Annotated in this window: 786 protein-coding genes, 7 tRNA genes, 3 rRNA genes, 12 pseudogenes and 4 riboswitches (2 of these 812 only partly in view); of the genes and pseudogenes, 437 read left to right on the forward strand and 371 right to left on the reverse strand. The window is 71.5% G+C overall.

Going from position 1 to position 922,746, the window contains the following annotated elements:
* From OHT01_RS31630 to OHT01_RS31650, 5 genes are all read left to right on the forward strand, one after another.
* A protein-coding gene (locus tag OHT01_RS31630) for a sensor histidine kinase (protein ID WP_328556515.1) crosses the window boundary here: on the forward strand, positions 1-248 show its 3' portion. 1,339 nt of this gene lie to the left of the window's left edge; 248 of the gene's 1,587 nt are visible here — the last part of the coding sequence; its start codon lies beyond the left edge, outside the window; the stop codon is at positions 246-248.
* Positions 245-652, forward strand: coding sequence for a roadblock/LC7 domain-containing protein (locus OHT01_RS31635; protein WP_328556516.1), 408 nt, complete (start codon positions 245-247; stop codon positions 650-652). Before OHT01_RS31630 ends, OHT01_RS31635 begins: the two co-directional genes overlap by 4 nt.
* Positions 649-1,098 carry a DUF742 domain-containing protein gene (locus OHT01_RS31640; protein ID WP_328556517.1) on the forward strand — a complete coding sequence of 150 codons (450 nt, stop codon included), beginning with the start codon at positions 649-651 and terminating at the stop codon, positions 1,096-1,098. The genes OHT01_RS31635 and OHT01_RS31640 overlap by 4 nt, the downstream gene beginning before the upstream one ends.
* Complete coding sequence (locus OHT01_RS31645; RefSeq protein WP_328556518.1) at positions 1,079-1,699, forward strand: GTP-binding protein; 621 nt, start codon at positions 1,079-1,081, stop codon at positions 1,697-1,699. The genes OHT01_RS31640 and OHT01_RS31645 overlap by 20 nt, the downstream gene beginning before the upstream one ends.
* A gap of 75 nt (positions 1,700-1,774) precedes the next feature.
* On the forward strand, positions 1,775-3,268 hold the full coding sequence (locus tag OHT01_RS31650) for a cytochrome P450 (protein WP_328556519.1): 1,494 nt from the start codon (positions 1,775-1,777) through the stop codon (positions 3,266-3,268).
* Here OHT01_RS31650 and OHT01_RS31655 read toward each other — a convergent pair.
* From OHT01_RS31655 to OHT01_RS31670, 4 genes are all read right to left on the reverse strand, one after another.
* A complete protein-coding gene (locus OHT01_RS31655) occupies positions 3,262-4,221 on the reverse strand; it encodes an RluA family pseudouridine synthase (protein ID WP_328556520.1) in 960 nt (319 codons plus the stop codon). The two genes, OHT01_RS31650 and OHT01_RS31655, sit on opposite strands and share 7 nt — an antisense overlap.
* A gap of 4 nt (positions 4,222-4,225) precedes the next feature.
* Positions 4,226-5,779, reverse strand: coding sequence for an amino acid permease (locus OHT01_RS31660; RefSeq protein WP_328556521.1), 1,554 nt, complete (start codon positions 5,777-5,779; stop codon positions 4,226-4,228).
* A 325-nt stretch (positions 5,780-6,104) separates the two neighbouring features.
* On the reverse strand, positions 6,105-6,941 hold the full coding sequence (locus OHT01_RS31665; RefSeq protein ID WP_328556522.1) for a siderophore-interacting protein: 837 nt from the start codon (positions 6,939-6,941) through the stop codon (positions 6,105-6,107).
* 101 nt (positions 6,942-7,042) lie between these two features.
* A complete protein-coding gene (locus OHT01_RS31670) occupies positions 7,043-7,981 on the reverse strand; it encodes a 5'-3' exonuclease (protein ID WP_328558340.1) in 939 nt (312 codons plus the stop codon).
* Positions 7,982-8,152: 171 nt separating this feature from the next.
* On the opposite strand from OHT01_RS31670, the gene OHT01_RS31675 reads away from it, so the two are divergent.
* The 4 genes from OHT01_RS31675 (at position 8,153) to OHT01_RS31690 (ending at position 14,053) form a co-directional block, all read left to right on the forward strand.
* Positions 8,153-9,232: a quaternary amine ABC transporter ATP-binding protein gene (locus OHT01_RS31675; protein ID WP_328556523.1), complete on the forward strand. Its 1,080-nt coding sequence runs from the start codon at positions 8,153-8,155 to the stop codon at positions 9,230-9,232.
* On the forward strand, positions 9,225-11,840 hold the full coding sequence (locus tag OHT01_RS31680) for an ABC transporter permease/substrate binding protein (RefSeq protein ID WP_328556524.1): 2,616 nt from the start codon (positions 9,225-9,227) through the stop codon (positions 11,838-11,840). The genes OHT01_RS31675 and OHT01_RS31680 overlap by 8 nt, the downstream gene beginning before the upstream one ends.
* A gap of 716 nt (positions 11,841-12,556) precedes the next feature.
* Positions 12,557-13,138: a helix-turn-helix domain-containing protein gene (locus OHT01_RS31685; protein ID WP_328556525.1), complete on the forward strand. Its 582-nt coding sequence runs from the start codon at positions 12,557-12,559 to the stop codon at positions 13,136-13,138.
* Between the two features lie 189 nt (positions 13,139-13,327).
* Positions 13,328-14,053: a helical backbone metal receptor gene (locus OHT01_RS31690; RefSeq protein ID WP_328556526.1), complete on the forward strand. Its 726-nt coding sequence runs from the start codon at positions 13,328-13,330 to the stop codon at positions 14,051-14,053.
* Positions 14,054-14,149: 96 nt separating this feature from the next.
* Here the strand turns inward: OHT01_RS31690 and OHT01_RS31695 are convergent, their stop codons facing one another.
* The 5 genes from OHT01_RS31695 to OHT01_RS31715 all read right to left on the reverse strand — a co-directional run bounded on the left by OHT01_RS31695 (position 14,150) and on the right by OHT01_RS31715 (position 19,889).
* Positions 14,150-14,623: a hypothetical protein gene (locus OHT01_RS31695; RefSeq protein WP_328556527.1), complete on the reverse strand. Its 474-nt coding sequence runs from the start codon at positions 14,621-14,623 to the stop codon at positions 14,150-14,152.
* A gap of 123 nt (positions 14,624-14,746) precedes the next feature.
* The gene (locus OHT01_RS31700) at positions 14,747-16,570 is read right to left on the reverse strand and encodes a choline/carnitine O-acyltransferase (RefSeq protein WP_328556528.1); all 1,824 of its coding nucleotides are present in this window, start codon (positions 16,568-16,570) and stop codon (positions 14,747-14,749) included.
* Entirely contained in the window at positions 16,567-17,427 is an 861-nt protein-coding gene (locus OHT01_RS31705) for a class I SAM-dependent methyltransferase (RefSeq protein ID WP_328556529.1), read from the reverse strand. Before OHT01_RS31705 ends, OHT01_RS31700 begins: the two co-directional genes overlap by 4 nt.
* Positions 17,428-17,496: 69 nt before the next feature.
* Complete coding sequence (locus tag OHT01_RS31710) at positions 17,497-18,366, reverse strand: HalD/BesD family halogenase (protein ID WP_328556530.1); 870 nt, start codon at positions 18,364-18,366, stop codon at positions 17,497-17,499.
* Between the two features lie 371 nt (positions 18,367-18,737).
* Positions 18,738-19,889: a TDT family transporter gene (locus OHT01_RS31715; RefSeq protein ID WP_328556531.1), complete on the reverse strand. Its 1,152-nt coding sequence runs from the start codon at positions 19,887-19,889 to the stop codon at positions 18,738-18,740.
* Positions 19,890-19,984: 95 nt separating this feature from the next.
* Between OHT01_RS31715 and OHT01_RS31720 the strand changes: the two genes are divergently transcribed.
* Entirely contained in the window at positions 19,985-20,911 is a 927-nt protein-coding gene (locus tag OHT01_RS31720) for a LysR family transcriptional regulator (protein ID WP_328556532.1), read from the forward strand.
* Between the two features lie 206 nt (positions 20,912-21,117).
* On the opposite strand, the gene OHT01_RS31725 is transcribed toward OHT01_RS31720, so the two are convergent.
* Positions 21,118-21,819, reverse strand: coding sequence for a gamma-glutamyl-gamma-aminobutyrate hydrolase family protein (locus OHT01_RS31725; RefSeq protein ID WP_328556533.1), 702 nt, complete (start codon positions 21,817-21,819; stop codon positions 21,118-21,120).
* A gap of 115 nt (positions 21,820-21,934) precedes the next feature.
* Complete coding sequence (locus tag OHT01_RS31730; protein WP_328556534.1) at positions 21,935-22,672, reverse strand: FadR/GntR family transcriptional regulator; 738 nt, start codon at positions 22,670-22,672, stop codon at positions 21,935-21,937.
* A 77-nt stretch (positions 22,673-22,749) separates the two neighbouring features.
* On the opposite strand from OHT01_RS31730, the gene OHT01_RS31735 reads away from it, so the two are divergent.
* From OHT01_RS31735 to OHT01_RS31750, 4 genes are all read left to right on the forward strand, one after another.
* A complete protein-coding gene (locus OHT01_RS31735; RefSeq protein WP_328556535.1) occupies positions 22,750-24,120 on the forward strand; it encodes a glutamine synthetase family protein in 1,371 nt (456 codons plus the stop codon).
* An 83-nt stretch (positions 24,121-24,203) separates the two neighbouring features.
* A complete protein-coding gene (locus OHT01_RS31740; RefSeq protein ID WP_405918545.1) occupies positions 24,204-25,559 on the forward strand; it encodes an aldehyde dehydrogenase family protein in 1,356 nt (451 codons plus the stop codon).
* Positions 25,556-26,347, forward strand: a complete 792-nt coding sequence (locus OHT01_RS31745; protein ID WP_328556537.1) for a 3-oxoacyl-ACP reductase — start codon at positions 25,556-25,558, stop codon at positions 26,345-26,347. Before OHT01_RS31740 ends, OHT01_RS31745 begins: the two co-directional genes overlap by 4 nt.
* A 99-nt stretch (positions 26,348-26,446) precedes the next feature.
* A complete protein-coding gene (locus OHT01_RS31750) occupies positions 26,447-27,361 on the forward strand; it encodes a DUF2510 domain-containing protein (RefSeq protein ID WP_328556538.1) in 915 nt (304 codons plus the stop codon).
* 69 nt (positions 27,362-27,430) lie between these two features.
* Here OHT01_RS31750 and OHT01_RS31755 read toward each other — a convergent pair whose 3' ends face one another.
* Positions 27,431-28,633: an amino acid deaminase/aldolase gene (locus OHT01_RS31755; protein ID WP_328556539.1), complete on the reverse strand. Its 1,203-nt coding sequence runs from the start codon at positions 28,631-28,633 to the stop codon at positions 27,431-27,433.
* 2,472 nt (positions 28,634-31,105) lie between these two features.
* Here OHT01_RS31755 and OHT01_RS31760 point away from each other — a divergent pair.
* Positions 31,106-32,038, forward strand: a complete 933-nt coding sequence (locus tag OHT01_RS31760) for a hypothetical protein (protein WP_328556540.1) — start codon at positions 31,106-31,108, stop codon at positions 32,036-32,038.
* A 389-nt stretch (positions 32,039-32,427) separates the two neighbouring features.
* Complete coding sequence (gene mycP / locus OHT01_RS31765; protein ID WP_328558341.1) at positions 32,428-33,621, forward strand: type VII secretion-associated serine protease mycosin; 1,194 nt, start codon at positions 32,428-32,430, stop codon at positions 33,619-33,621.
* Positions 33,622-33,696: 75 nt separating this feature from the next.
* Here the strand turns inward: mycP and OHT01_RS31770 are convergent, their stop codons facing one another.
* Complete coding sequence (locus OHT01_RS31770) at positions 33,697-34,659, reverse strand: serine hydrolase (protein ID WP_328556541.1); 963 nt, start codon at positions 34,657-34,659, stop codon at positions 33,697-33,699.
* A gap of 149 nt (positions 34,660-34,808) precedes the next feature.
* Between OHT01_RS31770 and OHT01_RS31775 the strand changes: the two genes are divergently transcribed.
* Positions 34,809-35,540 (forward strand): SseB family protein, encoded by a 732-nt coding sequence (locus OHT01_RS31775; protein ID WP_328556542.1) that lies wholly within the window; start codon positions 34,809-34,811, stop codon positions 35,538-35,540.
* Positions 35,541-35,594: 54 nt separating this feature from the next.
* On the opposite strand, the gene OHT01_RS31780 is transcribed toward OHT01_RS31775, so the two are convergent.
* Positions 35,595-35,951, reverse strand: a complete 357-nt coding sequence (locus OHT01_RS31780) for a DUF1844 domain-containing protein (protein ID WP_328556543.1) — start codon at positions 35,949-35,951, stop codon at positions 35,595-35,597.
* A 447-nt stretch (positions 35,952-36,398) separates the two neighbouring features.
* Between OHT01_RS31780 and infC the strand changes: the two genes are divergently transcribed.
* The 10 genes from infC to OHT01_RS31830 all read left to right on the forward strand — a co-directional run bounded on the left by infC (position 36,399) and on the right by OHT01_RS31830 (position 48,168).
* On the forward strand, positions 36,399-37,160 hold the full coding sequence (infC, locus tag OHT01_RS31785; RefSeq protein WP_328558342.1) for a translation initiation factor IF-3: 762 nt from the start codon (positions 36,399-36,401) through the stop codon (positions 37,158-37,160).
* 106 nt (positions 37,161-37,266) lie between these two features.
* Entirely contained in the window at positions 37,267-37,461 is a 195-nt protein-coding gene (rpmI, locus tag OHT01_RS31790; RefSeq protein WP_006374321.1) for a 50S ribosomal protein L35, read from the forward strand.
* 94 nt (positions 37,462-37,555) lie between these two features.
* Complete coding sequence (gene rplT / locus OHT01_RS31795; protein ID WP_007457565.1) at positions 37,556-37,939, forward strand: 50S ribosomal protein L20; 384 nt, start codon at positions 37,556-37,558, stop codon at positions 37,937-37,939.
* A 242-nt stretch (positions 37,940-38,181) separates the two neighbouring features.
* Entirely contained in the window at positions 38,182-39,042 is an 861-nt protein-coding gene (locus OHT01_RS31800; protein WP_328556544.1) for a TrmH family RNA methyltransferase, read from the forward strand.
* 53 nt (positions 39,043-39,095) lie between these two features.
* Positions 39,096-40,271 (forward strand): sensor histidine kinase, encoded by a 1,176-nt coding sequence (locus OHT01_RS31805; protein ID WP_328556545.1) that lies wholly within the window; start codon positions 39,096-39,098, stop codon positions 40,269-40,271.
* A 182-nt stretch (positions 40,272-40,453) separates the two neighbouring features.
* Complete coding sequence (gene pheS, locus OHT01_RS31810) at positions 40,454-41,581, forward strand: phenylalanine--tRNA ligase subunit alpha (RefSeq protein WP_328556546.1); 1,128 nt, start codon at positions 40,454-40,456, stop codon at positions 41,579-41,581.
* A complete protein-coding gene (pheT, locus tag OHT01_RS31815; protein WP_328556547.1) occupies positions 41,581-44,085 on the forward strand; it encodes a phenylalanine--tRNA ligase subunit beta in 2,505 nt (834 codons plus the stop codon). Before pheS ends, pheT begins: the two co-directional genes overlap by 1 nt.
* Positions 44,086-44,574: 489 nt before the next feature.
* Positions 44,575-45,696 carry a PP2C family protein-serine/threonine phosphatase gene (locus OHT01_RS31820; protein WP_443043473.1) on the forward strand — a complete coding sequence of 374 codons (1,122 nt, stop codon included), beginning with the start codon at positions 44,575-44,577 and terminating at the stop codon, positions 45,694-45,696.
* 396 nt (positions 45,697-46,092) lie between these two features.
* A complete protein-coding gene (locus OHT01_RS31825) occupies positions 46,093-47,433 on the forward strand; it encodes a transcriptional regulator (protein ID WP_328556548.1) in 1,341 nt (446 codons plus the stop codon).
* Between the two features lie 189 nt (positions 47,434-47,622).
* Positions 47,623-48,168, forward strand: coding sequence for an NUDIX hydrolase (locus tag OHT01_RS31830; protein WP_328556549.1), 546 nt, complete (start codon positions 47,623-47,625; stop codon positions 48,166-48,168).
* Between the two features lie 38 nt (positions 48,169-48,206).
* Here the strand turns inward: OHT01_RS31830 and OHT01_RS31835 are convergent, their stop codons facing one another.
* The gene (locus OHT01_RS31835; protein ID WP_261702869.1) at positions 48,207-48,464 is read right to left on the reverse strand and encodes a hypothetical protein; all 258 of its coding nucleotides are present in this window, start codon (positions 48,462-48,464) and stop codon (positions 48,207-48,209) included.
* Between the two features lie 203 nt (positions 48,465-48,667).
* A complete protein-coding gene (locus tag OHT01_RS31840; protein WP_328556550.1) occupies positions 48,668-49,531 on the reverse strand; it encodes a 3-hydroxybutyryl-CoA dehydrogenase in 864 nt (287 codons plus the stop codon).
* Between the two features lie 168 nt (positions 49,532-49,699).
* Between OHT01_RS31840 and OHT01_RS31845 the strand changes: the two genes are divergently transcribed.
* Positions 49,700-50,947: a glycoside hydrolase family 10 protein gene (locus OHT01_RS31845; protein ID WP_328556551.1), complete on the forward strand. Its 1,248-nt coding sequence runs from the start codon at positions 49,700-49,702 to the stop codon at positions 50,945-50,947.
* An 83-nt stretch (positions 50,948-51,030) separates the two neighbouring features.
* Here OHT01_RS31845 and OHT01_RS31850 read toward each other — a convergent pair whose 3' ends face one another.
* Together OHT01_RS31850 and OHT01_RS31855 are read right to left on the reverse strand one after the other, a co-directional pair.
* Entirely contained in the window at positions 51,031-51,225 is a 195-nt protein-coding gene (locus OHT01_RS31850) for a DUF1918 domain-containing protein (RefSeq protein WP_328556552.1), read from the reverse strand.
* 92 nt (positions 51,226-51,317) lie between these two features.
* The gene (locus OHT01_RS31855) at positions 51,318-52,274 is read right to left on the reverse strand and encodes a DMT family transporter (RefSeq protein ID WP_328556553.1); all 957 of its coding nucleotides are present in this window, start codon (positions 52,272-52,274) and stop codon (positions 51,318-51,320) included.
* Here OHT01_RS31855 and OHT01_RS31860 point away from each other — a divergent pair.
* Positions 52,273-53,709, forward strand: a complete 1,437-nt coding sequence (locus tag OHT01_RS31860; RefSeq protein ID WP_328556554.1) for an aminotransferase-like domain-containing protein — start codon at positions 52,273-52,275, stop codon at positions 53,707-53,709. The genes OHT01_RS31855 and OHT01_RS31860 overlap by 2 nt on opposite strands.
* 498 nt (positions 53,710-54,207) lie before the next feature.
* Positions 54,208-54,801 (forward strand): histidine phosphatase family protein, encoded by a 594-nt coding sequence (locus tag OHT01_RS31865; RefSeq protein ID WP_328556555.1) that lies wholly within the window; start codon positions 54,208-54,210, stop codon positions 54,799-54,801.
* Here OHT01_RS31865 and OHT01_RS31870 read toward each other — a convergent pair.
* The 4 genes from OHT01_RS31870 to OHT01_RS31885 all read right to left on the reverse strand — a co-directional run bounded on the left by OHT01_RS31870 (position 54,783) and on the right by OHT01_RS31885 (position 57,297).
* A complete protein-coding gene (locus tag OHT01_RS31870; RefSeq protein WP_328558344.1) occupies positions 54,783-55,226 on the reverse strand; it encodes a DUF6314 family protein in 444 nt (147 codons plus the stop codon). The two genes, OHT01_RS31865 and OHT01_RS31870, sit on opposite strands and share 19 nt — an antisense overlap.
* 145 nt (positions 55,227-55,371) lie before the next feature.
* Positions 55,372-55,812 (reverse strand): carboxymuconolactone decarboxylase family protein, encoded by a 441-nt coding sequence (locus OHT01_RS31875; protein WP_328556556.1) that lies wholly within the window; start codon positions 55,810-55,812, stop codon positions 55,372-55,374.
* Positions 55,813-55,820: 8 nt separating this feature from the next.
* A complete protein-coding gene (locus OHT01_RS31880; protein ID WP_328556557.1) occupies positions 55,821-56,240 on the reverse strand; it encodes a MerR family transcriptional regulator in 420 nt (139 codons plus the stop codon).
* A 232-nt stretch (positions 56,241-56,472) separates the two neighbouring features.
* Positions 56,473-57,297 (reverse strand): LysR substrate-binding domain-containing protein, encoded by an 825-nt coding sequence (locus OHT01_RS31885; RefSeq protein WP_328556558.1) that lies wholly within the window; start codon positions 57,295-57,297, stop codon positions 56,473-56,475.
* Positions 57,298-57,378: 81 nt separating this feature from the next.
* Between OHT01_RS31885 and OHT01_RS31890 the strand changes: the two genes are divergently transcribed.
* Positions 57,379-57,771, forward strand: a complete 393-nt coding sequence (locus OHT01_RS31890; protein WP_328556559.1) for a DUF5997 family protein — start codon at positions 57,379-57,381, stop codon at positions 57,769-57,771.
* Positions 57,772-57,870: 99 nt separating this feature from the next.
* On the opposite strand, the gene OHT01_RS31895 is transcribed toward OHT01_RS31890, so the two are convergent.
* A complete protein-coding gene (locus tag OHT01_RS31895; RefSeq protein ID WP_328556560.1) occupies positions 57,871-58,917 on the reverse strand; it encodes a SecDF P1 head subdomain-containing protein in 1,047 nt (348 codons plus the stop codon).
* Between the two features lie 110 nt (positions 58,918-59,027).
* On the opposite strand from OHT01_RS31895, the gene OHT01_RS31900 reads away from it, so the two are divergent.
* Positions 59,028-59,339, forward strand: coding sequence for a hypothetical protein (locus OHT01_RS31900; RefSeq protein WP_328556561.1), 312 nt, complete (start codon positions 59,028-59,030; stop codon positions 59,337-59,339).
* Between the two features lie 127 nt (positions 59,340-59,466).
* Here the strand turns inward: OHT01_RS31900 and OHT01_RS31905 are convergent, their stop codons facing one another.
* Entirely contained in the window at positions 59,467-59,847 is a 381-nt protein-coding gene (locus tag OHT01_RS31905; protein WP_328556562.1) for a VOC family protein, read from the reverse strand.
* 345 nt (positions 59,848-60,192) lie between these two features.
* On the opposite strand from OHT01_RS31905, the gene argC reads away from it, so the two are divergent.
* Genes argC through OHT01_RS31930 form a run of 5 tightly spaced genes read left to right on the forward strand, consistent with a single transcriptional unit; the run spans position 60,193 to position 65,048 of the window.
* Positions 60,193-61,221, forward strand: a complete 1,029-nt coding sequence (gene argC / locus OHT01_RS31910; RefSeq protein ID WP_328556563.1) for an N-acetyl-gamma-glutamyl-phosphate reductase — start codon at positions 60,193-60,195, stop codon at positions 61,219-61,221.
* The gene (gene argJ / locus OHT01_RS31915) at positions 61,218-62,372 is read left to right on the forward strand and encodes a bifunctional glutamate N-acetyltransferase/amino-acid acetyltransferase ArgJ (protein ID WP_328556564.1); all 1,155 of its coding nucleotides are present in this window, start codon (positions 61,218-61,220) and stop codon (positions 62,370-62,372) included. Before argC ends, argJ begins: the two co-directional genes overlap by 4 nt.
* Positions 62,369-63,283, forward strand: coding sequence for an acetylglutamate kinase (argB, locus tag OHT01_RS31920; protein ID WP_328556565.1), 915 nt, complete (start codon positions 62,369-62,371; stop codon positions 63,281-63,283). Before argJ ends, argB begins: the two co-directional genes overlap by 4 nt.
* A complete protein-coding gene (locus tag OHT01_RS31925; protein ID WP_328556566.1) occupies positions 63,280-64,488 on the forward strand; it encodes an acetylornithine transaminase in 1,209 nt (402 codons plus the stop codon). The genes argB and OHT01_RS31925 overlap by 4 nt, the downstream gene beginning before the upstream one ends.
* 23 nt (positions 64,489-64,511) lie before the next feature.
* Positions 64,512-65,048, forward strand: coding sequence for an arginine repressor (locus tag OHT01_RS31930; protein WP_261702846.1), 537 nt, complete (start codon positions 64,512-64,514; stop codon positions 65,046-65,048).
* Positions 65,049-65,188: 140 nt separating this feature from the next.
* Here the strand turns inward: OHT01_RS31930 and OHT01_RS31935 are convergent, their stop codons facing one another.
* The 5 genes from OHT01_RS31935 to OHT01_RS31955 all read right to left on the reverse strand — a co-directional run bounded on the left by OHT01_RS31935 (position 65,189) and on the right by OHT01_RS31955 (position 70,140).
* Positions 65,189-65,926, reverse strand: a complete 738-nt coding sequence (locus tag OHT01_RS31935) for an FAD:protein FMN transferase (RefSeq protein WP_405918549.1) — start codon at positions 65,924-65,926, stop codon at positions 65,189-65,191.
* Positions 65,927-65,972: 46 nt separating this feature from the next.
* On the reverse strand, positions 65,973-66,800 hold the full coding sequence (locus OHT01_RS31940; protein WP_328556568.1) for an FMN-binding protein: 828 nt from the start codon (positions 66,798-66,800) through the stop codon (positions 65,973-65,975).
* Between the two features lie 19 nt (positions 66,801-66,819).
* A complete protein-coding gene (locus OHT01_RS31945) occupies positions 66,820-68,157 on the reverse strand; it encodes a ferredoxin reductase family protein (RefSeq protein ID WP_328558345.1) in 1,338 nt (445 codons plus the stop codon).
* Between the two features lie 125 nt (positions 68,158-68,282).
* On the reverse strand, positions 68,283-68,771 hold the full coding sequence (locus OHT01_RS31950) for an FMN-binding protein (RefSeq protein WP_328556569.1): 489 nt from the start codon (positions 68,769-68,771) through the stop codon (positions 68,283-68,285).
* Between the two features lie 7 nt (positions 68,772-68,778).
* Positions 68,779-70,140: a ferredoxin reductase family protein gene (locus OHT01_RS31955; RefSeq protein WP_328556570.1), complete on the reverse strand. Its 1,362-nt coding sequence runs from the start codon at positions 70,138-70,140 to the stop codon at positions 68,779-68,781.
* A 259-nt stretch (positions 70,141-70,399) separates the two neighbouring features.
* On the opposite strand from OHT01_RS31955, the gene OHT01_RS31960 reads away from it, so the two are divergent.
* Together OHT01_RS31960 and OHT01_RS31965 are read left to right on the forward strand one after the other, a co-directional pair.
* On the forward strand, positions 70,400-71,236 hold the full coding sequence (locus OHT01_RS31960) for a response regulator transcription factor (protein ID WP_443043474.1): 837 nt from the start codon (positions 70,400-70,402) through the stop codon (positions 71,234-71,236).
* Between the two features lie 80 nt (positions 71,237-71,316).
* Positions 71,317-72,744 (forward strand): sensor histidine kinase, encoded by a 1,428-nt coding sequence (locus OHT01_RS31965; RefSeq protein ID WP_328558346.1) that lies wholly within the window; start codon positions 71,317-71,319, stop codon positions 72,742-72,744.
* Between the two features lie 67 nt (positions 72,745-72,811).
* Here OHT01_RS31965 and OHT01_RS31970 read toward each other — a convergent pair whose 3' ends face one another.
* From OHT01_RS31970 to OHT01_RS31980, 3 genes are all read right to left on the reverse strand, one after another.
* A complete protein-coding gene (locus OHT01_RS31970) occupies positions 72,812-73,510 on the reverse strand; it encodes a L,D-transpeptidase family protein (RefSeq protein WP_328556572.1) in 699 nt (232 codons plus the stop codon).
* Positions 73,511-73,513: 3 nt separating this feature from the next.
* Complete coding sequence (locus OHT01_RS31975) at positions 73,514-74,101, reverse strand: pyridoxamine 5'-phosphate oxidase family protein (protein ID WP_328556573.1); 588 nt, start codon at positions 74,099-74,101, stop codon at positions 73,514-73,516.
* Positions 74,102-74,233: 132 nt separating this feature from the next.
* Complete coding sequence (locus OHT01_RS31980) at positions 74,234-75,076, reverse strand: hypothetical protein (RefSeq protein ID WP_328556574.1); 843 nt, start codon at positions 75,074-75,076, stop codon at positions 74,234-74,236.
* A 246-nt stretch (positions 75,077-75,322) separates the two neighbouring features.
* Between OHT01_RS31980 and OHT01_RS31985 the strand changes: the two genes are divergently transcribed.
* The 5 genes from OHT01_RS31985 to OHT01_RS32005 all read left to right on the forward strand — a co-directional run bounded on the left by OHT01_RS31985 (position 75,323) and on the right by OHT01_RS32005 (position 81,422).
* Positions 75,323-76,516 (forward strand): argininosuccinate synthase, encoded by a 1,194-nt coding sequence (locus OHT01_RS31985; RefSeq protein ID WP_328556575.1) that lies wholly within the window; start codon positions 75,323-75,325, stop codon positions 76,514-76,516.
* A gap of 133 nt (positions 76,517-76,649) precedes the next feature.
* Positions 76,650-78,083 carry an argininosuccinate lyase gene (gene argH, locus OHT01_RS31990; RefSeq protein WP_328556576.1) on the forward strand — a complete coding sequence of 478 codons (1,434 nt, stop codon included), beginning with the start codon at positions 76,650-76,652 and terminating at the stop codon, positions 78,081-78,083.
* 111 nt (positions 78,084-78,194) lie between these two features.
* Positions 78,195-79,166 (forward strand): aldo/keto reductase, encoded by a 972-nt coding sequence (locus tag OHT01_RS31995; protein ID WP_328556577.1) that lies wholly within the window; start codon positions 78,195-78,197, stop codon positions 79,164-79,166.
* A 190-nt stretch (positions 79,167-79,356) separates the two neighbouring features.
* On the forward strand, positions 79,357-79,908 hold the full coding sequence (locus OHT01_RS32000) for a TetR/AcrR family transcriptional regulator (protein ID WP_328556578.1): 552 nt from the start codon (positions 79,357-79,359) through the stop codon (positions 79,906-79,908).
* Positions 79,905-81,422 (forward strand): MFS transporter, encoded by a 1,518-nt coding sequence (locus tag OHT01_RS32005; protein ID WP_328556579.1) that lies wholly within the window; start codon positions 79,905-79,907, stop codon positions 81,420-81,422. The genes OHT01_RS32000 and OHT01_RS32005 overlap by 4 nt, the downstream gene beginning before the upstream one ends.
* A gap of 289 nt (positions 81,423-81,711) precedes the next feature.
* On the opposite strand, the gene OHT01_RS32010 is transcribed toward OHT01_RS32005, so the two are convergent.
* Positions 81,712-82,383 (reverse strand): lysophospholipid acyltransferase family protein, encoded by a 672-nt coding sequence (locus OHT01_RS32010; RefSeq protein WP_261702964.1) that lies wholly within the window; start codon positions 82,381-82,383, stop codon positions 81,712-81,714.
* 407 nt (positions 82,384-82,790) lie between these two features.
* Between OHT01_RS32010 and OHT01_RS32015 the strand changes: the two genes are divergently transcribed.
* The 3 genes from OHT01_RS32015 to OHT01_RS32025 all read left to right on the forward strand — a co-directional run bounded on the left by OHT01_RS32015 (position 82,791) and on the right by OHT01_RS32025 (position 85,157).
* Positions 82,791-83,954: a glycerophosphodiester phosphodiesterase gene (locus OHT01_RS32015; protein ID WP_328556580.1), complete on the forward strand. Its 1,164-nt coding sequence runs from the start codon at positions 82,791-82,793 to the stop codon at positions 83,952-83,954.
* A gap of 146 nt (positions 83,955-84,100) precedes the next feature.
* Positions 84,101-84,595 carry an RNA polymerase sigma factor gene (locus OHT01_RS32020; protein WP_328556581.1) on the forward strand — a complete coding sequence of 165 codons (495 nt, stop codon included), beginning with the start codon at positions 84,101-84,103 and terminating at the stop codon, positions 84,593-84,595.
* A 58-nt stretch (positions 84,596-84,653) separates the two neighbouring features.
* On the forward strand, positions 84,654-85,157 hold the full coding sequence (locus OHT01_RS32025; RefSeq protein WP_328556582.1) for a GNAT family N-acetyltransferase: 504 nt from the start codon (positions 84,654-84,656) through the stop codon (positions 85,155-85,157).
* A gap of 61 nt (positions 85,158-85,218) precedes the next feature.
* Here OHT01_RS32025 and OHT01_RS32030 read toward each other — a convergent pair whose 3' ends face one another.
* Both OHT01_RS32030 and OHT01_RS32035 read right to left on the reverse strand, forming a co-directional pair.
* Positions 85,219-85,722, reverse strand: a complete 504-nt coding sequence (locus OHT01_RS32030) for a hypothetical protein (protein WP_328556583.1) — start codon at positions 85,720-85,722, stop codon at positions 85,219-85,221.
* 1 nt (position 85,723) lies between these two features.
* Positions 85,724-86,083 carry a hypothetical protein gene (locus OHT01_RS32035; protein ID WP_328556584.1) on the reverse strand — a complete coding sequence of 120 codons (360 nt, stop codon included), beginning with the start codon at positions 86,081-86,083 and terminating at the stop codon, positions 85,724-85,726.
* Positions 86,084-86,152: 69 nt separating this feature from the next.
* Here OHT01_RS32035 and OHT01_RS32040 point away from each other — a divergent pair, with 69 nt between their 5' ends.
* The 9 genes from OHT01_RS32040 to OHT01_RS32080 all read left to right on the forward strand — a co-directional run bounded on the left by OHT01_RS32040 (position 86,153) and on the right by OHT01_RS32080 (position 98,514).
* Positions 86,153-86,800: an HAD family hydrolase gene (locus tag OHT01_RS32040; RefSeq protein WP_328556585.1), complete on the forward strand. Its 648-nt coding sequence runs from the start codon at positions 86,153-86,155 to the stop codon at positions 86,798-86,800.
* A gap of 310 nt (positions 86,801-87,110) precedes the next feature.
* Complete coding sequence (locus OHT01_RS32045; protein ID WP_328556586.1) at positions 87,111-88,202, forward strand: methionine ABC transporter ATP-binding protein; 1,092 nt, start codon at positions 87,111-87,113, stop codon at positions 88,200-88,202.
* Entirely contained in the window at positions 88,199-88,936 is a 738-nt protein-coding gene (locus OHT01_RS32050) for a methionine ABC transporter permease (protein WP_328556587.1), read from the forward strand. Before OHT01_RS32045 ends, OHT01_RS32050 begins: the two co-directional genes overlap by 4 nt.
* A 99-nt stretch (positions 88,937-89,035) precedes the next feature.
* The gene (locus OHT01_RS32055) at positions 89,036-89,866 is read left to right on the forward strand and encodes a MetQ/NlpA family ABC transporter substrate-binding protein (protein WP_328556588.1); all 831 of its coding nucleotides are present in this window, start codon (positions 89,036-89,038) and stop codon (positions 89,864-89,866) included.
* A 175-nt stretch (positions 89,867-90,041) separates the two neighbouring features.
* Positions 90,042-90,680 carry a GNAT family N-acetyltransferase gene (locus OHT01_RS32060; protein ID WP_328556589.1) on the forward strand — a complete coding sequence of 213 codons (639 nt, stop codon included), beginning with the start codon at positions 90,042-90,044 and terminating at the stop codon, positions 90,678-90,680.
* A 274-nt stretch (positions 90,681-90,954) separates the two neighbouring features.
* A complete protein-coding gene (gene cbiE / locus OHT01_RS32065; RefSeq protein WP_328556590.1) occupies positions 90,955-92,166 on the forward strand; it encodes a precorrin-6y C5,15-methyltransferase (decarboxylating) subunit CbiE in 1,212 nt (403 codons plus the stop codon).
* A gap of 345 nt (positions 92,167-92,511) precedes the next feature.
* Positions 92,512-96,231: a nicotinate-nucleotide--dimethylbenzimidazole phosphoribosyltransferase gene (gene cobT, locus OHT01_RS32070; RefSeq protein WP_328556591.1), complete on the forward strand. Its 3,720-nt coding sequence runs from the start codon at positions 92,512-92,514 to the stop codon at positions 96,229-96,231.
* A gap of 167 nt (positions 96,232-96,398) precedes the next feature.
* Positions 96,399-97,631 (forward strand): uroporphyrinogen-III C-methyltransferase, encoded by a 1,233-nt coding sequence (gene cobA / locus OHT01_RS32075; RefSeq protein ID WP_328556592.1) that lies wholly within the window; start codon positions 96,399-96,401, stop codon positions 97,629-97,631.
* Between the two features lie 64 nt (positions 97,632-97,695).
* Positions 97,696-98,514, forward strand: coding sequence for a TrmH family RNA methyltransferase (locus OHT01_RS32080; protein WP_261702820.1), 819 nt, complete (start codon positions 97,696-97,698; stop codon positions 98,512-98,514).
* 131 nt (positions 98,515-98,645) lie between these two features.
* Here OHT01_RS32080 and OHT01_RS32085 read toward each other — a convergent pair whose 3' ends face one another.
* Positions 98,646-99,944 carry a serine/threonine-protein kinase gene (locus OHT01_RS32085; protein ID WP_328556593.1) on the reverse strand — a complete coding sequence of 433 codons (1,299 nt, stop codon included), beginning with the start codon at positions 99,942-99,944 and terminating at the stop codon, positions 98,646-98,648.
* A 196-nt stretch (positions 99,945-100,140) separates the two neighbouring features.
* Here OHT01_RS32085 and OHT01_RS32090 point away from each other — a divergent pair, with 196 nt between their 5' ends.
* The 4 genes from OHT01_RS32090 (at position 100,141) to OHT01_RS32105 (ending at position 102,506) form a co-directional block, all read left to right on the forward strand.
* Positions 100,141-100,374, forward strand: coding sequence for a hypothetical protein (locus OHT01_RS32090; RefSeq protein WP_328556594.1), 234 nt, complete (start codon positions 100,141-100,143; stop codon positions 100,372-100,374).
* Positions 100,375-100,615: 241 nt separating this feature from the next.
* Entirely contained in the window at positions 100,616-100,822 is a 207-nt protein-coding gene (locus OHT01_RS32095; RefSeq protein ID WP_328556595.1) for a hypothetical protein, read from the forward strand.
* Between the two features lie 317 nt (positions 100,823-101,139).
* Entirely contained in the window at positions 101,140-102,114 is a 975-nt protein-coding gene (locus OHT01_RS32100) for a phosphotransferase family protein (RefSeq protein ID WP_328556596.1), read from the forward strand.
* Positions 102,115-102,188: 74 nt separating this feature from the next.
* Positions 102,189-102,506, forward strand: a complete 318-nt coding sequence (locus OHT01_RS32105) for a TFIIB-type zinc ribbon-containing protein (RefSeq protein WP_328556597.1) — start codon at positions 102,189-102,191, stop codon at positions 102,504-102,506.
* A 122-nt stretch (positions 102,507-102,628) separates the two neighbouring features.
* On the opposite strand, the gene OHT01_RS32110 is transcribed toward OHT01_RS32105, so the two are convergent.
* The 5 genes from OHT01_RS32110 to OHT01_RS32130 all read right to left on the reverse strand — a co-directional run bounded on the left by OHT01_RS32110 (position 102,629) and on the right by OHT01_RS32130 (position 103,106).
* Positions 102,629-102,703, reverse strand: a tRNA-Val gene (locus OHT01_RS32110).
* 40 nt (positions 102,704-102,743) lie between these two features.
* Positions 102,744-102,815: transfer RNA gene (locus tag OHT01_RS32115), tRNA-Val, on the reverse strand.
* Between the two features lie 34 nt (positions 102,816-102,849).
* Positions 102,850-102,921 (reverse strand) — tRNA-Val (locus OHT01_RS32120).
* Position 102,922: 1 nt separating this feature from the next.
* Positions 102,923-102,996 (reverse strand) — tRNA-Cys (locus OHT01_RS32125).
* A 37-nt stretch (positions 102,997-103,033) separates the two neighbouring features.
* Positions 103,034-103,106: transfer RNA gene (locus OHT01_RS32130), tRNA-Gly, on the reverse strand.
* 156 nt (positions 103,107-103,262) lie between these two features.
* Between OHT01_RS32130 and OHT01_RS32135 the strand changes: the two genes are divergently transcribed.
* The 3 genes from OHT01_RS32135 to OHT01_RS32145 all read left to right on the forward strand — a co-directional run bounded on the left by OHT01_RS32135 (position 103,263) and on the right by OHT01_RS32145 (position 106,167).
* Entirely contained in the window at positions 103,263-104,309 is a 1,047-nt protein-coding gene (locus OHT01_RS32135) for a chorismate-binding protein (RefSeq protein ID WP_328556598.1), read from the forward strand.
* Between the two features lie 123 nt (positions 104,310-104,432).
* Positions 104,433-105,254, forward strand: coding sequence for an aminotransferase class IV (locus OHT01_RS32140; protein WP_328556599.1), 822 nt, complete (start codon positions 104,433-104,435; stop codon positions 105,252-105,254).
* A 79-nt stretch (positions 105,255-105,333) separates the two neighbouring features.
* Entirely contained in the window at positions 105,334-106,167 is an 834-nt protein-coding gene (locus OHT01_RS32145; RefSeq protein ID WP_328556600.1) for a GNAT family N-acetyltransferase, read from the forward strand.
* A 59-nt stretch (positions 106,168-106,226) separates the two neighbouring features.
* On the opposite strand, the gene OHT01_RS32150 is transcribed toward OHT01_RS32145, so the two are convergent.
* Complete coding sequence (locus tag OHT01_RS32150) at positions 106,227-106,757, reverse strand: DsbA family protein (protein WP_328556601.1); 531 nt, start codon at positions 106,755-106,757, stop codon at positions 106,227-106,229.
* Between the two features lie 172 nt (positions 106,758-106,929).
* Between OHT01_RS32150 and OHT01_RS32155 the strand changes: the two genes are divergently transcribed.
* Together OHT01_RS32155 and OHT01_RS32160 are read left to right on the forward strand one after the other, a co-directional pair.
* Positions 106,930-107,376, forward strand: a complete 447-nt coding sequence (locus OHT01_RS32155) for a hypothetical protein (RefSeq protein WP_328556602.1) — start codon at positions 106,930-106,932, stop codon at positions 107,374-107,376.
* A 155-nt stretch (positions 107,377-107,531) separates the two neighbouring features.
* Positions 107,532-107,684 (forward strand): hypothetical protein, encoded by a 153-nt coding sequence (locus OHT01_RS32160; protein WP_328556603.1) that lies wholly within the window; start codon positions 107,532-107,534, stop codon positions 107,682-107,684.
* A 118-nt stretch (positions 107,685-107,802) separates the two neighbouring features.
* Here the strand turns inward: OHT01_RS32160 and OHT01_RS32165 are convergent, their stop codons facing one another.
* Both OHT01_RS32165 and OHT01_RS32170 read right to left on the reverse strand, forming a co-directional pair.
* Positions 107,803-108,360, reverse strand: a complete 558-nt coding sequence (locus tag OHT01_RS32165; RefSeq protein WP_328556604.1) for a CGNR zinc finger domain-containing protein — start codon at positions 108,358-108,360, stop codon at positions 107,803-107,805.
* Positions 108,361-108,823: 463 nt separating this feature from the next.
* Entirely contained in the window at positions 108,824-109,237 is a 414-nt protein-coding gene (locus OHT01_RS32170; protein WP_003959770.1) for an SsgA family sporulation/cell division regulator, read from the reverse strand.
* Positions 109,238-109,428: 191 nt separating this feature from the next.
* Between OHT01_RS32170 and OHT01_RS32175 the strand changes: the two genes are divergently transcribed.
* The 7 genes from OHT01_RS32175 to OHT01_RS32205 all read left to right on the forward strand — a co-directional run bounded on the left by OHT01_RS32175 (position 109,429) and on the right by OHT01_RS32205 (position 119,678).
* Entirely contained in the window at positions 109,429-109,863 is a 435-nt protein-coding gene (locus OHT01_RS32175) for a TIGR02611 family protein (RefSeq protein ID WP_328556605.1), read from the forward strand.
* A gap of 82 nt (positions 109,864-109,945) precedes the next feature.
* Positions 109,946-110,017, forward strand: a tRNA-Val gene (locus OHT01_RS32180).
* 2,976 nt (positions 110,018-112,993) lie between these two features.
* Entirely contained in the window at positions 112,994-114,283 is a 1,290-nt protein-coding gene (locus OHT01_RS32185; protein ID WP_328556606.1) for an ABC transporter substrate-binding protein, read from the forward strand.
* 11 nt (positions 114,284-114,294) lie between these two features.
* Positions 114,295-115,251: a carbohydrate ABC transporter permease gene (locus OHT01_RS32190; protein ID WP_328556607.1), complete on the forward strand. Its 957-nt coding sequence runs from the start codon at positions 114,295-114,297 to the stop codon at positions 115,249-115,251.
* On the forward strand, positions 115,248-116,180 hold the full coding sequence (locus OHT01_RS32195; RefSeq protein ID WP_328556608.1) for a carbohydrate ABC transporter permease: 933 nt from the start codon (positions 115,248-115,250) through the stop codon (positions 116,178-116,180). The genes OHT01_RS32190 and OHT01_RS32195 overlap by 4 nt, the downstream gene beginning before the upstream one ends.
* A 1-nt stretch (position 116,181) precedes the next feature.
* A complete protein-coding gene (locus OHT01_RS32200; RefSeq protein ID WP_328556609.1) occupies positions 116,182-116,838 on the forward strand; it encodes a hypothetical protein in 657 nt (218 codons plus the stop codon).
* Positions 116,839-116,939: 101 nt separating this feature from the next.
* Positions 116,940-119,678: an exo-rhamnogalacturonan lyase family protein gene (locus OHT01_RS32205; RefSeq protein WP_328556610.1), complete on the forward strand. Its 2,739-nt coding sequence runs from the start codon at positions 116,940-116,942 to the stop codon at positions 119,676-119,678.
* A 19-nt stretch (positions 119,679-119,697) separates the two neighbouring features.
* On the opposite strand, the gene OHT01_RS32210 is transcribed toward OHT01_RS32205, so the two are convergent.
* Positions 119,698-122,361 (reverse strand): SCO7613 C-terminal domain-containing membrane protein, encoded by a 2,664-nt coding sequence (locus OHT01_RS32210; RefSeq protein WP_328556611.1) that lies wholly within the window; start codon positions 122,359-122,361, stop codon positions 119,698-119,700.
* 116 nt (positions 122,362-122,477) lie between these two features.
* On the opposite strand from OHT01_RS32210, the gene OHT01_RS32215 reads away from it, so the two are divergent.
* Positions 122,478-122,924: an SRPBCC family protein gene (locus OHT01_RS32215; RefSeq protein ID WP_328556612.1), complete on the forward strand. Its 447-nt coding sequence runs from the start codon at positions 122,478-122,480 to the stop codon at positions 122,922-122,924.
* A 39-nt stretch (positions 122,925-122,963) separates the two neighbouring features.
* Positions 122,964-123,035: transfer RNA gene (locus OHT01_RS32220), tRNA-Val, on the forward strand.
* A gap of 66 nt (positions 123,036-123,101) precedes the next feature.
* Here the strand turns inward: OHT01_RS32220 and OHT01_RS32225 are convergent.
* Positions 123,102-123,827 carry a 3'-5' exonuclease gene (locus OHT01_RS32225; protein ID WP_328556613.1) on the reverse strand — a complete coding sequence of 242 codons (726 nt, stop codon included), beginning with the start codon at positions 123,825-123,827 and terminating at the stop codon, positions 123,102-123,104.
* A 170-nt stretch (positions 123,828-123,997) separates the two neighbouring features.
* On the opposite strand from OHT01_RS32225, the gene OHT01_RS32230 reads away from it, so the two are divergent.
* From OHT01_RS32230 to thrS, 3 genes are all read left to right on the forward strand, one after another.
* Positions 123,998-124,564 (forward strand): DUF4365 domain-containing protein, encoded by a 567-nt coding sequence (locus OHT01_RS32230; RefSeq protein WP_328556614.1) that lies wholly within the window; start codon positions 123,998-124,000, stop codon positions 124,562-124,564.
* Positions 124,561-125,778: a hypothetical protein gene (locus OHT01_RS32235; protein WP_328556615.1), complete on the forward strand. Its 1,218-nt coding sequence runs from the start codon at positions 124,561-124,563 to the stop codon at positions 125,776-125,778. Before OHT01_RS32230 ends, OHT01_RS32235 begins: the two co-directional genes overlap by 4 nt.
* Positions 125,779-125,913: 135 nt before the next feature.
* A complete protein-coding gene (thrS, locus tag OHT01_RS32240; RefSeq protein ID WP_328556616.1) occupies positions 125,914-127,890 on the forward strand; it encodes a threonine--tRNA ligase in 1,977 nt (658 codons plus the stop codon).
* A 43-nt stretch (positions 127,891-127,933) separates the two neighbouring features.
* Here the strand turns inward: thrS and OHT01_RS32245 are convergent, their stop codons facing one another.
* Positions 127,934-128,590: a potassium channel family protein gene (locus tag OHT01_RS32245; RefSeq protein ID WP_328556617.1), complete on the reverse strand. Its 657-nt coding sequence runs from the start codon at positions 128,588-128,590 to the stop codon at positions 127,934-127,936.
* A gap of 67 nt (positions 128,591-128,657) precedes the next feature.
* Between OHT01_RS32245 and OHT01_RS32250 the strand changes: the two genes are divergently transcribed.
* A complete protein-coding gene (locus tag OHT01_RS32250) occupies positions 128,658-129,218 on the forward strand; it encodes an HIT family protein (RefSeq protein WP_328556618.1) in 561 nt (186 codons plus the stop codon).
* 48 nt (positions 129,219-129,266) lie between these two features.
* Here the strand turns inward: OHT01_RS32250 and OHT01_RS32255 are convergent, their stop codons facing one another.
* Complete coding sequence (locus tag OHT01_RS32255; protein WP_328556619.1) at positions 129,267-130,934, reverse strand: hypothetical protein; 1,668 nt, start codon at positions 130,932-130,934, stop codon at positions 129,267-129,269.
* Positions 130,935-131,103: 169 nt separating this feature from the next.
* Complete coding sequence (locus OHT01_RS32260; RefSeq protein ID WP_328556620.1) at positions 131,104-133,299, reverse strand: elongation factor G-like protein EF-G2; 2,196 nt, start codon at positions 133,297-133,299, stop codon at positions 131,104-131,106.
* Positions 133,300-133,547: 248 nt separating this feature from the next.
* Between OHT01_RS32260 and pgsA the strand changes: the two genes are divergently transcribed.
* The 15 genes from pgsA to OHT01_RS32335 all read left to right on the forward strand — a co-directional run bounded on the left by pgsA (position 133,548) and on the right by OHT01_RS32335 (position 149,410).
* The gene (gene pgsA / locus OHT01_RS32265; RefSeq protein ID WP_328558347.1) at positions 133,548-134,270 is read left to right on the forward strand and encodes a phosphatidylinositol phosphate synthase; all 723 of its coding nucleotides are present in this window, start codon (positions 133,548-133,550) and stop codon (positions 134,268-134,270) included.
* A complete protein-coding gene (locus tag OHT01_RS32270; protein WP_328556621.1) occupies positions 134,267-135,217 on the forward strand; it encodes a phosphatidylinositol mannoside acyltransferase in 951 nt (316 codons plus the stop codon). Before pgsA ends, OHT01_RS32270 begins: the two co-directional genes overlap by 4 nt.
* Entirely contained in the window at positions 135,214-136,374 is a 1,161-nt protein-coding gene (locus OHT01_RS32275) for a glycosyltransferase family 4 protein (protein ID WP_328556622.1), read from the forward strand. Before OHT01_RS32270 ends, OHT01_RS32275 begins: the two co-directional genes overlap by 4 nt.
* A 443-nt stretch (positions 136,375-136,817) precedes the next feature.
* A complete protein-coding gene (locus tag OHT01_RS32280) occupies positions 136,818-137,363 on the forward strand; it encodes a hypothetical protein (RefSeq protein WP_328556623.1) in 546 nt (181 codons plus the stop codon).
* Between the two features lie 121 nt (positions 137,364-137,484).
* A complete protein-coding gene (pdxS, locus tag OHT01_RS32285) occupies positions 137,485-138,408 on the forward strand; it encodes a pyridoxal 5'-phosphate synthase lyase subunit PdxS (protein ID WP_328556624.1) in 924 nt (307 codons plus the stop codon).
* 4 nt (positions 138,409-138,412) lie between these two features.
* On the forward strand, positions 138,413-139,018 hold the full coding sequence (gene pdxT / locus OHT01_RS32290; protein WP_328556625.1) for a pyridoxal 5'-phosphate synthase glutaminase subunit PdxT: 606 nt from the start codon (positions 138,413-138,415) through the stop codon (positions 139,016-139,018).
* A 76-nt stretch (positions 139,019-139,094) separates the two neighbouring features.
* Positions 139,095-139,847 (forward strand): YebC/PmpR family DNA-binding transcriptional regulator, encoded by a 753-nt coding sequence (locus OHT01_RS32295; protein ID WP_328556626.1) that lies wholly within the window; start codon positions 139,095-139,097, stop codon positions 139,845-139,847.
* A 132-nt stretch (positions 139,848-139,979) separates the two neighbouring features.
* Positions 139,980-140,576: a crossover junction endodeoxyribonuclease RuvC gene (gene ruvC, locus OHT01_RS32300; RefSeq protein ID WP_328556627.1), complete on the forward strand. Its 597-nt coding sequence runs from the start codon at positions 139,980-139,982 to the stop codon at positions 140,574-140,576.
* Complete coding sequence (ruvA, locus tag OHT01_RS32305; protein ID WP_328556628.1) at positions 140,573-141,184, forward strand: Holliday junction branch migration protein RuvA; 612 nt, start codon at positions 140,573-140,575, stop codon at positions 141,182-141,184. Before ruvC ends, ruvA begins: the two co-directional genes overlap by 4 nt.
* Before the next feature lie 97 nt (positions 141,185-141,281).
* Positions 141,282-142,376 (forward strand): Holliday junction branch migration DNA helicase RuvB, encoded by a 1,095-nt coding sequence (gene ruvB / locus OHT01_RS32310; RefSeq protein WP_328556629.1) that lies wholly within the window; start codon positions 141,282-141,284, stop codon positions 142,374-142,376.
* A 163-nt stretch (positions 142,377-142,539) separates the two neighbouring features.
* Positions 142,540-143,061: a preprotein translocase subunit YajC gene (yajC, locus tag OHT01_RS32315; protein ID WP_328556630.1), complete on the forward strand. Its 522-nt coding sequence runs from the start codon at positions 142,540-142,542 to the stop codon at positions 143,059-143,061.
* Positions 143,062-143,201: 140 nt separating this feature from the next.
* Positions 143,202-144,962, forward strand: a complete 1,761-nt coding sequence (gene secD, locus OHT01_RS32320) for a protein translocase subunit SecD (RefSeq protein WP_328556631.1) — start codon at positions 143,202-143,204, stop codon at positions 144,960-144,962.
* A 1-nt stretch (position 144,963) separates the two neighbouring features.
* The gene (secF, locus tag OHT01_RS32325) at positions 144,964-146,079 is read left to right on the forward strand and encodes a protein translocase subunit SecF (protein ID WP_328556632.1); all 1,116 of its coding nucleotides are present in this window, start codon (positions 144,964-144,966) and stop codon (positions 146,077-146,079) included.
* Positions 146,076-146,615, forward strand: a complete 540-nt coding sequence (locus OHT01_RS32330) for an adenine phosphoribosyltransferase (RefSeq protein ID WP_328556633.1) — start codon at positions 146,076-146,078, stop codon at positions 146,613-146,615. The genes secF and OHT01_RS32330 overlap by 4 nt, the downstream gene beginning before the upstream one ends.
* Before the next feature lie 230 nt (positions 146,616-146,845).
* Complete coding sequence (locus tag OHT01_RS32335) at positions 146,846-149,410, forward strand: RelA/SpoT family protein (RefSeq protein WP_328556634.1); 2,565 nt, start codon at positions 146,846-146,848, stop codon at positions 149,408-149,410.
* Between the two features lie 119 nt (positions 149,411-149,529).
* On the opposite strand, the gene OHT01_RS32340 is transcribed toward OHT01_RS32335, so the two are convergent.
* On the reverse strand, positions 149,530-150,759 hold the full coding sequence (locus OHT01_RS32340) for a DUF349 domain-containing protein (RefSeq protein WP_328556635.1): 1,230 nt from the start codon (positions 150,757-150,759) through the stop codon (positions 149,530-149,532).
* Between the two features lie 135 nt (positions 150,760-150,894).
* Positions 150,895-151,725 carry a peptidylprolyl isomerase gene (locus OHT01_RS32345; protein WP_328556636.1) on the reverse strand — a complete coding sequence of 277 codons (831 nt, stop codon included), beginning with the start codon at positions 151,723-151,725 and terminating at the stop codon, positions 150,895-150,897.
* Positions 151,726-151,904: 179 nt separating this feature from the next.
* Here OHT01_RS32345 and OHT01_RS32350 point away from each other — a divergent pair, with 179 nt between their 5' ends.
* On the forward strand, positions 151,905-152,612 hold the full coding sequence (locus tag OHT01_RS32350) for an MBL fold metallo-hydrolase (protein WP_328556637.1): 708 nt from the start codon (positions 151,905-151,907) through the stop codon (positions 152,610-152,612).
* Positions 152,613-152,624: 12 nt separating this feature from the next.
* On the forward strand, positions 152,625-153,887 hold the full coding sequence (gene hisS, locus OHT01_RS32355; RefSeq protein ID WP_328556638.1) for a histidine--tRNA ligase: 1,263 nt from the start codon (positions 152,625-152,627) through the stop codon (positions 153,885-153,887).
* A gap of 117 nt (positions 153,888-154,004) precedes the next feature.
* Here hisS and OHT01_RS32360 read toward each other — a convergent pair whose 3' ends face one another.
* Positions 154,005-154,850: an ABC transporter permease gene (locus tag OHT01_RS32360; protein ID WP_328556639.1), complete on the reverse strand. Its 846-nt coding sequence runs from the start codon at positions 154,848-154,850 to the stop codon at positions 154,005-154,007.
* Positions 154,847-155,713 carry an ABC transporter ATP-binding protein gene (locus tag OHT01_RS32365; RefSeq protein ID WP_328556640.1) on the reverse strand — a complete coding sequence of 289 codons (867 nt, stop codon included), beginning with the start codon at positions 155,711-155,713 and terminating at the stop codon, positions 154,847-154,849. The genes OHT01_RS32360 and OHT01_RS32365 overlap by 4 nt, the downstream gene beginning before the upstream one ends.
* A 139-nt stretch (positions 155,714-155,852) precedes the next feature.
* Between OHT01_RS32365 and OHT01_RS32370 the strand changes: the two genes are divergently transcribed.
* The 3 genes from OHT01_RS32370 (at position 155,853) to rpsD (ending at position 158,858) form a co-directional block, all read left to right on the forward strand.
* Complete coding sequence (locus OHT01_RS32370) at positions 155,853-156,488, forward strand: vitamin K epoxide reductase family protein (RefSeq protein WP_328556641.1); 636 nt, start codon at positions 155,853-155,855, stop codon at positions 156,486-156,488.
* 76 nt (positions 156,489-156,564) lie between these two features.
* A complete protein-coding gene (locus OHT01_RS32375; protein WP_328556642.1) occupies positions 156,565-157,917 on the forward strand; it encodes a replication-associated recombination protein A in 1,353 nt (450 codons plus the stop codon).
* A 326-nt stretch (positions 157,918-158,243) separates the two neighbouring features.
* Entirely contained in the window at positions 158,244-158,858 is a 615-nt protein-coding gene (gene rpsD / locus OHT01_RS32380) for a 30S ribosomal protein S4 (RefSeq protein ID WP_328556643.1), read from the forward strand.
* Positions 158,859-158,897: 39 nt separating this feature from the next.
* On the opposite strand, the gene OHT01_RS32385 is transcribed toward rpsD, so the two are convergent.
* On the reverse strand, positions 158,898-161,066 hold the full coding sequence (locus tag OHT01_RS32385) for an ATP-binding protein (RefSeq protein ID WP_328556644.1): 2,169 nt from the start codon (positions 161,064-161,066) through the stop codon (positions 158,898-158,900).
* Positions 161,067-161,227: 161 nt separating this feature from the next.
* Here OHT01_RS32385 and OHT01_RS32390 point away from each other — a divergent pair, with 161 nt between their 5' ends.
* From OHT01_RS32390 to nusB, 13 genes are all read left to right on the forward strand, one after another.
* Positions 161,228-161,662, forward strand: coding sequence for a DUF948 domain-containing protein (locus OHT01_RS32390; RefSeq protein ID WP_328556645.1), 435 nt, complete (start codon positions 161,228-161,230; stop codon positions 161,660-161,662).
* Positions 161,663-161,669: 7 nt separating this feature from the next.
* Positions 161,670-162,026, forward strand: a complete 357-nt coding sequence (locus tag OHT01_RS32395) for a DUF6167 family protein (RefSeq protein ID WP_328556646.1) — start codon at positions 161,670-161,672, stop codon at positions 162,024-162,026.
* Positions 162,026-164,698 carry an alanine--tRNA ligase gene (alaS, locus tag OHT01_RS32400; protein ID WP_328556647.1) on the forward strand — a complete coding sequence of 891 codons (2,673 nt, stop codon included), beginning with the start codon at positions 162,026-162,028 and terminating at the stop codon, positions 164,696-164,698. The genes OHT01_RS32395 and alaS overlap by 1 nt, the downstream gene beginning before the upstream one ends.
* Before the next feature lie 15 nt (positions 164,699-164,713).
* On the forward strand, positions 164,714-165,178 hold the full coding sequence (gene ruvX / locus OHT01_RS32405) for a Holliday junction resolvase RuvX (RefSeq protein ID WP_328556648.1): 465 nt from the start codon (positions 164,714-164,716) through the stop codon (positions 165,176-165,178).
* 123 nt (positions 165,179-165,301) lie between these two features.
* Positions 165,302-167,215, forward strand: coding sequence for an endolytic transglycosylase MltG (gene mltG / locus OHT01_RS32410; protein ID WP_328556649.1), 1,914 nt, complete (start codon positions 165,302-165,304; stop codon positions 167,213-167,215).
* On the forward strand, positions 167,196-168,035 hold the full coding sequence (locus OHT01_RS32415) for a shikimate dehydrogenase (protein WP_328556650.1): 840 nt from the start codon (positions 167,196-167,198) through the stop codon (positions 168,033-168,035). The genes mltG (OHT01_RS32410) and OHT01_RS32415 overlap by 20 nt, the downstream gene beginning before the upstream one ends.
* A 325-nt stretch (positions 168,036-168,360) precedes the next feature.
* Entirely contained in the window at positions 168,361-169,545 is a 1,185-nt protein-coding gene (gene aroC / locus OHT01_RS32420) for a chorismate synthase (RefSeq protein ID WP_328556651.1), read from the forward strand.
* Positions 169,546-169,574: 29 nt separating this feature from the next.
* The gene (locus tag OHT01_RS32425) at positions 169,575-170,057 is read left to right on the forward strand and encodes a shikimate kinase (RefSeq protein WP_328558348.1); all 483 of its coding nucleotides are present in this window, start codon (positions 169,575-169,577) and stop codon (positions 170,055-170,057) included.
* Positions 170,054-171,145 carry a 3-dehydroquinate synthase gene (gene aroB / locus OHT01_RS32430; protein ID WP_328556652.1) on the forward strand — a complete coding sequence of 364 codons (1,092 nt, stop codon included), beginning with the start codon at positions 170,054-170,056 and terminating at the stop codon, positions 171,143-171,145. The genes OHT01_RS32425 and aroB overlap by 4 nt, the downstream gene beginning before the upstream one ends.
* A gap of 192 nt (positions 171,146-171,337) precedes the next feature.
* Positions 171,338-172,243: a Pro-rich N-terminal domain-containing protein gene (locus OHT01_RS32435; RefSeq protein ID WP_328556653.1), complete on the forward strand. Its 906-nt coding sequence runs from the start codon at positions 171,338-171,340 to the stop codon at positions 172,241-172,243.
* Positions 172,244-172,384: 141 nt separating this feature from the next.
* Entirely contained in the window at positions 172,385-173,491 is a 1,107-nt protein-coding gene (locus tag OHT01_RS32440) for an aminopeptidase P family protein (protein WP_328556654.1), read from the forward strand.
* Between the two features lie 60 nt (positions 173,492-173,551).
* Positions 173,552-174,118, forward strand: coding sequence for an elongation factor P (gene efp, locus OHT01_RS32445; RefSeq protein ID WP_328556655.1), 567 nt, complete (start codon positions 173,552-173,554; stop codon positions 174,116-174,118).
* A gap of 2 nt (positions 174,119-174,120) precedes the next feature.
* The gene (nusB, locus tag OHT01_RS32450) at positions 174,121-174,555 is read left to right on the forward strand and encodes a transcription antitermination factor NusB (protein ID WP_328556656.1); all 435 of its coding nucleotides are present in this window, start codon (positions 174,121-174,123) and stop codon (positions 174,553-174,555) included.
* A gap of 214 nt (positions 174,556-174,769) precedes the next feature.
* Here the strand turns inward: nusB and bldD are convergent, their stop codons facing one another.
* Positions 174,770-175,270, reverse strand: a complete 501-nt coding sequence (gene bldD / locus OHT01_RS32455) for a transcriptional regulator BldD (RefSeq protein ID WP_037621142.1) — start codon at positions 175,268-175,270, stop codon at positions 174,770-174,772.
* A 245-nt stretch (positions 175,271-175,515) separates the two neighbouring features.
* On the opposite strand from bldD, the gene pyrR reads away from it, so the two are divergent.
* The 14 genes from pyrR (at position 175,516) to OHT01_RS32525 (ending at position 192,342) form a co-directional block, all read left to right on the forward strand.
* A complete protein-coding gene (pyrR, locus tag OHT01_RS32460; protein WP_328556657.1) occupies positions 175,516-176,106 on the forward strand; it encodes a bifunctional pyr operon transcriptional regulator/uracil phosphoribosyltransferase PyrR in 591 nt (196 codons plus the stop codon).
* Between the two features lie 82 nt (positions 176,107-176,188).
* Complete coding sequence (locus OHT01_RS32465) at positions 176,189-177,166, forward strand: aspartate carbamoyltransferase catalytic subunit (RefSeq protein WP_328556658.1); 978 nt, start codon at positions 176,189-176,191, stop codon at positions 177,164-177,166.
* Between the two features lie 4 nt (positions 177,167-177,170).
* A complete protein-coding gene (locus OHT01_RS32470) occupies positions 177,171-178,457 on the forward strand; it encodes a dihydroorotase (protein ID WP_328556659.1) in 1,287 nt (428 codons plus the stop codon).
* Positions 178,454-179,023: a PH-like domain-containing protein gene (locus OHT01_RS32475; RefSeq protein WP_328556660.1), complete on the forward strand. Its 570-nt coding sequence runs from the start codon at positions 178,454-178,456 to the stop codon at positions 179,021-179,023. Before OHT01_RS32470 ends, OHT01_RS32475 begins: the two co-directional genes overlap by 4 nt.
* Positions 179,020-180,192 carry a glutamine-hydrolyzing carbamoyl-phosphate synthase small subunit gene (gene carA, locus OHT01_RS32480; protein WP_328556661.1) on the forward strand — a complete coding sequence of 391 codons (1,173 nt, stop codon included), beginning with the start codon at positions 179,020-179,022 and terminating at the stop codon, positions 180,190-180,192. Before OHT01_RS32475 ends, carA begins: the two co-directional genes overlap by 4 nt.
* On the forward strand, positions 180,185-183,493 hold the full coding sequence (gene carB, locus OHT01_RS32485) for a carbamoyl-phosphate synthase large subunit (protein WP_328556662.1): 3,309 nt from the start codon (positions 180,185-180,187) through the stop codon (positions 183,491-183,493). Before carA ends, carB begins: the two co-directional genes overlap by 8 nt.
* A 100-nt stretch (positions 183,494-183,593) precedes the next feature.
* Positions 183,594-184,700, forward strand: coding sequence for a quinone-dependent dihydroorotate dehydrogenase (locus OHT01_RS32490; protein WP_328556663.1), 1,107 nt, complete (start codon positions 183,594-183,596; stop codon positions 184,698-184,700).
* The gene (pyrF, locus tag OHT01_RS32495; protein ID WP_328556664.1) at positions 184,697-185,539 is read left to right on the forward strand and encodes an orotidine-5'-phosphate decarboxylase; all 843 of its coding nucleotides are present in this window, start codon (positions 184,697-184,699) and stop codon (positions 185,537-185,539) included. Before OHT01_RS32490 ends, pyrF begins: the two co-directional genes overlap by 4 nt.
* Before the next feature lie 311 nt (positions 185,540-185,850).
* The gene (locus OHT01_RS32500) at positions 185,851-186,174 is read left to right on the forward strand and encodes an integration host factor (RefSeq protein ID WP_081223334.1); all 324 of its coding nucleotides are present in this window, start codon (positions 185,851-185,853) and stop codon (positions 186,172-186,174) included.
* A 37-nt stretch (positions 186,175-186,211) separates the two neighbouring features.
* On the forward strand, positions 186,212-186,805 hold the full coding sequence (gene gmk, locus OHT01_RS32505) for a guanylate kinase (RefSeq protein ID WP_328556665.1): 594 nt from the start codon (positions 186,212-186,214) through the stop codon (positions 186,803-186,805).
* A gap of 37 nt (positions 186,806-186,842) precedes the next feature.
* Positions 186,843-187,115 (forward strand): DNA-directed RNA polymerase subunit omega, encoded by a 273-nt coding sequence (gene rpoZ, locus OHT01_RS32510; RefSeq protein WP_003982715.1) that lies wholly within the window; start codon positions 186,843-186,845, stop codon positions 187,113-187,115.
* A 90-nt stretch (positions 187,116-187,205) separates the two neighbouring features.
* Positions 187,206-188,408, forward strand: coding sequence for a bifunctional phosphopantothenoylcysteine decarboxylase/phosphopantothenate--cysteine ligase CoaBC (gene coaBC / locus OHT01_RS32515; RefSeq protein ID WP_328556666.1), 1,203 nt, complete (start codon positions 187,206-187,208; stop codon positions 188,406-188,408).
* Positions 188,409-188,646: 238 nt separating this feature from the next.
* The gene (gene metK, locus OHT01_RS32520; protein WP_328556667.1) at positions 188,647-189,855 is read left to right on the forward strand and encodes a methionine adenosyltransferase; all 1,209 of its coding nucleotides are present in this window, start codon (positions 188,647-188,649) and stop codon (positions 189,853-189,855) included.
* Positions 189,856-190,176: 321 nt separating this feature from the next.
* Complete coding sequence (locus OHT01_RS32525; RefSeq protein ID WP_328556668.1) at positions 190,177-192,342, forward strand: primosomal protein N'; 2,166 nt, start codon at positions 190,177-190,179, stop codon at positions 192,340-192,342.
* Positions 192,343-192,502: 160 nt separating this feature from the next.
* Here OHT01_RS32525 and OHT01_RS32530 read toward each other — a convergent pair whose 3' ends face one another.
* Positions 192,503-193,045 carry a hypothetical protein gene (locus OHT01_RS32530; RefSeq protein WP_328556669.1) on the reverse strand — a complete coding sequence of 181 codons (543 nt, stop codon included), beginning with the start codon at positions 193,043-193,045 and terminating at the stop codon, positions 192,503-192,505.
* Between the two features lie 445 nt (positions 193,046-193,490).
* Here OHT01_RS32530 and fmt point away from each other — a divergent pair, with 445 nt between their 5' ends.
* Positions 193,491-194,423, forward strand: a complete 933-nt coding sequence (gene fmt / locus OHT01_RS32535) for a methionyl-tRNA formyltransferase (protein ID WP_328556670.1) — start codon at positions 193,491-193,493, stop codon at positions 194,421-194,423.
* 62 nt (positions 194,424-194,485) lie between these two features.
* Complete coding sequence (locus tag OHT01_RS32540; RefSeq protein WP_328556671.1) at positions 194,486-195,919, forward strand: RsmB/NOP family class I SAM-dependent RNA methyltransferase; 1,434 nt, start codon at positions 194,486-194,488, stop codon at positions 195,917-195,919.
* Positions 195,920-196,027: 108 nt separating this feature from the next.
* On the opposite strand, the gene OHT01_RS32545 is transcribed toward OHT01_RS32540, so the two are convergent.
* Complete coding sequence (locus OHT01_RS32545; RefSeq protein ID WP_328556672.1) at positions 196,028-198,244, reverse strand: MMPL family transporter; 2,217 nt, start codon at positions 198,242-198,244, stop codon at positions 196,028-196,030.
* 134 nt (positions 198,245-198,378) lie between these two features.
* On the opposite strand from OHT01_RS32545, the gene rpe reads away from it, so the two are divergent.
* The 7 genes from rpe (at position 198,379) to OHT01_RS32580 (ending at position 204,978) form a co-directional block, all read left to right on the forward strand.
* Positions 198,379-199,065, forward strand: coding sequence for a ribulose-phosphate 3-epimerase (gene rpe, locus OHT01_RS32550; RefSeq protein WP_328556673.1), 687 nt, complete (start codon positions 198,379-198,381; stop codon positions 199,063-199,065).
* Between the two features lie 78 nt (positions 199,066-199,143).
* Positions 199,144-200,187, forward strand: a complete 1,044-nt coding sequence (locus tag OHT01_RS32555; RefSeq protein WP_261702744.1) for a sugar-binding transcriptional regulator — start codon at positions 199,144-199,146, stop codon at positions 200,185-200,187.
* Between the two features lie 52 nt (positions 200,188-200,239).
* Complete coding sequence (locus OHT01_RS32560; RefSeq protein ID WP_328556674.1) at positions 200,240-200,686, forward strand: ribonuclease domain-containing protein; 447 nt, start codon at positions 200,240-200,242, stop codon at positions 200,684-200,686.
* The gene (locus OHT01_RS32565) at positions 200,683-201,060 is read left to right on the forward strand and encodes a barstar family protein (protein WP_328556675.1); all 378 of its coding nucleotides are present in this window, start codon (positions 200,683-200,685) and stop codon (positions 201,058-201,060) included. Before OHT01_RS32560 ends, OHT01_RS32565 begins: the two co-directional genes overlap by 4 nt.
* A 96-nt stretch (positions 201,061-201,156) precedes the next feature.
* Positions 201,157-202,611, forward strand: a complete 1,455-nt coding sequence (locus OHT01_RS32570; RefSeq protein WP_328556676.1) for a GuaB1 family IMP dehydrogenase-related protein — start codon at positions 201,157-201,159, stop codon at positions 202,609-202,611.
* 402 nt (positions 202,612-203,013) lie between these two features.
* Entirely contained in the window at positions 203,014-204,495 is a 1,482-nt protein-coding gene (locus OHT01_RS32575) for an amino acid permease (RefSeq protein ID WP_328556677.1), read from the forward strand.
* 30 nt (positions 204,496-204,525) lie between these two features.
* A complete protein-coding gene (locus OHT01_RS32580; RefSeq protein ID WP_015661832.1) occupies positions 204,526-204,978 on the forward strand; it encodes an Lrp/AsnC family transcriptional regulator in 453 nt (150 codons plus the stop codon).
* A gap of 132 nt (positions 204,979-205,110) precedes the next feature.
* Here the strand turns inward: OHT01_RS32580 and OHT01_RS32585 are convergent, their stop codons facing one another.
* The gene (locus OHT01_RS32585) at positions 205,111-205,851 is read right to left on the reverse strand and encodes a GntR family transcriptional regulator (protein ID WP_328556678.1); all 741 of its coding nucleotides are present in this window, start codon (positions 205,849-205,851) and stop codon (positions 205,111-205,113) included.
* 211 nt (positions 205,852-206,062) lie between these two features.
* Here OHT01_RS32585 and OHT01_RS32590 point away from each other — a divergent pair, with 211 nt between their 5' ends.
* The 10 genes from OHT01_RS32590 (at position 206,063) to OHT01_RS32635 (ending at position 218,703) form a co-directional block, all read left to right on the forward strand.
* A complete protein-coding gene (locus OHT01_RS32590) occupies positions 206,063-207,220 on the forward strand; it encodes an ABC transporter substrate-binding protein (protein ID WP_328556679.1) in 1,158 nt (385 codons plus the stop codon).
* Positions 207,217-208,125 (forward strand): ABC transporter permease, encoded by a 909-nt coding sequence (locus tag OHT01_RS32595; protein ID WP_328556680.1) that lies wholly within the window; start codon positions 207,217-207,219, stop codon positions 208,123-208,125. The genes OHT01_RS32590 and OHT01_RS32595 overlap by 4 nt, the downstream gene beginning before the upstream one ends.
* Positions 208,113-208,937 carry an ABC transporter permease gene (locus OHT01_RS32600; protein WP_328556681.1) on the forward strand — a complete coding sequence of 275 codons (825 nt, stop codon included), beginning with the start codon at positions 208,113-208,115 and terminating at the stop codon, positions 208,935-208,937. Before OHT01_RS32595 ends, OHT01_RS32600 begins: the two co-directional genes overlap by 13 nt.
* Positions 208,934-209,995, forward strand: a complete 1,062-nt coding sequence (locus tag OHT01_RS32605; protein WP_328556682.1) for an ABC transporter ATP-binding protein — start codon at positions 208,934-208,936, stop codon at positions 209,993-209,995. The genes OHT01_RS32600 and OHT01_RS32605 overlap by 4 nt, the downstream gene beginning before the upstream one ends.
* Before the next feature lie 686 nt (positions 209,996-210,681).
* On the forward strand, positions 210,682-212,232 hold the full coding sequence (locus OHT01_RS32610) for an HAD-IA family hydrolase (RefSeq protein ID WP_443043475.1): 1,551 nt from the start codon (positions 210,682-210,684) through the stop codon (positions 212,230-212,232).
* Positions 212,233-212,406: 174 nt separating this feature from the next.
* Complete coding sequence (locus tag OHT01_RS32615; protein WP_328556684.1) at positions 212,407-214,719, forward strand: sensor histidine kinase; 2,313 nt, start codon at positions 212,407-212,409, stop codon at positions 214,717-214,719.
* Positions 214,709-215,212, forward strand: a complete 504-nt coding sequence (locus OHT01_RS32620; protein WP_328556685.1) for a roadblock/LC7 domain-containing protein — start codon at positions 214,709-214,711, stop codon at positions 215,210-215,212. The genes OHT01_RS32615 and OHT01_RS32620 overlap by 11 nt, the downstream gene beginning before the upstream one ends.
* A gap of 7 nt (positions 215,213-215,219) precedes the next feature.
* Positions 215,220-215,600: a DUF742 domain-containing protein gene (locus OHT01_RS32625; RefSeq protein WP_328556686.1), complete on the forward strand. Its 381-nt coding sequence runs from the start codon at positions 215,220-215,222 to the stop codon at positions 215,598-215,600.
* 501 nt (positions 215,601-216,101) lie between these two features.
* Positions 216,102-216,929 carry a carbon-nitrogen hydrolase family protein gene (locus OHT01_RS32630; RefSeq protein ID WP_328556687.1) on the forward strand — a complete coding sequence of 276 codons (828 nt, stop codon included), beginning with the start codon at positions 216,102-216,104 and terminating at the stop codon, positions 216,927-216,929.
* 79 nt (positions 216,930-217,008) lie between these two features.
* Positions 217,009-218,703: a flavin monoamine oxidase family protein gene (locus OHT01_RS32635; RefSeq protein ID WP_328556688.1), complete on the forward strand. Its 1,695-nt coding sequence runs from the start codon at positions 217,009-217,011 to the stop codon at positions 218,701-218,703.
* 44 nt (positions 218,704-218,747) lie between these two features.
* Here OHT01_RS32635 and OHT01_RS32640 read toward each other — a convergent pair whose 3' ends face one another.
* Positions 218,748-219,677, reverse strand: a complete 930-nt coding sequence (locus tag OHT01_RS32640) for an LLM class F420-dependent oxidoreductase (RefSeq protein ID WP_328556689.1) — start codon at positions 219,675-219,677, stop codon at positions 218,748-218,750.
* 92 nt (positions 219,678-219,769) lie between these two features.
* Positions 219,770-220,444, reverse strand: coding sequence for a DUF5995 family protein (locus OHT01_RS32645; RefSeq protein WP_328556690.1), 675 nt, complete (start codon positions 220,442-220,444; stop codon positions 219,770-219,772).
* A 172-nt stretch (positions 220,445-220,616) separates the two neighbouring features.
* On the opposite strand from OHT01_RS32645, the gene OHT01_RS32650 reads away from it, so the two are divergent.
* Positions 220,617-221,720, forward strand: a complete 1,104-nt coding sequence (locus OHT01_RS32650; RefSeq protein ID WP_328558349.1) for a glycoside hydrolase family 6 protein — start codon at positions 220,617-220,619, stop codon at positions 221,718-221,720.
* On the opposite strand, the gene OHT01_RS32655 is transcribed toward OHT01_RS32650, so the two are convergent.
* Complete coding sequence (locus OHT01_RS32655) at positions 221,702-223,093, reverse strand: uracil-xanthine permease family protein (protein ID WP_328556691.1); 1,392 nt, start codon at positions 223,091-223,093, stop codon at positions 221,702-221,704. The two genes, OHT01_RS32650 and OHT01_RS32655, sit on opposite strands and share 19 nt — an antisense overlap.
* A gap of 120 nt (positions 223,094-223,213) precedes the next feature.
* Between OHT01_RS32655 and OHT01_RS32660 the strand changes: the two genes are divergently transcribed.
* On the forward strand, positions 223,214-224,554 hold the full coding sequence (locus OHT01_RS32660) for an alginate lyase family protein (protein WP_328556692.1): 1,341 nt from the start codon (positions 223,214-223,216) through the stop codon (positions 224,552-224,554).
* 100 nt (positions 224,555-224,654) lie between these two features.
* A complete protein-coding gene (locus OHT01_RS32665) occupies positions 224,655-225,113 on the forward strand; it encodes an acyl-CoA thioesterase (RefSeq protein ID WP_328556693.1) in 459 nt (152 codons plus the stop codon).
* On the opposite strand, the gene OHT01_RS32670 is transcribed toward OHT01_RS32665, so the two are convergent.
* Positions 225,073-226,284 (reverse strand): MFS transporter, encoded by a 1,212-nt coding sequence (locus tag OHT01_RS32670; RefSeq protein ID WP_328556694.1) that lies wholly within the window; start codon positions 226,282-226,284, stop codon positions 225,073-225,075. The genes OHT01_RS32665 and OHT01_RS32670 overlap by 41 nt on opposite strands.
* Positions 226,285-226,415: 131 nt before the next feature.
* Between OHT01_RS32670 and OHT01_RS32675 the strand changes: the two genes are divergently transcribed.
* Positions 226,416-227,648 (forward strand): ROK family transcriptional regulator, encoded by a 1,233-nt coding sequence (locus tag OHT01_RS32675; RefSeq protein WP_328556695.1) that lies wholly within the window; start codon positions 226,416-226,418, stop codon positions 227,646-227,648.
* A gap of 78 nt (positions 227,649-227,726) precedes the next feature.
* Here the strand turns inward: OHT01_RS32675 and OHT01_RS32680 are convergent, their stop codons facing one another.
* A complete protein-coding gene (locus OHT01_RS32680; protein ID WP_328556696.1) occupies positions 227,727-228,476 on the reverse strand; it encodes an SDR family oxidoreductase in 750 nt (249 codons plus the stop codon).
* A 606-nt stretch (positions 228,477-229,082) separates the two neighbouring features.
* A riboswitch (FMN riboswitch) is annotated at positions 229,083-229,213 on the forward strand.
* A gap of 152 nt (positions 229,214-229,365) precedes the next feature.
* Here OHT01_RS32680 and OHT01_RS32685 point away from each other — a divergent pair.
* The 9 genes from OHT01_RS32685 to OHT01_RS32725 all read left to right on the forward strand — a co-directional run bounded on the left by OHT01_RS32685 (position 229,366) and on the right by OHT01_RS32725 (position 236,942).
* Entirely contained in the window at positions 229,366-230,001 is a 636-nt protein-coding gene (locus OHT01_RS32685) for a riboflavin synthase (RefSeq protein ID WP_328556697.1), read from the forward strand.
* Complete coding sequence (locus OHT01_RS32690; RefSeq protein ID WP_328556698.1) at positions 229,998-230,633, forward strand: nicotinamide mononucleotide transporter family protein; 636 nt, start codon at positions 229,998-230,000, stop codon at positions 230,631-230,633. Before OHT01_RS32685 ends, OHT01_RS32690 begins: the two co-directional genes overlap by 4 nt.
* A complete protein-coding gene (locus OHT01_RS32695; RefSeq protein ID WP_328556699.1) occupies positions 230,630-231,967 on the forward strand; it encodes a bifunctional 3,4-dihydroxy-2-butanone-4-phosphate synthase/GTP cyclohydrolase II in 1,338 nt (445 codons plus the stop codon). Before OHT01_RS32690 ends, OHT01_RS32695 begins: the two co-directional genes overlap by 4 nt.
* 142 nt (positions 231,968-232,109) lie before the next feature.
* Positions 232,110-232,595, forward strand: coding sequence for a 6,7-dimethyl-8-ribityllumazine synthase (gene ribH, locus OHT01_RS32700; protein ID WP_328556700.1), 486 nt, complete (start codon positions 232,110-232,112; stop codon positions 232,593-232,595).
* A gap of 34 nt (positions 232,596-232,629) precedes the next feature.
* Positions 232,630-232,902 (forward strand): phosphoribosyl-ATP diphosphatase, encoded by a 273-nt coding sequence (locus tag OHT01_RS32705; protein ID WP_030038616.1) that lies wholly within the window; start codon positions 232,630-232,632, stop codon positions 232,900-232,902.
* Between the two features lie 86 nt (positions 232,903-232,988).
* A complete protein-coding gene (gene hisG, locus OHT01_RS32710; protein ID WP_328556701.1) occupies positions 232,989-233,846 on the forward strand; it encodes an ATP phosphoribosyltransferase in 858 nt (285 codons plus the stop codon).
* A 14-nt stretch (positions 233,847-233,860) separates the two neighbouring features.
* Positions 233,861-234,328 carry a PH domain-containing protein gene (locus OHT01_RS32715; RefSeq protein WP_328556702.1) on the forward strand — a complete coding sequence of 156 codons (468 nt, stop codon included), beginning with the start codon at positions 233,861-233,863 and terminating at the stop codon, positions 234,326-234,328.
* A gap of 197 nt (positions 234,329-234,525) precedes the next feature.
* Complete coding sequence (locus OHT01_RS32720; RefSeq protein ID WP_328556703.1) at positions 234,526-235,857, forward strand: hemolysin family protein; 1,332 nt, start codon at positions 234,526-234,528, stop codon at positions 235,855-235,857.
* A complete protein-coding gene (locus OHT01_RS32725) occupies positions 235,854-236,942 on the forward strand; it encodes a hemolysin family protein (protein WP_328556704.1) in 1,089 nt (362 codons plus the stop codon). Before OHT01_RS32720 ends, OHT01_RS32725 begins: the two co-directional genes overlap by 4 nt.
* A 78-nt stretch (positions 236,943-237,020) precedes the next feature.
* Here the strand turns inward: OHT01_RS32725 and OHT01_RS32730 are convergent, their stop codons facing one another.
* A complete protein-coding gene (locus tag OHT01_RS32730) occupies positions 237,021-238,886 on the reverse strand; it encodes an AAA family ATPase (protein ID WP_328556705.1) in 1,866 nt (621 codons plus the stop codon).
* Between the two features lie 467 nt (positions 238,887-239,353).
* On the reverse strand, positions 239,354-240,007 hold the full coding sequence (locus OHT01_RS32735; RefSeq protein WP_328556706.1) for a uridine kinase family protein: 654 nt from the start codon (positions 240,005-240,007) through the stop codon (positions 239,354-239,356).
* A 232-nt stretch (positions 240,008-240,239) separates the two neighbouring features.
* On the opposite strand from OHT01_RS32735, the gene OHT01_RS32740 reads away from it, so the two are divergent.
* From OHT01_RS32740 to OHT01_RS32765, 6 genes are all read left to right on the forward strand, one after another.
* Positions 240,240-241,196 carry a hypothetical protein gene (locus tag OHT01_RS32740; protein WP_328556707.1) on the forward strand — a complete coding sequence of 319 codons (957 nt, stop codon included), beginning with the start codon at positions 240,240-240,242 and terminating at the stop codon, positions 241,194-241,196.
* A 53-nt stretch (positions 241,197-241,249) separates the two neighbouring features.
* Complete coding sequence (locus OHT01_RS32745) at positions 241,250-242,791, forward strand: amino acid permease (protein ID WP_328556708.1); 1,542 nt, start codon at positions 241,250-241,252, stop codon at positions 242,789-242,791.
* A gap of 396 nt (positions 242,792-243,187) precedes the next feature.
* On the forward strand, positions 243,188-244,540 hold the full coding sequence (locus OHT01_RS32750; protein WP_328556709.1) for a peptidase C39 family protein: 1,353 nt from the start codon (positions 243,188-243,190) through the stop codon (positions 244,538-244,540).
* Between the two features lie 357 nt (positions 244,541-244,897).
* Positions 244,898-245,044, forward strand: a complete 147-nt coding sequence (locus OHT01_RS32755; protein ID WP_328556710.1) for an SCO1431 family membrane protein — start codon at positions 244,898-244,900, stop codon at positions 245,042-245,044.
* 102 nt (positions 245,045-245,146) lie between these two features.
* Positions 245,147-245,806: a TetR/AcrR family transcriptional regulator gene (locus OHT01_RS32760; RefSeq protein WP_328556711.1), complete on the forward strand. Its 660-nt coding sequence runs from the start codon at positions 245,147-245,149 to the stop codon at positions 245,804-245,806.
* Positions 245,807-246,072: 266 nt separating this feature from the next.
* Positions 246,073-247,245, forward strand: a complete 1,173-nt coding sequence (locus tag OHT01_RS32765; RefSeq protein ID WP_328556712.1) for an acyl-CoA dehydrogenase family protein — start codon at positions 246,073-246,075, stop codon at positions 247,243-247,245.
* 25 nt (positions 247,246-247,270) lie between these two features.
* Here OHT01_RS32765 and OHT01_RS32770 read toward each other — a convergent pair whose 3' ends face one another.
* Positions 247,271-247,663, reverse strand: coding sequence for a hypothetical protein (locus tag OHT01_RS32770; protein WP_328556713.1), 393 nt, complete (start codon positions 247,661-247,663; stop codon positions 247,271-247,273).
* Between the two features lie 188 nt (positions 247,664-247,851).
* Here OHT01_RS32770 and OHT01_RS32775 point away from each other — a divergent pair, with 188 nt between their 5' ends.
* Both OHT01_RS32775 and OHT01_RS32780 read left to right on the forward strand, forming a co-directional pair.
* Positions 247,852-248,964: a hypothetical protein gene (locus tag OHT01_RS32775; RefSeq protein WP_328556714.1), complete on the forward strand. Its 1,113-nt coding sequence runs from the start codon at positions 247,852-247,854 to the stop codon at positions 248,962-248,964.
* A gap of 13 nt (positions 248,965-248,977) precedes the next feature.
* A complete protein-coding gene (locus OHT01_RS32780; protein ID WP_328556715.1) occupies positions 248,978-250,090 on the forward strand; it encodes a phosphotransferase family protein in 1,113 nt (370 codons plus the stop codon).
* A 13-nt stretch (positions 250,091-250,103) separates the two neighbouring features.
* Here OHT01_RS32780 and OHT01_RS32785 read toward each other — a convergent pair whose 3' ends face one another.
* On the reverse strand, positions 250,104-250,538 hold the full coding sequence (locus OHT01_RS32785) for a hypothetical protein (protein ID WP_328556716.1): 435 nt from the start codon (positions 250,536-250,538) through the stop codon (positions 250,104-250,106).
* Positions 250,539-250,806: 268 nt separating this feature from the next.
* Here OHT01_RS32785 and OHT01_RS32790 point away from each other — a divergent pair, with 268 nt between their 5' ends.
* The 4 genes from OHT01_RS32790 to fxsA all read left to right on the forward strand — a co-directional run bounded on the left by OHT01_RS32790 (position 250,807) and on the right by fxsA (position 255,271).
* Positions 250,807-251,247: an Lrp/AsnC family transcriptional regulator gene (locus OHT01_RS32790; RefSeq protein ID WP_328556717.1), complete on the forward strand. Its 441-nt coding sequence runs from the start codon at positions 250,807-250,809 to the stop codon at positions 251,245-251,247.
* Positions 251,248-251,356: 109 nt separating this feature from the next.
* Positions 251,357-252,973 (forward strand): amidohydrolase, encoded by a 1,617-nt coding sequence (locus OHT01_RS32795; protein WP_328556718.1) that lies wholly within the window; start codon positions 251,357-251,359, stop codon positions 252,971-252,973.
* Between the two features lie 539 nt (positions 252,974-253,512).
* Positions 253,513-254,307 (forward strand): polyprenol monophosphomannose synthase, encoded by a 795-nt coding sequence (locus OHT01_RS32800; protein WP_328556719.1) that lies wholly within the window; start codon positions 253,513-253,515, stop codon positions 254,305-254,307.
* Positions 254,308-254,701: 394 nt separating this feature from the next.
* A complete protein-coding gene (gene fxsA / locus OHT01_RS32805; protein ID WP_328556720.1) occupies positions 254,702-255,271 on the forward strand; it encodes an FxsA family membrane protein in 570 nt (189 codons plus the stop codon).
* Positions 255,272-255,585: 314 nt separating this feature from the next.
* Here fxsA and OHT01_RS32810 read toward each other — a convergent pair whose 3' ends face one another.
* The 4 genes from OHT01_RS32810 to yczE all read right to left on the reverse strand — a co-directional run bounded on the left by OHT01_RS32810 (position 255,586) and on the right by yczE (position 259,051).
* Positions 255,586-255,960 carry an RNA polymerase-binding protein RbpA gene (locus OHT01_RS32810; protein ID WP_081223278.1) on the reverse strand — a complete coding sequence of 125 codons (375 nt, stop codon included), beginning with the start codon at positions 255,958-255,960 and terminating at the stop codon, positions 255,586-255,588.
* 255 nt (positions 255,961-256,215) lie between these two features.
* Entirely contained in the window at positions 256,216-257,565 is a 1,350-nt protein-coding gene (locus tag OHT01_RS32815) for an MFS transporter (RefSeq protein ID WP_328556721.1), read from the reverse strand.
* A gap of 41 nt (positions 257,566-257,606) precedes the next feature.
* Entirely contained in the window at positions 257,607-258,374 is a 768-nt protein-coding gene (locus OHT01_RS32820) for a glycerophosphodiester phosphodiesterase (RefSeq protein WP_328556722.1), read from the reverse strand.
* Positions 258,371-259,051 carry a membrane protein YczE gene (gene yczE / locus OHT01_RS32825; RefSeq protein WP_328556723.1) on the reverse strand — a complete coding sequence of 227 codons (681 nt, stop codon included), beginning with the start codon at positions 259,049-259,051 and terminating at the stop codon, positions 258,371-258,373. Before yczE ends, OHT01_RS32820 begins: the two co-directional genes overlap by 4 nt.
* A gap of 98 nt (positions 259,052-259,149) precedes the next feature.
* Here yczE and OHT01_RS32830 point away from each other — a divergent pair, with 98 nt between their 5' ends.
* Positions 259,150-260,649: an SCO1417 family MocR-like transcription factor gene (locus OHT01_RS32830; protein ID WP_328556724.1), complete on the forward strand. Its 1,500-nt coding sequence runs from the start codon at positions 259,150-259,152 to the stop codon at positions 260,647-260,649.
* Positions 260,650-260,811: 162 nt separating this feature from the next.
* Here the strand turns inward: OHT01_RS32830 and OHT01_RS32835 are convergent, their stop codons facing one another.
* Together OHT01_RS32835 and OHT01_RS32840 are read right to left on the reverse strand one after the other, a co-directional pair.
* Positions 260,812-262,389, reverse strand: coding sequence for a hypothetical protein (locus tag OHT01_RS32835; RefSeq protein ID WP_328556725.1), 1,578 nt, complete (start codon positions 262,387-262,389; stop codon positions 260,812-260,814).
* Positions 262,390-262,428: 39 nt separating this feature from the next.
* The gene (locus OHT01_RS32840) at positions 262,429-262,623 is read right to left on the reverse strand and encodes a hypothetical protein (protein ID WP_037621052.1); all 195 of its coding nucleotides are present in this window, start codon (positions 262,621-262,623) and stop codon (positions 262,429-262,431) included.
* Between the two features lie 259 nt (positions 262,624-262,882).
* Here OHT01_RS32840 and OHT01_RS32845 point away from each other — a divergent pair, with 259 nt between their 5' ends.
* From OHT01_RS32845 to OHT01_RS32865, 5 genes are all read left to right on the forward strand, one after another.
* Positions 262,883-263,275 (forward strand): ankyrin repeat domain-containing protein, encoded by a 393-nt coding sequence (locus OHT01_RS32845; protein ID WP_328556726.1) that lies wholly within the window; start codon positions 262,883-262,885, stop codon positions 263,273-263,275.
* Between the two features lie 300 nt (positions 263,276-263,575).
* Complete coding sequence (locus OHT01_RS32850) at positions 263,576-264,994, forward strand: HEAT repeat domain-containing protein (protein ID WP_328556727.1); 1,419 nt, start codon at positions 263,576-263,578, stop codon at positions 264,992-264,994.
* A gap of 139 nt (positions 264,995-265,133) precedes the next feature.
* A complete protein-coding gene (locus tag OHT01_RS32855) occupies positions 265,134-266,297 on the forward strand; it encodes a glycosyltransferase family 4 protein (RefSeq protein ID WP_328556728.1) in 1,164 nt (387 codons plus the stop codon).
* The gene (locus OHT01_RS32860; protein ID WP_328556729.1) at positions 266,294-267,448 is read left to right on the forward strand and encodes a glycosyltransferase; all 1,155 of its coding nucleotides are present in this window, start codon (positions 266,294-266,296) and stop codon (positions 267,446-267,448) included. The genes OHT01_RS32855 and OHT01_RS32860 overlap by 4 nt, the downstream gene beginning before the upstream one ends.
* Entirely contained in the window at positions 267,445-268,299 is an 855-nt protein-coding gene (locus OHT01_RS32865) for an SGNH/GDSL hydrolase family protein (RefSeq protein WP_328556730.1), read from the forward strand. Before OHT01_RS32860 ends, OHT01_RS32865 begins: the two co-directional genes overlap by 4 nt.
* A gap of 130 nt (positions 268,300-268,429) precedes the next feature.
* On the opposite strand, the gene OHT01_RS32870 is transcribed toward OHT01_RS32865, so the two are convergent.
* The 5 genes from OHT01_RS32870 to OHT01_RS32890 form a co-directional block, all read right to left on the reverse strand.
* A complete protein-coding gene (locus OHT01_RS32870) occupies positions 268,430-269,299 on the reverse strand; it encodes a biotin-dependent carboxyltransferase family protein (protein WP_328556731.1) in 870 nt (289 codons plus the stop codon).
* The gene (locus OHT01_RS32875) at positions 269,296-269,913 is read right to left on the reverse strand and encodes a 5-oxoprolinase subunit B family protein (protein WP_328558350.1); all 618 of its coding nucleotides are present in this window, start codon (positions 269,911-269,913) and stop codon (positions 269,296-269,298) included. The genes OHT01_RS32870 and OHT01_RS32875 overlap by 4 nt, the downstream gene beginning before the upstream one ends.
* 101 nt (positions 269,914-270,014) lie before the next feature.
* On the reverse strand, positions 270,015-270,794 hold the full coding sequence (locus tag OHT01_RS32880; RefSeq protein ID WP_328556732.1) for a LamB/YcsF family protein: 780 nt from the start codon (positions 270,792-270,794) through the stop codon (positions 270,015-270,017).
* 29 nt (positions 270,795-270,823) lie between these two features.
* Positions 270,824-271,618, reverse strand: coding sequence for a putative hydro-lyase (locus OHT01_RS32885; protein WP_328558351.1), 795 nt, complete (start codon positions 271,616-271,618; stop codon positions 270,824-270,826).
* Positions 271,619-271,674: 56 nt separating this feature from the next.
* Positions 271,675-272,994 carry an MFS transporter gene (locus OHT01_RS32890; RefSeq protein WP_328556733.1) on the reverse strand — a complete coding sequence of 440 codons (1,320 nt, stop codon included), beginning with the start codon at positions 272,992-272,994 and terminating at the stop codon, positions 271,675-271,677.
* Positions 272,995-273,168: 174 nt separating this feature from the next.
* Between OHT01_RS32890 and OHT01_RS32895 the strand changes: the two genes are divergently transcribed.
* From OHT01_RS32895 to OHT01_RS32910, 4 genes are all read left to right on the forward strand, one after another.
* The gene (locus tag OHT01_RS32895; protein WP_328556734.1) at positions 273,169-273,873 is read left to right on the forward strand and encodes a GntR family transcriptional regulator; all 705 of its coding nucleotides are present in this window, start codon (positions 273,169-273,171) and stop codon (positions 273,871-273,873) included.
* A gap of 362 nt (positions 273,874-274,235) precedes the next feature.
* Complete coding sequence (locus tag OHT01_RS32900) at positions 274,236-275,753, forward strand: hypothetical protein (RefSeq protein ID WP_328556735.1); 1,518 nt, start codon at positions 274,236-274,238, stop codon at positions 275,751-275,753.
* A 205-nt stretch (positions 275,754-275,958) separates the two neighbouring features.
* Positions 275,959-276,837: a hypothetical protein gene (locus OHT01_RS32905; RefSeq protein ID WP_328556736.1), complete on the forward strand. Its 879-nt coding sequence runs from the start codon at positions 275,959-275,961 to the stop codon at positions 276,835-276,837.
* Between the two features lie 72 nt (positions 276,838-276,909).
* Positions 276,910-281,544, forward strand: coding sequence for a hypothetical protein (locus OHT01_RS32910; RefSeq protein ID WP_328556737.1), 4,635 nt, complete (start codon positions 276,910-276,912; stop codon positions 281,542-281,544).
* Between the two features lie 180 nt (positions 281,545-281,724).
* Here the strand turns inward: OHT01_RS32910 and OHT01_RS32915 are convergent, their stop codons facing one another.
* The 8 genes from OHT01_RS32915 to OHT01_RS32950 all read right to left on the reverse strand — a co-directional run bounded on the left by OHT01_RS32915 (position 281,725) and on the right by OHT01_RS32950 (position 293,582).
* On the reverse strand, positions 281,725-283,275 hold the full coding sequence (locus OHT01_RS32915) for a GMC family oxidoreductase (protein ID WP_328556738.1): 1,551 nt from the start codon (positions 283,273-283,275) through the stop codon (positions 281,725-281,727).
* A 16-nt stretch (positions 283,276-283,291) separates the two neighbouring features.
* The gene (locus OHT01_RS32920; protein WP_328556739.1) at positions 283,292-284,854 is read right to left on the reverse strand and encodes an APC family permease; all 1,563 of its coding nucleotides are present in this window, start codon (positions 284,852-284,854) and stop codon (positions 283,292-283,294) included.
* Positions 284,855-284,996: 142 nt separating this feature from the next.
* Positions 284,997-286,463, reverse strand: coding sequence for an aldehyde dehydrogenase family protein (locus tag OHT01_RS32925; RefSeq protein ID WP_328556740.1), 1,467 nt, complete (start codon positions 286,461-286,463; stop codon positions 284,997-284,999).
* Positions 286,456-287,601 carry an aromatic ring-hydroxylating oxygenase subunit alpha gene (locus OHT01_RS32930; RefSeq protein WP_328556741.1) on the reverse strand — a complete coding sequence of 382 codons (1,146 nt, stop codon included), beginning with the start codon at positions 287,599-287,601 and terminating at the stop codon, positions 286,456-286,458. Before OHT01_RS32930 ends, OHT01_RS32925 begins: the two co-directional genes overlap by 8 nt.
* Positions 287,602-287,612: 11 nt before the next feature.
* Positions 287,613-288,767 (reverse strand): N-methyl-L-tryptophan oxidase, encoded by a 1,155-nt coding sequence (gene solA, locus OHT01_RS32935; protein ID WP_328556742.1) that lies wholly within the window; start codon positions 288,765-288,767, stop codon positions 287,613-287,615.
* A 47-nt stretch (positions 288,768-288,814) separates the two neighbouring features.
* Positions 288,815-291,271, reverse strand: a complete 2,457-nt coding sequence (locus OHT01_RS32940) for a GcvT family protein (RefSeq protein ID WP_328556743.1) — start codon at positions 291,269-291,271, stop codon at positions 288,815-288,817.
* A gap of 69 nt (positions 291,272-291,340) precedes the next feature.
* Positions 291,341-292,426, reverse strand: a complete 1,086-nt coding sequence (locus tag OHT01_RS32945) for an S-(hydroxymethyl)mycothiol dehydrogenase (protein WP_328556744.1) — start codon at positions 292,424-292,426, stop codon at positions 291,341-291,343.
* A 334-nt stretch (positions 292,427-292,760) separates the two neighbouring features.
* Positions 292,761-293,582: an IclR family transcriptional regulator gene (locus OHT01_RS32950; RefSeq protein WP_328556745.1), complete on the reverse strand. Its 822-nt coding sequence runs from the start codon at positions 293,580-293,582 to the stop codon at positions 292,761-292,763.
* Between the two features lie 214 nt (positions 293,583-293,796).
* Between OHT01_RS32950 and OHT01_RS32955 the strand changes: the two genes are divergently transcribed.
* Together OHT01_RS32955 and OHT01_RS32960 are read left to right on the forward strand one after the other, a co-directional pair.
* A complete protein-coding gene (locus OHT01_RS32955) occupies positions 293,797-294,117 on the forward strand; it encodes a bifunctional 3-phenylpropionate/cinnamic acid dioxygenase ferredoxin subunit (protein WP_328556746.1) in 321 nt (106 codons plus the stop codon).
* A 295-nt stretch (positions 294,118-294,412) separates the two neighbouring features.
* Positions 294,413-295,609 carry an NAD(P)/FAD-dependent oxidoreductase gene (locus tag OHT01_RS32960; RefSeq protein ID WP_328556747.1) on the forward strand — a complete coding sequence of 399 codons (1,197 nt, stop codon included), beginning with the start codon at positions 294,413-294,415 and terminating at the stop codon, positions 295,607-295,609.
* A gap of 106 nt (positions 295,610-295,715) precedes the next feature.
* Here the strand turns inward: OHT01_RS32960 and OHT01_RS32965 are convergent, their stop codons facing one another.
* A complete protein-coding gene (locus OHT01_RS32965) occupies positions 295,716-296,372 on the reverse strand; it encodes a hypothetical protein (protein WP_443043476.1) in 657 nt (218 codons plus the stop codon).
* A 405-nt stretch (positions 296,373-296,777) separates the two neighbouring features.
* Here OHT01_RS32965 and OHT01_RS32970 point away from each other — a divergent pair, with 405 nt between their 5' ends.
* From OHT01_RS32970 to OHT01_RS32990, 5 genes are read left to right on the forward strand one after another with little or no spacing between them, the layout of a single operon-like run.
* Positions 296,778-299,744, forward strand: coding sequence for a nitrate- and nitrite sensing domain-containing protein (locus tag OHT01_RS32970; RefSeq protein ID WP_328556748.1), 2,967 nt, complete (start codon positions 296,778-296,780; stop codon positions 299,742-299,744).
* A complete protein-coding gene (locus tag OHT01_RS32975) occupies positions 299,741-300,181 on the forward strand; it encodes a roadblock/LC7 domain-containing protein (RefSeq protein WP_328556749.1) in 441 nt (146 codons plus the stop codon). The genes OHT01_RS32970 and OHT01_RS32975 overlap by 4 nt, the downstream gene beginning before the upstream one ends.
* 9 nt (positions 300,182-300,190) lie before the next feature.
* Entirely contained in the window at positions 300,191-300,586 is a 396-nt protein-coding gene (locus OHT01_RS32980; protein ID WP_328556750.1) for a DUF742 domain-containing protein, read from the forward strand.
* A 24-nt stretch (positions 300,587-300,610) separates the two neighbouring features.
* On the forward strand, positions 300,611-304,252 hold the full coding sequence (locus OHT01_RS32985; protein ID WP_328556751.1) for a hydantoinase B/oxoprolinase family protein: 3,642 nt from the start codon (positions 300,611-300,613) through the stop codon (positions 304,250-304,252).
* Positions 304,233-304,838 (forward strand): GTP-binding protein, encoded by a 606-nt coding sequence (locus tag OHT01_RS32990; protein ID WP_328556752.1) that lies wholly within the window; start codon positions 304,233-304,235, stop codon positions 304,836-304,838. Before OHT01_RS32985 ends, OHT01_RS32990 begins: the two co-directional genes overlap by 20 nt.
* Positions 304,839-305,030: 192 nt before the next feature.
* On the opposite strand, the gene glpK is transcribed toward OHT01_RS32990, so the two are convergent.
* The 6 genes from glpK to OHT01_RS33020 form a co-directional block, all read right to left on the reverse strand.
* Positions 305,031-306,551, reverse strand: a complete 1,521-nt coding sequence (glpK, locus tag OHT01_RS32995) for a glycerol kinase GlpK (RefSeq protein ID WP_328556753.1) — start codon at positions 306,549-306,551, stop codon at positions 305,031-305,033.
* 107 nt (positions 306,552-306,658) lie between these two features.
* A complete protein-coding gene (locus OHT01_RS33000) occupies positions 306,659-307,399 on the reverse strand; it encodes an MIP/aquaporin family protein (RefSeq protein WP_328556754.1) in 741 nt (246 codons plus the stop codon).
* A gap of 425 nt (positions 307,400-307,824) precedes the next feature.
* A complete protein-coding gene (locus OHT01_RS33005) occupies positions 307,825-309,468 on the reverse strand; it encodes a GGDEF domain-containing protein (RefSeq protein WP_328556755.1) in 1,644 nt (547 codons plus the stop codon).
* A gap of 138 nt (positions 309,469-309,606) precedes the next feature.
* Positions 309,607-310,797, reverse strand: a complete 1,191-nt coding sequence (locus tag OHT01_RS33010; protein ID WP_328556756.1) for a lipid-transfer protein — start codon at positions 310,795-310,797, stop codon at positions 309,607-309,609.
* Between the two features lie 4 nt (positions 310,798-310,801).
* A complete protein-coding gene (locus tag OHT01_RS33015) occupies positions 310,802-311,272 on the reverse strand; it encodes a Zn-ribbon domain-containing OB-fold protein (RefSeq protein ID WP_328556757.1) in 471 nt (156 codons plus the stop codon).
* Between the two features lie 32 nt (positions 311,273-311,304).
* On the reverse strand, positions 311,305-311,475 hold the full coding sequence (locus OHT01_RS33020) for a hypothetical protein (RefSeq protein ID WP_328556758.1): 171 nt from the start codon (positions 311,473-311,475) through the stop codon (positions 311,305-311,307).
* Between the two features lie 112 nt (positions 311,476-311,587).
* Between OHT01_RS33020 and OHT01_RS33025 the strand changes: the two genes are divergently transcribed.
* Positions 311,588-312,124, forward strand: coding sequence for an NUDIX domain-containing protein (locus OHT01_RS33025; RefSeq protein ID WP_328556759.1), 537 nt, complete (start codon positions 311,588-311,590; stop codon positions 312,122-312,124).
* Positions 312,125-312,142: 18 nt separating this feature from the next.
* Here the strand turns inward: OHT01_RS33025 and OHT01_RS33030 are convergent, their stop codons facing one another.
* Entirely contained in the window at positions 312,143-314,503 is a 2,361-nt protein-coding gene (locus tag OHT01_RS33030; RefSeq protein WP_328556760.1) for a glycoside hydrolase family 31 protein, read from the reverse strand.
* Between the two features lie 213 nt (positions 314,504-314,716).
* Here OHT01_RS33030 and OHT01_RS33035 point away from each other — a divergent pair, with 213 nt between their 5' ends.
* Positions 314,717-316,684: an acetoacetate--CoA ligase gene (locus OHT01_RS33035; protein WP_328556761.1), complete on the forward strand. Its 1,968-nt coding sequence runs from the start codon at positions 314,717-314,719 to the stop codon at positions 316,682-316,684.
* Here the strand turns inward: OHT01_RS33035 and OHT01_RS33040 are convergent, their stop codons facing one another.
* Positions 316,685-318,004 carry an aminotransferase class I/II-fold pyridoxal phosphate-dependent enzyme gene (locus tag OHT01_RS33040; protein WP_328556762.1) on the reverse strand — a complete coding sequence of 440 codons (1,320 nt, stop codon included), beginning with the start codon at positions 318,002-318,004 and terminating at the stop codon, positions 316,685-316,687.
* 111 nt (positions 318,005-318,115) lie between these two features.
* Here OHT01_RS33040 and OHT01_RS33045 point away from each other — a divergent pair, with 111 nt between their 5' ends.
* Positions 318,116-319,324, forward strand: coding sequence for an MFS transporter (locus OHT01_RS33045; protein WP_328556763.1), 1,209 nt, complete (start codon positions 318,116-318,118; stop codon positions 319,322-319,324).
* Between the two features lie 22 nt (positions 319,325-319,346).
* Positions 319,347-320,240, forward strand: coding sequence for a hypothetical protein (locus OHT01_RS33050; protein ID WP_328556764.1), 894 nt, complete (start codon positions 319,347-319,349; stop codon positions 320,238-320,240).
* Between the two features lie 79 nt (positions 320,241-320,319).
* Here the strand turns inward: OHT01_RS33050 and ptsP are convergent, their stop codons facing one another.
* The gene (gene ptsP, locus OHT01_RS33055; RefSeq protein WP_328556765.1) at positions 320,320-321,990 is read right to left on the reverse strand and encodes a phosphoenolpyruvate--protein phosphotransferase; all 1,671 of its coding nucleotides are present in this window, start codon (positions 321,988-321,990) and stop codon (positions 320,320-320,322) included.
* 77 nt (positions 321,991-322,067) lie between these two features.
* The gene (locus tag OHT01_RS33060; protein WP_328556766.1) at positions 322,068-322,517 is read right to left on the reverse strand and encodes a PTS sugar transporter subunit IIA; all 450 of its coding nucleotides are present in this window, start codon (positions 322,515-322,517) and stop codon (positions 322,068-322,070) included.
* 674 nt (positions 322,518-323,191) lie between these two features.
* Here OHT01_RS33060 and OHT01_RS33065 point away from each other — a divergent pair.
* From OHT01_RS33065 to OHT01_RS33125, 13 genes are all read left to right on the forward strand, one after another.
* Positions 323,192-324,717: ribosomal RNA gene (locus OHT01_RS33065) — 16S ribosomal RNA — on the forward strand.
* A 310-nt stretch (positions 324,718-325,027) separates the two neighbouring features.
* Positions 325,028-328,151 (forward strand): 23S ribosomal RNA (locus OHT01_RS33070).
* An 86-nt stretch (positions 328,152-328,237) separates the two neighbouring features.
* Positions 328,238-328,354: ribosomal RNA gene (gene rrf, locus OHT01_RS33075) — 5S ribosomal RNA — on the forward strand.
* The 16S, 23S and 5S rRNA genes sit together here, the layout of an rRNA operon.
* Positions 328,355-328,546: 192 nt before the next feature.
* Complete coding sequence (locus tag OHT01_RS33080) at positions 328,547-329,155, forward strand: CDP-alcohol phosphatidyltransferase family protein (protein ID WP_328556767.1); 609 nt, start codon at positions 328,547-328,549, stop codon at positions 329,153-329,155.
* 116 nt (positions 329,156-329,271) lie between these two features.
* Positions 329,272-331,767, forward strand: a complete 2,496-nt coding sequence (locus OHT01_RS33085; RefSeq protein WP_328556768.1) for a mannose-1-phosphate guanyltransferase — start codon at positions 329,272-329,274, stop codon at positions 331,765-331,767.
* Positions 331,768-331,865: 98 nt separating this feature from the next.
* Positions 331,866-332,771: a DUF881 domain-containing protein gene (locus OHT01_RS33090; RefSeq protein ID WP_328556769.1), complete on the forward strand. Its 906-nt coding sequence runs from the start codon at positions 331,866-331,868 to the stop codon at positions 332,769-332,771.
* Complete coding sequence (locus OHT01_RS33095) at positions 332,768-333,100, forward strand: small basic family protein (RefSeq protein ID WP_003988855.1); 333 nt, start codon at positions 332,768-332,770, stop codon at positions 333,098-333,100. Before OHT01_RS33090 ends, OHT01_RS33095 begins: the two co-directional genes overlap by 4 nt.
* A gap of 5 nt (positions 333,101-333,105) precedes the next feature.
* Complete coding sequence (locus OHT01_RS33100) at positions 333,106-333,987, forward strand: DUF881 domain-containing protein (protein ID WP_328556770.1); 882 nt, start codon at positions 333,106-333,108, stop codon at positions 333,985-333,987.
* Positions 333,988-334,048: 61 nt separating this feature from the next.
* Positions 334,049-335,005, forward strand: coding sequence for an FHA domain-containing protein (locus OHT01_RS33105; RefSeq protein ID WP_328556771.1), 957 nt, complete (start codon positions 334,049-334,051; stop codon positions 335,003-335,005).
* A gap of 42 nt (positions 335,006-335,047) precedes the next feature.
* Complete coding sequence (gene ftsR / locus OHT01_RS33110; RefSeq protein ID WP_328556772.1) at positions 335,048-335,803, forward strand: transcriptional regulator FtsR; 756 nt, start codon at positions 335,048-335,050, stop codon at positions 335,801-335,803.
* A gap of 86 nt (positions 335,804-335,889) precedes the next feature.
* On the forward strand, positions 335,890-336,363 hold the full coding sequence (locus OHT01_RS33115) for a bifunctional nuclease family protein (protein ID WP_006123076.1): 474 nt from the start codon (positions 335,890-335,892) through the stop codon (positions 336,361-336,363).
* Between the two features lie 218 nt (positions 336,364-336,581).
* Positions 336,582-337,256, forward strand: coding sequence for a MerR family transcriptional regulator (locus OHT01_RS33120; RefSeq protein ID WP_328556773.1), 675 nt, complete (start codon positions 336,582-336,584; stop codon positions 337,254-337,256).
* A gap of 72 nt (positions 337,257-337,328) precedes the next feature.
* Positions 337,329-339,008, forward strand: a complete 1,680-nt coding sequence (locus tag OHT01_RS33125; RefSeq protein ID WP_328556774.1) for a DNA polymerase IV — start codon at positions 337,329-337,331, stop codon at positions 339,006-339,008.
* Here the strand turns inward: OHT01_RS33125 and OHT01_RS33130 are convergent.
* Positions 338,933-339,301 (reverse strand): PRC-barrel domain-containing protein, encoded by a 369-nt coding sequence (locus OHT01_RS33130; protein ID WP_328556775.1) that lies wholly within the window; start codon positions 339,299-339,301, stop codon positions 338,933-338,935. The genes OHT01_RS33125 and OHT01_RS33130 overlap by 76 nt on opposite strands.
* Before the next feature lie 114 nt (positions 339,302-339,415).
* Positions 339,416-339,511, forward strand: a riboswitch (glycine riboswitch).
* A 174-nt stretch (positions 339,512-339,685) separates the two neighbouring features.
* On the opposite strand from OHT01_RS33130, the gene gcvP reads away from it, so the two are divergent.
* The gene (gene gcvP / locus OHT01_RS33135; protein ID WP_328556776.1) at positions 339,686-342,571 is read left to right on the forward strand and encodes an aminomethyl-transferring glycine dehydrogenase; all 2,886 of its coding nucleotides are present in this window, start codon (positions 339,686-339,688) and stop codon (positions 342,569-342,571) included.
* A 135-nt stretch (positions 342,572-342,706) separates the two neighbouring features.
* Here the strand turns inward: gcvP and OHT01_RS33140 are convergent, their stop codons facing one another.
* Positions 342,707-342,913 carry a DUF5999 family protein gene (locus tag OHT01_RS33140; RefSeq protein ID WP_328556777.1) on the reverse strand — a complete coding sequence of 69 codons (207 nt, stop codon included), beginning with the start codon at positions 342,911-342,913 and terminating at the stop codon, positions 342,707-342,709.
* A gap of 438 nt (positions 342,914-343,351) precedes the next feature.
* The gene (locus OHT01_RS33145; protein ID WP_328556778.1) at positions 343,352-343,936 is read right to left on the reverse strand and encodes a hypothetical protein; all 585 of its coding nucleotides are present in this window, start codon (positions 343,934-343,936) and stop codon (positions 343,352-343,354) included.
* 540 nt (positions 343,937-344,476) lie between these two features.
* On the opposite strand from OHT01_RS33145, the gene OHT01_RS33150 reads away from it, so the two are divergent.
* Entirely contained in the window at positions 344,477-345,994 is a 1,518-nt protein-coding gene (locus OHT01_RS33150) for a glutamate--cysteine ligase (RefSeq protein WP_328556779.1), read from the forward strand.
* A 227-nt stretch (positions 345,995-346,221) separates the two neighbouring features.
* On the opposite strand, the gene OHT01_RS33155 is transcribed toward OHT01_RS33150, so the two are convergent.
* A complete protein-coding gene (locus OHT01_RS33155; RefSeq protein WP_328556780.1) occupies positions 346,222-347,991 on the reverse strand; it encodes a substrate-binding domain-containing protein in 1,770 nt (589 codons plus the stop codon).
* A 183-nt stretch (positions 347,992-348,174) separates the two neighbouring features.
* Between OHT01_RS33155 and OHT01_RS33160 the strand changes: the two genes are divergently transcribed.
* Entirely contained in the window at positions 348,175-348,975 is an 801-nt protein-coding gene (locus OHT01_RS33160; RefSeq protein ID WP_328556781.1) for a CPBP family intramembrane glutamic endopeptidase, read from the forward strand.
* Between the two features lie 102 nt (positions 348,976-349,077).
* Here the strand turns inward: OHT01_RS33160 and OHT01_RS33165 are convergent, their stop codons facing one another.
* Entirely contained in the window at positions 349,078-349,887 is an 810-nt protein-coding gene (locus OHT01_RS33165) for a PhzF family phenazine biosynthesis protein (protein ID WP_328556782.1), read from the reverse strand.
* A gap of 598 nt (positions 349,888-350,485) precedes the next feature.
* Here OHT01_RS33165 and OHT01_RS33170 point away from each other — a divergent pair.
* The gene (locus OHT01_RS33170) at positions 350,486-350,962 is read left to right on the forward strand and encodes a DUF4265 domain-containing protein (protein WP_328556783.1); all 477 of its coding nucleotides are present in this window, start codon (positions 350,486-350,488) and stop codon (positions 350,960-350,962) included.
* Positions 350,963-351,166: 204 nt separating this feature from the next.
* Here the strand turns inward: OHT01_RS33170 and OHT01_RS33175 are convergent, their stop codons facing one another.
* On the reverse strand, positions 351,167-351,667 hold the full coding sequence (locus tag OHT01_RS33175; RefSeq protein WP_328556784.1) for a hypothetical protein: 501 nt from the start codon (positions 351,665-351,667) through the stop codon (positions 351,167-351,169).
* 299 nt (positions 351,668-351,966) lie between these two features.
* On the opposite strand from OHT01_RS33175, the gene OHT01_RS33180 reads away from it, so the two are divergent.
* Positions 351,967-352,629, forward strand: a complete 663-nt coding sequence (locus OHT01_RS33180; RefSeq protein ID WP_328556785.1) for a PadR family transcriptional regulator — start codon at positions 351,967-351,969, stop codon at positions 352,627-352,629.
* 108 nt (positions 352,630-352,737) lie between these two features.
* On the opposite strand, the gene OHT01_RS33185 is transcribed toward OHT01_RS33180, so the two are convergent.
* Complete coding sequence (locus OHT01_RS33185; protein WP_328556786.1) at positions 352,738-353,166, reverse strand: type II toxin-antitoxin system Rv0910 family toxin; 429 nt, start codon at positions 353,164-353,166, stop codon at positions 352,738-352,740.
* Positions 353,167-353,570: 404 nt separating this feature from the next.
* Here OHT01_RS33185 and OHT01_RS33190 point away from each other — a divergent pair, with 404 nt between their 5' ends.
* The 3 genes from OHT01_RS33190 (at position 353,571) to OHT01_RS33200 (ending at position 356,634) form a co-directional block, all read left to right on the forward strand.
* On the forward strand, positions 353,571-354,164 hold the full coding sequence (locus OHT01_RS33190) for a Clp protease N-terminal domain-containing protein (protein ID WP_443043477.1): 594 nt from the start codon (positions 353,571-353,573) through the stop codon (positions 354,162-354,164).
* Positions 354,165-354,431: 267 nt separating this feature from the next.
* Positions 354,432-355,442, forward strand: coding sequence for an EamA family transporter (locus tag OHT01_RS33195; protein WP_328556788.1), 1,011 nt, complete (start codon positions 354,432-354,434; stop codon positions 355,440-355,442).
* A gap of 211 nt (positions 355,443-355,653) precedes the next feature.
* Positions 355,654-356,634 (forward strand): DMT family transporter, encoded by a 981-nt coding sequence (locus tag OHT01_RS33200; protein WP_328556789.1) that lies wholly within the window; start codon positions 355,654-355,656, stop codon positions 356,632-356,634.
* 169 nt (positions 356,635-356,803) lie between these two features.
* Here the strand turns inward: OHT01_RS33200 and OHT01_RS33205 are convergent, their stop codons facing one another.
* Positions 356,804-357,505, reverse strand: a complete 702-nt coding sequence (locus tag OHT01_RS33205; RefSeq protein ID WP_405917669.1) for a pyridoxamine 5'-phosphate oxidase family protein — start codon at positions 357,503-357,505, stop codon at positions 356,804-356,806.
* A gap of 23 nt (positions 357,506-357,528) precedes the next feature.
* On the opposite strand from OHT01_RS33205, the gene OHT01_RS33210 reads away from it, so the two are divergent.
* Positions 357,529-358,860 (forward strand): aminotransferase class I/II-fold pyridoxal phosphate-dependent enzyme, encoded by a 1,332-nt coding sequence (locus OHT01_RS33210; protein ID WP_328556791.1) that lies wholly within the window; start codon positions 357,529-357,531, stop codon positions 358,858-358,860.
* Positions 358,861-359,098: 238 nt separating this feature from the next.
* On the opposite strand, the gene OHT01_RS33215 is transcribed toward OHT01_RS33210, so the two are convergent.
* Complete coding sequence (locus OHT01_RS33215) at positions 359,099-360,034, reverse strand: DMT family transporter (RefSeq protein WP_328556792.1); 936 nt, start codon at positions 360,032-360,034, stop codon at positions 359,099-359,101.
* 75 nt (positions 360,035-360,109) lie between these two features.
* Here OHT01_RS33215 and OHT01_RS33220 point away from each other — a divergent pair, with 75 nt between their 5' ends.
* Positions 360,110-361,012 (forward strand): LysR family transcriptional regulator, encoded by a 903-nt coding sequence (locus OHT01_RS33220; RefSeq protein WP_328556793.1) that lies wholly within the window; start codon positions 360,110-360,112, stop codon positions 361,010-361,012.
* A gap of 23 nt (positions 361,013-361,035) precedes the next feature.
* Here OHT01_RS33220 and OHT01_RS33225 read toward each other — a convergent pair whose 3' ends face one another.
* Complete coding sequence (locus OHT01_RS33225; protein WP_328556794.1) at positions 361,036-361,503, reverse strand: pyridoxamine 5'-phosphate oxidase family protein; 468 nt, start codon at positions 361,501-361,503, stop codon at positions 361,036-361,038.
* Between the two features lie 240 nt (positions 361,504-361,743).
* Here OHT01_RS33225 and OHT01_RS33230 point away from each other — a divergent pair, with 240 nt between their 5' ends.
* Positions 361,744-362,379, forward strand: a complete 636-nt coding sequence (locus tag OHT01_RS33230) for a cysteine hydrolase (protein WP_328556795.1) — start codon at positions 361,744-361,746, stop codon at positions 362,377-362,379.
* Positions 362,380-362,403: 24 nt separating this feature from the next.
* On the opposite strand, the gene OHT01_RS33235 is transcribed toward OHT01_RS33230, so the two are convergent.
* Positions 362,404-362,889 (reverse strand): Rieske (2Fe-2S) protein, encoded by a 486-nt coding sequence (locus tag OHT01_RS33235; protein WP_328556796.1) that lies wholly within the window; start codon positions 362,887-362,889, stop codon positions 362,404-362,406.
* A 220-nt stretch (positions 362,890-363,109) separates the two neighbouring features.
* Here OHT01_RS33235 and OHT01_RS33240 point away from each other — a divergent pair, with 220 nt between their 5' ends.
* The 7 genes from OHT01_RS33240 (at position 363,110) to OHT01_RS33270 (ending at position 369,356) form a co-directional block, all read left to right on the forward strand.
* On the forward strand, positions 363,110-363,883 hold the full coding sequence (locus OHT01_RS33240) for a HipA family kinase (protein WP_328556797.1): 774 nt from the start codon (positions 363,110-363,112) through the stop codon (positions 363,881-363,883).
* Complete coding sequence (locus OHT01_RS33245) at positions 363,880-364,263, forward strand: DUF3037 domain-containing protein (RefSeq protein WP_328556798.1); 384 nt, start codon at positions 363,880-363,882, stop codon at positions 364,261-364,263. Before OHT01_RS33240 ends, OHT01_RS33245 begins: the two co-directional genes overlap by 4 nt.
* 203 nt (positions 364,264-364,466) lie before the next feature.
* Positions 364,467-365,228 (forward strand): 3-oxoacyl-ACP reductase FabG, encoded by a 762-nt coding sequence (fabG, locus tag OHT01_RS33250; RefSeq protein ID WP_328556799.1) that lies wholly within the window; start codon positions 364,467-364,469, stop codon positions 365,226-365,228.
* Between the two features lie 17 nt (positions 365,229-365,245).
* On the forward strand, positions 365,246-366,007 hold the full coding sequence (locus OHT01_RS33255; protein ID WP_328556800.1) for an SDR family oxidoreductase: 762 nt from the start codon (positions 365,246-365,248) through the stop codon (positions 366,005-366,007).
* Between the two features lie 247 nt (positions 366,008-366,254).
* Positions 366,255-367,835: an ABC transporter substrate-binding protein gene (locus OHT01_RS33260; RefSeq protein ID WP_328556801.1), complete on the forward strand. Its 1,581-nt coding sequence runs from the start codon at positions 366,255-366,257 to the stop codon at positions 367,833-367,835.
* A gap of 166 nt (positions 367,836-368,001) precedes the next feature.
* Positions 368,002-368,685: a uracil-DNA glycosylase gene (ung, locus tag OHT01_RS33265; protein ID WP_328556802.1), complete on the forward strand. Its 684-nt coding sequence runs from the start codon at positions 368,002-368,004 to the stop codon at positions 368,683-368,685.
* Positions 368,686-368,807: 122 nt separating this feature from the next.
* A complete protein-coding gene (locus tag OHT01_RS33270; protein WP_328558353.1) occupies positions 368,808-369,356 on the forward strand; it encodes a hypothetical protein in 549 nt (182 codons plus the stop codon).
* 26 nt (positions 369,357-369,382) lie between these two features.
* On the opposite strand, the gene OHT01_RS33275 is transcribed toward OHT01_RS33270, so the two are convergent.
* Positions 369,383-369,844, reverse strand: a complete 462-nt coding sequence (locus OHT01_RS33275; protein ID WP_328556803.1) for a hypothetical protein — start codon at positions 369,842-369,844, stop codon at positions 369,383-369,385.
* Positions 369,845-370,260: 416 nt separating this feature from the next.
* Here OHT01_RS33275 and OHT01_RS33280 point away from each other — a divergent pair, with 416 nt between their 5' ends.
* Positions 370,261-371,172 carry a Gfo/Idh/MocA family protein gene (locus OHT01_RS33280; protein WP_328558354.1) on the forward strand — a complete coding sequence of 304 codons (912 nt, stop codon included), beginning with the start codon at positions 370,261-370,263 and terminating at the stop codon, positions 371,170-371,172.
* On the opposite strand, the gene lnt (OHT01_RS33285) is transcribed toward OHT01_RS33280, so the two are convergent.
* The 5 genes from lnt (OHT01_RS33285) to OHT01_RS33305 all read right to left on the reverse strand — a co-directional run bounded on the left by lnt (OHT01_RS33285) (position 371,090) and on the right by OHT01_RS33305 (position 375,238).
* The gene (lnt, locus tag OHT01_RS33285) at positions 371,090-372,676 is read right to left on the reverse strand and encodes an apolipoprotein N-acyltransferase (RefSeq protein WP_328556804.1); all 1,587 of its coding nucleotides are present in this window, start codon (positions 372,674-372,676) and stop codon (positions 371,090-371,092) included. The genes OHT01_RS33280 and lnt (OHT01_RS33285) overlap by 83 nt on opposite strands.
* A 228-nt stretch (positions 372,677-372,904) precedes the next feature.
* Positions 372,905-373,390, reverse strand: a complete 486-nt coding sequence (locus OHT01_RS33290; RefSeq protein WP_328556805.1) for a nuclear transport factor 2 family protein — start codon at positions 373,388-373,390, stop codon at positions 372,905-372,907.
* A gap of 209 nt (positions 373,391-373,599) precedes the next feature.
* Positions 373,600-373,779, reverse strand: a complete 180-nt coding sequence (locus OHT01_RS33295) for a hypothetical protein (protein WP_328556806.1) — start codon at positions 373,777-373,779, stop codon at positions 373,600-373,602.
* A 299-nt stretch (positions 373,780-374,078) separates the two neighbouring features.
* On the reverse strand, positions 374,079-374,252 hold the full coding sequence (locus tag OHT01_RS33300; RefSeq protein ID WP_328556807.1) for a hypothetical protein: 174 nt from the start codon (positions 374,250-374,252) through the stop codon (positions 374,079-374,081).
* 110 nt (positions 374,253-374,362) lie between these two features.
* Positions 374,363-375,238: an undecaprenyl-diphosphate phosphatase gene (locus OHT01_RS33305; protein WP_328556808.1), complete on the reverse strand. Its 876-nt coding sequence runs from the start codon at positions 375,236-375,238 to the stop codon at positions 374,363-374,365.
* A 364-nt stretch (positions 375,239-375,602) separates the two neighbouring features.
* On the opposite strand from OHT01_RS33305, the gene OHT01_RS33310 reads away from it, so the two are divergent.
* Genes OHT01_RS33310 through OHT01_RS33320 form a run of 3 tightly spaced genes read left to right on the forward strand, consistent with a single transcriptional unit; the run spans position 375,603 to position 378,471 of the window.
* Positions 375,603-376,811, forward strand: coding sequence for a Gfo/Idh/MocA family protein (locus OHT01_RS33310; protein ID WP_328556809.1), 1,209 nt, complete (start codon positions 375,603-375,605; stop codon positions 376,809-376,811).
* Positions 376,808-377,749 carry a PmoA family protein gene (locus OHT01_RS33315; RefSeq protein ID WP_328556810.1) on the forward strand — a complete coding sequence of 314 codons (942 nt, stop codon included), beginning with the start codon at positions 376,808-376,810 and terminating at the stop codon, positions 377,747-377,749. The genes OHT01_RS33310 and OHT01_RS33315 overlap by 4 nt, the downstream gene beginning before the upstream one ends.
* A complete protein-coding gene (locus OHT01_RS33320; RefSeq protein WP_328558355.1) occupies positions 377,743-378,471 on the forward strand; it encodes a cupin domain-containing protein in 729 nt (242 codons plus the stop codon). Before OHT01_RS33315 ends, OHT01_RS33320 begins: the two co-directional genes overlap by 7 nt.
* Positions 378,472-378,621: 150 nt before the next feature.
* On the opposite strand, the gene OHT01_RS33325 is transcribed toward OHT01_RS33320, so the two are convergent.
* Entirely contained in the window at positions 378,622-379,083 is a 462-nt protein-coding gene (locus OHT01_RS33325) for a winged helix-turn-helix transcriptional regulator (RefSeq protein ID WP_328556811.1), read from the reverse strand.
* Between the two features lie 150 nt (positions 379,084-379,233).
* On the opposite strand from OHT01_RS33325, the gene OHT01_RS33330 reads away from it, so the two are divergent.
* Positions 379,234-380,409: a thiolase family protein gene (locus OHT01_RS33330; RefSeq protein WP_328556812.1), complete on the forward strand. Its 1,176-nt coding sequence runs from the start codon at positions 379,234-379,236 to the stop codon at positions 380,407-380,409.
* 112 nt (positions 380,410-380,521) lie between these two features.
* On the opposite strand, the gene OHT01_RS33335 is transcribed toward OHT01_RS33330, so the two are convergent.
* On the reverse strand, positions 380,522-381,337 hold the full coding sequence (locus OHT01_RS33335; RefSeq protein ID WP_328556813.1) for a TVP38/TMEM64 family protein: 816 nt from the start codon (positions 381,335-381,337) through the stop codon (positions 380,522-380,524).
* A gap of 50 nt (positions 381,338-381,387) precedes the next feature.
* Here OHT01_RS33335 and OHT01_RS33340 point away from each other — a divergent pair, with 50 nt between their 5' ends.
* From OHT01_RS33340 to OHT01_RS33350, 3 genes are all read left to right on the forward strand, one after another.
* On the forward strand, positions 381,388-382,122 hold the full coding sequence (locus tag OHT01_RS33340) for a DNA alkylation repair protein (RefSeq protein WP_328556814.1): 735 nt from the start codon (positions 381,388-381,390) through the stop codon (positions 382,120-382,122).
* A gap of 373 nt (positions 382,123-382,495) precedes the next feature.
* On the forward strand, positions 382,496-383,665 hold the full coding sequence (gene tuf, locus OHT01_RS33345) for an elongation factor Tu (protein WP_328556815.1): 1,170 nt from the start codon (positions 382,496-382,498) through the stop codon (positions 383,663-383,665).
* A 309-nt stretch (positions 383,666-383,974) separates the two neighbouring features.
* The gene (locus OHT01_RS33350; RefSeq protein ID WP_328556816.1) at positions 383,975-384,820 is read left to right on the forward strand and encodes a spermidine synthase; all 846 of its coding nucleotides are present in this window, start codon (positions 383,975-383,977) and stop codon (positions 384,818-384,820) included.
* On the opposite strand, the gene OHT01_RS33355 is transcribed toward OHT01_RS33350, so the two are convergent.
* From OHT01_RS33355 to OHT01_RS33365, 3 genes are all read right to left on the reverse strand, one after another.
* On the reverse strand, positions 384,782-386,125 hold the full coding sequence (locus tag OHT01_RS33355; protein ID WP_328556817.1) for an MFS transporter: 1,344 nt from the start codon (positions 386,123-386,125) through the stop codon (positions 384,782-384,784). The two genes, OHT01_RS33350 and OHT01_RS33355, sit on opposite strands and share 39 nt — an antisense overlap.
* Before the next feature lie 192 nt (positions 386,126-386,317).
* Complete coding sequence (locus OHT01_RS33360; RefSeq protein ID WP_328556818.1) at positions 386,318-386,764, reverse strand: hypothetical protein; 447 nt, start codon at positions 386,762-386,764, stop codon at positions 386,318-386,320.
* 274 nt (positions 386,765-387,038) lie between these two features.
* Positions 387,039-388,094, reverse strand: coding sequence for a hypothetical protein (locus OHT01_RS33365; protein ID WP_328556819.1), 1,056 nt, complete (start codon positions 388,092-388,094; stop codon positions 387,039-387,041).
* Between the two features lie 327 nt (positions 388,095-388,421).
* Between OHT01_RS33365 and OHT01_RS33370 the strand changes: the two genes are divergently transcribed.
* On the forward strand, positions 388,422-388,859 hold the full coding sequence (locus OHT01_RS33370; RefSeq protein ID WP_328558356.1) for a DUF4442 domain-containing protein: 438 nt from the start codon (positions 388,422-388,424) through the stop codon (positions 388,857-388,859).
* Between the two features lie 154 nt (positions 388,860-389,013).
* On the opposite strand, the gene OHT01_RS33375 is transcribed toward OHT01_RS33370, so the two are convergent.
* Positions 389,014-389,418 (reverse strand): PaaI family thioesterase, encoded by a 405-nt coding sequence (locus OHT01_RS33375; protein WP_328556820.1) that lies wholly within the window; start codon positions 389,416-389,418, stop codon positions 389,014-389,016.
* A 259-nt stretch (positions 389,419-389,677) separates the two neighbouring features.
* Between OHT01_RS33375 and OHT01_RS33380 the strand changes: the two genes are divergently transcribed.
* The gene (locus OHT01_RS33380) at positions 389,678-390,727 is read left to right on the forward strand and encodes an NAD-dependent epimerase/dehydratase family protein (protein WP_328556821.1); all 1,050 of its coding nucleotides are present in this window, start codon (positions 389,678-389,680) and stop codon (positions 390,725-390,727) included.
* 134 nt (positions 390,728-390,861) lie between these two features.
* Positions 390,862-391,512: a DedA family protein gene (locus OHT01_RS33385; protein ID WP_328556822.1), complete on the forward strand. Its 651-nt coding sequence runs from the start codon at positions 390,862-390,864 to the stop codon at positions 391,510-391,512.
* A 33-nt stretch (positions 391,513-391,545) separates the two neighbouring features.
* On the opposite strand, the gene OHT01_RS33390 is transcribed toward OHT01_RS33385, so the two are convergent.
* Complete coding sequence (locus OHT01_RS33390) at positions 391,546-392,076, reverse strand: gamma carbonic anhydrase family protein (protein ID WP_328556823.1); 531 nt, start codon at positions 392,074-392,076, stop codon at positions 391,546-391,548.
* A 141-nt stretch (positions 392,077-392,217) separates the two neighbouring features.
* Here OHT01_RS33390 and OHT01_RS33395 point away from each other — a divergent pair, with 141 nt between their 5' ends.
* The gene (locus OHT01_RS33395; protein WP_328556824.1) at positions 392,218-393,036 is read left to right on the forward strand and encodes an acyltransferase; all 819 of its coding nucleotides are present in this window, start codon (positions 392,218-392,220) and stop codon (positions 393,034-393,036) included.
* Positions 393,037-393,344: 308 nt separating this feature from the next.
* On the opposite strand, the gene OHT01_RS33400 is transcribed toward OHT01_RS33395, so the two are convergent.
* Entirely contained in the window at positions 393,345-394,202 is an 858-nt protein-coding gene (locus tag OHT01_RS33400) for a DMT family transporter (RefSeq protein ID WP_328556825.1), read from the reverse strand.
* 93 nt (positions 394,203-394,295) lie between these two features.
* Here OHT01_RS33400 and OHT01_RS33405 point away from each other — a divergent pair, with 93 nt between their 5' ends.
* Both OHT01_RS33405 and OHT01_RS33410 read left to right on the forward strand, forming a co-directional pair.
* Entirely contained in the window at positions 394,296-394,868 is a 573-nt protein-coding gene (locus tag OHT01_RS33405; protein ID WP_328556826.1) for a helix-turn-helix domain-containing protein, read from the forward strand.
* A gap of 113 nt (positions 394,869-394,981) precedes the next feature.
* A complete protein-coding gene (locus OHT01_RS33410) occupies positions 394,982-395,539 on the forward strand; it encodes a YbaK/EbsC family protein (protein WP_328556827.1) in 558 nt (185 codons plus the stop codon).
* 283 nt (positions 395,540-395,822) lie between these two features.
* Here the strand turns inward: OHT01_RS33410 and OHT01_RS33415 are convergent, their stop codons facing one another.
* Positions 395,823-397,040 carry a cation diffusion facilitator family transporter gene (locus OHT01_RS33415; protein ID WP_328556828.1) on the reverse strand — a complete coding sequence of 406 codons (1,218 nt, stop codon included), beginning with the start codon at positions 397,038-397,040 and terminating at the stop codon, positions 395,823-395,825.
* Between the two features lie 62 nt (positions 397,041-397,102).
* Between OHT01_RS33415 and OHT01_RS33420 the strand changes: the two genes are divergently transcribed.
* Positions 397,103-397,462: an ArsR/SmtB family transcription factor gene (locus tag OHT01_RS33420; protein ID WP_328556829.1), complete on the forward strand. Its 360-nt coding sequence runs from the start codon at positions 397,103-397,105 to the stop codon at positions 397,460-397,462.
* Positions 397,463-397,620: 158 nt separating this feature from the next.
* On the opposite strand, the gene ppk2 is transcribed toward OHT01_RS33420, so the two are convergent.
* On the reverse strand, positions 397,621-398,535 hold the full coding sequence (gene ppk2 / locus OHT01_RS33425; protein WP_328556830.1) for a polyphosphate kinase 2: 915 nt from the start codon (positions 398,533-398,535) through the stop codon (positions 397,621-397,623).
* Positions 398,536-398,893: 358 nt separating this feature from the next.
* Here ppk2 and OHT01_RS33430 point away from each other — a divergent pair, with 358 nt between their 5' ends.
* Complete coding sequence (locus tag OHT01_RS33430; protein ID WP_328556831.1) at positions 398,894-399,790, forward strand: alpha/beta fold hydrolase; 897 nt, start codon at positions 398,894-398,896, stop codon at positions 399,788-399,790.
* 66 nt (positions 399,791-399,856) lie between these two features.
* On the opposite strand, the gene OHT01_RS33435 is transcribed toward OHT01_RS33430, so the two are convergent.
* From OHT01_RS33435 to OHT01_RS33445, 3 genes are all read right to left on the reverse strand, one after another.
* Positions 399,857-400,297: a GNAT family N-acetyltransferase gene (locus tag OHT01_RS33435; protein WP_328556832.1), complete on the reverse strand. Its 441-nt coding sequence runs from the start codon at positions 400,295-400,297 to the stop codon at positions 399,857-399,859.
* A 165-nt stretch (positions 400,298-400,462) separates the two neighbouring features.
* Positions 400,463-400,870, reverse strand: a complete 408-nt coding sequence (locus OHT01_RS33440; RefSeq protein WP_328558357.1) for a CoA-binding protein — start codon at positions 400,868-400,870, stop codon at positions 400,463-400,465.
* Positions 400,871-400,971: 101 nt separating this feature from the next.
* The gene (locus tag OHT01_RS33445; protein ID WP_443043558.1) at positions 400,972-401,856 is read right to left on the reverse strand and encodes an alpha/beta fold hydrolase; all 885 of its coding nucleotides are present in this window, start codon (positions 401,854-401,856) and stop codon (positions 400,972-400,974) included.
* Between the two features lie 616 nt (positions 401,857-402,472).
* Between OHT01_RS33445 and OHT01_RS33450 the strand changes: the two genes are divergently transcribed.
* The 5 genes from OHT01_RS33450 to OHT01_RS33470 all read left to right on the forward strand — a co-directional run bounded on the left by OHT01_RS33450 (position 402,473) and on the right by OHT01_RS33470 (position 408,997).
* Positions 402,473-403,276, forward strand: a complete 804-nt coding sequence (locus OHT01_RS33450; RefSeq protein WP_328556834.1) for a hypothetical protein — start codon at positions 402,473-402,475, stop codon at positions 403,274-403,276.
* The gene (locus OHT01_RS33455; protein WP_328556835.1) at positions 403,273-403,815 is read left to right on the forward strand and encodes a SixA phosphatase family protein; all 543 of its coding nucleotides are present in this window, start codon (positions 403,273-403,275) and stop codon (positions 403,813-403,815) included. Before OHT01_RS33450 ends, OHT01_RS33455 begins: the two co-directional genes overlap by 4 nt.
* 225 nt (positions 403,816-404,040) lie before the next feature.
* Complete coding sequence (locus OHT01_RS33460) at positions 404,041-404,667, forward strand: YigZ family protein (RefSeq protein WP_328556836.1); 627 nt, start codon at positions 404,041-404,043, stop codon at positions 404,665-404,667.
* A 108-nt stretch (positions 404,668-404,775) separates the two neighbouring features.
* Positions 404,776-405,939 carry an exonuclease SbcCD subunit D gene (locus OHT01_RS33465; RefSeq protein ID WP_328556837.1) on the forward strand — a complete coding sequence of 388 codons (1,164 nt, stop codon included), beginning with the start codon at positions 404,776-404,778 and terminating at the stop codon, positions 405,937-405,939.
* 55 nt (positions 405,940-405,994) lie between these two features.
* Positions 405,995-408,997 carry an SMC family ATPase gene (locus OHT01_RS33470; protein ID WP_328556838.1) on the forward strand — a complete coding sequence of 1,001 codons (3,003 nt, stop codon included), beginning with the start codon at positions 405,995-405,997 and terminating at the stop codon, positions 408,995-408,997.
* Between the two features lie 85 nt (positions 408,998-409,082).
* On the opposite strand, the gene OHT01_RS33475 is transcribed toward OHT01_RS33470, so the two are convergent.
* On the reverse strand, positions 409,083-409,529 hold the full coding sequence (locus OHT01_RS33475; protein WP_328556839.1) for an Lrp/AsnC family transcriptional regulator: 447 nt from the start codon (positions 409,527-409,529) through the stop codon (positions 409,083-409,085).
* Between the two features lie 450 nt (positions 409,530-409,979).
* Here OHT01_RS33475 and OHT01_RS33480 point away from each other — a divergent pair, with 450 nt between their 5' ends.
* Positions 409,980-410,462, forward strand: a complete 483-nt coding sequence (locus OHT01_RS33480; RefSeq protein WP_328558358.1) for a rhodanese-like domain-containing protein — start codon at positions 409,980-409,982, stop codon at positions 410,460-410,462.
* Between the two features lie 121 nt (positions 410,463-410,583).
* Entirely contained in the window at positions 410,584-411,099 is a 516-nt protein-coding gene (locus OHT01_RS33485; protein WP_328556840.1) for an immunity 21 family protein, read from the forward strand.
* A gap of 42 nt (positions 411,100-411,141) precedes the next feature.
* On the opposite strand, the gene OHT01_RS33490 is transcribed toward OHT01_RS33485, so the two are convergent.
* Both OHT01_RS33490 and OHT01_RS33495 read right to left on the reverse strand, forming a co-directional pair.
* Positions 411,142-412,833 (reverse strand): DUF885 domain-containing protein, encoded by a 1,692-nt coding sequence (locus OHT01_RS33490; protein ID WP_328556841.1) that lies wholly within the window; start codon positions 412,831-412,833, stop codon positions 411,142-411,144.
* A 62-nt stretch (positions 412,834-412,895) separates the two neighbouring features.
* Positions 412,896-413,402, reverse strand: coding sequence for an Lrp/AsnC family transcriptional regulator (locus tag OHT01_RS33495; protein WP_328556842.1), 507 nt, complete (start codon positions 413,400-413,402; stop codon positions 412,896-412,898).
* Here OHT01_RS33495 and OHT01_RS33500 point away from each other — a divergent pair.
* Positions 413,364-414,677, forward strand: a complete 1,314-nt coding sequence (locus tag OHT01_RS33500; protein WP_328556843.1) for a trans-sulfuration enzyme family protein — start codon at positions 413,364-413,366, stop codon at positions 414,675-414,677. The genes OHT01_RS33495 and OHT01_RS33500 overlap by 39 nt on opposite strands.
* A 186-nt stretch (positions 414,678-414,863) precedes the next feature.
* Here OHT01_RS33500 and OHT01_RS33505 read toward each other — a convergent pair whose 3' ends face one another.
* From OHT01_RS33505 to pdxR, 5 genes are all read right to left on the reverse strand, one after another.
* A complete protein-coding gene (locus tag OHT01_RS33505; protein WP_405917689.1) occupies positions 414,864-416,318 on the reverse strand; it encodes a GNAT family N-acetyltransferase in 1,455 nt (484 codons plus the stop codon).
* A 199-nt stretch (positions 416,319-416,517) separates the two neighbouring features.
* The gene (locus tag OHT01_RS33510) at positions 416,518-419,169 is read right to left on the reverse strand and encodes a DUF7824 domain-containing protein (RefSeq protein WP_328556845.1); all 2,652 of its coding nucleotides are present in this window, start codon (positions 419,167-419,169) and stop codon (positions 416,518-416,520) included.
* Positions 419,166-420,614, reverse strand: coding sequence for an SWIM zinc finger family protein (locus tag OHT01_RS33515; protein ID WP_328556846.1), 1,449 nt, complete (start codon positions 420,612-420,614; stop codon positions 419,166-419,168). Before OHT01_RS33515 ends, OHT01_RS33510 begins: the two co-directional genes overlap by 4 nt.
* 133 nt (positions 420,615-420,747) lie before the next feature.
* A complete protein-coding gene (locus tag OHT01_RS33520) occupies positions 420,748-422,343 on the reverse strand; it encodes an alkaline phosphatase D family protein (protein WP_328556847.1) in 1,596 nt (531 codons plus the stop codon).
* Between the two features lie 284 nt (positions 422,344-422,627).
* Positions 422,628-424,115: a MocR-like pyridoxine biosynthesis transcription factor PdxR gene (gene pdxR, locus OHT01_RS33525; protein WP_328556848.1), complete on the reverse strand. Its 1,488-nt coding sequence runs from the start codon at positions 424,113-424,115 to the stop codon at positions 422,628-422,630.
* Between the two features lie 47 nt (positions 424,116-424,162).
* Here pdxR and OHT01_RS40220 point away from each other — a divergent pair.
* Positions 424,163-424,519: pseudogene (locus OHT01_RS40220) on the forward strand (EamA family transporter); the annotation flags it as partial.
* Positions 424,520-425,119: 600 nt separating this feature from the next.
* On the opposite strand, the gene OHT01_RS33535 reads toward OHT01_RS40220, so the two are convergent.
* Positions 425,120-425,950, reverse strand: a complete 831-nt coding sequence (locus OHT01_RS33535) for an alpha/beta fold hydrolase (protein WP_328556849.1) — start codon at positions 425,948-425,950, stop codon at positions 425,120-425,122.
* Positions 425,951-426,066: 116 nt separating this feature from the next.
* Complete coding sequence (locus OHT01_RS33540) at positions 426,067-426,720, reverse strand: NADPH-dependent F420 reductase (protein WP_328556850.1); 654 nt, start codon at positions 426,718-426,720, stop codon at positions 426,067-426,069.
* 110 nt (positions 426,721-426,830) lie between these two features.
* Between OHT01_RS33540 and OHT01_RS33545 the strand changes: the two genes are divergently transcribed.
* Positions 426,831-427,715: an RNA polymerase sigma-70 factor gene (locus OHT01_RS33545; RefSeq protein WP_328556851.1), complete on the forward strand. Its 885-nt coding sequence runs from the start codon at positions 426,831-426,833 to the stop codon at positions 427,713-427,715.
* 269 nt (positions 427,716-427,984) lie between these two features.
* Entirely contained in the window at positions 427,985-428,746 is a 762-nt protein-coding gene (locus OHT01_RS33550; RefSeq protein ID WP_328556852.1) for a GntR family transcriptional regulator, read from the forward strand.
* Between the two features lie 186 nt (positions 428,747-428,932).
* Here OHT01_RS33550 and OHT01_RS33555 read toward each other — a convergent pair whose 3' ends face one another.
* From OHT01_RS33555 to OHT01_RS33565, 3 genes are all read right to left on the reverse strand, one after another.
* Positions 428,933-430,090, reverse strand: a complete 1,158-nt coding sequence (locus tag OHT01_RS33555) for an ROK family transcriptional regulator (protein ID WP_328556853.1) — start codon at positions 430,088-430,090, stop codon at positions 428,933-428,935.
* Between the two features lie 121 nt (positions 430,091-430,211).
* The gene (locus tag OHT01_RS33560; protein ID WP_328556854.1) at positions 430,212-430,874 is read right to left on the reverse strand and encodes a response regulator transcription factor; all 663 of its coding nucleotides are present in this window, start codon (positions 430,872-430,874) and stop codon (positions 430,212-430,214) included.
* A 14-nt stretch (positions 430,875-430,888) separates the two neighbouring features.
* The gene (locus OHT01_RS33565) at positions 430,889-432,052 is read right to left on the reverse strand and encodes a sensor histidine kinase (protein WP_328556855.1); all 1,164 of its coding nucleotides are present in this window, start codon (positions 432,050-432,052) and stop codon (positions 430,889-430,891) included.
* Positions 432,053-432,160: 108 nt separating this feature from the next.
* Between OHT01_RS33565 and OHT01_RS33570 the strand changes: the two genes are divergently transcribed.
* From OHT01_RS33570 to OHT01_RS33580, 3 genes are read left to right on the forward strand one after another with little or no spacing between them, the layout of a single operon-like run.
* A complete protein-coding gene (locus tag OHT01_RS33570) occupies positions 432,161-433,090 on the forward strand; it encodes an ATP-binding cassette domain-containing protein (protein WP_328556856.1) in 930 nt (309 codons plus the stop codon).
* Positions 433,091-433,092: 2 nt separating this feature from the next.
* Positions 433,093-433,818, forward strand: coding sequence for an ABC transporter permease subunit (locus tag OHT01_RS33575; RefSeq protein WP_328556857.1), 726 nt, complete (start codon positions 433,093-433,095; stop codon positions 433,816-433,818).
* Positions 433,819-433,876: 58 nt separating this feature from the next.
* Positions 433,877-434,416, forward strand: coding sequence for a hypothetical protein (locus tag OHT01_RS33580; RefSeq protein WP_328556858.1), 540 nt, complete (start codon positions 433,877-433,879; stop codon positions 434,414-434,416).
* A gap of 1 nt (position 434,417) precedes the next feature.
* On the opposite strand, the gene mug is transcribed toward OHT01_RS33580, so the two are convergent.
* The 4 genes from mug to OHT01_RS33600 form a co-directional block, all read right to left on the reverse strand.
* Positions 434,418-434,966 (reverse strand): G/U mismatch-specific DNA glycosylase, encoded by a 549-nt coding sequence (gene mug, locus OHT01_RS33585; protein ID WP_328558359.1) that lies wholly within the window; start codon positions 434,964-434,966, stop codon positions 434,418-434,420.
* Entirely contained in the window at positions 434,963-436,405 is a 1,443-nt protein-coding gene (gene purB / locus OHT01_RS33590; RefSeq protein WP_328556859.1) for an adenylosuccinate lyase, read from the reverse strand. Before purB ends, mug begins: the two co-directional genes overlap by 4 nt.
* 286 nt (positions 436,406-436,691) lie before the next feature.
* Positions 436,692-437,177: a hypothetical protein gene (locus OHT01_RS33595; protein ID WP_328556860.1), complete on the reverse strand. Its 486-nt coding sequence runs from the start codon at positions 437,175-437,177 to the stop codon at positions 436,692-436,694.
* 96 nt (positions 437,178-437,273) lie between these two features.
* Complete coding sequence (locus OHT01_RS33600; protein WP_328556861.1) at positions 437,274-437,750, reverse strand: transcriptional regulator; 477 nt, start codon at positions 437,748-437,750, stop codon at positions 437,274-437,276.
* Between the two features lie 417 nt (positions 437,751-438,167).
* Here OHT01_RS33600 and OHT01_RS33605 point away from each other — a divergent pair, with 417 nt between their 5' ends.
* Both OHT01_RS33605 and OHT01_RS33610 read left to right on the forward strand, forming a co-directional pair.
* Positions 438,168-438,749 carry an RNA polymerase sigma factor gene (locus tag OHT01_RS33605; RefSeq protein ID WP_328556862.1) on the forward strand — a complete coding sequence of 194 codons (582 nt, stop codon included), beginning with the start codon at positions 438,168-438,170 and terminating at the stop codon, positions 438,747-438,749.
* A complete protein-coding gene (locus OHT01_RS33610) occupies positions 438,746-439,972 on the forward strand; it encodes a BN159_2729 family protein (protein ID WP_328556863.1) in 1,227 nt (408 codons plus the stop codon). The genes OHT01_RS33605 and OHT01_RS33610 overlap by 4 nt, the downstream gene beginning before the upstream one ends.
* Before the next feature lie 770 nt (positions 439,973-440,742).
* On the opposite strand, the gene OHT01_RS33615 is transcribed toward OHT01_RS33610, so the two are convergent.
* From OHT01_RS33615 to OHT01_RS33645, 7 genes are all read right to left on the reverse strand, one after another.
* Positions 440,743-441,540: an SGNH/GDSL hydrolase family protein gene (locus OHT01_RS33615; protein WP_328556864.1), complete on the reverse strand. Its 798-nt coding sequence runs from the start codon at positions 441,538-441,540 to the stop codon at positions 440,743-440,745.
* A 583-nt stretch (positions 441,541-442,123) separates the two neighbouring features.
* Positions 442,124-443,137 (reverse strand): hemolysin family protein, encoded by a 1,014-nt coding sequence (locus OHT01_RS33620; RefSeq protein WP_328556865.1) that lies wholly within the window; start codon positions 443,135-443,137, stop codon positions 442,124-442,126.
* Positions 443,134-444,459, reverse strand: a complete 1,326-nt coding sequence (locus OHT01_RS33625) for a hemolysin family protein (RefSeq protein ID WP_328556866.1) — start codon at positions 444,457-444,459, stop codon at positions 443,134-443,136. Before OHT01_RS33625 ends, OHT01_RS33620 begins: the two co-directional genes overlap by 4 nt.
* A 226-nt stretch (positions 444,460-444,685) precedes the next feature.
* Entirely contained in the window at positions 444,686-445,111 is a 426-nt protein-coding gene (locus OHT01_RS33630) for a GNAT family N-acetyltransferase (protein ID WP_328556867.1), read from the reverse strand.
* A 57-nt stretch (positions 445,112-445,168) separates the two neighbouring features.
* The gene (locus tag OHT01_RS33635; protein ID WP_328556868.1) at positions 445,169-446,086 is read right to left on the reverse strand and encodes an LLM class F420-dependent oxidoreductase; all 918 of its coding nucleotides are present in this window, start codon (positions 446,084-446,086) and stop codon (positions 445,169-445,171) included.
* Positions 446,087-446,188: 102 nt separating this feature from the next.
* Entirely contained in the window at positions 446,189-448,753 is a 2,565-nt protein-coding gene (locus OHT01_RS33640; RefSeq protein ID WP_328556869.1) for an ABC transporter permease, read from the reverse strand.
* 7 nt (positions 448,754-448,760) lie between these two features.
* The gene (locus OHT01_RS33645) at positions 448,761-449,753 is read right to left on the reverse strand and encodes an ABC transporter ATP-binding protein (protein WP_328556870.1); all 993 of its coding nucleotides are present in this window, start codon (positions 449,751-449,753) and stop codon (positions 448,761-448,763) included.
* Between the two features lie 215 nt (positions 449,754-449,968).
* Between OHT01_RS33645 and OHT01_RS33650 the strand changes: the two genes are divergently transcribed.
* Positions 449,969-450,208, forward strand: coding sequence for a toxin-antitoxin system HicB family antitoxin (locus OHT01_RS33650; RefSeq protein WP_328556871.1), 240 nt, complete (start codon positions 449,969-449,971; stop codon positions 450,206-450,208).
* A 4-nt stretch (positions 450,209-450,212) separates the two neighbouring features.
* Positions 450,213-450,587 (forward strand): fic family toxin-antitoxin system, toxin component, encoded by a 375-nt coding sequence (locus OHT01_RS33655; RefSeq protein WP_328556872.1) that lies wholly within the window; start codon positions 450,213-450,215, stop codon positions 450,585-450,587.
* Between the two features lie 36 nt (positions 450,588-450,623).
* Here OHT01_RS33655 and OHT01_RS33660 read toward each other — a convergent pair whose 3' ends face one another.
* The 4 genes from OHT01_RS33660 to bioB form a co-directional block, all read right to left on the reverse strand.
* The gene (locus OHT01_RS33660; protein ID WP_328556873.1) at positions 450,624-451,313 is read right to left on the reverse strand and encodes a class I SAM-dependent methyltransferase; all 690 of its coding nucleotides are present in this window, start codon (positions 451,311-451,313) and stop codon (positions 450,624-450,626) included.
* A 155-nt stretch (positions 451,314-451,468) separates the two neighbouring features.
* Positions 451,469-452,185, reverse strand: coding sequence for a dethiobiotin synthase (gene bioD / locus OHT01_RS33665; RefSeq protein WP_328556874.1), 717 nt, complete (start codon positions 452,183-452,185; stop codon positions 451,469-451,471).
* 1 nt (position 452,186) lies between these two features.
* Complete coding sequence (locus OHT01_RS33670) at positions 452,187-453,467, reverse strand: adenosylmethionine--8-amino-7-oxononanoate transaminase (RefSeq protein ID WP_328556875.1); 1,281 nt, start codon at positions 453,465-453,467, stop codon at positions 452,187-452,189.
* Positions 453,460-454,707: a biotin synthase BioB gene (bioB, locus tag OHT01_RS33675; RefSeq protein WP_328556876.1), complete on the reverse strand. Its 1,248-nt coding sequence runs from the start codon at positions 454,705-454,707 to the stop codon at positions 453,460-453,462. The genes OHT01_RS33670 and bioB overlap by 8 nt, the downstream gene beginning before the upstream one ends.
* Positions 454,708-455,048: 341 nt before the next feature.
* On the opposite strand from bioB, the gene OHT01_RS33680 reads away from it, so the two are divergent.
* Positions 455,049-455,516: a hypothetical protein gene (locus OHT01_RS33680; protein ID WP_328556877.1), complete on the forward strand. Its 468-nt coding sequence runs from the start codon at positions 455,049-455,051 to the stop codon at positions 455,514-455,516.
* 19 nt (positions 455,517-455,535) lie between these two features.
* Here the strand turns inward: OHT01_RS33680 and OHT01_RS33685 are convergent.
* A pseudogene (locus OHT01_RS33685) lies at positions 455,536-456,746 on the reverse strand (IS3 family transposase).
* A 275-nt stretch (positions 456,747-457,021) separates the two neighbouring features.
* Here OHT01_RS33685 and OHT01_RS33690 point away from each other — a divergent pair.
* From OHT01_RS33690 to OHT01_RS33735, 10 genes and pseudogenes are all read left to right on the forward strand, one after another.
* Positions 457,022-457,240, forward strand: a pseudogene (locus OHT01_RS33690) (hypothetical protein); the annotation flags it as partial.
* A gap of 608 nt (positions 457,241-457,848) precedes the next feature.
* Positions 457,849-461,643 carry a type I polyketide synthase gene (locus OHT01_RS33695; RefSeq protein WP_328556878.1) on the forward strand — a complete coding sequence of 1,265 codons (3,795 nt, stop codon included), beginning with the start codon at positions 457,849-457,851 and terminating at the stop codon, positions 461,641-461,643.
* An 85-nt stretch (positions 461,644-461,728) separates the two neighbouring features.
* Positions 461,729-463,000: a cytochrome P450 family protein gene (locus OHT01_RS33700; protein ID WP_328556879.1), complete on the forward strand. Its 1,272-nt coding sequence runs from the start codon at positions 461,729-461,731 to the stop codon at positions 462,998-463,000.
* A gap of 53 nt (positions 463,001-463,053) precedes the next feature.
* The gene (asnB, locus tag OHT01_RS33705; RefSeq protein WP_328556880.1) at positions 463,054-464,865 is read left to right on the forward strand and encodes an asparagine synthase (glutamine-hydrolyzing); all 1,812 of its coding nucleotides are present in this window, start codon (positions 463,054-463,056) and stop codon (positions 464,863-464,865) included.
* 86 nt (positions 464,866-464,951) lie between these two features.
* The gene (locus OHT01_RS33710; protein WP_328556881.1) at positions 464,952-466,520 is read left to right on the forward strand and encodes an amino acid adenylation domain-containing protein; all 1,569 of its coding nucleotides are present in this window, start codon (positions 464,952-464,954) and stop codon (positions 466,518-466,520) included.
* Positions 466,521-466,563: 43 nt separating this feature from the next.
* Positions 466,564-468,333: an acyl-CoA dehydrogenase family protein gene (locus OHT01_RS33715; RefSeq protein ID WP_328556882.1), complete on the forward strand. Its 1,770-nt coding sequence runs from the start codon at positions 466,564-466,566 to the stop codon at positions 468,331-468,333.
* 14 nt (positions 468,334-468,347) lie between these two features.
* Entirely contained in the window at positions 468,348-478,121 is a 9,774-nt protein-coding gene (locus OHT01_RS33720) for a non-ribosomal peptide synthetase (protein WP_328556883.1), read from the forward strand.
* Between the two features lie 126 nt (positions 478,122-478,247).
* Positions 478,248-479,552: an MFS transporter gene (locus OHT01_RS33725; RefSeq protein WP_328556884.1), complete on the forward strand. Its 1,305-nt coding sequence runs from the start codon at positions 478,248-478,250 to the stop codon at positions 479,550-479,552.
* A 186-nt stretch (positions 479,553-479,738) separates the two neighbouring features.
* Positions 479,739-480,419, forward strand: coding sequence for a hypothetical protein (locus OHT01_RS33730; protein ID WP_328556885.1), 681 nt, complete (start codon positions 479,739-479,741; stop codon positions 480,417-480,419).
* A 4-nt stretch (positions 480,420-480,423) separates the two neighbouring features.
* On the forward strand, positions 480,424-480,573 hold the full coding sequence (locus OHT01_RS33735; RefSeq protein WP_328556886.1) for a hypothetical protein: 150 nt from the start codon (positions 480,424-480,426) through the stop codon (positions 480,571-480,573).
* Positions 480,574-480,702: 129 nt separating this feature from the next.
* On the opposite strand, the gene OHT01_RS33740 is transcribed toward OHT01_RS33735, so the two are convergent.
* Positions 480,703-482,862: a BTAD domain-containing putative transcriptional regulator gene (locus OHT01_RS33740; protein WP_328556887.1), complete on the reverse strand. Its 2,160-nt coding sequence runs from the start codon at positions 482,860-482,862 to the stop codon at positions 480,703-480,705.
* A gap of 1,037 nt (positions 482,863-483,899) precedes the next feature.
* Between OHT01_RS33740 and OHT01_RS33745 the strand changes: the two genes are divergently transcribed.
* Together OHT01_RS33745 and OHT01_RS33750 are read left to right on the forward strand one after the other, a co-directional pair.
* Positions 483,900-486,224: a helix-turn-helix domain-containing protein gene (locus tag OHT01_RS33745; RefSeq protein WP_328556888.1), complete on the forward strand. Its 2,325-nt coding sequence runs from the start codon at positions 483,900-483,902 to the stop codon at positions 486,222-486,224.
* A gap of 347 nt (positions 486,225-486,571) precedes the next feature.
* Entirely contained in the window at positions 486,572-487,696 is a 1,125-nt protein-coding gene (locus tag OHT01_RS33750) for an 8-amino-7-oxononanoate synthase (RefSeq protein WP_328556889.1), read from the forward strand.
* A gap of 109 nt (positions 487,697-487,805) precedes the next feature.
* On the opposite strand, the gene OHT01_RS33755 is transcribed toward OHT01_RS33750, so the two are convergent.
* Together OHT01_RS33755 and OHT01_RS33760 are read right to left on the reverse strand one after the other, a co-directional pair.
* Positions 487,806-488,030: a DUF397 domain-containing protein gene (locus OHT01_RS33755; protein WP_328556890.1), complete on the reverse strand. Its 225-nt coding sequence runs from the start codon at positions 488,028-488,030 to the stop codon at positions 487,806-487,808.
* 13 nt (positions 488,031-488,043) lie between these two features.
* Positions 488,044-488,901, reverse strand: a complete 858-nt coding sequence (locus OHT01_RS33760; RefSeq protein WP_328556891.1) for a helix-turn-helix domain-containing protein — start codon at positions 488,899-488,901, stop codon at positions 488,044-488,046.
* Positions 488,902-489,112: 211 nt separating this feature from the next.
* Here OHT01_RS33760 and OHT01_RS33765 point away from each other — a divergent pair, with 211 nt between their 5' ends.
* Positions 489,113-489,571, forward strand: coding sequence for an ATP-binding protein (locus tag OHT01_RS33765; protein WP_328556892.1), 459 nt, complete (start codon positions 489,113-489,115; stop codon positions 489,569-489,571).
* Positions 489,572-489,690: 119 nt separating this feature from the next.
* Here OHT01_RS33765 and OHT01_RS33770 read toward each other — a convergent pair whose 3' ends face one another.
* Positions 489,691-490,629, reverse strand: coding sequence for a LysR family transcriptional regulator (locus tag OHT01_RS33770; protein WP_328556893.1), 939 nt, complete (start codon positions 490,627-490,629; stop codon positions 489,691-489,693).
* A 109-nt stretch (positions 490,630-490,738) separates the two neighbouring features.
* Between OHT01_RS33770 and OHT01_RS33775 the strand changes: the two genes are divergently transcribed.
* Positions 490,739-491,362, forward strand: coding sequence for a LysE family translocator (locus tag OHT01_RS33775; protein ID WP_328556894.1), 624 nt, complete (start codon positions 490,739-490,741; stop codon positions 491,360-491,362).
* On the opposite strand, the gene OHT01_RS33780 is transcribed toward OHT01_RS33775, so the two are convergent.
* The 4 genes from OHT01_RS33780 to OHT01_RS33795 form a co-directional block, all read right to left on the reverse strand.
* Positions 491,316-491,888 carry a DUF6328 family protein gene (locus tag OHT01_RS33780; RefSeq protein ID WP_328556895.1) on the reverse strand — a complete coding sequence of 191 codons (573 nt, stop codon included), beginning with the start codon at positions 491,886-491,888 and terminating at the stop codon, positions 491,316-491,318. The genes OHT01_RS33775 and OHT01_RS33780 overlap by 47 nt on opposite strands.
* A gap of 101 nt (positions 491,889-491,989) precedes the next feature.
* Positions 491,990-492,463, reverse strand: coding sequence for a C40 family peptidase (locus tag OHT01_RS33785; protein ID WP_328454958.1), 474 nt, complete (start codon positions 492,461-492,463; stop codon positions 491,990-491,992).
* Between the two features lie 3 nt (positions 492,464-492,466).
* Positions 492,467-492,631: riboswitch (cyclic di-AMP (ydaO/yuaA leader) on the reverse strand.
* 369 nt (positions 492,632-493,000) lie between these two features.
* Positions 493,001-493,306: a hypothetical protein gene (locus OHT01_RS33790; protein WP_328556896.1), complete on the reverse strand. Its 306-nt coding sequence runs from the start codon at positions 493,304-493,306 to the stop codon at positions 493,001-493,003.
* Positions 493,307-493,313: 7 nt separating this feature from the next.
* The gene (locus OHT01_RS33795; protein WP_328556897.1) at positions 493,314-493,949 is read right to left on the reverse strand and encodes an ATP-dependent Clp protease proteolytic subunit; all 636 of its coding nucleotides are present in this window, start codon (positions 493,947-493,949) and stop codon (positions 493,314-493,316) included.
* A 205-nt stretch (positions 493,950-494,154) separates the two neighbouring features.
* Between OHT01_RS33795 and OHT01_RS33800 the strand changes: the two genes are divergently transcribed.
* The 8 genes from OHT01_RS33800 (at position 494,155) to OHT01_RS33835 (ending at position 501,270) form a co-directional block, all read left to right on the forward strand.
* Positions 494,155-494,433 carry a type II toxin-antitoxin system Phd/YefM family antitoxin gene (locus OHT01_RS33800; RefSeq protein ID WP_266756051.1) on the forward strand — a complete coding sequence of 93 codons (279 nt, stop codon included), beginning with the start codon at positions 494,155-494,157 and terminating at the stop codon, positions 494,431-494,433.
* Positions 494,434-494,772: 339 nt separating this feature from the next.
* Positions 494,773-495,075, forward strand: coding sequence for an urease subunit gamma (locus tag OHT01_RS33805; protein WP_103550668.1), 303 nt, complete (start codon positions 494,773-494,775; stop codon positions 495,073-495,075).
* A gap of 14 nt (positions 495,076-495,089) precedes the next feature.
* Positions 495,090-495,401, forward strand: a complete 312-nt coding sequence (locus tag OHT01_RS33810; protein WP_328556898.1) for an urease subunit beta — start codon at positions 495,090-495,092, stop codon at positions 495,399-495,401.
* Entirely contained in the window at positions 495,394-497,115 is a 1,722-nt protein-coding gene (locus OHT01_RS33815; protein ID WP_328556899.1) for an urease subunit alpha, read from the forward strand. Before OHT01_RS33810 ends, OHT01_RS33815 begins: the two co-directional genes overlap by 8 nt.
* Positions 497,115-497,789 carry an urease accessory protein UreF gene (locus tag OHT01_RS33820; RefSeq protein WP_328556900.1) on the forward strand — a complete coding sequence of 225 codons (675 nt, stop codon included), beginning with the start codon at positions 497,115-497,117 and terminating at the stop codon, positions 497,787-497,789. The genes OHT01_RS33815 and OHT01_RS33820 overlap by 1 nt, the downstream gene beginning before the upstream one ends.
* 269 nt (positions 497,790-498,058) lie before the next feature.
* The gene (gene ureG, locus OHT01_RS33825) at positions 498,059-498,736 is read left to right on the forward strand and encodes an urease accessory protein UreG (protein WP_328556901.1); all 678 of its coding nucleotides are present in this window, start codon (positions 498,059-498,061) and stop codon (positions 498,734-498,736) included.
* Positions 498,733-499,491: an urease accessory protein UreD gene (locus tag OHT01_RS33830; RefSeq protein WP_328556902.1), complete on the forward strand. Its 759-nt coding sequence runs from the start codon at positions 498,733-498,735 to the stop codon at positions 499,489-499,491. Before ureG ends, OHT01_RS33830 begins: the two co-directional genes overlap by 4 nt.
* A 168-nt stretch (positions 499,492-499,659) precedes the next feature.
* Positions 499,660-501,270 carry an alpha/beta hydrolase gene (locus OHT01_RS33835; RefSeq protein ID WP_328556903.1) on the forward strand — a complete coding sequence of 537 codons (1,611 nt, stop codon included), beginning with the start codon at positions 499,660-499,662 and terminating at the stop codon, positions 501,268-501,270.
* Between the two features lie 76 nt (positions 501,271-501,346).
* Here OHT01_RS33835 and OHT01_RS33840 read toward each other — a convergent pair whose 3' ends face one another.
* On the reverse strand, positions 501,347-502,072 hold the full coding sequence (locus OHT01_RS33840) for a lysophospholipid acyltransferase family protein (protein WP_328556904.1): 726 nt from the start codon (positions 502,070-502,072) through the stop codon (positions 501,347-501,349).
* Positions 502,073-502,275: 203 nt separating this feature from the next.
* Here OHT01_RS33840 and OHT01_RS33845 point away from each other — a divergent pair, with 203 nt between their 5' ends.
* Complete coding sequence (locus OHT01_RS33845) at positions 502,276-502,788, forward strand: hypothetical protein (protein ID WP_328556905.1); 513 nt, start codon at positions 502,276-502,278, stop codon at positions 502,786-502,788.
* 232 nt (positions 502,789-503,020) lie between these two features.
* On the opposite strand, the gene rocD is transcribed toward OHT01_RS33845, so the two are convergent.
* The 3 genes from rocD to OHT01_RS33860 all read right to left on the reverse strand — a co-directional run bounded on the left by rocD (position 503,021) and on the right by OHT01_RS33860 (position 505,709).
* A complete protein-coding gene (gene rocD, locus OHT01_RS33850) occupies positions 503,021-504,271 on the reverse strand; it encodes an ornithine--oxo-acid transaminase (RefSeq protein ID WP_328556906.1) in 1,251 nt (416 codons plus the stop codon).
* Positions 504,268-505,080, reverse strand: coding sequence for a dimethylargininase (gene ddaH, locus OHT01_RS33855; RefSeq protein WP_328556907.1), 813 nt, complete (start codon positions 505,078-505,080; stop codon positions 504,268-504,270). The genes rocD and ddaH overlap by 4 nt, the downstream gene beginning before the upstream one ends.
* Positions 505,081-505,205: 125 nt before the next feature.
* A complete protein-coding gene (locus OHT01_RS33860; RefSeq protein ID WP_328556908.1) occupies positions 505,206-505,709 on the reverse strand; it encodes an Lrp/AsnC family transcriptional regulator in 504 nt (167 codons plus the stop codon).
* 98 nt (positions 505,710-505,807) lie between these two features.
* Between OHT01_RS33860 and OHT01_RS33865 the strand changes: the two genes are divergently transcribed.
* The 4 genes from OHT01_RS33865 to OHT01_RS33880 all read left to right on the forward strand — a co-directional run bounded on the left by OHT01_RS33865 (position 505,808) and on the right by OHT01_RS33880 (position 510,147).
* Entirely contained in the window at positions 505,808-506,563 is a 756-nt protein-coding gene (locus OHT01_RS33865) for a LytR/AlgR family response regulator transcription factor (RefSeq protein ID WP_328556909.1), read from the forward strand.
* A gap of 10 nt (positions 506,564-506,573) precedes the next feature.
* Positions 506,574-506,933, forward strand: coding sequence for a hypothetical protein (locus tag OHT01_RS33870; protein WP_328556910.1), 360 nt, complete (start codon positions 506,574-506,576; stop codon positions 506,931-506,933).
* A gap of 3 nt (positions 506,934-506,936) precedes the next feature.
* Entirely contained in the window at positions 506,937-508,706 is a 1,770-nt protein-coding gene (locus tag OHT01_RS33875; RefSeq protein ID WP_328556911.1) for a sodium/solute symporter, read from the forward strand.
* A gap of 235 nt (positions 508,707-508,941) precedes the next feature.
* On the forward strand, positions 508,942-510,147 hold the full coding sequence (locus tag OHT01_RS33880; protein WP_328556912.1) for a sensor histidine kinase: 1,206 nt from the start codon (positions 508,942-508,944) through the stop codon (positions 510,145-510,147).
* 127 nt (positions 510,148-510,274) lie between these two features.
* Here the strand turns inward: OHT01_RS33880 and OHT01_RS33885 are convergent, their stop codons facing one another.
* The 7 genes from OHT01_RS33885 to OHT01_RS33915 form a co-directional block, all read right to left on the reverse strand.
* Positions 510,275-510,433 (reverse strand): hypothetical protein, encoded by a 159-nt coding sequence (locus tag OHT01_RS33885; protein ID WP_328556913.1) that lies wholly within the window; start codon positions 510,431-510,433, stop codon positions 510,275-510,277.
* Positions 510,434-510,527: 94 nt separating this feature from the next.
* A complete protein-coding gene (locus OHT01_RS33890) occupies positions 510,528-512,675 on the reverse strand; it encodes a protein kinase domain-containing protein (protein WP_328556914.1) in 2,148 nt (715 codons plus the stop codon).
* On the reverse strand, positions 512,675-514,534 hold the full coding sequence (locus tag OHT01_RS33895; protein ID WP_328556915.1) for a PASTA domain-containing protein: 1,860 nt from the start codon (positions 514,532-514,534) through the stop codon (positions 512,675-512,677). Before OHT01_RS33895 ends, OHT01_RS33890 begins: the two co-directional genes overlap by 1 nt.
* A 228-nt stretch (positions 514,535-514,762) precedes the next feature.
* A complete protein-coding gene (locus OHT01_RS33900) occupies positions 514,763-515,716 on the reverse strand; it encodes a cytochrome c oxidase assembly protein (protein WP_328556916.1) in 954 nt (317 codons plus the stop codon).
* 104 nt (positions 515,717-515,820) lie between these two features.
* Positions 515,821-516,846 (reverse strand): 6-phosphofructokinase, encoded by a 1,026-nt coding sequence (locus OHT01_RS33905; protein WP_328556917.1) that lies wholly within the window; start codon positions 516,844-516,846, stop codon positions 515,821-515,823.
* A gap of 269 nt (positions 516,847-517,115) precedes the next feature.
* A complete protein-coding gene (locus OHT01_RS33910) occupies positions 517,116-517,844 on the reverse strand; it encodes a type 1 glutamine amidotransferase (RefSeq protein WP_328556918.1) in 729 nt (242 codons plus the stop codon).
* A 19-nt stretch (positions 517,845-517,863) separates the two neighbouring features.
* Positions 517,864-519,102: a MurT ligase domain-containing protein gene (locus tag OHT01_RS33915; RefSeq protein ID WP_328556919.1), complete on the reverse strand. Its 1,239-nt coding sequence runs from the start codon at positions 519,100-519,102 to the stop codon at positions 517,864-517,866.
* A gap of 154 nt (positions 519,103-519,256) precedes the next feature.
* Here OHT01_RS33915 and def point away from each other — a divergent pair, with 154 nt between their 5' ends.
* A complete protein-coding gene (gene def / locus OHT01_RS33920; RefSeq protein WP_328556920.1) occupies positions 519,257-519,796 on the forward strand; it encodes a peptide deformylase in 540 nt (179 codons plus the stop codon).
* Between the two features lie 73 nt (positions 519,797-519,869).
* Here the strand turns inward: def and OHT01_RS33925 are convergent, their stop codons facing one another.
* On the reverse strand, positions 519,870-520,514 hold the full coding sequence (locus tag OHT01_RS33925; RefSeq protein ID WP_328556921.1) for a TetR family transcriptional regulator: 645 nt from the start codon (positions 520,512-520,514) through the stop codon (positions 519,870-519,872).
* 169 nt (positions 520,515-520,683) lie between these two features.
* Between OHT01_RS33925 and OHT01_RS33930 the strand changes: the two genes are divergently transcribed.
* On the forward strand, positions 520,684-521,913 hold the full coding sequence (locus OHT01_RS33930; RefSeq protein WP_328556922.1) for an acyl-CoA dehydrogenase family protein: 1,230 nt from the start codon (positions 520,684-520,686) through the stop codon (positions 521,911-521,913).
* Between the two features lie 150 nt (positions 521,914-522,063).
* The gene (locus tag OHT01_RS33935) at positions 522,064-522,759 is read left to right on the forward strand and encodes a transcriptional regulator (RefSeq protein ID WP_328556923.1); all 696 of its coding nucleotides are present in this window, start codon (positions 522,064-522,066) and stop codon (positions 522,757-522,759) included.
* Positions 522,760-522,963: 204 nt separating this feature from the next.
* On the opposite strand, the gene OHT01_RS33940 is transcribed toward OHT01_RS33935, so the two are convergent.
* The 5 genes from OHT01_RS33940 to OHT01_RS33960 form a co-directional block, all read right to left on the reverse strand.
* A complete protein-coding gene (locus tag OHT01_RS33940) occupies positions 522,964-523,203 on the reverse strand; it encodes a DUF6213 family protein (protein WP_328556924.1) in 240 nt (79 codons plus the stop codon).
* Positions 523,204-523,228: 25 nt separating this feature from the next.
* The gene (locus tag OHT01_RS33945; protein ID WP_328556925.1) at positions 523,229-524,620 is read right to left on the reverse strand and encodes an NADP-dependent succinic semialdehyde dehydrogenase; all 1,392 of its coding nucleotides are present in this window, start codon (positions 524,618-524,620) and stop codon (positions 523,229-523,231) included.
* An 87-nt stretch (positions 524,621-524,707) separates the two neighbouring features.
* A complete protein-coding gene (locus OHT01_RS33950; protein ID WP_328556926.1) occupies positions 524,708-525,205 on the reverse strand; it encodes an NUDIX domain-containing protein in 498 nt (165 codons plus the stop codon).
* Positions 525,202-526,740 (reverse strand): ATP-dependent DNA ligase, encoded by a 1,539-nt coding sequence (locus OHT01_RS33955; RefSeq protein ID WP_328556927.1) that lies wholly within the window; start codon positions 526,738-526,740, stop codon positions 525,202-525,204. The genes OHT01_RS33950 and OHT01_RS33955 overlap by 4 nt, the downstream gene beginning before the upstream one ends.
* A gap of 308 nt (positions 526,741-527,048) precedes the next feature.
* Positions 527,049-527,987 (reverse strand): NAD(P)/FAD-dependent oxidoreductase, encoded by a 939-nt coding sequence (locus tag OHT01_RS33960; RefSeq protein WP_328556928.1) that lies wholly within the window; start codon positions 527,985-527,987, stop codon positions 527,049-527,051.
* A 101-nt stretch (positions 527,988-528,088) separates the two neighbouring features.
* Between OHT01_RS33960 and OHT01_RS33965 the strand changes: the two genes are divergently transcribed.
* From OHT01_RS33965 to OHT01_RS33985, 5 genes are all read left to right on the forward strand, one after another.
* Positions 528,089-528,730 carry a helix-turn-helix domain-containing protein gene (locus OHT01_RS33965; RefSeq protein WP_328558360.1) on the forward strand — a complete coding sequence of 214 codons (642 nt, stop codon included), beginning with the start codon at positions 528,089-528,091 and terminating at the stop codon, positions 528,728-528,730.
* A 131-nt stretch (positions 528,731-528,861) separates the two neighbouring features.
* Positions 528,862-529,839 (forward strand): NADPH:quinone oxidoreductase family protein, encoded by a 978-nt coding sequence (locus OHT01_RS33970; protein WP_328556929.1) that lies wholly within the window; start codon positions 528,862-528,864, stop codon positions 529,837-529,839.
* The gene (locus tag OHT01_RS33975; RefSeq protein ID WP_328556930.1) at positions 529,836-531,038 is read left to right on the forward strand and encodes an acyl-CoA dehydrogenase family protein; all 1,203 of its coding nucleotides are present in this window, start codon (positions 529,836-529,838) and stop codon (positions 531,036-531,038) included. Before OHT01_RS33970 ends, OHT01_RS33975 begins: the two co-directional genes overlap by 4 nt.
* The gene (locus OHT01_RS33980; RefSeq protein WP_328556931.1) at positions 531,017-532,129 is read left to right on the forward strand and encodes an acyl-CoA dehydrogenase family protein; all 1,113 of its coding nucleotides are present in this window, start codon (positions 531,017-531,019) and stop codon (positions 532,127-532,129) included. Before OHT01_RS33975 ends, OHT01_RS33980 begins: the two co-directional genes overlap by 22 nt.
* 238 nt (positions 532,130-532,367) lie before the next feature.
* Positions 532,368-532,562 (forward strand): hypothetical protein, encoded by a 195-nt coding sequence (locus OHT01_RS33985; RefSeq protein WP_261704269.1) that lies wholly within the window; start codon positions 532,368-532,370, stop codon positions 532,560-532,562.
* Between the two features lie 12 nt (positions 532,563-532,574).
* Here the strand turns inward: OHT01_RS33985 and OHT01_RS33990 are convergent, their stop codons facing one another.
* The 8 genes from OHT01_RS33990 to OHT01_RS34025 all read right to left on the reverse strand — a co-directional run bounded on the left by OHT01_RS33990 (position 532,575) and on the right by OHT01_RS34025 (position 540,648).
* A complete protein-coding gene (locus tag OHT01_RS33990; RefSeq protein ID WP_328556932.1) occupies positions 532,575-533,804 on the reverse strand; it encodes a phosphodiester glycosidase family protein in 1,230 nt (409 codons plus the stop codon).
* Between the two features lie 75 nt (positions 533,805-533,879).
* The gene (locus OHT01_RS33995; RefSeq protein ID WP_328556933.1) at positions 533,880-534,236 is read right to left on the reverse strand and encodes a DUF779 domain-containing protein; all 357 of its coding nucleotides are present in this window, start codon (positions 534,234-534,236) and stop codon (positions 533,880-533,882) included.
* A 187-nt stretch (positions 534,237-534,423) separates the two neighbouring features.
* Entirely contained in the window at positions 534,424-535,413 is a 990-nt protein-coding gene (gene hypE, locus OHT01_RS34000; RefSeq protein WP_443043559.1) for a hydrogenase expression/formation protein HypE, read from the reverse strand.
* Between the two features lie 73 nt (positions 535,414-535,486).
* Positions 535,487-536,605 carry a hydrogenase formation protein HypD gene (gene hypD, locus OHT01_RS34005; protein ID WP_328556935.1) on the reverse strand — a complete coding sequence of 373 codons (1,119 nt, stop codon included), beginning with the start codon at positions 536,603-536,605 and terminating at the stop codon, positions 535,487-535,489.
* Positions 536,602-536,940, reverse strand: a complete 339-nt coding sequence (locus OHT01_RS34010; RefSeq protein ID WP_328455029.1) for a HypC/HybG/HupF family hydrogenase formation chaperone — start codon at positions 536,938-536,940, stop codon at positions 536,602-536,604. Before OHT01_RS34010 ends, hypD begins: the two co-directional genes overlap by 4 nt.
* Before the next feature lie 36 nt (positions 536,941-536,976).
* The gene (gene hypF, locus OHT01_RS34015; RefSeq protein ID WP_328556936.1) at positions 536,977-539,337 is read right to left on the reverse strand and encodes a carbamoyltransferase HypF; all 2,361 of its coding nucleotides are present in this window, start codon (positions 539,335-539,337) and stop codon (positions 536,977-536,979) included.
* Positions 539,334-540,227 carry a hydrogenase nickel incorporation protein HypB gene (hypB, locus tag OHT01_RS34020; RefSeq protein ID WP_328556937.1) on the reverse strand — a complete coding sequence of 298 codons (894 nt, stop codon included), beginning with the start codon at positions 540,225-540,227 and terminating at the stop codon, positions 539,334-539,336. Before hypB ends, hypF begins: the two co-directional genes overlap by 4 nt.
* A complete protein-coding gene (locus OHT01_RS34025) occupies positions 540,211-540,648 on the reverse strand; it encodes a hydrogenase maturation nickel metallochaperone HypA/HybF (protein ID WP_328556938.1) in 438 nt (145 codons plus the stop codon). The genes hypB and OHT01_RS34025 overlap by 17 nt, the downstream gene beginning before the upstream one ends.
* An 88-nt stretch (positions 540,649-540,736) precedes the next feature.
* On the opposite strand from OHT01_RS34025, the gene OHT01_RS34030 reads away from it, so the two are divergent.
* Positions 540,737-541,177: a helix-turn-helix transcriptional regulator gene (locus tag OHT01_RS34030; protein WP_328556939.1), complete on the forward strand. Its 441-nt coding sequence runs from the start codon at positions 540,737-540,739 to the stop codon at positions 541,175-541,177.
* On the opposite strand, the gene OHT01_RS40225 is transcribed toward OHT01_RS34030, so the two are convergent.
* The 8 genes from OHT01_RS40225 to OHT01_RS34065 form a co-directional block, all read right to left on the reverse strand.
* Positions 541,153-541,269, reverse strand: a complete 117-nt coding sequence (locus OHT01_RS40225) for a DUF6893 family small protein (RefSeq protein ID WP_392180883.1) — start codon at positions 541,267-541,269, stop codon at positions 541,153-541,155. The genes OHT01_RS34030 and OHT01_RS40225 overlap by 25 nt on opposite strands.
* Before the next feature lie 29 nt (positions 541,270-541,298).
* Complete coding sequence (locus OHT01_RS34035) at positions 541,299-541,859, reverse strand: hydrogenase maturation protease (RefSeq protein WP_328556940.1); 561 nt, start codon at positions 541,857-541,859, stop codon at positions 541,299-541,301.
* Positions 541,856-543,286 (reverse strand): hypothetical protein, encoded by a 1,431-nt coding sequence (locus tag OHT01_RS34040; RefSeq protein ID WP_328556941.1) that lies wholly within the window; start codon positions 543,284-543,286, stop codon positions 541,856-541,858. The genes OHT01_RS34035 and OHT01_RS34040 overlap by 4 nt, the downstream gene beginning before the upstream one ends.
* A 1-nt stretch (position 543,287) precedes the next feature.
* A complete protein-coding gene (locus tag OHT01_RS34045; protein WP_328556942.1) occupies positions 543,288-543,932 on the reverse strand; it encodes a DUF6084 family protein in 645 nt (214 codons plus the stop codon).
* On the reverse strand, positions 543,929-544,576 hold the full coding sequence (locus tag OHT01_RS34050; protein ID WP_328556943.1) for a DUF5947 family protein: 648 nt from the start codon (positions 544,574-544,576) through the stop codon (positions 543,929-543,931). The genes OHT01_RS34045 and OHT01_RS34050 overlap by 4 nt, the downstream gene beginning before the upstream one ends.
* Positions 544,573-545,484 (reverse strand): NifU family protein, encoded by a 912-nt coding sequence (locus tag OHT01_RS34055; RefSeq protein WP_328556944.1) that lies wholly within the window; start codon positions 545,482-545,484, stop codon positions 544,573-544,575. Before OHT01_RS34055 ends, OHT01_RS34050 begins: the two co-directional genes overlap by 4 nt.
* A 94-nt stretch (positions 545,485-545,578) precedes the next feature.
* Positions 545,579-547,360 carry a nickel-dependent hydrogenase large subunit gene (locus OHT01_RS34060; protein ID WP_328556945.1) on the reverse strand — a complete coding sequence of 594 codons (1,782 nt, stop codon included), beginning with the start codon at positions 547,358-547,360 and terminating at the stop codon, positions 545,579-545,581.
* A 50-nt stretch (positions 547,361-547,410) separates the two neighbouring features.
* Positions 547,411-548,493, reverse strand: a complete 1,083-nt coding sequence (locus tag OHT01_RS34065; RefSeq protein ID WP_328556946.1) for a hydrogenase expression protein HypE — start codon at positions 548,491-548,493, stop codon at positions 547,411-547,413.
* A 538-nt stretch (positions 548,494-549,031) separates the two neighbouring features.
* Here OHT01_RS34065 and OHT01_RS34070 point away from each other — a divergent pair.
* Positions 549,032-549,760 (forward strand): phosphatase PAP2 family protein, encoded by a 729-nt coding sequence (locus OHT01_RS34070; RefSeq protein WP_328556947.1) that lies wholly within the window; start codon positions 549,032-549,034, stop codon positions 549,758-549,760.
* A gap of 7 nt (positions 549,761-549,767) precedes the next feature.
* On the opposite strand, the gene OHT01_RS34075 is transcribed toward OHT01_RS34070, so the two are convergent.
* The 21 genes from OHT01_RS34075 to OHT01_RS34175 all read right to left on the reverse strand — a co-directional run bounded on the left by OHT01_RS34075 (position 549,768) and on the right by OHT01_RS34175 (position 577,429).
* On the reverse strand, positions 549,768-551,102 hold the full coding sequence (locus OHT01_RS34075) for a glutamate-1-semialdehyde 2,1-aminomutase (protein WP_328556948.1): 1,335 nt from the start codon (positions 551,100-551,102) through the stop codon (positions 549,768-549,770).
* Positions 551,103-551,109: 7 nt separating this feature from the next.
* On the reverse strand, positions 551,110-551,661 hold the full coding sequence (locus tag OHT01_RS34080) for a dTDP-4-dehydrorhamnose 3,5-epimerase family protein (RefSeq protein ID WP_328556949.1): 552 nt from the start codon (positions 551,659-551,661) through the stop codon (positions 551,110-551,112).
* Positions 551,658-552,899 carry a polysaccharide pyruvyl transferase family protein gene (locus OHT01_RS34085; RefSeq protein ID WP_328556950.1) on the reverse strand — a complete coding sequence of 414 codons (1,242 nt, stop codon included), beginning with the start codon at positions 552,897-552,899 and terminating at the stop codon, positions 551,658-551,660. Before OHT01_RS34085 ends, OHT01_RS34080 begins: the two co-directional genes overlap by 4 nt.
* The gene (locus OHT01_RS34090) at positions 552,896-553,843 is read right to left on the reverse strand and encodes a glycosyltransferase family 2 protein (protein ID WP_328556951.1); all 948 of its coding nucleotides are present in this window, start codon (positions 553,841-553,843) and stop codon (positions 552,896-552,898) included. The genes OHT01_RS34085 and OHT01_RS34090 overlap by 4 nt, the downstream gene beginning before the upstream one ends.
* A complete protein-coding gene (locus OHT01_RS34095) occupies positions 553,840-555,150 on the reverse strand; it encodes a hypothetical protein (RefSeq protein WP_328556952.1) in 1,311 nt (436 codons plus the stop codon). Before OHT01_RS34095 ends, OHT01_RS34090 begins: the two co-directional genes overlap by 4 nt.
* Positions 555,151-555,155: 5 nt before the next feature.
* Entirely contained in the window at positions 555,156-556,430 is a 1,275-nt protein-coding gene (locus OHT01_RS34100; RefSeq protein WP_443043478.1) for a DUF4910 domain-containing protein, read from the reverse strand.
* Entirely contained in the window at positions 556,427-557,452 is a 1,026-nt protein-coding gene (locus tag OHT01_RS34105) for an NAD-dependent epimerase/dehydratase family protein (protein ID WP_328556954.1), read from the reverse strand. The genes OHT01_RS34100 and OHT01_RS34105 overlap by 4 nt, the downstream gene beginning before the upstream one ends.
* Before the next feature lie 3 nt (positions 557,453-557,455).
* Positions 557,456-558,103, reverse strand: coding sequence for a PIG-L deacetylase family protein (locus tag OHT01_RS34110; protein WP_328556955.1), 648 nt, complete (start codon positions 558,101-558,103; stop codon positions 557,456-557,458).
* Complete coding sequence (locus tag OHT01_RS34115; protein ID WP_328556956.1) at positions 558,100-558,927, reverse strand: glucose-1-phosphate cytidylyltransferase; 828 nt, start codon at positions 558,925-558,927, stop codon at positions 558,100-558,102. Before OHT01_RS34115 ends, OHT01_RS34110 begins: the two co-directional genes overlap by 4 nt.
* Positions 558,924-560,159 (reverse strand): class I SAM-dependent methyltransferase, encoded by a 1,236-nt coding sequence (locus OHT01_RS34120; protein WP_328556957.1) that lies wholly within the window; start codon positions 560,157-560,159, stop codon positions 558,924-558,926. Before OHT01_RS34120 ends, OHT01_RS34115 begins: the two co-directional genes overlap by 4 nt.
* Positions 560,160-561,431, reverse strand: coding sequence for a glycosyltransferase (locus OHT01_RS34125; RefSeq protein ID WP_328556958.1), 1,272 nt, complete (start codon positions 561,429-561,431; stop codon positions 560,160-560,162).
* Positions 561,432-561,433: 2 nt separating this feature from the next.
* Positions 561,434-562,738 carry an O-antigen ligase domain-containing protein gene (locus OHT01_RS34130; protein ID WP_328556959.1) on the reverse strand — a complete coding sequence of 435 codons (1,305 nt, stop codon included), beginning with the start codon at positions 562,736-562,738 and terminating at the stop codon, positions 561,434-561,436.
* Position 562,739: 1 nt separating this feature from the next.
* On the reverse strand, positions 562,740-564,272 hold the full coding sequence (locus OHT01_RS34135; protein WP_328556960.1) for a right-handed parallel beta-helix repeat-containing protein: 1,533 nt from the start codon (positions 564,270-564,272) through the stop codon (positions 562,740-562,742).
* 9 nt (positions 564,273-564,281) lie between these two features.
* Entirely contained in the window at positions 564,282-566,249 is a 1,968-nt protein-coding gene (locus OHT01_RS34140; RefSeq protein ID WP_328556961.1) for an alginate lyase family protein, read from the reverse strand.
* The gene (locus tag OHT01_RS34145) at positions 566,246-568,459 is read right to left on the reverse strand and encodes a bi-domain-containing oxidoreductase (RefSeq protein WP_328556962.1); all 2,214 of its coding nucleotides are present in this window, start codon (positions 568,457-568,459) and stop codon (positions 566,246-566,248) included. Before OHT01_RS34145 ends, OHT01_RS34140 begins: the two co-directional genes overlap by 4 nt.
* Before the next feature lie 28 nt (positions 568,460-568,487).
* Positions 568,488-570,422: an asparagine synthase (glutamine-hydrolyzing) gene (gene asnB, locus OHT01_RS34150; RefSeq protein WP_328556963.1), complete on the reverse strand. Its 1,935-nt coding sequence runs from the start codon at positions 570,420-570,422 to the stop codon at positions 568,488-568,490.
* A gap of 2 nt (positions 570,423-570,424) precedes the next feature.
* Positions 570,425-571,942: a Wzz/FepE/Etk N-terminal domain-containing protein gene (locus OHT01_RS34155; protein ID WP_328556964.1), complete on the reverse strand. Its 1,518-nt coding sequence runs from the start codon at positions 571,940-571,942 to the stop codon at positions 570,425-570,427.
* Positions 571,939-573,306, reverse strand: coding sequence for a Wzz/FepE/Etk N-terminal domain-containing protein (locus OHT01_RS34160; RefSeq protein ID WP_328556965.1), 1,368 nt, complete (start codon positions 573,304-573,306; stop codon positions 571,939-571,941). Before OHT01_RS34160 ends, OHT01_RS34155 begins: the two co-directional genes overlap by 4 nt.
* Positions 573,303-574,568, reverse strand: a complete 1,266-nt coding sequence (locus tag OHT01_RS34165; protein WP_328556966.1) for a glycosyltransferase family 4 protein — start codon at positions 574,566-574,568, stop codon at positions 573,303-573,305. Before OHT01_RS34165 ends, OHT01_RS34160 begins: the two co-directional genes overlap by 4 nt.
* Entirely contained in the window at positions 574,558-575,877 is a 1,320-nt protein-coding gene (locus OHT01_RS34170; protein ID WP_328556967.1) for a nucleotide sugar dehydrogenase, read from the reverse strand. The genes OHT01_RS34165 and OHT01_RS34170 overlap by 11 nt, the downstream gene beginning before the upstream one ends.
* Positions 575,878-575,950: 73 nt before the next feature.
* A complete protein-coding gene (locus tag OHT01_RS34175; protein WP_328558361.1) occupies positions 575,951-577,429 on the reverse strand; it encodes a sugar transferase in 1,479 nt (492 codons plus the stop codon).
* A 1,065-nt stretch (positions 577,430-578,494) separates the two neighbouring features.
* Between OHT01_RS34175 and OHT01_RS34180 the strand changes: the two genes are divergently transcribed.
* Positions 578,495-580,402, forward strand: coding sequence for an FHA domain-containing protein (locus OHT01_RS34180; RefSeq protein WP_328556968.1), 1,908 nt, complete (start codon positions 578,495-578,497; stop codon positions 580,400-580,402).
* Positions 580,403-580,475: 73 nt separating this feature from the next.
* Positions 580,476-581,102 (forward strand): DUF2461 family protein, encoded by a 627-nt coding sequence (locus tag OHT01_RS34185; protein ID WP_328556969.1) that lies wholly within the window; start codon positions 580,476-580,478, stop codon positions 581,100-581,102.
* A 21-nt stretch (positions 581,103-581,123) separates the two neighbouring features.
* On the opposite strand, the gene OHT01_RS34190 is transcribed toward OHT01_RS34185, so the two are convergent.
* Positions 581,124-582,344, reverse strand: a complete 1,221-nt coding sequence (locus tag OHT01_RS34190; RefSeq protein WP_328556970.1) for a metallophosphoesterase — start codon at positions 582,342-582,344, stop codon at positions 581,124-581,126.
* Positions 582,345-582,639: 295 nt separating this feature from the next.
* On the reverse strand, positions 582,640-583,212 hold the full coding sequence (locus OHT01_RS34195; RefSeq protein ID WP_328556971.1) for an NADPH-dependent FMN reductase: 573 nt from the start codon (positions 583,210-583,212) through the stop codon (positions 582,640-582,642).
* A 192-nt stretch (positions 583,213-583,404) separates the two neighbouring features.
* On the opposite strand from OHT01_RS34195, the gene OHT01_RS34200 reads away from it, so the two are divergent.
* Positions 583,405-583,878 (forward strand): MarR family winged helix-turn-helix transcriptional regulator, encoded by a 474-nt coding sequence (locus OHT01_RS34200; RefSeq protein WP_328556972.1) that lies wholly within the window; start codon positions 583,405-583,407, stop codon positions 583,876-583,878.
* Positions 583,879-583,989: 111 nt separating this feature from the next.
* The gene (locus tag OHT01_RS34205; RefSeq protein ID WP_328556973.1) at positions 583,990-584,190 is read left to right on the forward strand and encodes a type II toxin-antitoxin system VapB family antitoxin; all 201 of its coding nucleotides are present in this window, start codon (positions 583,990-583,992) and stop codon (positions 584,188-584,190) included.
* Between the two features lie 117 nt (positions 584,191-584,307).
* Here OHT01_RS34205 and OHT01_RS34210 read toward each other — a convergent pair.
* From OHT01_RS34210 to OHT01_RS34295, 18 genes and pseudogenes are all read right to left on the reverse strand, one after another.
* A pseudogene (locus OHT01_RS34210) lies at positions 584,308-584,578 on the reverse strand (hypothetical protein); the annotation flags it as partial.
* A 118-nt stretch (positions 584,579-584,696) separates the two neighbouring features.
* Positions 584,697-585,317 carry a LysE family translocator gene (locus OHT01_RS34215; protein ID WP_328556974.1) on the reverse strand — a complete coding sequence of 207 codons (621 nt, stop codon included), beginning with the start codon at positions 585,315-585,317 and terminating at the stop codon, positions 584,697-584,699.
* Positions 585,311-586,081, reverse strand: coding sequence for a thioesterase II family protein (locus tag OHT01_RS34220; protein WP_328556975.1), 771 nt, complete (start codon positions 586,079-586,081; stop codon positions 585,311-585,313). The genes OHT01_RS34215 and OHT01_RS34220 overlap by 7 nt, the downstream gene beginning before the upstream one ends.
* Positions 586,078-586,365, reverse strand: coding sequence for an acyl carrier protein (locus tag OHT01_RS34225; protein WP_328556976.1), 288 nt, complete (start codon positions 586,363-586,365; stop codon positions 586,078-586,080). Before OHT01_RS34225 ends, OHT01_RS34220 begins: the two co-directional genes overlap by 4 nt.
* Positions 586,365-590,765, reverse strand: coding sequence for a non-ribosomal peptide synthetase (locus OHT01_RS34230; protein WP_328556977.1), 4,401 nt, complete (start codon positions 590,763-590,765; stop codon positions 586,365-586,367). The genes OHT01_RS34225 and OHT01_RS34230 overlap by 1 nt, the downstream gene beginning before the upstream one ends.
* Before the next feature lie 19 nt (positions 590,766-590,784).
* Complete coding sequence (locus OHT01_RS34235) at positions 590,785-592,026, reverse strand: MFS transporter (protein ID WP_328556978.1); 1,242 nt, start codon at positions 592,024-592,026, stop codon at positions 590,785-590,787.
* Positions 592,013-593,260 carry an ATP-grasp domain-containing protein gene (locus tag OHT01_RS34240; protein ID WP_328556979.1) on the reverse strand — a complete coding sequence of 416 codons (1,248 nt, stop codon included), beginning with the start codon at positions 593,258-593,260 and terminating at the stop codon, positions 592,013-592,015. The genes OHT01_RS34235 and OHT01_RS34240 overlap by 14 nt, the downstream gene beginning before the upstream one ends.
* A 53-nt stretch (positions 593,261-593,313) precedes the next feature.
* Positions 593,314-593,751, reverse strand: a complete 438-nt coding sequence (locus tag OHT01_RS34245) for a PPOX class F420-dependent oxidoreductase (RefSeq protein ID WP_328556980.1) — start codon at positions 593,749-593,751, stop codon at positions 593,314-593,316.
* A 39-nt stretch (positions 593,752-593,790) separates the two neighbouring features.
* Positions 593,791-594,498, reverse strand: a complete 708-nt coding sequence (locus OHT01_RS34250) for a methyltransferase (RefSeq protein WP_328556981.1) — start codon at positions 594,496-594,498, stop codon at positions 593,791-593,793.
* A 4-nt stretch (positions 594,499-594,502) separates the two neighbouring features.
* Complete coding sequence (locus tag OHT01_RS34255; protein ID WP_328556982.1) at positions 594,503-595,276, reverse strand: cyclase family protein; 774 nt, start codon at positions 595,274-595,276, stop codon at positions 594,503-594,505.
* A complete protein-coding gene (gene ilvE, locus OHT01_RS34260; RefSeq protein ID WP_328556983.1) occupies positions 595,273-596,220 on the reverse strand; it encodes a branched-chain-amino-acid transaminase in 948 nt (315 codons plus the stop codon). The genes OHT01_RS34255 and ilvE overlap by 4 nt, the downstream gene beginning before the upstream one ends.
* A complete protein-coding gene (locus tag OHT01_RS34265; protein WP_328556984.1) occupies positions 596,220-597,842 on the reverse strand; it encodes an FAD-dependent monooxygenase in 1,623 nt (540 codons plus the stop codon). The genes ilvE and OHT01_RS34265 overlap by 1 nt, the downstream gene beginning before the upstream one ends.
* Positions 597,839-599,095 carry a tryptophan 2,3-dioxygenase gene (locus OHT01_RS34270; protein ID WP_328556985.1) on the reverse strand — a complete coding sequence of 419 codons (1,257 nt, stop codon included), beginning with the start codon at positions 599,093-599,095 and terminating at the stop codon, positions 597,839-597,841. The genes OHT01_RS34265 and OHT01_RS34270 overlap by 4 nt, the downstream gene beginning before the upstream one ends.
* Before the next feature lie 38 nt (positions 599,096-599,133).
* Complete coding sequence (locus OHT01_RS34275) at positions 599,134-600,258, reverse strand: aminotransferase class V-fold PLP-dependent enzyme (protein WP_328556986.1); 1,125 nt, start codon at positions 600,256-600,258, stop codon at positions 599,134-599,136.
* Entirely contained in the window at positions 600,255-600,974 is a 720-nt protein-coding gene (locus OHT01_RS34280) for a tryptophan 2,3-dioxygenase family protein (protein ID WP_328556987.1), read from the reverse strand. Before OHT01_RS34280 ends, OHT01_RS34275 begins: the two co-directional genes overlap by 4 nt.
* Positions 600,971-602,251 (reverse strand): ATP-grasp domain-containing protein, encoded by a 1,281-nt coding sequence (locus OHT01_RS34285; protein WP_328556988.1) that lies wholly within the window; start codon positions 602,249-602,251, stop codon positions 600,971-600,973. The genes OHT01_RS34280 and OHT01_RS34285 overlap by 4 nt, the downstream gene beginning before the upstream one ends.
* Positions 602,252-602,402: 151 nt before the next feature.
* Entirely contained in the window at positions 602,403-603,746 is a 1,344-nt protein-coding gene (locus OHT01_RS34290; RefSeq protein ID WP_328556989.1) for a hypothetical protein, read from the reverse strand.
* Positions 603,747-604,568: 822 nt separating this feature from the next.
* A complete protein-coding gene (locus OHT01_RS34295) occupies positions 604,569-605,225 on the reverse strand; it encodes a DUF4232 domain-containing protein (protein WP_328556990.1) in 657 nt (218 codons plus the stop codon).
* 269 nt (positions 605,226-605,494) lie between these two features.
* Here OHT01_RS34295 and OHT01_RS34300 point away from each other — a divergent pair, with 269 nt between their 5' ends.
* Together OHT01_RS34300 and OHT01_RS34305 are read left to right on the forward strand one after the other, a co-directional pair.
* Complete coding sequence (locus OHT01_RS34300; protein WP_328556991.1) at positions 605,495-605,650, forward strand: hypothetical protein; 156 nt, start codon at positions 605,495-605,497, stop codon at positions 605,648-605,650.
* 132 nt (positions 605,651-605,782) lie between these two features.
* On the forward strand, positions 605,783-606,577 hold the full coding sequence (locus OHT01_RS34305; protein WP_443043479.1) for a hypothetical protein: 795 nt from the start codon (positions 605,783-605,785) through the stop codon (positions 606,575-606,577).
* A 301-nt stretch (positions 606,578-606,878) separates the two neighbouring features.
* On the opposite strand, the gene OHT01_RS34310 is transcribed toward OHT01_RS34305, so the two are convergent.
* The 3 genes from OHT01_RS34310 to OHT01_RS34320 form a co-directional block, all read right to left on the reverse strand.
* The gene (locus OHT01_RS34310) at positions 606,879-607,094 is read right to left on the reverse strand and encodes a DUF6243 family protein (protein ID WP_328556992.1); all 216 of its coding nucleotides are present in this window, start codon (positions 607,092-607,094) and stop codon (positions 606,879-606,881) included.
* 931 nt (positions 607,095-608,025) lie between these two features.
* Positions 608,026-609,036 carry a helix-turn-helix domain-containing protein gene (locus OHT01_RS34315; protein ID WP_328556993.1) on the reverse strand — a complete coding sequence of 337 codons (1,011 nt, stop codon included), beginning with the start codon at positions 609,034-609,036 and terminating at the stop codon, positions 608,026-608,028.
* A complete protein-coding gene (locus tag OHT01_RS34320; RefSeq protein ID WP_328556994.1) occupies positions 609,033-609,860 on the reverse strand; it encodes a peptidoglycan-binding protein in 828 nt (275 codons plus the stop codon). The genes OHT01_RS34315 and OHT01_RS34320 overlap by 4 nt, the downstream gene beginning before the upstream one ends.
* 241 nt (positions 609,861-610,101) lie before the next feature.
* On the opposite strand from OHT01_RS34320, the gene OHT01_RS34325 reads away from it, so the two are divergent.
* The 5 genes and pseudogenes from OHT01_RS34325 to OHT01_RS40240 form a co-directional block, all read left to right on the forward strand.
* On the forward strand, positions 610,102-610,551 hold the full coding sequence (locus OHT01_RS34325; protein ID WP_328556995.1) for a peptidoglycan-binding domain-containing protein: 450 nt from the start codon (positions 610,102-610,104) through the stop codon (positions 610,549-610,551).
* Positions 610,552-610,648: 97 nt separating this feature from the next.
* Positions 610,649-610,873 (forward strand): annotated as a pseudogene (locus tag OHT01_RS40230) (transposase); the annotation flags it as partial.
* Between the two features lie 864 nt (positions 610,874-611,737).
* On the forward strand, positions 611,738-613,231 hold the full coding sequence (locus OHT01_RS34335; protein ID WP_328556996.1) for a peptidoglycan-binding protein: 1,494 nt from the start codon (positions 611,738-611,740) through the stop codon (positions 613,229-613,231).
* A 200-nt stretch (positions 613,232-613,431) separates the two neighbouring features.
* Positions 613,432-613,848 carry a transposase gene (locus OHT01_RS40235; protein WP_443043480.1) on the forward strand — a complete coding sequence of 139 codons (417 nt, stop codon included), beginning with the start codon at positions 613,432-613,434 and terminating at the stop codon, positions 613,846-613,848.
* A gap of 32 nt (positions 613,849-613,880) precedes the next feature.
* Positions 613,881-614,300: pseudogene (locus OHT01_RS40240) on the forward strand (transposase); the annotation flags it as partial.
* Between the two features lie 212 nt (positions 614,301-614,512).
* On the opposite strand, the gene exaC reads toward OHT01_RS40240, so the two are convergent.
* The 7 genes from exaC to xylB form a co-directional block, all read right to left on the reverse strand.
* Positions 614,513-616,036: an acetaldehyde dehydrogenase ExaC gene (exaC, locus tag OHT01_RS34345; RefSeq protein ID WP_328556997.1), complete on the reverse strand. Its 1,524-nt coding sequence runs from the start codon at positions 616,034-616,036 to the stop codon at positions 614,513-614,515.
* Between the two features lie 715 nt (positions 616,037-616,751).
* Entirely contained in the window at positions 616,752-618,053 is a 1,302-nt protein-coding gene (locus OHT01_RS34350) for a GAF domain-containing protein (protein ID WP_328556998.1), read from the reverse strand.
* 134 nt (positions 618,054-618,187) lie between these two features.
* Entirely contained in the window at positions 618,188-618,787 is a 600-nt protein-coding gene (locus OHT01_RS34355) for an N-acetylmuramoyl-L-alanine amidase (protein ID WP_328556999.1), read from the reverse strand.
* A gap of 137 nt (positions 618,788-618,924) precedes the next feature.
* Positions 618,925-619,938 carry an acetamidase/formamidase family protein gene (locus OHT01_RS34360; RefSeq protein WP_328557000.1) on the reverse strand — a complete coding sequence of 338 codons (1,014 nt, stop codon included), beginning with the start codon at positions 619,936-619,938 and terminating at the stop codon, positions 618,925-618,927.
* Positions 619,935-621,419 (reverse strand): APC family permease, encoded by a 1,485-nt coding sequence (locus tag OHT01_RS34365; protein ID WP_328557001.1) that lies wholly within the window; start codon positions 621,417-621,419, stop codon positions 619,935-619,937. Before OHT01_RS34365 ends, OHT01_RS34360 begins: the two co-directional genes overlap by 4 nt.
* Before the next feature lie 374 nt (positions 621,420-621,793).
* Complete coding sequence (locus OHT01_RS34370) at positions 621,794-623,002, reverse strand: ROK family transcriptional regulator (RefSeq protein WP_328557002.1); 1,209 nt, start codon at positions 623,000-623,002, stop codon at positions 621,794-621,796.
* Between the two features lie 165 nt (positions 623,003-623,167).
* Entirely contained in the window at positions 623,168-624,613 is a 1,446-nt protein-coding gene (xylB, locus tag OHT01_RS34375; RefSeq protein WP_328557003.1) for a xylulokinase, read from the reverse strand.
* Between the two features lie 182 nt (positions 624,614-624,795).
* Here xylB and xylA point away from each other — a divergent pair, with 182 nt between their 5' ends.
* Both xylA and OHT01_RS34385 read left to right on the forward strand, forming a co-directional pair.
* Positions 624,796-625,962 (forward strand): xylose isomerase, encoded by a 1,167-nt coding sequence (gene xylA / locus OHT01_RS34380; RefSeq protein ID WP_328557004.1) that lies wholly within the window; start codon positions 624,796-624,798, stop codon positions 625,960-625,962.
* Positions 625,963-626,734: 772 nt separating this feature from the next.
* Positions 626,735-627,109, forward strand: a complete 375-nt coding sequence (locus tag OHT01_RS34385) for a hypothetical protein (RefSeq protein WP_328557005.1) — start codon at positions 626,735-626,737, stop codon at positions 627,107-627,109.
* Between the two features lie 66 nt (positions 627,110-627,175).
* Here the strand turns inward: OHT01_RS34385 and OHT01_RS34390 are convergent, their stop codons facing one another.
* Positions 627,176-628,519, reverse strand: coding sequence for an esterase-like activity of phytase family protein (locus OHT01_RS34390; protein WP_328557006.1), 1,344 nt, complete (start codon positions 628,517-628,519; stop codon positions 627,176-627,178).
* Between the two features lie 217 nt (positions 628,520-628,736).
* Positions 628,737-629,591: a GNAT family N-acetyltransferase gene (locus OHT01_RS34395; RefSeq protein ID WP_328557007.1), complete on the reverse strand. Its 855-nt coding sequence runs from the start codon at positions 629,589-629,591 to the stop codon at positions 628,737-628,739.
* Between the two features lie 345 nt (positions 629,592-629,936).
* On the opposite strand from OHT01_RS34395, the gene OHT01_RS34400 reads away from it, so the two are divergent.
* Entirely contained in the window at positions 629,937-630,119 is a 183-nt protein-coding gene (locus tag OHT01_RS34400) for a hypothetical protein (protein WP_261703155.1), read from the forward strand.
* 146 nt (positions 630,120-630,265) lie between these two features.
* Here the strand turns inward: OHT01_RS34400 and OHT01_RS34405 are convergent, their stop codons facing one another.
* Positions 630,266-631,141, reverse strand: a complete 876-nt coding sequence (locus OHT01_RS34405; RefSeq protein WP_328557008.1) for a hypothetical protein — start codon at positions 631,139-631,141, stop codon at positions 630,266-630,268.
* Positions 631,142-631,275: 134 nt separating this feature from the next.
* Entirely contained in the window at positions 631,276-631,593 is a 318-nt protein-coding gene (locus OHT01_RS34410) for a hypothetical protein (RefSeq protein ID WP_328557009.1), read from the reverse strand.
* Between the two features lie 347 nt (positions 631,594-631,940).
* Here OHT01_RS34410 and OHT01_RS34415 point away from each other — a divergent pair, with 347 nt between their 5' ends.
* Positions 631,941-632,129: a hypothetical protein gene (locus OHT01_RS34415; RefSeq protein WP_328557010.1), complete on the forward strand. Its 189-nt coding sequence runs from the start codon at positions 631,941-631,943 to the stop codon at positions 632,127-632,129.
* A gap of 27 nt (positions 632,130-632,156) precedes the next feature.
* On the opposite strand, the gene OHT01_RS34420 is transcribed toward OHT01_RS34415, so the two are convergent.
* Complete coding sequence (locus OHT01_RS34420) at positions 632,157-632,756, reverse strand: class I SAM-dependent methyltransferase (RefSeq protein WP_328557011.1); 600 nt, start codon at positions 632,754-632,756, stop codon at positions 632,157-632,159.
* Positions 632,757-632,908: 152 nt separating this feature from the next.
* Between OHT01_RS34420 and OHT01_RS34425 the strand changes: the two genes are divergently transcribed.
* The 7 genes from OHT01_RS34425 (at position 632,909) to OHT01_RS34455 (ending at position 639,837) form a co-directional block, all read left to right on the forward strand.
* A complete protein-coding gene (locus OHT01_RS34425) occupies positions 632,909-633,682 on the forward strand; it encodes an MHYT domain-containing protein (protein ID WP_328557012.1) in 774 nt (257 codons plus the stop codon).
* A gap of 64 nt (positions 633,683-633,746) precedes the next feature.
* A complete protein-coding gene (locus OHT01_RS34430; RefSeq protein WP_328557013.1) occupies positions 633,747-636,392 on the forward strand; it encodes a sensor histidine kinase in 2,646 nt (881 codons plus the stop codon).
* Positions 636,389-636,826: a roadblock/LC7 domain-containing protein gene (locus OHT01_RS34435; protein WP_328557014.1), complete on the forward strand. Its 438-nt coding sequence runs from the start codon at positions 636,389-636,391 to the stop codon at positions 636,824-636,826. The genes OHT01_RS34430 and OHT01_RS34435 overlap by 4 nt, the downstream gene beginning before the upstream one ends.
* A gap of 18 nt (positions 636,827-636,844) precedes the next feature.
* Positions 636,845-637,258, forward strand: a complete 414-nt coding sequence (locus OHT01_RS34440) for a DUF742 domain-containing protein (RefSeq protein WP_328557015.1) — start codon at positions 636,845-636,847, stop codon at positions 637,256-637,258.
* Positions 637,259-637,451: 193 nt separating this feature from the next.
* Positions 637,452-638,057 carry a GTP-binding protein gene (locus OHT01_RS34445; protein ID WP_328557016.1) on the forward strand — a complete coding sequence of 202 codons (606 nt, stop codon included), beginning with the start codon at positions 637,452-637,454 and terminating at the stop codon, positions 638,055-638,057.
* A 202-nt stretch (positions 638,058-638,259) separates the two neighbouring features.
* Positions 638,260-638,673 (forward strand): roadblock/LC7 domain-containing protein, encoded by a 414-nt coding sequence (locus OHT01_RS34450; RefSeq protein ID WP_328557017.1) that lies wholly within the window; start codon positions 638,260-638,262, stop codon positions 638,671-638,673.
* A 129-nt stretch (positions 638,674-638,802) separates the two neighbouring features.
* Positions 638,803-639,837 (forward strand): DUF6397 family protein, encoded by a 1,035-nt coding sequence (locus tag OHT01_RS34455; RefSeq protein WP_328557018.1) that lies wholly within the window; start codon positions 638,803-638,805, stop codon positions 639,835-639,837.
* On the opposite strand, the gene OHT01_RS34460 is transcribed toward OHT01_RS34455, so the two are convergent.
* Together OHT01_RS34460 and OHT01_RS34465 are read right to left on the reverse strand one after the other, a co-directional pair.
* Positions 639,824-640,690 carry an acyl-CoA thioesterase gene (locus OHT01_RS34460; RefSeq protein WP_328557019.1) on the reverse strand — a complete coding sequence of 289 codons (867 nt, stop codon included), beginning with the start codon at positions 640,688-640,690 and terminating at the stop codon, positions 639,824-639,826. The two genes, OHT01_RS34455 and OHT01_RS34460, sit on opposite strands and share 14 nt — an antisense overlap.
* A gap of 19 nt (positions 640,691-640,709) precedes the next feature.
* Positions 640,710-643,223: a DEAD/DEAH box helicase gene (locus OHT01_RS34465; protein ID WP_328557020.1), complete on the reverse strand. Its 2,514-nt coding sequence runs from the start codon at positions 643,221-643,223 to the stop codon at positions 640,710-640,712.
* A 145-nt stretch (positions 643,224-643,368) separates the two neighbouring features.
* On the opposite strand from OHT01_RS34465, the gene OHT01_RS34470 reads away from it, so the two are divergent.
* A complete protein-coding gene (locus tag OHT01_RS34470) occupies positions 643,369-644,163 on the forward strand; it encodes a metal-dependent hydrolase (RefSeq protein ID WP_328557021.1) in 795 nt (264 codons plus the stop codon).
* Between the two features lie 290 nt (positions 644,164-644,453).
* On the opposite strand, the gene OHT01_RS34475 is transcribed toward OHT01_RS34470, so the two are convergent.
* The 4 genes from OHT01_RS34475 to OHT01_RS34490 form a co-directional block, all read right to left on the reverse strand.
* Positions 644,454-644,729 (reverse strand): type B 50S ribosomal protein L31, encoded by a 276-nt coding sequence (locus OHT01_RS34475; RefSeq protein ID WP_328557022.1) that lies wholly within the window; start codon positions 644,727-644,729, stop codon positions 644,454-644,456.
* A gap of 36 nt (positions 644,730-644,765) precedes the next feature.
* On the reverse strand, positions 644,766-645,236 hold the full coding sequence (locus OHT01_RS34480; RefSeq protein ID WP_328557023.1) for a DUF5709 domain-containing protein: 471 nt from the start codon (positions 645,234-645,236) through the stop codon (positions 644,766-644,768).
* Between the two features lie 762 nt (positions 645,237-645,998).
* Entirely contained in the window at positions 645,999-647,837 is a 1,839-nt protein-coding gene (locus OHT01_RS34485) for an ABC transporter ATP-binding protein (RefSeq protein ID WP_328557024.1), read from the reverse strand.
* A complete protein-coding gene (locus OHT01_RS34490; protein WP_328557025.1) occupies positions 647,834-649,747 on the reverse strand; it encodes an ABC transporter ATP-binding protein in 1,914 nt (637 codons plus the stop codon). Before OHT01_RS34490 ends, OHT01_RS34485 begins: the two co-directional genes overlap by 4 nt.
* Before the next feature lie 221 nt (positions 649,748-649,968).
* On the opposite strand from OHT01_RS34490, the gene OHT01_RS34495 reads away from it, so the two are divergent.
* The gene (locus OHT01_RS34495; protein ID WP_328557026.1) at positions 649,969-650,718 is read left to right on the forward strand and encodes a L,D-transpeptidase family protein; all 750 of its coding nucleotides are present in this window, start codon (positions 649,969-649,971) and stop codon (positions 650,716-650,718) included.
* Between the two features lie 87 nt (positions 650,719-650,805).
* The gene (locus tag OHT01_RS34500; protein WP_328557027.1) at positions 650,806-652,455 is read left to right on the forward strand and encodes a peptide-N4-asparagine amidase; all 1,650 of its coding nucleotides are present in this window, start codon (positions 650,806-650,808) and stop codon (positions 652,453-652,455) included.
* A 72-nt stretch (positions 652,456-652,527) separates the two neighbouring features.
* On the opposite strand, the gene OHT01_RS34505 is transcribed toward OHT01_RS34500, so the two are convergent.
* Positions 652,528-655,482: an FAD-binding and (Fe-S)-binding domain-containing protein gene (locus tag OHT01_RS34505; protein WP_328557028.1), complete on the reverse strand. Its 2,955-nt coding sequence runs from the start codon at positions 655,480-655,482 to the stop codon at positions 652,528-652,530.
* Positions 655,483-655,674: 192 nt separating this feature from the next.
* Positions 655,675-656,130, reverse strand: coding sequence for a MarR family winged helix-turn-helix transcriptional regulator (locus OHT01_RS34510; protein WP_328557029.1), 456 nt, complete (start codon positions 656,128-656,130; stop codon positions 655,675-655,677).
* Between the two features lie 114 nt (positions 656,131-656,244).
* Here OHT01_RS34510 and OHT01_RS34515 point away from each other — a divergent pair, with 114 nt between their 5' ends.
* On the forward strand, positions 656,245-658,044 hold the full coding sequence (locus OHT01_RS34515; protein WP_328557030.1) for an ABC transporter ATP-binding protein: 1,800 nt from the start codon (positions 656,245-656,247) through the stop codon (positions 658,042-658,044).
* A gap of 44 nt (positions 658,045-658,088) precedes the next feature.
* A pseudogene (mltG, locus tag OHT01_RS34520) lies at positions 658,089-658,925 on the forward strand (endolytic transglycosylase MltG); the annotation flags it as partial.
* A 154-nt stretch (positions 658,926-659,079) separates the two neighbouring features.
* Here mltG (OHT01_RS34520) and OHT01_RS34525 read toward each other — a convergent pair.
* Positions 659,080-660,168 carry an NAD(P)-binding domain-containing protein gene (locus OHT01_RS34525; RefSeq protein WP_328557032.1) on the reverse strand — a complete coding sequence of 363 codons (1,089 nt, stop codon included), beginning with the start codon at positions 660,166-660,168 and terminating at the stop codon, positions 659,080-659,082.
* A gap of 251 nt (positions 660,169-660,419) precedes the next feature.
* On the opposite strand from OHT01_RS34525, the gene OHT01_RS34530 reads away from it, so the two are divergent.
* Positions 660,420-660,842 (forward strand): secondary thiamine-phosphate synthase enzyme YjbQ, encoded by a 423-nt coding sequence (locus OHT01_RS34530; RefSeq protein WP_328557033.1) that lies wholly within the window; start codon positions 660,420-660,422, stop codon positions 660,840-660,842.
* 80 nt (positions 660,843-660,922) lie between these two features.
* Here the strand turns inward: OHT01_RS34530 and OHT01_RS34535 are convergent, their stop codons facing one another.
* The 3 genes from OHT01_RS34535 to OHT01_RS34545 form a co-directional block, all read right to left on the reverse strand.
* A complete protein-coding gene (locus tag OHT01_RS34535; RefSeq protein ID WP_328557034.1) occupies positions 660,923-662,482 on the reverse strand; it encodes a multicopper oxidase family protein in 1,560 nt (519 codons plus the stop codon).
* Between the two features lie 460 nt (positions 662,483-662,942).
* A complete protein-coding gene (locus OHT01_RS34540; RefSeq protein ID WP_328558363.1) occupies positions 662,943-664,559 on the reverse strand; it encodes a SpoIIE family protein phosphatase in 1,617 nt (538 codons plus the stop codon).
* A gap of 194 nt (positions 664,560-664,753) precedes the next feature.
* Positions 664,754-665,434, reverse strand: coding sequence for a class I SAM-dependent DNA methyltransferase (locus tag OHT01_RS34545; RefSeq protein ID WP_328557035.1), 681 nt, complete (start codon positions 665,432-665,434; stop codon positions 664,754-664,756).
* A gap of 738 nt (positions 665,435-666,172) precedes the next feature.
* Between OHT01_RS34545 and OHT01_RS34550 the strand changes: the two genes are divergently transcribed.
* Together OHT01_RS34550 and OHT01_RS34555 are read left to right on the forward strand one after the other, a co-directional pair.
* Entirely contained in the window at positions 666,173-667,237 is a 1,065-nt protein-coding gene (locus OHT01_RS34550) for an NAD(+)/NADH kinase (RefSeq protein ID WP_328557036.1), read from the forward strand.
* A gap of 209 nt (positions 667,238-667,446) precedes the next feature.
* Positions 667,447-668,076 (forward strand): dihydrofolate reductase family protein, encoded by a 630-nt coding sequence (locus tag OHT01_RS34555; protein ID WP_328557037.1) that lies wholly within the window; start codon positions 667,447-667,449, stop codon positions 668,074-668,076.
* A 109-nt stretch (positions 668,077-668,185) separates the two neighbouring features.
* On the opposite strand, the gene OHT01_RS34560 is transcribed toward OHT01_RS34555, so the two are convergent.
* Entirely contained in the window at positions 668,186-668,818 is a 633-nt protein-coding gene (locus OHT01_RS34560) for a TetR/AcrR family transcriptional regulator (protein ID WP_328557038.1), read from the reverse strand.
* Positions 668,819-669,195: 377 nt separating this feature from the next.
* Positions 669,196-669,672: an Lrp/AsnC family transcriptional regulator gene (locus OHT01_RS34565; RefSeq protein ID WP_328557039.1), complete on the reverse strand. Its 477-nt coding sequence runs from the start codon at positions 669,670-669,672 to the stop codon at positions 669,196-669,198.
* A 239-nt stretch (positions 669,673-669,911) separates the two neighbouring features.
* Between OHT01_RS34565 and OHT01_RS34570 the strand changes: the two genes are divergently transcribed.
* The 3 genes from OHT01_RS34570 (at position 669,912) to OHT01_RS34580 (ending at position 674,694) form a co-directional block, all read left to right on the forward strand.
* A complete protein-coding gene (locus OHT01_RS34570) occupies positions 669,912-671,399 on the forward strand; it encodes an FUSC family protein (RefSeq protein ID WP_328557040.1) in 1,488 nt (495 codons plus the stop codon).
* 724 nt (positions 671,400-672,123) lie between these two features.
* Positions 672,124-673,590 (forward strand): nitric oxide synthase oxygenase, encoded by a 1,467-nt coding sequence (locus tag OHT01_RS34575; protein ID WP_328557041.1) that lies wholly within the window; start codon positions 672,124-672,126, stop codon positions 673,588-673,590.
* Between the two features lie 60 nt (positions 673,591-673,650).
* The gene (locus OHT01_RS34580) at positions 673,651-674,694 is read left to right on the forward strand and encodes a lactonase family protein (protein ID WP_328558364.1); all 1,044 of its coding nucleotides are present in this window, start codon (positions 673,651-673,653) and stop codon (positions 674,692-674,694) included.
* A gap of 160 nt (positions 674,695-674,854) precedes the next feature.
* On the opposite strand, the gene OHT01_RS34585 is transcribed toward OHT01_RS34580, so the two are convergent.
* The 4 genes from OHT01_RS34585 to OHT01_RS34600 all read right to left on the reverse strand — a co-directional run bounded on the left by OHT01_RS34585 (position 674,855) and on the right by OHT01_RS34600 (position 678,979).
* A complete protein-coding gene (locus OHT01_RS34585) occupies positions 674,855-675,775 on the reverse strand; it encodes a sirohydrochlorin chelatase (RefSeq protein WP_328557042.1) in 921 nt (306 codons plus the stop codon).
* 105 nt (positions 675,776-675,880) lie between these two features.
* A complete protein-coding gene (locus OHT01_RS34590) occupies positions 675,881-676,942 on the reverse strand; it encodes an N-acetylglucosamine kinase (RefSeq protein ID WP_328558365.1) in 1,062 nt (353 codons plus the stop codon).
* Between the two features lie 50 nt (positions 676,943-676,992).
* Positions 676,993-677,670: a uracil-DNA glycosylase gene (locus OHT01_RS34595; protein WP_328557043.1), complete on the reverse strand. Its 678-nt coding sequence runs from the start codon at positions 677,668-677,670 to the stop codon at positions 676,993-676,995.
* A gap of 223 nt (positions 677,671-677,893) precedes the next feature.
* Positions 677,894-678,979: a WD40/YVTN/BNR-like repeat-containing protein gene (locus OHT01_RS34600; RefSeq protein WP_328557044.1), complete on the reverse strand. Its 1,086-nt coding sequence runs from the start codon at positions 678,977-678,979 to the stop codon at positions 677,894-677,896.
* A 284-nt stretch (positions 678,980-679,263) separates the two neighbouring features.
* Here OHT01_RS34600 and OHT01_RS34605 point away from each other — a divergent pair, with 284 nt between their 5' ends.
* On the forward strand, positions 679,264-679,842 hold the full coding sequence (locus OHT01_RS34605) for an Rv1733c family protein (RefSeq protein ID WP_328557045.1): 579 nt from the start codon (positions 679,264-679,266) through the stop codon (positions 679,840-679,842).
* 619 nt (positions 679,843-680,461) lie between these two features.
* Here OHT01_RS34605 and OHT01_RS34610 read toward each other — a convergent pair.
* The 4 genes from OHT01_RS34610 to OHT01_RS34625 all read right to left on the reverse strand — a co-directional run bounded on the left by OHT01_RS34610 (position 680,462) and on the right by OHT01_RS34625 (position 686,700).
* Positions 680,462-682,528, reverse strand: coding sequence for a HEAT repeat domain-containing protein (locus OHT01_RS34610; protein WP_328557046.1), 2,067 nt, complete (start codon positions 682,526-682,528; stop codon positions 680,462-680,464).
* Positions 682,529-682,832: 304 nt separating this feature from the next.
* The gene (locus OHT01_RS34615) at positions 682,833-684,701 is read right to left on the reverse strand and encodes a phosphatidylglycerol lysyltransferase domain-containing protein (protein WP_443043481.1); all 1,869 of its coding nucleotides are present in this window, start codon (positions 684,699-684,701) and stop codon (positions 682,833-682,835) included.
* A 417-nt stretch (positions 684,702-685,118) separates the two neighbouring features.
* Positions 685,119-685,469 (reverse strand): hypothetical protein, encoded by a 351-nt coding sequence (locus OHT01_RS34620; RefSeq protein ID WP_328557047.1) that lies wholly within the window; start codon positions 685,467-685,469, stop codon positions 685,119-685,121.
* 151 nt (positions 685,470-685,620) lie between these two features.
* Positions 685,621-686,700, reverse strand: coding sequence for an NADH:flavin oxidoreductase/NADH oxidase (locus OHT01_RS34625; protein ID WP_328557048.1), 1,080 nt, complete (start codon positions 686,698-686,700; stop codon positions 685,621-685,623).
* Between the two features lie 173 nt (positions 686,701-686,873).
* Here OHT01_RS34625 and OHT01_RS34630 point away from each other — a divergent pair, with 173 nt between their 5' ends.
* Together OHT01_RS34630 and helR are read left to right on the forward strand one after the other, a co-directional pair.
* Positions 686,874-687,230 (forward strand): ArsR/SmtB family transcription factor, encoded by a 357-nt coding sequence (locus OHT01_RS34630; protein WP_328557049.1) that lies wholly within the window; start codon positions 686,874-686,876, stop codon positions 687,228-687,230.
* 335 nt (positions 687,231-687,565) lie between these two features.
* Complete coding sequence (helR, locus tag OHT01_RS34635) at positions 687,566-689,737, forward strand: RNA polymerase recycling motor ATPase HelR (protein ID WP_328557050.1); 2,172 nt, start codon at positions 687,566-687,568, stop codon at positions 689,735-689,737.
* A 65-nt stretch (positions 689,738-689,802) separates the two neighbouring features.
* Here helR and OHT01_RS34640 read toward each other — a convergent pair whose 3' ends face one another.
* Positions 689,803-691,158 (reverse strand): nucleobase:cation symporter-2 family protein, encoded by a 1,356-nt coding sequence (locus tag OHT01_RS34640; RefSeq protein ID WP_328557051.1) that lies wholly within the window; start codon positions 691,156-691,158, stop codon positions 689,803-689,805.
* Between the two features lie 272 nt (positions 691,159-691,430).
* The gene (locus OHT01_RS34645; RefSeq protein ID WP_328557052.1) at positions 691,431-692,780 is read right to left on the reverse strand and encodes an FAD-dependent oxidoreductase; all 1,350 of its coding nucleotides are present in this window, start codon (positions 692,778-692,780) and stop codon (positions 691,431-691,433) included.
* A gap of 213 nt (positions 692,781-692,993) precedes the next feature.
* On the opposite strand from OHT01_RS34645, the gene OHT01_RS34650 reads away from it, so the two are divergent.
* The gene (locus OHT01_RS34650) at positions 692,994-693,464 is read left to right on the forward strand and encodes a DUF6214 family protein (RefSeq protein WP_328558367.1); all 471 of its coding nucleotides are present in this window, start codon (positions 692,994-692,996) and stop codon (positions 693,462-693,464) included.
* Between the two features lie 221 nt (positions 693,465-693,685).
* Here the strand turns inward: OHT01_RS34650 and OHT01_RS34655 are convergent, their stop codons facing one another.
* The 4 genes from OHT01_RS34655 to OHT01_RS34670 form a co-directional block, all read right to left on the reverse strand.
* A complete protein-coding gene (locus OHT01_RS34655) occupies positions 693,686-694,363 on the reverse strand; it encodes a TetR/AcrR family transcriptional regulator (RefSeq protein ID WP_328557053.1) in 678 nt (225 codons plus the stop codon).
* A 372-nt stretch (positions 694,364-694,735) separates the two neighbouring features.
* Positions 694,736-695,434 (reverse strand): HAD family hydrolase, encoded by a 699-nt coding sequence (locus tag OHT01_RS34660; protein ID WP_328557054.1) that lies wholly within the window; start codon positions 695,432-695,434, stop codon positions 694,736-694,738.
* Positions 695,435-695,537: 103 nt separating this feature from the next.
* Positions 695,538-696,473, reverse strand: coding sequence for a M56 family metallopeptidase (locus tag OHT01_RS34665; RefSeq protein ID WP_328557055.1), 936 nt, complete (start codon positions 696,471-696,473; stop codon positions 695,538-695,540).
* Positions 696,474-696,656: 183 nt separating this feature from the next.
* Positions 696,657-697,205, reverse strand: a complete 549-nt coding sequence (locus tag OHT01_RS34670) for a DUF5134 domain-containing protein (RefSeq protein WP_328557056.1) — start codon at positions 697,203-697,205, stop codon at positions 696,657-696,659.
* 232 nt (positions 697,206-697,437) lie between these two features.
* Between OHT01_RS34670 and OHT01_RS34675 the strand changes: the two genes are divergently transcribed.
* Both OHT01_RS34675 and OHT01_RS34680 read left to right on the forward strand, forming a co-directional pair.
* A complete protein-coding gene (locus tag OHT01_RS34675) occupies positions 697,438-699,081 on the forward strand; it encodes an FUSC family protein (protein ID WP_328557057.1) in 1,644 nt (547 codons plus the stop codon).
* Positions 699,078-699,734 carry a MarR family winged helix-turn-helix transcriptional regulator gene (locus OHT01_RS34680; protein ID WP_328557058.1) on the forward strand — a complete coding sequence of 219 codons (657 nt, stop codon included), beginning with the start codon at positions 699,078-699,080 and terminating at the stop codon, positions 699,732-699,734. The genes OHT01_RS34675 and OHT01_RS34680 overlap by 4 nt, the downstream gene beginning before the upstream one ends.
* Positions 699,735-699,773: 39 nt before the next feature.
* Here the strand turns inward: OHT01_RS34680 and OHT01_RS34685 are convergent, their stop codons facing one another.
* On the reverse strand, positions 699,774-700,538 hold the full coding sequence (locus tag OHT01_RS34685) for a VOC family protein (RefSeq protein WP_328557059.1): 765 nt from the start codon (positions 700,536-700,538) through the stop codon (positions 699,774-699,776).
* A gap of 79 nt (positions 700,539-700,617) precedes the next feature.
* Positions 700,618-701,004: a VOC family protein gene (locus tag OHT01_RS34690; protein WP_328557060.1), complete on the reverse strand. Its 387-nt coding sequence runs from the start codon at positions 701,002-701,004 to the stop codon at positions 700,618-700,620.
* 70 nt (positions 701,005-701,074) lie between these two features.
* Here OHT01_RS34690 and OHT01_RS34695 point away from each other — a divergent pair, with 70 nt between their 5' ends.
* Positions 701,075-701,617 carry a GNAT family N-acetyltransferase gene (locus OHT01_RS34695; protein ID WP_328557061.1) on the forward strand — a complete coding sequence of 181 codons (543 nt, stop codon included), beginning with the start codon at positions 701,075-701,077 and terminating at the stop codon, positions 701,615-701,617.
* 185 nt (positions 701,618-701,802) lie between these two features.
* On the opposite strand, the gene OHT01_RS34700 is transcribed toward OHT01_RS34695, so the two are convergent.
* The gene (locus tag OHT01_RS34700; protein WP_328557062.1) at positions 701,803-702,486 is read right to left on the reverse strand and encodes a glycerophosphodiester phosphodiesterase; all 684 of its coding nucleotides are present in this window, start codon (positions 702,484-702,486) and stop codon (positions 701,803-701,805) included.
* A gap of 296 nt (positions 702,487-702,782) precedes the next feature.
* On the opposite strand from OHT01_RS34700, the gene OHT01_RS34705 reads away from it, so the two are divergent.
* From OHT01_RS34705 to OHT01_RS34730, 6 genes are all read left to right on the forward strand, one after another.
* The gene (locus OHT01_RS34705; RefSeq protein WP_328557063.1) at positions 702,783-703,814 is read left to right on the forward strand and encodes an alpha/beta hydrolase; all 1,032 of its coding nucleotides are present in this window, start codon (positions 702,783-702,785) and stop codon (positions 703,812-703,814) included.
* Positions 703,815-703,895: 81 nt separating this feature from the next.
* Positions 703,896-705,293, forward strand: coding sequence for a DUF6421 family protein (locus OHT01_RS34710; protein WP_328557064.1), 1,398 nt, complete (start codon positions 703,896-703,898; stop codon positions 705,291-705,293).
* Positions 705,294-705,334: 41 nt separating this feature from the next.
* Positions 705,335-706,090 (forward strand): SDR family NAD(P)-dependent oxidoreductase, encoded by a 756-nt coding sequence (locus OHT01_RS34715; RefSeq protein WP_328557065.1) that lies wholly within the window; start codon positions 705,335-705,337, stop codon positions 706,088-706,090.
* The gene (locus OHT01_RS34720) at positions 706,087-707,160 is read left to right on the forward strand and encodes a threonine aldolase family protein (RefSeq protein ID WP_328557066.1); all 1,074 of its coding nucleotides are present in this window, start codon (positions 706,087-706,089) and stop codon (positions 707,158-707,160) included. The genes OHT01_RS34715 and OHT01_RS34720 overlap by 4 nt, the downstream gene beginning before the upstream one ends.
* Positions 707,161-707,289: 129 nt before the next feature.
* On the forward strand, positions 707,290-707,862 hold the full coding sequence (locus tag OHT01_RS34725; protein WP_328557067.1) for a transglutaminase domain-containing protein: 573 nt from the start codon (positions 707,290-707,292) through the stop codon (positions 707,860-707,862).
* 13 nt (positions 707,863-707,875) lie between these two features.
* Entirely contained in the window at positions 707,876-708,568 is a 693-nt protein-coding gene (locus OHT01_RS34730) for a B3/B4 domain-containing protein (protein ID WP_328557068.1), read from the forward strand.
* Between the two features lie 34 nt (positions 708,569-708,602).
* Here the strand turns inward: OHT01_RS34730 and OHT01_RS34735 are convergent, their stop codons facing one another.
* Together OHT01_RS34735 and OHT01_RS34740 are read right to left on the reverse strand one after the other, a co-directional pair.
* Positions 708,603-709,331 carry a lysophospholipid acyltransferase family protein gene (locus OHT01_RS34735; protein ID WP_328557069.1) on the reverse strand — a complete coding sequence of 243 codons (729 nt, stop codon included), beginning with the start codon at positions 709,329-709,331 and terminating at the stop codon, positions 708,603-708,605.
* Between the two features lie 186 nt (positions 709,332-709,517).
* Positions 709,518-709,934, reverse strand: a complete 417-nt coding sequence (locus OHT01_RS34740; RefSeq protein WP_328557070.1) for a DUF4395 domain-containing protein — start codon at positions 709,932-709,934, stop codon at positions 709,518-709,520.
* Positions 709,935-710,009: 75 nt separating this feature from the next.
* Here OHT01_RS34740 and OHT01_RS34745 point away from each other — a divergent pair, with 75 nt between their 5' ends.
* The 4 genes from OHT01_RS34745 (at position 710,010) to OHT01_RS34760 (ending at position 713,244) form a co-directional block, all read left to right on the forward strand.
* Entirely contained in the window at positions 710,010-710,423 is a 414-nt protein-coding gene (locus tag OHT01_RS34745; RefSeq protein WP_328558368.1) for a TlpA family protein disulfide reductase, read from the forward strand.
* 245 nt (positions 710,424-710,668) lie between these two features.
* A complete protein-coding gene (locus OHT01_RS34750; RefSeq protein ID WP_328557071.1) occupies positions 710,669-711,178 on the forward strand; it encodes a flavin reductase family protein in 510 nt (169 codons plus the stop codon).
* 218 nt (positions 711,179-711,396) lie between these two features.
* Entirely contained in the window at positions 711,397-712,182 is a 786-nt protein-coding gene (locus OHT01_RS34755; RefSeq protein WP_328557072.1) for an electron transfer flavoprotein subunit beta/FixA family protein, read from the forward strand.
* 99 nt (positions 712,183-712,281) lie between these two features.
* Positions 712,282-713,244, forward strand: a complete 963-nt coding sequence (locus OHT01_RS34760) for an electron transfer flavoprotein subunit alpha/FixB family protein (RefSeq protein WP_328557073.1) — start codon at positions 712,282-712,284, stop codon at positions 713,242-713,244.
* Positions 713,245-713,302: 58 nt separating this feature from the next.
* On the opposite strand, the gene OHT01_RS34765 is transcribed toward OHT01_RS34760, so the two are convergent.
* Positions 713,303-714,196 (reverse strand): endonuclease/exonuclease/phosphatase family protein, encoded by an 894-nt coding sequence (locus tag OHT01_RS34765; protein WP_328557074.1) that lies wholly within the window; start codon positions 714,194-714,196, stop codon positions 713,303-713,305.
* 218 nt (positions 714,197-714,414) lie between these two features.
* Between OHT01_RS34765 and OHT01_RS34770 the strand changes: the two genes are divergently transcribed.
* Positions 714,415-715,719 (forward strand): DUF6986 family protein, encoded by a 1,305-nt coding sequence (locus OHT01_RS34770; protein ID WP_328557075.1) that lies wholly within the window; start codon positions 714,415-714,417, stop codon positions 715,717-715,719.
* A gap of 160 nt (positions 715,720-715,879) precedes the next feature.
* Here OHT01_RS34770 and OHT01_RS34775 read toward each other — a convergent pair whose 3' ends face one another.
* Positions 715,880-716,962: a LacI family DNA-binding transcriptional regulator gene (locus OHT01_RS34775; protein ID WP_328557076.1), complete on the reverse strand. Its 1,083-nt coding sequence runs from the start codon at positions 716,960-716,962 to the stop codon at positions 715,880-715,882.
* A gap of 239 nt (positions 716,963-717,201) precedes the next feature.
* Between OHT01_RS34775 and OHT01_RS34780 the strand changes: the two genes are divergently transcribed.
* From OHT01_RS34780 to OHT01_RS34795, 5 genes and pseudogenes are all read left to right on the forward strand, one after another.
* Entirely contained in the window at positions 717,202-718,155 is a 954-nt protein-coding gene (locus OHT01_RS34780) for an ROK family protein (RefSeq protein WP_328558369.1), read from the forward strand.
* Between the two features lie 472 nt (positions 718,156-718,627).
* A complete protein-coding gene (locus OHT01_RS34785; protein WP_328557077.1) occupies positions 718,628-718,825 on the forward strand; it encodes a hypothetical protein in 198 nt (65 codons plus the stop codon).
* A 372-nt stretch (positions 718,826-719,197) separates the two neighbouring features.
* Positions 719,198-719,436: pseudogene (locus tag OHT01_RS40245) on the forward strand (helix-turn-helix domain-containing protein); the annotation flags it as partial.
* 119 nt (positions 719,437-719,555) lie between these two features.
* Positions 719,556-719,728: pseudogene (locus tag OHT01_RS40250) on the forward strand (IS481 family transposase); the annotation flags it as partial.
* Between the two features lie 329 nt (positions 719,729-720,057).
* Positions 720,058-721,623: a restriction endonuclease gene (locus tag OHT01_RS34795; protein ID WP_328557078.1), complete on the forward strand. Its 1,566-nt coding sequence runs from the start codon at positions 720,058-720,060 to the stop codon at positions 721,621-721,623.
* Here OHT01_RS34795 and OHT01_RS34800 read toward each other — a convergent pair.
* Positions 721,602-722,267: a hypothetical protein gene (locus OHT01_RS34800; RefSeq protein WP_328557079.1), complete on the reverse strand. Its 666-nt coding sequence runs from the start codon at positions 722,265-722,267 to the stop codon at positions 721,602-721,604. The two genes, OHT01_RS34795 and OHT01_RS34800, sit on opposite strands and share 22 nt — an antisense overlap.
* A complete protein-coding gene (locus OHT01_RS34805) occupies positions 722,267-722,740 on the reverse strand; it encodes a hypothetical protein (RefSeq protein WP_328557080.1) in 474 nt (157 codons plus the stop codon). The genes OHT01_RS34800 and OHT01_RS34805 overlap by 1 nt, the downstream gene beginning before the upstream one ends.
* A 124-nt stretch (positions 722,741-722,864) precedes the next feature.
* On the opposite strand from OHT01_RS34805, the gene OHT01_RS34810 reads away from it, so the two are divergent.
* Together OHT01_RS34810 and OHT01_RS34815 are read left to right on the forward strand one after the other, a co-directional pair.
* The gene (locus OHT01_RS34810) at positions 722,865-723,074 is read left to right on the forward strand and encodes a hypothetical protein (RefSeq protein ID WP_328557081.1); all 210 of its coding nucleotides are present in this window, start codon (positions 722,865-722,867) and stop codon (positions 723,072-723,074) included.
* 49 nt (positions 723,075-723,123) lie between these two features.
* A complete protein-coding gene (locus OHT01_RS34815) occupies positions 723,124-724,131 on the forward strand; it encodes a zinc-dependent alcohol dehydrogenase (protein ID WP_328557082.1) in 1,008 nt (335 codons plus the stop codon).
* 186 nt (positions 724,132-724,317) lie between these two features.
* On the opposite strand, the gene OHT01_RS34820 is transcribed toward OHT01_RS34815, so the two are convergent.
* Positions 724,318-724,749, reverse strand: a complete 432-nt coding sequence (locus tag OHT01_RS34820) for a transposase family protein (RefSeq protein ID WP_328558370.1) — start codon at positions 724,747-724,749, stop codon at positions 724,318-724,320.
* Positions 724,750-724,874: 125 nt separating this feature from the next.
* A complete protein-coding gene (locus OHT01_RS34825; protein ID WP_328557083.1) occupies positions 724,875-725,210 on the reverse strand; it encodes a helix-turn-helix domain-containing protein in 336 nt (111 codons plus the stop codon).
* Positions 725,211-725,843: 633 nt separating this feature from the next.
* Here OHT01_RS34825 and OHT01_RS34830 point away from each other — a divergent pair.
* Positions 725,844-726,998: a sensor histidine kinase gene (locus tag OHT01_RS34830; RefSeq protein WP_328557084.1), complete on the forward strand. Its 1,155-nt coding sequence runs from the start codon at positions 725,844-725,846 to the stop codon at positions 726,996-726,998.
* Positions 726,986-727,636: a response regulator transcription factor gene (locus OHT01_RS34835; RefSeq protein ID WP_328557085.1), complete on the forward strand. Its 651-nt coding sequence runs from the start codon at positions 726,986-726,988 to the stop codon at positions 727,634-727,636. The genes OHT01_RS34830 and OHT01_RS34835 overlap by 13 nt, the downstream gene beginning before the upstream one ends.
* Before the next feature lie 710 nt (positions 727,637-728,346).
* Here OHT01_RS34835 and OHT01_RS34840 read toward each other — a convergent pair.
* The 3 genes from OHT01_RS34840 to OHT01_RS34850 form a co-directional block, all read right to left on the reverse strand.
* On the reverse strand, positions 728,347-730,569 hold the full coding sequence (locus OHT01_RS34840; protein WP_328557086.1) for an MMPL family transporter: 2,223 nt from the start codon (positions 730,567-730,569) through the stop codon (positions 728,347-728,349).
* A gap of 283 nt (positions 730,570-730,852) precedes the next feature.
* Entirely contained in the window at positions 730,853-731,935 is a 1,083-nt protein-coding gene (locus OHT01_RS34845; RefSeq protein WP_328557087.1) for a PP2C family protein-serine/threonine phosphatase, read from the reverse strand.
* A 982-nt stretch (positions 731,936-732,917) separates the two neighbouring features.
* Entirely contained in the window at positions 732,918-734,141 is a 1,224-nt protein-coding gene (locus OHT01_RS34850; RefSeq protein WP_443043340.1) for an IS701 family transposase, read from the reverse strand.
* 237 nt (positions 734,142-734,378) lie between these two features.
* On the opposite strand from OHT01_RS34850, the gene OHT01_RS34855 reads away from it, so the two are divergent.
* Positions 734,379-734,897 carry a hypothetical protein gene (locus OHT01_RS34855; RefSeq protein ID WP_328557088.1) on the forward strand — a complete coding sequence of 173 codons (519 nt, stop codon included), beginning with the start codon at positions 734,379-734,381 and terminating at the stop codon, positions 734,895-734,897.
* Positions 734,898-735,211: 314 nt separating this feature from the next.
* Here OHT01_RS34855 and OHT01_RS34860 read toward each other — a convergent pair whose 3' ends face one another.
* Together OHT01_RS34860 and OHT01_RS34865 are read right to left on the reverse strand one after the other, a co-directional pair.
* Positions 735,212-736,057, reverse strand: coding sequence for an IS5 family transposase (locus OHT01_RS34860; RefSeq protein WP_328557089.1), 846 nt, complete (start codon positions 736,055-736,057; stop codon positions 735,212-735,214).
* Positions 736,058-736,130: 73 nt separating this feature from the next.
* Positions 736,131-737,273 carry a Fic family protein gene (locus tag OHT01_RS34865; RefSeq protein WP_328557090.1) on the reverse strand — a complete coding sequence of 381 codons (1,143 nt, stop codon included), beginning with the start codon at positions 737,271-737,273 and terminating at the stop codon, positions 736,131-736,133.
* Positions 737,274-737,400: 127 nt separating this feature from the next.
* Between OHT01_RS34865 and OHT01_RS34870 the strand changes: the two genes are divergently transcribed.
* Positions 737,401-737,814, forward strand: coding sequence for a hypothetical protein (locus OHT01_RS34870; RefSeq protein ID WP_328557091.1), 414 nt, complete (start codon positions 737,401-737,403; stop codon positions 737,812-737,814).
* A 5-nt stretch (positions 737,815-737,819) separates the two neighbouring features.
* Here OHT01_RS34870 and OHT01_RS40255 read toward each other — a convergent pair.
* Together OHT01_RS40255 and OHT01_RS34875 are read right to left on the reverse strand one after the other, a co-directional pair.
* Positions 737,820-738,080, reverse strand: a pseudogene (locus OHT01_RS40255) (IS30 family transposase); the annotation flags it as partial.
* Positions 738,081-738,089: 9 nt separating this feature from the next.
* Positions 738,090-738,698: a helix-turn-helix domain-containing protein gene (locus OHT01_RS34875; protein WP_328557092.1), complete on the reverse strand. Its 609-nt coding sequence runs from the start codon at positions 738,696-738,698 to the stop codon at positions 738,090-738,092.
* Positions 738,699-739,079: 381 nt separating this feature from the next.
* On the opposite strand from OHT01_RS34875, the gene OHT01_RS34880 reads away from it, so the two are divergent.
* Positions 739,080-740,117, forward strand: a complete 1,038-nt coding sequence (locus tag OHT01_RS34880) for an NUDIX hydrolase (RefSeq protein WP_328557093.1) — start codon at positions 739,080-739,082, stop codon at positions 740,115-740,117.
* Between the two features lie 573 nt (positions 740,118-740,690).
* On the opposite strand, the gene OHT01_RS34885 is transcribed toward OHT01_RS34880, so the two are convergent.
* Positions 740,691-742,046: a dipeptidase gene (locus OHT01_RS34885; protein ID WP_328557094.1), complete on the reverse strand. Its 1,356-nt coding sequence runs from the start codon at positions 742,044-742,046 to the stop codon at positions 740,691-740,693.
* Between the two features lie 176 nt (positions 742,047-742,222).
* On the opposite strand from OHT01_RS34885, the gene OHT01_RS34890 reads away from it, so the two are divergent.
* The gene (locus tag OHT01_RS34890) at positions 742,223-743,539 is read left to right on the forward strand and encodes a geranylgeranyl reductase family protein (protein WP_328557095.1); all 1,317 of its coding nucleotides are present in this window, start codon (positions 742,223-742,225) and stop codon (positions 743,537-743,539) included.
* Between the two features lie 243 nt (positions 743,540-743,782).
* Here OHT01_RS34890 and OHT01_RS34895 read toward each other — a convergent pair whose 3' ends face one another.
* On the reverse strand, positions 743,783-744,232 hold the full coding sequence (locus OHT01_RS34895) for a nitroreductase family deazaflavin-dependent oxidoreductase (RefSeq protein WP_328557096.1): 450 nt from the start codon (positions 744,230-744,232) through the stop codon (positions 743,783-743,785).
* 227 nt (positions 744,233-744,459) lie between these two features.
* Here OHT01_RS34895 and OHT01_RS34900 point away from each other — a divergent pair, with 227 nt between their 5' ends.
* The 3 genes from OHT01_RS34900 to OHT01_RS34910 all read left to right on the forward strand — a co-directional run bounded on the left by OHT01_RS34900 (position 744,460) and on the right by OHT01_RS34910 (position 747,341).
* Positions 744,460-745,254 (forward strand): TetR/AcrR family transcriptional regulator, encoded by a 795-nt coding sequence (locus OHT01_RS34900; protein WP_328557097.1) that lies wholly within the window; start codon positions 744,460-744,462, stop codon positions 745,252-745,254.
* A 189-nt stretch (positions 745,255-745,443) separates the two neighbouring features.
* Positions 745,444-746,679 carry a sensor histidine kinase gene (locus OHT01_RS34905; protein ID WP_328557098.1) on the forward strand — a complete coding sequence of 412 codons (1,236 nt, stop codon included), beginning with the start codon at positions 745,444-745,446 and terminating at the stop codon, positions 746,677-746,679.
* Positions 746,676-747,341, forward strand: a complete 666-nt coding sequence (locus OHT01_RS34910; RefSeq protein WP_328557099.1) for a response regulator transcription factor — start codon at positions 746,676-746,678, stop codon at positions 747,339-747,341. The genes OHT01_RS34905 and OHT01_RS34910 overlap by 4 nt, the downstream gene beginning before the upstream one ends.
* Here OHT01_RS34910 and OHT01_RS34915 read toward each other — a convergent pair.
* The 4 genes from OHT01_RS34915 to OHT01_RS34930 all read right to left on the reverse strand — a co-directional run bounded on the left by OHT01_RS34915 (position 747,302) and on the right by OHT01_RS34930 (position 751,690).
* Positions 747,302-747,616, reverse strand: a complete 315-nt coding sequence (locus tag OHT01_RS34915; RefSeq protein ID WP_328557100.1) for a DUF6332 family protein — start codon at positions 747,614-747,616, stop codon at positions 747,302-747,304. The genes OHT01_RS34910 and OHT01_RS34915 overlap by 40 nt on opposite strands.
* Positions 747,617-747,822: 206 nt before the next feature.
* Positions 747,823-748,608, reverse strand: a complete 786-nt coding sequence (locus OHT01_RS34920; protein WP_328557101.1) for a maleylpyruvate isomerase family mycothiol-dependent enzyme — start codon at positions 748,606-748,608, stop codon at positions 747,823-747,825.
* Between the two features lie 38 nt (positions 748,609-748,646).
* Positions 748,647-749,849 (reverse strand): MFS transporter, encoded by a 1,203-nt coding sequence (locus OHT01_RS34925; RefSeq protein WP_443043482.1) that lies wholly within the window; start codon positions 749,847-749,849, stop codon positions 748,647-748,649.
* 395 nt (positions 749,850-750,244) lie between these two features.
* Positions 750,245-751,690 carry a glyceraldehyde-3-phosphate dehydrogenase gene (locus OHT01_RS34930; protein WP_328557102.1) on the reverse strand — a complete coding sequence of 482 codons (1,446 nt, stop codon included), beginning with the start codon at positions 751,688-751,690 and terminating at the stop codon, positions 750,245-750,247.
* 494 nt (positions 751,691-752,184) lie between these two features.
* On the opposite strand from OHT01_RS34930, the gene OHT01_RS34935 reads away from it, so the two are divergent.
* Positions 752,185-753,300 (forward strand): GNAT family N-acetyltransferase, encoded by a 1,116-nt coding sequence (locus OHT01_RS34935; protein ID WP_328557103.1) that lies wholly within the window; start codon positions 752,185-752,187, stop codon positions 753,298-753,300.
* Between the two features lie 174 nt (positions 753,301-753,474).
* Here the strand turns inward: OHT01_RS34935 and OHT01_RS34940 are convergent, their stop codons facing one another.
* Positions 753,475-754,254, reverse strand: coding sequence for a DeoR/GlpR family DNA-binding transcription regulator (locus OHT01_RS34940; protein ID WP_328557104.1), 780 nt, complete (start codon positions 754,252-754,254; stop codon positions 753,475-753,477).
* Between the two features lie 122 nt (positions 754,255-754,376).
* Here OHT01_RS34940 and OHT01_RS34945 point away from each other — a divergent pair, with 122 nt between their 5' ends.
* The 3 genes from OHT01_RS34945 to OHT01_RS34955 all read left to right on the forward strand — a co-directional run bounded on the left by OHT01_RS34945 (position 754,377) and on the right by OHT01_RS34955 (position 757,827).
* A complete protein-coding gene (locus OHT01_RS34945; protein ID WP_328557105.1) occupies positions 754,377-755,261 on the forward strand; it encodes an SIS domain-containing protein in 885 nt (294 codons plus the stop codon).
* Positions 755,262-755,294: 33 nt separating this feature from the next.
* Positions 755,295-756,146: a class II fructose-bisphosphate aldolase gene (locus OHT01_RS34950; RefSeq protein ID WP_328557106.1), complete on the forward strand. Its 852-nt coding sequence runs from the start codon at positions 755,295-755,297 to the stop codon at positions 756,144-756,146.
* A 448-nt stretch (positions 756,147-756,594) separates the two neighbouring features.
* Positions 756,595-757,827 carry a hypothetical protein gene (locus tag OHT01_RS34955; protein ID WP_328557107.1) on the forward strand — a complete coding sequence of 411 codons (1,233 nt, stop codon included), beginning with the start codon at positions 756,595-756,597 and terminating at the stop codon, positions 757,825-757,827.
* Between the two features lie 12 nt (positions 757,828-757,839).
* Here OHT01_RS34955 and OHT01_RS34960 read toward each other — a convergent pair whose 3' ends face one another.
* Together OHT01_RS34960 and OHT01_RS34965 are read right to left on the reverse strand one after the other, a co-directional pair.
* Positions 757,840-759,237: an FAD-dependent oxidoreductase gene (locus OHT01_RS34960; RefSeq protein ID WP_328557108.1), complete on the reverse strand. Its 1,398-nt coding sequence runs from the start codon at positions 759,235-759,237 to the stop codon at positions 757,840-757,842.
* A 154-nt stretch (positions 759,238-759,391) separates the two neighbouring features.
* Positions 759,392-760,534 carry a methyltransferase gene (locus tag OHT01_RS34965; RefSeq protein ID WP_443043483.1) on the reverse strand — a complete coding sequence of 381 codons (1,143 nt, stop codon included), beginning with the start codon at positions 760,532-760,534 and terminating at the stop codon, positions 759,392-759,394.
* 71 nt (positions 760,535-760,605) lie between these two features.
* Here OHT01_RS34965 and OHT01_RS34970 point away from each other — a divergent pair, with 71 nt between their 5' ends.
* Positions 760,606-761,283 (forward strand): alpha-ketoglutarate-dependent dioxygenase AlkB family protein, encoded by a 678-nt coding sequence (locus OHT01_RS34970; RefSeq protein ID WP_328558372.1) that lies wholly within the window; start codon positions 760,606-760,608, stop codon positions 761,281-761,283.
* Between the two features lie 214 nt (positions 761,284-761,497).
* Complete coding sequence (locus OHT01_RS34975) at positions 761,498-762,736, forward strand: ROK family protein (RefSeq protein ID WP_328557110.1); 1,239 nt, start codon at positions 761,498-761,500, stop codon at positions 762,734-762,736.
* A gap of 26 nt (positions 762,737-762,762) precedes the next feature.
* On the opposite strand, the gene OHT01_RS34980 is transcribed toward OHT01_RS34975, so the two are convergent.
* The 3 genes from OHT01_RS34980 to OHT01_RS34990 all read right to left on the reverse strand — a co-directional run bounded on the left by OHT01_RS34980 (position 762,763) and on the right by OHT01_RS34990 (position 764,892).
* Complete coding sequence (locus tag OHT01_RS34980; protein ID WP_328557111.1) at positions 762,763-763,674, reverse strand: phosphotriesterase family protein; 912 nt, start codon at positions 763,672-763,674, stop codon at positions 762,763-762,765.
* Positions 763,675-763,679: 5 nt separating this feature from the next.
* Positions 763,680-764,264 carry a DUF4865 family protein gene (locus OHT01_RS34985; RefSeq protein WP_328557112.1) on the reverse strand — a complete coding sequence of 195 codons (585 nt, stop codon included), beginning with the start codon at positions 764,262-764,264 and terminating at the stop codon, positions 763,680-763,682.
* Positions 764,265-764,331: 67 nt separating this feature from the next.
* On the reverse strand, positions 764,332-764,892 hold the full coding sequence (locus OHT01_RS34990) for a TetR/AcrR family transcriptional regulator (protein WP_328557113.1): 561 nt from the start codon (positions 764,890-764,892) through the stop codon (positions 764,332-764,334).
* A gap of 218 nt (positions 764,893-765,110) precedes the next feature.
* Here OHT01_RS34990 and OHT01_RS34995 point away from each other — a divergent pair, with 218 nt between their 5' ends.
* Genes OHT01_RS34995 through OHT01_RS35005 form a run of 3 tightly spaced genes read left to right on the forward strand, consistent with a single transcriptional unit; the run spans position 765,111 to position 768,756 of the window.
* Positions 765,111-765,419, forward strand: a complete 309-nt coding sequence (locus tag OHT01_RS34995; RefSeq protein WP_328557114.1) for an SHOCT domain-containing protein — start codon at positions 765,111-765,113, stop codon at positions 765,417-765,419.
* Positions 765,416-766,198, forward strand: coding sequence for an ABC transporter ATP-binding protein (locus OHT01_RS35000; protein WP_328557115.1), 783 nt, complete (start codon positions 765,416-765,418; stop codon positions 766,196-766,198). The genes OHT01_RS34995 and OHT01_RS35000 overlap by 4 nt, the downstream gene beginning before the upstream one ends.
* Positions 766,195-768,756 (forward strand): ABC transporter permease, encoded by a 2,562-nt coding sequence (locus OHT01_RS35005; protein WP_328557116.1) that lies wholly within the window; start codon positions 766,195-766,197, stop codon positions 768,754-768,756. Before OHT01_RS35000 ends, OHT01_RS35005 begins: the two co-directional genes overlap by 4 nt.
* Positions 768,757-768,816: 60 nt before the next feature.
* On the opposite strand, the gene OHT01_RS35010 is transcribed toward OHT01_RS35005, so the two are convergent.
* A complete protein-coding gene (locus OHT01_RS35010; RefSeq protein WP_328557117.1) occupies positions 768,817-769,332 on the reverse strand; it encodes an ATP-binding protein in 516 nt (171 codons plus the stop codon).
* A 216-nt stretch (positions 769,333-769,548) separates the two neighbouring features.
* Complete coding sequence (locus OHT01_RS35015; protein WP_328557118.1) at positions 769,549-769,872, reverse strand: hypothetical protein; 324 nt, start codon at positions 769,870-769,872, stop codon at positions 769,549-769,551.
* A 317-nt stretch (positions 769,873-770,189) separates the two neighbouring features.
* Here OHT01_RS35015 and OHT01_RS35020 point away from each other — a divergent pair, with 317 nt between their 5' ends.
* Positions 770,190-771,314: a PLP-dependent cysteine synthase family protein gene (locus OHT01_RS35020; protein WP_328557119.1), complete on the forward strand. Its 1,125-nt coding sequence runs from the start codon at positions 770,190-770,192 to the stop codon at positions 771,312-771,314.
* Between the two features lie 104 nt (positions 771,315-771,418).
* On the opposite strand, the gene OHT01_RS35025 is transcribed toward OHT01_RS35020, so the two are convergent.
* A complete protein-coding gene (locus OHT01_RS35025) occupies positions 771,419-771,898 on the reverse strand; it encodes an SRPBCC family protein (RefSeq protein ID WP_328557120.1) in 480 nt (159 codons plus the stop codon).
* A 215-nt stretch (positions 771,899-772,113) separates the two neighbouring features.
* Entirely contained in the window at positions 772,114-772,944 is an 831-nt protein-coding gene (locus OHT01_RS35030; protein WP_328557121.1) for a DeoR/GlpR family DNA-binding transcription regulator, read from the reverse strand.
* A 281-nt stretch (positions 772,945-773,225) separates the two neighbouring features.
* Between OHT01_RS35030 and OHT01_RS35035 the strand changes: the two genes are divergently transcribed.
* Positions 773,226-775,625 carry a hypothetical protein gene (locus tag OHT01_RS35035; RefSeq protein ID WP_328557122.1) on the forward strand — a complete coding sequence of 800 codons (2,400 nt, stop codon included), beginning with the start codon at positions 773,226-773,228 and terminating at the stop codon, positions 775,623-775,625.
* On the opposite strand, the gene OHT01_RS35040 is transcribed toward OHT01_RS35035, so the two are convergent.
* From OHT01_RS35040 to OHT01_RS35055, 4 genes are all read right to left on the reverse strand, one after another.
* Positions 775,595-778,024: a right-handed parallel beta-helix repeat-containing protein gene (locus tag OHT01_RS35040; RefSeq protein WP_328557123.1), complete on the reverse strand. Its 2,430-nt coding sequence runs from the start codon at positions 778,022-778,024 to the stop codon at positions 775,595-775,597. The two genes, OHT01_RS35035 and OHT01_RS35040, sit on opposite strands and share 31 nt — an antisense overlap.
* A 170-nt stretch (positions 778,025-778,194) precedes the next feature.
* Positions 778,195-778,800 (reverse strand): Rv1733c family protein, encoded by a 606-nt coding sequence (locus tag OHT01_RS35045; RefSeq protein WP_328557124.1) that lies wholly within the window; start codon positions 778,798-778,800, stop codon positions 778,195-778,197.
* Between the two features lie 184 nt (positions 778,801-778,984).
* Complete coding sequence (locus OHT01_RS35050) at positions 778,985-779,809, reverse strand: MOSC domain-containing protein (protein WP_328557125.1); 825 nt, start codon at positions 779,807-779,809, stop codon at positions 778,985-778,987.
* 45 nt (positions 779,810-779,854) lie between these two features.
* A complete protein-coding gene (locus OHT01_RS35055; RefSeq protein ID WP_328557126.1) occupies positions 779,855-780,271 on the reverse strand; it encodes a DUF6643 family protein in 417 nt (138 codons plus the stop codon).
* Between the two features lie 278 nt (positions 780,272-780,549).
* Here OHT01_RS35055 and OHT01_RS35060 point away from each other — a divergent pair, with 278 nt between their 5' ends.
* Complete coding sequence (locus OHT01_RS35060) at positions 780,550-781,911, forward strand: TerD family protein (RefSeq protein ID WP_328557127.1); 1,362 nt, start codon at positions 780,550-780,552, stop codon at positions 781,909-781,911.
* Positions 781,912-781,940: 29 nt separating this feature from the next.
* On the opposite strand, the gene OHT01_RS35065 is transcribed toward OHT01_RS35060, so the two are convergent.
* Complete coding sequence (locus OHT01_RS35065) at positions 781,941-783,116, reverse strand: glycosyltransferase (protein WP_328557128.1); 1,176 nt, start codon at positions 783,114-783,116, stop codon at positions 781,941-781,943.
* 58 nt (positions 783,117-783,174) lie between these two features.
* Between OHT01_RS35065 and OHT01_RS35070 the strand changes: the two genes are divergently transcribed.
* Together OHT01_RS35070 and OHT01_RS35075 are read left to right on the forward strand one after the other, a co-directional pair.
* Complete coding sequence (locus OHT01_RS35070; RefSeq protein WP_328557129.1) at positions 783,175-783,960, forward strand: glutamate racemase; 786 nt, start codon at positions 783,175-783,177, stop codon at positions 783,958-783,960.
* Between the two features lie 200 nt (positions 783,961-784,160).
* On the forward strand, positions 784,161-784,706 hold the full coding sequence (locus tag OHT01_RS35075) for a hypothetical protein (RefSeq protein WP_328557130.1): 546 nt from the start codon (positions 784,161-784,163) through the stop codon (positions 784,704-784,706).
* Positions 784,707-784,760: 54 nt separating this feature from the next.
* On the opposite strand, the gene OHT01_RS35080 is transcribed toward OHT01_RS35075, so the two are convergent.
* On the reverse strand, positions 784,761-785,819 hold the full coding sequence (locus OHT01_RS35080) for an O-antigen ligase family protein (RefSeq protein WP_443043484.1): 1,059 nt from the start codon (positions 785,817-785,819) through the stop codon (positions 784,761-784,763).
* 238 nt (positions 785,820-786,057) lie between these two features.
* Here OHT01_RS35080 and lnt (OHT01_RS35085) point away from each other — a divergent pair, with 238 nt between their 5' ends.
* From lnt (OHT01_RS35085) to OHT01_RS35100, 4 genes are all read left to right on the forward strand, one after another.
* The gene (gene lnt / locus OHT01_RS35085; protein ID WP_328557132.1) at positions 786,058-787,671 is read left to right on the forward strand and encodes an apolipoprotein N-acyltransferase; all 1,614 of its coding nucleotides are present in this window, start codon (positions 786,058-786,060) and stop codon (positions 787,669-787,671) included.
* 78 nt (positions 787,672-787,749) lie between these two features.
* Positions 787,750-788,223, forward strand: a complete 474-nt coding sequence (locus tag OHT01_RS35090; protein WP_328557133.1) for an NUDIX hydrolase — start codon at positions 787,750-787,752, stop codon at positions 788,221-788,223.
* A 60-nt stretch (positions 788,224-788,283) separates the two neighbouring features.
* Positions 788,284-789,084, forward strand: a complete 801-nt coding sequence (locus OHT01_RS35095; RefSeq protein ID WP_328557134.1) for a 3-hydroxybutyrate dehydrogenase — start codon at positions 788,284-788,286, stop codon at positions 789,082-789,084.
* Positions 789,085-789,435: 351 nt separating this feature from the next.
* Positions 789,436-791,376 carry a helix-turn-helix domain-containing protein gene (locus tag OHT01_RS35100; protein WP_328557135.1) on the forward strand — a complete coding sequence of 647 codons (1,941 nt, stop codon included), beginning with the start codon at positions 789,436-789,438 and terminating at the stop codon, positions 791,374-791,376.
* A gap of 90 nt (positions 791,377-791,466) precedes the next feature.
* On the opposite strand, the gene OHT01_RS35105 is transcribed toward OHT01_RS35100, so the two are convergent.
* Positions 791,467-792,855, reverse strand: a complete 1,389-nt coding sequence (locus tag OHT01_RS35105; protein ID WP_328557136.1) for an MFS transporter — start codon at positions 792,853-792,855, stop codon at positions 791,467-791,469.
* A gap of 720 nt (positions 792,856-793,575) precedes the next feature.
* Here OHT01_RS35105 and OHT01_RS35110 point away from each other — a divergent pair.
* Positions 793,576-794,760 (forward strand): type III polyketide synthase, encoded by a 1,185-nt coding sequence (locus tag OHT01_RS35110; RefSeq protein WP_328557137.1) that lies wholly within the window; start codon positions 793,576-793,578, stop codon positions 794,758-794,760.
* A 170-nt stretch (positions 794,761-794,930) separates the two neighbouring features.
* Here the strand turns inward: OHT01_RS35110 and OHT01_RS35115 are convergent, their stop codons facing one another.
* The gene (locus tag OHT01_RS35115) at positions 794,931-797,096 is read right to left on the reverse strand and encodes an ATP-binding SpoIIE family protein phosphatase (protein ID WP_328557138.1); all 2,166 of its coding nucleotides are present in this window, start codon (positions 797,094-797,096) and stop codon (positions 794,931-794,933) included.
* A gap of 470 nt (positions 797,097-797,566) precedes the next feature.
* Here OHT01_RS35115 and OHT01_RS35120 point away from each other — a divergent pair.
* Positions 797,567-797,861 (forward strand): annotated as a pseudogene (locus OHT01_RS35120) (acyl-CoA dehydrogenase); the annotation flags it as partial.
* Between the two features lie 124 nt (positions 797,862-797,985).
* Here OHT01_RS35120 and OHT01_RS35125 read toward each other — a convergent pair.
* On the reverse strand, positions 797,986-798,276 hold the full coding sequence (locus tag OHT01_RS35125; protein WP_328557139.1) for a hypothetical protein: 291 nt from the start codon (positions 798,274-798,276) through the stop codon (positions 797,986-797,988).
* A gap of 353 nt (positions 798,277-798,629) precedes the next feature.
* On the opposite strand from OHT01_RS35125, the gene OHT01_RS35130 reads away from it, so the two are divergent.
* A complete protein-coding gene (locus OHT01_RS35130) occupies positions 798,630-800,648 on the forward strand; it encodes a hypothetical protein (RefSeq protein ID WP_328557140.1) in 2,019 nt (672 codons plus the stop codon).
* Positions 800,649-800,964: 316 nt separating this feature from the next.
* On the opposite strand, the gene OHT01_RS35135 is transcribed toward OHT01_RS35130, so the two are convergent.
* On the reverse strand, positions 800,965-802,077 hold the full coding sequence (locus tag OHT01_RS35135; RefSeq protein ID WP_328557141.1) for an aminotransferase class V-fold PLP-dependent enzyme: 1,113 nt from the start codon (positions 802,075-802,077) through the stop codon (positions 800,965-800,967).
* Positions 802,078-802,445: 368 nt separating this feature from the next.
* Positions 802,446-804,158: an MFS transporter gene (locus tag OHT01_RS35140; protein ID WP_328557142.1), complete on the reverse strand. Its 1,713-nt coding sequence runs from the start codon at positions 804,156-804,158 to the stop codon at positions 802,446-802,448.
* A 272-nt stretch (positions 804,159-804,430) separates the two neighbouring features.
* Between OHT01_RS35140 and OHT01_RS35145 the strand changes: the two genes are divergently transcribed.
* Positions 804,431-805,204 carry a TetR/AcrR family transcriptional regulator gene (locus OHT01_RS35145; RefSeq protein WP_328557143.1) on the forward strand — a complete coding sequence of 258 codons (774 nt, stop codon included), beginning with the start codon at positions 804,431-804,433 and terminating at the stop codon, positions 805,202-805,204.
* A 224-nt stretch (positions 805,205-805,428) separates the two neighbouring features.
* Here the strand turns inward: OHT01_RS35145 and OHT01_RS35150 are convergent, their stop codons facing one another.
* Together OHT01_RS35150 and OHT01_RS35155 are read right to left on the reverse strand one after the other, a co-directional pair.
* Positions 805,429-806,343 carry a TIGR03943 family putative permease subunit gene (locus tag OHT01_RS35150; RefSeq protein ID WP_328557144.1) on the reverse strand — a complete coding sequence of 305 codons (915 nt, stop codon included), beginning with the start codon at positions 806,341-806,343 and terminating at the stop codon, positions 805,429-805,431.
* Positions 806,340-807,359: a permease gene (locus tag OHT01_RS35155; protein ID WP_328557145.1), complete on the reverse strand. Its 1,020-nt coding sequence runs from the start codon at positions 807,357-807,359 to the stop codon at positions 806,340-806,342. The genes OHT01_RS35150 and OHT01_RS35155 overlap by 4 nt, the downstream gene beginning before the upstream one ends.
* Before the next feature lie 426 nt (positions 807,360-807,785).
* Between OHT01_RS35155 and OHT01_RS35160 the strand changes: the two genes are divergently transcribed.
* Both OHT01_RS35160 and OHT01_RS35165 read left to right on the forward strand, forming a co-directional pair.
* Positions 807,786-810,755 carry a carbohydrate binding domain-containing protein gene (locus OHT01_RS35160; RefSeq protein WP_443043485.1) on the forward strand — a complete coding sequence of 990 codons (2,970 nt, stop codon included), beginning with the start codon at positions 807,786-807,788 and terminating at the stop codon, positions 810,753-810,755.
* A 239-nt stretch (positions 810,756-810,994) separates the two neighbouring features.
* Complete coding sequence (locus OHT01_RS35165) at positions 810,995-811,417, forward strand: SseB family protein (RefSeq protein ID WP_328557146.1); 423 nt, start codon at positions 810,995-810,997, stop codon at positions 811,415-811,417.
* 117 nt (positions 811,418-811,534) lie between these two features.
* On the opposite strand, the gene OHT01_RS35170 is transcribed toward OHT01_RS35165, so the two are convergent.
* From OHT01_RS35170 to OHT01_RS35195, 6 genes are all read right to left on the reverse strand, one after another.
* Positions 811,535-811,927 carry a MarR family winged helix-turn-helix transcriptional regulator gene (locus OHT01_RS35170; protein ID WP_328557147.1) on the reverse strand — a complete coding sequence of 131 codons (393 nt, stop codon included), beginning with the start codon at positions 811,925-811,927 and terminating at the stop codon, positions 811,535-811,537.
* A gap of 84 nt (positions 811,928-812,011) precedes the next feature.
* Positions 812,012-812,362, reverse strand: a complete 351-nt coding sequence (locus OHT01_RS35175; RefSeq protein WP_328557148.1) for a VOC family protein — start codon at positions 812,360-812,362, stop codon at positions 812,012-812,014.
* 135 nt (positions 812,363-812,497) lie between these two features.
* On the reverse strand, positions 812,498-813,529 hold the full coding sequence (locus tag OHT01_RS35180) for a LacI family DNA-binding transcriptional regulator (protein ID WP_328557149.1): 1,032 nt from the start codon (positions 813,527-813,529) through the stop codon (positions 812,498-812,500).
* On the reverse strand, positions 813,526-814,431 hold the full coding sequence (locus OHT01_RS35185) for a carbohydrate ABC transporter permease (protein ID WP_328557150.1): 906 nt from the start codon (positions 814,429-814,431) through the stop codon (positions 813,526-813,528). The genes OHT01_RS35180 and OHT01_RS35185 overlap by 4 nt, the downstream gene beginning before the upstream one ends.
* Positions 814,428-815,351 (reverse strand): carbohydrate ABC transporter permease, encoded by a 924-nt coding sequence (locus OHT01_RS35190; protein ID WP_328557151.1) that lies wholly within the window; start codon positions 815,349-815,351, stop codon positions 814,428-814,430. The genes OHT01_RS35185 and OHT01_RS35190 overlap by 4 nt, the downstream gene beginning before the upstream one ends.
* Positions 815,348-816,670, reverse strand: a complete 1,323-nt coding sequence (locus OHT01_RS35195; RefSeq protein ID WP_328557152.1) for an ABC transporter substrate-binding protein — start codon at positions 816,668-816,670, stop codon at positions 815,348-815,350. The genes OHT01_RS35190 and OHT01_RS35195 overlap by 4 nt, the downstream gene beginning before the upstream one ends.
* 309 nt (positions 816,671-816,979) lie before the next feature.
* Here OHT01_RS35195 and OHT01_RS35200 point away from each other — a divergent pair, with 309 nt between their 5' ends.
* The 11 genes and pseudogenes from OHT01_RS35200 to OHT01_RS35250 form a co-directional block, all read left to right on the forward strand.
* Positions 816,980-819,001, forward strand: coding sequence for a beta-galactosidase (locus tag OHT01_RS35200; RefSeq protein ID WP_328557153.1), 2,022 nt, complete (start codon positions 816,980-816,982; stop codon positions 818,999-819,001).
* 917 nt (positions 819,002-819,918) lie between these two features.
* Positions 819,919-821,478, forward strand: a complete 1,560-nt coding sequence (locus OHT01_RS35205) for a glycoside hydrolase family 53 protein (protein WP_328558374.1) — start codon at positions 819,919-819,921, stop codon at positions 821,476-821,478.
* A 145-nt stretch (positions 821,479-821,623) separates the two neighbouring features.
* Entirely contained in the window at positions 821,624-821,911 is a 288-nt protein-coding gene (locus tag OHT01_RS35210) for an ArsR/SmtB family transcription factor (protein ID WP_328557154.1), read from the forward strand.
* 4 nt (positions 821,912-821,915) lie between these two features.
* Positions 821,916-822,899, forward strand: a complete 984-nt coding sequence (locus OHT01_RS35215; RefSeq protein WP_328557155.1) for an SMP-30/gluconolactonase/LRE family protein — start codon at positions 821,916-821,918, stop codon at positions 822,897-822,899.
* Between the two features lie 203 nt (positions 822,900-823,102).
* Positions 823,103-823,579, forward strand: a complete 477-nt coding sequence (gene crcB, locus OHT01_RS35220) for a fluoride efflux transporter CrcB (RefSeq protein WP_328557156.1) — start codon at positions 823,103-823,105, stop codon at positions 823,577-823,579.
* Positions 823,576-823,989, forward strand: a complete 414-nt coding sequence (locus tag OHT01_RS35225; RefSeq protein ID WP_328557157.1) for a DUF190 domain-containing protein — start codon at positions 823,576-823,578, stop codon at positions 823,987-823,989. The genes crcB (OHT01_RS35220) and OHT01_RS35225 overlap by 4 nt, the downstream gene beginning before the upstream one ends.
* Positions 823,986-824,360: a fluoride efflux transporter CrcB gene (crcB, locus tag OHT01_RS35230; RefSeq protein ID WP_328557158.1), complete on the forward strand. Its 375-nt coding sequence runs from the start codon at positions 823,986-823,988 to the stop codon at positions 824,358-824,360. The genes OHT01_RS35225 and crcB (OHT01_RS35230) overlap by 4 nt, the downstream gene beginning before the upstream one ends.
* 83 nt (positions 824,361-824,443) lie before the next feature.
* Positions 824,444-825,280: an undecaprenyl-diphosphate phosphatase gene (locus OHT01_RS35235; protein ID WP_328557159.1), complete on the forward strand. Its 837-nt coding sequence runs from the start codon at positions 824,444-824,446 to the stop codon at positions 825,278-825,280.
* 249 nt (positions 825,281-825,529) lie between these two features.
* Positions 825,530-826,480, forward strand: a complete 951-nt coding sequence (locus OHT01_RS35240) for a glutaminase (protein WP_328557160.1) — start codon at positions 825,530-825,532, stop codon at positions 826,478-826,480.
* A 242-nt stretch (positions 826,481-826,722) separates the two neighbouring features.
* Entirely contained in the window at positions 826,723-828,129 is a 1,407-nt protein-coding gene (mptB, locus tag OHT01_RS35245) for a polyprenol phosphomannose-dependent alpha 1,6 mannosyltransferase MptB (RefSeq protein ID WP_328557161.1), read from the forward strand.
* Positions 828,126-829,007: pseudogene (locus OHT01_RS35250) on the forward strand (glycosyltransferase family 87 protein); the annotation flags it as partial. The gene mptB and the pseudogene OHT01_RS35250, both read left to right, overlap by 4 nt.
* A 224-nt stretch (positions 829,008-829,231) precedes the next feature.
* Here OHT01_RS35250 and OHT01_RS35255 read toward each other — a convergent pair.
* Positions 829,232-830,518, reverse strand: a complete 1,287-nt coding sequence (locus tag OHT01_RS35255) for a D-alanyl-D-alanine carboxypeptidase family protein (RefSeq protein ID WP_328557162.1) — start codon at positions 830,516-830,518, stop codon at positions 829,232-829,234.
* A gap of 88 nt (positions 830,519-830,606) precedes the next feature.
* On the reverse strand, positions 830,607-831,746 hold the full coding sequence (rho, locus tag OHT01_RS35260; protein WP_328557163.1) for a transcription termination factor Rho: 1,140 nt from the start codon (positions 831,744-831,746) through the stop codon (positions 830,607-830,609).
* Between the two features lie 560 nt (positions 831,747-832,306).
* On the opposite strand from rho, the gene OHT01_RS35265 reads away from it, so the two are divergent.
* From OHT01_RS35265 to OHT01_RS35290, 6 genes are all read left to right on the forward strand, one after another.
* Complete coding sequence (locus OHT01_RS35265; RefSeq protein ID WP_328557164.1) at positions 832,307-832,972, forward strand: SDR family NAD(P)-dependent oxidoreductase; 666 nt, start codon at positions 832,307-832,309, stop codon at positions 832,970-832,972.
* Positions 832,973-833,069: 97 nt separating this feature from the next.
* Positions 833,070-834,323 carry a cytochrome P450 family protein gene (locus OHT01_RS35270; protein WP_328557165.1) on the forward strand — a complete coding sequence of 418 codons (1,254 nt, stop codon included), beginning with the start codon at positions 833,070-833,072 and terminating at the stop codon, positions 834,321-834,323.
* A 137-nt stretch (positions 834,324-834,460) separates the two neighbouring features.
* Positions 834,461-835,201, forward strand: coding sequence for a nuclear transport factor 2 family protein (locus OHT01_RS35275; RefSeq protein ID WP_328557166.1), 741 nt, complete (start codon positions 834,461-834,463; stop codon positions 835,199-835,201).
* A 2-nt stretch (positions 835,202-835,203) separates the two neighbouring features.
* Positions 835,204-835,545 carry a YciI family protein gene (locus tag OHT01_RS35280; protein ID WP_328557167.1) on the forward strand — a complete coding sequence of 114 codons (342 nt, stop codon included), beginning with the start codon at positions 835,204-835,206 and terminating at the stop codon, positions 835,543-835,545.
* Positions 835,536-836,828, forward strand: coding sequence for an RNA polymerase sigma factor (locus OHT01_RS35285; RefSeq protein WP_405918569.1), 1,293 nt, complete (start codon positions 835,536-835,538; stop codon positions 836,826-836,828). Before OHT01_RS35280 ends, OHT01_RS35285 begins: the two co-directional genes overlap by 10 nt.
* A gap of 86 nt (positions 836,829-836,914) precedes the next feature.
* Positions 836,915-837,079: a hypothetical protein gene (locus OHT01_RS35290; RefSeq protein WP_328557169.1), complete on the forward strand. Its 165-nt coding sequence runs from the start codon at positions 836,915-836,917 to the stop codon at positions 837,077-837,079.
* 12 nt (positions 837,080-837,091) lie between these two features.
* Here the strand turns inward: OHT01_RS35290 and OHT01_RS35295 are convergent, their stop codons facing one another.
* Positions 837,092-838,696, reverse strand: coding sequence for an alpha-amylase family glycosyl hydrolase (locus OHT01_RS35295; RefSeq protein WP_328557170.1), 1,605 nt, complete (start codon positions 838,694-838,696; stop codon positions 837,092-837,094).
* Between the two features lie 146 nt (positions 838,697-838,842).
* Between OHT01_RS35295 and OHT01_RS35300 the strand changes: the two genes are divergently transcribed.
* Positions 838,843-839,739 carry a class I SAM-dependent methyltransferase gene (locus tag OHT01_RS35300; RefSeq protein WP_328557171.1) on the forward strand — a complete coding sequence of 299 codons (897 nt, stop codon included), beginning with the start codon at positions 838,843-838,845 and terminating at the stop codon, positions 839,737-839,739.
* Positions 839,740-839,778: 39 nt separating this feature from the next.
* Here OHT01_RS35300 and OHT01_RS35305 read toward each other — a convergent pair whose 3' ends face one another.
* The 3 genes from OHT01_RS35305 to OHT01_RS35315 all read right to left on the reverse strand — a co-directional run bounded on the left by OHT01_RS35305 (position 839,779) and on the right by OHT01_RS35315 (position 842,618).
* Positions 839,779-840,504, reverse strand: a complete 726-nt coding sequence (locus OHT01_RS35305; protein WP_328557172.1) for a GntR family transcriptional regulator — start codon at positions 840,502-840,504, stop codon at positions 839,779-839,781.
* 455 nt (positions 840,505-840,959) lie between these two features.
* Entirely contained in the window at positions 840,960-841,925 is a 966-nt protein-coding gene (locus OHT01_RS35310) for an acetylxylan esterase (protein WP_328557173.1), read from the reverse strand.
* A gap of 108 nt (positions 841,926-842,033) precedes the next feature.
* Positions 842,034-842,618: an Rv1733c family protein gene (locus tag OHT01_RS35315; protein ID WP_328557174.1), complete on the reverse strand. Its 585-nt coding sequence runs from the start codon at positions 842,616-842,618 to the stop codon at positions 842,034-842,036.
* Between the two features lie 426 nt (positions 842,619-843,044).
* Between OHT01_RS35315 and OHT01_RS35320 the strand changes: the two genes are divergently transcribed.
* Entirely contained in the window at positions 843,045-843,989 is a 945-nt protein-coding gene (locus OHT01_RS35320) for a universal stress protein (protein WP_328557175.1), read from the forward strand.
* 185 nt (positions 843,990-844,174) lie between these two features.
* Here the strand turns inward: OHT01_RS35320 and OHT01_RS35325 are convergent, their stop codons facing one another.
* Positions 844,175-844,966 carry a ferredoxin reductase gene (locus OHT01_RS35325; protein WP_443043561.1) on the reverse strand — a complete coding sequence of 264 codons (792 nt, stop codon included), beginning with the start codon at positions 844,964-844,966 and terminating at the stop codon, positions 844,175-844,177.
* 16 nt (positions 844,967-844,982) lie between these two features.
* On the reverse strand, positions 844,983-845,588 hold the full coding sequence (locus OHT01_RS35330; RefSeq protein WP_328557177.1) for a sulfite oxidase-like oxidoreductase: 606 nt from the start codon (positions 845,586-845,588) through the stop codon (positions 844,983-844,985).
* A gap of 318 nt (positions 845,589-845,906) precedes the next feature.
* Between OHT01_RS35330 and OHT01_RS35335 the strand changes: the two genes are divergently transcribed.
* Complete coding sequence (locus OHT01_RS35335) at positions 845,907-846,677, forward strand: GNAT family N-acetyltransferase (protein ID WP_328558375.1); 771 nt, start codon at positions 845,907-845,909, stop codon at positions 846,675-846,677.
* Positions 846,678-846,800: 123 nt separating this feature from the next.
* Here the strand turns inward: OHT01_RS35335 and OHT01_RS35340 are convergent, their stop codons facing one another.
* A complete protein-coding gene (locus tag OHT01_RS35340) occupies positions 846,801-847,232 on the reverse strand; it encodes a MarR family winged helix-turn-helix transcriptional regulator (RefSeq protein WP_328558376.1) in 432 nt (143 codons plus the stop codon).
* 550 nt (positions 847,233-847,782) lie between these two features.
* Between OHT01_RS35340 and OHT01_RS35345 the strand changes: the two genes are divergently transcribed.
* The 5 genes from OHT01_RS35345 (at position 847,783) to OHT01_RS35365 (ending at position 854,286) form a co-directional block, all read left to right on the forward strand.
* The gene (locus OHT01_RS35345) at positions 847,783-848,730 is read left to right on the forward strand and encodes a hypothetical protein (protein ID WP_328557178.1); all 948 of its coding nucleotides are present in this window, start codon (positions 847,783-847,785) and stop codon (positions 848,728-848,730) included.
* Between the two features lie 654 nt (positions 848,731-849,384).
* Positions 849,385-850,179 (forward strand): putative protein N(5)-glutamine methyltransferase, encoded by a 795-nt coding sequence (locus tag OHT01_RS35350; protein ID WP_328557179.1) that lies wholly within the window; start codon positions 849,385-849,387, stop codon positions 850,177-850,179.
* Positions 850,180-850,289: 110 nt separating this feature from the next.
* Positions 850,290-851,093: an alpha/beta fold hydrolase gene (locus tag OHT01_RS35355; RefSeq protein ID WP_328557180.1), complete on the forward strand. Its 804-nt coding sequence runs from the start codon at positions 850,290-850,292 to the stop codon at positions 851,091-851,093.
* Positions 851,094-851,616: 523 nt separating this feature from the next.
* Positions 851,617-853,632, forward strand: a complete 2,016-nt coding sequence (locus tag OHT01_RS35360; protein WP_328557181.1) for an NADPH-dependent 2,4-dienoyl-CoA reductase — start codon at positions 851,617-851,619, stop codon at positions 853,630-853,632.
* Between the two features lie 105 nt (positions 853,633-853,737).
* Positions 853,738-854,286, forward strand: coding sequence for a PadR family transcriptional regulator (locus OHT01_RS35365; protein ID WP_328557182.1), 549 nt, complete (start codon positions 853,738-853,740; stop codon positions 854,284-854,286).
* Between the two features lie 89 nt (positions 854,287-854,375).
* On the opposite strand, the gene OHT01_RS35370 is transcribed toward OHT01_RS35365, so the two are convergent.
* Together OHT01_RS35370 and OHT01_RS35375 are read right to left on the reverse strand one after the other, a co-directional pair.
* Positions 854,376-854,930, reverse strand: a complete 555-nt coding sequence (locus tag OHT01_RS35370; RefSeq protein ID WP_328557183.1) for a hypothetical protein — start codon at positions 854,928-854,930, stop codon at positions 854,376-854,378.
* Between the two features lie 343 nt (positions 854,931-855,273).
* On the reverse strand, positions 855,274-856,254 hold the full coding sequence (locus tag OHT01_RS35375) for a fibronectin type III domain-containing protein (protein WP_328557184.1): 981 nt from the start codon (positions 856,252-856,254) through the stop codon (positions 855,274-855,276).
* A gap of 364 nt (positions 856,255-856,618) precedes the next feature.
* Here OHT01_RS35375 and OHT01_RS35380 point away from each other — a divergent pair, with 364 nt between their 5' ends.
* Positions 856,619-857,329 carry a glycoside hydrolase family 75 protein gene (locus OHT01_RS35380; RefSeq protein WP_328557185.1) on the forward strand — a complete coding sequence of 237 codons (711 nt, stop codon included), beginning with the start codon at positions 856,619-856,621 and terminating at the stop codon, positions 857,327-857,329.
* Positions 857,330-857,563: 234 nt separating this feature from the next.
* Here OHT01_RS35380 and OHT01_RS35385 read toward each other — a convergent pair whose 3' ends face one another.
* A complete protein-coding gene (locus OHT01_RS35385; RefSeq protein ID WP_328557186.1) occupies positions 857,564-858,328 on the reverse strand; it encodes an SDR family NAD(P)-dependent oxidoreductase in 765 nt (254 codons plus the stop codon).
* Between the two features lie 161 nt (positions 858,329-858,489).
* Here OHT01_RS35385 and OHT01_RS35390 point away from each other — a divergent pair, with 161 nt between their 5' ends.
* Complete coding sequence (locus tag OHT01_RS35390) at positions 858,490-859,155, forward strand: TetR/AcrR family transcriptional regulator (protein ID WP_328557187.1); 666 nt, start codon at positions 858,490-858,492, stop codon at positions 859,153-859,155.
* Positions 859,156-859,244: 89 nt separating this feature from the next.
* Here OHT01_RS35390 and OHT01_RS35395 read toward each other — a convergent pair whose 3' ends face one another.
* The 15 genes from OHT01_RS35395 to OHT01_RS35470 form a co-directional block, all read right to left on the reverse strand.
* The gene (locus tag OHT01_RS35395; protein ID WP_328557188.1) at positions 859,245-859,661 is read right to left on the reverse strand and encodes a PTS fructose transporter subunit IIA; all 417 of its coding nucleotides are present in this window, start codon (positions 859,659-859,661) and stop codon (positions 859,245-859,247) included.
* Complete coding sequence (gene dhaL / locus OHT01_RS35400; RefSeq protein ID WP_328557189.1) at positions 859,654-860,253, reverse strand: dihydroxyacetone kinase subunit DhaL; 600 nt, start codon at positions 860,251-860,253, stop codon at positions 859,654-859,656. Before dhaL ends, OHT01_RS35395 begins: the two co-directional genes overlap by 8 nt.
* Positions 860,254-860,354: 101 nt before the next feature.
* Entirely contained in the window at positions 860,355-861,347 is a 993-nt protein-coding gene (gene dhaK, locus OHT01_RS35405) for a dihydroxyacetone kinase subunit DhaK (RefSeq protein WP_328557190.1), read from the reverse strand.
* Positions 861,348-862,861: 1,514 nt separating this feature from the next.
* Positions 862,862-863,575, reverse strand: a complete 714-nt coding sequence (locus OHT01_RS35415) for a hypothetical protein (protein ID WP_328557191.1) — start codon at positions 863,573-863,575, stop codon at positions 862,862-862,864.
* Positions 863,572-868,587, reverse strand: coding sequence for an RICIN domain-containing protein (locus tag OHT01_RS35420; protein ID WP_443043486.1), 5,016 nt, complete (start codon positions 868,585-868,587; stop codon positions 863,572-863,574). Before OHT01_RS35420 ends, OHT01_RS35415 begins: the two co-directional genes overlap by 4 nt.
* Before the next feature lie 505 nt (positions 868,588-869,092).
* A complete protein-coding gene (locus OHT01_RS35425; RefSeq protein WP_328557192.1) occupies positions 869,093-869,293 on the reverse strand; it encodes a hypothetical protein in 201 nt (66 codons plus the stop codon).
* A 31-nt stretch (positions 869,294-869,324) separates the two neighbouring features.
* Positions 869,325-869,993: a hypothetical protein gene (locus OHT01_RS35430; RefSeq protein ID WP_328557193.1), complete on the reverse strand. Its 669-nt coding sequence runs from the start codon at positions 869,991-869,993 to the stop codon at positions 869,325-869,327.
* Positions 869,994-870,259: 266 nt separating this feature from the next.
* Positions 870,260-871,438: an acyl-CoA dehydrogenase family protein gene (locus OHT01_RS35435; RefSeq protein ID WP_328557194.1), complete on the reverse strand. Its 1,179-nt coding sequence runs from the start codon at positions 871,436-871,438 to the stop codon at positions 870,260-870,262.
* A gap of 482 nt (positions 871,439-871,920) precedes the next feature.
* A complete protein-coding gene (locus tag OHT01_RS35440; protein ID WP_328557195.1) occupies positions 871,921-872,493 on the reverse strand; it encodes a TetR/AcrR family transcriptional regulator in 573 nt (190 codons plus the stop codon).
* Positions 872,494-872,717: 224 nt separating this feature from the next.
* On the reverse strand, positions 872,718-873,632 hold the full coding sequence (locus tag OHT01_RS35445; RefSeq protein WP_328557196.1) for an ATP-binding cassette domain-containing protein: 915 nt from the start codon (positions 873,630-873,632) through the stop codon (positions 872,718-872,720).
* Positions 873,633-873,640: 8 nt separating this feature from the next.
* Positions 873,641-874,717 carry an ABC transporter permease gene (locus tag OHT01_RS35450; RefSeq protein WP_328557197.1) on the reverse strand — a complete coding sequence of 359 codons (1,077 nt, stop codon included), beginning with the start codon at positions 874,715-874,717 and terminating at the stop codon, positions 873,641-873,643.
* Entirely contained in the window at positions 874,717-875,736 is a 1,020-nt protein-coding gene (locus tag OHT01_RS35455) for a sugar ABC transporter substrate-binding protein (protein ID WP_328557198.1), read from the reverse strand. The genes OHT01_RS35450 and OHT01_RS35455 overlap by 1 nt, the downstream gene beginning before the upstream one ends.
* Before the next feature lie 472 nt (positions 875,737-876,208).
* Positions 876,209-877,369 (reverse strand): Gfo/Idh/MocA family protein, encoded by a 1,161-nt coding sequence (locus OHT01_RS35460; protein ID WP_328557199.1) that lies wholly within the window; start codon positions 877,367-877,369, stop codon positions 876,209-876,211.
* A 142-nt stretch (positions 877,370-877,511) separates the two neighbouring features.
* Positions 877,512-878,207 carry a type 1 glutamine amidotransferase domain-containing protein gene (locus OHT01_RS35465; RefSeq protein ID WP_328557200.1) on the reverse strand — a complete coding sequence of 232 codons (696 nt, stop codon included), beginning with the start codon at positions 878,205-878,207 and terminating at the stop codon, positions 877,512-877,514.
* 214 nt (positions 878,208-878,421) lie between these two features.
* The gene (locus OHT01_RS35470; protein WP_328557201.1) at positions 878,422-878,997 is read right to left on the reverse strand and encodes a PadR family transcriptional regulator; all 576 of its coding nucleotides are present in this window, start codon (positions 878,995-878,997) and stop codon (positions 878,422-878,424) included.
* 82 nt (positions 878,998-879,079) lie between these two features.
* On the opposite strand from OHT01_RS35470, the gene OHT01_RS35475 reads away from it, so the two are divergent.
* Both OHT01_RS35475 and OHT01_RS35480 read left to right on the forward strand, forming a co-directional pair.
* Complete coding sequence (locus OHT01_RS35475) at positions 879,080-879,472, forward strand: nuclear transport factor 2 family protein (protein WP_328557202.1); 393 nt, start codon at positions 879,080-879,082, stop codon at positions 879,470-879,472.
* 65 nt (positions 879,473-879,537) lie between these two features.
* Positions 879,538-879,912: a ferredoxin gene (locus tag OHT01_RS35480; RefSeq protein WP_328557203.1), complete on the forward strand. Its 375-nt coding sequence runs from the start codon at positions 879,538-879,540 to the stop codon at positions 879,910-879,912.
* A 274-nt stretch (positions 879,913-880,186) separates the two neighbouring features.
* On the opposite strand, the gene OHT01_RS35485 is transcribed toward OHT01_RS35480, so the two are convergent.
* Positions 880,187-880,771: a histidine phosphatase family protein gene (locus tag OHT01_RS35485; protein ID WP_328557204.1), complete on the reverse strand. Its 585-nt coding sequence runs from the start codon at positions 880,769-880,771 to the stop codon at positions 880,187-880,189.
* 211 nt (positions 880,772-880,982) lie between these two features.
* Positions 880,983-881,123, forward strand: a riboswitch (cobalamin riboswitch).
* Between the two features lie 38 nt (positions 881,124-881,161).
* Between OHT01_RS35485 and OHT01_RS35490 the strand changes: the two genes are divergently transcribed.
* Both OHT01_RS35490 and OHT01_RS35495 read left to right on the forward strand, forming a co-directional pair.
* Positions 881,162-881,383 carry a CbtB domain-containing protein gene (locus OHT01_RS35490; protein WP_328557205.1) on the forward strand — a complete coding sequence of 74 codons (222 nt, stop codon included), beginning with the start codon at positions 881,162-881,164 and terminating at the stop codon, positions 881,381-881,383.
* Between the two features lie 218 nt (positions 881,384-881,601).
* Positions 881,602-882,792: an acyl-CoA dehydrogenase family protein gene (locus OHT01_RS35495; protein ID WP_328557206.1), complete on the forward strand. Its 1,191-nt coding sequence runs from the start codon at positions 881,602-881,604 to the stop codon at positions 882,790-882,792.
* Between the two features lie 302 nt (positions 882,793-883,094).
* Here the strand turns inward: OHT01_RS35495 and OHT01_RS35500 are convergent, their stop codons facing one another.
* The 4 genes from OHT01_RS35500 to OHT01_RS35515 all read right to left on the reverse strand — a co-directional run bounded on the left by OHT01_RS35500 (position 883,095) and on the right by OHT01_RS35515 (position 887,378).
* The gene (locus OHT01_RS35500; RefSeq protein ID WP_328557207.1) at positions 883,095-883,268 is read right to left on the reverse strand and encodes a hypothetical protein; all 174 of its coding nucleotides are present in this window, start codon (positions 883,266-883,268) and stop codon (positions 883,095-883,097) included.
* Between the two features lie 320 nt (positions 883,269-883,588).
* Positions 883,589-886,147 carry a pullulanase X25 domain-containing protein gene (locus OHT01_RS35505; protein WP_328557208.1) on the reverse strand — a complete coding sequence of 853 codons (2,559 nt, stop codon included), beginning with the start codon at positions 886,145-886,147 and terminating at the stop codon, positions 883,589-883,591.
* A 276-nt stretch (positions 886,148-886,423) separates the two neighbouring features.
* Complete coding sequence (locus OHT01_RS35510; RefSeq protein ID WP_328557209.1) at positions 886,424-886,618, reverse strand: carbohydrate-binding module family 20 domain-containing protein; 195 nt, start codon at positions 886,616-886,618, stop codon at positions 886,424-886,426.
* Positions 886,619-887,231: 613 nt separating this feature from the next.
* Positions 887,232-887,378 carry a hypothetical protein gene (locus OHT01_RS35515; protein ID WP_328557210.1) on the reverse strand — a complete coding sequence of 49 codons (147 nt, stop codon included), beginning with the start codon at positions 887,376-887,378 and terminating at the stop codon, positions 887,232-887,234.
* Between the two features lie 458 nt (positions 887,379-887,836).
* Here OHT01_RS35515 and OHT01_RS35520 point away from each other — a divergent pair, with 458 nt between their 5' ends.
* Complete coding sequence (locus OHT01_RS35520) at positions 887,837-888,973, forward strand: FAD-dependent oxidoreductase (RefSeq protein ID WP_328557211.1); 1,137 nt, start codon at positions 887,837-887,839, stop codon at positions 888,971-888,973.
* 275 nt (positions 888,974-889,248) lie between these two features.
* On the opposite strand, the gene leuA is transcribed toward OHT01_RS35520, so the two are convergent.
* Positions 889,249-891,048, reverse strand: a complete 1,800-nt coding sequence (gene leuA, locus OHT01_RS35525) for a 2-isopropylmalate synthase (RefSeq protein ID WP_328557212.1) — start codon at positions 891,046-891,048, stop codon at positions 889,249-889,251.
* A gap of 190 nt (positions 891,049-891,238) precedes the next feature.
* On the opposite strand from leuA, the gene OHT01_RS35530 reads away from it, so the two are divergent.
* Together OHT01_RS35530 and OHT01_RS40260 are read left to right on the forward strand one after the other, a co-directional pair.
* Positions 891,239-891,928: a FadR/GntR family transcriptional regulator gene (locus tag OHT01_RS35530; protein ID WP_328557213.1), complete on the forward strand. Its 690-nt coding sequence runs from the start codon at positions 891,239-891,241 to the stop codon at positions 891,926-891,928.
* Positions 891,925-892,338 carry an alpha/beta fold hydrolase gene (locus OHT01_RS40260; protein ID WP_443043487.1) on the forward strand — a complete coding sequence of 138 codons (414 nt, stop codon included), beginning with the start codon at positions 891,925-891,927 and terminating at the stop codon, positions 892,336-892,338. The genes OHT01_RS35530 and OHT01_RS40260 overlap by 4 nt, the downstream gene beginning before the upstream one ends.
* Here the strand turns inward: OHT01_RS40260 and OHT01_RS35535 are convergent.
* Genes OHT01_RS35535 through OHT01_RS35545 form a run of 3 tightly spaced genes read right to left on the reverse strand, consistent with a single transcriptional unit; the run spans position 892,292 to position 894,589 of the window.
* Complete coding sequence (locus OHT01_RS35535) at positions 892,292-893,125, reverse strand: fumarylacetoacetate hydrolase family protein (protein WP_328557214.1); 834 nt, start codon at positions 893,123-893,125, stop codon at positions 892,292-892,294. The two genes, OHT01_RS40260 and OHT01_RS35535, sit on opposite strands and share 47 nt — an antisense overlap.
* A 10-nt stretch (positions 893,126-893,135) precedes the next feature.
* Complete coding sequence (locus tag OHT01_RS35540; protein ID WP_328557215.1) at positions 893,136-894,017, reverse strand: fumarylacetoacetate hydrolase family protein; 882 nt, start codon at positions 894,015-894,017, stop codon at positions 893,136-893,138.
* A complete protein-coding gene (locus OHT01_RS35545; RefSeq protein WP_328557216.1) occupies positions 894,014-894,589 on the reverse strand; it encodes a carboxymuconolactone decarboxylase family protein in 576 nt (191 codons plus the stop codon). The genes OHT01_RS35540 and OHT01_RS35545 overlap by 4 nt, the downstream gene beginning before the upstream one ends.
* 130 nt (positions 894,590-894,719) lie before the next feature.
* Here OHT01_RS35545 and OHT01_RS35550 point away from each other — a divergent pair, with 130 nt between their 5' ends.
* The 7 genes from OHT01_RS35550 (at position 894,720) to OHT01_RS35580 (ending at position 903,446) form a co-directional block, all read left to right on the forward strand.
* Entirely contained in the window at positions 894,720-895,478 is a 759-nt protein-coding gene (locus tag OHT01_RS35550) for an SDR family NAD(P)-dependent oxidoreductase (protein ID WP_328557217.1), read from the forward strand.
* A 10-nt stretch (positions 895,479-895,488) separates the two neighbouring features.
* Positions 895,489-896,268, forward strand: a complete 780-nt coding sequence (locus OHT01_RS35555) for an SDR family NAD(P)-dependent oxidoreductase (RefSeq protein WP_328557218.1) — start codon at positions 895,489-895,491, stop codon at positions 896,266-896,268.
* Position 896,269: 1 nt separating this feature from the next.
* The gene (locus OHT01_RS35560; protein WP_328557219.1) at positions 896,270-897,553 is read left to right on the forward strand and encodes an amidohydrolase family protein; all 1,284 of its coding nucleotides are present in this window, start codon (positions 896,270-896,272) and stop codon (positions 897,551-897,553) included.
* Positions 897,550-898,326 (forward strand): alpha/beta hydrolase, encoded by a 777-nt coding sequence (locus OHT01_RS35565; protein WP_328557220.1) that lies wholly within the window; start codon positions 897,550-897,552, stop codon positions 898,324-898,326. Before OHT01_RS35560 ends, OHT01_RS35565 begins: the two co-directional genes overlap by 4 nt.
* The gene (locus OHT01_RS35570) at positions 898,323-899,795 is read left to right on the forward strand and encodes a glycoside hydrolase family 43 protein (protein WP_328557221.1); all 1,473 of its coding nucleotides are present in this window, start codon (positions 898,323-898,325) and stop codon (positions 899,793-899,795) included. The genes OHT01_RS35565 and OHT01_RS35570 overlap by 4 nt, the downstream gene beginning before the upstream one ends.
* A gap of 82 nt (positions 899,796-899,877) precedes the next feature.
* Positions 899,878-900,840: an alpha/beta hydrolase gene (locus OHT01_RS35575; RefSeq protein WP_328557222.1), complete on the forward strand. Its 963-nt coding sequence runs from the start codon at positions 899,878-899,880 to the stop codon at positions 900,838-900,840.
* Complete coding sequence (locus OHT01_RS35580) at positions 900,837-903,446, forward strand: family 78 glycoside hydrolase catalytic domain (protein WP_328557223.1); 2,610 nt, start codon at positions 900,837-900,839, stop codon at positions 903,444-903,446. The genes OHT01_RS35575 and OHT01_RS35580 overlap by 4 nt, the downstream gene beginning before the upstream one ends.
* Here OHT01_RS35580 and OHT01_RS35585 read toward each other — a convergent pair.
* Positions 903,436-904,257 (reverse strand): IclR family transcriptional regulator, encoded by an 822-nt coding sequence (locus OHT01_RS35585; RefSeq protein WP_328557224.1) that lies wholly within the window; start codon positions 904,255-904,257, stop codon positions 903,436-903,438. The two genes, OHT01_RS35580 and OHT01_RS35585, sit on opposite strands and share 11 nt — an antisense overlap.
* 129 nt (positions 904,258-904,386) lie before the next feature.
* Between OHT01_RS35585 and OHT01_RS35590 the strand changes: the two genes are divergently transcribed.
* From OHT01_RS35590 to OHT01_RS35645, 12 genes are all read left to right on the forward strand, one after another.
* Positions 904,387-905,928, forward strand: coding sequence for an ABC transporter substrate-binding protein (locus tag OHT01_RS35590; RefSeq protein WP_328557225.1), 1,542 nt, complete (start codon positions 904,387-904,389; stop codon positions 905,926-905,928).
* A gap of 94 nt (positions 905,929-906,022) precedes the next feature.
* Positions 906,023-906,964, forward strand: a complete 942-nt coding sequence (locus tag OHT01_RS35595; RefSeq protein ID WP_328557226.1) for an ABC transporter permease — start codon at positions 906,023-906,025, stop codon at positions 906,962-906,964.
* Positions 906,961-908,922: a dipeptide/oligopeptide/nickel ABC transporter permease/ATP-binding protein gene (locus OHT01_RS35600; protein WP_328557227.1), complete on the forward strand. Its 1,962-nt coding sequence runs from the start codon at positions 906,961-906,963 to the stop codon at positions 908,920-908,922. The genes OHT01_RS35595 and OHT01_RS35600 overlap by 4 nt, the downstream gene beginning before the upstream one ends.
* 68 nt (positions 908,923-908,990) lie before the next feature.
* Positions 908,991-909,902, forward strand: coding sequence for an ABC transporter ATP-binding protein (locus OHT01_RS35605; RefSeq protein WP_328557228.1), 912 nt, complete (start codon positions 908,991-908,993; stop codon positions 909,900-909,902).
* A 35-nt stretch (positions 909,903-909,937) separates the two neighbouring features.
* The gene (locus OHT01_RS35610) at positions 909,938-911,173 is read left to right on the forward strand and encodes a family 1 glycosylhydrolase (RefSeq protein ID WP_328557229.1); all 1,236 of its coding nucleotides are present in this window, start codon (positions 909,938-909,940) and stop codon (positions 911,171-911,173) included.
* Entirely contained in the window at positions 911,166-913,781 is a 2,616-nt protein-coding gene (locus OHT01_RS35615; protein WP_328557230.1) for a glycoside hydrolase family 78 protein, read from the forward strand. The genes OHT01_RS35610 and OHT01_RS35615 overlap by 8 nt, the downstream gene beginning before the upstream one ends.
* Before the next feature lie 392 nt (positions 913,782-914,173).
* On the forward strand, positions 914,174-916,450 hold the full coding sequence (locus OHT01_RS35620) for a serine/threonine-protein kinase (RefSeq protein ID WP_328557231.1): 2,277 nt from the start codon (positions 914,174-914,176) through the stop codon (positions 916,448-916,450).
* Positions 916,451-916,588: 138 nt separating this feature from the next.
* Complete coding sequence (locus OHT01_RS35625) at positions 916,589-916,996, forward strand: YciI family protein (protein WP_328557232.1); 408 nt, start codon at positions 916,589-916,591, stop codon at positions 916,994-916,996.
* Between the two features lie 8 nt (positions 916,997-917,004).
* A complete protein-coding gene (locus OHT01_RS35630; protein WP_328558378.1) occupies positions 917,005-918,150 on the forward strand; it encodes an RNA polymerase sigma factor in 1,146 nt (381 codons plus the stop codon).
* 343 nt (positions 918,151-918,493) lie between these two features.
* On the forward strand, positions 918,494-920,059 hold the full coding sequence (locus OHT01_RS35635) for a phytoene desaturase family protein (RefSeq protein ID WP_328557233.1): 1,566 nt from the start codon (positions 918,494-918,496) through the stop codon (positions 920,057-920,059).
* A 122-nt stretch (positions 920,060-920,181) separates the two neighbouring features.
* Positions 920,182-921,294: an NAD(P)H-dependent flavin oxidoreductase gene (locus OHT01_RS35640; protein WP_328557234.1), complete on the forward strand. Its 1,113-nt coding sequence runs from the start codon at positions 920,182-920,184 to the stop codon at positions 921,292-921,294.
* Positions 921,291-922,746, forward strand: the 5' portion of a protein-coding gene (locus tag OHT01_RS35645) for an acyl-CoA synthetase (protein ID WP_328557235.1). 95 nt of this gene lie beyond the right edge of the window; only the first 1,456 of its 1,551 coding nucleotides appear in the window; the start codon lies at positions 921,291-921,293; its stop codon lies off the right edge, out of view. Before OHT01_RS35640 ends, OHT01_RS35645 begins: the two co-directional genes overlap by 4 nt.

Here is a 922,746-nt window from a genome sequence, read left to right on the forward strand (position 1 = left end):
GCAGCCGGGTCAAGGTCCCGCTCAGCCAGCGCTACGCCGAGGCGGCCCGCGCGGAGCGGGAGGCAGCCGGCGGCGCCGACCCGTGGGAGCCGGAACCCGAGCCCGAACCGGACGAGAAGGAGCCCGAACCCGGCCTGTGGGTCGAGGCGTTCATGAACGGACTCAAGGGTGACCCTGACCCGACCGCATTCAGCACGGACAACCAGCCGGCCCCTGCCGAGGCCGACGACGAGGGGGACCTCAAGTGATCCAGCAGCGAGCCAACTTCGACTGGATGCTCAAGGAACTCGCCGACGGAGTGCCGGGCATCCAGCAGATCGTGGTGCTCTCCGCCGACGGACTGCGCATCGCCCGCTACGGCGGCGACCCGGACGCGGCCGACCGGGTCGCCGCGGCCTGCGCGGGCCTGCAGAGCCTGGCCGGGGCCGTCGCCGGCGAGATCCCGAGAAGCGACGGCCGGATGCGGATGGTCATCATCGAGATCAACGGCGGCTACTTCTACCTGATGTCGGCGGGCCCCAACGCCTATCTCGCGGTACTCGCCAACCAGACCGCGGAACCCGGGCTGATGAGCAACCGCATGCGCGACCTCGTCGTACGGATCGGCGCCCATCTGACGAGTCCGCCGCGGCGCAACGGGCAGACCGTATGACTCCTCCGCAACGCCGGCGGCGCCAACCCAAGGAGCGGCCCCCGGAACCTCCCGCAGCGGTCCTCCCCCTCGCCGGCTCGGAAGGCCGCGAGGGGGAGGACGACCAGGGCAAACCGAAGAACCCCGAGCGGCTGTACGTGCTCACCGGCGGCGGTGACGCCGGCGACCGGGCCGAGCTCGACCTGGTCACGCTGGTCGTGACACGTGCCGCCCCACCGCAGCCCGCCACCCAGCCGGAGCAGTCGGCGCTGCTGCGGCTGTGCAGGGCCCCTTTGTCCGTGGCCGAGATCTCGGCCTATCTCAATCTGCCGTTCAGCGTGGTGACCGTCCTGCTCACCGAGCTGCTGGCGGCCGAACTGGTACAGGCGCGCGCCCCGATCGTCCGTCAGGCGCTCCCCGACCGTTCCCTCCTCGAAGCGGTGATGCATGGACTTCAAAAGCTCTGACACCGTCACGGGTCCTCGCGCCGAGGACCACCTGCCGCACACCGCGCAGGCGGCGGTGAAGATCGTGATCGTGGGCGGCTTCGGAGTCGGCAAGACGACCATGGTGGGCTCCGTCAGCGAGATCAAGCCGCTGACGACCGAGGAGACCATGACGCAGGCCGGCATCGGAGTCGACGACAACTACGGGTCCGAGACCAAGACGGCCACCACCGTGGCCATGGACTTCGGCCGGATCTCCATCACCGACCAACTGGTCCTCTACCTGTTCGGTACTCCGGGCCAGGAGCGCTTCTGGTTCCTGTGGAACGGCCTCTTCGAGGGAGCGCTCGGCGCGGTCGTGCTGATCGACACCCGCCGGCTGGAGGTCAGCTTCGACGTGATCGGCCGGCTGGAGGAACGCGGTGTTCCGTTCGTCGTCGCGATAAACGACTTCCCCGACGCGCCCCGGTACCCGGTCGAGGACCTGCGGGCCGCGCTCGACCTCTCCGAAGAGATCCCGATCGTGAAATGTGACGCGCGTCGCAGGGCGTCGAGCCGCGACACGCTGATGACCCTGATGCGGTTCCTGCATTCCCTGGCGATGACTTCGGCGCGCGTCTGAACGCCGTACGGTGAAACGGCATCCGTTCGCCAACTCCCCATTCACAGAACGCAATTGAGCTTCGGAGCGATCATTGTGACGACCGAATCCCATTCTCCGGCCGGTACCGAAGAACCCCCGCTCGGCGCCCCGCCCCCCGGCTGCCCCGCCCATGGCATCCGCGCCGGCGGCGGACCCGGTGTCGGTCCGGGCGGACTGCGCCGCCTGTACGGGCCCGAGGCGGAGGACCTGGACGCGCTGTACGAGAAGCTGCGGGCCGAACACGGCCCCGTCGCGCCCGTGCTGCTCCACAACGACGTACCGATCTGGGTGGTCCTCGGGCACGCCGAGAACCTGCACATGGTCAGCACGCCCGCGCACTACGCGCGCGACAGCCGGCTGTGGACCGCCGTCCAGGACGGCACGGCGGGCGACGACCATCCGCTCGCCCCCCATATCGCCTGGCAGCCCATCTGCTCGCACGCCGAGGGCGACGAGCACCTGCGGCTGCGCGGAGCCGTCACCGGCGCCATGTCGACCATCGACTTCCGCAGCCTGCGGCGCTACATCAACCGCGCCACGCAGCGCCTGGTCAACGTGTTCTGCGAGCTCGGCGAGGCCGATCTGGTCGGACAGTTCGCCGAGCACCTGCCGATGTCCGTGCTCTGCGAGATCATCGGCATGCCCGAGGACTACAACGACCGCATGGTGCAGGCGACCCGTGACCTGCTCAAGGGCACCGACACCGCGATCGCCAGCAACGAGTACGTCATGGGCGTGCTGACCCAGCACACACTGCGCCGCCGTGCCGAGCCCGAGGACGACTTCACCAGCCATCTCATCAACCACCCGGCCCGGCTCACCGACGACGAGGTGGCCCAGCACCTGCGGCTCGTCCTGCTCGCGGCGTACGAGGCCACCGCCAACCTCATCGCCAACGTGCTGCGCATGGTGCTCACCGACCCGCGATTCCGCGCCCAGTTGAACGGCGGGCAGATGACCGTGCCCGAGGCGGTCGAGCAGTCCCTGTGGAACGAGCCGCCGTTCAGCGCCGTCCTCGGCTACTTCGCCAAGCAGGACACGGAGCTCGGCGGTCGGCGCATCCGCAAGGGCGACGGACTGCTCTTCGGGATCGCGCCGGGCAACGTCGACCCCCGCATCCGCCCCGACCTGGCCGCCAGCATGCAGGGCAACCGCTCCCACCTCGCCTTCGGCGGCGGTCCGCACGAGTGCCCCGGACAGGACATCGGCCGCGCCATCGCCGACGTCGGCGTCGACGCCCTGCTGCTGCGGCTGCCCGACGTCGAACTCGACTGTGACGAGGGCGACCTGCGCTGGCGGGCGTCCATGTCCTCGCGCCACCTGGTCGATCTGCCCGTGCGGTTCCAGCCCAAGCCGACGCAGGACGTCATGCAGCGGCCCTCCGTCCGCGCGCTGCCCCCGCAGCGGTCCCACTGGCAGGTCACGACGGACGGTTCGGCGCCGGCCTCGCCCATGTCGCAGCCGGTGACCCCGCCGCCCGTCCCGGCCCCCGAGCCCGCCCGGCTCGGCGCCTGGCAGCGGCTCCTGCGCTGGTGGCGCGGCTACTGATCCCCGGTGGTCCGGTCCGACCAGGCGTCGTACGAGGCCCACGCCTCCAGTACCCGCCCGCTCACGAACCGGTGGGCCCGCCCGGTGACCGGATCGGTGAACTCCAGTGCCCGAGCCAGCAGTTGGAGCGGGCGCCGGAAGTCGCCGGCCGGCACCGGACCGGTCACCACCGGGTACAGCGGATCGCCGAGGATGGGCACACCCGACGCGCTCATGTGCACCCGGAGCTGATGGGTCTGACCGGTACGCGGGGTGAGCCGGTAGCGGCCCAGCCCGTCCCGGTGTTCCACCAGTTCGATCCCGGTGACCGCGTTCGGCTCGCCCGTCACCTCCCGCGCGGCCATCACCCCGCGCTCCTTGAGGATGCGGCTGGTGACCGTGCGCGGCAGGGCGAGAGCGGAGTCGTACGGCGCCACGGCCTCGTACTCCTTGCCGACCAGCCGGTCGCGGAACAGCGACTGGTACGCGCCGCGTTCCTCCGGCCGTACGGTGAACAGCACGAGTCCGGCGGTCAGCCGGTCGAGGCGGTGCGCGGCGCCCAGCTCGGGCAGCCCCAGTTCCCGGCGCAGCCGGGCGAGGGCTGTTTCCGCCACATGGCTGCCGCGAGGTGTGGTGGCGAGGAAGTGCGGCTTGTCGGCGACGACGATGTGCTCGTCCCGGTACACCACGTCGAGCGGGAACGGCACCGGTTCCTCGTCGGGCAGCTCCCGGTGGAACCACAGGAACATCCCCGGCGCGTAGGCCGCTTCGGCGGTGAGCGGCCGTCCGTCCTCGCCGACGATCTGACCTTCGTCGATCATCGTGTCGATGACCCCGTCGCCCGCCGCGAGCCGCTCCACCAGGTACTCCCGCACGGTGGGCCGGCTCCCCTCCCGCGGCAGTCTGATCCGCACGGGGTCGACCCCGTGGCGCTGCGGGAGGGGAGAGGGCGGGATCCGGGGCTTGCGTCTCACCCGGTCAAGCGTACGAGGCCGGGACCACCTCGGGAGCCCCGGCCGCCGTCGCCCGAGCCCTGAAGGCCCGATACCCGGCGCCCGCGGCCAGCGTCAGACCGAGGAAGAGCAGGGTGAACCAGCGGAAGTACCAGTGCCCGCCCGCCGGGTCGTACACCGCGGCGCGCGGCCACGCCAGGTTGACCGTCATGAAGAGGCCGTAGACGAGGGCGAGCGCGTTGACGGGGACGCCCCAGCGGCCCAGGGAGAAGAGCGGGGCGCCGGTCTCGTCGGTGCCGTCCGCGGTGAACCGCCCGCGCAGCCGGCGCACCAGGAGCGGGCCGGTGACCATCGCGTACGCCAGGTACAGCATCACGATGCAGGTGGTGCCGATCGCCAGGAACGCGTCCGGGGAGGCGAAGTTCAGGAGCAGCAGGGCCGCCGCGAGGACGCCGACGACCAGGGCGGGGGCGCTCGGCATGCCGGTGCGCGGGTCCACCTTCGCGAGACGGCCCGAGAAGGGGAGCCGGCCGTCGCGGGCCATCGAGAAGAGCATGCGGCAGGCGGCGGTCTGGATCGCCAGGGTGGCCACCGCGATGGCCACCACCACGTCGGCGAGCAGTGCCCGGCCGACGCCGTCGCCGAGGCTGCTGGTCAGGACGTAGCTGAGTCCGTCGACGCCCAGGCGGCCGTCGGTGAGGCTCGGGGCGGCGAGCAGTCCGCCGAGCACGATCAGTCCGCCGAGCAGGCCCGCCGCGCCGAGGGCGGTGAGGATCGTGCGCGGTGCGGTGCGCCTCGGGTGGTGGGTCTCCTCGCTCATCTCACCGGCGCTGTCGAAGCCGATCATCACGTACGCGGCCATGAACGAGCCGACCATCAGCGCCCCCAACAGGCCCGTGCCGCCGGCGGCACCGGTGTGGAAGGTGATGCCGGGGGAGCGCTCGGAGTGGGTGAGCAGCAGCACGATGATCAGGACGGCGCCGATGATCTCGGCGGTGACGCCGACTCGGTTGATCGCGGACATCACCCGGTTGTCGAGGACGTTCACCAGCGTGGTCAGGACGAGCAGGACGACGCCGAGGACGGCCGCGTTGGCCGCGCCGTCGGGACTGGTCGGGGCCGGATCGCTGCCGACGAGCTGGAAGCCGGACCAGATCGCGGGCAGCACCATCTGCAGGGCGAGCGCCGCCGCGGCGACCACCACGATCTGCCCGATCACCATGATCCAGCCGGCGAACCAGCCGAAGGAGGGGTTCGAGAGACGAGAGGACCACTGGTAGATCGCGCCGGAGATCGGGTAGCGCGCGGCCAGTTCCGCGAAGCAGGCGGCGACCGCCAACTGGCCGATCAGCACGGCCGGCCAGGTCCAGAAGAAGACCGGGCCGCCGAACGCGTACCCGAAGGCGAAGAACTGGAAGACCGTCGTGAGGACGGAGATGAAGGAGAAGCCGGCGGCGAACGAGGCGTACCGGCCGAGGCTGCGGTGCAGCTCCTGGCGGTAGCCGAACTCGGTCAGGGAGCGGTCGTCGGTGGACTCCGGCGGATCGGGTCGTACGTCGGAGGGGGCGGTGGTGGTCACGGCGGCACCTGCCTTCGGCGCGGAAGGGAGAGGGATTCCCAGGAATTCCTGTCGGGTGACAGAAATTAGGGAGGCCCTGTTTCGCCCGCGTGACGCGGCCGTGTCGCCGACGGGCCGAAGTCCTCACGTGTCCGCAGCCCTGGCTCCGACGCGATACATCGTGTCTGTTGACGCGGGCGTCCGGTCGCGCGGGCGGTGGCCGGTCGAGCTCGTGGGTGGGGTGCGGCCCGCGGTGGTCGCCCCGCCCGGCTGCCCGTACGTACGTCAGGAGGCGGCCCGCGTCACGCGGGCCGCCTCCTGGTGGCGTACGGGGGACGCGCCGGCGTCAGGCCGACGCCTCCTGCTCCGCCTCGACCTGGGCGTTCCACTCGCGCTTGCCCGCCTGCCAGCCGTCCTCGTTGTGACCGAGGCGCCAGTAGCCGGAGATGGACAGGTCGTCGCGCGAGATCCCGCGCTCGACCCGCAGCAGCCCCCGCAGTTCCTTCACGAAGCCCGCCTCGCCGTGCACGAACGCGTGCACCCGGCCCTCCGGGAACTCCAGCGCTCGTACGGCCTCCACCAGCGCCGCGCCCACGGGCCGGTCACCGCGGTGCAGCCAGACGACCTCCGCGGCGGAGTCGATCTTCTGCTCCTCCTCGGGTCCGGAGACCTCGACGAACGCGCGGACGACGGCGGCGTCGGGCAGCGACTCCAGCGCGGCGGCGATCGCGGGCAGCGCGCTCTCGTCACCCGCGAGCAGATGCCAGTCGGCGCTCGTGTCGGGCGCGTACGCGCCACCGGGTCCCATGAACCGGACGACCTCGCCGGGCTGCACCCGAAGCGCCCACGGCCCGGCGAGTCCCTCGTCGCCGTGCACCACGAAGTCCAGTGTCAGCTCGCGCACTTCGGGGTCCCAGGCGCGCACGGTGTACGTCCGCGTCACCGGCCACTGCTCGCGCGGGAACTCCTCGCGAATGCGCTCCATGTCGAAGGGCTCGGGATACGTGACACCCGCGGGACCGAAGAGCAGCTTCACATAGTGGTCGGTGCTGGTGCCCGCGGCGAAGTCCGCGAGAGTGTCGCCCCCGAGGACCACCCGTTGCATGTGGGGGGTCAGCCGCTCGGTCCGCACGACCTTCGCGGAGTGGGGCTTCCGGGGCTTGCGTTCCGGGCGCTCTGCCATGACTGCCTCCTGATTCACATGCTTAGGCTTACCTAAGTTAGCATCCCTTCCTCTGTGACACCTATGCATGAGGCGGTGCCCGTCGTGCCAGAAGTGTTCGGCTAGGTCTGCAGGGTCGTGAGCAGGCGGTGCAACGAGCCGCCCAGGCCCCAGCGCTCGGCCAGTTCGTCGAGTGCGGCGGGATGCGCGGGCGCGTGCGGCAGCGCCGTGTCCACCTCGGGCAGCGGTACGTCCCCGGCCACCTTGACGACCGTCGGCGCCACGGCGAGGTACGGCCGCGACTCGTCCAGACGCTTGCGCTGAGAGGGCGTCAGCTTGGCCTTGGGGTCGTCGACCGCGGCCATGATCCCGGCCAGGTCGCCGAACTCGGCGAGCAGTTTGGCGGCCGTCTTCTCCCCGATGCCGGGCACCCCGGGCAGTCCGTCGCTCGGGTCGCCGCGCAGCAGGGCCAGATCCGCGTACCCCGGGCCGTCCACGCCGTACTTCTCGCGCAGCCAGGCCTCGTCGGTGAGCTGGAGCGTGCCGACGCCCTTGAGGGGGTACAGCACGCGCACTTCCCGCTTGTCATCGACGAGTTGATACAGGTCACGGTCGCCGGTGACGATGTCGACCGGGCCCGTGGCGCGGCCGGTGAACGTGCCGATCACGTCGTCCGCCTCGTACCGGGCGACCCCCACGCGCGCGATGCCCACCGCGTCCAGGACGGCCTCGATGACGGGAACCTGCGGGGAGAGCGTGTCCGGCACCTCCTCCTCGTCCGGGCCTGTCTCCGTCTCCACCGCGACCCGGTGCGCCTTGTACGACGGGATCAGGTCGACCCGCCACTGCGGGCGCCAGTCCGCGTCCATGCAGGCCACCAGGTCGTCCGGGCGGTGGTCCTTCACCAGGCGGTCGATGAACTCCAGCAGCCCGCGCACGGCGTTCACCGGAGTGCCGTCCGGGGCCTTCACGGATTCCGGCACACCGAAGTAGGCGCGGAAATACAGCGAGGCGGTGTCGAGAAGCATGAGTCGTCGAGTCTGCGTCGTCACGTTCCGCATCATGCCGTACGCCACTGACAGTGACCTGGACCACTCCCGTGTTTGCTCCGTGTAAGCGTGGGCAGGCGCCGCCTCTGAACGGACTCGGTTGTGCATTCAACCGTCACCAGCCGTCGGGAACGTCGAAACCGTTGGTCCAACCCGTTCCCCGCGTTCGAACGAGAGGCACACGTGTCATCCAGGCTTGAGGCCGATCATCTGTACAAGGTGTTCGGAAGACGATCGAAAGCGTCCGTGGAGCGGCTCCGCCAGGGGGCCGACCGTGAGGAACTGCGCGCCGACGGCATCACCGCCGCGGTGATCGACGCGTCCTTCACGGTGGAACCGGGGCAGATCTTCGTCGTCATGGGCCTGTCCGGATCCGGGAAGTCCACGCTGCTGCGCATGCTCAACGGACTGCTGGAACCGACCGCGGGGCAGGTGCGCTTCGACGGCCAGGACCTCACCGCGCTCAGTGCGCGCGAACTGCGCGAGGTCCGCTCCCGGAAGATCAGCATGGTCTTCCAGCACTTCGCGCTGTTCCCGCACCGCAGCGTGCTGGAGAACGCCGGTTACGGTCTGGAGGTCCAGGGTGTACCGGCCGCCGAACGCAGGGAACGGGCGGCCACGGCCCTCGAACTCGCCGGACTGGCCGGCTGGGAGAAGTCCTGGCCCGACGAACTGTCCGGCGGAATGCAGCAGCGCGTGGGGCTCGCCCGCGCGCTCGCCACCGACGCCGACCTGCTGCTCATGGACGAGTCGTTCAGCGCGCTGGACCCGTTGATCCGACGGGACATGCAGGACCAGCTCATCGAGCTCCAGAAGAAGCTCAAGAAGACCATCGTCTTCATCACGCACGACCTCAACGAGGCGATGCGCCTCGGCGACCGGATCGCCGTCATGCGGGACGGCCGCATCGTGCAGATCGGCACCGCCGAGGACATCCTCGTCCGGCCCGCCGACGACTACGTCGCCTCCTTCACCCAGGACGTCGACCGCTCACGGGTGCTGACCGCGGGCGCCGTCATGGACACGCACGTGCGCGGCGACGAGGCCGGCTGCACCTGCGAGACCGCCGCACCGGACACCTCGTTCGTGGACCTCTGCGCGATCAGCGCCCGGCTGTCCCACCCGGTCGCGGTCCTCGACAAGGAGCACACTCTCGTCGGTGTCGTCCCCCGGCAGCGGCTCGTCGGCTTCCTCGGCGACGAGCAGGGCACGCCCGAGCCATGTCCCGGCTCGCGCGGCGCGGAGGTGAAGGCCGGTGCCTAGGATCCCCTTCGGCGACTGGGTCAACAGCGCGGTCGACTGGCTGCTGAACCACATGGCGTGGCTCTTCGACTTCCTCAAGACCGTGTTCTCGGGCACCTACGACGGCATCGACGCCGTCCTCCAGGCGCCCCAGCCCCTCCTCCTCGCAGGCATCTTCGCCGTCGTCGCCTTCTGGCTGCGCGGCACCTCGGCCGGTGTCCTCACCTTCGTGGGCTTCGCCTTCATCGACTCCCTCGAACTGTGGGAGGACGCGATGGTGACCCTCTCGCTGGTCCTCGTCGCGACGCTCATCGCGCTCGTCGTGTCGGTACCCGTGGGCATCTGGGCGGCCCGCTCCGACCGGGTCAGCGGCATCGTCCGGCCGGTCCTCGACTTCATGCAGACGCTGCCCGCGATGATCTACCTCATCCCGGCGATCCTGTTCTTCGGCACCGGTGCCCCCGCCGGCATCGTCGCCACCCTGATCTTCGCGCTGGCCCCCGGTGTCCGCATGACCGAGCTGGGTATCCGGCAGGTCGACAAGGAACTGGTCGAGGCCGCCGACGCGTTCGGCACCACCCCGCGCGACACGCTGCTGCGTATCCAGCTCCCGCTGGCGCTGCCCACCGTCATGGCGGGCGTCAACCAGGTCATCATGCTGGGCCTGTCCATGGCCGCCATCGCGGGCATGGTCGGCACCGGCGGTCTCGGCGGTGACGTCAACGAGGCCATCGGGCAGCTGAACGTCGGCCTCGGTTCCGAGGCGGGCGTCGCCATCGTCATCCTCGCGATCTACCTGGACCGCATGACCGGCGCGCTGGGCACCCAGGTCTCCCCGCTCGGCCGCCGTGCCGCCGCCAAGGCGCGCGCCGCGCAGGGTCCGAGGATCTGGTCGTACCGCCCCCGGCCCGTCGTGGCCATGGCGGGTGTCGTCGTACTCGCCCTGGTCGCGGGCGGCATGGGCGTCCTCGGCGGTGCGGGTTCGACCTCCACCGCGGCCGACGGCGAGAACGTCGGCCAGGGCAAGAAGGTCACCATCGGCTACATCCCCTGGGACGAGGGCGTCGCCTCCACCTTCCTCTGGAAGGAGATCCTGGAGGAGCGCGGCTACCAGGTCGACGTCAAGCAGTTCGACGCCGGCCCCCTCTACACCTCGCTCGCCCAGGGCGACGTCGACTTCGAGACCGACTCCTGGCTGCCGACCACGCACGCCCAGTACTGGAAGAAGTACGGCAGGCAGCTCGACGACCTGGGCTCCTGGTACGGCCGCACCTCGCTCGAACTGTCCGTGCCCGCCTACATGAAGGACATCGACTCCCTGGAGGACCTCAAGGGCAGGGCCGGCACCTTCGGCGGCAGGATCACCGGCATCGAGTCCAGCGCCGGGATGATGGGCCTGCTCAAGAGCAAGGTGCTCAAGGAGTACGGGCTCGACAAGGAGTACAAGGTCGTCGACAGCTCCACGCCCGCGATGCTGGCCGAGCTGAAGCGCGCGTACGCCGCGAAGAAGCCGATCGTCGCCACGCTCTGGTCGCCGCACTGGGCCTACAGCGACTACAGGCTGAAGAAGCTCAAGGACCCGAAGGGCGCCTGGGGCAAGGGCGACGGGGTGCACACGCTGTCCCGCAAGGGCTTCGCGCAGGACAACCCGGTCGTCGGCACGTGGCTGAAGAACTTCAGGATGACCGAGAAGCAGCTCACCGGCCTCGAAGCCGAGATCAACAAGGTCGGCAAGGGCAAGCAGCAGGACGCGGTGCGCGCCTGGCTGAAGAAGAACCCCGGAGTCGTGGACAAGCTGGCCCCGGTCAAGAGCGCTTCCGCCGCCACCCCGGCCGAGGCGAAGCGCCCGCTGGACGTCGCCTGGTTCCCCTGGGACGAGGACGTCGCCGTCACCTACCTCTGGAAGAACGTGCTGGCCCGGCGCGGCTACACGATCGACCTCAAGCAGATGGACGTCGGCCCGGTCTACACCGGCCTGGCCTCCGGCGATCTCGACCTCAACTTCGACGCCTGGCTGCCGTACGCCCAGTCCAACTACTGGGACCAGCACAAGAAGGACCTGAACGACCTCGGCACCTGGTACAAGCCGACCTCCCTGGAGGTCGCGGTCCCCTCGTACGTGAAGGACGTCAAGTCGCTCGCCGACCTCAAGGGCAAGTCGAAGACCTTCGGCGGGAAGATCATCGGTATCGAGCCGGGCACCGGTGAGATGAACCTCCTGAAGAAGAAGGTCCTTCCGGGCTACGCACTGGACAAGGAGTACAAGGTCGTCGACGGCTCGACGCCGGCGATGCTGGCCGAACTGAAGCGCGCGTACGCCAAGAAGGAGCCGGTCGCGGTCGTGCTGTGGTCGCCGCACTGGGCCTACAGCGCGTACAGGCTCACCAAACTCGCCGACGACAGGAAGCTGTTCGGCGAGGGCAACACGATCCGTACGATCTCCAGCAAGAAGTTCCCGGGCCAGTACCCGAAGCTCACGGAGTGGATCAGGAACTTCAGGATGAGCGAGGCCGAACTCGGCGGCCTGGAGAGCGAGATCAAGCAGCGCGGGCAGGGGCACGAGGAGGACGCCGTGGCCGCGTGGCTCAAGGAGCACCCGTACATGGTGCGGAGGATGACACCGCAGTAGGAGGCGAGCGGTCCACCGCGAGACGCGGCGAACGGTTCGCGCCGAGGCGCGGTGAGCGGTTCACTCCGAGGGGTGGTCCTTGTCGTACGGGTTCCCTTGACCCGTACGACAAGGACCACCCCTCTCGGCGTTCCCGGGGACCGCGGACGCCGTCCGCATCCTGGCGGAGCCCGGTCCGCACGTCTGGGCGACGACACCGGCGGTCACGCACTGGCGTACGAGAGAGATCCGGACAACCGTGACGCGGTACGCGACCGTCCCGTCCCGGCAGGCTTCCGGCCCCCGGCGTCGGCCCCGCGGCCGGCGTGCCGCCCCGCCCCGCGCACGGCCGTGAAGGCCCGCCGCACGTCGACTCCGTGCCCGGCGGCACGGCCGGCCATCGGCCGCCGAGGGCCGCGAAGCGAAGCGGAAACGCCAACTGCGCACCGGGAGAACGGACTTCACGCCCGGAGCGAGCCATCGGCGGGCCCGCACGCACATCCCGCCCTGGTGATCGGCCCTTTCGTCCCGTCCGGGAGGAGCGCGGCCGCGGGCGTGCGACGGCTTGCGCGGTGGCGCGAACTGTAACCCTCACACTCCCTCGATGTGACAGCGATGTGACGGGTGCATGAAACGGTTTGCCGAACATGCGTAGGGTGCAAACAACTCATCAGAAGCGGCGGACCGGAAATCCGGACGGTTCGCGGACCGACGACGCGAGGGAGGGAGCCGGAGCCATGGGCGACCACAAAGAACAGCCCCTTCGGGTGGGTGCGGCCGTACGGCGACGACGTCGGGCACTGCGGCTCACCCTCGCCGTCGTGGCCGAGCGCAGCGGCCTGTCGGTGCCCTTTCTCAGCCAGGTGGAGAACGAGCGGGCGCGGCCCAGCAGAAGTTCCCTGGAACGAGTCGCCGACGCTCTCGGCACCACCGCCGTCGAACTGCTCGCCGCCGCCGACCCGGCGTGCAGTGTCGATGTCGTACGCGCGGACGCGGGCGCCGAGTTCACCCCCGAGGCCCACGCGCGCCCGCTGGTGCGCGGCCACCACCAGTTGCACGCCGTCGAGTTCACCGGCGACCACGAAGAGGGACGCGAACTCCAGCACCGCAACGACAAGTTGATGTACGTCGCCGACGGTGCCGTCGAGGTCGAGGCGGAGGGGCGGGCCCATCGGCTCGGGCGCGGCGACACGCTCTATCTGACGGGCGGGGTCCGGCACCGCTGGCGCGCCACCGTGCCGGACACCCGGGTGATCGTCGTCGAGGTCGCCGATCACATCGACGCGGTGGAGGACCGGCACAACTCCGGCAGGCGCTGAGCGGCGCGGCCGGGGACGGTCCGCCCGAGGACGCCGCGGGAGAGGCGCCCGTGGTCGTACGGCGGGCGGGAGCGGCCGGGTACCGCCCGGCCTCCGCGGGAGCGGACGGGGCGGGAGCGGACGGGGCGGGAGCGGACGGTTCGCGAGAGGACGGCGGGGGAGTGAACGGCGCGGGAGAGGCGGACGGCTGTGCGGGTGGTGTCCCTCGTGCCCTCGCTCACGGAGGCGGTGGCCGAGTCCGTACCCGCCGTCCTGGTCGGTGCGACCGACTGGTGCAGCCGTCCCGCGGACCTCGACGTCGTCCGGATCGGGGGCACCAAGAACCCCGACGTCGACGCCGTCGTACGGCTCGCGCCGGACCTCGTCGTCGCCAACGAGGAGGAGAACCGGGAGCCCGATCTGGCCGCTCTGCGGGAGGCGGGGATCGAGGTACTGGTCACCGAGGTGCGGGACGTGCCCGGGGCCTTCCGTGAACTGGACCGGGTGCTCGGCGCGTGCGGCGTGCGCGGCCGGCCGCGCTGGCTGGACGCGGCGGAGGCCGCCTGGGCGGAGCCGCCCGCACCCACCCGCCGGATGACCGCGATCGTCCCCGTCTGGCGGCGGCCCTGGATGGTGCTGGGCCGGGACACCTTCGCCGGAGACGTCCTCGCCAGACTCGGCGTCGACAACGTCCACGCCCGCCACGAGGACCGCTACCCCCGCATCGCGCTCGCCGAGCTGACCGCGGCGGCCCCGGACCTCGTGGTGCTGCCCGACGAGCCGTACCGCTTCACCGCCGACGACGGTCCCGAGGCCTTCCCCGGAGTGCCGTGCGCCCTCGTCGACGGACGCCTGCTGACCTGGTACGGACCGTCACTGGCCGAGGCCCCGGCACGGCTCGGCGAGGCGCTGCGAGCGGCTCGTCCACGGAGGTAGCTTCGCGGCACGGCGGGCGGGAACGACGAGCCGACATCCGCGAGGCCTTCCGCTGTCCCGCCCGCGCCCGGTCACCTTGCGACGGGTCGACCGGTGTCAGCCGGTGGAGGCACGAGAGCGAACCGCGGGGGGCCGGTCGTCGCGGCGGTCGTACCGCAGCGACGGCCGGTGCAGGATCTCGCCGAGCCAGTCGGTGGTGAAGGCCGCCAGGACCTCGGGCGGACCGGTCAGCTCACGGGGCACGATGTCCGGGTGCTCCTGCGTGAATGCGAAGTTGCAGATGTGCAGTTCGGTGCAGCGTACGGTGTCCGCCTCAAGGGACGCGCCGAGCACGAGGAAGCGTGACCGCTGGTGGCTGAGGTCCACGACGAGGCGCATCTCGTCGTGCTCCCTGGTGTCGCCGTCGTCGTCGGGTTCGTCGTGGGGAAAGAACAGGACGTATGTGTCGTCCGGCGGACAGGGCCATTCCGCGGCGCCCCGGCGAACCAGGCGCAGGAACTCGCGCTGGGACGGATCGCAGTTCTCAGGGATTTTGTCGCGTTCGTCGAACTCGAACCAGAGGGGGTCCATGGGAGGCATCGTAGGGTCCGGCCGGCCCGCCGTTCGAACGGGTTTCGGCGCGGTCCCCCAAGCCGGTCCCCGCCGCCGGACCATGGTCCCCGACCGGGAGTTCCGGTCCGGCGGCGGGTTCGTTCAGGCCGCAGGCCGGTCGGGCGCCAGCAGCTCCCGGAGTTCGTCCATCGCCTCGCGAAGCCGGTCGGCGAACGTCCGCATCTGCCCGGCGACGGCCGACGGCGTACTCAGGTAGAGGTTGAACCGCTCGGGAAGCAGCACGTAGGCGACACCGATGCACTGGCTGCTGGTCGACCCGAAGCCGAAGTACTGGATGTTGACGGACGGTGCGGAGCTCGTGCTCAGGTAGTCGTCCCGCATGGTCAGCCAGCCCGGGGACCGGTACAGCGCGGGCTGCTCGGTCACCCCGAGCTCGGCTCCGCGCCGCCGCTGGATCAGCTCCAGCTCCCACAGGTGCTGCTCCGGCACCTGACCGGCCTGGCACGCCTTCGCGCGCGCCACATGGGCCTGGGTGGCCGCCCGGAACGCGGCGCGCCGGGCGTCCGCGTCCGCCGCCGGGTCCTCCATCGCCGCCACGAAAGCCACCATCTCGGGGGTGACGACGCGCATGGCCTCGGTCCGCCCGTGCCGGTACTGCCGGGTGGCGATCGACTCGTACGTGGCGCCCAGGAGCCCCTTGGCGCGCTGGTGGGCGAGCTGGTAGGCGGCCTGGACGAACGCGTCGGGCGAGACGCCCAGCGCCTTGGCCGCGCTGCTGCCGAAGTCCGCGAACGACAACGTGCTGGTCGCGGTGTTCTCCCCGTACTCCGCGAACGACTCGGCCGCGGAGCGCGCCCGCTCCCGCAGCGCGTCGTCCAGTTCGAACACGATCGGCTCCAGCACCGGGATCCCCTGGGAGCGGGCTCCGGACTGCCGGGACTGCTCCTCGGCGGGGGTGTCGAGCAGGGCGTCGGTGAAGCTGAGGATCGTGGTCCCGTCCAACTCGCAGTGCTCGACGTTGATGCCCGCCCGTCCGTCGGCGAAGACGACGAAGGACACGGCCTTGTCGAACCAGCGGTTGCCTCGGTCGCCGTACAGCAACTGGTCGCAGGCGTCCTGGACGTCCGCGGGGGCGAAGTCCTCCAGAGCGACGCAGAACAGGGCGGTCTCGACCGTGTCGAGGGCGTCGGCGTTGCGGGGGTGGCAGGCGAGAAGGGACTCCCGGGCCGTTGCCCACTCGGCGCGGGCCATGGTGGTGAGGTGGCCCACCGAGGTGTCCGCGCCGGCCGGGTCGGCCTTCATCACGGCGCGCAGCCCCGCCTCGATGTCGTCCAGGCTGTGCGGGACACCGTCCGGCCCCAGCACGTCCAGCCGGAACATGCCGCCCCGGAAGAACACCACCACGTGCCGGGCCTCGGACGGGCCGGGCCACTCCTCGGTGTAGGGGGCGCGGACGGTGTCCTGCCGCGCACCGGGGATACGCGTGCTGGAGAACAGGAACTTGTTCTGCACCATCGACTGGGGTGCTCCGCGCTGCACCACCGGTGGGATCAGCCCCTGATCGAGCTGCCGCTTGTGGTTGAGGGCCCCGGCGACGAGCCCGGCCGTCCGCTCCACCTGTGCCTGGCCGGAGTCCTTGAACAGGAAGAAGAAGTTGGCGTTGAGGGCGATCCGGTCCCGGCGGCCCAGGTACCGGTACGGCCAGAAGGTGTCGAGCCAGCTGTGCACGCCCTCCGTGGAGTCGTACTCCTCCAGCGCGGCGTGCAGCACCCGGCCGGGGCCACCGGGCCGGAGGAAGGCGGCGACCTCCGCCTCGGTCGCCGACCGCTCGTCGGCGGTCAGCAGCGGTGTACACCAGGCGAGAAACCGCTCGCAGCTCGCGTCCAGCGTGGGCAGCGGCACGCGCGGGAGGCTGTCCTCCTGGGCGAAGGTCGCGTTGCCTGACGCATCCTGACTGGTCTTCAACTCTGTTCTCGATTCGGATCGTTGTTGCCTGTGCGCTGACCTGTGATGTCGTCGTGCGGCCGGGAGAGGTAGAGCTGTGCGTACAGCCAGCCTTCCGTCTCCAGGCCCTCTGGATCCACCCCCGCGGCCGACATGCCGTCGAGCACGAGCGCCTGCTCCTGCGGGGACGCGAACCGCCGCTGCCTGAACACCTCGTCGACGCGGACGGTCCGGTAGCCCAGATCCGCCAACGCGCGCTCGACGGGGTCGAACGGGAACATCCGCAGCACGAAGTGCGCCATCCAGGGCCGGCGGACGCCCTGTGCCCGGACGACTCGTGTGAGGGTCCGCTCGGTGACGTAGCCGACGCAGCCCGTCGAGATCACCAGGTCCGCGCCCGAGAGCTGGGCGCGCTGTCGCCGGGTGGGCTCGTGCTCCTCCAGGTCGGCGTGCACCGCGCCGTCGAGGAACCCGGCGTCGAGAGCGTAGGACAGCGCGCTGCCGGAGGTGTCGAGGCCGACGAAGCGGATCGCTCGCGGCGGTCGGCGCGAGCGGGCCAGCTCCCGGTCGCGGGCCAGCAGCGTCTCGCGGCTCTCCTCCGCGCGCTCCTCGTCGCCGTAGCGCTCGTACAGCTCGTCCATGGTCGCGTCGTACTTCAGCAGGGCGGCGTTGATCCCGTACGAGCAGCCGATGTCCAGCACCTTGGGCACCGGGACGTGCCGGGACTCGCGGTACTCCGTGATGATCTTGGCGAAGTAGGGCTTGGCCTGCTGTGGAACGCCGTAGTCGAGTGGGCGCAGCGCCCTGAAATAGGTTCGCGGATCGGGCTGGTCGTAGATGTGGTCGAGGGTGACTTTTCCGGTCGCGTCGAAACGCACAGGGCTTACTCCTCCGTGGGATCGCACAGGGGGAAACGGCCTACGGCGACTGCGGGTTCTCTTCGCCCGCTAGTCGAGGAGCCGGTCGCCGCGGACCGCACGGCCCTCGGCCGCCAGGTGCTCGGGCAGCACCCGGCCGAAGAGCTGCCGGGTCCGTTCCACGCTCCCGATGACTCCGGGGCGCTCGCTGTAGGCGAATATCGCGGAGTGGCGCGCGACCTCGCCGCGCACCGGGCTCACTCGGTGCAGCGAGTAGCGCCCTTTGAACAACTGCAGGTCACCCGGTTGGAGGGGGAGGCGGTGGGTCAACAGCTCGCCTCGGCCGTCCAGTACGTCCCGGACGTCGTCGAAATTCTCCTGCCGCGCGGTCCGGATGTTCGGGCAGTACTCGAAGACGCCGCCGTCCTGCGCCTGTTGGGTGAGCATGCTGACGGTGAACTCGTTGGTGTCGAAGTGCCAGGGGTGCTCCAGGCCCGGTGCCACGACGTTGAGAACGAGCCCGGAGAGCGGGTCCGCCAGCTCGTGCAGCTCCGGCAGTTCGAAGCAGCGGGCGATGAAGTGCCGGAACACCGTGTCGGAGTAGAGCCGGCTGATGAGGGAGTCCGCGGGGATGCGGTCCCGGGCGACGAACGCGTTGCCCCGCTCGAAGGTCTTCCGGCCCGGATGGTCCGCCGGCAGCGCCGAGTCCACCGCGATGTTGTAGACGTTCACGGTCTCGACATCGTGGTGCGCCCGGGGCGCGATGGCCGAGCACTCCTGCCGCAGCACATCGCGCAGCGACGGGCGGACGAAGTCCGGCAGCACGGTGCAGCCGTGGGCCGACAGGTCGCGGCGGGCACGGGAAACCACGGCCCGTCCCCGGGCGCTCGCGAGTTCCGACAAGGGATAGCGGGCCGTGTCGACGACCTGGTCGAGCGTCAGGGCTTCCAAAGAGCGCATTCGATCCTCTCCGCATGGGCCGCCCCTCACGTCGGTTCCCTCGTCGGCCCGCCACCTCGTTACCCACACCCGGGACGAGTGATGCAGCCCGTGCGGTCGACCGGTCCTCACTCTCGGTCCTTCGGTAACTCGGCTGGCAGCAAGGGCACTTGAAGTTCCCACAGCGGCGCCGTGTTGTCTGTGACGCGTCACACTGCCCAACTGTGCGCTCCGACATGCCTCCGAGGGTTCGGCACTGGCCGACCGTCGCGTGGCGGGCGGCCCGGAGACCGGAGTCTGCCGGAGCGGGCGGAACGGCAGCGATCCCGAGCGGATGTCCCGCCCGGGATCGGGTGAAGGCCGGAAGCGAGCCGCGAGGGGCTACCGAGGGGTTACCGAGGTGCTGCGAGCAGCTTGCCGTCGACCAGGCCGTGCACGGTGCGTACGGCGGCCACCGACCAGGCCGCGACCAGCAACGCGTACAGGGCGACGGCGAGCGTGTCGAAGGCGGCCAGGCCGGTGTGCCGGGCCAGGCTCTCCGAGCCGGTCACACAGGTCCCCACCGGGAAGGTGAACGCCCACCAGGTCATCGCGAACCCCATGCCCTGGCGGCGGGCCCGGACGGTCATCGCGACGGCCAGCGCGAGCCACAGCAGCGCGAAGCCCAGCACGGGGACGCCGTAGAGGACGGCGAGGAGGGCGAAGCCCTGGTCGTACGGCGCGGGCACCACGCCGGGCGCGGCGTCCGCGAACTTGCCCACCGCGGTCGTCGACTGGCCCAGCGGACCGAGCACCAGGAACAGCGTCGGGGTGAGCGCGAGCGGCAGCGGACCCGCGGTGACGAGCCGGGCGAAGATCATCGGCAGCATCACGAGGGTCGCCAGCAGGCTGATCCCGAACATCGCCACACAGGCGAGGAGCAGCGTCTCCCGGGGCTGTCCGGCGGGCAGATGGGGGACCAGCAGGGGGCCGAGCGCGGCCGACACCATGGGGGCGACGATCGGCAGCAGCCACACGGGGGACGCCTGTCCGGGCTCGATGCGATGCCGTACGACCATGAGGTAGGGGACGGTCACCGCGGCGGCGAGACCGATCAGCGTCCCGGCGACGAACAGGACACTGTCCACGGCGACCGCCGCCTGCGTCCCGATCCAGTCCCGGCCGACGAGCAGCGTGCCGCCGCCCACGGCGAGCAGCGCCATCGAGAGGCAGCCGTAGAACGGGGCCATGGCCGGGTCGAGGAGGTGGGCGCGGGCCTGGTCGCGGTGGTACGTCCAGTGCAGGGCGCGGGCGGCGAGCAGTGACACCAGCAGGGTGAGCGACAGGGCCCAGACGACCGTGCAGGCGGTGCGCAGACCCGGCACGTCGCCGGGCAGTCCGGCTCCGGCCGTGGCCACGATCGCGGTGCCCATCACGGAGGCGTACCAGTTCGGGCCGAGATGCCGGACCGCGGCGATGCCGCGGTTCCCCGGGACACGGGTGGTGTTCGTGCCGGGGACGATTCCCGCCTGATGGGCGGACAGGGGCTGGGCTGCGGTGACCATGGCTCCACGGTGGCGCTCCCGCCGGCTCCCCACCAGGGAGCGCGAGCCTATGAGGGCATAAGCTGGCTTTATGAGCAGCAGTGCTGAGGACCGCCGTGAATAGCGGCGCCGACAACCGGCCCGGCACCCAGATCGCGCACCGGGTGCCCGATCTGGGCGCGCTGGAACTGCTGCTGGCGGTGGCGCGCCTCGGGAGCCTCGGGCGGGCCGCGCGCGAACTGGGGATCACCCAGCCCGCGGCGAGCAGCCGGATCCGTTCAATGGAGCGACTGCTCGGGGTGGCGCTCGTCGACCGTTCGCCGCGCGGCTCCCGGCTCACCCGGGAGGGGGCGCTCGTCACGGACTGGGCGCGCCGGGTGGTGGACGCGGCCGAGGCCTTCGACGCCGGGGCGCAGGCGCTGCGGGACCGGCGCGACTCGCGGCTGCGGGTGGCCGCGAGTATGACCATCGCCGAGTATCTGCTGCCCGGCTGGCTGATCGCGCTGCGCGCGCAGCGCCCCGACACGGCCGTGTCACTGCTCGCCGGGAACTCGGCGACCGTGGCCGAGCGGCTCCTGTCCGGTGAGGCGGACCTCGGCTTCGTCGAGGGGCTCTCGGTGCCGTCCGGTCTCGACGCGACCGTCATCGCGCACGACCGGCTGATCGTGGTGACGGCGCCCGGACATCCCTGGGCGCGTCGCCGGGCGCCGCTCGCCGCGGAGGAGCTCGCCGCGACGCCGCTCATCCTGCGGGAGGAGGGGTCGGGGACGCGTCAGGTCCTCGACTCCGCGCTCGGCGGGCTGGCCCGTCCGCTGATCGAGCTGTCCTCGACGACGGCGGTCAAGGCCTCCGCCGTCAGTGGTGCCGGGCCCGCCGTCCTCAGCGAACTCGCCCTGGGTGAGGAGCTCTCCGCCCACCGGCTGGTGAGCATTCCGCTCGCCGGCGTGCGGCTCGCCCGCGCCCTGCGAGCCGTCTGGCCCACGGGGCACCGTCCCACGGGCCCGGCCCGCGATCTGCTCTCCCTGACGCGGGGCGCGGCCTGAACCCAGGTGAACCCGGGGGCGCCCGACCGCAGAGGCGGCACGGGGTGCCGCCTGACCGGACAGGCCCTTTCTCGCCCCCTCCGCCCCTACCCGTCCCAGCACTCGGGGGCGCTGCCCCCGGACCCCCGCTCCTCAAACGCCGGAGGGGCTGGAAGTGGACGCCTGCTCCTCAAGTGCCGGAGGGGCTGGTTTTGGACGCCCGTTTCTCAATCGTTGGAGGGGCTGGACTTCGACGCTGCCGCGACCAGGCCCCGCATCACCCGCAGGTCGTCGCCCATCTCCGGGTGCCACTGGACTCCCAATACCCAGGCCGGGCCGGGGAGTTCGATCGCCTCCACGGTGCCGTCCGCCGCGTGGGCGGAGACCAGGAGATCGGCTCCGAGGCGGTCCACCGCTTGGTGGTGGTACGTCGGCACATCGCACGGCTCCGGTACGAGACCGGCGTACCGCGTCCCGGGTGCGGGCGTCACCTCGTGGTGTCCGACGACGCCGGTGTCCTTCACATGCCCGTCGAGGTGCTGGACGAGGGTGCCCCCGAGGGCCACGTTCAGGAGCTGGTGGCCCCGGCAGATGCCTAGGAGCGGGGTGCCGGAGTCCAACGCGGCCCGGATCAGGGCGAGTTCCCAGGCGTCGCGCTCGGGAGCGGGCGGGCCCGTACGCGGGGAGCGCTCGGCTCCGTAGCGGACGGGGTCGACATCGGGGCCGCCCGCGACGACCACCGCGTCGAGCCGGGCGACGGTCTCGGGCGCCAGGGCCGAATCGTCCGGCGGCAGCATGACGGCGAGTCCGCCCGCCCGCTGCACGAGCCGCGGATAGCCCGCCGGCAGCAGCGCGGCCTCCAGTTCCCACACGCCCCAGCGCGCCCCGACCTCCAGGTACGTACTCACACCGATCAGCGGCCTGCTCACGCGCTTCTCCCTCGGATCCGGGTCGCCACGACTCCCATGGAACGTCAATGGAAAGGTCTCATACCTTTGGGGGATGAGGGGCGGAAACACCATGGGCCCCGCACGTCCCGTCCGCTCAGGCCAGGAACCCGCGCAGCAACGCCGCCGTGCCCGCGCAGTGCTCCCGCATCATCTCCCGGGCCCCGTCCGCGTCCCCGTCGAGGACCGCCTCGACGAGGGCGGTGTGCTGGCGCTGCGAGTGCTCCAGATTGCGGACCAGGAGCGGGATGCAGTCGAGCAGGTCGTTGACCGAGGCGCGCACGGCCGCGTACCGCGCGGTGAGCGAGGGGGAGCCGCACAGCTCCGCGAGCGTGAGGTGGAGCATGGTGTCCAGGCGCCGGTAGTCGGCCAGCGGGGCGTCGTTCGTCCGGGTCAGCGCCTCGCGCAGCCGGCCGGCCTGCTCCGCGTCGAGCCCGTGCGACGCGCAGAGCCCGGCCGCGCCGACCTCCAGGACCTCACGGAAACGCAGTACGTCCTCGATGTCGACCGCCGCGACCCGGCGGCGCAGCTCGTGCTCACCGGGGGTGTCGGTGCGTGCCAGTACGAAGGTGCCGCCGTAGCGGCCGCGCCGCGACTCGACCAGACCCTGGTCCTGGAGCACCTTGAGGACCTCGCGCAGCGTCACCCGGCTGACCCCGAGCCGCTCCGCCAACTCCCGCTCGGCGGGCAGTCGTTCACCGCCCGGCACCAGGCCCAGCCGGACGATCTGGAGGATCTGCTCCAGCGCCTCCTCGAAGCCGTTGCCCGCCCGCACCGGCCGCAGCACCGGCGTCAGCCGGTCGTCCGTCCCGCGGTCGGGTTCCTCCCTCGTCATCCGGTCGCGCCCCCTTCCCAAGCAATGGTTCTCCGCAATACCTTATGGCTCTCGGCTGACCCAAGGAGGCTTTTCCGGTGGCAGACCGCACACCCCCGCTCGCCGTCGAAGAACTGCGCCGTCTCGTCGAGGCCGGGGACATAGACACGGTCGTCCTGGCCTTTCCCGACATGCAGGGGCGGCTCCAGGGCAAGCGGTTCGCCGCGCGCTTCTTCCTCGACGAGGTGCTGGAGCACGGCACGGAGGGCTGCAACTACCTCCTCGCCGTCGACACCGACATGAACACCGTCGACGGATACGCCATGTCCTCCTGGGACCGGGGCTACGGCGACTTCGCCATGCACCCCGACCTCGCCACCCTGCGGCGCGTCCCGTGGAACGAGGGCACCGCCCTGCTCATCGCCGACCTCGCCTGGAACGACGGCTCCCCGGTGGTGGCCGCGCCCCGCCAGATCCTGCGCCGCCAGCTCGAACGCCTCGCCCGGCTCGGCTACACCGCCCAGGTCGGCACGGAGCTGGAGTTCATCGTCTTCAAGGACACCTACGAGCAGGCCTGGGACACCGGCTACCGCGGACTCACCCCGGCCAACCAGTACAACATCGACTACTCGGTCCTCGGGACCGGCCGCATCGAGCCCCTGCTGCGCCGCATCCGCAACGAGATGCAGACCGCGGGCCTCACCGTCGAGTCCGCCAAGGGCGAGTGCAACCCCGGCCAGCACGAGATCGCCTTCAAGTACGACGAGGCCCTGGTCACCTGCGACCAGCACGCCGTCTACAAGACCGGAGCCAAGGAGATCGCCTCCCAGGAGGGCGTCTCGCTCACCTTCATGGCGAAGTACAACGAGCGCGAGGGCAACTCCTGCCACATCCACCTCTCGCTCGCCGACGCCGACGGCACCAACGTGATGGCCGGCTCCGCCACCGACCCGGGCGGCATGTCGGAGGTCATGCGTCACTTCCTCGCCGGGCAACTGGCCGCCCTGCGCGAGTTCTCGCTCCTCTACGCGCCCAACATCAACTCGTACAAGCGCTTCCAGCCCGGCTCCTTCGCGCCGACCGCCGTGGCCTGGGGGTACGACAACCGCACCTGCTCGCTCCGCGTCGTCGGCCACGGCCGCTCGATGCGCTTCGAGAACCGGCTGCCCGGCGGTGACGTCAACCCGCACCTGGCCGTCGCCGGACTCGTCGCGGCCGGTCTCCACGGCATCGAGCAGAAGCTGGAGCTGCCCGAGGCCTGCGCCGGCAACGCCTACACCGCCGAGTACGCGCACGTCCCCACCACCCTGCGCGAGGCAGCCGAGCTCTGGGAGAACAGTGCCGTGGCCCGCGCCGCCTTCGGCGACGAAGTGGTCGAGCACTACCGCAACATGGCCCGCGTCGAACTGGAGGCCTTCGACGCCGCGGTGACCGACTGGGAGCTGCGCCGCTCCTTCGAACGCATGTGAGGACCCCCTTGTCGCACCCGCCCACGTCCCCCTCGTCCACATCACCCTCGTACACCTCGCCGCCGTACGACCACGAGCTCCAGGTGCTCGACCCCGCCACCGAGGAGGTCGTCGCCACCGTGCCGGCCGCCTCCGCCAGGGACGTGGGCGACGCCGTCGTACGGGCCGGCCGGGCACAGGCGGGCTGGGCCGCGCTCGCGCCGGCCGACCGCGCCCGGCTGCTGCGCCGCTTCGCGGCCGTCGTCGACGACCACGTCGAGGAACTGGCCCGCCTGGAGGTCCGCGAGGCGGGCCACACCCTCGGCAACGCCCGCTGGGAGGCGGGCAACGTCCGCGATCTGCTCGACTACGCGGCCGGGGGAGTGGAACGGCTGACCGGACGTCAGATCCCCGTCGCGGGCGGCCTCGACATCACCCTCCTCGAACCCCTCGGCGTCGTCGCGGTCATCGCGCCCTGGAACTTCCCCCTGCCCATCGCCGCCTGGGGCACCGCGCCGGCGCTCGCCGCCGGCAACGCCGTCATCCTCAAACCCGCCGAGACGACCCCGCTGACGGCACTGCGGCTGGCCGAACTCGCCCTGGAGGCAGGCCTGCCCGAGCACCTCTTCCAGGTGCTCCCGGGCGCGGGTCCGGTCACGGGCGACGCGCTCGTCGAACACCCCGGCGTCGCGAAGATCGTCTTCACCGGGTCGACGGCCGTGGGCAAGCGGGTGAGGGCGAAGGGGTCCGCCCTCCTCAAGCGGGTCACCCTCGAACTCGGCGGCAAGAGCCCCAACATCGTCTTCGCCGACGCCGACATCGAGGCCGCCGCGGCGGCCGCCCCCATGTCGTTCCTCGACAACTCCGGCCAGGACTGCTGCGCCCGCACCCGCATCCTCGTCCAGCGGTCCGTCCACGACCGCTTCCTCGAACTCCTCGCCCCGGCGGTCGAGTCGGTCGTCGTCGGCGACCCCTCCGACGAGCGGACCCAGATGGGACCGTTGATCTCCAGGGTCCAACTGGAGCGCGTACGGTCCTACGTCGACGCCGACGCGCCGGGTATCCGCGGCAAGGCCCCCGAGGGCCCCGGCTTCTGGTTCCCGCCCACCGTCCTGACCGGCGTCGACCCCGGCGCGCGCGTGGCCGTCGAGGAGGTCTTCGGCCCCGTCGCCGTCGTGCTGCCCTTCGACGACGAGGCCGACGCGATCCGGCTCGCCAACGCCACCGACTACGGCCTGTCCGGCTCCATCTGGACCCGCGACATCGGCCGCGCCCTGCGCGTCTCGCAGGCCGTCCGCGCCGGCAACCTGTCCGTCAACTCCCACTCCAGCGTCCGCTACTCGACCCCCTTCGGCGGCTTCAAGCAGTCGGGAATCGGCCGCGAACTCGGCCCGGACGCCCTCACCGCCTTCACCGAGACCAAGAACGTCTTCATCAGTACGGAGGGTCCCGCCCAGTGACTTCAGACACCCCAGAGACCATCTGCCGCCGCCTGGTCGGCCGCACCGCCGTCATCACCGGCGCCGCCAGCGGCATCGGCCTCGCCACCGCGCGCCGGCTCGCCTCGGAGGGCGCCCACGTGGTCTGCGGCGACATCGACGAGCAGCACGGCAAGGCCGTGGCCGAGGAGGTCGGCGGGACCTTCGTCAAGGTGGACGTGACCGACCCCGAGCAGGTCGAGACCCTCTTCAGGACGGCGTACGAAACCTACGGCTCGGTCGACATCGCCTTCAACAACGCGGGCATCTCGCCGCCGGACGACGACTCCATCCTGGACACCGGCCTGGAGGCATGGAAGCGCGTCCAGGAGGTCAACCTCACCTCCGTGTACCTGTGCTGCAAGGCCGCCATCCCCTACATGCGCCGCCAGGGCAGGGGCTCCATCATCAACACGGCGTCCTTCGTGGCCCGGATGGGCGCGGCGACCTCCCAGATCTCGTACACGGCCTCCAAGGGCGGGGTGCTCGCCATGTCCCGTGAACTGGGCGTCCAGTTCGCCCGCGAGGGCATCCGGGTCAACGCCCTGTGTCCCGGCCCGGTCAACACCCCGCTGCTCCAGGAGCTGTTCGCCAGCGACCCCGAGCGGGCCGCGCGCCGGCTGGTGCACATCCCGGTCGGGCGGTTCGCCGAGGCGGACGAGATCGCGGCGGCCGTCGCGTTCCTCGCCAGCGACGACTCCTCCTTCGTGAACGCCACCGACTTCCTGGTGGACGGAGGCATCTCGGGCGCGTACGTGACGCCCCTGTAGGCCGGCCACGGGTACGGCCGGCGGGCGGGACGGCCCGGTCGAACCCCGACCCCGCGGACACCGTGTACCGCTCGTCCCGGCACGTCCTAGAGTGCCGGGATGAGCATGACGCCTCCGCCCGGCTGGTACCGGGACCCGTCGTACCCGCTCGTCGAGCGCTGGTGGGACGGGACCGCGTGGACCGACCACCGGCGTCAGCCCGAGACACCCCCGGAGCCCCTCGTCCGGCCCCCGTCACCCGGCGGCTCCGGCCGGGCCAAGGCCGTCGCTCTCGGGACCGCCGGCGTCGTCCTCGTCGCCGCGATCGTCACGGGCGCCGTGCTGCTGCGCGGCCACGACAGCGGTGACGGGTCCGCGGCACGGACCACCCCAGCCGTCGCGTCCCCGACGGCGGCCGACGGCCCGGCACCGTCATCGGCCGGGCCCTCGCCGTCGGCCGGCGATCCCTCCGTCGTCGTCGACGAGCTCGACGGCGTCACCTTTCCGGTCCTCGACGGCTGGGCACGGCCGCAGTACGTCGTCGACCACGACACGGTGCTGACGACCCCGGGCACCTACGACTGTCCGGGCGACCCCGGTCTGTGCCGGCACGGCCGGGTCACCTCGCGCACGGCGACGGCCACCGACGAGACGTCCCCCAAGGCCCTGGCCGAGGGGGACATCAAGGACGCCTCCGACAGCTCGTACGGCCACGACCTCGTCGGCAGCCGCCCCTACCGGGGTGTCACCTCCCACCGGCTGGTGAAGGCCGGCTCGGTCGCCGTCGCCGGGCGCGCCGGATACCTCGTGCGCTGGAAGGTCACGACGGGCGTGGGGCCCGGGGGATACGTCGAGTCGCTGGCCTTCCCGTCCAGCGTGGGCTCGCAGTCCCCGGTCATCGTGCGTTTCGCCTTCGACGCCGGTGGCGACGGACCGCCGCTGTCCGACATGGACCGGATCACCCGGGGGATCCGGTCGGTCGGCGAGAAGGCCGGCGGTGGCGGTGTGGGCAGCAGCATCGGACCGTCGAAGTGAACGGTCCCGTGGCGGCCGGGTGTCCGGTGACCCGGCCGCACGCGTAGGGGCGCGGGAAGCCCCGGCGGATCAGAGGAAGGTGTGACCCTCGCCGCGATAGGTCGGGACGGCGGCGGTGACCGTGTCGCCCTCGACCAGGTGAAGGGTGTCGAACCGCTCGCACAGCTCACCGGCCTTCGCGTGCCGGAACCACACCTTGTCGCCGATGAGCAGATCGTCCGCCGGGGAGCCCAGCAGCGGGGTCTGCACCTCGCCGGGACCCTCCTGGGGGTCGTACGACAGCCCCTCCGGCAGATACGGGACGGGCAGCCGGTCGGCGCCCGCGGCTCCGGACGCGGGATATCCGCCGCCCAGCACGGTCACCACACCCACGCCCGGCCGGCGCACGACCGGCTGGGCGAACAGCGCGGCGGGGCGTCCGCTGAAGGACGTGTAGTTGTCGAAGAGCCTCGGCACATAGAGCCCCGACCCGGCCGCGATCTCGGTGACCGCGTCCTCGGCGGCCGTGTGCTGGACGCTTCCGGTGCCGCCGCCGTTGACGAACTCGAGGTCCGGCTCGATGGCCCTGACCGCCCGGACCACGTCCGCGCGCCGCTGGGCCAGCTCCTTGCGGGCGGTGGCCTGCATCAGCCGTACGGCACGCGAGCGCAGGGGCCGACCCGATATGGCGTCGCCGACGCCCGCGATGTGGCCCTCGTACGCCATGATCCCCACCAGCTTGAAGCCCGGCGCGCGCTTGACGGCACGGGCCATCTCCGCGACCTGGGCGGCGGAGTGCAGCGGCGAACGCAGCGCGCCGACCCGGACCCGGCCGCCGAACAGCTTGAGCGAGGTGTCCAGTTCCAGGCAGACCCGCACGACCTCGGTGCCGCCCTGGCGTGCCTCGTCGATGAGACGGAGCTGCGCCGGGTCGTCGACCATCACGGTCACCGCGGCGGCCAGCTTGGGGTCGCCGGTCAGCTCGGCGTAGGCCTTGCGGTCGGCGGACGGGTAGGCGAGCAGGATGTCGTCGAATCCGGACCTGGCCAGCCACAGCGACTCGGCGAGGGTGAAGGACATGATCCCCGCGAAGCCGTCCCGGGCGAGGACGCGTTCGAGGAGGGTGCGGCAGCGGACGGACTTGCTGGCGACACGGATCGGCTTGCCGCCGGCCCGGCGGACGAGGTCGTCCGCGTTCGCGTCGAAGGCCTCCAGATCCACGATCGCGACGGGGGCGTCGAGGTGAGCGGTGGCCCGGTCATAGCGGGCCCTGTCGGCGGCACGGGCAGTCATGGCCGAAGCCTGCCAGACTCCATTACCGCAGGGTAGGGGGACGTTCCGGGCAGATGCCCCGGCGGCTCGTACTGGTTCCCGCCGGACGCGCGTCAACCCGTAGAGTGACGCGGACGCAGGGAGGAACGACCTTGCCCCGGCGGGCCCTGCCCGGGGTGACGGTCCACCGGCGCGGGTATGCGTGCCCGTGGCGGGCCCCTTCCGCGCACGAGAGACGGTTCGCCGAGTTCCGGGGCGGCCGACAGCCCGGTACGAGGAAACGGGGGGTGCATGAGTACGGAAGCGCGGCGTGCCTCGAACACCCCGGGCCCCACCCCGTCGCCTGCCGAGGCCCCGTCGGCGCAGCCGACCCCACCGGCTCCGGCCGGACGTCCGACCCCGCCGCCTCCGGCGGTCCCGTCGCACCCTGCGACCCCTCCCATGACTTCGGCCGCTCCGGGCCGGTCCGCTCGGACGGCTCCGCCCGGCGGGCCGACCCCGGCGAAGCCGGTTCGTTCGCCCGCGCCGACCCTGGCGGGCGGGGAGGACTGGTCCGCCGAGGATCCTCCGCCGAACCCACCGGTTTCCCCGTCCGGGTCCGGACACCCCGCGTCCGACCGTGCCCCGGCGTTCCCGCCGCGCCCCGGGAACCCGCCCCGTGGCGCGGCTCCGTCCGTGCCGCCGCAGCCCGTCGGGCCGCCGTCGGCGCGGGAGTGGTCCGGTTCACCGACCGGGCGGCCCGCCGCTGAAGGAGGGTCCCGCCCCTTCGGCGACGGTTCCGCCCCCGCTTCCGCCCCGAAAACCCCGCCCGCGCCCGGCTCGGCGCCGGACTTCCCGCGGTTTTCCCCACCGGCTTCGCCACCGACCTCCGGGCTGATTTCCGCGCCGGGACCCGTACACGCCTCGCGGGTGCCTTCGCCGCCGCGTTCCTTCGACTTCTTCGACACCTCGGCAGAAACAGCCGAAACAGCCGAAACAGCCGGCACGCCAGGCGCACCTAGGTCCGCCTCGCCCTCCGGACCCGGGCCGACGTCGCTCCGCACGCCGGGGCCCGCGTCGGCGGGCGCCCCGGAGTCGGGCCCGTCCGGCACACGGGGGCCCGCCTCGTCCGGCAGGCCGACGTCAGCATCGCGCGGTGTGCCGGGTGCAGCAGTGCCGGGCGGGTCGACGTCCGCCCCGTCCGGTACGCAGAGGTCGGCCGCGCTCGGTGCGCAGAGGCTCGACTCGCCCGCCGCGCGGGGGGCTGCCTCAGGCACGACGTCAGGGTCCGTAGCGACCGGTGGGCCCGGCTCGGTCTCGGGTGGTGGGCGGGGGTCTGCCCCGGGCGGGCTGCCGACGTCCGCGTCGCGCGGTGTGCCGGGGGGTGCCTCGACGAGTACGTCGGGGTCTGCCCCGACCGGTGCGCCCGGGATCGGTTCGACCGATGGGCCCGGGACCGGTTCCACCGACGGGCCCGGGATCGGCTCGGATGGCGGGCCGGGGATCGGCTCGACCGGCGGGTCGGGGGCAGTCGTGTCCGGCAGGCCGGGGGCGGTCTCGCCCGCCGCGCCGGCGTCCGTCTCGCCCGGCAGGCCCTGGTCCGCCTCGTCCGCCGCGGCGGGTTCGGTCCCGTCCGGTACGCCGGGCTCCGACAGGCCGCGGTCCGGCTCGGCCGGCACGTCACCGGCCGCCGCGCAGCGTCCGGCGGTACCGTCCGCCGAGTCGCGCCCGCCCTCGGAAGCCGTCCCGCACGGTCCCTCGGCATCCCCCGCGGAGCGCCCGGCCCGGCCGTCGGAGGCCTCGGAGCGCTCCGCGCCGGACCCCGCTCCGCAGGGTCCAGCATTGGCGTCCCGGCCGGACGGCCGACGCTTCCCCCACCTGCGCCCCGAGGCGCGGCCGGGCTCGTCGGCCCCGCCGCCCCCCGCCGCCTCCGCCCGCTTCCCGGACGCGCCGCCCGCCACCGCCGAGCCGGCTCGCCCCGATGGGGAGCAGCCCACCGCCGCACCGTCGCGACCCGTCGGGACACAGCGCCCGGCCCGACCGCCGTACCCCGCCCGGCCGGAGGGCACCACCCCGCCGCGACGCCCGTCCGAGCCCCCGCGGCCCGTTGAGCCTCCGCGAACTCCCGGTTCCCCGCGGCCTGTTGAGTCCCCGCGAACTTCCGTACCCCCGCGGCCCGTTGATTCTCCGCAGCCCACCGAGCCTCCGCGAACTCCCGAGTCCCTGCGGCCCGTTGAGTCCCCGCGAACTTCCGAGTCCTTCCGGCCCGTTGAGCCTCCGCGGGCCACCGAGCCTCCGCGAACTTCCCAGCCCTCGCGGTCCTTTGAGGGGTCGTGGTCCTCCGAGTTCTTGGAGCCGTCCGCTCCCTCGCGCGACTTCGGGAACTCGCGGTCGTCCGAGCCCTCTCAGCCCGTTGTGCCCCCGCGTTCCTCCGAGGCCGCGGCCCAGGGGCGGCCCGGAGCGGCAGGGCCTGCCCCCGTTTCCGGGGACGGGCTCGCGGAGGCGGCCCGGCTGATGCGGTCCGCCCAGGGGGAGCAGGCCGCCGGCGTCTCCCCGGCAGCAGCTCCGCTCACGCCGTCCCCGTCGGCCGTGCCCGCCGAGAGGGCCCCCGGCGCGCAGCGCCCGTTCGTGTCGTTCGCCGAGCCCGAGACATACGGCGGCGACACCGGGCGCACGCGCCCGTTCCGTGGACGGGCCCGGCCCCGTACCGTCACCGCGGCGGCCTGCGTGGTGCTCGGACTCGGACTCATCGGCGGTGCGGTGACCGGAAGTTGGCTCACCGGCGGCAACGCGGACGGGCCCGGTTCGTCCGGCGCCTTCACGGCGGCCGGAGAGCTCTGGCACAGCGTCCCCGTGAACCAGTTGTTCCCGCCGACCGTGCGCGGCGACGGGGCGGGCCCCGGCGGTTCCGACCGCACCTGGACCCGGATCGCGGTCGCCCCGGACACCGGCTGCAAGGACGCCTTCGATCCGCTGCTGCGCCAGGCCCTCGCCCCCGTCGGCTGCCTGCGGCTGCTGCGTGCCACCTACGTGGACGCCACCCGGAGTCATGTCACCACCGTCGGCCTGCTGTTCACGAAGGCGGACGCCGCGGGCATGACCTCCCTGAAGGCACGCTTCCGCAAGGAGGGCCTGGACCGGCGTGCCGACCTCATGCCGCGCCCCTACGCGGCGAAGGGCACCGACTCCGCGGGCTTCGGCAAGGCGCAGCGCGCCTCCTGGACCGAGTCGGTCCTGACGGACGCTCCCGTCGTCGTCTACGCCGTCTCCGGCTTCGCCGACGGGCGCGCGGTCGCCACTCCGGAGCCCGCCGCCGAAGCGATGAAGCCGGACTCGACCACGGCCCCGGCCCAGGCGGGCCTCGGCCATGAGGCACAGGGCCTCGCAGACCGGGTCGAGCGAGGGCTCCGCAAGACCGTCACCTCGGCCACGGAGAAGCCGTCATGACCCGCAAGGCCGCCCCCGTCAGCCGTACGCAGCGGACCCGTCCGCCCCGCCCGCCCGAAGCGACCGCCGGGGCCGGGCACCCCGCCGTGCCCGGGAACACCGGCGCAGCCGTGGCGAGCGTCCCGGCCGAGCGGAGCCGGCCGGCCGGACCGATCGGCGTGAGCCGGCTGTTCCGCAGGCCCGGACCGATCGGCACGGCCTTGTCGTTCCGCACCGCCGAGACCGCCGAGACCGCCGAGACCGCCGAGACCGCCGAGACCGCCGAGACCGCCGAGACCGCCGAGACCGCCGAGACCGCGACCGCCACTGCCACCGTCACCGCGACCGTCGGCGCCACCGCCGGGTCCGCTGACGGCGGTGATCGCGTCGGCCGCCTGGGCGCGGCCCCGGTGTTCCGCGGGCCCCGGCTCTCGCGCAGGTCCGGCGCCCTCGCCGCCGTTCTCGCCGCCTCCCTCGCCCTGGTGCCCTCGACCGCCGCGCACGCCGACGGCATACGGGCCCAGCAGTGGGGCCTCGACGCGATGCACACGCAGCAGGCGTGGCGTACGACCAAGGGCAGGGGCATCACCGTCGCCGTCCTCGACACCGGCGTCGACTCCCGGCACCCGGACCTCGCGGGCAACGTGCTCGCCGAAAAGGACATGGTCGGTTTCGGCGCGAGCCGCGGTGACCGGGCCTGGGCCCGGCACGGCACCGCCATGGCGGGCATCATCGCCGGACACGGCCACGGGGCGGGGCACGCCGACGGTGTCATGGGGATCGCCCCGCAGGCGAAGATCCTGCCCGTCCGCGTGATCCTCGAAGACGGCGACCCGGCCCGCGCCAAGGCCCGTAACACCCGGGGCAACGCCCTCGCGGACGGCATCCGCTGGGCCACCGACCACGGGGCCGACGTCATCAACCTCTCCCTCGGCGACGACTCCAAGTCCGCCCACCCGGAGCCCGCCGAGGACGAAGCCGTCCAGTACGCGCTGAAGAAGGGCGTCGTCGTCGTCGCCTCGGCCGGCAACGGCGGTGAGAAGGGCGACCACATCTCGTACCCCGCCGCCTACCCCGGCGTCATCGCCGCGACCGCCGTCGACCGCTACGGAACCCACGCCTCCTTCTCCACCCGCCGCTGGTACGCCACCGTCAGCGCCCCGGGCGTCGATGTGGTCATCGCGGACCCGGACGACCGCTACTACGAGGGCTGGGGCACCAGCGCCGCGTCCGCGTTCGTCTCCGGCGCGGTCGCGCTCATCGAGGCCGCCCACCCGGGTCTGTCCCCGGCCCAGATCAAGCAGTTGCTGGAGGACACCGCCCGCAACGTTCCCTCCGGGGGCCGCGACGACTCCCGCGGCTTCGGCTTCATCGACCCGGCCGCCGCCATCACGGCGGCCGGAAAGCTCAAGGCCGAGGGCCTCAAGCCGGCGGCATACGGCCAGAAGTACTTCGGCACCGGCCCCGACACCCACGGCGACGACAGCGGTCCGGCCGACTGGGCCGGACCCCTCGCGGGCGTCCTGGGCCTGGCCCTGCTCGGGGCGGCCGTGTTCCTCTGGCGCGGCCGCAGAAGCCCGCACCCGTTCGACCGGCGGCCCTGACCAGGACCGGAGTTCGGAGCGCCCACCGGGTACCCGCCCTCGCCTCTCAGACCTCGGCGTTTCCGCCCTCGCCTCTCAGTCCTCGGCCGAGTCCTGGAACGCGGACAGTGCGGCCTTCGACACCGCTTCCACCAGTGAAATGCCCTTCGCCTGCGTGGAGTTCCCGTTCGACAGGGCCGCCACCAGGTAGTCGTGGCCGTCGGCCGAGATCCGTCCGATGCTGTTGATGTCCCACAGTCCGGTCGTGCTGCGCGCCAACCAGCCGTTCTTCAGGGCCCATCGGGAACCGTCGGCCGCGGCCGACACCCCCCACCGCTGGTCGGTCTCGATCTCGCCCATGAGGCCCTGGAGGTAGGACCGGGAGGTTCCGCTCAGCTTCGAGTCCTCCCCGAACACCTGGCGCAGCAAGGTCAGTTGATCGCTCGCCGTGGTCTGGGTCAGCCCCCACAGCTCGCCGTCGCCGCCCTGCGTGTGCGTCAGGCCGAAGCGCTTGTTCGCGGCGTCCAGGCCGTCGGCCCGGCCGATCGCGGCCCACAGCGCGGTCGCCGACGCGTTGTCGCTGTGCTCGATCATCGCGGTGGCGTACGTCTTCTCCCGCGCGGTGAGATGCCGGTCCGCGTCCTGCGCCTGGAGCAGCAGCGCGGCCAGGATGTTCACCTTGACGATGCTCGCGGTGTCGAAGGCGGCGTCACCATAGGCGGCGCTCTCGCCGGAGTCGACGTCGAGGACGGCGACCGAGGTCTTCGCGTCGGCCGCCACCTTCACCGACCTCAGCGCCTTCGCGAGCAGCGCGGCCCGGTCCACCGAGGGCTCCGCCACGGGTTCCACCGACGCCTCCTCGCTCACGGCCGGCGACGAAGAGGGAGATGCCGGCGCCGCCGACGATACGACGGCCGTGCCGTCGTGCGCCTGTGCCTTCATGTACACCGTGCCGGCCGCCGTGACTCCGACGAGGACGGCGGAGGCCACCGCGATATAGAGGAGTGGCTTGCGTCGGGAGGGCCGGGCGCGACGCCCGCGTGCTCTGTGACGGTCCATCCGGTGATGCTCGACGGCTGGGCTGTGCCCGCGGTTAGACGCGTGTTAGAGGTGTGTCAGGGAAGACTGAGAAACTCATGAGTTCCGTCAACTCCGGGTTTCGAGGGCCGCACAAGCGCAGCAGCATCCCCCCGATAGGGTCGGGGACCGTGGCGAACAAGAACATTCCCGACTCCGGCTTCTCCGACGACGACGGCTCCGCCGACCCCCGGCTGAGCGCTGCCCTCGCGGCGTGGTCCGCGGACCGCACCTCCGTGCCGCCCGTCCTGGAGGCACTCACGGGTGCCCGGCTGCTCGTGCCCGTCGTGGCGATCCTCGGAGAGGTCGAGGAGGACGCGAACGGGCTGCGCCGCGAGAAGACCAGTGACATGGCGGTGCCCACGCTCAAGGCCGGCGACCGTACGGCCCTGCCCGCCTTCACGTCCACGGACTCGCTGGCCCGCTGGGACCCCGAGGCCCGCCCCGTCGCCGTACGTCTGCCGCAGGTCCTGGAGGCCGCGGCGCACGAGAAGGCCGACACGATCGTGCTGGACCTGGCCGGGCCCGTGTCCTTCCAGCTCACCGGATCCGCGCTGCTCGCGCTCGCCGAGGGACGTACCACCGCCGACCCGCTCGCCGACCCGGCCGTGGTCGGGGCCGTACGGGCCGCGGTCGCCGCCGAGCCGCTGGTGGTCCGCGCCCATCTCGGCCCGGGGCCGGCGGACGGCACCCTCGCCCTGGTGCTCGACCCGTCGGCCGTCCCCGCCGAGACCGCCCGCGCGGTGGCCCGGCGTCTCGCCGCCGACGAAACACTGAGGGCCCGCCTGGTGCGCGGCCTCGACCTGGCACTTCTGCCGGCCGAGGCGACGCCTCCGGGCGAGCCCCTGTACGTACGCGGGTAGCTGCGCCGGTACGGACACGGGCGGGGCCGCGTCCGTACGACGTGAGGTCGCGGGTCAGCCGTAGACGGGGCCCGTGTACTTCTCGCCGGGGCCGTGGCCCGGCTCGTCCGGGACGAGCGAGGCCTCGCGGAACGCGAGCTGGAGCGACTTCAGACCGTCACGCAGCGGCGCCGCGTGGAAGGAGCTGATCTCGGTGGTGCTCGCGTCGAGCAGCCCGGCGAGCGCGGTGACCAGCTTGCGCGCCTCGTCCAGGTCCTTGTAGGCGTCGCCCTCCTCGGTGAGACCGAGCTTCACGGCGGCTGCGCTCATCAGGTTGACGGCGACCGTCACGATGACCTCGACCGCGGGGACCTCGGCGATGTCGCGGGTCATGGTGTCGTAGTCGGGGTTCTGGGGAGGGGTGTCACTCATGCCCCACACGATAGGCCCCGGCGCGCGCACCCCCGCCCGCGGGAGCCTCGCCGCGGGTCCGCGGCTGGTCCGCGGCGGTTCTGTGCCGGACCGGTCGCCCGGGCCGTCCGCCGCGTGGGCGGCGGTGAGGAGTCCGCCGGTTAGCGCGTACCCGGCGGAACTGCTAACCTTGTGTAACGACCGGTCGGACACGTATGTGCTCGGCCCACAAGTGGAGGCTCCGATCTCCCACCCGACTGTCCTCCGGGACGGCGGGTCACCCGGTCAGGCGGCCCCCACCGTTCCGTACGGACGGTGGAGTCGCCCGAATTCGCGCCCCGCGGTTGACGCGGCGGTGCTCCGGTTGCCATGGAGCCCCGCCTGTGTCCCGTCCGGGGCATTTTTCATGTGCCACGGTGGTTGGTCCCATTGTCATCAGAGACATACGCGGCTGTCCGCCAGACCGCCGTGTGGTGCTACCGAGGAGGATCCATCAGCACCGAGCCCCGCATCAACGACCGGATTCGCGTTCCCGAAGTGCGACTTGTCGGTCCCAGCGGCGAGCAGGTCGGGATTGTTCCGCTTGCCAAGGCCCTTGAGCTTGCTCAGGAGTACGACCTCGACCTGGTCGAGGTGGCGGCGAGTGCTCGCCCGCCCGTCTGCAAGCTCATGGACTACGGGAAGTTCAAGTACGAGTCGGCCATGAAGGCCCGTGAGGCGCGCAAGAACCAGGCGCACACGGTCATCAAGGAAATGAAGCTCCGGCCGAAGATCGACCCGCACGACTACGACACCAAAAAGGGTCACGTCGTCCGGTTCCTCAAGCAGGGCGACAAGGTCAAGATCACGATCATGTTCCGTGGTCGCGAGCAGTCCAGGCCGGAGCTCGGCTACCGACTGCTGCAGCGTCTCGCCACGGATGTCGAGGATCTCGGGTTCATCGAGTCGAACCCGAAGCAGGACGGCCGAAACATGATCATGGTTCTCGGTCCGCACAAGAAGAAGACCGAGGCGATGGCCGAAGCCCGTGAGGCTCAGGCGGCTCGCAAGGCGGAAGCGAAGGCCAACCCGGGTCGTTCGCAGAACGCCGCAGACGATGACATCGCCGACGGTGAGCTCACCGAGGACGAGATCACCGAGGACGAGATCACCGAGGACGAGTCCGTCCAGGGTGAGTCCACCGAGGCCGAGTCCGTCGAGGCCCCGGCCGAGGCATCCGCCGAGGCCTGATCCCAGGGCGCATGCCCCGGGATGGCAATCCATACATATGACGTTCCACCGTGCCCGGTCCAGCGACCGGGCACCGGAACGCCACTGACGAGGAGAGAACGGCGCTATGCCGAAGAACAAGTCGCACAGCGGTGCCAGCAAGCGCTTCAAGATCACCGGCTCCGGCAAGGTGCTCCGTGAGCGCGCCGGCAAGCGCCACCTGCTCGAGCACAAGTCGTCCCGCGTGACGCGTCGTCTCACCGGCACCGCCGAGATGGCCCCGGGCGACGCCGCGAAGATCAAGAAGCTTCTCGGCAAGTGACGTACCGGCGCCCAGCGCCGCACGTCTGAATCCGGGACCCCATCGATTTCGGGTCGTGTGAGTCCAACCACGGCCCCGCTACAAGGAGTTAAAAGTGGCACGCGTCAAGCGGGCAGTAAACGCACACAAGAAGCGCCGGGCGATCCTCGAGGCGGCCAAGGGCTACCGCGGCCAGCGTTCGCGCCTGTACCGCAAGGCCAAGGAGCAGGTCACCCACTCGCTGGTCTACAACTACAACGACCGCAAGAAGCGCAAGGGCGACTTCCGTCAGCTGTGGATCCAGCGCATCAACGCTGCGGCCCGCCAGAACGGCATGACGTACAACCGCCTCATCCAGGGTCTGAAGGCCGCCAACATCGAGGTGGACCGCAAGATCCTCGCGGAGCTGGCCGTCAACGACGCCAACGCGTTCGCCGCGCTCGTCGAGGTCGCGCAGAAGGCCCTGCCGTCGGACGTCAACGCGCCGAAGGCCGCGTGACGCTGCGCCGGCTTCAGCCGATGTGACGAAAGGACCCGCAGGTTTCGGCCTGCGGGTCCTTTGCTGCTGAGGCCCGCTGAGGCTGTCCGTTCGGGTGCCGGCCGTCGGGGGCTGATCGCTCCCCCGAAGTCTCGGCTCCGCTCGAACAGGGGGACCCCCGTCGCGGCGCAGCCGCAGATCGACACGGGCCCGCGTCCCCAGGGGGTCGCAGGCGCCCCCGGATATCGAAGGTGAACCAGAACATGCCCCCCGCCGCCCCCGAGCTGATCTCCCCGCGCTCGCCGCGTGTCCTGGCCGCCCGGCGGCTCGCCAGGCGGAACTTCCGGGGCAAGGACCGGCTGTTCCTCGCCGAGGGGCCGCAGGCCGTCCGCGAGGCCGCCGCCCATCGCGCCCACGGCACCGCCACCCTCGTGGAGCTCTTCTCCACCGTCGAAGCCGCGGAGCGCTACGCCGACATCATCGGCGAAGCCCGCCGGGCCGGCGCCCGCGTGCACCTCGCCGACGAGCAGGTCATCGCCGACATCTCCACCACGGTCACCCCGCAGGGCGTCGTCGGGATCTGCCGCTTCCTCGACACCCCCTTCGAGGAGATCCTCAGGGCCGGGCCCCAGCTCGTCGCCGTCCTCGCGCACGTCCGCGACCCCGGCAACGCCGGGACCGTGCTGCGTTGCGCGGACGCCGCGGGCGCCGACGCCGTCGTCCTCACCGACGCGTCCGTCGACCTCTACAACCCCAAGGCCGTACGGGCCTCCGTCGGGTCCCTGTTCCATCTGCCCGTCGCCGTCGGTGTGCCCGTCGAGCAGGCCGTGGCCGGACTCAAGGAAGCGGGCGTCCGCATCCTCGCCGCCGACGGCGCGGGCCAGGACGACCTCGACGACGAGCTCGACAAGGGGACCATGGGCGGCCCCACCGCCTGGGTGTTCGGCAACGAGGCCTGGGGGCTCCCGGAGGAGACCCGCGCGCTGGCCGACGCGGTCGTGCGCGTTCCGATCCACGGAAAGGCCGAGAGCCTGAACCTGGCCACGGCCGCGGCCGTATGTCTCTACGCGTCAGCCCGTGCACAGCGCGCCTCCACAGGGTGCCGTTCCGTGACCGACAGCTAGTAGGGTGACGGGCTCGGGGGCCCTCTGCGTCGGACGAGAGGTGGGGTACGGGGATGAGCGTCGGCACGGGCGGTGCCCAGAGCGCGGTGCGAGCACGGGACGTGCGCGGCACATCCGCGTCCCCGCACGATGACACCGCCGGAGCCGGTCCCGGTCTGGGGATAGACCCCGACGACCTGCCCGACGGGATCGTCGTCGCCGACGAGGACGGCCGGGTCATCTGCTTCAACGCCGCCGCCGCCCGGATCACCGCCGTCCCCGCCGCCGACGCCCTCGGCCGGCGGCTCGAATCGGCGCTCCCCCTCGAAGACCTGGAAGGCCGCCGCTGGTGGCAGATGACCGACCCCTACGGCGGACTCGCCATCCGCAACAGCCAGCCCGAGCGCAATCTGCTGCTCCCCGGCGGCCATGAGGTCCTCGTCTCCGCCCGCTATGTGCGCACCAGGCCCACCGGACCCGTCCGCCGGGTCGTCGTCTGCCTGCGCGACACCGAGGCCCGCCGCCGCACCGAGCGCAGCCACGCCGAGCTGATCGCCACGGTCGCCCACGAACTGCGCTCGCCGCTCACCTCCGTCAAGGGCTTCACGGCGACCCTGCTCGCCAAGTGGGAACGCTTCACCGACGACCAGAAGAAACTGATGCTGGAGACCGTCGACGCCGACGCGAACCGCGTCACCCGGCTCATCGCCGAGCTCCTCGACATCTCCCGCATCGACTCCGGGCGCCTCGAACTGCGCCGCCAGCCCGTCGACATCGGCGCCGCGGTCGGCCGGCACATCCAGGCGTACGTCGCCTCGGGCCAGCCCGCCGACCGATTCCTGCTGCGCATCGAGCAGCCGCTGCCCGCCCTCTGGGCCGACCCCGACAAGGTCGACCAGGTGCTCAGCAACCTGATCGAAAATGCGGTGCGGCACGGCGAGGGAACCGTCACCATTGACGTGGCACCCTCGGTCTCCCCGCGTGAGCGGGCGGAGGACGAGGGCGCGGCGAGTGCCACCACGTCGGTCACCGTGAGCGACGAGGGCACCGGAATCCCGGAGGAGTCCATGAACCGCGTCTTCACCCGCTTCTGGCGGGGCAGCAAGCGCGGCGGCACCGGTCTCGGGCTCTACATCGTCAAGGGCATCGTCGAAGCCCACGGCGGCACCATCACGGTCGGCCGCGCCCCCGGCGGGGGAGCGGAGTTCCGATTTACGTTGCCCGTGGGCACCCCGGCGTATCTCCTGTAACGCCGCAGCGGCCCCCACGGGCTCATCCGCACGGGAGCACCGCGAGGACGCCCAGTCCTGGGCAGGCCCCCACCCCCGTTAGACTCGGCCTTTGGCACCTTTGCGTCCACTCATCTGCGGACGATGCGTCTCCGAGTCGATGACGGGGACCCTCAGCCAGCCAACCGGAAGCACGGGAAGAGATGTCGGCACCTAATAAGTCGTACGACCCTGTAGAGGTCGAGGCCTTGAAACCGGAAGAGATCGAGCGCATGCGGGACGAGGCGCTCGGCGCCTTCGCGGCCGCCGGTGACCTCGACGCGCTCCAGGAGGCCAAGGTCGCCCACACCGGCGGCACCTCTCCGCTGGCCCTCGCCAACCGCGAGATCGGCGCGCTGCCCCCGCAGGCCAAGGCCGCGGCCGGCAAGCTCGTCGGGCAGGCCCGCGGCGCCGTGAACAAGGCCCTCGCCGCGCGCCAGAGCGAGCTGGAGGCCGACCGTGACGCCCGCGTCCTGGTCGAGGAGGCGGTGGACGTCACGCTGCCGTACGACCGCGTACCGGCCGGCGCCCGGCATCCGCTCACCACCATGATGGAGCGGGTCGCGGACGTCTTCGTGTCCATGGGATACGAGGTCGCCGAGGGCCCCGAGGTCGAGGCGGAGTGGTTCAACTTCGACGCCCTGAACTTCACGCCCGACCACCCGGCCCGGCAGATGCAGGACACCTTCTTCGTCCAGGGCCCCCAGGGCACGGAAGGCGACGAGTCCGGTGTCGTGCTGCGCACCCACACCTCGCCGGTGCAGGCCCGCGCCCTGCTCGACCGGGAGCCGCCCGTCTACGTCGTGTGCCCCGGCCGCGTGTACCGCACGGACGAGCTCGACGCCACGCACACCCCGGTCTTCCACCAGATCGAGCTGCTGGCCGTGGACGAGGGCCTGACCATGGCCGACCTCAAGGGCACCCTGGACCACATGGTCCAGTCGCTCTTCGGCTCGGACATGAAGACCCGGCTGCGCCCGAACTACTTCCCCTTCACCGAGCCGTCCGCCGAGATGGACATGCTCTGCTACGTCTGCAAGGGCGAGTCCGTCGGCAACCCCGACCGCCCCTGCCGGACCTGCTCCTCCGAGGGCTGGATCGAGCTCGGCGGCTGCGGCATGGTCAACCCGCGGGTGCTCGTCGCCTGTGGCGTCGACCCGGAGAAGTACAGCGGATTCGCCTTCGGGTTCGGCATCGAACGGATGCTGATGTTCCGCCACAACGTAGAAGACATGCGAGACATGGTCGAGGGTGACGTCCGGTTCACCCGGCCGTTCGGGATGGAGATCTGATGCGGGTCCCGCTTTCTTGGCTGCGGGAGTACGTCGACCTGCCGGCGACGGAGACCGGGCGCGACGTCCAGGCCAAGCTCATTTCGGCAGGCCTCGAGGTCGAGACCGTCGAGCCGCTCGGCGCCGACCTCAAGGGCCCCCTGGTCGTCGGCCAGGTGCTCACCATCGAGGAACTGACGGAGTTCAAGAAGCCCATCCGCTTCTGCACCGTCGACGTCGGCACCGCCAACGGCACCGGTGAGCCCCAGGAGATCGTCTGCGGCGCCCGCAACTTCGCCGTCGGCGACAAGGTCGTCGTGGTGCTGCCCGGCGCCGTCCTGCCCGGCAACTTCGCGATCGCCGCGCGCAAGACGTACGGCAAGACCTCGCACGGCATGATCTGCTCCGGCGACGAGCTCGGCATGGGCGACGACGGCAGCGGCGGCATCATCGTGCTGCCGCCGGAGATGGAACCCGGCACCGACGCGATCGAGCTGCTCCAGCTCGTCGACGAGGTTCTCGACATCGCCGTCACGCCCGACCGCGGCTACGCCCTGTCCCTGCGCGGTGTGGCCCGCGAGGCCGCCATCGCGTACGGCCTGCCGCTGCGCGACCCCGCGCTGCTCGACGTACCGGCCCCGAACGCGTTCGGCTACCCGGTGCGGGTCTCGGACCCGATGGGCTGCGACCGCTTCACCGCCCGTACGGTGACCGGCCTCGACCCCGACGCCCAGTCCCCGATCTGGCTGCGGCGCCGACTGCAGAAGGCCGGCATGCGCCCGGTCTCGCTCGCCGTCGACATCACCAACTACGTGATGCTGGAGCTCGGCCAGCCGCTGCACGCCTACGACCGCAGCCGGGTCCAGGGCACGATCGGCGTGCGCCGGGCCGAGCAGGGCGAGAAGCTCACCACCCTCGACGGCGTCAAGCGCACGCTGGACGCCGGGGACCTGGTGATCACCGACGACCGCGGCCCCATCGGCCTCGCGGGCGTCATGGGCGGCGCCAACACGGAGATCGACGACACCGAGGGCACCACGACCGAGGTCGTCATCGAGGCCGCGCACTTCGACGCGATCTCGATCGCCCGCACGGCCCGCCGTCACAAGCTGGCCTCCGAGGCGTCCAAGCGCTTCGAGCGCGGTGTCGACCCGCAGGCCGCCTCCGCGGCGGCCCAGCGGACCGTCGACCTGCTCGTGCTCCTCGCGGGCGGCACCGCCGACGCCGGGGTCACCGACGTGATCACGCCGTCCGCGCCGCACACCATCACCATCCCGGCGAACCACCCGGACAAGGTGGCCGGTGTCGACTACGGCCGCGAGACCGTCGTGCGCCGCCTCCAGCAGGTCGGCTGCGACGTCTACGGCCAGGACGAGCTGCTCGTCACCGTGCCTTCGTGGCGGCCCGACCTGACGGACCCGAACGACCTCGCCGAAGAGGTCATCCGGCTGGAGGGCTACGAGAACCTGCCCTCCACGCTGCCCAAGCCCCCGGCGGGCCTCGGCCTGACCGGCCGGCAGCGGCTGCACCGCCGGATCGGCCGCGCGCTGGCCGGCGCGGGATACGTCGAGGCGCTGAACTACCCGTTCATGGGCGAGCAGGTCCTCGACCAGCTCGGCCTGGCCGACGACGACCCGAAGCGCAGGCTCGTCAAACTGGTCAACCCGCTCTCCGACGAGGAGCCCGCGCTCCGTACGACGCTGCTGCCGGGCCTGCTGCACGCCCTGCGCCGCAACGACGGACGCGGCAGCCACGACCTGGCGCTCTTCGAGACGGGCCTGGTCTTCCACCCGCAGGAGGAACTGCGGGTCGCCGGGCGGCTGCCCGTCGACCGCCGTCCCACCGACGAGGAGATCGCGTCCCTGACCGCCGCGCTGCCCCTCCAGCCCCGGCACGCCGCCGTCGTCCTCGCGGGCGCCCGCGAGCAGGCCGGCTGGTGGGGCAAGGGCCGTCCGGCCGACTGGGCCGACGCGGTCGAGGCCGCGCGCACCCTGGCCCGCGAGTCGGGGACCGAACTCCTCGTCCGCTCCGGCCAGTACGGGCCGTGGCACCCGGGCCGCTGCGCCGAGCTCGCCGTCGTCGTGGAGGGCGCGGAGCAGGTCATCGGGTACGCCGGTGAGCTGCACCCCGGTGTGCTGAAGACGCTGGGCCTGCCCGCGCGCACCTGCGCGATGGAGCTCGACCTGGACGTGCTGGAGCGCGCGAGCTCGGGCCACCCCAAGGGGCCCAAGATCTCGACGTTCCCGGTCGCCACGCAGGATGTCGCGCTGGTCGTCGACAAGTCCGTCCCGCACACGGACGTCGAGGCCGCGCTGCACAAGGGCGCGGGTGAACTCCTCGAATCCATCCGGCTGTTCGACGAGTACGAGAGCGAGCAGCTCGGCGAGGACAAGAAGTCCCTCGCCTACGCGCTGCGGTTCCGTGCCGCCGACCGCACACTGACCGTCGACGAGGCCTCCGCGGCCCGCGACGCGGCGGTGGCGCTGGCGGCCGAGCGCACGGGAGCGGTGTTGCGCGGAGCCTAGAGGCTCCACCGGGTGTGCCGGGGGACCGTGCGCCGTCGGGTGGCCGTGGATCGTCCACGGCCGGACGGCGCACGGTCCCCCGCCGCCTTTTCCGGTCGGTTCCCGCCGGTCTCGGCCTGCCCGGTCCGGTCGGTTCCCCCTGACTTCCGGACTGCCCGCAGCGGGCGGTTCCCGGGCTCTGCCTGCGGAGAACGGGCGGTACCACCGCTCCGGCCTGCATAAATGCGCGCGCCGGAAGACACCTCACTCATTCGGGTGACATGTCCGGGCGATCCGGCCCGGCCGGGCCGGGCGGTCGACAGAATCGGACCGGTCTCTCCGAGGCCGTCTGCGCTGTCCGTGCCTATTGGGGGGCCAATCGGCATGATCCGTATCAAGGCTGGGGTTCCCCGCAGGGCGACGCTCCGGACGCATTCGCGGAACCCGGCCAGGGCGGTCCTCGGGCCGCGGCGCCGCGGCGGTCGGCTGAGGGCCGGCTTCGACCGGGCGGTGCGCGGTCGCAGACCCCGCATCGGGTTCACCCGTGGGGACTGCGGACCGGGCACGCACGGCCGTCTCGGTCACCGGGCCCGCCGCACGGCCGACCGGGCGCCGCTGCGCCGGGCGGTGAACCTGGGGCTGCCCGCGGTCTGGGGCGCGCTGGCGATCTCGTACAAGATGGCCTGTCCGCTCGCCCAGCAGAACGGACTCGGTGCCCGCATCGTCACCAGCGCCGTCTTCTTCGCGGTCGGCGCCGGTCTGATACTCCATGTCAGAAGAGCGCTGCTGCGCGAGCTCCGGCAGGTCCGCAGGGTCGCGGGCGCCGCGCAGAGCGTGCTGCTGCGCCCGCTGCCACCGCGTATCGACGGGCTGAACATCGCCGCCGCCCAGCTCTCCGCGGACCACGGCGCGAGCATCGGCGGCGATCTGTACGAGGCGATCGCCACCGAGCACGGGGTACGGGTCGTGATGGGGGACGTGCGCGGGCACGGGCTGGGCGCCATCGGGACCGTGGCCGCCGTCCTCGGCAGCTTCCGCGAGGCCGCGCACGACGAACCCGAACTCGGCGGCGTCCTGCGAAGACTGGAGCGGGCGCTGGGGCGGCATCTGTGCGAGCGGGACCGGGCCGAGCATCTTTCGGCAGGCCTCGACCCCGACAGCCCGGCCGCCGAGGAGTTCGTGACCGTTCTGCTGCTGGAGATCCGCGGCGACGGCGAGGTGCACGCCCTCAACTGCGGCCATCCCTGGCCGTATCTGCTCGGCAGGGGCCGCGTCCGGCCGCTCGTGCGTGCCGAACCGCTGCCCCCGCTCGGGCCGTTCCCGCTGCCGCCCGGTCTCCCGGCCGAGCCCTGCGGCCGACTCCGGCCCGGCGAGGGTCTCTTCCTGCACACCGACGGTGTCGAGGACGCGCGGGACACCCGGGGGCGGTTCTTCCCGCTGCTCCCGGCGCTCACGGCGGCCGTCCGCGACGGGCCCGTCGTACCGCAGGCCGTGCTGGGCGCGGTGTTCACCGGCCTGCTGCGCCACACCGGCGGCCGGCCCGACGACGATGTGGCGCTCCTGGTGCTCCACAACGACCGTCGGCCGGTCGCCCTGAATCAGGGCCGTGTGTCCCATCACCTGCCCCGCTAGGGCGAGTTGTGGGAGCGGCGGCATGCGGTTCCGCGCTCCCGGCGGCGACCGGCCACGGGACCCGCGCCCGGACGACCGGAGTCCCGCGGTCGCCCCGGCCGGGCCGGCTCTGCCGTCCGCCCGGCCACGGAGTGTCGGGCAGGCGGCCGGGCGGACGGCGCGGAGCGGGCCGCCGTACTGTACGAGGGGGAGCCGGCGGCCCGGCCGGCCTCTTGCGAGGCATTTCAGTCAACCGGTACGAAACCCTCTGCGACAGCGCGCGTACCGCGCGAATGCGGGCATTCCCTTCACACCCCGTGTGAAGGGGGAGTACTACTCTCTCTGGTGCGGTCCGGCACGGTTCGCGCGGTCGGTCACGATCTGCGCCGTCGGCAACGAGCCCTCGGGGGGCCTTCCATGCAGCCCAACACTCTGCTCGACGCGATCCTCGACGAGGCAGGCATCTCGCACGCGGGACTCGCCGCCCACGTCAACCAGGCGGGGCGGGCCCGCGGTCTCGCGCTGCGCTACGAACACACCGCCGTGGCGCGGTGGTTGAAGGGCCAGCGGCCGCGCGGCCAGGTGCCCGACCTGATCTGCGAGGTGCTCGCGGGGCGGCTGCACCGGCCCGTCACGCTCGACGACATCGGCCTCGGGGTCCCCGGCGAACCCTCCGCCCCGCACGCCGGCACGCTCTCCGGATTCGTCGAACGCGCCACAGCCCTGTGGCGGTCCGACGAGCAGCAGCGCCCGCACATCCTCGGTGCCCCGGCCGTCACCGGTACCCCCGCGGTGATGCCCGTGTGGGAGTGGGAGAACCCGCCCGAGGACGTGGACGTCTCACGCGGCGGCCGCCATCACGTCAGCATGGCCGACATCGAGATGCTGCGCGCGGCGCGGGCCCACTACGAGCAGATGTACCGAAAGGCCGGAGGCATCGCGACCCGCACCCGGATCGTCGGCTTCCTCAACTCCGAGACCGCCCCCTTGCTGCGCGGCGGCTACACCGACGCCACGGGTCGTCAACTCCACCGTGCCACCGGCGGGTTGGTGGCCATCGCGGGCATCTGCGCCTATGACTCCGACGCGCACGGACTCGCCCAGCGCTACTTCCACCAGGCACTGCGGCTGGCGAAGGCCAGCGGGGACAGGGGACTTGGCGCCTACGTCATAGCTCTGCTCGTCAACCAGTCGCTGTTCATGCGCGAATACCGGCAGGCGGTCGCCTTCGCCGAGGCCGCGCTGCGTGCCGCGGGGCGCCACATCACCCCGGCGCTCGCCTCCGACCTGTACGCGATGCAGGCAAAGGCGTACGCACACCTCGGCGACGGCAGCAGCGCGCTGTCCTGCATACGTCGTGCCGAGCAGGCCGCCGAGCGCATCCGGCGCGGTTACGAGCCCGACGAGACCGGCTATGTCCAGCCGGGACTGGTCAACGTACAGGTGGCGGAGGCGTTGCTCAGCCTCGGCGACCTGGTGGCCGCGGCGGAGCACGCCGTGGCCGCCGTGGACACTCCGGCGCACGACCGGGGGCGCGTGCACCGGCTGGCCATGCTCAGCCAGATCGAACTGCGCCAGGGCAATGCCGACAAGGCGGTGGCGACGGCCGTCCAGATGGCGGAGCAGGCGCGGGGGATGGAGTCCCAGCGGCTGCGTGACAGACTCCGCGCGGTACGCGAGCACCTGGTGCGCAGCGGTTGTGCGGGCACGACCGAGGCGGCCGAACTGATCGACGGCGCACTGCGCGTACCGCTGTAGGGAGCACCCCGGACAGCCGCTTCACGGGCCGCTTCGGGCGGTCCCTTCACGAGCCCTGCCGGAACGGCGGCCGCCGTTCCGCCGGTCACTGTTCACCGCCACCGCGCTGCGCTCCGACCCCTGTGAGCCCTGCTGCCAGGACGCTGCTGCTGCGATATTGCCATCTACTCGGCGGAAGGTGGCAGAACCGTGCAGTGGACGAAACAGAACGAACAAACTGTCTATGAAAACCGCTGGTTCAGCGTCAATCTCGCAGATGTGGAGCTGCCGGACGGGCGGCACCTCGATCACTTCCTGATCCGGCTGAGGCCCGTCGCCGTCGCCACGGTGGTGAACGAGGCCAACGAGGTGCTGCTCCTTTGGCGGCACCGCTTCATCACCGACAGCTGGGGATGGGAACTCGCGGCGGGTGTGGTGGAGGACGGCGAGGACATCGCCGTGGCGGCGGCCCGCGAACTGGAGGAGGAGACCGGGTGGCGGCCGGGACCCCTGCGGCATCTGATGAGTGTCGAGCCCTCCAACGGGCTCACCGACGCCCGGCACCACATCTACTGGGCCGACGAGGGTGCCTACACCGGACACCCCGTGGACGACTTCGAGTCCGACCGCCGGGAATGGGTTCCCCTGAAACTCGTTCCCGACATGGTCGCCCGCGGTGAGGTCCCGGCCGCCAACATGGCGGCCGCGCTGCTCCTCCTGCACCATCTCAGGCTCGGGCAGGACGCGTTGCCCTGAACCGTTCCCCCCTCACAACTCCCTGGGCCGGGCGGTTCCTAGCGGCCCAGGGCCTGCCAGACCGCGACGGCCAGTGCGCCCACGGCCGCGACGACGGCGACGGTGGGCAGTGGCCAGCGCGTGTGTTCCAGCGCGACGATCCGTGTGCTGAGGTCATCGAGATCCTTGGCCGTCTGGTCGTCGCGCTGAGTGAGCAGTGCCAGCCCTCCCTCGATGCGGGTGAACCCCACTTCGAGGGACCGGCGTAACTCCGCGAGTTCCTTGGGTGCCACGGGATGCTCGGGGTCGGCGGTCACGGGTCCGCTCCTTTCCGTAGTCGGCACATCCCTTGTCCGTGCACGGAAAGTCAACTCGCCTGGTGGACGCGTGGGGAGCGTGTGCGCGGGGCATATGCGGGCCCGGTGCGCACACGGCGTGTGAACGGCGCGGGCCCGGCACCGCGAAGGGTGCCGGGCCCGCGCCCGCCCTGCCTCCGAGAACGGAGGTCAGCGCTCCGTTGTCACTGGCCGTACGTGTAGAACCCCGAGCCCGACTTCCGGCCGAGGCGTCCCGCGTCCACCATGCGCTGGAGCAGCGGGGGAGCGGCGTACAGCGGCTCCTTGTACTCCTCGTACATCGAGTACGCGACCGAGGCCACCGTGTCGAGACCGATCAGGTCGGACAGCTTGAGCGGGCCCATCGGGTGGGCGCAGCCCATCTCCATGCCGTTGTCGATGTCCTCGCGGCTCGCGATACCCGACTCGAACATCCGGATCGCGGACAGGAGATAGGGGATCAGCAGCGCGTTGACGACGAAGCCCGAACGGTCCTGGGCGCGGATCGCGTGCTTGCCGAGAGCCTTCTCGGCGAACAGCTGGGCGCGCCCGATGGTGCCCTCGGAGGTGGTCAGCGCCGGGATCAGCTCCACGAGCTGCTGCACCGGCGCCGGGTTGAAGAAGTGGATGCCGATGACCTGGTCGGGACGCGAGGTCGCGACGGCCAGCTTCACCAGCGGGATCGAGGAGGTGTTGGAGGCCAGGATGGCGTCCGGTCGGGTCACCACCTGGTCGAGCACCTGGAAGATCTCGGTCTTGACCTGCTCGTTCTCGACGACGGCCTCGATCACCAGGTCGCGGTCGGCGAACTCGCCGAGGTCCGTGGTGAAACTGAGCCGGTCCTGAGTGGCCTTGAGCTCGTCCTCGGAGATCTTTCCGCGCCCGGCCGCCTTGGAGAGCGAGGTGAACAGCCGGGTCCGGCCGATCTCCAGGGCTTCGCCGGTGGTCTCGGCGACCTTGACGTCCAGGCCGGCGCGGGCGCACACCTCGGCAATGCCGGCCCCCATCTGGCCGCAGCCCACCACTCCGACGCGTTCGATGTCGGTCACATCGTCCCCTTCGCTGATCCGCACGGCCTGGCAGGTCTGCCGTTGTTCGGTCCCTGCTCCGAACGTGCACGTTACTCCCAAGTATCGATGATCGATCGTCGGGGTGGGGCATGCTGGGCGACGGGACGTTCCGTGACCGGACGGATGCGCTGCGCAGGGGGTACGGAGATGGGACGACTGCCACGCCGGGCGTTCGCGACGGCCGCGCTCGCGGCGCTGTCGGGACTCGGCACGGCGGGGGACGTCGCGGCGTCCCCGGACCCGGCGGCGCGGCGCGGGCGGGCGGCCCCGCGCGCCGTACGGGGCATGTGGCTCGCGACCGCCTCGCACCGCGACTGGCCCTCCCGCACGGGCCTGAGCCCCGCCCGGCAGCGCGCCGAACTGCTCGCGCATCTCGACACGGCGGTACGCCTGCGCCTGAACACCGTGTTCTTCCAGGTCCGTCCCGCCGCCGACGCGCTGTGGCCCTCGCCGTACGAGCCGTGGTCCGAGTACCTGACCGGCGTCCAGGGCCGGAATCCAGGCTGGGACCCACTGGGCACCGCGGTGCGCGAGGCCCACGTACGCGGCCTGGAACTGCACGCCTGGTTCAACCCGTACCGCGTCTCGGGGCAGCCCGACCCCGGCAGGCTCGCCGCCTCGCATCCCGCCCGTGTCCACCCGGACTGGACCGTCCGCTACGGCGGGAAGCTCTACTACGACCCCGGGCTGCCCGCGGTGCGGACGTTCGTCCGGACCGCGATGCTCGACGCGGTCCGCCGCTACCCGGTCGACGGCGTGCACTGGGACGACTACTTCTATCCGTACCCGGTACCCGGCGAGGTCTTCGACGACGACGCGGCGTACGCCGAACACGGCACGGGCTTCTCGAGCAGAGCGGCCTGGCGGCGCGCCAACATCGACAAACTGGTACGGGAGACGGCCGCCGCCATCAAGAAGATCCGTCCCGGGGTCCGCTTCGGGATCAGCCCCTTCGGCGTCTGGCGCAACGCGTCGACCGACCCGCTCGGCTCACCGACCCGGGCCGGCGTCGAGACGTACGACGATCTGTACGCCGACACCAGGAAGTGGGTCAAGGAGGGCTGGATCGACTACATCTGCCCTCAGCTGTACTGGAACATCGGCTTCGCCGCCGCCGACTACGCGAAGCTGCTGCCCTGGTGGGCGCGGGTCGTCAGGGGCACGGGCGTTCAGCTCTACGCGGGTGAGGCGCTCTACAAGGCGGGTGAACCGGCGCAGCCCGCGGCCTGGCAGGACCCGGCCGAACTGTCCCGGCATCTCACGCTGGCCGCGAAGTACCCCGAGGTGAAGGGACACGTCTTCTTCGCCGCCAGGGAGGCCGCCGCCGACCGCACCGGGGCGATGGCGCGGATCGTCGCCGACCACTACCGGCAGCCTGCGAGGCCCCCGCGCTGAGGGTCCGCCGGGGGCCCGCGGGCCCTCGGCGCGGACGCTGCGCCGTTGGTCCGGCGTCCGTCCGGCTCTTCCTCTTCCTCCTGCTACTGCGGCATGTCCATGTGGCGGATCTCGGAATCCGGGCCCGGCGAGCACACGGCCTCGTGACCGTCCTCGAACCGCACGCGGTAGGGGGGAGCGCCTTCCGCTCCCATGACCTCGGTGATCTCCGCGACCTTGTCGTGCCGGCCGACGGTCCTGCCGTGCTGCACCAGCTGGTCGCCTTTGGTTGCGTGCATCTGAACGGTCTCCTCGTCCTGTACGGGAGTTACGGTTCGCGGCCTCAAGTCTACGGCCGGGGGCCCGGGTTGGCCCGGCCCGTGCGGGCCGGTCAGTCCCGCGCCCGCTGGGTGAGAGCGATGCAGACGAGGACGGCGGCCGCCGTGAGGGGCGCCGCCGGGGTGAGCCTCTCGCCCAGGAGCAGTACCGACCACACCAGTGTGAGCAGCGGCTGAGCGAGCTGCAACTGGCTGGCCTTCGGAATCCCGATCGACGCCATCCCCCGGTACCAGACGACCAGTCCGAGGAACTGCGAACCGGCCGCGACCCACAGCAGCCCGGTCACGCTGTGCGCCGTCAACCGCACCGGCTCGTACGACAGGGCCACCAGCGCGCCCGGCACGCTGAGCGGCAGACACAGGACCAGGGCCCAGCCGATCACCTGCCAGCCCGGCATCACGCGGGCGAGCCGGCCGCCCTCGGTGTATCCGGCCGCGCAGATCAGCAGGGCGCCGAACAGATAGGCGTCCGCGCCGGTCAGGGCGCCACCGCTCTGCTGCACGGTGAACGCGATCACGGCGGCCGCGCCCGCGCAGGCCGCCAGCCAGAACATCCGCGACGGCCGCGCGCCGGTCCGCAGCGACGAGAACAGTGCCGTCGTGAGCGGCAGCAGCCCGACGACGACGGCGGCGTGGGCGGTGGTCGACGTCCGCAGGGCGAGGGTCGTCAGCAGCGGGAACCCGAGGACGACACCCGCCGCGACGACGGCCAGGCCCGCCAGATGCCGCCGGGCCGGCAGGCGGACCCGCAGAGCCAGCAGGCAGCCGCCCGCGACGACCGCCGCGAGGACGCAGCGCACGGCCACCAGCGACCAGGGGCCGAAGCCCTCCAGCCCCCAGGCGGTCGCGGGGAAGGTGAGGGAGAACGCCGTGACGCCGAGGGCCGCCTGGAGGGTGCCGGCGCGGCGGTCCGTCGGCGCCGGGCTCCGGCGCGGGCCGTCGGCCGCGGGCTCGGTGTGTGTGCTGACCGCTATCCCGGTCCGGTCGATAGCGCTACTCTCTGTTCTCATGCAAGAGCGTAGCAGTGTGAGTGATCTGGCCAATCAGCTACGGCAGGAACTGAACCGCTACTCTCCTGGTGGAAAGCTGCCGTCGAGCCGCGCGCTGGTCGAGCGGTTCCGTGTGAGTCCGGTGACCGTGTCGCGGGCGCTGGCCCAACTGGCGGCCGAGGGGCTCGTGGTCACCCGGCCCGGTGCGGGCGCCTTCCGGGCACGGCCCCGGGCCGCCACCGCGCCCACCGGGGACACGTCCTGGCAGGAGGTCGCGCTCAGCGCGGACGCCGCGGCCGAGGTCGTCCCCCGCACCGTGGACGCGTCCGGAGTCCTCGCCTCGCTCGCCGCGCCACCGCCCGGTGTCGTCGAGTTCAACGGCGGCTATCTGCACCCCTCGCTCCAGCCGGAGCGGGCGATGGGCGCGGCCCTCTCCCGGGCGGGCCGCCGCCCCGGCGCCTGGTCCCGGCCGCCCATGGAGGGTCTGCCCGAACTGCGCGAGTGGTTCGCGCGCGGGATCGGCGGGGCGATCGGCGCCGCCGAGGTGCTGGTCGCGGCGGGCGGCCAGGCCGCCCTGACGACCGCGCTGCGCGCGCTCGCGCCGCCCGGCGCCCCGGTTCTGGTCGAGTCACCCACGTACCCGGGCATGCTGGCCATCGCCCGGGCCGCGGGCCTTCGCCCCGTTCCGGTCCCGGTGGACCCCGACGGGGTGAGGCCCGCGCTCCTCGCCGACGCCTTCAGGGCGACCGGAGCCCGGGTCTTCGTCTGCCAGCCGCTGTTCCAGAATCCGACCGGTGCCGTGCTCGCGCCCGAGCGTCGTGGCGAGGTGCTGCGCATCGCGCGGGACGCCGGAGCCTTCGTCGTCGAGGACGACTTCGTGCGCCGCCTGGTGCACGAGGACGCGGGTCCGCTGCCGCGCCCACTGGCCGCCGAGGACCCGGACGGAGTCGTGGTGCACGTCGGGTCCCTGACCAAGGCGACCTCGCCGAGCTTCCGGGTGAGCGCACTCGCCGCGCGAGGTCCGGTGCTCGAACGGCTGCGCGCCATCCAGGTCGTCGACACCTTCTTCGTGCCGCGCCCGCTCCAGGAGGCCGCGCTCGAACTCGTCGGCTCGCCGGCCTGGCCGCGTCATCTGCGCACCGTCTCGGCCGAGTTGAAGGCCCGGCGCGACACCATGACCGCCGCACTGCGGCTGCGGCTCCCCGAACTCGCCCTGCCTCACATCCCGTTCGGCGGCTACCACCTGTGGGCGCGGCTGCCCGACGGCACCGACGAGTCCGCGCTCGTCGCCGCCGCCCTGCGCGCGGGGGTGGCCGTCGCTCCCGGCCGCCCCTACTTCAGCGCCGAACCCCCGTCGGCCCAGATCCGGTTGAGCTTCGCGGCGGTGGCCGGAACGGAGGAGATCACGGAGGGCGTACGGCGGCTGACAGCGGCCTACAACGAGACGCGCACCTGAGCGACAGCCGACCGAGCCCCGCGCCGAGCCCGAAGCCGGGCTCGGCCCCCGCCGGGTCCTGGTCCCCGCTCGGCCCCCGTCCCGGTCCTGGTCCCCGCCCGGTCCCGGTCCCGGTCCCCGCCCGGTCCCGGTCCCAGACCCGGTCCCGGTCCCGGACCCGGACCCGGTCCCGGACCCGGACCCGGACCCGGTCCCGGACCCGGACCCCGTCCCGGACCCGGACCCGGTCCCGGGCGGAGTCGGACTCGGGCTTCGTGTCGGGTGGAGTCGGGTCCTGGCTCCGGCGGGGCTGCGACCTCGTGATTCTCGGGCCGCGTCGCCTCGCGCGGGTCGCGCTCGCCGTGCCCGGCCCGTGCTTCCCGGCCGCGGCGGCGGGACGATCGAATCCGGGGTCCCCGGACAGCCGGGGCACGGGTCGGAAGCCGATGGGTCGGTGAAGATTCGAATACTCTGCGTAACACCCTTGACCTGCGGAGTCCCGCGTTCCACGATCTGCGCATGCAACTTCGGGTCACGTTCGTCGCCGCCGCGCGCAGCTCCTCGCTGCTCGCGGAGCGCTTCGAGGACGACCGGCCGCTGGACCAGGCGGGATGGGAAGAAGTGCAGCGCGCCGCCGCGGGGCTGCTGCCGCTGGCGGCGGCCGAGCTGCGCTACTGCGCGCCGACGCCCCGCAGCCGCGCCACCGGCGACGTCCTCGGCTACGCCCCCCTCGTCCAGCTCGCCCTGCGCGACTGCGACATGGGCCGCTGGCGCGGGTTCACCCTGGGCGAGGCCATGGCCCGCGAGCCCGAGGCCGTGGACGCCTGGCTGGCCGACCCGCGCTCGACGCCCCATGGCGGCGAGGCTCTGCTGTCCTTCATCGCCCGTGTAGGCGCCTGGCTCGACACCCGGCCGGGGGACGACGGAGGCAGCATCGTCGCGGTGGCCGAGCCGTCGGTCGTACGGGCCGCACTGGTCTACGCGCTGAAGGCGCCGCCGTCGACGTTCTGGAACATCGACGTCCGCCCGTTGTCGGCGATCACCGTGACGGGCCGGGCGGGCCGCTGGAATCTGCGTTTCGACGGGGTGGTCCCTCAGCCCAGGCGTGTGTAACGGGTGGTGAGCACCAGATCCTTCACGGGCCCCCGCACCCGCCAGACGGACCGCCAGTGGTCCTCGTCCGGGACGGTGAACTCGCCCCGGTAGAGATCCGCCGCGCACGGATGGTCGGCCACGTACCGCCCGCTCGTCAGGTCCAGGTCGTGGAACGGACGGCCGTCGGAGAACCGTACGAGAGCGGTCCCTGGGCCGGAACCGGGCAGGAACCGCAGGGTCCGCTCGGCAGGCCGTGCGACGCCCTGCCAGACGAACGTGCCCGACTCCTGGTGCAGCAGCCCCGTGTCCTCCAGCGGCGCGAACACCGTCGTACCGCTGAAGCGCCCCTCCGCCTCGCTCGCGAGGTCCCGCACGGTGCGCTCCACCCGCCAGCTCCCGGCCAGGTACGCCAGCACGTCCCGCACCGGCCAGAACTCGCCCATACCGCCTCTTTCTCCGTCCCGCCCGGTGCCGCGCGACCCGTCGACGCGCTCCTGCCCCTGCACCTGTCCTGTGCCCATCCTGCCGTGCGACTCCCTGAACGGGATCCGGCACCTCGAACGGCGGGCCGTCGGTGCCTCCCGGGAGTCAGGCGGCGCCGGGGCCGGCCGCGGGCCGCTGCCCGACCGGCAGCAGCCCACGCTCCCCGAACACCTTCTTCGCGACCAGGGTGGCGTTCATCGCCTTCGGAATGCCGCAGTAGACGGCGGAGTGCAGCAGTGCCTCGACGATCTGCTCCGGGGAAAGTCCCACGTTCAGGGACGCGTTGACGTGCACCTCCAGCTGGGTCTCGCAGCCGCCGAGCGCGGTCAGCATGCCGAGGGTCACCAACTGGCGGTCGCGCGGGGCGAGTCCGGGCCGGTCGTAGATGTCGCCGAAGGCCCAGGCGACGATCTGGTGCCCCAGTTCGGGGTTGATGTCGTCGAGCGCGGCGACCACGCGCTGACCGGCCCCGCCGTCCACCCGCTCAAGGATCTTCAGACCGTGCTCGAAACGCTCCTCGCGGGTGGTGGACTCGGTGCTGTTCACGGCGTCGCTCATCTCGGGTCGTCCGATCCCGGCCGCTCCAGCAGCCGTTCGTAGTGGTCGATCTTGTCGTCGAGCGCGGAGGCGTTCCTGCGCAGCACGCGGATCCTGTCCCTCAGCTCGGCACTGTGTTCACGGAGCATCGCCAGCCGGGCGGGGACCGTCGCGTCACCCTGGGAACGCAGCTCCGCGAACCGCCGCATGTCCGCGATCGACATGCCGGTCTCCCGCAGCCGGATCAGGAACTCCAGCCAGGCCAGGTCGGCCGCCAGGTAGCGCCGCTGGTTCCCGGTGGTCCGGCCGACCCGTTCGATCAGTCCGGCCTTCTCGTAGTACCGAAGCGTGTCGTGCGAGAGGCCGGTGCGTTCGACGACCTGGGCGATCGTGAGGGTCGGCTCCGCGGGGCGCGGGAGGGGCTGTCCGCTGGTCATGGGGAAACCGTAGAACCTGGAGCACGCTCCAGGTCAAGCACCGCCGAGGAGCACGCTTGGACCGCTGGAGCTGGAGCTGGAGCCGGGGTCGTGGACTGGAGCTGGAGATGGAAATGGAGCTAGGGCTGGAGCCGCAGCCCGCAGCCCGCAGCGCGCAGCCCGAAGCCCGTAGCCGGGGCTGTGGCGGCGGCGTCGTGGGTCGGGTCCCGCGGGGCTGGGCCGGGACGCCGGATCAGGAGCTGCGGCGGGGCTTGCCGCGCTTCGCGCCGCCCTTCGGGCCACCGGTACCGCTGCTCCGCGGGTTCCGGCCCGTGGCCTTGCCGCCGCCCTTGCCGCCCGTCCTGCCGGGCGCGGGCTTGCGTCGCGCGCCCCCGCCGGAGTCCGACTTCCGGGGCGTGGCCTTGGCCGCGCCCCGGTCCTTCTGCTGCTCCGCGGCCGGGGTCTGGGCGCGCCCGCGCGTGCTGTTGACCGTGCGGCCGCGCACGATGCCGATGAAGTCCTCCACCAGCCCGGTGGTCCGGTCCTCGGGCCAGGCCAGCGCGACGCGTGACTCGGGGGCGTCCGTGACCGTCCGGTACGTGAGGTCCTTGCGGTGGTGGAGTCGGGCGAGGGACTGCGGAACCACCACGACCCCGATGCCCGCCGCGACGAGCTCGACGGCGTCCTCCGTGCCGGCCGGCCGCTCCAGCGCGGGCTTGCCCGGCAGGCGCTCCCAGTCCAGCGGGTCGTCGAGCGGATGCAGCACGATGTCGTCCTGGAGGTCCTCCGCGCAGACCTGCTCGACCGCCGCCACGATGTGATCCTTGGGGACCACGACGACCGTCGTCTCGGTGTAGAGGGGGATCGCGCTGAGATCGTCCCGGTCGACCGGCAGCCGGACGAAGCCCGCGTCGGCGTCGCCGCGCCGCAGGACGTCGTACACCTCGGCGGCGGACACCGGGACGAGGGTCAGGGGTACGTCGGGCAGTCGCTCGCTCCAGACCCGCACCCATTTCGAGGGCGTCACCCCCGGAACGTAGGCGAGCCTGAACGAGGGGGACGCTTCGGAGCCGGTCACCACGTCAGATTACCCGGCGTGCCAGGGGTGCCGTACCGGCGATGGTCGGCGGGGGCCCGCGCGCTCGATACCCTTGACCCCATGAGTTCGCACCAGACCGCCCAGACGATGAAGCCCGCCACAGCGGCGAAGAAGCTGGGTGTGTACCTCGAGGCCACACCCGCCGAGTTCCAGGAGGGTGCCGTCTCCCGTGCCGAGCTGAACGCGTTGCAGACCGAGCCGCCCGAGTGGCTCCAGGAGCTCCGCCGCAACGGGCCGCACCCGCGGCCGGTCGTCGCGGCCAAGCTCGGTGTCTCCATCGCCGGGCTCGCCCGCGGCGGCGTCAGCGAGGCGCTCACCACCGAGCAGATCGAGGCGCTGAAGACCGAGGAGCCCTCGTGGCTGCGTCGTGAGCGCGCCACTCAGGCCGAGGCCCGCAAGGAAGCGGTCCGCATCAAGGAGAAGAACGCGGAGCGGGACGCCAAGCGTTCCTGACCCGGGCGCCCGCCGGGGATCCCAGCCGTCGGTCCCCGGGGTGCCGCCGCGCCCGTCGGAGCCGGTAGGGCCGGGCGGCTAGGCCCGCGGTCCACGGGCCTAGCCGTGCGGGAGCCGGGTCACGCCGGTGAGGGTCAAGGCGGCCGGGAGCGCCCCCGAGCCGAGGGTGGCGGCGAGCTGTTCGGCCGAGTCCCGGGTGAAGCTTCCGGAGATGTCGGCGGTGCCGCCGTCGAGTCGTCGGCCGACGGACGGGGCGGAGATCACGGTGCCGTCCAGGACGATGGCCAACTCGTTTCGCGGCACGGTGTTCACGTACAGGCTTCCCGTCAGGGCGGAGAACTGCCGGGTGCCGACGGAGTCGAAGTCAAGCCGCACGATCCAGTTCCCGGTCTGCGGGTCGCGCACCGCCTTGGCCGACGAGACATGCGAGCCGTCGACGGCCGTCGGACCCAGCGCGTACTTGGCGCGCGGGGAGGCCGCGTCGCCGTCGGACGCGCACGCGACGACGGAGTCCTGGGCCGGGGCGTCCCTTTCCGAGGCGGGCCTGTTCCGCTGTGAGCAGTCCAGCGCCGCGAAACGCCGCTGGAGCGCTGCGTCCTGCGCGCTCCCTTCGGCCGGGGCCGACGCGGTGCCGGCACTGGCGCTCGCCGACCCGGCGGCACGCGGGCGCAGGCCCTCGGTGACGGCGCGCCCCTGAGCGGGGTCGGCGCTGGGGGTCGGCTGCGGCGGCTGCGTCGCGCCGGGCGTCTCCTCGGCCAGCACGGGGCGGAAACCGAGCCGGCCGGGCACGCCCAGTTCCATCAGGCGCTTCTCGTCGGCGCTGGGACCGGTGACGGTGACGGTGCCTTCCTGAGCCTCGATCCGTACGTCCGTGAGTCCCAGCGCCTTGGCGCGCGCCCGCATCCGGTCCGTGGTCCGGCGTACGTCCGAGGCCCCCGTCGACGAGGTCCCGGCGAAGGTCAACGCGGACAGCCGGGAGTCCGCCGCGCCGGAGGGCGCGGCGGTGCCGCTGCCGCGGACGCCCCCGGCGTCGCCCGTCGAGCGGTCCACGGAGCCGGGGCCGGATTCCGCTCCGGAGCAGCCCGCGAGCGTCACCGCGGCGACGCAGAGGAGGAGAGCCGTGTGCGAGGCCTGGGGGAGACGCATACGGGGATGCTTCCAAGCAGGTGACGCCCGACGAGGCGGATGCCAGGCTTTGATCGGAATTCATCCGGCGGGCTTGCTCTTTTGCTTCAGGTCCGATCATGCGGCGCGGTGTGCGCGACACAGACTGGTCGCAGGTCGTCGCCCTCTACGACCAGCTCGTCCGCATCGACCCCTCGCCGTTCGTCGCCCCCGACCGAGCCGTCGCGATCGCCGAGCTCGACGGCCCGGAGGTGGCGCCGGCGGCCGTCGACCGACTCGTGACGAGCCGGCCGGCTGTCACGCCTACCACGCGACCCGCGCCGACCTGCCGCGTCGGCCGGGCCGCGGTCAGGAGTCGCGCGGCCTACGACAGGGCCATCGAGCCGGCGGGCAACACCGCCGAGACCGCCGAGCTGACGCGCCGCCGCGACCGGCTGCGGTAGCGCCCTTCCGTCCCGAACCGGCGACCGGTCGCCGGGGACACCCCACCGCCGACCGGATGCGGGAGCCGCCCCCCTGCCCCGGACACGGGGTGGCGGCTGCGCCGGTCGCTTGGGCGGGGCCAGGCTGTCAGAGTGGGTCGAGGCGGGGCTTGAGCAGGCAGAACTCGTTGCCCTCCGGATCGGCGAGCACGTGCCAGGAGGCATCCGCGGGCTGACCGATGTCGACGCGTTCGGCACCGGCGGCCAGGAGGCGCTCCAGCTCGGCGTCCTGGTCGCGGTCGGTGGGGTTGACGTCGATGTGCAGCCGGGCGTGCCCGTTGTCCGGCGCGTCGTCGTGGATGAGGAAGAGCGTCGGCTGCGCGCCGCCGAACCCTTCGCGCGGACCTATCTCGACGTAGACCTTGTCCTCGCGGTCGAGCACGGTGAAGTCCAGGACCTCGCACCAGAACCGTGCCAGCGCCTCGGGGTCGTGACACTTGAGCACGATCTCACTGATACGGCATGCCATTGACGCGACCTACTCTCGGCGGGGGGAACTGCCAGGGTGGCCGCACGCGGATGTCATGGGCCCCCTGCAGTGAGAACAGGATCGCGACCGTACCGGGCGAGGCCTGCCGGGTCGAACGGATTTCAGCCAGTTGTCAGGCCAAGTCGCGGGCCGAGGCCCGCGGATCGCGCGGCACGGCGACGGGCCGGCCGCCACGCGGGCCGACTCCGCCGACCGGACCGGCCGACCCGACCGCGAAGGGGCCCGATCGGCTTCCCGGTCACGACCGCCCCGCCGCCGCCCCGAGAGGCGATTGCATAAACGTGCAGCGAAACGTATAGTCATGCCATCCAAGAGGAGGGTTCCATGGCGATGCGTGCGGCGGTGGCGGGAGCGAGTGGGTACGCGGGCGGGGAACTGCTGCGGCTGCTCCTGGCGCACCCCGGGATCGAGATCGGCGCCCTGACCGGCAACTCCAACGCGGGCCAGCGGCTCGGGGCGCTCCAGCCCCATCTGCTGCCCCTCGCGGACCGCGTCCTCGCGGAGACCACCCCCGAGGTGCTGCGCGGTCACGACGTGGTGTTCCTCGCGCTGCCCCACGGGCAGTCCGCCGCGGTCGCCGAGCGGCTCGGCCCCGAGGTCCTCGTCGTCGACATGGGCGCCGACTTCCGGCTGAAGGACCCGGCCGACTGGGAGCGCTTCTACGCCTCCGCGCACGCCGGGACCTGGCCGTACGGCCTCCCCGAACTGCCGGGCGCGCGCGCCGCGCTGGAGGGGTCCAAGCGCATCGCGGTGCCCGGCTGCTACCCGACGGCCGCTTCCCTGGCCCTCTTCCCGGCGTACGCCGCCGGGCTGGCGGAGCCCGAGGCGGTGATCGTCGCGGCCTCCGGCACCTCCGGGGCCGGCAAGGCGCCCAAGGCGCACCTGCTCGGCAGCGAGGTCATGGGCTCGATGACCCCGTACGGCGTCGGCGGCGTGCACCGGCACACCCCCGAGATGATCCAGAACCTCAGCACGGCCGCCGGGGAGCCCGTCACCGTCTCCTTCACCCCGACCCTCGCGCCGATGCCCCGCGGCATCCTCGCCACCTGCAGCGCCAAGGCCAGGCCGGCGGTCACCGCCGAGTCCGTACGGGCCGCCTACGAGAAGGCCTTCGCCGACGAGCCCTTCGTCCATCTCCTTCCCGAGGGTCAGTGGCCCGCCACGGCGTCCGTCTACGGTTCCAACGCCGTTCAGGTCCAGGTCGCGTACGACGCCGCCGCGCACCGCATCATCGCGATCAGCGCCATCGACAACCTGACCAAGGGCACCGCGGGCGGTGCCGTCCAGAGCATGAACCTCGCCCTCGGCCTCCCCGAGGAGCTGGGGCTTTCCACGATCGGAGTCGCACCGTGAGCGTCACGGCAGCACAGGGATTCACCGCGGCCGGGATCGCCGCCGGAATCAAGGCGAACGGCAACCCGGACCTGGCCCTCGTGGTCAACAACGGGCCCCGCCGCGCAGCCGCGGGCGTCTTCACCTCCAACCGCGTGAAGGCCGCGCCGGTCCTGTGGTCCGAGCAGGTCCTCAGGAGCGGCGAGCTGACCGCCGTCGTCCTCAACTCCGGTGGCGCCAACGCCTGTACGGGCCCCAAGGGCTTCCAGGACACCCACGCCACCGCCGAGAAGGTCGCCGAGGCGCTCGGTGACACGGGTGCGGGCAGCGTCGCCGTGTGTTCGACGGGCCTCATCGGCGTGCTGCTGCCGATGGACAAGCTGCTCCCCGGCATCGACCTGGCCGTCGCCGAACTCGGCCCGCACGGCGGCGAGAAGGCCGCCATCGCCATCAAGACCACCGACACCGTGCACAAGACCTCCGTCGTGACGCGCGACGGCTGGACCGTCGGCGGCATGGCCAAGGGCGCCGGCATGCTGGCCCCGGGACTCGCCACCATGCTCGTCGTGCTCACCACCGACGCGGACGTGGACGGCGCGGTCCTCGACCGGGCGTTGCGCGAGGCCACCCGCACCACCTTCGACCGCGTCGACTCCGACGGCTGCATGTCGACCAACGACACCGTGCTGCTGCTCGCCTCCGGGGCCAGTGAAGTCACCCCGGAACAGGGCGAGTTCGCCGAAGCCGTCCGTGCGGTCTGCGACGACCTCGGCCAGCAGTTGATCCGTGACGCCGAGGGCGCCAGCAAGGACATCAAGGTCGAGGTGATCAACGCCGCGACCGAGGACGACGCCGTCGAGGTGGGCCGCTCCATCGCCCGCAACAACCTCCTCAAGTGCGCGATCCACGGCGAGGACCCCAACTGGGGGCGGGTGTTGTCCGCGATCGGCACCACCGCGGCCGCCTTCGAGCCGGACCGGCTCAACGTGGCCATCAACGGCGTCTGGGTCTGCAAGAACGGTGGGGTCGGCGAGGACCGCGAACTCGTCGACATGCGCTACCGCGAGGTCCACATCGTCGCCGACCTCGCCGCGGGCGACGCGACCGCCACGATCTGGACCAACGACCTCACCGCCGACTACGTCCACGAGAACAGCGCGTACTCCTCATGAGCAATGTGACCCGCAAGCACACCGCTCTGCCCAAGGCGCAGATCCTCATCGAGGCGCTGCCCTGGCTGACCCGGCACCGGGGCAAGACCGTCGTCGTCAAGTTCGGCGGCAACGCCATGATCGACAGCGAGTTGAAGGCCGCCTTCGCCCAGGACATCGTGTTCCTGCACCATGCGGGCCTCAAGCCCGTCGTGGTGCACGGCGGCGGTCCGCAGATCAGCGCCGCCCTCGACCGGCACGGCATCGTCAGCGAGTTCAAGGCGGGGCTGCGCGTCACCACCGAGGACGCGATGGACGTCGTCCGCATGGTGCTGGCCGGACAGGTCCAGCGTGAACTGGTCGGACTCCTCAACGAACACGGGCCGCTCGCCGTGGGCCTCACCGGCGAGGACGCGCACACCATCACCGCCACCAAGCACCAGCCCACGATCGACGGCCAGTTGGTCGACATCGGGCGGGTGGGCGAGATCACCGCGATCGACACGGGCGCGATCGAGGCACTGCTCGCCGACGGCCGTATCCCGGTCGTCTCCTCGATCGCCCGGAGCCAGGACGACGGACATGTCTACAACGTCAATGCTGATACGGCGGCTGCGGCACTCGCTGCCGCACTGGGTGCCGAAACCCTCATGGTCCTCACGGACGTCGAGGGCCTCTACGAGGACTGGCCGAACAGTGACGAGGTGATCAGCCGCCTCACCGCCACCCAGCTGGAGAAACTCCTTCCCGAGCTGGCCAGCGGCATGGTGCCGAAGATGGAGGGGTGTCTGCACGCCGTACGCAACGGCGTCACGACCGCCCGTGTCATCGACGGCCGGGTCCAGCACTCGATCCTGCTGGAGATCTTCACCGACGAAGGCATCGGCACGATGGTCGTGCCGGACGACGAGGAAGCGGGGGACGTCGCATGACCGGCAGCGTGACGAACGCGGAGCTCACCCAGCGTTGGCAGGGCTCGCTCATGGACAACTACGGCACCCCGCGACTGCCGCTCGTCCGTGGCGCCGGGACGAAGCTGTGGGACGCCGACGGCAACCAGTACCTCGACTTCGTCGGCGGCATCGCGGTCAACGCGCTCGGCCACGGCCACCCCGCGATCGTCGAGGCGGTCAGCCGGCAGATCGCGGAACTGGGCCATGTCTCCAACCTCTTCGTCGCCGAACCGCCCGTCGAGCTCGCCGAACGGCTGCTCCGGCTCTTCGGCCGCGAGGGCCGGGTGTACTTCTGCAACTCGGGGGCCGAGGCCAACGAGGGCGCCTTCAAGATCGGCAGGCTGACCGGCCGGACCCATATGGTCGCCACCACCGGCGGCTTCCACGGCCGGACCATGGGCGCCCTCGCGCTCACCGGCCAGCCCGCCAAGCAGGAGCCCTTCCTGCCGCTGCCCGGTGACGTCACCCATGTCCCGTACGGCGACGCGCAGGCCCTCGCCCAGGCGGTCACCCAGGACACCGCGCTGGTGATCATCGAGCCGATCCAGGGCGAGAACGGCGTCGTCGTGCCGCCCCCCGGCTACCTCAAGGCGGCCCGCGCGATCACCGCGGCCACCGGTGCCCTGCTCGTCCTGGACGAGGTGCAGACCGGCATCGGCCGCACCGGCAACTGGTTCGAGTACCAGGCCCACGAGGGTGTCCTGCCCGACGTCGTCACGCTCGCCAAGGGCCTCGGCGGCGGACTGCCGCTCGGCGCCACCGTCGCCTTCGGCCGCGCCGCCGGGCTGCTCAGGCCCGGCCACCACGGCACGACCTTCGGCGGCAACCCGGTCGTCTGCGCCGCCGGACTCGCCGTGCTCGACACGATCGAGTCCGAGGGGCTCCTGGAGAACGTGAAGCGCGCGGGCGAGAGACTGCGGGACGGAATCGAGGGCGCCGGCGACGGTTCCGGCCATCCGCTGATCGACCATGTCCGGGGTGCGGGACTGCTCCTGGGTATCGTGCTCACCGAGCCGCTCGCGCCCCAGGTGCAGCAGGCGGCTCAGGACGCCGGTTTCCTGGTGAACGCGCCCGCCCCCGATGTCGTACGGCTGATGCCGCCGCTGAACCTCGGCGAAGACGAAGTGGACGCGTTCCTCCGGGCCCTTCCCGGCATCCTCGACGCAGCCAACGGGGACGGATGATCCCGGGAAATGGGACGACGACGATGAGTCAGGCGCAGGACCACGAGCACGCAGGGCCTGCCGTGCCGCAGACCCGCACCGCACGCCACCGCCGGATCGTGGACATCCTCAACCGGCAACCGGTGCGCTCGCAGAGCCAGTTGGCGAAGCTCCTCGCCGACGACGGGCTGAACGTCACTCAGGCGACGCTCTCCCGGGACCTCGACGAGCTGAACGCGGTCAAGATCCGCAACAACGACGGCGACCTCATCTACGCGGTGCCGAGCGAGGGAGGGTTCCGCACTCCGCGCGCGCCGCTGGGGGAGTCGGCGAAGGAGGAGCGGATGCGCAGGCTCTCCTCGGAGCTGCTGATCTCCGCGGAGGCCTCGGCGAATCTCGTGGTCCTGCGCACCCCGCCGGGGGCGGCGCAGTTCCTCGCCTCGGCGATCGACCAGGCGGAGCTGCACGACATCCTCGGCACGATCGCCGGGGACGACACCCTGCTGCTGATCAGCCGTGGTCCGACGGGTGGGCAGGCGCTGGCCGATCATCTGCTGCGGCTGGCCCAGAACGATCACTGACCGGAACCACGACCGGTACGACGGCCGGAACCACGACCGGTACGACGACCAGTACGACGGCACGTGCCGCGCCCGATACGACGGTGGGGCGCACCCCGGAGCTCCGGGGTGCGCCCCACCGTCGTATGTCCTGACGAGCGTCACCCCAGGCGCTGGGCGAGCCCTCCCGTGCATCTGACCTCGTCGCCCGCCGTGATGAGCAGCGCCTCGATGTCCGGCAGCGACTCCAGCCAGTCGAGGCCCGCCCGCGAGCCCATCGCGAAGGCCGCGGTCGCCCAGGCGTCCACCCAGGTCAGTCGCGGGCCCACCACGGTCACGGCCAGCAGGTCGGTGACCGCGGACCTGCCGGTGCGGGGATCGACGATATGGGCGCCGCGTTCGGCGGTGCCGGAGGTCGCCACCGCCAGTTCCTCGACACCGGCCGCGGAGACGACCGCGGCGAGCGAGCCCGGACGGAGCGGGTCGGACACGCCCACCCGCCAGGGGCGGTGCGGCCCGGGGACGCCGCACAACTGGACGTCGCCGCCGCCGTTGACGCTGACCCCGCTCGCCCCGGCCGCGGCGAGGTGCAGGGCCGCGCGTTCCGCGGCCCAGCCCTTGACGATCCCCGTCGGGTCGAGCTGTCCCTCGTAGCGCGTGCTGAACCAGCCGTCGCTGACCCGTTCCGCCTCGGCGCCCAGATCGAGCACCTCGGCGACCTCCGGGTCGCACTCCTCGACGGTGAGTTCCCCGCGTACCAGCCGCGAGATCTGGCTGTCCTCGCGGTAGGTGCTGAACACCTCGTCCACACGGTGGAGTTGGGCGATCGCCTCCTCCAGTGCGGCCTGCACGGCTTCGGGTTCACCGCCGCGCACGTCGAAGGAGAAGACGGTGCCCATCACTTCCTCGGCGTGGCGCAGCGCCTGCGGTGCGTCCTCCGCGGCCTCAGACACCGGCCTTGTCCAGAGCCGACTGGAGGGACTTCTTGTAGCCGTCGCTGGTGTAGGTGGCGCCGGAGACGGCGTCGATCTGGGCGCTGCCCGCCTTGACCGCCTCCTGGTTGAGCTTGGGCACGGCGAGGGCCGTCTTCTGGTCGCTGACACCGCCCTTGGGGGCCTGGACCGCTTCGGCCTTGGTGACCTTGTTGCCGGAGAGGGTGAGCCGGACCTGGACGGGGCCGTACTGGGTCTGGGTCACGGTTCCGGTGACGACGCGCGCCTGGGCCGCCGGGGCCGGCGCGGCCGAGGACGCCCCGGCCTTTCCGGAGGAACCCGCGGAACCCGAGGACCCCGCGGATCCCGTCGTGCCGCCGGCGGTCTTCGCCTTGTCCAGGGCCGACTGCAGGGACTTCTTGTAGCCGCCGCTGGTGTAGGTCGCCCCCGAGACGGCGTCGATCTGGGCGCTCTGCGCCGCGACGGCCTCCTGGTTGAGCTTGGGGACCGAGAGGGCGGTCTTCTGGTCGCTGGTCCCGCCCTTGGGGGCCTGGACCGCGTCCGCCTTGGTTATCTTGCCGTCGACCATGGTCAGCCGCACCTGGACCGGCCCGTACTCGGTCCTCACCACGTCACCGGTGACGGTCCTGGTACCCGACTGCTGGGCCGTGGCGCCCTGGGCCGCTTCCTGCCCGGCCGCCGTCTGCTGGGGCGCGACCGCGCCCTGTGCCGACGCGGCGGCGGGGTCGGACGCCGGCTTGAGCGCCAGCAGCAGCACGATTCCGGACACGGTGGCGGCGCTCGCGAGCACGAACCGCCGAATGGGGTGACTCTTCTTCATTGTTCCTGACTCCCGTCGCTCACATCTCGAACGACTCGTGATGGATGCGGCGGGCGGGGACCCCCGCGCCGCGCAGTGCGTCGTACACCTGCTGTGCGAAGCCGGGCGGCCCGCACATGAAGACGTCGTGGTGGTCGATGTCGGGCAGCTTGCGGCGCAGGGAGTCCGCCGAGATGTCCGGGCGCTCGCCGTCGGGGCTGTTCACCGCGTACATCAGGCGTGCCCCGCGCTCCTTGGAGATCGCGGCGAGCTCGTCCCACAGGGCCAGGTCCTGGGTGGTGTTGGCGCGGTAGAGCAGCGTCAGGTCGCCGGACGCGCCGGGGAGGGTCTCGAACAGCGCCCGCATCGGGGTGATGCCGACACCGCCCGCCACCAGGAGCACCTTGCCGCGACTGCGCTTGCCGGCGGTCAGCGCGCCGTACGGGCCCTCGGCCCAGACCCGGGTGCCCGGCTCCAGATCACGCAGGGCGGCGCTGTGGTCGCCGATCGCCTTCACGGTGATGCGCAGCATGTTGGGGCGGGGTGCCGCCGAGAGCGAGTACGGGTGGGAGCTGAAGCGCATCCCCGGCGCCAGGAAGCGCCAGCGGAAGAACTGCCCCGCCTCCGCGCCCATCCGGTGCAGTTTGCGCCCGCTGATCAGCACCGACACGATGCCGGGCGTCTCCTCGATGACGGCCTGGACCCGCATCCGGTGCTTCAGGTTCAGCCGGATCGGAGAAAGGATTCGGTACCAGACGACCAGCGCGGTCACCGATCCGTAGAGCCCGTACCAGACCGTCTTGGCGACGGGTTCCACCGCGAAGTCGTTGCCGGTGGAAAGCTGGTGCCAGAACGTCAGGAACACCGCGGCGTACGTCAGCAGGTGGACGTGGTACCAGGTGTCGTACGGGATCAGCTTGCGGAGCCAGCCGACGGATATGAACCCGATGAGCACGAGCAGGCCCGTGCCGATCGCGGCCTTGCCCATGTCGGGCAACTGGTTCACCGAGTCGATGGTCTGCTGCACGATCTGGCCGAGCCCCTTGCCGGCCTGCAGGGCGTAGCCCCACATCGTCAGGAAGAGGTGGGCGAGGACCAGGCAGATGGTGTAGCGGCCGGTCATGGCGTGCCAGCGCGCCACGCGGTCGGATCCCACCCTGCGTTCCAGGGCGGGCACGCGGGCCATCTGCAGCACCACGAGCGCCATCAGATACCCGGCGAGCAGCCCGGTGATCCGGCCGGCGTTGAGGATCCTGCTGTTGTTGTCCGCGATGGACGGGGTATCCATCCACCACAGCCAGATGACCGCCGCGGCGCCGGCCCAGACGGCGAGCAGCAACGGGACGGCGGGCGAGCGGCGAGGGCGGATTCGGCGCATGGTCTGGCGCCGCGCGGCGCGGCCACCGGCGATCGTGGACACGGTTCCTCCGTGTTCGTCCTGGAGAGACGGGGTGAGGGGAGTGGCCCCCTGGCCCAGAGATACGGTCCGCGACGCCCGTGCGTTCAGAGGCCCGCGGAGTCCAGTGCGGACTGGAGCGACTGCTTGTATCCGCCGCTGGTGTAAGTGGCTCCGGACACCGAGTCGATCTGGGCGCTCTGCGCTGCCAGCGCTTCACGCCTGAGCTGGGGAATCGCGTAACTGTTGATCTCCTGGTCCCGGGGATTCTCCGAAGGATAGGCGACCGCGGTGGCATCCGTGATCCTGCCGTCCTTCAGCGTGATCCGCACCTGGACCGGACCCCAACGGGTCTGCACCGTATCGCCGGTGACGGTCCTGGTCCCCGTGCTCTTGGAACCCCCGGAGGTTCCGGAGGAGCTTCCCGAGGAGGTTCCCGGGGAGGGGGAGGAGGAACGACCCACCGACGAGGAGGCGGAGGCCGGTGCCGGTGGTGTGTGCGGCTTGAGCGAGAGCAGCAGGACGACGCCGGTGACCGTGGTGGCGGCGGCCAGCGTGATCCGCCGCAGCGGACGGTTCTTCTTCAGGGCGTGCACGGCGGCCTCACAGCTCGAACGACTCGTGGTGGATACGGCGGTCGGGGACACCGGCGGTGTGCAGTGCCCCGTACAGGTCCCGCGACAGCGCGGGCGGTCCGCAGAGATAGACGTCGTGCTCGGCGATGTCCGGAACGGCCTCGCGCAGCGACTGGGCGGTGAGCCGCGGGCGCGTGCCGTCGGCGGCGTTGACCGCGTACAGGACGCGGGCCCCGCGCCACCGCGCGATGTCCTCCAGTTCGCCGCCCAGCGCCAGATCCTCGGCCGTACGGGCCCGGTAGAGGAGGGTGACCCGGCCGGGCAGCGTCTCGAACAGCGCGCGCAGCGGGGTGATGCCGACGCCGCCCGCGATCAGCAGGGACTTCGACGAGGTGGCCCGGTCGGCGGTCAGCGATCCGTAGGGGCCCTCCGCCCACACCCGGGTGCCGGGACGCAGCAGCCCCACCGCCGCGCTGTGGTCGCCGAGCGCCTTCACGGTGATCCGCATGCGGTCCGGCCGCGGCGGCGCCGACAGCGAGTACGGGGTCGAGGTCCATCGCATCCCGTCCGCGAGGAACCGCCAGCGGAAGAACTGGCCCGCTTGCGCGTTCAGTTCGTCCAGCTTCTCCCCGCGGATCACGACGGAGAAGACCCCGGGGGACTCCCGGTGCACGGACTCCACGCGCAGCCGGTGGCGCCGGTTGAGCCGTACGGGTGCCAGCAGCCGGAACCAGACGACGAGCGCGGCCGTACCGAGGTAGAGGGCGTACCAGGCGGCCTGCGCGACCCGGTTGCCGACGAAGTCGGAGCCGAGCGCGAGCTGGTGGAAGAAGGTCAGGAAGACCGCCACGTACGTCAGCAGATGCACGTAGTACCAGAACTCGTGACTGATCCGGCGGCGGGCCAGGCGCGCCGAGGTGATCCCCACGGCGAACAGGATGACCGTGCCGGTCGTCGCCTTCAGCATGTCCGGGTAGTCGAACACCACGCTCAGCGTCTCGTGGACGACGCCCGTCCCGTCCTGGGCGGCGTAGCCGAAGAGGATCAGCGTGACGTGCGCGACCAGCAGGCAGACCGTGTACCGGCCGGCCATGGCGTGCCAGCGGGCCACCCGGTCGGAACCGACGCGCCGCTCCAGGAGCGGGACCCGGGCCATCAGCGCCACCAGGACGGCGCAGCCGTAGCCGCACAGCAGCCCGGCGATCCGCCCGGCGTCCGTCAGCCAGCCGGCGAGACCCACCACCGACGGTGTGTCGGTCCACCACAGGGCGAGGACCGCGGCCGCTCCCGCCCACAGCAGGGCCAGCAGCGGCCCGGCGGGCGAGGGGCGCGGCCGTCCGCGTCCTCGCGTCCTGCGCGGGTCCGCGGCCCGCTCGTACACCGTGGTCATGTTTCCGTCCTTCTTCCGGCACTCCGGGAGGAAACTGTGCGTCGCGAACCTCTGAGGAGGCTCTGAACGGGCGTGATCGGTGCGGACTCACAGGAAACTGAGAGCGAAGGGGAGGAAGGGGAAGGGGAAGGGCGAGGGGCCGGTGCGGGCGCGCGAGGCGAGTGCCCTGTGGCAGAGGCGCCTCAGAGACGACTCAGAGGAAACTCAGAGCCCGCGCGGCCGGGCACGTCCCTCCGGAGGGGCGATGCTGGAAGACGACATGAACTCTCCCTCCCCAGCCCACGGCACCCCCCGCCCCCCGGCCTCCGGTACGGAAACCGGTGCCGACGTCGCTCCGGAGCCCGGGACCGCCCCTTCCCGGGGGGCCGCCAGGGCGCCCTCGCTCACCCGGCCCGACGGCACCCCCGTGCGTGTCCTCGTCGTGGACGACGACCCGGACCTGGCCGAGGTCCTGTCCGGTGCGCTGCGCTACGAGGGCTGGGAGGTCCGTACCGCGGGCGACGGCGCGTCGGCGGCAGCGGAGGCGCGCGAGCTGCTGCCCGACGCCGTCGTCCTCGACGTGATGCTCCCGGACACCGACGGCTTCGCCGTCCTGCGCGACCTGCACACCGTGCTGCCGGACGTGTGCGTCCTCTTCCTCACCGCCCGGGACGCCGTGGAGGACCGCATCGCCGGGATCACGGCCGGCGGCGACGACTACGTCACCAAGCCGTTCAGCCTGGAGGAGGTCGTCGCCCGGCTGCGCGGACTGCTGCGCCGCGCCGGTATGGCACGCCGGATCGACGAGGGCCCGCGGCTCGTCGTCGGGGACCTGGCGATGGACGAGGAGGCCCGGGAGGTGACCCGGGGCGGCGACCTGATCGAGCTGTCGCCGACGGAGTTCGAGCTGCTGCGCTTCCTGATGCGCAACCCGCGCCGCGTACTCAGCAAGGCGCAGATCCTCGACCGTGTGTGGTCCTATGACTTCGGGGGCCAGGCCCATGTGGTCGAGCTCTATATCTCCTATCTGCGCAAGAAGGTCGACGTGGGCCGCGAGCCCATGATCCACACGGTCCGGGGCGCCGGGTACGTCATCAAGCCCGCGGTGGCCCGGTGAGCGCGAGCACGCCGGGCAGGGCCGGGCGCCGGTGGCTCCGGCCGGCCTCGGCCCTGCGCGCGCTGCCGCGCCCGCGCACCATGCGCGCCCGCCTCACGGCGGGGCTCGTGGTGCTGCTCGCGGTCGGTTGCGCGGCCGTCGGGGTGGCCGCGGTCTACGAACTGGACGGCTTCCTGACCGGCCGCCTCGACCAGCAGTTGCAGGACGCCGGGGCGCGGTTCCCGGCGAGCCTGGAACACAGCCTGGCGAAGCCGACCGACCACGACGGCGACGAGCACGGTGACACCCGCAGACAGAGCACCGGCACCTTCGGGGCGCGCCTGGTCGGCACGGACGTCACCAACGCGGCGGTCGTGCCGTCCGGTACCGGCACGGCCGTCCGGAACGTGGATCTGACCGCCCGCGACGAGGCCGTGCTGGCCGCGGTCCCGGCGAACGGCCGCGCCCACACCGTCCGTCTGTCGGCTCTGGGCGACTACCGGGTGCTGGCGACCCCCGGCAAGGACGGTGACGTGCTGATGACCGGGCTGCCCACGGAGCCGGTCGACGCGGCCGTGCACCAGCTTGAACTCGTCGCCTCCCTGGTGTCCGGCGTGGCCCTCGTGGTCGCCGGAGTCGCCGGGGCGCTGTGGGTGCGCTGGTCGCTCCGCCCGTTGAACCGGGTCGCCGCCACCGCCACCCGGGTCAGTGAACTCCCGCTCGCCAGTGGCGAGGTGGCGCTTCCCCCGCGCGCGCCCGGGGCCGACCCGCGCACCGAGGTGGGCCGTGTCGCCAGCGCGTTCAACCGCATGCTCGGCCATGTCGAGGACGCGCTCACCAAACGGCACGCGAGTGAGGAACGGCTGCGCACCTTCGCCGCGGACGCCAGCCACGAGCTGCGCACCCCGGTCGCCTCGGTCCGCGGCCACGCCGAGCTCGCGCTGCTGCACCCCGGCCCGGTGCCCCCGAAGGTGACCCGCGCTCTCGAACGGATCGCCGCCGAGTCGGCGCGCATGGGCGAGATGGTCGACGACCTGCTGCTGCTCGCCCGGCTCGACGCGGGCCGCCCCCTGGAACGGCTGCCCGTCGACCTCACCCACCTCGTCCTCGACGCGGTCACCGACGCCCGCGCGGCGGGCCCCGGCCACCGCTGGGTCCTGGAGCTGGCGGAGGAGCCGGTGACCGTGCCCGGCGACGCCCACCGGCTCCAGCAGGTGCTGGCCAACCTGCTGGCCAACGCGCGGGCCCACACACCGGTCGGCACCAGGGTGACGGTGTCCCTGGAGGTGGAGGGCGCGGAGGCGCTGCTGAAGGTGCGCGACGACGGGCCCGGGGTTCCCGAGGACGTCCGGCCCGGCGTCTTCGAGCGTTTCACCCGGGCGGACCGCCGCCGCGCGGACGGCGCGGGCAGCGGAGCGGGGCTCGGCCTGTCGATCGTGGCGGCCGTGGCCGAGGCGCACGGCGGCACGGTCGCCCTGGAGAGCCGCCCGGGAGCGACCACGTTCACGGTCCGGCTCCCCGCGGACTGAACCGTGTCCGCCGGTCAGCCGGTCTTCCGTCTGTCCGCACGTCCGGTCCGCAGGGTTCGCCGGTCCGTCAGTACCGGGTGACCGCCGTCGCCCCCTTCGCCGTGCCGATGGCGATGTGCGGTCGGCGCGCGGGCTCGGCCCACGCGAGGATCCGCCGCATCGCGCCCGCCGGCACGGACACACAACCGGCCGTGGGACCGATCCCGTTGACGTGCAGGAAGATCCCCGCGCCACGGCCGCGCACCGGCCGGTCGTAGTTGAACCCGATGACGAAGGCGTACTCGTACTGCTTCTCGTACGCGATCAGATGCTCGGACTCCTCGGCCCGGCAGTCCCCGGGGCGAGGCTCGGTCCAGCGGTTGTACGACCGGGAGGCGTTGTCCTGGCACCACCAGGAGTCCTGGCGCACCCGGCGGTACGGCATCGAGGTCCCGTCGGGCGCCGCCCCGGTCCCGAACGCGTACGGCAGCTCGTACAGCCCGGTGGGTGTGGTGTTCGTGCCCTGGAGCCGCGCCCCGCCCTCGACCAGCCCGCGCGCCCCGAACCGCGCGGGGGCGGATCCGGCCCGCACCCAGTGTCCGCCCCGCAGGTCCCACCAGGTGAGGGTCCCCGCGGTGGCGTTCTCGCGCGGCGCCTCGGCGGTGATCAGCTGCGTTCCGCCGCCGGTGTCGGCCAGCCCGGCGGGAAGCCCGGCAAGGGGCGGCGGCCCGCCGGGGGCCAGGGCGAGCAGGGACGCGGACGCGAGGGCGGCGGCTCCGAGGCGCATGGCTCAGACCGTACTGGGGGGCAACGGAAGCGGCAGCCCGGGCAGTCCGTCCAGGCTCGTCGCGATGTGCTCCTTCTTGGTGAAGTACTCGTTCAGCGAGGTGTCGTCCTCGCGCGCGAAGCGCCTGGCATGCAGGTCGCGGTCCTCGTCGTACGACATGGTGGGCACCGCGTAGCCGCAGGAGTCGCGGACGAGTTCGGCGGTCACGACGATGATCGCGCGCAGTCCGTGCAGGGCGGGATCGATGGCGGGGAACCGGGTGAGGAGTTCCTTGAAGCGCGGGTCGTCGCGGAAGACCGGCTCGCCGCGCCCGTGCACCCGGACGATGTTGGGCGGGCCCTGGAAGGCGCACCACATCAGCGTGATCCGGCCGTTCTCGCGCAGATGCGCGATCGTCTCGGCGGTACTGCCGGCGAAGTCCAGATAGGCCACGGTCAGGTCGTCGAGTACGGCGAACGATCCGCTGAGCCCTTTGGGTGACAGGTTGACCGTGCCCTCCCCGGACAGCGGCGCGGTCGCGGTGAAGAAGAGGGGCTGCGCCTCGATGAACGTGCGGAGGCGGCCGTCGATGCGCTCGTAAGTCTTTCCCATGTCTAACGATTATCGGGGAAAGCCGTTCGCCTGTCTAAGGAATTGCGGGTTCCGGCGGTGTCGGTCAGGGCCACCGCCGGAACCCGTGGCAGCCCCGGCCGTCATCGGCGGAACGGCCGGGCGCCTGTCACGTCACTTGGTGAGCGTGCAGGCGGCGAGGGAGTCCAGTCCGGTCGGCTTGGCGGCGGTGCGGCCGATGGAGATCGCGATGCGGTCGATCGTGGAGGTCCGCTTGTCCTTCAGGGGGCCGAGGATCGCGTTCTGGACGAAGTTGGCGCCGCCCTGCCCGACGGTGTTGGCCAGGCGCGTGTTGGCCTCGGCGATCTGGGTGTTCAGGAGCGCCAGATTGCGGTCGACCTCGGCCTGTGCGGAGGCGGGCACGGCGGGGAGCTTCGAGGCGACGTCCGGGCAGGTGATGGTGCCGGCCGCGGTGGCGGCGCCCGTGCCTCCGGCGGCCCCGCCGGCCTGCGCCGTGGCGGTGGCGCTCGGCGCGGCGGCACCGGTGGCCGCGCCGCCCGCGCCCGCCACGCCGTTGAGCGTGCAGGGTGCGAGGGAGTCCAGTCCGGTCGGCTTGGCGGCGGTGCGACCGATGGCCGTCGCGATGCGGTTGATGGTCGCGACGCGCTTGTCCTTGAGCGGGCCGAGGATCGCGTTCTGGACGAAGTTGGCACCGCCCTGTCCGACGGTGTCGACCAGCCGCTTGTTCGCCTCGGCGATCTGGGTGTCGAGCAGGGTGAGGTTACGGTCGACCTCGGCCTTCGCGGTGGCGGGGACCGCGGGCAGGCTCGGCGCGACGGCCGGGCAGTTCACCGTGCCCGCGGCCGCGGCCTTCGTCGTGGCGTTCTGCGCGTCGCTGCCGTGCGTCCCGCCCGCCAGGGCGCTGCCGGTGATCACCGCCGCGGACAGCACTACGGCGGAGGCTCCGCCGATCATCACGACGCGCCGCTTGTTGTACTTCGGAAGAGCCCTGGACATGCGGAATCCTCACTCGGGTCGGGGGCGGACGACGGCCCTTGTTCGACTGGTCGGTCGTCGTTCGTGTGTCTGCCGTGCGCGAACGCGGCGCCTGCGTTCAGCGGGATGTACGCGACAGGGGGTGCGGCTGTTCAACCCTCGGTGAAGATTCCTCGGCCGAGCGTGCCCGGGCGGGCCGCGATTGACGAATCATGCAGACTCCTGCATACTCATGCATGTCAGCGAATGCACTGTGAGGAGAATCCCGTGACCGAGCGCGTCGTACTCGCCTACTCAGGCGGTCTGGACACCTCCGTCGCCATCGGTTGGATCGCCGAGGAGACGGGCGCCGAGGTCATCGCCGTCGCGGTCGATGTCGGCCAGGGTGGCGAGGACCTGGACGTCATCCGTAAGCGCGCCCTCGCGTGCGGCGCCGTCGAGGCCGAGGTCGCGGACGCCAAGGACGAGTTCGCCGACGAGTACTGCCTCCCGGCGATCAAGGCCAACGCCCTCTACATGGACCGCTATCCGCTGGTCTCCGCCCTCTCCCGCCCGACGATCGTCAAGCACCTCGTCGCCGCCGCCCAGAAGCACGGCGCCACCACGGTCGCCCACGGCTGCACCGGCAAGGGCAACGACCAGGTGCGGTTCGAGGCCGGCATCGTCGCCCTCGCCCCCGACCTCAAGTGCATCGCCCCGGTCCGCGACTACGCGATGACCCGGGACAAGGCGATCGCCTTCTGCGAGGAGAAGCAGCTCCCGATCGCCACCACCAAGAAGTCCCCGTACTCCATCGACCAGAACGTCTTCGGGCGCGCGGTCGAGACGGGCTTCCTGGAGGACATCTGGAACGCCCCGATCGAGGACATCTACGAGTACACCTCGAACCCCGCCGAGGCCCGCGAGGCCGACGAGGTGATCATCACCTTCAAGCAGGGTGTCCCGGTCGCCATCGACGGCAGGCCCGTCAGCGTCCTCCAGGCCATCCAGCAGCTCAACGAGCGCGCCGGAGCCCAGGGCATCGGCCGGATCGACATGGTCGAGGACCGGCTCGTGGGCATCAAGTCCCGTGAGGTGTACGAGGCTCCGGGCGCGATCGCGCTGATCACCGCGCACCAGGAGCTGGAGAACGTCACCGTCGAGCGTGAACTCGCCCGCTACAAGCGGCAGGTCGAGCAGCGCTGGGGCGAACTGGTCTACGACGGCCAGTGGTTCTCCCCGCTCAAGCGCGCCCTGGACGGCTTCATCGACGAGGCCAACCAGCACGTCAACGGCGACATCCGGATGACCCTGCACGGCGGCCGCGCGGTCGTCACGGGCCGGCGCTCCGACACCTCGCTCTACGACTTCGACCTCGCCACGTACGACACGGGCGACACCTTCGACCAGGCCGCGGCCAAGGGCTTCATCGACATCTACAGCCTGTCGTCGAAGATCGCCGCCAAGCGGGATCTGGCCTGAGCCGCACGGGACTTGGCGCGGGCCGTGTCGTGTCCGCCGCCTCGAAGCCTCCCGAGCACTAGCCTTGCAGCCGCCTCCTCACTCGCGCGTGGGGAGGCGGTGGCACATCCACACCTTTCGAGGAGTAACGCAAGTGAGCAGCAACAGCGGTGACGTCCGGCTCTGGGGCGGACGTTTCGCCGACGGTCCCGCCGAGGCCCTGGCCAAGCTGTCCGCGTCGGTCCATTTCGACTGGCGCCTCGCGCCGTACGACATCGCCGGTTCGCGCGCCCACGCGCGCGTCCTGCACGGCGCGGGCCTGCTCACCGAGGACGAGCTCACGCGCATGATCGAGGGCCTCGACCTGCTGGAGTCGGCTGTCGCCGACGGTTCCTTCGTGGGCACGATCGCCGACGAGGACGTGCACACGGCTCTTGAGCGCGGTCTCCTCGAACGCCTCGGCCCCGACCTGGGCGGCAAGCTGCGCGCCGGCCGCTCCCGCAACGACCAGGTGGCCACGCTCTTCCGCATGTACCTGCGCGACCACGCCCGGATCATCGGGGGTCTGATCGCCGACCTCCAGGAGGCGCTGATCGGCCTGGCCGAGGCGCACCCGGGTGTGGCGATGCCCGGCCGTACGCATCTCCAGCACGCCCAGCCCGTGCTGTTCGCGCACCACGTCCTCGCCCATGTGCAGTCCCTGTCCCGGGACGCGGAGCGGCTGCGCCAGTGGGACGAGCGGACGGCGGTCTCGCCGTACGGCTCCGGCGCCCTGGCCGGTTCCTCCCTCGGCCTCGACCCGGAGGCGGTGGCCAAGGACCTCGGCTTCGAGCACGGCAGTGTCGCCAACTCCATCGACGGCACCGCCTCCCGCGACTTCGTGGCGGAGTTCGCCTTCATCACCGCGATGATCGGCGTGAACCTCTCCCGGATCGCGGAGGAGGTCATCATCTGGAACACGAAGGAGTTCTCCTTCGTCACCCTCCACGACGCGTTCTCCACGGGCTCGTCGATCATGCCGCAGAAGAAGAACCCGGACATCGCCGAGCTCGCGCGCGGCAAGTCGGGCCGGCTGATCGGCAACCTGACCGGGCTGATGGCCACCCTCAAGGCCCTGCCGCTGGCGTACAACCGCGACCTCCAGGAGGACAAGGAGCCGGTCTTCGACTCCTGCGACCAACTGGAGGTCCTGCTCCCCGCCTTCACCGGCATGATGGCCACGCTGACCGTGCACCGCGAGCGGATGGAGGAGCTGGCCCCGGCCGGCTTCTCGCTCGCCACCGACATCGCCGAGTGGCTGGTCAAGCAGGGCGTGCCGTTCCGTGTCGCGCACGAGGTCGCCGGTGAGTGCGTGAAGGTCGCCGAGGCGGACGGCAAGGAACTGGACGAGCTGACCGACGAGCAGTTCGCGAAGATCTCGGCGCATCTGACACCGGAGGTGCGCTCCGTCCTCAACGTCGCCGGCGCCCTCGCCTCGCGCGACGGCCGCGGCGGTACGGCGCCCAGCGCGGTCGCGGTCCAGCTCGCCGAGATCAGGACGGACGTCGCCGCCCAGCAGGCGTGGGCCGTGGCGAAGCACAAGAAGTAGCCCGCCCGCGGAGCGGACACGGTCCGCGCGCGAGGGCGGGTGCCGTACGACGGAGGGCGTCGCGGGTTACGTTGGCCGGAGCCGTAAAGGAGCCGACCGAACGGAACCGCGATGCCCTTCGCACGTCTCGCCTCAGCCACGACTCCCACCGCCCACCTCGGCCTGGGGCTCGCCGCCGTGGGCAGGCCCGGCTACATCAACCTCGGGCGCGAGGACGACCTCCCGGCCGACCGCAGTGTCGACGCGCTGCGCGAGCGCACCCTTGAACTCCTCGAAGCCGCCTACGCCCAGGGCGTGCGCTACTTCGACGTGGCCCGCTCCTACGGCCGCTCCGAGGAGTTCCTCGCCGACTGGCTGAGCGGCCGCCCCGGCATCGACGACATCGTCGTCGGCAGCAAGTGGGGCTACAGGTACACGGCCGACTGGCGCACCGACGCCGAGGCGCACGAGGTCAAGGACCACGGCCTCGCCATGTACGAGCGGCAGCGCGCCGAGACCGCGGAGCTGCTCGGCGACCGGCTCGACCTCTACCAGATCCACTCGGTGACCCCGGACAGCCCGGCCCTCACCGACAAGGAGCTGCATGCGGCACTGGCCGAAGCCGCCGCCGGGGGCCTGTCCATCGGCTTCTCCACCAGCGGGCCCGCGCAGGCGGAGGCGATCCGTGCCGCGCTGGCCGTCACGGTCGACGGCGCGCCGCTCTTCCGTACCGTCCAGTGCACGTACAACGCCCTGGAGACCTCGGCCGCGCCCGCGCTCGCCGAGGCCCACGACGCCGGACTCACGGTGATCGTCAAGGAGGGCGTGGCCAACGGCCGGCTCGCCGGAACCCATGCCCCCGACGTGTTGCGTGCCGTCGCCGCCGAGACCTCCCTGGGGTCCGACGCGGTCGCCCTCGCGCTGATCCTTCGGCAGCCCTGGGCGGGTGTCGTGCTGTCGGGGGCCGCCACCGTCCTCCAGCTCGCCTCGAACCTGCACGCGGCGGTCGTCGACCTCGACGACGACCAGGTGTCCCGGCTCGCGGCCCTCGCGGAGGAACCGCGGGCGTACTGGGAGCGACGCGGGCAGTTGCCCTGGCACTGAGCGTTTGAGCGCGGGCAACCACGCGGGAATCCCGTCGAGCGCCTCCTGAACCGGGAAGTCGGGTACTTCCCGAGCGGGGGAGTCGGGCGCCTCCCGAGCGAGGAAGTCGAGCACCTTCCGAACCGCGAGGGCGTGAGACACCCGCGCTCCGAATGAGACATTGATGTCTCATGTGCGGTACAGTTGTCTCATGGCTGTCGACCGTGACCACGTGCTGCGCAGCGCAGCCGCCCTGCTCACCCGCAAATCCACCGCGACCATGGACGAGGTCGCCAAGGCCGCCGGGATCAGCCGGGCCACCCTGCACCGCCAGTTCGCCGGCCGGGACGCGCTCGTCCGCGCCCTGGAGGCGCTCGGCATCGAGGAGTGCGAGGCGGCTCTCGACGCGGCCCGGCTCGACGACGGCCCCGCCCAGGAAGCCGTGCGCCGGCTGGTGCGGGAGCTGGAGAAGGTGGCGGGACTGCTCGCCTTCCTCTACACGGAGAACCAGCTCTTCGAGGGCGACGGCCAGCACGAGGGCTGGGCCCGGCTCGACGCCCGGATGGCCGCGCTGTTCCGGCGCGGCCAGGAGGACGGCGAGTTCCGCATCGACCTCACCCCGGCCTGGCTCACCGAGGCGCTCTACGGACTGATGGCCTCGGCCGCCTGGGCCGTGACCGAGGGCCGGGTCGCCGCCAAGGACTTCCACCACATGATCGTCGAGCTGCTGCTCGGCGGCGCGCTCAGGGGAGAGGAACCATGACCAGCACCCTGCGGCCGGCACCCGTGACGGAGGTGCAGCAGCGCCCCCGCCGTTGGCTCGCGCTCTGCGTCCTCGTTCTCGCCGTGCTGCTGGTGGCCGTGGACGCGACCGTCCTCGGCCTGGCCACCCCGTACATCAGTGAGGACCTGCGGCCCTCCGGCACCCAGCTCCTGTGGATCGGTGACGTCTACTCGTTCGTCATCGCCGGTCTGCTCGTCTCCATGGGCAGCCTCGGCGACCGCATCGGCCGCAAGAAGCTGCTGCTCGTCGGCGCGACCGCGTTCGGCCTCATATCCGTCCTCAACGCCTATGCCACGACACCCGAGTTGATGATCCTGGCGCGGGCGCTGCTCGGTGTCGCGGGCGCGACCCTGATGCCCGCCACCCTCGCCCTGATCCGCAACATCTTCCACGACCCGCGCGAGCGCAGCCTGGCCATCGGCATCTGGGGCGCGACGGCCTCCGCGGGCACCGCTGTCGGCCCCGTCGTCGGCGGCTTCCTGCTCGAACACTTCTGGTGGGGTTCGGTCTTCCTCATCAACCTTCCGGTGATGGTCGTGCTCGTCCTCGTCGGCCGCAGGCTGCTCCCCGAGTCGAAGAGTCCGGACCCCGGACCCTGGGACCTGGTCAGCGTCGTGCTCTCGCTCGTCGGTGTGATCGGCGTGGTGTACGCGGTCAAGGAGCTCGCCGCGCACGGGCCGAGCGGCGGGGCGTTCGCCGCGGGCCTGTCGGGCTGCGGCGCGCTCTTCTGGTTCGTGCGCCGCCAACTGACGCTTCCCAAGCCGGTGCTGGACGTCCGGCTGTTCCGCAACCGGGGATTCTCCGGGGCCGTGCTCGCCGACCTGTTCACCGTGCTCGGCATGTCCGGACTCGTGTTCTTCCTCTCCCAGTACCTGCAACTCGTGCAGGGGAGAGGCCCGTTCGAGGCGGGACTCGCCGAAGTCCCCGCCGCTGTCGGCGCGGTGGCGGCGGGGCTGGTCGCGGGGCGGGTCGCGCGGCGGTTCTCCGTGCGCACCGTGGTCTCCGCCGGACTCGCCGCGGTGGGCATCGCGCTCGGCACGCTCACCGTGCTCGACCGGTCCACCGGCTATCCGCTGCTCGGTGCCGCCCTGCTGGTCGTCGGTGTCGGCGCGGGCTTCTCGTTCACCGTCACCGCCGACGTCATCCTCTCCGCCGTGCCCAAGGACCAGGCGGGCGCCGCGTCCGCGGTCTCCGAGACGGCGTACGAACTCGGCGCGGCCCTCGGCATCGCGCTGCTCGGCTCCATCGTGACCGGCGTCTACGCGGGCTTCGCCGGCCCCGCGGGCACACCGGCCGGGGCGCACGACTCGCTGGGCGGAGCGGTGGAGGCCGCCGGAAGCCTGCCCGAGCACACCGCGGAGACCATGCTCACCGCGGCCAGGGACTCCTTCGTGGACGGTCTGGCGCTCGCCTCCGGCGCGGGCGCGGCGGTCCTGCTCGCCACCGCGGCGGCGGCGTGGTTCCTGCTGCGCGGCCAGAAGCTGGAGACCTAGGACAGCCCTCCGGATCGTCCTCCCGGACCCACTGGTCGTACGAAACGGGTGGGCCCCGACCGGCAACCGCCGGTCGGGGCCCACCCGTGTGCGATGTCGCGGGGCCGAAGCGCTAGGGCGTGTTTCGAAAGTCCCGTCTAGCTCGCGACGCCTGGCACGGCACCTCGCCGCGTTGTCGGGATCGCCCGAGTACGCCCAGTACGCGGACGACCCTCCGCCTTGCGATGCACCGCACCAGACGCCGCGAGCCCCGCCCTCCGGGCGGACGACGCTACTTTCGAAACACGCCCTAGGCGGCCTTGGCCTTGGTGGCGTACATGTCGACGTACTCCTGGCCGGAAAGCCGCATGACCTCGGTCATCACGGAGTCGGTCACGGCGCGCAGCACGTAGCGGTCGCGGTCCATGCCCTCGTAGCGCGAGAACTCCATGGCGGGACCGAAGCGGACGGTGACCTTGCCCGGCCGCGGGATGCCCGCGCCGCCCGGCTGGAGCTTGTCCGTGCCGATCATCGCGAAGGGGACCACCGGGGAGCCGGTCATCATGGTGAGCCGGGCGATGCCGGTGCGGCCGCGGTACAGACGGCCGTCGGGGGAGCGGGTGCCCTCGGGGTAGATCCCGAAGACCTTGCCGTCCTCCAGGACGCGGCGGCCGGTCATCAGCGCGGCCACGCCACCGTTGGCGCCGTCCCGGTCCACCGGGATCATGCCGACGCCGGTGAAGAACCACGCCATCAGGCGGCCCTTGAGGCCCTTGCCCGTGACGTACTCGTCCTTGCCGATGAAGAGCACCTGCCGGTCGCAGACCAGCGGAAGGATCATCGAGTCGATGAACGTGAGGTGGTTGCCGGCCAGGATCACCGGGCCCTCGCCCGGGATGTGCTCCACGCCTTCCACCTGTGGGCGGAACATCAGGCGCATGATCGGTCCGAGCACTGCCTTGATGAGCGCGAAGCGGGACAACGGGCCCTCCGGTGTCAAGGGATCGGTATGGAGTATGTGCAGGTGAGGACGATACTCGCGGTTCCCGGATGATTGCACATCGGGTTCATCGACTGGATACGCACTGTTGACCTACGTTTACCTGCGGTTGCGTGTCCGCGAGCGCCGGACATCGGGGCGACACGATGTGACGGACATCGCGCGCCGTACCGGCGAACGGGTGATCCCGTCATGGACCGCCGCCCGTCCGCCGCGGTTCCACGCCTACCCACGACCGCCGGACCGATGCCGACGGACCGTCATGTTCCGCATCCCGTACGACATCCGGGGTCACCCACTGTTCCGCCGCGGGCCTCCCTCCCGTCACCCGGGGGCCCCTACGATCGTCCCGCTTCGACAGGCAGGCACCAACGGCGGGAGGAGCCCTCATGGGGGCACGGAAGTCGAACGGTCAGGAGCGGGGCACGGCGCGGCGGACGCTGCTGGGGGCCGCGGTACTCGGGGCGGGCGGAGCGGCGCTCGGCCTTCCCGGAGCGGCGAGCGCGGACGAACGGCACGCGGGCGGCGGCTACCGGAGCCTGCCCAGACCGACCGTCATCGGCCACCGCGGAACCAGCGGCTACCGGCCGGAGCACACCTTCGGCTCGTACCAGCTCGCCCTCGACCTGGGCGCCGACGTCGTCGAGGCCGGCGACCTCGTACCCACCAGGGACGGACACCTCGTATGCCGTCACGAACCGGAGATCGGCGGGACCACGGACGTCTCGGCGCACCCCGAGTTCGCCGGCCGCAGGACCACCAAGACGCTCGACGGGGTCCCCACCACCGGCTGGTTCACCGAGGACTTCACGCTCGCCGAGCTGAAGACGCTGCGCGCCGTCGAGCGCATCCCCGCCAACCGCCCGCACAACACCCTCTACGACGGCCGCTGGGAGATACCCACCTTCGAAGAGGTGCTCCGCTGGCAGGACGAGCAGACCCGCAGGCGCGGCAAGCAGGTCTGGATCTACCCCGAGACCAAGCACCCCACCTACTTCCGGGCGCTCGGCCTCGGCCTGGAGGAGCGGGTCGCCGAACTGCTGCGCAAGCACGGCAAGGACAGGAAGGACTCGCCGGTCATCCTCCAGTCCTTCGAGCCGAGCAGCATCCAGCGGCTGGACAGGCTCGTCGGCAACCCGCTCGTCGTCCTGCTGTCCGCGGCGAACACCCGTCCCTGGGACTTCGTCGCGACGGGCGACCCCCGCACGGTCGCCGACCTCGTCACTCCCGAGGGCCTGAAGTGGATGGCCTCGTACGCCCAGGGCATCGGCCCCACCCTCGACCTGGTCATCCCGAAGGACAAGGACGGCAACCTCACCACGCCGACCACGCTCGTCGCCGACGCGCACCGGGCGGGCCTGGTGCTGCACCCGTACACCATGCGCAACGAGAACCCGTTCCTGCCCACGAGCTTCCGCAAGGGCACCGCCCCGGACGCCTACGGGGACGCCTTCGGCGCCTTCCGGGTCTACTTCGAGACGGGTATCGACGGTGTCTTCACCGACAACGCGGACACCGCGGTACTCGCCCGGGCGGACTTCCTGGAGCGGTGACCCGGGCACCCCGGGCCGTCGACGGGAGGCGTCCGAGGAGCGAGACCGGTGTCCGCGTCCGTCAACCGATGACCCTGTCACCCCGGATGGGGTGACAACCGGCCGTCCCGGCAACCTCTCGCCGGGGCGGCCGCGTCGTGCCGCACATGACCCCCGAGATCGTTTCCGCGCTGCGCCCGCTGCTGGCCGCCGAGGCGTCGGCCGAGGCCCACGCCTCCGGCGCCGAACGCGGCGACCTGGAACAGGCCGTCTGGCTGCGCCTCCTGGAGCTCCTGGACACGGCGGGACCGCCCGTCGACCCGCAGCGCTGGGTGCGCAGGGCCGTGCGCACCGAGGCCCGCCGCAGCCGGCGCCGGTCCCGCGTCGAGCAGCCGTACGCCACCGAGCCCGCGGACGACCGCGGCCCGGGTCCCGAACAGCAGGCGATCACCGCCGCACGGCGCCGGGAGCTGCACGAGGCCGTGCGCCGGCTGCCCGGCCGCTGCCCGGGCCTGCTGGCCGCGCTGCTCTCCCCGGAGGACCTCACCTACCGGGAGATCGCAGGTGAGTTGGGTATCTCACAGGGCAATCTTGGTCCGGAACGTTCCAGATGTCTTGGATGTCTTCGCCGATTGCTGACCGCGGAGGTTGCGGCCCGCTGACGACGGGGATAGGAGTGGGGGACGACCGGTTGAACAGGTGAGCGGGAGGCATGCACACATGGGCATGAGCGTGACCATCTCGGCGGCGACCGAGCAGGATGCGGAACAGATCCTGAAGCTGCAGTACCTCTGCTATCAGAGCGAGGCCGAGCTGTACGGCGACTACGGCATCGAGCCGCTCACGCAGCCGCTCGACTCGCTCAGGGCGGAACTCGCGGGCGGCACCGTACTGGTGGCCAGGCTCGGCGACGAGGTGGTGGCCTCGGTACGCGGCGCCGTCGACGCCGACGGCACGGCCCGTATCAGCAAACTCATCGTGCATCCGCGCATGCAGCGGCACGGCCTCGGCGGACGCCTGCTCGACGCGATCGAGACCCGGCTCGGCACCGAGGGAGCGGCCACGTCCTTCCAGCTGTTCACCGGCCACCGCAGCGAACGCAACCTGCGCCTGTACCGCAAGCACGGTTACGCGCCCGTCTCGCAGGAGCAGGTGGGCGAGCGCATGACGCTGGTCACCCTGGCCAAGGGCGCCGACACCGGGGCGTACGCCACCAGCGCCTGAACGCGGCCGAATCCGGCGGGCGGTTGCCCGCCGGCCTCCGCCGGCCGCCTGTCGGCCGCCCTCAGGCGGCGGTCGTACGCGCCTTGCGCAGCCAGTACATCGCCGACAGCGGCAGCAGGACCGGGATGAAGAGATAGCCCATGCCGTAGTCCGACCACACCGTGGCGTCGGGGAAGGCGGACGGCTGGACCAGCGTCCAGGTCCCGACGGTCAGGACACCCGCGAGCTCGGCGGCGCAGCAGACCAGCGCCGCCCTGCGCGCCTTCTCGCCGCCGCGCACGAGCGAGTACGTGATGAATCCGTAGACGAGGCCGGCGACCGCGGAGAGCGTGTAGGCGAGCGGCGCCTTGTCGAACTCCGTGGAGATCTGCACGGCCGACCGTGACACGGCACCGACCACCATCACGCCGTACAGCCACAGCAGCAGGATGCCGGGGCCGCCGATGAGCCGCGCGCGCTTCTCGCCGGCCGGCGCCTCCCGCGGGATCACGCCCTGCCCGTCCCGTTCGTCCTGCGTGTTCCGCTCGTCCCGAGGCACGCTCGTGTTCTCCTCCGTGGCCGTCATCTCAGCCTCCCCAGATGTCGTAGAGCCGGACTTCGAGCACGGCGAGGACGACGCCGCCGGCCGCCACCGTGACCGAACCCCAGCGGGTGCGCTCCGCCAGCGACATGAACCCCGCGGCGGGGATGCACGCGAAGGCGCCGATCAGATACGCCACGAAGATCGTCGTGCCCTGCTCCGCCTTCTCGCCGCGCGCCAGCTGGACGACGCCGATCACCAGCTGGACCAGGGCGAGCAGCGACACCACGGCCATGCCGATGAAGTGCCAGTCCTTGGTGGGCTGGTCGCGGTGGGCGGCCCAGCCGCACCAGGCGGCGAGCGCGAGCGCGGCGACGGCGGTCGCGACCGTCAGGGCAACAAACATGCCGTGACCCTATTACGGGCCAAAAGGCCTGATGCCCCCGCCCCCGGGCTGCCCCGTAGGGTCGACGGCATGAAGATCCACGCTGAAGCCCTCCTGTTCGACAACGACGGAACCCTCGTCTCGTCCCTCGAGTCGGTGAACCGCTGCTGGACCCAGTGGGCCGGGGAGTACGGGATCACCGCCGAGGACTTCGCCCGGATCGCCCTGCACGGCCGCCCCGCCGTCGAGATAGCCGCCGACCTGCTGCCCGCCGAGGTCGTCCCGGAGGCGCTCGCCCGGATCGAGCAGCTGGAGGTCGAGGACGTGCCGGGCGGCGTCGTGGCGCTGCCCGGAACCCTCGCGCTGCTCGACGCGCTGCCCGCCGAGCGCTGGGCCGTCGTCACCTCGGCCACCCGCCGGCTCGCCGACGCCCGCCTCGGCGAGGTCGGGATCCGTCCCAAGACGCTGATCGCCGCCGACGACATCACCCGGGGCAAGCCCGACCCCGAGCCGTATCTGCTCGCCGCCCGCGAACTGGGCGTCGACCCCGCCCGCTGCGTCGTCTTCGAGGACGCCCCCGCCGGGCTCCGGGCCGGCCGCGCCGCGGGGATGACCACCGTGGCGTTGGCCACAACGCACCAGGCCCACGAGCTGGACGCCGACCTCGTCGTCGAGAACCTCTCCGCCCTGTCCGTACTGGTGACGGACACGGGAGTGGAGATCTCCGTCCGGCGATGAACACCGTCCACGGCTGTCCGCTATTCGGACAGCGGTGGCGGCCCCCGGTCCCCGGTCTGCTTTACTTCATTCCATGACCACGACGAGCAGCCGCATCCTTGCGACCGAGGCGACCACGACGCCCGGTGCTCGTTGTATGTGTCGAATGTGTGCCTGCTAGAGGGCCCTCGCACCACCGCCTGATCCCGCGCCCCGAAGCGGGATCGTCGCGCCCTGTGTCCGTACCGCGTACGTGACCGGGCTGCCCAGCGCACACGTTCTCCTTCCGGTTCCATCGCCATCGCGAGAACCGTGCCGCGTTCCCGACCGAATGCACCCGTGCCCGGCGCACACCCACGCCCCGCACTCGACAGTGACGGAAACCCCAGTGATCACGACAACGGGCCTCACCAAGGTCTACCGCTCGCGCGGCCGTGAAGTGACCGCCCTCGACGGCGTCGATCTGCATGTGCGCGAAGGCGAGGTGTACGGCGTCATCGGCCAGTCCGGCGCCGGCAAGTCCTCGCTCATCCGCTGCGTCAACCTCCTGGAGCGTCCCACCTCCGGCACGGTCACCGTCGCCGGCCAGGACCTCACCGCCCTCGTCGGGCGCGGCCCGCGGGCCGGCCGGGAGCTCCGCCAGGCCCGCAGCCGGATCGGCATGGTCTTCCAGCACTTCAACCTGCTGTCCTCGCGGACGGTCCAGGAGAACGTCGAGCTGCCGCTGGAGATCCTCGGCGCATCGGGGAAGGCGCGCAGCCGCAAGGCGCTCCAACTGCTCGACCTGGTCGGCTTGTCCGACCAGGCCAAGGCGTACCCGGCCCAGCTCTCGGGTGGTCAGAAGCAGCGTGTCGGCATCGCCCGCGCGCTGGCCGGCGACCCGAAGGTGCTGCTCTCCGACGAGGCGACCAGCGCCCTCGACCCGGAGACCACCCGTTCCATCCTTCAGTTGCTGCGCGACCTGAACCGCCAGCTCGGTCTCACCGTCCTGCTCATCACCCACGAGATGGACGTCGTGAAGACGATCTGCGACTCGGCCGCCCTGATGGAGCGGGGCCGCATCGTCGAGTCCGGCACCGTCAGCGAACTCCTCGCGACGCCCGGCTCGGAGCTGGCCTCCGCGCTCTTCCCGGTCAGCGGCGAGGCCTCGGGGGACGACCGCACGGTCATCGACGTCACCTTCCACGGGGAGTCGGCCACCCAGCCCGTCATCTCGCAGCTCTCGCGCACCTACAACATCGACATCTCGATCCTCGGTGCCGCGATGGACACCGTCGCGGGCAAGCAGGTCGGCCGGATGCGCATCGAACTGCCCGGCCGCTACGAGGAGAACGTCGTGCCGATCGGGTTCCTGCGTGAACAGGGTCTGCAGATCGACATCCAGGGGCAGCAGCCCGTCCTGGTGAAGGAAGGTGCCAAGTGACCTGGTCCGAGATGCAGCCGCTGCTGTCCCAGGCGTGTTGTGACACGCTCTACATGGTCGGCTGGTCCACGCTGATCGCGGTCGTCGGCGGGTTGCCGCTCGGTGTCCTGCTCGTCCTCACCGACCGCGGCGGCCTCCTGCAGAACGTGGTCGTGAACAGGGTCATCGGGCAGATCGTGAACGTCGCCCGCTCGCTGCCGTTCATCATCCTGATGGTCGCGCTGATGAGCTTCACGCGCACGATCACCGGAACGACCATCGGACGCGAGGCGGCCATCGTCCCGCTCGCCGTCGGCGCGATCCCGTTCTTCGCACGGCTGGTCGAGACGGCCGTCCGCGAAGTCGACGGCGGGCTCGTCGAGGCGGTGCAGGCGATGGGCGGCAGCACCTGGACCGTCGTCCGCAGGGTCCTCGTACCGGAATCGCTGCCGTCGCTGATCTCCTCCGCGACGACCACGGTCGTCGCCCTCATCGGCTACTCGGCGATGGCCGGGACCGTCGGCGCGGGCGGGCTCGGCGACATCGCGATCCGCTACGGCTACCAGCGCTTCGAGTCCGGACTGATGTGGATCACGGTCGCCGTCCTCGCCGTCGTCATCTCGGCCATCCAGCTCGCCGGCGACTACGCGGCCCGCACCCTGCACCGGCGCGGCGGACACTCCGGTGCCGCCCCCAGGCTGCGGCTGCTGAAGACCAGGAAGCCCGCCTCGGCAGACGTCGGCAAGGCCGCCTGAACCACCCAGTGGTCCCCGCTCGGGCCCCGGTCCTCCCACTCCCTGGATTTCCCCGTTCACCAACGGGGCGGCTCCACCCCATATGGAAAGGCACTTTTCGTGCGTAACACCGCCAAGATCACCACCGCCGTCCTCGCCGCCGGAGCGCTCACCCTCGGGCTCAGCGCCTGCGGCTCCGGCAAGGACTCCGCCTCCGACACCAGCGGCCCGCTGATCGTCGCCGCCAGCCCGGTTCCGCACGCCGAGATCCTCGAGTACATCAAGGACCACCTGGCGAAGAAGGCGGGCCTGGACCTGGAGGTCAAGGAGTTCACCGACTACGTCACGCCGAACACGGCGACCGAGGACGGGTCCGTGGGCGCCAACTACTTCCAGAACAAGCCGTATCTCGACGACTTCAACAAGAAGAACGGCACCCACATCGTGCCCGTCGTCACGGTTCACCTGGAGCCGCTCGGCCTCTACTCCCACAAGGTGAAGAGCGTCGGCGCCCTGAAGAGCGGTGCGACGATCGCCGTCCCGAACGACACGGTCAACGAGGCCCGCGCGCTCAAGCTGCTCGCGGCCAACGGGATCATCACGCTCAAGGACGGGGCGGGCAACAGCGCGACGCCCAAGGACATAGCGAAGAACCCGAAGAACCTCACGTTCAAGGAGCTGGAGGCGGCCCAGACCCCGCGCTCCCTGGACGACGTCGACGCCGCGGTCATCAACGGCAACTACGCCATCGAGGACCACCTCAAGCCCGCCAAGGACGCCCTCGTCCTGGAGTCGGCGACGGACAACCCGTACGGCAACTTCCTCGCCGTCAAGAAGGGCAACGAGAACGACCCGCGCGTGAAGAAGCTCGCGAAGCTCCTCACCTCGCCCGAGGTCAAGAAGTTCATCGAGGACAAGTACGCCGGCTCCGTCATCCCGTCGTTCAAGTAGGCCTGGGACCCGGCCACTCAAGGCCGGCGGCCTCCCTCGTCACCGCACGGGGTCCACTCCATTACCCGGAGTGGACCCCGTTGTGCCGTTCGGTGGTTTCATGCTGCATGCTGGGCAGTTCAGCGGACCCGACGGTATATCAGGTCCGAAGTCCCCGACGGTTACGGAGCGTCGCATGACGAGCACCTTCCCCGACATCTCCATCAGCACGGAGCGGTTGGTCCTGCGTGCGCTCGACGAGGACGACGTGTCTCCGCTGGCCGAGATGATGAACGACGAGATGGTGGCGGCCTGGACGTCCATCCCGCAGCCGTTCACCGAGGACGGCGCCCGCGACTGGGTCAGCGACTACGCGCCCACGGAACGCGCGCGGGGGCGCGGACTCGACCTCGCCGTCACCGAGTTCCTCACCCAGCGCCTGGTCGGCGTCATCCAGCTCGGCAAGACGAACTGGCGGGTGCGGTCCACCGAGCTCTCCTACATCGTCGCCCCCTGGGCGCGCGGTGAGGGCTACGCGTCCGAAGCCGCCCTCGCCACCGCCCGATGGCTCTTCCGCGACCAGAAGTTCGAGCGCATCGAGCTGCGCACGGCCGCCGACAACACCGCCTCGCAGCAGGTCGCCCAGAAGATCGGCTGCATCAGCGAGGGAGTGCTGCGCAACGCCTGCATAGCGCGCACCCGGACCGAGGACGGATCCTGGGCCGACCTGCGCACCGACTTCATCGTGTGGAGCCTGCTGCCGGAGGACCTCGACGGCGTGGGCGGGCGCTTCGCCGACACCGGGGGCTACACCTCGTTCTCCGACTGGAACTGAACCCCGGGCGGACGCACGGTGATCCGCGACGCCCCCTTCGGCGTACGGAACGATCGCGGGGGGTCATCCACGGTCGCGTCGAGTCATAGGGGTGCACGGCGTCCACCTCGCCGGACGCGGCGCCCCTGGACCCCGCATCCGTCTTCCGGGCACGCCGGAACCGCTCCCGCGCCACACCGCCGACACCCCGCCGCCGGGTCGCACCAGGTACCCTCACGGAGCCCGCCCGGGCTGCACCTGCCGACCTGCGAAGACCTTCTGGAGACTGACGACGATGGCCGACCGGGTCACGGTGATCGGCTGGGACGGCTCGCCGCCGACCGTCGCGGCGCGCTCCGCCCTCGGTGCCGCCACGCTGGTGGCCGGCGCGGCCCACCATCTCGCGCTCCCCGAAGTGCCCGAGGGCGCCGAACGCGTCCGGCTCGGCAGTGTCGCCCTCGCCGCCCGCCGGATCGCGGGCCACCGGGGCACCGCCGTCGTCCTCGCCGACGGGGACCCGGGATTCTTCGGCGTCGTACGCACCCTGCGCGCGCCCGAGTTCGGCCTGGAGGTCGAAGTCGTGCCCGCCGTCTCCTCGGTAGCCGCCGCCTTCGCCCGAGCCGGAATGCCCTGGGACGACGCACAAGTGGTCGTCGCACACAGCCGCACGCTGCGACGCGCGGTGAATGTATGCCGAGCCCACACCAAGGTGGCTGTCCTCACCTCACCTGGCGCGGGACCCGCCGAACTCGGGCTGCTCCTCGAAGGAGTGCACCGCACCTTCGTCATCTGTGAGGAACTCGGCACCAGTCGCGAACAGGTCACGATCCTGACCTCGGACAAGGCGGCCGACCACACCTGGCGCGACCCGAACGTCGTGATCGTCATCGGCGGCTTCGTGGCGGCGGCCGAGGGCGGCGGCTGGATCGCCGGCCGGGAGCCCGCCGGTGGACCGCGCGGCTGGGCGCTGCCCGCGCGGGCGTACGGCGGAGCACTCGGCGAAGGCGAGACCGATCTGCTGCGCGCCGCCCAACTCGCCCGGCTGGGACCGCGCGTCGGCGACCTCGTCTGGGACATCGGCTCCGGCAGCGGAGCCTTCGCCACCGAGGCCGCCCGCACCGGTGCCGCCGTCATCGCGGTCGACCGCAGTCCGGGCTCCTGCGCCCGCACCGAGCACGCGGCCCGCCGCTTCGGCGTCCAGATGCAGATCGTGCACGGCAGCGCCCCGCACATTCTGGAAGACCTTCCCGAACCCGATGTCGTCCGCGTCGGCGGCGGGGGAGTGGCGGTCGTCTCCGCCGTCGCCGACCGCCGCCCCCAGGGCATCGTCACGCACGCCGCCACGCGCGACGCGGCCGAACTCATCGGCCGCGATCTGACCGAGCACGGCTACGACGTCGAGTGCGCTCTCATTCAGTCCGTCGAACTCGACACAAGGGCCTGGACGGAGAAGGAGCGGAGCGTCGCGTTCCTGCTCAGCGGCCGTCTGCCGGATCGCGCCCCGTGATCCTGTTGTCGTACTGCGCGCGGTAGGCTGGCCGATCGTTGTACCGCTCCCGGGAGATCGGCCTTTCGTAGGCCAATGTCCGGAAAACCCGCCCGTTTTGAGGCGTGTGTGGTACGGCAGAACCGGAGGACGCGCAACGTGGCGCAGTCCACAGCGGGCGCTCGCGGATCACGCTGTCGCGAGGGCGGGATGACCGGGACAATGCCAGTTAATGGCTTTGTCGTCTTTGTTGGCCGGTCGTTCGTGCCGCTGGGCACGCACGCTCGTTCTTCACTGTGGGGCGGTCGGTGCGCCGTTCCGGGCGAGCTGGACTTGGAAGCACTAACCGATGGGCGAGGGGTACGCATGACCGACACCGGCCAGGTCCCGGGCGAGGGATTGCCGGAGAGCGTAGGCATGGTGGAGCAGCCGGGCGTCACCACGCCGGGCGCGTACACCTTCGTCGACTCCTCCGAGAACCCCGTCGAGGACGACGACCTGCTCCTGATGCCGGGCGCGCCGGGTGCCCAGGGCGCCTGGGGCAACGAGGTGCCGCCGCCGACCCCCATGCCCTTCACCGACGAGCCCGGCCCGCACGAGACGGACGGGCGGGACACCGGCGCGATCGACCTCGCCGCCGTCCGCGCCCCGAGCCCGGCGCCCGCCCCGCAGCCCGTGACGCCGCGCCGCCCGCTGCACCTCGGCCCGCCCACGCCCGACGGTTCGTCCAGCCCGGTGCGCTCCCTGGCCGACCGCGGACCCGCGGGTTCCCGCGTCGGCACCATGACGACTCCGGTCACTCCCCTGCGCCACGCGGGCCCGGCGACCGTCGGTCCTGAGTACCTGGACGTGCCCCCGCTCGGCGAGGCCCTGCCGCAGGGTGCGGTGCCGTGGGGGACTCCGCCGGTCGGCGGCGAGACCACCGCGGCGGAAACGGCCGTCACGGAGGCGGGACAGCAGCCCGGGTCCCCGGTGAGCGTGGAGGCCGAACCGGTTCCCGGGGCGCCGCAGGCCGTGGAGGCCGAGCAGCCGTCCGGGTTCGTACCGGTCCCCTTCGTCCAGGACCCGGCCCCGGTCCCGGCGTCGGCGCCGGACGCCGCACAGGTGTCGCTGCCGGCGGCGGACGTGATGCCGTCGGCCGACGTGATGTCGCTCGACCTCCAGGACCAGGTGGACGTACAGGTTCCCGAGGCCGCGCCCGCGCCGGACGGTCAGCCTGCCCCGGAGGCTCCCGAGGCCGCGCAGTTCGCGGACGCCCCGTACCTCCAAGGCGAGCCCGACGCCGCCGGACAGGCCGGTGGTGAGGCGGAGGCCTTCGCGCCCGAGGCCGCACCGGTGCCGGTCGCCGAGGACGCCGCCGATGTCCTGCCCGCTCAGCACCTCGACCCGGCCGATGACCTCGCCGAGCCGCAGGCCCCGCAGCAGCTCGCCGGCGAGGAGGCGTACGGAGCAGGCCTCGCCGAGCCCGGAGCCCAGGACGCCGCGTTCCCCGAACCCGCCGCCCACCTGCCGGAACACGCTGTCCGATTCGTGGACGAGGCATCCCTGCCCGGGACCGAGCAGTCCCTCGGTGCCGGGGTCCCGCTCGCCTTCGAGGACCAGGAGTCCGCGCTGTCGGCGCTCTCCGCGCGCTCGGCGGAGGCCTCGCAGGGCGGCCAGGGCATCGTCCTCGACGACTTCCAGGACCGGCGGTTCACGGACCGGGCCGCGTTCGCCGAGAACGGCGCGGCCCTCTCCGAGGAAGCCGCCCCCGCCTACGAAAGCGCCGCCTTCGCCGGGCCCGGCACCGCCGACACCCCGCACGGCGTACCGGTGGGCGTGGCCGCGCACGCCGAGGCCCCGCACGCCGAGGCCACGGACCACTCCCACGGTGATCAGTACCACCCGGCCCACGGCGACCAGCACCACGCGAGTGGCCCGGACCCGGCGGGCGTCCCCGGATTCCCCGGCGCGCCCCTCGTACCCCAGGCCGACCAGAGCCTCGGCCGGTTCGTGCCCGTGGACGGCACGGTGCCGACGACTCCGCACCTGGCCCCGACCCCGCCGCACGGCATGACCGTGCTGCCGCTGCCCGCCGAGGAGGAGCAGCCGCCGGCCCAGGAGCACACCGCAGCCGCGGCCGCCGTGGCGCCCGCCCCGGTCGACGAGACCGTGGCACAGGCGGAGCCGATCGTCCCGGCACCCGTGCCCGCCCCCCGGGAGGCGGAGGCCGCGCCCGAGGCCGTGCCCGTACCGGAACCGCTCGTCGCGGAGCCGGAACCCGTAGTCGCACAGCAAGCGGAGGACCTGCGCACCCAGGTCGCCGACCAGGAAGAGAGCACGGCCGTGGCGGAAGACGTACGAGAGTCCACCGGCCCGGCGGCTCCCGGCTACAGCGACGCCGAGCGCGAGGCCGTCCTGCGCGTGATCCGCGAGCGCCGTGACATCCGCAACGGCTTCCGCAGCGACCCGATCCCGCACGACGTGCTGCTGCGCGTCCTGGAGGCCGCGCACACCGCGCCCTCCGTCGGCCACTCCCAGCCCTGGGACTTCGTCGTCATCCGCTCCGCCGACACCCGGCGCAGCATGCACGAACTCGCCCAGCGCCAGCGCGAGGCCTACGCCAAGTCGCTTCCCAAGGGCCGCGCCAAGCAGTTCAAGGAACTGAAGATCGAGGCCATCCTCGACACCCCGGTCAACATCGTCGTCACCGCCGACCCGACCCGGGGCGGCCGGCACACCCTCGGCCGCCACACCCAGCCGCAGATGGCCCCGTACTCCTCCGCCCTCGCGGTCGAGAACCTGTGGCTCGCGGCCCGCGCCGAGGGCCTCGGCGTCGGCTGGGTCAGCTTCTTCGACGAGCGGGAGATGGTCCGCGCGCTGGGCCTGCCCGAGCACCTCGACGTGGTCGCCTACCTCTGCGTCGGATACGTCGACGAGTTCCCCGACGAGCCCGAGCTGATGCAGGCCGGCTGGTCCAAGCGCCGCCCCCTGTCGTGGGTCGTGCACGAGGAGACGTACGGCCGCCGCGCGCTGCCCGGTGAGGAGCCGCACGACCTGCTCGCCGAGACGGTCTCCAACATCCGCCCGCTGGACGCCAAGGCGCTCGGCGAGGCGTGGGAGCGCCAGAAGCGGATGACCAAGCCCGCGGGCGCCCTCGGCATGCTGGAGATCATCTCCGCGCAGTTGTCGGGCCTGTCCCGGATGTGCCCGCCGCCGATCCCGGAGCCGGCCGCCGTCGCGATCTTCGCGGGCGATCACGGCGTGCACGCGCAGGGCGTCACCCCGTGGCCGCAGGAGGTCACCGGGCAGATGGTCGCCAACTTCCTGGGCGGCGGCGCGGTCTGCAACGCCTTCGCCAACCAGGTCGGCGCCGAGGTCTGCGTCGTCGACGTGGGTGTCGCCTCCGACCTGCCGGCCACGCCGGGTCTGCTGCCGCGCAAGGTCCGCGCGGGCACCGCCGACATGACCACGGGCCCCGCCATGACCCGCGAAGAGGCCGTCGCTGCGCTGGAGGTGGGCATCGAGACGGCCCGCGACCTGGTGGCCGCGGGCAACAAGGCGCTGCTGACCGGTGAGATGGGCATCGCCAACACGACCGCGTCGGCGGCCCTCATCTCGGTCTTCACCGGCGCCGACCCCGCCGAGGTGACGGGCCGCGGCACCGGCATCAACGACGAGACCCTGGCCCGCAAGACCGAGGTCGTCCGCCGCGCCATCGACTTCCACCAGCCCGACCCGGCCGACCCGATCGGCGTCCTCGCGGCGATCGGCGGCCTGGAACACGCCGCCATGGTCGGCCTCCTCCTCGGTGGCGCGTCCCTGCGTACGCCGGTGATCCTGGACGGCGTCAGCGCGGGCGCCGCGGCCCTGGTGGCCCGCGCCATCGCCCCCGAGGTCCTGGCCGCCTGCATCGCGGGCCACCGCAGCGCGGAACCCGGTCACGTGGCCGCCCTGAACAAGCTGGGCCTGCGCCCCCTGATCGACCTCGACCTGCGCCTCGGCGAGGGCACCGGCGCCCTCCTGGCGCTGCCCATCGTCCAGAGCGCGGCGCGGGCGATGCACGAGGTCGCGACGTTCGACTCGGCCGGGGTGACCGAGAAGTAGGCCCGACGGCACCGGCGGGTGGGCAGGCGTCCGGAGCTGCCCGCCCCGCCCGGCCGTAGGCTGGACCCCTGTCCGGGCCCCTGCCGAAGAAACCCCACGTCAGGGCCGCTCCAGAGTCGCAGCGCGCCCCCACCGCACAGCCCGCCCGTACGAGGAGCCGCACCTCCATGGCCGAACACCCCGCCTACCCCGTAGGTCTCCGCCTCGCCGGCCGTCGCGTCGTCGTCCTCGGCGGTGGCCAGGTGGCCCAGCGCCGGCTTCCCGCGCTCATCGCGGCGGGCGCGGACATCCACCTCGTGTCACCCGGGGCGACCCCGTCCGTCGAGGCGATGGCGGACGCGGGCGAGATCACCTGGACGAGGCGCCCGTACGAGGAGGGCGACCTCGCCGACGCGTGGTACGCGCTCATCGCCACCAGCGACCCGACGGCCAGCGCCGAGGCCTCGGCCGAGGCGGAGCACCGGCGCGTCTGGTGCGTCCGCTCGGACGACGCCGACGCGGCGACCGCGTGGACCCCGGCCACCGGCCACAGCGAGGGCGTGACCGTCGCCGTCCTCACCACGAACGCCAAGGGCCGCGACCCCCGCCACACCGCCGCCATCCGCGACGCCGTGGTCGAGGGACTGCGCGACGGCACGCTCGTCGCGCCGCACCACCGCACCCGTACCCCCGGCGTCGCCCTGGTCGGCGGAGGTCCCGGCGACCCCGACCTGATCACGGTCCGCGGCCGCCGGCTGCTCGCCGAGGCCGACGTGGTCATCGCCGACCGCCTCGGCCCCCGCGACCTGCTCGCCGAACTCCCGCCGCACGTCGAGGTGATCGACGCGGCGAAGATCCCGTACGGCCGGTTCATGGCCCAGGAGGCCATCAACAACGCGCTCATCGAACACGCGAAGCAGGGCAAGTCCGTCGTCCGGCTGAAGGGCGGCGACCCGTTCGTCTTCGGCCGGGGCATGGAGGAGGCCCAGGCGCTCGCCGAGGCGGGCATCGCCTGCACGATCGTCCCCGGCATCTCCAGCTCGATCTCGGTGCCGGGCGCGGCGGGCATCCCGGTCACCCACCGGGGTGTCGCCCACGAGTTCACCGTGGTCAGCGGCCATGTGGCCCCCGACGACGAGCGCTCCCTCGTCGACTGGCCCGCCCTCGCCAAGCTGCGCGGCACCCTCGTCGTCCTCATGGGCGTCGACAAGATCGGCAGGATCGCCGACACCCTCGTGGCGCACGGCAGGCCGGCCGACACCCCCGTCGCCCTCGTCCAGGAGGGCACGACCGCGGCACAGCGCCGGGTCGACGCCACCCTGGCCACCGTGGCCGAGGCCGTTCGCGCCGAGGACGTACGGCCGCCCGCGGTCATCGTCATCGGCGAGGTCGTGAACGTGGGCCCCGGACTTCCCGAGTAACCACGGGTAACCCAACCCGTTCCCAGCCGTTGGCACCGCACCCAGGACAAGGCAGTATCACCCTGTGGCCGATCTCATCACCGTCGAGAACCCCGACGACCCGCGTCTGCGTGACTACACGGGCCTGACCGACGTGGAACTGCGCCGCAAGCGCGAACCCGCCGAGGGCCTGTTCATCGCCGAGGGCGAGAAGGTCATCAGACGGGCCAAGGACGCCGGGTACGAGATGCGTTCGATGCTGCTGTCCGCCAAGTGGGTCGACGTCATGCGCGATGTCATCGACGAGCTCCCGGCACCCGTCTACGCGGTCAGCCCGGAGCTCGCCGAGCAGGTCACCGGCTATCACGTGCACCGCGGAGCGCTGGCCTCCATGCAGCGCAAGCCGCTGCCGACGGCGGACGAACTGCTGCGGTCGGCCCGTCGGGTCGTCGTCATGGAGTCCGTCAACGACCACACCAACATCGGCGCCATCTTCCGCTCCGCCGCCGCCCTCGGCATGGACGCGGTGCTGCTCTCCCCGGACTGCGCCGACCCCCTCTACCGCCGCTCGGTGAAGGTCTCGATGGGCGCGGTCTTCTCGGTCCCGTACGCCCGGCTCGACACCTGGCCCAAGGGCCTGGAATCGGTGCGCGACGCCGGGTTCAACCTGCTCGCCCTCACCCCGGACGAGAAGGCCAGGTCCCTCGACGAGGCCGCTCCGCACCGGATGGACCGGGTCGCGCTCATGCTCGGCGCGGAGGGCGACGGTCTGTCCACCCGGGCCCTGATGGCGGCCGACGAATGGGTCCGCATCCCGATGGCCCACGGCGTCGACTCCCTGAACGTGGGCGCGGCGGCCGCGGTCGCCTTCTACGCGGTGGCGACGGGCCGCCCGGAGAGCTGACGACCGGTCGCCGCCCCGGAACGACCGACATGCGGGGCGCGGCGCTCCCCCCGGACTGCCGGCGGTGCCGCCGTTCGTGAGAGGCGTGCCGGGGCCTGGCGGGCGCCGGTGTCCTGGCCCTCGGGGCCTGGCTAGCCGCCGTACCGCTCGGCCGTCGGGCCGCCCGCGGGCAGCGCCTCGTGCGACGACCGCCCCTGGTGCACGTCCTTGCGCGGGTCCCCGTCATGCAGCCCTCGGGACGGCCCCTGGCACCCCTGGGCCGCCGCGATGCCGAGCGCGACCAGCAGCGTCACCACCACGAACACGAAGAGCCGCTGGCGCAGGAGCCGCGGATTGGCGGGCCGCCTGCCGGTTCCGGTCGTCCGCGGACCCGGCCGCCCGGCGCCGCTGCGGGGCGCAGGCCTGTTCCCGGTGCGACCGGTGTTGCGGACGGGCGCCGGCCGCGATCCCGACCGCGAGCCGCCGTTCGTCCCGCCGACGCGCGGCGGGGGAGTGCTCCCCGGGCGCCGCTGGGTGCGCTGCTCGGCGTACTGCTCGGCCAGGCGCCCCGTCGGCCGGTCCGGGTCCGTGCGCGGCGCGGGCGGCCTGGCGTCCGCCATGCCCTGGGCCTCGCGGGCCGCGATCTCCTTGAGCCGCAAGGACAGTTGGAGGGTGCTGGGCCGCTCCTCGGGGTCCTTCGCCAGACAGGCCCGCACGAGCGGCGCGAGCGCGTCCGGGACCCCGTGCAGATGCGGTTCCTCGTGCACCACCCGGTAGAGCATCACTTCGGAACTGCCCTGCCCGAAGGGCGAGTCCTGGGTCGCCGCGTACGCGAGCGTGGCCCCGAGCGCGAACACGTCGGTGGCCGGGGTGACGGCGGCGCCGCGCACCTGCTCCGGCGCCAGGAAGCCGGGGGACCCGACCGCCGTGCCGACGTGCGTGAGCGTGCTCGCCCCGGTCGCCCACGCGATACCGAAGTCGATGATCCGCGGCCCCTTCGGGGACAGCAGGATGTTGGACGGCTTGAGGTCACGGTGGACCACCCCGGCCTCGTGCACCGCGACCAGACCCTCGGAGAGGGCGGCACCGACGGCGGCCACGTCGGCGGCCGACAGCGGCCCCTCCTCGGCGACCTTGTCGTGCAGGGAGGGGCCGGGCACGTACTGCGTGGCGAACCACGGCCGGTCCGCCTCCAGGTCGGCGGCGACGAGCCGGGCGGTGCAGCCGCCCCTGATCCGCCGGGCGGCCGAGACCTCGCGCGCGAACCGCGAGCGGAACTCCTGATCCTCCGCCAGATCCGGCCGGATCACCTTCAGCGCGACCCGCTGGCCACGCCGGTCGGAGCCCAGGTAGACCACACCCATGCCGCCCGCGCCGAGCCGTCGGTGAAGCCTGAACGAGCCGACGACACGCGGGTCCTCGCGCCTCAGGCGCATCATCGCCATGTCCATCCCCGCTGCCCGGTCCGTTTGACGAGCCCCAGCTTACGTTTCCGCGGCCGGGTGCGCGCAGAGGCCGCGCCCTCTCGTCCCGATCGATTGTCAGTGCCGGGTGGGAAACTTGAAGGGTGGTCAGAGAGCGTGCGAACAGCGCCTCTTTGGGCCGCCTGTGATCCCAACCATCCATCGCAGAAGGGGGATTGAGCCCGTGAAGGGTGACCGCGTGGAGATAGTCGTGGACGCAGGGGACACGACGCGTACGTACGAGGTGGTGGCGAGCAGGGCGGGTCGCCGAGTGGAGACGGCGGTGCGCCGAGGTGTGGTGGAAGTGAGCGAAGTCACGCGAAACGGGTCAGTTGTACGGACCGCCCGCTTCATGGCGACTCGGGTACTGGCGCTCGTCGAGCAGCCGGTCCCCCGGCAGGACAGCTCGGAACAGTAGGCGCACATCGGACGCGCCCTCGGGGAAGACCCTGAGACCCGGGTCCGCGTCTCCACCCACGGTAGTACTCCGCAGGTCATAGCTCATCCTCCGGGAGGCCCGGCAATCGGTACGAGGGCATGACGACCCGACGGGGCCGGGCGCCTAGATTTGAGGTCAAGCGGCGGGTGCAGCACTCGTCCCCCGAGGTCAGACACCCGCCGCTGCCAGGTACAGAAGAAACTCGGTCAGGAGAGGGACCATGGCCCACACGGCACCGCGGACAGAGCTCCGCTCGCAGGGACGCAAGGCATACAGCGCCGCGTTCGGCACCCGCCAGGGTCGGCGCCACCCTTTGGTGGCGACAGCGATGGTCCTTCCTCTGGCGGCCCTGCTCGTAGTCGTCTTCGGCGGCTGGGACGCGGTGGTCACACAGGCGTCGTCCGTGGGCGTGATGCTGGGGCGCTGAGCGGCGCCCCAGGCCCGGAAGAGCGGTCCGGGCGGGGACATCCGGCCATGAAACCCCGTGGGGACGGGGGTGCGGCGGACGGCACAAGATGCCCGCGCAGCTGGGGAGCTGCGCGGGCATCTTTTTGTCGGTGCGCGGTGCGCGGTGCGCGGTGCGCGGTGCGCGGTGCGCGGTGCGGCCGTGCGGCCGTGCGGCCATGCGGCCATGCGGCGATGCGGAGGCATCGCGGTGCCCGGTGTGCCGGGGGCCCGGACCCACCTGCGTACCCTCTCCGGCAGACGTCGTACAGGCCCGTCGGACAGCACCAGGGGAGATCCGTGACCGCAGACAGCCTGCTGCCCGCACTCGCCGCCGCGGCGCGCCGCGCGGCTCACCCGGCGGCGGCTGTGCCCGGCCCCCGTGGTGCCTGCTCCCGCGGTGCCTGCCTCTGCGGTGCCGAGGACGCGCTGCTCGCGGACCGGGACGACGGCACGGTGGTCCGCCATGGCGCCGTCGTCGCGAAGGCGCACGCCCCGGACACGGACCCCGCCGCGCTCACCCGCCGGCTCTCGGTGGCCGCGGCCCTCCCGGGTGTCCTGCTGCCGCCGCTGAACCCCGCCCCCGCCGAACTCCTCGGCCGCCGGGTGACCCTCTGGCCGTACGGCGTTCCCGTCGACCCCGATGCCCCAGACGCGGCTCCCTGGGAGGAGGCCGCGACCCTGCTGGCCCGTCTGCACCGGCAGCCTGTCCCGGACGGGCTGCCGCCGATGCGGGGGCCCGCCAAGGCGGCCCGCGCGCTGGCCCGGCTGCGCGCGGCCGGATCGCACCCGGCCGCCGCCCCGGTCCTGCGCGCCTGGGCGGCCCTGCCCGCCTGGGCGCGGGACGAGGCCCCGATGCCGCACGCGACCACCCTGTGCCACGGCGACCTGCACCTCGGCCAGCTCCTGCGCCACCCCGCGCCGGACGGCCCCTGGCTCCTCATCGACGTCGACGACCTGGGCGCCGGCGACCCGACCTGGGACCTGGCCCGTCCCGCCGCCTGGTACGCCTGCGGACTGCTGCCGCCCGACACGTGGCTCCGCTTCCTGGCCGCCTACCGGGCAGCGGGCGGTCCGGCCGTGCCCGTAACCGGCGATCCGTGGCCCGCGCTGGATGTCGCGGCACGTGCCCTCACCGTGCAGACCGCCGCCCTCGCCGTGGCCAAGTCCGCTGCCGCGCGAAGGCCGTTGGACGAGGTCCAGCAGGCGGTGGTCGACGCCTGTGACCGAATGAGTCCCGCCCCGCCCGAGTTGACCCGAGGTTTCGCGACGTAGGGTGCAACCGACCGAAGCCGGACAGTGTCTGTCCTGGCGGAAGCAGTACCGAACGGCGAGGAGTTGAGCCGAGCATGCAGTGTCCGAAATGTCATGCGCCGATGCACACGTACAACCGCAATGGCGTCCAGATCGAGCAGTGCAGCGGCTGCCGCGGGATATTTCTCGACTACGGCGAGCTGGAGGCACTGACCCGCGTGGAGTCGCAGTGGTCCCAGCCCGCGCCGCCGCCCCCGGGCGTCCCGCAGGCGTACCCGTCCGCCCCGGCCCCCGCCTGGGGTGCCCCGCAGCACGGCGGGCACGGCGGCCACGGTGGTCACTACGGCGGCCACGGCGGCCACGGTGGCCACCACGGGCACAAGAGCTTCGGCCACATGCTCTTCTCGTCCTGAACGACCGAGGGGCCTCCTCCCGAGCGGAGGGGGCCCCTCGTCGTGCTCCGGATGCTCGGGGTGCTCGGGATTCTCCGAGTACGACGAAGCCCCCGACCGTACGAAACGGCCGGGGGCTTTGCTGGTGCGCGATACTGGGATTGAACCAGTGACCTCTTCCGTGTCAGGGAAGCGCTCTCCCGCTGAGCTAATCGCGCAGGTCACGCGGCCGGAGCCACGCTTGCTGCTGGTACTGCGTGCGCGATACTGGGATTGAACCAGTGACCTCTTCCGTGTCAGGGAAGCGCTCTCCCGCTGAGCTAATCGCGCGGGGATCCTTGCGGATCGAGTCCTTGCGGACCAGTGGACGATACTGGGATTGAACCAGTGACCTCTTCCGTGTCAGGGAAGCGCTCTCCCGCTGAGCTAATCGTCCTTGGAGGTGGAGACGGGATTTGAACCCGTGTAGACGGCTTTGCAGGCCGTTGCCTCGCCTCTCGGCCACTCCACCAGGAGTGCGGGTTCGGGAAGATCCCCCACTTCCTGCGAGCGGACGACCAGGTTCGAACTGGCGACCTCAACCTTGGCAAGGTTGCGCTCTACCAACTGAGCTACGTCCGCTTGTCGTTTCCGTGGCGCTTGCGCGTCCCGGCGACGAGTTGAACTCTAGCGGATTCCCGGGCCAGCACAAAAACGCGTTTGCGCAGCGTGCTGCGGTCTGTCCGCCCGAGGACATGGTCAGGGCACCCGCGGGACACCCGCCCTAGACTCGTCTGCGTGCTCGACCTCCCTCCCCTCGCCCGCTTCGGTGGCCTCGTCGCGACCGGTCTCCTTGATGTCACCAGCGATCCCGCGGCCCTGGACTCGACCGGCTTCTGGGCCGTCTCGGCCGACTTCGAAGGGCGCCTGACCTGCGCCCGCTTCCAGGACGTACGAGAGGAACCGGTGCCCCCTCCGGTACCCGGCCGGTGGCACGGACCGGCGGCCGGTGACTGGAAGTCCTCCCTCGACCGCGCCGCGTACACCGCCGGTGTGCGGCGCATCCGCGAACACATCGCCGCCGGCGAGGTCTACCAGGCGAACCTCTGCCGGGTGCTCTCCGCGCCCGTCCCTCCCGACGCGGACGTCGACGCGCTGACCGCGCTGCTGGCCCGCGGCAACCCGGCGCCGTACGCGGGAACGATTCGGCTGCCGGATCACGGAGTGGAGATAGCCACCGCCTCCCCGGAGCTCTTCGTGCGCCGCGCGGGCCGTTCCGTCGAGTCGGGTCCGATCAAGGGCACCGGACGTACCGAGGCGGACCTCCTGGAGAAGGACTACGCCGAGAACGTGATGATCGTGGACCTCGTCCGCAACGACGTCGGCCAGGTCTGCGCCACCGGCACCGTGACCGTGCCCGACCTGTGCGTCGTCGAGAAGCACCCGGGGCTCGTGCACCTCGTCTCCACCGTGGGCGGTGAGCTGCGCGAGGGCGTCGGCTGGCCCGGACTCCTCGCCGCCGCCTTCCCGCCCGGCTCCGTCACCGGCGCCCCGAAGTCCAGCGCGCTGCGGATCATCGACGCCCTGGAGACCGCGCCCCGAGGCCCGTACTGCGGAGGCATCGGCTGGGTCGACGCCGACCGCGGCACCGGCGAGCTGGCCGTGGGCATCCGTACGTTCTGGATCGACCGCGCCGACGGCGTCCTGCGCTTCGGTACGGGGGCGGGCATCACCTGGGGGTCGGATCCCGAGGGGGAGTGGCGGGAGACCGAGCTGAAGGCGTCCCGGCTGCTCGCGGTAGCGTCGGGAGAGTACGACGCGGGTGACGGGACTCCCACGGATTGACCACGGCTTGACCACGGATCGACCAGGGACCCACCCGGTTCCGCGGACGACGCCGGGAACCCCGGCCGGAACGCCACGCCGGACGACACGTCCGGCACATCCACGCATGCGAGGTAGGGACCAGTGAAGCTTTGGCTCGACGGCGGGCTGCAGGACATCGAGGCCGCCCGCGTCTCCGTCTTCGACCACGGACTGACCGTCGGTGACGGCATCTTCGAGACCCTGAAGGCGGTCGACGGCCGGCCCTTCGCGCTGACCCGCCACCTCGACCGGCTGGCCCGCTCGGCGCGCGGTCTCGGTCTGCCCGAGCCCGACGCGGACGAGGTGCGCCGCGCCTGCGCCGCCGTCCTCGACGCGAACCCGATGCCGCTCGGCCGGCTCCGCATCACCTACACCGGCGGCCACGGCCCGCTCGGCTCCGACCGCGGCGAGCACGGTCCGACGCTGGTCGTCGCGCTCGGCACCTCCGCCCCGCGCCCCGACTCCACGGCCGTCGTCACCGTCCCCTGGACCCGCAACGAGCGCGGCGCCCTGACCGGCCTCAAGACCACCTCGTACGCCGAGAACGTCGTCGCCCTGGCCCGCGCGCGTGAACACGGCGCGTCCGAGGCGCTGTTCGCCAACACGGTGGGCCAACTCTGCGAGGGCACCGGGTCCAACGTCTTCGTCGTCCTCGACGGCGAGATCCACACCCCGCCGGTCGCCTCCGGCTGCCTCGCCGGCATCACCCGCGCCCTCACCGTCGAGTGGACCGGCGCCAAGGAGACCGACCTGCCGATGGACGTCCTGGAGCACGCCGACGAGATCTTCCTGACCTCCACGCTGCGCGACGTGCAGGCCGTGCACCGGGTCGACTCGCGTGAACTGCCGGGCGTACCGGGCCCGGTGACCGCCAAGGCCATGCGCGTCTTCGACGAGCGGGCCGGGGACGACCTCGATCCCTGACCGGGCGTCGGGGCCACCGGCCCCTGATCGCACGGTAATTCGGCTGACCGCACACCTTTCAGCGGGTACAACTCCCCTGATGACCACCACCCTGCGGCCGACCGAGCCGCTTCAGAGCGCCACCGACGGGACGCGTTCACGCCGCTACCAGGTGTGCGTGAACAGCCGTCCCGTCGGCCGGGTACACCTCGCGACGGACCCCGCCCCGGGAGCCAGGGGACCGTCGGTCGCCAGGATCCACGAGCTCCGCATCGAGGAGCCGGACCGCGGTCGCGGCCGGGGCACCGTGGCCGCTCTGGCGGCCGAGGAGGTGGCGCGCGGCTGGGGCTGCCGGCAGATCGAGGTGACCGTTCCCGGCGCGGCCGCCGCGGCCCTGGCCCTCACCCGGGCGCTCGGTTACGTGCTGCGCAACCGCCTGATGGAGAAGGTGCTGGACGGCCCCGTGCCCGTCCTGCCCCCGGGCAGCACCGACCGGCCCATGACCCCGGACGAGTACGGGATCTGGGACCGCGCGGGCAGACAGCAGTACGCCGAGGACTGGATCCGGCGCGGTGTACCGGAGGCCGACGCGCTCGCCAAGGCGAGCCGTGACTTCGGCGGCGCGCTGCCGCAGGGCCCGGCCACCTCGGACATGTGGCTGAGCGTCCTGGAGCACGAGGGCGTCCCCGTCGGCGATCTCTGGCTGGGGCGCCGGGGCGGGCGGGCCTTCGTCTACGACGTCGGGGTCCGCGCCGACCGGCGCGGGCGAGGCCACGGCCGGACGCTGATGCGGCTCGCCGAGGCACGGGCGACGGCCGCCGGACTCGATCGCATCGCTCTCAACGTCTTCGCGGGGAACACCCCGGCCGAGCGGCTCTACGCCTCTCTCGGCTACGACACGACGGACTACTGCCTGTACAAGACGCTGCTCTAGCGGGGCTCCGGCTCCACGGGACCCCGACGGCGGGGCTGCCGCACGGCCGGCCGCCGGTGTCAGGCCTGTTCGGCGAGCAGCCGGTCGGCGATCTCCTCGATCCGCTCGCGCAGTCCCTCCTGGCTCTTGCCGCCGTCCAGCAGCTCACCGCCGATGACGTACGTCGGGGTGCCGGTGACACCGATCGCCTTGCCCTCGGCCTGGTCGGCGTCGACGATCAGGATGTGCCGGCCGTCGATCAGGGCCGTGTCGAACTCCTCGGCGTCCAGGCCGAGTTCCCGCGCGACCTCGATCAGGAGGGCCTCGCCCTCGCGGTCCAGCTCCTCGACGCGACCGAGCACGGCCTCGATGTACGGCCAGGCGCTGCCCTGCTCGGTGGCCTCCTCGGCGGCCTGCGCCGCGGCGAAGGCGTGCTTGTGCTTCTCCAGGGGGAAGTGCCGCAGCCGCAGCTCCAGGCGGTCGCCGTAGCGGGCGCGCAGCGCGCGCAGGTCGGCGAGGGCGCCGCGGCAGTCGGCGCACTGGAGTTCGCACCAGACGTCCAGGACGACGGGGGCCGGGCGTGCGGTGGAGGGGGCGGAGGAGTCGTTCATGGGACCCAGTCTCCCAGTCCGGTGAGGGGGCGGCCCAACCGGGACCTGGGGAGGACGGTGACCCCGAGATGTCCCTGAGGTCTGCCCGGACCGTGGCATACCGGGCATGTGACGGTGCAGGATGGAGGGGACGAGGAAGCATGTCCCACCGAGCCCTGCCTGGAGGACCGGAATGATCGCAGAGACCGTCTGCTCCGCCGTCTCCGTCGCGGGCCTCGGCATCGCCGCGGTGACGGCCTACCGCAAGCGTTTCCTGTCGGCCGCGAGGATCGCCGCCTACTCGCTGGTTCCGATCGGCCTGGTCATGACCGGTGTGGTCGGCTGGCTGGCCGACACCGCGTTCAGTCCGACCGCGTGGGCCGGCTTCGTGGTGCTCGGCGGCGCCTGGGTGCTGTTCATGATCACCCGCGCGGTGGAGCGGCGTGGCGGCGGGACGCGCAAGGAGCGCAAGGCCGCCAAGGCCGCCGCCCAGCGGGAGGCGACCGCTCCCGCCGCTTCGGCCCCGACACTCGGCCAGGGCGCCGGCCTCGCCACCCGGCCGACCGCGACACCGCGGGCGAAGGGCTCCGGCGACGAATTCAGCGACATCGAGGCGATCCTGAAGAAGCACGGCATATGACCGGCTGAGGCGACACAAGATCGCACGCGTGTCGCAGGGAGCGCGCGGAACCGTTCATGTTCGAGCGCGCCCGTCACATGATCCAGCGAACTCCCGTATATTCCGGGCGTGTTGATCGCGGAGGCGGTGCTCTCTGCGTCATCATCGCCCGCGAGATGCTGGACACAACAACGAGCGACACCGCTGTTCCGTCCGAGGAACGGCGTGGTTGTCTCTTCGCGCTCTCCCAGCCGCCGCTGATGATCTTCCTTGCGGTGATCGGCTGTCTGCTGCTCATGGCTTCGCTGCACGACCTGCTGCTGCTCTGAGCTGTACACGGAGCCCCTGGCGTCACCCGCCGAGGGCTCCGTCAGTCCGGCCCCTCCGGAGCGTCGGCCGGTATCCCGGCACGGGGCCCGCACGGACGGACGTCCTGCCCGGACCGGATCAGCCCGCGGCTTCCTTGCGGCGCGCCCGGTAGGCGGCGACGTGAAGCCGGTTCCCGCAGGTGCGGCTGTCGCAGTAGCGGCGGGAGCGATTGCGGGACAGATCGACGAAGGCCCGTCGGCAGTCCGGAGCCTCGCAGCGGCGCAGCCGTTCCTGCTCCCCGGCGACGACGAAGAAGGCCAGCGCCATCCCGCAGTCCGCCGCGAGGTGGTCGGCGACCGAGGCGCCGGGCGCGAAGTAGTGGACATGCCAGTCGTAACCGTCGTGGTCCGTCAGACGAGGCGTGGTGCCGGCGGCGGCGACCAGTTCGTTGATCAGCGAGGCGGCGTCACGCGGATCATCGGCGGCGAAGATCCCCGCGAACCGGCCGCGAATGTCCTGCACGGCCGCGAGGTCACGCTCCGACAGCACCCCCACATCACTGATCTCGTGCTTTCGCACGAAATCGGCCAGGGACGGTACATCGGCGAGCCCGTCCGCCGTCCCGTCCTCCGGCGCGGTGTTCACCAGATCCACCACGGCGTCGAGCGCGCACCGGGTGTCGTGGGTGATCAGCACGTTTCGCTCCCTGGCCTGGGGGTCGGGCGAGGGCGCCCGCCCGATGCTGGCCGATCGTAGTGGCTTCCCGGCGCGGCGGGGACGGCCGCGGGGTCGCGAGAGCGGGGAGCCCATGTCAGGGGGCGGCCTGCGGGAGCGAGAGCCCGAGTTCCCCGGGCGGCCCGGAGAACGCGGGTCCCTGGCAGGGTGACCGCGGGCCGGTGGGCGGAGATGCCCGGACGGGCGGGCCCGGCGGGTGGGCGCCGGCAGGCGGAAGGGGTCCGGCGGGCCGGGTGGGGACTCCAGGCCGAGGGCGTCGGGCGAGGGGAGGCGTGAGGGGCCCGCCGCGCAGACCGGTGGACGCGCGTCGGCGCCGCCGCCGCGGGACTGCCCGCGGCGCCGGCGCCGATGCCTCCTTATGCGGTTGTCTAGGCCCGAGCCGTCTCCCCGAGTGGACGGCGCCGGGCGGCTCTGTGGTGACGCGTCAGCTCTCGGCCAGGATGTGTGAGAGCTCCGTGTCGAGATCGAAGTGCCGGTGTTCCGTGCCGGGCGGCACGGCTGCGTCCGTTCGCTTCAGGAATGACTCCAGGGCCCTCGCAGGGGCTTCGAGCAGGGCTTCGCCCTCCGGAGAGCTCAGGGCGATGCATACGACGCCCTGGCCGTGGCTTCGGGACGGCCAGACTCGGACGTCGCCGGTACCGGTGGGCCGGTGCAGGCCCTCGGCGAGGAGGTCGCGGGCGAACACCCACTCGACGGTTTCCTCGGCTCCGGTGTGGAAGGTGGCGTGCACGGCGTAGGGATCGGCCGTGTCATACCGCAGTCCTGCGGGTACAGGCAGTGAGGACTCGCTCGACACAACGAGGCGCAGGTGCAGCTCGCAGCTGACCGTGGTGTTCATAAGCGCCAGGGCCTTTCGCTCAGTGTGCGCTCGGGGATTCGCACGTCGGCGAAATCGACATGCCACCTACGGTGCCGTTGTAAACCCCTCTGAGTGTTTTGCGTGTCTTTATGTAACTCATCCGGCCGAGGGCGCGATCTCCGGATAGGGCCATTCCGGTGACTGGTTTCTCTCGGGTAGGGTTTGGTCGTATGAATACGGGGAGTGACGAGCCGGGCGAGGTCGCCATGGTGGACGACGGGGCGAAGAATGAGCGAGCGCTCGGTTCGCGGGCGCCCGAATTCATCAAGGCGCGCCGCGCGCTGCACATGAGCTGGCAGGTGGGCGTTTTCGTCGTGGGGCTCGCGGTGGTCGTCGCGGGCGTGATCATGCTTCCGCTGCCGGGTCCCGGCTGGCTGGTGATCTTCGGCGGCATGGCGATCTGGGCGACCGAGTTCGTCTGGGCCCAGCTGGTGCTCCGCTGGACGAAGCGCAAGGTCACGGAGGTCACGCAGCGGGCGCTCGACCCGAAGGTCCGCCGCCGCAACATCGTCATCACCACGGTCGGCCTCGTGATCGTCGCGGTCCTCGTCGGTGTCTACCTCTGGAAGTTCGGCCTCGCGATGCCCTGGAACGTCAAGCAGTGACGTGGCCGGCCAGGGCCTCCTTCGAGCCGTCCCGGCTGGTCGAAGCCACCCCCTGACATGGGGTAATGTTCTCCCTGCGCCCGGGCGATTAGCTCAGCGGGAGAGCGCTTCGTTCACACCGAAGAGGTCACTGGTTCGAACCCAGTATCGCCCACACATACGACAGAAGGCCCCGAACCACGACACCGTGGACCGGGGCCTTCTCGTTTGTCGCGGGGCTGGACGGGACCGGCCGAAGGACCAGGTCCGGGCCACGTCGCACCGGCCCCGGGACCGGTCGACCGGGATCGCCGGGGATACACGCGACGGGGCATCGCGGGCCCCCCATCCGGATCCGCATCCGCAATCGCACTCCCGCATCACTCCCACTCGCAGTCGCACGTGCACGCGCAGAGTCCCTGGCTGGTCAGGATGGAACGCGTCGCCCGGGAGCGGAGCGCACCGGCATGTTCCCGGCCGCCTGGCCTTCTGCATGAGGTCCGACGGGGGCGTGGGTTCGGCCGTTGTGCCGCATCCGTGGCCGTAGTGGTAGTTGCTGTTGCTGGCGTCGAGTTTGTGGGACCGGAAACCGGATCGCGCGAGCTGGCGAGGGCAGGGGCAGGGACAGCAGCATGGACATTGGACATGGACATAGGTATGGGCATGGGCGGGCCCAGGGAGCGCGGGGTAGGCGCCCGGGCGCGCCGGGCCTGACGCTGTCGCTCCGTAGCCGTTGATGCCCACCGGATGAGCCGATCCGATCTGCCGCGCGCTGAGCCCGGCCGGCCGCGCCGACTCGCACCGGTCCGCGTCGGCTTGGCCGCCGTGGACGGGCCGAGCCCGTCGGCGCCGTGCGGACTCGGGTCGATCCGGGCCGCAGGCTCGACCCGACGTGGCCGACTCGACGGGCTCGGCCGACGCTGCCGGATCACCACAGGTCAGTGCCGGTCGTCACAGGTCAACGCGGGTCAAGGCAGGCCGGGTCGGCCCGGCCCGGGGTGGTTCGACCTGTGTCTTCAGGGTCCGCTGGGCAGGCTCGGCGCGAGGCGGAACTGGATCGGTCAGGGCTGCTCAAGTCGGAGCGGAGAGAGCCGGGTCGGAGCGGTCGGGTTGGGGTCGGGTCGGCTCTGACAGCCCCGGATAGCTGTTCAACGCTGGACCTGTCGGGCCGGTCACCTGTCCCCGAGTCGGCGCCGTCGGCTGGGCCCAACCCGGGCCAATCGCGGTCCCAGCCTGGGCCCGACGTGGGTTCAACCGGCCCAACGTGGGTCCAACTCGGACCGATGCAGGTTCAACCCGGGCCCACGGGTCCAGCCCGGGGTGCTGCAGGTCCGACCCGCGCCGGACGGTCCAATCGGGGACCACCGTGGGGCCAGCCAGGGTCGCTGTAGTTCCAACCTGGGCCCACGGGTCCAGCCCTTGCCCACTGCAGGTCCGACCAGGCCACTTCAGGTCCAACCTGTGCCTGCGGGTCCAACCCGCGCAGACCACGGGTCCAGCGCCGGATTATCCCGGGCCCACCGTGAGTTCGCCCCGGGCCACGGCAGTTCCAACCTGGGCCTATGGGTCCAGGTCAGGCCCGCTGCAGGTCCGACCCGCGCCCGCAGGTCCAACCCGGGCCCACGGCAGGTCCAACCTGCGCCCGCCGGTCCAGCCCGGGCCTGGTGCCGGTCCCACCCCGCGCCCGCAGGTCCAGCCGGGGCCCACTACGGGCCCAACTCCGGGCCCAACTCCGTGCCCACGGCAGCTCTACGGCGGCCCCGACCCCGACCTCGCGCCGCTTGGCAGCCGCGACGGATTGACCGGCGGCCGTCCCGAGCCATCGGCAGCCCCCTGAGCCACTGCAGGTCCAACCTGCACCCGCGGGTCCAACCCGCGCGTACCGCCGGTCCAACCGGGGCCCACCGCAGGCCCGAACGCGCTCCCAACTCCGGGCCCACTCAGGCCCAACAGCCCGACCCAGACCTTGCGCCGCTCGGAAGCCGCGACGGAGTCGACCGCCAACCGTCCCGAGCCATCGGCAGCCCCTGAGCCGCTGCAAGTGCAACCTGCACCCGCGGGTCCAACCCGCGCTTACCGCCGTTCCAATCGGGGCCCACCGCAGGTCCGAACCCGTGCCCAACTCCGGTCCCACCGCGGGCCCGACCCCGACCTCGCGTCGCTCAGAGGCCGCGACGGATCGACCGGCGGCCGTCCCGAGCCATCGGCAGGCACCCCGAGCAACTGCAGGTCAACCTGCGCCCGCCGGTCCAGCCTCGGCCCGGTGCAGGTCCAAGCGGGGCTCACCGCGGGCCCAACCCGCGCCCAACTCCGGGCCCACCACGGGCCCCCGGGCCCAATGGCCCGACCCCGACCTCGCGCCGCCCAGCAGCCGCGACGGAGTCGACCGGCAGCCGCCCAGAGCCATGGGCAGCCGCCCCGAGCCACCGGCAGCCACCCGGGGCGACTCCGGGTCCCACCCGGAGCCCGACCCCCCCCCACCAAGCAAACCCGCCCCGCCCCACCGGCAGCCACCGGGAGCGACTCCCGGAGCGGCTCCGGGGCCCACCGGCCAAGCACCTCGTGAGCGGCTCCGGAACCCACCGGCCGGCACCAGGGGGCCGACTCCAGGGCCCGCCGCAGCCACCCCGAGTGGCTCCGGGGTGGCTGCGGCACCTCTAGAGCGACTCCGGGACCGACCAGCAGGCACCCCGGGGGCGACTCCGGGCCCCGGCAAGCACCCCGGGGGCGACTCGGGGCCCCCGGCAACCACCCCGGCAGCCATCCCGGGGTCAGCTCCGGCGCCCCCCCGGCAGCCACCCCGTGACCGTCTCCGGTCCCCACCCGGAGCCGCCCACCCTCACGCTCCGTTCCCCCCACCCCCGCCGACACCCCGTCACCACCCCTCCCGGCAGTACATTTTCAGCCGCGCTCCCACCCCGCCTCATCGCCCGAGGGGCGTTCGGCGGGTCGACCGCGTGCGCTCGACCTGCGTACACCCCTCCGTGCGCGCGGGCCCCGCCGCGGAGCCCGGTGGGACGGGATCGCGGCGCCCCACATCAATTCCTGTCCGAATCATTGACGCGCCCGGAACCCCTCCGTAGCTTGTGCCAGCAAGCGCTTACTTGAAACGATTCATGCAGCGGTGTCGACGGTGCGGGGAGGCCCGACAGTGGGAAACAACGGGAGTGTCGAGAGGCGGACGGTCCTCAAGGCGGCCGGAGCTTCGCTGGCCGCGCTGGGGCTGGCCACGACGACGGGCTGCGGCGGGGACGGCGGCAGCGGCGCGGACGGGACGGTGACGATCCGTTACGCCTGGTGGGGTGCGGACGAGCGGGCGAAGCGGATCAACCAGTCCATCGCGCTCTTCGAGAAGAAGTATCCGAAGGTCAAGGTGAAGACGGACTTCCAGGATTATGTGGCCTTCTGGGAGAAGTTCCAGACCCAGGCCGCCGGCGGAAATCCGCCGGACGTATTCCAGAACGCCGTCGGATTTCTGCGGAAGTACGACAAGCGGGGGATCCTGCTCGACCTCAAGTCCCAGGTAGACGCCGGAAATCTCAGCCTGAAAAACTTCCGCGCCGGGGTCGAGAAGGTCGGACAGGTCGACGGAAAGCAGCTCGGAATTCCCGTCGGATCCAACACCATGTCACTTGTCATCGACGAGAAGGTGTTCGACAAGGCGGGTATCAAGCCGAAGCAGGGCTGGACCTGGGACGAGTACTTCGCCGCGCTCAAGCGTATTCACGACACCCAGAAGGTGGCAGGCGACACGGGCTACTTCAGCATCATGTACCTGTACGACCTCTACCTCCGGCAGAACGGCAAGGCGTTCTTCACCAAGGACGGACTCGGTTTCGACGAGGCCGATCTGACGGAGTGGTGGACCGACGGCTACAACCGCGTGAAGGCCGGCATCATCACCGACCCCAAGCGGGTGGAGCAGGACAAGCCCAAGTCCTCGCTCTCGGCGGGCCACGCCGCCTCCGAGTTCACCTGGGACAACTTCACCGTCCGCTATACGGCGGAGGGCGACAGCACTTACGGCCTGGCGCCGATCCCGACGACCGACGGCAAGCAGACCGGCCAGTACCTGGCCTCCCTGATGCTCAGCGCCTCCGCGCACACCGAGCACCCCAAGGAGGTCGCCCAGTTCATCGACTTCATGGTCCACGACCCCGAGGTCGGCAAGATCATGGGCTACGACCGGGGCATCCTCGCCACCACCGAGCAGTTCGACGCCTTCCACCCGGCCGACGCCCCCAGCAAGGCCATCGCGCAGTACGAGCAGGACGTCGCCGCGGCGGGCGTGCTCGGCACGATCACCCCGCACCCGGCCGGCGCCGACACCGTCGAGTCCGCCTTCCTGCGCATCGGCGGTGACATGTCGCAGGGCACCACCAAGGTCTCCGACGCGGTGAAGCAGTTCTTCTCCGAGGCGAAGACGGCCCTCGCCACGTGATGGGAACCGCTGTGACGCTCGTCAAGGACTCCCCGCCCGACGCGCCGGAGACACGCCCCGCGGCCGCCGCCCCCGAAAGGCGCCGGGGACGCCGGGACAATCTCGCCGGCTATCTCTTCATGTCGCCCTGGATCGCGGGCTTCCTGCTGCTGACCGCGGGCCCGATGGCGGCCTCCCTCTACTTCGCCTTCACCGACTACAACCTCTTCGACGCGCCGCGGTGGGTCGGCTTCGACAACTTCACCACGATGTTCGACGATCCCCGGTGGCAGAAGTCGGTCGAGGTGACGGCCAAGTACGTCGTGATCGGAACCCCGCTCAAACTGCTGCTGGCGCTCGGGGTGGCCCTGCTCCTCGCGCAGAGCCGCCGCGGCCAGGCCTTCTACCGGGCCGCGTTCTACGCCCCGTCACTGATCGGCGCGAGCGTCTCGGTCGGCTTCGTCTGGCGGGCGCTGTTCTCCGACGGCGCCGTCGTGGACCGTGCGCAGTCGTTCCTCGGTCTCCACACCGGAGGCTGGGTCGGAGACCCGGGCTGGGTGCTCTACAGCCTGATCGCGCTCACCGTCTGGCAGTTCGGCGCCCCCATGGTCATCTTCCTGGCCGGGCTCAAACAGGTGCCGAAGGAGCTCTACGAGGCGGCGGAGATGGACGGCGCGGGACCGCTGCGCAGGTTCTGGAGCATCACGCTGCCGATGATCTCCCCGGTGCTGTTCTTCAACGTGCTGCTGGAGACCATCCACTCGTTCCAGATCTTCGGATCGGCCTACGTGGTCTCCAACACCACCTGCGGTCCGGCGGACGCCACGCTCGTCTACACCTGCTACCTCTACCAAAAGGGCTTCAAGGAGTCCCAGATGGGCTTCGCCTCCGCCATGGCCTGGATGCTGCTGCTCGCCGTCGCGCTGGTGACGGCCGTCCTCTTCTGGTCGCAGAAGCGCTGGGTGCACTACGAGGAGGACTCCCGATGAGCGGCATCACCGGCAAGGCGCTCGGCTCCGCGGCCCCGACCGACCCGACCGACCCGACCGACCCGGCCGCCCCGCGACGCCCACGCCCGCCCGGACGTGAGCGCGCCGGCTCGCTCGCCTGGCACATCGGGGCCCTGGTGGTCCTCGCGGTCGTCCTCTACCCCGTGCTCTGGGTCCTCGGCGCCTCGTTCAAACCGAGCCGCGAGATCATCGGCAGCCTGCAACTGTTCCCGACCGGCCCGATCCTCGCCAACTTCAAGGGGCTGGCCGACGGCATCGCCGACATCTCGATCGCCACCTTCTTCCAGAACTCCCTCTTCTACGCGCTCGGTTCCGTCGTCGGCATCCTGATCTCCTGCTCGCTCACCGCGTACGCCTTCGCCAAGATCCGGTTCGCCGGGCGGAACCTGCTCTTCTCCCTGATGATCGGCACGCTCCTGCTGCCGTATCACGTGCTGCTCATCCCGCAGTACGTGATGTTCCAGAAGGCCGGTCTGGTCAACACGTACGTGCCGCTGCTGATCGGCAAGTACCTGGCCACCGAGGCGTTCTTCGTCTTCCTCATGGTGCAGTTCATGCGGAACCTGCCGCGCGAGCTGGACGAGGCGGCGCGTCTCGACGGCTGCGGGCATCTGCGGATCTACTGGTCGATCGTGCTGCCGCTGTGCCGCCCGGCGCTCATCACCAGCGCGATCTTCACCTTCATCAACGCGTGGAACGACTTCATGGGTCCGCTGATCTACCTCAACGAGCCCGGCAAGTACACGGTCTCGCTCGGCATGATGATGTTCCGCGACCAGGAGGGCATCGCCAACTACGGCGGCATGATCGCGATGTCGCTGGTGGCGCTGATGCCCGTACTCCTCTTCTTCCTCGCCTTCCAGAGGTATCTGATCGACGGTATGGCGACGTCCGGACTGAAGGGCTGAGATGACCGTCACCCAGCCGAGGGCCCGCGCCGCGGCGGTCCCTCCCGCGCGCCGGCCCCGCGGGGCGCAGGCCGCGAAGTCCCGTCGGGCCCCCCGGGAATCCGTCCTCGCCGAGAGGTTCGCCGTCTTCGCGGAATGTCTGCTCACCGGTGTGTGGATCGCGGTGGCCTCGCTTCCCCTCGTCACCGTTCCCGCCGCTTTCGCGGCCGGCACGCGGCACTTGCGACGCCGGACGGCTCATGAGGGCGGCGGATGGCGGGAGTTCACGGCCGACTTCCGGGCGGCCGTACGGGGCGGCTGGCTCGTGGGAACCGCCGGATGGGCCGGTGCGGCGGCGGTCTGGGTGGACGTCCAGGCCGTGCGCGCCGGGATCCCCGGTGGTCCGCTCGTCGGCGCCGTCGGGCTCTTCGCGCTGATCGGGGGAGCGGTCGCGGGACTGCGCGCCGCCGCGGTCTGGGAGCCCGGGGCGGCCTGGCGCGAGCTGCTCGCGGACGCGGGGCGTCGTATCGTCCTCGATCCCGCCGGGTCCTTCCTGCTCATCGGCGGGCTGGTCGTGGTGGCCTGTTCCGCCCTGCTCGTCGCGCCGCTGGCGGTCCCCGTCCTGGGGGCCGTCGCGGCGGCGGCCGTCGCCGTCGAGGAGCGCCGACGGCGCCGTTGAGTCCGCACTCCCGCGGGCCGGGGTCCTGAGCGCCCGGCCTGTCTCCGTCATGCCCTTATCTCTGTCATGCCCCTGACCATCCCGCAAGGAAAGGAAAGGCCATGTCTCCCATCCCCCGCAGGTCCCTTCTCAAGGCGGCGGCCGCCGCCGGAGCGGCCGCGCAGTTCAGCTGGGCCCTCGGAAGCGCGAACGCGCAGGCGGCCCCCAGGGCGGAGGCCGCCGACGCGGACCCGGTGACCCTGGACTGGCTGGAGGACGGCGGCCTCGGCGCCGCCCCCGGTTCCACCGTGGGCGTTCCCTGGCCGAAGGGCGCGTACCGGCGGGACCAGACGTTCGCGCTCACGGACGCCGACGGGGCGGCCGTGCCCGTGCAGTCCTGGCCGATCGCCTACTGGCCGGACGGATCGCTCAAGTGGACGGCGCACGCGGTGAGTTCGGACGCGGGCAAGCTCACGCTGGCAGCCGGGGAACCCACCGCGCCGGAGCAGAGGGTCACCGTCGACAAGAGCGGCGGCACCATCGGCATATCGACCGGGGTCATCACCGCGAAGATCGGCAGGAGCGGCTCCACGCTGGTCAAGTCCGTCACCCGCGGCACGACCGAGATCGCCAGGAACGGGCGCCTCGTCCTCATCCGCCAGCCGGAGATCGAGGACGAGGACCAGGGCGCCGAGAAGTTCGAGCGCTTCGAGAGCGCGATCTCCGCGGTCGAGGTCGAACAGGAGGGCCCGGTGCGGGCCGTCGTCCGCATCGACGGCAAGCACCGCAAGGGCGACCGGAGTTGGCTGCCCTTCTCGGTCCGCCTCTATTTCTACGCGGGCGCCGACTCCTTCCGCATGGTCCACACGATCACCTTCGACGGAAAGCAGGAGCCCGGAAAGAGCAGCGGCGACTTCGTCCGCGGGCTGGGTGTCCGCTTCACCGTGCCGATGCGGGACGCCGCCTACGACCGGCACATCCGCATCGGCGGCGAGGGGACGGGCCTGCTGCGCGAGGCGGTCAAGGGCATCACCGGGCTGCGCCGCGACCCCGGAGCCGCGGTCCAGGCGGCCCAGTTCGAGGGCGAGAAGCTCGCCGACCCGTCCACCTGGGACCAACGCGTCACGACCCGGCTCCAGTACATCCCCGAGTGGGGCGACTACACCCTCTCCCAGCTCTCCGCCGACGGGTTCACCCTGCGCAAGCGCACCAGCAAGGGGTACGGCTGGATCGGCGCCGGCGGTGGCCGACGCGCCTCCGGTTTCGGTTACGTCGGCGGACCGAGCGGTGGATTCTCCTTCGGGCTGCGGGACTTCTGGGAGAAGTTCCCCGCCCAGCTCGACATCCGTGACGCCCACACCGACGAGGCCGAGGTGACCCTCTGGCTCTGGTCGCCCGAGGCGCGCCCCATGGACCTGCGCTTCTACCACGACGGCATGGGCCAGGACACGTACGCCGAGCAGCTCGAAGGCCTCAACATCACCTACGAGGACTACGAGCCGGGCTTCGGCACCCCCTACGGCATCGCCCGCACCTCCGAACTGCTCTTCTGGGCCAACGAGTCGACCCCCACCCCCGAGAAGCTCGCCGAACAGGTCGACGCCGTACGCGTGTTGCCCCAACTCGCCGCCCCGCCGAAGCAGTTGATCAAGGCGAAGGTCTTCGGCCCGGGCCTCTACTCCGAGCCCGACCGGTCCACACCCGCCAAGGCGAAGATCGAGGACCACCTCGACTTCCTCTTCACCTACTACAAGGACCAGGTGGAGATGCGCCGTTGGTACGGATTCTGGGACTACGGCGACATCATGCACTCCTACGACCCGGTCCGGCACCAGTGGCGGTACGACATCGGCGGCTACGCCTGGGACAACTCCGAGCTGTCGCCCGACCTCTGGCTGTGGTTCGCGTACCTGCGCAGCGGCCGGGCGGACATCTTCCGCTTCGCCGAGGCGATGACCCGGCACACCGGCGAGGTCGACGTCTACCACCTCGGCCAGTGGGCCGGTCTCGGCACCCGGCACGGCGTGCAGCACTACGCCGACAGCGCCAAACAGCAGCGCATCGCGAACACCACCTATCGGCGCTACTACTACTTCCTCACCGCCGACGAGCGCGTCGGCGATCTCATGCACGCCAACGTGGACTCCGACGAGACCTTCCTCGCCCTGGACCCGCTGCGCAAGATCCGCACCGAGCCGTACACGCCGGACCGTCACGCGCTGTCGATCGGCTTCGGCACGGACTGGAGCGGGCTTGTCTCGGCGTGGCTGACCGAGTGGGAACGCGAGGGTCCGAAGTGGGAGAAAGCCAGGGCGCGGGTGCTGTCGACGATGGAGACCATCGCCGCGCAGCCCAACGGCTTCGTCCAGGGCTCCGGCCTCTACGACCTCGACACCGGCCGGTTCGCCGTCGCCGCCGAGCCCGTGGTCGGTGTCTCGCACCTCTCCGCGGTCTTCGGCCTGAACGAACTGTGCGCCGAACTCATCGACCTCGTGGACCTGCCCGCCTTCAAGGACGCCTACCTCGACTACTGCCGCTACTTCAACGCGACCAAGGCCGAGCAGGCGGCCCGTTACGGAACCAACTTCGGCACCCTGCTGCTCTTCCAGGGCCACTCCCGGCTCGACGCCTACGCCGCCGTGCAGACCGGTGACACCCAACTCGCCACCCGTGCCTGGGCGAAGTTCTACAGCTCCGACGGCTACACCGAGTCCTCGCCGTGGAAGACGGAGAAGCTGAGCGGTCCCGTCACGCTGGTGCCGGGCAGCGAGGCCAACTGGGTCTACACGAACGACACGGCGCTCTACGGCCTCGCCGCCATCGAGAACCTGGCACTCCTGGGCGACAGGATGCCTTCGTGACCGCGCGCTCGGTGACCGGCTAGTCCATCCTCCCCAGCACCTCCCGCACCCGCCGCGCGTCGCGGATCCGCTGCTCGTACGTGGCACCCAGCGCGAGCAGCAGCAGACCGGCGAGTGCGGGAGGCGCCCAACGGGGGAGCGCGTCCACCACCTGCACGATGTACGGGGCGAGTTCGTGCAGGGCGTCCAGGACGAGCACGCTGCCGCCCAGCACCAGGGGGGCCTGCAGACGGTGCCGGGCGCCCAGCAGGGTGACGGCGAGCGCCGCCGCGCCCAGCAGCAGCGGGCGCTGCCACTGCGCGTCGCCCCACGCCGCGAAGAGGCTCGGCACGAGCGTCATGGCCAGACCCGGCGCGTACGCCGTCCACGACGACACCGCCGTGTCCCGGCGGCGCCTGAACGCGCCCACCAGCAGCGCCGGAACGGTCACCGGCAGTGTGTACGCCTCCGGGAAGGCGACGCCCCAGGCCGCGAGGCGCACCCAGGCGGCCAGCACGAACAGGGCCACGGCCGCGTATCCGACGGCGCGCCGGTCCTCCCGTACGGCCGTGCCGGCTGCGATCACCCCGCACAGCGCGAGGACCGTGGCCAGCATGGCCGGTTCGGCCACCGCGAGCCCTGTGGCGAGCAGCCCCGCGAGGGCGCCGGTGACCTCGATCGACACGGTCGTCGGTCCGTCGTCGACGTGCGCCGCGAGCAGGGCGGCGACCACGGCCACGACCAGCACGAGCAGCGCGGTGTGCTGGGGGCGCAGGCCGAGGGAGGCGCCCGTCGCGCAGGCGAGGGCCGCCGCGTACCCGAGCGACGCGGGTGCCGTGACCGGACCGAGGCCCGGCCGCGTGGCGGCGGCCGCGAACAGGACGGCCAGCACGCCGAGAACGGTCAGTGTCGCGGCCTCGGAGGCCAGTGCGAGGAAGGCGAGGCTGAGGGAGGTGAGAAGGGCGAGCACCGGCGCCGTCACCGAGGGGTGCGCCCGGCGCGCGGACCAGAGCAGGCCCATCACCGTGATCCCGTGCACGGACAGCCCGGCCGCGTAAGGGAGTTCGAGGGTCGCGGGGAGGACGAACACCGTCGCCCAGGTCAGCGTCAGCGCGCAGGCCAGGGCGTGCGGACGCCACGTGTCGGCGCGGACGGCCACCACCAGGGCCGCCGCGACGAGCCCGAGAACGAGCGGAGCCGTGGCCGCGTCCGAGGGCCAGGGCGGGCCGCTCGTGACCGCGTCCCGCGCGTTCGCCGGAGCACCGGACCAGACCGAGCCCGCCCGGCCGACCGGTCCCAGCACGGTGATCACGACCACGGGCAGGGCCCACGCCACGGCGAGGGCGCCCACGCAGCCGGAGGCCAGGGCGAACCCACGGCGTACGGGCTCCGGAAGTCCCGTCCGCGCGACGGCCAACAGGGCCAGCCCGCAGGCGAGATGACCGGGAACGGACCATTCGCCCGGCACGGCCGTGCGCAGCACGCCGCCGAACGCGACGACGGTGATCAGGCCTCCGGCCGTGGCGGTGCCGGTCGCGACGCCCGGCTTAGGGGTCCCCCACGCCGCCGCCGTCGCGATCGACGCGGCAAGGAGGAGGAGCGCCGCCGCACGGGCGGCGGCGCTCGGGCCGGCGGCCGTCCAGGACAGCCAGCCGGCGGCGAAGGTGCCCCAGCCGCCCAGGCCGTACGCCCCGGCGGCGGCGACGACGCGGAGGGACCTGTGGGGCGTGCGCAGCGCGAGCGCCGTGTCGAGCGCCGCCGTGACCAGCAGCGCGGCCGTGACGCCGTGCGCACCCGCGGCGGCGGCCACCGCCCAGAGGAGCAGCGGCAACTGCGCGGCGACCACGGCGGCGGGCAGCGGCAGTCGCAGCGACGGACCCGCGGCGGCGGCGACCCCCCGCCGTCCGGCACCCGTGCGGGTACCCGTGCCGGCGCTGACGCCGAGGGCCGGGCCCGAACCCGGCGCGGCTTCCCGCGGTCCCGTCCCGCTCCCGGCCCGGTGCTCTCCCGCACCCTCCGCGGACGGCTCCGAGGAGCCCGGGGTGCTGGAGGCGCTCCGGGCGGCCGATGTACCCGGGGCACCCGACGCGCCGGGGAGGCCCGGGGCGGCCGAGGTGTCAGGGGCGGCCGGTGCGGCCGCGGAGGCCGGCCGGGGTTCGGGCTTCCGGCGCCGCGCGCCCAGCGCGTGTCCGTACGCCGCCCACATCGCCGCCAGGACCGCCGACGCGACCGCCGCGTAGCCGACGCCGTCCGTGCTCGGGAGCGCGACCGCGTACAGCGCGTACGCGTCCAGGACCGTCAGCGCGAGGCCGAGCCCCGCGAGAGCCTCCGCGGTCGAACGCAGACCGCGCCGCAGCAGGAGCGCGGGCGCCCCGAGCGCGGCCAGCGTCACCGCGCCGAGCACCAGCGACCGCCCCGCGATCCCGAGCTGTCCCCAGCCGACGAGCGTGAACGCGACGGCGGCGACGGTCAGCAGGACGCCGCCGAGCAGCAGGAGCGTGTTCTGGACACCCGGTGCGGTGGCCTCGGGCCGAAGAGCCGGGGAGGCCGGGGGCGCCAGGGGCGTGGTCCGCACGGGCGGCGGCTGGAGCACGCGGACCAGCCAGGCACGCCGGGTCAGCAACACGGCCCGGCGGGCGTCGAGTTGCCGCAGCTCGGTGTCGAGGAGCAGCAACTCCTCGGCGGGGGAAGGAATCTGGGACATACCCGGAGTGTGGTGCCGGTCACGTCCCCGGACATGAGCGCGGGTACTCACGCCGTACTCAGATCGGCGCACGGGCACGGCCGGTACATCCGCCCGGCAGTGGGCACACTCGCTCCATGGACTGGAGCCACTACCGCTTTCACACCGTGTGGGAGCTGCCCGCGCCACCGGCGGACGTGTACGCGCTCCTGGAGAGGGCCGAGCACTACCCGCTCTGGTGGCCCCAGGTGCGCGAGGTGACCCCCGTCGACGACCGCAGCGGTGTCATCCGGATCCGCTCCGTCCTGCCGTACGACATCACCATCACCGCCCGCGCGGTGCGCCGGGACCCGGTGGCCGGAGTCCTGGAGATGGCGATGTCGGGCGACCTCGACGGCTGGGCGCGCTGGACCTTCGAGGCCGCCGGGCCGGGCACCCGCGCCCGGTACGACCAGGAAGTGCGCGTGACCACACCGCTGCTGCGGCGGCTCGCCGTGCCGGGACGCCCGTTCTTCCGCGCCAACCACGCCCTGATGATGCGCGCGGGACAGCGCGGACTGAGGGCCCGTCTCGAAGCGGTTTGAACCCCACCCGCCGGGACCTGTATTGTTCAGTGCGTTCCCGGGCGATTAGCTCAGTGGGAGAGCGCTTCGTTCACACCGAAGAGGTCACTGGTTCGAACCCAGTATCGCCCACCCGGAGAAGACCGGTCCGTCGCAGACGGACCGGTTTTTCGTTGTGCCCGCGGGCATCGCGGCCGGTCAGGCCGCCGCCTGCAGATCCGGGCGCAGCGGCCACGCGGGGTCCACCGCCTCCGGCGCACCGCTGCGCGCGAACCAGGCCTGCAGCCCGCGCGCCTGTGCCGCGTGCCACACCGTCTGGAGCGTGTGCAGCTCGGACGGCGACAGCCGCTCCAGCCGGGCCGAGAACCGGCGCCCCACCGCACGGACGACCTCCAGCGAGGCCAGCGCGTCGGCCGCCGCGTCGTGCGCGCCCTCCAGCGGCACCTCGTAGTGCGCGCACAGATCGGTCAGGGTGCGGCGGCCCTTGCGATAGCGGTCCAGATGCTTGTCGAGGACACGGGGATCGAGCACACGCAGCGAGGCCGACTCGAACCAGTGGTCGAGGGACGAAGCGCGATGCCTGCGCAACTCCCGGTCCAGCAGCGTCAGATCGAACGGGGCGTTCATCACCACCAGCGGCCGACCCGCCGCGGCCTGTTCGCCCAGCTCCCGGGCTATCTCCTCCATCACGGGCGACGGCCAGCGGCCGTTGCGCTGCAGATGCTCGTCCGTGAGCCCGTGCACCGCCGTCGCCCCCGCGGGCACCGGCACTCCCGGGTTCACCAGCCATCGGGTCACCCTCGGCCGGGCACCCGCGGCGTCCTGGACGACGACGGCGGCCGACACGATCCTGTCGGTCTCGACGTCCACGCCCGTGGTCTCCGTGTCGAACGCGGCCAGAGGGCCTTCGTACCAGCACGTCATACGTACACAACTCCTCGTTCACCCACGGCAGCTGACGCACCGTCTTCTGCCTGTTTGGTGATACCCGGGCTGTTTGCGCCGTACGCCGGAAGGAGACAACAGAGGTACGGGTCTTTGCAGTTCAGCGACCCGTCGCGGGGATACACCAAGCCTGGAAGGCTGTTGGACTCATGGCACTCGCGCAGCCCGAACGGGGCGGGCTGCTGTCCCAGCGGACGGCACCCCATCGCGGATCGCTCGCCACCACCGCCTGCATGGAGACCTTGCAGGTCGGCTATCTGCACGCCGTCGCCGCGGCCGCCGGCTGCTCGCTGTCCCAGCCGTTTCCCGACAACGGCATCGACTGGCACGTCAGCCACAGCGCCCCCGGGCACACGGTCGACGACGAAGTCACCATCAAGGTGCAGCTCAAGTGCACGTACCAGATCCCGCCGAACCCTCCGGGGCCCGCCTTCTCCTTCACGCTCGACAACGAGCACCTGGCGAAGCTCGCGCGCACCCCGGTCTCGGTCCACAAGATCCTGGTCGTGATGCTCGTGCCCAGATCCCAGGACGACTGGCTGCGCGCCAGCCACGACCGGCTCGACCTGCGGCACTGCTGCTACTGGATCAACCTCGCCGGACACGCCGTCACGGGCCGGCGCCGGACCACCGTCCGCATCCCGACGGCGCGGATCTTCGACGACCGGGCCCTCTGCGAGATCATGACGAGGGTCGGGACGGGAGGCAGGCCATGACACACCGCCCCATCGACGAGGTACTCAGGCCGGTCAGGCCGCACCCCGCCGAAGCGCTCTGGAACGATCCGCCCACGCCCGACCGGGTCGACCCCGCCGTCTTCGGCGCGCTGCTGCGCCGACACGGCTGGCAGCGCCGCGGGGGAGCGGCCGGACGGTACGGCCGATGGACCCCACCGGGGCCCGGGGGCGGCGGCACCAGCCTGCTGGTGCCGGAGAACCGGGCCTTCCCCGACAGCGACGACCTCCTCGGCGAGGCTCTCGTCGCGCTCGCCCGCAGCGGTTCACCGTCCGCCCGCGACGTGCTCGTCGCGCTCGCCGTGCCCAGCGACGAGATCCGCTGGTGGCGGGACGTGCCGACCGGGCCCGTGGGCGCCGCGCCCTGGACCGTCGAGGAGCAGCTGCGCGGCGCCGCCCGTCAGATGCTGCTCGCCGGCGCGCTCGCCACCCGCGCGCGGGCCGGCTACTACGGCGCCCGCCACCGCAGGTCCGCCGCCGCCTCCCTGGAGAACGTCCTGGTCGGCGCGGAACCGGGCGGCCGCGGCCTCACCGCCTTCGTGCCCGTCACCACCGGCCGGCCGCTCGCCGTACGGCTGCACGAGGCGCTGTGCGCCGCCCGCGAGGCCATCGACTACCAGCGGGCCACCGGCGGCATGGAGGCCTTCGACGCCGCCGTCGAGGCGGGCGCCAGCCATGAACTGATGGAAGCCCTGGTGGCCCTCGTCCGGGGCACCGAGGGCGCCCGGATCACCGTCGAGTGGTCCCCTGCCGCAGGCGTCCCCGAGGGCGGCGCGAACCCCGCGGAGCCCGTCGAGTTCTCGCCCGGCGACCTGGCCGTGCTGCGCGCTGCCGGGGTCCGCTATCTGCGCGAGGAGCCGTCCGTGCCCGTGCGGATCACCGGCGCCGTGGTGCGGATGCGCCGGTCGGGCCCGCGCGGGGAGGGCACCGTACGGCTGCGGGTGATCGCGGGCGCCGAGGTCCCGCACGTCCGGATGACCCTCGACGAGGAGGCGTACCGGATCGCGGGCCAGGCCCATCTGGTCGGGCTGCCGGTGCGGGTGCACGGGCGGCTGGAGAGCCGCGGCGGCTTCCGCAGGCTCACGGACGCCTCCGGGGTCGTGCCGGTACAGGTCGACGAGGCGGAGCGGGACCGGCTGATGAAGTCGCTCCAGGAGAATCTGGACTTCTTCGAGGAGGCGTGCAGCGAGGACTGAGGCGCGCGTCCGGGGAGGACCGGGGCGCACTGTCCACAACCGTTTCGCGGAGGGCACCCCGGGCTCGGTAGGATTCGGGGCATTGCCATGCCATGTCGTATGTGGTGTGGCGTCGCCTTCAGTCAGGAGAGTCCGGTGTCAGACGTCCGTGTGATCATCCAACGCGATTCCGAGCGGGAAGAGCGCGTGGTGACGACGGGCACTACGGCCGCCGACCTCTTCACCGGCGAGCGCACCATCGTCGCGGCCCGCGTGGCCGGCGAGCTGAGGGACCTCGCGTACGAGGTGCAGGACGGCGAGGAGGTCGAGCCCGTCGAGATCTCCTCCGAGGACGGTCTGAACATCCTGCGCCACTCCACCGCGCACGTGATGGCCCAGGCCGTGCAGGAGCTCTTCCCCGACGCCAAGCTGGGCATCGGCCCGCCGGTCAAGGACGGCTTCTACTACGACTTCGACGTCGAGAAGCCCTTCACGCCCGAGGACCTCAAGGCCGTCGAGAAGAAGATGCAGGAGATCCAGAAGCGCGGGCAGCGCTTCTCGCGCCGCGTCGTCACCGACGAGGACGCCCGCGAGGAGCTGGCGGCCGAGCCGTACAAGCTGGAGCTCATCGGCATCAAGGGCTCCGCGTCCACGGACGACGGGGCGAACGTCGAGGTGGGCGGCGGCGAGCTGACCATCTACGACAACCTCGACGCCAAGACCGGCGAGCTGTGCTGGAAGGACCTCTGCCGCGGTCCCCACCTGCCCACCACCCGCAACATCCCGGCGTTCAAGCTCATGCGCAACGCCGCCGCGTACTGGCGCGGCAGCGAGAAGAACCCCATGCTCCAGCGCATCTACGGCACCGCCTGGCCCTCCAAGGAGGAGCTGAAGGCGCACCTGGACTTCCTCGCCGAGGCCGAGAAGCGCGACCACCGCAAGCTGGGCAACGAGCTGGACCTGTTCTCCATCCCGGAGCAGATCGGCTCCGGCCTCGCCGTCTTCCACCCCAAGGGCGGCGTCATCCGCCGGGTCATGGAGGACTACTCGCGCCGCCGGCACGAGGAGGAGGGCTACGAGTTCGTCTACACCCCGCACGCCACCAAGGGGAAGCTCTTCGAGACCTCGGGCCACCTGGACTGGTACGCCGACGGCATGTACCCGCCCATGCAGCTCGACGAGGGCGTGGACTACTACCTCAAGCCCATGAACTGCCCGATGCACAACCTGATCTTCGACGCCCGCGGCCGCTCGTACCGTGAACTGCCGCTGCGCCTCTTCGAGTTCGGCACCGTGTACCGGTACGAGAAGTCGGGCGTCGTGCACGGTCTGACCCGTGCCCGGGGCTTCACGCAGGACGACGCGCACATCTACTGCACCAAGGAGCAGATGGCGGAGGAGCTCGACAAGACGCTCACCTTCGTCCTGAACCTGCTCCGCGACTACGGCCTCACCGACTTCTACCTGGAGCTGTCCACCAAGGACCCGGAGAAGTTCGTCGGCTCGGACGAGGTCTGGGAAGAGGCCACCGAGACGCTGCGCCAGGTCGCCGAGAAGCAGGGCCTCCCGCTGGTCCCGGACCCGGGCGGCGCCGCCTTCTACGGCCCGAAGATCTCCGTGCAGACCAAGGACGCCATCGGCCGCACCTGGCAGATGTCGACCGTGCAGCTCGACTTCAACCTGCCCGAGCGCTTCGACCTGGAGTACACCGGCCCCGACGGCTCCAAGCAGCGCCCGGTCATGATCCACCGCGCGCTCTTCGGCTCCATCGAGCGGTTCTTCGCCGTGCTCCTGGAGCACTACGCGGGCGCGTTCCCGGCGTGGCTGGCGCCCGTCCAGGCGATCGGCATCCCGATCGGCGACGCGCATGTGGAGTACCTCCAGAAGTTCGCCGTCGAGGCCCGCAAGAAGGGCCTGCGCGTCGAGGTCGACGCGTCCTCGGACCGGATGCAGAAGAAGATCCGCAACGCGCAGAAGCAGAAGGTGCCCTTCATGGTCATCGCGGGCGACGAGGACATGACGGCCGGCGCCGTCTCCTTCCGCTACCGCGACGGCTCCCAGGAGAACGGCATCCCCCTCGACGAGGCCATCGCGAAGATCGCGAAGGTCGTCGAGGAGCGCGCGCAGGTCTGACCGGCAGGCCCTGCCTGCTCATGACACGAAGCCCCCGGGAAGCTCAGCGCCCCGGGGGCTTCTCGTCGCCCTCGCGCGAGAACACCTGCAGCAGCCACGAGGAGAACGACCCCGTCACCGCCCCGAGCAGTGCCAGACCGCACACCATCATGGCGACCGCGATCACGCGCCCCCTCGGCGTCACCGGCGTCACGTCCCCGTACCCCACCGTCGAGAGCGTGGAGGCGGCCCACCACAGCGAGTCGCCGAACGTGACGATCGTCGCGTGCGGCGCCTGGTACTCCGCCTGGTAGACGGCGAGGGAACCCGAGAACCCGAGCAGCAGGACCGCGATTCCCGCGTAGAACATCACCCGCGCGTACAGCGGGAGCCGTGGCTCTCCGCGGCGCCGCAGCACGGCGTCGTAGAGCTTGACGACCCGCAGGGGACGCAGGAGGGGCAGGACGAGCACCACGGTGTCCAGCAGATGACGGTGGACGAACCGGAGGCCCTGGCCGCTCAGCCGCCAGAGGACCAGGTAGTCGACGAGGAACGCCGCCCAGGTGACCGCGATCACCATGAGGCAGGCATCCCGGCCGACCCGGGGCAGACCGTGCGCCAGCACGTGGACCGCGTACGCGGCGAGGAACAGCAGTGACGCGACCCCGAGCGGTACCTCGGTGCGCTGCTCCCAGCGGGTCATCGGGCTGTCGTGGTCCATGGCCCCAGCTTGGCCGCAGGCGGCTTTGCGCGGCACCCGCCGACACGCCGCGAACGGGCGAAGCAATATGCTGCAACACATGACGAGTGAGCCGGAGCAGCAGATCGGAGTGGGAACGCAGGACGCGTTCCAGCGCCTTTGGACGCCCCACCGGATGGCTTACATCCAGGGCGAGAACAAGCCGACCGGCCCGGGGGCCGACGACGGTTGTCCCTTCTGCTCGATTCCGGCCAAGTCCGACGAGGACGGGCTGATCGTGAGGCGCGGGGAGCAGGTGTACGCGGTGCTCAACCTGTACCCGTACAACGGCGGGCACCTGATGGTCGTGCCCTACCGGCACGTCGCCGACTACACGGACCTCACCGGGCCGGAGACCGCCGAACTCGGCGAGCTGACCAAGCAGGCCATGACCGCCCTGCGCACCGCCTCCGGCGCCCACGGCTTCAACATCGGCATGAACCAGGGCACGGTCGCGGGCGCCGGCATCGCCGCCCATCTGCACCAGCACATCGTGCCCCGCTGGGGCGGCGACACCAACTTCATGCCGGTCGTCGGCCACACCAAGGTGCTGCCCCAACTCCTCGCGGACACCCGCAAGATGCTGGCGGAGGCCTGGCCCACCGCGTAGTCCGGTCCGGGGCGCCCCCGCCGCGGGGCCGCCCCGTCCGCCGCGCGGCTACGCGTCGTACAGGTCGGCCTTGCGCGGCGAGGCGTCCTGCACCGACGTGCTGAGGAAGGCCGAGCGGTTGCCGAACTTCTCCGTGTCGACGCCGTTCTCGGCGAGGACCTTGATCGCCGCCGCGTGCACCACGCGAAGCACGGGGGTCGCGGCCCGCAGCGCGTCGTCCGCCATGAAACGGTGCCGCCACGGCTGATCCGCCCAGGCGTGCCGCAGCCCGAACGGCTCGGGCAGCGCGAGGCTGCCGCCGAGCCAGTTCAGCAGCGGCGGATACCAGGTGAGGGGCGCCCGCGCGGCGAGCCGCACGACCTCGTCCGCGGTGACCAGCGGCAGGCTCACCTTGCGGGTCTCCCAGAACCTGACGGCCTTCGCGACCTCCTTGGTCGGGGCCTCCGGCTTGCTGGTGAACAGCGGGTTCACCGGACCCAGCGCGTGCCCGGTCACCTCGATGCGCAGCGTCTGGTGCAGCACCGTCACCGTGATCATCATCGTGATGATCAACTGGCCGTCCCAGAGCGTCCACTGGACCCCGAGGTAGTGCCGGTCGCCGCTGCCGAACTGCTGCTTGTTGCAGATGTCCTGGACGGCGTGCGTCTTGATCGTGTAGGCGTCCACGTCCGTGCCGCCGGGCCGGGACACCGCCTTCGCGTTCTCGCCGATCGGTGTCACGATCCAGTGCTTTATCGAAGGCGCCGGAAAACCACCGGTGTTGAGCGGACCGCGCTCCAGCATGCGCAACTGGTCGTGGATGTTGCGGATGACGTCCCAGCTTCGGAACGGGTGGATCTCCTTGCCCGCGTCGCGGGCCACCAGGTCCTCGGCGAGCTGCCAGCTTCCCCAGCGGGTGCCCATGCCGAGTATGCCCTTGGGGCCCGCGTAGAAGACCGAGTTGGACTGCTGCTCCGCGGTGAGCCGGGCGAGCGCCTGGCGCAGCCGCTCCGCCGCCGTCTCACCGGGGCTGCCGGGGACCGCCTCGGGAATCTTGGCGCCGATGCCGCCGCCCGACAGCAGGTTGTCCCAGCGGGCCCGCAGATCCTTGGCGGTGCGCTCGCAGATCTGCTTCGCCCACAGCCAGCCGACGACCGGGAGGACCACCGCGGCGCGCGCGTACAAGGCCCAGAAGCCCGTGAACGGCATACGGATGAGGAAGAGCACGGCCAGTGCGCCGACGGCGACCAGGAGGGTGGTGCCGAGCGCGGAGGCGCGCTTGTCCTCGCGCTTGGCGATCTGCGTACGGATCTGGAAGACCAGCAGCCACACGATCAGTCCGGGCAGGAACAGCAGCCCGCAGGGCACCATGACGGCCGACAGCCAGTTGTCGCGGTCCCGGCGGATGTTGGTCGCCGCGAGACAGTGCTCCACGACGACCTGCGGCTCGGTGCCGAAGGACTGGATAAGGGGGGCGCGGCCCGCGCCCAGCATGCGGGCCGTGACGGCCCCCGAGAAGGCCTCGCCGAGATTCGGTGCCAACAGCTTGATCCGCCCGGCCTTGACCGTGGACTGGTGCCATTCGTTGTCGGCCTTGAGGATCTCCTCGACCGGACTGTCGCGGTACGCCGCCGAGGCCAGGGCGAAGGTCGCCGCCGTCTGCCCCGCGGAGCCCGTGAGCGGCACTTGCGCCCCGGGAGTGAAATCGAAACCGTCGAACGCCACTTCCGCCCCCATCGCCGCCGCACCCGCTCCTGCGGCTTTCCCGACTTCGGTGTCCCGCACACCTGTTGATCAGGTCTTCGTCTTGATCAGGTTCTCAGCGTATCGGGCGTGGCCGACATTCGTCGGCGGACGGCGGAAGCCGCCCACCGACGAGCGAAGTCGCCCGGGAAGTCCCCGACCGTCAGGCGCCGGGGTCCTGTTCGCGGAGCCGTTCGGCGATCTGCTGCGGCATCGGCTCGTGCCGGGCGTAGCGCCGGTCGAACCGTGCGGTGCCGTGCGAGATGGACCGCAGATCGACGGCGTACCGCCCGATCTCGATCTCCGGCACCTCGGCCCGTACGAGCGTGCGCCCGACGCCCGTCTGCTCGGTGCCGACGACCCGACCGCGCCGTCCCGACAGGTCGCTCATCACCGGGCCCACGTAGTCGTCGCCCACCAGGACGGTCACCTCGGCCACCGGCTCCAGAAGATGGATCTTCGCGTCGCGAGCCGCCTCCCGCAGCGCGAGCGCGCCCGCCGTCTGGAACGCGGCGTCGGAGGAGTCCACCGAGTGCGCCTTGCCGTCGAGGAGCGTGATCCGTACGTCGATGAGCGGATGGCCCGCGACCACGCCCTTGGCGGCCTGGGCCCGCACACCCTTCTCGACGGAGGGGATGAACTGCCGGGGCACGGCGCCGCCGACGACCTTGTCCACGAACTCGATGCCCGAGCCGCCGGGCAGCGGTTCGACCTCGATCTCGCAGATCGCGAACTGGCCGTGCCCGCCGGACTGCTTCACATGGCGACCGCGCCCGGCGGACGGCCCGGCGAACGTCTCCCGCAGCGAGACCTTGTGCGGGACCACGTCGACCTGCACGCCGTACCGGTTGCGCAGCCGTTCCAGGGCGACGTCCGCGTGCGCCTCGCCCAGGCACCACAGGACGACCTGATGGGTGTTCGGGTTCTGCTCCAGACGCATCGTGGGGTCCTCGGCCACCAGCCGGCCGAGCCCCTGGGAGAGCTTGTCCTCGTCCGCCTTGCTGTGCGCCTCGATGGCGAGCGGCAGCAGCGGGTCGGGCATCTGCCACGGCTCCATGAGCAGCGGGTCGTCCTTGGCCGAGAGGGTGTCCCCCGTCTCGGCGCGGTTCAGCTTCGCCACCGAGGCGAGGTCGCCGGCGATGCAGTGCGTGAGGGAGCGCTGCTGCTTGCCGAACGGCCCGGACAGGGCGCCGATCCGCTCGTCGACGTCGTGGTCCTCGTGGCCGCGGTCGGTCAGTCCGTGTCCGGAGACGTGCACCGTCGCGTCGGGGCGCAGGGTTCCGGAGAAGACGCGGACCAGGGAGACCCGGCCCACATACGGGTCGGAGGCGGTCTTCACGACCTCCGCGACCAGCGGGCCGTCCGGGTCGCAGGCGCTCACCTCGCGCGCTGCGCCCGCCGGTGTGGTCACGGTCGGCGCGGGGCGCTCCAACGGCGTGGGGAAGCCGCCCGTGATCAGTTCGAGGAGCTCCACGGTGCCGAGTCCCTGCCGGGCCCCCTCGGCGGCCGGGGCGGCGGCCAGCACCGGGAAGAAGCTTCCGCGGGCGACGGCCCGTTCCAGGTCCTGCACGAGTGTCTTGAGGTCGATCTCCTCGCCGCCGAGATAGCGGTCCATGAGCGTCTCGTCCTCGCTCTCGGCGATGATCCCCTCGATCAGCCGGTTGCGGGCCGCCTCGATGAGCGGTTGCTGTTCCGGTCCGGGCTCCGCCTCCTTGCGCTCTCCCGACGAGTAGTCGAACAACTGCCGGGTGAGCAGTCCGATCAGGCCGGTCACGGGCGCGTGCCCGTCCGGCGCCTCGGCGCCGTGCAGCGGCAGATAGAGCGGCAGTACGGCGTCGGGGTCGTCCGCGCCGAACGCCTCCGCGCAGATCCGGGTCATCTCCTCGAAGTCCGACCGGGCCGATTCGAGGTGGGTGACCACGATGGCCCTCGGCATGCCGACGGCCGCGCACTCCTCCCAGAGCATCCGGGTCGAGCCGTCCACCCCGTCCGACGCCGAGACGACGAAGAGGGCCGCGTCCGCCGCTCGCAGACCGGCCCTCAACTCCCCGACGAAATCGGCGTACCCGGGGGTGTCCAGAATATTGATCTTGTATCCGTCCCAGTCGACGGGTACCAGGGAGAGCTGCACCGAGCGCTGCTGCCGGTGCTCGATCTCGTCGTAGTCGGAGACGGTGCCGCCGTCCTCCACGCGGCCCGCCCGGTTCACCGCTCCCGCCGTCAGGGCGAGAGCCTCCACCAAGGTCGTCTTGCCCGATCCGCTGTGGCCGACCAGCACCACATTCCGTACGGACGCGGGGTGGTCGGCCGCCGTAGCCCTGCCGGCGGCTCCGGGGTGTGCATTCGCCTTGTCGCCCATGGCCTTGCCTCCCGTGCACGGTGAGGTCTCTGTGGGCGCGGGACATGCCGAAGCCTCCCCCCGGACTCCGTCCCGGGGGCACCCCCAGCGGTGGCGGCTCCGGTGACGCCCCGCGGTGTCTTCGAGCTTTGCACTCGTGTCACGGTGCGTCCATACAGTGGACGCGATCGCGCCGTGACACCGACGGCATCGGGTCGTGACACGGGGTGCGGGTGCCCGACCATCGCACAAGCGCACGCGTGGCTACGATGGGCCAGCCGACGGCCAGCAGGGGCCGTGCGGCGACACCGACCCTCGGGAAGGCCATGCTGAACAAGTACGCGCGTGCATTCTTTACGCGTGTCCTCACACCGTTCGCCGCGTTTCTCATCCGCCGGGGGGTAAGCCCCGACACGGTCACCCTCCTGGGCACGGCCGGAGTGATGGCGGGCGCGCTGGTCTTCTACCCCCGGGGAGAGTTCTTCTGGGGAACGATCGTCATCACGCTCTTCGTGTTCTCCGACCTGGTCGACGGGAACATGGCGCGCCAGCTCGGCCGCTCCAGCCGCTGGGGTGCCTTCCTGGACTCCACGCTCGACCGGGTCGCCGACGGCGCGATCTTCGGCGGCTTCGCGCTCTGGTACGCGGGCAACGGCGACGACAACGTGCTGTGCGCCGTCTCGATCTTCTGCCTCGCCAGCGGCCAGGTGGTGTCGTACACCAAGGCCCGTGGCGAGTCGATCGGCCTGCCGGTCGCGGTCAACGGTCTCGTGGAGCGTGCCGAGCGGCTGGTGATCTCGCTGGTCGCGGCGGGTCTCGCGGGCCTGCACACGTTCGGGGTGCCCGGCATCCAGGTGCTGCTGCCCATCGCGCTGTGGATCGTCGCCGTCGGCAGTCTCGTCACGCTGATCCAGCGCGTCGTCACCGTCCGCCGGGAGGCGGCCGAGGCGGACGCCGCGGCAGCGGCCCAGAGCAGTGAGGCCACCTCGTGACCAGCCTCCGTGACCGGCTGGTCGACGGTGCCTACGCCGCCGGCTGGAGCACCGTCAAGAAGCTCCCCGAGCCGGTCGCGGTGCGCCTCGGCCGGCTGATCGCCGATGTCGCCTGGAAGAAGCGCGGCAAGGGGGTGCGGCGGCTGGAGAGCAACTACGCGCGCGTGGTGCCCGACGCGACACCGCAGCGGCTCGCCGAGCTCTCCCGGGCCGGCATGCGCTCGTACCTGCGCTACTGGATGGAGTCGTTCCGGCTTCCCGCGTGGAGCGAGGAGCGGGTGCGGAACGGGTTCGAGATCGAGGACGTGCACCTCCTCACCGACGGGATCGCCTCCGACCGGGGCGTCATCCTGGCCCTTCCGCACATGGCGAACTGGGACCTCGCGGGCGCCTGGGTCACCACCGGACTGAGGACGCCGTTCACGACCGTCGCCGAGCGCCTCAGGCCCGAGTCGCTCTACGACCGTTTCGTCGCCTATCGCGAGGGCCTCGGCATGGAGGTCCTGCCGCACAGCGGCGGTGCCGCGTTCGCGACCCTGGCCAGGCGGCTGCGCGACGGCGGACTGATCTGCCTGGTCGCCGAACGGGACCTCTCCGCCTCGGGCGTCGAGGTCGAGTTCTTCGGCGAGGCGACCCGGATGCCCGCGGGACCGGCTCTGCTCGCCCAGCAGACCGGCGCGATCCTCCTGCCCGTGACGCTCTGGTACGACGACTCGCCCGTGATGCGGGGGCGGGTGCATCCGCCGGTCGAGGTCCCCGGGTCAGGTACCCGTGCCGAGAAGACGTCTGTCATGACACAGGCGTTGGCCGACGCCTTCGCCGACGGGATCGCCGACCACCCGGAGGACTGGCACATGTTGCAGCGTTTGTGGCTCAAGGACCTCGACGCCGGGAAGGCTCCCCGAGAGGGGTCCGGCACGCAGGATCCCGAGAAGAGGACCCCGTGAGGATCGGCATCGTCTGTCCGTACTCCTGGGACGTCCCGGGCGGCGTCCAGTTCCACATCCGCGACCTGGCCGAGCATCTGATCGGCCTGGGGCACGAGGTCTCCGTCCTCGCCCCCGCGGACGACGACACCCCGCTGCCGCCGTACGTCGTCTCGGCGGGCCGGGCCGTCCCGGTGCCGTACAACGGCTCGGTGGCGCGGCTGAACTTCGGCTTCCTGTCGGCCGCCCGGGTGCGGCGCTGGCTGCACGACGGCACCTTCGACGTGGTCCACATCCACGAGCCGTCCTCGCCGTCGCTGGGCCTGCTGACGTGCTGGGCCGCACAGGGCCCGATCGTCGCGACCTTCCACACCTCGAACCCGCGTTCCAGGGCGATGGTCGCCGCGTACTCGATCCTCCAGGCCGCCCTGGAGAAGATCAGCGCGCGGATCGCCGTGAGCGAGTACGCCCGGCGCACCCTCGTCGAGCACCTCGGCGGTGACGCGGTCGTCATCCCGAACGGTGTCGACGTCGACTTCTTCGCCCGCGCCAAGCCCAAGCCCGAGTGGCAGGGCGACACCATCGGCTTCATCGGCCGCATCGACGAGCCCCGCAAGGGCCTGCCGGTGCTCATGAAGGCCCTGCCGAAAATCCTGGCCGAGCGTCCGCAGACACGGCTGCTGGTCGCCGGACGCGGCGACGAGAAGGAGGCCGTGGAGTCGCTGCCCGCGGAGATGCGCTCGCGCGTGGAGTTCCTCGGCATGATCAGCGACGAGGACAAGGCCCGCTTCCTGCGCAGCATCGACCTGTACGTCGCGCCCAACACCGGCGGCGAGAGCTTCGGGATCATCCTGGTCGAGGCGATGTCCGCCGGAGCGCCGGTGCTGGCCGCGGACCTCGACGCGTTCGCCCAGGTCCTCGACCAGGGCGCTGCGGGCGAACTGTTCGCCAACGAGGACGCGGACGCCCTGGCCACCGCCGCGGTACGCCTGCTCGGCGACCCGGAGCGCAGGGCCGCACTGCGCGAGCGGGGGAGCGCCCACGTACGGCGCTTCGACTGGTCGACGGTCGGCGCGGACATCCTGTCCGTGTACGAGACGGTCACCGACGGCGCGGCCGCGGTGGCCACGGACGAACGCACCGGCCTCCGGGCCCGCTTCGGCCTGGCCCGCGACTGACCGGCCCCGCCCGGAACCGTCCGACCCGGCTCCCGGCGCGGGGCACGCCGGTCGTGCCCCGCACCGGACTCCCGGACGGGGAGGGCCCGTTCGTCCCGCGGGTCCCGGGACGCGACAGAACCCGCGCACGGCTCCCGCACCCGGTGGCCGGTCCGCCTCGCGGACGGGCACCGACCGGGCCCCGGAGGCCGGCTGCGCTCCGTGCTCCGTGCGCGGGTGCGCGGGTGGGTGTGCGCCCCTTCCCCGGTGGGACGCCGGCGGCCCACCGGGCCGACCCGGCGCGGCCCGGCCCCGCGCTCCCGGCCGGCAGGGGCGGTCGTCCGGGACGGGGCTCGGGGCACCCGCTGAACGCAACTTCCCGTGTCCGCCGGGAAGCGGGGGCGGTTCATGTTGCGCACGGGGCCGGAGGGGCCCACGCGCCCACACGGGTAGCCTTGCCGCCCGTGACCGCAACCCTCATCTGGATCCTCGTCGGCCTCGTCGCGATCGGCCTCTACCTGAGCTGGACCGCCGGGCGTCTCGACCGGCTGCACGCCCGTATCGACGCCGCCCGCGCCGCCCTCGACGCGCAGCTCCTGCGCCGGGCCTCCGTGACCCAGGAGCTGGCCACCTCCGGGGTGCTCGACCCGGCCGCCTCGATCGTGCTCTACGAAGCGGCGCACGCGGCCCGGCAGGCCGAGGAGGAGCAGCGCGAGGTGGCCGAGAGCGAGCTGAGCCAGGCCCTGCGGGCGGTGTTCGGGGAGACCCAGCAGGTCGAGGCGGTACGCCAGGTGCCCGGCGGCGAGGAGGCGGCCGGCGAGCTGGCCCAGGCCGTGCGCCGGGTGCCGATGGCGCGGCGCTTCCACAACGACGCCGTACGCGCCGCCCGCGCCCTGCGCCGCCACCGCAAGGTCCGCTGGTTCCGCCTCGCGGGCCACGCCCCGTTCCCGATGGCCTTCGAGATGGACGACGAGCCCCCGACGGCCCTGGCGGACCGCCCGACCACCTGAGGCACGGGGAGAGAGCGGACGAAAACGATCCACCGCCTCCCCATTGGCCCTTGCAGTGGACTGGTCACCTCGCGTTTCCTCGGAGCTGAACGAATCCACTTTCACCGAGTGAGGTCAACCCGTGTCCAGCACGCTCTCCAACTCCGCCCAGCCCGCTGAGAACACCGCGATCGGCACCGCCCGCGTCAAGCGCGGCATGGCCGAGCAGCTCAAGGGCGGCGTGATCATGGACGTGGTCAACGCCGAGCAGGCGAAGATCGCCGAGGACGCCGGTGCCGTGGCCGTCATGGCCCTGGAGCGGGTCCCCGCCGACATCCGCAAGGACGGCGGCGTCGCCCGGATGTCGGACCCGAACATGATCGAGGAGATCATCGAGGCGGTCTCCATCCCGGTGATGGCCAAGTCCCGCATCGGCCACTTCGTCGAGGCCCAGGTCCTGCAGTCCCTCGGCGTCGACTACATCGACGAGTCCGAGGTCCTGACCCCGGCCGACGAGGTCAACCACTCCGACAAGTGGGCGTTCACCACCCCCTTCGTCTGCGGCGCCACCAACCTGGGCGAGGCCCTGCGCCGCATCGCCGAGGGCGCGGCCATGATCCGCTCCAAGGGCGAGGCCGGCACCGGCAACGTCGTCGAGGCCGTCCGCCACCTGCGCCAGATCAAGAACGAGATCGCCAGGCTGCGCGGCTTCGACAACAACGAGCTGTACGCCGCCGCCAAGGAGCTGCGCGCCCCGTACGAGATCGTCAAGGAGGTCGCCGAGCTCGGCAAGCTCCCGGTCGTGCTGTTCTCCGCCGGTGGTGTCGCCACCCCCGCCGACGCCGCGCTCATGCGCCAGCTCGGTGCCGAGGGCGTCTTCGTCGGCTCCGGCATCTTCAAGTCCGGCGACCCGGCCAAGCGCGCCGCCGCCATCGTGAAGGCCACCACCTTCTACGACGACCCCAAGATCATCGCGGACGCGTCCCGGAACCTCGGCGAGGCCATGGTCGGCATCAACTGCGACACCCTCCCCGAGACCGAGCGCTACGCCAACCGCGGCTGGTAGTCACATGAGCACTCCTGTCATCGGTGTCCTGGCGCTCCAGGGCGACGTACGGGAGCACCTCATCGCCCTGGCCGCGGCGGACGCCGTGGCCAGGCCGGTGCGGCGCCCCGAGGAGCTCGCCGAGATCGACGGCCTGGTCATCCCGGGCGGCGAGTCCACCACCATCTCCAAGCTGGCCGTCCTCTTCGGAGTGATGGAACCGCTGCGCGCGCGTGTCCGCGACGGCATGCCCGTCTACGGCACCTGCGCCGGCATGATCATGCTCGCCGACAAGATCCTCGACCCTCGTTCGGGCCAGGAGACCATCGGTGGCATCGACATGATCGTGCGCCGCAACGCCTTCGGGCGGCAGAACGAGTCCTTCGAGGCGGCGGTGGCCGTGCGGGGTGTCGAGGGCGATCCCGTGGAGGGCGTCTTCATCCGCGCCCCCTGGGTCGAGTCCGTGGGCGCCGAGGCCGAGGTGCTCGCCGAGCACGGCGGTCACATCGTCGCCGTACGGCAGGGAAACGCGCTCGCCACGTCGTTCCACCCGGAGTTGACCGGCGACCACCGTGTTCACGGTTTGTTCGTCGACATGGTGCGCGCGAACCGGACACCGGCGTCCTTGTAGGATCTGTGGGGTCTTCCCAGGCTCCCGATGCCTGGGGGAGTCCGTACAGGTTGGGTTACGCGAAGGAGACAGGCAGATGTCCGGCCACTCTAAATGGGCTACGACGAAGCACAAGAAGGCCGTGATCGACGCCAAGCGCGGCAAGCTCTTCGCGAAGATGATCAAGAACATCGAGGTCGCGGCCCGCACGGGCGGCGCCGACGTGTCCGGCAATCCGACGCTGTTCGACGCCATCCAGAAGGCCAAGAAGAGCTCGGTCCCGAACAAGAACATCGATTCCGCGGTCAAGCGCGGAGCCGGTCTCGAAGCCGGTGGCGCCGACTACGAGACGATCATGTACGAGGGTTACGGCCCGAACGGTGTCGCCGTGCTCATCGAGTGCCTCACCGACAACCGCAACCGCGCCGCCTCGGACGTCCGCGTCGCCATGACCCGCAACGGCGGGAACATGGCCGACCCCGGCTCCGTGTCGTACCTGTTCAACCGCAAGGGCGTCATCATCGTCCCCAAGGGTGAGCTGGCCGAGGACGACGTCCTCGGTGCCGTGCTCGACGCGGGCGCCGAAGAGGTCAACGACCTCGGCGAGTCCTTCGAGGTCCTGTCCGAGGCCACCGACCTGGTCGCGGTGCGCACCGCGCTCCAGGAGGCCGGCATCGACTACGACTCGGCCGACGCCAACTTCGTCCCGACCATGCAGGTCGAGCTCGACGAGGAGGGCGCCCGGAAGATCTTCAAGCTGATCGACGCCCTGGAGGACAGCGATGACGTGCAGAACGTCTTCGCCAACTTCGACGTCAGCGACGAGGTCATGGAGAAGGTCGACGCCTGATCGAGGGCTTGCCCGGAGCGGCGGGCCGACGGGACACACCCGTCGGCCCGCCGCTCTGTCAGTGGCACCCGATAGCCTGCACGAACTGGGGGTATCCCCAGCGACGGCCGGTGAGATCGAAGGAGGGCCCGGGTGCGGGTGCTGGGTGTTGACCCCGGGTTGACCCGGTGCGGTGTCGGGGTGGTCGAAGGAGTCGCCGGGCGGCCCCTGACCATGCGCGGCGTCGGTGTCGTACGCACCCCGGCGGACGCCGAGCTGGGCCTGCGCCTGGTCGCCATCGAGCAGGGCATCGAACGCTGGCTCGACGAGTACGATCCCGAATTCGTCGCCGTGGAGCGGGTGTTCAGCCAGCACAACGTCCGGACCGTGATGGGCACCGCCCAGGCCAGCGCCGTCGCGATGCTCTGCGCGGCCCGCCGCGGCATCCCCGTCGCCCTGCACACCCCGAGCGAGGTCAAGGCCGCCGTCACCGGCAACGGACGCGCGGACAAGGCCCAGGTCGGCGCCATGGTCACCCGCCTGCTGCGGCTCGCCGAACCCCCCAAACCCGCCGACGCGGCGGACGCCCTGGCCCTCGCCATCTGCCACATCTGGCGAGCCCCCGCCCAGAACAGACTCCAGCAGGCCGCCGCGCGGATCGGTCCCGACCGGGCCGTCGCGCAGAACAGACTCCAGCAGGCCGCGGCCGCACACGCCTCGCACCAAGCATCGAAAGGCCGTACCGCATGATCGCCTTCGTCAGCGGCCCGGTCGCCGCCCTCGCCCCCGACTCCGCGGTCGTCGAGGTCGGCGGCATCGGCATCGCCGTCCAGTGCACGCCCAACACGCTCGCCGGGCTCCGCACGGGACAGCAGGCCAAGCTCGCCACCTCCCTCGTCGTCCGCGAGGACTCGCTCACCCTCTACGGCTTCGCCGACGACGACGAGCGCCAGGTCTTCGAGCTGCTCCAGACCGCGAGCGGAGTCGGCCCCCGCCTCGCCCAGGCGATGCTCGCCGTGCACAGCCCGGACGCCCTGCGCCGCGCGGTGGCCGGAGGGGACGAGAAGGCACTCATCGCCGTTCCCGGCATCGGCAAGAAGGGCGCCCAGAAGCTGCTGCTCGACCTCAAGGACCGGCTCGGCGCGCCCGTCGGCACCGGTGGCCCGGCCGTCGGCACGGCCGTCACCGCGGGCTGGCGGGACCAGCTGCACGCGGCCCTCGTCGGCCTCGGCTACGCGACCCGCGAGGCCGACGAAGCGGTTTCCGCCGTCGCCCCGCAGGCCGCCGCGGCCGAGGGGAACCCGCAGGTCGGCCAGCTCCTCAAGGCCGCGCTGCAGACCCTGAACCGAGCTCGCTGACCGGAGCGGGCCCCCGGGACGGGCGTGTGCCCCGGCGGGTACCGCGCCCGCCGAACCGCCGACCGCCCCACCACCACGAGACCACGAGGCACCACCGATGAACTGGGACGACACGAGAGACGAAGCCGCCGACGAGCGGTTCGTCGACGCCGCCGCTGAGCGGCTGGTGGGATCGGTCGCCGACGGCGAGGACCAGGCGGTCGAGGCCGCCCTGCGTCCCAAGGACCTGGACGAGTTCATCGGCCAGGAGAAGGTCCGCGAGCAGCTAGACCTGGTCCTGCGCGCCGCCCGCGCGCGTGGAGCCACCGCGGACCACGTACTCCTTTCCGGTGCACCCGGGCTCGGCAAGACCACCCTCTCCATGATCATCGCGGCCGAGATGGGCGCCCCCATCCGCATCACCAGCGGCCCCGCCATCCAGCACGCCGGAGACCTCGCCGCGATCCTCTCCTCCCTCCAGGAGGGCGAGGTCCTGTTCCTGGACGAGATCCACCGCATGTCCCGGCCCGCCGAGGAGATGCTCTACATGGCCATGGAGGACTTCCGTGTCGACGTCATCGTCGGCAAGGGCCCCGGGGCCACCGCCATCCCGCTGGAGCTGCCCCCGTTCACACTGGTCGGCGCCACCACGCGCGCGGGCCTGCTGCCGCCGCCGCTGCGTGACCGCTTCGGCTTCACCGCGCACATGGAGTTCTACGAGCCCGCCGAGCTGGAGCGGGTCATCCACCGTTCCGCCGGCCTCCTCGACGTCGAGATCGACACCGACGGCGCCGCGGAGATCGCGGGCCGCTCCCGCGGCACGCCCCGTATCGCCAACCGCCTGCTGCGCCGCGTGCGCGACTACGCGCAGGTCAGAGCGGACGGGACCGTCACCCGGGAGATCGCCGGGGCGGCGCTGAAGGTCTACGAGGTGGACGCGCGGGGCCTGGACCGTCTCGACCGCGGTGTCCTCGAAGCCCTGATCAAGCTTTTCGGCGGCGGTCCTGTTGGATTGTCCACACTCGCTGTCGCTGTGGGGGAGGAGCGTGAGACGGTGGAGGAGGTCGCCGAGCCCTTCCTCGTCAGAGAGGGACTCCTCGCCCGCACTCCCCGTGGCCGGGTGGCGACACCCGCGGCATGGGCCCATCTCGGCCTCACGCCGCCGAGCCGCTCAGCAGGCGGAAACGGACAACAGGACCTGTTCGGGGCGTGACGGCGTGCGCACGTACCGGGGCAGGAACCCCGGTGCCATGCTGAGCGTTGTTCCCTGAGTGCGGACTCGCTTAGACTCCGCCGATGCCGCCCATGTCGACGGCATACATACCCCCATCCAGCAGGCCGCTCACCTTTGCGGTCGAAGAAGGAAGTTCCGACCCGTGAGTCTCGTGACCCTCCTCCCGTTCATCGTGCTCATCGGGGCCATGTTCCTGATGACCCGGTCGGCCAAGAAGAAGCAGCAGCAGGCGGCTTCCATGCGCAACGAGCTGCAGCCCGGCTCCGGCGTGCGCACGATCGGTGGTATGTACGCCACAGTCAAGGAGGTCAACGAGGAGACCATCCTCCTTGACGCCGCTCCGGGTGTGGACCTGCTCTTCGCGAAGAACGCGATCGGTGCCGTCCTCACGGACGACGAGTACAACCGCATCGTGCACGGCGTCGAGCACGACCTGAAGGCCGACGGCACCGTCGTGCCGGACGACGCCTCCTCCCTCACCGAGACCGACGAGCCCGCCGCCGACGCCTCTTCCGACGCCTCCGACGACAAGCCCCTCGACCTCGGCAAGAAGGACGCGGCGGACAAGCCGGCCGACGAGACCGTGGAGGCGAAGGCCGACCAGGCTTCCGACGTCGACGCAGCAGAGCCGAAGAAGACCGACGGCGAGGCCGAGGCGAAGTAGCCACGACCCGGGAGCGGGGCGCGACCCGTTCGCGCCCGCACCTCCTGGGACGTGCTGTTCTCGCACGGAGTCCCGACACCATGGCATGGCCGTCCACGCGCTCACCCGGCGCAGGGCGGCCCGAGAGGGAGTACGAGAAGGTGGCAGCACCGAAGAAGGGCCGGAGCGCGAGCGCCCAGAGCAGGCCGGGGCGCTCGCTGGCCCTGATCCTGATCGCCATCGCGGCGCTCACCGGAGGGATGTTCGCCTCCGGGCACACCACTCCGCGTCTCGGCATCGATCTCGCCGGCGGCACGAGCATCACGCTCACGGCGAAGAACGAGCCGGGCCAGCCCAACGCGATCAACAAGACCAACATGAACACCGCGGTCGACATCATGAACCGCCGTGTCAACGGTCTCGGTGTCTCCGAGGCCGAGGTTCAGACCCAGGGATCCGACAACATCATTGTCAACATCCCCAAGGGCACGAACTCCAAGCAGGCGCGGGACCAGGTCGGCACCACCGCCAAGCTCTACTTCCGTCCCGTGCTGGCCAGCGAGGTCTCCGGGGGTGCCGCGTCGGCCAGCCCGTCGCCGAGCGCCTCCGGCAGCCCCTCGGCCAAGGCCACGGACAAGGCGACCTCGTCCTCCTCGGCCCCCGCGACCCCGTCGACCTCCGCCACCACTCAGGGCCGCGCGGTCACCGACGCCCTGAAGGCGGGCTCCTCGCCGTCCGCGAGCAGCACCCCGAGCTCCTCGGCCTCCTCCAGCGCCGCGCCGTCCGCGAGCGCCAGCGTGGACCCCGCGACGGCCAAGCTCCAGGCCCAGTTCGCCGCGCTCGACTGCTCCGACAAGACCGCCCGCGCCACCGCCGGTGCCGGCGCCAAGCCGACCGAGCCGACCGTGGCCTGCGGCCAGGACAAGAACTCCGCCGGTCAGTGGGAGAAGTACGTGCTCGGCCCGGCCGCGGTGTCCGGCACGGACATCAAGAAGGCCGCCGCCGTCTTCGACACGCAGAGCGCCCAGGGCTGGAAGGTCACCATGGACTTCACGTCCGGTGGCTCCAAGAAGTTCGCGGCCATCACCAGCAAGCTCGCCCAGAACCAGGGCACGCAGAGCGAGTTCGCCATCGCCCTCGACGGTGAGGTCGTCTCCGCCCCGACCGTCAGCCAGGAGCTGACCGGTCCCGCGGAGATCTCCGGAAGCTTCACCCAGACCGAGGCGCAGGACCTGTCCAACATGCTGAAGTACGGCGCGCTGCCGCTCAGCTTCAAGGAGTCCAGCGTCACCACGGTGACCGCCGCGCTCGGTGGCGAGCAGCTGCACGCCGGACTGGTCGCCGGGGCCATCGGCCTCGCCCTGGTCATCATCTACCTGGTGCTCTACTACCGCGGCCTGTCGATCATCGCCATCGCCTCCCTGGGCGTCTCCGCGATCCTCACCTACGTGCTCATGGCGCTCCTCGGCCCGGCCATCGGCTTCGCGCTGAACCTCCCGGCCGTGTGCGGCGCGATCGTCGCGATCGGAATCACGGCGGACTCGTTCATCGTGTTCTTCGAACGCATCCGGGACGAGATCCGTGAGGGCCGCTCCCTGCGGCCCGCCGTCGAGCGCGCCTGGCCGCGTGCCCGGCGCACCATCCTGGTCTCCGACTTCGTGTCGTTCCTCGCCGCCGCGGTGCTCTTCATCGTCACCGTCGGCAAGGTCCAGGGCTTCGCGTTCACCCTCGGTCTGACCACGGTGCTCGACGTCGTCGTCGTGTTCCTGTTCACCAAGCCGCTGATGACGCTCATGGCCCGCAGGAAGTTCTTCGCGGAGGGTCACAGCTGGTCCGGCCTCGACCCGAAGCGTCTGGGCGCCAAGCCGCCGCTGCGCCGCACCCGTCGCGCGTCCGCCCCCGTCGACACGAAGGAGGCGTGAGATGTCGAAACTCGGCACCCTCGGCGCCCGGCTCCACCGCGGTGAGATCGGCTACGACTTCGTCGGCAAGCGCAAGATCTGGTACGGCATCTCGATCCTGATCACCATCACGGCCATCCTCGGCCTGACGGTGCGCGGCCTGAACATGGGCATCGAGTTCCAGGGCGGTGCCGTCTTCACCACGGGCAAGTCCAGTGTCTCGGTGAGCCAGGCGGAGACCTTCGCGCGTGACGCCTCCGGCCACGAAGCGGTCGTCCAGAAGCTCGGCAACGGCGGCCTGCGTGTCCAGATCGCCGGTATCGACACCGACAAGTCGGACGCGATCAAGGACAAGCTCGCCGCCGACCTGAAGGTCGACTCCGAGCAGATCAACGCCGACCTGGTCGGCCCCAGCTGGGGTGACGAGATCGCCAACAAGGCCTGGGAGGGCCTGGCGATCTTCATGGTCCTGGTCGTGATCTACCTGGCCATCGCGTTCGAGTGGCGCATGGCGATCGCCGCGCTGGTCGCGCTGATCCACGACATCACCATCACGGTCGGCATCTACGCCCTGGTCGGCTTCGAGGTCACCCCGGGCACCGTGATCGGTCTGCTCACGATCCTCGGTTACTCGCTCTACGACACGGTCGTCGTCTTCGACAGCCTCAAGGAGCAGACCAAGGACATCACCAAGCAGACCCGCTGGACCTACAGCGACATCGCCGACCGTTCGATCAACAGCACCCTGGTGCGTTCGATCAACACCACGGTGGTCGCGCTCCTGCCGGTCGCCGGCCTGCTGTTCATCGGCGGCGGCGTGCTCGGCGCGGGCACGCTCAACGACATCTCGCTCTCGCTGTTCGTCGGCCTCGCGGCCGGCGCGTACTCCTCGATCTTCATCGCCACGCCGCTCGTCGCCGACCTCAAGGAGCGCGAGCCGCAGATGAAGGCCCTGCGCAAGCGGGTCCTCGCCAAGCGGGCCCAGGCGGCCGCCCAGGGTGAGCCCCTGGAGCAGCGGGTCACCGAGTCGTACGAGGACGACGAGGCGCAGGACGTCCAGCCGGCGGTCGTCGGTCCCCGCAACCAGCCCGCGTCCCGCACCCGCGGCCGCGGCCGGCCCTCGGGGAAGCGCCGATGACCGGCATCGAAGAGCTGCTGTCCAGCCGTATCCGTGACGTGGCCGACTACCCGGAGCCGGGAGTGATGTTCAAGGACATCACCCCGCTCCTGGCCGACCCGGCCGCGTTCGCCGCGCTCACCGGCGCGCTCGCGGAGATCGCCGTGCGCAGCGGAGCCACCAAGATCGTCGGTCTGGAGGCGCGTGGCTTCATTCTCGGAGCACCGGTCGCCGTCCACGCCGGGATCGGTTTCATCCCCGTGCGCAAGGCGGGCAAGCTCCCCGGAGCGACCCTGTCGCAGTCGTACGACCTGGAGTACGGCTCCGCCGAGATCGAGGTGCACGCCGAGGACCTGAACGGGGACGACCGGGTGCTGGTCGTCGACGACGTCCTCGCCACCGGTGGCACCGCCGAGGCCTCGCTCCAGCTCATCCGCCGGGCGGGCGCCGAGGTCGCGGGCGTCGCCGTGCTGATGGAGCTCGGCTTCCTGGGCGGCCGCGGCCGTCTGGAGCCGGCTCTGGCCGGGGCTCCGCTGGAGGCGCTCCTGACGGTCTGAGGACCGTGCGGCACCTCTCCGGGATACGACCCCCGGAGAGGCTCCCGAAAGCCCTGAGACACCCGTAGGACACCGTGGAGGCGGGCCCGGAGGAATCCGGCGCCCGCCTCCGGCGTTCCCCGGGTACGAGGCCGCCCCCGGCGGCCGACAGAGAGTCCGGCGCCAGGGATCGCTACCATGGGGTTTCCGGAGCCTGACCGGGGGACCCGGATCGCGCACGAGGAGCCCTCTTGCCAGACGAGGCCCAGCCACTCGCCCCCAGCGCGGAACGCCTGGGGCGAACCGCCTCCACCCAGCCCGAGCCCGCCTCGGGCCCCGCGGAGACGCCCGCCCACGACGTCGCGAGCGGGCCGGTCGAGCACGCCCAGGCCGCGCCGGACGACACGGCGGCCGAGCAGCCACGTCCCAAGCCGGCCCCGGCCGAGCGCCCCGCGACCACCCCGGCGGTCCGTCCGGCGGCAGGTCAGCCCTCGCGTTCCGGCGGCTCCTCCAACCGCGTCCGCGCCCGCCTCGCGCGTCTCGGCGTCCAGCGCTCGAACCCGTACAACCCGGTTCTGGAGCCGCTGCTGCGGATAGTGCGCAGCAACGACCCCAAGATCGAGACGGCGACGCTCCGGCAGATCGAGAAGGCGTACCAGGTCGCCGAGCGCTGGCACCGCGGCCAGAAGCGCAAGAGCGGCGACCCGTACATCACGCACCCGCTCGCCGTCACCACCATCCTCGCCGAGCTCGGCATGGACCCGGCGACGCTCATGGCCGGTCTCCTGCACGACACGGTCGAGGACACCGAGTACGGCCTCGACACCCTGCGCCGCGACTTCGGCGACCAGGTCGGGCTCCTCGTGGACGGTGTCACCAAGCTGGACAAGGTCAAGTTCGGCGAGGCGGCCCAGGCCGAGACCGTGCGCAAGATGGTCGTCGCCATGGCCAAGGACCCCCGCGTCCTGGTCATCAAGCTCGCCGACCGCCTGCACAACATGCGCACCATGCGCTATCTCAAGCGCGAGAAGCAGGAGAAGAAGGCGCGCGAGACCCTGGAGATCTACGCGCCGCTCGCCCATCGCCTGGGCATGAACACCATCAAGTGGGAGCTGGAGGACCTCGCGTTCGCGATCCTCTACCCCAAGATGTACGACGAGATCGTCCGGCTGGTCGCCGAGCGCGCTCCCAAGCGCGACGAGTACCTCGCCATAGTGACCGACGAGGTGCAGTCCGACCTGCGCGCGGCGCGGATCAAGGCGACCGTCACCGGCCGTCCGAAGCACTACTACAGCGTCTACCAGAAGATGATCGTCCGCGGCCGTGACTTCGCGGAGATCTACGACCTGGTGGGCATCCGCGTCCTCGTGGACACCGTCCGCGACTGCTACGCGGCGCTCGGCACCGTGCACGCGCGATGGAACCCGGTCCCCGGCCGGTTCAAGGACTACATCGCGATGCCGAAGTTCAACATGTACCAGTCGCTGCACACGACGGTCATCGGACCCAACGGCAAGCCCGTCGAACTCCAGATCCGTACGTTCGACATGCACCGCCGTGCCGAGTACGGCATCGCCGCGCACTGGAAGTACAAGCAGGAGACCGTGGCCGGCTCCTCCAAGATCCGCACCGACGTGCCCCGGGCGGCCAAGGGCAGCGCCGGCCAGGACACCGTCAACGACATGGCGTGGCTGCGCCAGTTGCTCGACTGGCAGAAGGAGACCGAGGACCCCAGCGAGTTCCTGGAGTCCCTGCGCTTCGACCTGTCGCGCAACGAGGTCTTCGTCTTCACGCCCAAGGGCGACGTCATAGCGCTGCCGGCCGGTGCGACGCCGGTGGACTTCGCGTACGCGGTCCACACGGAGGTCGGCCACCGGACGATAGGAGCACGGGTCAACGGCCGGCTCGTACCGCTCGAATCCACCCTGGACAACGGCGACCTGGTGGAGGTTTTCACCTCCAAGGCGGCCGGCGCGGGCCCCTCCCGCGACTGGCTCGGCTTCGTGAAGTCCCCGCGCGCCCGCAACAAGATCCGCGCCTGGTTCTCCAAGGAACGCCGCGACGAGGCGATCGAACACGGCAAGGACGCCATCGCCCGCGCGATGCGCAAGCAGAACCTGCCGATCCAGCGGATCCTCACCGGCGACTCCCTGGTCACCCTCGCGCACGAGATGCGCTACCCCGACATCTCGTCCCTGTACGCGGCGATCGGCGAGGGGCATGTCACCGCCCAGAGCGTCGTCCAGAAGCTCGTCCAGGCCCTCGGCGGCGAGGAGGCGGCCACCGAGGAGATCGACGAGTCCGTACCGCCCGCGCGGGGCCGAGGCCGCAAGCGGCGCAGCAACAACGACCCCGGTGTCGTCGTCAAGGGCGTCGACGACGTGTGGGTCAAGCTCGCCCGGTGCTGTACGCCGGTGCCGGGTGACCCGATCATCGGCTTCGTCACCCGCGGCAGCGGCGTCTCGGTCCACCGCAGCGACTGCGTGAACGTCGACTCGCTCTCCCGCGAGCCCGAGCGCATCCTGGAGGTCGAGTGGGCTCCCACCCAGTCCTCGGTCTTCCTGGTCGCCATACAGGTCGAGGCCCTGGACCGCTCCCGGCTCCTCTCGGACGTCACCCGCGTCCTGTCCGACCAGCACGTCAACATCCTGTCCGCGGCCGTCCAGACCTCCCGCGACCGTGTGGCCACCTCCCGCTTCACCTTCGAGATGGGCGACCCCAAGCACTTGGGGCACGTCCTGAAGGCGGTACGGGGAGTGGAGGGCGTCTACGACGTCTACCGCGTGACATCGGCCCGCAGACCCTCCGACGCCTGACACCCGCGGTCCGCCCGGCCGGGCGGACCGCGGACACACGAAGGGGCTCCCGTACGGTGCGTACGGGAGCCCCTTCGCGTAGGTCCGTCCGGCGGATCAGCCACCGAACCGATGTCCGATCAGCCGCCGAACTCCTGAAGGCCCTTCAACGCCTGGTCCAGCAGCGACTGACGGCCGTCCAGCTCCTTCTGGAGCTTGTCGGCCTTCGCGGTGTTGCCCGCGGAGCGCGCCGCCTCGATCTGGCCCTGGAGCTTGTCGACGGCGGCCTGCAGCTGACCGGTCAGACCCTCGGCACGCGCGCGTGCCTCCGGGTTCGTCCGGCGCCACTCGGTCTCCTCCGACTCCTGGAGGGCCCGCTCCACCGCGTGCATCCGGCCCTCGACCTTCGGGCGGGCGTCGCGCGGCACGTGGCCGATGGCCTCCCAGCGCTCGTTGAGGGAACGGAAGGCCGCACGGGACGCCTTCAGATCCTGCACCGGGACGAGCTTCTCGGCCTCCTCGGCCAGCTCCTCCTTGAGCTTCAGGTTCTCCGTCTGCTCGGCGTCACGCTCGGCGAAGACCGAGCCGCGCGCCGCGAAGAACACGTCCTGGGCACCGCGGAAACGGTTCCACAGGTCGTCCTCGTGCTCGCGCTGGGCGCGGCCCGCGGCTTTCCAGTCCGCCATCAGCTCGCGGTAGCGGGCCGCCGTCGGTCCCCAGTCGGACGAGCCGGACAGCGACTCGGCCTCGGCGACCAGCTTCTCCTTGGTCTTGCGGGCCTCCTCGCGCTGCGCGTCCAGCGAGGCGAAATGCGCCTTGCGCCGCTTGGAGAACGCCGAGCGGGCATGCGAGAAGCGGTGCCACAGCTCGTCGTCCGACTTGCGGTCGAGTCGCGGCAGCCCCTTCCACGTGTCCACCAGCGCGCGCAGCCGTTCGCCGGCCGACCGCCACTGGTCGCTCTGCGCCAGCTCCTCGGCCTCGACGACCAGCGCCTCCTTGGCGTGCCGCGCCTCGTCGGACTGCTTGGCCCGCTGGACCTTGCGTTCCTCACGGCGGGCGTCGACCGTCTCCACGAGCTTGTCCAGCCGCACCTTCAGCGCGTTCAGATCGCCGACGGCGTGGTGGGCGTCCACCTGCTCGCGGATGTGATCGATGGCGGTCTGGGCGTCCTTCGCCGACAGGTCGGTGGTCTTCACCCGCTTTTCGAGGAGGCCGATCTCGACCACCAGGCCCTCGTACTTGCGCTCGAAGTAGGCCAGCGCCTCATCGGGGGAGCCGGCCTGCCAGGAACCGACGACCTGCTCGCCGTCGGCCGTACGCACGTACACGGTCCCCGTCTCGTCGACGCGGCCCCACGGGTCGCTGCTCACAGCGCCTCCTCCACATGATGCCTGCGGGGGGCGTCAGAGCCCCCTGGCATCGTCCACAGTTTCGTCACGGCCAACATAGGCGACCGGCGGGGCGGCTGTCCGCATCCCGCGCGACCGAAATTCAGCAGGCGGCGGTCAGGATTTCGTCACGGTCATCTTGTTGATGACGACCGTCGCGTTGGGTGCCCCGTCGCCCTGGCCCGTGCTCTCGCCGGCCGCCGCGATCTTCTTCAGGACCGTCAGGCCGGACTTGGAAATAGTTCCGAACGGTGTGTAACTGGGCGGAAGCTTACTGTCCTGGTACACCAGGAAGTACTGGCTTCCGCCGGTGTGCTTCTGGCCGGTGTTGGCCATGGCGATCGTGCCCGCCGGGTACACACCGCTCGTCAGCGTCTTGTCCTTCAGATTCTCGTCCGGGATCGTGTAGCCGGGACCGCCGGAGCCCTGGGCCGTCGGGTCACCGCACTGCAGCACGTAGATGCCGTTGGTGGTGAGCCGGTGGCACTTGGTGTGGTCGAAATAGCCCTTGCCGGCCAGGAAGTCGAACGAGTTCACCGTGTGCGGGGCGGCGGACGCCTTGAGGGCGATGTCGATGTCACCGCAGGTGGTCGCCATCTTCATGGTGTAGGCCGCGGACGTGTCGATGGTGACCGCCGGCTCCTTCTTCCACGTGAGCGTCTTCACCGAGCCCGCGGCGGGCTTCGCGCACGGATCGGGCGCCTTGCTCGGCGCGGCGCTGGGAGACGCGCTCGGCGTCACCTCCGCGCCCGCGTTGGCCTTCTTGCCGTCGCTCTTGAAGACCCCGGTCGCGTAGGCCGTCGCACCGCCCGCGACGACCACGCCGACGACCGCCGCGATCACCGCGTTACGTGTATGGGTCCTGCGCCGCGCGGATGTGCGGCGCTGCTGCTGTCGCAAGAACTTCTCCCGGGCGAGCTGACGCCGCCGCTGTTCCTGGCTGACCACCGGGTTTCTCCTCGTGCGTCTCGTACGTCGATTGGGGCGCGTGCGTCTTGTGAGCCGACCGCCTGCGTGTGCCCCGTACCGTATATGGGTTCGCTGAGGAATCGGCAGCGCCGGTAGGCTCTGATCCACAGCCACCCGCCCGTACGACACCAGCGCGTACGCCACCACGAAGGACGATCGTGCTCATTGCCGGGTTCCCCGCCGGGGCCTGGGGGACCAACTGTTACCTGGTCGCCCCCGCCGCGGGTGAGGAGTGCGTGATCATCGACCCGGGCCATCAGGCCGCCCAGGGAGTCGAGGACGCGCTCAAGAAGCATCGGCTCAAGCCCGTCGCGGTCATCCTCACCCATGGCCACATCGACCACGTCGCCTCGGTCGTCCCGGTGTGCGGGGCGCACGACGTGCCGGCCTGGATCCACCCCGAGGACCGGTACATGATGAGCGACCCCGAGCGGGCGCTCGGCCGGTCGATCGGCATGCCGCTGATGGGCGAGCTGACCGTGGGGGAGCCCGACGACGTGCGGACGCTCACCGACGGCACGAAGCTGGAACTGGCGGGCCTGGACCTGTCCGTCGCGCACGCGCCCGGCCATACGAAGGGGTCGGTGACGTTCCGGATGCCCGAGAGCGCGGACATCCCGTCCGTGTTCTTCTCCGGGGATCTGCTCTTCGCCGGCTCCATCGGACGCACCGACCTGCCCGGCGGCAGCATGGACGAGATGCTCGACTCGCTGGGCCGCGTGTGCCTGCCGCTCGACGACTCGACCGTGGTGCTGTCCGGCCACGGCGCCCAGACGACCATCGGCCAGGAACGCGCCACCAACCCGTATCTGCGGCAGGTGGCCGCCGGCCAGGGAGCCTCGCCTGCTCCCCGACGAGGAATGTGACGAGAGACTTTCGTGAGTACTTTCCAGGCCCCCAAGGGCACGTACGACCTGATTCCGCCGGACAGCGCCAAGTACCTCGCCGTCCGCGAGGCCATCGCCGCGCCGCTGCGCGACTCCGGCTACGGCTACATCGAGACGCCCGGCTTCGAGAACGTCGAACTGTTCGCGCGCGGTGTCGGTGAGTCCACCGACATCGTGACCAAGGAGATGTACGCCTTCGAGACCAAGGGCGGCGACAGGCTGGCCCTGCGCCCCGAGGGCACCGCCTCGGTGCTGCGCGCGGCGCTGGAGGCCAACCTGCACAAGGCGGGCAACCTCCCCGTCAAGCTCTGGTACTCGGGCTCGTACTACCGCTACGAGCGTCCCCAGAAGGGCCGTTACCGCCACTTCTCCCAGGTGGGCGCCGAGGCGATCGGAGCCGAGGACCCGGCGCTCGACGCCGAGCTGATCATCCTGGCGGACCAGGCGTACCGGTCGCTCGGGCTGCGGAACTTCCGCATCCTGCTGAACAGCCTGGGCGACAAGGAGTGCCGCCCCGTCTACCGGGCCGCGCTGCAGGACTTCCTGCGCGGCCTGGACCTCGACGAGGACACGCTGCGCCGCGCCGAGATCAACCCGCTGCGGGTGCTCGACGACAAGCGCGAGGACGTCCAGAAGCAGTTGGGCGGGGCCCCGTTGCTGCGCGACTACCTCTGTGACGCCTGCAAGGCGTACCACGAGGAGGTGCGCGACCTGATCACGGCCGCGGGCGTCTCCTTCGAGGACGACCCGAAGCTGGTGCGGGGGCTCGACTACTACACGCGCACCACCTTCGAGTTCGTGCACGACGGTCTCGGATCGCAGTCCGCGGTGGGCGGCGGCGGCCGTTACGACGGGCTGTCCGAGATGATCGGCGGACCCGCGCTGCCGTCCGTCGGCTGGGCGCTGGGTGTCGACCGTACGGTGCTGGCACTGGAGGCGGAGGGCGTGGAGCTCGAACTCCCCGCGGCCACCAGCGTGTTCGCGGTCCCGCTCGGGGAGGAGGCCCGCCGGACGCTCTTCGGTGTGGTCACCGAACTGCGCAGGGCCGGTGTCGCCGCCGACTTCTCGTACGGCGCGAAGGGGCTCAAGGGCGCGATGAAGAACGCGAATCGCAGCGGGGCCCGCTACACGATCGTCGCCGGTGAGCGTGATCTCGCCGAGGGCGTCGTGCAGTTGAAGGACATGGAGTCCGGGGAGCAGACGGCGGTCGGCGTCGGCGAGATCGTGGCCGACCTGCGGTCCCGCCTGAGCTGAGCCGGGCTCGTCCGGCCGGGACCGTCCCCGCGGACCGCACCCGCGAACGCCCGAGGGGCTGACATCGGTCAGCCCCTCAGGCGTCGGGAGCCGCGGGTCCACCCGGGCCGGAGCCCCTCAGCCGTCGCGCCGGGACTTCCAGCGGAAGGTCAGCAGGCACAGCAGAAGCCCGCCGACGCACCACGCGCCGAGCACCAGGGCGATCCGCCCGAACTCCCAGTCACCGGCCTGTTCGAGGACCTTGGCGGAGTCGGGCAGGAACACCCCGCGCAGCCCCTGGCACATCCACTTGAGGGGGAACAGCGCGCCGATGTTCAGCATCCAGTCCGGGATGGTGTCGATGGAGATGTAGACGCCGGAGATGAACTGGAGCACCAGGAAGGGCAGGACGACCACGGACGTGGCGCTCCTGCCCGACTTCGGGACCGAACTGATCGCGATGCCGAGCAGGGCGCAGGCCGTCAGACCCAGGACGAAGATCCAGCCGAAGTCCGCCCACCTGCCGGGGTCCGAGGGCAGGTCCACGCCGTACAGCGTGGTGCCGACGACGAGCAGGACCGCCGTCTCCAGGGCGCCGGTCACGAGAACCAGCCATATCTTGCCGAAGAAGTACGCGGCCGGCGGCATCGGTGTGCCGCGCAGCCGGCGCAGCACCTTCTCGTCCCGCTCGATCGCGATCGAGATGCCGAGGGACTGGAAGCTGGTCGACATGATGCCCGCGGCCATCATCGCCGGGACGTACAGCTGGGAGGCGGTGATGCCCGCGCCCTTCACGTCGTTGCTGAAGATCGACGCGAACAGGAACAGGAAGACCACCGGGAAGGCGAAGGTGAACACCACCTGGTCCCGCTGCCGGAAGAACTGCCTGATCTCCAGAGCGCCGCGCCGCAGCCCCAGCCCCCAGGCGCCGGGCAGCCGGCCGTTCGCGGTCCTCGTACGCGGGTGTACGTCGGTCGTGGTCATCGCGCGTCCTCCAGCCCGGTCAGCCGCAGATAGACGTCCTCCAGGGTGGGGCGGCTCACCCGGAGCCCCGGGATCTCCCCGTCGAAGCGGTGCGTGAGTTCGGCGACCGTCCTGGTGGGGGTGTCCGTGCGCTCGCTGCGCGGGCTGCCGTCGCCCTCCGTCCACTCGACGGTGGCCTCGGTACCGAAGCGCTCGCGCAGCGCGGCCGGTTCGCCCTCGGCGACGACCCGGCCCCGCGCGATGACGGCCAGCCGGTTCGCGAGGGCTTCGGCCTCCTCCAGGTAGTGCGTGGTCAAAAGGATGGTGGTGCCCTCGTCGGCCAGCTTGCGGATCAGTTCCCAGAACTGCCGCCGTGCCGCCGGGTCGAAGCCGGTGGTCGGCTCGTCCAGGAGCAGCAGTTCGGGGCCGCCGATCACCCCGAGGGCCACATCGAGCCGCCGGCGCTGGCCACCCGACAGCGACTTGATCCGACTGCCCGTCTTCTCCTCCAGGCCGACCAGACCGATGACTTCCTCGGGGTCGCGTGGATTCGGGTAATAACGGGAGAAATGCCTCACGGTCTCCCCCACCGTCAACTCGGCGGGCGCTGATTCGTCCTGCCAGACGATTCCGACGCGTGAGCGCCACGCGCGCGTGGCCGTCGCCGGGTCCGAGCCGAGCACGGAGACCTCGCCCGCGTCCCGCCGCCGGTTGCCCTGGAGGATCTCCACGGTGGTGCTCTTGCCCGCGCCGTTCGGTCCGAGCAGGCCGAACACCTCGCCCTGCCGGATACCGAGATCGATGCCGTCGACGGCGGTGACGTCCCCGTACTGCTTGCGCAGCCCCCGTACGTCCACCGCGAGTTGATCCGCGTGTGCTGTCATGCCGACGAGGGTCCCCCAGAACCGAACGTTCCGGGACGGCCCCGCGTACTTTCTTATGTCCACCGAACGGTGGACCGGCGGGCGTGTGCGGCACAATGAGCCTGCCCGCTGGCCCCTTCGAAGCTACGGAAACGGCGTGATGAGCAAGACGACAGTCAAGGACGCCCCGACGGACCAGGAACGCCCCGCCGCTCCCCGGACGGTCGGCGGCAGCCGTGCCCTCGCACTGCTGCTGGTGATCACGGGTGCCGCCGGTCTGCTCGCCGCGTGGGTCATCACGATCGACAAGTTCAAACTGCTGGAGAACCCGAACTTCGTGCCCGGGTGCAGCCTGAACCCGGTGGTCTCCTGCGGCAACATCATGAAGAGCGCCCAGGCCTCGGCCTTCGGCTTCCCGAACCCGATGATGGGACTCGTCGCCTACGGCATCGTGATCTGCGTCGGCGTGAGCCTGCTCGCCCGGGTCACCTTCCCGCGCTGGTACTGGCTGACGTTCAACGCCGGCACCCTCTTCGGGGTCGCGTTCTGCACCTGGCTCCAGTTCCAGTCGCTGTACCGGATCAACTCGCTCTGCCTGTGGTGCAGCCTCGCCTGGGTCGCCACGATCACCATGTTCTGGTACGTGACCTCCTTCAACGTCCGCAACGGCTTCCTGCCCGCCCCGCGCTGGATGAAGAGCTTCTTCGGCGAGTTCACCTGGGTCCTGCCGACGCTGCACGTCGGCATCATCGGCATGCTGATCCTGACCCGCTGGTGGGACTTCTGGACCAGCTGACGGGGCCGCGGGGAGCCGGGCCGGGGGACCGACGGCCCTGCGGGGATTGTCAGTGGCCCCCGGTAGGGTTCTTGACGTGGAGCCCGACCTGTTCACCGCCGCGGCAGAAGAACGCCAGGAGAAGGACCCGTCCAGCAGCCCCCTGGCGGTGCGGATGCGTCCGCGCACCCTCGACGAAGTCGTGGGGCAGCAGCATCTGCTGAAACCGGGCTCACCCCTGCGCAGACTTGTCGCGGAGGGGAGCGGCGGCCCGGCCGGACCGTCCTCGGTGATCCTCTGGGGTCCGCCGGGCACCGGCAAGACGACCCTCGCGTACGTCGTCTCCAAGGCCACCGACAAGCGCTTCGTGGAGCTCTCCGCGATCACCGCGGGCGTCAAGGAAGTGCGCGCGGTCATCGAAGGCGCCCGCCGCGCCACCGGCGGCTACGGCAAGGAGACCGTCCTCTTCCTGGACGAGATCCACCGCTTCAGCAAGGCCCAGCAGGACTCCCTGCTCCCGGCCGTGGAGAACCGCTGGGTGACCCTGATCGCCGCGACCACCGAGAACCCGTACTTCTCGGTGATCTCACCGCTGCTCTCCCGCTCCCTCCTCCTCACCCTCGAACCGCTCACGGACGACGACCTGCGCGGCCTGCTGCGCCGGGCCCTCGCCTCCGAGCGCGGTCTGAAGGAGACCGTCGCCCTGCCAGGCGACGCCGAGGAGCATCTGCTGCGGATCGCCGGCGGCGACGCCCGCCGCGCACTGACCGCCCTGGAGGCCGCGGCCGGCGCGGCCCTCGACAAGGGCGAGCCCGAGATCACCCTCCAGACGCTGGAGGAGACGGTCGACCGGGCCGCGGTGAAGTACGACCGCGACGGGGACCAGCACTACGACGTGGCCAGCGCGCTCATCAAGTCCATCCGCGGCTCCGACGTGGACGCCGCCCTGCACTATCTGGCCCGGATGATCGAGGCGGGCGAGGACCCCCGCTTCATCGCCCGCCGGCTGATGATCTCCGCCAGCGAGGACATCGGCCTCGCCGACCCGAACGCGCTGCCCATAGCGGTGGCCGCCGCCCAGGCCGTCGCGATGATCGGCTTCCCCGAGGCCGCGCTCACCCTCAGCCACGCCACCATCGCCCTCGCGCTGGCCCCGAAGTCCAACGCCGCGACCATGGCCATCGGCGCCGCCATGGAGGACGTGCGCAAGGGCCACGCGGGTCCGGTGCCGACGCATCTGCGCGACGGGCACTACAAGGGCGCGGCCAAGCTCGGGCACGCGCAGGGCTATGTGTACCCGCACGACCTGCCCGAGGGCATCGCGGCCCAGCGGTACGCGCCCGAGGAGCTCGCGGACCGGGAGTACTACACACCGACCCGGCACGGCGCCGAGGCGCGCTACGCGGACGCGGTGGAGTGGACCCGCAAGCGCCTCGGTAGAGGGCGGTAGTGAGCACCCTGTAACATGTCTCGAAGCGCTGCGTCCCGCGTCCGGCTCCGGTCGGAATCACCCAACGGGACATGCAGCCGGAACCCCGACACCGTACTCGTACGGCGAGGGGATCCAGGAGCGTCGCGCACCGTCGAAGGTGTCGCGGGCTGCCCACCACCACCCGGCTTCCGGGAACGGTCGGTGGGCTGCTCGTGTGCTGCACGTAGTGCCCAGACCAGGGAGCGGCTGCCCGGCAGGCCCATCAGGGCCCGCAGGGTTTCCCAGGCTGCGGATGCGACCTCCTTTAACCCGGGTGAGCCGGAATAAGGAAAGAGAAACAGACAGTGGCGAATCAGTCCCGCCCCAAGGTCAAGAAGTCGCGTGCGCTCGGTATCGCGCTGACCCCGAAGGCCGTCAAGTACTTCGAGGCCCGCCCCTACCCGCCGGGCGAGCACGGCCGTGGCCGCAAGCAGAACTCGGACTACAAGGTCCGTCTGCTGGAGAAGCAGCGTCTGCGCGCGCAGTACGACGTGTCCGAGCGCCAGCTCGTCCGCGCCTACGAGCGTGCCGCCAAGACGCAGGGCAAGACCGGTGAGGCTCTGGTCATCGAGCTGGAGCGTCGTCTCGACGCGCTGGTCCTTCGTTCGGGCATCGCCCGCACGATCTACCAGGCCCGCCAGATGGTCGTTCACGGCCACATCGAGGTCAACGGCCAGAAGGTCGACAAGCCCTCGTTCCGCGTCCGTCCCGACGACGTCGTGATGGTCCGCGAGCGCAGCCGCAGCAAGACGCTGTTCGAGGTTTCCCGCGCCGGTGGCTTCGCCCCCGACGGTGAGACCCCGCGCTACCTCCAGGTGAACCTCCCGGCCCTGGCGTTCCGCCTGGACCGTGAGCCGAACCGCAAGGAGATCCCGGTGATCTGCGACGAGCAGCTCGTCGTCGAGTACTACGCCCGCTGATCTTCTTACAGCGGACGCGGTACCACCTGCGCGTCAGTGTCAGCCCGTCGTCTCCCCGCCCTTCGCGGTGGGCGAGACGGCGGGCTCTCGCATGTCCGGGGGCAGCCTGCGCGGCGACGGCACCGCCCCGAGCGGCGGAGCCCCGGCCCCCTTGAGCGCACGGGCGACCGCCGCGTCCTGCCCCAGCAGCTCTCCCGCCCGTACGCACTCCTCGTACCGCTCGTCGCCCAGCCCCCGCCTGGCCAGGGCCGCACAGCGCTCGTGCGGCGCGTTGTAGTAGGCGGAGCCGAACAGCGGCAGACCCACCGACGGCCACATCCGCGAAGCCGCCCCCTGGAGCAGCGCGGCCTCGGCCGGGTCGCCCTCCACCGCCGTGACCAGGGCGAGCAGCTCGACCGCGAGGACGGCGCCGAGCAGATCGTGGAAGGTGTGCGCGATACCGAGGCCCTGCTCCAGAAGATCCCGGGCCCGTGCCTGATCGCCCTCGACCTGGGCCTGGTACGCCAGGACGTACAGCGCGTACGCCAGCGCCCAGCGTTCCCCGTGGTCCTCGCAGACCCTGCGGACGTCCTCGCACAGCTTCACCGCGCCCGGCATGTCGCCCTGGAAGGCGAGCGCCATCGCGAGCTCCACCTGGCCCATCAGCACATTGCTGTTGAGCTCGCCGATCTCGTGATAGCGGTCCAGCGCCGAGCGCAGCAGGGCTTCGGCGCGGGCCATGTCGTCCGTGACCAGGGCCAGACAGCCGGTGCGGTGCTCCGCGTAGGCGACCGCTACCGCGTTCTCCGAGCGCTCCGCCTCCTCGCGGCACTCCTGGAGCGCGGATAGCGCGGGCACCGAGTCCCCCTGGAGGACCGCCACATAGCCCAGCACCCACAGGGCCTTCAGCCGCGACTGATCGCGGTCGCCGTCGAGCTCGACGCTGCGCTCCAGCCAGTGCCTGCCCTCGGAGAGCCGGCCGCAGCCGACCCAGTAGAACCACAGGGCGCCCGCCAGGTACTGGCCCAGGTGCGCCTCGTCCGGTGCGGTCAGCGAGTACTCCAGGGCGCAGCGCAGATTCGGCAGCTCCGTCTCGACGCGCGCCGCCACCTCGCCCTGCCGCGGTGAGAACCAGTCCAGCTCGCACCAGGTGGCCAGACCCATGTACCAGTCGCGGTGCCGGCGCCGCAGCCGCTCCGCGTCGCCCGTCGCCTCCAGCCAGTCCGCGCCGTAGGCCCGGACCGTGTCCAGCATCCGGTAGCGCACCCCCGCCGACGTCTCCTCGCGCGACAGCACCGACTGCGCGAGCAGTTCGCCCAGCACATCGAGGACGTCGTCGGCGTGCAGGCCCTCGCCGCTGCACACGTACTCGGCGGCCTCCAGGTCGAACTGCCCGGCGAACACCGACAACCGCGACCACAGCAGCCGTTCCCCCGGAGTGCACAGTTCATGGCTCCAGCCGATGGCCGTCCGCAGGGTCTGGTGCCGCGGAGGCGTGTCGCGCGCACCGCCGGTCAGCAGCCGGAAGCGGTCCTCCAGCCGGGCGAGGAGCTGCGCGGGGGAGAGGGCGCTGAGCCGTCCCGCCGCCAGCTCCACCGCCAGCGGGATTCCGTCGAGCCGCCGGCAGAGCTCCTCGACATCGGAGCGGTTCCCCTCGTCCAGCGCGAACCCGGGCACCCGGGCGGCCGCCCGGTCCGCGAACAGCTCCACCGCCTCCGCCCCGGCCAGCGGAGCCAGCGGGAACAGCCGCTCGCCCCCGATGTCCAGCGGTCTGCGGCCCACGGCCAGCACCCGCAGTCCGGGTGCCCGCCGCAGCAACTCGCCCACCAGCGAGGCGGTCACGTCCACCAGGTGCTCGAAACCGTCCAGGACCAGGAGGAGCCGGCGCTCCGCGACATGGTCGAGGAGCACCTGCCGCGGCGGCTTCGCGGTGTGGTCCGTCAGACCGAGGGCCTCGACCACCGCGTACTCGACGAGTTCCGGGTCGTGCACCGCGGACAGGTCCACGCGCCACACCCCGTCGTGTACGTCCGCCCTTACCGCCGCGTGCGCGGCGAACCGTGTCTTGCCGATGCCTCCCATACCGGTCACCGTGACCAGCCGGACCGTCTCCAGTGCCTCGGCCAGCCCCGCGAGCTCGGTGGAGCGCCCCACGAACGCGTCGAGTTCCAGGGGCAGATTGCCGGGTGCCGCGGGGCCGGGACGCCGGGCGCGGTGAGAACGCTGCATGAGACACGGAGCGTACTGACCCGCTAGCACTCCGTACAATCGCTTCGCGCAACTCCACGCTCCGCAGCCGTTAAATGCGGTACGGAGCCCCGGCCCCGGCGCGATAGGCTCGGGTGACGACTTTTCGATGTCCAGGCACACAGTCAGGGAGCGGGTGCACAGTGTCCGGTGGTGAGGTGGCCGGGATCCTGGTGGCCGTCTTCTGGGCGATCCTGGTCTCCTTCCTCGCCGTCGCACTGGTGAGGCTGGCCCAGACGCTCAAGGCGACGACCAAGCTCGTGGCGGACGTGACCGACCAGGCCGTCCCGCTCCTGGCGGACGCCTCGGCGGCGGTGCGCTCCGCGCAGACCCAGATCGACCGGGTCGACGCCATCGCCTCGGACGTCCAGGAGGTCACGTCGAACGCCTCGGCGCTGTCGACGACCGTCGCCTCCACGTTCGGTGGCCCGCTGGTCAAGGTCGCGGCGTTCGGCTACGGCGTGCGCCGGGCCATCGGAGGCCGTCGAGAGAATGTGCCCGACAAAGCGTCCCGTCGTACCGTGATCGTGGGCCGCACCGTCCCGTCCGCGCGGCGGGGAAAGCGGAAGAAGGACTGACGCAGCGATGTTCCGCCGTACGTTCTGGTTCACCGCAGGCGCAGCCGCGGGTGTATGGGCCACCACCAAGGTCAACCGCAAGCTCAAGAAGCTGACCCCCGAGAGCCTCGCGGCCCAGGCCGCGAACAAGGCGATCGACGCGGGCCACCGGCTCAAGGAGTTCGCGCTCGACGTCCGCGACGGGATGGCCCAACGAGAGGCCGAACTCGGCGAGGTGCTCGGCCTGAACGAGCGCCCGGACCCCGAACTGCCCCCGCAGCGCCGTATCGCCGAGATCGGCGACGGTGCGCGGTTCGGCGACAGCAAGCAGATCAAGTACATCGAGAACACGACGTACTCGTACAACCGGAATGAGGACCACTGATGGAGTCGGCTGAAATCCGCCGCCGCTGGTTGAGCTTCTACGAGGAGCGCGGTCACACCGTCGTCCCTTCGGCGTCGCTCATCGCGGACGACCCGACTCTGCTCCTGGTCCCCGCCGGCATGGTCCCCTTCAAGCCGTACTTCCTCGGCGAGGTCAAGCCGCCGTGGTCGCGCGCCACCAGCGTGCAGAAGTGCGTACGCACGCCCGACATCGAAGAGGTCGGCAAGACCACCCGGCACGGCACGTTCTTCCAGATGTGCGGCAACTTCTCCTTCGGCGACTACTTCAAGGAAGGTGCCATCACCTACGCCTGGGAGCTGCTCACCTCGCCCCAGGACAAGGGTGGTTACGGCCTCGACCCCGAGCGTCTGTGGATCACGGTCTACCTCGACGACGACGAGGCCGAGACCATCTGGCGCGACAAGATCGGTGTCCCGGCCGAGCGCATCCAGCGCCTGGGCAAGAAGGACAACTACTGGTCCATGGGCGTCCCCGGACCCTGCGGACCGTGTTCCGAGATCAACTACGACCGCGGCCCCGAGTTCGGCGTCGAGGGCGGCCCGGCGGTCAACGACGAGCGGTACGTGGAGATCTGGAACCTGGTCTTCATGCAGTACGAGCGCGGCGAGGGCACCTCGAAGGACGACTTCGAGATCCTCGGCGACCTGCCCAGCAAGAACATCGACACCGGTCTCGGCATGGAACGCCTCGCCATGATTCTGCAGGGCGTGCAGAACATGTACGAGATCGACACCTCCATGGCCGTCATCAACAAGGCCACCGAGCTGACGGGTGTCGAGTACGGCGCCGCGCACGGCTCCGACGTCTCGCTGCGCGTGGTCACCGACCACATGCGCACCTCCGTGATGCTCATCGGCGACGGCGTGAGCCCCGGCAACGAGGGCCGCGGCTATGTGCTGCGCCGCATCATGCGCCGCGCCATCCGCAACATGCGGCTGCTGGGCGCCACCGGCTTCGTCGTCAAGGACCTCATCGACGTCGTGATCGCGATGATGGGCCAGCAGTACCCGGAACTCGTCAGCGACCGGCAGCGGATCGAGACCGTGGCCCTCGCCGAGGAGGCCGCCTTCCTCAAGACGCTGAAGGCCGGCACGAACATCCTCGACACGGCCATCACCGACACCAGGGACTCCGGCGGCACGGTCCTCGCCGGCGACAAGGCGTTCCTGCTCCACGACACCTGGGGCTTCCCGATCGACCTCACCCTCGAAATGGCCGCCGAACAGGGCCTGTCGGTGGACGAGGACGGCTTCCGCCGCCTGATGAAGGAGCAGCGGGACAAGGCCAAGGCCGACGCCCGCGCCAAGAAGACCGGCCACGCCGACCTCGGCGCCTACCGTCAGATCGCCGACGCCGCCGGAGAGACCGACTTCATCGGCTACGACCGCACCGAGGCCGAGTCGACGGTCGTCGGCATCCTCGTCGACGGCGTCTCCTCCCCGGCCGCCACCGAGGGCGACGAGGTCGAGATCGTCCTCGACCGCACCCCGTTCTACGCCGAGGGCGGCGGCCAGATCGGTGACACGGGCCGCATCCGGGTCGACACCGGTGCCGTCATCGAGATCCGCGACTGCCAGAAGCCCGTCCCGGGCGTGTACGTCCACAAGGGCGTCGTCCAGGTCGGCGAGGTCACCGTCGGCGCCAAGGCCCAGGCCACCATCGACGTCCGCCGTCGTACGGCCATCGCCCGCGCCCACTCGGCCACGCACCTCACGCACCAGGCGCTGCGCGACGCCCTCGGCCCGACGGCCGCCCAGGCCGGTTCCGAGAACCAGCCCGGCCGCTTCCGCTTCGACTTCGGCTCCCCGTCCGCCGTCCCGACGGCCGTGATGACCGACGTCGAGCAGCAGATCAACGAGGTGCTCGCCCGCGATCTGGACGTGCACGCCGAGATCCTGAGCCTCGACGAGGCCAAGAAGCAGGGCGCCATCGCCGAGTTCGGCGAGAAGTACGGCGAGCGCGTCCGCGTCGTGACCATCGGCGACTTCTCCAAGGAGCTGTGCGGCGGCACGCACGTGCACAACACCTCCCAGCTCGGCCTGGTCAAGCTGCTCGGCGAATCCTCCATCGGCTCGGGCGTACGGCGCATCGAGGCCCTGGTCGGCGTCGACGCGTACAACTTCCTCGCCCGTGAGCACACGGTCGTCGCCCAGCTCCAGGAACTGGTCAAGGGCCGCCCCGAGGAGCTTCCGGAAAAGATCTCCGCCATGCTCGGCAAGCTGAAGGACGCCGAGAAGGAGATCGAGAAGTTCCGCGCGGAGAAGGTCCTGCAGGCCGCCGCCGGTCTCGTCGAGTCCGCCAAGGACGTGAACGGCGTCGCCCTGGTCACCGGCCAGGTTCCGGACGGCACGGGCGCCGACGACCTGCGCAAGCTGGTCCTCGACGTGCGCGGCCGTATCCAGGGCGGACGGGCCGCCGTGGTGGCCCTGTTCACGGTCTCGGGCGGCAAGCCGCTCACCGTCATCGCCACCAACGAGGCCGCCCGTGAGCGCGGTCTGAAGGCCGGCGAGCTGGTCCGCGCGGCCGCCAAGACCCTCGGCGGCGGCGGTGGCGGCAAGCCGGACGTCGCCCAGGGCGGCGGCCAGAACCCCGCCGCCATCGGCGAGGCCATCGACGCGGTCCAGCGACTCGTCGCCGAGACGGCCAAGTAAGAAACGGCCCAGAAGATGCGCAGAGGACGCCGGCTCGCGATCGACGTCGGGGACGCCCGGATCGGGGTCGCCTCGTGCGACCCCGACGGGATCCTCGCGACACCGGTGGAGACGGTCCCGGGACGTGACGTCCCGGCCGCCCACCGCCGGCTGCGGCAGCTCGTCGAGGAGTACGAGCCGATCGAGGTCGTCGTCGGGCTCCCTCGTTCCCTCAAGGGGGGCGAGGGCCCCGCCGCGGTCAAGGTCCGTGCCTTCGCCCAGGAGCTCGCGGGCGGGATCGCTCCCGTTCCGGTGCGGCTCGTGGATGAGAGGATGACCACGGTGACGGCCGGTCAGGGGCTGCGCGCCGCGGGCGTGAAATCGAAGAAGGGCCGGTCGGTGATCGACCAGGCTGCCGCCGTCATCATCCTGCAGCAGGCGCTGGAATCCGAACGGGTGTCAGGTACATCGCCCGGCGAGGGCGTCGAAGTGGTCATCTGATCGCGATACGGTAACGTTCCGCCCGATGCGGTGGCGTTCGAACAGCCCTCGCACAGTAAAGAGGCGGACGGGAGCCGAGCCATATGAGCCGGCCGCTGCCGGCTCGCGGCTCGTAGGGGATCGATGACTGAGTATGGCCGGGGCCCTGGCTCCGAACCGTGGCATCCGGAGGACCCGTTGTACGGGGACGGCGGATGGGGCGGACAGGCCGCCGACGGCCAGTCCGCCTACGACGGCGGCCAGCCGCAGCACTATCCGCAGCAGCAGGCGCAGCAGGGCGACTGGGGCAACGGCCAGCAGCAGTACCAGCCCCAGGGCCAGCCGGGGCAGTACCAGGACCAGCAGCAGTACCCCGGTCAGGGTCAGCAGCAGTACGGCGACCAAGGTCAGCAGCAGTACCCGGGCCAGGGCCAGCAGCAGTATCCCGGTCAGGGTCAGCAGCAGTTCAACGGCCAGGGCCAGCAGCAGTACCCGGGCCAAGGGCAGCAGCAGTATCCCGGTCAGGGTCAGCAGCAGTACGGCGACCAGGGTCAGCAGCAGTACCCGGGCCAGGGCCAGCAGCAGTACGGCGACCAGGGCCGGCAGCAGTATCCCGGTGAGGGGCAGCAGCAGTACCCCGGCCAGGGCCGGCAGCAGTACGCCGACGGCGGCCGGAATTCCGGGGCGCAGGGCCAGACGCCCTACGTCGCCGATCCGGCCGACCCCTACGCCGGCCAGTACACGGGTGAGCAGCCCGACTTCTACAACACCCCCGACGCCTATCCGCCGCCCGAGCCGCCCGCCCGGCGCCGCGCGGAACCCGAGCCCGAGCCGGACTGGGACCCGGGGCCGGACCAGGGCGAGCACGCCTTCTTCGCCGGTGGCGACGACGATGACGACGACCTCGACGACGATGACGATCCGAAGGGCCGAAAGGGCCGCGGGGACCGCAAGGGCCGGGGCGGTGACACGGGCAAGAAGAAGCGCCGCAGCGGCTGCGCCTGCCTTCTGGTCGTCGTGGTTTTCGGAGGCGCCCTCGCCGGAGCCGGGGTTTACGGCTATCACTACTACCAGAATCGTTTCGGCTCGGCTCCCGACTTCGCGGGCGACGGTTCGGGACAGGTCGCCGTCATCATCGCCAAGGGCGAGGGCGGTTATGTGATCGGCCAGAAGCTCAAAGCGCTCGGTGTCGTCAAGAGCGTCGATGCCTTTGTCTCCGCTCAGCAGGAGAATCCCAAGGGCAAGTCGATTCAGGCCGGTGCCTATCTCCTGCGCAAGGGGATGTCGGCCGCGAGCGCCGTCGACCTGATGCTCGACCCCAAGAGCCAGAACAACGTGACCGTGCCTCCCGGTTTCCGTAATGCCCAGGTGTACACGCTGATCGACAAGAAGCTCGGGCTCGCCGACGGCACCACCGGTCGTGTCGCGAAGAAGGAATACAAGAGCCTGGGGCTTCCGAGCTGGGCGAACAGCAACAAGGAAATAAAGGATCCGCTGGAAGGATTCCTTTACCCGCTCACGTATCCCGCGGCCAAGGGCATGAAGCCGGAGACCGTGCTGAAGTCCATGGTCGCGCAGGCCAACAAGAAGTACGTGGCGCTGGGACTCGTGGCGAAGGCGAAATCCCTCAATCTCGACAATCCCTTGCAGGTGGTCACGGTCGCGAGCCTGGTCCAGGCCGAGGGCAAGACGCACGACGACTACCGCAAGATGGCCGAGGTCGTCTACAACCGGCTGAAGGCCACCAATACCGAGACCAATCGGAAGCTGCAGTTCGACTCGACCTTCAATTACCTGAAGGGGCAGAGCAAGATTCACATCAGTGAGTCCGAGATCAACAGCAACCCGGACCCGTACAATACCTATTACCACGCGGGTCTGCCGCCCGGTCCGATCGGTAACCCGGGTGCCGACGCCTTCAGAGCGGTGTTCAACCCCACGAAGAACGGCTGGCTCTATTTCGTGGCGACAGACGGTCAGAACAATACCGAATTCGCCAAGACCCTGGCTCAATTCGAGAAACTCAAGGATAAGTTCAATGCCAGCTCGGGCAACTGATGCCCGCCGGGCCGCGGTGCTCGGTTCCCCGATCGCCCACTCCCTGTCCCCGGTGCTGCACCGGGCCGCGTACCGCGAGCTGGGCCTCGCGGACTGGTCGTACGAGCGCTTCGAGGTCGACGAGAAGGCCCTGCCCGGTTTCTTCGAGGATCTCGGACCGGAGTGGGCCGGGCTGTCGCTGACCATGCCGCTCAAGCGGGCCGTGATGCCGCTGGTCGACGAGATCAGCGAGACGGCGGCCTCCGTCGAGGCGGTCAACACCGTCGTGTTCACCGAGGACGGACGGCGTGTCGGCGACAACACCGACATCCCCGGGATGGTCGCCGCGCTGCGCGAGCGCGGGATCGAGCAGGTCGACTCGGCCGCCGTTCTCGGTGCCGGCGCCACCGCGTCCTCCGCGCTGGCCGCCCTCGCGCGGATCTGCACGGGCGAGGTCGTGGCGTACGTCCGCAGCAAGGAACGGGCCGCCGAGATGCGGCAATGGGGCGAGCGGCTGGGCATCGAGGTGCGCACCGAGGACTGGGCCGACGCCGAACAGGCGCTGCGGGCGCCGCTGGTGATCGCCACGACCCCGGCGGGCACCACGGACGCGCTGGCCGCCGCCGTCCCGGAGCGCCCCGCGACCCTCTTCGACGTGCTGTACGACCCCTGGCCGACCGACCTGGCCGCGCGCTGGTCGGGGTACGGCGGAGCCGTGGTGAGCGGGCTCGATCTCCTGGTGCACCAGGCGGTGCTCCAGGTCGAGCGGATGACCGGGCGGACGCCCGCGCCGCTCGGCGCCATGCGCACGGCGGGCGAACACGCGCTCGCGGCTCGGTAGGCGATCCGGTCGAGGTCGGTGGGGTGCCTTTTGGCGGGCCTCTCCGGCGCGGGGCACCCCCTGGTGAGGTGAACCCCGGCGCGGCCGGGGAGACGGCCGCCGAGACGGTCCGCCACGGGCTCGCTCCGGTGGCCCCTGGGGCCTACGCGGGGTCGTGCGCCCCGGCCGGGAGCGTCCGCCTGATGGACCTGCGGCCGGTTCGGGCCTGCGGACGTGGGAGGATCGGAGACGGCGGGCCAGGGCCGCGCACCCGGTCGCGCCGTAGCCGTACGCGAGGACGCGTGTACGCAGCAGCAGTACCAGGGCGCGAGCATGAGGAGCACCGTTGAGCAGGTTGCGCTGGCTGACCGCGGGGGAGTCCCACGGTCCCGCACTCGTCGCGACGCTGGAGGGTCTTCCCGCCGGCGTCCCGATCACCACGGAGATGGTGGCGGACCACCTCGCCCGGCGGCGCCTGGGCTATGGACGCGGTGCCCGGATGAAGTTCGAGCGCGACGAGGTCACCTTCCTCGGCGGCGTACGGCACGGCCTGACCCTCGGTTCCCCGATCGCGATCATGGTCGGCAACACCGAATGGCCCAAGTGGGAGCAGGTCATGGCGGCCGACCCGGTCGCCCCGGAGATCCTCGCCGACCTCGCCCGCAACGCCCCGCTGACCCGCCCCCGGCCCGGCCACGCGGACCTCGCGGGCATGCAGAAGTACGGCTTCGACGAGGCCCGGCCGATCCTGGAACGCGCCTCCGCCCGTGAGACCGCGGCCCGCGTCGCGCTCGGCGCGGTCGCCCGTTCGTACCTCAAGGAGACGGCCGGGATCGAGATCGTCTCCCACGTCGTCGAGCTCTGCTCCGTGAAGGCCCCGCAGGGCGTGTACCCCACCCCCGCAGACGTCGACAAGCTCGACGCCGACCCGCTGCGCTGCCTGGACGCCGACGCCTCGAAGGCGATGGTCGCGGAGGTCGACCAGGCCCACAAGGACGGCGACACGCTCGGCGGCGTCGTCGAGGTGCTCGCGTACGGCGTCCCCGTCGGCCTCGGCTCGCACGTGCACTGGGACCGCAAGCTGGACGCTCGTCTCGCCGGTGCCCTGATGGGCATCCAGGCGATCAAGGGCGTCGAGATCGGCGACGGCTTCGAACTGGCCCGGGTGCCCGGCTCACAGGCCCACGACGAGATCGTCAACACGCCCGAGGGCATCAAGCGGACGTCCGGGCGCGCCGGCGGCACCGAGGGCGGTCTGACCACCGGCGAGCTGCTGCGCGTCCGCGCCGCGATGAAGCCGATCGCCACCGTGCCGCGCGCGCTGGCCACCATCGACGTCGCCACCGGAGAGGCCGCCAAGGCTCACCACCAGCGCTCCGACGTCTCCGCCGTGCCTGCCGCGGGCATCGTCGCCGAGGCGATGGTCGCCCTCGTCCTCGCGGACGCGGTGGCCGAGAAGTTCGGCGGCGACTCGGTCACCGAGACCCGTCGCAACGTCCGGTCGTACCTTGAGAACCTGGTCATCCGGTGACCGCCCCACGGCTCGTCCTGGTCGGCCCGATGGGGGTCGGCAAGTCCACGGTGGGCGCGCTCGTCGCCGAGCGGCTCGGCTGCGGCTACCGGGACACGGACGACGACATCGTGGCCGCCGAGGGCCGCACGATCGCCGACATCTTCGTCGACGAGGGCGAGTCCGCCTTCCGCGCGATCGAGAAGCGGGCGGTGCGCGAGGCGCTCGCCGGATACGACGGTGTGCTGGCGCTGGGCGGCGGTTCGGTCCTCGACGCCGACACCCGCGCGCTGCTCGTCGGCCACCAGGTCGTCTACCTCTCCATGGAGGTGGAGGAGGCGGTCCAGCGCACCGGCCTGAACGTGGCCCGGCCGCTGCTCGCCGTCAACCCCCGCAAGCAGTGGCGCGAGCTGATGGAGGCGCGCCGCCATCTGTACACCGAAGTCGCCCGCGCGGTCGTGGCGACCGACGGACGCACCCCCCAAGAGGTAGCCCAAGAGGTCCTCGACGCACTGGAGTTGAAGGAAGCATGAGCGAGGCAGTGACCCGTGTCCAGGTCGGCGGCAGTGCGGGCACCGACCCCTACGAGGTCCTGATCGGCCGTCAACTCCTCGGTGAGCTCGGCGGGTTGATCGGCGACAAGGCCAAGCGGGTCGCCGTGATCCACCCCGAGGCGCTCGACGGCACCGGCGAGGCGCTCCGCGCCGACCTGGCGGAGCAGGGCTTCGAGGCCGTCGCCATCCAGGTGCCGAACGCCGAGGAGGCCAAGACCGCAGAGGTCGCGGCCTACTGCTGGAAGGCGCTGGGCCAGTCCGGCTTCACCCGCACCGACGTCGTCGTCGGCGTCGGCGGCGGTGCCACCACCGACCTGGCCGGGTTCGTGGCGGCGACCTGGCTGCGCGGGGTGCGCTGGATCGCCGTCCCCACCACCGTGCTGGCCATGGTCGACGCGGCGGTCGGCGGCAAGACCGGTATCAACACCGCCGAGGGCAAGAACCTCGTCGGCGCCTTCCACCCGCCCGCGGGCGTGCTCTGCGACCTGGCCGCGCTCGACTCGCTGCCGGTCAACGACTACGTCTCCGGGCTCGCGGAGATCATCAAGGCCGGCTTCATCGCCGACCCGGTGATCCTGGACCTCATCGAGTCCGACCCCGAGGCGGCCCGTACGCCAGCGGGCCCGCACACCGCCGAACTCATCGAGCGTTCCGTCAGGGTCAAGGCCGAGGTCGTCTCCGGCGACCTGAAGGAGTCGGGGCTGCGCGAGATCCTCAACTACGGCCACACGCTCGCCCACGCCATCGAGAAGAACGAGCGCTACAAGTGGCGGCACGGCGCGGCCGTCTCGGTCGGCATGCACTTCGCCGCCGAACTCGGCCGTCTCGCGGGCCGGTTGGACGACGCGACCGCCGACCGGCACCGCACGGTCCTGGAGTCCGTCGGTCTTCCGCTGAGCTACCGCTACGACCAGTGGCCCAAGCTCGTCGAGAACATGAAGGTCGACAAGAAGTCCCGCGGCGACCTGCTGCGCTTCATCGTCCTCGACGGACTGGCCAGGCCGACCGTCCTGGAGGGGCCGGACCCGGCCGTCCTGCTCGCGGCCTACGGCGAGGTCGGCGAGTAACAGGCTCCGCCCGGCACGGACTTATGGTCCGGAGAAGGCCTGCTCAACCCGTTTTGCCCCTCCGTCCCGGGCACTTCGCAGGCTCCCCGGCCGTTCACACAACGGCGGCCGGGGAAGGTACCGTTCGGTAGCGACGGGACCGGCGTCCCGTCCACCAGCGCACATCGCCTGTACGAGACGGAGTGGCACCGGATGCAGCACGCAGTGGGGGCTCCGCTGCCGCCGCCCCACCAGCCGGGGCAGGAACCGGCCGCCGGATGGTCGCCGGCCGGTCAGTACCCGGGACAGCGGGGTCCCGCGCCCGCCCCGGGCTTCGCCGGAGCGCCGGTGCCGCCCGGCGCCCCTCCCGCCCAGGCCCCGCAGCATCACCTGCCGCCGCACCAGATGCCCCCGCAGCCTCCGCAGCACGCTGCGGCGCCGCCCCCGCCACACCCTCCCGTCCCGCCCGCGCCGGACACCACCGGGCATGTGCGGCTGCCCCCGGGCGTTTCGGTGGCCATGCCGAGCCCGCCGCCCGCCACCGGCGCGCCCGATCCGGCGGCCACCACGCTCGCGGTCCTGCTCATCGGCCCCGCGGGCGCCGGAAAGACCAGCGTCGCCAAGTACTGGGCGGACCACCGCCGGGTGCCCACGGCCCACATCAGCCTCGACGACGTACGCGAATGGGTGCGTTCGGGCTTCGCCGACCCCCAGTCGGGCTGGAACGACCATTCCGAGGCGCAGTATCGTCTCGCCCGCCGTACCTGCGGCTTCGCCGCCCGCAACTTCCTGGCCAACGGCATCTCGTGCATCCTCGACGACGCCGTCTTCCCGGACCGCCCGGTCGTCGGCCTCGGCGGCTGGAAGCGGCACGTGGGCCCCGGGCTGCTGCCGGTGGTGCTCCTGCCGGGCCTGGAAGTGGTCCTGGAGCGCAACGCCGAGCGCTCGGGCAACCGCAGGCTCAGCGACGAGGAGGTCGCGCGCATCCACGGCCGGATGGCCGGCTGGTACGGCTCCGGGCTCCCGATCATCGACAACTCGCAGCTCGACGTGGCGGCGACGGCCCGCGTCCTGGACGACGTCCTGGCCCGGTCGATCGCCAGCCCGCCCCAGTGGTGAGCCCGCCCCAGTGGTGAGCCCGCCCCAGTGGTGGGCCCGCCCCAGTGCTGAGCGGGCCCCGCGTTCGCCCGTCCGCGCGCCGGTCCACCCGTCCGGCCCTCTGAACCGGCGACATCCGGCCACCGCTCGTACGCTCGGTTCATGTCAGAGGTGTACGCGACCCGCAGAGAGCGGCTCCGGGAACGCAGTACGGCGGGCGGCAGCGCTGCCGCGCTGGTGACCCGCCCCGCCAACGTGAGGTATCTCGCGGGCGCGGCGCCGCACGGCGCCGTGCTCCTGCTCGGCGACGGCGAGGACATGCTGCTGTGCGCCGGTCCGCCGTCCGGCGAAGCCGTCGAAGGCCGCCCGGACGAAGCCCTGAACGTGCGGGTGCTGCCCCGCGCCGGCGGTGATCCCGCGGTCGCCGCCGCCGGTCTGGCGGCCGGCCGGGGCGCCGAGTCCCTGGCGGTCGAGGAGCACCACCTGACCGTGACGCGGCACCGGGCCCTCGGCTCGGTCGCGCCGCAACTGCGCCTGGCCGACCTGGGCGGCGCGGTGGAGCAGCTCCGCGTGATCAAGGACGAGGAGGAGATCTCCTCCCTGCGCATCGGCGCCGAGATCGCCGACCAGGCGCTCGGCGAACTCCTCGAATCCATTCTCGTCGGCCGCACGGAACGCCATCTCGCCCTGGAACTGGAACGCCGGCTCGTCGACCACGGAGCGGACGGACCGGCCTTCGCGACCTCGGTCGGCACCGGCCCGAACTCGGGACGGCGCGGCCACCGGCCCACCGACCGGCGCGTCGAGGAGGGCGACTTCCTCTCCGTCTGCCTCGGCGCGACCTACCGCGGCTACCGGTGTGAGATCGGTCGTACGTTCGTGATCGGCACCTCGCCGGCCGACTGGCAGATCGAGCTGTACGACCTCGTCTTCGCCGCCCAGCGTGCCGGACGGGAGGCGCTGGCACCCGGCGCCGCCTACCGCGATGTGGACCGCGCGGCCCGCCAGGTTCTGGACTCCGGGGGCCATACTGAAGGCCTTCCACCCCTGACGGGGCACGGTGTCGGGCTCGAAATCGACGAGGACCCGCAGCTTGCCCCCGCGGCCATGGGTAAACTGGACGCTTGCGTGCCGGTCACCGTCGAACCGGGGGTCCACCTTCCGGGCCGGGGCGGTGTCAGGATCGATGACACGCTCGTCGTACGCCCTGAGGCGGACGGCGGACCCGAGCTACTCACCATTACGACCAAGGAGCTGCTCGCGCTCTAGCTCTTCGAGCTGTGCGCCTGCGCCGGGGTCGTCCACGTCAGTCCAGGAGATTCCGCAACCGTGGCTTCCACGAACGACCTCAAGAACGGCCTGGTGCTCAAGCTCGACGGAGGCCAGCTCTGGTCCGTCGTCGAGTTCCAGCACGTCAAGCCCGGCAAGGGCCCGGCCTTCGTGCGCACCAAGCTGAAGAACGTGCTCTCCGGCAAGGTCGTCGACAAGACGTTCAACGCCGGCGTCAAGGTCGAGACGGCCACGATCGACAAGCGCGACATGCAGTTCTCCTACATGGACGGCGAGTACTTCGTCTTCATGGACATGGAGACGTACGACCAGCTCATGGTCGAACGCAAGGCCGTCGCCGACGCTGCCAACTTCCTCATCGAGGGCTTCACGGCCAGCGTCGCCCAGCACGAGGGCGAGGTGCTCTTCGTCGAGCTGCCGGCCGCCGTCGAGCTGGTCATCCAGGAGACCGAGCCGGGCGTCCAGGGCGACCGCTCCACCGGTGGCACCAAGCCCGCCACCCTGGAGACCGGCCACCAGATCCAGGTCCCGCTCTTCATCACCACCGGTGAGAAGATCAAGGTCGACACCCGCACCAGCGACTACCTCGGCCGGGTGAACAGCTAACCGTGGCTGCCCGCAACACGGCCCGCAAGCGCGCCTTCCAGATTCTCTTCGAGGGCGACCAGCGCGGCGTGGACGTCCTGACGGTCCTCGCGGACTGGATCCGGCACTCCCGGTCAGACACCCGGCAGCCGCCGGTCAGCGAGTTCACGATGCAGCTGGTCGAGGGTTACGCCACCAAGGTGAGGCGGATCGACGAGCTCATCGCGCAGTACGCCGTCGGCTGGACGCTGGACAGGATGCCGGTCGTCGACCGCAACATCCTGCGCCTCGGTGCCTACGAGCTGATCTGGGTCGACGAGACCCCGGACGCCGTGGTGCTCGACGAGGCGGTGCAGCTGGCGAAGGAGTTCTCCACGGACGAGTCGCCCTCGTTCGTGAACGGCCTGCTGGGCCGGCTGAAGGACCTGAAGCCGTCGCTCCGCCGCGACGAGGACTAGCCGACAGCCGTAGCCGTACGGCCCGGAGGGGACGTACGGAACGCCGGAGGGCCCGCAGCGATCGTGCTGCGGGCCCTCCGGCGTTCCCGTGCGGGTTCTCGGCGTTCCGGTACCTCGAAGGCTCCCGAGGCCCGCAGACGGCCGCCGGGGTGGCCGGAACCGTCAGGTTCCGGCCACCCCGGCGGCACGTTTCTGCAGAGCTGTCCTAAGGGATTCAGCCCTCGTCGTGGGCGACCGCGCGGCGCGCGTCCGCGTCCAGGACGCCCCAGCTGATCAGCTGCTCGGTCAGGACCGAGGGGGACTGGTCGTAGATCACGGCGAGGGTGCGCAGGTCGTCCTGGCGGATCGACAGCACCTTGCCGTTGTAGTCGCCGCGCTGGGACTGGATCGTCGCCGCGTAGCGCTGCAGCGGGCCCGCCTTCTCGGCCGGCACGTGCGCCAGCCGCTCAAGGTCGAGGACCAGCTTCGGCGGCGGCTCGGCGGCCCCGCCCGGAGTGGTGCCGGGCAGCAGCTCCTGGACCGGAACCCCGTAGAAGTCCGCCAGCTCGGCAAGGCGCTGCACGGTGACAGCGCGGTCGCCGCGCTCGTACGAACCGACCACGACCGCCTTCCAGCGTCCCTGGGACTTCTCCTCCACTCCGTGGAGGGAAAGGCCCTGCTGGGTGCGGATGGCGCGGAGCTTGGCCCCGAGCTGTTTGGCGTATTCGCTGGACATATAGCTCCCCGGACGCTGTATCAACGTGCGGCTCCGCCGCGCGGCTGGTGACTCACTGTGAGGTTACGCAGCGTTACTCTCCCCCGTCAAGCCGAAGGATTTTCGACCGGCCCCCGCACGGGTGTCGCCGGAGGTGGCTCAAAGGGATGTGATCAGGTGCGTTGCCGGGCTGGTAGCGTTGATGGCGCAATTCCGACGTCCTTTAATGATCCGTCCCGTGAGGCGGAGAAGGAGGTCCGTTTCCTATGGACACTCAGCACGACAGGCAGCAGTACGAAGCCGATGCGCGGCCCGTTCTGGAGGCTCCCGACATCGAACGGGTGCTGACGCGCATCGCCCACGAGATCGTCGAACGCGCCAAGGGCGCCGACGACGTGGTGCTCCTCGGCATTCCGACCCGGGGTGTCTTCCTGGCCCGCAGACTGGCCGAGAAGCTCCAGGAGATCACCGACCGCAAGATCCCGGTCGGCTCCCTCGACATCACCATGTACCGCGACGACCTGCGCATGCACCCGCCGCGTGCGCTGGCCCGCACCGAGATCCCCGGTGACGGCATCGACGGCCGCCTCGTCGTCCTCGTCGACGACGTGCTCTTCTCCGGCCGCACCATCCGCGCCGCGCTCGACGCGCTGAACGACATCGGCCGCCCGCGCGCCGTGCAGCTCGCCGTCCTGGTCGACCGGGGCCACCGCGAACTGCCCATCCGCGCCGACTACGTCGGCAAGAACCTCCCCACGTCGTTGCGGGAGACGGTCAAGGTCCAGCTCGCCGAGGAGGACGGTCGCGACACCGTGCTGCTCGGTGCCAAGCGGACCTCCCCGGGCGAGCCCCAGTAGCACTCCGGTCCCCGCCACCGAGTGCGCTCCCGCGCGCCCGCATGCCCGAATCCTCCCTGAACTTCCTTACGGAGCCTGACAGATGCAGCGTCATCTCATCTCGGCCGCCGACCTCACCCGCGACGACGCCGTCCTGATCCTCGACACCGCCGAGGAGATGGCCCGGGTCGCAGACCGGCCGATCAAGAAGCTGCCGACCCTGCGCGGCCGCACCGTGGTCAACCTCTTCTTCGAGGACTCGACCCGCACCCGGATCTCCTTCGAGGCCGCCGAGAAGCGCCTCTCCGCGGACGTCATCAACTTCACCGCCAAGGGGTCGAGCGTCTCCAAGGGCGAGTCACTCAAGGACACCGCCCAGACCCTGGAGGCCATGGGCGTCGACGCCGTCGTCATCCGGCACGGCGCCTCCGGAGCCCCCTACCGGCTCGCCACCTCCGACTGGATCGACGCCGCCGTCATCAACGCGGGCGACGGCACCCACCAGCACCCCACGCAGGCCCTGCTCGACGCCTTCACCATGCGCCGCCGCCTCGTCGGCCGGGACGCCGGGATCGGCCAGGACCTGGCCGGCAAGCGCATCACGATCGTCGGCGACGTCCTGCACAGCCGCGTCGCCCGCTCCAACGTCGACCTGCTGCACACCCTCGGCGCCGACGTCACCCTCGTCGCGCCGCCCACCCTGGTGCCGGTCGGCGTGGAGAGCTGGCCCTGCGAGATCTCGTACGACCTCGACAGCACCCTCTCCAAGTCCGACGCCGTGATGATGCTGCGCGTGCAGCGCGAGCGGATGAACGCGGCGTTCTTCCCGACCGAGCGCGAGTACTCGCGTCGCTACGGGCTCGACGGCGAGCGCATGGCGAAAATGCCGGAGCACGCCATCGTGATGCACCCCGGCCCGATGGTCCGCGGCATGGAGATCACCGCCGAGGTCGCCGACTCCGAGCGCTGCACCGTCGTCGAGCAGGTCGCCAACGGTGTCTCCATCCGCATGGCCGTCCTGTACCTGCTCCTGGGCGGCAACGAACCCGCCGTCACCCACACCCGTACCGAGGAGAAGTAAGCACATGAGCAAGATCCTGATCCGTGGTGCGAGGGTGCTCGGCGGCGAGCCGCAGGACGTCCTGATCGACGGCGACACGATCGCCTCCGTCGGCACCGGGCTGTCCGCCGAGGGCGCCGAGGTCGTCGAGGCCGACGGCAAGGTCCTACTGCCGGGCCTCGTCGACCTGCACACCCATCTGCGCGAGCCCGGCCGCGAGGACTCCGAGACCGTGCTGACCGGCACGCGCGCGGCGGCGAGCGGCGGCTTCACGGCCGTGTTCGCCATGGCCAACACCTTCCCCGTCGCCGACACCGCCGGCGTGGTCGAGCAGGTCTACCGGCTCGGCCGGGAGCACGGCTACTGCGACGTGCAGCCGATCGGCGCCGTCACCGTCGGCCTGGAGGGCAAGAAGCTCGCCGAGCTGGGCGCCATGCACGAGTCCGCGGCCGGAGTCACGGTCTTCTCCGACGACGGCAAGTGCGTCGACGACGCGGTGATGATGCGCCGCGCGCTGGAGTACGTGAAGGCCTTCGGCGGCGTCGTCGCCCAGCACGCGCAGGAGCCCCGCCTCACCGAGGGCGCCCAGATGAACGAGGGCGTCGTCTCCGCGGAGCTCGGACTCGGCGGCTGGCCCGCGGTGGCCGAGGAGTCGATCATCGCCCGCGACGTCCTGCTCGCCGAGCACGTCGGCTCCCGCGTCCACATCTGCCACCTGTCGACCGCGGGTTCCGTCGAGATCGTCCGCTGGGCCAAGTCCCGCGGCATCGATGTCACCGCCGAGGTCACCCCGCACCACCTGCTCCTGACCGACGAACTGGTCCGGTCGTACAACCCGGTCTACAAGGTCAACCCGCCGCTGCGCACCGAGCGGGACGTCCTGGCGCTGCGCGAGGCGCTGGCCGACGGCACGATCGACATCGTCGCCACCGACCACGCGCCGCACCCGCACGAGGACAAGGACTGCGAGTGGGCCGCCGCCGCCATGGGCATGGTCGGCCTGGAGACCGCGCTGTCCGTCGTCCAGCAGACGATGGTCGAGACCGGACTGCTCGACTGGGCCGGCGTCGCCGACCGCATGTCCGTCAAGCCCGCGCTGATCGGCGGGGCCACCGGCCATGGACGCCCCGTCTCGGAGGGTGAGCCCGCCAACCTCACGCTCGTCGACACGGCATACCGTGGGACCGTGGATCCCGCTGGCTTCGCCTCGCGCAGCCGCAACACCCCCTACGAGGGCCGTGAGCTGCCGGGCCGGGTCACCCACACCTGGCTGCGGGGCAAGGCCACCCTCGTCGACGGGAAGCTCGCGTGACACCTCTCATCTCCTTGGCCGCCGCCGGACAGAAGTCCGCGGAAGTGACCGACTGGTCCGCCCGGATCGGCTGGCTCGTCGGCCTCGCCCTCTTCGTCGCGCTCGTCTACTGGCTGATGCGCGAGGGCTGGAAGTGGCGTGGCACCCTCCAGGGCGACCTGCCCGAGCTTCCCACCGCGCCGGAAGACACCGGCCCGGCCAGACTGAGCATGAGCGGCCGCTACCACGGCTCCACCACCGCCGGACAGTGGCTCGACCGCATCGTGGCGCACGGCCTGGGCACCCGCAGCCGGGCCGAGCTCACCCTGACGGACGCCGGACTGGACGTCGTACGCCCCGGCGCGGACGACTTCTTCGTCCCGGCCTCGCAGTTGCGCGAGGCACGGCTCGACAAGGGCATCGCGGGCAAGGTCCTCACCGAGGGCGGGCTCCTCGTGGTCACCTGGGCGCACGGCGACAGGCTCCTCGACTCCGGATTCCGCTCGGACCGCGCGGCCGAGCACAACGAATGGGTCGACACCCTGAACGACATGATCAACAAGACGGAAACGGAAGGCGCACGATGACGACCTCCACTCAGGGGAACGCCTCGCAGAGGGAAAAGGCGCTTCCCGCCGTGCTCGTCCTGGAGGACGGCCGGGTCTTCCGCGGCCGCTCCTACGGGGCCGTGGGGGTGACCTTCGGCGAAGCCGTGTTCTCCACCGGGATGACCGGCTACCAGGAGACCCTGACGGACCCGTCGTACCACCGCCAGGTCGTCGTGATGACCGCCCCGCACGTGGGCAACACCGGCGTCAACGACGAGGACCCCGAGTCGGGGCGGATCTGGGTCGCCGGATACGTCGTCCGCGACCCCGCGCGCGTGCCCTCCAACTGGCGGTCGCGGCGCTCGCTGGACGAGGAACTGCGCAGCCAGGGCGTCGTCGGCATCAGCGGCATCGACACCCGCGCCCTCACCCGCCATCTGCGTGAGCGCGGAGCCATGCGCGTCGGCATCTTCTCCGGCAACGCGCTGCCCGACGGGGGCACCATGCTCGCCGAGGTGCGCCAGGCGCCCGAGATGAAGGGCGCGAACCTCGCCGCGGAGGTCGCCACCAAGGAGCCGTACGTCGTTCCCGCGATCGGCGAGAAGAGGTTCACCGTCGCCGCCGTGGACCTCGGCATCAAGGGCATGACCCCGCACCGGATGGCCGAACGCGGCATCGAGGTGCACGTGCTGCCCGCGACGGCCACCGCCGAGGACATCTACGCCGTGAACCCGGACGGCGTGTTCTTCTCCAACGGCCCCGGCGACCCGGCGACCGCCGACGGTCCCGTCGCCGTCATGCGGGAGGTCCTCTCCCGCAAGACCCCGCTCTTCGGCATCTGCTTCGGCAACCAGATCCTCGGCCGGGCCCTCGGCTTCGGCACGTACAAGCTGAAGTACGGCCACCGCGGCATCAACCAGCCCGTGCAGGACCGTACGACCGGCAAGGTCGAGGTCACCGCGCACAACCACGGCTTCGCCGTCGACGCCCCGCTCGACGAGGTCTCCCAGACGCCCTACGGCCGCGCCGAGGTCTCCCACGTCTGCCTCAACGACAACGTGGTGGAGGGCCTCCAGCTGCTCGACCAGCCGGCCTTCAGCGTCCAGTACCACCCGGAAGCGGCGGCAGGACCGCACGACGCGGCCTACCTGTTCGACCGCTTCACGTCTTTGATGGAAACAGTCCCGATGGAGGGCCAGCGTGCCTAAGCGCACCGATATCCAGTCCGTCCTGGTCATCGGCTCCGGCCCGATCGTCATCGGCCAGGCCGCCGAGTTCGACTATTCCGGCACCCAGGCGTGCCGTGTCCTGCGCGCCGAGGGCCTGCGGGTCATCCTCGTCAACTCCAACCCGGCGACGATCATGACCGACCCGGAGATCGCCGACGCCACCTACGTCGAGCCGATCACCCCCGAGTTCGTCGAGAAGATCATCGCCAAGGAGCGCCCCGACGTCCTGCTGCCGACCCTCGGCGGCCAGACGGCCCTCAACACCGCGATCTCCATGCACGAGCAGGGTGTGCTGGAGAAGTACGGCGTCGAGCTGATCGGCGCCAACGTCGAGGCCATCAACAAGGGCGAGGACCGCGACCTCTTCAAGGGTGTCGTCGAGGCCGTCCGCGCGAAGATCGGGCACGGCGAGTCCGCCCGCTCCGTCATCTGCCACACCATGGACGACGTCATCAACGGCGTCGACACGCTCGGCGGCTACCCCGTCGTCGTCCGGCCCTCCTTCACCATGGGCGGCGCCGGCTCCGGCTTCGCCCACGACGAGGAGGAGCTGCGCCGCATCGCCGGACAGGGCCTCACGCTCTCCCCGACCACCGAGGTGCTCCTGGAGGAGTCCATCCTCGGCTGGAAGGAGTACGAACTGGAGCTGATGCGCGACAAGAACGACAACGTCGTGGTCGTCTGCTCCATCGAGAACTTCGACCCCATGGGCGTCCACACCGGCGACTCCATCACCGTCGCCCCGGCCATGACACTCACCGACCGCGAGTACCAGCGGCTGCGCGACATCGGCATCGCGATCATCCGCGAGGTCGGCGTGGACACCGGCGGCTGCAACATCCAGTTCGCGGTCAACCCCGAGGACGGCCGCATCATCGTCATCGAGATGAACCCGCGCGTCTCCCGGTCCTCGGCGCTCGCCTCCAAGGCGACCGGCTTCCCGATCGCCAAGATCGCGGCCAAGCTCGCCGTCGGCTACACGCTCGACGAGATCCCCAACGACATCACCGAGAAGACCCCGGCGTCCTTCGAGCCGACCCTCGACTACGTCGTCGTGAAGGCCCCGCGCTTCGCCTTCGAGAAGTTCCCGTCCGCCGACTCCACCCTGACGACCACCATGAAGTCGGTCGGCGAGGCCATGGCGATCGGCCGCAACTTCACCGAGGCGCTGCAGAAGGCGCTGCGCTCGCTGGAGAAGAAGGGCAGCCAGTTCACCTTCGTGGGTGAACCCGGTGACAAGGCCGAGCTGCTGCGCGAGGCCGTCCGTCCCACCGACGGCCGCATCAACACCGTCATGCAGGCCATCCGCGCGGGCGCCACCCAGGAGGAGGTCTTCGAGTTCACGAAGATCGACCCCTGGTTCGTCGACCAGCTGTTCCTGATCAAGGAGATCGCGGACGACCTGGCCGCCGTCGCCAAACTCGACCCCGAGCTGCTCGCCGAGGCCAAGCGGCACGGCTTCTCCGACGTCCAGATCGCCGAGATCCGCGGGCTGCGCGAGGACGTCGTCCGCGAGGTGCGGCACGCGCTGGGCGTGCGCCCGGTCTACAAGACGGTCGACACCTGCGCCGCCGAGTTCGCGGCCAAGACGCCGTACTTCTACTCCTCCTACGACGAGGAGTCCGAGGTCGCGCCGCGCGAGAAGCCCGCGGTGATCATCCTGGGCTCCGGCCCGAACCGCATCGGCCAGGGCATCGAGTTCGACTACTCCTGCGTCCACGCCTCCTTCGCGCTCAGCGACGCGGGCTACGAGACCGTGATGGTCAACTGCAACCCCGAGACCGTCTCCACGGACTACGACACCTCCGACCGCCTGTACTTCGAGCCGCTGACGCTGGAGGACGTGCTGGAGATCGTGCACGCGGAGTCGCTGGCCGGTCCGATCGCCGGTGTGATCGTGCAGCTCGGCGGCCAGACCCCGCTCGGTCTGGCGCAGGCGCTCAAGGACAACGGCGTGCCGGTCGTCGGCACCCCGCCCGAGGCGATCCACGCCGCCGAGGACCGCGGCGCCTTCGGGCGGGTCCTCGCGGAGGCGGGGCTGCCGGCCCCCAAGCACGGCACCGCCACCACCTTCACCGAGGCCAAGGCCATCGCCGACGAGATCGGCTACCCCGTCCTCGTCCGGCCCTCGTACGTCCTCGGCGGCCGCGGCATGGAGATCGTGTACGACGAGACGCGGCTGTCCTCGTACATCGCCGAGTCGACCGAGATCAGCCCCTCCCGGCCGGTCCTGGTCGACCGCTTCCTCGACGACGCGATCGAGATCGACGTCGACGCGCTGTACGACGGCGAGGAGCTCTACCTCGGCGGCGTCATGGAGCACATCGAGGAGGCCGGCATCCACTCCGGCGACTCGGCGTGCGCGCTCCCGCCGATCACCCTCGGCGGGTTCGACATCAAGCGGCTGCGCGTCTCGACGGAGGCCATCGCCAAGGGCGTCGGCGTCCGCGGCCTGATCAACATCCAGTTCGCGATGGCCGGCGACATCCTCTACGTCCTCGAAGCCAACCCGCGCGCCTCGCGCACCGTCCCCTTCACCTCGAAGGCGACCGCGGTGCCGCTCGCGAAGGCCGCCGCCCGCATCTCGCTGGGCGCGACCGTCGCCGAGCTGCGCGCCGAGGGCCTGCTCCCGGCGAACGGCGACGGCGGCACCCTGCCGCTCGACGCGCCGATCTCCGTCAAGGAGGCCGTCATGCCGTGGTCGCGGTTCCGCGACATCCACGGACGCGGCGTCGACACGGTGCTCGGACCGGAGATGCGCTCCACCGGCGAGGTCATGGGCATCGACTCGGTCTTCGGGACGGCGTACGCCAAGTCGCAGGCGGGCGCCTACGGCCCGCTGCCCACCAAGGGCCGCGCCTTCATCTCGGTCGCCAACCGGGACAAGCGCTCGATGATCTTCCCGGCGCGCGAACTCGTCGCCCACGGCTTCGAGCTGATGGCCACCTCCGGCACGGCCGAGGTGCTCAAGCGCAACGGCATCCACGCCACGGTCGTGCGCAAGCAGAGCGAGGGCGAGGGCCCGAACGGCGAGAAGACCATCGTCCAGCTCATCCACGACGGCGAGGTCGACCTCATCGTCAACACGCCGTACGGCACCGGCGGCCGCCTCGACGGCTACGAGATCCGCACGGCGGCCGTGGCCCGGTCGGTCCCCTGCCTGACGACGGTGCAGGCGCTCGCCGCCGCCGTCCAGGGCATCGACGCGCTCAACCGCGGAGACGTGGGCGTGCGCTCGCTCCAGGAACACGCCGAGCATCTGATCGCCTCGCGCGACTAGCGGCCCTGAGGGGGACACCGGAAAACGGTGTCCCCCTCTTCATGCGGCCCCCTGCCCCTTCAAGAGGCGCCCCTCACCGGGCTCTTTCGAGGACATGATCATGTACAAGCTCTTCTTCGACCTCGTCTTCAAGCGGATGGACCCGGAGCAGGCCCACCACCTCGCCTTCCGCTGGATCCGCCTCGTCGCCCGCGTCCCCGTCCTGCGCACCTTCGTCGCCGCCGTGCTCGCGCCGCGCTACGAGGAACTGCGCACCGAGGCGCTCGGCCTGCGCATGCACGGGCCCTTCGGCCTCGCGGCGGGCTTCGACAAGAACGCCGTGGCCATCGACGGCATGTCGATGCTCGGCTTCGACCACATCGAGATCGGCACGGTCACCGGGGAGCCCCAGCCCGGCAACCCCAAGAAGCGGCTGTTCCGCCTCGTGCCGGACCGCGCGCTGATCAACCGCATGGGATTCAACAACGAGGGCTCCGCGGCCGTCTCCGAGCGCCTGGCGGCCCGTACGCCCGTCTTCCGGACCGTCGTGGGCGTCAACATCGGCAAGACCAAGGCCGTCCCGGAGGAGGAGGCCGTCGGTGACTACGTGAAGTCGGCCGAACGCCTCGCCCGGCACGCCGACTACCTCGTCGTGAACGTGTCGTCCCCGAACACCCCCGGGCTGCGCAACCTCCAGGCCACCGAGGCGCTGCGCCCGCTGCTCGGCGCCGTCCGTGAGGCAGCCGACCGCGCGGTCACCGGCCGGCGCGTCCCGCTGCTGGTCAAGATCGCGCCCGACCTCGCCGACGAGGACATCGACGCGGTCGCCGACCTCGCCGTCGAACTCGGCCTCGACGGGATCATCGCCACGAACACGACCATCGCGCGCGAGGGGCTCGGTCTGACGTCCGACCCCTCGGTGGTGAAGGAGACCGGGGGCCTGTCCGGAGCGCCGCTCAAGTCACGCTCCCTGGAGGTGCTGCGCCGCCTCTACGCGCGCGTGGGCGACCGCGTCACCCTGGTGGGCGTCGGCGGCATCGAGAACGCCGAGGACGCCTGGCAGCGCATCCTGGCCGGCGCCACGCTGGTGCAGGGCTACAGCGCCTTCGTCTACGAGGGCCCCTTCTGGGGCCGCGCCATCCACAAGGGGCTCGCCTCCCGCCTGCGGACGAGCCCGTACGCCACCCTCGCCGACGCGGTCGGCGCCGACGTGAGGAAGCCCGTATGAGACTGGAACCCTTCGGCGCGCGCCTTCGCCGCGCCATGGACGAGCGCGGTCCCCTGTGCGTGGGCATCGACCCGCACGCCTCCCTGCTCGCCGACTGGGGGCTCGGCGACGACATCGCGGGTCTGGAGCGCTTCAGCCGCACGGTCGTGGAGGCGCTGGCCGAGCGGGTCGCCGTCCTGAAGCCGCAGAGCGCGTTCTTCGAGCGGTTCGGGTCGCGCGGGATCGCCGTCCTGGAGAAGTCGGTCGAACAGGCGCGTGCGGCCGGGGCGCTGGTCGTGATGGACGCCAAGCGCGGCGACATCGGCTCGACCATGGCCGCGTACGCCGAGACCTTCCTGCGCAAGGACGCGCCGCTGTTCTCGGACGCGCTGACCGTCTCGCCGTACCTGGGCTACGGCTCGCTGAAGCCGGCGGTGGAACTGGCGCGCGAGAGCGGTGCGGGTCTCTTCGTCCTCGCGCTCACCTCGAACCCGGAGGGCGGCGAGGTGCAGCACGCCGTCCGGGCGGACGGACGCACCGTCGGAGCGACGATGCTCGGGCACCTCGCCGCCGAGAACGCGGACGAGCGGCCGCTCGGTTCCTTCGGAGCGGTCGTCGGCGCCACGCTGGGCGATCTCTCCTCGTACGACCTGGACATCAACGGCCCGCTCCTGGCGCCCGGCATCGGTGCCCAGGGAGCGACGGCGGCCGATCTGGCGGGTGTCTTCGGATCCGCCGTGCGCAATGTCGTCCCGAACGTGAGCCGGGGTGTTCTGCGTCACGGTCCCGACGTGATGGCCCTGCGCGAGTCCGCGGAGGGGTTCGCGGAGGAGATCAGGGCGGCCGTGGCGGCCGCCTGAGTCCTCCGACAGCCGTTCGACAGTCCTCCCACGAGTGTCCCGCGGGTGCCCCGAGTCTGAATACATTCTCAAATCCGGGGAGTTATGTCGGAAATGTCGGGCCCCAGGGAGGCTGACCAGGACTTTTCCTCTGTTCTCGCTGACTCCGGCGCACTTGCCCGCTAGTCTCCGTCGAGTGGGGCACCTCCCGCGGCCTCAAGGGGGCTGTGGGAGGGATCGGGCAAGCGTGTTGCTCGTAGCTCCCAGGTGTGGGGCGACTAGGTTCCTCACCGGTCCGTATCCGACAGTTCGACATCCGAGGTGACGTAGGCGTGGCTCTTCCGCCCCTTACCCCTGAACAGCGCGCAGCCGCGCTCGAAAAGGCCGCCGCGGCTCGCCGGGAGCGGGCCGAGGTCAAGAATCGACTCAAGCACTCCGGCGCGTCCCTTCACGAGGTCATCAAGCAGGGCCAGGAGAACGACGTCGTCGGCAAGATGAAGGTCTCCGCTCTCCTGGAGTCCCTGCCGGGCGTGGGCAAGGTCCGCGCCAAGCAGATCATGGAGCGACTCGGGATCTCCGAGAGCCGTCGTGTTCGCGGTCTCGGCTCGAACCAGATCGCCTCTTTGGAGCGCGAGTTCGGCGGTTCCGGCGCCTGAGTCCTGGACACCCCGGGATTGCTGGAATAATCGCTGTATGGCTGCAACATTCCGGGGGACGACCCCCGTGCCCCCGGACGTACGTCCGCGGCTGACCGTGCTCTCCGGCCCCTCAGGGGTCGGCAAGAGCACGGTCGTCGCTCATATGCGCAAGGAACACCCCGAGGTCTGGCTCTCGGTGTCGGCGACGACCCGCAAGCCCCGCCCCGGTGAGAAGCACGGAGTCCACTACTTCTTCGTCACAGACGATGAGATGGACAAGCTGATCGCCAACGGCGAGCTCCTGGAGTGGGCCGAATTCGCCGGCAATCGCTACGGGACCCCGCGTGCGGCCGTCCTGGAGCACCTGGAGTCGGGAGCGCCGCTCCTCCTGGAGATCGACCTCCAGGGTGCCCGGCAGGTCCGCGAGTCCATGGAGGACGCGCTGCTGGTGTTCCTGGCCCCGCCCTCCTGGGAGGAATTGGTCCGCAGGCTCACCGGACGAGGCACCGAAGCGCCCGCGGTGATCGAGCGCCGCCTGGAGGCGGCCAAGATCGAACTGGCGGCCGAGCCGGAGTTCGATGTCACCCTGGTCAACACCTCCGTCGAGGACGTGGCGCGTGAGCTGCTAGCCTTGGTGGAAGTTGTTTGATCTTTCAGGTCAATTTCCACCTTTCGGAAGGCAGAGCGTGTCCTCTTCCATCACTGCTCCCGAGGGCATCATCAACCCTCCGATCGACGAGCTTCTCGAGGCCACCGACTCGAAGTACAGCCTGGTGATCTACGCGGCCAAGCGTGCCCGCCAGATCAACGCGTACTACTCGCAGCTCGGCGAGGGCCTCCTCGAGTACGTCGGTCCGCTCGTCGACACCCACGTCCACGAGAAGCCGCTGTCGATCGCCCTGCGCGAGATCAACGCGGGTCTGCTGACCTCCGAGGCCGTCGAAGGCCCCGCCCAGTAGTCGTTCATTTGCTCATCCCAGGCCCGGCGGCGCGACTGCCGGGCCTGTGGTGTGTCATGGAGTCGTACGTTTCCGAGCCGGGGAGAGACGGTGGACAAGCCGAAGGTCGTTCTGGGGGTCAGCGGTGGCATCGCCGCGTACAAGGCCTGTGAGCTGCTGCGACGACTGACGGAGTCGGGCCACGACGTGCGCGTCGTGCCCACCGCGTCCGCGCTGCACTTCGTCGGCGCCGCCACCTGGTCCGCGCTCTCGGGCCATCCCGTCTCCACCGAGGTCTGGTCGGACGTCCACGAGGTCCCGCACGTCCGCATCGGGCAGCACGCCGATCTGGTGGTGGTCGCCCCGGCGACGGCCGACATGCTGGCCAAGGCCGCCCACGGACTGGCCGACGACCTCCTCACCAACACCCTGCTCACCGCCCGCTGCCCGGTCGTCTTCGCGCCCGCCATGCACACCGAGATGTGGGAGCACCCGGCGACGCAGGAGAACGTGGCCACCCTTCGGCGGCGCGGTGCCGTGGTGATCGAGCCCGCCGTGGGGCGGCTGACCGGCGTGGACACCGGCAAGGGGCGGCTGCCCGACCCGGGGGAGATCTTCGAGGTCTGCCGCCGCGTGCTCGCCCGTGGGGTCGCCGAACCGGATCTCGCCGGCCGCCATGTCGTCGTCAGCGCGGGCGGCACCCGCGAGCCCCTGGACCCCGTCCGCTTCCTCGGCAACCGCTCCTCCGGCAAGCAGGGGTACGCCCTCGCCCGTACCGCCGCCGCCCGCGGCGCCCGGGTCACGCTGATCGCGGCGAACACGGGCCTCGCGGACCCGGCCGGGGTCGACGTGGTCCAGGTCGGAACCGCCGTGCAGATGCGTGAGGCGGTGCTGAAGGCGGCCCCGGACGCCGACGTGGTGGTGATGGCCGCCGCGGTGGCGGACTTCCGCCCGGAGGTCTACGCCGCCGGAAAGATCAAGAAGAAGGACGGTCAGGAGCCCGAGCCGATCGTCCTCGTCCGCAATCCGGACATCCTCGCCGAGATCGCCAAGGACCGGGGTCGCCCCGGCCAGATCGTCGTGGGATTCGCCGCCGAGACCGACGACGTCCTCGCCAACGGACGGACGAAACTGGAACGCAAGGGCTGCGATCTCCTCGTGGTGAACGAGGTGGGGGAGCGCAAGACCTTCGGTTCCGAGGAGAACGAGGCGGTGGTGCTCGGGGCCGACGGCAGTGAGACCCCGGTGCCCCACGGACCCAAGGAAGCACTGGCCGAGACGGTGTGGGACCTCGTGACACACCGACTGGTATGAAGGCTCACCCATCCCTCCTGTCACCACAAAGCCAGCAAAAACGGGCGTGGCGAGTCTGGCGGAGAGTGATGGAGATGGCGCAGAATGCCCGTGCCGCAGGTCACAGGGGTTTCGAGAGGCGAGACAGGGGTCCCGCGGCTGAGTGCGACCGATAAACTGTTCTCGGACGACGCCGGGCGCAGCCCCCGTCCCGTCCACCAATGATCAGCCAGCAGCCGCTGCAACCACAGGGAGCGTTGTGTCCCGTCGCCTGTTCACCTCGGAGTCCGTGACCGAGGGCCACCCCGACAAGATCGCTGACCAGATCAGCGACACCATTCTCGATGCGCTCCTGCGCGAGGACCCCACATCCCGGGTCGCCGTGGAGACGCTCATCACGACCGGCCTGGTGCACGTGGCCGGAGAGGTCACGACCAAGGCGTACGCGCCGATCGCCCAGCTCGTTCGCGACAAGATCCTCGAGATCGGCTACGACTCGTCGAAGAAGGGCTTCGACGGAGCGTCCTGTGGCGTGTCGGTGTCGATCGGCTCCCAGTCCCCGGACATCGCGCAGGGTGTCGACACGGCGTACGAGTCCCGTGTCGAGGGTGACGAGGACGAGCTGGACAAGCAGGGCGCGGGCGACCAGGGCCTGATGTTCGGGTACGCGACGGACGAGACCCCGAACCTGATGCCGCTCCCGATCCACCTCGCGCACAAGCTCTCGCGCCGGCTGTCCGACGTCCGCAAGAACGGGACCATCCCGTACCTGCGTCCCGACGGCAAGACCCAGGTCACCATCGAGTACGACGGCGACAAGGCGGTCCGTCTGGACACCGTCGTCGTCTCCTCGCAGCACGCCTCGGACATCGACCTGGACTCGCTGCTCGCTCCCGACATCCGCGAGTTCGTGGTGGAGCCGGAGCTGAAGGCCCTCCTCGAAGACGGCATCAAGCTGGAGACCGAGGGCTACCGCCTGCTGGTGAACCCGACCGGCCGCTTCGAGATCGGCGGCCCGATGGGCGACGCCGGCCTCACCGGCCGCAAGATCATCATCGACACGTACGGCGGCATGGCCCGCCACGGCGGCGGCGCCTTCTCCGGCAAGGACCCGTCCAAGGTCGACCGCTCCGCCGCGTACGCCATGCGCTGGGTCGCGAAGAACGTCGTCGCCGCGGGCCTCGCCTCGCGCTGCGAGGTCCAGGTCGCCTACGCCATCGGCAAGGCCGAGCCGGTCGGTCTGTTCGTCGAGACCTTCGGCACCGCCAAGGTCGACGCCGAGAAGATCGAGACCGCCATCACGGACGTCTTCGACCTCCGTCCGGCGGCCATCATCCGCGACCTCGACCTGCTCCGCCCGATCTACGCGCAGACCGCCGCGTACGGTCACTTCGGCCGCGAGCTGCCCGACTTCACGTGGGAGCGCACGGACCGGGTGGAAGCGCTGCGCAAGGCCGTGGGCCTGTAGTCCCGAAGGCTTCGTCAGAGCCGTGAGGCCCGGTACCCCTCGGGGTGCCGGGCCTCACGGCTGCCCGGAAACCTCCGGTCCCGGCGGGCCGTCGTCCGTACGCTGGTGATCTCCCGGTGCGATGGCCGCGGTTACTTCGGTGGAGTACGCCCATGGCGTGCGGTGAATCTGGATCACGTTCCGCTGCCGCCCGGATCTCGGGAGAACCGCCGTCGTCCCGCCCGGTGCCGTGGCGAAGGCGCCCCGAGGGCGTTCACGATCCGCGGCCGGCCCGATCGCGGGCGGGCGGCGCTGTCGGTGCGGTCTGGTAGGAATACTGCTGTGAGCAGCGCGAACGGGCACCCGGCAGAGGGCGCGGACGGCGCGGGTGGCGCGGACGGCGCGCCGCCCGAGCAGCTTGCGCTGATCCGGGAGACCGTGCGCCGGGCCAAGGCGCCGAAGGCGAAACCGCGGACGTGGCGGGGAGCCGCGCTGGCGAAGGAGCTGCCGGTCGCGCGGGTGCTCGTCGACAAAGGGGTGCTGCACCTCGACCGCTACTTCGACTACGCCGTGCCCGAGGAACTGGACGAGGCCGCGCGGCCGGGCGTGCGGGTGCGGGTGCGGTTCGGTGCCGGCGGACGCAATGTGCGGGACGGCCGGCGCGAGGGCGGCGGTCTGATCGACGGATTCCTCGTCGAACGGGTCGCCGAGTCCGACTACTCAGGGCCGCTGGCGGCCCTCGCGCAGGTCGTCTCGCCCGAGCCCGTCCTCGGACCCGAACTGCTCGGACTGGCCCGTGCCGTCGCCGACCGGTACGCGGGATCACTCGCCGACGTCCTGCAACTGGCCGTTCCGCCCCGGCACGCCCGAGCCGAGGCCCGCGAGTCGCCGGCGCCTCCGCCGCCCCCCACCGCACCCGACCCCGGGACCTGGCGGCGGTACGGGCGGGGCGCGGACTTCCTCGCCTCGCTCGCCTCCGGCGGTGCCCCGCGCGCCGTGTGGACCGCGCTGCCCGGCCCCGAGTGGGCCGAGGAGATCGCCCGCGCGGTGCAGGCCACACTCGCCTCCGGGCGCGGCGCGCTCGTCGTCGTACCGGCCGGGCGGCCCGCCGCCCGTGTGGACACCGCGCTCACGGCCCTGCTGGGGAAGGGCCGGCACGCCGTGCTGACCGCCGACGCCGGCCCGGAGAGGCGCTATCGCGAGTGGCTCGCCGTACGACGGGGGTCGGTACGGGCCGTGGTCGGCACCCGGGCCGCGATGTTCGCGCCCGTGCGGGATCTGGGACTTGTCGTCGTCTGGGACGACGGCGACGCCGGACACAGCGATGACAACGCTCCCTTCCCGCATGTCCGGGAGGTGCTGGAACTACGGGCCTCGCGCGACAAGTGCGGCTTCCTGCTGGGTAGTTGGACGTGCACGGTGGAGGCGGCGCAACTGATCGAGAGCGGTTGGGCGCTGCCGCTGGCCGCGGACCGGGAACAGGTGCGCGCCGCCGCTCCGATGGTGCGGACCGTCGGCGACGGAGATCTCGCGCGCGACGAGGCCGCTCGGGCCGCCCGGCTGCCCACGCTCGCCTGGCAGGCCGTCAGGGAGGGGCTGCGGCACGGGCCCGTGCTGGTCCAGGTGCCCCGGCGGGGATATGTGCCCCGGATGGCGTGTGCCCAGTGCCGGGCTCCCGCCCGGTGCCGGCACTGCGCGGGGCCGCTGGAGGCGCAGGACGCCCAGGCCCTGCGCTGCGCGTGGTGCGGGCGGGACGAGGCGGCCTGGCACTGCCAGGAGTGCGGCGGGTTCCGGCTGCGGGCTCAGGTCGTGGGCGCCCGACGCACCGCGGAGGAACTGGGCAGGGCCTTCCCCGCGGTGCCGGTGCGTACGTCCGGGCGGGAGCAGGTGCTGGACACGGTGCCGGCGTCGCCCGCGCTGGTGGTGAGCACGCCGGGGGCGGAGCCCGTCGCCGAGGGCGGCTACGCGGCGGCACTGCTGCTGGACGGCTGGGCGATGCTCGGACGGCCCGATCTGCGGGCCGGGGAGGACGCGTTGCGCCGCTGGACAGGGGCCGCCGCGCTGGTCCGTCCGCAGGGGGCGGGCGGCACGGTGGTGGTCGTGGCCGAACCGACCCTGCGGCCCGTGCAGGCGCTCGTACGGTGGGATCCCGTCGGGCACGCGGTGCGTGAACTCGCCGAGCGGGCCGAGCTGGGATTTCCGCCGGTCTCCCGGATGGCGGCGGTGTCCGGGGCGCCGGAGGCGCTCGCCGGGTTCCTCGCCGCCGCCGAACTGCCGCCCGACGCCGAGGTGTTGGGGCCCGTGCCGCTGCCGGCCGGCGAGGCCGGGCGGCCCCGGCGTCCCGGTGGGCCGCCGCCCGGGGAACCGGGGGAGCGGGTGCTCGTCCGGGTGCCCCCGGGGAGCGGCGCCGCGCTGGCGGCCGCGCTGAAGAGCGCGCAGGCGGCGCGGCTGGCGCGCGGCGGGAGCGAGCCCATAAGGATCCGGATCGATCCGCCCGACATCGGGTGAGATCCAGTGCAGGCAGGTGCAGGCAGGTGCAGGCAGGTGCAGGCAGGTGCAGGCAGGTGCAGGGAGGCGCAGAGGGGGAGGAGCAAGGGGGGAGCGGCGGACGTAGGACTGCCTCCCGGGGGCCTTTGTGCCGGGAGGCAGTTGCCGTCTCGGGGGCCGGTCAGCCGTTGCGCGGTGCCGGGAAGGCCGTGGACCTGACCTCGTCGCGGAGCGTGGGGCTGCCGGCCGTCGGCTGGGTCGGCATCGAGCGGGCGGCGGGGACGATCGGCATCGAGGGGAGGGCGGTGTTGACGGCGACCGCGCGCGTGTCGGTCGTCTCCGTGGCCCGCTCCGCCTCGGCGGCGGCCTGGGCGGCGGCGCGGCGCGCGCCGTAACGGCGGTGCACCGCCTGCTTGGTGACCCCGAGGGCCGAGCCCACCGCGTCCCAGGAGAAGCCGAGTGAGCGGTCGAAGTCCACGGCGGCCGTCACCAGGGTCTCGACGCTGTCCCGGAGTTCCTGGGCGAGACGGACGGTCGGGGCGGGAGCGCGTCCGTAGACGACGAAGCCCGTGGACGGGCCGGAACGGCGCGGGCGGTAGACGTTGCCCAACTGGGCGGTGAGCGTGCGCAGTGCGTCCACCTGCCGGCGGACCCGCTCGATGTCCCGCACCAGCAAGTGCAGGCTGGCCCGAGCCTGGGCGTCGTGGGTTGCGTGGTCGGCCATGAACAAGCCTCTCGAACCGGCGTTGAAAAGGATCGGACCGCTCATCCGCAGCCCGCTGTGGTCAACTCTTTCTTGACCAACGCGTGGACGGGTGAGTGGTCACGCTGCGGGGGCGCAGGGGCATATGCACGGGGCGCGTCCTCATCTGTACGCCCCCCGTTGTGGGGTGGACGCGCCCCCTCGGGCCGCTGGGCGGCCCGCGCCGCCCGCACCGCACCGCCCGCGCCGCCCGCACCGCATCGCCCGCGCCGGTGCGCGGACCGCCCCCGACGTGGTGATCCGCGGGCCGCACCGTCCGCGCGGGCCCGAGGCCTTGGCCCCGTGCGGAACCCCCGAGCCCTTGGGCCGCGCGCGGCATAGACTGGTGCGCTGCCCCGTGCTCCGCCTGAACCGGCACGCGCGCGGGGGATGGAAGAGCTCCCGCCCGAGAGGCCAACCGCCACCCATGAAGCTCGTCTTCGCAGGTACCCCCGAGGTCGCCGTTCCCGCCCTGGACGCCCTGATCGCCTCCGGGCGGCACGAGGTGGCCGCAGTCGTGACCCGGCCGGACGCGCCGGCCGGACGGGGGCGACGGCTCGTCGCGAGTCCGGTCGCCGTGCGGGCGGAGGAGGCCGGGATCGAGGTGCTCAAGCCCGCCAAGCCCCGGGACGAGGAATTCCTGGCCAGGCTGCGGGAGATCGGCCCCGACTGCTGTCCCGTCGTCGCGTACGGGGCGCTGCTGCCCCGGGTCGCCCTCGACATCCCCGCCCAGGGCTGGGTCAACCTGCACTTCTCCCTGCTGCCGGCCTGGCGCGGCGCCGCCCCCGTCCAGCACGCGATCATGGCCGGCGACGAGATCACCGGCGCCACCACCTTCCTGATCGAGGAGGGCCTCGACTCGGGGCCGGTGTACGGCACCGTCACCGAGGAGATCCGGCCCACCGACACCAGCGGGGACCTGCTCACGCGGCTCGCCTTCGCCGGATCGGGACTGCTCGCCGCGACGATGGACGGGATCGAGGACGGCACGCTCAAGGCCGTACCGCAGCCCGCCGACGGCATCAGCACCGCGTCGAAGATCACCGTCGAGAGCGCCCACGTCGACTGGACCGCCCCGGCGCTGCGCGTCGACCGCGTGGTGCGCGGCTGCACTCCCGCCCCCGGCTCCTGGACCGTCTTCCGGGACGAGCGGCTCAAGCTCATCCAGGTCGCCACGGTGCCCGACCGCACGGACCTGGCCCCCGGCGAGCTGTTCGTCGCCAAGAACAACGTGTACGTGGGCACCGGTTCGTACGCCGTCGAGCTGCTCTGGGTGCAGGCCCAGGGCAAGAAGCCGATGCGCGCGGCGGACTGGGCCCGCGGGGTGCGGATCGCCTCCGGCGAGCGCCTCGGCGTCTGACGTCGGCCCTGCGGCGTACGCTGATAAGCGCATCTTTTTCCTGGATCCGGAGCACCTTTTTCGTGACTGAGCAGCCCCGTCGGCCGCAGAAGCCCGGCAAGCCCTACCGCCGCCCCCAGAAGGACCCGGTCCGCATGCTCGCCTTCGAGGCGCTGCGGGCCGTGGACGAGCGGGACGCGTACGCGAACCTCGTCCTGCCGCCGCTGCTGCGCAAGGCGCGGGAGAAGGGCGACTTCGACACACGGGACGCGGCGCTCGCCACCGAGCTGGTGTACGGCACGCTGCGCCGCCAGGGGACGTACGACGCCGTCATCTCGGCCTGTGTCGACCGGCCGCTGCGGGAGGTCGACCCGCCGGTCCTCGACGTGCTCAGCCTCGGCGTCCACCAGTTGCTCGGCACCCGCATCCCCACGCACGCCGCCGTCTCCGCCTCCGTCGAGCTGGCCCGGGTGGTGCTCGGCGACGGGCGGGCCAAGTTCGTGAACGCCGTGCTGCGCAAGGTCGCGCGGCAGGACCTCGACGCCTGGCTGGAGCAGGTCGCGCCGCCGTACGACGACGACCCCGAGGACCATCTCGCCGTCGTGCACTCGCACCCGCGCTGGGTCGTCTCCGCGCTGTGGGACTCGCTGGGCGGCGGCCGGGCCGGCATCGAGGACCTGCTGGAGGCCGACAACGAGCGGCCCGAGGTGACCCTCGTCGCCCGGCCCGGACGCTCCACCGCCGAGGAACTCCTCGACGCCCTCGACGAGGACTCGGCGCTGCCCGGGCGCTGGTCGCCGTACGCCGTGCGGCTCACCGAGGGCGGGGAGCCGGGCGCCATCGACGCCGTCCGCGAGGGCCGCGCGGGCGTCCAGGACGAGGGCAGCCAGCTCGTCGCGATCGCCCTCGCGAACGCGCCGCTCGACGGGCCCGACCGGGCCTGGCTGGACGGCTGCGCCGGACCCGGCGGCAAGGCCGCGATGCTGGCGGGCCTCGCCGCCCGGCGAGGCGCGACGCTGCTCGCCTCGGAGAAGCAGCCGCACCGGGCCGGGCTCGTCGCCAAGGCGCTCGCCGGGAACCCCGGCCCCTACCAGGTCATCGCCGCCGACGGGACCCGCCCGCCGTGGCGGCCCGGCACCTTCGACCGGGTGCTCATGGACGTTCCCTGCACGGGCCTGGGCGCGCTGCGCCGCCGTCCCGAGGCCCGCTGGCGTCGCCGCCCCGAGGACCTCGACGGCTTCGCGACGCTCCAGCGCGGGCTGCTGCGTACGGCGCTCGAATCGGTGCGGGTCGGTGGTGTCGTCGGGTACGCGACCTGTTCGCCGCACCTCGCCGAGACCCGCGCGGTCGTCGACGACGTCCTCAAGCACTTCGAGGGCGGCTCCGCCGAACTGTTCGACGCCCGTCCGCTGCTGCCCGGCGTGCCCGGCCTCGGGGACGGCCCCGACGTACAGCTCTGGCCGCATCTGCACGGGACGGACGCGATGTACCTGGCCCTGATCCGCAGAACCGGCTGACCCCACGGCGCGACCGGCGCGTCCGGCCCGTCCGGCCGTTGGTTTCGTCCGGCCCGCGGTGGGCGGCGCCGCGCTGCCCACCGCGTCCGCCTGTCGCGGTTCGCTTCGTCAGCCGGGCGGCGAAGCCGGGTCCGAGGCCTGCCCGGGTCCTTCGGTTTCGCCGGGTGTTCCGGGGGCCCCGGGAGCGTCCGGCTCGGCCGCGTCCGGGGGCGGGACGCCGCCGTCCTCGTGGGCGAGCCGGTGGGGCCACCACACCTTGGGGCCCACGTCGAGGAAGAGCGCGGTGACCAGTACCGAGCGCACCACGAAGGTGTCCAGGAGCACGCCCAGGGCGACCGCGAAGCCGATCTCCGCGAAGCCCACGATCGGCAGGGTGCCGAGGGCCGCGAACGTGCCCGCGAGGACGAGACCGGCGGAGGTGATCACCGCCCCGGTGGTGGCGAGCCCCGTCACCACACCCTCGCGAGTCCCCCGGTGCCCCGCCTCCTCGCGGATGCGCGTCGTCAGGAAGATGTTGTAGTCGATGCCGAGCGCCACCAGGAACACGAAGACGAACAGGGGGAAGGCCACGTCCTCGCCCGCGTAGTCGAAGATGTGCCGGAAGGCCAGCGCGCTCACACCGAGGGCCGTGGCCAGCGACAGCACCACGGTCCCGATCAGCAGGAGCGGAGCGACCAGAGCGCGCAGCAGGACGCTCAGGACCAGCAGGACCACCAGCAGGACGAGCGGGATCACCAGGTAGTTGTCGTGCGTCTGGGCCTTCTCCATGTCGAGCAGGGCCGCCGAGCCGCCGCCCACCTTCGCGTCGGCGCCGGGTACGGCGTGCACCGCGTCGCGCACCCGCTCGACGGTGGCCTTCGCCGCCGCGCTGTCGGAGGGGGCACGGGTCGTCGCCTCGAACAGCACCCGGCCGCCGTGCTCGGGCGCGGTGCCCGGCGGCACGCCGATGCTCGTCGGCACCACCCCCGGGTCCGCCGCCACGGTACGGCCGACCTCTCTGCCCTGCGCCGTGTTGGACACGATCACCAGCGGATCCCCGTCACCCGCGGGGAAGTAGCGTGCCGAGACCTCCTGGCCGACGATCGAGTCCGGTCTCCCGGTGAAGGTGTCGGCGTTGGAGATGCCCGCGGCCCGCAACTGGATCAGCCCCAGGGACAGCACCCCCAGCGCCAGTGCCGTGGCCACCCAGGTCGTCCGGGGGCGGCGGGCGATCCGGCGGCCCATGCGCGCCCAGACGCCGCTCTTGGTCGGATCGGCCGAGCCGACGTGCGGGACGGCGGGCCAGAAGATCCAGCGCCCGAAGACCAGCAGCAGGGCGGGGAAGAGGGTGAGCATGGTCAGCAGGCCGACGCCCACGCCGATCGCCGCGACCGGTCCGAGACCGCGCGTCGAGTTCATCTCGGCGACCAGGAGCACCAGCATGCTCAGCACGACCGTCGCCCCGGAGGCGAGGATGGCCGGACCGGCCCGGTTCATGGCGAGTGCCATCGCCTCGTGGCGGTCCTCGTGGCGGCGCAGCTCCTCGCGGTAGCGGGCGACCAGCAGCAGCGCGTAGTCGGTCCCCGCGCCGAACACCAGCACCGTCAGGATGCCCGCGCTCTGCCCGTTGACCGTCAGACCGGCGTGTTTCGCCAGCAGATAGATCAGCGCCTGCGCCGTGAACAGCGCGACGACCACGCCGAGCAGCGGGACGAACAGCAGGGTGGGGCTCCGGAAGGTGATCAGCAGCATCACGACGACGACGGCCATCGCGGCGTAGAGCAGGGTCGAGTCGATGCCCTTGAAGGCGTTGGAGGAGTCCGCGGCGGTACCGCCGGGCCCGGTGACGTGCACGGAGAGCCCGTCGCCGCCTTTGCCCACCTGGTCGCGGATGGAGGCGACGGCGGGGGAGATCCGCTGCCAGCCGGCCGCGTCCATCGTGATGGGGACGTAGATCTGCGCGGCGCGCGGATCCACGGGCCGGTCGAAGGCCGGTCCCCGGGTCTCCGCGCCGCGGACGCCGTGCTCCCGCAGTGCCTTCACCTGCTGGACGTCCTCGGCGATCTGCCGGCGGTCCTGTGCCGTCAGACCGTCCGGGCGCGCGTAGACGACGACCGCGGGAATCTGCTCGGGCCGGAACTCGTTCGAGATGTCGAGGACTTGGGTGGACTCGGCCGAGCCCGGCAGCCAGGACTGGGCGTCGTTGTCCTGGGCGTCACTGAGCTTCGCGCCGAGCGGTGCCACGAAGACGAGCACGAGCAGCCACAGGGCCAGGACCAGCCACTTGGACCGGCGTCCGCACACGATCCCGATGGCCGCCCGCTTCCAGGCGTCGAGCTGCTTCATGCCCACCCCCGAGGTCGGACGCGGCGCCGCTGGGCCGCCCAGCATGGCATGCCGGAGGGTCGTAGGACATCCGCGGAACAACCCAGGTCCGGACCGAGGCGGGCAACCGGCCCGGGACATGGCAGTCTTGGGGCATGGCCGTGCAGATCAACCCCAGCATCCTGTCCGCCGACTTCGCCCGTCTTGCCGAGGAGGCAAGGGCGGTGGAAGGCGCGGACTGGCTCCATGTCGACGTCATGGACAACCATTTCGTACCGAACCTCACGCTCGGGGTGCCGGTCGTGGAGTCTTTGGCCCGCGCGACGGACACACCGCTGGACTGCCATCTGATGATCGAGGACCCCGACCGGTGGGCTCCCCAGTATGTGGAAGCCGGTGCGGGCTCCGTAACCTTCCACGTGGAGGCCGCCGCCGCGCCCGTCCGGCTCGCCCGTGAGATCCGGGCCAAGGGTGCCCGTGCCTCCATGGCGCTCAAGCCGGCGACCCCCATCGAGCCGTACGAGGACTTGCTGCCCGAGCTCGACATGTTGCTGATCATGACGGTCGAGCCCGGATTCGGGGGTCAGGCCTTTCTTGACATCATGCTCCCCAAGATCCGCCGCACGCGCGAGTTGATCAGCAAGCACGGCCTGGAACTGTGGCTCCAGATCGACGGCGGTGTCTCGGCGTCCACCATCGAGCGGTGCGCGGAGGCGGGCGCCGACGTGTTCGTCGCCGGATCGGCGGTGTACGGGGCGGCGGACCCGGCCCAGGCGGTACGTGCACTGCGCACCCAGGCACAGGAGGCGACGGCCCATGCGTCGTGGGCGTGCGACCACTGAACCAAGGGAACGTGAACGCCGCCCATCAGGGCGGATCAAGTGCGCCGGATCTGCAAGGATGAACGGCGAATCCAGAGTGTGAACAGAAGTGAGGAGATCGCCGTGTCGGGTATGTCGGCGGGCCGGTCAGCCATGCGGATGGGACCCGCTGAGCTGGTCCAGGCGGCGGCCATGGCCCGCCGCTTCTACCTTGAGGGCAAATCCAAGATCCAGATCGCCGAGGAGTTCGGCGTCAGCCGCTTCAAGGTGGCCCGGGTCCTGGAGACCGCTCTCGAACGGGATCTCGTGAGGATCGAGATCCGCGTCCCGGCCGAGCTGGACGCGGAGCGCTCGGACGCGCTGCGTGCCCGCTACGGCCTGCGGCACGCCGTGGTCGTCGAGTCCCCGGCCGAGGCCGAGGAGTCGCCCGACCCGGAGAACCTCGGCGAGGTGGCCGCCGACCTGCTCGGCGAGCTCGTCAACGAGGGCGATGTGCTCGGTCTCGCCTGGGGCCGCTCCACGATCCACATGGCGGCGGCGCTCGACCGGCTCCCGCCGTGCACCGTGGTGCAGCTGACGGGGGTGTACGACGCGGGTACCGCCGAGCGCGGCTCCGTCGAGGCGGTCCGGCGCGCCGCGCAGGTGTCGGGCGGCGACGCCCACCCCATCTACGCGCCGATGCTGCTGCCCGACGCGGCCACCGCGGCGGCGCTGCGCAACCAGACGGGGATCGCCCGCGCCTTCGAGTACTTCGACAAGGTCACGGTCGCCTGCGTCTCCATCGGCTCGTGGGAGCCGGGCATCTCCACGGTGCACGACATGCTCAGCGACGAGGAGCGCGCCCACTACGCGTCCCTCGGTGTCGCCGCCGAGATGTCCGCGCACCTCTTCGACGCCGAGGGCCGGCGGGTCGGGCGTGACCTCGGCGAGCGCTGCATCACGGTCGAGGCCGACCGGCTGCGCCGTATCCCCGAGGTCGTCGCCATAGCGGGCGGGCAGCGAAAGGCCGCCGCCATCGACGCGGTGCTGCGGTCCGGGCTCGTCACCAGTCTGGTGACGGACACCTCGGCCGCGGACGCGCTGATGACGGCGGGACCGCCGCCGCGCCCGGCGCTGAACCGGGCCGACCCGGACGGGCCCTGAGGAGAACACCCAGAGCGCGCCGCGAGGGGACGGCCGTGGCAGCATCGACGTCATGCTGCTGCGGCCGTCCCCTCGCACGTTCGCGGGCCGCCTGCTCGCGGGACTGCTGGTCTGTCTGACGGTCCTGCTGGCGGGCTGCTCGTCGACGGGCACCGCCGCCCCCGGCGACTCCGCCGCCACGGCCGCGAGCGGTGGCGCGGCGGTCCCCTCCTGGGCCGGCGGCCTGCCGGTCGTCCCAGCGGCCGCGCTCCCCGCCGAAGCGCGGGCCACCCTCGTGCTCATCGACCGGGGAGGCCCCTTCCCGTACGCCAAGGACGGCGCCGTCTTCGGCAATTTCGAGCGGGAACTGCCCGGGGAGGCCAACGGGTACTACCAGGAGTACACGGTGCGGACCCCGGGCGAAGGCGACCGCGGGGCCCGGCGCATCGTCACCGGGCGGCACGGGGAGATCTTCTACACCGACGATCACTACAACTCGTTCAAGGCGGTGCTGAGATGACGCACGGTCCGCTCGCGCAGGTGTGCCGCTCCGCCGGATGGCAGGTCACGGAGCTCGATCTCACCGGTGTGCTCGACAAGGCCGGCTTCATGGCGCGCTGTGTCCGCGCCCTCGACCTGCCGGAGTGGTTCGGGCGGAACTGGGACGCGCTCGCCGACGTCCTCGGCGACCCCGACTGGGGACCGGCCAGCCCGGGCAGGCTCCTCGTCGTGACCGGCTGGCGCCCCTACGCGAGGACGCGGCCCGACGAGTGGGAGACGGCCCAGGAGGTCCTGGAGTCGGCCTCCGGCCACTACCAGCAGTTCGACGCCACGCTCTCGGTCGTCCTCACCCTTGGAGGATCCGACCAATTGCCCCCTGACCAGCCTGGATGATCTGTCCGGCGACCGTACGGGGGCTGTCGTGGGACAATGAAGTACGTGCTCTTCCCCCTGGCTGACCTGTCCGGGGGCCACCTCTGATCGACTGGGATGTGCAGGCACGTGCGTTTCCTCAACGACATCCAGCCCCCGTACGACCTGACGTACGACGACGTCTTCATGGTGCCCAGCCGCTCCGCTGTCGGCTCGCGTCAGGGCGTGGATCTCAGCTCTCCCGACGGCACGGGCACCACCATCCCGCTCGTCGTCGCCAACATGACGGCGATCGCCGGCCGCCGGATGGCCGAGACCGTCGCCCGCCGCGGGGGCCTTGTCGTCATTCCGCAGGACATCCCGATCGAGGTCATCACCGAGGTCGTCTCCTGGGTCAAGGGGCGCCACCTGGTGCTCGACACCCCGATCCGCCTCGAACCCCACCAGACCGTCGCCGACGCGCTGGCGCTGCTGCCCAAGCGCGCGCACAACGCGGGCGTCGTCGTGGACGAGAACAGCCGTCCGGTCGGTGTGGTCACCGACGCCGACCTCACCGGTGTGGACCGCTTCACCCAGCTCTCCGAGGTCATGTCCAAGGACCTGCTGCTCCTCGACGCCGACATCGAGCCCCGAGAGGCGTTCAACCGGCTCGACGGCGCCAACCGCCGCTACGCCCCCGCCGTGGACGCGGACGGCAAGCTGGCCGGCATCCTCACCCGCAAGGGCGCCCTGCGCGCCACCCTGTACACGCCGGCCACCGACGCGGGCGGCCGGCTGCGCATCGCCGCCGCCGTGGGCATCAACGGCGACGTGGCGGGCAAGGCCAAGCAGCTGCTCGCCGCGGGCGTCGACACGCTCGTCATCGACACGGCGCACGGCCACCAGGAGTCGATGATCAGCGCCGTCCGGACGGTCCGCGCCCTCGACCCGCAGGTGCCGATCGTCGCGGGCAACATCGTCGCCGCCGAGGGCGTCAAGGACCTCATCGACGCGGGTGCCGACATCATCAAGGTCGGTGTCGGCCCCGGCGCCATGTGCACCACCCGCATGATGACCGGCGTCGGCAGGCCCCAGTTCTCCGCGGTCCTGGAGTGCTCGGCGGAGGCCAAGAAGTACGGCAAGCACGTGTGGGCCGACGGCGGTGTCCGCCACCCCCGTGACGTCGCGATGGCGCTGGCCGCCGGTGCGTCCAACGTCATGATCGGCTCCTGGTTCGCCGGCACGTACGAGTCGCCGGGCGACCTCCAGCAGGACGCCAACGGGCGGCTGTACAAGGAGTCGTTCGGCATGGCGTCCGCGCGCGCGGTCAAGAACCGCACCAGCGAGGAGTCCGCGTACGACCGCGCCCGCAAGGCGCTGTTCGAGGAGGGCATCTCCACCTCGCGGATGTTCCTCGACCCGTCCCGTCCGGGCGTCGAGGACCTGATCGACTCCGTCATCGCGGGCGTCCGTTCCTCCTGCACGTACGCGGGCGCCAACTCCCTGGAGGAGTTCGCCGAGAACGCGATCGTCGGTATCCAGAGCGCGGCGGGCTACGCCGAGGGCAAGCCCCTGCACGCAAGCTGGAGCTGACCGCCCCCGTTCCCCGTACGGCCCCTGTTCCCTCCCGGGAGCAGGGGCCGTACGCGTGTCCCTGCTGGGTGACGGGACCGTACGCGCGGGTGGCCTCGGAAGGAGATCCGGAAGAGAGCTGACGACCCGTCAATTCAGCGGTCTCCGTGGCCCGGTAGCCCGCCGAAAGGCGCCTCACGCAACCATCGAAAGGCCCCGCGCAACGAACACGCGGCCGGGATGCGATGAACGCAACGATCTTGCGGAGATGCGCAAGGTTGCTGCATTACGCCCGTGAAGCCGGACTCATAGGGTCAAGCGCTGTACACAGGCGTGGCGGGAACCCCGCTCGGTGGGTCCCTCCTGTCGGGGGAGCCGCCGGTTCCCGTCCTCGTCGACCCACAGCGATGAAGGAGCCAGCGCGTGCTCGACCAAGGCGCACCCCCGCAGTCCCCACCCATGTCGACCGCGCCCTCCCCGGGGGTCGGCGCGCGGCTCATGCGCCGAAAGCCGGTGGAACGCCTGGTGGAGGAGGGCGGCCAGGGCGAGGGAGGCTCGTTGCGGCGCTCCCTCGGCCTGTGGCAGCTCACCATGATCAGCATCGGAGCCACGCTCGGCACCGGCATCTTCGTCGTCCTCGGTCAGGCCGTCCCCAAGGCCGGGCCGGCGGTCACCCTGTCCTTCGTGATCGCCGGTCTCACGGCGCTCTTCTCCGCCCTCTCCTACGCCGAGCTGGCCGGCACCATTCCGGTCGCCGGATCCTCGTACTCGTACGCGTACGCAACGATGGGCGAGCTGATCGCCTGGATCTGCGGCTGGTGCCTGGTCCTGGAGTACGGCGTCTCGGTCGCGGCCGTCGCGGTCGGCTGGGGCGAGTACCTGAACGAACTGCTCGACGGCACCATCGGCGTCACCATTCCGGACGCGCTGTCCGCGCCGCCCGGTGACGGGGGCATCTTCAACCTGCCCGCGCTCATCGTGGTGATGCTCGCGATGGCGTTCCTGCTCGGCGGAGCGCGGGAGTCCGCGCGCGCCAACACCATCATGGTCACGGTGAAGATCGCCGCGCTGGTGCTGTTCTGCGCGATCGGCGTCCAGGGCTTCCGCTCCGGCAACTACGACCACTTCATGCCGCTCGGCATGGCGGGCGTCAGCGCCGCCGGCGCCACCCTGTTCTTCTCCTACATCGGCTTCGACGCCGCCTCCACCGCCGGTGAGGAGGCCAAGGACCCGCAGCGCGACCTGCCCCGCGCGATCATGCTCTCGCTGGTCATCGTGACCGCCCTGTACGTCCTCGTCGCGGCCGTCGCCGTCGGCGCGATGCCCTGGCGGCAGTTCGGCGACGCGCACGCCGCGCTCGCCGAGATCATGAAGGACGTCACCGGGCAGACCTTCTGGGGCACGCTGCTGGCGGGCTGCGCGGTCATCGCCATCGCGAGTGTCGTGCTGACCGTGCTCTACGGCCAGACCCGCATCCTGTTCGCGATGGGCCGCGACGGCCTGGTGCCCAAGGTGTTCGCCAAGGTCCACCCGAAGACCGGCACGCCCCGGGCCAACACGGTCATCGTCTCGCTGTTCTGCGGTGTCCTCGCCGCCGCGATCCCGCTCGGCCAGCTCGCCGACGCCACCAGCATCGGTACGCTCTTCGCCTTCGCACTGGTCAACGTCGCCGTCGTCGTGCTGCGCCGGACGCGCCCGGCCATGCGCCGTACCTTCCGGGTTCCGCTCGCTCCGGTGCTGCCCGCCATCGGCTTCCTGCTGTGCGTGTGGATGATGGCCAGTCTCTCCGCCGTGACCTGGGTGGTCTTCGGAGTCTGGATGGCCGTCGGGCTCGTGTTCTACTTCACTTATGGCTACCGCCGGTCCCGGATGGCGACCGTGGAACCCGTCGCCGAGCAACCGTAGAACTCCTCGCAGAAAAGTGAACCACCCGCAGTGCTGAACGATCTCGACGAACGCATCGTGCACGCCCTCGCCGAGGACGCCCGTCGCTCCTACGCGGACATCGGGCAACTGGTCGGGCTGTCCGCGCCCGCCGTGAAGCGGCGGGTGGACCGGCTGCGGGCCACCGGGGCCATCACCGGGTTCACCGTACGGGTGGACCCGGCGGCGCTCGGCTGGGAGACCGAGGGCTTCGTCGAGATCTACTGCCGGCGGAACACCTCGCCGGAGACCATCCAGCGGGGCCTGGAGCGGTATCAGGAAGTCGTGGCCGCCTCCACCGTCACCGGGGAGGCGGACGCGGTGGTGCAGGTCTTCGCCTCGGACATGCGGCACTTCGAGCGGGTGCTCGAACGGATCGCGGGGGAGCCGTTCGTGGAACGGACGAAGTCCGTCCTCGTGCTTTCGCCGCTGCTGCGGAGGTTTTCCTCGGGGTCGCCCACGTAGTCGGCGCCCCCATCAACGCTGGTGCGCCCGAGGGGGTCGGGGGGCCTGCCTCCGCGCGGCTGCGGGATTGTCGTGGCTGGGCGCGCAGTTCCCCGCGCCCCTTACGGGCGCTCCCGCGCCCGGAGCGGACCGCTACTCCGCTGTCTTCCTCGCCAGGGCGTTGTTCCCGATGGAGTTGTGGACGCTGAAGCTCACCGCGTCCGAGCGGTAGCGGTCGTCGGACCATTCCACCGGGCGTCCCTCGCGGGTGGTCGTGACGCGGCGGACGCGCAGCAGGGGGCTCGTGCGGCGGACTCCGAGCAGGTCGGCGTCCCGGGCGCCGGCCGCGACGGCGTCGATGACGTGCTCGCCGTACGCGAAGACCAGACCGGTGTTCTCGAAGAGCCGCTGCGTGACGGAGGGGCACTCGGGCTCGATCGCCGCCACCGCGGGGGAGATCCAGTCCGCGTACACCGTGCGCTCCAGCAGCACCGGCTCGCCGTCCAGGCCGCGGACCCGCAGCACATGCAACACCTTTGTCCTCTCGCGGAGTTGGAGGCGTACGGCGTCCTCGGCGGTCGCCGGGCGGAACTCCTGCGCCACCACGTGCCCCGTCGCCCCGCGCCCCATCGCGCGCGCCCACTGGGCGAAGCTGCGCAGTTCGGCGAAGCTCTGGCTGCGGCGGCCCGCGAGGACCACCCGGCGGGCGCCCTGGCGTGAGCCGATGAGCCCCTCGGCGGTCAGGGCCGCGACGGCCTGGCGGACCGTGCCACGCGAGACGCCGTACTGGGCCGCGAGGTCGGTCTCCGCCGGCAGCAGGCTGCCCACGGTGTACTCCTCGCGGTCGATCGCCCGCCGCAGCTCCTCGGCGATCTCCTCGTGTCGCGCCGCCATTCTTCCCCTCTGATCCGACCGCTGTGCACAGTGTGATCAGCCTAATCGACATCGGACGCCGATCCGCTGCGGCCGGGATTGTGCAGGGAATGGGGGGTCACGGTTTCACCAAAGTTTACGAACAGGACACCATCGGCGGGCCTACTGGGGCCAACTTGTTCAGACAAGTTCTCCGTCCCGCTCCACCCTCGTGCGTCACCCTGGAGAGACCGTGACCGTGTTCCTGCCGAGGACCGCCCTCCTCACCGGCGGCATCGCCGTCGCCGCAGCACTCACCCTGAGCGCCTGCGGCGCCGCTCCCGACGACAAGGCGACCACCGCCGACGGCAAGAGCGCGGCCACCGCGACCTCCGCCGCGGACTTCGGTGGTCTCGACGCCCTCGTCAAGGCGGCCAAGAAGGAGGGCACGCTGCACGCGATCGCCCTTCCCCGCGACTGGGCCAACTACGGCGCCCTCATAGACGGCTTCACCAAGAAGTACGGCATCAAGATCGAGGTCGAGAGCCCGGACGGCACCAGCCAGGACGAGATCAACGCCGTCACCTCGCGCAAGGGCCAGGACCGCGCCCCCGACGTCCTCGACCTCGGCAGCTCCTTCGCGCTGAGCGCCGCCCAGCAGGGGCTGCTCGCCCCCTACAAGGTGACCGCCTTCGGCGACCTGCCCGCGGGACAGAAGGATTCCGCCGGGCGCTGGTACAACGACTACGGCGGCTACATCTCCATCGGCTGCGACGCCAAGAAGGTCAAGGAGTGCCCGACGACCTTCAAGGACCTGCTCAAGCCGCAGTACAAGGGCCAGGTCGCGCTCAACGGCAACCCCACCAAGTCCGGTTCGGCCTTCGGCGGCGTGTACGCGGCCTCACTGGCGAGCGGCGGCTCCTTCGACGACATCCAGCCGGGCCTCGACTTCTTCGCCAAGCTGAAGAAGAACGGCAACTACACGCCCGTCGAGTCGACCCCGGCCACCGTCGAGAAGGGCGAGACGCCCATCAGCATCGACTGGGACTACCTGAACGCCGGTTACGCCGACGAGTTCAAGTCCAAGGGCGTCGACTGGAAGGTCTCCGTGCCCTCCGACGGCCAGTTCTCCCAGTACTACTCCCAGGCCGTCAACAAGGACGCCCCGCACCCGGCGGCGGCCCGTCTGTGGCAGGAGTACCTCTACAGCGCCGAGGGCCAGAACCTCTGGCTCAAGGGGTACGCCCGCCCGGTCCTGATGCCCGCGATGGAGAAGGCCGGCACGCTGGACAAGACGGCCGCCGCGAAGCTCCCCGCGGTCTCCGGGACGCCGAGCTTCCCGACCGAGGACCAGCAGAGCAAGGCCAAGACCGTGCTCGCCCAGGGCTGGGGCAAGGCCGTCTCCGGATGACCACCGCTCTCACCGAGGCCCCGGCCGACGTGGCGCCCGCCGCTGCCCACCGGCAGCGGCGGGGCCGCCGCGCCACCGGTCCGCTCGCCGTCCTCCCGCTGCTCGTCTTCGTGGCGGTCTCCTTCGGCGTTCCCGCGCTCGCCATGCTGGGCGGCGCCTTCACCGTCAAGGACCAGACCACCGGCGCCAGTTCGTACACCACGGCGAACCTGACCGGCTCGTTCCAGGGCGCGTACCTGACCGCTCTGATCGGCAGCGTCAAGCTGTCCGCCGTCTCCGCGGGTCTGGCGACCCTCCTCGGACTGCCGCTCGCCCAGGCCGTGGTGACCTCCCGCTTCCGGGGGCTGCGCGAGGCCGTGCTCACCGCCTCCGGGGTCCTCGCCAACTTCGGCGGCGTCCCGCTGGCCTTCGCCTTCGTCGCGACCCTCGGCAACTCCGGCGTGCTGACACGGCACTTGAGCCTCGCCGACAAGGGCTGGAACCTCTACAGCTTCTGGGGTCTGGTCGTCGTCTACCTGTACTTCCTGATCCCGCTCATGGTCCTCACCATCACGCCCGCCCTCGACGGCCTGCGCTCCCAGTGGCGCGAGGCGGCGCAGAACAACGGCGCCACCTCCGTCCAGTACTGGCGGCACGTGGCGCTGCCCGTCCTCATGCCCTCGCTCCTCGGCGGACTCGTGCTCCTGTTCGGCAGCGCCTTCGCCGCGTACGCCACCGCCGCCGCCATGGTGGGCAGCGCGGTGCCGCTCGTCACCCTGCAGATCGCCGACGCCATCTCCGGCAACGTGCTGGTCGGCCAGGAGAACGTGGCGCTCGCCCTCAGCCTCGACATGGTCCTCATCGCGGGCCTGGTCATGGCCGTGTACCTGCCCCTGCAACGACGGAGCGCGCGATGGCTCGCCTGAACCTGTGGCGCTGGGTGGTCCTCGCCCTGGCCGCGCTGTACTTCCTGGTGCCCATGGCCGCGTCCGTGATCTTCACGGTCGACGTGCCGGGGCAGGGCGTCACCTTCGACGCCTACAGCCAGATCGTGTCCGCCGACGGATTCGTCTCCAGCCTGCTGCTCTCGCTGGAACTCGCCGCCGCGACCATCGTCGTGGTGCTGCTCCTGATGGTGCCCGCCACCGTCGCGCTGCGGCTCGGCTCGCCGAAACTGCGGCCGGTCGTCGAGGTGGTGTGCTCCCTGCCGCTGGTCGTCCCGCCCATCGCGTTCGTCGCGGGGATCGCCACCGTCCTGAAGTGGGGGCCCGAATATCTGTCGCGCACCCCGCTGTTCGAGACGTTCGTGGCGATCCAGGACCCGGGCTTCCCGGTCGTCCTCGTCCTCGCGTACGTCGTGATGGCGCTGCCGTTCGTGTACCGGGCGCTGGACGCGGGGCTGCGGGCCGTCGATGTCCGCACCCTCGTCGAGGCGGCCCGCAGCTGCGGCGCGAGCCGGCCGCAGGCGCTCGTGCGCGCGGTGCTGCCCAATCTGCGCGGCGCGCTGCTCAACGCCTCCTTCCTCACCCTGGCCCTGGTGCTCGGCGAGTTCACGGTCGCGCGCCTGCTCGGCTACCAGCCGTTCGCCGTGTGGATCTACAACATCGGCGGCTCGCAGGCCCAGATGTCCGTCGCCGTCTCCGTGCTCAGCCTGTTCGTCACCTGGGCCCTGCTCCTCGCGCTCGCCGTCTTCGGCGGCCGCTCCCGTACCGCTTCCGCCTCCCAGGGACAACCATGACCGCCGCCACACCCGACAAGGCCGCCACCGTCGAATTCCGGGGTCTCAGGCGGGAGTTCGGTCCGACCGTCGCCCTCGACGGCCTGGACCTCGCCGTCCGGCCCGGTGAACTCCTCGCCCTGCTCGGCCCCTCCGGCTGCGGCAAGACCACCGCGCTGCGCATGCTGGCCGGCTTCGAACATCCCGATTCCGGTGAGGTGCTGGTCGACGGCCAGGACATCACCCGGGTTCCGGCGCACCGCCGCGACGCCGGGATGGTCTTCCAGTCGTACAGCCTCTTCCCGCATCTGAACGCCCTGGACAACGTGGCCTTCGGACTGCGGATGCGCAAGGTGCGCACGGCCGAACGGCGTTCCCGCGCAGCCGAGTTGCTCGACCTCGTGGGCCTCGGGGACAAGGGCGAACGGTTCCCGCACCAGCTCTCCGGAGGCCAGCAGCAGCGCGTCGCGCTGGCCCGCGCGCTCGCCCTGCGGCCCCGCGTCCTGCTGCTCGACGAGCCGCTCTCCGCGCTGGACGCCAAGGTGCGGCTCTCGCTGCGTGAGGAGATCCGCCGCCTGCAACTGGAACTCGGCATCACCACCCTGTTCGTGACCCACGACCAGGAAGAGGCGTTGTCCATGGCGGACCGGGTCGCGGTGATGCGGGCCGGCCGGCTCGAACAGTGCGCGTCGCCCGCCGAGTTGTACGGGCGCCCCGCCACCGCCTTCGTCGCCGAGTTCGTGGGCACGATGAGCCGGCTCCCGGGAACCCTCGACGGCGACCGGGTCGAGGTGCTCGGGAGGCGACTGCCGGTGGACGGGGACGCGCCCGCCCCGGGGGAGGTGCATGTGCTGGTACGGCCCGAGGCGGTCCAGGTGAGCGCCGACGACACCGGTGACGCGCGGGTCGTGGCCACCGCGTTCCTGGGCGCGGCCACCCGCGTGACCGTGCGGCTCGCCGACGGCACCGAGGTCAAGGCCGACCTGCCCACGCACGAGGCCGCGACGCTCACGTCGGGCGCCGCCGTGACCGTCACCCTGCCGGACCGTCCGGTCCTGGTCGCCGAACGCACGGGCTGAGGAGCGACCGGCATCGCCCGCACGAGGCCACCGGCAGGCCGCCCCGCCCGGGCGCCCGGCACCGCGACGGGCGCGGCCTCCGGAGGCAGGCCCGCCCGCGGCAACGGGGGCGCGGCCCGCGAGGACCGGCAGCGGTCCCCGGGTGGGCGCGCCGTCGCGGTCCGCGCCGCGGACGGACCCTGCGTCACCCGGCCCCGGATTCCGGCTCCGGTACCGGCGTGACGGCCGGGCCCGGCGCCGGGCGCCCTGCCCCGCCCGGTCCCCGGACCGGCCGGCGGGCGTCGTGTCCTGCCCTGCACTGCACTGCCCTGCACTTCACGGTGCGGACAGGTTCGCGCGGTCGGGGTCCGGGCGTCGTACTCGCCCGACTGTCCGGACCGGCCGGTGGGGCGCCGTGTCGGGCACCCCGCGGTGCGGACGGGTTCGCACAGTCGGCACCCGAGCGCCCCACCCGTCCGGCGCCCGGACCGGTCGGCGGGTGCCCGGCCCGGCACTCGGGGGTGCCGGGCCGGCGGGCCGGTGGGCCCGGGGGCCCGTGGCGGACGCGTGTGCCTCGCTGCCAGGTCGGCATCGCGCGGCCGGGGTGCCCGGCCGTTCAGGCCCGCGCGATCCCGGCCTCGCACCGCCGGTCCGGCGCCCCGGCAGCCGCCCCGGCCCCACCGCCGCGGAATCGACCACCGCATTCGATGCCCCTCACCCGAACCCCTCACCCGAACCCGTCACTCGATCCCCCACCGAGAAAAGAGAACCCAGTGACCCACCGCACCACCGCCCGGCCTCCCCTTCAGGCCGTCCTGTTCGACATGGACGGCACGCTCGTGGACACCGAGCGCCTGTGGTGGGAGGCGGTGGAGCAGGTGGCCGACGGGTTCGGGCACGTGCTGACGGGGGCCGATCAGCCGCAGGTGCTCGGGCGGCCCGTCGAGTACACCGCCGCGTGGTTGGCCGGGATCACCGGTGGGCCGGGAGAGGGGATCGCCGCCGAACTGCACCGGCGGTTCGCCGACCGGGTCCGAACGGGCATCGTGCCCCGCCCGGGGGCGACGGAACTGCTCGACGCGCTCGCCCGTGAAGGTGTGCCCACCGCTCTGGTGACCGCGTCCCCGCGCGCGGTCGCCGACACCGTTCTCGAAGCGCTCGGCGCCGAACGCTTCGCCGTCTCCGTCACCGCCGACGACACCGAACGCACCAAGCCCGCCCCCGACCCCTACCTCGCCGCCTGCCGGGCTCTCGGCGTCGAACCCGCCGCCTGCGTCGCCGTCGAGGACACCCAGACCGGCGTCACCTCCGCCGAGTCGGCGGGCTGCGCCGTCCTCGCGGTGCCCTCGCTCGCGCCGATCGCGCCCGCGGCCGGCCGCACCGTGCTCGGCAGCCTGGAGGGGGTGTCCCCGGCCCGGCTGCGCGCGATGGTCGCCCCGGGCGAGCTGCGGGTGATGACCTGGAACCTCTGGTTCGGCGGCACCAAGGTCGACGGGTACCGCGAGAAGCAGATCGAGATCATCGCCGGGACGGGCGCGGACGTGATCGGCCTCCAGGAGACGTACGGGAGCGCGGCACGGGAACTCGCCGACGCCCTCGGCTGGCATCACCACCAGGCGGGCGACAACCTCGGCGTCATCAGCCGCCACCCGATCACCGCCCGGCTGGGCGACCCGGACGTCGGTTTCTACGGGGGGACCGGCGTCCGGCTCGAACTGGACGGCGGGCAGCGGGTGGACGTCTGGAGCGTCCACCTGGACTGCGCCCCGTACGGTCCGTACGAGGCACGCTTCGACGGACTTCCGGCGGCCGCGCTGATCGCGCACGAGAGCGGGCGGCTCGCCCGGATGGGGGAGATCCTGCGGCGGATCGCCGACTCCGCCGAGGAGTCCGTGCCCGTCGTCCTCACCGGCGACTTCAACGTGCCCTCGCATCTGGACTGGCCGGATGTCGCCTGGCCGGTGACGCGGGCCGCCGAGGAGGCGGGCCTGCGCGACTCCTACCGCGCGGCCCACCCGGACCCGGTACGGGATCCCGGGCACACCTGGTCGCCCGTCCACGCCGAGCACGAGGACGGCAGCGGGCGCCAAGAACCGCAGGACCGGATCGACTTCGTCCTGCACCGGGGCCTGACCGTCCTCGACTCCCGCACTCTGGTCAGCGGCACTCCGCGGGCCTGGCCGGAGGTGGCGGGCAACGACTGGCCCTCCGACCACGCGGCGGTCGTCACCGTATTCGCCCTGCCCGGCCACGAATGAGGGAAGGTGTCCCGTGACGGCGTGCAGCGTGCGTTGAACGCTCAGTCAGTCCGGACCATTGCGGTACGGGCTCAACATCGACTAGTTTGAGCCGCGCGCCCGCTACCCGCGAGTAACACATGGGTTACCACACGTCACCCGGCCATCCGACCGTCCTGTCGTCCTGGGGAGACCATGCGCTGGCCCTTCGGTCGTCCGTCCACGGTCCGTTCGCGGATCGTGGCCCTCTCGATCGCTCCGGTGATCGCCCTGATGACACTGTGGAGTTTCGCCATGGTGTCCGTCACCGGGGAACTCCGCGCACTGGTCCGCCTCCAGGGTGTCTACAACACCTTCGGTACGCCGGTCGACACGGCGGTAGGCCAGATCCAGATCGAACGACGCCTGGCCGCCGCCTACTTGGGCACGCGGCAGGGAACGGCGGCAGGCGTCGCGCTGCTGGCCCAGGAGCGCCGCACCGACCGCGCGGTGACCGCCCTGCGCGCGGCGGTCCGGGGCGGGGACCGGGGCAGTCTGTCCGGTCAGCAGCGGCAGGCGCTCGACGCCATGCTCCATTCCGTCGACGGGCTGGAGGGGCTCCGCGACCGGGTGTTGTCCCACACCGTCACCTGGGACCGGGCCGTGGCCGAATACAGCACCCTGGTGGAGCCCTCGTTCGACGTCGAGTCCGCGCTGACGGCGCTCCAGGCGGGTCAACTGGCCCGTGAGTCACAGACGGTCGTCGAGCTGGTGCGGGTCCGGGACTTCGTGTCCCGCGAGGACGCGCTCGTCGCCGGGGCACGAGCCGCCGGAAGCCTCACGGACGGCCAGTACGACACCCTCACCGCGACCGTCGAGGACCGCCGGGTCTTCGAACGGACCTATGTGCCCGACCTTCCGGCCGACTCGCGCGCCCTCTTCGAGGACTTCCAGCGCGACGACCTCCACAAGGAGCTGACCCGGGACGAGGACGCCCTGCTCCGGGCGGGCGCGCGGCGCGCGGGCGAAGCGGTGGCGGCCGGCTCCTGGCGCACCACCACCGACCGCGCCGTCAAGCGGTACATGCGGCTGTGCACCCGGTCGGCGGTCAACTCCGCCGCGCGCGGGCGGACGTTCGCCTACCAGGAGCTGGCCAAGGCCGCGATCGTCGGCGTGCTCGGCCTGGCCGCCGTGGGCCTGTCCCTCTGGTTCGCGGTGCGCGGCGCCCGGCGGATCTCGCGCCGCCTGGAGTCGCTGCGGGACGCCGCCGATCTGCTGACCAATCGTCAGCTTCCGCACGTCATGGAGCGGTTGAGCGCCGGAGAAGAGATCGACGCCGCCGCCGAGGCGCCGCCGCTGGCCGACGTGGAGGCGGTGGCCGACGAGATCGGCCAGGTCGGCCGGTCCTTCAACACCGCCCGGCTCGCCGCCGTGGAGGCCGCCGTCAAGCAGGCCACCCTGCGCCGCGGGCTGTTCGCGGTGCTCCTGAACATCGCCCGCCGCAACCAGGCGCTCGTCCACCGCCAGCTCAAGCTCGTCGACACGCTGGAGCGGCGCACCGACGACCCGGACGTCCTGGACGACCTGTTCCGGATCGATCACCTCACCACCCGGATGCGGCGCCACGCGGAGAGCCTGATCATCCTCTCCGGCTCGGCCCCGGGCCGCCGTTGGCGTCGGCCGGTACCCGTCGCCGAGGTGGTGTCCTCCGCGGTGAGCGAGATCGAGCAGTACGCGCGCGTCGTGGTGCCCCCGATGCCCGAGGTCGGCGTCGCGGCGGACGCCGTCGCCGACGTCGTCCATCTGATCGCCGAACTCGTCGAGAACGCGACCGTGTTCTCACCGCCCCGCACCCAGGTGACCCTGCGCACCGGACGGGCCGGGAGCGGCTTCGTCCTGGAGATCGACGACCGGGGCCTCGGCCTCGCGCCGGACCAGATCGACGAGGCCCACCGCACCCTCACCACGCCGGAGGACTTCGACCCGACCCGGCACGACCGGCTCGGGCTGTACGTGGTGGGGCGGCTCGCGGCACGCCACGGCATCAAGGTCACACTGTGCCGCTCGCCGTACGGCGGTACGACGGCGGTGGTGCTGTTGCCGGAGGCCGTTCTCGCGCCGGTGGACCCGGCGCGCCCGGCGGCGGACCCGGAACCGGTGGGGCTGCCCGTCCGGACCGGCACCCTGGTCCTCCCGGGGCAGCGGAGGACGCGGCGTGAACTGGAGGACGGCACCGCGCCGCAGGAGGCTCCGGTTCCGGACCCGCCGGTGCTGCCCACCCGGGTCCGCCAGCGGGCCCTCGCCCCCGAGCTGCGCGACGCGGCACCCGTGGCCGACGGGGCGCCGGAGCGCGAGGTCACGGCGGAGGAGATGCGCGCCGTCTTCGGGGCCTTCCAGCGCGGCCTCGACCGTGGCCGCAAGGGCCTGCCCACACAGCCGGAAACCGGCGGGCCCGGTACAGCGCGGTCCGGCCCCGCCGCGCAGCGAACCGACACCGAGGAAGGGACGGACGCCGACGATGCGCCCTGACCAGCTCCCAGAGCACCCCGCTCGCACCCTGGAGGCCCGGAACCCGGAACCGGCGGGTGCCGCCGCCGACCCAGGGGGCGACGGGGACCGGCCCGGCACCGATCTCGGCTGGCTGCTCGACGACCTCGTGGCCAGGACCGACCACGTCCGCCAGGCCGTGCTCCTCACCGCCGACGGTCTCCCGCTGAGCTGCTCGGACGGCATGCGCAGACGGGACATCGAGCACCTCGCCGCGGTCTGCGCCGGCTTCCACAGCCTGGCCCGTTCGGCGGGCGAACGCTTCGCCGCCGGCGGTGTGCGCCAGACCATGGTGATGCTCGACGACGCCTACCTCTTCATCACCCCGGCGGGTGACGGAAGCCGGCTGGCCGTGCTCAGCGAGGTGCAGACGGACGTCGGACAGCTCGCCCACGAGATGGAACTGCTCGTCCGCCGCGTCGGCCGCCACATGGCCGCCGCCGTACGTTCGGCGGCTGACCCCGCGGGCCACTGATCCGGCCGTGACCGACGACCACTGGTACGAGGACGAGACAGGGCCGATGGTCCGGCCCTACACCGTCACCGGGGGCCGGACCAGGCCCTCGGACCGGCACGTCATCGATCTGATGTCGCAGGTCACGGTCCTGGAGACGGACGGTGGACGGCCCGGCGTCGATCATTCGTCGGCGGCCCTGCTCGACCTGGCCCGCCGCGGGCCCCGGCCGGTCGTCGAGCTCGCCGCGGACGCCGACCTGCCGCTGACCGTCGTCCGCGTCCTGCTCGGCGACCTGGCCGAGGCCGGTCTGGTGCGCATCGACGAGCCGCACCGTCCGCCACCCGGAGGCCCGGTGGCCGACCCGGAACTGCTGCGCGAGATCGTGGAGCGGCTGCGCGAACTGTGAGCCCCCCGAAGCGCCCCGCGGTCCGAACCGGCGGGCGAGCCGGCCGCGCGTCCGGACGGCTCTGAGACGGGGTGCGGGCCGGTCCGGACCGGCCCGAGCCCGGCTGGTGAGCCGGACACGCGTCCGGACGGGTGGGCGAGGCGCGGGTCTGGACCGGTCGGAGAGCGTGGCAAGGGGCTCCTTCCGGCGGTGCGGCCGGTGCGTCGGTGCGTCGGACGCGGGGGCCAGGGTGCTGGAATTCTCAGGGGGCGGCCTGTCTCCGGGCTGTCCCCGCGGTCGCTCCGCCCCGGGGCGCGGAACCCGCCTGTGACCTGCGCCTCCCTGGGGAACGGGGTCATGACGGGGCCCGCGGCGAGGTGCGCAACGAATCGCCGCCGAGCGCCCTACGCACGCAACGAATCGTTCGGTGGCGCGCAACAGGTCCGTCTTGTCCGCCCGAGCCGGCCGACCGTACCGTCTATCTGGCCCCCGAATCCCCCTTCGTACCGGTGGAGAACCCGCATGCGCACAGCCCTGCTCCAGAGCTCCGGCCGCCCCGGCTCGATCGTCGAGAACCTCAAGGTGCTCGACGACGCCGCGGGCCGCGCCGCCGCGTCGGGCGCCGGGCTGGTCGTGACGTCGGAGATGTTCCTGACCGGCTACGCCATCGGCGACGACATCGCACGCCTCGCCGAGCCCGCCGACGGCGACTCCGCCGACGCGGTGGCCGACATCGCCACCCGCCACGGCGTGGCGATCGCCTACGGCTACCCCGAGCGCGAGGCCGGACCGGGTGAGGGCGAAGGCTCCCAGGCCGACGGCGCGGCGAGGGTCTTCAACTCCGTGCAGTTGATCTCCGCCGACGGCGCCCGGCTCGCGAACTACCGCAAGACCCACCTCTTCGGCTGCTTCGAGCACGACCACTTCACGCCCGGCGACCAGCCCGTCGTACAGGCGGAACTGGACGGACTGCGGGTCGGCCTCATGATCTGCTACGACGTCGAGTTCCCGGAGAACGTCCGCGCGCACGCCCTCGCCGGCACCGACCTGCTGCTCGTGCCGACGGCGCAGATGCACCCGTTCCAGTTCGTCGCCGAGTCCGTCGTCCCGGTCCGTGCCTTCGAGAACCAGATGTACGTCGCCTACGTCAACCGCACCGGTCCGGAAGGGGAGTTCGAGTTCGTCGGACTGTCCACGCTGGCCGGGCCCGACGGAGTCGCCCGCGCCCGAGCGGGCCGCGGCGAGGAACTGGTCCTGGCGGACGCCGACCCCGTACTCCTCGCGGCCTCGCGTGAGACGAACCCGTACCTGAAGGACCGCCGCCCCGGTCTCTACGGGTCCCTCGTCTGACCTCCCGTCCGGACCCCCGGTCCGGCCCGGCCGAACCAGCCCTCCCCTCACCAGTTTTCGCGCAAGGAGTCCGTACCCCATGACGTCCACCGTGCCCAACGCCGTCCAGCACGCCGACGTGCAGCAGCCGCCGATCACCATGTTCGGCCCGGACTTCCCCTACGCCTACGACGACTTCCTCGCGCACCCCGCGGGCCTCGGGCAGATACCCGCGACCGAGCACGGCACCGAGGTCGCCGTCATCGGCGGCGGACTGTCCGGCATCGTGGCCGCCTACGAGCTGATGAAGATGGGCCTCAAGCCCGTCGTCTACGAGGCCGACGAGATCGGCGGCCGGCTGCGCACGGTCGGTTTCGAGGGCTGCGACCCCTCGCTGACCGCCGAGATGGGCGCGATGCGTTTCCCGCCCTCCTCCACCGCCCTCCAGCACTACATCGACCTGGTGGGACTTCAGACCCGCCCGTTCCCCAACCCCCTCGCCGAGTCCACGCCTTCGACGGTCGTCGACCTCAAGGGCGAGTCGCACTACGCGACCTCCGTCGACGACCTGCCGCAGGTCTACCGCGACGTCATGAACGCCTGGAACGCCTGCCTGGAGGACGGCGCCGACTTCTCCGACATGAACCAGGCCATGCGGGAGCGCGACGTTCCGCGCATCCGGGAGATCTGGTCGAAGCTCGTCGAGAAGCTCGACAACCAGACCTTCTACGGCTTCCTCTGCGAGTCGGAGTCCTTCAAGTCCTTCCGGCACCGCGAGATCTTCGGCCAGGTCGGCTTCGGCACCGGCGGCTGGGACACCGACTTCCCGAACTCCATCCTGGAGATCCTGCGCGTCGTCTACACCGAGGCCGACGACCACCACCGCGGCATCGTCGGCGGCTCCCAGCAGCTTCCGCTGCGGCTGTGGGAGCGCGAGCCGCAGAAGATCGTCCACTGGGCGTACGGCACCTCGCTGTCGACGCTGCACGACGGCGCCCCGCGTCCGGCCGTGACCCGGCTGAACCGCACCGCGGGCAACGGCATCACGGTGACGGACGCGAACGGTGACATCCGCACGTTCAAGGCGGCGATCTTCACCGCCCAGTCCTGGATGCTGCTCTCCAAGGTCGCCTGCGACGACTCGCTCTTCCCGATCGACCACTGGACGGCGATCGAGCGCACCCACTACATGGAGAGCTCCAAGCTCTTCGTCCCCGTCGACCGGCCGTTCTGGCTGGACAAGGACGAGGAGACGGGTCGTGACGTCATGTCGATGACGCTCACCGACCGCATGACGCGCGGTACCTACCTCCTGGACGAGGGCCCGGACAAGCCCGCCGTCATCTGCCTCTCGTACACGTGGTGCGACGACAGCCTCAAGTGGCTGCCGCTGTCCGCGAGCGAGCGGATGGAGGTCATGCTGAAGTCGCTCGGCGAGATCTACCCGAAGGTCGACATCAGGAAGCACATCATCGGCAACCCGGTGACCGTGTCCTGGGAGAACGAGCCCTACTTCATGGGCGCGTTCAAGGCCAACCTGCCCGGCCACTACCGCTACCAGCGCCGCCTGTTCACGCACTTCATGCAGGAGTCGCTGCCCGAGGACAAGCGGGGCATCTTCCTCGCCGGCGACGACATCTCCTGGACGGCCGGCTGGGCCGAGGGCGCCGTCCAGACCGCGCTGAACGCGGTCTGGGGCGTCATGCACCAGCTCGGCGGGACGACCGACCCGAGCAACCCCGGGCCCGGCGACGTCTACGACGAGATCGCCCCGGTGGAACTCCCCGAGGACTGATCCTTCCCCGCGGGGCGCGGGGCGCGGGGCGCGCGGCGTGCGGGTCAGACCCCGGCCGCCCGCGCCGCCTCGTACACCTCGGCGGCCACGTCCTTCAGTTCCTGGGCGTCCCGCACCGAGCTCTGGAGGTCGAAGAAGATCTCGCCGAGACCGAGCTCGGCGTGGGCGACCAGATCCTCGACGATCTGTTCGACGCTGCCCTGGAAGGGCTGGCGGTCCCCGCCCTCGTACCCCTTCGCCGTGTACTGCGGGTTGGTCCGCAACACCGTGCGCAGCGGCTCGGTGCGCCCGCGCTCGGCGGCCAGGTCCTGCAACTGGGTCCACTGCGCGGCCAGTTGTTCCACGCCCATGCCGATCGGCATCCATCCGTCGGCGTGGTCGACGAGCCGGCGCCGCGCCCTTCCGGTGTTGGCGGCGAGCAGGATCGGGATCGGCCGGGCCGGCTTGGGGCCGACCGCGGCCGACGCGATCTTCGTGAGCCTGCCGTCGTGGACCACCGGGTCGGGACCCCAGACCGCGCGGCACACCTCGATCACCTCGTCGAGGACCTGGCCGCGCTCCTCGAAGGGCCGTGCGGACGCCGCCGCGTACTCGTCGAGCGACCAGCCCGTGCCGAGGCCCGCCACGACACGGCCGCCGCTCGCGGCGTCGAGCGAGGCGAGCGCCTTGGCGAGCTGGAAGGGCACGTGCAGCGGGGCCACCAGGACACTGGTGCCGAGCTCGGCGCGTTCGGTGGCCGCGGCCGCGAGGGTCAAGGTCACCAGCGGGTCGGCGACCCCGCGGTACGCCTCCGGCCAGGCAAGTCCCTCGATGCCGTACAGCCCCTGCGTCGGAGGATCGGGGAACAGGGCCCGCTCGAAGACCCAGAGGCTCTCGTACCCGATGGATTCGGCGGCGCGCGCCACGTCGGGCACGTCCCGTCCGAGGTCGTACTGCTTCATCTGCGGGAGGGTGAGGCCGAGTCGGGTCGTCATACCCGTGTACTCCTTCGCGTCAGAGTGTGCCGACCGATCAACGTACAGTGGCCGCCCCCGGCTTTCGGCGAGGACCGCACCGCGTGGCCGGATCAGTCCGGCAGGGGAGTGAGCAGCATCCGGCCGACCAGGCCCACCGCCGCGTCGAGGCGCCCGGCGAACTCCTCGGCCAGATCCGGGAGTCCGCGCAGCGCCCACAGGGCACGCGCCGCCGCCCAGGTCGCCTCGCGCGCCCGCTCCAGACTCCACGAGCCGAGCAGATGGGTGAGCGGATCGGCGATCTGGAGCAGGTCGGGGCCCGGCATCAGTTCTTCGCGGATGTGTTCCTCCAGCGAGACGAGGAGGTCGCCCACACGGTCGAACTCGTCCTCAAGGTCCACCGGTTCGCAGTCGAGCGTACGACAGGTGTCCACCACGGCGAGCGCGAGATCGTGCCCGATGTGCGCGTTGATGCCCGCGATCGCGAACTGCAGCGGGCGTACCCCCGGATGGCGGCGGAAGCGCAGCAGCGGCCGCCAGCAGGCGGGTGCGCGCCCCTCCTCGGCCACCGCCAGATAGCGCTCCGCGAACCGTACGTCCAGCGTGATCGCGGTCCGGTGGTCCGGGAAGACCCCCGCGTCCAGACGCCGGTCGAACTCCTCGGTGACGGTGAGGTAGACGCGGTTGAAGACGGCGAGCCCGTCCCGCCCGGGGAGCTCCGCGGCCAGGGCGCGCATACGGGAGACGACCGTGTCAACGGGAGTGGTGAACTGTGCCGACTGCGCCATGGGGGCAGCGTCCCAGTCCTAGGGTGGCCGACGTGCCGCCGGGCCGAAGGCTTCCCCAGAACGGGGGAACGCGGCCGGGCGGGAGTGGGGGGAACCGTACGTGTCAGGTCTACGTGCCCAGCGGCCGGTCCGGCGCGGGACCGAACGCGACCGGTCCGCCGCGCGCGGTGTCATGGTCACCGTGGCCTCGGTCGTGGTGGCGGTCGGCAGCGCGACGGGGGTGGTGTCCGCGCTCGACGGCGGGCGGCCGGCCGAGGACGCCACCTCCCTGGTGACCCCCTCGCCCCGCCTCGGCCCGTCGCCCGGAGGGACCGCACCCTCGCGCGCCTCGGCCGTGCCGTCGGGGCCGGCCTCCCCGAGGCCGTCCGCCGACCCCTCGCCGAGCGTGCGGCCGTCACGGACCGCGGCGGCCCCCGCTCTCCTCTACCGTCATCCCGACTCCCAGGTGCGCGACTGGGTCGACACCCACCCGGGTGACGCCCGGCGCGCGGTCATCGCGTCCCGGATCGCCGACCGGCCCGCCGCGGTGTGGTTCGCGGACTTCACGCCGTCCACCATCAGCGGGCGGGTCCGGGCCGTGACGTCGGCCGCAGCCGCGCGGGGCCGGGTGCCCGTCCTCGTCCCGTACGCCATCCCGCAACGCGACTGCGGCGGCGCCTCGGAGGGCGGGGCGCCCGACCTCGCCGCGTACGACGGCTGGATCGACGGGATCGCGGCGGGGCTCGGTTCCGGCGAGGTCGTCGTCGTCCTGGAGCCGGATTCGGTCGCCGAGTCCGACTGCCTCGGCGAGGCCGCGCGGGCCGACCGCTTCGCCTCGCTGGCCCGCGCGGGCCGTGTCCTGAAGGCGGCGAACCCCAGGGCCCGGGTGTACTACGACGCGGGCAACTCCGACTGGAACCCGCCCGGCCGGCAGGCCGCGCTGCTCCGCCGGGCGGGCGCGGCCTCACCCGCCTCCTCCGACGGCGTCTTCACCAACGTCTCCAACTTCAACCGGACGAGTGACGAGATCACGTACGCCCGCCGGGTGCTGTCCGCGCTCGGCGGGCCGGCGGGCCTCGGCGCCGTCATCGACACCAGCCGCAACGGCAGCGGTCCGGCCGCCGGCGGCGCGTGGTGCGATCCGCCGGGCCGCAGGATCGGGGAGGCGCCGACCCTGAGCACGGGGGAGGCCGGGATCGACGCCTATCTGTGGGTGAAGCCGCCGGGCGAGTCGGACGGCTGCCGGGGCGCGGCCGGGACCTTCTCGGCGGAGTACGCCTACGAACTGGCGCGCTGATCCCCGGGGTCGTCGTACGCGGACGTCCCGGCGTCGAGCAGCGGTTCCTGCTTGAGGTGGGCCGGGGCCATCGCCCGCAGCGCGTGGTAGCCGGTGATCACGACGATGGTGCCGAGCGCGATGCCGTTCAGCGAGAAGTTGTCGGTGAACTTCAGGGTGACACCGCCGATGCCGATGATGATGCCCGCGGCGGCCGGCACCAGGTTCAGCGGATTGCGCAGGTCCACCCGGGCGTTGAGCCAGATCTGGGCGCCGAGCAGGCCGATCATGCCGTACAGGATGACGGTGATGCCGCCGAGGACGCCGCCCGGGATCGCCGCGACCACGGCGCCGAACTTGGGGCACACGCCGAAGAGGAGGGCGAAGCCGGCGGCGGCCCAGTAGGCGGCCGTGGAGTAGACCCGGGTCGCGGCCATCACGCCGATGTTCTCGGAGTACGTGGTGTTGGGCGGGCCGCCGACCGCGGTGGAGAGCATGGAGGCGGCGCCGTCCGCGGAGATCGCGGTGCCCAGCTTGTCGTCGAGCGGGTCGCCGGTCATCTCGCCGACGGCCTTGACGTGCCCGGCGTTCTCGGCGACCAGGGCGATGACGACGGGCAGCGCGACGAGGATCGCCGACCACTGGAACGCCGGTCCGTGGAAGGACGGCAGCCCGATCCAGTCGGCCTTCTCCACGGCGGAGAGGTTCAGGCGCCAGTGGTCGGTGACCTTGCCGCTCGCGTCCGGCGAGTGGATCCGGCCGAAGACCCGGTCGAAGACCCAGGAGATCACGTAGCCGAAGACCAGCCCGAGGAAGATCGCGATGCGTGACCAGAAGCCGCGCAGGCACACCACGGCCGCTCCGGTGACCAGCATCGTGAGCAGGGCCGTCCACTGGTCCTGCGGCCAGTAGGTGGACGCGGTCACCGGCGCCAGGTTGAAGCCGATGAGCATGACCACCGCGCCGGTCACGATCGGCGGCATCGCGGCATGGATGATCCGAGCCCCGAACCGCTGGACGGCGAGCCCGACCAGGAACAGCGCGACCCCGACCACGAAGCACGCGCCGGTCACCGTCGCGCTGGTGCCGCCCTGCGCGCGGATCACGGCCGCGACGCCGACGAAGGAGAGCGAGCAGCCGAGGTAACTGGGCACCCGGCCGCGGGTGGAGAGCAGGAAGATGACCGTCGCGACACCGGACATCATGATCGCGAGGTTGGGATCGAGTCCCATCAGGACGGGTGCCACGAAGGACGCCCCGAACATGGCCACCACGTGCTGGGCGCCGAGCCCGAAGGTCCGGGGCCAGGAGAGGCGTTCGTCGGGGCGGACGACCGCTCCCGGGGCGGGGGTCCGCCCGTCGCCGTGCAGTTTCCAGCGCACACCGAGGTCCATGTGTGGATTCGCTTTCTCTGTACGTGAATCTGTCCGGACCATTGTCACGGTTGAACAGCCGCCCTACGCTCACACGGTCCTACTCATGAACATCGTTCATATGTCTGATCGGAGTGTTCCGTGAGTGCACGATCCAGACTGGGCGTGGCGTTCGCGGCGGCCACCGTCGCCCTCGCCTCCGTCCTCGTTCCGTCGGCGTCCGCCCGTACCGCCCCGGTGGCCGTCGCTCCGGCGCCGCCTCGCGCCGCGTCCCTCCTCGCCCCGGCGTCGTCGCCCCGCGCCGCGTCCGGGGTCCCGGGGACCGTGGTCCTCGACGGCGGCCGGCTCCGGCGGACCCGCGTCCGCCTGGACCACGGGGACCGCCGACTCGCCCGACCGCTGCGGGAGTTGACGGCCCGCGCCGACAACTGGCTGGACCAGGGCCCCTGGACGGTCGTCGACAAGCCGAAGCCCGCCCCCGGCGGCGATGTTCACGACTACCTCAGCCAGGCCCCGTACTGGTGGCCCTCGCGGCCGGCCACCGCCGACAACCCCTGGGGCTGCCCCTACGTCCAGCGAGACGGGCAGCGCAACCCCGAGGTGGACACCGGCACCGACCGCCAGGACGTCGAGAAGGTCTTCGACTCGACGTACGACCTCGCGCTCGCCTGGTACTACACCGGCAGGAAGCGGTACGCGGAAAAGGCCTCCGAGGTCCTGCGCACCTGGTTCCTGGACCCGGCCACGAGGATGAACCCGAACCTGGACCACGGCCAGTTCATCCCCTGCAAGTACGACGGACGGGCCATCGGCGTCATCGACTTCTCGCAGTCGTACACGAGCGTCCTCGACGCGATCGCCGTCCTGGACACCGGCGCCCCCGGCTGGTCCCGGCGCGACCGGGCGGCGATGCTCGACTGGAACACCGGTTTCCGCGACTGGCTGACGGACAGCGCCTTCGGCAAGGAGGAGGGAGCCGCCGCGAACAACCACGGCACCTTCTACGACCTGCAGCTCGCCGCCCTCGCGTACGCCACCGGCGACCTGGCCCTCGCCCGGCGGACCGTGCTCGCCGCGCGCGCCCTGCGCATCGACCCGCAGATCGCCGCCGACGGAAGCCAGCCCCAGGAACTGGCCCGCACCCGCAGCTGGCACTACTCCACCTTCGACCTGGTCGCCCACACCCGGCTCGCGGCCATCGGCCGGCATGTCGGCGTGGACCTCTGGTCGTACCAAGGGCCGGACGGCCAGAGCCTGTTCAAGGCGGTCGACTACCTGCTGCCCGCGGCGACGGGCGCGGAGCCGTGGAACCGTCCCGAGCTGGAGTTCCACCGGTTCGCGGCGAGCGACGTCGTGCACGCGGCGGCCGACGCCGGGGACCGGGCGGCGCGGGCCGCCGTGCCGGGGCTCGAAGCACCGCCCGGCGGCGATCTGTGGGAACTGCGGCCGGCCGCCGAGCAGCTCGACTCGATCACCGGCTGATCCCTCCCGGAGAGGGCTCCTGAGCGTTTGCTTAGGATGGGGGTGGCGTTTCAGCCACGCTTGTCCCGTCCGCACGCCTTACGTCCCAGGAGCCCCGCCCGTGACCGCCGAAGCCCCCGTCGCCCCCGCCCTCCCGTACGGACGGCTCCTGCCCGTCACCGTCCACTTCGACGACCTCGACGCGCTCGGCCTGCTGCACAACGCCCGCTACCCGCTCATGGTCGAGCGCGCCTGGACCACGCTGTGGAACGAGCGCGGCTTCGGCTTCGAGGGGGACTGGGAGGCGGCGGGCGACTCGTGCAACGCCGTCAAGGAACTGCGGATCACCTATGAGGCACCGGTCAGCCGCCCCGGCGCGTACGCCGTCCACCTGTGGCTGGAACGGCTCGGGAACACCGGACTCACGTACGGTTTCCGCTTCTGCTCCCTCGACGGTGCGGTCACCTACGCGCACGGAACCAGGGTGCTCGTCCGGCTCGACGCCGGGACGCTGCGCCCGACGCCGTGGAGCGACCGGTTCAGGGCCGTGGGCCAGGAACTGCTGCGGTCGCGGGACTGACCTTCGGACGGTTGCGGTCCCCCGCGCGCAGCACACCCGCGAGCGCGGTGAGCCCGAACGCCAGGACCGTGACCAGCCCGAACGACACCATCAGGCTCGTCGCCTGGGCCACCGACCCGATCAGGCTCGGCGCGATCAGCCCCGACGTGTACGTGATGGTCGCGACGCCCGCGATGGCCTGACTGGGGTTCGGGCCGCTGCGTCCGGCCGCCGCGAAGCAGAGCGGGACGACGACCGCGATACCGAGGCCGAGCAGCGCGAAACCGCACATCGCCACCGCCGGATGCTCCGCGACGACGATCAGCAGTCCGCCGAGCACGGCCAGCACACCACCCGCCCGCACGGTGCGTACGGCGCCGAATCGGTTCACCACCGAGTCGCCGACCAGCCGGGCCACCGCCATGGTCAGCATGAAGCCGGTGGTCGAGGCGGCGGCGAGACCGGCCGAGGTGTCCAACTGGTCGCGCAGGTAGACCGCCGACCAGTCCAGGCTCGCGCCCTCCGCGAACACCGCGCAGAAGCCGACCGTGCCGATGAGTAGCGCCGACCGGGGCGGCAGCGCGAAACGCGGCGGCGGCTCCTCGTCCTCGGCGGGCCGCAGATCGAGCACCCAGCGACAGGCGGCGAGACCGACGAGCGTGAGGGTCGCCGCGGCCAGAACGTGGTGCAGGCGCGCGTCCGTCCCCAGTTGGGCGGCGAGCGTGCCGGCCGCGGCGCCGATCAGGGCGCCGGCGCTCCACATGCCGTGCAGCCCGGACATGATCGACTTGTCGAGCCGGTTCTCGACCTCGACACCCAGCGCGTTCATGGCGACATCCGCCATCCCCGCCGTGGCGCCGTAGACGAACATCGCGATGCACAGGGTGAGCAGGTTCGGCGCGAGGGACGGCAGGACCAGCGCCAGCGTCCACAGGGCCATGAGCCCGCGCAGCGCCGTACGGCTGCCGAAGCGGTGGGTGATCCGGCCGGCCAGCGGCATCGAGCAGGACGCGCCGAGCGCGGTGAAGGCGAGGGCGAACCCGAGCTGCCCCGCGCTGACCGACGCATGGTCCTGGATCCACGGCACGCGAGTCGCGAAGGACCCGGTGACGGCGCCGTGCACGGCGAACACGGCCGCCACGGCGTACCGGGCGCGCTTCACCTCGCGCTGGTCGTAGACCACTTCACTCATGCTCCTGCCCCTCCCCGTGTGATGGTTCCCCGTTCCGCCGCCGTAAACTATCAGGAACCCTGCCTGATAGATAGACAACTGTCGGCCGCCCGCCCGCCGGACGGCCCCGCCGATCTGGGAGGATTCCCGGCATGCCCGCATCCCCGAGCACCGCACGGGCCATCAACGACCGGCTCGCCCTGCGGCTGTTGCAGCAGGAGGGCCCGTTGACGGCAGGGCGGTTGAAGCAGCTCACCGGACTGTCCCGGCCGACCGTCGCGGACCTCGTCGAACGCCTCACGGCCTCCGGTCTCGTCACGGTCGTCGGGGAATCGGGGGAGCAGCGGCGCGGCCCGAACGCCCGGGTCTACGGGATCGTCGCGGACCGCGCCCATCTGGCCGCGCTCGACGTCCGTACGGAGGGAGTCTCCGTCGTCGTCTCCGACCTGGTCGGTCACGTCCTGGCCGAGGAGTCCGTGCCGATCGGCGGGGACACCGGGACCGGACCCGCGGTGGAACAGGCGGTCGCGCTGGTCGAGCGGGTGGCGAAGGCGGCCGGGGTCCGCGGGGCAGGGCCCTCGCCCGCACGGGTCCGCGGGTGGGGCGGGCTGCACACCGTCGGCATCGGCGCGCCGGGCCTGATCGACCCGGCCACCGGCGAACTCCGCGACTCCTCGGGCCTGCCCGCCTGGCACCGGCGGCTGGTCGCCGCCCTCCAGGAACGGCTCCCCGAGGCCCGCGTCCTCGTCGAGAACGAGACCAACCTCGCCGCCCTCGCCGAACAGCGCGACGGTGTCGCCCGCGACCGCGACACCTTCGTCCTGCTGTGGCTCGGTCACGGCACCGGCGCCGCCGTCGTCCTCGACGGCGCCCTGCGCCGCGGCGCCTCCGGAGGCACCGGGGAGATCGGCTTCCTGCCCGTGCCCGGCACCACGTCCCTCCCCTCGGCGACCGACTGCGGGGGCGGCTTCCACTCGCTGGTCGGGTCCGCGGCGATCGCGGAGCTGGCCGCGCAGCACGGGGTCCAGGCGCGGCCCGAGGGCTATGAACCGCACGCTGCGGCGCTGGTGCGCAAGGCGCTGGCGACCTCCGGCCCGGCGGCCGCCGACGGCTTCCTCGACGCCCTCGCCGACCGCCTGGCCATCGGGGCGGCCTCCGTCATCGCCGTTCTGGACCCCGGCTGCGTGGTCCTCGGCGGCGAGGTCGGCCGGGCCGGCGGCGCCGCGCTCGCCGCACGGGTCGAGCGGCGGCTCGTCCGTATGTCACCGCTCCCGACCGAGGTGCGCGCGAGCACGCTGGGCGGCGGCGCGGTGCTGCGCGGCGCCCTGCTGACCGCGCGCGACGGCGCACAGGACGAACTGTTCGCCCCGCCGTCGTCGCGGTAGGTCCCCGCCGGCCGGCCGGCGTCGAGGACCCCGCCGAGATCCCCGCCGTCGTACGGCCTCCCCGAGGGCGGCGCGCGTTCAGCGCGGGTTCTGGGAGCGCGCTCGCAGGAAGTCCTCGAACGTTCCGTTGCCCACGGCGTGCCCCGGGGTGAGGTGGTGGCCCTCCCGGAACGCCCGGTAGGCCTTGCCCGCCAGAGGTACGTCCAGCAGCGGGCGCCGCTTCCCGGTGGCGCGCAGGTGGGCGGCGGCCAGTGAACGGAACGTGCGCACCTGGGGCCCGCCCATGTCCTCGACGCGCCCCGCGGGCGCACCGGCCGCCAGTTGGGCCAGCCGGTCGGCGACCTCGGCGACCTCGATCGGCTGGTCGGAGATCCCGGCGGGGAGGATCAGTACGGGCAGCTTCGCGAGCCCCGCGAGGACCTGGGCGACGAGGTCGTGGAACTGGGTGGCGCGCAGGATCGTCCAGCCGATCCCGGACCCCTCGATCAGCTTCTCCACGGCCCACTTGCTCTTGTAGTAGCCGAACGGGACCCGGTCCACGCCGACGATCGAGATGTAGACCAGATGCGGGACGGCCGCCCGGCGCGCGGCCGCGATCAGTCGCTCGGCCGCCCGCTCGTCGCCTCCCCGGGGTGAGGTCGCGCAGTGCACGATCGCGTCCACCCCTGTGACGGCCGCATCCAGGCCGATACCGCCCTCGCGCAGATCGACGGCGTACACCTGCGCGTGCCGGCTGAGCACCCGCACCTCGTGCCCGTCGGCCCGCAGCCGCTCGGTGACGAGCCGGCCGAGGGTTCCGGTACCGCCGGTCACCAGGATCCTGGTCATGGGGTTCAGTCCTTTCGACGCCCGGACGCTCCCGGCCGGAGCACCCTTCACCACTGGAGACCGGAGAGCCCCCGCGGAGGTGACGACACGCCGAGCGGGGCGATGTCCTCGTTCCGCGTGGGCTCACTTCCCTGTCCTGTACGGGTTCAGGTTCGCGCCTCGCACGGGCGCGGGCGACACGGCCCGGAGCCGGCGTTGGGGTCGTCGCCACGCCTTTGGCCTCGCGGAGGCCGTGGGCCCGCGGAGCGCACGGGTTCCGGCGGCGCGGGGGGTCCGGCGGTCCGCCCGTGCGGCTGGGGGACCCGGCGGCGGGGCAAGGGCCTTCGTCACCGCCGCCGGGTCGATCGTGGGGGGACCGGCGATGAACGATCACGCAGTCTTGATCGAGGACACTAAGAGGACTAGACCATAGCGTCAATAGGTATGGACCAATTGTGGGGCCGGGTCGTGCCACCGCGCGACAAGGCCCAAGGCCGCGCCCCGCGACGGGGGTTGACCGGCGAAGCCGCTCCGTGGAAGTCCAGGCCGATCGGTTGTGAGCCACCCCACAGAGGTGCGGCCGCATGGCCGTCGGCCGGGCGTGGCACACTGGCCCTGTACCAGAAGCAGCGCACTCCGGGGTCGGTGTAATTCCGAACCGGCGGTTACAGTCCGCGACCCGGCCGCTTCCAGCGGCCGGTTGACCAGGTGAAATTCCTGGACCGACGGTTAAAGTCCGGATGGGAGGCAGTGCGCGGCGGGCGGGCATCTGTGCGTGCTGCCGTTTGTCGCTCCTCGTCCTGAGGGACGAGTGACCTTTCGGCGTCGCTCCCGGTTGCTGCTGTTCGCTCATTCTGTCGTCATCGACAGCCCCGGAGTCCGTGCCCTATGAGGCAGGAGGACCCGGGAAGTGTTCACCGGAATCGTCGAAGAGCTGGGTGAGGTCACCGCCGTCGAGACGCTCGACGACGCCTCGCGTTTCCGGCTGCGTGGCCCCGTCGTCACGCAGGGCGCGCAGCACGGCGACTCCATCGCCGTCAACGGAGTCTGTCTCACCGTCGTCGAGCACGAGGGCGACGAGTTCACGGCCGACGTCATGGCCGAGACCCTGAACCGCTCCAGCCTCGGCGTCCTCACCGTGGGCTCCCGCGTCAACCTGGAACGGCCCATGGCCGTGGGTGAGCGCCTCGGCGGTCACATCGTGCAGGGACACGTCGACGGCACCGGCGCGGTCATCGAGCGCAAGCCGTCCGACAACTGGGAGATCGTCAAGATCTCGCTGCCCGCCGACCTTTCGCGCTATGTGGTCGAGAAGGGCTCCATCACGGTCGACGGCATCAGCCTCACCGTCGTGGACGCCGGTCCCGACTACTTCACGGTCAGCCTCATCCCCACCACCCTCGACCTGACCACACTGGGCCGCAAGCAGCCCGGCGACCCGGTCAACCTCGAGGTCGACGTCATCGCCAAGTACGTCGAGCGGCTGCTCGGCGCCCGCGGCGAGCAGCCCACCGGTCTGCCCGGAGTCCAGGGGGCCGGGCAGTGAACTGGCTCAACTCCGAGGCCTTCGTCCTGCTCGACCAGCACATCATGTGGTCGGACATGATCGGCAACGTGATCGGCCTGATCGCCCTCGCGCTCGGCTGGCGGCGCTCCGTGTGGAGCTGGCCGGTCCAGCTCCTCTCCGGCCTCGTCCTCTTCGTGGCGTTCTTCGGCCACCTCACCGGCAGCGCCGGCAAGCAGGTCGTGGTCATCGCCGTGGCCCTGTGGGGCTGGTGGCAGTGGAACCGCGGCGAGGGCGAGGACGGGCGCGTCTCCGTACGGTTCGCCACCTGGCGCGAGCGCGCGTACATGGCGGGCGCCGCGGCTGTGGGCACCCTCGCGGTCAGCGCCCTGTTCCACGCGTACCCGAAGCTGTCCTGGGACCCCTGGCCCGACGCCTACATCTTCGTCGGCACGATCGTCGCCATGTACGCGCAGGCCCGCGGCATGGTCGAGTTCTGGTTCGCCTGGCTGCTGGTCGACCTGGTGGGCGTCCCGCTCAACTTCGCCAACGGCTACGCCTTCTCCGGTTTCGTCTACGTCCTGTACGGCGCGCTCGTCCTGTGGGGCCTGCGCGACTGGTGGCTGCGCTCCCGCGAGGCCGGGCAGCCCGTCCTGGAAGGAGCCCCGGCATGACAACGGCGCCGGTTTGGTACAGCACCGGGCACGATCAAGATGCCTCGGACTTCGCGCTCGACCCCGTCGAGCAGGCCATCGCCGACATCGCGGCGGGCCGCCCCATCGTGGTCGTCGACGACGAGGACCGGGAGAACGAGGGAGACCTCGTCGTCGCCGCCGAGATGGCGACCCCCGAGATCGTCGCGTTCATGATGAGCGAGTGCCGCGGGCTGATCTGCGCGCCCATGGAGGGCGACGAACTCGACCGGCTGCGCCTGCCGCAGATGGTCGACGACAACACCGAGTCGATGAAGACGGCGTTCACGGTGTCGGTGGACGCGTCCGCCGCGCACGGGGTGACCACCGGTATCTCGGCCGCCGACCGCGCCGCCACCCTGCGCCTCCTCGCGGACGGCACCTCGGGCGCCGACGACTTCGTGCGCCCCGGCCACATCTTCCCGCTCCGCGCCCGGCCCGGCGGCGTACTGGCCCGCAACGGCCACACCGAGGCCGCGGTCGACCTGGCCCGGCTGGCCGGACTGCGCCCGGCCGGAGCGATCGTCGAGATCGCCGGCGAGGACGGCCGGATGCTGCGGCTGCCCGAGCTGATCCCCTTCGCCCGCAAGCACGGCCTGACGATCATCTCCATCGAGGACCTGGTCGCCTACCGCCGCTCGACCGAGTTCACGGCCTCGGGCGAGACCGGTGCGGCCCCGGCCGCACCCACGGTCCGACGCGAGGCCGAGGTCCATCTCCCCACCGCCTTCGGCGAGTTCACCGCGTACGGCTACCGCTCCACCGCCGACGGGGTCGAGCACGTCGCCCTGGTCCACGGCGAGATCGGCGACGGCGAGGACGTCCTCGTGCGCGTCCACTCCGAATGCCTCACCGGTGATGTCTTCCACTCGCAGCGCTGCGACTGCGGCCCCCAGCTCCAGACCTCCATGGAACGCATCCAGACCGAGGGCCGCGGCATCGTGGTCTACCTGCGGGGCCACGAGGGTCGCGGCATCGGCCTGCTCTCCAAGCTCCGCGCGTACGAACTCCAGGAGCGCGGCCGGGACACCCTCGACGCCAACCTGGAACTCGGACTGCCCGCCGACGCCCGGGACTACGGCGCCAGCGCGCGGATCCTGGAGGACCTCGGCGTCCGCAGCCTGCGTCTGCTGACCAACAACCCCGACAAGACCGACGCGCTCGTCCGGCACGGCCTGCGGGTCGTCCGGCGCGAGCCCATGCCCGTCCAGGCGGGCGAGCACAACCTGCGCTACCTGCGCACCAAGCGGGACCGGATGGGACACGACCTGCCCTGGCTCGACACGACCACCGTGTCGGCCTGCGGGAGCCAGTGACACCGCACGACCGGAACCACCGGCGGGGCACGGAGCTTCCGGCGACACAGCACTTCCGGCAACACGGCGGTACCGGCCACCCGGCGGTACCGGCGGCACAAGCACAATCGGCAACACAGCACAGCGGGACTGAAGGAGAGACGTGAGCGGCAAGGGTGCACCCGAACTGTCCGTACGCAACTGCGGCGACCTGCGGGTCGCGGTCATCGCGGCACAGTGGCACGACAAGGTGATGGACGGTCTCGTCGACGGCGCGCTGCGCGCCCTGCACGAGCTGGGAATCGACGAGCCGACCCTGCTGCGGGTCCCCGGAAGCTTCGAGCTGCCGGTCGCGGCCAAGGTCCTGGCGGGCCGCGGCTACGACGCGATCGTCGCGCTCGGCGTCGTCATCCGCGGCGGAACGCCCCACTTCGAGTATGTGTGCCAGGGCGTCACCCAGGGCCTCACCCAGGTCTCCATCGACACCGGCGTCCCGATCGGCTTCGGTGTGCTGACCTGTGACACCGAGGAGCAGGCCCTGGACCGCGCGGGCATCGAGGGCTCCAACGAGGACAAGGGGCACGAGGCGGTGACGGCCGCGGTGGCGACGGCGGCCACCCTCCGCTCAGTATCCGAACCCTGGCACTGAGGTACGGCACCGAGCGCGTAGGCTGAGGACCACCATGTCCAATAAGACGTTCGAGGAGCTCTTCACCGAGCTCCAGCACAAGGCCGCCACGGGCGATCCCGCCACTTCGCGCACCGCCGAACTGGTGGGCAAGGGCGTTCACGCCATCGGCAAGAAGGTCGTCGAAGAGGCCGCAGAGGTCTGGATGGCCGCCGAGTACGAGGGCAAGGACGCCGCCGCCGAGGAGATCTCGCAGCTGCTCTACCACGTCCAGGTGATGATGGTCGCGCGCGGGATCTCCCTCGACGACGTGTACGCGCATCTCTAGGGGCCGATCTCCGCGTCGCCCCCACCGAGACCCGTCCACCTGTCCCGACCCACTCCGAACAACCTCGAGCAAAGGAAGCCGACCTCATGCTGCGCATCGCCGTCCCCAACAAGGGTTCCCTCTCAGGACCTGCGGCGGACATGCTGCATGAGGCCGGCTACCAGCAGCGCCGGGAGGCCAAGGAACTGCGGATCGTCGACCCGACCAACGAGGTCGAGTTCTTCTACCTCCGCCCGCGCGACATCGCCATCTACGTCTCGTCCGGCCGGCTCGACATCGGCATCACCGGGCGCGACCTCCTGATCGACTCCGGAGCCAACGCGGAGGAGATCCTCCCGCTCGGCTTCGCCCGCTCCACCTTCCGCTTCGCCGCCAAGCCGGGCACCGCGAACGGCATCGCGGACCTGAACGGCACGACGGTCGCCACCTCCTACGAGGGCATCGTCGCCAAGCACCTCGCCGACCACGGCATCGACGCCTCCGTCGTGCACCTCGACGGCGCCGTCGAGACCGCCATCGAACTCGGTGTGGCCGAGGTCATCGCGGACGTCGTCGAGACGGGCACCTCGCTGCGCAACGCCGGCCTGGAGATCTTCGGCGAGCCGATCATGAAGTCCGAGGCCATCGTCATCCGCCGCGTCGGAGCCGACCTGACCGAGGACGCCGAGCCCAAGGTGCAGCAGTTCCTGCGCCGGCTCCAGGGTGTCCTGGTCGCACGGACGTACGTGATGATGGACTACGACTGCCGCGCCGAGCACCTGGAGAAGGCCGTCGCGCTCACTCCCGGTCTGGAGTCGCCGACCATCTCGCCGCTGCACAACGAGGGCTGGGTGGCCGTCCGCGCCATGGTCCCCTCCAAGGAGGCCCAGCGGATCATGGACGACCTGTACGCGCTCGGCGCGCGGGCCATCCTGACCACGGCGATCCACGCCTGCCGGCTCTGACGGGACCTCCGGACATGTCTGACCTTCCTCCCCTTCCGATAACCTTCCGCCCCGCCCGTACCCGGGCCGTGCTCCTCACCGCGGGTGCCTCGATCCTTGTGGTCATCACCACGGTCGCGATGCTTCTGGAGCAACTCGGCCCGGGGGAGAAGCTCAGCTTCATCTTCACCGCGGCGCTGCTCTTCGGAGTGCTCCTGCTGCTCTCGCGGCCCAAGGTCGTCGCCGACGAGAGCGGTGTCACCGTCGTCAACATCGCGAGCCGCCGGCACCTGGACTGGGCGGAGATCGTGCAGGTCAACCTGCGTCCCGGCGACCCCTGGGTGTTCCTCGACCTCAGCGACGGCACCAGCCTGGCCGCCCTCGGCATCCAGCCGGGCATCGCCAAACAGCGCGCCATCGAGGACGCCCGGACGCTGCGCGCGCTCACCCTGGCCCACGCCATCCGCGAGCCCGACGGGCACCGCGGCGAACATCAGGGCTGACTCTCGGCCTTCCACCCTGCCCTGAGAGCCCATGTCTTGATTAATCTGTTGGCGGAGGCGTTTTCACCGCGCCTCCGCCTCCGATGTGCTCCGGCCCTCAGAGGCCCCCTGCTACCCGAGGAGTGACTCCCTCCAGCGATGGACGGATCGTCCTGTAGTACCTGCGCCGCCCCCTTCCGACATAGCGAGGCGGCGGCATGACCATCCCCCTGTTGCTCCTTGGCGCGGCGTTCCTGCTGATCCTCGCCAACGGATTCTTCGTGGCGGCCGAGTTCGGCCTCGTCACCGTCGAGCGCCCCGACGCCGAGAAGGCCGCGGCCGAAGGCGACAAGCGCGCCGCCACGGTCGTCGAGTCGCTGAAGGAACTGTCCTTCCAGCTCTCCGGCACCCAGCTCGGCATCACCATCACCTCCCTCGTCGTCGGCATGCTCGCCGAACCGGCCCTGGCCGAGCTGCTGGACGGCCCGTTCGGCGCGATCGGGCTGCCCGCGGGCGCGGTGCCCGGCATCGCGGTGGTGACCGGCATGCTGGTGGCCTCCGCCGTCCAGATGGTGCTCGGCGAACTCGTGCCCAAGAACTGGGCGGTGTCCAAGCCGCTCCAGGTCGCCCGGTTCGTCGCCGGCCCGCAACACGTCTTCGCCCGCCTCTTCCGGCCGGTGATCGCCGCCCTCAACACGGTCGCCAACCGGCTCGTCCGCGCCCTGGGCGTGGAACCCGCCGACGAACTGGCCTCCGCCCGTACCCCCGGCGAACTCGTCTCCCTGGCCCGCCACTCGGCCCGGGCGGGCGCGCTGGAGCAGGACACCGCGGACCTCTTCGTCCGCACCATGTCGCTCGCCGACCTCACCGCGCAGCACGTGATGACCCCACGGGTGAAGGTCAGCGCCCTCCAGTCGTCGGCGACCGCCGAGGACGTGGTCAACCTCACCCGCGCCACCGGCCTCTCCCGCTTCCCCGTCTACCGGGAGCGGATCGACGAGATCGTCGGCATGGTGCACCTCAAGGACGCCCTCGCGGTCCCCTCGCGCGACCGGCTGCGCACCCCCGTCGGCCGGATCGCCCAGACACCGCTGCTCGTCCCGGAGACGCTGCCCGTGCAGCCCCTCCTGGAGCGGCTGCGCAGTGAGCAGCCGATCGCCGTCGTCGTCGACGAGTACGGCGGCACGGCCGGTGTGGTCACCCTGGAGGACATCGTCGAGGAACTCGTCGGCGAGGTCCGCGACGAACACGACGACGTGCTGGGCGAACCGCCCGAGCTCGCGGCCGCTCCTCCCGAGGACGGCAGGCCCGCCTGGGACGCCGACGGCAGCTGCCGGGTGGACATCCTGCAGCGCATAGGCCTCGACGTACCCGAGGGACCGTACGAGACCGTGGCGGGCCTCGTCGCCGACCTGCTCGGCAGGATCCCGGCCCCCGGCGACAAGGCCGAGCTCCCGGGCTGGCGCCTGTCGGTGCGGCAGGTCGGGCACTACCGTGCCGAACGCGTCCGCCTGGTGCGGACCGCGCTCGCCCCGGAGGCGGTCCGATGAGCATGCTCCAACTCCTGTTCGCGGGCCTGCTGGTGCTCGCCAACGGCTTCTTCGTCGGCGCGGAGTTCGCGCTCGTGTCCGTGCGGCGCAGCCAGATCGAACCGCTGGGTACCGCACGTTCCCGGCAGGTGCTGTACGGCCTGGAGCGTCTCCCGCAGATGATGGCCGCCGCCCAGTTCGGCATCACCATGTGCTCGCTGACCCTCGGCGCGGTCGCCGAGCCGACCGTCGCCCGGCTGCTGGAGCCGCTCTTCGCGGCGGTCCGCCTGCCTGACGGGGTCATCCACCCCCTCGGCTACGTGATCGCGCTCGCCCTCGTCGTCTTCTTCCACCTCGTCATCGGCGAGATGGTCCCGAAGAACCTGGCGATGGCCGCGCCCGAGAAGACGGCCCTGTGGCTCAGCCCCGGACTGGTCGCCTTCGCGCGGGTGTGCCGGCCGGTCACCGTGGGCCTCGGCGCCTGCGCGCGGCTGATCCTGAAGCTCTTCCGGGTCGAGCCCAGGGACGAGGTCGAGGCGGTCTTCACCAGCGAGCAGCTCAACCGGCTGGTCGAGGACTCCGGACAGGCGGGCCTTCTCGACCCCGAGGAGCAGGAGCGTCTCGAGGACGCCCTGGAACTCGGTTCCCGGCCGGTCACCGACGTCCTGCTCGACAGCGGTTCGCTGGTCACCGTCGACCCCTCGGTCACCCCGGGCCAGGTCGTCGCGCTCACCGCGCGCACCGGGTACTCCCGGTTCCCGGTGGTCGCGGAGAACGGCGCCTTCATGGGCTGCTATCTGCATGTGAAGGACGTCCTCGACCTGGAGGAGTCCGAGCGCGCGGTCCCGCAGCAGATGTGGCGCCCGATGACCACGCTGCGGTCCGAACTCCCCCTGGACGACGCCCTCACCGTGATGCGCCGCGCCGCCACCCACCTCGCCCAGGTCGCCGACGCGACCGGGAAGGTCCTGGGCCTGGTCACCCTTGAGGACGTACTGGAACTGCTGGTCGGTGAGGTACGGGACCCGGCGCACCGCAATCTCGCGCCCGTACGGGTCGCGGAGCCGCGCCCCAGCCAGGCCCCCGAGGAGGCGCTGGCGAGCTGATCGTGAGCGTGGGCCCCGGTCTGCCGGCGGCCGTAGGACCGGGTGGCGGTCGTACGGTTCCGGGGGACCGGGGCCTTCTCACATCGCCGACGGATCCTGCGGTCCGCGTCCCGACAGGACCTCCCCGTAGGCCTGCATGAGGTCGGGCAGCCGCAGGGTGGAGAGGTCGTCGCGCGAGGGTGTGCCGGGGTATCCCGACAGCCGCAGATCGCGGTACGCGCAGCTCTTCTCGTACAGGGTGCGCAGGAAGCGGCCGTTGCCGAGTTCGTCGATCCAGCCCTGGTCGACGACGTGTCCGGCGATCGAGCGCAGTTCGTCCAGCGCCTCCTCGTCCCAGATGTCGCCGTTCTCGGCGGCCAGCACCTCACCGATGGAGGTCAGTTCGAGGGGGCGGTACGAGGGGAAGTCCACACGGCTGGTGAAGCGGGAGGAGAGACCGGGGTTGGCGGCGAGCAGCCGGTCCATGCCCTCGGGGTAGCCGGCCAGGATGACCACCAGGTGGTCGCGGTTGTCCTCGGCCCGCTTCAGCAGGACCTGGAGGGCCTCGTCGCCGTACGCGTCGCCCTTGCCGTAGCCGGAGTTGGACAGGGAGTACGCCTCGTCCACGAACAGGACGCCTCCGATGGCCGAGTCGATCAGCTCGTTGGCCTTCACGGCGGTCTGGCCGAGGTACTCGCCGACCAGGTCGGCTCGCTGGGCCTCGACGAGATGGTCCCCGCCGAGCAGCCCGAGCGCGTAGAAGACCCGGCCGAGGATGCGGGCCACCGTGGTCTTGCCGGTGCCCGAGGGCCCGGAGAAGACGAAGTGCCGTTTGGGTGGCTGCACCGGGAGGCCCTGCCCGGTGCGCAGCCTGGCCATGTTCAACTGCGCCGACAGCGCCTTGACCTGCCGTTTCACGGGCTCCAGACCCACCATGCGCTCCAGTTCGTCGAGCGCCTCCTCCAGTAAGGCGGGGTCGGTCGGTCCCGCGGGCATCGGCTGCACCGGCACCATCGCCTTCTCCCGGAAGCCGTCCGTCTGGGCCGGCAGCCCGCCGGGCGGCGACGGATCGGGCTCCGAGAACCTCAGGTCACGTCCCTCGGCACCGAACAGCGGATCCATGCCGTCCGGGCTCTCCAGCACGTCCTGCCCGACCCCGGCGAGTGTGATGGCCGCGAGGTCGGCGGCGGCGTCGTCGTACCCGTCCCCCTCGGAGATGGCCGCGAGCCGCGCCGAGGTGTCCATGAAGGAGGGGTCGACCCGGTGCACCGCCCGGTACAGGGGCAGCGCGGCGGCAGACCGTCCGGTGCCCTCGTGGGCGCGGGCCAGCCAGTAGCGCAACTCCTTGCGCTGCGGCTGCTCGCTGCGGCAGCGCATCAGCGCGGACGACAGCAGCGGCTCGGCCTGCCCGAACATCTCCAGCCGGACCCGCGCCATGCCGCCGAACAGTCCGGCCTCTATGCCGAGCATGGCATCGTTGATCAGCGGATCGGTGTGCCGTACCAACTGCTCCCAGTCCTTGACCAGATAGGCGCGGCAGGCGTGCAGGAACCGCACCTGGTGGTCCGCGTCGACCGGCGGCAGGCCGGCCAACGCCCGGTCCAGTTCGGGGACATGACGTCCGTCGAGCCAGTGCGAGGCGTGCGCGAGCAGCAGGTCGCGCGGGCTCTCCAGCACCGGCTGAACCCACCAGCCCAGCCAGTACCAGGAGTTGAGCGTGCGCCGGTGGCGTGAGCGCTGTTCGCCGAAGCGGTCCCGGTGCCGGAACATCCGCAGCAGCGCGGTCGTCGTGTCCACCCGTAGCGCGTGCAGTCCGAGCCAGCCGTCCGCCATACCGGGGTCCATCCGGACCGCGGCGCGGAACTCCTCCTCCGCCTGCGGATAGGCGCCCATCGTGTAGGCGTCCACACCCCGCAGCCAGGCGAGGTCGGCCGGGGCCTCGGGGCCCTGCGTGCCGAAGTCCATCACGTCCCCCACAAACCGTGCCCCCGATGGTCGGGAAGTGCCTCGCGGATCAGGACACCCCCCTTGCCGCCGGGCAGGTGCCCGTCGGCAGCTCTGGTCGAACGACTGTGCCGCGGACGGGAGTTGAAGCGGTGCGCAGAGCAGCCGTCCGAAGGTCGCACCGAGAGGCATCGTACCTGCGGTTCATGGGCCTGCCGAAGGGTGCCGCACACCCCGTTCCACGAGGTGGGAGCAGATGGGGCGCACTGGGCGCGGTGACCCAGGGTGAGCAAATCACGCCGGGCGGCGTCCGGAAAGAGCCGGTGTGGGCAGAACGAAGCCCCCGATCACGGGGGAACAACCGGGGGCTTCGCGACTGCGGGCGGCTCCCGAAGGGCCGCTGCTTCAGAACGTAAGACCTGTACGGCCCCCTGGTCAAGCAGAGTTGAGAGACCGAGGCAACTTCTCCGGAGTGGCTCTTCACAACTTCACCACGCTGCGGATGGTCCGTCACGTTGAGTGATGAACTGGTCCGGTCCAGGCGCCTCAACGGGTCCCGGGAGCACCTCGTACCCCTGTGGACACTGCCGCACCACATGGTCCGCGAACGGCCGCGTGGGGTCCTCGGTGAAGTGCCGGCGCTCGGCGTGGACCCATCCGGCCCAGAAGTCGCTCTGCGCCTCACCGTCCCGTCGTCGCCCTCGCGCCCATGCCTCCTCGTGCGGCAACTCCATCCACAGGAGCCCCGCGAGCCACGGGCGCAACGCGCGGCGCCCCGCACCGACACCCTCCAGCAGCACCACGGGCGCGGGCGGCAGTTCACGCACCGGACCGAACTCCCGGGCGGTCCAGTCGTACGGGGCGTAGTGCGCCGTCCCGCCGCGCCCGAGCGGTTCGATCACCTCGCTCAGCAGGCGCCCGGTCCAGCCGAAGAGCTCCTCGTGGGTGGCGATGTCGTCGAGGTGCAGGACGGGCGCGCCGTCCAGCACCGTCGCCAACTCCCCGGCGAACGTGGTCTTTCCGGAGCCGGCGTGACCGTCCACACCGATCAGGCGGACGGGACCGCAGGAGGGCGGCAGCCGACGCAGCCGTGCGGCGAGGGCGTGAATGGGGTTTCCCGGAGTGAGGTGCGAGGTGGGCATGGTCCTGGGGAACATTCTATCGAGGCGCTGTTCACAGCGGATCCACGGGTTCAGGGTAGTGCCGCATTGAACCATTGATTGAACAATCCTCAAGACGTTCGGGCGCCCGCTCCAAGATTTCCCCGCCCAGCGGAACCAGGTATTTCAGATAGGGCGTTCCGGTACTCGATGATGCTGAGTAGGGTTCCTGTTGCGCAACGGCGAAGCGTCGTACGGGGATGGACAGGGGAAGATGGCCGCGGGGTTATTCGAGGGGCAGTATGTGTGGCATCCGGCGGCCGACGACCGCAGACTCGCGAGCGTCTGCATGGATGTCCGGGCCGGCCGTTATCTGAGCGCCCATGAAGCTCTGGCTGAGACCGGCGGCGACTTCGGATTACGGGCCCATCGCTCCCTGGTCCTCGCCTCCGAGGCCGCCGACTCCGACCTCGCCGAACGCTGGCTGGCCGAGGAGCAGACCCCTGAAGCCGCGCTGATGTGGTCCCGGGTGGCGGTGCTGCGGGCGTTACGCGCGGCCGACGCCAAGGACGACCGGGCCGAGGCCCTGGAACGCATTGCGCTGACGGCCTGCGACCGGGCCGCGGTGATGGACCGGGCCGATCCGACCCCCTGGGTCGCCCGGCTGTCCATGGCCCGGCTGCACGATCTGCGCGACCCCGCCCCGCAGGGGCTGCTGACCCAGCCGCCGGGCCCCTGGCGCCTGTTCTCGCACATCCTCCGCCTCGATCCGTGGAACCGTGAGGGCCACCACCGGTTCCTGGCGTTCTTCTTCACGCGGTACGGCGGCTCCGTGAACGCCGCCTGGGACGTCGCCGCCTTCCTGAGCCAGCGCGCCCCCGCCTCCTCGTCGCTGCGGCTGCTGCCGCTGGTGGCCCTGGTGGAGAGCTACAACCCCTCGCAACTGCTGGTCGACCGCACCTGGGAGCAGCCGCAGTGGCGTTCCACGGCGCTCGCGATCTACCAGCACTGGCTGCCGGAAGCCTCCGGATACCGCTTCACGCCGGTGCTCGACCTGGCGTATCTGGCCCACGCGCTGTTCATGGCGCAGCGCGAGTTCGAGGCGCGCGCGGTCCTCATGGCCATGGGGCCGTACGCCTGCCGCATGCCGTGGAGCGTCTTCGGGGAACCCGAGGACCAGCTCTCCCGCGCCCGCCGCGCCTGCGGCCTCCCCGTGCCGGGGGCCGGCTGACCGGCCGCCCTCGCTCCCCGACGTCCTGAACCACCCCAAGAGAGAGGTCAGTTGTGTCAGAACGGATATCGGCCCCACGCCAGAAGGCCCGCGCCGGAGAGGATTCCGCCGCTCTCGACGACGACGCGACGCTGCACGCGATGGGATATCCGCGAAAACTCACCCGCCGATTCCAGGCGTTCGACAATTTCGCGATATCTTTCACCATCATCAACATCATCTCGGGCATTTTCTCGTCGTTCGGGTTCGGAATGAACGCCGGTGGCCCGCGCATTCTCGTGTTCGGCTGGATCGGCGTCTCCGTGATGGTGCTCTTCATCGGCGCCGCGATGGCGGAAGTGGCCTCCGCCTATCCGACCAGTGGGGCGCTCTATTTCTCCGCCGGAAAGCTCGCCAAGCGGCACAAGGGCGCGTGGTCCTGGTACACGGGATGGCTGAATTTCGTGGGTCAGGTGGGCGGCACGGCCGCGACCGGGTACGCGGCCGCCACCTTCATCCAGGCGTTCGTCTCCCTGCAGTGGCACTCGTACCGGCCCACCGCCGAGCAGACGGTCCTGATCACCGCGCTCATCATCGTGCTCCAGGGGTTGGCCAATACCTACACCGTCCAACTGGTCGCCCTGCTCAACCGGATCTCCGTGTGGTGGCTGCTGGTAGGGCTCGTAGTGATCGTGAGCACACTCATCGTGATGCCCGACGACCACCAGTCGGCCTCGTTCGTCACGCATTTCGCGAACAACACCGGTTTCACGAACGGGATTTACGGAGGGATGCTCGGCCTGCTGGTCACGAGCTGGACCTTCACGGGCTTCGACGGCAGCTTCCACATGTCCGAGGAAACGGTGCGGGCCACGGTCAACGCACCGAAGGGGATCACCCGTTCGATCGGCTATTCGGCGGTCACCGGGCTCATCCTGATGCTTGCCCTTGTGTACAGCATTCATGATTATGACCAGGTCGCCGGCTCCTCGGCGCCGCCCGTCCAGATTCTCATCGACGGGCTTGGCATGGGCATGGCGAAGTTCATTCTGCTCATCGTGATCGGGTCCATGCTCTTCTGCGGTCTGGCCAACCTGACCAGCAACACCCGGCAGATCTTCGCCTTCTCCCGGGACGGCGCGATGCCCGGCTCCCGCTGGTGGCACTCCGTCTCGCCCCGCACCCGTACGCCCGTCAAGGCCGTCTGGCTGGCCGTCGCCTGCTCGCTGGCCCTCGTCCTGCCCGGCTGGTGGTCGCACACCGCCTTCACCGCCATCGTCAGCGTCAACGTCGTCGGACTCTTCCTCGCCTACGCCGTGCCGATCTTCCTGCGGCTGCGGCTCGGTGACGAGTTCCAGCCCGGCCCCTGGAACCTGGGCCGCTGGAGCAAGCCCGTCGGGTGGGTGGCCGTGGTCTGGGTCCTCGCCAGCAGCGTGCTCTTCATGCTGCCCCAGGTCTCGCCGATCACCGGGGACAACTTCAACTACGCCTCGATCGCCCTGGCCGTGGTGCTGATCGTCGCGACGGTGTGGTGGTTCGCCACGGCACGCCGCCGTTTCCAGGGCCCCGTCAGCTACGGCCGCCCCGACGAGGTCGCCGCCATGGACCTCGTCTGATCCTCCGTCCGCCCGGGCCCCGGCCCCCGCCGGGGCCCAGGGCGTGTTTCGAAAGTCGCGTCCGGCTCGCTATGCCTGACACGGCGCTCCCCCAAGCTCTTCGAGCAGGGGAACCCCCACGCCGCGTTGTCGGGATCGCCCGAGTGTGCCCAGAACGCGGACCACCCTCCGCCCTGCGACGCGCCGCACCGGACGCCGCGAGCCCCGCCCTCCGTGCGGACGACGCTCCTTTCGAAACCCGCCCTCGGCGTCCCAGGTCATGCCAGTGGTCCCGACCAATATTGGTGGGCGCGGCACGGGCCGAAGTGCTGGCAGAAGTCGGCCCCCGGCGTACATAGTTGGCCCACGACAGAGCATTGGGCCCGCCCGTTCCGGACACCTGGGGGTTCTCCACCCATGAGCAGAGCCGAACAGCCGTCCCGCAGAATCGTCCTGGCCGCCGCGGTCGCCGCGGCGGCGGTGGGGGCCGCGGGCCCGCCGGCCGCCGCCGCCCCGCACCGCCGGACCAGGGCGCCCGGCGGACTTGTCGACAACCGTGCCTGGACCTCGTACAGCGACTGGCGCGCCGGCAGCGCACGCGGCGCGCGGGCCGTACGGGGCGCGCGCCCCGGCCTGGTGATCGCCGCCCCTGCCGGTACCTCGGACTACACCGACCCGCACACCGGCAGGACCGCCACCTGGGAGTACGCGACCTGGACCTCGCCGGTCCACCGGCTCGCCGTCCCCGCCACGGAGACCATCGCCTCCTGGAACGCGCACACCCCGGCCGGCACCTGGCTCCAGGTCGAGCTGACCGGCACGTACTCCGACGGCACGGACACCCCCTGGTACGTGATGGGCCGCTGGGCCTCCGGCGACCAGGACATCAGGCGCACCTCCGTGGACGACCAGACCGACGGCCGCAGCACGATCTGGACGGACACCTTCTCCATCGACGACGCGGCCTCCGGCCTGCGCCTCGTCTCGTACCGGCTGCGCCTGACCCTCTACCGCACCCCGGGCACCAGGATCACGCCCACCGTGTGGAGGCTCGGCGCGATGGGTTCCGACATCCCGGACCGCTTCACCGTCCCGGCCTCGACCCCGGGTCTCGCCCAGGAGCTGAAGGTCCCGCGCTACTCGCAGGAGATCCACGCCGGCCAGTACCCCGAGTACGACAACGGCGGCGAGGCCTGGTGCAGCCCCACCTCCTCGCAGATGATCATCGAGTACTGGGGACGCAGGCCCACGGCCGAGCAGCTCGCCTGGGTCGACCCGGCGTACACGGACCCCCAGGTGTGCCTCGCGGCCCGCTCCACCTACGACTACCAGTACACCGGCTGCGGCAACTGGCCCTTCAACGCCGCCTACGCCTCGACGTACAAGGACCTCCAGGGCGTGGTGACCCGGCTCGGCTCGCTCACCGATCTGGAGACGCTGATCGCCGCCGGAATCCCGGCCATAACGTCCCAGTCGTTCCTCAAGACCGAGCTGACGGGCGCGGGTTACGGCACCTCGGGCCACCTCATGACGGTCATAGGGTTCACCGCGGACGGCGACGTGATCGCCAACGACCCCGCGTCGCCCGGCGACGACGCGGTGCGCAGGGTCTACAAGCGCTCGGAGTGGGAGAACATCTGGCTGCGGACCAAGCGCTACAACGCCTCCGGGAAGGTCGTCTCCGGAACCGGCGGGGTCTGCTACCTGTACTTCCCGGCACATCTCTCGGCGCGGCAGCGCAAGGCGCTCGCGGCGGTGGGCGTCCGGTGATCCGCGTCCGGGTGATCCCCGGCGGATGATCCGCGTCCGGTGATCGGCTAGCGGTGTTCACGGGGCGGCCTCCGGGCGAAGGGGGCCGCCCGCCCGGCTTTCGGGCCATCCGGCTCTCCGGCCATCCGGTCGGCCGGCTCTCCGGCCGGGCACTCGGCCGACGGACCGCAGGCCTGTGACGAGACGCACACCGGGCGGGCGCCGCCGCGGAATCCAGCGGGCCGCGCGGCCGGCCCACGCGTGGACGTGACCCAGCTCTCTACCGGTGCGGGCGGCTCCGGTGGCAAGGTGGTCGGGTCGGCGGGGAGCCGACGGGAGGCGGGGGATTCCACCGCACCACGACGTCAGCGAGATGCCATGACCGCGAGCTCCGCCACCGCCCCTCGTCTTCGCGCCCGCACGGGCGGCCCCGGGAACGACGGTCCGAAGATCCTCGAACACGTCCTGGGCTGGGTCTTCGTCGTGGTCGTCGCGATGCTGGTGACGCGGCTCGGCCTGCTCTGAGCCCCCGGGGCGACAGAGGCGCCGATCGCACCCGAATGGGCGGTCGGCACGGTTCTGCCATACTGCGCATGTTCCGTCGGCAGTTGGAGACCAGGGCCGGAATTGAATAATAGTCAACAACGTGGCGTCGACCGCCCCCAGGCGCGGGGCACCGACCGCTCACTGGCGCGCCGCGCCGAACTCATCGCCATCGGACGGAAGTTGTTCGCCGACACGTCGTACGACGCGCTGTCGATGGACGACATCGCGCGGCAGGCGCATGTCGCCAAGGGGTTGATCTACTACTACTTCAAGTCCAAGCGCGGCTATTACCTCGCCATCGTCGAGGACTCGGTCGCGGATCTGGTCTCCCGGGCCGCCGACGGTCTGGAGCTGCCTCCGGTGGAGCGGGTCCAGCGCACGATCGACGGCTATCTCCGCTATGCCGAGCACAACCAGGCGGCGTACCGCACGATCATCACCGGCGGCGTGGGCTTCGACACCGAAGTGCAGGCGATACGCGAGGGTGTGCGCGAGGCCATCGTCGCGACGATCGCCGAAGGGGCGTACGGCAGGGGCAGGGTCGGTCCGTTGCCGCGCATGGCGCTGCTCGGCTGGCTGCACGGCGTGGAGGGGGCCACCCTCGACTGGATCGGCCACCCGGCGCTGCCGCGCGACACCATGCGCGAGCTGCTCGTGAAGATGCTGGGGGGCACGATGCGCGCGGTCGAGGAACTCGACCCCGCCTATGCGGCCCCGCCCGACGCCCGGCGGGACAACTGAGGGAACGGTATGAGGACTAGACCATTGTGTCAATGGTTCGGACCAGTCGCCCGTGTCCCCGACGCGTACGTGGCCGGCGTCCTCGGCCCGTGATCGTCCCGCGGTGCGAACGTGCCTCCGTTCGGGCGTACTCCGGGCGCCACGGCCGCTGGTCGGCGGGTTCCGTGATCCGGACCGGGAGCATCGGCCGGGCCAGGTGAGAGCCGGCGGCGCCGCTCCACCGGGGCGCGCGTTCGCCGGTGCGCCCGACAGGGAGGAGCATCGCCGTGCCCGATCGCACCCCGCGGCCGGTGGACCGTCGACCGCCCACGGACGAGGTCCGGGATCTGATCGCGCTCGTCCGTGACATCGCACGGCGCGAGATCGCCCCGAAGGCGGCCGAGGAAGAGGACGCCGGGCGCTTTCCGCGCGAGGTCTTCGGACTGCTCTCGGCGTCCGGACTGCTGGGACTGCCGTACGACTCCGTCCTCGGCGGCGGCGGACAGCCGTACGAGGTCTACCTCCAGGTCCTCGAAGAGCTCGCCATGGCCCGCCTCACCGTGGGCCTCGGCGTCAGCGTCCACACCCTGGCCTGCCACGCCCTCGCGCACTACGGCACCGAGGCGCAGCGGGCCGAGTACCTGCCCGCGATGCTCGGCGGCGGCCTCCTCGGCGCGTACTGCCTCTCCGAGCCGTCCTCGGGTTCCGACGCCGCCTCCCTGCGGACGAGGGCGGTGCGGCAGGGGGACGACTGGGTGATCACCGGCACCAAGGCGTGGACCACGCACGCCGGGGTGGCCGACTTCTGCACCGTGTTCGCGCGCACCGGCGGCGAGGGCTCGCACGGCATCATGGCCTTCCTGGTGCCGGGCGACGCCGAGGGGCTGAGCGCGGCGCCGCCCGAGAGGAAGATGGGCCTGAAGGGGTCACCGACCGCGCAGGTCCACTTCGACGGGGTGCGGGTCGCCGACGGCCGGCGCCTCGGCGAGGAGGGCCAGGGGTTCGCGATCGCGCTGTCGGCGCTCGACTCCGGGAGGCTCGGGATCGCGGCCTGCGCGACCGGCCTGGCCCGGGCCGCGCTGGACGAGGCCGTCGCCCACGCCACCGCCCGACGCCAGTTCGGGCGGCCGGTCGCGGACTTCCAGGGGCTGCGCTTCCTGATCGCGGACATGGCCACCCGGGTCGAGGCCGGCCGGGCGCTCTGCCTGGCCGCGGCACGGCTGCGCGACGCGGGGCGTCCCTTCTCGAAGCAGGCGGCCATGGCCAAACTGCTGTGCACGGACGGCGCGATGGCGGTCACCACGGACGCGGTCCAGGTCCTCGGCGGGTACGGGTACACCGCCGACTTCCCGGCGGAGCGGTACCTGCGGGAGGCGAAGGCTCTCCAGATCGTCGAGGGCACCAACCAGATCCAGCGCATGGTCATCGCACGCCACCTCCTGGGGCCCGAGTCGCGCTGATCCGCCGGGGACCACGGGACCGCCCTCAGCCGCGTGCGTCCCGGTGCGCGCCGAACTCGCCCTGCGGGTCCGCGCTCACGCCGAACTCGTTGCGCGGGTCCCGGGACACGTTGGACGGCCCCTCGCCGCGCCGGTCCCGGACCGGGACGAACCGCGGCTCGCCCCGCGGGTCCGCGACCGCGCCGAACTGCCCGTACCCGTACATCACCGAGGGCGCCGCCAGTCGTGCCCACTCGGGGTCGTGGCGGCCCGGGAGCGTGCGGCCGTGATCGGCCCAGGCGCGCATCAGGGCGCGGTAGATGGGCGGATCCTGGACCGGCGGGGGTGGCGGTGGCGGCGGTGCCCAGAGAACCGATTCCGCCGGAGCCGGGACGAGGATCCGGCGGCGGCGCCCGGTAACGGAAGGTGTGGGGCTCATACCGGGGCAACGTCCGGGCGGGCGGACAGGTCACCCGCCCCTGGAATCGGGCGTGCGTTCGCGACGGCCCCCCTGAGAGGTCCGCGCTGTCTGGTCCTCCGTCCCCATCTGACGTACCGTCAATCGGGCCGCCGGGGGCCGTACCCTTCCGGGCGACGTCAACTGCCGTGCTCCCTGGGAGGCTTGACGTGACCGACGACCGCCCCGTCCCCCTCGACGAGTACCCCGTGCACCAGGTCCCGCTGTCCATGAAGCATGTCGCCGGCGGCGACCGGAACGCCTACGACCGCTGCATCTTCCACGTCCTGGACCACCGGGGCCGGGCCCTGCTGATCCTCGGCCTCGGCGTCTATCCGAATGTCGGTGTGATCGACGCGTACGCCACCCTGCGCCTCGGCGACGCGCTGCACGCGGTCCGGGCGTCCGACGCGCTCGGCGACGACCGGATGAACCTGGCCGTGGGACCCCTGCGGATCACCGTCGAGGAACCGCTGCGCCGGTTCAGGCTCCGTTCGGACGACGACTCACTGGCGTACGACATCACCTGGACCGCGGACTTCCCGGCCCTCTGGGAGCCGCACCACGTCCAGCGGCGCGGCGGCCGGCTCACTCTGGAGGGCCGGCGCTTCGTGCAGGCGGGCGCCGTCGAGGGCGTCATCCGCGTCGGAGGCCACGAGATGACCGTCGGCCCGGGGGAGTGGACCGGCACCCGCGACCGAAGCTGGGGGGTACGCCCGATTCCGGGGGAGGAGGGCGGCCGACTCGCCGCCGAGAACCCGGCCGAGGGCTTCCACTGGATCTGGTGCCCGGTGCGCTTCGAGGACCGCTTCCTGATGGTCGTCGTCCAGGAGGACGCCGACGGATACCGCTCCCTCAACGACGCGATCCTGGTGCGCGACGGCGAACGCGACCTCCAACTCGGCTGGCCCCAGGCCGACATCACCTACCGTCCCGGCACCCGGCAGCCCGTCTCGGCCGTCCTGCACCTCACCCGCCCGGCGGACCGCAAGCCGCTGGAACTGGAGGTGGAGGTGCTGGCCTCGTCGCCCCTCGCGGTCGGCGCGGGGTATCCGCCGGCCGACGACTGGCAGCACGGCACCTGGCGCGGGCGCGGCTGGACCGACCGCCGCGTCCACGACCTCTCCGATCCGGCCGCCCACCGGCTCGCCGGCTACGGGGTGACCGACCACTCCGCCCGCTTCACCCTCGACGGGCAGGTCGGCTACGGGATCTTCGAGCACGGCTCGTTCGGCCGCCACGACCCGAGCGGCTTCACCGGCTTCGACTCGGTCGCGCCCTGAGAGGAGTGGGGAGATGGCCACGGCACCCCGCCCGCGGACGACCACCCGCGACCCGCAGGACCTCGCGCGCAGGCTGACCGCCTGGCTCGACACCCGCCTGCCGGGCGCCGAAGCGGTGAACGTGACCGTCCCCGAGTCCAACGGCATGTCCAGCGAGACCCTGCTGTTCGACATCGAACACCCCGAACCACCGCTGAGGGCCTGCGCGTTGAGGCTCGCGGCGGACCCGGGCGCGTACACCGTGTTCCCCGTCTACGACATGGTGCGGCAGTACCGCACCATGCGTCTGGTCGCAGAGCGCAGCGATCTGCCGGTGCCGCGCGTGCGCTGGCTGGAGGAGGACCCCGGGCCGCTCGGGGCGCCGTTCTTCGTGATGGAACGGGTCGCCGGGCGCGTCCCCCCTGACGTCATGCCCTATACGTACGAGGGCAATTGGCTGCACGCGGCGAGTGACCTCGAACGCGAGCACCTGGAGGCGGCCTCGATCGCGCTCCTCGCCCGGCTGCACGACCAAGTCCCGCCGAAGGAGGCGGACTTCCTCGCCCTGCCCGGGGACGGCAGTCCGCTGCGCAGGCATGTCACGGCCCAACGCGCCTACTACGCCTGGGTGACCGACGGACGGTCGCGTTCACCGCTCATCGAGAGCGCGTTCGACCGGCTGGAGGCCATGTGGCCGCGCGACGAGGGCGCGGCGGTGCTCAACTGGGGCGACGCGCGCATCGGGAACGTCGTCTACGACGGCTTCGACCCCGTCGCGGTGCTCGACTGGGAGATGGCGGCACCGGCCCCGCGCGAGGTCGACCTCGGCTGGACCGTCTACCTGCACCGCTTCTTCCAGGACCTGACCGTGGGCTTCGGGCAGCCGGGGCTGCCCGGCTTCCTGCGCCGCGACCGCGTCGAGGCCCGCTACGCCCGTCTCACCGGACGCACCCCGCGCGACATGGACTTCTACACGCTGTACGCGGCCCTGCGGCACGCGATCGTCATGCTGCGCATCGCCTACCGCCAGGCGCACTTCGGCGAACTGACCGTCCCTCCGGACCCGGACACACTGATCCTGCACCACGGCAGCCTGCGGGCCATGGTGCAGGGCAGCTACTGGACCGAACCGGGCGTCGCCCGCTGAGCGGGCCGACCGGTCAGGCGGCGCGCCGCATCTCGGGGACGCGCATCGGGCGCGAACCCTGCCCGCCCACGTGGGAGAACGGCTGCGTACGCCAGTCGAGGCCCTGCGGAAGCGTCAGCAGCAGCGCGGTGTCCTGCTCCTGGGGTTCCGCGGTCTCGTCCGCGGGCCGCGCGTCGGCGGCCGTGCGGCCCGTGCCCGAGCAGACCGTGAGCCCGAACGGGTTCCACGGGGAGGCGCACAGCGCGTGCTCCGGCAGCACTTCCTCGTCCGCCAGCAGCGCGATCGGCTGCGCGCAGTCCGGGCAGATCACCCGGAACATCTCGAAGGTGTCGTACGCGTCGAACTCATCGCCGTCCAGGGCGTCGGATTCGACACCCTCCGGCTCGGGTTCGAGAACGGACTGCTGCCGCTTGGGCGCGGTACGACCAGGGCGCTTAAGACTCTGCATGGGATTCTCCCCCTCGGGTGGGCCGACAAGGCGCTGCGACCTCGACCACAGCAAGCACTTCCCGTCCCGTCTCTGCGGTAATCACGTGAACATCACGGACCCGGTTGCATCCATGTGTCGTTCGTCACATGCCGCCCGCAGGTGCCTGGCCCGGTGGAATTTCTCCGCCGGGTGGCGCGCGACTGACTCTAAGCCACATCACAAAGCGGGTATGACCTGCGCCGCTGAGGTATCCCGCGGGATCAACGGCCCTGTAGGTTCTTGCGCCATGGAGGAGCTGGACCGACAGATCGTGCAGCTGCTCGTCGAAGACGGGCGGATGAGTTACACCGACCTGGGCAAGGCCACGGGCCTGTCCACGTCCGCCGTGCACCAGCGGGTGCGCCGGCTGGAGCAGCGCGGGGTCATCCGGGGCTATGCCGCGGTCGTGGACCCGGAGGCCGTCGGGCTGCCACTGACGGCCTTCATCTCGGTGAAGCCGTTCGACCCCAGCGCCCCCGACGACATCGCCGAACGCCTCGCGGGTGTCCCGGAGATCGAGGCCTGCCACAGCGTCGCGGGCGACGAGAACTACATCCTCAAGGTACGGGTCTCCACCCCGCACGAACTCGAGGAACTCCTCGGGAGGCTGCGGGCCCTCGCGGGCGTGTCGACGCGGACCACGGTCGTCCTGTCGACGCCGTACGAGTCCCGCCCACCCCGCATCTGACCGACAGGCCCACCCGCCGTCCGCGTGCCGGGCCGAGCGGACGCGGGGCGGCGCCGCGCCGACCCCACCCGGGCGACGGCCGGCCGCCCACAGGCGCGAGACTGTTCCCATGAGTGAGAGCACCGCCCCGTCGGACACCGTGCTGCTGCGCGGTGGAGAAGTCCACAGCCCCGCCGACCCCTTCGCCACCGCCATGGTCGTGGAACGGGGACAAGTCGCCTGGGTCGGCTCGGAAGGAGCCGCCGACGCCTTCACCGACGGCGTCGACGAGGTCGTGGACCTCGCAGGCGCCCTGGTCACCCCGGCGTTCACCGACGCGCATGTCCACACCACCGCCACCGGGCTCGCGCTCACCGGCCTCGACCTCTCCGACTCGCCGTCCCTGGACGCGGCGCTCGCCCTCGTAAGCGACTTCGCCGCCGCCCGCCCGGCCGACCGGGTGCTGCTCGGCCACGGCTGGGACGCAGCCCGCTGGCCCGGCGGCCGCCCCCCGACCCGTGCCGAGCTCGATCGGGCGACCGGTGGGCGCCCGCTCTACCTCTCGCGCATCGACGTGCACTCCGCGGTGGCCACCAGCGCGCTCCTGGACCTGGTCCCCGGAGTCACGGCACGCGCCGGGTACGCACCCGACGGTCCGCTGACCCGCGACGCCCACCACGCCGTGCGCGCCGCGGCCCTCGGCGCGGTCGGCGGCGAGCAGCGCACCGCGGCCCAGCGGGCCGCCCTCGCCCACGCGGCATCCCTCGGCATCGGTTCCGTGCACGAGTGCGCGGGGCCCGAGATCTCCTCCGAGGACGATTTCACCGGCTTGCTGCGGCTCGCCGCCGAGGAGCCCGGACCGAGGGTCGTCGGCTACTGGGCCGACCGCGACGTCGAGAAGGCACGGGCTCTCGGCGCCCTCGGCGCGGCCGGCGACCTCTTCGTCGACGGCTCCCTCGGCTCGCACACCGCCTGCCTGCACGAGCCGTACGCGGACGCCGGCCACACCGGCGTCGTCCACCTCGACGCCGACGCCGTCGCCGCGCACGTGGTCGCCTGTACCGAGGCGGGCCTCCAGGCGGGCTTCCACGCCATCGGGGACGCCTCGGTGGCCTCCGTGGTCGAAGGCGTCCGCGCCGCCGCCGAGAAGGTGGGCCTGGCCCGCGTCCGCGCCGCCAGGCACCGGATCGAGCACGCCGAGATGCTCACCCCAGAGACCGTCGCGGGATTCGCCGAACTCGGCCTCACCGCCTCCGTACAGCCCGCCTTCGACGCGCTGTGGGGCGGCGAGGACGGTATGTACGCCCAGCGCCTGGGCGTGGAACGGGCCCGCACGCTCAACCCGTTCGCGGCCCTGCTGCGCGCCGGCGTCCCGCTGGCCTTCGGCTCGGACAGCCCCGTCACCCCGCTCGATCCCTGGGGCACCGTGCGTGCCGCGGCCTTCCACCGGACGCCCGAGCACCGGGTGTCCGTGCGCGCCGCCTTCACGGCCCACACGCGGGGCGGCTGGCGGGCCGTCGGGCGGGACGACGCGGGCATCCTGGTGCCCGGCGCGCCCGCGGACTACGCCGTGTGGCGCACCGGCCACCTCGTCGTGCAGGCCCCCGACGACCGGGTCGCCCGCTGGTCCACCGACCCCCGCTCGGGCACCCCCGGACTGCCCGATCTGACCCCCGGGAACGACCTGCCCGTCTGTCTGCGCACCGTGGTCGGCGGACGGACGGTATTCGTACGGCCTAACGAGTGATGTACCCGGGGCGCCGGGTCGCGCGCACGGCCCGGCACCCTGTCGTGCGACCTGCGCATCCTCGGCGCTGACCAGGGCTTTGTCGGAAAAGGCGCAGATCAAGCCAGTGTTGACAGCTGGCCGCAGGGGGCGGGTAGGTTCGGCCGGGTCCACCACCGGACGGCCGACCGGGGAAGTCCCGCACGGCCTCGCAGCGCCGCTGGGTCAGGGGTGGTGTGCCGCACCGGCGCACCGCCACTGGGAGCCAGGCCCAGCGCCCGCGCCACGAGGCGAGGGAACGTTCCGACAAGTCGGCAGGTGCGACCCGGGTGGGGCCCGGACGTTCAGTAGACAACGGCTTTCGGTCGACCCGCAGCCAGCGGGTCCCTGGTCGGCCCGAAGGGCGCCGGGCCCCGATCCGCAGGACACGATTCCGTGTCGGCGCGTCCGCTCTTACCCACCTCTTGGGGAATCGACACCCCCGTAGGACCGCCGCGACGCGGCAGCGCAGGTTGGGCGCACTATGGTGGACCCCTGCGTACGGATACGAAGGGGCAGCAGTGAACGACGGCGACGGGACCCTCGCGGCGGAAGCCCAGGGGAGGCGGTTCGGTCCGCTCGGCACGGCCTTGGTGATCATTCCGACCTACAACGAGGCGGAGAACATCAAGAAGATCGTCGGCCGGGTGCGATCCGCCGTGCCCGAGGCGCACGTTCTGGTGGCGGACGACAACAGCCCCGACGGCACGGGCAAGCTCGCGGACGAACTGGCCGCCGAGGACGACAACGTCCAGGTGCTGCACCGCAAGGGCAAGGAAGGTCTCGGCGCCGCCTACCTCGCGGGCTTCCGCTGGGGCCTGGACAACGGCTACGGCGTGCTCATCGAGATGGACGCCGACGGCTCGCACCAGCCGGAGGAGCTTCCCCGCCTGCTGACCGCCCTCAAGGGCGCCGACCTCGTGCTCGGCTCGCGCTGGGTGCCGGGCGGCCGGGTGGTGAACTGGCCCAAGTCCCGCGAGTTCATCTCGCGCGGCGGCAGCCTCTACTCCCGCGTCCTGCTCGACGTACCGATCCGGGACGTGACCGGCGGCTACCGCGCCTTCCGCCGCGAGACCCTCGAAGGCCTCGGTCTCAGTGAGGTCGCCTCCCAGGGCTACTGCTTCCAGGTCGACCTGGCCCGCCGCGCCGTGAGGGCCGGCTACCACGTCGTCGAGGTCCCGATCACCTTCGTCGAGCGCGAGCTGGGCGACTCCAAGATGAGCCGCGACATCCTGGTGGAGGCGCTGTGGCGCGTCACGACGTGGGGTGTGGGAGAGCGGGTCGGGCGGATCACGGGCCGCGGCAAGCAGCTCTGACGCCGGCGAGGCGGCTCCGACGCGGGCCGTGTCGCGGGCTCCGACGCGGGCCGTGTCGCCGGGCCCGGGTGGTCGCGTCCCCCGGCGGCGTCGAGGCGGCTTGTGCGCCCTCCCGGGCCTCTGGGCTCACCCGCCCGTCCTGAGGCCTCTACGCGGCCACGGCAGGCCTTCCCGTACCCGCACAGGCTGCGGTCGCAGGCCGTTCCGGCTCCCGTGCGGGCCGGGAGCGACCTGACGCCCGTGCGGGCAGGAGGCGGCCTCGTCGCCGGTGCGGGCCGTCGGCACGGCCGTCGGTGAGCGGTCCCGACGCCCGGACCGGGCCGGTTCCCCGGTGCCGGTGACTGATGATCATCCGTTTATCCCGTACTGAGGCGGGCCCAGGCACACTGGGACCATGACGACAGGCGCTCCGACCCCCGTTCACCCCGCCCGCCCGCGGCGCTCGCGGCTGCGTACCTTCCTGCCGCTCGGTGTCGCGGTGTGGCTGGTGCTGGAGATCTGGCTGCTGACCCTCGTCGCGCGCGCAACAAGCGGTTTCACGGTGTTCCTGCTGCTGGTCGCCGGGTTCGTGCTCGGCGCCGTGGTCATCAAGCGGGCCGGCCGCCGTGCTTTCAGGAACCTCAGCCAGACGCTGCAGCAGGCCCAGAGCGGTGCCTCACCCACGAACGAGGGCGGCCGGGGCAACGGCCTCACGATGCTCGGCGGCCTGCTTCTGATGATCCCGGGTCTGATCTCCGACGCGATCGGCCTGCTCCTGCTGGTCCCGCCGGTCCAGAAGGGCCTCAGCCGCTACACGCAGCGCGCCTTCGAGCGAAGGATGCGGGTCGCCGCCCCGGGTACCGTCGGCGACGCCTTCCAGCAGGCCCGTATGCACCGCCCCGACGGCAAGGTGGTCCAGGGCGAGGTCATCAGGGACGACGAGCCGCGCCGGTCCGGCGGCACCTATCCGCCGCTGAACGGCTAGCCCCGCCACGGCACCCGGCCGCGGAGGGCGTCCGGGCCGAGCCGCCGTCGTGCGGGCCGGTCGGCCGCCGTATCGGAAGCGGGGCCTCGGCGGCGTACGGAAAGCGGCGGGGACCCGAGACGCGAGACGCACGGGAAACGGCGTCCCTGCGCGGCCTACGGGACACGGGCCCTGGCCCCGGTACGGGACACGGCCCGTACACGGGCCCCGGCCCCCGCGAACTCATCGGAACGCACGAGACCGCGGACCCCGTACTCGACGTACGGTGCCCGCGGTCTCGGCGTGCGGTGTATGCCGCTCGACCCTCGGAGGGGTCAGGCGGACTTGCGGCTGTCCCGCGGATGCACCGCGATGTTCATCGCGCCGGAGCGAAGAACGGCCAGACGCTCCTCGAGGACCTCTTCGAGCTCCTCGCGAGTGCGCCGTTCCATCAGCATGTCCCAGTGCGTGCGCGCGGGCTTCGCCTTCTTCTCCTCAGGGCCGTCCCCGTCGACGAGAAGTGCCTGGGCCCCGCAGACCTTGCACTCCCACTCCGCCGGAATTTCGGCCTCCACCGAGAAGGGCATCTCAAACCGGTGCCCCTTCTCGCATGCGTACTCCACCGCCTGGCGCGGGGCCAGGTCGATGCCGCGGTCCGTCTCATAGCTGGTCACTACGAGGCGTGTGCCGCGAAGAGCTCGCTCACTCATGAATCGTGCCTCCCGGGCTTGTCGCCCACAGGACAGGTGTCGCTGTCGTCGTCATCCGGTCAACGTCCGGTCGGCGGTAAAGATTCCCGTTGTGGGTCATGCGTCGCCGTCGTAGCCGCCCCTTGTTGTACCCACCGTCGCCCGGTTTGTCACATCTGGCATCAGATGTCACCCAACGCTTCAGTATCATTGACGCGCAGTAACGGTACGCCAGGCAGGCCAAACGCGTACACTACCGCTCTTTGGCCCCGGACGCTAAATCCTCTCGGGTACCGGATTGCCCGCGTCGCGCACCGCCTGCCGCACCGGCACCCGCGCGAGCAGGACGAATCCGATGACGAAGAAGACCACGAGCGAGATGATCGCGTCCCGGTAGCTTCCCGTGAGCTGGTAGGTCAGCCCGAACAGCAGCGGACCCAGCCAGCTCATTCCGCGGTCGCTCATCTCGTACGCCGAGAAGTACTCCGCCTCCTTGCCGCTGGGCACGAGGTGCGAGAACAGGGAGCGGGACAGCGCCTGGCTGCCGCCGAGGACCAGTCCGATGCCGGAGGCGAGCACGAAGAACCACACGGGCGCGCCCGCGGGCAGGAAGTATCCGGCGCCGAGGGTGAGGGTCCAGGCGACGAGCGAACCGAGGATGGTGCGTTTCGCGCCGTACGTGCGGGCCAGCCGGCCCATGCCGAGCGCACCCCCGACCGCGAGCACCTGGACCAGGAGTACGGCCGTGATCAGGGTCGACTGGCTGAGTCCCAGCTCCTCGGAGCCGTAGACGGAAGCCTGTGAGATGACCGTCTGGATGCCGTCGTTGTAGATGAGGTAGGCGAGCAGGAAGGAGAGCGTGAGCGGCTGGCCGCGCATGTCGCGCACCGTGGCCGCGAGCTGCCGCCATCCGTTGGCGGACGACCGTCCGGCGGAGGGCGTGCGCCGATCACGCAGTCGCCTCAGCGGTACGAGGGTGAAGGCGCCCCACCAGACACCCGCCGAGGCCAGGCAGATGCGCACGGCCGTCGACTCGGAGACCCCGAAACTGTCATGGGCCGTGAACAGGATCAGGTTCGCGACCAGGACCAGTGAGCCCGCCGCGTACCCGAAGGCCCAGCCCCGGGAGGAGACGGCGTCGCGCTCCTCGGGCGGGGCGATCTGCGGCAGGTAGGAGTTGTACAGGACCATCGACACGGCCAGCGAGGCGTTCGCGACGATCAGCAGCAGCCCGCCCAGCAGATAGCGGTCGCCGTCCAGGAAGAACATGCCCGTGGTGGCTCCGGCGCCCAGGTAGGCCGCGGCGGCGAGCAGCGGCTTCTTGCGGCCCGTGCGGTCTGCGGCGGCGCCCGCCATCGGCATCACGAAGATCGACACGATGACGGAGGCGGAGACCGTGTACGCGAAGAAGGACCCGGCGCGTACCGGGATCCCCAGCGGATGCACGAACCCGTCCGCGCCGGCCGCGTGCTTGGCCACCGCTGTCAGATAGGGGCCGAGGAACACGGTGAGCACGCTCGTCGAATAGACGGAGCAGGCCCAGTCGTAGAAGTACCAGCCGCGTTGTTCTCGCCGGCGCTCGGTGGCCTCCTCGGCCGCCCCCGCCCGCACGGTGTCCGTGCTCACCCGTGCCCTCGCTTCTCCGTGAAGGGACCGCGCGAGGAGGCTCAGAACCAGGTGCCCCGGTCTTCCAGGACCTTGCGCAGCGTGTCGATGTGATCGGTCATGATGCCATCGACTCCCAGGTCCAGGAGCCGGTGCATGGGTTCCGGTTCGTTCACGGTCCACACGTGCACCTGGAGCCCGCGCGCGTGGGCGGCCCGGACGAAGCGGCGGTCGACCACCGGCACGCCCGACTGCGTCTCGGGGACCTGGGCCGCGATCGCGGAACGGCGCACCGCGGCCGGTACGCCCCATGAACGCAGCCGCAGGTTGAGCACTCCGCGGGTGCCGAACGACGTGGCGAGGCGCGGCCCGGCCCGATGCTGGGCGCGGGCCACGCGCGCCTCGGAGAACGAGCCGACGCAGACACGGTCCCAGGCGTCCGCGCGGCCGATCAGATCCAGCAGCGGGAAGAGCGCGGGTTCGGCCTTCACGTCGACGTTCCAGCGCACCTCGGGGAGCTCTTCGAGCAGCTCCTCGAAGAGGGGGACGGGCTCCTGGCCCGCCACGCGCGCGTGGCGCACGTCGTCCCAGGGGAGGTCCGCGATCCGGCCCGCCCCGTCGGTCACCCGGTCCAGGGTCGTGTCGTGGAAGGCGACCAGCCTGCCGTCCGCCGTGGCGTGCACATCGGTCTCGATGTAGCGGTACCCGGCGTTCACCGCCCGCCGGAACTGGGCCAGGGTGTTCTCCAGACCGTCCGCCGACCCGCCGCGGTGGGCGAAGGGGATCGGGCCGGGATGGTCGAGGTACGGGTGACGAGTGCGCGTGCTCACCCGGGCAGTATGGCGCGCTCCGGTTGAACTGTGGCGACAACGGCGCTGCCGACCGGTGCCGGACGGGCGGCGAACAGGCGCAGGAAGAGCTGGGCGAGGGGCCCGATGGCGACCGCGTAGAGCACCGTGCCGACACCGACCGTGCCGCCGAGCGCGAAGCCGGTGGCGACGACCGCCACTTCGAGGACCGTACGCACCAGACGGACCGATCGGCCCGTACGCCGGTTCAGCCCGGTCATCAGACCGTCGCGGGGGCCCGGGCCGAAGCGGGCGGAGATGTACAGGCCCGTCGCCACACCGTTCAGCACGATGCCCGCCACCATCAGCGGAATCCGTACCGCCAGGGCGTGGACGTCCGGGACCAGTGCGAGCGTGCCGTCCATGGCGAGGCCCACCACGAAGACGTTGGAGACGGTGCCGAGGCCCGGCCGCTGGCGCAGCGGGATCCACAGGAGCAGCACCGCCGCGCCCACGATGATCGACACCACGCCGATCGTCAGACCGGTCAGCTCGGCGAGACCCTGGTGCAGTACGTTCCACGGTTCCAGCCCGAGACCCGCCTCCACGAGGAGCGCCGAACTCCCGCCGTACAGGGCCAGTCCGGCGTAGAGCTGGACGAGGCGGCGGGGGAGCCGGCCGGAGCCGGGTGGCTCGGCGGACTCGGAGCGGGTGGTCATGGGATGCCCCCAGTGGTGGTAGTGGCCTGATACATGACACTCTGTGGCGGGGGAACTTGCTTCATCCATGGCCAATTCGGGGAAGGTGGACTGGAATCATGGCCCAGTGGACTTCGGCGGTAGGGGCCGCACAGCTCGCCCGGCTCCTCAACTCCCAGCAGGAGCGGCCGGCGGGCCCGGGGACCCGGCGTCCGCCCGCGTACCGCGCGCTGGCGGACGGCGTGCGGCTGCTCGTCCTCGAAGGGAGGGTCCCGGTCGCCGCGCGGCTGCCCGCCGAACGGGAGCTGGCGCTGGCCCTGTCCGTCAGCCGTACGACCGTCGCCGCGGCCTACGAGGCGCTGCGGGCCGAGGGCTTCCTGGAGTCCCGCCGCGGAGCCGGTAGCTGGACCGCGGTCCCCGCCGGGAACCCGCTGCCCGCGCGAGGCCTGGAACCGCTGCCTCCCGAGACCCTCGGCTCGATGATCGACCTCGGCTGCGCCGCGCTGCCCGCGCCCGAGCCGTGGCTGACCCGCAGTGTCCAGGGCGCCCTGGAGGAACTGCCACCGTACGCGCACACGCACGGCGACTATCCGGCCGGGCTGCCCGCGCTGCGCGCGATGCTCGCCGAGCGGTACACGGCACGCGGTATCCCCACCATGCCCGAGCAGATCATGGTGACCACCGGCGCCATGGGCGCGATCGACGCGATCTGCCACCTGTTCGCGGGCCGAGGCGAGCGCATCGCCGTCGAGTCGCCCTCGTACGCCAACATCCTCCAGCTGATGCGCGAGGCCGGGGCCCGGCTGGTGCCCGTCGCGATGGCCGAGGGGCTCGCCGGCTGGGACATGGACCGCTGGCGCCAGGTCCTGCGCGACGCGGCGCCCCGGCTCGCGTACGTCGTCGCCGACTTCCACAATCCCACCGGGGCGCTCGCCGGCGAGGACCAGCGGCGGGGGCTGGTGGACGCGGCGCGATCGGCGGGCACCGTCCTCGTGGTCGACGAGACGATGAGCGAACTGCACCTCGACGACGGTCTGGAGATGCCGCGTCCGGTGTGCGGCTTCGACCCGGCGGGCTCGACCGTGATCACGGTGGGCTCGGCGAGCAAGGCCTTCTGGGCGGGCATGCGGATCGGCTGGGTGCGGGCCGCGCCCGACGTCATCCGCAGCCTGGTCGCCGCGCGCGCCTACGCCGATCTCGGTACGCCCGTGCTGGAGCAGCTCGCGGTGAACTGGCTGCTGAGCACGGGGGGCTGGGAGCAGGCGGTCGACATCCGGCGCGGCCAGGCCCGGGACAACCGCGACGACCTAGTCGCGGCCCTCCGCAGGGAGCTGCCCCGGTGGGAGTTCTCGGTGCCGCGCGGCGGCCTCACCCTGTGGGTGCGCACGGGCGGTCTGTCCGGGTCGCGGCTGGCCGAGGTCGGCGAACGTGTCGGCGTACGGGTGCCCTCGGGGCCCCGGTTCGGGGTGGACGGCGCCTTCGAAGGCTATGTGCGACTCCCCTTCACCGTGGGCGGTGCGGTCGCGGACGAGGCGGCGGCGCGGCTCGCCGCGGCCGCCCGGCTGGTGGAGACCGGCGTGAGCGGCGGGGACGACGGCCCACGGACGTTCGTGGCGTAGCCGAACGGACGCGGGCTCGACCCATGTGGGCTGGATCCATGTGGGCTCGATCCATGGGGGGTCGGTGCACGCGGGCCCGACCCATGTGTACGCCGGAGGGGCCGGAGACCCGCCCGGGTCTCCGGCCCCTCCGGCGTACACGTGAGGGCGGGGGTGGTGTTCCTACCCCTCCGCCGCCGCGATCCCGGCGACTTCGGCGACCTCGGAGGGCGCCTGTTCCGCGTCTCCCGGCGTGGTCCGCTCCGGGAGGAGGTCGAGCACCGCCCGCCGGTGCGTCTCGCTCGTGGCGTCGTCGTACGGGTCCGGTGTGGCCGGGACCTGGAGGCGCAGGACGGGACCCGTGCCGAGGCGGGCGTAGCCGCGGCCCGTCGGCACCTCCCGGGTCGGGGTGGTGTGCGGGGGCGCACCCAGGACCGCTTCGAGCTGGGAGGCCGAGGCGGCGCCGAGCACCACGCGCGCGCGGGTGTGCTGCCGTACCGCGTCACTGAGGAAGTCGAGGTTCTCGAAGTGCTCGGCGATCACGAGGGTGACGCCCGCCGCGCGGCCGTGCCGGAGCGGAATCTGGAGCAGGGCCTGCGGGTCCCCCCGTCCGTCGGCGGCGGCCAGATGGCCGAGCGCGCCCGGCCGGTCCAGCAGGATCCACAGCGGGTTCTTGATGTCGTCGGGGGCCGGATGCCCCGCCTGGCGGGCGCGGTTCGCGGCGATCAGCCGTCGCTCCGTCTCGTGCGCCGCCCATTCCAGACTGGCGATCGCCCCGGCCGCCGCGCACTCGACGGCCAGTACGCCGTCCCGCCCGGTCAGGCACGCGAACTCGCCGGTGCCGCCGCCGTCGACGATGACGACATCGCCGTACTGGAGGGCCTGCAGGGCGATGGAGCGCAGCAGGGTGGTCGTGCCGGTGCCCGGTTCGCCCGTGATCAGCAGGTGCGGCTCGGTGGAGCGGGCGCCCGTGCGCCAGACGACCGGCGGAACGTCACGCCGTTCCTCGCCGTGGGTGAGGGGGAGCGTGCGCTGGACGTCGGCCGGATCGGTGAAGCCGAGGACCGTCTCGCCGGGCGCGGTGACGAAGCGCTGGGCGGCGATGTCGGTCGGGAGGGGCGGCAGGACGGTGACGGTGAGTTCGTTGCCCTCCTCGTCCCAGTCGAAGTGGTACTCGCGGCCGCGGCCCGACTTGGCGTGCAGGAGCTGCTCGATGCGGGCACGGGAGTCCGGCTCGCCGTCCGTGAAGTACGCCGGGTAGTGGACGAGCAGACGGGAGATCCGTCCGTCGTCGTCGAAGTCGTACGAGGTGAAGGCCTTCTCCCAGTCGCCGCCGTGGGCGTACAGGGGAGCGGGGTCCTCGGCGGCGCAGAAGTACGGGACGAGGGCTTCGTAGAGGGACTGCAGACGTCCGGTCTGTGCCTCGTCGGGACCGGTCGCGGGCGGTGGGGTGCGCTCGCGACCGGTCCAGGCCGCCGCCGCCATCAGACTGATGACGGCGAGCAGCGGTCCGTACGGCACCAGGGCCACGACCAGGATCACCGAGGCCACCAGGAACAGCAGCGGTCCGCGCCGGTCCTTGGGGGTGGCGGCCCACTTGCGCCGTCCGGCGGCGGCCAGCCGGCGCAGTCCACGGGTGACCGTGATCAGTGGATGGAGGACATCGGTGGCGCTGTCGGCTGCCGTCCGGGCCAGCTCCCGGCTCTTGGCGATCTGTGCGGTGCCGTTGCTGAGGATGCGGGGGAGAGGGCGCCGAGCCACTGCTGTCTCCTGGAGGTGCGTACGAGGTGGGGGACGTCGTCAGAACTTGATCCCGCCGAGGAGGCCCGCCAGGCTCTCCCCGCCGGCCTTGATGCTCGGCGCGATGGCCGTGCTCGCGAGGTAGAAGCCGAAGAGTGCGGCCACCAGTGCGTGCGACGCCTTCAGTCCGTCCTTCTTGAAGAAGAGGAAGACGATGATGCCGAGAAGGACGACGCCTGACATGGACAGAATCATTTGAGCTCTCCTGGTTCGTGGGGACGGTCACCATGAGTTGTTCCAGGATCACAGCATGTATCCATACGATAAAAGGTGCAACTGGGTGAAATACGACTGATTTCACCCACGCGGTGGAGCTGTCTTGAGCCGCCTGAGCTGGTCTGTTGCTTCCGATGCGTACTTTGTGATCTTTGCCGTGGGCGGTGCCGTCATGTGCCGCCGGAGCCAGTACCCTGTCGATTCACCCGAACGGTTGCAGTGAGAGGCGGTCCGGCCGATGAGCGAAGCCCCCGATCCGGAGGTCGTGGAGCTGGCGACCAAGATCTTCGATCTGGCGCGCCGCGGTGAGACGGAGACGCTCGTGGCGTACGTCGACGCGGGTGTACCGGCCGACCTCACCAACGACCGCGGCGACTCGCTCGTGATGCTCGCCGCCTACCACGGCCACGCGGAGGCGGTCCGCGCCCTCCTGGAGCGCGGTGCCGAGGCCGACCGTGTCAACGACCGGGGCCAGACCCCGCTCGCCGGTGCCGTCTTCAAGGGTGAGGACGCCGTCGTCCGGGTCCTCCTGGCCGCCGGCGCCGATCCGGCCGCGGGCACCCCCTCGGCCCTCGACACGGCGCGCATGTTCGCCAAGACCGATGTGCTCGAACTGTTCGGCACGTCGTGACTCGAACGTTCTGACCAGGCGGAACGCAGGAAAAAAGGGAGGCGGTACGGGGCCGCCGGAAATACGGTCGCGGCAGGAAGAACAGCCGAGTCATCATGACGACGTGATTCACGGACGTGATGGCTGGGCAGAAGTTGCCGCACCGCGCGGGCCGTGACGCGGCCCGCATGGGCCACCGACGAGAGGCAGAGGAAGATGGTCTACAGCAAGCAAGAGACGGCGGGCGCCCCGACGTGTTGTCACGCGGCCAGGTAATGCAGGATCCCGGTTGCGTCGACGCTTGATGTGAGGCTGTTTCCCATGTTCGATCCGGTCATAGCGCCCAGCGGAACCCTGCTCGGCCTGCTCCAGAGGGGCCGCGGCGACGGCACGCTGCACGCGCTCACCGCACCGCGGGCCGAAGCGCTCGCGGCACTGAACCACTGTGTGCTGAGCGACCCCCGCCACGACTGGCAGGTGGAGAACCGCTCCCTGTACTACGCCCGTCTCTACCTCGATCTCAGCGGTGAGCTCGACGAGATCGAGCGGCACCTCTTCGACGCCGAGGACGTCCTCGACGACTGCGAGTCACGCACCGGGCTCGCCCTCGCGGTCCTCGGACACCTCGCCTCGTACGGCAGGCGCGACGCGCTCGCGCTGCTGCGCCGGTACGCGGCCGTCGGCTCCAACTGGGCCTGGGCGCTCGACGAACTGGCCCTTCGGGACGACGACGCGGGCCTGCGCGCCCTCGCCGCCCCCGTGCTCGCCCGGTTCCCGGCCGATCCGGAGGGCGAGGCCGCCCTCGCCGCCGTCGTACGCGACTCCTTCGAGCCACGGCCCTGGCGGCTGTGGGCCGACGATCCGCGTGCGTCCGTCGCCACCCGCGTGCGCGCCGCCCAGGAATCCGGGTCGTTCGACCGCTGGCAGCGCCAGATGCGACCGTCCGGGCCCCGCCCCGGGTGGAGTGTCGGCGCCGTCTTCGAGTGGGCCCAGCAGGGCCTCGACCGCGGAGCCGCGCTGCACGTCCCCGCCGCCCGCTGCCTGACCGCCGTCGCCGGACCGGAGGACCGTCCCGAGATCGTCGAGGCCGCGCGTCACGGCGGGGAGGGAGCCCGCTGCACGGCCCTGCGCTATCTCGCCGACGGAAACGACCCGGACGCCCTCGACCTGATCGAGGCGGCGTCCGCCGCCGCCTCGACGACCGTCGCCGAGGCCGCCGTCGACGCCTTCGAACGGATGCGGAGCGTCGCCGCCGTGGACCGGGCCCGGGGCTGGGCGCACCGGCCCGACGCCCTCGGCGCCGCCGCCGGCCGGATGCTCGCCTGCCGGGGCGGGGCACAGGACCGCGACCTCGTCCTCGCCGCCCTGCGCGAGGCCGTTCGGGGCGAGGGCCCCGACGCGCCGACCCTGTGGACCCTCGTCGACGGCACCGGACGGCTCGGCATCGCCTGCGCCGCCCCCGTGCTGCGGCACATCTACCGGGAGACGGCGTCATCGCATCTGCGCCAGCGCGCCGCCCGTGCCCTGGCCGCCACCGACCCCTCCTTCCCCGCCGGCTTCGCCGTCGAGTGCCTGTGGGACTGCGAGGAGACCACGCGCGAGATCGCCGCCCGGCACGCCGAGACCGGTGACGCGCGCGTGGTGGACCAGCTGCGCCGACTGGCGGCGGATCCGGCCGAGGAGGCCGAAGTCCAGACAGCCGTACGGAGCAGGATCGGGCCCGACATGCCGGCCGTATGAACGTTCGGCGACCCGGGAGTCAGGAGCGCGTGGACGGGGGCTGACCTGGACGGGTGCGGAGCGCAACGCTCACGGGACGTTCATCGCTCGCATAGATCGACGTTGACGCGGCCACGTCCAGTGCGGCGAGAACACCCGTATGCGTGTCGTCATCGTGACCGAATCCTTTCCCCCCGATGTGAACGGCGTGGCCCACTGCGCGCTCCAGACCGCCCGGCACCTCGTCGATCGCGGTCACGCTCCCCTTGTCGTCGCCCCCGCCACCTCCCCCAGGATCTCCGCCGCCCCCGAACAGGGAGGGGCTCCCACCGGGCTCGGGCCCGACGCCCTCGCGCCCTGCCCGGTCGTCCGCGTCCCCTCGATCCCGCTCCCGGGCTATCCCCAGGTCCGCGTCGCCCTCCCCAGCCGGCGTGTCGCCGCGGCCATCACCGAGCACCGGGCCGACCTGGTCCACCTGGCCAGCCCCTTCGTCCTCGGCGTCCGCGGCATGGCCGCCGCCTCCCGGCTCGGCATCCCCGCCGTGGCCGTCTACCAGACCGACCTCGCGGGATACGCCCGCACGTACATCAGCGCGGGTGAGGCCACCGCGTGGCGGCGCATCCGCTCCGTGCACGCCGCGGCCGACCGGACGCTCGCCCCGTCCAGCGCGGCCCTGCGCGACCTGGAGGCGCACGGCGTGCCCAGGGTGCGGCTGTGGGCGCGCGGTGTCGACACGGACCGTTTCCGTCCCGACCGCCGCGACGAGGCGCTGCGCCGCCGGCTGGCGCCCGACGGCGAGCTGATCGTCGGCTACGTCGGCCGGCTCGCCCCCGAGAAGCACGTCGAACTGCTCTCAGGGGTCTGCGGCTTGGACGGCGTCCGCGTCGTCGTGGTCGGCGACGGACCCAGCGAGGCCACCCTGCGCGGCGCGCTCCCCGGCGCGGTCTTCCTCGGCCGGCGGACCGGAGACGAACTCGCCCGGATCTTCGCGTCGCTGGACGTCTTCGCGCACACCGGCCCCTTCGAGACCTTCTGCCAGACCGTGCAGGAGGCCATGGCCAGCGCAGTGCCCGTCGTCGCGCCCGCCGTGGGCGGACCGCTCGACCTGGTCGCCCACGGGCGCACCGGGCTGCTCGTCCCGCCGCGCGACGCCGACGCGGTCCGGGACGCGGTGCGCGCGCTGGCCGCCGATCCTGGGCTCCGGGCCGCCTACGGCGCCGCCGGGCACGCCATGGTCGAGGGCCGCACCTGGGCCGCGGTGGGCGACCAGCTCATCGGCCACTACGAGGATGTGCTCTTCGCACGGAAGCTGGTGGCGGCATGAGTCTGCGCATCGTAAGGCTCGCCAACTTCGTCGCCCCTTCCTCCGGCGGTCTGCGCACCGCGCTGCGGGAGCTGGGCGCCGGCTATCTGGCCGCCGGCCACGAACCGGTGCTCGTCATACCCGGCGAGCGCGCGAGCGACCGCGACACCGGGCAGGGACGGGTGATCACGCTGCCCAGCCCGCTGCTGCCCGGGACCGGCGGCTATCGGGTCCTCACGGACAGACGGCGGGTGGCCCGGCTCCTGGAGTCGCTCGCCCCGGACCGGATCGAGGTCTCCGACCGCACCACCCTGCGCTGGACCGGCGTCTGGGCGCGACGGGCCCGGGTGCCCGCGGTGATGGTCTCCCACGAGACCGCCGACGGGGTGCTGCGGACCTGGGGACTGCCCGAGGGGATGGCCCGGCGGACCGCCGACGCCCTCAACGTCCGTACGGCGCACACCTATTCACGGGTGGTGTGCACCACGGAGTTCGCCGAGCGCGAGTTCGTGCGCATCGGCGCCCGCAATGTCGTACGCGCCCCCCTGGGCGTCGACCTGGTGAACCGGCACCCGGAACTGCGGGATGCGGCACTGCGTGCCCGTCACGCGCGCGCGGACCAGGTCCTGCTCGTGATGTGCTCCCGGCTCTCGGTCGAGAAGCGTCCCGGTACGGCGCTCGACGCGCTGGAGGCGCTGCTGCGGCGCGGCGAGCGGGCCGTGCTCGTCGTCGCCGGGGACGGACCGCTCAGGGCCCGGCTGGAACAGCGGGCCCGGGAACGGAGGCTGCCCGTCACCTTCCTCGGGCACATCGCCGACCGCACCCTGCTCGGTTCGCTCCAGGCCTCGGCGGACGTGTGCCTGGCACCCGGGCCCGCGGAGACCTTCGGGCTCGCCGCCCTGGAGGCGATGGCCTGCGGCACCCCCGTGGTCGCCAGCTCGCTCTCCGCCCTGCCGGAGATCGTCGGCTCCGCCGGCGCGACCGCCGCGGACAGCGGGGACTCCTTCGCGGACGCGGTACGGCTGCTGCTCGGCCGTCCCGAACGCGGGCGCAGGCAGGCCGCACGCGCGCGTGCCGAGTGCTTCGGCTGGGACGCCGCCGTGTCGGGCTTCCTGGCCGCTCACGACGCCGTGGCCGGAACACGGCCGCGTCTCCAGGAGGGCGTGGCATGAGACCCGTTCGGTTCGTCGCCCTCGGGGACTCGCTGACCGAGGGCGTGGGCGACCGGGTCGGGGACCGGTGGCGGGGGTGGGCCGAACTGCTCGCCCCGGGGCTCGTCCCGGCGGACGCGCCCGTCGCGTTCACCAATCTCGCGGTCAGCGGGGCGCAGACCCGGGACGTCCTCGAACGGCAGACCCCGGCGGCGCTCGCGCTGGAGCCGGACGTCGTCTCCGTGGTGATCGGCGTCAACGACACCCTGCGGTACACCTTCGACATCCGTTCGGTCGCCGAACGGCTCGACACGGTGTACGCGGCGTTCCGCGCGCGGGACACGGTCGTGATGACGGCCTGTCTCCCCGACCCCGGCTCGATGCTCGGCCTGCCGGGAGCCCTGGCCCGCCCGCTGGCCCGGCGGCAGCACGCGGTCAACACGGTCGTGCACGCGCTCTCCGAGCGGCACGGGGCGATGCATCTGCACGCCGCGGAGGAGGAGTGGTTGAAGGACCGCGCCGTGTGGAGCGCCGACCGGCTGCACCCGGGGGAGCTGGGGCACCGTCGGCTCGCCCTGCGCTTCCACACCCTGCTCACCGAGGAGGGCGTCGCCACCGGGTCCACGCCCTCGGGCGAGCCCGAATTCCCCCCGCCGACGCGCTCGGCGAGCCTGTGGTGGCTGGCCACCGCGGGAACGGGATGGGTGGCCCGACGCTGCACGGACCTGCTGCCCCAACTCCTGACCCTCGCGGCGTCCGAGGTGCGCCACCGGGCCCGGGGCACCAGCTCACGCCTCGACCTCAGCGCCTCGCACGCCGTCGCGTCCGCCCTGGCGGCCCTGTCCGTGTCCGAACAGCCGGACGCGGCGTGAAGGGCGGACGGAGGAGGCGCGAGGGAGGGTAGGGGGCATCGGCGCGACCACCGGACCACCGGACCGGCGGGACTGGCGGACCGGCGGGACGGGCGGAACAGGCCGTCTGCGTACGGACCCTGACGGCACGTCAGCGGCGGCGTACGGCCACGAAGCGCACCGGTATTCCCGGGACCGCCTGAGCCGCCGCCGGGAGGTCACCGGCACGGACGACCGCGATCACCGGGTACCCCCCGGTGGTCGGGTGGTCGGCGAGGAAGACGACCGGGCAGCCGTCGGGCGGCACCTGGACCGCTCCCAGCACCATGCCCTCACTGGGGAGTTCGCCCGGGACAGCCCTCTCCAGGGAGGGCCCTTCCGTACGCAGGCCGATGCGGTTGCTCGCCGACGACACCCGGTAGGCGCGGGTCGTGAGGGTCCGTACGGCCGACTCCGTGAACCAGTCGTCGCGCGGGCCGAGGGTCACCCGCAGGACCAGCTCGGCGGGCGGGGCGCGATGCGGAACGACGTCCACGCGCGCGTGAAGGGCGCCGGGGTGCCCGAGGGGAAGCACCGCGCCGTCCGTCAGCGGCGGCGGGCCGAGCCCCGAGAGAAGGTCGGTCGAGCGGCTGCCGAGCACCGGATCGACCGCCACACCACCGGACACGGCCACATAACTCCGCACCCCCGCGCGCGCGGAACCGACGTCCAGGAGTGCCCCAGCGGGCACCCGGACGGGAGCTCCCCAGGCGGCCGGGCGGCCGTCCACCGTCACGGAGCAGGGCGCGCCGGTCACCGCCACGACGACCGCCGAACGCGGGCGCAGGGCACATCCGTCGAGTGTCGTCTCCAGCACGGCGGCCTCGGCGGGGTTGGCGACGAGCCGGTTGGCCAGGTCCGCCGCGGGCGTGTCGAGGGCCCCCGAGCGCGGTACGCCGAGATGGGCGTGGCCGGGCCGCCCCTGGTCCTGGACGGTGGTCAGGGCCCCGGCCCGCGCCACCGCGAGGGCCCGGTCGCTCATGAACACCCCGCCGGTACGAAGCGGACCCGGGCGCCGGGAGCCAGCAGCGCTGCCGGTACCCGCGCGTGGTCCCACAGCACCGCCTCCGTCGTGCCGATCAACTGCCAGCCGCCCGGCGAACTCCGTGGGTACACGCCCGTGTACGGGCCCGCGAGCGCCACGGAGCCCGCGGGAACCGCCGTCCGGGGGGTCGCCCGGCGCGGCACGTCGAGCCGTGCGGGCAGCCCCGTGAGATAGCCGAAGCCGGGCGCGAACCCGCAGAAGGCGACCCGGAACTCGGCCGCCGCATGGATCCGTGGCACGTCACGCACCGCCACCCCCCAGAGGGCCGCCACGTCCGCCAGGTCGGGACCGTCGTACCGTACCGGGATCTCTACGGCGTCGTCCGCGCGCGCGTTCAACGGGGGGATCTCCCAGCCGGGCAGCCGATCGGCGAGCCGCGCGGGGTCGTCCAGGCCGTCCAGGAGAACCGTGCGCGCCGCCGGGACGATCTCCCGCACCGACAGCGAGCCGGCCGCACGGCGCCGCACCAGCTCGGCGTGCAGTGCCTGCGCGGCCTCCCCCGAGGACACCTCGACGAGCAGCGCCCGGTCGCCCACGAGCAGGGCCTTCATACCGAGGCCGGCAGGAACCGGCTCCGTACCGTCGACGTCGGGAGCCGGGTTCGTACCGGCGACGGCGGGAGCCGGGTCCGTACCGTCGTCGGGCCGCGTCCTCATACGAAGGCCTCCACGAGGACGCCCGAGGACTCCAGCCGGGCGCGCACCCGGCGGGCCAGGTCGACCGCGCCGGGCGTGTCCCCGTGCAGGCACAGGGAGCGCGCGCGGACCGGCACACGCTCCCCGGAGTGGGACGTGACCACTCCGGACCGGGCCAGGCCCAGCGAGCGTTCGACGACGTCCCCCGCGTCCGTGATCACCGCTCCCTCCTGGGTGCGCGGTACCAGCGTGCCCTCCCCGGTGTACGCGCGGTCCGCGAACGCCTCGGTGACGACGGGCAGTCCGGCCCGCTCGGCCACTTTCAGGAAGCGCGAGGACGGCAGCCCGAGGACGGGCAGACCCCCCGCCCCCGTCCCGATCCCGGTGCCCGCGAGCACGACCCCCTCGACGACCGCCGCCGCCTGTTCCTCGTCGTGCACGACACGGTTGTAGAGCGCGCCGTGCGGCTTCACGTACGACACCCGCGAGCCCGCCGCGCGCGCGAAGACCTCCAGGGCGCCGATCTGGTAGGCCACTTCGGCCACCAGCTCGGCGGGTGGCACGTCCATCGCGCGCCGCCCGAATCCCGCCAGGTCACGGTAGGAGACCTGGGCGCCGATCCGTACGCCCCGCTCCGCCGCGAGTTCGCACACCCGCCGCATGGTGACCGCGTCCCCGGCGTGGAAACCGCAGGCCACGTTGGCGCTGGTGACGACGGACAGCAGTTGTTCGTCGTCGGTCAGCCGCCAGCGGCCGAAGCCCTCGCCGAGATCGGCGTTGAGATCGATGCGGGTCATGAGCTGGTCTCTCTCCTCTTCCGGCCTCTTCAGGCCACTCGGTACTGCTCGTCGCGGGTGTCCGTGAGGAACATGCGGCCGGGCGCGTGGGTGATCGCGAACGGTGGGCGGGAGGCCATCACGGCCGCCTGGGGCGTCACACCGCAGGCCCAGAACACCGGGATGTCGTCCGCGGCCGCGATCACCGGATCGCCGAAGTCGGGGCGCGAGAGGTCCTCGATGCCAAGACCCGACGGATCGCCGCAGTGCACCGGACTGCCGTGCACGGCGGGCAGCAGACTGCTCTCCCGGATCGCCGCGCTCAGGTGTTCGGGCGGCACCGGACGCATGGAGACAACCATGGGGCCGTGCAGGTGTCCCGCCGGGCGGCACTGGCGTGCCGTCACATACATCGAGACGTTGCGGCCCTGTTCGATGTGGCGCATCGGGACGCCCGCCGAACTCAGCGCCCACTCGAAGGTGAAACTGCAGCCGATCAGGAAGGACACCAGATCGGACCGCCAGTACCCGACGACGTCCGTGGGCTCCGCCACCAGCGCGCCGTGCTCCCACACCCGGTAGCCCGGCAGGTCGGTGCGCAGGTCCGCGCCGGCTGCGAGCGGGGTGGTCCAGGAACCGGCGTCGGTGACGTCGAGGACGGGACACGGCTTCGGGTTGCGCTGGCAGAACAGCAGCATCTCGTACGCCCAGTCGGCGGGCACCGAGACGAGGTTCGCCTGGGCGTGGCCCGCGGCGATTCCGGCGGTGGGGACCGACAGTCCCGAACGGAACCGCCGGCGGGCCTTCGCGGGGGTCCACGCGTGCGCGTGAGCGCCGGTCTTCAGCGGGCCCGGCGAGCGGTCCCCGGAGCGGGACGGCGGCCGGACCTGGACGGTGTCGTTCACAGCAGCTCCTTGCCACGCGTCTCGGGGAGCCCGATCAGGGCGAGTGCGGCGAGGGCGTAGCCGATCGCGCCGAAGACCAGCGCGCCGCCCACACCCCAGCTGTCGGCCAGGAAGCCGACCGTGGTGGGGAAGGCCGCGCCGACGGCCCGCCCCGTGTTGTACGCGAAGCCCTGTCCCGTGCCCCGCACCGCCGCCGGGTAGAGCTCGCTGAGGAAGGAACCGAAGCCGCTGAAGATCGCCGACATGCAGAAGCCGAGCGGGAAACCGAGCAGCAGGAGAAGGGTGTTGGCGCCGCTCGGGATGTTCGCGTACGTGAGGATGCACGCCGCCGACAGGATCGCGAAGAGCAGGATGTTGCGCTTGCGGCCCAGTCTGTCGGTGAGGAGACCGCCGGTGAGGTAGCCGAGGAAGGCTCCGGAGATCAGGAGCGTCAGATACCCGCCGGTCCCGACGACGGACAGCCCGCGCTCCGTCTTCAGATAGGTGGGGACCCAGGTGGCCAGCGTGTAGTAGCCGCCCTGGACGCCCGTCGAGAGCAGCACCGCGAAGAACGTGGTGCGCAGCAGACCCGGGGCCTCGGCCGTGCCGGGCTTGAAGATCGTGGTGAACGACCCCTTGTCCGCGCTCTGTTCGCGGACCGCGGCGGACTCGGGCGCGTCCTGCACCCGGCGCCGGACCCAGACCACGAGCAGCGCCGGCAGCGCTCCGGTCCAGAACATCACGCGCCAGGCGAGGGCGTCGTCGAGGTACTGGAAGACCAGCGTGTACACGACCACGGCCAGGCCCCAGCCGACGGCCCAGGCGCTCTGGACCGCGCCGAGGGTGCGTCCCCGGTGCCGGGGGCTCGCGTACTCGGCGACCAGCACCGCCCCGACGGCCCACTCGCCGCCGAAGCCGAGGCCCTGGAGTGCGCGGAACACCAGCAGCGTCTCGTAGTTCGGTGCGAAACCGCAGGCCACGGTGAACACCGCGTACGTGATCACGGTGATCATCAGCGCCTTGACGCGTCCGATCCGGTCAGCGACCACGCCCGCGACGGCACCGCCGACCGCCGAGACGACCAGGGTGACGGTGGTGAACAGGCCGGTCTGGCCGCTGTCGAGGCCGAAGTACGCCGCGAGGGCGACCATGCTCAGCGGCAGGGTGAAGTAGTCGTACGAGTCGAGGCCGTAGCCGCCGAACGCGCCGCCGAAGGCGCGGCGGCCCCGCGGGCCGAGGGCGCGCAGCCAGACGAACGCGCCTTCCTGGGACGTGGGTTCACCCGTGACGGGTGGCGTGCCGGCGGTCAGGGCCTGAGGTGGAGGGGGCGTGCTCATGGGCACCTCGCAGTGAGGGACGGAGCGTGCTTGAGGACTGAGCCGTGCCGTGCCGTGCGGAAGCCGTGGGCGCGTCCCTTCGGGGAGCCGCCCGTTCGACAAGGTAGAGGATCGTTGAACGATCCTTCAATACCCGTGTTGTTTCGTTCTTGTATCTGCGGTTGAATTCCGGGCATGGCAGAGCTGACGGAACTGGCCGACGACCGCGCCCTGTTGGGCCGCACCAGCACGGCCGAGAGGGTTTCGGACATCCTCCGGAGCCGGATCGCCGAGGGCTTCTTCCCGCCCGGGACACGGCTGTCCGAGGACAGCATCGGCGGCGCGCTCGGCGTCTCGCGGAACACGCTGCGGGAGGCGTTCCGGCTGCTCACGCACGAGCGGCTGCTCGTGCACGAACTCAACCGGGGGGTCTTCGTGCGGGTGCTCACCGTCGAGGACGTCGAGGACATCTACCGCACCCGGTCCCTCGTCGAGTGCGCCGTGGTCCGCGGTCTCGGCGGCCCTCCCTACGCCGTGGACGGGATCGCCCAGGCCGTCTCCGACGGGCAGCGGGCGGCCCGCGAAGGTGACTGGAAAGGAGTGTCGACCGCCAACATCCACTTCCACCGCGAACTCGTCGCGCTCGCCGGCAGCGCCCGTACCGACGAGGTCATGCGCAGCGTCTTCGCGGAGCTGCGCCTCGCCTTCCACGTGGTGGACGACCCCCAGCGGCTCCACGAGCCCTACCTCGTGCGCAACCACGAGATCCTCCAGACCCTCCGAGCGGGCGACCGGGACGGGGCGGAGCGCCTGCTCGCGGTCTACCTCGACGACTCGCTCAAGGGTCTCGTCGAGGTGTACGCCCGCCGCGTGGCCGACGGGGGACAGAGCACCGGCTGACGTGGGGCACGGGAGCCGCTGATGCCGCTCCCAGGGCGCCGGGGCGGGTGCCCGGGTCCTTGGGGTGGGCGGTGGTGGCGGTCGTCCGGGGCCGGAGCCTGCCCGGGGATGGGGGAGCTGTGTGTGCCGTCGGTCTCATCGAGCCGCCGTACGCGAGTCCGGCCCGGCGGGGCGGGCCGGGCCCGAACCGGTGAGCAGGAGCGGTGCCGACGGTGTGAGGTCGGCGATACGGGCCCGGTGGGCGTGCGGTGTCCGACAGGCGCGGGGCCGGTCGGAGCGGCCGGTTCGGGGCCCGCGCCGGGGCGGCGGTCGCTTCTGCGCCGTTTCGACCGTTGTCGGACCGAGGACCTAGTCTGTGCACCGTGACTTCGCCTGCATCGACGGACAGCGTTCCGCCCCAGCTCAGCGCGGGGCCGCGCCCGGCGCCGGGCCCGGCCGCCGACGAGGGCCTGGCGCGGCGGCTGCGCGCGCTCGCCTGCACCGCGCCGCTGCACGACCTGGACGTGCGCAAGGCGAACCTCGCGGGTGAGTACACGGTGTACGGCATGGCCGAGGTCGCCCTCGCCGCCATCGATCTCGTCACACTGAACATGGACTTCGACACCGGCGCCGACCACGACCAGATAGTGGCCAGGCTCATCCCGCGCATCGCCGCCCAGGCCCCCCGGCGCCCGGTCGCCGAGCACGAGCGCGTGGCCCGCTGGGTCCTGGAGAACCTGATCAACGTCGGCAGCGTCGACCGGGGCTTCCGCGCGGTGTACGGCACCTTCGCCCCCGACGGCACCTATGTGCGCCGCGACTACGACTTCAAGCTGATCGAGGAAGTACCGGGCTACGGGGGCAGCGTCTACCTCCGTACGACCGACGAAGCGGTCAACGTCCTCGTCGGCGCCCTCGACACGGACGTCACCAGCGCGCAGATCGCCGCCGAGGTCAAGCTTGAGGTCCTGATCAGCCGCGGCCGGCTGGCCGACGCACAGCTCGCCGCCGAGCAGGCCCGCTACCGGACCGTGCAGTACGCGGAGACACTGCGCAAGGCCCTGGACGCGACCCGGCGCAACGTGCGGGCCGTCGACTGGCTCCAGGCCGTGCCCGACATGATCGCCGAGGCCCTGGACCACGTCGCCGACCGGTACCGCCACGAGAACGCGATCCTCACCAACATCCGCAAGGCCCGGGACGAGTCCGAGGACCCCGAGCAGAAGCGGCGTGCCGCCGAGCTCGTCGACATAGTCAAGGACTGCATCCGACGGCACACCCAGCTCCAGTCCCGCCTCCTGGAGGCCGGCCCGCTGTTCCGCGCCGAGCAGGACCGGCAGGCCTTCGGAACCCCGATGACGACCTCGGGGATCGACCTCTACGGCCATCTCGTCGCGCCGGTGCTGCCCCTGCCGCTGGAGCGGGCGCTGCGCGTGACCGACGCGTTCTTCGCGCGCGGGACGGGTCTGCGCACACCCGTCGCCGTACGCGTCGGGGACCTCGTCGACATCCTGCTGACGCCGCCGCTGGAGCGGGAGCACCTCGGCGCGGAGATGCCCGAGCCCGACCTGATCGCCACCCCGGACGACAGCCGGTTCAGCGACGAGCAGCTCGCTTCCGCCAAGGAACTGCTGAATCTGCCCCCCGACGCGCCGCGCCGGCTGTCCGGGCTGCTCGCGGAGGCCCGCCGCCGCGATCCCGAGCTGCCCTACCTGGTGGCTCTCCTGGCCGTGCACGCGGCGAGCCCGCCGGTCGGCACGGCCTACCGGCAGGGCGAGGAGCGTCTGCTGTTCGCCGTGGACGACGGGACCGAGCTGGACGATCCGGAGTTCGGCGGGGCCGACCTGATCGTCGGCATGGCCCTGCTCGACGCGGCCGGCATGAAGGCGGACCGGGCATGAACCCTCCACCGCACGAGCGCGAGCACCAGGGCGGGCCGGGGGAGCGCGCGTCGCGGCGAACCGTCGGGTCCGTCGCCACCGCGCGCGTCGGCGCGACGAAACCGTGCCGCTCCGTCCGGCGAGCCCCGCACCGGGCACCCGCCCCCTCCCGCGTACGTACCCTCGTACCTCTGGACCTCGTCCTTCCGAACAAGGAGCCCCAGCCGTGACCGAGCACGTCGAGTGGAGTGAACCGGAGGCCACCGCCGCACCGGCGAACGCCCCCGTCACCCCTGCCGACGCCGCCGACGCGGCGCGGCTCGTCGCCTTCGGGCTGCAGCCCAAGCTGCAGCCCGCGCGCGACCAGGAGTACGCCGAGCTGCTGCGCCGCTACCGCGAGGACCCGCCCTTCGCACGGCTCGCCGACGCGGTCGCCGCCGGGCTGGGGCTGATCGTCCTGGAGGTGTCCCCGCGCGCGGGGATGGCGGTGACCGCCGCCGAGGACTCCGTCTTCGCCGTCCGCATGGGCGACTACGCGCGTCGCGCCTCGACCGACTCCGGAGACCGCTTCCTGCACGGACTCGCCCACCTCGCCGTGGCCGCCCTGGCCTTCCCGCGCCCCGAGGACCTCGCCGACGACGGCTACATCGGGCGCGTCTCGGTCAACGGGGTCGACGCGTTCGTACGACAGGCCTGCCGGCGCCTGGAGGAGCGCGCCGAGGAGACCGGCGAGAACACCGACCCGGCGACCGACGCCCCCGGACTGGAGGCGGCCTGGCGGATCTGGGCACGGCGCAGCTCCACCGGGGCCACCAAGGACGCGCGAAGGCTGTCCGGCTCGACCACGGGCATCATCGCCAAGGCCGTCGCCTTCCTCACCGACTCCGGGTTCCTCCAGCGCACCGGGGACGACGCGGGCGGGACGTACCGGACGACGGCCCGCTATCAGCTCCAGGTCCGTGACATGGCGGGCAGCGCGGCCATGGCCGAACTGCTGGAGCTGGGCATCGTCCCGGTGACCGACGGCACGGCGACGCTGCTGCCCGCCGCGGACACCGACGACCTGGAGCTCGTGGCCGGAGCCGGACTTCCCTTCCACGCCTGACGTCCGCCCGCAGCCCCCGGCTCCCTCCCCCCACGACCTCACCTCCCCACACGACTACGAGAGTCCGCCGCCATGTACGAGCTGTCCCGGGTCCGCCTCTACTCCATCGGGCCCGCCGGTGCGCGTTACGCCGACACCGTGCTGGACCTGCGCGGAGTCGGCGAGCCCGTGCCCGACCCCGCGCCCACCCAGGCGGAGTTCTTCGAGGAGGAACCGGTCGGCCCGCCGCGCAGGCCCGCGCCCGCCGGCGTGCTCTTCCTGGAGAACGGCGGCGGCAAGTCGGTCCTGCTCAAGCTGATCTTCTCGGTGATGCTGCCGGGGCACCGCAACACCCTGGGCGGCGCCAGTTCCGGCGTGCTGCGCAAGTTCCTGCTCGCCGACGACTGCGGACACGTCGCGCTGGAGTGGCAGCACACGCTGACCGGTGAGTGCGTGGTGGTCGGCAAGGCGAGCGAGTGGCGCGGACGGCAGGTCTCCAACGACCCGCGGAAGTTCGCCGAAGCCTGGTACTCGTTCCGGCCGGGGCCCGGACTCAGCCTCGACAACCTGCCGGTCGCCGAGGCCACCGCCGTACGGCCGACCGCCGAGGGCACCTCCGGGGCGCAGGGCCGGCGCCGCACCATGAAGGGCTTCCGCGACGCGATCACCGAGGCCGGCAAGGCCTACCCGCACCTGGAGGTGCACTGGGAGGAGATCCACGACCGCTGGAACGAGCACCTCGGTGACCTGGGCCTGGACCCCGAACTCTTCCGCTACCAGCGGGAGATGAACGCCGACGAGGGCGAGGCGGCCGGCCTCTTCGCGGTCAAGAAGGACTCCGACTTCACCGATCTCCTGCTGCGCGCGGTCACCGACACCCGCGACACGGACGGGCTCGCCGACCTGGTCGGCGGCTTCGGCAACAAGCTGGGCCGCCGCGCCGAACTCATCGCCGAACGCGACTTCACCGCCGGTTCCGTGGACCTGCTCGGCCGGATCGTCGACGCCGCCGAGGCACGATCCCGCGCGCGTGACATCCACACCGGCGCCGAGCGGCGGACGCGCACGCTGGCACGTCGGCTGTCCGCGCGGGCCGTACGGGAGCGCGTGCGTGCCGGGGAACTCGCCCAGCGCGTGACCGCCGCCGCGTACGCCGTCACCCACGCCGAGGGCGCCCGCGAGCGCAGTGCGCTGATCGCCGCCGAACTCGCCTACCGCCACGCCTCGCTGGCCCTCGCCGGCGCCGAGAAGTCCGCGGCCGCGCAGAAGCGCGAGCTCGCCGACGCCCGCACCCTGCACGCGGCCTGGCAGGCAGCCGAGGCCGTGCTGCGCCACCGTGCCGCCGCCGACCGCTCCACCCGCGTGGCCGACGCGATCCGAGAGGCCGAACGGGACGCCGCTCCCGCCCTCGCCGCCCGCGCCAGGGCCGCCGTCGACCTCGTCCGCGCCCTGCACCGGGCCGCCGAGGGCGCCGAGTCGCTCGCCAACGAGGAGGAGGAGCGGTCCGCGGGACTCCAGGAGGTCGGCGAGACGGCACACGCCGACTCGACGGCCGCCGCCACCGCCGCACAGCGCGCCCGCAGCGAGGTCGGGCATCTGCGCCAGCGGCTGGCCGAGGTCGAGCAGGAGACCGCCGAGGCGGTCCGGGCCGGCTGGCTCGACGACACCGCCCCCGACGCCGACCCGGCTCGGGCCGCCCTGGCCGCCAGCGACGCCGAGAAGGCCGCCGTCGCCGACTGGGACACCGCCCGTGAGGCCTCGCGGCGCGCCGCCGACCAGGCGCGCGAGGCGGCGTCCGCCGAGTCCCGCGCCGAGCTGACCGCGGCCCGCGCGGCGGACGCGGCGACGGCCGCGGAGCGGTCGTACGAAGCGGAGCGGCGCACGGCCGAGGTACTGGCGCAGGAGGAGCGCCTCGCGGAACTGCTCAGCCTGCCCGGCACGGACACCCGCCGCGTCGTTCCGCGGCCGCGCCGTGACGAGGAGTCCGACGGTCCGGCCGACCTCTCGGACGCTGCGCCGCTGGCTCCCGAAGAGCTCGACCGGTACGCCGACGAACTGCGCGAACTCCTCGACGACGGGGTCGCCTCCGCGGAGCGGCAGCTCTTCGAACTGCGCACCGCCGCGGCCGACGACGCGCGGATCCTCGGGGCGCTCGGCGACGGCGGGCTGCTGCCCCCCGGCCCGGACGTCCTCGCCACCGTCGAGTACCTCGGCGAGCACGGCATCCCGGCGCTGCCCGGCTGGCGCTACCTCGCGCAGGCCGTCGACCCCGTCGACCACGTGCGCGTGCTGGCCGCCCGGCCCGAACTCGTCGACGGCGTGATCATCACCGACCCGGACACCCACGCGCGGGCCCGCGAGGCACTCAGCGAAGCGGCACTGCTGCCGCGCTCGGCGGTGGCCGTCGGCACGGCCGCCGCGCTGCTCGCCCCGACCCCGGCCGGCGACGCGGGAGACGGCGGTGTCTTCCTCGTACCGCCGAACCCGGCCATGCACGACGAACACGCGGCCGACGAGGAGCGCCAGACGCTGCGGGCCCGCACGGGCCTGCGGGACGAGGAGATCCGTACCCTCGCCGCCCGCCTCGGCAAGGACCGGGAGCTGGCCGCGCGGCTCGCCTCCTGGCGCACCGGCTGCCCCGCGGGGCGGCTCGCCGAACTGGCGGCTGCCGCCGGGGACGCGCGCGCGTTCGCGGAGGAGGCCGAGGCCGAACTGGCCGAGGCCCGCACGGTCCGGGCCGAGGCGGACGAGACGGCGGCCGACGCCGCCCGAGTACGCGACGAGCGGCAGGAGGCCGCGCAGAAGGCCCGGCGTGCCGCCGACGCCCTCGCCGGACTCGCCTTCCGGCTGCGTGAACGCGCCGGATGGCAGGTCAAGGTGCGGGAACTCGCCGACGAGGCGGCCGAGTCGGAGGCCCGCGCCCAGGTGTGCCTGGAGCGCGCCCGCGCCGCCGACGAGGACCGCCGCGCCACCCAGCGCGCCGCCGACGACGCCCGCCGCACGGCCCGCGCGCTGCGCGCCGAACGCGCCGAGATCGCGGGCGCCCCCGACGAGGTGACCCAGGACGCGACGCCGCCGGCCAAGGCCTCGCTGCCCGCCCTGCGGGAGGCCTACCGGGCCGCGTCCCAGCTGTACGAGCAGGTCGGCGTCGGCGCCGACCTGCGGTCCGAGCAGGCTCGGGCCGAGAGCGACGAGAGCGCGGCGCTCGCCGACCTGGACCGGCTCAGCAACAAGGTCCGCACGCGGGCCGCGCAGCTCCTGGAGTCGCCGGACGGTTCCGACAGCCCCTCCCGGCAGGCCGCCGCGGCAAGGGCCGAGGAACTGGTGCAGCTCCTGGAGACCAGGATGTCGACCGCCAGCGAACAACTCGGGCGGCTGCGCGGCGAGGCCGAACGGCACGCGCCCGAGGACGGCGAGGTGCACACCGAGCTGGCGGACGAACTCGTTCCGGCCGACGCCGAGCACGCCCAGACCCTGCTGCGCACCGCCACCACCGAACTCGCCTCCCGCACCGAGGCGTTGAACCGGGCCCGCGAGGCACACGCGGAGTTCCTCGACGCCCACCGGTCGGCCGAGGACGCGGCCGGCGGTTTCGACGAGACGTCGGCCCTGCTCAGGGATCTGATCCGGGAGCACGTCGACGAGGAGCAGGACGAGGTTGAGCCCTACCCCGGCACCCTCGAAGAGGCACGGAACTCCGCCGCCGAGAGCCGCCGCTCGCTGCGGGGCTGCGCCGCCGACCTCTCCACGGCCGATTCCGCCGTCCGCGAGGCGAGCGACATCCTCGTACGGCACGCCAACTCCACCCGCTACGAGCAGGTCCGCACGCCCGCCCGGCAGCAGATCCGCGAGCTGCCCGCCTCCTCGCTGCCGGAGCACGCGCAGAAGTGGGCGGACGCGTTCGCGCCCCGGCTGCGCGTACTGACCGACGAACTGGAGCAGTTGGAGCGCAACCGGGACTCGATCGTGGACCGGTTGCGCGGGCTCGTGGAGTCCGCCCTCGCGACACTGCGTTCCGCGCAGCGCCTGTCGCGGCTGCCGGAAGGACTCGGGGAGTGGTCCGGGCAGGAGTTCCTGCGCATCCGCTTCGAGGAACCCGACCAGGCCACCCTCACCGAGCGGCTCGGCGAAGTGGTGGACGAGGCCACCCGTGCGGCCGTCAAGAAGAACTCCGACATGCGGCGCGACGGCATGTCGCTGCTGCTGCGGGGAGTCGGCGCGGCGCTCCAGCCCAAGGGCGTCGCCGTCGAGATCCTCAAGCCGGACGCCGTGCTGCGCGCCGAACGCGTCCCCGTCGGGCAGATGGGCGACGTGTTCTCCGGCGGGCAGCTGCTCACCGCGGCCATCGCCCTGTACTGCACGATGGCCGCGCTGCGCAGCAACGACCGCGGCCGTGACAAGCACCGGCACGCCGGCACCCTGTTCCTCGACAACCCCATCGGGCGCGCCAACGCGACCTATCTGCTGGAACTCCAGCGGGCCGTCTCGGACGCGCTCGGCGTCCAACTCCTCTACACCACCGGTCTGTTCGACACGACGGCGCTCGCCGAGTTCCCTCTCGTCATCCGGTTGCGCAACGACGCCGACCTGCGGGCCGGGCTGAAGTACATCAGCGTGGAGGAACATCTGCGGCCGGGGCTGCCGCGTGAGGCGCCCGCCGGGGAAACCGTGCACACGGAGATCACCGCGACGCGGATGTACAAGCGCCCGGCGCCGGTCACCCCGTAGGGACCCGACGGTGGCGGAACCGCGGGCCGTCCACGGCCGGCCGCGCGGTTCCCCCCCCCACCCGGGACCGTCCGCGGACGGTCCCGTGGTTGCACGGGACCGTCGATGGGCGGTCCCGCGGTTCCACCGGCCTCTCCGCGGGCGTTCCGCGGTTCCCCGCGTCTCGCGCGGGGTGCTGTCCTAGGCGTCCTCCTTCAGCAGGTCGGAGCACTTCTCGCCGATCATCATCGTGGTGATGCACGGGTTCACGGAGATCAGATCCGGCATCGCCGAGCCGTCCGCGACCCGCAGGCCCTCGACCCCCTTGACCCGCAGCCGCGCGTCGAGCGGGGCCGAGGCGTCGTCGTCCGCGCCCATCTTCACGGTGCAGGACGGGTGGTAGACGGTGTTGTGGGTCCGGTGGATGTAGTCGAGCAACTCGTCGTCGGACCTGATGTCCGGCCCGGGGGCCAGCTCCGCGCCCGCCCACCCGCTCAGCGCGGGCCGTGCGGCGATCCGCCGGGCCAGCTTCAGCCCGTACGTCATCACCCGCACGTCGTGTTCGTGCGTGAAGTAGCGCGGATCGACCCTCGGTTTGTCCCGGTAGTCGCGGGTGCGCAGCCGCACGGTGCCGCGGGACTTGGCGCGCGTGACGTTCGGGGTGAGGCAGAACGCGTTCTCCGACGTGGGGAATCCGTGCCGCGCGGTGTTCATGTCGAAGGGCACCGAACCGTAGTGGAACATCAGGTCCGGCCGGTCCAGGCCCGGTTCGGTGTCGTAGAAGATGCCCGCCTCCCACCACTGGCTCGACGTGGTGGGCATGGGCTGCCGGGCCTCCCACATGATGACGCCCTCGGGGTGGTCCTGGAGGTTCTCGCCGACGCCCGGCGCGTCCACGGCCACGTCGACCCCGACCTCGCGCAGATGTCCGGCGGGCCCGATGCCCGACAGCATCAGCAACTTGGGCGTGTCGATGGAACCGCAGGACACGATCACCTCACGGCGGGCGCGGACGGTCCTGGTGTGGATCAGATCCGGGTCGAGGTACTCGGCGCCGACACACCTCCGTCCTTCCAGGACCAGCTTCTTCGCCCGCACCCCCGTCCGCACCGAGAGGTTCGGCCGCTTGCCCATGAACGGGTGGAGGTACGCGACCGACGAGGACTGTCTGATGTTGTTCTCGTCGGAGTTGATCTGGAACCAGTTGGCGCCCCGGACCACCGTCCTCCCGCTGTTGAACGGCGTGGTCGGGATGCCCTCCTGGGCGCACGCCTCCAACAGGGCCGCGCCGCACGGGTCTTCGCCCTTCAGCGTGCGCACCTTCACCGGGCCCGTGCGGCCGTGATGGTCGCCCGGAGCGTCGTTGGACTCCAGCCGCCGGTACAGCGGGAAGAGGTCGGCCGAACTCCAGCCCGTACAGCCCGCGGCGGCCCAGGCGTCCAGGTCCTCCGCGGGTGCCCAGAAGGCGATGCAGGAGTTGTGCGAGGAGCAGCCGCCGAGCACCCTGGCGCGGGCGTGCCGCATGAAGCTGTTGCCGCTGGCCTGCGGCTCGACCGGGTAGTCCCAGTCGTAGCCGGATTCCAGCAGGCCCATCCAGCGGTCCAGTCTGAGGATGTCGTCGTCGCCGACGTCGCTGGGTCCGGCCTCCAGGACGCACACGCTGACGGACGGGTCCTCGCTGAGCCGGGCCGCGACCACATTGCCGGCGGTACCGCCGCCCACCACGACATAGTCGAACTCATCGTTGCTCATGAGCTGTTGGCCTCCTTCAGTCGGCCGCGGGAGTGGTGAGCGGAGCCGTGGCGGCGGGGCGCAGCCGGTGTTCGTCGAGGACGCCGGTGCGGTGCCGCTGGATGAACCAGTAGTAGGCGAAGCCGCCCGCCCCGATGACGGCCACGAACAGCACGGCGCCCCAGCGCAGATACCAGTGGAACGGCGCGGCGGCGTTGTACACCTCGGCGCGCGGCCAGATCAGGTTGACGGTCATGGCCGCGCCCCAGACCACGGCGACGATGTTGACGAGAAGGCCCCAGCGGCCCAGCGAGAACTTGCCGTCCCCCGCGGGCTGCCACGTGCCGCGCAGCCGGGACACCAGCATCGGCACGGTCACGCCGAGGTAGGCGAGATAGATCATGACGATGCCGATGCTGGTGACCACGGTGAAGATCTGCGGCTGGCGGATGTTCACGACGAGGATCGCGACGGCCAGCACGCCGATGATCACCGCCGGCAGTACCGGGGTCTTGAAGCGCGGGCTGACCCGCGCCATCAGCGAGGATCCGGGCAGGTTGTTGTCCCGGGACATCGCGAAGGCCAGCCGGATCGCCGCCGTGTGCACCGCGAGCGCGCACACGGTGACGGCTATCAGCACGCACCACAGCATCGCCTTGCCCGCCGTCGGGCCGAGCACGTCGAGCACGATGTACTGCAGACCCTCCGTGGACAGCTTCTGCCCCTTCAGGCTGGAGACGCTCATCAGCGCGAGCAGCAGCACCAGGCCGCCCAGGACGAACGAGGCGACGATCGCGCGGATGATGGCGCGCGGTGCGTTGCGGGAGGGGTCCAGGGACTCCTCCCCGAGCGAGGCCGCCGTGTCGAAGCCGTACATCACGTACGCCGACGCCAGCGAGGCCACCAGGAACGCGCCGAGATAGCCGGTCGAGTGCCCGGTCCCCGTACCCGCCGTCTCCGTGACCACCTGCGGTCCTCGGGTGATGTGGACGGCGAACAGCACGATGAGGACGACGGTGGCGATCAGCTCGATGAAGACGCCCGCGCTGTTGATGGTGGCCATCAGCTTCACACCGAAGGCGTTCACCAGGGTCGTGAAGAGGATGAGCACCGTGGCCAGGACGACCGCGTTGGTGGCGACGTCGTACTTCCCGGTCCCGTCCCCGACGAACTGGAAGAAGGAGGAGATCTGCGGGAGCGTCAGCTGATAGGCGAGCGCCACCGCCGAGATCGTCACGATGGAGGCGATCAGCATCATCCAGCCGGCCAGCCAGCCGAGATGCGGATTGCCTATCTTCTTCGACCAGTTGTACACGGAGCCCGCCACGGGATAGCGCGCGGCCAGCTCCGCGAAGCAGAGCGCGACCATGAACTGCCCGGCGAAGACCATCGGCCAGGACCACCAGTAGGCGGCACCGCCGCTGGCGTAACCGAAGTAGAAGAGCTGGAAGGTGCCGGTGAGGATGGAGATGTAGCTGATGCCGGCGGCGAAGGTGTGGAAGTTGCCGAGGGTGCGCTTGAGTTCGGGTCGGTAGCCGAACTCGGCGAGCTCGGCGTCGTCGTGATGGTGTGGTCCGGACGGTTGCTCGGTGGTCTTCATGAGCGGACTCCAGGTGGGCCTGGGGACGGGGTGAAGGAGCGGCTCGTGCGGGTGCCGGGTTCTTTGGTGGGGCGGCACGCGGGCAGCGTGCCCGCGTCGGTGGGCCGGGGCGGCCGGAGTGCGCCGCCCCGGACGATCCGGATCAGGCGAACCAGCCCTGCGGGGACGGGTCGGTGTTGCGCCAGATGTGCTTGGCCTCGCGGTACTCGGCCAGCCCCGACGGCCCGAGTTCGCGGCCGAGGCCGGACTGCTTGAAGCCTCCCCACTCGGCCTGCGGGACGTAGGGGTGGTAGTCGTTGATCCACACCGTGCCGACGCGCAGCCGGGCCGCCACGCGCTGGGCCTTGGCCCCGTCGGTGCTGAAGACGGCGCCCGCCAGCCCGTAGACCGTGTCGTTGGCGAGGCGTACGGCCTCGGCCTCGCCGCTGAACCGCTCCACGGTGAGCACGGGCCCGAACGACTCCTCCTGGACCACGGACATGTCGCCGCTGCACTCGTCGAGGACGGTCGGCGGATAGTAGAAACCCCTGTCGAGGCCGGGTCCCGTCGGCCGTGCGCCGCCGCAGCGCAGTACGGCTCCCTCCGCCAGCCCCTTGGCGACGTACGCCTCGACCTTGGCGCGATGCGCCGCCGAGATCAGCGGCCCGGTCTGCGCCGACTCGTCGAACGGCCCGCCGAGTCTGATCCCCGAAGCCCGCCGAACGAGCTCGTCGACGAACCGGTCGTGCAGGGTGTCCTCGACCAGCAGCCGCGCACCCGCCGAGCAGACCTGCCCGGAATGCAGGAAGACCGCGGTCAGAGCCATGTCGACGGCCGTCTCGAAGTCGGCGTCGGCGAACACGATGTTCGGGTTCTTGCCGCCGAGTTCGAGCGCCACCTTCTTGACCGTCCCGGCCGCGGCGGCCATCAGCCCGCGCCCGGTTCCGAGGCCCCCGGTGAAGGAGAGCAGGTCCACGTCCGGATGATCGGCCAGCGGGGCGCCCGCTTCGGGGCCCGCGCCCAGCACCAGATTGGCCACGCCCGGCGGCACACCGGCCTCCTCCAGGAGCCGCATCAGGTGGATCGCCGTGTGCGGAGTCAGCTCGCTCGGCTTGAGGACGAAGGTGTTGCCCGCGGCGAGCGCCGGCGCCACCTTCCAGGCCGTCTGCAACAGCGGATAGTTCCACGGGGTGATCAGCCCGCAGACCCCGACCGGTTCGTACACCACGCGGCTGTCGACGCTCGGCGTGCCCGTCTCGATGACCCGGCCGGTCTCGGCGGCGGCCAGCCGGCCGAAGTAGCGGAAGCAGTTGGCGATGTCGTCGATGTCGTACTCGCTCTCGACGAGCCGCTTGCCGGTGTCCAGCGACTCTGCGCGCGCGAGAGCGTCCTTGTCGCGGACGAGGAGGTCGGCGACGCGCAGCAGCAGGTCGCCGCGGTCCGCGGCCGGGGTCGTGGGCCAGGGGCCCTCGTCGAAGGCGCGGCGGGCGGCGGCGACGGCCTCCACCGTGTCCTTGCCGCCCGCCTCGTCGACGACGCCGACCAGGGAGCCGTCGGCGGGACAGCGGATCTCCCGGGTGCCCTCGTCGAGCGGGCCCCGCCATGTTCCGTCGATGTACAGGTCAGGCACGTGGGCCTCCCAGTCGCGCGATCAACCACTCGTGGAAGATCCCGATGTGATGCTCGGTCGGAACCAGCACACCACCGTTGCGATAGGCCCGGGACGCCATCGCCGGCTGTGTCCTCTCACAGGCTTCGAAGTCCTGCTCGTTCACCCGGTGGAAGAGCTCCACCGACTTGGACACGTCCGCGCCCGACTCGACGACCTCCGGGGCGTAGAGCCAGTCGCACTCGACCACCGTACGGTCCTCGGCGAGCGGGAACATGCGGTGCAGGATGACATGGTCCGGGACCAGATTGACGAAGACCGTCGGTTTCACCGTGATCGCGTAGTAGCGGCGGTCCTGGTCCTCCGCGACCTCGGGCAGTCGGGCGAAGCCCTCGCTGCCGTCGACCGTGAAGCCTCTGATCTCCTTTCCGAACTCGGCGCCATGGCCCACGTAGTACTGCGCCGCGTAGCCCTGCGCGAACTCCGGGAGCACCTCGGTCAGTTCGGGATGGATCGTGGCGCAGTGATAGCACTCCATGAAGTTCTCGACGAGCAGCTTCCAGTTCGCCCGCACGTCGTAGGTGATGCGGCGGCCGAGCGCGAGGTTCTCGGCGCCGTAGTGCTCGATGGCCGCCGCGGTGCCGAGCCGCTCCACGGCCGCGCCCGTCACCGTCTCCTCGAAGGAGGGCGGCTCGTCGGCCAGGCACACCCAGGCGTAGCCGAGCCATTCACGCAGGGCGACCTTGACCAGGCCGTACTCGACGCGGTCCACGTCCGGCATCTTGACCAGGTTCGGCGCCGCGATCAGCTTGCCGTCGAGGTCGTACGTCCAGGCGTGGTACGGGCATTGGAGGTTGCGCCGGACCTCGCCCGACTCCTCGGCGCACAGCCGGGCGCCCCGGTGGCGGCAGATGTTGAGGAAGGCGCGCAGTTCACCCGTGCGGGAGCGGGTGATCAGGACGCTCTCCCGGCCGACCTGGACGGTGCGGAAGGCTCCGGGCCCCGCGAGATCCGCGGAGCGCACCGCGCAGAACCACATCGACTCGAAGATCCGCTCCTGCTCCTGTCGGAAGATCTCCGGATCGGTGTAGTAGCGCCCGGGGAGCGTGGGGATCAGGCTGGGGGAGCCAGGGGACGGAGAGACAGGGGTCGTCGTCACGTGCGTACTCCTCAGGCGGGCGCGGCGGCGAGGCGGTGGGGGTCGAACAGACCGATCGGGTGCTCGGTGGAGCCGTCGAGGGCGAGGTCGGCGAGGATCTCGCCGACGACCGGCACGAACTTGAAGCCGTGTCCGGAGAACCCGCAGGCGACGGTGACGGACTCCGGGTGCGCGGGATGGCGGGCGATGACGAAGTGCTCGTCGGGGGTGTTGGAATACATGCAGGTGGCGGCTTTGAGGAAGGAGCCGGGCAGAGCGGGGACGCAGCGGGACATGTGGTCGGCCATGGCCCGGATCTCGTCCTCGTGCACGGTCCGGTCGATGTCCTCGGGGGTGCACTCGACGCCCTTGCGGAAGAAGGCGACCTTCGCGCCCAGCTCGGGTCCGTCGATGGCGGGGAAGCCGTACACCTGGACTCCGGCCGGGTCCTCCCAGATGTAGATGGGATGCCTCTCGGGCACGAACGGCCCCACCCCGCCCGCCGGCTGGAACCAGTACATGACCTGCCGCTCGATCCGGAAGGGCACTCCCAGATCGGTGAGCAACCGCGGCGCCCACGCTCCCGGGCAGATCACCAGTTGACCGGCCGTGTACGTGTTCTCCGCCGTGTGCACGCGCACGCCGTCCCGGTACGGCTCCCAGCGGGTCATCGGCTCGTCGAAGTGCAGGTCGGCGCCCTGCCGGGTGGCGAGCTGGAGGTGCGCCGCGACGGTGTTCTCGGGGCGGAGGAGTCCCGCTCGCGCCTCGAACAGCGCGACCTCGTCGTCACGCGGATTCAGGGTCGGGAAGCGGCGCCGGATCTCCGCCGCGTTCAGCATCTCGTGGGGCAGGTCCCACCGCTGCGCCGAGAGCAGCGAACCGGAGACGGTCCGTGAGTCCGGGCGCCCGACCATCACGCCGCCGCACAGGGTGGCGATGTCGCGGCCCGTGGCCCGCTCCAGTTCGTCGTACAGCTCGTAGGCGCGCAGCAGCAGCGGGACGTACGCCGGGTCCTCGAAGTAGGACTGGCGGGTGATGCGCGAACCGCCGTGGCTGGAGCCCCGGTTGTGCACGGGGCCGAACTTCTCCAGGCCGAGGACGCGGGCACCGCGGGCGGACAGATGGTGCGCGGCGGCGCTGCCCATGCCACCGAGACCGATCACGATCACGTCGTACGTGGGGGACACAGGGCCTCCTCCTGCCTTTTGGTCCGGCTCTTGACTCCTCATCGGATTCAACGGCGGATTCGGTTCATCTTCGGATCGAAGAGCGGTTCCTCGGCGACGGTCGCGGGGAGCATCTCGCCGAAGTAGCCGATGTGCACGCCCGTACCGGTGGGGAGAGACGGCAGCCAGGCGTACGCGACACAGCGGCCGAGCGTGTAGCCGTACGAGGCGCTGGTCACGTATCCGGCGGGGGCGCCGTCGACATGGACGGGCTCCTTGCCGAGGACGACGGCGGCGGGGTCGTCGAGGAGGAGCGGGGTGAGCCTGCGGGCAGGCTCCTGTGCCGCGAGGGCCTGCAGGGCCTCCTGGCCGACGAAACCATCCTTGTCCATGCGGACGGCGAAACCGACGCCCGCCTCGTACGGATTGTGCTCGTCGGTCATGTCGGTGCCCCAGGCCCGGTACCCCTTCTCCAGGCGCAGGGAGTTGAAGGCCGAGCGCCCGGCGGCGATCACGCCGTGGGGCCGTCCCGCATCCCAGAGCGTGTCCCAGAGCCTGAGCCCCAGGTCGGCCGTGGTGTACAGCTCCCAGCCGAGCTCCCCGACGTAGCTCAACCGCAGGGCGGTGACCGGGACATGCCCGAGGTAGGTCTCCTTGGCGCGGAAGTAGCCGAAGCCTTCGTGTGAGAAGTCGTCGCGGGTCAGCGGCTGGACGAGGTCCCGGGCGAGCGGACCCCACACGCCGATGCAGCAGGTGCCGGAGGTGATGTCCCGGATGTGCACGTCCTGCGGCGCGTGCCGCAGCAGCCAGTCCAGGTCGGCGGGGGAGTTGGCGCCGATCTGGAAGCGGTCGGGCGCCAGCCGGGCGACGGTGAGGTCGGAGCGCACGCCGCCGGTCTCGTCGAGGAGCAGCGTGTAGGTGACCGCGCCGGGCTTCTTGCGAAGGTTGTTGGTGGTCATGCGCTGGAGGAAGGTGAGGGCGCCGGGGCCGGTCACTTCGAGACGGCGCAGCGGGGTCATGTCGTACAGGGCGACCCTCTCGCGGGTCGCCCTCGCCTCGGCAGCGGCGATCGGGGACCAGTAGCGGGCCGACCACGCGTCCCGTTCCGGGAGGGGACCGAGCGTGTCGGTGAGCGGGGCGTTCGCCTCGTACCAGTGCGGCCGCTCCCAGCCGCCGCCCTCCAGGAACCGCGCGCCGAGCTGCTGCTGCCGGGCGTGGAAGGGGCTGACCCGCAGAGGGCGCGGCTGCTCCATCGGCTGGAGGGGGTGCAGGATGTCGTACACCTCGGCGAACTGTTGCGCACCGCGTTCAAGGACGTACGACGGTGAACGCTGTGCGTCCTCGAAACGCGTGAGGTCGCATTCGTGCAGGTCGACCGAGGCGCGGCCGTCGACCATCCACTCGGCGACCGCCTTGGCGACACCGGCCGAGTGGGTGACCCAGACCGCCTCGGCCAGCCAGAAGCCGCGCAGTCGCCGGGACTCCCCGAGCACCGGCATGCCGTCCGGGGTGAAGGAGAAGACCCCGTTGAAGCCCTCCTCGATCTCCGTGGCGCGCAGTGCCGGAAGCAACCGGCGGCAGTCGTCCCAGCTCGGCGACCAGTCCTCCTCGGTGAACGGGTACGAGGACGGCATCTCCCTGCCGTTCGCGCGTGCCTCGTCGTACGGGAGGATCCCGAACGGGTCGACCGGCAGCGGCCGGTGGGCATAGCTGCCGATGCCGATGCGGTCGTGGTGCTCGCGGAAGTAGAGGTCGCGGTCCTGGAAGCGGAGGATGGGCTTCGAGGCTTCGGACTCCGCTCCGGCGAGTTCGGGCAGCGGCCGGGTCCGCGCGTACTGGTGCGCGAGCGGTTGCAGGGGTACGTCGACTCCGGCCATGCGTCCGATGACGGGCCCCCAGAAGCCGGCGGCGGAGACGACGTGATCGGCGCGGAACGTGCCCCGGTCGGTGACGACGCCGGTGACTCTGCCGTCCACCCGCTCGATGCCCGTGACCGTGTGACGGTCGAGGAAGCGGGCGCCCCGCCCGGTCGCGCGCTCCATCTGGGCGCGGGCCGCGAGCAGGGCGCGGGCCAGCCCGTCGTCCGGGGTGTGGAAGCCGCCGAGGACGGCCGACCGGTCGATGAGCGGCCAGAGTTCATTGCACCGGTCGGCGTCGACGATCTCGCCGCGGACTCCCCATGAGGTCGCGTAACCGGCCCTGCGGTGCAGGTCCGCCATGCGCTCGGGGGTGGTCGCGAGCTCCAGTCCGCCCACCTGGTCGAAGCAGGAGACGCCGTCGACCTGGAGGGAGGAGAACTTCTCGACCGTGTAGCGGGCGAAGGCGGTGAGCGTCTTGGAGGGGTTGGTCTGGAACACCAGGCCCGGTGCGTGCGAGGTGGAGCCGCCTGGGGCGGGCAGCGGGCCCTGTTCGAGAACGGTGACGTCGTTCCAGCCGCGGGCGGTCAGTTCGTCGGCGAGTGAACAGCCGACGATACCGGCGCCGATGACGACGACACGGGGACGGGGTGCGTGCGTGCTGGACATGCCCCTCCTTGCCGGGTGGGGGAGTGAACGCGCTCAGGTTGCCGGGGTGTTGGACAGCTCAGCGGGCGGTCACAGGACCACCACCGATCGGAGCACCTCGCCGCGGTGCATCTTCGTGAACGCCTCCTCGACCTGGTCGAGCGAGATCGTCTCGCTGACGAAGGCGTTGAGGTCCAGCAGCCCGTACAGGTACTGGTCGATGAGGAACGGGAAGTCGCGGCTCGGCAGGCAGTCGCCGTACCAGGAGGACTTCAGGGCGCCGCCGCGCGAGAACAGGTCGATCAGCGGCAGGTCGATCCGCATGTCGGGGTCGGGTACACCCACCTGGACGAGTGTTCCGGCGTGGTCGCGCATGTAGAAGGCCTGCTTGTACGTCTCCGGCCGGCCCACCGCGTCGATGGCGATGTCGACTCCGAATCCGTCGGTCAGCGCGCGCACGGCCTCGACCGGGTCCGTTCCCCGGGAGTTGACGGTGTGGGTGGCACCGAACCTTTCCGCGAGGTCGAGCTTCCTGTCGTCGATGTCGACGGCGATGACCTTCATCGCGCCGTTCAGGCAGGCTCCCGCGATGGCCGCGTTGCCCACGCCGCCGCAGCCGATGACGGCGACCGTGTCTCCGCGCCCGACCCGGCCGGTGTTGACCGCGGCGCCGTATCCCGCCATCACACCGCAGCCGATCAGCCCAGCGGCCTCCGGCCGTGCCGCCGGGTCGATCTTCACCGCCTGTCCGGCCGCGACCAGGGTCTTCTCGGCGAAGGCGCCGATGCCGAGGGCGTTGCTGAGCGGGGTGCCGTCGAGGAGGGTCATCGGCTGGGTGGCGTTGCGCGAGTCGAAGCAGTACCAAGGGCGTCCGCGGCGACAGGAGCGGCAGGTGCCGCAGGGGGCACGCCAGGCGAGGACCACGTAGTCGCCGGGGGTCAGGTCGGTGACACCCTCGCCGACCGCCTCGATGGTGCCGGCCGCCTCATGGCCCAGCAGGAAGGGGAACGCGTCGTTGACCGCGCCCTCGCGGTAGTGCAGATCCGTGTGGCAGACCCCGCAGGCCTGGACGTCGACGAGTACCTCACCGGGCCCCGGGTCGGGAACGAGGATCGTCTGCACCTCGACGGGTGCGCCCTTTTTGACAGCGACTACGGCACGGACCTCGTGGGGCACGATCAGCTCCTCTGCTGTTGCGCATTACACGATGGGTTGCGTGATGAGGAACATACTGAGAACGCCGTCATGGGGCCGTCAAGAGGCGGGAGTTAACCCTTGGCAAAAGGAACCGGGGGCCCGAAACGTGGCCGACACACAGTGCCGCGGGGCCCCGGAGAGTCCCGGCCCCGCGCCGTGACGAGGGCGCCCCTTCAAAGGGTGCGGGGCGGGGCGGCGGCGGGGCGAGGTGGTGGCGGTGATGCTCCGCGGCGGAGGCGTCACCGGTCGGGGCCGGCGGTGGCCGGCCCCGAGTGCTCCGGCGGGGTCGGACCGGTCGGCCGCCTCAGCCGTCTCAGAACCCGTAGCCCATCCGGCGGGACAGCTCCGCCCCCGCCGCCACCGTCCGTTTGGACAACTCCGGCAGGCGGTCCGCGTTCAGCCTGTACACCGGTCCCGACACGCTGATCGCGGCGATCACCTTGCCGTCGTGCGCCCGCACCGGGGCGGCCACCGCGGCGAGCCCCAGCTCCAACTCCTCGAGCGTGACGCCGTAACCCTGCTCGATGACGGCTTCCAGCTCCCCGCGCAGGGTCGACGGACCGGTGATCGTGCGCTCCGTGAAGCGCGGCAGCGGGCGGGCCAGCAACCCCTCCCGCAACGTGGGGGACATGTGCGCGAGCAGCACCTTCCCGCTGGACGTGGCGTGCAGCGGAGTGCGTCTGCCCAGCCAGTTCTGAGCCGTGACCGACGCGGTGCCGCGGGCCTGCATGATGTTGACCGCGGCGTCGTCGTCCAGGACGGCGATGTTGACGGTCTCGCCCAGCTCGTCCGCGAGTTCGCGGCAGACCGGGACGCCCTCCTGCGAGATGTCGAGGCGTACCGCAGCCGCTCCAGCGAGGCGCAGCAGGGCCGCTCCCAGGTAGTACTTGCCGCGGTCCTTGGCCTGTGCGACCAGGCCGCGGTTCTCCAGGACGCCGAGCAGCCGGAACGCGGTGGACTTGTGCACGTCCAGTTCCTCGGCGATCTCGGTGACGCCCGCTTCGCCGAGCCGGGCGAGGATCTCCAGCACGCTCACGGCGCGGTCCACCGACTGCACGGCGCTGCCCGCTCCCCTGCCGCTCTGGTTCTCGGGGGTCTCGTCGGGGCGTTCAGCCCGCTTCTGCGTGCGCGTCATAGGTCAACTCTCACCACCTGACGGCCCTGTTCGGGCCGCATCTGCGGGAAGCCCTTGACGAGACGGGATTCCCGCGCGGATTCTGTTGCGCATAGCGCTCCCTCGTGCGCCATACGAAACATCATGTTACCGAAGCGTCCGGAACCCGGAAGGTTCCCGACGATCTGGACCTGAGAGGTCGCGGACGAGAACGTCCGTACCTAGAGGGGGGCCCATGATTCCCGTCTGCCGCCTTGAAGACCTCCCCGAGGGCGAATCCGTCCGCGTCGGGACCACCCCACCGGTCGCCGTGTTCAACGCCGACGGTGAGCTGTACGCCATCGACGACACCTGCACCCACCAGGACGCCTCTCTCTCGGAGGGCTGGCTGGAGGGCTGCCTGATCGAATGCCCGCTGCACGCCGCCTCGTTCGATCTCCGCACCGGCCGGCCGACGTGTCTCCCGGCCCGCCGCCCTGTCCGCACCCACCGCGTCACCGTCGACGACGGAATGATCCACGTCCACCTCGCCGCGGAGGAGGGCTCCGCCGCGTGAACTCCCCGACTCCGGTCCCTGCGTCCCGCTTCGGTCCCGTGGCCGGAATCGACGCCGCCCGCCGAGCCTGCCCGTCGGTCCCGGAAGCCGGCGATGCAACTCGCCTCCCTCACAAGGCTTATATGCCTCACGAGTCCCACAAGCGCCGTGTGACCACAGGGCGCCGGGCGGTCCGCGTGAGCCGTCCGGGGCGCACGAGCCGCCTCGGCCGCCTGCGTCACCTGAGCGCCACGAGCCGCAGCGACGGGCCGGGACCTCTGGGCGCCACGAGCCGTCGTGACGCGGGGCGGGACCTATGAGAACCGTGACCGTCGTCGGTGCCTCCCTCTCCGGTCTGTACGCGGCACGCGAACTGCGCGCCCAGGGCTTCGACGGACGACTGGTGATCGTCGGAGACGAGTCCCACCGCCCGTACGACCGGCCTCCGCTCTCCAAGGACTTCCTCACCGGTCTCGTCGGCGAGGACCGACTCGCCCTGACCGACGCCGAGGAGAGCGCGGAACTCGACGCCGAGTGGCTCCTCGGCGTACCCGCCCGCGGTCTTGACGCCCGTGGCCGCACGGTCCTCCTGGACGACGGCCGCACTGTCCCCACGGACGGAGTGGTCATCGCCACGGGCGCCTCCGCCCGCCGCCTCCCCGGTGGCGACCTCCTCGGCGTGCACACCCTGCGCACCCTCGACGACGCCCGTGCCCTGCGCACGGAACTCACCTCGGGACGGCGCCGCGTCGTCGTCATCGGCGGCGGCTTCATCGGTTCCGAGACCGCGTCCTCATGCGCGGCCCTCGGCCATGACGTCACCGTCGTCGAGGCGGCCCCACTGCCACTCCTTCCTCAACTCGGTCCGAACATGGCAGCCGTGTGCGCCGCACTGCACCGGCGCGCGGGCACCGGCCTCGTCACCGGAACCGGCGTCGCCGGGCTCCGGGGGAGTGGTGGCGCGACACCCGCGGTCACCGGAGTGAAACTGTCCGACGGTCGCTCCCTGCCCGCCGATGTCGTGATAATCGGCATCGGCGCCGCCCCGAACACCGGCTGGCTGGCGGGTTCGACGCTCGCCCTGAACGACGGAGTGCTCTGCGACGACGGCTGCGTGACCGGACTCCCGCAGGTCGTCGCCGTCGGCGACGTCGCCCGGGTCGGCGGCACCCGCGCCGAACACTGGACCTCCGCCACCGAGCAACCCCGTGTCGCGGTGGGCAACCTGCTCGCCGGACGAACCGTCGCGACCGTGCGGACCCTGCCCTACTTCTGGTCGGACCAGTACGGCGCGCGGATCCAGTTCGCGGGCCGGCGGCACGAATCAGACACGGTCCGGGTCGTCGAGGGGGCTCTCGACGACGGTGGACCGGCCGAGGGCGGCTTCCTCGCCCTCTATGAGCACGCAGGCCGCACGACGGGGGTGCTCGCGGTCGACCGCCCCCGTCCCTTCATGCGTGTCCGACGTGAACTGGCGCGCGGCGAGGACCCGGTGGAGCCGACGATGCTGTGAGCGCCTGACTCCGGTCTCCCCGAGCCGATGCGGGGTGCGGGGCGCCGAGGTCCGGCCTCCCGCACCCGCACCCTCGGGGCTCAGGCCGAGCAGGCTGACGCGCCCTTCACGAGTGCGACAACTGTCCGGCTCCGCCCCGCCTGCGTATCCGCTCCTGGGCACGCGCCGAGATCCGTGCCTGGCGCCTGGCCTTGCGGCGCTCGCGCCGGAGTGCCCGCGCGGTGCTGCTCGGCACCGAGACCACGCCGTTCCGCTGGTTCCACACCTGCCGTGTCACCCAGACGTCCAGGGCTGCCCAGGTGGCGACCACCGTACTGGCCACGCTGCTCAGGACCATCGGGAAGGCCAGCCAGGACTCCGTCATCGTGCACAGGAAGGCCACCACGGCCTGTATCAGCGTCACCGCGATGATGAGTACCGCGCGCACGGCCGACGTACGCACCGGATCGGGCAGCCGGCGCCTGCGCGCGGGTTCCTCGATCCACAACGGCCGGTAGTACGACCGTTCTTCGTCGTTCTCGTATCCGTCCGTGGCGGCGCCCCTCCCGTCGACCCGGCGGCCGACCCTGCCCATGGCGGCGTCCCGGAGGTCTGCCGCACCGAGCCCGCCCGTCGCGGCCCGTCCGTCAGTCAGGCCGTCCCCAGCCGCCGGAATGTCGCGATCCGGTGCCAGGGTGGCCAGTTCTGCCGCCTCGCGTGTCGCGACGCCTGTCGCGGGTGCCCCGCTCCGCTCCGCCGTGCCCATCAACTTGTCACTCCCCACCGCCCAGCAGTCCTCTTCGCACGGGTGTCTCGCGACCCCCGCCCCCCAGTGGCTGCCCGGCTTACGCTCTTTTACGCCGCCTGAGAGCGGCATGCGGCGCCTACGGCCGATTCCGCCCTCAATTCCCGTACAGAAAGACGAACGACCTGCCCCGAAGATTCCCGCCGAGCGAAGAATTCCGGCCAACTGCCGAAGTTCTCCGCTCCGATGCGATCCGGCCCCAAGTGCCGGATTCAGGGAGGCAATCTCCCCCAATGAACGGACAACTCCCCATGTCTCGTTCCCCGTCGGGGCAGGACCGCGCCCGGACGGGTCTTCGAGTTACCTCCGGGTCAGTAGTAGGCTCACGCCGTTTGTTGACGCACATGTGTACCCCCGGCCGAGGGGGTCGAGCTGGGGGAGGCCATGCGCTTTCGCGGGAAGTCCATCCGCAGGAAGATTGTGGCGCTGCTTCTCGTGCCTCTGGTGTCCCTCACCGCGATCTGGGCTTTCGCGACCGTGCTCACGGGGCGGGAGGCGAGCCGGCTCTTCAGCGTCTCCGACATCGTGGAGAAGATCGGCTACCCGACCGAGGACACCGTCAGGGTCCTCCAGCAGGAACGCCGGCAGACGCTCGTCTACCTGGCCGATCCTCGCGCGTCCGACGGACACACGGCGCTGGAGCGAAGCCGCAGCGCCACGGACCGCGTCCTCGCGAAGGTCCGCAGGAACGCCAAGGACAAGGGCGTACGCAAGGAACTGGGCGGGGGCACCTCGGAGCGCCTCACCTCCCTCCTCGACGCCGTCGAAGGGATCCCGTCGCTGCGCAGCGGCATCGAGGACGGCACCGTCAACCGCGCCCAGGCACTGGGCCTCTACAACCGGTTGATCGACCCCTGCTATGTCCTGCTGGCCAACCTGCACGTCGTCGACGATGTGGAGCTGGACAAGCAGAGCCGCGCCCTCGTCAATGTGTCCCGCGCCCGCGAACTGCTCTCCCGCGAGGACGCCCTGCTCGGCTCCGCCCTGGTCGACGGTCACCTCACACGGGACGAACTGCGCGAGATCTCCGACCTCGTGGCCCAGCGGACCCTCCTCTACGACGTCAGCCTGCCGTTGCTGCCCTCCGCTGAACGCGACCGCTTCGAGCGCTACTGGCGGAACGCCGGCACCGCGCCCCTGCGCGTCGCGGAGCAGGCCGTCGCCGATTCCACGGCGGGCTCGCCGAGCGGCGTCACCGCCAGGAGCTGGGACGGCGCGGCCGGGCACGTGCTCGCCGAACTCGGCGAACTCGAGGACCAGGCGGGCGACCACTACCAGGACCGGGTCAGGCCCGTGGCCATGGGCGTCATCCTCAAGGCCGTCGTCGCGGGCGTGGTCGGTCTGATCGCATTGCTGATCTCGCTCTTCATGTCCGTGCGCATCGGCCGCAGCCTCATCCGCGACCTGCGCCGGCTGCGGCTGGAGGCCCACGAGGCGTCCGGTGTACGACTGCCCAGCGTCATGCGCCGCCTCTCCGCCGGTGAACAGGTCGACGTCGAGACCGAGGTGCCGCGCCTGGAGTACGACAGGAACGAGATAGGCGAGGTCGGCCAGGCCCTCAACACCCTTCAGCGCGCCGCCGTCGAGGCGGCCGTCAAGCAGTCCGAACTGCGCGAGGGCGTCTCCGAGGTCTTCGTGAATCTCGCGCGCCGCAGCCAGGTGCTCCTGCACAAGCAGCTCACCCTCCTGGACACCATGGAACGCAGGACCGAGGACACGGACGAACTGGCCGACCTGTTCCGCCTCGACCACCTGACCACCCGGATGCGCCGCCATGCCGAGGGACTGGTCATCCTGTCCGGCGCGGCGCCGTCCCGGCAGTGGCGCAAGCCGGTCCAGCTCATGGACATCGTCCGCGCCGCCGTCGCCGAGGTCGAGGACTACGAACGCGTCGAGGTACGCCGACTGCCGCGCATCGCCGTCACCGGCCCCGCCGTCGCCGACGTCACCCACCTGGTGGCCGAACTCCTGGAGAACGCCACGGTGTTCTCGCCCCCGCACACGGCCGTCCACGTCGTCGGTGAGCGGGTCGCCAACGGCTTCACCCTGGAGATCCACGACCGTGGCCTCGGCATGGCCGCCGAGGCACTGCTCGACGCCAACCTGCGGCTCGCCGAGACCCCCGAGTTCGAGCTCTCCGACACCGACCGGCTCGGCCTCTTCGTGGTCAGCCGGCTCGCCCAGCGGCAGAACGTCCGCGTCTCCCTCCAGCCGTCCCCGTACGGCGGTACCACCGCGGTCGTCTTCATGCCCGACTCCCTGCTCACCGACGACGTACCCGACACCAACGGCATCGGCTTCCGCCTCGACCGCACCCTGCCGACCAAGGACGCCGAGACCGAGGCGAGCCGCAAGACCGCGCTCACCCAGTCACCGGTGCGTCTGCCGGGACTGCCCGCCTCGGTACTGGACGGCCCCGTCGAGCTGGAGTCGCCGGTCGACCTGGACACGCTCACCGGATTCCCCGGCGCTCTCGGCGACGACGACAGCGAACGCGGCGGACTGTTCCGTCCCAGGCGCTCCATCGCCGGGGTTCCCGCAGGGCGGCACCAACTGGCCGGCGCCGACGACTCCGCCCACCCCGGCGACGACGATCGTGCGGGCACCGCTCCCGTCGCGCTGCCGCGACGCCGGACGCCCAAGCTCGTCAGCTCCCACGGTCGCCCTGTCACCCAGAGCAGGTCATGGCGCGACCGCACGGACGACGACGCGGATCGCGACCTCGGATCGACCCAGGACCTGGGCGCACCCTCGGCCCCGGGGCCGAGAGAGCGCGCGGATCTCCCGGAACGCGGGGCGACGGAACTCGACGGCCCCAAACCGCTGCCCAAGCGGCGTGGCGAACGGTCCGCGGCCGCGGCACGGCACGGCGCCGGCCGCTCCGGTGATCCCGGTCCGCGGGAGGCCTTCGGCGCACCCGACAGACCCGGGCTCCGTGAAGCTCCCGACCCTCGCAGGAGCCCCGGCCTCCGTGAGGCCACCGGGCATCCGGACGCCCCGGCGCTGCCCCGGCGCAGCCGCGGCAGCGCATCGGCCGCGGGACCGAACGACACGACCTCGCGCCACGACACAGCCGTGGGGCAGACGGAACCGGGTACCACCCCGCTGCCCCGGCGCGTCCGGCAGGCCAGTCTGGCCCCGCGGTTGAAGGACGGACCGGCTCGGCTCGCCGACCGTGACAAGGCCCGCGACGGCACGGGGCCGGACCCCGCCGACCGGGACGCCGACGAAGTACGCAGCCGGATGGCCTCGCTCCAGCGGGGCTGGCAGCGCGGCCGCGAAGAGAACGCCGTGGGCGACCAGGCCCAGGACGGCTCAGCACGACGAACGACAGAGGGGGACGGTCGATGACCGCACCGAAGGCCGCAGGGCCCACCGCGACCAGCAGCGTGTCCGGCGAGCTGAACTGGCTGCTGGACGAACTGGTGGACCGCGTCGCCAGCATCCACAAGGCGATCGTGCTCTCCGGAGACGGACTTCCCACCGGGGCGTCGAAAGACCTCACCCGGGAGGACAGCGAGCACCTGGCCGCCGTCGCCTCCGGTTTCCACAGCCTCGCCAAGGGCGTCGGCCGGCACTTCGAGGCCGGCAGTGTCCGCCAGACCGTCGTGGAACTCGACGAGGCCTTCCTGTTCGTCACGGCAGCCGGCGACGGCAGTTGCCTCGCCGTCCTCTCGGACGCCGACTCGGACGTGGGCCAGGTCGCGTACGAGATGACGCTCCTCGTCAAGCGGGTCGGCGTACATCTGGCGGCCAGTCCGCGCACCGATCTGCCTTCGGGCGGGTAGTGGGACGGCATGAGCGGAGACGGTCAGGGAAGACGCCACTGGTTCGACGACGAGGCGGGACCGGTGGTCCGTCCGTACGCCATGACACGTGGCCGCACCACCAGCGCGACCCAGCATCGCCTCGATCTGATCGCGCTGGTGGTCACGGAACAGCACGCCGAGGACCCCGAAGCGGACCACACACTGTCCCCGGAACACGTGGACATCGTCGAACTCTGCCGTGACGCCCCCCAGTCGGTCGCCGAACTCGCTGCCGAACTCGATCTGCCCATCGGAGTGGTGCGGGTCCTCATCGGGGACCTGGTGGATGACGAAATGGTCCATGTGACACGTCCCGTACCCCCTGCCGAGCTGCCGGACGAGAGTATTCTGCGCGACGTGATCAGTGGCCTCCAGGCGCTCTGAGCTGGGCGGAAACGGGGAACAGACGTGACAGGCTGGCAGTTCTGGGTCGACCGGGGCGGTACCTTCACGGACATCGTCGCGCGGCACCCCGACGGCCGGCTGCTCACGCACAAGCTGCTGTCCGACAATCCGGCCCGCTACGCCGACGCGGCCGTCGCGGGCGTCCGTGAACTCCTCGACAGCGAAGGGGACGCCGAGGGAGCCCGGGTCGACGCCGTCCGCATGGGGACCACCGTCGCGACCAACGCCCTCCTGGAACGCAAGGGCGAACGCACGCTCCTCGTCATCACCCGGGGCTTCCGCGACGCCCTGCGCATCGCCTATCAGAACCGCCCGAGCATCTTCGCCCGCGCGATCGAACTTCCCGAAATGCTCCACGAGCGGGTGATCGAGGTCGACGAACGCATCGCCGCCGACGGCACCGTCCTGCGAGCCCCCGATCTGGACGCACTCGCCGTTCCCCTCCAGGAGGCGTACGACGACGGGATCCGCGCGGTCGCCGTGGTCTGTCTGCACAGTCACCTCCACCCCGCCCACGAACAGGCCGTGGGCGAGCTGGCCGCCCGCGTCGGCTTCCCGCAGATCTCCCTCTCCAGCGAGGTCAGCCCACTGATGAAGCTGGTGCCGCGCGGTGACACGGCCGTCGTCGACGCGTACCTGTCGCCCGTGCTGCGCCGCTACGTCCAGCGCGTCGCCACCGAACTCCGGGGCGTACGGCTGATGTTCATGCAGTCGAACGGTGGCCTCGCCGAGGCCGGTCAGTTCCGCGGCAAGGACGCCATCCTGTCCGGACCGGCGGGCGGCATCGTCGGCATGGCCCGGATGTCGCAGCTCGCCGGCTTCGACCGCGTCATCGGCTTCGACATGGGCGGTACGTCCACGGACGTCTCCCACTTCGCCGGAGAGTACGAACGGACCTTCATCACCCGGATCGCCGGGGTCCGGCTGCGCGCCCCGATGCTGGACATCCACACGGTCGCGGCGGGCGGCGGATCGGTGCTCCACTTCGACGGCTCCCGCTACCGCGTCGGCCCCGACTCGGCCGGTGCCGACCCCGGACCCGCCTGCTACCGGAACGGCGGCCCGCTGACGGTCACCGACGCCAACGTCGCACTCGGCCGCATCCAGCCCGCCCACTTCCCGAAGGTGTTCGGCCCCGGCGGGGACCAGCCCCTCGACGGCGACCTGGTCCGCGACCGGTTCACCGCCCTCGCGCACGAGATCCGCGAGAGGACCGGCGACGACCGAACGCCCGAGCAGGTCGCCGAGGGCTACCTGCAGATCGCCGTCGCCAACATCGCCAACGCCGTCAAGCGGATCTCCGTACAGAAGGGCCACGATGTCACCCGCTACGCGCTGACCACCTTCGGCGGCGCGGGCGGCCAGCACGCGTGCATGGTCGCCGACTCCCTCGGCATCCGCAGCGTCCTGGTCCCGCCCATGGCAGGCGTCCTGTCCGCCCTCGGCATCGGACTCGCCGATACGACAGCCATGCGCGAACAGTCCGTCGAGGCGCCCCTCGAACCGTCCTCGATGCCCGCCGTCCTCAAGACCGCCGACGATCTGGAGGGCGCGGCCCGCGCCGAACTCCTCGCCGAGGACGTCCCCGAGCACCGCATCCGGATCACCCGCCGGGCCCAGCTCCGCTATGACGGCACCGACACAGCGCTGACCGTCGAGCTGACCGAGCCCGACACCATGACCCACGCCTTCGAAGAACGCCATCGCGCCACCTACTCCTTCACCCTCGACCGTCCGGTCGTCGTCGAAGCCCTCTCCGTGGAAGCCACCGGTCTCACCGAACCCCCCGATCTCTCAGTCCTCGCCCCCTATGAGGCCGCCCCCGCATCCGGCCCGGTCACCGCGCGGACCGTCCGCCTCCACACGGGCGGCTCCTGGCACGACGTGCCCCTGCACCGCCGCGCGGAACTCCCGCCCGGTGAGACCGTGACCGGACCCGCGATCATCGCCGAAGCAGGCGCCACGACCGTCGTCGACGACGGCTGGCGGGCCGTGACGACCGACGACGGGCATCTGGTCATGGAACGGGCGGCGGTCACGGAGAGTTCCGATCTCGCCACGGAAGCGGACCCCGTTCTCCTTGAGGTCTTCAACAACCTCTTCATGTCCATCGCGGAACAGATGGGCGCCCGGCTGGAATCGACCGCCCAGTCGGTCAACATCAAGGAGCGCCTGGACTTCTCCTGCGCCCTGTTCGACCCCGACGGCAGCCTGGTGGCCAACGCCCCGCACATCCCCGTCCACCTGGGCTCGATGGGGACGAGCGTGCAGGAGGTCGTCCGGCGGCGCGGGGACACCATGCGGCCGGGCGACACCTACGCCGTCAACGATCCCTACCACGGCGGCACCCACCTTCCGGATGTCACCGTGATCACTCCGGTCTTCGACACGGAGGGTGAGCGGATCCTGTTCTACGTCGCCTCGCGCGGCCACCACGCCGAGATCGGCGGCATCGCCCCGGGCTCCATGCCGGCGAACAGCCGGACCATCGACGAGGAGGGCGTCCTCTTCGACAACTGGCTGCTCGCCGAGAACGGCCGCTTCCGTGAAGCGGAGACATCGGCGCTGCTCACCGGGCCGCCGCATCCCTCCCGCAATCCGCAGACCAACCTCGCGGACCTGCGTGCGCAGATCGCCGCCAACCGGAAGGGCGTCGACGAAGTCGCCCGGATGATCGAGGACTTCGGGCTCGACGTCGTCCAGGCGTACATGAAGCACGTCCAGGACAACGCGGAGGAAGCGGTGCGCCGCGTCATCGACACACTCCAGGACGGCGAGTTCGCCTACGAGACCGACTCGGGGGCGGTCATCCGTGTCCGTGTCTCGGTGGACCACCGGGCGCGCTCCGCCACTGTCGACTTCACGGGTACGTCCGCCCAGCTGAGCACCAACTTCAACGCGCCCTTCGCCGTGGTCAACGCCGCGGTCCTGTATGTCTTCCGCACCCTGGTGGACGACGACATCCCGCTCAACGACGGCTGTCTGCGCCCCCTCCGCATCGTCGTGCCGCCCGGGTCGATGCTCGCCCCCGAACCCCCGGCGGCCGTCGTCGCCGGCAATGTGGAGACCTCCCAGGCGATCACCGGAGCCCTCTACGCGGCACTGGGTGTGCAGGCCGAGGGCTCCGGCACGATGAACAACGTCACGTTCGGCAACGAGCGCCACCAGTACTACGAGACCGTGGCCTCGGGATCGGGCGCGGGCGACGGCTTCCCGGGCGCGCCCGCCGTACAGACCCACATGACCAATTCACGGCTCACGGACCCCGAGGTCCTGGAGTGGCGACTGCCCGTGCGGCTCGACGAGTTCGCGGTGCGCCGCGGCAGCGGAGGCCAGGGACACTGGCGGGGCGGCGACGGCGCCGTACGCCGTATCCGGTTCCTGGAGCCCATGACCGTGTCGACGCTCTCCCAGCACCGTAGGGTGCCGCCGTACGGCATGGCGGGCGGCGAGCCTGGCGCTCTCGGTGTCAACCGGGTGGAGCGCGCCGACGGCACCGTCACGGAACTCCGCGGAAGCGACGCGGCCGACGTCGGCCCCGGCGACGTACTCGTCATCGAAACCCCCGGCGGCGGGGGCTACGGCCCACCGCCGCACGACCCCCATCAAGCAGGAGAAGAGATCGATGATCTTCGGGCGTTCTGAGCGCGGCAAGCCTCCGGTCGAGCCCGTCACGCTCAAGATCCTGGTGGCGGGCGGCTTCGGCGTGGGCAAGACGACCCTCGTCGGCGCCGTCAGCGAGATCAAGCCGCTGCGCACCGAGGAACTCCTCACCGAGGCGGGCCGGCCCATCGACGACATCAGCGGCGTGGAGGGCAAGCACACCACCACCGTCGCCATGGACTTCGGCCGGATCACGCTGCGCGAGGACCTGGTGCTCTACCTGTTCGGGACCCCCGGCCAGGACCGCTTCTGGTTCCTCTGGGACGAGCTCGCCACGGGCGCCCTGGGGGCCGTCGTACTCGCCGACACCCGCCGCCTGGAGGACTGCTTCGCCGCGGTCGACTACTTCGAACGGCGTTCCATACCCTTCGTGGTCGGCGTCAACTGCTTCGAGGAGTCCTCCCGTTACCCGGCCGAGGACGTCCGCGTGGCCCTCGACCTCGACCCGGGTGTTCCGGTCGTCCTCTGCGACGCGAGGGACCGGGAGTCGGTCAAGGAGGTCCTCATCCGCGTCGTCCAGCACGCGATGGCGTACGCCGCGGCCCTGCGCGAGGCCGTCACGACCTGACACGCCCGAGGCGTCGCCCGTCCTCGCCCCGCACAGGTGCGGCCCGTACCCCCACCGACTGGGGTACGGGCCGCGGTCATGCACGCGCGTGGTCGACGCCGGACCCACGCGCGCGTGGACACCCGTTTCGCGTCGGCGCGTCACCCGCGCCGACGCCTCGCGCGCCCGAGCCGACACTCCGGCCGCGAAGCGTCAGCCGATGGCGTCGTCGTGCCAGCCGAAGCTCTTCTCCACCGCCTTGCGCCAGTTGTGGTACTCGCTGTCGCGCACCGAGGCCTCCATGGACGGCGTCCACTCGACGTCCTTCTGCCAGTGCGACTTCAGTTCGTCGAGGTCGTTCCACACCCCGGTCGCGAGCCCGGCCGCGTACGCGGCACCCAGACAGGTCGTCTCGGAGACCTTCGGACGGATCACCGGAACACCGAGGACGTCCGCCTGGTGCTGCATCAGCAGATTGTTCTTGGTCATGCCACCGTCCACCTTCAGGGTGGTGATCTGCACCCCGGAGTCCTGGTACATGGCGTCCACGACCTCACGCGTCTGCCAGCTCGTCGCCTCCAGGACCGCGCGCGCGAGGTGCGCCTTCGTGACGTACCGCGTGAGGCCGGTGATCACCCCGCGCGCGTCCGAGCGCCAGTAGGGGGCGAACAGGCCCGAGAAGGCGGGCACGATGTACGCGCCGCCGTTGTCCTCGACGCTCGCCGCCAGTGTTTCGATCTCGTCGGCGGAACGGATGATGCCCAACTGGTCCCGGAACCACTGCACCAGCGCGCCCGTGATCGCGATCGATCCTTCGAGGCAGTAGACCGGAGCCTCGGTGCCGATCTTGTACCCCATGGTCGTCAGCAGCCCGTTCTTCGAGGGAACGGGCCTGTTGCCGGTGTTCAGCAGCAGGAAGCTGCCGGTGCCGTACGTGTTCTTGGCCGTGCCCACGTCGTAGCAGGCCTGCCCGAAGACCGCCGCCTGCTGGTCGCCGAGCGCCGACGCGACGGGGACGCCGCCGAGTTGGCCCACGGCGGTGCCGTACACCTCGGCGGAGGACCTGATCTCGGGAAGCACCGCTTCGGGGATGTTCATCGCGGAGAGGATGGACGGGTCCCACTGGAGCGTTTCCAGGTTCATCAGCATGGTGCGCCCGGCGTTGGTCACATCGGTGACGTGCCGCCCGCCGTCGGTGCCGCCGGTCAGGTTCCAGATGAGCCACGAGTCGATGGTGCCGAAGGCGATCTCACCGCGCTCGGCGCGGGAGCGCAGGCCCGGCACGTTGTCGAGCAGCCAGGCGGCCTTGGGTCCGGAGAAGTAGCTCGCCAGAGGCAGGCCGGTGTGCTCGCGGAAGCGGTCCTGGCCGTCCGTGCCGCCCAGTTCGTTGCAGAGCGCCGAGGTCCGGGTGTCCTGCCAGACGATCGCGTTGTGGACGGGTTTGCCCGTGGCGCGGTCCCACAGGACCGTCGTCTCGCGCTGGTTGGTGATACCGAGCGCGCTCAACTGGTCGGCACGCAGCCCGGCCTTGGCGATCGCTCCCGCCACGACGGCCTGCACCTTGGACCAGATCTCGGTGGCGTCGTGCTCCACCCAGCCCGGTTTGGGGAAGATCTGGCGGTGCTCACGCTGGTCGACGGCGACGATCGCGCCGCCGTGGTCGAAGATGATGCAGCGGCTGGAGGTGGTGCCCTGGTCGATTGCGGCGACGTACTTCTCGGCGTTGTCCGTCATGTCGTCCCCTTACGTGCTCTTCGTCAGGAGGCTGCGTTCTCTTCAGGAGGCCGTACTTCAGGAGGCCGTACTTGAGGGGGCCGCGCCATCGGGGTGGCGGCGTTTCGTCAGAAGGCCAGGTTGTAGATCCCGGCGCCGATGGCGGCACCCGCGATCGGGCCGACCACCGGAATCCAGGAGTATCTCCACTCCGAGGTGCCCTTGTTGGGAATCGGCAGCAGCGCGTGGGCGAGGCGCGGCCCCAGGTCGCGGGCCGGGTTGATGGCGTACCCCGTGGGACCGCCCAGCGAAAGGCCGATGCCCACCACGAGGAAGGAGATGAGCAGGACCGGCAGGCCCGCGTCGCCGATGCCCGCGACGTGCTTGCCGCCGCCGACCAGCGCGAGGATGGGCAGCATCAGGGCGGCCGTGGCGATGATCTCGGTGATCAGGTTCTGCACCGGGTTGTCGATCTCGGGGCGTGTGGAGAAGATCCCCAAGGTCTCGATGGCCTTGTCCTCCTCTGAGTTGAGGCTGAACTGGCCGAGGTAGAGCAGCCAGCACAGGACCGCCCCGACGATGGCGCCCGCGAACTGCCCGAGGAGGTAGAAGGGTACGTCCGACCACTTCGTCGATCCCTCGATCGCGAATCCGATGGTGACGGCCGGGTTGATCTGTCCTCCGGACAGTGGCGCCGAGGTGTAGGCGCCGGCGAGGACGCCGAAGCCCCACCCGAAGGCGATGACGATCCAGCCCGCTCCCTGGGCCTTGGACTTGTTCAGGGTGACGGCGGCGCACACCCCCGCGCCGAACAGAATCAGGATCGCGGTGCCGATCAACTCGCCGACAAAGATGTCTCCGTTGCTCATGGCGGCTCCTAGGCTCACGCCCGGGGCGATCCGCTCCGGGCCACCGTGCAGGGTGCGTTTCCCATGGCTACTTCAGCCGAAGGCAGGGAGATCCCGCGCCCCGCTCGGCGTCCGTGACGAGCGTGCCGTCGCAGCGGAATCGCCCGCGGGGGACGGCCTGGGTACAGGTCGGAGACCCGAGCGGTGCGGTGCCTGAAGACGCCCAATTGCGGCGATGCCGACTGACACCCGGAAGTGTTCACCGGCGCTCAGGGGGCGTCAAGGCAGCGGACTGCAACGGTTCAAGGGCGCAAAGAGGACACGGCGGGGCGGAGCTCCGACGCCGCACGCGCGGACCATCCTCGGTCAGCCGGTCAGCCGGTCAGCCGGTCAGCCGGTCAGCCGGTCAGCCGGTCAGCCGGTCAGCCGGTCAGCCGGTCAGCCGGTCAGCCGGTCAGCGTCTGCCCGTACGGTGCCATGCGCACAGCCCCCGTGCCACGCCGGATCTCATGACCGGGCAGTCCCGCTCGCCCCAGCACCCAACTCGCCCCGTCCAGGGCCTTGGCGGCCTGCTTGAGAGGCGCCAGAGAGGCGGCAGCCTGCCGGTGGTCGATGACGCTGCCGGGGGCGCACAGCACCGTGGCCAGCGACAGGGTGACGGCCCGGCCGCCCGCTGCCCAGGGAGTGTCGAGCACCGAGGCCGCCAGCGGATCGAGGGTGTCCGGGTCGGCGAGGACCAGGAAGTCGTCGCCGCCGATGTGCCCGACGAGCGTCGCCTCGGGTGTCGCGAGCCGCAGCGCCCGCCCCACCGCGCGGATCAGTTCGTCGCCGGCCGCGAACCCCGCTCCGTCGTTGACCTGCTTGAAGTGGTCGATGTCCAGCCAGCTCAGCGTGAACACCCGGCCGTCGGCGATCCGCCGGTCCACCTCCCCGGTGATCGCGTCCGAACCGGGCAGCCGGGTCAGCGGGTTGAGCCCCGCGGCCTCCTCGACCCGGCTCTCGGACAGCGCCCGTACGAGGTCCGCGAGACGTACGACGCCCACACACCGCCCGTACCGGTCGACGACCGCGACATCGTCGGACGTACGGTCCCGGTCCCCGTCCGCGACGACGTCGAGCACTTCCCAGGCCGTGGCGTCGACGCCGACCGTGCGCGGCGCGTCACCGAGCCTGACGGCCGGCCGGTCGGCGTACAGCGCGTGCCCGTAGCGCCCGGACATCGACAGCAGGAACCGTGACCGGTGCACCGACCGGACCGGAGTCCCGGACGGGTCCACGAGCAACACCCCGGAGACGTCGGGTGAACCGGTGAGCAGAGCCCTGACCTGTCCGGCCGACGCGGTCGTCGGCAGCAGCGCGGCCGGGCGTACGAACTGTCGTACGGACGGCCCGGACCGGGACGCGGCGCGGACGCCGGGCGACAGGGCCGGAACGTATACGTCCGCCGACGGCAGCCGGGCGGGCGGCGCGAAGAGTTCGCCCTGCGCGAGCTGCGCACCCGCCGACACCGCGGCGGCGCACTGCAGTTCCGTCTCGACGCCTTCGACGGACAGCAGCGCGCCGAGCTGTTCGCACAGTGTCCGCATCGCGCGCACCGCGGCGGGCCGCGACAGCAGGGACACGTCGAGTTTCATCAGCTCGGGCGCGAGATCGGTGAGCAGGCGCAGCGGTACGTCGCCGTCCCCGACCCCGTCCGCGCAGATCCGGAAGCCATCGGCGCGCACCTGGGCCACCGCCTCCAGCAGGGCGTGCTGGGGCACGTGCGTGTACGGCGGGCCGACGTCGACGGTGACTTCCCACGGCAGCCGGCCCGCCTCCCGTACTTCGTTCCGCAGTGCCGAGAGCCCGCCGAGATCGGCCAGGGTTCCGGCGAACACGTTGACGTGCAGGGGCAGCAACGTCTCTCTTCGGGCGGCGGCCCGGATGGCCAACGCGGCCAGCCGGCCGTCGAGTTCGGGGTCGCGGCGGGCCTGCGCCAGGATGTCTCCGGACTCCGGACGGGCGAGTATCTCCAGCGCCGCGACCCCTCCGGTCGTCAGATTGACGACCGGCTGGAAGGCGAAGCGGACAGTATCCGTCCAGGAGGGCACAGCAGCATGGTGTCGCCGTCGTCGTACGCCGGTGGGCGATTCATGAGGTGTTCACACAGGATTCCGCGGTCGTCACAGTGGGTTCGTGCGAGCGTCCGGACGACGGTCCGGCGCGGTCGGCAAGGAGCACCGCAGCGTTCACCGCACCACCACGACCGAGGAACCGTGTCCGAACAGCCCCTGGTTCGCGGTGATTCCCACCCTGGCCCCGGTGACCTGTCGGTCACCCGCGCTGTCCCGCAGTTGCCATGCCAGCTCGCACACCTGGGCGATGGCCTGCGCAGGAACCGCCTCTCCGAAGGAGGCGAGCCCGCCGCTGACGTTCACCGGTATGCGCCCGCCGAGTGCCGTGGCGCCTTCCCGCAGCAGCTTGGCGCCCTCGCCCTCACCGCAGAGCCCGAGGTCCTCGTACCACTGCAACTCCAGGGCCGTCGACAGGTCGTAGACCTCGGCGACCGAGAGATCCTCGGGCCCGATGCCCGCCTCCTCGTAGGCGGCCTGCGCTATGGACGCCCGGAACGTCCCGGCCGGGGGCTCCACCGCGACCGCGGAGTCCGTGGCGATGTCCGGCAGATCCAGCACGGTGTTGGGGTAACGCGGCGTCACGGTCGACACCGCGCGGATGCGCACCGGCTCGCGGGCCCCGTGCCGGCGTGCGAACTCCATCCCGGCCAGCACCACGGCCGCCCCGCCGTCGGAGGTCGCGCAGATGTCGAGCAGCCGCAGAGGGTCGGCGACCACGGCCGACGCGGCGACCTCCTCGGCCGTGACCCGCTTGCGGTAGCGGGCGTTGGGGTTGAGTGAGCCCAGTGCCGCGTTCTTCACCTTGACCTGTGCGAAGTCCTCCGGAGTGTCGCCGTAGAGGGCCATCCGGCGCCTCGCGTACAGCCCGAAGTACGTCGGATTCGTCGCCCCGAGGACCCGGAAGCGCAGCCAGTCCGGATCGTCCGGCCGGTCCCCGCCGACCGGTCGGAAGAAGCCTTTGGGTGCCGCGTCCGCGCCCACCACGAGGACCACCTCCGCCAGGCCCGAGAGGATCTGCGCACGTGCCGCATCGAGTGCCTGCGCTCCGGACGCGCACGCCGCGTACACGCTCGCGACGCGTGCCCCCTGCCATCCCAGCGCCTTCGCGAACGTCGCCCCCGCCACATACCCCGGATAGCCGCCCCGCACGGTGTCCGCTCCCACGATCGAGCCGACGTCGCGCCAGTCGATGCCCGCGTCGGCCAGTGCCGCACGTGCCGCCGCGACCCCGTACTCGACGAAACCCCGTCCCCACTTGCCCCACGGGTGCATTCCCACGCCGAGCACCGCCACATCGCCTGTCATGCCGTCACCACCCCCCGTCCTTCGCCGCTCGTGCCGTCACCGCAGTGGGCCGCCAGTGCCACGTCGTCCAGGTCGTCTCCGCGTCCTCGTGCAGCACACCGGGGACGACCTCCACCTCCATGCCCACCGCCAGATCGGCGACGGTGATCCCGGGAGCCGCCTGGCCGAGGACCACGAGTCGCTCGGATTCCAGCTCCACAGCGATCAACGCGTAGGGCTTCCATGAGAGTTCCGGATCGGTCACATAGGGTGACGGAGGTCGGTACCGGCTGTCGGTGTACGACCAGACCCGGCCGCGGGGGGACAGGGGGATCTCGGTCAGCTCACCGCCCGCGCATCCGGGATTGCGGCAGAAGGTGTCCTCGCGCGGGAAGAACACCGCGGCGCACGTCGAGCAACGGGTGCCGAGCAGGCGGAAGTCGTTCCCTTCCCCGGTGAACCACCCCTCGACGACAGGTGTGCGTGTGTGCGACACGGTCCCTCCACGACACTTGATCTGACGGGTCGTCAGAAGTGTGTCACGGGCGACGGGAATTGGGCAGGGCCTCTCGGCGAACCGAAGGGCACCATTCGGGCGTCGGAGTACCTGCCGGGGTGGCCGGGACCCACGGGGGTGGTCCCGGCCACCGCGCGCAGCGCGAACTGCTCGACCACCACGCCCCAGTGCTCACCCGTCATGCCCACTCCTCACACTCCTCAAGGCCCACCCCGTAGTACCCGCCCTGAAGTCGTCTTCCTGAAGTCGTCCGTCCTGAAGACGTCCGTCCGGTGATCGGCTACAGTCCGCGGCGTGTCCGCAACCCCGCACCCACCCGCCGACTTCGCGCCGGGATCGCACTGTTCGAGCTGTGGCGCCGCCTACGGAGAGGGAATCTCCGGCTGGCCCCGCACCTGCGCCGCCTGCGGCACGGTCGCCTACCGCAACCCTCTGCCGGTCGCGGTGGCTCTGCAGCCCGTCTACGACGACATGGGCGCCTCCTTGGTCGTCATCACCCGGACCATCCTCCCCGCGCGCGGGGGAGTGGCTCTGCCCGGGGGATTCATCGACCACCGGGAGGACTGGCGGCACGCCGTCGTGCGGGAGCTCAAGGAGGAGACGGGCATCGACGCGCCGAGCAGGGAGGTGCGGCTGGCCGACGCGATGAGCTCGCCCGCGGGCCATCTGCTGCTCTTCGGACTCCTCCCGGAACGCCCCGCCGCCGACCTGCCGCAGTCCGTGGCCACGGACGAGACGGAAGGCTGGCATCTGCTGCGCCGGCCCGCCGAACTCGCCTTTCCGCTCCACACCCTGGCGACCCGCGCCTGGTTCGAGGGACGGTACATCTGACGGCCGGGAAGCCCTCGGCTACAGACCCCGCACCCGTACGGGACGCGACGGCTCGCTGAGACCTCCCGAGCCGTCGGCCCGTCGCACCAGCACCTCGTCGCCTTCCCAGCGCGTCACGTAGCGCTCGGCCTCCGGTTCCTCCCACCCGTCGCCCGCGTCCGGCACGACCAGGCCGCCTCCGCTGCGCCCGCGCGCGGGCGCCCACGCCTCCAGCTCCAGACGGCCGTCGCCGCCGCGTACGGGCAGGACGGTACCGGCCCGCGCGAGCACCGGAACGCGCGACAGGGGGGCGTCGACCAGCACCTGCGCCGGCCCCTCGTACGCCTCCTCGGTGACCGTGTCGTACCAGCGCCCGCGCGGCAGTTGGACGGCCCGCCGGCCCACCCCTCGCTCCAGTACGGGCGCCACGAGGAGGCTGTCGCCGAGCAGGAAGGCGTCCTCGCAGTCGCGCAGCGCCCGGTCCTCCGGATTGCCCCACCACAGCGGGCGGACGTACGGGGCGCCCGTGCGGCGCGCGGTGTGCGCCAGCGTCACGAAGTACGGGAGCAGCCGCCGTCGTTCGAGCAGCGCCACGCGCGCGTGCCCCAGCACCTCGTCCCCGAACTCCCATGGCTCCCTGCGCCCGGCTCGCAGGCTCGCGTGGGTACGGAAGAGCGGGAGGTACGCCCCGAGCTGGAACCATCGCAGGTAGAGCTCGGGTGAAGGGCTGCCGTCGAAGCCGCCCACATCGGGTCCCGAGTAGGGAACGCCGCACAGCCCGAGCCCCATCACCAGGGACAACGACGCCCGCAACCCGGGCCAGCCGGTGGCCACGTCCCCGGACCAGGTCCCTCCGTAGCGCTGGAGTCCCGCCCACCCGGAGCGCGAGAAGAGGAACGGCCGCTCCTGGGGCGCGAGTTCACGCAGCCCTTCGTAGGCGGCCCGGGCCATGCCCAGCGCGTACACGTTGTGCGCCTCGCGGTGATCACCGCCACGGCCCTCCAGGGAGTGCCGGGCCGAGCGCGGCAGCGTCGGCTCCCCGAAGGCCGTGAACGACGTCGGCTCGTTCATGTCGTGCCAGAACCCCGCGAACCCCTGCGCCAGCCGCTCCTCGTAGAGCCTGCCCCACCACGCACGCGCCCGTGGGTCCGTGAAGTCCGGATACACCGACTCTCCGGGCCAGACGACCCCCCGCACAAGCTGTCCGGAGGCCTCCCGGACGAAGACGTCCTCGGCGAGACCGCTGTCGTACACGGCGTTGCCCGGCTCGGCCTTGACCGCGGGATCGACGATGGACACCAGACGGATCCCGTCCCGCCGCAGCTCGTCGGCGAACACGGGAAGCTTCGGGAACCTGTCCCGATCGACGGTGAACACCTGGTGGGCGTCGTAGTGGTCGATGTCCAGATGCACGGCGTCCAGCGGCAGGCCCCGCTCCTGGTAGCCCGCGACGATCCTCCGTACCTCCTGCTCGCTGCCGAAGCCCCATCGCGCGTGCTGGTAACCCAGTGCCCATGCGGGCGGCAGCGCGGCGGCACCGGTCAGCGACGCCCAGGAGTGCAGCACGCGCGCGGGAGTCCCCACCATCACCCAGTAGCGCAGCGGGCCGCCGTCCATGCGCAGCTCGCACGATCCGGCGCGGTCGTGCCCGGAACCGGCGCCCTCCTTGCCCTCGCGCAAGGTCACTGTGCCGTCCCACGTGGTGTCGTGGAACACGAGATGCGTAGCCGCGTCGGCGACCACCATCTGCACGGGCATCGTGAGGTACAGCGGATCGTCGCCCGGTTCGAACGCCCGTCCGGGATCGGTGTTCCACAGCCGGTACGTCCCGTCGCGCAGCCGGGACCCCGCCGCCCGCCCGCCCAGACCGAAGAAACGGGCGTCGGCCGCCACTTCGGAGCGTTGCATCCAGCGGGCCGCGCCACCGTCGACGGGTTCCCACCACCGGGGCGGCAGATCGCGACGCAGGACCACTCCACCTGGGGTGAGCACCTGGATCGCGCCGTGCCGTGAGACCACCACGGTGACCCGTTCGGCCACGACCCGCCAGCCGCCGTCCTTGTCCGGCTCCAGAAGGGCTCTCGGGTCCGGCTCAGGGCAGCGGCCGGCTAGGGCGTACGACGGCTCCGGCGCGACCGCGTCCCAACCCCAGAACACCGCTCCGCCCACGGTGACCGTGATCCGCAGCTCCGAGCGGGTGAAGCGGACGACTCCGCCCCCGGGGCCCGGCTCCACCCCGAGCACCGGCCCGGGGACCCGCGCGCGCTCCGCGCCCCGCTGCGGCAACCCGGTCGCGTCGGCACGCCTCCTCCGCCACGCGGCCCGTACCGTGAGCAACCTCTGAGTGGCACCCCCCGAGCCGACCGCTTTCACCGAACGCACCAGGTCACGACCGTCCATGCCGCTCACCCTGCCACTACGGGGGCCTGATCAGTGAGCCGTTCAACTGCCGTTCACCTGTAGCGACACCACATCTTCATGTCGCCGACTATGTGCGGCGTGCCCTGGTGCAGAAGTCGATCACATGGCATCGTCCGTGTCAGCCGCGTGACGCGCACACCCCCGCTCGTGCGCGACCGACGCACACGACGCGCACAGTCCGGGAGCCGCCCCATGTCCACCACGAACCCCTCGCCGCTCTGGCAGCCGACCGACGAGGTCATCGCCCAGGCGCAGGTCACGAAGTTCCAGGCCTGGGCGGCCGAACGGCACGGAGCCCCGTCCGACGGCGGCTACGAGGCACTGCACCGCTGGTCGGTCGATGAGCTGGACACCTTCTGGAAAGCTGTCACCGAGTGGTTCGGCGTACGGTTCTCGACCCCCTACGCGCGCGTGCTCGGCGACCGGTCCATGCCCGGTGCGCAATGGTTCCCCGGAGGGTCCCTCAACTACGCGGAGCACGCCCTGCGCGCCGCGGACACCCGCGCGGACGAACCGGCCCTCCTGTATGTCGACGAGACCCACGAGTCCGTCCCCGTGACGTGGTCCGACCTGCGCCGCCAGGTCGGCTCCCTGGCCGCCGAACTGCGCGGCATCGGCGTCCGCCCGGGAGACCGCGTCAGCGGCTATCTCCCGAACATCCCCCAGGCCGTGGTCGCCCTGCTCGCCACAGCGGCCGTGGGCGGGGTCTGGACCTCCTGCGCCCCCGACTTCGGCGCCCGCAGCGTCCTCGACCGCTTCCAGCAGGTCGAACCCGTGGTCCTGTTCACCGTGGACGGCTACCGCTACGGAGGCAAGGAGCACGACCGCCGTGACACGGTCGCCGAACTGCGCCGTGAACTGCCCACCCTGCGCGCCGTCGTGCACATCCCGCTGCTGGGCACCGAGGCACCCGAGGGCGCCCTGGACTGGTCGGCCCTGACCTCCGCCGACGTGGAGCCCGTCTTCGAGCAGGTGCCTTTCGACCACCCCCTGTGGGTGCTCTACTCCTCCGGCACGACCGGCCTCCCCAAGGCCATCGTCCAGTCCCAGGGCGGCATCCTCGTCGAGCACCTCAAGCAGCTCGGCCTGCACTGCGACCTGGGCCCCGAGGACCGCTTCTTCTGGTACACGTCCACCGGCTGGATGATGTGGAACTTCCTCGTCTCCGGCCTGCTCACGGGCACCACGATCGTGCTCTACGACGGCAGCCCCGGTTACCCGGACACGGGCGCGCAGTGGCGCATCGCCGAACGCACGGGAGCGACCCTCTTCGGCACGTCCGCCGCGTACGTCATGGCGTGCCACAAGGCGGGCGTCCACCCCGCGCGCGACTTCGACCTCGCCCGGGTGCGGTGCGTCGCCACGACCGGCTCACCGCTGCCCCCCGACGGATTCCGCTGGCTGCACGACGAGGTCCGCGAGGACCTGTGGATCGCCTCCGTCAGCGGCGGCACCGATGTGTGCTCCTGCTTCGCCGGTGCGGTACCGACGCTCCCGGTGTACATCGGTGAACTCCAGGCCGCCGGCCTCGGCACCGACCTGCAGTCCTGGGACCCCAGCGGAAAGCCCCTCACCGACGAGGTCGGCGAACTGGTCGTCACCAATCCGATGCCGTCGATGCCCATCCGCTTCTGGAACGACCCCGACGGCAGCCGCTACCACGACAGTTACTTCGACACGTATCCCGGAGTGTGGCGCCACGGCGACTGGATCACCGTCACCTCACGAGGCTCGGTCGTCATCCACGGACGCTCCGATTCGACGCTCAACCGGCAGGGCGTGCGCATGGGGTCGGCCGACATCTACGAAGCCGTCGAGCGACTCCCGGAGATCAAGGAGTCGCTCGTCATCGGTGTCGAGCAGCCCGACGGCGGCTACTGGATGCCGCTGTTCGTCCACCTCGCCCCCGGTGCCGTCCTGGACGAGGATCTCCTGAACCGCATCAAGGGGACGATCCGTGAACAGCTCTCCCCGCGCCATGTGCCCGACGAAGTCATCGAAGTACCCGGAGTGCCCCACACCCTGACCGGCAAGCGCATCGAAGTGCCCGTCAAACGCCTGCTCCAGGGCGCCCCCATGGAGAAGGCCGTCAACGTCGGCTCCGTGGACAACGTCGAACTCCTGCGCTTCTACGAAGAGCTGGCCCGCGCGCGCGGCTGATCAGCCACCGTAGGTGGCCTCGGACTCGCCCAGCACGGCGGCGAAGTCCGAGGCCAGGCGCACGGCGTCCGCGGGTGGGAGTTCCGCGACCGAGATACGCACGCCGGCCGCGGCCGACGTCCTGAAGCGCGCGCCCGCCGCGACCCACCATCCGTACGAACGCAGCCCGTTCACGACCGCGGACTCGTCCCGCACGGGTACCCAGACGTTCAACCCGCTCACCCCGTGGGCCCCCAGACCGCGGTCGGCGAACTCACGGAGCAGCGCGTTCCGACGCGTCGCGTACGTCTCCTGGGCGCGCGCCACCAACGCGTGCGTGTCCTCGTCCGTCATCAGCCCGTGCACCGTCTCCTGCAGCAGATGACTGACCCAGCCCGACGTCAGCAGAAGGCGACCGTCGTGCCGGGCCAGTGTCGTCGGATCACAGGCGGCGGCCGCCCACCGCAGATCGGTCCCGAGGAACTTGCTCACCGTGCGCACATGAACCCAGCGGTTCAGCCCTCCCGAGGTCAGCGTGCGCAGTGGCGCGTCAGCGACCGACGACGCGTGATCGTTCTCCACGACCAGCACATCGGGCTCCTCCTGGAGTACGTCGACGAGCGCGTCCCGCCGTTCGTCCGAGAAGCTGCCGCCGCAGGGATTCTGCGCCCGCGGACTGCACACCACCGCGCGTACCCCCGCCCGTAGAGCCGCACGCAGGGCTTCCGGGCGGATGCCCCGGTCGTCCACCGCGACCGGAACCGTGCGCAGTCCCAGGGCCGTGACCAGGTCCAGCAGGTGGTGGTAGCCGGGATCCTCCATCGCGACCGCGTCCCCGGGACGCAGCTCCACCGACAGCAGCCGCCCGATCAGATCCAGCGCACCATGAGCGAACGTGACGTGCTCGGCCGGAACCCCGTCGGGCGCCAGCCAGCCGCGCACCGCCTCCTCCAGCCGTGCCAGACGCGGCGTGCTGCGATGCGAGCGCGCGCCGGGGGAGAGCCGCGACGGCGGCACCAGCCGGGGAAGCAGTGCGGGGTCAGGATGCCCGCCCGCCAGATCGCGCAGACCGTCCGGCACGCGCGGCGGCCGCCGTGACGCCACCGCGGGCGCGGCGGCGACCACGGTCCCACCGCGCCCGCGGGTCACCACGATCGCGCGCTGCCGCAGTTCCTTGTACGCCGTCGCGACCGTCCCCGGGCTGACGCCGAGCCGGTCGGCGAGGCCGCGCACCGGAGGCAGTGCCGTACCCGGCTCCAAGGCGCCTTCAGCCACGCCGCGTTCGACGGACGCGGCAATTCCCTTGGCCGTCGTCCCAGTGATCGAATATTGTGTTGCCACGTAGAAGATTATGTATCAATACATAATCCGGCGCAAGGGGGAGCAGTGAGTCCGACGCATCGCGCAGCGGCATGGTCGACACGCATTCCAGGAGGCCCCGACGGCCGAAGAATGCTCTGGATCGCCCTGGTCGACCGCATCGGCAGCGGCCTGTGGGCATCGGTCTCCGTCCTGTACTTCACCTACGTCACCGGCCTCTCGGTCACCCAGATCGGCACCCTCGTGGCCGCGGCCGGCGCCGTCGGCATGGCGGGCGCGCCGCTCGGCGGGCGCATGGCCGACCGCCTGCCGCTCACCCATCTCCTGATCGCCCTCCAACTCCTGCGCGCCGTCGCCTCCTTCGCGCTGCTGACCACCGACAACTACGCCCTCCTCGTGGTGTTCTCCGCAGCGGGCGGCTTCGGCGACCGTGCCGCGAGCGTCCTCACCAAGCTCTACGCGGCCCGCGTCTCGGGACCCGACCGCGTCCGCTACCAAGCCGTCAACCGTACGGTCGCCAACGCCGGCTGGGCCCTGGGCGGCCTCGCCGCGGCCGGCGCCCTCACCATCGGGACCACCGCCGCGTACCAGTGGCTGCTCGCGGGCGACGCCCTCTCGTTCGTGGCCGCCGCCCTCGCGACCGCCCGCTGCGGCGAACCACCCTCGGTCACCCGGACGATCGCCACATCGAAGGACCCCGCCCCCGCGGCCCGAGCCGCCAGTCCCTGGCGCGACCGCGCCTACCTCGCCTACGTCGCCACCGAGACCGTCCTGTTCCTCGACGACGCCGTGTTCAAGGTCGGGCTGCCCCTGGCCATCGCCCACTCCGACCAGGCTCCCCACGGCCTCGCGCCGCTGCTGATGGTCCTCAACAACGTGATGGTCGTGACCCTCCAGGTCCCCCTGGCCCGGCTCGGCGCCACCACGGCCGCGGCCCGCGCACTGCTCATACCGCTCTCCGCCTTCTTCGCCCTCGGCGGTGTCGCCATGGCGCTCTCGGCGACGGGCGGAGCCATGGCGGTCACCCTCTTCCTGACCGCGGGAGCCGTCACCTTCACGGTGGCGGAGATGCTCCACGCCACCGTCTCCTGGGAACTGTCCGTGGCCCTCGCCCCCGACACCGCCCAGGGCTCCTATCTCGGCGTCCACGGACTGGCACAGGCCGCGCAACGCAGCATCGGGCCACTCGCCGTCACCGCGGCCATCGCCACGGGCCCCCTCGGCTGGACGCTGTTCGGCGCGACCATAGCCGTGACCTGCATGTTCCAGCATCGCATCGTGCGCGACCGACTCCCGCGACCCGCATTGTCAGTGCCGCCGGTTACTGTGAGTGAGCATTGATCGACTGTGCGCAGGGGGAAGAATGCCAAACACCGAGCACCGAACCATGCGACGCGTACTGCGCCGCGAAATCGCCGGCACGATCGGCCTGCTGACCGACGAACAGGACTTCCGGGCGATGCGGCGCTACCGCACCTTCGCCTTCGAGGACCACACGACCTATCTTCGGCAGGTCGAAGCCCTGCTCAAGACCCTCGCCGCCCAGGGCAGCCACACGACGGTGGCGCTCTTCGACCCCGAGGAGTACGCCGAGTACTGCGTGGACAGCGGCCTGGAGCCCGACACCCCGGCGAGCCGCACCCGCTTCACCGCACAACTGGCGGCGACCGGCCCCACCGTTCCCTACGACGGACAGCCCCTCGACCAGTTGCTCCCGGACCTGGTCGACGAAGCGGTCCGCCGGGCCACCTGGGAGTACGCGACCACATTCCTGGCCCGCATCGGCACCTGCGCGACCTGCGGCGAGGACATCGGCCGCGCCTCCTTCATCCGCGCCGCCCACCTCCTCACCCGTGTCATCGACACCGCGGGCCCGGGAGACCTCCATCTCGTGTGCAGCGTCTCGACAGCGCCCGACACACTCGTCGCCGTGCTCCGGGCGGAGGACCGCGCGGAAGGCACGACACGCCTCGACGAATCCGAAGCCCTCGAATTCACCACCGTCCTGGCCCTCGGCATCGCGACCCGCAGCGCCAGCGGACTCGTCATGCGCACCACCGCACCCGACAGCACCGACCGTGTCTACGGATGGCGACTGCGTGGGGAGGACCTGGAACCCCTCACCGCCGGGGAGGTGTTCGACGCTTACTGCACCGACATCGAATCCGGAGACCTCGTCTCCCCGGAATCGGGCGTCGACTACTGCGAGCCGCCCGATCTCGGTGACGACGGAAAGGGGACGGGCCACACGCACTGAACGCGAGAGGGGCGCCCCATCCGCAGATGGAGCGCCCCGTTACCGCCAAGGCGGTCGCCCGGTGGACGGAACGGTCCGGCTATTCGCCGGACAGCACCGCCTGAGCCGCGGTGCGCGCCTCTTCCGCCGTGTCCGTGGCACGCGCGGCCGAGGCGGCACGCTCGCACTGGGCCAGCGTGTACTTCGCCAGCGTGGCCCGAACATAGGGAATCGACGCCGCGCCCATCGACAGGGAGGTGACGCCCAGGCCGGTCAGCACACAGGCGAGCAGGGGGTCCGACGCGGCCTCACCACAGACACCGCAACTCTTGCCCTCGGCCTTCGCCGCCTCCGCGGACAGTGCGACCAGGTCGAGCAGAGCCGGCTGCCACGGATCCTGCAGACGGGACACCGCGCCCACCTGCCGGTCGGCGGCGAACGTGTACTGCGCGAGGTCGTTCGTCCCCAAGGAGAGGAACTCGACCTCCTGCAGAATCGACCGGGCCCGCAGCGCGGCCGACGGGATCTCCACCATCGCGCCGAACTTCGCCCGCAGCCCGGCCGCACGGCACGCGTCCGCGAACGCCTTGGCGTCCGTCCGGTCAGCGACCATCGGAGCCATCACTTCGAGATAGACAGGCAGTCCGTCCGAAGCCTTCGCGAGCGCGCTGAGCTGCGTACGCAGCACGTCGGGGTGGTCGAGCAACGAACGCAGACCCCGCACGCCGAGCGCGGGATTCGGCTCGTCGGCCGGAGTCAGGAAGTCCAGTGGCTTGTCCGCGCCCGCGTCGAGCACCCGCACCACGACACGGCCCTCGGGGAAGGCTTCCAGCACCTGGCGATACGCCTCGACCTGCTTCTCCTCGGACGGCGCGTTCTTGCTGTCGTCGAGGAAGAGGAACTCGGTACGGAACAGGCCGACGCCCTCGGCCCCGGCCTCCACTGCCGCGGGCACGTCCGCCGGACCGCCGACGTTGGCCAGCAACGGCACCTTGTGCCCGTCGGAGGTGGCGCCGGGACCCGTCGAGGCGGACAAGGCCGCCCTGCGCTGGGCGGCCGCGGACTCCAGCTGCGCCTTCTTCTCCTCGCTCGGCTCCACGAAGACCTCACCCGTGCTGCCGTCGACCGCGATCACGGTGCCCTCGGCGAGCTCACCCGCGCCGGGAAGCGCCACGACGGCCGGTACACCCAGGGCACGCGCCAGGATCGCGCTGTGGCTGGTCGGCCCGCCCTCCTCGGTGACGAAGCCGAGCACCAGGGTCGGGTCCAGCAGCGCCGTGTCGGCGGGCGCGAGGTCACGCGCGATCAGGACGTAGGGCTCGTCGCTGTCCGGGACGCCCGGCATGGGCACACCGAGCAGCCGCGCGACGATACGGTTCCGCACGTCGTCGAGATCCGCCACACGACCTGCGAGGTACTCGCCGGCGCCGGCCAGGAGCGCCCGGTACGCGGCCAGCGCGTCGTAGACCGCACGCTCGGCCGTGCTGCCGACGGCGATCCGCCGGTCCACGTCGGCCATCAGCTCGGGGTCCTGGGCCATCATGGCCTGAGCCTCGAGCACTGCCTGGGCTTCGCCCCCCGCCAGATTGCCGCGCGCAATCAGGTCGGCTGCCACAGCCTCCACGGCTTTGCGGGCACGGCCCTGCTCGCGCCCCGCGTCCTCCGCCGGGATCTGCTTGGCGGGCGGTTCGAGAACCGCCGTTCCCATATGCCGAACCTCGCCGATGGCCACACCGTGGCTCACGCCGACGCCTCGCAGCGTTGTCTCCATCTCACCCGTCTCCGATAGTGCGGCAGGTATCGCCGCCGTGATGGTTGTCGAACGCGCCGTCCGGGACGGCGTCGATGTCACTGCCAGCCGAAGAGTTCGTCGCCGGCCTTCACATCGCCGTTCTCGCGGACGTCGGAGAGGGAGTCCGCCGTGGCTTCGAGGGCCACGACCGGACACACCGGGGATTTGCCGGCCGCCTCGACGGCGGCGGGGTTCCAGCGCACGACGCTCTGACCGCGCGTCACGGTGTCCCCCTTGTTGACGAGCAGCTCGAAGCCCTCGCCATTGAGCTGCACGGTGTCGATGCCCAGGTGCGTGAGCACCCCGTGGCCCTCGCCGTCGACGACGACGAACGCGTGCGGATGAAGGGAGACGATCACTCCGTCGACGGGAGCGACAGCCTCCGAGGGCTCACGCACGGGGTCGATCGCCGTGCCGGGGCCGACCATCGCCCCCGAGAAGACGGGGTCCGGTACCGCGGCGAGTCCGATGGCGCGTCCTGCAAGAGGGGACGTCACGGTGGTCATGGGAAGCCTCCGAGGGGTGGAGATCTATACGGGCCGTCACTGCCTGTCTGTCCCGGACAGCGCACTGTTGAGCAGGGTATGTCATATGAAGTGCCGGTTCCGCGCGAGAGATCCCGGTTGGCGCCGTAGAGGAGCAGGGCAAACGATTTGCGCCCGCTCCCGCACCCCATGTAGAGTCGTACTCCTGCTTGAGGCTGAGCGGCGTGACCAAGCGTCGTTGCCCGGCAGCACCCAACTTGTCAGATCCTATCTCGGGGTCCCCTTCCGCATGTCTGCGGGACGGTGGTCAGAGAGACGGAAATCCACTGATAGAGTCGGACTCGCCGGAAAGGGAAACGCGGAAGCGGGAACCTGGAAAGCACCGAGGAAATCGGATACGGAAACGGTCTGATAGAGTCGGAAACGCAAGACCGAAGGGAAGCGCCCGGAGGAAAGCCCGAGAGGGTGAGTACAAAGGAAGCGTCCGTTCCTTGAGAACTCAACAGCGTGCCAAAAATCAACGCCAGATTTGTTGATACCCCGTCTCCGGCCGATCGGTCGGGACGAGGTTCCTTTGAAAAAGTCCTGCCGGGCATTGTTCCGGTAGGCGCATCAGCGAGGACGCTGTGAACCGAAGGGATTATTCCTCCCTCCGGTTCCGCTCTCATGATGTTTCACCGGATTACCGGTAAACATTCACGGAGAGTTTGATCCTGGCTCAGGACGAACGCTGGCGGCGTGCTTAACACATGCAAGTCGAACGATGAACCACTTCGGTGGGGATTAGTGGCGAACGGGTGAGTAACACGTGGGCAATCTGCCCTTCACTCTGGGACAAGCCCTGGAAACGGGGTCTAATACCGGATAACACTCCTGCCTGCATGGGCGGGGGTTAAAAGCTCCGGCGGTGAAGGATGAGCCCGCGGCCTATCAGCTTGTTGGTGAGGTAGTGGCTCACCAAGGCGACGACGGGTAGCCGGCCTGAGAGGGCGACCGGCCACACTGGGACTGAGACACGGCCCAGACTCCTACGGGAGGCAGCAGTGGGGAATATTGCACAATGGGCGAAAGCCTGATGCAGCGACGCCGCGTGAGGGATGACGGCCTTCGGGTTGTAAACCTCTTTCAGCAGGGAAGAAGCGAAAGTGACGGTACCTGCAGAAGAAGCGCCGGCTAACTACGTGCCAGCAGCCGCGGTAATACGTAGGGCGCAAGCGTTGTCCGGAATTATTGGGCGTAAAGAGCTCGTAGGCGGCTTGTCACGTCGGGTGTGAAAGCCCGGGGCTTAACCCCGGGTCTGCATTCGATACGGGCTAGCTAGAGTGTGGTAGGGGAGATCGGAATTCCTGGTGTAGCGGTGAAATGCGCAGATATCAGGAGGAACACCGGTGGCGAAGGCGGATCTCTGGGCCATTACTGACGCTGAGGAGCGAAAGCGTGGGGAGCGAACAGGATTAGATACCCTGGTAGTCCACGCCGTAAACGGTGGGAACTAGGTGTTGGCGACATTCCACGTCGTCGGTGCCGCAGCTAACGCATTAAGTTCCCCGCCTGGGGAGTACGGCCGCAAGGCTAAAACTCAAAGGAATTGACGGGGGCCCGCACAAGCAGCGGAGCATGTGGCTTAATTCGACGCAACGCGAAGAACCTTACCAAGGCTTGACATACACCGGAAAGCATTAGAGATAGTGCCCCCCTTGTGGTCGGTGTACAGGTGGTGCATGGCTGTCGTCAGCTCGTGTCGTGAGATGTTGGGTTAAGTCCCGCAACGAGCGCAACCCTTGTTCTGTGTTGCCAGCATGCCCTTCGGGGTGATGGGGACTCACAGGAGACTGCCGGGGTCAACTCGGAGGAAGGTGGGGACGACGTCAAGTCATCATGCCCCTTATGTCTTGGGCTGCACACGTGCTACAATGGCAGGTACAAAGAGCTGCGAAGCCGCGAGGCGGAGCGAATCTCAAAAAGCCTGTCTCAGTTCGGATTGGGGTCTGCAACTCGACCCCATGAAGTCGGAGTTGCTAGTAATCGCAGATCAGCATTGCTGCGGTGAATACGTTCCCGGGCCTTGTACACACCGCCCGTCACGTCACGAAAGTCGGTAACACCCGAAGCCGGTGGCCCAACCCCTTGTGGGAGGGAGCTGTCGAAGGTGGGACTGGCGATTGGGACGAAGTCGTAACAAGGTAGCCGTACCGGAAGGTGCGGCTGGATCACCTCCTTTCTAAGGAGCATCTAGGCCGCCAAGCTTGCTTGGTGGTCCAGGGCCATTACGTCGGCACACGTTCGACGGTGGTTGCTCATGGGTGGAACGTTGATTATTCGGCACTCTCAGTCATCTCGGGCTGCCAGTACTGCTCTTCGGAGCGTGGAAAGCTGATCACGAGTGGTTGAGGTGTCGGGCACGCTGTTGGGTGTCTGAAGGTACGGCCGAAAGGCTGCCTTCAGTGCCGGCCCCAGTGAACTTGCCTCCGGGCAGGGTGATGGGTGGTTGGTCGTTGTTTGAGAACTGCACAGTGGACGCGAGCATCTGTGGCCAAGTTTTTAAGGGCGCACGGTGGATGCCTTGGCACCAGGAACCGATGAAGGACGTGGGAGGCCACGATAGTCCCCGGGGAGCCGTCAACCAGGCTTTGATCCGGGGGTTTCCGAATGGGGAAACCCGGCAGTCGTCATGGGCTGTCACCCATACCTGAACACATAGGGTATGTGGAGGGAACGCGGGGAAGTGAAACATCTCAGTACCCGCAGGAAGAGAAAACAACCGTGATTCCGGGAGTAGTGGCGAGCGAAACCGGATGAGGCCAAACCTTGTATGTGTGAGACCCGGCAGGGGTTGCATGCAAGGGGTTGTGGGATCTCTCTTTCACAGTCTGCCGGCTGTGAGACGAGTCAGAAACCGTTGATGTAGGCGAAGGACATGCGAAAGGTCCGGCGTAGAGGGTAAGACCCCCGTAGTCGAAACATCAACGGCTCGTTTGAGAGACACCCAAGTAGCACGGGGCCCGAGAAATCCCGTGTGAATCTGGCGGGACCACCCGCTAAGCCTAAATATTCCCTGGTGACCGATAGCGGATAGTACCGTGAGGGAATGGTGAAAAGTACCGCGGGAGCGGAGTGAAATAGTACCTGAAACCGTGTGCCTACAAGCCGTGGGAGCGTCGCGCATTGAGTTTACTCAGTGCGTCGTGACTGCGTGCCTTTTGAAGAATGAGCCTGCGAGTTTGCGGTGCGTTGCGAGGTTAACCCGTGTGGGGAAGCCGTAGCGAAAGCGAGTCCGAATAGGGCGATTCAGTAGCGCGCTCAAGACCCGAAGCGGAGTGATCTAGCCATGGGCAGGTTGAAGCGGCTGTAAGAGGTCGTGGAGGACCGAACCCACCAGGGTTGAAAACCTGGGGGATGACCTGTGGTTAGGGGTGAAAGGCCAATCAAACTCCGTGATAGCTGGTTCTCCCCGAAATGCATTTAGGTGCAGCGTCGTGTGTTTCTTGCCGGAGGTAGAGCACTGGATAGGCGATGGGCCCTACCGGGTTACTGACCTTAGCCAAACTCCGAATGCCGGTAAGTGAGAGCGCGGCAGTGAGACTGTGGGGGATAAGCTCCATGGTCGAGAGGGAAACAGCCCAGAGCATCGACTAAGGCCCCTAAGCGTACGCTAAGTGGGAAAGGATGTGGAGTCGCACAGACAACCAGGAGGTTGGCTTAGAAGCAGCCACCCTTGAAAGAGTGCGTAATAGCTCACTGGTCTAGTGATTCCGCGCCGACAATGTAGCGGGGCTCAAGCGTACCGCCGAAGTCGTGTCATTGCAGCGTATAGCCCCAACGGGTGTTGTGATGGGTAGGGGAGCGTCGTGTGCCGGGTGAAGCCGCGCCGGAAGGCAGTGGTGGACGGTTCACGAGTGAGAATGCAGGCATGAGTAGCGATACACACGTGAGAAACGTGTGCGCCGATTGACTAAGGGTTCCTGGGTCAAGCTGATCTGCCCAGGGTAAGTCGGGACCTAAGGCGAGGCCGACAGGCGTAGTCGATGGATAACCGGTTGATATTCCGGTACCCGCTGTGAAGCGTCAAACATTGAACCAGGCGATGCTAAGTCCGTGAAGCCGCCCCGGAGCCTTCGGGCAAGGGGGAGTGGTGGAGCCGACGGTCCAGACCTGTAGTAGGTGAGTGATGGGGTGACGCAGGAAGGTAGTCCATCCCGGGCGGTGGTTGTCCCGGGGTAAGGGTGTAGGCCGTGTGATAGGCAAATCCGTCACACATTAAGGCTGAGACCTGATGCCGAGCCGATTGTGGTGAAGTGGATGATCCTATGCTGTCGAGAAAAGCCTCTAGCGAGTTTCATGGCGGCCCGTACCCTAAACCGACTCAGGTGGTCAGGTAGAGAATACCGAGGCGTTCGGGTGAACTATGGTTAAGGAACTCGGCAAAATGCCCCCGTAACTTCGGGAGAAGGGGGCCATCACTGGTGATCCGATTTACTCGGTGAGCTGGGGGTGGCCGCAGAGACCAGCGAGAAGCGACTGTTTACTAAAAACACAGGTCCGTGCGAAGCCGTAAGGCGATGTATACGGACTGACGCCTGCCCGGTGCTGGAACGTTAAGGGGACCGGTTAGTCACTCTTCGGGGTGGCGAAGCTGAGAACTTAAGCGCCAGTAAACGGCGGTGGTAACTATAACCATCCTAAGGTAGCGAAATTCCTTGTCGGGTAAGTTCCGACCTGCACGAATGGCGTAACGACTTCTCGACTGTCTCAACCATAGGCCCGGTGAAATTGCACTACGAGTAAAGATGCTCGTTTCGCGCAGCAGGACGGAAAGACCCCGGGACCTTTACTACAGTTTGATATTGGTGTTCGGTTCGGCTTGTGTAGGATAGGTGGGAGACTGTGAAGTGCGGGCGCCAGCCCGTGTGGAGTCGCCGTTGAAATACCACTCTGGTCGTGCTGGATGTCTAACCTGGGTCCGTGATCCGGATCAGGGACAGTGTCTGATGGGTAGTTTAACTGGGGCGGTTGCCTCCTAAAGAGTAACGGAGGCGCCCAAAGGTTCCCTCAGCCTGGTTGGCAATCAGGTGTTGAGTGTAAGTGCACAAGGGAGCTTGACTGTGAGACCGACGGGTCGAGCAGGGACGAAAGTCGGGACTAGTGATCCGGCGGTGGCTTGTGGAAGCGCCGTCGCTCAACGGATAAAAGGTACCCCGGGGATAACAGGCTGATCTTCCCCAAGAGTCCATATCGACGGGATGGTTTGGCACCTCGATGTCGGCTCGTCGCATCCTGGGGCTGGAGTCGGTCCCAAGGGTTGGGCTGTTCGCCCATTAAAGCGGTACGCGAGCTGGGTTTAGAACGTCGTGAGACAGTTCGGTCCCTATCCGCTGTGCGCGTAGGAATATTGAGAAGGGCTGTCCCTAGTACGAGAGGACCGGGACGGACGAACCTCTGGTGTGCCAGTTGTCCTGCCAAGGGCATGGCTGGTTGGCTACGTTCGGGAGGGATAACCGCTGAAAGCATCTAAGCGGGAAGCCTGCTTCGAGATGAGTATTCCCACCCCCTTTGAGGGGTTAAGGCTCCCAGTAGACGACTGGGTTGATAGGCCAGATCTGGAAGGCGGGCAACCGCTGGAGGTGACTGGTACTAATAGGCCGAGGGCTTGTCCTCAGTTGCTCGCGTCCACTGTGTTGGTTCTGAAACCACGAACAACCGTCGTAGCTATGCCACGGCTCCGGTTGACAGTTTCATAGTGTTTCGGTGGTCATAGCGTGAGGGAAACGCCCGGTTACATTCCGAACCCGGAAGCTAAGCCTCACAGCGCCGATGGTACTGCAGGGGGGACCCTGTGGGAGAGTAGGACGCCGCCGAACTAAAATTAGAGCTCCGGCTCTTGGGAATTCATATCCCGAGAGCCGGAGCTTTTTTGTTTTCCGGACAGGATCTTCCCGCACCATCTTCCCCGATGACGTCCACCGCCTTGCCTCCCCCTCTGCGCCGTGGCGTCGGGGCTGCGGGTAAGGTCAGGGGGCATCGTTGGCTCGTTTCCCACAGGAGGCCCCCGGGTGGAGGTCCAGGAGACCCGTGTTCAGACGGACCGGGTCCTCACCATCCCGAACATCCTCAGCATGGCGCGTCTCGTCGGCGTACCCATCTTCCTGTGGTTGATCCTCAGGCCGGAGTTCGGTGGTCCCAAGAGCGACGGCTGGGCGCTGCTCGTGCTCATGCTGAGCGGTATCAGCGACTATCTGGACGGGAAGCTCGCCCGGCGCTGGAACCAGATCAGCAGCCTCGGCCGGCTGCTGGATCCCGCGGCCGACCGGCTCTACATTCTGTCGACGATCGTCGGTCTCACCTGGCGCGGGATTCTTCCGATCTGGCTGACGGCCGCGCTTCTCGCGCGTGAGCTGGTCCTGCTGGTGATGGTGTGGATCCTCCGCCGGCACGGCTATCCGCCCCCGCAGGTGAACTTCCTCGGGAAGGCGGCCACCTTCAACCTGATGTACGCCTTCCCGTTGCTGCTGCTCAGTGACGCGAGCGGCTGGATCGCGTCAGTGGGCGCTATTTTCGGATGGGCGTTCGCCGGATGGGGTACAACGCTGTATTGGTGGGCAGGAGTCCTCTACGTGGTACAGGTCCGCCGGTTGGTCCGGGCGGACACCATGGCCGATTGAGCTCGGCCCGATTGGGCGGCTGTAGTGCCCCGATGGCCCGCGCTCGAAAACTGCGGGACAATCAGGACGGGTGAAGTCGGCTGTACCGTCGTCTCTTCAAGGAGGACGCTTCCGACATGAAGGCCGTCGTGATGGCCGGCGGCGAAGGCACACGCCTTCGCCCAATGACCTCAAGCATGCCCAAGCCGCTCCTGCCGGTGGTGAACCGCCCGATCATGGAGCATGTGCTCAGGCTGCTCAAGAGGCATGGGCTCAGCGAGACCGTCGTCACGGTCCAGTTCCTGGCCTCAATGGTCAAGAACTACTTCGGTGATGGTGAAGAGCTCGGCATGGAGCTCACCTATGCCAATGAGGAGAAGCCACTCGGTACCGCCGGGAGCGTCAAGAACGCCGAGGAGGCGTTGAAGGACGACGCCTTCCTCGTCATCTCCGGCGATGCTCTCACCGACTTCGATCTCACCGAACTCATCAACTTCCACAAGGAGAAGGGCGCGCTCGTCACCGTCTGTCTGACGCGCGTCCCCAATCCGCTGGAATTCGGTATCACCATCGTGGACGAAGAGGGCAAGGTCGAGCGCTTCCTGGAGAAGCCGACCTGGGGCCAGGTCTTCTCGGACACCGTGAACACGGGCATCTACGTCATGGAGCCCGAAGTCTTCGACTACGTCGACGCCGATGTCTCCGTCGACTGGTCCGGCGACGTCTTCCCCCAGCTGATGAAGGAAGGCAAGCCGGTCTACGGCTATATCGCCGAGGGCTACTGGGAGGACGTCGGCACGCACGAGAGCTATGTGAAGGCCCAGGCCGACGTCCTGGAGGGCAAGGTCGACGTCGAACTCGACGGGTTCGAGATCTCCCCGGGCGTATGGGTGGCCGAAGGCGCCGAGGTGCATCCCGACGCCGTACTGCGCGGGCCGCTCTACATCGGTGACTACGCCAAGGTCGAGGCGAACGCCGAGATCCGCGAACACACCGTCGTCGGCTCCAACGTCGTGGTCAAGAACGGCGCGTTCCTCCACCGGGCCGTCGTGCACGACAACGTGTACATCGGTCAGCACAGCAATCTGCGCGGCTGCGTGGTCGGCAAGAACACGGACATCATGCGTGCCGCCCGGATCGAGGACGGCGCCGTGATCGGCGACGAGTGCCTGGTCGGTGAAGAATCGATCATTCAGGGCAACGTCCGCGTCTATCCGTTCAAGACCATCGAGGCCGGCGCCTTCGTCAACACCTCGGTGATCTGGGAGTCGCGCGGTCAGGCCCACCTCTTCGGAGCCCGTGGTGTCTCGGGGATCCTGAACGTCGAGATCACCCCGGAACTGGTGGTGCGACTGGCGGGGGCCTATGCGACGACCCTCAAGAAGGGTTCCACCGTCACCACGGCCCGTGACCACTCCCGAGGTGCCCGCGCGCTGAAGCGAGCCGTGATCTCGGCGTTGCAGACCAGCGCCATCGACGTACGCGACCTCGAGAACGTACCGCTCCCTGTGGCCCGGCAGCAGACGGCCCGGGGCAGCGCGGGCGGAATCATGATCCGGACGACGCCCGGAGTGCCGGACTCCGTCGACATCATGTTCTTCGACGGGCAGGGTGCGGACCTCTCGCAGGGCGGGCAGCGGAAGCTGGACCGGGTCTTCGCGCGGCAGGAGTACCGGCGCGCGTTCCCGGGTGAGATCGGGGACCTGCACTTTCCCGCCAGCGTCTTCGACTCGTACACGGGATCGCTGCTGCGGAACGTCGACACCACCGGTATCGCCGATTCCGGGCTGAAAGTGGTCGTCGACGCGTCCAACGGCAGTGCCGGACTGGTCCTGCCCAGCCTTCTGGGCAAGCTCGGTGTGGACTCCCTGGTGATCAATCCCGGTCTCGACGAGTCCAGGCCGACCGAGACGGTGGAGACGCGGCGGGCCGGCCTGGTGCGGCTGGGCGAGATCGTCGCGTCCGCGCGGGCCGCGTTCGGAGTGCGCTTCGACCCGGTGGGCGAGCGGCTCTCGCTCGTCGACGAGAAGGGGCGGATCGTCGAGGACGACCGGGCCCTGCTCGTCATGCTCGACCTGGTGGCCGCCGAGCGGCGCAGCGGGCGCGTGGCACTGCCGGTCACCACCACTCGGATCGCCGAGCAGGTGGCGGCGTACCACGGCACGCAGGTGGAATGGACGACCACGTCGCCGGACGACCTGACGAGGGTCGGCCGCGAGGAATCGACGATCTTCGGCGGCGACGCGCGCGGCGGGTTCATCATTCCCGAGTTCAGCGGCGTCTTCGACGGCGCGGCCGCGTTCGTACGGCTCATCGGGCTGGTGGCGCGGACTCAGCTCACGCTCAGCCAGATCGACGCGCGGATTCCGCGGGCGCACGTCCTCAAGCGGGACCTCGCGACTCCGTGGGCCGTGAAGGGTCTGGTGATGCGCCGGGTCGTGGAGGAGGCGGGAGACCGCTTCGTGGACACGACGGACGGCGTACGGGTCGTGGAGACGGACGGGCGCTGGGTGATGGTGCTGCCGGACCCTGCCGAGGCGGTCACCCATCTGTGGGCTGAGGGTCCGGACGACGCCTCCGCGGAGGCTCTGCTCGACGAGTGGTCGGCCGTTGTGGACAGCGCCGGCCGCTGAAACGATCTTCACTCGTGCGTGTCGGACATGTGTCCCCAAGGGGGCCTGTCCGGCACGCTGGTGGGGCCATTCGGAGGTAGCACCCACGACGTGCGACGATGTGCGGCATGCCGCAGCAGCCCCCCGTTCGGAGCAGTGCTCCGCGCCCCTCGCGCCCGGACGCCTCCATGTCGCTGCTCACCAACGTCATGGACCACAGCCTCGACGAGGGGTACGCCGAGGCGGCAGCCCGTAGGGAGGCCGAGGGCGTCGGTGGCATGCCCAAGACGGTCCGGGCCAAGCTCGGTCTCGCCGCGGGTCTGGTGCTCGCGGCGCTCGTGGTCACCGTGGGGGCGGCGAACGCGCGGATAGCGGCCCCTGTCGTCGCCAAGGAGCGTCAGGAGCTCATCGACCGGGTCGGGCGCGAGACGTCGGCCGCGGACAAGCTGGAGAGCGGTGTCGACACCCTGCGTGCCGATGTGAGCGCCCGCCAGCGTGCGGCGCTCAAGAAGGACGGCGGGGGGCAGGCCGACCTGGTGAGCATCCTGTCGGGTGCCGTGGCCGTGCACGGACCGGGCGTGAGGCTCGTCGTGAACGACGCCAAGGAAGCCAGCACCGGCGGGGACGGCACCAATCCGCGGGAGACCTCGGGATTCTCCGACACCGGACGTGTCCGGGACCGTGACATGCAGCGCGTCGTGAACGGTCTGTGGGAGTCGGGTGCCGAGGCCATCTCCGTCAACGGACAGCGGCTGACCGCTCTCTCGGCCATCAGGGCCGCCGGTGACGCGATACTGGTCGACAACAAGCCGCTCGTGCCGCCGTACACGGTGCTGGCGGTGGGGGACGGCCAGCGGCTCAGCACCAGGTTCCAGAACAGTGCCGACGGGCTGTATCTGCATGCCCTGCAGGAGAACTACGGCATCCGGACCAGCATTTCAGCCGAGGGCGACGTCCGGTTGTCCGCCGCACCGAGTGTGATCGTACGTACAGCAGAGCCGAGCACAGAGAAGGGCACACCGTGATCGCCGTACTGGGCCTCGTCGTGGGAGTCGTGGCTGGATTGTTGGTCCGGCCCGAGGTTCCGGCGGTTGTCGAGCCTTACCTCCCGATCGCCGTTGTGGCGGCGCTCGACGCCGTCTTCGGCGGTCTGCGCGCGATGCTCGACGGCATCTTCGACGACAAGGTCTTCGTGGTCTCGTTCCTGTCGAACGTCGTCGTCGCAGCGCTGATCGTTTTCCTGGGTGACAAGTTGGGCGTGGGTGCCCAGCTGTCCACGGGTGTCGTGGTCGTCCTCGGCATCCGGATCTTCTCCAACGCCGCGGCGATCCGCCGGCATGTGTTCCGGGCGTGAGGCCGATGAGTAGCGAGAACGAAGAGAACAACGAGAACAACGAGATCGAAGAGATCGAAGAGGAAGCACCCGAGAACCCGCTGCGCGAGGAGCTGCCCGCAGAGGTCCCCGCGGCCGCTCGGGAGCCCGAACCGGAGACGGCCGACGAGAACGTCGAGACGCCTCCGTCCGGCCGTCGGAGGCTGGTCGAGGGGTTGTGGCCGCCGCGGGTGTCGCGTGCCCAACTCATCGTCGCCGTGCTGCTGTTCGGCCTCGGCTTCGGCCTGGCCGTGCAGGTGGCGTCCAACAGCGACGGCGACAGCGCGCTGCGCGGCGCGCGTCAGGAAGATCTCGTGCGCATCCTCGATGAACTCGACAGCCGCACTCAGCGTCTTGAGGACGAGAAGCAAGGACTCGAGGATCAGCGCACCGAGCTGGAGAACAGCTCGAACCAGGCCGAGGAGGCCCGCAAGCAGACGGTCGAGAAGCAGAAGCAACTCGGCATTCTGGCGGGCACCGTGGCCGCTCAGGGTCCTGGCATCACTCTGACCATCGACGACGCGAAGGGGACGGTCAAGGCGGACATGCTGCTCGACGCGATCCAGGAGCTGCGCGCCGCCGGTGCGGAGGCGATCCAGGTGAACGGCGTGCGCGTGGTCGCCGGGACCTATCTGGCCGACTCCGGAGGCGGAGTGAAGGTCGACGGGAACAAGATCACCCAGCCGTATCGTTTCAAGGTCATCGGCAAGCCGCAGGATCTGGAGCCGGCGCTGAACATTCCGGGAGGTGTGGTGCAGACGCTGGAGAAGGAGCAGGCCACCGTCACGGTGAACGGCTCGACGAAGATCGTCGTCGATGCCTTGCGACCGGCGGAGCGGCCTGACTACGCTCAGTCGTCCTCCCGGTGAACGGCGGTCGCATGGGGGTCGCCGGGCGAGGGCAGGAGGTTGCGGGGGGTCGGCGCACCGAATGGGTGGTGCGTGGTGGAAACTGTCTGGTGGATACGGACGTTGTGAGGATGTCCGGGTCGACCGGTGTGTTCAATCAGGGTTCGTCCTGCCCCACGGGCGGGTCTGTTTCGGTCAAGGGGAATCGCCCGTGAAGTTGTTTGCGAAGTTGTTCGGCAAGAGCACGCGAGAGGACAGTGGCGACAACGCGACTGCCCGTCACCGTGCACCGCGCCAGGGAGACGCGGAGGCCCAGAGCGGCGATCGCCCGCTGTTCCGGGACCAGGTCACCGGTCCCGGCGGTCAGGGCGCGTCGTCTGTTGACCCTGCCCAGCCGGGCCGCATAGGTTTCGGGGAACCGTCAGCCTCAAGCACGGGTGGAGGGTTCGCCTCCGATCCGTATGCGTCCCATGCCCCTGGTGGGCAGCCGCGGCAGGAGGATCCGTCCATGTCGGCCCAGGTGTGTTCGAGGTGCGGGAACCGCAACGCGGAGAACAGCCGGTTCTGTTCCAACTGCGGTGCGCCGCTGCGGGGTGGACCGGAGCGTCCCTCGGAGCAGACGTCCACGATCTCCATCTCCGGCATCGAGGCGTACGACGCCGAGGTGACCGGTCAGACGGCGTCGCCGATGCTCTCCCCGGAGGCTCAGGCGGCGGTCGACGCGCTGCCGGTCGGCTCGGCGCTGCTGGTGGTGCGCCGTGGCCCCAACTCGGGCAGCCGCTTCCTGCTGGACGGTGAGCTGACCACGGCGGGGCGTCATCCGCAGAGCGACATCTTCCTCGACGACGTGACGGTGTCGCGTCGGCACGTGGAGTTCCGTCGCGTCGCGGACGGCTCGTTCACGGTCGCCGACGTCGGCAGCCTGAACGGCACGTACGTCAACCGGGAGCGGATCGACCAGGTCCCGCTGTCGAACGGTGACGAGGTGCAGATCGGCAAGTACCGGCTGGTGTTCTACGCGAGCCAGCAGGGCGTCTGACCCTCCCCCAACTCCGTCCGGGGGGACACCGAGGGAATGTCCATGCTTCAAACACCGAGCGGCGGTGCCGGCAGCGGTACCGCCGCCACGGACAGTGGGCTGATGAGCATCGGCGCGGTGCTGAACATGCTGCGCGACGAGTTCCCCGAAGTCACCATCTCCAAGATCCGATTCCTGGAGTCGGAGGGGCTCGTCGAGCCGCGGCGGACCCCTTCGGGGTACCGCAAGTTCAGCGCGGACGATGTCGAACGCCTCGGCCACGTCCTGAGGATGCAGCGCGACCACTACCTCCCGCTGAAGGTGATCCGCGAGCACCTGGACGCCCTGGAGCGCGGTGAGAAGGTGCGTCTGCCCTCCGTGGGCCGCCAGCGCGACGCCGGTGAGGGAGAACCCGCGGGGGAGCTCTACGGCGAACCCGAAGGCCCCACCGCGGCCCGGGTGGGCCGTGCGGAGCTGCTGGCCGCCGCGGAGATCGGCGAGCAGCAGCTCCAGGAGTGGGAGTCGTACGGGCTGATCGGGCCTCTGCCGGACGGTGTGTACGACGCCGAGGCGGTGACCGTCGCCGCGCTCGTCGTCGAGCTGGGACGCTTCGGGATCGAGCCGCGCCATCTGCGGGCGATGAAGGCCGCTGCGGAGCGTGACGCGGGACTGGTGGACCAGGTGGTCGCCCCCCTGCGGCGGCACCGCAATCCGCAGACGCGGGCGCACGCGGAGGCCCGTACGAAGGAACTCGCCGGCCTCACGGTGAAGCTGCACGCGGCACTCGTGCAGACCGCGCTGGGCGTGCGACTGCGCTGATCCGGCATACCGGAGCGGGCCGCGGATCGTCTACCCGTTCTGTGCCCGACTACCCAAACGTCCCGGGCACGGCCTAGGGTTGCTGTGTGAACGAGCTCGATGTCGTAGGTGTCCGGGTCGAAATGCCCTCCAACCAACCGATCGTGCTTCTGCGTGAAGTGGGAGGCGACCGCTACCTCCCCATCTGGATCGGACCGGGGGAGGCGACGGCGATCGCCTTCGCTCAGCAGGGCATGGCCCCCGCACGACCGCTGACCCACGACCTGTTCAAGGACGTGCTGGAGGCCGTCGGCCAGGAGCTCACCGAAGTACGCATCACGGACCTTCGCGAGGGCGTCTTCTACGCCGAGCTCGTGTTCGCCAGTGGGGTCGAGGTGAGTGCCAGGCCGTCCGACGCCATAGCGCTCGCCCTGCGCACCGGAACGCCGATCTACGGCAGCGACGGGGTGCTCGACGACGCGGGTATCGCGATCCCGGACGAGCAGGAGGACGAGGTGGAGAAGTTCCGCGAGTTCCTCGACCAGATCTCGCCCGAGGACTTCGGAACCAACAGTCAGTGAGGCCCGGGAGCGGAGCGCCGCTCCGGGTGGCATTTGCCCAGGGTCGGTGTGGTGTGCCGCGGCCCGCGCGGAGAGCATTCGGCTAGCCTTTCCCCGCGGTAGGGCACGGGAAACCACTCTTAGGGTGATTATCACTCGGCGTGCCGAGTGTGGCGATCGTTGACGCGCCCCTGGTGACTGCCTACCGTCGAGAAGGCAGGTCAAGGACGGAGGTCGGCGTGAGAAGCAGCGGCGACGGTACGGCTGGGGGTGCTCCCGGACGCGGTCCGGGGGAGAGCGGCCCGTACCCTCCCCCAAGCTCTCGGCTCGACTCGAGCAGGGGGTACCCCCAGCATGGCGGCGCGGCGGACCATGTTCCGCGGCGGCCCACAGCAGTGCCCGGTGAGGGAGGGGCCGTTCCCGAGGAGGTCGGTTACCGCGGGCCCACGGCGTGCGCGGCCGCGGGCATCACCTACCGGCAGCTGGACTACTGGGCGCGGACCGGTCTGGTCGAGCCCAGTGTGCGTCCCGCCTACGGGTCGGGCACGCAGCGTCTCTACAGCTTCCGGGACGTGGTGGTCCTGAAGATCGTGAAGCGGTTCCTCGACACCGGGGTGTCGCTGCAGAACATCCGCACCACGGTCCAGCATCTGCGGGAGCGCGGCTTCCAGGACCTGGAGCGCATGACGCTGATGAGCGACGGCGCGACGGTCTACGAGTGCACCTCGCCCGACGAGGTCCACGCGCTGCTCCAGGGCGGCCAAGGGGTCTTCGGGATCGCCGTGGGCGTGGTGTGGCGGGACGTGGAGAGTGCCCTGTCGCAGTTGCACGGGGAGCGCGTGGACACCGGCGAGACGCTTCTCGGGCACAACCCCGCCGACGAGCTGGCGCGCAGGCGCAACCGCGCGGTGTGACGCGCGGCCTCCGATGACGCGATGCCCCGGAGTGCCGGGGCATTGTCAGTGGCGTAGGGCAGCATCGGTGATGTGAGAACCGCGCCCACGATCCTGCATCTCGACATGGATGCCTTCTTCGCCTCGGCGGAGCAGGCGTCCAAGCCGAGCCTGCGCGGGAAGGCCGTCGTCGTGGGCGGGCTGGGACCCCGCGGGGTCGTGGCCACGGCCTCGTACGAGGCGCGCGTCTTCGGGGTGAACTCGGCGATGCCCATGGCCCAGGCCCGCAGACGCGCACCGAACGCCGCCTATCTCGTACCGCGCTTCGGGCTCTACCGTGAGGTCAGCGAGCAGGTGATGGGGCTGCTGCGGGCTCTGTCGCCGCTCGTGGAGCCGCTGAGCCTGGACGAGGCGTTCGTGGACCTGGAGGCGGGCGGGACGGCCTGGGACGACGCCTCGGCGCGGCTGGCCGGTGCCAAGCTGCGCGCGGACATCCGGGCGGTCACCGGGCTCACGGGATCGGTGGGGCTCGCCGCCTCCAAGATGCTGGCGAAGATCGCCTCGGAGCAGGCCAAGCCCGACGGTCTCGTGCTGATCGAGCCGGGCACCGAGCGCGCGATGCTGGGCCCCATGCCGGTGCGGACGCTGCCGGGCGTTGGGCCGGCTACCGGCGACCATCTTCGGCGGGCCGGGATCACCACAGTCGAGGAGCTCGCCGAGGCGGGCGAGGACGAGCTCGTACGGCTGCTGGGGAAGGCGCACGGGCACGCCCTGTTCGCGATGGCGCTGGCCCACGACGTGCGGCCCGTGGTGGCCGAGCGGGAGACAAAGTCGGTGTCGGTCGAGGACACGTACGACGTGGACATCCACGACCGGGTCCGGGTGGAGCTAGAGGTGCAGCGGCTCGCGGACCGGTGTGTGGGGAGGCTGCGCCGGGCCGGGCTGTCGGGGCGGACCATCGTGCTGAAGGTGCGCAGGTACGACTTCTCGACGCTGACCCGGTCCGAGACGCTGCGGGGACCCACGGACGACCCCGGGGTCGTCCGTGAGGCCGCCGCGCGGCTCCTGGAGGGCGTGGACACCACGGGAGGCGTGCGCCTGCTGGGGGTCGGTGTCTCGGGGCTCGCCGACTACACGCAGGAGGACCTGTTCGCGCAGGCGCAGGCCGCCGCCGTGGGGGAGCCGACGGCCGAGGAGCAGTCCGTGGACGAGCCGCCGGCCGGGGGGACCCCTGTGGAGGAGGGGCCGCCCGCGGTGCGGCGGTGGCCCGCGGGGCACGACGTGCGTCACGAGGAGTACGGGCACGGCTGGGTGCAGGGCAGCGGGCTGGGGCGGGTCACGGTGCGGTTCGAGACGCCGTACTCCGAGCCCGGCCGGGTCCGGACCTTCCGGACGGACGATCCGCGGCTGGAACCGGCGGATCCGCTGCCCCTGGTGGAGCGAAGACCCCGGGACACCGAGGCGTTCCCGGCGGGTGCCGGACCGTCGGGGTCGCGGGCCGCGCCGCGAGGTCCGGACGGCGGCTCGGACCTGGACCGGGACCGGCGTGCGGACCGGGACCGGGCCCAGGGCACGGGCCGGGACCTGGGCCCGGACAGGAGCGCGGGCCCGGACGCGGGCCCGGAATGGAGTAAGGGTCTGGATGTGGGCCCCGTCCCGGGCGTGGGTGCCGGCGCGGGGCCGGGCGTCCGGGACGCTCAGCCGTCGTCCGTGCCCGCCAGTCGGCCGAAGTCCCGGTCCGGCGGCGGAGGGGACGCCACGTCGAGTCCGTAGTGGTGGTAGAGCTGCAGTTCCTGCTCGGGGGAGAGGTGGCGCCCGACACCGAAGTCGGGGGCGTCCTTGATCAGGGCTCGCTCGAAGGGGATGCGCAGCGTCCCCTCGATGATCTCGCTGGGTTCGAGCGGTACGAAGGCGTCCCTGCTGAACAGGCCGGTGCGTATGGCCGCCCACTCCGGGACGCCGGTCGCGTCGTCGAGGTAGATCTCGTCGATCGTGCCGATCTTGGTGCCGTTGCTGTCGAACGCCTTGCGGCCGATCAGGTTGCGCGGATCGATGTCGGTCTGCACGGTCCCTCCAGTGGTCGCAAACTCATCCGTAAGTACTACAAAAGAGCACATCTGTGAAGGCGGCCACTCGAAGGCTGTCGTCTTGTCCTCGCTGGTAGGCTGGCAAACGGCTGCTGATCCCGTGCGGGAGAGTCCTCCAGACTTCACCGGAGGCGCCGAAGGAGCAACTCCTCCCCGGAATCTCTCAGGCTCACGTACCGCACGGACGAGGTCACTCTGGAAAGCAGGGCGGTGCCTATGGCTCCGCCCTCACCGACGGTGAAAGCCGGGTCGTCCACGGACACCCGGTGAAACTCTCAGGTTGAGATGACAGAGGGGGAGGCCGTCGGGGTACCCGTGCCGGGGTGCCCCTCGAAGGTCGCGTCAGACCAGGAGGCCTCCGCCATGACCGCCCCTCGCATTCCGCTCTCCGAGCTCGAACAGGGAATTCCCTTCGAGCAGCGCCACATCGGCCCCGACTCCGAAGCCCGGGCCAAGATGCTCGCGCACATCGGCTACGGCTCGCTCGACGAGCTGACGGCCGCCGCGGTGCCGGACGTGATCAAGAACGCCGAGGCCCTGAAGCTGCCGGCCGCCCGCACCGAGGCCGAGGTACTGGCCGAGCTCCGCTCCCTCGCGGACCGCAACGAGGTGCTCGGCTCGATGATCGGGCTCGGTTACTACGGCACGTTCACGCCGCCGGTGATCCTGCGCAACGTCATGGAGAACCCCGCCTGGTACACCGCGTACACGCCGTACCAGCCGGAGATCTCGCAGGGCCGCCTCGAGGCGCTGCTGAACTTCCAGACGGTCGTCGCCGAGCTGACCGGCCTGCCGACCTCCGGCGCCTCCCTCCTCGACGAGGGCACCGCGGCCGCCGAGGCGATGGCGCTGTCCCGCCGTATGGGCAAGAACAAGAAGGGCCTCTTCCTGGTCGACGCGGACGCGCTGCCGCAGACCATCGCCGTCATAGAGACCCGCGCCGAGCCGACCGGCGTCGAGATCGTCGTCGCCGACCTCGCCGACGGCATCCCGGCCGACCTCGCCGGGCGCGAGATCAACGGCGTGCTGATCCAGTACCCGGGCGCCTCCGGTGCCGTACGCGACATCAAGCCGATCATCGAGCAGGCGCACGAGCTGGGGGCGGTCGTCACCGTCGCCGCCGACCTGCTCGCCCTGACCCTGCTGACCTCGCCCGGCGAGCTCGACGCGGACATCGCGGTCGGTACGACCCAGCGCTTCGGTGTGCCGATGGGCTTCGGCGGACCCCACGCCGGCTACATGGCGGTGCGCGAGAAGTTCGCGCGCAGCCTCCCCGGCCGGCTGGTCGGCGTGTCCGTGGACGCCGACGGCCACAAGGCGTACCGCCTCGCCCTGCAGACGCGTGAGCAGCACATCCGTCGCGAGAAGGCGACGAGCAACATCTGTACGGCTCAGGTCCTCCTCGCCGTGATGGCCGGCATGTACGCCGTCCACCACGGTCCCGACGGCCTGCGGACCATCGCGCGGCGTACCCACCGCTACGCCACCGTCCTGGCCGCCGGGCTCACCGCCGGCGGTGTCGAGCTCGTGCACGGCGCGTACTTCGACACCCTCACCGCGCGGGTCCCGGGCCGCGCCGCCGAGATCGTGGCCGCCGCCCGCGACCACGGGGTCAACCTCCACCGGGTCGACGCCGACCAGGTGTCGATCTCGTGCGACGAGACGACCACGCGCGACCAGCTCACCGCCGTGTGGACCGCGTTCGGTGTCGAGGGCGACATCGAGGCGCTGGACGCGAGCGCCGAGGACACCCTGCCGGCCGCGCTGCTGCGCACCGACGAGTACCTCACGCACCCCGTGTTCCACCAGCACCGCTCCGAGACGGCGATGCTGCGCTATCTGCGCAGGCTCTCCGACCGCGACTACGCGCTCGACCGCGGCATGATCCCGCTGGGCTCCTGCACCATGAAGCTCAACGCGACCACCGAGATGGAGCCGGTCACCTGGCCCGAGTTCGGGCAGCTCCACCCGTTCGCGCCCAGCGAGCAGGCCGGCGGCTATCTGACGCTGATCCACGAGCTGGAGGACCAGCTCGCCGAGGTCACCGGCTACGACAAGGTGTCGCTCCAGCCCAACGCCGGTTCGCAGGGCGAGCTGGCCGGTCTGCTGGCCGTCCGCGGCTATCACCGCGCCAACGGCGACGAGCAGCGCACCATCTGCCTCATCCCGTCCTCCGCGCACGGCACCAACGCCGCCAGCGCCGTGATGGCCGGCATGAAGGTCGTCGTCGTGAAGACGGCGGACGACGGCGAGATCGACGTCCAGGACCTGCGCGCCAAGATCGAGCAGTACCGCGACGAGCTGTCGGTGCTGATGATCACGTACCCCTCGACGCACGGGGTGTTCGAGGAGCACGTCGCCGACATCTGCGCCCAGGTGCACGAGGCCGGCGGCCAGGTCTACGTCGACGGCGCCAACCTCAACGCCCTGGTGGGCCTCGCCAAGCCGGGCCACTTCGGTGGCGACGTCTCGCACCTCAACCTGCACAAGACGTTCTGCATCCCGCACGGCGGCGGCGGTCCGGGCGTCGGCCCGGTCGGTGTGCGCGCGCACCTGGCGCCGTACCTGCCGAACCACCCGCTGCAGCCCGAGGCCGGTCCCGAGACCGGTGTCGGCCCGATCTCGGCCGCTCCCTGGGGCTCCGCGGGCATTCTGCCCATCTCCTGGTCGTACGTCCGGCTGATGGGCGGCGAGGGCCTCAAGCGCGCCACCCAGGTGGCCGTGCTCTCCGCCAACTACATCGCCAAGCGCCTGGAGCCGCACTACCCGGTGCTGTACACCGGTCCGGCCGGTCTGGTCGCGCACGAGTGCATCATCGACCTGCGCCCGCTCACCAAGGCGACCGGTGTCAGCGTCGACGACATCGCCAAGCGCCTCATCGACTACGGCTTCCACGCGCCGACGATGTCGTTCCCGGTGGCCGGCACGCTGATGATCGAACCGACCGAGTCCGAGGACCTGGGCGAGCTCGACCGGTTCTGCGACGCGATGATCGCGATCCGCGCGGAGATCGAGAAGGTCGGCTCCGGCGAGTGGGCGGTGGACGACAACCCGCTGCGGGGGGCGCCGCACACGGCCGCCGCGCTCGGCGGCGACTGGGAGCACCCCTACAGCCGTGAGGAGGCCGTCTTCCCGGCCGGTGTCTCGGCCGCCGACAAGTACTGGCCGCCGGTGCGCCGCATCGACCAGGCGTACGGCGACCGGAACCTCGTCTGCTCCTGCCCGCCGCTGGACGCCTACGAGGACTGATCAGCGCTCGGCACGTGGACGCCTACGGGGAGTGATCACCCTCGGTCATGCGTCGGGGCCGGTTCGGAGAGTACGTCTCCGGGCCGGCCCCTCGTGTGTCTGGGCGGCCTGTGACGGCCGCCCGGGTCGTGCGGCTCAGGCGGCCGTCATCACCTGCGCGCCGCCCAGCGGGCGGTGCGGGGCGATGATCTGGCCGTCGGGCAGGAGCTCACCGGTGTCCTCGAAGAGCAGAACGCCGTTGCACAGCAGGCTCCATCCCTGCTCCGGGTGGTGCGCCGCGAGGCGGGCGGACTCCCGGTCGGCTGATTCGGCGGAAGGACACGGTGGCTGGTGCTGGCACATGGATGGGATCTTTCGCTGGGTCGAGGTGTGAGTGATGGCTGTCGTGTCTGTCTTGCGGCTTGAGGTACTCATGGCCGCCCCCCGTTGATGTGTGGTCTGACCCCAGTGTTGCCCCACGGGCGCCAATCCGCAGGGATTTGAGGGCACCGCTTCTCACAGGTTGATGACGCATCACCCCTGCGGAGGGTTCACCCCAACTGCGTTGCCCTTTCGGGTGGTTCGACGTGGCCGAATGGGGCTAGTCCGGTCGGTCCGGGAGCGCGTTTCCCCTCGTACGAGCGCCATGAAGCCCTAACGAGCGAGTGGCGCTCGGGTTCGGTGGAAGCGGCGTGCCCCGCGGCCGGGTTGCGGCTGCGGGGCACGGACGTGGGGTCTTGGAGACGGGCTACGGAGGCCGGTTCGGACGGGGGGCCCGGAGGCGAGCGAGGGCGCCGGGGCTCAGGCGGGCGAACTGAGCAGGGGGGCCGGGGTGACGCGATGGGTGAGGACCGGCAGCAGTTCGGCGACGCGGTACGGACGGTGCGCGGCGATGCCGGGCGGGGCGGGCGCCAGCGGGACCAGGAGATCGGTGGCGGCCGGATGGCCGGTGGCGCCGTCCGCGGTGCAGTCGCCGTGCAGCCAGAGGGTCAGCATGTACAGCTCAGGTACGGACAACAGGCGTGCTTGGTAGGGCTGTTGCATGGTCTCGGCCTGCCGCAGCGCGCGTTCCGTCGCGGCGATGTAGGGACCCTCGAAGAAGCGCGAGAAGGCCCAGCCGTCCGGGGTCAGCACGGTGTCGGCCGCGGCCACGGCACGGTCGCCGCAACGGATCAGGAAACGCCACCCGGCGAGCCGGGTGGCGGAGGCGCCCGCGGGAGTGATGCGATCCAGGACGTGGACGGGGAGCGGGAGTTCGGGGGTGGCGGGTCCCTGTGCCAGGCGCAGGGACGGGGTGCGGGCTTCGCGGACAGCGGTGGGGGAACCGAGTGCCGTGACAACGGTGCGCAGGGCGGGCGCGGGAGCCGGGGGTACGTGCAGCGGCATGGTGGGTCGCCTCTCATTCGACAGGCACAGTGGCGCGAGGGCGGGGGCGGACGGCGCTGTCAGCTCTCGGGTCAGAGGGGCGAGGGGTCTGGATCTGCCGACAGGGTGTCGCCTGCCGTCGTCACCGTGACGACAGGACCTAGGACCGCGAGCGCCAACTCTCTGCCTCGGTAGCGGAGTTTATACGACGCGTGTTCAGGCGTTGTTTCGTCTAGTCGTTCCGAATACGAAGAACAAGGCGCTATTCGGTCGATGAAACGAGAGGTTCATCCCGATTCTGCGCGGTCGAACCGCGGTGACCTCGGAATACTCCGCCGGAGCGGTCGGCCGATTCTCGTCGGCGTTTTTCACGAGATCATGTCGGGCGGTAAACTTGCTGAATGCTCCATGCCCGGTGAATGTGCCCGGGGCCGGTTTCCAGCGTAGCGGTCGAAGAGCGCGTGCGGGACGTTATGGATCGCGTTGCCTGGGCATCATCCACCGTGACCCGGGACGCCAGGGCCGGAGCGTCGGCCTGCCCATCCGAGGAGGGACACTTCGATGGGGGAGAAGGTCGTGGCAGGAACGTTTGGCCTGTCCGATCGGCAGCGCTACCGCGACAAGCTCCGCCAGTGTCTGACGGGGCTGGAGCGACTGCTGGAGGAGAAGCGGTTCGACCGCCCGAAGAATCTGATGGGGCTGGAGATCGAATTGAATCTCGCCGGACCCGACGGCATGCCCAGAATGATGAATGGGCAAGTACTCGAAAGGATTGCGAGCCGCGACTTCCAAACAGAACTCGCCATGTTCAACCTGGAAGTCAACATAGCCCCACACCGCTTGGGCGGCCGGGTATTCGACCGGCTCGCCGAGGAGATCCGCACCTCGCTCGCCTACGCGCATCGGAAAGCCAGCGAGGTCGACGCCGGGATCGTGATGATCGGCATTCTGCCGACGCTCGGACAGGGCGATCTGGTGTCCTCGAATCTGTCGGACGTCGACCGCTACACCCTTCTCAACGACCAGATAGTGGCCGCGCGCGGAGAGGACTTCGCGCTCGACATCGACGGTGTGGAGCGTCTGGTCTGCCGGTCCGGATCCATCGCGCCCGAAGCCGCGTGCACCTCCGTCCAGTTGCACCTGCAGGTCACGCCGGACCGGTTCGCGGACGTGTGGAACGCGGCGCAGGCGGTCGCCGCCCCGCAGGTCGCGGTCGGGGCCAACTCGCCCTTCCTGTTCGGGCGCGAGCTGTGGCGGGAGTCGAGGCCCCCGCTCTTCCAGCAGTCCACCGACACCCGGCCGCCGGAGCTGCAGGCGCAGGGAGTCCGGCCGCGCACCTGGTTCGGCGAGCGCTGGATCTCCTCGGCGTACGACCTCTTCGAGGAGAACGTGCGGTTCTTCCCGCCCCTGCTGCCCATCTGCGACGAGGAGGATCCACTCGGTGTCCTCGACGCGGGAGGCGTGCCCAAGCTCGCCGAACTGGTGCTGCACAACGGCACGGTGTACCGCTGGAACCGGCCGGTCTTCGGCATCGCCGACGGCGTTCCGCATCTGCGTGTCGAGAACCGGGTGCTGCCGGCCGGCCCGACCGTCACCGATGTCATCGCCAACGCCGCCTTCTACTACGGGCTGATCCGGGCGCTCGCCGAGGAGCCGCGCCCCGTCTGGACGCGGCTGCCCTTCGAGGCCGCCGCCGCCAACTTCGACGCGGCCTGCCGGCACGGCATCGACGCACGCCTGGAGTGGCCCCGGCGCGGTCGCTACGGCGGGACCACGCAGGTGGACGCGGCGAACCTGATCCGCGACGAGCTGCTGCCGCTCGCCTACGCCGGACTGGACGCGTGGGGTGTCGAGCCCGCGGACCGGGATCTCTACCTCGGCGTGATCGAGGACCGGTGCCGACTGCGCGTCAACGGCGCGACCTGGCAGGCGGCCACCTTCCACCGGGCACTGGAGAAGGGCTTCGGCCGGGAGGCCGCGCTGGCCGCGACGACGAGGCGCTACGGCGAGCTGATGCACCTCGGGGAGCCGGTGCACACCTGGCCGGTGGGACTGCCGGAACCGGTTCCGCTGGGGTGAGGTGACGTGGGAGCGTCCGGGGGCGGTACTGGGTACCGGGCGACGGCTCTTGGCCGTGTCCGCCGGGACCTGGCCGCCGATTCCCGCGCCGTGCCCACTGGTGCCGTGCCGTGCCCTGCCCGCGCTGCGCTGCCGTGTGCCCGTGGTGTCCCGCGGGTGACTGCTCCGCGGTGGCGGGTGTCCGCCGGCCACCGCGGGAGCGGGCGCGGTGCGCGGTCGGGTGGCGGTCAGTTCGGAGTTACCGTGCCCGCGGCCGTGATGGCCCTGAGCATCGCCGCGTGGATCTGTGACGGCTCGTTGACCCGCTGGCCGGAGCCGCCGGTCGCCCGCGCGATCTGATCGACCTCCCGCTGATCGCTGTCGGGCCCCACCGCGATGGCGATCAGCGGCACCGGGCGTTCCGGGTCGGCCAGCTTCTGCAGCTCGGTGACGAGATCCGACCGGGAGATGCTGCCGGGGTCCTGGTTGACTCCGTCCGTGAGGACGACCAGCGCGTTGAACCGGCCCTTCGCGTAGGAGGCGACGGCCGCCTTGTACGCGGCGAGGGTGGTGTCGTACAGCCCGGTCGCTCCGTGCGGGACCGGCTTCAGGGAGCGGAACGCCGAGGCCAGTTTCTCGCGCTGGGTGCGGGTTCCCTTGACGTCGCCGAGCCGCTCGGTCGGCACGAGGACGCGGTAGTCCTTGTGGCCGTCGAGTTTCGTGGAGAACTTCCACAGGCCGATCTCGTCCTCGGAGGTGAACGTGGCGAGCGCCTGGAGCAGCGACTCCTTGGTGACGTCCATACGGGACCGGTGGCCGCCCGGCAGTGGCTCGGCCATCGAGGAGGAGGCGTCGACGACCGTGGTGATCCGGGCGCTCTCCATCGTGATCGTCCACATCCCGAGGGCCTCCTGGAGCACGTCCTTCGACGAGGGTTCGGCCAGGAGGTGCGCGTACGGCTGCGGATATCTCCCGCCCGCCTCGGTGACCAGCGTGTCCGACGGGCTCTCCGCGTCCGTGCGGAAACCGGACTTCCGCAGGAACTGCCGGGGCGCCGCCTCTGCGAGCAACGTCATGAACCGCAGGGCCGCACGGCTCTCGTCCGTGCTCAGGTCCGACTCGTCGACCAGGGTGTACGGGTAGTCGAGGAGGGGCGCGCCGTCCGTGGGATAGAAGAGGTCGAGGTCGTCGTCGCCGTCCGCCGCGGTGTTGTGGGCGAACGCCGCCTGTTCGGAGAGGATCAGCGCCTGATTGCGCCGGGAGTCGCTCCGCGCGGGGCCCGAGGAGTCGCGGGGCAGGCTGTCCAGGAGCTTGGCGTCGTCGTCGGACGTGTGCCGGGCGAGGGTCTTGACCATCGCGGCGGCCTGGACGTCGCCGCCCTTGACCCGGGAGGCGGCCGCGCTGAGCCGGGCGAGTGCGAGCAGCCCCGTCGAGCTGCGGGCGGGATCGGTCGCTCCCAGACTGAGCCCCTTGTCCCGCAGGGCCGTCCCGGCCAACTCGGTCCAGCTGTACGTCTTCGTGGGCCAGCCCAGCACTCTGGCGGCCGAGGGGACCATGGCGACGCCGACCGGTGAGGAGGCGACGTTGCCCAGGCTGGTGACCTGTGTGGCGGCGCTGGTCCCGGTGACCCGCTGGACCCATGCGTCGGAGTCCGGCACCCAGACCTGCGCTTCGGACTTCTTGCCCGAGCGGAGCGCGTCGGCGACCTCGTAGGACTCGCGGGCGCTCACACTGACGTCGAGGCAGCGGCCGTCGGCGGTGACGTTCTTCGCCCGGGCGTCCGCGGCGGCGGCCCTGAGCGCGGGCGCGATGTCCGGCGAGGCGGTCACCGCTATGTGCACGGCGTCGTCCCGGCAGGAACCCCCGAGGGAGAACAGGCTTCCGTGGAGGGCGGCGGCCGTCCCCCCGGCGACGGTGACGACGAGAGCCGTCGCGAGGGCCACATTGCGGCGGCGTGCGCGGATCCGGGGGTCGGCGGTGCCCGCCCGGTCCGCGTCGGGCAAGCTGTGACGTCCCATGACGGTGAGGTCCCTCCCAGATGAGCCTGAGCCGTGAGACAGCCGCAGAGCAGGCGAGGGGAAGTACGCCCCATATGGCGCCCGTCCCCCGACGGCCTGTCGCGCATGATCTTCGTAACTTCTTTCGAGACCCTAGCGGGGCGAAGATGGGGATGCGGCGGGATTACCCAACTGGAGGCGGGAGTGCACGTGGAGGCGGGATCGGTGGCCGATTCCTTTCCTGAGGAGAGGCTGACCCGACGGATTCTCCGGGACGAGACGCTGCTCGTTCTGGCGTTGTCGCTCGGCGCGAGCGGAGTGTCCGCGCTGATCAGTTTTGTCGGGTCGGTCACGAAACCGGGGGGTCTCAAGGACCAGGCGGCCACCCTCAACGCCTCGGCGGCGCCCGGCCGGCCCTGGCTGGACCTGGCCTGGCAGCTCTTCGGTATCGCGTCGGCTCTGGTGCCGGTCGCGCTCGTCGCGCACTTGCTGATGCGTGAGGGGCGGGGGATGCGTGTGATCGGTTTCGACCGTACGCGTCCCTGGCCGGACCTCGGGCGCGGTGCCATGGTCGCGGCCGTGATCGGCAGTACGGGAATCGCCTTCTATCTGGCGGCGCGTGGGTTCGGCGCCAACCTCACGGTGGTGCCCGAGGCGCTGCCGGACGTTTGGTGGAAGTTCCCTGTGCTCATCCTCTCGGCCGTGCAGAACGCCGTCCTGGAGGAGGTCATCGTCGTCGGGTATCTGCTGCGCAGGCTGGGGCAGTTGGGCTGGACGCCGGGGACCGCGCTGGTGGCGAGTGCGGTGCTGCGCGGCTCGTACCACCTCTACCAGGGCATCGGCGGGTTCGTCGGCAACATGGTGATGGGCGTGGTCTTCGTCTATCTGTACCGGCGCTGGGGCCGTGTCGGACCGCTCGTGGTCGCGCACTCGCTGCTCGACATCGGTGCGTTCGTTGGGTACGCGCTGCTGGCGGGGAAGGTCGGCTGGCTCCCGACGGCGTGAGGGGCGACTCCGGCCGCCGATCGGCGGCCGGCTGATCCCGAAGGGGCGTACGGCCGTTTCGTACGCCCCTTTCGTGTACCGCCGAGCCGGTCCCGTGTGCTGTTACGCCAGCAGCTCGCCGTCGATGACCGTGACCGCGTGCCCCGAGAGGAGGGTGCGGTCGCCACGCACCTCGGTGCGGACCAGGCCGGAGCGCGGGGAGGCCTGCAGGCCTGTGAGAGCGGCGCGGCCGAGGCGTTCTGACCAGAAGGGCGCGAGCGCCGTGTGAGCGCTGCCGGTCACCGGGTCCTCGTCGATGCCGACGTTCGGGAAGAAGCAGCGGGAGACGAAGTCGTAGCCCCTGGAGGGGTCTTCGGCGCGGGCGGTGGCGATAATGCCCCGCTCGGAGTACCGGGCGAGAGCCTTGTGGTCCGGGGTGAGGCCGCGGACCGTCTTCTCGTCGGCGACCTCGACGAGCAGGTCACCGGTGTTCGGGCCGGTGTCGAGGGTGCGGAGCGGCTCGGCGCCGAGCGCCTCGGCGACACCGTCCGGTGTCTCGACCGGGGTGAGGGGTGCGGTCGGGAAGTCGAGGGTGATCGAGCCGTCGGCGGCGGGGGTGGCCATGAGGACGCCACTGCGGGTGGCGAAGCGGACGGGGCCCCGGTGGGCGCCGGTGGTGTGCAGGACGTGCGCTGCGGCGAGGGTCGCGTGTCCGCACAGGGCGACCTCGGTGGCGGGGGTGAACCAGCGCAGGGCCCAGTCGGCCTCGCCGCCTTCGGGAAGGCGGTGGGTGAACGCCGTCTCCGCGTGGTTGACCTCGAGGGCCACCTGCTGGAGCCAGGCCTCGTCCGGGAACGAGTCGAGGACGAGGACCCCTGCCGGGTTGCCGGCGAAGGGGCGGTCGGTGAAGGCGTCGACGATACGAATGCGCATATCCCGAAGCTAGCGGTCCCGGGAAGCCACTCGCCAAGGCCAATCCGGCGGATCTGGCCCCTTGTCGATGCGGGCGGGCCTCATGGACCGGCGTCTCGCCCCGCACGCGTCTCACACCGGCGTCTCGCCCCGCACGCGTCTCGCACCGGCGGGCGGCTCGCGCACCACCGCCACGCGAGCCACCGATCCCGCACGTGCCACCGGTCCCGCACGTGCCACCGGTCCCGCACGTGCCACCGGTCGCGCCCGAGCCACCGGTACCCCGGGAGTCACGCGTGGCGCGACTGGCACGAATGGCGGGGCACTGTCCCGGCTGCCGGATGGCTGTGCCGACGCGTCCGAGCTCCTGAGCTGCTGGGGAACTTCCGGTGACCTGCTGGTGAAGCGGATCTGCGGCGGTCTGCCCGGATCGAGGAGACTCCGCGGGCGTGCCCGTGACCTGTCTCGGTGAAGGTTGGACGTGTCTCGCCGAAGTTGAATGGACGCCCGTCCGTCTCAGTGAAGATTGATCACAGGCTGGTCTGTCTCAACGAAACTTGATCGCCCAGCTCGGACCCCGACGCTGGGTACTGCGGGCGGTCCGCGCATGATGGCCGCCATGGAGAGCGCGATCGAGAAGCTCAAGGTCTGGTTCCGGTTCGTCCCGCGCGAGGGGTGGTTCCCTCAGGACATCGAGGGCCTGTGGGCGACAAGACTCAGTGCCGACACAGCTGCGATTGAGAACGTCCCGTTCCTCCAGGACGGCGTGGCCGAGGGGGACGTTGTTCAGTTCCAGACCGATTCAGATGGACTGCACTGGGCTGTCGGACGGGTCAGTTCAGCTGGCAACTGCACGGTTCGCGTCGTGCCCGTCCCCTCTGGGCTGCTGGGCCGTAGCCCTCATGCGGTGCATCAACGCCTGGCTGTCTTCCACCTTGGCGGTGAGGTCATGAGCACGGACTTCCCCATGGTGGCCTTCAACGTCCCGGCCGACGCGGACTTCGCCGGAATCAAGGCACTGCTGAGTCAAGGACAAAACGAGGGCTGGTGGCACTACGAGGTCGGCTGCGGGACCGACGAGTGGTGGAACGCCTGACCCCGGGGCTGGATCGACGGCTTCCGGCCGGGGTCACGGTCAGCTGTGCATCTTCGGCTTCTCGGGCCAGCCGTGGGAGAGTCGATAGCAGGTGTCCCGTCTCACCGAAGGTTGACGGGCCCTAATCTCAGGCGAGCCTGACCGCCCAGGTCACTAGGCCCGGGGTCGTCGGCACAGGGTCTAGAAAGCCTGTGGATCGCTCGCCTACGAACCGATCCAAGAGGGGCGGACGTCGAAGCGACCGGAAGCCCCGTAGTCCGACAGGCGGGTGCGATCGGGCTCGATGATCTTCAGAATGTCGCAGGCGTAGGCGACGGTGTCGGGTCCTCGTGCGGCTGCGATCTCGGCGTAGAACAGCCATAGTCCCTGCCGGGCAGTCTGCTGGCACGCTTCCGAGACCTCTTCGTCGTCGTTGTAGATGAGTCTCAGTATCAGGTCGAGGATTTCGGTCCTCGCACCGACGGACAGCTCTTGTGTGAGGGCTGCCATCAGCACCGACACAGCAGGAACAGCCGGCTCCTGCGGGAACGACTGGATCATGAGGTGGTTTTCGAGGCCGAGAGCCCACGCGTCTTCCCGCTTCTTGGCGGCTGCCAGCAGCAGGAAGTCGCCGGGCAAATGAGCCGCGCTGTGTTCGCACGCGCATCGGAGCGCGGCCCAGTCGTACCTGTCCAGCTCCGCCTTCATGAGCTCACCGGCGTTCAAGCGCGTGCCTCCACGATGGTCACCGCGACAGCCCTGTTTCCATCTGCCTGTCGCAACTCGCACGCCGACGGAGCGGGATTGCCACCGGGCGGGAGTGCCTCGGCGACGATACCCGGCCCGATGACCTTGGCGGTCAGACTCTCCTGAGACGAGGGCCCGCCCGTCAACCTTCGGTGAGAACCGCTCAGCCTTCGGTGAGACGGGACAGCCCGCCCTTCGCCAAGGGGCTTGTCACTCGAACTCTTCCGATATATCGTTGACGCATCGCGACCGATCAACGATGGAATGGAGTGATTGCGATGCGTTCCCGTGGAGAAGACTTCGGATACGAACACGGACATGGACACGGACACCACGGCGGACCCGGCCCTCGTGGTCGGGGCGGCTTCGAGGGGCTGCGGGGGGCTTTCGGGCCCTTCGGGCCGGGCGGTCCCGGTGGTCCCGGCGGTCCTGGCTTCGGTGGACCCGGCTTCGGCCCGGGCCCCTGGGGCGGGCGCGGCGGCCGGGGCGGACCGCGGGGGCGGGCGCGGCGCGGTGACGTGCGCGCGTCGATCCTCGCCCTGCTCAAGGACCGGTCCATGCACGGTTACGAGATGATCCAGGAGATCGCCGAGCGCAGCGGCGGGGCGTGGAAGCCCAGCCCGGGTTCGGTGTACCCGACCCTTCAGCTACTGGAGGACGAGGGTCTGATCACCAGCGAGGCGGAGGGCGGCAAGAAGCTGTTCTCGCTCACCGAGTCCGGTCGCAGCGCGGCCGACGAGGGTCCCGACGCGCCGTGGGAAGAGGCCGGGCGCGGGGTCGACTGGGAGTCGCTGCACGAGATCCGGCAGGCCGGATTCGGCCTCATGGAGGCCTTCGGCCAGGTCTGGAAGACCGGCAGCAAGGGTCAGCGCGACAAGGCGCTGGCGGTCATCAACGAAGCCCGCAAGAAGCTGTACCTGATCCTCGCCGACGAGGACTGACGGCGTGCTGTGGTATCTGCCGGCGCCTCGCGGAAGTGTTTCCGCGGGGCGCCTTTCCGCATACGGAGCGCCGGGCGCCGCCTCGTGCGACGCGGGGAGGTGCGGGGCTCAGGCCACCAGCCCGGCCAGCTTGCGCAGCGACTCGTCGAGGGCGGCCGTCGCCGAGTCCTTGAGCTTGCCGGCCATCAAGGAGACGGCCGCGCCCGTGAACTCGCCGTCGATGCGTACCGACGTGGCGTCGCCGTCGGGGGTGAGCGTGTAGCGCGTGGAGACGTTCACCGCCATCGGACCCTTGCCGTGGATGGCCAGGGTGCGGCCGGACTCCAGTTCCTCGATGGTCCAGGTGACCTCGGCCGGGAAGCCCATGAGCTTCATGTTCTCCGCGAAGGTGCCGCCGACTTCGAGCTTTTCGGGGCCGCCGTTCGGGAAGTTGGTGTGCGTCGCGTTCCACTCGCCGTAGGCGGACCAGTCCGTGAGCTGGGCCCAGATCTTCTCGGCGGGCGCCTCGATACGTGCTTCCGCGCTGACTTCGGCCATGCGACCACCCCTTCGTGTCGGGCGCTGCGCCCGGCGCAGCTACGGTGTCGCGGAACGTAGCCCCAGGTCCTGGAACATTCAATACTGATGAACCGTCAGAAATTGTGGAGAGGGCAGTGGAGGGGGAGGGGGCGACGGGCCGGTGGTCCGGTCGGGCCGCGACGAGCGCGCGTGGAGCCGGGGCGGCGGACGCGCGCGAAGGTGCGAGGGAGAGTGTGCGAAGGTGCGAGGGAGCGTGCGCGAAGAGGCGATGGGGCGTAAGCCGGTGCGGCCCGATCGGTCGGGGGCGCGAAGCGAGGCGGCGTGCGCCTCGGGGGGAAATCGGCGCGAAGTCATCCGTAAGGAGGAGAACCCGCGCAGGGATGCCCACCCTGTGTCGGATCTGAAGATGCTGCCCGCCGCGGATGACCCGGCGGCACGGGACTGATGGGGTAGAGGTTGTGTCGTCCCGTATCCCCCAGCAGTCCGCCGCCGCGAGCGGCCCGAACCGGCCCGGCATCGACGCCGGCCTCAGCGCGGAGCTGGCCCCGGTGGTCTCCGGTGCGCGCAGAAGAGCGCTGCGCGACGGGGACCGGCAGATCGACACGGCCCATCTGCTGCACTCCCTGCTGGAGTCCGACCCCGAGGTGCGCGCCGTCTTCGAAGGCGGGCCGCAGATGGCCCGGCTGCTCGGCTACCTCGTCCAGCGCAGCATCGGATACGGACTCCGCTGGCAGAGCGCCGTCGCGGACACCGGTGCTGCTCCGGTGGCCGCCGGTGGAAGCTGGTCCCCGGTGGCGGCCGCCGCCATGGAGAAGGCGTACGAGCGGGCCGTCCTGCGGGGTGACGAACGGGCCCGCGGTCTCGACCTGCTCGCGGCCCTCGTCGCCGACCCCCGGTCACGGGCCGTCGAGGTCCTCGCGCGCGCCGGTGTCGAGCTGTCGCCGCTGCTGGAGCGGATCGAGAGCGGTTGCGCGGACCGCGCGAGCGGCGGCGACACGGGCCACGCGGACTGCTGAGGCCCCGGAGGGCGCGGGAGAACAGGCGCTGCGACTGCGCCTGGGCCATCGCGCCCAGCACCTGGTGGTCGAAGGGAGTGCGGGACCGGGTCCGGACCGGGCGCGCCGGACCCGGTCCGGACCGGGTGCGGCGGAACGAGCCTGCGGATGCCCTGACTTGGTGTTCCGTCGCGCCGCCCGGCGGTCATCGTCGCGCCCGGGTGTCCGAGTCCAGCCGATGAGACAGGTGTCATCAGGGGTGACGCTCATGTCGTCGCCTGTCATCATGTGGCCGTGCATACGTCTCAAAGGAGTCAGGCCAACCACGGAAGAGGCGTCGGCCTGGGCCTCGCGCTCGTGTCGGCGCTCGCCTTCGGGGGATCGGGTGTCGCGGCCAAGCCGCTGATCGAGGCGGGACTCGACCCGCTCCACGTGGTGTGGCTGCGGGTCGCGGGCGCCGCCCTCGTCATGCTGCCGCTCGCCGTGCGGCACCGGGCGCTCGTGAAGCGGCGCCCCGCGCTGCTCGCCGGGTTCGGACTGCTCGGCGTGGCCGGTGTCCAGGCCTGCTACTTCGCCGCGATCTCGCGCATCCCCGTCGGTGTCGCCCTGCTCGTGGAGTACCTCGCCCCCGCGCTGGTCCTCGGCTGGGTGCGCTTCGTGCAGCGCCGTCCCGTCTCGCGCGGCGCGGCCCTCGGGGTCGTCCTCGCGGTCGGCGGACTCGCCTGCGTGGTCGAGGTGTGGTCGGGGCTCGGCTTCGATGTCGTCGGACTGCTGCTCGCGCTGGGTGCCGCCTGCTGCCAGGTCGGCTACTTCGTGCTGTCCGACCAGGGCAGCGACGCGGGGGAGGAGGCACCCGACCCACTGGGAGTGATCGCGTACGGGCTGCTCGTCGGCACCCTCGTGCTGACGGCGATCGCGCGTCCCTGGACCATGGACTGGTCCGTCCTCGCGGGCGGCGCGGACATGAACGGGACGTCGGTTCCCGCCTCGCTGCTCCTCGGCTGGATCGTGCTCGTCGCCACCGTGGTCGCCTACGTCACCGGGGTCGTCTCCGTACGCAGACTCTCCCCGCAGATCGCGGGCGTCGTGGCCTGTCTCGAAGCGGTGATCGCCACCGTCCTGGCCTGGGTGCTGCTGGGCGAACACCTCTCGGGGCCGCAGATCGTCGGCGGATCCGTGGTCCTGCTCGGCGCGTTCATCGCGCAGTCGTCGGCCCCGGCGAAACCCTCGCGGGAGCCGGTCGCGAGCGGGCCGGGGGACGCCGAAAGGGAACTGGCGGCCCACGGAACGGCCGTCTAAGGTGCTGATCGTGCCTTCGACGCTCGTTCTTCCGCCTCCGGCCGCCTGAGGCGGGCATACCGGAACACCGGCCCGGCCCAGTGCCGGGCGGAACGGCGCTGCCCGCAGACGAAGTCCGAGGACCTTTCCGTACGCCCTGCCCCCGAGGCACGGGCTGCGACGCGGTCCCTTCCCGAACTTCTGACCTTCTGCGGAACTGCGGAGAGAACACGTGTCGAACACCGCTGTCGGCCTGCCCGTCGGGCGAGGCCTGCTCTATCTGATCGTCGCCGGTGCCGCCTGGGGCACCGCGGGCGCCGCCGCGTCACTGGTCTACCGGGCCGGCGACCTGGGACCGGTCGCCCTCTCCTTCTGGCGCTGCGCGGGCGGACTCGCCCTGCTGCTCGCCGTACGCGTGCGCCCCGGCCGACGCCCCGTCCTGCGCGCGGGTGACCCCGTGGTGCGCGAACCGCTCGGCCGGAAGGCGCTGCGGATCGGTCTGACGGGCCTCGGGCTGGCCCTCTTCCAGACCGCCTACTTCGCGGCCGTGCGGGAGACCGGACTCGCGGTGGCGACCGTCGTCACCCTGGGCGCGGGTCCCGTGCTCATCGCGCTGGGCGCCCGGTGGGTCCTGGGGGAACGGCTCGGCCGGGGCGGGGGTGCCGCCGTCGCCGGGGCACTGACCGGGCTCGGCGTACTGGTCCTGGGTGGTGAGGGCGCCACCGTGCGCCCCTGGGGTGTCGTGCTCGCGGTGCTCTCCGCGGCCGGATACTCGGCGATGACGCTGCTCACCCGGTGGTGGGGCCGCGACGGCCGCGCCGACGGGTCCGGTACGACGGTGTGGACGTTCGCCGTCACCACCGTCTGCCTGCTGCCGCTCGGGCTCGCCGAAGGGCTGGTCCCGCATGCCGCGCACCCGGTCCGGGTGCTCCTGCTGCTGGCGTACATCGCCGCCGTTCCCACGGCGCTGGCCTACGCCCTCTTCTTCGCCGGGGCCGCGGTCGTCCGCTCCGCGACGGTGTCCGTGATCATGCTTCTGGAGCCGGTCGGCGCGGCCGCGCTCGCCGTCGGTCTGCTCGGCGAGCGGCTCACCCTGCCGACGCTCGTCGGCACCCTGCTGATGCTCGGCTCGGTCGCCGGACTCGCGGTGGCGGAGGCGCGCGCCGCCGGGGCCGAACGGCGCGCGGCGCCCCAGGAGGTGCTTCTCGTGTGAGGTCCGGGGGAGCGGCGCTGCCGGTGTTCCCGAGGGGGCGCCGCGGCCTGCGCCGGCCCGGGTGGGAGCCGGGGTGTCCGTCCGTGTGGACCGGGGTGCGGGTCCGTGGGGCCCGCACCCCGGGCTCAACCGCTCGTGTCCCGGTGCACCGCCCGTTCGGGCGGCACCCTCACCGGGCGGTCAGGTAGTCCGGCACCTCGATGCCCGGGGCCAGGTCGTCCGCAGGGACCGGGGCGCCGTACCCCTTGGTCAGCGGGAGTACGCCGGTCCAGTGGGGGAGGCCGAGATCCTCGGGCTCGTCGTTCGGGCCGCCGCTGCGCACCTTGGCGGAGACCTCGTCCAGATCCAGGCTGATCACGGCGGTGGCCGCGAGCTCCTTGGCGTTGGCGGGCCGGGAGTCGGCCGAGCGGCCCGGGACGACATGGTCGACCAGCGCGTCGAGCGCCAGACGCCGCTCGTCGGGGTCCGTCACCTGGTGGGCGACGCCGTGCACGACCACGGAGCGGTAGTTGATCGAGTGGTGGAAGGCCGAACGGGCCAGCACCAGTCCGTCGACGTGCGTGACGGTCAGGCAGACGGCCAGCCCGGGATCGGCCTGTCCGGTCATCCGCAGCGGGCGCGAACCCGTCGAGCCGTGCACGTAGAGGCGCCCGCCGACCCGCGCGTACAGCGTGGGCAGGACGACCGGCGCGCCGTCACGGACGAAGCCGAGGTGGCAGACGTACCCCTCGTCGAGTATCGCGTGCACCAGCTCGTGGTCGTACGCGGCGCGTTCCCTGGATCGGGTGGGGACGGTGCGGTCGGTCGGGGTGTAGGCGGCGGACCCCGTCGTCCTCGGCTCGGTGCTCGTCTCCGACATTGCCTTCTCCATTGCACTAGTGCATAATCTGTTTTGTGCTAGGAGAGTATCGGATCGAAGGGCGTCGCGCAGCCGACATCGCCGCCAGTGTCGAGCGCGCGGTCGGATCGGGTGACCTGGAGCCGGGGCAACTACTGCCACCCATGCGGGAGTTGGCGGACGAGCTGGGGGTCAACGCGAACACCGTCGCGGCCGCCTATCGCACGCTGCGCGAGCGCGGGGTCATCGAGACCGCCGGCCGGCGGGGCAGCAGGGTGCGCCCGAAGCCGGCCACCACAGGGCGTGAGTACCTTCGCGTCGAGGTCCCCGAGGGGGTGCGGGACATGGCCGACGGCAACCCCGATCCCGCCCTGTTGCCCCTCCTCGTCGAGGCCTTCGCGGCGGCGGCCCGGGAGTCCGGCCGGCATCCCGTGCAGTACGGGGAGGACGCCGTCGAACCGGAGCTGGAGCGACTCGCCCGCGCCGCACTCGACGCCGACGGTGTGCCCGAGGGGCCCGTGGTCGTCACCTCCGGATCGCTCGACGCCGTCGAGCGCGTCCTGATGGCCCACCTCAGGCCCGGCGACGTGGTGGCCGTCGAGGACCCCGGCTGGGGCAGTCTGCTGGACCTCGCTCCGGCGCTCGGGCTGCGTACGGTCGGGGTCGGCGTCGACGACGAGGGGCCGCTTCCCGAAGAGGTGCGGGGTGCGCTGGCGGCCGGGGCGCGGGCGCTGATCGTCACCGACCGGGCACAGAATCCCACCGGCGCCGCGGTCACCGGCCCACGCGCGCGTGCCCTGCGGTCCGTGCTCCGGGAGTACCCGCGGACCCTGCTCATCGAGGACGACCACGGTCACTCGATCGTCGACCTGCCCCTGCACCCCCTCGCCGGGGTCACGCACAACTGGGCCTTCGTCCGGTCCGTCGCCAAGGCGTACGGGCCCGATCTCCGGCTCGCCGTGCTCACCGGCGACCCCGTCACCGTCGATCGCGTGCACGGGCGGCAGCGGCTCGGGCCCGGCTGGGTGAGCCGCCTGCTCCAGAAGGCCGTGGTCCATCTGTGGACGTCCGGCGTCGTCGACGCCGGGGCCGTGGCGGCCGCGTACGGGGAGCGCCGTGACGCTCTGATCGCCGCCCTGAAGGCGCGCGGTGTCGAGGCCCGTGGGCGCAGCGGGATGAACGTCTGGATCCCCGTCCCGGACGAGACCGGGGCCGTCTCCCGGCTGCTGCACTCGGGCTGGGCGGTCGCGCCCGGCGCCCGCTTCCGGATGAGCGCTCCGCCGGGTATCCGGATCACGGTCTCGACGCTTCGGCCCGAGGACACCGAGCCGCTCGCGGACGCCGTCGCGTCCGCCGTGGGACCGGCACCCGCCCGCCGGTACGTCTGACCCCGCCCGACGGTACGACTGAGGCGGCGCCCCGCCGGAGCCCGCACGGTGCCCGACGCCCCGCCGGAGCCCGCGATGCCGGGCGGCGTCAGGCGCCCCGTACGGCGGTTGCCTGCCGGCGGGCCGTACGACGGGTGTCACCGGGCTTGCGCGACGGGTGGCACGGGGCCCGCGCCACGGGTGGCGTGCGGGCCTGACGGCAGGAGTCGTGGGGCCGGGACCGCGCGTGCCGCGCGCGTCAGCGGCGCGGCCTCGCCTGGGTGAGGGCCGCGCCGGCGAGGACGATCACCGCGCCGACCGGCGTCGACCAGGCCAGCGACTCGCCGAGGATCGCGACACCTGCGGCGGTGGCGATGACCGGGATGAAGTACGTGACCATCTGGGCCGTCGTCGGGCCGACCTCGGCGACGATGCCGTACTGGACGAGCATGGCCAGGCCGGTGCCGAGGGCTCCCAGTGCGACGACCGCGAGCAGCGGCACCCAGGCGACATGGCTCGGGAACGTGGTGAACAGCGGGGTGACGAGGGCCAGTTGAGCGGTGGCCACGAGCAGTTGGGCGCCGGTCATCGACAGATGCGAGTAGCCGGTGCCGGCCAGGGTCCGGCGGACGTAGATCCAGCCGACCGGATAGCTGAGCGAGGCGAGCAGTGCCATCGCCGTGCCCGTGGCGTCCAGGCCGTGGAAGCCCTGCCAGACACCGAGGACCGTCAGGACGCCGAGGAAGCCGAGGCCGAGACCGGCCACCCTGAGCCGGGTCGGCCGGTCCTCGGAGAGGGCGACCAGCGAGAGGGCCATGCCCCACAGGGGTGAGGTCGCGTTGCAGATGCCGGCGAGCGTGGAGGGGATGGTGAGCTCGGAGTAGGCGAAGAGGGAGAACGGCAGCGCGTTCAGCAGGAAGGCCGCGACCGTGAGGTGCCCCCACGTCCGCGCGCCGCGCGGCAGCCGCTCCCGCTTCACCGCCATCGCCGCCGCGAGCACCGCCGTCCCGAACAGCAGCCGCCCGAAGGTGACCTGGAAGGGCGCGTAGCCCTCGGTGCCGACCTTGATGAGCAGAAAGCTGAAGCCCCAGATCAGTGACAGGGCGCCGAAGCGGATCCGCCAGTCGAGGGTGGTGCGGGGCCGGGGTTCGACGCCGGTCGGCGTGACGGGGCGGGGGGAGGCGACGGTGCTCATGGGGGCAACAATGAGGCAGAACAATCTCGTAGCACAAGCGAGAATACTCAAGTGATATCTCGTAGCATCACTTACATGTTGAATCTGGAGCGACTGCGCACCCTCGACGCCCTGGCCCGGCACGGCTCGGTGAGCGGCGCGGCCGAGGGGCTGCACGTGACCACGTCGGCCGTCTCCCAGCAGATGGCGAAACTGGAGCGCGAGGTGGGACAGCGACTGCTCGCCAAGAACGGCCGTGGCGTGCGCCTGACCGACGCCGGACGGCTCCTCGCCGAGCACGCGGCACGCATCCTGTCCCAGGTCGAGCTCGCGCAGTCCGACCTGGAGGCGCAGCGTGGTCAGGTGGTCGGTGAGCTGCGGCTGTCCGCGTTCCCGACGGCGGCGCGCGGGCTGTTCCCCGCGACGCTCGCCGAGCTGCGTGAAGAGCACCCCGGACTCCGGGTGCGCTCCAGCGAGCTGGAGCCGGAGGCCGGGGTCGCGGGAGTGTTGCGCGGCGACCTGGACCTGGCGGTCGTGCTCGACTGGTACAACAAGCCGATGCCGCTGCCCGACGGCCTGGTGAAGGCGTCGATCCTCGACGACCCGGCCGATGTGGCGATGCCGGCCGGTCATCGGCTCGCGGGCCGCGCCGAGGTGGACCTCGCGGACTTCGCCGACGACGAGTGGATCACCTGGGGCGAGGGCGAGTTCTGCCACGAGTGGCTGATGTTCACGCTGCGTTCCCAGGGCGTCGAACCGCGCATCGGGCACCGTGCCGGGGAGACGCACACCCAGCTCGCACTCGTCGCCGCCGGGCTCGGTGTGTGCGTGGCCCCGCTCCTCGGGCGCCGTCCGATGCCCCAGGGTGTCGTCACCGTGCCGGTCCGGCAGCGGGTCCGTCGCCATGTCTACGTCGTGTGGCGGGCCGACGCCGACCGCCGGCCGTCGATCAGGGCGGCGGTGGACGCCTTGCGCAGGGCCGGTGAGGCCGTCGAGTAGGGGACGGTGAGGGGCGGGTCCGCCTACAGCGGAGGGAGTTTGCGGAAGTCCCAGGAGGCGATCGCGTCCGGGGTCAGCCGCATCCAGGCGTGCCGGCCGTCGTGCGGCATCTCCTCCAGGCCGAAGTTCTTGCGCGCGAACAGGGTCTCAGGGACGTCGAGTTCGGCGCACAGTTCCCCGGTGCGGGGGAACTCGCCGACGAACTCCACCGTGCCGGACAGCTCCACGCCCCGCAACTCCCCGTAATCCTCACCGGAGTCGACCACCACCGCGACCCGCGGGTCGTTGCGCAACTGCACCCAGCGCTTGCTGCGCACGACCGAGTAGAGCCACAGCGAGGTGCCGTCCCAGGTGAACCAGAGGGCACTCACATGCGGGACCCCGTCCTTGGACACGGAGGCGACGCGGCAGGTGCGCTGGGTGGTGAGGAACTCGTCCAGTTCACCGGGAGTCATCATGATCTTCCGGCCTCTGCGCTGAGTGACGGCCATACGGTCCCCTCGTCTTCTCTGTGTCTCGGCTCTGTCCGTGCCGAGCTGTGTCCGCGGCCCGCCCCGGGCCGCACCTGTACCGGCCGAGTCCGGATCCGGCTCGGGCCGGTCCGTTGCGTACCCGGCCAAGGGGCCCCGCAACAGTTCTTGACGTTCCGTCAGAAAAGCATGAGGCGTCTTCCGTCCTCACGCAATGGTCGTTACTCTCGCCCGTCCCGACCCGCGACGACAAGGAGAGCCATGCCGTCGTTCGAGCAACTCAGCGAACTCCTCGACCCCGTCGGCACGGTACTGCTCACCGTGGAGTGCCAACAGGGTGTCGTGGGCCAGGACAGCGCGCTGCCCGAACTCGCCAGGGAGGCGAGGTCGTCCGGAGCGCTCACCCAGGTCGCCCGGCTGGTCGCCGCCGCGCACGAGAGCGGGGTGCAGGTGATCCACGCGGTCGCCGAGCGCCGTCCCGACGGTCGCGGCGCGAACCGCAACGCCCGGCTGTTCCGCGCGGCCGAGCGACTGCCCGTACAGCAGCTGACCGGCACGACCGCGGTGCGGATCGCTCCGCCCATCGAGGTCGCCGAGGAGGACTTCGTCGTACGGCGGCTGCACGGTCTGTCACCGATCGAGGGCACCGACGTCGACCCGCTGCTGCGCAACCTGGGCTGCCGCACTCTCGTCGTGACCGGGGTCTCGGCCAACATCGCCGTCCCCAACGCGGTGTTCGACGCGGTGAACCGCGGCTACACCGTCGTCGTGCCCGCCGACGCCATCGCGGGGGTGCCCGCCGAGTACACCCCCGCGATGATCCGCAACACGCTGGCGCTGGTCGCCACGATCACGACCACCGACGACGTGCTCGCCTGCTTCAAGGGACGCCGCTGACGCCGGCCCTCGGGCGGTCGCCGGTCAGGCGAGCTTGATCGAGTCCCCGTCGACGGTGATCGTGGCGGCGGCCAGCGGGCTCGTCGCGGGCCCCTTCTTCACACTGCCGTCGGTGGCGGAGAACTGGCTGCCGTGACAGGGACAGGTGATGACCCCGTTCGCGATGCCCTTGACCGCACAGCCCTGATGGGTGCACTTGGACGAGAAGGCCTTGAAGGTACCCGCGGCCGGCTGGGTCACCACGACACCCTTGTCGGCGAAGACCTTGCCGCCGCCCTCGGGGATGTCGCTGGTCTTGGCGAGCTCCGTGCCGCCCGCGTTCCCGGCCGCGCCGTTGTCGCCGCCGCCCGAGCCCCCGCTGCTCGCCCCGTTGCCGGAGCCCACGGAGTCGGAGGCCTTGTCGTCCGCCCCGCACGCGGTCAGCGCGACGGCGAGTCCTGCCGCCCCGACCGCCGCCACGACGGTGCGCCGGGCCGGTGCCTGTGCGGGGTGAAGCGATTCGCTGGTCATGCTGGCTTTCCCTTCAGCGGACGTGATGTGGATCTGCTCAGAGGTACGGCCCCACCGTGCGCCCTGTTCACGGGATGGAGACTTCTTGACCGGATCGACAGCGCGCCGACAGGGGAGCCGCATGGGTCATGATCCACCCCGGCCGCCGGATCCGGGCGCTCCCACGGCCGGCGGCCCGGGTTGCGTCCGCCGTCCGGGACCACCCCAGTAACCTGGGGCGATGCTCAAGGAAGTGAACGCCACCCGCTACATCACGCCCTTGCGTGAGGGCGGTTCGCTGCCGGGACTCGTCGAGGCCGACGACCTCGGGACGTACGTCATGAAGTTCACCGGCGCGGGACAGGGGCGCAAGACACTCGTCGCGGAGGTCGTCTGCGGTGAACTCGCCCGCCGGCTCGGCCTGCGGGTGCCCGGCCTGGTGACCATCGGCCTCGACCCGGTCCTCGGACTCGCCGAACCGGACCAGGAGGTCCAGGAACTGCTGAAGTCGAGCGGCGGCCAGAACCTCGGGATGGACTTCCTCTCCCGTGCCATCGGCTTCGACCCCCTCGCCTTCGAGGTGAGCGCCGAGGAGGCCGGCCGGATCGTCTGGTTCGACGCCCTGGTCAACAACGTCGACCGTTCCTGGCGCAACCCCAACCTGCTGATGTGGCACGGCGACCTGTGGCTCATCGACCACGGCGCCACGATGATCTGGCACCACCACTGGCCAGGAGCGGAGGCCTCCGCCGCCAAGCCGTACGACATCTCCGACCACGCGCTCACCCCGTTCGGCCCGGACATCGCCTCGGCCGCCGCCGAGCTGGCCCCGCTGGTCACCGAGGAACTGCTCGCCGAGGTCACCGCCGAGATCCCCGACGCCTGGCTGGCGGACGAACCGGGCTTCGACTCGGTGGACGCGCTGCGGCGCGCCTATGTCCGGCCGCTCCTGGCGCGCGCCGGCGTCATCCATGAGCGGATCAAGGGCGGCGACGGCATCGAGGGGGACAAGTGAGCGAGCGGGACGTCTTCGAGTACGCGCTGCTGCGCGTGGTGCCGCGGGCCGACCGCGGCGAGTGCTTCAACGCGGGTGTGCTGGTGTACTGCCGCGCCCACTCCTTCGTCGCGGTACGCACCCATCTGGACGAGGCCAAGCTGTTCGCGCTCGACCCGGACGCCGACGTGGCGGGCGTACGGGCCGCGCTGCGCGCTGTCGAGAGCGTCTGTGCCGGTGGGAAAGTCGCAGGTCAAGCAGCAGGTGACGACGCCGGACGGCGTTTTCGCTGGCTGATCGCGCCGCGCTCGACCGTGGTCCGGCCGGGCCCGGTGCACACCGGCCTGACCGCCGACCCGCGGGTCGAGACGGAGCGGTTGCTCCAGCTCCTCGTCAGGTAATGGATCACATGCGCGCGGTGTGCCGTTGACACCGGGTGCCAGGGCTTCTAGCGTCACGTCTGCTGAAGGTACTAAGCGGTCGCTCACCGGACGGGCGTACCGTGCGAGCCGCGGGTCTTCCGGGACCCCGAAGACTCCGCAAGGGTGTCGAGACAGCTTGGCCGGGCTTGGGCCGGCTTTTCCAAGGGCGAGGAGAACCAGCAATGTCCACCACTGAGCAGCGCGTTGCCGTAGTCACCGGTGCCGCGCGCGGCATCGGCGCCGCGACCGCCGTACGACTGGCCGCGGAAGGCCGCGCCGTCGCGGTGATCGACCTCGACGAGGCCGCGTGCAAGGACACCGTGGAGAAGATCACCGCGGCCGGCGGCAAGGCCCTCGCGGTCGGCTGCGACGTCTCCGACGAGGCCCAGGTGGAGGCCGCCGTCGCGCGGATCGCCGAGGAGCTCGGCGCGCCGACCATCCTGGTGAACAACGCGGGCGTCCTGCGCGACAACCTGCTGTTCAAGATGAGCGCGTCCGACTGGGACACCGTCATGAACGTGCACCTGCGCGGGGCCTTCCTGATGGCGAAGGCCTGCCAGAAGCACATGGTCGACGCCAAGTTCGGCCGGATCGTCAACCTGTCCTCGTCCTCGGCGCTGGGCAACCGCGGCCAGGCCAACTACTCCACCGCCAAGGCCGGTCTCCAGGGCCTCACCAAGACCCTGGCCATCGAGCTCGGCAAGTTCGGTGTGACCGCCAACGCCGTCGCGCCCGGCTTCATCGTCACCGACATGACCGCCGCCACCGCCGCCCGCGTCGGCATGGACTTCGACGACTTCCAGGCCGCGGCCGCCACCCAGATCCCCGTGCAGCGCGTCGGCAACCCCGACGACATCGCCAACAGCATCGCCTTCTTCACCGGCGAGGCCGCCGGATTCGTCTCCGGCCAGGTGCTGTACGTGGCCGGCGGACCGCTCAACTAGGCGCGAGGGAAAAGCACATGACCACGCTCCCCGAACTCTCGGGCAAGGTCGCGCTCATCACGGGTGCGAGCCGCGGTATCGGCTACGGCGTCGCGGAGGCACTGGTCGCCCGCGGCGACCGGGTCTGCATCACGGGCCGCAACGAGGACGCCCTCAAGGAGGCCGTCGAGACGCTCGGCGCCGACCGCGTCATCGGTGTGGCCGGCAAGGCCCACGACGAGGCCCACCAGGCCGTCGCCGTGCAGCGCACCATGGAGGCCTTCGGCCGTGTCGACTTCCTGGTCAACAACGCCGGTACGAACCCGGTGTTCGGGCCGATGGCCGACATGGACCTCAACGTGGCGCGCAAGGTCTTCGAGACCAACGTCGTCTCCGCGCTCGGTTTCGCCCAGCAGACCTGGAAGGCATGGCAGAGCGAGAACGGCGGCGCGATCGTCAACATCGCCTCCGTGGCCGGTCTCGCGCCCTCGCCGTTCATCGGCGCGTACGGCATCAGCAAGGCCGCGATGATCAACCTGACGGTGCAGCTCGCGCACGAGTTCGCGCCCAAGGTGCGCGTCAACGCCATCGCACCCGCGGTGGTGAAGACGAAGTTTGCGGCCGCACTGTACGAGGGCCGTGAGGCGGAGGCCGCCGCGGCCTACCCGCTCGGCCGGCTCGGCGTGCCCTCCGACATCGGCGGAGCCGCCGCGTTCCTCACCTCGCAGCAGTCGGACTGGGTCACCGGCCAGACGCTCGTGGTGGACGGCGGGATCTTCCTCAACGCCGGAGTCGAGTGACCCGAGGGCCGGCCGGCTGCTCCCGAGTGAGGGGACAACCAGTCGGCCCTTGTCGGAAGTCGACAACCGGCCGGCCGTCTCCGAACGGTGCGCGGGCCGATGTCCGCAGTGCCGACGCGTTCACGGAATACTGACAACGTACTCACATACGTGCTGATCAAGTGCCCTGCCGGGAATTCGGTTCCCCCGGTGGGGCACTGCGGTATGGTCTCCCGACCCTTGGTACGGCGGATCGAGGAGCGTGCACGTGTTCAACCGGAACCGATGCCTACGACAGTTGGCGGCGATCACGTCCATAACCCTGGTGGCGGGGTGCGGCCTGCTCTCCTCGGGATCGTCCGACGACAAGGGACCGATCGTGGTGGGCACCACCAGCGCCCCGAGCACGCTCGACCCGGCCGCCTCCTGGGACGGTTCGTGGGAGCTGTTCCGCAACATCTACCAGACGCTGCTGAGCTATCCGAACGGCTCGGTCACCCCGCGGCCCGACGCCGCGGAGAAGTGCGCGTTCACGGATGGAACCAACCGCACCTACCGCTGCGAACTGCGTCCGGGCCTGAGGTTCTCCAACGGCGACGCCCTCGACGCGTCGGCCGTCAAGCACTCCGTCGACCGGATCAGAACGATCGGCGTACGCGGCGGTCCCGCCGGTCTGCTCGGCAGTCTCGACCGCGTCCAGGTGCTGGGCAGGCGTGTGGTCGTCTTCCGGCTCGACAAGCCGGACGCCACCTTCCCGTTCGTCCTCGCCACGCCCGCGATGTCGATCGTCGACCCCGCGGACTATCCCGCCGACGCCCTGCGCGAGGACGACAAGGCCGTCGGCTCCGGGCCGTACAGCCTGGCCTCCTACACGGACGGCAAGCAGGCCGAACTCGTCAGGAACGACCGCTACGAGGGCTTCGCCCAGCGCAGGAACGACGCCGTCACGATCCGCTACTTCCAGGACTCGGCCCAACTGGCCGGAGCCCTGAAGAGCAAGAAGATCGACGTCACCTACCGCGGCCTCGCCGCCTCGGACATCGTCGCCCTGCGGGGCCAGGGCGCCCGAAAGGGCATCCAGCTCATCGACGGCACGGGCACCGAGATCAGCTACCTGGTCTTCAACCCGAAGGACCCGTGGGCGGGGAAACCCGCCGTCCGCAGGGCGATCGCCCAGATCGTCGACCGGCCGGCCATCGCGCACAAGGTGTACTGGGGCACGGTCGACCCGCTCTACTCGATGGTCCCGGCCGGCCTGAGCGGCCACACCACCGGCTACTTCGACGCGTACGGAAGCCCCAGCGCGGCCAAGGCACGCAAGATCCTGCGGGACGCGGGCATCGGCGAACGTGTCCCGCTCACCCTCTGGTACACGACCGACCGCTACGGATCCGAGACCGCCCCGGAGTTCCGCGAACTCAAGCGCCAGCTCGAAGACTCCGGCCTGTTCACCGTCACGCTCAGGAGCCGCCCCTGGAAGACCTACGAAGCGGGCTACCGTGCGGGCGACTACCCGGTGTTCGGCCGCGGCTGGTTCCCCGACTTCCCCGACGCCGAGAACTTCATCGCCCCCTTCGTCGGCGAGCGGAACGCACTCGGTACGCCCTATCCGGCCCCGCGCATCACCGACCATCTGCTGCCCGAGTCGCGCGGCGTGAGTGATCGCGCGGCGGTGGCCCAGCAGTTCGAGGAGGCCCAGCGCATCCTCGTCGACGACGCCCGGCTGCTGCCACTGTGGCAGGGCAGGCAGTACGTGGCCGCGAGCGAGGAGATCTCGGGCGCCGAGCGGGCACTGGACCCGTCGACGATCATGACGATGTGGGAACTGGCCCGCAAGACGAGCTGGTGACCGGCCCGGTGAGCAGGTGCCGGAGTCCGGTCCGGCACCGCTCCCGGCGTGCCGCGGGAGCACACCGTACCGGGCCCGGGGCCCCGACGCGGGCCCGGAACCGATTGTCAGTGGGCGACGGTAGGTTCTGTGGTGAGGAAGTCATCGCACATCGAAGGAAGTTGACGTGACCGATATCGCCATGCTGCCCGAGTCCTGGCGCGGCGTCCTGGGCGAGGAGCTGCAGCAGCCCTACTTCAAGGAACTCACCGAGTTCGTCGAGGAGGAGCGCGCGAAGGGCCCCGTCTACCCTCCGCGGGAGGAGGTCTTCGCCGCGCTCGACGCCACCCCGTACGAGCGGGTGAAGGTGCTGATCCTCGGTCAGGACCCGTACCACGGCGAGGGCCAGGGACATGGCCTGTGCTTCTCGGTCCGTCCCGGGGTGAAGACCCCGCCTTCCTTGCGGAACATCTACAAGGAGATGAAGGAGGAGCTGGGCACCCCGGTCCCGGACAACGGCTATCTGATGCCGTGGGCCGAACAGGGTGTGCTGCTGCTCAACGCGGTGCTGACCGTCCGCTCCGGCGAGGCGAACTCGCACAAGGGCAAGGGCTGGGAGAAGTTCACCGACGCGGTCATCCGCGCGGTGGCCGACCGCCCCGACCCGGCGGTCTTCGTGCTGTGGGGCAACTACGCGCAGAAGAAGCTCCCGCTGATCGACGAGGAGCGGCACGTGGTGGTGAAGGGGGCGCACCCCTCCCCGCTGTCCGCGAAGAAGTTCTTCGGCTCGCGTCCGTTCACGCAGATCGACGAGGCCGTGGCCGCCCAGGGCCATGAGGCGATCGACTGGCGCATCCCGGACCTGGGCTGAGCGCCGGGCCGCTGGGCGGGACCGTCACCGGCCTGGCCCAGCGGCGTACGGGGGCGCCTGAGCGGGATTGCCGACGGCTGCGGCTAGCGTCGTGCGGGACAGTGACGATCCTGGAGGACGCGGTGGCGGAGCAACAGGAGCAGGCGGCGCCGGACGCCATGATGACCCGGATCGGACAGGCCGTCATGCTGCACCACGCCGGTGACCGCGAGGAGGCCCGTGGCCGCTTCCTGGCCCTGTGGGGAGAGATCGGCGAGGGCGGCGACGCCCTGCACCGCTGCACCCTGGCGCACTACATGGCCGACACCCAGGACGACCCCACGGACGAACTCGCCTGGGACCTGCGCGCTCTGTCGGCGGCCGAGGAACTGACGGACGGCCGGGTCGCCGAGCCCCACCAGTCCCTCGCCGTGCGCGCGTTCTATCCCTCGCTGCATCTGAACCTCGCCGCCGACTACGCGAAGCTCGGCCGCTCCGAGGCCGCCCGCACGCATCTGCGCCGGGCCCGCGCCGCGGTCGGCGCCCTCGCGGACGACCGGTACGGGGACGGTGTGCGCGCGGCGATCGGCCGCCTGGAGCTGAGACTCCGGGACACCGGCACCGCGCCGGAGACCGGCCGCTTCGGCGGCTCCGGGGGCGAGACCCTGGGGCCGCCGAGACAGCGGCCCTGAGCCGTCCCGCCGGTCCCGGGACACCGTCAGTTTCCGTAGGCCTTCACGCAGATGACCGCCTCCGGACTGTCCGCGCCCCAGCCCCCGAACTTCTTGCCGAGGGCGCACACGTTCGAACGCTTCGGAAGGGTGGGGGCGCCGGGCGGGCCGGCGACTCGGGGTTTCGCCTGCCGGGGTTCCTGGCGCGGGACCGGGCGGGCGGGCCGCGGAGGAGCCGGGGGTGCCACGGCCTGGGACGGGGGAGCCGCCCGCCGTGACGTCTCCGCGTCGGGAGATGGCTTCCGTGAGGGGCCGACGCGCTCCAGCGCCTCCCGCGCCGGTTCTTGCATGTTCTTGGGCTTCGCCCTGCCGTCCGGATGCGGCGCGGCGGGCCGGGCCGGGGCGGAAGGGGAGCCGGAGGCGGGTGGCCGCTGGACGGTCACACAGCCCGAAAGGGCGGTGACTGCCACGGCGACCAGGAGCGTCGCGGTCGTCGTCGTTCGATACACCCGCGCAACTCTGCTGGTTCCCGACCGCTTTGGGGGAGCGGAGAGGCACAGGATGCCCCGCACGGGTGATCCTTCCGCCCCTCCGGCGGGCACGGACGTCGGCGAGCTGACAGGCTGCCGGGGGACACCGTCGTGCCGGCCCACCCATCCGGACCGGCCCGGTCGGCCGTCCCGGGCGCCCACGGCGCGTACCGGGGACTCGAACGGCCGCCATCGCCCGGAAGGCCCTCCGGGCGGCCCGGACGAACAGCGGGAGCGCCCACGCCGTGGTCACCCTGCGCGGTACGGCGATCCCCGCCTCGGCCGGGACGAGCCCGGGCTCGTGCCGCGCGGCCGAGGCGGCATCACCGGACGGCGGTCGCGGCGACGGCCGTATGCTTCCGACGGGACCCGCTCTGCGACTGAAGGAGACCCTGGTGAAGGTCGGCTGCATCGGACTCGGCGACATCGCGGAGAAGGCGTATCTGCCGGTGCTCGGCGTGCAGCCCGGGATCGAACTGCATCTGCAGACGCGGACGCCCAGCACACTCGACCGGATCGCCGACAGCCTCCACCTGCCGCGGGCGCAGCGCCACACCGACCTGACGGACCTGCTGGCCCAGGACCTCGGCGCGGCTTTCGTGCACGCTGCCACGGTCGCCCACCCGGAGATCGTCACGCGGCTGCTGGAGGCGGGCGTACCGACGTACGTCGACAAGCCCCTCGCCTACGAGCTCGCCGCGTCGGAGCGGCTGGTACGCCTCGCGGAGGAGCGGAACGTCAGCCTCGCGGTCGGTTTCAACCGGCGTCACGCGCCCGCCTACGCCCAGTGCGTCGAGCATCCGCGCGAGCTCATCCTGATGCAGAAGAACCGCACGGGGCTGCCCGAGGAGCCCCGCGCCATGGTCCTCGACGACTTCATCCACGTCGTCGACACCCTGCGGTTCCTGGTGCCGGGCCCGGTCGACGACGTGACCGTGCGGGCCCGTGCCGAGGGCGGGCTGCTGCACCACGTCGTGCTCCAGCTCGCCGGAGACGGATTCACGGCCCTCGGTGTGATGAACCGGCTGAGCGGTTCGAGCGAGGAGATCCTCGAGGTGTCGGGTCAGGACACCAAGCGCCAGGTGGTCAACCTCGCCGAGGTGATCGACCACAAGGGGCAGCCGACCGTACGACGGCGCGGCGACTGGGTGCCGGTGGCCAGACAGCGCGGGATCGAGCAGGCGGTCCTCGCGTTCCTCGACGCGGTGCGGGCGGGCAAGGTGCTCAGCGCCCGGGACGCGCTGGCGACTCATGAGCTGTGCGAGCGGGTGGTACGAGCGGTTCAGGAGCGGTCCGCCGCAGTCTGAACGCGCGCGCTCCCTCCGTCACGCACAGCGCCGCCATCACCAGCAGGGCGCCGTGCACCGGCCAGTCGCCGAACCGGACGTACGGGGTGACACCCCGGGCCAGTGGAACCTCGTAGACCACCGCGCTGCTCGCGTCCGTGCCGAGCCAGGAGCCGATGCGCCGACCGCTCGGGCCGTAGACCGCGGAGACGCCCGTCAGTGTCGCGTGCACCATGGAGCGGCCGGTCTCGGCGGCGCGCAGCGCGGCGAGCGAGGCATGCTGCTCGGGCGCCCAACTGTGCTGGAACGTCGACGTCGAGGACTGGGCCACCAGCACCTCGGCGCCGTCCTGGGCGAGATGGCGGCTCATGTCGGGGAAAGCCGTCTCGAAGCAGATCATCGGGCCGACGCGCAGCCCGTGTCCGACGTTCATCACCACCTGCTCGGTGCCCCGCCTGCGGTCCTCGCCCGCCGCCTTGCCGACGGAGGTGGCCCAGCCGAGCAGGGAACGCGCGGGCACGTACTCGCCGAACGGGACCAGCCGCATCTTGTCGTAGCGGTCGCCGGTAGGGCCCTGTGGCCCCACCAGGACCGAGCTCTTGTAGATGCCGGGCCGGTCGGAGCGGTGCGCGTCCACGTTCACCAGGATGTCGGCGCCGACCTCGCGGGACAGCGCCGTGACGCGGCGCGCCAGATCGGGCCGGTCGGCCAGGTCGAAGCCGACGCTGCTCTCGCCCCAGACCACCAGGTCGGCGCCCTGCCCGGCGAGTTGCCTGGTCAGTACCTCCTCGCGCGCGAAGCGCTTGTCACCGCTCGTGCTGCCGTCCACGACACCGGGCTGTACGACCGCGATCCGCACCCGGCCGTCGACCTCCGGACGCGGCGACCACACCCAGGCCGCCGAGGTCGCGGCGGCGGTCGCGACCAGTCCGGCCACGGCGGGCATACGGGACTCGCGCACCGAGACCAGCACGGCGACCGCGACGTTGACCGCCACCACCAGGAAGCTGAGCAGCCACACCCCGCCGACCGAGGCCAGCCGCAGCGCGGGCTCCACCTGCCACTGACTGGATCCGAGCAGACCCCAGGGACCGCCCAGTCCCTGCCAGGACCGGACGAGTTCCACCATCAGCCACCCCGACGGCAGGACGAGGAGGGCGGCACCGACCCGGCCCGGTGAGGGCACTCCGGCCAGGAACCGCCGGACGAGCCAGCCCCAGGGGGCCCACAGCGCGCCGAGCAGCGCCGCTATGACCACCAGGAAGACATTCAGACTCGGCAGCAGCCAGTGGTGGACGGCCAGCATGAAACCGAACCCGCCGAGCCAGCCGTCGTACGCGGCACGCCTGCCCGTGGGGGCCGAGCGGGCCAGCAGGATCCAGGGCACCAGCGCCACGTACGCGAACCACCACCAGGAAGGGGCGGGGAAGGCGAGCATGGGCAGCGCTCCCGCCAGCGTGGCGACGACACCGCGCCGTCGAGGGGAGACCAGCCATGGGCCGAGTACACGGTCGGGCCTCTTCATCCGTCGCCTCCCTGCCCCGTGGTCCCTCCAGTGTGCGCGTCGCCGGCGATCTCCGACAGGGGGCATCGGGACCGGCGGGGGCGCGCCGGCCGGGAAGCGCCCCAGGCCGCGGGGGCGGGCCCCGTGTTCACGGGTGGGAGTCGGCAGGGTGGCTCTCAGGGGGTCCACGGGTGTGTGCCGACGCCGGGGCGCGCACGGTGTTCACGGGTGCGTGCCCGCGCGGGTGGGTCAGGTGGTCGCGGGCGTGTGCCGGGGCTGCGGCAGCCGGCGCCACTTCTCCTGGACGACCACCCGACTCAGTCGCCAGCCGTCGTTCGTGCGCAGCAGTGAGAAGGCGTACCGGCCACCGCACACGAGGTCGGGCGCGGTGGACTCGCCGTCCTGGCCGGCGAACCGCATGGGATTGATGTAGTCCGCCTGCACCTGGGCCGTGTCGCCGGTGTCCTGATCCAGGACGCCGAACCGCAGGCGCCGGTTGACGATCAGATGCTGGCGCATCGCGAACAGTTCCAGGCTCTGCGCGAGCCATCCGGCGACCGCGGTGGCGTCGCCCTCGATGCCGCCCGCCGAGCGGTAGTCGGCGCGGCCCTCAGTCGTGAACAGCCCCCGGTACGCCCCCCAGTCGCCGTCGTCCACTGCCACCGCGTACGCGGTGACGATCTCGTCCACGGCGAACCGGTCCAGCACGGTCGCGAGCTCCACACGCTGCGTCATCGGCTCAGTGTTGGCCACCTGGCCTGCCACGCCAAGGGCTGTGCGGGGATATTAGGTGTCGGGCGGGTCACGATCGTCAGGAGCGGCAGCCGCGGGCTCGCGGCCATGACCGGTACACCGCTCGCGGCGGACGGGCACGTCGTCGTCGCCGGTTCCCGCGGTGGTCGGGCGGGCGGTTCGGTCAGGGCGCTCCGGAGCCGCGGACGGGCCTACGCCGCCTCGATGATCTCGCCGCGTATCGCCTCGGCCCACTTCACGACCAACAGCTCGTACTCCGCCCGCTCCTGTGCGGACAGGGAGCCGCCCGTCCGCGTCCACAGGGCGCGGATCTGTTCGTTCAACGCGGCAGCAGACCGCACGGAACCAGGCGGAGTGACATCGGGGGACATGAGCACCACCCTAGGCGCAAGGACTGACACTGCGCTACCGGGCGGCTACTCAAGCCATATGTGCTTCGTCACGGCGGATCCGGCCGGTACTCCGCGGTGTGCCGAACTGCCTTTCCCCGGGCGCAAGTTGTCCCTGTGGCGGCGCTGCCCCGGGACAGCGGCCGACGAGCGGCCCCGCCGCGAGCCCCGGTCCGCGTTCACGCGTGAGAGCCGTCGGGACGCACGCGGGAGCGACGCGGAACGGCGTCGGGCGGACGCGCTCGAACCCGCCCGGGGCGATCCGGGGTTCTGTCGCGGGCTCAGCCCTTCGGCGCGCTCGCCTCCGCACGCTCGGCCCACACGCGCGCCGCGAGCGCGTCCGCCTCGTCCTGCGGGATTCCCGCCTTGACCAGGATGATCCCGCGACTGCCGTCCGGGAACTTCACACTGCGCGCCTCCGTGCCCAAGCGGCCCAGCGTCGGTTCCTTCGGCATGATCCACCTTCACTTCAGTCGGGGAGACCACGCTAAAACGCATCACCAAAGTCCGCAGAAGTGTTCGGCCAGACGGCCTACAGCGCCGTCCCCGCGGACGAACGGCCGGTTCAGCCGGCGGATTCGGCGGCGTGCGGGCTCAGCACATCGGTGCCGACCAGCCCGATGATGACGAAACCGAGCGCGATCCGGTACCAGACGAACGGCATGAAGCTCTTGTGGGAGATGAACCTCATGAACCAGGCGATCACCGCGTAGCCGACCGCGAAGGCGATGACCGTCGCGAACAGGGTGGGCCCCCAGGAGACGTGGCCCTCCGCCGCCGCGTCCTTGAGTTCGAAGGTGCCGGAGGCGAGGACGGCGGGCATGGCGAGGAGGAAGGAGTAACGGGCCGCCGCAGCACGGCCGTAGCCCATGAAGAGGCCGCCGCTGATGGTGGCGCCGGAGCGGGAGACCCCGGGGATCAGGGCCATCGCCTGGCAGGCGCCGTACAGCAGACCGTCCTTGGTGTTCAGGTCCTCAAGCAGTTTGCGCTGCTTGGCCGCCCGGTGTCTGCCGCCCGTCTCGTCGCGTGCCGCGAGCCGGTCGGCGACGCCTATGACCACGCCCATCACGATCAACATCGTGGCGGTGACCCGGAGATCGCGGAACGGTCCCTCGATCTGGTCCTTGAGCGTGATCCCGAGCACCCCGATCGGGATCGAGCCGACGATCACGAGCCATCCCGTCCTCGCGTCCTGGTCGCCGCGCATCGCCTTGTTCACGAGCGAGCGGAACCACGCCGACAGAATCCTCCCCACGTCCTTGCGGAAGTAGATCAGGACCGCCGCCTCCGTACCGAGCTGCGTGATCGCCGTGAACGCGGCACCGGGGTCCTGCCAGCCCGCGAACGCCGCGGTGAGCCGCAGATGCGCGCTGGAGGAGACGGGAAGGAATTCGGTCAGCCCCTGGACGAGTCCGAGGATGAGGGATTCAAACCAAGACATGAAGTTACGTCGTCCAAGTGCTGATCGTGGAAAGGGAGATGGGGTCGGCGACGGGGGACGGGAAGGGAGCTGGAGCCGGTGAGCAGGTGCTGGGAGACGGGCGCGCCGGACCGCGGTGCGGGGTGATCGCGGGCACTGAGGGCAGCCTAACCTCCGCGTGCGAGGGCCCGGCCACGGGGGCTGCGGGGCGTGACCGCGCGGTGACCGGGGTGTTGACCCGCCGCCCGGCCCCGGCTTACGTTGCAGCGGCGGGAAAGCGCTTGCTGCGACCGGTGCGCGTTCGGTCCGCGGGACGCGTCCGGCCGGTGGCGACAGGCGCGGGCCGTTGTCCGACCTCACGTCCGATGGAGCGCTGATCAGGTAGATGACCGCATCCCGTACCGCGAACGACTCCCGGGCCTCGACGAGGCACGCACCGCGCACACCCCTCGACGGCCGCCGTGTCCGGGTCGCCGTCGTCGGCGCGGGTGCCATCGCCCGGGGGAGTCATCACCCCGCACTCGCCCGGCTCGCCGAGGAGGGCGAGACGGAGATCGTCGCCGCGGTGGACGTCGCCGAGGGCGCGGTACGGGAGTTCTGCGCCCGTGCGGGCATTCCGCACGCGTACACCGACCTGGACCGCATGCTGGAGGAGCGGCGGCCCGATCTGGTCGCGGTCTGCACCCCGCCCACTCTGCACAGGGAGCAGACCGTCGCGGCCCTGCGGGCGGGAGCGTGGGTGTGGTGCGAGAAGCCGCCCGTGCCGACGCTCGCCGACTTCGACGCGGTCCGGGCGGCGGAGGGCACCGACGGCGGGCCGTACGCCGCGATCGTCTTCCAGCACCGTTTCGGCTCGGGCGCCCGGCACGTGAGGCGCCTGATCGCGGAGCGGGCCATGGGCCGGCCGCTCGTCGCGCACTGCCAGACCACCTGGTACCGCGACGCCGCCTACTACGCGGTCCCCTGGCGCGGCCGCTGGGCGACCGAGGGCGGCGGGCCCGCGATGGGGCACGGTATCCACCAGATGGATCTGCTCCTGGAACTGCTGGGGCCGTGGACCGAGGTGCGCGCGATGGCGGCCCGTCTGGTGCACGACGTGGAGACGGAGGACGTCTCGACCGCTCTGGTCCGCTTCGCGAACGGCGCCCTGGCGACCGTCGTCAACAGCGTTCTGAGCCCCGACGAGGTCAGCCGCATCCGTGTCGACTGCGAGCGCGCCACCGTCGAACTCACCCACCTGTACGGCCACCGCAACGACGACTGGCGGATCACCCCGGCGCCCGGCGTGCCGGATGCGGACGCCGCGGCCTGGCGCGACTTCGGCGCGGACGTGCCCAGTTCGCACCTCGCGCAGTTGCGGGATCTCGTCGCGAGCATGCGCGCGGGCGAACGGCCGCGCGGCAGTGGCGCCGACGGGCGGACCAGCCTCGAACTGATCACCGCGCTCTACAAGTCGGCGTTCACGGACACGACCGTCCGCGCGGGGGAGATCGGCCCGGGGGACCCGTACTACACGGCGCTGCACGGCGGCGCTCCCGGCTGGGCGCCCGCCGAGCCCGCCCGTACGAGTGCGGGCGCGGAGGCCAGGGCATGAGCGAGCTGTCGGGGTCAGCCCTGCGGATCGTCCACACGCACGGGGAGCGCGTCGCGATCAGGGAAGTCTCCACCGGCGTCGAGCTGTTGAACTACGTCTACCGACCGGAAGCCGCCTGGGAGTCCCCGAAGCCCTACCTGCACCCCTTGCGGACGCTGGCCGGCGACGTCGTCACGGACTACCGCCCGAACGACCACCGCTGGCACAAGGGTCTCCAGATGACGGCCTCGCACCTCTCCGGCCAGAACCTGTGGGGCGGCAACACCTACGTCCCGGGAAAGGGGTATCTCGAACTCCCGGAGCGCGTCGGGTCGATGGAGCATGTCGCCTTCGACGAGCTCGTCGCGGAGGGCGGCGACGCTGTCATCTCCGAGCGGCTCACCTGGCATCCGTACAGCGGTGAGCCGTGGGCCGAGGAGACGCGCCGGATCGAGGTGTCCGACGTCGATCCCGGGGCGGGCTCCTGGGCGCTGACCTGGACCACCGCCGTCACCAACCGCCGCGCGGAGCCGCTGCGTTTCGGCAGTCCGACCACCGCGGGGCGCCGAATGGCGGGCTACACGGGCCTGTTCTGGCGCGGACCGCGCGGCTTCCGGGACGGGCGGGTCGTCGGACCGGAATCGGAGGGGCCCGACCTGATGGGGCGACAGGCTCCCTGGCTCGCGTACTCGGGCGAGCACGACGGCCGGGACGGTCACGCCACCCTCGTCTTCGCGCACGCGCCCGAGAACGACCACGACGGGTCGCGGGGCGCCCACCCGGCCCACTGGTTCGTGCGCAACGAACCCTTCGCCGCGGTCGCACCGTCCCTGGCCTTCTTCGATGAACTGGAACTCGCGCCCGGCGACACACTCACCCGCCGCTACCGGGTGGTCGTCGCCGACGGGTCCTGGGAGCGCGAGGACATCGTCAAGTACCTTGCGGAGCACCCCTGGTGAGCGCCGAGCCTCCCGGATTCCCCGGGCTTCCGGGCGCGGTGGCCGTGTCGCGTCTGCGGGTGTACGACTGGCCCGCGGCCGACGGTGTGTGCGGCGGAACGCCCCATCTGCACCTGACCTGTTCGGAGGCGTACGTCGTCACCGGCGGGCGCGGCTCGGTCCAGACGCTGACCGCGTCGGGGTACGGGGTGACGCCCCTCGTGCCGGGTGCGGTGGTCTGGTTCACCCCGGGCGCGATCCACCGGCTCGTCAACGACGGCGATCTGCGCATCACCGTGATCATGCAGAACAACGGCCTGCCGGAGGCGGGCGACGCGGTCATCACCCTGCCTCCGGAGTACCTGACCGATCCCGGCACCTACGCGGCGGCCACCGTCGTCCCCGCGGACGCGCCCGAGGAGGAGCGGGCACGCTTCGCCCGTGCCCGCCGTGACCTCGCCCTGGAGGGGTACGGCGCGCTGCGCGACGCGGACGGACCCGCGCCGCTGGCGGCGTTCCACCGGGCCGCCGCCGCCCTGGTGCGGCCACGCCTCGCGGAGTGGCGCGACCGGTGGCGGCGCGGCGCCGAGGCCGCCGCCGCGACCACCGGGGACCAGCTCGACCGGCTGGAGCGGGGTGACGCGTCGCATCTCGCCGCGGCCATCGTCCGGGCCGAACGGCCTTCCGTGCGGGGCCGGTTCGGAATGTGCGGACGGCTCGACGTCTACGAGACGGCCGACTAGGCCGTAGCATCGCCCGCCGCCCGCCGCCCGCCGCCCGCCGCCCGCCGCCCGCCGCCCGCCGCCCGCCGCCCGCCGCCCGCCGCCCGCCGCCCGCCGCCCGCCGCCGGTGTCTGCGTCTGTGTCTGCGTTCGCGTCCCCCGGTGGCGGCGGCTAGGCCGCGGCCGGACCGGTCACCGTCCAGCCCGGGGCCTGGGGGTGTGCCGTGAGATCCTCGTGCTCGACCCGTTCTCCGCACTCCTGGCAGACCACCTGGGGGACCAGTTCGTGGCCGCAGGTGTGCTCCAGCACCATGGGGCGGAAGCCGTCCTCCTGGAGATGCCGGTCTCCCCACGCCATGAGCGTCAGCAGGACGGGTTCCAGTTCGAGGCCCGCCCGGGTGGGCCGGTACTCGTAGCGCCTGGGGCGGTCGCTGTACTCCGCCTTCTCCAGCAGCCCGGCGTCCACGAGTCGCTTCAGCCTGGTCGTCAGCACGTCGCGAGGGGCGCCGGTGTTGCGCACCAGCTGGTCGAAGCGGGTGGCGCCGAGCGACACCTCGCGCAGGACCAGCAGGGAGTACTTCTCGCCGACGAGGGCGAGTGTCGCGGCGATCGAGCAGGGGCGAGGGTCCTTCATGCGGCCAGTCTACGGAGGTGGGTTGGATGTTCCAACTCACTGGGTTACTCTTGGGTCACTTGGAGAGTTGGAAAATCAAACTCACCGGGTTCGAAGGCCGGATCCGTCCGGTCGCCGGTTCCCCGACCTCAGAGACCTGAGAGGCATCCCATGCGTGACGCCGTGATCGTCGAAGCCGTACGCACTCCCGTGGGCAAGGGCAAGCCGAACGGCTCCCTCGCCCACGTCCACCCCGTGGAACTCCTCGCCCACACCCTTCGCACCCTCGTCGAGCGCACCGGTATCGACCCCGCGCTGATCGACGACGTCATCGGCGGCACCGTCGACCAGGTCGGTGAGCAGGCCATGAACACCACGCGGTACGCGGTGCTGTCGGCGGGTTTCCCGGAGACGGTCCCCGCGACGACGGTGGACCGTCAGTGCGGCTCGTCCCAGCAGGCCGTGCACTTCGCCGCGCAGGGCGTGATGTCGGGGGCGTACGACATGGTCGTGGCCTGCGGTGTGGAGTCGATGAGCCGGGTGCCGATGTGGTCGAACGTGCCGGCGGGCGCGGATCCCTTCGGCCCCGGGGTCGCCGGGCGCTACCCCGAGGGCCTGGTGCCGCAGGGCATCAGCGCCGAGCTCATCGCAGCCAAGTGGGGCATCACCCGCGAGCGTATGGACGCCTTCGCCGTCGGCTCGCACGAGAAGGCTGCCGAGGCGTGGAGCGGCGGTCTGTTCGACGCCGAGATCGCGCCCCTGGAGGGTGTCACCCGGGACGAGTGCGTCCGTCCGGGCAGTACCCCGGAGATACTCGCCGGGCTGAAGCCCGCGTACTACGACCCGGGTTTCGGTGAGCGCTTCCCGCAGATCGACTGGTCGGTCACGGCCGGGAACGCGAGCCCGGTCAACGACGGCGCGTCCGCCGTGCTCATCACCTCGGGCGAGACCGCCGCACGCCTCGGGCTGCGGCCCATCGCCCGGCTGCACAGCTTCGCCGTCACCGGTTCGGACCCGCTGCTGATGCTCACCGGCGTCATCCCGGCCACCGAGAAGGTGCTGCGCAGGGCTGGGCTGGACCTCGGCGACATCGACCTCTTCGAGGTGAACGAGGCCTTCGCCGCCGTCGTCCTCGCCTGGCAGCAGGAGACGGGCGCCGATCTGTCCAGGGTCAACGTGCACGGCGGGGCCATCGCGATCGGCCACCCGCTCGGCGCGAGCGGCACCCGCCTCACCACGACCCTTGTCCACGCGATGCGCGCCCGCGGGGCCCGTTACGCGCTGCAGACGATGTGCGAGGCGGGCGGACTGGCGAACGCGATGATCCTGGAGGCGGTGCGCCCGTAGCGGCTGCGGACTCCGGACGGAGTGCGGCCCGCGCCGGCCGTGGATTCCGAAGGGAGGCGGCCCGTGGCGGGCGTGGATTCCGGTGGGAGTGCGCCCGTCGCGGCGCGGTGTCTCAGTGGCCGCGCAGGTGGTGGCGCTTGCGCCAGGCGACCGCCGTTCCGGCGAGGGCGGGGACCGCGATGAAGGCCATCGCGATCAGGAAGGCCGGGGACGTCGGCGCCGACGCACGGGCACCGGCGACGGCGTACGCGGCGGTGTTCGGGATCGAGCCGAGCGCCGTCGCGACCAGGAACGGCAGCCAGCCCATGCGGGACACGGCCGCGCAGTAGTTCGCGGCCCAGAACGGCACACCGGGGAACAGCCGGGCCACCATCATCGAGCGGAAGCCGTGCCGGCTGAGCTGACCGTCCGCCGCCTTCAGCCAGCGGGCCCGCAGCAGTGGCCGCAGCGCGTCCTGCCCGAGGATCCGGCCGAGGCCGAAGGCGACACCGGCGCCGAGCACCGTGCCCACCAGGGCGGTGCCCAGGCCCAGTTGGGAGCCGAACAGAGCTCCGGCCGCCAGATTGAGCAGCGGTCTGGGGACGAAGGCGACCGTGCACATCCCGTACGCCGCGGCGAACGCGACAACCGCCGCGGCGCCGCCGAGCTGGGGCGGCCAGCCGTCGGCGAGCAGCCGCTGCGGATCGAGGAGGAGCACGCTCGACCCGGCCGCCGCGAGCAGCACGACCAGCAGGGAGAGCCGCGACCAGGGCGAGACCAGCGCTCTCAGGAAGCGTGCGGGCAGGCCGGTGCGTGCGGCGGTCAGGACCGCGGGTGCGGCGACGGCGATCTCCGTGCCCACGACCGGGTCGGCGGCGGTGAGCTCCGTGGCGGCGGCCTGGGGAGTGGCCGTGGCGGTGCCCCCAGAGCGGGTGGTGGCATCGAGCATTCCGGTGACACTAGCCGACGTACGTATGTGATCGCCGTATGGTTCGTCTCATGGGCGTCACGGCTTCCGGAACATCCGGTGCGTGCTTCGAGGCACCGGACAGCGTCCTCGCGGACACCGTCCTGGAACGGCTCACGACCGTCTATCCGACGGCCGCCGACCCCCGGCGGGCCGCGTCGATGCGCGCGTACATGAAGGACATCGCCCCCTTTCTCGGGCTGGCGACGCCCCAGCGCCGTGTCCTGTCCCGGACGGTGCTCCTGGACACCGCCCGGCCCGATGAGACGGACTGCGCGGCGCTCGCCCTGCGCTGCTGGCGGCTGCCGGAACGCGAGTACCAGTACTTCGCCGTCGACTACCTGCGCCGCCACGTGACGCGCCTGTCGTCGGACTTCCTGCCGGTGGCACGGCACCTCGTCTCCACCGCCTCCTGGTGGGACACCGTCGACCCGCTCGCCGCGCACGTGGTGGGAGGCCTGGTGGCGGCCGACCCGCGGCTGCGGACCGACATGGACGCCTGGATCGAGGACGACGACCTGTGGGTCGCCCGTACCGCGCTGCTCCACCAGCTCCGTCACAAGGAGGCCACCGACACCGGACGCCTCTTCGCGTACTGCGTCCGCCGGTCGGGCCATCCCGACTTCTTCATCCGCAAGGCCATCGGATGGTGTCTGCGCGAGTACGCCAAGACCGATCCGCGGGCGGTACGGGACTTCGTGGCCGCGGAGCGGGAGAGGCTCGCTCCGCTGTCCGTGCGCGAGGCGCTGAAGAACATCGGCCCCTGACGTGGCGGACGCGGCCCCGTTCCCCGTACCCCGCGGGCTCCCGACGCACCGCCCGCACCATCCGTAGCGCCCGCACCGAACCCGTCCACAGGGCACCGAAAACCATTCGACGTGGGCGGACGCGTCGGCGATGATCTCCTCATGTTCCGGTACGCCTTCCTCCTCGCAGCATCCGCGGTCGCGGATGCGCCGAAGGCTGCCGTCCCGATCGTCACGGCAGCCGTCGACGGCGCCCGAAGCTGACCCTTCCCGGATTGTCCGGCGGACCCCGCAGGGGGAGGGTCGGTAACTCCTGGGGGTCCCCGTCCCGGCCCGAGCGCGCCGGGGCCATCACTCAGCTCCGCTGACACTGAAGAGGCTTCGAGGTACAGCCATGCCCAAGACGGCTTACGTGCGCACCAAACCGCACCTGAACATCGGCACCATGGGTCACGTCGACCACGGCAAGACCACCCTGACCGCCGCCATCACCAAGGTCCTCGCCGAGCGCGGCTCCGGCACCTTCGTCCCGTTCGACCGGATCGACCGCGCGCCGGAGGAAGCCGCCCGCGGCATCACCATCAACATCGCGCACGTCGAGTACGAGACCGACACCCGGCACTACGCGCACGTGGACATGCCGGGCCACGCCGACTACGTCAAGAACATGGTCACCGGCGCGGCCCAGCTCGACGGGGCGATCCTCGTCGTGTCCGCGCTGGACGGGATCATGCCGCAGACCGCCGAACACGTGCTGCTCGCCCGGCAGGTCGGCGTCGACCACATCGTCGTCGCCCTGAACAAGGCCGACATGGCGGACGAGGAGCTCGCCGACCTCGTGGAGCTGGAGGTCCGCGAGCTGCTCTCCGCGCAGGGCTACGGGGGCGACGCGGTACCCGTCGTGCGGGTGTCCGGCCTCAAGGCCCTTGAGGGGGACCCCCGTTGGACCGCGGCGATCGACGCGCTGCTCGACGCGGTGGACACCTACGTGCCGATGCCCGAGCGCTATCTCGACGCGCCGTTCCTGATGCCGGTCGAGAACGTGCTCACCATCACCGGACGCGGAACGGTCGTCACCGGTGCCGTGGAGCGCGGCACGATCCGCGTCGGCGACCGCGTCGAGGTGCTCGGCGCCGGTGTCGACACGGTGGTCACCGGCCTGGAGACGTTCGGCAAGCCCATGGCGGAGGCGCAGGCCGGCGACAACGTGGCGCTGCTGCTGCGCGGTGTGCCCCGCGACGCGGTCCGCCGCGGACACATCGCCGCCGCGCCCGGCAGCGTCGTACCCAGCAGCCGTTTCACGGCGCGGGTGTACGTCCTGTCGACGCGCGAGGGCGGCCGTACGACCGCGGTCTCCACCGGGTACCGGCCGCAGTTCTACATCCGCACCGCGGACGTGGTCGGCGACGTCGACCTCGGCGAGCGTGCCGTCGCCCGGCCCGGCGACACCGTCGTGATGACGGTCGAGCTCGGCCGCGAGGTGCCGCTGGAGCCGGGCCTCGGCTTCGCGATCCGGGAGGGCGGCCGGACGGTCGGCGCCGGGACGGTGACATCGGTCGGCTGACGCCCGGACCGGTAGGTCGGCCGGTTGACGTCCGGCGCGGGGGTCCGGTCGGTCGACGCCCGGTCCGGGAGTCTGGTCGGCCGCCGTCCGGTCCGGGAGGTCGGTTGATTGACGTCCGGTCCGGGAGTCTGGTCGGTTGACCTCCGGTCCCGTAGGTCGGTCGGCTGACGTCCGGCGCGGGAGGCCGGTCGGTTGTCGCCCGGTCGGTGCATCGGTCGGGCCGACGGCCTGCCGGTACGGGGACGCGGGTGCCCGCCATGACAGGGCGGGCACCCGTTCGTGCCGTCGCCGGTGCCGCACAATGGACCCGTGGACGAGCCGATACCCGTGACGCGGGCCGTGGATCACGGGACCGCCAAGCTGATGCCCGACGTGGACCGCGAGCGGGCGTGGCTGCTGACCGTGGACGGCGCGCCCCAGTCGTACGTCGATCTCGACGAGCCGACCCACCTGGAGTTCGAGTACACGCGGCGCCTCGGGCATGTGCTGGACACGGTCACGGAACCGGGACGCGCCCTGGACGTGCTGCACCTCGGCGGCGGGGCGCTCACCCTGCCCCGCTACGTCGCGGCCACCCGACCCGGCTCACGGCAGGACGTGGTGGAGGCGGACAAGGGACTGCTGGAGATGATCGTCGAGTGTCTGCCGGTGCCCGACGGCACGGGCATCGAACTGCACCGCGCTGACGCCCGCAACTGGATCGAGGCCGCCGCGCCCGGCACCGCGGACATCCTGATCGCGGACGTCTTCGGCGGCTCGCGGGTACCGGCGCACCTGACATCCACCGCCTACGCGGGCGCCGCCGAGCGTGTGCTGCGCCCCGACGGTGTCTACCTCGCCAACCTCGCGGACGCGGCGCCGTTCGCCTTCCTCCGGTCCCAACTCGCCACGTTCTCCACGGTGTTCGAGGAGATCGCCCTCATCGCCGAACCCGGCGTGCTGCGCGGCCGGCGTTTCGGCAACGCCGTCCTGGTTGCCTCGCACCGCCCGCTCGACACGGCCGCGCTGGCCCGTCGTACCGCTGCCGACGCCTTTCCGGCCCGGGTCGAACACGGCCCCGGACTGCGGCACTTCATCGGCGGGGCGGCTCCGGTGCGCGACGAGGACGCGGTGCCGTCACCCGAGCCGCCCGGCGGAGCCTTCGGCATCGGCTGACGCGAGCCCCGTGCCCGGCACCGGAGCGGGAGCGCCATGTGCCGGAGCGGGAGCGCCCTGTGCCACCGGCCGGGTCCGCCGCGTCAGATTCCGGACGTCCGGCACGCACAGCACCGCCGCCGTGACCACCGCGACCAGCGTCGCGCAGCCCCACAGCGCGGATGTCCGGCCGAAGGCCTGCTCCGCGGGACCCGCCAGCGCCGTGGCCAGCGGGACCATCGCGATCGACCCGAACCAGTCGTACGCCGAGACCCGCGAGAGCTTGTCCTCGGGGATCTCCTGGTGGAGCGCCGTCATCCAGGAGACACCGAACACCTCGATCGCCAGACCGCTGACGAACATCACGGCGTACAGCGGTCCCACCGGCACGGGCACCGCGAGGGCGGCGGCGGGCGCCGCGAGCGGGAAGACGCACAGCGTGCCCGCGAACAGCAGGCGACGGGGCTTCCAGCGGGTCATGAGCAACGCGCCGCCGACGGTTCCGGCGCCGAACGCGCCGAGCGCCAGCCCCCAGGGCCCCGCGCCGCCGAGGCTGTCCCGGGCGACGAGCGGACCGTAGACCGCGTCGGCGGCCCCGACGACCGCGACCACGACGGAGAACTGCGCCACGATCGCCCAGAGCCAGGGCCGTGCGACGAACTCGCGCCAGCCGTCGCGCAGATCCGAGAACAGCCCGCCGCCGGGCTCACGCGGCGGTATGTGGCCGACGTCGAGGAACGAACGCAGCGCACCGGCGACCGCGAACGCCACCGCGTCCACGGCGAGCACCCAGCCCGGTCCGATCACGGCCACCAGCACGCCGCCCAGGGCGGCGCCGCCGAGGCCGGCGCCCTGCATCGCCATCCGGAACATCGCGAACGCGCGGCTCGCCTGCTCCCCGCGGACGGAGGACATCAGCATGCCCTCGGCGGCCGGGTTGAAGAACGCCTGCCCGGTGCCGCCGAGCGCCGACAGCAGCATCATCTGCCACAGCCGTGCCTCACCGGAGAGGACCAGGAAGGCGAACGCCGCCTGCGACACACAGTTGAGGGCGTTGGCCGCGACCATCACCCGGTGCCGGGGCAGCCGGTCCGCGACCGCTCCGCCGATCAGCAGGAACAGCACCAGCGGCAGGGTGCGCGCCGCGGCCACCAGGCCGACGTCACCCCCGTCGCCGCCCGTGCCGAGCACCGCGAACGCCGAGGCGATCAGGGCACCCTGGCCGCCCAGGTTGGTCACGACCGCGGCGGCGGTCAGCAGGCTGTAGTTCCGGCCCGCCCAGGAAGGGCGGCGGGAGGGGCGGGACAGGTCGGCGGCTGAGGTCACCGGGAGACTATCGCCGCCGTGGGCTCGACTTGCCAAACCCGGCGCGCGCGCTCCGGGCGCCATGCGGAGACCCGAGCGGTGGACCGGGCCTCTGCGCGGTCGCTCACCGCACTGCCGGACCACCGCCCGCCGGAAACCGGAGACGACGCCGGGCCGGTGTCCGCGGACACCGGCCCGGACGCTTGAACTCGGTCAGCTGTTGTCCCAATTGCCCGGGTTGTTCGACACGTCCTCACCGCAGGAGAGGATCTCGTCCTTCTCCAGGAGGCACATCTGCATCCTGGCCGAGGACATGTTGTCGTGATCCTCGAACTTCACGTACGTGTCCCAGCCGTCGGACGACAGGTAGCCCCCGGTCACCTTGTGCATGGTCCAGTAGGTGACGCCCCGGTTGTGGCTGTTCGTGATGACCCGCACCCCGACACTGTGGCCGTCCGACTTCTGGTCCTGCAGGTGCAGCTTGAGGGGGCTGATCGACCAGGGGCTGGTCCAGGTGTAGTAACCGGTGGCCTCGCCCCAGGCCGTGTCGACGTGCAGGGTGTCCTGCGAACCCGCGGCGCAGGCGGGCGAGGCGGTCAAAGGAAAAATGACGGCGACGGCTGCCGCGGCGCCGGTGAGCATGGCGCGCTTGACGAGCATGTGTCCCCCTGTGCAATGGAGTTGACGGTGACCACGAACGTTACCAGCAAGTAATTTGACTGGTCTTCCGTCACTCGGTGGGTGCGTTCTTCGAGAGGCGCACCGTGCTCAAGATCTTCGCCACCGTCGCGCCCGCACGCGGCGGCGCCGGAGGCGTGCGTTCCGTTCCGTCGGGCCTCCCCCGCTCCCGCCCGGGGAGGAGGAGCCGGGGTGACCGAAGTCGCGCGGGGACGGAGGGAGCCGGGGCGGCCGGGGCCGTGCCCCGGCCGTGGGGTCAGGAACCCGTCGGGTCGCCGTGCAGCCGTACGGTGCTGAGGATCTTCTTCACGGTCGCGTCCGGGATCTCGTCCTTCACGCCCTTGGCGCCGTAGAGCGTCCAGGAGACGAAGTCGCCCGCCGAGTTCTTGAAGGCGAACGTGGTCGCGGCGCCGTCGGAGTCGCACTTGCCCTTCTTGGGAACGCCGCTCGAGTACGTGGTAACGACGCTGCCGCTGACGCCCGAAGCCGTCGTGTACGCCTTGGGCTTGCCGATCCTGAGCAGCTTCTTCGACGCGGTCTTCTGGTCCGTGTATCCGCCGAAGACCCACCAGGCCGAGTCGTTGCGCGCGACGTCGTCGGTGTTCTTGGCGCCGCTCTGCCCCTTGGTGCCCGCGGCCGCCAGCGACGAGTCGTCCGTGCGGCCGTCCTTGTCGTCGTCGGAGGTGCACCACTTCTCCTTGAGGATGGCGGGCGCGGACATGCCGATCAGGGCGGAACCGTCACCCTTCTTCTTGTCCTCGAAGAAGATGAAGGTGCCGGGGGTCTCGACCTTCCAGTCCGGCGGCACGTCGAAGGCGGTGCCCCACTTCGGGTTCACGACGACCTTCCAGCCGTCGATCGTCGCCTTCTCGTCGTCGCCGCCGCGCGGGTTGGCCGCGCTCGCACTCGCGCTCGCCGAGGTGGAGGCCGACGTCTTCGGGGACCCGGACGGGTCGCCCCCGGCCTTGTCGTCCTTGTCGCCACCGCCCAGGACGAGGAATCCGGTGACTCCGGCCGCGATCACGACCGCCGAGGCCGCGACGATCGCGGTGATCTTCGTCTTGTTGCCGCCACCGCCACCGCCACCGCCACCGCCGCCGCCCCCGGACGCCTGGGGCATGCCGAGAGGATCCGACGGCGCTCCCCACTGCGGCTGCCCCGGCTGCTGTCCGTACGGACCGGGCTGCGGATACCCCGACTGCTGGTATCCGGGCTGCTGGTACGGATTCGGCTGCTGGTACCCCGGCTGCTGGTACGGGTTCTGGTCCTGCGGATTCTGCTCGCCCCCGGGCGGCTGCTGTCCTGGCCACATGGCTGGTAACGATAGAGGGGCCCCTGACCCGGGTGCCACGGCGGTCCCCGAAACGACCGCGCAGGCATGCCACTTGTCCCATTGATCCCGGCTCGGAACTCCACCTGATCCCGGCCGGGGCCTCTGTCCCGTCCTGGCGTGCCGACTGATCCCGGCTCAGGAACCCGTCGGGTCGCCGTGCAGGCGGACGGTGCTCAAGCCCGTACCGGAGTGCGGCTCGGTCTGCCGTGCTGATCGACATCCGTGCTGATCGACTTCCGCGCCGGACGGGAGGGCTGGCCAATAATTGCTACCCATGGGTAACATCGGGGTATGAGCGCAGACCAGATGACGATCGGCGAGATGCTCGCCGCGACCGTGCCGATGGCGCGGACCCTGAACCTCGAGTTCGTGGAGACCACTCCGGAGAAGGCCGTCGTGGCGCTCCCGGACCAGGGCGAGTTCCACAACCACGTCGGCGGACCGCACGCCGGTGCCATGTTCACGCTGGGGGAGTCGGCGAGCGGGGCGATCGTTCTCGCCGCCTTCGGGGACCAGCTCTCCCGTGCCGTGCCGCTCGCGGTCAGTGCCGAGATCGCGTACAAGAAGCTCGCGATGGGCCCTGTCACGGCCACCGCGACGCTCGGCCGGCCCGCTGCCGACGTCGTCGCCGAACTCGACGCGGGCCTGCGCCCCGAGTTCCCCGTCGCCATCGCCATCCAGCGCGGTGACGGCGCCGTGACCGGTGAGATGACGGTCATCTGGACGCTCCGCCCGAACGGCTGAGTCCCTCCCGCGCGCAGGGCCCCGATCGGGACGTACGACCCGATAGGGGCCCTCGGCCGTTTCAGGGGCTCGCCCGCTTCGGTCACGGTCACGGATACGGTGCGGCTGACGGCTGACGGCTGACGGCTGACGGCTGACGGCCGACCGGCCCCGGTCAGCCGTGCGGCGCCCGCAGGGTCACCGTCTGGGTGACCCGGGTGCAGAGCCGGCGCCGGTCGTCCTCGATGTCGCACTCCACCACCGCCGTGTCGCGTCCCACCCGCAGGACGCGGGCCTTGGCGTACGCGGCTCCCTCGCGTACCGGCCGCAGGAAATGGGTGGTTGAGGTGGTGGTGGCGGGAACGGCGCCCACGGGGCCGTTCAGCGCGGCGCACACCGCCGAGGCGACGTCGGCCAGGCCCATCAACGCGCCCCCGTGCAACCCGCCGCCCGCGGTGGACAGTTCGGGTACGAAGTCGAGTTCGGCGTCCACGCCCTCGGCCGACAGGGCGGTGAAGCGCACTCCGAGGGTCCTGGCGTACGGAGCCATCGCGTAGATGTCTTCGGCGGTGACCGTCATATCGGGCTCCTTGTGGGAGGGCTGGGACGGAAGTCGGTGATCCGTTCTATCAACTCCCTTGCCCGCAGGGGGAGTTACGGGCAAGAGAGTTCCAGGAGGCCGACGGTTCGGCCCTGCGGAACCTCATGAGGTCCTGGCTGGGGAGCGAGCACCTGTTCCCTTCGGGCCGTCCGTGCCCGACCCTGGCCTACGGGCGGGGCGCGCGCGTCGCCCGTAGGCCACGGCGACGCGCCGGGGAGCGGGAACGAGGAGTGCGAGCGTGGGCGTACGCGGGCGGACGGCTGTTCTGGTGACCGGTGGCAGTGGCTTCGTCGGGAGCCATCTGGTGAGGCGGCTGCTGGAGAGGGGCTACCGGGTCCACACCACCGTACGAGGGACCTCGAACGCGGCGAAGACGCGGCCGCTCGTCGAGATGCGGGACGCCTTCCCCGGCAGGCTGACGCTGTTCGAGGCGGACCTGCTGGCCGAGGGGTCCTTCGACGCGGCGATGAGCGGCTGCGATGTGGTCTTCCATGTGGCGTCGCCGTTCCTGATGCCGGAGAGGATCAAGGACGGCCGCAAGGACATGGTCGACCCGGCCCTGCTCGGCACGCGCAACGTGCTGGCGGCGGTGGAACGGACACCGACGGTCGAGAAGGTCGTCCTCACCTCCACCGTCGGCGCGATCTTCGGCGACTACGTCGACGTGCGGAGCATGGACGGCGGTGTCCTGTCGGAGAAGTACTTCAACGCCACCAGCACCGTCGAGAACAACCCGTACCACTACGCGAAGACGCTCGCGGAGCGCGCGGCCTGGACGGCTGAGGCGGCCCAGGACCGATGGCGTCTGGTGTCCGTCAACCCCGGCCTGGTCCTCGGCCCGTCCCTCACCCCCGCGTCGGAATCCGGCAGCCTGTTCCTGCTGGACGAACTCTTCAAGGGCTACTTCTTCTACGGCGCCCCCGATTTCAGCTTCACCACGGCGGATGTCCGCGAGGTCGCGGACGCGCACATCGCGGCGGCGGAGCACAGCGGCGCCAAGGGCCGCTACATCGTCGCGGCCGAGACGATGACGTCGTTCCACGACATGGCGCGCGTCATCCGCGACCGGTATCCCCGCGCCCTCCGGCTGCCCCGCAATGCGCTCCCGCACTGGCCGGTCCGCGTCCTCGGCCCGGCCTTCGGACTCACCCAGGACTACATCCGCAAGCACCTCGGCATCCGCTTCGCCGTGGACAACAGCAGGAGCGTGCGGGAACTGGGGATCACCTACCGCCCGGTCGAGGAGACCCTGCTCGACCACTACGAGAGCTGGAGGCGGCGGGCGTGACGAGCCCCACGTCCCGGCCCCTGTTCAAGCCGACCAGGTAGGCTTCCCGGCGGGCGCCCCGGGAGAACCCACCCCGGATGATCACGCGAAACGCGATCGCCCGGTCACGCACACCGAAACGGGAGGAACCGGCGTTGCACGTCCAGGACTGGCTCGAGACGGTGCCCGCGGTCAGCATCTACGCGCTCGTGGCCCTGGTCATCGGCGTGGAGAGCCTGGGTATCCCGCTGCCCGGAGAGATCGTCCTGGTCTCGGCGGCGCTGCTCTCCTCGCAGCACGGCGGTATCAACCCGGTCGTCCTCGGCGCGTGTGCCAGCCTCGGCGCGATCGTCGGCGACTCCATCGGCTACGCCATCGGCCGCAAGGGCGGACGCCCGCTGCTCGCCTGGCTCGGCGCGAGGTTCCCCAGACACTTCGGCGAGGCCCACGTCGCCACTGCCGAGCGTTCCTTCCAGAAGTGGGGCATGTGGGCCGTCTTCTTCGGCCGCTTCATCGCACTGCTGCGGATCTTCGCGGGCCCGCTCGCCGGTGTGCTGCGCATGCCGTACTGGAAGTTCCTGATCGCCAACGTCCTCGGCGGCGTCATCTGGGCCGGCGGCACCACGGCGGTCATCTACTACGTCGGTGTCGTCGCCGAGTCCTGGCTGAAGCGCTTCTCGTGGCTCGGCCTGGTCGCCGCGGTGCTCATCGGTCTCGCCTCGATGCTGATCGTCCGCCGCAAGGCGAAGAAGGCGGCCACCGGGCACGGTGCGGCGGAGCCGGAGCCGGTCCCCGCCGCCGAGTAGAGCGGCTGCCCGGAGCTGTCGGATCTGTCCGGTCTACTCGTGGATCTCGCGGTGCGCCTTCGCCAGTTCCACGTAGAAGACGCCGTTCAGTGAGATACCCTCGCGCTCCTCGTCCGTCAGCGGACGCTTGACCTTCGCGGGGACACCCGCGACCAGTGAGCCCGGCGGGACCCGCATCCCCTGGGGCACCAGAGCCTGCGCGGCGACCAGCGAGCCGGCCCCGATCACGGCCCCGTTGAGCACCGTGGCACCCATGCCGATCAGACAGTCGTCCTCGACCGTCGCGCCGTGCACGACGGCGTTGTGGCCGATCGAGACGCGCTCGCCGACGGTGAGGGGGAACCCGGGGTCCACGTGCAGAGTGCAGTTGTCCTGCACATTGGTGCCGGCGCCGATGACGATCGGGCCGCCGTCGGCGCGCAGCACCGCGCCGTACCAGACGCTCGCGCCCGCGTGCAGCGTGACGTCTCCGATGACCACGGAGGTGGGCGCCACGAACGCCTCCTGGTCCACCCGCGGGTCCTTGCCACCGATTCCCTTGATCAGCGCCTGCTGCGTCGTCACCGTGTCACCGTCTCGTCGTCTCGTGGTCCGGTCCCTCTGCGTACACGGGCACCGTATGTCATCGGCCCCGCACCCCCGGTGGGGTGAAGATCACAGCCGTGCGGCGCCATCGGCGCGGTCCGCGCTGAGTACCGTGAGCGGGTGTCCAGGAGCAAGAACACGTTCTCATCATGGCGGCGACGCCTCGCGCAACGCGCTGTCCACGCGGGCTGGGCGTGGGTGCGGCGCGCGGGTACGGTCTCGGCCGAGCGACCGGGTCGGTTCCGCTTCGGCGCGATGGGCGAGAACACCAGACTGGCCTTCCCGCTGGGTACGGTCTTCGGCGAACCCTGGATCCACCTCGGTTCGTACTGCATCGTCGCCGAGCAGGTCACGCTGACCGCGGGGCTGATGCCCGATCTCGACCTCGGTTCCGAACCGATCCTGCGCATCGGGGACGGTGTCGTGCTCGGCCGCGGCAGCCATGTCATCGCCGACACCACGGTCACGATCGGCAGCGACTGCTACTTCGGGCCCTACGTCTACGTCACGTCCACCAACCACTCGTACGACGATCCGCACGTGCCCATCGGCAAGCAGTGGCCGCGGATGGAGCCCGTGGAGATCGGGCCCGGCTGCTGGATCGGCACCGGTGCGGTGATCCTGCCCGGCGCGCGGATCGGGCGGAACGTCGTGGTCGCCGCCGGTGCGGTGGTGCGCGGTACGGTGCCCGACCACTCCGTCGTCGCCGGGGCACCCGCGCGGGTCGTCCGGCGCTGGGACCCGGTGGCCGGCTGGCAGCCCCCGCTGCGCACACCGCCGCCGGTGCCGATTCCCGACGGGGTGACCCCGGAGCAACTGCTGGCGCTGTCGGAACTGGACGAGGAGACGGTCGCGCGGCTCGCGGAACTGGACCTCGACGCGCAAGGCGCCGCCGACGGCGTACACGCGCAGTCGGGCGACATCCGCGCCGAGTCCTGAACCGCGGCCGCATCCGCGCCGAGTGAACCGCGGCCACATCCGCGCCGAGTCCTGAACCGCGGCGACACCGCGTCCTGAACCCCGGCGGCACCGCGTCACCGTTCGGGCCGGACGCGCCTCCTCTGTCGGGCGGTGCTGGTCCGCGGTTGCTGGTCCGTCGTCCGCACTGGACGGCGCGTCGCCCGGGACGCCCGGTCCGGTGACCGTGGCGGATGATCCGTCGCCCGGGACGGCCGGTCCGGTGATCGGAGTGGCTGGTCCCTCGGCCGGAGCGGGCATGGTCTGGCCCTGGGGGCCCCTGAGCCGGTTCAGCCGGTCGCCAGCAGTACCGTGCCGACCAGCGCCAGCGTCGCTCCCGCGGCCTGCACGGCGCGCAGCCGTTCCCTGAGGACACCGCGTGCGGCCAGGGCGGTGACCACCGGGTACAGCGAGGCGAGGACCGCGGCGACGGTGACCGGGCCGTGCTGGGCCGCGACCGAGTACGTGCCGTTGGCGGCGACGTCGGCGAGGCCGACGAAGGCGAGCGCGGGCAGCGAGGCCCAGGGGAAGCCGCCCTCGGGGAGGGCGGACGCGCCCCTGCGAACCGAGACGGCCAGCGCCGTGCCACCGGTGACGACATTGGTCACGCGCTGCACGAACAGCGCCAGGAAGAGGCCGGTGACCGAGGACGACGCCTCCGCGATCAGCGCGAACACCGTGCCGAAGCCGGCGGCCGCGATCAGCGTGAGCAGGATCGCCTGCCGCTGCACGGGGGCTCCTCGGAGCTGGGGCCCGCCCGCGAGGACGACACCCGCCACGGCGACCGCGATGCCCGCGACCTGAATCAGCCCGGGACGCTCCCCGAGGAACAGGCCGACGCCGATCGGGACGGCCACGGCCAGCGAACCGAGCGGGGAGACGACACCCATCGGCCCGAGCGCGAGCGCCTTGTAGAAGGAGAGCAGGGCGACCGGCCCCACCAGTCCAGCGGCGACCGCGAACCACAGTTGCGGCCCGGCGGCGCTCCAGCCGCCGGTGGCCAGCACGATCGCGCCGAGGACCACCGCCGCTATCGACTGGGAGGCCACGACCACGGTGAGAGCGGGCGTGCGCCGGGTCAGCAGACCTCCGCCGAAATCGGCCAGGCCCCACAGGAGGCTGGTGGCCAGGGCGAAGAGTGCTGTCACGGGGTGCCTCGCAGTACAGTTCGGTGGACGATCAGGTGCACCACACGATAGTTCATCTGATTGAACTCTGTCATTCAAAATATTGGACGGAATGTGTCGGATCTCGACCTGCTGACTCAGTCCCTGGCGCGCAATGTGAAGCGGTGGCGCACCGAACGCGCCTTCACTCTGGAGGCGCTCGCCGCCCGCGCCGGAGTCAGCCGCGGCATGCTCATCCAGATCGAGCAGGCCAGGACCAATCCCAGCCTCGGTACCGTCGTCAAGATCGGCGACGCCCTCGGCGTCAGCATCACCACCCTCCTCGACTACGAGCAGGGGCCCAAGGTCCGGATCGTCCCCGCCGAACAGGCCGTACGCCTGTGGCACACCGAAGCGGGCAGCTACAACCGGCTGCTGGCCGGCACCGAGGCGCCCGGCCCGCTGGAGATGTGGGACTGGCGGCTCATGCCGGGCGAGGGCAGCCCCTCGGACCCGCATCCGGCCGGCACCGTCGAGCTCGTGCACGTCATCGCGGGCGACATGACCCTCACCGTCGACGGGGTCGAACACCTCGTCCCCGAGGGGGCGAGTGTGTCGTTCGAGGCCAACACCCCCCACACGTACGCCAACAAGGGTGAGATTCCGGTCGAGATGGTCATGGCCGTGTCGGTCCCGCTGGTGCAGTGACGCCCCTGGCGGGCCGGTCGCCCGGCGTGCTCCGAAGGCTTTCGGTGCTGCCGGTCGCGCCGGGCGCCGAAGGCTTCCTGAGGGCCGGTTCGGACGGCTGTTAGCGTGCCGTCATGCGCGCACCCATCGGACACTTCGACCACGCCGTCCCCGCCCCCGACTGCCTGGACGAACTCACCCGCCCCGTCGCCGACGCCGTGCGCGGCTGGGGCGGCGGCACCCCCGCCGAGCAGATCGTCTACGTCGACACGAACCCCGAGTGGGCCGACACCGCCACCTTCGTCGAGCACTACGGCAAGGAACTGCTCGAACGGTCCGCCAACTGCGTGGTCGTCTCCGGCAGGCGCGGCGCCGAGACCACACTCGCCGCGTGCGTCGTCCTGTCGACGACCCGCGTCGACGTGAACGGTGCCGTACGCCGTCAACTGGGCTCCCGGAAGGCCTCGTTCGCCCCGATGGACACCGCGACCGGCGAGACCGGCATGGAGTACGGCGGGATCACGCCCGTCGGACTCCCGGGCGACTGGCCGGTGTTGGTGGACCCGGCCGTCGTCGAGCTGCCGTACGTGCTCGTGGGCAGCGGCCGCAGGCGCGGCAAACTCCTGCTCCCCGGCAAGGCGTTCGCGGAACTGCCGAACGCGGTGGTGCTGGAGGGTTTGGGGATCGCCTGACCGTCCACGCCGGGAAGCCGAACCGCCGGCGTCCCGACGCGGTCCGCCCCGCGGGGGCGGCTTCGGTTCGGGCCGCGGTGGGAGCCCTGGGGACCCGCTGTCGGAGGGAATCCGCCCTTGTCGAAGGGGCGGCGCCGGTCGGCGTGCGGTGTGGTGTGGTGCCAGGTGCCAGGTGCCAGGTGCCAGGTGCCAGGTGGGGTGAGGCGAGGCGGGCGGTGAGGTCAGGTGAGGCGAGGCGGGCGGTGGGGGGTGGGATCCGGTCTCGCCGGGCGCCGACGCCCGTTCACGCGACGGCGTGATGCGCCAGCGTCCGGTGAGGATCCGCCTCACCGGGTGCCGCCGCCGGATCGGCGTGGACCAGCGCGGCGGTCAGTTTCGGGACGGCGTGCAGCAGGGCGTGTTCGGCCTCCACGGCGATGTCGTGGGCCCTGCGCACGGTGGCCTCGCCGTCCACCACGACCGCCACCTCGGCGCGCAGCCGGTGCCCGATCCACCGCAGCCGCAGTTCGCCCACGTCGCGCACCCCCGGGACCTGCCGCAGCGCTTGTTCGGCGCGGTCCACCAACTCCGGCTCCACGGCGTCCATCAGGCGCCGGAAGACCTCCCGGGCGGCGTCGCGCAGTACCAGCACGATCGCGGCGGTGATCGCCAACCCCACCAGCGGGTCCGCGCGTTGCCATCCGAGGGCCGCGCCGCCCGCGCCGACCAGCACGGCGAGCGAGGCGAATCCGTCCGTACGGGCGTGGAGTCCGTCGGCGACCAGCGCGGCCGAGCCGATCTCTCGCCCCACCCGGATGCGGTGCCGGGCGACCCACTCGTTGCCGCCGAAACCGATGAGCGCGGCGGCCGCGACAAAGGGGAGGTGCCGTACCGGCTGCGGATCGAGCAGTCGGCCGACCGCCGCCCAGGCGGCGAAGACGGCGGACGCGGCGATCGTCAGCACGATCGCGACGCCGGCCAGGTCCTCGGCCCGTCCGTAGCCGTAGGTGAAGCGCCGTGTCGCCGCGCGACGGCCCAGCACGAAGGCGACCCCGAGCGGCAGGGCCGTCAGCGCGTCGGCCGCGTTGTGCACGGTGTCGCCGAGCAGTGCGACCGACCCCGACAGTGCGACGACGGCCGCCTGCGCCAGGGCCGTCGTGCCGAGGACGGCGAGCGATACCCATAGTGCGCGCATGCCCAGGGCCGACGATTCCAGCGCGGAGTCGACCTTGTCGGCCGTTTCGTGGGAATGGGGGGTGAGGAGGTGGCGCAGCCTGCTCCCGAGGCCCGGCGCATGGCTGTGACCCCGCGGTCGGGAGCGGGGATGCCGGTGCGGCCGACCGGGGGAGCGGCCCTGGCGGTGCGCCTGCCGGTGCGAGGGCCCGTGCTCGTGGCCCGGCCCGTCTCCGTGCGCATGGCCCCGTCCTTCGGCGTCCCCGGGGTCGAGGTCGCCGTGGCCGTGGCTCTCGCCATGACGGTGGTCGAGGTCGTGGTCGTGGTCGTGATGGTGCCGATCGTTCACGTACGTCCCCATTCCGTGTGCGGGAGTGGACGCGCGGGTGCCCACCCGGCCATTATGTGCGTATGAGCGCACGCATGCACCTATCACCTGCGCACGATGCGCACCCGCGCACTCCGGGCGAGGAACAGTTCGCGCTCGCCGCCGAGCTCCTCGCCCTCCTCGGTGACCGCACCCGCCTCGCGCTGCTGCATGCTCTGACCGGTGGCGAGGCCGATGTCACGACGCTGACCGAGGCGTGCGGGGCGGCCCGTCCGGCCGTCAGCCAGCACCTGGCCCGGCTCCGGCTCGCCGGGCTCGTGAACACGCGGAAGGAAGGGCGCCGGGTGATCTACTCGCTCGGGGACGGACATCTGCGCCGCGTGGTCGACGAGGCGCTGAGCCTGGCGGACCACCGGCTGTCCGACCGCCCGGCGCACGACTGAGGGCCACCGCACCGCTCCGCACCGCGCGGCGGCTAGGGCGCGGCCGACGGGCGGGCGCCGGAGTCGAGGCGCGGTCGAGCCCGCGCACAATCCGCACGGTCGGGGCGGCGCACACGGCCGGGGCTGCGCACGGCCGAGCCCGCGAAGGGCGGTGGCCGTCAGTGGGCGACGCGGTCGCCCGCGGGCGCCCCGTCGGCCTCGCTCTCCTCGCCCTCCTCCAGCAGGTTCGCCGCCGCGCCCACGATGCTCGGGTCCGGGCTGCCGACGACCTCCGCGTCCTTGTCCGCGTAGGCGAAACGGGCCAGGACGCTGCGCATGGCCTCGACGCGGGCCCGCTTCTTGTCGTTGCTCTTCACCACGGTCCAGGGCGCCTGCTCGGTGTCCGTCTCGCGGAACATGGCGACCTTGGCGGCCGTGTAGTCGTCCCAGAGGTCCAGCGAGGCCAGGTCCATGGGGCTGAGTTTCCACTGCCGTACCGGGTCGACCTGACGGATCGTGAAGCGCGTGCGCTGCTCGCTCTGGGAGACCGAGAACCAGAACTTGATCAGGTCCACCCCGTCGTCGACGAGCATCCGCTCGAAGGCGGGCGCCTGCCGCATGAAGCGCCGGTACTCGTCGGCGGTGCAGAAGCCCATCACGCGCTCCACACCGGCCCGGTTGTACCAGGACCGGTCGAACATCACTATCTCGCCCGCGGTCGGCAGATGCTCCACGTACCGCTGGAAGTACCACTGCCCGCGTTCCCGCTCGGTCGGCTTCTCCAGCGCCACCACCCGGGCCCCGCGCGGGTTGAGATGCTCGGTGAAACGCTTGATCGTGCCGCCCTTGCCGGCCGCGTCACGCCCCTCGAAGACGACGACGAGGCGTCGGCCGGTCGCCTTGATCCAGCTCTGCAGCTTCAGCAGCTCGATCTGCTGGAGCCGCTTGTGCCACTCGTACTCCCTGCGCTCCATGCGCTCCTCGTACGGGTAGTTCTCCCGCCAGGTGTCCACCGGGCTGCCGTCCGGCCGGATCAGTACGGGGTCGTCGTGGTCGGTGTAGTCCACCCGCATACCTGCCAGCAGTTCCGTCATCCGGCCCTCCTCTTCCCGTGCTCCGATTGTCCGCCGATCAGCTCGTTCTCGCCGTTTCGGCGGAATTGCGGGACGATCACGACGACCTCGGCGAGTGCGGTCCGGCCGAGACGCATCCGCGGAACCCTCCTCGGCTCAGGCGGCGGTGCGCTCGTGGACACCGCCGACCGTGGTCCGTCCCGCGATGGAAGCAATCGGAGGAGTACGGCGGGAGAACCTGAGGCGAAGGCGACGCGTGCGCGGGTCGAGCTGACCGCTTCTCCACGGACCCGTCCGGCAACTCACTTACACAGCGCATGACTTGATGGTGCGTCAACTCGCTTGTGTGCGAAACCTCGTGCGGACGAGGATGACGATCATGCCGACCTTCACCGCCTCCGACGGAACCCGACTCGCCCATCACACGAGGGGCGACGGCGAACCGCTGCTCTGCCTGCCCGGTGGACCGATGCGTGCCTCCGCCTACCTCGGTGACCTCGGCGGCCTGACGCGGCACCGCAGGCTGTGCGTGCTCGATCTGCGGGGAACCGGCGACTCGGCACCACCGGCCGACCCGGCGACGTACCGCTGCGACCGGCAGGTCGACGACGTCGAGGCGTTCCGCGCGCACCTCGGGCTCGACCGGATCGATCTGCTCGCCCACTCGGCGGGCGGCGACCTCGCGCTGCTCTACGCCGTCCGCCACCCGGGACGCGTCCGTACCCTCACCCTGGTCACCGGACGGGCACGGGCCCTCGGCGTCGACTTCACAGCCGAGCACCGCGCGGAGGGTGCCGCACGGCGCTCGGCGGAGCCGTGGTTCGAGAGCGCACGCGAGGCCTACGGGCGCATCTGGGCGGGCACGGCGACCGATGCCGACTGGGACGCGGCCACCCCGTTCTTCTACGGGCGTTGGGACGCGGTGGCACGGGCCCATGCCGCGACCGACGTCGAGCAGACCAACGAGGACGCGGCCGACCGCTACGTGGCCCCCGGGGCCTTCCGGCCCGCCGAGGCCCGCGCGGTGGTGGCCGCCTGGGACACGCGCGTGCTGCTCGTCACGGGCGAGCTCGACAGCGGGCCGCTGCCCCGCGTCGCCGTCGTCGTCGCGGACCTGTTCCGCCGGGCCGAACTCGCGGTCCTGCCGGGCGCGGGCCACTTCCCGTGGCTCGACGTTCCCGAGGTCTTCCGGGAGACGGTCGCGGGTTTCCTCGACCGCGAGGACGGTCGCGAGGACGACCGAGAGGACGGTCGCGAGGGCGACCGGAGGGGCTGAAGGAGCAGGAGCAGGGGCAGAGGCAGAGGTGCGGGGCTCGGGTCGGCAGCCGGGACCTTTCGGTGCTCAGTTCAGCCTCAGGTCGATCCACTCCGCGGTCTCGCCCGGCAGCGCGTAGCGCTCGGTCTCCACGAAGCCGTGGCGTCGGGCGAAGCGCAGGCCGGCCTCGTTGGCCGCGAGGACGACCGTCTCGATCACCTCGGCGCCCGACGCGCGCGCCTGGTCCAGGGCGCGTGTGTACAGCTCCTCGCCGAAGCCCCGTCCGCGGTGCTCGGCGAGCACGCGCGCGATCACGGTCGCCGTCGCGCTGTCCGCGACGGGCGGACGTACGGTCGTGCAGCCCACCAGGACGTCGCCGAGGTACGCGACCTCCAGGCGGTTGCGCCGGACGCGCTCGCGCACGTCGTCCAGCGACATGGCGGCGGGCGGGACGATCACGTTGTGGACATGCTGCCAGTCGGCGAGGCGGGCCTCGTCGTCCGGCGCCTCGATACGAAGGATGGACACCGGAGCATGTAATCGGCGCGACCTGCGCGAAGTCAACAGCCTTTTCCCGGGCCCCTCTTGAGCCCGCCCGAGACCCCGATCCCGGGGCGGGGGCGGAAGATGCCCCGGGGTCGGTGAAGCGCCGGCCCGGTCGAACCCCGGACCCGTCGAGCCGCGTCGCTCGGTTCAGGTGAGGCGGGGGATCTCGATGGCCGGGCAGCGGTCCATCACCATGTCGAGCCCGGCTTCGCGCGTCCGCTCGTACGCGGCCTCGTCGATGACGTCGAGCTGGAACCAGACGGCCTTGGCGCCGATGGCGACGGCCTCGTCCGCGACCGCCCCGGCGAGGTCGCTGTTGACGAAGACGTCGACGACATCGACGTCGAAGGGGATGTCCGCGAGGGACGCGTACCCCTGCTCCCCGTGAACCGTCTCGGCCTTCGGATGCACGGGCACGATCCGCTTACCGTAGCGCTGCAGGACGTCGGCCACGCCGTGGGCCGCACGCCGCTGGTTCGACGACAGGCCCACGATCGCCCAGGTGTCGCCCCGCTCGGTGAGGATCTTGCGGATCGTCTCTGCGTCGCCGTACACGCTCGGCCTCCGGGTGAATCGGTAGGGGTCTGTCATGCGCCACAACGTCGGGCGGGGCACGGTGATTCCTCCCGGCCGCCGTCGACGCGGAACGCCGGTGGTCACCGGCCGGGTGCCTGCCCGGGGGAGGCGTTCACCGCGGTGCCGTGTTCACCGTGCGCCCGCAGATGATCGAGGAGCAGACGGTTCAGCGCCTCGGGTGCCTCCTCGGGGATCCAGTGGCTGACCCCCGGGAGGATCTCGAACCGGTACGGCCCGTCGACCCAACGCCCGGTGTCCTGCGCGGCGGCCGGACCGAACGCGGTGTCCTCCGTGCTCCAGGCGTACAGCGTGGGGACCCCGATGACGCCGATGGCGCCGTCGGGGCGGCCGGACCGGTACCAGTTCAGTGCCGCGGTGAGAGCGCCCGGCCGGGACAGGTGCCGCACATAGGCGTCGGCGCTGTCCGGCGGCACCCTGCCCGCGAAGAGCGCGCGGAGCAGCCCCGCGTCGTCGGCCAGCATGCGCTCCTCGGTGGCGGGCGTCTCACGCCAGTCGCGCATGTAGTGGGACCGCGCGCGCTGGTCCTCGTCATCGCGCAGAGCCCCGGCGAGGGCGCCGGGGTGCGGGGTCGAGACGACCGTCAGGGTGCGTACGCGCCCCGGATGCGCGGAGGCGGTCCACCATGCCACCGCGCCGCCCCAGTCATGACCGACCAGGTCGAACGCCGGCCAGCCCAGTTCCTCCGTGATCGCGACGACGTCGTCGACCAGCACGCCGATGCGGTAGTCCTCGGGACGCGTCGGGCGGACCCCCGGGGAGTAGCCGCGCTGGTCCGGTGCCACGACGCGGTAGCCGTGCGCGGCCAGCGCCGCGATCTGCCGCCGCCACGCCAGCCCTGTCTGGGGAAATCCGTGCAGCAGCAGGACCGGGCGCCCCTCGGGCGGACCCGCCGCGATGGCGTCGAACACGCCGACGGCGGTGGAGATGCTCAGCTCGGCCACGATCCACTCCCTCAAACCGACTGGTCGGTCAGCCTTCAGGCAGCGCCGGCGGATTGTCAAGGTCGCGCGTGTCGAGGCCGTGCCGTTCACGGACCCCGGCACGCGTGCCGCTCCGCGGTCCGCCGCCTCGGCCGGGGTGACCGGGCGGGCCGCCGGTGAAGCCGGAGCCGGTGTATGCCGTCGGCGGTGGGCCCAGGAGCTTCTTGAACGCGGCCGTGCAGGCGGCCGGGTTGTCGTAGCCCAGCAGGGCCGCGACGCGCGTGACGGGCGTGACGGGCGTGCCCGTCGTGAGGTGCCGCAGGGAGGGCGTCGGCGACCGGGTTGAAGGGGCTCTCGCTCATCGACTTGGCGCCGAGCGGCCCGATCCACTTCACCACCTGTCCCGGCTCGCCGACCGCTTCGGCCTGTGGACCCGCCCCGCTGTGCGCGGACGCCCCGACCTCGCCCCTCACGCCGCCGGACGCCGCGGGCACCCGACGCGCCGGCTCGTCGACCGCGCGTGACGGCGACCACGCGGCACCGGTACTCGAACTCCGGCAGGCGTCACGGAGCGCGGGCGCATGTCCGGAACGGCCCCCGCCTCCCCGCACCCGGCCGTACGCCCGCCTAGGCTCACCCCGTGCTCCGAATCCTCGACGCCCGTACGGGCGAACCCATCGACGCCGCCCTCGTCGGCCGCGGCCTGGTCCGTGTCCACGCGCACCCGCCCGGGTTCGGCATCACGGGTCTGCGGGTGCTCCTGGTCGCCGATGTCCTGGCACGAGCCCTGGAGATCGGCGGCAACCCCGTCTGGGCGACCGCGACTTCGACGCCGGACCCGGCAGACCCATCGGGCTCGGCGGATCCATCGGGCCCGGCGGATCCTTCGGGCCCGGCAGGCCCGGCGGACCGTTGGGACGGGGCGGCCCTCCGGGCGCGCGCCGCCGAACTCGGAATCCGGCCGTTCGAGGACCACCGCGACGCGGGGCCGGGGCCGGTGGCGACCCGGACCATCGAGGTGCTCGCGCCGGGGGCCGCCGCGACGGACGGGCCGCGCGTCGCGGTGGCGCCCGTCGACGCCGGGCACGGCCCCGCAGCCGCTCCCGGGGATCCGACCGCACTGCGGCTGGCGCTGCTCGCGCGGCGCAGGGATCAGCCCCTGCGCCTCGACGCCCCCGTCCTGGCGGAGGCCGAGGACACGCTCGGCCGCTGGCGCGCCGCCGTCGCCGGATGGGCCACCCGGCCCTCCAAGCCGGTCCCCGAGGACGTACGCCTGCGGTTGCGCGCCGCGTGGGAGGACGACCTCGACATTCCCGCCGTGCTGGGAGTGCTGCGGTCGGTGGAGACGTCGGACATCGCGGAGGGCGCCCGTTTCGAGACGTACGCCTACGCCGACCGGCTGCTCGGCCTCGAACTCACCCGCGAGATCGGAGCGTCCCGGTGAACGACCGCGCCGCCGCGGGCCCGAGGCGAACTCTGGTCGTCCTTCGGCACGCCAAGTCCGCCTGGCCCGACGGGGTGCGCGACCACGAGCGGCCCCTCGCCGCCCGCGGCCGGCGCGACGCCCCGGCCGCCGGACGCGCCCTGGCGGGAGCCGACCTGCTGCCCGATCTCGTGCTGTGCTCGACCGCCGTACGTGCCCGGCAGACCTGGGAGGCGGCGGCCGAACAGTGGGGCACTCCGCCGCCCGTACGGCTGGAGGGCAGGCTGTACGGGGCGGACGTACCGGAGTTGCTGGAAGCTGTGCGCGAGGTTCCCGAGCATGTGCGGACTCTGCTGCTCGTCGGGCACAACCCCGGGCTTGAGGAGCTGGTCCTCGAACTCGCCGGGGAGGGCCTCGACGACTCACTGGCCCAGGTCCGGACGAAGTTCCCCACCTCGGCCGTCGCGGTCCTGGTCTGGCACGGCAGCTCCTGGCACGAACTCGGCCCCGGCGACGCGCTGTTGACGGACGTCGTCGTGCCGAGGGGTGAGAAGGAGTGAATCCCGGCCGCCACGCGCGTCCGGCCATGACCGCGGGCTCGGTGTCCGGCCGGTCCCGGCCGTGGCCCACGTGTGCTCGCCGGGGAGGATCGGATGCCCGCGCGTCAGTCAGTCGGTCCGGTCCCGGACCCGGGGCCGCGCGCCGCGGCGGGTGACCGGCGGTTCGGGCGGCCTCCCGGTCCTGGCCGGTCGGCCGTGCCCGCGGGCAGCGCATACGCTGGCCCGATGCAGGACGAGTACCGCACAGTGGCCCGCACGGGCGTGCACGAGACCGAGGTCAACCGCTCCCGTTTCCTGTGCGCCCTCGCCCCGGCGGCCACCGAGCGGGAGGCCCAGGACTTCGTCGCCGCCGTCCGCAAGGAGCACGCGGACGCCACCCACAACTGCTTCGCGTACGTCATCGGCGCCGACGCCTTGGTGCAGAAGGCGAGCGACGACGGTGAACCGGGTGGCACCGCGGGTGTCCCCATGCTCCAGATGCTGCTGCGCCGCGACCTGCGCTACGTCGTCGCCGTCGTCACCCGCTACTACGGCGGGGTCAAGCTGGGCGCCGGCGGACTGATCAGGGCGTACGGAGGCTCGGTGGGCGAGGCGCTGGACGCGCTCGGCACGATCACCCGCCGCCGGTTCCGGCTGGCCACGGTGACCGTCGACCACCAGCGGGCCGGCAAGGTGCAGAACGATCTGCGCTCCACCGGGCGCGAGGTACGTGATGTGCGTTACGGCGAGGCGGTCACCATCGAGATCGGGCTGCCGGACGCCGATGTGGAGGCCTTCCGGGCGTGGTTGGCCGACGCGACCGCGGGGACGGCCGGCTTCGAGCTGGGCGGGGAGGCCTACGGAGACGCCTGACAAACCGGGCAATCTCTACTTATCGATACATTCCGATGACGGTCATGGCGGGCCGATACGGGAGTAACCACCCGTGATGTCAGACCCGGCCGTTACCCTTCGGGGATCATGAGGCTCCTGCACACTTCCGACTGGCATCTGGGCCGGGCGCTCCACCGGGTGAACATGCTCGGCGCCCAGTCCGACTTCATCGGTCATCTCGTCACGACCGCGCGCGAGCGCGAGGTGGACGCGGTGGTCGTCTCGGGAGACGTGTACGACCGGGCCGTCCCGCCGCTGGCCGCGGTCCAGCTCTTCGACGACGCCCTGCACCGGCTGGCCGACCTCGGTGTGCCCACCGTGATGATCTCCGGGAACCACGACTCGGCACGCCGGCTCGGCGTCGGCGCGGGACTCATCGGGCGCGCGGGCGTCCATCTGCGGACCGACCCCGCGGCCTGCGGCACACCCGTCGTGCTGACCGACGCCCACGGCGACGTCGCCTTCTACGGCCTGCCCTATCTCGAACCGGCCCTGGTGAAGGACGCTTTCGGGGTGGAGAAGGCGGGGCACGAAGCCGTGCTGGCCGCCGCCATGGACCGGGTCCGCGCCGACCTGGCCACCCGTGCTCCGGGCACCCGCTCCGTCGTCCTCGCGCACGCCTTCGTCACCGGCGGCGAGGTGAGCGACAGTGAGCGGGACATCACCGTCGGCGGTGTCGCCTCCGTGCCGGCCGGAGTCTTCGACGGCGTCGACTACACCGCCCTCGGCCATCTGCACGGCAGCCAGACCATCGCCGAGCGCGTGCGCTACTCGGGCTCCCCGCTGCCGTACTCCTTCTCGGAGGCGGAGCACCGCAAGAGCATGTGGCTCGTGGATCTCGGCCCCGGCGGCTCGCTGACCGCGGAGCGGATCGACTGCCCCGTGCCCCGCCCGCTGGCGCGCGTCCGCGGACACCTGGAGGACCTGCTCGCCGACCCGGACCTGGAGCGCCACACCGGTGCCTGGGTCGAGGCGACCCTCACCGACCCGGTGCGGCCGGCCGACCCCATGGCGCGGCTCGCCGACCGCTTCCCGCACACCCTCAGCCTCGTCTTCGACCCCGAACGCTCCCCGCAGGCCCCGGACGTCTCGTACGCCCGCAGGCTCGCGGGCCGCAGCGAGGAGCAGATCGCCGAGGACTTCGTGGCCCATGTGCGCGGCGCGGGCCCCGACATCCGGGAACAGGCCGTGCTCCGGGACGCGTTCGACGCCGTCCGCGCCGCCGAGACCGTACGGGAGACCGCCCGGTGACTTCCCGTCCGCCGTACACCCAGCGGGCCCCCCGCCCGGAGACCGAGGAAATCCGATGAGGCTGCACCGCCTTCACCTCACCGCCTTCGGCCCCTTCGGCGGCGCCCAGCAGGTCGACTTCGACGAACTGTCCACCGCCGGGCTCTTCCTGCTGCACGGGCCGACCGGCGCGGGCAAGACCTCCGTCCTCGACGCCGTGTGCTACGCGTTGTACGGAGCGGTTCCCGGCGCCCGGCAGGGCGGTCAGGGCATCGGCCTGCGCAGCGACCACGCGGCACCCGCCACCCGCACCGAGATCCGCCTCGAACTCACCGTCGCCGGAAGGCGGTTGGAAGTCACCCGGCAACCCCCCTTCGAGCGCCCGAAGCTGCGCGGCACGGGTACCACGACCGAGAAGGCGCAGACCTGGCTGCGCGAGTACGACTCCGCGGCGGGCTCCTGGAAGGACCTCAGCCGCTCCCACCAGGAGATCGGAGAGGAGATCACCCAACTGCTCGGCATGAGCCGCGAGCAGTTCTGCCAGGTCGTGCTGCTGCCCCAGGGCGACTTCGCGCGTTTCCTGCGGGCCGACGCCGAGGCCCGCGGCAAGCTGCTCGGCCGGCTCTTCGACACCCACCGCTTCGCCGAGGTCGAGAAGCGCCTCGCCGAGCGGCGGCGCACGGCCGAGGCCGAAGTGCGCGCCGGTGACGCCGCGTTGCTGGCCGACGCGCACCGGATGCACCAGGAGGCCGGGCCCATGGCGGAGGAGCCGCTGCCCGACCTCGCGCCCGGCGATCCGGGCCTCGCCGAGGCCGTGCTCTCCTGGGCCGCGGTGGCCCGCAGCGCCGCCCGCGAGAGCCTGACCATCGCCCACTGCGCGCGCGGGGCCGCCGAATCGGCGCAGGCCGTCGCCGACCGGGCGCTCGACGACGTACGCGAAGCGGACCGGTTGCAGCGCCGGTTCGCCGAGGCGCGGGAGCGCGCCGCGCGACTGGAGGAGCACGCCGACGCCCACCGGGACGCCCGGGGGCGAATGGAGCGGGCGCGCAAGGCCGAGGCGGTGGCCCCGGCGCTCGACCTGCGCGACTCCGCCGAGGTGGAGCACCGGCGAGCGGCCGCGGGGGAGACGCAGGCGCGGGCCGCCCTGCCGGAGACGTTCGCCGGTGCCGGAGCGCCCGGTCTCGCGACCGCCGCGCGCAAGGCGGCCGAAGAACTGGGCGGGCTGGGGTCGGCTCGCCGCGCGGAGCGACGCCTCGCCGAACTCGGCACGGAGCGAGCCTCGTTGGACCGGCAGGAGCGAGCCGACGAGGACGTTCTCCAGGACGCCGAGAGCTGGCTGGCCGGCTGGGAGGACACCCGCGCGGACGTCGAGGCGCGGATCGACGCCGCGCAGGAGGCCGCGTCGCGCGCCGAACAGCTCGCCGTCCGGCGTGAACCGGCTCTCCAGCGACTCGCCGCGGCCCGCCTGCGCGACGCGCTGGCCCACGACACCGGGAGCGCCCGGGCGCGAAGCCTCGCCGCGCGCGAGCACGCGACGGCGGTACACGCCCGCTGGCTCGACCTGAAGGAACAGCGCCTCCAGGGAATCGCCGCCGAACTCGCCGCCGGACTGGTGGACGGCGAGTCCTGCGCCGTGTGCGGGGCCACCGAACACCCCGCGCCCGCCCGGAAGATCGACGGTCATGTCGACCGCGAGACGGAGGAGCGAGCCCTCACCGGCTACCGGCAGGCCGAAGAGGAGCGCGCCGAGGCCGAGCGCCGGCTCGGCGTCGTACGCGAGGCGCTGGCCGCCGCGACGGCCGAGGCGGGTGACGCCCCGACCGGACAACTTGAGCAGCAGGCGGAGGAGTTGGAGCGGCTGCACACCGAGGCCCGTGCCGTGGCCTCCGGCCTGCACGCCGCGCGCGAGGCCCGCGAGCAGGCGGAGCGGGAGCACGGGCGGCGGCTGGCCGCCCAGCAGGAGGCGGCTCGTAGGGTCGCCTCACGGGCCTCGCTCAGGGATTCCCTCGACCGCGAAAAGGTGTCGCTGGAAGCGGAGTTGGAGCAGGCCCGGGGTGCCGCTGGGAGTGTGTCCGAGCGGGCCGCGCAACTGGAGCGGCAGGTCGCGCTGCTGACCGAGGCCGCGGACCGCGTCGGAGTGGCACAGGACGTCGCACGGCGCCTCAAGGAGGCCGACGCGCGGCTGGCCGACGCGGCCTTCCGCGCCGGATTCGAGACCCCGCAGGCCGCGGCCGCCGCGCTGCTCGACGACGCGGCCCACCGCGATCTCCAACAGCAGCTCGACGCGTGGCAGTTGGAGGAGTCCTCGGTACGCGCCGTACTCGCCGAGGCCGACACCGCCGACGCGGCGCGCCGCCCGCCCGCCGACCTGCGGGGCGCCGAGCGGACGGCCGAGTCCGCCGCCCGGCGGCTGCGGGACACCGCGTCGGCGCGGGACGCGGCGGCCCACCGCTGCGCGGAGCTGGACGCGCTCTCCACCCGTGCGACCAGAGGCGTCAGGCGGCTCGCCCCGCTGCGCGAGGAGCACGACCGCGTGGCCCGGCTGGCCGGTCTGGCGGCCGGCACCTCCGCGGACAACGAACGCAGGATGCGCCTGGAGTCGTACGTCCTGGCCGCCCGGCTGGAGCAGGTCGCCGCCGCCGCGACCGTCCGCCTCCAGCGCATGTCCTCGGGGCGCTACACCCTCGTCCACTCCGACGACCGGGCGGGCCGGGGACGCAGCGGGCTCGGACTGCACGTCGTGGACGCCTGGACCGGACGGGAGCGCGACACCGCGACACTCTCCGGGGGCGAGACCTTCTTCGCCTCCCTCGCCCTCGCCCTCGGTCTCGCGGACGTGGTCACGGACGAGGCCGGCGGGGTGAGGCTCGACACGCTCTTCATCGACGAGGGCTTCGGCAGCCTCGACGACCAGACCCTCGACGAGGTGCTCGACGTCCTCGACTCGCTGCGGGAACGCGACCGCAGCGTCGGCATCGTCAGCCATGTCGCCGACCTGCGCCGTCGCATCCACGCCCAGTTGGAGGTCGTGAAGGGGAGGACGGGGTCGGTCGTACGGCAGCGGGGTGCGGACGCCTGAGCCGGGTGCTGGGGTGCTGGGGTGCTGGGGTGCTGGGGTGCGGGGCGTGCGCCGGGTGCCGGGGCACGGACGCGTGCGCCGGGTGTCAGTGGCCCAGCGGGCGGCGTGGCAGCGGTGAGGAGTAGACGACGCTCGTCGTCACCGAGCCCAGCGTGCCGATCTTGCCCGACACCGTCTCCAGGTGGCTCATCGAACGTGCCGCGACCTTGATGACGAAGCAGTCGTCGCCCGTGACGTGGTGTGCCTCCAGGATCTCGGGCGTGACCTCGACGAGGTCGTGGAACGGCTTGTAGTTGCCGTTCGGATACCTGAGCCGGACGAACGCCAGGATCGGCAGTCCGAGGCTCTCGGGGTCGACGACGGCCGCGTACCCCTGTATGACGCCCGCTTCCTCCAGGCGGCGCACCCGCTCGGTGACCGCGCTCGCGGACATGGAGACGGCTCGGGCCAGCTCGGCGAAGCTGGACCGGCCCTCGCGCTGGAGGACGTCGAGGATGCGCCAGTCGGTGGCGTCCGGGGAATACGCGGTCATCCGTGATGAATACCAGGAGAATCCCCGGCCGATCAAGAGTGTCTCCGTGGATCGCCACTTCAGGGCTGAGACCGACGGACGTAGATTTCTGGCCATGAAGTCCCGCGGGGTTCGGTGCGCGAGAAGCACCGGGGTGGCAATGACGACACCGGTCCGGCGGGGCCAGCCAGGGAGAGAGGTCAGGCCATGACTGCGACTGCTGACGGCATCACCACCGCAAACGCGTCCGATGCCACCACCGGAACGGTGTCCGGCATCACCACCGGAACGGGGTCCGCCGGCGCCACCGGAACGGTGTCGCGCACCACCACCGGAACCGTGTCCGGCGCCGCGGCCGGAGCCACCACCGGCACGGCGACCGGTGCGGTGACGGGTGCGGTGACCGGTGCGGTGACCGGCACTGCGACCGGTGCGGCGAAGGGAGGGGAGGGCGTCCAGGCCGGTGGTGCCGTGACTCCCTCCCCGGCCGGAGTGAATTCCGTTCTGCGGGTGGCGCCGGCGTCTCCGGCCGCGGCCGCCGCCTACTTCGGCGCGAGCCTCGCGTTCCACGCGGACGTCTCCGACGTGGCCGCCGCCCTCGCGGCCGACGGCGACCCCGGGTTCGTCGTCCTCGACTCCCGCTCCGCCGCGTCCTGGGACCAGGGACACATCCCCGGCGCGGTCCACCTGCCCACCGCCCTCATCGCCGAGCAGGCCGATCGGCTTCTCGACAAGTCGGTGCCGGTCGTCACCTATTGCTGGGGCCCCGGATGCAACGGCGCGACCCGCGCGGCCCTCGCCCTCGCCCAACTCGGCTTCCAGGTCAAGGAGATGCTCGGCGGATTCGAGTACTGGGCGCGCGAGGGCTTCGAGTTCGAGACCTGGCAGGGGCGTGAGCACCCCGCCGCGGACCCGCTGACGGCACCCGTGGACGCGGAGGACTGCGGCTGCTGACACCGGGGAAAGGGGCTCGCGCGGAAGGCTCGGGCACCGGCGTCCCGCGCCGATGTCCGGCTCCGGCCTCCCGGGGATGCCTGCCGTACAGGGGCGGTTGGCCGCCGTGTAGCTTCTGCGCATGCCAAGATACGCGGACCCCGGTGCGGTCCAGTGGGTCGAGTCGGGCGGCGGGCCGCTCATAGCGATTCCGGAAGTCGTGCTCCCGTTCTGGTCGGGGGCCGACGGCGACGACATGTCCTGCGACTACGACCGGGCCTGCGACGTCGAGGGGTTCGTCGGTCTCCTGCCCGTGGGCGACACCAGGGCCCTGGTCCTCGGCGACGATCCCGCCTCGACCACCTACCTGCCCGAACACGGCGTCTTCGTGCGCTGGTGCGCCGCCGAGTCCGAGGACGAGCTCCTCTCCGTCGTCCCCGCGGCACTCGCGGACGCCGTGTGGGAACCCGAGGTGCACTGGAACGTGCCCGGCCCCGTCGTCCTGTTCGACGCCGCCTGGCCGGGTGCCGCCTCCGAGAACACGGACCACCTGAGGGTCGTGCTCGAACCGGGCCGGTACGCGGTCCGCGCGGCCCGCGTCGAACCAGGGCCCGAGACGTGGGTCGGCCTCGTACAACTGCGCAGGGCGGCGCCCTGACGCCGGGCGCGGCGGCCGGGTGCCGGCCGCCGCGCGGGATGGTCAGAGCCGGGACAGCTCGTCCACCAGGTCGTCCAGGCCCAGAGAGCCCTGGGACAGGGCCGCCATGTGCCAGGCCTTGGCGTCGAAGGCGTCACCGTGGCGCTTCCTCGCGTTCTCGCGGCCCAGCAGCCAGGCGCGCTCACCGAGCTTGTAGCCGATGGCCTGGCCGGGCATCGTGAGATAGCGGGTCAGCTCGCTCTCCACGAAGTCGGCCGGGCGACTGCTGTGCGAGCCGAAGAACTCCTGCGCCAGCTCCGGGGTCCAGCGCTCGCCCGGGTGGAAGGGCGCGTCGGCCGGGATCTCCAGCTCCAGGTGCATGCCGATGTCGACGATGACCCGCGCGGCACGCATCATCTGCGCGTCGAGGTAGCCGAGGCGCTGCTCCGCGTCGGTGAGGAAGCCGAGCTCGTCCATCAGCCGCTCCGCGTACAGCGCCCAGCCCTCGCAGTTGGCGCTGACCTGGCCGACGGTGGCCTGGTAGCGGGACAGGTCGTCGACGACGTACGCCCACTGCGCGAGCTGGAGGTGATGGCCGGGTACGCCCTCGTGGTACCAGGTCGAGACGAGGTCGTAGACGGGGAAGCGGGTCTGCCCCATGGTGGGCAGCCAGGTACGGCCGGGCCGCGAGAAGTCCTGCGAGGGGGCGGTGTAGTAGGGGGCGGCGGCACTGCCGGGCGGGGCGATGCGGGACTCCACCTTCCGTACCGGCTCGGCGAGTTCGAAGTGTGTGCCGTCCAGGGCCGTGATCGCCTCGTCCATCAGCTCCTGCAGCCACCGCTGGACCTCTTCGACGCCCTCGATGTGCCGGCCGTGCTCGTCGAGGTGCGCGAGCGCCACCCACGGCGTCGCCGCGCCGGGCAGGATCTTCTCGGCCTCGGTCCGCATCTCGGCCAGGAGCCGGTGGTACTCGGCCCAGCCGTACGCGTACGCCTCGCCGAGGTCGAGATCCGTACCGTTGAAGTAGCGCGCCAGCCGTGCGTACCGCTCGTGGCCCACCGTGTTCGGCGCGCCCTCGACCGTGGGCGCGTACACCTCGCGCATCCAGTCCCGCAGGCCCACCAGCGCCTCGGTCGCGGTACGCGCCGCCGTGTCCAGATCCTCGCGCGCGGGGTCGGGGGCCGCCGAGACGAAGTCCTCGAACCAGCCCCGGCCCTGGCCGTCCGTGTCCGACCACTCGGTGAGCTGGTCGATGAACGTCGCGGTCGGGCGCGGGCCCGCGTACAGCTTGCGGTCGAGTCCGAGTGCCAGGGACTCCCGGTAGCCCGCGAGCGCGGCCGGTACCGCGCGCAGCCGCTCGGCGACCACGGCCCAGTCCTCGTCGGTCTCCGTCGGTGTCAGGGTGAAGACCTGCCGCACACTGTGCACCGCCGTGTGCAGATTGCCGACCGACCGCAGGCCCTCGCCCGCTTCGTGGACGGCCAGCGCGGCGGTGAGCCGCTCACGCAACAGCCGGGCGCAACGGCGCTCGATGTCACTTTCCGCGCCCGGCTGCCGCTCCGCGTCGTCCAGCCGCGCGAGGGTCGTCCGCGCCAGCCCGGCGACGGCCTCCTGGCCGGCGGGGGAGGTGTCGGGGAGCCTGCGGTGGCTCTCCTTCACGCCGAGGTAGGTACCGAGAACCGGGTCAAGGGCGATGAGCTCGTCGACGTAGGCGTCGGCGACAGCGCGGGGCAGCGGGTTCTTCGTCAGTGACATGCGCACATCCTCATACGAGGACGGGCACCGCGTCAGCCCGGTCAGCCGGGCTTTTCACCGGATCAGCCGGATTTGGCCGGGGGTGACGCGCCCGTCCCGGCGGGCGGCAGCAGGGGGCCGCAGTCCCACTGCTGGAAGATCAACCGCGTCTCGACCCGCGCCACTTCACGCTGCGAGGTGAACTCGTCGAGCACCAGCCGCTGCAGATCCGCCGCGTCCGCGACCGCGACATGGACGAGGTAGTCGTCCGGACCCGTGAGGTGGAAGACGGTCCGGGACTCCGGCAGCAGCCTGATCCGGTCCACGAACGGCCCCACCAGCTCCCGGCGGTGCGGACGGACCTGTACGGACAGCAGCGCTTCCAGACCCCGTCCGAGCTTCGCCGGGTCCAGCCGCAGCTGATGGCCGAGAATCACCCCCGCCCGCCGCAGCCGGGTCACCCGGTCGAGGCAGGTCGAGGGCGCGACCCCCACCTGCGCGGCGAGATCGCGGTACGTCGTCCGTGCGTCGTTCTGCAACAGCCGCAACAGATGAAGATCCACCGGATCGAGTACGACGGAATCGGCCATGGCGCGAACGTAACACGGGATGTGGCGCCCGAACCCCGCCCGGTGTTCAGGCTTCCGCCCATGGACTCCGTTGTGTACGACAAGCAGGGCGCGCTGGGCGCGCAGGACGATCTAAGCGGTGGCGGCCGGGTCTTCGCGGCGGCTCCTTCCCGGGCACTCGCCACCGAAGCCGTGCACGCCGGCCGGGAGGATCTGGCGGCTCTGGGGCTGCACGCGGCCCCGATCGACCTGTCCACCACGTATCCGTCGTACGACAGCCGGGGTGAGGCCGCCCGGATCGACGCCTTCGCGGCCGACGGCGCCGAACCGGAGGGCCCGCCCGTCTACGCCCGCCTCGGCAACCCGACCGTGGCCCGCTTCGAGACCGCCCTCGCGCGCCTCGAAGGTACCGAGAGCGCGGTCGCCTTCGCGAGCGGTATGGCCGCGCTGAGCGCCGTCCTCCTCGTACGGAACGCGATGGGGCTGCGCCATGTCGTCGCCGTACGTCCGCTGTACGGCTGCAGCGACCACCTGCTCACGGCCGGGCTGCTCGGCACCGAGGTCACCTGGGTCGACCCGGCCGGCATCGCCGACGCGCTGCGCCCCGACACGGGCCTGGTGATGGTGGAGTCCCCGGCGAACCCGACCCTCGCCGAGCTCGACCTGCGGGCCATCGCCCACTCCTGCGGTTCCGTCCCCCTCCTCGCCGACAACACCTTCGCCACGCCCGTGCTGCAACGGCCCGCCGAGCACGGCGCGCGCCTGGTCCTGCACAGCGCCACCAAGTACCTGGGCGGACACGGCGACGTGATGGCCGGAGTGGTCGCCTGCGACGAGGAACTGGCCCGGAAGCTGCGCCAGGTGCGCTTCGCGACGGGAGGTGTCCTGCACCCGCTGGCCGGCTATCTGCTGCTGCGTGGCCTGTCGACCCTGCCGGTACGGGTCCGGGCGGCGTCCGCGAACGCCGCGGAACTCGCCCGTCGGCTCGCCGCCGATCCGCGCGTCGCCCGGGTCCACTATCCGCGCATCGGTGGCGCCATGATCGCCTTCGAGGTCCATGGCGACCCGCACGAGGTGATCGCCGGGGTCCGGCTGGTCACCCCCGCCGTGAGCCTCGGCAGCGTGGACAGCCTCATCCAGCACCCGGCCTCCATAAGCCACCGCATAGTCCCCTCGGCGGACCGCCAGGACGCGGGCGTCAGCGACCGCCTGCTGCGTCTGTCGGTGGGCCTGGAGGACGTGGACGACCTGTGGGCCGACCTGGAGGGGGCACTGGGTTTCACGAGCAGGGGGTGAGACACCGGAGCCGAGGACTCCGGGGAGGCCCGGCGGTGCCCGCCGGTACCGGGCACGGGCGGCGGAACCCGGGCCGTGCCCGCCGGCACGTGACCCGGGCGGCCGGGGCCACGTATGACCGGGGGCGCGCATGACCGGGGGCACGGGCGGACGGGCCCGCGGCCCCCGGGGACTCGGGAACTCGGGCTAGTTCCGGCCGGTCCACGTTCCGTGCTGGGCATGGTCCTGGCCCTGGCCCTGACCGTACGGCAGCCGTGAGGTCACCGGGGTCGTGTCCAGGCGGGCGGTGATGACCAGGGTTCCCTCCTCGATCTGGTAGTCGAGCGGGAGGCCCAGGCTGCGCATGGCCGCCACCATGCCGGTGTTGGACGCCTGCGTGACGGCGTACACGCTCTCGCAGCCGGCCTCGACGGCCATCGTCACCAGACGGCCGAGCAGTTCGACCCCGATGCCGCGCCGCTGCCAGTCGTCCTCGACGAGCAGCGCGACCTCCGTCTCGTCGCCGTCCCAGAGGAGATGGCCGAGCCCGACGATCCTGCCTGATGCCGTCTGCACGGCGAGGGTCCGCCCGAAGCTGGGGCTGAGCAGATGGTTGAGGTAGCGGTCCGCGTCCCCGACGGGGCCGTGGTACCGCATGCTCAGCGTGCGCGGCGAGCAGCGATCGTGCATCGCCTTGGCGGCCTCGACATCGGAGACGTCGGCACGCCGCACGGTGATCGCGTTGCCCTCGGGAAGCGTCAGCATGTCCTGCCCGCCCGGAATGCGCGGTCCGAGCCGCGCGTCCAGCTCGACCAGTGCCCGCGCCCGGGCGAACTCGGTCGGTGTGAACGGCAGATACGGCCGCTCCACCGTGATCACCCCGCCCTCCGGCGCCCGCAGCCGCATCACGGTGTCCTCCAGTGCTCCCTCCACGGGAGCCCCCTGCGCGGCCCGGCCGGAGACGGGGGAGGTGGCGGGCAGCGAGCGGATCGTGCACCGGCCGAGCAACTGCCTCAGCGCGAGCGGGAGTTCGGAGGCGTCGAGGGCTGTGCGGGTGGCCAGGCCGAGTACCCGGGTCGGCGCGTCCACCAGATCATGGGCGTCGGCCCGCTCGATCCAGGTGGCGGTGCCGCCCGCCTGCGCCACATTGCGGGTGATCTCGGATGTGGCCAGTCCGGCGGGAGCGCGCAGCAGGAACTCGTCGACCGTCCCGTCCGCCAGCGGGTGCGTCTGGAGGCTCAGGATGTCGACCTGGCGCTGTGCGAGCGCCGTGCACAGTGCGGCGAGCGAACCCGGCGCGTCCTTGACCGTCGTGCGCATCCGCCACAGCACGGTCGCCTCCGCGACGGCCACCGGTGCGGCGGTGCCCCCTTCCTCGCCGGGAGGACCGGCGGCTCGCCCGTCGCCGGGCGGCCGGGGGCCCGTATCGCTCACCGGTGGTGCGTGACCGTGACGCCGTGCCCACCATGTGTGGAACCCCACCGTCGCGGCCAGGATCACCGCGGAGGTGACCAGCAGCGCGGGACCGTCCGGCCCGTGCCCGATCAGATTGGCCACACCGTCCGCGACCGCCACGGCCGTGAACAGCGCGGCGAGTTCGACGACGTCCCGCCGCCAGTGGTGAACGGGCCGGCCGTGTTTCACACGCTTCACATCAGACATGTCTGGAGTCATACAGTCACTGTGAAGGAACGGTGTTGCGTGATCACGAACGGCTTGTGACTGATCGGTTAAGTGTCTTTCTGTCCTTTTTGTAGTTCTTTTTACGGGACTTTTGCCTCGACCGCGCCAGCGGGCTACCCACCTGCTCAGGGCCGTCGGGTCCCTGACCGCCGTGTGCCGGCGGCGTGGCGGCCCTACGTCACGCGGCGGCCTCCTGCGTCAGCGCCGTCCGTAGCCGGCGGGCCTGCGTCACCACCTTGGACGAGCCGCGCCGCCCCGCGGTCCCGGCGAGATGCGCGAGATCACCGCGCGCCCCGGACCGCTCGGCGCAGTCGGCGGCGACCGCCAGCAACTCGCCGAGCCCCCGCACCGGCCCCCCGCCCGCCCCGTCCGTGGCGAGGCCGGCCAGCAGGGCGGGCAGCAGGTCGCGCAGGACCGACCAGACGGTGGCGTACGCCCCCGTGGCCGCCGCCATGCGTATCGACTCGGCCAGCCGGGACGGCTTGACCGCTCCCCGGCACACCAGCTCGCCCACGTCCGTGCCGAGCCGCCCGGCGTCGAGCTGCCCCCGCGCGGCGAGGATCAGCAGGGCGTCCACCGAGGAGAGCCGGTCCTCGGGGTGCCGGGCGCCGAGCCCGTACGCCACGCACAGGTGCACCGCTTCGCCCGCGGTGCCGTCGGCCTCGGCGAGGAGCGGCAGCAACGCGGCGTCCGCGCGGCTGTCCTCCACCGCGGACGCGCTGATGTCACGCAGCAGACGTGCCGCCACCAGCTCCCGCCGACCCGGTACGACGGCCGGCCAGTGCCGCCGGTCCATGACGCCCCAGTGCCGGCAGTACCAGCGATCCTTGAACACCGTGAAGGGGCGTCCCAGCGGCCGGAACTCAGGGGGGAACAGGCCCTGAATCTCCTCCAGTTCGCCCAGTTCCAGCAGGATGCGCACGCCCGCGGTCCGGCGGCGGCTCTCCGGCAGCGGGGGAGCCTCGGCGGTGAGCCAGTGGGCCAGCCGGTACCCCTCGGGACTGCCGAGGGCACGCGCTCGCACCGCCGCTGCCGCCGCTTTCGTACGGTCGTCGCGCCGCACCCGGAGCAGGGCCTGCGCGAAGTCGGCGGCTCCCGGCCGGGCGTCGAGCCGCCGGTACTCGGTGAGGCGTGCCACCAGCTCGTCCGGTTCCAGCAGCCCCGTGTCCCACGTCGGAGTGGCCAGCAGGAACGGCATCGGGTCGGCGCCCAGCCGGTACGCCACCTCCCACAGGCGCGCCTCGAAAGCGCGGGACAGGGCGCTGTGGTGACAGTTCCCGCTGGTCGTGCCCCGCTGCACCGCCGAGTGGAGCGTGTCCGTCCCGACCCGCTCGAACAGGGCCGCGAGGACGACCTCAAGCCCCTGTGGCGACTCACGGAAATACCTGCCCGTTCTCGCATACCGCGGATCGCCGTCCTTCCACCAGCACCGCGCGACCACGGGGGCGAGGGCCTCTACCAGGGCGTCCCGGTCGTCGTGGGCGTGACGGACCAGACCGTCCAGGGCGCGCTCGAACGGGGCGACGCCACCACCGGCGGCCAGCAGCGCGCTTACCTCCTCGGCCAGTTCGGCAGCCGAGTCCGGCGCCGCCGCCAGCCGAGCCGGCACCGGAGCGGGCGGGAGCACCTCCTCATGGACCACCGGGGCGTCGTCGAGAGCCTCGACGCCGAGAAGTCGACGAGCCCGCAGTCGCAGTCCCGGGCTCAAGTCGTCGGTGAGTTCGCCGAGTCGGTCCCGGGCGCCGCCCGCGTCGGACAGCGCGCAGACATGGCGCTCCACCAGCTTCAGCGCGCGCTCCTGCACCTCCGTGTCCTGGTGCCCGAAGGCTTCCGCGACCGCGGGCAGCAGCACATCCGCCGCGGACGGATCACGCCTGAGGACCTTGCCCAGCAGGACGAGCTGGGCCCGTACCAGCTTCTTCTCGGTACGGAAGAGCACGCCCGCGGACATCTCGGCCAACTGCCGTGACGTCAACTCGCCGTCCAGTGCGAGGGAGGCGAGCACCGACTGCGCGTGCCAGGCGACAGCGGGCATGGCCTGGGAGGCGAGCGCCGTCCAGTCGGCGCAGCGTTCGCTTTCCTCGTCCCGCGTCGGGCCGAGGGACGACAGCAGGCGCAGGAACACCCGCTGGTCCGCGGGCACGCCGCCGCGCAACAGCCGGGCCACACAGGCGTCCAGCAGCACCTCGCGGTCGAGGCTGCCCTCCTCGGCCAGTTCGGCGAGGGCGTTGTACCAGCTGCCCGGCCCGTCGCCGAACAGCCATGCGATCTGCCCCGTGACGTCCAGCGACTCGAAAAGAGCGGCGACCATTCCGGGCAGGTGCGGCTCCTGGCGCAGTCGCTGCACCACGGTGCCTCCGCCGTGCCACGACGCGCCGATGTGCTCGAACCAGCCCTGCACATAGGCGTCGGTCGTCGGAGCCTCACAGCCGGACAGTGCCACCAGCCCCGACAGCAGGGCGAACGGGACCCTGGATGTCACCGGCCGACCGGCGAGCCGGTACGTGAGGTCGGCGAGCCAGTCGGTCTCACGGTCGCCCAGCACATGGAGGAGGACACCGGGGGAGGCCTGGGACCAGCGCATGTCGGCCGCGGCGATCCAGGCCGCCGCACCCGCGGCCCCCGAGTGGCAAGCGGCTCCCGCCGCGTGCAGCGCGGGGTGGGCCACCCGGGACCCCGCGTTCCACGGAGCGGTCCGTAACTCCTTGCGCAGTTCTTTCAACGCGGGCAGACAGGCCCTGCGTTCGGCATCGGTCATCCCGTCCAGGAGACCCGCGGCCTCGGCCGTCCGCCCCGCCCGTACCGCGTTCAACAGTGCCTCGCCGCTCATCGCCCATCGCCCCCGTCGACCCGAACTTCCAGAAACCCATCGTGGTGCCCGCCGCCCGGAGCCGGACCGCCCCCGCGCTCGGTCCGAGCACCCCGCCGCACCATGCGCACCGCGAGGGCGTGCTTGCAGGGCCCTCGTCCGCCCCGGTACTTCGCCCACCACAGGCAGGAGCAGCTCAGCCTGCCCGCGTCGTCGCGGACCCGATGCGGATGCCCGTCCTCGGCGGTGACCGTGCCGACGGCACCGTCCAGGGCGACCGCGCCCGCCAGGACCAGGGCCCGGGCCGAGCGCAGACGTGGATTGTGCCGCTCGACCCGTCCCGCGCCATAGGGGAGTTCGCGGTGGAAGTACGCGGCCTCCGCGGTGTCGAACCCCACCCGTCCCGACGTGCCCAGCCTGACCAGGGCGGCCCGCACCCGCTCGGCGGGCAGGCCGGACGCGGCGGCCAGGTCACCCACGTCGACGCGCGGCTCCCAGGCCAGCAGCACCGCGATCAACTCCGCGTCCTCCGCCGACTCGTCGGTGGCGAGGGCGTCCAGCACCCCGCCTTCCCCGGAGAAGCCCCGGGAGGCGTCCGGGGACAGCGTGAGCGTGAGCCGCATGCCGGGCAGGACGACCTCCCAGGCGCCGGCCGCGACGGTGTCGCCGGTGACCGGTGGGCCGTACACCCGTAGGGCCGTCGCATGGCGCAGCACCCGCTGGAGCGCGATCAGCCGTTCCGGGCCGGGCAGGCACACCGCCCCCGGAACCGGCCGGGTCGTCGGACGAAGGCCCCGGCCCGCCGGCACCACCCAACGCGAGCCGCCCGACGTTCCACGCGCGGTGCCCCGCGGCAGCGAGCGAAGGAACCGCACGGCCTCCGCCGCGGGCAGCTCGGCCCGCAGGTCGAACCCGGCCGCCGTCACCTGGGCCTCGGCGAATCCGCGCAGCCAGCGGTCGGGCAGCGGCACCTTCTTCTCCACCAGCGGCCCGTCCACGGTGGTCACGGCCATCTCCTCGGGGCCGACCCGGAGGTGCAGCGGATCGTCCGTGCCGATGCGTGAAAGGGCCTCGCGCAGCGGGTTGTTGACGTCGACGTTCGTCGTCCCGTGCCCGATCTCGTCCCCGTCGAGGCCCGTCCTCAGGACGTCCAGACGCGCGTACACCCCACCGCAGCCGGAGAAGGACTCGAACCGGAGCCGGTCGCCGTTGCCCGTGACGACCGGGTCCAGGGAGGCGCGCGACTGCGGCTGGTAGTACCGCGCCGCCGCGACATCGGCCACCGCCAGCAACCCCGCGGCCGCCACGTGGGGCGACGTCAGAAAGCCGGCGAAGAACGTCGGATGGTCCTCGATCCCCGTGGGCGTCGCACCCCGCGAGGTCTCGAGCCCCAGGCGCCGGCCGTCCGGTGCGGACCGCAGCGCGGAGGGTCGGGTGTAGGCCACGGCCTGCAAGGATCGCGTCATGCAAAAACCGTAGGGGCGACCACTGACAATCGCCTCTGACCTGCGACGACTTGCTCGTCACATGCCTTGGACGACTGACCGGCCGTGCCGTGCGCCGGGGAGGGACCGGAGTGCGGCACGGCGGATCGAGTGCCTACTGCCCTACGCGCCCCGGCTGGAGCACCTGCGTGAACAGCACCGTCCCGTCCTGCTCGCGGAGCCGCACCGTCAGTTCGCCGCTGTCGCCGTCGATGTCGACCTCGCCGAAGAACTGATAACCGCCCGCGGGCGAGACGTTCGAGGCGGCGGGTGCCTTCACGAACACGCGCTCAGGACCGAACGTGCCGTCCAGCGCGCTGGCAGGGAAGGCGCCGGCGTTGAGGGGACCGGAGACGAACTCCCAGAACGGCTCGAAGTCGGCGAAGGCGGCGCGCGACGGCTGATAGTGCTGAGCCGAGGTGTGGTGCACGTCGGCGGTGAGCCACACGGTGCCGGTGATCCGCCGGTGCTTGACGAAGCGGAGCAGTTCGGCGATCTGCAGCTCACGTCCGAGCGGTACGCCCGGGTCGCCCTGCGCCACCGCCTCGATGTTCGGCCGGCCCTCGGTCGTGTCCGGCACGACGAGGCCGAGCGGCATGTCCGCGGCGATCACCTTCCACACGGCACGCGAGCGCGACAGTTCGCGCTTCAGCCACTCCAGTTGCCCGGCGCCGAGGATGCCCCGCGGGTCCGTCGTCCGGTCGTCCGGGGAGTTGGCGTCGCGGTAGGTGCGCATGTCGAGGACGAACACGTCCAGGAGCGGACCGTGGCGCATGACGCGGTACACACGGCCGTCGCGGCCGGCGGGCGGCAGGGTCGAGACGGGGAAGTACTCGCTGAACGCGCGCCGGGCCCGAGCGGCCAGCACGTCGACGCTCTTCTCGGTGTAACGCGTGTCCGTCGTCGCGATCACCTCACCCGGGTACCAGTTGTTGCGCACCTCGTGGTCGTCCCACTGGACGACGGAGGGCACCTGGGCGTTGAACCGTTTGAGGTTGTCGTCGAGCAGGTTGTAGCGGAAGTTGCCGCGGAACTCCGCCAGCGACTCGGCGACCTTGGACTTCTCCTCCGTCGTGATGTTCCGCCAGGTGCCGCCGTCCGGGAGCGTGGCCGTGGCGGCGATCGGGCCGTCCGCGTAGATGTTGTCACCGCTGCACAGGAAGAAGTCGGGGTCGAGCCGGGCCATCGCGTCGTAGATGCGGTAGCCGCCGATGTCGGGGTTGATGCCCCAGCCCTGCCCCGCCAGGTCCCCCGACCACAGGAACCGCACGCCGTGGCGCCGCCCGTGCGCAGTCGTACGGAACGTCCCGCTCACCGGTTCGCCGGTGCGCCGCGGATCGTCGGGGTCGGCGAGCACCACGCGGTAGTGGATCTGTTCGCCGGAGGGCAGTCCGCGCGGCCGGGTGGTCCCCGTGAAGTCCGTGTCCGGGCCCAGCAGCGGACCGTGCCATCTGACCGGGTCGCGGAACGACTCGGTCGCCGAGGTCTCGACGATCATCCGGGCCGGGCGGTCGGAGCGGACCCACACCAGGCCGGAGTCGGCGGTCACATCACCGGCCTGGACGCCCCAGCCCGCCTTCGGCCGGCCGGACAGGGCGAACGCCGGTGCCGCGCCGAGCGCGGTGGGCAGGGCCAGTGCCGCCGACGCGGCCAGGGAGCCGCGCAGCAGGCTGCGGCGGCCGGGGAACGAATGGGGCGGGCGGTACGACATGGTTGCGCCTCCGGGGACGGATTCGGCCGGTGTGCAGTGCCACACCTACTGGTGCGCCGCAGCGCACACGGAAACCACGGGTGAACAACTGGCCGCGAACGGCGGGGAATTGCCGCACGACTTCGGAGCCGGCCCGGTTCGGCCGGGCATGCCGGGCGGGTTGGCAGGGCAGATCGGCCAGGGCGGGGCGGCGCATGGCCCGGCCGGATCCGGCGGACACGGACCCGTCCGGCCCAGGCCCGGTGCAGGTGCTCAGTACGGCGACGCGCTCCCGTGTGGGTGCCTCAGGGCGCCGGGGGCCCGTCTCGGCCGTCCCCGTCGCGCACGGCGTCCGCCATCAGCCGCACGCCGTCGCGTATCCGCGCGGGCGGCAGATGCGCGTACCCCAGCACCAGTCGTACCTCGTCCCCGGCCGTCTCCCCGTAGTGCTCCGAGAGCCGGACCACCACCCCGGCCGCCGTGGTCCGTGCCAGGAAGCGGTCCGGTGGCCCGTAGCGGTCGGGCAGCGCGGCGACGACGTGCAGGCCCGCCGCGATCCCGGACACCTCGGTGCCGGGAAAATGCTCCTCCAGGGCCGCGACGAGGACGTCACGCCGCTCCCGGTAGGCGCGCTGACAGCGGCGCAGGTGCCGGTCGTAGTCGCCGCGCTCGACGAATCGGGCCAGCAGCGCCTGGTCGAGCACCGGGTTGCCGAGGTCCATGGTGCGTTTGCGCTCGACGACCTCCTCGACGTGGGAGGCGGGGACGAGCAACCATCCGAGCCGCAGCCCCGGGGCGAGCGACTTGCTGACCGAGCCCGTGTACGCGACACGCTCGGGGTCGAGCCCCTGGAGCGCTCCTACCGGGGCGCGGTCGTAGCGGAACTCGCCGTCGTAGTCGTCCTCGATCACCAGACCGTCCACGGACCGGGCCCAGCCGAGGAGTTCGGTGCGGCGCCGTGCCGAGTACGCGATCCCCGTGGGGAACTGGTGGGCGGGTGTCGTCACCACGGCCCGTACACCGGAGGCCCGGAGCGGCGCGACGGCCAGACCCTCGCCGTCCAGCGGCAGCGGTACGGTGCCGACGCCGGCCGAGGCGAACAGGGAGCCGAGTTCCGGACTGCCCGGATTCTCGACGCCCACGCGGGGTGCTCCGCGCGCGTGGAGCACGAATCCGAGCAGCGTCATCGCCTGCGCGACCCCGGAGACCACGATGACGCGTTCCGGGTCCGCGACCACGCCCCGGCGGCGGACGAGCAGTTCGGCGAGGGCGGTCCGCAGCCTCGGAAGACCGCGCGGATCCGGGTATCCCAGGGCCTCATGCGGCAGTTCGGCCAGCACCCCGCGGTGGGCGGCGGCCCACACGGTGCGCGGGAAGAGTGACAGGTCGGGGGTTCCCGCCACGAAGTCGGCCCGCACCCCGGCGGGCCGTGGAGAGTGATCACGCGCGCGTGGGCCCACCGCGCGGACCGCGCCACCGACCCACGTACCGGCACCGCGGCCACTGCGCAGATAGCCCTCGGCCGTCAACTGCTCGTACGCCTCGGTGACCAGCCCCCGCGACACGCCGAGATCACCGGCCAGTTCCCGGCTGGACGGCAACCGGGTGCCGGGAGCCAGCCGCCCGGAACGGACCGCCGTACGCAGCGCGGCCTGCAGCGTGCGGCCACGCGCGCGTGGTGGAGCCGCCGCGGCCGGCAGGAGCAGCTCCCAGGCGGCCGACCAGGGCGCCGCCGCCGCGCCCGGCGGCGCGGACTTCGGCGGGCCTCCAGGATTGGTCCCCGATGACGTCATGGAAGTGGACCTTAAGCCGGACCACGTTCGTTCATAGCGTCATCCCCATGAACGCCACCACCACCCGGGGCTCACTGCTCGCCGCCCTCGCCTGTGTCCTAGTCGGAGGGTCCTTCACCGCCAACAGCGTCCTCGGCCACTACCCGTACGCGGGCGGCCAGTTCCTGCGCTACGGCCTCGCCTGCGTCCTTCTGCTGCCCCTCGTCGGCCGGGGCGGCGCCGCCCCGCTGCGGGGACTGGCGGTCCGTCAGTGGGGGCGGCTCGCCCTGATCGCGGCGGTCGGTATGGTCGGCTTCAACCTCGCGGTTCTCGCCGCCGAGCGGACGGCCGAACCGGCGGTACCCGGAGTCTTCGTGGGCTGCGCCCCGGTCGTCGTCGCGGTGCTCGTGCCTCTTCGGCAGGGCCGTCGTCCGCGGCACCGGATCCTGTACGGAGCGCTGATCGTCGCCGTGGGCGCCTTCGCCGTGCAGGGGTGGGGCCGTACGGACGGCGCGGGGATCGCCTGTTCCGTGGGCGCGCTGGCCGGGGAGGCGGGCTTCGCCGTGCTGGCCGTACCCGTACTGCGGCCCCTCGGGCCACGGCTGCTGTCGGCCACCGTGTGCGGGATCGCCGCGGTCGAATCGGCGGTGGCCGGGGTGATCACCGACCGCGGAGCGTGGCTGCGCGTGCCGGACGCCACCGAGGCGACCGCGTTGCTGTGGCAGGCGGCGGTCGTCACGGTCGTCGGTTTCGTCTGCTGGTACATGGGCGTGCAGCGCATCGGCGCGGAGCGCGCCACGCTCTTCTCCGGCCTCGTCCCGGTCGCCGCCGCCTGCACCGCGCCGTTCGTGGGCACCGGCTCCTACGGGCTCGCGCAGGCCGCGGGGAGTGCCCTCGTGGGCGTCGGAGTCGCCCTCGGGTCGGGCGCGTTGGGCTTCGTCGCCGGACGCGGCGCACGGGCTGCCGCCGAGCACGGCGGGCGGCACGGTTCGCGTGCTACCCGCCGGGGCGTGGCCGCCCGTCCCTCAGCGGCTGCCGTCGAGGATGACGCGGGCGACGAGCGCCGGGTCGTCGTTCATCGGGACGTGGCCGCAGCCGGGCAGCCGTACCAGCCGGGCCCGCGGAATGATCTGCTTGGCCCGGATGCCCTGGCGGCGCATCAGCAGGCGGTCGCGGGTGCCCCAGGCCACGGTGACGGGCAGCGCCGGGATGTCGTGCGTGAACCGGACGTCCGTACCCGCCCGGAAGGTCTCGGAGAACCCCTCGGCATGGGCCAGGGCCAGGGTCTCGGCGACGACCGCGTCGGCTGAACGGCGGCCGGGCCGGGCGTAGATGGTGCTGGTCAGCACCGTCCGCCCGGCCGCCGAGCGCGAGAGCCGCTCGACGACCGGGAGGGGCATGCGCCGGGCCGCCTGCCGCATGGCGATCAGCACACCGAAGGCGTAGCGCCGCTCCACCGGCGACCAGAACCCGGCGGGCGAGAGCGCCGTGACGGACCGTACGAGCTTCTCGCGGCCCAGTTCCAGGGCCAGCAGCCCGCCCAGTGAGTTGCCGGCGACGTGCGGCCGTTCGATGTCCAGCGCCTCGCACAGCGCGCCGAGCACGGGCACCACCGTCGCCAGGTCGTGGGTGAGCCCCTCGGGCAGCCCCGGGGACGCGCCGAAGCCGGGGAGGTCGACGGCGATCACGTCGCGCTCGGCCGCGAGGATGGGGATGACCGGGTCCCAGGCCTGGCGGTGATGGCCGATCCCGTGCAGCAGGAGCAGCGGTTCGCCGGTGCCCACGCGCGCGTAGGACAGGGTGACCGCCCTCGGGCCGCTCGGGGAGGGGAGGCTGACGGTGACCGTGTCGGACATGGGACTGCTCCTCGTCTGGACGCCGTGACGAACCAACTCGTAGACAGCTTGTCAGCAACTGCTACCGACGGGTAGCCCCCGTCCCCGGATCCCGCCCCGCCTGCCGGCGGCCCGCGCTAGCGCGCCCTGTGCACCTCCACGTTGAAATCAGGGTCTCCGGTGCTCTGGAAGAGGGTCAGCCACAGCGGCAGATACATCTCCGCGGCCCGTGCCGTCCGGATGCCCCCGAGATCGAGCACGCGGTGCGCCGGCCAGCCGAACCCGCCCAGCAGCGCCGTCACCTGCTCCTTCGCGCTCTCGTCGTCCCCGGAGACGAAGATCTGGTGCTCACCGGGCACCCTCGTGGGGTCGACCATCACCTGGCAGTTGACGGTGTTGAGGCTCTTCACCACGCGAGCCTGCGGGAACGCGCGCTGGATCTGCTCGCCCACACTGTCCGACTCGACGGGGGACAGACGCATCTCGCCGTCCTCGAACGCCAGCGGGTTGGAGACGTCGAGCAGCACCTTGCCGTTCAGACGCTCCTCGCCGGCCGACCGCAGCACGTCGAGCGCGACCCGTCCGCCCACGGCGTTCACGACCACCTCGCCGAACGCGGCGGCGTCCGCGAACGTGCCGTGGCGCGCCGCGGGTCCCGCGCCGCCGGCCCACTCCACGGCGGCCGCGTTGTCCTTCGTCCGCGACCCAAGACACACCTCGTGCCCCAGTTCGACCAGCTTGCCGGCGAGCGCGCGTCCCACGTCGCCCGTGCCCAGAACCCCGTAACGCATCGTCGTTCCTCCCGTGTCGAGACCGCGGGCCGGTGGCGGCCCGCGGTCATTGTGCTCCGGGGCGGCGATTTCGCCTGGACACGAACGAAGGTGTCGGGTGGGATGGTGCGGTGGAAACCGACACCGCGACCGATGTCTTCGAGGAACACCGCCCCGTCCTGACGGGCGTCGCCTACCGCATGCTCGGTCGGGTGGCCGACGCCGAGGACGTGGTCCAGGAGGCGTGGCTGCGCTGGTCCGCCGACGACCGGTCGGACGTGCGGGAACCGCGCGGCTATCTGGTCCGCGTCACCACCCGGCTCGCCATCGACCGGCTGCGCCAGGTCCAGTCGCGCCGTGAGGCGTACGTCGGACCGTGGCTTCCGGAGCCGTACGTCACCGACTTCGGCGACAGCGTCCCGGACGGTGCCGAACGAGCCGTTCTCGCGGACTCGGTCTCCCTCGCCGTGCTCGTCGTCCTGGAGTCCCTGTCGCCGCTGGAACGCGCGGTGTTCGTCCTGAGAGAGGCGTTCGGCTATCCGTACGCCGACATCGCGGCCGTCCTCGACCGCGGCGAACAGGCGGTGCGCCAACTCGCCGGGCGGGCGCGCAGGCATGTCGAGGAACGGCGGCCGCGTTACGAGGTCGACCCGGCCGAACGCCGTGACCTCACCGAGCGGTTCCTCGCCGCGGCGAGCGAGGGCGATCTGGAGGGGCTCATGTCCCTGCTGGCGCCGGAGGCGCGGCTCATCGGCGACAGCGGAGGCCTGACCCGGGCGCCGCTGCGGATCCTGGACTCCGCCGACAAGGTCGGCCGCTTCGTCATCGGCGTCACCAAGAAGGGCGTTTCCGGCCTGGAGTTCCGCTTCCTCGAGGTCAACGGCGGTGTCGCGGTGCTCGCGCTCTCCGAGGGCAAGCCGGACAGCGTCATCCAACTGGACGTCGCGGACGGCCGCATCCAGTGCGTCTACATCGTGCGCAACCCGGAGAAGCTGGTGTCGCTCGCCACCGAGTAGTCCCTCCCGGACGCCCCCGTCCGAGCCACCGCGTGACAACGGAAGCCCCCGTCTTTGGACGGGGGCTTTCGGCGTCATGTCGCGAACATCGCCCAGCGAGAACACCCCGTGAACGCTCCGCGGCGGGACACCCGCGCAATCCGCAAGGGATCGAGGATTGGTCTTGACCAAGGGTGGGGGCGGCCCTATCGTCGCAGGGATAGTGCAGGAACCTTTAATAAACAAGGGCGCTAAAACGCTGGCGGGCCACGGCGATTGCGGAGGACAGGGTGGGGACCACGCAGTTGGAATCGGTGCCGGAACCTAAGTACTGGCATCTCAAGACCGTGCTCAGCGAGGCACTGGACTCCGAGTTCGCCGTGGGCGAGATCCTGCCCAACGAACGTGATCTGGCGGCCCGTTTCGGGGTCGCCCGGGCCACCTTGCGCCAGGCGCTCGAACAGCTCGAACTGGAAGGCCGGCTGCAGCGCCGCCGGGGCGTCGGCACCACCGTGGCCCCGCCGCGCATGGGCGTGGCCGTCGGGACCGAACAGCACGTGTGGCCGGGAGCGGCGGGCGACGCCTGGCACCCCGCGGACTGCACCGTGGCGGCACCGCCCGCGTCGGTCGCGGCCGTCCTGGAGACCGCCGCCGACGAACCGGTGCACACGGTGCGCCGGTCCCGGGTGACGCACGGTCAGCCCGTCGCCGCCGAACTCCTGTACATCCCGGCGTCGTCGGTGCCGGACCTGTCGGCGATCGACGCGCCGTCGGGTGCCGCACGCGCGCGTGCCGTGCTGCGGGAGCTGCAGCGACTGGAACTGGAGGGCCAGGACCGCGCCGTAGAGCTGGGCTCGGCCCGCGCGGACGACGCCAAGGAGCTCGACCGCCTCCCCGGAGCGCCCGTTCTCGTCGTCACGACCCGCTACTTCACCGAGGGGCGCACCGCCGCGGTCTCCGTGGCGACGTATCGCGCGGACACCTGCCGGCTCACGTTCGCCGACTCCGGCGGTGTGGAGATCCACCACGACCCGGAGCGTCGCGCCTCCTGAGCCGCCCCGCCCGGTGCGGCCCGTTCTTCGAGCCGCACCCCGGAAACACACACGTCGCGCCCCGGAACCTTCAGGGGCGCGACGCTCTTCGTGGCTGTGGCTGTGGCTGTGGCTGTGGCTGTGGCTGTGGCTGTGGCTGTGGCTGTGGCTGTGGCTGTGGCTGTGGCTGTGGCTGTGGCCGTCGCCTCAGCGGCGCGCCGTCACGGTGCCCTCCACCGCGAACAACTGCTCCTCCACATGGTCGAGGGCCAGTCGCAGCGCCCCGGTGGCCACCGCCGCCTCGCCCAGCAGGGAGAGGGCCACCTTCGGCGGACGCAGGCAATAGCGCGCCAACTCCCGCCGCAGTGGCTCAAGTACACCGTCCAGGCCGGCCGCCCAGCCGCCGATGACGACCAGTTCCGGATCGAGGGCGAGGACCAGGGCGGCGACGTCGTGCACCAGCCGCTGGATGAAGCGCTCGACGGCCGCACGGGCCCGCTGGTCGCCGCCCTTGGCCAGCGCGAACACCTTGGCGACCGCCTGCTCGTCGAGCGGGTGCAAAGGCTCGTCCGTGGTCGACAGCAGTGTCTCGGGCGTGACGTCACGGCCCAGCAGATGCAGCGCGCCGATCTCCCCGGCCGCCCCGCCGTAGCCCCGGTGGAGCCGCCCGCCGATCAGCGAGCCGGCGCCCGGACTCAGCCCCGCCAGGACGAACACGACGTCGTCGGACTCGGTCGCCGACCCCTTCCAGTGCTCGGCGACCGCCGCCGCGTTGGCGTCGTTCTCGACGAGCACCGGGCACTTGAAGGAACGGCTCAGCCGCTCGCCCAGCGGCAGGCCGGTCCACTCGGGCAGTGCCGTGCCCAGGCGTACGGTTCCGTCGGCCTCCACGATGCCGGGGCTTCCCACGCCCACCGCGCGCAGGGAGCTACGGGCCACACCGGCCCTGCGCAGCAGTTCGGCGACCGCCAGCCGCAGCCGTTCAAGCCGCTCGTCGGCGGACGCCGTCTCGTCCACGTCCTTGGCCATCGCGCCCATCACGCGGCCGTCCAGGTCCGCGAGGAGCGCCGCGACGCGGTGCGGGCCGATCTCCAGCCCCAGCAGATGTCCTGCCTCGGCCCGGAACCGGAACCTGCGCGCCGGACGCCCCTGGCGCCGCGTGGCACCCTCCTCGGCCGCCTGCTCGACGACGAGCCCGTTCTCGATGAGTCCCTCGACGACCCCTTCGACCGTCGGCCGTGACAATCCGGTCACCCGGGTGATCTCGGTGAGGGTCGCGCAGTCCGTGGCCCGCAAGGCGTGCAGCACCACTGCGGAATTGATCCGTCGCAGCAGAGAGGGATCCCCGCCGGTCAACTGCCCCAACGTCCGTCCTCCCAGCTTGTACGCGTGTTGGCCGGATCGTACTCGTCGCCGGGGACCCCGGCGAGGGCCGGGGACCCTTTCCTGTTCCCGGGTCGCTCTCGGCCCCACCCGCGGGGCGTCGTCAGCCGGGCGCCACGAACCCGGACTCGTAGGCCGCGATGACCGCCTGCGTGCGGTCCCGGGCTCCCAGCTTCGCCAGCACGGAGCTGACGTGCGACTTGACCGTCTCCGTCCCGACGGCCAGCCGGGTGGCGATCTCGGCGTTCGACAGCCCCCGGGCCATCAGCCGCAGCACGTCCGCCTCGCGCTCGGTCAGGGCGGCCCTCTCCATGGCCGCCCGAGCCGCCGGATTGCCCCCGTCGTCCCCGTACTCGGCCGCCAACTGCCTCACGGAGGCGGGGAAAAGCAGGGACTCGCCCTCAGCGACCAGGCGCACGGCGTGCACGATCTCGGCCGGCCGGGCCCGCTTCAGGAGGAACCCGTCGGCACCCGCGCGCAGCGCCTCGTAGACGTATTCGTCGTTCTCGAACGTCGTCACCACGAGGATCTTCGGCGGATCGGTGACGCTCCGCAGCACGGCGCGGGTGGCCTCGATACCGTCCATCAGAGGCATCCGGACATCCATGGCCACCACGTCCGGCCGCAACCGCCGGACCAGCGGGATCACCGCGGCGCCGTCGGCCGCCTCACCGACGACCTCGATGTCGGGCTGCGCCTCCAGAACGGCGCGCAGCCCCGCGCGTACGAGGGGTTCGTCGTCGACGAGCAGAACGGTGATCGGCATCCGGCCAGCGTAGATCAGCCGAGGGGCAGCTCTGCATGCACCTGCCAGTCGCCCTCGTGCGGGCCCGTCCGGGCGCTGCCGCCGAGCAGCGCGGCCCGCTCCCGTATGCCGCGCAGGCCGGTGCCCCGCCCGGGCCCGGTGATCCCGGCCGGCAGCGGATTACGCACCTCCAGGGCGAGTGCGCCGTCCTTGACCTCGATCAGGACCCGCACCGGGACGCTCCCGGCATGCCGCAGCACATTGGTGAGGGACTCCTGGAGGATGCGGTAGCCCTCCCTGGACACCGGACCCGGCACGGTCTCCAACGGGCCCGTCACCTCGGCGTCCACCTTGGCCCCCGATGCGCGCGCCGACTCCAGCAGCCGGTCGGCGTCGGTCAGCGTGGGGCGGCTGCTCACGGGACGCCGTGCTTCGCGCAGCACACCCAGCACCCGTTCCAGATCCTCCAGGGCGGCGCGTCCGGTCTCCTCGATGGCGACCAGGGCGCGGGCCGTGAACGCCGGGTCGTCGGCCGCCCTCGCCGCGCCCGCCTGCACCACCGCGACCGTCAGCGCGTGACCGATGGAGTCGTGGAGCTCACGGGCGATGCGATTGCGCTCCAGGAGCTGCTCGGTCCGCTCCTCCAGCGCGGCGAGCCGCTCGGTCGGGGAGGGGCCGAGGAGCCGCCGCGCCAGCGCGGTGGTCAGCTCACCGAGGCCGACCACCGCGCCGTACAGGGCGAGCAGGGGCAGCGGGATGAGCAGCGCGCAGCTCCAGTGCGGGTCAAGGAGCCTCACCACCGGGTCGTTGCCCGGCCGGTAACCGAGGGCCGCCCTGGTGAGATCGACGGCGAACATGGGCAGCCAGACGGTGGCCATGGAGGTCGCGAAGCCGAGCAGGAGGCGCGCTTCCAGCCAGAGCACGGTCCGCCACCGGTCCCGCGGTCCGACCGATGGAGTGATGGAGAACGCCGTGTCCTCACCGGTCCGCTCGCCCGGCGCCAGCATGAACCGCGCCTGAACACCCTCGCCCCGCCGCACGGCCGGGACCAGCCCCAGCGGAACGAGCATCAGCGCGGGCACCCACGGCCTCGAATCGTCGATGAACAGCCACACGCTGACGAACAGCATCGGCACCCACAGGTGCAGCAGACGCGTGTACGTCGTTCCCCACAGCAGCGGGCGCAGAAACCGGGCCATCGCGCAATCGTGCCAGCCGGCACCGACAGCGGACCTCCCCCGGGCGGGGGAGGGGGTCCCCACCCGCGGGGGACGCACGGACCGGCCGGAGACGGCCAGGCTGGGCCCATGACCAGCATCGACGTCCAAGACCTGACCAAGGAGTACGGCGGCAGGCGCGCCGTGGACCACCTGACCTTCAGCGTCCTCCCGGGCCGCGTCACCGGATTCCTCGGCCCCAACGGCGCCGGAAAGTCCACCACCATGCGGCTCGTGCTGGGCCTGGACCGGCCCACGTCCGGCACCGCGATCGTCGGGGGCCGGGCCTACGCCACCCTCGACGAGCCGCTGCGGACGGTGGGCGCCCTCCTCGACGCCGGTGCGGCGCACGGATCGCGGACCGCCCGGGACCATCTGCGGGCGCTCGCCGCCACCAGCCGCATCCCCGGACGCCGGGTGGACGAGGTGCTGGAGGAGACGGGGCTCGCCGCGGTGGCCCGGCGCCGGGTGAAGACGTACTCCCTCGGCATGCGCCAGCGTCTGGGCATCGCGGCCGCACTTCTCGGCGATCCGCCCGTGGTGCTCCTCGACGAACCGTCGAACGGGCTCGACCCCGAAGGGATCATCTGGATAAGGGAGTTGCTGCGCCGACTGGCGAGGGAGGGACGCACCGTCCTCGTCTCCAGCCACCTCATGAACGAGTCCGCGTCCTTCGCCGACCAGCTCGTCGTCCTCGGGCGCGGCAGGCTTCTCGCCGACACGCCCATGCGCGAGTTCATCCACGCGCGCGTGCAGCCTCGGGTCCGGGTACGCAGCACGGACAGCGGCGCGTTGGCGGGCCTGTTCGCGAAGCACGGCATCGAGGCCGTCGAGGGCGCGGACGGCCGCTGGACCGCACTCGACGCGCGGCTGGAGGACATCGGGCGGCTCACCTCGGCCGCCGGTCTCCCGATCCTCGAACTCGCCGCGGAGGAAGCCACGTTGGAGCAGGCCTATCTGGATCTGACAGCCGCCGAGACCGAGTTCGCCGCCGCCCCGACCCAGCCTCAGGAGGCCTGACCGTGTCCTTCGCACCCGTGCTCCGCGCGGAATGGATCAAGATCCGAACCCTGCGCTCGCTCCTCTGGGGCCTGCTCGGCGTCCTGGCGGCGACGGTGGCGTTCTCGGCACTCGCCGGACTCGACGACTCCGGTGAGCGGGACTTCGACGCGCTCTTCTCGACCTTCTCCGGTGTCAGTTTCGGCCAGATCGCCGCCATCACCTTCGGAGCGCAGGCGGTGTCGGCCGAGTACCAGGGCGGCGCCCTGCGCGTCTCGCTGGCGGCGGTTCCGGACCGGGGGCGCTGGTTCCTCGCGAAGACGGTGGCGATCGGCGGACCGGTCCTGGCCGTCGGCCTGGTCACCGGTGCGGTCGCCCTGGTCGTGGGGACGTCCGTGCTCGGTTCCAGGGCGGACGGGCTGATCTGGGCGGAGGAACTCCGGGGGGTCGTCGGCTGCGCGCTCTACCTGACCTTGATGGCCCTGTTCGCGGCGGGTCTGGCGGCCGTCCTGCGCAGCGGGGTCGCCACGCTGGGCATCCTGATCCCCTTCCTCCTGATCGTCTCCTTCGTCGTCGGGGGAGCGTCGGGGAGTGTGGCGGACTTCCTGCCGGACCAGGCGGGGCAGACGGTTCTGCACGAGACATGGGACGGCGCCCTGGGGCCGTGGAGCGGGCTCGGCGTGACCGCGCTGTGGACCGCCGCCGCGCTGGGGGCGGGCGCGTGGTGCGTCCGGCGCCGGGACGCGTGACCGCACCGGCCTCCTGACGCCTCACCCATTGTCAGTGCCGGCCGCTTTACTGGACGTCATGACCATCGCGCAGTGTCTCGCCGTGATCGACCGGCTGTGCTCCGAGGACTTTCCCGCGGAGCGCAGTGGGTCTTTCGGCGGGTCGTACGGCGGTCCCGGGGGACCAGGGTTCCATGTCGTCGAGTTACAGCGGAGCGCGGGTCCCGCGAGGGGGCGGTACGGCGGGCGGGAGGAGCCGGATCGGTTCGACGTGGAGCCGTCCGAAGCAGAGCACTCCGAAGCAGAGCACTCCGAAGCAGAGCACTCCGAGGCGGAGCAGGCAGAGCAGTTCGAGGCGGAGCGGGAGGCTCTCGCGCGACGGCTCGCCGACCGGTGGGGGGAACCGGGCTGGATGAGTCTCGACGGCGTGTTCCTGCGCGTCCAGCAGGGCGACGAGCGGATACCGGAGCCCTGGGCCTCCCTCGGTTCGCACATGAGGAACGCGCAGGTGTGGGAAGCGGCCGGCACCGGCCGCTGGGTCGCTCTCGGCATCTCCCGGCTGGGCGAGGACCAGGAGTTCAGGCTGCTGGCCGTGATCACGGAGACCGACCCGCCCTGACTCAGGAAGCCTGGGCCGCCGCCCGCAGCCGGCCGTACTCCTCGGCCATCGTCGCCGCGGTCCAATGCGCGTTGAGCCCACTGGGGTTGGGCAGGACCCACACCCGGCTCGCCCCGATCGTCCGCTCCTGCGGGCCGATCCCGGCCCTGCGCTCCTCGAAGGCCGCCCGGTACGCGGTCACCCCCACGACCGCCAGCCATCCCGGGCGCAGCCGCTCCACCTTCTCGCCCAGCAGCCGTCCGCCCTCGCGGTACTCCTCGGCACTCAACTCGTCGGCACGGGCGGTCGCCCGTGCCACCACATTGGTGATGCCGAGTCCGTAGGAGAGCAGTTCGTCCTGCTCGGACGGCCGCAGGAGCCGCGGAGTGAACCCGGAGAGGTGCAGCACCGGCCAGAACCGGTTGCCGGGCCGGGCGAAGTGATGGCCGGTGGCCGCTGTCATGAGGCCCGGGTTGATGCCGCAGAAAAGCACCGAGAGGCCGTCCGCGACGACATCCGGCACGAGCCGGTCGCGGGCGGCCTCCAGGTCCGCTCGGGTGAGCCGCGTCAGAGGATCGCCCCGGGCGTGTAGCCGGCGGCCTCCGGGTGCTGCTTCACGATCTCCTCGACCCGGCCGACGACGACGGCCACCTGGTCGGCCGCGGCGCCCGTGAAGGACAGCTTGTCGGCCATCAGCTCGTCGAGCTGCGCGCGGTCCAGCGGGATCCGCTCGTCCGCGGCGAGCTTGTCGAGCAGTTCGTTGCGCTCGGCACCCTGCTCGCGCATGGCGAGGGCGGAGGCGACGGCGTTCTCCTTGATGGCCTCGTGGGCGACCTCGCGGCCGACACCCGCGCGCACCGCGCCCATCAGGACCTTGGTCGTCGCGAGGAACGGCAGGTAGCGGTCCAGCTCACGGGCGACGACCGCGGGGAAGGCGCCGAACTCGTCGAGGACGGTCAGGAAGGTCTCCAGCAGGCCGTCCAGCGCGAAGAACGCGTCCGGCAGCGCGACCCGGCGCACCACCGAGCAGGACACGTCACCCTCGTTCCACTGGTCGCCGGCCAGCTCGCCCGTCATCGACGCGTAGCCGCGCAGGATGACCATCAGGCCGTTGACGCGCTCGCAGGAGCGGGTGTTCATCTTGTGCGGCATCGCGGAGGAGCCGACCTGGCCGGGCTTGAAGCCCTCGGTGACCAGCTCGTGCCCGGCCATCAGCCGGATGGTCTTCGCCGTCGAGGACGGCGCGGCGGCGAGCTGGACCAGGGCGGTCACCACGTCGTAGTCCAGGGAGCGCGGGTAGACCTGGCCGACGGAGGTGAAGGCCTGCGAGAAGCCGAGGTGCCCGGCGATCCGCTGCTCCAGGTCCGCGAGCTTGGCCGCGTCCCCGCCCAGCAGGTCGAGCATGTCCTGGGCCGTGCCGACCGGGCCCTTGATGCCGCGCAGCGGGTAGCGGTCGAGCAGCTCCTCCAGGCGGCCGTACGCGACGAGCAGTTCGTCGGCGGCGGTCGCGAAACGCTTGCCCAGGGTGGTGGCCTGCGCGGCCACGTTGTGCGAGCGGCCGGCCATGACCAGCTCGGCGTACTCGCCGGCCAGCTTGGCCAGGCGGGCGAGGACGGCCACCGTGCGGTCGCGCATCAGTTCGAGGGAGAGCCGGATCTGTAGCTGCTCGACGTTCTCGGTGAGGTCGCGGGACGTCATGCCCTTGTGCACGTGCTCGTGCCCGGCGAGGTCGTTGAACTCCTCGATCCGCGCCTTGACGTCGTGCCGGGTGACCTTCTCGCGCTCGGCGATGGAGGCGAGGTCGACCTGGTCGAGGACACGCTCGTAGTCGGCGATGGCGGCGTCCGGCACCTCGATCCCGAGGTCCTTCTGGGCCCGCAGCACGGCGAGCCAGAGCTGACGCTCCAGCTTGACCTTCTGCTCGGGGGACCAGAGCGTGGCGAGCTCGGCGGAGGCGTAGCGTCCGGCGAGGACGTTGGGGATACGGGGCTTTGCAGGCGCGGCAGTCACGTGTACGGAGCATACCGGCTGTACGGCGGGGGTCCTGTTATGTCCGCCGCGTCCAGGACGCGCAGGTCGGGGCGGAGCTGCACCCCCCGGCGGACCGGGGTGTGCGTGAGAGGTGCGGGGACGGGGCGGAGGTGTCGCACTCAGCGGGCACCACGGACCACGTCGTCGCTCCTGCCGTCCGTCGGTGGTCCCGACGGAAAGATGCTCAACTTCCTTTGAGTAGAATGGAGTTGTTCATCGTATTGGTGGACAGAGGTTGTGATGGATCGTTTTCGCAGGGCCGTACTCAGGAACCCGAACGCGGGGGGCGGCTGCCGTAGCCGGCCTGCGCGTGCGGATCGGGGTGGGTCTGCTCGCTGCCTACCACAGCGCGCAGACCTCCGTACGTCTTCGAAGTGAACCGGTCGTGGGCGAGGGTGAGCTCTGCCGTGATCAGCTGGTTGCGCTCATCGTTGACCTCCTCGATTTCCTGCATGAGCTGGGAGTTCTTGGCGCGGAGTGCCGTGTTCGCGTTCCGCGCCTCGTCGAGGGCTCGGGCGTGACTCCCGAGTCGGATGGCTGTGATGGTGGCCCGGCGGGCCATGGCTTTCTCTCGCTGGGAAAGTTCCAGTTCGCGCTTGTGCATGTCCAGTTCGAGGCGTCGTCGATGTTCCGCCAGGACGCTGAGGTCATGCCGTGTGCGGGCATCGACCTGGTTGACCGTGTGGCGGAGCAGGGTCGCTAGGACCCCGGCCACTCCCACGGTTAACAGGCCGATCCCGACTGTCGCCAACTCCCATGTATGGTGCCAGACGCCCTCGCCCACGAATGTCCAGCCGGCTGTGCAGCTGGCGGCGGACGCGGATGCCAGTCTGTACGCCACGTTTCGTTACCCCCTTGCAGTGGCCCCCCGGTTGTCGTCGGCATCGAGATCCTTCTGGAGCTCGATCGCTTGGACGATGTTCCCGCTGAGCATTGTGCGGATTCTGAGATCAGTGATTCCCCATGCGTCCATGGCCTCCTCCGGGGTGAGTGTGACTGAGGCTACCCTCCGTACCGCAGGCTGAGGCCCGTGTTCCGGCGGAAGCATCCCGCTGTTGACCAACATTTCTCGCTGGTCGAGGCCAAGTACTGACGCCCATGTGGTCAGTTGCGAGGGGAGGGGGAGGGTCTTCCCTTCCAGTGTTCTGCTGATCGTCGTCAGGCTCACTCCAATCGAGATGGCCAGCTGAGCCCGGCCACCGGCTCGTGGGCGGACGTCGTACCCGGCCGCTGTCGCGGCATTCGTCAGGTACTCGCCAACCCTCCTTGCGAGAGCTTGTCGCTCACCGCGGGACTCGTGGGGGGACTCTTCCATGCTCCGCATGCCCGGAGAGTAGCGCGCATGTATGCAACTTGCACGCGACTTGCATGCGTGCATCTTCGCAGGTCAAGAGCCATATGGGTGTCGTGGCAGGCCAAGGGGGACGGTTCGCACTCCAGTTCCCAACAAAAAGTCTCGCCGTCATACCGGCGAAGCAACTTGCGTACGTGTACGCAAGTTGCATATGTTGCATGACTGTGAGTTAGTCGCACGTATGCAAGTCCCTTTGAGGGGACCCTATTTGCACCGCCTCGACATCAGCTCGACCAGGCTCCGGAGCTGCGAGGCATCTGCGGGGACGCCTCGAAACCCTTCGGACACGACGACCCGGTCATCCGGCACCCGAGGCCGGCCATGGCTGGAGCGCACCGTCGCAGCACCTGCCCACCGCAGTTCATCCACTCATGAACGGAGTAGGCCTTGATCGTCGAGGCTAACGCCGCCACACCGCGGTTCGACACTAGAGAACCGGCCCTTATCGCCCGTGCGCTCGCGGGTGACCGGGACGCGTTCGGGGAGCTCTACGCTCTGCACCACCCCGCGGTGCTGGCCTACGTGCAGCGCCGCGTACGCAATCGGCAGGTCGCCGAGGACATCACCGGCGAGACCTTTCTCAACGCCTGGATGAAACGCGGCACTTTCACCTATCGCGGCATCGGCTTCGTCGGGTGGCTGATCACCATCGCCCGTAACAAGGTCATCGACCATTGCAAGAGCGCCCAGCGCCGCGAGTTCGTCGTCGAGGACATGCTCGGCTTCGACGAGGACCTCACGGTGAGCACCGAGGACACCGTACTCATCAGCCTGGACGAGGAGTTGCTGCGCCGCGCCCTGGAACAACTGAGGCCACCCCAACGCGAAGTCCTCACGCGCCGCTTCCTGATGGAGTTCTCGGTACTGGAGACGGCGCGCCAGATGGAGCGGTCCGAAGGGGCCGTGAAGACGCTTCAGTTCAGGGCGCTGGCCAAGCTGCGTAGCGAGTACCTGGGGGTGGCGGCATGACGACAGTGCCCGAGATCCGTACGGCCGTCGAAGCGCACCTCGCCGAGCAACTCGGCACATTTGCCAGGGAGTTCGTCGCCGAACTGGAGGCCCAGGGCCGACTGGTGGAAGTGGGCGGGGCCGGCGTTCTCGAACGGCTGCGGACGCAGGTCGAGACCTGGCAGAACTGCCCCGAGGCGTATCACGCGGCCGTCGACACCATCGTCGAGGACTGCGGCTACCCGAGCGAGGTCGCGATGAGGATCGCCACCGCGCTGAACCGCAAGGGGCTGATCCCGGGCGGCGACGACTCAGACCCCCGGCACGATGGTGCTCCCGAGTCCGCTCCGGACAGGGCGGAGCCGGCCTCCCGCCGCGTCGTTCCCGAGCCCCGGCACGACTACGGTCCCGCGTCCGTGCCCGACCTCACGGACCCGGTGTTCGGCGGTGAGGTCCTCGAGCCCCGCCACGATCACGGGCCCGCGCCCGTGCCCCGCCCAGAGAAGCCGGCCGGCGGCGACACCGAGCCGCAGCACGAGCGTGCCTCCGCGTCCTCGCCGCTCGTACCGGCCGCGCGCGGTGCGATCGTGCTGCACCTCGCCGACCGCGGCGCCGGACGGGTGATGGCGGAGCACGGGGCGGCGCCGGTACCCAAACGCGTCGACGGCCAGGTCCCGCGGGTCCGCCCGGCCGCCGCACGGAGCCGCAAGGTCGGCTGGGGCAGCGCCTCCGCCCGCGCGGTCTCGGTGGCCGCGGGCCTGCAGTCCGACCACCTCGCGCGGCTGGAGGCCATGCAGATCAGGGCGGACGGCGAGCGGGTCACGGTGGCCATCAAGGCCACGTCCCTGGCCGACTGGGAGTACTGGCTCGACGCGATCGGGGCCCCGCGCAACGTTCGGACCAGGACGGCCGGGCACGCCCAGGTGGCCGCCGGAACCCTGGACGGAGTCGCCGTCCACCTCACCGCGCACGGCGTTCCCGAACTCCTCCAGGAGGCGAGCGACGCAGCCGTCGACCCCTTCTACCTCTGGGGGCGGATCTACGACCTCGGTCTGGGGCAGACCGACCGGACCGACCGCATCTGGCTGTCCCTCGGTCGGCGGCAGGACGAGCGCGGGATGCCCCTGCTGATCCTGCGCGGCACGGACGGTCCCCCTTATCCGCTGGCCTCGATCGTCATGGCGCACGGCCCGCTGACCGCGACCCCCCTCCCCTCCGGCCCGGCGACCGGGGACAGCGCGTGACCGTCACCGGCGTCCGCCGCATCAACTGGCTGTTTCTCACCCGTGGGGACCCTCACCTCTGCACGAGGCCGACCTAGGCTCCGCGTCCACGAACCTTCCCGGGCCCTGTACTGCACCTGGCGCAGAACATCCCTGATGAGGAGTAGGCGCGGTCGTCCGGAGTGGCTGGTTTCCCACCCTCCTGACAGCTCCCCACAGCGGTGCCGATGGGGCACATCGGCCCTGATCCGTCCACCGATGGCGTGTCGGTGCCAAAAGGTACGCACCCGTCTTTGCCCCGGCCACGCCCGCTGGCCGGTGCCGGGAAGTTCCCCGGGCGGTGCTCAGGGGCGTACTTCTCAGGCCAACGCATGAGTGCTTTGATGTTGATTCCAGCGGGGTTTCCCCGCTGGCCTGTTACTTGCCATCCCCTCCAGGGTGGCGAGACGGCTCCTCTCCATGCTCCGCAAAGCTGGAGGGGCCGTCGGCTGGGCCCGGCGCGTACGCCGGGCCCGGCCGTAGTTCCGGGGCTCGTGGGTGAGCGCATCATCGGCACTCCCGCGCTGTCGAGCGCCCCCTGTGCGCCCTGTGACGGTCCAGGGGCGAACAGGTAGCGTCCTCTTCATGCGGAGCATGGGCCGCCGTGCCACTCGAGAGAGGGGCACGGCGGAAGCCGTCCCCTCGACGCTCCGCCGAGCCACCGCGGCTCGGCGCTCGTGGCCGACCCGCGCGGCCGCCACCGAGCATGGGGCCGGCCCGTGGCCTCGGAGTCGCCTCTGTGGATCGCGGCCTCAGCGGCCGTGGCCGCCCGTGACGGGACCCTCGTAGGGAAGCAGTTCGGGCCGTTTCGCCGGAAGTCCGTCGCCGGACGAGCGCCCCGTCAGCCGTCGTCCGATCCACGGCAGCAGATGCTGCTGGGCGAAGCGGGCGTCGGCGGTGCGGCGGGCGAGCCAGCCGGGCGGCGGGGTGGGCGTCATCGGGGTGCGCCACTCCGGGTCCTCGGCCTCGTACCCCAGCGTCTGCCACACGGCCTCCGCCACCCGGCGGTGCCCTTCGGCGGACAGGTGCAGCCGGTCCACGTCCCACACCCGCGGGTCGGCGAGCGAGGGCGCCCCGTAGAGGTCGACCACCAGCGTGTCGTGCCGCTTCGCGAGATCGTCGACGATGGTGAAGAGCTCCTCCATGCGGGGCCGGAAGCGTTCGAGCACCGGACCGCTGCGGCCGGGGCTGCGCATCAGGACGAGCCGATCGCAGGCGGGGGCGAGCCGTTCCACGGCCTCCTCCAGGAGACCGCGGACCCGCCCCATGTCGACCTTGGGTCGCAGGGTGTCGTTGAGACCGCCCACCAACGTGATCACGTCGGGCCGCATGGCGACGGCCACGTCCACCTGCTCGGCGACGATCTGCCCGATCAGCTTGCCGCGCACGGCGAGGTTGGCGTAGCGGAAACCGGGGGTCCGGGCCGCCATCCGGCCCGCGAGGAGGTCGGCCCATCCTCGGTACGAACCGTCGGGCAGCAGGTCCGACATGCCCTCGGTGAAGGAGTCGCCGATCGCGACGAGGCTGGTGTAGGTGGCATTCATCTGCATGGCGGAAGAGATGGTAACCCGAACACATACTCATCGGTCGGTCGGACCGCTCCCTCCGCCGCCCGAGCGGAGCGATGTGCCCGCGCCGAGGCGCGCCGATGCCCTCGCGCCCACCCGCCCGACCGGTCGCCAGGGCGATGCCCGTCCGGCCTGGACGCCGGCCGGCCCGGCTGCGAGCCCGGGGTCAGTCCCGGACCCGACCGGCCCAGCGGGGACCGCGGGCCGGGACCCTGGCGGGCGGGCCGGGACCCTGGCGGGCGGGCCGGGACCCTGGCGGGCGGGCCGGGACCCTGGCGGGCGGGCCGGGACCCTGGCGGGCGGGCCGGGACCCTGGCGGGCGGGCCGGGACCCTGGCGGGCGGGCCGGGACCCTGGCGGGCGGGCCGGGACCCTGGCGGGCGGGCCGGGACCCTGGCGGGCGGGCCGGGACCCTGGCGGGCGGGCCGGGACCCTGGCGGGCGGGCCGGGACCCTGGCGGGCGGGCCGGGACCCCGGCGGACCGGCCGGACCCGAGTGGCGCGGCCGGGACCCCGGCGGACCGGCCGGACCCGAGTGGCGCGGCCGGGACCCCGGATCACGGCTTCCTACGCCGGCTGTCCGAACAGTTCTCTCAGGACGTCTTCCATGGTCACCAGGCCCGTCAGCCGGCCGTCGCTGCCCATGACGCCCGCGAGATGCGTACGGCTGCGGCGCATCGCCGTCAGGACGTCGTCCAGGGGAGTGCTCTCCCGGACGCGGGCGATCGGGCGCATGTCCTCCACCCGGAACGGGACCCCGCGCGGGGTCGCGTCCAGCGCGTCCTTGACGTGCAGATAGCCGACGATGCGGCGGCCCTCGTCGACGACCGGGAAGCGGGAGTAGCCCGACTCGGCCGACAACCGCTCCAGTTCCTCCGGGGTGACGCCCACCCGCGCGTAGACGACGCGTTCCACCGGGAGCACCACGTCCTGGACGGGGCGGCGGCCCAGTTCCAGTGCGTCGTGCAGCCGCTCCTGGGCGCGGTGGTCGATGAGCCCGGCGGCGCTGGAGTCCTGGACGAGGCGGGCCAGCTCGTCGTCGGAGAAGGTCGCGGAGACCTCGTCCTTGGTCTCGACCCGCAGCAGCTTCAGCAGCCCGTTGGCGAAGGCGTTGACCGTGAAGATCACCGGGCGCAGTGCGCGGGAGAGCGCGACCAGCGGAGGTCCGAGCGTCAGCGCCGTCCGTACCGGCTCGGCGAGCGCGACGTTCTTCGGCACCATCTCGCCGAGCAGCATGTGCAGATACGTGGCCAGGGTGAGCGCGATGACGAAGGACACCGCGTGGCCGGCGCCGGAGGGGACGCCCAGAGCGTGGAACAGGGGCTCCAGCAGATGCGCGATCGCGGGTTCGGCGACGATGCCCAGCACCAGGGTGCACAGCGTGATGCCGAGCTGCGCGGTCGCGAGCAGCGCCGAGAGGTGTTCGAGGCCCCAGAGCACGCTCCGCGCCCGCCGGTCGCCCCGCTCGGCGTGCGGCTCGATCTGGCTGCGGCGGACCGAGATCAGCCCGAACTCGGCGCCCACGAAGAAGCCGTTCACGACGAGCGTCGCGAGCCCGATCAGCAGTTGTACGGCGGTCATCGCGCGCCCTCCTCGGCGTCGTCCGGTGCGTGCAGCAGCACGCGGGCGGCCCGCCGCCCCGAGGCGTCCACCACGTCGAGCCGCCACCCGGCGGCCTCGACCCGGTCTCCCTCGGCGGGGATGCGGCCGAGCTCGGCCGCGATGAACCCGGCCAGCGTCTCGTACGGTCCGTGGGGCACCCGCAGACCGACCCGGACGAGCTGGTCGGTCCGGGCGGACCCGTCGGCCGAGAACAGGGCCCGGCCCTCGTCGTCGGTGCCGACCTGGGCGAGGTCGGGCGTCTCGTGCGGGTCGTGCTCGTCGCGTACCTCGCCGACGACCTCCTCGACGATGTCCTCCAGCGTCGCCACCCCCGCCGTACCGCCGTACTCGTCGATGACCACGGCCATGGTGCGACGGTCGGCCAGCCGGTCCAGCAGGCGGTCGACGGTCAGCGACTCCGGTACGAGCAGCGGCTCGCGCATGATCCGGGAGACGGGCGTCTGCGTCCGGCCCGCCGCGGGCACGGTCAGCACGTCCTTGATGTGCGCGACGCCGACGACCTCGTCGAGCGTCTCCTGGTAGACGGGGAAACGGGACAGGCCGGTGGCCCGGGTCGCGTTCGCCACGTCCTCGCAGGTCGCCTGGACGTCCAGCGCTATGACCTGGACGCGAGGTGTCATCACGTTCTCCGCCGTCAGGTCGGCGAGGTTCAGGGTGCGCACGAACAGCTCGGCGGTGTCCGCCTCCAGCGCTCCCTCCTTCGCGGAGTGCCGGGCGAGCGCCACCAGCTCCTGGGGTCCGCGGGCGGAGGCCAGCTCCTCGGCGGGTTCGAGGCCGAAGCGGCGTACGACGTGGTTCGCCGTGTTGTTGAGATGGGCGATGAACGGGCGGAACGCGGCGCTGAACCAGCGTTGCGGGGTCGCCACCCGCTTGGCCACGGCCAGCGGTGCGGAGATCGCCCAGTTCTTGGGCACCAGCTCGCCGACGACCATCAGGAAGAGGGTCGACAGCGCCGTACCGATGATCAGGGCCACCGAGTTCGACGCGGAGGGCGGGACGCCGATCGACTCCAGGGGACCCGCGATGAGCTTGGCGATCGAGGCCTCGGAGAGCATGCCGACGACCAGGTTCGTCACGGTGATGCCGAGCTGCGCGCCGGAGAGCTGGAAGGTGAGGTTGCGTACGGCCTTGAGGGCGCCGGAGGCACCCCGCTCGCCGCGCTCCACGGCTCGCTCCAGCTCGCTGCGTTCGACCGTGGTCAGCGAGAACTCGGCCGCCACGAAGCCGCCGCAGGCCAGCGACAGCAGAACCGCCACCAGCAGCAGGAACACTTCGGTCATCGGGTCACCTCCGTCCCATGATCGGCCAGGAGCGAGGGGATCGCGCGATGTCGGCGGCCACCGTGAGGATCACGGCTCCGGGTATGGGGAGGCTCGCCCATGGGCGGAGGCTCACACCTTTCGTCAGAGGAACGATGGTCCGACAAGGGTAAAGGAAAAGCAAAGGCGGCCTCCTCGGTGGCCGCGTCGGGCCGTCGGCGCCGCGGAGCTCCCCCCATCTGCGGGGCTAGTCGGCGAGCGGCTTCACCCAGCGCCGCCACTGTTCCTCGGGCGTGTACCCGGCGGCCCGCCAGACATGGTGGGCGGTCTCGTTGCGTTCCAGGACCATGGCGTCCCCGCGCCGTCCCCCGAGCCGTACGAAACGTTCCTCCGCGGCGGCGAGCAGCGCCGAGCCGACACCGAGGCGTCGGCGTCCCGGGTGGACCGCCAGCCGGTAGAGATGACAGCGCCAGCCGTCGAAGCCGGCGATCACCGTGCCGACCAGCTCCCCGGCGCGCTCCGCCAGCAGCAGTGCCTCGGGATCACGGGCGACCAGCCGCTCCACGCCGCTCCGGTCGTCACTGATGCTGGTGCCCTCGGCGGCCACCTTCCAGAAGGCGAGAACGCTGTCGAGGTCCTCGGACCGCGCGGCCCGTATACGCAAGTCGGTCATGGTCCGATCCCATCACGCGCGCAACGCACCGGAACGGTATTTCCGCCATGCGGACGGTCACCGCCCGCGCAGCGCGCGCACCACGGGAGCGAAGGTCTCCAGGTTCGGCTCCAGCACCGTCAGATACGAGAAGCCGTAGCGCTCCCGCTGGGTGCGCAGCTGCTCGACGATCTGCTCCACGGTGCCCACCAGGACGATGGGCAGTTCCAGCACCTGCCGCTCGGTCAGGCTCGGGATCCGGGGCAGCCAGGGCCGTACGGCGGCGTGGCGGTCGTCGGTGACGGCGACGATCTGGATCAGCAGATTGAGCTCGGCGGGTTCCTCGCGCGCGGCGGCCGCCTTGCGGTAGACGGCGACGCGTTCGTCGAGCTCGGTGGCCGTGACCGGTTCAAGAGAGCCGTTCGGACGGGTGCGCGCGCCCGTGAACGCGGTGATGTCGGCGTGTTCCGCGGCGATCCGGAGCATCCGGTCGCCGTTGGCCCCGATCAGCAACGGCACCCGAGGCGGCCCGCCGGTCGGCGGCGCGGGAGCCTCGCCGCCCGGCCGCGGCGAGGACCGCAGGAGTTCGTCCGAGCCGCTGAGGCGCTCCAACTCCTCGACCGTACGCAGGAGATGGTCGACACGCTCGCGCGGGCTGCCCCAGGGCAGGCCCGCCGCCTCGTGCTCCGCGGCTACGTATCCGGTGCCGAGTCCGAGTTCGAGACGGCCGCCCGTGAGCGCGTTCGTGGTGGCCACCTCACGGGCCAGCAGCGCCGGATTCCAGAAGCCCGCGTTGAGCACGAACGTGCCCAGCCGGGGCCGCTCGGTCGCCCCGGCGGCGGCGACCAGGGAGGGGAACGGGGCGGGCATGCCCAGATGGTCCGCCACGGTGATCACGTCGTAGCCGAGTTCCTCGGCGCGGCGGCACTTGGCATCCCACTCGGCGGCGGGCGCCGGGTCGATCAGGCTGACACCGAAACGGAACGGGCGCGCCATGAACCATCCCTTCCTCTGGGGGACTCGCCCCGGCCGGGGCGGACCGGGGAGAGCCGGACGGGCGGGAACCGGACCGGCGGGCGCCGGAACGGGGAGAGCCGGTCACTCGTGCGCGATGGCCGCGAGCACGTTCATCCGCGACGCGCGCAGGGCCGGAAGCAGCGCCGCGACGACACCGACGACGGCCGAGCCGATCACGACCGCGACGATCGTCGTCCAGGGGATCGCGAGCGCCTTCATGCCCTGCAGCGCGAGCACCCGCTGGACGCAGACACCCCAGATGATCCCCAGCCCCAGCCCGAGAACCGCGCCGAACACGGCGATCACCACGGACTCCAGACGGATCATCCGGCGCAGCTGGCGCCGGCCCAGACCGATGGCGCGCAGCAGCCCGATCTCGCGGGTGCGCTCCACCACCGACAGGGCGAGGGTGTTGACCACACCGAGCACGGCGATGACGATCGCGAGTCCGAGCAGGGCGTACACGAGGTAGAGCAGCACGGCGATCTGGTCGTGGACCAGCTTCTTGTAGTCGGCCTGGTCGCGGACCTGGACCTGCGGATACGGGGTGAGGGTCTTCTCCAGACGGGGGCGCAGCCGGTCCGGGGCGGTGCCCGGGGCCGCGTTCACGTACAGCGCCGAGTCCTGTCCGCCGGGCACGTACTTCTCGATCGTGCCGAAGCCGACGACGAGTCCGCCCTGCATCCCGAACCCGCCGCTGCCGGCCTGGTCCGTGAGAGCGCCCACCGTCAGCTCGGTCCTGCGTCCGGCGGGGAACTCGACGGGGATCCGGCTGCCGACCCGCACGTCGTGGTCCTCGGCGAACTTCGCGTCCATGGCGATGCGCCCGTCGCCGAGCGCCGCGGCGGTGTCGCCCCGCGCGTACGTGATGTGGGCGACCTCGTCGAGCCGGGGATCGTAGGCCGCCGCGGTCGTCTCCACCCGCTTGCCGTCGGGCAGTCGGACCGCGACCGGGGTGAACCGCTGCCGGACGACGAGCCCGACCCCCTCGGTGGCGCGCACCTTGTCCGTGACCTCGCGCGAGAACGGTACGAAGTTGGCGTTCTGCAGCACGAAGTCGGCGCCGAGCGTTCTGTCGATCTGCTGGTCGAAGGACTTGCTCATGGACGCGCTGGCCACGGACATCCCGCCGACCAGCGCGAGACCGACCATCAGCGCGGCCGCGGTGGCGCCGGTGCGCCGTGGATTGCGCAGCGCGTTGCGCTGGCTCATCCGGCCCACCGCACCGAAGAGGGCCGGGAACGCGCCCCCGAGGACACGGATCACCGGCCGGACGAGGAGCGGCCCCGCGATCACCGTCGCGATCAGTGTCAGGACGACCCCGAGTCCCAGCAGGGAGGCCGCGGTCGAGGTCGTCGTCGCGGCGGCGCATCCCGCGAGAGCGGCGGCCCCGGCCGCGCCGACGACCGCGCCCACCACGGCCCGTACCCGCAACGGCCTTCCCACGCCCGCGACTTCGGCGTCCGAGAGCGCCGCCATGGGGGAGACCACCGCCGCACGCCTGGCCGGGAGATACGCCGCGACGAAGGTGACACCCACCCCGACCACGTACGCCGCCACGGGCGTGGCCCAACCGATCACCATCTCCGTGGACTTGAGGTTCATGCCGAACGCGGTCATCAGCTTGATCAGCCCGACCGCCAGCCCGATCCCGGCCGCGAGACCGAGGGTCGAGCCGACCAGGCCGAGGAGCAGCGCCTCGGTGAGCACCGACCGGCGTACCTGACGGCGGTCCGCGCCGAGCGCCCGCAGCAGCCCGAGCTCCCGGGTGCGCTGGGCGATCAGCATGGAGAAGGTGTTGACGATGAGGAATATCCCGACGAGCACCGCGATCCCTGCGAAGCCGAGCATCACGTACTTGATGACGTCGAGGAATCCGCCGAGTTGGGCGGCAGCCGACTTCGCCTGCTCCCGCGCGGTCTTCACGTCGTACGACCCGGCGCCGAGTCCGGCGGAGACGCGCTGCTTGAGCACGGCGTCGTCGACACCCGGCGCGGCGTCCACGGAGACGCTCGTGGCGACGTCGGAGGCGCCGAGCAGCTTGGTCTGCGCGGTCGGCGTGTCGAGGAAGATCAGCGCGGCACCGGGGTTGGTGGTGGTGAAGGTGGCGATCCCGACGATCCGCACCTTGAACGAGCCCGGCTGCGCCTGCACGGTCAGGGTGTCGCCGATGCCGAGGTGTTTCTTGTCCGCGGTGTCCGCGTCGAGCAGGGCTTCGCCGCCGTGCGGCTCGTGTCCGGAGGTCAGCTTCACCGGACTGCGCTCGGTGATCTGCCAGTTGGTGACGATGGTGGGGGCGCCTGTGGTCGGCCCGACCGACTTGTTCGCGCTGTCGACGACCGGGGCGTTCTCCACCGAGACGTCGACATGGGTGGCGGCCACTCCGTCGACCTTGGCGAGCCGGTCGGCGAGCGAGGCGGGCACGGTCTCGGTGGCGCCGGTCGGAAGCTGCGACGTGAGGTCGTTCTTCGGTTCCACGGTCACATCGGCCGCGGTGGAGGCGAAGAGCCGGTCGAAGGTGCGGGTCACCGTGTCCGAGAAGATGAGGCTGCCCGCGACGAAGGCCACGGAGAGCACGATGGCCAGCGCCGACAGCAGCAGTCGCCCTTTGTGCGCGAGAAAGCTTCGCAGTGTCGCCTTGAGCACGACCGCCTCAGTCCTTGTCGGGGGTTGCGTCACCGGAGCCGCTGCCGGGAGCGGCGTCGCCGGAGCCGCCCCGGGCCGTGTCGCCGGCGGCGGCGACCGGAGTCGTGCCACCCGCGCCGTCGGAGCGGGCCGTGCCGCTCAAGTCGGCATCGGTGCCGGCCGCGGCACCGAACTCGCGGTCGGGCGTGGCTCCGCCGGGCTCGCCGCGCCCGCCGTCGAAGGTCACCCGAGTCGTGTCGAAACGCTTCATACGCTCCAGCACGGCGTCCGCGGAGGGCCGTTCGATCTCGTCCACGATCCGCCCGTCCGCTAGGAAGAGCACCAGGTCGGAGTGGGCGGCGGCGCCGGGGTCGTGCGTGACCATGACGACGGTCTGGCCCAGTTCGTCGACGGCCCCGCGCAGGAAGCCGAGGACTTCGAGGCCCGCGCGGGAGTCGAGATTGCCGGTCGGCTCGTCCGCGAAGATCAGCTCGGGCCGGGAGGCGAGCGCCCGGGCGCAGGCGACCCGCTGCTGCTGTCCCCCGGAGAGCTGGGCGGGCCGGTGCTTGAGCCGGTCGCGCAGCCCGAGGGTGTCGATGACCTGGTCCAGCCACTTCTGGTCGGGCTTCTGGCCCGCGATGTCCATGGGCAGCGTGATGTTCTCCGCCGCGTTCAGTGTGGGGATGAGGTTGAACGACTGGAACATGAAGCCGATCCGGTCCCGTCGAAGCCGGGTCAGTTCGCGGTCCTTCAGCCCGGTGATCTCGGTGTCGCCCAGCCAGACCTGTCCTGCCGAGACGGTGTCGAGGCCCGCCAGGCAGTGCATGAGGGTGGACTTCCCGGAGCCCGAGGGCCCCATGACGGCGGTGAACCGGCCGCGCGCGATGTCCACGTCGACGGAGTCGAGAGCCAGGACCGTGGTCTCGCCGGAACCGTACGCCTTGGTCAGGCCGCGGGCGCGGGCGGCGATCCCGTCCCCCTCCGCGCGGCCGGGAACCTGCTCCGCAGCAGCTGTGGACAAGACCGCCTCCTCCTGTGGTGGATGTCCGGACTCCCCGTCCGGCCCGAGCGTAGTGTGATCGAAGGCACACCGGGTATCCCCCGTAGGTCCCGCGCGGGTCTCCGCCCCTGGGTGTGGCCCCGATATCGATGTAAGGGGCAATCTCCACCGGCGCCCTCCCCCCGGCGGACCGCTCCCCCTTGCCTGTGCTAGCGATATCGCGCTAGCTTCGAAGGATGGCGAAGACTCAGCTGAACGTCCGGGTGGACGAAGGCACGGCGCGGGCCGCCCGGGAGCGAGCCCTGGAACGGGGGATGAGCGTGAACCGCTACATCGAGGAGCTGGTCCGGCAGGACACCGGCGAAGTGGGCCACACCTTCGTGGAGGCGGCCGCCGACTTCATGAAGCAGTACGAGTCCGTCTTCGCCGAGGAATTCGGCGCGGACCGTGAAGGCGCCCGCGAAGGTCGTCGTTGATCCCTTGAGCAGTCTCAGAGTCGATCTTGCCTGGCTCCTCATGATCGCCGAACAGAAGACCCCCGGAGATCCCCAGGTCACCGACTGGGGAGCGCTCGTCGCCGCCGTCAGCCGGCACGAGGCGGAGATCTTCGGCATTCCCGTCTACGACAGCCCGCACGCCCGCGCCGCCGCGCTGCTCCAGCTCCTGCTGCACGTCCCGGCGCTCGAACGCTCCAACGCGATGTTCGCCTCGGCCGTCGCGTACGCCTATCTCGTCGCCAGTGGCCTCAAGGTCGTCACCTCACCCGAACAGGTGCGGGAGCTGGCCCGACTGGTGAAGAGCGGTGACGCCACCGTGCACGACATCGCGCACGAGCTGCGCCGCTGGAGCCTGTGAGGCGACTCCCGCGGCCGACCCGTACCCGTACCCGTCTTAGTCGAGCGGGCGGCGGGCCGTGCCCAGGACGCAGTACGACGTGGGGAGGCGGGGACCCTTCTCGGGCATCAGCAGCCTTCGGTACGGGCCCAGTTCGAACCCCGCATCCCGTAGAGCGGCGATCGGGTCGCGGGCCACGTGACAGCCGCCGCACAGCCGCGGCCACACCGTGGCGTCCAGGCCCCGCTGCACGGAACCCATCACCCGGCCGCCACCCCTGCCGTGCTCGAAGAACCGCACCGTGCCGCCCGGGCGCAGCACCCGCCGTACCTCGGCGAGCGTCCTCGGCAGGTCCCGCACGCTGCACAGCACCAGCGACAGCACGGCGGCGTCGTACGCCTCGCTCTTGACCGGCAGGGCCTCCGCGGCACCCGGCGCCACATCGACGGGCACCTCGCAGCGCAGCGCCGCCTCCACCGCCAACTGCCGGAGCATCCGCTCGGGTTCGATGGCGACGACCTCCGAGACCGTGCCCGGATAGTGCGCGAAGTTCAGGCCGTTGCCCGCGCCGATCTCGATGACCCGCCCGGACAGACCGGTGAGCAGCCGGTCGCGGACCCGGCCCATGCCCAGCCGGGTCTCCGCGCCGACGCTGAAGCGGGCGTAGTAACGGGCGAACACCGGATGGTGCACGGCCTCCGGAGAGACCTTGCCGGAACCGGCCGGACGGAGCGGCTTGAACGGCATCAGGGACCTCCCGGGGGACTGGGCTCACTGGGATTCTCCCCCTGGGACGTCCGCCGCACGCGCCGCGCGTGCGGGGTGCCGTCTACGCCAAAGGTGCCGATGCGCGTGCGCAAGGGAACCCCTCGTTCCCGGCGCCTCCGGGAACGAGGGCCCTGTCAGATCCTGTGTGCCGCGGCGAAGGCGTCCGCGTTCCAGCGTCCACCCAGCCGGTGGTCGAGCCAACCCGGCGCCCCCGCGCGGAAGTCGGCGGGGGAGTGTGACCCCGCTCCCGCCGGGACCGCGCCCAGCAGAGGTGCCCCGGACACCGCCGGGAGATCCGCGAGATTGCAGCACATCGCCAGATCGGGGGAGTCCGGCCAGCTACCGATCACCACACCCGCGAAGTCCAGCTCCCGGCGCCGTAGTTCACGTGCCGTCAGTTCCGTGGTGTTGAGCGTGCCCAGTCCCGCCGACGCGACCACCAGCACGGGTGCGTCGAGCAGCCCGGCCACGTCCGCCAGCGTCCCCTCCTCGTCGTCGAACCGTACGAGCAGACCGCCCGCGCCCTCGACCAGCACCAGATCGTGCTCGGTGGCCAGCTTGGCCGCGGCCTCCGCCGCCGACTGCGCGGACACGGCCGCGAGGCAGGCCCGCCGGGCGGCCGTCGCCGGCGCCAACGGCTCCGGATAGCGGCCCAGTTCGAGCGTCGTGACCGCGCCGGCGAGCCGGGCCACCTCGTCGGCGTCGCCGCGCTCGTCCGGTCCCACGCCCGTCTGCGCGGGCTTCAGGACGGCGACGGACCGTCCGGCCGCGAGAGCGGTCGCGGCGACGGCGGCCGTGACCACCGTCTTGCCGACCTCCGTGCCCGTCCCCGTGATCACCAGTACCGTCATCTCAGCCCTCCCGCGCCGCCGCGCACACCGCGCGCGCGATGCGTGCCAGATCCGTGTCGCCCGTGACGTAGGGCGGCATCGTGTAGACGAGGTCGCGGAACGGCCGCAGCCACACGCCCTCGCGCACCGCGGCCGCCGTCGCCGCCTTCATGTCCACCTCGTGGTCGAGCTGGACGACTCCGATCGCGCCGAACACGCGCACGTCCCGGACGCCCGGCAGGGAGGCGGCCTCCGCGAGGCCGTCCCGCAGGCCCGTCCCGATCCGTTTCACCTCGGTCCGCCAGTCCTGTCCCAGCAGCAGGTCGATCGAGGCGCACGCCACCGCGGCGGCGAGCGGGTTGCCCATGAAGGTCGGGCCGTGCGCGAGCACCGGGACCTCGCCGCGCGAGATGCCCTCGGCCACCCGGCTGGTGCACAGCGTCGCCGCCATCGTCAGATAGCCGCCGGTCAGCGCCTTTCCGACGCACATCACGTCCGGGGTGACACCCGCGTGGTCCGCCGCGAACAGCTCACCCGTACGGCCGAAACCCGTCGCGATCTCGTCGAAGACCAGCAGCACGTCGTGCGCGTCGCAGGCCTCGCGCAGCACGCGCAGATACGCGGGGGAGTGGAACCGCATCCCGCCCGCGCCCTGGACCACCGGCTCCACGACGACGGCGGCGAGCTCGTCGGCGTGGAGCCCGATCAGCTCACGCAGATGATCCGCGTACGACTCCTCGTACTCCGTCGGCGGCGCGTCGGCGAACACCTGGCGCGGGAGCACGCCCTGCCACAGCTCGTGCATCCCGCCCTCGGGGTCGCACACCGACATGGGCTGCCAGGTGTCCCCGTGGTAGCCGCCGCGCCAGGTCAGCAGCCGCTGCTTGCCCGGACGGCCCAGCGAGCGCCAGTGCTGGAGGCACATCTTGACGGCCACCTCGACCGAGACCGAACCGGAGTCGGCCAGGAAGACGTGCTCCAGCCCCTCCGGCGAGATGTCGACGAGCCGCTTCGCGAGCTGGACGGCGGGCTCGTGGGTGAGCCCGCCGAACATCACGTGGCTCATGCGGTCGAGCTGGCCGCGTGCCGCGTCGTTCAGGACCGGGTGGTTGTAGCCGTGGATCGCCGACCACCAGGACGACATCCCGTCGACGAGCTCGCCCGTGCCGTCCGCCAGTCGCAGCCGGACCCCGCTCGCCGACTCCACGACCAGCGGGTCCTGGCGGCCGGGCATCGGCCCGTACGGATGCCAGACGTGCCGCCGGTCGAGGTCGAGCAGTTCCCGCACGGACAGGTCAGGCATTGGGCGCGAGATCCGTTCCGGCACCACGGCGACGCACGGAGACGAGGTCCGTACGGGCGTCGGAGGACGCCTCGGACACGGCCGCGGGCACCTCGGCCGGAGCCGCGGAGGCCGAACCGCACACCCCGCCGCCCTGCTGGGACCCGCAGCCGGCCTCCGCGTGCGAGTCGCACCCGGCGCCGCCGTGCGATCCGCAGCCGTCCTCGGCGTGCGATCCGCAGCCGCCGCCCGACGGAACGCGGTGCTCCGGCAGCGTCACCTCACCCGCGTTCTCCACCTCGAACCCGGCGTCCGCGATCATGTCCAGGTCGGCCTTGCCCGCCTGGCCCTCACTGGTCAGGTAGTCACCGAGGAAGATCGAGTTGGCGAGGTGCAGGGCGAGCGGCTGGAGGGTGCGCAGATGCACCTCGCGGCCCCCGGCGATACGGACCTCGACGTCCGGGCAGACGAACCGGACCATGGCGAGAATGCGCAGACACCGCTGCGGGGTGAGGTTCCACTCCTTGGCGAGCGGGGTGCCCTCGAACGGGATCAGGAAGTTCACCGGAACGGAGTCGGGGTCGAGCTCGCGCAGCGCGTAGACCACGTCGACGAGGTCCTCGTCCGACTCGCCCATGCCCGCGATCAGACCCGAGCAGGCGGACAGCCCCGCCGCGTGCGCCTTCTGGACGGTGTCCACCCGGTCGGCGTACGTGTGGGTGGTCGTGATCTCCCCGTACGTCCCCTCGGACGTGTTCAGGTTGTGGTTGTAGGCGTCCGCGCCCGCCGCGCGCAGCCGCTCGGCCTGGCCGTCGGAGAGCAGACCGAGGCAGGCGCACACCTCGACGTTCTCGTTCTGGTCCTTGATCGCCTTGATCGTGTCGGAGACCCGGTCCACGTCACGGTCGCTCGGACCGCGCCCGCTGGCCACCAGGCAGACCCGCTTGGCGCCCCCGGCGAGCCCGGCCGCCGCGGCCTTGGAGGCCTCGTCGGGCTTGAGCCAGCTGTACTTGAGGATGCCGGCCGTGGAGCCGAGGCGCTGCGAGCAGTACGAGCAGTCCTCCGGGCACAGGCCCGACTTCAGGTTGACGAGATAGTTCAGTTTCACCCGTCGGCCGAACCAGTGCCGGCGTACCTTGCCGGCCGCGGCCACCACGTCCAGCACGTCGTCGTCCGAGGTGGCCAGTACGGCCAGTGCCTCTTCGCGGGTCGGCAGCTCGCGCCGAAGCCCCTTGTCCACCAGCGTGTTCAGCAGGTCCATGAGGTCCGATCCTGGACTATGCGACCGCTCTCGGCCAAGGAGAGTTTGCACAACAGAGATGGTTCGACGTGTGGGGTATGTAACACGACTACCACAGTACGTAGGGTCCACAGAGGGCACGGAAGACCAGGTCAGAGGCCAAGAGTCCGGATCTCACCGCCGATTTGGTGAGAGACATGAGCGAGACGCAAGGGCCGGTGGATCAGTATGGAGGGTTCCTACAACACCCCCGAAGGGGCTGTTTCCTCAAGCGCCGTGCGTGACGTGGTGCGGGCTGTTCTGGAAGCTCTCGACATCCCCACCCTGCGATCGTAGGGGACCGCGAGGCGCACGACCGGATCTTGAGCGGACGGGCCACGGACGCGGCAATCACGCTCCGCAGCACGCTGGACGGGTGGACCAAGACAGCCGAAGAGATTCTCGACTCACTCGCCCGCTTCTGCCGACGGATCTCTGGCGCATCACACGAGGTTCTCTTCATGGTGGTCGCCGAGATGGCGGAGATCGAGCCGGAGTCCATCCACGAGCGGACCCTGATCGGCCTGGACATTGCTGCGGCCAACGGCAACCACGGCGGCTGGCCCCCGGTTGTCGACGCCGACATGCTCACCGTCGCCCTGAGCCGCCGCAATGGGATGGAGTTCTCGCGTGGACGCCGACCTGGTGCCGGTCGAGCGGCGCATGTGCGTCAGATAGTGGCCCGGAGCTTCTCGGTGAACTTGAGGCATTGCCGTGCGAGGATACAGATCGTGGCGAGACGCGGTGGTGTGGTGGTGCGGTCGTCGGGGGAGGTGCCGACAGGGCCTTGACCCCGGACTTTGAACACGTCTACGCGGCTTGGGCCAGAGTAGTTGCTGTTGGTTGGAAGTCGTTCTCGTAGGCGATCGGGGACCGCTGCCCGAGGCGGGAGTGCCGGCGTCGGGTGTTGTATCGGGTCAGCCAGCGGAAGGCGTCGAGCCGTGCCTGGCGCTCGTCCGGCCGGCCTTTGCGGCCCTTGAGCGTCTCCCTCTTGAAGCCAGCGTTGAAGCTCTCGGCTGCGGCATTGTCCGCGCTGGACCCGACCGCTCCCATGCTCTGCCGGACCCCTGCTGACCTGCAGATTTCAGCGAAAGCCCTACTCGTATATCACGACCCGTGATCCGTATGCATGATCGCTCCCTTGAGACTGCCGCGGGTCTGCTCGGCGGCCGCCAGGGCGTCGATGACGAGCTCGGCTCGCATGTGATCGGCGATCGCCCACCCGGCCAGTCGGCGTGAGGCGAGGTCGATGACAGTGGCGAGGTAGAGCGGCTTCGCGCCGTTGACCGGCAGATACGTGATGTCGCCGACGTACTTCGTATTCACCGCGGCTGCGGTGAAGTCACGTCCGATCAGGTCCGGTGCCTTCGCCGCGGCCGGGTCGGCGAGCGTGGTGCGGTGTCGGCGGCGCAGGCGGAACCCCTCGAGCCCGATGCTCCGCATGATTCTCGCGACGCGCTTGTGGTTGACCACCGGGCCGCCCTCGTCGCGGAGTTCAGCGGTGATTCTGGGGGCTCCGTAGGTGCCGTCGAAGTCCTGGTGGATCTTGCGTATCCGGGCGGCGAGCTCGGCCTCGACGGCTTGCCGGGCCGCTCGTGCGGCCGCGGTGCGGCTCCAGTAGTAGAAGCTCGAGCGGGAGAGGCCGAGGGTGTCGCAGAGCCGCTTCACGCCGTGACGGCGCTGGTGATCCTCAACGAACTGGCAGCGGTTCACCAGCGCGTCTCCGTCGCGAAATACCGGGCCGCCCTGCGGAGAATGTCGCGCTCCTCCTCCAGCTCACGGATCCGCTTCCGGGCAGCGGCCAGCTCCGCCTCGACGGCGTTACCACCGGCCGGCACGACGGCCGACGGCGAGGAGTGGGCGCCGGAACGACGTCCGTCGGCAGCGCGGATCCAGTTCCGCAGTGTCTCGGTGTTCACTCCGAGACCGTCGGCGACGGACTTGATCGTCGCTCCTGGCCGCGACCGGTACAACGCGACCGCGTCCGCCTTGAACTCGGCGGGATAGTGCTTCATCCCCACGGGGACTCCGTCCTCCTGGACCATCAAGATCCAAGTGTCTCCGGTGTCCAAAACCCGGGGTCAGGGCCCCACTTGCGTTCGCCCGTCCAGCCTTCTCCTTGCCTGTGGCTCCCCGATGGCCAGGGTGCCCTTGGGCTTGAACGCTCAGCTTCACACCTCGCCGTTACCAACGACGCATGTGAGCGCGGAGACGGGCCCGAATACTGGCCCCAAGGGCGGCCGTTCTATCCGTCCTTCATGTGGCCGTCCTTACTCGATCGGAGCGACTTCGTGTCGCACAGTCCGAGGATGCGACCGCCTTCGAGGGCCGCGACGGCGGCAAGGGCGAGGTCAAGTGGACCGGCAGCCGTGCCGACCTCGTCGTCGGCTCGAACTCCGAGCTGCGTGCGCTCGCCGGGGTCTACGCGAGCGATGACGCGAAGGATAAGTTCGTGAAGGACTTCGTGTCGGCGTGGGACAAGGTCATGAACCTGGACCGGTTCGACCTCGTGTGATCATCACGTGCGGGCCGGCCGGCCTCGAGTCGGCCGGCCCGCACGTTCTCAGCCGGGCAGACGTGGCCACGTCCGCCCGGCTTTTCCATTTCCGTCGGCGGACCCGTGCGGCCTCCGTGGCCTCCGCAGACTCGTGAAGCAGGACCCACGCGTGGTGGCCTGGCCCCCGGCGCGCGGTCGGTGCTCCCGCGCCTTGTGACCGATGCCATAGACGCCCCGCTCGCAGCCCCGGCGGCCGTCCGCTTGAAGACGCCCGGCGACCGGCCGGGGCCGCGCCGCCCGGATCGCCAGAACCCCTGCCCCGTAAGGCCGTCGAGGGATCGGCGAAAGCCGGACCAGTCGCCGGAAAATCTCTTTGCGCAGGCTGTGCCCGTGCGTCGCGCGGCGGCGGTCCCCGTGGCCCTCAAGCGGCGGTGCAAGCGGATCGGCAAGTATTTCAGCAAGGAAATCTCAAGTCCCGTGGCGCACAGTCGTTTCCAGGACGGCGAGCCGCGCCGCACCGACGTTCACCTGCCCCGGCCTCCGGACGGTGAACACCCCGGACGCCTGAGCGTCGCGCGGCTCCCGGCCTCGACTCCGGTCCCCTGCTGCGAAGAGAGACGCGTCCGATGAGCCACGACAACACCATCGCCATCGTGGGAATGGCCTGCCGCTTCCCCGGCGCCGGGGACGTCGCGGAGTTCTGGGCCAATCTGCGCGCCGGCGCCGACGGCATCAGCCGCTACGACCGCGCGGAGCTGCTGGCCGCGGGTGTGCCGCCGTCCCTGGCGGACCACCCCGACTACGTTGCGGCCCGCGGATCCATCTCCGGAGGCGACACCTTCGACCGGCACTTCTTCGGCTACAGCGCCGCCGAGGCGGAGTCGATCGACCCGCAGCAACGCGTCTTCCTGAGCTGTGCGTCGCAGGCCCTCGACGACGCGGGCCTCGACCCGGAGCGCGAGACGGGCTTGATCGGTGTCTACGCGGGCTGTGACGTCAGCGCGCCGCAGCACATCGACCGTGACGACCCGTCGGGGGCCACGGTGCGGATCATCGGTTCGCAGAAGGACTTCCTGGCCACCCGGGTGGCGTACAAACTCAACCTCAGGGGCCCGGCCCTCACCGTCCAGACGGCCTGCTCCACCTCGCTCGTCGCGGTGCACCAGGCGGCACGCGCGCTGCTGGGCTACGAGTGCGACGTCGCACTGGCCGGTGGCGTGAACGTCCGGCTGCCCGAGGCGGGCGGCTATCTCTACCAGCGGGGCAACATCCTTTCCAGGGACGGCCGTTGCCGCACCTTCGACGCAGAGGCCACCGGCACCGTCAGTAGCAGCGGAGTCGGCGTCGTCGTACTCAAACGCCTCGACGACGCACTGGAGAACGGCGATCGCATCGTCGCCCTCATCAGGGGATCGGCCGTCAACAACGACGGCGGCGCGAAAATCGGCTTCACCGCCCCGTCCGTCACCGGTCAGCGTGACGTCATCGCCATGGCGCTGGCACAGGCGGGGGCCGAGGCCGGCGGCATCGGCTACGTCGAGGCGCACGGCACCGGCACCCGCCTCGGCGACCCCATCGAGGTCGCCGCGCTCACGGCGGCGTTCCGCGAGAGCACGGACCGGACCGGCTACTGCAAGCTGGGTGCCGTCAAGGCCAACATCGGCCACACGGGTGCCGCCGCCGGCGTCGCGGGGCTGATCAAGACCGCGTTGATGCTGCGGCACCGCACCTTCGTCCCGACCCCGCACTTCACCGAGTCCAACCCAGAACTCAAGCTCGCCGAGAGCCCGTTCGAGATCAGTACCCGCGACGAGACGTGGCTGTCGACGGGCCCGCGCCTGGCCGGCGTCAGTTCCTTCGGTATCGGCGGCACCAACGCACACGTCGTCATGGAGGAGCCGCCCGCCCTCCCCGCCGTGCGGCCGGACCTGCCCGGCGAGGCGGGTAGCGCGGACGAAGGGGCGGCGCAGCCCCAGGCGCTGTGCCTGTCCGCCGCCTCCGCGCAGGCGCTGCGGACCCTCAGCCGGCAGGTCGCCGAACGCCTCACCGCCCAGGACGCCCCCGAACTGGCCGACGCAGTACGCACGTTGGAGGCGCGCCGACGCTTCCCGCACCGTCGCACCGTCGTCGCCACCACCCGCGAACAGGCCGCTGTCGCACTGCTCGGCGACCCGGGCCCGGGGGTGCGGGCGGCAGCGGGGACCGCGGCGGCGTTCCTCTTCCCCGGCCAGGGAGCCCTGCGGGCGGGGCACGCAAGGGCCGCGTACGAGAAACTGCCGGTCTTCCGGGAGGTCTTCGACGAGTGTGCGGCACACGCAGGTGACCGGTTCGGGGCGGACCTGTCCGCCCTGCTCAACGGCGCGGACGCCGACTGGTTCACCGACACCCGGCACCAGCAACTCGGGCTTTTCGTGCTGGGATACGGACTCGCCCGCCAGCTCGGTGCCTGGGACATCCGGCCGGTCGCGATGTTTGGCCACAGCATCGGGGAGTACGCCGCGGCCACCCTGGCCGGACTGTGGACGCTGCCCGAGGCCCTGTCCGTGGTGTGGGCCAGGGGCCAGGCGATGAGGGACACCGCGCCGGGCCGGATGCTGGCCCTGCGGTGCGGGGAGGAGCGGGTGCGCACGCTGCTGAACGACGAGGTCGCGCTCGCCGTGGCGGGCGGCGACCACGTGGTCCTGTCCGGGCCGGTGGACCGGATCGAGGAGATCGCCCTGCGGGTGCAGGGCGAAGGGGTCACCGGGCGGCTGCTCCGTACCGAGCACGCCTTCCACTCGCCGATGATGGCACCTGCCGCGCAGGCGCTGCGCGAAGCGGTGGCTGCCACGTCTGCGCGTACCCCGAGCATGCCGTTCGTCTCCGGCCTCACCGGTGCCTGGGCGGACCTGGACGCGGTCCGGACGCCCGGCTACTGGGCGGACCAACTCCTGGGCGCCGTACGGCTGCACGACGGTCTTCGGACGGTGGCCGCCGAGGGAGCGCGGTTGCTGGTCGAACTCGGTCCGGGGGACCAGCTGAGCCGGCAGGCGCGACGGACGGTCGGCGACGGCGCCCTCGCCGTTCCCTTCCTCGGCCGCGACCCGGAGCAGGAGGACGCGGGTGTGCTGGAGGCACTCGGCAGGCTGTGGGAACACGGTATCGAGGTGCCGTGGCGCACCCTGCCGAAGCAGCGCACCGGACGCCTGGTGGAGCTGCCCCCGCACCCGCTGGCCGCCACCCGGTACGCCGAACCGGCCGGTCCCGGCGCCCCGGCCGCGCCCCGCCCCGCCGCCCTGGCACCGACAACCTCCGTGGCGGCCCAGGCTGCCCGGCACGGACATCCCCGGGCTGCCGCGTCACCTGCCGAGGACTCTGCGGGCACGACGCTCGACGCGGTACGTGAGCTCTGGTGCGAGGCTCTCGGCGCTACCGCTGCCAGGGACGAGGACGACTTCCACACGCTGGGCGGCGAATCGCTGCTCCTGGTCCACCTGCTGGCCCGGATCCGGGAGCGCACCGGGGTGAGCATCGCCGCCGCCGAGACCAGCTCCGGGTTCACCTTCGGCCGGCTGGCCGAGCTGGTCCGTCAGGCAGCGCCCGGCCCCTCGCACCCCGCGGCGCCGGACACCGGGTTCGCCGACATCCCCGATCTGACCCTGCTCCGCGAAGGCATGGGCACGCCGCTGTTCCTGATGGCACCGGCCGCGGGCACCACCCTGTGCTACCGCCACCTGGTCTCTCGACTGGCGGGCGATCGGCCCGTGTACGGCATCGAGTCGCCCCGCCCGGCCCCCGGCGACCGCGCGCTGAACCGGCTGGAGGACATCGCCGCACACCACGTCCGCGTGCTGCGCCAAGTCCAGCCGGAAGGGCCGTACGTACTGGGCGGCTGGTCGTTCGGGGCGATGACCGGGCACGAGATGGCCCGCCAGCTCGCGGAGGCCGGGCAGCGGGTGGCGCTGCTGCTGGCCGTCGACGGCTTCATGCCCCACACCCACGGCCGGCCGGTGGCCACCCGGGCCGGCTGGCTGCGCGAGGCACTGGCCCTCCAACTGCGCGCCCTGGCAGCGCGGGGCCGCGCGAAACTGCGCCACGAGCGGCCGACGCGGGACGGCGCGGCGCCCGAGGGACGGGTGGCCAGGATCGAGGAGCTGGCCGCCGCTGCCGACGGCAGCGGGGCCGAACACGTCCGCATCCACAACGCGAACCTCACCGCCACCCTGCGGCACCGTCCGCGTCCCGTCCCCGGCGGCCTGGTGCTGCTCAAGGCCGCCGCCGACAGCAAGGTGTGCCGCAGGCTCCAGGCCCACCTGGCCCCGCTGTACGGCGGCGAAGTCAGCGTGACGCCGGTACCGGGCGACCACTGGTCGGTCCTGTCCACCGTCCACGCCGACGCCGTGGCCGCCCTGATCGATCCTCACCTGGCGGCGCTGGACTGAGCTCCCTCGCTCCCACACGAACTGCCGTACCGCCAGGGCGACTTCCTCCCTTCACCCACCCCGACCACTTCACGCGAGGGTTTCCATGCCAGAGACGGACAACACCGCCTGCCCGTACGCCGAGGGCGCGGCCCAGGGCGTCATCGCACTCGACGCCGACTTCACGCAGGACCCGCATCCGGTGCTCGACCGGCTGCGCGAAGCGGGCCCGGTGCAGCACGTGCGGCTGCCCAACGGGGTCGAGCGGTGGCTGATCACCCGCTACGACGAGGTCATGGCCGCGTTCGGTGACCCGCGGCTGAGCAACGAGCTGGCCAGGGGCCTGCAGGACTCGCTGCCGCCGGAGCCGCTGCCGATGCGCTGGAAGGTCGCCCTGCGCACCAGCGCGCTGCTGGGCCGTGCGATGGCCAACCTCGACCCGCCGGACCACGACCGGCTGCGCAAGCTGGTGGTCCGCGCCTTCAGTGCCAAGCGCATCGACGGCATGCGGCCGCGTATCCAGGAGGTCACCGACGAACTGTTCGACGCGGTCGCGGGCCGCGAGGAGTTCGACTTCGTCGAGGCGGTCGCCAACCAGCTGCCGATCATCGTGATCTGCGAGCTGCTGGGAGTCCCGGCCGCCGACGCCGACGTCTTCCGCACCGCCGCCACCGTGCTCGGCGGCATGCAGGCCGACGACGAGGCCGCCGCGGCCACCATCGCGGCACTGGACACCTTCGAGTCCTACGTCCGCGACCTGGTCAAGGCCCGCCGGGCCGAACCCGGGGACGACCTGTTCAGCGCTCTCACCACCATGGCCGGCGACGGGCAGGGCATGACCGACGACGAACTCGTCAGCATGGCCGGCCTCTTGCTCTTCGGCGGCTACGAGACCTCCGCCCAGCTCATCGGCAACGCCGTCCTGACCGTGCTCCAGCACCCGGAGCAGTTCGCCGCACTGCGCGCCGACCCCGCCCTGCTGCCCGCTGCCGTCGACGAGGTGCTGCGCTTCGAGGGCCCGGTGAACCCGGGCCTGAACCGCTACGCGCTGGAAGACGTGGAGATCGGTGGCGTGACCATCCCGAAGGGGTCCTACGTGATCCTCGGGGTGGCCGGTGCCAACCGCGACCCGGGCCACTGGGCCGACCCGGACCGGTTCGACATCGCACGCGACACCGGCACCGCCAGGCAACTGGGCTTCGGCTACGGCCTGCACTACTGCATCGGCGCGCGCCTCGCCCAGATCGAGGTCGAGATCGCGCTCGGCACGGTCCTGCGCCGCTACCCCGCACTGCGGCTCGCGGTCGCCCCCGAGGACATCACCTGGCGCGCCGGGTCCGTGCGCGGCGTCTGCGAACTCCTGCTGCGTACCGCCTGACCGGGCTCGCAGCGAGCCTTCCCTGTTCTTCGACCAGAGCGAGAGGTGTGTGCATGTCCGGGATCGCCGGATGGGTTGACCGCAGGCGCGACCTGACCCGGGAGCGGGCCGCCGGGGCCGCGATGACGGCACGGATGACGGCCCGTGGGATGTACGGCGAGCGGCTGTGGACCGATCGCGAGGTCCTGCTCGGCCACCGGGCAGGCTCGGCGGCCACGGTCGGCGCCCAGCCCTACGTCCTCACCGAGGGCGGCCGTACCGTGGCCGCGATCACCTTCGACGGTGTCCTGGACAACGCCGCACAACTCGCCGCCCGGCTGCCGGGGTGCGAGGGGCGCCCGGCCGGCGGAGACCCGGAGGTGGTGCTGCGGGCCTGGCTGGAGTGGGGCTCCGGCGCGGCAGGGCAGCTCGACGGGACCTTCGCGTTCGCCGTCTGGGACGCCCGCGGGTCCGAACTGGTGCTGTGCCGCGACCGGTTCGGGACCAGGCCGCTGAGCTTTCTGACGCTGCCCCAGGGCGTGCTCTTCGCCTCGGAGGCCGCCGCGCTCTGCGCCCACCCCCTAGTGCGTCCGGAACTCGACGCCGAGGGCCTGTGTGCGCTGCTGTCCCAGGTGCGCAGCCCCGGCCGGGGTGTGCTCGGCGGCATCCACGAAATCAGGCCGGCGCATCTGATGCGCTTTCGTCCCGGCGGGGTGAGCGAGGAACGCTACTGGTCACTGACGGCGGCCCCGCACTCCGACGACCTCCCCACCACCATCGCCACCGCCAGGGAGCTGCTCGGCGAGGCCATCGACCGAGCGTCGGGCGGTGACCGACCCGGCGTGCTGCTCTCCGGCGGACTGGACTCCAGCACGCTGACCGGGCTGGTCGCCGAGCGGGCGCACGGAGCACCGCGGACCTTCACGGTCGCGTTCGGTGACAGGGCCGCCGCGGTGCCGGACCGCCCTTACGCCGAAGCGGTTGTGGACCTGCTGGGCTGTGACCACACCGAAGTCCTGGTCGCACCGGATCAGTTGAGCGACCCGCTCGCCACCGCCGCGGTACTGGCCGCCAAGGACAACCCGTCGCCCTTCGGCGACAAGAACCTCACGCCCTACCTGTTCTACCGTCAGGTCGCCGCGCAGTCACCGGTGGTACTCAGCGGCGAGGCGGCCGACGCGGTGTTCGGCGGTCTGATCACCGAGGACGAGCGGCAGAGCACCCGCGACGAGACCTTCCCCTGGATCGAACGCGCCCGGGCGTTCGGCATCCCCCACGGGATCGGCACCGGGCTGTTCGACGGCGGTCTGCTCCGCGAGATCGGCCTCAGCGCGTTCTGCGCGGACCGCTACCAGGAGGCACGAGCCGAGGTGGCGCACCTGCCGGGTGCCGGCGAAGCGGACCGGCGGGCGCGGGAGATCGACCACCTGCACCTCACCCGGCTGTACGAACAGGCCGTCAACCACTCCGAGCGGCTCGGCTCGGCGGCCGGCCTGGACATCCGCTTCCCGTTCGCCGACCACCGTCTGGTCGGCTACCTCTACAACGTCCCGTGGCGGATGAAGTCCTTCGACGGGCACGACAAGAGCCTGCTGCGCGCGATCGCCAAGGACCTCGTGCCGGCCTCGGTGCTGGAACGCCGCAAGGTGCCGTTCCCCATCACCTACGACACCGGCTACAAGGAGTTCCTCACCGGCCGGCTGCGGCAGGTGCTCGAGGACCCGGCCGCACCCGTCCTGCCGCTGCTCGACCTGCCCGCCGCCTGGCGGATGGTGGACGACCCCCGGCTGATGGACCGCGGCGGATGGCTGGGCCGGGCGGACGCCGAGATGGTCCTGCAGACCGATGACTGGCTGCGTGACCGTCAGGTCCGACTGGCCCTGTGACGGGCGGCCGCAGCCGCCCACCGAATCCGCCGTCAACCGACCGCCGCCCGACCGGGCGGCCCCCCACCGGATGAGAGCCACCGCAGATGACGACCTCACTCGACGTGCCCGGGATCCAGGACCTCTTCGACGCACAGGCCGCCCGCACCCCGGACAAGGAAGCCCTGCGCGACGTCACGGGCTCACTGACCTACCGGCAGACCGCCCGGCGCGCGGACCGACTGGCCGCGCTGCTGCACGAGATGTGTCCGCAGCCCGGCGCCCGGATCGGACTCCACCTGGACCGCGGCGCCGATGTGGTCGTGACCATGCTCGCCGTGCTCAAGAGCGGGCACACCTACGTACCGCTCGACCCGGCCTACCCGGCCGAGCGGCTGCAGTTCATGGCCGAGGACGCGGACCTGGAGCTCGTCGTCTCCGACCAGGAGGTCCCCGATGCGCTGGCCGGCGTTGCGGTGCTGCGCCTGGACGACCTTCCCGGAGAGGACCGGAACGTCCCCGCGGCGCCGCTCCCCGTCGCCCCGGCGCAAGCCGCGTACGTGATCTACACCTCGGGATCCACCGGGCGCCCCAAGGGCGTGCTCGTCCCGCACGGCAACGTGCTTGCCCTGGTGCGCGCCTGCCGGCGCCACTACGTCCTCGACGAGGACGACGTGTGGACGATGTTCCACTCGTACTCGTTCGACTTCTCCGTCTGGGAGATCTGGGGCGCGTTGCTCAGCGGCGCCACCCTGGTGATCGTCCCGCACGCCGTCGCCGCCTCGCCGCAGGCCACCCTCGACCTGCTGGCCCGCGAGCGCGTCACGGTCATGAACGTGGTGCCCTCGGTCTTCCGTCACCTGGTGCGGGCAGCCCGTAAGGGCGAGGCGGTGCCGCGCTCGCTGCGCTACGTCATCTTCGGCGGCGAGTCCATCGACGTACGCGATGTACGGTCCTGGCGCGAGCTGTTGGGGCGCGACACACGTTTCGTCAATACCTACGGCCTGACCGAGGCGACCGTCTTCGTCACCTACCGGGCCCTGACGGACCGGGAGTTGGACGCTGAAGCGCCCCAGGAGGCGCGGCCCGAACCGTTTACCCTGGACATCGGTGAGCCCCTCGACGGCTGGCAGGTCAGTGTCCTCGGCGACGACGGCAGGCCGGTGGCCGTGGGGGAGACAGGCGAGATCCACGTGAGCGGTGACGGCGTCGCCCTCGGCTACCTGGGCCGGTCCGAGCTCACTGCCGAACGCTTTCCCACCCTGACCGGACCGGACGGCGCCCGTCGCAGGCACTACCGCAGCGGCGACCTGGCCCGGCTGATGCCCGACGGCATGTACTGCTACGCCGGGCGCGCCGACGACCAGGTGAAGATCAACGGCTTCCGGATCGAGCTGGGCGAAGTGGAATCGGTCCTGCGCGACGCGCCCGGAGTGGCCGAACTGGTCGTCGTCAAGACGATGAGCCGGGTCGGCGAGGCCATGATGACCGCCTTCTACACCGCGCGCCCGGGCGCCGGCGACCTCCGCGACACGCTGCCCGCCCACGCCCGCCGAGCCCTGCCCGGCCACATGGTCCCCGGCCGCTTCACCGCGCTGGCAGAACTTCCCGTCAACCCCTCCGGCAAGACCGACCGCAAGGCCCTCGCGGCCCTTCCCGCCACCACGCGGCGCTGACCACCGCCGCCGCACGACCACACGACTCCCGAGAAGGACCGCGATGCCCGCACGCAGCCGCAACCTCGCCAGCGACCCCGACCGGCGCAGCTTCCTGGAGGAGCTGTACCAGGGGCGCTTCCGCTGGGACCTGATCCGCCCCTTCCCTCAGCAGGATCCGGTCGACCGCAAGAAGGGGGACGCGGCCGTCGCCGGCCTCGGCGACTTCTTCCACGGCCGCCTCGATCCCACCGAGGTCGACGAACAGGCAGCGTTCCCGGCCCAATTCACCGATGCGCTGCGCGCGCAGGGATACCTCAAACTCCAGGCGGACATCGGACTCGGCGGACACGAACTGTCCTGCCTGAACACCTTCCGGGTCATCGAGGCCGCCGCGAGCCGGTGTTTCCCCGCCGCGGTGCTGATGGGAATCGAGAACTCGCTGGGTGCCGGCGCCCTCCTTCCCATCATGCCGCCCGGCCCGCTCGCCGACCGGGTGGCCCGTCAGGTGCGCTCCTCAGGGCTGTCCGGCAGCGCGGACACCGAGCCGTCCGGCGCAGCCAACCAGGGCCGCACCACCACCGCCGTCCCGGTCGAGGACGGCGCCGCCTACGTCCTGAACGGCCACAAGGTCCAGGTCGTGAACGCTCCGGAGGGCGAGCTCTTCACCGTCACCGCGGCGGTACGGGGTGAGGACGGCGAGACACGCAACCGGCTGTTCGTCGTGGACGCCGACACCCCGGGATTCTCCCGCGGCGGATCGCAGGCGCTGATGGGGATGAAGGGCCTGCCCTTCGGGTGGATCACCCTGAACGACGTCCGGGTTCCCGCGGAACGCCTGCTGGTGGAGGCGGAGAGCGAACACACCTCGCGGCTCACCCCGGCCATCTCCCGGCTCGTGGTGCGCGGACGCCTCTACATCATCGCCGCGCCGTCCCTCGCGGTCAGCAGGCTCTGCCTGGACTGGATGCGTGAGTTCGTCGGCCGACGCCGTATCGACGGGCGCGATCTCGGGGAGTACGAGGAGATCCAGCGGCGGCTGGCGGACTGCCGGGCGGACACCTACGCACTGGAATCCGTGGCGATGTGGAGCCTGCTCGGCATCGACAACCAGGCAGAGGTCAACCTGCTGTTCGAGCAGAACTCGGCGAAGAACATCTGCTCCCTGCTCGGCTGGCGGGTTGTGGAGACCACCATGTCCGTGCTGGCCGGCGAGGGGTACGAGACCGCCGGCAGCAAGGCCGCCCGCGGTGTCACCCCCAGTCCCGTTGAACGGGCCTTTCGCGACATGCGCGGCCTGCGCATCACAGGCGGCGTCGACTTCCTGCTCGACAACTGGACCGCCGCCCGCACCATCCTGTCGTACTACTACCCGGATCCCGATCCGGCCGACGACACCACCGCCGGCCCGGTCCTGGCCCCGGAGCTGTGCGCCCGCAACGCCGCCCACCTGGACCATGTGGCCGACGGGATACGCCGGTTCGGGGAGATCTGCCGGGACCTCACACGCCGTCACCCCGATCGCGCGGCCCTGGTCGCGCGGGAACGACTGATGATCCTGCTGAACCAGATCGCCACCGAGCTGCTGACCATGGCGCTGAGCCTCGCCCGCGCCGCCTCGCAGAGCGAGACGGACCCGGGTGCCCAGGACCTCGCGGACCTGTACTGCTCGGCCGGCCGGCTGCGGCTCGCCGACCTGCACCACCGGCTGTCGGCACATGACACCGGTGACGAACCCGACTTCGCGCGGGTGGCCGACGCCTGGCTGGCCGAAGAGGCTCCCGCCGCCCCGCTTCACGCTGTGAGCGCCGATGTCCGCGAGGCCGGCCGATGAGGAAGGAACTCCCCATGAGCGTCACCCCGCAGACCCGACCCGTCGACACCGCACCCGGGGCCGCCGGGCCGCCGACACCCTCGCAGAGCCTGCCGCTGTCGGTCGGCCAGGAGGCCATCTGGATCGGCTGGCAACTCGACCCGCAGCAGTGGACCCACATCATCCCCACCCCCTTCCGGGTCCACAGCACCCTGGACCCGGCCCGCCTGCGCGAGGCTGTCGACGCCCTCGGGGACGCCTATCCGCAGCTGCGGGCCCGGGTGGTCGGCGCCGCGGACGGCCTGCGGCTCGACTGGTCCAACGCGCCCCGGATTCCCGTCACCGAACACATCGCCGACGGTCCGCTCGACGAGGCCGTGCGCCGTACCTGGCAGCGCCCCTTCGACCTGGTGTCCGGCCCGCTCGCCAGGGTCGACGTGGTGCACGGCCCCGACTGGACGGTGCTGCTGGTGGCCGTGCACCACCTGGTGTACGACGGCGCCTCCGTCCTCACCCTGCTCGACGGACTCCGTGAGGCCTACGCCGGACTGCCGGTGCGCCCCGACGACCACCGGGAACCGCTCGCGGACTTTGCCCGCAGGTCACGCGAACTGGCCGACACACCGGCCGGTGACACCCAGCGTGCACACTGGCGCGAGGCCCTGCGGGACGTACCCGTCCTTGAACTCCCGGCCACCGTCGACGAACTGCGGTACACCAGCCACAGCGACGCCGTCGACTCACAGCTGGCCGACCGTCTGCGGGCCCGCGCCGGGGAACTGGGCGTTTCCTACTTCACGGTCCTCTACGCGGCATATCTGGCCGTGCTGCGCCGCTGGACCGGCCAGGACGACCTGGTGGCGACCATCCCCTTCCACGGACGCACCGACCCCGCGCTGAGGGAGAAGGTCGGCTACTTCGTCAACGCCCTGCCGGTCCGGCACCGCATCCCGGCCACGGCGACCTGCGCACAGCTGGTCCACGAGGTGCGGGGCACCGTCAAGGAGGCCCTCGCGCACGGCGAACTCCCGCTGCCGGCCATCCTGCGCGCCGCCGGTCTGACCGGACCCGACGCCCACGCCCGGACCCACCGCACTGTCTTCCAGTACTGGCACGCCGGGCTGCGCGCCGACGTGGACGTCCAGCGGCTGGAGCTGAAGGCGGGCGACACCTCGTGCACCCTGAGCCTGCTCGACATGGAGAGCAGTGCCGATTACGCGCTGGCCGTCATGGTCCGCGAGGACTCCGGCGGCACCCATGTGCTGTGGAAGGACCCGGCCGGCACTGTCGGTCCGACCGTGCTGCAGGCCATGAACCAGGACTACCGGCAGGTGCTGGAGACCCTCGCCGACGCCCCGCACACGCCCCTCGCACACTTCGCCGACCGCATCGACACCCCGGCAGGCCCGGTCTCCGCCGAGCGGCTCGCCGCACTGGCCGCGGGCCACCCCGCAGTCGCGGCCGCCGTCGCCACCCCGGCCTGCGGTGACGCGGACGCCGCCGTCCGGGTACGCACGAACGGGCCGGTCGACGCGGACGAGCTGACGACGTTCGTGTCCGACGCCTGGCAGGGCACGGCGCCCCGGGTGCGGTGGAGCTTCGCCACCGATCCCGGGGACCGCGCGCGTGACGCCGAGGCGGACGCTGCTGCGGCCGGTACCGGGCGGGCGTCGACGGTCGAGGTGCTGGTGGAGCTGTGGCAGGAGGAGCTGGGGGTTGACGACGTCGGTGTCGACGACTCGTTCTTCGAGCTGGGCGGACACTCGCTGCTCGCGGCGTCACTGGTGGGTGCCGTGTCGCGGCGGTTCGGCTGCGAGGTGCTGCTGCGCGGGCTGTTCGAGTTCCCGCGGCTGGGCGACTTCGCCGCTCACGTCGACGAACTGCTCGGCCATCACAACGGGGAGCCTGTCGGTCAGGGAGCCGTGGCGGCGGATCCCGGCGTGTCCGCTGCACCGCAGGACGCACTGCGGGACGCAACTCAGGGCTCAACTCACGGCGCACCACAGGACGTTCTCCAGGACGCACCGCGAAACGGCACCGTCGTGGCCGACGGCCCGGCGCCGGACGTCGCGGCCGAGGACTCCTTCGCGGCATCGAGTTTCCAGGAGCGCATCTGGCTCGCCGAGCGCCTGGACCCCGTCAAGGCCACGTACAACGTGCCGTTGGTGTGGCGGATCCCCGGACGCATGGACGCCACGGTGCTCGCCCGTGCCCTGGCCCTGCTGGTGGCACGCCACGAAATCCTGCGCACCGCGTTCACCGAGCGGGACGGCCGGCTGCGGCAGACCGTGGGTGAGCCGTGGCGGCCGCACCTCGACACGCTCGACCTGCGCGACACCGCCGACCGCGACGGTGCGCTGAACGCCTGGCTCGACGCCGCCGCGCACCACCCCTTCGCCCCTTCCTCGGGCCGGTTGCTCACGGCGGGTCTGGCGGAACTCGGCGACGCGGAACAGATCCTCTGCGTCGTCCTGCACCACCTGGTGTGGGACGGCGAGTCCGCCGAGGTGTTCTTGCGTGAACTGGACGAGTGCTACCGCGAGGCCGCCACACCGGCACCGGCGGCGGCTCCGTCCCTGGTTCCGGTTCCGTCTTCGGGTCCGGTCCCGGCCGCGGTCCCGGTGGAAGCCACGCACCTGCGGCCCGCCAGCGCCCATCAGGAACGCATGGGATTCATCGATCAGTTCGAGAAGGGGGTGGTCTATCCGACCGCCCCCGTCTACCACAACCTCCCGCTCTTCCTCCGGCTCGACCGCGTGCCCGACCCCGAGGAACTGGCCCTCGCCGTCACCCGGCTGGAACGCGCGCACGAGGCGCTGCGTACCAACCTCCTGCTCACCGAGGGACGCACCGTCCAGCAGATCACCGACGGCACCCGCGTCAGCCCGTGCTGGTTCGACACCGTGCCGGTCAGTGCCGCCGAACCACCGGCAGCGCTGCGCGCATGGGCGGCCGAGCCCTTCGACCTGGCAGCCGAGCCCCTGTTCAAGGTGGCCGCGCAGCCCGCCGAGGACGGCACCGGCTGGCTGGTGCTGACCGGTCACCAGGCGGTCGTGGACCGCATCGCCCTGACCGTGGCCGCCCGCGAACTGCTCGCGGCGCTCGCCGGCGAGGAGCCTGCCACCAGCAGCTATTGGTCCTGGCTGGAGGGGATCTCGCCTGAGGCGAAGGAGCGGGATCTTGCGGTACGGGCCGAGGCACTGCGCGGGGACACCGACCCGCTGCCGTTGCCGGAGCGCCGTACCCGCGCGGCCATCCACGTGTACGAGGAACAGTCCGTCCCGCTGACCGTTCCGCAGGCCGCCGTGGTCCGGGACTTCGCCGACGCGCACGGCCTGACCGGTGAAGACGTCCTGCTCGGCGTCTTCACGGCGCTGCTCGGCTGGTACTCCGGCCGGCAGGAGATGATCCTCGGCGTCGCGCACGCCGCCCGCACCGGCTCGGACGCCGGGATCGTGGGCCCGCTGGCCAACCTGCTGCCGCTGCGGCTGTCGGCCCCGGTCGGCGACTCCTTCACCCGTATCGCCGTCGACACGGCACGGGAACTCGCCGGCGCCCGCGCCCGTGGCCTCGCCCCCTTCGACGAACTCGTCAAGCGCGTCGACCCGGCCAAGGACATGAGCCGTACCGCCCTGTTCGACGTGCTCTTCTGCTACGCGGACGGTCCGCGGGAACTCGCGCTGCCCGACGGATCCCGGGCCGCCCTGGTCGAACTGGGCTCCGGCTACGGCAAGTACGACCTCACGCTCTTCCTGCGGCCCGGCGACGACGGGTTCGACGGCCGCCTGGTGTTCAACGGCCGGTACTTCGACGAGGCGCAGATGACCGCTCTCGCCGAGCACTACGTCAACCTGCTCGACGCCCTGCTGAGCACCCCGGACGCCCCCGTCGGCGACGCCGACCCGCTCACCCGGCGCGAACGGGAGACCCAGCTGCGGGTGTGGAACGCCACCGACGCGGACTACCCGCAGGCCACGCTGCACGCACTGATACGCGCCCAGGCGGAGGTCCGGGGCTCCGCGACGGCCCTGACCGACGCGGGCCGGCACCTCAGCTACCGCGAACTCCTCGACCGGGCCACCGCGTTGGCGCGCAGGCTGGTCGCCGAGGGAGTGAGTCCCGGCGAACTCGTGGCGTTGCTGCTGCCCCGCGGTGCCCGGCAGGTCGAGGCGATGCTCGCGGTCCTGCTGGCCGGTGCCGCGTACCTGCCGGTGGACCCGACAGTCCCGGCCGACCGCAAGACGTTCATCCTGAGCGACTCCGGGACGCGCTGGGCGCTCGTCGACGGCGAGGCCAAGGACCAGCCCGGTCTCACCGGGTTCGGGGGACAGGTGGTGGCCCTGGACGAGCAGGTGACCGATGTCCCGGCCGACGCCCCCGCACTGCCTGAAGTGCCGCTCGACGCGCCCGCGTACTGCATCTACACCTCCGGCACCACCGGTCGCCCCAAGGGTGTGACGGTCAGCCATCGCAACGCGGTCCGGCTGATCGACAACGACCGCTTCCCGTTCGCGTTCGGGCCCGACGACGTGTGGACGCTGTTCCACAGCTACGCCTTCGACTTCTCGGTGTGGGAGGTGTTCTGCGGCCTGGCGCACGGAGGCCGGGTGGTGATCGTCGCCGACGAACAGGCCCGCGACGCCCGCCAGTTCTGGCAGCTGATGCGGCGCGAGCGCGTCACCGTGCTCAACCAGACGCCCAGCGCCTTCCGCCAGTTGCTGAGTGTCGAGGAGGAACCGGCGCCCCTTGACCACCTGCGCTGCGTGATCTTCGGCGGCGAGAAGCTGCAACCCGCCATGCTGCGCGGCTGGCTGGAGCGCCGTCCGCACGTGCGCCTGGTGAACATGTACGGCATCACCGAGACCACCGTGCACGTCACCTTCCGTACCGTCACCCGTGCCGACGCGGAATCGGACACCAGCGTCATCGGCACGCCGATCCCCACCACCACGGTCCACCTGGTCGACCCGCTGACCCGGCGGCGGCTGCTGCCCGTCGGCGCGGTCGGCGAGATGCTGGTCGGCGGAGCGGGCGTCACCGACGGCTACCTGGGACGGCCCGAGCTGACCGCCGAGCGCTTCGTGGCAAACCCGTTCGGCTCCGGCACCCTGTTTCGTACCGGCGACCTGGCCCGCTACCGCACCGACGGCACGCTGGAGTTCCTCGGCCGGGCCGACTCCCAGGTGCAGTTGCGCGGCTACCGCATCGAGCCCGGCGAGATCGAGAGCTGCCTGCGGGAGCACCCCGGCGTCGGCGAAGCCGTCGTCCAGCTCGAGGACGACCGCCTCGTGGCCTACGTTCAGCCGCGCGCCGAGGCGCCGGGTGCGGCACAGCTGCGGGTGCACCTGGCGGCGAAGCTGCCCGAGTACATGATTCCTGCGCACTATCGCTCCGTCACCGAGATCCCGCTGACGGCCAACGGCAAACTGGACCTTGACCGACTGCGCGGGCTCGGAACCTCGCTGGCCACCTCCTCGTCCCGCGAACCTGCCACGCCGACGGCACGGATCGTTGCCGCCGCCTGGGCCGAACTCCTGGGTGTGGAACGGGTTTCGGCCGACGACTCCTTCTTCGGGCTCGGCGGACACTCGATGCTGGCCGTCCGTCTGCTGGGCCGGCTGGGACGGCAGTTCGGCCTCATCCTGCCGCTGCGCGTCCTGTTCGAGTACCCGAGCCTGCAGGACTTCGCCGACCACATCGACGCCGAGGGCGGATGCCCGGCCGACGGCGTGGAAACGGCCACGCACCCCACCGGACCGGAGGCCGACGGCACGCCGGCCGCCGGCTTCCAGAAACGGATCTGGCTGGCCGAACGCGCCGACCCCGACTCCGCCCGCTACAACGTGGTCCTCGCCTGGCGGTCCCCGGCCGCCCTGGACCCCGGCCGGCTGCGCGCGGCGATGGCCAGTCTGGTGGCCCGGCACGAGATCCTGCGCACCCGGTTCGTCGAGAAGGGCGACCAGCTCCTTCAGGTCGTCGGCGCGCCGTGGACGCCGGAACCCGAACGGCTCGACCTGCGCCACGCCGCCGACCCCGACGCGGGCTTGCGCGAGTGGCTCGACGAAGCCGCCGCCCGCCCCTTTGACCCGGCTTCCGGCCAGCTGCTGCGATGGGCCCTGGCCGATCTGGGCGACCGGGGCTGGGCCCTGCTGTGGTGCCTGCACCACCTCGTCGTGGACGGCGAGTCCGTCCCGGTGATGCTGGCCGACCTGGAGCACGGCTACCGCACGGACGGCCCCCCGGCCGCTGCCCCGGTGCAGTACCGCGAGTGGGTCGCCGACCGGCAGGCCGAACGTGATGCGCCCGGCCACGCGGCGGGCCTCGCCCACTGGAGCGAGCGGCTCGCCGGCGCCCCCGCCTACCCGCGGCTGTCCGAGCCCGACGCCGCGGAACCGCACGGTGCGGTGGCCGCCGTGCTGCCCGCCGACACCCTGGACCGGCTGCGGCGGGTGCAGAACGAGCAGGGCGTGTCGTGGTTCATGGTGGTGTCCACCGTGCTCGCCGCGGTGCTGCACCGGTGGTCCGGAGACCAGGACATCACCTTCGGTGTGCCGGTCTCGGTCCGCGACCGCGCCCGCTTCGGCACGCTCGTCGGCCCCTGCCTCAACACCCTCGTCCTGCGGTCCGACCCCGGACCCGACGCCTCGTTGGGCGATCTGCTGCGGTCCATGCGCACCGAGGTGCTCGGCGCCTTCGAGCACCAGGGTGTGCCGTTCGAGGACGTCATCGAGCGGCTTCAGCCCGAGCGTCGGGCAGGACGCACCCCGTACACCGATGTCACCCTCAACATGAACCTGCTCAGCGGGCGGCGCACCTCACTGGGCGACGTGGAGCTGAACCCGCTGTTCTTCGAGTCGTTCTGGCGTCAGGAGACGAAGTTCGGCCTGACGGTGACCCTCTCCGAACAGGACGGTCGGCTCACCGGCGTCTTCTCCTACCGGGGGGACCGCTTCACCGCGGCGGACGTACGCACCCTCGCCGACAGTTTCGGCCGGCTGCTCGCGGCATTCCCCACCGCTCTCGACCGTCCGCTGCACGACGTACCCGTCACGTCCGCAGAGCCGCGGACCGGCCAGGACCTCGCGCAGCAGTCCGCGCAGCTCACCGCCCTGTCGGACCAACGGCGCCCGCAGTACCGGGACTTCGTGGCCGCCCAGGAAGCGGAGCGTGACGGCGGGCAGCGCGCCGCGGCCCTCCGCCACTTCGCCGGACGGCTCGCCGGGGCACCGGAGTACCTCGACTTCCCCGCGCCGTCGGCCGCGGGCCCCAACGGGACCGTACCCGTGGCGCTCCCGGACGGCTTGCGTGAGCGGCTGCGCCCCCTGCAGGACGCCGGTTTCTCGGTCTACCTGGCGGCCGCCGCGGCCCTCGCGGTCACGTTGCACCGCTGGACCGGGCAGGACGACATCGTGTTCGCCACTCCGCTCGCCAACCGCGAACGGCCCGAGTTCACCGAGTTGCTGGGCCCGTGCCTGAACACGGTGGTCCTGCGCTCGCAGCCGGCTGAGGGCGCCCGGGTGCGGGATCTGCTGGAGTCGGTGCGCGGCGAACTGCTCGGCGCCTTCGAGCACGGCAGCGCGCCCTTCGAGGACGTCGTAGACGCGCTCAGGCCTGCCCGCCGACCCGGCCGCACCCCGTACGCGGACGTCACGCTCAGCCTGGAGACGACGGCGCCACAACCGCCGTCTGTCGGTGGACATCGCCTCCAGCCCTTCGTCCACGACCGCGCCGGTGCAGCCTTCGTGGGCAAGCTCGGTCTCACGGTCGTGGTGTCGCTGACCGGCGACAAGCTCGGCGTCGCAGTGTCCTACCGCGGTGACCGGTACCGGCGGGAGGACGTCGAAGACTTCGCCGCCCTGCTTGGCCGGGCCCTGACGGTGCTGCCCGGCAGCCTGGACGAGCCGCTCGCCGCACTCGACCTGGTCGGCGACGACCGCGACCGGCTGCTCGGCCGGGAGTGCGGACCCCGGGCCGCCCCCGCCACCAGCGTGCCGCAGCTCGTCGCCCGGTGGTGCCGTGAGCGACCCGACAGCCCGGCCGTGGAGTCCTCGCGCGGAACGCTCAGTTACCGAAGGCTCGAACAGCGGGCGGACGCCCTCGCGGCCAGGATCAGGCCGTACGTGCACGGCGCTGACCCCGTCGTCGCGCTGATGCTGGACCGTGGCGAGGACTTCGTCGTGGCGATGCTCGCCGTCTGGCGGGCCGGTGCCGCGTTCTGCCCCGTGGAGCCCGGACAGCCCGACACGCGCGTCGACTTCATCCTCGGCGACGTGCGCGCCTGCGTGGTGGTCACCGCCGGACCGCAGGACCCCGCACACCGGCGGCTCGCCGAGCACGGCGCCACCGTCCTCGCGGTGGACGCACCGGCCGACGCGGCACATGTCCCGGCCACCGCTGCCCTCCCGGACCCGGAGTCGACGGCATACGTCATCTACACCTCGGGCACCACGGGCAGCCCCAAGGGCGTAGTGGTCCGGCACCGCAGCGTGGCCCAAGTCGCCCTGTGGGGGGCCGAGTCGTTCGCCCTCGGTACCCAGGACCGGGTTGCCCAGCTGTTCAGCCCCGGCTTCGACGCCTCGCAGTGGGACGTGTGGAGCGCCCTGGGCTCCGGCGGCTGCCTGGTCCCGTACGAGGCGCGGCGCCTGGACATCCCGGGGCTGGCCGACTGGCTCGACCAGCAGCGGATATCGGTGTGCCTGGTGATGACCCCGGTCGCGGAGGCCGTCTGGGCCAGCTCGGCCGTACAGCCGCAGTCGCTGCGCTGGATGCTCGTCGGCGGCGGCGCCCTGACCCGGCGGCCACCGGCCAGCCTGCCGTACCGGGTACGCAACGTGTACGGGCCCACAGAGACCACCATCTTCGCGCTCAGCGGTGATCTCCGGCACGACGGCGACGGGCCGCTCAACAACCTCGGCCACCCGCTCTCCGGCGTACGGGTCCATGTGCTCGACCCGCACGGCAACCGGTGCCCAGCCGGTGTGGTCGGTGAGATCTGCGTCGCAGGGGCAGGCGTCGCGGTGGGCTACTGGCGCCGGCCCGAACTGACCGCGGACCGCTTCCGCGCCGGCACGCCCGACGGCACCCCCGGTCCCGTGTACCGGACCGGGGACCTGGGACGTCGGCTGCCGGACGGCTCGATCGAGTACCGGGGCCGCGCCGACCGGCAGTTGAAGATCCGCGGCTACCGGATCGAGCCCGGCGAGATCGAGGCCGCCCTGCTCAGGCAGGACAGCGTGGGCCAGGCCCTCGTGCACGGCGACCCGTCCCGTACCCCCGCCCTGGTCGCCTATCTGGTGCCCGTTGGCAGTGAACGGCCAGGCGCTGCAACGGTGTTGGAGCATCTGCGCTCCCACGTACCGTCTTACATGGTTCCCGAGGCCGTCGTCTGGCTGGACGTAGTGCCGGTCACGGCCAACGGCAAGGTCGACGAGAGCAGGCTGCCGGTCCCCGGACGGCAGGATCTGGCGTCGGCCGCCACCTGGGTCGCGCCCGACGGAGACCTGCAGCAGCGCATCGCCGGCCACTGGGAAGAGGTGTTGAGCACGACGCAGGTCGGCGCGCACGACAACTTCTTCGACCTGGGCGGCAATTCACTGACCCTGGCCACCCTGCACTCCCGGCTGGTGGCGGACCTGGGGCGCCCGCTGGCAATGGTCCAGCTCTTCGAGCACCCCACCGTCGCCGCGCTCGCCGGACTGCTCGGTGAGGCCGGAGCTCCGGCCCCCGTACCCGGCCGGGATCGGGCCATGGACCGGGTGACCCGGGCCCGGCAGGCGGCGGCGGTCCTGCGCGCCCGGCGGGGCCGGTAGGACCGGGCAATTCCCCAGGGCGGGCGGCGACTTGAGGGCGCCGCCCGCCCCGGGCCACGACGTGAGGGCCGCCGCACCGCGCAGTACGTACCGCTGCGGCCGCAGGACGAACGAGGGAGGAACGACATGGTGGCATCCACGACGACCGAGCCGCAGCCCGGGACCGGTCCCCAGGACACCGGGCCCGGCCAGGGCGCCCGTCTGAAGGCCCTGCGGGTACTGCTGTGCGCGGAGGTCCTGTCGATGACGGGTTCCCAGCTCAGCGCTGTCGCCCTGCCCTGGTTCATCCTGGAGACCACCGGCTCGCCCGCCTTCATGAGCCGTGTCATGGCCGCGCAGATGGTGGCCGTGGTGGTCTTCGGCGTCATGGGCGCCGCGCTGGCGGGGCGTCTCGGACCGAGGCGGGTGATGCTCATCTCGGACACCGCGCGGGGCCCGCTCGTCGCTCTGGTACCGGTCCTGCACCACTGGGGACTGCTGCCGATGCCTCTGTTCATGGCCATCCTCTTCGCGGTCGGTGCCTTCTTCGCGCCGTACGTGGCCAGTCAGCAGGCCGTGCTCCCGGCGCTGGTCGGTGACGACGAGACGATGCTGAGCACCGCCAACGCCCGGCTGCAGGGCGCCACCCGGCTCACCATCCTGCTGGGTCCGCCGCTGGCTGGCCTGCTGATCGCCGGGCTCGGGGCCCCCGTCGTGCTCTTCCTCGATGCCGTCAGCTACCTGGCCGCCGCGTTGCTCGTCCGCTGGGGACTGCCCGGCCACCTGGTCACCCGGCGCCAACCGGACCGGGGCAGGCTGCGCGACAGTCTCCGGGTCCTGGTGAAGAACCGCATGCTCACCTTCTGGTCGCTGGCCCAGGCACTTGGAGAGATGGGCTGGCAGGCGATGTTCGCGCTGATCCCGGTCTTCGCGCTGCTGCGCTACGACGGCTCCTCGGCCCTGGCCGGCACACTGCTGGGAGCCTTCGGCGGCGGTGCGCTGGCCGGCACCCTGCTCGTCAAACCCGCCCTGCGCCGGGTCTCCAGCATGCGGCTGGCCGTCGTCGGACGGGTCGGACAAGGGCTGTTGTTCCTGGCCCTGCTGCTGCCCCTGAACGCGCTGGGACTTGCCGCGTTCCTTTGCGCGGTCGGCCTGCTGAACGGGATCTCCAACGCCCCGATGATTGCGGTGCGCACCACCCTCATCCCGGAGAGGCTGCGATCGATGACCCTGACGGTGATCGCCGCCTTCGCACTGTCCGGCGGCTCGCTGGGCCTCGCGGTTTCCGGGACGGCGGTGGAATCGCTCGGCCTGTCCAGGACGTTCACCGTACTGGTCGTGCTCCAGGCGTGCGGCACCCTGCTCTTCCTGCTCGGCCTGACCGCCGCGCCCCGCACGACCAGGTCCGGTGACAGGGCGGGCGGTCAGGAACAGCAGGCGGTGAGCGGGTGAGACGGCGGATCCGGTGCACGGGGCCGTCGGCTCACCTGCCGCAGCGGCGCGAGGACAGCGGGGCGCCCCGGCCCGCCCCGACACCCCGCTCGTGGCGCTGCACAGGTACCCGGTGCGCATCGGGTACGACCTCGGGCGGCCCGCCGGAGCCGAGCAGTTCGGCACACAATCGCCCGGCGGGGAGCCGTGCGTCGAGATACACGGCTCGCCGCGGCGGCGGACCTCGGTGAGCAACTCCTCAAGCGTGGCCCGCGCGTCTTCGTCGAGACCGGCGAGATGCTGTGCCTCGGCCATGAACCCCAGATGCAGCGGAAGCCGCAGCAGCGTCCGGGAACTCCGAAGCCGCTCGATCGCCGAGGTGAGGCGGACGATGCCGCTCTCGGCGTCGCCCAGATGGGTCACGGCCCAGCCCTGGCAGACCTCCAGCATCGCCTGCCAGTAGCGCAGCCCGTACCGTGCCGCGACCTCCGCCCCTCGCACGCTGGAGCGTTCCGCCCCCTCCGCGTCGCCCTCCAGGGCAGTCAGCACCGCTTCCACGTACAGCGCGAAGGTCTGGTCGGAGGGACGGCTTCCGGAGCCCGTCAGCGCGAGGAGCTCCTGGCGCCGCCGCGTGGCGGCCTGCCGGTCGCCGAGCAGCCAGTGGGTCAGCGTGTTGCAGGAACGGCACGAGACCCGGGGGTCGTGCTGGAAGATCGTCGAGAGCTGCGGTCCGCCCAGCGGGAAGAGCCGGTCCGCCAGTGCGACGCCGCGTTCCAGTTCCTCCAGTGCCGCTCTCGGACGCCCCTGCACATGCAGCACCACGCCGGTGCCGTAGGACGCGCCGAGCACGGCCACCGGGTCCTGGCCGATGGCGGCCAACTGGCGTAACCGGGTGGAGAATTCGAGCGATTCGTCGTACCTGCCGGTCACCAGGTGCGCGGTGCACAGCGACCACAGCACCGACGGATGGTCCGCCGTGCCGGTCACGGCGTTCAGCTCCCGGCTGCGGCTGAGCGCGCGTTCGGCCTCCGCGTCGCCGTAGCCGCAGGTGGTCGCCAGGATCTGCCCCAGCTGCACATGCAGACGGCGCCCGATGTCGGGCGGCGAGGGCGCGTCCACCGGCAGTTTCTCGCTGAGCGCCAGCGCGCGACGCAGCCACGTCTCCGCCTGTTCATAGGCGAGCCGGTGCTCTGTCTGCTCCGCGGCCTCGAGCAAACAGCGGCAGGATGTCGGGGGGCGGCAGTTCGCCCTCCGCCCGCCAGGCATGATGGGCCGTCCGCTCCGCATCCGGCCGGCTGGCGCCGCCGCTGGTCAGGGCCCGCGCCATGGTGGCGTGCAGCCGGGCACGCTCCTGCGATGGCAACTCGTCGTAGAGCGTCTCCTGAACCAGGGCGTGGGTGAAGTACACCCGGCCGGGCGTACACGGATCCTCCCGTAGCAGTTGCGCGCGCACCGCCGCGTCCATCGCGGCGGCTACCGGCAACTCCGCTGCCAGCGCCGCGTCCACCAGGCCCGTGTCGACCTCGGTGCCCAGGACGGCGCAGGCCTGCAGCAGGCGCAGTGACTCGGCGGGCAGCGTGGCGAAACGCTGCCGCAGCACCTCCCGGACCCCGGTCGGCACCCGCGCCAGCAGCAGACGCGTCGCCTGTGGCTCGTGCAGGTCCTCGGCATCACCGAGCAGTGACAGCAGCTGGGTGACGAAGTACGGGTTGCCCTTGCTGCGTTCGTACAGCATCCGCACCAGCGCGGACCCGACCGCGGCGCTGCCGGTCTCGTTGCGTACGAGCGTGCCCACCGTCTCCTCCGACAGGCCGGTGAGCCGCACGGTGGTGGTGCGCGGGTTCCTGAGCACTTCGCCGAGCGTGCGCTGCAGCAGTGGGGTCACCTCGATGTCGGCGTCCCGCGCGGTCACCACGATGCCGAGGGAGCGCCGTGGATGCCGGGTGGCCAGCAGCCGCAGCAGGTCCAGTGAGGGGGCGTCGGCCCAGTGCAGGTCCTCCAGCAGCAGCGTCAGCGGATGCTTCGCCGCCACCGCGAGCAGGACCTCGCACACCGCGTCGTAGGTCCGGAACCGCTCCTGCGCCCACGGGGCGTCCTGGCCGGCACCGGTGTCCCCGGTGACCAGCAGCTCGGGCATCAGCGGCGACAACGGCTGCCGGAACGGGGCGGCGGCGGCCTCGAAGGTGTCCGGGAAGGCAGCGGCCAACTGGCGCAGAACCTGGGCCCACAGCCAGTTCGGCGGCATGGGCCCGGGCAGACAGTGGCCCCAGACGACGTACGGTCCGGTGCCTGCCGGACGCCGGTCGAGTTCCATCAGCAGCCTGGTCTTGCCGATCCCGGCCTCGCCCATGACCAGGGTCAGCCGGCCCTGCCCGCTCGCGGTGTCCGCCACCAGTGCGCACAGGGCGGACAGTTCCTTCTCCCTTCCAAGCAGCGCGTGTTCGCCGCTGGGGGGCGGGCCCGGTGAACCGGCGGCGCCCGCATCCACGGCGCCGGCCGAAGGCTCTGCGGCGGGGGCCGGTGTGCTTGGCGGCGGGGGATCGGGAGGCCCCTGCGGTCGGCGGTTGCTCCGGTGTTCCGGCACGGCAGCGGGCCGAGGCGCCATGTGCCCGCCGAGGATGGCGTCGTGCAGGGACCGGAGCTGCCCGCCGATCGTGATGCCGAGTTCCTCGTCGAGACTGGCCCGCGTCCGCTCGTAGACGTGCAGCGCCTCGGCCTGCCGTCCGAGCCGGTACAACGCTGTCATCAGCTGGCCCACGAGCCCTTCGCGCAACGGGTATGTACCGGCCTCCCGTTGCAGGTCGGCCACGGCCGCCTCGGGTTCGCCCATGTCCAGGTACGCGTCGGCGCGAGTCTCCACCGCTGAGAGACGCAACTGCTCCAGACGGGCGCTCTCCTCGGCGAGCGGACCGTAGTCCGCCAGGTCGAGGAACGGCGGTCCCTGCCACAGATCCAGCGCCTCGGTCAGACGGGCCCGGGCCCCCGGGCTGTCGTCCGCGGACCGCAGGCGCCGCCCCTCGCCCACGAGCCGCTCGAAGTGGCAGGCATCCACCTGTCGCGGGTCCACGTCGAGTACGTAGCCCGAGGCGTGGTAGCGAACCAGACCGGCCGGGTCCTGGCCGGGCAGCCCGGCGGCAAGAGCGTTGCGCAGGTGGGAGACGTAGCTCTGCAGCGACGCCTTGGAGTGTCTCGGGGGCCGCGCTCCCCACAGTTCCTCGATGAGCTGCCCGGCCGGAACCGTCTTGCCCAGGCGTATCAGCAGCAGTCCGAGCAGTGCACGGCGCCGGGGAGGCCCCAGCGGGAACTCTCCGGTCGCGGTCCGCGCCGACATCCGCCCCAGAATCTGTAACTGCGGCCAGCGCGGCGTGTGTTGCGGTGCCCCCTCCGCGTGCTTGACGGGTTGGGTCAACTGTTCCGGATCCCTGGTGCCGAATTCGTTCCTCACGTGTCCCATCGGTCCCACCGGTGCTCCCCGACCCCCGAACGAAGCATGTGATATGTGCCTTTCCCTTCCGGTAAGAGATGTATGTCGTGATGCAACCAGTCGTGGATCTTGGCGCGGAGCGCAGAGGCGACCCAGGAATCCCCGCCCTTGGGCGATGCCCGGGCAGAGCGATAGAGCCGCGCCGCCGGGGCGTACGGGGGTCAGGGCGCAACAGGCATGCTGCACCCGGCACTTGAGTTGCCTGGCGCCGGTGACCAAGCCCCCGTTTCAGGGAATGGTTGCCCTCGAAATCGTAAAGAGTTGTACTTGAAATGGAATTCCGTGCGTCGCCGGAATCCTGCTTGAGTTGGTGTTCGTGGGCGAGTGGAGTGCTCGCATATCGCCAATGGGCAGGGCCTGAGGCGTCACGTCCGGGCGCCTTGCCGGTCGGCAGGGGAACGTCAAGGCGCAGCGGCCGCAGGGCGTGGCCCCGGTCTACGGGACATCCGGCGTGGCGGCGTCACCAGGTCGGATGCGTCGGCAGGAGTGGTCGCTGCAGGCGGAGCCGACCGGCGCGCACGGAGCGGGGCCATCCTGCAGAGGGTGTCGCGTGGAATTCCTGCAGTTATTCTGAATTCCTCTCGCGGCGCGGCACATCGGTCTCTTGTTCCTCAGAGTGAGAGAGTCCCGGTCGGTGAATCCCGTCCATCGGCGTAGGGCAATGTGACATTTGTTGCAGAGTTGAGACATCCTCAGTAAAAGAAGTCGACATCGTCGTCTCGCCGCGGCGCCCGAGCAGCCTTGGCCCACGCACCGCTCAAACCCAGTCGACCACTCACACTGCGCCGCATTCCAGGCAGTTCCACCGGCAGAAATCGCATCCGGCATACTTCTGCCGGGGGCTCGCGTTCGGGCCGGTCCACGCCGATCAGGGGAGATCGACCATGGGCGACGGCATACCGGCCACGGCCGATTTCGGCCGGCAACTCCGTGCGCTCCGTACACACGCGGGGCTCACTCAGGAGGAGTTGGCCCATGCGGCGGGAGTGAGCGTCCGCGCGGTGGCGGACCTGGAGCGGGGACGGGCCAAAGGTCCGCAACGCCGAACCGTACAGGCCATGGCCGAGGCGCTCGGGCTGGACGCCGACGATGCCCAGAACCTGGAGCGGGCAGCCCAACTGGGCCGGCCGCGCCCCCGGCGCAGCGCCACCCCGCCGGCCTATAACACGCTGGCCCTGCCGCGCGACATCCAGGACTTCACCGCGCGCGGCCCGGCCCTCGCCGAATTGGTCACCCTGGCCGAGAACACGGACCCCGGCCATCCGCCGGTCGTCGTGATCTCGGGCCAGCCCGGTCTCGGCAAGACATCCTTCGCCGTGCACGCCGCACACCACCTCGCGGCGCATTTCCCGGACGGACAGTTCGCCCTCGACCTGCACGGCATGAACCCGGAGCCGACCGCCCCGCGCGAAGCGCTCGGCCGCCTGCTGCGGGCGTTGGGCCTCGCCGAGCGGGCTGTCCCTCTCGCCACGGACGACCGGTCGGGACTCCTGCGTTCCGTGCTGCGCGAGCGCCGCGTGCTGATCCTGCTGGACAACGCAGTGGACGAATCACAGGTCCGCCCCCTGCTCCCCGGCGCCGGACCGTCCCTGACGATCGTCACCAGCCGGCACACCCTCGCCGGCCTGGAGGCGGTCCACCGCAGCGAACTCGCGCTGCTGAAACGGGAGGAGGCAGTCCAGCTCCTGACCCGCATCATCGGTACGAAGCGAGTTCAGGAGGAGGCCCAGAGCGCTCGCGACCTCGTGGACCTGTGCGGTCACCTGCCTCTTGCCGTCCGCATCGCCGGCCAGCGACTCGCCGGGCGGCCGCACGAACACCTGGGCAAGCTGGTCGCCCAACTCGACGTGGCCGGACGCCGATTGGACACCCTCCAGGCCGGAGGCCTGCGCGTACGGGCAGCCTTCGCGCTCTCGTACGAGCAACTGCCGCCGCCCACCAGGACACTGCTGCGCCGAGCCGCACTGGCCGCCGGAACCGACTTCAGCCCCGAGGCCGCCGCCCTGCTGGCCGAGCAGCCCATCGAGGAGGCGGCCCGGTGCGCCGAGGAACTCGCCGATGCGGGGCTCCTGTTGCCAGACCCGGGCACCGAGCGCTACCGCTTCCACGATCTCCTCAGACTGTTCGCCGCCGAACGGCTGTCCGACGAGGACGGCGCAGCGCTGAGCGAAGCCGCGCAGGACCGGACCGCCCAGTGGATGCTGCGCAGGGCCACCGCCGCCGCGCTCCGCTTCGACGCCGCCCGCCATCAGGACGCACCCGACGGCGACCCCGACCCCGCACGCGCGCCCGCCGACCGGGCTCAGGCCCGTGCCTGGCTGGAGGCCGAGCAGGCTCAGTGGTTCGAGGCCCTGCGCCGGTCCCAGGCCACCGGACGCCACCAGCAGGTCCTCGACGCGGCAGAGGCGATGCACTGGTTCTCCGACCTGACCCAGCACTGGGAGCTGTGGCCCGAGGTGTTCCAACTCGCCGTCGACGCCGCACGGGCCCTTGCCAGCCGACAGGACGAGGTTGTCCACCTCAACTACCTTGCCTGGGCGCACAACACCTGCGTCTACGACCACCACGCCGCACTGCAGGCCGCGGGCACGGCGCTGGCCGTGGCACGGGAGATCGACGACCAGCTCCAGATGGGCTGGGCGCTGGGTTACGGGGCGGCAGCGCTGTACCGGCTCGGCCGCCTCGACGAGGCCATCGTCTGGCTCCAGGACTCCGCTGCCTGTCTCAGCGGCCAGACCTCCCCGCAGAGCCGCCTGGCCGAGCTGTCGACCCTGAACATCCTGGGCAACTACCTGCGCGAGAGCGGCCGAGCCGAAGAAGCCCTGGCCATTCACCGGCGCAGCGAGGCCATCTGCCGAACCGGGATGCCGGGGCAGTCACCCGAGCTGATCTCGCTGTACCAAGCGGCAATCAGACAGCACCTCGGCAACGACCTGGCCGCACTCGGTCAACGCAGCGACGCCGAGGTGTCCCTCCGCAAGGCACTGGCCACGTTTGAGGCCGCGCAGATGCTCTCATGGAGCGAACCCGCGCGGCTCGACCTCGCCCTGGTCCTGCGGCAGCAGGCCCGCTATCAGGAGGCGCGCGAGGAACTGCTCGCCGCCCAAGACTCCCTGGGTGAACTGAACAGCCCTCGCCAGGCGGAGGCAGCCGCCGAACTGCGCGAAGTCGACCAGGCCATCGCCGGTCCGGGGACGTCCTGCTCGTGATCCGCTCTTGTCCGCACGGGAAGAGCACCGGTCGAACAGCGGATGGTCAGAACATGGACCTTACGACGGCCCGTGCAACCCACGAGCAAGGTAGGACCGCACGACCGTCATCGCCACAGCCGTCCTCGCCCTGGAGAGGCATTACTGAAAACGCTCATCGACTCGACAGACTGTGAGAGACGATCATCCCGAGAGGGCGTGATCAAGCATCTGACCTGCGTTGATTCTCTGCTTGACATTAACCGGTGTGGGTATTGCCACATCTCGGGCCGCGGGAGCGACCGCTAGGGTCTGTGCACTGCCTACAAAACACCGCCACCGCACCAGCGGCGAGCCCCGGAGGACACATGGCGTTCGGCTGGATCGACGAGCAGGCCGAGGCGCGCCGCCGGGCCGGACTCGTCCGTACGTTGCGCCCGCGTCCCGCCGACTCGCCGCTCCTCGACCTCGCGAGCAACGACTACCTCGGGCTCGCCCGCCATCCGGAGGTCACCGAGGGCGCGGCACGGGCCGCGCGTGTCTGGGGCGGCGGCGCGACCGGCTCCCGGCTCGTCACCGGCACCACCGAACTGCACACGGAACTGGAACGCGAGCTGGCCGAATTCTGCGGCTTCGAGTCCGCGCTCGTCCTGTCCTCGGGCTACGCGGCCAACCTCGCCGCCGTCACCGCGCTCGCCCCGCACGGCTCGCTGGTCGTCTCGGACGCGGGCAACCACGCCTCCCTGATCGACGGCTGCCGGCTGGCCCGGGGCGCCACCCAGGTGGTCGGGCACGCGGACCCCGACGGCGTGCGCAAGGCGCTCGGCACCCACGACGGACCCGCCGTCACCGTCTCCGACACGGTCTTCTCGGTGGACGGCGACGCGGCACCGCTCGCCGGACTCGCCCTCGCCTGCCGGGAGTACGGCGCCGGACTGATCGTCGACGACGCGCACGGACTCGGTGTCCTGGGTGACGGCGGCAGGGGTGCCCCGTACGCGGCGGGGCTCGCGGGGGACCCGGACGTCGTCGCCACGGTCACCCTCTCCAAGTCGCTGGGCAGCCAGGGCGGCGCCGTCCTCGGCCCGGCCGCGGTCATCGACCATCTGATCAACGCGGCGCGCACCTTCATCTTCGACACCGGGCTGGCGCCGGCGGCGGCGGGCGCGGCGCTCGCGGCGCTGCGGCTGCTGCGCCGCGAACCCCAGCGCGCGGCGCGGGCGCGTGAGGTGGCCACGGCGCTGCACACCCGGCTGACGGCGGAGGGTCTCTCCGCGGTACGACCTGACGCGGCCGTGGTCTCCGTGCGGGCACCGTCCCCCGAACGGGCGGTGCGATGGGCTGCCGACTGCCGCGAGGCGGGCCTCGCCGTCGGCTGTTTTCGTCCCCCGTCGGTGCCCGACGGTATTTCGCGGCTGCGGCTGACGGCCCGCGCGGATCTCACGGAGGAGCAGATCGAGCGCGCGGTGGACGTGATCAGCCGGAACCGGTGATCCTGTGGAGCGGTGAAGCGACGAGCCGTGGAGCTCTGGAGCTCTGGAGCGGTGAACTGGTGAGCCGTGGAGCACTGGAACGGTCGGTGGAGCGGTGAACCGTGCGGGGTCAGTTCAGCCCGGTGATGAACCCCTCCCAGACGCCGGGGGTGAACAGCAGGGCGGGGCCCGCGACGTTCTTGGAATCTCGCACCGCGACCATTCCGGACCAGGGTCCGGAGCGCGGGCGTGCCGTCTCGACGCAGTTGTTCATTCCGGTACTGCGGCTGCTGCGCAGCCATCGCACATGGTGCAGTGAAGTGCTGGAGGGTACGTACCGAGGCATTGCGGACATGAAGGTTGCCTCCTTACGCGCCGTCACCTATCCCGGCGATGTAGTCCAACGAGTCCTCGGGCGAAAGGGCATGGAACCGAAGGGCGTTGAAGGCCTCCGTGTAGGCCTGGAGGTCTTCTTTCCGTTCGAGATAGAGGCTACTCGTCAAGTGGTCGAGAACAACCACATCCAGATCAGTTGTGTTCGGAAATGAGAAAATAACGAAAGGGCCGGTGACTCCGATGTGGGCCCCGGCGGCGAACGGCAGTACCTGGAGCCGCACTTGGGGCAAGGCGGCCGCCTCCGTCAGTCGACGTAACTGGCGGGCCATCACATCGGGGCCGCCGACCTCCCGTCGTAACACCGCCTCGTCCAGGACCGCGGACAGTTCCAGCGGCGGGTTCGCACGCAGTACGTCCTGTCGGGCGAGCCGCACCTCGACCAGGGTGTCGAGCTTGCTCTCGTCCAGTCCGTCCACCGCGGCCCGCGTCACCGCCCGTGCGTACTCCGGCGTCTGCAGCAGCCCGGGTACGACGGAGGTCTCCAACGTGCGTATGGCGCTGGCCCCCGACTCCAGGCTGATGAAGTCGCGGTACGCCGGCGGGAGCACCCCGCGGTAGGCGTGCCACCAGTGGTGGCGGCCGTTGCCCTCGGAGCCCGCCAGTACGACGAGGAGTTCGCGCAGTTCCGGGTCCTGAACCGCGTACGCGTTCAACAGGCGTTCCACGTCGGCCGGTTTCACCCCGCTGATGCCGGTTTCGATGCGGCTCACCTTCGACTGGTGCCAGCCGAGCAGGCGTGCCGCCTCGCCGCTCGTGAGGCCCGAACCGGCGCGCAGCGCGCGCAGTTCGGCGCCCAGTTTGCGGCGGCGCACCGCGGGACCGTGCTGCATGGCTGTTCTCCTTACTCCTTCCAAGCCGCCCGAATACGCTCTGCCGACGCAGAGTTCACCGCATCGAGCGACAGATATATGCATTACTCGGTGGATCGCACCCGCGACCGTCCCGGTAATGGCAGTCTGGCGCAAGCACCAGTCCGGGACCGTACTCGAACCAACCGCTCGGTGTCGGGCTCCGGTCCCGTGGGAAAGGGACGACGTCGCCATGGCAGATCACCAGGAAGCATCCGTCACGCTGCCGAGCGAGCCGGCCTCGGTTTCCGTGGCCCGGAAATTCGTCGCCGAAGTGCTCGCCGAATGGGGCCTGCCGCGCGACTGCGAGGCCGCCGAGACCGTACGGCTGATCGTGTCCGAACTGGCCACCAACGCCGTCCAGCACACGTTCGGACAGTCGCCCACCTTCACGGTCGGGGTTCGTCTGGAGCGGGAGGAGCAGTTGCGCATCGGGGTCACCGACAGCCATCCGCGCTTCCCGAAGCGGCTGCCGGCGGCTGTCCAGCAGGACAACGGCCGCGGCATGGTGATCATCCGCTGGCTGACCGCCGAGTGCGGCGGCAGACTCACCGTCCGGCCGACCAGGGAGGGCGGCAAGACGGTCTCCATCGAGCTCCCGTGGACGGTGCCGGTCGAGCCGGTGCCGGCCGGGGGGCCTCAGGAGCCCTGAGGGTCTCAAGGACCGGTCCTCGGGGCAGGCCGCGCGGGCAGGCAGCAGGGGCGGCCGGTGCGGCCGAGCGCTTCGGGACGGCTGTCGGTCCAGGGAGCTCGAACGGCCCGGCCGGGTCCCTAGGCGTCCGGCCGGTTGCCGGGCCGGTGCTGTCCGGCCCGGCCGAAGGCGCCGCGCAACAGGGCACGGAACGCGTCTGCCGCAGGCGACGTCACATCCGTCCGGTGCGCGACCGAGATCGTGCGGCGCAGATCCCCCGGCTCCAGCAGCCGTGTCCCCACCGGCGTCGCGGCCGTCGCCGCCACCATCTCCGGTACGACCGCGACCCCCAGCCCGGCGCTCACCAGCGCGCACACCAGGGCGTACCCGGGAGTCTCGACGAGTACCGCGGGCGTCGCCCCCGCCCGGGCCAGCGCCGCCTCCACGCCCTGCCGCGGCGGGTGGTCGGGGGCCATGCTGATCAGCGGCTGCCCGGCGAGCCCGGTGAGCGGCAGCCGCGCCGAGCCCCCGGCGAGGAGGTGGCCAGGAGCGGTCACCAGCACCAGTTCCTCGACCAGGACCGGCTCGACGCCCACGGACGACGGCAACGGGACCGGCGGAGCCGGCTCGTACGTGTGCGTGAGCGCCAGATCCACCTCGCCCGCCGCGACCGCCGCGATCCCGTGCGGAGGTTCGTAGTCCGCGACCGCGAGCGCCACGTCCGGGTGGGCCCGGCGGAAGGCGGTCAGTACGGGCGGCAGCAGATGGATGCCCGCCGTCTGGAAGGTGCCGAGGCGCAGGGTGCCGCCCGACAGTCCCGTCAGCCGGGCCAGTTCGTGCCGGGCCAGCTCCATCTCGTCGAGGACCCGGCGGGCCCGCACGACCAGCAGCTCACCCGCGCCGGTGAGCCGCGTCCCGCGATGCGAGCGCACCAGCAGGGTCGCCCCCGCCTCCCGCTCCAGCTTCGCCACCTGCTGGGACAGGGCCGGCGGGGTATATCCGAGACGCTCCGCGGCCCGGGTGATCGACCCTGCCTCGGCGACCGCCACCAGCGCCGCGAGCCGTGTCGGGTCGTACATCGCATCCCTTCCGGACCGGCGTCACCCCGCCCGGTCTAAACGATCGCTTAAGACCGGCCCAGGATATTCGACATACCTGCTGAAGGCCCGGGCCGGGCAGTCTGAGGGCATGGACGCACAGCTCATCGCCTTCACGGGCGTCGCCGCGGGCATGGTCGCCATGCCGGGCGCGGATTTCACCGTCGTCGTACGCAACGCCCTCGTCTCGCGCCGGGCCGGGGTCGCGTGCGCCCTCGGCATCACGGGCGGGCTGCTGCTCCACACCGCGCTCGCCGTCGCAGGGGTCGCGGCGGTCCTCACCGCCGTCCCGGCGCTGTTCCGGACGCTCCAACTGCTCGGCGGCGCCTATGTGCTGTACCTGGGCGCGCGGACGCTGCGCTCGCTGGGCCGTCCGCGTGAGCGGGAGGCCGACGCGGAGCGGCCGGGCCCGGGGGCGCGTCCGCTCCGGCAGGGCTTCGTCACCAACGCGCTCAATCCCAAGGCGCCCATCACCTTCCTGAGCCTGCTGCCGCAGTTCGTGCCCGCGGGCAGCCCCGCGATGCCGCGGACGCTGCTGCTGGCGCTGATCGTGGTCGTGCTGGCCCTGGTGTGGTTCCCGGCCGTCGCGCTGCTGGTGGACCGGCTCGGACGGTGGCTGCGCGGACCGCGCGCCCCACGCGCCGTGGAGGCGGTCACCGGCGGCGCCCTCACCGTTCTGGGCCTTGTCCTGGTCCTGGAGCCGCTGAGGAGCTGAGACGGCGCCGCACCAGCCACGGCAGCAGTCCCCACAGGGCCACGCAGACGGCCAGGGTGCCCGCGCCCGCCGCGATGCCCGCGCCGCGCCCCAGCACCACGTCCACGACGAGCAGCACCGAACCCGTCAACGCCAGCATCAGGACGCACAGGCCGACGGTGGCCAGCCGCGAGGAGACCTGCACGATGGTCGCTTTGGCGTGCCGCTGGAACAGCGACCGGTGCAGCGCCGCGGGGGCCGTGAAAAGGGCGGCGGCCAGCACCGACAGCAGCAACGTCACCACGTAGGTCGCACGCTGCACGGTGTCCAGGGAGGGGAAGCGCTGGGTGAAGGCGAGCGTCAGCAGGAAGGCGAAGAGGATCTGCACCCCCGTCTGGGTGACGCGCAACTCCTGGAGCAGCTCGGCGAAGTTGCGGTCCGCCCGTTCGAGGGGTGTCTCGTCGCGGCCGGACGTCCGCGTCTCCTGGGGAGGGTCGCTTCGCGCGGACGTCTCGTTCCGGGGCGTGCGGGCCGGGTCGGCGGTCATGGGGAATGAGTAACCACTCCGGCCCGTCTCGCACACGCCTCACACGCCGCGTGTCCCCGGGGCGGCGGTACGCGCCGCGTACCGCCGCCCCGGGGACAGGATCAGCTGACCCTGCCGTACCAGACGCTCCTCGTCCAGATCTTCTGGAGCTTCACCACTTCCCCGGTCTTCGGGGAGTGCCAGATCTTTCCCTTCCCGGCGTAGATGCCGACGTGGTACACGTTCCGGCCCGAGTGGAAGAACACGAGGTCACCGGCCTTGCGGTGCGAGGCCGAGACATGGTGCGTCTTGTTGTACTGCGCCGCGGCCGTACGAGGCAGCTTCTTGCCCGCCTTCTTGTACGAATAGAGCGTGAGCCCGGAGCAGTCGAAGCGGTGCGGTCCCGTGGCGCCCCACTGGTAGGGGGAGCCGTGCTTCGACGCCGCGACCTGGAGTGCCCTCGTCGCAAGGGTGGCCGCCTCGGCGTCGGGTGCGACGCCGGGGACCACGAGGCTGCCGCCCACGGCGGCAAGAGTGAGCGCCGAGGCCGTACCGGCCCGGGTCCACAGCGACGGGACACGATTGAGCGCAGTCATGCGCAACCCTTCGTCAGCCGCCTGTGAAGGATGACCTGTCGGATTCGGGCTGGCGAAGTTGCCCGGCCGCAGCTGCGGCTTCACCCCAAGGACCGCCCGGAACCGTTCCGGCGACCCGTCTAGCTGGGTCCTCCACTCCTGCCGATGCACATCTGTCGACCGGTCATCCGGGCGGCGGCAGGACTCGGCGTCCGCCCGGACCGCCCCGCCGCTGTGGCGGGGGCTTGTCGTCGGAAGGGATCTTCACTCATGAGTGGCGGAAATACCGAGCGGAACCGGCGTTTTGTGGGCTTACTCACCACTCACCCGTTCGGGTGGACACCCCTCTGTTCGAGGGGGTGTTGGAGACATCGACGACGCCCGCACCTGCGGCTAAGGGCTTCATCCCGCCTTTCTGGTCGGCGTGTTGCGCAACTCGGAGGGGTCGCAGAAAGGATCGTTCAATACGCCATCGGGGGGTACACCATCCGGTCCGTTTGAGTCCCGGACCGGACACCGCGGGGCGGCGGCGTGTACCGGCTCGAAAGTGTGGGTGCGTCAACTGCCGGACTCGGGCGGCACGGTGACCCGGGCCGCGCGCCGCTCACCGTCCAGAACCCGCAGGGCCTGAGCCAGCGTCGGGGCGTGCATCTCGCTCTCGCCCCGTTGGTGCATCAGAGTGAGCGCGTCCCGCAGGGCCGCGGCCTTGACGACCAGTGCCTGAGCCGCCCTCAGGCCGCGATAGGTGTCCCCGGGGCGGGACGGGTTGATCCGGCCGAGCAGGTCGACCACGTCGAGGTAGCGGTCGATCAGCTCGGCCTCGGCGCGGGTCAGCGCGGGCAGCGGCGGGAGGTCCGGGATCATCGGCCGCTCACCTCGCGCCGCGCGTCTCGAACGAGGTCCTGCGGCTCGGGCCGATCCGGTCGATCAGCCCATAGGCCAGCGCCGCCGGAGCGTCGAAGATCTTGTCCCGTTCGATGTCCGCTGCGACCTGCCCCGGGCTCTGTCCCGTATGCCGTACGAGCAGGTCCTCAAGCGTCTCGCGGGTACGCAGCAACTCCCCGGCCTGGATGACCAGGTCGCTCGTCCGCCCCTGGAGCGGCTCGTGGGCCGACGGCTGGTGGAGCAGGACGCGCGCTCCCGGCAGCGCGAGCCGCTTGCCCGGCGTGCCGCCGGCCAGCAGGACGGCCGCCGCCGATGCCGCCTGGCCGAGGCAGATCGTCTCGACGTCGCAGGTGACGAACTGCATCGTGTCGTAGATCGCGGTCATCGCGCTGAAGGAGCCGCCCGGAGAGTTGATGTAGAGCGAGATGTCCTGCTCGGGCGCCTGGTGTTCGAGGTACATGAACTGCGCCGTCACGTCGTTCGCCGAGGTGTCGTCCACCGGCGTCCCGAGGAACACGATCCGCTCGCCGAGCAGCTTCGAGTACGGATCCAGCGTCCGGTGTCCCGTGCTGGTCCGTTCGGTGAATTCGGGCAGGACGTAGCGGGCGGACGGGCTGTCCATGGCGCGCCTCCTCAGGTCTGTAAAAAATGTACAGGACGTACGCCTCTGTGGAAGAGGGCCATGCTGACAGCGAAACGGCGGGCGTCCGCCTGCGGGAGTGGGCGGGCGCCCGTGTGCGGGAGCCGGTGGCGGGCTGCTCCGTGCCGTCCGCCTACGGGATCGCGCGCTCCGCGGAGCGCTGGAGGCCCGGTCTAAGCTGGACGTCATGGCCTACGAGATTCCGGTGACGCAAGCCAGGGCTGAGCTCGCCGAACTGATCAACCGCGTCGTGTACGGCGGTGAGCGCGTCGTCGTGACGCGGCACGGGAAGCCCCTCGTCGCCCTGGTCTCCGCCGCCGACCTGGAGCGCCTCGAAGAACTCCAGGAGCCCGCCGACGAACAGGTGATCAGCGCACTGTCGAGCGTCCGCGAGGTGGCGTCCGCGCCCCGCGAGCGGCAGCGGTTCGGCATCGCCGCGGAGCACCGGGGACCCAGCGCCTCCTAGCCGCAGGCGCGGGGACCCTGGCTCCGGCCGGTACGGCGGCCACGACTTCGGCCCCCCGGCGCCCCCGTACAACCGCGCGGTATGCCGTATACGGTCCGGCCCCCGACGGCCCCGTGGCTTTCCGGGGTGCCGGTGTGGTCCGGTCGGGCGGAACCGGCGAAGCGGGACGGCCTCGCGGGCCCGAAGGGGTCCTGCCGTCCGGCCCGGAAACGGCCACAGGCTGGTTAACGTCCTCGAAACTCCGGCCAACTAGCGTGCCCATCCACGCCACCAGGGGTTTTGGTGGCTGCGGCCACCGGGCCCCGCACGGTCCGGAGCGAGGATGTGAGGTGGGACGCCGTGCAACTGACCCCGCACGAGCAGGAGAGGCTGCTGATCCATGTGGCAGCCGATGTCGCCGAGAAGCGCCGGGCCCGCGGACTGAGACTGAACCATCCCGAGGCGGTCGCCCTGATCACGTCGCACATCCTCGAAGGCGCCCGTGACGGCCGTACCGTCGCCGAGCTGATGTCCTCCGGGCGCAAGATCCTCACCCGGGACGACGTCATGACGGGCATTCCCGAGATGATCCACGACGTCCAGGTCGAGGCGACCTTCCCGGACGGCACCAAGCTCGTCACCGTCCACGACCCGATCGTCTGACGGGGGAGCGCGCCATGATTCCCGGAGAGATCCTCTTCGCCGACGGGCCCGTCGCCTTCAACGAGGGCCGTGAGGTCACCCGGCTGACCGTCCTCAACGCCGCCGACCGGCCCGTGCAGGTCGGCTCCCACTACCACTTCGCCGAGGCCAACCCCGGTCTGGACTTCGACCGCGGCGCGGCGCGCGGCAAGCGGCTCAACGTGGCCGCCGGCACCGCCGTGCGCTTCGAGCCGGGGATCCCCGTCGACGTCGAACTCGTCCCGCTCGCCGGCGCCCGCGTGGTGCCCGGACTGCGCGGGGGGACCGGAGGTGCCCTCGATGCCTGAGATCTCGCGTGCCGCGTACGCCGATCTGTTCGGTCCGACGACCGGCGACCGTATCCGTCTCGCGGACACCGACCTGCTCATCGAGATCGAGGAGGACCGTTCCGGCGGGCCCGGCCTCGCCGGCGACGAAGCGGTGTTCGGCGGTGGCAAGGTCATCCGGGAATCCATGGGCCAGGCCCGCGCCACGCGCGCGGAGGGCACGCCGGACACGGTCGTCACCGGTGTCGTGATCGTCGACCACTGGGGGATCGTCAAGGCCGACGTCGGCATCCGCGACGGCCGGATCACCGGTATCGGCAAGGCCGGCAACCCGGACACCATGGACGGGGTTCATCCCGACCTGGTGATCGGCCCCGAGACCGAGATCATCGCGGGCAACGGGCGGATCGTGACCGCGGGCGCCATCGACGCGCACGTCCATCTGATCTGTCCGCAGATCGCCGACGAGGCGCTCGCCTCCGGCATCACGACGCTCGTCGGCGGCGGCACAGGCCCCGCCGAGGGCTCCAAGGCGACCACGGTCACGCCCGGCCCCTGGCATCTGGCGCGGATGCTGGAGTCGATGGAGGGCTACCCGCTCAACTTCGGTCTGCTCGGCAAGGGCAACACCGTCTCGCACGACGCGATGCTGTCGCAGATCCGGGGCGGCGCGCTCGGCCTGAAGATCCATGAGGACTGGGGCTCGACCCCGGCCGCGATCGACGCCGCGCTGACCGTCGCCGACCGCACCGGCATCCAGGTCGCCATCCACACCGACACCCTCAACGAATCCGGGTTCGTCGCCGACACCCTCGCCGCCATCGCCGGACGCGGCATCCACGCGTACCACACGGAGGGCGCGGGCGGCGGGCACGCGCCGGACATCATGACCGTGGTCTCCGAGTCGTACGTGCTGCCCAGTTCCACCAACCCGACCCGGCCCTACACCGTCAACACCGCCGAGGAACACCTCGACATGCTGATGGTCTGCCACCACCTGAACCCGGCGGTGCCGGAGGATCTGGCCTTCGCCGAGTCCCGTATCCGGCCGTCGACCATCGGGGCCGAGGACATACTCCACGACCTCGGCGCCATCTCGATCATCTCCTCGGACTCCCAGGCCATGGGCCGCGTCGGCGAGGTCATCCTGCGGACCTGGCAGACGGCCCATGTGATGAAGCGGCGTCGGGGTGCCCTGCCGGGCGACGGCCGCGCGGACAATCATCGTGTACGTCGCTATGTCGCCAAATACACGATCAACCCGGCGCTCGCGCAAGGGCTCGCCCGCGAGATCGGCTCCGTGGAGACCGGCAAGCTCGCGGACCTGGTGCTCTGGGAGCCCGCGTTCTTCGGGGTCAAGCCGCACCTGGTCATCAAGGGCGGAATGATCGCGTACGCGCAGATGGGCGACGCCAACGCGTCCATCCCGACGCCGCAACCGGTGCTGCCCCGGCCGATGTTCGGGGCGATCGGGCGGGCCCCGGCCGCCAACTCGTTCAACTTCGTGGCACCGCTGGCCATCGAGGACGGGCTGCCGGAGCGGCTCTCGCTCGGCAAGCGGTTCGTCGCCATCGAGTCGACGCGGGCGGTGACCAAGGCCGACATGCGGGAGAACGACGCGCGGCCCGAGGTGCGGATCGACCCCGACAGTTTCGCCGTGCACATCGACGGAGAACTCGTCGAGGCGACTCCCGCCGCCGAACTGCCCATGGCCCAGCGTTACTTCCTCTTCTGATGTCCCGGGCAGCGCTTCTCGTCCTGGCCGACGGCCGCTTCCCCGCCGGAGGGCACGCGCATTCCGGAGGGGCCGAGGCGGCCGTCAAGTCCGGGCGGATCACCGGGGCGGCGACCCTGGAGGACTTCTGCAGGGGCCGGTTGCACACGACCGGTCTCGTCGCGGCCGCGCTGGCCGCGGCGGGGGCGCTCGGGATCGACCCGGTGTCCCTGGACGCGGCCGCCGACGCGCGTACGCCCTCCCTCGCGCTGCGGGTCGCCGCGCGTCGGCTGGGACGGCAGCTCGTGCGGGCGGCCAGGGCGACCTGGCCTTCCGCCGAACTCGACGCGCTGGCACGGGAGTTCCCCAAGGGAGCTCATCAGCCGGTGGTGCTGGGCGTGGCAGCGCGGGCTGCCGGTCTGGGACCCGAGGACGCCGCCTACTGCTCCGTGTACGAGTGTGTCAGCGGGTCGGCGTCGGCGACGGTACGGCTGCTGAGTCTCGACCCGTTCGACGCGACGGCCGCGCTGGCCCGCCTCGCGCCGGAACTGGATGTCGTCGCCCACGCTGCGGCCGGCGCGGCGCGGAGGGTCCTCGACGACGGGGTCGAGGCACTCCCGGCGGCGTCGGCGCCGCTGCTGGAGATCAGCGCGGAGGCGCACGCGGCCTGGCCCGTCCGTCTCTTCGCGTCGTAGCGAGCGCGGACCCTCGAACGGCCGAGGACCCGAGGGCCCTCGCGATGCCGGGAGCCCGCGGATCTTCTCGGGTCGCCCGGAGTCCGCTGGACATCCCGTGCGCCGTACCCGTCCCGGAGGTGTCGGTCCCGCTCGATCCGGCAGCGGACCCATAGCCTCCGGGGCAGCCGCCCCCCATACACCGCCGCCTGCCCCGAAAGACCTGGTCCGCGAACGACGGACAGGCCGCCTCGGGACCGGCGCGTACCGAACGAAGCTGGAGCCGAACCATGCACCTCGACCACACCCACGACGGGCCCTCCGCGATCAGCGCCGACGCCCACCGCCCCGACGGCACGCGCCGCGCCCTGCGCATAGGGCTCGGTGGACCCGTCGGGTCCGGGAAGACCGCCACCGTCGCCGCGCTCTGCCGGGCGCTGCGCGACGAACTGTCCCTCGCCGTCGTCACGAACGACATCTACACCCGGGAGGACGCCGAGTTCCTGCTCCGGGAAGCGGTGTTGCCGCCCGAGCGCATCACCGCCGTCGAGACCGGCGCCTGCCCGCACACCGCGATCCGGGACGACATCTCCGCGAACCTCGAAGCCGTCGAGGACCTGGAGGACGAGATCGGGCCGCTGGACCTGATCCTCGTGGAGTCCGGCGGCGACAACCTCACGGCGACCTTCTCCAAGGGGCTGGTCGACGCCCAGATCTTCGTGATCGACGTCGCGGGCGGGGACGACATCCCGCGCAAGGGCGGCCCCGGTGTCACGACGGCCGACCTGCTCGTGGTGAACAAGACCGACCTCGCGCCGTACGTGGGCTCCGACCTGGGACGGATGGCGACCGACGCCAAGGCGCAGCGGGCCGAACTGCCCGTGGTCTTCCAGTCGCTCAGGACCGAGGACGGCGTCACCGCGGTCGCCGGCTGGGTGCGGGAACGGCTCGCCGCGTGGACGGCATGACGACGGCCGGAGTACGCGCCACCGCGCGGATCGAGGCGAGGGACGACGGCCGGGGAGGGACCTCGCTGCCGGTGCTCGACGGGGAGGGCCCGCTCGCCCTGCGCCGGATCCGGAGCGGCGGGTCCGAGGCGCGCGTGATGCTGGTCGGGGCGATGAGCGGACCGCTCGGCGGCGATCACCTCACCGTCGAGGCGCGGGTCGGTCCGGGCGCGCGGCTGCGGGTCGGTTCGGCCGCCGCCACCATCGCCCTGCCCGGACAGGCCAAGGGAGAGGCGCGCTACGACGTCCGACTGGACGTCGCCGACGGAGGCGAACTGTGCTGGCTGCCCGAGCAGTTGATCTCGGCCGGTGGCAGCGAACTGTCCGTCTCCTCGCGAATCGACCTGACGGGCGGTGCCCGGCTCGTCTTCCGGGAGGAGCAGGTGCTCGGGCGCGTGGGTGAGGAACCCGGGCGGCTCACCAGCCGTCTCACCGTGCGACGCGACGGACGGGCCCTGCTCGACCAGGAGTTGGCCTGCGGTCCCGGTGCGCCCGGCGGCTGGGACGGGCCCGCCGTCCTCGGGGGCCATCGTGCTCTCGGGCAACTGGTCGTCGTAAGGCCGGAGTTCGAGAAGGAGATGCCGGCGGCGCGACTGCTGGGCGAGTACGCGGCGCTCACGCCGCTCGTCGGGCCCGCCGTGCTCGTGACGGCGCTCGCCCCCGACGCCTTGCTGCTGCGGCGGCTGCTGGACCAGGTGCTTAACGATCTCACGTGACGTCAACTGTCTTGCTGGGAAGGCTGATTCGCGCCAGTGTCACCGCTCAGCGGAACACGACATACCGGCTATCGGAATGGTAAAGAACACCGGTCGCATCTGTTCTCAGGGACCTCACAGCCGAAAGGATCCCCGTATCAATCGCAACGATGTACGGGGAGGTCACACTTGAGGTCCAAGAGACCGACGAAGCGGGTGGCGGCGCTGGGTTCGGCCGGAGCGCTCGTCACGGCGACCCTGATAGCCGGAGCCGTGGCGGCGCCGACGGCCACCGCCGACTCGCGGCACGGCCGGAGTTACGGCCAGAGCCGCGAGCAGCGCGGAGCGGCCGTCGCCGCGGAGCGGGCCGCCAAGGCCGGGATCGACTGGCAGGACTGCCCGGCGGACTGGGGATTCGAGAAGCCGATCCAGTGCGGCTGGGTCAGCGTGCCGCTGGACTACGCCCACCCCTACGGCAAGCAGATCAAGCTGGCCGTGGACCGCATCGGGAACACCGGCACCAAGGAGGAGCGTCAGGGCGCGCTCGTCTACAACCCGGGTGGTCCCGGCGGTTCGGGCATGCGCTTCCCGCGCCGGGTCACCACCAAGAGCCCCCTGTGGGTGAACACCGCGAAGGCGTACGACTTCGTGGGCTTCGACCCGCGTGGTGTCGGCCACTCGGCGCCCATCTCCTGCATCGACCCGCAGGAGTTCGTCAAGGCGCCCAAGGCGGACCCGGTCCCGGACTCCGAGGCGGACAAGCTCGCCCAGCGCAAGCTGGCCGCGGAGTACGCCGACGGCTGCGCCCAGCGCAGCGGCAAGGCCGTACTGGCGCAGATGACCACGCCCAACACGGCGCGCGACCTCGATGTCATCCGGGCCGGGCTCGGCGAGAAGAAGCTCAACTACCTGGGCGTCTCCTACGGCACCTACCTCGGAGCCGTCTACGGCACGCTCTTCCCCGGGCACGTGCGCCGCATGATCGTCGACAGCGTCGTCGACCCGGCGCGCGAGAACATCTGGTACCAGGCCAACCTGGAACAGGACATCGCCTTCGAGGGCCGCTGGAAGGACTGGGAGGACTGGGTCGCCAAGAACGACGCGGCCTTCCACCTCGGCGACACCCGCGCCAAGGTGCAGGACCAGTGGCTGAAGCTGCGTGCCGCAGCGAAGAAGAGCCCGCTCGGCGGCGTCGTCGGCCCCGCCGAACTGATCTCCTTCTTCCAGAGCGCCCCGTACTACGACTCCTCGTGGGTGCCGGTCGCCTCGGTGTTCAGCAAGTACGTCGCCGGTGACACCCAGGCGCTCGTCGACGCGGCGTCGCCCGACCTGAGCGACACGGCGGGCAACATCTCCTCGGAGAACGGCAACGCCGTGTACACGGCCGTCGAGTGCGCCGACGCCCAGTGGCCCACGAGCTGGAAGAAGTGGGACCGGGACAACACGCGACTCAACGCCGAATATCCCTTTATGACCTGGGCCAACGCATGGATGAACCTTCCGTGTGCCTCCTGGCCGGCCAAGCAGCAGTCGCCGGTGGAGGTGAGGACCGGCAAGGGCCTGCCGGCCGTCCTCATCGTGCAGTCCACGAACGACGCCGCCACGCCCTACCCGGGGGCTGTCGAACTGCACAAGCGGTTCAAGGGCTCCCGCCTGATCACCGAACAGGGTGCGGGCTCGCACGGCGTGACCGGTCTGGTCAACCCGTGCATCAACGTGCGGGTGGACTCCTACCTGCTCACCGGCAAGACGGACGCCGCCGACGTGACGTGCGCGCCGCACGCCACTCCGCAGCCGTAGTCCTTGTCGCATGAGGGGGCGGCCGGTTCGTCCGGCCGCCCCCTCCGTCGTGCGCTCGGGTGCCCGGCCCGTCAACTCAACTCAAGGGCATGCGGGGGAACTTGCGTCCCGCCTCCGCCTTCTCCGCGGCGTCCTCGGCCTTGACGACGGCCGCGTACCGGTCGACGTACTCCTGCTCGGAGAGGGTCAGGATGGCGTACATGATCTCGTCGGTGATGGCACGCAGAATGGCCTTCTCGCCCTCCATCCCGGCATAGCGCGAGAAGTCGAGGGGCTTGCCGAAGCGGATCACCACGGGGTGGATCCGCGGGAGCTTCCTGCCCGGGGGCTGGGCCTCGAAGGTGCCGATCATCGCGCACGGGATGACCGGGGCCTGGGCCCGGAGGGCCATCACCGCCACACCGACCTTGCCCTTGTAGAGCCGTCCGTCGTGCGAGCGGGTGCCTTCGGGGTAGATGCCGAGCAACTCGTCCTTGCGCAGCACGCCGAGCCCCTCGCGGATCGCGGCCTGCCCCGCCTCCTTGCCGGAACGGTCCACCGGGATCTGCCCGATGCTGCGGAAGAAGACCGCCGTCAGCCGGCCCTTGATACCGGGCCCGGTGAAGTACTCGGCCTTCGCCAGGAAGGTGATCCGGCGTTTCAGGATCGCCGGCATCAGGAAGTGGTCCGCGAAGGACAGGTGATTGCCTGCCACGATGGCGGGGCCCGACGACGGTACGTGCTCAAGGCCCTCGATCCGAGGCCGGAAGACCAGCCTCAACAAGGGACCCAGAAGCACATATTTGAGTACGTAATAAAACACTGGGGCGCTCCTCGTTTCCCCCGGGGAGCGATCAGTGTAGGCGCGGCCGTCGCCGGGCGTAACCGCTGCGGTGTCACCCTCTGTGGCCACTTGGCCGGTATCGGATCCCTTGCGTCACTGCCGACCGCACGGACCCCTGGAAGCTGCGGGAGTTCCGCGGCCGTGACGGCGACGGCGGCGTCGGCCGGACGGCCGTGCCACGCGTGCGCTTGACCGGAATCCCCTCGTCCGTCGTGCCCGACCGGGTCACCCACTGCACCTGGCCCGCCGTCCCCGGCGCCCTCCCGGAGTGGACGACGGTCCGGGCCGGGGCGGCCGTCCGGGGCGCGATCGAGCTCAACCGCGGCTCGGGTGAACTGGAGGTCGGACTGCTCGCCGCCGACGGCACCCGGTACGGCCTGACCAGGCACCGCCCGGGGGCGCCGTGGAAGGAGACCGAGGTCTCCCGGCAGCCGGAGTGGACCCACACGGCGCTGCGCGGCATCCGGCAGGGGGTCGCCCGCGCCACCGCGGGGCCGTACGGCGTGTCCGTGGTGACCGAGACCGGGGCGAAGGCCAGGGAGTACACCCTCCGCACCGGACCGGCGCGACTCGTCGGGCTGCACGCCGGCGCCGACGGGAACCTCCATGTGGCGGCCCTGGCCGACGGCAAGGTCCGGTGCTGGTCCGAGACCTGGGCGGAGAACTGGATGCCGGTCGGACTGTGGGAGGGGTGATCGAGGGGCCGGGCGCCGGGATCGGGCGACCGCGGACGGGACCCGGGAGACGGGCCCGGGCGGCCGCCGTCCAGGAGACGGGAAGACGGTCCTCGCACCGCGAAGGGAAGAAGGTCCTCGCACCGTGACGGGCGGGCGCCTCTGCGCCCGCCCGCGGTCGAGCGGCCGGTATCCCTGCGGTGACCACTGGGCCGAGGGGCAGGTGCCCCCTCCGGTGGCCACGGGGCCGGTGTCAGATCCCTCGCGTCAGGACCTTCTCCAGAGCGCCCAGAGCCGACTGGAGCTCCTCGGCCGTGATGGTGAGCGGCGGCGCCAGCCGAATGGTCGAACCGTGCGTGTCCTTGACCAGGATCCCCTCGTCCATCAGGCCCCGGCTGATCTCGCGGCCCGTGCCGATGGACGGGTCGATGTCGACACCCGCCCACAGCCCGCGCGAGCGGAAGCCCTCGACACCCCGGCCCACCAGGGCCGCCAGCCCGTCCCGCAGCAGCACACCCAGCTCGGACGCCCTCCGCTGGTACTCACCGGTCTCCAGCAGGCCCACGACCGCCGAGCCGACCGCCGCGGCCAGCGGATTGCCGCCGAACGTCGATCCGTGCTCACCAGGACGCAGCACCTCCAGCACGTCCCGGCGCCCGACGACCGCGGAGACCGGCACGATGCCGCCGCCGAGCGCCTTGCCGAGCAGCAGCAGGTCGGGGACGACCGACTCGTGGTCCACCGCCAGCGTGGTGCCGGTACGGCCGAGGCCGGACTGGATCTCGTCCGCGACGAACAGGCAGCCGGTGCGGGTGGTGAGCTCGCGGACGCCGGCGAGATAGCCGTCGTCCGGGATGACCACGCCCGCCTCGCCCTGGATGGGCTCGATGAGCACCGCGGCCGTCGTCTCGTCGATCGCCGCTTCGAGCGCGGCCAGGTCGTTGTACGGAACGACCCGGAAGCCGGGGGTGAAGGGGCCGAAGCCGGAGCGGGCGCTCTCGTCGGTGGAGAAGCTGACGATCGTGGTCGTACGGCCGTGGAAGTTGTCGGCCGCCACCACGATGGTCGCCCGGCCGGGCTCGACGCCCTTCACCTCGTACGCCCATTTGCGGGCCACCTTGATGGCGCTCTCCACCGCCTCGGCGCCCGTGTTCATCGGCAGGACCATGTCCAGGCCCGTCAACGCGGCCAGGGACTCGGCGAATCCGGCCAGCCTGTCGTTGTGGAAGGCCCGCGAGGTGAGGGTGAGCCGGTCGAGCTGGCGGTGGGCCGCCTCGATCAGCACCGGGTTGCGGTGGCCGAAGTTGAGGGCCGAGTAGCCCGCCAGCATGTCGAGGTAGCGGCGGCCCTCGACATCCTCGACCCAGGTGCCCTCGGCCCGCGCGACGACCACCGGCAGCGGGTGGTAGTTGTGCGCCAGGACGGGTTCCTCGGCCCGTATCAGTTCGTCGGAGCTGCGCGTACCGGCTACGGGGGACCCGGTCGTACGGGCGGGAGCGGTCATGAGCGGATCTCCTGAGTGCAGCACTTGATGCCGCCGCCGGCCTTGTGGAACTCCGACAGGTCGACGGGGACGGGGACGTAGCCGTGGCGGGCGAGCTGGTCCGCGAGGGCCTCGGCGCGCGGCGCGATGAAGACGTGACGGCCGTCGGAGACCGAGTTGAGGCCGAAGGCGAGGGCGTCGTCGCGGGTCGCGAGCACCGCGTCGGGGAACAGCCGGGTCAGCACCTCGCGGCTGCCCGGTGAGAACGCCTGCGGGTAGTACGCGATGTTGTCGTCGTCGAGGGCGAAGAGCGCGGTGTCCAGGTGGTAGAAGAGCGGATCAACGAGCTGAAGGCTGATCACCGGGACGCCGAAGAACTCCTGGACCTCGCGATGGGCCTCGGGCGTCGTACGGAATCCGGTGCCCGCGAGGACGTACCGGCCCGTCGGGACGAGATCACCCTCGCCCTCGCACACCGACTCGGGGCGGTAGACGTCGAAACCGGCCGCCTTGAACCAGGTCTCGTACGCGGTGGACTCGGGGCGGCGTTCGGGCGCGTGGAAGGACGAGCCGAAGACCCGGCCCCCGAGCACGAGCGCGCAGTTCGCGGCGAAGACCATGTCGGGCAGGCCGGCGACGGGTTCGATCGAGTCGACGGTGTGGCCGTACGCGCGATAGGCGCTGATCAGCGCCTGCCACTGATCGCGCGCGAGACCGACGTCCACGGGGTCGTCGGGACGCATCCAGGGGTTGATCGCGTACTGCACGGCGAAGTGTCTGGGTTCGCAGACGAGAAAGCGCCGGGGACGCGGCACACGGCTGTCGGGCACAGAGGGGTTCCTCCGCTTCCTGCGGTGTCGACTGGTGGGATGCCTCCACGGTAGGAAACGGGGGATACGGGCGACAAGCGACGAGAGCTGCGCGTATACGCAGTACTGCTGCGTGATCGGCTGGGTCAGCGCACGTTTCCTGCGTCGTCCGGAGCCGCGTGGGTCGCTCCGGCCTCCGGGGCCTCGGGCAGCAGATGGGAGAGCACCATGTAGCTGACCGTCTTCCGGATGAAGGGCTCCACCCGGATGCGCTCCAGCACCTCCTCGAAGTGCTCCACATCGACGGCCCGTACGTGCAGCAGCGCGTCAGCGCCCCCGGTCACGGTCATCGCCGCGGTGATCTCCGGATGGTTGCGCACCACCTCCGCGAGCCGCCGGGGCGGCGCGGCGCCCTCGCAGTACACCTCCACGTACGCCTCCGTGCGCCAGCCCAGTGCCGCGGGTTTCACCGTGGCCGTGAAACCGGTGATCACACCCGTCTCGCGCAGCCGGTCGACGCGGCGCTTGACGGCCGTCGCGGACAGTCCGACCGCGGCGCCGATCTCCGCGAAGCTCGTCCTGGCATTGGCCATCAAGGCCGTGATGATCTTGCGGTCGAGCTCGTCGAACATCGCGGGCTTGCTGTTCATGGCGGCACTGTATCCAGCGGCAACCGCCGACCGGCCGGGGACAACGGCCATGTCCCGCACATGTCCAGCCACGCGAATCGCTCTTACACTCCACTCTCATGCTGCGCGCGCTCGCCGTCGACGACGAACAACCCTCGCTCGAGGAACTCCTCTATCTGCTCAACGCCGATCCCCGGATCGGCAGCGCCGAGGGCGCGAGCGACGCGACCGAGGCACTGCGCAGGATCAACCGGGCCCTGCAGTCCGGACCCGGCGGACCCGAGGCGATCGACGTCGTCTTCCTCGACATCCACATGCCGGGCCTGGACGGGCTCGACCTCGCCCGGCTGCTCGGCGGGTTCGCCCAGCCGCCGCTCGTCGTGTTCGTGACCGCCCACGAGGGATTCGCCGTGCAGGCCTTCGACCTCAAGGCCGTCGACTACGTCCTGAAGCCCGTACGCCGCGAACGGCTCGCCGAGGCGGTCCGGCGGGCCGTCCAACTGAGGGACACCGCACCCCTGATCCCCGTCCACGAGCCCGACCCCGACCACATATCCGTCGAACTCGGCGGCGTGACCCGCTTCGTGGCCGTCGAGGACATCACCCACGTCGAGGCCCACGGCGACTACGCCCGGCTGCACACCGCGCAGGGCAGTCACCTGGTGCGCATCCCGCTGTCCACCCTCGAAGAGCGCTGGCGCTCCCGCGGGTTCGTCCGCATCCACCGGCGCCATCTCGTCGCCCTGCGCCACATCGGCGAACTCCGCCTGGACGCGGGCACGGTGAGCGTCCTCGTCGACTCCGTCGAACTCCAGGTCAGCCGCCGGCACGCCCGCCAACTGCGCGACCTGCTGCTGCGCCGGACCACGAGCTGAGGAGCACCGCGTGCCGCAGGACCCCACCGACCGCCGTGTGGTCGTCACCGGAGCGCCCCGGCGCACCCTCCGGACGTCCGGCTACTACCGGCCGAGGACCGAGATCGACGAGCAGACCACACTCGGCCACACCTACGTCCGCTCGCTGATGCGCAGTCAATTTCGCGCTGCCAGTGTGACGTTGGCCGTCCTGGTGCTGCTCGTCGGACCGCTGCCACTGGTCTTCGCGGCGATGCCGGACGGCTCGGCCCTCGAATGGGCCGTCCTCGGCTTCGGCGTGTACCCGCCGCTCGTACTGCTCGCCCGCTGGTACGTGCGGCGGGCGGAACGCAACGAGAAGGACTTCGTGCGCCTGGTCGAGGACCGCTGAACCATGAACGAGAACTACTCCGTTCCCGCCGTGGCCCTCGTCGTCGTCGCGACCGTCCTGGTCGGCGCGTTCGGGCTGCGCATATCCCGGACCACCTCCGACTTCTACGTCGCCTCACGCACCGTCGGACCCCGGCTCAACGCGGCCGCGATCAGCGGCGAATACCTCTCGGCGGCCTCCTTCCTGGGCATCGCGGGCCTGGTGCTCGTCCAGGGACCGGACATGCTCTGGTACCCCGTCGGGTACACCGCCGGCTATCTCGTGCTGCTCCTCTTCGTCGCCGCACCGCTGCGCCGCTCCGGTGCCTACACGCTGCCCGACTTCGCGGAGGCGCGGCTCGGGTCCCAGGCGGTGCGGCGACTCGCCGGGGCGTTCGTCGTCGGCGTCGGCTGGCTCTATCTGCTGCCCCAACTCCAGGGCGCGGGACTGACGTTGGCGGTGCTGACCGACGCGCCCGACTGGTTCGGCGGAGTGCTGGTCGCCGTCGTCGTGGTGGCCACCGTCGCGGCCGGCGGCATGCGCAGCATCACCTTCGTGCAGGCCTTCCAGTACTGGCTCAAACTCACCGCCCTGCTCGTCCCCGCGCTCTTCCTGGTCCTCGCCTGGCAGTCCCACGGCGCCCCCCACGACGCCTTCGACGAACCGCCGACCTTCCGCGAACGGCGCGTGGTCCAGGTCGACGCCACACTCGACCTGAAGCTGTCCCGGCCGCTCACCGTCACCGCGACGGGCACCGTCGACGGCCGCCGGTACGAGGCCGCGCGCGTCCGGCTCCCGCGGGGCGCCCACCACATCGAGAGCGGCACCCGGCTGACCTTCGGCCCGGGAGACCCGGTCCCGGCGGCCGACCGCGGCAGCGACGGCGCCATGTCGACCTCCCTGGCCGCCGGGCGCCAGGAGCGCCCGCTCTACGCCACCTACGGGCTGATCCTCGCCACCTTCCTCGGGACGATGGGCCTGCCCCACGTCGTCGTCCGCTTCTACACCAGCCCGCACGGCGTCGCCGCCCGCCGGACGACCGTCGCCGTCCTCGGTCTGATCGGCGCCTTCTACCTCCTCCCGCCCGTCTACGGAGCGCTGGGCCGGCTGTACGCCCCTGAGCTCAGCCTCACCGGCGACGCGGACGCGGCCGTACTCCTGCTGCCCGACCGGATGATCGGCGGAGCCGGCGCGGACCTGCTCGGGGCACTGGTCGCGGGCGGAGCCTTCGCCGCGTTCCTTTCGACCGCGTCCGGACTGACCATGGCCGTCGCGGGCGTGCTCACCCAGGACGTGCTTCCCTCCCGCGGTGTACGGCACTTCCGGCTCGGCACCGTACTGGCGATGGCGGTACCGCTCGCCGCGAGTGTGCTGGTGGGCGGGCTGCCCGTCGCCGACGCGGTGGGGCTCGCGTTCGCCGTCTCCGCGTCCTCGTTCTGCCCGCTGCTCGTCCTGGGCATCTGGTGGCGGCGGCTCACCCCGCCCGGGGCGGTGGCGGGGATGATCGGCGGCGGCGGCGCCGCCCTCGTCGCCGTCGCCGCGACGATGGCCGGTTATCCCGGTACGACGGGGTCCCTGCACGCGCTGCTCGCCTGGCCGGCGCTCTGGTCGGTGCCGCTCGGATTCGTGACGATGGTGCTGGTCTCCCTGGCCACCGCCACCCGGGTGCCGGCCGGGACGGCGGCGATCCTCGCCCGCTTCCACCTCCCGGAGGAGCTCACGGACGGCCAGGTCCGCGCGGCGGTGAGCGGGACAGCGAGCGCGGCGGCGGGCGCGAAGGAGGCCGGGCTGTGAGGATCTCGCCCAACGGGGCGCGGGGTGAGGGGCTCTCGCCGGAGGTACGGCGGGCCCGAAGGCCGCCGGGACGGCTGCGCGGGCGCCGTCTCCCGGGTGGGGTGACGGCCGAGGCACGCGGCGAGACGTCCGTGGCGGGCGTGGCGGGCATGGCGGGCGTGGCAGATGTGGCGGCCGTTCGGTGGCCGCCGGGACGGCTGCGCGGGTGCGGTTCCGCGGGTGGGGTGGCGGGCCGGTGAGCGGGTTCATCGCCGGGCTGTGCGTCGCCGCACTCCCGTTGCTGGCGGCCGGGTTCTGGCTCGGCAGGCGCACCGCACGGCCCGAGAACCTCGGCGGGCTGGGCACCCCGGTCGAGCACGCCACCTTCCAGACCCTGCACACCGCCTCGCTGGCCGCGCCCCCGCTGCGCGCGGGGCTCACCGGGGAAACGGCCCGCCGCTCCGCCCGGCGGTTGCGCACCCTGCTCGGCACGGACGCGCTGTGCCTCACCGACCAGGAGACGGTCCTCGCCTGGGACGGCGTCGGCGCCCACCACCGCACCGAGGTCATGGAACGCCTCGGCGGCCCGCTGGAGACCGGCCGCGGCGAGGCCTTCCGGCTGACCTGCGAGGAGCCCGACTGCCCTCTGCGCTGGGCCGTCGTCGCACCGCTCACCGTCGACGACCGGGTGCACGGCGCGCTCGTCGCCTGCGCGCCCCGCGAGTCGGCCGTTCTCGTACGCGCCGCCGGTGAGGTCGCCCGCTGGGTCTCCGTCCAGTTGGAGTTGGCGGACCTCGACCAGTCCAGAACGCGGCTGATCGAAGCCGAGATCAAGGCACTTCGTGCCCAGATATCACCGCACTTCATCTTCAACTCGCTCGCCGTGATCGCCTCGTTCGTCCGCACCGACCCGGAGCGGGCCCGCGAACTCCTCCTGGAGTTCGCCGACTTCACCCGCTACTCGTTCCGCAGGCACGGTGACTTCACCACCCTCGCCGACGAACTGCACGCCATCGACCACTACTTGGCGCTCGTCCGGGCCCGATTCGGTGAGCGGCTGTCCGTCACCCTGCAGATCGCGCCCGAGGTACTGCCGGTCGCGCTGCCCTTCCTCTGCCTCCAGCCCCTCGTGGAGAACGCCGTCAAACACGGACTGGAGGGCAAGACCGACAAGAGCCACATCAGCATCACCGCGCAGGACGCGGGCGCCGAGGCGCTGGTCGTGATCGAGGACAACGGCGCCGGCATGGACCCCGAGCGGCTGCGCCGCATCCTGTCCGGAGAGGCCAGCCCCTCCGGAGGAATAGGACTCTCCAACGTCGACGAACGGCTGCGCCAGGTGTACGGCGACGATCACGGCCTCGTCATCGAGACCGCGGTGGGAGCGGGGATGAGGATCACCGCCCGGCTTCCCAAGTACCAGCCGGGCGTGCACTCCGCCGCCCGGCGCCCCCGCCAGTGACCGGAGCGACCGGCGCGAACCGATGGACCGGACGCGGGCCGACAGGCGCGGCGCGAGCCGGGAATGCCCGGACCGGGAAGACCCTGGGCCGGGCGACCGGAGCGACCGGGGTGCGTGCCGGGCGGGCTCAGGTGCTGTGCGAGGCCACCATCCCCAGCGTGATCAGACCGAGCACGACCCAGCCGAACCACAGCCAGCCGTTACTGCCGAGCGCCACCGTGTAGGCCGTCACCATGACGAGCCCGCCCACGGTCAGCACCCCCATCGTCTTCGTAGAACCGGGCATCGCAACACCCTCCTCCAGGCGGGTCCGCGACGCGGGCCGTGGCCTTCGGGGCCATTTTCACCCGGAGGGGGACGCTTCGCCAGAGCCGCGCGCACTACGTGGCCCCCTGCGCCGGGCGCTTCCCCTTCTCGATGAAGCAGACCACGAGGTAGTACGGCTGAGCCCACACACCCGCACTGCGCACCCCATGACTCCAGTGGGTGGAGGGGTCGTAGCCGTGCTGTTCCGGTGGCGCGTCGACCGCGCACTGGTCGTTCGCCTCCTCCAACGGGTCCGCGCCGGGCCGGTGGACTCGGAGACGGGTGATCTCGACGACCTTCCCCACGGGGTGCTTGTCGCACGCGACCAGCTCGAAGTGCGTGCTCACCCGGTGGTCGCCGCCCACATGGCCCAGGCAGTCGCCCCGCTGCATCTGGGTCGCGTCGGTGAAGGCCATCCCGTACGGACGGAGGTCCCCGAGCGGCCCGAACACCGGGCCGTACCGGCCCGCGAGCAGGCAGGCGACCGTGCCGCCCGTGGTGGCGAACCCGTCCCGGGTCGGCACGACGGCCATGCTCCTGACGTTCCAGGCGAGCCTGCGGGCGGTGTCCTCGGTCTTCTTCTCGCACCGGCGCGAGCCGTCACGGCGGGCCGCGTCGAACGAAGGCGCCTTGTACACCGTCATGACCTGCGCGTCGGGGCTCTGGTCGTGACAACTGGGGTCGAGCCTCAGCCGCGGCACGGTGGCGCTCCTCCACAGGGGCGGCTCACCGAGGACGCAGTCACCCCGGTGCAGCGGTTCGACGAGCCCGACCGTGTCGCCGTACGGCAGCCGGGTCGCCCGGTACGCCCCCGCGTACCAGATCAGACCGGCCGACAGGCCGAGCGCGAGCAGCACGGCGGCCACGGCTCGCGGGACGCGGGGCGGCTTTCGCCGTCGCCGTCCAGGGGGGCCGGGGACCGGGCCGGGCGGTCCTCCGTGCCAGGGCGGCCCGAAGCCCGGCCCGTGTTCCGGCCGAGGTCCGCCCGGCGCCGGAGGGCCGGGCTCGTGCCGCGGCGGCGGGGTGTACGCGCCGTGGGCATGGCCGGTGGGCTCGTAGGGGCCCGGCCCCCCGGGCGTCGCCGGGCGCGGTCCCGCGCCGGGAGCGGTGGGGGCGTCGGGGGCGGAAGAAGGGTGACCACCCGGGGCGGCGAGGCCCTGGTCGTGAGCCGGACCGTACCCGGTGGCACCCGCCGCGGGATACGGCTCCGGCCCGTCGGCCGCGGGATACGAACCGGGCAGGGACCGGCTCCGGTCACCGACAGGTTCGGAAACACCCGGCGATCCGTCGGGGGTGACGAACCCCGACCACGGTGGGCGGGAGCCCGGGTCGAGGCGGGTCGGCGGATGGGGCTGCGGTGTGAGGATCCGGGCCAGTGCCGACGCCGTGTCCTCGGGGGAGAGCCGCAGTGCGGGGTCCTTGACCAGCAGCGCCTCCACGACCGGCCGCAGGGCGCCCGCCCGCAGCGGTGGCGGGGCCTCCTCCAGGACCACGGCGGTGATCGCCGCGAGATCGGTGTCCCGGTCGAACGGCCCGTGCCCCTCCACCCCGAAGTACAGGGTGCAGCCCAGCGAGAACAGATCGGCCGCCGCGGTCGGCGGACCGCCCGTCGCCCGCTCGGGGGCCAGATAGCCGGCCGTGCCCACCAGGACCGAGGTCTGGGTCCAGCGGGTCTCCAGGGAGTCGGGCTGGACCGAGATCCCGTAGTCGGTGAGCAGGACGCGGGCTTCCGCGTTCCCGGCCCGGTCCGGGGCGAGCAGGATGTTGGCGGGCTTCACGTCCCGGTGCATGATGCCGCGTTCGTGCCCGGCCGTCAGGGCGTCGAGGACCGCGATGCCGATGCGGGCACAGGTGTCCGGGGCGAGCGGGCCGCGCCGGGCGAGCCGGTCGCGCAGGTCCTCCGCACCCGCCACGTACTCCATCACGATCCAGGGCAGGCCCTCGTGCTCCAGGACGTCGTGGACCGTCACGACGTGCGGGTGCCCTCGGAGCACGGCCGCGTGCCGGGCCTCGGCGCGGGCCCGTGCCGTCCGGGACGCGTGCTCCGCGCCGCTCTCGGGGGCATCGAGGAACCTGATCTCCTTGAGCGCCACCTCACAGTCGAGCCGTTGGTCGTGCGCGAGCCACACATGGCCCATCCCGCCCGACCCGACCCGGTCCACGAGCAGATACCGGCCGGCGATGATCCGGCCCACACCCGACTGCGACGACCCAGGCGCCATCAGGTCGTTCCCGCCGCGGGGGAGGACGGGCCGCCGGAGCCACCGGTGCCCCCGGACACGGCCGAGCCGGAGTCGCCGGTGGCGGTGTCACCGGCGCCGGTGCTGGTGTCGCCAGAGGCTCCGGCGGCGGTCCGGCCTGTGGTGGCCCCCGTGGTCGTGCCGGCCAGGGCACCGGTTGTGGTCCCGCCCGTGACGGCCCCGGTGGTGGTCCGGCCTGAGCCGGTGTCGCCTGTCGTGGTCTCGCCTGCGGCGGAGCCCGATGTGGCCCCGCCGGCGGTGTTCCGGCCTGTGTCGGTCCCGCCGGCCGCGGCACCCGCAGTGGTGCCGCCCGGGGTGTCTCCGGTGCCGGTCCGGCCCGCGGACGTGGCGCCTGTCGTGGTCTCGCCGGTCGCGCCTGCGCCCGTCGCCGCGCCTGTAGTGCTCGGCCCCGTGCCGGTCTCACCCGTGGTGGTCCCCGTGCCGGTTTCACCGGGGGTGGCTCCCGTGCCGGTCTGACCCGCGGTGGTCTCATCCGTGCCGGTCTCGCCGAGGGTGGCTCCCGTGCCGGTCTCACCCGTGGCGGCCCCCGTGCCGGTCGCACCCGCGGTGGTCTCACCGGGGGTGCCCCCCGTGCCGGGTCGGCCGGAGGCGGGACCCGTGCCCGTCTGACCCGCGGTGGTCTCGCCCGTGCCGGTCTCGCCGGGGGTGGTCCCCGTGGGTTGGCCGGAGGTAGCCCCCGTGCCGGTCTCGCCGGTGGCCGGGTCCGTGCCGGTGTCACCCGGTCCGGTGGAGGAACCGTCCGGGGCCGGTGTCAGCCCGCCGGTGTCCGGGGGAGTGTCCGAGCCCCCGTCGGCGCCCGGGTCGGACAAGAACAGCGTCACCGGCGTCCCCCACTCCAGGGAGCCGCCCTCGTCGGGCCGGGAGGAAGTGACCCGGGCGTCGTCCGGTGGCGGCGTGCCGCCGCCGTAGGCCAGGGCCAGCCCCGCCTTCGTCAGCCGCCCGCTCGCCTCGGCGAACGTCAGGCCCGTCACCCGCGGAACCGTCGTCCGCGCGTGCGGGTCGAAGGAGGTGTCGGCCTCGCCCTCCGTGCCCAGCGGGCGGCTGATCCCCCGGTCCGGGTTCTCGACGTCCACCAGCCGGAGCCGGCCGATGGGCGCCTTCCCCGGAGGCGGCTCGACGACGACGATCCGGTCCTGCCGATAGCCGGACCATTTCCTGTTTCCGTCCTTGAACCCCACCGAGGACTTTTCGAGGTTCGCCGCGGACGGCCGCAGCGGATTACCGCAGGAGCACTTCACCGCGGGCAGTCCGCGGCGGTCGACCAGAACGGCGATTCCGGCCTGGAGCAGAGCGTCGAAGGGGACGGCCCTGCCGTGTTTGTACGCGTGATTGGTCACGAGGGTGTCGTGACGCAGTACAACGGGTGTGAGCCGGTCGATATAACCGGAGATCCCGTCCGGCCGGATATTCAGAACGCGCGCCCATTCCCGCGCCCTGGCGGAGTTCTTGGGGTCGGTGAGGAATTTCTTGAGCTTCCCGACGACACAGGTACCGGGCCGCGCCGAGCCGCCGAAGTCGGGGCCGGGTGTGGCGGACCCGCCCGGTCCGGTCGTGCCACCGCCACCGCCGGGCCGTCCGGTGCCTGGGCTCCCGCCCCGCCCGCCGGTGCCCCGGCCTCCGCCCTGGCCCCCGTCGCCGTCGTCGCCACCGGGCTCACCGACGGGTGTGCCGCCGTACAGCCCCGGGCTGTTGCTGGCCTGCACCCCGCCGATCGGCCGTGCCCGCGCTGTGCCGCCGGCGTCCTTGCCGAGTGTGCCGTCCTCCTTGAAGAAGGGATCGGCCTGCGAAACCCCCGCGGCCACCGCACGGATGGCGAACAATTGATCGGATTTACCGCACCCGCTGATTACCAGAACGGAAACCAGCAGTAAAGCCGTCCGCCGTACCGCACATAACCCGGCCCTTTGCATGACTGCGCGAAATGTCATGACCGCTTCCCCCTCGCGGTTCCCCCCTGCGCTCCGCGAGCCGAAGACCGGGCACGGAGTTTCGCCTCCATGCTACTGAACGGAAATGCCTTTCACGCAAGGGTGAATGGCAGGGTTGATTCAGTGGCCGCGTGCGTTGAGTGAGGCCAGATAGGCGTTGTACGCCTCGAGTTCCTTGTCGCCGTCCCGGTCCGCGGCCCGGTCCTGGCGCTTGGCCTGCCGTTGCTCGGAGCTGTGCCACTGGAAGAGCAGCGCGAGCAGGACGAGGACGGAGGGGATCTCGCTGAACGCCCAGGCGATACCGCCCGCGGCGGTCTGGTCGGCCAGCGCGTCGATGCCGAGGGAGGCCGGCGGGTTCTTGTACGACTCGACCATCGGCTGCGAGGCCATCATCAGCGCGATGCCGAAGAACGCGTGGAACGGCATGCCCGCGAACAGCTCCAGCATCCGCATCAGGTAACCCGGGCGGTGCGGGCCGGGGTCCACGCCCATGATCGGCCAGAAGAACACCAGCCCGACGGCGAGGAAGTGGCACATCATCACGACGTGGCCCGTCCTGGAGCCCATCAGGAAGTCGAAGATCGGGGAGAAGTACAGGGCGTACAGGCTCGCGATGAACAGCGGGATGGTGAACGCCGGGTGGGTGATGATCCGCATGTACCGGCTGTGCAGGAACATCAGCAGCAGTTCGCGCGGCCCCTTGCTGCCCCGCTTCGCCGCCACCGGCAGCGCGCGCAGCGCCAGCGTGATCGGCGCCCCGAGCAGGATCAGGATCGGCGACAGCATGCTGATCACCATGTGCTGGACCATGTGTGCGCTGAACATGACCATGCCGTAGTCGTTCAGCCGGGAGCAGGTGACGAGCAGTACCGTCAGCACGCCGATGACGAAGGAGGCCGTACGCCCCCACGACCAGGCGTCGCCGCGCCGCGCGAGCCGCACGACACCCCAGCCGTACAGCCCGAGCCCGAGCAGGCAGGCGACGAGGAAGAACGGGTCCGCGGACCACATGAGCCCCCGCCCCAGCGTGAACGGCGGCAGATCCATGGTCATGCCGTGCCCGCTGTGATCCATCCGCCGGCTCCTGTTTCGTACTGGTTGTGCGCTGTCTGTCCGGACCAGACTAGAACTGCCCCCGGCCGCCGCTGCGACCGGGGGCAGTTCTCGTCAGGCGCGTCTCAGAGCACGCACTCCGCCTCGGCGTAGCGCTCGTCCGGAACCGTCTTCAGGGTCTCGACCGCCTCGGCGAGCGACACCATGACGATGTCGGTCCCGCGCAGCGCGGTCATCTTGCCGAACTCGCCCCGGTGCACGGCCTCCACGGCGTGCCATCCGAACCGGGTCGCGAGCACGCGGTCGTACGCCGTCGGCGTGCCGCCGCGCTGCACGTGCCCGAGGATGACCGGCCGGGCCTCCTTGCCGAGCCGTTCCTCCAGCTCGATGGAGAGCTGCCGGGCGATGCCCGCGAACCGCTCGTGGCCGTAGATGTCCTTGCCGCCCTCGTCGTACACCATCGAGCCCTCGCGGGGCTTCGCGCCCTCGGCGGCGACGACGATGGCGAACCGCTTGCCCGCCTCGAACCGCTCGCCGACCCGCGCGGCCAGCTCCTCGATGTCGAAGGGGCGCTCCGGGACGACGATGGCGTGGGCGCCGGCGGCCATGCCGGAGTGCAGCGCGATCCAGCCGGTGTGGCGGCCCATGACCTCCACGATCAGCACACGCTGGTGGGACTCGGCGGTGGTCTTCAGCCGGTCGAGGGCCTCGGTCGCGACGCCCACGGCCGTGTCGAAGCCGAAGGTGACGTCCGTGACCGCGATGTCGTTGTCGATGGTCTTCGGCACGCCGACGATGGGCAGGCCGCCGTCCGACAGCAGGCGGGCCGCCTTCAGCGTGCCCTCGCCGCCGATCGGGATGATCGCGTCGAGCCCGAGGTCCGCGACATGTCCCTTGGCCCGTTCCACGCCGTCACGCAGATGCGCGGGCTGGACCCGGGAGGAGCCGAGCATGGTGCCGCCGCGAGCCAGGATTCCGCTCACCGCGTCGAGGTCGAGCTTGAGGTAGTCGCACTCCAGGAGGCCCTTCCAGCCGTCCCGGAAGCCGATGACCTCGTCGCCGTGGTCGACGACGGCGCGGTGTACGACCGACCGGATGACGGCGTTCAGGCCGGGGCAGTCGCCGCCGGACGTGAGGACACCAATGCGCATAGCCCGAAATACCTTCTCAACGTGGTCCGGGGACCGGACCACGTTGTCCGGCAAGGATTCCTGCCACCCTACCGGCGGGAGGGGGCCCGGCCGCACTGTGCGTCCGCCTGCTGGACGCACCCGCTCACCTGTGCGGATGCGGTTTCAGACGGGCCCCGGAGGGGGTGCGACGGACCGTCCGCCGCAGCGGAAGGGTTCCTCCCGGGGAACGCGAAGAGGAACCGTTCCTCCTTGAGGAACGGTTCCTCTGGCCCGACGGCGGGTCGGCCCTACGCGGGCTGCTGGGCGGACGCGATGCGCTCGGAGCGCAGCGCCTCGTACCAGCGGTCGTCGATCGGCGGCAGCGCGTTGACGTCGAGGGCCAGCTTCAGGAGCAGGTCCGCGATCTGCGGATTGCGGGCGAGGACGGGCCCGTGCATGTACGTACCGAACACGGTGTCGTTGTACGCGCCCTCCGTGCCGTCGCCCGTCCCGTTGCCCTTGCCGAGCCGCACGTTCGCGAACGGGCGGGCGGTGGGCCCGAGGTGGGTGACGCCCTGGTGGTTCTCGAAGCCGGTCAGCGGGGGCAGACCGAGCCGCGGGTCGATGTCGCCGAGGACGTCGCCGACGCACCGCTCGCCCTCGCCGCGCACCGAGACCACGTCGAGCAGGCCGAGGCCCGGCTCGCGCTGGCCGAGGTCGTTGATGAACTCGTGCCCGAGGATCTGGTAGCCGGCGCAGACGGAGAACACGATCGCGCCGTTGCCGACCGCCCGGTCCAGACCGCCGTCGCGGCGCAGCCGCTCCGCCGCGAGCCGCTGCGGCCGGTCCTCGCCGCCCCCGATCAGGTAGATGTCACCGGAGGTGGGGATCGGCTGGTCGCTGCGCACGTCGACACGGGCCACGTCGAGGCCGCGCTGACGGGCCCGGCGCTCCACGACCAGGGCGTTGCCCTGGTCGCCGTAGGTGCTCAGCAGGTCTGGATAGATCCACACCAGACGCAGGCTGTTGTCACTCATTCTCTTCGTCCTCCGTGGCTCAGTTGCCGACACGACGCCTCAAGTCCTGGAATGCGGTGTAGTTCGCGATGACCTCGATGCGTCCGGGCGGTGCCTGCTGCACGGCCTGGTCGAGGGTCTCGCAGACCTGGAACTGCTGGTTGGCGACTTCGAGGCGTACGGCGAGGTCCAGCTTGCGGTCGCCGAGGACGAAGATCGGGTGCCCGGTCAGGCGGGTGTAGTCGACGTCCCACAGCCAGGACGTGTCGGTGCCGTCGGCGCCGCGCGCGTTCACCGACAGGATGACCGGGGTCGGCGGCGGGTCGATCAGGGAGAAGGTCTCCAGCCAGCCCGCGGGGTTCTTGGCGAGCAGCAGACGCAGGTCGCGCTGCATGAACTGCACCACGTCGTAGCGTCCGGCCACCGCCTGCACCTGGTACATGCGCTCCAGGGCGACCTGCGGCGGCACCCCGAAGACGGCGGCCACGGCGGCCGACGAGGCGGCGTTCGCCTTGTTGGCGCGGCCCGGCAGCTGGAGGTGGATCGGCCACGCGGATCCGTGCGGGTCGAGAACGTGGTCCCCGGACAGGGCCCAGGTCGGGTTCGGACGGCGGAAGCCGCAGTCGCCGCAGAACCAGTCGTCGCCGGGGCGCTGCATCACCCCGCCGCAGGACGGGCAGGACCAGGCGTCGTCCTTCCACATCTGACCGGCCGCCACCCACATGACGTTCGGCGAGGAGGACGCGGCCCAGACCACCAGCGGGTCGTCCGCGTTGGCGACCACGACGGCCTTGGAACCGGCCAGCCCCTCACGCCAGTGCTCGGCCATCATGCGGGTCTCGGCGGCCCGGTCGAGCTGGTCGCGCGAGAGGTTCAGCAGCGCGATGCACTTCGGGTCGGTGTCACGTGCCACACCGGCGAGGTACTTCTCGTCGACCTCGATGACCGCGAACTTGGCGTCCGAACCCCCGGCCAGCGCCGAGGTGATACCCGCCGGCATATTGGCGCCGAGCGCGTTGGACACGACCGGGCCCGCGGCGCCCAGCGCCTCCGCGATCAGCCGCGTGGTCGTGGTCTTGCCGTTGGTCGCCGACACCAGGATCACGTCCAGGTGTGTGGCCAGCCTCGCCAGCAGGTCGGGGTCGAGCTTGAGCGCCACCCGGCCACCGATCACCGATCCGCTGCCGCGTCCGGCGGCTCGCGAGACGGCAGCCGCCGCCTTGCCCGCCGTCACAGCCAGCTTGGCCCGCGGCGACAGCGGGTCCGAGTTGCCTGACATCGTTTCTCGATCCTCCTTGCGTACGCGCCGCGCCTCTGCCCCCGGCACCGTGTGGGCCTCAGCCTATCGAGATCCACTCACGTGCCCGAATCGCGGCACCACCTAGGTGCCGGCGCGGCATGCGCGCGCCTACCAGGACCGTACCCTTGCCGCCATGCGACACGGATCCATCCCGGGCACCCACGGGCGCGTCCGGCCCCTCACCCTGCTCGGCGACCCCGTGCTGCGCGGGGCCTGCGAGGACGTCACCGACTTCGGCCCCCAACTCGCCCAGCTCGTCGAGGACATGTTCGCGACGATGTACGCGGCCGAGGGCGTCGGCCTCGCCGCGAACCAGATCGGCGTCGGACTCAGGGTCTTCGTGTACGACTGCCCGGACGACGACGATGTCCGCCATGTCGGGCATGTGGTGAATCCGCGTCTCGTCGAGGCGGACGGCGTGGTCCTGCGCGGACCTGAGGGCTGCCTCTCGCTGCCCGGTCTGGAGGCCGGCACCGAGCGGTACGACCACGCGGTCGTCGAGGGGCGCACGGTCACCGGTGAGGCGGTCACCGTGCACGGCACCGGCTGGTTCGCCCGGTGCCTCCAGCACGAGTGCGACCACCTCGACGGCGGGGTCTACGCGGACCGGCTCACGGGCTGGCGCCGGAAGCGGCTGCTGCGCCAGGTGGCGCGGGCTTCCTGGAGCGGCTGACAGGGCCCGGTGCCGTCGGCCGTGTCCGGCCGGTGGCACCGCGCCCCTGACGGGGTGTCCGCGTGAGTCCGGGTCAGAAACCCGGTCCGCCGACGCGGTCGCCCGCGGCCGCGAGGCGGCCCCACAGCAGGTCGGCCAGGCTTCGTACCAACTCGGCGCGCGTGCACGGCCGTTCGCCGAGCCACCAGTCCCCGGCGGCGTGCATCATGCCGACGATCCCGTGGCCCCAGACCCGGGCCAGTTGCTGGCTGCCCGGCCCGAGGTCCACCCGCTCCTCGATGACCTCGGCCAGTTCCTCGCCCATGCGGCGCAGCACCGGGGCGGAGTACTTGCCCACGTCGAAGCCGGGATCGCCGGGCTGGCCGCCCTCGGCCGGATGCATCAGGAAACGGTAGACCTGCGGCCGGGCCTCGATGGCGGCCAAGTACGTATCGAGCGTCGCCTCGACGCGCTCACGCCGTTCGGCCGGGGCGTCCAGGGCCGCCCGCAGCGCTTCGAGGAGGGCGTCGGTGTGCCGCTTGGCGAGCGCGGCGTAGAGGCCGCCCTTGTCGCCGAAGTGGCGGTACAGAATGGGCTTCGTGATGCCGGCCTCGGCGGCGATGGCGTTCATGGAGGCCCCGGGGCCGTCGCGGAGCACCACTCTGTCGGCGGCTTCCAGCAGTTCGCGCCGGCGGCGGTCGGCGGACCTCTGCTGATCGGTCCGCTGTGTGGTGTCCATGTGCTCTCCCCACCCGTGGTGATTCGGTGACGCCTGCGCAAACTAACACTGATCGTCGTATGGGTATCGAACGGGCTGCCGAGCCGGGCCCGGGAGTTGACTTTTCCTACTAGCCGGTAACAGACTCCAGTTACCGCAAGTAACAGTTTAGTGCAGCGCTGGAGGGGACATGGCCGAGTTCACCATGGAGCTCAACGACGAACAGAAGGAGGTCCGGGACTGGCTGCACGGCTTCGCCGCCGATGTCATCCGCCCCGCGGCCGCCGAATGGGACGAGCGCGAAGAGACTCCCTGGCCGGTCATCCAGGAAGCCGCGAAGGTCGGCATCTACTCCCTGGACTTCTACGCCCAGCAGTACTTCGACCCCACCGGTCTCGGCATACCGATGGCCATGGAGGAACTGTTCTGGGGCGACGCGGGCATCGCCCTCTCCATCGTCGGAACCGGCCTCGCCGCCGTGGGTGTCCTCGCCAACGGCACCGAGGCACAGATCGGCACCTGGATCCCCCAGATGTACGGCGATGCCAACGATGTCAAGGTCGCCGCCTTCTGCTCCTCCGAGCCCGACGCCGGCTCCGACGTGGCCTCGATGCGCACGCGCGCCGTCTACGACGAGGCCAAGGACGAGTGGGTCCTGAACGGCACGAAGACCTGGGCGACCAACGGCGGCATCGCCAACGTCCACGTCGTCGTCGCGGTCGTCGACGCCGAACTCGGCTCCAAGGGGCACGCCTCCTTCATCGTGCCGCCGAACACCCCGGGCCTGTCCCAGGGCCAGAAGTTCAAGAAGCACGGCATCCGCGCCTCGCACACCGCCGAGGTCGTCCTGGAGAACGTCCGTGTCCCCGGCTCCTGCCTGCTCGGCGGCAAGGAGAAGCTCGACGAGCGCCTCGCCCGTGCCCGCGAGCGCGCGAAGGCGGGTGGCGGCGAGCGCGTGAAGAACGCCGCGATGGCCACCTTCGAGGCGTCCCGGCCGGCCGTCGGCGCCATGGCGGTGGGCACCGCGCGGGCCGCGTACGAGGTCGCCCTCGACTACGCCAAGACGCGCGAGCAGTTCGGCCGCCCGATCATCGACAACCAGGGTGTCGCCTTCCAGCTCGCCGACATGCGCACCTCGATCGACGCGGCCCGACTGCTGGTCTGGCGGGCGTCCTGGATGGCGGTCAACGGCAAGCAGTTCACCGCGGCCGAGGGCTCGATGTCGAAGCTGTTCGCCAGCGAGACGGCGAAGAAGGTCACCGGCCAGGCGATCCAGATCCTGGGCGGCAACGGCTACACCCGCGAGTACCCGGTGGAGCGGATGCACCGCGACGCTGCCATCTACACGATCTTCGAGGGGACCAGCGAGATCCAGCGGCTGGTGATCGCCCGCACCCTGTCCGGGATGCCGATCCGCTGAGCCCTCCGCGCGGGCCGGGGGCCGGTCACGGCCCCCGTCGCCCACCGGACCTGCGACATCGCGTCGGGCCGCGCGGAACCGGGACGCCGGGGCCGGGCATGGCACCCTGGTCGAAGGGGCTCGGAGTCTGCCGGACCGAAGGAGCGCGTGATGACGCGGACGGCCAGGGAAGTGCTGGAGGGCGTCACCGGGAAACTCGCCCCTGACCCCCATGCCAACCGGCTGCTGCCCGTGATCGCCCGGGGCGCGGCCCAGCGCACCACACTCGCGGCCCTGGCCCTCGAACAGCGCCATGTGATCGCCGCGGACCACCGCGCGTTCCTTCATCTGGCCGAACGCTCGGCGGCGGTTACGGAGACGTCGGCGGCCGAGCCGGCGAGCGCCGCTTTCTTCGAGATGCTCGCGGAGGGTGAGGCGCTGGCCGGGGAACGGCTCGCCGCCTTCGCCGACGCGGTGGGCGCCGACGAGGTGCTCGCGGCGTCGTACGAACCGCTCGCCGACTGCCAGGCCTATCCCGCGTACGTCGCCTGGCTCGCCCTGAACGGGGAGCCGACCGACGTGGTCCTCGCGATCGGCGCGAACTTCGCCGCGTGGGGCGGCTACTGCGAGACGATCGCCGAGGCGCTGCGCCACCACTACGGCTTCGACGACGAGGCCTGCGGCTTCTTCGACCTCTTCGCCGCGCCCGCCCCCGAGCTGGAGAGCCGGGCGCTGGCCGCGGTGCAGGACGGACTCGACGCCGGACGGGTCTCGCACGACGACGTCCACCGTCAAGGGCGGCTGCTCCAGGCCTACGAGACGAAGTTCTGGCACGCCCTGTGGGAGCTGGACCAGCGCGTCGTCTGAGGCCGGGAGCGGGGCCCCGGGCGGGACCGGCCGGGCCGGAAGGGCCCCGCGCCCACCCGGTGCCGGGCACGCGCCGAGAGCCCGGCAGGCGCCGTGAGCCGGGCGGGGACCCGTGACTCCGTCAGGGACCCGGCGCCCGGCATTGCCCCCGCGCCGGGCGCGGCCCGGTGCGCAGAGGCCCGTGTCCGGCCGGGTGCCGTCGCTTCAGCGACCGTTCGTGCCGCTGCTGTGCGCGATGCAGGCCACGTCGATCCGGTCGGCCAGCTTGGCCAGTTCGATCGTGAGCGCGGCCACCGTGTCCTCGTCGAGGCCGTCCTGGCCGGCCTCCACCAGATGCAGCCATCGGCCGCCCAGCGTGCGCAGCAGCTTGCTGACGTCGGCGGCGGCCACCTGCAACGTGCCGCGGTCGTCGACGATCAGGGGGAGGGTCACTTCGCGGTTCACAGGGGCGATCGTAACTGCGGAACGCTCACGCTCCGTGCCATACGGTGGTGATGTTGCAGAACTCGCGGATTCCGTGTCCCGAGAGTTCACGTCCGTAACCCGACCGCTTCTCCCCTCCGAACGGGAACGCGGGGTGCGAGGCCGTCATTCCGTTGAAGAACACGCCCCCCGCCTCCAGATCACGGACGAACCGGTCCACCTCGGCCTCGTCGCGCGTCCATACGTTCGAACTCAGCCCGAACGGGGTGTCGTTGGCGAGGGCCACCGCCTCGTCGAGGCCGGCGGCCCGGTAGAGCGTGGCGACCGGGCCGAAGGTCTCCTCCTGGTGCACGCGCATGGCGGGTGTGATGTCGGTGAGCACGGTCGGCGCGTAGTACCAGCCGCTCCCGAAACCGCCGGGGCGTTCGCCACCGCACAGCACCGTCGCGCCGTTCTCCACGGCGTCGTCGACCAGTTCCTCCAGGTCGGCGCGGCCCTGCTCGGTGGAGAGCGGTCCGATCTCGGTGTCCTCGTCGAGCGGGTCGCCGACCTTCAAGGCCCGCATGCCCACCGCGAACCGCTCCGCGAAGGCGTCGAACACGTCGGTGTGCACGATGAACCGCTTCGCCGCGATGCACGACTGCCCGTTGTTCTGCGCCCGCGCCGTCACGGCGATCCGCGCCGCGCGCTCGATGTCGGCAGACGGCATCACCACGTACGGGTCGCTGCCGCCCAGCTCCAGCACCGTCTTCTTCACCTCGTCCCCGGCGACCGAGGCGACCGCCCGGCCGGCCGGTTCACTGCCGGTGAGGGTGGCCGCCTTGACGCGCGGGTCGCGCAGGATGCCCTCGACGGCCGCCGAGCCGACCAGCAGCGTCTGGAAACAGCCCTCGGGGAAGCCCGCCCGGCGGAACAGGTCCTCCAGGTACAGGGCGGTCTGCGGCACGTTCGAGGCGTGCTTGAGCAGGCCCACGTTGCCCGCCATCAGCGCGGGCGCGGCGAACCGCACCACCTGCCAGAGCGGGAAGTTCCACGGCATCACCGCGAGCACGGGACCGAGCGGCCGGTAGCGCGCGATGACGCGCGAGGCACCCGAGTCCTTGGCGTCGGCCACGTCGGCCACCTCGTCGGCGAGCAGCTCCTCGGCGTGCTCGGCGTACCAGCGCATGGCCTTCGCGCACTTGGTGGCCTCCGCGCGGGCCTGCTTGACGGGCTTGCCCATCTCGGTGGTCATCACCCGGCCGATGTCCTGGACGTCCTCGTCCAGAAGTTCGGCCGCGCGGTGCAGCAGCCGTGCCCGTTCGGCGAACGAGGTGGTGCGATAGGTGCGGAACGTGGCCTCGGCGGTGGCGAGCCTGCGCTCGATCTCCTCGGCGCCGAGGGCGTCGTACGTCTTGAGCGTCTCGCCGTTCGCCGGGTTCACCGTCGCGATGGGCATGGCCGACCTCCTGGAAGCGGACTGTTCTCCGACCCTCCCGCGCGCTGCCGTGCGGCGCAACGCGGAGGCCCCCGGGGTGAGCCGGCGCTACTGGCCGAACGCCGACTCTCCGGCCGAGTGCTCAGCCAGGCGGTCGAGAAACACGGTCTGCGCCTTGACTAGCAGAGTCCGGGCCCGCTCCGGGGCCATCCACTCCACCCGGTCCAGTTCGGGGAACTCCTGCCGCTGTCCCGACCTCGGCGGCCATTCCATCGTGAACGTGCCGGGAACCATGGCCGCCGGATCGAGCTCCGCCTCGATCGCCCAGGCCGTGACGACCTTGCCGTTCGTCTGCGTGACCTCACCGAGTGCGACCGCCTCCCCGTCCGGCGGTGGCAGGCCGAGCTCCTCGCGGAACTCGCGGCGGGCCGCGTCCCAGGCCGTCTCGTCGGGCCCGTACTCGCCCTTGGGAAGGGTCCAGGCCCCGGCGTCCCGCCGAGCGTAGAACGGGCCGCCCATATGGCCGATCAATACCTCCAGACCGTTGCCGGTGTGCCGGAACAACAGCAGTCCCGCGCTCCGCTTTCCGTGCTGTCCTTCGCTCATCGCGTCACCTCCGGGTGGGCGGCCAGCAGGGCGTCGACGGTGTCGGCCTCGGCCGGCGCCTTGTCCTCGCGATAGCGCACGACCCGTGCGAAGCGAAGGGTGACGCCGGCCGGGTAGCGGGTCGACCTCTGCAGACCGTCGTAGGCGATCTCGACGACGAGTTCGGGCCGTACGGTCACCACGTGACCGTCGTCCTCGACGGCGAGCTCCCGGAGCCGCTCGGTCTGCCAGGTGAGCATCGCGTCGGTCATGCCCTTGAACGTCTTGCCGAGCATGGCGAAGGACCCGTCGGAGGCGCGGGCGCCCAGATGCAGATTGGAGAGCTTGCCGGTTCGGCGCCCGTGACCCCATTCGGCCGCGAGGACCACCAGGTCGAGTGTGTGCACGGGTTTGACCTTGAGCCAGGCGGCACCGCGCCGGCCGGCGCTGTAGGGGGCGTCGAGGGCCTTCACCACGACGCCCTCGTGCCCCCGGGCCAGGGCGTCGGCGAGGAACGCCTCGGCCTCGCCCGCGTCCTCGGGCCCCGCCACCAGGGTCCGTCGCACCCGCATCGGCTCGGGCACCAGCCGCGCCAGCTCCTCGTGCCGCTCGGCGGACGGCAGGTCCAGCAGCTCCCGCCCGTCGACGGAGAGGGCGTCGAAGAAGACGGGGGAGACGGGCACCGTCCGCGCCGCCGCGGCCACGTCCACACGGGACCCCACCCGGCCGGCCGTCTCCTGGAAGGAACGCGGCCGCCCCTGTTCGTCCAGCGCGATCACCTCACCGTCCAGGATGAACCGCTCGCCCGGCAACTCCCGTGCGGCAGCGGTGAGTTCCGGCAGCCGGTCGGTGATGTCGTCGAGCGTGCGGGTGTACACGCGGACGTCCTCGCCGTCCCGGTGCAACTGGACCCGGATGCCGTCGAGCTTCTCCTCGACCGCGCAGGCGCCGAGCTTGCCGACCGCCTCGGACACGGAGGCGGCGGTGTGCGCCAGCATCGGCAGCACCGGGCGGCCGACGGTGAGCCGGAAGCCCGCCAGGGCCCCCGGGCCGTCCGCCAGGAGGGCCCGTGCCACCGCCTGCAGCGAGCCGGCCAGCATCACCGCCCGCCGTACGTCCCCCGCGGGCGCCCCGGTCGCCTCGGCGAGACCCTCGACCGCGACGGCGTCCAGCGCGCCCTGGCGCACCTCACCGGTGAGCAGCCCGAACAGGAAACGCTGTTCGTCCTCGGTGGCCGCCCCCATCAACTCGCCCACCAGGCGCGCCCGTTCCGCTTGCGAGCCGGTTCCGGAGACCTTGCCGAGCGCGGTGAGCCGGGCGTCCACCTCGCGCACGGTCAAGGTGGGTTCGGCGGCGGGGGCGACCCGTTCGCCCAGCACCTTCCAGCCGATGCCGAGCCGGCCCTGGGGCAGCCGGCCGGCGAGATACGGGATCACGACCGGCACGTCGTCCGCGTCCGCGTCGCGGAACAGCTCCGCGAGCAGAGCGGTCTTCCGGGACCGCGCCGAGGTGGCGGCGACCTCCTGGGACACCTGGGCGAGCCGGCTCAGCAGCATGCAGCCATGGTGCAACGCGGACGCCGGGTTCACACCCGTACGGGCCGAAGGACCGGCTCGGCGCGCCCGTCGGCACCGGTGGCCCGGCCGTCGGCACGACCGTCACCGCGGGCGCGGTCGTACGGCTGCCGTGGCGGCCCGGGGGCGCGGGCGTCGTCCGGCGGCCAGTCGTTCGGGGCTCGCCCGAGGCCGGCCACGGAACGACTGGCCGCCGCCTGGCGGCGAAGCCGTGCCATCGGGCTGAGGGGGGTCGGCCGTGCCCCGGGGCAGCCGCGTCCTGGCGCGCGGTGGGAAGGCCGGCCGTCGCCCTAGCCCCGTGCGACGGCCGCGTCGAGGTCGGTGAACAGGAGTTCGCCGTTGAGCGTGGCCGCCGCCCGGTAACCACCGCTCGCCGCGTTCACCACCTGCTCCGCGAAACCGGCGGCGTTGCCCGCGGCCCAGACCCCGGGCACGCTCGTCAGCCCGGTCGGGTCGACGACCGGGTAGCCGCCGAACGGCGTCTCCCGCAGCTCCGCGCCCAGCCGGTCGAGCAGGCCGGTCCGCGGCACCGGGCGCGGTGCCACGAACAGCACCGAGCGGTCGTACACCGTCCCGTCCACGAGCCGCACCCCGGTGAGCCGGTCGTCGCCCACCACCAGCTCCGCGACCTCGCCCGGCACCACGGCGACCCCGGCGGCGGCGAGCCGGCGCCGGTCCTCGTCGGAGAGCTCGTCCTCGGCCACCGTGTGCAGGAACAGCGTGACGTCCTTGGACCACTGGCCGACCATCAGCGCCTGGTGCACGCCCATCGGCGTACCGGCCAGCACACCGAAGGCCTCGTCGCGGACCTCCCAGCCGTGGCAGTACGGGCAGTGCAGCACATCGCGTCCGAAGCGCTCGGCGACGCCCGGCACCGACGGCAGCTCGTCGACCAGGCCCGTGGTGACGATCAGGCGGCGCGCGTGGACGGTGCGACCGGCCCCGAGGGTGACGTCGAACTCCCCGGCGCCGTCCCGGACCGCGTCCACCACCCGGTCCCCGACGATCTCCACCCCGTAGCCCTCGACCTCCCGCCGCCCCTTGGCGAGGAACTCGGCGGGCGGCATGCCGTCCCGGGTCAGATAGCCGTGCAGGTGCGCGGCGGGCGCGTTGCGCGGCTCGCCGGCGTCGACGACCAGCGTGCGGCGCCGCGCCCGGCCGAGTACCAGCGCCGCGGAGAGCCCCGCCGTGCCGCCGCCGATGACGGCCACTTCGTATGTCCCGGTCATGGTGACCACCTCCACGGAGAAGGTCGCCCGGCTCGGGCCGTATTGACAAATGGCTTTGCCGATTCTGCAATGAGGGAGTGAGCGACGGGATGAGTGACGGGATGAGGGGCGCCCCCGCGGGGGTGAGCGGCGGGGCCGGGCCCAGGGCGACCGGCGACGCGGCGACGGACGAGGTCCTCGCCGAGGTGGGTCCGCGGCTGCGCCGGATCAGGAAGGACCGCGGTGCGACGCTGGCCGGGCTGTCCGAGGCGACCGGCATCTCGGTGAGCACGCTCTCGCGGCTGGAGTCCGGGCTGCGCAAGCCCAGCCTGGAGCTGCTGCTGCCCATCGCGCGGGCCCATCAGGTCCCGCTGGACGAACTGGTCGGCGCACCGCCCGTCGGTGACCCCCGGGTGCGCGCCGAGCCGATCGTGCGGGGCGGCCGGACGCACTGGCCGCTGACCCGCCAGCCCGGCGGACTCCAGGCCTACAAGGTGGTCGAACCGCAGCGGACCCCGGAACCGGACCCGCGGACGCACGAGGGCTACGAGTGGCTGTACGTGCTGTCCGGGCGGCTGCGGCTGATGCTCGGCGAGCACGACGTGGTGCTGGGGGCGGGGGAGGCGGCGGAGTTCGACACCCGGGTTCCGCACTGGTTCGGGTCGACGGGCGAGGGGCCCGTGGAGTTCCTGAGCCTGTTCGGGCCGCAGGGGGAGCGGATGCACGTACGGGCGCGGCCCAGGGCGCGGGGCGAGGAGCCGTGAGGGCGGGCGGCGGGACGGCTCGCGGCGCGCGTGGCGAAGACGACGGACGCCTGCTGTTCCCAGGTGGGCAAGCGACCGCTTAGTATGCGATCGACCCCGGTCAGACGACGGCAGTCCCCTGGAGGCCCCGCATGCAGGCATGGCAAGTGCACCAGAACGGCGAGCCCGCAGAGGCGATGCGCCTTCAGGAGGTGGATCGGCCGACCCCCGGTGACGGTCAGGTCCTGCTCAAGGTGCGCGCCGCGAACATCAACTTCCCCGACGCGCTGATGTGCCGCGGCCAGTACCAGGTCAGGCCACCGCTGCCGTTCACGCCCGGGGTGGAGATCTGCGGCGAGACCGAGGACGGGCGCCGGGTGATCGCCAACCCCGCACTGCCGCACGGAGGATTCGCCGAGTACGCGGTCGCGGACGCCGCCGCCCTGCTCCCGGCACCCGAAGCCCTCGACGACGCCGAGGCCGCGGCCCTGCACATCGGCTACCAGACCGGCTGGTTCGGCCTGCACCGCCGGGCCCGGCTGGAGGCCGGCGAGACCCTGCTCGTCCACGCGGCGGCCGGAGGGGTCGGCAGCGCGGCCGTACAGCTCGGAAAGGCGGCCGGAGCGACCGTCATCGGTGTCGTGGGCGGCGCCGACAAGGCCGCCGTGGCGCGCGAACTGGGCTGCGACGTCGTCATCGACCGCCGCGCCGAGGACGTCATAGGCGCCGTCAAGGCGGCGACCGGCGGACGCGGCGCGGACGTGATCTACGACCCCGTCGGCGGCGAGGCCTACACCCAGTCCACCAAGGTCGTCGCCTTCGAGGGCCGGATCGTGGTCGTCGGCTTCGCGAGCGGCTCCATCCCCAGCCCCGCGCTGAACCACGCCCTCGTCAAGAACTACGCGATCCTCGGCCTGCACTGGGGCCTGTACAACACCAAGAACCCCAAGCTCGTCCTGCACTGCCACGAGCAGCTCACCGAGCTGGCCGCACGGGGCGCGATCAAGCCGCTGGTGAGCGAGCGGGTGCCGCTGAGCGGGGCGGCCGCCGCCGTGCAGCGGGTCGCCGACGGAGTCACCACCGGGCGGATCGCCGTGGTCCCCGCACTTCAGAACGGAGCCGCCGCATGACCGACGCAGCCGAACTGCGCCGCCGCACCGAGGAGTTGCTCGCCGCGCATCCTCCCCTGGAGACCGACCGACTGGACTTCCTGAAGGCACGTTTCGACGCCGGACTCGCCTGGGTGCACTACCCCGAGGGCCTCGGCGGCCTCGGCGCACCGCGCAGCCTCCAGGCCGTCGTGGACGCCGAACTGGCCGCCGCGGGCGCGCCCGACAACGACCCGCGGCGGATCGGGATCGGCCTCGGCATGGCCGCCCCGACCATCCTCGGCTTCGGCACCGAGGAGCAGAAGCGGCGCTTCCTGCGGCCCCTGTGGGTCGGCGAGGAGGTGTGGTGCCAGCTCTTCAGCGAGCCCGGCGCGGGCTCGGACCTCGCCGCCCTCGGCACCCGCGCCGTCCGCTCGGACACCACCGAGGACGGGAGCGGGGGAGACTGGGTGATCAACGGGCAGAAGGTGTGGACCTCCAGCGCCCACGTCGCCCGCTGGGCCATCCTCATCGCCCGCACCGACCCGGACGTGCCCAAGCACCGCGGCATCACCTACTTCATCTGCGACATGACCGACCCGGGTGTCGAGGTGCGGCCGCTGCGCCAGATCACCGGCGAGGCCGAGTTCAACGAGGTCTTCCTCACCGACGTCCGCATCCCCGACGCGCACCGCCTCGGCGAGGTCGGCGACGGCTGGCGGGTCGCGCAGACCACCCTGATGAACGAGCGCGTCTCCATCGGCGGCATGCGCATCCCGCGCGAGGGCGGCATGATCGGCCCCGTCTCGAAGACCTGGCGCGAGCGGCCCGAACTGCGTACCCACGACACGCACCAGCGGCTGCTGAAGCTGTGGGTCGAGGCCGAGGTCGCCCGGCTCTCCGGCGAGCGGCTGCGCCAGCAGCTCGTCGTCGGCCAGCCCGGCCACGACGGCGCCGGCATGAAGCTCGGCTTCGCCCGGCTCAACCAGGAGATCAGCGGGCTGGAGGTCGAACTCCTCGGCGAGGAAGGCCTGTTGTACGAGGACTGGACGATGCGCCGGCCGGAGCTGGTCGACTTCACCGGCCGGGACGCCGGGTACCGCTACCTGCGCTCCAAGGGCAACAGCATCGAGGGCGGGACCAGCGAGGTCCTGCTGAACATCGTCGCCGAACGCGTTCTGGGCCTGCCGTCCGAGCCGCGCACCGACAAGGACGTCGCATGGAAGGACCTCGCCCGATGAGCCAGGAGAGCACCCAGCCGGATCTCCTCTACACCGAGGAGGAAGAGGCTCTGCGGTCGGCGGTCCGGGACCTGCTGACCGACCGCTGCGACCCCGCCTCGGTGATCGCGCGCACCGAGTCGGACGCCCCGCACGACATCGCTCTGTGGAAGGCGCTGGCCGACGGAATGGGCCTGGCGGGCCTACTGGTTCCGGAGGAACTGGACGGCCAGGGAGCCACGCACCGCGAAGCCGCCGTCGTCCTGGAGGAACTCGGCCGGGCGGTCGCGCCCGTGCCGTATCTGACGAGCGCCGTGGTCGCCACGGAGGCACTGCTGGAGTGCGGCGCCGACGACCTGCTCACAGGGCTGGCGTCCGCCACGTCGATCGGCGCGCTGACCGTCGGGCTGCACATCGCTCCCGGCGCCGCCTTCGCGACCGTACGGCTGGAGAACGGCGCTCTGCACGGTGAGCTGACGGGCATCGCCGATGCGGCGGGCGCGGACCTGCTGCTCGTGCCCGCGGACGACGGAGGCCTGTACGCGGTGGACGCCTCCGTCGCGACCATCACCCCGCAGGTGTCCCTGGACCTCACCCGCCCCCTCGCCACCGTCACGCTCACCGGCGCCCCCGGCCGTCGGCTCGGCGACGCCGAACCGGCCGTACGGCGCGCCCTGCGGGCCGGCGCCGGACTGCTCGCCTCCGAGCAGCTCGGGCTCGCCGACCGGTCGTTGACGGAGACCGTCCGCTACCTCAAGGAGCGCAAGCAGTTCAACCGGCCCGTCGGTGGGTTCCAGGCGCTCAAGCACCGGCTGGCCCAGCTGTGGCTGGAGGTCGTCAACACCCGCGCCGCCGCCCGGAACGCCGCCGACGCGCTCGCCACCGGCAGCGCGGACAGCGACCTCGCGGTCGCCGTCGCCCAGGCGTACGCGGCACCCGCCGCCGTGCACGCCGCCGAGGAGGCGCTCCAACTGCACGGCGGCATCGGCATGACGTGGGAGCACCCGGCGCACCTGTACCTCAAGCGCGCCAAGGCCGACTCGATCGCCTACGGCACGGCCGGCGCCCACCGCGCGGCCCTGGCCGAACTGGTCGATCTCCAGGCGCCCTGACAACGTCCCGAGAAAGGCCCGCCCCACCCGGGGCGGGCCTTTCCGTGCGCCCGCGACGTGCGGGGGAACGTCCAAGGAACGCCGATGACCTGGGCGGTCCCGCGGAGTTCCCGGACGCCCGCGACCGACGGTGGAAGACCACCCGTTCGGGGGACACGTCAACCGCCCGGACGGACCCTCCGCTACGCCACACTTACGGCCGAACGCCGCGAAGTGGACGTGGCGGAGGAGGTTGACGATGGCCATTTCCATCTCTGTGGTGCTGCTGCTCCTGGTGCTGGCGGTGATCTTCCTGCGCAACGGAGGGCTGAAGATCTCCCACGCGCTGGTCTGCGCCCTGCTCGGATTCCTGCTGGCCAGCACGAGCATGGCCCCGACCATCCACAGCGGTCTCACCGCGACGGCGGACATCGTGGGCAGCCTGACGCCATGACGTGCCGCCGCGTCACGGACGCGTGAAGACCCCGATCCCGTTCGGGACGGGGCGCTCCGCTCCGCCGCTCGGATGGTTGAGGACACTGACGGTGGCCGCCCCCGCCCACCGGGCGACCATCGTGGTGGATCCGCCGCCGTCGAGGCTGAAGGCGTCCTGCGAGCCCAACTGCCTCATGGCCGCCGTCACTTCGGCGATGGTGAGCCCGCTCCGGAACTCCGGGGCGCCGTCCAGGGCGAGGAGCTGCATCCGGCGTCCGTGGTCGGAGAAGCCCACCGCGGTCCGTACGGCGGAGGTCCTGTCGTCCAGACCCGGCAGCGGCACGCCGTCGGTCATCATCGGATAGCCGCCGACCGCGAACCGGTACGGCACCCGGGAGGACTTCGCCACCAGGCGGTGCCGCACTCCCACCCACTCGCCCACGGACAGTCTCCGCAGCTCCTGGGCGCCCGCCTCGCGGCCGACCAGCACGGTGGTGCCCGGGGCGATGGCTCCGCCGCCCGGAGCGTCGGCGGCGGACACGACCCGCCCGCGGCGGACCGTCACCTCGTAGGTGTCTGTGCTGCACGGCGCGGCCCGGTCCGTGTCCGTGCCGCAGGTCGCGCGCACCCGCGAGACGCTGCCCCAGTCCGCGGTGAACGCGCCGACGGAGCCGACCGGCAGCGCGTACTGGTTGAACCCGCCGAGCGGCCAGGTGCCGTCGGGGCTGCGGACGGACCCGTCGAGGGCCACGCTGTCCAGCCGGGCCCGGCGGTCGACGCCCACACCGAACACGTCCTCGGTGGTCGTGCCTGGCGGCAGGGCGGGGCCGAACCGCTGGCCGTTCGGGACCGCGGCCTTGAGCCCGCGGCCGCTCGCGATCGCCGGACCCACGGTCGCGCCCGTCGCCTCGACGCCCGGATGCTGGGTCTCCGTGATGTCGAAGAAGTCGCCGTTCACCCCGGCGACCGCGCCCCGGGAGTCGGCCAGCTCGGACACCGGCTCCCTGGACGCCACGGCGCCGGGGTGAAGGAGGTCGACGCGCACATGAGGATTGCGCAGATCGATGTTCAGCACATGCGCGTGCGCCACTCCCTTGGCCGCCGGGATGTCCAGCTGTGTGTACTCGACGCCGGGCGCGATGTCGGTCGCGCCCTCCGCGCCGCTGGCCGGCGCCGCACCCACGAGGGCGGCACCGGCCAGCGCTCCGCTTGCCGTGAAGACCGTCAGTGCTGTTCTGAACCGTCCGCTTCGACGCGTCACAGTGCCCCCTGATGTCTCGTCAACTTTCGCAGGACTCAGGGGAATTGCACCAGAGGACGGTACCCGGGCCGGCGGCTAGGCGCCGACGACGCGCGAACGGATCAGAAAACGCACTCCTTCGGGTGCTTCGAGGGAGAAACCGCTGCCCCGGCCCGGCACGACGTCCACGATCAGCCGCGTGTGACTCCACAGCTCGTACTGGCTCTTCGAGATCCAGAAGGTGATCGGCTCGTCGACGCCCTCGACCGCCAGCTCGGCCAGCAGCACGTCCGAGCCACCGGTGCGGAACTCCCCCTCCGGGTAGCACATGGGCGCGCTGCCGTCGCAGCAGCCGCCCGACTGATGGAACATCAGCGGTCCGTGCTGGGTGCGCAGTCGCCGCAGCAGCTCGGCGGCCGCGGGCGTCAGCTCCACGCGCGGGACGACTTCCATCGGCGCTCCCCCTCGGGTCTCACGGCGTTCACGGGACAGCCGACCATCCCGGACGTTGCGAGAGGGTTGCACGCCCCGGACAGGGAAGAGGCCGGCCCCCGGTGGCGCCCGCGCGACGCGGGTCGTCACCGAGGACCGGCCTCGGAGCGTTCGATGCCGGCGGACGGGTGCCGGCGGGCGGGGCGGCTCAGCAGATGCGCGGGAGTTGCTCCCCGAGCGGCATGTCCACCACGCGGGTGCCGCCCAGACCGGTGGCCGCGACGACCATGCCCGGGTGGTCCGGGACGCAGTGGCCGATCGCCACGGACTCCTTGCCGAGCGGGTGGGCGCGCATCGCCGCGAGCACGGCGTCGGCGTGTTCGGCCGCCACGAACGCCACCAGCTTGCCCTCGTTGGCCACGTACAGCGGGTCGAGGCCGAGGAAGGCGCAGGCGTTGGCGACCGTGTCCGGGACCGGCAGGGCACGTTCGTCGAGGGTGATGCCGACCCGCGCCGCCGAGGCGATCTCGTTCAGGGAGGTGGCCAGGCCGCCGCGGGTCGGATCGCGCAGCACGTGGATGTCGGGGCAGACGGCCAGCATGTCCGCGACCAGCCCGGCGAGCGAGGCGGTGTCGCTCTGGATCTCGACCCCGAACTCCAGCCCCTCCCGCACGCTCATGATCGCCACACCGTGCACGCCGATCGGCCCGCTGACCAGCACCACGTCACCGGGGGCCGCTCGCTGCGGACGGATGTCGACGCCGTCCGGGATCAGCCCGATCCCGGCGGTGTTGATGAAGATGCCGTCGCCGTGGCCCGCGTCGACGACCTTCGTGTCGCCGGTCGCGATCACCACCCCGGCCGTCCGGGCCGCCTCGCCGAGCGCCTCGGCCACCCGCCCCACGACGGAGAGCTCGACGCCCTCTTCGAGGATGAACCCGCAGGAGAGGTAGGCCGGTACGGCCCCCGCCATGGCCAGGTCGTTGACCGTGCCGTTGACGGCGAGGTCCCCGATGCTGCCGCCGGGGAAGAACAGCGGCCGTACGACGAAGGAGTCGGTGGAGAAGGCCAGCCGGGCCCCGCCCAGCAGCAGATGCGCGGAGTCGCCGAGCTCGGCGAGCACGTCGCCGCCGAAGGCCGGCGCGAACAGGTGCTCCACCAGTTCCGCGGAGAGCGTGCCGCCACCGCCGTGCCCCATCACGATCCTGTCGTGGTCGCGCAGCGGCGCCGGGCAGGTCCAGGACGAGAAGTCGACGGGAGCGTATGCCGAGTCAGCCAACGGAGCTCGCCTCCTTGTCCGGGGTCTCCAGCCGCCGGTAGAGGTAGTAGGCGGCGCACGCGCCCTCGCTGGAGACCATCGTCGCGCCCAGCGGATTGCGCGGGGTGCACTCCTTGCCGAACGCGGCGCACTCGTGCGGCTTGATGAGGCCCTGGAGCACCTCGCCGCTGCGGCAGACGGTCGATTCCTCGGTCTGGATGCCGGTCACCGAGAAGCGGTACTCGGCGTCGTACTCGCGGTACTTGGGGGACAGCCGCCAGCCGCTCTGCGGAATCATGCCGATCCCGCGCCAGGCCCGGTCGGTCACCTCGAAGACGTCGGAGAGCATGGCGCGGGCCGCCGGGCTCCCCTCGGCCTGCACCGCGCGCGGGTAGGCGTTCTCCACGGTGTGCTGTCCCGCCTCCAGTTGGCGTACCGCGCGGCGGATGCCCTCCAGGATGTCGAGCGGTTCGAAACCGGTCACCACGATCGGCACCCGGTGGCGCTCGGCCAGTTCGGGGTACTCGCCCATGCCCATCACGGTGCAGACGTGCCCGGCGGCGAGGAACGCCTGCACCCGGCAGTCGGGCGAGTTCATGATCGCGTCGATGGCCGGGGGCACCTTGACGTGCGAGACCAGCAGGCTGAAGTTGGCGATGCCCAGCTTCTTGGCCTGATAGACGGTCATCGCGTTGGGCGGCGCCGTGGTCTCGAAGCCGATGCCGAAGAACACGACCTGCCGGTCGGGGTTCTCCTGCGCGATCTTCAGCGCGTCCAGCGGCGAGTAGACGACGCGTACGTCCGCGCCCTCGCTCTTGACCTTGAACAGGTCGCGTCCGCTGCCGGGCACCCGCAGCATGTCGCCGAAGGAGCAGAAGATCACGTCCGGGCGGGAGGCGATCTCCAGCGCCTTGTCGATGATCTCCAGCGGGGTCACACAGACCGGGCAGCCCGGCCCGTGGATCAACTCGATCTCCTCGGGGAGGAGTTGGTCGATGCCGTGGCGGATGATCGAGTGCGTCTGTCCGCCGCAGACCTCCATGATGGACCAGGGCCGGGTGGTGACCGCCCTGATGTCGTCGAAGAGCCGCTTGGCGAGGACCGGATCGCTGAACTCGTCCAGGTACTTCATGACCGCGCCTCCTTCTCGGCGCCCTCCAGGGGCGGGAGTCCGGTTCCGGCGGGGCGTTCGGCGCCGGCGTCCCGGGCGGCCTTGCCCCAGGCGTCGCCGAACTCCTCCTCCAGCACTCCGAGGTTCTCGAAGAGCTCCAGGGTCTGCTTCGCCGACTCCTCGTCCAGCCGCTGCAACGCGAATCCCACATGGACGATGGCGTAGTCACCGACCTTCATGTCCGGCACGTACTCCAGACACACGTCCTTGACGACGCCGCCGAAGTCCACCTTGGCCATCCGCGTCGCGTCGCGTTCCTCGATCTCCAGCACTCGGCCGGGTACGGCCAGACACATGACTCGCTCCTGACTCGCTCCAGCGCTCCTGTCGCGCTAGTCCCGTGCTCGGGCGGCGACGATCAGCTGCCCGAGGGCCAGACCGCCGTCGTTGGGGGGAACCCTGTGGTGCCTCAGTACGGTGAAGCCGTCGCGTTCCAGGACGGCGCCGCAGCCCTCGGTGAGCAGGGCGTTGCAGAACACCCCGCCGCTGAGGGCGACCGTGCGGATGCCGGTCCTGACTCGTGCCACCGTGCACACCTCCAGGACCAGATCGACCACGGCCCGATGGAACCGACGGGCCACCGGCCCGGCCGTGACACCGGCCCGGACGTCCGCGACGGCGGCGGCCAGGACCGGCGCCGGATCGGCGATCAGCGGCACCTCGGGGTCCTGACGGACCGCTCTCAGCATGAACCGGTACGCGTCGTTCCGCTCGTCGTCGGCGAGCGGCCCAGCCAGGTCGCCCAGCGCCGCGTTCTCCAGCTCCATCGCCGCCTGCGCCTCGTACTCCACCCGGTGGCAGACTCCCGCGAGCGAGGACACCGCGTCGAAGAGGCGTCCCATGCTGGACGTGGGAACGCAGTTGAGCCCGCGTTCCAGCTGCCGTTCGAGCAGCCGCCGCTCCTCGGGGGTGGCGGCCGCGGCGCACGGCAGCTCGTCCCGCCAGGGCAGCCCCGCCGCCCGCAGATGCGACAGCGCCATCCGGTAGGGGTTGCGTACGGCCGCGTCGCCGCCCGGCAGCGGCACATAGCCCAGATGGGCGAACCGCCGGTATCCGTCGTAGTCGGCGAGCAGTACCTCGCCGCCCCACACGGCCCCGTCGTCGCCGTAACCGGTCCCGTCGAACGCGACCCCGATCACCGGGGCCGAACCGTCGAGACCGTGCTCGGCCATCGCCGAGGCGACATGGGCGTGATGGTGCTGCACCTGGCGCAGCGTCAGGCCGCGCTCCTCGGCGGCGCGCCGCGCCCACTGGGTGGCGCGATAGCCGGGATGCCGGTCGGCGACCAGCAGGCGCGGCGCGACGGCGGTGAGGTCCGTCAGATGGCCGGTGGCCCGCTCGAAGGCGGTCAGGGTGGCCAGGTCGTCCATGTCCCCGACGTGCGCGGACAGCCAGGCGTAACGGCCGTCCCCGGCGCAGAAGGTGTTCTTCAGGTCCCCTCCCACCGCCAGCGCCGGGACCACGGGCACGGGCAGCGCGATGGGGAAGGGGGCGTAGCCGCGCGAGCGGCGCACCGGAAGCTCGGCTCCCGCGCAGACCCGGACCACCGAGTCGTCGCAGGGCACGTGGATGGGCCGGTCGTGCGCGAGCCAGGCGTCGGCCAGTCCCGCCAGCCGGGTGAGCGCCTCGTCGTCGTCGGTGACGATGGGCTCGCCCGAGCGGTTTCCGCTGGTCATGACGAGGACGTCCGGACCCGGCGGATCACCGGGCAGCCCGAGCAGCAGCCGGTGCACCGGGGTGTAGGGGAGCATGAAGCCGAGGTCGGGGCTGCCGGGCGCGACTCCCGCCGCGATCTCGCCACCGGCGCCCGCCCGCCGCCGCAGCAGGACCACCGGCTTGCGCGGCCCGAGCAGCAACTCCCGCTCCAGCGAGCCGACATGGGCCAGCCGCCGGACGGTCTCCAGCGAGCCTGCCAGCACCGCGAAGGGTTTGCCGCCGCGGTTCTTGCGTTTGCGCAGGGTGCGGACGGCGGCGGGATCGCCCGCGTCGCACGCCAGGTGGTAGCCGCCGATCCCCTTGACCGCCACCACGGCGCCCTCGGCCAGCAGCCGACGGGCCTCGGCGAGCGCCTGTCCGTCGCGCAGCTCGCCCGGATCGTCCGGCCCGGTGCGCAGGGTGAGCCGGGGGCCGCAGGCGGGGCAGGCGATCGGCTGGGCGTGGAAGCGCCGGTCGGCCGGGTCCGCGTACTCACGGGCGCAGTCCGCGCACATCGGGAAGCCCGCCATGGTGGTGCTGTCCCGGTCGTACGGCAGCGAGGTCACGATGGTGAACCGCGGACCGCAGTGCGTGCAGGTGATGAAGGGGTGCCGGTACCGCCGGTCGGCGGGGTCCGCGAGTTCGCTCAGACAGGCGTCGCACGTCGCGGTGTCCGGGGAGACCAGCGTGCGGCCCGGCCCGCCGGAGGAGGGGCGGATGGTGAACACCGAGCCGTCGTTCTCCAGCGGTACGGCACGGTGCTCGACCGACTCGACGACCGCGAGCGGCGGCGGGCGGGTCCCGATCCGCGCGCAGAACGCGGCCACGTCGGCGGCCGGGCCCTCCACCTCGGCCTCGACGCCCCGCGCGTTGTTGGTGACCCAGCCGGTCAGCCCGAGTTCCTCCGCGAGGGTGTACACGAAGGGCCGGAAACCCACTCCCTGGACGACGCCCGTGACGGTGACGTGCCTGCGCTCGCGGCCCGGCGCCGGTGTCACGGCGTGCGCCCCCGCACCGGACTGCGCTCGGCCCCCGGCTCGTGCTCGTGCTCCCGCTCCAACGGGTGCCCGGCGGTGTGCACGTGTCCGTCCCCGTCGCTGTGCGCGGGCCCGTCGCCGTGCGCCTGTGCCTGGCCGTCCCCCCGCGGCTGTCCGTGTCCGTTCCCGTCGCCGGGTCCGTGGCTGTGCAGGTACCGCTCGTGCTGCCGGGCCAGGACGGGTACGTGCGTCTCGTCGCCGGCCGCGCAGCGCAGGACATGGGCCAGCAGAGCGTCGACACCCTGGCCGGTGCGGGCCGAGGTCTCCAGGACCGGCACGCCGGGATTGACCTGCTGGACACCCCGCAGGAACGCCTCCCGGTCGAAGTCGACGGCGTCCGCGATGTCGGTCTTGGTGATCACGACCAGGTGCGCGAGCCCGAACGCGGCCGGGTACTTGACCGGTTTGTCCTCGCCCTCGGTCACCGACGCGAGCGCGACGCGCAGGGTCTCCCCGAGGTCGTAGGACGCGGGACAGACGAGATTGCCGACGTTCTCGACGAACAGCAGCCGGGTGCCCTCGGGCAGCCAGCCCTCCAGCCGCCGCTGGAGCATGCCCGCCTCCAGATGGCACAGCCCGTCGGTGAGGATCTGCTGCACCGGTGCGCCGGAGCGGGCCAGCCGGGTCGCGTCGTTCTCGGTCGCCAGGTCGGCGGTGACGGCGGCGGCCGGTGTACCGCCCGCGACGGCGCGCCCCAGCAGTTGTTCGAGCAGGGCCGTCTTGCCGCTGCCCGGACTGGACAGCAGATTGACCGCCACCGTGCCGCGGTCACCCAGGTAGCCCCGCAGGGCCAGCGCGTTCTCGTCGTTCTTGGCGAGCACGGCCTGATGCAGGTCAACGGTGCGGCACATGGCCCGCCTCCTCGTCGTGTACCGGCAGCCCGGACGGGGCGGCGCGTGGCCCGTCGTCCGGACCCTTCCCGTCCCGGGGCCCGTCGGTCAGGGTGACCCCGACGATCTCCAGTTCCCGGCCGCCGAGCAGGGTCAGCGTGGCCCCGCAGGCGGCGCACCACAGCACCGGAGGCATTCCGGTCGGCGCCTCACGGCCGCAGCCGTCGCAGCGGCCCCGCGCATCGACAGTCTCGATCAGCAGGCGGGTCCCCGCCAGCGCGGTGCCCTCCGTCGCCAGGCCGAACGAGAAGTCCAGCGCCTCGGGCACCACCCCCGCGAGCTCGCCGATCCGCAGGGTCAGTGTCTCGACCCCGCGGCCCTGTGCCCGTACGGCTTCCTCGACCTGTTCGACGACCGCCACGGCGATGGACAGCTCATGCACGGCCCGCACCTCCCGCCGCCGAGCCGCCGGGCCCCCGCGCGTCGCCGGGATGTGGGGCGCGCACGGGGCTGGTTACTCTGAGAACACGATGACTGGGCATGAGGTCGAGCGACGCGCTCTGCTCACCCCGGTGCTGCTCCTGTTGCTGGCCGAACGCCAAGGTCATGGCTATGAGCTGGTGCAGCGCCTGGGCGCCTTCGGCTGCGGTGACGCCGACCAGGCCCATGTGTACCGGCTGCTGCGGGGCATGGAGAGCAGCGGTGAGGTCACCTCGCACTGGCACGCCTCGGAGAGCGGTCCCGCGCGCCGCGTCTACGCGATCACCCAGCAGGGCGCCATGAACCTCGCCCTGTGGTTCGTCCGCCTGGGCGAACTCCACGGCACCCTGCATCTCTTCCTGGAGCGGTATGTGCAGCTCGAGGACGTCGGCGGCCGCGCGGGCCGGCGCGAGGGCGCGGGGCCGGGCGCCGGCCCGCGCCCACCGGATCATGCGCGGCCGCCCGATCACATGCGCCGCATGCGCAAGTAGCGGCGGATGTCCGACAGGTTCCTCGCGACTCCGTAGGCCACTACAAGGCCCGCGGCCAGGCCCACCCATTGCCATTCCATCCTTGCCTCCATCGTGGTCAGCTCCTCGGTCAGTTCCTCGGTCAGCTCCTCTGGGGTACCGAGGCAGCGCGGCGTACCAGGTCGAGCACCAGGTCGGCGGCGGCGTCCACCGCACCGGCCACCGGGGGAGTCAGCCCCATCCCCTCGTCGGTGTCGCGGGGTTCGCAGCCGACGACGTACACCTCCTGGGGGAGGGTGCCGCCCGCGCCGGCGTGCAGATCGTGCAGCAGGGCCAGCACGGTGGCGGGGTCCATGGCGTGCGTGTCCAGCGGCCCCGGCTCGGGCCGTGCCGCGGGGGGTCCGGGCCCCACGTCGATCGTGTAGAGCGTGCCCGGCGGGCCTCCGCGGCTGACGATGTCCACCAGCACGAGGGCCTGATAGCCCTCCAGCAGCCGGTAGGCGAGGTGCACTCCGCGGATGCCGGTGTCCATCAGCTCGACGCCGGGCGGCAGTTCGGGTCCGCGGACCGCCAGTCGCCGTACGGTCTCCACCCCGAAGCCGTCGTCCTGGAGGAACACGTTGCCCACTCCGGCGACCAGGACGCGGGGTGTCTGCTCCCGGCCGGGAGCGCCGGACGGGGCGGTGCCATCAGGTCCGGTCATGGCGCCTCCTCCTTGAGCGGGGCCACCTCGTCGGGCTTGAAGTAGAGGAAGCGGCCCTGGGCACGGCGTACGTCGGTGCCGGGATCGTCGTCCACGACGACGGCGAGATGCGTCTCGCCGTCGAGGTCGCCCACCACGGCCTCGACCGTGGCGTGCCGGCCGAGGAGGAAGGCGTCCTGGGCGTCGGTCCGCCGGGCGCCGGGGGTGAGCAGGACCCTGCTGCCGGCCCGCACGGTCTCGCCGTCGATGACGACGGCGCCCGGCACCTCGGCGGCCTCGGCGTCCTGCGCCGGGTCCCACCAGGGGTGTCCGGGGCCCTCGGGGAGACTCGGCCCGGTGTCGGGGGCAGCGGGGAGCGGCTCGCCCGTGAGGTCCTCGCCGGTGATCTCACGGAGCCCCCGGATCGCCCCGTGCAGCCGCTCGCGGACCGCCTCCGGCATGTCGTCGACCAGGTCGATGACGGCGGCGGCGCGGGTGTCGGTGCCGCGTGCCTCGCGCTTCTCGCGTTCGGTGAGGGCGGCCGTGCGCAGCGAGAGGATCTCGTCGATCTCGGTGGCGTCGTAGAGGGGCCCCGGGCTCTCCTCGGCGACGGCGGGGTGGTCCTCCAGGATGATCGGCGAGGACAGCATGACGTCGTCCGTACCGGGCTCTCCCGCGAGTACGGGCCAGGTGAGGTCGTTCCGGCAGCTCGCGGCGGCCGGGCGGGCCCACTCGGGCGGGTCGGTCAGGGACAGGAACCGTCCGCCGGGGACGCCGAGCAGCAGATGGGTGCCGATCAGGCTGTGGGCGAGGGCGGTCTCGCGGTCGGTACCGGCGTGCTCCGGTGCGGTGGTGGTGTTGTGCACGCTCACCGTGAGCCGCAGCACCCGGTAGGGGCCCGGCAACTCCTCGACGCGCGGGCGCAGTTCGCCGGTGAGTCGCCGCCTGCGCCGCACCAGGCGGCCCAGCGTCCGGCCCTCGGCGTCGGTGACCGGCTCGTATTCGACGGCGTCCGGCAGGTCGAACCGTACGGCGTGGGCGGCGAATTGATCACCCGTCAGTTCGGCGAACGTCTCATGGATCAGGACACGCTCCTCGTGCCCCTCGTCCCATGGCACCAACACCCGGTCGGGAAGGTCGAGTTCGGGGACCTCCGTGTAGCCCCCGTCGGGGTCGAGCCGTTCGACCGTGCGCCGCCGTACGTGCAGGAAGCGCAGTTCGGCGTGGAGCCGGTCGCCGTCGCGGGGTTCCAACAGGCACTCGGTGCGCTGCACGGAGTGCTCCCCGGTCGTGGCGGTCCAGGCGGGCGGCACCAGGACGCCGAACTGCCAGCGCAGTTGGTTCTTCGCGGCCGAGGCGCGGTAGGGGTAGAGGACGTATCCCTCGAACAGGACGGCGTCGGCCACCGCGCGGGCCTGCTCGAAACGGCTCTCCAGGGGATTGCTCATCTCAGTCGGCCCCCTTCTTCGCGTCGGCGGTGGCGAGGAGTTCCTCGAAGACCCGCTCCCAGGACGGCAGCGCGCGCGAGGAGCGGTAGCGGCGCAGGGCGTCCAGCACGTCCAGCCGGACGCGCAGCCAGCCCGAGTTGGGGAAGTACTGCTCGATCATGTTCCGCCACACGTCCACCGGCATCCGGTACGCCGTCTCCTTGTGCCACGGCACCGGCTCGGCCCGGAAACCGTCCCGGCCGGTGAACACCGTGCCGGAGAAGAGCAGGAGCAGCGGGATCTCACCGCGGGACAGCGCCCGGAAGTACGAAGCGGACGCGACCTCGGTGTCGTAGGTGCAGGGCACCGGGAGGTCGACCTCCGTAGAGCCGGTGAACGCCGGTACGGTGATGGAGGCGTGGGTGAACTGCAACGGCTTGAGCGTGCTGCTCCAGCGGCTCGGCTCGCCGAACAGGTCGCCCAGCATGCCGACCTCGTCCGGATCGTAGGACCGTCCGGCGGGCTCGATACGGATCTGGCAGCGCAGCGCGACGGCGTGCACGGGCTGGTGATCGGCCTCCTCGATGCGCAGCCCGAACAGCAGTGTCGGCCCGGCTCCGTAGGGCTCGGGGCGCACCCCGGTGCAGGTGAACTGGAGATCGGTCACGGGGTACCCCCGGGGTTCTCCGCGCTCCCCGCGTTCGTCAGCGGACGGGCGGCCGCCGTGATCCGCTCGAAGAACTCCTCGATGTCCGCGCGTGCCTCCGTGCCGCCGTCGAAGCCCTTCCAGTGCAGCCGCATCCGGCCGACCAGCTCGTAGCAGACGTCGACCGGGACGAGCGTGCACGTCACCGAGCCGCCGCGTCCGCGGTGCAGCAGCAGCGCCTCCACATCGGGTTCCAGCAGCTCCGCGAGCCGGCTGCGTCCGAGCACCGAGTCCCAGGTCTCCGGATCGAGTTCGCTCTCCGTGGCGCCCGCCGGGCTCGGGTAGAAGGCCGCGAGCCGGTCGAGTTCGGAGTTGCGGAAGAAGAAGGCGAGCGCGACCGGGATCTGCAGCCGGTTCCAGTCCGCCTCGTCCAGGACGAAGCCGGGATCGGTGAGATACCGGTCCGGGACCGCCCGGAAGCGGCCCTGCCCCGCGCCCGGCCGGAGGAAGAGGAGATGGCAGGGCGGACAGGCGCACTTGAGGGACCGTCTGGAGGTGTCGACGAGATGCCGGTGCGCGGCGGGCAGCGGTTCCCCGCACAGGTCGCAGCGCTCGCCCTCGGGCGGCGGCCTGCGGGTGAACTGCTTGAGCACGTCGGTGGTCATGGCCCCGCCCCCAGCAGCTCGCCGGGCAGTGCCACCCGTACCGACCCGTCCTCCTCCAGCAGCGGTACGGGCTCCAGGTGGCCCCGGTCTCCCCGGCCCGCCCGGTGCGCGTCGAACTCGGCGGCGCAGCCCGCGCACCGCAGCAGTTCGCCGTCCAGTGCCGCCGGAGCGAGGCTGGCGGCACAGACCGGGCAGCGGTCGCGATAGGCGTAGAGCTGCCCCGGCAGACGGACCAGCAGCAGGGTGCGGCCGGCGACCTCGGTGACCCCGGTGGCCCTCTCGCCCAGGGGCAGTGCGTGGGGGCCCAGGGTGTACCAGCGCGCCGGATCGCCGGGTTCCGGGGAAGGAGCCGGATCGCCTGGAGCGTCGTCCGGGCGGTGCGGCAGGATCTGGAGCAACGCGGGCTGCGGGCTCTCCTCGGCCATTCCCTCGACCTCGATGTGCTCGACCTCGGGTGCGATCCGGGCGACCGCCTCCTCGATGGTCCAGCGCACGGTCTGGGTGGAGGACGGGCAGCCGTCGCAGCTGCCGCGCAGTCTGAGCCGCAGCGTCGGACCGTCCGCCGCCTCCAGATCGAGCCCGGCCACCTCGACGTCGCCCGCGTGCGAGCCGAGGTAGGGGCGGACCTTGTCGAGGGCGCGGCCCACCCGGGTCGCGGTGTCCTCGGGATGCAGATCGTGCAGGATCAGCAGATCGCTGACGAGTTCGTCGGCGGTGAGGACGGCGAGGGGATCCGCGCCGTCCGGGGCGGAGCGCAGCAGGCGTACGGTCCGGGCCAGGCCCTCGCCGTAGAACTCCATGAGGCAGCGCACGAGTTCGTCCGCGGTGTCGCGCGCCTCCGGTCCCGCCTGCTGCGCCAGCTCGTCGAGCAGCGCGCCTATCCGCTCGCCCGTCTCCTGTCCGGCCATCGGCAAACCCCTCTTCTGAGGAAGGTCAGATCGTGCGGGAGGTCGGTTTCCGGGGAGTCCGGACCTTGGTGAAGGTACGGATCCCGGGGGAAGGTCAGACCGCCAGTCCGCTCAGCCCCGTCGGCATGTGCGTCTGCTGGACGGTCTTCCCGCCACCGACGTACATGTGCACGCCGCACGGCAGGCAGGGGTCGAAGCTGCGGACGGCCCGCATGATGTCGATGCCCTTGAAGGTGTCGGGCGGGTTCTCCTCGAAGATGGGCGTGTTCTGCACCGCGTCCTCGTACGGGCCCGGTGTGCCGTAGCTGTCGCGCACACTGCCGTTCCACGGAGTCGGCGGGTACGGGTGGTAGTTGGCGATCTTGCCGTCCCTGATCACCATGTGGTGGGAGAGGACGCCCCGGACCGCCTCGGTGAAGCCGCAGCCGATCGACTCGTCCGGCACGTCGAACTTCTCCCAGGTCTGGGTGCGTCCGGCGCGCACCTCCTCCATCGCCTGCTCGGCGAAGTGGAGGGCGGCAGCGGCGGCGTACGCCTGGAAGTAGGTACGGGCCCGGTTGCGTTCGAGGGCGTTGCTCCACTGCGGGATCTTCCACTCCAGCGCCATCTCCGGCTTGGTCATCGTGCGCGGCAGGTTGATCTGCACGCTGTGCCCGGTGGCCTTGATGTAGCCGATGTCGACGAGCCCGGACAGCGCCGTGGACCACAGCCGCGCGATCGGGCCGCCACCGGTGTCCAGCGCCAGATGGTCGGTGCCGTCGAACCAGCGCGGTGACATCACCCAGCTGTACTTGTCGTCGAAGTCCCGCTTCTGCGGGGCCGGGATGGTGTGCTGGTTCCACGGGTGCCGCTCGTCGACGGGGTTGCCCAGCGGGTCCCGCTCGACGAACTTCTCCATGCCCGACCAGTCCTCGTAGTACGAGCTGCCGAGCAGGATGCGGATGCCGAGGTTGATGTCGACGAGGCTGTTGGTGACCAGCTTGCCGTCCACGATGACGCCCGGGGTGACGAACATCCGCCGGCCCCAGTTCTCCATGTTGGCGTACTGGAAGTCGCAGTACTCCGGGTCGTTCAGCGCGCCCCAGCAGCCCAGCAGCACCCGGCGCCTGCCCACTTCCTCGTACCCGGGCAGGGCCTCGTAGAAGAAGTCGAAGAGGTCGTCGTGGAGCGGGACGACCCGCTTCATGAACTCCACGTAGCGGGTGAGCCGGGTCAGGTAGTCGGTGAAGAGCTGGATGGTCGCGACCGTGCCGACACCGCCCGGGTAGAGCGTGGAGGGGTGCACATGGCGGCCCTCCATCAGACAGAACATCTCCCGTGTGTAGCGGCTCACTTGGAGCGCCTCACGGTAGAACTCGCCCTCCAGCGGGTTGAGCGAGCGCATGATGTCGGCGATGGTGCGGTAGCCGTGGTCGGCCGCGTGCGGGGCCTCGGTGCGCTCGGCGAGTTCGAGCACTCCGGGGTTGGTCTCGCGGACCATCCGCTCGCAGTAGTCCACGCCGACCAGGTTCTCCTGGAAGATGTTGTGGTCGAACATGTACTCCGCGGCCTCGCCGAGGTTGATGATCCACTCGCCGAGGTGCGGGGGTGCCACGCCGTACGCCATGTTCTGGGCGTACACGGAGCAGGTGGCGTGGTTGTCGCCGCAGATGCCGCAGATCCGGCTGGTGATGAAGTGCGCGTCGCGCGGGTCCTTGCCGCGCATGAACACGCTGTACCCGCGGAAGACGGACGAGGTGCTGTAGCACTCCGCGACCCGCTTCGCCTTGAAGTCGATCTTGGTGTGGATGCCGAGACTGCCCACGATGCGGGTGATCGGGTCCCACGACATCTCCGTGAGGCCGTCACCGGCAGGCTTGTTCGTCGCCGTCGCCATGGTGCCGCGCCGCCTTCCTGTCGAGTGTCATGCTCAGCGGGTAACCGTGGTCACCACGGGGCCTGGTAGCCGGTCGTGAGCTCCTCGCCCTTGCCGCGCCACTTCGGTTCCTTGTCGACGGTCTTCGCGGTGATGTTCCGCAGTCGTCTTATGACCGAGCCGTAGATACCGCTCGCCGTCGCGGACACATGGCCGCCCGGCGGCTCGTCCATGAACGGCATGAACTTGTCGGGGAAGCCCGGCATGGTGCAGGCGATGCAGATGCCCCCGACGTTCGGGCAGCCGCCCACGCCGTTGATCCAGCCGCGCTTGGGCACGTTGCACTTGACCACCGGACCCCAGCAGCCGAGTTTGACCAGGCACTCCGGCGATCCGTACTCGGAGGCGAACTGTCCCTGCTCGTAGTAGCCGGCCCGGTCGCAGCCCTCGTGGACGGTGGCGCCGAACAGCCAGGTCGGCCGCAGCTCCTCGTCCAGCGGGATCATGGGTGCCGCGCCCGCCGCCTGGTACAGCAGGTAGAGCAGGGTCTCGGAGGCGTTGTCGGGGTGCACCGGGCAGCCCGGGATGCAGACGATCGGAATGCCCGCCTTGGACTTCCACTCCCAGCCCAGATAGTCCGGCACCCCCATCGCGCCGGTCGGATTGCCGGCCATCGCGTGGATACCGCCGTACGTCGCACAGGTCCCGATGGCGACGACGGCGAGCGCCTTCGGGGTCAGCCGGTCCAGCCACTCACTGGTGGTGATCGGCTGGCCCGTCTCCGGATCGTCCCCGAAGCCGCACCAGTAGCCCTCCGGTTTGACCCGCTCGTTCGGTATCGATCCCTCGACGACCAGCACGAAGGGCTCCAGCTCGCCCCGGTCGGCCTTGAAGAACCACTCGACGAAATTGTCCGCGCCCTGTACGGGTCCGCACTCGAAGTCGATCAGGGGCCAGTGGACCGCCACCTTGGGCAGTCCCGGCAGGGCACCGAGCGCCAGCTCCTCGATGCTCGGCTGGGTCGCGGCGGTCAGCGAGACGGAGTCCCCGTCGCAGCTCAGCCCCGCGTTGATCCAGAGAATGTGGACGGTCGGGTCGTCCTGCGCTTCGTCCTGCGCGACGGGTTCGGCCGTCGTCGCGGTCGGGGCGTCCATGAGCCCTCCTGGGAATCAGCTCATTCAGGTCATAGCTGGCCAAACAGCCTTTCCTATGGTTACCGCCAGGGAGGGCCGACGGTAAGTGCGAACCGGCCCTATCGTCGTCGCGCACTGTGGCGGCGAGCGGTCCGCGGCGCGGTCGACCTCGCGGTCCGGTCCTCCGGCCTTCCGGCCTTCCGGTCCTCGGGCCTTCCGGTCCTCCGGCCTTCCGGTCCGGGCGGCGCACGTCCCGGCTCGCGCCCGGCACCGTTTTCCGACGGCGGCTCGCCGCGGCCGCGTTGTTGGCTAGGGTGGCGGGTGCCCGGCCCAGTTCGCACTCGACGTGTTCGCCCCGACGGGAGGGGGAGGTGCATCGCATCCGCCGACTGCCAGAGCACGGTGAGCGGTGGGTGGTGCGCGCGCTCCCCGGCCCGGGGGAGAGCCACCGCCCCGCCGACGTGGGGCGCGGCGACCGCCTCGCCGACCTGGGGCGCGGTTGCCGGTCCAGGTGTCGGCGGCCGGGTCCGCCGGACGCTGCCCGGCCCGTGGTGGGCGGGTGACCGGCCGGCCGCCGCCCGCGGCGCTGCCCCCGGCCCTGCGCCCGTTGCTCGGGCCGATCGCGGCCCTGGCCGCGCTGGTGGTCGTCGTCCTCGGGGTCCGGTACGCCGGCGACAGCGGGCCCGGCACGCTGGACGCGCGGATCCTGGCGGTGGTGGACGGTGTGCGGTCGCCCTGGCGGCAGGTCGCTCTGGCCCTGGACTTCTTGGGGGAGCCCGTGGGAGCGGCGACGCTGGTCGCGGCCACCGTGACGGGCTGCCTGCTGCTTCGGCGTCCTCGCGCGGCGGTGCTCGTCGTGGCGGGCGCCGGCGTGAGCGTGGGCACGGCGACGTTGCTCAAGTCCCTGGTGGGACGCACCATCCACGGCGGGAACCTGTCCTACCCGAGCGGGCACACCGCCTTCGCCACCTCGCTCGCCCTCGTGGTGACGCTGCTCGCGACCGGCCGGCTCGGCCTCGGCCGGAAGAGCGGCACGTTGCTCGTGCTCGGCGCGGCGCTGGTCGCCGGCACCGCCATGGGCTGGGCGCAGGTGGGCCTGGGCGCGCACTACCCGACCGACGTCCTCGGAGGCTGGTGCACCGCGCTGGCGGTGGTACCGGCGACCGCGTGGCTGGTCGACCGGGTGGCTGACCGGCCGCTCGACCGTCCGGCTGACCCGCCGGCCGACCGTCCGGCTGACCCGCTGGTCGGCCGGACGGCCGACGCCGTTCGCCGGGAGCGTCGCTGACGTCGCGTCACGCCAGCCGGCGGAACACCGGCTTCACCGGTCGTCCGGCCAGCCAGGGGGTGGGGTCGGCGGCGTCCAGTGCCTTGCGGTACACCGCACAGGCCTGGGCCACCACGTCGACGGTGTGATCGATGTCGGCGTCGTCGAGCGCGCTGCTCACCACGAACGACGGGGCCAGCACCCCGCCCGCGAGGAGCCGGCTCAGGAACAGGGTGCGGTACCGCTGCGACGGCTGCCGGTTCTCGTCGAGGGTGGCGAAGACCAGGTTGCTGGCCCGGCCCCGGACGACGATGTGCTCGCCGACTCCCATGGCGGACGCGGCGTCGCGGACCCCGGCGGCCAGCCGCTCGCCGAGGGCGTGCAGCCGCGCGGTGACGCCCTCCTCGGTATAGGTGGCCTGCACGGCCATGGCGGCCGCCAGGGAGTGAGTTTCCGCACCGTGCGTGGTCGACAGCAGGAACACCCGGTCGCCGGGGTGACGCAGCCCGCCCAGCTCCATCAGATCGCGGCGCCCGGCCAGCGCGGAGACGGCGCATCCGTTGCCCAGCGCCTTGCCGAACGTGGAGAGGTCGGGGACGACGCCGTACAGGCCCTGGGCGCCCGCCTCGGACCAGCGGAAGCCGGTGATCATCTCGTCGAAGACCAGTACGCAGCCGTGCCGGTCGGCCAGTTCGCGCAGACCGGCGAGGTACCCGGGCGGCGGTTCGGTGTGGGTGGCGGGTTCGAGGACCAGGCAGGCGACCTCGTCCCGGTACCGGGTGAGCAGCTCCTCCGTGGCGGCCAGATCCCCGTACGGGAACGTCACGGTGAGCTCGTTGGTCACCGCCGGGACACCGGCGGACATCGGCGTGGTGCCGATGAACCAGTCGTCGACGGAGAAGAACGGATGGTCGGCGCAGAGGGCCACCCGCGGGCGTCCGGTGGCGGCGCGGGCGAGGCGCACCGCGGCGGTGGTGGCGTCGGAGCCGTTCTTCGCGAACTTCACCATCTCGGCGGTCGGCACCGTGGCCAGGAAGCGTTCCGCGGCCTCGACCTCCACGATGGACGGCCGGACGAAGTTGCTGCCGCGGTCGAGTTCCCGCCGCACCGCCTCGATCACGCGCGGGTGGGCGTGGCCGAGGCTGACCGACCGCAGACCGGAGCCGTACTCGATGTAGCGGTTGCCGTCGATGTCCCACACGTGGGCACCGCGGCCGTGGCTGATGACCGGGGCCAGGTTGTCGGGATACTGGTCGTCGCCCTTGGCATAGGTGTGCGCGCCCCCCGGGATCATGGCGTGCAGCCGCTCGTTCGCCATCCGCGAGCGGGGGAGGAGGAGTTCTTGGGTGTCTTCGGTGGGCACGCAGACCTCAGCTTTCTCTGTGCTGCAGGACCTTGGCGAGGCTCGGCGCCTCCCGGTCCCGTTGGGACATCGAGGTGACCGGCAGCGGCCAGGGAATGGCGAGCTCCGGGTCGTCGAAGGCGATCGTCACGTCCTCGGCCGGATCGTGCGGACGGTCGATCTTGTACGAGGTGTCGGCGGTCGCGGTCAGCGCCTGGAAGCCGTGCGCGCACCCCGCCGGGATGTACAGGGTCGCCTGCGTCTCGCCGGACAACTCGAAGAAGGCCCGGTTGCGGTACGTCGGCGATTCGGGCCGAAGGTCCACGACGACGTCGAAGATCCTCCCGTACGAGCACCGCACCAGCTTGGCCTCGCCCGCGCCGGACCGCAGGTGCAGGCCGCGCAGCACGCCCCCGGCCGAGCGGGACAGGCTGTCCTGGATGAAGGCGTCCGGGTCGAGGCCCACCGAGCGGACCACGTCGGCGTCGAACGTGCGGCAGAAGAAGCCGCGTTCGTCGGCGTACGGCGTCGGCTCGAAGAGGTATGCGCCGGTGATCTCGGGGACTTCGGTCGCTTTCATGGAGCCTTCCGTGAGGTGGGGGCGTGGCCGGTCGCCGGGAACAGGGCCGCGGTCAAGGAGGCGAACTGGTGGTCGAGTCGCCGGGCGGCGGCCAGGTTCCGCTCGATGAGCGTCCGCCTCAGCTCGGCCGAACTCTTCTCCAGCGCACGGAACTGTTCGAGCAGCCGGTCCGCGTCGACCTCGCGCGCCGGGTGGCGGTAGGCGCCGAGGCCCATCTCCTCCATGAGCGAGTCGCTCTTCGCCGCGTAGCAGAGAGCGAGCACCGGCGTACCGGTCTTCAGCGCGCAGATCAGGTTGTGGTACCGGACCGCCACCACGGTGTCGGCAGCCGCCATCTCCTTCATCAGGTCGGTCAGCGAGGACGGCTCGGCGGCGGTGACCAGCGGCGAGTCCACCGCGCCGAGTATCGCGGCGACGACCGACGTGTCGCACTGGTCACCGGTGAGCAGCCGGACGGTCCTGCCCTCCTCGGCCAGCGTGCGGACGAACCGGGTCGTCCCGTCGAGGTAGCGCCGGTATATCTCGTCCGCCCGGGCGCGGTCGTCGTTGCCGCCGTGGAAGTCCATGACGCCGACGCAGACCGGGCCCGGTGGGGCCGACGGGTCCCAGGGCGCGCTCGTCGGCGGCGTCGGCAGGGAGAACGCGAGGTCCGGGTAGACCTCGTCGCGCGCGGTGTCCACGCCCATCGCCCGCATCGCTTCACGGGACTGCGCGTCCCGGTACGACCGGTACGCGGCCAGCCGCGCCGACCAGCGCACCAGGGCCCGGGTCGGCCGGTTCCCGATCGGCGCGGCCCCGACGCCGACCAGCGCCACCCGGGTGCGCAGCAGCCGGCCGCTCGCGCAGAGCAGGAACAGCGAGTACGGGAAGCCCCACGGCCGCAGCGGCAGGGTCGCCTCCAGGACGCCCATGCCCGGCACGATCACCACGTCGTGCCGGCGCACCCAGGAGGCGGTGCGGAAGACGTCGACGAGTTTGCCCAGCCCCTTCGCCGCGACAGCGCCCGCACGGGAAGCGGTCCGGTACTCCCCGCGGTACCAGTGCAGCCGCGTCGCGGGGATCCCGAACCGGGTCGTCACGGCCTCGGGTCCGCCGCACAGCGCGTCCACGACCACATCCGGGTGTTCGGCGCGGAGGTAGCCGAGCACGGCTTCGAGCGATCCGTCGTTGCCGAGGTTGCCGGAGCCGAGCAGGCCGAACACCCCGACACGCACCGGGGCCCCGTCGGCGGCCGTCATGTCCGCCGCCCGTCACGGCCCGCGACCAGCGCGTCGACGGAGACGGTGACCCGGCCCGGGTCGACCGGGGCGCGGTCCTCGACCCGCTCACCGGCGCCCGGCCGGACCCGGCTGGTCATCCACGCGGCCAGGTGGCGGTAGCACGCGCGCCGGTCGGCGGGGGACAGCGGCGCCCGCCGGATCGCCGCGACGAAACCCCACAGGTACTCGGCGAGCAGCCGGGGCGTCGGGTGCAGCGGGCCTGCCCGGCGCGGGTCCAGGTTGACGCACCGGGAGCGCTTGGAAGGGTTCGCCCGCTCGGCGCGCGTGGGGTGGTCGCGGCGGAAGTACAGCAGCTCCGGCACCTGGTGGAAGGCCCCGTGCAGGGTGATCTCGGCGACGAACGTACGGTCCGCGTGGTGGTAGCTGTCGAGCGGCTTCACCCGGCGCAGCATGTCGGCCCGCATCACCCCGTAGAAGTCGTCGCCACCCGGCTCGAACAGCAGACTGCGGAAGCGCTCCGGCGCGTTCGGGGAGTCGGTGGCGAGCGTGTACTCGTAGGGGACCTTCACCTTGCCGTCGCCGTCGATGACCGCCTGGCCGGTGTGCGCGAGGATCATCTCCGGCCGCTCGTCCAGCGCCTGGACGCAGCGCAGCAGCAGGTCCCGGCCGTACAGGTCGTCGTGCGAGGCCCACTTGAACAGCTCGCCGCGGGACTCGGCGAACACATGGTTGTGGTTCGGCGTGGCGCCGATGTTCCGGGGCAGCCGGAGGTACCGGATGCGTGAGTCCCGCGCGGCGTACTTGCGGCAGATCTCCTCGGTCCCGTCGGTCGAGGCGTTGTCGGAGACGACCAGCTCGAAGTCCTCGTAGGTCTGGCCGAGCAGGGCGTCGAACGACTCGGCCAGGTACTCCTCGCCGTTGTACACGGGCAGGCCGATGCTCAGCCTGGGTCGGGCGTTCATGAGGTCCTCACTTCGGGGATGGGAGCGCGGTGGCGCTCGTTCAGGGCGGACCGCAGTTGCAGCCACCACACGGCCGAGCCGCTGATGGTCGCGGCGGCGACGCCCCAGGCCGAGCCGGCCGTGCCGGCGACGGCCGCTCCGCCGAGGCCGCCGCCGATGTAGCAGGCGGAGGCGAACAACTGGCAGCGCAGGCTGCGCCGGGCCGCGCCGAGCGCGCGCAGCCCGGCCGCCGCGCCGGTGCCGAGGCCCGCTCCCGCGACGCTGAAGGTGATCTGCACGATGAGCTCCGAGGAGGAGTGCCAGACGTCGCCGAGCACCGCCTCGCCGAACCGGCCGGGCATCAGCAGCAGAGCCGCGCCCCAGAGCAGCGCGCCGGCGGCCTGGCCCCCGCCGAGGAGGAGGCAGAACCTGCCCAGTTGATGCGGGGCCTGCCGCAGCACCCGCGCCGCCTCCGGGACGGTGACCAGCGAGAGCCCCATGAGCACCGCCAGGAACGGGCCGAGCAGGAGCTCGGCGCCCCGCACCGCGCCCACCGCGCTCACCCCGACGATCGCCCCGAGGCCGTACGCCCGCAGCTGGCTCGCGCCGCTGAGGCTCACGTTCTCGACGAGGTACCGGTAGCCGAGATCGCGTTGTTCGCGCAGCCAGTCGCGCGCCTCGGTCGTCCGGGGCCGGATGCCGGACTGGATGTAGCCGTACCCCGCCGCCACCGTCGCGGACGCGCCCCAGGCGAGCACGAAAGCGGCCACGCTGCCCACCCTGGCCGCCACCACCAGGGCCGGGACGAGCGCGACCCCCCAGACGACGTCGTTGACGAACGCCTTCCGCCCGGCGCCGGCGGCGAAGAACGAGAACCGCCAGGCGTCCTGGAGCAGCAGCCCGGGCAGCATGATCCCCAGGGCGGCGAACGCCGGTCCCACGCGGCCGCCGAGGCCGAGCCCGGCCACGAGGCACACCGCGCCGAGGGCGGCCCCGACGCCGAGCGCGGTACCCGTCGACCGGCCCACCGCCCCGCGCCAGGACGTGTCCGGCACGCCGCTGAAGCGCACCACGAGCGGGTCGGTGGCCAACCCGCGGGAGACGTTGAGCACCACGCCGTACGTCACCCAGGCGAGGCTGAACACGCCGAACGCGGTCACTCCCAGCGAGCGGGCCACGTAGATGCCCACCGCGAAATTGCTCACGCTGGAGGCCGCCTGGTCGGCCAGTCCCCAGGACAGCCGGCCGACCATGGCCCGCTTGGCGGTCCGCAGGGTGGATCCGCCCGGGACCGCCGACGGCGTCGTCTTCTCCCCCTCGGTGGTCATCGGCCTCATGCCTTGATCAGTTCGGCGCCGCACAGGGCGTCGGCCGCGGCGGCGACGGTGTCGAACGGCAGCCCGGACCGCTCGGCGACGTCCAGCAGACTGTGCTCGCCGTCGGAGAGACTGAGCACCCAGAGCATCGCCAACTGGGCCTGCTTGGCGTCGCTGCGGCCGCCGAGCGAGTCGTACAGCCCGCGGCGGCCGAGCTGGGGCTCGCCGTAGGGGCTGAGGTTGACGTAGCTCCGGTTGCGGTCCAGGACGGCGAACGCCTCGCGGCACACGGCGAGCGTGTCCGCCATCGCCTCCGGGGTCACGAAGTCCGGGTTGTCCGCCGAGGTGTGGTACTCGGGGTACCCGGCGTACGGGGTCCGGCTGAGCGAGCCCACGCCGAGGTCGAACCCGGGCGAGCAGTACTGCCGCTCGTCGTACCCGTACGGGGTGAACTCGTTGACCTGGTGCGGGCGTTCGGAGGAGGCCAGCACGTGCCGCATCACCCGGTCGATCTCCGCGTCGCCGCGCCTGCTCTGCTTGTACGTCAGTTGGCCCGAGTCGCCCGCGCAGGCCAGCACCAGCCCGTGCTTGACCCGGTCCACCCGTTCCGCGTTGCGGGCCAGCCAGGTGATCGCCCCGATGGTGCCGGGCGCGTAGATGAACCGGTAGGTGTAGTAAGGCGTTTCCCGCGTCAGGGCGCGGGCCAGGAACGTCGCCACCGCGATGCCGGCCAGGTTGTCGTTGGCCAGCGACGGGTGGCAGACATGGCAGGAGACGATCACCTCGTCGGCGACCTGCCCGGGGACCACGTGCTCGGCGTAGGTGAGATGGCCGTCGGCGAGGGTGGAGTCGACGCGCACCTCGTACTCGCCGTCCGGCAGGGCGTCCAGGGTCTCCTGGGCCAGGCAGAACCCCCATTCCGGCTTGTAGTAACTGGTGCGGTACGGAACCCAGTTCGGGTGGTCGGGCAGGGTGTACAGGTGCTCGCGCAGCTCGGACAGCGGCATGGTCGCCGACACCGGCACGCTGTAGCCGAGCACGTGCAGGCTGGACGCGGCGAAGTCGACGACCCGGTTGCCCGCGGGGTCGGCGATGTACGCGTCCCGGATGTTCCACTCCTGGGGCACCGTCCAGTCGAGCACCTGGGTCCCCGTCGGCACCTCGTGCGTCTGCAGCGGGACGTACTCGCCGACGATGTCCAGGGTGGCGCGCACACCGTCTCCGGTGATGCTCCGGCACAGCGGGTACATCCGCTCCACCAGCGCGTGCATCTCCTGGCCCGCCGTGCTCATCGGCGCCACCGCAGGGTGTCGTCGACGGTGCCGGCGTCGGACGCCGCGCGCAGCACGGCAAGCCGGGTGAAGCGCTGCTCGAAGCTCTCCCGGGTCAGCCCGTGCTTCCGGTAGGCGTCGGCGAGTTCGAGCGCGCCCTGCTTCACCGTCCACTCGCAGTCGAAGCCGGGAACCGCGGCGCGGAACCGGGAGAAGTCAACCCTGTACGAACGAGGATCGGCACCGTTCTCCCCGGTGATCACCACCTTCGAGCCGGACACCGCCTCGGCGACCTGCTCGGCGATCTCGGCGACCGTGACGTTGTTGATCTCGCTGCCGATGTTGAACTCCCGGTCGTGCACCGCCTCGCGCGGAGCGGTCAGCGCGGCCGTGAAGGCCCGTGCGATGTCGGCGGCGTGCACCAGCGGGCGCCAGGGGGTGCCGTCGGAGAGCACGAGGACCTCGCCGGACAGCAGGGCGTGCCCCACCAGGTTGTTCAGCACGATGTCGGCGCGCAGCCGGGGCGAGTAGCCGAAGGCGGTGGCGTTGCGCATATATACCGGGCTGAAGTCGCCGTCTGCGAGCGATTGCAGGTCTTCCTCCACCCGCACCTTGGATTCCGCGTACGGCGTCACCGGGCACAGCGGGGCGTCCTCGGTCACCAGGTCGTCACCGCCGGCGGCGCCGTAGACGGAGCAGGTCGACGCGTACAGGAAGCGCCGCACCCCGGCGTCGCGGGCCAGCCGTGCCAGCCGCACGGAGGCGTGGTGGTTGATGTCGTAGGTGAGGTCCGGCGCCAGCGATCCCAGCGGGTCGTTGGACAGCGCGGCCAGGTGGATCACGGCGTCCACACCGGCCACGTGCTCGGCCGTGACGTCGCGCAGGTCCACCCGCGGTCCCGGCGGGTCGGCGGGCGTCGGGCCCAGCACGCAGTCGGCGAACAGGCCGGAGTCGAGACCGACGACCTCGTGCCCGGCGGCCGCGAGGATCGGGGCCATCACGGTGCCCAGATAGCCCTGGTGTCCGGTCAGCAGTACGCGCAAGGTTCATTCCCCCAGGTCGAGAGTGAGTTTGGTGATGTCGAACGCCTCGGCGTAGCGCGTGTGGCATTCGATGCCGCGGATCCGTGCGAGGCCGAGGAAGGCCTCCCGGTCGAACCAGGGCCTGTGCCGCTGCGAGGGGTAGTGCTCCTGCAGCAGCCGCACCTTCTGTTCGGCGGTCTCCGGCGACAGCGGCTGGTACGCAGCCGGACGGCCGAGATCGCCGTCCCACTTGACGATCTCGTAGCCGAGCACGAGGTGGTCGCGGAACGCGGTGGGCAGCAGCTTCGCCAGGCTCCGGTGATCCTGGTGGGCGTCCTCCGTGCGCGGGCCGAGGACGAGATCCGGCTCCGTCCGGGCGCGCAGTTCCTCGACCGCGCCCTTGGCCTCCTCCCAGTGCGCGGGCATCCGGCCGTCCGGCAGCTTGAGCACGGTCAGCCGAAGATCGGCGCCCGGGCAGAACGCGGCGAGCGCGGCCCGTTCCTCCTGCTCGCGCTCGCCGCCACCGCCGGAGAGCACGAGTGCGTCGACGCGGACACCCGGTCGCGCGAGGCACAGCGTCAGCAGCGTGCCGCCGGCGCCGATGGCGATGTCGTCGCAGTGCGCGCCCACCGCGACGATCCGGTCCAGGCGCCCTGCGCCGAGCCGGATCACGCCGTCGCTCCGGCGCCGTTCCTGCCGCCGGTCGCGCTCGCCCCCGCGCCGTCCCGTTCCCACACGGCCCACGGGCGGTCGCCCCGGGTGTAGGCGTCGTCGAGCGCCGCCCGCTCCTTCACGGTGTCGGTCGGCTTCCAGAAGCCGCGGTGCTGATGCGCCACCAGCCGTCCGCGCTTGGCCAGTTGGGCACATCCGTCGGCGACCAGGTCCCCGTTCTCCGGTATGTGGTCGAAGACCTCCTGGCGGAGCACGAAGTAGCCGCCGTTCTCCCACAGCGGCATGTCGCTCACCGCGGTGATGCCCCCCACCAGACCGTCCTCGCCCAGGTCCACGCAGTGGAACGACGACTGCGGCGGCACCACCATCATCGACGCACCGGCGTCGCGCCGGGCGAACCGGTCGATCATCTCCGGCAGCGGGGCGTCGGTGAGCACGTCGGCGTAGTTCGCGAGGAACATCTCGTCGCCGTCCAGATGGTGCCGCACCCGGCGCAGCCGCTCCCCGATCGGCGACTCGACACCGGTCTGCGCGAAGGTGATCGTCCAGTCGGCGATGTCGGTGGACAGCAGCTCGGTCCGCCCGCCGCGCAGCACGAAGTCGTTGGACGTCGTCTCCTCGTAGTTGAGGAAGAAGTCCTTGATGTGGTGTGCCCCGTACCCGAGGCACAGGATGAACTCCGTGTGCCCGAAGTGCGCGTAGTAGCGCATGACATGCCAGATCAGCGGCCGCGGGCCGACCATCGCCATCGGTTTGGGCACGTCGTCGGAGGTTCCGTTGCGCATACGCATCCCGTAACCGCCGCAGAACAGAACGACCTTCACGACTTGACCTCGACAATGCTCAGTTCCGGGATGGGGAAGACCAGCCGGCCGCCCCACTCGTGCACGAAGGACAGCTGCTCGACCAGCTCGTCCCGCAGGTTCCACGGGAGGACGAGGACGTAGTCCGGTCTGTCGGCGGCTATCCGCTCGGGCGGCAGGATCGGGATGCGGGTGCCCGGGGTGAACCTGCCGTGCTTGTAGGGGTTGCGGTCGACCGTGTACGCGAGCAGGTCGGGCCGGATGCCGCAGTGGTTGAGCAGCGTGTTGCCCTTGCCCGGGGCGCCGTAGCCGACGACCGTCTCGCCGCGTTCGGCCGCGTCGATGAGGAACCGCAGCAGGTCCCGGCGCACCTTGGCCACCCGGGCGGAGAACTCGGTGTACCCGGACAGCTCCTGCAGCCCGGCGGCCTTCTCCCGGTCCAGTACCTCGGCCACCCGTCCGCTCGGCTCCCCGGCGACCTCGGCGGGCCGGGCCCACAGCCGGATGGAGCCGCCGTGCGTGGGCAGCAACTCGACGTCCACGAGCGTGAGTCCGCCGCTCGCCAGCGCCCGGGCCGCGGACGCGACCGTGTAGTACTGGAAGTGCTCGTGGTAGATCGTGTCGTACTGGTTCTCCTCGATCAGGGTCAGCAGGTGCTGCACCTCGATGGAGACCCAGCCGTCGTCGGCGACCAGGGCACGCAGCCCCTGCGTGAACCCGACCACGTCGGGGATGTGCGCGTACACGTTGTTGGCCACGACCAGGTCCGCCGGACCGTGCTCGGCGCGGACGGCCGAGCCGGTGTCCGGGGACAGGAACTCCGTGAGCGTGGGCACACCCGCGTCCCGCGCCGAGGCGCCGACGTTCACCGACGGTTCGATGCCCAGGCAGCGGATCCCCCGGTCCACCACATGCCTCAGCAGGTACCCGTCGTTGCTCGCGACCTCGACCACGAAGGCGTCGGAGCCCAGCCCCAGCCGCCGTTCGGCGTCGGCCACGAACGTGCGCGCGTGCTCCACCCAGGAGGTCGAGAAGGAGGAGAAGTACGCGTACTCGCTGAACGTCTCCTCCGGCGTGATCAGCGGTGGGATCTGCGCGAGCCAGCAGTCCGTGCAGACCCGCAGGTGCAGCGGGTACGCCGGTTCCGGCCTGTCCAGTTGGTCCGCGGCGAGAAAGCTCTCGCACGGCGGGGTCGCCCCCAGGTCGACGACGCTCACCAGAGCCGCCGAGCCGCAGAGTCGGCATCGTGTCATCTACTTCCCCCCATCCCGCTCGCGCGGCAGTCCCCGCAGCGAGCCAGTGCTGTTGTCCCCCGACGGCGACGGGCTGTCCCCGCCGCCCGACCGACCCGCGATCGCGGTGCGGTACCCCTCCACCAGGCGTTCGAGGCCGACGGCAGGGCTGAACCCCTGCTCGTAACGGCGCCGGGCCGCCCGGCCCATCTCCCGGTTGCGGTCCTTCTCGACCGCGATCCGGCGTATGCGGGACGCGAGCGACGCGGACTCGCCCGGCCGGTGCAGCAGCCCGGTCACCCCGTCCTCGACGAGTTCGACGAAGGCGCCGTGTCCGGCGGCGACGACCGGGACCCCCGCCGCCATCGCCTCCACGACCACCAGGCCGAACGCCTCCAGCCACGTGGAGGGAGCCACCACGGCGAGCGACCGCGCGATGGTCTGCCGGCACTCTGCCGTGTCGTAGAGCCCGACGTACCGGACGTCCTCCCGGCCCGCCGCCCAGGCGGTCACCTCCGGCTCCAGCGGCCCCGTACCGGCGATCACGAGCGGGACGCCCACCCCGCCGTCGGCGGCCAGTTCGTCCCACGCGGCCATGAGCAGCCGCACGCCCTTGGCCTCCGCGAGGCGGCCGAGATAGAGCACGTGCTCACCGGCGCCCGTCCGGCGGACGCCCGGCTCGGGCACGAAGTTGTGCTTCACCGCCAGCCGCTCCGGCGGCATCCCCGACCGCACCAGCACCTCGCGCTGCGCCGCGGAGATGCAGAAGAACCGCTCCACGCCGGACCACCACCGCCGCCGGTTGACCGACAGGCTGACCGCGAGCGGCACCGTCGCCAGCCGGGAGCCGCGGTAGCAGCCGTGCCGGACGGCGGGCAACGGCGTGGAACCGACGCACTCGGTGCACGGCCGGCCGTCCCGCTGAAGCGTGCCGGGCGGGCAGACCTGGGTGTAGTTGTGCAGCGTGGCGACGGCGGGTACGCCGGCGTCGGCGCAGGCGGCCAGCACCGCCGGCGACAGGAGCGGGAAGACGTTGTGGATGTGCACCACGTCCGGCCGCCGCGTGCGCAGCGTGGCGGCCAGCTCCGCGCGGACCGCCGGGTTCCACGGCACGAGCAGCGGTATCGCGGCCTTGCCCAGCAGGGACCGGGCGGCGATGTCGTCGCTGCGCCGCTCGAACACCTCGACCCGGTGGCCGGCCCCGCGCAGCAGCTCCACCTCCTGGTCGACGACCTTGTTCTCCCCGCTCGGCTGCGCCGAGGCGTAGCGGTTGTGCACCACGAGGACGTGCATGCTCAGGTCACCTCCGATCTCTGGGCCCATCGCGGGACGCGTCTTCGAGGGACTGCGGGCACCGGAAGGGGAGCGGCCGCGGCAGGTGCCGCCAGCAGCGAGGCGGCCAGGGCCAGATGCAGCAGATACGGCGAGGCGTCGCCCAGCCCGGCCTCGGTGTACGAGGCGATCGCGCAGTAGCTGATCAGGAAGATCGCGCAGGCCCTCGACAGCGACGGCGGACGCAGCAGCGCCACACCGCCCAGCACGATGATGATCGCCGCCACCAGGGCGACGCCGGTCACACCCTGCTCGTTGTAGACGGCCAGCCAGCTGTTGTCGATCGGCAGCCCGCCGAACGACTTGTCGCCCAGGCCCGCGCCGAACAGGTACTCGGTGGTGGTCCGGGGTGCCGCCAGCAGGGCGGCCCAGACCTTGGCCCGCCCGGTGAGGCTGGAGAAGTTCTCCTGGCTCTGCCCGCGCAGGAACCACGCCTGCAGCGCGGAGGCGAACCCCACCGCGGCCACGGCGGCGCACACCACCGCCCAGGCGAAGAACCGGCGGGCGGCGGCGCTGGTCAGGACGAGCGAGCCGATGGCCAGCGCCAGCCCGAGGAGCAGGCCGAGCGTGGCCGTCCGGGTATGGGTCAGCGCGAGCAGGACGAGTGACGGCACGATGATCACCACCGCACTGGCCCGGTCGGTCCGGCGCCCCAGTACCAGCAGCACGGTGAGCCCGATGATCACCGCCGCGTACTGTCCGATCTGCGGCGGGGTGAGCGGCCACAGCGCGCCGACCAGCCGCCCGCCGTAGAGGTCGGGCAGCGCCGCGCCCGGTGAGACGACCAGGCCGGCGGCCACCGACCCGAGCACCGCGAAGTACATCCGGATGTGATGCCGCACGAACGTCAGGCCGCCGTCCCACCAGCGGCTGAGCAGCCACAGCGTGCCGACGAAGAGCGCCAGCCGGGCGCAGCGGAACAGCGCGCCGAAACCGGACTCCAGGTTCGCGCTGGAGATCACGCTCAGCACCAGGAGCAAGGTGAGCAGGAAGACGAAGGAGCTGGCCCGGATGCGCAGCCGGACGTTGACCGCGAGCGCCAGCGCGAACGCGGCGACCAGCGCGCCCATGGTGACCATCTGGATGAGGGAGCGGGGCAGCGGGACGATGGTCTTCGCCCCGGCGGAGCCGAGCGTGTTGAGGATCAGCAGCCCCCAGACGAGCCCGGCGACCTTCGGTGTGCCGCCGGGGCGCGGTTCGGCGCCCGGCCGCGTGTCCGCCGTGTCCGTCCCGCCCGTCGGCCCGCCGCGCAGCGGGTTTCCGTCCATCTCAACCACCGTCCCGGGGGTCGAGGGTGCTGCCGGTGTCCTGCTTCTCGGGCGTCGACTGCCACTGCCCGAAGTCGAGCACCCGGCTCGGGTCGTGGGCGACGAACTTCCACGGTCCGACGTAGACGTTGTCGTGCCAGCGATTGTGCTGTTTGTAGGTGATCGCGTCGGCGACCCGCTTGCCCTGGTAAGGCGACCAGTCCGGATAGGTGCCGTAGTTGGCCAGCACCGCCATCCGGTCGCACTTCACCGTGCAGTCGACGACGGACTTGTCCAGCACGAAGCGGTTGTCGTGGATGTCCACCCGCTGGGTCTTCCACCGGCAGTCGGAGTAGAGCGGTGCCGTGGCGATCGCCGGCTTCGCGCAGCGGTGGGTGTCCCGCACCAGCAAGGTGCAGTCACCGGACGAGGTGTTGGCCGGACTGTTGCAGAACCGGTCGGCGTTCTCCCAGAGGGTGATCCCGGACCAGTTGTCCTCCAGCACGTTCCGAGAGATCTCGATCTTGTCGGTGCGGGCCCTGACCCGGGGTTCGCCGCCGGACTCGGACAGGTAGATGGTCGCGTACGGGAAGGTGTCTCCGCGGTCGGCCTCCCTGCGGCCCTCGACCCAGTTGTTCCGCCGGATCAGGTTGTTCCTGATGACGGCGTTGTAGCTGGTCTCGTAGATCAGCGCGGCACCGTCGTTGGCCTCCAGCACGTTGTTCTCGATGCGGAAGTCGTTGTTGTCGGTGTCCGCCCACAGTCCGGTTCCACGGTTGTCGTGCACCCAGTTGCCGCTCACGTCGGCGCCGTCGACGGCCCAGAACTTGATGCCTCCGGTGCAGCCGCAGCCCTCCCGCCGCCGCTCCCAGTCGCCGGTGTTGTTGCCCACGATCTCGTTGCCCTCGACCACCAGGCCGGTGATACGGCCGGTTCCCTTGTACGCGTTCATGCCGTACTGGCCGTTGTCGCGCAGGCAACTGGCGCGGACCTGCTGCCGGGCACCGGCCATCAGCCCGGCGCCGGAGTTGTTCTGGATCGTCGCGTTCTCGATCAGCCACCCGTCGGCCGAGTCATGGTTGACCACGCCCTCGTCGGGCGGCGCCACGAACCGCTGCACGGTCAGGTAGCGGATGGTGACGTCGCGGGCGCTGCCGCCGAACGCGTACTGGTTCTTCTTCCGGCCGTCGAGCACCGCGCCCGGCGCACCGAGGTAGCGGTCGCCCTTCTTCGGGATGACCTGGGCGTAGCGGTCCGGTTCGAGCCGGTGCTTGCCCGGCCGAAGCCAGAACGTGGTGTGCGGGGGGCTGTTCTTGGTCTTCGCCGCCAGGTCACCGACCACCGCGGGGTCGACCGTCACCGCGCCCGCCGGTGCCTTCGCCGGCCCGGCCGCGGGCTCGGCGCACACCCGGGCCACGGACCGGGCCGCGGTCGTGGAGGGCGCGGCCTTCGGCTCCGCCCCGGCGCCCGGTGTGCTCTCACAGCCGGTCGCCGTCAGCAGGGCCAGCGCCAGCGGTGCCGCCGCCCACGCCCGGTTCCGCCTCTTGATCCCCACGCGCCCCCCCTAGCCGTGGAACCTGAGTACGGTGGTGAACCCCTGCGCGCCGTCGGCGAAGCCCGTGCCGATCAGCGTCGTGGCGGGTTCCTTGCGCCCGAAGCCGGCGGAGTACCAGCCCAGCGGCGGGTCACTCTCGCCGCGATGCGCCACCCAGCTCAGCTCCCCGGGCAGGTCGAGCAGCGCGGAACGGTCCTCGCCGTCCCGGGTCCAGGTGAGCAGGGCCCGGTCGCCCGTCAGGTCCGCGGCGATCGCCGGTCCGAGGTGGAACGCCAGTTCCACGGCCCGGCGCGGGCCGCGCACCTCGTCGACCACCCGCAGCTCCTGGCTCGCGGCCGTCAGCTCCACCCGGCGGCGGTGCACGGAGGACTGGTAGCCGTCGTGCTCGGCACACCAGCGGGCCGTCCCCCCGGCGGAGGCCTCGGACGTGTCCGCGGCCAGGACGCGGCTCACGGCATGCCGGGTCCACAGGAACGGGCCGCCGGAGACGGACTGGTCGGCGCCGTCCAGTCGCAGGGTGTTGTGGCCGAGGGTCGACCGGAAGTACTGCCGCCACTCGGGTTGTCCGTGGTAGCAGTACGTCCCGGGGTCGGCGAGCACGTCGACCCCGTCGTGCCGTACCTCCACGGACAGCGCGTCCGCGTGGCCGTGCGCGGCGATGGAGAGGAAGCCGTGCGGACCGCCGTCGCAGCGGCACCAGATCTCCGCCGGGCCGCGCAGGATGGTCATGCCCGCGTCCGCGAAATGGTCCGGTCGGCTCGCCGGGCGGGTCACGGCCGGTGCGGTTCCCTTCTCCGGGTACGGCCGGACGAGCGCGGCCAGCAGCGGGGTGCGCACGTCGGTGCCGGTCACCGTCGGCCACCAGGCCAGTCGGCCGAACACGGCGTCCCCGGTGGCCAGCAGCGAGGCCCAGCGGTCGGTGCCCTCGCCGTCCACGACCAGGCCGTGCCCGTCGTCCGCGTCCCCCTGGCGCGGCGGCCGCAGCCGGTTGTCCACGACGGCCGCGAGCGCGTCGGTCATCCGCAGCAGGACCAGCCGGATCGACTCGGGGACCGGCACGCCGGCGGCGTCCGCCTCGGCCACCGCGGCCAGGCCGAGCTCCAGCACCAGACCGTGGTACTCGGTGGCCAGCTCGCGGTTGAGGCCGGATTCGAAGGTGTTGGCGCGCAGATGCCGCTCCAGCGACCGCAGCGCGTCGGCCCGCCAACGCGCCGAGGAGGGGAACCACCCGAACGCGCAGGCCGCGGCGAACTGCCCGGCGGCCTCGGCGATGACGTGGTTGTTCGCCGAGGACCCCCGGCTGGGGAACGCGGCCAGCCAGCGCTGGTGGTGCCAGATCTGGCTCAGCGCCACCGGGTTGTCCTCGAACAGCCCGGCCGCGCCCGGCCAGCCGTCGAGCAGCCGGCGGATCCACACCCAGGACAGCAGCCGGATGCCCAGCTCGATGCCGCTGATCCAGTGCACGCCGCGCAGCGGTGCGTTGGCCCTCCACCAGGACCGCAGGTGTCCGGCCACTCGCTCGGCGTACCGCTCCTCCCCGGTGATCGCGTAGGCGGCGGCGAGCACGGTGAGGTACTGATGCCGGGACAGCTCCCAGATCTGCTTGATGTCCCCGACCGCGTCCTCGTTCCGGTACGGCACGTCGAAGGCGTAGCCCCACGGGGCCCGGCGCCCGGTCTTCGGGTCGCACCACCAGTCCGGGTCGTCGAGATCGTCGCGGACCACCCCGAAGTACTCGGCGTGCCCGTCCATCAGCCGGTCCGCCTCGGTGATGAGACGCTTCGCGGCGTCCGGAGGTATCGCGGCGATCGTCCCGGCGGGCAGTACCGCGGTGAACCGGGCGCCGGTCACGGCCGGGCAGTCGGGCCGCGCCGACCGCCACCGCCGTCTGCGCACCGCGTCACCCGCCCGGCCGCCGATCTCCCCCGGCCCCATCCGGGACAGCCGCCGCAGGTACCAGCCCGCGCTCATGGTCATCGTGCCCTCGCCAGCGTCACCGGCGCGCCACCGGCCAGGCCGGCCTGCACGGCGAGGGTGGCCGCCGTCGTGGCGACCAGCGACTCCAGCGGCACCGGCATCGGCCCTCCGGTACGTACTGCCTTGACGAACGCGGCCAGTTCGGCGGACTGGCCCTTGTCGCGGGCCTTGGGCAGCCGCGAACTGACCCACCGCTTACGGCCGGCCGTGCCGTCGGAATACACCGAGGCACGGACGAAGTCGTCGAGCCGCAGCACCTTGCCGTCCGCGACCAGGTCCAGCGTCTCCTTGGGGAATCCGGCAGCGCCGTTGGTGACGTAGCTGATGGAGGCGGTGGATCCGTCCGGATAGCGCAGCAGGACCTGAAGGTCCTCGTTGCCGGACGGGGCGACCGCGTACACCGAGACCGGGTCGGCGTCCAGAAGCCAGCTCGCCGTGTCGATGAAGTGGCCGCCCTCGCCGGCGAACCGCGAGCCCTCGGTGCCCTGTTGGAGGTACCAGCTGCCGTGTCCGAGGTGGCCCGCGTTGACCAGGTAGCGGAGGCTCGCCGGCCCGGTCCGGGTACCGAACCGCTTCCCGGCCTCCTGCAGCACCGGCGCGAACCGGCGGTTGAAGCCCACCTGCAGCCGGTCGTTGCCGGACTCCTCCACCGCCGCGAGCACACCGGCCAGTTCGTCCTCGGTGAGCGCCAGCGGCTTCTCCACGAACACCGTCTTGCCGGCCAGCAGGGCCCTGCGGGTCAGTTCGGCGTGCGAGCTGTGCCGGGTGACGACGAACACGGCGTCGATGGAGTCGTCGCCGAGCACGGCGTCGAGATCGGTGGTCGCTTCGGCGAAGCCGAACTTCCGCTGCGCGTTGGCCGCGGACAGCGCCGTCGTGGTGACGACCGTGGACAACTCGACGCCGTCGCGCTGTGCCAGGTGCGGCAGCAGCATCGACGTCGCGTAGTTCCCCGCGCCGACGAACGCCAGCCGGACCGGCGCGGCGGCGGACCGGGCCGGGGCGGACGCTCCCGCGCCGCGCCGCACCGCGGGCACGGCCATCGCCGGGGCTGCCGTTTCCCCCGCTTCCTCCGAGTCCTCCTTCTGCTCGGGGTACCGGAACAGCACGGCCACGGCCTTCAGATCCCCGTCCTTCAGGCGCCGGTACGTCTCGACGGCGTCGTCGAAGTCGGCGATGTGGGAGACCAGCGGTTCCACGTCGACGCTGCCGCGGGCGAGGAGATCGAGGAAGCACGCCAGGTTGCGGCGCTCGGTCCAGCGCACGTAGCCGATCGGGTAGTCCCGGCCTTCGAGCTCGTACTCCGGGTCGTAGCGCCCGGGGCCGTACGAGCGGGAGAACCGGACGTCGAGCTCCTTCTCGTAGTACGCGTTCCACGGCAGGTCCAGGCGGCACTTGCCGATGTCGACGACCCGGCCGCGGTCCCGGCAGAGCCTGGCGGCCAGCTCGACGGGCTGGTTGCTGCCGCCGCCGGCGGCCAGGTACACCTGGTCCACGCCGTGACCGCCGGTGAGTTCGGCGACGGCGGCTTCCACGGCCGCGGAGGCGGGATCGCCGCAGGCCGCGGCGCCCAGTCGCTCGGCGAGTGCGCAGCGCGCCGGGTCGGGGTCGGCCCCGACGACGCGGACCCCCGAGGCGACGAGGAGCTGCACCACGAGCTGCCCGATCAGCCCGAGGCCGACGACCAGTGCCACCTCGCCGAGCTGCGGCTCGCCCTGGCGGACGCCCTGCATCGCGATCGACCCGACGGTGCCGAAGGCCGCGTGCCGCGGCGCGAGACCGTCCGGCACCGGGGCGTAGAGGTTCTTCGGCACCCAGTTCAGCTCGGCGTGCAGCGCGTGCTCGTTGCCGGCGCAGGCCACGAGGTCGCCGACCTTCACGTCGTCGATCCCGGCGCCGACCTGCTCGACCACCCCGCACAGGGAGTAGCCCAGCGGCGTGTAGGAGTCCAGCTTGCCCATCACCTTGCGGTAGGTGGCGGGCACCCCGTTGGTGGCCACGCTCTGCATGACCTTGGCCACCTGGTCCGGCCGGGAGCGGGCCTTGCCCAGCATCGACATCCCGGCCTCGGACACCTTCATGAGCTCGGTCCCCGTGGAGATCAGCGAGTAGGCGCTGCGGACCAGTACACCGCCCGGCTTGCACCCCGGCACCGGCACGTCGAGTACCGCCAGCTCGCCGCTCTTGTAGTTCTGTACAACCTGCTTCACCCGAAGTCCCCTTGTTCTAAGCCGTCTTCTACGCCGCCGAGCGAGCGTTCCCGCCGGACCCGGAGGTCGCGTCGCGGTACCAGTACTCGAGGGTCAGCACATGCCACAGATGCTTGGAGAAGTCCCGCTGCCCGGCGGCGTCCTCGGCGACCATGCGCGCCAGCGCGTCGCGGCGCAGGAGCCCGGAACCGACGAGCACGCCGTCGTTGACCACCTCGCGCACCAGCGGTGCCAGATCCCGGCTCATCCAGGCCCGCAGCGGGGCGCTGAACAGGCCCTTGGGCCGGTACACGATCTCCCGGGGCAGGACCGAGGTGGCCGCCTCCTTGAGGACGGCCTTGCCCTGCCGTCCGACGATCTTGCGGTCGCCGGGTACGGCGAACGCCGCCCTGACCACCTCGACGTCCACGTACGGCACCCGCACCTCGGTCGAGGCGGCCATGCTCGACCGGTCCGTATAGGCGAGGTTCAGGCCGGGCAGGAACATCCGGGCGTCGCCCAGGCACATGCGGTTGACGAAGTCGTCGAGGTCGTTGTCCTGGTAGACGTCCGCGTGCTCGGTCAGTACGTCCTGGACCGTCCCGGCCAAGTCCGGATCGACCAGGGCGAGCAGTTCGTCCTGGTCGTACATGGTGTAGCTGCGCCGGAACGCGGTCTCCTCCGGCAGATCGGCGAAGGAGAGGAACCGCTTCGCGAAACGCACCGACCGGTACCCGCGCCGGGCCGTGGCGACCGGCAGCCGGTCCACGGCCCTGGACAGGCCCCGCCGCAGAGGCCGCGGGACGCGCTGGTAGCGCAGCGCGATCAGGTTCGCCAGGTGTTTGCGGTATCCGGCGAACAGCTCGTCGGCTCCCATCCCGGAGAGCATCACCTTGACCCCGGCCTCCCGGGCGGCCTGGCAGATCAGGAACGTGTTGATCGCGGCGGGGTCGCCGATCGGCTCGTCCAGGTGGTACGTCATCTGCGGCAGCAGGTCGAGCACGTTCGGGGCGATCTCGATCTCGTGCAGGTCGACGCCGAACCGCTCGGCGACCTGCCGGGCGTAGCGCAGGTCGTCCGGCATCGCCTCGAACTTGGCGTCCTCGGGGCGGAACCCGATCGTGTAGGCGGAGATCCCGGGCCGGTCGCGGGCCGCCAGCGCGGTCAGGTAGCTGGAGTCGAGACCGCCCGAGAGGAACGTCGCCACGGGTACGTCGGAGAGCAGATGACGCCGGGTCGACTCCTCGACGACGGCGGCGATGTCCGGCAGTTCGCCGCTGAGGTACCGCTCCCGTCCCTCGGCGGCGACGTCCTTGAGGTTCCAGTAGCGGCCGCTGTCCACCCGGCCGTCCGGGCGGAACCGGAGCCAGCTCCCCGGCGGCAGCTTCTCCGCCTCACGGAACGCGCACCGCGAGTCCGGCACCCAGTAGTACAGCAGCGAGGCCACCAGCGCCCCATGGTCCACCTCCAGCGAACCACCGGTCACGGCGGCGAGCGCCTTGAGCTCGGAGGCGAACACCAGACCCTCGCCGCGCCGGAGCAGGAACAACGGCTTGATGCCCAACTGGTCCCGGGCGAGCACCAGTTCACCGGTCCGCTCGTCGAAGATCCCGAACGCGAACATGCCGCGCAGCCGGGGCAGGCAGTCCGTGCCCCAGCGCCGCCACGCCTCCAGCAGCACCTCCGTGTCGGAGGTACCGCGGAAGCGCACCCCGGTGGCGGCCAGCTCGGCCCGCAGTTCGGGCGCGTTGTACAGCTCGCCGTTGTACGTCAGGACGAGGCCGCCCGAGACCATCGGCTGGGCGCCGGTCTCGGACAGGTCGACGATGGCCAGCCGACGGTGCCCGAGGTGGACCTCGCCGTCACCGAGGGGGTGGCTGTACCGGCCGGACCCGTCCGGACCGCGGTGGGCGAGGGTGTCGGTGAGCCGGTCGGTCACGGCCTTCCCGTCCGGCCATCGGTAGGTGCCTGCGATGCCACACATGTCTAGCGCGCCTCCTGGTCGCTGTCCGGGACGCGTGCCGCCCACATCGGCAGCCGCTCGTTCGTCCGGCGGCCCGTCCCGTTCTGCTGGGCCGGCGGCCCGCTCCGGCCGCGCAGCGCGGTGGACGGCCCGTCCCACAGCGTGCCGTCGGTCCGGTCACGCGGATCGGGGTCGATCAGCACCGCGCCGATCACCGCGATGCGCTGGTCCGCGAGCTGCCGCGCCACGGTGTGCAGCCATGCGGTGCTGCCGTGTCCGGCGCGCACGACGAGCACGGTCCGGGTGCCGAGGTACTGGAGGTCGGTCCACGCCGTGCCGGGCGCCACCGACCCGACCCCGAGCCGGCGTTCCTGGGGGGACACGGCCCCGGCCCGTTCGCCGCTGACCACGGTCGGGTCTCCTGGTCTCGGGCGGTGCCTGGTGAGCTGCAGGCCGGGCAGATCGTCGACGACGACCACCGGCCCCTCCGCCGCCAGTGCCCTGGCGAGGTCCATCGCGATCACGCTGGTACTGCGCGCGCAGCCCAGTTCCAGCAGCGACACCGGTTCCGTGGAGCCGTGCAGCCGGGCCAGTGACGTGGTGAGCCGTTCGCGTGCCGTCCGGAACCGTCGGCGCTTCCACAACCTGGGCGACCGGCTGGGCAGTTCGGCGATGACCGAGGTGCCGAGGTTCGCCGCGATGTCCCGGCGGAGCACGGGGCGGTCCGCCACCACCGTGCCGACCGCGGCCACTGCGAGCCCGAGTGCGAGTCCGAGGACGAACCCGATCACGGCGTCGGTGGCGGCGGCTTTGGGCAGGGAGGTTCGCACCGCGCGGGGTGCGTCCACGACCTGTGTGCCGGCGACGAGTTGGGGCGTGCCGATGCGCGCCTCCGCGGCGCGCTGGCTGAAATCGGTGATCCGTGAGGTGAGTTCGGCCCGGCTGGCGAAGAGCGACTCCAGGTTCGCCGACGCCTTCGGCCCGCCCTGCGACGACCCGTCTCCGATCGCCTTGTTGACCTGGGCGAGTTCGCCCTGCATCCGGTCACGCTGGTCGAGCAGGGCCTTGGCCTCGGCGTCGGCGGCGTCCTTGATCCGTGTGACATGGTCCGCGACGAACGCGTCGGCCAGCGCCTTGGCGCGGGCCACCGCCTGCGCGTCGGTGTCAGCCGTCACGGTGATCTGCAGCAGGTTGTTGGTCAGGCCGACAGCCCCGTAGTCCCGCATGAAGTCCTCCGGTTTTTCCGGGGACCCGAGGGACCGCAGGGCCTGGGCGGCGATCCGTGTGGTCTGCAGCAGCCCCACGTCGGTGCGGATCAGCGTTCCGGGATCGTTCGGCTGGTCCTCCTGATGCGCGACCAGCACCTTGGCCACGGCGGTCGGCGGTGGCGGCAGCAGGACCGCCACCGCCGTGCCGGCGAGCAGCCCCAGCAGCGCCATGGAGCACCAGAGGCGGCGCCGCCTGCGCACCGCCACCACCAGCGCCTGCAGGTCGAGCAGCGGAGCGGCGGCCGGCGACTCCGACGTCGTACTCGTCGTCACCCTGAACTTCCCTTCACGTCGTTGCCCACCGCGAGCACCGGCGTGGCGGCATCCCGAGTACGGCCGGCGGTTTGCTTGGCACGGGCCCGGACCGCGCCGGCGAGGACGATGCCGACGACCTCGTGCTTGGCGTCCGCACAGGCCTCGGCGATACCGGCGAGCTCGGCCGCGGTCCAGGCGCCCGCGCCGAGCACGACCAGGGCACCGGACTCGTTGTCGCGGTCCGGCACCAGTGGCTGGGAGGCCGAGACCCCCACCACCCGCAGCATCGGATCGTTCCCGGCCTCGGCGACGAGCTGCCCGGCGGCCCGGCGGGCGATCTCGTCGCCCTCCGGGACGAGGACCAACAGACGTCGGGGGGACGGCAGTTGGTCCCGGAGGCGGGAGCACACCCGCCGGTAGCGGATCTGCCTGCTCGCCTCGTCGCCCGACGACTGAGGGGTCGGCATGTCCCACCGGATGTCCACACCCAGCAGCCTGCGGATCCGGGTCCGGGTGCCACGGCCCTCCGGCCGGTGCGCGGACCGTCCACCGGGCACGTCGACGGTGCCCAGCAGCGTCGAGCCCAGCGCGGCGGAGATCTCCGGTTCGCTCCGCAGCCGGCGGCTCATCCGTACGGCGGTGAGATGGCCGATGACGGCGAGCAGGAAGAAGAGCAGTGCCCCGCCGGCGATGAGCTGCGTCCTCGTCGGCGGTGCCTCGCCGGTCGGCCGGGCGGCCGACCCCATGACGACCATGTTGGCCTTGTTGGCGGCCGGGCCGGCCTGGTCCAGTTTGGTGATGGCCTCCTGCAGCGAGGTGCGCAGCTTCTCCAGCTCGGTGCGGGTCTGCACGCCCTCCACGGTCTGCCCCGGATCGGCCGCGTCGGCCAGGTCGGTGATGTGGCGGTTCGTCTGCACCACCATCTGCTGCAGTGCCTCCAGCTGCCCCGCCGCTTCGGGGTCGGTGTTGTCGTCCACGATCCGCGCGGCGAAGGTGACGAACTGCCGGGCCACCTCGTCGGAGAGCTGCTGTGCGCGCTTCGGGGTGTCGGCCGTGCCCGAGATCTTGATGATGTTCCCGTCGGCGGCCTTGGCGGTCACCCGATCCTGCAGCGCGCTGCCGTTGACCCCGTGCCAGTGGAGCGTGGCGGCCGCGCGGTCGATCACCACCGAACTGGTCGCCACCTCCGTCTGGGTCAGCAGCTCGCGCTCCTCCCACGCCCCCGGCAGCAGTACCGACGCCGACGTCGTGTACCGCGGCGGAAACAGGAAGGAGGCGCCGTAGCCGACGAGCGCACCCACCACGGCGAGGATCGTGAGAAGCCGCCAGCGGCGGCGGACAATCCGCCCGATCGTGACCAGGCGTATCGTGTCGTCGTTCAACGCTGCGGCCTCCGCCCGGGCCGGTCCGGGCCGGCCGTCGGCACCGGAGCGCCGTCACGGCAGGCAGCGGCGTAGGCGGCGAGCAGCGAGCGCTGGGAGTTCCGCCAGGAGAGCGGCCCGTTGATCCGCTCCTGGCCGGTCTTGCCCATCCAGGCCCGCTTCTCCGGATCGTCCAGCAGCAGCGCGATGAGCCCGGCGAACTCGGCCTCGTCGTTCGCGGGCGCGTAGACGGCGGCGTCACCGGCGGAGACCCGCGCCTCCCGCAGGTCGAACGAGACGACCGGCCGGCCCATCACCATGTACTCCAGGACCTTGTTCATGGTCGACACGTCGTTGAGCGGATTGCGCGGGTCGGGGGAGAGGCACACGTCCGCGGTGGACAGGTAGCGCACCAGGTCGGCGTCCGGAATGCGCCCGGTGAACTGCACCTGCTCCGAGAGCCCGAGCCGCCGGGACAGTTCCACCATCGCGTCGAAGGTGTCACCGGCGCCGACGAACACCGCGTGCCAGTCGGTCCGTCCGAGCTCGTCGCGCAGCTTCGCGAGCGCCCGCAAGGCGTAGTCGACGCCGTCCTGCGGGCCCATGACGCCGAGGTAGCACAGCAGATGAGGCTTGCCACGCTTCAGTTCCGGCTCGGGCGGTACGGGGTGGAACCGGTCGGTGTCGGGCGCGCTGCGCACCACGAAGACGTCCTCGGGCCGCCGGCCGCCGCGGCGCACCGCGGTGTCCTTGTAGCTCTCGTTCGTGGCGAGCACGACGTCCGCCGCCCGGTAGGTCCGCCGTTCCAGCGCGCACACGGCGCGGTAGAGCAGATCCTTGCCGCGGTCGAACCGGGAGAGGTACAGCTCGGGTACCAGGTCGTGCTGGTCGAAGACGAACCGCGCTCCGCGCCGCTTCAGCCACAGTGCCGGCAGGAACAGCAGGTCGGGCGGGTTGCAGGCGTGGACCACGTCGACCGGGCCGACCTTCCGGGCCAGCCGGAACGTGTGCCACAGCGCCGATCCGTACTCCCGCAGGTAGCCGGCCGGCCCTCCGGTGGCGGCGCGCAACGGGTAGCGGTGGATCCGCACCCCGTCGATCTCCGCCTCCGGCTCGGTGTCCCGCTTACTGCCCTGGGGACAGATGACGTGCACCTTCCATCCCGCGTCGCGCAGTGTCGTGCATTCCTGCCACACCCGCCGGTCGAACGGCACCGACAGGTTCTCCACCAGGATCAGCGCACGCCTGCCGTGCCGTTCGCCGCTGGTCGTGTTACCAAGCAAGGCCCATGTACCCCGGTTCGGTCCGGCGCGTCTCGGCGTCGGGAAGATGGATGAGGTCGACGATCACCGGGCCGTCGCCGCCATGGGGCAGCGCCGACAGCACGGCCGGATCCCTGGTTCCGACCAGGCACACCTCGGCGTGTTCGAGCACCTCGCCGACGGAATCCGCGAGCAGTTGCGCGAGGTGCGGCAGCCGGGTCTCGACGTACTCGCGGTTCGCGCCGAGCAGCCGGGAGAGGCTCACGTTGGCGTCGTGTATCCGCAGGTCGTAGCCCTTGCCGAAGAGCCTCTCCGCCAGCTCGACGAGCGGGCTCTCGCGCAGGTCGTCGGTGCCCGGCTTGAAGGACAGCCCGAACAGGCCCACCCGGCGCTTGCCGGTGCGCTCGACCAGGTCCACCGCGCGCTGCAGATGGTCGGAGTTGGAGGCCAGCACATGGGAGAGGATGGGCACCGAGACGTCGGCGCGCTGTGCCGCGTGGACCAGACTCCGCAGGTCCTTGGGCAGGCAGGAGCCGCCGAAGGCGAAGCCGGGCCGCAGGTAGGCGGGGCTGATGTTCAGCTTGCGGTCGGCCAGGAACACGTCCATCACCTGGTGCGAGTCCACCCCGAGGGCCTGGCACACGGCGCCCAGCTCGTTCGCGAAGCCGATCTTGAGGCCGTGGAACGCGTTGTCCGCGTATTTGATCGCCTCGGCCGTCGGGACCGGCACCCGGAACACCTCGCCGGGCAAGCCCTCGTACAGCGCCACCACCGCGTCGCCGCTTGCCGGGTCGAGCTCGCCGATGACGGTCTTGGGCGGGTCGAAGAAGTCCCGCACGCTCGTGCCCTCGCGCAGGAACTCCGGGTTGACCGCGACCCCGATGTCCACCCCGGCCATGCCGCCGACGTACTTCTCCAGGATCGGCACCAGCAGGTTCAGGCAGGTGCCCGGGAGCATGGTGCTGCGGAACACGATGGTGTGCCGCCCGCCCCGCTCGGCCAGCGCGGCGCCGATCTGCTCGGTGACCCGCTCCAAGTACGTGGTGCACAGGCTGCCGTTGGGCTCCGACGGGGTGCCCACGCAGACCAGCGACACCTCGCTGTTCATGACCGCCTCGCGGACGTCGTCGGTGGCGCGTAACGCTCCGGTCCGTACGACTTCGGCGATGAGCTCGCCGATACGCTCCTCGACCACCGGGGCCTTGCCGTCGTTGACCAGGTCGACCTTCACCTGGTTCACGTCCACCCCGACGACCTCGTGCCCCATGCTGGCCAGGCACGCGGCCGACACACAGCCCACGTAGCCGAGCCCGAAAACGCTGACTCTCATGACCCGTTCCTCCCCCCAGGCAGGCCCGTCGGGCCTGCGTTCCGCGTGCCGGCCGGACGGCGGCTCCCGCGCATCAGTAGGCCCCCTGCCCGTAGAGCACCGCACGCAGCGTCTTCCACAAGATCACCGTGTCCAGGGCGAGCGACCAGTCCTCCACGTACCGCAGGTCCAGCCGGACCGCCTCCTCCCACGACAGGTCGCTGCGTCCGCTGATCTGCCACAGGCCGGTGAGTCCGGGCTTGACCAGCAGGCGCCGGCGGATGTCCGGGCCGTACGCGGCGGACTCCTCGGGTAACGGAGGCCGCGGACCGACGAGCGACATCGATCCGGTGAGCACGTTGAAAAGCTGCGGGAGCTCGTCGATCGAGTACCGGCGCAGCACGGTTCCCACCCGGGTCACCCGGGGATCCCGGCGGAGCTTGAACAGCAGGCCGGCCCCCTCGTTGCGGTCGGCCAGCTCCGCTCGTGCGCCGTCGGCCCCGGCGACCATGGTGCGGAACTTGAGAATGGTGAACTCGCGGCCGTCCTTGCCGACTCTTCGCTGGCGGTAGAACGCCCCGCCCCGGCTGTCCATCAGGACAAGCAGTCCGACGAACACCATCAAGGGCGCGAACAGCATCAGCAGAATCGTTGCGCCTATGCGGTCGACGACCCCCTTGATCGCCCGGCGTCCGCCGGTGAAGGTCGGCATGCTGACCCGCAGCAGCGGGATCCCGAGCACCGCGTCGATGTGCAGCCGCGGGCCGGCCACCTCCATCAGCACGGGAGCCACGATCATCTCGGCGTCGCTGCCTTCGAGGTTCCAGGCCAGCCGCTGCAGCCGGTCGGGCGACCAGTGCGGGTCCGGCGTGACCGCGACGACCCGGTAGCCGTCGCGGTGGACGTGGCCCGCGACGTCCGCCAGCCGTCCGACGACCTGCACTCCGTCCAGCTGGTCACCGTCGGCCCCGAGACCGTCCGTCGTGCACACCGCGTCCACCCGCCAGCCGAGGTGCGGGAACTTGCGGGTCCGGGTGATCAGGTCGCGCACGGTGGCCAGGCTCCCGGCGGCGAGCACCGGTCTCAGGCATCGCCCTTCCTTCCGCTGCTTGTGCAGCCAGAGGCGCAGCAGATACCGCGCCGTCATGGTGACGAGAGCGATCGCGGGGATGGCGACGAAGATCCAGAGTTTGATGTTGCGCGAGGTGAGGGCGATCCCGCCGAGCGCCAGCACGACGGTCGCCGTGAAGAGCGAGCGTCCGAGCCGACGGAACTCCTCGGCGCCCTGGCCGAGCACGGCCGGAGACCACGACCGGCTCACCGCGAGGGCCCCCAGCACCAACAGCTCGGTGCCGAACGCGAGAATGCCCCACTTCTCGTGCCAGTTGGCCGCGTCCCGGGCCCCGAAGAAGTTGCCGATCGCCGCCACCACGAAGGCGGTGGCCACCGTGTCGCTGGTGACCACGGCGCGGCGGTACCGCTGTTCCCATTCGATCGCGGGCTGTCTGATCGCGCCGTTCGTCAGACGCTCGCGCGCCGACGGAAACGGGCTGGCTAATCCCCCTTGCCGCACAGAACCCCCCAGGTCCCGCAGTGGTTCGACGTGTTCGCCTAACACTGTTCCTCCCCCCGGGAGGCCCCCGCCCCCCGCACAGTTCCTCCCCTTCGGGAGGCCCCCGCCCCCCGCGCACTGTTCCTCCCCTTCGGGAGGCCCCCGCCTCCCGCGCGCGGCATCCCCGCTGTTTCGGAGCTGCTTGGTCAACCCGCCCCGGCGCCAGTGGACGCGCAGGTTCCGCCGGACTCCCGAGGGACGCCGGAACCCTTCGAAACCTCGGGTGCTCCCCGCACCCGAGCCCCCCTCGCGGGTTCCAGGAACCGATCACCCCCAAGTCTGGCGCCGGGTGCGCGAATACTGGCTTTCCGTGGCGCCGGACCTATAGATCATTACTGGTCGCCTCGTGTCCGAACATCTGAAGCATGGTCAATCTAGACCATCGGGGCCTGTATGAAGAGAGGCATGTGTGTAATTTGTGCTTGAGTTTTGAAGGTGGGTCCTGTGGGCGCCCGAGGCGTACAGGGTGGTCGAACCGGGCTACGGGGCAGGCGAGTTGACCGTGGTGGTGTCCGGCGACATGTCCCGGAGTGTGCCCGGCCGGCTCAAGGTCGGTTCGGGGGAGTGTCCGCGGCCCGTCGCGTGGGCGAACCGCCCTTCGAGGGACGTGGTCGGTGTTTTGTTCGGGCCGCCGGTTCGGTCTGACGGGGCAGGGCGACCAGGTGGCCGCCCACGGACGTGGAAGGTGGCGCCTCGTGTTCGCCGCGGTCCCGCGGGGCTCCGGCCCATCGGCCGCCGGCCGGCTCGGGGCGGTCCGCGATCTCCCACCGGATCCCGAACGATTAGAGGTGGGCGCACCCGAGTGCGGGCCTCTCCCGAACGGCGGCGGAATCGGGCATGATGGGTCATCCGTACCGGTCAAGCGACTCTACGCCGTTGTCAGAACTGAACCATTCACCGTTCACACACGTCGAGCGGATGTCGCTCCGTCGTACCCGTCACACGCTGCCCGGCCACATCCGCGCAGCGGTGCGATCCGGTGGCACCGCGACAGCAGCAATGTCGTCAACCTCGGAAGGAAGTCCCGTGGCGCCGGTGCTTGTTGGACGCGAAGGAATACTGGCCGGAGAGCGCATACCGGTGATCGGCACCCGGGTCACCTTCGGGCGCAATCCCGAGAACACCGTCGTCGTCTCCAGTCTGAGCGTCTCGCGCTTCCACGCGGAGATCGTCCTCGACGACACCCAGGGCTACGTGCTCCGCGACTGCGGAAGCAGCAACGGCACCGCGGTGAACGGTGAGGAGATCGACTCCCAACTCCTCAAGCCCGGGGACGACATCACCATCGGGGACCAGGAGTTCCGCTTCGAGGTCCCGGACGCCATGGAGACGATCATGGCGCTCTCCTTGCCGAGGTCCCTGACCCACGGTGACGAGGAGACCGAACGCGGGCCCGTGCTGCGGGTCACCATCGCGGGCGGCGGCCCCGTCGGCCTGTCGCTCGCCCTCCTGCTGGAGCACTTCCTCGGCGCCCAGGTGGACATCACCGTCTACGACGGCCGCTGGCGCAAACAGGGCCGCCGCATCGTCTGGAAGGACGTGAGCCAGGGCAATGTGCGGCGCCAGCAGGTCGTGACCGTGCAGAGCCGTCAGTACCTGAGTCTGCCCGAGGAGGCGCAGGCCCGGCTCTTCGACCCGGACAACTACACCGAGATGTGGCCCTCCGGCCCCGACTCGATCGGCGATCACCACCCGCGCAACATGCGTATCGCCTACATCGAGGACCGGCTTCTGGAGGTGGCCAACGAGAAGCCGGGCCGGATCCGGCTCGTCCCCGCCCGGTTCAGCGTCGACGAACAACAGGACGCCCTGACCACCCAGCACGTACTGGCGATCTGTGACGGCGGGCGGTCGCACACCCGTGAGTACTTCGCCGCCAAATTCGGCAAAGCGGACGCGTCCATCTACTCGCTGAACGACCGGCATCTCCAGGACGTCATCCTCGGACTGCGCGTGAAGTCGGCTCTGGCCGATCCCATGGCGGTACTGCTGACCGTCGGGCAGAACCGGTTCCTGCTGAACTCCCTGCGTGGCGAGGGGTTCCTCAACATGCGCCTGACGGACGCGGAGGCCGCGGAAGTCGTCGGCATCGACCCGGTCCGCCGTGTCTTCGAGGAGTGCATCGCCTCGCGTCCCTGCGTCATGGGGCGCGACGAGCACGGCGACTTCCGGTGCTCCACGCACAGCACACTGTTCCTGCCGGCGCTCATCAGGGGCTCGGCCCTGTGGAAGCGGGTGGGTGAGGGGCTGCGCCTGTTCGGGGTCGAGCCCCACGAACTGAACGCGGTCACCTCATTTCGCCTGGACATGGTGCAACGCCCGCGATTCACGGCCGAGTTGCTGCCACCGACGGCCAACTCCACCGGTACGTACGGCTTTTTGCTGGGTGACGCCGCCAACTCGATCCACTTCTGGCCGGGCCGGGGACTCAACAGCGGCCTGGCCTCGGCGATCTCGCTCGCACGGTCCCTCAACGGGGCGTGGAACGGCAAGCCCTTCCGGGACGCCGACTTCCTGCGCCACGAGGCCGCCATGTCGATGCTCCAGTACCGCCACAAGAGCCGTGCCTGGAAGGCGATGGTGACCACCGACGACCAGGGCGCCACCTGGGCGATCAAGGACATCATCGCGCACGGCATCGACGGAATCGCCGAGGAGCCGGACCGCGAGGCCGACACCGCGACGCTGCTGGAGCGGCTGCGCGGGATCCGCTCCCGGCTGGCGAAGCGCATGTCCGGGCTGCCGGACGACGAGGCCATCCTGGAGCGGCTGGGAACCCTGGAGGACGGCACCCTGCGCATGCTGGTCCTCAGCGGTGCCTGGGACACCCTCACCATGGGCGGCGAGGAGGTCGACATCGACATCTTCTACGGGCAGGACTCCGCCGCGGCGGCGGCCGCCGTCGAGGCACTGGAGCCGGCCGTGCCGCTCTGAGCGGGACCGGAGTGATCGTTCACTCGACCCGCTTGCACCGTGGAGGGCCGGAGGTGCGCGCTAAGGTGCCCGTATGCGCGCACGCTTCGCGGGATGGCCCGAGGGGGCGTTCGACGTCCTGATGCGGTTGCAGGGCGAGCCTTCGCAGTCCCTGCGTGAGGAGTGCAGAAAGGATCGCGAGCGGCTGGTGCGGCAGCCGATGATCGCGCTGCTGAACGAAGTCGCGGACAGGGACCTGGAATACGACGACTTCTCCGTCTGGCACTACCGCACGAACGCGTGGTGGTGGCAGCACCAGAGCGCGGTGATCCGGGTTGCGCGCAATGTCGAGATGGGCCTGCGCTTCGATCTCGACGGCCTGCGGATCCAAGGGGCCTGGTGGTACCCCGTTCCCGAGCAGATCAGAATGTTCCGGCAGGCGGTGGCCGCGGAGGACAGCGGCCGCAGACTCGTCGACCTTGTCGAGGAGCTGAGGGGCCGGGACTACGAGGTCACCGGTGACCTCATGAAGCGGGTTCCCCGGGACTACCCGGCTGATCATCCCCGCGCCGGACTCCTGCGGCACCGCTCGTTGATCGCCGCTCGGCCGCTGGGGTGCGATGCCTGGCTGCACACCCCGGAGGCGGTGGATGTCGTCCTCGCGGCGCTGGGGGAGCTCAAGGACCTGATGTCCTGGCTGGCCCGGCACGTGAAGGTCTGACCTCCGCCCTGCGGACGGGGACTACGGCTGGGTGGGCCGGTGCGGGGAGCGGAGCACGAGCAGGGTGATCTCGCTGGGGGCGAAGACGCGGAACGGCGGGCCCCAGAAGCCGGTGCCGCGGCTGGTGTAGAGGCGGGTGCGGTCGCCGTGGTGGCTGAGACCGGCGACGACGGGCTGGTCGATGCGGACCAGGTGGTGGAAGGGCCAGATCTGGCCGCCGTGGGTGTGGCCGGAGAGCTGGAGGTCGACGCCCGCTGCCGCGGCCCGGTCGACGAACTTGGGCTGGTGTGCCAGGAGCAGGACGGGGAGCTCGGGGTCGGCGCCGCTCAGGGCTCCGTCGAGGTGGGCGCGGTGGCCCGCCAGGCCGGACGACTCGGCGGTGACGTCGTCCACGCCGGCGACCACGAGGGTGTCGCCTCCGCGTTCGAGCAGCAGATGGCGGTTGCGGAGCGGCTCCCAGCCCAGCTCGTCCATCAGGTCTACCCAGCCCTGGGCCTCGCTGTAGTACTCGTGGTTGCCGGTGACGTACACACGGGCCCAGGTGGCCCGCACGGTGCCGAGCGGGGTGGCCTGGGCGCGGCGGCGTTCGGCCGTGCCGTCCGCGATGTCGCCGGTGTGGCAGACGAGGTCGGCCTCCAGGGTGTTCACCGTCTCGCACACCCGTGCCGACCAGCCGGCGCGATCGAGTGGGCCGTAGTGGGTGTCGGTGATGAGGACGACCCGTGTGCCGTCCAACCCGGCACCCAGCCGCGGGAGTTCCACGTCGAGTCGGCGCACGCGCGGCACGCGGCGGGCCTCGTAGTACCCCCAGGCGAGCAGCACGGCGGTGACGCCGAGGACGGCCCATGTGACGATTCGGGCCCGGTCCTGGCTCCCGCCGACGCCGGCCACGGTCAGGGCGAGCCGCAGGAGGACGCCGAGCAGAACGGACCAGGTGAACAGCACCCAGCTGGCACCGAGCAGGGTGTCACCGACGATCGCCGCCCGGTCCTGCTGGCGACGGCCGTGGCCGCGCACCATCGCGAGCGGCATGCCGACGAGGCCGAGGGCGAACAGGGCGGTGCCGGCCAGGATGACGGCCAGGGACCAGTTCTGGCCGGTGTACAGGAGCGCCCAGCACGGCACGGCCCACAGCAGGACGGGCGCGACCAGGGGGATGTAGCGCATCAGGCGGTGCAGTCGGCTCTGCCGCGGCGCTCGCGCTTCACTGTCGGCGGATCGGGTGTTGCTGGTGTCGGTCACGCTGCCCCTCTCTGACCAGGCTGCCGTCCCGCGCACTGTATCCGGTCGTCCTCGGCGGGCCGCACGGGTGGGCGGAGAACCCCTCGCTCCACGGGGCCGCGGTCATGAACGGGCGGAGCGGTCAAGTCGCCTGCTGGTCCGATCGGGTGGAGGGGGCCCGGACGAGGAGTTCGCGGTCCGTACAGCGGTGGGCTTCGGACCGTTCGCCGTTCGGCTCGGCCGGCGTCGCGCCGACCGGCCGGATCGGGGCGGTGCGGTCGGCGAGACGCCGACCGCGTCACGACAGCGCGCTCCTTCAGGCCGAGACGCGCTCCGCTTCGGGGGTCGTGGCCAGGTCCGCCACCGCGTCGAGGACCGCCTGTGCGCGGGTCCGCAGGTCGGCCGTGGGGGCGAAGCGGCCCTCCTCGTCGACGTACGACTCGATGGCCGGGACGGACAGCGTCCGCAGGGCGGGGCGCAGGCCGACCCGGCCGAGTACGGGCCGGATCATCTCGATGGCCGGGGCACCGCCGGTCTTGCCCGCGCTGTAGCTGACCAGCCCCACGGGCTTGTTCTGCCACTCCTGGTACAGGTAGTCGATCGCGTTCTTCAGCGGGGCGCTGAAGCCGCCGTTGTACATCGGCATCACGAAGACGAAGCAGTCGCCGGCCGCGATCGTCGCGCTCCAGTCCTTCGTGTGCCGGTGGCGGTAGACGCCCGCCTCCGGGTGCTCCGGCTCGTCCATGAAGGGCAGCGCGATCTCGCCGAGGTCGAGCAGCCGGGTGTCGAACGCATCGTGCTCCGTGGCGAGTTCGGCGATCCAGCGCGCGAGCGGGCGGCCGGCCGAACTGGGGCGGGTGCTGGCGGAAATGATGTGCAGACGGGGCACGGTCCGGTTCCTTCGTCCGAGGGGCGGCCCGGGTCCGTACGGGGGATGTGACGGACCCGGGCCGGGCACAGGAACGGTGACGGGCCGTCGGGAGATGGTTCCCCGGGCCCGGTCACCATGTGATTGACATGTCACCTAGTACCGTAGGGACGGGCGGGTGATACGTCAACCATGCATGGGTATGCTGCCGTTGTGAACGATGAGCCTCGCTGGCTGACAGATCGCGAACAGCGCGCGTGGCAGGCGTACCGTCGGCTGTTCCTGTTGCTGAACGCCCAACTCGTCCGTGACCTGGGCCGCGACAGCGGGCTGTCCGAACCGGACTACGACGTACTGTCCAGCCTGAGCGGCAGCCCGGACCACCGGCGCCGGGTCAGCGAGCTGGCCGCCCGCATGCTCTGGTCACGCAGCCGCCTCTCCCACCACCTGGGCCGGATGGAGCAGCGGGGCCTGGTGGTGCGCGAGGAGTGCGCGACCGACGGACGGGGCGCAGTCGTCATCCTCACGGACAAGGGGAAGCGGACCATCGAGACGGCGGCGCCCCTGCACGTCGAATCGGTGCGCCGTTACTTCGTCGACCTGCTGACGCCCGAGCAGATCGACGTGTTCGCCGAGATCGGCGAACACGTCGTGGACAACCTCAAGCGCACCGGCGACGGCGCCTAGTGCCGTGTCGAGCAGAGTTCGCCCTGTTGTTGCCCTGTGCCACGAACCGCAGCGGTAACGAGTCGCTGCTGTGCGGGTGTCAGGGTCCCGGACCGACGAAGGGGGCCGCTCGTGGCCAAGGTCAACATCAGTCTCGATGCCGAACTGGTGGTGGAAGTGATGGTGCTGGCCGGGGTCGGCTCGCCCCAGGACGCCGTCGAAGCGGTCGTGCGTGACTACATTGCCCGCGGGCACCGCACCGAGGCACGCACCGAGCTCAAGGAGCAGAGCCTGCGAGAGGTCGAGGTCAAACCGCAGGACCCTCAAGGCTGACCACTGTGATCGTGTGACGTCGCTCCAGCTCCGTTGGCACGCCAAGGTCCGGGGACAGGGCGGGGTCCTTGCCCCTGCCGCGGGGTTCGGCCCGCCGGCGTCCGGGGTGGGGCCGGAGTCGGCCGGCTCGACCAGGCTCCAGGCCGGGAACGGCAGGCCGTGCTCGGCCGGCTCGGACTTCGCGATCTTCTTGGTCACCCGCCGTTCCGGCAGAGCGAACGTCTTCGGGCGCCCGCCCTTGTCCTTGGGACAGGGCGCCTCGAAGCCGTCCGCGTTGAAGTTGTGGATCACATCGTGGACCCGGTCAGGTCACCACCGATCCGGTGCCCCGGCGAACGATCCGCAGCAGCCGCTGCCCCTCGTCGTCATCGATCTCACGCACCCGCACAAGCTCAGCCCCGAGGACGGCACGGCGGGCGCCTACCGCTCGGACCGGTACTCCGGGCGGCGCCTCACGACAGGGCGAAGGTTGCCTGATGCGGCACTCGCTCCGTCCCGGCTGCCGGTCATGGTGACTGGAAGGCGAGCCGGACCGCGAAGCCGATCAGCAGGAGTCCGGTGATCTGCTCGATCCGGGCGCGCACCCGCGGTCGGCGCAGCCACTTGCCGAGCCGGTCCACGGTGCACACGTACACGCTGAACCAGAGCGCGTACAGCATCGCGAACAGCAGCGACAGCAGCAGCGCCCTGGGCAGCACACTTCCCCGGGTGGGCAGGAACTGCGGCAGGAAAGTGACGAAGAAGAGCGCCACCTTCGGGTTGAGCGCGTTGGACAGGAAGCCGTGTCTGAGGTGCCGGGCGCCCGGTCGCGCGGACGGGTCCGCATCCTCGTCGGCCGGCGGCTCCCGCCGGGTGCGCCGGGCCCCGCGCAGGGTCGCGACGCCCATCCACACCAGGTAGGCCACCCCCACCGCCTTGAGCACGGTGAAGGCGGTCGCCGAGGCGAGCAGCAGGGCCGAGATGCCGAGCGCGGCAGCCGAGACATGGACGCTGAGCCCGAGCATCCCGCCGACCATGGTCAGCAGCCCGGCCCGGCGTCCGCCGGTGAGCGAGTTCCTGGTGATCAGGGCCTGGTCGGGGCCGGGGATCATGATGAGCACCAGTGAGGCGGCGGCGAAGGTCAGCACGGGCCGCTCCGGTCCGCGCCGCTCACCGAGCCCAGGGTCGCGGCCAGCGCCCGCAGTACCGGTGCCGGCCGCTCGCGCAGATAGAAGTGGCCGCCGGGGAACCGCCGGACGGCGGTCCGGTCCGTGGTGTGCTCGCGCCAGGCCTCCAACTCCCCTGCGGTCACCCGGTCGTCCTCTCCTCCGAACACCGTGACCGGTACGGGCAGCGGTACGGCCGGACGCCAGGTGTAGGTCTCCAGGACCTGGTGGTCCGCGCGCAGCGCGGCGGCGGCCATCCCCCGCAGCTCGGGCGAGGCCAGTACCTCGTCGGGGATGCCGCCGTGGGCCCGGGCGACCGCGTCGAGCAACTGGTCGTCGGGCAGCCGGTGCACCTGGCCCGCCACGCGCGGCAGATGGGGAGCCGGGTGGGCGGAGACGACCAGGTGCGCGGGCAGCGGGCGGCCCGCGGCCACGAGGGCCCGGGTGATCTCGTACGAGACGAGCGCACCCAGGCTGTGCCCGAAGAACACGAACGGCCCCTCGGTGGGCGGGACTTCGGAGAGGAAAGCCTCGACCAGCCGGCGCATCGAGGTGAGCGGCGGTTCGGCGAGGCGCGGGCCGCGGCCCGGCAGTTGGACGGCGTGCACCCGGGCGCGGCCGAGGCCCCGGGCCCAGCGCAGGTACTCCGCGGCGGAGCCGCCCCCGTGGGCGAAGCAGTACAGCTGGAGTCCGGTGGCCCTGGGCGGTCCGCTGACCAGCCAGCGGGGCGGGAGTACGGCGCTCACCGGCCGCTCGCTTCCGCCGGGAGCGGGGCGCTGAGGTGGCGGGCCAGGGCGTCGGCCGTGAAGTGGGCGAACACCTCCTTGGGGCGCAGCGGGAGGCTCAGTTCGTCCCGGACCCCGGCGCAGATGACGAGCGCGGTGGCCGAGTCGACCCCCAGCAGGTCCAGCGGGGTGTCCGGGTCGATCCGGTCCGGGGACACGTCGAGGATCTCCGCGAGGAGGCCGATGAGCCAGGCCGTGACGGAGGCGTGGGTGTGCTGCTGGGCCGTGTCGTTCGCGGGGGTCATCACTTCTCCTCGGGCAGGAGCTCGGACGGGCCCAGGAGCTGCCCGAGGTGTCCGTCGAGCGCTTCGACCGTGGTGTACTGCAGGACCGTGCGGACCGAGACGTCGATACCGAACGCGGACTGCAGCCGAGCGGCCAGGCGCGCGGCGAGCAGGGAGTCGCCGCCGGCCTCCAGGAAGTCGTCGCCGAGGTCGACCTGGCTCAGCCCCAGCAACTCCTGCCAGATGCCGACGAGTTTGCGCTGCCGGTCGGTGCGCGGCGGCCGGGCCGGACGGCCCCGGACGGAGCCGCGCGGGCCCGCTTTGGCGAGGGCGGCGCGGTCCACCTTGCCGGTGGGGCTGAGCGGCAGTTCGTCGAGGGCGAGGAACTGGGCGGGGACCATGTGCCGGGCGAGCCGCTCGGCGGCGTAGGAGCGCAGTGCGTCGGGGGCGAACCGGCGCCGCGTTCCGGCGCTCCGGGCGGCGATGACGTCGAAGCCGACCGACGCGGGCCCTCCGGTGGTGGTGAGCCGGGCGGAGTCGGTGAACCCGGCCGCTGCCAGCTCCTGTTGCCATTGGGAGCGGTCCAACAGGCAGTGATCGGTGCGTAGTTCGGTGTCCGTGAAGTTGTCGAAGCCCTGTTGGAGGCCCATGACCAGGTCGAACCAGGGGTGGAAGGTGGTCTGTTCCACCAGCAGGAGCACTCCACCGGGGGCCAGGACCGAGCGCAGGGCGTGCAGCGTGCGGCGGATGTCGCGCATGTCGTGCAGCACGCTCGCGGCGACGACGAGGTCCGCCGACCGGCCCTCGAAGCCCTGCGCGGCGGGCGGCTGGTCGAGGTCGAGGACGTCGTAGCGGACGAACGGGAAGGCGGCGAACTCGGTGCGGGCCCGGTCGAGGAAGTAGCGCGAGATGTCCGTGAACGCGTACTCGGTGCGGTCGCTGGGCAGCAGCGGCAGCAGGTGCCGGGTGAGGGAGCCGTATCCGGAGCCGACTTCCAGGACGGTCAGGGGACGGTCGGCGGGCGCCTCGGCGACCAGCGCGCGCACCGCGCCGGTGGCGGCGGCGTACGTGGGGCCGAAGAGGCGTGCGTAGATGCCGGGGGTGCGGTCGGAGGCGTACAGCTCCGCGGAGTGGCGGCTCTGGGTCAGCACGTCGGTCAGGTCGCCGGCGAGGGAGAGCATCCACTCGCTGACGTCCTCGGGGATCTCCAGGACCTCGCCGAGGACACGGCGGGTGCGCTCGCGCAGGCCGGCGGGGAGGTCGGCCGGCAGTTCGCGGGCCACCTCCGGGCCGCCATCGGTGCGCCGCAGATACCCGGACTGCTCCAGGGACCTGACGGCGCGGGCGAGCCAGCGTGTGTAGCGGGGGGCCACGCCTGCGCCGCGCAGGCCCGCCGGGTCGAAGGGGGCGCCCGGCAGATGGGGCAGGCCGAAGGCGCGGAAGGCGCTCGCGGTGGCGGTGGTGTAGACCTCGTCGAGGACGTCCCAGGCCCTGCGCAACTGCTCCGGATCGGGACCCTCGGCGGGTCGGCCGGCGCTCGCGGCGAGCGCCTGCCACTGGCGGTCGCGCAGCGCGGTGTCGGCCCGCTCGGTCACGAACAGCGTGTCGTCCTCCTTGACGGGGACGACATAGCCGAGGAGCCGGGTGGCGCCGTCCTGACCGGCCGCCTTCACGACGACCGCGCTGTCGACTCCGGGGTGCGCGGCGAGTGTCGCCTCGATCTCGCCCAGTTCGACCCGGTGCCCGTTGATCTTCACCTGACCGTCCCGGCGGCCCAGGAACTCGATCGTGCCGTCCGGCCGGTAGCGCCCGAAGTCGCCCGTGCGGTAAAGGCGTTCACCGGTCCGCGGGTGCGTCACGAAGGAGGCCGCGGTGCGCTGCGGGTCCGCCCAGTAGCCGCGGGCCAGGCCCACCCCGCCGATGTGCAGCTCGCCCGCCGTCCACACCGGGCAGGGCTCCATCCGGGAGTCGAGGACGTGGAAGGTCTGGTTGCGCAGCGGGGTGCCGTACGGGACGCTCTTCGCGCCCGGCTCGACCTCGCCGGCGGGATGCTGGATCGACCAGATCGACGCCTCGGTGGCGCCGCCCAGGCTGACGACCTCGGCGTCGGGCCACAGGGCGCGGACGCGGTCGGGCAGGTCGACGGGAATCCAGTCGCCGCTGAGCAGGACGAGGCGCAGCCGGCCGGGTATCTCGCCGCCGGCCTCCAGGTGTTCGACGAGCATCTGCATCTGCGCCGGGACGGAGTTCCACACGGTGACCCCGTGCTCGCTCATCAGCTTGGCCCAGTGGGCGGGTTCGGCACGCAGGTCCGGGTCGGGGAGCACGAGGGCCGCGCCCGCGGCGAGTGCGCCGAAGGTGTCGTAGACCGACAGGTCGAAACCGAGGTCGGCGAGACCGAAGACGCGGTCCTCGGGTCCGACGCCGAACCGCTCGTTGATGTCGAGGACCGTGTTGAGGGCCGCGCGGTGCTCGATCATGACCCCCTTGGGGGCGCCGGTCGAGCCGGAGGTGTAGATGACGTAGGCGAGGTCGGCCGGGCCGGCCGGCCCCGACGGGTGGCGCCCGGAGGCGCCGGGTCCGGGCCGGGCCTCGCCGACCGGGATCCGGGGCAGGTCCCGGGGCCAGCGCGTTCCGGCGTCGCGGCTCGTGTCCGTGAGGACCGCCAACGCCCGCCCGTCCGTGAGGAGTCGGGCCCTGCGTTGCTCGGGCAGGGCGGGGCTGACGGGCAGATAGGCGCCGCCGGCCAGCAGCACGCCGTACGTCGCGGCGATCTGGTCGGCGCCCTTGGGCAGCCCGATCGCCACGAGGCGGTCGCTCAGCCCGTCCTCGGCGAGGGCGGCGACCTCGCCGGCCAGGTCGCCGGCGAGGGCCGCGAGTTCGCCGTAGGACAGACAGCGGCCGCCGGCCACGACGGCGGTGCGGTCGGGGTGCCGGGCGGCCCGGTCGAGGAACGGATCGTGGAGGAGGCCCGCGGGACGCTCGCCGGACGTGTCGTTGGCTCGTTCCCGGCCGGTCAACTGGTGGGCGGGCAGGGTGAGGACGATCTCCTCGTCCCAGCGGGAGTCGTCGTCGGCCAGCCGGGCGACCAGGGAGCAGTAGCTTTCGAACATGTCGTCGAGGAGGCCCGCGGGGAAGAGTTCCTCCACGCAGTCCCAGGTCAGGTCGAGGGAGCCGGTGATGTCGACGACCTGGTGGTCGAGCCACACCTGCGGGGTCTGGCTGACCCGATAGGAGATGTCGCCGAAGTAGTCCATGGAGCCGGACACGTCGGCCGCGGTCCCCAGGCCGCTGGTGAACACCACCGGCATGGTCTCGAATCCGCTCTGCAGTCCGAGCCGCCGCCGTTCGCGCAACGCCTCCAGCGCGCTGACCTGCCGGTGCCTGAGGTCCTTCTGGAGCTGCACCTGAGTGGCCTCGACGCGTTCGACGAGCGTCCGGCCGGTCGACGCGTCCGTCTCCAGCAGGCAGATGGAGGTGAAGTCGCCGACCATACGGCCCAGATGGGGGTGCACGGTCCGTTTGCCGGAGCCGGCGTCGGCGAGCAGCAGCGGGAGGCGGTTGAAGAGGGTGAGGTTGAGCGTGAAGCGGCGGGTGCCGCTCCACACGGCGAGGACCTCGGAGAAGAGGGTCGCCAGAACCGCGGTGGGGGTCAGGCCGCGCTCCTCGCAGCGCCGCTGCAGCGTCTTCCAGCGGTCCTCGGGCAGATGGAACTCGCGGTGGGTGAAGCGCGGTTTGTGGACGCTCACCGGCGACTTGGCCAGCGGCAGGTCGGGCGGCGGGGCGAGCGTGGCGGCCCGTGAGGTCCAGTACTCCAGGGCCTTGCGGTAGCGGGGGGCCTGCGAGCCCCGCTCCAGTTCGAGGGCGTATTCGCGGAACGTCACGTCGATCGGCGGGAGTTCGAGGTCCGGGTCCTGGCACAGCGCGCTCCACTCGCTGAACAGCAAGGTGAGGCTGGCCAGGTCGACCATCAGCAGGTCGAGGCTGACGTGCAGGCGGTCATGGCCCGGCAGACGGGAGAGCCGGATGTCGAACAGCGGCCAGTCCGCGGCGGAGTAGACATGGTGCGACATCTCCTCGCGCACGGCGGACAGCGTGCGCTCCCTGTCCTCCTCGGAGGCGGAGCGCACGTCGGTACATCGCACCTCGAACTCGGGTACTTCCTCCAGGACTTGTTGCCGGCCGTCGGCGCCGACGACGGCGCGCAGCATGTCGTGGCGGGCGACGAGCCGGCGCCAGGCCCGGGAGAGCACCCCGGGGTCGAGGCGACGGCCCTCCAACTCGAAGTAGGCGTGCGGCGCGACGTTCCCGAGGACGAAGTTGGGGCCCCGGCCGACCCAGTAGGCGTACTGGATCTCCGTCAGGGGGAAAGGCTGGAACCGTTCGGCTCCGGGCGCGGAGCGCATGGGACGTTCGACCATGACATACCCTCACTTTCCGTCAGGCTTGGGTGTGTTGGGCGGTTGCGTGGACGGCCTGGCGCTGCCTCCGGCTGGTCAGCAGGCCGGTCAGGGTGGTCAGCGCGGTGCAGCTCGCGGCGAGTCCGAGCCATACGGCGGTGGCGCTGCCGGTGGCCGCGAGACCGACGCCGATGGAGGGGCCGGCGAACTTGCCGGCGCCCATCATGGAGTTCACCATCGCGTTGGCCTTGGTGAGTTCGCGGTCGGGCACCATGGAGATCAGCCAGGGGTGGAACGAGCACGAGTAGGCGCACTCGCCGAGCCCGAACAGGACGACGTACAGGATGAGTCCCGCCATGCGCGGGCCGGTCGGCGCGAAGGCGAAGAGCCCGGCGACGACGTAGCCCGCCACCCACAGGGTGACCGCGACGCGCAGGCCGGCCGTCTCGGGCAGCTTCTCCAGGCGGCGGGTCATCGGCCGCTGGCCGATGACGACGACGATCACGTCCACGAAGAGCATCAGCGACACCATGAACAGCGGCATGTGCATCAGCCGGGTGCTCACCAGCGGGGCGGTGGCGTCGAACTGGCTGAAGGCGAACAGGGCGGCCGTGAGCTGGAACAGCGCGACCGGCAGCATCACCTTCCACAGCCCGAGCACCGGCAGCGGCGGCGCGGCCGTGTCGTCGCCCTGGCTCGCCGACGGCCCGGCGGCATGGCGGCGCACCAGCCAGATCGCCGCGGTGAGCGGCAGGATTCCCACGGCGTTCGCCAGGAAGAAGTACGGGATGATCGTGCGGGGCAGCACCAGGGTCAGCAGCCCGGACAGCAGCGAGCCCCCGGCGAGTGTCGCGTTGAGCACCGCGTAGCGGCGGGCGAAGACCTGGCGGCGTTCGTCCGCCGTGATCAGCCCGTTGATCAGCGGGATGATCGCGGCCATGAACCCGCCCTGTCCCGCGCCGACCGCCACGCCGGCGGCGATCGCCGTGGGCAGCGTGCCGACCACGGGCACCGTGAGGTATCCCGCGAGCCAGAGCAGGGTACCCAGGACGCCGAGGGGTATCCGGCCCAGTTTCAGCGCGCCGGTGGAGAGCAGCAGCGCGACCGCCAGGTTGGCGCCGCCGCTGAACGCGAAGAACACCGCCACGCCGGCCGTGCCCACGCCCGGCCGGTCGGCGAGGTAGATGGCGGTGTAGGGCATGGCGAGGCCGAGGCAGAAGGACGACAGTCCGTGCGCGCCGATCAGCGTGTCGACGGGACGCCACCGGTCAGGCCACCGCATGGGCGCCCGCCTCGTCGAGCGGGGTGACGTCGGCGTCGATCAGCGGGAGGGCGGTGTCCAGCGCCCGGCCGCAGGCCTCCTCGTCCGCACCGGCGGCGACCAGTACGGCGAGCCTCGGGATGACCTGTCTGGGCGGCAGCAGCAGCCGGGTGCCGGGCTCGGCGAGCACGTCGGCGTGCGCGATGCCGGGGACCGAGACGGTCTCGTACACGCCGACCCGGCGCACCGTCCCGTCGTACGACGGGTAGTGGAAGCGGACTTCGGCGCAGCCCTGCCGGGTCGGCGTGAGGTCGGGGGTGCGGCCCAGGGCCAGTTCGGCGGCGGCGACGACCAGGTCGATGCCGGTGGCGAGCCGGGAGGCGTACGGGATGAGGTCGCCGCCGAGCCGTCCGTTGAGCTCGACGAGCCGGGGCCCGGACGGGGTCAGCCGTACCTCGGCGTGGGTGACGCCCACCTCGATGCCGAGGACCCGGTGTGCCTCGGTGACGAGTTCCGCGACCTCCGCGGCCCACGGCTCGCCGGTCCAGCCGGTCACGAGGTGGCCGACCTCCTCGAAGTGCGGTGCGAAGCCGAGGCGTTTGCGGGCCACGTGCACCGGGGTCGCCTCGCCGTCGCGGACCACGCTGTCGACGCTGATCTCCGGACCCGGCAGATACTCCTCGACGAGGACGCCGAGGCCGGTGGGCAGGCTCCCGTAGGAGGCGCCCGCCGCCAGCGCGAAGCCGTCCCGCACCTGGCCGGTGTCGGTGGCGAGGACGACGCCGATACTGCCCGCCTGGGCCCGGGGTTTGAGGACGACGGGGTGGCCGATCGACGCGGCGATCCGCTGGGCCTCCTCGGCCGTGCGGGCGAGGCCGTGGCGTACGGCGGTGACGCCGGCCGCCGCGAGGAGCGTCCTGGTCAGGTACTTGTCCCGGCAACGGGCCGCCGATCGGGCCGACATGTGCCGCAGGGAGAGCTTCTCGGCGGCGCGCGCGGTGGTTTCGAGGACGGTCTCGCCCCAGGTGAGCACGCCCGCGCCGGGCCCGGCCAGCTCGGCGAGCGCGACCGTCACGGCGTCCTCGTCGGTGGGGTCGGCCTGCCGCCAGTCGGCGAGGTAGGGCAGCTGCCAGGTCGGTGCGGCGGGCAGCACGGCGGACAGCCGGTAGCGCTCGGCGAGGGATTCCAGGGCGTAGCGGCGGTAGGGTGCGCTGCCGCTGCCCACGATCGTGAGATGCGGCGTGCCGTGGGGCATGGCTCTCCTCTCCGTCCGGTGAGGGTGCGGTGATGGGGTCGGGCGGGGGCGGTTCAGGACGGGATCCAGCCGTAGGCGTGGTCGATGCGGAAGGCGACCGTGAGCCTGCGGTCGGCGACCATCGCCGCCCGGTACTCGTCCCAGTCGGGGTGCTCGCCCTGGATGGCGCGGTAGACGGCGACGAGCTGTTCCACGGTGTCGTCGTGCGGGTCGGCGGCGACCGGGGAGAGGACGGCGGTGCCTTCGTAGACCGCGTAGGCACCGCCGTCCTCGGACGTCAGGTACAGGCTGATCCGCGGGTCGCGGCGCAGGTTGTGGGTCTTGGCCCGGTCGGCGGTCGTGGACAGGCGGACGGTGCGGCTCGGGGCGTCGTAGCAGAAGTCGACGTTGGACAACTGGGGTCTGCCGTCGGCCTTGAGGGTGCACAGGGCTCCGCGCCCGCGCCCGGCGAGCAGGGTCGGATGACGGTCGAATGCGGTGGTGTCGGGCACGGTGGTTCCCTTCGGTGGTTCGCGGTGGCGCGGTCCGGTTCAGGAGCGGCGCAGCTCCAGGAGACGGAAGTCGAGGGTGGTGTCGGGGTCGGGGCTGCGCCGCTCGCTGCGGACCACCTCGACGGTGAGGCCGGCCCGGTCGCACAGGCCGGTGAGGAGCGAGGTGTTGCCGATGCTGCAGAAGCCGAGGAACAGGCGGCCGTTCGGGGTGAGCCGGTCGGGGGCCTCCTCGACGTAGCGGCGGTGTGCCTCGTAGCCGGGGTCGAAGAAGGCGTGGTGCAGATCGGTCTCGTTGACGAAGTCCTCCGGAGCCTCGGCGAAGTTGGAGTTCCAGAAGACGACGTCGTACCTGTCCTCGGGGTCGAGGGCGGAGAACAGGTCGCTGTGCAGGGCGCGGGCCCGGTCCCCGACGTGGTGGCGTTCGATGTTGCGGCGGGTGTTCTCGACGGCGGCCTCGGCGATGTCGAGGGCGGTCACCCGGCGGCAGCCCGAGAGCGCGGCCGTCACCGCCGTCACCCCGGCGCCGGAACCGACCTCCAGGAACGAGCCGTCGACGGGATAGGGGAGCCAGGACGAGAAGAGCTCGGTGACGGGGGTGTAGGTCGGGCTGAACACGCCGTCGAGGAGGTACCAGTCCCGGCCGAGCAGCGTGAACTCCTGCGGGCGCGCCCGGTCTTCCTGGTGCCGGCGCAGCAGGGCGCTGCCGCGCCCGAATCCGGTGATGTCGCGGTTCTCGGTGGGTGGCATGCGGTCACGCTCCTTCGGGGGTCTCGACGAGGGCGAGGACCCGGGTGGGACTGCCGGAGCCGCCGACGATGGGCAGCGGGCCGGCGATGAGCAGCGCCCCGGTGGGCGGCAGGAGCTGGAGGTTGCGCAACTGGGTCAGGCCGTACTTTCCGGCGCCGTGCAGATACCAGTGACAGGGGTAGGGCTGGTCGAAGTCGCCCGCGAGCCCGGCGTCGGTGCCGACGGTCTCCACGCCGAGGCCGGCCAGTGGCGTCTCCTCGGCCAGCCAGCGGGCGCACTCGGGGGCGACCCCGGGGGTGTGCCTGTCGTTGAGGAACCGCTCCGGGTCGTCGTTGCGGGCGTCCCAGCCGGTGCGGTAGAGGAGCCAGCCGTCCTCGGGCAACGGGCCGTGCTCGGCGGTCCAGGCCTCGATGTGCTCACGCCGGAGCAGGAAGTCCGGGTCCTTCTCCGCCTCGGCGCCCAGGTCGATGACAGCGGCCGGGCCGACCAGCCGGCGCGGCGGCACCTGTGCGACGTCCTGGTGGGTGCGGCCCGAGAGCCAGTGCACGGGGGCGTCGAAGTGGGTTCCGGTGTGCTCGGAGAGCCGGATGTTGTTCCAGTAGACGGTGGGGCCCGGCGCGTCGAAGTTGCTGATCACCTCGCGGCTGAACGGCCACGGCTGACCGCGCTCCGGCGGCAGGGAGATGATCGGTGTCCGCTCCGACAGGGGCGTGGTCAGGTCGATCACCTGGACCGTCCCGCCGCGCAGCGCCGTCAGCAGCCCGGCGAGCACACTCATACCGTGCCCTCCCCGGCCTGGGCCGTGAGCGGGGTGAGCCACTCGGGATGTTTGCCACGGGCGCGCACCGCGTCGTCGTAGTGCCCCTGCAGGGCGCGGGTGAGGGGGCCGGGGAGTCCGTCGCCGATCGGCAGCCGGTCGACGCTGGTGACCGGGAGCAGCTCGGACATGGTGCCGCACAGGAACACCTCGTCGCAGACGTAGAGTTCGGTGCGGTCGATCTCCCTGCGGCGCAGCGGCAGCCCCAGTTGCTCGTCGGCCAGGGTGGCGACCGTGTCGACGGTGAGCCCTTCCAGTACGCCGCTGGTGCCGGGCGGGGTGACCAGCTCCCCGTCGCGGACCATCACCATGCAGGAGCCGGGCGCCTCGGCGACCGTGCCGCGCGCGTTGAGGAGCAAGGTGGTGTCGAAGCCGTTGCGCAGCGCCTCGTGCTGGGCGAGCCGGCTGTTGTGGTAGTTCGCGCCCGTCTTGATGCGCGGCGGCATCGCGTCGTCACTGATGCGCCGCCAGGAGGAGATGCAGGCGGCCACTCCGCGGTCGTGGGCGGGCGGGCGCGGCACGGGCGTCGAGGTGATGTGGACGCCCGTCTCCGTGGTCGTGGTCATCGGGTCGAAGCCGGGACCCATGCCGAAGTAGGCGACCACGCACACGTGGGCGTCGGTGCCGAAGTCGTTGGCGAGCACCAAGTCGGCGCAGGCGCGGGCTAGTTGCTCCGGGGTGTAGTCGATCTCCATGCGCAGGCTCTTCATCGAGCGGCGCAGCCGGGCCAAGTGGTCGTCCATGCGGAACGCGTTCAGCGAGCCGTCCTCGGCGACATAGGCCCGTACACCTTCGAAGACGTTCGCGCCCCAGAAGGCGCCCTGGCTGCGGGCGTGGATCACGCACTGGTCCCAGGGGACGAGCCGCCCGTTCAGCCAGGCGTACTCGGGGGTGGTCGCGGACATCAGCGGGTTCCTTTCACGAGAGGCCGGTCGAGGGCGGGCGAGCCGATGGCCCGGTGCAGCGCGGCGGTGAACTCGGCCCCGCTGCGTCCGCGGGCGGCGAGGTGGCCGTCCGGCCGGACGAGCCACCAGGTGCCCGGACCGGCCCCGTAGACGGCGAGCAGTGCGGAGTCGGCGGCGCGGGCGACGGTGACCTCGGGGGGCAGCGCGCCGGCCGGCGCCGGGTCCGGCAGCACCGCCACGATCCGCACCGGCGGGTCGGCGGGCCGGGCGCGCACCTGCGCGGCCAGGGCTTCGGCGGCCCGGGCGTCGGGGGCGAAGCACAGGGCGACGAAGCCGTCGCCGAGCAGTCGCCGCAGCCGGGTCCGGGTCCCGTCCACGTCCACGACGCCGTCGGGCGCGAAGGCGCCGAGCAGCGGGACACCGGGATCTGCCTCCACCAGCGGTGAGTCCCGGTAGACGTACGGTTCGGCCATACGGCCGCTGTTGACGCGGTCACTGGCCCGGCCCAGCCTGCGCGACAGCGTCAGCACGGCCGAACGGGCCCAGCGGCGCAGCGCGTTGGGCGGCACCATGAAGCGGATGGTCGCCTCGGTGACGCGCAGGTTCTCCAGCGCCGCCGCGTACCGCTCGGTGTGGTACGACTCCAGCAGTTCCTCGCCGGCCCGGCCCTCGGTGATCAGGGCGAGCTTCCAGGCGAGGTTGTCGGCGTCCTGGATGCCGCTGTTCATGCCGCGCGAGCCGTACGGCGGCAGGGCGTGCGCCGCGTCGCCCGCGAACAGGATCCGGCCGGCCCGCAGCCGGTCGACCACCCGCTGGTGGAAGCGGTAGGTGCTGACCCAGTCGATCTCGTACGGGACGTCGCCGATGACGTCCCGCACCCGCCGGTCGAACCGGCCGTCGGCGCGTTCGGCGTCGACGTCGGCGTCCGGAGGCAACTGCCAGTCGATGCGCCAGATGTCGTCCGGCTGCGGGTGCATCACCAGTTGGCGGCCGGGATTGAAGGGCGGGTCGTAGTGGAAGTGGCGTTCCTTGGCGAGCGGGAGCTTCGCCCTGATGTCGGTGATCAGGAACCGGTCCTTGTGGGTGTATCCGGTCCACTCGACGCCGACGAGCCGGCGCAGCGAGCTGCGGACACCGTCGGCGGCGACCAGGTGGCCGAAGCGAAGGGTGCGCTCGCCGTCGGGGGTGCGTGCCAGCACGGTGACCGAATCGGCGTCCTGGGTCACGTCCACGATCTCGTGGCCCCAGCGCAGCTCGCAGGCGGGGTGGGCCTCGGCCGCGTCCAGCAGGATCTGCTCGATGCGGTACTGGGAGATGTTGACGAAAGGCCCGAAGCCGGGGCCGTGCGGGTACTCGGCGGACCGGATCACCTTGTTGCGGACATAGGTGCGGGCGACGGTCCAGGTGACGCCCTCGTCCTTGATCGGCTGGGCGCAGCCGAACTTGTCGAGGATGTCGAGTACGTCTCCCTGGATCAGACAGGCCTTCGAGCCCTGTCTGACCAGTTCGGGGTCGGCGTCGAGCAGGACACTCGGTACGCCGAGGGAGGCGAGGCGCACCGCGGTCACCAGGCCGACGGGTCCGGCGCCCACGATGCCCACGGGCGCGTCCAGTTCGGTCATCGGGTCCTCGCCGTCCCTTCGCCACTCATCGCGTCCGGCACGTCGACGGTGCGGAACACCGGGATGTCGCGCACGGACTTCAGATAGGGGGTGCCCTCGGTGTAGCCGGTGCCGGTGGCCTCGCCGAGCATGCGCACGGCGAGGCGGTAGTGGGTCTGCCGCCAGCGCAGCAGCGCGCGGGCGAAGCCGGCCAGGGCGAGCTCCAGCCGCTCGACCTCCTCGGCGTCCAGGTCGCCGGAGTCGCGCGCCGCCAGGTAGGCGTCGTCGAGCGTGGGCCGGCCCAGCAGGACGCGGGTGCGGACCTCGGGCACCGAGCGGTAGGCGGGCGAGTCGACGCGCCCGGTGTCGGGGGTGCGGCACAGCGACTCGACGATCTTGTAGTTGCGTGACTGGATCGCGCTCGCGCCCTCGGTGAACGCGCGGAAGGTGCGGAACGCCTCGACCTGCATCGTCGCCAGCATGGAGAACAGCGGAGCGGACTCGCGCAGCGCCGCCGCGGAGCCGTTGACGAAGTGCAGCGCACGGTCGACCTTGCGCTCGTCCAACGCGTCGATCGCTGCCCGCAGTTGGACCGCGAGCAGTGCGAACGTGGTCTCGAAGGCCTGCAGCACGCGAAGGAACATGTACTCGTCGTGGGAGGTGTCCACCGGCAGCACCCCGAGTCGGACGGCCTGCCGCTCGGCGAGCGACATGTCGGCGGTGACCACGGAGCAGGCCTGACGGACCAGCCCCACGGGATCGCTGTCGCCGAGCCCGCCGTCCAGGGTCATCCGGGCGAGGGCCGGCCGGATGACCCGCAGCCCGTGCTTGCAGCGCTTGGCGACCAGTTCGGCCGTCGGCCGCATCTTGGGCAGCAGCGTGCTGCGGCCGTCCAGGGTGGCGAGTTCGAAGGAGAGCGCGTCCGTCACGAGCTGCGCCACGAGCCGGTCGCAGCGGGAACGGGCGAACACCGCCCGTTCCACGGGGTCGTTCACGCTGGGCAGCTGGAGCAGTTCGAGCGCGAGATAGGTGGGGTAGTCGTAACGCCCGTCCGGCTTGTCCAGGGCGGTGTTCAGGAACGCGGACAACAGCCGCACGTCCGGCCAGGGACAGTGCACGGTGGGTAACAACTCACGTATTCGGGAAAGGAGGCTGAGAAGTTCGGGGGCGACAAAGTGCTTGCCGACCTGGTGGTAGTGGCGCACGACCACTTCGTAGGGGAACTTCTGCGGGTCGGGGTCGTGGAGCCAGCACCGCAACTCTGCTTGTGGCATGAGAACCTGCCGTTCGACCGGTGATCGGACTGGTGGGGTTAGCGCTGTTTCGGTGCGCCGAGGGCCGCGCACAGTGCGGCCACGTCGTCGGCGTTGTTGTAGTAGTGGAAGGAGAGGCGTACGACGTCACCGCGCGGGCTCACCGCGATGCCCCGGTCGGCGAGCCGGGCGGCAAGGGCGGGTGGATCGGCGGCGAGCAGCCCGATGTGGGCGCCGCGCCGCTCACGGGGCAGGGCGCGTACCCGGTGTCCCAGAGCGGTCAGGCGGTCGCCCGCCAGGTCGGTGAGGTCGTGTACATGCGCCCGGACCGCGTTCGGGTCCAGGGAACGGATCAGCCGCAGCCCGGCGTTGGCCGCGTAACAGGCGGGGATCGCGGGTGTGCCGGTCTCGAAGCGCGCCGCCGTGGGCGCGAAGTCCAGCCGCCTGGGGTCGAAGGCGAAGGGGTCGACGCGGCCGAACCAGCCGGTCAGCCGCGGTTCGCGGGGCATGCCCCCGGGTTCGCGTACGTACAGGAAGGCGAGCCCGGGAAGGCCGAGCAGGTACTTCGCGGTGCCGGCGACGAGGTAGTCGCACTCCAGCCGTCGTACGTCGACGGGTGCGACCCCGACGGCCTGGTAGGCGTCGACGAACACGTCGGCGCCCGCGTCGTGGGCGGCCCGGGCGATCCGCTCGGCGGGCAGCCGGTCGGCGTCCTGGTAGCCGATCAGCGGCACCGATACGAGCCGGGTGCGCTCGTCCGTCAACTCGGCGTATTCCTCCGCCTGTTCGGCGTGAACGACCTCGGCACCGCGCGGTCGCTGGGCGAGCCAGACGTGCGCGACGGAGGGGAACTCCAAAGTGGTGGTGACCACCTTGGGCCGGGCCGTCCACTCCAGGGCGGACGCCACCTGGTAGGCGCCGACGGAGGCGTTGGGCACCACCGCGATCTGGTCGGTCCGGGCGCCGACGAGCGCGGCGAACTGTACGCGCGCCAGCCGCACCTGCTCCTCGAACAGGGCCCAGGGCGCGCCGCCGTCCGCCATGTCGTCGAGCATCCGCGCCAGTGCCGTATCCAGGTCCGCCGAGCGGGCTCCGAGGCTGCAGCCGGCCAGGTGGACACGGCGCTCCAGGACGGGGAAGCGCTTGCGGAACGCGTCGGGTGCCGGTGAGAGGTCCGGGTTCACGCGGACTCCGCCTCGTGATAGCGCCCCATGGGGCCGGTCTGCGTCAACTCGGTGCGGACGGCCCACAGCCGGGGGAAGAACTTGTACTCGATCAGCCGGGCCAGGACGTCCACAGGAGTGCCCTGGGTGCCGACCACCTGGGTGCCGATGATGCGGGTGGTGACCTTGTAGTGCCGCACCCGCCACAGGGAGACCCGCTCGTCCCACTCCACGAGGGCCTCGGCCAGCCGGTGTTCGGCGCTGCCCTGGCGGTCGCGGTACAACTCGGCGAGTTCGACGCCCCGTTCGGCGATCAGCGTCGTGAACACGCTGTCGAGCAGGCGTCCGCACCGCTGCACCGAGCGCCAGCCGGGCGAGTCCGCGCCGGAGCCGTGGCCGAGCACGGTGCGAATCGTCTGGAAGTCCCACGGCGACAGATGGCGCATCATCTCCAGCTGCCCGGTGATCAGTTCGACGCCGAGGGAGGCCCGGCGCAGCAGGGCGACGGCGGCGTCCGGTTCGCCCGCCCGGATCCGCGCGGCGGCCTCCCCCAGTTCGGAACCCGCCAGCTTGAGCCACAGTTCGGTCGACTGGTGGACGACCTGGAAGAGCAACTCGTCGCGGTGGACGACGTCTTCGGGGCGTCTCTGGAGCGAGAGCAGGGCGTCCGTGCGCATGTAGCGCGCGTAGTCGTCCTTGCCTTCGCCGTCCAGGATCTGCTCGGAGTAGTCCCTCATCGCGACACCTCGGGTATGCGTACGGTCAACGGCTCGACGGGTTCGGCGCTCACCCGGAAGTGAGCGGCCGTGGCGGTCAGCGCGGTCTCCACCTCGGCGCTCGACGCGCCCCGGAAGCGGAACCGGCCGCCGACGTGTTCGTAGTAGGCGTCCGCGTCGGGCAGCACCTCGCCGGGACGCAGCAGCGCCTCGGCGTAGGGTCCGGGGCGGCGGCCGGTCATGGGGGTGGCCTCGGTGATCACGCAGGGGCGGGCGGCGGGCGCGGGCACCAGCAGCCAGCCGCCGACGGCCCGGCCTGTCGGACGGGGCGGCGTGACGGGGCGGCGCCCGAGCTGCAGGTCGAACGCGGCCCGCATCAGGTCGTAGCCGTGCACCTCGCGCCAGACGAAGGGGATCTCGGCGCCGCCGACCCGGGCGCCCACCTCCAGGAAGACGCAGTGCGTCCGCCCGCCCCGGCGCTCGACGAACAGCTCCAGGTGGAACGGTGTCGGACCGGTGGTCAGCGCCCGCAGGAAGGCGGTGGCCGCGGTGGTGACCGCCCGGTTGACCCGGGGATCGTCCTCCTCGACCGAACCGAGGAAGGTCCTGTCGTCGCGGAAGCCCAGGCAGCTGTTGACATAGCGGGAGGCGCGCAGACAGGTGGCCCTGCGGCCGTCGAAGACACCGTCGACGTGGTAGATCGGGTGCGGGTTGAACGCCTGGACGATCAGGGGCCGCCCGGCCGGGTCCGGCAGCGCGGCCAGGTCTTCGGGGCCCCGCAGGACGAGCACGCCGTCGCTGGAACCGCCGACGCGCGGTTTGACGACGAGCGGCCAGCCGGCGCGGCGCCCGAGGGCGAGCACCGAGTCGGCGTCGTCGACGACGCGGAACTCGGGCACCGGCAGGCCGGCCCGGTCGACCGCCCGGCACATCAGGTACTTGTCGCGGAACGCCACGAGTTCGGCGGTGCGCGGCCCCGGCAGGTTCCACTCCTCGCGCAGCCGGGCGCCGGTCATCAGATCGCCCTCCTTGAGCGCGACGACGCCCTGCGGCCGCCCGTGCCGGCGGGCCAGGGTGTGCACCGCGGCGCGTACGTCGGCGAGGTCCTCGGTGCTGGTGACGGTCACGGTGTCGGCCGCCGCCGCCGGGACGGCGTCCTGCCCGACACGGGTGCTCACATAGGTCACCCGGTGGGTGGCGTGGTCGAGATAGCGGGCGTATTCGGCGTACTGCTCCTTCCATCGGTTGACGACCACGACATGTGATCGTCCGTCGGCGTCCGGAGGGTGTCCGGTCATGCCGCAGGCTCCCTTCACGGGCTACGTGGGTGTACGGCGCCCAGGCACGGCTCTGGGCGGGGTGGGCTCAGGGCCGGGCGAATGCGGTGTGTGCCGCCTCGGGGTGGCGGGTCGTCGGGGCGGGGGTGACCCCGGCCCGCCGCCGGGCGGGTCAGGCGGGAACGGTGAAGACGCAGGTGCCTCGGGTGCCTGGGTTGGCGTAGGCCACGACGGCGCCGTCCTCGGGTCTGAGGGCGCGGACGAAGGCCCCGGCGTATCCCTCGGCGTCGACGAAGACGCCCCAGTTGGCCACCCAGTCCTGGGTGTCTCCGGTGTCCGCGTCCAGCACCGGCTCGCCGGCCGGGCGGACGCGTTCCTGCACCACGTGGTCGCCCGTGGTGCGGGTGGCGAGGGCCTCCTGCCACTGGGCGTCGGTGACCTCGTGGCCGACCACCGTGCCGACTCCGCCGTGGCCGACGCCCGGCTTGAGGACCAGATTCTCGCGATCGGTCCGGCAGCGCTCCAGCAACTCGGTGTGCTCATCTGCGGGTTGGCCGGCTCGGCTCAGCAGCCGGGTCCAGGGCATGACGCGGTCGACGACGGCGCGTTCCGTGTCGGAGAGCGTCCGGCGCACCCGCGGGTCGTGCAGCATCGCGAGGCTGCCCTTGCTGGCGAACATCGCCCCTTCGAGGGTCGTGTAGAACGCCGTACGGCCCGTCCGGTGGGCGGTGAGCAGCAGATCGAGGGTCGCGCGGGCCGCCGGATCGTCGACGATCTCGCTCGCGACGAAGTAGCGCAGGACGACGTCGAGCCGCGTCCCGTGCAGCGTGATCTTGCCGTTCTCCTCGCCCAGTTCGCCGATCTCGCCGAGGAGCAGCCGTACCCCGTGGCCGAGCATGGCCTCCTGGAGGGCGGCGAAGACGTGCCGGTACGCGGCGAGTCCGCCGTTGGCCTCGACGAGCGCGACGACCGGCTCGCCGCAGGTGACGGGCGCTGCCGCGCGCCGCAGCGAGGCGGCCACCCGGGCGACGGTGTCGACGTGGCCGAGCCGGTGCCGCTCCGCGAACTCCTTGAAAGCGGGCACCTGGAGGAAGGCTCGGTTGAGCTGCGCCGAGTCGGTGCCGCCGAGCTGGCTGCCGACGTTGAGTTCGAGGAGCCTGAAGGAGGTGCCGTCGTGGTAGGCGTCGGCCCTGGCGTGCACCGGCGGCTGCCCGGTCGCCCCGCGGGACATCAGCTCGGCGAGCCGTGGGTCCATTCCGAGGGCGGCGCAGTAGCGCAGCGGATCGCCGTCGTAGAGGCGGTCGGGCAGGGAGACGAGAAGGCCGAACAGGGCCTTCAGGTCATCGGCGAACGCCGTGATCTCGGATTCCGGGACGAACAGCGGCCGGTCGAGCAGCAACTTTCCGTAGGAGTCTCCATAGGTTTCCGGAAGGTGCAGTTCGCGTGCCGCGCGGCGCAGCGGCGAACCATGATCCTGACATTTCCCGACGTACTTCCTTGTCACGTCCCTGGACACCCGCGAAGCTCCCTCGAAACGGCGTGTGCGGTACCGGCCTGTCGGAACGAGGCGCATTGTCGGAACCTCGTCGGGCGCGACGAGTTTGCAGGAGTCCACACCGATATCTGGGAATTCTCAGCGTGATCACAAAGCCCCCGTACGGTCGATCTGGTCAAGCAGACGCAGTCAACTTGCAGCTGGGTGACAGGTCAATCATTTTGTCATCGCACTGCTGGGCGGAGGGGCGCATTCCTGCCCCTGCCGCGGGGCGGGCGCGTCACGCCGGCTCGCTTCCGCCACCTGCCCGGCGAGACAACGGCGGCGCGGAGGGCGGGGACGGCCCGTTACGCTGCCTTGACCTGGTTCTTGACTGAAATTCCGTCTACACGCATGCGGCTTCCCGGCCCGCGATCAGCCACTGCCGGCAGCTCGGCCCGAGAACGTCGGGGGCGAACTCGGTTGTCATCGAGGGGAGTCCACCGCCCACCAGGACGGTCGGGCCGACCGCGGGCGGATGCCCGTGCACCACGTCGTCGGCGACCTCGCCGGGGACGATGCCGCGGCGGAAGATGCCCGGACGGGTAAGGGGCCGTGCCGGGGAGTACGCACGATGATCGGCTCAGGCCCGTCCCGGGGGGAGCGCGAGGCGAAGACGGAGCGTCAGCGCCTGGCAACGGGGGCGTAGGACATCGCCGGCCCCGATTTGCCCAGGCAGGCCGGTGAGCGATGCGGCGTCGCCGAACGGCGGCGCCGCATCGCTCACGAGTCGAACGCGGGCAGAAGGCCGGCCGGGAAGACCTTGCGGTCGCGGACGGAGCCCGGGCCGGCCGGTGCGGGCCGTCAGCCGCCGACGGGGCCGGTGTAGGTGCCCGGGTGCGTGGCACCGTCCTGGAGCAGGAGGCTGCCACCGGGCCAGGCCAGGGTGGCCGAGGTGGTCTCGTTCGGCGGGGTGACGACGACCGAGGTGGCCTTGAACTCGGTGCCGCTGCCCTGGGTCCACGGCAGGAAGGTGATCGTGAACGTCGCGCTGCTGCCGGCGGGCAGGGTGACCTTCTTGGGCGCCACACTGCTGCGGGTCAGCGACCAGCTGCCGCTGGAGGACTTCAGGTCGACCCCGGGGAAGCCCTGGAGGGTGCACGCGGCGGACGTCTTGTTCTTGAGCACCACGGCCCCTCGCTGCTGGTCGTCCGAGCTGCTGACCTTGCCGTCGCCGGAGCCGAACGAGAAGCCCAGCCCGGCGGTGTGGCAGCGGGCGGCGCCGGTGCTGGTGCCCGTACCGCCGGTGCCCGAACTGCTGTCCGTGCCCTTGGTGGCACCCGCGTTCTCGGTCGCGGTACCGCTGGACGCGGTGGTCGCGGGCGAGGCGACGGGTGCGGACGACTGACCGTCCGAGGCGCTGCTGCTGCTGCTGCCGCCGCTGTCGCTCCCGCAGGCGGTGAGTGTCAGGGCCAGCGTGGACGTGGCGGCGAGTGCGGCGGCGGCGTGGAACAGTCGCATGGTGATTCTTCCCTGTTGCTTGTACGGGCGCCGGTGGGCTCCGTGTTGATCATTATTGTGTGAGGAGAGTCTCGACAGCCCGGTAACAGGAATGTCCTGGCCTGGCAGCAGCCCTCCACGACGGCATTCGGAGCACTCGCCGGCGGATCCGGATCAGCCGGCATCCCGTCCTGTCCATGGCGTAGTTCGGCCGCGCCCGGCGCGCATGCTGCAGCGTCGCGCGGGTCTCGGGACCGGGCACGCCGGTGGGGCCCCAGCACAGGACGGGCGTGCCCGGTGCCTACGAGCGGATACTCACCGCGCCGGCGTTCCACGGACGGCCCGAGGCGGTCTTCTGGTGGGAGCGCAGGGACGGCTCGTACCGGATCATCCGTGAAGCCATCGGGGTTCCGCCCGGAATCCGAGCCAGGGCGATGCGGTGGTGATCAAATCGTTGCCGTCCCGCCTACAACCGCGAACAACCCTTCTCTGTCCCACAGTTGGCCGTTGAGGATGATCCTCTGGCCGGTGCGCCCGCTCGCCCGGTTCAGGCCGCAGGGGAAAGGACAGGCTTGAGGATGAGGAAGGCAAGGATGGGCAGGACGGTGTGGAGCGCGGTGGCGGCCGGGGGAGCGGCGGTCGTGTTCACCGGGGTCGCGGCGGTGCCGGCCGGGGCGGCGGAGGGAGGGGTCTCCTTCACCCGGGTCGCGGTGAACGGCGGGAAGCCGATCGTCATCGGGGTCAAGGAGGAGGTCGAAGTGCCGGCGTCCTTCCGGATGACGACCAGGCTCAAATACGACTTCGGGCCGACGGTGCTTCCCTACCGGGGGAAGCTCGAGACGGGGGACAGGCTGTACAGCTCCGTCATCACCAGCGACTGCGAGGTCGTGGACAAGGCGAACGGAGTCTGCGACTTCAAGGAGTGGCTGTACGTCGACCCGCGGAGCCTTGACCTCGGAAACGAGGACGCCGGTACCTGGAAGACCGCCGCTCGGGTCTTTCTCCCCGGTGACGCCTACGACACGGACGACGTGAACCTCCCGTTGCAGGTCAAGCGGGCTACACGCGTCACGGTCAACGCCTCGCCGGAGCCGGTCGCGGCAGGGAAGACGATCACCGTGACCGGGCAGGTCACACGGGCGAACTGGGACACCCACAAGTACCAGGGGTACGCGGGCCGCACGGTGAGCCTGCAGTTCAAGGCGGCGGGCGCCTCCTCGTACACGACCGTCAAGAAGGCGACATCGAACAGCACCGGGTCGCTCAAGACCACGGTGAAGGCCGCCGGGCCGGGAACGTGGCGGTGGACGTACTACGGGAACTCCACCTCCGGGGCGAAGTCGTCGACCGGCGACTACGTCGCCGTGCGGTAGGCGACGCGCGCGGACCGCCTCCTCACACCCGTGCACGGGACATCCGCGGGTTGACGGCAACTCTCCAGCCGTACGACAGGGCCTCCCGTGCTCAAGCGCAGGGGGTGCCGTCGCCATGGCGACGGCACCCCAGCCTGTGTCAGGAGTGGTCGGTCACGTCGCCATTCGTGCGGTTGTCGATGTGGTCGCCGACAGGGCTGGCGCCGGCCCGGCAACCGGAGCAGCGCGCACCGGAGCTATGTCGATCAAGCACGGGTCACGCAGGGAGCGGGAGCGGTGCCGCCCTGCGGCGGCGGGTGCGTCAGCTCTGCGCGGTGTCGTCGCCCGCCTGCCCGGCGCCCTCAGACGCGCCTGCCTTCTCGCGCATCTTGCGCACCAGCTCCGCCTTCCGGTCGGCCGCACCCTGGCGGTCGAGGTTGCGGTGCGGACCGTTGTTCTGCCGTTCGGCGCGGGACAGCTTCTTGCGCTGGCCGCCGCCCATGCCCACGGGGTTGTTGATGTTCTTGCTCACGGTCACGGGTTCTCCCGGTAATGATGTGAAGTGATCTACGGATTCAGCGGTGGGGACGGGCGGCGCCGTCGAAGGAGGTCAGCGGGGGCCCGTCACGCTCTCACTCGTGAATCGGCGTCTGGAAGAATATGACAAAGACGTTACCCGGTTCCGTCGGCCCCGCACACCAACCCATTCGCCGTCCCGGCCTCGTCCGGATCTTCGGCGAGGGCCCGGGTCAGCCGTTTCCTTCCGGGAATCTCGGCACCTGCCGGCACCTGCCGACGGTCGCCGCCCGCGAGGGGTACGAATCGGGAGCTGGCGTGCAAGCCTGGCTGGGTCGACAGTGGGATGCGCGAAGGGTGCCCGACCGGTGAAACACCAGGTCAGGCGCCCCTTTCGTGCGCCTAGAAGAAGCCCAGCTTCTTCGGCGAGTGGGACACCAGGAGATTCTTCGTCTGCTGGCCGGTACAGGTGGCACGCGTCGCTGACCTGCGTAAAACGTGGCCACGTTGGAGCCTTCGGCCCGGGAATGGTCCGGATCTTGTCCTCGGCTAGACGAGCCTGGTCATCTGCCGACGGCGCACCCCCTCGGCCCGTGGACAGTTCCGAGCGGATGTGCTGGCCCGCCCAGGGCTACGGCGAGGTGGGCAGGTGCGGGGAGCGGAGTACGAGGAGGGTGATCTCGCGGGCGCCGCGGGGGCCGGACCGGGCCAGTCGGGTCCGAAGGGCTCGGTCCCTCGCCCAGTTCGTCCTCCGCGTTCTCCTCCCAGAACTCCGCGAGCGCCTCGTCGGCGTCGTGGTCACCTGGGTAGGACGTCTCCTGCGGTTGCAACTCCCAGTCCGCCGGGCCGCCTTGACTGCCACCGACGTCCACGAGGACCGGCAGCGGCCCGGCCCGGGTGGCCTGTCCGCCCAGAGCGCTCCAGTTTCCGGGCGCGCCGGACTTGCCGGAGTGTCACAGCCGGGGCTTGACCGACGGGTCGTCCGCCGAGGCCTCGATCAGTCTCCCGGGCGGGAGCCGCAGGCCCAGGGAACGGCGGCTCGGGTCGGTCGCCGGTGTGGGCAGCGGATCGGGAAGAGTCGCCATATCGGTGACTGTAGGGGCAGGCACTGACAGCGGACTCTCGTCCACCTCGCTTGCGAAGCATTCCCTCCCGCCGCCCGTCGCGGGCAGGAAGCAGGCCTGGACTACGGTTCCCGGGCGGGTCGCGGTCATGGGGGTGTGGACGTAGGTGTCCGCCTCGGCACGGTTGTTCACCCGGGCGACGCGGCCCCGCAGTTCGACCCCGTCGCCGATCCGCGTACCCCACATCCGTGCCCAACTGGTCCCGCACACCCTGCTGTACCGCAGTTGCACCGAGGCTCCCGTGGAGGTGAGGTGCTCGGTCAGGGTCTCGGGCGCGGCGCCGCACGTCGTGACCGCCGGATCTCTGCCCTCGCAGTCGGTGTCCCGGCAGCTCGGGCCGGTGGCGGACGGGGACGCCGACGGCCGTGCCGGATCGCTCCGGTGGGGGACGAGGAGAAGGCTGAGCAGGACCGCCCCGAACACCAGGGCGGAAACCGCCGCGAGGACCGCCGCGGCCGTCGCCTCCCGTTGGCCGGAGGACGGGGATGCTTCAGGCGTAGGCGTAGGCGTAGGCGTAGGCGTAGGCGCAGGGGTGGGACCAGGAGTCGGGGGCGGGGCGGTGAGCTGTGGTTGTGCCGGCTCCTTCGGCCCGCTGTTCTCCGACCTCGCGATCTCCCACAGCGCCAGACACCGGCTGTTCGGTTCCCCGGCGAGGCGGCACAGCTCCTGTATCGCCGGGCGCGGTGGCAGCGTCCTGCCCTTGAGGTAACGCTCCCAGGACGACTTGCTGAACGTGGTCTTCGCCGCGAGCCCCGCCAGACTCAGGCCGGTGCGGTCCTTCAATTCCCTGAGTCCGGCGGCCAGTCTGGCATTCTCCGGTGACGGCTCGGGCCTGGTCATCCGCGCAGGGCCTGCCAGGTGCGCGGTCCGACCATGCCGTCCACGTCCAGACCGGCGCGCTTCTGCATGGCCTTCACCGCTCGCTGTGTCAGCGGACCGAACATCCCGTCGATGCCGCCCGGTGAGATGCCCGCCCGGCGCAGCAGGCACTGCGCCTCGGCCACGTCGGAACCGGCGCCGCCGTAGGCGAGTTCGGCGTCCCGGGTGCGGCTGATGCCCGCGTACCAGAGACCGTCGATCTGCTGGATCCTGCACGTGTACACGAGCGGTGCGGACGCCGAGGCGGCGGCCGGGACGGGGGAAGTCACCGTCGGTCCGTTCTCGTGGGCGTTGAGACGCAGGACGAGCAGGACGGTCGAGGTGACGGCCAGTACCAGGGCGACCGCTCCCGCCACGAGCGCGATGCGCAGCGAACGACCGAGGGAAGGCTTGGGGACGGCTCTTGTCGCCAAGGTGTCCGACACCACCGGAAACCCGGGTTGCGCCGGCTCCTCCGGCGAAGGCGAAGGCGCTGGAGTCGGCGTGGGTGCACGGCCGCCGTTCCAGGTGTCGGCGGCGACCTCGTGCAGCGCGAGCAGCCGGACCGGATCGACGCCGCCGATCCGGGCGAGCGCCTCCACGGCTTCCCGGGGCGGGAGCGACCTGCCGCCCAGATATCGCTCCCACGACTTCTGGCTGTACCCCGTCTTCGCCGCCAGTTGGAGCATGTTCAGCTCGCTGTGATCCTTCAGCCGGCGTAGCTGCGTCACCAACTGCCGCACGCGCGGGTCCAGTTCGGCGGGCAGCGCTTTGCGGCGCGGCATGTTCCCCCCAGATGCGGTCATGACCATGATCAGCGGTCCCCCGCTTCGTCGCATTCTGCATGAGCAGTACGACGTCTGCCACAGCCGTCCCGCCGAACCGTCCCCGTGGATGGCGTTCGCGCAGGTCAGCGGGTGATGTGTCCCAGGTGACCGTCACTTGGGCAGAGGCTGTGGCGGCCGTCGCCGACCGCCCCGCACTATCGAGTCGTCACCTGCTCCTCCGTCGGGCCAGGTGCTCACCCACGATCCGAAAGAGGAACACATGCGATCGCACGTCCTGGCCAGGACCATCGTCAGCCTCACCGCCGTCGCCGGCATCGCGGCCGGGAGCCTGGCGGCCGCGGGCACCAGCTTCGCGGCGTCCGCGCCGGCCGCCCAGTCGGCGGTGACCTCTCAGTCCGCTGCCGCCACGACGACCAACCTCGGCCTGTCCACCGCGGAGGCCAAGAAGGTCCAGACCTGGCTGAAGCAGTACTGGAGCTACACCGACGACATCGACGGAAAGCTCGGCACCAACAGCTGGAAGGCGTTCCAGCGCGAACTCAAGCAGTACTGGGGCTACACCGGCGACATCGACGGCATCGTCGGCACCAACACGATCAAGGCGCTTCAGCGCCAACTGGCGAACAGCTGGGGCTACACCGGCGACATCGACGGCATCGCCGGATCCGGGACCCAGGACGCGTTCGAGCGGTTCGCCAACGGCGGCTGACCGAGCGGCTGCGGCCCGTCCTCCCTTCCGGGCGGACGGGCCGCAGCCTGTCGTCTCAGGGACGCTCGGGCGTCCGGATGAAGCACACTACCCCGCCGAGTTCAAAGCAGATGCGGTCGCGTTGTACCGGTCTCGTCCTGGAGCGACGGTCAAGTCGGTCGCCGCTGATCTCGGAGTGAACACCGAGACGCTGCGGAACTGGATCCGGGCCGCCGACGGACGCAGGTCCGGCGCCCACTCCACACCTGCGGTGGCGCCGCGGCCTGGTGATGACACGGTTCAGAGTGAATCGCTGCTGACGTGTCGAAACGAAATCAGATGACATTAAAACCGGGGTGTTCTTTCGACTTCGGTTCGGATACCGGCCCGGACGGTCCGCCTTGGATGCGGTGGGGAAACGGCTCGCGGCCGATGGAAGGCACTTGTGAAGCTGCAGGAAATCGCCCGGCGATATCCTCGCGTGTTCGCGCACTGGCGCCTTGCCCCAACAGTGAGCGCCGTACTGGTTTGATGATCAGGACGACAAGAGCTATGTAACGGGAGACTGTTGAGCAAGGTTCTGTGATGGCCGAGGGGTGAAATCCCCCTCCGCTACTCGGCGACGCGCTGGTGAACTACTGCCAGTTCGTTGAGGACTATTAGCACTGGTTCGCGTCAAGCGGCTCTGCGACATCCTGGGCATCGCCCGATCGAGTTTCTACCCTGACCCGAGCCGCATAGACGTGTTCAAATCCGGGGTCAAGGCCCGCCGCCGATTTTCCTGTTTCCAAGACAGCAGAATTCGGCCATTTATGTCGCACGGCATTGTGCGTATGGGGGCGGGCTGTCACCGGCGTGCGCGGAATGGAAATTCGATCATGATATTCGACTTCCTCGACTCCGTTGTCGAGCGCGGTAGACGTCGGCTCGCAAATGTGCCACTACGGAACGAAACGCCAACTTCGCCATGATTTACCGACCCCGGCCCGAAGGGGGCGTCTGCTGGCGTGTGAAATCTTCCATGACCGGCAAATCCGGCGCCACTGACAATCCGTAGATCCATTGAAGAGGATATTTCGTACCCATGAGAAACACAGTTATTTCACCTGCCGATACATTCCATGTCCGGAATCGCCACAGGATCGGGGTTTTCCTCGCTACTGCGGCGGTCCTTTCGACGGCCACTCTGCTCGGTGCCGGTCCGGCGGTGGCCGCGCCGGCGGCGATCAAGCTGACCTCCGCCTCCTGTCCCGCCGAGATCCTGCAGGGTCAGTCGAGCGGCTGCGTCACCGAGCTGCAGAACCTGCTCAACGCCCACGGCGCCGGGCTGACGGTGGACGGCAGCTTCGGCGCCGCCACCTTGTACGCGGTCCGCGAGTACCAGGCCTCCGTCGCGATCGCCGTGGACGGACGGGTGGGCCCCGGCACCAAGGTCAAGCTCTACGCCACCGGCGGCTCGGCGCCCGCGCCGATCAACCTCCTGTCCTCCTCGTGCCCGGCGAACGTCGTCCAGGGCAACAAGAGCGGCTGCGTCACCGAACTGCAGCGGCTGCTCCGCCACTTCGGCTACAGCGTCGACGCGGACGGTGAGTTCGGGGCGGGCACCCTGGCGGCGGTGAAGTCCTTCCAGTCCGGGCACGGCCTGACGGCCGACGGCCAGGTCGGGCCGAGCACCAAGGCCGAGCTCTACAACACCGACGAGTCCGGGTCGACGGCTCTGGACCTGCGCTCGGCGGCCTGCCCGACGACCATCACGGAGGACCAGAGCGGCGGTTGCGTCCTGACCCTGCAGGCCCTGCTCAACGGTCAGGGACAACACGTGGCCGTCGACGGCCAGTTCGGCGCCGAGACCTTCGTGGCCGTGCAGGCGTTCCAGACCGCGCACGGCCTGGAGCCCGACGGCGACGTCGGCCCGAACACCAAGGCCGCCCTGTACGCCAACATCAGCGGTGGCGGCGGCAACGGCGCCCCGTCGCCGATCAACCTGACCTCGGCGTCCTGCCCGAACGAGATCATCAAGGGCCAGAAGAGCGGCTGTGTCACCGAACTGCAGAGCCTGCTCAACCACCATGGCGCCGACCTCGCCGTGGACGGCGAGTTCGGGGCGATGACCGACGCCGCGGTGCGGGACTTCCAGTCCGAGAAAGGCCTCACGGTCGACGGCAGGGTCGGGCCGGGCACCAAGGCGGCCCTGTACGGGGCGGTCACCCCGCCGGCCACGACCCCGCCCGGCGGCGGCTACAGCAAGATGCTCGACGTGGCCGCGGCCGAGGTCGGCACGCTCCAGGGCAGCGCCCGGGCGAACAGCTACGGCTCCGCCGTGGGCTTGTCCAAGTCTACGAACGACTATGCCTGGTGCGCGACCTTCGTGAGCTGGGTGGCCAAGCAGACGGGGGCCACCACCTTCAACGACACCTACGTCTCGGGCTGGGTCAACAAGGCACGGGCCGGTCAGCGGCACCTCTCGGTGACGACCGACCCGCAGCCCGGCGACATCGTGGCCTATGACTGGAACGGCGGCAGTAACTTCAACGACGGGAACGAGCACATCGGCATCGTGCGCACGGTGAGCGGCGGCTCCAGCTTCACCGCCGTCGAGGGCAACACCAGCGATCCCAACGGCAACGGGCCGGACGGTGTCTACATCAAGAACCGCACCACGGCTTCGACCTACGACGTGGTCTTCATCCGCGTCCGCTGACCGGGTACCGGACCGAGGCGCCGTTTCCTCCGGGCACCTGATCCCGTGGCACCAGCAGACGGTCGCCCCGTCGACACGACGCCGGCCCGTGATCCGTCCGGCACGACCGGACGGATCACGGCCTGGGCCTGTTCCAGGTTCAGATCATCGGTTTCTGGATTTGCCGATGTGCGGCAGCCTGGGCCTGGTGGTTGTCGAGGATGGCGCGTGGTGATGTCTCGGATGCCGAGTGGGAGTTGGTCGAGCCGTTCTTGCCGGTGGGTGAGCGTGGCCCGATCCCTGACCTGCGGCGGCAGTTCAACGGTGCGATGTGGCGGTTCAGGGCCGGGAGCCCCTGGCGTGACGTGCCGGAGGAGTACGGCTCCTGGTCGACCGTCTACGGCGCGTTCCAGCGCTGGGCGGTGGCCGGGACCTTCCGGATGCTGATAGACGGGATGATCGCCGAGGCCGCGGCCCGCGGGCAGGCGGATCTCGACCTGGTCAGCGTGGATTCCATGGTTTCGCGCGCTCATCATCACGCGGCCGGGATGGTGCTCGACCCCGAACTCCTCAAGGACCTGGAGAAGGCCGTCGCCGAGGGAAAGGGGCTCCTCGAAAGGGGCAAAGCGCCCCGATAGTCCCGCTTGGAGAGGAGGACGACCAGGCGGCGCGCGAGGAACGCCGCCGAACACGCCGACGTCACAAAGCCCGGCTCCGCGCGGCCGAACTGGGTCGCTCGCGCGGTGGTCTGACCACCAAGACCCACCTCGCGGCCGACCGCCGGTGCCGGCCGCTGTCGTTCGTCGTCACCCCGGGTCAGGCCGCCGACAGCCCCCGCTTCATCCCGGTGCTGGAGGGCGTCAGGGTTCGCGGACCGGCCGGCCGCCCGCGCACCCGGCCCGGCGCGGTCGCCGCCGACGAGGCGTACTCCTCCCGCGCGAACCGCGCCTAACTGCGGCGACGCCGCATCCGCAGTGTCATCCCGGAGAAGGTCGACCAGGCAGCCAACCGCAAGAAGAAAGGCTCGCGCGGTGGCCGCCCGGTCGGGCATGATCCCGACCTGCACAAGGACCGCAACACCGTCGAACGTAGAGGACTCGATGCGACGGTGGGAGGTGCCCGATGTCCCACCGCAGGACGTGTGAACCGCGCCTTGGCCGGAAATGCCCCGGAATAGCTGGTCAGGGGGGATAGAAGTGGGAGATATCGGGAGGAACCTTGTATCTCACTCCACGGCCCGGACGTGGGCCAGGAAGGGCACCTGACAGGTGAAGTACCTGTTCAGGCGCCCTTCTTCTGTCTCTAGAAGAACCCCAGCTTCTTCGGTGAGTAGCTCACCAGCAGGTTCTTCGTCTGCTGGTAGTGCTCCAGCATCATCTTGTGGTTCTCGCGGCCGATGCCGGACTGCTTGTATCCGCCGAAGGCGGCATGCGCCGGATACGCGTGGTAGCAGTTCGTCCACACCCGTCCGGCCTGGATGGCACGGCCCGCCCGGTAGGCGGTGTTGATGTCCCGCGTCCACACGCCGGCTCCGAGCCCGTACAGCGTGTCGTTCGCGAGCTTGATGGCGTCGTCGAAGTCGTCGAACGAGGTCACCGCGACGACCGGGCCGAAGATCTCCTCCTGGAAGATCCGCATGCGGTTGTCGCCTTCGAAGATCGTCGGCTGGACGTAGTAGCCGCCCTTCAACTCCCCGTCGTGCTCGATCCGCTCACCGCCGGTGAGTACCTTGGCGCCTTCCTGCCGGCCGATGTCCAGATAGGAGAGGATCTTCTCCAACTGGTCGTTGGACGCCTGGGCGCCGATCATCGTGTCGGTGTCGAGCGGGTGGCCGGGCTTGATGAGCTCGGTGCGGGCGACCGCCGCCTCCATGAACTCGCGGTAGTTGCCTCGCTGGATGAGGGCGCGCGACGGGCAGGTGCACACCTCGCCCTGGTTGAGCGCGAACATCGTGAAGCCTTCGAGCGCCTTGTCGCGGAAGTCGTCGTTCTGGGCCCATACGTCGTCGAAGAAGATGTTCGGGGACTTGCCGCCGAGCTCCAGCGTGACCGGCTTGATGTTCTCCGAGGCGTACTGCATGATCAGCCGCCCCGTGGTGGTCTCACCCGTGAACGCGACCTTCGCCACCCGCGGGCTGGACGCCAGAGGCTTGCCCGCCTCCACTCCGAAGCCGTTGACGATGTTCACCACACCCGGCGGGATCAGGTCCGAGATCAGGCTCATCAAGTAGTGGATGGACGCCGGTGTCTGCTCGGCCGGCTTGATGACGACCGCGTTGCCCGCCGCCATTGCCGGGGCCAGCTTCCACACCGCCATCAGGATGGGGAAGTTCCACGGAATGATCTGCGCGACCACGCCCAGCGGCTCGTGGAAGTGATACGCGACGGTGTCGTCGTCCACCTCGCTGAGCGCGCCTTCCTGAGCACGGATCGCCCCCGCGAAATAGCGGAAGTGGTCGATCGCGAGCGGGATGTCGGCCGCCAGGGTCTCGCGGACCGGCTTGCCGTTCTCCCAGGTCTCGGCGACCGCCAGCTTCTCCAGGTTCGCCTCCATCCGGTCGGCGATCTTGAGCAGGATGTCGGCGCGCGCGGTCACGGAGGTACGTCCCCAGGCGGGCGCCGCCGCGTGTGCCGCGTCCAGCGCGCGCTCCACGTCCTCGGCGGTGCCTCGCGCGACCTCCGTGAACGGCTGCCCGTTCAACGGGCTCGGGTTCTCGAAGTACTGTCCGCGAGCCGGCGCGACATACTCTCCGCCGATGAAGTGGTCGTACCGCGCCTGGTAGGAGACGATCGCGCCCTCGCTGCCGGGCGCCGCGTAACGGGTCATGCTGGTTGCCTCCCGGAGAAGCGCTGCCCGCCGTTGGGCAGCTCTCGCCGCGAGGCTAGGAACCACGACGTTGCAACGACGTTGCGCGGCCCCGGAACCACCGCCCCCACCCCGCGGGCAGGGGTACGCCCACCCGGCAGGTGGGGCCGTGCCTGTTCCGCGGCTGAGGCCGGGCCGTGCCGCGGGTGGGACTGGGCTGCGCCCCAGGGAGGCAGCGCGCCGGTTCGCCAGGTGGGGCCGGGCCGCGCCGCGGGGAGGCAGCGCGCCGGTTCGGCAGGTGAGGTCGGGCCGCTCCGCGGGTGGAGATGCGCCTGTTGCGGAGAGCGGAGTCCCTGCCGCTTTCGCGGGTGGAATCTGGGCCCTTTCGAGGGTGGGGTTGGGCCGCAGGTGGGGCCGGGTCGCGTCGCAGGGTAGGGACGCGTCTGTTGCGCGAAGCAGAGTGCCTGCCGCCTCTGCAGGTGGAGCCATGGCTCTTCCGCGGGTGGGCGCGCGTCCAATCCGCAGGCGGAGCCGCGCTCGTTCCGCGGTGCTCGTTCCGCGGGTGGGGCCGCGCCCCGCCGCAGGGGAAACGTGGCCGTTCTGTGGGTGGGGCGCGCCGCGCCGCAGGGGAAACGTGGCCGTTCCGTGGGTGGGGTCGCGCCTAGTCGCAGCGAGGAAACGTGGCCGTTCCGCGAGTGGGCCGCGCCGCGCCGCAGCGTGGAGCCATCCGTTTCGTTCAGCGAGGCGGCGGTCGCATGCGGCCGGCTCGTGCGGAGGGAGCCCAGCCCGCCGGTGCTGCCTGCTCGGACTCCAGCTCCGCCAGGCGCGCGTGTACGGCCGCGGCCGGGCGCAGCGCGGAGAGCGCCCGCCAGACGTCGAGGTCGTCCTCGCCCCATGGCGCGCGGGCCCAGTCGGCCAGCAGATCGGGGTCCCGCCGGGCGATGATCGCCGACCGCAGCCCGTCGGCGAGCCTTCGCCGCAACCGCACCACCGCCGGCGCCGTCGAACCGGGCAGCAGCGGACCCGCGTACACCGCCGCGGCCGCGGTCACCGCGCCGGTCCCAAGCCGCCGCTCCACCACCGCCACATCGGACTCGACCGGCCGGGTGAGCCGGTACGGACGCGAACCCAGCAGGCCCGGACCGAGGATTCTGCGCAGCCGTGCCAGTTCGGCGCGCAGCGTCACCGGCGTCACCGACTCGTCCTCGTACAGCGCGCACTGCAACTCGTCGCCCGTCAGGCCCTCCGGATGCCGGGCCAGCAGGACCAGGATCTCGCTGTGCCTGCGGCTGAGCCGGATCTTCCGTCCGTCCGCGACGAGTTGGGCCTCGTCACGCCCCAGCGCCGTCAGTTCGAGGGAGCCCGACATCGTCTGCGGCGGTGCGAGCAGCGCCAGTTGAGCCTCGGCGGCCCGCGCCACCGCCTGTACGAAGCCGAGGCTGTGCGGATGTGCGAGTCCGTCCCCGCCGGTGATGTCGACCGCGCCGAGCACCCGCCCGGTACGCGGATCGTGCACGGGAGCCGCCGCGCAGGTCCAGGGCTGCACACGCCGGATGAAATGCTCGGCGGCGAACACCTGCACCGGACGGTCCACGGCGACCGCCGTACCCGGCGCGTTCGTTCCGACAGCCGTCTCCGACCACCGCGCGCCCGGAACGAAGTTCATCCGTCCGGCCTGCCGACGCGTCGCCGGATGGCCCTCGACCCACAAGAGCCTGCCCTGCGCGTCGCACACCGCCAGAAGGTGCTCCCCGTCCGCCGCGAACGTTCCCATGAGCTCCCGGAACAGCGGCATCACACGGGCGAGCGGGTGTTCCGCCCGATAGGAACCGAGCTCCCCGTCCATGAGCTCCACCCTCGCGGTGCCCTCCGGAACGACGCCCGCCCGCGCCGAACGCCGCCATGACTCCGCCACCACGGAACGCACCGGCCGCGGCACCGTCCCGGCCACGGTGAACGACTCGTACGCGCGGCGCAGCAGCCGGACCCGCTCGGCGGGATCGGCCCCCTGTTCCAGGGCCACCCAAGGATCGGTCAACTCGGCCTCCCGGAAGGCGATGCGACTGGGTCCATCGTCACTCCCGGTACGGGCTCCGACAACCCGTGTGACGCTCCCCTTCCGGTCGCTGCCCCGCGGCGGGCCCGCTCGGGCCGCCGCGAGGCCGCCCCTGGTCAGGCGAAGTTGACGAGTCTGATGTACCGCGTCCAGTCCCAGTTCGGACCGGGATCGGTGTGATCGGTGCCCGGCACCTCGTAGTGACCGAGGATGTGGGCGCGGTCCTTGGGGATTCCGTAGGTGTCGCAGATCGCGGCGGTGAGTCTGGCCGACTCCTCGTAGAGGGCGTCGGTGAAGTAGGAGGGCTGGTCCACCCAGCCCTCGTGCTCGATGCCGATGCTTCTGGTGTTGTAGTCCCAGTTGCCCGCGTGCCAGGCGACGTCGCGCTCTCTCACGCACTGCGCGACATGGCCGTCGGCCGATCGCACGAGGTAGTGCGCGGACACCTTCTTCTGCGGGTTCCGGAAGATGGACAGGGTGGTGGCGTACGTCGCCTGGGTGACGTGGATGATCACATAGTCGAGCTCGTAGCTGTAGGGGCGATCGGACTCCGTGTAGTTGGAGACGGTCGCCGGAGTCCACTCGGCGCCCGGATAGTCGACGGCCGCCGACTGCGCGGTCGCCCTGACATCGGGGAGCAACGCGTAGGGGAGGGCTGCCAGGGCTGCGCCCTTCAGCAGGAGTCGCCGGCTCGGGAACGACCGTGCTCGCTCCATGGAGAGTTGGCCTTTCGTCGGTGGGGGGGGCCGGGCCCGAGAACGCTGGCTGCGAAGCCGGGGCGCGAAGTGGGGAACCGGGAGTCGGGTGTCGGTGTCGGGAGTCGGTCTGGTCCTGTCCCGCGCGGGCCACCCGATCAGTGCCGTAGGGATGCGGCCGTCTCGCGGAGCCGGGCGTGCAGTCCGCGATGCGTCTCGCGCGCGGGCAGCCATTCCTTGCGAAGCTTGGCGACGAACGTGTAGTTGGTGTCGCAGACATTGGCGACAGGAGACTCGACCGTCTGCGTCGTAAACTGGTAGGCGTCCAACTCGCTGAACCCGTAGTCGCGCACCAGCCACTGCACGAGGTCCAGCTGGGATATCCGGAAGGCGTCCTCCAGCGGGCGTGCCGAGCCGGTTGAGATGATGTGCGTGTCGGACTCGATGCGCGGCCAGGGTGTGGCGATCCCCTTGAGGAGCTCGACGATCACCACCGTGTTCATCGCGCATTCGACGGCGACCCCACAGGTCTCGCCCTCGCCCTGCCGTGCGTGCCCGTCGCCGAGGCTGAGCAGGGCACCCTCGACGTTCACCCCGAGATAGCAGGTCACACCGGCCCGCATCTCCGGTGTGTCCATGTTCCCGCCGTGCGCGTCGGGCACCAGGGCGGAACGCACCTCCAGGTTCGCGGGTGCCACACCGACGGTGCCGTGTATCGGATCCATCGGCAGCTCGATCCGGATGTCGCTGTCCCGGGCGGCGAACAGTGCCGTTCGCCGCTCCCGGTCGAGCTGCCAGATCCACACCGTCTCCGGCAACGGCGGCTGGAGCGACGCCGTGGTGTGAGTGGAGGTCAGGGCGCCGAAGAGGGGGACCGTCGTCGACGCCGCCCAGTCACGAGCCGGCTCGATCGAGACGAAGTGGACCGCGACGGTGTCTCCCGGCTCCGCTCCCTCGACATGGAAGGGGCCGGTCTGCGGATTGAGGAACGGGAACTCGCACACCTCGGACACCAAGTCCTTCTCGGAGCGCACCCGTCCGGCGAAGCAGTCCTCGGTGTACAGATCGAGCACCGTGCCCGGCGCGATGCGTGCCACGGGCGGAGCGCCACCGAACGTCCAGGCGAACTCGTCCGGCGTGGGGCGCACGGTAAGGATCCGGGGGTCGCTCATGGCTGCACGGCTCCGCTCTGCCGAGGGGCGGGGGTGAGGGTCTCGTCGAGGTGGACGCGGGCGGTCTCGGCTATGCGCCCGGGATGGCGGCGCAGCAGGATGATCAATATCACGACACCGGCGGACATCCAGACACCCACGACCGGCCCGGCGTACGACACGGGCGGGGTCAGTTCGGTCACGAAGTCGAAGACCGGCAGCCCAGCGGCCGTCAGCAGCGCGGGGACGAAGGCGACGATGCCGAGCAGCGGGAACACCAGATGACGGACCGGTTTGAGCAACTCGCGCCTGCGGCGCACGAAGTAGCCCGCACACGCGAGATTGACCACGATGTACACGGCGATCACCACGGTGACGATCACGGTCGCGAGGAGCAGGAACGCGGTCACCGGGTCGTACGAGAGGCCGAGACCCAGCATGACCGCCACGGCCACGGCGCACTGCACGGCCACTCCGGCCGCGGGGGAGCGGTGCCGTGGATGCACGCGCGCGAAGAGCTCGGGGAAGACCCGGATCCGGGCCAGGGCGAAGGCCGTTCGTGTGGAGACGGTGGCACACGCGTTGGCGTTGGCGATCGTCGAGTTGACCACCGCCAGGAACACGAGCACCCAGAACAGCCCGAACGACGCGCGTGCCACGCCCTCCCAGGAGGCGGCACCGGACGCCCCGAATCCCGCGAACCGGTCGGGACCGAAGTACACCGACATGGCGTACGTCGTCAGGACGTACACGAGACCGATCGCGAGCGCCGCGCCGAGGACGGCCCGGTGCATCGTGCGGCGCGGGTCCTTGGTCTCTTCCGCGAGCGGCGCCGCCGCTTCGAATCCGGCGAAGGCGAGCACGGTGTACACCGATCCCGCGAACACACCGCTGATCCCGTCGTACCCCGTGGCGGTGTGGGACGTCCCGAACACCGACAGCGTGTTGTGCCCGCCGGCCTTGGCGATGAGCCACACCGCGAAGACGAGGAACACCAGCACTTCGAAGACGCCGAGGACCGTACCGAAGCGGGCCGAGGCCCGTACTCCCAGGTAGCCCGCCACCGCGATGACGACGGCACCCGCGAGCGACCAGGGCCACCAGAGCCCGGCCGGATACGAGGACCATTCCTGGTGCATGGTGCCCGCCGTGGTGAAGCCGAGCTGAAGCAGGAGAAGCGGCGGCACCAGGGCTTCGACGAACACATAGCCCCAGCCCACGAGGAATCCGACGGACGGATGCAGTCCCTGCGCGGTGTAAGTGGCCACCGACCCCGCCGCCGGCATCTCGCGCGCCAGCTCGGCCACGCACGACGCGGTGAACAGACAGGCAACCAGGGCGATCAGTACGGACAGCGGCAGGCTGCCACCCGCGAACGCGGCGCCGGACGGAATGGACGCGGCGACCGCGGCTGCGGGCGCCATCGCCGTGATGCTCTGGAACAGGACCTCGCGCAGGCCGATCGCCTCACGCCGCAGCCCCGGAACCGCCCCCTCCGACATCTGAACCCCCCGATTCGACCGGAACACAGCCGTCGGCAGGACGGCTGCGCCTCGCGTGAATTACGTTACGGCGCTTGCCGGTTGGGCAGGAAGAGCGCTGCGCGAGTCCGTGGACAGGCCGCCGATTGTGGACACGGCGATCACTCGCAAGGGGGAACGGCTTTCACGCGACGGGCTCGTCCCGACTCCGCGGGGGCGGACACGGTCGACAGCCCACGGCCTCGCGGCGTGCTCGTCTCGACGCGCGAGGTCGGGAGAAGGTCCACAGCCCACGGCCCACGGTCCACAGCCCAAGGCCCGCCGCCGCGCGACGCGCTCGTCTCAACCCCTGAATCCGGTGCACGGCCCACGGCCGCCCTCCGGCCCTGATCCGTCTACGACCGTCCCGCCACCGACGCCGGGTCGTCGAGCACTCCTCGGACCACCGAATGCGCCGCACCGAGCAGCGGACCCTCGGAGCCCAGCCGGGAGACGGACACAGGACAGGCGGGACCCGCCGTGCGGCGCGCCAGCTCGCCCTCCAGCGAAGGGAGCAGCCAGGGAGCGAGACCGGCCAGCGCCCCGCCGAGGACGACCGTCTCCGGGTCCAGCAGGTTGACCGCCCCGGTCAGGGCGATGCCGAGCGCGGTTCCGGCGTCGCGCAGGGCACGGCGTACGCCCGGATCGCCGTCGGCGGCGCGCCGGGCCAGCAGCCCGACCCGGTCCTCGCCCGGTTCCAGCCCGGCGGCACGCAGAACGGCCTCCTCGCCCGCGTACTGTTCGAGGCACCCCCGTCCACCGCACGGGCACGCCGGTCCCTCCGGACGCACCGGCACATGTCCCAACTCGCCCGCGAAGCCTCGGGTCCCGCGCAGCAGCCGCCCGTCCACGAGGATCGCCGCACCGATGCCGATCTCCGCGGACACGTGCAGGAAGTCTCGCGGAGCCCCGTCACCGAGCCAGAGTTCCGCCAGCCCGCCGAAGTTCGCCTCGTTGTCCACGGTCAGCGGCAGTTCGGCGGGCAGCAGCGTGCCGAGGTCCGTGTCGTGCCAGTCGAGGTTCGGGGCACGGACCACGGTCCGGGCGTCGCGCGCCACGAGTCCGGGGACGGCGACGGCGAGGCCCGCGGGCCACAGCCCCTCCCGCTCGGCTTCGGCGACGACCTGGCGCACGAGCGCCGTCAGTTCCCGGATCACCGGCCCGGCCGCCCGGCCGCGGTTGGTGCCGTGGAGTACGGCACGGGCCCGCACCACGCCCCGGAGATCGACCGCGCACACCGCGAGATGGTCGACGCCCACCTCCGCGCCGATCCCGGCGGGACCGTGCCCGCTGACGGCGAGCGCGGAGCCGGGCCGCCCCACTCTGCCCGGCCGCTCGGGCCCCAGCTCCTCCAGGAGCCCAGCGCGGATGAGCTCGTCGACCAGGGTCGACACGGCAGCCCGGGTCAGACCGATGTGGGAGGCGACCGCGGCACGCGACAACGGTCCCTCGTCGCTGACGGTGTGCATGACCCGGGAGAGGTTGCGGCGGCGCATGCCCTGCTGGGTGTCGGGCAGTCGTCGGCCGGAACCGGTCGGGTGGGCCTCGTGCAGCGGTGCCGTCATGCCTCCGTCAATCCTCGTCCGGCCGGTCACGTCGGCCTCTCTCGGTCCTGGTTCCCGCCGGGTCCACCCGGGTGACGGGTCCACCCGGGTGGACCCGGCCGGTGCCGCACACGCGGGACGCTCTGGTGAGAGCCCGTCCCGTCGGGGCGGCCCGGCCGGTTCCGGTCAGTTCCTGTTCGGCTCCCGTTCGAGCAGCGGGGCCGCGTCGGAGAGTACCCCGCTGATCCGCGCGAGCGTCTCCTCGTCCCGCTCCACGGCGTCGAACACCGGCCCGCGGGCGGTGTCCCAGCGCCGCGCGACGGCCGCCGGGTCCTCGCCCGTCAGCAGGCCGGCGGCCTGGGCGGCGGCGCCCAGCGCGACGAGTTCCCTGGCCTCGGGCACCTGAACGGGCCGGCCCGAGAGACGGCGTACGGTCTGCTGCCAGGCCTTGCCCCGGGCGCCGCCGCCGATCAGCAGCAGGGGCGTCGAGCGGTCGGCGTCCGCGTCCAGCACCAGGTCGAGGGCGCCCAGCAGGGAGTGCACGGCACCGTCGTACGCCGCCTGGAGCAGTTGCCCGCCCGTCGTGTCGTGCCGCAGTCCGTGCAGCAGTCCCGCGGAGTGCGGCAGGTTCGGTGTGCGCTCGCCGTCCAGATAGGGCAGCAGCGTCACCGAGGCGCCCGGCTCGACGGCCTCGCGGTCGAGGTCGAGCAGCGCGGCGATCCGGTCGACGGCCAGGGTGCAGTTCAACGTGCAGGCCAGCGGCAGCCAGTCGCCGCGAGCGTCCGCGAATCCCGCCACCGTGCCGGTCGGGTCGGCCGGGCGGCGCGTCGAGACGGCGTACACCGTGCCCGAGGTGCCGAGGCTCACCACGGGGGTGCCGGGTCGCAGCCCGAGGCCGAGCGCGGCGGCCGCGTTGTCGCCGGTCCCGGCCGCGACGAGGGTGCCCCGGGAGAACGGGAGCTCACCCCTGGCGTGCACCGTTCCGGCCACCTCGCCCGGCCGGACGACGCGGGGAAGCAGGGCGGGGTCGAGACCGATGTGCGCGAGAACCTCCTCGTCGTACATCTCGCTGCCCGATGCCCACCAGCCGGTGCCGGACGCATCGCCGCGGTCGGTGGTGCCCTGCCCGGTGAGCCGTTCGGTGAGGTAGTCGTGGGGCAGCCGGACCGCGGCCGTCGCCCGGACGGCGTCCGGTTCGTGTTCGGCCAGCCAGGCCCACTTCGTCGCCGTGAAGGACGCGGCCGGCACGCTGCCGGTCCGTTCGGCCCAGGACTTGGGACCCCCGAGCTCCTCGACCAGCCGGCGGGCCTGCGGCGCCGAGCGCACGTCGTTCCACAGCAGGGCGGGGCGTACGGGTTCGCCCTGGGCGTCGAGCGTCACGAGCCCGTGCTGCTGCCCGCCGATCGACACCGCCGCGGCTTCGTGAGCGGCGTCACCGCACTGGCGCAGCGCTTCACAGAGCGCGTCCCACCACTGGCGGGGGTCGCTCTCGCGGCCCGCCCCGGTCGAGACGGTGTGCGGCGCCTGTCCGCTCGCCACCACCTGTCCGGTCGACGCGTCGACGACCAGGGCCTTGGTGGACTGGGTGGACGAGTCCACCCCGACGACGAGCGGACCCTCGGCTGCTGACATCGGGCTCTCCTTGATTTTCTCCGCGACTCTGCGGGTTCTGACCTGCTGTTTTCCCGGTTCCCGGGGATTCGGAGACCTGGATCTCATCCTTCGGGGACACCGTGTCCCTTCCCAGGAATCTGCTGGCATACTAATTTGTAAACGGCCATGACGAAATAGTTCAGCAAGCAAGGAGCCGCCGTATGAGCTACCAGCCCACCCCCGATGACAGGTTCACCTTCGGCCTCTGGACCGTCGGCTGGCAGGGAAGGGACCCGTTCGGTGACGCCACCCGGCCCGCCCTGGACCCGGTCGAGACGGTGCAGCGTCTCGCCGAGCTCGGCGCCTACGGAGTGACCTTCCACGACGACGACCTGATCCCCTTCGGGTCCTCGGACAGTGAGCGCGAGTCGCACATCAAGCGGTTCAGGCAGACCCTGGACGCCACCGGCCTCAAGGTGCCGATGGCCACCACCAACCTGTTCACGCACCCCGTCTTCAAGGACGGCGCGTTCACCTCGAACGACCGCGACGTGCGCCGCTACGCCCTGCGCAAGACCATCCGCAACGTCGACCTCGCCGTCGAGCTCGGCGCCGAGACGTACGTCGCCTGGGGCGGCCGCGAGGGAGCGGAGTCCGGAGCCGCCAAGGACGTGCGCGTCGCCCTCGACCGCATGAAGGAGGCCTTCGACCTCCTCGGCGAGTACGTGATCTCCCAGGGCTACGACCTGAAGTTCGCGATCGAGCCCAAGCCGAACGAGCCCCGCGGCGACATCCTGCTCCCCACCGTCGGTCACGCCCTCGCCTTCATCGAGCGCCTGGAGCGCCCGGAGATGTACGGCGTCAACCCGGAGGTCGGTCACGAGCAGATGGCCGGCCTGAACTTCACGCACGGCATCGCGCAGGCGCTGTGGGCGGGCAAGCTCTTCCACATCGACCTCAACGGCCAGTCCGGCATCAAGTACGACCAGGACCTGAGGTTCGGCGCGGGCGATCTGCGGTCCGCGTTCTGGCTGGTCGACCTCCTGGAGAGCGCCGGCTACGCGGGCCCGAAGCACTTCGACTTCAAGCCGCCGCGGACCGAGGACTTCGACGGCGTCTGGGCGTCGGCGGAGGGCTGCATGCGCAACTACCTGATCCTGCGCGAGCGCGCTGCGGCCTTCCGGGCCGATCCCGAGGTCCAGGCGGCGCTGCGCGCCTCGCGTCTGCACGAGCTGGCGCAGCCCACCGCGGAGGACGGCCTGGCGGCGCTGCTCGCCGATCGCGCCGCCTTCGAGGACTTCGACGTCGAGGCCGCGGCCGCGCGTGGGATGGCCTTCGAGCAGCTGGACCAGCTCGCGATGGACCATCTCCTGGGCGCGCGGGGCTGATCGCGCCGCTCTGAGGGCACGGACCCGCCTTCCGGCGGGTCCGGCCGCCCTCTCCGGTGGCTGATCCCCGCGCGAGATTTCCCGGAATGATGCGATCCATGGCATGAGTCCGTATCAACTTCCGTGCAGGGGTCGCACGATGACCGATTTCGCGGCGACTCTTGGCGGTATGGCCATGCCGCCCGAACCGCCCCAGCCTCCACGGTCGCAGGGAGACCCGCCGCCTCCTGGAGACGATGCCCACAGCCCACGGTCCGGGGGCTACGGCCCGCCGTCCTCCGGCGGTTACGGGCCTCCCCCTTCCGGGGGCTACGGACCTCCCTCTTCAGGATCGTCCGGCTACGGTCCTCCCCCAGGTGGCTACGGCTCCCCTCAGGGCGGCATGGGCCCTCCCCAGGGCGAGTACGGTCCGTCGTCCCAACGGGGAGATCTTCCTCCCGGGCAGGGCAGCGGGGGATGGCCGCCTCCGCCACCGGGACCGCCGACCGGACCGCCCGAGGGACCCGGGGGTCATCGCGGAGGGCGGCGTCGCAGCACTCTTCTCCTCGTCATCGTCGCGATCGCGGTCATCGGCGTCGTCGTCGCTGTGGCCGTGGCGGCGACGGGCGGCGGCGGGAAGGGCGGGAAGTCCCCCACCGAGAGCAGTGGGACGCCCAGTCCCTCGCGGAGCATCCCGTCCGAACTTCCGTCGCTTCCCTCGGACCTGCCCAGTGTCGTGCCGTCGCTTCCCTCGGACCTGCCCACCGGGTTGGTACCCAGTGACCTGCGATCGTTGTTCCCGTCCCTCGCGGACGATGAGGTGCCCTACTACCTGCTCCGCGAGGGCGATTGTTTCGACACGGACGACAGCCTCCCCGGACAGGCCGCCAAGCGCCGGTGCACCCAACCGCACGACGCCGAGGTCGTGAGAGTCTCCGAACTCAACGGCACCTACACGACGAACGCCGCCCTGAAGAAGGCCGCGTCAGCGCTGTGCAAGGCCCCTCTGGAGCGAAAGGCCGCCGGCCAGGCCGCGGGTACGGTGCGCGACACCGTCGTGCAGTACCCCGACACCGGTGGCTACAGGACAGGCATCGACAAAGTCGCGTGCAGCCTGGCCGCGGGCGTCGGCAAGGGCAGCCACAAGCTCACCGAACCGTTGAAATGAGCGGCACGCGTGCGTGGCCGCCGTCCATCGTCCACGCACGCGTGCCGGGCTCACGCCCCACCGTGATCAGATCCGGCGGGGCAGCCGCACGTAGGCGACCGTCGTCTCGATGCCGCTGTCCACCAGTCGGCCCTGCGCGTCGAAGGCACCCGACCCGTCCGTCATCCCGAAGTCGTTGTCGTTGATGAGGGCGAGAGTGCCGTCGTCCACGCGTGCGACGCCCTCGATCTTGCCGGGCACACCCGCGACGGTCCCCAGGTCGACGACGAGACGCTTGTCCAGCACCGGAACACCGGCCGACGCCGGGTCGTCCAACTGCTCCAGGGAGGGCGACGTGCTGTCGCTGTCCCACGGGCCGCCGAGGATGTTCGCGTCGCGTGTGAGCCGTACCGACTGCAGACGGGCCGCTTTGTCGGTGCGCTCCTCGACGAGGAGTCGGTCGCGGCCGACGGCGACCACGGAGGAGATCTTCAGCTCGGACGTGTCGTCCTCGCTCGGGTCGACCACGTTCACCGGGTCGAAGCGGTACGCGTATTCGGCGGTCACCGCGCGCTTCTTGGGCGAGAAGCGCAGCAGTCGCGTGTTGCGCGATGCGTCCCCCGCGTCCCCGTCCGGCAGGGAGAGCGGGCTCTGCAGGGCCATCACCAGTTCACCGTCGGGGAGTTGGGCGAGTCCTTCGAGGCCACGGTTGATCTTGCGATGGAGCAGGACGGCGGGCAGGGCCTCTACGACCGGGTAGTCCGTGCCGGTCAGATCGAGCCCCTTGGGCACATAGCGTGTGAGCACCTTCCCGCGCGCGGAGACATGGACCAGCGAGGGACCGTACTCGTCGACCAGCCAGAACGAGTTGTCGTTCGCCCGCACGATGCCCTCGGTGTCCAGACCGTTCGGGTTGTACGTGAGCGGGGTCTGCGCGTCGTAGGAGTACGGGGCCTCGTCGCGTCCGGCCTGGTTGGACAGGCCGGTGACCGGCTTCCCCGCGGAGGTGGTGATCGGGATCGCGTCGATGACCTTCACGGCGCCACCGCGCACCCGGATCTTCACGATCGCCGGGTCGAAGCCCGGTACCGGGAACGTCCGGCGCTTCTTGCCGTCCACCTTGATCTGGCCGTTGGGTCCCCGGTCCGTGACCGTCCAGAACTCGCCCTCGCGGCCGGTCGGGTAGATGTCGCTGCCGATACCGCCGAGGTCCACACCACGGTCGTTGTCCACCGTGCCGGGCAGCAGCGCGTTGCTGAAGGCACCGAGAGGGAGGTCGCCGAGCGTCGCGGTGTGCGTCACCCGGGGCTCCGCGGAGCCGGACGTCGCGTTCGCGGTACCGGCCACCACGAAGGCGGCCAGCACGGCGCACGGCACGCCCAGCGCGACGGATCGGTGGATGCGGCGCCTGCCGACGGCGTGCGGGGACATCAGGCCTCCTGGGGCACAAGTTCGTTGACAGCGGACAGAGTTGGCCCTGACACCGAACGGCTCACGACTTGCAGGTGAACGCCGAGCGTCAACCAGTCATCGGGTCTCCCTCGGCCGCGGCGAGGGCGGTTGACGGGTCCTCGCCGCGGCCTTGGGCGTCATGTCGGCCCCGCTCCTTCCGGTGGGCCACCCCCGCCCTCTCGTCCGGTCCCGCGGTTCACGAGAAGTCGTACGGCGCCCAGTCGGTGACCAGGCGGTACCCGAGGCGTTGGTAGAGGGCGTTGCTGGTGGGGTTGGCCGCGTTCGTGAACAGCACGACCTCCGTGGCGCCCGCGGCAAGCGCGGCCCTGCTCACCTCGGCGCTCACGGCGGCCGCGTAGCCGTGGCCCCGGAGGTGGGCCGGGGTGTAGACGGGGTCCACCCGGACCATGCCGGCGACCATCGGGTTGGCGCCGGCCATGGAGACGGGTGTGCCGTCCGGAGTTTCCCAGTAGGTGTAGCTCTTCTCGGCGAAGCGGGTGCCGGCCCAGGAGCCGGCGTCGATGGTGATGGCTTCTCCGACGTCCGAGGCGAACCCGCGGCACCAGTCCATGAGGTGCTCGTGGTCCCGCTCGCCCACGATCCGGCCGCGCCCCGCCGGGTGCGGCTCCGGTGGGGTGAGGGTGCCGAGACGGTACAAATGCATCCGGACGCGGAGTGTCGGCGTCGCGCCGGTGTGCCGCTGCCACGCCTCGGCGAAGGCGGTGGCGGTGGCGTGGTCCGAGGTGACGCCGCAGAGGTCGTGGCCAAGGGCGGCCAGGTGGGCTGCGAGGGCGTCGGCCTGCTCGCGGGAGAGAGCCGTGAGGGTCAGACGGCGGCTGGGCGGTCGGTAGAAGATCGCCTGGATCTCGCCCTCCGACTCCAGTCGACCGAAGAGGACGGTCCCTGGTTCGAACGCGCCCGGGAGGGTCCGCCATTTCTCCAACACCGTGAGCGGGGTGTTGTGCACGACGGGGCGCGAGCGCAGGAAGCCCCCCGATCGGGCCAGGAAGTCGTCGATGTCTTCGGTGAGGAGCCAGTCGTCCGAACGCATGCTTCATGATTTCGCACGCTGAACGGCGTGCGGGCGGTTTTCCGCCGAGCGGGGCCGCCGTCCCTCCTGCCACGGTCCTTCGTGCCGCGGGACCTGTACGGCGGTTCGGTCGGGAAACCGTGCCGCGTCCGAACCCTGGCGCGCGTGCACTGTGTGGAGTTGGGTATTCCCCGGGTGGAGACCTGGCTGCCCGACTCCAACAGGCGGCCCCGTGGGTCGGGGAGCTTCTCAGGGTTGCGTAGGGGGCGCGTGTCAGGGACGTTTCAGGGTCGCGGTCCGGAACCGTGAGGCACGGGGACCCGTTCTCAGGACAGAGAGCGGCAGCAGCCGCGGAGGAGGCGACACATGTCGAAGAACGCGAAGATCGCCGCAGGAGGTGTGGCGGTCGGCCTGATTCTGTTGATCTGGCTGCCCTGGTGGGCCGCCTTCCTGATCGTGCTGGGAGTCCCGGCGGCCGCGTATCTGGCGCTGGACCCCTCGCAGCGGCGGAGGCTGCGCCGCGCCACCCGCAAGGAGCTCGGCCGCTGAGGGGCCGCGGCCCCTCCCTCGGGGACCCGTCGGACGGCTGTTTCTCCGTGCGCCTCGGCCCGGTGCGGGCAGGGGTGACGGACCCAACTGGCACAGGGGACTGATATCAAGGCCGCGTCACCCGGATCCCCGTGTGACGCGGTCACTCAGCTGGGGCGGACCGCCATCTTGTCCAGGGCTTCCAGGAGGCCGGGCAGCTCCGGTCCGCGACCGATGGGCAGGACCTCGCCGGGTTTCTCGTCCAGCAGGAGGAACGCGATGTCGTCGGTCCTGGCGACGAGGGACCAGCCGGGGCCGTCGGCGCGCAGGGTGCGAGCGTCGCCCGTGGCGAAGGACGAGCGGACACGGCCCAGCGGGGGCGGCGTGTCCACGTACGAGCGCGCCTCGGCGAGAACGCGGCGGATGGCGGCGCGGTTCCCGTCCTTGTCACCCTTGCCGTCCTCGGCGCTCTTGCCGTCCTCGCCAGGAGCGTCCTCGGCGTCGTCCGGGGCCTGCTCGGCACCCTCCGAGGACGCGAACTCGCTTTCATTGATCTGTTCACGCCAGGTCGCCCACTGGAGCGCGATCTCGTCGGCGCCGAGGCGCCGCTGAGCCGGTCCCCAGGCGGAGGTGTCCGGTGGGCTGAGCGGAGGCAGGTCCGTGAGCTCGGCCGACGGATCGTGCGGAGCCGGTACCCCGGGTGCCGAGACGGCCACTTCGAGGGGCCAGCCGGGCAGCGCGGCGACGACGGTCCGCTCGTCCGGCGACAGCTCGTGCTCCATCCCGCAGTCCCAGGACGCGATGGCGACGGCGACCAGGGAGACGTCATCGATGACGACGGTCCAGCGCGCCCCCTCTCCGTCCTGGCCGAGTACCAGCCCGTAGCCGTCGGCGAGAGGTGCGAGGTCGAGCGTCGCGCAGGCCTCCGGATAGTCGTCTCCGAGCACGCTGGGGAACTTCGCCGGTGTCAGCAACACCGCCGTCAGTACATACAGCGCGTCGTCGTCCTCGGTGGCGACGGCGTCTGCGTCCGTCCCGGCCATTCCAGCCTCCCGATCGCTCCATCTGTCGGCGCACCTTAAGCGACCGGAAGGCACTTGTCACGGGCCCGAAACGCATCCGGAGCTGCAGCTATCCGGTTGGACAGGGGCGAAACGCCCGCATGGACCCGCCCAGGTCAGGACGCGGGCAGTCCGAGCAGGGTGCGGGCGACCACCTGCGGCGACTCGTCGCGTTCCCGGGCGAGGGCGATGATGGCCCGGCAGGCAAGCTCGTTGACCCCGAAGGACAGTGCCTCCGGCGACACCCAGGCGGCCGCCTCGTCGATCCGCTCCTGGTCGTCCTCCGCGCAGGCGGACACATACGCCGCGGCGGCCTCGAAGAGGTTGTATGTGCGCTTTCTCTCCTTCGGCGGCGACTCCGGCGCGTGCTCACCGGGCCGTTCGGCCGTCGTCCTGCGCCCCATCGTGCGGAGTCTGCCGAGTATGCCGGGCATCGGTTCACCGTCCCCCTGTGCGATGGCTGATCGTGCTCCTGCTGCTACTCAACGTAGAGATGGAGTGGCGGCGACAGAAGAGGGTCGACCCGGTGAAGATCTGCCCCGTCCCAGCGGCCCGCCGTGTCGAGGGCGCCGGGAGTGCCCAGCAGCCGGCTCGGTACGGCCTGGGTGGTGGCCCGCGTGATGGTGAGAATGCAGCGCCGGAAAGAGCCGTCCAGCTCTTCGCGCGCAGCGGCCGGTCACCGTCGTAGAAGAAGTCGGCGGATTTCCTCCAGGACGGCCGGTGCCGGGCTGTGTGGCCTGCACCGCACGGCACGGGGGCTTGCCCGGGCACCAGTCCCAGGATGCGGCAGACGCTCGCCGGACCGACGGCGGAGCGCGTGCACCTCCAGGGCGAGCACAGTGGTGAACTGCCCGGAGCGGACGGCCTGGAGGCGACAGGCGTGCGCGTCCTGATGGTGCCCTGTGCCGGACGCAACATCATGGTCGACAACCCCGATGCCTTCACGGCGGCCGTCGGCGGCACCGGCTGAGGGCCGGCTGCCGGGTCCGGGCGGCGATCACCCCCGGCGTACGGCCAGCGCGAGGAAGCGGGCGTCCTCGTCCACGTACGAGGTCATGTCCCAGCCCGAACCGGCCAGCAGGGGGCCCAGGTTGGCTTCGGCACGCAGATCGTCCGGAGTGATCCGGCGTCCCTGCCGGGCCGCGAGCGCCGCTCGGCCGATCGGGTGGAAGAGGGCCAGAGTCCCGCCGGGCCGCACCACGCGGGCCAACTCCCCCAGATTCTCGGCCGGGTTCGGCAGATGTGCGACGAGCCCGGCCGCGAATACCGCGTCCAGGGACCGGGCGCGCAGTGGCAGCCCGGTGACATCGGCCAGCAGCAACTGTCCGTCGCGGTCCCGTCCGGCCCCGGCCGCCGCCTCCAGCATGGCCGGGGTCAGATCGGCCCCGATGACCACTCCGGCGGCGCCCACGGCCGCTCTCAGCGGCGGCAGGGCGCGCCCGGTGCCGCAGCCCGCGTCGAGCACACGGTCACCCGCACGCAAACGCATACGCGCCACGGCGGCCGCGTACGCGGGCCCGTCGTCGGGAAACCGGCTGTCCCAGTCGGCCGCGCGATGGGAGAAGAACTCCTGGACGTGTGTGTGGTCGTCGCTCATGTGCCGCATGATCTCTCACCGACACGAACGGCGGCGCGGTGCACATGTTCGAGCCCGACGCGGTCGCTCTGGTGCACCGTTTCGACACTTTGCAACAGGTTTCGAAATGCGCCCCAGTCGTGCGCCCCAGCGCGCACTAGCGTCCCTGGGTCATGGGACACCTGCACCACGCCGCTTTCGGCTGGCTGACCCCCGTCTTGTCGTACGCGATGGCCTGCGTGGGGGCCGCACTGGGACTGCGCTGCACGGTCCGCGCACTCGACTCCAACGGCCGCTCGCGCCGCAACTGGCTGCTCGCGGCGGCCTCCGCGTTCGGCACCGGCATCTGGACGATGCACTTCGTGGCGATGCTCGGCTTCCGTGTCACGGGCACGGAGATCCGCTACAACGTGCCGCTGACGATCTTCAGCCTGCTGGTCGCCATGGCCGTCGTCGGCGCGGGCCTCTTCGCCGTCGGCTACAGCCGCGACCGGCGTCGAGCACTTGTTCTCGGCGGGCTCACCACCGGATTCGGCGTCGCCAGCATGCACTACCTGGGCATGGCGGCGCTGCGGCTGCATGGGCAGGTGCGCTACGACCCGGCGCTCGTCGGGCTCTCCGTCGTGATCGGAGTGATCGCGGCGACCGCAGCCCTGTGGGCCGCTCTCTCCATCAGATCCCCCATCGCGGTGGCCCTCGCCTCCCTCGTCATGGGCGGTGCGGTGAGCAGCATGCACTACACCGGAATGATGGCGGTGAGCGTGCGCGTCGCCCCCTCCGGTACGGCGCTGCCCGGAGTCACGGCGATGCAGTTCATCTTCCCCCTCGCCGTCGGCCTCGGGTCCTACCTCTTCCTGACGGCGGCGTTCGTCGCGCTGTCCCCGATGTCCGGCCGACCCGAGACATCCGTGCCGGTCCGGCCGCCGGTCGAGAGCGGCGTCCGCTGACGGACCGCCCCGCAGCCGCGCGGCAAGGACGGCACACCCCCGAACCTCTCCGATCGAGGAGGCCATGCGTACACCCCGTAGGACCACCACCGCGGGCGGCCAGCCGCCCCCGCCGCGCGGCCGGCGCGCGCACGCCGGCCCGCCGGCCGACGAGGGCGCGGACATCGGCCGGACCGTCACCGGACCGTCGCCGGACGCACTCACGCGCGCGGGGCAGTGGCACATCAGGCCCCGCACCGTCCGGGCCAAGATCGTCAGCCTGTTGATGGTGCCGATCGTCTCCCTGCTCGCCCTGTGGGCCTACGCCACGGTGAGCACGGCGCAGGACGTCGCGCGACTGCGGCAGCTCCAACGCGTGGACTCGACGGTCCGGGCCCCCGTCGACGACGCGGTCGCCGCGCTCCAGGCGGAACGGGCCGAGGCCGTCCGCTACGCGACCGACCCCGCCACAGTGCCGCCGAGCGACTTCAAGGACCTCTCGCGACTCACCGACCGCGCCGTCGCGAAACTGCGCCTGGGGGACCGCAACACCGTCGCCGACGGAGCCGACCTGCCTGCCGGAGCCTCCGGGCGGCTCAGCGCCTTCGTCGCCGACGCGCAGCGGCTGCGATCGCTGCGTACCGACGTACTGGACCGCCGTACCGGATGGGACGAGGCGTACGGCCAGTACACCAGGACCATTGCGGCGGCATTCGGTGTCGACGGGGCGCTCACCGGCATCCCGGGCGCCGGCCTGCGCTCCGACGCCCGTGTCCTGCTCGAATTCTCCCGGGCGGGGGAGGCACTGGCGCAGGAGGACGCCGTGCTGGGCGGTGCCCGGCTCGCCGGGACCCTCGACGGCGAGCGGCTGAGGCTGTTCACGGGGGCCGTCGACACCCGCCGCACGCTGACGGACGCCGCCGCGCCGGATCTCAGCGGGCCCGAACGAGCCGCTTGGAACGACCTCGTGGAGGGGAGCGCGTACGACGACGTGCGCGCCGCCGAGGACAAGGTGCTCGTCTCGCGCCCCGGCGCCAAGGCGCTCGATGCCGCTCCGGAAGCCGTCTGGAACATCGCCCACGAGCGCCTGAGCGCGGGGATGCGTACGGTCGAGGCCGACGCGGGCCGTGACGCCGCGGACGGGACCGACCCGCTCGGGCACGCGCTGCTCACCCCCGCCGGTGCCGCCGTCCTCTTCGGCCTCGCCGCCGTCGTCGCCTCGCTGATCATCTCCGTACGGATCGGACGGGACCTCGTCGTCGAACTCGTCGGCCTGCGCGACAGCGCCCTGGACATCGCCCGCCGAAAGCTCCCTGAGGCCATGCGCAGACTGCGCGCGGGCGAGGCGGTCGACGTGGACGCCGAGGCCCCGCTCGGACGGCCCTCGGAGGACGAGACCGGACAGGTCGAGGAGGCACTGAACACCGTCCACCGGTCAGCCCTGCGCGCCGCGGTCGAGCGCGCGGAACTCGCCGGTGGCATCTCCGGGGTCTTCGTCAACCTCGCCCGGCGCAGCCAGGTCCTCGTGCACCGCCAACTGAACCTGCTGGACGCGATGGAGCGCAGGTCCGAGGACCCGGACGAGCTGAGCGACCTGTTCAGGCTCGACCACCTCACCACCCGGATGCGGCGTCACGCGGAGAGCCTCATCATCCTCTCCGGAGCCGCGCCCGGACGGGCCTGGCGAAGGCCGGTCTCGTTGACGAACGTGGTCCGGGCGGCCGTCTCCGAAATCGAGGACTACGCGCGCGTGGAGGTACGGCAACTCCCCGAGGCGGCCGTGGTGGGCGGAGCTGTGGCCGACCTCACGCACCTTCTGGCGGAGGTCGTCGAGAACGCCGCACAGTTCTCGCCACCGCACACCCGAGTGCGGATCACCGGCGAACCGGTAGGTAACGGCTACGCGATCGAGGTCGAGGACCGCGGGCTGGGCATGGGAAAGGAGCGGATCGCCGAGGCCAACCGGCGCATCGAACAGTCTGAGGCGCTCGACCTGTTCGACAGCGACCGGCTCGGTCTCTTCGTTGTCAGCAGACTCTCGGCGCGGCACGGAATCAAGGTGCACCTGCAGACCTCGCCCTACGGAGGCACCACCGCGGTCGTGCTGCTGCCCACGTCCTTGCTGCACGACGGTCCGGCGGAACGTTCCCTCCGCAAGGGCGACACGGACCGGCCGATGGAAACGCAGTACGCGCGCGTGTCGGCAGCTCCGGAGCAGGACGCCGTCCGGGCCGTCACGGAGCGGCCCGCGTTGGTCTCGCCGAGGCCACGGCCCTCGGACGCCCCGGCGGGCGGATCGCGGGGGACAGAGCCTCCGGGACGCGGTTCGAGGGAGATTCCGCCTCCGGGTGAGGGGCCGGGGGAGATTCCGCCTCCGGCGCACGTGTCGCGGGAGACCCCGCCTTCGGCGACGACCTCGCGGGGGAGCGCGTTTCCGGGAGGCCCGGCGCTCCGCCTGCACCGCCCGCAGGACGACTCCCAGAGCTCCGAGGAACTTCCACGGCGTGTCCGCCAGGCGAACCTCGCCCCCCAACTGCGCGGACAGCGTTCCGAGGAGCCGGCGGAGCCACCGGCGTCCGCCGCGGACGACGAGCGCACACCCGAACTCGTCCGGGCGCGCATGGCCGCGTACCGGGACGGCTGGGTGCGCGGCGGCGGCCGGCCCCCTGGTGTCGACGACACCTCCCGCCCCGAAGCGGGCGGCGACAGCACTGAAGGAGACCCCGAATGATCCAGGACCCGAGCACGAGAGGCGCCCGGCGGTCCGGCGAACTCGACTGGCTGCTGGACGACATGGTGCTGCGTGTGACCGAAGTGCGGCACGCCGTGGTGCTCTCCAACGACGGACTGGCGGTGGGCGCCTCCACCGCCCTGCGGCGCGAGGACGCCGAACACCTCGCGGCCGTCGCCTCCGGATTCCACAGCCTCGCGAAGGGGGCGGGTCGCCACTTCGGCGCGGGCGGGGTACGCCAGACCATGGTGGAGATGGACGAGGGCTTCCTGTTCGTGGCCGCTGCGGGAGACGGCTCGTGCCTCGCCGTCCTCACCGCGGTCACCGCCGACATCGGCCTCGTGGCGTACGAGATGGCGCTCCTGGTCAAGCGTGTCGGCGAGCATCTCCACGCCCCGCCGCGGATCGCGGCGCAGCCGCCCGCGGCAGGATGACCGGGACGGCCTGTGCAGATGACCGAGGACACACCGGGCGCCCCGCCGCGGCCGGGCAGCCAGTGGTACGACCAGGAGGCGGGACCACTCGTCCGTCCCTACGCCATGACGGGCGGCCGGACCAAAGCCGGTCCGACCGGGGTGCACTTCGATCTGATCGCCCTGGTCACGCTCGACGCAGCCGCACCCGGAGCCGACGACGACACCTCGCTGGGGCCGGAGCACCGGACCCTGATCGAACTGTGCCGTACCGAGACCCAGTCGGTGGCCGAACTGGCAGCGGGCGCCGATCTTCCCCTGGGCGTGGTCAAGGTGCTGCTGGGCGACCTTCTGGAACGGTGCTGCGTCACCGTGAGCCGCCCGGTACCGCCCGCGCAACTGCCCGACGAGCGCATCCTCCGCGAGGTGATCGAGGGGCTGAGGGCGCTCTAGGTGATCCACATCGGTCGGCACCGCGGCTCTTCGCGTTCAGATCCGGGCACTGTACGGGCGCGTTGTGGTCGCAAGAGGCAATCTCCGGTCCAACCCTGTTCGGCGGAGCCGCAGTTGTCATGATGCTGACTTCGCGCACCCGTACAGACGCACCGACGCCGGCAGTTGTCGGCACTCCCGAGAGAAGTGATCGATGGTCTCCGAGAACTCCGACGCCTCGGGTGGCGACTCGACCGCCCTGGCGTTGAAGATACTGGTCGCCGGCGGCTTCGGCGTGGGAAAGACCACCCTGGTAGGCGCGGTCAGCGAGATCCGGCCGCTGCGCACCGAGGAACTGCTGAGCGAGGCCGGTCAGTCGGTCGACGACACCGGTGGGGTGGGACAGAAGGTCACCACGACCGTGGCCATGGACTTCGGACGCATCACCATCCGGTCCGGCCTCTCGCTCTATCTCTTCGGAACACCCGGCCAGGACCGCTTCTGGTTCCTGTGGGACGAGTTGTCGACGGGCGCCCTGGGCGCCGTCGTACTCGCGGACACCCGCCGCCTGGAGGACTGCTTCCCCGCGGTGGACTACTTCGAGCACCGGCGCATCCCGTTCGTGGTGGCCGTCAACTGCTTCGCGGACGCGCGCGCGTACGGCGCCCAGGACGTGTCCCGCGCCCTCGACCTCGACCGAGGGACACCGGTCGTCCTCTGCGACGCCCGTGACCGCGACTCGGGTAAGGAGGTACTCATCCGGCTCGTCGAATACGCCGGGCGGGTGCACACCGCGAGACTGCTCGAGTCCGTAGGCTGAGGCCGCTCGCCGGCCTCGGAGCCGGCCCGGCCGTCCTCCGGCACCGTCGTGCGCCCTCCTGCGGCGGGGCCGCTCACGCCCGCCCGTCGGCCATCTTCTCTGCCATGCCACCCGTCCGCCTTGCCCGGACGGCGGCAGTGGGGAAGGCTGGCTGGTCGAACTCCTCCGGCCAGGGGGGAACGACACACGGGGAGACCGGATCATGGAGCAGAACACGGGACTCGGCTGGCTGCTGGACGAGCTCACCGGACGTGTCGAGCACGTTCGGCACGCACTCGTGCTGTCCAACGACGGGCTGGTGACGGGCGCGAGCACGGGACTCCGGCGTGAGGACGCCGAACACCTCGCCGCGGTCTCGTCGGGACTGCACAGTCTGGCGAAGGGCTCCGGCCGCCACTTCGGTGCCGGGCAAGTACGCCAGACGATGGTCGAGTTCGACGACGCGGTGCTCTTCGTCACCGCGGCCGGATCCGGGAGCTGTCTGTCCGTCCTCAGCGGGGCGGAGGCGGACATCGGCCAGGTCGCCTATGAGATGACGCTGCTGGTGAACCGAGTCGGCGAACACCTTGGCGTAGATGCCCGCCGACCGGAGGGAAAACCCACCACAGGCCTCTGACCTGCCGATACGCGGTCATGGTCGGGAGTTTTCCACAGGCTCGCCACGATGTCCGACGGGCCGGATACGGTTTTTCCCGAGGCGAGCGCACACCGGCGCGAGCCTCCGACACCACAGGGGGAGACCGCCATGCCCGGCAACACCGTCACGCAGCCCGCCACCTCCTCCCTCAGCCGAGCCGCACGGGAACTGGAGCTGAGGCGCGGCGAGTTCGACCTCGCCCTGCACCTCGGCTGTGTGCGGTCGGTTCCCGACGAGGGCGGTGGGGGACGCCGCGTCGCGCGCGCCGAGATCGACCGTGTGCGCTCCGAAGCCGGCTTCCCCGAAACACTGCGCGAGCGGGTCAGGGCCGTCGGCACCACGGAGGGCGCCGCTCTCATGGGCGTCACGGCCCAGCGGTTCACCCGCCTCGCCCGCCTGGGACTGGTGGTGCCGGTAAAGTTCTATATGAACCGCTACCGGGTGGTCGTGTGGCTGTATCTCGCCGAGGAACTGCGGCAGTTCGCCACAGACCAGCAGAACGCGCGGATGATGAGCGGTCGCACGCCCGAAGGCCTCCGCGATCAGCTGGATGACGGCCTCGACCTTCGTCCTCGCAACTGGCGCGGCCGCCACCTGGGGTTCCTGCTGCGGCTGACAGAGGATCCCTGGGCCCGTGCCGCCGCGGTGGCGTCCCTGCTCGACCCCGTCCACGTGGCCGCGGTCGTCGACGATCCCTACGAGCGCGCCCATCTCAACCGCCTTCGGCCCGGGCCTGTTTCCCAGGCGGCTCCGGACTCGCCCGCGGCCCGGATCGCCGAGCGCATCGCGACGGCCGACGAGCCCGACGAGATCGGCTGGCTCAGGGCCGACCTGTCGCAGAGCGTGTCCGAAGCCAGGGAGGACGGCCCCGCGCCCCGACCGGCACCGGATGCGTCATCCATCGCGGTCCCGAGGCCGACGGCCATTCGGCCAGTGGCCCGACCGGCGGGGGCTCCCCCTCCAGCCGCCCCGCTGGTACCGCCCCGTACCCCGGGCACCTTGCGAGAACGGCTCGCTGTAACGGACGCCCCGCTCACCGCAACGGACGACCCCCTCACCACAACGGAGTCCGCGCGGTCGCGGAGGCTGCTCCGATGGCTGCGTCGCGTGAAACCGGACGCGCGTCCTCCTACAGCGCCCTGAAAAGGCCCTCCTGCACGACCGAGACGAGCAGGCGTCCCTTCAGGTCGTAGATGCGCCCGCGAGCCAGTCCGCGGCCGCCCGTCGCGATCGGTGACTCCTGGTCGTACAGGAACCACTCGTCCGCGCGGAACGGCCGGTGGAACCACATGGCGTGGTCCAGCGACGCCATGTCGAATCCGCGCTGACCCCACAGCGGTTCCACCGGTATGCGGACCGCGTCCAGGAGCGTCATGTCGCTCGCGTAGGTGAGAGCGCACGTGTGCACGAGAGGGTCGTCGCCCAGCGGTCCGACGGCACGCATCCACACCGCGCTGCGCGGCTCGGCACCCTTCGTCTCTTCGGGTGTCCAGCGCAGCCGGTCCACATAGCGGATGTCGAAAGGCTGGCGTCGCGCCATGCGCTCCAAGGCATCGGGAAGAACGCCCAGATGCTCCTCGATCTCCTGCGTCACCGTCGGCAGGGACTCGGGGTCCGGCACCTCGCGGGCCGGCGGCAGCTGGTGCTCGAAGCTCCCTTCCTCAGGCAGGTGAAAGGAGGCGGTCAGATTGAAGATCGTGCGGCCCTGCTGCACAGCGGTGACCCGGCGCGTGGTGAACGACCGCCCGTCCCGCACCCGTTCGACCTGGTACACGATCGGAACACCCGGTCGGCCCGGACGCAGGAAGTACGCGTGCAGCGAGTGCACGGGCCGGTCGCCCTCGGTGGTGCGGCCGGCGGCGACCAGCGCCTGGCCCGCCACCTGGCCGCCGAAGACCCGCTGCAGGGACTCCTGCGGGCTGCGGCCCCGGAAGATGTTGACCTCGATCTGCTCCAGGTCGAGCAGATCGACGAGCCTCTCGGCTGGGTTCGTCATCGGTGGGATTCTCCTGTGCTCACAACTGTCCGACGTCGGTGACCTTGACGATGGCACGGCCCTCGGTGTCGGAGGCCGCGAGGTCCACCTCCGCGCTGATGCCCCAGTCGTGATCGCCGTTCGGGTCGGCGAAGGTCTGGCGGACCCGCCAGAGGCCGTTCTGCGGCTCCTCCACGATGGACAGCAGTTTGGGACCGCGGGCGTCGGGACCGGTGCCGAGGTCCTCGTACTCGTCCCAGTACTTGTCCATCGCCTCGCCCCACGCGTCGGCGTCCCAGCCGGATTCGCCGTCCATCTCGCCGAGTTCGTCGACGTTGTCCAGAGCGGCGAGCTCGACCCTGCGGAACATCGCGTTGCGCACGAGGACGCGGAAGGCGCGGGCGTTCGAGGTGACCGGCTTGACCTGGTCGGCCTTCTCCTGGGCCTCTTCGGCCGTCATCACCTCGGGGTTGGCGAGCTGTTCCCACTCGTCGAGGAGGCTGGAGTCGACCTGGCGCACCATCTCGCCCAGCCAGGCGATCAGGTCCTCCAGGTCCTCGGACTTGAGGTCGTCCGGAATGGTGTGCTCCAGGGCCTTGTAGGCGCTGGCCAGGTAGCGCAGGACGATGCCCTCGGTACGGGCGAGCTCGTAGAAGGAGACGAACTCCGTGAAGGACATGGCCCGTTCGTACATGTCACGGATGACGGACTTCGGGGACAAGGGGTGGTCGCCGACCCACGGATGGCTCATGCGGTAGGTGTTGTACGCGTGGAAGAGCAGCTCCTCCAGCGGCTTGGGGTACGACACGTCCTGGAGCCGCTCCATGCGCTCCTCGTACTCGATGCCGTCGGACTTCATCGCGGCCACGGCCTCGCCACGGGCCTTGTTCTGCTGGGCGGCGAGGATCTGCCGGGGCTCGTCCAGCGTGGACTCCACGACGGAGACCATGTCCAGGGCGTACGAGGGGGAATCGGGGTCCAGCAGCTCGAATGCGGCGAGCGCGAACGTCGACAGCGGCTGGTTCAGCGCGAAGTCCTGCTGGAGATCGACGGTGAGCCGCACGACGCGACCCGTCGGGTCCGGCTCGTCGAGCTTCTCGACGATGCCTCCGTCGAGGAGCGAGCGGTAGATCGCGATGGCCCGCCGGATGTGCCGCAACTGCTGCTTGCGCGGCTCGTGGTTGTCCTCCAGCAGATGCCGCATCGCCTCGAAGGCGTTGCCGGGCCGCGCGATCACCGAGAGCAGCATCGTGTGCGTCACACGGAAGCGCGAGGTCAGCGGCTCGGGATCGGAGGTGATGAGCTTGTCGAAGGTGCCCTCCGTCCACCCGACGAAGCCCTCGGGAGCCTTCTTGCGCACCACCTTGCGGCGCTTCTTGGGGTCGTCGCCCGCCTTGGCGAGCGACTTCTCGTTCTCGATGACATGCTCCGGCGCCTGAGCGACGACGTAGCCCGCCGTGTCGAATCCCGCGCGACCGGCCCGGCCGGCGATCTGGTGGAACTCCCGGGCGCGCAGTGTGCGCACGCGCGTCCCGTCGTACTTCGTCAACGCGGTGAACAGCACGGTGCGGATGGGGACGTTGACACCGACACCGAGCGTGTCGGTACCGCAGATGACCTTGAGGAGACCGGCCTGGGCCAGCTTCTCCACCAGTCGCCGGTACTTGGGCAGCATGCCGGCGTGGTGCACACCGATCCCATGACGTACGTAACGGGAGAGGTTCTGGCCGAACTTGGTGGTGAACCGGAAGTTGCCGATCAGTTCGGCGATCTGGTCCTTCTCAGCGCGCGTGCACATGTTGATGCTCATCAGCGCCTGCGCCCGCTCCACGGCCTGCGCCTGGGTGAAGTGCACGATGTAGACCGGGGCCTGCTTGGTGGCGAGGAGCTCGGTGAGTGTCTCGGTCAGCGGTGTGAGCATGTACTCGTAGGACAGCGGGACGGGCCGGGTCGCCGAGCGGACCACCGAGGTGGGGCGGCCGGTGCGTCGCGTGAGGTCCTTCTCGAACATCGAGACATCGCCGAGCGTCGCCGACATCAGGATGAACTGTGCCTGGGGAAGTTCCAGGATCGGGATCTGCCACGCCCAGCCCCGGTCGCCCTCGGCGTAGAAGTGGAACTCGTCCATGACGACCTGACCGACGTCGGCGTGCTTGCCGTCCCGCAGCGCGATCGACGCCAGGACCTCGGCGGTGCAGCAGATGACTGGCGCGTCGGCGTTCACGGAGGCGTCGCCGGTCAGCATGCCGACGTTCTCGGTGCCGAACATCTTGCAGAGTTCGAAGAACTTCTCCGAGACGAGAGCCTTGATCGGCGCCGTGTAGAAGGTGACCTCGTCCCGGGCGAGCGCGGCGAAGTGCGCACCGGCGGCGATCATGCTCTTTCCCGAGCCGGTGGGCGTCGAGACGATCACGTTCGCACCCGAGACCACCTCGATCAGCGCCTCCTCCTGATGGGGGTAGAGGGTGAGACCGCGTTCCCCGGCCCACGACTCGAAGGCTTCGTAGAGGGCGTCGGGGTCTGCGGTCTGCGGCAGCTGATCGATAAGGGTCACGCCCCCATCTTGCCTGTCGACACACGTGATGGGGGAATCGGATGTTCGGGGAAAGATCACGAACGCTACGCTGTGGCGCCACACACGCGTCAGCGCGCGTGGACAACTGGACAGCGGTACAAGAGGAATGGGGCGGGGAACGGCCATGATGGGACCAGCACACTCACTGTCGGGGGCTGCGGCCTGGCTCGGCGTCGGAGCGGCGGCCGCCGCGGCCGGCCACACCATGCCCTGGCCGGTCCTGCTCGTCGGCGCCCTGATCTGCGCCGGAGCCGCTCTGGCCCCGGACCTGGACCACAAGGCCGCCACCATCTCGAACGCCTTCGGACCGGTGTCACGACGGCTGTGCGAGATCGTCGACAAACTGTCCTACGCCGCCTACAAGGGGACCCGGAAGGCGGGCGACCCCCGGCGCAACGGCGGTCACCGCACGCTGACCCACACCTGGCTGTGGGCGGTGATGATCGGCGCGGGCACGGCGGTGCTGGCGATCACCTGCGGTCGCTGGGCGGTCCTGGCCATCCTCTTCGTGCACATGGTGCTGGCCATCGAGGGTCTGCTGTGGCGGGCCGCCCGCGGTTCCAGCAGCAATGTCCTGGTCTGGCTGCTCGCGGCCACGAGCTCGTGGATCCTCGCGCAAACCCTGGACAAGCCGGGCAACGGTTCGGACTGGCTGTTCTCGGCGCCTGGCCAGGAGTACCTGTGGCTCGGTCTGCCGATCATCCTCGGCGCCCTGGTGCACGACATCGGGGACGCGCTGACGGTGTCGGGCTGCCCGATCCTGTGGCCCATCCCGGTCGGCCGGAAGCGCTGGTACCCCATAGGCCCGCCCAAGGTGATGCGCTTTCGCGCGGGCAGCTGGGTCGAGCTGAAGGTGCTCATGCCGGTGTTCATGCTGCTGGGCGGCGTGGGCTGCGCGGCGGCGCTCAACTTCATCTGAGGTCGCCTCGGCCCGGGCAGCGCCGATACGCGGCCCGTCCCGGGCCGCGCAGGTGCTCGGCCCCTCCCGGGCCAGGGCCGCCCCCAGCCCGTCCCGGAACACGCCGGTGGCCGGCTTCGCGGGTCTCACCCGTCTCACTCGTCGACGATGGATGGCCCGTGCCCGCGGTGGGCGTGCGCCGGGGCGGGAGCGGCGGTCCGTCCGGGCGTCGGGCTCGGGCGGACCGACGCGCTCCGGTCCTGGCTCGGGCGGTCCTTCGTGTTCCGGTCCTGGGGTGGCACCGGCCCCGCTCAGCCGTTCTCGCCCGCGCCGGACTCCTGCTCCCCGCCTCCGAACCGCCGCTCGAACTGAGCGATCCGGCCCTCCGAGTCCACGGTGCGGGCCTTGCCGGTGTAGAAGGGGTGGCTCTCCGAGGAGATCTCGACATCGACGACCGGATAGGTCTCGCCGTCGTCCCACTCGATGGTCCGGTCGCTCGTCGCGGTGGAGCGCGTGAGGAAGGCGTAGCCGGCGGTCCGGTCGCGGAACACCACGGGGTGGTAGTCGGGCTGCTTGTCCTGCTGCATGGGAGCTCCTTGGGGAAGGCGCGCGGCGGGCGTCGGTCAGCCGGACACGGCGTCCTCGTCGACGATGTGCATCGCGGCCTCCTCCGCCGAGGCGGCGGCACCGTCGATACCGATGTCCGTGGCGATGAGCCCGCTCTCCTCGTCCTCGTGCGCGCCTTCGTTCGGGGCCACCAGACGTCCGGAGCGGAGGGTGCCCACCTCGTTGTCGATGGGCTCGCCATCGGTGCCCTGGCAGTCGCCGATGCCGTCTCCGTCGGCTTCGGCGATGTCCGGCAGTTCGTCGGCGAGGCGCTCGTCGAGGGTCTCGCCCGCTCGGCGCTCCGAGGCGGTCACGCCTTGGTGCTCCACCGCCCATGGCCGCTCCGGCGGGGACCAGCCACGGTCCAGGGGGTCACTGACGCCGTCGGTGACCAGTGTGTCCTCGGCGTCGAGCAGCCCCGCGTCGTCCTGTACCTCGGATCCGTCGGGCTGGTAGACGTCGTCTCCCCATCCGTCGGCGCTGTCCACGGGTACCTCCAGGGGGTGCGGACGGGACCGGAGCCGCCGTACGCGACGGCGGGCGCGCGGGCCCGAGGACACAGGTGTCGCCCCGCGCGAACCGGGTGGTTCCCGGGAGTCCCCCGAGCGGGTGCCCACGTCCAGGGTTCCACCCCCCTTCGGCACCGCGCAACGCCACAGGGGCCGATCCGCGGCGCCGCAAGGGTCGACGCGCGGCCCGGCCCGCCTCTCGCGGGGCGTGCCGGGGGCGGGCACGACCTCGCTCCCGGCGGCCGGCGGGCCCGTGCCGGCCGGGCCCGCCGCCGCGGTCCCTCACCGTCGACGCAAGCCGCTGAGCTGAGGGAGGACAGCGGCGTGCCACGCCGTGCGGGCGGTTCCGTGCCGGGCCGCCCCACCATGAGAACGGGAGCGGCCCGGCACGGAACCGCCAGGCGGGCCACGCGGGCCGAGCGGCTCCGCCCACCGCTCCGCCCACCGCTCCGCCCACCGCTCCGCCCGGGCGTGGGTGCCGATACGACGGCGCAGCCACTCAGCCCGGCACCGGTCACCCGACGCCCGGTGCCCGACGCCCGGCACCGGTCATCCGATGCCCGATGCCCGGTGCCCGACGCCCGGCACCGGTCACCCGGTGCCCGGTGACCCGGCACCGGTCACCCGGCGTCCGGCACACCCGCGGTGGCCGGGTGGTCCCGTCCCGTACCCCGGGCCCGGGCCCGGTACCTGGTGGCTCGGGGGACCGGGGGCATCGAGTCGCTCCGTCGGGTGTCCGGATCAGCCGTGCCAGGACCTCCACAGCGCCGCGTACGCGCCGTCCGCCGTGACCAGTTCGTCGTGGCTGCCGAGTTCGCTGATGCGGCCGTTCTCGACGACGGCGATGACGTCCGCGTCGTGGGCGGTGTGCAGGCGGTGGGCGATGGCGACGACGGTGCGGCCGTCGAGGACGCGGGCCAGCGAGCGTTCCAGGTGACGGGCCGCCCGGGGGTCCAGGAGCGAGGTCGCCTCGTCCAGGACCAGGGTGTGGGGGTCGGCCAGCACCAGCCGGGCCAGCGCGATCTGCTGGGCCTGAGCCGGAGTGAGCGCGAAACCGCCCGAGCCGACCTCGGTGTCCAGACCGTCGTCCAGCGCCCGCGCCCAGCCGTCCGCGTCGACCGCGCCGAGAGCCGCCCACAGCCGGGCGTCGACGGAATCGGCGCCGGCGGCCGGCGTCGCGGCCGGAGCGTCCTCGTCCCCGCGCTGCCGGGCGTGGGGGACGGCGAGCAGCAGGTTGTCGCGCAGGGAGCCGACGAAGACGTGGTGCTCCTGGTTGACCAGGGCCACGTGCGAGCGGACCTTCTCCGCGGGCATCCGGGAGAGTTCGGCACCGCCGAGCGTGACCCGGCCGTCCCGTGGCGCGTAGATCCCCGCGAGCAGCCTGCCCAGCGTGGACTTGCCCGCGCCGGACGGGCCGACCAGGGCGAGCCTGGTGCCGGGCGCGACGGTCAGGGAGACCTCCCGCAGCACGTCCACGCCCTCGCGGTAGCCGAAGTGCACCCGGTCCGCGTGGACGTCGCGTCCGTCCGGTGCCACGGCCGGGTCGCCCGTCTCGGGCTCGATGTCCCGGACACCGACCAGCCGGGCCAGTGAGACCTGGGCGACCTGCAACTCGTCGTACCAGCGCAGGATCAGTCCGACCGGGTCGACGAGCATCTGCGCGATCAGCGCACCCGTCGTCAGCTGGCCCACCCCGATCCAGCCCTGGAGGGCGAAGACCCCGCCGATCATCAGGACCGAGCAGAGCACGGTCACATGCGTGATGTTGACGACCGGGAAGAGAACGGACCGCAGCCAGAGCGTGTACCGCTCCCACGCCGTCCATTCCTGGACCCGGCGGTCCGACAGCTCGATGCGGCGCCTGTCCAGCCGGTGCGCCTCGACGGTGCGCCCGGCGTCGACGGTCTCGGCGAGGGCGGCGGCGACGGCCGCGTAGCCGGCCGCCTCGGAGCGGTAGGCGGACGGAGCGCGTCTGAAGTACCAGCGGCAGCCCACCACGAGCAACGGAACGGCGACCAGGACGGCGGGAGCGAGGGCCGGGGCGGTCACGGTGAGTCCGCCGAGCAGCAGCGCCACCCACACCACACCGATGGCCAGTTGCGGCACGGCCTCGCGCATCGCGTTGCCGAGCCGGTCGATGTCGGTGGTGATGCGGGACAGCAGGTCGCCCGTACCGGCGCGTTCCAGGACGCCCGGCGGAAGTCCGACCGACCGTACGAGGAAGTCCTCGCGCAGATCGGCCAGCATCCGTTCGCCGAGCATGGCACCGCGCAGCCGCACCTGGCGTACGAACACGGCCTGGACGACGAGCGCGAGGACGAAGAGCGCGGCGGTGGCCTGCAGATGGAGGTCGCGTGTGTGGTCCGAGACGCGGTCGACCAGCGAGCCCAGCAGATAGGGCCCGGCCATCGAGGCCACGACGGCCACGGTGTTGACGGCGACCAGGACCAGGAAGGCCTTGCGGTGCCGTTGGAACAGTTCGCCCACATAGGCTCGTACGGTCGCGGGCGCGCCGACCGGCAGCGTGTTCGCCGTCGTCGGGGCGGCCGGGTCGTACGCCGGTGGCGCCACGCCGATCATGCGCTCTCCTCGATTTCTTCCAGTACGCCGTTCAGAACGGCTTCGTCCAGAACGGCTTCGTCCAGAGAGGCTTCGTTCAGTACGGCCTCGTCGTCCACGGTCACGCCGCCGAGAGCGGTCCGTTGCGCGGCTTCCACGGCGGCCTCCTCCTCGGTCTCGCGGGTCACCACGGCCCGGTAGAGCGGTTCGCTGTGCAGCAGTTCGCGGTGCACGCCGACCGCGACGACCTCGCCCTCGTGGACCAGCACGACCCGGTCCGCCTGGTCCAGGAGCAGCGGTGAGGAGGTGAAGACCACGGTCGTACGCCCGGCGCGCAGGGAGCGCACTCCGTCGGCGATCCGTGCCTCGGTGTGCGAGTCGACCGCCGACGTCGGTTCGTCCAGGACCAGCACCTCGGGGTCCGTGATCAGGGACCGGGCCAGCGCGAGCCGCTGGCGCTGGCCGCCCGACAGGGAGCGCCCGCGTTCGGTCACGCGGGCGTCCATCGGGTCCCCGGACTCCAGCGAGCCCTGGGCGAGCGCCTCCAGTACGTCGCCGCACTGCGCGGCGGACAGGGCCGCCTCGGCGCTCACCAGACCCGACGCGGGCACGTCGAGGAGCTCGCGCAGGGAACCGGACAGCAGCACCGGGTCCTTGTCCTGGACGAGGACGGCGGTCCGGGCGCACTCCAGGGGCAGTTCGTCCAGCGGTACGCCCCCGAGGATCACCGAGTCGCTTCTCGGTACGCCCTCGACGAGCACCTCCTCGCCCCGCTCGCAGGCATGACCGCCGAGCCGCTCGGCCAGCAGTCCCGCCGCGTCCGGGTCGCCGCACACGACGGCGGTGAGCCGGCCCGCGGGAGCGAGCAGCCCGGTGGCGGGGTCGTACAGATCGCCGCCCGGGACCTCCGGGGCACGCGATCCGGTGCTGTCCATGGCCCGTTCCAGGGATAGCACCCGGGCGGCACGCCTGGCCGACGGACGGGAGAAGGAATAGGCCATGGCGATCTCTTCGAAGTGCCGCAAGGGGTACGCGAGCAGCATGACGGCGCTGTACACCGTGACGAGTTCGCCGACCGTGATCCGGCCGTCGCGGGCCAGCAGCACACCGCGCCAGACGACGGCGATCAGCAGCAGACCGGGCAGCAGGACCTGGATCGCCGAGATCAGCGACCACATACGGGCGCTGCGCACGGCGGCCCGGCGGACCTCCTGGGAGGCGCGGCGGTAGCGGTCGAGGAAGAGCTCCTCGCCGCCGATCCCGCGCAGCACCCGCAGGCCGGCCACGGTGTCGGAGGCCAGCTCGGTGGCGCGGCCCGCCTTCTCCCGCTGGAAGTCGGCGCGCCGGGTGGCGCGGGGCAGCAGCGGCAGCACGGCCACCGCCAGTACGGGTACGCCCAGGGCGACGAGCACTCCCAGCGCCGGCTGGTAGACGACCAGGGCCACGCAGACCAGCACCACCGTCACGGCGGCCGCCGTGAACCGGGACATGCCCTCCACGAACCAGCCGATCTTCTCGACGTCGCCGGTGGAGACAGCGACCACCTCGCCCGCCGCGACGCGCCGGGTCAGCGCGGAGCCCAGCAGGGCGGTTCTGCGGGCGAGCAGTTGCTGCACGCGTGCGGCGGCGGTGATCCAGTTGGTGACCGCGGTGCGGTGCAGCATGGTGTCGCCCAGGGCGATGCACGCGCCGCACAGCACCATGAGAGCGCCGGTCAGGGCGAGCCCGGTCCCGGAGTGGTCGACGACGGACTGGACGGCCCGGCCGACGCAGAACGGCAGCGCGGAGACGGCCAGGAAGTGCAGCAACCCCCAGGCGAGGGCCTTGAACTGTCCGCCGAGCTGATTCCGCCCGAGCCACCACAGGAATCGGGTACCTGAGCGTGCGTCGGGCACACCCGGGTCGGGATACGGAAGGTCTTGGATCTGCATGACGCCCCAGTGGCTCGTGTCAGGGGATGGAGGGAGCCGCGACTTTCGGCGACCGTCCGGCCGCGGGGCCGGTAGCAAACCGTGAAAGGTTCGCGTCGCAGCGTGGTCGAAAGCAAACGATTTTCGGGTCCGGGGCATGGAACCGGCCCGGAGGGAACACGACTGGCCGGGGCCCAGGGGGGAGAATGATTCGCCCGATACGTGATGCGAGGATGGGCGGCATGCGAAAGAACGGTGCGATGCGTACGGGGCTCGCCGCGATGGTCTGCGGAGTCGTCGCCGTCAGCCTCTCGGCCTGCGGTGGTCCGGAGGGCGGAAGCGGGAACGGTACGAAGGCGCACGCGGGAGCCGGTGGCGAGGCCGCCCGGACGAGCGCGCCCGCAGTCGACCCGAAGCGCATCCCCGAGGTCGGCGACCGGCTCCAGCGGCAGATCCCCTCCGACTCGCGCCAGGTCCTGGCGGTCTACGGCGAGGGCAAGGACTCCGCGGACTCCACGGCCGTGCTCTACACGAAGTCCGGTACGACATGGGTGAAGACCCGGAGCTGGGCCGCGCACAACGGGAAGAAGGGCTGGACGACCGACCACCACGAGGACGACAAGCGGAGCCCCGTGGGAGTGTTCACGCTCAGCGACGCCGGCGGCGTGCTCGACGACCCGGGCGCCCGGCTGCCGTACACGCAGTCGCAGGACTTCCAGGCCCCGCACTACTGGGCGAAGTCGCACTGGCACGACTTCGACTACGTCATCGCGATCGACTACAACCGCGTCAAGGGCAACCCGCCGGACGACCCGAGTCGCCCGTGGGGCGACGACAAGGGCGGCGGCATCTGGCTGCACATGGACCACGGCAGCGGTACGTCGGCGTGCGTGAGCCTGCCCAAGCCGGCGATGGAGTACCTCCTGCGCACCCTCGATCCCGAGCAGCACCCTGTCGTACTGATGGGCGACAAGGGGGACTTGAAGGCCTAGCGGGCCGGGGGCGTGCCGAATCGGGCGTGACCGGTGGCCCCCGACGCACCGTTGCGGTGAGCCCGACCGCACCGTAGAACACCGCACATGAGTAGACCGGTCATCATGTCCATGCTCGCCGGGGTGACCCTCGTGGCGAGCGCCCTCTTCGGGGCGGCCCCGGCTCCGGCGGCCACCGCGTCCGTGCCGGCACCCGCGTCCGCGGCCTCCGGCGCACCAGCGGCCGCCGGATCGACCGACGTGCCCGCCGAGTTCGGCAGCGACTGGCACGACCCCGTCACCGCCTCCCCGCCCGTCAGCAGGCCGGTCGCGCCGTCCTGCGAAGTGACCCTGGCGGAGGCCCGGTTCCGCGACTTCACGCCCTACACGGGCACGTACACCCCGCCGACGGGCTGTGGCGACCACTGGAGCAAGGTCGTGCTCCGGCTCGAAGGCAAGGTCAAGGGGCGGCAGTTCGACCGGCTCGGGTATCTCCATGTCGGCGGCGTGGAGATCCTGCGCACGTCCACCCCGGAGCCGTCGCCCGACGGGATCACCTGGTCCGTGGAGAAGGACGTGACGCGCTACAGCGCCACGTTCCGGCAGAGCAGCGACGTCGAGATGCTCATCGGGAACGTCGTCGACGACACCTACACCGGTGTCCTCGACGTCAAGGCCACGCTGACGTTCTACGCGGGCAGGGCCGCCGTGGCCCCCGACCGTGTGCTGACCTTGACGGACGGCACCCTGACCACCCCGCGCAACAGCGAGCGCGTGATCGCCGAGGTGTACGCGACCGGGTCCGGCGGCGGCTGCGAGGAGTTCTGGTATCTGACGGTCCCGGACGCGGCACCGTACTCCTGCAAGGGCGACGGCCCCTACCGTGAGGTGCAGATCAAGGTCGACGGCCAACTCGCGGGAATCGCCGAGCCGTTCCCGACCGTCTGGACCGGCGGATGGTCCAGCCCCTTCCTCTGGTACGTGATTCCGGGACCCCGCGCCTTCGACGTCAGACCCGTCGAGTACGACCTGACCCCGTTCGCCGGACTTCTCGACGACGGGCTTCCGCACCGGATCGACGTCTCTGTCGTGGGCGTTCCGGAGGCGCAGACCGGATGGAGCCTTCCGGTCAACGTGCTCGTCTGGCAGGACGCGCGGCGCGCCCACCTGAGCGGTGCCCTCACCCGGTCCGACGCGGGCGCGATCTCCAACTCCTCGACGTACACGCCCGGTTCCGAGAACCGGGTCGAGACCGTGGGAAGCCACCGGCTGACGGTCGCGGGCTACCTCGACACCTCGCACGGCCGGGTGCTGACCACGGTCGGCCGGACGCTCGGGAACAGCTCCGCGCACCGCTGGACCGACGGTGAGAACACGGACGGCCTAGAGGCGACGTGGACCGACGACGAGGTGGTGACCGTCGACGGACGCGGCCCGGCGAGCACGACGCGTACCCGGCGCACGTACACGATGGACGGCACGACGACCCTCGGCGCGGACGACCGGCTGCGGACCGTGCTGACGCTGGGCGACCGGGCCGCCGTGGCCGGGGCCCGGGGTGGCCGGCGCACCACGTGGTCACGGCTCGACGACACCTACACGGGCGACGCCACCTACACGGCGAACGTGCCGCGCGACCAGCGTCACGCGGTGGCCACGACGAGCGAGCGCTATCGGCTGTACGGCCCCGCGGGCTGCTACGACCGCGCCCTGGTCACCGTGCAGGGGGTGCTCACCGAGGACCGCGCCCGCTGTTGAGCCAGGCCGTCCGCGGCGTGACGGACGCGCGAAGGAGGCGCCTGTCCGCTTCGGGCGGGGCGGGCCGACCGGTCATCCGGACCGGTCGGCCGGCGGGGCCTCCCGGGGCTCGGGACGGGTCGCGCGCTCCAGCGCCAGCAGGGCCGAGTAGTAGTCGCGGCCCGTCGCGTGGTCCATCCCCACCTCGCACATGCGGTTCGCCGACAGATGCGCGTCGAAGTCGCGGGAGGTCACGAAAGCCGCCTCCTCGCGGGTGGCCGACTCGGTGAGTTCCCTGTGGAGCATGCCCCGGTCGCCCGCGAAGGCGCAGCACCCGGCGTCGTCGGGCATCACCACCTCGTCGGCACACGCCTCGGCCACCGCGCGCAACTGTGCCTCGTCGCCCAAGTGCCGCATGGAGCAGGTCGGGTGGAGCACCGCGGAGCCGAGGGTCCGGTGCACGGTGAGGTGGGGGAGGAGTTCGTCCGCGGCCCACACCAGCGAGTCGACGACCCGCAGTTCGGCGTGCAACTCCCGGTTGTCGGCGCTCAGATACGGTACGACCTCCCGGGCGATGCCGAGCGTGCAGGACGACGCGTCCACGACGAGCGGCAACCTGCCTCCCGCGGTCCAGCCCCAGGCCGCCTCGACGATGCGATCGGCCATCACGGCGTTGCCCGCGTCGTACCCCTTGGAGTGCCAGATCGTTCCGCAGCACGTCCCCTTCACGTCGTCCGGGATCCAGACCGGCTTTCCCGCGCGCGCGGAGACCGCGACGACGGCCCGCGCGAGCGACATGTCTCCGGGGCTGCCGAAGATGCGGTTGACGCAGGCCGGGTAGTACACGGCGACCGAACCCACGCGGGAGGTGACGGGCATGGCGGAGGCTGCGGCTCCCGGCATCCGAGGCAGCCACTCGGGCACGAGATCAGGGCGGACGACTTTGCGTGCCGCCCGGGTCACGGCGTTCACCCGGCGGTCGCCGACGCGGTCCACGGCGGCGACGGCCAGCCGCGCGGAGCCTTCGAGCGTGCCGAAGTACCGCGCGGCCAGGGCGGCGACCCTCTCCTCGCGCGGCGAGTGCCGAGCGTGCCGGAACTCCTTCATCAGGGCGCCCGTGTCGATGCCGACCGGACAGGCCAGCTTGCACGTCGAGTCGCCCGCGCAGGTGTCCACGGCGTCGTATCCGTACGCTTCCAGGAGCCTGTCCTCGACGGGGGAGCCGCCGGGCTGGCGCATCATCTCCCGCCGCAGCACGATCCGTTGGCGCGGTGTGGTCGTCACGTCCTGGCTGGGGCAGGTCGGTTCGCAGAAGCCGCACTCGATGCAGGGGTCGGCGATCGCCTCCACCCGCGGGATCGTCTTCAGGCCCCGGACGTGCGCGCGGGGATCACGGTCGAGGACCACGCGCGGTGCGAGCACTCCGTCGGGGTCGATCAGCCGTTTCGTGCGCCACATCAACTCCGTTGCCCTGGGGCCCCATTCGAGTTCCAGGAAGGGCGCGATGTTGCGTCCGGTGGCGTGCTCGGCCTTCAGCGAGCCGTCGAAGCGCTCGACGGTGAGCCGGCAGAACGCGTCCATGAAGGCGGCGTACCGCTCCACGTCGGCCGGCCTGGAGGCGTCGAAGGCCAGCAGGAAGTGCAGATTGCCGTGTGCGGCGTGGCCCGCCACGGCGGCGTCGAAACCGTGCCGGGTCTGGAGTTCCAGCAGCGCCTCGCAGGCCTCGGCGAGCCGGGCGGGCGGTACCGCGAAGTCCTCCGTGATCAGCGTCGTACCGGACGGACGGGCGCCGCCGACGGCGGTGACGAAGGCCTTGCGGGCTTTCCAGTAGCCGGCGACGGTCCGCTGGTCGCGGGTGAGGGAGTTCGTCACGGAGGGCACGGGCGACACCAGGGGGAGCCCCGCCAGCACCGTGCGTGCCCGCTCCTCGTACGCCTCCTGCGCGGCCTCGTCCGGAGCGCGGAACTCGACGAGCAGCGCGGTCGTCGGGCCGGGCAGGGCCGCCCAGTCCCCGGGCACCCCCTCGACGCTCACCGAGGCGCGCAGGGTGTTGCCGTCCATCAGCTCGACGGCCGAGGCGCCGGCGTCGGTGAACAGGGGTACGGCGGAGGCCGCGGCAGGCAGCGAGCCGAAGAAGAGCAGCGCGGCGGAGACCCGCCGCTCCAGCGGCAGGGTGTCGAGGACGACCTCGGCGATGAAGCCGAAGGTGCCCTCCGAGCCGACCATCAGGCCGCGCAGGATCTCGACGGGCGTCGCGCCGTCGAGGAAGGCGTCCAGGCGGTAGCCGTTGGTGTTCTTGATCGTGTACTTGGCGCGGATGCGGTCGACCAGTTCGGGGTCCGACTCGATCTCCGCCTTGAGCCCCATGAGGCCGGCGCACAGGGCCGGTTCGGCGTGCGCCAGCCGTTCGTCGGCGTCCGGTTCCGCCGTGTCCACGACCGTGCCGGTCGGCAGCACGAAGGTGAGCGAGGCGAGGGTGACGTACGCGTTGCGGGTGGTGCCCGCCGTCATGCCGGAGGCGTTGTTCGCGACCACGCCGCCGACCGTGCAGGCGATCGCGCTGGCGGGATCGGGCCCGAGCACGCGCCCGTGCCGGGCGAGCGCGGCGTTGACGCGGGCGACGGTCGTGCCGGGCGCGACGCGGACCCGCGCGCCGCCGTCGAGGACCTCGACGCCGGTCCAGTGCCGGCGTACGTCGACGAGGATGTCCTCGCCCTGCGCCTGGCCGTTGAGCGAGGTCCCGGCCGCGCGGAACACCACCTCGCGGTCCTTGCCGTGCGCGTACGAGAGCACGGCCGAGATGTCGTCGATGTCCTCGGGGACCACGACGACCCGCGGCACGAAGCGGTAGGGGCTGGCGTCGGAGGCGTAGCGCACGAGGTCGGAGATCCCGGTCAGTACCTTGTCGGCTCCGAGCAGGGCGGTCAGGTCACCGCGCAGGGGTTCGGGGGTGCCGCCGGCCCGGTCGTCGGGGACCCGGTCGGCCGCGGGGGCGTCGGGGCGCGTGCCGGGTCGCAGCGCGTCGGGGTCGGGCTCCAGCAGAGGCATCGCGCACCACTCCTCACGGGGTCACCGGGCAGCGCCGCCCGGTCGGCTGCCCACCGCAGGCGACCGGCCGTCGGCGGCGGGCGACCGGGTCGGGCCCGGCTGCCGAGCGGCGGTGCGGCGCGCCGTGTCCGAGCGGCCCGCGACGGCATTCCGTCCCGAGCCGTCTCGGCGGCGTGGCCGTCCCGAGCCGGCTCAGCAGCGGTGTTCCGCCCTCGGCATGCCGTCCACCAAGGTGTCCAGCAGTCCGCCGAGCACCCCGCGCTGCTCGTCCGTCAATGGAGCCAGGATCTCCTCCGCGGCGCCGCGGCGCGCGGCGCGCAGCTCGCGCAGCGCCGTGCGGCCCTCGTCCGTGACCTCGATCCTGATCACCCGGCGGTTGGTGGGATCGGGTGCCCGGCGAACCCTGCCGCTCGCCTCCAGGCCGTCGACCAGCGTGGTCACCGCGCGCGGTACCACTTCGAGGCGCTCCGCGAGATCGGCCATCCGGGGCGGTGAGCTGTAGTGCGCGAGCGTGCGCAGGAGCCGAGACTGGGCGGGTGTGATGCCCAGCTCGCGCTGCTCCAGATGGCGCTTCTGGATGCGGTGCACGCGGCGCGTCAGACGCAGCAACTGCTCGGCGAGCAGGCCGTCGGCATCGGGGGTGGTCATGCGGGAACAATATCAGGATGCCGTTCATTGTGAGTATAGGTAACAATGAGCTAGGCTCCGTCAGTCGTCGGATCCTCACCGATGTCCCCGTAGTCCCGTTTCCCTAGGAGTCCATTGCGCCCCGAACAGTCCACCTGGAGCCCCCCACCTGCCGACAAGGAACAGCCACGGCAGGTGCGCCGCATCCTGACCCTCTTCCGGCCCTATCGCGGCCGCCTCGCGATCGTCGGCCTCCTGGTCGGCGCCGCGTCCCTCGTGTCCGTCGCCACGCCCTTCCTGCTCAAGGCGATCCTCGACACGGCGATCCCCGAAGGCCGCACGGGTCTGCTGACCCTGCTGGCGCTCGGCATGGTCCTGAGCGCCGTCCTGAGCGGCGTTTTCGGCGTCCTGCAGACCCTGATCTCCACGACCGTCGGCCAGCGGGTCATGCACGATCTGCGCACGGCGGTCTACGGCCGCCTCCAGCGCATGTCGCTCGCCTTCTTCACCAGGACACGCACGGGCGAGGTCCAGTCCCGCATCGCCAACGACATCGGCGGCATGCAGGCGACCGTCACCTCCACCGCCACCTCGCTGGTCTCCAACCTGACCAGTGTGGTGGCCACGATCGTCGCGATGGTGGCCCTGGACTGGCGCCTGACGCTCGTCTCCCTGCTCCTGCTGCCGGTGTTCGTGTGGATCAGCCGCCGGGTCGGCAACGAACGCAAGAAGATCACCACCCAGCGCCAGAAGCAGATGGCGGCGATGGCCGCCACCGTCACCGAATCGCTCTCCGTCAGCGGCATCCTGCTCGGCCGCACCATGGGCCGGGCCGACTCGCTGACGAAGTCCTTCGCGGAGGAGTCCGAGGGACTCGTCGACCTCGAAGTGCGCTCGAACATGGCCGGGCGCTGGCGCATGTCCGTGATCGGCATCGTCATGGCGGCCATGCCCGCCGTCATCTACTGGACCGCGGGCGTCGCCCTTCAGCTCGGCGGCCCCTCCATGTCCATCGGCACGCTCGTCGCCTTCGTCTCGCTCCAGCAGGGACTGTTCCGGCCGACGGTCGGCCTGCTGTCCACCGGTGTGCAGATCCAGACCTCGCTCGCGCTGTTCCAGCGCATCTTCGAGTACCTCGACCTTCCCATCGACATCACCGAGCCCGAGAGCCCCGTCCACCTGGACCAGGTCAAGGGCGAGATCCGCTTCGAGGACGTCGAGTTCCGCTACGACGACAAGGGCACCCCGATCCTCGACGGCATCGACATCACCGTCCCGGCCGGCGGCAGCCTCGCCGTCGTCGGACCGACCGGCTCCGGCAAGTCCACGCTCAGCTATCTGGTGCCGCGGCTGTACGACGTCACGGGCGGGCGCGTGACCCTCGACGGGGTCGACGTGCGCGACCTCGACTTCGACACTCTCGCGCGCGCGGTCGGCGTCGTCTCCCAGGAGACGTACCTCTTCCACGCCTCGGTCGCCGAGAACCTGCGTTTCGCCAAGCCGGACGCCACCGACGAGGAACTGCACGCGGCGGCCCGGGCGGCCCAGATCCACGAGCACATCGCGTCGCTGCCCGACGGGTACGACACGGTCGTCGGCGAGCGCGGCCACCGGTTCTCCGGCGGAGAGAAGCAGCGCCTCGCCATCGCGCGGACGATCCTGCGCGATCCGCCCGTACTCATCCTCGACGAGGCGACCAGCGCCCTGGACACCCGCACCGAGCACGCCGTCCAGGAGGCCATCGACGCCCTGTCGGCCGACCGCACCACGCTCACCATCGCGCACCGGCTGTCCACGATCCGGAGCGCCGACCAGATCGTCGTCCTCGACGCGGGCCACGCGGTCGAGCGCGGCACGCACGAGGAACTGCTGGCCCAGGAAGGGCGCTACGCCGCCCTTGTCCACCGGGACGCCCAACTGGAGCCGACAAGATGACGATATGCCGGGTTTGTCTGCATTAGCGGGTTACCGTGCCCGTTATGCAGATGAACACTCCGCCACGGAGCACGATTCGACTGACGCGCCGGGGCCGGGTCGCCCTCATCGCGACCGGAGCCGTCGTGGCGGCCACCGCCGTGGCGGTGCCGCTGCTGAGCATGGGAACCGACGACGCGCGTCCCACGTCGCTCCTCATTCCGGAGGGCTGGCGCTCCGGACAGGTCTACGCGGCCCTCGACAAGGCCCTCCGAGTGCCCGCGGGCACCACCAAGAAGTCCCTCGACAAAGCCAACCTCAAACTTCCGAACGACGCCGGCGGCAACCCCGAGGGCTATCTCTTCCCGGCGAGGTACCCGATCGCCGGCAAGTCGACTCCGGAGTCCATGCTGACGTTCATGGTCGACACCGCGAACAAGAGGTTCAACGGTGCGCCGGTCGCCGCGGGCGCGCAGCGCAACGCCATGAACGTCTATCAGGCGGTCACGATCGCGAGCATCGTGCAGGCGGAGGCGGCGACCAAGGCGGACATGGGCAAGGTGGCCCGGGTCATCTACAACCGCCTGGAACGCGGTATGCCGTTGCAGATGGACTCCACCATCAACTACGCGCTGAACCGCTCCACCCTGAGCACCAGCCAGGCCGACACGAAGGTCGACAGCCCCTACAACTCCTACCGGCGCATGGGCCTGCCGCCCACGCCGATCTCCAACCCCGGCGAGGAGGCGATGAAGGCCGCGATCACCCCGCCCGCGGGGGACTGGCTGTACTTCGTCACGGTCAAGCCGGGAGACACGCGCTTCACGGCCGGCTACGAGGAGCACCAGCGCAACGTCGCCGAGTTCGACCGGAACCACAGGAGCGCGTCCTCGACGGGCTCACCGGCGGGCTCTCCGACGGCCTCTCCGACGGCCTCTCCGGCGGGCTCTCCGACGGGCTCTCCGGCGGTCCCTGCCACGGTGTCACCCACCACCGCTGCCGGCGCGGCACCGGCTCCCTCGGGTTCTCCCACGCGCTGAGCGGCATGCCGGGGCGTCACGCGGCGACCGGGGCCTCCGCCAGCAGTCGCCTGATGTCCCTCACGGCGGCGCGTCCGGCCCGGTTGGCGCCGATGGTGCTCGCCGACGGCCCGTAGCCCACCAGGTGGATCCGCGGATCGGCGACCGCGCGCGTCCCCTCGACGCGGATGCCGCCGCCCCGCTCGCGCAGCCGCAGCGGTGCCAGATGGTCGATCGCGGCCCGGAAGCCGGTCGCCCACAGGATCACGTCGGCGTCCACGCGCTGTCCGTCCGCCCACTCCACGCCGTCCCGGGTGATCCGGTCGAACATGGGCCGCCGGTCCAGTACGCCGTCGGCCAGCGCCTGCCGGATCGCGTCGTTCAGCGGCAGCCCGGTGACCGAGACCACGCTGCGGGGCGGAAGTCCCTGGCGGACGCGCTCCTCGACGAGCGCGACGGCGGCCCGGCCGAACTCCTCGGTGAAGGGCCCCTCGCGGAAGACCGGGGGACGCCGGGTGACCCAGGTCGTCTCCGCCGCGCGGTCGGCGATCTCCATCAGATGCTGGGTGCCGGACGCGCCGCCGCCCACGACGACCACGCGCCGCCCGGCGAACTCCTCCGGCCCCGGATACCGCGCCGTGTGCAACTGCCGTCCGCGGAAGGTCTCCTGGCCCGGATAGTGGGGCCAGAACGGGCGGTCCCAGGTGCCCGTCGCGTTGATCAGGGCCCGGGTCGTCCAGGTGCCGGCGCGGGTCTCCACGAGCAGTCGCCCAGCGGGCCCCTCCCGCACCGCCCGGACGTCGACGGGCCTGCGCACCCGCAGGTCGAACGCGCGCTCGTAGGCGGCGAAGTACTCCGGGACGACCTGCGAGGAAGGGCGGTCGGGGTCGGCGTCCGTGAGGTCCATGCCCGGCAGGGAGTGCATCCCGTGCACCTTGCCGTACGTCAGCGACGGCCAGCGGAACTGCCAGGCACCGCCGGGGTGCGGCGCGTGGTCGAGCACGACGAAGTCCCGCTCGGGCTCGAAGCCGGTGCGCCGCAGGTGGTAGGCGGCGGCCAGCCCGGCCTGGCCCGCACCGACGACGACCACATCGACCTCACGCGCGCGTACTCCTGTGTCGTTCACGCTTCTACCAACTGGAGCGGGCCCCGGGATCTTCCCGTCGGACGCCGAGCTGTGAGGCGATCGACGACCCGCGTCCCCGGCGCAGGGGACCGGCTGGGCACACCGTCGCCGCGGGCCGGGATCCGATGCCCTCGGCACCGCGCACGAGAACCCCTGTAGCCCGCGAGACCCGCGACGCGCACGGGCGCCGCACCGCCCGCCCGGCGGCCTCGGCCGTGTGCGGAATCCGGTGCATGGGAGAGGATTGAGGCATGTCCGATGCCTTCACCACGCAGATCCTGACCATCTCGTCCGGTTCATCGGAGGCGGTCGTCGACCTCACCCGCGACTGCGAGGCCTTCCTCCGCGAGGTCGCGGCGGGCCGCGACGGCCTCCTGAACGTCTTCGTCCCCCACGCCACCGCCGGAATCGCCATCATCGAGACGGGCGCCGGCAGCGACGACGACCTCCTCACCGCGCTGCACTCCCTGCTCCCCGCGGACGACCGCTGGCAACACCGTCACGGCAGCCCCGGCCACGGCCGGGACCACGTCCTCCCCGCCTTCGTCCCGCCGCACGCGACCCTGCCGGTGGTGGACGGGAGCCTGGAGCTGGGGACATGGCAGTCGGTGTGCCTCGTGGACACCAATCGGGACAACCCGAACCGCGAGGTACGCCTGTCGTTCCTCGGGTGACCGCCGGCGGGTCGGGGCGGGATCACCGTCCGGTCGTGGGGGCGGATTCCTGAGACCCGCCCCCGGCCGGGAACCCGGGCTCAGGCGCCGTACGCCAGGAGCGCCATCATCCCGGCCTCGCTGTGGTAGGCGTTGTGGCAGTGCAGCATCCACTGTCCGGGGTTGTCGGCGTCGAAGAAGACGGACACCTTCGACCTGGGCAGCACGATGGTGGTGTCCTTGCGCGGACCGCCGTCGTCGAGCTGGTAGGTGTGGCCGTGCAGGTGCATCGGGTGCCACATGTTCGTCGCGTTGACGAAGTCGAGCCGGACCCGCTGGCCCTCCTGGACGAGCAGCGGGTTCGCGGTCGGGTCGGCCATGTCGAACTCCCTGCCGTTGATGGCCCAGTCGTACCTGCCCATGCTGCCGGTCAGTTTGACGCGGTGGACCAGATCGGGATCCTTCGCCTGAAGCTGTACGCCCTCGGCGGCGCGCAGTTGTGCGGCGGTCACCGTCGAGCCGTCCAGTTCGGCCGGTCGTACGGTCGGCTCGGGCGTGCTCCCCGATCCGGTGCGCACCACAGCCATTCCGGTGGCGTCCTTGCCCTCGGCGAGCGCGACGAGCGGGAAGACGCCGTCGCCGAGGGTGACCAGGACGTCGTACCGCTCGCCCATGGCGATCAGCAGCGTGTCGACCTGCCGGTGCACGACGGGGAAACCGTCGGTGTGGGTGACGGTGAGTTTGTGGCCGCCGAGGGCCACCCGGTAGGCGGTGTCGGCGCCCGCGTTGATGATCCTGAGGCGGACACGCTTGCCGGACTTGCCGGTGTACACGGCCGGGTCGGCCGGCACACGACCGTTGACCAGGTGGTAGGGGTAGTTCACGTCCCCGGCGTCGCCCCCGAGCAGCGGGCTGGTGGCACCGATGAGCCTGAACCGTGTCGAGTCGCTGTCCCCGGAGGAGGCGGACGAGGACCGGGAGGGCCGCGCCCTCTCCGGACCGGAGTTCCTCATGGTCATGCCGCTCATGTCCGGCCTGAACGTGGCGAAGACCTCGTCGGGCGTGCCGGTCACACCGTCGAGCCAGTCGTCGAGGACGACCACCCACTCGTCGTCGTACGACAGCGGCTCCCTGGGGTCCTCGACGATCAGCGGGGCGTACAGGCCCCGGTCGACCTGGACTCCCACATGAGGGTGGAGGAAGTACGTGCCGGGGGCGTTGGTGACGAAGCGGTACGTGAAGTTGGATCCGGCTCGCACGGGGGGCTGGGTGACCGGCGGCACGCCGTCCATGTCGCCGCGCAGTGAGATGCCGTGCCAGTGGATGGATGTCGCGGTGGTGCCGGGCAGTTGGTTGGACAGCTCGGCGGAGAGCGTGTCACCGGCGGAGGTGCGGATCTCCTTGCCGGGAACCCGGCCGCCGAAGGCCCAGGACTTGGCCAGGACGCCGCCGCCCAGGTCGAGTGTCGCGGGCGCGGCGGTCAGGTTGAGGCTCTGGACCCTGCCCGTACCGCTCCGGCTCCGCGCCGCACGGGCGACCTGGGAACCGGAAGGGCTGAGGAGGGAGGGGGCTCCGGGGGCTTCGTTGCCGCAGGCGGCGAGCAGGCCGGTGCCGACCGCTCCCAGTCCGGCGAGGACGGAGCGGCGGTTGATGCTGTTCACGAAAAGTCCTCTTCTTCGATGCGCGACAGGCGTTTCGGGACGGTCCGGGCACGGCTGCGGGCGTCGCGGGACGCGGACGCGGGGAACCGTGGGACGTTGCCTATGTGCCCGCGTATGCGCGCGGTCGAGAGAGGACGAGCGGGCCGGGAGACGGGCCCCGGCCCTCCGGGCGACGGTGAAGCCGCCGACGTCGGCGTGACGGTCGTGTCGGGGAGCGCGTGGTGGAGCAGCGGTGCGGCGACCATGGGAAACAGCATGACGATCATGCCGTGTGCCCGGCGGGCGGCGCCACCGAACCGGGCCCAGGGCCACTCTCGTAGCGTCATCAGGGGGTCCGTACTTCCCGCGAGCTGGGACCTGAACCATACCCTGTACGGGTATGCGCGCCCGGGAACCGTGCCCCGGGAACGAGTCGGGGTGCGGGAGCCGCCCGGAGAGCGCGGGCCCACGCGCGGAGCGGCTACTTCGCCGGGATCTTCTGCTCGAACCAGACGACCTTGCCGCTGCTCAGCCTCGTCGCGCCCCAGCGCAGGGCGAGTTGATTGACCAGGAAGAGGCCCCGGCCGCTCTCGTCCCCGAGGTCGGCGTGCCGCATCCTGGGCACCTGGGGCGAGTCGTCGGTCACCTCGCAGCGGAGCACGTCGGTGCGCAGCAGCCGCAGCGAGAGGGGCCGTGAGGCGAACCGCACGGCGTTCGTCACGACCTCGCTGACCATGAGTTCCGTCGGGTCGATCAGGGATTCGAGGCCCCAGCGGCGCAGGGCCCTGCGGGTCAGCCGGCGCGCCTGCCCCGCGGTCATCGGGTGCGGGGCCAGGTACCAGTAGCCGACGCTGTCCGGCGGGAAGCCCTCGAACCGGGCGCTGAGCAGGGCGATGTCGTCGTCCCGGGTCCCCGGGCCCAGGGTGCCCAGTACGTGATCGCAGAGCACCTCGAGCGAGGCGAGCCCCGGGGCGGTGGTCTGGAGCCGGAGCCGCAGCGACTCGACACCGCTCCCGATGTCCGTGTCCCGGGACTCGACGAGTCCGTCGGTGTACAGGACCAGGGTCGCCCCGGTGGGCGCGGCCATCTCCACGGACTCGAAGACGACGCCGCCGACGCCGATCGGAGCACCGGGCGGGACACCCAGGACCTCGGCGCGCCCGTCCTCATGGAGCAGGATCGCGGGCGGGTGACCGGCGTTCGCCATCAGCAGGCGGTGCGAGATCGGGTCGTAGATCGCGTAGAGGCAGGTCGCGATGTGGTCGCTGCCCAGCCGTTGGGCCTGCTCGTCGAGGTGGTGCAGGACCTCGTCCGGCGGCAGGTCGAGACCGGCGAGGGTCTGCACGATGGTGCGCAACTGGCCCATGATCGCGGCGGAGGTCATGGAGTGGCCCATGACGTCACCGACGATCAGAGCGACGCGGTTGCCGGGAAGCGGGATCGCGTCGTACCAGTCGCCGCCGACCTGGGCGGTCTTCGAGGCGGGCAGGTAGCGGCTGGCCAGCCGGACACCGGTGGGCTCGGGCAGCGACGACGGGAGCATCGTGTGCTGCAGGGTGTCCGCGACGGCGGCCTCGTGGCCGTACATCACCGCCTTCTGGACGCCGAGCGCGGTGTGCGTGGCGAGCTGCGAGGCGACGAGCAGGTCGTCGTCCGCGAAGACGGGGCGGTCCGCGCTCCGGAGCAGGACGACCGTGCCCATGACGTGGTGACTGCCGTGCAGCGGGGCGATGATCAGACGGTGGCCGGGTGGCGGCGTTCCCGCCCGGTCCGCCGGGGCCGCGAGCAGTTCGGCGACGGCGGGCGCGTTGCCCGGCGCGTCACCGAACGCCGGACGGCCGTCCCGCAGCAGCTCCGCGAGCCGTCCGCCGCCGGCCGGTTCGACCCGCTCGGCGACCTCGGGGAGCGCGGGCGCCGGCGAGGTCCCGCCGTCCGGCGTCGGCGACGCCCGGTCGGCGCTGTGCAGTTGGAGCACGACCGAAGCCGTCGGCTGCTCGGTGCCCACGGGCAGCGGATCGTCGAGGTGGACGAATATCGCGTCAGCGAAGGCCGGGACGGCCGCCTCCCGCAGTTCCCGGAGCGTCTCGTCCAGATCCATCCCGCGGGCGATCCGCCGCGTCGCGACATCGAGATACCGGAGGCGGTCGGTCTGCGGCACACGGCCGTCCGCCACCGCGGCAGGCGAGGCGGAGGCCTGTGGCGGAGTGGTGCTCTCGTGGGGGGTGTGGTGCTCGGTCACGCGTTCTGTCCCGTCCAGTGGGTGGCGCGGTCCGCGGCTCGGACTCCGCCTCCTCAGTCACTCCGCCTGCAGCAGAGGAACACCTGCTCCTCGGGCGGGACATCGGCCACGGCGGGGGCGTACGTGTACGAGGTCTCCTTGACGATCTCGAAGCCCGCCGCCTCGATGACCTTGTGCAGGTCCTCCCGCAGATAGCCGGAGACCCTGATCGTGTTCCCGAGGAACGGGATCGCGAAGTCGTCGACATCGGCCTCGACCATCGACAGGACGAACAGGCCGCCGGGAACGAGGAGATGACGGATGGTCAGCAACGCGAGAGGGATCTCCGCGCGCGGCAGCATCAGCAGCGAGAAGAAGGCGGCGACGGCGTCGAAGCGGCCGAGGTCGCGCGGGCCGCCCGGTCGCAGCTCGGCGAGGTCGATTCGGTGGAACGTCGCCTCGGGGACGTAGGTGCTCGCGAGCCCCACCATGCCGCCGGAGAGGTCGACCCCCACGACCTCGAACCCGGCGTCCGCCATCTGGCGCGAGGTCGGCACCCCCGTGCCGCAGCCGAGATCCAGCACCCGTGAACCCCGGCCCAGTGACTCGACCAGCCACTCACCTGCGGTGACCTGGCCCTCCTTGTGCGGAAAGGCCTCGTCGTAGCGGTCGCCGATGGCGTCGAAGGCTTCGGCCTGGCCTCTGCGGTCGAGCCGGATGCTCTCGTAATCAGTCCCCTGATTGCTGTTGATCACGAAAGAGACCTTTCATGGGGTCTGTCGAATTCGGTCCACACTTCGGATGAAAGCGGCCGTGACGGGATCTCCGAGCCGTGTCGGTCGCTCAGGAGACGTCAATTCGAGACGATAGTCGTTCAGCGTTCGTCGGGATGCCGGAGTGTCCAAAATCGTTCGGCCCGCCGGACGGCGCCCGGCCCGCGCGCCGGGCCGTCCACCGCGCCCGAACTCGCCTTGTCCGTAAGGAAGTTGCCGCGTCAGGCGGCGCCGACACGGCCGGAATCCGTCCGGCGGACGCGAGGGGCCGGGGCGGGGCGCGGCGACAATTCGCCCCCATGTGCGGGAACATGGTGAAGTCGCCTCTCCAAGAGCGGAGTTGGTCCACCCATCGGGCGCGTGACGTCGCACTCGCGGGAGCCGGGAGTGCCGGGAACTCGGCGGTCCCTGCTCGGCGGTCTTCGCCGGGCGCGGCGGATGCCCCTCGCTCCTGAGGCCGCGATGGCCCCGATGGTCGCGACGGATGTGACAGGGGCGGCCGGCCAGGTCTCCCGGCGACCGTGACGCGGTCGGGCGGCGCGTCTCACGTCGGTGGTGACGTGGCCGGGCGGACTGTCTCCCCGTACCGGAATGTCGCATTCGTGGAAGGATCGTGCCCAGTGCCGGACCTGGGCAGGTCGGCCGTCCGCCGTGGTCCGCCCGCCCCGGGTCCCCGGCCCGCGGCGCGTGCCCGTGTCTCACGTGGACCTGGAGGTTGCTGTGTCCGTAGACCGCGTCGGGCTGGTCGTCCACCAGGGGCGGACGGCGGCCCGCGACGTCGCCCGCGCCGTGCACGCCTGGTGCGACGCCCGAGGCATCCGGTGCACCGAGGTCGACGTCTGGGCCAAGGACCAGCAGCGCCGCGGCGGGCGTGCGGAAGCGGAGGCGGCCGGCAACCCCGACCTCGTCGTCACGCTTGGCGGCGACGGCACCTTCCTGCGGGGCGCCCGGATCGCCGTCAAGAGCGGCGCGAACGTGCTCGGCGTGGACCTAGGCAAGGTCGGGTTCCTCACCGAGGTGCCGGCGGCCGAGGTCACGCGGGCGCTGCAGGCGGTGCACGACGGGAAGGCCACCGTCGAGGAACGCATGACGCTGACGATGCGCGCCTCCCGCGCCCTGGAGATCCCCGGCGCCATGGAGGCCCTGCTCCACTACGGGCGGGGCCCCGCCCTGCCGCCGCCGCAGGTCAGAGCCGAGACGACCGAGGGCGACGGCTGGGGAGTGGCCCTGGACGTCACGGCCCTGAACGACGTCGTCCTGGAGAAGCTGGCCAGGGACCGACAGGTCAGCGTCGGCGTCTATCTCGCCGGGCAGCGGCTGGCCTCGTACTCGGCGGACGCGTTCGCCGTGGCCACCCCCACCGGATCGACCGCCTACAGTTTCGCCGCGGGCGGTCCCGTGCTCTCGCCGCACATGGACGCGGTCGTCTTCACGCCGATCGCACCGCACATGACCTTCAACCGCAGTGTGGTCGCCGCACCCGACGAGTCCGTCGCCCTGCGGGTGCTGCCCCACTCCGGCCAGGCCGCCGTCAGCATCGACGGTCAACTGCGCGGCGTGCTGGACCCGGGGGACTGGATCGGTGTGTTCCGCGCTCCGCAGCGAGTGCGCCTCATCCGCCTGCACCCCACCGGCTTCTACGGCCGGCTGCGCGACCGCTTCCGCCTCACGGACGCGCCGGCCACGGCGGCCGACGGCGTGCCCGCCCCGTTCTTCCGCCCCGACGCCCCCGTCCCGCCGGACCTCGCCGAACTGCGCCTGCCGCCTCCCTCGGCGGCCCGGTGACGGCGGGCCCGGTGACGGCGGGGGCCGCGTCCCCCGCGCGTTCCCCCGCGCGTTCCCCCGCGCGCGTCGGGCGGACGCAGCGCCGCCGCTCCGTGCGGCTTCACGTGGGATGCCGGGATTCCCGGGGAAGCTGTCGATCCCGGCGCGTCGCGTTCGACGCAGGGTGAGAGCGGGAAAGCACGCACACCAGGAACTCAAGGAGCACGGTCATGCCCGAACTGCGCGTACACAACATCACCGTTTCGGTGGACGGCTATGCCGCAGGCCCCCGGCAGTGTCTCGAACATCCGCTCGGCGAGGGCTTCGAGGCGATGCACGAATGGATGTTCGCCGCGATGCGCGACCTGGCCGACGGGAAGGGCGGCATCGACGTCGAGTACGTCGAGCGCGCCGAGCGGAACATCGGCGCCACCATCATGGGCCGCAACATGTTCGGACCCCAGCGCGGACCCTGGGAGGACGAGTCGTGGACGGGCTGGTGGGGCCCCAACCCTCCGTACCACAACGACGTGTTCGTCCACACGCACCACCTGCGGCCCTCGGTCGTCATGGAGGGCGGAACGACCTTCCACTTCACCGACGAACCCGTCGAGACGGTCCTCGCCCGTGCCTTCGAGGCGGCGGACGGCAAGGACGTCCGGCTCGGCGGCGGAGCCTCCACCGTCCAGCAGTACCTGCGGGCCGGGCTGATCGACGAACTGCACCTGGCCGTCGTCCCGCGACTGCTGGGCCGGGGCGAGCGCCTGTTCGACAACCTCGGGGACGGGATCGATGGCTACCGGGTCGCCGAACTGGTCGGATCACCGGCCGCGACACACGCCCGGCTGGTCCGCCGCTGACCGCCCCGAGGGACCGAGCGCTCCGCCGCTGACGTTCGGAGAGGCCGGACTGCCCCGTCGCCGGCCGTCCGAGAAGCCCGCGGCCTGCCCTGCTCCCGTGGGGGCGGGCTCAGTCGTCCCGGGCGGGCGTGCCCGGACCGGACGCGCCCGCTCGCAGGCCGTCCATCACCAGGTCCAGCAGGCGGTGGGCGCGTGCCGGCCAGTCCCTGCGCGGGTCGAGCTGCCAGAGCCCGGTCACGGCGAGCATGAAGTCGTCGGGGGTCACCCCCGGCCGGATACTGCCCGCCTCCTCGTTGGCTTTCAGCAGGAGCGCGACGGCCGAACGCATGGGCCCGCGGCCCAGCTTCGTGAGCGCGCCCCGTGGTGTGCCGGCGGTCGTCCGCAGGGCCGCCGACAGGCCCGCCTCGGCCAGGGCGAACCGTGCGAGACGGTCCATCCACGCGCGCAGCGCCCGATCCGGCGCGCGGGTGGCGAGCAGGTGCCGCGCGGCGTCGGCGACGCGTCGCACCTCATGGCGGTGGACCTCCAGAACGAGGGCCTCCCGATGGGGGAAGTTGCGGTAGAAGGTCCCCTGGCCGATCCCCGCCCTCTTCGCGATGGCGCTCAGCGGCGTGGCCGGCGAGCGGGTCAGCTCGGCCAGGGCCACGGCCAGGATGCGCTCCCGGTTGCGCTGGGCGTCCGAGCGCCGAGGTCCGTCGCTCCGTGCGGGCGTGCCCGGCGGCGCGTCCTTGTCGGGGTGCACGTGTACTCCTTCCGGAACGACGGCCGCAGTCCCTTCCGCCGCAGTCCCTTACGGAGCCACGGCCGGACCGCCCGCACCGACCGGGTGACTCTCCTGTGGGTTCACCGACAGGGGAGAGCTGTCCGACCGGGCCCGCTTCGGTGGCCGACCCGTTCCGTGCCGATGGCCGGAACCGGTTCGCCGTCCGGCATTCTCGCGCACCCGGCGGTTTTCCGGACGTGGACCTCGGAACCGACCGCCGGGGGAGCCCGATCCGGCCGATCGGCCGAGGAGTCCGGCCGACGACGCAGCCGCTCCAGCCGCACAGAGATGAAAGAGCCGCACAGAGATGACAGAGCCGCACAGCGATGAAGCCGTACAGCCGTGAAGCCGCTCGCTCACCTCTGCGCGGCGCGCCCGATCGACTCCACCAGCGGCAGCAACCGGTGCGGGACGCGTTCGCGCAGGGTCACCTCGGTCCGGGTGCGGACCACGCCGGGCAGGCTGATCAGCGCCTGGATCACATCCTCGAGATGTGCGTTGTCCCGCGCCGCGACCCGGGTGATCAGATCGCCGCCGCCGGTGATCGAGAACGCCTCGATGATCTCCGGTACGGCGGCGAGCGCGTCGCCGACATCGTCGAGATGGCCCTGTGTGACCTCGATGTGCACGAAGGCGAGCACGGGGTGGCCGAGGGCGGCCGGGGAGAGCGACGGGCCCGTTCCGGTGATCACCCCGTCCCGCTCCAGCCGGTCGAGGCGGGCCTGGAGCGTGCCGCGGGCGACGCCGAGGACACGGGCGTATTCGCGGACGCTGGTACGCGGCTGCTCCAGCAGCAGCCGCAGGATGCGGGTGTCGAGCTCGTCCACGGCCATGGTCCGTTGGCCTCCCTGTGGCCGACAATGATCACTTTCAACTGTACCAATGGCTCAGCCGAAACCGAGCCGGTTGAGCCAGTTCCGGACTGCCGCTTACCTTGTCCGTATCGATGGCGCTGCGCAGCGCCGGACGGCAAGGACGCCGTACCGGACCCGCGGCGCCTTTCGCATGTGCGCTGCGCATGCCGAACCAGAGCTGAGTACGAAGTAGGGGCGGGCCGCCGACGGTGAAGAAGATGTTCATGGCTCCGGATCCGGGACTGTTCCGGCTGCGGGTCTCGCTCCGGGCGGTCCTCGGTATAGGCCTCGCTGTCACCCTGTGCCAGCTCGCCGGGCTGTCGCTCGCCGCGTCGATCACCGGCGGCCTCGCGGCGCTCCTCGCGCTGTTCACGGTCGGCGACCCCACGGTGCGCGGCCAGGCCGTCACCACCACGCTGCTGCCGGTGGCCGGCCTGCCGGTCCTCACGGTCGCGACCGCGCTGCACGGGATGCCGATGCTGCGGGACGCGATCTGGCTCGCCGTGGTCTTCGCCGGGGTGTACGCCCGCCGGTTCGGCCCGCGCGGCCACGCGCTCGGCATCTTCGCGTTCATGATGTTCTTCACGACCCAGTTCCTGCACGCCGTGCCGGGCCAGCTCCCGCAGTTGTACGCCGCCCTGGCCCTGTCGCTGACGGCGTCCTCGGCCGTGCGGTTCGGGGCCTGGTGCGTCGAGCGGCGCAGCCCCCTGCCGGCCGCGCCGTCGCCCCTTGAGGGCCGCGGGCTGGCGCGCCCCGCCACCCGGCAGGCCTTCCAGGCGACCGCGGCCTGCGCCTTCGCGCTCGCCGCGGGCCAACTGCTGTCGCACGACCGCTGGTACTGGGCCGTCGGCGCCGCCTGGTGGATCTTCGTCAACACCGCCTCGCGCGGCGAGACGCTGGTCCGCGGCTTCCGGCGCGTGCTCGGCACGCTCACCGGGATCGTGGCCGGGTTCCTGATCGCCGTACCGCTGCACGGGGCACCGGCGCCCACCCTCGCCCTCGTCGCGGTGAGCGTCTTCGGGATCTTCTACACGGCGGCGCCCTCGTACAGCTGGATGATGTTCTTCGTCACCGTCATGGCGGGCCTGCTCTACGGGCTGCTCGGCGTCCTGCACCCGGGACTGCTGGGCCTGCGGCTCGCCGAGACCGGCGTCGGAGCGCTCGGCGCCGCGCTCGCCGTCGCGCTCGTCCTGCCCATCACCACGCACACGGTCACCGACCGGTGGATCGAACGCGCCCTGCACGCCGTGCACGGCTGCACCTCGGCGGCGGCCCGGCGGCTCGCGGGCGACGCCCAGGCCGACCCCGCGCCGCGCGCGGGGGAGCTCGAAGCACTTCTGGGGCGCGTGCGTATGGCTCTCGCGCCCCTCGTCCATCCGCTCAACCCGATGCGGGAGCGCAAGGAGCGGGCCCGCGCGGTCCTCGCCCTGCTCGACGACTGCGCGCGAGAGGTACGGGGTCTCGCAGCCGTCGCGGCCGACCCCGACGCCTCGCACGACGCTCGCCTCACGGCGGCCTGCCGACGGGTCGAGACGGCGATGGAGTCCCTGGTCGGAGCCGTGCCGGGCTCCGCTCCTGCGCCCCACCACGGCACCCCCCGCCATCACCCCGGGGCCGAACAGGCGCTCGTCCACCTGCACGGCCTGGAACGTGCGCTCGTCGAACTGGCGACACCCCTGCGCGGCTCACGGCTGGCAGCCGTCTGACGTATCCGGGACGCTTCCCCCGGGCGCCCGGCCCGGACCCGCCCCTCCCCGAGGCCGCGCTCACGCTGTGGACACGGGTGCCCGGAATGAGGCAGATTTACCGGCCATCCGCAGGGCGGATCGCCGCACCCGCCGGGCAACCCCGCGGCCATCGGGCGCACGGACGCCGTGGACCGTGCGGGAGCGGCCGGCGGACGGAACTCTTGGGGGCGGCACCATGCGCGACTTCCCGCGCGGAACCACACACGAAGAGCGCGCGGCCGACACCGTGGACGTGGGGCGGCCGAGCCCCGGAGGCGACGGCCCGGCCGGCTGGCTGGATCGGATCCGGCGCGACGGCGAGCGCGACGACGAAGATCGGGAACGGGGGCGCGGGCGCCCGCTGGAAGGCCTCGGAGCGGCCCCCGCGGCCATCGGCCCGACGGCCGCCCGCGAGGCGCGTGACGTCCTCACTACGGGCTCCACGCGGCTTCCGGACCCGTACCCGCCCGGTGTCCCGGCCGACGGACGCGGGAATTCCGGGCGGCATCGTGACCCCAACGCGTCCGCCGCCCCGGCCGACCGTCGTACGGGCGCCCCGCGGCCCACTGCCCCATACGCGCCCAGTGTCCCGGCCGATCCTCGCGGGGACCCCGCGTCGTCGCGCCGGCCGCACGGTCACGAGGACCGGAACCCCCGCCGGGCGGACGACGCGTCCCTGTCATCCACCGACGCCCACCCTGCGGTGGCCAGCGCGGCACCCCGCACCCGCTCGGCGCAGGTGGACGCCCCGGCACGGCCCCGGCCCGACCGGGGCGCCACCCCGATCCCGGGGCTGCTGGGGCGCCTGACGGCCGGGGATACCCCGGCCGAGGCGCCGCCCCGTTCCGCCCGTGGACCAGGCGTCACAGGACACGACACACGAACCCGTCCGGGGCGCGTCGATCGTGACGGTCCCGATGGTTCCCGCGGTCCGGATGGTCCCCGCGGTCCCGACCGGAACGAACCGGGTTCGGCCTCGCACCGGCGCGCCCCGGAACCGTCCCCCGACCTCCTCCGCGCCGCCGCCGAATTCATCACGCTCCATTACGCGGAGGAGGGCCTCGGGGATCCGGCCCGGCGGATCGCCGCCGTCCGCGCGGAGATCGCCGACACCGGGACGTACTGGCACACCACCCGGGAACTCGTCTTCGGCGCACGCGTCGCCTGGCGCAACGCCAACCGCTGCATCGGCCGCCTGTACTGGAACGCGCTGAGCGTGCGCGACCGCCGGGAGGTACGGGACGCCGGAGAGGTCGCCGAGGAGTCGGCGGACCACCTCAGGGAGGCCACCCGCGGCGGCCGGATCCGCTCGCTCATCACGGTCTTCGCGCCCGACTCACCGCGGCGCCCCGGCCCCAGGATCTGGAACGAACAGCTCATCCGGTACGCGGGTCACCCGCGCCCCGACGGCGGCGTCACCGGCGATCCACGCAACGCCGGTCTCACCGCGACCGCCCGGAGGCTCGGCTGGCCCGGCGGCCCCGGCACGCCCTTCGACGTCCTGCCGCTCGTGATCCAGGACGCGGGCGCCGAACCCCGCTGGTTCGCGCTGCCGAAGGACGCGGTGCTCGAAGTGGAGCTCGGCCACCCCGAGTACACCTGGTGGCAGGGCATGGGGCTGCGCTGGCACGCGGTGCCCGCCATCTCCAACATGTGCCTGGAGATCGGTGGCGTCTGCTACCCGGCCGCGCCCTTCAACGGCTGGTACATGGGCACGGAGATCGGCGCCCGCAACCTCGCGGACACCGACCGCTACGACCTGCTGCCGGTCGTCGCGGAGCGCCTCGGCCTCGACACCCGTACCGACCGCTCCCTGTGGAAGGACCGGGCCCTCGTCGAACTCAACCGCTCGGTCCTGCACTCCTTCGACCGCGCGGGCGTCACCGTCACCGACCACCACACCGAGTCCCGGCGCTTCCTCACCCATCTGGGACGCGAGGAACGCAAGGGGCGTCAGGTGGGTGCCGACTGGTCGTGGATCGTGCCTCCGATCTCCGGCAGCGCCACGCCGGTCTTCCACCGCACGTTCGACACCGTCGAACGGACCCCGGCCTACGTCCACCACCCGGAGGCCACGGAACGGGCGCGGGGCGCGGCCCCGCCCGCCCGGCTCCAGGGGGCGGCCGGCCCGCTCTTCGGAGGGCCGGCCGAGCCACCCGGTCTGGTCTAGACCGCAGCCTCCCGACTGCTACCGTCGCCCCCGATGACGCGGGACCGAGAGGGGACAGCTGTGGCAGACGGCGGCAGGCGACGACGGGCGTTCATCGGCTCGTTCACGGCCGCGGGAGGACTCGGTGTCCTCACCGCGGCGGTGGACCCGGACAGTGGCGCGCTGACCGTCCTGAACGCCGTCGACGGCGTACCCGACCCTTCGTATCTCGCCCTGTCGCCCGCGCACGACGTCCTGTACGCGGTCAGTGAGACCGACGAGGGAGCGGTGGCCGCCTACCGCGTGCACACCGACCAGCCGGAACTGACCGGTCCGCCGGTCCGGACCGGCGGCAGCGGCCCCACTCACCTCAGTGTCCTCGACGGCCACGTCCTCACCGCCGACTACGGCTCAGGGAGCGTCAGCGCGGTGCCCGTCCGTCCGGGAGGCGGACTCGCGGGCGCCGCCTCCAGCGTGCTCCGGCACACCGGTTCCGGTCCGCACACCGACCGGCAGCGGGGTCCGCACGCCCACCAGGTGCAGCCCGATCCCACCGGCCGCTGGGCGGTCAGCGTCGACCTCGGCACGGATTCCGTCCGGGTGTGCGCCCTCGACGGCGGAACGCTCAGACTGCACGGCGAGACCGCCCTGCGGCCGGGCTCCGGGCCGCGCCATCTGGCCTTCCACCCGGGGGGCGGACATGCGTACGTCCTCAATGAACTCGCCCCGACCGTCACCGTCTGCCGCTGGGACGCCGCCGAGGGCTCGCTGCGGCCCGTCGGCGAGACACCGGTGCTGTCGGGTGTCCCGGAGGGCGACGCGTACCCCTCGGGCATCGTCGTCTCGCCCGACGGCCGCTTCGTGTGGACGGCCACCCGGGGCCAGGACGTCGTCTCCGTGCTCACCCCGGACGCGGCGGGCGATGGGCTCAACCTGGTCATCACGGTGCCCTGCGGCGGCGTCTGGCCCCGCGCGCTGGCCCTCGACCCGTCGGGCCGCTTCCTCTACGTGGCGAACGAGCGCTCCGGGGACGTGACCTGGTTCATCGTCGACCCGGACACGGGCGTGCCCCGCCGGGGCGGCTCGGTCGAGGCACCGGCGGCGTCCTGCGTGGTCTTCGGCTGACCCGGCCGCTCGGACGGCCCGGGGACTCACGCGGAGTACGCCCCGGGCACGGCCGGGCGCGTCTCGTGCGTACGGGAAAGGGCCCCTCCTGTCACAGGAGCGGGCCCTTTCGATGTGCGGGTGGAACGGGTCGTACGGGCAGTGCGGGGGTACCGGCCGACTAGAAGGCCGGCGCCCCCTGGGTCTGCGGCGGCGCGATGCCCAGCGCCGACGTGTACTGGGCCAGCGCGAGCTTGCCGATCGCCGGGTACGGGCCAAGGGCCTCGGCGGCGCTGCACCCGGCCTCCTTCGCGGCCGCGTCGAGCAGACCCGCGTCGAGCTCCGGACCGATCAGGTACGGGGCGAGCGCGAGCTGCTGCGAACCGGAGCCGCGCAGCTGCTCGGCGACGGCCGCGATGGAACCCTCCTCGTCGAGCGCCGCGGCCATGACCGGCACGGCGAGACGCGCGGCGAGCAGCATGCCGGTGATCCCGGCCGCCTGCACGGCGTCCTCGCCGCCCACGGTGGCGAGCACGATGCCGTCCGCGGCGGTCGCCACGGTGAACAGCCGGGCGCGGTCGGCGCGGGACAGACCGGCCTCGGACAGGCGCACGTGCAGCGCCTCGGCGAGCAGCGGGTGCGGGCCGAGGACATCGGTCAGTTCGGCCGCGACGCGGCTCTCCATGACCGCCTGGCGGATCCGGCGCAGCAAGGCGTTGTCCGGACCGGCGAGCAGCGGTACGACGATGCCGACCGGGCCGTCGGGCGCGGTGACGTCGGAACCGGCGGCGCGGGCCTGCTCGAAGCGCGCTGTGCGCTCCTCGGCGGCGTGGGTCAGCACGGACTGCAGCGTGGGGAACTCGTCGTCCCCGTCCAGGTAACCGATGCGGGCATCGAGGCCGGGGAGCTCGGAGCGCGCGATGCTCACGACCTCCTCGGCGAGGCTGCGCGTGGCCGCGCTGGGGGTGCCCGGCACCGCGAGGACGAACGCGGGCGCGCCCTCGGGAGCCGCCAGGGGTTCCGGACGGCGGTGCCGCCCGGCTTGGCGGGGTCGCGGCATTCGTACTGGCAGGCCGGACGCGGGCCCAGTGGGGGAGCTCATGGCGCCGCATGTTACTGGTTTCCTGGGTTCCCCTGTTCGGGGAGGGTGCAGGTGAGCGGTATCCGTCCGCTTTTGTCTGATGAGTTACGTACGGATCAGAAGTGATCAGTAATCGCGGACTTGTCTGTCCTGCGGTGAATTCCGGCCATCGATTTCCGGATACGGCTTTTCGGCCACCACCGACAACATCCGCCCGTCCAGGGGCAGTGCGAGCCGGCCCTCCGCCAGGTCGGCGGCGATCCGGAGCGCGCCGTCGAGCGGGTCGCCCGCGGCCGGCACCTGCCGGGCGTGCGGCAGCCGCTCCGCCAACTCCTCGCCCAGCGGCGCGAGTAGCGGGGTTCCTGTCTTGAACAGGCCCCCGGTGAGCGCGAGACGGGGTTCGTCGCCGGCCGGGCACACGGCCGCGACCGAATCGGCCATGTGCCGTGCGGCGGCCCGCAGGATGTCCGCCGCCACGGGATCGCTCCCGGCGCGGGAGGCCACCTCCGGGGCGAAGGAGGCGAGCACGGCCGCCCGGTCGGTGCGCGGGTACAGCAGTCCCGGCAGCCCCGGCATCGGCCCGAACATCTCCTCCGCCCGCGCCAGTAGCGCGGTCGAGCCGTCCGGGCGGCCGTCGAACGCCCGCAGGGCCGCCTCCAGGCCCGCGCGCCCGATCCACGCGCCGCCACCGCAGTCGCCGAGCAGATGGCCCCAGCCGTCGGCCCTGCGCCAGGACCTGAGGTCGGTGCCGATCGCGATCATGCCGGTGCCCGCCGCGATCACGGCACCCGCCCGGGGACCGAGCGCGCCGGTGTACGCCGTCACCGCGTCGGCCGCCAAGGCGAGCCGCCTCACTCCCAGTTCACGCTCCAGCGCGGCCGGCAGCTCGTCCCGCAGTTCGTCACCGAGCGTGGCCAGGCCGGCCGCGCCGACAGCGACGGCCCCGAGCCGTTCGGCCCCTGCCTCGCTCATCAACCGCCTTGCCATCGGCACCAGTTGATCCAGCAGGTGCCCGGCCGAGATCCCACGCGGGCCGGTGCGGACCGGTTCGTTGGAGATGAGGGGGTCACTGAGCGGGGTCGGCGGAGGGGGCGTCCCCCGGCCCACGGGGGAGCGGACATCGCCCGCCGCCCCGTGCGCGGCGAGCGCCACGCGCAGTCCCGAACCTCCGGAGTCCACGGCCAGCACCACGGACGGGCCCGGCCCGGCCGGACGCCCGCCGCGTCCGCCGCCGGACGTCACGGCAGGCGCCAGTCCACCGGCTCGGCTCCCTGCCCGGCCAGCAGGTCGTTGGCGCGGCTGAAGGGGCGGGAGCCGAAGAAGCCACGGTCGGCCGACATCGGCGAAGGGTGCGAGGACTCCACGGAGGGGAGGTCGCCGAGCAGGGGGCGCAGATTGCGGGCGTCGCGCCCCCACAGGATCGACACCAGCGGGCGGCCGCGGGCGGCCAGCGCCCGTATGGCCTGTTCGGTGACTTCCTCCCAGCCCTTGCCGCGGTGGGCGGCGGGACTGCGGGGAGCCGTGGTGAGCGCCCTGTTGAGCAACAGCACACCCTGCTTCGTCCACGGGGTGAGGTCACCGTTGGACGGCTGGGGCGCCCCGAGGTCGGTGTTCAGCTCGCGGTAGATGTTGATGAGGCTGGGCGGCAGCGGACGTACCTCCGGGGCCACCGAGAACGACAGGCCCACCGCGTGTCCCGGGGTCGGATAGGGGTCCTGGCCGACGATGAGGACACGGACCTCGTCGAAGGGCTGCTGGAAGGCGCGCAGTACGTTCGCGCCGGCCGGTAGGTAGGTGCGTCCCGCGGCGATCTCCGCGCGCAGGAAGTCGCCCATCTCGGCGATTCTTCCGGCCACGGGTTCGAGAGCTTTCGCCCAGCCCGGTTCGACGATCTCGTTCAACGGTCGTGGTGCCACGGGCGTCACCCTACTGCCGTACACCTGGCGGAGATCAAACCGGTGTCCGTCGCGCGACCGAGGATGACCGGTTCGTCGTCGAATCGGACGTCTCCGGGCGCAAGACGCCTGCCGACGTGGGCCGTTGGAGGTTCCGGGGACTCCGGCGACGGCTCGGCCGCCGCGACCGGACGGACGCCGTGGCCGTTCCCGGGCCGCGACCCCTGCCGGACCGCGGCCGCTCTCAGGCCATGACCGCCGCGCGGACGCACAGCACGTCCGGCAGGTGCGAGGCGAGCTGTCGCCAGCTGTCGCCGTCGTCCGCCGACGCGTACACCTCGCCGTTGCGGTTGCCGAAGTACACGCCGGCCGGGTCGGCGTCGTCCGTGCAGAGCGCGTCGCGCAGCACCGTGCCGTAGTGGTCCTCCGCCGGCAGCCCCGCCGTCAGCGGCTCCCAGCTCCCGCCCGCGTCCTCCGTACGGAAGACACGGCACCGCCGGCCGGCCGGGACCCGGTCGGAGTCCGCGTTGATCGGGAAGACGTACGCGGTGCCGCCGCGGCGCGGATGCGCGGCCGCCGCGAATCCGAAGGTGGACGGCAGGCCCGCGCCGATGTCGGTCCACCGTCCCCCCGCGTCGTCGCTGCGGTACACGCCCCAGTGGTTCTGCAGGTAGAGCCGGTCAGGGTCGGCCGCGTCGCGCGCGACCTTGTGCACGCACTGCCCGAACTCCGGGTTCGGATCCGGCAGGAACACCGCCGAGACACCGGAGTTGGCGGGTTCCCAGCTCGCGCCGCCGTCCGCGGTCCGGAAGACCCCTGCCGTGGACACGGCGACCGTCACGGCCCGCGCGTCACGCTCGTCGGTGAGGATGGTGTGCAGGCCCTCACCGCCTCCGCCCGGGACCCACTTCGAGCGGGTGGGGTGCTCCCACAGGGGACGGACGAGCTCGAAGGACTCGCCCCGGTCCTCCGAGCGGTACAGCGCGGCCGGTTCCGTCCCCGCGTACACCACGTCCGGTTCGGCGGCCGACGGGTGCAACTGCCACACCCGCTCCAGCGAGGCACCCGTCTCCTTGGGGAACTTGACGGCGGGCCGCGCCGGTTCGGTCCATGTCAGACCCAGATCGTCGGAGTGGAACACGGACGGGCCCCAGTGCGCGCTGTCCCCGCCGACGAGCAGCCGCGGCCGGTCGCCCCGGGTGTCGATCGCGACCGAGTAGACGGCCTGGGCGTTGAAGTAGGGATGCTCGTCGAACTCCCAGGCGCCGCCACGGCGTCGTCCGATGAAGAGACCCTTGCGGGTGCCCACGGTGAGCAGTACGTCCGACATGGCCGGTCACCTCCGCGACGTCTTTGCCAGCGTTACGGGCCAGTCTGCACCCCGGCACCGACAGCCACCTCCGGACCTCGCGTCCGGGCAGCTCGGACGGGCCGCGTCGGGGGACGGCCGGGGTTCACGGAGCGGGGTCGCGGTGCCCCTCGCAGGGGTCGCGCGGCATCGCGCGGCCCGGGACGGACGAGCCGACGGGCCGGGGCTGTGAGCATCGCGCGGAGCGGACGCGTAAGGGAGGGGAGAAGTGGCGTGTCGGTGCGGTGGTGAGGAGGATGCCCTCGATGGCGGCATTCCGTGGTCCGAAGGTGTGGCTGTGGCGGTGGCGGCGCAACCCGCTACGGCGGCGAAGCGATGTCCTGGAGGCCTGGATCATGCTCGCGGCCTGGGCCCTCACGGTCCTCGGCGGTGCGGTCACGGGCCTGGTGACCATCCGGTCCGTGGAGCACGGCCTCGCCCAGCAGCGCGCCCAGTGGCATGCCGTCCCGGCCCGTCTGGCCGAGGAGGTGCCGGACACGAGGGCGACCGAGTCCGGCGGACGCTTCGTCTGGACGAAGGTCCGCTGGAGCGCGCCGGACGGGACCCCCCGCTCAGGTCAGGTGAGGGTTTACGCGGGTACCTCGGCGGACACCCCGGTCCTGGTGTGGACCGACCCCCGAGGACACCTCGTCAACCGGCCCACCACCGTCGCGATGGCCCGGCTGCGGGCGGTTCTCGTCGGTACGTTCGCGGGCGCGGGCGCGGCGGGCGTCCCCTACATGGCAGGGCGCCGTCTCCGCGACCGCCTCGAACGGCGGCGCATGCAGCGGTGGGACGAGGAGTGGGAGCGGATCGGGCCCCTGTGGGGCCGGATGACGAGCTGACCGAGCGCCTCGGCTCCGTCCCGCCCGGCCCACCGCTCCGCCGGCTCCGCCTCGGCCCTGGTCCACCGGCTCCGCCTGGACCCTGGCCCGGTGGCTCCGCCCCGGACCGGTCCGCCGCCCCTCCGGCACCGGTCCCCAGTCCCTGGTCCGCGCGGCCTCCGGGCCTTGGTCGGCCCGGTGCCCAGCCCCCGGTCCCCGGCCCCGGTCCGCACTGTCTCTCGGCCCTGGTCCGCCCGGCCCAGACACCGGTCGGCCCGGTCCGAGACCCGATCGGCCCGGTCCCCGGCCCCGGTCCGCCCTGTCCCCCCGCCCCGGTCCGCCCGGTCCCAGGCACCGGTCGGCCCGGTCCGAGACCGGATCGGGCCTGGTCCCCGGCCCCGGTCCGCCCGACCCCGACCCCGGCCCGGCCCTATCGGCTCCCGGCTTTGGTCTGCTTGCAGGCCATCGACACCGGTACGCCCGGCCCCGGGTGCCCCGCCCGCGAGGCTCGGGCACCGGGCCGCCCGGGTCCGGCACGGGTCCGTGGCTCCCCGCTTTGGTCTGTTTGCCGGCCACCTGCACTGGTGCACCCGGTGCCCAAAGCACCCCGCCCGCGAGACTCCGGCCCAGCGGGCTGGTTCTACGCGGCCTCCAGCGCCGTACGGCAGTCCCGCAGGAGCCGTTCGTCCTCGAGGACGTCGTGACTGCCGTGGCCTCCGGAACGGGCCCGGTGCCGCCGGGGCGAGGCCAGTTCCGTACGGACCAGGTCGTGGACGGGCACGCCCGCGCCACCCATCCGGACGAGGCACGCGGAAATGGTGCCCCGGGTGTACGGGTTCTGCCGCCAGGCGGCGCGGAACACCGGCAGGACGGGTGCGGGATCTCCGGCGATGTCCCACAGGGCGCACGCGGCGGCCGTCCGCTCCCACACCTCGGCGGAGTCCGTCAGGCGACGCAGTCCGGGGAGCGCGGGCGTGGCCGCGGCCCCCATGCGCCCGAGGGCCTCGGCCGCCGTCCGGGGACCGCCGCCGTCGCGCTCCGGGGCCAGCGCCCGGAGCAGCGGCGGCAGGACCGCCTCCGCGTCCCCCTCCACGGACCAGAGCGCGTCGGCCGCCACCGCCGCGCACCCGCCGGCCAGCAGCTCCCGCAGCGCCGGTACCGCCTCGTGCGCGGCTCCTCCGAACGCGCGGAGCGCCCTGGCCAGGGCCTTCACCAGGGCTTCCCGGAGCCGCAGTTCGCGCGGTGCGCCGTGCAGCAGCCGCAGTACCTCCGGCACCGCGGCGGCGTACCGCAGGGTGCCGAGCCCGGACAGCAGCGGCGCGGCCCGGCCGTACGTCTCCGGGGCGTCGAGGGGGACCTCGGCCAGCCGCTCCCGCAGCAACGGCGCCAGGGGAACCGCCGCGGGGCCCAGATACCCGGTCATGTATCCGGTTTCGTTCGGCACCAGCGGATGGCGCAGCACCTCCGCGAGTGCCGGTACCGCCCGTGCGTCCCCGGACCTGGCGAGGGCCTTCAGCGGGCGGTCCAGCGTCGCCGTGCCGCGATCGCGGGTGTCCGGGGCCGACGCCACCAGGTCGGCGAGCCGGTCGGCAGCCGGAGCCGCCAGAGTGAAGAGGAACTCCAGGACGGACACCGCGGCACCGCGCAACCGCTCCTCGTCCGAGGCGAGTTGCTCGCCGATCAACGCGACGGGCTCCTCGTACGCGGCACGCCATTCACGGAAGAGCCCCGCGGACATCCACACGGCGTTGCACCGGTCGGCCGTGTCCTGGCTGCTCAACTGCCCCTTGAGCAGGGCGATCCGGTCCGCGGTGCGGGCGCCCAGGGCCTTGTGCAGCGTACGGAGCAGTTGGGCGCCCTCCTCGTCCGCCGGGCGCATGCGGCGCAGACTGCCGATGAGGGTGTCGGACGACGTCCTGGTGGGTTCCGCGGACGGCCGGAACCGCCGCGACCTGGTGTGGAGAAGCGCGACGACCGTGGGCACGAGGTCGGCGGGCAGCCGGTCGGGGGCGCAGGAGGCGAGCTGTCCGAGCGCCGCGAGGCGCAGTCCCGGGTCGTGCGGGGCGGCGCACAGCGACACCAGGCGGTCCACCGCCGGGGCCGCCGAACCGGGGTGCAGCCGGGCGAACAGCCCGAGGCTCTCGACCAGTGCCGGCCTGACACCGTCGTCCGGTTCGTCCCGCAGCCGCTCCTCCAACAGGGCCAGTAAGCGCGGCGGTTCGCCGTGGAACCGTACGAGTGCCGACGGCACGGCGCGGCGAACCTCCGGGTCACCGTCCGAGACGAGGTCCAGGAAGACCCCGGAACCGGCCTGGACCGCCAGGCGCGCCATCCCGTGGTTGTCGTCCTCGGAGACCTCCGTGTCCCGGCAGGCTGCGGCGTCGTCCCCGTCTTCCCCGCGGTCCCCGGAGTCCCCGAGGTCGTCCCCGTCGCCGGATCCTCCGATGCTGGCGAGCAACTCCACGATGCCGCCCCGGTCGGGGAGTCCCGCCTGCCCGGCGAGCATGAAGAGGAAAGGCACGGAAGCCAGCGTCGAGTCGTACACATCGCCCTGGTGGTGCACAGCCCCGTACATACCGTCGAGCGCGGTCTCCCGCTCATGGGGGAGCGGCGAGGCGAGTCCCCGCAGCAGCTCCGGCACGTCCGCGGCGCTTCCGTAGGCATGCTCCATCGAGGCCCAGTCGACCTCGTCGATCCCCCTGAACACGGTGTCCTCCCCAGGAGTACGGCCATTGATCGTGAGTGTGCACCACGGCACTGACAGTGACGCTCGTGAGGCGTCCCGTCGATGGTGTCAACCCAGCCAACTACGGCGCGGACGGCCGTTTTACGACGGTCGGCCACGCCGATGCCCGCGAAACGGCCCGGAGGGGGAGGGGGCGGAGGGGAGAGCGGGAGGGGAGCACGAGGGAGGGAAGAGCGCGGGACGGGCCCGCCGGGCACCCTCCCGGGTGTCCGACGAGCCCGCCGGGCGACCGAACGCGTGCCCGCGACCGTCGCGTACCTCGTGTCTAGGGGCGTGGTGCGGGCGAGACGGGCTGAGCCGGCTCAGCCGGGGGCGCCGCCTGGGGCGGGACCGGGGGCCGCTGGTCCTGGTCCGCCGGACGCCGCGAGGGGAACCGGGGGAGGGCCGGAGGAGCCAGGAAGCCCTCCGCCCGGGCGGCCGCGATGCCGATCCGGGGAAGGTCCGCGCTCTTCTCGAAGAGGAGGTAGCGAGGTTCCCAGACGGGCCGGTACTTGGCGTTGGCCCGGTACAGGGATTCGAGCTGCCACCAGCGCGACAGGAACGTCAGCAGCGAGCACCACAGGCGCAGCACGGGGCCCGCGCCCAGCCGGGTGCCGCGTTCGAAGACGGACCGGAACATCGCGAAGTTCAGGGACACCCGCTCGACGCCGATCTCCTCGGCGCGCAGCAGCAGCTCGATGACCATGAACTCCATGAGCCCGTTCTCGGAGTTCCGGTCGCGGCGCATCAGGTCCAGCGAGAGTCCCCGCTCGCCCCACGGCACGAAGCTCAGTACGGCCCGGGGCTCCCCTTCGCTGTCATGGCACTCCAGCATCATGCACCGTCCGTCGGCCGGGTCCCCCAGCCGTCCGAGCGCCATGGAGAAACCCCGTTCGGTCTCACCGTCGCGCCACTGGTCCGCCTTGTCCGTCAGGGCGGCCATCTCGGTGTCGGGGATGTCCTCGTGCCGTCGTACCCGGACCGTGTAACCGGCGCGCCGTACGCGGTTGTGCGCCTGCCGGACGCCCCGCATGGCACGTCCCTCCAGGGTGAAGTCGGACCGGTCCACGATGGCCTCGTCGCCGAGCTCCAGGGCGTCCAGACCGTGCCGGGCGTAGACGGTCCCGGCCTCCTCGCTCGCGCCCATCACCGCGGGCGTCCACGCGTGGCGCCGGGCCTCGCGCAGCCACTCCTCGATGGCGCCGGGCCAGGCCTCCGGGTCGCCGATCGGGTCGCCGGAGGCGAGGGTCACGCCGCCTCCGACGCCGTACGCGATCGCCGCCTTGCCGCTCGGGGACCAGATGACCGCCTTGTCGCGGCGCAGCGCGAAGTAGCCGAGCGAGTCGCGTTCGCCGTGCCGGGCCAGCAGCGCGCGCAGCCGTGTCTCGTCCTCCTCGCCGAGGAGTTCGAGGCCGCGCGGGGAGCGGAAGCAGGCGTAGAGCACCAGCAGGAAGGTGGCGGCCATCAGGGCGTTGATCAGGATGTCCACCCAGCGGGGCGCGACGACGGTGTCGAAGCGGTCGGCGAGCGGGCCGACGCTGATCCCGCGCAGCAGGGTGTACGCGATGCGGTCGCTCAGCGGCGTTCCCGTCACGCGGTTGGTGGCGCTGACGAGCAGGGTGCCGAGGGTGGCGCTGACCAGCAGACCGCCGGCGCCGACGGCCAGCGCGAGCCGGGGATTCGAGCGGTCCCCGACGGCGTGGAACTCCTTGCGCCCCACCAGGAGCGCGGCGACGAAGAGAGCGGTGAGCAGGGCCGAGACCCAGTTGAAGACATGCCGTTGGTAGCGGTCCTGGGTCAGCGCCACGGTGTAGAGCGCGAGGAGCGGCCCGGCCAGCAGCAGGTTGAAGATCCACGCGGCCCGTTTGCGGCGCCGCATCACCAGCGCGAGGAACAGGGCCAGCGCCGCCGAGATCAGCCCGGCGGTGGCGAGATACGGGGTGAAGAACTCGCCCCCGTTGTGCTCGTGCACCTCTTCGCGGAACGGCAGCGAGATCACGGCGACGATGTTCAGCAGGGCGAGCAGTCGCAGGTACCAGACGGTGAGGGCGGCCGCGCGTGGCCGGATTCCGACGCCTGCTCGCCCGGCCCGAGCCACCCGGCGGGGGTTCGCGTTCCGCTGTTCCGGGATCAGCGATGACTGTTGTACGGACACCGTGGAACATCACCTTGGGGAGAGGCCGGGGAAAACCGGTGGGGACAGAGGCCGGAACACTACATCTTGTAAGGAAGAGTGAGGTTTTGCCAGACAAGGGCAGTGTGAAGAGGTAAGGAGGCGGTGAGAATGCGGGGTTGGCCGGCCCGCTTCCTGTCCGCCTGTCCATCCTGTCCGCGTCATGCGGACCGCCGGTCCGGTCGACGGCCGGGGGCGTGCCCGGATGAGTGCTGTCCGGAGTGTCGAGCGCCGTCGTGGACGCGGAACCGCGCCGACCGGAGGCGGCTCGGCCCTCGCGACGGCCGAGCCGGATTCTGTCAGGGGTGAGCCGGATTTCTCAACGGCGCACCGGATCCGTCAACGGCGCCCGGGGCTCGGCGGCGGCGCGGAGGATTCCTCGACAGCGCACCGGGTTCCTCAACGGCGGCCCGAGATCCCCCGGTCGCGCCCCGCACGGCCGAAATGTTCACCCGGACGGGGCTCCCCGCTGTCACCGAGGGGGCGGTCGCGTGTGGTCGCCCACCACAGGAGGTCACCCATCGCCGCGCCCGCGAAGACCAAGGCCGTGATCACCCCGGCCATGGTCAGTCCGTCGCCGAGGTGGGGGCGTCCGTGCAGGGCGTGCAGGTCGAACCCGCACAGGTGCCACACGCCCAGCGCGGCGATCCCGAGGCTCGGCACGAGCAGTGCCAGCACGGACGCCGGTCCGCGGGCCGTATGCCCGGCGTCACGTTCCTTCACGGGCTCCCCCTGACGTAAGACGCTCACCGCCGGGACCCTACGGTACGTAGGGTCATCCTGTCCCGGCAGTGCGCCAACCGTGTCCCGCCGTCTACCCCGGGGCGCGCCCGTCAAGCGGGACCGGTGACCGGGCCGGCCGTGATCCGGGCCGCTAGGGAGCGCTCGCGGCCCGGCACGCCTACACGGACCGGTGGTACTGCTCCGGTACGTGGACCTCGGCCCCGAGTTCGCGTGCCGCGAGCCGGGCGAAGGACGGGTTGCGCAGCAACTCGCGGCCCAGCAGTACCGCGTCGGCCTCCCCGTTGGCGATGATCTTCTCCGCCTGTCCGGCCTCGGTGATGAGGCCGACGGCGGCGACGGCCAGTGAGGTCTCCCTCTTCACCCGTGCGGCGAAGGGGACTTGGTAGCCCGGTCCGACGGGAATGTGTACGCCCGGGGCGTTCCCGCCCGTGGAGACGTCGAGCAGGTCCACGCCGTGCTCGTGCAGTTCGGCGGCGAAGCGGACGGTGTCGTCCGCGCTCCAGCCCGCGCCCTCCAGCCAGTCGGTCGCGGAGACGCGGAAGAAGAGCGGCTTGTCGTCCGGCCAGATCTCCCTTACGGCGTCGACGACTTCGAGGGCGAAGCGGGTGCGGTTCTCGTACGAGCCGCCGTACGCGTCGGTGCGGTGGTTGGAGTGCGGGGAGAGGAACTCGTTGATGAGGTAGCCATGGGCGCCGTGGATCTCGACGATCTCGAAGCCGGCGGCCAGGGCGCGGCGGGCCGCGTCCGCGAACTGGCCCACGATCTCCCGGATTCCGGCGACCGTGAGTTCGTCGGGAACCGGGTGTCCCTCCGCGAACGGGAGCGCGCTCGGGGCGAGCGCCCGCCAGCCGTACGCGTCCGGGCCGACGGGTGCGCCGCCCTTCCAGGGGCGGTCGGTCGAGGACTTGCGGCCGCCGTGCCCGAGTTGGACGGCCGGTACCGTGCCCTGCTCGGTGAGGAAGCGCGTGATGCGGCGGAACGCCTCGACCTGCGTGTCGTTCCAGATGCCGAGGTCGTACGGGGAGATCCGGCCCTCCGGCGAGACGGCGGTCGCCTCGACGATGACCAGTCCCGCTCCACCGGTGGCGCGGGCCGCGTAATGGGCGAAGTGCCAGTCGTGCGGTGCGCCTGTCAAGGGCCCCTCGGGTGCGGCCGAGTACTGGCACATCGGGGGCATCCACACCCGGTTGGGGATGGTGACTTCGCGCAGGACGCAGGGCTCGAAGAGCACGCTCACGGCCGACTCCATTCGTCGCGGGACCGCTGTACGGCTCGTACGATAGGCATCGTAGTACGGTGAGTGTCAAACTACGACAGGTCTCGTACAATGACGCCCGTCGGGTGAAGCCCCCGGACGAAGACGAAGACCCCAGGGTGACGACGAAGGCTCTGGGGCGAAGTGGAGCCGCCGTGACGACCGCCCCCACCGCCGCCGGTGGCCGTGACCTGCCGCACCCCGCGCGCGAGGAGATCCGACTGGAGGCGGTGCTGCACGCGTTGTCCGATCCGATGCGCCTCCGGATCGTGCGGGAGCTCGCCGCCGGCGGCCGTGAGCTCTCCTGCTCGGACTTCGTGCTGCCGGTCACCAAGTCCACGACGACGCACCACTTCCGGGTGCTCCGCGAGAGTGGGGTCGTCCGCCAGGTCTACCGGGGCACGGCGAAGTTGAACGGTCTGCGCACGGACGACCTCGACGCGTTGTTCCCCGGTCTCCTCGACCGCGTACTGGAGGCGGCCACCCGGCAGTCCGGACGCCCTGCGCCGTGACGGGGCGCGGCCGCCGAAAGTGACGCCGGCCCGCGGGCGAGGGGTGGAAAAAGAAAGCGGCAAAGGGGAACCGTCACCCCTTGCCACTCTCAACTTATAGCGCACCGGGGGGCTTGCGGCAAGGCCCGGGTCGTCCCGCAGAATCACTGGCCGAGGCCAGTACCTGCGGAAATGGGAGACCCACGAAGTGCGTGTGCTTTTGTCGATCAATGGGGCGTGCGGCGACGGCGTACCGGTGACGGGGACCGTGCCGACCTCGCGGGTACCCGGCGGCGCGGTGCGGGCGGACGCGCGGCGGGCCTTCGCGGGCGCGATCCCGGATCGGAGCCGGTGACATGAACCCCCTGACCACCCGGGCCTTCGAGCTTCCCGGCCGTCTTTCCGCCAAGGCCGACCCGGCGCTGATCGCCGGCGACGAGCGGCACTTCGCGGCCGTCGCGGCGAGCCTGGAGCAGACGATCGACGAGCTGTCCGACCGCCTCGACGCCGAGCGCAGGGCACCCGGCGGCATCGGCCGCGAGGCGATGGAGCGGGACCTGGAGATCCACCGGCTGACCGGCCGGCTGCGCGCCCTGCGCCGCTTCGGGCTCGACCTGTGCCTCGGGCACATCGTCCCGGCCGACAGCCCCGAGCCCGTGTACATCGGGCGCCTCGGCCTCACCGACCGTGAGGGCCGCCGACTGCTGACCGACTGGCGCTCTCCCGCGGCCGAGCCGTTCTTCGCCGCGACCCACGCCAACCCGATGGGCCTGGCGAGCCGCCGCCGGTACCGCTGGACCCGCGGCCGGATCAGCGACTACTGGGACGAGGTGTTCACCGCCGACGGGCTCGAACGGCACGCCGCACTCGACGACCAGTCCGCCTTCATCGCCAGTCTGGGCGGCAACCGGTCGGCGCGGATGCGGGACGTGCTCGCCACCATCCAGGCCGACCAGGACGCCGTCATCCGGGCCGGATCCCGCGGTGCCCTGGTCGTCGACGGCGGTCCGGGCACGGGCAAGACGGTCGTCGCCCTGCACCGCTCCGCCTACCTGCTCCACTCCGACCCCCGCCTCGGCCGACGGCGGGGCGGGGTGCTGTTCGTCGGCCCGCACCAGCCCTATCTGGCCTACGTCGCCGATGTCCTGCCCAGCCTCGGAGAGGAGGGCGTGCAGACCTGCACCCTGCGGGACCTCGTCGCCGAGGGACCGCGAGCGGCCGTCGAGACCGACCCGGAGGCGGCCCGCCTGAAGTCGTCCGCGGACATGGTGCGGGCGATCGAGAAGGCCGTCAGGTTCTACGAGGAGCCGCCCACCCGGCCGCTGACCGTGACGACCCCCTGGGCCGAGGTCCGGCTCGGTGCCGACGACTGGGCCGAGGCGTTCGAAGCGGCGGGCCACGGGACGCCGCACAACGAGGCGCGCGAGCTGATCCGGGAGGAACTGCTCACGATCCTGCTGGACCGGCACGAGGACGACGTGCCGCCCGACCTCTTCCGGCGGGCGATGCTGCACGACCCGGAACTGACGGAAACCCTGGATCGCGCGTGGCCGCTGCTCGAACCGGCCGACCTCGTCGCAGACCTGTGGTCGGTACCCGCCTACCTGCGGATGTGCGCCCCCTGGCTCGGCCCCGACGACGTACGGAGGCTGCAGCGCAAGAACGCCCCCCAGGCCTGGACGGTCTCCGACCTGCCGCTCCTGGACGCCGCACGGCAGCGGCTCGGCGACCCGGAGACGGCCCGGCGCAAGCGCCGGCACGAGGCCGTTCTCGCCGCGCAGCGCGAGAGCATGGCGCAGGTCGTCGGCAATCTGATCGACGCCGCGGCCGACTCCGGCGCCGACGGTGACGACGGCGAAGGCCTGGTGAGGATGCTGCGCGGCGAGGACGCCGAGGTCAGCCTGGTCGACGAGTCCGAACTGCCCACCGTGGAACCGGACCTGCTCGCCGGTCCGTTCGCGCACATCGTCGTGGACGAGGCCCAGGAACTGACCGACGCGGAGTGGCAGATGCTGCTGCTGCGCTGCCCGTCCCGGAGTTTCACCATCGTCGGGGACCGCGCCCAGGCCAGGCACGGTTTCGCCGAGTCCTGGCGGGAACGGCTCGGGCGGGTCGGGTTCGACCGGATCGACGTGGCCTCCCTGACCATCAACTACCGGACGCCCGAAGAGGTCATGGCGGAGGCGGAGTCGGTCATCCGGGCCGCGCTCCCGGACGCCAATGTGCCGACTTCCGTCCGCAGCGGAGGAGTTCCCGTCGTCCACGGGTCCGTCGCGGATCTGGACTCGGTCGTCGACAACTGGCTCGTCGCGCACGCCGAGGGGATCGCCTGTGTCATCGGCGAACCCACGTTCCGGGCGACCTCCCGTGTCCGTTCGCTGACCCCTGAGCTGTCGAAGGGGCTCGAATTCGATCTGGTCGTCCTCGTCGACCCGGAGGAGTTCGGCGAGGGGGTGGAAGGCGCGGTCGACCGGTATGTCGCGATGACCCGGGCGACCCGGCAACTCGTCGTCCTCACGAGTTCCTGACGCCCCATCGACGAGTACCGCGGCGAGGCCGGTCGGCGCTTCCCTTTCCGTGGCTGTCCGCGGGCCTACGCGTCGGCCGGAGCGGCTTCGGGCGCGGGAGCGGTTTCCTTTGAACCCGCGCTGCCGGGAAGGTGGTTGAAGAGCAGGTTCAGTACGATCGCCGTCAGGCAGCCCGCGCTGATCCCGCTGTTCATCACCGTCTGGAACCAGTCCGGGAACTTCTCGTAGACCGTGGGCACTCCGACCGGCAGCATGCCGATCGCGACCGAGACGGCCACCACCGTCAGGTTGTGGTTGCCTCTGAAGTCCACCTCGGCGAGGGTGCGCAGGCCGCTCGCGGCGACCGTTCCGAACATCACCAGGCCCGCGCCGCCGAGCACCGGCGCGGGTACGGCCGCGACCACGGCACCCAGCTTGGGCAGCAGACCGAGCACGACGAGAATGCCGCCCGCGGCGGCGACCACCCAGCGGCTGCGCACCCGGGTCATACCGACAAGGCCCACGTTCTGCGCGAACGCCGTGTACGGGAAGGTGTTGAAGACGCCGCCGAGGACCGTGGACAGGCCGTCGGCGCGCAGACCGTCCGCGAGGGTCCGCGGCTCGATCGGCCGGCCGGTCATCTCGCCGACGGCGATGAAGTCGCCCGTCGTCTCGGTCATCGTCACCAGGGCCACGACCAGCATCGACACGATCGCGGACGCGTGGAACGACGGTGCCCCGAAGTGGAACGGGGTGCTGATCCCGGCCCAGTCGGCGTCCCCGACCCCGCCGAAGTCCGTGAATCCGAACGGCACCGCGACCGCGAGACCCACCGCGATGCCGACGAGGACCGCGATCCGGCCGAGGAAGGCCGGTGCGAAGCGCTGGACGCCCAGCACCACGGCCAGGACGAAACCGGCGAGCGCCAGGTTCTTCGGCTCGCCGAAGTCCTCGGAACCGGCGCCCCCGGCGGCCCAGTTGCCCGCCACCGGCAGCAGCGAGACACCGATGATCAGGATGACCGTGCCCGTGACCAGCGGCGGGAAGAAGCGCAGCAGCTTTCCGAAGACCGGCGCGAGAAGGACGATCGCGAGGCCCGCGACGATCACCGACCCGTAGATCGCGGGCAGTCCGCCGCCCGTCGTGCCGATGAGCACCATGGGGGAGACGGCGGCGAAGGTGCAGCCCTGCATGATCGGCAGCCGCACCCCGAAGCGCCAGAAGCCCACGCACTGGATCAGCGTCGCGATCCCGCACACGAGCAGATCCGCGGTGATCAGATAGGCGAGGTCGGCGGGCGACAGCTTCATCGCGCCGCCCACGATCAGCGGAACCGCCACCGCGCCCGCGTACATCGCGAGCACGTGCTGGAGTCCGAAGGCGGCCAGTTGACGCACGGGTGGAACCTCGTCGACGGGATGCACGGGAGCGGTGGTTGCCATGGGCACTCCAGAAGCTGCGGGGAGGTGAGGGGTCCGTACGACACGAGCACGCCCGGACAGCACGAGACCGTAGGGGGCTTGAACAGTTTGTTGATTTCCAGCCTGTTGCCGGTATGTGTCATGTCCACGGAACCGTGGGGGACTCCGGTGTGACCCCGCGGGCCGCGCCGGACGACTGCCCACGCCAGGGCCCCGCCGGTCCTCGTCAGGACCGCGTCAGCGGCCGCGTGAGGGCCGCATCAGGGTCTCCGGCCGCTGGCGGGGACGCGGGGTCAGATCTCGGCCGACCTCGCGGCCGTCCACAGCGCGTCCCAGTCGGGCAGTTTGACCACGCCACGGCCCAGCCTCGCGCCGAGTTCCGCCTCGGCCCGCTCGATCGCCTGCCACCCGGCCCACTCGACCGGCCGCACCCCCTCGGCGCGCAGGGCCGCGAGCGGATCCTCGGCGAGCTCCCGCCGTTCGAGCGCGGGGGCGTCCTCCAGCAGGGAGAGCACCGTCTCCTTGGCGCACGGACGGTTGGTCCCGATGACCCCGGTCGGGCCGCGCTTGATCCAGCCCGCCACGTACTCGCCGGGCGAGACCACACCGGCCCGCAGGATCCGCCCCGCCCGTTGCGGCACCGTGCCACGGCCGGGATCGAACGGCAGCCCGTCCAGCGGCATCCCGCGGTACCCCACCGAACGCAGCACCAACTGGGCCTCGATCTCCTCGAATCGGCCCGTTCCCGTCACCCCGCCCGCTCCGTCCGGAACCGTCCGCTCGAAACGCACCGCGCCCACCCGCCCGCCGTCGGCGAGGAGTTCGACGGGCCGCAGGAAGAAGCGCGGGCGGATGAGACGGGGACGCCCCAGCGGCGCGGAGGCCGCCCAACCCCGCAGCACCTCCACGTTGCGGCGCTGCGCGGCGGGCAGCCCCGACGGATCGAGGTAGGCCGGATCGAGCGCCAACTCCGCCTCGTCCACACTGATGCCGGCCTCCGGCAGGGAGCCCAGTTCACGCAGCTCCTTGGTGGTGAAGCGGGCCTGCGACGGTCCGCGCCGCCCGACCATGCTGATCTCGGTGACCTCACTCCCGGCCAGCGCGCCGAGCGCGGCCTGCGGCATGTCGGTGGGTCTGAGCTCGGGCGCGCCACGGGCCAGGATCCGGGTCACGTCGACGGCGACGTTCCCGATGCCGATGACCACGGCCGATCGCGCGCCGGCCACGAACCCGTCGGCCACGCAGTCGGGGTGCGCGCTGTACCAGGACACGAACTCGGTCGCCGACCAACTGCCCGGAAGGTCCTCGCCGGGCACCCCCAGATGCCGGTCGGTGGCGGCGCCGACGCAGTACACGACCGCGTGGTACAGCTCCCGCAGCCGCTCCACCGGCACTCCGCCCGGTCCCACCTCGACCCCGCCGAGGAAGCGCACCCGCTCGTCCTCCAGGACGGTCCGCAGGTTGTTCTGGAGCGACTTGATCTTCTCGTGGTCGGGTGCCACGCCGTAGCGCACCAGGCCGTACGGGCAGGGCAGCCGGTCCAGGACGTCGACCCGGACATCGGGCGGGCCGGTGCGCTGGACAAGCCCCTGTGCGCTGTAGACCCCACTGGGCCCCGAGCCGACGACGGCGATACGCAGCACTGCGGAACTCCTTACCCGAGGGATCAGGAAGATCGCTGACAGGACATCGCTGGTGCTTCCAGGATCGCACCGCCGGTGCTCCGCTGACAGGGTGCGACACCGGGTGAGTACGCGCGTGTCCGTTCGTATGGAATGTGATGATGCGGTTACGTTCCGTTTGTGCTGGACGCATCGTTTCTCAATCTGTCCGACCGCTTCCGCGTGGACGGCACGGTGACCGTGCGGCCGGCCTGGGAGGTCCGGGAGCCCGGGGCGGCCGCCATGTCCTGGTTCGACGTCCGGCTGGCTTTCACGGACGGGGCCCGGGTCGACCTGCTCGCCGTGCTGTCGGCCGGGAGCCTGTCGATCGAGGACGTACGGGCCGAGCCGCCCCTCTCCCTGGACGACCTCGCGGCGGTCGCCGAGTGGATCGAGGAGCCCCTGTCCGAGGCGTGCGGGAGCGCCCTCGGGCCCGGCCGCGGTCAGGACGGTGAGGGCCGGGCGCGGCGTGCCCGGCCCGCCTGGCCGCGCGGTGCCGAGGGGCGTCTGCTGGTCGCGGAGGTGTACCGGGCGGCGCAGGGGGCGGGCGCGGACCCGGTGCTCGCGGTCATGGGCGCCACCGGCCACAGCCGTCGCGAGGCCCTGCGGCTGATCGCCGGGGCGCGTGACGCCGGGTTCCTGGCGCCACGTCACGTCCGCCGCTGAAACGGCGGGCGTACCTGCGGGTCCAGGACGACGTGAGCCTCGCGTCCCGGCACTCGGCGGCCTTCGAGGACGTCACGGTCCAGGCCCGGTACCAAGGGGGCGTCTCCGTCCGCGACTTCACCGGCTCGGCCGCCCCCGAGGGGATCGCCCACGTCGAGCGCGGCGCACGGATCCGGCGGAACGGGTCCACCCGCGCGAGCCCAACGTCCGGCCCGGCCGGACTACTTCGACCGACCGTCCTCCGGCTCCGGGCCGGTCGCGAAGAAGCGCGACAGATCCGTCTCGCGGGCCCCGCCGGACGCCTCGGCGTCCGGCGGCACGCCCATCTCCCAGTCCAGCCGGTAACGCTTGAACAGTTCGGCCCGCAGCACCGGGACCTGCATCGGCACCCCCGGCACCAGCGCCGCGTACACGGCGCCCATGAGCAGTGCGCGCAGCATCGGGTAGTCGGACGTGACCTGTTGCGATCCGTAGCGTGCGATGGTCTCCCCGAGCAGTTCCGAGAGCCGCACCTGCTCGGGGCACTGGACGAATCCCTCGGCCTGGAGCAGTCCGGCCATGTGCTGCCGCATGAGCACCGGCTGGTCCTGGGTGAGGCCGAGGACCGCGTCGATGGCCCGCGCCATCCGTTCCCTGCCGTCCTCGCTGCGCGGCTCGCGTTCGAGCGCTTCCTCCAGCGTGCGGTGCATCAGCCGGTGCACCGCGGACTGCAGGAGCTGTCGCTTGCCGGGAAAGTAGTACGACACCAGGCCGCGCGCCGATCCCGCGCGATCCGCGATGTCCCCGAGCGTCGTGGCGTCGTAACCGCGCTCGCTCACCAGCTCCACCGAGGCCTGCAGCAACCGTTCCCGGGAACGCCGCCGCAACTCTTCATTGACCGAGGCGCTTCGCGGGGACATGCTGTAACTCCTGCGTTGACTGGCTGCCAGCCAACTATACTCAACGCGTCCGGGCCAGACCCTTCGCGGGTCGGGTGCGGGCTGCCGCCGACCTGGGGCGACGCGGGGGATCGCCTCAGGTCGGACGCGCGGTAGCCGGCACCGGGGGAGTGCCGTCCGTCGGTGTCTCTTCCCGGCCCTCACGAGCCCGCGTTCCGCGACACCGGCACGTCCGTTCCGTCCCGATGACTTGACCATCGCGGGGCCGCGAATCACTGAAAAGACATCCTTTCCGCGCCGAGACGCGGTGAACGCGGTGAACGCGGTGAACTCCGGGATCACGGGGATGCGCGGATCCAGGACGCACGGATGCGGGACGAGTGCGCCGGCGTGTCAGTCCGTCAGGTCCAGCAGTGGCCGCAGACGGTCCGGGCGGTCGGCCACCGGCAGATGGTCCACGAAGAACACCGCGCATCCCAGGGCCGCCGCACCGCCGTCCGCCGCGCGGTCGTCGCCGACCATCAGGGTGTCCTGCGGAGCGACGCCGAGGTCGGCACAGGCGATCGCGAAGAGCCGCGGATCGGGCTTCTGGATGCCGTGCTCGTACGACAGGACGTACGTTCCGACATACGGGTCGAGGCCGTGCTCGCGGAAGACCGGCCGCAGGTCCCAGCCGATGTTGCTGACCACCCCGACGGCGAGGCCCCGCCGGCGCAGCGCGCCGAGCACCTCTGCGGCGTCGGGATAGGGCCTCCAGGCCGCGGGTGTCATATGGCGGTCGTAGAGCGCGTCGTGCAGACCCGGATCGGGCAGCGACACCTGCCGGGAGACGCCGGTGAACGCCGCCCTGTGCTGCTCGGCACTTCGGTCGCGGCCCTCCCACAGGGCGGCCAGACGCGCCGGCACCGGCACCGTCGGCCGGGCGCCGCCCGGGAGGGCGCCCACCGCGTCCAGGGCCCGCGCCTTCTCGGCCAACTCCGCCTCAGGGAGCGTGTGACCGGCCTCCGCGAGCACCGAGCGCAGCCATGATGCGGTGGACTCGGCACGGAAGAGGGTCCCGGAGAAGTCGAAGAGCACAGCCTTGACGGTCATGAGGGAGATCCTTCGTGGCGGTCCCGTGCCGGTCAAGACGCCGCTGCCTGCCGCCGCCGCTGTTGGCGAGGGGCCCGGGCGGGTGGCGCGAGGCCGACAGCCCTTAGCCCAGGGCCCGCAGCCCCGGCACGAACGCCACGAGGACCGGTACCACCGGCACCAACGCGGCCGCCGCGGTCAGTTGGAGCCGGCGGCCGGTCGTGAGCCGGTCCCGGGGAGTGAGAAGCCGGTCGACGCGCCGCGGGACGTGCGCGTCCGGGGTGGGGCACGGTCCGAACACGCCCCGGTCCTCGTTGAGTTCGACGAGCGCGAGAGCGATCGTGAGCCGGCCGAAGCGGCGCGACGCCACGTCGTCGGCGGCGAGTTCGACCAGCCGGTGCATCTCGTCGCGGAACGCGGCGAACACCGGTACTTGCGGAAAACCGTTGGCCAGGGCCCCCGAGCAGTGCAGCAGCCAGTCGTGCCTGGCCCGGGCGTGCCCCTGTTCGTGGGCGAGTACGGCGTCCAGCCGACGCCCCTTGAGGCGGCGCAACGCCCCTGTGGTGATGACCAGTTGAGGAGCGGCGCCGGGCAGCCACCAGGCGTCGGGGCGCTCCCCCTCCAGGACGACGAGGCGATCGGCTTCGGGCTTCTCGCCGGGCAACAGCGGTGCGCGCACGAGGAGTTCGGCCCGGTTCTGCCGGCGGCGCAGCCGGGCCCGGACGATCTCGCGTGCCAGCATCGCCGCGGTCCAGGCGCCTCCGCACGCGAGCGTCACCGCCGTGGCGGCGGCCCAGGGGCTTCCCGCGCTCAGTGCGTACGCGTCCACGACCGACGCGGGCGCGCCGTCGAAGACATGGCCGCGCACGGCCACCCAGGCGGCGGAGGCGCTGAGCGTCATCGACAGGACGCAGCACAGCAGGACGGCCGCGACCACGCATTGCCACACCCACAGGGCGACCACCGGCTCCCGGTCCGGCCAGTCCGCCCGGGCGAGCAGTCGCGGAGCGACCACGGAGGCCAGGGCGCCGAGCAGCAACAGTGCCGCGGGGACCATCATGGCCGAAGCCTATGAGCGGGGCGCCACCGCTGGATACGGGCAGCGACCCCAAGTGACGTACGCCACGGTTTCGTGCGCGTCCGGGTTCCCCTCCGGTGGCCTCGGCTCCGGAGGGTGACCGGATGCCGGGTCGGCCGGGTCCCGAGGAGCCCTCGGCGTCAAGTCCCGCCGGGAGCGGGGCGGTCAGAGCGCGACCAGCATCGCCAGCATCGCGATCCCCATCGACAGGCGGCAGGCCCGGGAGAGTTCGGGGCGGTCGCCCCAGCCGACGGCGCGCCGGGTCGGTCCCGACGCGACGGCCAGGGGCAGGAGGCGGACGCCCGAGCGCAGTACGTAGCCGGTGAAGTAGAGGAGGAGAACTCCGGTGACGACGGGGACTCCTGTCCCCCCGTGGACGTGGTGGGCCGGGGACGCGGCCATCACGGCCGCCATGTAGACCATCGCGGAGGTCCCCATCAGATGGTGCAGGTGGTGCGGGCTGGTGCGGGCGCTCCAGAGGGTGCGCAGCGCGGTGACGCCGAAGACGACCGCGCAGGCGAGCCAGGCCCAGTGCGGCGGAGTCACCACGGCCCCCGGTACGGCCATCGCGGCCATGCCGAACCCCATGAGTGCCTCGCCCCCAGCGGTGCGGCGCTGTTCCTCGACCGGGCTGCGCATCCGCAGCAGGCAGTAGGCCCCGGTCGCCGCGCACAGCGCGACGAGCAGCCAGCCGGGTGAAGCCGGTCCGTGCACCGCGTACCTCCCCGCTCGACGATGTCGGACACGCGATGCGGGACGCGCGATGCCGGGCGGTGGTGCCGGGCAGCGGTGCCGGACATCGGACAGTCGGTCAGGGCATGCCCCGGGTGACCGGTGCGCATACGAGCGCAAGGGTGTACATGGGGGAGCGTGCGGGAGTGCACCGCAGGTGGGAGCGCCGCCCCGGAAATGATTTACAAGTAAAACACCTGCTAAGGTTATGGCCATGAGCAGTGCGACCCCTCCCGGCCCCTCACGCGCCCGCCGGCTTCCGCTGGCCGGTGTGCTGCGCCTCGGCAGACCCTCCGACATCTGGTTCAAGCCCGCGCTGAGCGTCGTCGTCGCGGTCGCCCCGCCGAATCTGACGCTGCTGGCCATCGGCCGGCTGGATCTGGCGATGTACACCATGGCCGGGTCGCTCTGCGCGCTCTACGCCCACAGCCGTCCGTACGCCGCACGGGCCCGCGCCCTGGCCTGGGTGGTGGCGGGAATGCTCGGCGGACTGGGCGTCGCGCTCGTCACGGCCTCGCTCACCACGAACGCCGTCCTGCTGGTCACCGTCGGCGCGCTGCTCGCCGCCGCGCAGAAGACCCTGTGCGACGCCACGCGCATCGGCCCGCCGGGGCCCGTGGTCCTCTCCTTCATCTCCTCGGCCTCCCTGTTCGTGCCGCAGACTCTCGGCCAGGTGCCGGGTCACCTCGCGCTGGGCGCGGCGGCCGGAGCCTGGGCCTGGATCGTCGGCATGGCCCCCGGGCTCGTACGCCCGCACGGCCCTGAGCGGCGTGCCACCGCGTACGCGCTGAACACGGCGGCGGTGTCCGTCGGGGCGCCGTACGACACCCGTGCCCGCGCCGCCGCGGCGGCCGCCGTGCACGCGGCCTGGCAGTCGCTGCTGTCCGCCGGCGCCCGCTCCGGGCCCCGGCGTGCCCTCGAACGACTCGTCGTACGGGCCGAGGTCGCGCTCGCCGCGCCCGCCGCCACGGAGCCCGAGCGGTTGCGCCGCTGGGCCCGCGAACTCTCAGGCGCCGGACCCGTCCCGCGCCCCGACGGCCTCGGGGACGCCGCCGACGAACTCCTCGGTGTCGAGGCCGCGCTCCCCTTCGGGCCGCGGCCGCTGCTCGGCCGCCTCGCCCCGCTCGCCCCCATCGTCCTGCGCACCGCGCTCGGCTGCGCCCTCGCCGGGTACGTCTCGCTCGCGCTCGGCGTCGGCCGCCCCTACTGGGCGCTGGTCACCGCCGCCTCCCTCTACCAGGCCAACGTCACGCTGACCTGGAGCCGGGGTGTCCAGCGGGTGGTCGGCAACCTCGTCGGCGTGCTGGCGTTCGCCGTCCTCGCCCCGCTCGCCCACGTCGGCCAGGCGGTCCTCGTCCTGTGCTGCCTGGCCCTGAACTTCGGCGCCGAGGCACTGATCGGCCGCAACTACTGGCTCGGCAGCGTCTGTGTGACCCCCATGGCCCTGCTGATCACCGAGTTCGCGCACGCCCAGCAGCCCGGCCGACTGATCACGGACCGGGTCCTGGACACCCTCGTGGGCGCGCTGGTCGGCTTCGTCGCCGCCGTCGCCGTGACCGACCGACGGGCCGGCGACCGTATCGAGGAGGCGCTCTCCACGGTGGTGCGTGCCCGGGAACACGCCACCGGGCTGCTCGCCGAGGAGCACCCGGAATCCGGCGCCCTGGAGTCCGCCCGCCGCGGCCTGTCCGCCGCCGTGGTGGACCTGCGCTCCGTCACGGACGCCGCGTCCGGCGAATGGTGGCGGCGCGCCCTGCCGGAGGAGCGGGTGATGCGGGCGGAGCAGGCCGGACACCGTACGCTCGCGGCGACGGTACGACGCCAGGGACTGCACTGCCGGGAGGGCGCACAGGCATGACGACAGCGGACGGGCGCGGAGCGGCGGACGGCGACGCGATCCCGGGCGGCGGCCCGGTGCCGGGCGGAGGAGGTCCCGTCTCCGGCCATGACCCGACGCCGGGAGGCGGTCCGGCCTCGCACGGTGACCCGTCGCCGGGTCGGCCGGTGCCCGTCGACACCGTGGCGGGTGTCGTGCGCCAGTGGGGAACCGTACTGCCGGATCTCGACACCGGGCCCATGGAGGTCATCGGGCGGGTCAACCGCTGTGCCGCGCTCCTTCAGCAGGCCGAGGACGCGCCCCTACGCCGGGCCGGACTCACCCGCCCCGAGTTCGACGTGCTCGGGACGCTGCGCCGCACCGGGCACGAGCTGACCCCCAGTGAGATCGCCCGCGAGACCTTCTCCTCCGGCGCCGCCGTCACCAAGCGGCTCAAGCAGCTCACCGAGCGCGGTCTGGTCGAACGGCGCGGTGACCCCCGTGACCGCCGGGTCGCGCACGTCCGGCTGACCGACGCGGGACGCGCCCTGGTCGACGGAGTCCTCCCCGATCAGCTCGCCTACGAGACCGGTGTCCTGTCCGGGATCGACCCGGAACGCCAGCGTGAACTGGCGGGACTCCTGGGCGAGTTGCTCGGGCAGTTGGAAGGCAGGCTGAGACTGCCGCGTGCCTGACGCCGTCCTGGCGGTGGTTCCGGCGGCGGTCCCGGCGGATCAGGTCTTCTCGCCCTCCGAGTAGATCCCGAAGGCCGCGCCCTGCCGGTCCCGCGCGACCGCCAGGCGTCGGCCGTTGGGCTGCGAGACGGGCTCCATCAGCAGGTGGCCGTCCGCGATGAGGACCGCGTTCGCCGTGGCGTCCACGTCCTCGACGGCGAAGTAGGGCAGCCAGTGCGAGGGCACCTCGTGCGCGAAGTTCTCGTCCATCGTGATCATGCCGCCGAAGTCGGCGCCGTCGATGCCCCACTGCGGGTAGTAGTCCGAGGGCCGCACGCTCCAGCCGAACACCGTCGTGTAGAACTCGGTCACCCGGTCCGGGGCCCGGGTCAGGAGCTCCACCCAGCCGAGCGCGCCCGGCGCGTTGAACAGGCCCGCACCGGAGAAGGCCCGCGCCTGCCACATCTGGAAGGCGGCACCGCCGGGGTCGAAGGCGACCGCGAAACGGCCCACGTCGAGCACGTCCATCGGGGCGAGCACGATGGTTCCGCCGGCGGCCGCCACGGCAGCCGCGGTCGCGTCCACGTCGAGCACGGCGAACGACACGTTCCAGGCGACCGGCTGGGACTCCTGGTAGACCGGGGAGATCCCCGCGACGGCCAGGTCCCCGAGGTGCGCGACCGTGTATCCGCCCGCTTCCTGACGCGGGTCCGTCTCCGCACGCCAGCCGAACAGATCGGCGTAGAAGGCCTTGGCACCCTCCAGATCGTCGGTGCCGAGCTCCGTCCAGCAGGGTCCGCCGGTCACCGGCCTGTCGAGCTTCATGAGGTTCCTTCCGCAGCGAGCCCCTTCAGCACGCTAAGCCCGCCGCGGAACACCGGCCATCCGGGCGCCGCCCGCTGCGTCAGGGCCGGTACCGCAGTGGATGATCGGCCGGGATCTCGACCACCACGATCTCCGTTCCGTCCGGGTCCGCGATCCACATCTCGATCAGCCCCCAGGGCTCCCGCACCGGCCCGCGCACCACCTCGACACCGGCGGCCGACAGCTCCTCGTGGGCAGCCGCCACGTCCGCGACCTGGAGCCACAGTTTCAGCGCGGGGGAGGGCGTTGTCGCGGACCGGCCGGCGACCTCCAGGAATCCGCCGCCGAGGAAGTACACGGTCCCGCGCTCGGGCCCCGTACCGAACTCGCGGTAGACGGGGAGGCCGAGCTGCCCGCCGTAGAAGGCGCGCGAGCGCTCCGGGTCGGCCGGGCGCAGCAGGGTCCGGCTGCTCAGTACATGCACCATGCACCCGGAGCCTAGAGGAGGGATACGCTCTGGCGTGCCCAGCCGCGCCACCGATCGGAGAACAGCCCCCATGGAAACCGCCGCCGCCACCGGACTGACGTTCCGCGAAGCCACCGACAGCGATGTGGACGCTCTGGTCGCCCTGATCGACTCGGCGTACCGAGGGGACTCCAGCCGCGTCGGCTGGACCACGGAGGCGGACATCCTCGCGGGACAGCGGACCGACGCCGAGGCGGTACGCGCCGTCGTCGAGGCGCCCGACAGCCGGCTGCTGACCGTCGAGCGGGACGGCACGATCGTCGCCTGCTGCCAGTTGGAGCACCGCGGCGACCACGCCTACTTCGGCATGTTCGCGGTCAGTCCGGCGCTCCAGGGCGGCGGACTCGGCAAGGTGATCATCGCCGAGGCGGAGCGGACGGTCCGCGAGGCGTGGGGCGCCACGGAGATGCACATGACCGTGATCTCCGTACGCGAGGACCTCATCGCCTGGTACGAGCGGCGCGGCTACCGCCGTACGGGGCGGATGACACCCTTCCCGTACGGCGACGAGCGCTTCGGTATCCCGCAGCGCGACGACCTGCGCTTCGAACTGCTGGTCAAGCCGCTGGCCTGAGCGCGTCGCCCGGTGCCGTGGCCCGGGTGCCCGCGGCGGACGCCACCCGGGCTCGCGTCCGTGACCGTCGCGCGAACCGGGCGCCCGCGGAGGCGGCGCCGGGGTCCTGGACCACGGACACCGACGGGCCGCTCGGACCGGTCCCGGCCGATTCGCCCGTCGGTGTCGCCGCGCGCCTCGCAGGGCTACGCCGTGAAGCGGCCCGTGCGCTTGATCTCGGGGTAGTCGGTCGTGGCGCCGTCCAGTTCCAGGGCGCGCACCAGCCGGAGCTGGTCCTGGGTGTTCACCACCCAGCCGATGATCCGCAGGTCGGCCTTGCGGGCCCGTTCGACGACCTCCAGGGTCAGCCTGCGGATGTTGAGGCAGACGGTCGCGGCGCCGACCTCCACGGCACGGTCCACGACATCGGTGCCGTAGCGGCTGGCGATCAGCGCGGTACGGACACCCGGGACCAGCCGGGCGACCTCGGCGATCGCCTCGTCGTGGAACGACGACACCTCGACCCGCCCGAGCAGGTCGTGCCGGTGCATCACCTCGGCCAGTGCCCTGGCCGCCGCGACATCCTTGATCTCGGCCTGCAACGGCGTCCTGACGGCCTCCAGGACCTCCTCGAAGACGGGAACGCGCTCCCCGCGCCCCGCGTCCAGCGTGCGCAGCTCCGCGAGCGTCTTCTCGGCGATCGGCCCCGAGCCGTCGGTCGTACGGTCCACTTCGGCGTCGTGCATGACGACGAGGGCGCCGTCCTTGCTCAGATGCAGATCGAGTTCGATCAGGTCGAGGCCCGCGTTCTGGGCGGCGATGAAGGAACGGACGGTGTTCTCGGGTTCGACACCCATCACTCCGCGGTGACCGATGGTGAGGAAGTTCAAGATTCGACTCGCTTCCGTCGACGGCGGCTCGGCTCGCGCGTGGTTCCGACGGGGGCGTCCACGCGGCAAGGCCGCAGCCTAATGGCCTGGCTGTGCTATGTACCCGTTCCTACGCGGTGCAATGGGAGTGTCGGGCGTACACGCCCTGATGGGAGTGTCGGACGGAGATCCGCGCCGCGGTCATGGCCCTTGCCTCTTCGGGATCCGCTCGGTAGTCATGTCCCTGCCGTGTGAGGTGATCCGTCCAGCCGGCCCCCTCGTCCGTCGGGGGAGCCCGCCCCGGAAGAGGTGCCGCGATGCCGACCCGACCCACCCCCGACGTCCTCGCCTTCGTCGACGCCGTCAAGTCCCACTTCCCCGACATCGGGGGCACCGTGACCGATGCGGCGGAGGCCCGCCGCATCCTGGCGGCCGCGCCCGCGTGGCCCTTCGAGCCGCCGGCGGTCGGGTCGGTCGAGGACCGGTCGGTACCCGGCCCCGAGGGGGCGCCGGACATACCCGTACGTGTCTATCTGCCGGCCTCGGCTTCCGGCACCGGGCCGGCCGTGTCCGAGGCGGTCGGCTCCGGACCCGCCGTGTCCGCGCGCCCCACGGTGGTCTTCTTCCACGGTGGCGGCTGGGTCATCGGAGGCCTGGACACGCACGACTCGATCGCGCGGGCCCTGTGCAGGGACGCGGACGCGGCCGTCGTCTCGGTCGACTACCGGCTCGCCCCGGAGGCGCGCTTCCCCGCGGCCGTCGAGGACGCGTACGCGGCGCTGTGCTGGGCCGCCGGGCACCTCGGTGAACTGGGCGCGGACGAGGGCGCGTTGGTCGTCGCCGGCGACAGCGCGGGCGGCAACCTCGCGGCCGTCTCCGCGATCATCGCCCGTGACCGGGGCGGCCCGGAGATCGCGCTCCAGGTGCTCGTCTACCCGGCGACGGACGCGCGGTCGCGGCGCCGCGCGGGCTCGTTCGACGGCCCCGGGTACTTCCTCACGGCGACGCAGGGCCGCTGGTTCGCCGAGCAGTACTTCGGTCCCGGCGGCGACCGCGCCCATCCCTGGGCCTCTCCCATGGTGGCCGACCCGCACGGTCTGCCGCCCGCCCACGTCGTGACGGCGGGCTTCGATCCCCTCTGTGACGAGGGCCACGCGTACGCCGCACGGCTCAGGGAAGGCGGAGTACCGGTCACGGAGAACCACTACTCCGGCATGTTCCACGGGTTCTTCGGCTTCCCCGAACTCCTCGCGGATGCCCGCGCAGCCCAGCAGGCTGTGGCGCATGTCATCGCATCGACGGTGTCCGGCAGGAAAAAGAGCGGTGAAGGCGGGGGGTGCGCAGGATAATCTCCCGAGATCCCACTTGCGGAAAGGAACCTCGGATACATACGGTGTCCATACGCGAGGTTTTCCTGTGGAGGATGGGACATGACGGAAGTTCTTGTGCAGGTGGGTACGGAGGAGCGGGTTCCTCCCGTGGCCAGGGTGGTGGAGCACCCGGCATGGCCTGTGCTCAAGGATGCCGTCGAGGAGATCCGGCCCTGGCAGTCCAAGGACGGCTCCATCGACTTCGAGGCGGACGGCGCCCCCGACGCCTCCGACGTCGACCTGGCGGTGCGCCGGGTCATAGACGCGGTCGAGCGGCTCTCCCCGCTGCTGCCCCACGACGCCGCGTACCACGAGGCCCTCGTGAAGGACCTGCGCCGCTGGGCCGACGGCGGCTTCCAGGTGCCCGACTTCCTGGACGCGCTGCTGGCCTTCCAGCCCGCCGCGAACCGCGAGGACGGCCTCCAGCACCTGGTCGTCTTCCCGATGTACACGCAGAACGGCAACCTGGACCGCAACTTCGAAGCGGTCGTGCTGCGCATGGTGTGGCCCGAATGGCTGTCCGAACTGGAGCGCACCCGGTACGACAACCCGCTCTTCTGCGGCATCACGTTCGAGGACTTCACCGCGGGCTACGACACCAACTCGGCCGTTCTCTTCCCGGAGACGATCGCGGTGCGCGAGGCGCCCGAGCGCTTCTCCTGGGGCGGCATCTTCTGTGACCGCGAAGCCGCGCGCTTCCGTGCCGTCACCGACGCCGCCGTGGACACCCTGGGCCTCGAACTGCCCGAGGACATCGCCGCCATGGTCGACGACCAGGAGCGCTGCGAGAAGGCCTTCGTGCTCTGGGACATGGTCCACGACCGTACCCACAGCCACGGCGACCTGCCGTTCGACCCCTTCATGATCAAGCAGCGCCAGCCGTTCTGGATGTACGGCCTGGAGGAGCTGCGCTGCGACCTCACCGCCTTCAAGGAGGCCGTGAAGCTGGAGTCCGAGGGCAACGCGCACGGCCGCGACGTGCAGTACGCCGTGCTCTTCGACCGGATGTTCCGCTTCCCCCTCACCGGCGACCGCGTCCGCAACTACGACGGCCTCGGCGGCCAGCTCCTCTTCGCGTACCTGCACAAGCACGACGTCGTCCGCTGGACCGACAACAAGCTGCACATCGACTGGCAGCGCGCCCCGCAGGTCACCAACCAGCTCTGCTCCGAGATCGAGGAGCTCTACCGGGCCGGTATCGACCGCCCCAAGCTCGTCCACTGGTTCAAGGCCTACGAGCTGGTCGCCACCTACCTCGCCCCGCACCCGGGCTCCCGCTGGGCCAAGGGTCCCGACGCCCTCGACCTGTCCCAGCCGCCCCGCAAGCTCGTCGACGACGTGCTTCCGGACGAGTTTCCCCTGAGCATGTTCTATGAGGCGCTCTCCAAAAAGCTGAAGAACGTGATCGCCTCCACCAAGGGCATCACCGCGGCCGGCTCCGAGCGGGTCGCCGCGTGACCGACCGCGGTAGCGAGAACATTGCTCAGGAGGCGAAGACCATGGGGAACGGGGCTCTCAGCGGTGCGGTGATCGCGGTGGCGGGTGCGGGTGGACCCGCCGGCCGGGCGGCACTGCTCGCACTCGCCGAGGCGGGCGCGACCGTCATCGGCGCGGACAACGACCCGGAGCGGCTGGCGGAGGCCGTGGACGCGGCCCGCTACGCGCACGGCGGCTCCACCGTCGTCGGCGACACCGTCGACCTGCTCGACCTGCAGTCGACCCGCGACTGGGCGACGCGCATCCAGAAGGACTTCGGCCGCGTGGACGGACTCGTCCACCTCGTCGGCGGCTGGCGCGGCAGCGAGACCTTCACCAAGACGGTCCTCGACGACTGGGACCTGCTCGAACTGCTGCTCATCCGCACCGTGCAGCACACCACGCTCGCCTTCCACGAGGCGCTGCAGAGCAGCGACCGCGGCCGGTACGTCCTGATCAGCGCCGCCGGTGCGAGCAATCCCACCGCGGGCAACGCCGCCTACTCCGCGGCCAAGGCCGCGGCCGAGGCGTGGACGCTGGCCATGGCGGACTACTTCCGCAAGGCCGGTGTCGCCGAGGGCGCGGACGGCCCGACCTCCGCGGCTGCCATCCTGGTGGTGAAGGCGTTGGTGCACGACGCGATGCGCGCCGAGCGACCGAACGCGAAGTTCGCGGGCTTCACGGACGTCAAGGAACTCGCCGAGTCCATCGTCGGCGTCTGGGACCGGCCCGCCGGTGAAGTGAACGGAAAGCGTCTGTGGCTGACCGAGAAGCCGTGAATCCTGCGAAGACCGACGCCCGGCGTCATCACGACCCGGCCGTCCGCGGTTTCGCCAGCGACAACTACGCGGGGGCCCACCCCGAGGTGCTCGCCGCCCTGGCCCTGGCCAACGGCGGGCACCAGGTCGCGTACGGCGAGGACGACTACACGGACAACCTCCAGGGGATCGTCCGCAGCCACTTCGGTGCCGGCGCGGAGGCCTTCCCGGTCTTCAACGGCACCGGCGCGAACGTGGTCGCCCTCCAGGCGGTCACCGACCGCTGGGGCGCGGTGATCTGCGCGGAGAGCGCGCACATCAACGTCGACGAGGGCGGCGCCCCCGAGCGGATGGGCGGCCTCAAGCTGCTCACGGTGCCCACACCCGACGGCAAGCTCACACCCGAGCTGATCGACCGGCAGGCGTACGGCTGGGACGACGAGCACCGTGCGATGCCGCAGGTCGTCTCGATCACCCAGAGCACCGAACTGGGCACGCTCTACACGCCCGGCGAGATCCGTGCGATCTGCGACCACGCCCACGCGCACGGCATGAAGGTGCACCTGGACGGGTCCCGGATATCCAACGCGGCCGCCTCGCTGGACGTCCCGATGCGGACGTTCACCAACGCGGTCGGCGTCGACATCCTGTCGCTGGGCGGCACGAAGAACGGCGCGCTGTTCGGCGAGGCCGTCGTCGTCCTGAACCGGGACGCCGTCAGCCACATGAAGCATCTGCGGAAGCTGTCGATGCAGCTCGCCTCCAAGATGCGCTTCGTCTCGGTGCAGTTGGAGGCGCTGCTCGCCAAGGACCTGTGGCTGCGCAACGCCCGGCACGCCAACGAGATGGCGCAGCGACTGGCCGAGGGCGTCCGCGCCGTGCACGGAGTGGAGATCCTCTACCCGGTCCAGGCGAACGCGGTCTTCGCCCGGCTCCCGCACGACGTGAGCGAGCGGCTGCAGAAGCGCTACCGCTTCTACTTCTGGGACGAGACCGCGGGTGACGTCCGCTGGATGTGCGCCTTCGACACGACCGAGGACGACGTCGACGGGTTCGTGGCCGCGCTCAAGGAGGAGATGGCCCAGCGCTAGCGGGGACGCTCCGGCCGTTCCCCGGGTGGGCGTGTCCGCCCCCTCGCGGACCGCGCAGCAATGCATAGATATGCGGTCGCCTGAAAAGTCATTGACTCTCGGGCGGCCGCGTTCCTATGCTCTCCGGGCATGGAGCTGATCCAGAAAACCAGCGACCTGTCCGCGTACCTGGCCGCCGACGAGGTTGTCGACCATCATCATCCGCTCGTCCGTGAGACGGCCGGGCGCCTCGCCGAGGGGGCCGCTGACTCGTATGCCTATGCGCGCCTCGCGTTCGAGTTCGTGCGGGACACCATCCCGCACTCGTTCGACTCCGGCGACCCACGGGTCACCTGGCGCGCCTCCGACGTACTGGAGCGGCGTACCGGGATCTGCTACGCCAAGGCTCACGCGCTGGCCGCCCTGCTGCGGGCCGAGGACATCCCGACCGCGTTCTGCTACCAGAAGTTCGAGGAGGTGCACGGACTCGTCGCCGTACGCCTCGACGGCGCCTGGCACCGGCAGGATCCCCGTGGCAACAAGCCCGGCGTGGACGCGCAGTTCTCCCTCGGCGGTGAGCGGCTGGCCTTCACGCCCGACCCGGAGTGCAATGAGATGGACTATCCGGAGTTGTACGCTGAACCTCACCCGCTCGTGGTCGGCGTCCTGAAGGCAGCCCCCGACCGGCTGTCCCTGTCGCGGACGCTCCCCACCGCACTCTGAGGCCAGGCAGACGATGACTCCCACACTCACCGTGTCCGACGAGGTGCGCGCCCTCGCGCCCGGATTCACCCATGTCGCCGTCGAGGCCGACGGACTGGTCAACGCGCCCAGTACCGAAGGGACTTCGGCCCTCCTGGACGACGCGGCCCGACGGCTGGCCGGCCGACTGGGCGGGCGGGCTCCGCACGAGGACCCGCACATGGCGGCCTGGCGCGAGATCTACACGGCGTTCGGCTCCAAGCCCTCACGCACCCGCAACTCCGCGGAGGCGCTGGCCAGACGGGCGCTCTCGGACGCGGGCCTGCCGCGGATCAACGTCCTGGTGGACATCTACAACGCGATCAGCGTGGCCCACCTGATCCCCGTCGGCGGCGAGGACACCGACCACATCCGGGGCGCGATGCGCCTGGTGCGGGCCGCGGGAGACGAGGACTTCGTGACCGTCGCGGGCGGCGAGGAGGTTGTCGAACACCCCGACGCGGGCGAGGTGGTGTGGCGCGACGACAGCGGAGTCACCTGCCGCCGCTGGAACTGGCGCCAGGGACCGCGCACCCGGCTCACCGGGCAATCGGCCTCGGCGGTCTTCCTGTTGGAGAGCCTGGCCCCGATGCCGGTCGCCGACGTCGAGGCCGCGGGTGCCGAACTCGCCGAGCTGCTCCAGAAGTTCAGCCCCGGGGCGCGGATCACCGTCCACGCCCCGGCATGACGACTCGGCGCGCGGGGCACGCCTGCGGGACGGTTCAGCGGGCCTCGGCCGCGCGCACCTCTTCGGGGGTCGGCGCGGTGCCGCCGAGGTGGGCGGGCATCCACCAGGTGTCGTCCGGACCCTTGGGGCGTACGGGATAGGCGCGCTGCGCCGCTTCGAGCAGCTCCTGGACCCGCTCGCGCAGCCGCCGGCTGATGGCGCCCGCGTACTGGTCCTGAGGGGCCTCCACGGGCTCGCCGACCCGGATGGTGATCGGGGTGTGGCTGCGCTTGAAGTTGCGCGGATGGCCCTTGGTCCACAGCCGCTGGGTGCCCCACAGAGCCATGGGGATGAGGGGAACGCCGGCCTCCTGGGCCATGCGCGCGGCACCGGACTTGAAGCTCTTCAGCGTGAAGGACTGGGAGATGGTCGCCTCGGGGAAGACGCCGACGATCTCACCGGAACGCAACGAGTCCAGCGCGTGCTGGTACGCGGTCTCGCCCTGCTGACGGTCCACGGGAATGTGCTTCATGCCCCGCATCAGCGGACCGGAGATCTTGTGCCGGAAGACCGATTCCTTCGCCATGAAACGCACCAGGCGCTTCTGCGGCAGGGCGGCCAGGCCGTCGAAGATGAAGTCCAGGTAGCTGATGTGGTTGCTGACCAGCACGGCGCCGCCCGAGCGCGGAATGTTCTCCGATCCCTTGCAGTCGATCTTGAGGTCCCACGCCTTGAAGAGCGTTTGGGCGAGGCCGACGACGGGACGGTAGACAAGCTCTGCCATGGACGGGGTGGACCCTTCTCTCTGCCTGGGAAGGGGTCTCCCGGCGGGAAAGTTACGCAGCCGTAGGTTTACGGCATTGCGCAGATCGTGCCCGAAGAACGGACGGGAGGCCAGCCCCGGTGCCGTGGAACGGCGAGATCCTCGTCACGTCGCTCCCTTGATCCACCTCGGAGTTTTAACCCGTCTTTACTTAGCGCGTACCGTCACGCGACGCACAACCAGGTACATCTCACACCCGAGGCAGTACCCGAACGCGGCATTGAGAAACGCCGCGGCCAGGGCGCACCCGGTTGCCGCCGACCCCAGCCACTGCGGACCCGCGGTCCAGCCGATCAGGCCCACCACCGCGAAGGCGAGCCCGACCGCCTGCGCGAACCGCGGGGGCTCCGGCGCCTCGAACTCCGTCGGCGGCCCGAGCCGCGGCCGTACCGCCTTCCGGAAGACCCAGCCGTACGGCGAGCGCGTCACGCCGCCCGCCGCGCCCAGGGCGAACGCCAGGGTCTGCCACGCCAGCAGCCAGACGCTCCCCGTGATCAGCGTCACCGCCAGCACGACGGTCGTCACGGCCGCACCGAACCGCGGCCCTCTCGTATCGATGTCCATGCTTCAAGCATTCCGTACCGAGGGCGCCGGGCGGCCCCGGGAATCTTTGCGGTCTCGTGAATGCTTGTGCAGGTGATGAACGGACTTGTGGTGTGTGTGCTGGTGCTCGCGGCGGCGAGCGTCTACGGAGTGCTGCACCGGCGGCGGAGCGGGAGGGTGCGTGTGCGCGGGCGTGACGGCGGAAAGCGGCTCGGCGCGGCGGAGTTGGGGGAGGGCCTCGGCGAACGGGCCACTCTGGTGCAGTTCTCCAGCGCCTTCTGCGCTCCCTGCCGCGCCACCCGACGGGTGCTCGGCGAGGTGGCCGGCATGGTCCCCGGCGTGTCCCACGTGGAGATCGACGCCGAGGACCACCTCGACCTCGTACGCGATCTCGGCATCCTCAAGACGCCCACCGTGCTGGTGCTCGACGCCGACGGACTGATCGTGCGGCGGGCGACCGGACAGCCGCGCAAGGCGGACGTCATCGCGGCGCTCGGCGAGGCCGTCTGAACCGTGACGATCATGGTGAGGCATCTCCCATATGCGGGTACGCCCTTGACGTCGCCCGTCGCCTATCGTCAGCCTGACCGTATGTCCCCGGGAACCCTTCTCCATGAGCTCGTCGACGTGCATCCGGCAGTCCGCACCACCGGTGCGCGCGGTCCGGGCTGTTGAACGGCCAACGCCCGTCGCCCGCTCCCGGTTCCGCCCGGGTGGCGGGAACCCCACGTCGGCTCTCGCAGAAGGACTGTTCCATGACGGCCACGCCCGGCCTCGGCACTCCGCACCCCGCCTCCCCGGATCTGCTGCGCTCCGTGTTCCGGCGGCACGCGGCGGGTGTGGCCGTGATCACCGCCTCGGGGGGCCGCGGGCCCGTCGGGTTCACCGCCACCTCGCTCACCTCGGTCTCGGCCGACCCTCCGGTCGTCTCGTTCGGCATCGGCACCGGCGCCTCAAGCTGGCCCGCGATATCCGAGGCCGGCCATGTCGGCGTCCATGTGCTCGGCGAGCACCAGCGGGAGCTGGCTGCCACCTTCGCCCGCAGCGGCGCCGACCGGTTCGGCTCGCCCACCCGTTGGAGCAATGGGCCCGAGGGGGTTCCCGTGCTCGACGACGTCCTCGCCTGGCTGGTGTGCCGGGTCGTGGCGCGGGTACCTGCCGGGGATCACCGGATCGTCCTGGCCGAGGTCGTCCTGGGTGATCCGACGGGTACGGGCAGCCCGCTGCTCTATCACCAGGGGCGCTTCAACGGCCTGCGCGACTGAAGCGGCCACCGGAGCTACTCGCCGGTTCTACTCACCGGTTACACAGAGTTGCGAAGGTCACAGTCCAAAGCGCTTGCTTAGTGGCAGCCCGATGGGTGTACTGGTGAGTAATATTTCGCTCGGGGCGCGGGTCGCCCCGACCGGGATCGGCCACTTCAGGCGCCTATGCTGCCTGAAAGAAGGCAGCCCAGAAATGACGATGCAGTAGGAGAGCCGGCGTGAGCTTGAGGATCGTTGTCACTGTGAAGTACGTGCCCGACGCCACTGGCGACCGGCACTTCGCCGATGACCTGACCGTCGACCGTGACGACGTGGACGGTCTGCTGTCCGAGCTCGACGAGTACGCCGTCGAGCAGGCGCTGCAGATCGCCGACGCGGCGGACGACGCCGAGATCACCGTGCTGACCGTCGGCCCCGAGGACGCCAAGGACGCGCTGCGCAAGGCGCTGTCGATGGGCGCGGACAAGGCCATCCACGTCGAGGACGACGACCTGCACGGCACCGACGCGATCGGCACCTCGCTGGTGCTGGCCAAGGCGATCGAGAAGGCCGGCTTCGACCTGGTCGTCTCCGGCATGGCGTCCACCGACGGCACCGCCGGCATCGTTCCGGCCCTGCTGGCCGAGCGTCTGGGTGTCCCGCAGGTCACGCTGCTCTCCGAGGTCTCCGTCGAGGACGGCGTGGTCAAGGGCCGTCGTGACGGCGACACCGCCTCCGAGCAGCTTCAGGCGTCCCTGCCCGCGGTCGTGTCGGTGACCGACCAGTCGGGCGAGGCGCGTTACCCGTCCTTCAAGGGCATCATGGCCGCCAAGAAGAAGCCGGTTCAGTCCTGGGACCTGGAAGACCTGGAGATCGAGGCGGACGAGGTCGGTCTCGCGGGCGCCTGGACCAAGGTCGACTCCGCCACCGAGCGTCCGGCGCGCACCGCCGGGACGATCGTCAAGGACGAGGGCGAGGGCGGCAAGCAGCTCGCCGAGTTCCTCGCGGGCCAGAAGTTCATCTAGCCGCCGAGGGTCCGTGACTCGCTCCCGGACCGTTGCCGCGGCCAAGGCCCAACCCGCTCACCTCCCCTCAGACTTCGCAATCCGCAGGAGTGCATTCCCATGGCTGAAGTTCTCGTCTATGTCGACCACGTGGACGGTGCCGTCCGCAAGCCCACCCTGGAACTGCTGACGCTGGCCCGCCGCATCGGTGAGCCCGTCGCCGTCGCGCTGGGCCCCGGTGCCGAGAACACCGCGGCCGCGCTCGCCGAGCACGGCGCGGTGAAGGTCCTCACGCACGACGCCGCCGAGTACGCCGACTACCTCGTCGTGCCGAAGGTGGACGCGCTCCAGGCCGCGTACGACGCCGTCTCCCCGGCCGCCGTGCTCGTCCCGTCCTCCGCCGAGGGCAAGGAGATCGCGGCCCGCCTCGCGGTCCGTATCGGCTCGGGCATCATCACCGACGCCACCGACCTGGAGGCCGGCGACGAGGGTCCGGTGGCCACGCAGTCCGCGTTCGCCGCCTCCTTCACCACCAAGTCCCGCATCGCCAAGGGCGTCCCGGTCATCACGGTCAAGCCGAACTCGGCCGCCGTGGAGGCCGCCCCGGCCGCCGGCGCGGTCGAGGCCCTCGCGGTCGTCTTCTCGGAGAAGGCCACCGGCACCAAGGTCACCGCCCGCACCCCGCGCGCCTCGACCGGCCGTCCCGAGCTGACCGAGGCCGCGATCGTCGTCTCCGGCGGCCGTGGCGTCAACGGAGCAGAGAACTTCTCGGTCATCGAGAACCTCGCCGACTCCCTCGGCGCGGCCGTGGGCGCCTCGCGTGCCGCGGTCGACGCCGGCTGGTACCCGCACACCAACCAGGTCGGCCAGACCGGCAAGTCCGTCTCGCCGCAGCTCTACATCGCCTCCGGCATCTCCGGCGCCATCCAGCACCGCGCCGGCATGCAGACCTCGAAGACGATCGTGGCGATCAACAAGGACGCCGAGGCGCCCATCTTCGACCTCGTCGACTACGGCGTCGTCGGCGACCTCTTCGACGTCGTCCCCCAGCTCACCGAGGAGATCAAGACCCGCAAGGGCTGATCCCCGCAGTGCCCCGCGAGGCCCCCGTGACCGGAACACCGGCCGCGGGGGCCTTCGTTCACCCCAGGGCCAGCGACGCCCGCACGGGCAGATGGTCGCTCGCGAACCGGCCGTCGCGCGCGAACGTGTCGATCGACGCCCGGTGCACCTGGACTCCGCCCGTGGCGAGGATCCAGTCGATGCGGTCGCCGTCCGGTTCCAGCGGCGCGTAGCCGTGGAAGGTCGCGTACAGCCCGCTGCGCGAGGCGGCCGTGTCCCAGGTGTCCGTGAGTCCGGCGTCCAGCAGGATGTCGTAGGCGGCGTTGCGGTGCGCCGCCGCGTTGAAGTCCCCGGTCACCAGGCACGGCAGCGACGGGCCGAACTCCGCGATCCGCTCGGCGATGAGCTCGGCGGCCCGCGTCCGCGCGTACTGGCTCGCGTGGTCCAGGTGGGTGTTGAGGAGGTGGAACTCCCGCCCGCCGTCCGCCAGATCGCGAAAGCGCACCCAGGTGGCGATCCGGGGGAGCGCGGCGCCCCAGGTGTTCGAGCCGGTCACCCGAGGGGTGTCGGAGAGCCAGAACGTGCCGTGCTCGACCGGGGCCAGCCGGCGCGTGTCGTAGAAGACCGCCACGTACTCGCCGCGGCTGCCGCCCTCCCGGCCGGTGCCGATCCACTCGAAGTGCGGCGCGAGATCGGACCCGACGTCGAGCAGTTGCCGGTGGAGACCCTCCTGAGTGCCCATGACATGGGGCGGATCGCCCCGCAGCAGCTCGCGCATCACGGGACGGCGCACCGCCCAGATGTTGGGCTCCGCGGTGCTCGCGTAGCGCAGGTTGTAGGTCATGACGTCGAGGCGGGGGCGGCCGCTCCGGGTGGCGGAGGCCTGCGCCGTGGTGAGCAGGGGCATGGCCGCGGCGGCGGCCACCGCGGTTCTGGGTCCCGCGCGTCGGGTCACTCTGCTGGAGTCGGGCACGCGTGCTCCTTCGGTCGCGAGTCAGGATGGGGGTGCACGACACCGGAGGGGAAGAAGGAACCGGGAAAGTGTGCCCGAATCGGCCGAGGCGGGAGTGAACGCGGCACGGCCGACGAGTGTCCCGCGATCCAAGAGGGTGTTGACCCGCGGGAAGTCGGCCGGATAACTTCGCTCTACGGATTGTGGATTCCGTACTGCGGAAAACAGGAGGGTGTGGGATGGGTCAGGGTCAGCAGGAGAAGGTGGCGACGAGCCTCGCGGGTGCCGTCACCGAAGCGATCAGCGCCTCGCTCGCCCCCGTCGACGCCGAACTGGAGCGCCGCTATCCGGGAGACCCCGGCACCCGGCAACCCGTGCACACCGTGTACGTGCCCGGAGACGCGTTCGCCGCGGACACCATCCGCACCTGGGGCGACCGCGCCCTCGCCGCACTCGACGAACACGCCCCGGACGCCGCGTCCTTCGCCGCGGTTCTCGGCCTCACCGACGAGCTCGCCGGGCCCGTGTACGACCGTGTCCGGGACAAGCTGGAGCGCGAACCCGTCGAGGACCTGCGTGTCGACTTCGAAGACGGCTACGGCCCACGCCCCGACGCCGAGGAGGACGCGACGGCCGCCCGTGCCGCCCGGCTGATCGCCGGGGCGTACGCGGACGGCACCGCCGCCCCGTACATGGGCATCCGCATGAAGTGCATGGAGGCACCCGTCCGCGACCGGGGCATCCGCACCCTCGACATCTTCCTGACGGGTCTGCTGGAGGCGGGCGGCCTGCCCGACGGCCTCGTCCTCACCCTGCCCAAGGTGACGTACCCGGAACAGGTCACCGCCATGGTCCGGCTGGTCGAGGAGTTCGAGAAGGCGCGCGGCCTGGAGCCCGGCCGGATCGGCTTCGAGATCCAGATCGAGACCAGCCAGTCGATCCTCGCCACGGACGGCACCGCGACCGTCGCCCGCATGATCCAGGCCGCGGAGGGCCGCGCCACCGGACTGCACTACGGCACGTTCGACTACAGCGCCTGCCTCGGCGTCTCGGCGGCCCATCAGGCGAGCGACCACCCGGCCGCCGACCACGCCAAGGCGATCATGCAGGTCGCCGCCGCGGGCACCGGCGTACGCCTTTCCGACGGCTCCACCAACGTCCTGCCCGTCGGCCCCACCCAACAGGTCCACGACGCCTGGCGCCTGCACTACGGCCTCACCCGCCGCGCCCTGGCCCGCGCCTACTACCAGGGCTGGGACATGCACCCCGGCCACCTCCCGACCCGTTACGCGGCCGTCTTCGCCTTCTACCGCGAGGGCTTCGAACAGGCCGCCGCCCGCCTCGCCCGCTACGCCGGCCACACCTCCGGCGACGTCATGGACGAACCGGCCACCGCCAAGGCCCTCAGCGGCTACCTGCTGCGCGGCCTGGACTGCGGCGCCCTGGACATCCCGGAGGTGGCCCGGACGACGGGTCTGACCCGCCCCGAACTGGAGGCCTTCGCGGTCCCGCGCCGGGGGGATCTGACGGTTTCGGGCCACTGAGGAGCGAAGGTGCGGCGGTGCGCGGTCGCGTTCGAGGCGACCGCCCGCCGGACCGGGTGCGCAGGAGGCTCGCCGGACATACGCCAGGGCGGCTCCGGACGTGTCCGCGGAGCCTCGGTGAGGACCGGCGCCCCGGGCGGGGCGCCGGTGCGGCCGGGGCTCAGTGCGACGGCGGCAGTTCCCCCGAGCCACGGGTGATCAGCCGGGTCGGGAGTTCGATGCGTTCCGGGGCGATGAGATTCCCGTCGAGCTGGCGGAAGAGGCGCTCGGCGGCGGTACGTCCGAGGGCCGCGGCGTCCTGCGCGACGACGGTGACACCGGGCTCCAGGAGGTCGGCGAGCTCGATGTCGTCGAAGCCTACGAGCGCGACGGGGCGTCCGCGCTCGGCGATGACACGGACGACGGTGACGGTGACACGGTTGTTGCCGGCGAAGACCGCGGTGACGGGCGAGGGGCCGGAGAGCATGTTCTCGGCCGCCTTGCGCACCCGCTGCGGATCGGTGACGCCCAGGGACATCCAGTCGTCCTCGACCGGTATCCCGGCGTCCTCCATGGCGGCCCGGTAGCCGCGCAGCCGCTCGGCGGCGGTGTGGATGCGCGGCATGTCGCCGATGAAACCGATCCGGCGGTGGCCGTGGGCGATGAGGTGGGCGACACCGTCCCGGGCGCCGCCGAAGCTGTCCGACAGGACGACGTCGGCATCGATCCTCCCGGCCGGGCGGTCCACGAAGACCGTGGCGACTCCGGCCTTGATCTCCGGCTCCAGATAACGATGGTCGTCGCCGGCCGGGATCACCACCAGGCCGTCCACCCGGCGCGCGCACAGGGCGAGGACCAGCTCCTGCTCGCGGTCCGGGTCCTCCGCGCTGGAACCGTTGATCAGCAGCGCCCCGTGCGCGCGGGCCACCTCCTCGACCGCACGGCTCAGCGGCCCGTAGAACGGGTCCGCCAGATCCTCCAGCACCAGCCCGATGCTCGCGGTACGGCCCTTGCGCAGTACCCGGGCGCTGTCGTTGCGGCGGAAGCCCAGCGCCTCGATGGCCTCCTGGACGCGCCGCTCGGTGTCGGGGGTCACCCCGGGCTCGGCGTTGACCACACGGGAGACCGTCTTCAGACCTACTCCCGCCCGCGCCGCCACGTCCTTCATGGTCGGACGGTTTCCGTAGCGGGTCTCGGATCGGCGGGCGGTCTCGGCCACGATGTGCTGTCCTGTCCTGTCGTCCACGGGGATGCGTAGGTCCATGGGGTTGTATGAGGATGTGGCGACGAGCATAGAGCCTGGACAACGTTGTCAGATGCGGGAGACACTGTCCACCGCAATCTCCGGCCTGCGCCTTCCCCAGGGCGCACGGTCCCCGTGGTCCGTCGGCGCCCCCCGCGCGGCGTACGACAGGGCCCGATCCTGCCCAAGTTCCCGGCCGGGGACCCGGGACCCGCGGCGCGGCGGGCCCGTCACGACACCCCATGGGAGACCTGACTCTGATGCACACCGACCTCGTGGCCGCGCTCGACATCGGCGGCACCAAGATCGCCGGAGCGCTGGTGGACGGCCACGGCCGGATCCTCCTCCGCGCGCAGCGCGCGACGCCCGCGCGGGAGGACGGCGACACCGTGATGCGTGCCGTCGAGGAGGTCATCGGCGAGCTGACGGTCTCCCCGCTGTGGAGCAGGGCCGGGGCCCTCGGTATCGGCAGTGCGGGCCCGGTGGACGCCTCCGCCGGCACGGTGAGCCCGGTGAACGTACCCGGCTGGCGCGGCTACCCGCTCGTCGAGCGGGCCGCCGAGGCCGCCGGCGGACTGCCGGTCGAGCTGATCGGTGACGGTGTGGCCATCACGGCGGCCGAGCACTGGCAGGGCGCTGCCCGGGGACACGACAACGCGCTCTGCATGGTGGTGTCCACCGGCGTGGGCGGCGGGCTGGTCCTGAACGGACAGCTCCATGCCGGTCCCACCGGCAACGCGGGCCACATCGGGCACATCAGTGTCGACCTGGACGGCGATCCCTGCCCCTGCGGCTCCCGGGGCTGCGTGGAGCGCATCGCCAGCGGTCCGAACATCGCCCGCCGCGCCCTGGAGGGCGGCTGGCGGCCCGGCCCCGACGGCGACACCTCGGCCGCCGCGGTGGCCGCTGCGGCCCGCGCGGGCGACCCGGTCGCCGTGGCCTCCTTCGAACGGGCCGCGCAGGCTCTCGCGGCGGGCATCGCGGCGACCGCGACGCTCGTCGAGATCGACATCGCCGTGATCGGCGGGGGAGTGGCGAAGGCGGGCGACGTGCTGTTCGCACCGCTGCGCCGGGCCCTGGCGGACTACGCGACGCTGTCCTTCGTCCAGCGGCTCGCGGTGGCGCCCGCGCTCATGGGCACGGACGCCGGACTGGTCGGCGCGGCCGCGGCCGCCCTCACCCGAAAGGCCCACGCCTCCGCGGCCGGCGTCTGATCGGCCGGTCCCGGCCCGGGGCGGGCAGGTGCCCCCTGCCGGGAGGTCCGGGGCAATCCGGAAGTGCCCGGCCCGTGGCCCGCTCGAACGGTCGGTGTCGGGCGGGGCCCGGTCGGGCAGGTGGTGCTGGTCTCCTGGACGGGCCGAATGAGCTGGGGCGCGATGTCGGGATCGGTGTGCGGGGTGGGTCCTGCGACGGGTCGGACCCTGTGTGCCGCATGGGGCGGGTGGTGCGTATGAACCCGTGTATCGGGTGGGGCCAGTGGGGGGCTCGGGACCGGTGCGCCGGGTCGGGTCCGTGGCGGTCGGACGAAGGCGGCGGGTCGGATGAAGGTGGCTGGTCGGGCGAAGACGCCGGGTCGAACGAAGGCGGCGGGTCGGATGAAGGTGGCTGGTCGGGCGAAGGCGACGGGTCGGACGAAGGTGGCTGGTCCACCCGTGACTCCGTCCGCACTCCGTAGTTGATCCGGGCATGAAGAAGCGCAGCATGCTCGCCATCGCCTCCCTCGCCACCGGGTTCGTCGTCGCGGCGATCACCCCGTCCCATGCCCTGAGCGAGGACTCCCTGAAGGATCTGAACGCCCACGACACGCTCAGCTCGGTCGACCACGCCGTCGGCAGCGACAACCTGGCACTCGACGAGAGCGCCCTCGGCGGCCAGAACGGCTGAAGGATCGTCGCGCGGTGCCGGTGTACCCACCACGGAGTCCCGGCGCCGCCTTGTCGGCGCCCTCATCAGCGGCTGGTTTCCATGGCAGGGTGGAGCGGGCAAGCCTCAGGGGGCCAACAGAAGAGGGGGAATCGTGATCGTCTGGATCAACGGTTCAACCTGGAAAGTCGCTGGTCAGCGGCTTTCCTGCTGGAACGCCCTCCAGGAACCTAGCTTTACTTAGCTCTGGTGGGCAAGATCGTTCTCCCATTCGTCTCCCACGGAGGCACGGAGCGAGCCACGGCGCTGGCTGTGCTGCCCCGGGACGTTGGTGGCACGCGTGCTGGGTGCTTGGACAGGCGAGGGCCTTCTGGGGTCGGTGTGGATTGCGACATCTACACCCGACCGCAGGAGGCACTCGTCTCCCACCGTAATGCCCCGCTGACGCAGACCGGCAGGTTGCGTCTGGCACGCTGTGTCGTCGAGGGCGGCCGGCCGTTGCGGCGGGCCGCAGAACGTTTCCAGGTCAGCCGCACCACCGCCGCCCGCTGGGCGAATCGGTACCGACGGCACGGCGAGGCGGCATGCAGGAACGCTCCAGCCGCCCTCACGCCAGCACCGCCGGGCGTCTGCCGCGGACAAGCAGCAGGTCGTGCGGCTGCGACGCGAGCACCGGATCGGCCCGGTGAAGCTGGTGGCTCGGTGCGGCGTCGCCGCGTCCGCGGCCCACCGCATCCTCGTCTGGCACCACCTGCCCGCCCTGGCAGCCTGCGACCGGGCCACCGGCGAGCCGGTCCGCCGCTACGAACGCAGCCGACCCGGCAAGCTGGTCCACCTCGACGTCAAGAAGCTCGGCCGCATCCCCGACGGCGGCGGCCACAAAGTTGTGGGCCGGGCCCAGGGCGCCGCAACAGGACCGGCACTGGATACGCCCCCTGCGCGGTCGAGCGGCGCCTGGCCCAGTTCTGAAGCGTCGGCCGCTCGGCCTCCGACAGCACGACAGGTTCCAGCCGGGTATCGCCCATGCCCACAGCACAGTGTGAAAGCGCGACCTGCCGCAGCCGAACACTGCAATCTGAAACCGAAGACGCCTCCCGTGGCGACCACGACTTTGCTGCGCAATTCGGCCGGACAGCAGAAACCGACTGGGGAGGCCGCACCGATCACCGAGTTGTCGCAGGTCGCACTCCACTCTGCGGAGACGTCCCGGAATTGCGCAACAGAGTCGCAGATGTAGGCAAGGATGACCGGGTATGACCCTCCATAAAGAGGAACGCCCTGATGCGGCGGACGACGGCCCCGAGATCAAGCCCTGGCATGGGTCGGAGCTGCTTCAGGACCTCCACGCGCTCCGGGCGCTCCCCAATCCGCAGCGGCGTGGTTACAAACTGGAAGAACTGCTGGAACGCATGTTTCGGCAAGCCCACTTCCACGCCACTCGCAATCCGAGGATGGCCGGCCCCCGGCAGACCGATTTGGCGGTCGTCTCCCACAATCACCGCTACCTCGTCGAAGCGAAGTGGAAAAATTACCCCGCCGGAACGAACGACATCGACGCGGTCCGCAGCCGCCTGCGCGATCACGACGGCACTGTCGTGGGCCTACTGTTCACGATGGCCGGGATCACTGAGCCGGCAGACAAGAGGATCACCGATCTTCGCAGGGACGGCCTGGTCCTCGTTTTCGACGAGGTGGACATCCTTCTTGCGTTGCGGGACCCGCAGGAGTTGGACCGCCTTCTTCGCCTGAAGCACGATGAACTCGTTGTCCGCGGGCGTGTCCATCGCGGCGAAAAGGAGCGTGAGGCCGAGAAAGCCGCCCGCAGTTCGGGCCAGAAGGCAGGGAAGCTGCCTACAAGCCGCTACAGGCTGCTCAACGGCAGCGGGGACACGGTGCCATGGTTCTACGGAGCAGGAGGGTTCAGCCCCGGGGTCTTCTGCCTCGACCTGCCCGATGTCGACTGGGTGCCGGCTGCGGGAAGCGGCGTGTGCCTGGATATGCCAGTCACCGCATGGGGCCAGCCTGGCCTCCTCCGCCTCCTTGACGCGCTGAACGAACTGGGGTGGATGGGAGAGCGGAGTCAGTGGAGCATCCAGCAGCATGGTCGGAACTGGCATGGCTGTGGCGCCGATGGCTTTGCCGAGGCCCTCAGGAACTGGGAAGAACGGACCAGTGAGCTTGAGGATCCCCACCACAGCGAGGAGTTCGTCTACTTTGAAGTTTGTGACGGCGGTTTCTACACCGTGTCAGGCAGCATCTCCGCAGAAGAAACGCGCCACGTCATGCGCTGCAATGTCTCCTTCCAGCTCATCGGAATACCGCTGGACCCTGGCTCGCTGCAGCAGCTCTACCGGCAGTGCGACGTCCCCAGCCGCGGCTACTTCCGTCCGCTGGTCGAACGGTCAGTCACCCGAGATCGATTCGACGGCCGCATCCCGCTGCAAGTGCTGGGGTACATCATCGAGCCCGCCGATCAACGCTGGGACGAGGAAGACTGGGTCGTCGGCCTCCTGGCGGCGAATCCCTTCTACGGTACTGACCTCCAGCCGCCCGACGATCTGGCAAGCGACCTGGACCGCACAGGCGTGATCGTATGCAACCTGCGCTCGTACCATCCCCTCAGCAAGCCGCAGGAGCGCTACGAACTGTGGTCGTACGAGCGGGCTAGGACCTCAGACGCCCACGCGCTGCGCATTGTCGCCGAGTGGTGGGAGTCCGAGGACAACGACGAGCAGCGACCGGCTGTCGGGCGGGCCAGAGCCGGGTACTTCACCGACCAGGTTCGGGAAGTTTCGGTTCAGGGGCCTTTGCTGGCATAGGCGGAACAGTCCGGACGCGTCGGGCGTGGCCGTGAACAGAGTGGGTACGGGCGGCCGGGACCGTCATCCGGTCCAGCCCATCTCGTACACCTCGATGCCGTCCCGGTACGCCGTGTACGCCACCCATGTGCGCCGCCCCTGCTGCACCACACCGTCCCAGTTGTCGGGCGCTGGCCACGACCCCCGCCACGCCAAGGCGGTCGCCCCCGCCATCGCCTGAAGAACCGCCTGTGCCGCACCGCTGCGCATTGACGGAAGCCGCGGCGGGTGCCGCGTTCGCGTTCGTCGTTGCCGGTTTTGACCTTGCCACTGATCTCGAACTGGCCGTTCTTGACGAGGTCGGGGAGGGGTTCGGCGGGGACGATGGCGACGTTCTCGTACGCGGTGTGGATGAGGTCGCGATAGCTGCGGCGGACGTTGTACTCGGGATCCGACAGCCACTTGATCAGGGTGTCGGGCCGGACGTCGAGGCCGGCGCTCTCCAGGGCCTCGTAGCCGCGGTGGGTTCCGGTGAGCTGGCTGAGCTGGGCGTGCCAGTGCTTGGCGTGGTAGGTGGACAGCCGGTGGCGTGGGGTGACCTGGGCGCGCAGGAGGTCGTTGAGTGCGGCGCCGAGGGAGTTGCCGCGGCCTGTGGGTCCGGCCATCAGTCGTCACCTTCGGGGATGAACTCGCCGGCCTGGAGGAACTTGGCCTTCACTTCGCCGAACCCGGTCCCAATCCGGTACGTGTCGGGCGGGGTCTCGTCGGGGGTCCAGAAAATCGCGGCGTCGGCCTTGCGCAGGGCGATGAGGGTGTGGCCCTCCTGGACGGCTTTGAAGGCCATGGTCCAGTGGCGGACGGAGGCTTCGGCGACCATGCTCATGTGCCGGTCCGGCCGCCAGAAGGACGAGCGCTGTTCCTCCCGCTTGGGCCACAGCAGGAGCAAGGCGATGGCCACGCGCGTCTTGTAGTTCGCGTACGACTCCCCGCCGACCTGGACGAGGTCGGCGCGGGTCTCGCGGACCGGGGCATGGAAGCCACGCTGATCGTGCTGTGGTGGCGCCGTCGTGCCTCGATCTCTGATCTGACCTGCTCGGATCTCCGAGACCGGGGCGACGTGAAGTGTCGGGGAGGTCATGGGATGACGGCTTGATGGTGCAGTGGGCTACACCATCGATCGGGGAGTGCGGGCCCTGGGTGCGCGACGTTGGTCCCGGAATTATTGGTGGTGCCAGCTTTCCGAACCACCGAATGCGGAGTCGATGATGAAGAAGTTCCTCCTGGCCAAGCCGACCCTCTGGTTTCTCTTCCTCTTCAACCTGGTGGTCGCCATGATCGTCCCCTTCACCGTCGACGGGACTCAGGGAATCACCGCCGCCATCGGAATGGGGCTGGTCTCGGTGAAGGCCGGATTCGGCCTGCTCTGGCAGAAGCGCCGGAGCGAGCGGGTCTCGCGGGCCGCCTGCGCCTGAACCGAGTAGTTCAAAGAGCCGGAACAGACCAAGAAGGAAATAAGGAATCATGAAGGCTGCTGTCTACAACGGACAGATGGACATCGACGTCATCGAGCTGCCCACCCCCGAGTGCGGCCCCACCGACGTACTCCTGCGCAACCTCTACGCCAGTGTGTGCGGCTCCGACATCTCCGTCTACCACTTCGGGCCGCGTGCCCATCGCATTACTCCCGGCAGCGAGTTCGGCCATGAAATGATCTCGGAGGTCGCGGCCAAGGGAGCCGACGTCACGGGTCTCGAAGTCGGCGACCGTGTCTACCCCTATCCGATCCTCGCGGCCGGCGACTCGTCGAGGGCTGGCACGCTTGGTGGCTTCTCCGAGTACATACTCGTCCCCGACTGCGAGGTCGGAAAGCAGGTCTACCCCCTGCCCGACTCCATCCCGACCAAGACCGCCGTGCTCGTCGAGCCCTTCACGGTGGCCACTCATGCCGCTCGCCGAGCCGCCCCGAAGGAAGGTGAGACTGCCATCGTTTTCGGTGCCGGCACCATCGGTATCGGCGCGGCCATCGCCCTGAAGCACCTCGGCTGCGGCGCCGTGATGGTCGTCGACCTGTCGGACTTCCGTCTGGGCAAGGCAGCAGAACTCGGCTTCGCCACTTGCAACTCCGGCAGGGAAGACCTCAAGGCCAGGGCCATTGAGGTATTCGGCGAGGCCCGGGCGCTGAAGGGCACCACTGCCGACGTCGATATCTACGTAGAAGCCACCGGCGTGGACGCGCTCGTCGGCACTTACCAGGACCTCGGCAAGATCCACAGCCGCATGGTCGTGGTCGGTGTCCACGCCAACCCCGTTCCCGTCAATCTCTCCACGCTCGCCTACGCCCACCAGTCCCTCGTCGGCTCCGGCGGCTACACGCCCGACGACGTCAGCACCGTCCTGCACATCATGGAAAGTGGTGCGTTCGACATCGAATCGATCATCACCCATGAATTCCAGCAGCAGCGGATCGTCGATGCCATCACCACCGCCAGCGACACCCACAACGCCCTGAACGTCGTCATCAAGTACTGACTCCGATCCGCTCGGCTCGCCAGACCGCCGCCAGCGAGGGTGTGCAACCCGCCGAGCTCGGCGGCCGGAGAGAACCTCGCCTGGTGGGTGTCAGCGGGACACCCGCGGGGCGAGGCGGCCCCCTTCGACTAACGACCTCGTGCACGGTTGGCTGCGGCGCGTCGAGGTATGTGGTGTTGTCGGTGTTCACGTTCGAGGGGCTTGGCCGAGGGTGGAGGTCTGCTGGTGTGAGAGCGGACCGGCGACAGCTTGGACGATGTCACTCATGTGTTCGCGTCGGCCAAGGTGGCGGGCGAGAGCCCGCCAGTTCTTCAGGTGTGCAATGCCGTGCTCGACGCGGATGCGCCGGGAGGAGTGCGCCTTGCGTTGCTGTTCGTGCCGCTCCTCGTACCAGGCGGGAGCGTTCTTTTTGAACTTGCGATGGGGCGGCGTCACCACGCGTCCGCCCGTCTGCGCTCCCATGCCCTGATAGCCGGCGTCCGCGAGGATCTCCATGAAAGATCCGTCGGCCAGGAGTTGGGCCAGTCCCAGCTGTCGGGCCTGGGTGATGTCGGCGCAGCTGCCGGGCTGAACCGGGCTGCAGAACAGCACGCGCCCCTGGGCGTCCGTGAAGACCATGGACTTCACCGCGTTCTGCTTGGTCTTGCCAGAGACGAATTTGTCCCGGTCCTTGCGGCCTCGGCCGGGCGTCGCACCCGGATCTCCGTGCCGTCGATGATCCCGGTCCGACCGTCGGCGCCCAGCTACTCGACGACCTCGGCGAGGGAACGCAGCCGGACGTCCGGCGCGACGGTGCAGCCCCGCTGCGCGAGCAGGGGCCGCACCTCGCCGATGGCGCGCGTGATGGTGGAGCGGTCCACGCCGAACCAGCAGACCAGCACGTCATGAGTGGTGCCATGACGCAGACTCACCAAGGTGGCCAGCAGTCGGTCGACGAAGACGAACCTGTGCTTCGCCCCGGCTCCTACAGCTCGTCGCCGCGGCCGTGCCTGATGCTGTTCGTGCCACAACGGCCCTACCTCAGCGACGAGTTCAGCGATCACTATCGACGACAACCCGGTGATCCGGTACTCCGCCACGATCAACTCACATGCCCCAGCCCCCATCATGCTCAGTTCAACGAGCTACCTGGGCGCCGAGCCACGGCCAACCGTGCACGAGGTCGTTAGCCTCCAGGCGACCACCCTGCAAAGCGGCCCAGAGGTGCCGGGGACTGGGGACGTGTTTGTAAGCACGTGTTTGGCGACTCACGTGCTTACAGACACCGCGTAGGAGTTGGGATCTGAGCCGGACACAGCGACAATCTCGCTGCCGCCTCTCCAGCAAGTCGCGAAGGGAGCCCTGCGACAGGTGACGGGCAGGCCGCAGGCCCCGCTGAAGCGCCTGTGTGCTGGCGCCGCACGGGTAGTCCTGCTCCCACCAGCCCTTGCGACGGTGGCGGGATCTTGTCACAGCTACCGACAGCCGTGTTGCGGGAATGCACCGATCACAAGCGTGCGCACGGGACCGTGAGGAACGACGTGGTCCAGCGCCCCCCCCGAACGTCGGGCCGCGCCGCGCCGGCCTGCTCCCGCTGCCCGGGAGGCCGGATCGAAGGTGCCGACTGTCTGCCGCTCTGGTGGGACCACAGGGGCAGACGGGGAGCTTGCTACACCCCAATGGGGGAGACCTCTACACCGTGCACGGGCTCTGGTTCGCCTAGCGTTGGCAGCATGTGGAAAGCGACGCGGCAGGCCGCTCGGGCTACCGGCTACCTGGCCGTGGCCGCGGCGATGGCCTTCGGCCTCTATCTTTTCGTGACTGTGCTGGTGATTACGGCCGTCGCCACGATCGTGGTGGTCGGGGCGTGGATGCTGCCCGAGACGGTGGTCCTGATCAGGCGGATCGCCGGGGCGAAGCGGAAACAGGTGGCAGCCTGGACGGGCCGGCAGATCCCGGAGGCTTACACGCCACTGACCGGCACCGTGCGCGCGCGTTTCAGCGCTGCGGTCCGCGACCCCAGCACGCATGCCGACCTGCGCTGGCTGGGCGCCCAGTACCTCTACAGCCTGCTCGTCTTCCTGACGGTGCCACTGTGGGTGCTCGGTCTGCTCATCGACGGCGTGTGGTGCGGGGTGCTGCGTCAACGGGCGATCGTCCTGCCGCTGATCACAGGCCTCGCCGATCTCGATGCCCGTTGGTCCACTGCTCTGCTCACCGCGTCGTCGAAGGCCCAGCTGGCAGTACGGGTGGAGGAGCTGACCCAGACGCGGGCGGGTGCCATCGCTGCGCACGGCGCAGAGCTGCGGCGCATTGAACGAGATCTCCACGACGGCACTCAGGCCCAGCTGGTGTCCCTTTCGATGCGGATCGGGCTGGCCAAACGGGCCTACGCCACCGACCCCGCGGCAGGCCGCCGGCTACTTGAGGACGCGCAGGATCTGGCTGAGGAGGCGCTGAGCCAGTTGCGGCACGTTGTGCGTGGCATCCACCCCCCGATCCTGACGGATCGGGGCCTGGTGGGCGCCGTGCGGGCGCTGGCCGCAGGCAGCGGCCTCGACGTGACCGTGGAAGTGGACGGCTTGGAGGACCCGGGCACCCGGGCCCCCGCTGCGGTGGAGGCGGCGGCGTACTTCGTCGTGGCCGAGGCCCTCACCAACGCCGCCAAGTACAGTGGAGCCCCGAACGCCTGGGTCCACTTGGAGCGTCTGCGCACTGGACTGCGGGTCGTCATCCGGGACGAGGGCCTCGGCGGCGCTGACGAGAACGGCGGCACTGGATTGCTCGGCATACGCCGACGTGTCGCAGCGCTCGACGGCGCAGTAACCGTGACCAGCCCAGTCGGGGGACCGACCACCATTGCAGTGGAGTTGCCTTGCGTGTGGTGATTGCCGAAGACAATGCCCTGCTCAGAGAAGGCATCGTGCTGCTGCTCAGATCAGCCGGCCATGATGTGGTCGCCGTGGCCAGCAGCGGGCCTGAAGTCCTTCCCGCACTGCTCGAACAGCGTCCGGACGTCGCCGTACTCGATGTCCGGATGCCGCCGGACTTCCGCGACGAAGGACTGCGCGCTGCACGTGAGGCACGCGAGCAGATTCCAGGCCTGCCCGTGCTCGTGCTGTCGCAGTACGTCGAGGAGTCCTATGCGTCCGAGCTGCTCGGCGGGGGAGCCGGCGGCGTTGGCTACCTGCTGAAGGACAGAGTGGGCCGAGTCGATGAGTTCCTCGATGCCCTGGAGCGAGTTGCCGCCGGCGGCACCGCACTCGACCCCGAGGTCGTCACCGAGTTGATGACCCGACGTCACGACACGCCGGTGGACACGCTCACCCCACGAGAGCGCGAAGTGCTCAAACTGATGGCCGAGGGCCACGACAACAGCACCATCGCTCAGATGCTGGTCGTCACCGAGCGCTCGGTCAGCAAGCACATCGGCAACGTCTTCTTGAAACTCGGCCTGCCACCCAGTGACAGTGGGCATCGCCGAGTCCTCGCCGTGCTTGCCTACCTGAACGCCCCCCAGGCTTAAGGACCTGTCCGGGGGCGATCCGCGTCCCGCTGAGGCGACTCGGTGGAGAGACCTGATGAGCGTGGCGGATGCGCCGCGCGGAGCCGGCCCGTCCTTGCCCTTGATCATCAGGCGACTATGCCACAAAGGACGAGGCGGCCAGCCGAATGGACAGGCTGCTCGCCGGAGCCCTGGCATGCCCGTCCGGTCACGTCCCGACTTGATCTTCCGACTGCTCGGCGGGACCTTTCGGTCGGCGGCCCGTCGATCAGTCCCTGGCTGTGGGATCGAGACTCAGCGTCGAAGCTGGACAGCAGAGGTTGCGATGGTTGCGCGCCAGCGAAGACATGGCTGCGCTGCGCTGCTCGTGCAGGGCGAGCCCCAACGTGTGATCACACGCCCCACCGACCGTCGGCCCGCCCCGGTCGCATATTTTGCAGCGATCAACCTGCAGGCCGCTGCCGGACCGCTCAGACGGGCGAGAAAGCGTCCCTCTCCGACGAGGTGTAGCGGGCCGCAATCTCGTTTGTTGCCGGTGGCCTGTGTGGCCGCGCTGTACAGCTCCGGCCCGGCGGCGAGTCGGGGGAACTCGGCCGCCGGGCCGGAGGAGCGCCGATTCCTCGTCCCCACGGGAGTCGGCGCATTCGGGACGCGGCCCGCGAATTGCGGCCCAGTCTGTGGCGTGGCTGCCTCACGGAAGCAGCCACGCGTTGGACCGGCTCGTCGTGGGATCAGCGCATCGGAACAGGCTGCAGAGCAGACTCGTCGATCGGATCCGGGTCGGCGGGTGCCGGCACCTTGTGGCTGAGCTTCTCGCCTTCCACGTCGATGTTCGGCAGGAGCCGGTTCAGCCAGCGTGGCAGGTACCAGGCCTTGTTACCGAGGAGGGCGAGGACGGCCGGCACGATCGCCATGCGGACGATGAAGGCATCGAAAAGGACGGCGATGGCCAGTCCGAAGCCGATCATCTTGATCATTGATCCGTCGGCTCCGATGAAGCCGGAGAACACCGCCATCATGATCAGCGCGGCCGCTATGACGACCCGGGCGCTGTGCTTGAACCCGCTGACCACTGCCTGCTGGGGCTGGTCGCCGTGGACGTAGGCCTCTCTGATCCGAGAGACGAGGAAGACCTCGTAGTCCATCGCCAGGCCGAAGACGATGCCCACCAGGAAGATGGGCATCATGCTCATGATCGGGCCGGTCGACTCGATTCCGAGCAGGCTGGCTCCGTGCCCTTGCTGGAACACGGCTACCACGGCGCCCAGAGCGGCGAGTACCGAGAGCAGGAAGCCAGCCGCTGCCTTCAGCGGAACCAGGAGGGAGCGGAAGACCACCAGCAGCAGGACGATCGCCAGGCCTACCACGACCACCAGGTAGGGGATCAGCGAGGCCTGGACCTTCTCGGCAACGTCGATGTTCAGTGCGGTTTTGCCGGTGACCTCGAAGGTTGCATCGGCCTTTGACTCGATGCCGGCCCTCTCATCGCGGATGGTCTTGACGAGGTCCTGGGTCTTCGCGTTCGTGGGGCTGGTGGCAGGCGTGGCGGAGAACACTGCGGTGTTCCCGACCGCGTTGAACCGAGGCGCCGAAACGGAGACGACTCCGTCGGTGTCGGCAATGTCCTGGGCGATCGTCGCCACTGCGGCCTTGGGGTTCTCGGTGCTCTTGGCGTCCACCACGATCGTGAGGGGGCCGTTGAAGCCCGGCCCGAACCCCTTGGCGAGGTCGTCGTAGGCGCGTCGCTCGGTGGTCGAGGTCGACTTGGCCTCATCGCCTGGCATGCCGAGCTGGAGATTCAGGGCGGGAGCGGCGATCGCGCCCAAGCCAACGACACCCAGGAGGAGAACGGGCAGCGGGTGACGCATGACGAGACTCGCCCAACGAGAGCCGGCGTTGTGTTCCTTTTTGCGCAGGCTGCGCTTACGGCCCGTTCTGATGCCGCGCGAGAGCACCGCGTTCGGCCAGAACCCGAGGAAGGCCGGAACCAGCGTCACGGAGATGAGGACCGCGATGACAACCGCACCAGCGGCGGCGAGGCCCATCTTGGTGAGCACCGGGATTCCCACGACGGACAGTCCCGCGAGAGCAATCACAACGGTCAGGCCGGCGAAGACGACTGCCGATCCGGCTGTCCCGGCGGCAAGACCGGCGGCCTCGCGCGGTTCATGGCCTTTGCCACGCTCCTCGCGGTAGCGGGAGACGACGAACAGGGCGTAGTCGATACCGCAGGCCAGGCCGAGCATGGTGGCCAGTGTTCCGGTGGTGTTCGACAGGTTGAACGTATCGGCCAAGACCTTGATCGTGGTCATGCTGATGCCGATGCCCAAGATCGCTGTAAGCAGCGGGAGCCCGGCTGCCGCCAGCGATCCGAAGGTGATCAGCAGCACGACGGCGGCGATGGCGATACCGATCGCCTCGGACGCTCCGCCAGCAGCCGGCTGGGTCGCCAGCGCATCCCCGCCAACCTCGACGGTCAGGCCCTTGTCCCGTATTTCGTCGAGAGAGCGCTCCAGATGATTCTTGCTGGCATCGGTGAGATTGGCTGCCGTCACCTTGAAGGTGACCGTCGCATACGCCGTGGAGGCGTCCTTGCTGACGGCCTTCGCTTCGAAGGGATCAACGCTGCTGGCTGCCTGGGAGCCGCGACCGGCCCCATCAAACAGCTGCTCGACAGCCGCCTTGTTCTGCGAGGCAGTGATCTTCTGGCCGTGGGGCGCGACGAATACAATCCTGGCACTCGCCCCGTCGGCGGCAGATCCGGGGAAGCGCTGGTCCAGCAGGTCGAAGGCCTTCTGAGATTCGATACCCGGCATCGTGAAGCCCTCGTCAGCGGCCGGTGCCGCCTTCGTCGAGGCGAAACCAGCTAGGCCCAGGATGGCCACCCACAACAGGGTGACAAACCAGCGCCACCGAAAGGCCATGCGGCCGAGGTGATAGAGAAGCGTTGCCATAACGAGGAGAGCCTCCACAGCAGCGGAACAAGATAAAAGTGCCAAGAACCGTCGCGCTGCGTGACTCTCCTCATTTTCCGGGGAGGTCCGCAGCCCGGGGAACTCGTGCTTCAACCCTTTCGTGAGCTGCTCATGGACACGAGGGAGTGCTCTCCCGAATTGATGGTGTAGCCCGCTTCACCATCAATTCACCATGCGGAAGAACGACGTCGGCTTACGTCCGTGGGCAACGTTCCGTAACCGCTGGCTGACCGGCAGTCCAGGCGTATGCGCGCGGCGGACGTCAGATGCTTCTGCGCTCATCCCTGCACAAAGTCAGCACGGTGGTGTCGTCCTGCTGCCGGTGGCCGGTGAACTCCTGGAGCTGCTCCCACAGGCGTCGTCCGAGGTCGTCGGCAGGGGTGCTGCGCAGCTGCGTCAAGTGCTCCCGCAGCGGGAAGAAGGTGCCGTCACGGGACCGGCCCTCGTCCAGGCCGTCGCTGAAGAGCACGAGCTGCTGGCCGTGGTCCAGAGGGAAGCGGGTGGTGGTGCGCGGGCCGCTGAGAGATCCGAGGCCGAGCGGGACATCGGCCGGGCCAGCGTCGACGCGCCGGACGCCTTCAGCGCCAACCAGGTACGGCAGAGGGTGGCCACAGTTGACCATGCTCATGTTCCGGTCAGGACCAAGGCTCAGGACCACGGCGGTGACGAAACGCTCGGACTCCCCTGTCTGGATGGCGTAGCTGTTCTGGAGCTCGACCGCCTGTTCCATGGCTTCGGCGACGTCGACCAAGGAAGCCTCTGTGTGGGCGGCCTCGCGGAAGGCGGTGACCACAGCGACCGCAGCCCCCAGGGCGCCGAGTCCCTTGCCTTGAACATCCGCGATCATCACGCGTACCCCGTGCGCGCTATCCACCATGTCGTAGACATCGCCGCCGGTCATGACGTCGTCGCCGAGAGCCTTGTGCACCCCTGCCAGGACCGTGTCGCCGACATGTATGGGCAGAGAACGCAGAAGGTGCCTCTGCATCGCGTCCGCCGCCTTCTGCAGACGGACCGCGGTTTCGACGTGGCGCAGTCTCCAGCCGCACAGGTACACAGAGAAGGCCCCGAACCCGATGGACAAGGCGGCCAGTGCCAGGGAGGCGGCCAGGCCTGCGGAGGGCTCAACGATGACGGTGCAGATCGTCACGAAAGCGGTCCATAGCGAGATCCACATGGTCTGCCGCACCGTGCATACGCCCGCTGCCGCCGCCGGCAGGAAGACCAGGAATCCCGCGAACTCGGGCGCGTACCCCAGGGTCGGCCCGATGCACATCACCAGGACGGTCAGTAGCACTGTCCAGATCAAAGGCGCTCGGCCGCCCAGCGTTACGGAGTCGGCCATGATCGGGTGTCTCCCTGCTGGTCGGACTTACGCTGCGGGTTCGAGAAGGGTGCCGACGGGCGTCCGCCGGCACTCCACTGGACCCATAGTGGTCACGAGGATGCTCTCCGTCGCGGTGACAGCCGGATCGGCGTGCTCACGTCCGTGAGACGCGGGCGCAGTACCGCAGCCTGCACGCCCTGCCGCGCCCCATTCATGGCTGAGCCCCTGGACGTGCCGCGTTCAAGAATGCCCCAGGCCAGTCTGCGCGGCGGTGGACCTGGCTACACCTTGTACACGGGAGGCGGCACCCGTGTACGGCAGGCTGTCGGGCCCCATTCTGGTCAAATGAGTCGTTCCTGCCGAGTCGGAGAGAGAGCCGCTGATGCGGCCTCCGCCGTCCTTCCTGCACCCACCACGTGGCTGGGCAAGTCTGTGGTGTGTCTGGTCCTGGCGGTCGGTTCTGCGCTCGGCATGGCCGGACATCTGTGCAGCGGGTCGCTCGGCACCGTAGTGGCCTGGGCCGGGGCAGCGCTTTCCGTGACGGCAGGCGCGCAGGTTTCCCGCCTGCCGAGGATCAAGGCGCTGACATCCAAGCGGACCGTCCTGTGGGGCACGCCGCAGGCCAACCTCGCTATGGCAACCCTCAACGGGCTCTCTCCCCACGGTGTGCCGGCGACGGCCACCGCTACCCTGACCGCCTTCGGAGCCGCCCGCGGTCTGCTGGCTGATCGCACACCCAGCAGAGCGGAACGACGCTTCCGGCAAGCCCTCACCCGTGCGAGGGGTGCGATTAGTACTCCAGCAGGATTTCGCTGTCTGACCTGGTCTTTCGCCGGGTGGCGGGAGTGTAGCGGGACTTCGGTCGTGCGGGGGCGGTCTCACGGAGACCGCCCCTCGATCGTGCGACAACGCCGCAGGTAGTGACAGCGGCGGGCGACTGCTTGGCGTCGGCGGCGCCAGTTCGACCAGCTCAGCGCGTGGTGTCGTCCGCGGTGTCCGCTCAGGTGCGGGGGTCGGGCACGACAAGCTGCCAGGAGTCGCCGAACCTCCGCCACTGTGAGCCCGACGGCCCCGGTTGTCTCACCTGTTCCGCCCCCTTTTCCCAGGGCTGGTATGCCGTGGCGGACAGGAAGGCGTGCGCCAGCATGGCCAAAGTGATGTGCCGATACCAGCCCACGTAGCGGCGGACTTCGTACTGGTCCAGGCCACATTCGTTCTTCGCGGCCTGGAAGCACTCCTCGATCGCCCAGCGTGTGCCGGCGACCCGCACCAGCTCCTGGACGGTGACCTGAAGCGGTGCGTAGGCGAGGTAGTAGGCGATCTCGTCGGGCTTGCTGATGCTGCGCCGGGCCAGTGCCCATCGCATTCGATGGGGGACCTCGCCCTGATAGTCGAACTCGGCGACGGCCGGCAGCCGTACTGCTGCCCAGTGGTAGACGCGGGGCCCCTTCGCGCCGTTGCCGCATGAGATCTTCTCCCACGCCTCGTCCGGGGCCTGCGCGAACAGACCCTCGATCCGTGAACAGCCCACGCTGAACTGCGACTTGGGCACAGCCAGCACGTAGCCGACACCCGACTGTTCCAGCAGCCGACGGAATCGGTTGTCCTGACCGTAGGCGGAATCCGCGGTGACCCACGCGATGGGCAGCGGTGAGGCGAGGGCCCGCAGCACCATATGCCGGGCCAGTTCGCCCTTGGTGGCGAACTCCCGCTCGTCGGGGACCCTTGCGGTGCGGCAGCGTTCCCGGTCCTCGGTCCACGACTTCGGGAGGTAGAGCTCACGGTCGACCAGAGCCCGGCCACGGGCCGAGGCGTAGGCGCCGAAGACGCCGATCTGACAGTTCTCGGTGCGGCCGGCGGTTCCGGAGTACTGGCGCTGGACCCCGGCGGAGGTACTGCCCTTCTTGATGAACCCGGTGTCGTCGATGATCAGCACGCCGTCGTTCTCGCCGAGCTTGTCGGCGACGTATTCCTGCAGGTCGTCGCGAATGTCATCGGGCTCCCACTTCGCTCCGGCGAGGAGGTGCTGCAGGCCGTCGGGCGTGCGGTGGCCAGCCTGCTCGGCCAACTGCCAGCTGTTCTTGCGGGCCACCGGGGCGAGCAGCCCACGTACGTAGTCGCGCATGCGGCGACGAAGCTCGACTCGGCCGAAGCGGTGCCCGATAGTCAGGAAGAGATCGTCCAGTTCGAGGTCCCACTGCGCGGCGGCATACTCGGTGATCACCCTCGGAGGCTGCCCCGCCGCTGTCACTACCTGCAGCGTTGTCACATGATCGAGGGGCGGTCTCCGTGAGACCGCCCCCGCACGACCGAAGTCCCGCTACACTCCCGCCACCCGGCGAAAGACCAGGTCAGACAGCGAAATCCTGCTGGAGTATTAGGAGCTGTCCGGCCGATCATGCGATTGCGCTGAGTCGGGGGTCTGGGGCCTGGCCGAACGCTTCGTCGTAGGCTGCGGCTCATGAGCCTGTGGGACGGCTTGTCGGACAGCGAACGACAGCAGTGGATCTTCGATCCGTTCGTAAGCGTGGGTCCACTGCGGTTTGGAATGACTTCCGACGAGGCGTTCGCTGCACTCGGCGGCGTCCCTGCGGCCGCGCGCCGGCATTACCCTCGCTGGGACGTCGTGTGCCACACCTACTCCGAAGTGGGTCTGAAACTCTACTTCGCGGCTGAGGGTTTGCGTGGAGTCTCGATCGATGCGCGTCGGGGACCGCAAGTCCATGCGGACGAGACGGCCTTGGTCGGCCAGGTTCCCTCCGAGCTGGAACAGTGGCTGTTCGATCGTGCGGAAAGCCGGGAACCGTTCACGGAACTCTTCTATCTGCCAGGCGCGGAGCCCGGATCGCTGACTCTTGGGGTGGCGCTCTGCGTGCAGCGAGCCGGCGATCTTTTGCTCACGCGCCCCGTCTTCTTGGCCGCCGATGTTATGGATGACGTCTATCACCAGTTGCCGAGGGAAGCCTGGGCCATCTTCTGATCCTGGACGGCTGGGCACGAACACCCGTCCGCCCGGCGATCAGGCACGGAGCCAGATGATCAGGCTTGCGGCAGTGACGGTACCGAGGAACACGTAGCCGCGTTTGTCATAGCGGGTAGGTGCGCCACGAGGCGCCATGGAATCGAGTGAAGTGAGAGACCTTCACCACCGGGTTGTCGTAGCAATCCGGTTGAAGCTGGGGGCAGTTCGGTTCGGGGGATGCCGAGCCGAGCGGTAAGCAACCCCGACAACGCCGGGACGGGTTGGTACTGCCAGACGATCCGGGTCCGGCTAGAGGGCGTCTGAAAAGCTTGTCAGCGGGCTGGTCTTGCGAGGCGGCGCACGAGGAGCATGGCCATGGAGAGGTAGATGGCGTTCTCCGAGCAGACACGCAGGTATTCGTAGTCCTTTGACAGGCGGCGGCACCGTCCCAGCCAGGCGAATGTCCGCTCTACTACCCAACGCCGCGGCACCACCGCGAAGGTGGGCAATGCCGGAGGCGGCTCTTGCACCCGAGCCCAGGTTGAGCGGAACCCGCCATCGCGGCGCTGCACCACCTCCACGGTGATGCCGGTGGCTTCCCGGGCCCAGGTGCGGAACTCGGCGCCGCGGTAGCCCTGGTCCGCCCACACGTGCCGCAGACGCGGAAAGGCATCGGCAGCCCGGGAGAACAGGACCGCGGCGCCATCGCGGTCGCCGATGCTGGCCGGGCTCACGCAGGTGACCAGGACAGTGCCCCGAGTGTCAACGAGCAAGTGGCGCTTGACGCCGCTGACCTTCTTGCCGCCGTCGTACCCGTGCAGGCCACCGCGTTCACTGGCCCGCACGCTCTGGCTGTCCACGATGGCGGCGCTGGGAGTGGGATCACGGCCGAGCTGCACCCGCTCGCGTTCGCGCAGCGACGTCAACATCCGCTCCCACACGCCTTCTTGCTGCCATCGCCGCCAGTAGTGGTAGACGGTCTGCCACGCTGGCAGGTCATGCGGCAGCAGTCTCCAGGCGCAGCCGGCCCGCAGCCAGTACGCCAGCGCGTTGAGGATCTCCCGCCGCGTGTGTTTCGCCGGCCGGCCACCGGGCCTGACCGCCGGAACCAGCGGACGCAGGATCTCCCACTCCGGATCAGAAAGATCCGTCGAGTAACGGGTACGCAGCCCGCACACTCTAGCCCCCGAAAGTGCGACGCCACCCCGCTACCAGGCAACTTGCCCCGCTGACAGGCTTTTCAGACGCCCTCTATGCGGTGGCGTAGGGGTTGATGATGCGGTGCGGTCGGCGTGAGGTCGCCATGACGTTCTGCGGGAAGCGGGGGCCGGCGACGTAGTGGCGGCCCTTCGTCTGCCCGATCGCGGTGAGGACGTCGGCCTTCGTGAGGGCCTGCAGGTCCCGGGTTGCCTGCTGGGTGTTGATCGCTTCCTGCCGCTCGTAGCGCGAGCGGCGTACCCGGCCCACCATCGCGACCTCGTGGAGGGCGGTCACTTGCCGCTCGCTGATCCCGTTGGTGTCGGCGTACTCCATCAGCTCGATCCAGACCTGGTTCGAGCGGTCGACCCGGTGCTGCACCCGCTGCGCCTGTTCGTGGTAGGCGCGCAGGTTGAACTTGATCCAGGGCAGGGTGTCGCGTTCGGGCGAGTACACAGGGCCACCGACCTCGCGGAGCACCTTGTAGTACTCCCAGGTGTTGCCGGGCATCCCGAGCCATTCCTCGATCGAGGAGAACTCAGGTGCGAGAACGCCGCCGCGGGCAATCAGCAGGTTCTGCAGGGAACGGGACATACGGCCGTTCCCGTCGGACCACGGATGGATCTTCACCAGGTTCAGGTGCGCCATCGCCGCCCGGATCAGGACGTGCGCTTCGGTGTCGCCGTCATTAAGCCAGTCCACCAGCTCGGCCATCAGGCCGGGCACGAGATCCTGGTCGGGTCCGTCGTAGTCGGTGGCGAGCTCGTCACCGGGCGCGGTGATCCGGATCGGGGTCTTACGCCATTGCCCGGCGGTGCGCAGCGGGTGGTGGTGGCCCTGGAGCATCCAGTGCAACGCGTTGAGGAGTTCCTTGCTGTACCGGAAGTCGGCGACGTCGTGGAGGGACTGGATGTACGTCATCGCCTGCTGGTAGGCAAGGGTCTCCGCCTTGTTCTCCTCGCTGGCGTCGACCTCACGCTCCCCGTCCATCAGGTCGGCGACGTCCTTCGCGTCAACCTGATAGCCCTCGATCGTGTTCGACGCCGCGATCGCGCTCGCGGTCAACGCCTTACGCAGATCCTGAGCCCACTTCATCGGCGCCTGCTGCACCGCGTCACGCAGGCGCTCGCGCAGGCCGTCCACCTCGTGCAGAACCTTGAGGTCCGCGGCGTCGAGCGCGGGAGTCTTATACAGCATGACTCAATGATACCAGCCACCTATCATTCCGGTAGGAGTCGAGAGCGCTGACCACGCCAACCTGCAGAGACGCAGGCAGGTTCGTCTGCCGTACAAGCCACCGATCACCGCTACCGCGTTGCGGGCGGTGACTCAGAAGTTCGGCATCGGCTCCGCCGAGACGCTGCGCAACTGGTTCAGGCGGGACGAGATCGATTCCGGGCAGCGTCCGGGGACGACCACGGAAGAGTCCGCGGCGATGAAGACGCTGAAGAAGGAGACCGCCGAGCTGAAGCGGGCCAACGAGATCCTGAGGGCTGCGGCCTTAGATTCAACCGGTCAAGGCAACGCTCTCGGCTGGTGTGCGGAATCCCAGGCGCTTGCGCGGACAGATATTGAGCTTCGCCGCGATGGCGTCAAGATCGTCCTGGCTGAACGTCGACAGGTTCGTGCCTTTGGGCAGGTACTGCCGGAGCAGCTTGTTGGTGTTCTCGTTGGTGCCACGTTGCCAGGGGCTGCGAAGAACCCGTCGACACCGGTGTCGGCGGTGAGCCGTTTGTGAGCTGCCAGTTCCATGCCGCGATCCCAGGTCAGCGTGCTGCGTAGTCGGGGATCCATGCGTTCGTAGGTCTCGGTCAGAGCGGGAACGACCACGATGGTGTGGCGGCTGGCGAGTTTCACGACCGTGAGGAACCGCGACTTCCGGTCGACCAGCGTGGCGATCTGGCTGTTGTTCGAGCCGATCACCAGATCGCCTTCCAGGTGCCCGGACTTGCTGCGGTCCTCCGCCGCCTGGGGCCGCTCCTCGATCGGTCGGGCATCGGTGATCTGTGAGCGCTACTGCCCTTTCACTGTGTGGTGCTTGTTCTTCCGGATCGGGCGGCCGGTTCGCAGGCGCTTGCACAGCTCGCGGGGGATCACCTTCCATCGGGTGGCGTAGACCGATCGGTAGATCGTCTCGTGGCTGATCTCCATCGCCGGGTCGTCACCGTGATGCAGACGCAGGTGGCCGACGATCTGTTCCGGCGACCACTCCTCCTTCGGAGGGGTCAGCACCGTCTGCCTCAGTGCGGGCCTGCGGGCGAGCAGGCACTGCTTCGGGTGCTGGGCGCGGTCAAGTGCCCGTTCCTGCGCGGCGATCGCCCGGTAGACATCGCGTCCGCCGTTGTTGCTGACTTCACGGCTGATCGTCGACACCGCACGCCCCAGGAGGCCGGCGATGGCCCGGTAGGACTCTCCGGCACACAGCCCGCGCGAGATCTCCTCCCGCTCGCCCACGGTCAAGCTTCCGACGCGCGCTTTGCGGGGTCCGGGAGCGATCCCTCCGTGATGCTTGAGGACAGTGAACACCGAGCCGGGCGGCTTACCGATCTGCCTCGAGATGACGCTGGTCGACTCCCCGGCTCTCCACCGCCGCCACAAATCGGCCTTCATCTCGTCCGGCATGCCCGGCCGACCCATTCTCGCCACGTAAACCGTCCTCAACCAGAACTGTGGCTCTGACCGGTTGAATCTAAGTCTCCAGGGCTTTGAATCAGTCCTGAGGCTACCCACGGCCTTCCAGACCTACCTCGACTCCCGCAACCTCAGCTGGGAATGCTGGTGGCGACAAGGCAAGTAAGCCGACGGTTGAAGATTCCCGACAGAGTCGCTCAGTGAGGTAACGGTCACGATGGAGGAGCGGATTGTGGTGTACCTCCAGCGGGTGTGGGAGAAGGAAGTAGTGGGCGCGGGCCTGTGGACTCCTTCTTTTCCCGCGCCGCTCTCAGATGACCTTGCGAAAGCGGCTCCGCCGCTGTTCAGCGGCCTTGAAGTCTTGGAGTACGAATGATCCTCTGGATCAACGGTGCGTTCGGTGCGGGGAAGACCACCACCGCACGGGAACTGATCGAGCTGATCCCGAACAGCACGCTCTTCGACCCCGAGGTCGTCGGAGGCACACTCACGCAGTTGCTCCCGGCGAAACACCTCGCCGAGGTCGGCGACTTCCAGGATCTGCCGATCTGGCGCCGGCTCGTGGTCGACACCGCGGCGGCCCTGCTCGCCGAGCTCGGCGGCGTCCTCGTCGTCCCCATGACGCTGCTGCGCCAGGAGTACCGCGACGAGATCTTCGGCGGCCTCGCCGCACGCCGGATTCCGGTCCGCCATGTGCTCCTCGCCCCGGCGGAAACGATCCTGCGGGAGCGAATAGCCGGGCGCGAGGTGCCCCCGGAGCTGTCCGACGGCGAGATGCGCGTGCGTCAGTGGTCCTACGACCACATCGAGCCCTACAGGGCCGCGCTCGCCTGGCTCACCGCCGACGCCCACCCCGTGGACACCAGCGCGCTCAGCCCGTACGACACCGCCCTGCGCGTCGCCGAAGCCGTACGCACCGGGGAGGCGCCCGTGTGCGCCATCGTGCAGACGCCGGAACCCACCGCCGAGACGGTCGCCGCCGGAGTGCTCCTCTTCGACGAGGACGACCGTGTCCTGCTCGTCGACCCGACGTACAAGGCCGGCTGGGAGTTCCCCGGCGGGGTCGTCGAGGCCGGCGAGGCCCCGGCCCGCGCCGGTATGCGCGAGGTCACCGAGGAAACCGGCATCACGCTCGACGAGGTGCCCACGCTCCTCGTCATCGACTGGGAGTCACCCGCGCCGCCGGGATACGGCGGTCTGCGGCTCCTGTTCGACGGCGGGCGTCTCGACGAACAGGCCGTCCGGGGGCTCCTGCTCCCCGGACCGGAACTGCGCGGCTGGCGCTTCGTCACCGAGCAGGAGGCGGCCGATCTGCTGCCGCCCGTGCGCTACGAACGGCTCCGCTGGGCCCTGCGTGCCCGCGAACGCGGCTCGGCGCTCTACCTGGAGGCCGGAATCCCGCTCGGCTGACGCCCGGGGTTCTCCGTCCGGCCTGGGCGCCTCGGCCCGCACCATGGGCGCGTACTGACTGCCGGTCGGTCCTGAGGCAGCCGGCGGCGCCGCGCGTGGCCCCCGCGTCCGGGCCGATCGCCGCGACGGCAGTCCGGCGCGGCGCAGAACGACCGGACGGTGACGGCAGGGCCCGTGTCTGACATCTGGACCAGCAACAGCATGGTGCTGGACCAGCAACGGCATGGTGCTGGACCAGCAACGGCGTGGCCCTACGCCTGGGGTGGCACCGGAACAGACAGGTCACTGGAACAGACAGGCCACTGGAGCAGACGAGGCGCCGGAACAGACGGGGCAGCGCCGGAACAGACGGGGCGCCGGAACAGAGCAGGACAGGGCCTACGGTCTCGCGCTGGACTGGAGAGAGCAGGGGCCTACGGCCTGGCGTGACGCTGGACCGGCGAGAGCAGGGGCCTCGGCCTGGCGCGGTGCTGGACCGGGCATGGCGGGCCTGCGGCCTGGCGTGGTGCTGGACCGGGCATGGCAAGGGGCCCACTCGTGACGACGTGGGCCCCTTGCCGTGGGCGCGGACGATCAGTTCGCCGCGTAGTTCCGCAGGAAGAGCGCCTCCGCGACCGACAGACGCTCCAGCTCGTCCGGCGAGACGCTCTCGTTCACCGCGTGGATCTGCGCCTCCGGCTCGCTCAGGCCGATGAGCAGGATCTCCGTCCGCGGGTACAGGGAGGCCAGCGTGTTGCACAGCGGGATCGAGCCGCCCATGCCCGCCGACTGCATCTCCTGGCCCGGGTAGGCGACCGCCATGGCCTCGGCCATCGAGGCGTACGCGGGGCTGGACGTGTCGGCGCGGAACGCCTGGCCCTGCCCGATCCGCTCGGTGCTCACCCGCGCGCCCCACGGCGTGTGCGCCTCGATGTGCGCCTCCAGCAGCTCGGTCGCCTCGACCGCGTCGACGCCCGGCGGCACCCGCAGGCTGACCAGCGCACGGGCACCGGCCTGCACCGACGGCGTCGCGCCGACGACCGGCGGGCAGTCGATCCCGAGGACGGTGACGGCCGGACGCGCCCAGACCCGGTCGGCGACGTCGCCGGAACCGATGAGCTCCACCCCGTCGAGCACCTTGGCGTCCTCACGGAACGCCTGCTCCTCGTACTGCAGGCCGTCCCACGCGGCGTCGCCGGCCAGGCCGTCGACGGTCGTCGAACCGTCCTTCGCGCGCAGCGAGTCCAGTACGCGGATCAGCGCCGCCAGCGCGTCGGGCGCCGCACCGCCGAACTGCCCGGAGTGCAGGTTCCCTTCGAGGGTGTCCACCTGCACCCGGACGAGGGTCATGCCGCGCAGGGTCGCGGTGACGGTCGGCAGACCCGCCCGGAAGTTGCCGGCGTCGCCGATGACGATCGTGTCGGCGGTCAGCAACTCAGGGTGCTGCTCGGCGTACCGCTCCAGACCGCCGGTGCCCTGCTCCTCCGAGCCCTCGACGATGACCTTGACGTGCACCGGAACGCCGCCGTTCGCCTTCAGGGCACGCAGCGCCAGCAGATGCATCACGACGCCGCCCTTGCAGTCGGCGCTGCCCCGCCCGTACCAGCGGCCGTCGCGCTCCACCAGCTCGAACGGAGGCGTCGTCCAGGCCGCTTCGTCCAGCGGCGGCTGCACGTCGTAGTGCGCGTACAGCAGGACCGTCTTCGCGCCCTCGGGTCCCGGCAGGAAGCCGTACACCGACTGCGTACCGTCCGGGGTGTCGAGCAGTGCCACGTCCTGGAAGCCCTCGGAGCGCAGCGCGTCGGCGATCCAGTTCGCGGCGCCCTCGCTCTCGCTCCTCGGATACTGGTCGAAATCCGCCACCGACTTGAAGGCCACCAGCTCGGTGAGCTCCGCCTTCGCGCGGGGCATGAGCGAGGCGACGGTCTCGGCGACCGGATTCGACGACATGGGCACGCTCCTTGTGGGTGCGACGTTGTACTTCTGTGTACAGGTGATCGGGTGATGCGTACTGGTGTGCAGGACGCATCCGTTGCCGATCCTCCCACAGCAACCTGCGGCGATGCCCGCCGTAGGATGCGGGGGACAGGTGCGGCAGACGGCTGGACTGGGAGCAGTAGACCAACGTGAGCAGCGAGAACTCTTCGGCGGACGACGAGCGGCGTACGGCGGACGACGAACAGCGGGTATGGGACGTCGTAGTCGTCGGTGGGGGACCAGCGGGTGCCTCGGCCGCCTATGCGGCAGCGGTCGCGGGACGCAGCGTCCTGCTGTTGGAGAAGGCCGAACTGCCCCGCTACAAAACATGCGGCGGCGGAATCATCGGCCCGTCGCGCGATGCCCTGCCCCCCGGCTTCGAACTTCCGTTCAGAGACCGGGTGCACGCGGTCACCTTCTCCATGGACGGCAAGTTCGCCCGCACCCGGCGGTCCCGGAACATGCTGTTCGGGCTGATCAACCGTCCGGAGTTCGACCAGCAGCTCGTCGAGTTCGCCCAGAAGGCGGGAGCCGAGCTGCGTACGGGTGCCATGGTGTCCCGCGTCGAGCAGCACGGGTCGGCGGTGCCGGACCGGCGTACCGTCGCGGTCGTCCTTCAGGGCGGCGAGACCGTGCTGGCGCGGGCGGTGGTCGGTGCCGACGGCAGCGCGAGCCGGATAGGAGCACACGTCGGCGTGAAGCTCGACCAGGTCGATCTCGGCCTGGAGGCCGAGATCCCGGTTCCGGAGACGGTCGCCGAGGACTGGCGGGGGCGTGTCCTGATCGACTGGGGCCCCATGCCCGGCAGTTACGGGTGGGTCTTCCCGAAGGGGGACACACTGACCGTCGGGGTGATCTCCGCGCGCGGTGAAGGCGCCGCCACCAAGCGGTACTTGGAGGACTTCATCGCCCGGCTCGGCCTCGCCGGCTTCGAACCGGCCATCTCGTCGGGCCACTTGACGCGCTGCCGCGCCGAGGACTCGCCGCTGTCGCGCGGCCGGGTGCTCGTCTGCGGTGACGCGGCGGGACTGCTCGAACCCTGGACCCGGGAGGGCATCTCGTTCGCGCTGCGCTCCGGGCGGCTCGCGGGTGAGTGGGCGGTCCGGATCGCCGAGGCGCACGACGCCGTGGACGCCCGACGCCAGGCCCTGAACTACGCCTTCGCGATCAAGGCGGGGCTCGGCGTCGAGATGAGTGTCGGCAAGCGCCTGCTCGCGGCCTTCGAGCGTCGTCCCGGGCTGTTCCACGCGGGGCTCACCGGCCTCCGCCCGGTGTGGAAGGCGTTCGCCGGCATCACCCGCGGCTCCACGACGCTCGGCGAGATCATCCGGTCCCGTCCGATGGTCGGACGCGCCCTGACCACACTCGACCGCCGTCCGCAGGAGGCCCACGAGGCACAGGCGGCGCAAGGCGCGCCGACGGCGGAGGGGCCGGAGGGGGCCCAGGCGGGGGAGGGGGAGCGCTAGCGGATTCGGCCGCCGTCGGACGCAATCGGTCGCAGGCCAACGGGCCGCAGGCCGCTGGCGGCCGAGGGCTTCATGCAGCTCAAGGCCTCACTCGAGCCATGATCGTCCCTGGTCCACGGCGTTCCCCGATCCCGCCGTTCCCGGTCCATGGCCACGTTCGCTCGCCGGTCGTGCGCGCACCGTCGGTCGTGCGCGCACGACCGGCGAGCGTCGGGGCGGAGGAGCGGTGGACCGGGTTGCCCGTCAGCTCGTGACCGTGATCCGGAAGACGGGGTGGTCGGGGGCGATGCGCCGCAGCTCCTCGTCGGACGAGTCGGGTCCGACGCCGCCGAAGAACACGCCGACCTCGGCCTTCCAGCGCTTGAGGTAGGCGCGCAGCAACGAGACCTTGTCGTCGTCGGCCACCTCCACGGCGGTGAAGGTGTCGACCTTCTTGCCGAGGCGCAGCTCGCCCCCGCCGGCCGCCCGCATGTTGTGCGTCCACTGGACATGGCCGCGCGGGGCGACGAGGTACTGCTCACCGTCCACCGTGAGCAGGTTGACCGGAGTCGTCCGCCACTCGCCGCTCTTGCGGCCCCGGACGGCCAGGACCCGCGAACCCCAGACGCTGAGGCCGCGCCTGGTGATCCAGGCCACGGCACGGTTGAAGACGTTGACGGTGAACCAGCCGGGCTTCTGGACGTGTGTGGACACGGGGACCCCTTGAGGCGTGTGATGAGAGCGCCGCTCTGTTTTGTGAGCACTGCTCTCGCTTGAGAAGAGTCTGCACCGGATCGGTGATCCAATGCAAGAGCGGTGCTCTCGTTTTTGTGCGCCGCTCTCTTTTTGGTGCGCCGATCAATGAAGTGAGCATAGATCTCCTTCCGGATCACTGCTCTCCTTTGTGTGCAGTGCTCTGGAAACGTGGGACACTGCTCGGTATGAACACCGCGCGAGGGGCACGTGCCCGAGCCAGGATCGAGGTCACGGCGGCCATCAAGGACGAGGCGCGCAGACAACTCGCCGCGGAGGGCGCCGCCAAACTCTCGCTGCGTGCCGTGGCCCGCGAGCTCGGGATGGTCTCCTCCGCGCTCTACCGGTACTTCCCCAGCCGGGACGACCTGCTGACCGCGCTCATCATCGACGCCTACGACTCCCTCGGCGAGGCGGCCGAGTCCGCGCACGCGGAGGTCGCCGCCGCAGGTCCCCGGGAGCGCTGGATCACCGTGTGCGCGGCGGCGCGGAACTGGGCGCTGGAGCATCCGCACGAGTACGCGCTCATCTACGGTTCCCCCGTCCCCGGGTACGTCGCGCCGCAGGAGACGGTTCCGGCGGCCTCCCGGGTGGGCCTGCTCCTGATCGGCGTCGTCCGGGACGCGTACCGGGGCAAGGGGGTGGCCCGCACGCCGCTGCCCGCCGAGCTGAGGACCGAGGCGCAGCGGATGTCCGCCGATCTCGCGCCCGATCTGCCGCCCGAGGTGATCGTGGCGCTGGTGGCCTCGTGGGCGCAGCTCTACGGGTTGATCGGGTTCGAGCTGTTCGGGCAGTTCAACCGGGTCGTGGAGGACCGTGAGCCGTTCTTCCGCCATGCCGTGGGGCGGCTCGCGCACGACGTGGGACTCGTGTATCCGGAGCAGAGCGCGACCGCCGATGAACCGCCTTCGGCCCGGCCGCATCCGGCTGAGCCGCATCCGGATCCGGCTCAGCCGCATCCGGCCGGGCCGACTTCGTCCTAGGCCCGGTGGCGACTGCGTCCTGTGGTCCATGCCGTCGTCGGCGTTGTCCTCTGTACGCAGCGCCGACCTCAGCCTCGCGTTCGGCGCCGTACCGCGTGCCGTACCCCGTGTCGTACTCCGCGGGGAGTACGGGTGATCACCTCGCCCGGCGGACGCCCGCGCCGGGGTCGGCCGTCTAGCGTGACGGTCATGGAAGAGCAGCACACGCCCGCGGCGCCGACGTGGGGCGGTCCACCGCGATGGCGGCACGGGCCGCCCGGATGGAGCCGTTGGAACGACGAGGAGCGCCGCGCGCGATGGCCGTGGCGTTCCACGGTGCTGCTGACCGCCTTCGTGCTGGTCGGCTCCAACTTCGCCGCCCACGCCCAGCACGGCGACCGGCTCGCCCTGGACTTCTTCTCGCGGGCGCTCCTTCTGGTGGGCGCCGGTCTGCTGCTCTGGCGGCAGCGGTATCCCGTGTTCGTCGCGTTCGGCACGGCCGCGGTCGCCCTGGTCTACGTGGCCGCGGGGTATCCGTACGGGCCGGTCTTCCTTCCCGTCGCGGTGGGCTGCTTCAGCGCCGTGGTCGCCGGGCATCGCAAGGCCGCCTGGACTGCCATCGGCCTGCTGTGGGCGGGGCATCTCCTGGTCTCCCACTGGCTGTACCACCGGCTGCCTCCGGCGGGCGACGTTCCCCCTTCCTGGACGCAGGAGATCGGCATCGCCACCTGGGTCGTGGCGGTGGTGGCACTGTCGGAGCTGTTGCGCGCGCGTCGTGAGCAGTGGAGCCGCGACAGGGCCGAGCGCGCGCAGGCCGCCCGGCGTCGCGCCGACGAGGAGCGGCTGAGGATCGCCCGCGAACTGCACGACGTGCTGGCTCACAGCATCTCGGTGATCAACGTCCAGGCGGGCGTCGGACTCGCGCTGCTGGACTCGGACCCCGAGCAGGCGCGCACGGCGCTCACCACCATCAGAGCGGCGAGCAAGGAGGCGCTCGGAGAGGTCCGCCAGGTGCTCGACACCCTGCGCGCGCCGGGCGAGGCACCGCGGACACCAGCGCCCGGGCTGGACCGGCTGCCCGAACTGGTCGAGCAGGCGGCGAGTGCCGGACTGACGGTCGAGATCGAGGGCGAGGTCCCGGAACCGGCACCCGGCACCGACCTCGCCGCGTTCCGCATCATCCAGGAGGCGCTCACGAATGTCGTACGGCATTCGGGGTCGCGCCACGCGCGCGTGCGGCTCGATCGCGCGGAGGGCGCCCTGCGGCTGCGGATCGACGACGACGGGCCGGCCACCGGCGCGGACGCGGGCGGGAGCGGCAACGGGCTGGCCGGCATGCGGGAGCGGGCGGCGGCGCTGGGTGGCACGATCGAGGCGGGGCCGCGCGACGACGGAGGGTTCCGGGTGCTGGCCGTGCTGCCGTGGAAGGTCAGGGAGGACCGGTGATCCGTGTACTGCTCGCCGACGACCAGGCGCTGGTCAGGGCAGGCTTCAAGGCGCTGCTCGCCGCGCAGCCCGACATCGAGGTGGCCGGAGAGGCCGCCGACGGTGCGGAGGCGCTGCGCGCCGTCCGTGAACTGCGCCCCGATGTCGTCCTGATGGACATCAGGATGCCCGTGCTGGACGGCCTCGCCGCCACCCGCCGCATCACGGGCGATCCGGATCTCGGGGACGTCAAGGTGGTCATGCTCACCACCTTCGAACTCGACGAGTACGTCTTCGAGGCCATCCGTTCCGGTGCTTCCGGTTTTCTGGTCAAGGACACCGAGCCCGATGAACTGCTGCGTGCGGTAAGGGCGGTGGTCGAGGGTGACGCACTGCTCTCGCCCGGGGTGACTCGGCGGCTGATCTCCGAGTTCGCGGCCCGTTCCAAGGAGCCCGAGTCCGCCGCGTCCCTCGTCGAACTCACCGAGCGGGAAAGGGAGGTGATGGCGCTGGTCGGCATCGGCCTGTCGAACGACGAGATCGCCCGCCGTCTCGTTGTCAGCCCGCTCACCGCCAAGACCCATGTCAGCCGGACGATGGTGAAGCTCGGGGCTCGCGACCGGGCCCAACTGGTCGTGCTCGCCTATGAGTCGGGGCTGGTGCGACCGGGCTGGCTGGGCTGAGGCGCGGGAGCGTGGTGGTGGAAGCGGAACAGTACGGTGGCCACCCGCAGCGCGAAGAGGGCGGTGGCCAGAGTGGTGCCCGAGGCGACGAGCGCGCGTACGAACCCCGGCGAGAGGTCCAGGAACAGGGCGGGCCCGGTGACGACCCCGAAGGCGACCGCCGCGACGAACGCCGCGCTGGCCAGGGCGTATCCGATCTCGACGGTGACCGCGTCCCGCTGCGCCTGGGTGCGGCTCGGGTACGTTCCCGGCCCGGAGTCGCGGCGATTGTCCATGTCTTGACCGTCGTTGCTCATCGTTCGAGTCAACAGGCCCGCGCCCGGCGGGGCAAGCACCCCACCGGGTGCGCGCGTCCGCTGACCCGCTTACCGCGGCTCGGCGTGGATGCCGAGCCGCGGAGGTCGGCTGTGGGGGCGCGCACCGGTCCTTCGGCCGTCCCGTTCACGGGCGGACCGGATGACCGGGATTGCGGATGCGTGCATCAGCTCCAGGTGATGCCGGACTTCTCCCGCCACAGGGCGGCGAGCGAGGCGTCGCCGGTCACGCTCGGGAACGGTACGCGGTTCCACAGCGCGAGGTAGAGCGGTGCGGCCGGCCCCGCCAACTCGCAGTCCACATCGACGTCCGCGTCCGTGTCCACGGCGTCGGTGTCCTTGTCCGCGTGCCCCCGCTCTGCGCGTTCGCTGAGCGGCGGTCCGGACGACAGGCGTACGGTCCACACGGTGTCCGGGCGGTCGGTGGCGCGGACGCGCAGCACGCGAGGCTCCTCGGTGCGTACCTTGCTCTTCTCCCGCCGGTGGAAACCGAGCAGCAACTCGTCGATCCCGTCGACCGCGAAGTCCGGCGGGACTTCGGCCGGCTCCCGGCCGAGCGCCGACTGGGCGTCCACCCGGTGCACGGTGGTCTCGTGCGCCTGGCGGCGTGCCCAGAAGGCGAGTGGCGAGGGCGCCGGCATGAAGCTCCAGCACCGCACGTCGGGCGAGGCGCCGGCCAGGGTGTCCACGAGCCCCCGGTGCCCCTCGCGGAACCAGGCCAGCAGTTCCTCACCGTCCAGATCCGGCAGTCCGGCGTCGGGGTGGTACGAGGTGTGGCCCTCGGCGACGAACGCGGTGGCCCAACGGTGGACCATGCCGGTGTGCCGCACCAGGTCCCTGACCTGCCAGCCGGCGCAGGTCGTCACCTTGGCGTCGACACCCGCCTCCCCGGCGGCCGCGGCCAGCAACCGGCCCTCACGGTCCAGGGTTTCGACGAACTCCCGAATCTCCATACCGTGAGTGTGCCCGATGCCCACCCACTGCTGGTCCCTCAGCCGACGGCGGCCCGGCGCGTAGCGAATCCGATCAGCGCGGCCGCGGCCGCCAGCACCGCCACGCTGGTGAGGGCCGTAGGCAGGGAGTACGCGTCGGCCATGAACCCGATCGCGGGCGGCCCGAGCAGCAGGCCGCCGTATCCGAGCGTGGAGGCGACGGCGACCCCGCCGGCTCCGGCCAGCGCGCCGGCCCGGTCGACAGCGACGGGGAAGATGTTGGCGAGGCCCAGTCCGGTGACGGCGAATCCGAGCAGCGCCGCCCAAATGGAGGGGGCGAGGGAGCCGAGCAGCATGCCGAGCGCGGCCGTCGTACCGCCCGCGACCAACGTGCTTGTCCGGCCCAGCCGTTCGAGCAGCGTCGTCCCGCTCAGCCGGCCGATCGTCATGGCGAGGGCGAAGCACGAGTATCCGGCCGCGGCGATCCCCGGGTGCGCGTCCAGGTCCTGCTCCAGATGGAGCGCGCCCCAGTCCGCGAGTGCTCCCTCGCCGTACGCCGTGCACAGGGCGATCAGCCCGAAGACGACCACCAGGCCCCGGGTACGGCCGTCGGAACGCGACCGCGCCGCGCCGCCGTCACTCCGTGGGTGATCCGGTGACACGGGGGCGTCCTGACGGAGCAGTGAGCGTCCCGCGACGCCCGTCACGAGCAGGCCGATGACGGCGATCCCGAGCAGATGGCGGGTCGGCGACACCTGTCCGGCGACCAGCCCGCCGAGCCCTGCCCCCAGCATGCCGCCCAGACTGAACGCCGCGTGGAAGCTGGGCATCACGGGGCGCCGCAGCGCGGCCACGAGATCGACGGCCGCGCTGTTCATGCCGACGTTCAGGCCGCCGTACGCGGCGCCGAAGATCAGCAGAACGAGGCCCAGGGCCGTCACGGAGTGGGTGAGCGGCGGCAGGACGATGCTCAGGGACAGCAGCACGGCGCAGACCACGGTGACCGGGTGGCTGCCGAACCGTCGGCACAGCCGTCCCGTCAGCATCATGGTGATCACCGCGCCGGCGGAGACGCCGAGGAGAGCGAGCCCGAGGGTGCCCGCGGAGGCGCCTGTCCGGTGCTTGATATCGGGGATCCGGACGACCCAGCCGGCGAAGACGAAGCCGTCCAGGGCGAAGAAGGCGGTGAGGGTGATGCGGAGTCGAATGAGGGAGCGGTCCGGCACGACGCTGTGCGGGCTGGTTTTGTTTATTAGCGGCACAAAATCACGTTAGACGGATGCCCAGCTCGGAGCAAGGGAGCCGATGGGCACACCTGGGCCGGTGGGGCCATCTTGGCCGGCGGGCACACCGACCCGCGGGCCCACAGCCACACGTACCCGTGGACTCGCGCACGCAGACCGGCGCACCTGCGGAATCGTTCCCCCGCGAAATCGCTCCCCCGCGGACCCACGGACCCGCGGACCCGCGCACCAACCGACCCGCGGCCCTAGATGCCTACGCGCCCGCGCATCCGTGAACCCGCCGGCGCGATACGGCGCGGGCGCACACCGCCGTCCGCGCGTGCCTCGACCGGCCCGCGCGGGCTCGTCGGCGGTCCTGCTCGGCGGTTCGCCGTCCCGACAGCCCGGACGGCGAACCGCGCTTCGTTCCCCGCTCAGACCGCCGGAGCCGGGAAGGTCGGGTACTCCACCCCGGAGACGTGCTGGACGACGCGGATGACCTGGCAGGAGTAGCCGAACTCGTTGTCGTACCAGAGGTAGAGGATCGCGTTGTCGTCCTCGACCTTCGTCGCGCCGGCGTCGACGATCGAGGCGTGGCGCGAGCCGATGAAGTCGCTGGAGACCGCGTCGGGGGCGCTGATGAAGTCGATCTGGCGCTTGAGCGGCGAGGTCAGCGAGACGTTGCGGAGGTAGTCGAGGACCTCCTCGCGGGTGGTCGCACGGCCCAGGCGCAGGCTGAGGATCGCGATCGAGACGTCCGGCACCGGCACGCGGATCGAGCTTCCGGTGATGGGCGCCTTCAGGTCGGGCAGCGCCTTGGCCACCGCGGAGGCGGCACCCGTCTCGGTGATGACCATGTTGAGCGGCGCGGAGCGGCCCCGGCGGTCCGAGCTGTGGTAATTGTCCAGCAGGTTCTGGTCGTTGGTGAACGAGTGGACGGTCTCCACGTGACCGCGCAGGACGCCGTACTCCTCCGCCATCGCCTTCAGCGGGGGCACGATCGCGTTGGTGGTGCAGGAGGCGCAGGACAGGATCCGCTCGTCCGGCTTGATCATGTCGTGGTTGACGCCGTGCACGATGTTGGGGACGTCGCCCTTGCCGGGCGCCGTCAGGACGACCTTGTCGATTCCGGGCCGCAGGTGGTTCGAGAGACCCTCGCGATCACGCCACTTGCCGGTGTTGTCGACGAGGATGGCGTCCTTGATGCCGTACGTCGTGTAGTCGACCTCGGACGGGTCGTTGGCGTAGATGACCTTGATCTCGTTGCCGTTGGCGATGATCGTGCTGTTCGCCTCGTCGACGGTGATCGTGCCCTGGAACTGGCCGTGGATCGAGTCGCGGCGCAGCAGCGAGGCGCGCTTGACGATGTCCTGGTCGCCGCCCTGGCGTACGACGATGGCGCGCAGCCGCAGACCGTTGCCGGAGCCGGTCTTCTCGATGAGCAGGCGGGCGAGGAGGCGGCCGATGCGGCCGAAGCCGTAGAGGACGACGTCACGCCCCTCGCGGCGCTCGATCTTGTTCTCGCCGGTGGCGCCGGCGACCGCCTCGGCGGTGAACTCCTCGACGGACAGGCCGCGGTCGTCGGCCCGGTACGTCGCGGCGAGCATGCCGATGTCGATCTGGGACGGCCCGAGATCGAGCGTGGTGAGCGTCCGCAGGAACGGCAGGGTGTCGGTGACCGAGAGCTCCTCCCCGGCGATCTGCCGGGCGAAGCGGTGGGTCTTGAGGATGCTCACCACCGACTTGTTCACCAGGGAGCGGCTGTGCAGGAGGATCGTGACGTCCTGCTCCCGGTGCAGCCTCCCGATGATCGGGATCATCGACTCCGCGATCTCTTCGCGGGTCTTCCAGTTGGTGAACGCGTCGTCGTTGACAGTCACAGAATCATCTTTCGAGCTAGGTGGCGCTCATATGCTAACCGGAGCGTCTTTTCGATCGTTCACGTGGTGTCCACTTGATGTGGAAGGCGGCGTCCGCCGGGGTGTCACAGGGCATCGGAAGGGATGGGGCCGCACCGGAGCCAGGGCCTCCGCGGGGCCGGCCGGACGGCTGGGGGACGTCGTTCACCAGTACGGCAAAGGTTCCGGCATCCGTCCTGGACCTTTTCGTTGCCGTAGACACCCTTGACAGCGTGCGTACTGTTTCGCGACGTTTGAGCCCTTGCCCATTCGTTCGGATCTCGGTGCTCGACCGGGAGGCGAGTCCGCGTGCCGTACGGATCGGCAGAAATCAGAAAAGTGGCAGGACGCGGACAGCGCGTCATGGGGGGAGCTGTCGCCCATGCGATCCATCAGCAAAGATCCACACGCCCGACTGGCCAGTGCTGTGACCGGTACATCCCTCGCAGCGCCTGCGGAAGGGCGGTTGATCTGAGGTGGAGATCACGATCCACAGACTCGACGGCCTCGGCGCCCCGCTGCGCGAGGCCTGGCACGGGGCGATGGACGCATCGCCCGAATACGCGAATCCGTTCCTGTCGCCGGAGTTCGCGACGGGGGTCGGCAGGTTTCGAGGCGGTGCGCAGGTCGCGGTCCTGCGTGACGGCGGGGAGCCCGTCGGGTTCCTGCCGTTCGAACGCAACGTCCTCGGCGTCGGCAGAGCCATCGGCCTCGGACTCTCCGACTGTCAGGCACTGGTCCACAGGCCCGGGGTCTCCTGGGACGCTCAGGAGGTGTTGCGCGCCTGCGGGCTGTCCATCTTCGAGTTCGATCATCTCGTCGAGGAACAGAAGCCGTTCAGCAGATACGTTACTGGGACCTTCGCCTCCCCGGTCGTGGACCTGAAACCGGGGGACAGCGACTACCCGGGGTGGCTGCGCAGCGCCTACCCGGGGCAGGCCAAGACGACCCTGAAGAAGGAACGCCGCCTCGGGCGGGACGTGGGCGAGGTGCGGTTCGTCTTCGACGAGCGCGATCCCCGGATGCTGCGCACCCTCATGCAGTGGAAGTCCGCCCAGTACCGCAGGACAGGGCGCATGGACCGGTTCGCGCGCCCCTGGATCGTCGGTCTGGTGGACCACCTGTTCGATGTCCGCGAGGAGCACTTCACCGGCGTACTGTCCGTGCTCTACGCCGGGGACCGGCCGGTGGCCGCCCACTTCGGACCGCGCTCGCGCACGGTGCTCGCGGCCTGGTTCACCGCCTACGACCCCGAGTTCCACCGGTACTCGCCCGGTCTGATGATGCACCTGCGGACCGCCGAGGCGGCCGGCCGCAACGGTGTGAGCCTGCTGGATCTGGGGCGCGGCGACAAGGAGTACAAGGACTGGCTCAAGACACGTGAGCTGCGGGTGGCCGAGGGGTTCGCGGCCCGCCCCCATCCGGTGGCGGCGGCACACCGGCTGTGGCGCCGACCCGTGCGCGGTCTGCGCAACACCGTCCTCGCCCATCCCGCGCTGCGCGATCCGGCCGACCGGCTGCTCAGGACGGTCGGCACGCTGCGCGCGTCGGGCCGCGCGGAATCCGGCGGAGCGGGGCCGCGCGCCCGCTGACCCTGTCGCACGGCACACCCGGGGAGTCTCCGCTGCCGCACGGGTCGGCGCGGAGACCCCCGGGCATGCCGGAGCCGACCCGTGCCGCTGCGCGGTACGGCACCGCCTCCCCGTGCGGCCTGGGGGACCCGTGCGACGTGTGGGCGGGCACGCCGCGGAAACCGGGCGCCGCCGTCATACGGCGATGACGTCGATCCCCGCTTCCTCGAACCGTGCGATCGTCTCGGGTCCCGCCGCCGCGTCCGTCACGAGCGTGCCCACCGACTCGGCCCCGCAGATACGGGCGAACGCGCGGTGCCCCAGCTTGCTGGAGTCGGCGGCGACGATCACGCGCTCGGCCCGCTCGCACAGGAGGCGGTTGATCGCGGCCTCCGCCTCGTCGTGGGCGGCGGCGCCGTGCGCGGCGTCGAAGGCGACCACGCCGAGCACCGCGACGTCCAGGGTGATCTGCCCGAGCACGCCGTCCGCGAGCGGTCCGATCAGCTCGTAGGACTGCGGCCGGGCCACCCCACCGGTCACCACGATCTTGAACTGGGGGCGCACGGCGAGCTCGTTCGCGATGTTCAGCGCGTTCGTGACGACCGTCAGCGCGGGGGAGCCCGACGACAGGTCCGGGCGTACGGCCAGCGCGCGGGCCACCTCGGTCGTCGTGGTGCCGCCCGTCAGGCCCACCGCTTCGCCGGGTGCGATGAGGTCGGCCACCGCTCTGGCGATGCGCTGCTTCTCCGAGGCGTGCCGGGCGGTCTTGTAGCGCAGGGGCAGTTCGTAGGAGACGCCGTGCACCACCGCGCCGCCCCGGGTGCGCACGAGCATCTGCTGCTCGGCCAGCTGGTCGAAGTCGCGCCGGATCGTCGCCGCCGAGACCTCCAGCCGGGTCGCGGCCTCCTCGACGTCCAGGCGGCCCTGCTCCACGAGGAGTTCCAGCAGCGCCTTCCACCGGGCGTCGCGCGACATCCGCACCCTCCATTCCTCGATCTTCCGCGACCTTAACGCACTCCAGACCCCCTCGAATGCTTGATTGTGCTCGAAACCTCGCTATATCTTGCAGGAACAAGCATCAGTGGGAGGGGTACGGCATGACGTATGTCGAGGACGAACTGAGCAGCCAGCCCGAATGCTGGAGCCGCGCCGCCGAACAGGCACCGGCGCACCGGGCCGCGCTGCCCGCGGCGGGGGAGCGCGTCGCGATCGTGGGGTGCGGCACCTCGTACTTCATGGCGCAGGCCGCCGCCGCCCTGCGTGAACAGTCCGGACAGGGCGAGACGGACGCCTTCGCCGCCTCGGAGTTCCCCGTGGGCCGCTCGTACGACCGGGTGGTCGCCCTGACCCGTTCCGGGACGACCACCGAAGTCCTCGAACTCCTCGAACGCCTCCGGGGACACACCCGCACGACCGCCGTCACCGCCGATCCGCACACGCCCGTGATGGAGTCCGCGGACGACGTCGTCGTGCTCGACTTCGCCGACGAGCGGTCCGTGGTGCAGACCCGGTTCGCCACCACGGCGCTCACGCTGTTCCGCGCCCATCTCGGTCTGCACAGCGAGGCCGTCGTCGCCGACGCGCGCACCGCGCTCGACGTGCCGCTGCCCGAAGGGCTCGTCGGCTGCGGGCAGTTCACCTTCCTCGGCCGCGGATGGACCGTCGGCCTCGCCAACGAGGCCGCCCTCAAGATGCGGGAGGCCTCCCTCGCCTGGACCGAGGCCTACCCGGCGATGGAGTACCGGCACGGGCCCATCAGCGTCACCACCGACGGCACCGCCACCTGGATGCTCGGCGAGGCGCCCGAAGGGCTGGCCGAACAGGTGCGGGGGACCGGCGGGTTGTGGGTGGACGGCGGCGGCCTCGACCCGCTCGCCGGACTCGTCCGCGCCCAGCGCCTCGCCGTCGCCGTCGCCGCGGCGCGCGGCCTGGACCCCGACCGGCCGCGCCACCTCACCCGTTCGGTGATCCTCAGCCACTGAACAGGCTCGACCACCCACGGAGTAGGAGGAGTTGTGCCCCTCGCAGCAACCGGTGAGCTGGTCGGCAGGGCCGCCGAGGAACGGACCGCCGTCGCCGCCTTCAACGTCATCACCTTGGAGCACGTCGAGGCCGTCATAGCCGGCGCGGAGTCCGCGGGCGCGCCCGTCGTGCTCCAAGTCAGCGAGAACGTGGTCAAGTTCCGCTACGGCCGACTGCTCCCGCTGGCCAGTGCGGCGACCGCCGCCGCCGAACGGGCCTCGGTGCCCGTCGCGTTGCATCTCGACCATGTGCAGAGCGACGAGCTGCTGCGGCAGGCACCCGGTGCCGGGTTCAGCTCCGTCATGTACGACGCCTCGCGGCTGCCGTACGAGGAGAACCTCGCCGCGACCCGGGCCGCCGCCGACTGGGCACACGCCCAAGGCCTGTGGATCGAGGCCGAGTTGGGTGAGATCGGTGGCAAGAACGGTGAACAGCCGCGGGACGCGCACGCGCCCGGTGCCCGTACCGACCCCATGGAGGCGCGCGCCTTCGTGGCCGACTCCGGCGTGGACGCGCTGGCCGTGGCGATCGGCAGCTCGCACGCCATGACCACCCGGACCGCCGCTCTCGACCACGACCTGCTCAAGCGGCTGGCCGCCGCGCTGGGTGTCCCCCTCGTCCTGCACGGCTCCTCCGGGGTCCCCGACGGGGAGCTCCGGGCGGCCGTCGGAGGCGGCATCGCCAAGGTCAACGTCGGCACCGCCCTGAACATCGCGATGACCGGTGCCATAAGGGAGTTCCTCGCCGCCAGCCCCGACGCCGTGGACTCGCGGAAGTACCTCGGCGTGGGACGGGAGGCGATGGCGCGGACGGTGGCGGGGTTCATCGGTGTGCTGCGCGGCTGAGCGTCGCCCACATGCGGCTACAGCCCGATATGCCGCCCAAAGCGCCCACTCGGCCTGTGCCGGGAGCGGTCCTGGCCGCTCCCGGCACATGTGCTTTTGCACCGACGGCAGTTCGAGTGGGTGACAAGGTGGCTAGGGTGAACAAGTATGAGAAGGCCGAAAGGGCACGGCAGGCTCGCGGGTGAAGTATCGGCCCGGAGGCCACTCGGGCAGGCGTCCGTATGCCCCATGAACACGGGGAGCAGGGGTTTGCGGTGTTTTCGGCGCACAGCCGGCGCGGGACCGAGCGCAGGACGGAGAAGGCCTTGAGCGGTCAACTTCTGGCTGGTATTCGCGTGTCGGCGCGCGACGACGGCGTGTGCGCCACGGTGAACCGTGCGACGGCCACCGCCCGTCCGCGCCCCGCCGCGCGTCGAGGGGTCCGCAGACCCATGCCTTTGGGCCCGATGTGAACGGTCTGATCTACTACGTGGCCGCGGCCGTCCTCTGGATGGGACTCGCCGCCCAGTTGCCCGATCTGTTCCGCCACTGGAGGGACCCGCTCAAGCGGTCGTTCTGCGCCGTCATCCTGCTGTCGGGACTCTGCTTCGTGCTCGGCGCGCCCCCCACCGTCGCCCTGGTCAACAGGGTCACGGGCATACCGAACGTGGCGGCGCCGCTGACCTACGGCGCGGTGACCGCCTTCGGCGCGGCCTCCCTCATCCTCATCGTGCACTGGCGGGGCAGCGACCCTGTCCGGGTACGGCGTACGGCCCGGGCCTGGCTGTTCAGCTACCTGGGCGTGATCGTCGCCGAGGGCGTCCTGTTCTCGCTGGGCGACACCCCCGTCGAGCGCCGTGCCGACTTCGACACCTACTACGCCTCGACGCCGTTCATCCGCGAGATGATCGTGCTGTACCTGATGGCGCACATGGTGGCCGCGGTGACGACGACCCTGCTGTGCTGGCACTGGACACGGAAGGTCAAGCGCTGGACCCGTGGCTCCCTGGCCCTGCTCGTGGTGGGCTGGCTGTTCACCAGCGCCTACAGCATCGTCAAGTCCGTCGCGCTGACCGCTCATTGGCTCGGACACCGCTGGGACGGTCTCAGCACCAGCGTCGCCCCGCTCGTGGCCGTCGGTTCCTGTCTGGCCTCGGCCGGCTACATCCTTCCGCTCCTCGGTCCGCGCATCGACTCGGCCGTCACCTTCGTACGCCTGCGGCCCCTGTTCTTCCTGCTGGCGGGGCCGACCAGCCGTCGGCGCTGCGTCAGGGCGCTGTCGTGGCGGACGATCAGCGACGTCGAACTGCAGCTCACCACGCGGGAGACAGCCATCCGCGACGGCCTCAAGCGGCTCGCCGGGCAACTCGACGACCAGGTCCGTCGCCACGCCTACCGGGAGGCGCTGGCCGCGGGGTCGAGCGCGGCGGACGCCGAGGTGATCGGGATGGCCGCGATGGTCGCCGTGGCCGCACTCGCCGAGGCTCCGACCCCCGGCGCGGAGACCGGTACCATCGGCATCACCGTCGGTGACGTCGATGTGGTGGTCTCCGTCAGCGCACGCCTGCGACGGCCGGCCGACGCCTCGCGGCCGCTGGACACCGGCCAGCCGTCCTTGCTGAGCCTGTCCAAGGCGGTGCGCACCCCCATCGTCGACGCCGCGGTCCAGTCACGGAGAACCGCGGTGCGACAGCTCTCCTGAACGCGGTCGCCGTCACACGGGAACGGGGCCCACGGAGTCGAGGAAGGCGCTCTCCCCGGGGGTCAGCGGCGGCCCGGCCAGCGGCTCCAGGACAGGGCCCTTCACGGTGGCGAGAAGCAGCTTGGGATGCACGAGACGGCTCGCGTCCTCCTGGAGCGTGATGACCGCGCACATGGCCGCGGACACGGAGTACGAGGTGGTGGCGACGCGCGCCATCCGGCCCATGTAGCGGCTGAGGAGCCGGTCGGCGAGCGTCGGAGCCTTGCCGACGACCTCCGGGAACCACTGGTCCTGGGAGGTGCTCATCGTGTAAGCGGCCGTGACGGACTTCGCGGCCGCGCGCTGGACGCCGCGGGCGAATCCCGGAGCGGTGACGTCCGCCTCCCGCAGCCGTCGGCTCAGCGCCAGGGCACCGAGGGCCGCGACGGACATGCCCTGGCCGTAGACGGGGTTGTAGGTGGCGACGGCGTCACCGAGCACCACCACGCCCTCGGGCAGGGCCGCCTTCTCGAACCCGCGGCGCCTGTTGCGGGTGCTGCGGGTGAGGAACACCTCGCTGAGCGGCTCGGCACCGGAGACGAGCTGCCCGACGAGGGGGTGGCGCAGACCGAGGGCGAAGTCGGTGAACTCCTCGGGATCGGCGGTGGGTTCGCCGCCGCGGGTGCCCGCGAGGCTGACCAGCCAGCGGCCGCCCTCGATCGGCACCAGGTTCGCGGAACGCCCCGGCCGGGAGTCGGCGGGGTTCGCCTCGACCTGGGTCAGCGGGAAGTCCTCCGCGCCCTTCGGAACGCGGAAGACCCTACTGGCGTAGACGAGGCCCGAGTCGACCTCGTCGGTCGGTATCCCGGACACGCCGAGCGCTTCGAGCCAGTTCTCGACGCGTGAGCCCCGGCCGCTCGCGTCGACGACCAGATCGGCGCTCAGGTCCTCCTCGGCGCCGTCGGCGAGGACGCGTACACCGGTGACGCGCTGGGCGGTTCCGAGCAGGGACAGCGCCTCGGCACGGCGGACCGTGACCCGGGCGGTCTCCAGGACCGCCTCGCGCACGATCGAGTCGAGCAGGTCGCGGCTGCAGCAGGTGAGCAGCAGTTCGTCGGCCACCGTCGGCCAGCGTCGGTACCAGCCCTGCGCGCCGAAGCCCAGAATGCCGGTCATGGGCTGCTCGTGAGCTCCCGACGCGAGCAGCCGCCGACGCACGTCGGCCTCCGGAAGCAGCTCCTGGATGGCGTCGCGTCCGCTGGGCAGCAGGATGTGAGCGTGCCGTGCCTGCGGAACACGCCGGCGCGGATGCGGCCCGTCGGGCAGTTCGTCCCGCTCCAGGACGATCACGTCGTCCACCGACCGGGACAGGGCCGCGGCGGCGAGCATGCCGGCCACGCTCCCACCGATCACGACAGCACGGCGCGACATGTTTCCCCCAGTTGTCATTGGCGAGCGCGCCCACTCTACGTTCGTGCACGTGTGCGCATAAGGGAGATCAAGAAGTGCGCCGAATCTGTCATTTGGTGACGCGTCGAGGGTCCTCCCGCTCCACGCCGGCACCCGACCCGCCCGCCGCCCGGTGCTACCGGTCGGCGTCCTTCTTCACGGCCCGCAGAACGACGAACTTGGCGTCGCCCGCGATCAGTTCGCTGTTGCCGAACAGCCGGCGCAGCTTCAGGTGGTAGCCGAGATGACGATTGCCGATCACCCACAGCTCGCCGCCCGGCCGCAGCGCGCGCCGCGCGTCCGAGAACATCCGCCAGGCGGTCGTGTCCGTCGTCGCCTGGTGGGAGTGGAACGGGGGATTGTTCAGGACGAGGTCGACGCTCCCGGAGGGGACGCCGTCCAGCCCGTCGGCCACCCGGAACTCGGCGCTTCCCCCGGCGTTCGCCCGGAAGGTCGCCTCCGCCGAGGCCACCGCCTGGTAGGACTCGTCGGCGAACAGCACCTCGGCGTCGGGATTGGCCAGCGCCATCGCCGTACCGACCACGCCGTTGCCGCAGCCCAGGTCCACGATCCGCTCGACTCCCCGGCTGCGCGGCAGATGCCCCAGGAAGAAGCGGGTGCCGATGTCGAGGCGGTCGGCGCAGAAGACGCCCGCGTGGTTGACGACCGTGCGGCCGGAGACCGCGCCGACGTCGTCGGGGAGCACGTAACTGTACGGCCAGGGGTTGGCCTTGCGGGCGATCCCCTGGAGCGGGGTGCAGAAGATCAGCCGGGCCTTCCTGTCGGCCAGCGAGGTGCGGGTCGGACCGAGGATCCGCTCGAAGAGGTGCAGCGTCGAGGTGTGGATCTCCTTGACCATCCCGGTGCCGATGACGACCGTTCCCTCGTGCACGCCGGGCGCCAGCCGGTGCAGTTGGTCCTCCAGGAGCGCGAGGCTCTTCGGCACCCGCACCAGCAGCACGTCGATCCGCTCGGGAGGCGGGTCCTGGGTGGTGAGGAGCCGCACCGCGGACTCGTCGGCACCGGCCCGCGCCAGATTCGCCCGGGTCGCCTCCTGCGCCAGGAGGGAGTCGGTGATCTGGGTCGGCCGCCGCTCCGACAACGCCGTCGTGAGCGCACCCCACCGGTCGCCGACGATCACGACCGAACCCGTCAGCGGGGTGCCGCTCTCCGCGAGATGCCCCAGCAGATAGGTGTCGGCGGCGTCCCAGGCGCGCAGTCGCTCGCGAGGGTCCTCAGGGAAGCGGGCGAGCTCGTAGTCGCCCCAGGGTGTCGTCATCCGGTCGTTCATCGTGGGTCAAGGCTAAGCGACCGGGAGCGCCCGGAGTGCGCGAGGATGAGGGCATGTCGATGGACGCGGAGCTGTTCCCTCGCGACCGGACCGAGATCGCGCCCGGCGCCGTGCACCTCCCGGACTGGCTGGACGGAGAACACCAGCGACTGCTCCTGGAGGCCTGCCGCGGCTGGGCGCGCCCGCCGGCGGGCCTGCGCACGGTACGCACCCCCGGCGGCGGCACGATGACCTCCCGGCAGGTCTGTCTGGGCTGGCACTGGTACCCGTACGGCTACGCGCGCACGGTGGTCGACGGCGACGGCTCGCCGGTGAAGCCCTTCCCCGGCCGGCTCGGCGAGCTGGCCCGCGAGGCGGTCGCCGACACCCTCGGCGCCGACGCTCTGGACGCGGACGGGGCCACGCCGTACGACATCGCGCTGATCAACTTCTACGACGCCGAAGCCCGCATGGGCATGCACCGCGACAGCGACGAATCGTCCGACGCCCCGGTCGTGTCGCTGAGCCTGGGCGACACCTGCGTCTTCCGGTTCGGCAACACGGAGTCGCGGACGCGCCCCTACACCGACGTCGAGCTGCGCAGCGGCGATCTCTTCGTGTTCGGCGGCGCGTCACGGCTCGCGTATCACGGAGTACCGAGGGTGTACGCGGGGACCGCGCCGCCGGAGTTGGGACTGATCGGACGGCTGAACGTCACGCTCCGGGCCGCCGGCTTCCCGCCCGGGCCCACGCGGTAGCGGCCGACGGCCGCGCTGACGAGACCGGGGCGGCCGGTCCCCCGGGCCGCCCGGCCGGCGTGCGCTCCGAGGTGGCCGCCCGGCACCGTGGTCGGCAGTGGCTCATCGACGGCGGCCGATCGACGCACAGCCGCCGTGCGCCCGGGTGGGCCCGCGCGGCGGCTGCCATGACCGGCCGGACCCCGCGCGAGCGGATCATGGGAGACTCGCCCTCATGAACGGCAAGGCGGGCTCCCGGACGGCGGGGGATGGCAACACGCGGACGCGGCTCGACCGGGGGCGCGGGGCACTCGGACCGGCGCTGGAACTCGTGCACACCGGGCGGGCGCCGACGCGGGCCGTGCTCACCGCCGAGTTGGGCGTCACCCGGGCGACCGCGGGCGCGGTGGCCGCGGAGCTGGAGGCGCTGGGGCTGATCCGGGTCGACGCCCGGCCCGGCGCCGCCGCCGGTTCGCAGGGGCGGCCCTCGCACCGGCTGGAGGTCGCCGAGGACGGGCCTGTCGCGCTGGCCGCGCAGGTGCACGCCGACGGGTTCCGCGCCGCGCTGGTCGGTCTCGGCGGCCGGATCGTCGCGACCGCGCCCGGCTGCGAGACCGTCGACGCCGATCCGGCGAAAGTGCTCGGCTCGGTCGTCGACGCCGGCGCCGAACTGCTCCGCGAGACCGGACGCCGCTGTGTGGGCGCCGGGCTCGCCGTACCCTCCGCCGTCGCCGAACCCGAGGGGCTCGCCCTCAACCCGCTGCACCTGGCCTGGCCCGCGGGCGCCCCGGTCCGGCAGATCTTCGCCGAGCGGGTACGCGCCGCCGGTATCGACGGTCCGGCGTTCGCCGCCAACGACGTCAACCTCGCCGCCCTCGCCGAACACCGGCACGGAGCGGGCCGGGGCGCCCGCGACCTGCTCTGCGTGGCCACGGGACACCGTGGCGTCGGCGGCGCCCTGGTGCTCGACGGGCGCCTGCACACGGGCAGTTCGGGGCTCGCCCTCGAAGTCGGCCACCTCACCGTCAACCCCGAGGGCCGCCCCTGCCACTGCGGCAGCCGTGGCTGCCTCGACGTCGAGGCCGACCCGCTGGCCTTCCTCACCGCGGCCGGCCGGGCCCCGGGCCCCGAGGTGTCCCTGCTCCAGCAGTCCAACGAACTGATCCGCGACGAGTACGCCGACCCGGCCGTCCGCACGGCCATCGAGGCGCTGATCGACCGCCTCGGCCTCGGCCTCGCGGGTCTCGTCAACATCCTCAATCCGGACCGGATCATCCTCGGCGGGCTGCACCGCGCCCTGCTGGACGCCGACCCGGACCGGCTGCGCGCCGTCGTCGCCGACCGCAGCCTGTGGGGGCAGAGCGGCGGGGTACCGATCCTCGCCTGCACCCTGGACCACAACAGCCTTGTCGGAGCAGCCGAGTTGGCATGGCAGCCGGTACTGGACGACCCGCTGACGGCGCTGCCCGGCTGACCCTGGGCCGCTGCTCGGCCGAGCCTTCAGGGGCGCCAGGAGACGGCGAAGGCCTGCCCGGCGTTCTCGGTGAGCATCCGGTCCACCCGGTCCTTGCCCAGGGCGAGTTCGAGTCTCGGGCGGACGCGCCGCAGCAGATACGGCATCCCCGGGCCGCCGTTGACCGAGCGTGCCGCCGCGGTCGTCGTGTCGCCGCCGAGCAGCAGCCGGTGGCCGAAACCGGCGTCGGCGAGGGCGCGTACGGCGTCGGGCATGCGCCAGTCGGTGCCGTGGTTGGCGCGGGAGGGGCCGTCGAAGGCGAGGTAGGCGCCCGACTCGGCGGCCTCGCGCTGCACCACGGGGTCCGGGGAACGGTTGAGGTGCCCCAGGATCACCCGGTGCGGCGGAACGCCCAACTCGCCGCACAGCAGGTCGAGTACGTCGAGGGCGCCGGTGCCCAGTTCCAGGTGCACGGCGATCGGCGCACCGGTCGCGTGGTGCGCCTCCGCGGCGGCCGTCATCGTCCAGCGGGCATGCGCGTCCAGGGCGTGGAAGCCGCCCGCGACCTTGATCAGTCCGGCCCGGACCCCGGTCGTCCCGATGCCCGTCGTGAGCTCGGAGACCAGGACGTCGGCCAGCCCTCCGCGCAGCTCGCTCAGCAACTCCGGTGTGTAGTGCGCCGCTTGGTGCAGTCCGGTCGCCGATACGACATGGACCCCGGCGTCGCGGGAGATCAGCGGCAGATCCGCGGCCCGCCTGCCCAGACCGTAAGGCGTCCACTGCACCACGCTGCCGCCGCCCTGAGCGCGGAACGCGGCCAGTTCGGCCCGCGCGGCGGACGCGTCGCACAGTTCCTGGCCCGGGAGTCGCGGGCTGCCGAAGAACAGGTGGTCGTGCGCGTCGCACACCCCGAGGTGTTCGGGGAGCACGTCGCCCAGGACCGTACGGACCGTGGCCACCGGGCTCACCACTGCCGGCCCCGCGGCAGCGAATCGCGCTCGGGCTCGGACACGTGGAGCACCTGGAAGACGTCGCCCGGCGCCTTGGGGGAGCCGTGTTCCCAGAGCGAGAAGTGCACGACCTCCCAGTGCCGCGGGTCGACGGCGGCACCCGCGCAGACTGCCCCGTCCAGCGCGGCCAGCCGCCCGGCCTCGCGCGCCGCCTCCTCCATCGCCTCGGACATCTCCACGCCCTCCGCGACGGCCTGGCGCCGGCGGACCGCGACCACGGCCGGTGATCCCGAGGCACCGCCCTCCTCGTAGGCGAGACCGGTCCAGTGCCGCACCACCGGACGCCCGAAGTCGTTCACCAGTCCCTGGAACGCCCCGCCCCAGAGGAAGGAGTTCATGCCCTCGGCCGTGTTCCACAGGTAGAACGGCGCGTACTGGTTGACCGGGGAACCGTCCACCCCGCGCTCGCGCATCAGATACGCCTTGATCCCGAGGCCGTTCCACGCGTCGAGCCGGTGACCGACGCGGGCGACCCGGTCCCGGACGACGGTCATGTCGTAGTCGGCGGGAAGCGTGATCTCGTACTGCAGGGCGTGCATGGGAAGGTCCTTCCTGGAGTTCGCGGGGGAGGGCTGACGGCGGTCCTCGGGTTTCGGCGCGGCCGTGTCAGCGGGCGGGTGCCAGCAGGGCGAGCAGTCCCCGGACTCCCGCGTCGAAGGCGGCCGGTGAACCGGAGGCGCGTGCCAGTACGTAGCCGCCCTGGACGGTGGCGAGGATCGTCGCGGCGATCTCCTCGCAGTCGAGCGCGGGCGCGAACTGCCCCTGCTCCCTGCCCTCTTCGACGATGGCGGCCAGCCGCCCGCGCAGCCATTCCAGCGTCTCGTCGACCGGTGCGCGCAGTTCGTCGTCCGCGATCACGTCCGGGTCCATCGTGAGCCGCCCGATCGGGCAGCCGCGCAGGACGTCGCGCTCGCGGCGCAGATAGGCCTCGATCCGCTCGTACGGCGACCCCGGCGAGCCGAGCACAGCCTCCGCGGCGGCCCGCATCTCCTCGGCGGTCCGGCGGATCGCGGCGAGCGCCAGACCCGGCTTGCCCGCGAAGTGGTGGTACATGCTGCCCTGCCCCGCGTCCGCCCGCTCCAGGATCGCCTTGGGGCTGGTGCCCACGTAGCCGCGCTCCCAGAGCAGCTCGCGGGTGGACTCGATCAGGCGGTCCGGAGTGCTCATGAATCCACTGTACATACCAGTAGGTACAGAGGTCGACGGTCCTGCCGTCACAAGCGCGGGCGCCGGGGGAGCAGCCCGGGGTGCCCGGCGTACTCCCCCGGGGGTACGCGTACGGCCGCTGGCCGGACGACGACTCGGACCCCCTCCTGGGGCGAGTCTCGAAGCATCACCAAGAGATCCTGCGGAGACGCGTGGTTCCACCGAGGAGATGACTCGAGATGCAGACCCTGGCGAACTGGGACGGCGGCCCCGGCCCGTGGATCCTGTTCTTCCCGCTGATCTGGGCGGCCGTCGTGATCGGCGTCGTGACCGTGCTGCGCCGCACCGCCTGGCGCGGACGCCGTGGTGGCCCGTGGCGTGCGACGGGCGGCTTCGGCCCCGGCGGCTCCCTGCCGGCCGGCGACTCGCCGATCGCCGTGCTCGGCCGCCGCTTCGCCTCCGGGGAGATCGACGAGGACGAGTACTGGCGCCGCCTCTCCGTCCTCGACGAGCAGTTCGGGCGCCCGGGCAAGGGCGGTCCGGCATGACGCCCAAGACGCCCGCCACGACGACACCCATGACCACCCCCCGGGACGCGGCCCGTGTCGCCGGGGCCGTGAAGGTGTACGGCGGCGGCGACACCGCCGTGCGGGCCCTGGACGGGGTGAGCGTCGGCTTCCCGGCCGGCCGCTTCACCGCGATCATGGGGCCCTCCGGTTCCGGCAAGTCCACCCTCATGCACTGCGCGGCCGGCCTGGACACGCTCACCTCGGGAGCCGCGTACATCGGCGACACCGAACTCGGCACCCTGGACGACCGCCGCCTGACCCTGCTGCGCCGCGACCGGATCGGCTTCGTCTTCCAGGCGTTCAACCTGATTCCGACGCTCACCGTCGCCGAGAACATCGCCCTGCCCATGGACCTGGCCGGAACCAAGGGCTCCCGCGACTGGATCGACGCCCTCGTCGACGTCGTCGGTCTGCGCGACCGGCTCCACCACCGGCCCGCCGAACTGTCCGGCGGGCAGCAGCAACGCGTCGCCGTGGCAAGGGCGTTCGCCGGACAGCCCGACGTCGTCTTCGCCGACGAACCCACCGGCAACCTCGACTCCCGCTCCGGTGGAGAGGTCCTGGACCTGCTCGGCCGTGCGGTGCGCCGGATGGACCGAACCGTCGTCATGGTCACCCACGACCCGGTCGCCGCCGCCCACGCCGACGAGGTCGTCTTCCTCGCCGACGGACGCCTCGTGGACCGGATGGAGAACCCGACGGCCGACAAGGTCCTCGACCGCATGAAAGCCTTCGACGGCAAGGGGGCACCGGTATGAACGCCGCCCTGCGCCTCAGCGCCTCGTCGCTGCGCTCCCACAAACGCCGCTTCGCGGGCACCTTCTTCGCCGTGCTCCTCGGCGTCGCCTTCCTGGCCGGCACCCTCGTCATGGGCGACACCCTGCGCGCCGGGTTCGACACGATGTTCGGCAACGCGGCCGAGGGCACCGACGCCGTCGTCCGCAGCGCCGACACCATCACCACGCCGGGGCAGAGCCAGGGCACGCGCGCGCCCGTCGGCACCGATCTGGTGAGGACGATCGAGCGGACCCCCGGCGTCGCGGCCGCCGCGCCGGACATCCAGGGCGCGGGCCAGCTCATCGGCTCCGACGGCAAGCCCATCGGCGGCCAGGGCCCTCCCACCCTCGCGGGCAACTGGATCGAGGACCCGAAGCTCAACGCGTACCGGCTCGCCGAAGGCCGCGCCCCGGCGAAGTCCGGCGAGGTCGTCGTCAACAGGGGCACCGCCGAGAAGGGCCACCTGAAGATCGGCGACACGACGGTCCTGCGCACGCCCGACCCATTCCGGGTGACGATCGTGGGCCTCGCGACCTTCGGCGGCGCGGACGGCATGGCCCAGGTGACCTTCACCGGCATGACCCAGGCCGACGCGGAGAAACACCTCACCGCGAAGCCCGGCGAGGCCGCGAGCATCCGCGTGCGCGCGGGCCCGGGGGTCGGTCAGGACGAGCTCGTCTCCGACCTGACTCCCGTACTCCCCAAGGGAGTCGAGGCCATCACCGGACAGGAGTCCGCGCGGGAGAACACCGACATGGTCTCCAGCCAGTTCCTGGACGTCTTCACCACGCTCCTGCTCGTCTTCTCCGGCATCGCGCTCCTCGTCGCGACCTTCTCCATCCACAACACCTTCGCGATCGTGGTCGCCCAACGCACCCGTGAGAACGCGCTGTTGCGCGCCCTGGGCGCCTCGCGCCGGCAGGTCACCGTGTCGACCCTGGCGGAGGCTGGCGTCGTCGCCGTGACCGCCTCGGCGGTGGGACTCGCCGGTGGCATCGGTATCGCAGCCGGACTCCAGGCACTGTTCCCGGCCATCGGATTCCCTTTCCCCGAGGGCGATTTGGTGATCAGCGCTCTGTCCATGCTGCTGCCGCTCGGCGTCGGCATCGTGGTCTGTCTCGGCTCCGCCCTGCTGCCCGCCGCACGCGCCGGACGCACGGCACCGCTCGCCGCCCTGCGGGAGACCGCCGTCGACGAGTCCGGTGCCTCGCGCGGCCGAGCGGTGGCCGGCGGTGGACTGGCGGCCCTGGCACTGGCCCTCACCCTGACCGGAGTCCTGCTGACTCCGTCGCTGTGGCTCGCCGGACTCGGCGCCGTGCTGGCCCTCGCCGCCTTCGTGGTCCTCGGCCCGGTCGCGTCCACGACCGCCGTACGGGTCCTCGGCGCGCCGCTCGGCAGGCTGCGCGGCGTCACCGGCGGACTCGCCCGGCGCAACGCGCTGCGCAGCCCCAAGCGGACCGCCGCGACCGCGGGCGCGCTGATGGTCGGCGTCGCCGTCGTCTCGCTGTTCACGGTCTTCGGAGCCTCGCTCAAGACCACCATGGACCGCACGGTCTCCCACTCCTTCGCGGGTGACGTCGCCGTCAGCACCCCGTCGTTCGGCGCGGGCGGCAGCGGGCTCAGCCCGAAGCTGGCCCCGGCCATCGCGCGGCAGCCGACGGTCGCGTACGCCGTCGGGCTGGGCAGGGGCGTCGCCGAAGTCAACGGCAAGGGACGAGCGTTGACGGTCACGGACCCCGCCGCACTCGGCAAGGTCCTCGACCTCGGCGACGTACAGGGATCGCTGAGCGGTCTCGGCGCCGACGGCATCGCCGTCACCCGCAAGGAGGCCGACAGAGAGCATCTGGTGCCCGGCGGCACGGCCCGCCTCACCTTCACCGACGGGCAGCGGCTGGACTTCACCGTCCGCGCCGTCTACGGCCGGTCGGAACTCGCGGGCGACTACGTCATCACCCGCGCCGCCTGGGCCCCGCACCGCACCCAGGACGCCGACACGCTCGTCGCCGTCTCCTTCAAGGACGGCGTGAGCACGGCGGAGGGCAAAGCCGCGGTGAAGAAGGTCGCCGAGCGGTACGGCGGTCCCGAGGTGCAGACCCGGGACGAGTACGCGCAGTCCTCGGCGGGCGGCATCGACATGATGCTGACCCTGGTCTACGCCCTGCTCGCCCTCGCGGTGCTCATCGCCCTGCTCGGTATCGCCAACACCCTGACGCTCGCGGTCCACGAGCGCACGCGGGAACTCGGACTGCTGCGGGCCGTCGGGCAGACCCGGGCACAGTTGCGTGCCATGGTCCGCTGGGAGTCGGTCCTCGTCGCCGCCTTCGGCACGGCGGGCGGGCTCGCCCTGGGTGCCTTCCTCGGCTGGGTGCTCGTCGAGGCCTCCGACGGCGTGTCGGACAGCGCCTTCGCCTTCGCGGTCCCGCCGCTGCGGCTCATGGTGGTGGCGCTGGTGGGTCTCGCTGCCGGAGCCGTCGCGGGACTGCGTCCGGCACGACGGGCGGCACGCCTGGACGTGCTGCGGGCCATCGCCGCGGAGTGAGCCCCCATGGTCGTACGACGCCCGCGAACGAGCGGCGTACGCGAGGGGGTCACCGCCCGGTCAGCCGGGAACGGCGGACCGGGCGGGAGCGTGTTCCGGCCGCAGCACGTCGACGGTGTGCCGAAGGGTGGCCTCGCCCGCGATCTCGTAGGGCGAACGAAGTGAGGCCGCCACCACGGGCGTCGACGCCGGAAGCGTGAACCACACGACCTTGCCCGACTCGCCGTCGGGCCGCACACCCCAGCTCTCGCTCACCGCCGCGACCATGGCGAGGCCGCGTCCGCAGGTGGAGCCGGGGTCGGCTTCCCGAATCACGGGAAGCCGCGGATCGTGGTCGTGCACCGAGACAGTGAGCCGGTCGAGCTGAAGCTCGATCTCCACGGTGCAGATCTTGTCCGGCTGGGCGTGCCGGTGGACATTGGTCAGCAACTCGGTGACTCCGAGTGCGGCCCGGTCTATCAAGGGGTCCAGATGCCAGTAGCGCAACTGCGCAGAGACGATTCTGCGGACCTGGCCGATCCGCGACGGCAGGGCTTGGAGCTCCACCGTGCAATGCCTGCTTGGCTGGCTGATCACGGCTGCGACTCCCCGAATTGAGGTCCGGAAGAAGACGGAGATCGGATCCAGCAGAGTGGCTGAGAGGAACGGCCGCCTGCTGCGGTGACCGGCGGGCTGGTTCGTAGCGTTATCGCCGGTAAACCCAGAGTAGTGATGTGACATCAGAGTGGCCCAAGGGGCACGGTCCCGCAACTCGCGGCGCCTCAGGACTCGTGGCGCGGGTGTGGGCGCGGCTCAGCCGCTGCGTCCCGCCGCCCTGCGGACCGCTTCGATGAAGCGGCGCGCCGAGGGCGGTCCCGGCCGGCCGGGCGCGGGATCGTGCTCGCCGAGCGTGAGGGAGTAGCGCGTGCCGTTGACGTCGGCCGACGCCCGGTCCTCGTGCGCGAACCACGGTTTCGACGCTCGCACCGCCTGCACCGGCGCGCTGTCGATCTCGCTGCCGTAGCTGGTGAGCAGTTCCAGCCTGCCGTCGCTGATCCGGACCTGTCCGGCCCGGGTGAGCGACCGCAGCCGCTTCCCGATCCGCACGCCCGTGGCCGTGAACTCCGGCTCCGCCATGATGCCCCGCCCCCTTGTGCGCTCCGGCTGTGCCCTGTCGTGACCCAGTGTGCGTCCAGGTCGGGGGCGTTCGCCCCGTTCGGTGCAGTCTGCCCGCAGGTGGCGTCGAGCACCAGTGCGTATGACGAGGTGGTGGCGGCGACGGGAGCAAAGGCCGGGATGCGCCCCCTCGATCCGGATCCACACCCTCCCCCCAGGGGCGCCTTTGAGCGGCCCAAAGGTGTGTTTATGCAGGTGAGAAGCGTACGGAAGGTGCTTATGATCGAGGAGTCCGACCGGTTGAAGCGGTGTCGGCACCATGCGTTAGGAGCCATCCCGTGAGCACTCCCCAGCAGACCCGGACGGGCGAGACCCTCGATGTCGACCGCAGTGACACGGAGTACCGGACCTGGCTCAAAGAAGCCGTCCGCAAGGTCCAGGCCGATGCCAACCGCTCGGCCGACACCCATCTGCTCCGCTTTCCGCTGCCCGAGCAGTGGGGCGTCGACCTCTACCTGAAGGACGAGTCGACCCACCCAACCGGCAGCCTCAAGCACCGCCTCGCCCGCTCCCTCTTCCTGTACGGCCTGTGCAACGGCTGGATTCGGCCGGGCCGCCCGGTGATCGAGGCGTCCAGCGGTTCGACGGCCGTTTCCGAGGCGTATTTCGCTGGGCTTGTCGGCGTTCCTTTCATCGCGGTCATGCCCCGCACCACGAGTGCGGAGAAATGCCGGCTGATCGAATTCCACGGCGGGCAGTGCCACTTCGTGGACGATTCCCGCAAGATCTACGCGGAGTCGGCCGCCCTCGCGGTCGAGACCGGCGGCCACTACATGGACCAATTCACTTATGCGGAAAGGGCCACGGACTGGCGCGGGAACAACAACATCGCCGAATCCATCTTCCGTCAGCTGGCGTTGGAGCGTTTTCCGGAGCCCGCGTGGATCGTCGCCACGGCCGGCACCGGCGGTACCTCGGCGACCCTCGCCCGCTACGTCCACTACATGCAGGCGGACACCCGTATCTGTGTGGCCGACCCGGAGAACTCCTGCTTCTTCGAGGGCTGGACCGCCGGTGATCCGAACGTCACCTGCGACCGAGGCTCACGCATCGAGGGCATCGGCAGACCGCGCATGGAGCCGAGCTTCGTGCCCGGGGCCATCGACCGCATGATGAAGGTGCCGGACGCGGCGAGCGTCGCCGCCGTACGCGCCCTGGAGCAGGCCATCGGCCGCAAGGCGGGCGGCTCGACCGGCACCGGCCTGTGGAGCTCCCTGAAGATCGTCGCCGAGATGGTGGCCGAGGGGCGCAGAGGAAGCGTGGTGACGCTGCTGTGCGACCCCGGGGACCGTTATCTCGACAAGTACTACTCGGACGCGTGGCTGGCCGAACAGGGCCTGGACATCGCGCCGTACACGGCGGCGATCAACTCCCTGCTGCGGACGGGCGTCTGGCCGGACTGACCGGTGACGGCGGGACGGACTGCATGGCCGCGCTCTCCCAACCCCCGCCCCGGGGCGCCCGGTTGTACGGCGTCTCGGCCGCCGGGCGCCCCGGCGCCGGCGGCTCAGGCCGGTGCCGAGGCCAGCCTGAGGTCAAGTGCCGTGACCGCGCCGCGGAAGGCGCGGCCCAGGCCGCCCCGCCCCACGGTGAGAGCCGCCCGGAAGAAGGCCGTTCCGTCGGCCGCGAAGGTCCATTGCACGCGCGTGCCGCTGCCCGCGGGCAGCAGCCGCCACTCCTCGACCAGGGCGCGCAGACCCGGCGCGTTCGTGGCGTCGGCCCGGTACGTGTACACCTCGGGAGCCTCGGCGACCAGGACGGTCTCCTCGAAGCGTGTCCCGCCGCGGAGCCGCACCTCGCGCCCCGCGCCGTCCGCCGTGGGCGTGGCGCGCGTGACCGCGGAGAACCACTCGCTCCACCCGGACACGTCCTCGGCGAGCGCGGAGAAGACCGCCTCGGGAGGCGCGGCCAGCTCACGAGCGAACACCAGGCGCAGCGGAGCGGTCTCGACGAAGTCGGGTCCCACCGGACGCAGACGACGTGCCATGTGCGAACCCCCCTTGCCGGAACCGGGTCCCGGCTTCCGTGTGAGCGCGGAACGCCCCGGCCTGTCCGCGGCCGGTTCACGCGACCGACCCGCCCGGCCGGCTGCCGGAACCGGGCCCCCTCGACCGCGAGCGACGGTACGGGCGCACCCGCACCACGGACGGCGCCGACGGCGTGACCGGCGGCGCGGGCAGCGTCACCCTAGCTGGCGGACCCTCAGATGTCTGTATCGTCCTCGGGTTCACCGGCCACGACCAGGCGCCGCAGGTGCTCCGCGATCTCCGCGCGGGCCTCGGCGGGCATCCCGCCGTCGGTCACCAGCGTGTCGACCTGCTCCAGCGCGGCGAACGAACTGAGGCCCACCGTGCCCCACTTGGTGTGGTCCGCGATCACGATGACGCGTCGAGCGGACTGCACGAGCCGCCGGTTGGTCTCCGCCTCCGCGAGGTTGGGCGTCGACAGCCCCGCCTCGGCCGATATGCCGTGCACACCGAGGAAGAGGACGTCGAAGTGCAGTGCGGCGATGGCCTGATCGGCCACCGGCCCGACGAGGGAGTCGGACGGCGTGCGCACCCCGCCGGTGAGCACGACGGTCGCGGCGCCCTGACGCTGACCGGAGGTGCGCTGCGCCGAGTGGAACACATCAGCCACGCGTACCGAGTTGGTGACCACGGTCAGGTCCGGGACGTCCACGAGTTGATGGGCCAGCGCGTACGTCGTCGTGCCGCCGGAGAGGGCGATCGCCGAGCCCGGCGCGACCAACTCGGCGGCGGCCCGCGCGATGTCCTCCTTGGCGGTGAGCTCCAGACCCGACTTGGCCTCGAAACCCGGTTCGTGCGTGCTCGCCTCGACCACCGGCACCGCGCCGCCGTGCACCTTCTCGACGACACCCTGACGGGCCAGCGCGTCGAGGTCACGGCGGACCGTCATGTCGGAGACGCCGAGTCTTCGCGTCAGCTCGTTCACGCGGACGCCGCCGCGGCGGCGCACCTCGTCGAGGATCAGAGCGCGACGCTGCTCCGCGAGGAGGTTCTGATTCTCACTCACGACCGCTCCGGTCCTTTCGTCGCTGACTGCCCGACACTCCGCCCGAACCCGCTCCCACGTGGACATTCTCCTTGTCCGAGGTCTGGAGGACGACCCATCCTCGCACGGGACACCGGCAGTCGCGCCACTGCCCGTACGCCCACGGCGTCCCTTCCGCGCCGCCACGTTCACACGTATCGGGGAGATTCCGTGCGTTCAGGTGTGCGCGCGCCCCGCAGCGCGAGACGCTTGTGCCTGCACATGACACAGGAGACACACGCGGCACGGGGGAAGTGCGGACAGTGGAACGTGCGCGGGAACACGCCGTCGACGGGGAGCCCGGCAGCCCCGCACAGCGGCCCGAACCGGCCGGGATCACCCTGGAACTCCTGGTGCACGGGGTCGGCGGCACCACGCCGGAGGAGATGCTGAACGATCCGCGGACGGTCCGGATCACCGGCGACACGACGGCTGCCGTCTTCCGGCGCGCCGACGACACCGACGCCGAGGAGCACCCCGGCGACCACCGGGACGGGCCGGTGCGCGAGGCCTACGTATGGTGCAACCTCACCTCCGGCAACGGCGCCCGCGCCCTGTGGCTCCTGCTGCTGCCCTTCATGGTGGTCAACCTCGCGCACTGGATGCGTCCCGCCACGCACGGCCGAGGGCGGGCGGTGCGCCTCTACGGACTGCTCGTCCGCCTCGCCGGGCTCACCCTCACCGTGCTGCTGGTCGCCGCCGCCTGCGAGGTCGCCCTGGACCTGGCCGCCTGGCAGTGCGCCGGCACGCGCGCGTGCGTACGCAACCACTCCTGGCTCGGATTCCTCTCCCCGGACCGGCCGGACGCCGGCTGGTGGAGCCAGCCGGGCCGCCGCCTCGCCCTGGCCGCCCTGGTGCCCGCGGCGCTCACCACCCTCCTGTGGTACCTGTCGCACCGCACCTGGAGCGCCTACGAGTCGCAGCGGCCGATGGCCCGAGCCGCCGAACACGACGAGGAGAGCGACGGCACCGGACTCGGCCGCCCCGGCTTCTGGTACGGGCGCCGGCTGGTCGCCCGGCTGCGTGCCGCGCACACCGCCGCGGGCTTCCTGACCGTCGCGGCGGCCGTGGGCTCCTCGGCCGCCCGCCACGACCGTGCGCCGGGCGGACCCGCCGTCCTGGACACCCTGGGCTGGCTCCTGAACGCAACGTGTGTGGCGGGCGGGGCCGTTGTGCTGTGGGTGGTCTGCCGTCGCGGACGCAGCGAGAACCGGATCGACCGAGGACGCGACCGGACGCTGGTACGCGGACTGCCACTGGGCTCGATCGCCCTGCTCGCCCTCACCCTGGTGTACGCCGGCTGGTCACGGCCCCACTGGCACGCGACGGGGCGCCTGCCCGGCGACCTCACGTTCGGCGGCCTCACCCTCGTTCAGGGCCTGCTCGTGATCGCGCTCGGTGCGGTCGCCCGTGCCCTGTACCGCACGGACCCCCGGGTCAAGGGCTCCGGCCCGGCGGCGGGCGCCCCCCTGGACACCCGTACCGCGATGCGCGGGTTCGCGGGGCCCGCCGTCGCCATGCTCGCCTGCGCGCTCGGCGGTGTGATGTCCGGAGGCGTGTCCCAGCGGGTCGCCGACTGGCTCGACGGCACCCGCCACTCGATCCCCGGCCCGCCCGTCCTGCTGACCTGGCAGGCCTCCGCGATCCCACCGCTGCTCGTCGTACTGCTCGCTCTCATCGGCGGGCTCGCCCGGGGCACCTGGCGGCTGCGCCGCGGCGAGTCGCTCGCCGTCGAGCGCGACTACCCGCACGAGGCCAGGGACTCAGCCCGCACCCGCCGGATCGCGGGCACGCGCGCGATGGCCTCGCTCACCGACCGGGCGCCGCTGATGGTCGGTGTCGTCGCTTCCGTCACCCTGCTGCTCGGGGCCGGCACCCTGGCCGGGGCCCTCGCCACCGGGGACGCCCCGAGCGAGGCCGCGCGCGGGGCCGACGGCTTCGTCCACGGCGCGGCCGAGACCGCCCAGGCACTCGGCTCCTGGCTGATCGGCCTCGGCTTCATCGTGTTCGTCACCTGGGGCCGACGCGCCTACAAGGACCCGGCCGCCCGCCGCACCATCGGCATCCTCTGGGACGTCGGCACCTTCTGGCCGCGCGCCGCCCATCCCTTCGCGCCGCCCTGCTACGCCGAGCGCGCCGTGCCCGACCTCACCTGGCGCATGGCCACCTGGACCCGCGCGACCGGCGGACGCCTCGTGCTCTCCGGACATTCCCAGGGCAGCGTGCTGGCCGCCGCGGCCGCCTGGCAGCTCAAGCCTTCGGTACGCAAGAAGGTCGCACTGCTCACCTACGGCTCACCTCTGGAGCGCCTGTACGGACGCTGGTTCCCGGCCCACTTCGGCCCCGCCGCCCTGGCTTCGCTGCACCGGGAGGTCGCCTGCTGGCGCAATCTCTACCGTCGCACCGACCCCATCGGCGGACCCGTCCGGCTGCCCGGCGACTGCGGCCCCGAGGTCGACCACGAGCCCTTGAAGGACCCGCTCGCCTACGGGCGCACCGAGCGGCAACCGCTGCCCGCGCCGGTGCTCGGCCACTCCGACTACCAGGCGGACCCGGTCTTCGCCGAGGAGCGGGAGCTGCTGCTGGCCCGGCTGCTGCCCGAGGTACCGGGCCAGCGTCCCGGCGGGGACGCTCAGGGCAGTTCCGGCAGGTCCTCCGAGTAGAGCAGGGTCAGGTCGTCCGTGGTCGGCTCCTCCAGCTTGGCGACCCGGCCCGCGTGCCGCTCCACCATCGCCTCGAACGTCTGCCGGGCAGTGCGGCCGTTGCCGAACGCGGGCCCCTTCGGAATCGCCGTGAAGTACTTCAGGAGCGCCACGGCCGCGCCCGGACCGAGCCGGTACTCGTGCTCCTCGGCCTGCTGCTCCACGATCCGCAGCAGTTCGCCGGGGAGGTAGTCGTTGAAGGTGATGGTCCGTGAGAAACGGGACGCCACACCGGGGTTGACCGACAGGAACCGCTCCATCTCGGCGGTGTACCCCGCGACGATCACCACCACCGACTCCCGGTGGTCCTCCATCAGCTTCACCAGCGTGTCGATGGCCTCGCGGCCGAAGTCGCGGCCCGAGTCCTCCGGCGACAGCGCGTACGCTTCGTCGATGAACAGCACGCCACCGCGCGCCCGGTCGAACGCCTCCTGGGTGCGGATCGCGGTCGACCCGATGTGCTCGCCGACCAGGTCCACCCGGGACACCTCGACCAGATGCCCCTTCTCCAGCACACCCAGCGAGGCCAGGATCTCGCCGTAGAGCCGGGCGACGGTCGTCTTGCCGGTACCGGGGGAGCCGGTGAAGACGAGATGGCGCCTGGCGGACGCCGCCTTGAGGCCCGCCTGCTGCCGGCGCCGGCCCACCTCGATCATGTCGGTGAGGGCGCGCACCTCGCGCTTGACGTTGTCCAGGCCCACCAGAGTGTCGAGTTCACCGAGGACGATCTTCGATCCGCGGGCCGGCTCCGCGGGCTCCACGGCGGTGACGAGCGGTTCCCGCGCGGTGCTGCGCTGGCCGGGGATGGCCCCCAGCAGACTCGCGGACGAGGCCGCCGTCTCGACGGCCGACTCGTGCGCCGGGATGCGCAGTCCGGTGCTCTCGTCGCTCGCGCAGTCCTCCACGACGGGACCTCCGCCGGATGCCGAGCCGCCGTCGGCGAACTCGTAACCTCCGCGCGCGCACCGCTCCGTACGGCATTTGCGCAGGGTCGCACGGCAGCCGTCGATCACATGGAAGCCGTAGCCCCCGCTGTCCGCCACCCGGCAGTTCAGGAAGCTGCCGCGGCCGTCCGCCGACACGTAGAAGCCCGCCTCGGCGGGAGAGGTGACCGTGCAGCGCTCGATGGTCGGATCGGCGCCCTTGGTGACGATCACGCCGGTCTGTGTGCCGTCCACGACACAGCCGGACAGAGTGCCGCCGCTGCCGTGGTCGCGGAACCAGGCACCTGTCGCGGCGTCCCGGATACGGCAGTCGTCGAGCTGCGCGGTGGCACCGTCGCTCACCGACACCGCCGTGTTGCGCACCTGCGAGATGTCGCAGTCGACCACGTCCGCGCGCGAACCCCGGTCGAGGACGAACAGCGCGTCCGGCACGTCGTGCACCCGGCACGAGTCCAGCACCGCGGTCGCGCCGTCGCTCACCCACACCGCGGGGTAGTCGCCCGTGCTGTCGAAGATCTCGCACTGGTTGGCGTCCACGCGGGTGCCCGGGTCCCAGACCGAGAGGCCGTTGCGCCCGAACTGCCGCACGGTCGTACGGGTCAGCGTGAGCACCGAGCGCGAGCGCAGATCGACCGCGTTCTCCGGGATGTCGTGGATGCGGCAGTCGGCGAGGGTGAGTACCGCGTCCGTGTCGAGGGTGACACCGTCCGCGGTCGTGCGGTGCACGTCGCAGTCGGTGAGATGGGCGGTGGCCCGGCCGGTGATCTGCACCCCGGAACCCTTGACCTCGTACACCTCGCAACCCACCGCCTCCAGCGAGGAGTTCTCGCCGGTGGCCGACAGACCCGCGCCGGAAGTGTGGTGCACCCGGCAGCGCTCAAGACGCGGATGCGCGCCCCCACGGACCGCGACGCCCGACTGGCCGGCCGCGACGACCTCGCACTCCTCGAACACCCCGCCGCCGCCGTCCAGTACGGCGATGCCGACGCCCGCCGGATTGTCGACGGTGCAACGGCGCACGGTCGGGCGGGCGCCACCGCGCACCTCGATCCCGGCGGAAGAGCGTGTGACGACGCGTATGTCCAGCAGTTCCGGCGTGCCCTCCTCGACGAGAAGCGCGGGCGAGGCCGAGTCCTGGCCCTCCACATGCAGGTCCTGGACCACGGCGGAGGCGCGCACGGTCAACGCCACGCCGTCGACGGGTGCGATGCGCACGGAGCCGGGGGAGCCCTCGGGGCCGCGCAGTGTCACCGCGCGCTCCACCACGAGGTTCTCCCGGTAGGTGCCGGGAGCGATGGTCAGCACGTCTCCGTCGGCCGCGGCCTCCAGGGCGGCGGCCAGCGATGCGTACTCACCCGTGCGGCGCCGCCACCGCGAGGTTCCGGTGTGCGTCACCTGGACCGTGCCCTGTGCCATGGCGCTGTTGTGCCCCCACCTCGTCGTACGCGGGTCCTGCGAGGCCGTGCTGATGCCCCGTCGGCCGGGAGCCCGGCCCTGCCGGACAGCCTCTCACGACGGTGCCGAACAGTTCGGCCGGTCCACCGTAGCGTGCGCGGGGACGCCCGGTTGACCGGAGCGGGAAGCCGTCAGCTGCCGGTGCCTGCCTTGCCCCAGTCGGGACCCGCCCTGTCCCACGCCCGGTCCCAACGGGCGTGACGCCGACGGACCATGTGCCACACGATGAACCGCCTGCCGGCCTCCAGGAGACCGGCCGACAGCACGGCCGCGCCGAATCCGGCCAGAACGGCGTGGGTCGTCGCGGTGGCACTGTCCAGCGGGCGGCCCACTATTCGGCCGTGCGCATCGGTCCAGAGGGTGAAACGGTCGCCCGGGTGGGGGGACTTGAGAGCGGCGATCGCCGCTCCGCGCTGCTGGGTGCCGTCCGGCGCCGTCCAGACGGCCAGGACGCGGCTGCGGGCGTCCCGCGCCGACGACGTCTCGGGGTCGGGCGACAACGGGCCCCGGGACAGTGTCCTGACAACGACGGCCGCCACCTGGTGCCGGTCCTTGCGCTGGGCCCGTACGGCCTGCTGCAGCGTGCCCTCGACCGAGGCTCCCACCGCCGCTCCCGCGAGGGGCGCGCCGACAAGGACGAGCAGAAGGGCGGCCAGGGCCAGCCAGGCCTCCACGAGATCCGTCGTACGGCGCAGCGGATTGTGCCGCCAGCGCCAAAGACCGATGATCGCGCGCACCGTCCCGCACCCCCCTTCCGCGTACGTGATAACCCCCGGCGGAGCCGTTCACGCGTGAGGCCGGGGAAGAGAGAGCGACGTCACCCTCCCCCAGGGCCCTTCACGAACGTCCCACGCCGATTCAACGCTCGCGCACCGCGCCGGGGTTCCCGTGTCCGGCCCATGGCGGAATGTGGTCCCGCGGTCAGGCGAGCACCGTGACCGGGTCGCCGACCCGCACCGACCCGCGGGACTCGGGCACCAGGTTCTGGCCGAACATCAGCTTGCCGGCGAAGCGACGGTGGCGGGCGAGCGTGCGCAGGGGCTCCTTGCCGCGACGGGCCGTGCTCTGGTCGGTCGTGGTGACGACGCACCGGCCGCACATCTTGGTGACCCGGAAGGTGACTTCGCCGATGGAGATCCGCGACCAGCCGTCCTCGGCCCAGGCCTCCGTGCCGGAGACCACGACATTCGGCCGGAAACGGTTCATCGGCAGAGGGCCCTCCTCGGCGTGGTCACCCCGCGCGATCAAGGAGTTCAGCGCGTCCAGCGATCCGAGCGTGGTGACCAGCAGCGGATAGCCGTCGGCGAAGCTGACCGTCTCGCCCGGCAGTGCGAAGTCCGGCTCGACGGGCCGGCGGGAGGCGGGATCGTCCATGTGGGCCAAGCGCACGTCGGTGCCCAGATAGCCGCTGCACCAGTCGTGGGCGGCCGGGCCGGCGAGTACCGCTTCCACCTTGTCGCCGAAGATCTCCACGGTCGTCGTACCGACCGGGTCGGGCACGGGGACACTCAGCGGCTCGCGGCCCTCGGCGGACAGACGCAGGCCGCCGCCGGAGAGTGTCTCGGCGGCGGCCAGTGCCAGAAGCGGTTGCTCGCGCTGTGTGACGACCTTTCCCCCGTCGTCGATCAGGACCCAGCGTCGGTCTCCGGCCAGCCCCCAGGGCTCCACCTCGGACTTCCGGAGTGACTGGCCCCGGAACGCCTTGACCGGATGGACGTGAATCGAGTGCAGTACCGCGTTCCCCATGACCGCCATGGTGCCAGGAAGCACCGACAATCCGGTTCGGGGGTGTCAGTACCCCCGGTACTGCTGATTGTTGTACGGGTCCTGGTAGGGAGCCGGGGCGGGGCGGGGAGCCGCGGGACGCATCGCCTCGTAGCCCGTGCCTGCCGCCATCGGGCGGGGCTGCTGCTGAGGACTGGGATAGCCCCTGGGCGCGGCCTGCTGCGGGATGTACGGCGAGGGGGCCTGCTGCAGCGGGGAGGGCTGCTGGGCCTGCTGGTAGCCGTACGAGGAGGGGCCGGCCGGCAGCGCGGGGAGCGCGGACGGCAGTGCCGGGAGGTTGTTGCTGCCCGAGTCGTAGGCGGAAGGGACCCGGATCGGGGCGATCTGAGGGGTACCCCGCTCAGCGACGAGGGAGTCGTAGATCGGGGTGTCCTGGAAGGCGGAGTAGTAACCGCCGCCATAGGTGGAGCGGGGGGAGGTCATGGCACATAAGTTAAGCCCACGATGTGCTGGTTGGGGAGACCGATAAGAGGGTTGTTTTCCGTGTCGGCGGTGACGTGGGATCCCCAATGCGAGCGAACTCGGCAAAAAAGGACGTCAAAGATGGTTGAGATCGTGTAAAGGCCGAGCTTCGGATGGGTTACCCGCGGTTGACCAGGATCTTCCGGCTGAGCCATGGGAGTCCGCGGACCTGGGGATTAGGTTTGGCGGGAACGGAGCCGGCGGTCCGTTCGGGGCTCGTACCGGCGCGGAGACACGCGATGGGGGCGTACATGTCAATGCCTAAGGGATCGAATGTTCCTGTCCCGACGACCGCACTCCGGGTGGAATTGGGATGGCGTTCAGGACCGGGAGTGCCCGACGTCGATGCCTCCGCCCTTCTGCTGGTGGCCGGAAAGGTTCGCTCGGACGGGGACTTCGTCTTCTACAACCAGCCGGCCCACTCCTCTGGGGCCGTGCGCCACGAGGGGAAGCGGAACGACGGCGGCCAGGTGACCGACACCCTGCTCGTCGACCTCACGCGCGCGGAACCCGTCGTCGAGACCGTGGTGCTGGCCGCCTCGGCGGACGGCGGTTCCTTCGGGCGCGTTCCCGGCCTGTACATCCGGGTGCTCGACGCCGGGAACGGCACGGAGGTCGCCCGCTTCGACAGCGCCGACGCGACCGTGGAGACCGCCTTCGTGCTGGGAGAGTTCTACCGACGTCAGGGCGCCTGGAAGTTCCGTGCCGTCGGACAGGGGTACGGAAGCGGCCTGGAGGGGCTGGCCACCGACTACGGGATCACCGTGGACGAGCCGCAGCACGCCGCGCCCCCGACTGCGTCCCCGGTGGCGCCCGCTGTCCCCGCGAGCGCCACCCTCGTACAGGGGCCGCCACCCGTTGCTCCGCCCGTCACGACGCAGCCGTCGGTCGCCCCGCCCGTGACCATGCCGCCGCCGATGGCCCCGCCCATGCCCCCGCCGCCGGTGCCCTCTCCGGCGCCGGTCCGCCTGTCCAAGGTGACCCTCACCAAGGAGGCGCCCTCCGTCTCGCTCACCAAACAGGGCGGCACATCGGGCGCCCTGCGCGTGAACCTCAACTGGGAGGTGCGCAAGCAGTTCTCGGGATGGGGCAGCAAACGCGGCCGGGCCGTGGCCATGCACGCCGACCTCGACCTCGACCTGTGCGCCCTGTACGAACTGTCCGACGGCCGCAAGGGAGTCGTCCAGGCGCTCGGCAACGCCTTCGGGGCGCTGCACCAGCCGCCGTACATACATCTCGACGGCGACGACCGTACCGGGGCCGTGACCAGCGGGGAGAACCTCTCCATCAACCTCGATCACAAGCAGAGCTTCCGGCGCATCCTCATCTTCGTGACCATCTACGAAGGCGCGCGTTCCTTCGCCGACCTGCACGCCTCGGTCACCCTCCAGCCGCTGAACGGCGCACCGATCGACTTCTCGCTCGACGAGTGCACAGTGCCCTCCACGGTCTGCGCGCTCGCCCTGATCACCGGCGACGGCGCCGACCTGGTCGTCCAGCGCGAGGCCCGGTACCTGATCCCCACGCGCGGCGTGAGTCCGCAGCGCACCGTGGACCACGCCTACGGCTGGGGCATGAACTGGACTCCCGGCAGGAAGTGACCTCCCGGCCGCCCCTCGGCTCTGCCGGGTCAGTTCTCGTCGAGGGCGGCGTCGGGGCGCGCGTAGGTGCGGCCCTTCCAGGCCGCGCCGCGCCCTCTGTAGTGCTGCACCGCGGAGTCGACCGTCATGAGGAGATAGAGGAAAGCGGTGACCGGCAGCAGGGGAGCGAGCGACAGGGGCTGCCGGTAGTAGCGGAGCATCGGCACATAGGTGGCCGTCATCACGAGCCAGGCGAGCCCCCCGGCCGCCGCCGCCCACCCGTTCCCCGCGGCCAGGCCCGCCAGAAGGGCGAGGGGCGGCACCAGATACACCAGGGTGAGCCCTGCGACCGTGCCGGCGAGCAGCGACGGGCTGTGCCGAAGCTGTGCGTACGCGCTGCGCGAGACCATGCGCCACAGATCGCGCAGCCGCGGATACGGACGCACACTGTCGACCCGCTCGGCCAGTCCCAGCCAGACATGGCCGCCGCTCCGCTTGACGGCACGGGCGAGCGCCACGTCGTCGATCACGGCATGCCGGATCGCCTCAGGGATCCGCGCCCGCCCGGCCGCGTCCGCGCGCAGCAGGACACAGCCCCCCGCCGCGGCCGCCGTCCGCGAGCCCCGCACGGCGATCCACCGGAAGGGATAGAGCTGAGCGAAGAAGTAGACGAACGCCGGCACGACGAGCCGCTCCCACAGGCTCTCCACCCGCAGTCGCGCCATCAGCGAGACAAGGTCGAAACCGCCCGTGCGCGCCGCCGCCACCAGCAGGCGCAGACTGTCCGGCGCGTGCGCGATGTCCGCGTCGGTCAGCAGCAGGTATTCGGGCTCCCGCGCGCGGGCGAGGCCGATGCCGTGGCGCACGGCCCACAGCTTGCCGGTCCAGCCCGCCGGAGGTTCCCCCGGTGAGTCGACCGTGAGCGGCAGTCCGCCGTGCCGTCGCGCCAGTTCGCGGGCCAGCTCTCCCGTACCGTCCGAACTGCCGTCGTCGACGAGGAAGATCTCGGCCCGCCCCGGATAGTCCTGGGCGAGGAGCGAGGGCAGGCTCTCGGGCAGGACGGCGGCCTCGTCCCGGGCAGGCACCACCACACAGACGGAAGGCCAGTCCGACGGCTCACGGCGGGCGGGCAACCGTACGTCCGTGCGCCAGAAGAAGCCCTGGCCGAGCAGCAGCCACAGCCATGCGGCCAGTGATCCGACGGCGATCCACACGAGGGCGCTCACCTGCCGCAGTCTGCCCCACCACGGTCGTACGTATAGACGGATCGTCTATGGTGACCGGGTGAAGATCGCGCTCATGGACTCCGGAATCGGACTGCTCGCTGCTGCCGCCGCGGTACGTCGACTGCGGCCCGACGCCGATCTCGTCCTCTCCTCCGACCCCGGCAGCATGCCCTGGGGACCCCGCACACCGGAAGACGTCACAGCGCGTGCCCTCGCCGTCGCCGAGGCCGCAGCGCTGCACCGGCCCGCGGCCCTGATCGTCGCCTGCAACACCGCCTCCGTACGTGCCCTGCCCGCCCTGCGCGCCCGCCTGGAGCCGGAGGTGCCCGTCATCGGCACGGTCCCGGCGATCAAGCCGGCCGCCGCGGGCGGCGGACCCGTCGCGATCTGGGCCACGCCCGCCACCACGGGCAGCCCGTACCAGCGGGGACTGATCGAGGAGTTCGCGGGCGGGGTCGAGGTCACCGAGGTGGCCTGTCCCGGACTCGCGGACGCCGTGGAGCACGCCGACCAGGCCGCCATCGACGCGGCGATCGCCGCGGCCGCCGCGCGCACTCCCGAGGATGTAAGGGCCGTCGTCCTGGGCTGCACCCATTACGAACTGGTCGCCGAGCGCATCCGCGCGGCCGTGCAGCGCCCGGGCCGCCCGCCGCTCGTCCTGCACGGTTCCGCCGGGGCGGTCGCCGCCCAGGCGCTGCGCCGTATCGGCGAACTCCCGGATCCCGGGGCCGCCGCCGATTCCACGGTCACGGTGCTGCTGAGCGGGCGCGAGGGCGTACTGCCGGCGACAGCGCTCACCTACGACGAGGGCCGCCTTCTGTCGGCGGTCAGCCCCGCACGCTGAGCGACGCGGGCCCTCACCCTCGGGGAGGTGCGCCCGCCTGATGTCATCCGGTCCTGAGCCCTGGGCGACCGTGCGGACACCCGCCCCTGTGGGCACGGCCGGTGACCGTTCGGACGCCCGTGGTGGGACGCTCGTCCACCCGGCGGAGTGACGCTTCGCGACCCGGTGCCCGCGCAGCGGAACCTGAGTAGTCTCATGGCATGAGGGACCACCCCCACGGCGAAACCTCCGCGCACCCGGAACTCTGGACCGGACACGCGCGGAATCGTGTTCAGTGGCTGCCCGCCATAGGTGGCGTGGCCTGTCTGGCGCTCGGGATCGAGCTGGCCGTCAGTTCCGGCTGGACGTCGGGAACGGCGCCGCTGGTCATGTCCGTCGTCGGATGCATCGCGGCCGGACTGCTCATCCTCTTCGGCACCCTCGCGTTCGTCCATGTCGCCGTGCGGGTGGACGAGTACTGCCTGGAGGTGCGCTGCGGCCACATAGGGGTGCCGCGCCGCCGTATCCCGCTCTCGACGGTCGTCGGTGCCGACTTCGAGCCCCAGGTCACTCCGCGTCAGTGGGGCGGCTGGGGGTATCGCTGGCGGCCCGAGCAGGGAACGGCCGTCATCGTCCGGCGCGGCGAGGGCATGGTGCTGCGGCTGGGCGACGGTCATACGTTCACGATCACCGTGGACAACGCCGAGGCGGCCGTACGGATCATCCGCGGCCGTCTGCGCCCGAACACGCCGGATCCGGTGCACTGACGTCCGGCGAGGGCGTCGATCACGGCTCCCGTGTCCCGCCGGGGCGGGCGTCGGTCACGGCTCCCGGCGGCTGCCGGAACGCCGGACCGGGGTCCGGGGGTCATCCGGTTCCCCCGCGGTGAGGGGGCGTGCGGTCGCGAGCCCGGCGAGCAGACCCGCGCCCGCGGTCACCGTCATGAAGCTCAGGGCGTTGCCGATCGACGCGATGGCGGCCACAGCCGTCAGGGCCGAGCCCGCCGTCAGCGCGATCGGCGTGGAGCGCGGCGAGCGCGACAGCGCGTACAGGACCCAGCAGAAGGCCGCAGCGAGCAGAGCGACGCCGGTCAGGCCCTGCTCGGCGGCCTGTTGCAGGGGCGCGGAGTGCGGTTTGCCGTCCGGGAGCAGCGACTGCGCGACCGTCGAACTCAGCTCTCCGTACCGTCCGGGCCCGACCCCCAGCTCAAGATGCGCGCGGGCCATGCGCAGCGCGTCGTGCCAGAGCAGGACCCGGTGCTCGGTGAGCCTGCCCTCCAGGGACGCGGTCAGTCCGCCCGGCAGCGCGTGCTCGCCGATCGCCCAGGTGGTCCCGGTCACCAGCGCCGCGGCGGCGGCGAGCCCCGTCAGGCCGAGGGCACGGCGCCGCACACGCGTCGCGGCGAGCGAACACAGTAGTACCCCGGTGCAGGTGACGAACGCGGTGGTGGATCCGAGGAGGGCCGCCGTCCCCGCGATCCCGGCGGCCAGCAGTCGCAGCGCGAGCCGCACGGCGGGCGGGCGCGCGGCCCAGGCGGCGCAGCACGCGGCGCCGCAGGAAAGGGTCAGCAGGGCGGCCGTGGCACCGGTGTGGCCGAGCTGCAGGCTGATCTGGGGGCCGGGCGTGGCGATCGCGAGGCCGAGTCCCGCCACCGCTCCGGCACAGGGGGCGGCCACCGGCAGGAGCGCTCCCAGGATCCGCCCCGAGGCGTAGCCCGCCGCCACGGCGAGCACCGCCAGCAGCATGCCCTCGGGCCGACCGTCGTGTGCGGCCGCCGTGATCAGTGACCAGGCGGCGCAGGCCGCGAGTACGACCATGCCGACGGCATCCGCGACGCTGCGTCTTTCGCCCGTGGCCGCCGCATCGGCCGTGGAGGCCATCCCCGTGGAACCCACCCCGTCGCCCCCCGACTCCGCCGGACCCCGGGCGCCGTCACCGCATCAGGCCGCACGTCAGAGGCTCGGGCACACGGTAACGGGTGGTGCGCCGGTTTGGGGACGGTTGTGCAGGAACGTTGCTGCACAACGGCGCGAAGGGACCTCCCGAGGGGTGTCCCGCCCCTCGGGACCGAGGAGACCGAGCTGTCGGCGCGCAGGTCAAGCGCCGTACACTCCCCGGGTGACCGCCACCGCAACCACCGTAGACGAGCCGGAACAGCTCGAACCCCAGGCCGTGCCCGCCTCGCGCGGTGCCGCCCTGGTGCGTCGCCTCGTTCCGGCCGCCGCCGCGGCGCTCTCCGGAGTGCTGCTGTACGTCAGTTTCCCGCCACGCACCCTGTGGTGGCTCGCCCTGCCTGCGTTCGCGGTCTTCGGCTGGACTCTGCGCGGTCGCTCCTGGAAGGCCGGTCTCGGCCTCGGCTATCTGTTCGGCCTCGGATTCCTGCTGCCGCTGCTGGTGTGGACCGGCGTCGAGGTCGGCCCCGGCCCCTGGCTCGCGCTCGTCGCCGTGGAGGCGATCTACGTCGCTCTCGTCGGCGCCGGGATCACGGTCGTCCAACGGCTGCCCGGGTGGCCGCTGTGGGCGGCTGCCCTCTGGATCGCCGGAGAGGCGGCACGCGCGCGTGCGCCCTTCGGAGGCTTTCCCTGGGGAAAGATCGCGTTCGGGCAGGCCGACGGTGTCTTCCTGCCGCTCGCCGCGGTCGGTGGTACTCCGGTGCTCGGCTTCGCCGTCGTGCTCTGCGGCTTCGCGCTGTACGAGCTCGTCCGCCTGGCCGTCGAGCGGCGTGGCACCGGTGTCCTGCACCGGGGCGCGGCCGTGGCGGCGCTGCTCAGCATCGCCGTCCCCGTCGTCGGAGCGTTCGCCGCGCGGATGCTGGTCAGCGACAAGGCCGAGAACGGCACGGCGACCGTGGCACTCATCCAGGGCAACGTCCCGCGCGCGGGACTCGACTTCAACTCCCAGCGCCGGGCCGTCCTCGACCACCACGTACGGGAGACCGAGCGGCTGGCCGCGGAGGTCAAGGCGGGCAAGGCCGCCCAGCCCGACCTGGTGCTGTGGCCGGAGAACTCGTCCGACATCGACCCGTTCGCCAACTCCGACGCGCGCTACGTGATCGACGAGGCGGCCAAGGCGATCGGTGCCCCGATCTCCGTCGGCGCGGTCGTCAAGCGCCACGACAAGCTCTACAACGAGCAGATCCTGTGGGACCCGGACAAGGGCCCGGTGGACACGTACGACAAGCGCCAGGTCCAGCCGTTCGGCGAGTACCTGCCGCTGCGCCCGCTGCTCGGGGCCATCAACAAGAACTGGACGAGCATGGTGCGCCAGGACTTCAGCCGCGGCACCGAACCGGGTGTGTTCAAGATGGACGGCACCGGGGTCGGCCTCGTCACCTGCTACGAGGCGGCGTTCGACTGGGCCGTACGCAGCACCGTCACCGATGGCGCGCAGATCATCTCGGTGCCCAGCAACAACGCGACCTTCGACCGCAGCGAGATGACCTACCAGCAGCTCGCCATGTCCCGGATCCGCGCCGTCGAGCACAGCCGCACCGTCACGGTGCCGGTGACGAGCGGTGTCAGCGCCGTGATCATGCCGGACGGAAGGATCACGCAGAAGACCGGGATGTTCGTCGCCGACTCGATCGTCCAGAAGGTGCCGCTGCGTTCCTCCGAGACCCCGGCCACGAAGCTCGGCATCATCCCGGAGATGGTCCTGGTGCTGGTCGCGGCGGGCGGCCTCGGCTGGGCGGCGGCCACAGCGGTGCGCGCGCGGCGGAACACCGGCGCCTAGAACGGGGCTCCCGGGTCCGCGCAGGTGAGGCCTCCGGGTCCGCGTCGGATGGCGGAACGGCGCCGATAGGGTCGGACCATGGCTACTCCCGACTTCATCCGCGCGATCCGGGCCTCCGCGGGCCATCAGCTCCTCTGGCTTCCCGGGGTGAGCGCCGTGGTGTTCGACGACGAGGGCCGAATTCTGCTCGGGCAGCGTTCGGACAACCAGCAGTGGGCGCTCATCTCCGGTATCCCGGAGCCGGGGGAGCAGCCGGCGGCCTGCGCGGTGCGCGAGGTGTACGAGGAGACGGCCGTGCACGTCGAGGTCGAGCGCGTCGTGATGGTCCAGGCCGGGGAGCGGGTGACCTTCGCCAACGGGGACGTCTGCCAGTTCATGGACACCACGCTGCGGTGCCGTGCCGTCGGCGGTGAGGCCCGCGTCAATGACGACGAGTCGCTCCAGGTCGGCTGGTTCGCGGTGGACGCCCTGCCGAAGCTGAGTGAGCACGCCCTTTCGCGGATCAAGCAGGCGCTGGTTGACGAACCCACATGGTTCGAGCCTATGAACTAAGGGCGAAGTATGTGCGTTGCTCACATCGGGTGGCGGGCGGCCGCTGCCTAGGGTCGAGGCATGACCGCGCCCAGCGCCCGCCCGGGCCTCCATGCCTCCGCCCTCGACCTCGGGGGCCGTACCGCCCTCGTCACCGGCGCCGCGAGCGGCATCGGCCGCGCCTGCGCGTTGCGGCTCGCCGCCGCCGGAGCCAAGGTGAGAGCGGTCGACCGGGATGCCGCAGGCCTGGAGACCCTGGCCGAAGAGGCCCTCGGCCTGGCCGGGACCGTCGAGGCGCAGGTCCTCGACCTCACCGACCTCGACGCGGCGGAACAGGCGGCGGCCGGCACCGATGTCCTCGTGAACAACGCCGGACTGCAAATGGTCCGTCCCGTCGAGGAGTTCCCGCCCGAGGTGTTCCACACGGTACTGACCGTGATGCTGGAGGCGCCGTTCCGGCTCATACGCGGCGCCCTGCCTCACATGTACGGGCAGGGGTGGGGCCGAATCGTCAATGTCTCCTCCGTCCACGGTCTGCGGGCCTCGGCGTTCAAGTCGGCGTACGTCGCCGCGAAGCACGGGCTGGAGGGCCTCTCGAAGACGGTGGCCCTCGAAGGAGCGCCCCATGGAGTCACCTCGAACTGTGTGAACCCCGCCTATGTGCGCACCCCACTGGTCGAGAAACAACTGGCGGATCAGGCGCGGACGCACGGGATTCCGCGAGAGCGTGTACTGACCGAGATCCTGCTGCGGGACAGCGCGGTCAAGCGGCTCATAGAACCCGAGGAGGTCGCCGAGGCGGTGGCCTATCTCTGCGGCCCGCGGACGGCCTTCATGACCGGAACGTCGCTGCTGCTGGACGGAGGCTGGACCGCGCACTGAGCCCGGGCCCGGACTGCGCCGGAGCGGGGCCCGAGCCGGAATCGGCTGCCCGCCCCACCCGATTCGGCCTGAGCGGTGCCGGACCCGTGCGGTGCCGTGCCGGACCCGTGCGGTGCCATGCCGAACCCGTGCCGTGCCGTGCCCGTGCCGTGCCGTGCCGTGCCCGTGCCGTGCCGTGCCCGACCCGTGCCGTGCCCGACCCGTGCCGTGCCCGACCCGTGCCGTGCCGGACCCGATCCGTGGCGGACCCGAGTGGTGGCGGATTCGACCCCACCCCGACCTGTACGGGAGCCGGTCGTGAGTTATCCACAGGGCCGCGGTGCCGGCCCGCCGATGCGCGATCCTGTTGCCATGTCCCGCGATCACCTGCCATCAGCCGAGCGCTCCGCCGACAGCGCGGAAGCGCCGTTCCTGGAACTCCTGGCCAGGGGAGCGACCGCCGACGCCTACGAGCAGCCGGTGCTGCTCGCCCGCGCCGAGGGTCTGCCCACCGGGCGCGTCGCCGCGCTCGAACAGGCCAAGCTGCTCGCCCTGCGCGTGCGCACGGAGATAGAAGGGCGGCGCCGCCGCGAGGCCGAACTCTCCGCGCTCTTCGAGACGGCCCACGACCTGGCGGGCCTGCGCGACCTCGACGCCGTGCTCCAGGCGATCGTGCAGAGGGCCCGGTCCCTGCTGGGCACGGACATCGCGTATCTCAGCCTGAACGACGCGGCCAGAGGCGACACCTACATGCGGGTGACCGAGGGCTCGGTGGCCGCTCGCTTCCAGCAGTTGCGGCTCGGCATGGGGGAGGGCCTCGGTGGCCTCGTCGCGCAGACCGCCCGCCCGTACGTCACCGACGACTACTTCAAGGACGAGCGCTTCCAGCACACCCGGACCATCGACGCCGGAGTACGGGACGAGGGGCTGGTCGCGATTCTCGGCGTGCCGTTGATGATCGGCCCCCAGGTCATCGGCGTGCTCTTCGCGGCGGACCGCAGGGCGCGGGTCTTCGAGCGGGAGCAGATCGCCCTGCTCGGCTCCTTCGCGGCCCTGGCCGCCGCCGCCATAGACACGGCGAACTCGCTGGCGGAGACCCGCTCCGCCCTCGACCGCCTGGGCCGGGCCAACGAGATCATCCGGGACCGCAGCGCAGTGATCGAGCGCGCCTCCGACGTCCACGACAAGCTGGCCGAACTCGTGCTGCGCGGTGGGGGAGTCCACGACGTGGCCGCCGCCGTGTCCGAAGTCCTCGACGGCACGGTCGAGTTCATGGAACCCGGAGGTACACCAACCATCGCCGTGGAGGCGGCCCGCGCCGACGGCCACGCCGTACGGCACGGGGACGACTGGGTCGCCGCGGTGGCGGCCGGCGGCGAACTGCTCGGTGCGCTGGTACTGCGCGGGCATCCGGGTCTCGACCCCGTCGACCAGCGCACCCTGGAGCGCGCCGCGATGGTCACCTCGCTGCTCCTGCTCGCCAGACGCTCGGCAGCCGAGGCCGAACAACGGGTGCGCGGCGAGCTGTTGGACGACCTGCTGGAGGCCCGGGACCGCGATCCGAGGCTGCTGCGCGAACGGGCCGCGCGGCTGCACGCCGATCTCGACGGCCCCCATGTGGTGCTGGCCGCCCGGCTCGACGCCAATGCCACTGCCACCGTCGGCGGCGACGCGGACCAGGAAGCGGGCGCGCGCAGACGGCTGTGGTCTGCCGCGTCGCATCTCGCCACGACCCGCCACGGACTGGCGGCCGCCCGCGACGGCGGCACCGTCCTGCTGCTCCCGCTCGGGCCCGGCGACACAGCGACGGCACTGGCCCGACGAACGGCCAAGGAACTCGGTACCGCCGTTCACGACGCGGTCACCGTCGGTGCGTCTGCGCCCGTCGACCGGCTCGCGGCACGCCCCGAAGCGGTGGCCTCGGCGTACGTCGAGGGGCAGCGCTGTCTGGAAGCACTGCGGCTGCTCGGGCGGGCCGGCGACGGCGCGGCCGCCGGGGACTTCGGCTTCCTGGGCCTGCTGCTCGCCGGAGACCGGGACGTCTCCGGGTTCGTCGACCGCACGATCGGCGGAGTCGTCGCCTACGACGAACGGCGCGGTACCGACCTGCTGCGCACCCTCGACGCGTACTTCGCGAGCGGCATGAGCCCGGCGCGCACGAAGGACAGCCTCCACGTCCATGTGAACACCGTGGCGCAGCGGTTGGAGCGGGTGGGGCGCCTGCTCGGGGACGACTGGCAGAGCCCGGCCCGCATCCTGGAGATCCAACTGGCCCTGAGACTGCACCGGTTGTCCTCGGACACCCCGCACTGATCTCTGCGCACGGAGCTCTGTGCACGGATCTCTGCGCGCTGGTCCCCGCACGCGGCGGCGCGTACGGGGACCCGGGACAGCGGGCGCGGGTCAGACGGTACGGGCGTCCGCGGGTGAGGGGGATGCGGAGGTCCGCTCGTCGGGCGTGGCCTCGACATCCGCCAGATCGCGGCTGCGGGTCTCCTTCGCGAGGCCCACGGCGACCAGGGTCAGCACGACCGCCCCGATCACATAGAGGGAGATGGGAGTCGAGCTTCCGTACGAGGAGAGCAGGGCCGTCGCGATGAGCGGTGCGGGCGCGCCCGCCGCGACGGAGGCGAACTGGGCACCGATCGAGGCACCCGAGTAGCGCATCCGGGTCGCGAACATCTCGGAGAAGAAGGCGGCTTGGGGGGCGTACATGGCGCCGTGCAGGACCAGGCCGACGGTGACGGCGACGACCAGGTTCCCGAAGCCGCCGGTGTCGATCAGCGAGAAGAACGGGAACATCCAGAGGCCGATGCCCGCGGCGCCGAGCAGATAGACGGGGCGGCGGCCGATGCGGTCGGAGAGCGCGCCCCAGGCCGGGATGACGGCGAAGTGCACGGCCGAGGCGATGAGGACGGCGTTGAGCGCGGTCTGCCTGGACACGCCGGCGGAGGTGGTGGCGTACACGAGGATGAAGGCGGTGATCACGTAGTAGCTGATGTTCTCGGCCATGCGGGCGCCCATCGCGACGAGCACGTCACGCCAGTGGTGGCGCAGGACGGAGACCAGCGGAAGCTTCTCCGGCTCGTCCGTCCCGGTCGTCCCGCGGGCCTCGGCCCGCGCCAACGCCTCCTTGAACACGGGGGATTCATCGACAGACAGACGTATCCACAAACCGACGACGACCAGGACACCGGAGAGCAGGAACGGGATGCGCCAGCCCCAGGAGACGAAGGCCGCGTCCGACTGTGTGGCGGTGAGCAGCGACAGGACCCCGGTCGCCAGGAGTTGGCCCGCAGGTGCACCGGTCTGCGGCCACGAGGCCCAGAAGCCCCGCCGCTTCGCGTCACCGTGCTCGGACACCAGCAGGACGGCGCCGCCCCATTCGCCGCCCAGCGCGAAGCCCTGCACCAGGCGCAGCGTGGTCAGCAGCACGGGGGCCGCCGCGCCCACGGTCGCGTGCGTGGGCAGCAGACCGATCGCGAACGTCGCCCCGCCCATCATCAGCAGGCTCAGCACCAGCAGCTTCTTGCGGCCGAGCCGGTCTCCGTAGTGGCCGAAGACGAGCGCGCCGAGCGGCCGGGCCGCGAACCCGACGGCGTACGTCAGGAAGGACAACAGCGTGCCCACGAGCGGGTCGGAGCCGGGAAAGAACAGCTTGTTGAAGACGAGCGCGGCGGCCGAACCGTAGAGGAAGAAGTCGTACCACTCGATGGTGGTGCCGATGAGACTGGCGGCGACGATGCGCTTGAGGCTGGCGGGGGGTGGGGGAGCGGTGGTTCCGGAGGCCATGTGCGCCACTTCCTCGTGTGCGGTGGGGACGGGTACTTGTCGGCACACCGTAGGAATCCGCATATCAGCGGCACATGTGGTGGGACACCATAGTTCTGCGTGGAGAAGTGCGTGCGGCCACCATGATGGTGCCCCTGGAGCGTTTGTGAGAGCTCCCATTGGGCCCGCGGATGCGCTGTCCGAGTTCCGCTGTTCCGGCATGATTCGGTGGTGGGGTGCCGGCTCCCGTGCTGACTTGGTGCTGACCACGCTCCCGTGGACTCGGGCACCTGGGACTGATCGGCCCAGCTGCTGCGCAGTACGCGTGTGGCAGGTCTCCGCCGCCGAGGACTGACCACCGGGAGTCGTTCGATGCTGTGTCGCGTCATCAGCCGGGTGGCCTCCGACGGGGCCGCCTCCGTGGGACCGTCACGGCGGGCGCCGACACCGGCCCGCCGGCGGTGCGCGACCGGACCAGGCACCCCCCGACTGACGGTGGGTCAGGTAAGACCTGTGGAACCGTCCTGAGGGCCCCTCTGTTTCAGCGGTGTGTGCCGTATCACGCCCCCTAATCCGGCCCAAGTTGCCTTAGTCACAGCGCAAATGTCCCTTTTGCGTCCATGCTCGACCTGGACAGCGGCTCCCGAAGTGGAGTCCGTCGGCATGGGCGCGAAGTTCCAAAGCGGCCCATGGCGCAGCCCTCGTGACGTTCCTCCTTGTTCCCCTGGAAAGGTGCCCATCATGGCCGCTTACCTCTGTCCGCCTGCCGTGATACACGGCGAGCACGCCGTGGAGACCAGCCAGATCGTGGCGGAGGTGCGCGACCGGCACCCGCATGCGCCGTGGGCGCCGCGGATCGACGGCATCGCGGCCAGTACGGGCATCGAGACCCGCGGGTGGATGCTGCCGCTGGAGACCGCCGTCGCGCCCGGCGACGGCGGCGGCCTGCAGGCTGTCGGCATCGGGACCGCCCAAGAGGCGCTGGCACGCGACGGGTTCACCCAGCAGGACGTGGACCGCGTGATCGCCGCCCTCGAGGCGATACCCGCGCCGCAGACCGTCCAGGAGCGCACCGCGCCGGCCTGGGAGGCCGTGCAGTCCTACGGGGAGCGTGCGGCGCGCGGGGCCCTGCAGATAGCCGGGCTGGACCCCGCAGACGTCGACTGCCTGATCACCAGTCACTCCACCACCCCGGCGCTGCCCGGTCTGGACATCGCCCTGGCCAACAGGCTTGCGCTCCGCAACGACGTGATGCTGCTGCCGGCCACGCAGTGGGCCTGTGTCGCGGGGACCCGCTCCCTGGCCCTGGCGGCTGATCTCGTGGCCGCGGACCCCGATCGGGTGGTCCTGGTCGTGATCTCGGAGGCGCTGAGCACGACCTACCAGCCCGCGGACGACACCCTCGAGTCCCTGATCGTCCGGTTGCTGTTCGCGGACACCGCGGTCGCCGCGGTGGTCACGGGCCGCCCGAGGCGCGAGTCGGTGCTGCGGCTGGACGCGGCCTGGCACCACACCGTGCCCGACACCCAAGACCTGCACTGCCTGGAAACGCGGGCGGACGGCACCCACTTCGTGATGGATCGGCGCGGGCCGCGCGCCGTACAGGAGACGGTCACCGCGATGTGGGAGTGGCTGCGCCTCCGTTACCAGGACGACCCCGACTCCTGGCACCCCGACGTGCTGCTCGCGCACCCCGGCGGGACCCGGGTGCTGGAGTACATGGAGCAGACGATGCCCGACGCATGGCCGTCCGGGCTGCTCGACTACAGCCGGGACAGCTACACCAGCGGCAACCGCGGGGGCGCCGCCGTGTTTGACATCCTGAGGCGGGCGCACGACGCCGGACAGAAGTCGGGCAGTCGCGCCGTCCTGTACGCGGCGGCACCGGGCCTCACCGCCACCGCCCTGGAAGGGGAGTGGCTGTAGTGAGAGCCCGCGCCACCCGTAGCAGCGAACGGGCCGCCCGCATCACCGGTCACGCCTCCGGTACCGCTGAGGGCGTCGTCCGTACCGTCGGTGGCGCCGGCTGACGCGCACGCCGCCCTCGCCCTCGCCGCGCTCGCGTACGCCCGGCCGCGCCCCGCTCCGCAGCCGCGTCATCTTGCGACTTCCGCCCAGACCACCTTGCCGGTGTCCGTCCACCGCACCCCCCACCGGGTGGTGAGCCGGTGCACGACGTGCAGGCCACGCCCGCTGTCGTCGAGGAGGCCGCCCCGGCTCAGACGCGGCCTGCCGTTGCCGGTGTCGCCCACCTCGCACAGCAGGCCGTGACCACCGCCCCTGATCAGTCGTATCGTGATGGGACCGGCGGCAAAGCGCACAGCGTTCGTGACCAGCTCGCTGACCAGCAGTGACACGTTGTCCTGGGTGTCGCTCCTGGTGTGCCATTGCCGCAGCAGTGCGGAGACATGCGCGCGGGCACGGGTGGGCGCGTCGTCGCGAGCGGGTAGCCGCCAGGTCGCGGTGTCCCCCTTGCGGTAGCCGATCATGCGCGCGAGCAGCAGGGTCACGTCATCGCGCTGGCGCACGGGCGCCAGCCCGGAGACGACGTGCCGTGCGGCCTGCTGCAGGGCATCCCAGGGGTGCACCGAGGACACGGCATCCGCCAGCCTGCTGATGCCCTCGTCGATAGGCAGGGCCGGATCCTCCACCAGGCCGTCGGTGTAGAGGGCGAGCAGGGAGCCCGGGGGCGCGTCGAACGTGTGCACGTCGAACGGCTCCCGCAGCGCGAACTCGGCGCCCAGGCCGGGGTGAGGGCGGACCGCGAGCGGGCCTGCGTGCCCGTTCGGAAGCACCAGGACCGGAGGGAGGTGGCCCGCGCTGGAGAGCGACACGTGGTGGCTGACCGGGTCGTAGAGGGCGATGCAGCAGGTGGAGCCGAGGGCGCTGTAGCCGGCCGCCAGCCCGGAGTCCGCGTCGTCCAGCAGCGTCACGGTCTCGTCCAGGTGCTCCAGCACCTCGTCCGGTGCCAGCCCCGCGGACAGCAGCGCGCGGGCCTCCATGCTCAGCTGGCCCATGGTCGCCGCGGCTCCCAGGCCGTGCCCGACGACGTCACCGACCACCAGCGCGGTACGGCCGTCCGGCAGCGGAAAGCTGTTCACCCAGTCGCCGCCGACGCCCGCGCTGTCGGGGGTGGCGGGCTGGTAGACGCTGGCGATCTCAATGGTGTGGCCGCCGGTCCGGGGCAGCAGCCGGCGCTGCAACGCCAGCACCTGCGTGTGTTCGCGCTGGTGTTGACGGGCCAGGTCGACGTGATGGGCGGTCCTGGCCACCAGTTCCTGCAGGTCGAACAGCTCGCTGTCCCGGAAGGGGCGGTCCGCCCGCCGCCATACCTCCGCCACGCCCAGCACGACGGGTGGCGCGCTGTCCAGGACCAGCGGTACGCACGCCACACTCGCCGACCGGTCACCGGGCACCAGGGCACGGATCACTCGCTGACTGCCGAGCAGCCGCTCGATCGTGTCCCGGTCGGGTATGACGATGGGCTGCGGGGCATCGTCCCGCCGTACCGCCTGTGCCAGCAGCCGACTCGCGTCGCTCGGAAGATCGCCGCCCGGAGTCACGTAACCCTCGGGCCACGCCCGGTCCGGCACCAGGGCTGCCCGCCGTAGCCGGATGCGCCCGTGCGCGTGCTCGGTGACTCCCTCGCCCGTCCACACGGCGAAGTCGAGGTCGACGGCGGCCACGTCTCCCCAAGCCAGTAGGGACTCCGCCAGCGACTGCGCGGTCTCGCCGATGTCCAGCGAGGTGCCGATCGCGGTCTCGGCGGCGTACAGGTGCAGCCTCCTGGCCATGGCGATCACGGAGACGGTCAAGCCCTCCTGAGGCGCCGCGGCGGGCAGGATGCTCAGCGAGACCACCAGCTCCGACCCGTCGGCACGCCGCAGGCGCTGGATCCGGGCGACGTGTGCCTCACCGATCTCCAGGACCTGCCGCAACCGCCGTGTGACCGTCGGTACGTCCCCGGCGGGCAGGAGATCGGCGAAACGACTCCCGACCACGGCGTCCAGACCCGCGAATACGGGGGCGTCCAGATTGCAGCGGGTGATTCTCAGATCCTTGTCCAGGTTGACCACGCCGAGAATCTGATCCTGACGGTCGGCTGCCGGGTTGTCGGGTACGCGTTGGCGGGTGGCGCGGTTGCCCTGCGCCTTCGCAGGACCGGCCGCCGCTGCCGCTCCGCCGTGCGGGATGTAGCGCCCGAGGGCACTGCTCACCATGTCAAACGGCGAAGAGGACGAGGGGGAGGGTGTGGAGTCCATGCGGCTCTCTCGCAATCCCCGGCGCAGCGCCGGGGCTGTACTCGGACCCATGCGTCGGGGCACCGAGATCCCTGACCGCACACCTCATTGAATACCACCGGGGCCCGCTTCGCCCACACCAGCGGATCGCGCGGTGAACGCCGACCATGAGGGAATGCCGCGGCCGGTGGGGCCGAACTCACCTTGCCGGGGGCGTCGCCCGCCAGGATGCGACGACCGCCGCAGGCCCACCGGGCGCGGGCGCCGACGGTGATGGCCGGTCCGAGTTGGCTCCGGTCCGAGTTAGCTGTGGAGGCGCGCACAGGAGCAGCATGATCAGGCCGCCCCACGTTGTGCAGACCTGCCGCCCGCGGGATGCCGGGCACTGCGCTCGGCGGGGCGGTAGCCGGACCTCTCGTCAGCGTCTCCGACAGCGCCTCTCGGGACCGGTGGCACCACCCCCTGGGCCATCCGCTCCAATGCCGTTGCGCGCCGCCGCCCGCTCCAGCGCTGCGGAACTCCTCACTCAGGGAGAGGTCTCGCCTTCGGTCTGTCCGACAAGACCCACGACGCCGACATCCGCTCCACCGACATGCTGCTCGACCCCGAGCGCAACGGCGGTTTCCGGCCACCGGCTCCGAGTACTGCATCGGCAACGGCAACGCCGCCGCACTCGTCTCCGTCTTCGGCCGCCGCACCGACGTTGAGGGGCCCGACGGCTACGTCTTCTTCGCCGCCGACAGCCGACAGCCGACAGCCGACAGCCGACAGCCGACAGCCGACAGCCGACAGCCGTCACCCGGCGTCCGACCCATGGCGTACACCACGGCTTCGTCCCCTCCGGACTCGTTGCCATCGAGCTCGCCGATGGCGGAGTCTCGATGGCAGAGCCCGGGAGTAGAGGCGCTCCTCATTCCCCGTCAACAGGGCGACGAGCCCTGGTGAACAGTCCGCCCCGGGCCTGAAGCGTCGCACCGAGCAGGACGAGTCCCAGGGCGACGGTGGAAACAGCCAGCCCCGCTCCGGAGGAGACGTCGAGAAGTCTCGCTCCGCCCTCCAGGACGAAGCCGCCGCCCATCGCGGTCCGGCCCCAGCCGGCCAGAGGCGACCGCGTGTGCGGTGCGATTCCCCGGCCCACCAAGGTCAACACGCCTATGACCACGCCGAAGCAGCCGCAGCCCAGAATGATCCAAGCGGACATGGCACCCCTCCCGCGGGCAGGGTACGGCACGGACGAAACGGCTTCGACGTCGGCCTGACGGTGTCTCAGGACGTCGGCTCGGAGGAACGCGTATGCGGGTGCGGCCCGAGCGGGGAGTCGGGTGACCCGGGTTTCCTCGGTCTCGGTTTCGGCCTCTGAGCCGCCGCCGTTCCCTCCGGGCCTCCGTTCCTCCATGCGTCAATGGAAGGTGAATTTTTTCCGTGAGTCAGGTGTACAACTCTTCACCTTCTTACTGAGTCGAACTGGCGTACAGCAGTTCGCTCGCCCGGGCGAACGTCTTGGAAGAGGAAGCCCTACCCATGATGATCCGTCGGTTGTGTGGAGTCCTACGCGTGCGCGGGGTGATCGACCTGCTCCTTGTGCTCCTGCTCGGCGTCGGTTTCGTCGCGCTGCCGTTTTTCGCCCTGTTGCCGTCCCTGTGGGGTTTCGTGGCGGCGGCGACCGTGACGTATGCGGTGGACGAGGTACTGCATGAGCGCGCGCCGAGTTTCGTGCGCCGACTGGCGGCGCTCCACCTCGATCGCACCATGCGGTTCGCGATTCGTACGGTGATGCTGCTCGCGCTGGCCAGCCGGATGGACGCGCCGGGCGCGGTGCTGGTCACCGCCCTCGCCGTCTTCAGCGGTCACTTCGCGATGATGATGCTGTACGCGGCGGTGCACCATGCCATCCGCCGGCGCCGGGTGATGCCGCTGGTGGTGCGCAACCTCGACCTGAGCGAGCTGTCGATACCGCAGCAGCCGCCCGCCCTCCTGTACAGACGCCACCTGCGCAAGCTCCTCCACCTGGACCTGCCGGCCCACGCCGGACTCCTCGCCGCGCTCACCGCCGTCACCTGGGAGCCGGCCTACGCGGGCTTCGCGGTCACCGTAGGTGTGACCGTGGCGGGTGTCCTCGCGCTGCTGGACCAGTACCGCCGGGTGCGCCGGATGCCCGCACGGGACGAGGTCTTCGCCGAGGTCAACCGCCAACTGGACGGATACCGACCCGAGGTGGCGCTCTATTTCAGCTTCGCGGCCGTCTCGCGTGACTTCATGTACCAGGTCAACATGTGGATCGAGACGCTTGAACAGCTCGACCTGCGTCCGGTGATCATCCTTCGGGAGAACGCCTCGTTCCGTCATCTGAGCCGTACCTGGATCCCGGTGGTCTGCGTGCCGAAGGCCGACGACCTCGCCGAGCTCGAACTGTCCGGCGTCCGGGTCGTGTTGTATCCCGGCAACGCGGGCAAGAATGTGCACATGCTCCGCGTGGCCGAGGCCAAGCACGTCTTCATCGGGCACGGCGACAGCGACAAGCTCGCCAGCAGCAACCGGGTCAGCAAGGTGTACGACGAGATCTGGGTGGCCGGCCGCGCGGGCCGGGACCGCTACCAGCGGGTGCGGCACGCGATCAGTGACAGCGCGATCGTCGAGGTGGGCCGCCCGCAGCTGTCCCCGATCCGCCTGCACACCGAGCACGTCCCCGGCCCGCTGCCCGTCGTCCTCTACGCGCCCACCTGGGAGGGCTGGAGCGACGACGACTGCCACACCTCTCTGATCCCGATGGGCGTGCCCATCATCGAGAAGCTCCTGGCGGAGAACGTACGCGTCGTCTACAAGCCGCACCCGCTCACCGGCAAGCGCTCGGCCGAGGCGGCGGCCGCCGACAAGGCGATCCGCGAGCTGCTGCGCGCCGACAACGAGCGGCGCGACCCCGGGGCGGCGGAGACCGCGGCCGCCGTCGTGCGGCCCCGGCTGCGGGAGATCCGGGCCCGCCTCGACGAACTGGCCGGCCGGCAGCACGGCGACGACGCCCAGCAGATGCGCGAGGCCCGGGTTCCCGACCGTGCCGGGGCGGCCGAGTGGCAGGAACTGCGCGACGAGTGGCACCGGATCTTCTGGGAGAGCCAGGGCGCCGTCCGCCACAACGTGATTCTCGGTCAACTGCCGAACCTCTACGAGTGCTTCAACCAGGCGGACATCCTTGTCAGCGACGTCTCCTCGGTGGTCGCCGACTTCGTGGCCAGCCTCAAGCCGTACGTCCTCACCAACGCCCACGACCTTCCCGACGACGAGTTCCGGGCCGCCTACACCACCGCGGGCGGCGCCTACCTCCTCGACCGCGAGTGCACCCGCCTTCCCGAAATCCTCGCCTCGGTCCGCGCCCCGCACACCGACCCGATGGTCCTCGACCGCCGTGTCCTGAAGGAGTACGTCCTGGGCCCCGACGACCCCACCTCCATGGAGCGCTTCAACTCCGCCACCAACAGCCTGGCCGCGAAGGGCGAGGCGGAGCGGGCAGAGGCCGCGGAGGCACACCAGGGGAACTCCGCGACGGCGCTGGAGCGGACCGGGACCGGGCTCGGGTGACATGAGCGAGACGGCACACGGCCCCTTCGGTTGGGCCGTGTGCACTGCCCAGCCGTCAGCTGTCAGTCGCCAACCGCGTTCGTCAACCGTCGGCTGCCAACCGCCAACCGCCTTCGGTCAACCGTCGGTTGCCAGCCGCCAGCCGCCAGCCGCCAGCCGCCAGCCGCCAGCCGCCAGCCGCCAGCCGCCGGCCGCCTTCGGCCAACGGTCAACCGCCGGCCGTCAACTGCCGCTCGGTCGACCGCCGTTCGAGCAGGGGCGCGGTAGCCGCGCTCCGGGGTCGAGGCGTCCCGCCGTGTGCGTGTGGCGGTGCGCTTCAGTTCCCCAGTGACGAGAGGGCCGCGGCCACCCGTTCCGATGCCTCCGGCGGGGTCGAGGCGTGTGGGGAGAATCGGAGGGAATCGGCGCGCACCGTGGGAGTGACGCCCTCGGCGTGCAGCGCCTTCGCGACGACGGACGGTTCGTGGTCCGGCATCGTGAAGGAGAGGATGCCCGCGCGCCGGGCCGGGTCGGAGGGGGAGAGGACGCGACCGCCGTGCTCCCCGACCACCTCGGTGAGCTCGGTGACCCGCGCGGCGATCGCGGCCTCGATCGCCGTGACGGTGTGCCGTTCGACGAGGTCCAGCGCGGCCGCGAACGCGGCGGCCGTCACCGGGCTGAGATTGGTGATCGACCACCGTTGCGCGTCCGCGGCGGGCGGGTGCTCGGCCCCGTCGAAGAGGCCGACGTCCTCGACGCCCGTCCAGCCGGTCAGGACCGGCTCCAGGGACTCCAGCGCGCGATCCGACAGGACCGCGAAGCCGGTGGCCCAGCCCGCGCGGAGCCACTTCTGGCCGCCCGCGACCACGACGTCGGCCGCGTTCCAGGGCAGCTCGGCCACGCCGAACGCCTGGATGGCGTCCACGATCAGGAGCCGGTCCGGTCCGATGGCCTCGCGCAGCCCCGCCAGGTCGCAGCGGAAGCCGGTGCGGAAGTCCACGGCGCTGACGGACAGCGCGACGACGTCGTCGGTCAGGGCGGCGCGGACCAGGTCGGGGGTGACCCCGCTGCCGGGGGCCGGGTCCAGCCAGCGCGGCGTCGCCCGGCCGAGGTCGGCGGTGCGGCGCCACGGATAGTGGTTGGCCGGGAAGTCGGTGCGGGGTGCGAGGACCACACCGTCGCGGATGCCGAGAGCGGCGTGGAACAGTCCGGTCGACGCGTTCGGGAGCAGTACGGTGTGCCGGCCGTCGGTTCCCGCGAGACGTGCGGCCGTGTCCCGTGCGGCCCCTTCCGCCCGCATCAGACCGTCCACGGTGGTGTGATCGGCGCGGGCGGACTCCTCCAGGGCCCGCGCCGTTGCGGACACGGCGTCCCGCGACGGCGGGCCGAACCGGGCGAAGTCGAGGTACCCGGCGGGCGTGTCGAAGTGGGCTGCGTACGACGTGAGCACGGCGCTCGTCCTTCCGGGACAGTGCGGCGGTCGGGTCGGTCGACCGGTCGGGTCGGGGCGGGGGTGCGACGGCGCGTGCGTCGGGTCGCGGACGGCCTGTTCGACGGCCGGCGTCCCTCCCCGCGCCCTGGCGTGCGTGCGCGATCCTGCATCGCGTGCACGAGCCGGCCTGGAGGCACGGTACGCGCTTCGGGCCGCCCGGCCCTGCCCGGGGGTGCCGGCCCGCAGGGGGACAGGGGACGGCCGGGCACCTCGTCGGAGGTGCTCGGCCGTCCCCTGTCCCGGACTCGCTTCGGACGCCGGTGCCGTTGTCGCGGCCCGCCCGTCGACGCCGACGGCGGGGCCGGTCGCGGTGGCGGCGTCGCGGCTCAGTGCCCGGCGGATTCCTCGGGGCGCGCGTGGCGCGGCAGCAGGAACGCGAGCAGGAAGGTCAGGGCGAGCATGCCGTCCACGATCCAGAGCAACGTCTGCATGACGGAGCCGAAGCCGCTCCTGAAGGCCGACTGAGCGGTCGCCTGCAGCGCGGCGGGTATCCGGGCGGCGGCCTGCGGAGAGGTCACGGCGGAGCGGGTGTCCTTCTCCAGGCGTGCGCAGGACGCCGGGGTCGCGGCCGGATCCTTGGCGACGGCGCGGTCCGAGGTGCAGGTACGCAGGTCCGCCACGATGCGCTCCTGGGCCGCGGGCGCGACGTGCGCGGCGGCCAGTTGGCCCCGCAGGCCGTCCGAGCGGTGGTCGACGGCGGTGGCGATCCCGCCGCCCAGCAGGCCGAAGAACACGGTGCCGAGGATCGCCACACCGAAGGCGCCGCCGAGTTGCTGCACCGCGGTCATCGTGCCGGAGGCCGAACCGGTCTCGTGCTGTTCGACGCTGGCGAGCACGATGTCGAAGAACGGCGCCATGAGCAGTCCCATGCCGATACCCGTGACGAGCAGCGACGGCAGGAGCTGCCAGGGGCCGACACCGGATCCCACCTGGTCGAGGGTCAGCCACACGCCGAACACGCCGAGCGCCATGACCACTGCGCCCGCCTGCAGCACGGCACGTCCGAACCGGACGACCCCCTGGGCGACCCCGAAGCCGACGATCATGCCGCCCGACCAGGGCACCATCACCAGTCCCGCCTTGAGCGGCGAGTAGCCGAGGCCGATCTGGGTGTAGAGGTTGAAGACCAGCATGAAGCCCTGCATGGTCGAGAAGAAGACCAGTCCGAGGATCATGCCGCCGCTGAAGCCGCGCTTGCGGAAGAGGCTGGGAACGACGAGCGGGTCCTGGCCCGTCCTGCTGCGGTGCGCCTCGTACCGTCCGAAGACGACGAGGACGAGGACCGAGGCGCCCATCATCACGAACGTCCACACGGGCCAGTCGTACTCACGGCCCTGTACCAGCGGGAAGATGATGAGCAGCGCGCCCAGGGAGACCAGGAGCATGCCGGGGATGTCGAGGCGCGGCTTGCTGTCGGACCGGCCCTTGGGCAGGTAGCGCACGGCGCCGAGGAACGCCGCGGCGCCCAGCGGCAGGTTGATCAGGAAGATCATGCGCCAGCCGGTGCCGAAGTAGTCGGCGTCCACGAGCCAGCCCGCGAGGATCGGGCCGCACACCGCGGACAGACCCATGACCGGGCCGAACATGCCGAAGGCCTTCTGCGACTCCTTCGGCGGGAACATCTCCTTGATCATGCCCAGGCCCTGTGGCAGCATCACCGCGCCGAACAGTCCCTGGACGACGCGCGCGGCGATCAGCATCTCGGGGGACCCGGATATCGCGCACAGCAGCGAACCCAGGGTGAAGCCCGCGGCTCCCACCAGGAACATCCTGCGGCGCCCGTGAATGTCCCCGAGCCGTCCTCCGGTGACGAGCCCGACGGCCATCGAGAGGGTGTAGGCGGCGGCGAGCCACTGCAGGGTGGAGGCGCCGCCGCCCAGGTCGGCCCGCATGGAGGGGCCGGCGATGTTCGTGACGACGGCGTCGAGGAGGTCCATCACCTCGGCCGCGAGAATCACGAACAGCGCAGCCCAACGCCACCGGTAGGGCGCTGGTGAGTCGATGGGCGTCTCGGTGGACGCGACACCGGTGCTGGACATCGGAACTCCTCGTGAGAGGCCGCGCCGGGTCACGACCCGCGGGCGCGGTGGGACGGATGAAGGTGACTGCCCGGCTTGCCGTGACGGAGGCGGGGACAGGGATCAGACGCTAAGAACGACGTTCACCCTAACAGAACAGTGTTCGCTGAGAGAACGACGTTCATTAAGATATAGCGCAACTCTGCGGCTCGGACAAGATATATCGCGTTCGGCTCGGGTGAACGCCGCTCTCCGCGAGAGAACACTGCTCTCCCGGCGCCTAGACTGTGGTCATGAGCGACGCGGCCGCCGGCACCCCCGCACAACCTCAGCCGTCCCCCTGGGAGCGCGAGCGATCCGTACGCGCCCGCGTCACGCCCACGCGCGCACCGCTGTCGCGGGAACGGATCGTCGAGGCCGCCTTCACGGTGCTGGACCGTTCAGGGCTCGACGGGCTGTCCATGCGCCAGGTGGCTGCCGAACTCGGTGTCACGGTCTCGGCCCTCTACGCCTACGTCAGCTCCAAGGACGACCTCCTGGAGCTGATGTACACCAAGCTCTTCGGCGGGTTCACGATGCCCGAACCCGACCCGGAGCGGTGGCTGGAGCAGGTCCGGGACTATGCCCGCTCCTGGCGGATGCGTCTGCTGGCCCATCGCGACATGGCCAGGATCTCCATGGCGCACGTTCCCTTCACCGCCGAACTGCTGCCGCACGTCGAGGCGCTGCTGGCCGTCTTCCGCACGGCCGGACTGCCCGACCGTATCGCGGCGGAGGCCGGTGACCTCATCTCCACCTACATCGACGGATTCGTCCTGGAGGAGGGCATGTGGCAGGACCGGGCCGCCCGGCGTACCGGTGAGGGGTCCTCCTTGGCCCGCCCCGACTGGCGCGAGATGGCCGACGAGATGCAGAACTACTTCGCGTCCCTGCCCCCCGCAGACTTCCCCCATCTGCGGGCCCTGGCCGGAGTGATGGTGACGGACTCCTCCGACGAGAGGTTCGACATCGGAGTGGAGATCATCCTGCGCGGCCTGGCGAGCTATCTGCCGGACCCCGCGGCCTGAGCGGCCACCGGGAATTCCCCGGCTCCGGGCACCGGCCCGGCTCCAGGCGGCCACCGATCGGCGGCGCCTGCCCGTTCAGGACACCTCCTGGGCACCGGCCGACGACCGGCGCCCCTCGGCAGCCCGAACCCCGCACCCCATGTCCCGTGTCCCGCATGCCGGTCCGGTGACCGCGGCCCGCGGCCACGGCGGGTCGCCGCAGACCGGGGCCGACGGTCACGGCCTCAGTTGTTCCAGCTCTCGTCGTACGGATCGTGCGGCGTGGGGACCGGCTTCGCCACGCTCACGTCGAGGAACGGGATGATGCCGCCGTTGACCTGGTCCTTCGTGCGCTTGCCGGTGTAGGTGCCGGTGACTTCGAGCCAGGTGTCGGGCTGGAGTACGGGCGGGATCCGCCCGGACAGGCCGATCTTGACCGGCTGGGCGTCGGCGGCGCAGCAGTTGAGGGCCATGCGGACGAGATAGGGCGTACCGGCGTGGTCGAGTGCGACGAAGCCGATGATCTTGACGTGGCGGCCGCCGAGGGAGTGGCCGTGGTCGTACGCCGCCCGGCTCGCGTAGTCGACCAGGCCGAGTGTCACCGGGTCACCGGCGGGCAGTTTGGCGTAACCGAAGGGTGCCTGCAGGGCCGTACCGGTGCGCATCGCGCTGTAGGAGCCGAGCGCGGGCGGTGCGACCAGGATGAGCGCGAGCAGCGGGAGCACGAGGAGCCACGAGATGCGCGGTTCACGATGTCCGTGTCCGTCTCCGTGTCCATGGCTGTCCGTGTCGGCGTCCGCGTGCCCGTCCCCGTGCCGGGATGCGAGATCGTCCCCCTGCCGGTCCGCGAGCTCGTGTTCGTCAGTGCGGTCGTGTGTGCCGGTGTCGGTGCCGGTGTCCGCGTGTGCGGCACGGATCTCCGGCTCAGGCGCCGGAGACCCGTCACGCCGGTCGCCGGGGTGGTCGGCGGAGGCCTTGCGGTGCTCGCGTATCTCGTACCAGACCGTGGCGAGGGCCGTGGCGATCAGCACCACACCGGCCGCGAGCAGAAGGGGCCGCAACCCGGCCTTGACGTAGCGCAGATAGAGGTCCGTGACGCTCGCGTGCAGCACCGCCGCGCCGACGAGGAAGAGCACGGCCGCCTGGGCCTGCCGGTTCACAGCAGCACCGCCCCGATGAGAACGGACATGAGGATCGCGAGGACGAAGGTGGTGGGCGCGAAGCGCGCGGCGAAGCCGCGGCCGAACGTGCCGACCTGCATGGCGAACAGCTTCAGGTCGATCATCGGTCCGACGACGAGGAACGCCAGCCGGGCGGTGAGCGAGAACTGGGTCAGCGAGGCGACCACGAACGCGTCGGCCTCCGAACAGATCGACAGCAGCACGGCCAGGATCGCGAGGGCGAGGATCGACACCACCGGGTTCCCGGCCGCGGCGTGCAGCCAGCTCGCCGGGACGACCGACTTGAGCGTGGCGGCGGCCATCGCGCCGAGCACGAGGAACCCGCCCGCGTGCATCACGTCGTGCCGCACCGACCCCCAGAACGCCGCCCCCTTGCCGAGGCCCTCGTGCGCGGGGCGGGCCGGCGGGCGCAGCCAGTCCGTACGGCCGAGGCGCTGCCACAACCAGCCCATCACGCAGGCCACGAGGAGACTGGCCACGAAGCGGGCGAGAACCATCTCCGGATTGCGGGGGAAGGCGACGGCGGTCGCGGTCAGCACGATCGGGTTGATCGCCGGGGCGGACAGCAGGAACGCCAGGGCCGCCGCGGGCGTCACGCCGCGGCGCACCAGCGCCCCGGCGACCGGCACCGAGGCGCATTCGCAGCCGGGCAGGATCGCCCCGGCCATGCCGGCGACCGGCACCGCGAGAGCGGGCCGCTTCGGCAGCGCGCGGGCGAAGAACGTCGGCGGGACGAACACCGCGATGACCGCGGACAGCAGCACGCCGAGCACCAGGAAGGGCAGGGCCTGGACCACCACCGCGACGAACACGGTCATCCAGCTCTGCATCACCGGTGCGGACAACGCCCCGCGGATCGGCCCCTGCGAGGCGATGACCAGCAGCAGGAGCATGGTCAGGGCGAGCGGCGAGTTGAAGTTCCAGCCCTGCCGGTCCTGGCGGTCGTCCTCGTCCGGCCGGTGGACCGGCGGCGGGGCTTCCTTGGTGATGGTCACGCTCGAGGTACCTCCGGTCGGGGAAGGGCGCGGCTGCCGATGCCCTTCCGCCTTGAATACGCCGGTTCGGCCGCGGCTTCTCACCGGGCGTCGGCGGGATTGCCTGCGCGCGGGGGAATCTTGACCTTCGCGGGACCGGGGGAGCGCCGGCGGGCGCGCCTCGGCCGTCGTGAGCGCCCGGTCCATCCTGCACCGGGCGCATCCGGAGGCGACAGGCAGGTCCCCGCACGGAGTGTCCGGCTTCGGGCGCCCGGGGGCGAAGGCCGCCGCTCGTGGTCCGTCGGCCCCTCGCGTACCGGTCGTTGTGACAACTCTTTACGCCGCTGTCATGTCCCTGTAGCTTCCGGGCCGCAAGTGCTTTCAGGAACTTGCCGGTTGTTCTTGCAAGGCAACTCCCCCTCCCCGGAACCGCATTGGAGACGCCCCATGAGACGCAGACCCCAACGGCCGCCGCTACGCCTGCTGGTGGCGCTCCTGGCGGTGACCGGGCTGTTCGGACTGACCCCGCCGGACAGGGGCTCCGTCCCCATGGAGAACGCGTCCGCCACGTCCGCCACGGCGACCGTCTTCTACTACACGAAGACCAAGAACTGGCCCACCACATACCTGCACTACGCCCCGGACGGCGGCGCCTGGACCACCGTGCCGGGGGTGAAGATGGAGGCGGCCTGCACGGACTGGGTGAAGGAGACCGTCGACCTCGGCTCGGCCGCCGGACTGCAGGCCACCTTCAACAACGGAAGCGGCACCTGGGACAACAACGGCGGCAACAACTACGCGCTGGGCACCGGAACCATCACCGTCAAGGACGGCGTGATCGCCCACAGCGACCCGTGCGCCGACACGGGTACGGGAAGCGGCAACCAGGCCACCGTCTACTACTCCACCGCCACGTCCGGCTGGACCACGGCCAACATCCACTACGCGCCCACCGGCGGCTCCTGGACGACGGTCCCCGGCGTCGGCATGGAGACCGCCTGCACCGGCTGGTGGAAGAAGACCCTCGACATCGGTACGGCGACCTCGCTCAAGGCGGCCTTCAACAACGGCAACGGCGTCTGGGACAACAACAACAGCGGCAACTACACGATCCCGTCCGGCACCACGACCGTGAAGGACCGGACCGTCACCGCCGACGCCAAGGACCCGTGCGCCGCGGAGGTGCCCGACACCCAGGCACCGACCACGCCCACCGGCGTCACGGCGACCGCGACCAACACCTCGGTGGTGGTGAGCTGGAGTCCGTCGACCGACGACACCGCAGTGACGAAGTATCAGCTCACGCGCACCGGTGGCACGTCGGGGACCGTCGTCACGGACATCGGCTCGACCGTGTACTCCGACACGGGACTTGAGGAGAACACCACCTACACCTACACGGTGAAGGCCGTCGACGCGGCCGGGAACACCTCGGCCGCCTCCGCCGCGGCCCCCGTCACGACAGGGGAGAAGGCTCCGGCGCCGGCCTCGGGGACGCCGCTCGGCACCGACCCCCGCAAGGACCCGATCTACTTCGTCCTCACCGCCCGCTTCTACGACGGCGACAGCTCCAACAACCGCGGCGGCAGCCAGGACGTCAAGTCGGGCAACGCTGCCAACAACGACCCCATGTTCCGCGGCGACTTCAAGGGTCTCGTCGACAAACTCGACTACATCAAGGCGCTCGGATTCTCCGCCGTCTGGATCACCCCGGTCGTCCTCAACCGCTCGGACTACGACTACCACGGCTATCACGGCTACGACTTCTACAAGGTCGACCCCCGCCTGGAGTCGGCCGGCGCCTCCTACCAGGACCTGATCAACGCGGCCCACGCCAAGGGCATGAAGATCTACCAGGACGTGGTCTACAACCACAGCTCCCGCTGGGGCGCGAAGGGCCTGTTCACCCCGACCGTATACGGCGTGCGCGACTCCGAGTGGAGCTGGTACTACGACGAGAAGAACGACGGCTTCGAGTACGACGGCCTGACCGTCGAGCCCAAGTCGGGGAAGTCGTACTACAACGGCGACCTCTGGTCGACCGCCGAGCCCTCCGGCAACACGTGCCTCAACTGGGGCAAGCCCACCGGCGGCAAGAGCGCCGAAGGCTACACCCTGTACAACTGCCAGTGGCCAAGCCCCACTTCGGGCATGTTCCCGAAGGCGTACTACCACCAGTGCTGGATCGGCAACTGGGAGGGTGAGGACTCCCGTTCGTGCTGGCTGCACGAGGACCTGGCCGACTTCAACACCGAGAACGCCACCGTCCAGAACTACCTGATCGGCGCGTACGACAAGTACATCGACATGGGTGTCGACGGATTCCGTCTGGACACCGCCGTCCACATCCCGCGCGTCACCTGGAACCGCCGGTTCCTGCCCGCCATCTACGACCGCGTCACCCAGCGGTTCGGCACGGACGCCGCGAAGAACTTCTTCGTCTTCGGCGAGGTGGGCGCCTTCGTCAACGACAAGTGGAACCGCGGCTCGGTGAACCACTCGGCGCAGTTCTACACGTGGAAGGAACGCAAGGACTACAGCGCGGACGACGAGACGGCCGCGATCGAGCAGTACAACTACGAGGAGCAGCTCGGCACCGGCAACCAGCCCACATCCACCAACGCGTTCCTGAGCGGGAACAGCTATCACACCCCTGATCGCAGCCAGTTCTCCGGCATGAACATCATCGACATGCGCATGCACATGAACTTCGGTGACGCGCAGAACGCCTACAACAACGGCAAGGACTCCGACGACTCCGTCAACGACGCCACGTACAACGTCGTCTACGTCGACAGCCACGACTACGGCCCGAACAAGTCGAGCACCCGCTACAGCGGCGGCACCGACGCCTGGGCCGAGAACATGTCCCTGATGTGGACCTTCCGCGGCATCCCCACGCTGTACTACGGATCGGAGATCGAGTTCCAGGCGGGCAAGCAGATCGACTGCGGGCCGACCTGCCCGCTGGCCACCACCGGGCGCGCGTACTACGGCGACCATCTCGCGGGCAGTGTCACGGCCTCCGACTTCGGCAAGGTCGACTCCGCGAGCGGTGAGGTCGCCACGACCCTCGCGCAGCCGCTGGTCAAGCACCTTCAGCGGCTCAACCTGATCCGCCGGGCGATCCCGGCCCTGCAGTCGGGCCAGTACTCGACGGACGGCATCACCGGTTCGATGGCCTTCAAGCGCCGCTACACCAGTGGCTCGACCGACAGCTTCGCCCTCGTCACGGTCACCGGCGACGCGACGTTCACCGGCATCCCGAACGGCACCTACACGGACGCCGTCACCGGTGACGTGAAGACCGTCTCCGGCGGGGCGCTGTCGGTGGCCGCGCCGGGGAAGGGAAACCTGCGGGTCTACGTGCTGAACGGCCCCGGCAGGATCGGCACCGACGGGCCCTACCTCAAGTAGACCCGCGACCGTCCGCGCCACCGGCACTCGGGTGACGGGGGCGGCGGTCACGGTGGTCGCGCGGGCGTGCCCGGCCCGAGCTGGACACTGTGATCGCCGCCCCCCGTATCCGGGTAGCCGGGTGCTCGGGAGACGGCCGGGATGAATGGCGTCGTGAGCGTTGGGTACGTGACGGTCGATACGCCCGGGAGCGGGACCGGCCCGGGTGACCGCCCGCTCGTACTACCCCGGGATCTGCCATGGACACGCCCCTGAACAACCACCACCCCACCGCACCCGCGGCGACACCCGCCCAGGAGGCTCTGGACACCCTCGTCGCCAACACCGAGGACCCGGCGGCGCTGGACACGCTGGCCGGCAGCGATGTGCTGGTGCCCGTGCCGGACGACGCCACCGACGCGGACGTCGCCGATCCGCACGCCGTCGCGCTGCCCGTCCTGGACCAGCCCGACGGTGGACAGGTCGTTCCGGTCTTCACCTCGGAGCTGGAGTTGGCCGAGCTCCTGCCGTCCGTCTCCCGCTACCGGCTCGTGCCGCTCGGCGCACTCGCCTCGCAGTGGCCCTCGGGCGATCTCGCCCTCACCATCGACGCCGCCTCGCCGCACGTGCTGACCCTCACCTCCGAGGGCGTCCGCACACTGCTGGTGCGACCGGGGGGCTGACCGCCGCGTACCGCCCCGGGGCCGTCCGCCGGGCGGAGTGCGGGTGAAGGACGCCCGTACGCAGGTGAACGCAGGCCCCGCGCTCGCCCCGGACCGGCGGGTGAGGACCGCGGAGGGTCAGCCGTGCAGCATGCGGGCGAGCACGGACCGCTGCAGGGGGAGCACCTCGGCGTGCAGGTCCCGGCCCTTCGCGGTGAGGGCGACCCATACTCCGCGCCGGTCCTCCTGGCAGACGGTGCGTTCCACCAGGCCGTCCTTCTCCAGCCGGCCGATGAGCCGGGACAGCGCGCTCTGGCTCAGATGGACCCGGCCCGCGATGTTCTGCACCCGGCACTGCTCGCCGGACGCCGTGGCGGTGTCCGAGGCGAGGATGTCCAGGACCTCGAAGTCACTGGCTCCCAGGCCGTGCGGATGCAGCACGCGATCGATCTCGCACATCGTGCGCGCGTGCACCGAGAGGATGTCCCGCCACTGGTCCTCCAGCCGGGCATCGGACGTCTGCGTTGCCATAACTGAACGGTAACAGAGATCCGGTCAATAGTTGCCTGTGCAACTACTGCGTCTGCATCCACTCGGTGCCCGCACGCCTGCCCGTCAGGCGGCGGGGTCCTGGATCAGCCCGATCTGGTTGCCGTCCGCGTCCTTCACCGACGCGATCAGCCTGCCGTTGCCCACGTCCTGGACCTCCTGAAGGGTCTCGGCGCCGGCGCCGAGCAGGGCCGCCAGACTCTCCTGGATGTCGTCGACGTGCCAGAACGGGACCGGTCCCGCCAGCCCCTTGGAGTGGCCGTTCGGGTCGAGGCCGATGTCCTGGCCCGCGTCCTTGAACCCGACGTAGTACGGCTCGTCCGCGTAGGGCTCCACCCCCAGCAGCGCGGTGAACAGGGCCTTCGCCTTCGCGATGTCCTTGACGGGGTAGATGATGGTCTTGACTCCGGCGGTCATCCCGAATCCTCCGTGATGCGTGGCGGCCGTGTCGGCCGGCGGTCGTGCCGCCGGCGTTCCGACGGTTCTCTCACGCTAAGCCGGGGGACGCGGGTATCGCTTCTCGAATCCTGACCGGTATGCCCCGCCCGGTCCTCAGGTGGACTCGCGGCGCACCAGCTCCGTCGGCAGGATCACCGCGGCGGGGTCCTCGCCGCCGATCTGCGCGAGGAGGACCCGGACCATCTCGGAGCTGATGCGGTCCCACGGCTGGCGGATGGTGGTGAGCGCCGGGGTGGCGGCCGTGGCGGCGGGGGAGTCGTCGAATCCGCCGACCGACACGTCCTCCGGGACCCGGCGGCCGGCCTTGCGCAGCGCGGCGAGCACGCCCTGGGCCATCAGGTCGGAGGCGACGAACACCGCGTCCATGTCCGGGGCGCGGCCGAGGAGTTGCTCGGCGCCCGCCTCACCGCTCGCCCGGCTGTAGTCGCCGGAGGCGACGAGCCGGTCGTCGGCCTCGACGCCGGCCTCGGCGAGTACCTCGCGGTAGCCCGCGAGGCGCTCGACACCGCCGGGGGTGTCCAGCGGGCCGGTGACCATGCCGATCCGGCGCCGCCCGAGCGAGAGCAGATGCGTGACCATGTCCCGGGCGCCGTCCCGGTCGTCGGCGGCCACGTAACTCACCTTGGACCCGAGACCGATGGGCTTGCCGCACGCGACGAGCGGCACACCCGCCTCGCGCAGTTCCTCGGCGACCGGATCGCCGGAGTGGCTGGAGACCAGCAGCACCCCGTCCACATGGCCCGCCGTGATGTACCGGGTGATGCGCCGCCGCTCGTCCTGGGTGCCGGCGAGCATCAGCAGGAGCGGGACGTCGTGCGCGGCGAGCGCCTGGGTGCAGCCGCGCAGCAGGACGTTGAAGTTCGGGTCCTCGAAGAACCGCTCCTGCGGCTCGGTCAGCAGGAAGCCGACCGAGTCGGACCGTCCGGTGATCAGCGAACGGGCGTGCCGGTTCACCACGTAGCCCGTCCTGCGGATGGCGGCGTTGACCGCCTCCGCCGCCGTGGGGCTCACATAGTGACCGCCGTTGAGTACGCGTGACACGGTGCCTCGTGAGACACCGGCCTCGCGCGCGACGTCGTGGATCGTCGGCGGCTTGCGCCGGCCCCCCGTGTTGCTCATGGTCATGACTTTACGGCTCCGGACAGCAGGTCGAGGCTCCAGAAGCGCTGGATGACCAGGAACAGCGCGACCAGCGGAATGATCGCGAGCAGGGCGCCGGTGATCACCAGGGTGTACAGGGCCGGAGTGTTGGAGCCCTGTTCGAGGAGGGTGAACAGGCCGAGCGTGATCGGGAACTTCTCGTCGTCGCTGAGCATGATGTAGGGGAGCAGGAAGTTGTTCCACACGGCCACGAACTGGAACAGGAAGACCGTCACCAGACCGGGCACCATCATGGGCAGCGCGACCCGGGTGAAGATCCGCCACTCGCCGGCACCGTCCATCCGCCCGGCCTCGACCACGTCACCGGGGACGGCCGCCGCGGCGTAGATCCGGGCGAGGTAAACCCCGTACGGGGAGAGGATGAGCGGCAGCAGCACGGACGCGTACGAATCCGTCAGGTCCGCCTTGGCCAGGAGCAGGTACTGCGGGATCGCGAGGATCACCGGCGGCATCAGCACGCCCGCCAGCAGGACGTTGAAGATGGTCTCGCGGCCCCGGAAGCGGTAGATCGCGAGGGCGTAGCCACTGAGCGCCGAGACGGCCGTCGACAGCAGCGCGCCGAGACCGGCGTAGAGCGCGGAGTTGCCCATCCACTTCCAGTAGATGCCGTCGCGGTAGGCGCTGAGATCCTTGATGTTCTGGGTGAACCCGGTGCCCGGCAGGAAGGTGAACGTCGAGAACAGCTCGCGGCCCGACTTGGTGGCCGCGATCACCACCCAGGCGACGGGCAGCAGACAGTAGAGCGCGCCGAGCAGCAGTGTGAGGGTCGGGACCAGGGCGATCCGGCCGCGCAGGGGCGGTCCCTGCGCGGTGCCGGGCGTCGTGCCCGCGGCCGGCGCCGCCTTGCGGACGGCAAGAGAACTCATCGTGCTTCCTCCTGCTTGGTACGGGAGTTCGCGGCGCGCAGGAAGCCGAAGGACAGCACCAGCGTGGCCGCGGCGATGATCACGGCCTCGGCGGCGGCCGCGTAGATGTCACCGGTGTTGAACGCGTCCCGGTAGACCTTCATCAGCGGACTCCAGGTCGTGGAGACGGAGTTGGTGAGGGGTTTGAGGGTGGTCGGCTCGCTGAACACCTGGAGCGTGGCGATGATCGAGAAGAAGAAGGTGAGCACCAGCGAGGGTGCCACCATCGGGATCTTGATCCGCAGGGCGGTCTGCAGCGGGGTGGCGCCGTCCAGCCTCGCCGCCTCGCGCACCTCGGCGGGGATGGCCTGGAGCGAGGTGTAGATGACGATCATGTTGAAGCCGGTGCCGCCCCAGACCGCGATGTTCGACAGCGCGATGAACAGCGGGCCACCGTCCAGCAGGTTCGGCTGCGGCAGGCCCAGCTTGGCGAGTACGAAGTAGAAGGGGCTCACGTCCGGGAGGTACAGGAAGCCCCACAGGAGGGCCGCCACGACGCCCGGGATGGCGTACGGCAGGAAGATGGCGAGCCGGGTGAACGGCGCGAGGCGCACCTTCTCCGAGTCGAGCATCAGCGCGAAGACCAGCGCGAGGCCGAGCATCACCGGCACCACGATGAGGCCGTAGCCCGCCACGCGCAGGGCGCCGGCGACCAGTTCGCTGTCGGTCAGCGCGTCGGTGTAGTTCCTGAGGCCCGCCCAGACCTCGCTGCGGGCGCCGGCGCCCAGGCCGAGGCCCTTGACCTGGACCTTGTGCAGGCTCAGCCAGATCGCGTAGCCGATGGGCAGCGCGAAGAAGAGGACGAAGAGGATCGTCGCGGGGAGGAGAAAACCGTACGGGGCCCCCTTGACCCCGTACGGCTTCCGGCGTGCGGTTGTCACTGAGCGACCCCGAAGCCCTGCTTCTTGAGGTCGGCGACTGTGGCGTTCTGCATGGTCGTCAGGGCGGCGCCGAAGTCCGACTTGTTCTTCGCCGCGGCGCCGAAGGCGTCGTTGAAGGTCGTGTAGGCGACGTTCACGTTCGGGCCCCACGCGGAGGGGGCGGTGGTCTTGGCGATCTCCGAGGCCTTGGTGTAGAAGTCCGGCTGGTTGGAGAAGAAGGCCGGCGGCTGCGCGAACGCGTCACTGGTCTGCGCGCTCGTGGCGGCCGGGTAGATGCCGCTCTCCTTGGCCAGCGCGGCCACCGCCTGCGGGTCCGTGTTCAGCCAGGCGGCGAACTTCGCGGCGGCCGCCTTGTGCGGGGAGTCCGTGGTGACGGCCGTCGAGGAGCCGCCCCAGCTACCGGTGACGTTCTCGCCGGCCGACCACTGCGGCAGCGGGGCCATCGCCCACTTGCCCTTGGTCTGCGGGGCGGCCGTGGTCAGCGTGCCGGGCGCCCACACCGCGCTGACCCAGGCGATCTCCTTGCCGGTGTTCAGGGCCTTGTTCCAGGCCGGCTGGTACATCGGCTGGTTGTCGATCGCGCCCTCCTTGACGAGACCGCCCCAGAAGTCGGCGACCTTCTGGGTGGCCGTGTCGTCGATGGCGACCTTCCACTTGTTCCCGGAGGAGGTCCACCACTTGGCGCCCGCCTGCTGGGCCAGACCGGCGAAGAGGCCGGAGTCGTTGGCGGAGAAGGTGGTCAGGGCCTTGTCCGGCGCCTTCTTCTTCAGCGCGCGGGCGGTCTGGGCGAACTGCTCCCAGGTCGTCGGGACCGTCAGGCCGTACTTCTTGAACAGGTCCGCGCGGTAGTAGAACATCATCGGGCCGATGTCCTGCGGGATCGCGTAGACCGCGTCCGTGCCCAGCGTCGTCTGCTGCCAGACGCCGTCGGCGAACTTGGTCCTGGCCTCCTTCGACTCGGCGGCTATGTCGGCGACGGCGTTGTTGCTGACCAGCGTCGGCAGCGCCTGGTACTCGGCCTGGACCAGGTCCGGTGCCTTGTTCGCCTTGTGCGCGGTGAGGATCTTGGTGATGAGCGTGTCGCCCGAGGCCTGCTTCTTCACCTCGACGGTGATCTGCTGCTTCTTCCCCGGGCCCTTGTTCCAGAGGTCGACGACCTTGTCCATGCCCGGCGCCCAGGTCCAGAACGTCAGTGTCGCGGGTCCGGACTGGGATTCGCTCTTGCCGTCGTCGGACGAGCCGCAGGCTGCGAGCGAGGTGGCGCCGAGGACTACGGCGATGGTGCTGGCCACGAGGCGGTTGTGCTTCGTGATGGGCATGGAACGTTCTCCCCTGACCTGGGCCTCCGCCTGCTGCGGAGGCCTGCCCTGTTCTTGCGCGGTTCGCCTGGGGACGCGTCTGCCGGTACCGGTCCAGCGACCGTGATCCGAGCCCTCGGGGCCTTCACACAGTCGCCTCCCGACACCGGAGCGCCTCCTTCGGCACACTCGCGGTGCTTCTGTGAGCGTTCACAGTAGAGAAACATCCCGGACACTTGTCAATGGTTGTTGCTGTGCGGTTATGTTGGGCTCACGCCGCTGGCGCTGTGTGTGCACGTTCCCAAATGATCGATTACACGGGAGAGATCCATGCCGGAGACCAACCCCAAGGGCCTGACCGGGCTCGCCTTCGGTGGTGACTACAACCCCGAGCAGTGGCCGGAGAGCGTCTGGCCCGAGGACGTCCGGCTGATGCGCGAGGCGGGCGTCACCATGGTGAGCGTCGGGATCTTCTCCTGGGCGCTCCTCGAACCGGTTCCGGGCCGCTACGAGTTCGGCTGGCTCGACCGCGTGCTCGACCTGCTGCACGAGCACGGCATCCGCGCGGACCTGGGCACCCCGACCGTCGCACCGCCCGCCTGGTTCTACCGCGAACACCCCGAGGCGCTCCCCGTGGCCGCCGACGGCGCCCGCTACGCCTTCGGCTCACGCGGCGCCATCTGCCACAGCAACACCGACTACCGCACCGCCGCCGCCTCCATCACGACCGAGCTGGCGAACCGGTACGCCGACCACCCCGCGCTCGCGCTGTGGCACGTCCACAACGAGTACGGCGTCCCCGTCTCGGCCTGCTACTGCGACTCCTGCGCCGCGCACTTCCGCACCTGGCTGATCGGCACCTACGGCACGATCGGCGAACTCAACGAGGCCTGGGGGACCGCCTTCTGGGGCCAGCGCTACGACGGCTTCGACCAGATCGACCCGCCGCGCGCGACTCCGACCGTCGGCAATCCGGCCCAGGCGCTGGACTACAAGCGGTTCGCCGACGCGACGATGCGCGAGAACTTCGTGGCCGAGCGGGACATCCTCCACCGCCTCGCGCCCGGCATCCCGGTCACCACCAACTTCATGACCGCCCTCAGCCAGTGCGACTCGGTCGACTACTGGGCATGGGGACGCGAGGTCGACCTGGTGACCAACGACCACTACCTCATGACCGACGGCCGCCGCACGCACGTGAACCTCGCGATGGCCGCCGACCTCACCCGCTCGGTCGCGGGAGGCGCGCCCTGGCTGCTCCTCGAACACTCCACCTCGGGCGTCAACTGGCAGCCCCGCAACCCCGCCAAGGCGCCCGGACAGATGGCCCGCAACTCCCTCGCCCACGTGGCGCGTGGCTCCGAGGGAGCCATGTTCTTCCAGTGGCGGCAGTCCCGGCGCGGGGCCGAGAAGTTCCACTCCTCGATGCTGCCGCACGCCGGCACCGACTCTCGCGTGTGGCGTGAGGTCGTCGAACTCGGCGCGTCCGTGGACTCGTTGGCCTCGATCAAGGGAACCCGCACGGTCGCCGACGTGGCCGTGCTGTGGGACTGGCAGTCGTGGTGGGCGCAGAACCTGCAGTGGCGCCCCAGTGAGGACCACGAGGCGCGCGAGCGCGCCGACGCCTTCTACGAAGCCCTCTACGACCGCCACCTCACGGTCGACTTCGCTCACCCGGAAGCCGACTTGTCGGCCTATCCCCTTGTCGTCGTACCAGCCCTGTACCTCATGACCGAGGCCGCGGGGAACAACCTCAGGGAGTACGTCGACAAGGGCGGCACCCTGCTCGTCTCGTACTTCTCCGGCATCGTCGACGAGCACGACGCCGTGCACGAGGGCCCCCACCCCGGCGCCCTCAGGGACGTACTCGGCCTGACCGTCGAGGAGTTCTCCCCGCTGCTCCAGGGCGAATCGGTCCGGATCACGGGACCCGACGGCTCCGAACTCACCGGCGACGTGTGGACCGAGTTCGTGGTGCCGCGCGGGGCCGAGACCGTCTGGACGTACGCCGACGGGCTCACCGCCGGCCACCCGGCGGTCACCCGGCACCGGAGCGGAACCGGCTCCGCCTGGTACGTGTCGACGCGCCTCGCGGCCGAGGGTCTTGACGCCCTGATCGGCTGGGTGGCCGACGACGCGCGCATCTCGCCGCGCGCCGATCTGCCCCGCGATGTCGAAGTGGTCCGCCGTACCGGCGAGTCGGGCACCTATGTCTTCGCCGTCAACCACACCTCGTCGGACGCCAAGGTGCCGCTGGACGCGCACGGCACCGAGCTTCTGACGGGCGAACGAGCCGCGGGGCGCCTCGCGGTCCCGGCCGGCGCCGTACGCGTCGTACGCCTCGACGGCTGACCCCGCACGCGGGCCGCGGGCTCCCGGCCCGCGCGACCGTCGGCCAACCGGCCAACCGGCCAACCGGCCAACCGGCCAACCGGCCAACCGGCCAACCGGCCAACCGGCCAACCGGCCTGTAGGACAGGGGACTTACCCGAATTCCGACCTTGCCGGGTAAGGCCTCGGACCGGCCCGTGGAGCCCGTGGATCGGTGTCGGACCGGTCTGGGGACTGGCCTCGGACCGGCCCTGGATCGGTCCGCGGACTTGCCTGCGGATCGGCCTCGTACCGGCCTGCGGATCGCGGCCCTGGACCGGTCCAGGGGCTGACCTGCGGATCGGTCTGCGGATCGGCTTCGGATCGGGCCGGAACCGGGACCAGACCCGGACCTGGACCCGGACCCCCGGACCTGGACCCCCGGACCTGGACCGGACCCGGACCCCCGGACCTGGACCCGGACCCCCGGACCTGGACCTGGACCTGGACCCGGACCTGGACCCGGACCAGACCCCGACCGGGTCCGGACCCGGTCCGGGCGGGCCCCTCGCCGGGGTTCCGCCCGGGTGAGCACCACTTGCCGTCGGGTTCGCCGACCTGGCGGCCGCACCAAGCGCTGTCCGGGCCGTGACCCGGTGGCGGTGTCGAGAGCCGTCCGGGCCTCGACCCGGGGACGGCGGCTGCCGTGCCGGGAACGCGGCCGGCGCAAACGCACCCACCCCCACCGGGGCGCGACCCGGTGGCGGGCCCCACCGTGCCGGAATCCCGGTCCGGCGCAGCGCAGCGCACCGCTCCAACAGCCGTCCGGGTCAAGGGACTCGACGGCGAGCCGAACTCCCCTCCGCCCGTGTGAGCCGTGAAGCCGCGGGCGGAGGGGGTCGCCCCCGGATCCACCGGGGGCACTTCTCCCCACCACGTCGAAGGGACGACGGACGATGATGTTCCATCCCAGACGCACACTCAGGGCCCTGCTGCTACCGCTTGCGGCCGGGCTCGCCCTCACCGCCCTCCCCGCGCAGACCGCGCAGGCGGCGAGCACCCTGACCAACGCCGGGTTCGAGGCCGACGGGACCGGCGCCGCCGTGCCCAGCGGCTGGTCGGAGTCCGGCGACACCGGCGCCTCGTACGTCGAGGCCGGTGGCCACGGCGGGAGTTACCGTCTCAGCCACTACTCCGCCTCGGCCTACAAGGTGGAGACGTACCAGACCCTCACCGGGCTGACCAACGGGAACTACGAACTCACCGCGTGGGTACGCTCGGGCGGCGGACAGAACTCCGCCTACCTGAACCTGAAGAACTGCGGCGGCACCGCGCAACGCACCGATCTGCCGGTCTCCACGAGCGGGTGGATCCACCTGGTCGTGCCCGTCGCCGTGACGAACAACCAGTGCACGATCAGTATCTACTCCGACGCCAACGCCGGAAACTGGATCAACGTCGACGACCTGGCGTTCACCTCCGGAACCACCGGACTGTCCGTCAAGGGCTCCGACATCTCCTCCCTCGCCAAGAGCGAGGCCTACGGCGGGGTCTACAAGACCAGTTCCGGCACGACGGGTGACGCGCTCGCCATCCTCAAGTCCGCCGGGATGAACTACGCCCGCCTCAAGGTCTGGGTGAACCCGGCCGACGGCTACAACAACAAGGCCCGCGTCCTCGCGATGGCCAAGCGCATCAAGGCGCAGGGCATGAAGCTCCTGATCGACTTCCACTACTCGGACACCTGGGCCGACCCGGGTACCCAGACCAAGCCGGCCGCGTGGGTCGGACACACGTACAGCCAGCTCAAGACGGACGTCTACAACCACACGTACGACGTTCTCAACGGCCTGAAGGCGCAGGGCACCACGGCCGACATGGTGCAGATCGGCAACGAGATCAACGGCGGCATGCTCTGGTCCGAGGGCTCCACGGACAACTTCGCCCAGCTCGCCGGACTGCTCAACTCCGGCTACTCCGCCGCCAAGGCGGTGAGTTCCTCCACGGTCGTGGCCCTGCACCTCGCCAAGGGCGGCGACCTCACCGGCACCCGCTGGTGGTTCGACACCGCCCTCGCCAACGGCGTGAAGTTCGACGCCATCGGCCTTTCCTACTACGGCTATTGGCACGGCTCGCTCTACGACTTCCAGACCACCCTGGACGACGCGGCCGCCCGCTACGGCAAGCCGGTCTTCGTCGCCGAGACGGCCTACCCCTTCCGTCTGGACAGCGACGACGCGCTCACCAACCAGATCGACACGACCGCCGAACTGGTCTCCGGCTACGCGGCCACGACCACCGGGCAGTCCAACTGGCTGCGGGACGTCATGAACATCGTGGAGGCCGTACCGAACGGCCGGGGTCTCGGCGTCTTCTACTGGGAGGCGACCTGGACGGCGGTCACCGGCAACGGCTGGGACCCGACCGACGCGACCTCCGGCAACGGATGGGAGAACCAGGCCCTGTTCGGCTTCGACGACAAGGCGCTTCCGGCCATGTCCCAGTTCAGTCACCGCTGAGCCCGGGAGGGGCCCGGCCGCCGGTGCGGCCGGGCCCCGTACTCTTTCGGAGCGGTCCGGGTCCGGCCAGGGTCGTGGAAGGCCGTGCGTGCCGCCGCGGGCTGCGGGACAGTAGCGGGAGACCGCCGCGACGGAGGGGGACGAGATGCTGAAGGGGCCCGTCAACGGGCAACGGCGGGACATCCTGGAGTGGTTGCGGGACCCCGAGGCGCACTTCCCGCCGCAGCGCCGCGGCGACCTCGTCGACGACGGCGTCAGCCCGGAGGCCCTCGCCGTCAAACTCGGGGTGAACCGGGCCGTGGCACGCACCCATCTCGACCTCCTCACCGGAGTCGGTCTGCTGCGCGCCAAGAAGGTCGGACGGCGGACCTACTACCGGCGCGACGAGTACCGCATCGCCGAGGTCAGCCATTTCTTCGAGAAGGGCTGGTAGGCGCGTGGAACAGCGGTCGACAACGGCGGCCGGGCGCGCCGCCCTCGTACCCCGGCGCCTGGTGCCGCTCGGCGGCCGCGGTCCCGAGGACGTGGTAGCCGACTCCCGGGGCGGGGTGCTGACCGGTCTGGAGGACGGCCGGATCGTCCGCGTCGACGGGCTCGGCGATCCCGACAGAACCGACGTCCGGGTCGTCGCCGAGACGGGCGGCAGGCCCCTGGGGCTCGAACTCCTGCCGGACAACGCTCTGTTGGTGTGCGACGCCGAGCGCGGACTGCTGCGGATCGGGCTCGACGACGGGGTCGTCCGGGTCCTCGCCGACCGGGTCGCCGGTGCGCCGCTCCGCTTCTGCAGCAATGTGGTCGCGCTCTCGGACGGAACGGTGTACTTCACCGTCTCCAGCCGGAGTCACCCGCTCAAGCAGTGGATCGGCGATCTCGTCGAACACACCGGGTCCGGCTGTCTGCTGCGCCTCGCCCCGGGGGAGACCGAGCCCGAAGTGATCCTGGAGGGGCTGCAGTTCGCCAACGGACTCGCCTGCTCGGCCGACGAGTCCTTCCTCGTCCTCGCGGAGACCGGTGCGTGGCGGCTCGTCCGCTACTGGCTCACCGGGCCGCGGGCGGGCCGAGCCGAGACCTTCGTCGACGACCTCCCGGGCCAGCCGGACAACCTCTGGCGCGCCCCGGACGGTCCGATCTGGGTGGCCCTGGCGGGACCCCGCGTGGCCGCCCTGGAACTCCTGCACCGCCGGGGCCCGGCGGTCCGGCGTGCCGCGGCCCGGGTCGCCGTGCGCGCGCCCTTCCGCCCGCCGGGCACCACGGGCGTTCTCGCGGTGGACGACGCGGGCGGTGTCGTGCATCACCTGGAGAGCCGCCGGGCGCGGTACCGCATGGTGACCAGCGCCTGCGAGTCGGAGGGCCGGCTGATCCTCGGCAGCATCTGGGAGCGGGGCCTCGCGGTCTGTGACCTGCCCGGCGTCCCCGGCTGACCGGCCGGGCGCGGCCCGTCCGAGGGACGGGCCGGGTGTGCGCGTCCCTCGGCCCCGGCGTTACCCTGTTCACCGGCCGCGATCTTGTGTCGTGGCGCGGCGGTGGGGCTCGCCGTACCCGAACCGCGGCACGGATGCCGCCAACGGTCCCTGCTTGCGATGCCGTGTGCCCGCACCGGCCCGGCGAGTAGGAGCCCCAGCACATGACAGTCCCGCATCCCGAACGCGTCGGTGAGTCCGGCGCCCCCGTACGCGCGCCCGCGCGCGGGGCGTCCCCCTGGCACGGCCAGGGCCCGGTCGTCGCGGTGGTCGCCCTCGGCGGCGCCGTCGGCGCCACGGCCCGGTACGGCGCGGCGCGGTTGTGGCCCACCCCGGCCGACGCCTTCCCCTGGACGACCTTCGCGGTCAATGTCGTGGGCTGTGCCGTGATCGGCGTCTTCATGGTGCTGATCACCGACGCGTGGCGGGCGCACCGCCTCGTACGCCCCTTCTTCGGCACCGGGGTCCTCGGCGGCTTCACCACCTTCTCGACGTACGCCGTCGACATCCGGAAGCTGATCGGCGCGGGCCACGCGGGCATCGGGCTCGGCTATCTCGCCGCGACCCTGTGCGCGGCGCTCGCGGCGGTGTGGCTCGGAGTCGCGGCGACCCGCCGCGCCCTGGCATGGAGGCGGCGATGACAAGACTGACGGGCAGTGCGCTGCGGGTGACGGTCTTCATCGGGGAGAACGACACCTGGCACCACAAGCCGCTCTACGCGGAGATCGTGCACCGTGCCCACGCGGCGGGCCTCGCGGGCGCCAGCGTCTTCCGGGGCATCGAGGGATTCGGCGCCTCCTCGCTCATCCACACCTCGCGGCTGCTCTCGCTCAGCGAGGACCTTCCGGTGGCCGTGATCGTCGTGGACACCGAGGAGCGTGTACGGGCCTTCCTGCCGCAGCTCGACGAACTCGTCACCGAGGGTCTCGTGATCCTCGACGACTGCGAGGTCATCCGCTACGCGGGCCGGGGCGCCGCCCCCACGGACACCTCCGGCGCCCCCCGCGCCTCCGGCGACGACCGACCGGGGGCGGGTGAGAAGTCGTTGTGAACTGGCTGCTGGTGATCCTCGGCGCGGCGGTCGGAGCGCCCCTGCGGTATCTGACCGACCGGGCGGTACAGCTCAAGCACGATACGGTCTTCCCCTGGGGCACCCTCGTCGTGAACGTGACAGGGTGCCTGGTTCTCGGTGCGCTGACCGGAGCGGCCTCGGCCGGTCAGGTGCCAGGACACCTGCAACTGCTGCTCGGGACCGGCCTGTGCGGGGCGCTGACCACGTACTCGACGTTCTCGTACGAGACCCTGCGGCTGACCGAGACCGGTGCGGGGTTCTACGCTGCCGCCAACGTGATCGTGAGCGTGACGGCGGGCCTCGGCGCGGCGTTCGCCGGAGTCTCGTTTGCGCAAGCTTTGTGGACGTAGCTGACGGGCGTCCGCGCGCATAGGTAACACTGTCTCCTGCACTGTCTACAGCACTGTCGACCAACTCCTCAGAACTGGATCCCATGAGCGTCATCAACGTCGGTCAGGCCGTCGTCCTCGGAGTCGTCGAGGGGGTGACCGAATTCCTTCCCGTGTCCTCGACCGGTCACCTCAAGATCACCGAGGGACTGATGAACATCCCCGTCGACGACGACGCCGTCGTCGGCTTCTCCGCGGTCATCCAGGTCGGCGCGATCGCCGCCGTGCTCGTGTACTTCTTCAAGGACATCGTGCGGATCGTCTCCGCCTGGGGACGCGGGCTGCGCAACAAGGACGAGCGGCACAACCACGACTACAAGTTCGCCTGGTGGGTCATCTACGCGACGATCCCGATCGTGGCCGTGGGTCTCGCGGCCAAGCCGCTCATCGAGGGTCCGCTGGCCTCCCTGTGGGTGGTCGCCGGCTCGCTGATCGCGGGCAGTGCCGTGATGTGGGCGGCCGACCAGATGGGCCGCCACAAGCGCGGTGAGGACGACGTCTCCTTCAAGGACGCGATGCTGGTCGGCAGCTCCCAGATCCTCGCCCTGCTCTTCCCCGGCTTCTCGCGCTCCGGCGCCACCATGTCGACGGGCCTCATCCTCGACCTGGACCGCGTCGCCGCCACCCGGCTCTCCTTCTTCCTCGGCATCCCGGCCCTCACCGGCGCGGGCCTGTACGAGCTCAAGGACGCCCTGGGCACCGGAGTGGGCGCCGCCCCGCTCATCGTCGGCACCGTCGTGTCGTTCGTCGTCGCCTACGCCTCGATCGCCTGGCTGCTGAAGTTCGTCGCCAAGCACTCGTTCAACGCCTTCGTGATCTACCGCATCGTCATCGGCGTGCTGCTCTTCGGGCTGCTGGGCGCGGGCATCATCGACAGCTGACACCCACCCGGGCGCCGGCGCGAGCCGGTCTCGGGGCATGAACGATTCGCCCACAGGGGGCGCGAAGCCGGATTCCAGGCTTCGCGCCCCCTGTGCCGTTCGCCACGCCCCGCTCGGCGTCCCCTGCGGCGACCCGGTGGCGCCCACGGCGCGGACATCCACGGCCGCGGCAAGGGCCGGACACAGGGCGCGGGCCCCGACGGAGGGCCCGTCACAACCGATGGGCCGCCCGGCCGGGCGGGCGGCACAATGGCGATCATGCCCGCGAATCCGTCGTACCCGTCCTCCCTGACCTTCCAGCCGGTCCTGGAGCGCATCGCCACCGAGATCGCGCAGACACCGGGACGCGGGCGGCCCGCCGACTACATCCCGGCGCTGGCGGCCTGCGACCCACGCCGCTTCGGCATGGCCGTGGCGGAGCTCGACGGCACGGTGTACGGCGTCGGGGACTGGCAGCAGCCGTTCTCCACGCAGTCCATCACGAAGGTCTTCACGCTCGCCCTCGACCTGGCCCGCGAGGGCGACGCGCTGTGGGAGCACGTCGGGCGGGAGCCCTCGGGCAACCCCTTCAACTCCCTGGTCCAGTTGGAGTACGAGAACGGCATCCCGCGCAACCCGTTCATCAACGCGGGAGCCCTCGTCGTCACCGACCGGCTGCAGACCCGGACCGGGGACGCGGCCGGCACCCTGCTGGAGTTCCTGCGGGCCGAGAGCGGAAACGAGCGGCTCACCTTCGACAAGGACATCGCCGCCTCCGAGACCGCGAACGGCGACCGCAACGCGGCACTCGGCCACTTCATGGCGTCGTACGGCAACATCGACAACCCGGTGCCGGTGCTGCTCGACCAGTACTTCCTGCAGTGCTCCATCGCCGCGTCATGCGCCGACCTCGCCCTCGCCACCGGATTCCTGGCCCGGCACGGCATCCGCGCCGACGGCGGCCGGCTGCTCACCCAGAGCCAGGCCAAACAGGTCAACGCGATCATGCTGACGTGCGGGACCTACGACGCCGCGGGCGACTTCGCCTACCGGGTCGGGCTGCCGGGCAAGAGCGGGGTCGGCGGCGGCATCATCGCCGTGGTCCCCGGCCGCTGCACCCTGTGCGTCTGGAGCCCGGGTCTCGACGAGCGGGGCAACTCGGTGGCGGGCGTGGCCGCCCTGGACCGCTTCACGACCCTGACCGGGCTGTCGGTCTTCTAGCCCGGCCCGGCGACCGCCTCGGCGTCCGCGGGCCCCGGCGTCCGCCCCGGCGTCCGCGGGCCCCGCGACCGCCCCGATGTCCGCGGGCCCCGCGACCGCCCCGGTGCCGGCGGGCGACACGACCGCTCCGGCGTCCGCCGATTCCGGGAGCACCACACGGAGGTCACGCGCCGGACCCCGCCAGGAGAGCGCCGCGTCGCCTCTCGGCCACTCGGCGTTGACACGCTGGCGGAGTGCCGGCCATGCCTTTCCCCGTCGATCTCCACCGCTGCCAGGCCATCGGCCTGGCCGGTACCGCCTTCCTCGCGCTGGGCGGCGAGACCGCGGGAGCCCTGCCCGCGCACGACCTCCTCGCCCCCGAGTCGGGCCGGGCCGTGCTGGGCCTGGTCGGGGTGTACTTCGGCGTCGTCCTGCTGATAGCCGCGTGGGCACTGCTCGGCACCGTCGTGCGCGGGCCCGAACCGCCGACTCCGCGCTCCCTGCTGCTCGTTCTGGCCACCTGGGCGGCGCCGCTGCTGCTCGCGCCGCCGCTCTTCAGCCGGGACGTCTACAGCTACCTCGCACAGGGCGCGATGGTCGACGCCCACATCGACGTGTACGCGAACGGACCCGCGCGACTCGGCGGCCCGCTCGCGGACGAGGTGGCGCCCGTGTGGCAGCGGACGGCGACGCCGTACGGCCCGGTCTTCCTCGCCGTCGCCCGCGGCCTGTCGGCGCTGACCCGCGGGGAGATACCCGCCGGACTGCTCGGTATGCGGATGGTCGCCCTGCTCGGCGTCGCCCTCATGGCCGCGGCCCTGCCCCGCCTCGCCCGGCACAGCGGCGCCGATCCCGCCGCCGCGCTGTGGTTGGGCGCGCTCAACCCGCTGGTCCTGCTGCATCTGGTGGCCGGTGCGCACAACGACGCCATCATGCTCGGCCTGCTCGGTGTCGGCCTGGTGGCCGCGCGCGGCCACCGGCCCGTCGTCGGCGTCGTGCTGGTCACGCTCGCCGCACTCGTCAAGGTGCCCGCCGCGCTCGGGCTGGTCGCGGTCATCGCGCTGCGCGGGCGCGGGCAGGGGCGCCGGGGGCTCGCGCGGGCCACGGCGACCACCCTGCCGGTCGCGGTCGCCACGACGGTCGCCGCGACCGCCGTGGCCGGTACCGGCTACGGCTGGATAGCCGCGCTGAAGACCCCCGTCTCGCCGCACAACTGGTCGCCCACCAGCGTCCTCGGGCGGGCGACCGGCGCCGTGCTCCAGAAGCTCGGCAGCGGACTCGCGCCGTTCGCGATGCCCGCCTGGCACGCCGCCGGACTCGTGGCGACCGTGGGCCTGTTGCTCTTCATCTGGCTGCGGCTGCGCCCGCACCCGGTCTACGCACTCGGCCTGAGCCTGGCCGCGGTGGCCGTGTTCGGGCCGGCCGTCCGGCCCTGGTACGCCCTGTGGGGGCTGTTCCTCATCGCGGCCGCGGCCCCCACGACCTCGGTGCGCAGCCGGGTCGCCGCCGCCAGTGCCGTGCTCGCGCTCGCGGTGTTGCCGAGCGGGTCGCCCGCGGGCGCCGGACAGGTGATCCTCGCCGTCTCCGGGGGAGCGCTCGCCCTCGTCGTGCTCTGGCAGGCCCACCAGGCGGCACGGCCGCAGGCACCCGTACTGGAGCGGACGGCATGACGGAAGAGACCGATCGCCGGCGGCTCGTCCTGGTCCTCGGACTGGCCGTCGCCGTCGGCGTGTTCACGGCCACCGTGCCGCTGCTGCGCGACTGGTTCGACCTGCGTGTCTACTACGGGGCGGTCGACACCTGGGTCCACCACGGAGGCAGCATCTACGACTACCGGGAGCCGGGAACGTCGTACGGCTTCACCTACCCGCCGTTCGCGGCCCTCGGCATGCTGCCGATGGCGCTGATCGGGCTGCGTACGGCGATCGCCGTCGGACTGCTGCTCAACGTCCTGGCGCTGGCCCTGGTGGTGGGCATCCTGGTCGGACCCCGGCTGCGCCGTTACGGCTGGTTCGGCTTCGCTCTGACGGCCTGTCTGCTGGCGCTGTTCGAACCGGTACGCGACACCTTCAGCTTCGGCCAGGTGAACCTCGTCCTGCTCGCCCTCGTGCTGAGCGACGCCTGGTTGCTGGCCCGCGGGCGGGGCGGCCCGGCGGGCGTGGGCATCGGCCTGGCCGCGGCGGTCAAGCTCACCCCGGCACTCTTCATCGCGCTGCTGCTGCTCGGCCGCCGCCGGCGTGCCGCCGGGGTCGCCACGGCCGTCGCCGCGGCGGCCACCGCGCTGGCGGCCTGGGTGGAGCCGGACGCCTCGCGCTTCTACTGGACCGACGCCCTGTGGGACACGACGCGCATCGGGCGCGCGTCCTACGTCTCGAACCAGTCGCTTCAGGGAGTGCTGGCCCGGCTCGTGGCACCGGAGGAACCGAGCCGGGCCGTGTGGGCGGCGGCGGCCCTGCTGGTCCTGTGCGTCTGGGCGTGGCGGACCTCGTGGGCCCTGGCCGACGAGGACTGGACCGCCGCCTTCGCCCTCACCGGGCTCGCCGCCTGTCTGGTCAGCCCGATCACCTGGGTGCACCATCTCGTGTGGCTGCTGCCGTCGTTCGCCGTGCTGCTGCACCGGCGCCGGTTGCGGGTCGCGGCGGTCCTGTACGCGGTGCTGTGCAGCAGCGTGGTGTGGCTGTGGTTCGACGACGCTTCTGGCTTCGACGGTTTCCTCGGCAGCAACGCCTATACGTGGATCACGCTCGGGCTGCTGTTGTGGCTGCCCGCCGGTCAGCCGCGCGGGGTCCGGCGGGGCTTGAGCCGCAGGGCGAGAGCGACGCCCGCGGCGCCCAGGACGGCGGCGCCCGCGATCTCGGCCGCGTCGGACCAGCCGAGCCCTTCGTCGTCCGGGGACGCGGCGGCCACGGGCCGTGCGGTGGTCACGGGCCGGGTGCCGGGACCGGGCCGGGTGCTGGGACCGGGCCGCCCGGCGGGTCCGGCCTGAGCGGCGCGTCCGGCCTGGGCGGAGGGGCCCGCGGCCGGTACCGAACGGGTGTCGAGCAGTGTCCCCACGGGATCGACCCGGCCGTCCGCCGCGAAGCCCCAGTCGAGCAGCGAGCGCGCCTCCTCGTACACGGTGAACCCGCCGCCCGCCTGAGGGTTCATCACCGTGACGACGAGGGTGCGCGAGCCTCGCCTGGCGGCGGCGACCAGGGTGTTGCCCGCGTTGGTGGTGTAGCCGTTCTTGACCCCGATCAGACCCGGGTACGGTTCCACCCCGTTCGCGCCGGTGAGCAGCCGGTTGGTGTTCTGGATGCCGTACGTGGAGCCCGCCTCGCCGGGGAACATCGCCTCGGGCGTGGAGCAGTAGCGCGCGAAGTCCGGGTTGCGCAGCCCGGCCCGTCCGAAGACCGCCAGGTCGTACGCCGAGGAGACCTGACCGGGGGTGTCGTACCCGTCGGGCGAGATGACCTGGGTGTCGCGGGCGCCGAGGGAGCGGGCCTTGGCCTGCATCTCGGTGGCGGTGTTCGTCCAGCCGCCGTTCATGGCGGCGAGCACGTGCACGGCGTCGCTGCCGGAGTTGAGGAAGACGCCGCGCCACAGGTCCGCCACCTTGTAGGTGATTCCCTCGGCCACGCCGACCATGCTGCTGCCCGCGCCGATGCCCTCCAGTTCCTCCTCCTTGACGGTGTGCCGGGTGGCGCCGGGCAGCGCCGGGATGACGGTGAGGGCGAACAGGGTCTTGAGGGTGCTGGCGGGCGGCAGTCTGCGGTGGGCGTTGTGCGCGGCGAGCACGTCGCCGGTGCGGGCGTCGGCCACCACCCAGGACAGCGCGGAGATGTCCTCGGGGACCTCGGGCGCCCCGGCCCGGGGCCGTACCTGCGTCCCCGGCTGGTAGAGCGTCGAGGGCGGCGACGCGGCGGGCGCCGGCGCCCGGGTGGCCGCACCGCTGAGCGCGGCGGCCGGACTCTGCGCGGCGGCCAGCACGCCGGCCAGGCAGACGGCGGAGCAGGTGAGGGCGGCACGCGTGACCGAGGTGCGAGAGGCGGCGGCCCGGAATGAGAATCCGATGGTCATACCGCAAACGTAGGAACGGACTCGCGACACGCCGGGGTGGCCGGGCCGCGTGGCGGCATCGAGCACCCGGATGCCGCAGGGGCGCGGGTCAGGAGGGCAGGGTGGGCTGAATCCGGCGCAGGAAGGCGGCGTTGTCCGGGGTGGCGCGCAGCCGTTCCAGGAGCGTTTCCAGGTTCCCCTGCCCGTCCCGCGTCCGCAGGGCCCGGCGCAGTCCTCGTACGGCGGTCAACTCGGGTGTGGACAGCAGGAGTTCCTCGCGACGGGTGCCGGAGGGAGTGATGTCGACGGCCGGGAAGACGCGCCGGTCGGCCAGGTTCCGGTCGAGCCGGAGCTCCATGTTGCCGGTGCCCTTCAGCTCCTCGAAGAAGTAGTCGTCGGCGCGGGAACCGGTCTCCACCAGGGCGGTGGCGAGGATCGTGAGCGAGCCGCCCTCCTCGGCCAGGCGCGCGGCGCCGAAGAGCCGTTTGGGGCCCTGGAGCGCGGCGGCGTCGACCCCGCCGCTGAGGGTGCGCCCGCCGGCGGCGGCCGCGTTGTTGTGCGCCCGGCACAGCCGGGTGAGCGAGTCCAGCAGGATCACGACGTCCTGGCCCGCTTCGACGAGCCGCTTGGCCCGCTCGATCACGAGCTCGGCGAGCGCGATGTGCTGCCTCGGCGTCTGGTCGAAGGTGGAGGCGTAGACCTCGCCGCGTACGGAACGCCGCATGTCGGTGACCTCCTCGGGCCGCTCGTCGAGCAGAACCACCATGAGATGGCATTCGGGGTGGTTGCCGGCCACGGCTGCGGCGATCTGCTGGAGCAGTACCGTCTTGCCGGTCCTGGGCGGGGCGACGATCAGGCCGCGCTGGCCCTTGCCGACCGGCGCGACCAGGTCGACGACGCGTCCGGTCAGCCCGCTCGCCGGGTGCTCCAGCCGGAGCCGGTCGCGGGGGTGCAGCGGGGTGAGGTCGCCGAAGTGGGGGCGGCGGCGCAGTTCTTCGGGCGTGCGGCCGTTGATCCGCTCGACCTCGGTGAGGGTCCGGGGCCCGCCGCGCACTCCTTCCAAGGTGTCGCCCTTGCGCAGGCCGTGACGACGGATCAGCGCGGGGGAGACCTGGAGGTCGGTGGGCGAGGGCAGGCAGTTCGCGGAGCGCAGGTGCCCCTTCCCGCTGCCGTCGATGTCGAGGACACCGGTGGCGACCGGGGACTGGGGCCGCTGCTGTACAGGGGGGCGTTCGAGTGTGGTGGTCATGGGATGTCCTCTCACGGACGGGACTGCATGTGACATGCGGAAGGAAGGGGGAGAGGCCGCGAAGGGAGGGCGCGGGGCGCGCCTCGGTGCGGCGGCGACATCACCTCGGGTACGACGGGAGCGATCCCCGGACGTACGCGGGAGGTGGCGCCGAGAAGCTGGTCGGCCGGTCGAATCGACGGCGTGACAGCCGAGAGAAGAGAACTGGCACCGGCGCCTGAAAGGAGAGGCGTACACGAGTGCTGAGGAGAGACTACCACCGACGGCGACGTTTCGGCAGTGATCCGCGTCTCGCCCGCCCGCGACACCCGCAGGCGCCGCTCGGCCCACGGGTGGGCGCGGACGCCGTCGGCGCAGGTCAGGGCGCAGGTCGCGCCGCGGGACGGTGCGGGGTTCCTGCGGTCGTGCCGGTGCCGTGCGCCGGGTGTGCGGTGGACGCCCTCCGCGGGTGCCGGTGGCCGTGCGGTATCGGTTCTCCGGTGGCGCCCCTACGCTGAACTGACCGTCTTCGAGCGGCTCGCCGGTTCCTTCGACCTGATCGGATCACCGAGGTGAGGACCATGACCACGATCGCCATCATCGGTGCGGGACCCGGTCTCGGCGCCTCCGTCGCCCGCCGCTTCGGCCGTGAGGGCTTCGACGTCGCGCTCGTCTCGCGCCGTCAGGAGCGGGTGGACGCTCTCGCCGCCGAGCTCGCCGACTCGGGGGTGACGGCGCGCGGATTCGCCGCCGACGTACGCGACCCGAAAGCCCTCGCGGCGGCTCTCGACACCGCGTCCGGCGCCCTCGGCCCGATCGAGGTGCTCCAGTACAGCCCGGTCCCGCAGCCGGCATTCATGCGGCCGGTGCTGGAGACCGGTCCCGAGGACCTGGTCGGTCCGATCGAGCTCTCCGTCTACGGGCCCATCGCCGCCGTGCGCCAGGTGCTCCCCGGGATGCGCTCGCTCGGCCGTGGCACGGTCCTCCTCGTCAACGGCGGCAGCGCGGTGATCCCGCACGCCGACCGGGCCGGCACCTCGATCGCGTTCGCCGCCGAGAGCGCGTACGGCCATCTCCTCCACGACACCCTCGCCGGCGACGGCATCCATGTCGGGCAGCTCGTCATTCCCGGCGCGATCATCCCCGGGCACGCGAGGAAGGACCCGGACGTTCTCGCGGAGACCCTGTGGGGCATGCACCGCGACCGGCACGGATTCCGCCACTTCGCCGACGATCTCGACAGCTGACCCTCCCTCTCCGCGCTGAGCAGGCACAATCGAGCGTCGTACGGCGTCCGTCGGCGTCGTGCGACCGCCAACTCGGCTCAGCAGCAAGGAGAACCCGGTGGACACCTCGCCCGTCACGCCGCACCGCATGGACCCCGCGGGCGGCTGTCCGCACGCCGACAACGCGCGGCTGCTCGCGAGGGGCGCCGTCGCGACGGTGGAGCTGCCCGGCCAGGTGGAAGGCGCGGTGGTGCTCGGGCACGAGGCGTTGAAGGAGTTCCTCGCCCACCCGGACGTCGCCAAGGGGGCCCAGCACTTCACGGCCCTGCGCGAGGGGCGGATAGCCGCCGGCTGGCCCCTGCTGACCTTCGCCACCGTGCAGGGGATGACGACCGCCGACGGCGACGACCACCGGCGGCTGCGATCCCTGGTCAGCAAGGCGTTCACCGTGCGACGGGTCGAGCAACTGCGGCCTCGGATCCAAGAGTTGACCTCCGGACTACTCGACGGCCTGCTCACGGCGGCGGAGGAGGGCGGAGGAGTGGCCGACCTGCGCCGGCACTTCGCGCTGCCGCTGCCGATGGGCGTCATCGGCGAACTCCTCGGTGTCGACGCCGAGTACCTCGACCGGCTGCACCATCTGTCGAACCAGGTCGTCGCCACCGACATCGGCCCGGAGCAGGCCGTCGCGGCGAACCGCGAACTGGTGGCCGTGCTCGGCGCCGTCGCGGCCGCGCGCGCCGAGAACCCCGGTGACGACCTCACCAGCGCGCTGATCGCCGCCCGGGACGAGGAGGGTGACCGGCTCAGCCAGCAGGAACTCATCGGCACCCTGGTACTCATGATCATCGCCGGGCACGAGACCACACTGAACCTGATCACCAACGCCGTACGGGCGTTGTGCGGGCACCGGGACCAACTGGAGTCGGTCCAGAAGGGCGAGTCGAGCTGGGCGGACGTCGTCGAGGAGACCCTGCGCTGGGACGCGCCCGTCAGCTACTTCCCGTTCCGCTATCCGGTGCGGGACCTGACCGTCGACGGGACCGTCGTCCCCCGGGGCACTCCCGTCCTCGCCGGATACTCGGCGGCGGGGCGCGACCGGGCCGCGCACGGTCCGGACGCCGACCGCTTCGACATCACCCGTCCCGGCCGTCCCGGCGCTGTCCGGCACCTCTCCCTCGGGCACGGCGCCCACTACTGCCTGGGCGCCCCGCTCGCCCGGATGGAGGCCACCGTCGCCCTGGAACGGCTGTTCACCCGCTTCCCCGACCTCGACCTCGCCGTCTTTGAGGCGGAGCTCGTCCGGCACGCCAGCTTCGTCGGCAACAGTGTCCGGGCCCTTCCCGTCCGGCCCGGAGCCTCCCGCCTCTGACACGGCGCGGACCGGCCGGGTGTGGGACGCGCCGGTCCGGTCCGCGTCCCGGGAGAAAAAGCCGCCACCCCCTGTCGATGTGCCGCGGTGCCGTTCGTCGGTGGGGTGTAGGAAGCTCATGAGCACCGGGAGGAACCATGAAGTACATGCTGCTGGTCTGCGGCGACGACACAGCCGACGCCTCCGGCATGGCGCCCGTCGAGCCCTGGGTCGAGGAACTGGGCGCCGAGCGCGGCGTACGGCTGCACGGCCACCGGCTCCGGCTGCCCGCGGAGGCGGTCACGGTGCGGGTGCGCGACGGCGAAGTGCTGCGCACCGACGGGCCGTTCGCCGAGACGAAGGAGTACGTCGCAGGCTTCGACATCCTCGACTGCGCCGACCTGGAGGAGGCGGTCGAGGCCGCCGCCAAACACCCGGTCGCCACCATCGGCGCCCTGGAGGTCCGCGCGTTCTGGGAGGACGGCGACGCCGGTACGGAGATCCGCCGCCTGGACGCGGAGCTCACCGAGGCCGCACGCGAGCGGGACGTCGACCGGGCGATGGCCTGCTACGCCCCGGACGTCGAGGTGTTCCACTCCGTGAGCGGCCTGGAGCAGAGCGGTGTCGACGCCCTGCGCAAGGCTGAGGAACTGTGGTTCTCGACGCTCGCCGGACCCGCCGACCGCGAGGTGCTCGACTTCCGGCTGCGCGTCGACGAGAGCGTCGCCTTCAGCCACGCCCTGGTGCGCCTGCGCGCCACGCTCGTCGACGGCGGCACGCTGGACACCACCGCACGCGTCACCACGGGCTACCGCGCGGCCGGCGACCGCTGGCGGATCGTCCACCAGCACACCTCGGTGCCGTCGCCCGCCGGCCTCCCGGTGACCGGGGAGGCCTGATCGTGAAGTACGCCCTCTTCATCTGCACGCCCGTCGACGGCGAGGAGCTCGGCCCCGAGGAGATCGCCGACGACCCCCGCTTCACCTCGTACATCCAGGAGGTGCGCGACCGCGGCCCCATGAAGGGCGGCGCCCGGCTGCGGCCGGCCGCCGACGCCACCACCGTCCGGGTCCAGGGCGACGAAGTCCTGCTCACCGACGGACCGTTCGCCGAAACGAAGGAGTACGTCGCGGGCATCGACGTCATCGAGGTCGCCGACCTCGACGAGGCCATCGCGCTCGCGTCCCGGCACCCGGTGGCGCTGGGCGGCGGTTCGGTGGAGGTGCGACCGGTCTGGGAGTGAACGACGACGTCGAGGAGGCGGTCGCCGCCGCGTTCCGCGAGGAGTGGGGTCAGGTCGTCGCCACCCTGATCAGGGTGACCGGCGACTGGGACCTCGCCGAGGAGTGCGCGCAGGACGCCTTCGCCCAGGCGCTCGACCGGTGGCGGCGCGACGGAGTACCGCGCCGCCCCGGCGCCTGGCTGACCACGACCGCGCGCAACCGTGCCCTGGACGTACTGCGCCGGGAGGCGGTGGGCGCACGGAAGCTGCGGGAGGCGGCGGTGTCGGCACGCGACGAGGGACTGTACGACCCGTACGGCACGTACAACCCGTACAACCCGTACGAACCGGAATCCGACGACGGGAGCGGCGTCCATGACGACCGGCTGCGGCTGGTCTTCACCTGCTGCCACCCGGCGCTGCCCATCGAGGCCAGGGTGGCACTCACCCTGCGCACCCTGGCCGGCCTGAGCACGGCCGAGATCGCGCACGCCTTCCTCGTCCCCGAGGCGACGATGGCGCAGCGGCTGGTGCGCGCCAAACGGAAGATCCGCAACGCGGGCATCCCGTACCGCGTACCGCCCGCGCACCTCCTGCCCGAGCGCACCACGGGCGTCCTCGGCGTGCTCTACCTGCTGTTCAACGAGGGGTACGCCGCCACGGCCGGGGCCGATCTGGTGCGCACGAACCTCTGCGCCGAGGCGATCCGCCTCGCCCGGATCCTGGCCCGCCTGATGCCCGACGAGGCCGAAGTCCTCGGCCTGCTCGCGCTGTTGCTGCTCCATGACGCCCGACGCGGCACGCGCGTCGACGCCTCGGGCCACCTCGTCACACTGGAGGACCAGGACCGTACCGCCTGGGACAGCGCCGAGGCCGACGAGGGCGCCGCACTACTGGAGACCGCCCTGCGCCGCGGGCGCCCCGGCCCGTACCAGATCCAGGCCGCGATCGCCGCCTGCCACACCACCGCCGCCACGCCCGAGGAGACCGACTGGGCCGACATCGCGGCCCTCTACGGCGAACTCCGGCGCTTCGTGCCCTCCGCCGTGGTCCGGCTCAACCGGGCGGTCGCCGTGGGCATGTCCGAAGGCCCCGACGCCGGGCTCGCCCTGGTCGCCGAACTGGAGGCGGAGGGCGAGCTGGACGCGTACCACCTGCTCCCCGCCACCCGCGCGGACCTGCTGCGCCGCGCCGGCCGTGCGACGGAGGCCGCCGAGGCGTACACCAGGGCCCTCGAACTGGTGGAGAACGAGGCCGAGCGGAGATTCCTGGAGAAGCGGCTCGGGGAGTGTCGATCTGCCTAGGATCCGTTCGTCGGTGGAGTGAAGGAACCTCCCGACGGTCGTCCCTCGGGAGTGGCAACAGTCACCCGACCTCCCAGGAGGGTCCCATGACCGCCGAAGTCCCCCTGCCGCGCGGCAGGAGAGCGCTCCGCCTGCTGCGCGTCCGCCGTACACGGCCGAAGGATCTCGGCCCGGCGCAGTCCGCCCCGCACACGGAAGCGGGCCCGGGAGCCCCGGACGTCTGGCTGGCGGGCCTTCGCCTGGGGAGCTGACCCTGCCCGTGCTCAGTGTCCCGTCCGCCGCCCGACGAGCTCGAAGACTCCGTAACCGAACCCCTCGGTGTGCACGGTGGCGGAGTCGATCCTGACGCCGTCGGATTCCAGGGAGCGGGCGTCCGCCCCGCCGTCGTACCGGCAACTCGCCGGCTCCCGGCGTGGATTGACCACGACGAGATAGCGGCCGCCCCGCACGTACACGAACGGATAACCGGCGTGCACCACCTCCACCGAGCCGCCCGGCCCCAGTTCCGGGGAGCCGGTGCGCAGCGCGACGAGACGGCGTACGAGATGCAGGAGCGAGGTGTCGTCGGCCCGTTGGGCGGCGACCGCCGGGCGGTCCGGGGACGGGTCCACGGGGAGGTAGAGGCGGTCGGCGGGGGCCGTGGAGAAGCCCGCGTTGGGGCTGTCGTCCCATTGCATCGGTGTGCGCGAGCCCGCGCGGTTGTAGCGCGGTCCCAGCACGCTGCCCTCCTTCTCGGGCAGTCCCGGAACGTAGCGCATGCCGATCTCGTCGCCGTAGTAGATCGCCGGCAGCGTCGGCCAGGTCAGTTGGAAGGCGAAGGCGGCGGGTAGCTGACCGGCCGTGCGGGGGCCGCAGTTGAGGCGGGAGAAGTCGTGGTTGGCGGTCGGGAGCGCGATGAAGCCGTTCTCGCCGACCGCGGCGGCCGCGTGCTGCCAGGCCTCCAGGAAGGGGCGTGGGGAGCCACGGCCCTCGGCGTCGAAGAAGCAGTCGAGCGGGTCCCAGGCCTCGTTGACCGTGCCTTCGCCGTTGCTCCAGAGCGAACGCAGGGCGCGCCCGTCGGTGGGGCCGCCGAACTGGAGGAAGAAGTCGGCGTGGAACCCCGCGGGGACGGCCACCTCGGGTTCGCCCCACTCCGAGAGCAGCACGGCGTCCGGGTGCGCGCGGTCCAGCCAGTGACGCAACTCCGTCCAGACCGCGGCCGTTTCCTTCTTGCCGGGGTCGTCCTTCACCAGCGAGGCGGCCATGTCCACGCGGAAGCCGGACAGCCCGAGGCCCAGCCAGTGGTCCATGACCGTGCGCAACGCGGCACGATTGGCGCGCGGGCCCTCCGCGTCGACCGGCCGGCGCCAGGGCTGGGCCGGATGAGCGCGCCCGTAACCGAAGTTGAGGGCGGGCTGGAAGGCGAAGAAGTTCGGCAGATACGCACCCGGGCGGGTCCCGGGGGAGGGTACGAAACCCTCCGGGGAGCCCTCGGGCGCCCAGATGTAGCGGTCGTCGGCCGGATCGTCCATCGCGGCCCGGAACCAGGGGTGCTGGTCGGAGGTGTGACCCGCCACGAGGTCGAGGAGCACGCGGACACCGCGGCGGCGCGCCTCTTCGACCAGACGGGCGAGATCCTCGGACGAGCCGTAGCGGGGCGCGACGTCCAGGTAGTCGGCGACGTCGTATCCGGCGTCGCCGAACGGGGACACGAAACACGGGTTGAGCCATACGGCGGTGACGCCCAGCCACGCGAGGTGGTCGAGGCGCTCGGCGATTCCGTCGAAGTCGCCGATGCCGTCGCCGTTCGAGTCGGCGAACGACTGCGGGTAGATCTGGTAGAAGACGGCGTCGGCCAGCCAGGCGGGGGCGGGGCGGAACGAGGTCATGACCGGACGATAGATCAGCGCATCCGGCGCACGCTGCCCCTCGGCACGGTCGCCCGGCTCGTGCCGCGCCGAAGCGGGACCTCGCCGGGGAGACGCCCGCCGCACCCTGTGACCCGATCCGGACGACAGCCCCTAAGCTCGGCGGGATGTTCACCCCGCAAGGTCCCACCCTCCGCGAACTGGCCGTGCAGGCCCTCTCGTCGATCGAGCACGGCTACGACCTGCTGGCGCCCAAGTTCGATCACACCCCGTTCCGCACCCCGGACGCGATCCTCGACGCGGTGGGGCGGGCCCTCGGGCCGCTGGGGCCGTTCACCGCGGGACTCGACCTCTGCTGCGGTACCGGCGCGGGCATGGAGGTCCTGCGGGGGCTGTGCCGGGAGAGCGTCACGGGCGTCGACATCAGCACGGGCATGCTGAAGGTCGGACGCGCGCGACTCGATGCCGACGGCTCACCGTCCTCGCCGGGGACGGGCGAGGACGGCTCGTCGTCCCGGGCGGGGACGGGCGAGGGCGACTCACCGGTCCGGGCGGGGACGGGCGAGGGCGACTCACCGGTCCGGGCGGGGACGCGCCAGGGCGGGACCCCGTCGGTCGCCTGGGTGCGTGGAGACGCCCGCGCCCTGCCCTTCGGGCCCGCGTTCGACCTGGTCGTGAGCTTCGGTGCCTTCGGGCACTTCCTGCCGCGTGAGCTGCCGGGCCTGTTCGCCGGGGTGCACGCCGTCCTGCGCCCCGGCGGACGCTTCGCGTTCCCGGTCATGGCTCCGCCGCGGCCCGGTTCGCCCTGGTACTGGGCCCTGCTGGGCTTCGACACGGTGATGCGCGTACGCAACGCCGTCCGGCGCCCGACCTTCGTCATGTACTACCGCGCGTTCCGGCTGCACGACGTGGAGCGGGAACTGGCGCGGGCCGGATTCCGGACGGAGCTTCACCCGCTGACCGGGTTCGGCCGCCGACGCGACGGCAGCCCACGGGCCCGGATGGTCGTGGCCACGCGCCAGGATTCAGGGCACACCCAGGGCAGAGCCCCGGGCGTCGGATGACCGGCGGGGCACCCGGCCCGAACGTCCGGCCGGCGGAGTTCACTCGGCCGCCGGCAGTGTGAACTCGTAGACCAGCGCGTCCTGTTGGGCGTCCACGGTCAGGTCGGTGATCTCCAGCGGCCGGTCGTACTGGTCGTGCACGCGCCGGGTGACCCGCACCGACTGCGGGAGCCGGGTGATCGCGTCCCGGTGGTGCAGCGTCAGACCCGCCTTGCGCATCCAGTCGTAGGCCCGTGAGAGCTGCGCCGACGCGTGGCCGTTCGCGCGGTCGCGGTAGCGGGCCAGCTCCTCGACCTCGGTCACCGCGATCGCGGAGAAGGACGTAACGGCCGAGCGCAGTCCGCTGCCGTCGGCGGCGGCCGACTCGTAGCGATGGACCAACGTCGCCCGCAGCGGGGCGAGTCCGAGGGCCTCGGCGTGTTCCGGCGGGGGAGTCTCCCAGGTGACGGTGGCGCGGCGGCAGCCGTCGGGTTCGCCGGTGTGCGCGCCGACGGGGAAGTCGAGGGACGGGACGTGTCCGGCGCCGTTGCCGGACAGCGTCGCATGGCTGCCCCGCCGGTCGGTGGAGACCTGGCCGTCGCGCCGCAGCATCTGCAACGCCTGCCGTACGGTCTCCCGGCTGACGCCGAACCGGGTGGACAACTCGCGTTCTCCCGGCAGGCGTTCACCGGGCGGGATGGTTCCGTCGCGCAGCTCGCCGAGCAGTTGTGCGGCGATCCGGGCGTAGAGGGGTTCGTGGTCGGTCGGATGGGTGGTGCGGGCCATGTCCGCGCCTCCTGCGTGGTGACAAAACGTAGCCGCGTGGGCTCAGTGCGCCACCACATCTAGCATTGGTCTAAACCACCAGGAAAGGGCGTCCAGGCACTTCGGCCGATTCCAGTCCGCGCCCCTGGTCGGCGCGGCCCCTGCCCCGCGCCTTCCGCACGGGCCGTCGGCGAGCCCCGACTCCCTTGAGCCGACTGCCCTGTGCGGGCCGCGGCGGTTCGTCACGCGCTCCCCCCGGCCCCGTTTCCGGCTCCGCGAGATCGCGGAACCCGCCGAACCCATCCTGTCCGAAACTCCTCGGACCGGGCCCCTACGGGCTGTTGACCCGCTGCTCCCTCCGGAAACGCGGGCGGCCAGGAGCCCGGCGACCGCTCCGGGCAGCGGTCTGACGGCGGAGACCGCGGGCTGGCCCGGCCGGAGCCCGCACAGGAGGTGGGCCGTGTCCCGTGAGGGACTCAGACGTGGGCGGGCAGCCAGCGCAGTTGTGCGGCCTGCTGGTAGGGGCCGCCGCCCTCGTGGTCGTTGAAGTCGTACACCTCGATCTGCTTGTCCTCGTCGGCCCAGGCGTTGAAGGCCGCGAAGACCGTCGACGGCGGGCAGGTCTGGTCCTCCAGCGCGACCGAGAACAGGGCGGGAGCCCGGCCCCGAGCGGCGAAGTGCACCCCGTCGAAGTAGGAGAGCGTGCGCTGCACCTGTTCGGTGCGGCCACGGTGGGTCTTGAGGTAGTTGCCGATCTCCCGGTAGGGGGCGCGGTCCGTGAGTGTCGTGGCGCGCGGGAAGTCGCACAGGAACGGCACGTCGGGTGCGATGGCCACCAGGTCGGGCACCAGACCGCCCACCGCGAGCGTGATGCCGCCGCCCTGGCTCCCGCCGAGTGCCGCGACGCGCGACGCGTCGACCAGCGGATGCGAGCGGGCCGCCTCCACTGCGCGCACCGCGTCCGTGAACAGGCGCCGGTAGTAGTAGGTTTCGGGGTCCTCGATCCCGCGCGTCATGAATCCGGGGAAGGCGGGCGCGCTGCCCACCGGGTCCGGGGTGTCGCCGCCGCCCCAGCCGCTCGCCTGGCCACGCGTGTCCATCACGAAGTGCGCGAACCCGGCCGAGGCCCACAGCAGGTGGGTGTGCGCGAGCCCGCGTCCGCCGCCGTACCCGATGAACTCGACGACGGTGGGCAGCGGCGAGTTCGCCCAGGCCGGCACGATCAGCCAGCCCTTGACCGGATGCCCGCCGAACCCGGCGAACGTGACGTCGTGGATCGCGACGGTCTTCAGCGGGGCCTCGACCGGCTCGAAGCGGGCGCAGAGGTCGTGCTCACCGGCTTCCTGGAGCGTCTTGGCCCAGAACGAGTCGAAGTCCGCGGGCTCGGCGGACGCACTGCGGTAGGTGCGGAGTTCGTCGAGAGGAAGGTCGAACAGGGCCATCAAGGACCACCTTTCGGCATACGGGTGCGGATGATCACACCGTACGTCCGCCTTCGGAGGCCCGCCACGGCCGTGCCGGGAACGAGGGCTCCGGCCCACGGGCGGGCCTCAGGCCGTGCGCCGGGTCCAGTCAGGTTCCGTCCGTGCCCAGTCGTGCTCCCACCGGTCCAGCCGGCGGCGCGCCAGGGCCCGGTGCAGGCAGAGGTGCGCCAGGAGAAGGGCGAAGACCCCGCCCGTGGTGGTCAAGACCCCCATCGCCAGCGCCTGTTGCCGGATCACGAACGTGCTCGACGGCGGACGCACGATCTCTCCCCGGGCATCGGTCCACACCTCGATGCGCGTACCCCGGCGCAGGCCTGCGGGCACCCGTACCAGGCCGGTCCGTGCCGTCCCGTCGGACTCCGTCCACCGGGCCGGCACGGGGAAGGAACGTCGGCTGCCGCCCGGCGTCGTGGGCACCGTGGCCGGCGCGTCCTTCGCGAGCACGACACGGACCTGGTGCAGGGCCGCGCGCTGCGCCGCCGCGTGCGCCTGTGCCCCCTCGTACGTCGACCATCCCACCGACGCGCCCGCGAGCGGCGAGCAGACGAAGAGCAGAACGCCGGCGGCCAGCGCCCACCACGCCTCGACGACGTCGGAGCGTCGGCGCAGCGGATTGCGGCGCCAGCGCCAGCCGGGTACCCGGGTTCGCATGTCCCCTCCTCACTGCCGTGCGCCGCGTCGGCGCCCGGACGTTCACGGCGACCGGCGACCGACGCTATGCGACTCCGGTGTCGAACAGCCCGCCGTACGCGGCCGGTTCGCTCCTCACCGGCTGCGTGCTCACCCGCCACACCCCTGCCCGTCCCCATCGCGCGGGGCGGTATCGAGCCTTCGCCGTAGGGCACGGACTCCCGCGCCGTACGACTGATTCCCGTCCGTCGTGGAACCCGCGCATCACCGCGTCGGCGGACAGGAGCCCCGATGGCGACGGACCGGCCGGTCCCGCCCGCGACACCCGGGCGCACCCCGACTGCCCCGCCGTCGGCCGGATACACCCGTCGGCCGACATCCCGGCGACGTCGTGCGCGAAAGACGGCGGCACGGCATCCGTCGCCCAAGCCCCGAAAGGCACAGGTCATGAACTCCGCCACCACCATCACCACAGGAATAGACGGTTCGCCCGCCAGTCTGGACGCGGCCGACTGGGCGGCCCGCGAGGCCGGACGGCGTCGCCTCCCGTTGCGTCTCCTGCACGCGGGCACACAGCACCGAGTGTCCGCGCGCGTTCCCGACGTCGACGTACCCGCCGGGTGCACCAGGTCGGCGCTCGACCGGGCCGCGATCCAACTTGCCTACGCACACCCGGCGTTGGACATCGTGGCGCGCGACACCGAGACTCCCGCGGTGCCCGCGCTGCTCGCGGCCGCCGCCGAGTCCGAGACCCTGGTGCTCGGCACGCGCGGCCGCACCGATCACTCCGCGCAGGCCGGTTTCCTCGCCGGCTCGGTGGCCCTGGCCGTCGCCGCGAGTGCCGCCTGTCCGGTGGTCCTCGTCCGCGCGGGTGAACTTCCGTCGGACGAGAGGGAGTTCACGCCGGGCGGCACGCCCCCGAGCACAGCGCCCTACCGTCCCGTGGTGCTCGGACTCGACCTGGAGCGCCCCGCCGACAACCTGATCGGCTACGCCTTCGACACCGCCGCCGTCCGCTCGGCACCGCTCCTCGTGGTGCACGCCTGGACCCCGCCCCCGTACGGGGATCGCGGGCCCGCCGTTCCGTCGCCGGACGCGTCGCCGTCCGAGGTGTCGCCGTCCGACGTCCCGTCGGCGGACGACGTACGCGACCACGAGACGGGCCGACGGCGTGCCCTGGCCGGCACGCTGCGGTCCTGGTGCCACAAATTCCCGGACGTCCCGGTCGTGGAAGAGGTCGTCCATGGCCGCCCCGGAGACCAACTGCTGCGGGTGTCCACCGGCGCCGGTCTGCTGGTCGTCGGCCGCCGGGCGGGCGAGCGCCTGGGCCGTGCCGCGCGGACAGCCATCCGGCAGGTGACGTGTCCGGTGGCCGTGGTGCCCCACGACTGACACCGGTCCGGGTGTCTTCGCCCCCTCCCGCCGTTCCCGGGGTGCCTGTCGGCCGACGCGGAGGTGGATGCGCCGGGAGTACCCCGGGGGGCCCGGTCCGAGAAGCGGTCGCCCCCACCCGAACCGCTCGACCCTTTGGCCGCCCCCAGCCGCTCCCAGGCGCCTCTGGCCGTCCCCAGCCGTCCCTAGCCGAACCGCTCGATCCGGATCCGGTCCACCGGCTGCCCGGCCTGCACCAGCAACCGCGAGGCGTGCTCGGCGAATCCGTTCGAACCGCAGATGTAGGCCTCCCAACCACCCGGCGGCTGTTCGGCCAGTAGGGGTGCCACATGGGCGGTGGCCATACGTCCGACGGGCACACCGTCCGGGGCCACGCGCGTGAACACGGCTGTGGTCTCGTCGCCGTACTCCCCTGCGTAGATGAGCTCTTCGGGGCTCCGCGCGGAGACGAGGAGGCGCAGCGGCACGTCCAGCCCCCGTGCGCGATGGTGCCGCAGCATCGACATCAGGGGTACGACACCGGAGCCGGCGCCGACGAGCAGCGCGGGCCGGTCCCCGGGCCACGCGAAGAAGCCGCTGAGCGGACCGCGGACCTCGACGGAGTCGCCGGGCCGGGCCACGGTGTGGAACCAGCCGGAGACCTCCCCGCCGTCGACATGGTCCAGGGTCAGTTCGATGTGCCCGGAGTCGTCGGGCGCGGAGGCGATGGAGTAGTGGCGCTGCGCCACATATCCGTCCCCGGCGGTGAGCCGCAGCATCAGATGATGGCCGGGCAGATGCCCTTCCCACGCGGGCACGGCGAACCGGAAGGTCGCCGCGTCGGGGGTCTCGCGGCGGATCTCGGTGAGCGTGGCCGTCTGCCAGGTGGTGGCGGTTCCCGTGCTCACGGCGATACGTCCGGGTACGGCGAACCGTGTCGGAGGCACGAAGGCCTCGGCCGTGGTCTCGTCCGTGCTCGGGGTCGTGGTCTCGGTCATGGTCGTGGTCATGGTCTCAGTCACCGGAGTAGCGCTGCTCTTCCCAGGGGTTGCCGCGGGCGTGGTAGCCGTTCTGCTCCCAGAAGCCCGGCTCGTCGTGGTCGAGGATCCGGATGCCCGCGATCCACTTGGCGCTCTTCCAGAAGTACAGATGGGGCACGATCAGCCGCGCCGGTCCGCCGTGCTCGGCGGGCAGTGGCTTCCCGTCGTATTCCCACACGATCCAGGCGCGGCCGCCGCTGAGGTCGGTCAGCGGGAGGTTCGCGCTGTACCCGGTATGCGCGTACGCGACCGCGTGGGTGGCGGCCGGGTCCGGTCGTACGGCCTCCAGGAAGGCGTCCAGCGAAACACCTCCGAACCGCACCCCGAACTTCGACCAGCTCGTCACACAGTGGATGTCACCCTCGTACGCCGAGGTGGGCAGCGCGTGCGCCTGCTCCCAGTCCCAGGTGCGCGGCTCGGCCACCAGGCCGTCGATCCGCAGGGTCCAGTCGACGGGTGACAGGTCCGGGGTGACCTCGGCGGACAGGACGGGCCAGTCGTCGCCGGCGTCGTACTGGCCGGGCGGCAGCCCGGGGTTGTGGGCGCGCGGGCGCCCGGTGAAGCCTCGCGTGACGTTCATGCGGGTGGTGCCTCCAGGGCCGCTGGGTACGACGGCCCGCGGATCGAGCGTGGTGCGGCGCGAACGCGCGGGTCGGGGTCCCGGGCACGCGCCGTTGCTTAACCATTCAACGGTACGCGCAAGTGGACCGTGCTTCGAGCGCGTGCGGGGCGCTGATCATTGCGAACACATGAACTCTCGCGCCGCCCGGGAATAGTCGTGCCCCGATCTTCCTTGCTCCTGGAGCCGACTCCGTTGGCCCGTACATGTACAACCGGTGGGCGGGCCTCGGCGACGGGTGACGACAGCGAGGGAGAACGAGGGAGAGTGAGGGAGCAGATGACCGAGGCGCACGTCTCCACACGTTTCGGAGGTCCGGAGGCTGCGGGGGACTCTCCCGGCCGTCACCCTCTCGACAATCCGGCCCTCGGCTCCCTGACCGGGCCCCACGCGCACTTCGCCGAGCGGCGCGGACGTGTTCTGCGCTATCCCTTGGACGTCTCACCGTGGCTGGCACTGCCCGACGAGCCCGACGAGGAGGACTGGGCCGATCTGGCGGCCCTGGTCGGGCCCGGGGGAGAGGTTCCGCTGGCCGGATTCGGCGGGCGGACCCCGGACGGCTGGGAGGTGATCTTCAGCCTGGACGGCGTCCAGCTCGTCGACGACGGACTCGCGGCGGCTCCGGACGCCGAGGCGGTGCCGCTCGGCCCCGCCGACGTGCCGGAGATGCTGGACCTGGTGGAACGCACCCGGCCCGGCCCCTTCCTGTCGCGCACCGTCGAGCTCGGCACGTATCTCGGGATCCGCCGGGACGGCGCCCTCATCGCCATGGCGGGCGAGCGGCTCCATCCGCCGGGCTGGACCGAGATCAGCGCCGTCTGCACCGACCCCGCACACCGCGGGGAGGGACTGGCCTCACGCCTGATCCTGGCTGTGGCGCACGGCATCCGTGAACGCGGCGAGACCCCGTTCCTGCACACCGCCGCGGGCAACACCGGTGCCATCCGGCTCTACGAGGCGCTGGGCTTCCGGCTGCGCCGCAAGACCCGCTTCATGGCCGCGCGAGTACCCGAGCACCTGGGAGACGGCCGGACCGTCGGCGTGGCATGACACCGCGCCGCCGCGGGCGAGCCCACCGGCCGCCGTGGGCGACCCACCGCGCCACTGTGGGCACCCCGCCGCGCGACCGCGCCCCGGGGAGAGTGAGGCGCACGAGGCCGTCGCGGTGTCGGGTCAGCCCCTCGGCGGCCTGGAGTCCAGTCTCTCCGCGGCGGTGGCGGTCGTGGTCGCCGTGGCGTTGTAGCGCAGCAGATACGAGGCGAAGCGGGCGAGGTCCTCTTCGGGCCAGCCCGTGAGCCGCTCGCGGAAGGCGCCGCGGCGGCTGCGGGTCACCTGGGCGAGGATCTCCGTACCGGCCGCTGTCAGATGCAGCACCTGGACGCGGTGGTCCTCGGGGTCCATCCGCCGCTCGATCAGTCCGGCCCGCTCCAGCGCCGCCACCTGACGGCTCACCGTGGACTTGTCCAGCGCGTAGTGCGCGGCGAGGTCCGTGGCCCGGCAGCCGCCGACCTCCTCCAGATGACCGAGGAGGGTGTACGCGACCAGGGAAAGCTCGGGGTGCATACGCCCCGCCGAGGCACGGGCACGCCGGGCGAACACGGTCATCTCGCGCTGGATGATCTCCACGGCCACGTCGGCGGTCACGCCCTCGGCGGTCACCTCGTCGGCCGGCGCCCTGTCGGCCTGCGACCCGGTAGGCACCACACGCTCGCCGGACCCTACGGATGCCATCACGCACCTCCCTGACCTGCCCTGGTTGCATAGTACAACTTGGGGCAGGGGGGCACTGAAGACCGGGGCGCTTCCTGGGCGGCCGGTCCATGAGGCTCATGGTCTCGCGCCGCGCGCCAGAAGCCCCGGAGCAGGGCCGAACCGAGTCCGCCCAGGACACTCACGACAAGTGCGTGTCGTCGATGTCGGCACACCAGCAGGTCTCACGATCACGGACCGCCAGGGCGAACGGCGCATCGGCGCCGTCACGCCAACCAAGTGCCCGCGCGAGCCCGGGCCGGCCCCTGGGGCGGCGGCAACGCGCTCCACGTTGACGTGTAGGCCGCATACACCTCACAGGACCCCAGCAGCCCCCAGGAAAGACCCCGAGTCATGCTCGCGGCCCTTGGCAGGGATCTGCCATCTACCTTGGGGGTTCGTGGGTATGTCCGTTCTTGTCTCCGTACCGCGCAGAGCGAGGAGCGTGGCGTTCGCGGCCGTACTGCTCGCGGGGGGACCGGTTGCCTGTGGAGGGGTCGCCAAGAGCGGTTCCGCGGTTGCGGACCTGCCCAAGGTGACTTCCGCGGCGGCTGTGGCGCCCTCGGGGAAGAACGCCGAGGAGGTGACTCCCGCGGCGCCCGTGGCGCCCTCGGGGAAGAACGCCGAGAAGGTGACCCCCGCGGCGGCCGTGGCGACCGCGGGGAAGAACGCCGAGGACATCACGTCGCTCCGCTATCGGATCAGCGGGACCGTGCCGGGGAAAGGCCGCCTGGAGGCCGAGGCCTCCATGAACACGCAACCGCTGGCCATGAGTATGAAGATGACCGCTGCGACCGTCCAGGGTGGGAACGCCCCGTTCGAGATCCGGTTCGTCGACAAGGTGATGTACGTCGGCGGGAGTGCGATACGTCCCGAGAGTCTGAACGGCAAGAGCCGGCTCAGCGCTGCGCCGGCCGTGTGGGGACGCGGCGGAGTGGACAACCAGTCCTACGGCGTACTGCCCAGTCAGCTACAGGCGAACCCAACCGCGCAGTCCACGCTTCTGACCGGGTCCAAGGACCTGCGGCTGATCGGGACCGAGACGGTCGACGGCGCGAGGACCACGCACTACAAAGGGACGGTCAACAGAAAGGGCTTGATCGGAGGGCGCCTCGATCAGTTCTTCCAGCTGGAAGTCTCCGACCCGCTCACCATGGACCTGTGGATAGGCGGCGACCACCGCACCAAGCAGTTCCGACTGCGGGCCGAGCACAATGACGACCTGGTCGGCACCGGAGACGGGCCGCTCGACCTGACCGTCACCTTCCTCGACATCAACCAGCCCGTGACCATCGAATCGCCGCCGGCCAAGGACACCACCCCACTCGCGCCCACCGACGCACAGGAAGGCTGAGCGGCGACCGGAAGCACCCCGAACCTCTCTTGGTCCAGGCGGTAGAGAGCCTCAGCATGGCGTTCCGTGAAGCCGATGATGTCGTGGACGGAACGGCGGCTCAGCTCCTCGGCCAAGCATCGGCAGCTCGCCTGCGTGGCGTTGCCGTTCAGGGTGGCCATCAGCTCCCAGAGGGAGGCCCATGTCATGGTCACCGGCGCGGGATGCCAGAGCCGTCTGACATCCACGGCCGACGTCGACGAGGCCGGACGGCCGCATAGGTCGGCGCCCTCGCACGACCGCCGGTCCTGGCGGTCACGGCCTCCGCAGCAGGTGTAGATCAAACTCATCCGGCCGAGCTCACTGGCCCCGGTCGGCCATCAGTTGCCGGGTATCGCTTGCCGGTATCGGTTCCTGCGTGCCGAGGGCTCCAAGAGCGCCAAGAACGCCGAGATCGGCGTCGAGTGAGCGGAAGCCGGATGCGGCCGTCGGCGACTGAGCGTTCCTGTATGGTGACCGTCCCGGCCTTGGACTGTCTCGGCCGATGAGTCGCCGAGGAGGTGAGACCCATTACCGCTGTGTCAGGTCGGGTGCTCTCCTCTCCAGACGACGCGGTCACCGTCTCCAGGTGACCGCAGGGAGTGCCCTTCGGTTCGTCGAAAGGCCTTCGGCCACATGTCTCCCCTCACTCCTGATGTCCCTGACGCGGCAGGCCTCATGGTCGCCGCGCTCCGCTCCGCCGGCTGTGTCTTCGCCGAGGACGAGGCGGAGCTGATCCTCTCCGCCGCCCGTACCCCGGACGAGGCCGCCGCGATGGTGGACCGGCGCGTCGCGGGACTGCCCCTCGAACACGTCCTCGGCTGGGCGGAGTTCCACGGTCTGCGCATCGCCCTCGACCCCGGCGTCTTCGTGCCGCGCCGCCGTACCGAATTCCTCGTCGAGCAGGCCGTCGCGCTCGCGCGCGACGCGTCCGTCGTCGTCGACCTGTGCTGCGGCTCGGGTGCGGTCGGCGCCGCGCTGGCCGCGTCCCTCGGCGGGCCCGAACTGTACGCCGCGGACATCGACCCGGCCGCGGTGCGCTGCGCCCGCCGCAATGTCGCGCCGTTCGCCGGCCGCGTCCATGAGGGGGACCTTTTCGCGGCGCTGCCCACCACCCTGCGCGGCCGCGTCGACGTCCTGGCCGCCAACGTGCCGTACGTCCCCACCGACGAGGTCGGCCTGCTGCCGTCGGAGGCCCGCGACCACGAACCCCTCGTCGCCCTCGACGGAGGCGCCGACGGACTCGACCTGGTGCGCCGGGTCGCCGCCGAGGCGCCGCGCTGGCTGGCCCGCGGCGGCTGCCTGCTCGTCGAGACGAGCGAGCACCAGGCACCCACGGCCGTCGAGGCCTTCGCCCGCGCCGGACTGATCGCGCGCCTGGCCGTCTCGGAGGAGAGGTACGCCAACGTGGTGATCGGCGTGAAGCCCTGACCGGGCGGGCCGGACACGGCGACATGCCGCGTTCGGCCCTCGGTCGGCCGATCGCGTCGCCCCGCGCGCCACACTCCGGCTGACGGCAGGCACCAGAGGGAGGCCCGGACATGAGCAGCACCCCCCAGACGTTCGACGCGTGGGACATCAAGGAGTCGGGGCCCGCGGACGCGGGCACCAGGGTGCTGCTGCTGCCCGGCGGGATGTGCAGCACGGCGTTCTACGACGATCTGATGGCCGCACCTCCTCTCGCCTCCGCGCCGGTACGGCTGGTGGCCGCGACCCTGCCGGGGCACGCGGGCACCACGCCGCCGCACGATCTCTCCATGGAGAACTACGCGGCGCTGGCCGGCACCCTGGCCGCGGAGCGGGGCTGCGACGTCGTGGTCGGCCACAGCATCGGCGCCAACGTCGCTCTGGAGATGGTGGCGGGCGGGCACTTCGCCGGCCCCGTCGTCCTGCTCTCCCCGACGTTCTCGGCCTCCGACGAGGACAAGGCGCTGGCGATCGCCAACAGCCTCGGACGGGTGCCGGGCGTCGGCATGCTGGCCTGGGCGGGCCTGGTCAAACTGACGCCCAGGGCCATGGCGGGCAATCTGCCCCCGGCCCGGCGTGAGGCGCTGACCGCCGAGTTCGAGAAGAACGACCCCGCGTTCTGCCGCCAGGTGATCCGGCACCATTTCGACTATCTGCACCGGTACCCGGACCTGGTCTCGCGGCTCCGCGACTCGGGTGCGACCGCCTGGGTCGTGCGCGGCGACCACGACGACATCGGCCTGACGGACGAGGAGCGGGCCGGACTGGAGGCGGCACCCGGCGTGACCCTGGTCATGGTCCCCGACGCGGGCCACCTGGTGATGGTCGAGCAGCCCGTGGCGGTGGCCGAACTCGTGGCCCGGGTGGCACTCGGCTGAGCCTTCCGCCCGGGCCCGCGCCGCCATCTCCCCGGGCTCCCCACCGCGATCTCTCCCACCGCGGCGGCGAGATTCCCTCCGGCCCCGCGCCGGGATCTGCCCCGGCCCTGTGCCGGGATGTGCCCCGGCCCTGTGCCGGGACCTGCCCCGGCCTCGCGCCGGAACCTGCCCCGGCCCCGTGCCAGGATGTGCCCCGTCCTGGAGTCGAGGCGTTCCCCGGCGCCGCGTCGAGCCGTGCTCTCGCCCGAGGGGGGGGGAGCACCCCTTCGACGCCGGACCGAGCGATCCTGCGACCCGGGGGCGTCCTTCCCGGCCGTCCCCGAGCGACCGCTCCGGCCGTCCCCGAGCGACCGCTCCGGCCGTCCCCGAGCGACCGCCCGGGTCGCCGGAGGGCACCTTTCCGGACGGTCGCCGCATGACCCTCCGGTCCGTGGCCGAGTGACCCTCGTCATTGTGCAACTAGTTGCACAATGCGGGGCGCGTCGTCTACAACGGACGTACGTCACCGCGCATGGAGGGCCCGATGAGCCGTTACCCGCATCTGCTGAACCCGCTCGACCTGGGCTTCACCACGCTGCCCAACCGCGTGCTCATGGGCTCCATGCACGTGGGCCTGGAGGAGGCCGAGCGCGGCTTCGAGCGCATGGCCGAGTTCTACGCGGCCCGCGCGCGAGGCGGCGTCGGCCTGATCGTCACCGGTGGCATCGCGCCCAACGACGCCGGACGGCCGTACGAGGGCGGCGCCAAGCTGACCACCGAGGCCGAGGCCGAGCAGCATGCCGGGATCACCGCCGCGGTGCACCGCGAGGGCGGGAAGATCGCGATGCAGATCCTGCACTTCGGCCGCTACGCCTACCACCAGGACCTGGTCGCCCCCAGCGCGCTGCAGGCCCCGATCAGCCCCTTCACGCCGCACGAACTCAGCGACGCCGACATCGAGCGGACGATCGACGACTACGCGCGCACCGCCCGGCTCGCCCGCAGCGCCGGATACGACGGCGTCGAGATCATGGGTTCCGAGGGCTACCTCATCAACGAGTTCATCGCCCTGCAGACCAACCGGCGCGAGGACCGCTGGGGCGGCTCGTACGAGAACCGGATGCGCTTCCCCGTAGAGATCGTCCGCCGTGTACGCGAGGCCGTCGGTGACGACTTCATCATCATCTACCGCCTGTCGATGCTCGACCTGGTGCCCGGCGGCTCCTCGCTCGAAGAGGTCATCACGCTCGCGAAGGCCGTCGAGGCCGCCGGGGCGACCATCATCAACACCGGCATCGGCTGGCACGAGGCCCGTATCCCCACGATCGCGACCTCGGTGCCGCGCGGCGCGTACGCCTGGGTGACCAAGAAGGTCATGGGCTCCGTCTCGATCCCGCTGGTGACCACCAACCGCATCAACACCCCTGAGATCGCGGAGCAGTTGCTCGCCGACGGGCACGCCGACATGGTCTCGCTCGCCCGGCCGATGCTCGCCGACCCCGACTTCGTCGCGAAGGCCGAAGCCGGACGTCCGGAAGCCATCAACACCTGCATCGGGTGCAACCAGGCCTGCCTCGACCACACCTTCAGCGGCAAGATCACTTCCTGTCTGGTCAACCCCCGCGCCTGCCACGAGACGGAGTTGGTCCTCGCGCCGACCCGGCTGCGCAAGACCGTCGCCGTCGTGGGCGCCGGGCCGGCCGGACTCGCCTGCGCCGTCAGCGCGGCCGAACGCGGCCACGACGTCACCCTGTTCGACGCCGCGGGCGACATCGGCGGCCAGCTCAACGTGGCCCGCAAGGTCCCCGGCAAGCAGGAGTTCGACGAGACCATCCGCTACTTCCGCACACAGCTCGAACTCCACGGCGTGGACGTCCGGTTGAACACCCGGGCCACCGTGGACACCCTGGAGGCCTTCGACGAGGTCGTCGTCGCCACCGGCGTCCGCCCGCGCACCCCGGAGATCCCGGGCGTCGACCACCCGAGCGTCGTCGGCTACCTGGACGTGCTGCGCGACGGAGCCCACGTCGGTGACCGCGTGGCCATCCTCGGCGCCGGCGGTATCGGCTTCGACGTCGCCGAGTTCCTCACCGACAGCGGCGACAAGGCGAGCGAGGACCCTGCGGCGTACTTCCGCGGCTGGGGCGTCGACATGGACTACCGGACGCCCGGCGGTCTCGCGGCCCCCGAACGGCCCGCCCCGCCGCGCATCGTGCACCTTCTGCAGCGCAAGGCGTCCAAGGTCGGCGCCGGACTCGGCAAGACCACCGGCTGGATCCACCGCACCGAGCTCAAGCACCGCGGTGTCACCATGGTTCCGGGCGTCCAGTACGACCGGATCGACGACGCCGGACTGCACGTCACCGTCGACGGGCACAGCCAGGTCCTGGAGGTCGACACGATCGTGCTCTGCACCGGCCAGGAACCGCGCCGCGACCTGTACGACGCGCTGCGCGCCACGGGCCGCGGCGTCCACCTCATCGGCGGCGCCGACGTGGCCGCCGAACTGGACGCGAAGCGGGCCATCAAGCAGGGCACCGAACTGGCGGCGGCCCTCTAGGGCTTGGCCGGGCCACCTGAAGCAACGAACCACGGGCCCGCGCGGTGTCCGGCGCGGTACGGCCGGGCACCGGGCGGCACCCGCGGCCCTCCCTAGGATGACCCCATGTCACTCCCGCACGCGATCCTCACCGCCCTGCTCGAGAAGCCCTCGTCGGGCCTCGAACTGACCCGGCGGTTCGACAAGTCGATCGGCTACTTCTGGTCGGCGACGCATCAGCAGATCTATCGCGAGCTGGGGAAACTGGAGGGCGAGGGGTACATCCGCGCGCTGCCCCCGGAGCAGCACGCCCGGGGCCAGAAGAAGAGCTACGAAGTCCTGCCGGCGGGCCGCGCCGAACTGGCCCGCTGGACGGCCGTCTCCCAGGACCCGAAGCCGCTGCGGGACACCATGCTGTTGCGCCTGCGCGCCGCCGCCGTCGTCGGGACCGAGGGCGTCGAGGCGGACCTGCAACGCCATCTCACGCTGCACCGGCGCCAGTTGGTCGAGTACGAGATGATCCAGGAGCGGGACTTCCCGCCGGGGAAAAGCACCCCCGAAGACCGTCTGCGCCACCTCGTCCTGCGGGCGGGCATCGACCTGGAGACCTTCTGGACCCAGTGGCTGACCCACGCCCTGGCGGAGTTCGAGACACTGCCGGGGCACGATCAGTGATCCGGTCCTGAGCTCGCCGGACCGGCTCACCGGGCGGCCGTCCGCCACCGAGGCCGACGGAACGGCCGCCCGACGCGGCGGACTTCGGATCAGAGCCGGTGCGGCTTGGACCGTCGGCGCAGGAACCACGCCGCCGCCACCGTGCCGGTCACGACCAGGGCCGCGCCGCCCACGACCGTGACCGTGCCGTAGTCCTTCACGGCTCCGCCGAGCCCGCCCATGACACCGCGTGACGGGGAGGGGGAGACCGTGGTCGAGATCGTGGGGGTGGCGGGAGGCGCGGTGGGCGCGACGATGATCGACTGAGTTCCCGCCGTCGTGCCGTCCTGGCAGACGACGATGACCGTGAAGGTGCCGGGGCCGACGCCTGTCCAGGCCGCGGACTGGTTGCTGCTCGTCCCGGTGAGCGGCATCTGCCGCCCCTGGGCGAAGTTCGCCTGCCCGCTGGAGAGCAGCGAGGCATCGCCGAAGCTGCTTCCGTTGCTCGGGCAGGCACTCGTGGTGACCGAGACCGATGTGCCACTGGTACTCACCGAGATCCCGGAACCCCAGGCGACGGCCGCCGGGGCGGCCAGGGCGAGCGGAAGCGCAGCGGTGGCGGCCACGGTCAGGCCGGAGCGGAGAAGTGTCTGAGTGGTACGCATAGGAACTGCCCTCCAGCGGCACGGTTGGCGGTACATCCCATGCGCCGCCGAGGATTGGAAAGGCCCGTGCTGCCTCGGTGCGAGCCAATGCGCCCCGGGCCCGGCCCGCATGCGGACGGGGACCGGGCAGGTGATGAATTCCATCGTCCGGCGGACTGACGATCGATCGCCGGTGGATTCCGGCGGAGGGCTGACGGGGTGCGGACAGGGTGCTGTCGAGGTGCGGACGGGCTGCGCACGAGGCCGAGGTGTCCGGCGGCCCCTTCGCCCGGGCGCACCTGTGGCCGGGGCCTCTGCCAGGTGGCCCTCCGCCCGGCGGCCCCCTTGCCAGGCGGGCTCGCCGCTACCCCGTCGTGACGGAGCGCTCCGCGGAGAAGCCGCCCCAGGTGCCGTCGGGAAGCTTCGGCCGGATGCGTACCCGGTGCGTCACGCCCGCGTCCCGGCCGATGTAGAAGCTGTACGTGCAGGTGCCCGACGGCGGGCTGCCACCCCAGACGAGCGAGGTCACGGCACGTCCGTCGAGATCGATCTCGTACTCGCTGATCACGCCGTCGACCTGGGGCGCTGTCCATGCCAGGTCGATGTAGTACGCCCCGTCGCTCCGGTGGCCCGTCCCCCGGAAGCCGGTCGGTGAGGTGCCGCGGCCGTCGTCCGTACCGGGCGCTGTGGTGATCCGGACGGTGCCGCTCGGCGGCGAGAGGTTGTCCGCGGCGTCGCGGGCCCGCACCGTGAAGGCGTAGGCCGTGCCGGGCCGCAGCCCCGTGACGACCGCGGCCGTCTGCGCGCCGCCCACGCTGTGGATCTTCGAGGTGCCCTGGTAGATGTCGTACGACGCCACGCCCCGCGCGTCGGCCGACCTCGTCCAGGAGAGCTGGACCGCCCGGCTGCCGACCGCCCTGCCGTGCGGGCCGCCGGGGCGGGTGGGCGGAGTGCGGTCCGCCGCGACCGCCGGCGGGGTGGTGGCCCGCACCGGTCTGCTGGGCGGCCCCGGGACTCCGGCCGCGTTCCGGGCCCGGACCGTGAAGACGTACGGGGTGGACGGTTCGAGTCTGGTGACATCCACCATGTGCTCCGAACCGGGCACTTCCTTGACCTTGGTAGTGCCGCGGTACACCTCGTAGCGCGTGATCCTCGGGTCCTCCGAGGCCAGGTTCCACATGACGTGCACGCTGGTCGCGCTGCCCGCGGCGGCGGTCACACCCAGTGGCGCGGCGGGCAGCCGTTCGCCCTGGCCCGATGTCGCGGCACCCCAGCCGCAGGACGCGAGCGCCGGCAGCGCGCCGCACAGCAGCGCGCACAGGACGATCCTGGGAACACGTCGCACGGGTCCGCCCTCCCTCGACGGGATTGGTCTGTACCTATAAGACACGGGTGACGCGGCCACATCAAGAGGGGCGACGTTGTTGGCCGGACTGTCCCGGACGTACGTATGCTGCTGTTGACGCGGCGTGAACTCGCCCCGATCTCAGGGGAGTTCGTGCCCGCGGCGCGGACCGCTGTCGTCGCTGATCCCGCGCCGACGCGTGCGGTCGAGGGGCCGGAGCCGGCTGCGGCTCGGGCCCTCGACCGTGCGGCGCCCGGCGAAGTGGCCGTGCACCGTCCGGCCCCCTCCCGGTGGACGCGCTGTCGGACGCCCACCAGATTTGGGCAGATGAGCGTCCGTGTCCCCCAGGAGAGGGTCTCCCATCGTGCGTGTCCAGTCGCTGACGCTGGCCGCGGCCGGCGCGGCCGCCCTGCTCGCCTCGGCCCCGGCCGTGCTGTTCACCACCCCGACCACGGGCCGCCCCGGAAGCCCCGTCGTGCCGGCGCGGGAGGGCTCCGTCAGGGCCGCCGACCTGCTGGCGAAGCTTGGTGGCTGCGTCGCCGTCTCGAACGGGCGCTACCGCAGCGACGACGGCACCCGTGCCGAGATCCCGGTCTGCGGAGCCCAGGACGCCGTCTTCTGGAAGGCGGACATGGACATCGACTGCGACGGCAGACCGGGCCCCCTGTGCAACAGCCGCACGGACCCGCTCTTCTCCGAATCCACGGCCTTCCAGCAGTCCGACGGCCGCTATCTGAGCGCCGAGACCCTGCCCTACATCGTCGTCCCGGCCCCCAGTGACGTCTGGAACTACCGGGACCACGGCATAGGGCCGGGCTCGGTGGCGGCCGTGATCTACCGGGACCGCGTCCAGTACGCCGTCGTCGGTGACACCGGCCCGCAGGACATCATCGGCGAGGCCTCCTACGCGGTGGCCGCGGCGCTCGGCATCCGCCCCGATCCGCGCGGCGGCGGTACGCCGTCCGGGGTCACCTACATCGTCTTCAAGAACTCCCGGATGTCACCGATCGAGGACCACGCCGCCGCGGTGGCGGCGGGGGAGCGGCTGGCCCGGAAGCTCGTGGGCGAGGAGTAGCCGCCGGAGTCCGGCGTCGGGCCGCCGCGGCGGAGGCCCCGGCGGTCCCTCCCCGGTACGGTCCCGCAGCGGGACGTCGGGACGTCGGGACGTCGGGACGTCGGGACGTCGGGACGTCGGGACGTCGGGACGTCGGGACGTCGGAACCCGGCGCGGCCGACGGCGGGGCGGCCGTCCGCCAGCCGGCACCGGCTCGGCGGCCGGTGCTCGGTGCTCGGCGCTCGGAGCCGGACGTCAGACGGCCGCCCAGCCGTTGTCCACGGGCAGGATCACGCCGTTGATGTTGCTCGCCGCGTCCGAGGCGAGGAACACGATCGCGGCCGCCTGCTCCTCGGCCTCGGCGGCCCGGCCGACGTTGCCCATGTACGCGCCGAGAACGGCGGGGCCGTGCGCTCCGGCCTCCAGGTCCACGGTGATGGCCGTCCTGGTGCCGCCCGGAGCGATGGCGTTCGCGCGGATGCCCTTGTCCCGGTACATGACGGCGAGGGACTTGGTGAGCCCCACCATGCCGTGCTTCGAGGCGGTGTACGCGGCCCCGGCGGCGCTGCCGCGCAGGCCCGCCTCCGAGGCGGTGTTCACGACGGCGCCCTTGCCGGCCGCGAGCATGTGCGGCAGTACCGCCCGGGTGAGCAGGAACGGAGCGGTGAGGTTGACCCGGATGACCCGCTCCCACTCCGCGTCGCTGACCTCGGCCACCGCCGACATGCGGTCCATGATCCCGGCGTTGTTCACCAGCACGTCCACTCCGCCGAACCGCTCCACCGCCGTCGCGGCCACCCGGTCGACGACCGCCTGCTCGCTCAGGTCGCCCGTGACCGCCACGGCGCTGCCGCCGGATGCCTCGATCTCCTTGACGACCGCCGCGGCGCCCTCGGCGTTGAGATCGGCGACGACCACCCTCGCGCCCTGCGCCGCGAAGGCGAGGGCGGCGGCGCGGCCGATGCCCGAGCCCGCTCCGGTGACGATGACGCTGCGGCCGTCCAGTCCAGTGGTGGTCATGACGTTCTCCCAGAAGTGCGTACGGGCGCGGCCGAGAAGCTGCGCGACCACCGTACGACTTAATGTCGCTGAATGACAGAAAGTCTTCGGAGGTGCCGACGGAGATCGCTACAATCGCCGCAGTCCCGGCAGCACCCGCAGACGGAACCAAGGAGCCACCAGTGCCGCACGGCGCGATCGGCGAACACCCCGGCCGGGGCCGCGGCCGTACCGGGCGGCCACCGCTGACCGAGGAGCGCAGGGCCGAGATCCGGCTGGAGATCGCCCGCGCCGCCGTGGAACTCTTCGTCGACCAGGGCGTGACCGCCACCACCGGGGACCAGATCGCCCAGGTCGTCGGTGTGTCCGCGCGAACCCTGTGGCGCTACTTCCCGAGCAAGGAGAGCTGCGTCAGCCCGCTGTTCGCGGCCGGGATCGAAGCGATCGCCGCCGCGCTGCGCGCCTGGCCCGTCGGCGGCCCTCTGGAGGACGCCCTGGAACGGGCGTCCACGATCGCCGAGGGCCCGTTGGCGAGACCGCAACCGCCCAGGGTCCGCACCCTGCTGAGGCTCACCCGCACCGAGCCGGGGCTGCGTGCCGTCTGGCTCCAGGCCCACGACGAGGCCGAGCCGGTCTTCGCCCGCGCCCTCGCCGACCGCGCCGGGCTGGGCGCCGTCGACCTGCGCTCGGAGATCCAGGCCGCCATGCTCAACGCGGCGCTGCGCGCGGCGGTCGAGCACTACGCGTGGCGCACCGACGAAGAGGAGCCCGACCCCGCGAAGGCCCAGGCGGAGATGGCGGTGACGATCCGCTCGGCCCTGACGGTCGCGGCGCAGGGGATCTCCTGACCCGGGTCCTCATACGTCCGGGTCCTCGTGCATCCGGGTCCTCGTGCATCCGGGTCCTCATACGCCCCGGTTCTTGCACGTCCGGGTTGTCACACCTTGCGATACGTGTACGCGTCCGCTGCCGCCGCCTCCACCGCGGCGAGGTCGGCGCCCGCCGAGGCCGTGACGACGGCGGCCACCGCTCCCTCGACGAAGGGGGCGTCCACCAGCCGCGTGTTGTCCGGGAGTTCGTCGCCCTCGGCGAGCAGCGCCTTGACCGTGAGCACGGCGCTGCCCAGATCGGTGAGTACGGCGATGCCGGCACCGCGGTCCACGGAGGCCGCGGCGGCGGCGATCAGCTCGGCGCTGGTGCCGAGCCCCCCGTCCAGGGTGCCGCCCGCCGGGGAGACGGGGGCGATCGCGCCGCCACCGGCCAGGCCCGTCGCCAGTTCGGCGACGGACGCGGCGACGGCGGCGCTGTGGGACACCAGCACTATGCCGACGAGCCCGTCCTCGGTGTCACTCATCGGCCGCCTCCACGAGTGCCGCGATCAGCAGGGCCGAGGACGTGGCGCCCGGGTCCTGGTGCCCGATGCTGCGCTCGCCCAGATAGCTGGCCCGGCCCTTGCGGGCCTGCAGGGGCGTCGTCGCGGCGGCGCCCTCCTCGGCGGCGGACTTCGCCGCGGCGAACGACTCGGCCAGCGCGTCGACCGCGGGGACCAGGGCGTCGATCATGGTCTTGTCGCCGGGCGCGGCTCCGCCCAGCGCCATGACCGCGTCGACACCCGTGCGCAGCGCGTCCGCGAACTGTTCCCCGGTGACCTCGGTGGCGTCCCCGAGTGCCTTGCCGGTCCGGCGCAGCAGGGTGCCGTAGAGCGGTCCTGACGCACCGCCGACCGTCGAGATCAGCTGCCTCCCGGCGAGCGTGAGAACGGCGCCGGGGGTCTCCGGAGCCTCCTTCTCCAGGGTGACGGTCACCGCGGCGAATCCGCGCTGCAGATTGCTGCCGTGGTCGGCGTCACCGATCGGTGAGTCCAGGTCGGTGAGCCGTTCTGCCTCGCGGTCCACGGACGCGGCGGTCACCGTCATCCAACGGCGGAAGAATTCGGCGTCGAGCACGGAATCTCCTTGCGTGATATGGAAGTTGACCTGGTGCCGGTCGGCCGGCGTTCGGCCTGCGCCGAGCGGCGGCTGACCTTCGCGCGACCGGACGGCCGGGTTCACACGCCCCAGCGCAGCCCCGGTGTCTTCACCGGCGCGTCCCACAGACGCAGCAGATCCTCGTCCACCTGGCACAGGGTCACCGAGGCCCCGGCCATGTCGAGGGAGGTGACGTAGTTGCCGACCAGGGTGCGCGCCACGGGGATGCCCCGCTCGGTGAGCACCCGCTGTACCTCCGCGTTGAAGCCGTACAGCTCCAGCAGGGGGGTGGCGCCCATGCCGTTGACGAGGACCAGCACCGGATTGCGTGGTGCGAGGTCCTCCAGGACCGCGTGCACGGAGAAGTCGGCGATCTCGCGTGAGGTCATCATCGCGCGCCGCTCCCGGCCCGGTTCCCCGTGGATGCCGACGCCGAGCTCCAGCTCCCCGGGCGGCAGGTCGAACGTCGGGCTGCCCTTGGCCGGAGTCGTGCAGGCGCTGAGCGCGACGCCGAAACTGCGGGAGCTCTCGTTGACCTGCCGGGCCAGTGCCTCGACGGCCTCCAGGGGCGCGCCCTCCTCGGCGGCGGCGCCCGCGATCTTCTCCACGAACAGCGTCGCGCCCGTTCCGCGCCGTCCGGCCGTGTACAGACTGTCGGTGACGGCCACGTCGTCGTTGACGAGCACCTTGGCGATCCGGATGCCCTCGTCCTCGGCCAGCTCCGCGGCCATGTCGAAGTTGAGGACGTCGCCCGTGTAGTTCTTCACGATGAACAGCACGCCCGCGCCGCTGTCCACCGCGGCCGCCGCGCGCAGCATCTGGTCCGGCACCGGTGAGGTGAAGACCTCTCCGGGGCAGGCCGCAGACAGCATCCCGGGGCCCACGAATCCGCCGTGCAGCGGTTCGTGCCCGGATCCGCCGCCGGAGACGAGGCCCACCCGCCCCGCGACCGGCGCGTCCCTGCGTACGATCACGCGGTTCTCGACGTCCACCGTCAGCTCCGGATGGGCCGCCGCCATACCCCGCAGCGCGTCCGCCACCACCGTCTCCGCCACGTTGATGAGCATCTTCATGGGTACCTCCCGGTGAAATTAACAGACGGGTTCCTGGCCTGCGTTTTCCCTGGTCAAACCTAGTGCGGATAGTTCTGGATCTTGGCGCTTCAGGGCGCTCGTTGTCGGGCTCCGGCGGTACTGATGCTGACCCGATGCTGACTTTAGTGACGGCCTGTCAGGTGAGTGGGGCAATGGGATGGGGTCGGCGGGAGTGCTGTCCCTTGCAGTATTGACCTTGCGGCAGCGAAGGTCACGCGGGCGGACGCTCGGGGATGTACGCGCGTACTCGAACCGCTCTCTGACGTCTATGTCTGGGGCGGGGGCGAGCTGGACCGCGTACCGGGCGGTGATCGACTCCTCGCATGTGCGAGCTGCTCGGCGGGGCTCCGAAGCGGTCCCGGCCCGGTCGACCGGGCAGGTCAGGGCATCACCTCATCGTCGACGGGCGGGGTATCCCGCTCGCGGTGCCGCTGACCGGCGGAAACCGCGGGTGACGTCACCCGGCTTCTGCCTCTGCTGGACTAGATCCCGGCGATCGCGAGCCGGGCGCGCGGACCATTCCGGCGCCCCGATGCGCTGTCGGCCGTTCGCGGCTGCGGCCACGACAAGTACCGCCGTGGGATCCGACTTGTGATTGCACAGGTCCGCACCACGACCGAGTCGGATCGGCGAGATCGATGTCTCCGCCGCGGCGAAGGCGAGCCGGTGACGTTCGTCGTGAAGTTGTCTACCGCGTCCCGCTGACCTGCGGTGATGCGGTCGTGTCCGTCTCTGAGCTGCGCAGATGACTCTTGCAGCGTCGTTCAGGATGGTGTGACGTTACGCAGTCGATTCTCCCCACGCGCTCCCCAGCACTCCTCGAACTCCCCAGATTCTCGCAGGGATGACGTTCGCTGCGGGCAGGGAGAGCCGGGGACGCCGGTGCGTGTGAGACGCCGGGTGGCGACACAGCGTCACGGCTGGCCATACCAGCCAGCAGGTTCCTCGTACGCTGGTGGTACAGACTCGATACCCCGTTGACCAGTGGAAATGGTGAAGGCTGAGGTCCTTGGAGCGGTGTTGGCCCGTATCTGGTCCGGATCTCCGGAAGTGGAGCCGAGCGGCGTTGCCCGTTCCCTGCTCTGGCGACAACACGGCGAAGGGCGTGGGACTCTCCGTCTCCAGTCAAGGCTCGAAGGGTGTGAAGGGCGGCGAGAAGGTCTCCTTTGCTCGCGCGGAGAGGACTCGGTGATGCTGATCTTGAGAGTGCGGACGAACGGCTCACCTCGCTCGCGCGGAGAGGACGACGGAGCGCGCAGCTTTGAACGCCACGCATCCCAGGATGAGACACGAACGAGCAGCACCGTGCCCGATCCGTCCCTCTCCAGGCCCGTCAACCCCAGCCGCACCTACCACCTCTTCGCGCTCTCAGAGTCCTTCCATGGGCTAACAAGTCGGGTGAAATCTACCTCTTTGAAAGTGGAGAGGCTCAGTCCTTGCCAGGCGACCTCCCGCAGGGGCGGGCGGTTTCCACCCGCCTCTGCGCTTCGTTGTCAGTCGGTCCGGTCGTTGAGGCCTTCGCGCACGAGCCAGTACGGGTAGCCGAACCGCTCGCCGAGGGCGATGAGGCTTCCTCTGTCGGCGGGCACCTGGTACGCCTTCATGGCGCGCAGGAAGAACCGGTAGCCGAGGTCGGCGCACGCCTCGGTGACCACTCGCTCCAGGGCCGGCACGAGGCCGGTCACCGGAGCACCGAACGGCGGGTCCTGCGCCGCGTGGCTCAGGCGCCCCGAGGCCGGACGGATCACCTGGAGGACGTCCCGTCGCAGTTCTTCGTCCACTACCGGCTGCGCCGGCAAAGGGACGAACGCGGAATCGTCCTGGCGCACTCGGGCCAGCCATGCCGCTTCGGCGCGACGCAGCCAAGTACGGGCGCTGATACCGCACTCGGCAGGGTCGAACAGGCCGTGTGTCGCCCCGAGCCACGTCGTGCGGATCGTGTTCTCCGGGAGCGGGGACCGAAGAAGCCGCTGGACGTCCTGGCCCAACTGCATCGCTTTGGAGCGGTCGAACTCGTCGACCGCCAGTGACGCGAAGCCGAGCCATTCCGCGAGAGGTCCGCCCTCGGGGCGGATGTGGCGGTCCGGCTCCCGGTCGAACATGTCCACCACACTCCACCGTGAGGCGATCCAGGTCAGCCCGATGTCCGTCACGTAGACGTCCTCCGGACAGCAGTTCTCGGACTCCTTGCCGTCAGTCAAGATCACCCTTCCAGATAGGAGGTGTAGACGACCCACTTGCCATGCGGGTGCTGTGCGTTCTTCTTGCCGATGTACTTCAGCTGCACGACGACCCAGTCGGTGTCGACGGCGCTCTTCACCGCTGCGGTGCCGTTACGAACCCATTTGTCGCCCAGTTTGATCCCGGACATGTCGCGCACCTGCCACCGGATGGACTTAAGGTCCGTCCGCGGATCGAAGCGGCCGCCCCTTCCGAGTTTCTGAGCGTTCTTGTTCTCCCAGCTGATCAGATCGGTCACATTGTCCGGGTGGTGGTCCAGCCACTGCGTGATGGCCTTGTCGACCGCATCGGCGGCAACATCCTTGCTGGCCCACCGAGTCGCTATGCCCCGCCTGTTCCTCGGGTCCAGCGCCTTCGCCGCCATGTCTGCGTCCGACTTGTTCACGTGGTCGCCGATGGTGTGAGCGCCCTCGATGTCCTCGTCGGCGATGATGTTCACACAGTTGTGGACGAGGATGCTCTGGGGGTGGGCACCTTCGGTGCTGACGTAGAACGTGTGAAGACTGTCGACCGTCAGGTCGTAGACCTCGCGAGGCGGCAGACTGGACCGGTCCTTCAGGGCCGTCACGATGCGGAACGTACCCTCTGCCGTACGCAAGCTGTCACCCACCCGCAAGGCGGAGACCGGCGTCCAGCCGCGGTCCTTGGCGAAGAAGCGGTGGCCCTTCGTGCTGGAGATCACCTCACCGGCCAACGTGATGTCCACCAGCCGTCGGGTGTCGTGCCGCATGGTGTCCGTCACCGGCCACGCAGACGCCCGACCGGTCTGCGGATCCGTGGCATGGACGAGGTCCCCGATGCGTATGTCGCGGATCGCCTTGTGGGATCCGTCTGCCATCAGGACGTCAGTGCTGCCCGGGAAACTGTTCCGGGTGCACGAAGTCGTGATCTCCTCGTAGAGTTCGACCTCCCTCTCAATCGCGGCTACCGCCACCGCGTCCACACCGTCGAGAGCCTTCAGTGCCTTGAATGCGTCTCGGATGCCGACACCGGTCACGAACGCGGCATCCACTGCACGCAGCGCTTTCGCGATGGGATTGATGATCTTGCCCGCGAACAGGCTCGCTACGTCGACGGCTGCCCAGGCGCATCCGATGCCGCTTCCGTGCGCGCCGCCCGGGGCGATCTTCTGGGCGCACTTGATCCAGTTGCCGAAGAGAATGTCGACCGGGTCGATGTTCTCCTGCCACTCGGCCATCGTGATGGTGTGTGTGACCTTCTGGGACTGCTCCTTGGATTTGACCTCGCCGAGGTACTTCGTCGCACCGGACGGGCACAGGAATTTCTCCAGATCCAGGTCCTCGGCAGTGCACAGATACAGGTCGAGCAGCGCTTTGTACCGGATCTTCGTGGTTATGGTGCAGTCGCCCTTGTAGACGAGTTTGCTGACCCAGCCGTCACAGCTGCTCGTCTTGTCCACGACCTCCGGTTCGCCGACCTTCTCGATGTGGTCGATGACATAGAAGACATTGCCGATCGAGCCGTCGCTGCCGTTGGGGACAGTTCCGGTGTTGATCTGCTTCGCCTTCTCCGCCTTCTCGGCCCTGTCCGCGGCGTCCTGGGCTTCCTCGGCGTATTTGTCGGCGTCCTTGGCGGCCTGTTCGGCTTCGGTGGCGGCGGTGTCGGCGAGGGTGGCGGCGGCGCGGGCGTCCTTGGCGTCCTGTTCGGCCTGGGCGGCGGCTGAGCGGGCGGCTGTGGCGTCGAGTTCGGCGGCGTCGGCGCTGTCGCGGGCGTCCTTGGCGTAGCCCTCGGCGTTGCCGGCGGCCCTGTCGGCGGCTTCGGCGTCGGCGGTGGCCTGGTTGTCGTAGTCGACGGTGCGGGCCAGTGAGGCCGCGGCGGCGGAGGCGGCCTTGGCGGCGTCGGCGGCGTAGCCGAGGGCGTCCTTCGCGTACGTGCGGGCGTCCGCCGCGTATCCGGCGGCGTTGGCCGCGTGCTGGTAGGCCTCCTTGGAGTCGCCCTTGGCCTGGTCGGCGAGGTTCTTGGCGGCCTGGGCCTCGGCGGCGGCGTTCTTGGCGTGGGCGTCGGCGACGGCCTGCTGCTGGTCGGCGATGGGCTTCGACGCCTGTCCGGTCAGGACGACCAGGACGGCGGCGGAGTCGTTGTCGGCGTAGGGGGAGCCGAGCTGGATGGCGTCGTTGGCCGGGTCGGCGACCTGTTCGGCCGACTTGCCGGCGTCCACGGCGGCCTGGGCGGTGACATAGGCGTAGCCGGCGGCTTTCGCGGAGGCCACGAGTGCCTTGGCCGCCTCCGCGTTGGCGGTGTCCGCCTGGGTCTTGGCGTCCTTGGCGTGCTGTTCGGCCTCGTCGGCGAGCTTGACCGCGGCCCTGGCCTCGGTCGAGGCGTCCTGGGAGGCCTTGATGGCGTCGGCGACGGCACTGGTGGCGGTCTTGACTGCGGCGTCGGCCTTCAGCTTGTCGGCCTGGGCGGCGTCGGCGTCGGAGCGGGCGCGCTTGGCGGCCGCCTCGGCGCGGGTTGCCGCGGCGTCGGCGTCGGCTGCAGCCTTGGTGGCGGCATCGGCCTCGGAGCGTGCCCTGGTCGCTGCCGTCTCGGCGTCGTCGGCCGCCTTGTCCGCGTCGTTCGCGGCAGCCCGGGCCGCGGTCGCCGCGTCACCGGAGTCCAGGGAGTCGGCGTACGCCTCCTTGGCGTCGGCCTTGGCGCGGGCCGCGTCGGCCTTCTGCTCGGCGTCCCAGGCGTCGTCCCGCAGGGACTTGGCGTGGTCCTTCGCCTTGACCGCGTCGTCGCGCCGGTCCCCGGCGGTCTTCTCCGCGGCCTCCGCCTTGTCCTTGGCGTCCTTCGCCGTCGTCGCCTGGGACTCGGCGTTTTTGCGGTGCTCGGCGGCCTCGGCCCGCTTGACGGCGGCCGTCTCCTTCTCCGCCTTGGCCGTCTTCTCCTCGGCCTCCGCCGCGAGCCGCTTGGCGTGCGCGTCGGCGGCCGCGGCCTTGGCGTCGCCCTCGGCCTTCAGCGCGTCGGTGAGCTTGGCCTGCGCGGTCTCCTTGTCCTTCTTGGCGTTGTCCCGGTGCACCTTCGCGGCGTCGGCGGCGGCCTTGGCCTGCAACTCGGCCGTCTCGGCGGCCTTCTTGCGGAACTCCGCCTTCGACTGCGCCGCCTGCGCCAGCGCACGCTGCGCGATGGTCGCGCTGTCCCCGGCGGAGGCGCGGGTGGCCGACTCGGCGGTCTCACCAGCTTTCTCCAACGCCGCCAGAGCGGCGGCGGCACCCTTGGTGACCTGGTCCTTCTGCTGCCCGACCAACAGACCACGACCACGCGGCGCCCCGTTGCCGTCAGCGATGCCGTAGGCGGCCTGGACCGCCGTGTCCGAGGTGGCCGACGCCTTCTGCGCGGCAGCGAGCTGCGCCTTCAGGACAACCAGTTGCTTCTTCGCGGCGACCTGCGCGGCGGCGATGCCGCTCGTCGCCTTCGTGAACTGCGCCTTGTCCGGGTAGTCCAGCTGTCCGGTGCCGTTGTGGCCGGACGGCTTGATGTCGAACTGCTGCGCAGGGGTGTCGTTGCAGGTGTAGAGCTTGGCGTCGTTGCCGTTGTCGAAGGTGTGCAGGTCCAGGCACTTGCCCGTACCGACACTCTTCAGGCTGGTGGCACCGCGCAGTTCGGACGACCAGGTCTGCGACGTGGACTCCTTGCACGACGAGATCTGGATGGTCGTGCCGTTCGCCGTGTTGTTCCCGGCCACGTCCAGGCACTTGAGCGAGTTGACGTTCTGCAGGTGCAGCTTGTCCTCACTGCCCAGGAGCACCCACTTCTGCGCTGCGGAGCCGTTGCACGTATACACCTGGACCGGCGTGCCGTTGTCCTTCTTGGCGCCCTGGACGTCGAGGCACTTGTCCTTCGCGGCGTGCACCTCGATGACGGTGGGGCTGTCGCCCACCCAGCCCAGACCGCCCGGCATCCAGTAGTCCTGCCACCGGGTGAGACGGTCGGCGTCCCAGGACTGGCCCAGCATGTCGCTCAAAGCCTTCGCGCCCTTGGAAAGGGCGTTGACCGCGTCCTTGTTCGCGCCCAGGATCTGGTTGCGCTGCGCGGCCTGCGAAGTGACCTCCCGCTGCCACTCGTCGGCCGCCGTGGAGGTGACGTCGCCCAGCACGCCGTCCGGGTCGACCGGATCCCGCCAACCACACGCGGCAAAGCGGGACTTCACATCCTCGACGGCGATGCGGTACTCCGGCGTGCCCGGCTGCGGCGCGGTGTGCGGAAACCCACCGGAGGACAGGAAGAGACGGGCGTCGTCCGCGCCGGCGTTCGTCGCCGGGCCCCCGTGCATCCACTGAAAGGCACTGCGCTCGGCGAGCGCGCGATTCCACTCCGCCGACGTCGTCCCGGTGGGATCGGGGTCCTTCCCGTAGAGGGGGTCGCCCACCTGATCGACGGCCTTGAGGGTCTTGTCGTCGGCCTTCGGGGTGGCGTCGTCGTAGAAGTCGGAGTCGGTCTTCCAGAACCGGTCGGCGACCCAGGCGGACAGACCGGTCTGGGAGTAGAAGCTCTTGTCGCCGTCGGGCGGCCAGTGGAAGTCGGTGTCGGTGAATCCGCCGGGAGTCGCAAGACCGTCCAGAGGCTTCTGCCAGGCATCCCGCTGAGCGGAAAGGGCGTCCATCTCCTTGCCCGCCGCGTCGCGGTCGTTGTTGTACGCGACGGCGAGCGGTGTCCGTTCCCAGTTCTTGCGGTCGGCCAGGACGTGGAGCTTGTCCGAAGTCTGGTTGAGGCCGTCCTGCGCGGCCGCGGCCATCGACGGGCCGCCGAGGCGCAGTACGTCGGCCATCAGACACTGGTCCTGGCGCAGTTGCTCGGCGGCGGTGTCGTCGTACCAGGGGTAGGAGTCGGCCACCGGCTCGGTGTTCGGCCTGATCGAGCCGGGCTGCACCGCGAGAGCGGCGAGGACGGCCAGCGCGGCTGCCGAGGTGACGGCGGAGGTGCGCTTCCGCGATCTTCGCGCTGCGGGCAGCCGGAACCATGGTCTGGGGTGCAAGGAGGCATCCCTTTCTGCGTTCACTGGGGGGGTACGAACCCAAGGAACGGCCGAACAGCGGAGAGCGGTGATCTGCTTCTGAGGGGCACTCAGGAGCACGTCGGACCAACCGCATCAATACATGCGCCGAGCCGATACGACGGCATGGCGACGCAACCCCTCCCCGTGAGCGACGGTGTTCCCCCGGTCGCTGAATGACATGCGCGAACGCGGAACTGGTCAGGTTCCGCGCCATGCGCTGCGCCACCTTATGCAGACATGTCACACAGAGGTTCGATGAGTTTGTGATTGCGTTGGCGTGAAACCACCTCTCACCCAAGGTCTGCGTCCAGGATCACGGTGGCCGGGTAGCCCGGCGGCGCATGGATCCTCCGTGCGCCTTCCTGGTTGCGGGAGGTATGGCGCGGCCCATGTTCACCCCGCAGAATATGGCCGGATTTCAAACTCTCCCAGGTAGAGGGCGTCTGAAAAGTCTGTCAGCGGGCCGATCTTGCGAGGCGCCGCGCTAAGGAGACCGCTGGGTTCGCAGGAGGTATCCGTTCGCATCGGCGCCGTGCTCCTTCGCGTAGCGGAGCAGGGACTCTCGTACGGTCCACGGCATCGGAGTCTCACGGAACTCTCCGACCATGCGGTGCCTGAGGGGCGCTCGTTCGCGCGTCTTGCCTTCTATCTGTTCGGTGATGCGGTAGACGTCGTCCGCGACCATCCGCTCCAGATTCGCAGCGAATGCCTCTCCGTTACGGAGCCCGGAGCCCGGAGCCCGGCATGAGGTCGATGATGATCCGAAGCCCGCTGCTGCTGACGGCCTTGAGGGCGTGTATCTCGTCCAGCGTGGGGATGGTGATCTCCCGCGGGACGTACTCGGGCGGTACGACGCCGTCGAATGGGTTCTCGGGGATGCCGCCACGGCGGCGCGCGTCGAGAAGAATCTTCTTCAAGGTGTCGAACGCGTTCTGTTGAGCCGCAAGACCGACGGAACGTTCCTCCATCGACATGATGAAGTCGTCGACCACCGTCGCCGTGAAGGTGTTCATCCGCCGCGACTCCAGCACGGGCAGAATCTGGCCGTTGAGGACCTGGGTGACTGAGCGAGTGCTGCCCGGGGCGTAATGCCGCTGCCGGGTCAGCCAGGTGGCAGCGTATTGACCGAAACGCTGCTTCCTGAGCTCTCTCTTCAGTTCAGCCTGGGCACGGGGAGTGGACCGCTTCTCCTCGTAGACTTTGGTCAACCGGTCGAGCGCCGTCTGCTGCGTGGAGTAGCCGGTCTCTTCACACTGCCGACCTGCCGACCTGCCGACCTGCCGCGTCGCGGTAGCGAACGGCGTACGGGTGGCTGCAACGGTTCTGGCGGGCGCAGGCCCAGCTTTGAAGAAGCTGCCCATTCCGCGGACGGGCTGGGTCGCCAAGTGCGCGTCTCCTGACTCATGTTGGGAGTTCGCTGACCAAGGGCCTCTCAGCATGGGACTGACCTGCGGCCGCGCCAAACTAGAAGACGTTGATGAGCATCTTCATGGGTACCTCCTGGTGAGAAGAGCCGCCGGGCCGCTGTCCGGTAATGCCCACGTTAGGAGTGGGTCAGGTCGGCCGTCGACCGCTGCGCGGCACCGCTTCGGACACCGTGGGCCGGCGGGGCTCGTGCGGGTCCGTCGTGAACGCCGCCGCGGGCTTCCCGCTACCCCGCGTTCCGTACCCGGAGGGTGCCTCGCTCGGTCTCCTTCAGCGCGCGGCCGATGATCAGGCGCTGAATCTGGTTGGTGCCCTCGAAGATCTGCATGACCTTGGCTTCGCGCATGTAGCGCTCGACCGGGAAGTCGCGGGTGTAGCCGGCGCCGCCCAGTACCTGGACCGCGTCGGTGGTCACCTTCATGGCGTTGTCGGTGGAGATCAGCTTGGCGATCGACGCCTCGGACTGGAACGGGAGTCCCTCGTCCTTGAGGCGGGCGGCGGCGAGCGTGGTGGCCCGGGAGACCTGCACGGCCGCGGCCATGTCCGCGAGGACGAAGGCCAGCCCCTGGTGCTCGATGATGGGCCGCCCGAACGTCTCGCGCTCCCGCGAGTAGCGCAGCGCGTGGTCCAGCGCCCCCTGGGACAGGCCCGTGGCCACCGCCGCGATGCCGAGTCGTCCGCAGTCCAGTCCGGCGAAGGCGATCTTCAGTCCCTCGCCCTCCGCGCCGAGCCTGCGGTGGGCCGGGACGCGTACGTTCTCCAGGCGCACGGTGGCGGTGGCGGACCCGGTCAGGCCCATCTTCTGCTCCGGGGGATCGGCCACCACGCCCGGGGCGTCGGCCGGGACGAGGAAGCAGGAGATCGCGTGCGAGCCGGCGTCGGACGTGCGCGCCATGACCGTGTAGAAGTCCGCGTACCCGCCGTGCGTGGTCCAGGCCTTGGCGCCGTTGAGCACGTAGTCGTCGCCGTCCCGGACGGCGCGGGTGCGCATCGCGCCCGGGTCGGAACCGGCATGGGCCTCGGACAGGCAGTACGCGCCGAGCAGCTCACCGCCGAGCATGTCGGGGAGCCACTCCTTCTTCTGCTCCTCGGTGCCGAACGAGGCGAGGGCGAAGCAGGACAGCGCGTGCACCGAGACGCCGACCGCGACGCTCGCCCATACGGCGGCGATCTCCTCCAGTGCCTGGAGGTAGACCTCGTACGGCTGGTCCCCGCCACCGAACTCCTCGGGGTAGGGCAGGCTCAGCAGCCCGGCCCGTCCGAGGGTGCGGAAGACCTCGCGGGGGAAGCGTCCCTCGGCCTCCGCCTCGGCCACGCGCGGGGCGAGCTCCTTCTCGGCGAGCTCGCGGGTCAGGGCGATCAGGTCGACGGCTTCCGGAGTGGGGAGCGTACGGGTCGCGGGCATGGCGTGTCCTCGGTGGTGGCAGGTCGCTGACGATATTGATACGCCAGGCGATACAACAGTATCGTTTTTGGTACCGCCAGGCCATGGCGTCCTCCCGTGGATCCATCCGACCGTCGACAGGTCTACGGGTTCCGGCGCTCTCGGGCTCCGGCCGGCCGGGCGGGCGGCCGTGGCGCAGGCGTGCCTCGACGCGGGGCCCCGTGGGCGTGACCGGCGTCGTCCGGTGCCGCCGTGGGGTGGCCCGTGCCGATCTCGCGGAGGCGGTCCGGCGCGCGCCGGTGAAGGCGCCGGTCGTGCGGGGCGGACCCTGGCCGGGGCGCTGTGTCCCCCGACTGTCGGCCGAGAGGCTGAGTCAGGGCGGCGAAGCCGGCGCGTGACGCGTGACGCGCGCGACGTGGGTGATGCGTGGGACGTGCGGGATGCAGGCTATGTCTGGGACGCGCGGGATGTGCGGGCGTGCGGGATGTGCGGGGCGTGCCGAATCAGGGGGAGACGGCGTGGACGATGAGCGACGCCAGTTCGGCGTAGGCCTCGGCGTCGTTCAGCCCGGTGCGTGCGGCGACCTCGCCGCGCTGGATCTCCTGCATGGTGGCGGCCACGACCTCGCCCACGAACGCGGCGTGGACGTCACGGAACGCTCCCGCGGCCACACCGTCCGCGATCAGCGCCCTGATCCTGCCGGCGGCGAGGCGCGTGTTCGCCTCGTACACCTCGCGGGCCGGTTCGAACTGGGCCATGTCGTCGAGGAACCGCCGCGACAGCGGCCGCAACTGCTGGGCGACCGCGTTCAGGTAGACGGCGACGCGTTCGGAGGGGGCGGAGGTGTCGGCCACCCGCTTCTCGACGGCCTGGGCGGCGTCCCGGAAGTAGTGCTTCACCGCTTCCCGGACCAACTCCTGCTTGCTGCCCGCCAGTTGGTACAGCGTCGTCTTCGAGCAGTGCAGCCGCTCGGTCAGCTCGTCGAGGGTGAACGCCGCGAAGCCCTCCGCCACCAGCAACGCGACCAGCCGTTCGAGCAGGTCGGTCTGGCGCGCGGTGCGACGTGTGGACGGCATGATCTCAGCGTAACCGTTCCTTCTCGAACGTAACCGTCCCCCTCCACGAGGACGGCCCCGGCCCCCCTGGACGACATCTCCGCCGGGAGGCGCATCCCGGTGTCGGTGGCCCGCCCGGCCGCCTCCGGTGCCCGTCCGGCCGACGGCGCGCGGAAAGTGCCGAGCCGGGGCATGGGGTTCGGTGGCTCTCCGGTGGGCGGGCGCGCCGTCGCAGCGGGGAAGTATCAGGAAGCGCCCTCCGTGGAGGCCGGTGCCGGGGCCCGGAGGTCCTCCGCGTCCGGGAGCTCCTGTACGTCGACCCCGTGGACCTGTGCCAACTCGTGCTTGAGCGCGGCGAGTTCGGCACCGCCCGCCATATGGTCGGTGAGTTCCTCCTGCCCGATCTCGCCGCGGTCCGCGCTGAGTTCGAGGGTGCCGAGCCGCAGCACGCTGAAGTGGTCGCCGACCATGTAGGCGTGGTGCGGGTTGTGGGTGATGAAGATGACGCCGAGGCCGCGGTCGCGGGCGGCGGCGATGTACTTGAGGACGACCCCGGACTGCTTGACGCCGAGCGCGGCGGTCGGTTCGTCGAGGATGAGGACGCGGGCACCGAAGTGGACGGCGCGGGCGATGGCCACGGACTGGCGCTGGCCGCCGGAGAGCGTGCCGATCGGCTGGTCGAGGTCGTCGAGCACGATCCCCATGGCGCGCAGTTCCTCGTCGGCGGTCCGTCTCATCCGCGCGATGTCGAGGCGGCGCAGGGGCCAGGGCCCTTTGGTCAGCTCGGAGCCGAGGAAGAAGTTCCGCCACACCGGCATCAGCGGCACCGTCGCGAGGTCCTGGTAGACGGTGGCGATGCCCTTGGCGAGAGCCTCGCGCGGGGTACTGAAACGTACCGGCGCGCCGTCCACGAGGAACTCGCCCTCGCTGTGCCGGTGCAGTCCCGAGATGATCTTTATGAGGGTGGACTTGCCGGCGCCGTTGTCGCCGAGGACGCATGTCACCCGGCCGGGACGGACGGTCAGGGAGACGCCGTGCAGGGCGCGGATGCTGCCGTACGACTTGCCGGCGCCCCGCAGTTCGACGATCGCGGCGCCGCCGTCCCCGGACGGGGGATCGGGGAGGACGGCGCCCGCGGTCTCTTGTCCTTCGCTTGTCATGGGTCGGTTCACCTCCGGGTCGCCGTACGGCGGACCCACAGATTGATGAGCGTGGCGCCCAGCAGCATCACGCCGAGGAAGGCCTTGAACCAGTCGGGGTTCCATCCGGCGTAGACGATCCCCTGGTTCACCATGCCGAACATGAAGGCGCCGAAGACCGGGCCGATCGCGGTGCCGTAGCCGCCGGTGAGCAGACATCCGCCGATCACCGCGGCGGCGATGTAGATCAGCTCCTGGCCGACGCCTTCGCCCGACTGCACCGTGTTGAACGAGAACAGTTCGTGCATGCCGACGAACCAGGCGCCGAAGCCGACCGTCATGAACAGCGTGATCTTGGTGAAAGTGACCGGTACGCCGACGGCGCGGGCGCTGTCCTGGTCGCCGCCGACCGCGAAGACCCAGTTGCCGTACTTCGTGCGCAGCAGCACCCAGGTGGCCAGCCCCGCGAAGACCAGCCACCACACGATCGTGATCTTCACCTGGACGCCGCCGACGTCGAACGACGAGGCGAAGAGCTGCTTCGCCTGGCCGAATCCGTCCATGTCGCTGACGTCGTCGGTGGCGACGTTGTCGGTGACCAGCTTGGTGACGGCGAGGTTCACACCCTGCAGGATCAGGAAGGTGCCGAGTGTCACCAGGAAGCTCGGCAGCCCGGTGCGGACCGTCATCCAGCCGTTGAACGCGCCGATCGCGAGCGAGACGACCAGCGCGACGGTCACACCCACCCATACGTTCATGGTCAGTTGATAGCTGAGCATGCTCGCCGTGAGCGCCGAGCTGATCACCGCGACACCCGAGGACAGGTCGAACTCGCCGCCGATCATCAGCAGGGCCACGGGCAGCGCCATGATGCCGATCGTCGACGACTGGTAGAGCACGGTCGCCATCGAACCGCCGGAGCGCACCGAGGGCGCCGCGACGAGGAAGAAGACGAACACGGCCGCGGCGCCGAGGAACACCCCGACCTCGGGCCGGGCGAGCAGTCGCAGCGCCAGCGGGCGCCGCGCCGTCCGCGGGCCGGTCGCCGGGGGGCCGGGGGCGGGCGGCGCGGCCACCGCCTGCCCGGCCTGCCCGGCCGTGCTCATCACCGAGTGCCCTTCGCGGCGAACCCGGCCACGGCGTCGACATTGCTCTTGTCGACGAACGCCGGACCGGTCAGCACCGGCTGCTCGCCGCCGCCGCTGTAGTTGCCGTTGTTCTTGTACAGCCACAGCGAGTCGATCGCCAAGTAGCCCTGCAGGTAGGGCTGCTGGTCGACGGCGAACTGGATGGTGCCCTTGCTGATGGCGCCGGTGAGATCCTTGTTGAGGTCGAAGGTGGCGATCTTCGCCTTGCTGCCGGCGTCGGCCACCGACTGCACGGAGGTCAGGGCGTACGGGGCGCCGAGCGCGACGACGTAGTCGATCCCGGGGTCCTGCTTGAGCTTGGCGGTGATCGTCGACTTCACGGACGGCATGTCGGTGCCGTTGACGTACAGGGTCTCGGTGGTGCCGCCGAACGTCTTCTTCACTCCGGCGCAGCGCTGGGTGAGGCCGATGTTGCCCTGCTCCTGGACCACGCAGACGGCCTTCTTGGCGCCTTCCGCGTTCAGCTTCTTGCCGAGCGCCTCGCCCGCGACGGTCTCGTCCTGGCCGAAGAACTCCATCAGGCCCAGCTTCTTCCAGTCGCTGAGACCGGAGTTGAGACCCACGACGGGTATGCCGGCCGAAGTCGCCTTGCCCACCACGTCCTTCATGGCGTCCGGCTTGGCCAGGGTGATCGCGATGCCGTCGACCTTCTGGTCGATCGCGTTCTGCACCAGGTTGGCCTGATCTCCCGCGTTGGGGTTGTGCGCGTAGACGAGCCTGATGTTGTCCTTGGCGGCGGCGGCCTCGGCGCCCTTGCGGACGATGTCCCAGAACGTGTCGCCGGGCGCCTGATGGGTGACCAGGGCGACCGTCATCGCGGGTGTGTCGGCCTTGCCCGCGGCGGCACCGTTCCCGCTCTCCTCGGCCTTCTTTCCGCCCGAACCGCTGGAGCAGCCCGCGGCGAGCAGCGCGGACGCCGCGGCCAGGGCCACGAGGGGGACGATTCTCCGGGAACGGGGGTGGAACGTGCGATCCATCTTTCCAGCACCTCACTGTGCGACCGGCGGAGAGGGAACGGGACGGTTCTGGGCGCGGGGCCCGTGCGGGGTCCGGACGGCGGGTCCGGGCTCGCTCGATCCGGTGGAGCGGCGGTTGCGTTGCGACCGGATACAAGTCCCTGTCGCACCCGCCTGTCAATACTTTGTTAAGACATTATTTCAGTAGCAGGTCCGAATGTCCGTACAAGCTCGTGATGTCGTGATGTCACTTGGCGTGGTGGCGTTGATGGCCCTGCGCCTGAGAGATGCCGGGCGCCCCACTGACCGCTTCCCAGGCATCAGGAGCATCACGCACGCCGGAGCCGTCGTGTTCTCACGCCGGACCGGCATGACGCCATCTCCCTTGAGCAGAGCCCGACTTGAACAGCCCGACTTGAACAGCCCGACTTGAACAGCCCGACTTGAACGGGCCGACTGGAACGGGGCCCGACTTGAACGGGCGTCCGGCGGTTCACTCCGTGCCGAGGGCCACCCACGCACCCGACTCGGCCGAGCGGACCATGGCGTCGAGGGCGGTCGCGCTGCGGACCGCGTCGGCCGGCGTCGCGCCGTACGGCCGGTCCTCGGCGATCGACCGCAGGAAGGTGTGTGCCTCGATGACCTTGAGATCGTCGTAACCCATGCTGTTCGCCGCACCCGGCTGGAAGGCGGCGTAGTCCCCGGCCCCCGGACCGACGAACACGGTGCTGACCGGCTGGTCCTGGTACGTCGTGCCCCGGCTGACTCCGAGCTCGCCCATCCGGCGGAAGTCCCAGAACAGCGCGCCCCGGGTGCCGTGGATCTCGAACCCGTAGGTGTTCTGCTCGCCCACCGAGACCCGGCTCGCCTCCAGGACACCGCGCGCACCGGAGGCGAAGCGCAGCAGGCAGTTGACGTAGTCCTCGTTCTCCACGGGGGCCGGCTCGCCGCCCGTGGCGCGCGGGTGACCCTCCGTCGCGCCCGTCGGTCGGGCCCGCAGCGGCACGAAGACCGCGGTGTCGGCCGTCAGCGCCTCGATCTCGCCGAGCAGGAAGCGGGCCAGGTCGACGCCGTGCGAGGCGAGGTCCCCGAGGACGCCTCTGCCGCCCCGCTCCCGCTCGTAGCGCCAGGTCAGCGCGCCCTCGGGATGCGCCGCGTAGTCACTGAAGAGGCGGATACGCGCGTGCGTGACATCGCCGATCGCGCCGGAGGCGATCAGTTCGCGGGCCGCCACCACGGCGGGGGCGCACCGGTAGTTGAAGCCGACCGTGCCCCGGACACCGGCCTCGGCCACCGCGTCCGACACGGCCCGCGCGTCGTCGACGGTCAGCCCCACCGGCTTCTCGATCCAGATGTGCTTGCCCGCCCCGGCCATGGCCACACCGATCTCACGGTGCAGGAAATTCGGCGCGGTGATGCTCACGGCCTCGACCCGCGGATCGGCGACGATCTCCCGCCAGTCGCGCACCGCGGTGGCGAAGCCGTACCGTTCGGCGGCCTCTTCGGCCCGGCCCGGCACCTCGTCGGCGACGCATACCGGTTCGGGACGCAGGGCGAGCTGCGGAAAGTGGTGGAGTACGCGGGCGTACGCCTGGGTGTGCACGCGCCCCATCCAGCCGAACCCGACGACGGCGACACCGAGCGCACGCACCATGATCGCCCTCCTTCGGACCGGTCCGACCCGCGACCAGGCTAGGACCTGCCCCGGTCGAGCACGGCGCAGACGCGGGAACCGTCGGCGTCCTCCACCGTGATCGACCGGGCAGGTCCTGGGCGAGAGGGGCGCGCCGTCGCCGTCAGCCCAGCTTCTTCAGCAGTTCCGCCGCGAGCGGGGCGGCGGAGGCGGGGTTCTGGCCCGTGACGAGGTTGCGGTCGACGACCACCTTCGGGACCCAGGGCTCGCCCTCCTCGAAGTCGACGCCCGCCGCGACGAGCCGGTCCTGGAGCAGCCACTTGGCCTTGTCGGCGAAACCGGCCTGGGTCTCCTCCGCGTTCGTGAAGGCCGAGACCCGGTAGCCCGCGAAGGAGTTGGTGCCGTCCTCCCGGGTGGCGGCCAGCAGCGCCGCCGGACCGTGACACACCACCCCGAGCGGCCTGCCCGACTCCAGCGCGCGGGTGAGCAGCCGGCCGGACTCGGTGTCGGTGGAGAGATCCTCCATCGGGCCGTGGCCGCCCGGGTAGAAGACGGCGGCGTAGTCGTCGAGGTCCACGTCCGAGAGCTTGAGCGGCTGCCGCAGCTCGGTCATGGAGGCGAGGGTGCGCGCGACCTTGTCGGCGCCCTCCTGGCCACCGTTGAAGTCGGGCGCCAGGCTTCCCTGGTCCACGGTCGGCACGACCCCGCCCGGCGTGGCGACGACGACGTCGTACCCGGCCGCCTTGAATGCCTCGTACGGGGCCGCCGCCTCCTCGGCCCAGAAGCCGGTCGGATGCGAGGTGCCGTCGGCGAGCGTCCAGTGATCGGCGCCGGTCAACACGAAAAGGATCTTCGACATGGTGTGATGCTCCGAGGGTGCGGGCCCTGGTGGACCGGGAAGGGACTGCGTTCGGACGCCCTGACGGTCCGCGCGCGGAACGGCGGGGCGGCGCTGCAACCGACCGTATGCGGGCCGGACGCTGGGGACCAACACGGAACCGGCTCGCGGCCGTGGGCCGTCCGGGGGAGCGCGACCATGCTTCGGCCGGGACGGCGCGCCAGGTCGCGCGTTCCTAGGACCTGTCCTCGCGGGCGAGGGACGCGCGCCGTTCCAGCACCCGCAGCGCCCGCTCCGCCCAGTCGATGATCGCCTGCTCGAAGGCGCGTCCCCCCAGAAGGGTGAGATACGGTCCGACGCGCTCGGCCCCGTCGAGGTACTCCTCCTCGGTGCGCCCGCCGAGCATGCGGGCGCCGATCCGGTCGTAGTGCGCCAGTTTGGCGCGCGACCACTCCAGCCGCTCGGCGACCGCAGCCCGTACGGCGTCGGCGTCCCCCTTGTCGAGGGCGTAGACCTTGACCATCAGTTCGTCGCGGATCGCCGTGGGTCTCGCCGGCCCGGCGGTGAAGGCGGACAGGGCGTCGAGCCCCGCCGGGGTCAGGGAGAACACCCGCTTGTTCGGCCGGCGTTCCTGTCGCACGAGCCGGGCCTCGATGAGTCCCTCGGACTCCATCCTGTCGAGTTCCCGGTAGAGCTGCTGCGGGGTCGCCATCCAGAAGTTGGCCACCGAGGCGTCGAACCCCTTGGCCAGGTCGTAGCCCGACGCCTCGCCCTCCAGGAGCGCGGCCAGTACCGCGTTGCGCAATGCCATCCGGCAAGGCTAGACGGCATGCGTCCACAGGACTAATCTTATCCGCACCTAATCAACTAATTGACTAAGAGAGGCGGGCGCGATGAACTCCTTCCGCAAGGCGGTGGAGGCCGGAGACCTCGGCGCGGTCGAGGAGCTGCTGGCCGACGACGTCGTGTTCACCAGTCCCGTCGCCTTCAAGCCCTATCCGGGCAAGGCGATCACCGCGGCCATCCTGCGCGGCGTCTGGAGGGTCTTCAGCGACTTCCGCTACGTCCGTGAGATCGCCGGGGCCGACGGCCGTGACCACGCGCTGGTCTTCACGGCCAAGGTGGGCGACAAGGAGATCAACGGCTGCGACTTCCTGCACTTCGACGAGGACGGACTCATCGACGAATTCACGGTGATGGTGCGCCCGTTGACGGCGGCACAGGCGCTCTCCGAGGCGATGGGCGCGCAGTTCGAGCAGATCTCCCGGGAAGCCGCCGGTGCGTGAGGTCCAGGTCCCGGACTGTTTGACTCGCGCTGTTTGAACCGACTTCCTCCGGCTACCCGCCTGTTGTGACGACGACGACTTCACAGCGGGAGCTCTTCCGGTTCCTGGAGGACAGCTTCACCTGCGCCCAGGCCTGCACCGAGTGTGCCAGGACCGCCGCGCTGCGCGCGAGCCTCATGGATCCCGACGGGCCCAAGAGGCAGGAACTCGCACGCCGACTGGGCACTCTGTGCGCGGAGGTGTGCGAGGCCACCTGCCATGTGCTGTCCCGTCAACCGGCGCACAGCGAGAGGGATGTCCGCGCCCAGCTGGAGTGGTGCCGCGACGTCTGTCTGGAGTGCGCCGACGCGTTCGACTGCTGCCCCGGCGCGGAGACCGCGGCGAAGACCTGCCGTGAGTGCGCCCAGGCGTGCGCGGACTTCATGGCCACGCTGCGCTGAGGGCATGGGCCGCCCGGGCCACGGCCTCGCGGCGCCGACAGGGGCAGGGCGGGCCACGACTCCGGTGCGGCTACGACTTCGCGGCCAGGGAGTGAGCTGCCCGGGCCACGGCTCCACGGTGCGGGTCAAGCCGGCGCGGGCCACGACTCCGAGGGTCACGACTCCGCGGGCAGGGCAGGGACTCCTCCGGGGAATTCCGTGGTGCAAGCACATTCGTGGTGCAGGCACATCCGTGGCGTCGGCAAGTCCGTGGCGTCGGCGAAAGGGGTCCGGGTCAGGCTGGTTCGGTGAGCGGGCGTCCGGCGCGGACGTTCCAGCGCCCCGCGCGCCCGCTCAACTCCGTGACGGTCAGCGGCGGTACGTCCACGCGCCAGAACGCCGATTCCGGCGCCCCCAGCACCCGTACCACCAGGGCCCGTACGACCTCGGGCTCCACCACCGCCACGGTGCGGCCGTTCAACTCGGCGGCCACGTCCAGGTGTTCCGCGATCCGGTCGCAGAACGCCCGCACCGACTCCCCGCCGTGCGGCGCCGACGCGGGATCCGCGAGCCACCCCGCCACCGCCTCCGGCTCCTTCGCGCTCACCTCGGCCAGTGTCGACCCGCGCCAGCGGCCGACATCCAGGCCGGCCAACTCCGGCACCTCGACGCCGCCGTCGAGCCCGAGCGCCGCGGCGGTCTGCCGGCATCGCGCGGTGGGCGAGACCCACAGCCGGCCCCCGGCCGGCACCGCACCCGCACCGGCGGCCCGACCCGCGGCCCGCAGGCCCGCGGCGTCCACCGGGCTCCCGTCGTCGAAGCGGGCCTCGCGCAGCGCCTCGCTGATCGCCGCGGAGATCAAGATCACTCGGCTTGTCATGCCATCACTCTCGTGCGGTGTGGACCGGGCTCGTGCGCCGGGCCCACGCATCGGACTCGACGGTCGTGGACGGTGGGCGGGCGGATGAGCGGACGGAGCCCGGAGGTGAACTCCTCGGCCACGCAGGGTGGTTGCCGGACTTCCCGGCGCTCGGGGCGCGCATGATGTGGGGCGTGCGCCCTTGGCCGGGGCGCGGTCTCGCGGTACGGTCACGTGGATATTGACGACGGTTCGGCGGAAGCCCGGTGGAAGTCCGGCACGGTCGCGCCACTGTAAGCCCAGCACTCGTCACTCCGGCCAGGGGTGAGCGAGGCGGGGCAAGTCAGACCCGTGACCGTCGTCCTGTGCACCACCGAGACGGGACGCGAGTTCCCCAGGAGGTTCTGCCCCATGGCGCAGTCCGTCGTCCAGCCGACCGTCACCCCCACCGCCGTTCCCGCCAAACTGCCGATCGGTGCGATCCTGCCCTGGGCGGCGTTCTTCGGCGTCCTGATGCTGGTCCTGCTCTACTTCGTCGGCGCCGAACAGGGCGCCACCTCCCTCGTGTCCGGCGAGAACGTCCACGAGTGGGTCCACGACGCCCGCCATCTGCTCGGCTTCCCCTGCCACTGACGGCGAAGGGGAACGTACGAGCCACGATATTCGGCGCGGTCCAGGAACCTGGCCCGCGTGAGGGGGCGGTGCCCGGTCGACCGGGCACCGCCCCCTCACGTACGCGGAGGGTCGGCACATCTCGCGGAACGGGCGGCCACGTCATCGGCATTCCCAATTTCTGAAACACGTTCTACGGTGTGCGCCGTCAGGTCTGGCCCGGGGAGGCAGGAGGCGCCGTGCATCTCGAATACACGCCGGAGCAGCAGCGGTTGCGGACCGAACTGCGGCTCTACTTCGCCGAGTTGGTGCCGGACAACGCCTACGCGCGATATGGCGATCCGGCGGCGCAGAAGCGCTTCTACCGCGAGACGATCCGCCGGCTCGGCACGGACGGCTGGCTCGGGGTCGGCTGGCCCAAGGAGTACGGCGGGCGGGGCCTGAGCCCGATGGAGCAGTTCATCTTCTTCGACGAGGCGGCCCAGGCCGGGGTGCCGCTCCCGTTGATGGCGCTCAACACCGTGGGACCGACGATCATGCAGTTCGGTACCGAGGAGCAGAAGGCGTACTTCCTGCCGAAAGTCCTCTCCGGTGAGCTCGACTTCGCGATCGGCTACAGCGAACCCGACGCCGGGACGGACCTCGCCGCGCTCAGGACCAGAGCCGTACGGGAAGGCGACGAGGAGAGCGGCCACTACACGGTCGACGGCCAGAAGATCTGGACGACCAACGGCGACACGGCCGACTGGGTGTGGCTCGCCGTCCGCACCGATCCGGACGCCCCGCCCCACAAGGGCATCACCATGCTCCTCGTACCGACCTCCGACCCCGGCTACTCGTGCACCATCATCAACACACTCGCCTCGCACGACACCACCGCGAGCTACTACGAGAACATCCGCGTCCCCGCCACGCGTCGGGTCGGCGAGGAGAACAAGGGCTGGCGGCTGATCACCAACCAGCTCAACCACGAGCGCGTCACCCTCGCGGCGCACGGCACGATGGCCATCCGCGCCCTGCACGACGTCCAGCGCTGGTCGATGGAGACCAAACTGGGCGACGGCCGCCGCGTCGTCGACCTCCCCTGGGTGCGCCGGCTGCTCGCCCGGACGCACACCAGGCTGGACGCCATGAAACTCCTCAACTGGCGGATGGTGAACGCGGTCCAGGACGGCACGCTCACCCCGCAGGACGCCTCCGCCGTCAAGGTGTACGGCTCCGAGGCGCGCCGGGACGCGTACGCCTGGCTGATGGAGATCGTCGCGGCCCCCGGTGTCCTCAAGGAGGGCTCCGCCGGTGCCGTCCTGCACGGCGAACTCGAACGCGGCTACCGATCGGCCGTGATCTTCACCTTCGGCGGCGGCAACAACGAGATCCAGCGGGAGATCATCTCGTGGATCGGACTGGGGATGCCCCGGGTGCGGCGCTGACGCGCTGTGCCGTACTCGCCGTAGCCGGCGTTGTTGACGAGGACGCCCCACCGAGCCGTGCTCGGCCTCCACAGCCTGCTTCATGGACGTCTCGTCGGTCACGTCCAGGGCAGGATGCGGGCTCCCGCATCAGCCAGGTCGGTCAGAGTCTCGGAACGGCGGGCGGTGGCGTAGACGGTCAGCTCCGGGTGGCGCGCCAGTCGGAGGGCGGTGGGGCGGCCGATGCCCGAGGAGGTTCCGGTGATCAGACGGAGGTGGTCATGACGGTTCCTTCAGGGGCGTGGGGTGTCTCGGCGCGGTCATCATTCGGGTTGCTCGCCCGCGTGGTCCAGGCCGGCGACGAGCAGTGGGACTCCGTGGCGCAGGCGTCGTACCGGAGCGTCGGTGTCGGTGAGGTCGGCCTCCAGACCTCGGGTGAAGGCCAGGAAAGGGCAGCGGAACAGTCCTGTTCCGTGCGGTCGGGCGGTGGGGTTCACCGCCCCGTGGCGGCCCGTTCGGTTCCGACACCCGAGTGAGGGTGGGTCCGGCTGGAACGAGACCGGGCCCGGATCCGGTTGCAGCTTCGCGGCGACGATTGTGGCCGGGACCGGCCGTTCCGATTGCCGACGTCCGAAGCGAAGGTGGTGACCTGCCGGCAGCGCCACCGTCGGGACGGGTCGTGCGTTCAGCCGGTGTCGACGGCATCTGGGTCGTCGCACCGCTGGTGGCTCTCACTGCGGTGTCCGAGCCGAGAGGCACCCCGATGGGTGCCTCTCGGCTGTCGGTCCGACCGTACGGTTCGAGACCCGCGATGTTGTCAGTTCTTCTTGAAGACCGTCACCGCCAGGCTCGCGCAGGCGTTGTCGCTCGCGGCGACGGCGCCGGTGGTGTCGAGCACCTTCGTCCAGGTCCCCGGCGGCAGCGTCACGTTGTAGGTGCTGCCGGTGGGGTTGTCGACGACGACGGTGTCGTAGGTCGTGGGCGCGGCGGGGTTCGAGCTGAAGCGGCCGATCACCACCGAGCCGTCGACGGTCGCGGACACCTGGTTGTGCACCGCGCCCCACGTGGTGAGGCGCAGGGCCGAGCCGGCCTTGCGGAGCGCGATGGCGTCCTTGTAGTAGCTGAAGATGTTGGCGTTGGCGGTCTTGTCGCCCCAGCGGATCGCGTTGACGGCGTCGGAGGCGGCGTAGGAGTTCATCGCGGTCGGGTAGTCGCCGCTCACGACCTTGGAGCGGAGGAACTCGTCGCCCTCGGCGATGACCGGGACGCCCTCGGAGGTGAGGACCATACCGACGGCGAACCGGTCGATGCGGCCGGCTGTTCCGGTGGCTCCGCCGGTCGCGCCGGAGTACGTGATCTTGTCGTAGAGGTTCAGGTTGTCGTGGATCGAGGCGTAGTTCATGGTCTGCTCGGGGTCCTCGGCGAAGGCCGGGGTCCACAGGTTGGAGACCGGGGCGGTGCTGTTGGCGTCCGTGGGTGATCCGCGCATGCCGAAGGCGATGGCCGCGGCGTTGCCGGCGCCGCCCATGTAGCCCATGGTGTTCGTGTCCGTGCCGCCGCGGATCGCGTCGCGGTAGACGCCGTTGAAGGCGCCGAAGTGTGCGGGCGCGAGGGTGGGGAGGTTGCCGTAGCGGACCTTCTGCGGTTCCTGCGGGTCGCTCGCGCCGCCGTTCCAGGGCTCCCCGTACATCATCAGCGTGCGACCGGCGTAGGCGGTGTTGAGGTAGTTGGCCCAGGTGTTGACGTTGTTGGTGTAGTGGACGCCGACCAGGTCGAAGCGGAAGCCGTCGACGTTGTAGTCACGGACCCAGTGCTCCAGGGAGTCCTGGATCATGTGGCCGACCATCGGGTTGCCGTCGTCGATCGAGTTGCCAGTGCCGGACAGGTCGGTCGACGTGTAGTACTTGCCGGTGATGTTGCCGAAGACGCTCTTGCTGAAGGTGTGGTTGTAGACGACGTCCATGACGACGCGGATGCCGTTCTTGTGGAACACGTTGACCATGTCCTTGAACTCGCGGATCCGGTCCTCCGGCGCCGTGAACTGCGAGAACTGCTCCTCGGGAACGTTGTAGTCCACCGGGTCGTAGCCCCAGTTGGGCACGGTGCTGCCGAAGTCGAACGAGGGCATGATCTGGACGGCGGTGACGCCCAGCTCCTTCAGGTGGTCGATGCCCGTCTTCGCGCCGTTGTTCGTCGTCCCGGTCTGCACCAGGCCGAGGAACTTGCCGCGCTTGGCCGCGTCGACGCCGGAGCTCGCGTCGATGGTGAAGTCGTGGACGCTCAGCTCGTAGACGACCGCGTCCTCACGGTTCGTCAGGGCCGGGCGCGCCGCCCAGCTGCCGCCGGTGGGCGTCACCGCGGCGGTGTCGACGACCACGCCCTGAGTGGTGCCGGGGGTGGTCATCTGGGCGTAGGGGTCGGGGACGGCCACACCGCCGACGTAGAACTGGTACGTCTGATCCTTCAGGTCCCCGCTCATGACGGTCTGGTAGACGTTCGTGTAGCCGCTGAGGGTCGTAGGGCTGAGCGGGTGGCTGCTGCCGCCGACGCTGACGCTGACGTTGGAGCTGTCCGGCGACCAGAGCCGGAAGGTGGTGCCGGTCGGGGTGTACAGCGCGCCGAGGGTGTTCAGCGAGGACGTGCCGCCGCCGTTGCTCACGACGGTGATCCAGTGGGTCGCCGAGTTGTAGGAGAAGGTGGTGGTCGCCCCGGCCGAGGGCACGTCGAAGGCGATGTTGGCGCCGTTCGCCGCGCCGCCCGCGCCGTAGTTCACGGTCCAGGACTGGCCCAGGGTCACCTTGGTGTTCCAGCTGCCGGCCGGGATCGCGGTGGTGCTGTAGGTGTAGACGCCGTCGCCGTCGGGGTCGGTCATCCGCGTCGTGGCGCAGGTGGCGGACCAGTCCGCGGTGCAGCCGAGCTCGGACTGGTAGTCACCGGCCGCCGTGACGGCGGGTCGGGCGGAGTCGTCGGTGACCAGGTGGGTGGTGGGGTCGTAGACGAAGTCGACGACCTCGCCGCCTGCGGGGACGGTCATCGAGATGTCTGAGCCGCCCGCCGTGCCGCCCGCGCCGTAGTTCTCGGTCCAGCTGTCGTTGATCGCGATCTTGTAGCTGTAGCTGCCGCCCGGGACGTTGAACGAGGCGGTCCAGGTGCCGTCCGCATGTGGGGACATCTGGGCCTGCGGGCAGTCCGGCTGCCAGTCGGCGGAGCAGCCGATCTCGCTGTCGAAGGTTCCGGCCAGGGTGACCGCGCTCGGCGCGGCGGCGCTGGCGGGGAAGGAGGAGAGGGAGACGGTGCCGGCGCTCAGCAGGACGGCGGACACGCCGAGGACGGCGGCTCTGCGCGTTCCGGCGCGGGGGTGTGGTCTGCGGCTCATGAAGGGGAGTGCCTCCGGGCATGCCGAGGGTCGACAGGTACACGCAGCGGCCTGCTGTCCGTACCTACCGTCGTCGGGCGGGGTGGGGTGGAGTCGGAGCGCGGGGGTGGGGACGCGAGCGGCGGGGGAGCCGACGGGTCCCCGGGGACCTGGAGTGGCCGGCCGGTGTCAGCGCCAGGAGTCGTTGTGGGTGACGGCTCCGGAGGCGGGGGTGGTGCAGGAGCGGGTGGGGTCGCTCTGCCAGGTGATCGTTCCGTCCGGGTTCTTCTTGAGGTGCTAGGCGAAGCTCGAGTTGGACGGCAAGGTCAGCGCGGTCGACCAGGTTGGGTAGCCGGCGGCCGAGAGTGGGACCAGCGCGGCGGTGTTCCCGTTGCCCGGCGCCGCGATGGAGCGGACCACGTCCACGTTCTGGCCGTAGTAGGTGTCGGGGTACTCGTCGAGGGCGACGGAGCCCTGCCCGTCTGGCCGCAACTGCCGCCCGTGCAAGGGCTGTTGACGTCGACGGCGAAGGCAACGGCGACCGCGTCCTCGGGCACGACGGCGACCGTTGCGTTGCCGTTCGCGTCGCCGGTCACGACCGGTCAGGTGCACGGACGCGACGGAGTTCCGGTTCCACCGGAACAGGTTGGCGAAGACGTCGTTGCCCTTGCCGGGCGGCGAGGCCACTGCGGGCGTGCTGCCGCCGACCAGGGCGAGCGGTGTGACGGCAGCGAGGAGGGTGGTGGAGGCGGGGGTGGCCTGCGGTCTCCGGGATCCGGGATCTGGGAGCTGCGGGCGTGTGGAGGGTGAGATGCATGTGCGGCTCCGGGGGCAGGGCAGGGCAGTGCCGTGGGTGGGACCGTCCGCGGCGACGGTTGCCGCGACACCGGGACCCGACCCGGGAGCGCCGCACCGCGCGGGGAAGAGAGTGCCACCGCGCGGAGGAGTCGACAAGACTCATGGAAGAATTTGCTGCAAGTTTCTACAACCTATTTCAGCTCGCTGTCGCCGCACCGCACCCCGAGCTTCGAGGGGAAGCCTGGACATCCGCGTCCCGCACACACCCGGCACGCCGACCGATGCGCCTGATCTCCACGGGACGACGTCAACGGAGCATGGCCCGGACGAGGCCGTCGACAGCCGCATGGTTGTCGCCGTCGGCGTCGATCACCGGACGGGTGACCGTCTCGGCCCGCAGGATGTCGGCGTACGGCCGCCAGATGTCGGCCACCTGCTCGACGGCGTAAAGCACACGCGCATCCTGTGGGCCGCCGTGACCTCGCTCGGGACATCCCCCAGGCCGAGCCGGACGTCGTGGAGCCTGCGTGGGTGGATCTGAGCCCCCGGGACGAGAAGCACCCCCTGACCTGCGGTGTACCGAAGTGCCAGCTATCTCTCTGATTCCGGGCCTCGACATGCTGGAGCCAGTTGGCATCAGCGCAGGTCACGAACGTTGCCCAGTGCCAACTATCCGTCCTGGTCACAGCGCGTGCGACGAGGGGGTCCGTGGCGCCTGCGGCACGGCACTGGTTTCCTCATTCGAGCGTTGGGCGAACGGCGGCGTGTCGACGGGCACAGGGGGCCGGCGGCGGAGACCCGGCCGGTTCGCTCCGGGCTGACGGCTGATAGAAAGTTGCAGGTCGGACCGGAAAACTTCGGAGCGTCCGGTTGCCCGGTCGGTCCGGACCGTTCACCAAAGGATCGAGCATCGTGTCTTCTCGTCGAGTCGTCGTCATCGGTGGCGGGGTCATGGGTTCGTCCGCCGCGTGGCGGCTCGCCGCCCAGGGTGACCGCGTCACCCTGCTGGAGCGCTTCCCGCCCGGCCACGACCGGGGCAGCTCGCACGGCACCTCGCGGATCTTCCGGCTGGCCTACACGGATCCCTTCTACGTCGGCCTCGCCGTGCGGTCGCTGCCGCTGTGGCGGCGGCTGGAGCAGGAGACGGGACGGCAGGTGCTCACCCTCACCGGAGCCGTCGACCACGGCCCGGCCGCCACGACCGAGGCACTGTACGAGGCGCTGACCGTCGCCGGACACCCTGCCGAGCGGCTGGCCCCGGAGGAGGTCGCCGAGCGCTGGCCGGGGCTGCGCGCCGACACCGGTGCGGTCTTCCACCCGGAGGCCGGACGCCTGCACGCCGACGAGGCGGTCACCGCCTTCCAGCAGGCGGCGCGGGCGCACGGCGCGGAGGTCAGGCACGGCGTCCGGGTGACCGGGCTGTCGGTGCACGGCGACGCCGGGGTCCGGGTGGTCACGGACACGGAGGAGGAACTGCGCGCCGATGCGGTCGTGGTCGCGGTCGGCGGCTGGGCGCCCGGAATGCTGGGCGGCGGTACCGCTCCGCCGGTCGGCGGCGTGCCGGTGCTGCGTGTCACCCAGGAGCAGCCCGCGCACTTCCCCGCGGCGGACGCGCTCACCTGGCCCAGCTACATTCACCACCCGGGCGCCGCGCTGCCCGTGGACGGCCTCACCGCGGACGGGGTGTACGGACTCGGCAGCACCGACGGCGTCAAGGCGGGCTTCCACGGCGTCGGCCCGGTCGTCGACCCCGACCGGCGCGACCGCACCCCGGACGCCGCGATCCTGCGAGAGCTGGCGGCGTACGCCGAGCGCTGGCTCCCCGGCGTGGACCACACCGCGCCCGAGGCCGTGACCTGCCTGTACACCACCACCCCCGACCATGACTTCGTCATCGACCGGCAGGGCCCGGTCACCGTGCTGGGAGGGTTCTCCGGGCACGGCTTCAAGTTCGCGTCGGTCATCGGCGAGCTGGCGGCCGCGCTGGTACGCGGAGAGCCCGGACCGAGCCGGTTCGCGCTCGGACGCCCACGTCCCACGCGTCACTGAGCCGTCCCCGAAGAAGGGGCACCCCCCCCACCAATTTTCACCGGCGTAGGGCCGGGCGACCCGGCCGCTTGTCCCGTCCCGCCGCGCCCGCGCACCGAGGATCCGCTCTCGCTCGACAACCCGGTGCGATCGGTGGTGGTGGTCCTGCCCGCGCCGTCGGGGCCGGGCAGGGCGCAGCCGCTCGCCGGTCCGTACGGTCGGCGGCACGTCGCTCAGGATCGCGCCGCCGTCGCGGACGGGCTCCACGTCCTGCGCGTGGAGTACCGGTGCCGTGGTCACGAGGAGGCCTGTTCGCAGCGGTTGACGGCGGCCATGACCGCGTGGACCGACGCGGTCAGGACGGAGGTGTCCCAGCCCGCGCCCCAGCAGGTCACGCCGTTCACACGGCACTCGGCGTAGGCCACGGCGGGGCTGCCCGGCCCGGTGCCGGTGGAGTGCTCGGTGTAGCCGAGGATGTCGACGCTGACGCCCACGGTCCGCAGGGCGTCGGCGAGGGCGGACAACGGTCCGTTGCCGGTGCCGTGGCAGGAGTGCTCCTGCCCGCCGGTGCGCAGGGTGCAGGTGAACCGGTGCTCGCCGGGGGCGGGTTCCGTGGCGTTCCAGGAAGCAAGAGCGACCGGGCCGTCCAGAGCCGGGGCGATGTAGGTGGTGCGGAAGAGCTCCCACAGCTCCTTGTGGCTCAGCTCCTGGCCGGTGGAGTCGGTGACGTGCTGCACAGTGCGGGAGAAGTCCGGGCGCATCGACGGGGGCAGGTTCAGCCCCTGGTGGGTGTGCAGGAGGTGGGCGATGCCTCCCTTGCCGGACTGGGAGTTGATACGGATGACCTCCTCGTAGGTACGGCCGATGTCACCCGGGTCGATGGGCAGGTACGGCACCGCCCACGGCATCTCCTCGGCGGCGACGCCCTGTTCGGCGGCCTGCTCGGCGTGATGGGCCAGGCCCTTGGCGATGGCGTCCTGGTGGGTGCCGGAGAAGGCGGTGTGCACGAGGTCGCCGCCGTAGGGGTGGCGGGGGTGGACCGGCAGCCGGTTGCAGTGCTCCACCACCTCGCGCACCGCGTCGATGTCGGAGAAGTCGACCATCGGGTTCACGCCCTGCGCGTACAGATTGAGGGCCAGCGTCACCAGGTCGACGTTCCCGGTGCGCTCGCCGTTGCCGAACAGGCAGCCCTCCACACGCTGCGCCCCCGCCAGCACGGCGAGTTCGGCGCAGGCGACGCCCGTGCCGCGGTCGTTGTGCGGGTGGACGGAGAGGATCACCGAGTCGCGGCGTGCCAGGTGGCGGTCCATGTACTCGATCTGGTCCGCGTACACGTTGGGCGTGGCGATCTCCACGGTCGCGGGCAGGTTGTGGACCACCGGCCGGTCGGGGCTCGCCTCCCACAACTCGGTCACGCTGTTGCAGACCTCCAGGACGAAATCCGGCTCCGTGAGGTTGAAGACCTCGGGGGAGAACTCGAACCGGATGTCGGCGCCCGGCCGCTGTCCGGCCTTGCGCATCAGGTGGCCGGCGGCGTCCAGGATCAGCCGGTGGACCTCGGCGCGGGAGCGGGCCAGGACGACGTTCCGCCAGGTGGGCGCGGTCGCGGTGTAGAGGTGTACGAGGGTGTGGGGGAGGCCTTCGACGGAGGCGACGGTCCGGTCGATCAGGTCTTCGCGGGCCGCGGTGAACACGGAGATGGTCACGTCGTCGGGGACGGCGCCGCTGTCGGCCAGGTGCCGTACGAAGTCGAAGTCGGTCTGGCTGGCGGACGGGTAGCCGACCTCGATCTCCTTGAAGCCCATGGTGACCAGGAGGTCGAACATCCGGCGCTTGCGCTCGGTGTCCATCGGCTCGGCCAGTGCCTGGTTGCCGTCGCGCAGGTCGACCGGCACCCACAGCGGGGCCCGTTCGATCCGGCGCGAGGGCCAGGTGCGGTCCGTCAGGGGCAGAGCGACCCGCTGGTGCGCGGGCTGGTAGCGGTGGTGCGGCATCGCGCTCGACCGCTGGGGGTTCCAGCGCGGCGCGTCCGCCGGGACGTCACCGGCGGGAGTGCGCAGGGTGGGAAACGCCGTGCTCTGAGAGGGAGCTGCCATGGTGTGCTGAACCTCTTTCGGTCGGCCATCGTGTGACCGGCGCAGCCCCGTACCCCGCTGCGGGGTGCCGGTCGTGTCAGGCCCCGCAGCGGCAGCCGAGGAGAAGGAGCTCGTGCGGCAGCATGCGAGGTACAGTAGCGACAACTCAGCTCCTCAGACAACCTGAGGGGTGAAGGAAGGTGAACCTCATATGTCACTGGGTGCCTTGCGGCCGTCCCCCTTGGTCGAACAAGCCACGGAACACCTGCGCGAGCAGATCACCGGCGGCGAGTGGCCCTTGGGGACGAAGCTCCCCGGCGAGACCGCCCTCGCCAAGTCCCTCGGCGTGGGGCGCTCCACCGTTCGCGAGGCCCTGCGCGCACTGGCCGGCGCGGGACTGGTGCAGGCACGCCAGGGATCCGGGGTCTTCGTCATCGCGACCGAGCCCAGGGAGGACTGGTCCACCCGACTCCGCCAGGCGGCCATCACGGACGTCTACGAGGTGCGGATGCTCATCGAGGTCGAGGCCGCGCAGCTGGCCGCGCGGCGCCGGACCGAGGACGACATCACCGCCCTCCACGAGGCCTTGGCCACGCGCCGTGACGCCGCGAACGCCGGCAACGCCGAGTTCGTCGGGGCCGACATCGCCCTGCACCAGGCAGTGGTCGCCGCGGCCCACAACCCTGTGCTCACCAGCCTGTTCACCGAGTTCGTACCGGTGCTGCAGCGACGGCTGCTCGATCTGGTCGAGTTGCTCAGCCTTCGCTCCGACGATCCGAACCACGGCGACGCGGGGCACGCCGACCTGGTGAACGCCGTCGTGCAGGGGGATGCCGAGGCAGCCGGACGAGCGCTGCGTGACGAGCTCCAGCAGACCCTCGCCCAGCTCCACTCCCTGTGATCCGTGTCGTCGTCCGTCGTTTTCCCGGAGAGCGGACGGCATGCGCGCAGTATCCGGGGCGTGGAAAACCGGGGGCGCGAGCTTCTCTTCACACCGATGTGCGCGTCCTCGCGGACCAGGGGCCCGACGTGCTCGCCCCGGTCCGCGGGGACGGACCGCTGGTCCCCTTCGGCCACAGCCTGGGAGCGGCGGTGGCCTACGAGGTCGTCCGGCGCATGCCCGACCGGTGCCGACTCGTCCCGGTGGCCCCCGGGCATCCCTCCCCTTCGCGCATCAGGCTGCCCGCGTGTCGTAGCCGCGGTCCGGACTCCGGCGAAGCGGACCCGCGCCGGCCTTCTGGGTGGCGGCCGGCGCGGGGCGCGTTCAGCGGAAGGTCTGGCGCATCTCGCCCAGACCGTCGATCCGGCTGACCAGCACGTCGTCGGGGCCGAGGAACCGCTGCGGAACGCGACGGTTGCCCACCCCCGCCGGGGTCCCGGTGAAGATCAGGTCGCCGGGGAAGAGCGGGCACACCGCACTGATGAACTCCACCAACCGCGGAACGGAGAAGATCATCTCGCTGGTGCGCGCCGCCTGGACGCTCTCGCCGTTCAGCAGGCACTCGATCGCGATGTCGTCCCGGTCCGGCAGCTCGTCGGGGGTCACCAGCGCCGGACCGGTCGGGCCGAAGCCCGGATACGACTTGCCCAGCGAGAACTGCGGTGGTTTGCCGGTGAGTTGGAGGACGCGCTCGGAGAGGTCCTGCCCCACGGTGAGCCCGGCCACGACCTCCCAGCCCTCGCTCGCCGGCACCCGATGGCAGGACGCGCCGATGACGGCGACCATCTCCAGCTCCCAGTCGACATTGCCCTTGGGCAGTTCGACCTCCGCGGCCGGGCCGACGACGCAGCTCGGGAACTTGGTGAAGAGCAGAGGGATCTCGGGCGGGACGTAGCCCGCTTCGGCGGCGTGCGGACGGTAGTTCAGCGCCACCGCGAAGACCTGGCGCGGTCGCGGGACCGGCGCGTCCAGATCGGCGGTCCGGTACGGGCTCGCCGCGGGCAGCTCGGCGCTCGCGGCCCAGGCCCGGAACCCGGTCCAGTCGGTCAGGACGTCCATGGGGTCCGGGCCGAAGCGCCCCGAGGAGGCGTGGGCGATGTCGACCGCGCCGTCCTCGGTGAGCAGGACGGCCCGGTCGGAAAGCGTGGCCAGTCGCATCTGTTCCGCCTCAGTTCGCCGGGCCGTAGAGGTCGATGGAGAACGGCTCGGTGTCGTGCGCGTCCTTCCAACCGACCACGTGGTTGCGCAGCGTGCCGACGCCCTCGATCTCCGCCTCGATGCGGTCACCGGGCTGGAGGTAGAAGTCGAACGGGTTCGGCTGCACGGCGGCGACACCCGAGATCGTGCCGGTGGTGATGATGTCACCGGCCGTGTAGCCCTGGGCCGAGTGGTAGGCGACCAGGTGCGGGATCGAGACGATCATCTTCTGGGTGTTGCCGGTCTGCCGCCGCTCGCCGTTGACCCGGAGCTCCATCGCGAGCGCGTGCGGGTCGGGAACCTCGTCCTTCGTGACGATCCAGGGACCGATGGGGCAGAAGGTGTCGATCCCCTTCGAGAAGGAGAAGACGCCCGACTGCATCTCGCGGCGCTGGATGTCACGCGCGGTGATGTCGTTGAAGACCGTGTAGCCGGCGATGTAGTCCTCGGCCTCCTCCGGGCCGAAGAACTTTCCGCTCTTGCCGATCACGATGGCCAGTTCGAGTTCGTAGTCGAGCTCCTTCGTGAGCCCCTCGGGGTACACGATCGGCTGGTCGGGACCGATGATCGCGTCGACGTTCTGGAAGAAGACGATCCCCTTGTGCACCGGGTGCGACCAGTCGACGGCGGTCAGCTCGTCGTGGTGGTCGGTGAAGTTCCCGGCGGTGTGGAAGAACTTCTTGGGCACGATCGGCGCCCGCAGGGTGACCTCCCCGAGCGGGAAGCGGCGCCCGGTCTCCTCGGCCTCCCCTTCCCGCTCGAAGTAGTCGCGCATCGACGGGACGTCGAGCTCGACGACGGACTCGCCGTCGATGTAGCCGACCTGGCCGTCGTTGAAGGTCACGAGTTTCATGCGGAGTCTCCTGGTGGTCCGACGCGGAAGACGCGCAACTGCAGCGCGAGCGTTGCGTAGTAGCCCACCAGGGTGGTGAGCTCCACCACCGCCTCGATGCCGTTCAATGAAACGGCCCGGTCGAAGACGGCGTCGTCGGCGTCACCGCTCGCGACCAGGACCCGCACCAGATCGAGGGCCGCCGCTTCGGCCGGGTCCGGGAGCTCGGGCGCCGTGCCGGCACCCACCGCGGCGATCTCCGCGTCGGTCAGACCCGCGGCCCGGCCGATCGGCTCGTGGGCGTAGCGCTCGAAGGCCGAGTCCCAGTGGGCCGCGACCGCGAGGATGGCGAGTTCGCGGATTCGGCCGCTGAGCGAGGTCCGGTAACGGATCGCCGAGCCCAGCTCCTGGAGGGCCGCCCCGACTCCGGGTGCGAACAGCATCGCGTTGAACGGGCCGTTGAGTCTTCCCTCCGTGTCGGTGAGGGCGAAGAGCTGGGGACCTCCGGCGCGGGGCCCTCCGGTGATCGCGTCATAGAGGGGGCGTTGGTCGAGGTCGAGTTCATCTGGGGTGAGGCGGGGCAACCGAGTCATGGTGCCGAGTGTCGTGCGCGCACCGGAGTGCAGGCGGTGCCGTGCCGAGCAATGGCATCGAATGTCCGCACGTTCCAATGATTGGAACGAACGTAGTGCGGATCACACGCCATCGCCTTACATCCCTCGCATGGATGACTGGCTCGGACTTGATCATCGCGCGGCCCTGGTGGCCGGTGCCGGCGGTATCGGCGCGGCCGCGGCCCTCGGCCTCGCCCGGCACGGTGCCCGCGTGACCGTCACGGATGTCGACGAGGAGCGACTCGCCGCCCTCGCCAAGCAGGCCGTGGAGGCGGGACTCTCGATCGAGACCCGTGCGGCCGACCTCACCGACCCGGGGAGCGCTCGTTCCGCGGTCGACGAGAGCGCCGCGACGATGGGCGGCCTCGACGTCTTCGTGCACGCGGTCGGCATCAACGACCGCCGCCCGGTGCTGGAGACGCCCGACGACGTCTGGGAGCGGATCATCGACGTCAACCTCAAGAGCGCCGTGTGGACCGCCCAGGCGGCCGGCGCCCTGATGGTGTCCGGCGGCTACGGCCGGATCGTCCTGCTGTCCTCGGTCTCCGGACTGCTCGCGCACGCCAACCACGCCCCGTACGCCGCCACCAAGGGCGGGGTCAACCAGCTCTGCCGCGTCATGGCTCGCGAATGGGCGCCGCACGGCGTCACGGTCAACGCCGTCGCGCCCGGATACACCGAGACCGACCTGACGCGCGCCTACCTCGACAGGCCCGGCATGCGCGAAGGCATGGTCGGTCTCGTTCCGGCCGGCCGGCTCGGCACCGCCGACGACGTCGTCGCACCCCTGCTCTTCCTCTGCTCCACGCAGTCCGCGTTCGTGACGGGTCACGTCATGTACGTCGACGGCGGACGCACCCTCGTCTGAAAGGCAGACCATGAATCTTCCGCAGCGCTTCACCGACAAGGTCGTCCTGGTCACCGGCGCCGGCACCGGCCTCGGCGCCGAGATCGCCGTCCGGGCGGCCCAGGAGGGCGCCGACGTGGCGATCCACTACCGCAGCTCGAAGGCCGGCGCACGCCGTACGGCCGACCGGGTCGAGGCCGAGGGACGCAAGGCCTTCCTCGTCCAGGCCGACATCGTCGAATGGGCGCAGATCACGCGCATGGCCGACGAGGTGTGGGGCCACTTCGGCCGGGTCGACGTGGCGATCAACAACGTGGGCGACATGGCCAGCGACCAGATGTCCTGGCGTGAGATCACCGAGGAGGCGATCGACCACACACTCGCCGTCGACCTCAAGGGCACCCTGGTGTGCACCCACGAATTCGGCTCCCGGATGCTGGAGCAGCCCGGCGGCGGCTCGATCGTCAATGTCGGGTCCACGGTCGTCGTCCGGGGCAGCGCACGGGCTCCGCAGTACGCGGCCGCGAAGTACGGCATCCTCGGCATCACCAAGTCCTACGCCCAGGCGTTCGCGCCCAAGGTGCGGGTCAACACCTTCGCGCCCGGATTCATGGAGACCGAGCGCATGCTCAACCGTGAGGACTACAAGAACGGACGCGGCGAGAAGCTGCGGGAGATGACCCCGATGCACCACATCCCGAAGCCCGAGGAGATCGCCGGCACGGCACTCTTCCTCGCGACCGCGGACGCCCAGCACATCACCGGCAGCTACTTCGTCGCCGACGGCGGCTACAACATGATCGGGGCCTGAGATGTCGGAGCAGCGCATCCTCTTCGTCGACGGCAACGTCTTCGACGGCTCGGGCACCCCGGCCGTCCGTGCCGATGTGGTCGTCCGGGGCGAGACGATCGAGGCGGTCGTCGTCGGCGGTGGCGTGGAGAGGCGACCGGGCGACCGGATCGTGGACTGCACCGGCAGGACGGTCATGCCGGGCATGACCGAGTCGCACTGCCATCTGACCTTCCCCTCGGCGGTCGGGCACATCGACACCTCCTTCAACCCGCCGCTGGACGTCAGCTTCTTCCACCACATGCCGACGCCGGACGAACACCTGGAGATCGCGAAGCGCAACGCGCGCATCCTGCTCGACCAGGGCTTCACCAGCGCCTACTCGGCCGGCTCGCTGACCCCCGTACCGACCGAGGTGATCCTCCGCGACCAGATCGAGGCAGGCGCCGCGGTGGGACCGCGGATGCGTGCCGCGTCGTTCGAGCGCGACAACAACCCGGTGCAGATGGGCCCCGACGGCCCCCGTGAGCAGAAGACGGGGCCGGACGCGGTGCGCGCGTTCATCCGCGAGCAGGCCGCGATCGGCTTCGACAGCGTCAAGCTGCTGATGAGCAACGACGACGTCTTCTTCGAGGGCGGGTCGATGGTGACGCAGTACAGCGCCGAGGAGGCGCGGGCCGCCGGTGAGCAGGCGCGCGAGTCCGGTGTCTGGCTCAACTGCCATGCCCAGAACCCCGAGTCGATCAAGCGGGCGGTCACCAGCGGCTTCCGCTCGATCTATCACTGCTCCTACGCCGACCAGGAGGCCATCGATCTGCTCGACGAGGCGAAGGACTCGATCTTCCTCTCGCCCGCCGTCGGCATCATGTGGGCCAACGTCCATGAAGGCGAGGAGTTCGGGATCGACACCGCGATGGCCCAGAAGATGGGCTCGGTGAAGGCGCTCGACGCGATGACGGAGCTCTACCCCGAGCTCCGCAGGCGCGGCCTGCGCGTGCTGCCGGGCGGCGACTACGGCTTCCCCAACAACCCCATAGGCCGCAACGCCCGCGACCTCGAACTCTTCGTCAGGCTCTTCGGCTACAGCCCGCTCGAGGCACTCAAGGCGGCCACCTTCCACGGCGGTCAGGTCCTCGACCTCCCGGTCGGCCTCCTGGCGCCGGAGTACCTGGCCGACATCCTCGTCGTGGACGGCGACCCGACGAAGGACGTGACCGTGCTGCAGGACGCCGGGAACCTCGTCGCCATCGTGCAGGGCGGCCGGTTCCACAAGGGTGCGGAGCAGCTCACGAGCGGTGCGGCATGAGGCGGTTCGACGACGTCGAGTACGCCGTGATCCCTGGCTTCCGCCCGCTCGAACTCGACCTGTACCTGCCCGACGCGGTGTCCGCGGCGGATGCCGTCGAGGTGCCGGTCATCGTCCACGTGCACGGCGGTGGGTGGCGACGCGGTTCGCGCCGTCACCCGCTGCCGCGCCTGGGTGAGGACTTCTACCCCGCGATGGTGCGGGCGGGCTTCGCGGTGGCGGCGATCGACTACAGGCTCAGTGGCGAGGCGACCTATCCGGCCGCGGCCGACGACGTCCGCGCCGCGGTCGCCGCCGTCGCCGGGATCATGGCGTCCCGCGGGGTCGGCGCGGGGCAGGTGTTCCTCTGGGGCGACTCCGCCGGCGGGCACCTCGCCCTGCTGGCCGCACTGACCGGCTCCCCCGTGGCCGGAACGGTCGCGTGGTTCCCGGTCACCGACCTGACCGCCATGCCCGACCCCGACGATCCGCGGACGCGCGAGGCGCTCTTCCTGGGAGCACCCGCCGCGAAGGTCCCGGACCTCGCCCGCGAGGCCGGCCCGATCAGTCACGTGCGTGCCGACGCGCCGCCCGTGCTGGTCATGCACGGCGACAGCGACACGATGGTGCCCACCGCGCAGAGCGTCGACTTCACCGCGGCCCTGACCGCGGCGGGAGGGTCCGCGCAGTTGGTGCTCGTGCCCGGCGCGAGCCACTTCTGGGACGGCGCGGAGGATGTGACCGCCCTGCAACAGCAGTCGCTCGCCTTCTTGCGGACGCTCGTCACGCCATGACCCGTCCGCTGATCCCGGGGTTCAACCCGGACCCCAGCGTGGTGCGGGTCGGTGACGACTACTACCTCGTCACCTCGTCGTTCGAATACCTGCCGGGCCTGCCGGTCTACCACAGCACCGATCTGCGGGACTGGCGCCAGATCGGTCATGTGGCGACCAGGCCGGAGCAGGTCGAACTCGATCGGATTCCGACGCCCGGCGGAGTCTGGGCCCCGACACTGCGCCACCGCGACGGCCTCTTCCACCTCATCGTCACCGTCTTCCTCGGCGGCCGGGGCTGCGTCGTCTTCACGGCGACCGATCCGGCCGGCCCGTGGAGCGACGGCGTGAGCATCCCCGCCGTCGACGGGATCGACCCCGATCTCGCCTGGGACGACGACGGCACCGCCATCGTCACGTTCGCCCGCCATCCCGACCCGATCCAGCAGGTCCGCGTCGACCTGACGACCGGCCGGGCCATCGACACACCCCGTGCGGTCTGGGCCGGCAGCGGCGGCTACTCGCCCGAGGGCCCGCACCTGTACCGGCGTGGCGCCTGGTGGTACCTGGTGGTCGCCGAGGGCGGCACGGACCGCGGCCACGCCGTCACGGTGGCCCGCGCCCGAAGACCGGACGGACCGTTCGAGAGCTGCCCGGGCAATCCGGTCCTCACCGCCGCCGGCACCGGCGGGCCGGAGCAGAACCTCGGCCACGCCGACCTGGTCGAGACCGACTCGGGGACGGCGCTCGTCTGCCTCGGGGTCCGGCCGGTGGGGCTGGCGCAGTCGTTCTCGCCCCTGGGCCGCGAGACCTTCCTGGCCGACGTCGACTGGGCCGACGACTGGCCGAGCGCGCGGCTGACCGAGTTGCCTCCGGTGCCGGACGAGGAGGTCACGTACGACCTCGGCGCGCCGGACGCGCTGACCGACCCGGTGTGGATCGCCGTACGCCAGTTGCCGGCCGCGGTCGCCACTCCCACGCCGGACGGACTCCTCATCCGCCGCACTGCCGCTCACACCGGGCTGGACGGCCCACGACCGGCCTTCGTCGGGCGGCGGCAGCGGCATCCGGGTGCCGTCGTGAGCGCTGTGCTCGACGTCCGGGAGGGCCGCGGGGGCCTCGCCTTCCGCAACGCGGAGGACAACCTGGTGGCGCTGGAAGCCCGGGCCACCGCGACCGGGGTCGAGGTCGAGGCGCGGGTGGTGGTGGCGGGATTCGACCGGACCTGGCACGCCACCCTGCCGTGCGGGGACGTCGAGCTCACCATCGCGTCGGCGCCGCCGCCCTCCGACTTCTCCGCCGGTGCGGTCGGGGGCGACCGGATCCGGTTGACGGCCCGGGTGGGCGACGACGACGTGACGCTCGCCGAACTGGACGGCCGGCACTGGTGCTTCGAGACCGCCAAGGCGTTCACGGGCCGGGTCGTCGGGCCGTTCGCGACCGAGGGCGCGGTCCGGGTCCGCCGGCTCCGGTACTCGGGCCGGTCCTGACGTTCCGTTCAGCCGGTCCCGGCGTTCCATTGAATGGAGCGGCCAGGTGACGTGGATCAACGCGACCGGAACGCTGCGACGCATGCCGATTCATCCTGAGACCCTCCAGCGCTTCGCGCACATCGAGGGTGTTCCCAGCATGCAAGCCTTCTTCGAGGACCCGCAGTACGCCGAGCGGCGGGTCGCGTTCGAGTCCTGGCCGGACTACGAAGTCCCCGACGTCGCGGTTCGCGCGGCACGGGCGCCCGGGCCGCACGGTCCGGTGCCGGTACGGATCTACGGCGAGCGTCCAGGGGCGACCGGGCGTCCCGCACTCGTGTGGATGCACGGCGGCGCCTTCATGATGGGCGACCTGGACATGCCCGAGGCGGACTGGACCTCGCGGGAGGTCGCGCAGCGCGCCGACGCGGTCGTGGTCTCGGTCGACTACCGGCTGTGCCAGAACGGCGTGCACTACCCGGTGCCCCACGACGACGTCGTGGCCGCGGTGCGCTGGGTCCGCGAGAACGCGGCCGAACTGGGCGTCGATCCCGAATGGATCTCCGTCGGCGGGGCCAGCGCGGGCGCCAACCTCGCCGCCGGAGCCGCCCTGAAGCTGCGCGACGAGGACCGCCGGCCCCCCGCCCACCTGATCTTCGCCTACGGCGTCGCGCACGCGGTGCTCCCGCCGCTCGGTCCCGAGCTGGCCGGGCTGATGAGCCAGGTGCCCCAGGTGTTCCACTTCCCGCCGGAGGCGCACGGCTTCCTCAACCAGAACTACCTCGGCGGCCCGCTCAGCAAGGCCGACGGATACGCCTTCCCGATCCTCGCCGACCTGCGAGGGATGTGCCCGACGCTGGTGCTCAACGCCGAGTACGACGACCTGAGGGTCTCCGGCGAGGCCTTCGCGGCGGCGCTCGCGGCCACGGGCGTGGACGTGCGCCAGGTTTTGGTGCGCTCGATGATGCACGGCTACCTCAATCTCCCGGCCACGCTGGGGCCGACCGCCGACGCGCTGGACCTGATCGCGGCCACGGTCTGTCGGCCCGTGCCGGCCGGCGCATGAGCGCGCCGACCCCGCCCGCCGCGCTGGCCGTCGAGCACCTCGGTTCCCCGCTCGGGCTCGGTGAGCCCGCGCCCCGGCTGTCGTGGCGGCTCCCGGAGGGCACGCGCACCCAGAGCGCGTACCGGATCCGGGCGGAGTTCGGTGGCGTGGTGCACGACTCGGACTGGGTCGGGTCCGCCGAAAGTGTTCTTCGGCCATGGCCGTTCGATCCGGTCGGATCGGCGCTGCCGGTGAGCTGGCGGGTGCGGGTACGGACCGACCGAGGGGAGTCCGGCTGGTCGGCCGCGGCGGGCTTCGAGACGGGCCTGCTCGCCGCGGGCGACTGGACCGCTTCGTGGATCCGGCCCGGTGAACCGGATCCGCTCCCACAAGCCCCGCGCCCCGCCTACGAGTTGAGCGGGCACCTGACCATCCGTCAGCCGGTGCGCCGCGCCCGGCTGTACGCGACGGCGCACGGTCTCTACGAGACCTTCCTCGACGGGGTCCGGGTCGGCGACCTCGAACTGACCCCCGGGTACACGCACTACACCGCCCGGGTCCCGGTTCAGGCCTATGACGCCACCCCGCTGCTCCGGCCGGGGCCGGTCACCTGGACGGCGCTGCTCAGCGACGGCTGGTTCCGCGGTCAGGTCGGGATCTTCCGCGCGGTCGACCAGTGGGGTGAACGCACGGCGTTCCTCGCGCAGTTGCACGTGGAGTACGCCGACGGCACCACCGAGGTGTTCGGCACCGACACGGGCTGGGAGTCACGGCCGTCGAGCCTCCTCCGCGCCGACCTGATCGACGGGGTGTCCGACGACCGGCGGGCCACAGAAGCGGCCGGCTGGCGCCCGGTGGAGCCGGCCGGCCTGGGGTACGAGACGCTGTTCTGGTCACCGGCGCCACCGACGCGTCGCGTCGAAGAGCTACGGCCGAGCTCGGTGGTACGACGCGGCGGCGACCGGCAACTGGTCGACCTGGGCCAGAACATCAACGGCTGGGTCCGGTTGAGCAACCTCGGCCCGGCGGGCGGCGAGGTGACGCTCGTCCACGGGGAGGCGCTCGACAAGGACGGCGACCTCACCACCGACCACCTCGGACCGGCGGTGCCCTTCCTGCCCGCGCCGCTTCCCGCCGGACAGGTCGACCGCGTGGTCTCCGCCGGCCGGCCCGGTGACGTGTTCGAGCCGCGGCACACGACCCACGGGTTCCGGTACGTCGCCGTCGAGGGCCATCCCGACGATCTGACGCCGGAGGACGTCACGGGCGTCGTGGTGCACAGCGATCTGCGCCGCACGGGATGGTTCTCGTGCAGCGACGATCGGATCAACCGGCTCCACGAGGCCGCCGTGTGGAGCTTCCGGGACAACGCCTGCGAGATCCCCACCGACTGTCCCCACCGGGAGCGGGCGGGGTGGACCGGCGACTGGCAGCTCTACGCGCCGACGGCCGCGTTCCTGTACGACGTCGCCGGATTCTCGGCGAAATGGCTGGGCGACGTCGCGATCGAGCAGTGGCCCGACGGCACGATCGCCAACATCTCGCCGCACGGCCCGGCGGAGGGCCCGGACGGTCCCACCGGGCCGTTGCAGGGTTCGGCAGGCTGGGGCGACGCCGTCGTCATCGTGCCCTGGGAGCTGTACCGCGCGTACGGCGACGAGCGGATCCTGGCCGAACTGTGGCCGAACATGGTGCGCTGGGTCGGCCGGGCCGAGCGGATGGCCGCCACCGGCCGGCACCCCGGTCGCACCGGCCCCGAGGCGCCGCACGAGCGCCATCTGTGGGACACGGGCTTCCACTGGGGCGAGTGGCTGGAGCCGGGCAACGAGGTCGACGACTTCGGCGCCTTCGTCGCCGGCGACAAGAGCGACGTCGCCACGGCGTACCTCGCGCATTCGGCAGGGCTGATGGCCCGTATCGCCGAAGTGCTCGACAAGCCGGTGGAGTCGGCGCGGTACGCCGAACTCGCCGGTCGCGTCACCGCCGCCTGGCGTACGGAGTTCGTCGCCGCGGACGGCACGGTGCGTCCCGCCACCCAGGCCAACCTCGCGCGGGCGCTGACCTTCGGGCTCGTCCCCGAGGAGGCCGTGCCGAACGCCGTGGCGCAGCTCGTCGGCCTCGTCCGGGCCGCGGGCACCCATGTCGGCACCGGCTTCCTGGCGACGCCGTTCCTCCTGCCGGTGCTGGCCGAACACGGCGAGGCGGATCTCGCCTACGAGCTCCTGTTCCAGGACGGTCCGCCGTCCTGGCTGTACATGATCGATCGCGGGGCGACGACGCTCTGGGAGCGCTGGAACGGGATCGCGGACGACGGCACGCCCCACGAGTCGCTCAACCACTACTCGAAGGGGGCGGTGATCAGCTTCCTCCACCGTCACACCGCGGGGCTGAAGCCGCTCGATCCGGCCTACCGCCGCTTCCGGGTGGCCCCGCTCCCTGGCGGCGGTCTCACCGCTGCCTCCGCGGCGCTCGACTCGCCCTACGGGCGCATCGAATCGGCCTGGCAGCTCAGTGGCGGCCGGTTGCTCCTCGACGTCGTCGTGCCCCCGGGCACGACCGCCGAGGTCGTCCTGCCGAACGGTGAGGTGGATGTGGTCGGCCCCGGCCGGCACACCTTCACGAACTGAGTGCCGTCGGCGGCAGGGCCGCGCTGGGGGCGCCGAGGGCACGCGAGATGCCCTGCGCGGCGATTCTCACCGCGTAGGTGAGCCGACGTGGCTGCGCCTCGCGTTCGGGGAGCAGCACGCCGATCGCGGCGACCGCCTCGTCGCGCTCGTCGAAGATCGGCGCCGCCACCGCCACCAGCGTCTCCAGCTCGGTACGGCGGAAGATGGCCACCCGCTCCCGGCGCACATCGGCGAGCGTGCGCCGCATCGCCGAGGCCGGAATCAACACCTTGTCCGGCTCGCTGTGCAGCGGCCGCGCGAGCAGTTCGTCCTGCACCTCGGCGGGTGCGAAGGCGAGGAGCGCCAGCCCCATGCCGGTCGCGTGCAGCGGCATCTTGCCGCCGACGCGGTACCGCACCTGCACCGCCTTGTGCGCCGAGAGCCGCTCGACCAGCGTCGCCTCCAGACCGTCGCGCACCGCGAGCTGCACGTGCTGATGCGTGACCGCTCCCAGGTCGCTCATGAAGGGCAGAGCCGTCTGGCGCAGACCGTGACCGCGCGGGGCGAGCGAGGCGACCTCCAGCAGCCGCAGGCCGATCGAGTACCGGCCGGCTTCGTCCCGCTCCAGAGCACCCCAGGCGAGCAGCCGGTTGGCCAGCCGCAGCGTCGTGCTGACCGGAATGTCACTCAGCCCGCTCAGTTCGCGCAGCGTCAGGTGCCGCCGCGTCGCGTCGAACGCCTCGAGCAGCGACAGTGCCCGGTCGATGACGGGTTCTCCCTGCGGTGGGCGCTTGCCCCGGCGTGGGGCCGGGGCGGCCGCCGTCTCGCTCACGAATAACACCTTCCGATTAAGCGCGCGTTTCAATCAATGGCAATCATTGCTGACTTGTGTGACTGGCGCCACTCATTGTTCTCCCCAAGTCGGGCCAAGACCCCGACCTGGACAACCCGAGAGGCTTCGATGACCGGCTTCACCTTCAAGCGTCTGGGAGTCAGCACGCTGGCTCTGGCGGTAGCCACCGTCTCTCTGGCGGCGTGCGGCTCTTCGACGAACAGCGCTGGTGGCTCTTCGAGCACCACACTCACCATCGGCTACGACTCCGACCCGGCACCGCAGGGCTACGACCCGCTGCTCTACGGCGGCGGCCAGCGGCTCTTCTACGAGTCGGCCTACCAGTCGCTCTTCGCGGAGGGCTCCGACGGTCAGCCCGTCCCCGAGCTCGTCTCGACGTTCGGCTACAACAAGGCCAAGACCCGGATGACGCTGAAGCTCAAGTCCGGTGTCACCTTCACCGACGGCTCCAAGCTCACCGCTCAGCTCGTCAAGGCGAACCTCGACCGGCGCAGCAACTCCAAGCTCCAGGCCTACTCCGGCTTCGCCAAGGGCGGCTCGACCGAGATCAAGGACGTCACGGCCCCGAGCGCGGACACCGTGGTGCTCACCTTCCCCACCGCGCAGGGCTCGTTCCAGACGAACCTCGCGGGCGTCCCCGGGGCGATCGTCGGTGCGAAGGCGATCAGTGACCCGAGCCTGCTCAACCGGGGCCCGGACGGCTCGGGCCCCTACAAGATGCGGGCCGCCGTCAAGGGCAGCAGCTACACGATGAGCCGCCGGCCCGGCACGGACAAGGGCACCTACCCGTTCCAGACGGTCGTCTACAAGCCCTACCTGGACAAGAACGCCCGTCTGAACGCGCAGATCTCCGGCCAGAGCGACGCGTCGCTCATCGACACGTCCACGGAGCGGACCGCGGCGTCCAACGGCGTCTCGCTGGCCAAGAACGGCGGCACGATGCTGGACCTGCTGGTCTTCGACAAGACCGGGGTCAGTGCGAAGCCGTTCGCGGACAAGAACGTTCGCCTGGCACTGAGCTACGCGATCGACCGGGACGCCTTCGTCAAGACCGTGGCCAAGGGCGCCGAGCCGACAGCCAACGCCTTCCCCAAGTCCTCGCCCGGCTACGACCCCGCGCTGAACACCAAGTACGCGTACGACGTCGCCAAGGCGAAGCAGGCACTGAAGAAGGCCGGCCACTCGAACGGGTTCTCGTTCACCGTCACCGCCAGCCCGACCGATCAGGCCGCGCTGGAGTTCCTCCAGAACCAGTTCAAGGCGATCGGCGTCGACATGAAGATCGACGTCACCACCTCGACCGGACAGCTCTTCGCCGCGGTCAACACCGAGCCGCTCGGCTTCCTCCCGCTGACGATGAGCAACGAGATCGGCGTCACCGCGGGGGTTCTCGTGGGCGGCTTCGCGAACCCGCACAAGGCGCAGGACCCGGTGATCGGCGCCGCGCTCGGGGCGGCGTCGAACGCCTCCGGCACGGACCACGCCGCCGCGCTGAAGAAGCTGAACGGCGCGCTGATCGACGAGGGCTGGCTGATCCCGGTCGCGGAGCAGTACGCGTACGCCGGCTACAACGCCAAGGTGCTCAAGGCGCCGACCTATCCCGGCACCGACGGCTACCCGCTGCTGAGCTCTTTCAAGCCGGTCGCCTGACCGTTCCCGGTGGTCGGCCGGCGGTCCTCGGGATCGTCGGCCGACCGACGGGACAGCGCGCTCGGTGCCGTGATCACGGAAAGGAACTCATGTCATGTTCACCTACGTCGCCCGTCGTATCGGGCTCGGTGCCGTCACCGTCCTGGTGGCGTCCGCCCTGAGTTTCCTCCTGGTGCACGCCTCCGGCGGCAGCCCAGGAGCCATCACCGCCGGGGAAGGCGCGACCAAGGCCCAGATCGCGGCGGAGAACGTCCGGCTCGGCTGGGACCGTCCGCTCGTCGCCCAGTACGCGAGCTGGCTCGGACACGCCGTCCGCAGCGACCTCGGGGTCTCGCTGATCGACGGTCACGGCATCTGGCCGGACCTCATGCAGCGCGTACCGGTCACCGCTTCGATGGCCGTCTTCGCGACCCTGTTCAGCGCGATCCTGGGGATCCTGGCCGGAGTCGTGGCGGCGGTGCGCCGCGGCAGACTCGATCGCATGATCACCGTGACCAGCGGGATCATGCTCTCCCTGCCGCAGTTCTGGCTCGGCATCCTGCTGGTGTACCTGCTCTCGGTGAAGGCGCACCTGCTGCCCGCCACCGGCTATGTCGGTTTCACGGTCTCGCCGGCGCAGTACGTCCAGAGCCTCGTTCTCCCGGTTCTCGCGCTGGGGCTGACCGGAGCCGCGATCATCGCCCGCACGACCAGGGCCGGCATGGCCAACGCGCTGCAGCAGGAGCACATCCGCACCCTGCGGGCCCTCGGCACGCCGCTCTGGCGGATCCGCTACCTGCACGCGCTGCGCTTCGCCGGGGCGCCGGTCGTGTCGGTGATCGGCATCCAGTTCATCGCCCTCTTCGGCGGCTCGGTGATCATCGAGCAGCTCTTCGCGCTGCCCGGTCTCGGCCAGGCCGCACAGGGCGCGATCAACACCCACGACTTCCCCGCGGTCCAGGGCGTCGTCGTCATCGCCACCGTGGTCGTGGTCGTCACCAATCTGGTCCTCGACCTCGTCCTCGCCGCCCTCGACCCGAAGGTTCGTGCCGCGTGACCGTCTTCACCGAACCCGTCCAGGTGGCCGCGGTGCCCGAGCCGGCGTCCGGCGGGCGCCGACTGCCGGCCTCGCTGCGCCGCCCCGTCACCGTGCTCGCGGCCGCATGGCTGGCCGCGATCGTGATCGCCTCGGCGACCGCGCACTGGTGGGTGCCGTTCCAGGTCGGCCGGCAGGACCTCGCCCACGCCCTGGCAGGCCCATCGGGCCGGCACTGGCTCGGCACCGACGAACTGGGTCGCGACATCTTCTCCCGGATCGTCACCGGAGGCTGGATCTCCATCGGCCCGGCCCTGCTGTCCGTGGCGGTGGCCTTCTGCGTCGGCGTGCCGATGGCGTTGCTCGCCGCCGAGCACGGTCGCAGGGTCGAAGGGACCCTCAGCCGCGTCGCCGAACTGCTCCTGGCCCTGCCGACCACCGTGATCCTGCTCGCCTTCGTCGGCGCGGTGGGGGTCCACGTCTGGGCCATCATGGCCGTTCTCGGGCTTCTGCTCGCCGCGCCGGTGTACCGGATCCTGCTCGCGCTGGCCCAGTCGCTGCGCACCCGCCTCTACGTCGACGCGGCGAAGGTGAACGGCGTCGGCTCCCTCCTGGTGAACGTGCGGCACGTGCTGCCCGGCATGGCCACCGCGATCGCCGTCCAGGCGGCGCAGCTCTTCGCGCTCGGCATCCTGATCGAGGCAGGCCTGGCCTTCATGGGCTACGGGCCGGCCATACCGGCACCGAGCTGGGGCGGCCTCATCGGCGACGCTCAGCAGCACATCTACGACGCCCCCTGGATGATGGTTCCCACCGGTGTCGTGCTCGCGCTGACCGTGATCGCGGCCAACCAGATCGCCGACGCCCTGGCCGGCGAGCGGGAGCGGACCGCCCCTGCCCGCCGCCCCGTGCGACGAGCGGGCCGACCCCGGGCAGCGGCTCCGGCCGCGGGCGGGGCGGCCGCTCGGACCGATGGAGCCCTGCTGGAGGTGCGCGACCTGCACGTCGGCGTCGTGGAGGGCACGGAACTGGTCACCGGCGTCTCGGTGTCGGTCCGGCCCGGCACCGTGCTCGGCCTGGTCGGCGAGTCCGGATGCGGCAAGACGATGACCGCGCGGTCGCTGATGGGACTGCTGCCCGACGGCGTCGAGGTCAGCGGCGGCTCCGTCCTCTTCGAGGGCCGGGAACTGGTCGGGCTCTCCGACAAGCAGTACCAGGCCGTCCGCGGGCGGGACATCGCGATGATCTCGCAGGAGCCGATGGTCGCGCTCGACCCGATGTTCTCCATCGGCCACCAGCTCACCCGGCCCATCCGCCGCTTCCGCGGAGTCGGCCGCACCGAGGCCCGCCGCATCGCGCTCGACCTGCTCGCCCAGGTCGGCATCGTCGACCCCGAGCGCATCCTGCGCAGCCACCCCCACGCACTGTCCGGCGGCATGGCCCAGCGCGTCTGCATCGCCCTCGCGCTCACCGGCTCGCCGAAGCTGCTGATCGCCGACGAGCCGACCACCGCTCTGGACGTGACGGTGCAGGCGGAGATCCTCAGCCTGCTGCGCTCACTGGTGCGCGGCACCGGCCTGTCCGTCGTCCTGGTCAGTCACGACCTCGGTGTGGTGGCGGACCTGTGCGACGACGTCGCCGTCATGTACGCCGGTCAAGTGGTCGAGTCGGGGACCGTGTCCGAGGTCCTGGGCCAGGCCGTGCATCCCTATACGGGTGCGCTGCTGGGCGCGAACCCCCACATCCCGCAGGGGGAGGCGGTCCCGGACCGGCTGCCCTCGATCCCGGGCACGGTGCCGGCGCCGAAGGACTGGCCCACCGGCTGCCGGTTCGCGAGCCGGTGTCCTCTGGTCACCCCCGAATGCCACGAGCCGATCGCTGCGGCGCCGGCGCACGGCGCGGGAACCGCGCGCTGCATCCATCCACTGGCCCTGGCGCCGAACACGGCCACGCCGAACGAATCCGGAGTCGTCCGATGAACCAGTCAGCGCTCTGTGTGCGGGATCTCGTCGTTCACTACGGACGTCGTCACAGGACCCCTCCCGCCGTGAACGGGGTCAGCTTCGACATCGCGCCGGGCGAGACCCTCGGGCTGGTCGGTGAGTCCGGCTCCGGCAAGTCGACCATCGGCAAGGCGATCCTCGGACTTCAGGCGGCGAGTTCCGGGTCGGTCACGCTGAACGGGACGGACATCACCACGGCCTCGCTGCGGCAGCGCCGGGTCAGCGCGATCGACCTGCGCGCCGTATTCCAGGACCCCTACTCCTCCCTCAACCCGGCCCAGACCATCGGCCAGACCCTGGTGGAGCCGCTCCGGGTGCTGCGCGTCCCGAAGCAGGAGCAATGGCAGCGGGCCCGGGACGCCCTTGAGGCGGTCGGGCTCCCGAGCGACGCGATCGACCGCTCTCCGGCGCAGTTCTCCGGTGGCCAGCGTCAGCGAGTGGCGATCGCCCGCGCCCTGGTCTGCGACCCGAGGGTGATCGTGCTCGACGAGCCGGTCAGCGCTCTCGATCTCTCGACCCAGGCGCATGTACTGAACCTGCTGGCCGATCTGCGTGACCAGCGGCGACTCGCCCTGCTCTTCATCGCGCACGACCTGGGTGTCGTCCGGTTCCTCTCCCAGCGGGTCGTGGTCCTCTACCGCGGCCAGGTGATGGAGCAGGGCGATGTCGAGTCGGTGACCCAGGCACCGCGTCACCCCTACACCGTGGCGCTGACCGCGGCGGCACCCGTGCCCGATCCGGCCGAGCAGGCGCGCCGTCGCGCCGCGCGCGAAGCGCTGGGCATCGGCGTGGCGGGGACGGCCGCGGCGGCGCCGACGGGCTGTCCGTTCGTGAACCGGTGCCCGCTCGCGGGGGACCTCTGCCGCACCGAGCGGCCGCCGCTCACCGGCACCGGTGACGGCTCCGCGGCCTGCCACCGCCTCGACGAGGTCGCCGCTCTTCGCGCGTCCCACTGAAACCCATTGACCCCCGCACCACCTAGGGAGATCCCATGCACCAGTTCCCCGCCGACTTCCTCTGGGGGGTGGCCAGTGCCGGCCACCAGACCGAGGGCGACAACGTCGACAGTGACTGCTGGTTCGCCGAGAACGTGACACCGACCGTCTTCAAAGAGCGGTCGGGCAAGGCCTGCGACGGCTGGGAACGCTGGCGCGAGGACGTCGACCTGGCCGCCGCCCTGAACCTCAACGCCTACCGCTTCTCCGTCGAGTGGGCGCGCGTCGAGCCCGTGGAGGGCGAGTTCTCCGCCGCCGCGCTGGCCCACTACGAGGCGATCGTCGACCACTGCGTCGAGCGGGGTCTGGCGCCGGTCGTCACGTTCCACCACTTCGTCGCCCCGCACTGGTTCGCCGCGCGCGGCGGGTGGCTCGACGCCGAGGCCCCGGAACGGTTCGCGCGCTTCTGCGACCGGATCATGACGGCCTTCGGTGACCGGATCGCGGTGGCGGTGACGATGAACGAACCCAACCTGCCGCCGATGCTCGCCTGGGCCGGGCTGCCCGACTTCGTCCGGGACCTGGAGCGCGCGACGCTGGAGGCCTGCACCCGGGCGGCCGGCGTCGAGCGCTACCGCCTCACCAACATCACGCTCGCCGAGGAGTCCGGCGCCCTGCTCGCGGGTCAGGCCGCGGGGCACCGGGCGGCCCGTGCGGCGATCAAGGCGCGTCGCGCGGACCTTCCCGTCGGCCTGTCGATCGCCGTCGTGGACGACCTCGTCCACGGCCCGGACCCCACCCTGCGCGACCGCAAGCGCGCCGAGGTCTACCAGCCCTGGCTCGAACTCGCACGCGAGGACGACTTCATCGGCGTCCAGAACTACGAGCGGCACCACTACGACGCGAAGCGTGCGGTGAACCCCGACGGCACACCCGCCGAGGGCGGGGTGATGAACCGCACCGACCCGGCGTCGCTCGGGAGCTGCGCGGAATACGCCTACGCGGTGAGCGGCGTGCCGGTCCTGGTCACCGAGCACGGCATGCAGGCGGACGACGACACGAAACGCGCCGCTTTCATCGAGCCGTCGCTGGCAGGTCTGCAGCAGGCGATGGACGCCGGCGTCGCGGTGCTCGGCTACTTCCACTGGACTCTTGTGGACAACTTCGAGTGGATCTTCGGCTTCGGGCCCAAGCTCGGGCTGCACAGCTTCGACCCTGTCACCTTCGAGCGCACACCGAAGCCGAGCGCGGGCCGCTACGGCGACCTGGTCGCGGAGCTGCGCCGTGGATGAGGTCTCCGCCGTCCGTTTCGAACATCGCGACGATCCGCTCGGCATCGGGGAGGACCGCCCGCGGCTCTCCTGGCAGGTCGCGAGTCGGCAGGGCCGGCGACAGGCCGCCTACGAGCTGACCATCGGCGACGAGTTCTTCCACGTCGACTCGGCCGACTCCGTACTGGTGCCGTGGCCCGCGAGGCCGCTGGCGTCCCGCGAGGCGCGCGAGGTCCGGGTCCGCGTCATCGGCACCGACGGCGAGGTCTCCGACTGGAGCGACCCGGTCGGCGTGGAACGCGGTCTCACCGCCCACGACTGGGAGGCCGCGCTGATCGAGCCCGCCGGGCACGAGCGCGGGCCGGCGGCACTGCTGCGACGCTCCTTCCTCGCCGACGGCGAGATCGCCCGAGCCCGCCTCTACATCACGGCGCACGGGCTCTATGTGGCCGAACTCAACGGCGAGCGGGTCGGCGACGACACCCTCGCCCCGGGGTGGACCAGTTACCACCATCGGCTGCGCTACCAGACCTACGACGTCACCGGGCAGCTAAGCGCCGGTGAGAACGCGATCGGGGTGCAGGTCGCCGACGGCTGGTGGCGAGGCCGGCTCGGGTTCGTGCCCGGGTGGCGCGACACCTACGGCGGCTCGCTGGGCCTGCTCGCGCAACTCGAGATCGACTATACCGACGGCCGGCGCCAGGTGATCCCCACCGACGAGGGCTGGCGCTCCTCGACCGGGCCGATCCGGTCCGCGGATCTCTACGAGGGCGAGACCCACGACGCGACGATGGCCGTACCCGGCTGGTCGAGTCCCGGATTCGACGACCAGGAGTGGGGCGGTGTGCACCGCGGCGAGCGCGACCCCGCCACCCTGGTGGCGCCGTCGGGGCCGCCCGTCCGGGCGGTCGAGGAGCGCGTGCCGGTCGACACGATCACCACCCCCTCGGGCCGTACCGTCCTCGACTTCGGCCAGAACCTGGTGGGACGACTCCGCATCCGGGTGCGCGGCCGCCGCGGCGCGACCGTCACCCTGCGCCATGCCGAGGTGCTGGAGGGCGGCGAGCTCGGGGTGCGGCCGCTGCGCACGGCCACGGCCACGGACCGGTACGTGCTCGCCGGGGACGCCGTCGGCGAGGGCTGGGAACCGTCCTTCACCTGTCACGGCTTTCGCTACGCCGAGGTGAGCGGCGACTACGACGAACTGGAGGCGACGGCGGTCGTCTACCACTCGGACATGCGCCGCACCGGCTGGTTCGAATGCTCCGACCCCTTGCTCAACCGTCTGCACGAGAACGTCGTGTGGGGGATGCGCGGCAACTTCGTCGACGTCCCCACCGACTGCCCGCAACGCGACGAGCGCCTCGGCTGGACCGGTGACATCCAGGTCTTCGCGCCCACTGCCGCCTACCTCTTCGACTGCGCAGGCCTGCTCACCTCCTGGCTGGCCGATCTCGCCGCGGACCAGACGGCGGAGGGCGTCGTCCCGCTGTTCGTGCCGCGGATCGACTTCCCGGGCCCGTTCGCCGAACCGTCCGCGACGGCCGGCTGGAGTGACGCGGCGGTCATCGTCCCCTGGGTGCTCCACCAGCGGTTCGGCGACGCGGGGCTGCTGCGTCGCCAGTACCCGAGCATGCGGGCCTGGGTCGACGGCCTCACCGCGTCACTGGGGCCGGTCGGCCTCTTCGACAAGCCTGCCGTGCAGCTCGGCGACTGGCTCGACCCGGCGGCACCTCCGGACGCGCCCTGGCAGGCCGAGACCGACGCGCACCTGGTGGCCACCGCCTACCGCGCGCACGTCGCCGGCCTGCTGTCCCGGATCGCCGCGGTGATCGGTGAGGAGGCGGACGCGGCCAAGTACGCCGACCTCGCCAACGGGGTCCGGCAGGCGTTCCACGACGAGTTCGTGACGCAGGGCGGCCGGATCGCGAGCTCCGGGCAGACGGGTTACGCCCTGGCGCTCGAGTTCGGCTTGCTCCCCGACCCCGAACAGCGCGCGCGGGCCGCCCGCCAACTGGTCCGGCTGGTGCGGGAGAAGGGGCACAAGGTCGCCACCGGTTTCCTCGGCACCCCGCTGATCTGCGACGCCCTCACGTCCGCGGGAGCGATCGACGACGCGTACCAGATGCTGCTCCAGGCCGAGTGCCCCTCCTGGCTGTACCCGGTGACGATGGGGGCCACCACGGTCTGGGAGCGCTGGGACTCCATGCTCCCCGACGGTTCGGTCAACCCCGGGGAGATGACGTCGTTCAACCACTACGCCCTGGGCGCGGTGGCCGACTGGATGCACCGGGTGGTCGCCGGGCTCGGACCCGGCTCACCGGGGTACCGGTCGCTGCGGATCGAGCCGCGGCCCGGGGGAGGGATCTCATGGGCCCGCACGGCGCACCGCACTCCCTACGGCCTGGCCGAGGTCGCGTGGGAGCGGGCCGAGGGCGAACTCCGCGTCGACGTCACCGTGCCGACCGGGTCGGTCGCGACAGTCGTCCTGCCGGGCCTCGAACCCGAGGAGATCGAATGCGGCAGGCACCGCTTCGTGGTGCCGCACCCGGGTCCGCAGGCCGATCGCGCATGGCACCCCGCCCCGCCCTTCCCGCACGACGACATGCTCGCCGAAGGAGGACGCTGACGGACGGTGGAGTGCCGGGACTCCCGACGGGCGGGCGCCCGCCCGCCGTCCTGCGGCCCACCCGCTGTCCGTACCGGCGCGCGCACCGTCATGCCGGCGCGTGGCCGAATACGCGTGCGCCGTTCTGCCGTCGTACGCCCATGCGCCGAGCGGCCAGGGCGGTGGTGTCACCCGGTGCGGTGACCCGGCGGCCGCGCGGCACCCGCACCACGCCCCGCTGTGTCCTCGGCAGTCCGCGCGGGCAACCGCCGCCCGGACACAATCTCCCGGCCGTGTCACGGCTCGGCCCCGGCTCGTGTCCGGCACCGTACAAAGTCGGCCGATAGCTCGTCATACTGGGCGGGGCCAGGGGCGGGCTCGGGGCTGAGCGGCGACGGGGGCGAGCGCACGAGATGGCGGAGAGCAGGCTGATCCAGGGGCGCTACCGGCTGCTCGACCGGATCGGGCGCGGCGGGATGGGAGAGGTGTGGCGGGCGCGGGACGAGTCGCTGGGCCGCCAGGTGGCCGTCAAGTGCCTCAAGCCGCTCGGCCCGCACCACGACCCGGCCTTCACCCGCGTCCTGCGCGAGCGGTTCCGGCGCGAGGCCCGGGTCGCAGCGGCCCTTCAGCACCGCGGGGTGACCGTCGTCCACGACTTCGGCGAGGCCGACGGTGTGCTGTACCTGGTGATGGAACTGCTGGAGGGACACAACCTCGGCCAGCTCCTGGAGGAGAACCAGCACCATCCGCTCGCGGTCACCGACGTCGTCGACATCGCCGACCAGGTCACCGCCGCCCTCGCGTACACCCATCAACAGGGCATCGTGCACCGTGACTTGAAGCCGGCCAATATCATGCGGCTGACCGACGGCACCGTGAAGATCTGCGACTTCGGCATCGCCCGCCTCGGCCACGACATCGGATTCACCTCGCGGCTCACCGGCACCGGCGTCGCGATGGGAACACCGCACTACATGTCGCCGGAACAGATCGGCGGCTCCGAGGTCGACCAGCGCAGCGACCTCTACTCCTTCGGGTGCGTGCTCTACGAAATCGCCACCGGGGCACCGCCGTTCGACCTCGACGACGCCTGGGCCGTCCTCGTCGGCCACCGTGACACCGTGCCCGAGCCGCCGCGCAGCCACCGGGCCGACATCCCCGAGTACCTGGAGCGGATCATCCTCGATCTGCTCGCGAAACGGCCCGAGCAGCGCCCGCAGGACGCCCGTGAACTCGCCCGCCGCATCAACGCCGGGCGCACCACGCCGATGTACGTACCGACGGTGGTCGCCCGTCCCCTGCCGCACCTCTCCCCGGGGCAGCGGTCCCCGGCGCCCCGGGTCCCGTCCGACCCCGAGCGGCAGTCCGCCCGCGAACCCCGGCTGCCGTCCTGGACCCTGGGCATGACCACCGGCCACAAGGCCACCGGCGCGGAACTGCCCGGCACTCCGCCGGACGCCTCCGCCGGCCTCACCGGTGAGTGGACGGTCCGGCCTCCCACCGCTGTCGCACCGCCGGAGCCCCGCGAACGGCCCGCACCCACCTCGGAGTTGCTCACGGCGCTGGCGGGGCGGCACAGCGCCGGCCTGAGTCTCGGACGCCTCGGCCGGTGGACCGAGGCGGGGGAGGCGCACCGCGCGGTCGCCGCCGAGCGGGAACAACTGCTGGGTCCCGATCACCCGGACACGCTCGCCAGCCGGTACGAGGTCGGGTTCACCCTCAGCCGCACCGGTCGCCCCGCCGAGGCGCTCGGCGAGTACGCGCGTGTCGCCCGGACACGGGAGCGGGTCCTCGGCGCAGAGCACCCCGACACCCTCGCCGCGCGGCAGGAGATGGCCTACGTGCTGGGCCAGTTGGGCCGTCATCTCGAGGCGCACCAGGCCTATTCGTCAGTGCTCTCGGCCCGGGAGCGCGCGATGGGCTCCGACCATCCGGACACCTTGCGCTGCCGCCACAATCTCGCCTTCAACCTCAGCAGGCTCGGTCGCCTGGAGGAGTCGTACCGCATGGCGAGCGAAGTCGCCGCCGCCCGCGCCCGGGTGCTCGGCCCCGCCCACCCCGACACGCTCGTCACCCGCTACGAAGTGGCCTACGCGCTCGGCCAGTTGGGCCGCTGGGCGGAGGCGCTGCTCACCTACGAGGAGGTGGCCGGGGCCCGTGCGCGGGCTCTGGGCCCGGACCATCCGGACACGCTCGCGGCCCGGTACGAGGTGGGCATCAGCCTCGGACGGCTCGGCCGCAGCGCGCAGGCACTGGAGCTGTACCGCTCCCTCGTCGGTGACCGCACCCGCGCACAGGGCGCCGCGCATCCCGAAACCCTGCGGGCGCGGCACGGGCTCGGCGTGAACCTCGGCCGCCTGGGCCGCTGGGAGGAGGCGCTCGCCGAGTCCCGTGACGTGTGCGCCCTGCGCGAGCGCGTCCTGGGCACCGAGCACCCCGACACCCTCGTCAGCCGTCGCGAGGTCGCCGTCGGACTCGGCTGGCTCGGTCGCTGGGCCGACGCCCTCACCGAGTACCGGCGCGTCGCCGCCGCCCGCGAGCGCGTCCTCGGCGCCGACCACCCCGACACCCTCGCCAGCCGCAACGACGAAGCGCACTGCCTGGAACAGCTCGGGCACGGCCAGGAGGCGACGGAGCTCTACCGCAGGGTGGCCGCCCTGCGCCGGGCACGGGCGGCCGGCGGACGCTGACCGCCGGGTGCTCGGCTCACCCCGGTTCGTCCGAGCGAGCCAAAAAAATCGTGCGGGGATGTCGAGAAGCCGTGGCCGGCTCCGTCCCAGGGGTGAACGCGACCAGAATGGGTCGCACCAGCACCGAGGAGAGACACGATGGCCAAGTACTTGCTGCTCAAGCACTACCGCGGCGCCCCGGCTCCGGTCAACGACGTGCCCATGGAGCAGTGGACCCCCGACGAGATCTCGGCCCACGTGCGGTACATGAACGACTTCGCGGCGCGGCTGGAGAAGACCGGCGAGTTCGTCGACAGCCAGGCGCTCGGCCCCGAGGGGACCTTCGTCCGGTACGACGGCGAGGGCCGCCCGCCGGTCACCGACGGCCCGTTCGCCGAGACCAAGGACCTCATCGCCGGCTGGATGGTGATCGACGTCGACACCTACGAGCGCGCCGTCGAACTCGCCGGGGAGCTGTCGGCCGCCCCCGGGGCGGGCGGCAGGCCGATCCACGAGTGGCTGGAGCTGCGCCCGTTCTACGGCGTGTCGCCCACCATCACGGAGTGACCGCTCCGGTGGACGAGGTCCTGCTCCGGAGCCTCACACCGAGCGTGCTCGGCATCCTCGTCCGCCGCGGAGCGGATTTCGCGGCGGCCGAGGGCGCCGTACAGGACGCGCTCGTCGAGGCCGTGCGGGTGTGGCCGGCCGACCGGCCGCTGGACCCGAAGGGCTGGCTGGTCACCGTGGCGTGGCGCCGGTTCCTCGACGCGGCCCGGGCCGACGCGGCCCGCCGCCGGCGCGAGGACCTGGCCGACGAGGAGCCGGCGCCCGGACCCGCGCCCGCGGTGGACGACACGCTCCAGCTCTACTTCCTGTGCGCCCACCCGTCCCTCACGCCGTCGTCGGCGGTCGCGCTCACGCTGCGCGCCGTCGGCGGGCTCACCACCCGCCAGATCGCCCGGGCCTACCTGGTGCCCGAGGCGACGATGGCCCAGCGCATCAGCCGCGCCAAGCGCACCGTCTCCGGCGTGGGGTTCGACCGGCCCGGCGACGTCGCCACCGTCCTGCGCGTCCTCTATCTCGTCTTCAACGAGGGCTACTCCGGTGACGTCGACCTCGCCGCCGAGGCCATCCGGCTGACCCGTCAGCTCGCGGCCGAGATCGACCACCCCGAGGTGGCGGGGCTGCTGGCGCTCATGCTGCTCCACCATGCCCGGCGCGCCGCCCGCACCGCGCCGGACGGCGGCCTGGTGCCGCTCGCCGAGCAGGACCGCGGCCGGTGGGAGACCGGGGCGATCGCCGAGGGCGTCGGAATCCTGCAGGCGGCTCTCGCCCGTGACCGGCTGGGTGAATTCCAGGCCCAGGCGGCCATCGCGGCCCTCCACGCCGACGCGCCCACCGCCGAGGAGACGGACTGGGTGCAGATCGTCGAGTGGTACGACGAACTCGCGCGGCTGACCGACAGTCCCATCGTCCGGCTCAACCGCGTGGTGGCCCTCGGTGAGGCCGACGGACCGCGGGCCGCCCTGGCGGCCCTCGCGACGCTGGACGACGCGGTGCCCCGCCACACCGCGGTGGCGGCGTACCTCCACGAGCGCGACGGCGACCTGGCGACCGCGGCACGGCTGTACGCCGAGGCGGCGCGCAAGGCGTCCAACCTGGCCGAGCGCGACCATCTGACACGCCAGGCCGCCCGGCTCAACGCCCGCCGGGACCGCTGACGGTCGCGGGTCGCGGTCGTACACTCTCCCGGCGCCGTGAAACCGCGTGGCCGGGTGGCACTAGCCGACCTAGTGGCACCGCGTGGCCCGGCGGGCAGGGCAGCTCCGCGGCCGGGTCGGCGCTGCGGCCGGGGCGCCGCGCGGCCGGATCGGCTCTGTGGTCGAGGCAGCCCTGTACCTGGGCCGACCGCGCGGCCGGGCGCCCCCGGGCCCGGGGGCGGTCGACTCCGTGTGTGGGCGGGCGGCGGCCCGGCGGCCGAGGCGTCCGCGTCCGCTCGTACGGATGCCCGCCGCTTGCCGCGCACCCCTGGCCGACGTAGATCATCACGTGCTACGAAGAACCATGCCTGTACACGAGGGATATGACGCCGTGATCGTCGGCGGAGGCCACAACGGACTGGTCGCCGCCGCCTACCTGGCGCGGGCCGGGCGGTCCGTGCTCGTGCTGGAGCGCCTGGGGAGCACCGGCGGTGCCGCCGTGTCCACCCGGCCGTTCACCGGAGTCGACGCGAGGCTGTCGCGCTACTCGTACCTGGTGAGTCTGCTGCCCCGGAAGATCGTGCGCGACCTGGGGCTCGACTTCCGGGTCCGTGGCCGTACGGTCTCCTCGTACACGCCCGTCGAGCGGGACGGGCGGCACACCGGACTGCTCGTCGGCGGCGGCGAGCGGCGCACCCGCGAGGCGTTCGCCAAGCTGACGGGATCGGAGCGCGAGTACGAGTCGTGGCAGCGCTTCTACGCGATGACCGGCAGGGTCGCCCGGAGTGTGTTCCCGACGCTCACCGAACCGCTGCCCACCCGCGAGGAGTTGAGGGCCCGCGTCGACGACGGGGAGGCCTGGCGCATCCTCTTCGAGGAGCCCGTCGGCGCGGCCGTCGAGGAGTACTTCACCGACGACCTCGTCCGCGGTGTCGTCCTCACCGACGCGCTCATCGGCACCTTCGCCGACGCCCACGATCCGTCGCTGCGGCAGAACCGCTGTTTCCTCTACCACGTGATCGGCGGCGGCACCGGAGCCTGGGACGTGCCCGTCGGAGGGATGGGCGCCCTCACCGACGCGATCACCGGCGCGGCACGCGCCGCGGGCGCCGTGATCGCCACCGGTCATGAGGTGCTGCGGATCGACACGGACGGCGAGTCCGCCGAGATCACCTACCGGAACGCCGACGGCGAGGGCGTCGTCGCCGCCCGCCATGTCCTGGTGAACGCCTCGCCGCAGGAGCTCGCGCACCTCACCGGGGACGAGCCGCCCACTCCCGCCGAGGGGGCACAGCTCAAGGTGAACATGCTGCTCAAGCGGCTGCCGAGGCTCCGTGACACCTCCGTCGACCCGCGCGAGGCGTTCTCCGGGACCTTCCACATCGCCGAGGGCTACGAGCAGTTGGCGACCGCCCACGCCCAGGCCGCGGCCGGTGAGCTGCCCGCCGCGCCGCCCTCCGAGATCTACTGCCACTCGCTCACCGACCCCAGCATCCTCGGGCGGGAACTCGTCGAGCAGGGCTATCAGACCCTCACGCTCTTCGGCCTCCACACGCCCGCCCGGCTCTTCGAGCGGGACAACGACGCCGTACGGGACGAACTGCTGAAGTCGACGCTGGCCCAGCTCGACGCGCACCTCGCCGAGCCGCTCGCCGACTGTCTGGCCACCGACGCGGACGGGCGGCCCTGCATCGAGGCGAAGACACCGCTCGACCTGGAACGAGACCTGCGGCTTCCCCGCGGCAACATCTTCCACCGTGATCTCGCCTTCCCGTACGCACAGGAGGGCACCGGTCGCTGGGGTGTGGAGACCCGGCACGCGAACGTGATGCTGTGCGGGGCGGGCGCCGTACGAGGCGGCGGTGTGAGCGGAGTGCCGGGCCACAACGCGGCGAAGGCCGTACTGGAGTCCCTGGGCCAGGGAGGCTGAGCCGAAGCCGAAGCCGAAGCCGAAGCCGAAGCCGCGGAGAGCCTCCCCGCCAGGGGCAAGTGATCTGACGGAGTATCAGAAAAGGCCTTCCCTCGTCCGGAGGTCTGCGGCATCCTGCGCCCATGCAGACGGAGCTGAGCAAGGAACTGGGAGTCGAGCACGCCATCTTCGGCTTCACGCCGTTTCCCGCCGTCGCCGCGGCCATCAGCCGCGCGGGCGGATTCGGTGTGCTCGGCGCGGTCCGCTACACCGCCCCCGCCGACCTCGAACGCGACCTCGACTGGATCGAGGCGAACGTCGACGGCATGCCCTACGGCCTGGACGTCGTCATGCCCGCGAAGAAGGTCGAGGGCGTCAGCGAGGCCGACGTCGAGGCGATGATCCCCGAGGGGCACCGGCAGTACGTCAAGGACACCCTCGCCAAGTACGGCGTCCCCGAACTCGACGAGGGCGAGGCGTCCGGCTGGCGCATCACCGGCTGGATGGAGCAGGTCGCCCGCGGCCAGCTCGACGTCGCCTTCGACTATCCGATCAAGCTGCTCGCCAACGCGCTGGGCTCACCGCCCGCCGACGTCGTCGAACGCGCCCACGCCCAGGGTGTGCTCGTCGCCGCCCTCGCGGGCAGCGCCCGGCACGCGCGCAAGCACGCCGAGGCGGGCATCGACGTCGTCGTCGCGCAGGGCTACGAGGCGGGCGGGCACACCGGGGAGATCGCCTCGATGGTCCTCACGCCCGAAGTCGTCGACGCCGTGGGCCCGTTGCCCGTCCTCGCGGCGGGCGGCATCGGCAGCGGACAGCAGGTGGCCGCCGCCCTGAGCCTCGGCGCCCAGGGGGTGTGGCTCGGGTCGGTCTGGCTGACCGTCACCGAGGCCGACATGCACTCGCCCGCCGTCACCCGGAAACTGCTCGCCGCCGGCTCCGGCGACACCGTCCGCTCGCGCGCTCTGACCGGCAAGCCCGCGCGCCAGCTGCGCACCGAGTGGACCGACGCGTGGGACGACCCGAACGGCCCCGGCACCCTGCCCATGCCGCTCCAGGGCCTGCTCGTCGCCGACGCCGTCTCCCGTATCCAGAAGTACGAGGTGGAGCCGCTGCTCGGCACACCGGTCGGGCAGATCGTCGGCCGGATGAACAGCGAACGCTCGGTCCAGGAGGTCTTCGACGACCTGACCCGGGGCTTCGAGCGCGCCGTCGACCGCGTCAACCGCATCGCGGGCAGGGGGGAACAGGCATGAGCACGGCACCGAACGGCTTCTGGGCCCAGGCCGCCGCCGACCCCGAGCGTGTCGTCCTCGTCACCCCCACCGGCGAGGAATGGACCGCGGGACGCCTGCACGCCGCCGCCAACGGGCTCGTCCACGGACTGCGCGCCGCCGGTCTGCGGCGCGGCGACTCCTTCGCGGTCGTGCTGCCCAACGGCGTCGAACTCCTCGTCTCCTACCTCGCCGCCTCGCAGGCCGGTCTCTATCTCGTCCCCGTCAACCACCACTTCGTCGGCCCCGAGATCGCCTGGATCGTCTCCGACTCCGGAGCCAAGGTCCTCATCGCCCACGAGCGGTTCGCCGACGCCGCCCGGCACGCCGCCGACGAGGCGAAGCTGCCCGCGGCGCATCGGTACGCCGTCGGGGAGATCGAGGGCTTCCGGCCCTACGCCGAACTCCTCGAAGGGCAGCCCGGGTCGGCGCCCGCCGACCGCACCCTCGGCTGGGTCATGAACTACACCTCGGGCACCACGGGCCGCCCGCGCGGCATCCGGCGCCCGCTGCCCGGCAAGCTCCCCGAGGAGTCGTACCTCGGCGGCTTCCTCGGCATCTTCGGCATCAAGCCGTTCGACGGCAACGTCCACCTCGTCTGCTCGCCCCTCTACCACACCGCGGTACTCCAGTTCGCGGGCGCGTCCCTGCACATCGGCCATCGGCTGGTGCTCATGGACAAGTGGACGCCCGAGGAGATGTTGCGTGTCATCGACGCACACAGGTGCACCCACACCCATATGGTGCCGACCCAGTTCCACCGGCTGCTCGCCCTCCCCGACGAGGTGAAGGCCCGCTACGACGTCACCTCCATGCGGCACGCCATCCACGGCGCCGCCCCGTGCCCCGACCATGTGAAGCGGGCCATGATCGCGTGGTGGGGCGAGTGCGTGGAGGAGTACTACGCGGCCAGCGAGGGCGGCGGAGCCTTCGCGACCGCCGAGGACTGGCTGAAGAAGCCCGGCACCGTCGGCAAGGCGTGGCCCATCAGCGAACTGGCCGTCTTCGACGACGACGGCAACCGGCTGCCGGCCGGTGAACTCGGCACCGTCTACATGAAGATGAGCACCGGCGGATTCTCCTACCACAAGGACGAGACCAAGACCCGGAAGAACCGCATCGGCGAATTCTTCACCGTCGGTGACCTGGGCTGCCTCGACGAGGACGGCTACCTCTTCCTCCGCGACCGCAAGATCGACATGATCATCTCGGGCGGGGTCAACATCTACCCGGCCGAGATCGAGGCGGTGCTGCTGTCCCACCCCGCCGTCGCCGACGCGGCCGCCTTCGGCATCCCGCACGACGAGTGGGGCGAGGAGGTAAAGGCGGTGGTCGAGGCAGCCCCCGGCCACGAATCGGGTCCGGCGCTCGCCGCCGACATCCTCGGCCACTGCGAGCGGCAACTCGCCGGCTACAAGCGGCCCAAGAGCGTCG

Origin of the sequence: Streptomyces sp. NBC_00358, assembly GCF_036099295.1 — a bacterium.
In the GTDB taxonomy this organism is placed as follows: domain Bacteria; phylum Actinomycetota; class Actinomycetes; order Streptomycetales; family Streptomycetaceae; genus Streptomyces.

Coding starts and splice junctions, on each gene's coding strand:
- OHT01_RS34440 (WP_328557015.1), top strand. CDS start 636,845: ATGACCGAGGACACACCGGGCGCCCCGCCGCGGCCGGGCAGCCAGTGG.
- OHT01_RS32365 (WP_328556640.1), bottom strand. CDS start 155,713: ATGACAGCACACGCGGATCAACTCGCGGTGGACGTACGGGGGCTGCGC.
- OHT01_RS34090 (WP_328556951.1), bottom strand. CDS start 553,843: ATGAACGCCCGACCCAGGCTGAGCATCGGCCTGCCCGTGTACAACGGC.
- OHT01_RS35625 (WP_328557232.1), top strand. CDS start 916,589: ATGGCCAAGTACTTGCTGCTCAAGCACTACCGCGGCGCCCCGGCTCCG.
- OHT01_RS34395 (WP_328557007.1), bottom strand. CDS start 629,591: ATGCGTTCGGACGACTGGCTCCTCACCGAAGACATCGACGACTTCCTG.
- OHT01_RS34430 (WP_328557013.1), top strand. CDS start 633,747: ATGCGTACACCCCGTAGGACCACCACCGCGGGCGGCCAGCCGCCCCCG.
- OHT01_RS32740 (WP_328556707.1), top strand. CDS start 240,240: ATGGCCGCGGGGTTATTCGAGGGGCAGTATGTGTGGCATCCGGCGGCC.
- OHT01_RS34810 (WP_328557081.1), top strand. CDS start 722,865: ATGATGAAGAAGTTCCTCCTGGCCAAGCCGACCCTCTGGTTTCTCTTC.
- OHT01_RS33010 (WP_328556756.1), bottom strand. CDS start 310,797: ATGACAGGCGATGTGGCGGTGCTCGGCGTGGGAATGCACCCGTGGGGC.
- OHT01_RS34855 (WP_328557088.1), top strand. CDS start 734,379: ATGAGCCTGTGGGACGGCTTGTCGGACAGCGAACGACAGCAGTGGATC.
- OHT01_RS31710 (WP_328556530.1), bottom strand. CDS start 18,366: ATGCGCTCTTTGGAAGCCCTGACGCTCGACCAGGTCGTCGACACGGCC.
- OHT01_RS32255 (WP_328556619.1), bottom strand. CDS start 130,934: ATGGGGGCGGAAGTGGCGTTCGACGGTTTCGATTTCACTCCCGGGGCG.
- OHT01_RS35320 (WP_328557175.1), top strand. CDS start 843,045: ATGAACTCCGCCACCACCATCACCACAGGAATAGACGGTTCGCCCGCC.
- OHT01_RS32605 (WP_328556682.1), top strand. CDS start 208,934: ATGACCGCCGCCACACCCGACAAGGCCGCCACCGTCGAATTCCGGGGT.
- OHT01_RS34945 (WP_328557105.1), top strand. CDS start 754,377: ATGACGTATGTCGAGGACGAACTGAGCAGCCAGCCCGAATGCTGGAGC.
- OHT01_RS32655 (WP_328556691.1), bottom strand. CDS start 223,093: ATGGACCTCGGTGTGCGCTGGAAACTGCACGGCGACGGGCGGACCCCC.
- OHT01_RS34305 (WP_443043479.1), top strand. CDS start 605,783: ATGAGGAAGGCAAGGATGGGCAGGACGGTGTGGAGCGCGGTGGCGGCC.
- OHT01_RS34685 (WP_328557059.1), bottom strand. CDS start 700,538: ATGAAGCTCGACAGGCCGGTGACCGGCGGACCCTGCTGGACGGAGCTC.
- OHT01_RS33410 (WP_328556827.1), top strand. CDS start 394,982: ATGCGCGCACCCATCGGACACTTCGACCACGCCGTCCCCGCCCCCGAC.
- OHT01_RS35300 (WP_328557171.1), top strand. CDS start 838,843: ATGTTCACCCCGCAAGGTCCCACCCTCCGCGAACTGGCCGTGCAGGCC.
- OHT01_RS34010 (WP_328455029.1), bottom strand. CDS start 536,940: ATGTGTCTGGCCGTACCCGGCCGAGTGCTGGAGATCGAGGAACGCGAC.
- OHT01_RS32890 (WP_328556733.1), bottom strand. CDS start 272,994: ATGAGCACGCCCCCTCCACCTCAGGCCCTGACCGCCGGCACGCCACCC.
- OHT01_RS31860 (WP_328556554.1), top strand. CDS start 52,273: ATGCAAGAGCGTAGCAGTGTGAGTGATCTGGCCAATCAGCTACGGCAG.
- ureG (WP_328556901.1), top strand. CDS start 498,059: ATGCACCTCGACCACACCCACGACGGGCCCTCCGCGATCAGCGCCGAC.
- OHT01_RS33255 (WP_328556800.1), top strand. CDS start 365,246: ATGACCACGCTCCCCGAACTCTCGGGCAAGGTCGCGCTCATCACGGGT.
- OHT01_RS33465 (WP_328556837.1), top strand. CDS start 404,776: ATGAGGCTCCTGCACACTTCCGACTGGCATCTGGGCCGGGCGCTCCAC.
- OHT01_RS35365 (WP_328557182.1), top strand. CDS start 853,738: ATGTCACTCCCGCACGCGATCCTCACCGCCCTGCTCGAGAAGCCCTCG.
- OHT01_RS34050 (WP_328556943.1), bottom strand. CDS start 544,576: ATGACCACCGACGTGCTCAAGCAGTTCACCCGCAGGCCGCCGCCCGAG.
- OHT01_RS34355 (WP_328556999.1), bottom strand. CDS start 618,787: ATGGAGCGAGCACGGTCGTTCCCGAGCCGGCGACTCCTGCTGAAGGGC.
- OHT01_RS32990 (WP_328556752.1), top strand. CDS start 304,233: ATGATCTTCGGGCGTTCTGAGCGCGGCAAGCCTCCGGTCGAGCCCGTC.
- pheT (WP_328556547.1), top strand. CDS start 41,581: ATGCGGGTCCCGCTTTCTTGGCTGCGGGAGTACGTCGACCTGCCGGCG.
- OHT01_RS33215 (WP_328556792.1), bottom strand. CDS start 360,034: ATGAGCACCGTCGCCTCCCCCCGCCCCGTCACGCCGACCGGCGTCGAA.
- OHT01_RS35475 (WP_328557202.1), top strand. CDS start 879,080: ATGAACTCCTTCCGCAAGGCGGTGGAGGCCGGAGACCTCGGCGCGGTC.
- OHT01_RS35180 (WP_328557149.1), bottom strand. CDS start 813,529: ATGACCATGAGCAACACGGGGGGCCGGCGCAAGCCGCCGACGATCCAC.
- OHT01_RS33815 (WP_328556899.1), top strand. CDS start 495,394: ATGCCTGAGATCTCGCGTGCCGCGTACGCCGATCTGTTCGGTCCGACG.
- OHT01_RS32705 (WP_030038616.1), top strand. CDS start 232,630: ATGTCCAATAAGACGTTCGAGGAGCTCTTCACCGAGCTCCAGCACAAG.
- pdxR (WP_328556848.1), bottom strand. CDS start 424,115: ATGACGTCATCGGGGACCAATCCTGGAGGCCCGCCGAAGTCCGCGCCG.
- glpK (WP_328556753.1), bottom strand. CDS start 306,551: ATGACGGACAACGCCGAGAAGTACGTCGCCGCAATCGACCAGGGCACC.
- hisG (WP_328556701.1), top strand. CDS start 232,989: ATGCTGCGCATCGCCGTCCCCAACAAGGGTTCCCTCTCAGGACCTGCG.
- OHT01_RS35505 (WP_328557208.1), bottom strand. CDS start 886,147: ATGAGCCGCAGACCACACCCCCGCGCCGGAACGCGCAGAGCCGCCGTC.
- OHT01_RS32860 (WP_328556729.1), top strand. CDS start 266,294: ATGAGTCTGCGCATCGTAAGGCTCGCCAACTTCGTCGCCCCTTCCTCC.
- OHT01_RS34460 (WP_328557019.1), bottom strand. CDS start 640,690: ATGACGAACCCAGCCGAGAGGCTCGTCGATCTGCTCGACCTGGAGCAG.
- OHT01_RS33470 (WP_328556838.1), top strand. CDS start 405,995: ATGAGGCTGCACCGCCTTCACCTCACCGCCTTCGGCCCCTTCGGCGGC.
- OHT01_RS33235 (WP_328556796.1), bottom strand. CDS start 362,889: ATGACCAGCGAATCGCTTCACCCCGCACAGGCACCGGCCCGGCGCACC.
- OHT01_RS34845 (WP_328557087.1), bottom strand. CDS start 731,935: ATGGCCGACTCCGTAACGCTGGGCGGCCGAGCGCCTTTGATCTGGACA.
- OHT01_RS35395 (WP_328557188.1), bottom strand. CDS start 859,661: ATGAGTGACACCGAGGACGGGCTCGTCGGCATAGTGCTGGTGTCCCAC.
- hypD (WP_328556935.1), bottom strand. CDS start 536,605: ATGAAGTACCTGGACGAGTTCAGCGATCCGGTCCTCGCCAAGCGGCTC.
- OHT01_RS32875 (WP_328558350.1), bottom strand. CDS start 269,913: ATGAAGGCCCTGCTCGTGGGCGACCGGGCGCTGCTCGTCGAGGTGTCC.
- OHT01_RS33930 (WP_328556922.1), top strand. CDS start 520,684: ATGGCCGAGTTCACCATGGAGCTCAACGACGAACAGAAGGAGGTCCGG.
- OHT01_RS35435 (WP_328557194.1), bottom strand. CDS start 871,438: ATGCCCGCGACCCGTACGCTCCCCACTCCGGAAGCCGTCGACCTGATC.
- OHT01_RS34740 (WP_328557070.1), bottom strand. CDS start 709,934: ATGGACATCGATACGAGAGGGCCGCGGTTCGGTGCGGCCGTGACGACC.
- OHT01_RS35345 (WP_328557178.1), top strand. CDS start 847,783: ATGTCCGTTCTTGTCTCCGTACCGCGCAGAGCGAGGAGCGTGGCGTTC.
- OHT01_RS32245 (WP_328556617.1), bottom strand. CDS start 128,590: ATGGACCACGACAGCCCGATGACCCGCTGGGAGCAGCGCACCGAGGTA.
- OHT01_RS31755 (WP_328556539.1), bottom strand. CDS start 28,633: ATGACTGCCCGTGCCGCCGACAGGGCCCGCTATGACCGGGCCACCGCT.
- OHT01_RS34240 (WP_328556979.1), bottom strand. CDS start 593,260: ATGCCCCACGGCACGCCGCATCTCACGATCGTGGGCAGCGGCAGCGCA.
- OHT01_RS33995 (WP_328556933.1), bottom strand. CDS start 534,236: ATGGAAGTCGTCCCGCGCGTGGAGCTGACGCCCGCGGCCGCCGAGCTG.
- OHT01_RS35140 (WP_328557142.1), bottom strand. CDS start 804,158: ATGTCCAGCACCGGTGTCGCGTCCACCGAGACGCCCATCGACTCACCA.
- OHT01_RS34875 (WP_328557092.1), bottom strand. CDS start 738,698: ATGCCGGACGAGATGAAGGCCGATTTGTGGCGGCGGTGGAGAGCCGGG.
- OHT01_RS33890 (WP_328556914.1), bottom strand. CDS start 512,675: ATGGCGCCTGGGTCGTCGCAGTCGGGTGTGGGCCGGATCATCGCCGGC.
- xylA (WP_328557004.1), top strand. CDS start 624,796: ATGAGCTACCAGCCCACCCCCGATGACAGGTTCACCTTCGGCCTCTGG.
- OHT01_RS34600 (WP_328557044.1), bottom strand. CDS start 678,979: ATGTCGGACGTACTGCTCACCGTGGGCACCCGCAAGGGTCTCTTCATC.
- OHT01_RS33510 (WP_328556845.1), bottom strand. CDS start 419,169: ATGAGCGGCGAGGCACTGTTGAACGCGGTACGGGCGGGGCGGACGGCC.
- OHT01_RS31770 (WP_328556541.1), bottom strand. CDS start 34,659: ATGGACCGTCACAGAGCACGCGGGCGTCGCGCCCGGCCCTCCCGACGC.
- OHT01_RS31750 (WP_328556538.1), top strand. CDS start 26,447: ATGAGCATGACGCCTCCGCCCGGCTGGTACCGGGACCCGTCGTACCCG.
- OHT01_RS40235 (WP_443043480.1), top strand. CDS start 613,432: ATGGCGCGTGGTGATGTCTCGGATGCCGAGTGGGAGTTGGTCGAGCCG.
- ptsP (WP_328556765.1), bottom strand. CDS start 321,990: ATGGAGACAACGCTGCGAGGCGTCGGCGTGAGCCACGGTGTGGCCATC.
- OHT01_RS35570 (WP_328557221.1), top strand. CDS start 898,323: ATGACCCGTCCGCTGATCCCGGGGTTCAACCCGGACCCCAGCGTGGTG.
- OHT01_RS32250 (WP_328556618.1), top strand. CDS start 128,658: ATGCTGCAACACATGACGAGTGAGCCGGAGCAGCAGATCGGAGTGGGA.
- OHT01_RS32845 (WP_328556726.1), top strand. CDS start 262,883: ATGAGCGAAGCCCCCGATCCGGAGGTCGTGGAGCTGGCGACCAAGATC.
- hypE (WP_443043559.1), bottom strand. CDS start 535,413: ATGGGGCACGGCGGTGGCGGCACGCTCTCCGCGGAACTGGTGGAGCAC.
- OHT01_RS33740 (WP_328556887.1), bottom strand. CDS start 482,862: ATGTCGGCGCGGACCGCGACCGGAGAGTTCCCGCTGGGGCCTCCCCGG.
- OHT01_RS34725 (WP_328557067.1), top strand. CDS start 707,290: ATGGAGCTGATCCAGAAAACCAGCGACCTGTCCGCGTACCTGGCCGCC.
- cobT (WP_328556591.1), top strand. CDS start 92,512: ATGACCGACACCGGCCAGGTCCCGGGCGAGGGATTGCCGGAGAGCGTA.
- OHT01_RS31955 (WP_328556570.1), bottom strand. CDS start 70,140: ATGACCACGGTGTACGAGCGGGCCGCGGACCCGCGCAGGACGCGAGGA.
- OHT01_RS34295 (WP_328556990.1), bottom strand. CDS start 605,225: ATGCGACTGTTCCACGCCGCCGCCGCACTCGCCGCCACGTCCACGCTG.
- OHT01_RS32230 (WP_328556614.1), top strand. CDS start 123,998: ATGGCACTCGCGCAGCCCGAACGGGGCGGGCTGCTGTCCCAGCGGACG.
- OHT01_RS31695 (WP_328556527.1), bottom strand. CDS start 14,623: ATGGACCCCCTCTGGTTCGAGTTCGACGAACGCGACAAAATCCCTGAG.
- OHT01_RS31685 (WP_328556525.1), top strand. CDS start 12,557: ATGGGCGACCACAAAGAACAGCCCCTTCGGGTGGGTGCGGCCGTACGG.
- OHT01_RS34800 (WP_328557079.1), bottom strand. CDS start 722,267: ATGGCCGGACCCACAGGCCGCGGCAACTCCCTCGGCGCCGCACTCAAC.
- OHT01_RS34900 (WP_328557097.1), top strand. CDS start 744,460: ATGAACACCGCGCGAGGGGCACGTGCCCGAGCCAGGATCGAGGTCACG.
- OHT01_RS35355 (WP_328557180.1), top strand. CDS start 850,290: ATGAGCAGCACCCCCCAGACGTTCGACGCGTGGGACATCAAGGAGTCG.
- OHT01_RS33540 (WP_328556850.1), bottom strand. CDS start 426,720: ATGCGTTACGGGGTTCTGGGCACGGGCGACGTGGGACGCGCGCTCGCC.
- OHT01_RS35465 (WP_328557200.1), bottom strand. CDS start 878,207: ATGTCGAAGATCCTTTTCGTGTTGACCGGCGCCGATCACTGGACGCTC.
- OHT01_RS33710 (WP_328556881.1), top strand. CDS start 464,952: ATGACGACCTCACTCGACGTGCCCGGGATCCAGGACCTCTTCGACGCA.
- OHT01_RS34140 (WP_328556961.1), bottom strand. CDS start 566,249: ATGACCATGAGCGCGGGCTGGTACCTGCGGCGGCTGTCCCGGATGGGG.
- OHT01_RS34060 (WP_328556945.1), bottom strand. CDS start 547,360: ATGGCGACGGCGACGAACAAGCCTGCCGGTGACGGCCTCACGGAGATG.
- OHT01_RS34775 (WP_328557076.1), bottom strand. CDS start 716,962: ATGGACCTACGCATCCCCGTGGACGACAGGACAGGACAGCACATCGTG.
- OHT01_RS33165 (WP_328556782.1), bottom strand. CDS start 349,887: ATGCGCATTCGTATCGTCGACGCCTTCACCGACCGCCCCTTCGCCGGC.
- OHT01_RS33820 (WP_328556900.1), top strand. CDS start 497,115: ATGTCCCGGGCAGCGCTTCTCGTCCTGGCCGACGGCCGCTTCCCCGCC.
- OHT01_RS33495 (WP_328556842.1), bottom strand. CDS start 413,402: ATGGCCGATTCCGTCGTACTCGATCCGGTGGATCTTCATCTGTTGCGG.
- OHT01_RS33420 (WP_328556829.1), top strand. CDS start 397,103: ATGAGCGCACGCATGCACCTATCACCTGCGCACGATGCGCACCCGCGC.
- OHT01_RS35635 (WP_328557233.1), top strand. CDS start 918,494: ATGCCTGTACACGAGGGATATGACGCCGTGATCGTCGGCGGAGGCCAC.
- pgsA (WP_328558347.1), top strand. CDS start 133,548: ATGGGCCAGCCGACGGCCAGCAGGGGCCGTGCGGCGACACCGACCCTC.
- OHT01_RS34130 (WP_328556959.1), bottom strand. CDS start 562,738: ATGGACGGAAACCCGCTGCGCGGCGGGCCGACGGGCGGGACGGACACG.
- OHT01_RS32020 (WP_328556581.1), top strand. CDS start 84,101: ATGACCCCCGAGATCGTTTCCGCGCTGCGCCCGCTGCTGGCCGCCGAG.
- OHT01_RS34915 (WP_328557100.1), bottom strand. CDS start 747,616: ATGGACAATCGCCGCGACTCCGGGCCGGGAACGTACCCGAGCCGCACC.
- OHT01_RS34970 (WP_328558372.1), top strand. CDS start 760,606: ATGGACGCGGAGCTGTTCCCTCGCGACCGGACCGAGATCGCGCCCGGC.
- OHT01_RS33900 (WP_328556916.1), bottom strand. CDS start 515,716: ATGGATCACAGCGGGCACGGCATGACCATGGATCTGCCGCCGTTCACG.
- OHT01_RS33050 (WP_328556764.1), top strand. CDS start 319,347: ATGCCAAACACCGAGCACCGAACCATGCGACGCGTACTGCGCCGCGAA.
- OHT01_RS32175 (WP_328556605.1), top strand. CDS start 109,429: ATGAATACGGGGAGTGACGAGCCGGGCGAGGTCGCCATGGTGGACGAC.
- OHT01_RS33310 (WP_328556809.1), top strand. CDS start 375,603: ATGACCGCATCCCGTACCGCGAACGACTCCCGGGCCTCGACGAGGCAC.
- OHT01_RS32735 (WP_328556706.1), bottom strand. CDS start 240,007: ATGCCCACCTCGCACCTCACTCCGGGAAACCCCATTCACGCCCTCGCC.
- OHT01_RS34975 (WP_328557110.1), top strand. CDS start 761,498: ATGAACGGCAAGGCGGGCTCCCGGACGGCGGGGGATGGCAACACGCGG.
- secF (WP_328556632.1), top strand. CDS start 144,964: ATGTCGAAACTCGGCACCCTCGGCGCCCGGCTCCACCGCGGTGAGATC.
- OHT01_RS35335 (WP_328558375.1), top strand. CDS start 845,907: ATGACCGAGGCGCACGTCTCCACACGTTTCGGAGGTCCGGAGGCTGCG.
- OHT01_RS34885 (WP_328557094.1), bottom strand. CDS start 742,046: ATGTCGTCGAATCCGGTCGCCGAGACCGTCGCCTCGCTCATGCCCCGC.
- exaC (WP_328556997.1), bottom strand. CDS start 616,036: ATGACCCGTTACGCGGCGCCCGGCAGCGAGGGCGCGATCGTCTCCTAC.
- rpmI (WP_006374321.1), top strand. CDS start 37,267: ATGCCGAAGAACAAGTCGCACAGCGGTGCCAGCAAGCGCTTCAAGATC.
- fmt (WP_328556670.1), top strand. CDS start 193,491: ATGAAGCTCGTCTTCGCAGGTACCCCCGAGGTCGCCGTTCCCGCCCTG.
- OHT01_RS32955 (WP_328556746.1), top strand. CDS start 293,797: ATGATTCCCGTCTGCCGCCTTGAAGACCTCCCCGAGGGCGAATCCGTC.
- OHT01_RS35490 (WP_328557205.1), top strand. CDS start 881,162: ATGGCGCAGTCCGTCGTCCAGCCGACCGTCACCCCCACCGCCGTTCCC.
- OHT01_RS35255 (WP_328557162.1), bottom strand. CDS start 830,518: ATGACCATCGGATTCTCATTCCGGGCCGCCGCCTCTCGCACCTCGGTC.
- OHT01_RS31975 (WP_328556573.1), bottom strand. CDS start 74,101: ATGGGAAAGACTTACGAGCGCATCGACGGCCGCCTCCGCACGTTCATC.
- leuA (WP_328557212.1), bottom strand. CDS start 891,048: ATGGCAGCTCCCTCTCAGAGCACGGCGTTTCCCACCCTGCGCACTCCC.
- OHT01_RS31960 (WP_443043474.1), top strand. CDS start 70,400: ATGAACTCTCCCTCCCCAGCCCACGGCACCCCCCGCCCCCCGGCCTCC.
- OHT01_RS35025 (WP_328557120.1), bottom strand. CDS start 771,898: ATGGCACGTCGTCTGCGTCCGGTGGGACCCGACTTCGTCGAGACCGCT.
- crcB (WP_328557156.1), top strand. CDS start 823,103: ATGACAGTCCCGCATCCCGAACGCGTCGGTGAGTCCGGCGCCCCCGTA.
- OHT01_RS31640 (WP_328556517.1), top strand. CDS start 649: ATGACTCCTCCGCAACGCCGGCGGCGCCAACCCAAGGAGCGGCCCCCG.
- OHT01_RS35530 (WP_328557213.1), top strand. CDS start 891,239: ATGTCACTGGGTGCCTTGCGGCCGTCCCCCTTGGTCGAACAAGCCACG.
- bioD (WP_328556874.1), bottom strand. CDS start 452,185: ATGACGGTACTGGTGATCACGGGGACGGGCACGGAGGTCGGCAAGACG.
- OHT01_RS32395 (WP_328556646.1), top strand. CDS start 161,670: ATGTTCCGCCGTACGTTCTGGTTCACCGCAGGCGCAGCCGCGGGTGTA.
- OHT01_RS31905 (WP_328556562.1), bottom strand. CDS start 59,847: ATGGCATGCCGTATCAGTGAGATCGTGCTCAAGTGTCACGACCCCGAG.
- OHT01_RS33570 (WP_328556856.1), top strand. CDS start 432,161: ATGACCAGCATCGACGTCCAAGACCTGACCAAGGAGTACGGCGGCAGG.
- OHT01_RS34280 (WP_328556987.1), bottom strand. CDS start 600,974: ATGAGGGACTACTCCGAGCAGATCCTGGACGGCGAAGGCAAGGACGAC.
- OHT01_RS32615 (WP_328556684.1), top strand. CDS start 212,407: ATGCGCTGGCCCTTCGGTCGTCCGTCCACGGTCCGTTCGCGGATCGTG.
- OHT01_RS32425 (WP_328558348.1), top strand. CDS start 169,575: ATGGGGGTCGGCAAGTCCACGGTGGGCGCGCTCGTCGCCGAGCGGCTC.
- OHT01_RS35330 (WP_328557177.1), bottom strand. CDS start 845,588: ATGAACGTCACGCGAGGCTTCACCGGGCGCCCGCGCGCCCACAACCCC.
- OHT01_RS34405 (WP_328557008.1), bottom strand. CDS start 631,141: ATGGCCGGGACGGACGCAGACGCCGTCGCCACCGAGGACGACGACGCG.
- OHT01_RS34880 (WP_328557093.1), top strand. CDS start 739,080: ATGATCCTCTGGATCAACGGTGCGTTCGGTGCGGGGAAGACCACCACC.
- fxsA (WP_328556720.1), top strand. CDS start 254,702: ATGACGACAGGCGCTCCGACCCCCGTTCACCCCGCCCGCCCGCGGCGC.
- OHT01_RS35620 (WP_328557231.1), top strand. CDS start 914,174: ATGGCGGAGAGCAGGCTGATCCAGGGGCGCTACCGGCTGCTCGACCGG.
- OHT01_RS32610 (WP_443043475.1), top strand. CDS start 210,682: ATGCCCCTCACCCGAACCCCTCACCCGAACCCGTCACTCGATCCCCCA.
- OHT01_RS32755 (WP_328556710.1), top strand. CDS start 244,898: ATGACCGCGAGCTCCGCCACCGCCCCTCGTCTTCGCGCCCGCACGGGC.
- OHT01_RS32330 (WP_328556633.1), top strand. CDS start 146,076: ATGACCGGCATCGAAGAGCTGCTGTCCAGCCGTATCCGTGACGTGGCC.
- OHT01_RS31935 (WP_405918549.1), bottom strand. CDS start 65,926: ATGGGCACCGTCTTCTCCTTCGACGTGCGCGGCGGTGAACCCGAAGCC.
- OHT01_RS34865 (WP_328557090.1), bottom strand. CDS start 737,273: ATGCTGTATAAGACTCCCGCGCTCGACGCCGCGGACCTCAAGGTTCTG.
- OHT01_RS32585 (WP_328556678.1), bottom strand. CDS start 205,851: ATGGCGGCGCGACACGAGGAGATCGCCGAGGAGCTGCGGCGGGCGATC.
- OHT01_RS35170 (WP_328557147.1), bottom strand. CDS start 811,927: ATGGCAACGCAGACGTCCGATGCCCGGCTGGAGGACCAGTGGCGGGAC.
- OHT01_RS35200 (WP_328557153.1), top strand. CDS start 816,980: ATGCCGGAGACCAACCCCAAGGGCCTGACCGGGCTCGCCTTCGGTGGT.
- OHT01_RS34785 (WP_328557077.1), top strand. CDS start 718,628: ATGAAGAAGCGCAGCATGCTCGCCATCGCCTCCCTCGCCACCGGGTTC.
- OHT01_RS32620 (WP_328556685.1), top strand. CDS start 214,709: ATGCGCCCTGACCAGCTCCCAGAGCACCCCGCTCGCACCCTGGAGGCC.
- OHT01_RS33620 (WP_328556865.1), bottom strand. CDS start 443,137: ATGACCGCCGTACAACTGCTGATCGGGCTCGCGACGCTCGTCGTGAAC.
- OHT01_RS33220 (WP_328556793.1), top strand. CDS start 360,110: ATGTTGAATCTGGAGCGACTGCGCACCCTCGACGCCCTGGCCCGGCAC.
- OHT01_RS33965 (WP_328558360.1), top strand. CDS start 528,089: ATGAGGGGCGCCCCCGCGGGGGTGAGCGGCGGGGCCGGGCCCAGGGCG.
- OHT01_RS34230 (WP_328556977.1), bottom strand. CDS start 590,765: ATGGTCGAACGTCCCATGCGCTCCGCGCCCGGAGCCGAACGGTTCCAG.
- OHT01_RS34570 (WP_328557040.1), top strand. CDS start 669,912: ATGTTCATGGCTCCGGATCCGGGACTGTTCCGGCTGCGGGTCTCGCTC.
- OHT01_RS35195 (WP_328557152.1), bottom strand. CDS start 816,670: ATGCCCATCACGAAGCACAACCGCCTCGTGGCCAGCACCATCGCCGTA.
- OHT01_RS34285 (WP_328556988.1), bottom strand. CDS start 602,251: ATGACCGGACACCCTCCGGACGCCGACGGACGATCACATGTCGTGGTC.
- OHT01_RS31865 (WP_328556555.1), top strand. CDS start 54,208: ATGCAACTTCGGGTCACGTTCGTCGCCGCCGCGCGCAGCTCCTCGCTG.
- OHT01_RS32980 (WP_328556750.1), top strand. CDS start 300,191: ATGAGCGGAGACGGTCAGGGAAGACGCCACTGGTTCGACGACGAGGCG.
- OHT01_RS33335 (WP_328556813.1), bottom strand. CDS start 381,337: ATGCTCGATGCCACCACCCGCTCTGGGGGCACCGCCACGGCCACTCCC.
- OHT01_RS32105 (WP_328556597.1), top strand. CDS start 102,189: ATGCAGTGTCCGAAATGTCATGCGCCGATGCACACGTACAACCGCAAT.
- OHT01_RS33980 (WP_328556931.1), top strand. CDS start 531,017: ATGGAAGGACCTCGCCCGATGAGCCAGGAGAGCACCCAGCCGGATCTC.
- OHT01_RS32730 (WP_328556705.1), bottom strand. CDS start 238,886: ATGGACTTCGGCACGCAGGGCCCCGAGGCCCCGGCCGACCTCGCCTGG.
- OHT01_RS32150 (WP_328556601.1), bottom strand. CDS start 106,757: ATGAACGACTCCTCCGCCCCCTCCACCGCACGCCCGGCCCCCGTCGTC.
- OHT01_RS35295 (WP_328557170.1), bottom strand. CDS start 838,696: ATGACCTCGTTCCGCCCCGCCCCCGCCTGGCTGGCCGACGCCGTCTTC.
- OHT01_RS33650 (WP_328556871.1), top strand. CDS start 449,969: ATGGCGAAGACTCAGCTGAACGTCCGGGTGGACGAAGGCACGGCGCGG.
- OHT01_RS34565 (WP_328557039.1), bottom strand. CDS start 669,672: ATGGCCGTGGACGAGCTCGACACCCGCATCCTGCGGCTGCTGCTGGAG.
- OHT01_RS33145 (WP_328556778.1), bottom strand. CDS start 343,936: ATGCCGCTGCACGTACCCCCGGCTCCCGCGCCCGCCCTGCGCACCGTT.
- carA (WP_328556661.1), top strand. CDS start 179,020: ATGACGACCTCCACTCAGGGGAACGCCTCGCAGAGGGAAAAGGCGCTT.
- OHT01_RS33205 (WP_405917669.1), bottom strand. CDS start 357,505: ATGGAGAAGGCAATGTCGGAGACGAGCACCGAGCCGAGGACGACGGGG.
- OHT01_RS34390 (WP_328557006.1), bottom strand. CDS start 628,519: ATGTCCCCGCACGCCGTCGGCAGGCGCCGCATCCACCGATCCGTCGCG.
- OHT01_RS34905 (WP_328557098.1), top strand. CDS start 745,444: ATGGAAGAGCAGCACACGCCCGCGGCGCCGACGTGGGGCGGTCCACCG.
- OHT01_RS33790 (WP_328556896.1), bottom strand. CDS start 493,306: ATGATCCCGGACCTCCCGCCGCTGCCCGCGCTGACCCGCGCCGAGGCC.
- OHT01_RS33935 (WP_328556923.1), top strand. CDS start 522,064: ATGACGCGGACGGCCAGGGAAGTGCTGGAGGGCGTCACCGGGAAACTC.
- lnt (WP_328556804.1), bottom strand. CDS start 372,676: ATGAAGAGGCCCGACCGTGTACTCGGCCCATGGCTGGTCTCCCCTCGA.
- OHT01_RS35310 (WP_328557173.1), bottom strand. CDS start 841,925: ATGGCCCTGTTCGACCTTCCTCTCGACGAACTCCGCACCTACCGCAGT.
- OHT01_RS31850 (WP_328556552.1), bottom strand. CDS start 51,225: ATGCACGCAACCAAAGGCGACCAGCTGGTGCAGCACGGCAGGACCGTC.
- OHT01_RS33635 (WP_328556868.1), bottom strand. CDS start 446,086: ATGGCGCGCCCGTTCCGTTTCGGTGTCAGCCTGATCGACCCGGCGCCC.
- OHT01_RS34655 (WP_328557053.1), bottom strand. CDS start 694,363: ATGTCCCCGCGAAGCGCCTCGGTCAATGAAGAGTTGCGGCGGCGTTCC.
- OHT01_RS34410 (WP_328557009.1), bottom strand. CDS start 631,593: ATGCCCGGCATACTCGGCAGACTCCGCACGATGGGGCGCAGGACGACG.
- OHT01_RS33660 (WP_328556873.1), bottom strand. CDS start 451,313: ATGCCGTTCAAGCCGCTCCGTCCGGCCGGTTCCGGCAAGGTCTCTCCG.
- OHT01_RS32295 (WP_328556626.1), top strand. CDS start 139,095: ATGTCCGGCCACTCTAAATGGGCTACGACGAAGCACAAGAAGGCCGTG.
- OHT01_RS33610 (WP_328556863.1), top strand. CDS start 438,746: ATGACGACAGTGCCCGAGATCCGTACGGCCGTCGAAGCGCACCTCGCC.
- OHT01_RS34820 (WP_328558370.1), bottom strand. CDS start 724,749: ATGGTCTTCACGGACGCCCAGGGGCGCGTGCTGTTCTGCAGCCCGGTT.
- OHT01_RS33615 (WP_328556864.1), bottom strand. CDS start 441,540: ATGCAGATGAATGCCACCTACACCAGCCTCGTCGCGATCGGCGACTCC.
- OHT01_RS35165 (WP_328557146.1), top strand. CDS start 810,995: ATGGACACGCCCCTGAACAACCACCACCCCACCGCACCCGCGGCGACA.
- OHT01_RS34415 (WP_328557010.1), top strand. CDS start 631,941: ATGCGGCAGACGCTCGCCGGACCGACGGCGGAGCGCGTGCACCTCCAG.
- OHT01_RS32795 (WP_328556718.1), top strand. CDS start 251,357: ATGAGTGAGAGCACCGCCCCGTCGGACACCGTGCTGCTGCGCGGTGGA.
- OHT01_RS32155 (WP_328556602.1), top strand. CDS start 106,930: ATGATCGCAGAGACCGTCTGCTCCGCCGTCTCCGTCGCGGGCCTCGGC.
- OHT01_RS31965 (WP_328558346.1), top strand. CDS start 71,317: ATGCGCGCCCGCCTCACGGCGGGGCTCGTGGTGCTGCTCGCGGTCGGT.
- OHT01_RS32675 (WP_328556695.1), top strand. CDS start 226,416: ATGCCCGCATCCCCGAGCACCGCACGGGCCATCAACGACCGGCTCGCC.
- OHT01_RS33975 (WP_328556930.1), top strand. CDS start 529,836: ATGACCGACGCAGCCGAACTGCGCCGCCGCACCGAGGAGTTGCTCGCC.
- OHT01_RS35425 (WP_328557192.1), bottom strand. CDS start 869,293: ATGGTCGCGGACGACGTCTACCGCATCACCGAACAGATAGAAGGCAAG.
- OHT01_RS34750 (WP_328557071.1), top strand. CDS start 710,669: ATGACGGCCACGCCCGGCCTCGGCACTCCGCACCCCGCCTCCCCGGAT.
- OHT01_RS34585 (WP_328557042.1), bottom strand. CDS start 675,775: ATGAGCTCCCCCACTGGGCCCGCGTCCGGCCTGCCAGTACGAATGCCG.
- OHT01_RS33905 (WP_328556917.1), bottom strand. CDS start 516,846: ATGCGCATTGGTGTCCTCACGTCCGGCGGCGACTGCCCCGGCCTGAAC.
- OHT01_RS33875 (WP_328556911.1), top strand. CDS start 506,937: ATGAACGAGAACTACTCCGTTCCCGCCGTGGCCCTCGTCGTCGTCGCG.
- OHT01_RS35450 (WP_328557197.1), bottom strand. CDS start 874,717: ATGAGCACGGCCGGGCAGGCCGGGCAGGCGGTGGCCGCGCCGCCCGCC.
- OHT01_RS32695 (WP_328556699.1), top strand. CDS start 230,630: ATGACAACGGCGCCGGTTTGGTACAGCACCGGGCACGATCAAGATGCC.
- OHT01_RS33105 (WP_328556771.1), top strand. CDS start 334,049: ATGGGTGGTGCGTGGTGGAAACTGTCTGGTGGATACGGACGTTGTGAG.
- OHT01_RS34530 (WP_328557033.1), top strand. CDS start 660,420: ATGTCCGATGCCTTCACCACGCAGATCCTGACCATCTCGTCCGGTTCA.
- OHT01_RS32715 (WP_328556702.1), top strand. CDS start 233,861: ATGTCTGACCTTCCTCCCCTTCCGATAACCTTCCGCCCCGCCCGTACC.
- OHT01_RS31940 (WP_328556568.1), bottom strand. CDS start 66,800: ATGAAGAAGAGTCACCCCATTCGGCGGTTCGTGCTCGCGAGCGCCGCC.
- gcvP (WP_328556776.1), top strand. CDS start 339,686: ATGACCGCCCCTCGCATTCCGCTCTCCGAGCTCGAACAGGGAATTCCC.
- OHT01_RS35060 (WP_328557127.1), top strand. CDS start 780,550: ATGGGGGCGTACATGTCAATGCCTAAGGGATCGAATGTTCCTGTCCCG.
- ilvE (WP_328556983.1), bottom strand. CDS start 596,220: ATGTCCGCGACCACCCCCGAGTACGCCTGGCTGAACGGGCGGCTCGTC.
- ppk2 (WP_328556830.1), bottom strand. CDS start 398,535: ATGACGGAACTGCTGGCAGGTATGCGGGTGGACTACACCGACCACGAC.
- OHT01_RS33780 (WP_328556895.1), bottom strand. CDS start 491,888: ATGACCGCCGACCCGGCCCGCACGCCCCGGAACGAGACGTCCGCGCGA.
- OHT01_RS34035 (WP_328556940.1), bottom strand. CDS start 541,859: ATGACCGGACCTGATGGCACCGCCCCGTCCGGCGCTCCCGGCCGGGAG.
- OHT01_RS33140 (WP_328556777.1), bottom strand. CDS start 342,913: ATGTGCCAGCACCAGCCACCGTGTCCTTCCGCCGAATCAGCCGACCGG.
- OHT01_RS34170 (WP_328556967.1), bottom strand. CDS start 575,877: ATGAGAGTCAGCGTTTTCGGGCTCGGCTACGTGGGCTGTGTGTCGGCC.
- pyrR (WP_328556657.1), top strand. CDS start 175,516: ATGGACACTCAGCACGACAGGCAGCAGTACGAAGCCGATGCGCGGCCC.
- aroB (WP_328556652.1), top strand. CDS start 170,054: ATGAGCGAGGCAGTGACCCGTGTCCAGGTCGGCGGCAGTGCGGGCACC.
- OHT01_RS32030 (WP_328556583.1), bottom strand. CDS start 85,722: ATGACGGCCACGGAGGAGAACACGAGCGTGCCTCGGGACGAGCGGAAC.
- OHT01_RS31995 (WP_328556577.1), top strand. CDS start 78,195: ATGCCCTTCGCACGTCTCGCCTCAGCCACGACTCCCACCGCCCACCTC.
- OHT01_RS34320 (WP_328556994.1), bottom strand. CDS start 609,860: ATGACCGCATCTGGGGGGAACATGCCGCGCCGCAAAGCGCTGCCCGCC.
- OHT01_RS33090 (WP_328556769.1), top strand. CDS start 331,866: ATGTGCGGCATGCCGCAGCAGCCCCCCGTTCGGAGCAGTGCTCCGCGC.
- gmk (WP_328556665.1), top strand. CDS start 186,212: ATGGCTGCAACATTCCGGGGGACGACCCCCGTGCCCCCGGACGTACGT.
- OHT01_RS32650 (WP_328558349.1), top strand. CDS start 220,617: ATGGTCACCGTGGCCTCGGTCGTGGTGGCGGTCGGCAGCGCGACGGGG.
- OHT01_RS34400 (WP_261703155.1), top strand. CDS start 629,937: ATGTCGAAGAACGCGAAGATCGCCGCAGGAGGTGTGGCGGTCGGCCTG.
- ruvB (WP_328556629.1), top strand. CDS start 141,282: ATGAACTGGGACGACACGAGAGACGAAGCCGCCGACGAGCGGTTCGTC.
- OHT01_RS32810 (WP_081223278.1), bottom strand. CDS start 255,960: ATGAGTGAGCGAGCTCTTCGCGGCACACGCCTCGTAGTGACCAGCTAT.
- OHT01_RS35055 (WP_328557126.1), bottom strand. CDS start 780,271: ATGACCTCCCCCCGCTCCACCTATGGCGGCGGTTACTACTCCGCCTTC.
- OHT01_RS34985 (WP_328557112.1), bottom strand. CDS start 764,264: ATGCACGCCCTGCAGTACGAGATCACGCTTCCCGCCGACTACGACATG.
- OHT01_RS33970 (WP_328556929.1), top strand. CDS start 528,862: ATGCAGGCATGGCAAGTGCACCAGAACGGCGAGCCCGCAGAGGCGATG.
- OHT01_RS34100 (WP_443043478.1), bottom strand. CDS start 556,430: ATGAGCACGGCGGGCCAGGAGATGCACGCGCTGGTGGAGCGGATGTAC.
- OHT01_RS34735 (WP_328557069.1), bottom strand. CDS start 709,331: ATGGCAGAGCTTGTCTACCGTCCCGTCGTCGGCCTCGCCCAAACGCTC.
- hypB (WP_328556937.1), bottom strand. CDS start 540,227: ATGTGCCGCACCGTTGACCTGCATCAGGCCGTGCTCGCCAAGAACGAC.
- OHT01_RS32415 (WP_328556650.1), top strand. CDS start 167,196: ATGCCAGCTCGGGCAACTGATGCCCGCCGGGCCGCGGTGCTCGGTTCC.
- OHT01_RS32025 (WP_328556582.1), top strand. CDS start 84,654: ATGGGCATGAGCGTGACCATCTCGGCGGCGACCGAGCAGGATGCGGAA.
- OHT01_RS33340 (WP_328556814.1), top strand. CDS start 381,388: ATGGGCGTCACGGCTTCCGGAACATCCGGTGCGTGCTTCGAGGCACCG.
- OHT01_RS31880 (WP_328556557.1), bottom strand. CDS start 56,240: ATGACCAGCGGACAGCCCCTCCCGCGCCCCGCGGAGCCGACCCTCACG.
- OHT01_RS34065 (WP_328556946.1), bottom strand. CDS start 548,493: ATGGACGCCCCGACCGCGACGACGGCCGAACCCGTCGCGCAGGACGAA.
- OHT01_RS33100 (WP_328556770.1), top strand. CDS start 333,106: ATGAGTAGCGAGAACGAAGAGAACAACGAGAACAACGAGATCGAAGAG.
- OHT01_RS34055 (WP_328556944.1), bottom strand. CDS start 545,484: ATGGCCGGACAGGAGACGGGCGAGCGGATAGGCGCGCTGCTCGACGAG.
- OHT01_RS32085 (WP_328556593.1), bottom strand. CDS start 99,944: ATGGACATGGCGATGATGCGCCTGAGGCGCGAGGACCCGCGTGTCGTC.
- OHT01_RS34665 (WP_328557055.1), bottom strand. CDS start 696,473: ATGATGGTCCCCGCGGCACTGTTGCTGCTCGGCGCCCTGGCCTCCGTG.
- OHT01_RS32170 (WP_003959770.1), bottom strand. CDS start 109,237: ATGAACACCACGGTCAGCTGCGAGCTGCACCTGCGCCTCGTTGTGTCG.
- OHT01_RS32770 (WP_328556713.1), bottom strand. CDS start 247,663: ATGAGCCCCACACCTTCCGTTACCGGGCGCCGCCGCCGGATCCTCGTC.
- OHT01_RS33060 (WP_328556766.1), bottom strand. CDS start 322,517: ATGACCACCGTGACGTCCCCTCTTGCAGGACGCGCCATCGGACTCGCC.
- OHT01_RS35580 (WP_328557223.1), top strand. CDS start 900,837: ATGAGCGCGCCGACCCCGCCCGCCGCGCTGGCCGTCGAGCACCTCGGT.
- OHT01_RS32600 (WP_328556681.1), top strand. CDS start 208,113: ATGGCTCGCCTGAACCTGTGGCGCTGGGTGGTCCTCGCCCTGGCCGCG.
- OHT01_RS31945 (WP_328558345.1), bottom strand. CDS start 68,157: ATGCGCCGAATCCGCCCTCGCCGCTCGCCCGCCGTCCCGTTGCTGCTC.
- OHT01_RS31845 (WP_328556551.1), top strand. CDS start 49,700: ATGGGACGACTGCCACGCCGGGCGTTCGCGACGGCCGCGCTCGCGGCG.
- OHT01_RS32545 (WP_328556672.1), bottom strand. CDS start 198,244: ATGAAGCAGCTCGACGCCTGGAAGCGGGCGGCCATCGGGATCGTGTGC.
- OHT01_RS33560 (WP_328556854.1), bottom strand. CDS start 430,874: ATGCCGATCACCGTTCTGCTCGTCGACGACGAACCCCTCGTACGCGCG.
- OHT01_RS32630 (WP_328556687.1), top strand. CDS start 216,102: ATGCGCACAGCCCTGCTCCAGAGCTCCGGCCGCCCCGGCTCGATCGTC.
- OHT01_RS32780 (WP_328556715.1), top strand. CDS start 248,978: ATGGCCACGGCACCCCGCCCGCGGACGACCACCCGCGACCCGCAGGAC.
- OHT01_RS32910 (WP_328556737.1), top strand. CDS start 276,910: ATGTACGAGCTGTCCCGGGTCCGCCTCTACTCCATCGGGCCCGCCGGT.
- argB (WP_328556565.1), top strand. CDS start 62,369: ATGAGCAATGTGACCCGCAAGCACACCGCTCTGCCCAAGGCGCAGATC.
- OHT01_RS35555 (WP_328557218.1), top strand. CDS start 895,489: ATGAATCTTCCGCAGCGCTTCACCGACAAGGTCGTCCTGGTCACCGGC.
- OHT01_RS35595 (WP_328557226.1), top strand. CDS start 906,023: ATGTTCACCTACGTCGCCCGTCGTATCGGGCTCGGTGCCGTCACCGTC.
- OHT01_RS35100 (WP_328557135.1), top strand. CDS start 789,436: ATGTCCCGCGATCACCTGCCATCAGCCGAGCGCTCCGCCGACAGCGCG.
- OHT01_RS34040 (WP_328556941.1), bottom strand. CDS start 543,286: ATGAGCAATCCCCTGGAGAGCCGTTTCGAGCAGGCCCGCGCGGTGGCC.
- OHT01_RS33190 (WP_443043477.1), top strand. CDS start 353,571: ATGACCCGGCGGCACGGGACTGATGGGGTAGAGGTTGTGTCGTCCCGT.
- OHT01_RS32235 (WP_328556615.1), top strand. CDS start 124,561: ATGACACACCGCCCCATCGACGAGGTACTCAGGCCGGTCAGGCCGCAC.
- OHT01_RS35115 (WP_328557138.1), bottom strand. CDS start 797,096: ATGGACTCCACACCCTCCCCCTCGTCCTCTTCGCCGTTTGACATGGTG.
- OHT01_RS31800 (WP_328556544.1), top strand. CDS start 38,182: ATGCCCCCCGCCGCCCCCGAGCTGATCTCCCCGCGCTCGCCGCGTGTC.
- OHT01_RS33910 (WP_328556918.1), bottom strand. CDS start 517,844: ATGAGTGACAACAGCCTGCGTCTGGTGTGGATCTATCCAGACCTGCTG.
- OHT01_RS32840 (WP_037621052.1), bottom strand. CDS start 262,623: ATGATTCTGTCCATGTCAGGCGTCGTCCTTCTCGGCATCATCGTCTTC.
- OHT01_RS32970 (WP_328556748.1), top strand. CDS start 296,778: ATGCGCTTTCGCGGGAAGTCCATCCGCAGGAAGATTGTGGCGCTGCTT.
- OHT01_RS31825 (WP_328556548.1), top strand. CDS start 46,093: ATGCAGCCCAACACTCTGCTCGACGCGATCCTCGACGAGGCAGGCATC.
- OHT01_RS32680 (WP_328556696.1), bottom strand. CDS start 228,476: ATGACCAGGATCCTGGTGACCGGCGGTACCGGAACCCTCGGCCGGCTC.
- OHT01_RS35350 (WP_328557179.1), top strand. CDS start 849,385: ATGTCTCCCCTCACTCCTGATGTCCCTGACGCGGCAGGCCTCATGGTC.
- OHT01_RS32200 (WP_328556609.1), top strand. CDS start 116,182: ATGACCGTCACCCAGCCGAGGGCCCGCGCCGCGGCGGTCCCTCCCGCG.
- OHT01_RS31730 (WP_328556534.1), bottom strand. CDS start 22,672: ATGACGAGGGAGGAACCCGACCGCGGGACGGACGACCGGCTGACGCCG.
- OHT01_RS33830 (WP_328556902.1), top strand. CDS start 498,733: ATGACGACGGCCGGAGTACGCGCCACCGCGCGGATCGAGGCGAGGGAC.
- OHT01_RS32000 (WP_328556578.1), top strand. CDS start 79,357: ATGGCTGTCGACCGTGACCACGTGCTGCGCAGCGCAGCCGCCCTGCTC.
- OHT01_RS35050 (WP_328557125.1), bottom strand. CDS start 779,809: ATGGGGAACGCGGTACTGCACTCGATTCACGTCCATCCGGTCAAGGCG.
- OHT01_RS34495 (WP_328557026.1), top strand. CDS start 649,969: ATGCGAAAGAACGGTGCGATGCGTACGGGGCTCGCCGCGATGGTCTGC.
- OHT01_RS33955 (WP_328556927.1), bottom strand. CDS start 526,740: ATGCTGCTGAGCCGGCTCGCCCAGGTGTCCCAGGAGGTCGCCGCCACC.
- OHT01_RS35535 (WP_328557214.1), bottom strand. CDS start 893,125: ATGCGACTGGCCACGCTTTCCGACCGGGCCGTCCTGCTCACCGAGGAC.
- OHT01_RS33670 (WP_328556875.1), bottom strand. CDS start 453,467: ATGCCTGACCTGTCCGTGCGGGAACTGCTCGACCTCGACCGGCGGCAC.
- OHT01_RS33185 (WP_328556786.1), bottom strand. CDS start 353,166: ATGGCCGAAGTCAGCGCGGAAGCACGTATCGAGGCGCCCGCCGAGAAG.
- OHT01_RS33775 (WP_328556894.1), top strand. CDS start 490,739: ATGGACGCACAGCTCATCGCCTTCACGGGCGTCGCCGCGGGCATGGTC.
- OHT01_RS32920 (WP_328556739.1), bottom strand. CDS start 284,854: ATGAAGACCACCGAGCAACCGTCCGGACCACACCATCACGACGACGCC.
- OHT01_RS33580 (WP_328556858.1), top strand. CDS start 433,877: ATGACCATCGCGCAGTGTCTCGCCGTGATCGACCGGCTGTGCTCCGAG.
- OHT01_RS34920 (WP_328557101.1), bottom strand. CDS start 748,608: ATGGAGATTCGGGAGTTCGTCGAAACCCTGGACCGTGAGGGCCGGTTG.
- OHT01_RS35125 (WP_328557139.1), bottom strand. CDS start 798,276: ATGTCCGCTTGGATCATTCTGGGCTGCGGCTGCTTCGGCGTGGTCATA.
- OHT01_RS31930 (WP_261702846.1), top strand. CDS start 64,512: ATGAGTCAGGCGCAGGACCACGAGCACGCAGGGCCTGCCGTGCCGCAG.
- OHT01_RS34120 (WP_328556957.1), bottom strand. CDS start 560,159: ATGACACGATGCCGACTCTGCGGCTCGGCGGCTCTGGTGAGCGTCGTC.
- OHT01_RS34420 (WP_328557011.1), bottom strand. CDS start 632,756: ATGAGCGACGACCACACACACGTCCAGGAGTTCTTCTCCCATCGCGCG.
- OHT01_RS31925 (WP_328556566.1), top strand. CDS start 63,280: ATGACCGGCAGCGTGACGAACGCGGAGCTCACCCAGCGTTGGCAGGGC.
- OHT01_RS34990 (WP_328557113.1), bottom strand. CDS start 764,892: ATGAGCACTCCGGACCGCCTGATCGAGTCCACCCGCGAGCTGCTCTGG.
- OHT01_RS35040 (WP_328557123.1), bottom strand. CDS start 778,024: ATGGCACAGGGCACGGTCCAGGTGACGCACACCGGAACCTCGCGGTGG.
- OHT01_RS33785 (WP_328454958.1), bottom strand. CDS start 492,463: ATGACTGCGCTCAATCGTGTCCCGTCGCTGTGGACCCGGGCCGGTACG.
- OHT01_RS33315 (WP_328556810.1), top strand. CDS start 376,808: ATGAGCGAGCTGTCGGGGTCAGCCCTGCGGATCGTCCACACGCACGGG.
- OHT01_RS33365 (WP_328556819.1), bottom strand. CDS start 388,094: ATGTGGCCAGGACAGCAGCCGCCCGGGGGCGAGCAGAATCCGCAGGAC.
- OHT01_RS35385 (WP_328557186.1), bottom strand. CDS start 858,328: ATGACCACCACTGGACTGGACGGCCGCAGCGTCATCGTCACCGGAGCG.
- OHT01_RS33985 (WP_261704269.1), top strand. CDS start 532,368: ATGGCCATTTCCATCTCTGTGGTGCTGCTGCTCCTGGTGCTGGCGGTG.
- rpe (WP_328556673.1), top strand. CDS start 198,379: ATGGCCGTGCAGATCAACCCCAGCATCCTGTCCGCCGACTTCGCCCGT.
- dhaK (WP_328557190.1), bottom strand. CDS start 861,347: ATGAAGATGCTCATCAACGTGGCGGAGACGGTGGTGGCGGACGCGCTG.
- OHT01_RS34840 (WP_328557086.1), bottom strand. CDS start 730,569: ATGGCAACGCTTCTCTATCACCTCGGCCGCATGGCCTTTCGGTGGCGC.
- OHT01_RS33150 (WP_328556779.1), top strand. CDS start 344,477: ATGGGGGAGAAGGTCGTGGCAGGAACGTTTGGCCTGTCCGATCGGCAG.
- OHT01_RS34805 (WP_328557080.1), bottom strand. CDS start 722,740: ATGACCTCCCCGACACTTCACGTCGCCCCGGTCTCGGAGATCCGAGCA.
- OHT01_RS32790 (WP_328556717.1), top strand. CDS start 250,807: ATGGAGGAGCTGGACCGACAGATCGTGCAGCTGCTCGTCGAAGACGGG.
- OHT01_RS34830 (WP_328557084.1), top strand. CDS start 725,844: ATGTGGAAAGCGACGCGGCAGGCCGCTCGGGCTACCGGCTACCTGGCC.
- OHT01_RS33745 (WP_328556888.1), top strand. CDS start 483,900: ATGGGCGACGGCATACCGGCCACGGCCGATTTCGGCCGGCAACTCCGT.
- bioB (WP_328556876.1), bottom strand. CDS start 454,707: ATGGACCTGCTGAACACGCTGGTGGACAAGGGGCTTCGGCGCGAGCTG.
- cbiE (WP_328556590.1), top strand. CDS start 90,955: ATGGCCGACCGGGTCACGGTGATCGGCTGGGACGGCTCGCCGCCGACC.
- OHT01_RS35110 (WP_328557137.1), top strand. CDS start 793,576: ATGGCCGCTTACCTCTGTCCGCCTGCCGTGATACACGGCGAGCACGCC.
- OHT01_RS33000 (WP_328556754.1), bottom strand. CDS start 307,399: ATGAGCAACGGAGACATCTTTGTCGGCGAGTTGATCGGCACCGCGATC.
- OHT01_RS34770 (WP_328557075.1), top strand. CDS start 714,415: ATGGGTCAGGGTCAGCAGGAGAAGGTGGCGACGAGCCTCGCGGGTGCC.
- OHT01_RS34940 (WP_328557104.1), bottom strand. CDS start 754,254: ATGTCGCGCGACGCCCGGTGGAAGGCGCTGCTGGAACTCCTCGTGGAG.
- OHT01_RS32260 (WP_328556620.1), bottom strand. CDS start 133,299: ATGGGCGACAAGGCGAATGCACACCCCGGAGCCGCCGGCAGGGCTACG.
- ruvX (WP_328556648.1), top strand. CDS start 164,714: ATGCGCAGAGGACGCCGGCTCGCGATCGACGTCGGGGACGCCCGGATC.
- OHT01_RS32360 (WP_328556639.1), bottom strand. CDS start 154,850: ATGACCACGACCGACGTACACCCGCGTACGAGGACCGCGAACGGCCGG.
- OHT01_RS32865 (WP_328556730.1), top strand. CDS start 267,445: ATGAGACCCGTTCGGTTCGTCGCCCTCGGGGACTCGCTGACCGAGGGC.
- ruvA (WP_328556628.1), top strand. CDS start 140,573: ATGATCGCCTTCGTCAGCGGCCCGGTCGCCGCCCTCGCCCCCGACTCC.
- OHT01_RS34505 (WP_328557028.1), bottom strand. CDS start 655,482: ATGCCTCTGCTGGAGCCCGACCCCGACGCGCTGCGACCCGGCACGCGC.
- OHT01_RS33485 (WP_328556840.1), top strand. CDS start 410,584: ATGCCAAGATACGCGGACCCCGGTGCGGTCCAGTGGGTCGAGTCGGGC.
- OHT01_RS34185 (WP_328556969.1), top strand. CDS start 580,476: ATGCGCGCACGCTTCGCGGGATGGCCCGAGGGGGCGTTCGACGTCCTG.
- OHT01_RS35340 (WP_328558376.1), bottom strand. CDS start 847,232: ATGACCGTGTTCGCCCGGCGTGCCCGTGCCTCGGCGGGGCGTATGCAC.
- OHT01_RS32895 (WP_328556734.1), top strand. CDS start 273,169: ATGGCAGAGCTGACGGAACTGGCCGACGACCGCGCCCTGTTGGGCCGC.
- OHT01_RS33750 (WP_328556889.1), top strand. CDS start 486,572: ATGGCGTTCGGCTGGATCGACGAGCAGGCCGAGGCGCGCCGCCGGGCC.
- bldD (WP_037621142.1), bottom strand. CDS start 175,270: ATGTCCAGCGAATACGCCAAACAGCTCGGGGCCAAGCTCCGCGCCATC.
- OHT01_RS33630 (WP_328556867.1), bottom strand. CDS start 445,111: ATGACCGACTTGCGTATACGGGCCGCGCGGTCCGAGGACCTCGACAGC.
- OHT01_RS32950 (WP_328556745.1), bottom strand. CDS start 293,582: ATGACGCGCACGCAGAAGCGGGCTGAACGCCCCGACGAGACCCCCGAG.
- OHT01_RS33155 (WP_328556780.1), bottom strand. CDS start 347,991: ATGGGACGTCACAGCTTGCCCGACGCGGACCGGGCGGGCACCGCCGAC.
- OHT01_RS33045 (WP_328556763.1), top strand. CDS start 318,116: ATGCTCTGGATCGCCCTGGTCGACCGCATCGGCAGCGGCCTGTGGGCA.
- OHT01_RS31895 (WP_328556560.1), bottom strand. CDS start 58,917: ATGCGTCTCCCCCAGGCCTCGCACACGGCTCTCCTCCTCTGCGTCGCC.
- OHT01_RS32565 (WP_328556675.1), top strand. CDS start 200,683: ATGACGCACGGTCCGCTCGCGCAGGTGTGCCGCTCCGCCGGATGGCAG.
- OHT01_RS35105 (WP_328557136.1), bottom strand. CDS start 792,855: ATGGCCTCCGGAACCACCGCTCCCCCACCCCCCGCCAGCCTCAAGCGC.
- OHT01_RS34095 (WP_328556952.1), bottom strand. CDS start 555,150: ATGACCACCGAGGGGGAGAAGACGACGCCGTCGGCGGTCCCGGGCGGA.
- OHT01_RS32940 (WP_328556743.1), bottom strand. CDS start 291,271: ATGTCCAGCACGCACGCACCCCGTCCCCGTGTCGTCGTCATCGGCGCC.
- OHT01_RS35095 (WP_328557134.1), top strand. CDS start 788,284: ATGACCGCGCCCAGCGCCCGCCCGGGCCTCCATGCCTCCGCCCTCGAC.
- OHT01_RS31870 (WP_328558344.1), bottom strand. CDS start 55,226: ATGGGCGAGTTCTGGCCGGTGCGGGACGTGCTGGCGTACCTGGCCGGG.
- OHT01_RS32225 (WP_328556613.1), bottom strand. CDS start 123,827: ATGACGTGCTGGTACGAAGGCCCTCTGGCCGCGTTCGACACGGAGACC.
- OHT01_RS35540 (WP_328557215.1), bottom strand. CDS start 894,017: ATGAAACTCGTGACCTTCAACGACGGCCAGGTCGGCTACATCGACGGC.
- OHT01_RS33700 (WP_328556879.1), top strand. CDS start 461,729: ATGCCAGAGACGGACAACACCGCCTGCCCGTACGCCGAGGGCGCGGCC.
- xylB (WP_328557003.1), bottom strand. CDS start 624,613: ATGTCAGCAGCCGAGGGTCCGCTCGTCGTCGGGGTGGACTCGTCCACC.
- OHT01_RS32470 (WP_328556659.1), top strand. CDS start 177,171: ATGAGCAAGATCCTGATCCGTGGTGCGAGGGTGCTCGGCGGCGAGCCG.
- OHT01_RS32195 (WP_328556608.1), top strand. CDS start 115,248: ATGAGCGGCATCACCGGCAAGGCGCTCGGCTCCGCGGCCCCGACCGAC.
- OHT01_RS34710 (WP_328557064.1), top strand. CDS start 703,896: ATGACGGAAGTTCTTGTGCAGGTGGGTACGGAGGAGCGGGTTCCTCCC.
- OHT01_RS32560 (WP_328556674.1), top strand. CDS start 200,240: ATGCTGCTGCGGCCGTCCCCTCGCACGTTCGCGGGCCGCCTGCTCGCG.
- OHT01_RS33795 (WP_328556897.1), bottom strand. CDS start 493,949: ATGGACAGCCCGTCCGCCCGCTACGTCCTGCCCGAATTCACCGAACGG.
- OHT01_RS33180 (WP_328556785.1), top strand. CDS start 351,967: ATGCGTTCCCGTGGAGAAGACTTCGGATACGAACACGGACATGGACAC.
- OHT01_RS33535 (WP_328556849.1), bottom strand. CDS start 425,950: ATGTCCGACACGGTCACCGTCAGCCTCCCCTCCCCGAGCGGCCCGAGG.
- OHT01_RS32975 (WP_328556749.1), top strand. CDS start 299,741: ATGACCGCACCGAAGGCCGCAGGGCCCACCGCGACCAGCAGCGTGTCC.
- OHT01_RS33600 (WP_328556861.1), bottom strand. CDS start 437,750: ATGCGGAGCATGGAAGAGTCCCCCCACGAGTCCCGCGGTGAGCGACAA.
- OHT01_RS35015 (WP_328557118.1), bottom strand. CDS start 769,872: ATGGCGGAGCCGGAGTTCACGGCCACGGGCGTGCGGATCGGGAAGCGG.
- rocD (WP_328556906.1), bottom strand. CDS start 504,271: ATGACCGCTCCCGCCCGTACGACCGGGTCCCCCGTAGCCGGTACGCGC.
- OHT01_RS34425 (WP_328557012.1), top strand. CDS start 632,909: ATGGGACACCTGCACCACGCCGCTTTCGGCTGGCTGACCCCCGTCTTG.
- OHT01_RS32750 (WP_328556709.1), top strand. CDS start 243,188: ATGAGCAGAGCCGAACAGCCGTCCCGCAGAATCGTCCTGGCCGCCGCG.
- OHT01_RS31645 (WP_328556518.1), top strand. CDS start 1,079: ATGGACTTCAAAAGCTCTGACACCGTCACGGGTCCTCGCGCCGAGGAC.
- OHT01_RS32570 (WP_328556676.1), top strand. CDS start 201,157: ATGTGCAGGCACGTGCGTTTCCTCAACGACATCCAGCCCCCGTACGAC.
- OHT01_RS35090 (WP_328557133.1), top strand. CDS start 787,750: ATGGCTACTCCCGACTTCATCCGCGCGATCCGGGCCTCCGCGGGCCAT.
- OHT01_RS32435 (WP_328556653.1), top strand. CDS start 171,338: ATGCAGCACGCAGTGGGGGCTCCGCTGCCGCCGCCCCACCAGCCGGGG.
- OHT01_RS35075 (WP_328557130.1), top strand. CDS start 784,161: ATGAGGGACCACCCCCACGGCGAAACCTCCGCGCACCCGGAACTCTGG.
- OHT01_RS33300 (WP_328556807.1), bottom strand. CDS start 374,252: ATGCCGAAGGAACCGACGCTGGGCCGCTTGGGCACGGAGGCGCGCAGT.
- OHT01_RS32960 (WP_328556747.1), top strand. CDS start 294,413: ATGAGAACCGTGACCGTCGTCGGTGCCTCCCTCTCCGGTCTGTACGCG.
- OHT01_RS34695 (WP_328557061.1), top strand. CDS start 701,075: ATGGAAACCGCCGCCGCCACCGGACTGACGTTCCGCGAAGCCACCGAC.
- OHT01_RS32015 (WP_328556580.1), top strand. CDS start 82,791: ATGGGGGCACGGAAGTCGAACGGTCAGGAGCGGGGCACGGCGCGGCGG.
- OHT01_RS35185 (WP_328557150.1), bottom strand. CDS start 814,431: ATGAGTTCTCTTGCCGTCCGCAAGGCGGCGCCGGCCGCGGGCACGACG.
- OHT01_RS34675 (WP_328557057.1), top strand. CDS start 697,438: ATGAGCAGTGCGACCCCTCCCGGCCCCTCACGCGCCCGCCGGCTTCCG.
- OHT01_RS35575 (WP_328557222.1), top strand. CDS start 899,878: ATGCCGATTCATCCTGAGACCCTCCAGCGCTTCGCGCACATCGAGGGT.
- OHT01_RS34780 (WP_328558369.1), top strand. CDS start 717,202: ATGCACACCGACCTCGTGGCCGCGCTCGACATCGGCGGCACCAAGATC.
- OHT01_RS33500 (WP_328556843.1), top strand. CDS start 413,364: ATGAAGATCCACCGGATCGAGTACGACGGAATCGGCCATGGCGCGAAC.
- OHT01_RS32490 (WP_328556663.1), top strand. CDS start 183,594: ATGTACAAGCTCTTCTTCGACCTCGTCTTCAAGCGGATGGACCCGGAG.
- OHT01_RS32210 (WP_328556611.1), bottom strand. CDS start 122,361: ATGTCCCAGATTCCTTCCCCCGCCGAGGAGTTGCTGCTCCTCGACACC.
- cobA (WP_328556592.1), top strand. CDS start 96,399: ATGGCCGAACACCCCGCCTACCCCGTAGGTCTCCGCCTCGCCGGCCGT.
- OHT01_RS33370 (WP_328558356.1), top strand. CDS start 388,422: ATGACGATCGGCGAGATGCTCGCCGCGACCGTGCCGATGGCGCGGACC.
- OHT01_RS34250 (WP_328556981.1), bottom strand. CDS start 594,498: ATGCCACCCACCGAGAACCGCGACATCACCGGATTCGGGCGCGGCAGC.
- OHT01_RS33505 (WP_405917689.1), bottom strand. CDS start 416,318: ATGTCTGATGTGAAGCGTGTGAAACACGGCCGGCCCGTTCACCACTGG.
- OHT01_RS35240 (WP_328557160.1), top strand. CDS start 825,530: ATGGCGATCATGCCCGCGAATCCGTCGTACCCGTCCTCCCTGACCTTC.
- OHT01_RS33725 (WP_328556884.1), top strand. CDS start 478,248: ATGGTGGCATCCACGACGACCGAGCCGCAGCCCGGGACCGGTCCCCAG.
- OHT01_RS34085 (WP_328556950.1), bottom strand. CDS start 552,899: ATGACGGCCGCCGACGGGGCCCCGGTGCGTGTCGGGGTGTTCGGCCTG.
- OHT01_RS35235 (WP_328557159.1), top strand. CDS start 824,444: ATGAGCGTCATCAACGTCGGTCAGGCCGTCGTCCTCGGAGTCGTCGAG.
- rho (WP_328557163.1), bottom strand. CDS start 831,746: ATGACCACCACACTCGAACGCCCCCCTGTACAGCAGCGGCCCCAGTCC.
- OHT01_RS32850 (WP_328556727.1), top strand. CDS start 263,576: ATGTTCGATCCGGTCATAGCGCCCAGCGGAACCCTGCTCGGCCTGCTC.
- OHT01_RS35225 (WP_328557157.1), top strand. CDS start 823,576: ATGACAAGACTGACGGGCAGTGCGCTGCGGGTGACGGTCTTCATCGGG.
- OHT01_RS35565 (WP_328557220.1), top strand. CDS start 897,550: ATGAGGCGGTTCGACGACGTCGAGTACGCCGTGATCCCTGGCTTCCGC.
- OHT01_RS33170 (WP_328556783.1), top strand. CDS start 350,486: ATGGAGAGCGCGATCGAGAAGCTCAAGGTCTGGTTCCGGTTCGTCCCG.
- OHT01_RS33330 (WP_328556812.1), top strand. CDS start 379,234: ATGCGTGACGCCGTGATCGTCGAAGCCGTACGCACTCCCGTGGGCAAG.
- OHT01_RS33915 (WP_328556919.1), bottom strand. CDS start 519,102: ATGTCAGGCAACTCGGACCCGCTGTCGCCGCGGGCCAAGCTGGCTGTG.
- OHT01_RS34490 (WP_328557025.1), bottom strand. CDS start 649,747: ATGCAGATCCAAGACCTTCCGTATCCCGACCCGGGTGTGCCCGACGCA.
- OHT01_RS35265 (WP_328557164.1), top strand. CDS start 832,307: ATGACCACGATCGCCATCATCGGTGCGGGACCCGGTCTCGGCGCCTCC.
- OHT01_RS32160 (WP_328556603.1), top strand. CDS start 107,532: ATGCTGGACACAACAACGAGCGACACCGCTGTTCCGTCCGAGGAACGG.
- OHT01_RS35550 (WP_328557217.1), top strand. CDS start 894,720: ATGGATGACTGGCTCGGACTTGATCATCGCGCGGCCCTGGTGGCCGGT.
- OHT01_RS32595 (WP_328556680.1), top strand. CDS start 207,217: ATGACCACCGCTCTCACCGAGGCCCCGGCCGACGTGGCGCCCGCCGCT.
- OHT01_RS33760 (WP_328556891.1), bottom strand. CDS start 488,901: ATGCAGCACGGTCCCGCGGTGCGCCGCCGCAAACTGGGCGCCGAACTG.
- OHT01_RS34360 (WP_328557000.1), bottom strand. CDS start 619,938: ATGAGCGACCCCCGGATCCTTACCGTGCGCCCCACGCCGGACGAGTTC.
- OHT01_RS33720 (WP_328556883.1), top strand. CDS start 468,348: ATGAGCGTCACCCCGCAGACCCGACCCGTCGACACCGCACCCGGGGCC.
- OHT01_RS34540 (WP_328558363.1), bottom strand. CDS start 664,559: ATGGATCTGGACGAGACGCTCCGGGAACTGCGGGAGGCGGCCGTCCCG.
- OHT01_RS33515 (WP_328556846.1), bottom strand. CDS start 420,614: ATGACGCGATCCTTGCAGGCCGTGGCCTACACCCGACCCTCCGCGCTG.
- OHT01_RS33925 (WP_328556921.1), bottom strand. CDS start 520,514: ATGGACACCACACAGCGGACCGATCAGCAGAGGTCCGCCGACCGCCGC.
- OHT01_RS35440 (WP_328557195.1), bottom strand. CDS start 872,493: ATGCCGTCCACACGTCGCACCGCGCGCCAGACCGACCTGCTCGAACGG.
- OHT01_RS32045 (WP_328556586.1), top strand. CDS start 87,111: ATGCACCCGTGCCCGGCGCACACCCACGCCCCGCACTCGACAGTGACG.
- OHT01_RS33520 (WP_328556847.1), bottom strand. CDS start 422,343: ATGTCGTACCGCCCGCCCCATTCGTTCCCCGGCCGCCGCAGCCTGCTG.
- OHT01_RS35460 (WP_328557199.1), bottom strand. CDS start 877,369: ATGGTGCGTGCGCTCGGTGTCGCCGTCGTCGGGTTCGGCTGGATGGGG.
- OHT01_RS32785 (WP_328556716.1), bottom strand. CDS start 250,538: ATGCAGAGTCTTAAGCGCCCTGGTCGTACCGCGCCCAAGCGGCAGCAG.
- OHT01_RS34125 (WP_328556958.1), bottom strand. CDS start 561,431: ATGCACGTCCTCGTGGTGCACAACCGCTACGCCTCGGCGCAGCCGAGC.
- OHT01_RS34445 (WP_328557016.1), top strand. CDS start 637,452: ATGGTCTCCGAGAACTCCGACGCCTCGGGTGGCGACTCGACCGCCCTG.
- OHT01_RS34455 (WP_328557018.1), top strand. CDS start 638,803: ATGCCCGGCAACACCGTCACGCAGCCCGCCACCTCCTCCCTCAGCCGA.
- OHT01_RS34680 (WP_328557058.1), top strand. CDS start 699,078: ATGACGACAGCGGACGGGCGCGGAGCGGCGGACGGCGACGCGATCCCG.
- OHT01_RS32145 (WP_328556600.1), top strand. CDS start 105,334: ATGACCACCACCCTGCGGCCGACCGAGCCGCTTCAGAGCGCCACCGAC.
- OHT01_RS32870 (WP_328556731.1), bottom strand. CDS start 269,299: ATGAGCGACCGGGCCCTCGCGGTGGCGCGGGCCGGGGCCCTGACCACC.
- alaS (WP_328556647.1), top strand. CDS start 162,026: ATGGAGTCGGCTGAAATCCGCCGCCGCTGGTTGAGCTTCTACGAGGAG.
- OHT01_RS33860 (WP_328556908.1), bottom strand. CDS start 505,709: ATGAACAGCAAGCCCGCGATGTTCGACGAGCTCGACCGCAAGATCATC.
- OHT01_RS32385 (WP_328556644.1), bottom strand. CDS start 161,066: ATGCAGCGTTCTCACCGCGCCCGGCGTCCCGGCCCCGCGGCACCCGGC.
- OHT01_RS33765 (WP_328556892.1), top strand. CDS start 489,113: ATGGCAGATCACCAGGAAGCATCCGTCACGCTGCCGAGCGAGCCGGCC.
- OHT01_RS34435 (WP_328557014.1), top strand. CDS start 636,389: ATGATCCAGGACCCGAGCACGAGAGGCGCCCGGCGGTCCGGCGAACTC.
- mltG (WP_328556649.1), top strand. CDS start 165,302: ATGACTGAGTATGGCCGGGGCCCTGGCTCCGAACCGTGGCATCCGGAG.
- OHT01_RS32635 (WP_328556688.1), top strand. CDS start 217,009: ATGACGTCCACCGTGCCCAACGCCGTCCAGCACGCCGACGTGCAGCAG.
- OHT01_RS34605 (WP_328557045.1), top strand. CDS start 679,264: ATGGCGGCATTCCGTGGTCCGAAGGTGTGGCTGTGGCGGTGGCGGCGC.
- OHT01_RS32035 (WP_328556584.1), bottom strand. CDS start 86,083: ATGTTTGTTGCCCTGACGGTCGCGACCGCCGTCGCCGCGCTCGCGCTC.
- OHT01_RS35455 (WP_328557198.1), bottom strand. CDS start 875,736: ATGGATCGCACGTTCCACCCCCGTTCCCGGAGAATCGTCCCCCTCGTG.
- OHT01_RS33755 (WP_328556890.1), bottom strand. CDS start 488,030: ATGTCCGCAATGCCTCGGTACGTACCCTCCAGCACTTCACTGCACCAT.
- OHT01_RS35160 (WP_443043485.1), top strand. CDS start 807,786: ATGAGACGCAGACCCCAACGGCCGCCGCTACGCCTGCTGGTGGCGCTC.
- OHT01_RS33430 (WP_328556831.1), top strand. CDS start 398,894: ATGCCGACCTTCACCGCCTCCGACGGAACCCGACTCGCCCATCACACG.
- OHT01_RS33225 (WP_328556794.1), bottom strand. CDS start 361,503: ATGGCCGTCACTCAGCGCAGAGGCCGGAAGATCATGATGACTCCCGGT.
- OHT01_RS35005 (WP_328557116.1), top strand. CDS start 766,195: ATGAACGCCGCCCTGCGCCTCAGCGCCTCGTCGCTGCGCTCCCACAAA.
- OHT01_RS33240 (WP_328556797.1), top strand. CDS start 363,110: ATGCTCAAGGAAGTGAACGCCACCCGCTACATCACGCCCTTGCGTGAG.
- OHT01_RS34030 (WP_328556939.1), top strand. CDS start 540,737: ATGACTGGGCATGAGGTCGAGCGACGCGCTCTGCTCACCCCGGTGCTG.
- OHT01_RS34470 (WP_328557021.1), top strand. CDS start 643,369: ATGATGGGACCAGCACACTCACTGTCGGGGGCTGCGGCCTGGCTCGGC.
- OHT01_RS32670 (WP_328556694.1), bottom strand. CDS start 226,284: ATGAGTGAAGTGGTCTACGACCAGCGCGAGGTGAAGCGCGCCCGGTAC.
- OHT01_RS34485 (WP_328557024.1), bottom strand. CDS start 647,837: ATGATCGGCGTGGCGCCACCGGCGTACGACCCGGCCGCCCCGACGACG.
- OHT01_RS34315 (WP_328556993.1), bottom strand. CDS start 609,036: ATGACCAGGCCCGAGCCGTCACCGGAGAATGCCAGACTGGCCGCCGGA.
- OHT01_RS31980 (WP_328556574.1), bottom strand. CDS start 75,076: ATGTCCAGGGCTCTTCCGAAGTACAACAAGCGGCGCGTCGTGATGATC.
- OHT01_RS33230 (WP_328556795.1), top strand. CDS start 361,744: ATGCCGTCGTTCGAGCAACTCAGCGAACTCCTCGACCCCGTCGGCACG.
- OHT01_RS35175 (WP_328557148.1), bottom strand. CDS start 812,362: ATGACCGCCGGAGTCAAGACCATCATCTACCCCGTCAAGGACATCGCG.
- OHT01_RS32205 (WP_328556610.1), top strand. CDS start 116,940: ATGTCTCCCATCCCCCGCAGGTCCCTTCTCAAGGCGGCGGCCGCCGCC.
- OHT01_RS35000 (WP_328557115.1), top strand. CDS start 765,416: ATGACGCCCAAGACGCCCGCCACGACGACACCCATGACCACCCCCCGG.
- OHT01_RS34965 (WP_443043483.1), bottom strand. CDS start 760,534: ATGACGACACCCTGGGGCGACTACGAGCTCGCCCGCTTCCCTGAGGAC.
- def (WP_328556920.1), top strand. CDS start 519,257: ATGCGACACGGATCCATCCCGGGCACCCACGGGCGCGTCCGGCCCCTC.
- OHT01_RS32095 (WP_328556595.1), top strand. CDS start 100,616: ATGGCCCACACGGCACCGCGGACAGAGCTCCGCTCGCAGGGACGCAAG.
- OHT01_RS32040 (WP_328556585.1), top strand. CDS start 86,153: ATGAAGATCCACGCTGAAGCCCTCCTGTTCGACAACGACGGAACCCTC.
- OHT01_RS34995 (WP_328557114.1), top strand. CDS start 765,111: ATGCAGACCCTGGCGAACTGGGACGGCGGCCCCGGCCCGTGGATCCTG.
- OHT01_RS33085 (WP_328556768.1), top strand. CDS start 329,272: ATGAAGGCCGTCGTGATGGCCGGCGGCGAAGGCACACGCCTTCGCCCA.
- OHT01_RS33490 (WP_328556841.1), bottom strand. CDS start 412,833: ATGTCACTGACGAAGAACCCGCTGCCCCGCGCTGTCGCCGACGCCTAC.
- OHT01_RS33325 (WP_328556811.1), bottom strand. CDS start 379,083: ATGAAGGACCCTCGCCCCTGCTCGATCGCCGCGACACTCGCCCTCGTC.
- OHT01_RS33865 (WP_328556909.1), top strand. CDS start 505,808: ATGCTGCGCGCGCTCGCCGTCGACGACGAACAACCCTCGCTCGAGGAA.
- OHT01_RS35640 (WP_328557234.1), top strand. CDS start 920,182: ATGCAGACGGAGCTGAGCAAGGAACTGGGAGTCGAGCACGCCATCTTC.
- OHT01_RS32830 (WP_328556724.1), top strand. CDS start 259,150: ATGGCCCAGTGGACTTCGGCGGTAGGGGCCGCACAGCTCGCCCGGCTC.
- OHT01_RS34235 (WP_328556978.1), bottom strand. CDS start 592,026: ATGCGGTGGCCTGACCGGTGGCGTCCCGTCGACACGCTGATCGGCGCG.
- OHT01_RS33960 (WP_328556928.1), bottom strand. CDS start 527,987: ATGACCGGGACATACGAAGTGGCCGTCATCGGCGGCGGCACGGCGGGG.
- OHT01_RS33770 (WP_328556893.1), bottom strand. CDS start 490,629: ATGTACGACCCGACACGGCTCGCGGCGCTGGTGGCGGTCGCCGAGGCA.
- OHT01_RS34660 (WP_328557054.1), bottom strand. CDS start 695,434: ATGACCGTCAAGGCTGTGCTCTTCGACTTCTCCGGGACCCTCTTCCGT.
- OHT01_RS34795 (WP_328557078.1), top strand. CDS start 720,058: ATGACCCTCCATAAAGAGGAACGCCCTGATGCGGCGGACGACGGCCCC.
- OHT01_RS34690 (WP_328557060.1), bottom strand. CDS start 701,004: ATGGTGCATGTACTGAGCAGCCGGACCCTGCTGCGCCCGGCCGACCCG.
- OHT01_RS33030 (WP_328556760.1), bottom strand. CDS start 314,503: ATGGACGGTCGTGACCTGGTGCGTTCGGTGAAAGCGGTCGGCTCGGGG.
- OHT01_RS34225 (WP_328556976.1), bottom strand. CDS start 586,365: ATGACCCCCGCGAACGACACGGCCCAGCAGCACACCCACGCCTCCGTC.
- OHT01_RS34760 (WP_328557073.1), top strand. CDS start 712,282: ATGGCTGAAGTTCTCGTCTATGTCGACCACGTGGACGGTGCCGTCCGC.
- OHT01_RS33950 (WP_328556926.1), bottom strand. CDS start 525,205: ATGAGCGAAGGACAGCACGGAAAGCGGAGCGCGGGACTGCTGTTGTTC.
- OHT01_RS34815 (WP_328557082.1), top strand. CDS start 723,124: ATGAAGGCTGCTGTCTACAACGGACAGATGGACATCGACGTCATCGAG.
- OHT01_RS33565 (WP_328556855.1), bottom strand. CDS start 432,052: ATGGCCCGGTTTCTGCGCCCGCTGCTGTGGGGAACGACGTACACGCGT.
- OHT01_RS34255 (WP_328556982.1), bottom strand. CDS start 595,276: ATGAGTGTGCTCGCCGGGCTGCTGACGGCGCTGCGCGGCGGGACGGTC.
- fabG (WP_328556799.1), top strand. CDS start 364,467: ATGTCCACCACTGAGCAGCGCGTTGCCGTAGTCACCGGTGCCGCGCGC.
- mptB (WP_328557161.1), top strand. CDS start 826,723: ATGCCTTTCCCCGTCGATCTCCACCGCTGCCAGGCCATCGGCCTGGCC.
- OHT01_RS33290 (WP_328556805.1), bottom strand. CDS start 373,390: ATGACGCAGCGTGTGGAGCTCGCGACCGTGCTGGACCGGTTCGCCGTG.
- OHT01_RS32440 (WP_328556654.1), top strand. CDS start 172,385: ATGTCAGAGGTGTACGCGACCCGCAGAGAGCGGCTCCGGGAACGCAGT.
- ftsR (WP_328556772.1), top strand. CDS start 335,048: ATGCTTCAAACACCGAGCGGCGGTGCCGGCAGCGGTACCGCCGCCACG.
- pheS (WP_328556546.1), top strand. CDS start 40,454: ATGTCGGCACCTAATAAGTCGTACGACCCTGTAGAGGTCGAGGCCTTG.
- OHT01_RS32465 (WP_328556658.1), top strand. CDS start 176,189: ATGCAGCGTCATCTCATCTCGGCCGCCGACCTCACCCGCGACGACGCC.
- OHT01_RS35470 (WP_328557201.1), bottom strand. CDS start 878,997: ATGGCATTGCGCAACGCGGTACTGGCCGCGCTCCTGGAGGGCGAGGCG.
- OHT01_RS33020 (WP_328556758.1), bottom strand. CDS start 311,475: ATGACGGGTGAGCACTGGGGCGTGGTGGTCGAGCAGTTCGCGCTGCGC.
- OHT01_RS35315 (WP_328557174.1), bottom strand. CDS start 842,618: ATGCGAACCCGGGTACCCGGCTGGCGCTGGCGCCGCAATCCGCTGCGC.
- OHT01_RS33625 (WP_328556866.1), bottom strand. CDS start 444,459: ATGACCGAAGTGTTCCTGCTGCTGGTGGCGGTTCTGCTGTCGCTGGCC.
- OHT01_RS31855 (WP_328556553.1), bottom strand. CDS start 52,274: ATGAGAACAGAGAGTAGCGCTATCGACCGGACCGGGATAGCGGTCAGC.
- OHT01_RS32915 (WP_328556738.1), bottom strand. CDS start 283,275: ATGAGCAACGATGAGTTCGACTATGTCGTGGTGGGCGGCGGTACCGCC.
- OHT01_RS34705 (WP_328557063.1), top strand. CDS start 702,783: ATGCCGACCCGACCCACCCCCGACGTCCTCGCCTTCGTCGACGCCGTC.
- tuf (WP_328556815.1), top strand. CDS start 382,496: ATGCCCAAGACGGCTTACGTGCGCACCAAACCGCACCTGAACATCGGC.
- OHT01_RS34715 (WP_328557065.1), top strand. CDS start 705,335: ATGGGGAACGGGGCTCTCAGCGGTGCGGTGATCGCGGTGGCGGGTGCG.
- OHT01_RS32530 (WP_328556669.1), bottom strand. CDS start 193,045: ATGGCCGACCACGCAACCCACGACGCCCAGGCTCGGGCCAGCCTGCAC.
- asnB (WP_328556963.1), bottom strand. CDS start 570,422: ATGTGTGGCATCGCAGGCACCTACCGATGGCCGGACGGGAAGGCCGTG.
- OHT01_RS35145 (WP_328557143.1), top strand. CDS start 804,431: ATGAGCGACGCGGCCGCCGGCACCCCCGCACAACCTCAGCCGTCCCCC.
- OHT01_RS35545 (WP_328557216.1), bottom strand. CDS start 894,589: ATGACTCGGTTGCCCCGCCTCACCCCAGATGAACTCGACCTCGACCAA.
- OHT01_RS32370 (WP_328556641.1), top strand. CDS start 155,853: ATGAGCAAGACGACAGTCAAGGACGCCCCGACGGACCAGGAACGCCCC.
- OHT01_RS32720 (WP_328556703.1), top strand. CDS start 234,526: ATGACCATCCCCCTGTTGCTCCTTGGCGCGGCGTTCCTGCTGATCCTC.
- OHT01_RS33475 (WP_328556839.1), bottom strand. CDS start 409,529: ATGACCGCGTATTCCCCGGACGCCACCGACTGGCGCATCCTCGACGTC.
- OHT01_RS31970 (WP_328556572.1), bottom strand. CDS start 73,510: ATGCGCCTCGGAGCCGCCGCCCTCGCGTCCGCGTCCCTGCTCGCCCTG.
- helR (WP_328557050.1), top strand. CDS start 687,566: ATGAACCCCCTGACCACCCGGGCCTTCGAGCTTCCCGGCCGTCTTTCC.
- OHT01_RS33035 (WP_328556761.1), top strand. CDS start 314,717: ATGTCCACCACGAACCCCTCGCCGCTCTGGCAGCCGACCGACGAGGTC.
- OHT01_RS35360 (WP_328557181.1), top strand. CDS start 851,617: ATGAGCCGTTACCCGCATCTGCTGAACCCGCTCGACCTGGGCTTCACC.
- OHT01_RS32060 (WP_328556589.1), top strand. CDS start 90,042: ATGACGAGCACCTTCCCCGACATCTCCATCAGCACGGAGCGGTTGGTC.
- OHT01_RS35305 (WP_328557172.1), bottom strand. CDS start 840,504: ATGGCCCGCACCACCCATCCGACCGACCACGAACCCCTCTACGCCCGG.
- OHT01_RS33800 (WP_266756051.1), top strand. CDS start 494,155: ATGGCCTACGAGATTCCGGTGACGCAAGCCAGGGCTGAGCTCGCCGAA.
- OHT01_RS35590 (WP_328557225.1), top strand. CDS start 904,387: ATGACCGGCTTCACCTTCAAGCGTCTGGGAGTCAGCACGCTGGCTCTG.
- OHT01_RS34745 (WP_328558368.1), top strand. CDS start 710,010: ATGAACGGACTTGTGGTGTGTGTGCTGGTGCTCGCGGCGGCGAGCGTC.
- OHT01_RS34080 (WP_328556949.1), bottom strand. CDS start 551,661: ATGAAAGCGACCGAAGTCCCCGAGATCACCGGCGCATACCTCTTCGAG.
- OHT01_RS33885 (WP_328556913.1), bottom strand. CDS start 510,433: ATGCCCGGTTCTACGAAGACGATGGGGGTGCTGACCGTGGGCGGGCTC.
- argC (WP_328556563.1), top strand. CDS start 60,193: ATGGCGATGCGTGCGGCGGTGGCGGGAGCGAGTGGGTACGCGGGCGGG.
- OHT01_RS33945 (WP_328556925.1), bottom strand. CDS start 524,620: ATGCCCATCGCGACGGTGAACCCGGCGAACGGCGAGACGCTCAAGACG.
- OHT01_RS33695 (WP_328556878.1), top strand. CDS start 457,849: ATGAGCCACGACAACACCATCGCCATCGTGGGAATGGCCTGCCGCTTC.
- OHT01_RS35275 (WP_328557166.1), top strand. CDS start 834,461: ATGAAGTACATGCTGCTGGTCTGCGGCGACGACACAGCCGACGCCTCC.
- OHT01_RS32855 (WP_328556728.1), top strand. CDS start 265,134: ATGCGTGTCGTCATCGTGACCGAATCCTTTCCCCCCGATGTGAACGGC.
- OHT01_RS33375 (WP_328556820.1), bottom strand. CDS start 389,418: ATGACGGTCACCGCCGAAGACATCTACGCGATGGCTCCGTACGCCAGG.
- OHT01_RS34510 (WP_328557029.1), bottom strand. CDS start 656,130: ATGACCACCCCCGATGCCGACGGCCTGCTCGCCGAGCAGTTGCTGCGT.
- pdxT (WP_328556625.1), top strand. CDS start 138,413: ATGAGCACTCCTGTCATCGGTGTCCTGGCGCTCCAGGGCGACGTACGG.
- OHT01_RS33810 (WP_328556898.1), top strand. CDS start 495,090: ATGATTCCCGGAGAGATCCTCTTCGCCGACGGGCCCGTCGCCTTCAAC.
- OHT01_RS34640 (WP_328557051.1), bottom strand. CDS start 691,158: ATGGCAACCACCGCTCCCGTGCATCCCGTCGACGAGGTTCCACCCGTG.
- OHT01_RS34370 (WP_328557002.1), bottom strand. CDS start 623,002: ATGACGGCACCGCTGCACGAGGCCCACCCGACCGGTTCCGGCCGACGA.
- OHT01_RS34730 (WP_328557068.1), top strand. CDS start 707,876: ATGACTCCCACACTCACCGTGTCCGACGAGGTGCGCGCCCTCGCGCCC.
- OHT01_RS31780 (WP_328556543.1), bottom strand. CDS start 35,951: ATGAGTGACACCCCTCCCCAGAACCCCGACTACGACACCATGACCCGC.
- OHT01_RS35290 (WP_328557169.1), top strand. CDS start 836,915: ATGACCGCCGAAGTCCCCCTGCCGCGCGGCAGGAGAGCGCTCCGCCTG.
- OHT01_RS33295 (WP_328556806.1), bottom strand. CDS start 373,779: ATGTCCCCCGATGTCACTCCGCCTGGTTCCGTGCGGTCTGCTGCCGCG.
- OHT01_RS35485 (WP_328557204.1), bottom strand. CDS start 880,771: ATGACAAGCCGAGTGATCTTGATCTCCGCGGCGATCAGCGAGGCGCTG.
- OHT01_RS35370 (WP_328557183.1), bottom strand. CDS start 854,930: ATGCGTACCACTCAGACACTTCTCCGCTCCGGCCTGACCGTGGCCGCC.
- OHT01_RS32640 (WP_328556689.1), bottom strand. CDS start 219,677: ATGACGACCCGACTCGGCCTCACCCTCCCGCAGATGAAGCAGTACGAC.
- OHT01_RS33460 (WP_328556836.1), top strand. CDS start 404,041: ATGCAGGACGAGTACCGCACAGTGGCCCGCACGGGCGTGCACGAGACC.
- OHT01_RS32880 (WP_328556732.1), bottom strand. CDS start 270,794: ATGACCCGCATCGATCTCAACGCCGATCTCGGCGAGGGCTTCGGCCGC.
- pyrF (WP_328556664.1), top strand. CDS start 184,697: ATGAGACTGGAACCCTTCGGCGCGCGCCTTCGCCGCGCCATGGACGAG.
- OHT01_RS31805 (WP_328556545.1), top strand. CDS start 39,096: ATGAGCGTCGGCACGGGCGGTGCCCAGAGCGCGGTGCGAGCACGGGAC.
- OHT01_RS33360 (WP_328556818.1), bottom strand. CDS start 386,764: ATGCTCGTCAAGCGCGCCATGCTCACCGGCGCCGCGGCAGCCGTCGCC.
- OHT01_RS35205 (WP_328558374.1), top strand. CDS start 819,919: ATGTTCCATCCCAGACGCACACTCAGGGCCCTGCTGCTACCGCTTGCG.
- OHT01_RS35445 (WP_328557196.1), bottom strand. CDS start 873,632: ATGACAAGCGAAGGACAAGAGACCGCGGGCGCCGTCCTCCCCGATCCC.
- OHT01_RS35080 (WP_443043484.1), bottom strand. CDS start 785,819: ATGGCCTCCACGGCCGATGCGGCGGCCACGGGCGAAAGACGCAGCGTC.
- OHT01_RS33305 (WP_328556808.1), bottom strand. CDS start 375,238: ATGTCTTGGTTTGAATCCCTCATCCTCGGACTCGTCCAGGGGCTGACC.
- OHT01_RS34265 (WP_328556984.1), bottom strand. CDS start 597,842: ATGACCGAACTGGACGCGCCCGTGGGCATCGTGGGCGCCGGACCCGTC.
- OHT01_RS34365 (WP_328557001.1), bottom strand. CDS start 621,419: ATGTCGGAGGGGGCGGTTCCGGGGCTGCGGCGTGAGGCGATCGGCCTG.
- OHT01_RS34325 (WP_328556995.1), top strand. CDS start 610,102: ATGCGATCGCACGTCCTGGCCAGGACCATCGTCAGCCTCACCGCCGTC.
- OHT01_RS34960 (WP_328557108.1), bottom strand. CDS start 759,237: ATGTCGCGCCGTGCTGTCGTGATCGGTGGGAGCGTGGCCGGCATGCTC.
- OHT01_RS34450 (WP_328557017.1), top strand. CDS start 638,260: ATGGAGCAGAACACGGGACTCGGCTGGCTGCTGGACGAGCTCACCGGA.
- OHT01_RS34555 (WP_328557037.1), top strand. CDS start 667,447: ATGCCCGAACTGCGCGTACACAACATCACCGTTTCGGTGGACGGCTAT.
- OHT01_RS35210 (WP_328557154.1), top strand. CDS start 821,624: ATGCTGAAGGGGCCCGTCAACGGGCAACGGCGGGACATCCTGGAGTGG.
- OHT01_RS32645 (WP_328556690.1), bottom strand. CDS start 220,444: ATGGCGCAGTCGGCACAGTTCACCACTCCCGTTGACACGGTCGTCTCC.
- OHT01_RS31890 (WP_328556559.1), top strand. CDS start 57,379: ATGAGTTCGCACCAGACCGCCCAGACGATGAAGCCCGCCACAGCGGCG.
- OHT01_RS31760 (WP_328556540.1), top strand. CDS start 31,106: ATGCGGTCCGCCCAGGGGGAGCAGGCCGCCGGCGTCTCCCCGGCAGCA.
- asnB (WP_328556880.1), top strand. CDS start 463,054: ATGTCCGGGATCGCCGGATGGGTTGACCGCAGGCGCGACCTGACCCGG.
- OHT01_RS32215 (WP_328556612.1), top strand. CDS start 122,478: ATGGACTGGAGCCACTACCGCTTTCACACCGTGTGGGAGCTGCCCGCG.
- OHT01_RS34270 (WP_328556985.1), bottom strand. CDS start 599,095: ATGCCACAAGCAGAGTTGCGGTGCTGGCTCCACGACCCCGACCCGCAG.
- OHT01_RS35325 (WP_443043561.1), bottom strand. CDS start 844,966: ATGACCGAGACCACGACCCCGAGCACGGACGAGACCACGGCCGAGGCC.
- OHT01_RS35610 (WP_328557229.1), top strand. CDS start 909,938: ATGCACCAGTTCCCCGCCGACTTCCTCTGGGGGGTGGCCAGTGCCGGC.
- OHT01_RS34500 (WP_328557027.1), top strand. CDS start 650,806: ATGAGTAGACCGGTCATCATGTCCATGCTCGCCGGGGTGACCCTCGTG.
- OHT01_RS32725 (WP_328556704.1), top strand. CDS start 235,854: ATGAGCATGCTCCAACTCCTGTTCGCGGGCCTGCTGGTGCTCGCCAAC.
- OHT01_RS35560 (WP_328557219.1), top strand. CDS start 896,270: ATGTCGGAGCAGCGCATCCTCTTCGTCGACGGCAACGTCTTCGACGGC.
- yczE (WP_328556723.1), bottom strand. CDS start 259,051: ATGACCACCCGCTCCGAGTCCGCCGAGCCACCCGGCTCCGGCCGGCTC.
- OHT01_RS34475 (WP_328557022.1), bottom strand. CDS start 644,729: ATGCAGCAGGACAAGCAGCCCGACTACCACCCCGTGGTGTTCCGCGAC.
- OHT01_RS31665 (WP_328556522.1), bottom strand. CDS start 6,941: ATGGCAGAGCGCCCGGAACGCAAGCCCCGGAAGCCCCACTCCGCGAAG.
- OHT01_RS33715 (WP_328556882.1), top strand. CDS start 466,564: ATGCCCGCACGCAGCCGCAACCTCGCCAGCGACCCCGACCGGCGCAGC.
- OHT01_RS31670 (WP_328558340.1), bottom strand. CDS start 7,981: ATGCGGAACGTGACGACGCAGACTCGACGACTCATGCTTCTCGACACC.
- OHT01_RS32005 (WP_328556579.1), top strand. CDS start 79,905: ATGACCAGCACCCTGCGGCCGGCACCCGTGACGGAGGTGCAGCAGCGC.
- OHT01_RS31715 (WP_328556531.1), bottom strand. CDS start 19,889: ATGGTCACCGCAGCCCAGCCCCTGTCCGCCCATCAGGCGGGAATCGTC.
- OHT01_RS40225 (WP_392180883.1), bottom strand. CDS start 541,269: ATGGAGGCAAGGATGGAATGGCAATGGGTGGGCCTGGCCGCGGGCCTT.